785 protein-coding genes, 17 tRNA genes, 24 pseudogenes and 2 riboswitches (2 of these 828 cut by a window edge) are annotated in these 922,746 nt (G+C 62.4%); of the genes and pseudogenes, 373 read left to right on the top strand and 453 right to left on the bottom strand.

What is annotated here, in order from left to right; translation table 11 throughout:
- The 8 genes from nuoH to L9B60_RS23070 all read left to right on the top strand — a co-directional run.
- Positions 1–133 carry the final stretch of an NADH-quinone oxidoreductase subunit NuoH gene (gene nuoH / locus L9B60_RS23105; protein WP_249673291.1) on the top strand. 875 nt of this gene lie to the left of the window's left edge, so 133 of the gene's 1,008 nt are visible here — the last part of the coding sequence; its start codon lies off the left edge, out of view; its stop codon occupies positions 131–133.
- 11 nt (positions 134–144) lie between these two features.
- Positions 145–693, top strand: a complete 549-nt coding sequence (nuoI, locus tag L9B60_RS23100; protein ID WP_008369054.1) for an NADH-quinone oxidoreductase subunit NuoI — start codon at positions 145–147, stop codon at positions 691–693.
- 9 nt (positions 694–702) lie between these two features.
- A complete protein-coding gene (nuoJ, locus tag L9B60_RS23095) occupies positions 703–1,203 on the top strand; it encodes an NADH-quinone oxidoreductase subunit J (RefSeq protein WP_249673290.1) in 501 nt (166 codons plus the stop codon).
- A 4-nt stretch (positions 1,204–1,207) separates the two neighbouring features.
- On the top strand, positions 1,208–1,516 hold the full coding sequence (gene nuoK / locus L9B60_RS23090) for an NADH-quinone oxidoreductase subunit NuoK (RefSeq protein WP_249673289.1): 309 nt from the start codon (positions 1,208–1,210) through the stop codon (positions 1,514–1,516).
- Entirely contained in the window at positions 1,513–3,366 is a 1,854-nt protein-coding gene (nuoL, locus tag L9B60_RS23085) for an NADH-quinone oxidoreductase subunit L (RefSeq protein WP_249673288.1), read from the top strand. The genes nuoK and nuoL overlap by 4 nt, the downstream gene beginning before the upstream one ends.
- A 39-nt stretch (positions 3,367–3,405) precedes the next feature.
- Positions 3,406–4,938, top strand: coding sequence for an NADH-quinone oxidoreductase subunit M (gene nuoM / locus L9B60_RS23080; protein ID WP_249673287.1), 1,533 nt, complete (start codon positions 3,406–3,408; stop codon positions 4,936–4,938).
- Positions 4,939–4,945: 7 nt separating this feature from the next.
- Positions 4,946–6,415: an NADH-quinone oxidoreductase subunit NuoN gene (gene nuoN / locus L9B60_RS23075; protein ID WP_249673286.1), complete on the top strand. Its 1,470-nt coding sequence runs from the start codon at positions 4,946–4,948 to the stop codon at positions 6,413–6,415.
- Positions 6,416–6,577: 162 nt separating this feature from the next.
- Entirely contained in the window at positions 6,578–6,940 is a 363-nt protein-coding gene (locus tag L9B60_RS23070; protein ID WP_249673285.1) for a hypothetical protein, read from the top strand.
- 541 nt (positions 6,941–7,481) lie between these two features.
- On the opposite strand, the gene L9B60_RS23065 is transcribed toward L9B60_RS23070, so the two are convergent.
- Positions 7,482–7,886 carry a VOC family protein gene (locus tag L9B60_RS23065; protein ID WP_249673284.1) on the bottom strand — a complete coding sequence of 135 codons (405 nt, stop codon included), beginning with the start codon at positions 7,884–7,886 and terminating at the stop codon, positions 7,482–7,484.
- Positions 7,887–8,100: 214 nt separating this feature from the next.
- Here L9B60_RS23065 and L9B60_RS23060 point away from each other — a divergent pair, with 214 nt between their 5' ends.
- From L9B60_RS23060 to L9B60_RS23040, 5 genes are all read left to right on the top strand, one after another.
- Entirely contained in the window at positions 8,101–8,319 is a 219-nt protein-coding gene (locus L9B60_RS23060) for a CbtB domain-containing protein (protein WP_249673283.1), read from the top strand.
- Positions 8,320–8,332: 13 nt separating this feature from the next.
- Complete coding sequence (locus L9B60_RS23055) at positions 8,333–9,061, top strand: CbtA family protein (protein WP_283780528.1); 729 nt, start codon at positions 8,333–8,335, stop codon at positions 9,059–9,061.
- A gap of 188 nt (positions 9,062–9,249) precedes the next feature.
- Positions 9,250–9,618: a YkgJ family cysteine cluster protein gene (locus tag L9B60_RS23050; protein WP_249673282.1), complete on the top strand. Its 369-nt coding sequence runs from the start codon at positions 9,250–9,252 to the stop codon at positions 9,616–9,618.
- 140 nt (positions 9,619–9,758) lie between these two features.
- The gene (locus L9B60_RS23045; protein ID WP_249673281.1) at positions 9,759–10,817 is read left to right on the top strand and encodes an NAD(P)-dependent alcohol dehydrogenase; all 1,059 of its coding nucleotides are present in this window, start codon (positions 9,759–9,761) and stop codon (positions 10,815–10,817) included.
- A gap of 98 nt (positions 10,818–10,915) precedes the next feature.
- Positions 10,916–11,518: a hypothetical protein gene (locus tag L9B60_RS23040; RefSeq protein ID WP_249673280.1), complete on the top strand. Its 603-nt coding sequence runs from the start codon at positions 10,916–10,918 to the stop codon at positions 11,516–11,518.
- Positions 11,519–11,582: 64 nt separating this feature from the next.
- On the opposite strand, the gene L9B60_RS23035 is transcribed toward L9B60_RS23040, so the two are convergent.
- The 3 genes from L9B60_RS23035 to L9B60_RS23025 all read right to left on the bottom strand — a co-directional run bounded on the left by L9B60_RS23035 (position 11,583) and on the right by L9B60_RS23025 (position 14,467).
- A complete protein-coding gene (locus L9B60_RS23035; protein ID WP_249673279.1) occupies positions 11,583–12,155 on the bottom strand; it encodes a flavin reductase family protein in 573 nt (190 codons plus the stop codon).
- Between the two features lie 67 nt (positions 12,156–12,222).
- Positions 12,223–13,152 carry a 2-hydroxyacid dehydrogenase gene (locus L9B60_RS23030; protein ID WP_249673278.1) on the bottom strand — a complete coding sequence of 310 codons (930 nt, stop codon included), beginning with the start codon at positions 13,150–13,152 and terminating at the stop codon, positions 12,223–12,225.
- Positions 13,133–14,467, bottom strand: a complete 1,335-nt coding sequence (locus L9B60_RS23025; RefSeq protein ID WP_249673277.1) for an MFS transporter — start codon at positions 14,465–14,467, stop codon at positions 13,133–13,135. The genes L9B60_RS23030 and L9B60_RS23025 overlap by 20 nt, the downstream gene beginning before the upstream one ends.
- A gap of 323 nt (positions 14,468–14,790) precedes the next feature.
- On the opposite strand from L9B60_RS23025, the gene L9B60_RS23020 reads away from it, so the two are divergent.
- From L9B60_RS23020 to csrA, 3 genes are all read left to right on the top strand, one after another.
- Positions 14,791–15,594 (top strand): glucose 1-dehydrogenase, encoded by an 804-nt coding sequence (locus tag L9B60_RS23020; protein ID WP_249673276.1) that lies wholly within the window; start codon positions 14,791–14,793, stop codon positions 15,592–15,594.
- Positions 15,587–17,404: a glycoside hydrolase family 15 protein gene (locus L9B60_RS23015; protein ID WP_249673275.1), complete on the top strand. Its 1,818-nt coding sequence runs from the start codon at positions 15,587–15,589 to the stop codon at positions 17,402–17,404. The genes L9B60_RS23020 and L9B60_RS23015 overlap by 8 nt, the downstream gene beginning before the upstream one ends.
- Before the next feature lie 208 nt (positions 17,405–17,612).
- Positions 17,613–17,807, top strand: a complete 195-nt coding sequence (gene csrA / locus L9B60_RS23010) for a carbon storage regulator CsrA (protein ID WP_249673274.1) — start codon at positions 17,613–17,615, stop codon at positions 17,805–17,807.
- A 51-nt stretch (positions 17,808–17,858) separates the two neighbouring features.
- Here the strand turns inward: csrA and L9B60_RS23005 are convergent, their stop codons facing one another.
- The 4 genes from L9B60_RS23005 to L9B60_RS22990 all read right to left on the bottom strand — a co-directional run bounded on the left by L9B60_RS23005 (position 17,859) and on the right by L9B60_RS22990 (position 23,813).
- The gene (locus L9B60_RS23005; protein WP_249679967.1) at positions 17,859–20,234 is read right to left on the bottom strand and encodes a hybrid sensor histidine kinase/response regulator; all 2,376 of its coding nucleotides are present in this window, start codon (positions 20,232–20,234) and stop codon (positions 17,859–17,861) included.
- 66 nt (positions 20,235–20,300) lie between these two features.
- The gene (locus L9B60_RS23000; protein WP_249673273.1) at positions 20,301–20,759 is read right to left on the bottom strand and encodes a response regulator; all 459 of its coding nucleotides are present in this window, start codon (positions 20,757–20,759) and stop codon (positions 20,301–20,303) included.
- A 22-nt stretch (positions 20,760–20,781) separates the two neighbouring features.
- The gene (locus L9B60_RS22995) at positions 20,782–23,040 is read right to left on the bottom strand and encodes an ATP-binding protein (RefSeq protein ID WP_249673272.1); all 2,259 of its coding nucleotides are present in this window, start codon (positions 23,038–23,040) and stop codon (positions 20,782–20,784) included.
- A 137-nt stretch (positions 23,041–23,177) separates the two neighbouring features.
- Complete coding sequence (locus L9B60_RS22990; RefSeq protein WP_249673271.1) at positions 23,178–23,813, bottom strand: hypothetical protein; 636 nt, start codon at positions 23,811–23,813, stop codon at positions 23,178–23,180.
- 341 nt (positions 23,814–24,154) lie between these two features.
- Here L9B60_RS22990 and L9B60_RS22985 point away from each other — a divergent pair, with 341 nt between their 5' ends.
- Positions 24,155–24,568: a DoxX family protein gene (locus tag L9B60_RS22985; RefSeq protein ID WP_249673270.1), complete on the top strand. Its 414-nt coding sequence runs from the start codon at positions 24,155–24,157 to the stop codon at positions 24,566–24,568.
- Positions 24,569–24,654: 86 nt separating this feature from the next.
- Here the strand turns inward: L9B60_RS22985 and L9B60_RS22980 are convergent, their stop codons facing one another.
- Both L9B60_RS22980 and L9B60_RS22975 read right to left on the bottom strand, forming a co-directional pair.
- A complete protein-coding gene (locus L9B60_RS22980; RefSeq protein ID WP_249673269.1) occupies positions 24,655–25,131 on the bottom strand; it encodes a GNAT family N-acetyltransferase in 477 nt (158 codons plus the stop codon).
- A gap of 325 nt (positions 25,132–25,456) precedes the next feature.
- A tRNA-Leu gene (locus tag L9B60_RS22975) sits at positions 25,457–25,543 on the bottom strand.
- Positions 25,544–25,818: 275 nt separating this feature from the next.
- Here L9B60_RS22975 and L9B60_RS30490 point away from each other — a divergent pair.
- The 4 genes from L9B60_RS30490 (at position 25,819) to L9B60_RS22960 (ending at position 27,596) form a co-directional block, all read left to right on the top strand.
- Entirely contained in the window at positions 25,819–25,950 is a 132-nt protein-coding gene (locus tag L9B60_RS30490; RefSeq protein WP_283780527.1) for a hypothetical protein, read from the top strand.
- Positions 25,951–26,015: 65 nt separating this feature from the next.
- Positions 26,016–26,261 carry a hypothetical protein gene (locus L9B60_RS22970; protein WP_249673268.1) on the top strand — a complete coding sequence of 82 codons (246 nt, stop codon included), beginning with the start codon at positions 26,016–26,018 and terminating at the stop codon, positions 26,259–26,261.
- Positions 26,262–26,349: 88 nt separating this feature from the next.
- Positions 26,350–26,697 carry a bacteriocin gene (locus L9B60_RS22965; RefSeq protein WP_249673267.1) on the top strand — a complete coding sequence of 116 codons (348 nt, stop codon included), beginning with the start codon at positions 26,350–26,352 and terminating at the stop codon, positions 26,695–26,697.
- 446 nt (positions 26,698–27,143) lie between these two features.
- Positions 27,144–27,596 carry a metallophosphoesterase family protein gene (locus L9B60_RS22960; protein WP_249673266.1) on the top strand — a complete coding sequence of 151 codons (453 nt, stop codon included), beginning with the start codon at positions 27,144–27,146 and terminating at the stop codon, positions 27,594–27,596.
- Between the two features lie 5 nt (positions 27,597–27,601).
- Here L9B60_RS22960 and L9B60_RS22955 read toward each other — a convergent pair whose 3' ends face one another.
- A complete protein-coding gene (locus L9B60_RS22955) occupies positions 27,602–27,931 on the bottom strand; it encodes a hypothetical protein (protein ID WP_249673265.1) in 330 nt (109 codons plus the stop codon).
- 210 nt (positions 27,932–28,141) lie between these two features.
- Between L9B60_RS22955 and L9B60_RS22950 the strand changes: the two genes are divergently transcribed.
- Entirely contained in the window at positions 28,142–29,002 is an 861-nt protein-coding gene (locus L9B60_RS22950) for a CAP domain-containing protein (RefSeq protein ID WP_249673264.1), read from the top strand.
- 172 nt (positions 29,003–29,174) lie between these two features.
- Positions 29,175–29,444, top strand: a complete 270-nt coding sequence (locus tag L9B60_RS22945; protein WP_249673263.1) for a hypothetical protein — start codon at positions 29,175–29,177, stop codon at positions 29,442–29,444.
- A gap of 54 nt (positions 29,445–29,498) precedes the next feature.
- Here the strand turns inward: L9B60_RS22945 and L9B60_RS22940 are convergent.
- The 6 genes from L9B60_RS22940 to L9B60_RS22915 all read right to left on the bottom strand — a co-directional run bounded on the left by L9B60_RS22940 (position 29,499) and on the right by L9B60_RS22915 (position 33,297).
- Positions 29,499–29,572 (bottom strand) — tRNA-Cys (locus tag L9B60_RS22940).
- 45 nt (positions 29,573–29,617) lie between these two features.
- Positions 29,618–29,693 (bottom strand) — tRNA-Gly (locus tag L9B60_RS22935).
- 66 nt (positions 29,694–29,759) lie between these two features.
- Complete coding sequence (pgsA, locus tag L9B60_RS22930; RefSeq protein ID WP_249673262.1) at positions 29,760–30,320, bottom strand: CDP-diacylglycerol--glycerol-3-phosphate 3-phosphatidyltransferase; 561 nt, start codon at positions 30,318–30,320, stop codon at positions 29,760–29,762.
- Between the two features lie 32 nt (positions 30,321–30,352).
- Complete coding sequence (uvrC, locus tag L9B60_RS22925) at positions 30,353–32,176, bottom strand: excinuclease ABC subunit UvrC (RefSeq protein ID WP_249673261.1); 1,824 nt, start codon at positions 32,174–32,176, stop codon at positions 30,353–30,355.
- Positions 32,177–32,178: 2 nt separating this feature from the next.
- On the bottom strand, positions 32,179–32,823 hold the full coding sequence (gene gacA, locus L9B60_RS22920) for a response regulator transcription factor GacA (protein ID WP_249673260.1): 645 nt from the start codon (positions 32,821–32,823) through the stop codon (positions 32,179–32,181).
- A gap of 111 nt (positions 32,824–32,934) precedes the next feature.
- Positions 32,935–33,297, bottom strand: a complete 363-nt coding sequence (locus L9B60_RS22915; protein ID WP_249673259.1) for a helix-turn-helix domain-containing protein — start codon at positions 33,295–33,297, stop codon at positions 32,935–32,937.
- Positions 33,298–33,377: 80 nt separating this feature from the next.
- Here L9B60_RS22915 and L9B60_RS22910 point away from each other — a divergent pair, with 80 nt between their 5' ends.
- Positions 33,378–33,599, top strand: coding sequence for a DNA-binding protein (locus L9B60_RS22910; RefSeq protein ID WP_249673258.1), 222 nt, complete (start codon positions 33,378–33,380; stop codon positions 33,597–33,599).
- Between the two features lie 10 nt (positions 33,600–33,609).
- On the opposite strand, the gene L9B60_RS22905 is transcribed toward L9B60_RS22910, so the two are convergent.
- Positions 33,610–33,969 (bottom strand): GNAT family N-acetyltransferase, encoded by a 360-nt coding sequence (locus L9B60_RS22905; RefSeq protein WP_349631955.1) that lies wholly within the window; start codon positions 33,967–33,969, stop codon positions 33,610–33,612.
- A gap of 707 nt (positions 33,970–34,676) precedes the next feature.
- On the opposite strand from L9B60_RS22905, the gene L9B60_RS22900 reads away from it, so the two are divergent.
- From L9B60_RS22900 to L9B60_RS22870, 7 genes are all read left to right on the top strand, one after another.
- Entirely contained in the window at positions 34,677–35,780 is a 1,104-nt protein-coding gene (locus L9B60_RS22900; protein WP_249673256.1) for a 3-deoxy-7-phosphoheptulonate synthase, read from the top strand.
- A gap of 175 nt (positions 35,781–35,955) precedes the next feature.
- Entirely contained in the window at positions 35,956–36,237 is a 282-nt protein-coding gene (locus L9B60_RS22895; protein ID WP_249673255.1) for a peptidylprolyl isomerase, read from the top strand.
- 126 nt (positions 36,238–36,363) lie between these two features.
- Positions 36,364–38,211 carry an extracellular solute-binding protein gene (locus L9B60_RS22890; RefSeq protein WP_249673254.1) on the top strand — a complete coding sequence of 616 codons (1,848 nt, stop codon included), beginning with the start codon at positions 36,364–36,366 and terminating at the stop codon, positions 38,209–38,211.
- Positions 38,211–39,272: a microcin C ABC transporter permease YejB gene (locus L9B60_RS22885; protein WP_249673253.1), complete on the top strand. Its 1,062-nt coding sequence runs from the start codon at positions 38,211–38,213 to the stop codon at positions 39,270–39,272. The genes L9B60_RS22890 and L9B60_RS22885 overlap by 1 nt, the downstream gene beginning before the upstream one ends.
- Entirely contained in the window at positions 39,272–40,294 is a 1,023-nt protein-coding gene (locus tag L9B60_RS22880; protein ID WP_249673252.1) for an ABC transporter permease, read from the top strand. The genes L9B60_RS22885 and L9B60_RS22880 overlap by 1 nt, the downstream gene beginning before the upstream one ends.
- Before the next feature lie 10 nt (positions 40,295–40,304).
- A complete protein-coding gene (locus L9B60_RS22875; RefSeq protein WP_249679952.1) occupies positions 40,305–41,879 on the top strand; it encodes an ABC transporter ATP-binding protein in 1,575 nt (524 codons plus the stop codon).
- A 73-nt stretch (positions 41,880–41,952) separates the two neighbouring features.
- Positions 41,953–42,723 (top strand): 3-hydroxybutyrate dehydrogenase, encoded by a 771-nt coding sequence (locus tag L9B60_RS22870; RefSeq protein WP_249673251.1) that lies wholly within the window; start codon positions 41,953–41,955, stop codon positions 42,721–42,723.
- 74 nt (positions 42,724–42,797) lie between these two features.
- On the opposite strand, the gene L9B60_RS22865 is transcribed toward L9B60_RS22870, so the two are convergent.
- Positions 42,798–43,955 (bottom strand): PilT/PilU family type 4a pilus ATPase, encoded by a 1,158-nt coding sequence (locus L9B60_RS22865; protein ID WP_249673250.1) that lies wholly within the window; start codon positions 43,953–43,955, stop codon positions 42,798–42,800.
- A gap of 88 nt (positions 43,956–44,043) precedes the next feature.
- Here L9B60_RS22865 and L9B60_RS22860 point away from each other — a divergent pair, with 88 nt between their 5' ends.
- A complete protein-coding gene (locus L9B60_RS22860; RefSeq protein ID WP_249673249.1) occupies positions 44,044–46,230 on the top strand; it encodes an ATP-binding protein in 2,187 nt (728 codons plus the stop codon).
- Between the two features lie 40 nt (positions 46,231–46,270).
- On the top strand, positions 46,271–46,546 hold the full coding sequence (locus L9B60_RS22855; protein WP_007932676.1) for a peptidylprolyl isomerase: 276 nt from the start codon (positions 46,271–46,273) through the stop codon (positions 46,544–46,546).
- Here L9B60_RS22855 and kdgK read toward each other — a convergent pair.
- The 8 genes from kdgK to L9B60_RS22815 all read right to left on the bottom strand — a co-directional run bounded on the left by kdgK (position 46,534) and on the right by L9B60_RS22815 (position 53,061).
- Positions 46,534–47,487: a 2-dehydro-3-deoxygluconokinase gene (gene kdgK / locus L9B60_RS22850; RefSeq protein WP_283780526.1), complete on the bottom strand. Its 954-nt coding sequence runs from the start codon at positions 47,485–47,487 to the stop codon at positions 46,534–46,536. The genes L9B60_RS22855 and kdgK overlap by 13 nt on opposite strands.
- A 13-nt stretch (positions 47,488–47,500) precedes the next feature.
- Positions 47,501–48,715, bottom strand: a complete 1,215-nt coding sequence (locus tag L9B60_RS22845; RefSeq protein ID WP_249673248.1) for an amino acid deaminase — start codon at positions 48,713–48,715, stop codon at positions 47,501–47,503.
- A 32-nt stretch (positions 48,716–48,747) separates the two neighbouring features.
- The gene (locus tag L9B60_RS22840) at positions 48,748–49,512 is read right to left on the bottom strand and encodes an IclR family transcriptional regulator (protein WP_249673247.1); all 765 of its coding nucleotides are present in this window, start codon (positions 49,510–49,512) and stop codon (positions 48,748–48,750) included.
- A 125-nt stretch (positions 49,513–49,637) separates the two neighbouring features.
- On the bottom strand, positions 49,638–50,024 hold the full coding sequence (locus L9B60_RS22835; protein WP_249673246.1) for a RidA family protein: 387 nt from the start codon (positions 50,022–50,024) through the stop codon (positions 49,638–49,640).
- Positions 50,025–50,048: 24 nt separating this feature from the next.
- The gene (locus L9B60_RS22830; protein WP_249673245.1) at positions 50,049–50,831 is read right to left on the bottom strand and encodes an amino acid ABC transporter ATP-binding protein; all 783 of its coding nucleotides are present in this window, start codon (positions 50,829–50,831) and stop codon (positions 50,049–50,051) included.
- Positions 50,828–51,490 carry an amino acid ABC transporter permease gene (locus L9B60_RS22825; protein WP_249673244.1) on the bottom strand — a complete coding sequence of 221 codons (663 nt, stop codon included), beginning with the start codon at positions 51,488–51,490 and terminating at the stop codon, positions 50,828–50,830. The genes L9B60_RS22830 and L9B60_RS22825 overlap by 4 nt, the downstream gene beginning before the upstream one ends.
- 9 nt (positions 51,491–51,499) lie before the next feature.
- Entirely contained in the window at positions 51,500–52,165 is a 666-nt protein-coding gene (locus tag L9B60_RS22820) for an amino acid ABC transporter permease (protein ID WP_249673243.1), read from the bottom strand.
- A gap of 53 nt (positions 52,166–52,218) precedes the next feature.
- Positions 52,219–53,061: a transporter substrate-binding protein gene (locus L9B60_RS22815; protein WP_249673242.1), complete on the bottom strand. Its 843-nt coding sequence runs from the start codon at positions 53,059–53,061 to the stop codon at positions 52,219–52,221.
- Positions 53,062–53,334: 273 nt separating this feature from the next.
- Here L9B60_RS22815 and eco point away from each other — a divergent pair, with 273 nt between their 5' ends.
- Positions 53,335–53,802 (top strand): serine protease inhibitor ecotin, encoded by a 468-nt coding sequence (eco, locus tag L9B60_RS22810; RefSeq protein WP_249673241.1) that lies wholly within the window; start codon positions 53,335–53,337, stop codon positions 53,800–53,802.
- Between the two features lie 48 nt (positions 53,803–53,850).
- On the opposite strand, the gene L9B60_RS22805 is transcribed toward eco, so the two are convergent.
- The gene (locus tag L9B60_RS22805) at positions 53,851–54,111 is read right to left on the bottom strand and encodes a DUF1652 domain-containing protein (protein WP_249673240.1); all 261 of its coding nucleotides are present in this window, start codon (positions 54,109–54,111) and stop codon (positions 53,851–53,853) included.
- Between the two features lie 337 nt (positions 54,112–54,448).
- Between L9B60_RS22805 and ku the strand changes: the two genes are divergently transcribed.
- The gene (ku, locus tag L9B60_RS22800) at positions 54,449–55,300 is read left to right on the top strand and encodes a non-homologous end joining protein Ku (RefSeq protein WP_249673239.1); all 852 of its coding nucleotides are present in this window, start codon (positions 54,449–54,451) and stop codon (positions 55,298–55,300) included.
- A 157-nt stretch (positions 55,301–55,457) separates the two neighbouring features.
- A complete protein-coding gene (locus L9B60_RS22795) occupies positions 55,458–57,923 on the top strand; it encodes an autotransporter family protein (RefSeq protein WP_249673238.1) in 2,466 nt (821 codons plus the stop codon).
- Positions 57,924–57,948: 25 nt separating this feature from the next.
- On the opposite strand, the gene L9B60_RS22790 is transcribed toward L9B60_RS22795, so the two are convergent.
- Positions 57,949–58,572, bottom strand: coding sequence for a LysE family translocator (locus L9B60_RS22790; RefSeq protein ID WP_249673237.1), 624 nt, complete (start codon positions 58,570–58,572; stop codon positions 57,949–57,951).
- A gap of 59 nt (positions 58,573–58,631) precedes the next feature.
- Complete coding sequence (locus L9B60_RS22785; RefSeq protein ID WP_249673236.1) at positions 58,632–59,777, bottom strand: WD40 repeat domain-containing protein; 1,146 nt, start codon at positions 59,775–59,777, stop codon at positions 58,632–58,634.
- Positions 59,778–60,287: 510 nt separating this feature from the next.
- Between L9B60_RS22785 and L9B60_RS22780 the strand changes: the two genes are divergently transcribed.
- Entirely contained in the window at positions 60,288–61,874 is a 1,587-nt protein-coding gene (locus L9B60_RS22780; protein ID WP_249673235.1) for an ABC-F family ATPase, read from the top strand.
- Positions 61,875–62,061: 187 nt separating this feature from the next.
- Positions 62,062–63,261 carry an MFS transporter gene (locus L9B60_RS22775; protein ID WP_249673234.1) on the top strand — a complete coding sequence of 400 codons (1,200 nt, stop codon included), beginning with the start codon at positions 62,062–62,064 and terminating at the stop codon, positions 63,259–63,261.
- Here L9B60_RS22775 and L9B60_RS22770 read toward each other — a convergent pair.
- Entirely contained in the window at positions 63,255–64,292 is a 1,038-nt protein-coding gene (locus L9B60_RS22770; RefSeq protein ID WP_249673233.1) for an alpha/beta hydrolase family protein, read from the bottom strand. The genes L9B60_RS22775 and L9B60_RS22770 overlap by 7 nt on opposite strands.
- A gap of 222 nt (positions 64,293–64,514) precedes the next feature.
- Positions 64,515–65,081, bottom strand: coding sequence for an NAD(P)H-dependent oxidoreductase (locus L9B60_RS22765; protein ID WP_249673232.1), 567 nt, complete (start codon positions 65,079–65,081; stop codon positions 64,515–64,517).
- A gap of 130 nt (positions 65,082–65,211) precedes the next feature.
- On the opposite strand from L9B60_RS22765, the gene L9B60_RS22760 reads away from it, so the two are divergent.
- Entirely contained in the window at positions 65,212–66,120 is a 909-nt protein-coding gene (locus tag L9B60_RS22760) for a LysR substrate-binding domain-containing protein (RefSeq protein ID WP_249673231.1), read from the top strand.
- 16 nt (positions 66,121–66,136) lie between these two features.
- The gene (locus L9B60_RS22755) at positions 66,137–66,484 is read left to right on the top strand and encodes an MmcQ/YjbR family DNA-binding protein (RefSeq protein WP_249673230.1); all 348 of its coding nucleotides are present in this window, start codon (positions 66,137–66,139) and stop codon (positions 66,482–66,484) included.
- A gap of 9 nt (positions 66,485–66,493) precedes the next feature.
- Here the strand turns inward: L9B60_RS22755 and L9B60_RS22750 are convergent, their stop codons facing one another.
- On the bottom strand, positions 66,494–66,895 hold the full coding sequence (locus tag L9B60_RS22750) for a DUF1294 domain-containing protein (protein WP_249673229.1): 402 nt from the start codon (positions 66,893–66,895) through the stop codon (positions 66,494–66,496).
- Positions 66,882–67,712 carry an undecaprenyl-diphosphate phosphatase gene (locus tag L9B60_RS22745; RefSeq protein WP_249673228.1) on the bottom strand — a complete coding sequence of 277 codons (831 nt, stop codon included), beginning with the start codon at positions 67,710–67,712 and terminating at the stop codon, positions 66,882–66,884. Before L9B60_RS22745 ends, L9B60_RS22750 begins: the two co-directional genes overlap by 14 nt.
- A gap of 339 nt (positions 67,713–68,051) precedes the next feature.
- On the opposite strand from L9B60_RS22745, the gene L9B60_RS22740 reads away from it, so the two are divergent.
- The 7 genes from L9B60_RS22740 (at position 68,052) to fapF (ending at position 73,911) form a co-directional block, all read left to right on the top strand.
- Positions 68,052–68,579, top strand: coding sequence for an AAA family ATPase (locus tag L9B60_RS22740; RefSeq protein WP_249673227.1), 528 nt, complete (start codon positions 68,052–68,054; stop codon positions 68,577–68,579).
- A gap of 316 nt (positions 68,580–68,895) precedes the next feature.
- Positions 68,896–69,336: a functional amyloid chaperone FapA gene (gene fapA, locus L9B60_RS22735; RefSeq protein WP_249673226.1), complete on the top strand. Its 441-nt coding sequence runs from the start codon at positions 68,896–68,898 to the stop codon at positions 69,334–69,336.
- Position 69,337: 1 nt separating this feature from the next.
- Positions 69,338–69,913, top strand: a complete 576-nt coding sequence (fapB, locus tag L9B60_RS22730) for a fibril amyloid subunit FapB (RefSeq protein ID WP_249673225.1) — start codon at positions 69,338–69,340, stop codon at positions 69,911–69,913.
- Positions 69,914–69,965: 52 nt separating this feature from the next.
- Positions 69,966–70,979, top strand: coding sequence for an amyloid-like fimbrin subunit FapC (gene fapC / locus L9B60_RS22725; RefSeq protein ID WP_249673224.1), 1,014 nt, complete (start codon positions 69,966–69,968; stop codon positions 70,977–70,979).
- Between the two features lie 68 nt (positions 70,980–71,047).
- Positions 71,048–71,728 (top strand): fibril amyloid maturation endopeptidase FapD, encoded by a 681-nt coding sequence (gene fapD / locus L9B60_RS22720; RefSeq protein ID WP_249673223.1) that lies wholly within the window; start codon positions 71,048–71,050, stop codon positions 71,726–71,728.
- A gap of 42 nt (positions 71,729–71,770) precedes the next feature.
- Entirely contained in the window at positions 71,771–72,532 is a 762-nt protein-coding gene (fapE, locus tag L9B60_RS22715; RefSeq protein WP_249673222.1) for a fibril amyloid subunit FapE, read from the top strand.
- 68 nt (positions 72,533–72,600) lie between these two features.
- On the top strand, positions 72,601–73,911 hold the full coding sequence (fapF, locus tag L9B60_RS22710; RefSeq protein ID WP_249673221.1) for a fibril amyloid transporter FapF: 1,311 nt from the start codon (positions 72,601–72,603) through the stop codon (positions 73,909–73,911).
- Between the two features lie 99 nt (positions 73,912–74,010).
- On the opposite strand, the gene L9B60_RS22705 is transcribed toward fapF, so the two are convergent.
- Complete coding sequence (locus L9B60_RS22705) at positions 74,011–75,336, bottom strand: sigma-54 dependent transcriptional regulator (protein WP_249673220.1); 1,326 nt, start codon at positions 75,334–75,336, stop codon at positions 74,011–74,013.
- Between the two features lie 319 nt (positions 75,337–75,655).
- Here L9B60_RS22705 and L9B60_RS22700 point away from each other — a divergent pair, with 319 nt between their 5' ends.
- Positions 75,656–75,922 (top strand): DUF1652 domain-containing protein, encoded by a 267-nt coding sequence (locus L9B60_RS22700; protein ID WP_249673219.1) that lies wholly within the window; start codon positions 75,656–75,658, stop codon positions 75,920–75,922.
- Between the two features lie 92 nt (positions 75,923–76,014).
- Here the strand turns inward: L9B60_RS22700 and L9B60_RS22695 are convergent, their stop codons facing one another.
- Genes L9B60_RS22695 through cobW form a run of 4 tightly spaced genes read right to left on the bottom strand, consistent with a single transcriptional unit; the run spans position 76,015 to position 82,535 of the window.
- The gene (locus L9B60_RS22695) at positions 76,015–76,752 is read right to left on the bottom strand and encodes a vWA domain-containing protein (RefSeq protein ID WP_249673218.1); all 738 of its coding nucleotides are present in this window, start codon (positions 76,750–76,752) and stop codon (positions 76,015–76,017) included.
- The gene (locus tag L9B60_RS22690) at positions 76,677–77,684 is read right to left on the bottom strand and encodes a magnesium chelatase ATPase subunit I (RefSeq protein WP_249673217.1); all 1,008 of its coding nucleotides are present in this window, start codon (positions 77,682–77,684) and stop codon (positions 76,677–76,679) included. Before L9B60_RS22690 ends, L9B60_RS22695 begins: the two co-directional genes overlap by 76 nt.
- Before the next feature lie 12 nt (positions 77,685–77,696).
- Complete coding sequence (gene cobN / locus L9B60_RS22685; RefSeq protein ID WP_249673216.1) at positions 77,697–81,467, bottom strand: cobaltochelatase subunit CobN; 3,771 nt, start codon at positions 81,465–81,467, stop codon at positions 77,697–77,699.
- A gap of 3 nt (positions 81,468–81,470) precedes the next feature.
- Positions 81,471–82,535, bottom strand: coding sequence for a cobalamin biosynthesis protein CobW (cobW, locus tag L9B60_RS22680; protein ID WP_249673215.1), 1,065 nt, complete (start codon positions 82,533–82,535; stop codon positions 81,471–81,473).
- A 96-nt stretch (positions 82,536–82,631) separates the two neighbouring features.
- Positions 82,632–82,831, bottom strand: a riboswitch (cobalamin riboswitch).
- Positions 82,832–83,119: 288 nt separating this feature from the next.
- Positions 83,120–83,313, top strand: a riboswitch (cobalamin riboswitch).
- Between the two features lie 96 nt (positions 83,314–83,409).
- On the opposite strand from cobW, the gene L9B60_RS22675 reads away from it, so the two are divergent.
- From L9B60_RS22675 to cobM, 4 genes are read left to right on the top strand one after another with little or no spacing between them, the layout of a single operon-like run.
- Positions 83,410–83,595 (top strand): CbtB domain-containing protein, encoded by a 186-nt coding sequence (locus L9B60_RS22675; RefSeq protein WP_249673214.1) that lies wholly within the window; start codon positions 83,410–83,412, stop codon positions 83,593–83,595.
- Between the two features lie 11 nt (positions 83,596–83,606).
- Complete coding sequence (locus tag L9B60_RS22670) at positions 83,607–84,296, top strand: CbtA family protein (RefSeq protein WP_249673213.1); 690 nt, start codon at positions 83,607–83,609, stop codon at positions 84,294–84,296.
- Positions 84,296–84,700 (top strand): cobalamin biosynthesis protein, encoded by a 405-nt coding sequence (locus tag L9B60_RS22665; RefSeq protein WP_249673212.1) that lies wholly within the window; start codon positions 84,296–84,298, stop codon positions 84,698–84,700. Before L9B60_RS22670 ends, L9B60_RS22665 begins: the two co-directional genes overlap by 1 nt.
- Positions 84,701–84,755: 55 nt before the next feature.
- Positions 84,756–85,502, top strand: coding sequence for a precorrin-4 C(11)-methyltransferase (gene cobM / locus L9B60_RS22660; RefSeq protein WP_249673211.1), 747 nt, complete (start codon positions 84,756–84,758; stop codon positions 85,500–85,502).
- A 48-nt stretch (positions 85,503–85,550) separates the two neighbouring features.
- On the opposite strand, the gene nfuA is transcribed toward cobM, so the two are convergent.
- The 3 genes from nfuA to L9B60_RS22645 form a co-directional block, all read right to left on the bottom strand.
- A complete protein-coding gene (gene nfuA / locus L9B60_RS22655; RefSeq protein WP_249673210.1) occupies positions 85,551–86,135 on the bottom strand; it encodes a Fe-S biogenesis protein NfuA in 585 nt (194 codons plus the stop codon).
- A 69-nt stretch (positions 86,136–86,204) separates the two neighbouring features.
- Positions 86,205–87,227 carry an acyltransferase family protein gene (locus L9B60_RS22650; protein WP_249673209.1) on the bottom strand — a complete coding sequence of 341 codons (1,023 nt, stop codon included), beginning with the start codon at positions 87,225–87,227 and terminating at the stop codon, positions 86,205–86,207.
- Positions 87,228–87,433: 206 nt separating this feature from the next.
- On the bottom strand, positions 87,434–89,731 hold the full coding sequence (locus tag L9B60_RS22645; protein ID WP_249673208.1) for a fatty acid cis/trans isomerase: 2,298 nt from the start codon (positions 89,729–89,731) through the stop codon (positions 87,434–87,436).
- Positions 89,732–89,906: 175 nt separating this feature from the next.
- Between L9B60_RS22645 and metH the strand changes: the two are divergent.
- Positions 89,907–93,600: pseudogene (gene metH, locus L9B60_RS22640) on the top strand (methionine synthase).
- Between the two features lie 89 nt (positions 93,601–93,689).
- Here metH and L9B60_RS22635 read toward each other — a convergent pair.
- A complete protein-coding gene (locus L9B60_RS22635; RefSeq protein WP_249673207.1) occupies positions 93,690–94,235 on the bottom strand; it encodes a cysteine hydrolase family protein in 546 nt (181 codons plus the stop codon).
- Positions 94,236–94,523: 288 nt separating this feature from the next.
- Between L9B60_RS22635 and L9B60_RS22630 the strand changes: the two genes are divergently transcribed.
- The 9 genes and pseudogenes from L9B60_RS22630 (at position 94,524) to L9B60_RS22590 (ending at position 108,378) form a co-directional block, all read left to right on the top strand.
- Positions 94,524–94,967: an SgcJ/EcaC family oxidoreductase gene (locus L9B60_RS22630; RefSeq protein WP_249673206.1), complete on the top strand. Its 444-nt coding sequence runs from the start codon at positions 94,524–94,526 to the stop codon at positions 94,965–94,967.
- Between the two features lie 521 nt (positions 94,968–95,488).
- On the top strand, positions 95,489–97,057 hold the full coding sequence (glgA, locus tag L9B60_RS22625; protein WP_249673205.1) for a glycogen synthase GlgA: 1,569 nt from the start codon (positions 95,489–95,491) through the stop codon (positions 97,055–97,057).
- A 17-nt stretch (positions 97,058–97,074) separates the two neighbouring features.
- Positions 97,075–98,853 (top strand): malto-oligosyltrehalose trehalohydrolase, encoded by a 1,779-nt coding sequence (gene treZ / locus L9B60_RS22620; RefSeq protein WP_249673204.1) that lies wholly within the window; start codon positions 97,075–97,077, stop codon positions 98,851–98,853.
- Positions 98,850–100,931 carry a 4-alpha-glucanotransferase gene (gene malQ, locus L9B60_RS22615; protein ID WP_249673203.1) on the top strand — a complete coding sequence of 694 codons (2,082 nt, stop codon included), beginning with the start codon at positions 98,850–98,852 and terminating at the stop codon, positions 100,929–100,931. The genes treZ and malQ overlap by 4 nt, the downstream gene beginning before the upstream one ends.
- A complete protein-coding gene (locus tag L9B60_RS22610) occupies positions 100,928–103,711 on the top strand; it encodes a malto-oligosyltrehalose synthase (RefSeq protein WP_249673202.1) in 2,784 nt (927 codons plus the stop codon). Before malQ ends, L9B60_RS22610 begins: the two co-directional genes overlap by 4 nt.
- Positions 103,712–103,725: 14 nt before the next feature.
- The gene (locus tag L9B60_RS22605) at positions 103,726–104,079 is read left to right on the top strand and encodes a DUF2934 domain-containing protein (RefSeq protein WP_249673201.1); all 354 of its coding nucleotides are present in this window, start codon (positions 103,726–103,728) and stop codon (positions 104,077–104,079) included.
- 170 nt (positions 104,080–104,249) lie between these two features.
- A complete protein-coding gene (gene glgX / locus L9B60_RS22600) occupies positions 104,250–106,409 on the top strand; it encodes a glycogen debranching protein GlgX (RefSeq protein WP_249673200.1) in 2,160 nt (719 codons plus the stop codon).
- A gap of 141 nt (positions 106,410–106,550) precedes the next feature.
- Positions 106,551–107,346: pseudogene (locus L9B60_RS22595) on the top strand (endonuclease/exonuclease/phosphatase family protein).
- 300 nt (positions 107,347–107,646) lie between these two features.
- On the top strand, positions 107,647–108,378 hold the full coding sequence (locus L9B60_RS22590) for an autotransporter domain-containing protein (RefSeq protein ID WP_249673199.1): 732 nt from the start codon (positions 107,647–107,649) through the stop codon (positions 108,376–108,378).
- Between the two features lie 33 nt (positions 108,379–108,411).
- Here L9B60_RS22590 and glgB read toward each other — a convergent pair whose 3' ends face one another.
- The 3 genes from glgB to L9B60_RS22575 are packed head-to-tail and all read right to left on the bottom strand — an operon-like array spanning position 108,412 to position 115,991.
- Positions 108,412–110,631 (bottom strand): 1,4-alpha-glucan branching protein GlgB, encoded by a 2,220-nt coding sequence (gene glgB, locus L9B60_RS22585; RefSeq protein ID WP_249673198.1) that lies wholly within the window; start codon positions 110,629–110,631, stop codon positions 108,412–108,414.
- A 2-nt stretch (positions 110,632–110,633) separates the two neighbouring features.
- The gene (gene treS / locus L9B60_RS22580) at positions 110,634–113,951 is read right to left on the bottom strand and encodes a maltose alpha-D-glucosyltransferase (protein ID WP_249673197.1); all 3,318 of its coding nucleotides are present in this window, start codon (positions 113,949–113,951) and stop codon (positions 110,634–110,636) included.
- 15 nt (positions 113,952–113,966) lie between these two features.
- A complete protein-coding gene (locus tag L9B60_RS22575) occupies positions 113,967–115,991 on the bottom strand; it encodes an alpha-1,4-glucan--maltose-1-phosphate maltosyltransferase (RefSeq protein ID WP_249673196.1) in 2,025 nt (674 codons plus the stop codon).
- Between the two features lie 210 nt (positions 115,992–116,201).
- On the opposite strand from L9B60_RS22575, the gene L9B60_RS22570 reads away from it, so the two are divergent.
- Positions 116,202–116,360, top strand: coding sequence for a hypothetical protein (locus L9B60_RS22570; RefSeq protein WP_249673195.1), 159 nt, complete (start codon positions 116,202–116,204; stop codon positions 116,358–116,360).
- A gap of 76 nt (positions 116,361–116,436) precedes the next feature.
- On the opposite strand, the gene L9B60_RS22565 is transcribed toward L9B60_RS22570, so the two are convergent.
- Positions 116,437–116,949, bottom strand: a complete 513-nt coding sequence (locus L9B60_RS22565; RefSeq protein WP_249673194.1) for an MgtC/SapB family protein — start codon at positions 116,947–116,949, stop codon at positions 116,437–116,439.
- Positions 116,950–117,184: 235 nt separating this feature from the next.
- Between L9B60_RS22565 and L9B60_RS22560 the strand changes: the two genes are divergently transcribed.
- Complete coding sequence (locus L9B60_RS22560) at positions 117,185–117,424, top strand: DUF3203 family protein (RefSeq protein WP_249673193.1); 240 nt, start codon at positions 117,185–117,187, stop codon at positions 117,422–117,424.
- Between the two features lies 1 nt (position 117,425).
- On the opposite strand, the gene L9B60_RS22555 is transcribed toward L9B60_RS22560, so the two are convergent.
- The gene (locus L9B60_RS22555) at positions 117,426–119,957 is read right to left on the bottom strand and encodes a sensor domain-containing phosphodiesterase (RefSeq protein WP_249679919.1); all 2,532 of its coding nucleotides are present in this window, start codon (positions 119,955–119,957) and stop codon (positions 117,426–117,428) included.
- Positions 119,958–120,298: 341 nt separating this feature from the next.
- Between L9B60_RS22555 and L9B60_RS22550 the strand changes: the two genes are divergently transcribed.
- Positions 120,299–121,684 carry an MFS transporter gene (locus tag L9B60_RS22550; protein ID WP_249673192.1) on the top strand — a complete coding sequence of 462 codons (1,386 nt, stop codon included), beginning with the start codon at positions 120,299–120,301 and terminating at the stop codon, positions 121,682–121,684.
- Between the two features lie 244 nt (positions 121,685–121,928).
- Here L9B60_RS22550 and L9B60_RS22545 read toward each other — a convergent pair whose 3' ends face one another.
- The 12 genes from L9B60_RS22545 to L9B60_RS22490 form a co-directional block, all read right to left on the bottom strand.
- A complete protein-coding gene (locus L9B60_RS22545; RefSeq protein WP_249673191.1) occupies positions 121,929–122,675 on the bottom strand; it encodes an SDR family oxidoreductase in 747 nt (248 codons plus the stop codon).
- Between the two features lie 31 nt (positions 122,676–122,706).
- Positions 122,707–124,785: a putative bifunctional diguanylate cyclase/phosphodiesterase gene (locus tag L9B60_RS22540; protein ID WP_249673190.1), complete on the bottom strand. Its 2,079-nt coding sequence runs from the start codon at positions 124,783–124,785 to the stop codon at positions 122,707–122,709.
- A 229-nt stretch (positions 124,786–125,014) separates the two neighbouring features.
- Entirely contained in the window at positions 125,015–126,535 is a 1,521-nt protein-coding gene (locus L9B60_RS22535) for an efflux transporter outer membrane subunit (RefSeq protein ID WP_283780525.1), read from the bottom strand.
- Positions 126,532–129,639, bottom strand: coding sequence for an efflux RND transporter permease subunit (locus L9B60_RS22530; protein ID WP_249673189.1), 3,108 nt, complete (start codon positions 129,637–129,639; stop codon positions 126,532–126,534). Before L9B60_RS22530 ends, L9B60_RS22535 begins: the two co-directional genes overlap by 4 nt.
- On the bottom strand, positions 129,636–132,791 hold the full coding sequence (locus L9B60_RS22525) for an MdtB/MuxB family multidrug efflux RND transporter permease subunit (RefSeq protein ID WP_249673188.1): 3,156 nt from the start codon (positions 132,789–132,791) through the stop codon (positions 129,636–129,638). Before L9B60_RS22525 ends, L9B60_RS22530 begins: the two co-directional genes overlap by 4 nt.
- The gene (locus L9B60_RS22520) at positions 132,788–134,104 is read right to left on the bottom strand and encodes an MdtA/MuxA family multidrug efflux RND transporter periplasmic adaptor subunit (protein ID WP_249673187.1); all 1,317 of its coding nucleotides are present in this window, start codon (positions 134,102–134,104) and stop codon (positions 132,788–132,790) included. The genes L9B60_RS22525 and L9B60_RS22520 overlap by 4 nt, the downstream gene beginning before the upstream one ends.
- Positions 134,105–134,323: 219 nt before the next feature.
- Positions 134,324–134,824, bottom strand: a complete 501-nt coding sequence (gene tpx / locus L9B60_RS22515) for a thiol peroxidase (RefSeq protein WP_249673186.1) — start codon at positions 134,822–134,824, stop codon at positions 134,324–134,326.
- Between the two features lie 102 nt (positions 134,825–134,926).
- The gene (locus L9B60_RS22510; RefSeq protein ID WP_249673185.1) at positions 134,927–136,249 is read right to left on the bottom strand and encodes an OprD family outer membrane porin; all 1,323 of its coding nucleotides are present in this window, start codon (positions 136,247–136,249) and stop codon (positions 134,927–134,929) included.
- A gap of 741 nt (positions 136,250–136,990) precedes the next feature.
- Positions 136,991–137,257 carry a DUF1652 domain-containing protein gene (locus L9B60_RS22505; RefSeq protein WP_249673184.1) on the bottom strand — a complete coding sequence of 89 codons (267 nt, stop codon included), beginning with the start codon at positions 137,255–137,257 and terminating at the stop codon, positions 136,991–136,993.
- A gap of 282 nt (positions 137,258–137,539) precedes the next feature.
- The gene (locus tag L9B60_RS22500; protein WP_249673183.1) at positions 137,540–138,034 is read right to left on the bottom strand and encodes a hypothetical protein; all 495 of its coding nucleotides are present in this window, start codon (positions 138,032–138,034) and stop codon (positions 137,540–137,542) included.
- Positions 138,027–138,548: a nucleoside 2-deoxyribosyltransferase gene (locus L9B60_RS22495; RefSeq protein WP_249673182.1), complete on the bottom strand. Its 522-nt coding sequence runs from the start codon at positions 138,546–138,548 to the stop codon at positions 138,027–138,029. The genes L9B60_RS22500 and L9B60_RS22495 overlap by 8 nt, the downstream gene beginning before the upstream one ends.
- 60 nt (positions 138,549–138,608) lie before the next feature.
- Positions 138,609–139,880 carry a serine/threonine transporter gene (locus L9B60_RS22490; RefSeq protein WP_249673181.1) on the bottom strand — a complete coding sequence of 424 codons (1,272 nt, stop codon included), beginning with the start codon at positions 139,878–139,880 and terminating at the stop codon, positions 138,609–138,611.
- Positions 139,881–140,339: 459 nt separating this feature from the next.
- Between L9B60_RS22490 and L9B60_RS22485 the strand changes: the two genes are divergently transcribed.
- The 10 genes from L9B60_RS22485 to L9B60_RS22440 all read left to right on the top strand — a co-directional run bounded on the left by L9B60_RS22485 (position 140,340) and on the right by L9B60_RS22440 (position 150,868).
- Entirely contained in the window at positions 140,340–141,320 is a 981-nt protein-coding gene (locus L9B60_RS22485) for a TRAP transporter substrate-binding protein (RefSeq protein WP_249673180.1), read from the top strand.
- A gap of 68 nt (positions 141,321–141,388) precedes the next feature.
- On the top strand, positions 141,389–141,916 hold the full coding sequence (locus L9B60_RS22480) for a TRAP transporter small permease (RefSeq protein WP_249673179.1): 528 nt from the start codon (positions 141,389–141,391) through the stop codon (positions 141,914–141,916).
- Positions 141,916–143,196 carry a TRAP transporter large permease gene (locus tag L9B60_RS22475; RefSeq protein WP_249673178.1) on the top strand — a complete coding sequence of 427 codons (1,281 nt, stop codon included), beginning with the start codon at positions 141,916–141,918 and terminating at the stop codon, positions 143,194–143,196. The genes L9B60_RS22480 and L9B60_RS22475 overlap by 1 nt, the downstream gene beginning before the upstream one ends.
- Before the next feature lie 196 nt (positions 143,197–143,392).
- On the top strand, positions 143,393–144,745 hold the full coding sequence (nhaA, locus tag L9B60_RS22470; RefSeq protein WP_249673177.1) for a Na+/H+ antiporter NhaA: 1,353 nt from the start codon (positions 143,393–143,395) through the stop codon (positions 144,743–144,745).
- 253 nt (positions 144,746–144,998) lie between these two features.
- Positions 144,999–145,757, top strand: coding sequence for a response regulator (locus tag L9B60_RS22465; RefSeq protein WP_249673176.1), 759 nt, complete (start codon positions 144,999–145,001; stop codon positions 145,755–145,757).
- Positions 145,757–146,767: a sensor histidine kinase gene (locus L9B60_RS22460; protein WP_249673175.1), complete on the top strand. Its 1,011-nt coding sequence runs from the start codon at positions 145,757–145,759 to the stop codon at positions 146,765–146,767. The genes L9B60_RS22465 and L9B60_RS22460 overlap by 1 nt, the downstream gene beginning before the upstream one ends.
- A gap of 237 nt (positions 146,768–147,004) precedes the next feature.
- Positions 147,005–148,858: a type VI secretion system family protein gene (locus L9B60_RS22455; protein ID WP_249673174.1), complete on the top strand. Its 1,854-nt coding sequence runs from the start codon at positions 147,005–147,007 to the stop codon at positions 148,856–148,858.
- On the top strand, positions 148,855–149,511 hold the full coding sequence (locus L9B60_RS22450; RefSeq protein WP_249673173.1) for a DUF2931 family protein: 657 nt from the start codon (positions 148,855–148,857) through the stop codon (positions 149,509–149,511). Before L9B60_RS22455 ends, L9B60_RS22450 begins: the two co-directional genes overlap by 4 nt.
- Positions 149,512–149,524: 13 nt before the next feature.
- Positions 149,525–150,190 carry a DUF2931 family protein gene (locus L9B60_RS22445; protein ID WP_438866150.1) on the top strand — a complete coding sequence of 222 codons (666 nt, stop codon included), beginning with the start codon at positions 149,525–149,527 and terminating at the stop codon, positions 150,188–150,190.
- Between the two features lie 12 nt (positions 150,191–150,202).
- Positions 150,203–150,868: a DUF2931 family protein gene (locus tag L9B60_RS22440; RefSeq protein ID WP_438866003.1), complete on the top strand. Its 666-nt coding sequence runs from the start codon at positions 150,203–150,205 to the stop codon at positions 150,866–150,868.
- Positions 150,869–150,956: 88 nt separating this feature from the next.
- Here L9B60_RS22440 and L9B60_RS22435 read toward each other — a convergent pair whose 3' ends face one another.
- From L9B60_RS22435 to L9B60_RS22420, 4 genes are all read right to left on the bottom strand, one after another.
- Complete coding sequence (locus tag L9B60_RS22435) at positions 150,957–152,288, bottom strand: cytochrome c (RefSeq protein ID WP_249673170.1); 1,332 nt, start codon at positions 152,286–152,288, stop codon at positions 150,957–150,959.
- Complete coding sequence (locus L9B60_RS22430) at positions 152,285–153,889, bottom strand: GMC family oxidoreductase (RefSeq protein ID WP_249673169.1); 1,605 nt, start codon at positions 153,887–153,889, stop codon at positions 152,285–152,287. Before L9B60_RS22430 ends, L9B60_RS22435 begins: the two co-directional genes overlap by 4 nt.
- Positions 153,882–154,415, bottom strand: a complete 534-nt coding sequence (locus L9B60_RS22425) for a sugar dehydrogenase complex small subunit (protein ID WP_249673168.1) — start codon at positions 154,413–154,415, stop codon at positions 153,882–153,884. The genes L9B60_RS22430 and L9B60_RS22425 overlap by 8 nt, the downstream gene beginning before the upstream one ends.
- A 120-nt stretch (positions 154,416–154,535) precedes the next feature.
- Complete coding sequence (locus L9B60_RS22420; protein WP_249673167.1) at positions 154,536–154,997, bottom strand: GlcG/HbpS family heme-binding protein; 462 nt, start codon at positions 154,995–154,997, stop codon at positions 154,536–154,538.
- Between the two features lie 272 nt (positions 154,998–155,269).
- Here L9B60_RS22420 and L9B60_RS22415 point away from each other — a divergent pair, with 272 nt between their 5' ends.
- The 9 genes from L9B60_RS22415 to L9B60_RS22375 all read left to right on the top strand — a co-directional run bounded on the left by L9B60_RS22415 (position 155,270) and on the right by L9B60_RS22375 (position 164,223).
- Positions 155,270–155,947 carry a TetR family transcriptional regulator C-terminal domain-containing protein gene (locus L9B60_RS22415; protein ID WP_249673166.1) on the top strand — a complete coding sequence of 226 codons (678 nt, stop codon included), beginning with the start codon at positions 155,270–155,272 and terminating at the stop codon, positions 155,945–155,947.
- Positions 155,948–156,014: 67 nt separating this feature from the next.
- On the top strand, positions 156,015–157,289 hold the full coding sequence (locus tag L9B60_RS22410; protein WP_249673165.1) for an amidohydrolase family protein: 1,275 nt from the start codon (positions 156,015–156,017) through the stop codon (positions 157,287–157,289).
- Positions 157,286–157,744 (top strand): RidA family protein, encoded by a 459-nt coding sequence (locus tag L9B60_RS22405; protein ID WP_249673164.1) that lies wholly within the window; start codon positions 157,286–157,288, stop codon positions 157,742–157,744. The genes L9B60_RS22410 and L9B60_RS22405 overlap by 4 nt, the downstream gene beginning before the upstream one ends.
- A 28-nt stretch (positions 157,745–157,772) precedes the next feature.
- Positions 157,773–158,621: a creatininase family protein gene (locus L9B60_RS22400; RefSeq protein ID WP_249673163.1), complete on the top strand. Its 849-nt coding sequence runs from the start codon at positions 157,773–157,775 to the stop codon at positions 158,619–158,621.
- 27 nt (positions 158,622–158,648) lie between these two features.
- Entirely contained in the window at positions 158,649–159,638 is a 990-nt protein-coding gene (locus tag L9B60_RS22395; protein ID WP_249673162.1) for an ABC transporter substrate-binding protein, read from the top strand.
- Complete coding sequence (locus L9B60_RS22390; RefSeq protein WP_249673161.1) at positions 159,635–160,465, top strand: ABC transporter ATP-binding protein; 831 nt, start codon at positions 159,635–159,637, stop codon at positions 160,463–160,465. Before L9B60_RS22395 ends, L9B60_RS22390 begins: the two co-directional genes overlap by 4 nt.
- Positions 160,465–161,283, top strand: coding sequence for an ABC transporter permease (locus L9B60_RS22385; RefSeq protein WP_249673160.1), 819 nt, complete (start codon positions 160,465–160,467; stop codon positions 161,281–161,283). Before L9B60_RS22390 ends, L9B60_RS22385 begins: the two co-directional genes overlap by 1 nt.
- 32 nt (positions 161,284–161,315) lie before the next feature.
- Positions 161,316–162,677 carry an FAD-binding oxidoreductase gene (locus L9B60_RS22380; RefSeq protein WP_249673159.1) on the top strand — a complete coding sequence of 454 codons (1,362 nt, stop codon included), beginning with the start codon at positions 161,316–161,318 and terminating at the stop codon, positions 162,675–162,677.
- A gap of 151 nt (positions 162,678–162,828) precedes the next feature.
- Entirely contained in the window at positions 162,829–164,223 is a 1,395-nt protein-coding gene (locus tag L9B60_RS22375; RefSeq protein ID WP_249673158.1) for an OprD family outer membrane porin, read from the top strand.
- Positions 164,224–164,435: 212 nt separating this feature from the next.
- Here the strand turns inward: L9B60_RS22375 and L9B60_RS22370 are convergent, their stop codons facing one another.
- Positions 164,436–165,749, bottom strand: coding sequence for a putative bifunctional diguanylate cyclase/phosphodiesterase (locus tag L9B60_RS22370; RefSeq protein ID WP_249673157.1), 1,314 nt, complete (start codon positions 165,747–165,749; stop codon positions 164,436–164,438).
- Positions 165,750–165,905: 156 nt separating this feature from the next.
- Here L9B60_RS22370 and L9B60_RS22365 point away from each other — a divergent pair, with 156 nt between their 5' ends.
- Both L9B60_RS22365 and L9B60_RS22360 read left to right on the top strand, forming a co-directional pair.
- Positions 165,906–166,574, top strand: a complete 669-nt coding sequence (locus L9B60_RS22365) for an HAD family hydrolase (RefSeq protein WP_249673156.1) — start codon at positions 165,906–165,908, stop codon at positions 166,572–166,574.
- Between the two features lie 127 nt (positions 166,575–166,701).
- Positions 166,702–167,430 carry a DUF899 domain-containing protein gene (locus L9B60_RS22360; RefSeq protein ID WP_249673155.1) on the top strand — a complete coding sequence of 243 codons (729 nt, stop codon included), beginning with the start codon at positions 166,702–166,704 and terminating at the stop codon, positions 167,428–167,430.
- 31 nt (positions 167,431–167,461) lie between these two features.
- Here L9B60_RS22360 and L9B60_RS22355 read toward each other — a convergent pair whose 3' ends face one another.
- From L9B60_RS22355 to L9B60_RS22345, 3 genes are all read right to left on the bottom strand, one after another.
- A complete protein-coding gene (locus tag L9B60_RS22355) occupies positions 167,462–171,142 on the bottom strand; it encodes a translocation/assembly module TamB domain-containing protein (protein ID WP_249679914.1) in 3,681 nt (1,226 codons plus the stop codon).
- A 2-nt stretch (positions 171,143–171,144) separates the two neighbouring features.
- Positions 171,145–172,881: an autotransporter assembly complex protein TamA gene (locus tag L9B60_RS22350; RefSeq protein WP_249673154.1), complete on the bottom strand. Its 1,737-nt coding sequence runs from the start codon at positions 172,879–172,881 to the stop codon at positions 171,145–171,147.
- 66 nt (positions 172,882–172,947) lie between these two features.
- Positions 172,948–173,598: a GNAT family N-acetyltransferase gene (locus L9B60_RS22345; RefSeq protein WP_249673153.1), complete on the bottom strand. Its 651-nt coding sequence runs from the start codon at positions 173,596–173,598 to the stop codon at positions 172,948–172,950.
- Between the two features lie 169 nt (positions 173,599–173,767).
- Here L9B60_RS22345 and xthA point away from each other — a divergent pair, with 169 nt between their 5' ends.
- Positions 173,768–174,580, top strand: coding sequence for an exodeoxyribonuclease III (gene xthA / locus L9B60_RS22340; protein ID WP_249673152.1), 813 nt, complete (start codon positions 173,768–173,770; stop codon positions 174,578–174,580).
- Positions 174,581–174,783: 203 nt separating this feature from the next.
- On the top strand, positions 174,784–176,100 hold the full coding sequence (locus tag L9B60_RS22335; protein WP_249673151.1) for a substrate-binding domain-containing protein: 1,317 nt from the start codon (positions 174,784–174,786) through the stop codon (positions 176,098–176,100).
- Here the strand turns inward: L9B60_RS22335 and L9B60_RS22330 are convergent.
- Entirely contained in the window at positions 176,094–177,323 is a 1,230-nt protein-coding gene (locus L9B60_RS22330) for an acyl-CoA dehydrogenase (protein WP_249673150.1), read from the bottom strand. The two genes, L9B60_RS22335 and L9B60_RS22330, sit on opposite strands and share 7 nt — an antisense overlap.
- A gap of 157 nt (positions 177,324–177,480) precedes the next feature.
- Between L9B60_RS22330 and L9B60_RS22325 the strand changes: the two genes are divergently transcribed.
- Positions 177,481–178,407: a LysR family transcriptional regulator gene (locus L9B60_RS22325; RefSeq protein WP_249673149.1), complete on the top strand. Its 927-nt coding sequence runs from the start codon at positions 177,481–177,483 to the stop codon at positions 178,405–178,407.
- Between the two features lie 13 nt (positions 178,408–178,420).
- Here L9B60_RS22325 and L9B60_RS22320 read toward each other — a convergent pair whose 3' ends face one another.
- Positions 178,421–182,995 (bottom strand): hypothetical protein, encoded by a 4,575-nt coding sequence (locus L9B60_RS22320; protein WP_249673148.1) that lies wholly within the window; start codon positions 182,993–182,995, stop codon positions 178,421–178,423.
- A 151-nt stretch (positions 182,996–183,146) separates the two neighbouring features.
- Between L9B60_RS22320 and L9B60_RS22315 the strand changes: the two genes are divergently transcribed.
- Both L9B60_RS22315 and L9B60_RS22310 read left to right on the top strand, forming a co-directional pair.
- Positions 183,147–183,530: a MerR family transcriptional regulator gene (locus L9B60_RS22315; RefSeq protein WP_249673147.1), complete on the top strand. Its 384-nt coding sequence runs from the start codon at positions 183,147–183,149 to the stop codon at positions 183,528–183,530.
- Positions 183,531–183,556: 26 nt separating this feature from the next.
- On the top strand, positions 183,557–184,456 hold the full coding sequence (locus tag L9B60_RS22310; protein ID WP_249673146.1) for a hydroxymethylglutaryl-CoA lyase: 900 nt from the start codon (positions 183,557–183,559) through the stop codon (positions 184,454–184,456).
- A gap of 570 nt (positions 184,457–185,026) precedes the next feature.
- Here the strand turns inward: L9B60_RS22310 and L9B60_RS22305 are convergent.
- The 4 genes from L9B60_RS22305 to L9B60_RS22290 all read right to left on the bottom strand — a co-directional run bounded on the left by L9B60_RS22305 (position 185,027) and on the right by L9B60_RS22290 (position 189,931).
- Complete coding sequence (locus L9B60_RS22305) at positions 185,027–186,517, bottom strand: DHA2 family efflux MFS transporter permease subunit (protein ID WP_249673145.1); 1,491 nt, start codon at positions 186,515–186,517, stop codon at positions 185,027–185,029.
- A complete protein-coding gene (locus tag L9B60_RS22300) occupies positions 186,507–187,655 on the bottom strand; it encodes an HlyD family secretion protein (protein WP_249673144.1) in 1,149 nt (382 codons plus the stop codon). Before L9B60_RS22300 ends, L9B60_RS22305 begins: the two co-directional genes overlap by 11 nt.
- Entirely contained in the window at positions 187,652–189,091 is a 1,440-nt protein-coding gene (locus L9B60_RS22295) for an efflux transporter outer membrane subunit (RefSeq protein ID WP_249673143.1), read from the bottom strand. Before L9B60_RS22295 ends, L9B60_RS22300 begins: the two co-directional genes overlap by 4 nt.
- 99 nt (positions 189,092–189,190) lie before the next feature.
- Entirely contained in the window at positions 189,191–189,931 is a 741-nt protein-coding gene (locus L9B60_RS22290; protein ID WP_249673142.1) for an AraC family transcriptional regulator, read from the bottom strand.
- A gap of 209 nt (positions 189,932–190,140) precedes the next feature.
- Between L9B60_RS22290 and L9B60_RS22285 the strand changes: the two genes are divergently transcribed.
- From L9B60_RS22285 to L9B60_RS22220, 14 genes are all read left to right on the top strand, one after another.
- On the top strand, positions 190,141–190,683 hold the full coding sequence (locus L9B60_RS22285) for a tetratricopeptide repeat protein (RefSeq protein ID WP_249673141.1): 543 nt from the start codon (positions 190,141–190,143) through the stop codon (positions 190,681–190,683).
- Between the two features lie 28 nt (positions 190,684–190,711).
- Positions 190,712–191,230: an RNA polymerase sigma factor gene (locus tag L9B60_RS22280; protein WP_249673140.1), complete on the top strand. Its 519-nt coding sequence runs from the start codon at positions 190,712–190,714 to the stop codon at positions 191,228–191,230.
- Complete coding sequence (locus tag L9B60_RS22275; protein ID WP_249673139.1) at positions 191,227–191,988, top strand: anti-sigma factor; 762 nt, start codon at positions 191,227–191,229, stop codon at positions 191,986–191,988. Before L9B60_RS22280 ends, L9B60_RS22275 begins: the two co-directional genes overlap by 4 nt.
- A gap of 442 nt (positions 191,989–192,430) precedes the next feature.
- The gene (gene arnB / locus L9B60_RS22270) at positions 192,431–193,579 is read left to right on the top strand and encodes a UDP-4-amino-4-deoxy-L-arabinose aminotransferase (RefSeq protein WP_249673138.1); all 1,149 of its coding nucleotides are present in this window, start codon (positions 192,431–192,433) and stop codon (positions 193,577–193,579) included.
- Positions 193,576–194,589, top strand: coding sequence for an undecaprenyl-phosphate 4-deoxy-4-formamido-L-arabinose transferase (arnC, locus tag L9B60_RS22265; protein ID WP_249673137.1), 1,014 nt, complete (start codon positions 193,576–193,578; stop codon positions 194,587–194,589). The genes arnB and arnC overlap by 4 nt, the downstream gene beginning before the upstream one ends.
- Positions 194,586–196,577: a bifunctional UDP-4-amino-4-deoxy-L-arabinose formyltransferase/UDP-glucuronic acid oxidase ArnA gene (arnA, locus tag L9B60_RS22260; protein WP_249673136.1), complete on the top strand. Its 1,992-nt coding sequence runs from the start codon at positions 194,586–194,588 to the stop codon at positions 196,575–196,577. The genes arnC and arnA overlap by 4 nt, the downstream gene beginning before the upstream one ends.
- Positions 196,577–197,461, top strand: a complete 885-nt coding sequence (gene arnD / locus L9B60_RS22255; protein WP_249673135.1) for a 4-deoxy-4-formamido-L-arabinose-phosphoundecaprenol deformylase — start codon at positions 196,577–196,579, stop codon at positions 197,459–197,461. Before arnA ends, arnD begins: the two co-directional genes overlap by 1 nt.
- Complete coding sequence (gene arnT / locus L9B60_RS22250) at positions 197,458–199,107, top strand: lipid IV(A) 4-amino-4-deoxy-L-arabinosyltransferase (protein WP_249673134.1); 1,650 nt, start codon at positions 197,458–197,460, stop codon at positions 199,105–199,107. The genes arnD and arnT overlap by 4 nt, the downstream gene beginning before the upstream one ends.
- Positions 199,104–199,448 carry a 4-amino-4-deoxy-L-arabinose-phosphoundecaprenol flippase subunit ArnE gene (gene arnE, locus L9B60_RS22245; RefSeq protein ID WP_249673133.1) on the top strand — a complete coding sequence of 115 codons (345 nt, stop codon included), beginning with the start codon at positions 199,104–199,106 and terminating at the stop codon, positions 199,446–199,448. The genes arnT and arnE overlap by 4 nt, the downstream gene beginning before the upstream one ends.
- Positions 199,445–199,837 carry a 4-amino-4-deoxy-L-arabinose-phosphoundecaprenol flippase subunit ArnF gene (arnF, locus tag L9B60_RS22240; protein WP_249673132.1) on the top strand — a complete coding sequence of 131 codons (393 nt, stop codon included), beginning with the start codon at positions 199,445–199,447 and terminating at the stop codon, positions 199,835–199,837. The genes arnE and arnF overlap by 4 nt, the downstream gene beginning before the upstream one ends.
- Positions 199,838–199,847: 10 nt before the next feature.
- Positions 199,848–201,206 carry a UDP-glucose dehydrogenase family protein gene (locus tag L9B60_RS22235; protein ID WP_249673131.1) on the top strand — a complete coding sequence of 453 codons (1,359 nt, stop codon included), beginning with the start codon at positions 199,848–199,850 and terminating at the stop codon, positions 201,204–201,206.
- A gap of 308 nt (positions 201,207–201,514) precedes the next feature.
- Positions 201,515–202,954 (top strand): OmpA family protein, encoded by a 1,440-nt coding sequence (locus tag L9B60_RS22230; protein WP_249673130.1) that lies wholly within the window; start codon positions 201,515–201,517, stop codon positions 202,952–202,954.
- Between the two features lie 24 nt (positions 202,955–202,978).
- A complete protein-coding gene (locus tag L9B60_RS22225; protein WP_249673129.1) occupies positions 202,979–204,604 on the top strand; it encodes a hypothetical protein in 1,626 nt (541 codons plus the stop codon).
- Position 204,605: 1 nt separating this feature from the next.
- Complete coding sequence (locus tag L9B60_RS22220) at positions 204,606–205,442, top strand: hypothetical protein (RefSeq protein ID WP_249673128.1); 837 nt, start codon at positions 204,606–204,608, stop codon at positions 205,440–205,442.
- Positions 205,443–205,475: 33 nt separating this feature from the next.
- Here the strand turns inward: L9B60_RS22220 and L9B60_RS22215 are convergent, their stop codons facing one another.
- From L9B60_RS22215 to L9B60_RS22160, 12 genes are all read right to left on the bottom strand, one after another.
- Entirely contained in the window at positions 205,476–206,057 is a 582-nt protein-coding gene (locus L9B60_RS22215) for an acyl-homoserine-lactone synthase (protein WP_249673127.1), read from the bottom strand.
- A gap of 13 nt (positions 206,058–206,070) precedes the next feature.
- The gene (locus tag L9B60_RS22210) at positions 206,071–206,796 is read right to left on the bottom strand and encodes an autoinducer binding domain-containing protein (RefSeq protein ID WP_283780524.1); all 726 of its coding nucleotides are present in this window, start codon (positions 206,794–206,796) and stop codon (positions 206,071–206,073) included.
- 44 nt (positions 206,797–206,840) lie between these two features.
- Positions 206,841–208,115, bottom strand: a complete 1,275-nt coding sequence (locus L9B60_RS22205; protein ID WP_249673126.1) for a glycosyltransferase — start codon at positions 208,113–208,115, stop codon at positions 206,841–206,843.
- Between the two features lie 30 nt (positions 208,116–208,145).
- Entirely contained in the window at positions 208,146–209,015 is an 870-nt protein-coding gene (locus tag L9B60_RS22200; RefSeq protein ID WP_249673125.1) for an alpha/beta fold hydrolase, read from the bottom strand.
- 277 nt (positions 209,016–209,292) lie between these two features.
- On the bottom strand, positions 209,293–209,994 hold the full coding sequence (locus L9B60_RS22195; protein ID WP_249673124.1) for a hypothetical protein: 702 nt from the start codon (positions 209,992–209,994) through the stop codon (positions 209,293–209,295).
- Between the two features lie 51 nt (positions 209,995–210,045).
- Positions 210,046–211,851 (bottom strand): thiamine pyrophosphate-binding protein, encoded by a 1,806-nt coding sequence (locus tag L9B60_RS22190; RefSeq protein ID WP_249673123.1) that lies wholly within the window; start codon positions 211,849–211,851, stop codon positions 210,046–210,048.
- A 12-nt stretch (positions 211,852–211,863) separates the two neighbouring features.
- Positions 211,864–213,423, bottom strand: a complete 1,560-nt coding sequence (locus L9B60_RS22185) for a GMC family oxidoreductase (RefSeq protein WP_249673122.1) — start codon at positions 213,421–213,423, stop codon at positions 211,864–211,866.
- 138 nt (positions 213,424–213,561) lie between these two features.
- Positions 213,562–214,731 (bottom strand): Gfo/Idh/MocA family protein, encoded by a 1,170-nt coding sequence (locus L9B60_RS22180; protein ID WP_249673121.1) that lies wholly within the window; start codon positions 214,729–214,731, stop codon positions 213,562–213,564.
- A gap of 15 nt (positions 214,732–214,746) precedes the next feature.
- On the bottom strand, positions 214,747–215,553 hold the full coding sequence (locus tag L9B60_RS22175; RefSeq protein ID WP_249673120.1) for a sugar phosphate isomerase/epimerase family protein: 807 nt from the start codon (positions 215,551–215,553) through the stop codon (positions 214,747–214,749).
- A 9-nt stretch (positions 215,554–215,562) separates the two neighbouring features.
- The gene (locus tag L9B60_RS22170; protein WP_249673119.1) at positions 215,563–216,816 is read right to left on the bottom strand and encodes an MFS transporter; all 1,254 of its coding nucleotides are present in this window, start codon (positions 216,814–216,816) and stop codon (positions 215,563–215,565) included.
- 246 nt (positions 216,817–217,062) lie between these two features.
- Positions 217,063–218,559 carry a CoA-acylating methylmalonate-semialdehyde dehydrogenase gene (locus tag L9B60_RS22165; RefSeq protein ID WP_249673118.1) on the bottom strand — a complete coding sequence of 499 codons (1,497 nt, stop codon included), beginning with the start codon at positions 218,557–218,559 and terminating at the stop codon, positions 217,063–217,065.
- 24 nt (positions 218,560–218,583) lie between these two features.
- Entirely contained in the window at positions 218,584–219,744 is a 1,161-nt protein-coding gene (locus tag L9B60_RS22160; protein WP_249673117.1) for an iron-containing alcohol dehydrogenase, read from the bottom strand.
- A 238-nt stretch (positions 219,745–219,982) separates the two neighbouring features.
- Between L9B60_RS22160 and L9B60_RS22155 the strand changes: the two genes are divergently transcribed.
- Together L9B60_RS22155 and L9B60_RS22150 are read left to right on the top strand one after the other, a co-directional pair.
- Positions 219,983–220,312 (top strand): helix-turn-helix transcriptional regulator, encoded by a 330-nt coding sequence (locus L9B60_RS22155; RefSeq protein WP_249673116.1) that lies wholly within the window; start codon positions 219,983–219,985, stop codon positions 220,310–220,312.
- Positions 220,297–221,577, top strand: a complete 1,281-nt coding sequence (locus tag L9B60_RS22150; protein WP_249673115.1) for a type II toxin-antitoxin system HipA family toxin — start codon at positions 220,297–220,299, stop codon at positions 221,575–221,577. Before L9B60_RS22155 ends, L9B60_RS22150 begins: the two co-directional genes overlap by 16 nt.
- 16 nt (positions 221,578–221,593) lie before the next feature.
- Here the strand turns inward: L9B60_RS22150 and L9B60_RS22145 are convergent, their stop codons facing one another.
- The gene (locus L9B60_RS22145; RefSeq protein WP_249673114.1) at positions 221,594–222,367 is read right to left on the bottom strand and encodes an IclR family transcriptional regulator; all 774 of its coding nucleotides are present in this window, start codon (positions 222,365–222,367) and stop codon (positions 221,594–221,596) included.
- 317 nt (positions 222,368–222,684) lie between these two features.
- On the opposite strand from L9B60_RS22145, the gene L9B60_RS22140 reads away from it, so the two are divergent.
- Complete coding sequence (locus L9B60_RS22140; RefSeq protein ID WP_249673113.1) at positions 222,685–223,551, top strand: helix-turn-helix transcriptional regulator; 867 nt, start codon at positions 222,685–222,687, stop codon at positions 223,549–223,551.
- Between the two features lie 488 nt (positions 223,552–224,039).
- Here L9B60_RS22140 and hisD read toward each other — a convergent pair whose 3' ends face one another.
- From hisD to L9B60_RS22105, 7 genes are all read right to left on the bottom strand, one after another.
- Positions 224,040–225,347, bottom strand: a complete 1,308-nt coding sequence (hisD, locus tag L9B60_RS22135; RefSeq protein WP_249673112.1) for a histidinol dehydrogenase — start codon at positions 225,345–225,347, stop codon at positions 224,040–224,042.
- Positions 225,348–225,408: 61 nt separating this feature from the next.
- The gene (locus tag L9B60_RS22130) at positions 225,409–227,067 is read right to left on the bottom strand and encodes a GMC family oxidoreductase (protein WP_249673111.1); all 1,659 of its coding nucleotides are present in this window, start codon (positions 227,065–227,067) and stop codon (positions 225,409–225,411) included.
- A 49-nt stretch (positions 227,068–227,116) separates the two neighbouring features.
- Entirely contained in the window at positions 227,117–228,409 is a 1,293-nt protein-coding gene (locus L9B60_RS22125; RefSeq protein WP_249673110.1) for an ABC transporter substrate-binding protein, read from the bottom strand.
- A 56-nt stretch (positions 228,410–228,465) separates the two neighbouring features.
- Positions 228,466–229,545, bottom strand: a complete 1,080-nt coding sequence (locus L9B60_RS22120) for an ABC transporter ATP-binding protein (RefSeq protein ID WP_249673109.1) — start codon at positions 229,543–229,545, stop codon at positions 228,466–228,468.
- 6 nt (positions 229,546–229,551) lie between these two features.
- Positions 229,552–230,415, bottom strand: a complete 864-nt coding sequence (locus L9B60_RS22115; RefSeq protein WP_349631966.1) for a carbohydrate ABC transporter permease — start codon at positions 230,413–230,415, stop codon at positions 229,552–229,554.
- A 28-nt stretch (positions 230,416–230,443) separates the two neighbouring features.
- Positions 230,444–231,388 (bottom strand): carbohydrate ABC transporter permease, encoded by a 945-nt coding sequence (locus L9B60_RS22110; RefSeq protein ID WP_438866001.1) that lies wholly within the window; start codon positions 231,386–231,388, stop codon positions 230,444–230,446.
- A 51-nt stretch (positions 231,389–231,439) separates the two neighbouring features.
- Positions 231,440–233,179, bottom strand: coding sequence for a thiamine pyrophosphate-binding protein (locus tag L9B60_RS22105; RefSeq protein ID WP_249673107.1), 1,740 nt, complete (start codon positions 233,177–233,179; stop codon positions 231,440–231,442).
- A 261-nt stretch (positions 233,180–233,440) separates the two neighbouring features.
- Between L9B60_RS22105 and L9B60_RS22100 the strand changes: the two genes are divergently transcribed.
- Positions 233,441–233,929 (top strand): DUF4142 domain-containing protein, encoded by a 489-nt coding sequence (locus tag L9B60_RS22100; protein WP_249673106.1) that lies wholly within the window; start codon positions 233,441–233,443, stop codon positions 233,927–233,929.
- A gap of 7 nt (positions 233,930–233,936) precedes the next feature.
- On the opposite strand, the gene L9B60_RS22095 is transcribed toward L9B60_RS22100, so the two are convergent.
- Positions 233,937–234,656: an alpha/beta hydrolase gene (locus L9B60_RS22095; protein WP_249673105.1), complete on the bottom strand. Its 720-nt coding sequence runs from the start codon at positions 234,654–234,656 to the stop codon at positions 233,937–233,939.
- Between the two features lie 139 nt (positions 234,657–234,795).
- Between L9B60_RS22095 and L9B60_RS22090 the strand changes: the two genes are divergently transcribed.
- Positions 234,796–235,044, top strand: coding sequence for a hypothetical protein (locus L9B60_RS22090; RefSeq protein ID WP_249673104.1), 249 nt, complete (start codon positions 234,796–234,798; stop codon positions 235,042–235,044).
- Here the strand turns inward: L9B60_RS22090 and L9B60_RS22085 are convergent.
- The 3 genes from L9B60_RS22085 to L9B60_RS22075 all read right to left on the bottom strand — a co-directional run bounded on the left by L9B60_RS22085 (position 235,037) and on the right by L9B60_RS22075 (position 237,212).
- Positions 235,037–235,303, bottom strand: a complete 267-nt coding sequence (locus L9B60_RS22085) for a DUF1652 domain-containing protein (RefSeq protein WP_249673103.1) — start codon at positions 235,301–235,303, stop codon at positions 235,037–235,039. The two genes, L9B60_RS22090 and L9B60_RS22085, sit on opposite strands and share 8 nt — an antisense overlap.
- A 28-nt stretch (positions 235,304–235,331) precedes the next feature.
- A complete protein-coding gene (locus L9B60_RS22080) occupies positions 235,332–235,583 on the bottom strand; it encodes a CsbD family protein (protein ID WP_249673102.1) in 252 nt (83 codons plus the stop codon).
- A gap of 144 nt (positions 235,584–235,727) precedes the next feature.
- Positions 235,728–237,212: a helix-turn-helix transcriptional regulator gene (locus tag L9B60_RS22075; protein ID WP_249673101.1), complete on the bottom strand. Its 1,485-nt coding sequence runs from the start codon at positions 237,210–237,212 to the stop codon at positions 235,728–235,730.
- Positions 237,213–237,416: 204 nt separating this feature from the next.
- Here L9B60_RS22075 and L9B60_RS22070 point away from each other — a divergent pair, with 204 nt between their 5' ends.
- Complete coding sequence (locus L9B60_RS22070) at positions 237,417–238,394, top strand: hypothetical protein (RefSeq protein WP_249673100.1); 978 nt, start codon at positions 237,417–237,419, stop codon at positions 238,392–238,394.
- Here L9B60_RS22070 and L9B60_RS22065 read toward each other — a convergent pair.
- Complete coding sequence (locus tag L9B60_RS22065) at positions 238,391–240,265, bottom strand: putative bifunctional diguanylate cyclase/phosphodiesterase (RefSeq protein WP_249673099.1); 1,875 nt, start codon at positions 240,263–240,265, stop codon at positions 238,391–238,393. The two genes, L9B60_RS22070 and L9B60_RS22065, sit on opposite strands and share 4 nt — an antisense overlap.
- A complete protein-coding gene (locus L9B60_RS22060) occupies positions 240,265–243,207 on the bottom strand; it encodes a chemotaxis protein CheB (RefSeq protein ID WP_249673098.1) in 2,943 nt (980 codons plus the stop codon). The genes L9B60_RS22065 and L9B60_RS22060 overlap by 1 nt, the downstream gene beginning before the upstream one ends.
- 161 nt (positions 243,208–243,368) lie before the next feature.
- Between L9B60_RS22060 and L9B60_RS22055 the strand changes: the two genes are divergently transcribed.
- The gene (locus L9B60_RS22055) at positions 243,369–243,938 is read left to right on the top strand and encodes a GNAT family N-acetyltransferase (RefSeq protein WP_249673097.1); all 570 of its coding nucleotides are present in this window, start codon (positions 243,369–243,371) and stop codon (positions 243,936–243,938) included.
- A gap of 148 nt (positions 243,939–244,086) precedes the next feature.
- Here L9B60_RS22055 and L9B60_RS30485 read toward each other — a convergent pair whose 3' ends face one another.
- Positions 244,087–244,218 carry a hypothetical protein gene (locus tag L9B60_RS30485; protein WP_283780523.1) on the bottom strand — a complete coding sequence of 44 codons (132 nt, stop codon included), beginning with the start codon at positions 244,216–244,218 and terminating at the stop codon, positions 244,087–244,089.
- Positions 244,219–244,399: 181 nt separating this feature from the next.
- Here L9B60_RS30485 and L9B60_RS22050 point away from each other — a divergent pair, with 181 nt between their 5' ends.
- The 5 genes from L9B60_RS22050 to L9B60_RS22030 all read left to right on the top strand — a co-directional run bounded on the left by L9B60_RS22050 (position 244,400) and on the right by L9B60_RS22030 (position 246,580).
- Positions 244,400–244,720, top strand: a complete 321-nt coding sequence (locus tag L9B60_RS22050) for a YXWGXW repeat-containing protein (protein WP_249673096.1) — start codon at positions 244,400–244,402, stop codon at positions 244,718–244,720.
- A gap of 75 nt (positions 244,721–244,795) precedes the next feature.
- Positions 244,796–245,377, top strand: a complete 582-nt coding sequence (locus L9B60_RS22045) for an RNA polymerase sigma factor (RefSeq protein ID WP_249673095.1) — start codon at positions 244,796–244,798, stop codon at positions 245,375–245,377.
- On the top strand, positions 245,374–245,799 hold the full coding sequence (locus L9B60_RS22040; RefSeq protein WP_249673094.1) for a hypothetical protein: 426 nt from the start codon (positions 245,374–245,376) through the stop codon (positions 245,797–245,799). The genes L9B60_RS22045 and L9B60_RS22040 overlap by 4 nt, the downstream gene beginning before the upstream one ends.
- Entirely contained in the window at positions 245,796–246,278 is a 483-nt protein-coding gene (locus L9B60_RS22035; RefSeq protein ID WP_249673093.1) for a periplasmic heavy metal sensor, read from the top strand. The genes L9B60_RS22040 and L9B60_RS22035 overlap by 4 nt, the downstream gene beginning before the upstream one ends.
- A 92-nt stretch (positions 246,279–246,370) precedes the next feature.
- Positions 246,371–246,580, top strand: coding sequence for a YXWGXW repeat-containing protein (locus L9B60_RS22030; RefSeq protein ID WP_249673092.1), 210 nt, complete (start codon positions 246,371–246,373; stop codon positions 246,578–246,580).
- 154 nt (positions 246,581–246,734) lie between these two features.
- Here L9B60_RS22030 and L9B60_RS22025 read toward each other — a convergent pair whose 3' ends face one another.
- From L9B60_RS22025 to katG, 3 genes are all read right to left on the bottom strand, one after another.
- Entirely contained in the window at positions 246,735–247,427 is a 693-nt protein-coding gene (locus L9B60_RS22025; protein ID WP_249673091.1) for a sensor histidine kinase, read from the bottom strand.
- Positions 247,424–249,028: a tetratricopeptide repeat-containing response regulator gene (locus L9B60_RS22020; protein ID WP_249673090.1), complete on the bottom strand. Its 1,605-nt coding sequence runs from the start codon at positions 249,026–249,028 to the stop codon at positions 247,424–247,426. The genes L9B60_RS22025 and L9B60_RS22020 overlap by 4 nt, the downstream gene beginning before the upstream one ends.
- Before the next feature lie 188 nt (positions 249,029–249,216).
- On the bottom strand, positions 249,217–251,478 hold the full coding sequence (gene katG / locus L9B60_RS22015; RefSeq protein ID WP_249673089.1) for a catalase/peroxidase HPI: 2,262 nt from the start codon (positions 251,476–251,478) through the stop codon (positions 249,217–249,219).
- Positions 251,479–251,796: 318 nt separating this feature from the next.
- On the opposite strand from katG, the gene L9B60_RS22010 reads away from it, so the two are divergent.
- Positions 251,797–252,078: a hypothetical protein gene (locus L9B60_RS22010; protein WP_249673088.1), complete on the top strand. Its 282-nt coding sequence runs from the start codon at positions 251,797–251,799 to the stop codon at positions 252,076–252,078.
- Here the strand turns inward: L9B60_RS22010 and L9B60_RS22005 are convergent.
- The 7 genes and pseudogenes from L9B60_RS22005 to L9B60_RS21980 all read right to left on the bottom strand — a co-directional run.
- Positions 252,071–252,799, bottom strand: a complete 729-nt coding sequence (locus tag L9B60_RS22005; protein ID WP_249673087.1) for a transporter substrate-binding domain-containing protein — start codon at positions 252,797–252,799, stop codon at positions 252,071–252,073. The genes L9B60_RS22010 and L9B60_RS22005 overlap by 8 nt on opposite strands.
- Before the next feature lie 104 nt (positions 252,800–252,903).
- Positions 252,904–254,229, bottom strand: a complete 1,326-nt coding sequence (locus L9B60_RS22000) for an MFS transporter (protein ID WP_249673086.1) — start codon at positions 254,227–254,229, stop codon at positions 252,904–252,906.
- A gap of 61 nt (positions 254,230–254,290) precedes the next feature.
- Positions 254,291–255,343, bottom strand: coding sequence for a lactonase family protein (locus L9B60_RS21995; protein WP_249673085.1), 1,053 nt, complete (start codon positions 255,341–255,343; stop codon positions 254,291–254,293).
- Positions 255,344–255,623: 280 nt separating this feature from the next.
- Positions 255,624–258,299 (bottom strand): aconitate hydratase AcnA, encoded by a 2,676-nt coding sequence (gene acnA, locus L9B60_RS21990; protein WP_249673084.1) that lies wholly within the window; start codon positions 258,297–258,299, stop codon positions 255,624–255,626.
- A 152-nt stretch (positions 258,300–258,451) separates the two neighbouring features.
- Positions 258,452–259,342 (bottom strand): LysR family transcriptional regulator, encoded by an 891-nt coding sequence (locus tag L9B60_RS21985; RefSeq protein WP_249673083.1) that lies wholly within the window; start codon positions 259,340–259,342, stop codon positions 258,452–258,454.
- Between the two features lie 226 nt (positions 259,343–259,568).
- Positions 259,569–259,700, bottom strand: coding sequence for a hypothetical protein (locus tag L9B60_RS30480; protein ID WP_283780522.1), 132 nt, complete (start codon positions 259,698–259,700; stop codon positions 259,569–259,571).
- A gap of 203 nt (positions 259,701–259,903) precedes the next feature.
- A pseudogene (locus tag L9B60_RS21980) lies at positions 259,904–260,185 on the bottom strand (TonB-dependent siderophore receptor); the annotation flags it as partial.
- A gap of 71 nt (positions 260,186–260,256) precedes the next feature.
- On the opposite strand from L9B60_RS21980, the pseudogene L9B60_RS21975 reads away from it, so the two are divergent.
- Positions 260,257–260,751 (top strand): annotated as a pseudogene (locus L9B60_RS21975) (transporter substrate-binding domain-containing protein); the annotation flags it as partial.
- A gap of 96 nt (positions 260,752–260,847) precedes the next feature.
- Here the strand turns inward: L9B60_RS21975 and L9B60_RS21970 are convergent.
- Positions 260,848–261,331: pseudogene (locus L9B60_RS21970) on the bottom strand (hypothetical protein); the annotation flags it as partial.
- 243 nt (positions 261,332–261,574) lie between these two features.
- Positions 261,575–262,027, bottom strand: a complete 453-nt coding sequence (locus L9B60_RS21965) for an Lrp/AsnC family transcriptional regulator (protein WP_249673082.1) — start codon at positions 262,025–262,027, stop codon at positions 261,575–261,577.
- A 132-nt stretch (positions 262,028–262,159) separates the two neighbouring features.
- Between L9B60_RS21965 and L9B60_RS21960 the strand changes: the two genes are divergently transcribed.
- The gene (locus tag L9B60_RS21960; protein ID WP_249673081.1) at positions 262,160–262,783 is read left to right on the top strand and encodes a LysE family translocator; all 624 of its coding nucleotides are present in this window, start codon (positions 262,160–262,162) and stop codon (positions 262,781–262,783) included.
- 126 nt (positions 262,784–262,909) lie between these two features.
- Here the strand turns inward: L9B60_RS21960 and L9B60_RS21955 are convergent, their stop codons facing one another.
- On the bottom strand, positions 262,910–263,776 hold the full coding sequence (locus tag L9B60_RS21955; protein WP_249673080.1) for a LysR family transcriptional regulator: 867 nt from the start codon (positions 263,774–263,776) through the stop codon (positions 262,910–262,912).
- Between the two features lie 97 nt (positions 263,777–263,873).
- Between L9B60_RS21955 and L9B60_RS21950 the strand changes: the two genes are divergently transcribed.
- Positions 263,874–264,374 (top strand): lactoylglutathione lyase family protein, encoded by a 501-nt coding sequence (locus tag L9B60_RS21950; RefSeq protein ID WP_249673079.1) that lies wholly within the window; start codon positions 263,874–263,876, stop codon positions 264,372–264,374.
- 49 nt (positions 264,375–264,423) lie between these two features.
- Here L9B60_RS21950 and L9B60_RS21945 read toward each other — a convergent pair whose 3' ends face one another.
- Positions 264,424–264,930, bottom strand: coding sequence for an SRPBCC family protein (locus L9B60_RS21945; protein WP_249673078.1), 507 nt, complete (start codon positions 264,928–264,930; stop codon positions 264,424–264,426).
- A gap of 86 nt (positions 264,931–265,016) precedes the next feature.
- Here L9B60_RS21945 and L9B60_RS21940 point away from each other — a divergent pair, with 86 nt between their 5' ends.
- Positions 265,017–265,925 (top strand): LysR family transcriptional regulator, encoded by a 909-nt coding sequence (locus L9B60_RS21940; protein WP_249673077.1) that lies wholly within the window; start codon positions 265,017–265,019, stop codon positions 265,923–265,925.
- 21 nt (positions 265,926–265,946) lie between these two features.
- Here L9B60_RS21940 and L9B60_RS21935 read toward each other — a convergent pair.
- Positions 265,947–266,338, bottom strand: a pseudogene (locus L9B60_RS21935) (site-specific integrase); the annotation flags it as partial.
- A 105-nt stretch (positions 266,339–266,443) separates the two neighbouring features.
- Here L9B60_RS21935 and dusA point away from each other — a divergent pair.
- A complete protein-coding gene (gene dusA, locus L9B60_RS21930; RefSeq protein WP_249673076.1) occupies positions 266,444–267,448 on the top strand; it encodes a tRNA dihydrouridine(20/20a) synthase DusA in 1,005 nt (334 codons plus the stop codon).
- Positions 267,449–267,614: 166 nt separating this feature from the next.
- Positions 267,615–268,541 carry a transaldolase gene (gene tal / locus L9B60_RS21925; protein WP_249673075.1) on the top strand — a complete coding sequence of 309 codons (927 nt, stop codon included), beginning with the start codon at positions 267,615–267,617 and terminating at the stop codon, positions 268,539–268,541.
- Positions 268,542–268,608: 67 nt separating this feature from the next.
- Here the strand turns inward: tal and rssC are convergent, their stop codons facing one another.
- Positions 268,609–269,091 (bottom strand): anti-sigma factor antagonist RssC, encoded by a 483-nt coding sequence (gene rssC / locus L9B60_RS21920; RefSeq protein WP_249673074.1) that lies wholly within the window; start codon positions 269,089–269,091, stop codon positions 268,609–268,611.
- Complete coding sequence (gene rssB / locus L9B60_RS21915) at positions 269,088–270,272, bottom strand: two-component system response regulator RssB (RefSeq protein ID WP_249673073.1); 1,185 nt, start codon at positions 270,270–270,272, stop codon at positions 269,088–269,090. Before rssB ends, rssC begins: the two co-directional genes overlap by 4 nt.
- Positions 270,273–270,543: 271 nt before the next feature.
- Here rssB and L9B60_RS21910 point away from each other — a divergent pair, with 271 nt between their 5' ends.
- On the top strand, positions 270,544–270,849 hold the full coding sequence (locus L9B60_RS21910; protein ID WP_249673072.1) for a PilZ domain-containing protein: 306 nt from the start codon (positions 270,544–270,546) through the stop codon (positions 270,847–270,849).
- Positions 270,850–270,896: 47 nt separating this feature from the next.
- Here the strand turns inward: L9B60_RS21910 and L9B60_RS21905 are convergent, their stop codons facing one another.
- Positions 270,897–271,583, bottom strand: coding sequence for an MlaA family lipoprotein (locus tag L9B60_RS21905; RefSeq protein WP_249673071.1), 687 nt, complete (start codon positions 271,581–271,583; stop codon positions 270,897–270,899).
- 204 nt (positions 271,584–271,787) lie between these two features.
- On the opposite strand from L9B60_RS21905, the gene pcrP reads away from it, so the two are divergent.
- Positions 271,788–272,387, top strand: a complete 600-nt coding sequence (gene pcrP, locus L9B60_RS21900) for an HAD superfamily inactivated hydrolase PcrP (protein WP_249673070.1) — start codon at positions 271,788–271,790, stop codon at positions 272,385–272,387.
- 123 nt (positions 272,388–272,510) lie between these two features.
- Positions 272,511–272,774, top strand: coding sequence for a DUF4404 family protein (locus L9B60_RS21895; protein WP_249673069.1), 264 nt, complete (start codon positions 272,511–272,513; stop codon positions 272,772–272,774).
- A gap of 109 nt (positions 272,775–272,883) precedes the next feature.
- On the opposite strand, the gene queF is transcribed toward L9B60_RS21895, so the two are convergent.
- Both queF and L9B60_RS21885 read right to left on the bottom strand, forming a co-directional pair.
- The gene (gene queF, locus L9B60_RS21890; RefSeq protein WP_249673068.1) at positions 272,884–273,714 is read right to left on the bottom strand and encodes an NADPH-dependent 7-cyano-7-deazaguanine reductase QueF; all 831 of its coding nucleotides are present in this window, start codon (positions 273,712–273,714) and stop codon (positions 272,884–272,886) included.
- A gap of 68 nt (positions 273,715–273,782) precedes the next feature.
- On the bottom strand, positions 273,783–274,250 hold the full coding sequence (locus tag L9B60_RS21885; protein ID WP_249673067.1) for a cupredoxin domain-containing protein: 468 nt from the start codon (positions 274,248–274,250) through the stop codon (positions 273,783–273,785).
- Between the two features lie 162 nt (positions 274,251–274,412).
- On the opposite strand from L9B60_RS21885, the gene L9B60_RS21880 reads away from it, so the two are divergent.
- Positions 274,413–275,093 carry a heavy metal response regulator transcription factor gene (locus L9B60_RS21880; protein ID WP_249673066.1) on the top strand — a complete coding sequence of 227 codons (681 nt, stop codon included), beginning with the start codon at positions 274,413–274,415 and terminating at the stop codon, positions 275,091–275,093.
- Positions 275,090–276,460 (top strand): heavy metal sensor histidine kinase, encoded by a 1,371-nt coding sequence (locus L9B60_RS21875; protein ID WP_249673064.1) that lies wholly within the window; start codon positions 275,090–275,092, stop codon positions 276,458–276,460. The genes L9B60_RS21880 and L9B60_RS21875 overlap by 4 nt, the downstream gene beginning before the upstream one ends.
- Before the next feature lie 33 nt (positions 276,461–276,493).
- Here the strand turns inward: L9B60_RS21875 and L9B60_RS21870 are convergent, their stop codons facing one another.
- From L9B60_RS21870 to L9B60_RS21860, 3 genes are all read right to left on the bottom strand, one after another.
- Positions 276,494–277,738, bottom strand: a complete 1,245-nt coding sequence (locus tag L9B60_RS21870; protein ID WP_249673062.1) for a lipoprotein-releasing ABC transporter permease subunit — start codon at positions 277,736–277,738, stop codon at positions 276,494–276,496.
- A 69-nt stretch (positions 277,739–277,807) separates the two neighbouring features.
- Positions 277,808–278,491, bottom strand: a complete 684-nt coding sequence (lolD, locus tag L9B60_RS21865; protein WP_249673060.1) for a lipoprotein-releasing ABC transporter ATP-binding protein LolD — start codon at positions 278,489–278,491, stop codon at positions 277,808–277,810.
- 7 nt (positions 278,492–278,498) lie between these two features.
- Entirely contained in the window at positions 278,499–279,749 is a 1,251-nt protein-coding gene (locus L9B60_RS21860; RefSeq protein ID WP_249673058.1) for a lipoprotein-releasing ABC transporter permease subunit, read from the bottom strand.
- 94 nt (positions 279,750–279,843) lie between these two features.
- On the opposite strand from L9B60_RS21860, the gene L9B60_RS21855 reads away from it, so the two are divergent.
- The gene (locus tag L9B60_RS21855) at positions 279,844–280,419 is read left to right on the top strand and encodes a PilZ domain-containing protein (protein WP_249673056.1); all 576 of its coding nucleotides are present in this window, start codon (positions 279,844–279,846) and stop codon (positions 280,417–280,419) included.
- A gap of 81 nt (positions 280,420–280,500) precedes the next feature.
- Positions 280,501–281,223, top strand: a complete 723-nt coding sequence (locus L9B60_RS21850; RefSeq protein WP_249673054.1) for a glycerophosphodiester phosphodiesterase — start codon at positions 280,501–280,503, stop codon at positions 281,221–281,223.
- A 42-nt stretch (positions 281,224–281,265) separates the two neighbouring features.
- Here the strand turns inward: L9B60_RS21850 and sthA are convergent, their stop codons facing one another.
- Positions 281,266–282,660 carry a Si-specific NAD(P)(+) transhydrogenase gene (gene sthA / locus L9B60_RS21845; protein ID WP_249673053.1) on the bottom strand — a complete coding sequence of 465 codons (1,395 nt, stop codon included), beginning with the start codon at positions 282,658–282,660 and terminating at the stop codon, positions 281,266–281,268.
- A gap of 212 nt (positions 282,661–282,872) precedes the next feature.
- On the opposite strand from sthA, the gene L9B60_RS21840 reads away from it, so the two are divergent.
- Together L9B60_RS21840 and L9B60_RS21835 are read left to right on the top strand one after the other, a co-directional pair.
- On the top strand, positions 282,873–283,430 hold the full coding sequence (locus L9B60_RS21840) for a chalcone isomerase family protein (RefSeq protein ID WP_249673052.1): 558 nt from the start codon (positions 282,873–282,875) through the stop codon (positions 283,428–283,430).
- 185 nt (positions 283,431–283,615) lie between these two features.
- Positions 283,616–284,905 carry an MFS transporter gene (locus L9B60_RS21835; RefSeq protein WP_249673051.1) on the top strand — a complete coding sequence of 430 codons (1,290 nt, stop codon included), beginning with the start codon at positions 283,616–283,618 and terminating at the stop codon, positions 284,903–284,905.
- A 119-nt stretch (positions 284,906–285,024) separates the two neighbouring features.
- On the opposite strand, the gene L9B60_RS21830 is transcribed toward L9B60_RS21835, so the two are convergent.
- Positions 285,025–286,488, bottom strand: coding sequence for a glyceraldehyde-3-phosphate dehydrogenase (locus L9B60_RS21830; protein WP_249673049.1), 1,464 nt, complete (start codon positions 286,486–286,488; stop codon positions 285,025–285,027).
- Between the two features lie 189 nt (positions 286,489–286,677).
- Between L9B60_RS21830 and mfd the strand changes: the two genes are divergently transcribed.
- Both mfd and L9B60_RS21820 read left to right on the top strand, forming a co-directional pair.
- Positions 286,678–290,127 carry a transcription-repair coupling factor gene (mfd, locus tag L9B60_RS21825; protein WP_249673048.1) on the top strand — a complete coding sequence of 1,150 codons (3,450 nt, stop codon included), beginning with the start codon at positions 286,678–286,680 and terminating at the stop codon, positions 290,125–290,127.
- A gap of 52 nt (positions 290,128–290,179) precedes the next feature.
- Positions 290,180–292,496 (top strand): annotated as a pseudogene (locus L9B60_RS21820) (DEAD/DEAH box helicase).
- Between the two features lie 72 nt (positions 292,497–292,568).
- Here L9B60_RS21820 and L9B60_RS21815 read toward each other — a convergent pair.
- The 3 genes and pseudogenes from L9B60_RS21815 to L9B60_RS21805 all read right to left on the bottom strand — a co-directional run bounded on the left by L9B60_RS21815 (position 292,569) and on the right by L9B60_RS21805 (position 295,206).
- Positions 292,569–293,306: an S-methyl-5'-thioinosine phosphorylase gene (locus tag L9B60_RS21815; RefSeq protein ID WP_249673047.1), complete on the bottom strand. Its 738-nt coding sequence runs from the start codon at positions 293,304–293,306 to the stop codon at positions 292,569–292,571.
- A 9-nt stretch (positions 293,307–293,315) separates the two neighbouring features.
- Positions 293,316–294,326, bottom strand: a complete 1,011-nt coding sequence (gene nagZ, locus L9B60_RS21810) for a beta-N-acetylhexosaminidase (RefSeq protein ID WP_249673046.1) — start codon at positions 294,324–294,326, stop codon at positions 293,316–293,318.
- 171 nt (positions 294,327–294,497) lie between these two features.
- A pseudogene (locus L9B60_RS21805) lies at positions 294,498–295,206 on the bottom strand (TetR/AcrR family transcriptional regulator).
- Between the two features lie 252 nt (positions 295,207–295,458).
- On the opposite strand from L9B60_RS21805, the gene lexA reads away from it, so the two are divergent.
- Together lexA and sulA are read left to right on the top strand one after the other, a co-directional pair.
- The gene (lexA, locus tag L9B60_RS21800; RefSeq protein WP_249673045.1) at positions 295,459–296,067 is read left to right on the top strand and encodes a transcriptional repressor LexA; all 609 of its coding nucleotides are present in this window, start codon (positions 295,459–295,461) and stop codon (positions 296,065–296,067) included.
- A gap of 12 nt (positions 296,068–296,079) precedes the next feature.
- Positions 296,080–296,571 carry an SOS-induced cell division inhibitor SulA gene (gene sulA, locus L9B60_RS21795; protein WP_249673043.1) on the top strand — a complete coding sequence of 164 codons (492 nt, stop codon included), beginning with the start codon at positions 296,080–296,082 and terminating at the stop codon, positions 296,569–296,571.
- Positions 296,572–296,669: 98 nt separating this feature from the next.
- Here the strand turns inward: sulA and L9B60_RS21790 are convergent, their stop codons facing one another.
- The 7 genes from L9B60_RS21790 to L9B60_RS21760 form a co-directional block, all read right to left on the bottom strand.
- A complete protein-coding gene (locus L9B60_RS21790) occupies positions 296,670–296,903 on the bottom strand; it encodes a hypothetical protein (RefSeq protein WP_249673042.1) in 234 nt (77 codons plus the stop codon).
- Positions 296,904–296,953: 50 nt separating this feature from the next.
- Positions 296,954–297,475: a DUF6586 family protein gene (locus L9B60_RS21785; protein ID WP_249673041.1), complete on the bottom strand. Its 522-nt coding sequence runs from the start codon at positions 297,473–297,475 to the stop codon at positions 296,954–296,956.
- 137 nt (positions 297,476–297,612) lie between these two features.
- Positions 297,613–300,264: a type I DNA topoisomerase gene (topA, locus tag L9B60_RS21780; protein ID WP_249673040.1), complete on the bottom strand. Its 2,652-nt coding sequence runs from the start codon at positions 300,262–300,264 to the stop codon at positions 297,613–297,615.
- 99 nt (positions 300,265–300,363) lie between these two features.
- Entirely contained in the window at positions 300,364–300,615 is a 252-nt protein-coding gene (locus tag L9B60_RS21775; RefSeq protein WP_249673039.1) for a DUF1653 domain-containing protein, read from the bottom strand.
- A gap of 76 nt (positions 300,616–300,691) precedes the next feature.
- A complete protein-coding gene (fadA, locus tag L9B60_RS21770) occupies positions 300,692–301,867 on the bottom strand; it encodes an acetyl-CoA C-acyltransferase FadA (RefSeq protein WP_249673038.1) in 1,176 nt (391 codons plus the stop codon).
- A gap of 27 nt (positions 301,868–301,894) precedes the next feature.
- A complete protein-coding gene (fadB, locus tag L9B60_RS21765) occupies positions 301,895–304,042 on the bottom strand; it encodes a fatty acid oxidation complex subunit alpha FadB (RefSeq protein ID WP_249673037.1) in 2,148 nt (715 codons plus the stop codon).
- 623 nt (positions 304,043–304,665) lie between these two features.
- A complete protein-coding gene (locus L9B60_RS21760) occupies positions 304,666–305,103 on the bottom strand; it encodes a hypothetical protein (RefSeq protein WP_249673036.1) in 438 nt (145 codons plus the stop codon).
- A 112-nt stretch (positions 305,104–305,215) separates the two neighbouring features.
- Here L9B60_RS21760 and L9B60_RS21755 point away from each other — a divergent pair, with 112 nt between their 5' ends.
- The gene (locus L9B60_RS21755) at positions 305,216–305,659 is read left to right on the top strand and encodes a universal stress protein (protein ID WP_249673034.1); all 444 of its coding nucleotides are present in this window, start codon (positions 305,216–305,218) and stop codon (positions 305,657–305,659) included.
- 84 nt (positions 305,660–305,743) lie between these two features.
- Here the strand turns inward: L9B60_RS21755 and L9B60_RS21750 are convergent, their stop codons facing one another.
- Positions 305,744–307,654, bottom strand: a complete 1,911-nt coding sequence (locus L9B60_RS21750; protein ID WP_249673033.1) for an ATP-binding cassette domain-containing protein — start codon at positions 307,652–307,654, stop codon at positions 305,744–305,746.
- A 201-nt stretch (positions 307,655–307,855) separates the two neighbouring features.
- On the opposite strand from L9B60_RS21750, the gene L9B60_RS21745 reads away from it, so the two are divergent.
- The gene (locus L9B60_RS21745; RefSeq protein WP_249673032.1) at positions 307,856–309,784 is read left to right on the top strand and encodes a transglycosylase SLT domain-containing protein; all 1,929 of its coding nucleotides are present in this window, start codon (positions 307,856–307,858) and stop codon (positions 309,782–309,784) included.
- Between the two features lie 41 nt (positions 309,785–309,825).
- Here L9B60_RS21745 and L9B60_RS21740 read toward each other — a convergent pair whose 3' ends face one another.
- Positions 309,826–310,632, bottom strand: a complete 807-nt coding sequence (locus L9B60_RS21740) for an MOSC domain-containing protein (RefSeq protein ID WP_249673031.1) — start codon at positions 310,630–310,632, stop codon at positions 309,826–309,828.
- A gap of 65 nt (positions 310,633–310,697) precedes the next feature.
- Positions 310,698–311,627, bottom strand: a complete 930-nt coding sequence (locus L9B60_RS21735) for a chemotaxis protein CheV (RefSeq protein WP_249673029.1) — start codon at positions 311,625–311,627, stop codon at positions 310,698–310,700.
- A gap of 492 nt (positions 311,628–312,119) precedes the next feature.
- On the opposite strand from L9B60_RS21735, the gene L9B60_RS21730 reads away from it, so the two are divergent.
- From L9B60_RS21730 to L9B60_RS21720, 3 genes are all read left to right on the top strand, one after another.
- Positions 312,120–312,587, top strand: a complete 468-nt coding sequence (locus L9B60_RS21730) for a hypothetical protein (RefSeq protein ID WP_249673028.1) — start codon at positions 312,120–312,122, stop codon at positions 312,585–312,587.
- A 560-nt stretch (positions 312,588–313,147) separates the two neighbouring features.
- Positions 313,148–314,038, top strand: a complete 891-nt coding sequence (locus L9B60_RS21725; protein WP_249673027.1) for a sensor histidine kinase — start codon at positions 313,148–313,150, stop codon at positions 314,036–314,038.
- Positions 314,035–314,694 carry a response regulator gene (locus L9B60_RS21720; RefSeq protein WP_249673026.1) on the top strand — a complete coding sequence of 220 codons (660 nt, stop codon included), beginning with the start codon at positions 314,035–314,037 and terminating at the stop codon, positions 314,692–314,694. The genes L9B60_RS21725 and L9B60_RS21720 overlap by 4 nt, the downstream gene beginning before the upstream one ends.
- On the opposite strand, the gene yegS is transcribed toward L9B60_RS21720, so the two are convergent.
- The gene (gene yegS / locus L9B60_RS21715; RefSeq protein ID WP_249673025.1) at positions 314,678–315,577 is read right to left on the bottom strand and encodes a lipid kinase YegS; all 900 of its coding nucleotides are present in this window, start codon (positions 315,575–315,577) and stop codon (positions 314,678–314,680) included. The genes L9B60_RS21720 and yegS overlap by 17 nt on opposite strands.
- A 376-nt stretch (positions 315,578–315,953) precedes the next feature.
- Between yegS and L9B60_RS21710 the strand changes: the two genes are divergently transcribed.
- From L9B60_RS21710 to L9B60_RS21660, 11 genes are all read left to right on the top strand, one after another.
- Positions 315,954–317,390, top strand: coding sequence for an undecaprenyl-phosphate glucose phosphotransferase (locus L9B60_RS21710; protein WP_249673024.1), 1,437 nt, complete (start codon positions 315,954–315,956; stop codon positions 317,388–317,390).
- A gap of 1 nt (position 317,391) precedes the next feature.
- A complete protein-coding gene (locus tag L9B60_RS21705) occupies positions 317,392–318,846 on the top strand; it encodes a mannose-1-phosphate guanylyltransferase/mannose-6-phosphate isomerase (RefSeq protein WP_249673023.1) in 1,455 nt (484 codons plus the stop codon).
- 79 nt (positions 318,847–318,925) lie between these two features.
- Positions 318,926–319,696: a polysaccharide biosynthesis/export family protein gene (locus tag L9B60_RS21700; protein ID WP_249673022.1), complete on the top strand. Its 771-nt coding sequence runs from the start codon at positions 318,926–318,928 to the stop codon at positions 319,694–319,696.
- Positions 319,697–319,714: 18 nt separating this feature from the next.
- Positions 319,715–321,709, top strand: a complete 1,995-nt coding sequence (locus L9B60_RS21695; protein ID WP_249673020.1) for an exopolysaccharide transport family protein — start codon at positions 319,715–319,717, stop codon at positions 321,707–321,709.
- Positions 321,709–322,887 (top strand): glycosyltransferase, encoded by a 1,179-nt coding sequence (locus L9B60_RS21690; RefSeq protein ID WP_249673019.1) that lies wholly within the window; start codon positions 321,709–321,711, stop codon positions 322,885–322,887. The genes L9B60_RS21695 and L9B60_RS21690 overlap by 1 nt, the downstream gene beginning before the upstream one ends.
- A 2-nt stretch (positions 322,888–322,889) precedes the next feature.
- Positions 322,890–324,209 carry a beta-galactosidase gene (locus L9B60_RS21685; RefSeq protein WP_249673018.1) on the top strand — a complete coding sequence of 440 codons (1,320 nt, stop codon included), beginning with the start codon at positions 322,890–322,892 and terminating at the stop codon, positions 324,207–324,209.
- Positions 324,210–324,223: 14 nt separating this feature from the next.
- Positions 324,224–325,441, top strand: coding sequence for a glycosyltransferase family 4 protein (locus tag L9B60_RS21680; protein ID WP_249673017.1), 1,218 nt, complete (start codon positions 324,224–324,226; stop codon positions 325,439–325,441).
- Positions 325,432–326,532: a glycosyltransferase family 4 protein gene (locus L9B60_RS21675; RefSeq protein ID WP_249673016.1), complete on the top strand. Its 1,101-nt coding sequence runs from the start codon at positions 325,432–325,434 to the stop codon at positions 326,530–326,532. Before L9B60_RS21680 ends, L9B60_RS21675 begins: the two co-directional genes overlap by 10 nt.
- Positions 326,532–327,929 (top strand): O-antigen ligase family protein, encoded by a 1,398-nt coding sequence (locus L9B60_RS21670; RefSeq protein WP_249673015.1) that lies wholly within the window; start codon positions 326,532–326,534, stop codon positions 327,927–327,929. The genes L9B60_RS21675 and L9B60_RS21670 overlap by 1 nt, the downstream gene beginning before the upstream one ends.
- Entirely contained in the window at positions 327,926–328,747 is an 822-nt protein-coding gene (locus tag L9B60_RS21665) for an acyltransferase (RefSeq protein ID WP_249673013.1), read from the top strand. The genes L9B60_RS21670 and L9B60_RS21665 overlap by 4 nt, the downstream gene beginning before the upstream one ends.
- Positions 328,748–328,756: 9 nt before the next feature.
- Complete coding sequence (locus L9B60_RS21660; protein WP_249673012.1) at positions 328,757–330,166, top strand: lipid II flippase MurJ; 1,410 nt, start codon at positions 328,757–328,759, stop codon at positions 330,164–330,166.
- Between the two features lie 12 nt (positions 330,167–330,178).
- Here L9B60_RS21660 and L9B60_RS21655 read toward each other — a convergent pair whose 3' ends face one another.
- From L9B60_RS21655 to moaB, 3 genes are all read right to left on the bottom strand, one after another.
- Entirely contained in the window at positions 330,179–331,105 is a 927-nt protein-coding gene (locus L9B60_RS21655; RefSeq protein ID WP_249673010.1) for a glycosyltransferase family 2 protein, read from the bottom strand.
- A 151-nt stretch (positions 331,106–331,256) separates the two neighbouring features.
- A complete protein-coding gene (locus tag L9B60_RS21650; protein ID WP_249679883.1) occupies positions 331,257–332,444 on the bottom strand; it encodes a molybdopterin molybdotransferase MoeA in 1,188 nt (395 codons plus the stop codon).
- 22 nt (positions 332,445–332,466) lie between these two features.
- Positions 332,467–333,006: a molybdenum cofactor biosynthesis protein B gene (moaB, locus tag L9B60_RS21645; RefSeq protein WP_249673009.1), complete on the bottom strand. Its 540-nt coding sequence runs from the start codon at positions 333,004–333,006 to the stop codon at positions 332,467–332,469.
- Between the two features lie 146 nt (positions 333,007–333,152).
- Here moaB and L9B60_RS21640 point away from each other — a divergent pair, with 146 nt between their 5' ends.
- From L9B60_RS21640 to L9B60_RS21625, 4 genes are all read left to right on the top strand, one after another.
- Positions 333,153–333,374 carry a YgdI/YgdR family lipoprotein gene (locus L9B60_RS21640; protein ID WP_249673008.1) on the top strand — a complete coding sequence of 74 codons (222 nt, stop codon included), beginning with the start codon at positions 333,153–333,155 and terminating at the stop codon, positions 333,372–333,374.
- Between the two features lie 79 nt (positions 333,375–333,453).
- A tRNA-Pro gene (locus L9B60_RS21635) sits at positions 333,454–333,530 on the top strand.
- A gap of 114 nt (positions 333,531–333,644) precedes the next feature.
- Complete coding sequence (locus tag L9B60_RS21630; protein ID WP_249673007.1) at positions 333,645–334,664, top strand: transporter; 1,020 nt, start codon at positions 333,645–333,647, stop codon at positions 334,662–334,664.
- An 85-nt stretch (positions 334,665–334,749) separates the two neighbouring features.
- The gene (locus L9B60_RS21625; protein ID WP_249673005.1) at positions 334,750–336,366 is read left to right on the top strand and encodes an inorganic phosphate transporter; all 1,617 of its coding nucleotides are present in this window, start codon (positions 334,750–334,752) and stop codon (positions 336,364–336,366) included.
- 152 nt (positions 336,367–336,518) lie between these two features.
- Here the strand turns inward: L9B60_RS21625 and L9B60_RS21620 are convergent, their stop codons facing one another.
- From L9B60_RS21620 to L9B60_RS21590, 7 genes are all read right to left on the bottom strand, one after another.
- Positions 336,519–337,409, bottom strand: coding sequence for a pseudouridine synthase (locus tag L9B60_RS21620; RefSeq protein ID WP_249673004.1), 891 nt, complete (start codon positions 337,407–337,409; stop codon positions 336,519–336,521).
- 55 nt (positions 337,410–337,464) lie between these two features.
- Positions 337,465–337,779 (bottom strand): transcriptional regulator, encoded by a 315-nt coding sequence (locus tag L9B60_RS21615; RefSeq protein WP_249673003.1) that lies wholly within the window; start codon positions 337,777–337,779, stop codon positions 337,465–337,467.
- A gap of 146 nt (positions 337,780–337,925) precedes the next feature.
- Positions 337,926–338,357 carry a D-Ala-D-Ala carboxypeptidase family metallohydrolase gene (locus tag L9B60_RS21610; RefSeq protein WP_249673001.1) on the bottom strand — a complete coding sequence of 144 codons (432 nt, stop codon included), beginning with the start codon at positions 338,355–338,357 and terminating at the stop codon, positions 337,926–337,928.
- A 173-nt stretch (positions 338,358–338,530) separates the two neighbouring features.
- On the bottom strand, positions 338,531–338,770 hold the full coding sequence (locus L9B60_RS21605; protein WP_249672998.1) for a glutaredoxin family protein: 240 nt from the start codon (positions 338,768–338,770) through the stop codon (positions 338,531–338,533).
- A gap of 64 nt (positions 338,771–338,834) precedes the next feature.
- Positions 338,835–339,797, bottom strand: a complete 963-nt coding sequence (locus L9B60_RS21600) for an acyltransferase family protein (protein ID WP_283780521.1) — start codon at positions 339,795–339,797, stop codon at positions 338,835–338,837.
- A 34-nt stretch (positions 339,798–339,831) separates the two neighbouring features.
- Complete coding sequence (locus L9B60_RS21595) at positions 339,832–340,926, bottom strand: acyltransferase family protein (RefSeq protein WP_249672995.1); 1,095 nt, start codon at positions 340,924–340,926, stop codon at positions 339,832–339,834.
- A 131-nt stretch (positions 340,927–341,057) separates the two neighbouring features.
- Complete coding sequence (locus L9B60_RS21590; protein WP_249672992.1) at positions 341,058–342,266, bottom strand: ammonium transporter; 1,209 nt, start codon at positions 342,264–342,266, stop codon at positions 341,058–341,060.
- A 336-nt stretch (positions 342,267–342,602) separates the two neighbouring features.
- On the opposite strand from L9B60_RS21590, the gene L9B60_RS21585 reads away from it, so the two are divergent.
- The 8 genes from L9B60_RS21585 (at position 342,603) to L9B60_RS21550 (ending at position 354,099) form a co-directional block, all read left to right on the top strand.
- Positions 342,603–342,917, top strand: a complete 315-nt coding sequence (locus L9B60_RS21585) for an ElaB/YgaM/YqjD family protein (RefSeq protein ID WP_249672990.1) — start codon at positions 342,603–342,605, stop codon at positions 342,915–342,917.
- Positions 342,918–342,919: 2 nt separating this feature from the next.
- Positions 342,920–343,306 (top strand): phage holin family protein, encoded by a 387-nt coding sequence (locus L9B60_RS21580; protein WP_249672988.1) that lies wholly within the window; start codon positions 342,920–342,922, stop codon positions 343,304–343,306.
- Positions 343,303–343,644 carry a hypothetical protein gene (locus L9B60_RS21575; protein WP_249672986.1) on the top strand — a complete coding sequence of 114 codons (342 nt, stop codon included), beginning with the start codon at positions 343,303–343,305 and terminating at the stop codon, positions 343,642–343,644. Before L9B60_RS21580 ends, L9B60_RS21575 begins: the two co-directional genes overlap by 4 nt.
- 136 nt (positions 343,645–343,780) lie before the next feature.
- Positions 343,781–344,944 (top strand): EAL domain-containing protein, encoded by a 1,164-nt coding sequence (locus tag L9B60_RS21570; RefSeq protein WP_249672984.1) that lies wholly within the window; start codon positions 343,781–343,783, stop codon positions 344,942–344,944.
- Between the two features lie 73 nt (positions 344,945–345,017).
- Positions 345,018–346,349, top strand: a complete 1,332-nt coding sequence (locus tag L9B60_RS21565) for a deoxyguanosinetriphosphate triphosphohydrolase (protein WP_249672982.1) — start codon at positions 345,018–345,020, stop codon at positions 346,347–346,349.
- Positions 346,350–346,791: 442 nt separating this feature from the next.
- Positions 346,792–347,418 (top strand): response regulator transcription factor, encoded by a 627-nt coding sequence (locus tag L9B60_RS21560; RefSeq protein ID WP_249672980.1) that lies wholly within the window; start codon positions 346,792–346,794, stop codon positions 347,416–347,418.
- A gap of 8 nt (positions 347,419–347,426) precedes the next feature.
- Positions 347,427–351,056 (top strand): transporter substrate-binding domain-containing protein, encoded by a 3,630-nt coding sequence (locus L9B60_RS21555; RefSeq protein ID WP_438866148.1) that lies wholly within the window; start codon positions 347,427–347,429, stop codon positions 351,054–351,056.
- An 82-nt stretch (positions 351,057–351,138) separates the two neighbouring features.
- Positions 351,139–354,099, top strand: coding sequence for an HD domain-containing phosphohydrolase (locus tag L9B60_RS21550; RefSeq protein ID WP_249672978.1), 2,961 nt, complete (start codon positions 351,139–351,141; stop codon positions 354,097–354,099).
- Positions 354,100–354,154: 55 nt separating this feature from the next.
- Here the strand turns inward: L9B60_RS21550 and L9B60_RS21545 are convergent, their stop codons facing one another.
- Positions 354,155–354,499, bottom strand: a complete 345-nt coding sequence (locus L9B60_RS21545; RefSeq protein ID WP_249672976.1) for a YggL family protein — start codon at positions 354,497–354,499, stop codon at positions 354,155–354,157.
- Positions 354,500–354,731: 232 nt separating this feature from the next.
- Between L9B60_RS21545 and dacB the strand changes: the two are divergent.
- Positions 354,732–356,196 (top strand): annotated as a pseudogene (gene dacB / locus L9B60_RS21540) (D-alanyl-D-alanine carboxypeptidase/D-alanyl-D-alanine endopeptidase).
- A gap of 388 nt (positions 356,197–356,584) precedes the next feature.
- Here the strand turns inward: dacB and L9B60_RS21535 are convergent.
- Both L9B60_RS21535 and rlmKL read right to left on the bottom strand, forming a co-directional pair.
- Positions 356,585–358,975, bottom strand: coding sequence for a sensor domain-containing diguanylate cyclase (locus tag L9B60_RS21535; RefSeq protein WP_249672974.1), 2,391 nt, complete (start codon positions 358,973–358,975; stop codon positions 356,585–356,587).
- Between the two features lie 181 nt (positions 358,976–359,156).
- Positions 359,157–361,447: pseudogene (rlmKL, locus tag L9B60_RS21530) on the bottom strand (bifunctional 23S rRNA (guanine(2069)-N(7))-methyltransferase RlmK/23S rRNA (guanine(2445)-N(2))-methyltransferase RlmL).
- Between the two features lie 531 nt (positions 361,448–361,978).
- Here rlmKL and rmf point away from each other — a divergent pair.
- Positions 361,979–362,194, top strand: a complete 216-nt coding sequence (rmf, locus tag L9B60_RS21525) for a ribosome modulation factor (protein WP_249672972.1) — start codon at positions 361,979–361,981, stop codon at positions 362,192–362,194.
- 104 nt (positions 362,195–362,298) lie between these two features.
- Here rmf and L9B60_RS21520 read toward each other — a convergent pair whose 3' ends face one another.
- Positions 362,299–363,327: a quinone-dependent dihydroorotate dehydrogenase gene (locus L9B60_RS21520; RefSeq protein ID WP_249672968.1), complete on the bottom strand. Its 1,029-nt coding sequence runs from the start codon at positions 363,325–363,327 to the stop codon at positions 362,299–362,301.
- A 213-nt stretch (positions 363,328–363,540) separates the two neighbouring features.
- On the opposite strand from L9B60_RS21520, the gene L9B60_RS21515 reads away from it, so the two are divergent.
- The 5 genes from L9B60_RS21515 (at position 363,541) to L9B60_RS21495 (ending at position 368,585) form a co-directional block, all read left to right on the top strand.
- Complete coding sequence (locus L9B60_RS21515) at positions 363,541–364,752, top strand: CmpA/NrtA family ABC transporter substrate-binding protein (RefSeq protein ID WP_249672965.1); 1,212 nt, start codon at positions 363,541–363,543, stop codon at positions 364,750–364,752.
- A gap of 13 nt (positions 364,753–364,765) precedes the next feature.
- On the top strand, positions 364,766–365,341 hold the full coding sequence (locus L9B60_RS21510; RefSeq protein WP_249672963.1) for an ANTAR domain-containing response regulator: 576 nt from the start codon (positions 364,766–364,768) through the stop codon (positions 365,339–365,341).
- 165 nt (positions 365,342–365,506) lie between these two features.
- Positions 365,507–366,718 carry a nitrate/nitrite transporter gene (locus L9B60_RS21505; protein ID WP_249672961.1) on the top strand — a complete coding sequence of 404 codons (1,212 nt, stop codon included), beginning with the start codon at positions 365,507–365,509 and terminating at the stop codon, positions 366,716–366,718.
- Positions 366,719–366,720: 2 nt separating this feature from the next.
- A complete protein-coding gene (locus tag L9B60_RS21500; protein ID WP_249672959.1) occupies positions 366,721–368,391 on the top strand; it encodes a bifunctional protein-serine/threonine kinase/phosphatase in 1,671 nt (556 codons plus the stop codon).
- A gap of 56 nt (positions 368,392–368,447) precedes the next feature.
- Positions 368,448–368,585 (top strand): hypothetical protein, encoded by a 138-nt coding sequence (locus L9B60_RS21495; RefSeq protein WP_249672958.1) that lies wholly within the window; start codon positions 368,448–368,450, stop codon positions 368,583–368,585.
- 71 nt (positions 368,586–368,656) lie between these two features.
- On the opposite strand, the gene L9B60_RS21490 is transcribed toward L9B60_RS21495, so the two are convergent.
- The 8 genes from L9B60_RS21490 to ppsA all read right to left on the bottom strand — a co-directional run bounded on the left by L9B60_RS21490 (position 368,657) and on the right by ppsA (position 376,958).
- Positions 368,657–369,706 carry an OmpA family protein gene (locus L9B60_RS21490; RefSeq protein ID WP_249672956.1) on the bottom strand — a complete coding sequence of 350 codons (1,050 nt, stop codon included), beginning with the start codon at positions 369,704–369,706 and terminating at the stop codon, positions 368,657–368,659.
- Between the two features lie 107 nt (positions 369,707–369,813).
- Positions 369,814–370,404 (bottom strand): RNA polymerase sigma factor SigX, encoded by a 591-nt coding sequence (gene sigX, locus L9B60_RS21485; protein ID WP_249672955.1) that lies wholly within the window; start codon positions 370,402–370,404, stop codon positions 369,814–369,816.
- 88 nt (positions 370,405–370,492) lie between these two features.
- The gene (locus tag L9B60_RS21480) at positions 370,493–371,317 is read right to left on the bottom strand and encodes a mechanosensitive ion channel family protein (RefSeq protein WP_249672953.1); all 825 of its coding nucleotides are present in this window, start codon (positions 371,315–371,317) and stop codon (positions 370,493–370,495) included.
- 2 nt (positions 371,318–371,319) lie between these two features.
- Positions 371,320–371,571: a CrfX protein gene (locus L9B60_RS21475; RefSeq protein WP_249679856.1), complete on the bottom strand. Its 252-nt coding sequence runs from the start codon at positions 371,569–371,571 to the stop codon at positions 371,320–371,322.
- Positions 371,572–371,662: 91 nt separating this feature from the next.
- On the bottom strand, positions 371,663–372,658 hold the full coding sequence (gene cmaX, locus L9B60_RS21470; RefSeq protein WP_249672951.1) for a divalent cation transporter CmaX: 996 nt from the start codon (positions 372,656–372,658) through the stop codon (positions 371,663–371,665).
- A gap of 27 nt (positions 372,659–372,685) precedes the next feature.
- On the bottom strand, positions 372,686–373,174 hold the full coding sequence (gene rraA / locus L9B60_RS21465; protein ID WP_249672949.1) for a ribonuclease E activity regulator RraA: 489 nt from the start codon (positions 373,172–373,174) through the stop codon (positions 372,686–372,688).
- 247 nt (positions 373,175–373,421) lie between these two features.
- Positions 373,422–374,408 carry an alpha/beta fold hydrolase gene (locus tag L9B60_RS21460; RefSeq protein ID WP_249672947.1) on the bottom strand — a complete coding sequence of 329 codons (987 nt, stop codon included), beginning with the start codon at positions 374,406–374,408 and terminating at the stop codon, positions 373,422–373,424.
- A gap of 174 nt (positions 374,409–374,582) precedes the next feature.
- Complete coding sequence (ppsA, locus tag L9B60_RS21455) at positions 374,583–376,958, bottom strand: phosphoenolpyruvate synthase (protein WP_249672946.1); 2,376 nt, start codon at positions 376,956–376,958, stop codon at positions 374,583–374,585.
- 177 nt (positions 376,959–377,135) lie between these two features.
- Here ppsA and ppsR point away from each other — a divergent pair, with 177 nt between their 5' ends.
- The 6 genes and pseudogenes from ppsR (at position 377,136) to L9B60_RS21425 (ending at position 383,391) form a co-directional block, all read left to right on the top strand.
- Positions 377,136–377,954: a posphoenolpyruvate synthetase regulatory kinase/phosphorylase PpsR gene (gene ppsR, locus L9B60_RS21450; protein ID WP_249672944.1), complete on the top strand. Its 819-nt coding sequence runs from the start codon at positions 377,136–377,138 to the stop codon at positions 377,952–377,954.
- A 167-nt stretch (positions 377,955–378,121) separates the two neighbouring features.
- Positions 378,122–378,658 carry a retropepsin-like aspartic peptidase RloA gene (rloA, locus tag L9B60_RS21445; RefSeq protein WP_249672942.1) on the top strand — a complete coding sequence of 179 codons (537 nt, stop codon included), beginning with the start codon at positions 378,122–378,124 and terminating at the stop codon, positions 378,656–378,658.
- Positions 378,659–378,663: 5 nt separating this feature from the next.
- On the top strand, positions 378,664–380,196 hold the full coding sequence (gene rloB, locus L9B60_RS21440; RefSeq protein WP_249672940.1) for an osmotic stress tolerance membrane protein RloB: 1,533 nt from the start codon (positions 378,664–378,666) through the stop codon (positions 380,194–380,196).
- A gap of 1 nt (position 380,197) precedes the next feature.
- Positions 380,198–381,179 (top strand): annotated as a pseudogene (locus L9B60_RS21435) (alpha-L-glutamate ligase-like protein).
- Between the two features lie 71 nt (positions 381,180–381,250).
- Positions 381,251–382,582 (top strand): aminodeoxychorismate synthase component I, encoded by a 1,332-nt coding sequence (gene pabB / locus L9B60_RS21430; protein ID WP_249672939.1) that lies wholly within the window; start codon positions 381,251–381,253, stop codon positions 382,580–382,582.
- A 74-nt stretch (positions 382,583–382,656) separates the two neighbouring features.
- Entirely contained in the window at positions 382,657–383,391 is a 735-nt protein-coding gene (locus L9B60_RS21425) for a phosphoadenylyl-sulfate reductase (RefSeq protein WP_249672938.1), read from the top strand.
- Between the two features lie 85 nt (positions 383,392–383,476).
- On the opposite strand, the gene cysB is transcribed toward L9B60_RS21425, so the two are convergent.
- The 5 genes and pseudogenes from cysB to L9B60_RS21400 all read right to left on the bottom strand — a co-directional run bounded on the left by cysB (position 383,477) and on the right by L9B60_RS21400 (position 387,403).
- The gene (gene cysB, locus L9B60_RS21420) at positions 383,477–384,451 is read right to left on the bottom strand and encodes an HTH-type transcriptional regulator CysB (protein ID WP_249672937.1); all 975 of its coding nucleotides are present in this window, start codon (positions 384,449–384,451) and stop codon (positions 383,477–383,479) included.
- Positions 384,452–384,568: 117 nt separating this feature from the next.
- Positions 384,569–385,069, bottom strand: a complete 501-nt coding sequence (locus tag L9B60_RS21415; protein WP_249672935.1) for a universal stress protein — start codon at positions 385,067–385,069, stop codon at positions 384,569–384,571.
- Between the two features lie 95 nt (positions 385,070–385,164).
- On the bottom strand, positions 385,165–386,058 hold the full coding sequence (locus L9B60_RS21410; RefSeq protein WP_249672933.1) for a 5'-nucleotidase: 894 nt from the start codon (positions 386,056–386,058) through the stop codon (positions 385,165–385,167).
- Positions 386,051–387,019 carry a putative 2-dehydropantoate 2-reductase gene (locus L9B60_RS21405; RefSeq protein WP_249672932.1) on the bottom strand — a complete coding sequence of 323 codons (969 nt, stop codon included), beginning with the start codon at positions 387,017–387,019 and terminating at the stop codon, positions 386,051–386,053. Before L9B60_RS21405 ends, L9B60_RS21410 begins: the two co-directional genes overlap by 8 nt.
- Positions 387,016–387,403: pseudogene (locus L9B60_RS21400) on the bottom strand (YbbN family protein). Before L9B60_RS21400 ends, L9B60_RS21405 begins: the two are co-directional and overlap by 4 nt.
- Between L9B60_RS21400 and L9B60_RS21395 the strand changes: the two are divergent.
- The gene (locus L9B60_RS21395) at positions 387,402–387,839 is read left to right on the top strand and encodes a PilZ domain-containing protein (protein ID WP_249672930.1); all 438 of its coding nucleotides are present in this window, start codon (positions 387,402–387,404) and stop codon (positions 387,837–387,839) included. The pseudogene L9B60_RS21400 and the gene L9B60_RS21395 sit on opposite strands and share 2 nt — an antisense overlap.
- 118 nt (positions 387,840–387,957) lie before the next feature.
- A complete protein-coding gene (locus tag L9B60_RS21390; protein WP_249672928.1) occupies positions 387,958–389,034 on the top strand; it encodes a 3-deoxy-7-phosphoheptulonate synthase in 1,077 nt (358 codons plus the stop codon).
- Positions 389,035–389,120: 86 nt separating this feature from the next.
- Here the strand turns inward: L9B60_RS21390 and L9B60_RS21385 are convergent, their stop codons facing one another.
- A complete protein-coding gene (locus L9B60_RS21385) occupies positions 389,121–389,402 on the bottom strand; it encodes a GNAT family N-acetyltransferase (RefSeq protein ID WP_249672926.1) in 282 nt (93 codons plus the stop codon).
- Between the two features lie 607 nt (positions 389,403–390,009).
- Between L9B60_RS21385 and oprI the strand changes: the two genes are divergently transcribed.
- The gene (oprI, locus tag L9B60_RS21380; protein WP_003199355.1) at positions 390,010–390,261 is read left to right on the top strand and encodes an outer membrane lipoprotei OprI; all 252 of its coding nucleotides are present in this window, start codon (positions 390,010–390,012) and stop codon (positions 390,259–390,261) included.
- 247 nt (positions 390,262–390,508) lie between these two features.
- On the opposite strand, the gene L9B60_RS21375 is transcribed toward oprI, so the two are convergent.
- The 3 genes from L9B60_RS21375 to L9B60_RS21365 form a co-directional block, all read right to left on the bottom strand.
- The gene (locus L9B60_RS21375; protein WP_249672925.1) at positions 390,509–391,483 is read right to left on the bottom strand and encodes a L,D-transpeptidase family protein; all 975 of its coding nucleotides are present in this window, start codon (positions 391,481–391,483) and stop codon (positions 390,509–390,511) included.
- A gap of 139 nt (positions 391,484–391,622) precedes the next feature.
- Positions 391,623–391,904 carry a hypothetical protein gene (locus tag L9B60_RS21370; RefSeq protein ID WP_249672923.1) on the bottom strand — a complete coding sequence of 94 codons (282 nt, stop codon included), beginning with the start codon at positions 391,902–391,904 and terminating at the stop codon, positions 391,623–391,625.
- A 56-nt stretch (positions 391,905–391,960) separates the two neighbouring features.
- The gene (locus tag L9B60_RS21365) at positions 391,961–392,566 is read right to left on the bottom strand and encodes an arylesterase (protein ID WP_249672921.1); all 606 of its coding nucleotides are present in this window, start codon (positions 392,564–392,566) and stop codon (positions 391,961–391,963) included.
- A gap of 10 nt (positions 392,567–392,576) precedes the next feature.
- Between L9B60_RS21365 and L9B60_RS21360 the strand changes: the two genes are divergently transcribed.
- The 9 genes and pseudogenes from L9B60_RS21360 to L9B60_RS21320 all read left to right on the top strand — a co-directional run bounded on the left by L9B60_RS21360 (position 392,577) and on the right by L9B60_RS21320 (position 403,304).
- Positions 392,577–393,260: an ABC transporter ATP-binding protein gene (locus L9B60_RS21360; RefSeq protein ID WP_249672920.1), complete on the top strand. Its 684-nt coding sequence runs from the start codon at positions 392,577–392,579 to the stop codon at positions 393,258–393,260.
- The gene (locus tag L9B60_RS21355; protein ID WP_249672919.1) at positions 393,260–395,764 is read left to right on the top strand and encodes an ABC transporter permease; all 2,505 of its coding nucleotides are present in this window, start codon (positions 393,260–393,262) and stop codon (positions 395,762–395,764) included. Before L9B60_RS21360 ends, L9B60_RS21355 begins: the two co-directional genes overlap by 1 nt.
- Positions 395,765–395,848: 84 nt before the next feature.
- Positions 395,849–396,889 carry a Gfo/Idh/MocA family protein gene (locus L9B60_RS21350; protein ID WP_249672918.1) on the top strand — a complete coding sequence of 347 codons (1,041 nt, stop codon included), beginning with the start codon at positions 395,849–395,851 and terminating at the stop codon, positions 396,887–396,889.
- 65 nt (positions 396,890–396,954) lie between these two features.
- Positions 396,955–397,755 (top strand): IclR family transcriptional regulator, encoded by an 801-nt coding sequence (locus L9B60_RS21345; protein WP_249672916.1) that lies wholly within the window; start codon positions 396,955–396,957, stop codon positions 397,753–397,755.
- A gap of 312 nt (positions 397,756–398,067) precedes the next feature.
- Positions 398,068–399,411: an MFS transporter gene (locus L9B60_RS21340; protein ID WP_249672915.1), complete on the top strand. Its 1,344-nt coding sequence runs from the start codon at positions 398,068–398,070 to the stop codon at positions 399,409–399,411.
- A 49-nt stretch (positions 399,412–399,460) separates the two neighbouring features.
- The gene (locus L9B60_RS21335) at positions 399,461–400,267 is read left to right on the top strand and encodes a sugar phosphate isomerase/epimerase family protein (protein ID WP_249672913.1); all 807 of its coding nucleotides are present in this window, start codon (positions 399,461–399,463) and stop codon (positions 400,265–400,267) included.
- A gap of 159 nt (positions 400,268–400,426) precedes the next feature.
- Positions 400,427–400,906, top strand: a complete 480-nt coding sequence (gene greB, locus L9B60_RS21330) for a transcription elongation factor GreB (RefSeq protein ID WP_249672911.1) — start codon at positions 400,427–400,429, stop codon at positions 400,904–400,906.
- A 67-nt stretch (positions 400,907–400,973) separates the two neighbouring features.
- The gene (locus tag L9B60_RS21325; RefSeq protein ID WP_249672909.1) at positions 400,974–402,527 is read left to right on the top strand and encodes a gamma-glutamyltransferase family protein; all 1,554 of its coding nucleotides are present in this window, start codon (positions 400,974–400,976) and stop codon (positions 402,525–402,527) included.
- Positions 402,528–402,607: 80 nt separating this feature from the next.
- Positions 402,608–403,304 (top strand): annotated as a pseudogene (locus L9B60_RS21320) (GntR family transcriptional regulator).
- Here L9B60_RS21320 and L9B60_RS21315 read toward each other — a convergent pair.
- From L9B60_RS21315 to L9B60_RS21300, 4 genes are read right to left on the bottom strand one after another with little or no spacing between them, the layout of a single operon-like run.
- Entirely contained in the window at positions 403,301–404,503 is a 1,203-nt protein-coding gene (locus tag L9B60_RS21315) for an amidohydrolase family protein (RefSeq protein WP_249672907.1), read from the bottom strand. The pseudogene L9B60_RS21320 and the gene L9B60_RS21315 sit on opposite strands and share 4 nt — an antisense overlap.
- A complete protein-coding gene (locus L9B60_RS21310) occupies positions 404,500–406,992 on the bottom strand; it encodes a branched-chain amino acid ABC transporter ATP-binding protein/permease (RefSeq protein WP_249672905.1) in 2,493 nt (830 codons plus the stop codon). The genes L9B60_RS21315 and L9B60_RS21310 overlap by 4 nt, the downstream gene beginning before the upstream one ends.
- Positions 406,989–407,858, bottom strand: coding sequence for a branched-chain amino acid ABC transporter permease (locus tag L9B60_RS21305; protein ID WP_249672904.1), 870 nt, complete (start codon positions 407,856–407,858; stop codon positions 406,989–406,991). Before L9B60_RS21305 ends, L9B60_RS21310 begins: the two co-directional genes overlap by 4 nt.
- 10 nt (positions 407,859–407,868) lie before the next feature.
- Positions 407,869–409,056 carry an ABC transporter substrate-binding protein gene (locus L9B60_RS21300; RefSeq protein WP_249672902.1) on the bottom strand — a complete coding sequence of 396 codons (1,188 nt, stop codon included), beginning with the start codon at positions 409,054–409,056 and terminating at the stop codon, positions 407,869–407,871.
- A gap of 166 nt (positions 409,057–409,222) precedes the next feature.
- On the opposite strand from L9B60_RS21300, the gene L9B60_RS21295 reads away from it, so the two are divergent.
- Entirely contained in the window at positions 409,223–409,621 is a 399-nt protein-coding gene (locus tag L9B60_RS21295) for a nuclear transport factor 2 family protein (RefSeq protein WP_249672901.1), read from the top strand.
- A gap of 226 nt (positions 409,622–409,847) precedes the next feature.
- Here the strand turns inward: L9B60_RS21295 and hpaR are convergent, their stop codons facing one another.
- The gene (gene hpaR, locus L9B60_RS21290; RefSeq protein WP_249672900.1) at positions 409,848–410,270 is read right to left on the bottom strand and encodes a homoprotocatechuate degradation operon regulator HpaR; all 423 of its coding nucleotides are present in this window, start codon (positions 410,268–410,270) and stop codon (positions 409,848–409,850) included.
- A 207-nt stretch (positions 410,271–410,477) separates the two neighbouring features.
- On the opposite strand from hpaR, the gene L9B60_RS21285 reads away from it, so the two are divergent.
- Complete coding sequence (locus L9B60_RS21285; RefSeq protein WP_249672899.1) at positions 410,478–411,731, top strand: OprD family porin; 1,254 nt, start codon at positions 410,478–410,480, stop codon at positions 411,729–411,731.
- 104 nt (positions 411,732–411,835) lie between these two features.
- Here the strand turns inward: L9B60_RS21285 and hpaA are convergent, their stop codons facing one another.
- The gene (gene hpaA / locus L9B60_RS21280) at positions 411,836–412,738 is read right to left on the bottom strand and encodes a 4-hydroxyphenylacetate catabolism regulatory protein HpaA (RefSeq protein ID WP_249672898.1); all 903 of its coding nucleotides are present in this window, start codon (positions 412,736–412,738) and stop codon (positions 411,836–411,838) included.
- A gap of 151 nt (positions 412,739–412,889) precedes the next feature.
- Between hpaA and L9B60_RS21275 the strand changes: the two genes are divergently transcribed.
- The 11 genes and pseudogenes from L9B60_RS21275 (at position 412,890) to L9B60_RS21225 (ending at position 422,657) form a co-directional block, all read left to right on the top strand.
- On the top strand, positions 412,890–413,549 hold the full coding sequence (locus L9B60_RS21275) for a fumarylacetoacetate hydrolase family protein (protein ID WP_249672897.1): 660 nt from the start codon (positions 412,890–412,892) through the stop codon (positions 413,547–413,549).
- A 10-nt stretch (positions 413,550–413,559) separates the two neighbouring features.
- Positions 413,560–414,339, top strand: coding sequence for a fumarylacetoacetate hydrolase family protein (locus L9B60_RS21270; RefSeq protein ID WP_249672894.1), 780 nt, complete (start codon positions 413,560–413,562; stop codon positions 414,337–414,339).
- Positions 414,336–415,796, top strand: a complete 1,461-nt coding sequence (hpaE, locus tag L9B60_RS21265) for a 5-carboxymethyl-2-hydroxymuconate semialdehyde dehydrogenase (protein WP_249672892.1) — start codon at positions 414,336–414,338, stop codon at positions 415,794–415,796. Before L9B60_RS21270 ends, hpaE begins: the two co-directional genes overlap by 4 nt.
- Positions 415,797–415,926: 130 nt before the next feature.
- Complete coding sequence (gene hpaD, locus L9B60_RS21260) at positions 415,927–416,784, top strand: 3,4-dihydroxyphenylacetate 2,3-dioxygenase (protein ID WP_249672891.1); 858 nt, start codon at positions 415,927–415,929, stop codon at positions 416,782–416,784.
- A 12-nt stretch (positions 416,785–416,796) separates the two neighbouring features.
- Complete coding sequence (locus L9B60_RS21255; RefSeq protein ID WP_249672890.1) at positions 416,797–417,189, top strand: 5-carboxymethyl-2-hydroxymuconate Delta-isomerase; 393 nt, start codon at positions 416,797–416,799, stop codon at positions 417,187–417,189.
- Between the two features lie 45 nt (positions 417,190–417,234).
- Complete coding sequence (locus tag L9B60_RS21250) at positions 417,235–418,539, top strand: MFS transporter (protein WP_249672889.1); 1,305 nt, start codon at positions 417,235–417,237, stop codon at positions 418,537–418,539.
- Positions 418,540–418,551: 12 nt separating this feature from the next.
- Positions 418,552–419,355 carry a 2-oxo-hept-4-ene-1,7-dioate hydratase gene (gene hpaH / locus L9B60_RS21245; RefSeq protein ID WP_249672888.1) on the top strand — a complete coding sequence of 268 codons (804 nt, stop codon included), beginning with the start codon at positions 418,552–418,554 and terminating at the stop codon, positions 419,353–419,355.
- 29 nt (positions 419,356–419,384) lie between these two features.
- Complete coding sequence (gene hpaI / locus L9B60_RS21240) at positions 419,385–420,179, top strand: 4-hydroxy-2-oxoheptanedioate aldolase (RefSeq protein WP_249672887.1); 795 nt, start codon at positions 419,385–419,387, stop codon at positions 420,177–420,179.
- A 120-nt stretch (positions 420,180–420,299) separates the two neighbouring features.
- Entirely contained in the window at positions 420,300–421,598 is a 1,299-nt protein-coding gene (locus L9B60_RS21235; RefSeq protein ID WP_249672886.1) for an NAD(P)/FAD-dependent oxidoreductase, read from the top strand.
- Between the two features lie 31 nt (positions 421,599–421,629).
- Entirely contained in the window at positions 421,630–421,995 is a 366-nt protein-coding gene (locus L9B60_RS21230) for a cupin domain-containing protein (RefSeq protein WP_249672884.1), read from the top strand.
- 207 nt (positions 421,996–422,202) lie between these two features.
- Positions 422,203–422,657, top strand: a pseudogene (locus L9B60_RS21225) (REP-associated tyrosine transposase).
- 145 nt (positions 422,658–422,802) lie between these two features.
- On the opposite strand, the gene feaR reads toward L9B60_RS21225, so the two are convergent.
- The 5 genes and pseudogenes from feaR to L9B60_RS21200 form a co-directional block, all read right to left on the bottom strand.
- Positions 422,803–423,738 (bottom strand): transcriptional regulator FeaR, encoded by a 936-nt coding sequence (gene feaR, locus L9B60_RS21220; RefSeq protein ID WP_249672882.1) that lies wholly within the window; start codon positions 423,736–423,738, stop codon positions 422,803–422,805.
- Positions 423,739–423,852: 114 nt separating this feature from the next.
- Positions 423,853–424,452 carry a DUF3156 family protein gene (locus tag L9B60_RS21215; RefSeq protein WP_249672879.1) on the bottom strand — a complete coding sequence of 200 codons (600 nt, stop codon included), beginning with the start codon at positions 424,450–424,452 and terminating at the stop codon, positions 423,853–423,855.
- On the bottom strand, positions 424,397–425,896 hold the full coding sequence (locus L9B60_RS21210; RefSeq protein ID WP_249672877.1) for an APC family permease: 1,500 nt from the start codon (positions 425,894–425,896) through the stop codon (positions 424,397–424,399). Before L9B60_RS21210 ends, L9B60_RS21215 begins: the two co-directional genes overlap by 56 nt.
- A gap of 295 nt (positions 425,897–426,191) precedes the next feature.
- Positions 426,192–427,116: pseudogene (locus L9B60_RS21205) on the bottom strand (p-hydroxyphenylacetate 3-hydroxylase reductase component).
- A 66-nt stretch (positions 427,117–427,182) separates the two neighbouring features.
- Complete coding sequence (locus tag L9B60_RS21200) at positions 427,183–428,352, bottom strand: p-hydroxyphenylacetate 3-hydroxylase oxygenase component (protein ID WP_249672874.1); 1,170 nt, start codon at positions 428,350–428,352, stop codon at positions 427,183–427,185.
- Between the two features lie 188 nt (positions 428,353–428,540).
- On the opposite strand from L9B60_RS21200, the gene L9B60_RS21195 reads away from it, so the two are divergent.
- From L9B60_RS21195 to L9B60_RS21180, 4 genes are all read left to right on the top strand, one after another.
- A complete protein-coding gene (locus tag L9B60_RS21195; RefSeq protein ID WP_249672872.1) occupies positions 428,541–429,179 on the top strand; it encodes a helix-turn-helix transcriptional regulator in 639 nt (212 codons plus the stop codon).
- Between the two features lie 82 nt (positions 429,180–429,261).
- Positions 429,262–430,083, top strand: a complete 822-nt coding sequence (locus tag L9B60_RS21190) for a molybdenum cofactor biosynthesis F family protein (RefSeq protein ID WP_249672870.1) — start codon at positions 429,262–429,264, stop codon at positions 430,081–430,083.
- Complete coding sequence (locus L9B60_RS21185) at positions 430,076–430,861, top strand: SDR family NAD(P)-dependent oxidoreductase (RefSeq protein ID WP_249672868.1); 786 nt, start codon at positions 430,076–430,078, stop codon at positions 430,859–430,861. Before L9B60_RS21190 ends, L9B60_RS21185 begins: the two co-directional genes overlap by 8 nt.
- A complete protein-coding gene (locus L9B60_RS21180) occupies positions 430,858–431,604 on the top strand; it encodes an SDR family oxidoreductase (protein ID WP_249672867.1) in 747 nt (248 codons plus the stop codon). The genes L9B60_RS21185 and L9B60_RS21180 overlap by 4 nt, the downstream gene beginning before the upstream one ends.
- Here the strand turns inward: L9B60_RS21180 and L9B60_RS21175 are convergent.
- From L9B60_RS21175 to L9B60_RS21165, 3 genes are all read right to left on the bottom strand, one after another.
- Positions 431,601–431,915 carry a hypothetical protein gene (locus L9B60_RS21175; protein WP_249672866.1) on the bottom strand — a complete coding sequence of 105 codons (315 nt, stop codon included), beginning with the start codon at positions 431,913–431,915 and terminating at the stop codon, positions 431,601–431,603. The two genes, L9B60_RS21180 and L9B60_RS21175, sit on opposite strands and share 4 nt — an antisense overlap.
- A gap of 294 nt (positions 431,916–432,209) precedes the next feature.
- Positions 432,210–432,644, bottom strand: a complete 435-nt coding sequence (locus L9B60_RS21170) for a DoxX family protein (protein ID WP_249672864.1) — start codon at positions 432,642–432,644, stop codon at positions 432,210–432,212.
- Between the two features lie 103 nt (positions 432,645–432,747).
- Positions 432,748–434,178 (bottom strand): MltF family protein, encoded by a 1,431-nt coding sequence (locus tag L9B60_RS21165; RefSeq protein WP_249672863.1) that lies wholly within the window; start codon positions 434,176–434,178, stop codon positions 432,748–432,750.
- A gap of 122 nt (positions 434,179–434,300) precedes the next feature.
- On the opposite strand from L9B60_RS21165, the gene L9B60_RS21160 reads away from it, so the two are divergent.
- Positions 434,301–435,107 (top strand): TatD family hydrolase, encoded by an 807-nt coding sequence (locus L9B60_RS21160; RefSeq protein ID WP_249672861.1) that lies wholly within the window; start codon positions 434,301–434,303, stop codon positions 435,105–435,107.
- A 242-nt stretch (positions 435,108–435,349) separates the two neighbouring features.
- On the top strand, positions 435,350–435,541 hold the full coding sequence (locus L9B60_RS21155; protein WP_249672860.1) for a hypothetical protein: 192 nt from the start codon (positions 435,350–435,352) through the stop codon (positions 435,539–435,541).
- Between the two features lie 233 nt (positions 435,542–435,774).
- Here L9B60_RS21155 and L9B60_RS21150 read toward each other — a convergent pair whose 3' ends face one another.
- The 6 genes from L9B60_RS21150 to L9B60_RS21125 form a co-directional block, all read right to left on the bottom strand.
- The gene (locus tag L9B60_RS21150) at positions 435,775–436,572 is read right to left on the bottom strand and encodes an acyl-CoA thioesterase (RefSeq protein WP_249672859.1); all 798 of its coding nucleotides are present in this window, start codon (positions 436,570–436,572) and stop codon (positions 435,775–435,777) included.
- 94 nt (positions 436,573–436,666) lie between these two features.
- Complete coding sequence (locus tag L9B60_RS21145) at positions 436,667–437,428, bottom strand: CHAD domain-containing protein (RefSeq protein WP_249672858.1); 762 nt, start codon at positions 437,426–437,428, stop codon at positions 436,667–436,669.
- A gap of 3 nt (positions 437,429–437,431) precedes the next feature.
- Positions 437,432–439,411 (bottom strand): transglutaminase TgpA family protein, encoded by a 1,980-nt coding sequence (locus tag L9B60_RS21140; RefSeq protein ID WP_249672857.1) that lies wholly within the window; start codon positions 439,409–439,411, stop codon positions 437,432–437,434.
- A complete protein-coding gene (locus L9B60_RS21135; RefSeq protein ID WP_249672856.1) occupies positions 439,408–440,391 on the bottom strand; it encodes a DUF58 domain-containing protein in 984 nt (327 codons plus the stop codon). The genes L9B60_RS21140 and L9B60_RS21135 overlap by 4 nt, the downstream gene beginning before the upstream one ends.
- Positions 440,361–441,278, bottom strand: a complete 918-nt coding sequence (locus tag L9B60_RS21130; protein ID WP_249672855.1) for an AAA family ATPase — start codon at positions 441,276–441,278, stop codon at positions 440,361–440,363. Before L9B60_RS21130 ends, L9B60_RS21135 begins: the two co-directional genes overlap by 31 nt.
- Before the next feature lie 41 nt (positions 441,279–441,319).
- Positions 441,320–441,598, bottom strand: a complete 279-nt coding sequence (locus L9B60_RS21125; RefSeq protein WP_249672853.1) for a hypothetical protein — start codon at positions 441,596–441,598, stop codon at positions 441,320–441,322.
- 199 nt (positions 441,599–441,797) lie between these two features.
- Here L9B60_RS21125 and L9B60_RS21120 point away from each other — a divergent pair, with 199 nt between their 5' ends.
- A complete protein-coding gene (locus tag L9B60_RS21120) occupies positions 441,798–446,735 on the top strand; it encodes a DUF6543 domain-containing protein (RefSeq protein WP_249672852.1) in 4,938 nt (1,645 codons plus the stop codon).
- A gap of 66 nt (positions 446,736–446,801) precedes the next feature.
- Here the strand turns inward: L9B60_RS21120 and L9B60_RS21115 are convergent, their stop codons facing one another.
- Positions 446,802–451,112 carry a dermonecrotic toxin domain-containing protein gene (locus L9B60_RS21115; RefSeq protein ID WP_249672849.1) on the bottom strand — a complete coding sequence of 1,437 codons (4,311 nt, stop codon included), beginning with the start codon at positions 451,110–451,112 and terminating at the stop codon, positions 446,802–446,804.
- 207 nt (positions 451,113–451,319) lie between these two features.
- Here L9B60_RS21115 and L9B60_RS21110 point away from each other — a divergent pair, with 207 nt between their 5' ends.
- From L9B60_RS21110 to L9B60_RS21065, 10 genes are all read left to right on the top strand, one after another.
- Positions 451,320–452,363, top strand: coding sequence for a patatin-like phospholipase family protein (locus tag L9B60_RS21110; protein WP_249672848.1), 1,044 nt, complete (start codon positions 451,320–451,322; stop codon positions 452,361–452,363).
- Positions 452,364–452,599: 236 nt separating this feature from the next.
- Positions 452,600–453,559 carry an AAA family ATPase gene (locus tag L9B60_RS21105; RefSeq protein WP_249672847.1) on the top strand — a complete coding sequence of 320 codons (960 nt, stop codon included), beginning with the start codon at positions 452,600–452,602 and terminating at the stop codon, positions 453,557–453,559.
- Positions 453,560–453,561: 2 nt separating this feature from the next.
- Entirely contained in the window at positions 453,562–454,506 is a 945-nt protein-coding gene (locus L9B60_RS21100; RefSeq protein WP_249672844.1) for a DUF58 domain-containing protein, read from the top strand.
- A complete protein-coding gene (locus L9B60_RS21095) occupies positions 454,503–454,997 on the top strand; it encodes a DUF4381 domain-containing protein (protein ID WP_249672842.1) in 495 nt (164 codons plus the stop codon). Before L9B60_RS21100 ends, L9B60_RS21095 begins: the two co-directional genes overlap by 4 nt.
- Positions 454,990–456,066 (top strand): vWA domain-containing protein, encoded by a 1,077-nt coding sequence (locus L9B60_RS21090; protein ID WP_249672840.1) that lies wholly within the window; start codon positions 454,990–454,992, stop codon positions 456,064–456,066. The genes L9B60_RS21095 and L9B60_RS21090 overlap by 8 nt, the downstream gene beginning before the upstream one ends.
- The gene (locus tag L9B60_RS21085; RefSeq protein ID WP_249672838.1) at positions 456,063–457,826 is read left to right on the top strand and encodes a VWA domain-containing protein; all 1,764 of its coding nucleotides are present in this window, start codon (positions 456,063–456,065) and stop codon (positions 457,824–457,826) included. The genes L9B60_RS21090 and L9B60_RS21085 overlap by 4 nt, the downstream gene beginning before the upstream one ends.
- The gene (locus L9B60_RS21080; RefSeq protein WP_249672836.1) at positions 457,823–459,439 is read left to right on the top strand and encodes a BatD family protein; all 1,617 of its coding nucleotides are present in this window, start codon (positions 457,823–457,825) and stop codon (positions 459,437–459,439) included. The genes L9B60_RS21085 and L9B60_RS21080 overlap by 4 nt, the downstream gene beginning before the upstream one ends.
- A gap of 17 nt (positions 459,440–459,456) precedes the next feature.
- The gene (locus L9B60_RS21075; RefSeq protein WP_249672834.1) at positions 459,457–460,698 is read left to right on the top strand and encodes an exonuclease SbcCD subunit D C-terminal domain-containing protein; all 1,242 of its coding nucleotides are present in this window, start codon (positions 459,457–459,459) and stop codon (positions 460,696–460,698) included.
- Positions 460,695–464,312, top strand: a complete 3,618-nt coding sequence (locus tag L9B60_RS21070; protein ID WP_249672832.1) for an AAA family ATPase — start codon at positions 460,695–460,697, stop codon at positions 464,310–464,312. Before L9B60_RS21075 ends, L9B60_RS21070 begins: the two co-directional genes overlap by 4 nt.
- The gene (locus L9B60_RS21065) at positions 464,309–464,905 is read left to right on the top strand and encodes a glutathione S-transferase (RefSeq protein WP_283780520.1); all 597 of its coding nucleotides are present in this window, start codon (positions 464,309–464,311) and stop codon (positions 464,903–464,905) included. Before L9B60_RS21070 ends, L9B60_RS21065 begins: the two co-directional genes overlap by 4 nt.
- A gap of 239 nt (positions 464,906–465,144) precedes the next feature.
- Here the strand turns inward: L9B60_RS21065 and L9B60_RS21060 are convergent, their stop codons facing one another.
- The 6 genes from L9B60_RS21060 to L9B60_RS21035 all read right to left on the bottom strand — a co-directional run bounded on the left by L9B60_RS21060 (position 465,145) and on the right by L9B60_RS21035 (position 470,973).
- Complete coding sequence (locus L9B60_RS21060; protein WP_249672831.1) at positions 465,145–465,324, bottom strand: hypothetical protein; 180 nt, start codon at positions 465,322–465,324, stop codon at positions 465,145–465,147.
- A gap of 239 nt (positions 465,325–465,563) precedes the next feature.
- A complete protein-coding gene (locus L9B60_RS21055) occupies positions 465,564–466,730 on the bottom strand; it encodes a lactonase family protein (RefSeq protein WP_249672829.1) in 1,167 nt (388 codons plus the stop codon).
- A gap of 21 nt (positions 466,731–466,751) precedes the next feature.
- Positions 466,752–467,036: a DUF5629 family protein gene (locus tag L9B60_RS21050; protein ID WP_249672827.1), complete on the bottom strand. Its 285-nt coding sequence runs from the start codon at positions 467,034–467,036 to the stop codon at positions 466,752–466,754.
- 130 nt (positions 467,037–467,166) lie between these two features.
- Entirely contained in the window at positions 467,167–468,516 is a 1,350-nt protein-coding gene (locus L9B60_RS21045) for an MFS transporter (protein WP_249672825.1), read from the bottom strand.
- Positions 468,517–468,627: 111 nt separating this feature from the next.
- A complete protein-coding gene (gene araD1, locus L9B60_RS21040; protein ID WP_249672824.1) occupies positions 468,628–469,620 on the bottom strand; it encodes an AraD1 family protein in 993 nt (330 codons plus the stop codon).
- A 21-nt stretch (positions 469,621–469,641) separates the two neighbouring features.
- Positions 469,642–470,973 (bottom strand): MFS transporter, encoded by a 1,332-nt coding sequence (locus L9B60_RS21035; RefSeq protein ID WP_249672821.1) that lies wholly within the window; start codon positions 470,971–470,973, stop codon positions 469,642–469,644.
- Positions 470,974–471,144: 171 nt separating this feature from the next.
- Between L9B60_RS21035 and L9B60_RS21030 the strand changes: the two genes are divergently transcribed.
- Together L9B60_RS21030 and L9B60_RS21025 are read left to right on the top strand one after the other, a co-directional pair.
- On the top strand, positions 471,145–472,881 hold the full coding sequence (locus tag L9B60_RS21030; protein ID WP_249672820.1) for an IlvD/Edd family dehydratase: 1,737 nt from the start codon (positions 471,145–471,147) through the stop codon (positions 472,879–472,881).
- 125 nt (positions 472,882–473,006) lie between these two features.
- Entirely contained in the window at positions 473,007–473,729 is a 723-nt protein-coding gene (locus L9B60_RS21025) for a FadR/GntR family transcriptional regulator (RefSeq protein WP_249672817.1), read from the top strand.
- 195 nt (positions 473,730–473,924) lie between these two features.
- Here the strand turns inward: L9B60_RS21025 and L9B60_RS21020 are convergent.
- From L9B60_RS21020 to L9B60_RS20965, 12 genes and pseudogenes are all read right to left on the bottom strand, one after another.
- Positions 473,925–476,301 (bottom strand): annotated as a pseudogene (locus L9B60_RS21020) (efflux RND transporter permease subunit).
- 20 nt (positions 476,302–476,321) lie between these two features.
- Positions 476,322–477,365, bottom strand: a complete 1,044-nt coding sequence (locus L9B60_RS21015; RefSeq protein ID WP_249672815.1) for a WD40/YVTN/BNR-like repeat-containing protein — start codon at positions 477,363–477,365, stop codon at positions 476,322–476,324.
- Between the two features lie 360 nt (positions 477,366–477,725).
- Positions 477,726–479,093: a DUF1329 domain-containing protein gene (locus L9B60_RS21010; protein ID WP_249672813.1), complete on the bottom strand. Its 1,368-nt coding sequence runs from the start codon at positions 479,091–479,093 to the stop codon at positions 477,726–477,728.
- Positions 479,094–479,152: 59 nt separating this feature from the next.
- Positions 479,153–481,162 (bottom strand): DUF1302 domain-containing protein, encoded by a 2,010-nt coding sequence (locus L9B60_RS21005; protein WP_249672812.1) that lies wholly within the window; start codon positions 481,160–481,162, stop codon positions 479,153–479,155.
- Positions 481,163–481,525: 363 nt separating this feature from the next.
- Positions 481,526–484,183: an aminopeptidase N gene (gene pepN, locus L9B60_RS21000; protein WP_249672809.1), complete on the bottom strand. Its 2,658-nt coding sequence runs from the start codon at positions 484,181–484,183 to the stop codon at positions 481,526–481,528.
- A 12-nt stretch (positions 484,184–484,195) separates the two neighbouring features.
- Positions 484,196–485,026 carry a DUF2797 domain-containing protein gene (locus tag L9B60_RS20995; RefSeq protein ID WP_249672808.1) on the bottom strand — a complete coding sequence of 277 codons (831 nt, stop codon included), beginning with the start codon at positions 485,024–485,026 and terminating at the stop codon, positions 484,196–484,198.
- Positions 485,023–485,283, bottom strand: coding sequence for a YeaC family protein (locus tag L9B60_RS20990; RefSeq protein ID WP_249672805.1), 261 nt, complete (start codon positions 485,281–485,283; stop codon positions 485,023–485,025). The genes L9B60_RS20995 and L9B60_RS20990 overlap by 4 nt, the downstream gene beginning before the upstream one ends.
- Before the next feature lie 98 nt (positions 485,284–485,381).
- Entirely contained in the window at positions 485,382–486,305 is a 924-nt protein-coding gene (locus L9B60_RS20985; protein WP_249672803.1) for a tetratricopeptide repeat protein, read from the bottom strand.
- Positions 486,305–486,790: a hypothetical protein gene (locus L9B60_RS20980; RefSeq protein WP_249672802.1), complete on the bottom strand. Its 486-nt coding sequence runs from the start codon at positions 486,788–486,790 to the stop codon at positions 486,305–486,307. The genes L9B60_RS20985 and L9B60_RS20980 overlap by 1 nt, the downstream gene beginning before the upstream one ends.
- Positions 486,790–488,037: an ATP-binding protein gene (locus L9B60_RS20975; RefSeq protein ID WP_249672800.1), complete on the bottom strand. Its 1,248-nt coding sequence runs from the start codon at positions 488,035–488,037 to the stop codon at positions 486,790–486,792. The genes L9B60_RS20980 and L9B60_RS20975 overlap by 1 nt, the downstream gene beginning before the upstream one ends.
- Before the next feature lie 39 nt (positions 488,038–488,076).
- The gene (locus L9B60_RS20970; protein ID WP_249679853.1) at positions 488,077–489,051 is read right to left on the bottom strand and encodes a metallophosphoesterase; all 975 of its coding nucleotides are present in this window, start codon (positions 489,049–489,051) and stop codon (positions 488,077–488,079) included.
- Positions 489,048–489,938, bottom strand: coding sequence for an NAD(+) kinase (locus L9B60_RS20965; protein WP_249672798.1), 891 nt, complete (start codon positions 489,936–489,938; stop codon positions 489,048–489,050). Before L9B60_RS20965 ends, L9B60_RS20970 begins: the two co-directional genes overlap by 4 nt.
- A gap of 136 nt (positions 489,939–490,074) precedes the next feature.
- On the opposite strand from L9B60_RS20965, the gene L9B60_RS20960 reads away from it, so the two are divergent.
- Both L9B60_RS20960 and L9B60_RS20955 read left to right on the top strand, forming a co-directional pair.
- Entirely contained in the window at positions 490,075–491,022 is a 948-nt protein-coding gene (locus L9B60_RS20960) for a DUF1853 family protein (RefSeq protein ID WP_249672795.1), read from the top strand.
- Between the two features lie 34 nt (positions 491,023–491,056).
- Positions 491,057–491,605 carry a cytochrome b gene (locus L9B60_RS20955; protein WP_249672791.1) on the top strand — a complete coding sequence of 183 codons (549 nt, stop codon included), beginning with the start codon at positions 491,057–491,059 and terminating at the stop codon, positions 491,603–491,605.
- Positions 491,606–491,624: 19 nt separating this feature from the next.
- Here the strand turns inward: L9B60_RS20955 and L9B60_RS20950 are convergent, their stop codons facing one another.
- From L9B60_RS20950 to L9B60_RS20935, 4 genes are all read right to left on the bottom strand, one after another.
- Positions 491,625–492,518: a 1-aminocyclopropane-1-carboxylate deaminase/D-cysteine desulfhydrase gene (locus L9B60_RS20950; protein ID WP_249672790.1), complete on the bottom strand. Its 894-nt coding sequence runs from the start codon at positions 492,516–492,518 to the stop codon at positions 491,625–491,627.
- A gap of 35 nt (positions 492,519–492,553) precedes the next feature.
- Positions 492,554–493,960, bottom strand: coding sequence for a glycosyltransferase family 32 protein (locus tag L9B60_RS20945; protein WP_249672788.1), 1,407 nt, complete (start codon positions 493,958–493,960; stop codon positions 492,554–492,556).
- Positions 493,917–496,217: a dermonecrotic toxin domain-containing protein gene (locus L9B60_RS20940; protein ID WP_249672786.1), complete on the bottom strand. Its 2,301-nt coding sequence runs from the start codon at positions 496,215–496,217 to the stop codon at positions 493,917–493,919. The genes L9B60_RS20945 and L9B60_RS20940 overlap by 44 nt, the downstream gene beginning before the upstream one ends.
- Positions 496,218–496,295: 78 nt before the next feature.
- Positions 496,296–498,332, bottom strand: coding sequence for an NADPH-dependent 2,4-dienoyl-CoA reductase (locus tag L9B60_RS20935; RefSeq protein ID WP_249672785.1), 2,037 nt, complete (start codon positions 498,330–498,332; stop codon positions 496,296–496,298).
- Between the two features lie 525 nt (positions 498,333–498,857).
- Here L9B60_RS20935 and L9B60_RS20930 point away from each other — a divergent pair.
- Both L9B60_RS20930 and L9B60_RS20925 read left to right on the top strand, forming a co-directional pair.
- Entirely contained in the window at positions 498,858–499,964 is a 1,107-nt protein-coding gene (locus L9B60_RS20930; RefSeq protein WP_249672782.1) for a nitrilase-related carbon-nitrogen hydrolase, read from the top strand.
- A 4-nt stretch (positions 499,965–499,968) separates the two neighbouring features.
- The gene (locus L9B60_RS20925; RefSeq protein WP_249672781.1) at positions 499,969–500,997 is read left to right on the top strand and encodes an AraC family transcriptional regulator; all 1,029 of its coding nucleotides are present in this window, start codon (positions 499,969–499,971) and stop codon (positions 500,995–500,997) included.
- Positions 500,998–501,294: 297 nt separating this feature from the next.
- Here the strand turns inward: L9B60_RS20925 and L9B60_RS20920 are convergent, their stop codons facing one another.
- From L9B60_RS20920 to leuC, 19 genes are all read right to left on the bottom strand, one after another.
- Positions 501,295–502,068: a DUF2242 domain-containing protein gene (locus tag L9B60_RS20920; protein WP_249672779.1), complete on the bottom strand. Its 774-nt coding sequence runs from the start codon at positions 502,066–502,068 to the stop codon at positions 501,295–501,297.
- Between the two features lie 295 nt (positions 502,069–502,363).
- A tRNA-Asp gene (locus tag L9B60_RS20915) sits at positions 502,364–502,440 on the bottom strand.
- 93 nt (positions 502,441–502,533) lie between these two features.
- Positions 502,534–502,610, bottom strand: a tRNA-Asp gene (locus L9B60_RS20910).
- Positions 502,611–502,671: 61 nt separating this feature from the next.
- Positions 502,672–502,747 (bottom strand) — tRNA-Val (locus L9B60_RS20905).
- Between the two features lie 135 nt (positions 502,748–502,882).
- Positions 502,883–503,659: an SDR family oxidoreductase gene (locus tag L9B60_RS20900; protein WP_438866146.1), complete on the bottom strand. Its 777-nt coding sequence runs from the start codon at positions 503,657–503,659 to the stop codon at positions 502,883–502,885.
- Entirely contained in the window at positions 503,659–504,870 is a 1,212-nt protein-coding gene (locus L9B60_RS20895; protein ID WP_249672774.1) for an O-succinylhomoserine sulfhydrylase, read from the bottom strand. Before L9B60_RS20895 ends, L9B60_RS20900 begins: the two co-directional genes overlap by 1 nt.
- A gap of 15 nt (positions 504,871–504,885) precedes the next feature.
- Entirely contained in the window at positions 504,886–506,391 is a 1,506-nt protein-coding gene (gene purF, locus L9B60_RS20890) for an amidophosphoribosyltransferase (protein WP_249672771.1), read from the bottom strand.
- Between the two features lie 40 nt (positions 506,392–506,431).
- A complete protein-coding gene (locus L9B60_RS20885) occupies positions 506,432–506,992 on the bottom strand; it encodes a CvpA family protein (RefSeq protein ID WP_249672768.1) in 561 nt (186 codons plus the stop codon).
- 97 nt (positions 506,993–507,089) lie between these two features.
- Positions 507,090–507,743, bottom strand: coding sequence for an SPOR domain-containing protein (locus L9B60_RS20880; RefSeq protein WP_249672766.1), 654 nt, complete (start codon positions 507,741–507,743; stop codon positions 507,090–507,092).
- Positions 507,727–509,034, bottom strand: coding sequence for a bifunctional tetrahydrofolate synthase/dihydrofolate synthase (gene folC, locus L9B60_RS20875; protein WP_249672764.1), 1,308 nt, complete (start codon positions 509,032–509,034; stop codon positions 507,727–507,729). The genes L9B60_RS20880 and folC overlap by 17 nt, the downstream gene beginning before the upstream one ends.
- Positions 509,031–509,951 carry an acetyl-CoA carboxylase, carboxyltransferase subunit beta gene (accD, locus tag L9B60_RS20870; protein WP_249672763.1) on the bottom strand — a complete coding sequence of 307 codons (921 nt, stop codon included), beginning with the start codon at positions 509,949–509,951 and terminating at the stop codon, positions 509,031–509,033. Before accD ends, folC begins: the two co-directional genes overlap by 4 nt.
- A 203-nt stretch (positions 509,952–510,154) precedes the next feature.
- Positions 510,155–510,775 (bottom strand): phosphoribosylanthranilate isomerase, encoded by a 621-nt coding sequence (locus L9B60_RS20865; protein ID WP_249672762.1) that lies wholly within the window; start codon positions 510,773–510,775, stop codon positions 510,155–510,157.
- A 61-nt stretch (positions 510,776–510,836) separates the two neighbouring features.
- Positions 510,837–511,661, bottom strand: a complete 825-nt coding sequence (gene truA, locus L9B60_RS20860; protein WP_249679845.1) for a tRNA pseudouridine(38-40) synthase TruA — start codon at positions 511,659–511,661, stop codon at positions 510,837–510,839.
- A gap of 146 nt (positions 511,662–511,807) precedes the next feature.
- Complete coding sequence (locus L9B60_RS20855) at positions 511,808–514,435, bottom strand: motility hub landmark protein FimV (RefSeq protein WP_249672761.1); 2,628 nt, start codon at positions 514,433–514,435, stop codon at positions 511,808–511,810.
- Positions 514,436–514,532: 97 nt separating this feature from the next.
- Positions 514,533–515,534, bottom strand: a complete 1,002-nt coding sequence (locus L9B60_RS20850; protein ID WP_249672760.1) for an aspartate-semialdehyde dehydrogenase — start codon at positions 515,532–515,534, stop codon at positions 514,533–514,535.
- 643 nt (positions 515,535–516,177) lie between these two features.
- Positions 516,178–517,290, bottom strand: a complete 1,113-nt coding sequence (asd, locus tag L9B60_RS20845; RefSeq protein WP_249672759.1) for an aspartate-semialdehyde dehydrogenase — start codon at positions 517,288–517,290, stop codon at positions 516,178–516,180.
- Between the two features lie 57 nt (positions 517,291–517,347).
- Entirely contained in the window at positions 517,348–518,430 is a 1,083-nt protein-coding gene (gene leuB, locus L9B60_RS20840) for a 3-isopropylmalate dehydrogenase (protein ID WP_249672758.1), read from the bottom strand.
- A gap of 88 nt (positions 518,431–518,518) precedes the next feature.
- On the bottom strand, positions 518,519–519,163 hold the full coding sequence (gene leuD, locus L9B60_RS20835; RefSeq protein WP_249672757.1) for a 3-isopropylmalate dehydratase small subunit: 645 nt from the start codon (positions 519,161–519,163) through the stop codon (positions 518,519–518,521).
- A complete protein-coding gene (gene leuC / locus L9B60_RS20830; RefSeq protein WP_249672755.1) occupies positions 519,160–520,593 on the bottom strand; it encodes a 3-isopropylmalate dehydratase large subunit in 1,434 nt (477 codons plus the stop codon). Before leuC ends, leuD begins: the two co-directional genes overlap by 4 nt.
- Positions 520,594–520,745: 152 nt before the next feature.
- Between leuC and L9B60_RS20825 the strand changes: the two genes are divergently transcribed.
- Both L9B60_RS20825 and L9B60_RS20820 read left to right on the top strand, forming a co-directional pair.
- The gene (locus L9B60_RS20825; RefSeq protein ID WP_249672753.1) at positions 520,746–521,618 is read left to right on the top strand and encodes a LysR family transcriptional regulator; all 873 of its coding nucleotides are present in this window, start codon (positions 520,746–520,748) and stop codon (positions 521,616–521,618) included.
- A 75-nt stretch (positions 521,619–521,693) separates the two neighbouring features.
- Positions 521,694–524,993 (top strand): PAS domain S-box protein, encoded by a 3,300-nt coding sequence (locus tag L9B60_RS20820; protein WP_249672750.1) that lies wholly within the window; start codon positions 521,694–521,696, stop codon positions 524,991–524,993.
- 105 nt (positions 524,994–525,098) lie between these two features.
- Here L9B60_RS20820 and L9B60_RS20815 read toward each other — a convergent pair whose 3' ends face one another.
- The 9 genes from L9B60_RS20815 to gltX form a co-directional block, all read right to left on the bottom strand.
- Positions 525,099–526,058, bottom strand: a complete 960-nt coding sequence (locus L9B60_RS20815) for a tRNA dihydrouridine synthase (protein WP_249672748.1) — start codon at positions 526,056–526,058, stop codon at positions 525,099–525,101.
- Between the two features lie 35 nt (positions 526,059–526,093).
- Positions 526,094–526,528, bottom strand: coding sequence for an acyl-CoA thioesterase (locus tag L9B60_RS20810; RefSeq protein WP_249672747.1), 435 nt, complete (start codon positions 526,526–526,528; stop codon positions 526,094–526,096).
- 46 nt (positions 526,529–526,574) lie between these two features.
- On the bottom strand, positions 526,575–527,408 hold the full coding sequence (locus L9B60_RS20805) for an alpha/beta hydrolase (RefSeq protein WP_249672746.1): 834 nt from the start codon (positions 527,406–527,408) through the stop codon (positions 526,575–526,577).
- Positions 527,409–527,432: 24 nt separating this feature from the next.
- Positions 527,433–527,972, bottom strand: coding sequence for a TetR/AcrR family transcriptional regulator (locus tag L9B60_RS20800; protein ID WP_249672745.1), 540 nt, complete (start codon positions 527,970–527,972; stop codon positions 527,433–527,435).
- 193 nt (positions 527,973–528,165) lie between these two features.
- Positions 528,166–528,241, bottom strand: a tRNA-Glu gene (locus L9B60_RS20795).
- A gap of 42 nt (positions 528,242–528,283) precedes the next feature.
- A tRNA-Ala gene (locus L9B60_RS20790) sits at positions 528,284–528,359 on the bottom strand.
- A gap of 53 nt (positions 528,360–528,412) precedes the next feature.
- Positions 528,413–528,488: transfer RNA gene (locus L9B60_RS20785), tRNA-Glu, on the bottom strand.
- A 73-nt stretch (positions 528,489–528,561) separates the two neighbouring features.
- Positions 528,562–528,637 (bottom strand) — tRNA-Ala (locus L9B60_RS20780).
- 288 nt (positions 528,638–528,925) lie between these two features.
- The gene (gltX, locus tag L9B60_RS20775; RefSeq protein ID WP_249672744.1) at positions 528,926–530,407 is read right to left on the bottom strand and encodes a glutamate--tRNA ligase; all 1,482 of its coding nucleotides are present in this window, start codon (positions 530,405–530,407) and stop codon (positions 528,926–528,928) included.
- Positions 530,408–530,585: 178 nt separating this feature from the next.
- Here gltX and L9B60_RS20770 point away from each other — a divergent pair, with 178 nt between their 5' ends.
- Both L9B60_RS20770 and L9B60_RS20765 read left to right on the top strand, forming a co-directional pair.
- Positions 530,586–531,629 carry an HlyD family secretion protein gene (locus L9B60_RS20770; RefSeq protein WP_249672743.1) on the top strand — a complete coding sequence of 348 codons (1,044 nt, stop codon included), beginning with the start codon at positions 530,586–530,588 and terminating at the stop codon, positions 531,627–531,629.
- A complete protein-coding gene (locus tag L9B60_RS20765) occupies positions 531,619–533,169 on the top strand; it encodes an MDR family MFS transporter (protein ID WP_498371216.1) in 1,551 nt (516 codons plus the stop codon). Before L9B60_RS20770 ends, L9B60_RS20765 begins: the two co-directional genes overlap by 11 nt.
- Positions 533,170–533,267: 98 nt before the next feature.
- Here L9B60_RS20765 and uvrB read toward each other — a convergent pair whose 3' ends face one another.
- Positions 533,268–535,283, bottom strand: a complete 2,016-nt coding sequence (gene uvrB / locus L9B60_RS20760; RefSeq protein ID WP_249672741.1) for an excinuclease ABC subunit UvrB — start codon at positions 535,281–535,283, stop codon at positions 533,268–533,270.
- 322 nt (positions 535,284–535,605) lie between these two features.
- On the opposite strand from uvrB, the gene L9B60_RS20755 reads away from it, so the two are divergent.
- Both L9B60_RS20755 and L9B60_RS20750 read left to right on the top strand, forming a co-directional pair.
- On the top strand, positions 535,606–536,802 hold the full coding sequence (locus L9B60_RS20755; protein WP_249672739.1) for an amino acid aminotransferase: 1,197 nt from the start codon (positions 535,606–535,608) through the stop codon (positions 536,800–536,802).
- Positions 536,803–536,865: 63 nt separating this feature from the next.
- Positions 536,866–536,941, top strand: a tRNA-Asn gene (locus L9B60_RS20750).
- Positions 536,942–537,026: 85 nt separating this feature from the next.
- On the opposite strand, the gene L9B60_RS20745 is transcribed toward L9B60_RS20750, so the two are convergent.
- The gene (locus tag L9B60_RS20745) at positions 537,027–537,431 is read right to left on the bottom strand and encodes a cupin domain-containing protein (protein WP_249672737.1); all 405 of its coding nucleotides are present in this window, start codon (positions 537,429–537,431) and stop codon (positions 537,027–537,029) included.
- A gap of 182 nt (positions 537,432–537,613) precedes the next feature.
- On the opposite strand from L9B60_RS20745, the gene L9B60_RS20740 reads away from it, so the two are divergent.
- From L9B60_RS20740 to L9B60_RS20730, 3 genes are all read left to right on the top strand, one after another.
- Positions 537,614–538,123: a sigma-70 family RNA polymerase sigma factor gene (locus L9B60_RS20740; RefSeq protein WP_249672735.1), complete on the top strand. Its 510-nt coding sequence runs from the start codon at positions 537,614–537,616 to the stop codon at positions 538,121–538,123.
- Positions 538,120–539,094: a FecR domain-containing protein gene (locus tag L9B60_RS20735; protein WP_249672733.1), complete on the top strand. Its 975-nt coding sequence runs from the start codon at positions 538,120–538,122 to the stop codon at positions 539,092–539,094. The genes L9B60_RS20740 and L9B60_RS20735 overlap by 4 nt, the downstream gene beginning before the upstream one ends.
- A gap of 96 nt (positions 539,095–539,190) precedes the next feature.
- A complete protein-coding gene (locus L9B60_RS20730; RefSeq protein WP_249672731.1) occupies positions 539,191–541,635 on the top strand; it encodes a TonB-dependent receptor in 2,445 nt (814 codons plus the stop codon).
- Positions 541,636–541,726: 91 nt separating this feature from the next.
- Here the strand turns inward: L9B60_RS20730 and L9B60_RS20725 are convergent, their stop codons facing one another.
- The 17 genes from L9B60_RS20725 to L9B60_RS20645 all read right to left on the bottom strand — a co-directional run bounded on the left by L9B60_RS20725 (position 541,727) and on the right by L9B60_RS20645 (position 555,212).
- Complete coding sequence (locus tag L9B60_RS20725; RefSeq protein ID WP_249672727.1) at positions 541,727–542,293, bottom strand: DUF1285 domain-containing protein; 567 nt, start codon at positions 542,291–542,293, stop codon at positions 541,727–541,729.
- A 10-nt stretch (positions 542,294–542,303) separates the two neighbouring features.
- On the bottom strand, positions 542,304–542,900 hold the full coding sequence (locus L9B60_RS20720; protein WP_249672725.1) for a DUF4823 domain-containing protein: 597 nt from the start codon (positions 542,898–542,900) through the stop codon (positions 542,304–542,306).
- A 98-nt stretch (positions 542,901–542,998) separates the two neighbouring features.
- Positions 542,999–543,967 carry a GTP 3',8-cyclase MoaA gene (locus tag L9B60_RS20715; RefSeq protein WP_249672722.1) on the bottom strand — a complete coding sequence of 323 codons (969 nt, stop codon included), beginning with the start codon at positions 543,965–543,967 and terminating at the stop codon, positions 542,999–543,001.
- A gap of 127 nt (positions 543,968–544,094) precedes the next feature.
- Positions 544,095–544,733, bottom strand: coding sequence for a TetR/AcrR family transcriptional regulator (locus L9B60_RS20710; protein WP_249672719.1), 639 nt, complete (start codon positions 544,731–544,733; stop codon positions 544,095–544,097).
- Between the two features lie 357 nt (positions 544,734–545,090).
- On the bottom strand, positions 545,091–545,876 hold the full coding sequence (locus L9B60_RS20705; RefSeq protein WP_249679828.1) for a TatD family hydrolase: 786 nt from the start codon (positions 545,874–545,876) through the stop codon (positions 545,091–545,093).
- 32 nt (positions 545,877–545,908) lie between these two features.
- Positions 545,909–546,265 (bottom strand): PilZ domain-containing protein, encoded by a 357-nt coding sequence (locus L9B60_RS20700; protein ID WP_249672716.1) that lies wholly within the window; start codon positions 546,263–546,265, stop codon positions 545,909–545,911.
- 38 nt (positions 546,266–546,303) lie between these two features.
- Positions 546,304–547,290, bottom strand: a complete 987-nt coding sequence (locus L9B60_RS20695; protein ID WP_249672714.1) for a DNA polymerase III subunit delta' — start codon at positions 547,288–547,290, stop codon at positions 546,304–546,306.
- Positions 547,283–547,915 carry a dTMP kinase gene (tmk, locus tag L9B60_RS20690; RefSeq protein WP_249672713.1) on the bottom strand — a complete coding sequence of 211 codons (633 nt, stop codon included), beginning with the start codon at positions 547,913–547,915 and terminating at the stop codon, positions 547,283–547,285. Before tmk ends, L9B60_RS20695 begins: the two co-directional genes overlap by 8 nt.
- 19 nt (positions 547,916–547,934) lie before the next feature.
- Complete coding sequence (gene mltG, locus L9B60_RS20685) at positions 547,935–549,044, bottom strand: endolytic transglycosylase MltG (RefSeq protein WP_249672711.1); 1,110 nt, start codon at positions 549,042–549,044, stop codon at positions 547,935–547,937.
- 3 nt (positions 549,045–549,047) lie between these two features.
- Positions 549,048–549,863, bottom strand: coding sequence for an aminodeoxychorismate lyase (gene pabC / locus L9B60_RS20680; protein WP_249672708.1), 816 nt, complete (start codon positions 549,861–549,863; stop codon positions 549,048–549,050).
- Positions 549,863–551,107 carry a beta-ketoacyl-ACP synthase II gene (fabF, locus tag L9B60_RS20675; protein ID WP_249672706.1) on the bottom strand — a complete coding sequence of 415 codons (1,245 nt, stop codon included), beginning with the start codon at positions 551,105–551,107 and terminating at the stop codon, positions 549,863–549,865. The genes pabC and fabF overlap by 1 nt, the downstream gene beginning before the upstream one ends.
- A 112-nt stretch (positions 551,108–551,219) precedes the next feature.
- The gene (acpP, locus tag L9B60_RS20670; RefSeq protein WP_003175607.1) at positions 551,220–551,456 is read right to left on the bottom strand and encodes an acyl carrier protein; all 237 of its coding nucleotides are present in this window, start codon (positions 551,454–551,456) and stop codon (positions 551,220–551,222) included.
- Between the two features lie 197 nt (positions 551,457–551,653).
- The gene (gene fabG, locus L9B60_RS20665; RefSeq protein WP_249672704.1) at positions 551,654–552,394 is read right to left on the bottom strand and encodes a 3-oxoacyl-ACP reductase FabG; all 741 of its coding nucleotides are present in this window, start codon (positions 552,392–552,394) and stop codon (positions 551,654–551,656) included.
- Positions 552,395–552,409: 15 nt separating this feature from the next.
- Positions 552,410–553,348, bottom strand: a complete 939-nt coding sequence (gene fabD / locus L9B60_RS20660) for an ACP S-malonyltransferase (protein ID WP_249672702.1) — start codon at positions 553,346–553,348, stop codon at positions 552,410–552,412.
- 126 nt (positions 553,349–553,474) lie between these two features.
- Positions 553,475–554,485 (bottom strand): phosphate acyltransferase PlsX, encoded by a 1,011-nt coding sequence (plsX, locus tag L9B60_RS20655; protein ID WP_283780519.1) that lies wholly within the window; start codon positions 554,483–554,485, stop codon positions 553,475–553,477.
- Between the two features lie 3 nt (positions 554,486–554,488).
- Positions 554,489–554,671, bottom strand: a complete 183-nt coding sequence (gene rpmF / locus L9B60_RS20650; RefSeq protein WP_003179396.1) for a 50S ribosomal protein L32 — start codon at positions 554,669–554,671, stop codon at positions 554,489–554,491.
- Positions 554,672–554,684: 13 nt separating this feature from the next.
- Entirely contained in the window at positions 554,685–555,212 is a 528-nt protein-coding gene (locus L9B60_RS20645) for a YceD family protein (protein WP_249672700.1), read from the bottom strand.
- Between the two features lie 94 nt (positions 555,213–555,306).
- On the opposite strand from L9B60_RS20645, the gene L9B60_RS20640 reads away from it, so the two are divergent.
- Positions 555,307–555,885, top strand: coding sequence for a Maf family protein (locus L9B60_RS20640; protein WP_249672697.1), 579 nt, complete (start codon positions 555,307–555,309; stop codon positions 555,883–555,885).
- A gap of 63 nt (positions 555,886–555,948) precedes the next feature.
- Here the strand turns inward: L9B60_RS20640 and L9B60_RS20635 are convergent, their stop codons facing one another.
- The 3 genes from L9B60_RS20635 to rluC are packed head-to-tail and all read right to left on the bottom strand — an operon-like array spanning position 555,949 to position 558,563.
- Positions 555,949–556,932, bottom strand: a complete 984-nt coding sequence (locus L9B60_RS20635; RefSeq protein WP_249672694.1) for a S49 family peptidase — start codon at positions 556,930–556,932, stop codon at positions 555,949–555,951.
- Between the two features lie 22 nt (positions 556,933–556,954).
- Positions 556,955–557,617 (bottom strand): HAD-IA family hydrolase, encoded by a 663-nt coding sequence (locus tag L9B60_RS20630; protein WP_249672691.1) that lies wholly within the window; start codon positions 557,615–557,617, stop codon positions 556,955–556,957.
- Complete coding sequence (rluC, locus tag L9B60_RS20625; protein ID WP_249672689.1) at positions 557,607–558,563, bottom strand: 23S rRNA pseudouridine(955/2504/2580) synthase RluC; 957 nt, start codon at positions 558,561–558,563, stop codon at positions 557,607–557,609. Before rluC ends, L9B60_RS20630 begins: the two co-directional genes overlap by 11 nt.
- Before the next feature lie 753 nt (positions 558,564–559,316).
- Between rluC and rne the strand changes: the two genes are divergently transcribed.
- Positions 559,317–562,559, top strand: a complete 3,243-nt coding sequence (gene rne, locus L9B60_RS20620; RefSeq protein ID WP_249672686.1) for a ribonuclease E — start codon at positions 559,317–559,319, stop codon at positions 562,557–562,559.
- A gap of 100 nt (positions 562,560–562,659) precedes the next feature.
- On the opposite strand, the gene L9B60_RS20615 is transcribed toward rne, so the two are convergent.
- The 10 genes from L9B60_RS20615 to L9B60_RS20570 form a co-directional block, all read right to left on the bottom strand.
- Entirely contained in the window at positions 562,660–563,238 is a 579-nt protein-coding gene (locus L9B60_RS20615; RefSeq protein ID WP_249672683.1) for a nucleotidyltransferase family protein, read from the bottom strand.
- Positions 563,235–564,188: an XdhC family protein gene (locus tag L9B60_RS20610; protein WP_249672681.1), complete on the bottom strand. Its 954-nt coding sequence runs from the start codon at positions 564,186–564,188 to the stop codon at positions 563,235–563,237. Before L9B60_RS20610 ends, L9B60_RS20615 begins: the two co-directional genes overlap by 4 nt.
- A gap of 31 nt (positions 564,189–564,219) precedes the next feature.
- On the bottom strand, positions 564,220–565,239 hold the full coding sequence (gene murB / locus L9B60_RS20605; RefSeq protein WP_249672678.1) for a UDP-N-acetylmuramate dehydrogenase: 1,020 nt from the start codon (positions 565,237–565,239) through the stop codon (positions 564,220–564,222).
- Positions 565,236–565,700 (bottom strand): low molecular weight protein-tyrosine-phosphatase, encoded by a 465-nt coding sequence (locus L9B60_RS20600; RefSeq protein WP_249672676.1) that lies wholly within the window; start codon positions 565,698–565,700, stop codon positions 565,236–565,238. Before L9B60_RS20600 ends, murB begins: the two co-directional genes overlap by 4 nt.
- Positions 565,700–566,464 (bottom strand): 3-deoxy-manno-octulosonate cytidylyltransferase, encoded by a 765-nt coding sequence (kdsB, locus tag L9B60_RS20595; RefSeq protein ID WP_249672674.1) that lies wholly within the window; start codon positions 566,462–566,464, stop codon positions 565,700–565,702. The genes L9B60_RS20600 and kdsB overlap by 1 nt, the downstream gene beginning before the upstream one ends.
- Positions 566,461–566,646: a Trm112 family protein gene (locus L9B60_RS20590; RefSeq protein ID WP_249672673.1), complete on the bottom strand. Its 186-nt coding sequence runs from the start codon at positions 566,644–566,646 to the stop codon at positions 566,461–566,463. The genes kdsB and L9B60_RS20590 overlap by 4 nt, the downstream gene beginning before the upstream one ends.
- A gap of 28 nt (positions 566,647–566,674) precedes the next feature.
- The gene (gene lpxK, locus L9B60_RS20585; RefSeq protein ID WP_249672671.1) at positions 566,675–567,685 is read right to left on the bottom strand and encodes a tetraacyldisaccharide 4'-kinase; all 1,011 of its coding nucleotides are present in this window, start codon (positions 567,683–567,685) and stop codon (positions 566,675–566,677) included.
- Between the two features lie 6 nt (positions 567,686–567,691).
- Positions 567,692–568,111 (bottom strand): flagellar polar localization protein PocB, encoded by a 420-nt coding sequence (pocB, locus tag L9B60_RS20580; RefSeq protein WP_249672668.1) that lies wholly within the window; start codon positions 568,109–568,111, stop codon positions 567,692–567,694.
- Positions 568,108–568,743: a flagellar polar localization protein PocA gene (gene pocA / locus L9B60_RS20575; protein WP_249672666.1), complete on the bottom strand. Its 636-nt coding sequence runs from the start codon at positions 568,741–568,743 to the stop codon at positions 568,108–568,110. The genes pocB and pocA overlap by 4 nt, the downstream gene beginning before the upstream one ends.
- Positions 568,744–568,829: 86 nt before the next feature.
- Entirely contained in the window at positions 568,830–571,058 is a 2,229-nt protein-coding gene (locus L9B60_RS20570; RefSeq protein ID WP_249672664.1) for a DNA internalization-related competence protein ComEC/Rec2, read from the bottom strand.
- Between the two features lie 145 nt (positions 571,059–571,203).
- Here L9B60_RS20570 and L9B60_RS20565 point away from each other — a divergent pair, with 145 nt between their 5' ends.
- Positions 571,204–571,722: a DUF2062 domain-containing protein gene (locus L9B60_RS20565; protein WP_249672662.1), complete on the top strand. Its 519-nt coding sequence runs from the start codon at positions 571,204–571,206 to the stop codon at positions 571,720–571,722.
- 76 nt (positions 571,723–571,798) lie between these two features.
- Here L9B60_RS20565 and L9B60_RS20560 read toward each other — a convergent pair whose 3' ends face one another.
- The 3 genes from L9B60_RS20560 to L9B60_RS20550 all read right to left on the bottom strand — a co-directional run bounded on the left by L9B60_RS20560 (position 571,799) and on the right by L9B60_RS20550 (position 574,252).
- Positions 571,799–572,578: an ABC transporter permease gene (locus tag L9B60_RS20560; RefSeq protein WP_249672660.1), complete on the bottom strand. Its 780-nt coding sequence runs from the start codon at positions 572,576–572,578 to the stop codon at positions 571,799–571,801.
- The gene (locus L9B60_RS20555) at positions 572,575–573,507 is read right to left on the bottom strand and encodes an ABC transporter ATP-binding protein (protein WP_249672657.1); all 933 of its coding nucleotides are present in this window, start codon (positions 573,505–573,507) and stop codon (positions 572,575–572,577) included. The genes L9B60_RS20560 and L9B60_RS20555 overlap by 4 nt, the downstream gene beginning before the upstream one ends.
- A gap of 121 nt (positions 573,508–573,628) precedes the next feature.
- Complete coding sequence (locus L9B60_RS20550) at positions 573,629–574,252, bottom strand: glutathione S-transferase family protein (protein WP_249672655.1); 624 nt, start codon at positions 574,250–574,252, stop codon at positions 573,629–573,631.
- A 497-nt stretch (positions 574,253–574,749) separates the two neighbouring features.
- Here L9B60_RS20550 and L9B60_RS20545 point away from each other — a divergent pair, with 497 nt between their 5' ends.
- From L9B60_RS20545 to L9B60_RS20530, 4 genes are all read left to right on the top strand, one after another.
- On the top strand, positions 574,750–577,197 hold the full coding sequence (locus L9B60_RS20545; protein ID WP_249672652.1) for an acyl-CoA dehydrogenase: 2,448 nt from the start codon (positions 574,750–574,752) through the stop codon (positions 577,195–577,197).
- 71 nt (positions 577,198–577,268) lie between these two features.
- Positions 577,269–577,679 (top strand): PA2817 family protein, encoded by a 411-nt coding sequence (locus tag L9B60_RS20540; protein WP_249672649.1) that lies wholly within the window; start codon positions 577,269–577,271, stop codon positions 577,677–577,679.
- A gap of 166 nt (positions 577,680–577,845) precedes the next feature.
- Positions 577,846–578,907, top strand: coding sequence for a Rieske 2Fe-2S domain-containing protein (locus L9B60_RS20535; RefSeq protein WP_249672646.1), 1,062 nt, complete (start codon positions 577,846–577,848; stop codon positions 578,905–578,907).
- The gene (locus L9B60_RS20530) at positions 578,904–579,854 is read left to right on the top strand and encodes a PDR/VanB family oxidoreductase (RefSeq protein ID WP_249672644.1); all 951 of its coding nucleotides are present in this window, start codon (positions 578,904–578,906) and stop codon (positions 579,852–579,854) included. Before L9B60_RS20535 ends, L9B60_RS20530 begins: the two co-directional genes overlap by 4 nt.
- Here L9B60_RS20530 and L9B60_RS20525 read toward each other — a convergent pair whose 3' ends face one another.
- The 6 genes from L9B60_RS20525 to L9B60_RS20500 all read right to left on the bottom strand — a co-directional run bounded on the left by L9B60_RS20525 (position 579,855) and on the right by L9B60_RS20500 (position 587,961).
- Positions 579,855–580,568 carry a GntR family transcriptional regulator gene (locus tag L9B60_RS20525; RefSeq protein ID WP_249672643.1) on the bottom strand — a complete coding sequence of 238 codons (714 nt, stop codon included), beginning with the start codon at positions 580,566–580,568 and terminating at the stop codon, positions 579,855–579,857.
- Between the two features lie 61 nt (positions 580,569–580,629).
- On the bottom strand, positions 580,630–582,303 hold the full coding sequence (locus L9B60_RS20520; protein WP_249672641.1) for an acyl-CoA dehydrogenase: 1,674 nt from the start codon (positions 582,301–582,303) through the stop codon (positions 580,630–580,632).
- 15 nt (positions 582,304–582,318) lie between these two features.
- Positions 582,319–583,551: a thiolase family protein gene (locus L9B60_RS20515; protein WP_249672640.1), complete on the bottom strand. Its 1,233-nt coding sequence runs from the start codon at positions 583,549–583,551 to the stop codon at positions 582,319–582,321.
- A complete protein-coding gene (locus L9B60_RS20510; RefSeq protein WP_249672638.1) occupies positions 583,548–585,431 on the bottom strand; it encodes a feruloyl-CoA synthase in 1,884 nt (627 codons plus the stop codon). The genes L9B60_RS20515 and L9B60_RS20510 overlap by 4 nt, the downstream gene beginning before the upstream one ends.
- Before the next feature lie 116 nt (positions 585,432–585,547).
- A complete protein-coding gene (locus L9B60_RS20505) occupies positions 585,548–586,996 on the bottom strand; it encodes an aldehyde dehydrogenase (protein ID WP_249672636.1) in 1,449 nt (482 codons plus the stop codon).
- A 134-nt stretch (positions 586,997–587,130) separates the two neighbouring features.
- A complete protein-coding gene (locus L9B60_RS20500) occupies positions 587,131–587,961 on the bottom strand; it encodes a p-hydroxycinnamoyl CoA hydratase/lyase (protein ID WP_249672634.1) in 831 nt (276 codons plus the stop codon).
- Between the two features lie 211 nt (positions 587,962–588,172).
- Between L9B60_RS20500 and L9B60_RS20495 the strand changes: the two genes are divergently transcribed.
- Positions 588,173–588,631, top strand: a complete 459-nt coding sequence (locus tag L9B60_RS20495) for a MarR family winged helix-turn-helix transcriptional regulator (RefSeq protein ID WP_249672632.1) — start codon at positions 588,173–588,175, stop codon at positions 588,629–588,631.
- Between the two features lie 49 nt (positions 588,632–588,680).
- Here L9B60_RS20495 and L9B60_RS20490 read toward each other — a convergent pair whose 3' ends face one another.
- On the bottom strand, positions 588,681–590,003 hold the full coding sequence (locus L9B60_RS20490) for an OprD family porin (protein ID WP_249672629.1): 1,323 nt from the start codon (positions 590,001–590,003) through the stop codon (positions 588,681–588,683).
- Positions 590,004–590,322: 319 nt separating this feature from the next.
- On the opposite strand from L9B60_RS20490, the gene mhpT reads away from it, so the two are divergent.
- Positions 590,323–591,528, top strand: a complete 1,206-nt coding sequence (mhpT, locus tag L9B60_RS20485) for a 3-(3-hydroxy-phenyl)propionate transporter MhpT (protein WP_249672627.1) — start codon at positions 590,323–590,325, stop codon at positions 591,526–591,528.
- A gap of 1 nt (position 591,529) precedes the next feature.
- Here the strand turns inward: mhpT and L9B60_RS20480 are convergent, their stop codons facing one another.
- From L9B60_RS20480 to L9B60_RS20465, 4 genes are all read right to left on the bottom strand, one after another.
- Entirely contained in the window at positions 591,530–592,378 is an 849-nt protein-coding gene (locus L9B60_RS20480; RefSeq protein WP_249672626.1) for an ureidoglycolate lyase, read from the bottom strand.
- Positions 592,379–592,408: 30 nt separating this feature from the next.
- A complete protein-coding gene (locus L9B60_RS20475) occupies positions 592,409–593,149 on the bottom strand; it encodes an SDR family oxidoreductase (RefSeq protein ID WP_249672624.1) in 741 nt (246 codons plus the stop codon).
- Positions 593,146–594,498 (bottom strand): MFS transporter, encoded by a 1,353-nt coding sequence (locus L9B60_RS20470; RefSeq protein ID WP_249672622.1) that lies wholly within the window; start codon positions 594,496–594,498, stop codon positions 593,146–593,148. The genes L9B60_RS20475 and L9B60_RS20470 overlap by 4 nt, the downstream gene beginning before the upstream one ends.
- A gap of 539 nt (positions 594,499–595,037) precedes the next feature.
- Complete coding sequence (locus L9B60_RS20465; RefSeq protein ID WP_249672621.1) at positions 595,038–595,988, bottom strand: LysR family transcriptional regulator; 951 nt, start codon at positions 595,986–595,988, stop codon at positions 595,038–595,040.
- A gap of 112 nt (positions 595,989–596,100) precedes the next feature.
- Here L9B60_RS20465 and L9B60_RS20460 point away from each other — a divergent pair, with 112 nt between their 5' ends.
- From L9B60_RS20460 to L9B60_RS20445, 4 genes are all read left to right on the top strand, one after another.
- Complete coding sequence (locus L9B60_RS20460) at positions 596,101–597,282, top strand: fumarylacetoacetate hydrolase family protein (protein ID WP_249672619.1); 1,182 nt, start codon at positions 596,101–596,103, stop codon at positions 597,280–597,282.
- Between the two features lie 42 nt (positions 597,283–597,324).
- Positions 597,325–599,109 carry an IlvD/Edd family dehydratase gene (locus L9B60_RS20455; protein ID WP_249672617.1) on the top strand — a complete coding sequence of 595 codons (1,785 nt, stop codon included), beginning with the start codon at positions 597,325–597,327 and terminating at the stop codon, positions 599,107–599,109.
- Between the two features lie 64 nt (positions 599,110–599,173).
- The gene (locus L9B60_RS20450) at positions 599,174–599,587 is read left to right on the top strand and encodes a nuclear transport factor 2 family protein (protein WP_249672615.1); all 414 of its coding nucleotides are present in this window, start codon (positions 599,174–599,176) and stop codon (positions 599,585–599,587) included.
- A 93-nt stretch (positions 599,588–599,680) separates the two neighbouring features.
- Positions 599,681–601,420 carry a dipeptidase gene (locus L9B60_RS20445; protein ID WP_249672613.1) on the top strand — a complete coding sequence of 580 codons (1,740 nt, stop codon included), beginning with the start codon at positions 599,681–599,683 and terminating at the stop codon, positions 601,418–601,420.
- A 127-nt stretch (positions 601,421–601,547) separates the two neighbouring features.
- On the opposite strand, the gene tssM is transcribed toward L9B60_RS20445, so the two are convergent.
- Genes tssM through vasI form a run of 3 tightly spaced genes read right to left on the bottom strand, consistent with a single transcriptional unit; the run spans position 601,548 to position 607,345 of the window.
- Positions 601,548–605,204, bottom strand: coding sequence for a type VI secretion system membrane subunit TssM (gene tssM / locus L9B60_RS20440; protein ID WP_249672612.1), 3,657 nt, complete (start codon positions 605,202–605,204; stop codon positions 601,548–601,550).
- Between the two features lie 9 nt (positions 605,205–605,213).
- Entirely contained in the window at positions 605,214–606,668 is a 1,455-nt protein-coding gene (gene tssA, locus L9B60_RS20435) for a type VI secretion system protein TssA (protein ID WP_249672610.1), read from the bottom strand.
- The gene (vasI, locus tag L9B60_RS20430; RefSeq protein WP_249672604.1) at positions 606,656–607,345 is read right to left on the bottom strand and encodes a type VI secretion system-associated protein VasI; all 690 of its coding nucleotides are present in this window, start codon (positions 607,343–607,345) and stop codon (positions 606,656–606,658) included. The genes tssA and vasI overlap by 13 nt, the downstream gene beginning before the upstream one ends.
- Positions 607,346–607,801: 456 nt before the next feature.
- On the opposite strand from vasI, the gene tssB reads away from it, so the two are divergent.
- From tssB to L9B60_RS20345, 17 genes and pseudogenes are all read left to right on the top strand, one after another.
- Positions 607,802–608,311 (top strand): type VI secretion system contractile sheath small subunit, encoded by a 510-nt coding sequence (gene tssB / locus L9B60_RS20425; protein ID WP_249672600.1) that lies wholly within the window; start codon positions 607,802–607,804, stop codon positions 608,309–608,311.
- A 52-nt stretch (positions 608,312–608,363) separates the two neighbouring features.
- Positions 608,364–609,851 carry a type VI secretion system contractile sheath large subunit gene (tssC, locus tag L9B60_RS20420; RefSeq protein ID WP_249672597.1) on the top strand — a complete coding sequence of 496 codons (1,488 nt, stop codon included), beginning with the start codon at positions 608,364–608,366 and terminating at the stop codon, positions 609,849–609,851.
- 12 nt (positions 609,852–609,863) lie between these two features.
- Positions 609,864–610,277, top strand: coding sequence for a type VI secretion system baseplate subunit TssE (gene tssE, locus L9B60_RS20415; protein ID WP_249672595.1), 414 nt, complete (start codon positions 609,864–609,866; stop codon positions 610,275–610,277).
- A 7-nt stretch (positions 610,278–610,284) separates the two neighbouring features.
- A pseudogene (gene tssF, locus L9B60_RS20410) lies at positions 610,285–612,034 on the top strand (type VI secretion system baseplate subunit TssF).
- The gene (tssG, locus tag L9B60_RS20405; protein ID WP_249672593.1) at positions 611,998–613,011 is read left to right on the top strand and encodes a type VI secretion system baseplate subunit TssG; all 1,014 of its coding nucleotides are present in this window, start codon (positions 611,998–612,000) and stop codon (positions 613,009–613,011) included. The pseudogene tssF and the gene tssG overlap by 37 nt, the downstream one beginning before the upstream one ends.
- The gene (gene tssJ, locus L9B60_RS20400; RefSeq protein ID WP_249672590.1) at positions 613,008–614,516 is read left to right on the top strand and encodes a type VI secretion system lipoprotein TssJ; all 1,509 of its coding nucleotides are present in this window, start codon (positions 613,008–613,010) and stop codon (positions 614,514–614,516) included. Before tssG ends, tssJ begins: the two co-directional genes overlap by 4 nt.
- A 67-nt stretch (positions 614,517–614,583) precedes the next feature.
- On the top strand, positions 614,584–615,918 hold the full coding sequence (gene tssK, locus L9B60_RS20395) for a type VI secretion system baseplate subunit TssK (protein ID WP_249672588.1): 1,335 nt from the start codon (positions 614,584–614,586) through the stop codon (positions 615,916–615,918).
- A gap of 1 nt (position 615,919) precedes the next feature.
- Positions 615,920–616,750, top strand: a complete 831-nt coding sequence (gene icmH, locus L9B60_RS20390; RefSeq protein WP_249672586.1) for a type IVB secretion system protein IcmH/DotU — start codon at positions 615,920–615,922, stop codon at positions 616,748–616,750.
- Positions 616,751–616,900: 150 nt separating this feature from the next.
- Positions 616,901–617,413, top strand: coding sequence for an Hcp family type VI secretion system effector (locus L9B60_RS20385; protein WP_249672585.1), 513 nt, complete (start codon positions 616,901–616,903; stop codon positions 617,411–617,413).
- A 110-nt stretch (positions 617,414–617,523) separates the two neighbouring features.
- Positions 617,524–619,458: a type VI secretion system Vgr family protein gene (locus tag L9B60_RS20380; protein ID WP_249672582.1), complete on the top strand. Its 1,935-nt coding sequence runs from the start codon at positions 617,524–617,526 to the stop codon at positions 619,456–619,458.
- Positions 619,430–619,930, top strand: a complete 501-nt coding sequence (locus L9B60_RS20375; protein ID WP_249672581.1) for a DcrB-related protein — start codon at positions 619,430–619,432, stop codon at positions 619,928–619,930. Before L9B60_RS20380 ends, L9B60_RS20375 begins: the two co-directional genes overlap by 29 nt.
- A 35-nt stretch (positions 619,931–619,965) precedes the next feature.
- Complete coding sequence (locus tag L9B60_RS20370) at positions 619,966–624,426, top strand: RHS repeat-associated core domain-containing protein (RefSeq protein ID WP_249672579.1); 4,461 nt, start codon at positions 619,966–619,968, stop codon at positions 624,424–624,426.
- A gap of 6 nt (positions 624,427–624,432) precedes the next feature.
- On the top strand, positions 624,433–624,861 hold the full coding sequence (locus tag L9B60_RS20365; RefSeq protein WP_249672578.1) for a hypothetical protein: 429 nt from the start codon (positions 624,433–624,435) through the stop codon (positions 624,859–624,861).
- A 617-nt stretch (positions 624,862–625,478) separates the two neighbouring features.
- The gene (locus tag L9B60_RS20360) at positions 625,479–625,763 is read left to right on the top strand and encodes a hypothetical protein (RefSeq protein WP_249672575.1); all 285 of its coding nucleotides are present in this window, start codon (positions 625,479–625,481) and stop codon (positions 625,761–625,763) included.
- A gap of 964 nt (positions 625,764–626,727) precedes the next feature.
- Positions 626,728–627,024 (top strand): hypothetical protein, encoded by a 297-nt coding sequence (locus L9B60_RS20355; protein WP_249672574.1) that lies wholly within the window; start codon positions 626,728–626,730, stop codon positions 627,022–627,024.
- A 5-nt stretch (positions 627,025–627,029) separates the two neighbouring features.
- Positions 627,030–627,947, top strand: coding sequence for an RHS repeat domain-containing protein (locus L9B60_RS20350; RefSeq protein WP_249679811.1), 918 nt, complete (start codon positions 627,030–627,032; stop codon positions 627,945–627,947).
- On the top strand, positions 627,925–628,419 hold the full coding sequence (locus L9B60_RS20345; protein WP_249672571.1) for a hypothetical protein: 495 nt from the start codon (positions 627,925–627,927) through the stop codon (positions 628,417–628,419). The genes L9B60_RS20350 and L9B60_RS20345 overlap by 23 nt, the downstream gene beginning before the upstream one ends.
- 523 nt (positions 628,420–628,942) lie before the next feature.
- On the opposite strand, the gene L9B60_RS20340 is transcribed toward L9B60_RS20345, so the two are convergent.
- The 5 genes from L9B60_RS20340 to L9B60_RS20320 all read right to left on the bottom strand — a co-directional run bounded on the left by L9B60_RS20340 (position 628,943) and on the right by L9B60_RS20320 (position 629,578).
- A tRNA-Gly gene (locus L9B60_RS20340) sits at positions 628,943–629,018 on the bottom strand.
- Between the two features lie 147 nt (positions 629,019–629,165).
- Positions 629,166–629,241 (bottom strand) — tRNA-Gly (locus L9B60_RS20335).
- 3 nt (positions 629,242–629,244) lie between these two features.
- Positions 629,245–629,320 (bottom strand) — tRNA-Glu (locus L9B60_RS20330).
- A gap of 104 nt (positions 629,321–629,424) precedes the next feature.
- Positions 629,425–629,500, bottom strand: a tRNA-Gly gene (locus L9B60_RS20325).
- Between the two features lie 2 nt (positions 629,501–629,502).
- A tRNA-Glu gene (locus L9B60_RS20320) sits at positions 629,503–629,578 on the bottom strand.
- A 253-nt stretch (positions 629,579–629,831) separates the two neighbouring features.
- Between L9B60_RS20320 and L9B60_RS20315 the strand changes: the two genes are divergently transcribed.
- The gene (locus L9B60_RS20315; RefSeq protein ID WP_249672569.1) at positions 629,832–630,602 is read left to right on the top strand and encodes a hypothetical protein; all 771 of its coding nucleotides are present in this window, start codon (positions 629,832–629,834) and stop codon (positions 630,600–630,602) included.
- Positions 630,603–630,741: 139 nt separating this feature from the next.
- Here L9B60_RS20315 and L9B60_RS20310 read toward each other — a convergent pair whose 3' ends face one another.
- Positions 630,742–631,224, bottom strand: a complete 483-nt coding sequence (locus L9B60_RS20310) for a free L-methionine (R)-S-oxide reductase MsrC (protein ID WP_249672567.1) — start codon at positions 631,222–631,224, stop codon at positions 630,742–630,744.
- Complete coding sequence (locus tag L9B60_RS20305) at positions 631,221–632,111, bottom strand: ATP-binding protein (protein WP_249672565.1); 891 nt, start codon at positions 632,109–632,111, stop codon at positions 631,221–631,223. Before L9B60_RS20305 ends, L9B60_RS20310 begins: the two co-directional genes overlap by 4 nt.
- 129 nt (positions 632,112–632,240) lie before the next feature.
- Here L9B60_RS20305 and L9B60_RS20300 point away from each other — a divergent pair, with 129 nt between their 5' ends.
- The gene (locus tag L9B60_RS20300; protein WP_249672563.1) at positions 632,241–634,565 is read left to right on the top strand and encodes a response regulator; all 2,325 of its coding nucleotides are present in this window, start codon (positions 632,241–632,243) and stop codon (positions 634,563–634,565) included.
- On the opposite strand, the gene L9B60_RS20295 is transcribed toward L9B60_RS20300, so the two are convergent.
- The 3 genes from L9B60_RS20295 to msrB form a co-directional block, all read right to left on the bottom strand.
- Positions 634,558–634,995, bottom strand: coding sequence for a MarR family winged helix-turn-helix transcriptional regulator (locus L9B60_RS20295; RefSeq protein WP_249672561.1), 438 nt, complete (start codon positions 634,993–634,995; stop codon positions 634,558–634,560). The two genes, L9B60_RS20300 and L9B60_RS20295, sit on opposite strands and share 8 nt — an antisense overlap.
- Positions 634,992–635,477 carry a glutathione peroxidase gene (locus L9B60_RS20290; RefSeq protein ID WP_249672557.1) on the bottom strand — a complete coding sequence of 162 codons (486 nt, stop codon included), beginning with the start codon at positions 635,475–635,477 and terminating at the stop codon, positions 634,992–634,994. Before L9B60_RS20290 ends, L9B60_RS20295 begins: the two co-directional genes overlap by 4 nt.
- Before the next feature lie 180 nt (positions 635,478–635,657).
- Positions 635,658–636,053: a peptide-methionine (R)-S-oxide reductase MsrB gene (gene msrB, locus L9B60_RS20285; RefSeq protein WP_249672554.1), complete on the bottom strand. Its 396-nt coding sequence runs from the start codon at positions 636,051–636,053 to the stop codon at positions 635,658–635,660.
- Between the two features lie 164 nt (positions 636,054–636,217).
- Here msrB and L9B60_RS20280 point away from each other — a divergent pair, with 164 nt between their 5' ends.
- The 3 genes from L9B60_RS20280 to L9B60_RS20270 all read left to right on the top strand — a co-directional run bounded on the left by L9B60_RS20280 (position 636,218) and on the right by L9B60_RS20270 (position 639,275).
- Positions 636,218–637,429, top strand: coding sequence for a pyridoxal phosphate-dependent aminotransferase (locus L9B60_RS20280; protein WP_249672552.1), 1,212 nt, complete (start codon positions 636,218–636,220; stop codon positions 637,427–637,429).
- 224 nt (positions 637,430–637,653) lie between these two features.
- Complete coding sequence (htpX, locus tag L9B60_RS20275) at positions 637,654–638,541, top strand: protease HtpX (protein WP_249672550.1); 888 nt, start codon at positions 637,654–637,656, stop codon at positions 638,539–638,541.
- An 86-nt stretch (positions 638,542–638,627) separates the two neighbouring features.
- Positions 638,628–639,275 carry a DUF2959 family protein gene (locus L9B60_RS20270; RefSeq protein WP_249672549.1) on the top strand — a complete coding sequence of 216 codons (648 nt, stop codon included), beginning with the start codon at positions 638,628–638,630 and terminating at the stop codon, positions 639,273–639,275.
- Here the strand turns inward: L9B60_RS20270 and L9B60_RS20265 are convergent.
- A complete protein-coding gene (locus L9B60_RS20265; protein ID WP_249672547.1) occupies positions 639,252–639,917 on the bottom strand; it encodes a thiopurine S-methyltransferase in 666 nt (221 codons plus the stop codon). The genes L9B60_RS20270 and L9B60_RS20265 overlap by 24 nt on opposite strands.
- 104 nt (positions 639,918–640,021) lie before the next feature.
- Here L9B60_RS20265 and L9B60_RS20260 point away from each other — a divergent pair, with 104 nt between their 5' ends.
- Positions 640,022–640,789 (top strand): DODA-type extradiol aromatic ring-opening family dioxygenase, encoded by a 768-nt coding sequence (locus L9B60_RS20260; protein WP_249672546.1) that lies wholly within the window; start codon positions 640,022–640,024, stop codon positions 640,787–640,789.
- 194 nt (positions 640,790–640,983) lie between these two features.
- Here L9B60_RS20260 and L9B60_RS20255 read toward each other — a convergent pair whose 3' ends face one another.
- Positions 640,984–642,657, bottom strand: coding sequence for a DEAD/DEAH box helicase (locus L9B60_RS20255; protein WP_498371215.1), 1,674 nt, complete (start codon positions 642,655–642,657; stop codon positions 640,984–640,986).
- Between the two features lie 411 nt (positions 642,658–643,068).
- On the opposite strand from L9B60_RS20255, the pseudogene L9B60_RS20250 reads away from it, so the two are divergent.
- A pseudogene (locus tag L9B60_RS20250) lies at positions 643,069–643,686 on the top strand (crotonase/enoyl-CoA hydratase family protein); the annotation flags it as partial.
- An 8-nt stretch (positions 643,687–643,694) separates the two neighbouring features.
- Here the strand turns inward: L9B60_RS20250 and L9B60_RS20245 are convergent.
- Positions 643,695–644,486, bottom strand: a complete 792-nt coding sequence (locus L9B60_RS20245; protein WP_249672544.1) for a spermidine synthase — start codon at positions 644,484–644,486, stop codon at positions 643,695–643,697.
- 100 nt (positions 644,487–644,586) lie between these two features.
- Positions 644,587–645,729 carry a 4-phosphoerythronate dehydrogenase PdxB gene (gene pdxB, locus L9B60_RS20240; protein WP_249672542.1) on the bottom strand — a complete coding sequence of 381 codons (1,143 nt, stop codon included), beginning with the start codon at positions 645,727–645,729 and terminating at the stop codon, positions 644,587–644,589.
- A gap of 123 nt (positions 645,730–645,852) precedes the next feature.
- Between pdxB and L9B60_RS20235 the strand changes: the two are divergent.
- Positions 645,853–647,263, top strand: a pseudogene (locus tag L9B60_RS20235) (MATE family efflux transporter).
- 49 nt (positions 647,264–647,312) lie between these two features.
- On the opposite strand, the gene tusA reads toward L9B60_RS20235, so the two are convergent.
- Complete coding sequence (gene tusA, locus L9B60_RS20230) at positions 647,313–647,558, bottom strand: sulfurtransferase TusA (protein ID WP_249672540.1); 246 nt, start codon at positions 647,556–647,558, stop codon at positions 647,313–647,315.
- A gap of 10 nt (positions 647,559–647,568) precedes the next feature.
- Entirely contained in the window at positions 647,569–648,657 is a 1,089-nt protein-coding gene (gene rlmM / locus L9B60_RS20225) for a 23S rRNA (cytidine(2498)-2'-O)-methyltransferase RlmM (RefSeq protein WP_249672538.1), read from the bottom strand.
- Positions 648,658–648,904: 247 nt separating this feature from the next.
- Between rlmM and acnA (L9B60_RS20220) the strand changes: the two are divergent.
- The 3 genes and pseudogenes from acnA (L9B60_RS20220) to L9B60_RS20210 all read left to right on the top strand — a co-directional run bounded on the left by acnA (L9B60_RS20220) (position 648,905) and on the right by L9B60_RS20210 (position 654,182).
- A pseudogene (gene acnA / locus L9B60_RS20220) lies at positions 648,905–651,647 on the top strand (aconitate hydratase AcnA).
- Between the two features lie 128 nt (positions 651,648–651,775).
- Entirely contained in the window at positions 651,776–652,543 is a 768-nt protein-coding gene (locus tag L9B60_RS20215; RefSeq protein ID WP_249672536.1) for a CPBP family intramembrane glutamic endopeptidase, read from the top strand.
- A 73-nt stretch (positions 652,544–652,616) separates the two neighbouring features.
- Positions 652,617–654,182: a methyl-accepting chemotaxis protein gene (locus tag L9B60_RS20210; RefSeq protein ID WP_249672534.1), complete on the top strand. Its 1,566-nt coding sequence runs from the start codon at positions 652,617–652,619 to the stop codon at positions 654,180–654,182.
- Positions 654,183–654,298: 116 nt separating this feature from the next.
- Here the strand turns inward: L9B60_RS20210 and L9B60_RS20205 are convergent, their stop codons facing one another.
- Positions 654,299–654,982, bottom strand: a complete 684-nt coding sequence (locus L9B60_RS20205) for an alpha/beta family hydrolase (protein WP_249672531.1) — start codon at positions 654,980–654,982, stop codon at positions 654,299–654,301.
- A 453-nt stretch (positions 654,983–655,435) separates the two neighbouring features.
- On the opposite strand from L9B60_RS20205, the gene ccoN reads away from it, so the two are divergent.
- The 10 genes from ccoN (at position 655,436) to hemN (ending at position 665,578) form a co-directional block, all read left to right on the top strand.
- Complete coding sequence (gene ccoN, locus L9B60_RS20200) at positions 655,436–656,878, top strand: cytochrome-c oxidase, cbb3-type subunit I (protein ID WP_249672528.1); 1,443 nt, start codon at positions 655,436–655,438, stop codon at positions 656,876–656,878.
- Positions 656,878–657,486 carry a cytochrome-c oxidase, cbb3-type subunit II gene (gene ccoO, locus L9B60_RS20195; RefSeq protein ID WP_249672526.1) on the top strand — a complete coding sequence of 203 codons (609 nt, stop codon included), beginning with the start codon at positions 656,878–656,880 and terminating at the stop codon, positions 657,484–657,486. Before ccoN ends, ccoO begins: the two co-directional genes overlap by 1 nt.
- Before the next feature lie 5 nt (positions 657,487–657,491).
- Positions 657,492–657,686 (top strand): cbb3-type cytochrome oxidase subunit 3, encoded by a 195-nt coding sequence (locus L9B60_RS20190; protein WP_249672523.1) that lies wholly within the window; start codon positions 657,492–657,494, stop codon positions 657,684–657,686.
- Complete coding sequence (gene ccoP / locus L9B60_RS20185; RefSeq protein ID WP_249672521.1) at positions 657,683–658,660, top strand: cytochrome-c oxidase, cbb3-type subunit III; 978 nt, start codon at positions 657,683–657,685, stop codon at positions 658,658–658,660. The genes L9B60_RS20190 and ccoP overlap by 4 nt, the downstream gene beginning before the upstream one ends.
- Before the next feature lie 131 nt (positions 658,661–658,791).
- Complete coding sequence (ccoG, locus tag L9B60_RS20180) at positions 658,792–660,207, top strand: cytochrome c oxidase accessory protein CcoG (RefSeq protein WP_249672520.1); 1,416 nt, start codon at positions 658,792–658,794, stop codon at positions 660,205–660,207.
- Positions 660,208–660,219: 12 nt separating this feature from the next.
- On the top strand, positions 660,220–660,759 hold the full coding sequence (locus L9B60_RS20175; protein WP_249672518.1) for a FixH family protein: 540 nt from the start codon (positions 660,220–660,222) through the stop codon (positions 660,757–660,759).
- Between the two features lie 3 nt (positions 660,760–660,762).
- Entirely contained in the window at positions 660,763–663,216 is a 2,454-nt protein-coding gene (locus tag L9B60_RS20170; RefSeq protein WP_249672516.1) for a heavy metal translocating P-type ATPase, read from the top strand.
- Between the two features lie 16 nt (positions 663,217–663,232).
- Positions 663,233–663,442 (top strand): cbb3-type cytochrome oxidase assembly protein CcoS, encoded by a 210-nt coding sequence (gene ccoS / locus L9B60_RS20165; protein WP_249672514.1) that lies wholly within the window; start codon positions 663,233–663,235, stop codon positions 663,440–663,442.
- Entirely contained in the window at positions 663,435–664,118 is a 684-nt protein-coding gene (locus L9B60_RS20160; protein ID WP_249672512.1) for a sulfite exporter TauE/SafE family protein, read from the top strand. The genes ccoS and L9B60_RS20160 overlap by 8 nt, the downstream gene beginning before the upstream one ends.
- 80 nt (positions 664,119–664,198) lie before the next feature.
- Positions 664,199–665,578 (top strand): oxygen-independent coproporphyrinogen III oxidase, encoded by a 1,380-nt coding sequence (hemN, locus tag L9B60_RS20155; protein ID WP_249672510.1) that lies wholly within the window; start codon positions 664,199–664,201, stop codon positions 665,576–665,578.
- Position 665,579: 1 nt separating this feature from the next.
- Here hemN and L9B60_RS20150 read toward each other — a convergent pair whose 3' ends face one another.
- Entirely contained in the window at positions 665,580–666,038 is a 459-nt protein-coding gene (locus L9B60_RS20150; RefSeq protein ID WP_249672508.1) for a hypothetical protein, read from the bottom strand.
- A gap of 150 nt (positions 666,039–666,188) precedes the next feature.
- Here L9B60_RS20150 and fnr point away from each other — a divergent pair, with 150 nt between their 5' ends.
- Together fnr and L9B60_RS20140 are read left to right on the top strand one after the other, a co-directional pair.
- Entirely contained in the window at positions 666,189–666,923 is a 735-nt protein-coding gene (fnr, locus tag L9B60_RS20145) for a fumarate/nitrate reduction transcriptional regulator Fnr (RefSeq protein WP_249672507.1), read from the top strand.
- A 64-nt stretch (positions 666,924–666,987) separates the two neighbouring features.
- The gene (locus tag L9B60_RS20140) at positions 666,988–667,536 is read left to right on the top strand and encodes an adenine phosphoribosyltransferase (RefSeq protein WP_249672505.1); all 549 of its coding nucleotides are present in this window, start codon (positions 666,988–666,990) and stop codon (positions 667,534–667,536) included.
- A gap of 123 nt (positions 667,537–667,659) precedes the next feature.
- Here L9B60_RS20140 and L9B60_RS20135 read toward each other — a convergent pair whose 3' ends face one another.
- Positions 667,660–672,519, bottom strand: a complete 4,860-nt coding sequence (locus tag L9B60_RS20135; RefSeq protein WP_249672503.1) for an NAD-glutamate dehydrogenase — start codon at positions 672,517–672,519, stop codon at positions 667,660–667,662.
- 384 nt (positions 672,520–672,903) lie between these two features.
- Here L9B60_RS20135 and L9B60_RS20130 point away from each other — a divergent pair, with 384 nt between their 5' ends.
- Positions 672,904–673,266, top strand: a complete 363-nt coding sequence (locus tag L9B60_RS20130; RefSeq protein ID WP_249672501.1) for a hypothetical protein — start codon at positions 672,904–672,906, stop codon at positions 673,264–673,266.
- A 53-nt stretch (positions 673,267–673,319) separates the two neighbouring features.
- Here the strand turns inward: L9B60_RS20130 and L9B60_RS20125 are convergent, their stop codons facing one another.
- Genes L9B60_RS20125 through kdpF form a run of 6 tightly spaced genes read right to left on the bottom strand, consistent with a single transcriptional unit; the run spans position 673,320 to position 681,132 of the window.
- Entirely contained in the window at positions 673,320–674,009 is a 690-nt protein-coding gene (locus L9B60_RS20125) for a response regulator (RefSeq protein ID WP_249672499.1), read from the bottom strand.
- The gene (locus L9B60_RS20120; RefSeq protein WP_249672498.1) at positions 674,006–676,651 is read right to left on the bottom strand and encodes a DUF4118 domain-containing protein; all 2,646 of its coding nucleotides are present in this window, start codon (positions 676,649–676,651) and stop codon (positions 674,006–674,008) included. The genes L9B60_RS20125 and L9B60_RS20120 overlap by 4 nt, the downstream gene beginning before the upstream one ends.
- 30 nt (positions 676,652–676,681) lie before the next feature.
- Positions 676,682–677,242: a potassium-transporting ATPase subunit KdpC gene (kdpC, locus tag L9B60_RS20115; RefSeq protein ID WP_249672494.1), complete on the bottom strand. Its 561-nt coding sequence runs from the start codon at positions 677,240–677,242 to the stop codon at positions 676,682–676,684.
- Between the two features lie 22 nt (positions 677,243–677,264).
- On the bottom strand, positions 677,265–679,328 hold the full coding sequence (gene kdpB / locus L9B60_RS20110) for a potassium-transporting ATPase subunit KdpB (protein WP_249672491.1): 2,064 nt from the start codon (positions 679,326–679,328) through the stop codon (positions 677,265–677,267).
- 10 nt (positions 679,329–679,338) lie between these two features.
- Complete coding sequence (gene kdpA / locus L9B60_RS20105) at positions 679,339–681,033, bottom strand: potassium-transporting ATPase subunit KdpA (protein WP_249672489.1); 1,695 nt, start codon at positions 681,031–681,033, stop codon at positions 679,339–679,341.
- Positions 681,034–681,042: 9 nt separating this feature from the next.
- Positions 681,043–681,132 (bottom strand): K(+)-transporting ATPase subunit F, encoded by a 90-nt coding sequence (kdpF, locus tag L9B60_RS20100; protein WP_249672488.1) that lies wholly within the window; start codon positions 681,130–681,132, stop codon positions 681,043–681,045.
- A 332-nt stretch (positions 681,133–681,464) separates the two neighbouring features.
- Between kdpF and L9B60_RS20095 the strand changes: the two genes are divergently transcribed.
- From L9B60_RS20095 to xopAW, 3 genes are all read left to right on the top strand, one after another.
- Positions 681,465–682,229, top strand: a complete 765-nt coding sequence (locus tag L9B60_RS20095) for a response regulator (protein WP_249672487.1) — start codon at positions 681,465–681,467, stop codon at positions 682,227–682,229.
- Positions 682,229–683,281: a sensor histidine kinase gene (locus L9B60_RS20090; RefSeq protein WP_249672486.1), complete on the top strand. Its 1,053-nt coding sequence runs from the start codon at positions 682,229–682,231 to the stop codon at positions 683,279–683,281. The genes L9B60_RS20095 and L9B60_RS20090 overlap by 1 nt, the downstream gene beginning before the upstream one ends.
- Before the next feature lie 124 nt (positions 683,282–683,405).
- Positions 683,406–684,275, top strand: coding sequence for a XopAW family type III secretion system calcium-binding effector (gene xopAW, locus L9B60_RS20085; protein WP_249672485.1), 870 nt, complete (start codon positions 683,406–683,408; stop codon positions 684,273–684,275).
- A gap of 34 nt (positions 684,276–684,309) precedes the next feature.
- Here the strand turns inward: xopAW and L9B60_RS20080 are convergent, their stop codons facing one another.
- The 8 genes from L9B60_RS20080 to L9B60_RS20045 form a co-directional block, all read right to left on the bottom strand.
- Positions 684,310–685,362 carry an AI-2E family transporter gene (locus L9B60_RS20080; RefSeq protein ID WP_249672484.1) on the bottom strand — a complete coding sequence of 351 codons (1,053 nt, stop codon included), beginning with the start codon at positions 685,360–685,362 and terminating at the stop codon, positions 684,310–684,312.
- Positions 685,363–685,383: 21 nt separating this feature from the next.
- Positions 685,384–686,187, bottom strand: coding sequence for a DUF4892 domain-containing protein (locus L9B60_RS20075; protein WP_249672483.1), 804 nt, complete (start codon positions 686,185–686,187; stop codon positions 685,384–685,386).
- 135 nt (positions 686,188–686,322) lie between these two features.
- Positions 686,323–687,177 carry an alpha/beta hydrolase gene (locus L9B60_RS20070; RefSeq protein ID WP_249672482.1) on the bottom strand — a complete coding sequence of 285 codons (855 nt, stop codon included), beginning with the start codon at positions 687,175–687,177 and terminating at the stop codon, positions 686,323–686,325.
- Positions 687,174–687,977, bottom strand: a complete 804-nt coding sequence (locus L9B60_RS20065) for an alpha/beta fold hydrolase (RefSeq protein WP_249672481.1) — start codon at positions 687,975–687,977, stop codon at positions 687,174–687,176. The genes L9B60_RS20070 and L9B60_RS20065 overlap by 4 nt, the downstream gene beginning before the upstream one ends.
- 118 nt (positions 687,978–688,095) lie before the next feature.
- Positions 688,096–688,539 (bottom strand): hotdog fold thioesterase, encoded by a 444-nt coding sequence (locus tag L9B60_RS20060; RefSeq protein ID WP_249672480.1) that lies wholly within the window; start codon positions 688,537–688,539, stop codon positions 688,096–688,098.
- A 27-nt stretch (positions 688,540–688,566) separates the two neighbouring features.
- Complete coding sequence (gene sixA / locus L9B60_RS20055; protein ID WP_249672478.1) at positions 688,567–689,022, bottom strand: phosphohistidine phosphatase SixA; 456 nt, start codon at positions 689,020–689,022, stop codon at positions 688,567–688,569.
- The gene (locus tag L9B60_RS20050) at positions 689,019–689,366 is read right to left on the bottom strand and encodes a DUF4389 domain-containing protein (RefSeq protein WP_249672476.1); all 348 of its coding nucleotides are present in this window, start codon (positions 689,364–689,366) and stop codon (positions 689,019–689,021) included. The genes sixA and L9B60_RS20050 overlap by 4 nt, the downstream gene beginning before the upstream one ends.
- 18 nt (positions 689,367–689,384) lie before the next feature.
- Entirely contained in the window at positions 689,385–690,410 is a 1,026-nt protein-coding gene (locus L9B60_RS20045; protein WP_249672475.1) for an NAD(P)H-dependent glycerol-3-phosphate dehydrogenase, read from the bottom strand.
- 210 nt (positions 690,411–690,620) lie between these two features.
- On the opposite strand from L9B60_RS20045, the gene L9B60_RS20040 reads away from it, so the two are divergent.
- From L9B60_RS20040 to L9B60_RS20020, 5 genes are all read left to right on the top strand, one after another.
- Positions 690,621–692,471 (top strand): ATP-binding protein, encoded by a 1,851-nt coding sequence (locus L9B60_RS20040; RefSeq protein WP_249672474.1) that lies wholly within the window; start codon positions 690,621–690,623, stop codon positions 692,469–692,471.
- A 275-nt stretch (positions 692,472–692,746) separates the two neighbouring features.
- Positions 692,747–693,262 carry a 3-hydroxyacyl-[acyl-carrier-protein] dehydratase FabA gene (fabA, locus tag L9B60_RS20035; protein WP_249672473.1) on the top strand — a complete coding sequence of 172 codons (516 nt, stop codon included), beginning with the start codon at positions 692,747–692,749 and terminating at the stop codon, positions 693,260–693,262.
- An 11-nt stretch (positions 693,263–693,273) separates the two neighbouring features.
- Positions 693,274–694,494: a beta-ketoacyl-ACP synthase I gene (gene fabB, locus L9B60_RS20030; protein ID WP_249672472.1), complete on the top strand. Its 1,221-nt coding sequence runs from the start codon at positions 693,274–693,276 to the stop codon at positions 694,492–694,494.
- 105 nt (positions 694,495–694,599) lie between these two features.
- A complete protein-coding gene (locus L9B60_RS20025; RefSeq protein ID WP_249672471.1) occupies positions 694,600–695,016 on the top strand; it encodes an OsmC family protein in 417 nt (138 codons plus the stop codon).
- Positions 695,013–695,870: a pirin family protein gene (locus L9B60_RS20020; RefSeq protein WP_249672470.1), complete on the top strand. Its 858-nt coding sequence runs from the start codon at positions 695,013–695,015 to the stop codon at positions 695,868–695,870. The genes L9B60_RS20025 and L9B60_RS20020 overlap by 4 nt, the downstream gene beginning before the upstream one ends.
- A gap of 109 nt (positions 695,871–695,979) precedes the next feature.
- Here the strand turns inward: L9B60_RS20020 and L9B60_RS20015 are convergent, their stop codons facing one another.
- The 4 genes from L9B60_RS20015 to L9B60_RS20000 all read right to left on the bottom strand — a co-directional run bounded on the left by L9B60_RS20015 (position 695,980) and on the right by L9B60_RS20000 (position 699,706).
- On the bottom strand, positions 695,980–696,714 hold the full coding sequence (locus tag L9B60_RS20015) for a dienelactone hydrolase family protein (RefSeq protein WP_249679805.1): 735 nt from the start codon (positions 696,712–696,714) through the stop codon (positions 695,980–695,982).
- Between the two features lie 71 nt (positions 696,715–696,785).
- Positions 696,786–698,690 carry a molecular chaperone HtpG gene (gene htpG, locus L9B60_RS20010; protein WP_249672469.1) on the bottom strand — a complete coding sequence of 635 codons (1,905 nt, stop codon included), beginning with the start codon at positions 698,688–698,690 and terminating at the stop codon, positions 696,786–696,788.
- Positions 698,691–698,777: 87 nt separating this feature from the next.
- On the bottom strand, positions 698,778–699,233 hold the full coding sequence (locus tag L9B60_RS20005; protein ID WP_438865996.1) for a PaaI family thioesterase: 456 nt from the start codon (positions 699,231–699,233) through the stop codon (positions 698,778–698,780).
- Positions 699,230–699,706: a PaaI family thioesterase gene (locus L9B60_RS20000; protein WP_249672468.1), complete on the bottom strand. Its 477-nt coding sequence runs from the start codon at positions 699,704–699,706 to the stop codon at positions 699,230–699,232. The genes L9B60_RS20005 and L9B60_RS20000 overlap by 4 nt, the downstream gene beginning before the upstream one ends.
- Before the next feature lie 158 nt (positions 699,707–699,864).
- Between L9B60_RS20000 and L9B60_RS19995 the strand changes: the two genes are divergently transcribed.
- Positions 699,865–700,137: a hypothetical protein gene (locus L9B60_RS19995; RefSeq protein ID WP_249672467.1), complete on the top strand. Its 273-nt coding sequence runs from the start codon at positions 699,865–699,867 to the stop codon at positions 700,135–700,137.
- 56 nt (positions 700,138–700,193) lie between these two features.
- On the opposite strand, the gene L9B60_RS19990 is transcribed toward L9B60_RS19995, so the two are convergent.
- The 11 genes from L9B60_RS19990 to sdhC all read right to left on the bottom strand — a co-directional run bounded on the left by L9B60_RS19990 (position 700,194) and on the right by sdhC (position 715,127).
- A complete protein-coding gene (locus L9B60_RS19990; protein ID WP_249672466.1) occupies positions 700,194–700,598 on the bottom strand; it encodes an MAPEG family protein in 405 nt (134 codons plus the stop codon).
- 1,568 nt (positions 700,599–702,166) lie between these two features.
- Entirely contained in the window at positions 702,167–703,480 is a 1,314-nt protein-coding gene (gene brnQ / locus L9B60_RS19985) for a branched-chain amino acid transport system II carrier protein (protein WP_249672465.1), read from the bottom strand.
- A 297-nt stretch (positions 703,481–703,777) separates the two neighbouring features.
- Positions 703,778–704,659 (bottom strand): succinate--CoA ligase subunit alpha, encoded by an 882-nt coding sequence (sucD, locus tag L9B60_RS19980; RefSeq protein ID WP_249672464.1) that lies wholly within the window; start codon positions 704,657–704,659, stop codon positions 703,778–703,780.
- On the bottom strand, positions 704,659–705,825 hold the full coding sequence (gene sucC / locus L9B60_RS19975) for an ADP-forming succinate--CoA ligase subunit beta (protein WP_249672463.1): 1,167 nt from the start codon (positions 705,823–705,825) through the stop codon (positions 704,659–704,661). Before sucC ends, sucD begins: the two co-directional genes overlap by 1 nt.
- 202 nt (positions 705,826–706,027) lie before the next feature.
- Positions 706,028–707,464, bottom strand: a complete 1,437-nt coding sequence (gene lpdA / locus L9B60_RS19970) for a dihydrolipoyl dehydrogenase (RefSeq protein ID WP_249672462.1) — start codon at positions 707,462–707,464, stop codon at positions 706,028–706,030.
- Positions 707,465–707,564: 100 nt separating this feature from the next.
- On the bottom strand, positions 707,565–708,779 hold the full coding sequence (gene odhB, locus L9B60_RS19965) for a 2-oxoglutarate dehydrogenase complex dihydrolipoyllysine-residue succinyltransferase (RefSeq protein ID WP_249672461.1): 1,215 nt from the start codon (positions 708,777–708,779) through the stop codon (positions 707,565–707,567).
- Positions 708,780–708,819: 40 nt separating this feature from the next.
- Positions 708,820–711,651, bottom strand: a complete 2,832-nt coding sequence (locus L9B60_RS19960; RefSeq protein ID WP_249672460.1) for a 2-oxoglutarate dehydrogenase E1 component — start codon at positions 711,649–711,651, stop codon at positions 708,820–708,822.
- Positions 711,652–711,898: 247 nt separating this feature from the next.
- The gene (locus L9B60_RS19955) at positions 711,899–712,603 is read right to left on the bottom strand and encodes a succinate dehydrogenase iron-sulfur subunit (protein ID WP_249672459.1); all 705 of its coding nucleotides are present in this window, start codon (positions 712,601–712,603) and stop codon (positions 711,899–711,901) included.
- A gap of 11 nt (positions 712,604–712,614) precedes the next feature.
- Positions 712,615–714,387, bottom strand: a complete 1,773-nt coding sequence (sdhA, locus tag L9B60_RS19950; RefSeq protein WP_249672458.1) for a succinate dehydrogenase flavoprotein subunit — start codon at positions 714,385–714,387, stop codon at positions 712,615–712,617.
- Between the two features lie 3 nt (positions 714,388–714,390).
- On the bottom strand, positions 714,391–714,759 hold the full coding sequence (sdhD, locus tag L9B60_RS19945; protein WP_249672457.1) for a succinate dehydrogenase, hydrophobic membrane anchor protein: 369 nt from the start codon (positions 714,757–714,759) through the stop codon (positions 714,391–714,393).
- The gene (sdhC, locus tag L9B60_RS19940; RefSeq protein ID WP_249672456.1) at positions 714,753–715,127 is read right to left on the bottom strand and encodes a succinate dehydrogenase, cytochrome b556 subunit; all 375 of its coding nucleotides are present in this window, start codon (positions 715,125–715,127) and stop codon (positions 714,753–714,755) included. The genes sdhD and sdhC overlap by 7 nt, the downstream gene beginning before the upstream one ends.
- A 362-nt stretch (positions 715,128–715,489) precedes the next feature.
- On the opposite strand from sdhC, the gene gltA reads away from it, so the two are divergent.
- Positions 715,490–716,779, top strand: coding sequence for a citrate synthase (gltA, locus tag L9B60_RS19935; protein WP_249672455.1), 1,290 nt, complete (start codon positions 715,490–715,492; stop codon positions 716,777–716,779).
- A gap of 226 nt (positions 716,780–717,005) precedes the next feature.
- Here gltA and L9B60_RS19930 read toward each other — a convergent pair whose 3' ends face one another.
- The 9 genes from L9B60_RS19930 to L9B60_RS19890 form a co-directional block, all read right to left on the bottom strand.
- Complete coding sequence (locus tag L9B60_RS19930; RefSeq protein WP_249672454.1) at positions 717,006–717,611, bottom strand: START domain-containing protein; 606 nt, start codon at positions 717,609–717,611, stop codon at positions 717,006–717,008.
- A 50-nt stretch (positions 717,612–717,661) separates the two neighbouring features.
- Positions 717,662–717,919, bottom strand: a complete 258-nt coding sequence (locus tag L9B60_RS19925; protein ID WP_249672453.1) for a YkgJ family cysteine cluster protein — start codon at positions 717,917–717,919, stop codon at positions 717,662–717,664.
- A 112-nt stretch (positions 717,920–718,031) separates the two neighbouring features.
- Positions 718,032–718,541 carry a translation initiation factor 2 gene (locus tag L9B60_RS19920; protein ID WP_249672452.1) on the bottom strand — a complete coding sequence of 170 codons (510 nt, stop codon included), beginning with the start codon at positions 718,539–718,541 and terminating at the stop codon, positions 718,032–718,034.
- A gap of 56 nt (positions 718,542–718,597) precedes the next feature.
- Entirely contained in the window at positions 718,598–720,043 is a 1,446-nt protein-coding gene (locus tag L9B60_RS19915; protein ID WP_249672451.1) for an aminotransferase-like domain-containing protein, read from the bottom strand.
- 202 nt (positions 720,044–720,245) lie between these two features.
- Positions 720,246–721,061: an OmpA family protein gene (locus L9B60_RS19910; protein ID WP_249672450.1), complete on the bottom strand. Its 816-nt coding sequence runs from the start codon at positions 721,059–721,061 to the stop codon at positions 720,246–720,248.
- Positions 721,058–721,411 carry a DUF4398 domain-containing protein gene (locus tag L9B60_RS19905; RefSeq protein WP_249672449.1) on the bottom strand — a complete coding sequence of 118 codons (354 nt, stop codon included), beginning with the start codon at positions 721,409–721,411 and terminating at the stop codon, positions 721,058–721,060. Before L9B60_RS19905 ends, L9B60_RS19910 begins: the two co-directional genes overlap by 4 nt.
- Before the next feature lie 9 nt (positions 721,412–721,420).
- Entirely contained in the window at positions 721,421–722,245 is an 825-nt protein-coding gene (locus L9B60_RS19900; RefSeq protein ID WP_249672448.1) for a substrate-binding periplasmic protein, read from the bottom strand.
- Positions 722,246–722,350: 105 nt separating this feature from the next.
- The gene (locus L9B60_RS19895; RefSeq protein WP_249672447.1) at positions 722,351–723,280 is read right to left on the bottom strand and encodes an electron transfer flavoprotein subunit alpha/FixB family protein; all 930 of its coding nucleotides are present in this window, start codon (positions 723,278–723,280) and stop codon (positions 722,351–722,353) included.
- Complete coding sequence (locus tag L9B60_RS19890; protein ID WP_249672446.1) at positions 723,281–724,030, bottom strand: electron transfer flavoprotein subunit beta/FixA family protein; 750 nt, start codon at positions 724,028–724,030, stop codon at positions 723,281–723,283. It abuts the gene before it with no gap.
- Positions 724,031–724,580: 550 nt separating this feature from the next.
- Between L9B60_RS19890 and L9B60_RS19885 the strand changes: the two genes are divergently transcribed.
- Together L9B60_RS19885 and L9B60_RS19880 are read left to right on the top strand one after the other, a co-directional pair.
- The gene (locus tag L9B60_RS19885) at positions 724,581–726,245 is read left to right on the top strand and encodes an electron transfer flavoprotein-ubiquinone oxidoreductase (protein ID WP_249672445.1); all 1,665 of its coding nucleotides are present in this window, start codon (positions 724,581–724,583) and stop codon (positions 726,243–726,245) included.
- A 165-nt stretch (positions 726,246–726,410) separates the two neighbouring features.
- Positions 726,411–727,085, top strand: coding sequence for a DUF3313 domain-containing protein (locus L9B60_RS19880; protein ID WP_249672444.1), 675 nt, complete (start codon positions 726,411–726,413; stop codon positions 727,083–727,085).
- A gap of 54 nt (positions 727,086–727,139) precedes the next feature.
- Here L9B60_RS19880 and L9B60_RS19875 read toward each other — a convergent pair whose 3' ends face one another.
- The 12 genes and pseudogenes from L9B60_RS19875 to L9B60_RS19820 all read right to left on the bottom strand — a co-directional run bounded on the left by L9B60_RS19875 (position 727,140) and on the right by L9B60_RS19820 (position 740,046).
- Positions 727,140–727,943: an IclR family transcriptional regulator gene (locus L9B60_RS19875; protein WP_249672443.1), complete on the bottom strand. Its 804-nt coding sequence runs from the start codon at positions 727,941–727,943 to the stop codon at positions 727,140–727,142.
- A 75-nt stretch (positions 727,944–728,018) separates the two neighbouring features.
- On the bottom strand, positions 728,019–729,329 hold the full coding sequence (locus tag L9B60_RS19870) for an MFS transporter (protein WP_249672442.1): 1,311 nt from the start codon (positions 729,327–729,329) through the stop codon (positions 728,019–728,021).
- A gap of 168 nt (positions 729,330–729,497) precedes the next feature.
- The gene (gene dgoD, locus L9B60_RS19865; RefSeq protein WP_249672441.1) at positions 729,498–730,646 is read right to left on the bottom strand and encodes a galactonate dehydratase; all 1,149 of its coding nucleotides are present in this window, start codon (positions 730,644–730,646) and stop codon (positions 729,498–729,500) included.
- Between the two features lie 54 nt (positions 730,647–730,700).
- On the bottom strand, positions 730,701–731,321 hold the full coding sequence (locus L9B60_RS19860; protein ID WP_249672440.1) for a 2-dehydro-3-deoxy-6-phosphogalactonate aldolase: 621 nt from the start codon (positions 731,319–731,321) through the stop codon (positions 730,701–730,703).
- 1 nt (position 731,322) lies between these two features.
- Positions 731,323–732,306 (bottom strand): 2-dehydro-3-deoxygalactonokinase, encoded by a 984-nt coding sequence (locus L9B60_RS19855; RefSeq protein ID WP_249672439.1) that lies wholly within the window; start codon positions 732,304–732,306, stop codon positions 731,323–731,325.
- 268 nt (positions 732,307–732,574) lie between these two features.
- Positions 732,575–733,883: pseudogene (locus tag L9B60_RS19850) on the bottom strand (MFS transporter).
- Between the two features lie 70 nt (positions 733,884–733,953).
- Positions 733,954–734,904, bottom strand: a complete 951-nt coding sequence (locus L9B60_RS19845; RefSeq protein ID WP_249672438.1) for a PDR/VanB family oxidoreductase — start codon at positions 734,902–734,904, stop codon at positions 733,954–733,956.
- Positions 734,901–736,328, bottom strand: a complete 1,428-nt coding sequence (locus L9B60_RS19840; RefSeq protein WP_249672437.1) for an amidohydrolase family protein — start codon at positions 736,326–736,328, stop codon at positions 734,901–734,903. Before L9B60_RS19840 ends, L9B60_RS19845 begins: the two co-directional genes overlap by 4 nt.
- Before the next feature lie 15 nt (positions 736,329–736,343).
- Complete coding sequence (locus L9B60_RS19835; protein ID WP_349631965.1) at positions 736,344–737,072, bottom strand: ABC transporter permease; 729 nt, start codon at positions 737,070–737,072, stop codon at positions 736,344–736,346.
- A gap of 68 nt (positions 737,073–737,140) precedes the next feature.
- Positions 737,141–737,959, bottom strand: a complete 819-nt coding sequence (locus L9B60_RS19830; RefSeq protein ID WP_249672435.1) for an ABC transporter ATP-binding protein — start codon at positions 737,957–737,959, stop codon at positions 737,141–737,143.
- Entirely contained in the window at positions 737,956–738,990 is a 1,035-nt protein-coding gene (locus L9B60_RS19825; RefSeq protein ID WP_249672434.1) for an aromatic ring-hydroxylating dioxygenase subunit alpha, read from the bottom strand. Before L9B60_RS19825 ends, L9B60_RS19830 begins: the two co-directional genes overlap by 4 nt.
- Before the next feature lie 30 nt (positions 738,991–739,020).
- Positions 739,021–740,046, bottom strand: coding sequence for an ABC transporter substrate-binding protein (locus tag L9B60_RS19820; RefSeq protein WP_249672433.1), 1,026 nt, complete (start codon positions 740,044–740,046; stop codon positions 739,021–739,023).
- Between the two features lie 506 nt (positions 740,047–740,552).
- Here L9B60_RS19820 and L9B60_RS19815 point away from each other — a divergent pair.
- Positions 740,553–741,092 carry a PaaI family thioesterase gene (locus tag L9B60_RS19815; RefSeq protein WP_249672432.1) on the top strand — a complete coding sequence of 180 codons (540 nt, stop codon included), beginning with the start codon at positions 740,553–740,555 and terminating at the stop codon, positions 741,090–741,092.
- Positions 741,093–741,130: 38 nt separating this feature from the next.
- Here the strand turns inward: L9B60_RS19815 and L9B60_RS19810 are convergent, their stop codons facing one another.
- From L9B60_RS19810 to L9B60_RS19790, 5 genes are all read right to left on the bottom strand, one after another.
- The gene (locus L9B60_RS19810; protein WP_249672431.1) at positions 741,131–741,607 is read right to left on the bottom strand and encodes an ANTAR domain-containing protein; all 477 of its coding nucleotides are present in this window, start codon (positions 741,605–741,607) and stop codon (positions 741,131–741,133) included.
- A gap of 220 nt (positions 741,608–741,827) precedes the next feature.
- Positions 741,828–742,313: a GNAT family N-acetyltransferase gene (locus L9B60_RS19805; protein WP_249672430.1), complete on the bottom strand. Its 486-nt coding sequence runs from the start codon at positions 742,311–742,313 to the stop codon at positions 741,828–741,830.
- An 89-nt stretch (positions 742,314–742,402) separates the two neighbouring features.
- Positions 742,403–743,740 (bottom strand): ATP-binding protein, encoded by a 1,338-nt coding sequence (locus tag L9B60_RS19800; protein ID WP_249672429.1) that lies wholly within the window; start codon positions 743,738–743,740, stop codon positions 742,403–742,405.
- Positions 743,737–744,420: a response regulator gene (locus L9B60_RS19795; protein ID WP_249672428.1), complete on the bottom strand. Its 684-nt coding sequence runs from the start codon at positions 744,418–744,420 to the stop codon at positions 743,737–743,739. The genes L9B60_RS19800 and L9B60_RS19795 overlap by 4 nt, the downstream gene beginning before the upstream one ends.
- An 87-nt stretch (positions 744,421–744,507) precedes the next feature.
- Complete coding sequence (locus L9B60_RS19790; protein WP_249672427.1) at positions 744,508–747,597, bottom strand: dermonecrotic toxin domain-containing protein; 3,090 nt, start codon at positions 747,595–747,597, stop codon at positions 744,508–744,510.
- Between the two features lie 147 nt (positions 747,598–747,744).
- On the opposite strand from L9B60_RS19790, the gene L9B60_RS19785 reads away from it, so the two are divergent.
- The gene (locus tag L9B60_RS19785; protein WP_249672426.1) at positions 747,745–748,560 is read left to right on the top strand and encodes a TlpA disulfide reductase family protein; all 816 of its coding nucleotides are present in this window, start codon (positions 747,745–747,747) and stop codon (positions 748,558–748,560) included.
- A gap of 12 nt (positions 748,561–748,572) precedes the next feature.
- Here L9B60_RS19785 and L9B60_RS19780 read toward each other — a convergent pair whose 3' ends face one another.
- Together L9B60_RS19780 and L9B60_RS19775 are read right to left on the bottom strand one after the other, a co-directional pair.
- On the bottom strand, positions 748,573–749,391 hold the full coding sequence (locus tag L9B60_RS19780) for a substrate-binding periplasmic protein (protein ID WP_249672425.1): 819 nt from the start codon (positions 749,389–749,391) through the stop codon (positions 748,573–748,575).
- Positions 749,392–749,467: 76 nt separating this feature from the next.
- A complete protein-coding gene (locus L9B60_RS19775) occupies positions 749,468–750,064 on the bottom strand; it encodes a TetR/AcrR family transcriptional regulator (protein ID WP_249679799.1) in 597 nt (198 codons plus the stop codon).
- 225 nt (positions 750,065–750,289) lie between these two features.
- Between L9B60_RS19775 and L9B60_RS19770 the strand changes: the two genes are divergently transcribed.
- Both L9B60_RS19770 and ppnP read left to right on the top strand, forming a co-directional pair.
- Positions 750,290–750,832 (top strand): 3'-5' exonuclease, encoded by a 543-nt coding sequence (locus tag L9B60_RS19770; RefSeq protein WP_249672424.1) that lies wholly within the window; start codon positions 750,290–750,292, stop codon positions 750,830–750,832.
- A gap of 83 nt (positions 750,833–750,915) precedes the next feature.
- The gene (gene ppnP, locus L9B60_RS19765; protein WP_249672423.1) at positions 750,916–751,197 is read left to right on the top strand and encodes a pyrimidine/purine nucleoside phosphorylase; all 282 of its coding nucleotides are present in this window, start codon (positions 750,916–750,918) and stop codon (positions 751,195–751,197) included.
- Positions 751,198–751,256: 59 nt separating this feature from the next.
- Here ppnP and L9B60_RS19760 read toward each other — a convergent pair whose 3' ends face one another.
- Positions 751,257–753,014 carry an ABC transporter transmembrane domain-containing protein gene (locus L9B60_RS19760; protein WP_249672422.1) on the bottom strand — a complete coding sequence of 586 codons (1,758 nt, stop codon included), beginning with the start codon at positions 753,012–753,014 and terminating at the stop codon, positions 751,257–751,259.
- 259 nt (positions 753,015–753,273) lie between these two features.
- On the opposite strand from L9B60_RS19760, the gene L9B60_RS19755 reads away from it, so the two are divergent.
- Positions 753,274–753,453 carry a PA1571 family protein gene (locus tag L9B60_RS19755; RefSeq protein WP_249672421.1) on the top strand — a complete coding sequence of 60 codons (180 nt, stop codon included), beginning with the start codon at positions 753,274–753,276 and terminating at the stop codon, positions 753,451–753,453.
- Between the two features lie 113 nt (positions 753,454–753,566).
- The gene (locus L9B60_RS19750; RefSeq protein ID WP_249672420.1) at positions 753,567–754,913 is read left to right on the top strand and encodes a class II 3-deoxy-7-phosphoheptulonate synthase; all 1,347 of its coding nucleotides are present in this window, start codon (positions 753,567–753,569) and stop codon (positions 754,911–754,913) included.
- Positions 754,914–755,037: 124 nt separating this feature from the next.
- On the opposite strand, the gene L9B60_RS19745 is transcribed toward L9B60_RS19750, so the two are convergent.
- Positions 755,038–755,763, bottom strand: a complete 726-nt coding sequence (locus L9B60_RS19745; protein WP_249672419.1) for a PA1041 family peptidoglycan-binding anchor lipoprotein — start codon at positions 755,761–755,763, stop codon at positions 755,038–755,040.
- Positions 755,764–755,851: 88 nt separating this feature from the next.
- Positions 755,852–756,556, bottom strand: a complete 705-nt coding sequence (locus L9B60_RS19740) for a PA1041 family peptidoglycan-binding anchor lipoprotein (RefSeq protein WP_249672418.1) — start codon at positions 756,554–756,556, stop codon at positions 755,852–755,854.
- A 144-nt stretch (positions 756,557–756,700) separates the two neighbouring features.
- On the opposite strand from L9B60_RS19740, the gene L9B60_RS19735 reads away from it, so the two are divergent.
- Complete coding sequence (locus L9B60_RS19735; protein ID WP_249672417.1) at positions 756,701–757,198, top strand: DUF6231 family protein; 498 nt, start codon at positions 756,701–756,703, stop codon at positions 757,196–757,198.
- A gap of 4 nt (positions 757,199–757,202) precedes the next feature.
- The gene (locus L9B60_RS19730) at positions 757,203–757,679 is read left to right on the top strand and encodes a YchJ family protein (protein WP_249672416.1); all 477 of its coding nucleotides are present in this window, start codon (positions 757,203–757,205) and stop codon (positions 757,677–757,679) included.
- Here L9B60_RS19730 and L9B60_RS19725 read toward each other — a convergent pair.
- Positions 757,669–758,208: a hypothetical protein gene (locus tag L9B60_RS19725; protein WP_249672415.1), complete on the bottom strand. Its 540-nt coding sequence runs from the start codon at positions 758,206–758,208 to the stop codon at positions 757,669–757,671. The genes L9B60_RS19730 and L9B60_RS19725 overlap by 11 nt on opposite strands.
- A gap of 121 nt (positions 758,209–758,329) precedes the next feature.
- Here L9B60_RS19725 and L9B60_RS19720 point away from each other — a divergent pair, with 121 nt between their 5' ends.
- The 13 genes from L9B60_RS19720 (at position 758,330) to pdeM (ending at position 772,957) form a co-directional block, all read left to right on the top strand.
- On the top strand, positions 758,330–758,815 hold the full coding sequence (locus tag L9B60_RS19720) for an LEA/WHy family protein (protein ID WP_249672414.1): 486 nt from the start codon (positions 758,330–758,332) through the stop codon (positions 758,813–758,815).
- A gap of 6 nt (positions 758,816–758,821) precedes the next feature.
- Positions 758,822–759,034 carry an SEC-C metal-binding domain-containing protein gene (locus L9B60_RS19715; protein WP_249672413.1) on the top strand — a complete coding sequence of 71 codons (213 nt, stop codon included), beginning with the start codon at positions 758,822–758,824 and terminating at the stop codon, positions 759,032–759,034.
- A 166-nt stretch (positions 759,035–759,200) separates the two neighbouring features.
- Positions 759,201–759,845: a glutathione binding-like protein gene (locus L9B60_RS19710; RefSeq protein WP_249672412.1), complete on the top strand. Its 645-nt coding sequence runs from the start codon at positions 759,201–759,203 to the stop codon at positions 759,843–759,845.
- Between the two features lie 102 nt (positions 759,846–759,947).
- On the top strand, positions 759,948–762,452 hold the full coding sequence (locus L9B60_RS19705) for a penicillin acylase family protein (RefSeq protein WP_249672411.1): 2,505 nt from the start codon (positions 759,948–759,950) through the stop codon (positions 762,450–762,452).
- 173 nt (positions 762,453–762,625) lie between these two features.
- The gene (locus L9B60_RS19700; RefSeq protein ID WP_249672410.1) at positions 762,626–763,630 is read left to right on the top strand and encodes a ligase-associated DNA damage response exonuclease; all 1,005 of its coding nucleotides are present in this window, start codon (positions 762,626–762,628) and stop codon (positions 763,628–763,630) included.
- A complete protein-coding gene (locus L9B60_RS19695) occupies positions 763,627–765,267 on the top strand; it encodes an ATP-dependent DNA ligase (RefSeq protein WP_249672409.1) in 1,641 nt (546 codons plus the stop codon). Before L9B60_RS19700 ends, L9B60_RS19695 begins: the two co-directional genes overlap by 4 nt.
- 199 nt (positions 765,268–765,466) lie before the next feature.
- Positions 765,467–766,246, top strand: a complete 780-nt coding sequence (locus tag L9B60_RS19690; RefSeq protein WP_249672408.1) for a transporter substrate-binding domain-containing protein — start codon at positions 765,467–765,469, stop codon at positions 766,244–766,246.
- A gap of 67 nt (positions 766,247–766,313) precedes the next feature.
- Positions 766,314–767,042 carry an ABC transporter permease gene (locus L9B60_RS19685; protein ID WP_249672407.1) on the top strand — a complete coding sequence of 243 codons (729 nt, stop codon included), beginning with the start codon at positions 766,314–766,316 and terminating at the stop codon, positions 767,040–767,042.
- A complete protein-coding gene (locus L9B60_RS19680) occupies positions 767,039–767,749 on the top strand; it encodes an ABC transporter permease (protein ID WP_249672406.1) in 711 nt (236 codons plus the stop codon). Before L9B60_RS19685 ends, L9B60_RS19680 begins: the two co-directional genes overlap by 4 nt.
- Before the next feature lie 9 nt (positions 767,750–767,758).
- Positions 767,759–768,877, top strand: a complete 1,119-nt coding sequence (locus L9B60_RS19675; RefSeq protein ID WP_249672405.1) for a succinylglutamate desuccinylase/aspartoacylase family protein — start codon at positions 767,759–767,761, stop codon at positions 768,875–768,877.
- 12 nt (positions 768,878–768,889) lie between these two features.
- Entirely contained in the window at positions 768,890–769,654 is a 765-nt protein-coding gene (locus L9B60_RS19670; RefSeq protein WP_249672404.1) for an ABC transporter ATP-binding protein, read from the top strand.
- 151 nt (positions 769,655–769,805) lie between these two features.
- On the top strand, positions 769,806–772,259 hold the full coding sequence (locus tag L9B60_RS19665; protein WP_249672403.1) for a ligase-associated DNA damage response DEXH box helicase: 2,454 nt from the start codon (positions 769,806–769,808) through the stop codon (positions 772,257–772,259).
- Entirely contained in the window at positions 772,256–772,957 is a 702-nt protein-coding gene (gene pdeM / locus L9B60_RS19660) for a ligase-associated DNA damage response endonuclease PdeM (protein WP_249672402.1), read from the top strand. Before L9B60_RS19665 ends, pdeM begins: the two co-directional genes overlap by 4 nt.
- Here the strand turns inward: pdeM and L9B60_RS19655 are convergent.
- The 3 genes from L9B60_RS19655 to dcd form a co-directional block, all read right to left on the bottom strand.
- Entirely contained in the window at positions 772,902–773,708 is an 807-nt protein-coding gene (locus L9B60_RS19655) for a transporter substrate-binding domain-containing protein (RefSeq protein WP_249672401.1), read from the bottom strand. The genes pdeM and L9B60_RS19655 overlap by 56 nt on opposite strands.
- A 65-nt stretch (positions 773,709–773,773) precedes the next feature.
- Positions 773,774–773,989 (bottom strand): hypothetical protein, encoded by a 216-nt coding sequence (locus L9B60_RS19650; protein ID WP_249672400.1) that lies wholly within the window; start codon positions 773,987–773,989, stop codon positions 773,774–773,776.
- A gap of 98 nt (positions 773,990–774,087) precedes the next feature.
- Positions 774,088–774,654: a dCTP deaminase gene (dcd, locus tag L9B60_RS19645; RefSeq protein ID WP_249672399.1), complete on the bottom strand. Its 567-nt coding sequence runs from the start codon at positions 774,652–774,654 to the stop codon at positions 774,088–774,090.
- 372 nt (positions 774,655–775,026) lie between these two features.
- Here dcd and L9B60_RS19640 point away from each other — a divergent pair, with 372 nt between their 5' ends.
- Positions 775,027–775,236 (top strand): cold-shock protein, encoded by a 210-nt coding sequence (locus L9B60_RS19640; RefSeq protein WP_249672398.1) that lies wholly within the window; start codon positions 775,027–775,029, stop codon positions 775,234–775,236.
- 130 nt (positions 775,237–775,366) lie between these two features.
- On the opposite strand, the gene apbC is transcribed toward L9B60_RS19640, so the two are convergent.
- Complete coding sequence (apbC, locus tag L9B60_RS19635) at positions 775,367–776,461, bottom strand: iron-sulfur cluster carrier protein ApbC (RefSeq protein WP_249672397.1); 1,095 nt, start codon at positions 776,459–776,461, stop codon at positions 775,367–775,369.
- 215 nt (positions 776,462–776,676) lie between these two features.
- Here apbC and metG point away from each other — a divergent pair, with 215 nt between their 5' ends.
- The 6 genes and pseudogenes from metG (at position 776,677) to lapD (ending at position 783,433) form a co-directional block, all read left to right on the top strand.
- Positions 776,677–778,716, top strand: coding sequence for a methionine--tRNA ligase (gene metG / locus L9B60_RS19630; RefSeq protein ID WP_249672396.1), 2,040 nt, complete (start codon positions 776,677–776,679; stop codon positions 778,714–778,716).
- Positions 778,717–778,796: 80 nt separating this feature from the next.
- Positions 778,797–779,600, top strand: a pseudogene (gene rsxB / locus L9B60_RS19625) (electron transport complex subunit RsxB); the annotation flags it as partial.
- Positions 779,601–779,636: 36 nt separating this feature from the next.
- Positions 779,637–780,275, top strand: a complete 639-nt coding sequence (gene nth, locus L9B60_RS19620) for an endonuclease III (RefSeq protein WP_249672395.1) — start codon at positions 779,637–779,639, stop codon at positions 780,273–780,275.
- Positions 780,276–780,382: 107 nt separating this feature from the next.
- Positions 780,383–780,562, top strand: a complete 180-nt coding sequence (locus L9B60_RS19615; protein WP_249672394.1) for a PA3496 family putative envelope integrity protein — start codon at positions 780,383–780,385, stop codon at positions 780,560–780,562.
- A gap of 210 nt (positions 780,563–780,772) precedes the next feature.
- Entirely contained in the window at positions 780,773–781,480 is a 708-nt protein-coding gene (lapG, locus tag L9B60_RS19610) for a cysteine protease LapG (RefSeq protein WP_249672393.1), read from the top strand.
- 9 nt (positions 781,481–781,489) lie between these two features.
- Entirely contained in the window at positions 781,490–783,433 is a 1,944-nt protein-coding gene (lapD, locus tag L9B60_RS19605; protein WP_249672392.1) for a cyclic di-GMP receptor LapD, read from the top strand.
- 57 nt (positions 783,434–783,490) lie between these two features.
- Here the strand turns inward: lapD and L9B60_RS19600 are convergent.
- Positions 783,491–790,637, bottom strand: a pseudogene (locus L9B60_RS19600) (retention module-containing protein).
- Between the two features lie 568 nt (positions 790,638–791,205).
- Here L9B60_RS19600 and L9B60_RS19595 point away from each other — a divergent pair.
- The 3 genes from L9B60_RS19595 to L9B60_RS19585 are packed head-to-tail and all read left to right on the top strand — an operon-like array spanning position 791,206 to position 796,114.
- A complete protein-coding gene (locus L9B60_RS19595) occupies positions 791,206–792,561 on the top strand; it encodes a TolC family outer membrane protein (RefSeq protein WP_249672391.1) in 1,356 nt (451 codons plus the stop codon).
- Positions 792,562–792,586: 25 nt separating this feature from the next.
- Positions 792,587–794,746: a type I secretion system permease/ATPase gene (locus L9B60_RS19590; protein ID WP_249672390.1), complete on the top strand. Its 2,160-nt coding sequence runs from the start codon at positions 792,587–792,589 to the stop codon at positions 794,744–794,746.
- A gap of 12 nt (positions 794,747–794,758) precedes the next feature.
- The gene (locus tag L9B60_RS19585) at positions 794,759–796,114 is read left to right on the top strand and encodes an HlyD family type I secretion periplasmic adaptor subunit (protein WP_249672389.1); all 1,356 of its coding nucleotides are present in this window, start codon (positions 794,759–794,761) and stop codon (positions 796,112–796,114) included.
- Between the two features lie 110 nt (positions 796,115–796,224).
- On the opposite strand, the gene L9B60_RS19580 is transcribed toward L9B60_RS19585, so the two are convergent.
- Entirely contained in the window at positions 796,225–797,190 is a 966-nt protein-coding gene (locus L9B60_RS19580; protein ID WP_249672388.1) for a zinc-binding dehydrogenase, read from the bottom strand.
- Positions 797,191–797,331: 141 nt separating this feature from the next.
- Between L9B60_RS19580 and L9B60_RS19575 the strand changes: the two genes are divergently transcribed.
- A complete protein-coding gene (locus L9B60_RS19575; RefSeq protein ID WP_249672387.1) occupies positions 797,332–799,413 on the top strand; it encodes a carboxy terminal-processing peptidase in 2,082 nt (693 codons plus the stop codon).
- A 205-nt stretch (positions 799,414–799,618) separates the two neighbouring features.
- Positions 799,619–801,451 (top strand): bifunctional diguanylate cyclase/phosphodiesterase, encoded by a 1,833-nt coding sequence (locus tag L9B60_RS19570; RefSeq protein WP_249672386.1) that lies wholly within the window; start codon positions 799,619–799,621, stop codon positions 801,449–801,451.
- On the opposite strand, the gene L9B60_RS19565 is transcribed toward L9B60_RS19570, so the two are convergent.
- From L9B60_RS19565 to L9B60_RS19530, 8 genes are all read right to left on the bottom strand, one after another.
- Positions 801,363–801,827, bottom strand: coding sequence for an SEL1-like repeat protein (locus L9B60_RS19565; RefSeq protein WP_249672385.1), 465 nt, complete (start codon positions 801,825–801,827; stop codon positions 801,363–801,365). The genes L9B60_RS19570 and L9B60_RS19565 overlap by 89 nt on opposite strands.
- Entirely contained in the window at positions 801,824–802,195 is a 372-nt protein-coding gene (locus L9B60_RS19560; protein WP_249672384.1) for a hypothetical protein, read from the bottom strand. Before L9B60_RS19560 ends, L9B60_RS19565 begins: the two co-directional genes overlap by 4 nt.
- Positions 802,192–802,533: a helix-turn-helix domain-containing protein gene (locus L9B60_RS19555; protein ID WP_438865995.1), complete on the bottom strand. Its 342-nt coding sequence runs from the start codon at positions 802,531–802,533 to the stop codon at positions 802,192–802,194. The genes L9B60_RS19560 and L9B60_RS19555 overlap by 4 nt, the downstream gene beginning before the upstream one ends.
- Before the next feature lie 120 nt (positions 802,534–802,653).
- The gene (locus L9B60_RS19550; protein ID WP_249672382.1) at positions 802,654–803,106 is read right to left on the bottom strand and encodes a YkvA family protein; all 453 of its coding nucleotides are present in this window, start codon (positions 803,104–803,106) and stop codon (positions 802,654–802,656) included.
- 301 nt (positions 803,107–803,407) lie between these two features.
- On the bottom strand, positions 803,408–804,160 hold the full coding sequence (gene bamJ, locus L9B60_RS19545; RefSeq protein ID WP_249672381.1) for a BamJ family beta-barrel-assembly machinery protein: 753 nt from the start codon (positions 804,158–804,160) through the stop codon (positions 803,408–803,410).
- 224 nt (positions 804,161–804,384) lie between these two features.
- Positions 804,385–805,317, bottom strand: coding sequence for a pca operon transcription factor PcaQ (gene pcaQ, locus L9B60_RS19540; protein ID WP_249672380.1), 933 nt, complete (start codon positions 805,315–805,317; stop codon positions 804,385–804,387).
- A 496-nt stretch (positions 805,318–805,813) separates the two neighbouring features.
- A complete protein-coding gene (locus L9B60_RS19535; protein ID WP_249672379.1) occupies positions 805,814–806,227 on the bottom strand; it encodes a hypothetical protein in 414 nt (137 codons plus the stop codon).
- Between the two features lie 412 nt (positions 806,228–806,639).
- Positions 806,640–808,538 (bottom strand): potassium transporter Kup, encoded by a 1,899-nt coding sequence (locus L9B60_RS19530; RefSeq protein WP_249672378.1) that lies wholly within the window; start codon positions 808,536–808,538, stop codon positions 806,640–806,642.
- 219 nt (positions 808,539–808,757) lie between these two features.
- Here L9B60_RS19530 and rimO point away from each other — a divergent pair, with 219 nt between their 5' ends.
- From rimO to tsaA, 6 genes are all read left to right on the top strand, one after another.
- Positions 808,758–810,095: a 30S ribosomal protein S12 methylthiotransferase RimO gene (gene rimO / locus L9B60_RS19525; RefSeq protein ID WP_249672377.1), complete on the top strand. Its 1,338-nt coding sequence runs from the start codon at positions 808,758–808,760 to the stop codon at positions 810,093–810,095.
- Positions 810,096–810,291: 196 nt separating this feature from the next.
- Entirely contained in the window at positions 810,292–810,753 is a 462-nt protein-coding gene (locus L9B60_RS19520; RefSeq protein WP_249672376.1) for a GNAT family N-acetyltransferase, read from the top strand.
- Positions 810,754–810,803: 50 nt separating this feature from the next.
- Positions 810,804–811,514, top strand: coding sequence for an rRNA pseudouridine synthase (locus tag L9B60_RS19515; protein WP_249672375.1), 711 nt, complete (start codon positions 810,804–810,806; stop codon positions 811,512–811,514).
- A 54-nt stretch (positions 811,515–811,568) separates the two neighbouring features.
- Positions 811,569–812,030 (top strand): YehS family protein, encoded by a 462-nt coding sequence (locus L9B60_RS19510; RefSeq protein WP_249672374.1) that lies wholly within the window; start codon positions 811,569–811,571, stop codon positions 812,028–812,030.
- Positions 812,031–812,138: 108 nt separating this feature from the next.
- Positions 812,139–812,327, top strand: a complete 189-nt coding sequence (locus L9B60_RS19505; protein WP_249672373.1) for a hypothetical protein — start codon at positions 812,139–812,141, stop codon at positions 812,325–812,327.
- Positions 812,328–812,330: 3 nt separating this feature from the next.
- Positions 812,331–813,032, top strand: coding sequence for a tRNA (N6-threonylcarbamoyladenosine(37)-N6)-methyltransferase TrmO (tsaA, locus tag L9B60_RS19500; protein WP_249672372.1), 702 nt, complete (start codon positions 812,331–812,333; stop codon positions 813,030–813,032).
- A 65-nt stretch (positions 813,033–813,097) separates the two neighbouring features.
- Here tsaA and fpr read toward each other — a convergent pair whose 3' ends face one another.
- Positions 813,098–813,877, bottom strand: coding sequence for a ferredoxin-NADP reductase (gene fpr / locus L9B60_RS19495; RefSeq protein WP_005616041.1), 780 nt, complete (start codon positions 813,875–813,877; stop codon positions 813,098–813,100).
- A gap of 121 nt (positions 813,878–813,998) precedes the next feature.
- On the opposite strand from fpr, the gene L9B60_RS19490 reads away from it, so the two are divergent.
- On the top strand, positions 813,999–814,925 hold the full coding sequence (locus L9B60_RS19490) for a LysR family transcriptional regulator (protein WP_249672371.1): 927 nt from the start codon (positions 813,999–814,001) through the stop codon (positions 814,923–814,925).
- Here the strand turns inward: L9B60_RS19490 and L9B60_RS19485 are convergent.
- Together L9B60_RS19485 and erdR are read right to left on the bottom strand one after the other, a co-directional pair.
- The gene (locus tag L9B60_RS19485; protein ID WP_249672370.1) at positions 814,922–815,284 is read right to left on the bottom strand and encodes a diacylglycerol kinase; all 363 of its coding nucleotides are present in this window, start codon (positions 815,282–815,284) and stop codon (positions 814,922–814,924) included. The two genes, L9B60_RS19490 and L9B60_RS19485, sit on opposite strands and share 4 nt — an antisense overlap.
- A gap of 75 nt (positions 815,285–815,359) precedes the next feature.
- The gene (erdR, locus tag L9B60_RS19480) at positions 815,360–816,010 is read right to left on the bottom strand and encodes a response regulator transcription factor ErdR (protein ID WP_249672369.1); all 651 of its coding nucleotides are present in this window, start codon (positions 816,008–816,010) and stop codon (positions 815,360–815,362) included.
- Positions 816,011–816,249: 239 nt separating this feature from the next.
- On the opposite strand from erdR, the gene L9B60_RS19475 reads away from it, so the two are divergent.
- Positions 816,250–817,146 (top strand): DMT family transporter, encoded by an 897-nt coding sequence (locus L9B60_RS19475; protein ID WP_249672368.1) that lies wholly within the window; start codon positions 816,250–816,252, stop codon positions 817,144–817,146.
- Here L9B60_RS19475 and L9B60_RS19470 read toward each other — a convergent pair.
- Positions 817,130–817,840 carry a tRNA-uridine aminocarboxypropyltransferase gene (locus tag L9B60_RS19470; RefSeq protein WP_249672367.1) on the bottom strand — a complete coding sequence of 237 codons (711 nt, stop codon included), beginning with the start codon at positions 817,838–817,840 and terminating at the stop codon, positions 817,130–817,132. The two genes, L9B60_RS19475 and L9B60_RS19470, sit on opposite strands and share 17 nt — an antisense overlap.
- A 182-nt stretch (positions 817,841–818,022) precedes the next feature.
- Between L9B60_RS19470 and L9B60_RS19465 the strand changes: the two genes are divergently transcribed.
- Positions 818,023–818,454: a PA3611 family quorum-sensing-regulated virulence factor gene (locus tag L9B60_RS19465; RefSeq protein WP_249672366.1), complete on the top strand. Its 432-nt coding sequence runs from the start codon at positions 818,023–818,025 to the stop codon at positions 818,452–818,454.
- Here the strand turns inward: L9B60_RS19465 and L9B60_RS19460 are convergent, their stop codons facing one another.
- On the bottom strand, positions 818,455–818,655 hold the full coding sequence (locus L9B60_RS19460; RefSeq protein ID WP_249672365.1) for a hypothetical protein: 201 nt from the start codon (positions 818,653–818,655) through the stop codon (positions 818,455–818,457).
- A 275-nt stretch (positions 818,656–818,930) separates the two neighbouring features.
- Here L9B60_RS19460 and L9B60_RS19455 point away from each other — a divergent pair, with 275 nt between their 5' ends.
- Positions 818,931–820,049, top strand: coding sequence for an LOG family protein (locus L9B60_RS19455; protein ID WP_249672364.1), 1,119 nt, complete (start codon positions 818,931–818,933; stop codon positions 820,047–820,049).
- A gap of 9 nt (positions 820,050–820,058) precedes the next feature.
- On the opposite strand, the gene recX is transcribed toward L9B60_RS19455, so the two are convergent.
- The 3 genes from recX to L9B60_RS19440 all read right to left on the bottom strand — a co-directional run bounded on the left by recX (position 820,059) and on the right by L9B60_RS19440 (position 822,204).
- Positions 820,059–820,526, bottom strand: a complete 468-nt coding sequence (gene recX, locus L9B60_RS19450) for a recombination regulator RecX (protein ID WP_249672363.1) — start codon at positions 820,524–820,526, stop codon at positions 820,059–820,061.
- Between the two features lie 11 nt (positions 820,527–820,537).
- The gene (gene recA / locus L9B60_RS19445; protein WP_249672362.1) at positions 820,538–821,617 is read right to left on the bottom strand and encodes a recombinase RecA; all 1,080 of its coding nucleotides are present in this window, start codon (positions 821,615–821,617) and stop codon (positions 820,538–820,540) included.
- Positions 821,618–821,724: 107 nt separating this feature from the next.
- Positions 821,725–822,204 carry a CinA family protein gene (locus L9B60_RS19440; protein ID WP_249672361.1) on the bottom strand — a complete coding sequence of 160 codons (480 nt, stop codon included), beginning with the start codon at positions 822,202–822,204 and terminating at the stop codon, positions 821,725–821,727.
- A 158-nt stretch (positions 822,205–822,362) separates the two neighbouring features.
- Between L9B60_RS19440 and mutS the strand changes: the two genes are divergently transcribed.
- Together mutS and fdxA are read left to right on the top strand one after the other, a co-directional pair.
- Positions 822,363–824,930 carry a DNA mismatch repair protein MutS gene (gene mutS, locus L9B60_RS19435; RefSeq protein WP_249672360.1) on the top strand — a complete coding sequence of 856 codons (2,568 nt, stop codon included), beginning with the start codon at positions 822,363–822,365 and terminating at the stop codon, positions 824,928–824,930.
- Between the two features lie 139 nt (positions 824,931–825,069).
- Positions 825,070–825,393 (top strand): ferredoxin FdxA, encoded by a 324-nt coding sequence (gene fdxA / locus L9B60_RS19430; protein ID WP_249672359.1) that lies wholly within the window; start codon positions 825,070–825,072, stop codon positions 825,391–825,393.
- A gap of 492 nt (positions 825,394–825,885) precedes the next feature.
- Here fdxA and rpoS read toward each other — a convergent pair whose 3' ends face one another.
- The 8 genes from rpoS to L9B60_RS19390 form a co-directional block, all read right to left on the bottom strand.
- On the bottom strand, positions 825,886–826,890 hold the full coding sequence (gene rpoS, locus L9B60_RS19425) for an RNA polymerase sigma factor RpoS (protein ID WP_249672358.1): 1,005 nt from the start codon (positions 826,888–826,890) through the stop codon (positions 825,886–825,888).
- A 106-nt stretch (positions 826,891–826,996) separates the two neighbouring features.
- Positions 826,997–827,854 (bottom strand): peptidoglycan DD-metalloendopeptidase family protein, encoded by an 858-nt coding sequence (locus tag L9B60_RS19420; protein ID WP_249672357.1) that lies wholly within the window; start codon positions 827,852–827,854, stop codon positions 826,997–826,999.
- A gap of 190 nt (positions 827,855–828,044) precedes the next feature.
- Entirely contained in the window at positions 828,045–828,680 is a 636-nt protein-coding gene (locus tag L9B60_RS19415) for a protein-L-isoaspartate(D-aspartate) O-methyltransferase (protein WP_249679794.1), read from the bottom strand.
- A 38-nt stretch (positions 828,681–828,718) separates the two neighbouring features.
- Positions 828,719–829,468 (bottom strand): 5'/3'-nucleotidase SurE, encoded by a 750-nt coding sequence (gene surE, locus L9B60_RS19410; RefSeq protein WP_249672356.1) that lies wholly within the window; start codon positions 829,466–829,468, stop codon positions 828,719–828,721.
- Complete coding sequence (gene truD, locus L9B60_RS19405; protein ID WP_249672355.1) at positions 829,456–830,514, bottom strand: tRNA pseudouridine(13) synthase TruD; 1,059 nt, start codon at positions 830,512–830,514, stop codon at positions 829,456–829,458. Before truD ends, surE begins: the two co-directional genes overlap by 13 nt.
- On the bottom strand, positions 830,511–830,984 hold the full coding sequence (ispF, locus tag L9B60_RS19400) for a 2-C-methyl-D-erythritol 2,4-cyclodiphosphate synthase (RefSeq protein ID WP_249672354.1): 474 nt from the start codon (positions 830,982–830,984) through the stop codon (positions 830,511–830,513). Before ispF ends, truD begins: the two co-directional genes overlap by 4 nt.
- A gap of 138 nt (positions 830,985–831,122) precedes the next feature.
- A complete protein-coding gene (gene fghA, locus L9B60_RS19395) occupies positions 831,123–831,980 on the bottom strand; it encodes an S-formylglutathione hydrolase (RefSeq protein WP_249672353.1) in 858 nt (285 codons plus the stop codon).
- Between the two features lie 8 nt (positions 831,981–831,988).
- Positions 831,989–833,101, bottom strand: a complete 1,113-nt coding sequence (locus tag L9B60_RS19390) for an S-(hydroxymethyl)glutathione dehydrogenase/class III alcohol dehydrogenase (RefSeq protein WP_249672352.1) — start codon at positions 833,099–833,101, stop codon at positions 831,989–831,991.
- Positions 833,102–833,207: 106 nt separating this feature from the next.
- Between L9B60_RS19390 and L9B60_RS19385 the strand changes: the two genes are divergently transcribed.
- Positions 833,208–834,107, top strand: a complete 900-nt coding sequence (locus tag L9B60_RS19385) for a LysR family transcriptional regulator (protein WP_249672351.1) — start codon at positions 833,208–833,210, stop codon at positions 834,105–834,107.
- A 17-nt stretch (positions 834,108–834,124) separates the two neighbouring features.
- Here the strand turns inward: L9B60_RS19385 and ispD are convergent, their stop codons facing one another.
- The 23 genes from ispD to rpsB all read right to left on the bottom strand — a co-directional run bounded on the left by ispD (position 834,125) and on the right by rpsB (position 860,052).
- Complete coding sequence (ispD, locus tag L9B60_RS19380) at positions 834,125–834,832, bottom strand: 2-C-methyl-D-erythritol 4-phosphate cytidylyltransferase (protein WP_249672350.1); 708 nt, start codon at positions 834,830–834,832, stop codon at positions 834,125–834,127.
- Positions 834,829–835,107: a cell division protein FtsB gene (gene ftsB / locus L9B60_RS19375; protein WP_249672349.1), complete on the bottom strand. Its 279-nt coding sequence runs from the start codon at positions 835,105–835,107 to the stop codon at positions 834,829–834,831. Before ftsB ends, ispD begins: the two co-directional genes overlap by 4 nt.
- Positions 835,108–835,261: 154 nt before the next feature.
- Entirely contained in the window at positions 835,262–836,551 is a 1,290-nt protein-coding gene (gene eno, locus L9B60_RS19370) for a phosphopyruvate hydratase (RefSeq protein WP_249672348.1), read from the bottom strand.
- A 167-nt stretch (positions 836,552–836,718) separates the two neighbouring features.
- Complete coding sequence (kdsA, locus tag L9B60_RS19365; protein ID WP_249672347.1) at positions 836,719–837,564, bottom strand: 3-deoxy-8-phosphooctulonate synthase; 846 nt, start codon at positions 837,562–837,564, stop codon at positions 836,719–836,721.
- Positions 837,565–837,568: 4 nt separating this feature from the next.
- Positions 837,569–839,200 (bottom strand): CTP synthase, encoded by a 1,632-nt coding sequence (gene pyrG / locus L9B60_RS19360; RefSeq protein ID WP_249672346.1) that lies wholly within the window; start codon positions 839,198–839,200, stop codon positions 837,569–837,571.
- Positions 839,201–839,369: 169 nt separating this feature from the next.
- Positions 839,370–840,659, bottom strand: a complete 1,290-nt coding sequence (gene tilS / locus L9B60_RS19355) for a tRNA lysidine(34) synthetase TilS (RefSeq protein ID WP_249672345.1) — start codon at positions 840,657–840,659, stop codon at positions 839,370–839,372.
- A gap of 93 nt (positions 840,660–840,752) precedes the next feature.
- A complete protein-coding gene (locus L9B60_RS19350) occupies positions 840,753–841,700 on the bottom strand; it encodes an acetyl-CoA carboxylase carboxyltransferase subunit alpha (protein ID WP_249672344.1) in 948 nt (315 codons plus the stop codon).
- Between the two features lie 125 nt (positions 841,701–841,825).
- Entirely contained in the window at positions 841,826–845,347 is a 3,522-nt protein-coding gene (gene dnaE / locus L9B60_RS19345; RefSeq protein WP_249672343.1) for a DNA polymerase III subunit alpha, read from the bottom strand.
- 70 nt (positions 845,348–845,417) lie between these two features.
- Positions 845,418–846,047 carry a ribonuclease HII gene (gene rnhB, locus L9B60_RS19340; protein WP_249672342.1) on the bottom strand — a complete coding sequence of 210 codons (630 nt, stop codon included), beginning with the start codon at positions 846,045–846,047 and terminating at the stop codon, positions 845,418–845,420.
- 33 nt (positions 846,048–846,080) lie between these two features.
- Entirely contained in the window at positions 846,081–847,211 is a 1,131-nt protein-coding gene (gene lpxB, locus L9B60_RS19335; protein WP_249672341.1) for a lipid-A-disaccharide synthase, read from the bottom strand.
- Between the two features lie 5 nt (positions 847,212–847,216).
- Positions 847,217–847,993, bottom strand: a complete 777-nt coding sequence (gene lpxA, locus L9B60_RS19330) for an acyl-ACP--UDP-N-acetylglucosamine O-acyltransferase (protein WP_249672340.1) — start codon at positions 847,991–847,993, stop codon at positions 847,217–847,219.
- Positions 847,990–848,430 (bottom strand): 3-hydroxyacyl-ACP dehydratase FabZ, encoded by a 441-nt coding sequence (gene fabZ, locus L9B60_RS19325; protein ID WP_249672339.1) that lies wholly within the window; start codon positions 848,428–848,430, stop codon positions 847,990–847,992. The genes lpxA and fabZ overlap by 4 nt, the downstream gene beginning before the upstream one ends.
- Before the next feature lie 113 nt (positions 848,431–848,543).
- Positions 848,544–849,599, bottom strand: a complete 1,056-nt coding sequence (gene lpxD / locus L9B60_RS19320) for a UDP-3-O-(3-hydroxymyristoyl)glucosamine N-acyltransferase (protein ID WP_249672338.1) — start codon at positions 849,597–849,599, stop codon at positions 848,544–848,546.
- Between the two features lies 1 nt (position 849,600).
- Complete coding sequence (locus tag L9B60_RS19315) at positions 849,601–850,104, bottom strand: OmpH family outer membrane protein (RefSeq protein WP_249672337.1); 504 nt, start codon at positions 850,102–850,104, stop codon at positions 849,601–849,603.
- Positions 850,105–850,149: 45 nt separating this feature from the next.
- Positions 850,150–852,507 (bottom strand): outer membrane protein assembly factor BamA, encoded by a 2,358-nt coding sequence (gene bamA / locus L9B60_RS19310; protein WP_249672336.1) that lies wholly within the window; start codon positions 852,505–852,507, stop codon positions 850,150–850,152.
- Positions 852,508–852,580: 73 nt separating this feature from the next.
- Positions 852,581–853,933 carry a sigma E protease regulator RseP gene (rseP, locus tag L9B60_RS19305; RefSeq protein WP_249672335.1) on the bottom strand — a complete coding sequence of 451 codons (1,353 nt, stop codon included), beginning with the start codon at positions 853,931–853,933 and terminating at the stop codon, positions 852,581–852,583.
- Between the two features lie 58 nt (positions 853,934–853,991).
- Complete coding sequence (ispC, locus tag L9B60_RS19300) at positions 853,992–855,182, bottom strand: 1-deoxy-D-xylulose-5-phosphate reductoisomerase (RefSeq protein ID WP_249672334.1); 1,191 nt, start codon at positions 855,180–855,182, stop codon at positions 853,992–853,994.
- Complete coding sequence (locus tag L9B60_RS19295; RefSeq protein ID WP_249672333.1) at positions 855,179–855,994, bottom strand: phosphatidate cytidylyltransferase; 816 nt, start codon at positions 855,992–855,994, stop codon at positions 855,179–855,181. The genes ispC and L9B60_RS19295 overlap by 4 nt, the downstream gene beginning before the upstream one ends.
- A complete protein-coding gene (uppS, locus tag L9B60_RS19290; RefSeq protein ID WP_249672332.1) occupies positions 855,994–856,749 on the bottom strand; it encodes a polyprenyl diphosphate synthase in 756 nt (251 codons plus the stop codon). The genes L9B60_RS19295 and uppS overlap by 1 nt, the downstream gene beginning before the upstream one ends.
- A gap of 16 nt (positions 856,750–856,765) precedes the next feature.
- Positions 856,766–857,323, bottom strand: coding sequence for a ribosome recycling factor (gene frr / locus L9B60_RS19285; RefSeq protein WP_249672331.1), 558 nt, complete (start codon positions 857,321–857,323; stop codon positions 856,766–856,768).
- Positions 857,320–858,063, bottom strand: a complete 744-nt coding sequence (gene pyrH / locus L9B60_RS19280) for a UMP kinase (protein ID WP_249672330.1) — start codon at positions 858,061–858,063, stop codon at positions 857,320–857,322. Before pyrH ends, frr begins: the two co-directional genes overlap by 4 nt.
- A 192-nt stretch (positions 858,064–858,255) precedes the next feature.
- Complete coding sequence (gene tsf / locus L9B60_RS19275) at positions 858,256–859,128, bottom strand: translation elongation factor Ts (protein WP_249672329.1); 873 nt, start codon at positions 859,126–859,128, stop codon at positions 858,256–858,258.
- A 183-nt stretch (positions 859,129–859,311) separates the two neighbouring features.
- On the bottom strand, positions 859,312–860,052 hold the full coding sequence (gene rpsB / locus L9B60_RS19270; protein WP_249672328.1) for a 30S ribosomal protein S2: 741 nt from the start codon (positions 860,050–860,052) through the stop codon (positions 859,312–859,314).
- Positions 860,053–860,397: 345 nt separating this feature from the next.
- Between rpsB and map the strand changes: the two genes are divergently transcribed.
- The 4 genes from map to L9B60_RS19250 all read left to right on the top strand — a co-directional run bounded on the left by map (position 860,398) and on the right by L9B60_RS19250 (position 866,024).
- Positions 860,398–861,180 carry a type I methionyl aminopeptidase gene (gene map, locus L9B60_RS19265; RefSeq protein WP_249672327.1) on the top strand — a complete coding sequence of 261 codons (783 nt, stop codon included), beginning with the start codon at positions 860,398–860,400 and terminating at the stop codon, positions 861,178–861,180.
- A gap of 71 nt (positions 861,181–861,251) precedes the next feature.
- Positions 861,252–863,954: a [protein-PII] uridylyltransferase gene (locus L9B60_RS19260; protein WP_249672326.1), complete on the top strand. Its 2,703-nt coding sequence runs from the start codon at positions 861,252–861,254 to the stop codon at positions 863,952–863,954.
- 10 nt (positions 863,955–863,964) lie between these two features.
- Positions 863,965–865,161 carry a succinyldiaminopimelate transaminase gene (gene dapC / locus L9B60_RS19255; RefSeq protein WP_249672325.1) on the top strand — a complete coding sequence of 399 codons (1,197 nt, stop codon included), beginning with the start codon at positions 863,965–863,967 and terminating at the stop codon, positions 865,159–865,161.
- Between the two features lie 131 nt (positions 865,162–865,292).
- Entirely contained in the window at positions 865,293–866,024 is a 732-nt protein-coding gene (locus L9B60_RS19250; RefSeq protein ID WP_249672324.1) for a M12 family metallopeptidase, read from the top strand.
- Here L9B60_RS19250 and L9B60_RS19245 read toward each other — a convergent pair whose 3' ends face one another.
- Positions 866,025–867,671 (bottom strand): Na+/H+ antiporter, encoded by a 1,647-nt coding sequence (locus L9B60_RS19245; protein WP_249672323.1) that lies wholly within the window; start codon positions 867,669–867,671, stop codon positions 866,025–866,027.
- A 192-nt stretch (positions 867,672–867,863) separates the two neighbouring features.
- Between L9B60_RS19245 and L9B60_RS19240 the strand changes: the two genes are divergently transcribed.
- The 4 genes from L9B60_RS19240 to L9B60_RS19225 are packed head-to-tail and all read left to right on the top strand — an operon-like array spanning position 867,864 to position 870,950.
- The gene (locus L9B60_RS19240) at positions 867,864–868,211 is read left to right on the top strand and encodes an ArsC family reductase (protein WP_249672322.1); all 348 of its coding nucleotides are present in this window, start codon (positions 867,864–867,866) and stop codon (positions 868,209–868,211) included.
- A 44-nt stretch (positions 868,212–868,255) separates the two neighbouring features.
- Positions 868,256–869,290, top strand: a complete 1,035-nt coding sequence (gene dapD / locus L9B60_RS19235) for a 2,3,4,5-tetrahydropyridine-2,6-dicarboxylate N-succinyltransferase (RefSeq protein ID WP_249672321.1) — start codon at positions 868,256–868,258, stop codon at positions 869,288–869,290.
- 53 nt (positions 869,291–869,343) lie between these two features.
- Positions 869,344–870,549: an aminotransferase class V-fold PLP-dependent enzyme gene (locus L9B60_RS19230; RefSeq protein WP_249672320.1), complete on the top strand. Its 1,206-nt coding sequence runs from the start codon at positions 869,344–869,346 to the stop codon at positions 870,547–870,549.
- The gene (locus tag L9B60_RS19225) at positions 870,546–870,950 is read left to right on the top strand and encodes a SufE family protein (protein ID WP_249672319.1); all 405 of its coding nucleotides are present in this window, start codon (positions 870,546–870,548) and stop codon (positions 870,948–870,950) included. The genes L9B60_RS19230 and L9B60_RS19225 overlap by 4 nt, the downstream gene beginning before the upstream one ends.
- 194 nt (positions 870,951–871,144) lie before the next feature.
- Here L9B60_RS19225 and tcdA read toward each other — a convergent pair whose 3' ends face one another.
- Positions 871,145–871,966, bottom strand: a complete 822-nt coding sequence (gene tcdA, locus L9B60_RS19220) for a tRNA cyclic N6-threonylcarbamoyladenosine(37) synthase TcdA (protein WP_249672318.1) — start codon at positions 871,964–871,966, stop codon at positions 871,145–871,147.
- 239 nt (positions 871,967–872,205) lie between these two features.
- On the opposite strand from tcdA, the pseudogene L9B60_RS19215 reads away from it, so the two are divergent.
- The 8 genes and pseudogenes from L9B60_RS19215 to L9B60_RS19180 all read left to right on the top strand — a co-directional run bounded on the left by L9B60_RS19215 (position 872,206) and on the right by L9B60_RS19180 (position 881,945).
- Positions 872,206–874,801: pseudogene (locus L9B60_RS19215) on the top strand (glycosyltransferase).
- A gap of 231 nt (positions 874,802–875,032) precedes the next feature.
- The gene (locus L9B60_RS19210) at positions 875,033–875,674 is read left to right on the top strand and encodes a DUF1120 domain-containing protein (RefSeq protein ID WP_249672317.1); all 642 of its coding nucleotides are present in this window, start codon (positions 875,033–875,035) and stop codon (positions 875,672–875,674) included.
- A gap of 73 nt (positions 875,675–875,747) precedes the next feature.
- Positions 875,748–876,482, top strand: a complete 735-nt coding sequence (locus L9B60_RS19205; protein ID WP_249672316.1) for a fimbria/pilus chaperone family protein — start codon at positions 875,748–875,750, stop codon at positions 876,480–876,482.
- The gene (locus tag L9B60_RS19200) at positions 876,479–878,938 is read left to right on the top strand and encodes a fimbria/pilus outer membrane usher protein (RefSeq protein WP_249672315.1); all 2,460 of its coding nucleotides are present in this window, start codon (positions 876,479–876,481) and stop codon (positions 878,936–878,938) included. The genes L9B60_RS19205 and L9B60_RS19200 overlap by 4 nt, the downstream gene beginning before the upstream one ends.
- A gap of 10 nt (positions 878,939–878,948) precedes the next feature.
- Positions 878,949–879,488: a DUF1120 domain-containing protein gene (locus L9B60_RS19195; protein WP_249672314.1), complete on the top strand. Its 540-nt coding sequence runs from the start codon at positions 878,949–878,951 to the stop codon at positions 879,486–879,488.
- A 97-nt stretch (positions 879,489–879,585) separates the two neighbouring features.
- Entirely contained in the window at positions 879,586–880,737 is a 1,152-nt protein-coding gene (gene dapE, locus L9B60_RS19190) for a succinyl-diaminopimelate desuccinylase (protein ID WP_249672313.1), read from the top strand.
- Positions 880,737–881,549 carry a putative RNA methyltransferase gene (locus L9B60_RS19185; RefSeq protein ID WP_249672312.1) on the top strand — a complete coding sequence of 271 codons (813 nt, stop codon included), beginning with the start codon at positions 880,737–880,739 and terminating at the stop codon, positions 881,547–881,549. Before dapE ends, L9B60_RS19185 begins: the two co-directional genes overlap by 1 nt.
- Positions 881,550–881,567: 18 nt before the next feature.
- Positions 881,568–881,945, top strand: a complete 378-nt coding sequence (locus L9B60_RS19180; protein WP_249672311.1) for a hypothetical protein — start codon at positions 881,568–881,570, stop codon at positions 881,943–881,945.
- A 116-nt stretch (positions 881,946–882,061) separates the two neighbouring features.
- Here L9B60_RS19180 and L9B60_RS19175 read toward each other — a convergent pair whose 3' ends face one another.
- Positions 882,062–882,271 carry a cold shock domain-containing protein gene (locus L9B60_RS19175; protein ID WP_249672310.1) on the bottom strand — a complete coding sequence of 70 codons (210 nt, stop codon included), beginning with the start codon at positions 882,269–882,271 and terminating at the stop codon, positions 882,062–882,064.
- 157 nt (positions 882,272–882,428) lie between these two features.
- On the opposite strand from L9B60_RS19175, the gene plsB reads away from it, so the two are divergent.
- Genes plsB through L9B60_RS19160 form a run of 3 tightly spaced genes read left to right on the top strand, consistent with a single transcriptional unit; the run spans position 882,429 to position 886,085 of the window.
- Positions 882,429–884,912: a glycerol-3-phosphate 1-O-acyltransferase PlsB gene (gene plsB / locus L9B60_RS19170; RefSeq protein ID WP_249672309.1), complete on the top strand. Its 2,484-nt coding sequence runs from the start codon at positions 882,429–882,431 to the stop codon at positions 884,910–884,912.
- 52 nt (positions 884,913–884,964) lie between these two features.
- Positions 884,965–885,363, top strand: coding sequence for a YbaY family lipoprotein (locus L9B60_RS19165; RefSeq protein ID WP_249672308.1), 399 nt, complete (start codon positions 884,965–884,967; stop codon positions 885,361–885,363).
- 32 nt (positions 885,364–885,395) lie between these two features.
- Entirely contained in the window at positions 885,396–886,085 is a 690-nt protein-coding gene (locus L9B60_RS19160) for a DUF4197 domain-containing protein (RefSeq protein WP_249672307.1), read from the top strand.
- Positions 886,086–886,141: 56 nt separating this feature from the next.
- Here L9B60_RS19160 and L9B60_RS19155 read toward each other — a convergent pair whose 3' ends face one another.
- From L9B60_RS19155 to L9B60_RS19145, 3 genes are all read right to left on the bottom strand, one after another.
- Positions 886,142–889,204: an efflux RND transporter permease subunit gene (locus L9B60_RS19155; RefSeq protein WP_249672306.1), complete on the bottom strand. Its 3,063-nt coding sequence runs from the start codon at positions 889,202–889,204 to the stop codon at positions 886,142–886,144.
- A gap of 4 nt (positions 889,205–889,208) precedes the next feature.
- A complete protein-coding gene (locus tag L9B60_RS19150) occupies positions 889,209–890,297 on the bottom strand; it encodes an efflux RND transporter periplasmic adaptor subunit (protein ID WP_249672305.1) in 1,089 nt (362 codons plus the stop codon).
- Between the two features lie 79 nt (positions 890,298–890,376).
- Positions 890,377–892,491, bottom strand: coding sequence for a TonB-dependent receptor (locus L9B60_RS19145; protein ID WP_249672304.1), 2,115 nt, complete (start codon positions 892,489–892,491; stop codon positions 890,377–890,379).
- Between the two features lie 249 nt (positions 892,492–892,740).
- Between L9B60_RS19145 and L9B60_RS19140 the strand changes: the two genes are divergently transcribed.
- Entirely contained in the window at positions 892,741–893,403 is a 663-nt protein-coding gene (locus L9B60_RS19140; protein ID WP_249672303.1) for a TetR/AcrR family transcriptional regulator, read from the top strand.
- Between the two features lie 101 nt (positions 893,404–893,504).
- Here L9B60_RS19140 and L9B60_RS19135 read toward each other — a convergent pair whose 3' ends face one another.
- The gene (locus L9B60_RS19135) at positions 893,505–894,290 is read right to left on the bottom strand and encodes a class I SAM-dependent methyltransferase (protein WP_249672302.1); all 786 of its coding nucleotides are present in this window, start codon (positions 894,288–894,290) and stop codon (positions 893,505–893,507) included.
- 94 nt (positions 894,291–894,384) lie between these two features.
- Here L9B60_RS19135 and L9B60_RS19130 point away from each other — a divergent pair, with 94 nt between their 5' ends.
- Positions 894,385–894,996, top strand: coding sequence for an energy transducer TonB (locus tag L9B60_RS19130; protein WP_249672301.1), 612 nt, complete (start codon positions 894,385–894,387; stop codon positions 894,994–894,996).
- A gap of 6 nt (positions 894,997–895,002) precedes the next feature.
- Here the strand turns inward: L9B60_RS19130 and L9B60_RS19125 are convergent, their stop codons facing one another.
- From L9B60_RS19125 to ppc, 7 genes are all read right to left on the bottom strand, one after another.
- On the bottom strand, positions 895,003–895,689 hold the full coding sequence (locus L9B60_RS19125) for an extensin-like domain-containing protein (RefSeq protein ID WP_249672300.1): 687 nt from the start codon (positions 895,687–895,689) through the stop codon (positions 895,003–895,005).
- Positions 895,690–895,695: 6 nt separating this feature from the next.
- A complete protein-coding gene (locus tag L9B60_RS19120; protein ID WP_249672299.1) occupies positions 895,696–896,526 on the bottom strand; it encodes an isocitrate lyase/PEP mutase family protein in 831 nt (276 codons plus the stop codon).
- A 34-nt stretch (positions 896,527–896,560) separates the two neighbouring features.
- The gene (locus L9B60_RS19115; RefSeq protein ID WP_249672298.1) at positions 896,561–897,466 is read right to left on the bottom strand and encodes a DUF72 domain-containing protein; all 906 of its coding nucleotides are present in this window, start codon (positions 897,464–897,466) and stop codon (positions 896,561–896,563) included.
- On the bottom strand, positions 897,427–897,735 hold the full coding sequence (locus L9B60_RS19110) for a hypothetical protein (RefSeq protein WP_249672297.1): 309 nt from the start codon (positions 897,733–897,735) through the stop codon (positions 897,427–897,429). Before L9B60_RS19110 ends, L9B60_RS19115 begins: the two co-directional genes overlap by 40 nt.
- 177 nt (positions 897,736–897,912) lie before the next feature.
- Complete coding sequence (tsaB, locus tag L9B60_RS19105; RefSeq protein ID WP_249672296.1) at positions 897,913–898,587, bottom strand: tRNA (adenosine(37)-N6)-threonylcarbamoyltransferase complex dimerization subunit type 1 TsaB; 675 nt, start codon at positions 898,585–898,587, stop codon at positions 897,913–897,915.
- A gap of 82 nt (positions 898,588–898,669) precedes the next feature.
- Complete coding sequence (adk, locus tag L9B60_RS19100; protein ID WP_249672295.1) at positions 898,670–899,317, bottom strand: adenylate kinase; 648 nt, start codon at positions 899,315–899,317, stop codon at positions 898,670–898,672.
- A 293-nt stretch (positions 899,318–899,610) separates the two neighbouring features.
- Entirely contained in the window at positions 899,611–902,259 is a 2,649-nt protein-coding gene (ppc, locus tag L9B60_RS19095; RefSeq protein WP_249672294.1) for a phosphoenolpyruvate carboxylase, read from the bottom strand.
- Between the two features lie 255 nt (positions 902,260–902,514).
- On the opposite strand from ppc, the gene L9B60_RS19090 reads away from it, so the two are divergent.
- From L9B60_RS19090 to lptF, 3 genes are all read left to right on the top strand, one after another.
- A complete protein-coding gene (locus L9B60_RS19090; RefSeq protein ID WP_249672293.1) occupies positions 902,515–902,859 on the top strand; it encodes a pilin assembly protein in 345 nt (114 codons plus the stop codon).
- A 197-nt stretch (positions 902,860–903,056) separates the two neighbouring features.
- The gene (locus tag L9B60_RS19085) at positions 903,057–903,473 is read left to right on the top strand and encodes a DUF4398 domain-containing protein (protein WP_438865994.1); all 417 of its coding nucleotides are present in this window, start codon (positions 903,057–903,059) and stop codon (positions 903,471–903,473) included.
- 48 nt (positions 903,474–903,521) lie between these two features.
- The gene (gene lptF / locus L9B60_RS19080) at positions 903,522–904,313 is read left to right on the top strand and encodes a lipotoxin F family OmpA-related lipoprotein LptF (protein ID WP_249672291.1); all 792 of its coding nucleotides are present in this window, start codon (positions 903,522–903,524) and stop codon (positions 904,311–904,313) included.
- A 69-nt stretch (positions 904,314–904,382) separates the two neighbouring features.
- Here the strand turns inward: lptF and L9B60_RS19075 are convergent, their stop codons facing one another.
- The 7 genes from L9B60_RS19075 to prfB all read right to left on the bottom strand — a co-directional run bounded on the left by L9B60_RS19075 (position 904,383) and on the right by prfB (position 911,048).
- Positions 904,383–904,703 (bottom strand): PA3694 family proteiin, encoded by a 321-nt coding sequence (locus tag L9B60_RS19075; protein ID WP_249672290.1) that lies wholly within the window; start codon positions 904,701–904,703, stop codon positions 904,383–904,385.
- On the bottom strand, positions 904,700–905,614 hold the full coding sequence (locus tag L9B60_RS19070; protein WP_249679784.1) for an alpha/beta hydrolase: 915 nt from the start codon (positions 905,612–905,614) through the stop codon (positions 904,700–904,702). Before L9B60_RS19070 ends, L9B60_RS19075 begins: the two co-directional genes overlap by 4 nt.
- Entirely contained in the window at positions 905,595–906,872 is a 1,278-nt protein-coding gene (locus tag L9B60_RS19065) for a flavohemoglobin expression-modulating QEGLA motif protein (RefSeq protein WP_249672289.1), read from the bottom strand. Before L9B60_RS19065 ends, L9B60_RS19070 begins: the two co-directional genes overlap by 20 nt.
- Positions 906,873–906,897: 25 nt before the next feature.
- Complete coding sequence (locus L9B60_RS19060) at positions 906,898–907,443, bottom strand: hypothetical protein (RefSeq protein WP_249672288.1); 546 nt, start codon at positions 907,441–907,443, stop codon at positions 906,898–906,900.
- 32 nt (positions 907,444–907,475) lie between these two features.
- Positions 907,476–908,192 carry a TetR/AcrR family transcriptional regulator gene (locus L9B60_RS19055; protein WP_249672287.1) on the bottom strand — a complete coding sequence of 239 codons (717 nt, stop codon included), beginning with the start codon at positions 908,190–908,192 and terminating at the stop codon, positions 907,476–907,478.
- Positions 908,193–908,377: 185 nt separating this feature from the next.
- Entirely contained in the window at positions 908,378–909,880 is a 1,503-nt protein-coding gene (gene lysS / locus L9B60_RS19050) for a lysine--tRNA ligase (protein WP_249672286.1), read from the bottom strand.
- Between the two features lie 72 nt (positions 909,881–909,952).
- Positions 909,953–911,048, bottom strand: a protein-coding gene (gene prfB / locus L9B60_RS19045) for a peptide chain release factor 2 (RefSeq protein WP_249672285.1) whose coding sequence is annotated in 2 segments (ribosomal slippage) — positions 909,953–910,975 and positions 910,977–911,048 — 1,095 coding nt in all. Because the reading frame shifts where the segments join, the coding sequence is not laid out codon by codon here.
- A gap of 345 nt (positions 911,049–911,393) precedes the next feature.
- Here prfB and L9B60_RS19040 point away from each other — a divergent pair.
- Both L9B60_RS19040 and L9B60_RS19035 read left to right on the top strand, forming a co-directional pair.
- Positions 911,394–912,830: a hypothetical protein gene (locus L9B60_RS19040; protein ID WP_249672284.1), complete on the top strand. Its 1,437-nt coding sequence runs from the start codon at positions 911,394–911,396 to the stop codon at positions 912,828–912,830.
- Positions 912,831–912,855: 25 nt separating this feature from the next.
- Positions 912,856–913,509, top strand: coding sequence for a hypothetical protein (locus L9B60_RS19035; protein ID WP_249672283.1), 654 nt, complete (start codon positions 912,856–912,858; stop codon positions 913,507–913,509).
- A 92-nt stretch (positions 913,510–913,601) separates the two neighbouring features.
- Here the strand turns inward: L9B60_RS19035 and L9B60_RS19030 are convergent, their stop codons facing one another.
- The 8 genes from L9B60_RS19030 to L9B60_RS18995 all read right to left on the bottom strand — a co-directional run.
- Entirely contained in the window at positions 913,602–914,606 is a 1,005-nt protein-coding gene (locus L9B60_RS19030; RefSeq protein WP_249672282.1) for a response regulator, read from the bottom strand.
- Positions 914,607–914,657: 51 nt separating this feature from the next.
- On the bottom strand, positions 914,658–915,668 hold the full coding sequence (locus tag L9B60_RS19025) for a chemotaxis response regulator protein-glutamate methylesterase (RefSeq protein WP_249672281.1): 1,011 nt from the start codon (positions 915,666–915,668) through the stop codon (positions 914,658–914,660).
- Positions 915,665–917,992, bottom strand: a complete 2,328-nt coding sequence (locus L9B60_RS19020; RefSeq protein WP_249672280.1) for a hybrid sensor histidine kinase/response regulator — start codon at positions 917,990–917,992, stop codon at positions 915,665–915,667. The genes L9B60_RS19025 and L9B60_RS19020 overlap by 4 nt, the downstream gene beginning before the upstream one ends.
- Entirely contained in the window at positions 917,989–918,669 is a 681-nt protein-coding gene (locus L9B60_RS19015; protein ID WP_249672279.1) for a chemotaxis protein CheW, read from the bottom strand. The genes L9B60_RS19020 and L9B60_RS19015 overlap by 4 nt, the downstream gene beginning before the upstream one ends.
- Entirely contained in the window at positions 918,666–919,928 is a 1,263-nt protein-coding gene (locus L9B60_RS19010) for a CheR family methyltransferase (protein ID WP_249672278.1), read from the bottom strand. The genes L9B60_RS19015 and L9B60_RS19010 overlap by 4 nt, the downstream gene beginning before the upstream one ends.
- Positions 919,925–920,461, bottom strand: a complete 537-nt coding sequence (locus tag L9B60_RS19005) for a chemotaxis protein CheW (RefSeq protein WP_249672277.1) — start codon at positions 920,459–920,461, stop codon at positions 919,925–919,927. The genes L9B60_RS19010 and L9B60_RS19005 overlap by 4 nt, the downstream gene beginning before the upstream one ends.
- Positions 920,461–922,083, bottom strand: a complete 1,623-nt coding sequence (locus tag L9B60_RS19000) for a methyl-accepting chemotaxis protein (protein WP_249672276.1) — start codon at positions 922,081–922,083, stop codon at positions 920,461–920,463. Before L9B60_RS19000 ends, L9B60_RS19005 begins: the two co-directional genes overlap by 1 nt.
- A 134-nt stretch (positions 922,084–922,217) precedes the next feature.
- Positions 922,218–922,746 carry the 3' portion of a tellurite resistance TerB family protein gene (locus L9B60_RS18995; protein WP_249672275.1) on the bottom strand. Its footprint extends 152 nt past the window's final position, so the window shows 529 of its 681 coding nt (coding positions 153–681); the start codon falls outside the window, past its right edge; the stop codon is at positions 922,218–922,220.

Genomic DNA, 922,746 nt, shown 5'->3' with positions numbered 1-922,746 from the left:
CTCGATCCCGCGCCCACGGTATGACCAGGTGATGGACTTCAGCTGGAAATTCTGCCTGCCGCTGACCCTGATCAACATGCTGGTGACCGCTGCGATCGTGTTGTTGAACACGCCAGCCGGCGCGGTTCAGTGAGGAATTGACCCATGTTCAAATATATTGGTGACGTCATTAAGGGCACGGGCACACAGCTGCGTAGCCTGGTGATGGTATTCGGTCACGGCTTTCGCAAGCGTGACACCCTGCAATACCCCGAAGAAGCCGTGTACCTGCCGCCGCGCTACCGTGGCCGCATCGTGCTCACCCGCGACCCCGACGGCGAAGAGCGCTGCGTGGCCTGCAACCTGTGCGCCGTCGCGTGCCCGGTGGGTTGCATCTCGCTGCAGAAAGCCGAAACCGAAGACGGTCGCTGGTACCCGGACTTCTTCCGCATCAACTTCTCGCGCTGCATTTTCTGTGGCCTCTGCGAGGAAGCCTGCCCGACCACCGCGATCCAGCTGACACCGGATTTCGAAATGGCCGAGTTCAAACGTCAGGACCTGGTGTACGAGAAAGAAGATCTTTTGATCTCCGGCCCCGGCAAGAACCCTGACTACAACTTCTATCGCGTTGCAGGTATGGCCGTAGCCGGTAAGCCAAAAGGCGCCGCGCAGAACGAAGCCGAGCCGATCAACGTGAAGAGCTTGCTCCCTTAAGGAAGAAAGATGGAATTCGCTTTCTATTTCGCAGCCGGTGTCGCAGTGGTGGCTACCCTTCGGGTGGTCACCAACACCAACCCCGTGCACGCGCTGCTCTACCTGATCATTTCACTGCTGGCCGTGTCGATGACGTTCTTCAGCCTCGGCGCACCGTTCGCCGGCGTGCTGGAAGTGATCGTTTACGCCGGCGCCATCATGGTGCTGTTCGTGTTCGTGGTGATGATGCTCAACCTGGGCCCGTCCTCGGTAATGCAGGAACGCAGCTGGCTGAAACCTGGCATCTGGGCAGGCCCCGTGTTCTTGGCCGGCCTGCTGCTGTTCGAGCTGCTGTACGTGCTGTTTGCCAACCCGAGCGCGGCCGGCATCGGCCAAACCACCGTAGGTGCCAAGGCCGTGGGTATCACCCTGTTCGGCCCGTACCTGCTGGCGGTCGAACTGGCTTCCATGCTGCTGCTTGCAGCCGTGGTCACGGCTTTCCACTTGGGCCGCAACGAGGCGAAGGAGTAACGACATGCCTGCAATCCCTCTCGAGCATGGATTAGCCGTCGCCGGTATCCTGTTCTGCCTTGGCCTGGTGGGCCTGTTGGTTCGCCGCAACATCCTCTTCGTATTGATGAGCCTGGAAATCATGATGAACGCCGCCGCACTGGCCTTCATCGTCGCCGGTGCACGCTGGGCGCAGCCGGATGGACAGATCATGTTCATCCTGGTGATCACCCTGGCAGCCGCCGAGGCCAGTATTGGCCTGGCGATCTTGCTGCAGCTGTACCGCCGCTTCCACACGCTTGATATCGACGCTGCCAGTGAGATGCGCGGATGAACCTGATCTTTCTGACGTTCGTATTCCCCCTGATCGGCTTCCTGCTGCTGTCGTTTTCCCGCGGGCGCCTTTCCGAAAACCTCTCGGCCCTGATCGGTGTCGGCTCCATTGGCCTGTCGGCCATCGTCGCCGCCTACGTGATCTGGCAATTCAACGTGTCGCCGCCCGAAGCGGGCCACTACACCCTGGTGCTGTGGCGCTGGATGTCGGTGGACGGCTTCGAGCCCAACTTCGCCCTGTACGTGGACGGCCTGTCGGTGACCATGCTGGGCGTGGTGGTGGGGGTGGGTTTCCTGATCCACCTGTTCGCCTCCTGGTACATGCGCGGTGAAGACGGTTACTCGCGCTTTTTCGCCTACACCAACCTGTTCATCGCCAGCATGTTGTTCCTGGTGTTGGGCGACAACCTGCTGTTCATCTACTTCGGTTGGGAAGGCGTGGGCCTGTGCAGCTACCTGTTGATCGGTTTCTACTTCAGCGACCGTAACAACGGCAATGCCGCACTCAAAGCCTTTATCGTGACCCGCATCGGCGACGTGTTCATGGCCATCGGCCTGTTCATCCTGTTCCAGCAACTGGGCACCCTGAACATTCAGGAACTGCTGGTGCGGGCACCGGAGCACTTCAAGGTCGGCGATTTCTGGATCGTGCTGGCCACCCTGATGCTGCTGGGTGGCGCGGTCGGCAAATCGGCGCAACTGCCGTTGCAAACCTGGTTGGCAGACGCCATGGCCGGCCCTACCCCGGTCTCGGCATTGATCCACGCCGCCACCATGGTGACCGCGGGCGTGTACCTGATCGCCCGTACCCATGGCCTGTTCACCCTGGCGCCGGACATCCTGCACCTGGTGGGCATCGTCGGCGCCGTGACCCTGGTACTGGCCGGGTTCGCCGCCCTGGTGCAAACCGACATCAAGCGCATCCTCGCCTACTCGACCATGAGCCAGATCGGCTACATGTTCCTGGCCCTGGGCGTGGGCGCCTGGGACGGCGCGATTTTCCACCTGATGATCCACGCGTTCTTCAAGGCGCTGCTGTTCCTGGCCTCCGGTTCCGTGATCCTGGCCTGCCACCACGAGCAGAACATCTTCAAGATGGGCGGCCTGTGGAAGAAGATCCCGTTGGCCTACGCCAGCTTCATCGTCGGTGGCGCGGCCCTTGCGGCCTTGCCGGTGATCACCGCAGGCTTCTACTCCAAGGACGAGATCCTCTGGGAAGCGTTCGCCAGTGGCCACACCGGCTTGCTGTACGCGGGCCTGGTGGGCGCGTTCATGACCTCGCTGTACACCTTCCGCCTGATCTTCATCACCTTCCACGGTGAAGCGCACACCGACGCCCACGCCGGCCACGGCGTGGCCCACTGGCTGCCGCTGAGCGTGCTGATCGTGCTGTCGACCTTCATCGGCGCGTGGATCCACCCACCGCTTGCCGGCGTGCTGCCGCAAAGCGTCGGCCATGCCGGCGGCGAAGCCAAGCACAGCCTGGAAATCGCCTCGGGCGCCATTGCCCTGGCCGGTATCCTGCTGGCGGCCCTGCTGTTCCTGGGCAAGCGTCGCCTGGCCACCGCCATCGCCAACAGCGGCCCTGGCCGCGTGCTGTCGGCCTGGTGGTTCGCTGCGTGGGGCTTTGACTGGATCTACGACAAACTGTTCGTCAAACCGTATCTGCTGATCAGCCACGTGCTGCGCAAAGACCCGATCGACCGCACCATCGGCCTGATCCCGCGTCTGGCCAAGGGCGGCAACAGCGCCATGAGCCGCAGCGAAACCGGCCAAGTGCGCTGGTACGCCGCTTCGATCGCGGCCGGTGCCGTGCTGGTTATCGGCGCTGTCCTCGTGGCGGCGGTCTGATATGAATCTTGCGACTTTGCGAAAGGAATTGAGCCCGTCATGATTTTGCCCTGGCTGATCCTGATCCCCTTTATCGGTGGCCTTCTGTGCTGGATGGGTGAACGCTTCGGCGCCACCCTGCCCCGCTGGATCGCGCTGCTGACCATGACCCTGGAACTCGCGCTCGGCCTGTGGCTGTGGGCGCACGGGGACTTCCACCTGGCCCCTGCACCGGGCGCCGCGCCTGTCTGGGCGGTTGAATTCAAGCTGCAATGGATTCAACGCTTCGGCATCAGCGTGCACCTGGGCCTGGACGGCCTGTCGTTGCTGATGATCTTGCTGACCGGCCTGCTGGGTATCCTCTCGGTACTCTGCAGCTGGAAAGAGATCCAACGCCACGTCGGCTTCTTCCACTTGAACCTGATGTGGATTCTGGGCGGTGTGGTCGGTGTGTTCCTGGCACTGGACCTGTTCCTGTTCTTCTTCTTCTGGGAAATGATGCTGGTGCCGATGTATTTCCTCATCGCGCTCTGGGGTCACAGCTCCTCGGATGGCAAGAAGACCCGGATCTACGCCGCCACCAAGTTCTTCATCTTCACCCAGGCCAGCGGCCTGATCATGTTGGTGGCGATCCTGGGCCTGGTGTTGTTCAACTACAACACCACCGGCGTGCTGACGTTCAACTACACCGACCTGCTCAACGCCAAGCTGCCGCACGGCGTGGAATACATCCTGATGCTGGGCTTCTTCATCGCCTTCGCGGTGAAGCTGCCGGTGGTGCCGTTCCACTCCTGGCTGCCGGATGCCCACGCCCAGGCGCCGACCGCAGGCTCGGTGGACCTGGCCGGTATCCTGCTGAAAACCGCGGCTTATGGCCTGCTGCGCTTTGCCCTGCCGTTGTTCCCCAACGCCTCGGCCGAGTTCGCACCGATCGCCATGACCCTGGGCCTGGTGGGGATTTTCTACGGGGCCTTCCTGGCCTTCGCGCAAACCGACATCAAGCGCCTGATCGCGTTCTCCAGCGTCTCGCACATGGGCTTCGTGCTGATCGGCATCTACTCAGGCTCCCAACAAGCGCTGCAAGGCGCGGTGATCCAGATGCTGGCCCACGGCCTGTCGGCCGCCGCGCTGTTTATCTTGAGCGGCCAGTTGTACGAGCGCCTGCACACCCGTGACATGCGTGAGATGGGTGGCCTGTGGTCGCGCATCGCCTACCTGCCGGCGATCAGTTTGTTCTTTGCAGCCGCCTCCCTGGGCCTGCCAGGGACCGGCAACTTCGTCGGCGAGTTCCTGATCCTGCTGGGCTCCTTCGTATCGGCGCCATGGATCACCGCGATCGCCACGTCGGGCCTGGTGTTTGGTTCGGTTTACTCGCTGATCATGATCCACCGCGCCTACTTCGGCCCGTCGAAATCCGACGCGGTACTGGCCGGCATGGACAACCGTGAACTGATCATGGTGCTGGGCCTGGCTGGCCTGCTGATCTTGCTGGGCATCTATCCGCAGCCGTTCCTCGACACCTCTGCCGCCACCATGACCGGTGTGCACCAGTGGTTCGGCACCGCCTTCACTCAACTCGCTTCGGCACGGTAAGAGCGCTATGGACCTGACACTGCAACACTTTATCGCGCTGGCTCCGCTGCTGATCACCAGTATCACCATCGTGGTGGTGATGCTGGCGATCGCCTGGCGGCGCAACCACTCACAAACGTTTTTGATCACCTGTGCGGGCTTGAACCTGGCGCTGCTGTCGATTTTGCCGGTGTTGAAATTGACACCGATGACCGTGACCCCGCTGCTGCAAGTCGACAACTTCGCCTGCCTGTACATGGCACTGATCCTGATCGCCACCCTGGCTTGCGTGACGCTTGCGCACGCCTACCTGGGTGACGGCGGTTCGGGCTACCCGGGCAACCGCGAAGAGCTGTACCTGCTGATCCTGCTGTCCGCCGCCGGCGGCCTGGTCTTGGTAATGGCGCAGCACTTGTCGAGCCTGTTCATCGGCCTGGAACTGCTGTCGGTGCCGGTGTACGGCCTGGTGGCCTATGCGTTCTTCAACAAGCGCTCGCTGGAAGCCGGCATCAAGTACATGGTGCTGTCGGCGGCCGGTTCCGCGTTCCTGCTGTTCGGCATGGCCTTGCTGTACGCAGACTCCGGCAGCCTGAGCTTCAGCGGCATCGGCATGGCCCTGGCAGCCACCGGGCTGCCGAGCAGCCTGGCGCAACTGGGCCTGGCGATGATGCTGGTCGGTTTGGCGTTCAAGCTGTCGCTGGTGCCGTTCCACCTATGGACCCCGGACGTGTACGAAGGCGCCCCGGCGCCGGTGGCGGCCTTTTTGGCCACCGCCAGCAAGGTCGCGGTGTTCGCCGTGGTGGTGCGCTTGTTCCAGCTCTCCCCTGCTGCCAGCAGCGGCGTGTTGCACGATGTGCTGTCGGTGATCGCCATTGCCTCGATCCTGGTCGGTAACCTGCTGGCCCTGACCCAGAGCAACATCAAGCGGATCCTGGGTTTCTCCTCCATCGCACACTTCGGCTACCTGCTGATCGCCCTGGTGGCCAGCAAGGGCCTGGCGCTGGAAGCCATCGGCGTGTACCTGGCCACCTACGTGGTCACCAGCCTCGGCGCGTTCGGCGTGATCACGCTGATGTCCTCGCCGTTCAAAGGCCGCGACGCCGACGCCCTGTACGAATACCGCGGCCTGTTCTGGCGCCGTCCGTACCTGACGGCCGTGCTGACCGTGATGATGCTGTCGCTGGCCGGTATCCCGCTGACCGCAGGCTTTATCGGCAAGTTCTACATCATTGCCACGGGTGTGCAGTCGCAACAATGGTGGCTGACCGGCTCGCTGGTGCTGGGCAGCGCCATCGGCGTGTTCTACTACCTGCGCGTGATGGTGACGCTGTTCCTGATCGAGCCAAACCTGCGCCGCCACGACGCCCCGATGAACTGGGAACAGCGTACCGGTGGCGTGATGCTGCTGGCGATCGCAATCCTGGCGTTCTTCCTGGGTGTGTACCCGCAGCCATTGCTGGACCTGGTGCAGCATGCCGGGTTTCAGCTAGTGGGTTGATGGGCCGCTGAATACAAAACCCCGCTGCGGCGGGGTTTTGTGTTTTTTGACGTACAAAAAGCCTCGCATTGAAAGTTTAAAAACTGGTATTTCTGACAGTAGTGCAATATCAACTCCTGCTATTCAATAGGGGCTCCTCAAATAGAACGCGGAGTACCTGCCATGAGAAACATTGATAATCTTGCAGCCCCTGTTGTCTTAGAAGCCATCAACGAGACGCTTAATCCTATCCACGTGCCCGCCAGTGGCGCATCAGTAAATATTGCAGCCTACCCGACACAGCAAATTGGCGATGAGGTCAAGCTCGTTTGGGACGGCCCTACCTACTTTGAGGAATCGCTCACGATCACTGAAGCAACCGCCGGCAAAGTTATTTCCTTCAAAGTGCCTGATGCTGTCAAGGACACAACACCAGACTCGGTTATCACTGTGTACTACTCAGTTATTAGAGGAAGGGATGTCTTCCCCTCAATAATATTGACATTGTACGTTGTCGCCTCACACCGTCCTGTAATCGCTAAGTAGCCTTGCTGCTGAACGGCGAAGCAGCCTTAGGCTCTGTACGAAATGTGTTCCAGCGAAGGCCTGTTTTCAACGCAGCATAGACAAGCTGGGATACATTTCGTACAGAGACTAGGGGCCAACCCTTGAGGCGTAGGCTTTTCAACTTTAATCCTTAGCTTCATTGCTGCCACCGACCTCACTCGCTGGCAAGCCATGCTCCCACGCAACCTGACCAACGCAATAGTGGACCGGGTCCAGCCTACAAATGTTAAGTGAACTGGATGGTTGGCCTGCAACAAAAGACACTCTGTTTCGCCGAAGTGCCCTGTATTTAACAATACAAAAGCCGGGCGATTGAAAACTTAAAAACCGATATTTTTGACAGTGGACTTCCGCCCCCATCCGTTATCAACCAAGGCATCACTCAAGGCCTTCTTCCTCGACCAAGAAGTCACATTCAATTGCACTTTGAGCATCTTGAATGCTCAATTCGAAGTCCGCGCTACCCTTATTACGCTTCGCATAATCAACTGAAGGTATGGGGGCCGCGACTCAGTGGCTGTCACACGTCGAACGCACCCACGTGCACAAAACACAACTTGTTGCCTTCAGGGTCGCGGCAGTAGGCGCTGTAGTAGTCGTCACGGTACTGCGGCCGCAATCCTGGCGCCCCCTCATCGCTGCCGCCCAGTTCCAATGCCCGGCGCCACGCCGCCTCCACCGCCGCCTGCGAGGGCGCCATGAAGCTCACCTGCGCGCCATTGCCCCAAGTCGCCGGCAAGCCATTGAACGGCTGTTGAACGAAAAACTGCGGCCAGTCCTGCCCCGGTAATTGCCAGCCAATACCGGGTGGGCCGCTGTCGCTGTCATCGGCCATGCGCTCCAGGCCCAGTTCGCCCAGTACTTGTTCGTAGAAATCGACCATGCGCGGCAGGTCCCGCGCGCCCACCTGGATATGGCTGAACATCACTACCCTCCTAGTAAATGAATAAAAACTCAGGTGAACCACCTTGAGCCGATTTCACTGCCCCTGCAACCTGACCGGGTCTAAACTGCCGCGCTAACATCTTGTTACATGGAAGGAAGCCGGTGTAAACCCGGTACGGTCGCGCCACTGTAAAAGTCAGACCCTTCCCACTCTAAACCTCCGCACCAGACGCGCAATCTCAAGGAGTTTGAACATGACCAACGCCAACGCCCACGCGGGCACCCCCGATATCTCCATCCCCACCATCCCCTTGGGCGAACTGCTGCCCTGGCTGGTGTTCGGCAGCCTGCTGCTGATGCTGGCGATCTACTTCGTCGGCGCCGAGCAAGGCGCCACCGCGCTGTTCAAAGGCATGTACGTGCATGAGTTCGTGCACGACGGCCGCCACCTGCTGGGTTTCCCCTGCCACTGATCGCGAGCGGAACATGACTGGATCATTATTGATGCGCGGGCTGTTCGTCGGCCTGTTGGCGGGGCTGCTGGCCTTTACTTTCGCCAAGGTGTTCGGCGAACCCCAGGTGGATCGCGCCATCGCCTTCGAAGAAAAGCTGGACCAGATGAAAGGCGAAGCCCCAGAGCCCGAACTGGTAAGCCGTGAAGTGCAGAGCACCGTGGGCCTGCTGACCGGCGTGCTGGTGTACAGCGCCTCGATGGGCGGCCTGTTTGCCCTGGCGTTCGCCTACTGCCTGGGCCGGGTTGGCCGCATCGGCCCGCGCGGCCTTTCGGCTTTGCTGGCCCTGGGCGCGTTTGTCGCGATCATCGTGGTGCCCGAGCTCAAGTACCCGGCCAACCCGCCATCGGTGGGCGACCCGGACACCATCCGCGAGCGCACCAAGCTGTTCTTCCTGATGCTGGCGTTGTCGGTGGCGGCCATGGTGATCGCGGTGAATTTTGGCCGCAGGTTGATGCTGCGTCACGGTGCGTGGACCGGCACCCTGGTGGGCGCGGGGCTGTACCTGTTGATCGTGTGCATCGGCGCCTCGGTATTCCCGGCGGTCAATGAAGTACCGGCCGATTTCTCGGCCACTAACCTGTGGGATTTCCGCATTGCCGCGCTGGGTATCCAACTGGTGCTGTGGGCCTCGTTGGCACTGATGTTCGGCTGGCTTACCGAGCGCGATTTCGTGCGCCAAGGGCTGCTGCTGGCGCGCTAGAGCCTGCGCCGTGAAGGCTGCTGCAACGGCGGCCTTCACGCCCACAGTTCATGCGCAAACACCACACAATTATATTTGCACACAAGCCCCCAGCCCCCCTTCCCAAGCGCCAGCGGCTGCATAGAATAGCGACACAGTTACGGCCTGTTCATGGCCTGATCACCCCTTGCTGAGTCCTTCAGTCAATCATGTCCGATACCAACCCGTGCCTCAGCTGCGGCGCCTGCTGTGCGTTCTTCCGTGTGTCCTTCTATTGGGGCGAATGCCAATCGGCGGGCGGCGTGGTGCCCGATGAACGCGTCGAGCAGGTAGGCCCCCAGCACGTCGCCATGCTCGGCACCACCAGTAAGCCGGCGCGCTGCGAATCGCTGGCCGGCGAGGTGGGCTGCGGGGTGAGTTGCACCATGTACGAAAACCGCTCCAGCACCTGCCGCGAGTTCGAGGCATCGTGGGAATACGGCGAGCACAGCGATCCCTGTGACCGCGCCCGGGCGGCCCATGGGCTGGCGCCGTTGGAGCAGGGCTGGGCACAACAACCCCTCGCTATGCCTGCCTGAACGGTGGCAGCAAAGCGTGCTTGCGATGGGGTCCGCCCTGACGCAGTCACGAGCATGCCCTGCTCCCACGGGGAACCAATACAGGGCTATGCTGGACCAAGCTTTTTCAAGCCTGCTCCCTATCGCTCGAGGTGATTGCCATGACCAAGACGTACAGCTACGCCGCCCAAAGCGCCACCGACACCCTCAAACCCTTCACGATCGAACGCCGCACCCCGGGTGCCGACGACGTGCAGATCGAGATCCTTTACTGCGGCGTGTGCCACTCAGACCTGCACACTGTGCGTAACGAGTGGAACAACACCTTGTACCCTTCGGTGCCGGGCCATGAAATCGTCGGCCGCGTGACCGCCGTGGGCGCCAGCGTGAAAAACTTCAAGGTCGGCGACCTGGCCGGCGTCGGCTGCATGGTCGACAGCTGCCAGCACTGTGCCTCGTGCGCGGAAGGTGAAGAGCAGTATTGCGAAAACGGCTTCACAGGCACCTACAACGGCCCGGTGTTCGGCGGCGCCAATACCTTCGGCGGCTACTCCGACTCGGTGGTGGTCAAAGAAAAATTCGTGCTGCGCATCGCCCCCACCGACAACCTCGCCGCCGTGGCGCCGCTGCTGTGCGCCGGCATCACCACCTATTCGCCGCTCAGCCACTGGAAGGTCGGCCCTGGGCAAAAGGTCGGCGTGGTCGGCCTTGGCGGCCTGGGCCACATGGCGGTGAAGATCGCCCACGCCATGGGCGCCCACGTAGTGCTGTTCACCACTTCGCCGAACAAACGCGAGGATGGTCTGCGCCTGGGCGCCGACGAGGTGGTGGTGTCGAAAAACGCCGACGAGATGGCCCAGCATGCCAACAGCCTGGACTTCATCCTCAACACCGTGGCCGCACCGCACAACCTGGACGCCTTCCTGAGCCTGCTCAAGCGCGACGGCACCATGACCCTGGTCGGCGCCCCGGACTCGCCACACCCCTCGCCTACCGTGTTCAACCTGATCTTCAAGCGCCGTAGCCTGGCCGGCTCATTGATTGGCGGCATCCAAGAAACCCAGGAGATGCTCGACTTCTGCGCCCAGCACAACATTGTCTCGGACATCGAGATGATCGCCATGCAAGACATCAACCAGGCGTACGAGCGCATGCTCAAGGGGGACGTGAAATACCGCTTCGTGATTGACATGGCGACCCTGAAGAAAGACGCCGCCTGAAGGATTTTTCACTCAAAAATCCCGCTGCGCGGTCGATAACCCTTGTTGCTCCAGGTGAATGAGTCGCCTGGCGCAAGGAAAATCCCAAGGAGTTGTCGATGCGTTCCATTCATATCCTCGCGCTGCTGGGCGCCCTGCTGTTGGCCGGTTGCAGCAGCGGCCCAATGCAGGTCTCGCCCAACCAGGCCCTCGATACCGCCGCCCAGGACCAGGCGCAGGTGGTGTTCATGCGGTCGGCGTTTACCGCCAAGGCCATCAATGCGTCGCTGTATGACGTGACCGACGGCCACGCCAAATTCGTTGGCATCCTGCCCAACGGCTACAAAGTCGCCTACACCACCACCCCAGGCAAGCACACCTTCATGGTGGTGTCGGAGGCTGCCGACTTTCTGGAAGCCAACCTTGAAGGCGGCAAAACCTACTACAGCCTGGTGACCCCGCGCATGGGCATGTGGAAGGCGCGCTTCTCGCTGTGGCCGATCCGAAATGACGCCACGGGCGAATACAACACCCGCGGGTCGGACTTTGCCGGTTGGCAGAAAGACACCCAGTTGATCGTCAACACGCCCAAGTCCCAGGCCTGGTTCGAGGCCAACAAGGCCAGCGTGAGCGAGAAGCAAGCTGACTACTGGCCGGTGTGGCAAAAGAAAAGCGCCAAGGACCTGGCTGAGCGGACGTTGAACCCGCAAGACGGGTTGTAAAAACCCGTCGCGCTTTTCGCGAATAAATCCGCCCCTGAGCAGGGGCGGATTTATCAATGGCCAATCAACCGATCATCTTGCCGTCGATACCATCCCCGATCACCAGGAAATGCCCGCCCGCCACATGGTGCAAGGTGCGCAGTTGATCGTGCCCGGCGAAATCCCAGTGGCCGTCCCGGAACACGCGCTCGTCGGCCTGGGCGCTGACCACCTCGGCCACAAACAGGTCGTACTGGCCCTGGTTGTGCGGTTCGGGCAGCAGGCGGCATTCCAGCCAGGCCGCGCAGCCTTCCAATAAGGGCGCATCGACTTGCTCGCCAGTAAAGGTTTCAAGGCCGTAGGCCGCAAACTTGTCCAATTCCTTGCCCGAGGTGTTGCCCACGGTTTGCACGATGTCGGCCTGGGCCACCACCGGCACGTTGAGCACGAAGGTGCCGCTGGCTTCGAGCAACTGGCGGGTCCAGGTGGATTTGTCGAGCACCACCGCGACTTTGGGTGGCTGGAAATCCAGCGGCATCGCCCAGGCGGCCGCCATGATATTGCGTTGGCCACCGTGGGCGGCGCTGACCAATACCGTGGGGCCATGGTTGAGCAGGCGGTAGGATTTTTCCAGGGGGACGGGGCGGCGATGGGTCATGGGAACTCTTCCGGCCAAAACCCCATTGTACCGCGTAGACGCCACTCCCCCGTAGCGCAGGCGCCCTTCAGGCGGGTATCGGGGTGGGCAGCGGGCTGCCGGCAAAATGCGCAGCCAGGTTGGCCAGGGTCAAATCGCTCATTGCCTTGCGCGTGGCCCAGGTGGCGCTGGCCATGTGCGGGGTGAGCAGTACGTTGTCCAGGCCGAGCAGTTGCGGGTGCGGGCGCGGCTCGTCCTCGAATACGTCCAGCGCGGCGCCAGCGATGCGCTTGTCGGCCAGGGCCTGGGCCAATGCTGCCTCGTCGACCACACTGCCGCGGCCGACGTTGACCAGATAACCGTCCTGCCCCAGTGCCTGCAAAACGCCGGCGTCGATCAGGTGAAAGGTACCTGCCCCGCCACCGACCGCAATCACCAGGAAATCGACATTGGCGGCAAGGTCCTTCACCGAATCGTAGTAGCGATAATCCACCGGCTGCTGCCGACGGCCGTAATAGGCGATCTGCATGTCAAAGCCTGCCGCACGCCGGGCAATCGCCTGGCCGATACGCCCCAGCCCGACGATCCCCAGCCGCGCGCCACTGACCTTGCGGGTAAAAGCGATCGGCCCCTCGGACCATTTGCCCTCACGCACGAAACGGTCGGCCGGGCCGGTGCGCCGGGCGATGCCAAACAACAGCGCCATGGCGAAATCGGCCACGTCGTCGGTAAGCACGTCCGGGGTATGGGTAACCGCGATACCGCGCTCGCGGGCCGCTGCCACGTCGACGCCGTCGTAACCCACGCCGAACACCACGATGATTTCAAGGTTGGGCAGGCGCCCCAGCAATTCGCGGCTGACCTTGGACTCGCCATTGGCCACCAACGCGCGAATACCAGCGGCGTGAGCGCCCAGTTCACTGCCCTGTTCGTTGCCTTCCAGCACGGCGTGTTCAGCGAACAGGCGCTCGTTGAGCATGTCCGGCAGGCGGGCGATTTTAAGCACGTTTGGTGTCATCGAGGGCTCCTTGAAGGGGACGAGGTTGGCGCGCGCGTTCGGCGCCCAGGTACAGGCCGAGCATGCCACCGGCGATCAATGCACAGGCTACCAGCAGCAAGGCGTAGTCGTAGCTTTGCGTGGTGTCCTTGATCCAGCCCATCACAGGCGGCAGGCCCAGGCCGGCCAGGTTGGCGATGGAGTTGATCAGAGCGATCGACACGGCAGCGGCCGGGCCCGACAGGTACTCGGTGGTGGTGGCCCAGAACACCGGGGTGGCGGCCCAGTTCAAGCCCACCGCCACCACCAGCATCACGTAGGCGGCGCCATGGTTGCCGGTGAACACGGCGATGCCCAGCAAAATGCCGGCGCCCAGCAGCGGCGCGCCCAGGTGCATGCCACGCTCGCCGGTCTTGTCCGAATGGCGACCGTTGAAGTACATGAACACGCACGCCAACAAGAACGGCAGCGCCGACATCAGGCTGACCACAAACGAGCCCTGCCCAGACACCGACTGCACGATCAATGGCAAAAACAACGTGATGCCAATGGTACCGAACGCTTGCAGCAGCCAGAACAGGCTCAACAGCCACACCTTGCGGCTGCGAAACGCCGCGTGCCAGGCGTCACCGTGGGAAATCGGCGTGCTGGCCTGCTCGGCAGCGATGGTACGGGCCAGCCAGTTCTTTTGCGCCGAGTCCAGCCAATGGGTGGTTTGCGGTGAGTCGGGCAGGTAGCGCAACACCACCACCCCCAGCACCGCCGCAGGAATGCCTTCCAGCAAGAACAACCAGCGCCAGCCCGACACCCCAGCCATGCCATCCAGATGCAGGAACGCGCCCGACAGCGGCAAACCGATCACCGAGGCCAACGCCGCGCCGATGTAGAAGAACGACATGGCTTTTGCCCGGTCGCTGCGCGGGTACCACTGCGACAGGTAATAGATGATGCCCGGCGTGAAGCCCGCCTCGGCGGCGCCCAGCAGCAAACGCATCACGTACAACTGGTTGGCGGTTTGCACCAGGCTCATGCCGGCGGCGACGATGCCCCAGGTAATCATGATGCGCGCGATCCAGCGCCGGGCCCCGACCTTGGTCAGGATCAGGCTGCTGGGCACTTCCAACAGGATATAGGTGAGGAAGAACAAGCCCACGCCCAACCCGTACATGCGTGCGGTCAGGCCCAGGTCGGCGTTCATCTGCAACGCGGCGACCGAAATGTTCGACTTGTCGATGTAGGCCACCATGTACAGCAGCATGAGGAACGGAATCAGCTTCAGATTCAGTTTTTTCATGGTGCTGGCATGCAGGCCGCCGTCCAGCGGGATCTGGGTCATGTGGGCACTCGCTTTATTGTCTTTTTTGTTGATCGGGGCGTATCCGCTCCGGATTGATTGGACGTTAAACGAGATGGCGCACACTTTCAATATATGATTTTACATCCCTATATTTGGGATATAGATTAATCGATTCATCTTTTCTTCTTGGCAGATATCGCCCCGGGTAGGAGCGGATTCATCCGCGAAAGCCATACTGCAGAGCATCAGAACCACCGCGCCGCTTGCTTCGCGGATAAATCCGCTCCTACAGGGCTGCATGCGCTTGAACTACGTTGCCCGTGGCCAGTCAGCATTAAAAGGCCACGATCAGGGCAACTCCCATGCAGATTTCCTTGCAACACCAAGTCGCGCTTATCACCGGCGCCAGTTCCGGCCTGGGTTTCGGCGCTGCCAAAGCCTTGGCCGATGCCGGTGCCGCGGTAGTGATCAATTACAACAGCCACGCGGAACCTGCCGAAACACTCGCCGCGCAGATCCGTGACAACGGCGGCAAGGCCCAGGCGATCAAGGCCGACGTGTCCAACGAGGATGAGGTGCAGGCCTTGTTCAAACAAACCGTCGACACTTTCGGGGCCTTGGACATTTTGCTCGCCAATTCCGGCCTGCAGCGCGACGCCGCGACCGTCGACATGACCCTTGAAGACTGGAACACGGTGATACAGGTCAACCTTACCGGGCAGTTCCTTTGTGCCCGCGCCGCTTTGCGTCAGTTCGCCGAGCAAGGCCCCAGGCCATGGGTGTCGCGGGCCTTGGGCAAGATCATCCACATGAGTTCGGTGCACCAGGTGATCCCCTGGGCCGGCCATGCCAACTATGCCGCGTCCAAAGGTGGGGTCGACCTGCTGATGCGCAGCATTGCCCAGGAGGTGGGCGCCCAGCACATTCGCGTCAACAGCATCGCCCCGGGCGCCATTCGCACCGCGATCAATGCCAAGGTCACCGATGGCGAGGACGGCGGGCGCAAGTTGCTCGAACTGATCCCCTACGGGCGCATCGGCGAGGTCGAGGACGTGGCCAATGCCGTGGTTTGGCTGGCTTCGGACCTGTCCGACTATGTGCACGGCACCACCTTGTTCATCGACGGCGGCATGAGCCTTTACCCAGGGTTCCAGAACAATGGCTGAGTCACACAGCGACACCCAACGTGCCATCGCCGCGCACGGCATCATCGGCGACATGCGCAGCGCCGCCCTGGTGGCAGACAGCGGTTGCATCGATTTTTTCTGCTGGCCCGATTTTGACAGCCCATCCATTTTCAGCGCGCTGCTCGACACCCCCGAGGCCGGGATCTTCCAGCTGGCACCCGAGCTGCCCGACGCCCGTCGCCTGCAAATCTACCTGCCCGACAGCAACGTATTGCTCACCCGCTGGCTGGACCGCGACGCCGTGGTGGAATGCACCGACCTGATGCCCATCGGCGAAAACCCCGACGACCTGCCGCGGCTGGTGCGGCGCATCACCGTGGTCAGCGGCAGCGCCAACATCCAGATGCGTTGCCGGGTGCGCCACGACTACGCCCGCGCGGCCACACAGGCAGCGGCCAAGGGCGCAGACGTGCTGTTCAGCGCGAACGGCCAGCCCGGCCTGCGCCTGTCCGCGACCGTGGGCCTGACGGTTGAAGACCAGGCCGACGCCACCGCGCGCTTTGATCTCAAGGCCGGCGAGTGCGCCGAATTCATCCTGGGTGCCGACGAGGACGACCTGGTGCGCGCGGGCCAGGGTTTGACCTGCCTGGAACACACCCTGGCGTTCTGGCGCCGCTGGCTCGGCCAATCCACCTATCAGGGGCGCTGGCGGGAAATGGTCCATCGCTCGGCCCTGGCGCTCAAGCTGCTGACCTCGCGCAAGCACGGCGGCATCATTGCCGCCGCTACCTACGGCCTGCCGGAAACCGCTGGCGGCGTACGTAACTGGGACTACCGCTACACCTGGATCCGCGACGCTTCGTTCACCGTCTATGCCTTCATGCGCCTGGGCTTCAGCGAAGAGGCCAACGCCTACGTGCGCTGGGTGCGCGAGCGCGTCAGCGATTGCTGCCAGCAGGACATCGACCTGAAAATCGTCTACGCCCTGGACGGCGCCAAGCAGTTACCCGAGCAAACCCTGGAGCACCTGAGTGGGCACGGCGGCGCGCAACCGGTGCGTATCGGCAACGGCGCATACGAGCAAGTGCAACTGGACATCTACGGCGAGTTGCTGGACGCCGTGTACCAGGCCAACAAATATGGTGAAAGCATCTCCCACGAAGGTTGGCAGAACGTGGTCAAGCTGGTGGACAAGGTGTGCGAGCGCTGGCGGGAAAAGGACGTGGGCATCTGGGAAATGCGCGGCCCGGCTCAGCACTACCTGCATTCGCGGCTGATGTGCTGGGTGGCGCTGGACCGGGCCCTGCGCCTGGCCAACAAACGCTCGCTGCCTGCACCTTTCGCGCGCTGGGACAAGGAGCGCCAGGCGATACACGCAGACATCTGGCAAAACTTCTGGAACAAAGACGCCGGCCACTTCGTCCAGCACACCAAAACCGGTGCAGTAGACGGTGCCATGCTGCTGATGCCGCTGGTACGCTTCGTGAGCGCCACCGACCCTGCCTGGCTGGCCACCCTGGCGGCCATCCAGCGTGACCTGGTGCGCGACGGCATGGTGTACCGCTACAGCACCGACGATGGCCTGCCGGGCGAAGAAGGCGCCTTTACCGCGTGCAGCTTCTGGTACGTGGAGTGCCTGGCCCGGGCCGGGCGCGTGGAGCAGGCGCACCTGGAGTTCGAGCAACTGCTGCGCTACGCCAACCCTTTGGGCCTGTATGCCGAGGAGTTCGACCGCAACGGCTGCCACCTGGGCAATACCCCCCAGGCCCTCAGCCATTTGGCCTTGATCAGTGCCGCCAGCTTCCTGGACCGCAAATTGAGCGGGCAGAAAACCCAATGGCAGCCATAATGTGCGACAGCGCCTGCGGGAAACTTCATTCAGGCAGGCGCAATTCGTCGGAACCAGCCATAATGGCAACCATCACATCCTGATACTCTTTTGCTCCACCTCTGAAAAGACCGGATCAAACAGCTTTCGGGGAATTTAATCCTGTCCCATGCGTCTCAAGACCTGTAAACGAATCGTGGACAAACACTGAACCGGCAAGGAGCAACACATGCTGATACTCACCCGCAAGGTAGGCGAAAGCATCGTCATCAATGACGACATCAAGATCACCATCCTGGGTGTCAAAGGGATGCAAGTGCGCATCGGCATCGACGCGCCGAAAGACGTGCAAGTGCACCGTGAAGAGATTTTCAAGCGCATCCAGGCCGGCAACCCGGCCCCGGTCAAAGACGATCAGCAATAACGATCGACTGCCAGCGTCGGGCATGCCTGCCCGACGCGGCCCGCCTGCCCGTTAAAGCCCTTCCCTTACCGAATCACGCTCGCGACTGCGCAACACTTGCTGCAGCTTGAGCCCAAGCTCGTCCCCGCGAAACGGCTTCTGCACGATGACCTGCTCGGCCTCGCCCAAGCCATCGATGTCGGCATAGCCGGTCATGAACACCACCGGCAGTTGCGGCTGCAGCGTGCGCAACACCTGCGCCAGTTCCGCGCCGTTCATGCCAGGCATGGCGTAGTCGGTCAGCACCAGGTCCACCGCGGTGCTCACCTGGTTCAAGGCCTCCTGGGCACTTTGCGCCTCAATCACCTGGTAGCCCAGGCTGTCGAGCAAGGCGGCGGTCACCTCGCGCACCTCTGGGTCGTCGTCCACTAGCAACACGATGCGCTGCTGGCCGCCCAGGTCCGGGCGCTCACTGCCAGGCAGCAACACCGGGGCCACGGCCTGGCGGATGCTAGGCAGGTAAACCTTGACCGTGGTGCCCTCGCCCGGCACGGTTTCGATGCTCACGCCACCCCCGGACTGCTTGGCAAAGCCAAACACCTGGGCCAGGCCCAAGCCTGAGCCCTTGCCGATGTCCTTGGTGGTGAAAAACGGCTCGAAGGCCTTGGCCAGCACGGATTCGGACATGCCGGTGCCGGAGTCGCCGATCGACAGCACCACGTACTCGCCCAGCTCCGGGTGCTCACTGCGCTGCGGCGCCTGCTCGACCACTTCGTTATAAGTGGCCAGGTGCAGAGTACCGCCCGAAGGCATGGCGTCGCGGGCGTTGATCGCCAGGTTGAGGATGATCATCTCGGTTTGCGTGGGGTCGACCAACGCGCTCCACAGGTCTGCCGCCGTCGAGGTTTGCACCCAGATGGCGCCGCCCAGGGTGCGCTGCAACAGTTCGAGCATGCCGCACACCGTGTCGCCGAGGTTAACCGGCATCGGCTCCAGGCGTTGGCGGCGGGAAAACGACAATAACTGCCCGGTCAGCTTGGCGCCCCGCTCGCCGGCCTCTTGAATATTCTGCAGGCGGCTCTGCACCTTGTCCTGCTTGCCCCGGGCCAGGTCGCGGGCCAGAAAGGTCGCGCTGGAAAGGATCACCGTCAGCAGGTTGTTGAAGTCATGGGCGACGCCCGCGGTGAGCTGCCCCACCGCTTCCAGGCGTTGCAGTTGCTGCAGGGTTGCCTCGATGCGCTCGCGCTCGGCGATCTGCTCGCGCAGGCGCTGATTGGTGGCGGCCAGTTCGTCGACCACCGCGCGCTCGCTGGTGATGTCACGCACTGCCGCGTACATCAAGCCTTCGTCCGGCACGATGGTCCAGGACAGCCAACGGTAGTCCCCATCGGCATGGCGCATGCGGTTGACGAAGCGGGTGGATACGTTGCCACCGGCGATGTTCTCGGTTTCGCGTACCGTGGCGCCGATGTCCTGGGGGTGCAGCAATTCCCACAGCTGCATCTGCACCAGAGTTTCGCGCGACCAGCCCAGGGTGTCTTCCCATGCCGGGTTAAGGGCGATGGGGGTCATGTCGAAGCGCATCACCGCCAGCAACTCGCGGGACAACTCCCAGGTGCGATCGCGTTCACGGGTGCGTTTTTCCACGCGGTCGCCCAGCAACTCGTTGAGCCGCTGCAACGCTTCGGTGGCCTGCTTTTGTTCGGTCACGTCCTGCACCACGCCGCTGAAGCGCACGCACTGGCCATCTTCGAAAAACGTCCGGCCACTGGTGGCCAGCCAACGCTCGACGCCGGTTGGCAACAGCACGCGGTATTCGGCCTGATAGCCTTGCTCATCGTCGGCGGTCAGGGTTTGCGCCACCTTGAATTCAACGTCCGGACGGTCCAGGGGGTGGCAGTGCTGGAAGAAATAGTTCAGGTCGACCGCTGTATCGAGCGGCAAATCGTAGAGCGCGCGGCAGCGTTCGTCCCAGATCAGTCGTCCGGTCAGCGGCCAATACTCCCACACACCCATGCGCGCCGCCTCGGTGGCGAGCCGCGCGCGCACTTCGGCTTCCTGCAGCGAGCCTTCGGCGCGCAACCGTTGGCGTCGTTCATCGACCTCGGCCAGGGCCCGGCGCACGGCCTTGGGCAACAGCGGCAGGTTCTGCTTGAGCACGTAGTCGGTGGCGCCCAGGCGCATCATCTCAACTGCGTTTTCTTCACCGTACACGCCGGACAAAAAGATAAACGGCGTTTGCGGCGAGCACTGGCGGGCACTCTGGAACACCTGTGCGCCGGATGACCCGGGCAGCAGGAAGTCACACAGAATCAGATCGAAGACGGCGTTTTGCAGCGCATGCTCGACGCCCAAGTGGTTGTACACCAGGGTCGAGTCGATCTGGAAGCCGTCGCGTTCCAGGCTGAACAACGCAAGTTCAGCGTCGCGCTGGCTGTCTTCGACCATCAGCAGGCGCAGGGCCTTGGGCGGTGGTAGCACGTTAGTTTCGTTCAAAAAGGTCTCGCCAAGGCATCAAGTAGGGCGTCGCAGCAGGCGCAGCGAACCGGGCGGCGGCTCGTTGAGCACGGCCCAGAACACCCCAAGGTCAGAGATCGCGGTCACGAACTCCTTGAACTCCACAGGTTTGACCACGTAGGCATTGACCCCAAGCTCATAGGCGCGCGACAGGTCCAGCTCCTCGCGTGAGGAGGTCAGCATCACGATGGGGATGCTGCGCAGCTCGGCCGATTCACGCACCACTTTCAACACCTCCAGGCCATCGACCTTGGGCAGCTTGAGATCCAGCAGCAGCACCGCCGGGTTGCCTTCCAGGCGATCGGCGTAAGCATTGCGGCGCAGTAAATAGTCGAGTGCTTCGGCACCGTCGCGCAGCACGATGACTTCGTTAGCCAGTTGGCTGCGCTCCAGCGCCACCAGGGTCAATTCCAGATCCCGTGGATTGTCTTCCACCAGCAGGATGGGTTTGAGCATGCTTTACCTCTGTCTCTTTCGGTTAATCAAGGCGTTTTTCCAAATCCCTGGGCAAGGCAAAATAGAACGTCGCGCCTTTGTCCAGTTCACCCTCGGCCCACACTCGGCCATCATGGCGCTCGATAATCCGCCTCACGCTGGCCAGGCCGATGCCTGTGCCCTCGAATTCTTCCATGCGGTGCAGGCGCTGGAACACACCGAACAGTTTGTCGACGTAGGCCATGTCAAAGCCCACGCCGTTATCCCTGACATAGACCACGGTTTCGTCTTTTTGCTCATACGCGCCCACTTCAATCACCGCCGGGTCGCGATCGCGGCTGTACTTGATGGCATTGGAAATCAGGTTGCGCAATGCCAGGTGCAAAAACGCCGCATCGGCGACCAGGCGCGGCAAGGGCTGGATCTCCCACTGCAGGTTGCGGCCCTGGTAGTCCGGGGCCATTTCCTGGCAGATGGCGTCTACCAATACCCGCAGGTTCACGTCGGACAAGCGCAGGGCCGAGCGCCCCATCTGTGAAAAACTCAGCAAGTTGTCGACCAGGCTGCCGGCGAACTTCGCCGAGTCGCCGATGTGCTCGAGAAAGCGCTGGCCCCGCTCGGAGAGTTTTTCGCCCTCGTAGTCATTGAGCAATTCGGCGTAGCCGGCAATGTGCCGCAGCGGCGCGCGCAGGTCGTGGGACACGCTGTAGGAAAAGGCTTCGAGCTCCTTGTTGGACTTTTTTAACTCACTGGCCAGCTGCGCCAGTTCCTCGGCCTTGCGCAACACGATGCCGAGCACCGCCGTGCGCAGCTCCTCCACCCCTTCGATAGACAGCTCGTCCCAAGAGCTGGAAAACCCGCTGACGGTTTCCTGCCAGCTGGCAAAGCTGTTGCGCGGGTTGAGTGTGCCGGTGGCGTCGAAGGATTTTTCCGGTTTACCGGCCCATTCCACGGTGCGCACTTGCTCAGGTTTGAACCAGATCAGGTAATGGGAATGAATTTTCGAAATCGCCACCGCCAGCACGCCACTGACCTGCTCGGCCAGTTGCGGCAAGGCGTTGATGTCGCGGCTTACATTGTCGGTGTGGAACACACTCTGCCCGGCGTGCTCATCCAGCCACTCGGTCAACGCCAGCACCTGGGCGTCGGACGGCGTCTCGCCGATCAGGTCACAACTGTTGGCGGTGATGATGGCCGCACCGCGGGCCTGGGCGAACTCCACGAAAGTGCGCGACAGCGCCAGCGCCCCTTCGCGCACGCTGTCACGGTCGGCCATGGCCGAGAGCAACTGCACCACGTGCTGGCGCACACCCAGCATTCGCTGGTTGCGCCTTTGCACTTCCATGGACTCGATCTGCAGCGACAACACACTGCCCAGCAGGTCGCAAGCAGCCCGCGCCTGGTAGTCCACCGCCCGGGGCTCGGCGTGGTGGCAGGCGATCAAGCCCCACAACTTGCCGCCGACCATGATCGAAATCGACATGGACGCCAGGGTCTGCATGTTGCGCAAGTACTGCAAGTGCACCGGCGAAACACTGCGCAGGCTGGCGTAGCTCAGGTCCAAGGGGCGTTCGGTCAGCGGGTTGTTAGGCGGCACCAAGGGCGAGGCGATGTAGTGGGCGTCTTCGATCACCCGGATGCGGTTGGCGCAGTACAAAGCCCGGGCCTGGGGCGGAATATCGGACGCGGGGAAGTGCAGCCCAAGATAGCTGGGGTACCCCTCATCGGCTTTTTCCGTCAACACCTGGCCGCAGCCCTCGGCGTCGAACCGGTAAGCCATCACCCGGCCGAAACCCGTGATGCGCTTGACCTCGGCCACGGCATCGGTACACAGCGACTCAATGCTCTCGGCGCCTTGCACCTGGGCAATGAAGGTGCGTACCAGCGGATACAAGTTGCCATAGGCCGCCATCACATCGCTGGCCGGCTCGAACTCGGCAATCAGTACGCCATCGAAGCGGTGCACCAACATGGCAATCGCCGGCTGCCCAGGTGGGCCCTCGCGAAAGCGCACATCGCCCAGGTGGGTAGGCTTGTGTTCATCCTCGCCAATGCCCGCCAGCCGCTCGCTCACACGCTCGCCCTCTAGCACCAGCTGGGCCAGGGGACGACCCAGCATCTCGTCGGGGGCCATGCCCAGCCAGGCCTGTACGTTGGCGCTGGCCTGCAACACGTGGTGGCCTTGGGGGTGCAAGGTCAGCAAAAAGCCTTGGGGCTGAATGCTGCCAGGCACATGGATGGCTTCCCGGGCACAGTTGGCCGTGGCGTCCGCCAGTGCGCGGGCAGTGTCGCTGGAAGTCAAAGACGCTCTCCTTGTTCGCGAGGACAAAACACTGGGCTTGCCGACGCAGCGGGTGGTTATCCGCGGGTGATCCAAATAGACAGTTGAAAAGTTGGACAACACTTTAACAAAAATGTGCTCCCTACCGACGCGGCTTTTTATCGCCCCTGAGCGACCAGTTCCTTGCCATAGCCGACCAGCCAATCACGCACCTTAGGCCCGGTGCCAGCCTTGTCGGCCAGGTGGTGGGTGTTGTTAGACACCCAGGTCAGGCGCGTGAAACTGTTGCCCTGCGCATCGCGCATGCCATAAATGAGCGCGCTGTGCCCGGCCACCTGCGCATTGGCCAACTCCTTGATGGTGGTCAGGCTCACGCCCTTGAGCACCATGTCCTGCAATACCAGGTCGCCGCCCGGGCAACTGAGGTATTGCTTGAAGCCGTTCATGCCTTCGGCGGTGAACACCCCCATGGAAAACGATTCCTGCAATTGGCACGGGCCCGTGGTTTTCAACCGTACCGGCGCATACAACCCAGCCGTGCCGGGCGCCACCTTGCTGGCGGCCTTTTCGGCGCGCATCGACAGCAAACGTTCGGCCATGCTTGCGCTGTACACATCTTGTACATAGTTGCTGGGCTTCCTGAGCTTGCGCAGGTTCTGCTCGATGCGCGCACGGTCTTGCGCCGCCACCGCCGACACCGGCTGCGCCCCTGCCCGCAGCGGCAACGCTTCGGTGCATGGCACGCCCCAGGTCGTCTTGCTGCTTGAGCGGAATATCGAAAATGGAGATTTCACGATAGCCCTGGGTCGTGGGCAGGCGATCGTAGGGGTCGTTGTCTGCCCCGCTGGCCAAGGGCGAGCAGGTACAGAGGGCGGCGCAGGCCAGTGAAAGGGTTGGACGCATGGTTTCAGTCCTTGAAACGAAACGGTGGCGGCAGGGCTCTGGAGCAGGCCCTGCACGAACGCGCAAGGCTGAATGAATAATAGAGGGTTTCGGGAAAAAACTCATGAACCGCAGGGCGATTTTTTAGGGTCTTTTCAGCCTTTTCCGACGCACCCTATCCCGCACGGCAACATGGCAAAGTGCTGCTAATGTTAACCCTACAACACCTCGATAGATCCCCAGGGGCATCGACATGCGCTACAACCTGCTGGACAACCAACGCAACGAATTCATCCTGGTGGCCCGCATCCTGCTGATGATCCTGTTCGTCATCAGCGGCTGGGCCAAACTCACGCACTTCTCCGGCACCGTCGCCTACATGGGCTCCCTGGGTGCACCGGTGCCCGAGGTTGCGACCGGCATCGCCATCTTCATGGAGTTCTTTGCCGGCATCATGATCATCGCCGGTTTCTATACCCGCCCGTTGGCGCTGCTGTTTGCGCTGTTCGTGCTGGGCACGGCGCTGATCGGCCACCCCTTCTGGCACATGGTGGACCCGGAGCGGGCGACCAACCAGATCAACTTCTTGAAGAATGTGAGCATTATTGGCGGATTATTGTTGCTGGTAGTGTCGGGGCCAGGGCGCTATTCGGTGGATGGGCGCTGAGGGATTGGCGCGGCCAAGGCACGTCATTGTTTGCGAAGCTGCTCGGCCATGGCATTGGGACTACGCAGTCAAAATGCGGCCAGCCTTCAAGCCCCGTCTACCAACTGCTTGCGCATGGGCACGCAGGCCAATTGGAGCCCGGACGGCGAGTGATAAATCGCCTGCGCGCCTGCCGTGAAACCACAGCGCTGATAAAACGCCTGGGCATTGAGCGTGGCTTCAAGATGGACTTGCGCCAGCCCGGCCTCGCGTGCCAACTGCTCAAGGAAATGAATCATCTTTTTACCGATGCCCTGCCCCATGAACCCCGGCAGCACGAAGATGGCCTCCAGCTCACCGCTATCAAGGTTGATCACCCCAGTCGCCACGGGGCGATCGCTCACGCACGCCACGTAGTAGTCCTTCGCCACCCAGGCCCGGTACTTTTCCGTGAGCGGCACGCACGTCCACGCCATCACCTGCGCATCGGTGTAAACAGCCTTGCACTGCTGCCGTATGGCGTGCAAGCGGATATCGAAGGCGGCCCGGGCATCGCTGCGCGTGGCTCGGCGGATGTGCAACATGTCCACTCTCCTGACAAGGGCCATTGATGGACGGAGAATGAAAAAGCCCCATCCATTGCTGGCGGGGCCTTTATTGATGCTGATGTTAACTACGCGCGCATCACCTATGGCCCGCCGAAAGGGGTCATCGAAGGGCGCATCATGCTTACGCGGCAGTTGATAGTCATGGGGGGATAGTCTTTGGATCTGGCGTGCGTGTCAATCCAGGTGTCGTTGGACTACCCTGCTAATGGCTGGGTATTGATGCGTGAATAAAGAAAAACCCCACGAGCGTTGGGCGGGTGGGGTTTTCTGAGCAGGCTTGGTAAGGCCTGTGAAGCAAAGATGGTGCCCGAAGCCGGAATCGAACCGGCACGCCCTTACGAGCGGGGGATTTTAAGTCCCATGCGTCTACCAGTTTCGCCATTCGGGCGGTAGCGCGGTGAAGCATTGCACACATCGGGGCGGGTGTACTGCATTCGTTAATAACGATTAGGCAGCACGGCCCGCGCTGTGGCAGGCCGAAGAATATATACACCCTGCCCTCTGGACGCAAGGAAGAAAGGCCGCATTTATGGACAAATCATTTCCAGCCCAATCGAAAAAAACGCGCCAGATCAATCACCTGGCGCCCTCCCCTGGCTGGACTAAAGTCGCCTGGCTGCCCGCCGATACAGTGACTGATACACAGGAAAAGAGGAGCTGCCCATGTGGGTTTTTCTGCTGAGCTGGTGCGCGCTGTCCGTGCTGGGCACCGTGGTTGCGGTGGCGATGATCCGTGCGGGCAAGCGCCAGGCCGCGACGGCGGGTGCTGCCCGGCGCGTGCCACGTAAACACTGAAGGTTAACCGGCGGGCATTGGCTTACACTGCAGCCTTTGATCCCCCTTTTGTGACCGGAACTGCCATGTTGCCCAACGCCGAGCTGTACAAACCCTCTACCGACTACGCCGACAAGCTGATCAGCCAGATCGGCCAAACGCCCTCGTGGATCGCCAAGCGCATCGGCGTGACGGACAAGCGCATCCGTTACATCCTGGACGGCGAACGCACGGTGAAAGGCGAAACCACGGCGATCCAGATGACCTACTGCGAGCAGTTTGCCCTGGAGTGCCTGGCGGCGGAGGCCAAAAGCCGGAAAAAGGCTGAATAAGCCCGCCTAAGCTGTCTGAATTTCGTTTACTTGCGTGTCGGCCAACGGCGACAATCGCGCACTTTTTTCCTTCATTGAGGTTCGCAACATGCGTAAAGCACTTTCCATCCTGGCCCTGACCGTTCTGTTCGCACAAGGCGCCATGGCGGGCAGCGGCACCCAGGCAGCCGTGGGTGGTGGTTTGGGCGGCGCGCTGGGCAACGTGATCGGCCAGAAGATGGGCGGCAGCTCGGGCGCAGCGCTGGGCGCAGGCCTTGGCGGTGCGGCGGGTGGCGCGGCCACGGCCAAGAAAGGCCATAAAACCAAGGCAGCCGTAGGCGGCGGCCTGGGTGCGGCGGGTGGCTCGTTGCTGGGTAACAAGCTGGGCGGCAGCACCGGCGGAGCAATTGGCGCAGGCTTGGGTGGCGCAGCTGGCGGTGCGCTGGGCGGTAAGTAAAACGGCCTGGTGTTGCGCGTTGAAGAGCCCGGCTTAGGTCGGGCTTTTTTATATGCACAGCCCTCCTCCTTCTGTAGGAGCGGATTTATCCGCGAAAAGAACAACGCCGTAATTCAGGTACACAGCGTTGTTCTTTTCGCGGATAAATCCGCTCCTACCGCGGGTGAACACAGAAGTACTCCCAAAGGTTTGCACGGGCCGACTTCGCTTGGCAGTCGTGCATTCGGCACGACACCCTGCTGCCTACAATAAGCGCTACGACAGTCGCGTGTGGGGGAGCCCTTGGATCTGCCGGCACTGGTCCGGTTCGCTGACCCGCTCGTAGCTGCCCCCCTTTTCCCGGTGGCCAGCGCTCGTTACCTAACAGGTGAATCAGCGAAAGGGTTGGTGGACGCATTATTGAAAGACAATGCGCAGCGCAGCTAAGCAAGGCAGAGTGCATTGAGATGAAAATCGGCCTGATCTCCGACACCCACGGCTTGCTTCGCCCCGAGGCGCTGGCCGCGTTGCAAGGTTGCGAGCACATCGTGCACGCCGGCGACATTGGCAAACCCGAGGTGCTCGACGCGTTGCGAGCACTCGCGCCGCTGACCGTGGTGTACGGCAATATCGACCTGGACAAGGACTGGGCCCAGGCCTTGGCGCACACCGAGGTGGTCACACTGGGTGGCATCGGGCTGCTGGTAACCCATGAGCGCAAGGACGTGCCCGACACCTTGCCGCCCGGGGTCCAGGTGGTGGTGACGGGGCACTCGCACAAACCGAGCCTGCAAACGCTGGACGGAGTGTTGTTCATCAACCCTGGCAGTGCCGGCCCCCGGCGGTTCAGCTTGCCAGTGGGGCTGGCGCTGGCGTGGTTGACCGATGCCGGCGCCCAAGGGCAATTGATTACTCTGTAACCCGGCTATTTGCGGGCGAGTTTGTATTTCACGCACCCCTCGTAAAACGTCTGGCGCACGGTGGCAGGCTTGGCCCGGGAAGCGCTGTCGTAGGTTTGCTCGGTAATGCCCATGGCCATCATGCGCATCCAGTGCTTGTCGAACTTGTACGCTTGGATTTTTTGCCGGGCGGCATACAACGACACCCCCGACAGCTTAAGCTCCTGAGCCCTGGCGGCGGTACCCGCGCCCCAGCTGCACATATAGCGGTCGCCTGCCACCAGCTCCTTGCCCTCGGCAGACACGGCCATGCCCACGAGGGAAAACGAGATCAGCCTGATCCATACGTTGCGCATCAATGCCTTCCTAACCACCTGAAATAAAATGAGTTTGTCGAAATAATTAGAAACAGGGGGCCAGCAAAATGCCTTCGCTGGCGCATTAATCTCACGCCGCTTGTGTATAGGCGCTGCCGTGAAACTTGTTTGGAAAGTCGCAGTCTTAGACCGGCTTTGGCCGCCGCCCGGCGCCCAATAACCGGTCAACCCCTTAGAGCTGCCCGCCCCATGCGCCAAAATGTTCGCCGCTCCCGCTTTGCTTCGCTGTGCCTGATCCCCTTGCTGCCACTGCTCGCCACCCAAGCCCACGCCGACGACGAGCGGCAGTTGGCGGGCGCCATCAACAACTACCGCACCCACCCGCAACGTTGCGAAGGGCGCGGCTATCCGGGCCTTGCGCCACTGGCGCTAAAGCCCAACCTGGCCCTGCCCGTGGGGTACGACGGTGGCTTGCGCGATGGCTTGAAAGCCGCCGGCTACCAGGCCGCTGTCGTACAGGCCATCCGCGTGACCGGGGCACCTTCGGCGCAAGCCGCGTTTGCCCAGTTTCAGAGTGAATACTGCGAAGACTTGTTGGACAACCAATATGCCGACATCGGCATCAGCCGTGCGGGCAACCAGTGGCGCATGGTGCTGGCGCGGCCGCTGCTCGACACGCGCCTGGGCAATGGCCGCGCCACGGCCAACACCCTGCTGGCCGAAGTTAACGCGGCCCGCGCCAGGCCGCGCCTGTGCGGCAACCGGCCGTTTGCTGCCGCCCGCCCCTTGAGCTGGAGCGCCGCCCTGGGCACGGCGGCGCAGGGCCATAGCCGGGCAATGGCCAACGGCAATTACTTCGCCCACCGCGACCCTGATGGCGACACCCCGGCCGACCGTGCCAAATCCGCCGGCTACCGTGGCCGGCAAATTGGCGAAAACATCGCCGCCGGGCAAGGTTCGCCCGACAAGGCCATGGCCGGCTGGCTGGCCAGCCCCGGGCATTGCGCCAACCTGATGAACCCGATGTTCACTCAGGTAGGCGCCGCCTATGCGGCCGACACCCGCAGCGAGCTGGGGATTTATTGGACGATGATGTTCGGCGCCCCCTAGCCCTGCTGGGCCCAGGCCCTCATTTAACCCCAGCGGTTAAACTTGTAGGACAACTAAGCCCCAACTAGTGATCATCTAATTACCCGACGTAATACACCGCTGCCCCTGCAAAATTCAGACTATGATCGTCTGGGATTAACGTTCATGCTTGGCTGAAAAAGGGAGCTGCGCCATGCACCACAGGGGGTTCAAGTATTGGGAATGGGCGGACTGCACGCTGCACGCGGCCGCCCATGACGAGAAACTGGATGACGGCCGGCATATTAATGTATTGGCACGAATATCCAGAGCGGGTATTCACCAGGTGTTCATCGGCCTGTACAACAGCACAGGCTTACCGCTGCGGGAAAACTACTACGATGACCTCGAACACGATGACCTGACGCAGGCCCTTCACCATGGCATTGCCCAGGCGCGCCAGCTAGTGACGACCTGCGCATGAATTTGGCGCACAACAAAAAACCCCGTAGACGTTAATCTACGGGGTTTCTGATGATGGAGGCCGAGGTCGGAATCGAACCGGCGTAGGCGGATTTGCAATCCGCTGCATAACCATTTTGCTACTCGGCCCCAAACATCAAGTCACCAAACTGCAACGACTCAATGCATTTAAACTGGAGCGGGAAACGAGACTCGAACTCGCGACCCCGACCTTGGCAAGGTCGTGCTCTACCAACTGAGCTATTCCCGCGTCGTGTTGACGGGCGCCATTCTATCGAATCGGCAACTTACGTCAACCCCTTGATTCAAAAAAACTTTATTTCTTTTCCGTGTGGATGCTCATGTGCGGCCAGGCAGCGCGCAGGTAGTGCACCATCGACCACAGCGTCAGGGCCGCCGAAAGCAGCAGCAAGGCGTAGCCCAGCAGCACCCAGAAGCTCAAGGCCGAGGGGTTGGCCAGCAGGATCACCAGCGCCAGCATCTGCGCCGCGGTTTTCCATTTGCCCAGGTTGGACACGGCTACTTGGGCACGCGCACCCAGTTCGGCCATCCATTCACGCAGGGCCGACACCACGATCTCGCGGCCGATGATCACTGCCGCCGGCAAGGTCAGCCACAGGTTGTGGTGTTCTTGCACCAGCAGCACCAAGGCCACGGCCACCATCAGCTTGTCGGCGACCGGGTCCAGGAACGCGCCGAACGGCGTGCTCTGCTCCAGGCGCCGGGCCAGGTAGCCATCCAGCCAATCGGTGGCCGCGGCAATCGCGAACACGGTGCTGGCGGCCATGTAGCTCCACTCGTACGGCAAATAGAACAGCAGAATGAAGATGGGGATGAGCGCGACGCGAAGTACGGTTAACAGATTCGGGATATTCATCGGCACAACTGGCTGCTAGGTGAAGGGGCATTCTACTCGCTGTGCAGATTCGCATAAATCGACTCGGCAAGCTTTTTACTGATCCCCGGGGCTTTGGCAATCTCCTCGATGCTGGCACGTGACAGCTCCTGGAGGCCACCAAAATGTTTTAAAAGGTCACGCCGGCGTTTTGGCCCAACGCCCGCCACCCCTTCCAGGGTAGAGGTACGGCGGGTTTTGCCGCGTCGGGCACGGTGGCCGGTGATGGCGAAGCGGTGGGCTTCGTCGCGAATCTGCTGGATCAGGTGCAGCGCCGGCGAGTCGCCCTTGAGGGTGAACTCGTGGGCGACGTCGTTGAGGTACAGGGTTTCGAAACCGGCCTTGCGGGTGGTGCCCTTGGCTACGCCAAGCAGGATCAGGTCCGGCACGGCCAGTTCATTGAGCACATCGCGAGCCATGTTCAACTGGCCCTTGCCACCGTCCACCAACAATACGTCAGGCAGCTTGCCCTCGCCGTCCTTGATCTTGCTGAAACGCCGGGTGAGCGCCTGGTGCATGGCCGCATAGTCATCGCCGGCGGTCACGCCTTCGATATTGTAACGGCGATAGTCGGCCTTGATCGGACCTTCGGGGCCGAACACCACGCAGGAGGCCACCGTGGCCTCGCCGCTGGAGTGGCTGATGTCGTAGCACTCAAGGCGCTGCGGCGGCTCGTCCAGGTTGAGCACTTCGGCCAGCGCCTCGAAACGCGCGGTCACGTGTTGGCGGTTGGCCAGGCGCGCACCCAGGGCCTGCTCGGCATTGGTCACGGCCAGTTGCTGCCAGCGCGCGCGGGTGCCGCGCACCCGGTGGCTGACGCTGAGCTCGCGCCCCCGCAAGGTATCGATGGCCGCCACCAATGCCTCGGCGTCCTCGGGCACCACGTTGACGATCAATTCGGCCGGCAGTTCGCGCTCGCTGTGGCTGAGATAATACTGGGCCAGGAACGCCGACATCACTTCGGCCACCTCTTCTTCTATGCCCACTTGCGGGAAGAAGTTCTTGCTGCCCAGCACTCGCCCGCCGCGCACGCTGATCAGGTGCACGCAGGCGCCGCCCGGGTTGACGAACGCGGCGATCACGTCCACGTCGCCGCTGCCGCCCTCCATGCTCTGCTGGTCCTGTACGCGGCGCAGCAAGGCGATCTGGTCACGCAGCAAGGCGGCGTTCTCGAAGTCCAGGCTCATCGCGGCCTGTTCCATGCTGGCCGACAGCTCGTTGGTCAACTGGTGGCTGCGCCCTTCGAGGAACATGATCGAGTGGCGCACGTCTTCGGCATATTCCTCAGGTTCCACCAGGCCCACGCAGGGCGCCTTGCAGCGCTTGATCTGGTACTGCAGGCACGGCCGCAAGCGGTTCTTGTAGAAGCTGTCTTCGCATTGGCGCACGAAAAACGCCTTCTGCAACAGGCTCAAACTTTCGCGAATGGCACCGGCGCTGGGGTACGGGCCAAAGTACTTGCCCTTGGCCTTCTTGGCCCCGCGGTGAATGCTCAACCGCGGGAATTGCCCGTCAGACAAAAACACATAGGGGTAGGACTTATCGTCGCGCAGCAGGATGTTGTAGGGCGGCCGCCATTCCTTGATCAGCGTCTGCTCAAGCAGCAGTGCTTCGGTCTCGTTGGCAGTGATGGTGGTTTCCACCGAGGCAATACGCCCCACCAACGCGGCGGTCTTGGGTGCAAGGCCGGTTTTGCGAAAATAACTGGCCAGGCGTTTCTTGAGGTTCTTGGCCTTGCCCACGTACAGCAGGCGCGCGTCGGTATCGAACATCCGATACACACCCGGACGGGCGCTGCAGGTGGACAGAAAGGCGCTGGGATCAAATGGAGCGTTCATGGTCAAAGGCTGGCATCAACCATGCCGTGCCGCACCGCCAGCAGCGTCAACTCGACGTCGCTGGCGATCGAGAGTTTCTCGAAGATCCGGTAGCGGTAGGTGTTCACGGTTTTCGGCGACAGGCACAACTTGTCGGAAATGACCTGCACCTTCTGGCAGCCGACGATCATCAGGGCAATCTGGATCTCGCGTTCGGACAACAGTTCGAACGGCGAATTGCTGGTTTGCGGCTGGAACGACTTGAGCGCCAATTGCTGGGCGATCTGTGGGCTGATGTAACGTTGCCCGGCAAATACCAGGCGAATGGCCTGCACCATCTCGTCCAGGCCCGCGCCCTTGGTCAAGTACCCCGCCGCGCCAGCTTGCAGCAGGCGCGTGGGGAAGGGATCTTCTTCGCACACGGTGACCGCCACCACCTTGATGTCGGGGTGGCTGATCAACAGCTTGCGGGTGGCCTCCAGGCCGCCGATGCCGGGCATCTTGACGTCCATCAGGACCACGTCCGGGCGCAATTCGCGGACCAGCTTGAGGGCCTCCTCGCCCGATTCGGCCTGGCCGACCACCTGCAACCCATCGATATCGGCGAGCATCCGCGTAATGCCTGTTCGGACCAGATCATGGTCATCGACAACTAGGACCCTAATCAACAGACACCTCGTATTGTGGTCTTGTGGGATGTTGGCAACCTTAACAAATATCGGATCCCAGACCTAGTTCAAAGCGTCATCAACATGGCGCCAAGCGTCGACTTACGCCAGCTAGCCGGTTTTCCGGGACCTGTGCTTGACCGTGTAGCTGGCGGTCATTTCCGCCAGACTGTTGGCCATGTGCCGGATCGCGTCCTGCCCCTCCCTCGGCAGCACCCGATAATGCCCCAGGATGTGTTCCTCGCCTTGGCTTAATTGATCAACGGGCGTGGGTGTTCGTTCCCCGGTGACCACATACATCACGTCGACGCCGATTTGCGCGACGGCGGCCAGGTAGTCGGCCTTGGGCGTGCGCTCGCCGCTTTCGTATTTGCCCTGCGCGTTGGGCTCCACCCCGCCGACCTCGCCAAAGGCCTTTTGGGTCAGCTCCAGGCGCTCCCGTTCTTTGCGTAGACGCGAACCAATTCCAGTCATTTGAATGTATAATCCCTTATTAAGCATCCATATGGATGTGTCTTTGACCATTTTTAAATCGAATGAAACGGACTTGAACTATGCACGGTATACGGACTGCCGCACAAGCCAGGGCCTGGCTGGATCAGCAGGGAAAATCGGTACAAGAATTTGCCAGAGAGCACGGAGTAGACCCGGCCACCACCTATCAGATATTGGCCGGGCGCAAGAAAGGCAAACGCGGGGAGTCACACAAAGTCGCGGTTTTGCTGGGGATGAAGGAAGGCACGGTGCCGCAGGAGGCGGACCGAACGCAGCCTTGAGCCCGATCTGTCAAACCTTGCATTCCATGCGCAGGAAGCACTCGTCGATACCCACCTGCTCGAAGCCTTTGCGCAGGTAAAGGTAACGCGCCGGGTTGCTGGCAAACACCGTCAGGCGCACCAGGGGCAACCGCCGCTGGCGCGCCAGTGCCACCACTTGGTCGATCACCCAACTGCCAACCCCCTTCCCTCGAACACACTCATTCAGATGTAATTCGCGGATGAACAGCGCACGGCTGTCCAGGCTGAGGCTGACGTAGCCCTGGCGCACGCCATCGACTTCGATCAGGCGGTTGTCGCGCCATACCCAGGCCTGGTTGAAGCCCTCTTCTTCCCAGCGCAGGTCGAATTCGCTGTAGTAGCGCAGCATGGCGCCCCTCGTGAGGTCGCGAGCGTAGGATAAGTCCTGATCGGTGGCAGGACGCAACTGCAATTGCACGCTTAAAACTCCTAGATTGGCTGCACCGGTTTCCTAGCGAGCAAGTCTGGCACAGGCCATGTGCGCTGTGTAGGAGCGGCCATGACGACAAAAAGCAGTTGTCAGGGCGCGAACGGCTGAAGTAAGCTCGGCGTCACCAAATCGGAGCACCTTATGTTGCACTCAACCCACCTTCAGGCAGCACACACCGCCAGCGCACGTCGCTTGGCAGCGGTTGCGGCTGACTGTGTGGCGTGCGCACCGGTTTCTTATTATTACGGGTATTGGTTTAGCCACTGGCGCGCCTGATACCCATTATCCGGCGGCCACTTTAAACAGGTCGCCCGGTTGAAACACTCAAAAACCCCCGGTCGGCTTCCCGACCGGGGGTTTTGTTTTTTCAGCCCTTAAGCACTGCACCCAGCGACTCACACACTGATCAATTTCGAGGTATGCCCCATGAACTACGCCACCTATTACCGTTACGACACCTACACCGCCTGGCGATTTACCACCCTCCGTTCGGGCCAGCTTGCCGCCTCCGACCGGTCACTTTTGGGTGGCTCAGCTACACACATCGCCAACCCGGCCAATTGTCGAACACCGTCATAGGGCCGCGCGCGGGCCAATGCCCCGCCGCCAGCCCAGGAAAACACCTTATGAACAGCCTCATCAGCGCCCTGCCCCTGATCAACGCCCAACCGCATGCCCTGGCCCCAGCCGCCAACAGCCCGGTTTTGCAAACCTTGCCCAGCGTCAATGCCCTCAAGCAACAACTGCCCCTGAGCACCGCTCTGAGCGAGCAAGTCAGCGCTCACCGCAGCGCGGTGCGCAACATTCTCGATGGCCATGACCCACGCCTGCTGGTGATCGTGGGCCCCTGCTCCATCCACGACCCGCAATCGGCCCTGGAATACGCCCAGCGCCTGGCCGGCCTGGCGGCGGATGTGAGCGACCAGATGCTCCTGGTGATGCGCGCCTACGTTGAAAAACCCCGCACCACCGTTGGCTGGAAAGGCCTGGCCTACGACCCGCGCCTGGACGGCAGCGACGACATGGTCGGCGGCCTGAAACTGTCCCGCGAACTGATGCGCGAAGTGCTGCACATGGGCCTGCCGATTGCCACCGAACTGCTGCAACCGATGGCCGCCGGCTACTTCGAAGACCTGCTCAGCTGGGTGGCCATTGGCGCACGCACCACTGAGTCGCAGATTCACCGGGAGATGGCCAGCGGCCTGAACATGCCGGTGGGCTTCAAGAACGGCACCGACGGCGGCGTGGGCGTGGCCTGCGATGCAATCCGCAGCGCGGCCCACCCGCACCGCCACTTTGGCGTGAATGCCAGCGGCGAGCCTGCGATCATCGAAACCCGTGGCAACAGCCACGCCCACCTGGTGCTGCGCGGTGGCCACAAGGGCCCCAACTACGACCGCGACAGCATCGCCCAGGTGCATCAGAGCCTGGGCAAGGCGGCGATCCCGGCGCGTATCTTGGTGGACTGCAGCCATGCCAACAGCGGCAAAGACCCACTGCGCCAGCCCGAGGTGTTCAACGGCGTGTTGCGCCAACGCTTGCAGGGCGACCGCTCGCTGGTGGGGATGATGCTCGAAGGGCACCTGTTCGACGGCTGCCAGGCGATCGGGCCGAACATGCGCTACGGGGTGTCGGTGACCGATGGGTGTCTGGGCTGGGACAGCACCGAGCGCCTGCTGCGCGAAGCTGCCCGCCAGTTGCGCCAGGGCTCTGCGGATTCCACCCTGTAGGAGCGGATTCATCCGCGAAGGCCGCACCGCGGTTTACCCAACATACCGCAGCGGCCTTTCCCCTGGCATGCCAGGACCCACAGCTCAGTGGCTGGCACAGCCTGCGGGAACTTTTGCAGGAAAAGCTTCCCTCAGTACGGTAGGCTTCCCACTTTCTTGAAAGGAGCAATACCCCATGGCCAAAGCCACTGCCCGTCACATCCTGGTTCAGACCGAAGACAAGTGCAACGAACTGAAAGCCCAAATCGAAGGCGGCGCCGATTTCGCCGAAATCGCCAAGGCCAACTCCACCTGCCCATCCAGCCGCCAAGGCGGTGACCTGGGTTCCTTCGGCCCAGGCCAGATGGTCAAGGAATTCGACACCGTGGTGTTCAGCGCCCCGGTCAACACCGTGCAAGGCCCGGTGAAGACCCAGTTCGGTTATCACCTGTTGGAAGTGACCAGCCGTCAGGACTGATCCGCCAGATTGCATGAAATAACAGCCCGCCACCTTGGCGGGCTGTTTTGTTTGTGGCCCAGGTCCTACATGATGGTAGGGTATTTCCCAGGTTTTCATTCCGGCCCACGAATGACAAGGCAGACAATGCGCTCGGTTCTAACGTCCCTTTTTCTGACTGCCCAGTTAGTACTGCTTGCTCCCGCCTTTGCGGCACCGCAAACGTCCCTCACAGTGTATGGCGAGCCGGCCAAGTATCCGTCCGGTTTCCAGCATTTCAACTACGTGAACCCCAACGCCCCCAAGGGCGGCAGCCTGCGCCGTTCGGCGGTGGAAATCGGCCAGTTCGACCACTTGATGCCCTACATCGACAAAGGCACCGGCGTGACCCAAGTCGACGGCCTGCTGTACTCGCCCCTGGCCACCCGTTCGCTGGATGAGCCTTACACCGTGTACGGCCTGGTGGCGGAAAAGATGGAGCGCGACGACAGCGGTTTATGGCTGCGTTTTTACCTCAACCCCAAGGCAAAGTTTGCCGACGGCACGCCCATCACCGCCCAGGACGTGAAGTACACCTTCAACCTGCTGATGACCCAGGGCAGCCTGCGCTACCGCACGCAATTTGCCGACGTGCAGGACGTGCAAGTCGAAGGCCCGCTGCAGGTGCGATTCACCTTCAAGAACAACGACAACCTGACCCTGCCCCTGGACCTCGCCTCGCTGCCGGTGTTCCCCGAACACTGGTGGAAGGACCGCGACTTCAGCGACGGCGGCGGTTTCGAGCCGCCTGTGGGCAGCGGGCCGTACACGGTGGGCAAGGTGGACAATGGGCGCAGCATCACCTTCGAGCGCAACCCCACCTGGTGGGGCAAGGATTTGCCCGCCAGCCGTGGCCTGTACAACTTCGATCACTTCAGCATCGAGTATTTCGGCGACACCGAAGTGGCCCGGCAGATCCTGCGCGGCGGCGGCTACGACTACAACCGCGAGTTCAGCGCCACCGGCTACACCATCGGCTACGACAGCCCGGCATTGACCGACGGGCGCCTGCAGCGCGAGCACTTGGCCAAGGAAAGCCTGCAGTCGTCCCAGGGGTTTATTTTCAACCTGCAGCGCCCGGTGTTCCAGGACCGCCGCGTGCGCCAGGCGCTGGCCATGCTCTGGGACTTTGAGTGGAGCAACAAGCGCATGATGCGCAACATGTACATCCGCCAACAAAGCTACTTTGCCAACAGCCCCCTGGCCGCGCGCCAGTTGCCGGACGCCGCCGAGCTGAAGATCCTGGAGCCGTTGCGCGGGCAAATCCCCGACGAGGTCTTTACCCAGGTGTTCGAAGCACCGAAGACCGACGGCACCGGCTTTATCCGCGACAAGCAATTGCAAGCCCTGGCCCTGCTGGAAGCTGCCGGCTGGCACCCCGAGGGTGACAAGCTGGTGAACGCCCAGGGCGAACCGATGACCTTTACCTTTCTCAACGGTCAGGGCGGCATTGAACGCCTGTTGCTGCCCTACAAACGCAACCTGGCACAGATCGGTATCGACCTGCAGATCCGCCGCATCGACTCGGCGCAATACCTCAACCGGCTGATGGCCCGCGACTACGACATGATCGTCACCGGCTACCCGGTGTCGCCTTCCCCCGGCGTTGAGCTGTACAACTATTTCGGCTCGGATGCGGCCAACGACCCGGGTTCCAACAACTACATGGTGCTGAAAAACCCGGCCGTGGACAGCCTGATCAAAGGCTTGATCCAGGCCCGCACCAAAGCCGACATGACCACCTACGCCCACGCCCTGGACCGGGTGCTGCAGTGGAATTACTACTGGATTCCCAACTACTACCCGCCGGGCACCTCGACCGTGTGGTGGAACCGCTTCGGCATGCCCAAGGTGGCCGCCAGCAATGACGAGGCCATCGAAAGCTGGTGGGAAATCAGTCCCACGGCCCTGACCACCGAGCAAATGGCCGCCCGCCGTGCCCAGGAGAAGCCTTGATGCTGGCCTATACACTGCGGCGCCTGCTACTGATCATCCCGACCTTGCTGTTTATCCTGCTGGTGAACTTTGTCATCGTGCAAGCGGCCCCCGGCGGCCCGGTGGAGCAAGCCATCGCCCGCCTGCAAGGTATGGGCGGCGGCAGCGTGACCGGCGGCGGTGGCGACACGGCCCACGGCGCCTCGCGCGCCAGCCGGGGCCTGGACCCCAAGCTGATCAAAGACATCGAAAAGCAATACGGCTTCGACAAGCCAGCCCCCGAGCGCCTGTGGTTGATGCTCAAAAGTTACGCGAGCCTGGACTTTGGCAAGAGCTTTTTCCGCGGCGCCAAGGTCACCGACCTGATTTTGCAGAAGATGCCGGTGACCTTGTCGCTGGGTTTCTGGGCCACGCTGATCACCTACCTGGTGTCGATCCCCCTGGGGATTCGCAAGGCGGTGCGCCACGGTAGCCACTTCGACGTGTGGACCAGCACCGCGATCATCATCGGCTACGCTATGCCGGCGTTCCTGTTTGCCATGCTGCTGATCGTGCTGTTTGCCGGCGGCACGGCGCTGAACTGGTTCCCGGTGCGCGGGCTTGTGTCGGAGAACTTCGACCAGTTGTCGACCCTGGGCAAGGTGGCCGATTACTTCTGGCACCTGGTGCTGCCGGTGCTGTCGTTGGTGATCGGCGGTTTTGCTACCCTGACCATCCTCACCAAGAACTCCTTCCTCAACGAGATCACCCGCCAATACGTGGTCACCGCACGGGCCAAGGGCGTTAGTGAAACTCGCGTGCTGTACGGCCACGTGTTTCGCAACGCCATGCTGCTGGTGGTGGCGGGCCTGCCGCAGGCGTTCATCAGCGTGTTCTTCGCAGGCTCCCTGTTGATCGAGGTGATCTTCTCTCTCGACGGCCTGGGCCGCTTGAGTTACGAGGCGGCCGTAGCCCGCGACTACCCCGTGGTGTTCGGCACACTGTTTATCTTCACGCTGTTTGGCCTGGTGATCAAACTGGTGGGCGACCTGTGCTACACCCTGGTCGACCCGCGCATCGACTTCGCCGCGAGGAACGCTTGATGAGCCGCCTGTCCCCCTTGGCGCAGCGGCGCCTGGCGCGTTTTCGCAGCAACCGCCGTGGTTGGTGGTCGCTGTGGCTGTTCATTGCCCTGTTCGCGGCAAGCCTGGGTGGTGAGTTGATCGCCAACGACAAGCCGCTGCTGCTCAAGTACCACGACAGCTACTACTTCCCGGTATTCAAGCGCTACACCGAGCAAGAACTGGGCGGCATGTTGCCGTTCCAGCCCGACTACCGCAGCGATTACGTGCGCAAGCTGATCAGCGACGCCGGCGGCTGGATGGTCTTCCCGCCCATCCCGTTCAGCGCCGACACGCCCAACTACGACCTGACCCAACCGGCCCCCAGCCCGCCCACCGCGGCGAACTGGCTGGGCACCGATGACCAGTCCCGCGATGTGCTGGCGCGGGTGATTTTTGGCGCACGGGTGTCGATTCTGTTTGCCTTGGCGCTGACAATCATCAGCTCATTGATTGGCATCGCCGCCGGCGCCCTGCAGGGCTACTACGGCGGTTGGATCGACCTGTTCGGCCAACGCCTGCTGGAGGTATGGTCGGGGCTGCCAGTGCTTTACCTGCTGATCATTCTGTCGGGCTTCGTGGAGCCCAACTTCTGGTGGTTGCTGGGCATCATGGCCTTGTTCTCCTGGCTGGCGCTGGTAGACGTGGTGCGCGCCGAGTTTCTGCGCGGGCGCAACCTTGAATACGTCAAAGCCGCCCGCGCCCTGGGCCTGAACGACCGCAAGATCATCGTGCGGCACATCTTGCCCAACGCCATGAACGCCACCCTGAGCTACCTGCCGTTCATCCTCACCGGCGCCATCACCACCCTCACCGCCCTGGATTTCCTGGGGTTTGGCATGCCCGCCGGCAGCGCCTCGCTGGGCGAGTTGATCGGCCAGGGCAAGGACCACCTCGAGGCGCCGTGGCTGGGCTTGACGGCGTTTTTCACCCTGGCACTGATTCTGTCGCTGCTGGTGTTTATCGGCGAGGCGTTGCGTGATGCCTTCGACCCCAGAGCGTGAGCCAATGACCATGAGCGACAACGTGATCGAAATCCGCGACCTGTGCGTCGCCTTCAACGGCAACACCGTGGTGCGCAACCTGAGCCTGGACATCCCCGACGGCCAGTGCCTGGCGCTGGTGGGCGAGTCGGGTTCGGGAAAGTCCGTCACCGCCCATTCTATTTTGCAGTTGCTGCCCCAGGCCGGCACCGTGACCACCGGCAGCATCCGCTACCACGGCACGCAGCTGGTGGGCGCCGACGCCAAGTTGCTGCGCCAGATTCGCGGCAACCGCGTGGCGATGATTTTCCAGGAGCCGATGACTTCGCTCAACCCGCTGCACACCGTGGAAAAACAGATTGGCGAAACCCTGCTGGTGCACAAAGGCCTGAGCGGCAAGGCGGCGCACGCGCGCATCCTGGAGTTGCTGGAACTGGTGGCGATCTCCAACCCCAAGGAGCGCCTGAAGGCCTACCCCCATCAACTCTCCGGCGGCCAGCGCCAGCGGGTGATGATCGCCATGGCCCTGGCCTGCGAGCCGGTGCTGCTGATCGCCGACGAGCCGACCACGGCGCTGGACGTGACCGTGCAGCGGCGCATCCTGCGCCTGCTCAAATCGTTGCAGGAGCGCCTGGGGATGTCGCTGCTGTTGATCAGCCACGACCTTAACCTGGTGCGCAGCATCGCCCAGCGCGTGTGCGTGATGCGCAACGGCGAAATCGTCGAGCAGGCCGACTGCGAGCAGTTGTTCTGCCGCCCGCAACACCCCTACAGCCGGCTGTTGCTGGATGCGGAACCGGCCGGCGAAGCCTTGCCTCGCGCTGAGCGCGACGTGGTGCTTGAGGTCGACAACCTCAAGGTCTGGTACGCCCTGGACGGCGGTTTTTTCCGTAAGCCGCGCCATTACGTCAAGGCCGTGGACGGCATCAGCCTGAGCCTGCAACGCGGCAAAACCCTGGGGATCGTCGGCGAGTCGGGCTCGGGCAAGTCGACCCTGGGCCAGGCGATTTTGCGCCTGCTGGACTCCGAGGGCAGCATTCGTTTCCAGGGCCAGTCGTTGGAGCACCTCAGCCAGCAACAGATGCAGCCCTGGCGCAAGCAGATGCAGGTGGTGTTCCAAGACCCCTACGGCAGCCTGAGCCCGCGCATGTCGGTGCAGCAGATCATCACCGAAGGCTTGGAAGTGCACGCCCACTGTGACGCCCGCGACTACGAAAAGCGGGTGATCCAGGTGCTGGAAGAAGTGGGCCTGGACCCGGCCACGCGCCACCGCTACCCCCATGAATTCTCCGGCGGCCAGCGCCAACGCATCGCCATCGCCCGCGCCCTGGTGCTCAAGCCGGCACTGATTTTGCTGGATGAGCCGACCTCGGCGCTGGACCGCACGGTACAAAAGCAGATCGTCGCCCTGCTGCGCCAACTGCAGGAAACCCATGGGCTAACCTACCTGTTCATCAGCCACGACCTGGCGGTGGTCAAGGCCCTGGCCCATGATGTGATCGTGGTCAAGGATGGCCAGGTGGTGGAACGCGGCGCCAGCCATGACCTGTTCGAGTCGCCGCAGCACCCCTACACTCGTGAGTTGCTGCTGGCGGCGTCGGTGTAAACGCTGACTGCGAACTTGCCGACTGCGGTGTGTCTTTCGCGGATAAATCCGCTCCTACGACAGAGGGCTGTATATGTCACTCGAGGGTAAAACGGCACTGGTCACCGGCTCCACCAGCGGCATTGGCCTAGGAATTGCCCTGAGCCTGGCGCAGGCCGGTGCTCGGGTGATCCTCAATGGCTTTGGCGACGCCAGCGCGGCGTTGGCCGAGGTGGGCGCATTTGGCGGACAGGTGGGCCACCACCCCGCCGACGTCAGCGACCCTGCGCAAATCGCCGAGATGGTCGAGTACGCCGAGCGCGAATTCGGCGGCGTCGACATCTTGGTCAACAACGCCGGTATCCAGCACGTGGCCGCCGTGGAAACGTTCCCGGTGGAGCGTTGGGATTCGATCCTGGCCATCAACCTGTCCGCCGTGTTCCACGGCATTCGCCTGGCCCTGCCGGGCATGCGCGAGCGCGGCTGGGGGCGGATCATCAACATCGCCTCGGTACACGGCCAGGTCGGCTCGACCGGCAAGGCCGCGTACGTGGCCGCCAAGCATGGGGTGATCGGGCTGACTAAAGTGGTGGGGCTGGAAACAGCGCTGAGCCAGGTGACCTGCAATGCCATCTGCCCAGGCTGGGTGCTGACGCCGTTGGTGCAGAAGCAAATCGACGACCGCGTGAGCGCAGGCGCCGACCCGCAACAGGCGCGCCAGGCGTTGCTGGCCGAGAAACAACCGTCCCAGGAATTCGTCACGCCGGGGCAGTTGGGCGAACTGGTGCTGTTTTTGTGCAGCGAGGCCGGCAGCCAGGTGCGTGGGGCGGCATGGAATATTGATGGGGGGTGGTTGGCGCAGTAATACGCGGCGCCTGGTTCACGGATAAAACCGCTCCTACGCAGCCTGTAGGAGTGGATTTTTCCGCGAAGGAGTCGTCACGTCGGCCGATCATCCTCCACCAACCCCCAATCGGCGCTGTCCACATCCGCCGCAGGCGTGGGCGGCGCCGGCGCCGTTGTCTGCTCGAACCCACCTTCGCGGTGCAACTTCAGCCTCAGCCGCACGTTGTTCTGCGAATCGGCATTTTTCAGCGCCTCATCCTCACTGATCGCCCCTTCCACGGCCAGGTCATACAGCGCCTGGTCGAAGGTCTGCATGCCCAGGGTGCCGGACTTTTCCATGATGCCCTTGAGCTCGGCGAATTCATTGCGGTGGATGAAGTCGCGGATCGCCGGGGTGCCGAGCATCACTTCCACCGCCGCCCGTCGCTTGCCGTCCACGGTTTTGACCAGGCGCTGGGACACGAACGCCTGCAGGTTGTTGCCCAGGTCGTTGAGCAATTGCGGGCGGCGGTCTTCGGGGAAAAAGTTGATAATGCGGTCCAGCGCCTGGTTGGCGTTGTTGGCGTGCAAGGTGGAAATCGCCAGGTGGCCGGTGTCGGCAAAGGCCAGGGCGTGCTCCATGGTTTCGCGGTCGCGGATCTCGCCGATCAATATCACGTCCGGCGCCTGGCGCAGGGTGTTCTTCAGGGCTGCCTGGAAACTGCGGGTGTCCACGCCCACTTCGCGCTGGTTGATGATCGATTTTTTGTGGCGGTGGATATACTCCACCGGATCTTCGATGGTAATGATGTGGCCGCTACTGCTACGGTTACGGTAATCGATCAAGGCGGCAAGCGACGTGGACTTGCCCGAGCCGGTGGCGCCGACGAACAGCACCAGCCCGCGCTTTTGCATCACCACGTCGAGCAACACCGGCGGCAGCTTGAGGTCTTCGAAACGCGGGATGTCCAACTTGATGTTGCGCGCCACGATCGACACTTCGTTGCGCTGCTTGAAGATATTGACCCGAAAGCGCCCGACCCCCGGCAAGGACATGGCCAGGTTCATCTCCAGGTCGCGCTCGAAGTCGGCACGCTGTTCGGCGTCCATGATGTTGGCGGCGATCAGCGCGACTTCGCCAGGCTTCAGCGCCTCGGCCCCCAGCGGCTTGAGCACGCCATTGAACTTGGCGCACGGCGGCGCCCCGGTCGACAGGTACAGGTCGGAACCGTCCTGGCTGGCCAGGGTTTTGAGCAGGGCTTGGATGTCCATATTCGGGAGTCCGCAGGGCAAACGTTAGGAAGTAAGCTATAGCTTGGCGGTAAAACAGCCTTGCAGGCAAATCATAGGATACAGGTTAATGACCGGCTCACCCGTCGGCGGCGATACCGCTGCCCTGATCGCCACCCTGGACTGGAGCGCCAGCCCCCTGCCGGCGCCCGAACAGTGGCCGCAGAGCCTGCGCACCGCCGTGGACATCGTCATTCACTCGCCCATGCCGATGTTGCTGCTGTGGGGCCCGCAGTTGTGCCAACTGTACAACGACGGCTTTGGCCTGCTGGCCGGCAGCAAGCACCCGCAGGCGTTCGGCCAACCGGTGGACCTGACCTGGCCGGAACTCAAGAGCTTCACCGACCCCATCTACGCGGCCGTGCTGCGCGGCGAAGTGCGCACCTACGTGGAGCAAGGCTTCACCCTGCCGCGCGGCAGTTGGTCGGCGCAGGTCTGGCTGGACCTGACCTACAGCCCTATCCGTGACGAACAGCAAAACGTGGCCGGCATCCTGGTGACCGCCATCGAGACCAACGAACGGCGACGCGTGGCCGACGAGCTGCTGCGCCGTTCCGAAGCCAGCCTCAAGGCCCAGCACGACACCGAGGAGCGCCTGCAATTGACCCTGGCCGCCACCAATGCGGTGGGCACCTGGGACTGGGACATTCGCGAAGACCGCTTCATGGCCGATGCACATTTTGCCCGGCTGCACAGCGTCGACCCACAGCAGGCTGGCAGCCTGCCGATCACCGAGTACCTGCAGGGCGTGCACCCCGAGGATCGCGGCCTGGTGGCGCGCACCATCAAGGACTGCATCACCCACAGCGGCGAATACGCCAACGAGTTCCGCCTGCTGCCGGCCGACGGCGTGGTGCGCTGGGTGTTCGCGCGCGGGCGCTGCTACAAGGACGACCACGGCCGCCCGGCGCGCTTCATTGGCGCCTCCATCGACATCACCGAGCGCCGTGCCGCGGAAAACGCCGTGCGCCAGCTTAACGAAACCCTGGAGGAGCGGGTGGCCGAGCGCACCCAGGCACTGGCCGAGGCCAACGCCTTGCTGCAGCAGGAAATGCACGAGCGCGCACGCGCCGAAGATGCCCTGCGCCACGCGCAAAAGATGGAAGCGGTGGGCCAGTTGACTGGCGGCATCGCCCACGACTTCAACAACATGCTCACCGGCATCATCGGCAGCCTGGACCTGATGCAGCGTTACATCGCCGCCGGGCGCGCCGACGAAATCGGCCGTTTCACCGACGCGGCGGTCACTTCGGCGCACCGCGCGGCCGCCCTTACCCACCGCCTGCTGGCCTTCTCGCGGCGCCAGTCGCTGGACCGCAAGCGCCTGGACCCCAACGCCCTGGTGCACTCGCTGGAAGAACTGCTCAGCCGTACCAAGGGCGAGCACATCGAACTGCGCCTGAACCTGGCCGACGGCATCTGGCCGGTGAACACCGACGCCAACCAGTTGGAAAACGCCCTGTTGAACCTGGTGATCAACGCCCGGGATGCCATGCCCGAGGGCGGTCGCCTGTTGATCGAAACTGCCAATTGCCACCTCGATGGCCGTGAACAGGACACCCCGCTTGAGCCGATCAAACCCGGTGAATATGTGAGGATCGAGGTCAGTGACAATGGCGCCGGTATGAGCGCGGCGATCCTGGCCAAGGCCTTCGACCCCTTCTTTACCACCAAGCCGATCGGCCAGGGCACAGGCCTGGGCCTGTCAATGATTTATGGCTTCGCCCAGCAGTCCGGTGGGCACATCACCTTGCACAGCGAGCCGGGCAACGGCACCTGCGTGCGCCTGTACCTACCGCGCCACAGCGAACAGGTGCAAGAAAAGCCCAAACTGTTGGCGCCCCAGGACGCGCCCTTGGCGGTGAAGGGGGAAAGCGTGTTGGTGGTGGAGGACGACCCGGCGGTGCGCATGCTGGTGCTCAATGTGCTGGACGAACTGGGCTATCGCGCCCACCCGGCGGCCGATGCGAAAGTCGCCATTCCGCTGCTCGAATCGAGCCTGCGCATCGACCTGCTGGTGACCGACGTCGGCCTGCCGGGCATGAATGGCCGGCAACTGGCCGAGATCGCCCGCCAGCACCGGCCGGGCTTGCGCGTGTTGTTCATGACCGGGTATGCCGAGAAAGCCGCCGAACGCCACGCCTTTCTGGCCGAGGGCATGGCCATGGTCACCAAACCGTTTTCCATCGAAGTCTTGGCCACGCACATTCGCCAGATGATCAATCAACCGAGCAGTGACGACGGAACTTCGGCATAATCGCGCGCTTTTTAGCGCAGCAAGACAAGGCACCCGCGTCATGAAAGCTCAGGCTCGCCACATTCTGGTAAAAACGGCCGAAGAGGCCGAACAACTCAAGCAGCGCATCGCCAAGGGCGAAGCCTTCGATGTGCTGGCCAAAAAGTATTCCACGTGCCCATCGGGCAAGCGCGGCGGCGACCTGGGCGAAGTGCGCCCCGGGCAGATGGTGGGCGCCATCGACCAGGTCATCTTCAAGAAGCCCCTGCGCACCGTGCACGGTCCGATCAAGAGCAAATTCGGCTACCACCTGGTGCAGGTGTTCTACCGCGACTGATCCCTGGGGATCAACGCGCCGGGGTACTGGATCACCCGTGCGGCCAGGCGATGGCCCGCCTCGGCCGCCGCCGCGGGCGCTGCACCTTGCAGGCGGGCGGCCAAGTAACCGGCACTGAACGAATCGCCGGCTGCCGTAGTGTCGACGACCTTGGCCACCGGAGTGGCCCGCACCTCAAACAGCGCCTCGTGGCAATGGATCAGGCAACTGTCGGCGCCACGCTTGATCACCACTTCAGGGATCGACAAGCGCGCGCAGGCCTTGAACACCGCCTGGGCATCGGCATGGCCGAACAGCGCCTGCTCATCGTCCAGGGTCAGCAGGGCCATGTCCACCAACGGCAACACATGGCGGTAGGCCGCCCGGGCCTGCTCCACGCTGGCCCAGAGCCGTGGCCGGTAGTTGTTGTCAAACACCACCAGGGTGTCGCTCAAGCGTGCCGCCTCCAACACCTCCAGCAGGCGATCGCGACCCTGCTCGCCGAGCACCGCCAGGGTGATGCCGCTGAAATACAGCACGTCGTAGCCCGGCAACGCCGCCAGCATGGGTGCGGCCTGGGCATTGGTGAAGCAGTCGCGCACCGCCGCCTCGTTACGCCAGTACAAAAACCGCCGCTCGCCGTTGGCGTCGGTCTGGATGCAATAGAGCCCGGGCAGCCGCCCCGGCAGGCGCTGCACATGCTCAAGGCCGATATTTTCAGCGGCCCATTGCTTGCACATGGCGTCGCTGAAGCTGTCATCGCCCAGGGCGGTGACGTAGTCCACGCTCGCCTCCTTGCCCAATTGCCGCGCCAGGTACACCGCGGTATTCAGGGTGTCGCCACCAAAGCTTTGTTGCAGGCTGCCGTCGGCGCGTTGCTGCACCTCGATCATGCACTCGCCGATCAGGGCGATACGCCGGGGCATGGGCCCCAAGGCGGCCAGGCTGTTGAATTCGCTCATGGCAGCCGCCTTGTCAGAAGTCAGTGGTCAGGGATTCGATCACGGTGCAGTCCTCGTCCACCAGGCAGGCAACCCGCCACTTGTCGAATGTGAGGCAGGGGTGCGAAGTGCCAAAGGCGATGATATCGCCGATGCGCAGGTCGATGCCGGGCGCAACGCTCATGAACGCATGCTGGTCCATCACCGCCGTGACCTGGCAGCCCTGCATGGGCTCGCTGACGGCCGGCAGCACGCCAGGCTTGAAGCAGCGCAGCGGCACCGGCAACCCGGCATCGAAAGCCACGTCGCGCTTGCCCAGGGCGATCACCGCGAAGCCTGGCTCGGGCATCGACTGCACGTGGGCCCACACTTCCAGGGCCGGGCGCAGGCCTTCGTGCAAGTCACCGCGCCGTTCCAGCACACCGCACTGGGCCTCCTTGTAGATGCCGTGGTCGTGGGCCACGTAGCTGCCGGGGCGCAAAACGGCCAGGAAGCGCCCGCGCGCCTCATGGGCGTCGAAGGCCTCGGCGATCAGGTCGTACCAGGCCGAACCCGAGGCGGTGACGATGGGCCGCTCCAGGGCAAAGGCGCCTTGAGCCTGCAACTGCACCGCAAGGTTCACCAGGGAGGCGGCGAAGGCGCGGATGCCACTGATGGCGTGATCGCCGTGGATCACCCCCTCGTAGCCTTCGATGCCGGTCAGCGCCAGGGCCGGCTGTGCGCCGATGGCAGCGACCAGCGCGTGCACCTCGGCCTCGCTGCGGCAACCGCAGCGGCCGCCCACCACGCCGTATTCGATCATCACGTTCAGGCGCAGCCCGCGCGCGCCGAAGAACTCGCCCAAGGCTTGCACCTGGTCCGGGTGGTCGACCAGGCAGTGGAAGTCGAACAGGCTGTCTTGCAACAGCTCGGCGATCAGCGCCATGTTCGGCGCCCCCACCAGTTGGTTGGCCATCAGCACCCGGCGCACACCACCGGCATAGGCGGCGCGGGTTTGCACGGCGGTGGCCAGGGTCATGCCCCAGGCACCGGCCTGCAGTTGGCGCTGGAACAGGCCGGGGGTCATGCTGGTCTTGCCGTGGGGCGCAAGCTCTGCGCCGCTGTCGCTGACAAACTTTTGCATCCAGCGGATGTTGTGCTCGATGGCCTTGGCATTCAGCACCAGGGCCGGCAGGCTGACGTCACGCAGCAGGTTGTCGCCGGGGCGCGCGGCGCCTTTTTCCACGGCCATTGCTTGGCTGTCCAGCATGGTGCGAATCCTCTTGTCGTAGGGCCCAGGCGTCAGTCGTTGAGGCGCCGGGCCAGGCCATTGGCGCTGTCGATCAGCACCTGGCGGTAATGGTCATAGTTTTTCTTGGCATCCTGGCGCGGGGCGACGATGCACAAGGTGGCAATGCACGTGCCGCGCGGGTCTTTCACCGGGGCGGCAAAGCAATGGGTAAAGGTGTCGGCGACGCTGTCGAACGAGAAGAACCCATCGATGCCGGCCTGGCGGATTTCCTTGAGGAAGCGCTCCAGGGGCAAACGGTAGCCGTCGGGCAGGATGAAGTCGTCGTGATCGATCAGGTCGACGATTTCCTGGTCGCTCAGGTGCGCCAGCAGCAAGCGCCCCGAAGCCGTCCAGGGGATGGGCGCGTTTTCGCCGATGTCCGAGGAAATGCGAAAATGCCGCTCGCCCTCCTTCATCAGCGCCACGGTGTATTTGCGCCCGTTGAGCAGGCACATCTGCGCGGTCTCGTGGGTTTTGCTGACGATCTCTTGCAGGCAGGCGTCGGCCTCGCGGGTCAGGTCGAAATGGCGCAGGTGCGCCTGGCCCAGGAAGTACAACTGGCGGCCCAGGTACACATGCCCTTCCTTGCCCACCGCCTCCAGGATACGCCGCTCCAGCAACGAGGCCACCAGTTCGTAGACCGTGGACTTGGGGCTGCCGATGCCCGAGGCGATTTCGTTGGGGCGCAGGGGCTGGCCCTTGTCCTTGAGAAAGTCGAGGATATCGAAGGCGCGGTCCAGCCCCTTGGCGCGCCGCTTGATCGTGTCGTCCAGCATTGTAAAAACTCCCTGAGCGTACCCATTTCCAGGATTCTACCGCCCTGGCACATCGTGGTGGCCTCTTCGCGGATGAATCCGCTCCTACAGGGGACATCCGTGGGGCGGATGTGTGCGCAAACCGATCAACGCGGCTTATAGGCGATGCAGTCGATCTCGACCTTGCAGTCCACCATCATGCTGGCCTGCACGCAGGCCCGTGCCGGGGCATGTTCGGGGCTGAAGTATTCGCCGAACACCTTGTTGAAACTGTGGAAGTCGCGCGGGTCTTCCAGCCACACGCCGACGCGCACCACGTCTTTGAGGGCGTAACCGGCCTCGTCCAGGATGGCCAGCACATTGCGCATCGTCTGGTGGGTTTGCTCGACGATGCCGCCCACAATGATTTCACCGTCAACTGCCGGCACCTGGCCAGACACGTGCAGCCAGCCATCGGCCGCTACTGCGCGGGCGAAGGGGCGCGGCGTACCGCCTCCTGCGGTGCTGCCGGTGCCGTAACGAGTAATGCTCATGGGTGTTTCTCCTGATTGAAAAGATTAAAAACGGGTGTTCTTGAGAAATTCGGTCAGCCGTGGCGATTGCGGGTTCTCGAACAATTGTTTGGGAGGCCCCTGCTCTTCGATGCGGCCTTGGTTCATGAACACGATCTTGTCCGACACCTCGAAGGCAAAACGCATTTCGTGGGTCACCAGCAACATGGTCATGCCCTCTTCTGCCAAGCCTTTGATCACCGCCAGCACTTCGCCCACCAGTTCCGGGTCCAGGGCCGAGGTCACCTCATCGAACAGCATCAGGCTGGGGTTCATGGCAATGGCCCGGGCGATCGCCACGCGCTGTTGCTGCCCACCCGAAAGCTGGCCGGGGTAATGGTTGCGCCGCTCCAGCAGGCCAACCCGCTCCAGCCATTTTTCCGCCAGGGCGATGGCTTGGTCCTTGGGCAGCTTTTTCACCTTGAGCAACCCCAAGGTCACGTTCTGCAAGGCAGTCAGGTGCGGGAACAGGTTGAACTGCTGAAACGCCATGCCGGTCATGGCGCGGTGCTGGGCGATGACTTTTTCCGGATGGCGTACCCGCTTGCCAGCCACTTCGCTGTAGCCGATGTCTTCGCCGTCGAGCACGATCTGCCCGCCCTGGAACTCCTCCAGCAGGTTCACGCAGCGCAGCAGCGTGGTCTTGCCCGAGCCGCTGGAGCCGATCAGCGTGACCACGTTGCCGCGCTGCATGTCAAGGTCCACGCCCTTGAGCACCTCGACTGCGCCGTACTGCTTGTGCAGGTTGCGGATGCTCAGCAACGCGTTGGTATCTTGGGATTGTGTCATGGCAAGGCCACCCGCTTTTCAATGTGCCGGCCGAGTAATTCGATGGCGTAGTTGATGACGAAGAAGAGGAAACCGACGAACAGGTAGAACTGCAACGTCATGAAGGTGCGGGCGATCACTTGCTGGGTGCTGAGCAGCAGTTCGGCCACGCCGATCACCGACAGCAGGGTCGAGGCCTTGACGATCTCGGTGCTTGAATTGACCCACGTCGGCAAGATCTGCCGCAACGCCTGGGGCAGCAGCACGTAGCCCAGGCTCTGGAAAAACGTCAGGCCAATGGCCTTGCCCGCTTCCATCTGCCCCAGGGGGATGGCCTGCAACGCGCCGCGCACGATCTCGGCCACGTGCGAGCCACAAAACAATGTCAGGCCGATGGCCCCGGCCTGGAAGGCACTGACCTGAAGGCCCAGGGCCGGCAACATGTAAAAGCACGCCAGCACCAACACGAACACTGGCGTGCCGCGGATCAGGTCGACGTAAATGCGAAATGGAACCCGCATCCACAAGCGCCCGTAGGTCAGGGCAAGCCCGGTGACCACCCCCAGCACAGTGCCGCAGATGATCGACAGCAGCGAGACGGCAACGCTGGCCAAAAAGCCGTCCCACAAGGTTTGGCGAGCGATCCATAGCTCTTGCAGCCAGGTATGAGCTTCGTACATGAACCCCTCCTATCGACGGATGATCGCCAGGCGCTGTTCCAGATAACGCAGCACCATGGCAATGAGGTAACAGGCCACCACATACAACGCCGTGGTCACCAGCCAGGTTTCGATCACCCGGTAGCTTTCGACGTTGATCTTGCGGGCGTAATAGGTCAGCTCCGGCACCGCGATCGCGGCCGCCAGGGAGGTGTCCTTGAATAGCGAGATGAAATTGTTCGACAGCGCCGGCAACACGTTGCGCAGCATCACCGGAACGATCACGTAGGCGCGCACCTGCCACTCGCTCAGGCCAATCGCCAGGCCCGCCTCGCGCTGGCCCTTGTGAATGCTCTGCAGCCCTGCGCGGAACACTTCGGTCAAATAGGCCCCGGCGTACAGCGACAGGGTGACAATGAACGAGGCGATCTTGTCCAGGCGGATGCCCAGGCTTGGCAGGGCAAAATAGATCAACAGGATCAGCACCAGGATCGGCGTGTTGCGCACCACGGTCACGTAGATCGAGGCGATCACCCGCAACGCACGGGTCTTGGACAGCAGGCAAAAGGCACTGACCAGGCCGATCACGCAGCCGATGGCAATGGAAATAAGCGCCAACTCCAGGCCCAGGCCCAGGCCTGCGAGCAGGCTGTCGAAGTCACGCCACACTGCGGCAAAATTCAACTGGTAATTCATGGTGTGCAGGTCCTCGGGCAGCGCGGTGCAGTCACCGCCCTGCCCTCAGCAGGTCATTTGAATTCGACAGGGAAACCGATAGCCGGGGTGGGCAGGTCCACGCCAAACCATTGCTTGAACGACGCCGCGTAGGTGGGGAACTCGACCCCGGTCATGGCTTCATGCAGCGCGGTGTTGACGAAGTTCAGCCAATCCTGATCGCCACGCTTGACTGCGCAGGCGTAGGTTTGCGGGCTCCAGGCATAGGCCGGGCTGCGGTAGCGGCCAGGGTTCTGCACCATCAGGTACTTGACCGAGGATTGGTCGGTGGCGGCAGTGTCGGCACGCCCGGAGTTCACGGCCTGATACATCAGGTCGACGCTGTCGTACTGGTCGACCTTGGCCTTGGGCAACGCCTGGTGCACCAGTTCTTCGGCGTAGACGTTCTGCAGCACGGCCACGGTGACCGAGTCGCCTGCGGCCTTGAGGTCTTCGATCTCCTTGTACTTGCTATTGGCGGGCAGCAACAGGCCCACGCCTTCGCGGTAGTACGGCAGGGTAAAGGCCACCTGTTGGGCGCGGCTGGCGGTCACGGTAATGAACTGGCAGCTGATGTCGACCTTATCGGTCAGCAGGTTCGGGATACGTGCGTCGGAGGACTGCACCACGAACTCCACCTTGCTCGGGTCGTTGAACAGGCCTTTGGCGATCAACTTGCCAATGTCGATATCAAAACCCTGCAACTTGCCGTCGGCCCCTTGAAAGTGCCACGGCGCGTTGGTGCTGCCAGTGCCGACGATCAGGTGGCCACGCTGCAGCACGCTGTCCAACTTGCTGTCAGCCGCTTGCACCGCCAGTGCTGCCGATGAGGCCAGGAGAAAAACACACGCTTTGAACAAGGATGGTCCGCGATGCATGACACGCACTCCGAAGTTGGTTATTCCGCTATACCGGAACAAGGTATGTAACAACGGAATAGACAGCAGAAAGTGTGCCATCCGCGCAAGGCCTTGGCCAGTCCCCCTGGAAAAACCTTTGAAATCAGCCAGCTGACACGCCTTGCAATCTTAAGGCGTGGACGCCCCGCCGGGAGTCGCTACCATTGGCTACAGGGTGTGCGAGTAGGAAGGCCCCAATGCGGAGCGCCCCTGCTTCAAATCCGCGCACCTTTGTTATCGCCAGGAGGCGTCATGAGATCCACCGTTGCCCTGCTTGCCAGCCTGGCGCTCGTTGCGCCAGCCTTTGCCGCCCTCAAAGACGTGGCGCCCTACCCCGACGCCGAGGCGGGTTACGTGCGCTACGTCATCCACTTGCCCGAGCAGCCCGACGAATCCGCCTTCAAAGTGGAGGTTTTGCCAGGCAAAACGCTTTCGACCGACTGCAACAATCAACGCTTCACCGGCACGCTTGCAGAAAAAACCCTGCAGGGCTGGGGTTATTCGTTCTATCGCCTGGAGGGCGTGCAAGGGCCGCTGGCCACGCTGATGGCGTGCCCGAACGGCAAGCAATCCCTAAGCTTTGTGCAAGTCAAGGGCGAAGGCTTCCTACTGCGCTATAACAGTAAGCTGCCGATCGTGGTGTACGTGCCACAGGGAATCGAGGTGCGTTATCGCGTCTGGTCGGCGGGGCCGCAGATGAAAGATGCCAGCAAGGAGTAGGTAAAACGAAAGAACCCGCATGTGAGCGGGTTCTCGGGGGGGTAGGTATCAGAGGCTGTCGTTTACGCGGCGGGCCTGTTTCACGTGGCTGTGCGCAAGGTCTGCCCGAAGGCCGGCAATCAGGTTGGAAATCGCCCGGCTGCTGGTCAGCTGTTCGGCGTTGATGCCGGTGACGGTCATGTCGAGCCTTTCGGACGTTCGATCATAGACCCGCACTGTTAGCGAACGGTCTTGGGCCAAGGTGCATTGGCAGCGTTGCGGCAGAAAACTGCTTTCAATGATGTTGCGCAGTTCAAGGGTGGACAACATGTCTACTTCTCCATTTTTTATTGATCGATCCTTGCCATTCCACAGGCATGTCCATCATAGGTGGCTTTTTGCTGCTGTGGCAGACCACCGGTCTAATGCGCCAGCTTGCCGGTCTTATAGCCAAACAGTGCATTTATCAGGCCCACCTCCGTTGCCCAGGCAGGTCTTTAAAAATCAAACAGTTACTCAAAAAGTGGCCGATTGCCCTCATGCAATTTGCACGCAGCACGGGTATTGAGCCTGCAATTTGCACACCCGCCCGGTACCCCATCAGCCCCGTGAAACTTTGCCAAGGCCTGCGCAGTCACCTGCACACAGACTTCGCAGGTACATCGCTATGGCTCGGGCAATCTGGAAAGGCGCGATCAGTTTTGGCTTGGTGCACATCCCCGTGGCCTTGGTGTCCGCCACCTCCTCGGGCGGCGTCGACTTCGACTGGCTGGACAAGCGCAGCATGGACCCGGTTGGCTACAAACGTGTGAACAAGGCCACGGGCAAGGAAGTCACCAAGGAAAATATCGTCAAGGGCGTGCAGTTCGAAAAAGGCCGCTACGTGGTGCTCAGCGAAGAGGAAATTCGCGCCGCGCACCCCGTCTCGACCCAAACCATCGAGATTTTTTCATTCGTGGACCGCGAGCAGATCCCCTTGGCCAATATCGACACCCCCTACTACCTGGCGCCTGACCGGCGTGGTGAAAAGGTCTACGCACTGTTGCGTGAAACCTTGGTCAAGACGCAAAAGGTTGCCTTGGCGCTCGTGGTTCTGCACACCCGTCAGTACCTCTCGGCGCTGATGCCGCTTGAGGACGCACTGGTGCTGGTCAAGCTGCGCTGGCCCGAGGAAGTGCGCGGCCTGGATACGCTGGAGTTGACCAAAGAAGCCAAAAGCCCCGAGCTGAGCAAGAAGGAACTGGACATGGCCAAGCGGCTGGTCGAAGACATGAGTGGTGACTGGACCCCTGCGGACTACAGCGACCAGTTCGAGAAAAAGATCATGGCCCTGGTCGACCGCAAGGCCCACGAAGGCAAGATCGAAGATGTAGAGACCGACGCCGGCCAGGAAAAACGGGCCACGGCCGATGTGATCGACCTGACAGAACTGCTCAAACGCAGCCTGGGCGGCAAGCCTGCGGCCAAGAAAACCCAACCTGCGGCCAAGCCTGCGCGTAAATCGCGCAAGGCCTCTTGAATGACCGGCGGTCGTTACAACTGGCATTTTTGACAGTATCCATTTTAATACAAAGTGATTATTTAGCTCAAAACCACCCATTCCGATGTCTGGGGCCGCCTGAATGTGTCGTGGTGAATAGCCCCGAGGTCCTTTAATCGTTAAAGGGATATCGGCTATGACGTTCACCCGAAAAACCCAAGTAGGGGCCATTGTGCTGCTGGCCGCGCTGAGCAAAACCGGTTATGCGGCCTGCGTGCTGGTACCCACGGCCGGCGATGACAACTTTGTGTGCGACAGCGGCACGGCAACCTCGCTGACCGACCTGAGCGGCAACAATACCCTCACCCTGCCCGCAGGCAGCACCGCCACCATCACTGGAGCGGTGTCATTCGGCGCAGGGGTCGACCGGGTGGAAATCAATGCCGGCACCATCGGCGGGGCCGTCGAACAAGGCGCTGGCATCGACACCTTCGTGATGAACGGCGGGCAGATCCAGTCGCTTGCCCAAGGCGATGGCCGCGACATATTCATCATGACCGGCGGCACGATCGTCGGCGCCTTCGAAGACGGCGACGTGGCCACGATGACCGGTGGCACCATCGGCCGGGTCGACATGAAACTCGATAACAACATTTTCGACATGTCGGGCGGGCGCATCAACGGCAACCTGGTGACGGGCCTTGGCCGGGACACCATCATCATCTCCGGTGGCAGCATCGGCGGTAATGTCAGCACCAGCGCCGGTGTCGATACGCTGACCCTGACCGGTGGGGAGATCGGCGGCCAAGTGCTGCTCAGCACGGGTAACGACGTGCTGACCTGGAACGGCGGCGGCGTGATAAAGGGCCTGGTGTCGATGGGCAATGACGATGACGTTGTCAACCTGATCAACTTGACCGATGGCATCCTGGCGCAGACGCCGCTGATCAACGGCAATACCGGCAACGACACGTTGATTTTCAACAACACCCAGGCCAGCACCGGCGCACGCTACACCACCTTCGAGAACGTGCAACTGACCAACGGCTCGGTGTTCACGCTCAACGACACCTTCACCCTGGGCGACACCGGCACGGGCACCGGCGCCCTGAGCCTGGATGCCAGCAGCACCTTGGCGTCTTCCAGCGGTGTGATCAGCCCCTTCAACAGCGGGCAGAACGTGAACGTGACCAACGCCGGGCTCATCGACCTGGCCAGCAGTGGCGCCACGGCCACCGATACGTTGACGGTGGTGGGCAACTACACCGGCAATGCCGGGCGTTTGAACCTGCAAAGCGTGTTGGCCGGTGACGGCGCCGCCTCGGACCGGCTGATTGTGTCCCAGGGCACGCTGTCCGGCACCACGACCCTGGCGGTGACCAACCTGGGTGGGTTGGGTGCCCTGACCACGCAGAACGGTATCGAGGTGGTTGAGGCCAATCAAGGCGCTACCAGTAGTAACAGCGCCTTCAGCCTGGGCAGCAACCTCTCGGCGGGGGCCTATCAGTACTACCTGTTCAAGGGCGGCGTGACGGCGGGCAGTGAAAACAGCTGGTACCTGCGCTCAAGCGTGGTGGCCGTGCCCGTGGAGCAGCCTACTACACCGACGACGCCAACCTCCCCCGCCACACCGGTAGCCCCGGCCGCCAGCGCACCGGTCGCCGCGCCAGGCACCCCGGCCCTGCCCGTGGCGGCGCCCGGCCAGTCAATTGCCCTGTACCGCCTGGAGGTCCCGGTGTACGCCGCGGCGCCCGCGGTTGCCGCCCTGCTGGGGCAAACCGTGCTGGGCACCTTTCACCAACGCGACAGCGAACGCCCCGCCGGTAACGGTGCCGTGCCCGGCGGCTGGGCCCGCACCTTTGGCAGCAACGTGCGCCAAGCCTGGTCGGGCGCGGTGTCACCCAGTTTCGATGGCAGCGTCAGCGGCTATCAGGTGGGGCACGACCTGTATGCCAGCGATCTGGGCGAAGGCTACCGGCAGCGCAGCGGGGTGTTCGCCAGCCATGCCCGCGCCAGCGGTGATGTCAAAGGCTTCGCCTTGGGTTTTGAAGGCACCGACTCGGGCAACATCAGCCTGAACGGCGACAGCCTGGGCGCCTATTGGACTCTGTTCACCCCCACCGATGCCTACGTCGACGCGGTCGCCATGTACACCCGCTACGACGGCCACAGCCGTTCCAACCGCGGCTGGCAAGTGGACCTGGACGGCCACGGCACCACGCTGTCGCTGGAAGCCGGCTACCCCATCGCCGTGTCCGAGCGCTGGGTGATCGAACCCCAGGCGCAAATCGTCATGCAGAAAATCACCCTGGACAGCGACAACGATCCGGTCTCACGGGTGGGGTTCGACTCCCAGCCCTGGTGGCGTGGCCGTGTGGGTGCGCGCCTCAAAGGCAACTATCAATTGGCAGGGTTGCCGCTGGAGCCCTACCTGCGCGCCAACGTGTGGCAAACCTTCAGCGGCCGCGACACCTTGACCTTCGACGGCACCGACGCGCTGAAAACCGACCACCGCGCCAGTACCGCCGACCTGGGCGCCGGCGTGGCGCTGCAGGTCAGCCGGGATGTCAGCGTGTATTCGAGCGTGGACTACAGCAACAACCTGGACAGCCGCCAAGAGCAGGCGCTGCAGGGCACCTTGGGGCTCAGGATCATGTGGTGAAGGAAAGCGGCCACATACGTTGAGCCTAGCGCCGCGCTGCCAGCAACCCCGCCCCCGCACATCCCAGCAGCACCGCGCTGGCGCGATTAAACAAACGCTGCTGGCGTGGCTGGCTGAACCAGCGCTGCAAATGGCTGCCCAGCCAGGCATAGATGGCAATGGCCAGCCACTCCAGCAACAGGAACATCGCCCCCAGCCAGGCGAACTGCTGGGCCACCGAGGTGCTGCTGTCGACGTTGACGAACTGCGGCAAAAAGGCTGTGAAGATGAGGATCGCCTTGGGGTTGCCGGCCGCCACCCAGAACTCCTGGCTAGCCAGTCTGAACAGCCCGCGGCGGCTGGCGGCCTGTGCAGCCGCCCCGCCCACCGGCGCGCGCCACAGTTGCACCGCCAGGTAAAACAGGTACGCGGCGCCGATGAGCTTGATCGCCATGAACAAGTGCTCGGAGGCATGCAGCACCACCGCCAAGCCCATCGCCGCCAAGGCGATCATCCCGGCGAATGCCAGCAACCGACCGGCCCCAGCCAGGCACGACTGGCCGAAGCCATAGCGGCTGGCGTTGTTCAACGACAGCAGGTTGTTGGGCCCTGGGGCCATGTTCAGGGCGAAGCAGGCAGGTATAAACAGCAGCAAGGTAGTCAGGTTCACATCGGCGTCCCTTTGGATGTCAGGCAAATATCATGCGTATTTGCCTGGCATTTGCAAGGTCAGCGTGGCGTCGAACGGATCGAGGACGGGCCACCCGACAAAGGCAGGCGCTTGCCGGTGTCCACCAGTTTGCCGTGCTTGATGTCATAGAACGCCAACTGTCGCTCCACGTTGAACTGGGCGATCAGGTGCTGGCTGTCCTGGGTGAACACCAGGCCCTGGGACGCTGCGCCCGCAGGCGCCTCGGACACCTTGCGGGCCACGCCCTTGTCGATCTGGAACAACACCACTTTGCCACGGGCGTGGTAACCGGGGTTGTCCGGGGTCATGTTCGAGCCGTCGATGCCTTGCACCGCGATCCATTGGCCATTGGGCGAGATCGCCACGCTTTCCGGCACCGATGGCACCGTGATGTGCTGCACGGTCTTGAACGGCGCCTTCGACACATCGATCAGCGAAACCGTGTCGGCGTCCGCCAGGATCCGCCCCTTGTAACCCGGCAGCCCCGCCAGGCCGACGTTGCTCACCACCGCCCAATGGCCATCGCTGGACACATCGATGGTGTAGGGCGCCACGCCCGCGCTCAGGCGGTCGCCACTGTCGACGATCTGCTCACCCTGCACATTCAAGACCGCCACGCCCTGCTCGTCACGCAACGACACCAGCACATGCTGGCCATCGTGGGTGAAGCTGGCGCCCGACAAACGCTTGCTGCTCAAATTGATCGAGCCGGCCAGCTTCACCGTGCGGCCCTCGATGTTCAGCACCCGCACGCTGCCATCGACACACGCCACCACGCCCAGCTTGCCGTTTGGGGAAAAAGCCACCGCCTGGGGATGGCTGCCCAATTCGATCTTGCTGACGGCGGCATCGGCACCGCTTAGGTCCACTACCTGCAAAAAGGTGTCCATCAGCAATTGCTTGTTGGCCTGGTCATAACGCGTGGGTGCGCTCACCAGCGCCAGTTTGCCATCCGGTGAAATGGCCACCGCCTGAGGCGGGCCCTGCACGGCGTTTTCCACCTCTACCGAACGCACTACCTTGGGCGGGAACACGCTGGCATCCAGCACGGTGAGGGTGTCGGCGGGCGGGTTGGCCAGGTAGGTATCACGGCCCTGCACGCGCTGGTACTTGCCATCGTTGCCCGAAACAATCCAGTCGGCAGCGTGGGCAAGGGGCGCGGCGGCGAGCCAGAAAGCGGCCACTGAAACCGGTATCATTTTTAAATTGAACGGCAGATTTCTTGTTTTCAAGGCATAACTCCAGGGCAGGAAAGGTACGGCTCAAGCGTTGTGCAGCAGGCGCAAGTATAGGGGTAGTCAGGTGTGGATGGATGAAATCCCCCGGCAGGCTGTTACATAATCGTCATGAGAAGCGATAGCCCTTAGCGGTCGCTCAACCAACGCCACCCTGCTCTGCAACATGCTCGCCGCCTTCCCGGCCGGCAAAACCGAGCTGTCAGCCCCGGCAAACGCCGCCACTGGGCCGAAACCCACCCTCGCCACGCCGCAAACCGACGCTCAATAGCGCCGTACCCCATGCATCACCCCCCACACCTATGCGACAATAGCGGCAAATTCCGGTTTGACCCCCCGCGTTTATCCCTCAGCAGCTCGGCCTTGTCGTGCAGAGATTGCTGTGGAGTCATGCGCGCTGGATTGTTTAATGGCTCCAGCTCAAACCCGCGCACTCCAAGTTATTGATAGGTAAGCCTCTTGATCTCCACAGCTAACATCACCATGCAGTTCGGCGCCAAGCCACTGTTCGAGAACGTCTCGGTCAAATTTAACGGTGGCAACCGTTATGGCCTGATCGGCGCCAACGGTTGCGGCAAGTCGACCTTCATGAAAATCCTCGGCGGCGACCTCGACCCCTCCGGCGGCCAAGTGATGCTGGAGCCAAACGTGCGCCTGGGTAAATTGCGCCAGGATCAGTTCGCCTACGAAGAGTTCACCGTGATCGACACCGTGATCATGGGCCATGAAGAGCTGTGGAAGGTCAAGGCCGAGCGCGATCGCATCTACTCGCTGCCGGAAATGACCGAAGAAGACGGCATGGCCGTGGCGGAGCTGGAAACCGAGTTCGCCGAGATGGATGGCTACACCGCTGAATCTCGCGCTGGCGAGTTGCTGCTGGGCCTGGGCATCCCCCTGGAACAGCATTTTGGCCCGATGACCGAAGTGTCGCCAGGCTGGAAACTGCGCGTATTGCTGGCCCAGGCGCTGTTCTCCGACCCTGAAGTGCTGTTGCTCGACGAACCGACCAACCACTTGGACATCAACACCATCCGCTGGCTGGAAAACATCCTGACCCAGCGCTCCAGCCTGATGATCATCATCTCCCACGACCGTCACTTCCTGAACAGCGTGTGCACCCACATGGCTGACCTGGACTACGGCGAGCTGCGCCTGTTCCCGGGCAACTACGACGAGTACATGACCGTGGCGACCCAGTCGCGCGAGCAATTGCTGTCGGACAACGCCAAGAAGAAAGCGCAGATTTCGGAACTGCAATCGTTCGTCAGCCGCTTCTCGGCCAACGCCTCGAAAGCCAAGCAGGCCACTTCCCGCGCCAAGGCGATCGACAAGATCCAGCTGGCCGAGGTCAAGCCTTCGAGCCGCGTGAGCCCGTTCATTCGCTTCGAACAAAACAAGAAGCTCCATCGCCAGGCGGTCATCGTCGAGCGCATGGCCAAGGGCTTCGACGGCAAGCCGCTGTTCAAGGACTTCAGCTTCCAGGTTGAAGCGGGCGAGCGCGTAGCGATCATCGGCCCGAACGGCATCGGCAAGACCACCCTGCTGCGCACCCTGGTCAACGAACTGACCCCGGACGCCGGCAGCATCAAGTGGACCGACGCCGCGGAGCTTGGCTACTACGCCCAGGATCACGCCCACGACTTCGAAGACGACGTCACGCTGTTCGACTGGATGGGCCAGTGGACTCAGGGCGAGCAGATGATTCGCGGCACCTTGGGCCGGATGCTGTTCTCCAACGACGAGATCCTCAAGTCGGTCAAGGTGATCTCCGGTGGTGAGCAAGGCCGCATGCTGTTCGGCAAGCTGATCCTGCAAAAGCCGAACGTGCTGATCATGGACGAACCGACCAACCACTTGGACATGGAGTCCATCGAGTCGCTGAACCTGGCGCTGGAAAACTACCCGGGCACGCTGATCTTCGTCAGCCACGACCGTGAGTTCGTGTCGTCGCTGGCCACCCGCATCATCGAGTTGAGCCCAAGCGGCGTGACCGACTTCAGCGGTACGTACGATGACTACCTGCGTAGCCAGGGCGTGACGTTCTAAGCGCGGCACCGTAGCGTTTGCTTCGCGGATAAAATCCGCTCCTACTGGCGCCGTCAGTAGGAGCGGATTGATCCGCGAAAAGCGCACCTCCGTATCACCGGCCCTTATAAACCGATAGCCTGCTTTCCTTTATCCCCTTCCCCAGCCATCATGGTGCCCTCTAACCGCCTGCCAGCGAACGAGCCCCATGACCGTGCACGAAAAGCCCGACACCCGCAGCAACTTCGCTATCACCCTGCAGATTCTCTCGATCGTTTTCTACACCTTCATCGCCTTCATCTGCATCGGCCTGCCGATCGCGGTACTGCCTGGCTACGTGCATGACCAACTGGGCTTCAGCGCCATCGTTGCCGGCCTGACCATTGGTTCGCAGTACCTGGCCACCCTGCTCACCCGCCCAACGGCCGGGCGCATCGCCGACACCCTGGGCACCAAGCCTGCGATTGTCGCCGGGCTTGCCGGCATTGCCGCCAGCGGCGTGCTGACCTGGATCTCGACCTTGCTGCAAAGCGAGGCGGCGACCAGCCTGACGATATTGATCGTGGCACGCGTGCTGCTCGGCATCGCCCAAGGCCTGATAGGGGTGGGTACCAATAGCTGGGGCATTGGTGCGGTGGGCGTGGAGCAAACCGCTCGGGTCATTTCCTGGAACGGCATCGCCTCGTATGGCGCGATCGCCATCGGCGCGCCGCTGGGGGTGGTGATGGTCGGGCACTGGGGCATTGATACGCTGGGCGTCGCATTGACGGTGCTGGCGGTGATTGCCCTGCTGGTGATTCGCAAGAAACCATCGATGCCGGTAATCCGCGGGGAACGGCTGCCGTTCTGGGCCGCGTTTGGCCGGGTGGCGCCCTACGGCGTGAACTTGACCCTGGCGTCGATCGGCTACGGCACGCTGACCACGTTCATTACCCTGTACTACGTGGACCGCGGCTGGCAGGGCGCGGCGTATTGCCTGACGGCGTTCGGCGCCTGCTTCATTGTCTCGCGGCTGCTGTTCATCAACGCCATCAACCGCCTGGGCGGCGCCTTCGTCGCCATTGCCTGCATGAGCATCGAAACCCTGGGGCTGGTCATGTTGTGGCTGGCGCCCACTACCCTGATCGCCATGCTCGGCGCCTGCCTGGCAGGCTTCGGCCTGTCACTGGTGTACCCCGCCCTGGGCGTGCTGGCGATCCGGCAGGTGCCCACCTCCAGTCGCGGCGCCGGCTTGAGCGCCTACTCGGTATTTTTTGACCTGGCCCTGGCGATTTCAGGGCCGATGATGGGTGCGGTGGCCCTGCACCTGGGCTACCAGTGGATCTTTTTGTGCGCCGCGCTTCTATCGGTGGTGGGCCTGTCGCTGACCGTGTTGCTGTCGCGCAGGCCGCGCCACGACGCTTATTGATTGGCAGCCTGCAGGCCGGGACGGGCTGCCTGGCCCAATGTGTCGGAGAAGAAGTGCCCGGCCTCCAGCACCAAGTGGTGGTGGATGCTGACACGGTTGACACCGTCGGCATCCTTGCACAGGCCGGGCATCGCCACCATCTGCTCGTCGGTGCACGGCGCCATGAACACGAAGTGCCCGGCCCCGGCCAACAGCTTGTAGTCCATCACCTTGGGCAACTTGCGCGCCAGGGCTTCGGCGTTTTTGTCCAAGGCCAGCAGTTTGTCACTGTCACCGCTGTAAATCAGCGTGGGCACTTGCACTTGGGACAAGGTCTGGCGGTTGAACATCAGGCCCAGCGGCGCCATCAACAAGATCGCATGCACGCGCGGGTCAGCCTCGGGCAGCAGGTCGTCACGGTCCACCAGCAGTTCACCTTGAGTCTTGCAGGCATCGGCATCGTCCGGGCGCTCCGTGCAGTATTTGCGCAGGCGCTGAAGGTCCGGTTGCGCGCCCGCCAGGATCAGCGCGGTTTCACCCCCTGCCGAGTAACCAATCACGCCCACTTGGTCGGCGTTGACGAACGGTGACAGCATGGGGTCGCCGAGTGCGGCGGTGATCGCCTCGGAAATCTGCAAAGGCCGGCCGTACAGGTTGCTCAGGGCACCCAGGCGGCTGTGGTCTTTGTAGTTGTCGCCCGGGTGGATGACCGCCACCACCACGAAGCCCATGCGGGTGAGCGAAGTGATCAAGTCATGCAGGGCCAAGGGTGTGCCGGCGTTGCCATGGGACAGCATCAGCATGGGAAAACGACCGATGGCAATCTTGGCGTCTTCGGTGGCTTCTACCTGATAGCCATCGAGCTTGCTAATGTGCTCGCGGTCATTGGAGGGGTAGAACGCCATGGCTTGCATGGGCTGCAGGTCGAGGGGGTCGAGAAAGCTCAGGCGATGAAACCCGACACTCCAATGGGGTTGTGGAGCGGCTTCGATCTGCACCGAAAACAGGCCTAAACCTAGACAAATCACGAAGTACGCACAAAGACGCATCATCAGGATGCCCACCTTCTACCATTGGCCGGAATAACCTTTCCCCCTGATCACCGGTATCAGTCTACGCCGCATGGGAACGACGTACATGAAGAAAGATCGTTAGCTATGCCTAAGCATAAGCCGGGCCAACCACCGACACTGGTAAAAAGTGCGTAAAAAAAAGCCGCCCGCTGCTTGTTGGGCAAGCGGCGGGCGGCAGGGTTCCAGCGGCGTGATGGTTAATCAGGCAGCCGCGAACAGCTTGGCTTCGATTTGCTTGTGCGCATCAGCCAGCGCTTTGCTGCGCACTTCGTCACCGTAGGCCAGGCCTTGGGCGCGGACGATTTCAATGTCGGTGACGCCGATGAAGCCCAGCAGTACTTTCAGGTACTCTTCGTGGGCGATGCCGGTCGGCAGGCCGGCGTGGATGCCACCCGAGGTGGACACGATCACCACTTTCTTGCCACCGCACAGGCCTTCTGGGCCGGCTTCGGTGTAGCGGAAGGTTTGGCCCGCCACGCAGATGCGGTCAACCCAAGCCTTCAGTTGCGTCGGGATGGAGAAGTTGTACATCGGCGCGCCGATGACCACGACGTCGGCAGCCAGGAACTCGCTCAAGGTGTCGGCCGACAGCTTGGCTTCCACGTCGCCAGCGGCCAGGGTGGCGGCGGAGAAGTGAGTCAGGGCTTCAGCGGCCAGGTCGCGGTAAGTTACTTGGGCGCCGTCGAAAGACTCGACCACACTGCGGCTCAGCGCGCGGGAAGCAGAGTTGTCGCCAAGAATGCTCGAATCGATGTGCAACAGTTTCATGAGTCTCTCCTGATGAGGGTGACCGAACGGACCGGTCTGGATGGCGATCATCCTACAGGCACTCTCAATAGATGATTAGTCTGCGCATTTGCGTTAGATTGTCCCACACATAGAACAGTCGGGCCGCACGATGCAAGACCTCAACGATCTCTACTATTTTGCCAAGGTGGTCGAAGCCGGTGGCTTCGCCGCTGCCGGGCGCTTGCTGGGCATCCCCAAGTCACGGCTGTCGCGGCGCATCGCCGAACTGGAAGAGCGCCTGGGTGCGCGCTTGCTGCAACGCACCACGCGCCAGCTCAAACTCACCAGCGTGGGCGAACGCTACCTGCGTCATTGCCAGGCCATGTTGCTGGAGGCAGAGATGGCCGACGAGGTGGTGGCCAGCCTGTCCAGTGAACCGCGCGGGCGGCTGCGGGTGTCGTGCCCGGTGGGGCTGGCACACGAGTTCTTGCCGGCGGTGATCAGCAGCTTTCTAAAAGCCTACCCCCATGTGCAACTGGACATGGTGCTGCTTAACCGCCGCGTCGACCTGATCACCGAAGGCATCGATGTGGCCATGCGCGTGCGCGAGCCGTGGGACGAAGATCCGGGCCTGGTCACCAAGCGCTTGCGTGAGGCGCGAACTATTCTGGTGGCCAGCCCGGGCTTCGTGCAGGCCCGTCACATCGCCACCCCGGACGACCTGCTGGCGTTGCCGGTACTGGGGGCGCTGGAGGCCGATCGCATGGTGCACGTGCGCATGCTGGACGCGGCCGGCCACAAGCGCGACCTGGTGCTGGAGGCGCGCCTGGGCATAGAAGACTTTATCGTGCGCAAGGCCGCGGCCATCGCGGGGCTGGGCTTTACCATCCTGCCGATGATGCACTGCGAGGCGGAACTGGCCAGTGGTGAACTGGTGCAACTGTTGCCCGATTGGTCGCTGCCCGGCGGCTCGTTGCAGGCCGTTTACCCCCACAGGCGGGGCGTGCTGCCAGCCGTGCGGGCGTGGATCGACCACTTGGTCGAATCATTCAATCAATGCGGCGAGCGTTTTATCTGAGAACTGGGGGTGGCTGATGACCGAACACGATGTGGTGCAGTTTTGCCTGAGCCTGCCCGGCGCGCGGGAAGACTACAAATGGGGCGGCGTGCGGGTGTTCTCCATTGCCGACACCAAGATGTTTGCCTTGATCGGCCTTGCCGGCGACGGCGTGTCGTTCAAGGTTGACCAAGCGCTGTTTCTGGGCCACGTCGACCGCCCCGGCGTGCGCCCGGCCCCTTACCTGGCCCGCGCCCACTGGGTCAGCGTGGCGGCGCCGTATGCCTTGGGCGACGCCGAGTTGCGGGGCTTGTTGAAACGCTCGCACCAACTGGTGGTGCAGCGCTTGGCCAAGAAGCGGCAGGTAGGGCTGTTGCTGGATTGAGGGTGCGGCTCAGGCCAGATGCCGCCCGCCAAAAATCACCACCTCCACCCAACCCAACTCATGCACCAGCACAATCCCCCACAACGCCACCAGGTAGGACACCTTGCGCGTCTTGTGCCGAAACGCCTGCTGCGCCAGCAACGCACCCGGCCAACCACCGAGCAACTCGGTGGCGTGCAGCAGTTTTTCCGGGGTGCGCTGGCCGCTTTCGCGGGCGCGGCGCTTGTCGTGCCAGTAAAGGCCGAAGGTCAGCAGGCTCATCACCCCATACGCCAATAACGCCAGCGGCGAGCCACCCCGGGCCCACACCAGGCAAGCGCCCCCCACCGGCAACAGGCACAACAGCACGAACAAAACCAACTTGAGCCTGGGGTGCTTGACCGCCGCCCGTGCGGCGTCAGGCCGTGGCACTGGACCAGTCCACCCAGCCAAACCACCAGGTTGCCAGGATCAGCATGCCGAACACGATGCGGTACCAGGCAAAGGCTTCGTAGCTGTGCTTGGCGATGAACTTCAACAACCCCTTGACCGCGATCATCGCGAACACGAACGCGGTGATGAAGCCGATGGCGAACACCGGTACGTCGCCTGCCTGGAACAGGTGCCGGTACTTGAACCCCGAATACAGCGCCGCACCGACCATGGTCGGCATGGCCAGGAAGAACGAGAACTCGGTGGCCGCCTGGCGCGACAGGCCGAACACCAACCCGCCGATGATCGTGGAGCCTGAGCGCGAGGTGCCCGGGATCATCGCCAGGCACTGGCACAGGCCGACCTTGAGGGCGTCTGACCAGTGCATCTGGTCGACCTGCTCGACGCGCACCACATGCTCGCGCTCCTCGGCCCAGAGCATGATGATACCGCCCGCCACCAGGGCAACGGCCACGGTGATGGGGTTGAACAGGTACTCATGGATCTTGTCGGCAAAAATCACCCCCAGCACGATCGCCGGCAGCACACCCACCATCAGGTTGACGGTGAAGCGCTGCGCCTTGGGCTGGGTAGGCAAACCGGTGATGGTGTCGAGGATTTTGCGCCGAAACTCCCAGACCACCGCCAAAATCGCGCCCAACTGGATGATGATGTTGAAGGCCATGGCCCGCTCACCGCCAAACCCGAGCAAATCGGCAACAATGATCTGGTGCCCGGTACTGGAGATGGGCAAAAACTCCGTGAGCCCCTCGACTATCCCTAAAATCAAAGCCTGTGCGGCGGTCCAAAGATCCATCATTCCCCCATGGGGCCGGCTCAAGGCGAGCCGACACCCGATATTTAAAAACCTGCGATGGCCCTGATGCCGCGAAGCGAGCCTGACACTGCCGGCCACCCTCGGGAACTGCACGCCTGCTGCAGGTAACAGGCTCCGAGGGTTGGCGGCGAAATGCTATCAGAACGGCGTGCTCCTGAATGCTAGTTCAGAACCACAAACCGCTCTATCTGGGGTCTTATCGTGTAAGAAAATACCTAAGATCCCGATTCAATAGCACCCCGAGGTTACAATCCGCACATTGGTCTGCGAAATCGCCTTATTGTTCCCCGCAAGCCCATGTTTAATCGAGGTAATCAGGTGAAGACAGTGGTGTTGGCCGGCCCCGAATCCAGTGGCAAGAGCTGGCTGGGCGGCGTGTTGCAGGCACGCTACGAGGGCCTACTGGTGCGCGAGTACGTGCGTGAATTCATCGAGCAGGCTGGCCGTGACACGGTCTACGCCGACATCGACGCCATTGCCCGTGGCCAGTTGGCCAACGAGGCTTGGGCCCGCCAGCAACAGCCCAGGCTGTTGATACTCGATACCCACCTGCTCAGCAACATGCTCTGGAGCCGCACCTTGTTCGGCGACTGCCCGGCGTGGCTGGAGCCGGCTCTGCTGGCGCAGCCTTATGACCTGCACCTGCTGCTGTCCCCCGATGGCGTGCCCTGGGTGCACGACAGCCAGCGCTGCCAGCCAAACCTCATGGACCGCCAGGCGTTTTTTGCCCAAAGCGAGCGCTGGCTGCGTGAAAACGACCAGCCCTACCAGGTGCTGCACGGTAGCTGGAGCGACAGGCAGGCTGCGGCGTTGAGCGCTGTCGAGCGGTTGCTGGCAAGGCCCTGAAGCCGTTAAACCGTCCATTTTCTTTACACCTCAAACACTGCCGAACCGCACTGCGCCGCCCTCCCCCGATTTTGGGGTAAAACTGTTAAGCCGCTGAAACAACCCGCCCCCACTTCGTCTATCCGGCCTGTTGCCCGCTTCTACCCCGAAAGTGGGCGGGCGCTGTATCGCGGGCGTTACAACGAAAACCCGCCAGCCCCCATCATTGAATCTATCTTATTGATAAATAATAATAAATAGAAACTGGCACAACCTCTGCTCTCTCCTTCGCAACGCTGAATAGGGCCAGCGCTTACAAGAACAAGGGAGGGCCACCGTGAGGACTTTTGACAAAGGCATTTTTAGCCTGTTGCTGCTCGCTACTGCCATCAGCAGCACCTATGGCCTGACTGCCCAGGCTGCCGGTGACGGCGTGGTGGTGATCCAGCGCGAAGTTCAACCCCGCGTGGCCACTCGCCCCACCATGGTCCCCGACCCCAACCCCACCACCGTCAACACCAACCCCTCGGCACTGGTGACCCGCGTCACCAGCCACGAACTGAGCGACGGTGACTTCGCCGGCATCAGCAGCGGCAACTCCATTACCCGCACCATCATGCCCGACGGCAACCTTCGCGGCCTGGGCGGTGCACAGCAGCAACTGCCGGGCATGAGCGCCGGCCACGGTGGCGGTTCGGGCAACAGCATATCCAACACCGTCAACCAGGCCGTGACCCAGGGGCTTTCGCCACTGCGCATGCTCAGTGGAGATCGTTGAGATGACCCGTACCCTGCTCGTAATCGCCCTGATCGGTTGCTCCAGCGCCTACGCCGCTGGCCCGCAAGCCGTCGACAACGCCTTGATCGACAGCACCGGCCAAGGCTACCAAGGCAGCCTGAACGTCAACCAGGCCGCCGGCGACCTGCACCAGCAAACCAACGTGCGAGCCATCGCCATCGGGACCCAGGCCAACGCCTCGACCCACGTGAATCAGAAACTGCGGACCGTCGTCGACCCTTCGTTGAACGCACGGTCGGCAATCGAAGGCAATGCCTTCAGCAACGGCAATGGTGCCTTGGGGATCAACCAATCCTCGGGCGCCGCCAACCAGCAAGCCAATGCAATGCGGCTGACCATCAGTGCTCAGCCGCTCAGTGTCGATGACAGCGCCCTGTCACAGCAAAACGTGGCGTTTGTCAGAGGCTCTGATTCAGCCGCTCCCACATCAGGCAGCCGCCAGGTCACCACCAGTGACCAGGCCTTCACCGGCAGCCGTGGGTTGATCCAACTGAATCAGAGCGCCGGGGTGGGTAACAGTATGGGCAACACCCTGAGCGTGCGGGTCGCTGATTGACCCGAAAAATAGCAACAACACTTAAACCAACAATAATGCACGGAGAAACACCATGAAACCTACAATGGCTCTCAGCCCCCTGGTTTTCGCACTCGCAGCGGTCATGGCTGTTGCAGCACAAGCGGGCGATGATCGCAACAACGACCACCATGGCGACCCACACCATGGCAACAACAATCAGCAAGAGCAACTGCAGCAGCAGATCCAACTGACTGCAGGCTCGGCTGCGACTGTCATTGATACGCAAACCAGCCGTGGCAACGGCGTGATCAATGAAGGCACTCGCAATTCGGCTTCCGTGACCGGCTCGGCCGGTAACTCCAATGGCAACCTGGGTGTCAACGTGGCCGGCGGCGACGCCAACCAACAAGACAACGCCGCCGCCATTGCCACTGCCGACGAAAGCTTCATTTTCGGCAGCGCCTATGCGGCCTCCAGCGCCACCCAGACCAACAGCAACAACACCGTGGCCAACTACTCCACCCGTACCACCACCACGTTGGATGGCTCGGCCAATGGCAGTTCCGGCAACATCGGCATCAACGTCACCTCTGGCGATTTCAACCAACAGAAAAACAACCTGGCCATCGCCGTGTCGGGCGGCCGCGTAGCCGGTGCCTCGGCCTCGGCCAACCAGACCTCCAGCGGCACCGTGGTCAACAACGTGGCTGACCGCACCTACAGCAAAGACACCTTGGTCTCGGCCTTCTACGCCACCGGCGCCTACAAAGGCACTGGCACCGGTACCGTGGGTGGGGATGACCACCACAGTGGTGGCGGTTGGGGTGGCAACAACAATGACAGCCGCAACAGCGGTGGTCATGACGATCACGACAAGTCGCAACCGCTCAAATTCAAAGAAAGCGGGACTTTCGAACTCGGTGGCGTCGCCTCTTATCAAGTGCTGACCCCTACCGGTTGGGCCAACCCTGTGACCAACAGTGCCACCCTGTCCAACTCGCTTAACAACGTGTCGGGCAACGTCGGTGCCAACGTGTCTGCAGGCGTGGGCAACCAACAAAGCAACTCCCTGTCCATTGCTGCTGGCTGCAAAGCCTGCATGTAATCACGACAGTTCAGGGGCCCCCGCTTAGGGGGCTTCTTTTCAGCACCATAAAGCAAGGCGAATCGACCATGCGCACGGCTGCCCTCACCCTCCTCCTCTGCCTGACCGGCCCTGCCTGGGCTGCGCAGATGTCCGTCCCCGCTTTGCCGGGGGGCGTGCTGATCCACAAATCGGTCCAGAGCATTCGTGAGCGGCATTTTTCCGACCTGGTCGAACAGAAGACCGACTACAGCTGCGGTGCTGCCGCGCTGGCGACGGTACTACGCCAAGCCTATTGGCTGGACGTGGATGAGAAGCACGTGATCGAAGGCATGCTGGCCTACTCCGACCAGGACCAGGTTCGGGTCCAGGGGTTCTCCATGCTCGACATGAAACGCTACGTGGAAAGCATTGGCATGCGTGCCAGAGGCTACCGAATCCCCGCCGAAAGCCTGGACAAGATCACCATCCCTGTCGTGGTACTGATGGACATTCGTGGCTACAAGCATTTCGTGGTACTGCAGCGCGTGCAACGTGACTGGGTCTATATCGGCGACCCGGTACTGGGGCATAAACGCTACACCCGCGAGGACTTTGTCAAAGGCTGGAACGGAATCATCTTCGCCGTCATCGGCCAGGGCTACGACAAGGCCAACGCCTTGCTCGCACCGCCCGTGCCCCTGACTGCCAAGGAGCGCTTCAATGGTTTCAGTCCGGTTCAAGACGCAGAGCTCATGGATTTCGGTTTTATCCAGAGCGACTTCTTCTAGGGTCTGTACATAAAAAGGGGCACGAAGCTCCAGGAGCACCCGATGAACACTCAATATTGGCTGTTGGCCGCCTGCCTCGCGACCAGCCTGCCGGTGCACGCCTCATCGTTCAAACCAATTGAAGTCAAGGATTCGGAACTCTCGACATTGCGTGGCAAATACGTGATGCCTGGCAGGATCATCAGTTTTGGCGTGGTGATGTCCAGTACCTGGACCAACGCCAGCGGTGACACGATTGGCGCCAGTGCCAACCTGCAGGTTCAACAGAACACCGTGCAACCCCAGTTTTACGTGACCACCATCAACCAGCGCGGCAACAGCGCCGGCAAAAACGACAACCTCAACATCAACGGCACCGGCAGCGTCACCGGCGGTGCCGGGCTCAGCACCACCCAGGGCGTGACCCAGGTGGTGCGCGCCGCAGGCGATAACAATAGCGCCTACAACAACGTGGGCATCAATGTGCAGGAAAGCGGCCAGGCTCCAGCCACCAGCGCCAACATTGGCCAGGCGCTGGCAGCCGGCAGCACCATCACCAGCAGCAACGGTGCCGGCAGCATGAGCATCTCCAACAGCGCGACCGGTGGCGTGCAACTGGCCATCCAGGCCAACAATGGCCAAGGCAGCAGCCTGCAGCAACTGGGGCAAGGGGGCTTGATGCAGAACACCACCCTGCTGGGCGGCGCCAACCAGGTCAATAACATGACCCAACTGAACGTGGTGCTGCGCGACAACCTGCCCAGCGCCGGGGCATTGGACTGCAACCTGACGCAGCTTAAGGGCCTGCGCGCGATGGGATATTGACCTACAGGTAATGGGATCTTGATCTACGCTGTGTCTCAAATAATGAAGTCAAAAGGGACGGCTCACCCATGCACCGATCGTTCGGATTCAATGCGGTTGTTTGCTTAAGTACCCTTATGCCTGCATTCGTTGCGCAGGCAGCTCCAGACCCGCAAGTGGAGGAATTGAAACAGGAACTGCTTGACCTCAAGCAGCGCTATGACACTCAGCAAAAGGCGCTGGCGGTGCTTGAACAGCGCGTGCGCCAGGTCGAGGAGCAACCTGCCGCTCCCGCCCCCAAGCGCCTGACCCGCTCCCCGGCCGAACCCAGCAAGGCCCAGACCGTGTCCACGGGTGCCCCCGGTACCGGCGCGGCAGTGGCCAGCGGGGGCGCCGCCGGCGGGGGCAGTTCCTACGGGCAGTCGCTCAAGGACGACTCGGAACCGGCGCAAAGCGTGAACAACCTGTACGACGAAGCCAGCGGCTTTTTCGGCGGCGGCAAGTTCAGCTTCGAAACAGGCCTGACTTACACCCACTACGACACCCGCCAGTTGACCCTCAACGGCTTCCTTGCACTGGACTCGATTTTCCTCGGCAACATCAACGTCGACCGCATCAAGGCCGACAACTGGACCCTGGACCTGACCGGTCGCTATAACCTGAATAACCGTTGGCAATTCGACCTGAACGTGCCGGTGATCTACCGCGACTCCACGTACCAGTCGGCCGGTGCCGGCGGCTCGACCACCACGGTGTCCCAGGAAAGCGTGCAGCGTGATCCCACCATCGGCGATATCAACGCAGGGGTTGCTTACAAGTTCATCGACGAAGGCCCGTACAAACCCGATGCGGTGTTCAGCCTGCGGGTCAAGGCTCCTACCGGCAAAGACCCCTATGGCATCAAGCTGGTTCGCTCCTCGCAAAACGATAACCTGGCGGTTCCGGAAACCCTGCCCACCGGCAATGGCGTCTGGTCCATCACCCCGGGTATCTCGCTGATCAAAAGCTTTGACCCGGCCGTGTTGTTCGGCAGCTTCAGTTACACCCATAACTTCGAAGACTCGTTCGATGACATCAGCCCCAACCAGGGCACTACGCTGGGCGGCAAGGTCAGCCTGGGCGATAGCTTCCAGATCGGCATGGGCGTGGCGTTCGCCTTGAACGAGAAGATGAGCATGTCGTTCTCCATGTCCGACCTGATCCAGCGGCGCAGCAAGATCAAGCCGGACGGCGGCGACTGGCAGGGCGTATCGGCCAGCGACGCGAATGCGGGCTACTTCAACATTGGCATGACCATCGCGGCCAGCGATTCGCTGACCATCGTACCCAACCTGTCGATCGGCATGACGGATGACGCGCCGGACTTTACCTTCAGCCTCAAATTTCCTTACTATTTTTAAGGGCTTCGCGGATGAATCCGCTCCTACAGGGGGCGGGTTCGCGGATGAATCGGGGGGCTGCTTCGCGGTTTTATCCGCGAAGGGGGCAACGCAGTGGGTCTAGCGAATCTGATGCTTGTGCAACAACCGATAAAACGTCGGCCGCGACACCCCCAACACCCGCGCGGCCACGCTCAGGTTGTCGCTGTGGCGGTTCAATACATCGCACAACGCCTGGCGTTCGGCCCGGTGCTTGTAGTCCTCAAGGGTGCCCATGGGCGGTACCACCACGTTCTGGGTCATCAACCCTAAATCCTGCGCCTCAATCTGCCGCCCTTCGGCCAGCACCAGCCCGCGACGCACGCGGTTGGCCAGTTCGCGCACGTTACCTGGCCAGTCATGCTTGCCCATGGCGATCAAAGCGTCTTCGCTGAAGGTGCGCGGCCGGCGGCCGGTTTCCTGGCTGTAAAAATGGGAAAAATGGTTGGCCAGCATCGACAGGTCGCCATGCCGTTCGCGCAACGGCGCCGTCACCACCTGCAATACGTTGAGGCGGTAATACAGGTCTTCGCGAAAGCGCCCGGTGTCGATGGCCGACTCCAGGTTCACGTGGGTGGCCGCCAGTACCCGCACATCCACCGGGATCGGCTGGCTGCCGCCCACGCGCTCTATGTGTTTTTCCTGCAAAAAGCGCAACAGGTTGGCCTGTAACTCCAAGGGCAAATCGCCGATCTCATCCAAAAACAGCGTGCCGCCATGGGCCGCCTCGATGCGCCCGACCTTGCGCTGGTGCGCCCCGGTAAACGCGCCCTTCTCATGGCCGAACAGTTCGGACTGGATCAGATGCTCGGGAATGGCCCCGCAGTTGATCGCCACGAACGGCTTGGCATGCCGCTGGGACTGACGATGCAGGGTACGCGCCACCAACTCTTTGCCGGTGCCGCTCTCGCCACGGATCAGTACGGGCGACTCGGTGGGCGCCAGTTTACTCAGCAACTTGCGCAAGTCACGAATGGGCCGGCTGTCGCCGAGCAATTCGTGTTCGGGCTGATCGACGTGCACCGCGCCCTGGCCACGCAACCGCGCCATGCCGAAGGCACGGCCCAAGGTGACCTGTACCCGCGACACATCGAAGGGCAGCGTGTGGAAGTCAAAAAACCATTCGCACACGAAGTCGCCGACGTTCTGCATGCGCAACACGTCCTGGTTAAGCACCGCGATCCACTCGGTGTTGCTGCGGCTGATCAGGTCCTTGACCGCTTCCGGGCGCTCCAGGTGGAACGGTTGCAGGCGCAATAGCCCCACGTCGCACGGATGATCGGGTGCCTCTTCCAGGTCACAACTGTCGACATCCCAGCCCACGGTGCGCAGGCCGGGCAATAACTGATGGCAGTCGTCACAAGGATCGACAATTAACAGGCGTCGGGCTGGTGCTATTTCGAGCATGACCTTTCCTTGGCGCCAAATAGTATAAAAGTTATTAGAAACAGCAGGTTGGCGGGCCTGAATGTAACAGTAGCAATGAACCTGACACTGCCCAGTACCGTTTGTCTGCAAAGTCGATACATTGAAACGGGCACTTGGAATTTTCGAGCCTTTTCAACGTCCAAAGCGCGTCAGGGAAGCACCACCGGAAAAAATTTTTTAGACTATTTTTAGCCCATGTGTGACTTGGGCCTGCGGTGGAACATCAGTACAAGTAACCAACCCACGGGGTGCCCCTTGGGTGATTACAGTTGTTTGGGCTAACAGAGAGACTGAACCCATGAATGCCCCGCTCCGTGTCAACGAAGCACTGCTGATTGCCGGCCATGCCTTTGAACCCTTCCAATGCGTGGCGTGGGCCCCGCAGGATGGCAATGGCGAACTGAGCCTCACGGTGATCGATCGCACCAGCACCCGCATCGGCCGCAAGCAAGTTCCGAGCAGCACCTATACCGATCCGCGGCAACTGGCCCACCTGATCGAAGAAGTCCGCGCACAACTGCGACATGAAGGTTATAACCTTCAAGAGTGGACCATGCCGCAGTAAACCTGCGCGCCTTAATTAATAGCCGGCGGCATTCATTAGCCGGCTATTAATGACTCTGCTTTATGCTTTCCCGCCTCGATCAAGTGCACAGGTTAAACCTGCGCCGGCAGCGTTTCTATATGTTTGTAGTCTGCACCGAGTTGCTCGGCAAGTTGTGCTGCGCGGGCAAAACGTATCGGCCCCTTTTCAATGTCGATCAACAGGCTGGGACAACCGAGCGGCGTAAAACCGTCGCAGTGCTTGAGTCGCCCATCGGTCAGGATCAGGCAACGTTGCTGCTCACCGGCATGGCTTTTGCGCCGCTTGGCCAACCAACCGGCTGCCTGGTCCAAGGCCGCGCGCAACGGCGTGCCGCCGCCGGCGCCCAACCCTTGCAACCACGGCGTCAACGCTGCCGAGGCTTTCAAGCCGTGGCGTTGCCAATGCGGTGACGTGCCGCTGGCGGTCAACAAGGCCAACCGGGCACGCTGGCGGTAAGCCTGGTCGAACAGCGACGCCAGCAAACCCTTGGCGTCGCTCAAGGCGCCATGGCGGCGGGTCGACGCCGAGGCATCGACAATCACCAACCATAACTCATGGGCTGCGCTGCCACGCAACTGCCAGCGCAGGTCGTCGCGCTGGCGCGGGCGCCCGTGCAACAGCGTGGCCTGCCAGTTGATACGGCCCTGCCCGGCTGCACGCGCCTTGCCACGGGCACCCACGGCTTGCTTGCCCATTCGGGGGCTGGCATCCGCCCCCGGGCGAGGGCGGATGCCTAGGGCTTTTTTGGCCAGCTCGGCACATCGCGGCGGGTACCAATGGCGGCGGCCTGAGGCGGCAACTCGCCCCATTCGCCCTGGCCTGCAGCCGGTTCGCTGGCCGAGTTACCCGCAGGCGGGGGCGGCTCAGCACCTTGAGGTGGCTGGGCCTGCGATTCGTTGCGGCGATGGCGCAGGGCAAATTCGGCCACGGCGTCTATGTCAGCCGGGCTGATCGCCTGGCCGCCGCGCCAGGCCGCATGGGCCCGAGCCGCACGCAACCACACCAGGTCTGCACGCAGGCCGTCGACACCGGCGTCGAAACAGCGCTGGGTGATGATGGCCAGTGCCTGATCATCCAGTTCGATGGCCGCCAACTGTTCCCTTGCCTGCTGACAACGTGCCTGCAGCGCCTGTTGCTCGCCCGCCCAGTGTGCACAGAACGCTTGGGGATCGCTGTCGAACGCCAGGCGCCGGCGGATGATCTGGCCGCGCGCCTGCGGTTCTGGCTTGGCTTGCAGGGTCACGTTCAGGCCAAAACGGTCGAGCAACTGCGGGCGCAGTTCTCCCTCTTCGGGGTTCATGGTGCCAATCAATACGAACTGTGCCGAATGGCTGTGGGAGATACCGTCGCGCTCCACGCGGTTGGTGCCACTGGCCGCCACGTCCAGTAGCAGGTCGACCAAGTGGTCGGCCAACAGGTTGACCTCGTCCACATACAACACGCCACCGTCGGCCTTGGCCAGTACGCCCGGGGAAAACTGCGCACGGCCTTGGCCCAGCGCGGCGTCCAGGTCCAGGGTACCGACCAGGCGCTCCTCCGTGGTACCCAGGGGCAAGGTGACGAACTGGCCGCTGGCCAACAGGTCGGCCAGGCCACGGGCCAGGGTGCTCTTGGCCATGCCGCGCGGGCCCTCGATCAGCACGCCGCCAATCTTCGGGTCGATGGCCGTCAGGCACAGCGCCAGTTTCAAGGCGTCGGCGCCGACCACGGCGGCCAGTGGAAAATGCAGGGTGTCGCTCATGTATAGGTCTCGTCAGGCATCTTCTTCGCTGTCCAGCAGCAGGTCTTGCAGCGCTTGCTGGTAGTCGCCAGGCTCGCCCCACAGCCCGCGCTGCTGGGCCTCGAGCAAGCGCTCGGTGATGTCGCGCAGGGCATGCGGGTTGTGCTGCGCAAGGAACTGGCGGGTGTTTTCGTCCAGGACATAGGCATCGGCCAGCATCGCGTACTGGTGGTCGTCGATCAAATGGGTGGTGGCATCGAAGGCGAACAGGTTGTCGACGGTTGCCGCCAGCTCGAACGCCCCTTTGTAGCCATGGCGCTTGACCCCCTCGATCCACTTGGGGTTGACCGCACGGGCCCGTACCACTCGGTTCAACTCCTCTTTCAAGGTTCGAATGCGCGGTAGGTCCGGTTGGCTGTGGTCACCGTGGTAACTGGCGGCCGGTTTGCCACCCAGGCTTTCCACGGCGGCGAGCATGCCGCCCTGAAACTGATAGTAGTCGTTGGAATCGAGCAGGTCGTGCTCGCGGTTGTCCTGGTTCTGCACCACCGCCTGCACCTGACCCAGGCGCTGAGCAAACTGGCTGCGCGCCGCGGTGCCCTCGTCCTTGGCCCCGTAGGCATAGCCACCCCAGTTCAGGTAGACCTCGGCCAGGTCCTCGCGGGTTTGCCACAGCCGGCCATCGATCGCGCCCTGCACACCGGCACCATAGGCACCTGGCTTGGCGCCAAAGATGCGCCAGCCGGCCTGGCGCGCGGCGGTGTCGTCATCCACGCCGCTGGCCACCAGCGCGGCCTTTTCGGCGCGCACCTTGGCCGCCAGCGGGTTGAGGTCGTCGGGCTCGTCCAGGGCTGCCACCGCTTGCACCGCCGCGTCGAACAGGCGCATCAGGTTGGCGAACGCGTCGCGAAAGAACCCGGAAACACGCAAGGTGACGTCCACACGCGGGCGGTCCAGCAGGCTGATGGGCAAAATCTCGAAGTCATCGACCCGCTGGCTGCCGGTGGCCCATACCGGGCGCACGCCCATCAGCGCCATGGCCTGGGCGATGTCATCGCCGCCAGTGCGCATGGTCGCGGTGCCCCACACCGACAGGCCCAAGTGGCGCAAATGGTCGCCGTGGTCCTGCAGGTGACGCTCCAATATCAGGTTGGCCGACGCAAAGCCGATGCGCCAGGCCGTCGTGGTAGGCAGGTTGCGCACATCCACCGAGAAAAAATTGCGCCCGGTGGGTAGCACGTCCAGGCGGCCGCGGCTCGGTGCGCCGCTGGCACCGGCGGGCACGAAGCGCCCGCTCAGGGCATCGAGCAGCCCCTGGGTTTCGGCCGGGCCGCAGGCATCCAGGCGCGGCGCGACGACGTCGAGCAGGCCTTGCAGGATCAAACGCACGCCGTCCCACTGCGGCGCGTCGGGCACCTGCAACACCCCTTGCAAGGTTTTGTCGATCCAGTCGGCGGCCAGCAGTTCGAGGCGTTCGCGGGCATCACCGGCAGTGCGCCAGGGTTCAACGCTGACCATCGCCAATTCGTTGGGCCGGGGGCCAGCCCAGGGTGCGCCGAGGTCGCAATCGAGCGGGTCGAAACCCAGTGCCATGGCGTTCGCCAAGGCCCGCAGCAGGCTGGCCTGGGCGCCACGGCCATCGCCCCGGGGGATGCGCAGCAGCGCCGCCAGGGTGTCGATGCGCAGCCGGCCTTGGGGCGACTCGCCAAAAATGTGCAGGCCATCGCGAATCTGCGACTCTTTCAGGTCGCACAGGTAGGTGTCCAGGCGCGGCAGCCACAGCGCGGCGTCGTCTTCGCTGTCCCAGGCGGCATCAAGTTGCAGTTCGCGGTCGATCTGCGCGTCGCGCACCAGCTTGAGTATGTCGCGCTGCAATTCACGGGCGCGGCGCGGGTCCAGCAGTTGCGCTTCGTAGAACTCGTCGGCCAGCAGCTCCAGGTCGCGCAAGGGGCCGTAGGTTTCGGCGCGGGTCAGCGGCGGCATCAAGTGGTCGATGATCACCGCCTGGGTGCGGCGCTTGGCCTGGGCACCTTCGCCCGGGTCATTGACGATGAAGGGGTAGACATTGGGCATCGGCCCCAGCAACGCGTCCGGCCAGCAGTGCTCGGACAGGCCCACGCCTTTGCCCGGCAACCACTCCAGGTTGCCGTGCTTGCCCACGTGCACCACGGCGTCGGCGCCATAGGCGTGGCGCAGCCAGAAGTAGAACGCCAGGTAACCGTGGGGCGGCACCAGGTCGGGGTCGTGATACACCGCGCTCGGATCAAGTTGGTAGCCACGGGCCGGCTGAATGCCCACGAAGGTCAGGCCAAACCGCAGGCCTGCGACCATCATGCGACCGCTACGGCACATCGGGTCTTGCACAGGCTCGCCCCAGCGCTCGCGCACGGCGGCCTGGTTGGCCTGGGGCAAGCGTGCGAACGCCGCCAGGTACTCGTCCATGGCCATGCTCTGGGCGCAGGGGCGCAGGTCCAGGGTGTCCAGGTCGTTGCTCACCCCGCCCAGCAGTTGCTGGATCAGCGCGGTACCACTGCCAGGCAAGTCGTCGACCGGGTAGCCCTGGCCTTGCAGGCTGTGCAGGATGTTCAGCGCAGCAGCCGGGGTATCCAGGCCAACGCCGTTGCCAATGCGCCCGTCGCGGGTCGGGTAGTTGGCCAGGATCAGGGCAATGCGCTTGTCGCGGTTGGGCAGGCGCGATAGCTCGCTCCAGCGCCGGGCCAGTTCGGCGACAAAATCCATGCGCTCGGCATGGGGCTTGTAGCACACCACGTCCGATTGGCTGCGCTCGCTGCGCCAGGCCAGGTCCTTGAAGCTGATGGGCCGGCTGATAATGCGCCCGTCCAGCTCCGGCAAGGCGATGTGCATGGCCAGGTCGCGTGAGCCCAGGCCCTGTTCGCTGGCCGCCCAACCGGGCTGGTTGTCCTGGGCGCAAATGGCCTGGATCACCGGGATATCCCGGCGAAACGGCCGCAGGTGCGGGGCTTCCGGGCTGGACTGGGCAAAGCCTGTGGTGTTGAGGATGACCGCCGCCTGCACCTGGTCCAGCCAATCCTCGACCAGGCTCAGGCAGCCCGGCTCCTTCAGGCTGGCGACCGCGATCGGCAAGGGGTTGAGCCCGGCCTGCTGCAGCCGCTCGCAAAACACATCGACAAAGGCGGTGTTGGCCGCCTGCAGGTGCGAGCGGTAGAACAGCAGCGGCACCACGGCTTGCCCGGGTTGCCAGTCGCGCTGCCAATCGCTGAGTTCGGCCTGTGGCTTTTGCGGGTGGTAGATCACCGTGCGCGGCAGGGCCTGGGGTTCCTGCCAGGCGTAGTCGCGGCCGAGAAAACCGCTGGCCAGGCAGTTGAACAACGACAACGCGTTGCCCATGCCGCCCTGACGCAAAAAGTGCCACAGCCGTTCGGCATCGGCCTTGGGCACGGTGCCCAGGTCGCTCAGCTCGGGGTCGGGGCGGTCATCGCCCGGCACCAGGATCAGTTGCACGCCGCGCTCGGCCAGTTGCACCAGTTGCTCGACGCCATAGCGCCAGTAGCCGATGCCGCCGTGCAGGGAAATCAGGATGACCTTGGCGTGGCGCAGCACCTGGTCGACGTACAGGTCGACCGAGGCATGGTTCTGCACCTGCATGGGGTTGGCCAGGCGCAGCGTCGGGTAATCGTCTGGCAACTGCCGGGCCGCTTCGGCCAACAGTGCCAGGTGGGAGTCGCCACTGCAGAGGATGACCAACTCGGCCGGGGTTTGCCCCAGGTCGGCAATGCTGTCGTCGGGTACGAAACCGCCGGGTTGGGTCCGCAGTAAGTGCATGGCTTAAACGGTCAGGGCAGCGCGCAGCTGGCTTTCCAGCAGGGCGGCGTCCAGTTCCTGGCCGATCAGCACCAAACGCGTGGAGCGGGTTTCGTCGGCGGCCCAGGCGCGGTCGAAGTGCTTGTCGAAACGCGTGCCCACGCCTTGGATCAGCAGGCGCATTGGCTTGTTCGGGATGGCGGCGAAGCCCTTCACGCGCAAGATGCCGTGCTTGACCACCAGTTGGGTCAGGGCATCGAGCAGCAGGCTTTCGTCGGCTTGCGGCAGCTCGATGGAAATCGAGTCGAAGGCGTCGTGATCGTGGTCGTCATGATCGTCGCCGTCATGATGATCGTGGTGGGTCTTGCGCCCGTCGATGTGCACCTCGGACTCGGCGCCCAGGCCCAGCAACACCTCCAGCGGCAGGCGACCGCTGCTGGCTTCGATCACCTTGACCGCTGCCGGCAGTTCTTCGGCGACTTCGGCGCGCACGGCAGCCAACGCATCGGCATCGATCAGGTCGGCCTTGTTCAGGATGACCAGGTCGGCGCTGGCCAGTTGGTCGGCAAACAATTCGTGCAGCGGCGACTCGTGGTCCAGGTTGGGGTCCAGCTTGCGCTGGGCATCGACCTGGTCGGGGAAGGCGGCGAAGGTGCCGGCGGCCACGGCCGGGCTATCGACCACGGTGATCACCGCGTCCACGGTGCAGGCGCTGCGGATTTCCGGCCACTGGAAGGCTTGCACCAAAGGTTTTGGCAGGGCCAGGCCGCTGGTTTCGATCAGGATGTGGTCCAGGTCGCCACGGCGGGCCACCAGTTCGCGCATCACCGGGAAAAACTCTTCTTGCACGGTGCAGCACAGGCAGCCGTTGGCCAGCTCGAAGATACGCCCATTGGCTTCTTCTTCGGTGCAGCCGATGGTGCACTGCTTGAGGATCTCGCCGTCGATGCCCAGCTCGCCGAATTCGTTGACGATGACCGCGATGCGGCGGCCCTGGGCGTTGTCCAGCATGTGGCGCAGCAAAGTGGTCTTGCCCGAGCCCAGGAAGCCGGTAACGATAGTGACGGGAAGTTTGGCCAGTGTTTTCATCGGATGCCCTTGGCAGGTGGGCGGGCATGCGCGACGAGAACCGCGAGTGCTGGGCACGCGGGTGCGTTCGTCACCGGATCACCCCGCCCGGTTGTAGTGAGAAACTTGTTCGAGGCAGGTCTCCTGGCTCGCAGTGCGCAGGCCCAAGGCCTGCCGTGCCGGCGCCTTCCCGCGCCTAGCGCAGTGGCCTTGCCAACACCTCACCGCTTACAGTTGCGGGGGCAGCCGCGGCTTGAACCGCGTTCCCATCTTGGCTCAAGGGTTGCCCCTCGAGAACCTCGAAGGTGCAAGGCTACGCAGTGGTGGGGGGGAGGTCAATGGGGGCTGGCTTGAGATTCGGTAACGGCCACCACCGGCCGGCCGCGCGGCCTTATCGCAAGCAAGCTTGCTCGCACATTATCGGTGGGATTAGAGTTATCCAAGGCAGGCAACGCCTCTCCATCAGAATGCAGTACGTTGCAAAAGATGTGGGAGCAAGCTTGCTTGCGACAGGCCGCGCGGGCGGCCGGTCTCAGCCACACTTGAATCCACCGCCCGCCACTCCAAAACCCTGCACCATTGACTCCCCGCCCTGCCCCATGCTCTCCTTGCACCTTCGTTTGGGTGCCCTTCACAGGGTGAAACGGGAAGCCGGTCAAGTCCGGCGCTGCCCCCGCAACGGTAAGTGAGCGATGCATCTGTACCACTGTGCCAGCAGTTCGGCATGGGAAGGTGATGCAGCCTGGCAATGACATTGCCCCTCACAAGCCCGGAGACCGGCCCAATCAATCCATTGACAACCCGCGGTGGGCGGGCGCTGTTGAGAGCTTGCGGGCGTGCTGCGCGCAAGATCTTTGCGCCCCCTGTCGTCCTGAAAACGATACGAGGGAACGCCATGTCCGTTATTACCCACAGCCACGCAGGCTCCACCACCACCACCCAAAGCCAACGCCTGGTCGCTGCCATTGGCGCTGCCGTGCTCGGCGCGTGCCTGGTGTACTTTGCCGGTTTCTCGCACATCGCCGCGGTGCACAACGCCGCCCATGACACCCGCCACAGCTCCGCGTTCCCGTGCCACTGAGTGCCGACCCGATGATCAAGCGAATTGCCCAGACGGCCGGCTTCACCGGCCTGCTCGCCGCCCTGCTGTTGACGCTGCTGCAAAGCTTTTGGGTGGCGCCGCTGATTCTCAAGGCCGAAACCTTCGAGAAGGCCCCGGCGATGCAGATGCACGAGCACAGCGAGGCCACCCCTGCCGCCCATGAGCATGATGAAGAAGCCTGGGAGCCCGAAGACGGCTGGCAGCGCGTGGTGTCGACCACCGGCGGCAACTTGGTGGTGGCCGTGGGTTTTGCCCTGATGTTGGCCGCGCTCTACACCCTGCGCGCACCGGGCAACACCCGCGAAGGCTTGCTGTGGGGCCTGGCCGGTTTCGCCGTGTTCTGCCTGGCGCCCACCTTGGGCCTGCCACCGGAGCTGCCGGGGACGGCGGCCGCGGACCTGGCGCAGCGGCAAATCTGGTGGATTGGCACCGCCGCCTCCACCGCCGTGGCCCTGGCGCTTATGGTGTTCAGCCGCAACTGGCTGCTCAAGGGCCTGGGCGTGCTGATTTTGCTGACCCCCCACGTGATTGGCGCGCCGCAGCCTGAAATGCATCACAGCCTGGCGCCTGAAGCGTTGGCCGCCGAGTTCAAGGTCGCCTCGACCTTGACCAACGCCGCCTTCTGGCTGGCACTGGGCTTGATCAGTGCCTGGTTGTTCCGCCGCAAGCAGCAGGCCTGATGAAGCTGGTGGCCGGGTTTGGCTGCCAGAAAGGCTGCCCGGCCGAAGTGTTGGGCAGCCTGCTCCAAGCCACCTTGCTGCGCTTCAACCTGCAAGGTGCCGAACTGCTCGGCCTGGCCAGCCTGGACATCAAGCAGCATGAACCGGGCTTGCAGGCATTGGCCGAGCAACTGCAGCGGCCGCTGAGTTTTTTCAGCGCCGCGCAACTGCTGCCATTGGAGCCGCTGCTCAGCCACCGGTCTGCCGTCGCTTTCGCCCACACCGGTTGCCATGGCGTGGCCGAAAGCGCGGCCTTGGCGTTGGCCCAGAGGCTGGGCGGGCAACCGGCCAGCCTCTTGGTCACCCGGCAAAAAAATGCCCAGGCCACCCTCGCATTGGTACAAATCCCCCACGATCCGCGATAATCATCCCCCGCCTACTTGAAAGTTGTTCAAGCAGCGCCTTTTTCAGGACACGTGCATGACCGTCTATTTCATCGGCGCAGGCCCCGGCGACCCCGAACTGATCACGGTCAAGGGCCAACGCCTGATCCGCAGTTGCCCGGTGATCATCTATGCCGGCTCCCTGGTGCCCACCGCCGTGTTGCAGGGCCATACGGCCGATCAGGTGATCAACAGCGCCGAGTTGCACTTGCAGCAAATCATCGATCTGATCCAGGCCGCCCACGCCCGTGGCCAGGACGTGGCGCGGGTGCATTCCGGCGACCCTAGCCTGTATGGCGCGATCGGCGAGCAGATTCGTCATCTGAAGGCGTTGGGCATTCCCTTTCAGATCATCCCCGGCGTCACCGCCACCGCAGCCTGCGCGGCGTTGTTGGGCGCGGAACTGACCCTGCCAGACATCTCGCAAACGGTGATTTTGACGCGCTACGCCACCCAGTCACCGATGCCCAAGGGTGAAGAGTTGGCCAGCCTGGCCCAGCATGGGGCCACCATGGCCATCCATTTGGGCGTGCAGCATTTGCCGAAGATACTTGACGAATTGTTGCCCCATTACGGTGCCGACTGCCCGATCGCCGTGGTGCACCGCGCCAGCTGGCCGGATCAGGACTACGTGGTGGGTACCCTGGCCGACATCGTCGACAAGGTGGCGGCCAAGGGTTTCCGGCGCACCGCCTTGATACTGGTCGGGCGGGTGCTGGGCAGCGATGTGTTTGGCGAATCAGCGTTGTATCGAGCCGGCCACGCCCATGTGTACCGACCATAAAAAAACGGCGCTCACGGGGCGCCGTTTTTCAATGCCGCAGCGAACGCCTTAGTAATAGGCGTTTTCTTTCTGCGTGTGGTCGGTTACGTCCCGAACGCCCTTGAGCTCCGGAATGCGCTCCAGCAAGGTACGCTCGATGCCTTCGCGCAAGGTCACGTCGGCCTGGCCACAACCCTGGCAACCGCCACCGAACTGCAGCACGGCAATGCCATCCTCGACCACGTCGATCAGGCTGACCTGGCCGCCATGGCTGGCCAAGCCGGGGTTGATCTCGGTCTGCAGGTAGTAGTTGATGCGCTCGTTGACCGGGCTGTCATCGTTAACCATCGGCACCTTGGCGTTCGGCGCCTTGATGGTCAGCTGGCCGCCCATGCGGTCGGTGGCGTAGTCCACCAGCGCGTCTTCCAAAAACGGCACGCTGAAGGCATCCAGGTAAGCCGTGAAGCTGGCAAGGCCCAGGGCCTCGTCTTCAGGCTTCTCTTCGCCTGGCTTGCAATAGGCGATGCAGGTCTCGGCGTATTGAGTCCCTGGCTGGGTGATAAAAATGCGAATGCCGATGCCCGGGGTGTTCTGCTTGCTCAGCAGATCAGCCAGGTAATCGTGTGCAGCGTCAGTAATCGTTATGGCGCTCATGTAAGTTCCTCACAGACTTGCCCGCAGTTTACGCCAAAGCCGGCCCCGGACAAAGCCCCAGTAATTTTGTCAGGTTATGGGCTCGCTTTCTGGTCGCACCAGGCGGGCGTCGGCCCAGCCCTTCATGCGCCGGTACAGGCGTGTCTCGATCCACACATAGCTGGTCCAGGACATCAGGGCGATCAACGGCACGCAGAAGGCAAACACCACGTAAGGGCTGATGCTCAGGCGCTCACTGACAAACCAGCCGCCGTACAGCACCAGCACGTGGATCAGGTACACGGAATAGGAGCAGTCGCCCAACACCTTGAGCACCCGGTTGCCCTTGAACCATGGCTCCAGGGCAATGCATGCCAGCACGATGAACGCACTCGGCACGCCCCAGTGCAACAGGCGGTCACTGGCATCCAGGTTGTAGATGGCCACCAGAGAGGCGGCGATCAGCAATAACGGAATCCACAGCCCCTGCCCCACCCAGCCACGGCGATAAGCCCAGCCGATGGCGATGCCCAACAAAAATTCATAGACGATATTGTTGGCGTAGAAGCGGCTGAGCACGCCATAGCGGCTGACCACTTCGCACACCGCGAACAACGCCGCCGCCACCACCAGCGCGCGGTGGCGCTGGGGCACCAGGAACACCAGGGAAAACAGCAGGTAGAAGAACATCTCGTAGTTGAGCGTCCAGCCCACGTTAAGCGTGGGGTACAGCCCATAACCACCAGGGTTTTCCGAAGGGATGAACAACAGCGACAACAAGAAGTGCGGCAGGTCGACCACCTGATGCGGCATCTGTTGCCCCACCAGCACGATCATCAACCCCATCAGGAGGGTATAGAGCCAATAGGCCGGTACGATGCGAATGGCCCGGTTGAGCAGGAAGCGCCCGGCGGGCATGTCCTTGTCCTGCGTGGAAAGGAAAATCACCAGGCCGCTGATGACAAAGAAAATATCGACCCCGACCGCGCCGCGATCAACGAAAAACTGGCCGATGGGGCCTGACGCGTGGAAGTCGAAGAAGATCTGCATGAAGTGATGACAGACCACCACCCAGGCTGCCAGTGCCCGTAAAGCTTGAAGCGAAATCAGCATTGCCTACCGCCCTTTTGTAGCCACAACCCGCGCCCCTTTTCAGGGCACCCTCAACGGTTGGGACCACAAAAAATGCGGAATGCTCAAACCAATGTACCGGCGGTATCGGTAGAAGCGGATTATCCGCAAAAAAATCGCCGCAGTGCATCAAGTGCACTGCATTGGATTTTTCGCGGATAAATCCTCTCCAACAGGGTGTGTGCCACTCAGAGGTTCTCGTAGCGGTTCATGTCCAGCACCCCTGCTTCCACCGGGTCGGTCTCCTGGATATAGCTCGTCAGGTCGTGGAAAAACTGCCAGAACTGCGGGTTGCTGCGGCGCACGCCCCAGCGCTGCACGATGCGCTCGAACGCCGGCTGGTCCTTGGCCGACTCCATGGCCTGGACGAACGCCTCGACCTGATCGGCCGGCACGTTGAACATAAAGTTGGGGTAGCTGCTGAGCACGCCGGGGTAGATGGTGAGGGTGTCCAGCCCCGGCAGGTAGCGCGACGACTCACCCAACAAGAAGGCCACGTTGGTGTGCGCGCGGTTGCGCAGCAGGCTGTAGACGATGCGCTGGCCCTTGCCATCCTGGATGCGCAGCATGGTCGCTTCAGGCAACTGGTCGATCACCTTCAGGCCGGCGGCCGGGCGTGAAGTCAGGCGGCTGAGGGACTGCTCGACGTTGCGGAAGGTTTCGCTGACGTTGGGGCGCGAGCAATAGGCACCCGTGCAGCGGTTGATCGGGTCAGGCGCGGCGTTCAGCGAGCCCGAGCGCTGCAGCAGCTTGAGGGCGAAATCACGCTTGGGGTCCTTTTCGTTGAGCACCATGCCGGTCGGGGTATCGTCGTCGATCTTCTGGTAATCGAGCCACATTTTCACCTTGCCGCCTTCCTGGTACCAATCGCCAAGGAGCTTGTCGCGCTGGTCAGCGGGCATCAGGCGCAGGAAATTGACTTCGGCGCCATTGCGGATCAGGTCGAAATACAACCGCGTCTGCGCCTGGTGGGCCACGTTACCGTACACGTCGAAATTCACCGCCAACTGGTAATAGGTGCGCTCCAGCAACGGGTAGTCGAACAGCCACATCGTTTGCGGCACGTCGCCGATCAGGCCCTTGTTCACTGCGGCGCTGTCGAAATGGCGGAAGATGGTCAGCAGCGCGTTGTCGTTGCCGGCCCAAAGGGTGGCCCAGCCAGGCGGCGGCATGTCGGCGTAGGCGTCGCGGCGCAGGTCTTCGTATTGGTTGCGCTTGTCGCGGTAGTCCAGCCACAGGCGCAGCACGCTGCCAACGTTGTCGTTCTGCCCTGGCATGGCCAGCAGCGGCGTCGCTTCGCCACGGTACTTGGCGTCGGTAATGTACTTGTCGTGGGCCGGCTCCTGGAACATCACCCAAAACTGGTCACGGATCACGTCGGTTGCGATCTGCCCGCGGCACACCGGGCCACGGATAAAGGTACGCACGAAGTACTCGGCGTTATCCAGCATGAACTGGTAACGCGCCACCGCAGGGATCGCGGCGAAGGTTTCGAACGGGTTGGCCCGGTGCCGTGGCCCATAGCCCGGCAGCGAGGTGGCATGCCAGTCGCCGCTGTAGAACAACTGCTTGACCCGCGCCAGCTTGTTCGGCCCCATGGGGTAGGTGATGTGAGTCTTGTGCACAATCACGCCCTGCACCGGCATCAGCCGGTAGTAGAACACCGTGCCGGGGTCGTCATCGGGGCGCCGGGTGGCAATCAGGTCCACCGGCTGGCCGCTGGGCGTGCGCGAGCGCACCCACTGGAAGTAATGGCCCGGCTCACCGCCGGTGAAATAGATGTGCGCCAGAAACAGGTGCTCGTACAACCAGCGCGCCACCAGCGCCTCGGTGGAGCCTGGGCGGTTGAGCAGCTCTTCCCATTGGCCGATTTGCGCAGCTTCGGCGGGGCTGGCCTTGAGTGGTTGCTGGTCTACGGGGGCACCGGCCGCCAGCCAACGCTGCACGGTCTGGTACTGGGCGTCGGTCAGGCCGGTCACGCCCAGGGGCATGCCCTCCTGGGGGTGGGCACTGGCATAGGCATTGAATTCGCCCGGCAGCGGGCACATGTTTTCGCGGTTCAGGCCCAACTTAATACTGTCGGGCAGCTTGGCGTTGGGCACCACGGGCGCACTGTGGCCCAGCTCGAGCATGCGCGACATCAGGGCCGCCTGGTTGCTCTGGCCATCAAGAACCGAATAGAAACCCTTGCGTCGCCATGCTTCCGGGCCGCTGGCATCGTAGAAAATTCGCGTGGGGGCCACGGCGATGCTGCGCTCGCCTTGATACACCGGCACCTTCGAGGCGCCGCGCAGGGCGCCCTCGCCCGCTCCCAGGTTCAACTGACAGGCGGCATCGTTGCAAGCATGGCACGCCACGCACTTCTCGGTGAAGATCGGCTGGATATCTCGGGTATACGAAATAGCCGGGCTGGCGACGGGCGCTTGCGCGAACGCAACGCCGCAGAGCAGCAGGGCCAAGACGCTGGCCAGTAAACGATGCACCATGTGACGGTGTCCTGACTTTTAAATAACTGTTTGAATATTCTACCCGTGGCGCGACGCCATCAACGTGAACGAAATTCATGTAAATGTGGAAGACGTTCAAAAGCGCGCAGGTTTGCTATCATTTCGCACCTTTCGTATTCGCACCTTTTTGTATTTGTCTTGCCAGGTAGCCCTCATGTCCGACCGCAGCGCTCGTCTTCAAGCCCTACAGCAAGCCCTCAAAGAGCGCATCCTGATACTCGATGGCGGCATGGGTACTATGATCCAAAGCTACCGCCTTGAGGAATCCGACTATCGTGGCACGCGCTTCGCCGACTGGCCGAGCGACGTCAAGGGCAACAACGACCTGCTGCTGCTCAGCCGGCCGGACGTGATCGCGGCCATTGAAAAGGCCTACCTGGACGCCGGCGCCGACATTCTGGAAACCAACACCTTCAACGCCACCCAAGTGTCCCAGGCCGACTACGGCATGGAGTCGCTGGTGTATGAGCTGAACGTGGAAGGTGCCCGCGTGGCGCGCCAAGTGGCCGACGCCAAGACCCTGGAAACCCCCGACAAACCGCGTTTCGTCGCCGGCGTGCTGGGCCCCACCAGCCGCACCTGCTCGCTGTCCCCGGACGTCAACAACCCGGGCTACCGCAACGTCACCTTCGATGAACTGGTGGAGAACTACACCGAGGCCACCCACGGCCTGATCGAAGGCGGCGCCGACCTGATCCTGATCGAGACCATTTTCGACACGTTGAACGCCAAGGCGGCAATCTTCGCCGTGCAGGGCGTGTTCGAGGCAATCGGTTTCGAGTTGCCGATCATGATCTCCGGCACCATCACCGACGCCTCGGGCCGCACGCTCTCTGGGCAAACCACCGAGGCTTTCTGGAACTCCGTGGCGCACGCCAAGCCGATCTCGGTCGGCCTTAACTGCGCCTTGGGCGCAAGCGAGCTGCGCCCTTACCTGGAAGAGCTGTCGAACAAGGCCGGCACCCACGTTTCCGCGCACCCCAATGCCGGCCTGCCGAACGCCTTCGGTGAATACGACGAGCTGCCATCGGAAACCGCCAAGGTCATCGAAGAATTCGCCCAAAGCGGCTTCCTGAACATCGTCGGCGGTTGCTGCGGCACCACCCCAGGCCACATCAAGGCCATCGCCGAAGCGGTGGCCGGCTACGCACCGCGCCCGATCCCGGACATCCCCAAGGCCTGCCGCCTGTCGGGCCTGGAGCCGTTCACCATCGACCGCAGCTCGCTGTTCGTCAACGTCGGCGAGCGCACCAACATCACCGGCTCCGCGAAGTTCGCCAGGCTGATCCGCGAGGATAACTACACCCAAGCCCTGGAAGTGGCCCTGCAGCAGGTGGAGGCCGGCGCTCAGGTGATCGACATCAACATGGACGAGGGCATGCTCGATTCGAAGAAGGCGATGGTCACCTTCCTCAATCTGATTGCCGGCGAGCCAGATATCTCCCGCGTGCCGATCATGATCGACTCCTCCAAGTGGGACGTGATCGAGGCCGGCCTCAAGTGCATCCAGGGCAAGGGCATCGTCAACTCCATCAGCATGAAGGAAGGCGTGGAGCAGTTCATCCATCACGCCAAACTGTGCAAGCGCTATGGCGCCGCCGTGGTGGTGATGGCCTTCGACGAAGCCGGCCAGGCCGACACCGAAGCGCGTAAAAAAGAAATCTGCAAGCGCTCCTACGACATCCTGGTGCACGAAGTGGGCTTCCCGCCAGAAGACATCATCTTCGACCCGAACATCTTCGCCGTGGCCACCGGCATCGAGGAGCACAACAACTACGCGGTCGACTTCATCAACGCCTGCGCCTACATCCGTGACGAGCTGCCCCATGCCCTGACCAGCGGCGGCGTGTCCAACGTATCGTTCTCGTTCCGCGGCAACAACCCGGTGCGCGAAGCCATCCACTCGGTGTTCTTGCTGTACGCGATTCGCAACGGCCTGACCATGGGCATCGTCAACGCCGGCCAGCTGGAGATCTACGACCAGATCCCGGCCGAACTGCGCGACGCCGTGGAAGACGTGGTGCTCAACCGCACCCCCGAAGGCACCGAAGCCTTGCTGGCGATCGCCGACAAGTACAAGGGCGACGGCAGCGTCAAGGAAGCCGAAACCGAAGAGTGGCGATCCTGGCCGGTCAACCAGCGCCTGGAACATGCGCTGGTCAAGGGCATCACCACCCACATCGTCGAAGACACCGAGCTGTCGCGCCAGTCGTTCAAGCGCCCGATCGAAGTGATCGAAGGCCCGCTGATGTCCGGCATGAACATCGTTGGCGACCTGTTCGGCGCCGGCAAGATGTTCCTGCCGCAAGTGGTCAAGTCCGCCCGCGTAATGAAACAGGCCGTGGCTCACCTGATCCCCTTCATTGAAGAGGAGAAAGGCGATAAACCCGAAGCCAAGGGCAAGATCCTGATGGCCACGGTAAAAGGCGACGTGCACGACATCGGCAAGAACATCGTCGGCGTGGTGCTCGGCTGCAACGGCTACGACATCGTCGACCTGGGCCGTGATGGTGCCGGCCGAGAAGATCTTGCAGGTGGCGCGCGAGCAGAAGTGCGACATCATCGGCCTGTCCGGCCTGATCACCCCGTCCCTGGACGAGATGGTGCACGTAGCCCGCGAGATGCAGCGCCAGGACTTCCACCTGCCGCTGATGATCGGTGGGGCCACCACCTCCAAGGCCCACACGGCGGTGAAGATCGAACCCAAGTACAGCAACGATGCCGTGGTGTACGTGACCGACGCCTCGCGCGCCGTGGGCGTGGCCACGCAGTTGCTGTCCAAGGAGCTGAAAGCCGGTTTCGTACAGCGTACCCGCGAGGAATACGTGGAGGTGCGCGAGCGCACCGCTAACCGCAGCGCCCGCACCGAGCGCCTGAGCTACGAGCAGGCGATCGCCGCCAAGGCCACCTTCGACTGGAATACCTACCAGCCGGTCAAGCCGACGTTCACCGGCGCCCGGGTGCTGGACGATATCGATTTGAACGTGCTGGCCGAGTACATCGACTGGACGCCGTTCTTTATCTCCTGGGACCTGGCCGGCAAGTTCCCGCGCATCCTCACCGATGAAGTGGTGGGCGAGGCCGCCACGGCGCTGTATGCCGATGCCCGGGAAATGCTGCGCAAGCTGATCGACGAGAAGCTGATAAGCGCCCGCGCCGTGTTTGGCTTCTGGCCGGCCAACCAGGTGCAGGATGACGACATCGAAGTGTACGGCGACGACGGCCAGCCCTTGGCGCGCCTGCACCACCTGCGCCAGCAGACCATCAAGACCGACGGCAAGCCGAACTTCAGCCTGGCCGACTTCGTGGCACCCAAGGCAAGCGGCGTGACCGACTACGTGGGCGGCTTTATAACCACCGCTGGCATCGGCGCAGAGGAAGTGGCCAAGGCGTATCAAGACAACGGCGACGACTACAACTCGATCATGGTCAAGGCCCTGGCCGACCGCCTGGCCGAGGCCTGCGCTGAATGGCTGCACCAACAGGTGCGCAAGCAGCACTGGGGCTACGACAAGGACGAGGCGCTGGACAACGATGCCTTGATCAAGGAGCAGTACAAAGGCATCCGCCCGGCCCCCGGCTACCCGGCCTGCCCGGACCACACCGAGAAAGGCACGCTGTTCGACCTGCTGGACCACAATGGCCAGAGCGGCGTGACCCTGACCGAGCACTACGCCATGTTCCCGGCGGCGGCGGTCAGCGGCTGGTACTTCGCCCACCCGCAGGCGCAGTACTTCGCCGTGGGCAAGGTCGACAAGGACCAGGTGCAGCGCTACACCGAGCGCAAAGGCCAGGACCTGGCCGTGAGCGAGCGGTGGCTGTCGCCGAACCTGGGTTACGACGCCTGATGTGATCGCTTCGCGGATGAACCCGCTCCCATAGGAGCGGATTCATCCGCGAAAAACGCAACACGATCCCCTTTTGTTACGCGGCGTTCTCAGACAAACGCCAACTCGCCCTCGCCCACCACCCGCGCCGTCGGCCCACCCAGGGTCAGGTTATGGTGCGCGATGATCGCGGCCGCCGGCATCACCTCGGTGTCCATGCAGCTGTGCCCATCGGCCACCAACACCGGTTTGAACCCCAACTCCAAAGCGGCCCGGCACGTGCTGTCCACGCAGTACTGAGTCTTGAGCCCCACCACCACGACCTCCTTCACGCCCGCGTCGCCAAAGCGCTGTGCCAGGTCAGTCCCTTGGAAGCAACTGGGCGCCGACTTGTTGAACAGGTGATCCACGCCCTCCTCCAGGCCCAATTCAGGCAACACCTGCCAGAACCCGCTGCCCGCGGCAATCGGCGAACCTGCAGGCCCGGTGTGGCGCACGGCAAACACCGGCACCTGCGCCGACCGCGCCTTGCCAATCAAGCGCTTTACCGTCGCCACCAAGCGCTCAGCCTCATACGGCTGTTGCGGGCCCTGAAACAGTCCGACCTGCATATCCACGATCAATAGGGCTGCCTGTCGCGCATTAAGTTGCAGCATGGTGCTTCTCCTTGAAGGCCAGCAGGCAGGGCAAAAAAAAGGCCCCGTCCATTGCTGGCGGGGCCTTGGGTGTTACGTGCTAACCGCACACACGCATTAACCACACGCCCCGCCGGTGGCGGTCGTGGTGGTTACGGTGGTGTAACGCTGCGATCTATTCATGGATCCAAAATACTTCAACCTGCCTGCGAAGGTCAAGGCCAGGGGACTTAAATTGTAATGGGCTGCATCGTGCCAAGCGTCCCGACGCTCTTTATAGTCTGGCTTCACTTATACGGAGGCGAACCTATGAAAGGATTCATGGCGCTGCTCGCGGTACTGCCACTGGCCGTACACGCGAACACAAATGAATGTATCAGACCCACCGATGCACAGATCTCAGCGTTGTTCGATCAATGGAATCAGTCGCTGCAATCACAAGACTCAAATCGAATGCTCGATCACTATGCCGAAGGCTCGATCCTGTTGCCAACGGTCTCCAACTCACTGCGGATCAGCCCCGAAGAAAAGCGCGATTACTTCAAGCACTTCATGGCCAACGCACCCCGCGGCAACATCGTCACCCGCCACATTCAGACCGATTGCAACACTGCGCTGGACAGCGGCATCTATGAGTTCAGCTTCGCCAGCACCGGCGACAAGGTCAGGGCACGTTACTCGTTCAGCTACCGATGGGTGACAGACCGATGGCTGATTTCCAGCCATCACTCTTCGGTAATGCCGCAGGGTTGAGCCCAAGCGCCTGTAGGAGGATTCATCCGCGAAAAATTCGCCACGGTTTCGGCAGGCCTAACGCGGGGGTATTTTTCGCGGATAAATCCGCCCCACAGGCGATCATGGTGCGGCATATTGACGCACTTGATTTCCGGGCAAATAGGCGCGCAAACGTTTGATCAAGGCATGCGACCAAAGTCGTACAACCCACATGGCACGTGCGTGCCAGAGCTTTTGCCGCCCGTCAGTCGCCTTGCCGAGACAGGGTCACCGGTTCTCAACTACTCTGAAAATTCAGCCGCACGACCGTCTAGAAACTTCAACCCAAAATAGGTCGAACTTTCTGATCGGATGGCTGGTCAGGTTTACAGTAGGCCGCTGCCTCTGATGACCCGAGGCGCGGCCCGTTTACCCCCACATGTCCGTCTATCCGCAATCGGCAGGATAAGCCGATACGCGTAGCACTTGTGTGTTTGCACTGGGGGATCTGCCAATAAAACAAGTGCTTTGCCACATGTATTAATGCACGGGAGAGAACAATGATCAGTGCTGCTGTCGATAACCAGGGACAGATTTTCAACAGACAGGATAGTGAACCGGCCCACGTGCCGAGCATCGTGTCGACAGGCAAGGTGCTGCAGGCGGACTCGGTACCCAATCCGAACAAGCAAAAAGTGCTTTTCGTAACTTCCGAAATTGCTGATTTGGTCAAGACCGGCGGCCTGGGCGACGTTTCCGCCGCCCTGCCGCGGGCCATGAGCCCTTTGCATGACGTGCGCGTACTGATCCCCGGCTACCCGCAAGTCATGAACAGCGACAATCCGATCCACATCGTCGGTGAACTGGGTGGCCACGCTGCGCTGCCACCGTGCAAGATCGGCCGCATGGACCTGGCCGATGGCTTGGTCATCTACGTGCTGATCTGCCCTGAACTGTACGAGCGCGAAGGCACCCCCTACGGTGCCAACAACGGTCGCGACTGGCCCGACAACCACATCCGTTTTGCACGTCTAGGCTTGGCCGCCGCCGACATCGCCGCAGGCCTGGGCATGGTCCACTGGAAGCCCGACCTGGTGCATGCCCACGACTGGCCCGCAGGCCTGGCACCGGCCTACATGCAGTGGCGCGGCCTGAGCACCCCTACCCTGTTCACCATTCACAACCTGGCGTACCAGGGCGTGTTCAGCCGTGCCTGCTGCCCGGAACTGGGCGTGCCCACCCATGCCTTGCAACAGGAAGGCATGGAGTTCTACGGCAAGTTGTCGTTCCTCAAGGCAGGCATGGCCTACTCCAACCGCATCACCACGGTGAGTGCCACCTACGCCAAAGAGATCACCACCTCGGAATTTGGCTGCGGCCTGGAAGGTTTTCTCAGCAGCAAGGCCCAGCAAGGCCTGCTCAGTGGTATCCCCAACGGCATCGACGAAAGCTGGGAGTCGGCCACCGACCCGCACCTGATCTGCCCGTTCAGCCTCAATGACTGGGATGGCAAGGCGGTCAATGCCGACCACGTGCGCAGCCTGTTCGGCCTGGACGACAGCGAGGGCCCGCTGTTCGCGGTGGTGTCGCGCCTGGTTTACCAAAAAGGCCTGGACCTGACCGAAGCCGTGGCCGAATTCATCGTCGAGCAAGGCGGCCAAATCGCGATCATCGGCCGTGGCGAGCCGGAAGAAGAACAGGCCATGCGTGAACTGGCCTTGCGCTTTCCCGGCCAGGTGGGCGTGCGCATCGGCTTCAACGAAACCGATGCGCGGCGCATGTTCGCCGGCAGCGACTTCCTGTTGATGCCCTCGCGCTACGAGCCCTGTGGCCTGAGCCAAATGTACGCACAACGCTTCGGCTCGTTGCCGGTGGCGCGCAACACCGGCGGCCTTGCCGACACCATCGAGGATGGCGTGACCGGTTTCCTATTCAACGAGTCCACCGTACAAAGCTACGAGCAAGCCCTGGCCCGGGCCTTCTATGTGTTCAGCAAGCCGGAGTTGCTCAACGCCATGCGCTGCCTGGCCATGACCCAACCGTTCAACTGGTGCCAAGCCGTTGAACCCTACGCCAAACTCTATGAGGACATGGTCAAGGGCAGCCTCAAAGCCCCCGCCCGCTACTGAACAGAGAGGTTTCATCGATGCCTTCAAGCACACCTGAAACCTGCTCTCACGGCGCTGTCATGATCGATCCGGCCCACACGCGCTTTGCGCTGTGGGCGCCGGATGCACTGACTGTCAGCGTGGAAATCGAGCACGGTTCATCCCTTCCCATGTTGCCCCAGGCCGATGGCTGGTTTGTGATTCAAACCCGATGCCAGGCCGGTACCGCCTACCGCTACCAGATCAACGGCGAACTGCTGGTGCCCGACCCCGCGTCCCGGGCCCAGCAAAGCGATATCGACTCGCCAAGCCTTGTGGTCGACCCCAACGCCTACACCTGGCAACACCTCGCCTGGCAAGGCCGGCCCTGGACCGAGGCGGTTATCTACGAATTGCACGTGGGCGCCCTAGGCGGCTTTGCCGCAGTGCAACAGCACCTGGCGCGCCTGGCGGCCCTGGGCGTCACTGCCATCGAACTGATGCCCATCGCCGAATTCCCCGGTGCTCGCAACTGGGGTTACGACGGCGTGCTGCCCTACGCCCCGGAAGCCTCCTACGGCACCCCTGAACAACTCAAGCACTTGATCGACTGTGCCCACGGCCACGGCCTGATGGTGCTGCTGGACGTGGTCTACAACCACTTCGGCCCTGACGGCAATTACCTGAGCCAGTACGCCAAGGGCTTCATGCGCGAGGACAAACACACGCCCTGGGGCGCGGCCATCGATTTTCGCCGCCCGCAGGTGCAGGACTTCTTCATCGACAACGCGCTGATGTGGCTTTTGGAATACCGCTTCGACGGCCTGCGTTTCGATGCGGTGCACGCCATCGAAGACCCCGAGTTTCTCAAGCTGATGGCCCGGCGAATCCGTGCGCACATCCCGGCCGGGCGCCACGTATGGCTGAATCTGGAGAACGAGCACAACCAAGCGCACTTGATGGAGCAAGGCTACGACGCGCAGTGGAACGACGACGGGCACAACGCCTTGCATGTGCTGCTGACCGGCGAAACCGAAGCCTATTACGAAGACTACAGCGACCAGCCCACCGAAAAACTCGCCCGCTGCCTGGCTGAGGGTTTCGTCTACCAAGGCCACACTAACCGCAACGGCGAGCAGCGCGGCGAACCCAGCGGGCACCTGCCGCCCAGCGCCTTCGTGCTGTTTTTGCAGAACCACGATCAGATCGGCAACCGTGCCTTTGGCGAGCGCTTGCACCAGCTATGCCCGCCGGCCGCACTGCGCGCCGCCACGGCTCTGCTGTTGTTGTCGCCGATGATCCCGTTGATGTTCATGGGTGATGAAAACGGCGCCGACGCGCCTTTCCTGTTTTTTACCAGCCACCATGGCGAGCTGGCCGAAGCCGTGCGCCAGGGCCGCCGCGCCGAGTTCAAGGCCTTTGCCGCCTTTGCCGATGCCGAGCGCCGCGAACAGATTCCCGACCCCAATGCGCCGAACACCTTCGAGGCCTCGAAACCAAACCTGACCTGCGACAACGACTGGACGGCCCTGTACCGCCAGCTTCTGCAACTGCGCCACCATCACCTGATACCCCACTTGAACGCCAGCCATTGGCTGGGTGTCCAAGTGCATGCCCGCGGTGCCCTCACCGCACGGTGGCAACTGGGTAACGGCAGCCACTGGCGCATCGACCTGAACCTGAGCGATCGCAGCCTGGACGTGCCGCTGGCGCCTTTGGAACAGCGGATTTTCGACAGCGACCCCTTTGCTATTACGCAACAACCGTCCCACTCACTCGGCCCTTATACCGCCGTGGTCAGCATGACCCCGGCCCGTGCTTCTGGAGATGTTGCATGAGTGACGAGCGACTGGAACAACTGGCAGGCCAGGCTGGCCTGGCGGTGCACTGGACTGACGCCAACGGCCGCCCGCAGCGGGTGTCCGACGACGTGTTAGGCAAGGTATTGGCCGGGCTCGGCCACCCTGCAGGCAGCCCCGAGCAGATCGAGGCAAGCCTGCGCGAGCTGGCCGAGGTTCAGCAAAAAGGCCACCTGCCGCCGCTGCTGACGGTCGACTACGGCCAACCGCTGGACCTCAGTCGCCACTTCGCCGCGAACACCGCCTTGCAGGTGTACCAGGAAGACGGCGCCACCCTGGACCTTACGCTGGACGAACAGGCGCGCCTGCCGGGCCTGTTGCCTGTGGGCTACCAGGACGTGCGCATCGACGGTCAGCATTTCACCCTGGCCGTGGCGCCCCTGCGGTGCTACAGCGTCGGTGATGCCTTGGGCCAGGAAACGCCGAGGGCCTGGGGCCTGGGCGTGCAGCTGTACAGCATTCGCCGCCCCGGCGATGGTGGTTTCGGTGACACCCAGGCCCTTGAGATGCTCGCCCGCAGCGCCGGTGAACGCGGCGCCGACGCCTTGGCCATCAGCCCCATGCACGCCATGTTCAGCAGCGACAACCACCGCTACAGCCCCTACTCGCCGTCCAGCCGGCTGTTTCTCAACAGCCTGTACGCGGCACCCGGCACCCTCCTGGGCGAACGAGCCGTGCGCGTGGCCATTGAACGCGCGCAACTGGCAGAAGAACTGCAACGCCTGGAGGCCATGCCGCTGGTGGATTGGCCCTTGGCCGCCGCCGCCAAGCAACGCCTGTTGAAAACCCTTTACGAGGACTTTCGCAGCGGCGACCACCCACTCAACCCCGACTTTGCCAGCTTCCGCCATGCCGGCGGTGAAGCCCTGGAGAACCACTGCCGCTTCGAGGCCCTGCAAGCCGACTGCGCCACCCGTGGCCAGCCCCAGGACTGGCGCCAATGGCCCAAGGACTGGCACGACCCGCGCAGCCCGGCCATCGCCGAATTCGCCGCGCAACACCAGAGCGACATCGAGTACTACGCCTTTTGCCAATGGCTGGTGGCCCGCAGCCTTGAGCGTGCGCAAAACGCTGCCACCTCCAGCGGCATGCAGATCGGCCTGGTCGCCGACCTGGCCGTGGGCGCTGACGGTGCCGGCAGCCAGGCCTGGAGCCGCCAGGACGAGCTGCTCTCGGCGCTGACCGTGGGTGCGCCACCGGACATCCTCAACCGCGCCGGGCAAAGCTGGGGGATCTCCGCGTTCGCCCCCGAGGGCCTGGTGCGCAACGGTTTCCGCGCTTTTATCGAGATGCTGCGGGCCAACTTTGCCCACGCCGGCGGCTTGCGCATCGACCACATCATGGGCCTGCAGCGCTTGTGGGTGATCCCCTTGGGCTCATCCCCCGGCGAAGGCGCCTACCTGCAGTATCCGGTGGACGACCTGCTGCGCTTATTGACCCTGGAATCGCACCGTCACCAGGCCATCGTGCTGGGCGAAGACTTGGGCACGGTCCCGGAGGGCCTGCGGGAAAAACTTGCGCCACGGCAGATCCTTGGCATGCGCGTGCTGCTGTTCGAACAGCATCACACCGGCCACTTCAAGCACGTATTGGAATGGCCCGACGATGCCTTGGCCACCAGCACCACCCACGACCTGCCGACCCTCAACGGCTGGTGGCACGCACGCGACATCGACTGGAACCACAAGCTCACCTTGATCGACAGCCACACCGAGCACCAGTGGCGCGAAACCCGTGAACAGGAGCGCCGCGGCCTGCGCCACCTGCTGGGCCAGGACAGCGCGAACTTCCAGGGCGAGGCCCACGAAGCCGATCAACTGATCGACGCCAGCGTGCGTTTCATCGGCCACACCCGCGCCCCTCTGGTGCTGCTACCCCTGGAGGACGCCTTGGGCGTGGACGAACAGCCCAACCTGCCCGGCACCATCGACAGCCACCCCAACTGGCGTCGCCGTTTCCATGGCCAGGCAGCGCAACTGCTCGACGACATCGACGCCGCGCGGCGCCTGGAACTGCTTGCCCATGCCCGTCAACAAGCCAGTGAGCGTGATCGATGAGTTCAATCAGCGCCAGTATTCGGCTGCAACTGCACAAAGGTTTTACCCTGGACGACGCCTGCGCACAGGTGCCCTATTTCGCAAGCCTTGGCATCAGCCACGTCTACGCCTCGCCCATCCTCAAGGCGCGCGCAGGCTCCATGCACGGCTATGACGTGGTCGACCCCACCCGGGTCAACCCGGAACTGGGTGGCGAGGCCGCGCTGGTGCGCCTGGTTGGCGCCTTGCGCGAACACGACATGGGCCTGATCCTGGACATCGTCTCCAACCACATGGCCGTCGGCGGTGCCGACAACCCCTGGTGGCTGGACCTGCTGGAGTGGGGTCGGCGCAGCCCTTACGCCGAATTCTTCGACATCCAGTGGCACTCCCCCGACCCCATGCTCGAAGGTCAGTTGCTGATGCCATTTCTGGGCAGTGACTACGGCAGCGTGCTGCAGGCCGGCGAAATACCGCTGCGGTTCGATAACGACCGCGGCAGCTTTTACATCGAGCATTACGAGCACCGCTTCCCGATCTGCCCACCGGATTACGCCGACATCCTCAGTGCCTCCAACGACCCGGCGCTGGGCAAGCTGGGCGCGCGCTTCGGCTCATTGGAGAACGACCCCAAGGCTTACGCCAAGGCCGCCGACCTGCGCGCCGAACTGCAGGTGATGGTGGAATCGCGCCCGGGTATTCTCGAGCCGCTGCTGGCGCGCTTCGATTCCACCCAGGAGCATGGCTTCAAGCGCCTGCACCGCCTGCTGGAGCGCCAACATTACCGCCTGGCCAGCTGGCGCACGGCGGCCGACGATATCAACTGGCGGCGCTTCTTCGATGTCAACGAGCTGGGCGGCCTGCGGGTCGAGCGCTCGGCGGTGTTCGAGGCCACCCACGGCAAGCTCTTCGAATTGATCGGCCGCGGCCTGATCGATGGGCTGCGCATCGACCACATCGATGGCCTGGCCGACCCGCGTGGCTATTGCCGCAAGCTGCGGCGCCGGGTCGACAGCCTGCTGGCCGATCGACCTGCCGATGCAGCGCTGGCAAGGGTGCCGATCTACGTGGAAAAAATTCTCGGCGCCGGTGAACAGTTGCACCGCGACTGGCAGGTGGACGGCACCACCGGCTACGAATTCATGAACCAGTTGTCCTTGCTGCAGCACGACCCCGCAGGCCAGCCGGCGCTGGCCGAGCTGTGGAGCGAGGCCAGCGGGCGCCCCGCCGAGTTCGCCGAAGAGGCCTTGGCCGCGCGCCACCTGGTGCTCAACGGCACCCTGGCCGGCGATTTCGAATCGGTCGCCCAGGCACTGCTGCAAGTGGCCCGTGGCGACCTGATGAGCCGCGACATGACCTTGGGCGCCATCCGCCGCGCCTTGCAGGAACTGATCGTGCACTTCCCGGTGTACCGCACCTACATCAGCGCGTGCGGGCGCCCGGCAGAAGATGAGCCGTTCTTCCAGCAGGCCATGGAGGGTGCCCGCAGCACCCTGGGCGAAGCCGACTGGCCGGTACTGGACTACCTGCAACGCTGGCTGGGCGGCGACCCGTGGCGGCGCCTGCCGTTTGGCCGCCAACGCAAACTGGCGCGCCATGCCTGCGTGCGCTTCCAGCAACTGACCTCGCCGGCAGCGGCCAAGGCTGTGGAAGACACCGCGTTCTACCGTTCGGCCATTGTGCTCTCGCGCAACGACGTGGGTTTTGACGCCGAACACTTTAGTGCCCCACCACAGGCGTTTCACCAGGCCTGTGAGCAGCGCCTGGCGAACTTCCCGGATAACCTGCTGGCCACCGCCACCCACGACCACAAGCGCGGTGAAGACAGCCGTGCGCGCCTGGCGGTACTCAGCGAATGCAGTGACTGGTACGCCGCCCGCGTGGCGCACTGGCAAGAACTGGCCGAGCCCTTGCGCAGCGACGTGGCAGGCAGCATGGCACCCTCACCCGGCGATGAGTTGATGCTTTACCAGGCCCTGCTTGGCAGTTGGCCACTGACGCTGGACGCCAAAGATCACCAGGGCCTTGAGGCCTACGCCGAACGCCTCTACCAGTGGCAACAAAAAGCCTTGCGCGAAGCCAAGCTGGCCAGCAGTTGGAGCGCGCCCAACGAGCCCTACGAACAGGCCTGCAAAGCGTTCCTGGAGCAACTGTTGCTGGCGCCTCAGGCGCAACAGCTGCGCACCTCGATCGCCGCCGCCGCGCACAAGATTGCCGTGCCGGGCGCGCTCAACAGTTTGCAGCAAACCCTGTTGCGCATGACTGCGCCGGGCCTGCCCGACCTGTACCAGGGCGCCGAGTTCTGGGACTTCAGCCTGGTCGACCCCGACAACCGCCGGCCCGTGGATTACCCCGCGCGCCAAGCTGCCCTGGCGCACGCGGCGGGCACCGCCCAGTTGCTTGAAGGCTGGCAGAGCGGGCACCTCAAACAGGCCCTGATCGCCCGCACCCTGCGTGTGCGCCAGGCCCACCACGCGCTGTTCGCCCGTGGAAAATATCAAGCCCTGGAGGTGCTCGGCCTACACGCTGATCAGGTTCTGGCCTACGCTCGTTATACCGATGAACAGGTGGCGATCATCATCGTGCCCAGACTCACCTGCGCGCTGTTGGGCGATGCCCACAGCCCGTTGATAGAGCCAAAAAAGTGGGGAGACACCCGCGTAAAACTAGCTTTGCCCCATTCTCTGCCTAAATTGAAGGGACTTTTTTCAGACGTCGCAGTCACACCAGATAAGGAGCTCCTGGTGAGCACTGTACTGAACGAATTCCCCGTCAATCTTCTTATGCAAAGTGACTTGTGATCAGGAGCGTTGAAATGAGTGCCGAAGACAAACGTATACGCGAATTCGCTTATCAGATCTGGGAGTCTGAAGGCAAACCGGAAGGCCATGAAGACCGCCATTGGGAAATGGCGAGCAAACTGGCCGAAGCCGAAGCCTTGGCCCCCAGCAAATCCGCCAAGGGCAAAGCTACCGCTGCCAAGCCCAAGGCCAAGCCGGCGGCTGCCGAAGCCGCGCAACCAGTCCCCAGCAAGCCTGCGCCCAAGCCTGCGGCAAAACCGGTCGCCGCCAAGCCTGCCGCCGCCCCTAAGCCGGTGAAACCCGCAGCGACCAAACCAGTGGCCGAGAAAAAACCCAAGCCTGCGGCCAAAAAGCCACCCGCCAGCTGACCCTTTCCCCCTCTCACGCTCGGGCCTGACGCCGCTTAACCGGCAGCGTCAGCCACCCGACAAAACCTTCGTCTTCATCGATGAGGGACGGTTGCGCCCGGCGTTCAGCCGGTTGGCAGTCAATCAACCTTTACCCAATGCCTTTGAAAACATCGCGCAAGGATTTCCCCATGGCCCGCCAAAAGACCACCACGCCCCCACCCGCTGCCGAACCGACACGTATACGCGAGGGCCTGCCCTTCCCCCTGGGTGCCACGTGGGATGGGCTTGGCGTCAACTTCGCGCTGTTCTCCGCCAACGCCACCAAGGTCGAACTGTGCCTGTTCGACGCCAGCGGCGAGAACGAACTGGAACGCATCGAGTTGCCGGAGTACACCGACGAGATCTTCCACGGCTACCTGCCCGACGCCCACCCCGGGCTGACTTACGGCTACCGTGTGTATGGCCCGTACGATCCGGAGAATGGCCACCGCTTCAACCACAACAAGCTGCTGATCGACCCCTACGCCAAGCAAATGGTCGGCGAGCTGAAATGGTCCGAAGCGCTGTTCGGCTACACCATCGGCCACCCCGACGGCGACCTCAGCTTTGACGAGCGCGACAGCGCGCCCTTCGTGCCCAAGTGCAAGGTGATCGACCCGGCCTATACCTGGGGCCGCGACCAGCGCGTCAACGTGCCGTGGGACAAGACCATTTTCTATGAGACCCACGTGCGTGGCATCAGCATGCGCCACCCTTCGGTACCTGAAGATGTGCGCGGCACCTTCGCAGGCCTGATGGTGCCGGACGTGGTCGAGCACATTCGCAAGCTGGGCGTGACCTCCATCGAGTTGCTGCCCATCCATGGCTTCGTCAACGACCAGCACCTGCTGCAAAAAGGCCTGAACAACTACTGGGGCTACAACTCCCTGACCTTTTTCGCGCCGCACCCGCGCTACTTGGCCAATGGCAAGGTGGCCGAGTTCAAGGAGATGGTCGCGCACCTGCACGACGCCGGCCTGGAAGTGATCCTGGACGTGGTCTACAACCACACCGCCGAAGGCAACGAGCAAGGCCCGACCTTGAGCATGCGTGGCATCGACAATGCCTCCTACTACCGGCTGATGCCCGACAACAAGCGCTTTTACATCAACGATTCCGGCACTGGCAATACCCTGGACCTGAGCCACCCCTGCGTGCTGCAGATGGTCACCGACTCCTTGCGCTACTGGGCCACCGAGATGCACGTGGACGGCTTCCGCTTTGACCTGGCGACTATCCTGGGCCGCTACCATGAAGGCTTCGACGAGCGTCACAGCTTCCTGGTGGCATGCCGCCAAGACCCGGTGCTGCGCCAGGTCAAACTGATTGCCGAGCCCTGGGACTGCGGCCCGGGCGGCTACCAGGTGGGCGGGTTCGCGCCGGGCTGGGCCGAATGGAACGATCGCTTTCGCGACACCGTGCGGGCTTTCTGGAAGGGTGACGACGGCCAGTTGGCCGACTTCGCCGGGCGCATGACCGCCTCCGGCGAGCTGTTCAACCAGCGTGGCCGCAGGCCCTATACCTCGGTCAACTTCATCACCGCCCACGACGGCTTTACCCTCAAGGACTTGGTGTCGTACAACGACAAGCACAACGAAGACAACGACGAGAACAACCAGGACGGCAGCAACAACAATATCTCTTGGAACCACGGCGTCGAAGGCCCCACCGACGACCCGGAGATCAACGCACTGCGCTATCGGCAGATGCGTAACTTTTTCGCCACCCTGCTGTTCGCCCAAGGCACGCCGATGATCGTCGCCGGCGACGAGTTCGCCCGCACCCAGCATGGCAACAACAACGCCTACTGCCAGGACAGCGAGATCGGTTGGATCAACTGGGACCTGGACGAGGAAGGCAAAAGCCTGCAGCGTTTTGTACGTCGCCTGATCAAGCTGCGCATGAGCTATCCGATCCTGCGCCGCAACCGCTTTTTGGTGGGCACCTACAACGAAGACATTGGCGTGAAGGACGTCACCTGGCTGGCACCCGACGGCAGCGAAATGACCACCGAGCAATGGCAGGACGGCAACGGCCGGTGCCTGGGGATGGTTTTGGACGGCCGCGCCCAGCCTAGCGGCATCCGTAAACCGGGTGCCGACGCAACCTTGCTGCTGATCGTCAACGCGCACCATGACGTGGTCAATTTTGTGCTGCCGGAAGTGCCCGAGGGCGAATTTTGGAATTGCCTGGTGGACACTAATCGCCCAGACCTGCGCAGTCATGAACGGCTGGACTTTGGCAGCGACTTCCTGGTGACCGGGCGTTCGCTGCTGTTGTTTGAGTTGCATCGCGAAGTGGAAGAGTAAGGCCTCATCGCCTGATTCGCGGATAAATCCGCTCCTACAGGGTAGGAGCGGATTTATCCGCGAAAACACCCCACGCCGAAGGAACCGCGCACCCTCCACGCCAGTCCCAACTAACACAGGCATTCACCCTAAGGAGCCCCCGTGACCGCCACCCGCGCAGGTCAACCGGTACCGCCGCCGGACTGCCCCACCGACGTTCACCGCCTGCGCGTGCTGACCGTCAACACCCACAAGGGCTTCACCGCCTTCAACCGTCGTTTCATCCTGCCCGAATTGCGCGAGGCCGTGCGCAGCACCCGCGCCGACCTGGTGTTTTTACAGGAGGTGCTTGGCGAGCACGAGCGCCACCGCCAACCGCCACCACAACTGGCCGGAAATGTCCCAGTACGAGTTTCTGGCCGACAGCATGTGGTCCGACTACGCTTACGGGCGCAATGCGGTCTACCCGGACGGCCACCACGGCAACGCGCTGCTGTCCAAATACCCGATCCTGCACTACCGCAACCTCGATGTCTCGATCACCGGCCCCGAGCGCCGCGGGCTGTTGCACTGCATCTTGCAAGTCCCCGGGCATGCCGAGGTGCATGCGATCTGCGTACACCTGTCGCTGCTCGAAACCCACCGCCAGCAGCAACTGGCGTTGCTGCGCCAATTGCTCGACTCACTGGACCCCAACGCCCCCGTGATCATCGCCGGCGACTTCAACGATTGGCAACTGCGCGGCAACACCACCCTGACCCAGGCGCGCGACCTGCACGAAGCGTTTGAACAGCACCATGGGCGGCTGGCCAAGACCTACCCGGCACGCTTCCCGCTATTGCGGTTGGACCGCGTGTACCTGCGCAACGCTACCAGTCACGAGCCAAAAATCCTCAGCCACAAACCGTGGACACACCTTTCCGATCACCTGCCGCTGGCCGTGGAAGTGCACTTGTAGAACCGTTTCGAAATAGCCGGGCGGGCGCATAGACCCCGCTCAGCTATCAAGCACGGCAAACGTTACCAATTCAATGGGTTAAATCCCCCAATAACCCGCCTTCGGGAAAGTTCCATTTCCTTGACGCAACCCCTCCTCTCTCCTTAGCTACAACTAACACAACACATAATAAATCACCGAACCAAGCCTCTGGCCCGCGCCTTTCAGCGCGTCTCGCACGTTTGAGTTCGCGGGCCCGGCTGCCCGTGTGCGACGCACACGACAGCCTCCTCGCCCGGCGCACAACACAGGAGAACCGTCATGAAAATGACCTCGGCACTGGGCCTTGAGTACTTTTTCTACGCGGTTTCCACGTCGATGCTGCTGGCAACCTCGCTGGAAACCCTGGCCTTTGATCTGAACGATTACCTGCCCACTACGCCAGCCTCGGCTGCCTTGGCCGAAAACCGCGCAAGCACACCCGGCACCTTCTGGAGCCAGCGTGACAGCCAGGGCTGGCACGTCGACGCCAGCGCCAGTGGCGCCCAGTTGCAAGGGGTGGGTAAAAGCAGCGACGGCAACCTGGTACAGGTCAGTGGCCAGGTATTGACACTGTCATTGCAGGGTGGCATTCCGTTCGACCTGTCCCAGCATTGGACCTTCGAACCCCAGGCCCAGTTGATCAACCAGCAGTTCCTGCCCGGCACCCCCGGTGAAAATAGCTCGCCACAGTCCATCGATGCGCAATCGAGTTGGTCTGGCCGGGTGGGCGCGAAATTGTCCGGGCGCTACGAAGTCAACGGCCTGCCGTTCGAGTCCTTTGTGCGCACCAGCCTGCTGTACAACCTGACCGGCAGCAACAACATCAACCTGGACCAGGTCGACAAAATCAGCAGCAGCCGCAACTCCCCCACCGTGGAAGTCGGCCTGGGCCTGGTGGCGAAGCTGACGTCCACCGTCAGCATGTTCGTAAGCGCCGACTACAGCAGCCCGGCCGATCAGAATGACTTGAACGGGCTGGTGGCGGACCTAGGCGTGCGGATGCGCTGGTGAGCGGCCGGCAGGCCGCTATCCAGCGGCAGGCGGTTATTTCACCGGCCGCAAGATCAGCACCGCCAACGGCGGCAGGTTCAAGGACAGCGACAATGGCTGCCCATGGCTGGGAAGCTGCTCGGTGGCCACGCCACCGCCATTGCCATAGTTGGAGCCGGCATAACTTTCCGCATCGCTATTGAGCACTTCCTCCCAACGCTCGGCAAACGGCACGCCAATGCGGTAGCCCTCGCGTGGCACCGGGGTGAAGTTGGCCACCACCAACAGCGGCTCGCCGTCGCGGCTCCAACGCAGCCAGGCGAACACGCTGTTGACCGCATCGTCACCGATCAGCCACTGGAAGCCCTGCGGCAGGCAGTCCTGCTGGTGCAGGGCTGGCTCTTCGCGGTACAGGCGGTTGAGGTCACCGACCAGTTTTTGCACGCCCAAGTGCTCGCCGTATTTGAGCAGGTACCAGTCCAGTTCAGTGTCGTGGTTCCATTCGCGCCACTGGCCGAATTCGCAGCCCATGAACAGCAGTTTCTTGCCTGGGTGCGCCCACATGAAGGTCAGGTAGGCGCGCAGGTTGGCGAATTTCTGCCAGCGGTCGCCGGGCATCTTGTCGATCAGCGAATGCTTGCCGTGCACCACCTCGTCGTGGGAGATCGGCAGGATGAAATGCTCGGAGTAGGCATAAATCAGCCCGAAGCTCATTTCGTTGTGATGATGGGCGCGGTGGATCGGGTCATTCTGGATGTAGTGCAGCGTGTCGTGCATCCAGCCCATGTTCCACTTGTAGTTGAAGCCCAGGCCGCCCTGTTGAGTGGGCTGGCTCACGCCGGGCCAGGCGGTGGACTCTTCGGCGATCACCAGGGCACCAGGCGCCTCGATCGCGACCACGTCGTTGAGGTGGCGCAGGAAATCAATGGCTTCCAGGTTCTCCCGCCCACCGTGGCGGTTGGGGATCCACTCGCCGGCCTTGCGCGAGTAATCGCGGTAAAGCATCGAGGCCACGGCGTCCACCCGCAAGCCATCAATATGGAAATGCTTGAGCCAGTGCAGCGCCGAGGCCAGCATGAAACCGTGCACCTCGGTGCGGCCCAGGTTGTAGATCAGCGTGTCCCAGTCCTGGTGGAAGCCCTCCAGCGGGTTGTCGTATTCGTACAGCGCGGTGCCGTCGAAACGGGCCAGGCCGTGGGTGTCGGTCGGAAAATGCGCGGGCACCCAGTCCAGGATCACGCCGATGCCGGCCTGGTGGCAGGCGTCGATAAACTGGGCAAAGTCTTGCGGCGAGCCATAGCGGGCCGACGGCGCGAATTGCGACAACGGCTGATAGCCCCACGAACCACCAAAGGGGTGTTCCATGATCGGCATCAGTTCGATGTGGGTGAAGCCCAACTGCTGAATGTAGGGGATCAAGCGATCGCTCAATTCCTGCCAGCTGTAAGGCCGTACCACGCCCTCTTCATTGACCTCGCACTGCCAGGATCCGGCGTGTAGTTCATAGATCGACAGCGGCGCGTCGGTGCCATGGCGGGCCGTTCGGCTGTCCATCCAGGCGCCGTCGTTCCAGTGATGGTACAGCGGCTGGGCCACTTTCGAGGCGGTCGAAGGCGGTAGCTCCGTGGCCAGCGCCACCGGGTCGGCCTTGAGCGGCAGGATGCCGTCCTGGCCAAGGATTTCGTATTTGTACGACTCGCCCGGCTGCAGGCGCGGCACGAACACCTCCCACACGCCGCTGGGTTGGCGCAAGCGCATGGGGTGGCGACGGCCGTCCCATACGTTGAAGTCACCCACCACCGACACCCGTCGGGCATTGGGCGCCCAGACCGCGAAGCGCACGCCCTGCACGCCGTCCACTTCCACGCACTGCGCGCCCAGGGCGCTGCTCAGGTCACGGTGGTTACCTTCGGCGAACAGGTAGATGTCCATCTCGCCGAGCAAGGGGCCGAAGCTGTAGGGGTCTTCGCTGACCTGCTCGCCGCCCGCCCATTGCACCTGCAGCACATACGGGCACCACTGCGCAAACTGACCCACAAAAAAACCGGGGGTCTCCAGTTGTTCCAACGTACCCAGGTATTCGCCCGAATCCTTGGCCAATACGTTCACGCTCAGCGCATTGGGCAAATAGGCACGAATATACTGACCACCTGCACCATCGGCGTGCGGGCCCAGTACCGAAAACGGATCATGGTGCTCGGCGCGAACCAGCGCGTCGATATCAGCCTTTGGCGGGACTTTCCCACGCTGGCCTTTTTCCTTGTGCGCACTCATTACTACTCTCCCCTGGTACTCAATAACCCGAATAAGCCATGCAAAGGCACGGCCAGCCAGCTCGGGCGATTTTCGGCTTCATAAGCAATCTCGTAAGCGGCCTTCTCCAGGCTGAACAACTCCAGTGCCGCGCGCTCGCCATCGGCGTCGTGCCAGGCATGGGGCAGGCTGGCCGTGGCCAGGCCATAGGCCTCGATAAACGCGTGTCGTGCCTCATGCAGGTAGCGTTTGGCCACCCGCTGGCGGGCTTGCTGGGCGTCCACCGAGACGTCCACGCTCTGCGCATTGCGCAATGCCATGGCCGCAGCGTAGTCGAAGGAGCGCAGCACGCCGCTGACATCCTTGTAGGGGCTGTACTTGCCACGCCGCTCTTCAAGGGGCCGGGCCGGCTCACCTTCGAAATCGATCAGGTAGGCATCGCCCTGCACCACCAGCACCTGGCCCAGGTGCAGGTCGCCATGCACGCGCATCACCAGCCCGCCCACCGCCTGCTTGCTCAGTTTGTCGACGTGGGCCAACAGTGACTTGCGCTGCTTGAGCAGGTCATCGACCAGGCCTTGGTCCTCGCCGTCCAGTTCCGGCCTGCGCTGTTCCAACAACTGCAGGGCACGCACGACCTGGGCGCTGACGCTATGGCTCCAGTCCTTGGCATGCTGCTTGTTGCTGGGGCTGGCCTGAAAGTCAGCGTTGTCGGTGGGTGCAGCCAGCACCTGGTGCATTTCGCCCAGGCGCTGGCCCAGCAACCCGGCGAAATCGGCCAGTTCGCCCAAGGCGTTGTAGTGCTGGGCCTGTTCGCTGTGGGCCACTGCCATTTCATCGCGGATGGCCCGCTCCAGGTTGTTCTGGGTCCAGGCCCAGGCGTCGCCCTGGTTGTTCAGGTAGCCTTGGGCAATCATCAGCAGGTTGGGCGTGCCATCGGCCTGCACGCGGCTTACCGAGCCCAACAACGGCGAGATATTGGCGTAGCCGGCGGCCGTCAGGTAGGCGCCCATCTCCAGTTCCGGGTGGATACCCGCATTGACCCGGCGAATCATCTTCAGCACCAGGCTGCCGCCCACCACCACCGAGCTGTTGGATTGCTCGGCCGACAGGTACCGGATCTCCGAACTTTCGTTCAGGCCCAGGCCTGCCAGCGCGGGGGCCGGCTCAAAGCGCACATCCCCCTCCTCGCAAGGCAATACGGTGCCCACCTGCATGCCATTGATCACCGCATGGATAAAGCTTTCGAGCACGAACGCATCGGTAATCAGCCCCACCTGGCGGCCGCGACGCACCCGCGACAAGGCCAATTGTTGCGGCAACGCGCTGGTCAACTGGTCTTCACCCAGAAACCCGAAGGGGAATTGGTAGCGCGCGGTCTGCCCGCCGCCCACCACTTCGATCTCGCTGAGCAGCACCGGCACGGCGGGCGTACCAAAGCGCACGCCATAGGCGATACGCACCGAATCGATGCCTGCGTCCTTGCCGGCAAACCAGCGACGCTTGGGCAAATATTGCGGCAACGCGGTAGTTTCCAGGGCGCTGCGCGACGGATCTTCGAGTAATTCTTCCATACGTTTTTTCAACACCAGGGTGGTGAAGTCCGGTAGTGGCTGGGCGGGTTCGACGTGCCAACTGGGCATCTGATTCTCTGCGGCCAGCAAGAACCAGTAGAAACCATAAGGCGGCAGCGTGAGCAGGAAGTTCAACTGGCCGATGGGCGGGAATGCACTGCCGCCAAGCATTTCCACCGGCACCATGCCGGCGTACTGCGCAAGGTCCAGCTCCGCCGCCTGGGCTGCACGCGACACGTTGGCCACGCACAGGATCAGCTCGGTCTTGCCGTCGGCGCCAGTGTATTCACGTATATAGGCCAGAATGCGCCGATTGCTGGGCGACAGCATTTTCAAGGTGCCGCGGCCAAAGGCCTTTTGCTGCTTGCGCACGGCCAGCAGGCGACGGTTCCAGTTGAGCAACGAATGCGGGTCGTTGGCCTGGGTCTCGACGTTCACTGACTGGTAGCCGTACAACGGGTCCATGATCGGCGGCAATACCAGGCTGGCAGGGTCAGCGCGCGAGAACCCGCCGTTGCGGTCGATGGACCACTGCATCGGCGTGCGCACGCCATCGCGGTCACCCAGGTAAATGTTGTCGCCCATGCCGATTTCGTCGCCGTAATACAGGGTCGGCGTACCGGGCATGGACAGCAGCAGGCTGTTGAGCAGCTCGATGCGCCGCCGGTCACGCTCCAGCAACGGGGCCAGGCGTCGACGAATCCCCAGGTTGATCCGCGCGCGGCGGTCGGCGGCGTAGTAGTTCCACAGGTAGTCACGCTCGCGGTCGGTGACCATTTCCAGGGTCAGTTCATCGTGGTTGCGCAAGAAGATCGCCCACTGGCAATTGGCGGGAATCTCCGGGGTCTGACGCAGTATGTCGGTGATTGGAAAGCGATCTTCCTGGGCCAAGGCCATGTACATGCGCGGCATCAAGGGGAAGTGGAAGGCCATGTGACATTCATCGCCATTGGCGCCGTGCACGTCACCAAAATACAACTGGGTGTCTTCCGGCCACTGGTTGGCTTCGGCCAACAGCATGCGGTCGGGGTAGTTGGCGTCGATTTCGGCGCGGATCTGCTTGAGCACCTGATGGGTTTCGGGCAGGTTTTCGTTGTTGGTACCGTCACGCTCGATCAGGTAGGGGATGGCGTCCAGGCGCAGGCCGTCGATGCCCATGTCCAGCCAATAGCGCATCACCCCGATCACTGCCTTCATCACCTGCGGGTTGTCGAAGTTCAGGTCCGGCTGGTGGGAATAGAAGCGGTGCCAGAAGTATTGGCCGGCCACCGGGTCCCAGGTCCAGTTGGACTTTTCGGTGTCCAGGAAGATGATCCGCGTGCCGTCATATTTTTGGTCAGTGTCGGACCACACGTAGAAATCCCGCGCCTTGGAGCCGGCCTTGGCCCGCCGTGCCCGCTGGAACCAGGGATGCTGGTCGGAGGTGTGGTTGATCACCAACTCGGTGATCACCCGCAGGCCCCGGCTGTGGGCTTCGGTGATGAAGCGCTTGGCGTCGGCCATGGTGCCGTAGTCGCTGTGCACCGCCTTGTACTCGGCAATGTCGTAGCCGTCGTCGCGACGCGGCGAGGGGTAGAACGGCAGCAACCAGATGGTGTTCACGCCCAGGTCGGCGATGTAGTCGAGCTTGGCGATCAGGCCGGCAAAGTCTCCGATACCGTCGTTGTTGGAGTCGAAAAACGACTTCACGTGCACTTGGTAGATCACCGCATCCTTGTACCAGAGCGGGTCGTCGATAAATGCGGCAGAACGATGTTTACGGGCCATCGGGCGCTCCCTGTCTTAGACTGCCTTGCCAAAACGCCAGATACCGAACGGCAGGTGGCCGGGGTCGATGCGCATCCATTGGGTCTTGCCGTACCAGGTCCAGCGGTGCCCGGTCATCAAGTCTTCGCCGCTGCTGGCGGCGTTGTCGTCCAGGCCCAGCTCCCACAGCGGCAACTCGAAATTGGCCTCTTGCACGTTATGCGGGTCCAGGTTGACCGCCACCAAGATAAAGTTGCCTTTGTCTGCCGTGCGTTTGCCGAAGTACAGGATGTTGTCGTTGAAAGCTTGGTAGAACTCAATGCCCAAATGGGTTTGCAGCGCCGGGTTCAGGCGGCGGATGCGGTTGAGCTGGGCGATCTCGGCGATGATGTTGCCGGGGGCGGTAAAGTCCCGTACGCGAATCTCGTATTTTTCCGAGTCCAGGTACTCCTCTTTGCCGGGGATGGGCGCTGACTCGCACAGTTCGAAGCCCGAATACATGCCCCACAGGCCCGAGCCCATGGTGGCCAGTGCCGCACGAATCAGAAAGCCCGCGCGGCCCGACTCATGTAAAAAACCCGGGTTGATGTCGGGCGTGTTGACGAAGAAATTTGGCCGGTAACAGTGCGACCACGGCGGCTGGTTCAGCTCGCTGAAATACTCGGTCAGTTCGGCCTTGGTGTTGCGCCAGGTGAAATAGGTGTAGCTCTGGGAGTAACCCACCTTGCCCAGGCGCGCCATCATCGCAGGCTTGGTGAAGGCTTCGGCCAGGAACATCACGTCGGGGTACTGGCTGCGGATGTCCTCGATCAACCACTGCCAGAACGGCAGCGGCTTGGTGTGCGGGTTGTCGACACGGAAGATCTTCACGCCCTCTTCCACCCAGCCCAGCACAACGTCACGCAAGGCCAGCCACAAGCTGGGCACCGCGTCGGCGGCGTAGAAATCGACGTTGACAATGTCCTGGTATTTTTTCGGCGGGTTTTCGGCGTAGCGGATGGTGCCGTCTGGGCGCCAGCTGAACCAGCCCGGGTGCTCTTTGAGCCAGGGGTGGTCCTGGGAGCACTGGATGGCGAAGTCCAGGGCGATTTCCAGGCCATGGTCGGCGGCGGCGGCGACCAAAGCACGGAAGTCTTCACGGCTGCCCAGCTGCGGGTGGATGGCCTCGTGGCCACCGTCCTCGCTGCCGATGGCATAGGGGCTGCCGGGATCGTTAGGGCCGGCTTCCAGGGAATTGTTGCGGCCCTTGCGGAAACTGCGGCCAATGGGGTGGATGGGTGGGAAGTACAGCACGTCGAAGCCCATGTCGCGGATCATCGGCAAGCGCCCGTGCACATCATTGAACGTGCCGTGGCGGGCCGGGTCGTCGGTGATCGAGCGCGGGAACAGCTCATACCAACTGGCAAACTGGGCGCGCTCGCGCTCCACCTCCACGGGAAATTCGTGACTGCGGCTCAGGTAGGCACGGTAGTCGGCCAAGCTCATCAAGGCGGCAGTGTCGCGTTGCAGCATCAGCGCCACCTGGGAATCCTGATCGTGGCCTTGGAATTGGTCATGCAGACGCTGGAGTTGCCGGCGTAAAGCCTCGTCGCCGTGCTCGGCGGCCTTGAGCAGGTGACGGCGACCCTCCTCCAGCTCCAGCCCGATGGGCACGCCGGCAGCGAATTTTTTCTCCAACTCATAGCGGTAGGTAGCGAACTGGTCGATCCAGGCCTCGATACTGTACACATGGCGGCCCACATCACCGATGCTGAAGCTGGCTTGCCAGCTGTCGTTGCCCAACTCCTGCATATGGGTGCTGTGCCAACTGTCCGAGCCCACGGCGCGCCAGCGCAGCACGACGGCAAGCTTGTCATGGCCATCGGCGTAGACCTTACTGGTGACTGTCAGGCTTTGGCCGACGATCGCCTTCACCGCAAACAGCCCACCTTCGATCACAGGCTGAGTGCTCTCGATCACGATACGGGGCAACAGCAATGCCTGGGACAGGCTCAGGGCATGTTCCGACTGCTCGTCACGGGTGGCCGTCTGGCCGGCTTCAAACGGTTCATCAGCTGTCATCGAGCATCGCTCCTTACGCCCTATGGACGCTCATGTGCGGGGGTATTCGCTTAAGTTCCGAGCCTAGGCACGCGATAAAAGTTCACGCTAATTTCCTCGCTCGCCCGGCCGCCCGCCCACCCCGATACCCCCGCAAAAATTGAATCCCTGAACCCTTTGGGCGGTCATACGCCATGAACGTACTTCTTAAACCGAGCAGAGGTAGCCGCCATGAACATTCCGATCCCCGCCGAAACGCCCGATCCGAACATCGACGACCCGATCCTGCCGCCGCCCGACCCCGAGCTTCCTGATGAGCTACCGGTCAAACCCACGATGCCGCCCACCATCGGCGACCCACCCAGCGAAGCGCCTCCCGAAAAGCTTTGAAAGGCCAATTGGCGATAGACCAGATGTCAGCATAGATGCGTCTGGAATAAGCGTGACCGGCGAGTCGAATATTTTTTTACGGCTTGTCGGGATCGTCCTCAGGGCTTTCGAAGCGCTGCACGATCAACGGCATTACTGCCAGCACCAAAAGCGCCAGAAACGTGCTGAGCAAGGCCGTGGCTTCACGCCCCATGCCTGCCGCCACCCCGATGGCAGCGGTCATCCACAGCCCGGCGGCCGTGGTCAGGCCTTTGACGTGATGGGTATCTTGCCCGCTGCCTTTGAGAATGGTGCCAGCCCCCAGAAAACCAATACCCGCCACCACCCCTTGCACCACCCGGCTGATGGCCGCCTCATCAGCCCCCGCCATTTGTGGCACCAGCACAAACAGCGCCGCCCCCATCGACACCAGCATGTGCGTACGCACCCCGGCCGCCTTGCCCTTGTGCTCGCGCTCAAAGCCCAGGATGCCGCCCAGGATGGCTGCCATCAGCAATCGCACGAACACGCGGGTGAGCTGGCTGGCATCGGTGATGTCGGCGAACTCGGCAACCAGGGCAAGCCAGACTTCGTGCAGCCATGGGTTCATGGAGTGGTGTCCGCTGCAAGTGGGTTTACCGTTGACCTCGCCGCAATGGCAAAAGTCCGTGTAGGAGCGGATTGATCCGCGAAAAACGCGACGCGGTGTGCCGGGTTTATCGCGGCGTGCTTTTCGCGGATCAATCTGCTCCTGAACGGACCTTACGGACCACTGATCCCCTCCCCCGAACGATCCCCGCGCCAGCGCCTCGAACCCATAGGTCCCACAAAAAGGAGTACACGCCATGCCTGTGGAAATCGACACCGCCACCCAGCACTGCACGCTGATCGCCGATCGACGCCGCTTCAGCGGCTCGGCAAAGGATGTGCATATCGTTACCGATGAAAACTTGCGCATGTCCGTTGCGATTCTGGACGAAAATCGCGTGCCCATCACCGAACACGAGGCCGACGCCCTGACCGTGGCCGGGGCGTTTGACGGGCGTAAGCACTTGAAGGAGACGTCGGACGGCTCGGTGATTTGATTTAAAGGGCGTTCGACAGGTCCAGGTCTTCCAGGGCCATGGGCCTGGCAAAGTAGTAGCCCTGGGCTTGGCCGGCGCCCATTTCGCGCAGCACTTCCAGGGTTTGGGCGTTTTCTACGCCTTCGGCCACCACCGGCAAGCCCAGGGAGTCGGCCATGCGCACGATGGCGCGGACGATCGCGCGGCTGCGGCTGCTTTCGGTGAGTTCGAGGATGAACGATTTGTCGATCTTCAGGCCGCTGAAGTGGTACTGGTGCACGTAGCTCAACGACGAGAAGCCTGCGCCAAAGTCGTCCAGTACCACGCTCATGCCGCTGTCGGCCAATTGCTGCATGGTTTGCCGGGCGCGTTCGGGATCGGCCACCAGCCCCCCTTCGGTGAGTTCCAGGCACAGCCGCGACGGCGCCACGCCATGCTTGTGGAGCAATTGCAGCACCTCGCTGGCGAATTCCGGGCGGGTAATACTGTAGCTGGAGCAGTTCACGTGCACCGGTGGCCAGCCCCTATAGGCCGGGCGGGCGAGTATCTCGGCGATGCGCTTGAGCATGTACAAGTCCAACCGACCGATCAGTCGCAAGCCTTCCAGGGCCGGCAGGAACGCGCCCGGGGCGATCACCCGGCCATCGGGCTGACGCCAGCGGATCAAGGCTTCCAGCGCAGTGACCTGGCCACTGGCGACGTCGATGATCGGCTGGAAGTACGGCACCAACTCGTCGTCGCGTTTCAGCGCATTGCGCAACGCCCCTTCGCGCTCCATCTGGTCGGTGACTTCGCGGCGCACGGCCTGGTTGTACACCGCGTAGCTGTCGCGACCGCCGTTCTTGACGCGATACATGGCCGTGTCGGCATCACGCAGCAGGTCGGCAGGCTCGTTGTGGAATTGGCCGTCGGCACTGACGATGCCGATGCTGCAGGATGAAAACACGGCGTGGCCGTCGATGTGGAACGGCAGGTCGAAGGCGGCGAGGATGCGTTGGGCAATGTCCACCGCCGCTTGCAGCGGTGCCTGGGGTGCCATGATGGCGAACTCGTCGCCGCCCAGTCGGGCCAGCAAATCGCCCTCGCGCAAACAGCCGCCCAGGCGACTGGCGGCCTGGGTCAACAACAGGTCGCCGAAGTGGTGGCCCAGGCTGTCGTTGACGATCTTGAAACGATCCAGGTCAATGAACATCACCACCAGCGGCCTGCCGTCGGCGCAATAGTCGGCCCAGGCCTGGGCCAGCCGACGCTGCAATTGGCTGCGATTGGGCAAGCCGGTCAACGAGTCGTGGGTGTTTTCGTGCTGCAACTTGGCGTTGGCGTAGTCCAGTTCGCGGGTACGGCTTTGGACGCGCGCCTCAAGCTTGAGGTTGGCCGCTTGCACCGCCTCCGCCGCGCTGCGCCGCGACAGCGCAGTGTCGATGTGGCGGGACACGAAGGTCAGCAGCTCCTGATCGCGGCGCGAATAACGGACCATCGGCGAATAGCTTTGCACCACCAGCACGCCACGCACTTGGCCCTCGTCAAACAGCGGGATGCCCAGCCAGGACTGCGAGCGGATGGGTTCGCGGCTGTCGGCGATTTCGCCACTTTGCATCAGGCGCGTGGCGTCGTCGTAATCGATCAGGCAGGCGCGGCGTTGGCGAATGATATATTCGGTGAGGCCGCGCTGGCCCCGTCGCGGCGGCGGGCACGCGGTACGCTGCTCATCGACGTAGTACGGGAAAGTCACCTCGTCGGTAGCCAGGTCGAACAAGGCGATGTAGAAGTTACGCGCAAACAGCAACTCGCCGACAATGCCGTGCAAGCTATGGAACAGTTCGGCCATGTCCCCGGGTTGGCTGGACAGTTCGGCGATCTGGAACAGCGCGCTGTGCAGGTGCTCGGCCCGCTCGCGGTCCAGCACCTCCTGGCGCAATGCCGCGTTGAGCCGCGACAGCTCCTGGGTGCGACGAGCTACGGTGGCCTCCAAGTCCGCCCGATGCAGCAGGCGATCCAAGGCCATGGCGACATGGCGCGCCACCACCAGGAACAGTTCACGGTCTTCGCCGCTGTAGATGCGCGACTCTTCGTACACCTGCATCGCCAGCATGCCGAAGACTTCATCGGAGGCATTCTTGAGCGGCGCGCCCATCCAGAACTCCGGCTGGTGCCCCACGCAATGAAAACGACCCTGCTCGTGAGCCCGCCGAATGCCCGCCGCGTCCACCAGCAACGGCTGGGCGGTGGTCAATACCCAACCGGTGAGGGACAGGTGCTCGGAGTCGAGAAACTCATAGGTCTCGGCCTCCATGGCGTCGACGTCGATGATGTCGACGTAATAGGGGTAATGGATCTTGCCGGTGCTGGCGTCGTACAACGCCAGGTAAAAGTTTTCGGCATCGATCAAGGTGGCCAGCAGGTGATGCACGCCTTCCAGGAAGGTGGCGCGATCGTTGGTGGAGCTTGCCAGGTAGGTGATTTCATACAGCACGCGCTGAATCAGTTGCGCACGGGCCAGAAGACCTTCGAGTGATGGCTCGCCGTCCGCCTTGCGGCTATCCTTGAGTGACACCGCTTGATCAGGCTGATGTGGAAAATTCAACTGACGCTCCATAGTCAAAAACCGTTGCCGCACTGCCACGATCTGGCAATATGCCACGTATATATCGGCGCCCACGCCGCTGGCAATAGGGTTGATACGAGGTCTGGCACTGCGCCGCAATATCAGCTCGATCAAGACCGACCAACGGTCTGAGTTTGGGAAGCGTGCGGTTATCGGACGCCAGCCTTGAAACCCCCGTTGACACGGGTCGAAAACTGCTGATAAATATGGACTATCCGGTTAGTTTTGCTCGACTCACTGGCAGATTGACATAACGCACTTGCTTAATAATAAAAACAACGGAGACACCAATGGATAGCCACGCATCCGCCGGGCCCCAAGATTCGAACCAGACGAAAAAAGCAACCGCCAGTGGCTGGATAGGCTCGGCGCTGGAGTACTATGACTTTTTCATCTACGCCCAAGCCGCAGCACTGATTTTCCCACAAATCTTCTTCCCGTCCACCGACCCCAAGATCGCCATCGTCGCCTCGCTCGCCACCTATGGCGTGGGCTACATCGCGCGGCCTATCGGTGCGTTCGTCCTTGGCCACTGGGGTGACACCCGCGGTCGTAAAAACGTGTTGCTGCTGTGCATGTTCATGATGGGCTTTGCCACCATGGCCGTCGGCCTGTTGCCTACCTACCACCAGGTCGGCCTGTGGGCACCTGCCATGCTGGTAGTGCTGCGCCTGATCCAGGGCTTTGCGGTAGCCGGTGAAATCTCGGGGGCCAGTTCCATGATCATGGAGCATGCGCCCTTTGGACGAAGGGGCTATTACGCCAGCTTCACCTTGCAGGGCGTACAGGCTGGCCAGATCTTCGCTGCGGCGATCTTCCTGCCACTGGCCTACTTCATGCCTGACGAGATGTTCAACGCCTGGGGCTGGCGGATCCCGTTCCTGCTCAGTGCCGTCGTGCTGATCGCAGGCTACATCATCCGTAAGGAAGTCAAGGAAACCCCGGCGTTCGTGGCCGAAGGCAAAACCAGTGAAGTGCCGAAGTCGCCAATCAGCGAAGCGTTCAGCAACAGCTGGCGCAACATGTGCCTGGTGATGTGCATGGCCCTGATGAACGTGATCCCGGTCGTGGCCACCATCTTCGGTGCCGCCTACGCGGTGCAGCCGGCCTACGGCATTGGCTTCTCCAAGAGCGTTTACCTGTGGATCCCAGTCGTGGGCAACATCGTCGCGGTGTTGATCATTCCGTTCGTGGGCAACCTCTCGGACAAGATCGGCCGTCGCCCAATGATCATGGGCGGCGCCATCGGTTCCGGCTTGCTGGCCTTTGGTTACCTGTATGCGATCAGCATCTCCAACGTGCCCTTGGCCTTTGGCATGTCGATCTTGATGTGGGGCATGGTCTACCAGGGCTACAACGCGATCTTCCCAAGCTTCTACCCGGAACTGTTCGAAACTCGCTATCGCGTCTCGGCCATGGCCATTGCGCAGAACGTCGGCACCATGATTACCGCGCTGTTGCCTGCCCTGTTCGCCGCCGTGGCGCCACCGGGTTCGGCCAACATCCCGATGACCGTAGGCGCCATTGCCTTCGCCATCACCCTGATCTCGGCGCTGGCAGCCTACGCGGCCAAGGAAACCTACCGGATCCCGATGGAAGAGCTGGGCAAGAAGGACGCCAAGCCGCTCAACGAATCTGATTACCACCAGATGCGTACGCAGGCGGCCAAGGTCTAGGGTCAGCAGGTAGACATGAAAAAGGCGCCTTGGGGCGCCTTTTTTTATGCTTTGGGTGGCCGAGTCAGGAACTGTTGGACCGGGGGCCTTTTCGCAAGCAAGCTTGCTCCCACAGCTTGTTTCTACAGCTTGTTCCTACAGCTTGTTCCCACAGCTTGTTCCCACAGCTTGTTCCCACAGCTTGTTCCCACAGCTTGTTCCTACAGCCCCCTCTCGCGCCGAGTGAGTGACAGGGGTGTACGCCCTACCGCCCACCACTCAAGTCAATAAACGTCCCAGTAGCGTAGCTCGCCTTATCTGACAGCAGCCAGACAATCCCCTCAGCCACCTCTTCAGCCTGCCCGCCACGCCCCATCGGCACGCCGCTCTCCATCTTGCTGACCCGTTGCGGGTCACCGCTCAGGGCGTGGAAGTCAGTGTGGATAAGGCCTGGACGCACGCCGTTGACGCGGATGCCTTCGCCGGCCACTTCCTTGGCCAAACCCTGGGTGAACGTGTCTATCGCGCCCTTGGACGCGGCGTAGTCAACGTATTCGAAGGGCGAGCCCAATACCGCCGCGCGGGAGGACACGTTGACGATGCTGCCGCCCTGCCCGCCATGGCGCGTGGACATGCGCAACACGGCGTGCTTGGCGCACAGGATGGGGCCCACCACATTGCTCTTCATGATGCTCAGCAGGCGGAACTCGGACATCTCGTCGACCCGTGACTTGTGCCCCACGGTGCCGGCGTTGTTGACCAGCGCGGTGAGCGGGCCCAACTCCTCGTCGACCTGGCGGAACAGGCGCACCACTTCGTCCTCGATGCTGACGTCGGCGCGCACGGCAATCGCCTCGGCGCCCAGCGCACGCAGCGCTTGAAGGGTATGCTGCGCCGCAGCCTCGTCGGATTGGTAGTTGATGCAGATGCGGTAACCCTGCTGGGCCGCAAGTTTTGCCGTGGCAGCACCAATACCGCGGGTGCCGCCGGTGATGAGGATGACTTTGTTCATGTAAACCATTGCCCTCGCGTTGAAGATTGAATCAGGCGCGCTTGGCCTCGGCAGCCTGGATATCGATCATGAACCGTTCGGCCGGCAACGGATGCCCCAGCAGGTACCCCTGCAAGGAATCGCAGCCCAGCTGGGTCAGGAAGTTTTGCTGATTATCGGTTTCCACCCCCTCGGCGACAATGCGCAACCCCAGGGCTTGGCCCAAGGCGACGATGGCCGAGACGATCGCCGCGTCGTCGCTGTCCTGCTCCAGGTCGCGGACGAAACCGCGGTCGATCTTGAGCTCATTGGCCGGCAAGCGCTTGAGGTACATCAAGCTTGAGTAACCGGTGCCAAAGTCATCGATGGACAGGTCCACGCCCATGTCCGAGAGCTTCTGCAACACCGTCATGCTCGCATCGGCGTCATTCATGGCGGTGGTTTCGGTGATTTCCAGGGTCAGGTTGTTGGCCGACAAATGATGCGCGGCCAGGGCACTGGAGACGCTGTCCACCAGGCCCGCATGGCAGAACTGCAGCGCCGACAGGTTGACCGCGATACGCCAGTGCCCGTAGCCCTGCAACGACCACAGGCGCATCTGCCGGCAGGCTTCGTCGAGCACCCAGTCGCCGATGCTGATGATCAGCCCGGTCTTCTCTGCAAGGTCTATGAACTTGTCCGGCGCCAGCAGGCCCATCTCCGGGTGTTGCCAGCGCAGCAGCGCCTCGGCCCCGACCGGTTGCCCGCTGCTGGCATCGAACTTGGGCTGGTAATGCAGGCGCAGCTCGCCACGTTGGCGGGCCACGCGCAAGTCCTGCAACAACTGCAATTGCTTGCGCGCGTTGGTGTTCATGGAGCCGTCGAAAAAGCTGTAGCCGTTTTTGCCCGCGCTCTTGGCGTGGTACATCGCGGCGTCGGCATTCATCAACAGCTCGGCCGCGTCTTCGCCATTGCCGGGGTACAACACGATACCGATGCTCGCGGAAATCTGCAGGCTTTGCTCGGCCACGCTGAACGGCTGGGAGATCAGATTGACCTGGTTGGCCGCCACGCTCGGCGCGTCATTGGGCTCCTCCAGGCGCACCAGCAACACGAACTCGTCACCGCCAATGCGCGCCAGAGTGTCCTGGCCGGGCAGGCTTTTGCGCAGGCGCTCGGCCACGGCGCGCAGCAACTGGTCGCCCATATGGTGCCCGAAGGCATCGTTGACCGGCTTGAAGCCGTCCAGGTCGATGAACATCAATGCAAAACAGCCGCCCTTCTGTTCGACTTTCTGGATCGCCTGGCCAATCCGGTCGGCCAGCAGCACGCGGTTGGGCAAGCCGGTCAGGTTGTCGTGCAACGCCAACTGGGTCAGCTCGCGGTTGGCCAGGGTCAAGGAGTTGGCCAGCTCTGCGGTGCGCGCCTCCAGGCGGGCGTCCAGGATCGACGTCAGCAAGGTGATGCCGAGCACCGCCAGGCTTGTGATCAACACCAGGTAGTCCAGGCCCTTGCCGGTCAGGCCATTACCGGCCGCGCCGCAGAAGCTGCCCTCGGGAAAGCTGGCGGCGGCCATGCCGGTGTAGTGCATGCCGGTGATCGCGATGCCCATGATCACCGCCGCGCCGGCCCGGGCCAGGCGCACGTTGGGTTGGGCATGGCGCAGGCGGAAGGCAATATACAGTGCCGCCGCCGAAGCCCCCACGGCAATGATCAGCGAATCCAGGAACAGCACCGGGTGGTAGTCGATGCCTGGCTCCATGCGCATCGCGGCCATGCCGGTGTAGTGCATGCCGGCGATCCCGGCGCCCATGATCAGCGACCCCAGGCATAGCTGCAGCAGCGGCAGGCTGGGCTGGCTGACCAGCCACAGGGCAAAGCCTGAAGACAGGATCGCGATCAGCAGCGACAACAGCGTGATCGTCAGGTCATAACCCAGATCGATTGGCAGGCTGAAGGCCAGCATGCCGATAAAATGCATCGACCAGACGCCGACACCCATCGACAACGCGCCGCCGATCATCCACAAGGTGACCGCGCGGCCGCGCGCCGTGGCGATGCGCCCAACCAGATCCAAGGCCGTGTAAGAGGCCAGAATCGCCACGCACAGGGAGATCACAACTAAAAAGGGGGAGTAGGTACCAATCAGCATCGAGGTGCTCGCGAACAGGCCATAACGGCGTCCATGCCCTGTGAATAGCGGCGCAGTGTACTGAATTAAACGCTTGTTTGCTTGATGTAAGCGCCCTGTTACGCGGGTTAGCCGAGATATCGTTTTGCCACCTTAAGCCTGCGTGCGCAGGCTCAAGGCTCAGGTTTTGTGCCTAGGTGGCTACCTAGCCGGCAGCCAGCGAATATCCTCTATCAGACGAACGGTCAGGTCAATCCTTTACTGCCAACCCTGTCTGCGCCTCCCACCCACCGCCCAGCGCGGTGATCAATTGCACGCTGGCCACCAGCCGGCTTTGCTCCAGGTTCAACACGCTGCGCTCGTTGCTCAGGGCCGTGGCCTGCACGGTGACCACGTCCAGGTAGGCGATCAACCCGGCCTTGTACTGGTTGGTGGTCAGGCGCAGGGATTCGCGCGCCGACTCCAGTGCCTGGTTACGCACTTGCGCCTCGTCTTCGTACACCTTGAGCTGGACCATGTAGTTTTCCACTTCCTGGAAACCGGTGAGCACGGCCTGGCGGTACTGGGCCACGGTCTGGTCGTACACCGCTTCGGTGCGGTCGACTTCGGCCGAGCGCTGGCCGCCGTCGAACAGGGTCATGGCCAGTTGCGGGCCCACCGACCAGAATCGGTTGGGCAGGCTGATCAGGTTGCTGAAGGTGCTGCTGCTGTAGCCACCGCTCATGCTCAGGGTCAGGTCCGGAAAATAGGCGGTCTTGGCCACGCCGATGTTGGCGTTGGCGGCCATCACCGAGCGCTCGGCGGCGGCGATGTCGGGCCGCCGCTCCAGCAACTGGCCGGGCATCTGCACGGGAATGGCCGGCAAGGTCGGGATGACCTGGGTTTCGGCCAGCGTGAAGTCGGCCGGTGGCTGGCCCATCAGCACGGCGATGGCGTTCTCGAATTGGGCGCGCTGCCAGGCCAGGTCGACTAAATCAGCCTGGGTGCTGCGCAATTGGGTCTGGGCCTGGGCCACGGCGTCTTTGCCCGAAACCCCGGCCTTGTACTGGTTCTGGGTCATGGTCAGCGAGCGCTGGTACGCCTGGACCGTGGCTTGCAGCAGGCGTTTCTGCTCATCGATCACCCGCAGTTGCAGGTAGTTCTGCACCAATTGCGACTGCAGGCTCAGGCGCATCGAGGCCAAATCCGCGAGGCTGGCCTGGGCGTTGGCCTTGTCGGCCTCCAGCCCCCGGCGCAACTTGCCCCAGATGTCCGCCTCCCAGCTCACCCCCAATTGCGTGGTGTAGGTGTTGCGGATGCCACTGCCTTGACTGGCCAGGCCAGCGTTGCTGCTGCCCGTCCCTTGGCTGGCGCGGGTCTTGCCGGCACTCAGGTCCAGGGTGGGGAAGAACGCTGCGCGGCTGCTTTTGACCAAGGCCTGCGCCTGGCGGTATTGCGCCTCGTACTGGGCCACGGTCTGGTTGGAGCGGTTGAGCTGTTCGACCAGACCGTTAAGCTGGGCGTCACCGTACAGCTCCCACCAGGCACCGCGGGCCAGGGCATCGGCCGGCTGCGCCTGGCGCCAGCCTTCGGCTTCCTTGAACTGCGCCGGGGTGTCGACGGCCGGGCGGTGGTAATCCGGGCCGATGGCGCAGCCACCCAGCAGCAGGCCGCTGAGCATCAGCGCGCACAGGCCCAGGTTGAGCACCCGCGAGCCACGGGCCACGGCCAGTTGCCGGGCAAGCGGGCGCAACGGTGCGGCACAGACGAGGGAAGGCAGGCGGTCGGTCATAGCGGGGTTTCCAAGGCAGCATCGGTCCGCACGCCGCGCCAGCGATTGACGCGGTGGCGCAGGCGGTCCAGGTAGAGGTAGACCACAGGCGTGGTGTAAAGCGTGAGGATCTGGCTGAAGATCAGCCCGCCGATGATGGTCAGGCCCAGTGGCTGGCGCATCTCGGCGCCTTCGGCGGTGGCCAGCATCAGCGGCAAGGCACCGAGGATCGCCGCAAGGGTGGTCATCAAAATCGGCCGCAGACGCATCAGGCATGCCGTGCGGATCGACTCCAATGGGCCCATGCCCGCCTCACGCTCCAGCTGCAGCGCCAGGTCGATCATCAGGATGGCGTTTTTCTTCACCACCCCGATCAACAGGAACAGGCCCAGCAGCGAGATCAGGCTGAACTCGCCACCGGTCAGGTAGATGCTGAGCAAGGCGCCGACACCCGCCGACGGCAGGGTCGAGAGAATCGTCAGCGGGTGCACGTAGCTTTCGTACAGGATGCCCAGCACCAGGTACACCGCCACCAGGGCGCCGAGGATCATCCACGGCTGGCTCTTTTGTGCGGCGGCAAAGGCATCGCCGGTGCCGGCCACCTTGACGATGATCGACTCGGGCAGGCCGACCTTGGCGATCGCGTGTTCCAGCGCCGCCGTGGCCTTGTCCAGGGGCACGCCCTCGGCCAGGTCGAAGGAAATACTTTCGGAGGCGAACTGGCCCTCGTGGCTGACGCTGTCATCGGCCAGGCTGTTCTCGTAATGGGCAATGCTCGACAGCGGTACCCGCGCGCCCGAGGCGTTGATGATTTGCACCTGCTCCAGGGTGACCGGGTCCTGGGCGTATTTGGGGTTGATCTCCATCACCACCATGTACTGGTTCAGGCTGTCGTAGATGGTAGAGATCTGCCGCTGGCTGTAGGCGTTGTTGAGCACGGCGGTGACCATGCTCATGTCCACGCCCAGGCGCTTGGCCTGGTCGCGATCGACCACCAGGGTGACTTGCGCCGCCCCCCTGCCCTCGCGGGCATCGATGGAGGTAATCTGCGGGATGCCCTTGAACGCCGCGACGATCTTCGGGTACCACAGGCGCAAGGCCGCCAGGTCGCCACTTTGCACGATGTACTGGTACTGCGAGGTGGTCTGGTCGCGGGCGCCGCCAAATTGCAGGTCCTGGTCGGCCATCAGCATCAGCCGCGCGCCCGGGGTTTTCGGCAGGTCCTTGCGCAGGCGCTCGATGACCGCCTGGGCGGAGACGTTACGCTCCTTGATCGGCTTGAGCCGCACCAGGATGGTCGCGTTGTTGGTTCCGTTGTTGCCACCGATGAACCCGGCCACGCTTTGCACCGCGGGGTCGGCAAGGATCGCCCGGCGGTAGGCTTCCATTTTCGGCTGCATCACGCTGAACGACAGCCCGTCGTCACCGCGCACGAAGCCCATCAATTGCCCGGTGTCCTGCTGCGGCATGAAGGTCTTGGGCACCACCACGTACAGGGCGATGTTCACCCCGATGGTCACGAACAGGCTGAGCAGCGTCAGCCGGCGATGCTTGAGCACCCAGCCAAGGCTTGTGTCGTAACCGGCCACCAGGCGATCGTTGACCTTCTGGCTCAAGCGTTGCAGGCGGTTCTCCTGCCCCGGCACGTGGGGCTTGAGCCAGCGCGCGCAGAGCATCGGCGTGAGGGTGAGCGAGACCACCAGCGAGACCACGATGGAGGCCGCCAGGGTGATGGAGAACTCGCGGAACAGGCTCTCGATGATCCCGCCCATGAACAGGATGGAGAGGAACACGGCCACCAGCGAGACGTTCATCGACAACAGGGTGAAGCCCACTTCCTCGGCGCCGCGATAGGCCGCCTGGATCGGTGGCACACCCTCGTCGATGTGCCGCGAGATGTTCTCCAGCACCACGATGGCGTCATCCACCACCAGCCCCGTGGCCAGGATCAGGGCCATCAGCGACAGGTTGTTCAGCGAGAAGCCCCACAGGTACATGATCGCGAAGGTGCCCACCAGCGACACCGGCACCGCCAGGGTGGGGATCAACGAGGCGCGGAAATTGCCCAGGAACAGGTACACCACCAGCACTACCAGCGCCACGGCGATCAGCAGCGTGCTCTCGGCCTCGTGCAAGGTGGCCTTGATCACCGGCGAACGGTCCATGGCCAGGTTCAGCTTGACGCTGGCCGGCAGCACCGCTTCCAGCGCCGGCAGTTGCGCCTTGATCTGCGCCACGGTCTGGATGATGTTGGCCCCGGCCTGGCGGTTGATCACCAGCAGCACCGCCGAGTCATCGTTGAAGAAGCCGGCGTTGTAGCGGTCCTCCACGGCGTCGGTGACCTTGGCCACGTCGGTCAGGCGCAGCACCGAGCCGTCCTGGTAGCGGATGATCAGCGGGCGGTAATCCTTGGCCTTTTCCAACTGGTCGTTGGCTTGCACCTGCCAATTGCTGCCGGCGTCTTCGACAAAGCCCTTGGGCCGGCGCGAGTTGGCATTGGCGATGGTGCTGCGCACATCCTCAAGCGACACGCCGTACTGGTTGAGCAACTGCGGCTCAAGCTCGACCCGCACCGCCGGCAGCGAACTGCCTCCGATCTGCACCTCGCCCACGCCACTGACCTGGGACAGGCTTTGCGAGAGGATGGTGGAGGCCAGGTCATACAACTGGCCCTTCTGCAACACATCGCTGGTCAGCGACAGCACCATGATCGGCGCTTGCGAGGGGTTGACCTTCTTGTAGGTGGGCATGCTGCGCATGCCGCTGGGCAGCAAACTGCGCGAGGCGTTGATGGCCGCCTGCACCTCGCGGGCAGCGCCGTTGATGTCGCGGTCCATGTCGAACTGCAAGATCACCCGGGTGGAGCCCTGGCTTGAACGGCTGCTCATGGTGGTGACGCCCGAGATAGCGCCGAACGAGCGCTCCAGCGGCGTGGCCACGGTAGAGGCCATGACTTCGGGGCTGGCGCCGGCCAGGTTGGCCGACACCACGATCACCGGGAAGTCCATGTTGGGCAGCGGCGACACCGGCAGCAAGCCAAAGCTCAGGCCGCCCAGCAGCACGATGGCCAGGCTCAGCAACAGGGTCGCCACCGGGCGACGGATAAATGGCCCTGACAGGTTCATGCTTCAACCGGCTCCGCAGGCTTGGGCTGGCGGCGCATGCGCCGGGCCAGGCGGTCGAAGTACAGGTAGATCACCGGTGTGGTGAACAGCGTCAGCACCTGGCTCACCAGCAGCCCACCAACCATCACCAGGCCCAGGGGCTGGCGCAGTTCGGCGCCGGAGCCTGAGGCCAGCATCAACGGGATGGCGCCGAACAGCGCGGCCATGGTGGTCATCAGGATCGGCCGGAACCGCAGCAGCGCCGCCTGGTAGATCGCCGCCTCCGGGGCCATGCCCTGGTTGCGCTCGGCGTCCAGGGCAAAGTCGATCATCATGATCGCGTTCTTTTTCACGATGCCGATCAACAGGATGATGCCGATGATCGCGATCATGCCCAGGTCGTTGCCGGTCACCATCAGCGCCAGCAAGGCACCGACGGCTGCCGACGGCAGGGTCGAGAGGATGGTGATCGGGTGGATGTAGCTCTCGTAGAGCACGCCCAGCACGATGTACATGGTGACCACCGCCGCCAGGATCAGCAGCAGCGTGCTCGACAGCGAGGCCTGGAAGGCCTGCGCGGCGCCCTGGAACTCGGTCTGCACGCCAATCGGCATGCCGATGTCCTTCTGGGTTTGCTCGATCAGTTGCACCGCCTGGCCCAGGGCCACGCCTGGCGCCAGGTTGAACGACATCATCACTGCCGGGAACTGGCCGATGTGGGTGATCGCCAATTGTGCCTGGCGCTGCTCGATATGGGCCAGGCTGGACAGCTTGACCTGCGGCGCCGAGACCCCGGCGGTGGTGGTGATGGCAGTACTGCCGGTGGAGGTCGGGTCGTTTTGCAAGGTCTTGACGTGGATCTGGTCCAGCGCCTTGGGCCCCAGAATCGAGGCGTCGGCCGATTGCAGCACCACGCGGTACTGGCTGGCCTGGGTGTAAATGGTCGAGATCTGCCGCTGGCCAAAAGCGTCATACAAGGCGTTGGTGATGTCCGACACGTTGATGCCCAGGCGCTTGGCCGCGTCGCGGTCGATCACCAGGTACACCTGCAAGCCTTTGTCCTGCAGGTCGCTGGCCACGTCCGTGAGTTCCGGGCGTTGGCGCAGGGCGTCCACCAGCTTGCCGCTCCACTGTGCCAGCAGGTCGGCGTCGGGCGAGGACATGCTGAACTGGTACTGGGTGCGGCTGACGCGGTCCTCGATGGTGAGGTCTTGCACCGGCTGCATGAACAGGCGCATGCCCACCAGCTTGTCGACTTCGGGCTGGATGCGCGCGATCACCTGCGTGGCGGTGAGGTCACGCTGGCCGTGGGGCTTGAGGTTGATCAGCAAACGGCCACTGTTGAGCGTGGCGTTGTCGCCGTCCACCCCGATGTAGGACGACAAGCTCTCCACGGCCGGGTCCTGCAACACCACCTTGGCCAGTTCTTGCTGGCGCAGGCTCATGGCCTGGAACGAGATCGACTGCGGCGCCTCGGTGATGCCCTGGATCACCCCCGTGTCCTGCACCGGGAAGAAGCCCTTGGGCACCATCAGGTACAGCACCACGGTGAGCGCCAGGGTGCCGATAGCCACCAGTAGGGTGATGAACTGATGGCGCAGCACCCACTGCAACTTGCGCCCGTAGGCTTCGATCAGCCAGTCAATCCAGGCGCCGCTGGCCTTATAGAAGCGCCCTTGTTCTTCGGGCTTGGGCTCGCGCTTGAGCAGGCGCGCGCACATCATTGGCGTCAGGGTGAGGGACACCACCAGGGAAATCAGGATCGCCACTGCCAGGGTGATGGCGAACTCGCGGAACAGGCGCCCCACCACGTCGGCCATGAACAGCAACGGGATCAGCACGGCGATCAGCGAGAAGGTCAGCGACAGCAGGGTAAAACCAATCTGCTTGGCGCCCTTGAGCGCCGCCTGCAGGGGCGTCTCGCCCTCCTCGATGTGCCGGGAAATGTTCTCCAGCATCACGATGGCGTCGTCCACCACGAACCCGGTGGCGATGGTCATGGCCATCAACGTGAGGTTGTTGACCGAAAAACCGGCCAGGTACATCACGCCAAAGGTGCCGACCAGGGACAGCGGCACGGCGATCGAGGGAATGATGGTGGCACTGAAGCGGCGCAGGAACAGGAACGTCACCAGCACCACCAGGGCGATGGAGATGAACAGCTCATGCTGCACGTCGCTGACCGAGGCACGGATGGTTTGCGTGCGGTCGGTGAGCACGGTGACGTCAAGGCCGGCCGGCAGGTTGTCGGTGATCGAGGGCAACAGCGCCTTGATCCGATCCACCACTTCGATCACGTTGGCACCAGGCTGGCGCTGGATGTTCAACAGCACCGCCTGGTTCTGATTGGCCCATGCCGCCAGGCGTTCGTTCTCGGCGCCGTCCACCACCTGGGCGACGTCCTTGAGGCGCAGCGGCGCGCCGTTCTTGTAGGCCAACACCAGGTTGGCGTACTCCTCGGGGCTGGCCATCTGGTCGTTGGCGTCGAGCATCGACACCCGCGTGGGGCCATCGAAGTTGCCCTTGGGCTGGTTGACGTTGGAGGCGCCGATCAGGGTGCGTACGTCGGCCAGGTTCAGGCCGTTGGCCGCCAGGGCCTCGGGGTTGACCTTGATGCGCACGGCCTGGCGCTGCCCACCGGCGATGGAAACCATGCCCACGCCACTGATCTGGGCGATCTTTTGCGCCATGCGCGTGTCGACCAAGTCATTGAGCTTGGGCAGCAGCATGGTCTTGGAGCTGACGGCCAGGGTCAGCACCGGCGTGTCGGCCGGGTTGACCTTGTTGTACACCGGCGGCGCAGGCAGATCGCTGGGCAGCAGGTTGGTGGCGCCGTTGATCGCGGCCTGCACTTCTTGCTCGGCCACGTCCATGTTGATGTCCAGGCTAAAGCGCAAGGTCAGCACCGAGGCACCACCGGAACTGGTGGACGCCATCTGCGTAAGGCCTGGCATCTGCCCGAACTGGCGTTCCAGGGGCGCCGTCACCGCGCTGGTCATCACTTGCGGGCTGGCGCCGGGGTACAGGGTCATCACCCGGATGGTCGGGTAATCAACCTGGGGCAACGCCGACACCGGCAACAGGCGATAGGCGATCAAGCCGGCCAAAACGATGGCCAGCATGCTCAGGGTCGTCGCTACCGGACGCAGGATGAACAACCGCGAGAGATTCATACGCCGCTCTTGGCCTCTTTGTCGGCCGGGGCCGCGTCTTTGCCTTGCAGGTGTTCACCGGGCGTCGTGGGCACGTCGTCAGCGCCATTGACCACTTCCACCGCGCCACCATCGCGCAGGCGGTCGGTACCCTCCAGTACCACGCGATCACCGGCGGCCAGGCCGCTCTTGATGACCGTGACGTTGCCATCGGAGGCGCCGATTTCCAGTTGGCGAATCTTCACCTTGTGGTCACCGTCCAATGCATAGACGAATGTGCCGTTGGTACCAAACTGCACCGCCGCCGTCGGTGCCAGGACGACGCCCTTGAGGGTGTCGGCCAGCAGGTGCACGTTAACGAATTGATTGGGGAACAGGGCCTGGTCCTTGTTATCGAACTTGGCCTTGAACTTCAGGGTACCGGTGGTGGTGTCGATCTGGTTGTCCAGGCTGGCCAGCACGCCGCTCGCCTGTTGCTTGTTGTCGCCGCGGTCCCAGGCTTCGACCGGCAAGGTGGCGCCACTGTGCACCCGGGCCAGCACCGGGTCCAGGGTGGTTTCCGGAAGGGTGAAGATCACCGTGATCGGCTGCACCTGGGTAATCACCAGCAAGGCGGTGGTGTCATTGGCCGCTACCAGGTTGCCAATGTCTAACTGGCGCAAGCCCACGCGGCCGGTGATCGGTGCGCGAATCTGGGTGAACTCAAGGTTCAGCTTGGCGTTGTTGACGTTGGCCTCGTCGGTCTTGAGCGTGCCCTGGTACTGGTTGACCAGCGCCTGCTGGGTGTCCAGGGTTTGCTTGGCAATGCTGTCCTCGGCGAACAGGCCCTTGTAGCGCTGCAGGTCGAGTTGGGCGTTCTTCAATTGCGCCTGGTCCTGGGCCTGGGTGCCCATGGCCTGTTGCAAGGCGATTTCGTAGGGGCGCGGGTCGATCACCGCGAGCAGGTCGCCGGCCTTGACCATCTGCCCCTCCTGGAAGGCCACCTTGACCAGTTCACCGGCCACGCGGCTGCGCACGCTCACGGTGTTGGTCGCCGTCACGGTGCCCAACGCCTTGTAATAGACCGGGAAGTCGCCCACGGTCGCCGGTGCCACACGCACCGGCGTCGGCCCGCTTGAGGGGCCGAAGCCCGGACGCATCGGGTTGCCACCGGGGCGGCCGCCGTGGGGCCTGCCCTTTGCCGGCTCGCCGCCTGCGGCGGCAGGGCTTGCATTGCGGGTCGAATGCCAGTGCCAGGCGCCTGCGGCGGCGGCAATCAGCAACAGGACAAGCAGGCCAGACAGCCAGCGACGGGATTTGCGGGAACCGGACGGTTGCATGGAGTGGTCGACCATTATGCAGATTAAGTTTTATTCAGGAGGCTGAACGATAAGCACTGACTCATCTTTAGCAAAGCGCCTTTACCGGCAATTTACTTAACTGGGCAGTTTAATAAGTGCGCGGACTTTAAACGAAAAACGGCCTGAAAGGTTCAGGCCGTTTTTATGTATCAGGGTATTGCGGTGCGCGGGGGCTGCTTAGCGGATGAATCCGCGAAGCAGCCCCCGCACTTCTTACTTCAAAGCAGCGATGGCAGCGTCGTAGTTCGGCTCTTCGGCGATTTCGCCAACCAGCTCGCTGTGCAGCACCTTGTCGTTCTCGTCCAGCACCACCACGGCACGTGCGGTCAAGCCAGCCAGAGGACCGTCAGCGATGGCCACGCCGTAGTTTTCGATGAACTCACGGCCACGCAGGGTCGATAGGCTCTTGACGTTTTCCAGGCCTTCGGCACCGCAGAAACGCGCCTGGGCAAACGGCAGGTCAGCCGAGATGCACAGCACCACGGTGTTTTCCAGCTTGTCGAGGGCAGCGTTGAACTTACGCACGGAGGTAGCGCAGGTCGGGGTGTCGACGCTTGGGAAGATGTTCAGCACTTTGCGCTTGCCGGCGAAGTCTTTCAGGGTGACGTCGGCCAGGGTCGCACCCACCAGCGAGAAGGCTGGAGCCTGGGCACCGACCTGGGGCAGTTGACCGTTGACCTGGACCGGGTTGCCTTTGAGCGTTACTTGAGCCATGAACGAAATCCTTCTAGGTGTTTTTGGAAAGGAGGCAAAGTTAACCATGAAATGGCCGACCGGCCTACGGCGCTTTTTGCAAAATAGAAAGCGCCTGCATTCTTACCAGAGCGGGACTACATAGCTTACGTAAAAGCGATTCTCTTCCTGCACCGTGGAGCCGGTCATGCCGGGGCTGGCGTGGGCGTTTTTCCAGGTCACGCCCAGGCCCTTGAGCTGGCCGTCCGGCACTTCGTAACTAAGCGCCAGGTCACGCTCCCATTCGCTGTCGCCACCGCTGGCCACGCGCACCGAATCGCCGTGGGCGTACAGCGCGCTGAAGCCCAGCCCCTTGAGGCCCAAATGGCCGAAGTCATACTTGTACTGGGCGAGCCAGGTCTGCTCGCCCGCGTGCTGGAACTTGTTCAACTGCAGGTTGGTGAGGGCTGGCGAGTCCGCGCCCGACGACGGCCCTTGGCGCGCATCACCGCCATTGAGACCGGAGTCCAGGTAGGGGAAGTCGCTGTCGCCGCTGTTTTTCTGGTAACCGATACCGGCCGTGTGGCCTTCCAGGCTGTAGCTTTCCATCAGGCTGACGGTGGCCTGGTTGATACGGCCCTTGCTCAGCCCATCGCCGTAGTAGCCGGCGGCAGCATAGTCGCTGTCGCCCGAGGCGTTCTCGCCCACGCCCAGGCTGCGGTAGGCGCGAAAATCGCTGAACAGGCTGCCCACCGGCAAGGCGTCGGTGCGCCGTGCACCCAGGTAGAACTGCTGGTAGTAATCCTCAAGGTTGGAATACCAGGCGCTCAGGGTGGTGTTGGCGATACCGGTGTAGTCGGCGCCACCGTACAGGAAGCGGTTGCTGAGTTTCTTGCCGCCGCCGGTGGTCATGTCACTGTCGCCCGACTCGTTGCGGATCTTGGTCTGGGTGATGTCCCCGCCGGTGAAGGTGAAGTTGTCCAGATCCTTGGACACCAGTTGCGCACCGGTATTGGTCTGGTGGTACAGGCGCCCGTCGGTGTTGGCCAGCATCGGGTTGTTCTGGTACAGCGTGCCTACCCGCAATTCGTCCTTGAGAAAGCGCATTTTGAAGGTGGGGCTGAGCACGCCGAAGTTGTTGGCCGACTTGCCATCATCCAACGGGAACATGCTGCCTTGGGTACTGTTGGAGTCCAGTTTCAGGCCATAGAACGCCTGCACGTCCAGGCCCACGCCAACGGTGCCTGCGGTGTAACCGGACTTGAAGTTCAGCTCGAACCCCTGGCCCCAGTCGCGCACGCTCTTGGCCTTGGCGTTGCTGCCGGCCACGCTGCTGCCTTGCTGGTTGAGGTAACGGTTGAGCAGCGTCAGGTCGGCGTGGCTGTCATCGATAAAATCGGCGTGTGCGCTGAACATGGCGCCGCCCAGCAGCACGCCGGCCAAGGGCCTGATAAGTGTCTTGATCATCATGGGTCTCATTAACGTGAGGGATCACTTGCAGCGCCCGGGCGGCGCCACCTCGGGCCCTGCAAGTGGTTGAAACCCATTAACAATTGCGCAGATGACAGTTGCGCGACAACGGCCTTAATACTGTCATGAAATAAAAGTTAAGCCCGGCTCAGGTAGATTTAGGTACGTCCCTAATGACCTGGCACGAGGCAGCAAATGTGGGAGCCGAGCTTGCTCGCGATACGCCGCGCGGGGGCAGCCGGGCGCTAGCCGATGTTGTTATAGCGCTCTTGAGATCGAGCGCCGCCCGCGCGGCGCGTCGCGAGCAAGCTCGGCTCCCACACATGGCCTGTTGGACCGAGTGGCCAGCCTTGTGTGCCTGGCGGACGATCTCAGTGGGCACGATCAAGAAGTGAGGTCAGCTGTTATGTAAGGTTGCACACAATGTGGGAGCGAGCTTGCTCGCGATGCGCCGCGCGGGCGGCGCGCGCTACAGGGCGTCACAGATAACCCAAGGCCGGCATTTGTTGCCCCCCCTCCCCTGCAAAAGCCTTTGGTTTGGGAATCTTGGTAAGGCCACCAGGTGCATGCCGATGTTGTTGTGGCGCTCTTGAGATCGAGCGCCGCCCGCGCGGCGCGTCGCGAGCAAGCTCGGCTCCCACATTTGCTGCAACGCGCCATGGCCTGTCGGACCGAGTTGTTCGCCCGAGTTGTTCGCCCGAGTTGTCCGCCTTAGTGATCGGCTGGTGCTGTGTGGCCTCAGCTTGCGCGCGCGCGGGGGAAGGTGTGGCGATTGCGCTCCAGGTCGCCACGCAACTCAGCGATCAGATCGGAAATGGCCCGACTGCTGTTCAGGCGATCGGTGGAGATACCGGTTACCAGCAAATCCACCCGGCCTGTCACCGGGTCGGTGACCTGCACGGTCAGTGATTTATCAGGCGCCACCTGACACGTGCAGCGCTTGGGCAAAAAAGCACACTCGATAATGTTGCGCAGTTCCAGACTGCACAATCCCAGCGTCATCATAATGCGTAACCTCCATTCCGGCGGGCAGATGCGGCAAGTGAACGCAAGCCAGGACGGGCTCGACGTTCGGCATCTCAAAGGGGTGAATTACTGTATATACCCCAGCGCCCACCCTCGCAATAAAGTCCTGGGAAATATTTTTTTAAGATCCTAACGCTCTGATAAATTTGAATTTTTTTATATTGAACGTACGTTCCGGATAATCGATTCAGCGTTCAGGTTTACTTCTAACTCATTAGTTCGAAGGTATACCCCGCGCCACTTACCCAACACCCCCGCCCTTCAGTCCCGATGCTTGGGAATCAACGCTTGCAACTGCAACGCCAAAAAGTCCGAGGTCAAGGGCGACACTTCAGGCTCCTTGACCCCACGGTCCTTGCGCCACAGCCAATCGGCCGAAGGCGGCGTGCGCACGATCGAGATGCTGCCGAAACGGTCTGACGTAAGCCCCATCACCGACAGCGAGATCACACCTTTGGGCCCCATCACTTCCGGTATCAGTTCCACCGTGCGCAAGGCCAGGGAGATGCTCATCTTCTGCGAGTTGAACGGCGACACCGGCGCCGGGAACACGGAACTGGCCGCCTGGTAAGGTTCGCGCTGCACGTCCAGAAGGCCGGTGGCCGATAGCGGCTGCAGCCATTGCTCGATGGTCTCGAACAATTGGTCGATGCTTATGGACCACTCGCCGCACTGGCCCTCGAATTGTTGCTTCTTCTGTTCTTCGCTCAGGGTGTAGTGCTTGAGCATTTCACCCAGGTTCTGGACTTCATCCACGATGGTGTTCCTCACTGACGTGCGATTGAAGGTAGGCGCTCAAGTCGCTGACGGCGTGCTCGGCGTTGGTACTGCTGCCCGCCCAGGTACAGGCCAGCATCAAATTGCGCGGTAGGCTAAAATCTTCCACTTGGTAACCCTGTGCATCGAAACCCTCGGCATCATGCGGCACCAGGTCGCGAAGTGAGTCTACAGGCTCGAAGTACACCCACACCGGTTTGCCCAAGGCCACGGCCATGCCCATTTCAAAAGCGGTGCCGGAGTCGGGTTCAAGGCCGCGGAACAGGTTGAGGTTGGCCAGCACCGCGTGGCTTTCGCGGATCATGGCAATGTTCTGCTGGCAGATCAGCGCGGCCGACCGCGTTGGCGACAGGTTGGCGGGGATCTGGTTATCGAAGGGGTACAGGCCTAGCAAGCCCTGTTCGGCACACAACCGCTTGAGGGTGCGGCCCTGCTCGATGGCATCTCGCCGGAACACATCAAAACCGGCAAGGTATACGGGTGGGGCGTCCATTGGGGCTCTCCGTCAGGCCTGCGCCGCGCGGGTGAGCGCGCAGGCCTGAACAGTCTAAGCCTAAAGCGTGTACACCAGTGCCGAAATCGCCACCAGGCCCACCAGGGTCACAAACACGTTGGACATCTGCCCCGAATACTGGCGCATGGCCGGGATGCGGCGGATGGCGTACATCGGCATCAAAAACAGGATGGCCGCGATCACCGGGCCGCCCCAGGTTTCGATCATGCCCAGGATGCTTGGGTTAAGTGTCGCCACCAACCAGCACACCACCAGCATGAAGGCTGCCACCATGCGGTCCAGGGCTTTGGCGCCCGGCTTGCGACCGCTTTTGGCCACCAGGCCCTTGAGGCCTTCGCTGGCACCGATGTAGTGCCCCAGGAACGACTTGGCAATGGCCACGAACGCGATCAATGGCGCGGCGAACGCGATGGTCGGGTTGCTGAAGTGGTTGGCCAGGTATGACAGGATCGACAGGTTCTGGGCCTTGGCTTCGGCCAACTGCGCTGGCGACAGGGTCAGCACGCAGCTGAACACGAAAAACAGCACCATCACCACCATCAAGCCGTGGGCGCGGCGCAGGATCTGCGAGCTGCGCTGCTCGGCATTGGCGCCATAGGTGCGCTTCTGGTCCACCGCAAAAGCCGAGATGATCGGCGAATGGTTGAACGAGAACACCATCACCGGAATCGCCAGCCACAGGGTGTGCAGGAAGGCCGAAGGCTCTGGCACATTACTGGCCGTGCTGAGGATGCCGCCGTTCCAGTGCGGCATCAGGAACACCGCCAAAAACAGCAGCGCGACGATGAAGGGGTAGACCATCAGGCTCATGGCCTTGACGATCACCCGCTCACCGCAGCGTACCACCGCCAACAAGCCCAGGATCAGCACAAATGCCAACGCCGCGCGCGGGGGTGGCTGCAGGTGCAGTTGGTGCTCGATGAAACTGCCCACGGTATTGGTCAGGGCCACGCTGTAGATCAGCAGGATCGGGAAGATCGCGAAAAAATACAGCAGGGTGATCAGCGCACCGGCCTTGAGGCCGAAATGCTCCTCCACCACTTCAGTGATGTCGGCGCCATCACGGCCCGACAGCACGAAACGGGTCAGGCCACGGTGCGCGTAATAGGTCATGGGGAACGCCAGCACCGCCAGGATCAGCAAGGGCCAGAAACCGCCCAGGCCTGCGTTGATGGGCAAAAACAAGGTGCCGGCGCCGATGGCCGTGCCAAACAGGCCCAGCATCCAGGTGGTGTCGTGACGGCTCCAGGGGCTCAGCTGCGCTTGTGGCGCGGCATAGGCCTGGTCGAGGCTGTTGGCCTGTTCATTCATCCGGTCGAATCTCCGCTTTGCCGGTTATTCATACGTGGCCGAGACGGGATGAAACATGAAGCAGGCAGCGCCCCGGCCATAAAGGGGGCGCAGATTGTCCGGGATTGTGCTTGAGAAGCAAAGGGTTAGCTGAGCAGTGGTCGAATTATCACTGCGCAGGCGGCGTGTCGAATTGCCGCAGCCGAAGGTTAAAGCGCCTCAACTTTTGAGCAGGCAACCTGCGCTGATCCCTTACCCGGCCATCAGACTTTCGAGCATGTTACATGCCGTTACAACTCTTACCCCCCTGCCTAACATCTCTCCATGTTATACGACAACAGACAACACGCAGAGCTCCTCCTCGGCCTCGATCTGCGGCCATGTGATGAGCCCAGGCGCCTTCGGCACCGCCCTGCAGGTAGTACCGCTAGCCCCGTAACGCCGCTGTATCCAAAAACAAAAACAACACTGGAGATATCCATGGACTTCACCCGCAAACTCACCGCCGCACTCCCTTTAGCGCTGTTGCTCTCGGGCACAGCGCTGGCAGACGTCAAGATCAAATTCGCCGAAGTTCACCCATCCGGTTACCCCACTGTCGTGGCTGAACAGGAAATGGGTAACAAGCTGGTCAAGGACAGCAACGGCGACATCAGTTTCAAAATGTTCGCCGGTGGCGTGCTGGGGTCTGAAAAGGAAGTGGTCGAACAGGTCCAAGCCAACGCCATCCAGATGACCCGGGTCAGCCTGGGGATCGTCGGCCCGGTGGTGCCGGACGTGAACGTGTTCAACCTGCCGTTCGTGTTTCGCGACCATGCCCATATGCGCAAGGTCATCGACGGCGAAATCGGCCAGGAGATGCTCGACAAGATCACCCATTCCGAGTTCAACCTGGTTGCCCTGGCGTGGATGGATGGCGGTACCCGCAACCTCTACACCAAGAAGCCGGTGCGTGACATCGCAGACCTCAAAGGCATGAAGATCCGGGTGCAGGGTAACCCGGTATTCATCGACACCATCAACGCCATGGGCGGCAACGGCATAGCCATGGCCACGGGCGAGATTTTCAGCGCCCTGCAAACCGGCGTGATCGACGGCGCGGAAAACAACCCGCCGACCCTGCTGGAACACAACCACTACCAGAGCGCGAAGTACTACACGCTCACCGAGCACCTTATTTTGCCGGAGCCGGTGGTGATGTCCAAAGCCACCTGGAACACCCTCAGCCCAGAGCAGAAAACCCTGGTGAAAAAGCTGGCGGTCGAAGCCCAGGCCGAGGAGCGCGTGCTGTGGGACAAGAAATCGGCCGAGAGTGAAACCAAACTCAAGGCAGCCGGGGTGGAATTCATCACCCTGACACCTGCGCAGAAAAAAGCTTTTTATGACGCCACCGCCGACGTGCGTAGCAAATACGGCGCGCCTTACACCGACCTGATCAAGCGCATCGAAGCCGTTCAGTAACGCCTTTCCTGACAGATGATGCTGCGGTGGCGGGCACTGATCCGCCACCGCCTGGCCGTGGTGAACTTATGAAAAACTCGATCTTGCGCTTCAACGATGGCCTCTACCGGATGTGTATTGCGATTGCCGGGCTGTCGATGCTGACCATGGCATTGATCATCCCCTGGGGGATTTTCGCCCGTTATGTGCTGGGTTCCGGCTCCAGTTGGCCGGAACCCACCGCGATCCTCTTGATGGTGGTGTTCACCTTTTTCGGGGCTGCCGCCAGCTACCGTGCCGGCGCGCACATGGCCGTGAACATGGCCACCGAACGCATGCCCCCGGTACTGCGCAAAAGCGCGGCCATTGCCGTGCAACTGCTGATGGCCCTGATGTGCGTATTCATGGCCGTCAAAGGCCTGAAGCTGTGCAGCAACACCTGGAATCAGTTCCTTGGCGAAATGCCCGGCCTGCGCGTCGGTATTTCCTACTTGCCGATTCCGGTTGGCGGCATCCTGACCTTGGTCTTCGTGCTGGAAAAACTCTTCCTGGGTGACCAAAGCCACCGCCGTGCCGTGCGCTTGGATTGGGCTGAAGAAAGTGAAGGGGCTGTGTAATGGATGCTTTGATTCTGTTGGGCAGCTTTGTCGTACTGATCCTGATTGGCATGCCCGTTGCGTTCGCACTGGGGCTTTCGGCGCTGATAGGCGCATGGTGGATCGACATTCCCTTTGACGCCCTGATGATTCAGGTCGCCGGAGGGGTCAACAAATTCTCGCTGCTGGCCATACCGTTCTTCGTGCTGGCGGGGGCGATCATGGCCGAAGGCGGCATGTCGCGCCGCCTGGTGGCCTTTGCCGGGGTGCTGGTTGGGTTCGTGCGCGGCGGCCTGTCGCTGGTCAATATCGTGGCGTCGACGTTCTTTGGCGCCATTTCTGGCTCCTCGGTCGCCGACACCGCGTCCGTGGGCTCGGTGCTGATCCCGGAAATGGAACGCAATGGCTACCCCCGCGAATTCTCCACGGCGGTGACGGTCAGTGGTTCGGTGCAGGCCCTGCTGACCCCGCCCAGCCACAACTCGGTGCTGTATTCGTTGGCCGCCGGGGGAACGGTGTCGATCGGTTCGCTGTTCATCGCCGGCATCATGCCGGGGTTGCTGCTCAGCGCCGTGATGATGGTCTTGTGCATGATCTTCGCGCGCCGGCGCAACTACCCCAAGGGCGAGGTCATCCCGCTGCGCCAGGCTCTGAAGATCGCCGCCGAAGCCCTGTGGGGGATGATGGCGATGGTCATCATCCTGGGCGGTATCCTGTCTGGCATTTTCACGGCAACCGAGTCGGCGGCGATTGCCGTGCTCTGGGCGTTTTTCGTGACCATGTTCATTTACCGGGACTACAAATGGCGCGACCTGCCCAAATTAATGCACCGGGCCGTGCGCACCGTTTCCATCGTCATGATTCTGATCGGCTTCGCCGCCAGCTTCGGCTACATCCTGACGCTCATGGAAATCCCCATGAAGATCACCGCAGCGTTCCTGACCCTGTCGGACAACCGTTACGTGATCCTCATGTGCATCAACGTCATGCTGCTGTTGCTGGGCACGATGATGGACATGGCCCCGCTGATTCTGATCCTCACGCCGATCCTGCTGCCCGTGATCATCGGCATTGGCGTGGACCCGGTGCACTTTGGCATGATCATGCTGGTGAACCTGGGCATCGGCCTGATCACCCCGCCGGTAGGTGCCGTGCTGTTCGTGGGCGCGGCGGTGGGCAAGGTCAGCATCGAATCTACCGTCAAGGCCCTGATACCGTTCTACGTGGCGCTGTTACTGGTATTGATGGCGGTCACCTATATTCCGGCCATTTCGCTATGGCTTCCAGGCCTGGTGCTGTAGCCGTACCTTAGGGCCCTCCTCCGATCAGGCGTTGCGACTCGGCGCCTGATCCCCGCCGGCCCCTTGAACCTTGAGCGGCGGCGGAATATTTGCAACACGCCGTCACACTTAATATGATCCTGACCGGGTGCGCTTTTGCCTGTCGCAAAGTGCAGGTTAAACACTACGTTGGTCGGGCCGCCAACTTGGAGCCCCCGTGCCCGCTGAAAATGCCCCTGCAGCCAAACCTGTGATCCCGCGCCCGCAAGTCTTGACCGAACGGGCGCTGTCGGCACTGGAACGTTTTTCCCATATCGAGGCAGTCAGTGGCATTGCGCTGCTGGTGGCCGCCCTGCTCGCCCTGGCCTGGGCCAACAGTAGTTATGCCGACGGCTACACGCACTTCTGGGAAACCCCCATCACCCTGTCGTTGGGCGCCTACAGCCTTTCGCAATCCGTGCACTTTTTGGTCAATGACGTCTTGATGACCGTGTTCTTTCTGGTGGTGGGCGCCGAAATCCGTCAGGAGATCCACAACGGTGCGCTGGCAACCGTCAAGCTCGCGTTTCTACCATTGGGCGCCGCCTTGGGCGGGGTGATCGTGCCGGCGCTGATCTATCTGGCGATCAACCACGGGACCGAGGCCGTGCATGGCTGGGCCATCCCCACCGCCACCGACATCGCGTTCGCCGTCGGTGTGCTGGCGCTGCTCGGCAAGTCGGTGCCAGGCGGTGTCAGGGTGCTCCTCCTGGCCCTGGCGATCATCGATGACATCGTCGCCATATTGATCATCGCAATCTTCTACACCGCAAGCCTGGACTACGCGGGGATCGCCATCGCCGCGGCGGGGGTGCTGATGGTGCTGGCGTTTCAGCGTATGGGCATCGGCAAGGCGGCGCTCTACCTACTGCCCGGCGCGATCATCTGGTATGGCTTGTTCAAAACCGGTGTTCACCCAACGCTGGCGGGGGTCATCCTGGGCCTGTTGACGCCGGTGCGGTCGATGCCTATGAAGGAAAAGCCCCTGGATATGATCCAGCGCAACTTCCACGAACTGGTCGATCGGTTTTCCGGCAAGCCCGAGGCCCAGCAGTCGGTCAGCGCGCCCCTCAAGCAGCTTCGCCAGGCGCAGCGGGAAATGCTGACCCCGGTTCAACGGGTCCAGTCATCACTGCACCCCTGGGTGGCGTTCGGGATCATGCCGCTGTTTGCCCTGGCCAATGCCGGCGTCAACCTGGCCGGAGCCGACCTGAACAATCACCTGTCGCAACAGGCCTTCATCGCGGTGATAGTGGCCTTGGTACTGGGCAAACCCCTGGGCGTCATCATGGCGTGTAGCCTGCTGGTCAAGTCCAGGTGTTGCGAACTGCCTGCCGGCGTCACCTGGGGCGGCGTGGCGTTGGTGGGGCTGCTGGCCGGCATAGGCTTTACGATGTCGATCTTTATCTCGGCGCTGGCCTTTATCGACCCCAGCTTGCTCTCGGCCGCCAAACTCGCCGTGCTCTGTGCATCGGTGGTGGCCGCCCTGCTCGGGCTGAGCTGGGGCTGGATGCTACGGCGGCGTCAGTGATTGGCTTTTTCGGGCGCCGCGTATGGGTCTTGATACAAAGCTGATCTGGCCTCGGTCCGCCCGCCCTCGATAACCCTCCTGCCTGCGCCCTGCGGGCAGGGTGCCGGTTTGCGCTCATACCGCCCATCGCCTGCCGGCACATTGCACCACCTTGATACACACCCGACATCCCCGCGACACGCCAGTGACCGACCCTAGGCCCTTCACTTCATACGTTGACGCCCGCTGGCGTCTCCCAGGCGGACTCCAAGGCATGCAAACGCTTACCACAACCCCCGTAGACACAGACTCATCCCTGGACGCCGACAAGCGCTGGTACACCACCGCGCTGGTGGTCGACGACGACGTGCCGCTGCGCGAACTGCTCAGCGACTACCTGGCGCGTTTCGGCATCCAGGCCACGGGCGTAGGCGATGGCGTGGAAATGCGCCGGGCCCTGGCCGAACAATCGTTTGACGTGGTGGTGCTGGACTTGATGCTGCCTGGCGAAGACGGCCTGTCGCTGTGCCGCTGGCTGCGCAGCACCTCCGACGTGCCGATCCTGATGCTGACCGCGCGCTGTGAACCCACCGACCGGATCATCGGCCTGGAACTGGGCGCCGATGACTACATGGCCAAGCCGTTCGAGCCCCGTGAGTTGGTGGCGCGCATCCAGACCGTGCTGCGCCGGGTGCGCGACGAGCGCAGCGAACAACGGGTGAGCGTGCGTTTCGACAACTGGCGGCTGGACAGCGTGTTGCGCCAGCTAGTCTCCACCGATGGCCTGACCGTGCCCTTGTCCAACGCCGAATTCCGCCTGCTGTGGGTGTTTTTGGAGAACCCGCGCCAGGTCCTCAGCCGTGAACACTTGCTGGACAACGCCCGCGGCCGGGCCATCGAGGCCTTCGACCGCAGCATTGACCTGCTGGTCTCGCGCCTGCGCCAAAAACTGGGCGACGACCCCAAGTCCCCGCGCCTGATCAAAACCCTGCGCGGCGAGGGTTACCTGTTCGACGCGCAGGAAATTGCTTGATGCAAGGCACCAGTACGCTGTTCGCGCGGCTGTTCGGCATGTCGATGGTTGCCATTGTCGTCGCCCACGTGGTGGCGTACTTCTGGTTCCAGAAGTACGGCATGGGGCCACCCCATTCGCCCACATTGGACGAGAGTGGGCGGTTGATCGCGCACCCACCGCCCAACACCCCGCCCATGGCGTTCCTGGTGATCCAGTTTATCTCGATCATCGCGGTCGCCTGGTGGGGCGCGCGCCTGCTGTCGCGGCCTATCCGGCAATTCAGCGAGGCCGCCGAGCGCTTGAGCGAAAACCTCGACAGCGAACCCTTGGAAGAAACCGGCCCACGGGAATCGCGCCAGGCCGCGCACATCTTCAACCGCATGCAGCAACGCATTCGCCAGCAGGTGCGTCAGCGCTCGCAAATGCTTGGGGCGGTGTCCCACGACCTGCGCACGCCGCTGTCACGCATGAAGCTGCGCATCGAGCAGGTCGACGACCTGAAACTGCAAAGCCAGATGCGCCAGGACCTGGACGACATGATCAGCATGCTCGACGCTACCCTGAGCTACCTGCATGAGCAGCGCACCTGCGAAGCCGTGCAATTGTATGACGTGCAGGCACTGGTCGAATCCTTGTGCGAAAACGCCCAGGACCACGGTGACGACATCAGCACCCGCGGCCATTGCCGGCCGCTGCTGGTACAGCCGATCGCGCTGCGCTCCTGCCTGAGCAACCTGATCGACAACGCCCTGCGCTACGGCGGCGCCACCCTGGTGGACCTGCGCGACAGCGCCAGCCAGGTGACGATTCGAATTATCGACCACGGCCCCGGTATCGAGGCCAGCTTGCGCGAAACGGTGTTCGAAGCGTTTTACCGGGTGGAAGGGTCGCGCAACCGCAACTCCGGCGGCGTCGGTCTGGGCATGACCCTGGCCCGCGATGCCGTGATGCGCCTGGGTGGCAGCATCACGCTGGAGGAAACGCCGGGGGGCGGGTTGACGGCAGTGGTCAGCTTCAAGCGCGTGTGAGCCGCCCCACCGCGAGTTGCACAGGGCCTACAGGGCTCGATAAGGCTGACTAGAAGGCTTTTCGACCCATCCCGCGGCCCTGACAGCCCTTTCAAAGCGCCGATTCAGAAACGTCCTACATACTTTTGATGGTCCTGGGTTCTACCGTTGGGGCCGTGAATTCGTTCACGCCCAATCATTGCCCCGCGGCTCGCTCGGCAAGATGCCGAGCGGGCCCTACCCGTCAAAAGGATTTGCATGTCAATCGGATATTTCATTGGCCTGGGTGACAAGACCACCTGCGGCGGTACGGTTTTGGAAGGTGACCCTCGCATCAATATGTATGGCGTCCTGCATTCCTGCGAGGGCGATCAAGTGTCCTGTGGCAAAGACGGCAAGGCGTATCAGATTCTCGGTGGCATTTCGCACATGATCAGCCATGGCCGGCGGATGGCCGGCACCTTGGACAGCTTCAGCGGTTGCCCTTGCCAGGCCCAGTTGATCCCGTCGGTGTTCACTGCCACTTATCAATTTAAAGCACCCTCCGAGGGCGCCAGTGCCACGCAAATGGCGACCGCTTTTACGCCCGAGCCCAAGCGAACTCAAGCCTCGGCCCCCATCCAGCATGGGGCTGCACGCCAGGATTGCAGCCTGGAAGAAGAGGAGGAAGAAGAGGAACTGCAAGCGCACGGCATCGTGCTGCGCCTGGGCCTGTTCTTCGACGGCACGGGTAACAACCAGGGCAACAGCGCGACGGGCGAAGGTTGCCGGGCCCGGGACGTGGGTTTGGATGGTGAGGCGACGGCCGATATTCGCCAACGCTGCGCAGCGTTTGGGTATGAGGCTTCGGGGGTGGTGCCGGCTAATAGTTATGGGAGCGAGACCAGTAATGTGGCGCGGTTGCATGATCTTTATCCGGATCATTCAAGTAAAACGCTGGCCTCCGACGCGAATGAAGCTCATATCAAGGTCTACATTGAAGGCATCGGCACAACTAGTGGCCAGGGTGACTCTCTCTACAGCCAGGGTACCGGCCGAGGCAGCACTGGCGTAGTGGCTCGGGTTGAACAGGCACCCGCTTCAGTGCTGCAGCAGTTGCGACAGCTTCAGGAGTACAATCCCAAACTCAAGATCAACCGAATCGAGGTCGATCTGTTTGGCTTCAGTCGCGGTGCAGCAGCGGCCCGACACTGCGCCAATGACCTGCTCAAAGGGCCGAAGAGTTTACTGGCAAAGGTATTACCGGCAGGTTCACCCTTGCTGGCCGCTGATTTCAACTGGCTCCCTGGCCGCGACCTTATCCTCAACTTCATCGGCCTTTTCGACACCGTTGCGGGCATCGTCGATCCCCTGAGCAACGACTTCAGCCCGCACAATATCCTTAACCCCGGGGTCAACCTACGGCTGGCCCCACGTGCTGCTCGCCAGATAGTGCAGCTGGTGGCCGATGACGAGTACCGTCACAACTTCTCCCTCACCCGCACCGACAACGATCTGTTCGTGCCAGGCTGCCATTCCGACGTGGGCGGCGGCTACCTGCCCCTGGCGACGGAAAAGCTGCTGCTGAGCAAACCCGTCAGCAGCCTGAGCCCGCTACACGAGCCTAACGAGCACAGCGAGGCGTATCGCCGGACCCAGCAGCGCCTTGAACACACCCTGGAGATTTTGCGCCCGTTTATTCCGCCAGCAGACTTGAACATCCTCACCTGGCAAGTGACCACCCAGCACCGGGGCCGCGACACCCAGCCGCAGAAACGCGTCTACGCCGCCATTTCGGGCCAACGCCAGGTGCGCGGCGAACTCTCGCTGGTGTACTTGCGGATCATGCGCGCGTTGGGCATTCGCGGCGGGGTGGCGTTCGATCCGGTTCCCGACATACCAGCCTTCGCCCTGCCCACCGAGTTACAACCCATCGCGGTCAAACTACAAGCCTACGCCCTGCATGAGCCCTTCACGCGCCTGACCGCCGAGGATATCGCACTGCTGCGCCGTCATTACATCCACCTCTCGGCCCATTGGAATGCCTCCAAAGGTTGGAGCAACAGCGACCTGGAAGCCGTGTTCATCAACCGTCCTGCCGAGGGTAACCTGCGTGCCAAGTACCATCAGTGAATAAGCTCAAAGGCCTGTTGCTATGCGGCGCACTGTTCTGGCTGAGTGGCTGCGCCAGTGGCTTCGGCCGATTGCCTTACGACTCGTGGCGGCTGGGGTTGTTTGCGCCCGACTACATGGAGGTGTGGATCGAAACTGCCGATGCAGTGGACATCCATGACCGTGCTTACCGTCGCGCCATGAGCGGCGTGGCCGCGATCCAGTTACCGAAGAACCTCAAGGGTAATCCGCGTGGCTGGCCGGAACACCCCGGCTCCGGGGCTGGCAAGCAAGTCCTCGGCGCCGACGTACCACGCCTGCTCTATGTCCGCTGGCAATCACTGGTAGAGCCGCAAACCTACGAAGCCTATATCGTCATCCCCAAAGCCACCCAACAGGCCATGCTCAAGGGCGAGAAAACCTTTTGCAAGGCCGATGCAAAATGGATCACGGACTACCGAAACATGCTGACCGTCGGCCTGGCCCCAGGCGGGATTGCCCGAGTCTGGCTAGGCGGCCAGTGCCTGAAGCCGATCGACGTAGCGCGAGTGCAAGCCGATGTAGTGGAGGTGGGGCCTTCGGGAGGCAAAAATGAGGGCCGGTACGCATTGCCCTTGAAGCCAGCCGCCAAAGTCTACATCGAAAAATACGGGATTCCCTATGGCTCGTGGTAAGTCCTTGGCATTCATGGTGCCATCAGTGAATAAGCTCAAAGGCCTGTTGCTGTGCGGCGCACTGTTCTGGCTGAGTGGTTGCACCAGTGGTGCCGGGCGGCTGCCGTATGACGCATGGTGGTTGGGTCTCGGTGCCCCCCATTACATGGAGGTGTGGATTGAAACCGCCGATGCGGTGGATATCAACGACCGAGCCTTTCGTCGCGCCATGAGCGGCGTGGGGGGGAGCTCGCCCAAGAACCTGAGGGGTGATCCGCGTGGCTGGCCTGAGCACCCAGGAGCCGGTGCCACAAAGCGCGTCCTCGGCGCCGACCTACCCCGCCTGCTCTATGTCCGCTGGCAATCGCTGGTAGAGCCGCAAACCTACGAAGCCTATATCGTCATCCCCAAAGCCACCCAACAGGCCATGCTCAAGGGCGAGAAAACCTTTTGCAAGGCCGATGCAAAATGGATCACGGACTACCGAAACATGCTGACCGTCGGCCTGGCCCCAGGCGGGATTGCCCGAGTCTGGCTAGGCGGCCAGTGCCTGAAGCCGATCGACGTAGCGCGAGTGCAAGCCGATGTAGTGAAGGTGGGGCCTTCGGGAGGCAAAAATGAGGGCCGGTACGCATTGCCCTTGAAGCCAGCCGCCAAGACCTACATCGAAAAATACGGGATTCCCTATGGCTCGTGGTAAGTCTTGGCATTCATGGTGCCATCAGTGAATAAGCTCAAAGGCCTGTTGCTGTGCGGCGCACTGTTCTGGCTGAGTGGCTGCACCAGTGGTGCCGGGCGGCTGCCGTATGACGCCTGGTGGTTGGGTCTCGGTGCCCCCCATTACATGGAGGTGTGGATTGAAACCGCCGATGCGGTGGATATCAACGACCGAGCCTTTCGTCGCGCCATGAGCGGCGTAGGTGGGAGCTCGCCCAAGAACCTGAGGGGTGATCCGCGTGGCTGGCCTGAGCACCCAGGAGCCGGTGCCACAAAGCGCGTCCTCGGCGCCGACCTAACCCGCCTACTCTATGTCCGCTGGCAATCCCTGGTAGAGCCGCAAACCTACGAAGCCTATATCGTCATCCCCAAAGCCACCCAACAGGCCATGCTCAAGGGCGAAAAGGCCTTTTGCAAATTTGATAGCAAATGGATCACGGACTACCGAAACATGCTGACCGTCGGTCTGGCCCCAGGAGGGATTGCCCGAGTCTGGCTAGGCGGCCAGTGCCTGAAACCGATCGACGTAGCGCGGGTACAGGCCGATGTAGTGGAAGTGGGGCCTTCGGGGGGCAAAAATGAGGGCCGGTACGCATTGCCCTTGAAGCCAGCCGCCAAGGCCTACATCGAAAAATACGGTATCCCATACGGTTCGTGGTAAGCCTTGGACACCCACCCTGCGAAGCCACCCAACGCGGCGAAAGTCAGCCCAGCCCTCTGCCCGTGCGGAAGAGGGCCGCGCCGGCCCACTACCGCGCCATATCCCCCTGCAACACCGCCGGCGGCGACTTCAGTTGCGCGTCGCCGCGCAACTTCGCCACCTGCTTGGCGTCCACCGTGGCCGCTGCCGGGTTGCCGAACTGGGTCATCACGTAGTTGGCCACCTGGGCCACCTGCGCATCGTTCAGGTCCTCGGCAAACGATGGCATCAGGATCTCGCCCTTGACCATCTTGCGGTCGACCGACCCCAGGATCACCGACACCACGTTCTTGGCATCCGCAGCGCCGGTGGTGGTGTGGTTGAACAGGGACGGGTAGGCACCAAAACCGCTGCCCGCGCCCCGCCCCTTGGCACCGTGGCAGGTGGCGCAGCTACCCATGAACAACACGCGGCCCGGGTCTTGCGCCTGGGCGACGCTGTCGCCGCGCACGGCGACATACCCATCGCTGGGCTTGCCGAAGCTTTCGCGTGAGGCGCTTTGCTTGTCGTCGGCAATCGCCGGCACCGACTGCAGGTAGGTGGCGATCGCGGCCAAGTCAGACTCGGGCAGGTATTGCAGGCTGTGCTCGATGGCTTCGGCCATGGGGCCCGACGCCGATGCACGGCCGTCCACGTGACCGGTCTGCAGGTAGGTCACCAGTTCGTTCTGGGTCCAACTGCCAATGCCGGCGGTCTTGTCCGGGGTGATGTTGTAGGCCACGAAGCCGCCCAGGTCACCCCCGGCGAAGGGCTTCTTGGTGTCCATACCCATGGTCAGGTTGCGCGGCGTATGGCAGGTGCCACAGTGTGCCAGGGCATCGACCAAGTAGCGGCCCTGGTTCCATTCGGCGGTTTGGCTGGGGTCGGGCTTGAGCTCGCCTGGCGTGAAGTTGAAGAACTTCCAGAACACCATGCCCCAGCGCTGGTTGAACGGGAACGGCAGGTCGGTGACCGGCGACGCTTCGGCCACCGGAGGCTCGGACATCAGGTAGGCCTTGATCGCCAGCACGTCATCGCGGGACATCTTGGTGAACGAGTCGTAGGGCATGGCTGGGTAAAGCTGTTGGCCGTCCTTGCCCACGCCGTCGCGCACTGCGGCGACGAACTGGTCGTCGCTCCAGCTACCGATACCGTGGGTCTTGTCGGAGGAGATGTTGGTGCCGTAGATCAGCCCGAACGGCGTGCCCACCGGGTAGCCACCGCCAAACGGATTGCCGTGCGGCGCGGTATGGCACGCGGTGCAGTCGGCCGCATGGGCCAGGTAAGCGCCGCGGGCAATCAGATCCCCAGGCGCAGGTTGTTCAGCGGCAGGGGCGCCCAGGCTGACCAGCAGGGGCAGCGCGGCAAGCAGCAGTTTTTTCATCGGCAATGGGGTCATCATGACAGGCTCTTCAACACGGTGTCGGCCATACGCAGGGCCAGGGCGGTGCCGGTCAGCGTCGAGTTGACGATGGCCGCGGTCGGCATCACGCCGGTGCCGGCCATGAACAGGTTCTCGTGATCGTGGCTGCGCAGGTCGCGGTCCACCACCGAGGTGGCCGGGTTTGCGCCCATGCTCAGGGTGCCGGTGATGTGCTGATTGTTGTCGTACACGCCGCGCTTGCTGTACACCACTTCGGTGCCGCCCATGGCGCTGGCGATTTCGCGATACACCTCGATGGAGTGGTCGTAGCCCTTGTGCACGTAGTCCGGGAACTTGTAGTACACCTCGACGCGCGGCAGGCCCCAGGCGTCCTTCTCGGTCTTGCTGAGCACGATGCGGTTGTCACGGTCTGGCAGGATTTCCATCATGCCCTTGAGCAGCACATAGTGGTCGGCCTGATACTTGAGCTTCTCGTTCAGCGCCTTGCCGTAGTAGCCCTGCTTGATCAAGCGCTCGGTGAGCATGCGCGTGGGGTTGGTGTTGGCCAGGTCGATACGCAGGCCCGAACGGTCGGCGCGAAACGCCCCGTCGCGGATGTTGTTGATGCTGCTGGGGCGCATCGGGCCGCGGCCGAAGTAGATCGGCTCGTCGGCCAGGAACTCCACCGAAGAACCGGGGTGGTCCATCAAATGGCGGCCGACCATGTCGTTGCTGTTAGCCACGCCATTGGGCAGGCGGTCGCTGGTGGACATCAGCAACAGCTTGCTGCTTTCGATGGCGTTGGCCGTCAGCACGAACTGCTTGCCGGTGACCTTGTGGCTGGTCTTGTGGCTGTCCAGGTAATGCACGGCAACGATGCGACCCTTGTCATCGGCCTCAATGCGGTACACCACGGCGTTGGCGACGATGCGCACGCCGGCGTCCAGTGCTTTGCGCGCGGCGATGCCACCGTGGTACTGAGCGTCGATCGGGCACACTGGCATGCAGTTGTTGTTACCGCAGCAGGCCGGGCGGCCGTCATAGGCCACGCTGTTGCGCGCCTGCGGGCCGATGCCCACTTCATAGCCCAGGCCGGCCAGGCGCTGCTTCATGCGCTCGAAACCGTAAGGCAGCGGGATGCCCGGCAACGGGTAGGGTTGCGAACGTGGCGAACCGAGGTCGGCGTCACCGGAAACGCCCATCTGGGTTTCCGCGTCGCAGTAGTAAGGTTCAAGCTCGGCATAGCTGAGCGGCCAGTCCACCCCCACGCCATACAACGACTGCAAACGCATGTCGTTGGGCTGTATGCGAAACGCCTGCCCCGCCCAGTGCCAGGTGGTGCCACCCACGCCGCGCAGGTAGGACGCCAGGTACGGGTCCGGGCCTTTCTGGATCAGGTAACCGTTGTCCACCGGCTGGAACTTGGGCTGTGGCGCCCAGGGTTTTGGCGGATAGGGTTCGGTGAAATCGCCCTTGAGCGGGCTGTTGCGAAACAACTCCACGGCCTCGTCGCGCTTGATTTCGGGACCGGACTCCAGGATCAGCACCGAAGCGCCGGCCTTGGCCATTTTCAGTGCCGACAGGGAACCGGCGATACCGGCACCAATGACAACGACATCTGCACTCAGGGAATCAGACATGGGCCACGCTCTCGGATTGCGGAGGTTGAGTCCAGAAGTTCGGCTCGCCGGCGCAGTAGCTCGGTGGCGTGAACGAGGTGCTCAGCACCTGGTAGCTGACGATGTTTTCAAAGCCGATGCAGGTGGGGCTCATTTTGTTGCCCACCACCCCCAGGTACCAGCCGCCGACCATGGCCTGGTACACCGCCACCACCGCTGTCGGTTGCGCGGCCAGGGCCGCCTGGAAGGCTGGCGGCGTGGCGCCGGCGTTGGCCGCCAGCAGGCCCGCCAGGGCGTCCAGGTGCGCAGGCAACTGGTTGTCCTGGTGTCGCAACCAGTCATACAGGCGCTGGGCCAGTTGCAGGTCGGGCTTGTCGATGCCGGTCAGCAGCATCGACAAGGCGAGGAAATCGGCCGGCAAGCGGATGCCATTGACCAGCGGCGCGCTGGCGAAGGCGTTGGACACAAGCAAGGTCTTGCCCAGGGCACCGGCAGCCAGGAGGCTTGAGGCACCGAAGACCAGACGGCGTCGGGTGAGGTTAATCATGGTTTTTGGTCCGAGTGATCCCATCCCTGATAGCGTTTAGGCTTCAAGGCTTTTAATGGTGTGCACAGAAATTCGCCGCGACAGACCAAGCCTGCCGCGGTGGTTTTTTAGCTCTGCGAATTACTTCAGGCTTTCGGCGGCAGTCTGCGAGGCGCTGTTGTCCAGGGCCTGTACCGGTGTGCTGACGCCCACGGCGCCCACGACTTCGCCATTGAGGGTCAGCGGGTAGCCGCCGCCCAGCGCCACGGCATGGGGAATTTCAAGCACCGTGTTCTCGCCTTTTTGCAGGCGCTCCATGAACTTGACCGACGGGGCACGGTACAGCGCCGAGGTGCGGGCCTTGCCAATGGAGGCATCGACGCAACCCAGCGGCGCGCCGTCCAGGCGTTCGAAGGCCAGCAACGTGCCGGACACGTCGACCACCGCCACGCAACCGAAACTCTTTTCAGCGGCCAGGGAGCCCTTGACGCTGGTGATCACCTGCAGGGCCTGGGCGTTGTCCAGTTGCGGGTGGGTAGCAGCCTGTGCAGCCGTGCCGGCCAAAGCGAGTAAACCAGTCAGGAAAAACGATACAGATTTCATGAGCCAGCCGTTTCCATTCGAATATAAGTCAGCAATTGTAACCAACTAGTTAGTCCACTAATAATCCATGATCCAGCAAATCTTTGTTACAGAAACGCGAACAATTGCCACATTGACATTTGGCAAAACACGCCAAACCAACAAGCCCCCTGCCATTTCTTGTACGCTGCACACACAGGCTTCATCGGTGCACGAAATACCCGCCGCCCACGATCGCGTGCGCACCAGAATGAGCCCGCCCCCTTCGTTTTTTTCCGATATTGGTGCAACACATGAACGCAACACCGACCCCGGCCAAGCCAACCCGCAGCCCCAAGCAGAGCCGTCAGGAAATCATGGACAACATCCGTGCGGCCGCCATCAGCGAGTTCAGCCAGCACGGTTTCATCGGTGCCTCCACCCAGGCGATCGCCGAACGCGCGGGCCTTAAAAAATCCCAGTTGCACTACTACATCGAAGACAAGGAAAGCCTGTACGCCCAGGTGCTGGGGCAGTTGATGAACGCCTGGTCGAAACTGTTCGTGTTTGGCGCACAAGACAGCGCCACGCCTCGGCAGATCCTTGGCGAATACGTGCGCCAGAAGCTTGAGTTCGCCTTGGACCACCCGGAAATATCGCGCATCTTCACCAACGAGTTGCTCAGCGGCGGCACCCGCCTGGAGGGCTTCTGGCCCGGGGCCCTGAGCACCACGCAAAGCAAGGTGGACCGCCTGCAAACCTGGGTAGACCAGGGCATTTTGCGGCCCCTGAACCCGCGCCTGTCTGATCATGCATATCTGGGCCCTGACCCAGTATTACGCCGATTACGCGCTGCAGGCCGAATTGATCCTGGGCCAGAGCCTGCAGTCACCCGAACAGCAACGGGAAATCCTCGACGAGTTGGTGACATTCGTACTCGCAGGCTGCCACCTCAAAGACTGATCCGCACCCTTGCACTTCGGCATTTCTGACCAATCGGACAGTATTGGCATAGGCGTTGCTAGTATTTGACCAAACGATTCAACCGATCGGTCAGCTATGCAAAACACAATGCCGTCCAACATCGACAACGCCACTACGGCCCTGGTACTCAGCCACGCCCGGCTGCCTCGCTGGCTATTACCCGAAGGCTGGCCCCAGCAGGCAGGCGAACCGCAGCGGGCACAGCTGAGGATTGAAAACGGGCGTATTACCCAGGTGCTCGCGCAGCCAGCCACCTGCAACGGCATCGACCTGCACGGCACATTGGTGTTGCCGGGGCTGATCGAAGCCCATGCCCACTTGGACAAGACTTTTACCCGCCAGCGCCTGGGGCCGATCGAGCCGGGCCTGCTGGGCGCCATCGCCGCCACCCAGCTCGATCGCCGGCAATGGACCCGGGACGACTTGCACCAGCGTTCGCAGCGTGCCCTGCGTCAGGCAGCCAGCCACGGCGTGAGCCTGCTGCGCAGCCACGTGGACTGGTGGAGCGCCGCGGCGCCGCCGGCCTGGTCGTTGCTGGCGGACCTGGCGCAGGACAGCCCGGTCGAACTGCAACGAGTCGCCTTGGTGCCCCTGCCGCTGTTCGCCAACAAAAGCGATGCAACCCTGATCGCACGCCAGGTCCAACAATACGGCGGCGTTTTGGGGGCCTTCATCCACACCAGCAACGACAACGACGCAGCCTTGCGCCAGCTGCTCGACGTGGCCACGCACCACGGGCTGGACCTGGACCTGCACGTGGATGAAGAGCTTTCGCCCCACGCCAACGGCCTGGCGCGCGTGGCCCAATATGCCCAGGCCATCGGCTTTGCCGGGCGCATTGTCTGCAGCCATGCCTGCTCCCTGGCCGCGCAACCGGCCGAGGTAGCCAGCCACACCCTGGACAGCGTGGCCCGCGCGCCGATCACCCTGCTCGCCCTGCCCAGCACCAACCTGATGCTGCAAGACGCGGTGGCCGGGCGCACCCCGCGCCAGCGTGGCCTGACATTGATCAAGGAAGCGCGCGAGCGCGGCATCCCGCTGTTGCTGGGCACCGACAACGTGCAAGACGCGTTTTGCCCCACCGGCCGCTACGACCCCGTGCAAACCCTGCAACTGGCCGTGCTCACCGGCCAACTGGCCGATGCATTCGATCAAGCGTCGCAAGCGATCTGCCGGCGCGACTGGCTGGCGACGCCTCAAGCACGCCCCACGCTGATAGGCGCACCCGCCGAACTGACCCTGTTCCATAGCCACAGCGCCTTTACCTGGCCCGCCGACCCCGAGCGCAGCCTGTTACGCGGCCACCACCTGCCCGACGCCTTCCTCGCCCACCTGCGGAGCCTGACATGACCGACGCCCAACCTCTGGCCCAACCCCTGGCCCGCTACGCGGCCTACCACCGTGCCGGTGATTTCATCTTCCTCTCTGGGGTGATCGCGGTGAACCCCGCTGAAAACCTGATCGTCAACGGTTTCGCCGACATCCCGGCGCACATTGCCGAGCAGTTGGGACAAACCTTCGAGTTCTCCACGGACTTCAAGCAAGGCCCAATCCTGGCGCAGAGCTGGTACGTGCTGGAAAGCATCCGCCGCACCGTGGAAAGCGCCGGCGGGCAGATGAAAGACGTGTTCAAGCTGGTGCAGTACATGCGCAACCTGGACCACTTCCCCTACTACAGCCGGGTGCGCAAAAGCTTTTTCCCCGATGCGTCGCCGGTGTCCACCGTGGTCGAGGTCAGCGCCATGCTGCCCTGCGAACAGATTTTGGTGGAAGTCGAAGCCACCGCCTACCTACCCCTTCGCTGATCCCTTACCCCCATTATGGAGACACACCATGCTTAACGGATATACCCCCGCCAGCCGCTTTCTCCCGTACCTGAGTTGGACCACCATCGACAGCCTGCCCGACAAGGCCAACACCGTAATCGTGCTGCCGGCCGGCGCCCTGGAGCAGCACGGCCCGCACCTGCCGTGCGCAGTGGACAGCATCGTCGCCGCCGGCGTGGTGGGCAAGGCCATGGCATTGTTGCCCGAAGACGTGCCGGCCTACGCGCTGCCGCCCATCACTTACGGCAAGTCCGATGAGCACCTGCACTTTCCCGGCACCGTGACCCTGACCGGCGAGTTGCTGCTCAACACCATCATTGAAATCGGCGAGTCGATCTACCGCGCAGGCTTTCGCAAGTTCCTCATCGTCAACGCCCACGGTGGCCAGCCGCAGCCGCTGGAAATGGCCGCGCGGGAACTGCGCCTGCGCCACGGCGACTTCGTGATCATCGCCCGCTCGGCTTGGAGCGTGCCCCATGACGAGAGCTTCATCCCGGCCAAAGAAAAGCAGCTGTCGATGCACGCCGGCCACGGCGAAACCGCGATCATCATGGCCCTGGCGCCAGACACCGTGGACATGAGCCAGGCGGCGGCGGACTTCCCGCCGCCCTTCCCCTGCCCGACCCTGTCGGCGACCCGCCCGGCTGCCGCCTGGTGCGCCTTGGACTTCGGGCCCAGCGGCGTGATCGGCGACCCCACCGGCGCCACCCTGGCCCAAGGCCAGGCGCTGCTGCAACAACTGGGCGAGCAATGGGCCCAGGCCATCGGCGAAGTGCACCGCATGCAGTGGCTGACCCGCAGCGCGACAAGCTGGGGCCGTGGCCACTACCAAGGGCATATCCAGACCCAACGCTGAACCGTGCCGCCTATCGAGGAGTTCGCCATGACCGTTCACCCGCTTACCGCCGCCTTGCGTTCCACCGCCCTGGCCGTTGCCCTGCTGGCCGGCGCCCAGGCCCAGGCCGCCACGCCCATCACTTTCATCACCAACTGGTATGCCCAGGCCGAGCATGGCGGGTTCTACCAGGCCCAGGCCGATGGCCTGTATGCCCGGCAAGGTCTGGACGTGACCGTGCAAATGGGCGGCCCCCAGGTAAACCCGGTGCAACTGCTGGCGGCCGGCCGCGCTCAGTGCATCATCAGCGACGACATCGGCACCATGCTGGCCCGCGAACACGGGGTGCCGCTGCAAATGGTCGCCACCACCTTCCAGCATGATCCCAGCGTGATCATCGCCCACGCAGGGGTCGCCAAAATAGAAGACCTGCGCAGCCAGACCCTATTGATCTCCAGCGCCGCCCATTCCAGCTGGTGGCCGTGGGCCAAGGCGCGGCTGGGCTTCAAGGATGACCAGGTGCGCCCGTACACCTTCAACATCCAGCCGTTCATGGCCGACCCACAAGTGGCGCAACAGGGTTACCTGACCTCCGAACCTTTTGCCCTGCAAAAAGCCGGCGCGCCGTTCAAGGTGTTCGCGCTCAGCGAAGCCGGCTACCCGCCCTACGGCAACGCCATCGCCTGCGACAGCCAATGGCTGGAAAAAAACCCGCAACAGGCCGCCGCCTTTATCCAGGCCTCGATGCAAGGCCTGAAAAACTACCTGGCCAACCCGGCCGGCGGCAATGCGTTGATCCGCCAGGCCAACCCGCAAATGGGCGAAGACCAACTCGACTACGCGGTGGCCAAACTGCGCAGCACAGGCCTTGTCAGCGGCGGCGATGCCCAGGCTGGCGGCATCGGCGTGATCACCCCGGCGCGCATGCAGCAAACCTGGCAAATGGCCGTGGACAACCACTTGATCGACGCTGGCAAAGTGCCGCTCGAGCAGATGTACACCACGCGCTTCATCGACCAGCAGCCGGTGTTGCCATGACCAGCGCGCTGCGGGCCCAGCCCGCCCTGCCCTTGCCTGCCAGCGACGCCAGGCCATTGGCCGTGCAGGCCTTGTCGGTCGAGAAGGTTTACGCCAACGGCACCCAGGCCCTGCGCCCGGTGGACCTGGACATCGCCGAGGGTGAATTCGTCACCTTGCTCGGCCCGTCCGGTTGTGGCAAAAGCACGCTGCTCAAGATGATCGCCGGCCTGATCGAGCCTAGCGACGGGCGCCTGTTGCTGTGGCGCAAGCCCGGTTCGCGCCTGAGCGAAACCGGCAAAAGCCTCTCGTACGTGTTCCAGGAAGCCACGCTGATGCCTTGGCACAGCGTGCGCAAGAACGTGCGCCTGCCATTGGAGATGGACGGCGTGCCACGGGCCGAAGCCGACCGCCGGGTGCAAATCGCCCTGGAACGGGTGGGCCTTGAGCGCTTCGCCCAAGCCCTGCCTCGCGAGCTGTCGGGCGGCATGCAGATGCGTGTGTCGATCGCCCGCGGCCTGGTGGTAGAGCCGCAGTTGCTGCTGATGGACGAGCCGTTTGGCGCGCTCGACGAAATCACCCGCAACCACCTGGACAGCGACCTGCTGTCACTGTGGCAGCGGCATGCCTGGACCGTGATGTTCGTCACCCACTCGATCCACGAAGCGGTGTTTTTGTCGCAGCGGGTGATCGTCATGGCGGCGCGCCCGGGCCGGGTGGTGGCCGACATCCATATCGCCGAACCCTACCCGCGCACCGCCGAGTTTCGCCTGTCGGCGCGCTTCAGCGAATACGCCATGGCATTGCACCAGCACTTGGTCGATGCCAGCAGCGAGGAGCCCCTCTGATGGCGACTAACCTTCATTCGCGCCCTTTGCTGGCCCGCGAAAGCGCCCAGCGCGTCATTATCCCAGCCGTCATTGCCCTGTTGCTGGTGCTCGCCTGGCAAGTGGCGCTGGTGGCCCTGAAAGTGCCCAGCTACCTGATCCCCACGCCCTGGCTGACCCTGACCACCCTGGTGCAGGACTGGAACGTGCTGGGCCCGGCGCTGCTGTTCACGCTGAAGATCACCTTGATGTCGTTCGCCTTGTCGGTGCTGATCGGCGTGGCCATCGCCTTTGTGTTCGTGCAGAGCCGCATGATCGAGGTGGCGTTCTTCCCCTATGCGGTGCTGCTGCAAGTGACGCCGATCGTGGCCATCGCGCCGCTGATCATCATCTGGGTGCGCGACACCACGCTGGCCATGGTGGTGTGTTCGACGCTGATGGCGGTGTTCCCGATCATCTCTAACACCGCCCTTGGCCTGCGCAGCGTATCGCCCGGCTTGCTGGCCTATTTCAAGCTGCGCCGCAGCAGCCGCTTGCAGGTGCTGATGCGCCTGCGGGTGCCCACCGCGTTGCCGTATTTCTTTGCTGCCCTGCGCATCTCGTGCGGGCTGGCGCTGATCGGCGCGGTGGTGGCCGAGTTCGTCGCCGGCACCGGCGGCGCCAACACCGGGCTTGCCTACCAGATCCTCCAGGCCGGCTTTCAATTGAACATCCCACGTATGTTTGCAGCCTTGCTGTTGATCTCCCTGGCCGGCATCGCGCTGTTCGCCGGCATGTCGTTGCTGTCGCAAAAAGCCATCGGCCATTGGCACGACAGCGAAGCGCAGCGTGACCAATGAACCCGCCCTCCCTTACTGCCCAAGGTAATGTCATGACCGACTTGACCCACCGCATCCAGACCCTGTGCCAAGCCCTGCCGGACCTTGAATGGATCACCGCGCCCATGCAACTCAAGCGCCTGTCCAAGGACTTCCACTGGTTCAGCCCCATTTTGAAAGACAGCCTGGCCGAATGCCTGGCCGACCTGGGCGTGCGCCCGCGCAGCGAAGCCGAATTGCTGAGCATCGTCAGCGCCTGCGCCGAACATGGCGTGCCGGTGACCTTGCGCGGTGGCGGCAGCGGCAACTATGGCCAGGCGGTGCCCCTGCACGGCGGCCTGGTGGTCGAACTGACGGCCCTGGACCAAGTGCGCTGGGTGCGCGACGGCGTCGCCCGGGCCCAGTGCGGCATTCGCCTGGCAGCCCTGGAAGACCTACTGCGCCCACAAGGCTGGGAGCTGCGCTGCATGCCGTCCACCTACCGCATCGCCACCCTGGGCGGGCTGTTCGGCGGTGGGTTCGGCGGCATCGGCTCGATCAACTACGGCCCACTGGCGGCGACCGGCACGGTGCTCGGCGCGCGGGTCATGACCCTGGAATACCCACCACGCATCGTCGAGCTACGCGCCCCCGAAGTGATGCAACTCAACCATGTGTATGGTACCAACGGCATCGTGCTGGAGCTGGAAATTGCCCTGGCACCGGCCCAGCACTGGGACGAATACCTGCTGGGGTTCGACAGCACCGAGGCGGCCTTTGCCTGCGCCGAAGAACTGGCCACCACCCCCAGCATCACCAAGCGCAACGTCGCCTTGTTCGAGGCCGCGGTGGCGCGCTATTTCAATGCCCTGGACAGCGTTCGCCAGCCGCAGGAGGCCGTGCTGATCTGTGCCCTGGCGGCCCAGGCCGAACAGCCGCTCAAGCAGATACTGCAACGCCATGGCGGGCGCATCTGCCAGTACCACAGCGCCGCCGAAGTCGCCGCCAGCGGCCACACCCTGCTCGAATATTGCTGGAACCACACCACCCTGCACGCGCTCAAGCATGACCGCAGCCTCACCTACCTGCAGACCGCCTATGCCCCTGGCCAGACCTGGGCGCAACTGCAACGCATGAGCCAAGTGCTGGAAGCGGACGAAGTACTGACCCACCTGGAATTCATCCGCGACGTCCAGGGCCGCAGCGTGGCCGTGGGCTTGCCACTGGTGCGCTACCAGGGGGCCGAACGGCTGAACCAGGTAATCGCCCTGCACCGCGCCAACGGTGTGCAAATCAACGACCCGCACGTGTTCACCCTGGAGGACGGCAAGCACGGCGGCGCCCTGGACCCGGCCATTCTGGCGCGCAAACACGATTATGACCCAGCCGGCCTGCTGAACCCCGGCAAGGTCCGCAGTTGGTCCACCGCACAATAAAAACGTAGGGGCTGACGCCTCGCCAGTACTGCCCACTCATCCGTACAACATCCTTCATCCCCCACGGCGATGAACGTCACCGGCTGCCTGCCCGCAGGCCGCCAGGGGCTTCGTTCGCCCGCAGGATGGACCTAACCCAAGAAGAGCGGCAATGAAGACAGACGTGCGCACCACCCGGCAAACCCCACGCAACCTGTTGCTGGCCATGGCCATGAGCCTGCCGGCCTACGCCTTGGCCGCAAGCGACGCCATTGACCCGGCGCTTGCGGTCAACCAACGCCCCGGCACCCTCACCGAGCCTGTGCAACAGCAAGAGCCGTCGACTCTCAACGACATCGAGGCCCCAGCCGACACGGGCGATGCCGACACCCTGGGCGAGGTGTTCAGCAAGGGCAAGGTCAACGGCAACTTCCGTACCCTGTACTACTCGGCGCACAACTCCTTCTTCACCAAGGGCCTGACCCAGGACACCCTCAGCTACGGCGGCAAGTTGGGCTTTACCACCGCGCGCTACAACGGTTTCAGCGCCGGGCTCAGCGGCTACGTGCAGCGCGGCATCGGCCATGCCGACGACCCCAGCGAGCGCGATGGCTACCTGGGCCCCAACGTGACGGCCATGGGCGAGGCGTACCTGCAATACGAGCACGATCAATTGAAGATCGTCGCCGGCAACCAGGAACTGGACGTGCCCTTTGCCTCCACCTACGACTGGCGGATCGCCACGCAACTGTTCCAGGGCGTGTACGCGCACTACGGCGACGACGACAACTTTCTCAGCGCCCTGCGCATGTATCGCTACAAATCCTATATCGACGACTCGTTCAAAAAGCAAACCACCTACAACAGCCACTTCGACGCGTATTCAGGGCTTGATGACCAAGAGACCGACGGCTTCTGGGGCGTGGGTGGCGGGCGCAGCCTGAACCTGGGCACTGCGCAGTTGAAGGCCAAGGCCTGGCAGTTCGACTACGAGGACTACGCCAAGTTGAGCTACGTGGAAGCGCAACTGAGCCAGCGCGAGGGGGTGATCAAACCGTTCATTGGCGTGCAGGCGTTCCATGAAAACGGCGATGGCCGTGAACTGCTCGGGGAGGTGCACAGCCGTGTCTACGGCCTGCAACTGGGCGTCAAGCACAACTCGCTGACGGCAAGCCTGGGGTATGACCGCATCGAGCCGGATAAAGACAGCTACCTCAATGGCGCACTGGTCACCCCTTATGCCCACAACGTCAGCTCCGGCCCCCTGTTCGCCCAGCCGTTCCTCACCAGCACCCAAGACCTGGGCGCCGGCAATGCCTATGCCTTCGACGTCAACGGCGCATTGCGCGACAACCTGTTCGTGGGCGGCCGTTACTCGTTCATGGACCTTAAGGCCAGCGCCAGTGCATCGAGCATCAACCAGTCCGAGTACCTGGCGTTTGCCATCTACAAATTCGGCGGCAACCTCAAGGGCCTGAGCGTGGCAGACTTCATCGGCCTGCAAAGCCAGCCGGGGCAAGAGAAGGATTACTGGCAGAATCGCTTGGCGGTCGAGTACGCGTTCTAACGGATTGCCCCTTGTAGGAGCGGATTCATCCGCGAAAGCCACACCGCGGAGCATCGACACACCGCGCCGCTTTCTTCGCGGATAAATCCGCTCCTACCGGCATACGTATCACTCTGTAGGAGCGGATTCATCCGCGAAGGCCACGACGCGGTATGCCTGATGCACCGCGGCGGCCTTTTCGCGGATAAATCCGCTCCTACAAGGGGGGGGCGTCAGTGGGCCAGCGGAAACTGCGCCGCACGGCTCCACGCCACGAACGCCTGCTCGGGCATCGGCCGGGCAAAGAAGTAGCCTTGGGCTTCGTCGCAGCCGAAGCTGCGCACCCATTGCAGGCACTTGAACGTTTCCACCCCCTCGGCCACGGTGCGGTAACCCAGTTCGCGGGCCAACTGGATCACCGAACGGGCGATCATCTGGTGGCGCGGGTTGTGCTCAAGGTCGGTGATCAACGATTTGTCCAGCTTCACCACGTTGGCCGGGATCTGGTGCAGGTACGAAAAATTGCTGTAGCCGGTGCCGAAGTCATCGATGGCCACGTCCACCCCCATCGCGCGCAATTGCGCAAGCTCGGTCAACACCTGCGGGTTGGAGCGCAACCATTCGCCTTCGGTGATCTCCACTTCCAAACGGTCGGGCTCGATGCCGTGGGCCACGCATGCGCGCTGGATCAAGCCACACAGGTCATGGCCGTCAAAATCGTGCGGCGACAGGTTGATCGACAACTTGCTAGCGGTTTGCGGCGACCACTGGGCCAAGGTGCGCAACCCGGTTTCGATCACCCAACGGGTCAGGCCGTGGATCAGCCCGTTGCGCTCGAGCACCGGTATGAACTCGTCGGGGAAAATCGGCCCCAAGCGTGGGTGATTCCAACGGATCAGGGCCTCGGCACTGACCTGGGTGCCGTCGGGGATAGCAAAGCGCGGTTGGAACACCAGCTTCAACTGGTCGCCCGCCAATGCCGGGCCAATATCGGAAATCAGGTTGAAGGCGCGCCGGTAGGCGTTGTCGTGCACCGCATCGTACAGCGCCCAAGGCTGGCGCCCCTGCTGAGCCTGCTCGACGGCGTACATGGCTTTGCGCAACACATCGCCCAGTGCCTCGCGATCCACCTGGAAACGCACCGCGCCGGCGCGCAATGAGGGGCGCACCGGAATGCCTTCGATCTGGCTGGGTTGGCGCAGGGTAGCGACCAGTGTCTCGATAAAATCGTCAAACCCCTCGACAGGCTCCGGCAACAGGAAGGCAAACCGCTTCACGCCAATCTGGTACACCGGGGCGATCCCCTCAAGGTACCGGCACAAACGTTGGGCAATGCAGCGGATCAAGCGCTCGAACGGCGCCAGGCCCAACGCCAGGGTCATGTCGTGGGCCCAGCTCATCTCCAGGGGGTCGACCAGCACCAACTGCCGCGTCTCCCCGGTATGGTGCACATGCAGGTCGCGCAGGTCCGCGGCAAATTGCTCGCGATTGGGCAAACCGCTGACCGGGTCGATGCCCAGTGCAACCTTGCGACTCTCATACGGCATACCAGACTCCCGAACGGCACCGACTGGCAAAATGATAGCCGGGATTTTGCCCTGCACCGCCCGCCAACGCCAGCTTGATTGTCGCGCCGCTGGCAGCCTGACGCAGCCCGACCCAGCTGATACGATACAGCGGCCTTAACCTTCAGGGACTTCTCCATGCTCAACGCCTTGCTGTTCGACCTCGATGGCACTTTGACCGACACCGACACCCTGCACTTGCTTGCCCTGCAGCAGCTGATGCAGGAAGAAGGCCGCACGTTCACCGAAGAAGACTTCGAAAAACACTGCAGCGGCCGCGCCAACCCAGACATGTGCCGCAACCTGTTCCCGGACCGCTCGGTGGCCCAGCACGTCGAGTTTGCCGACCGCAAGGAAGCGCGCTTTCGCCAGCTGTCCACGCACCTGGAACCCCTGCCCGGGCTGCTGCGCCTGCTGGCGTTCGCCGAACAGAACCAGGTGGGCATGGTGGTGGTAACCAATGCCCCGCGGGCCAATGCCGACCACATGCTCAAGGCCCTGAACCTCTCGGCACGCCTGCCGCACGTGGTGGTGGCCGAGGAGCTGGCACGCGCCAAGCCCGACCCACTGCCCTACCTCACCGGCCTCGAGCGGCTGGGTGCCCGGGCTGAAAACGCCATGGCGTTCGAAGACTCGATCCCAGGCCTCACGGCCGCAGTCAAGGCCGGTATTTTTACCGTGGCCCTGACTACCAGTCAAAGCCGCGAAGCCTTGCTGGCCGCCGGCGCGCACCTGGTGATCGACGATTTCAACGACGAACGGCTGTGGCAGGCCATTGATCAGGCCATCAGCCAGCCCGCGCGGTAACGACACCTCAGCCACTCATGCGCGAGATGCCTGCGGCCACCGCCTCCCTGCTGCTCGTCGGCGCGCACGCTGGCACGACGCGTGGGGGTTTATAAAAGAGGTGGACAAAAACAAGGCGGTACTCCTCATGAACATCGATCAACACGCAATCGTGTCGCGCGATCAATGGTTGGCGGCACGCAAACAGCACCTGGAAGAAGAAAAAGCCTTTACCCGCGAGCGCGACCGCTTGAGCGCCCAGCGCCGCGCGCTACCGTGGGTGAAAGTGGACAAGGCCTATCACTTCCAGGGCCCCGAAGGCTCGCTGAACCTGGCCGATCTGTTCGGCGAGCGCAGCCAGTTGGTGGTCTACCACTTCATGTATTCCCCGGACTGGGACCAGGGCTGCACGGGCTGCTCGTTCCTGTCCGACCACCTGGACGGCGCCAACCAGCACCTGGCCCACCACGACGTGGCGCTGGTGGCCGTGTCCCATGCCCCGCTGGCGCAACTGCTGGCGTTCAAGCAGCGCATGGGTTGGCAGTTTGACTGGGTGTCGTCGTGGCGCAGCGACTTTGACGAGGATTTCGAGGTGGCTGCCAGCGAGGCGCAAAAGGCCTCAGGCAGCATGACCTACAACTACGAGCCGATGGCAGCCCAAGGCGAGATGCCCGGCCTGAGCGTGTTCTACAAGAACCCGGCAGGCGAGATATTCCATACCTATTCGGCCTATGCGCGTGGCCTGGATATCCTGGTGGGCACCTACAACTACCTGGACCTGACGCCCAAGGGGCGCAACGAAGAGCAGATCATGGACTGGGTCAAGCTGCACGATCAGTACGAAGGCGCAGCCACGGGAGGCTGTTGCCACCACTGAGGCAGGCGCTGCCTGGGCAGCGCCTGGGGCATCAGAAGTCGCGCTTGTAGAAGATATCCAGGGAACTGGCCACGCCCCCGGCCGCCTCCAGGTAGACCTTTTTGCTCAGTTTGTAGCGCAGCGCGATGGTGTTGGCCGGCTCGAACACCCCCACCCCGTAGCGCAGGCTCAAGCGCTCCGACAAGTTGCCGCTGGCGACCACACTGGTGCTGTCGCCACTGCCGGAGGTGTCCAACTGGAAGTCCTGGATGCCCAGGTCTTTGGCCATGCTGTCGGTGATCCCTGAACTGCCGGCCAGGCCCAGGCCCAAGGCCGCCTGGGCGAGCATGTTGTTGTCTTCCCCGGTGGTGCTCAGCGGGCGGCCCAGCACCAGGTAGGACAGGGCCTGCTCCTGGCTCATGGCCGGTTCCGAGAACACCACCGTGGTCGGCTGCTCGGCGCTGCCGCTCAGGCGAATGCCGGCGATCACGTCGTCGGTCTGGCGGATGGCTTCGATGTCCAGGTAAGGCTGGTCGATGGGGCCGGCGAACAACAGGCGTGCCCGGCGAATGGTCAGGCGCTGGCCGTAGGCGCGGTAGCGGCCGTCGTTAAGGTTCAACTCGCCGCGGGTGTCCAGGTTGTCGCCGATGTGCACGTGGCCGGCCAGGTTGGCGGTCAGGCCGAAGCCGGTGAAGCTGAGCTTGTCCTGGCCCACTTCGACGTTGATGTCCATGGCCATCGCCAACGGCGCGTTGCCCTCTTGGGTCTGGTGGCCGACGATCACCGCGTCGTCCGACAGCTTGACCGTTGAGGGCGGCAGCTCGCGCACGGTGATCGCGCCCTTGGGCACCAGCACCTTGCCGGCGATGGCCAGGCGCTCGCCGTCCATCTTGATGGTCAGGTCGGGCGCAACCTCCAGGGCCGCGTAGGGCTCGACGCTGACCGGCAGGCGCGTGCCGGAGACCTTCACGTCCACGGCCAGTGCCTGGCCCCAGGCGATGTGCCCACCCACCGAACCTACACCTGCGTCGCCGCTTTTCCAGCCGCCGCTCAATTGCACGCTTTCCCCGGCGATCAGGGCTTGCAGGTTCAGGTCATGCACGGTGGTGGGCAATTCGGCGCCGGCGACCAGGCCGTCGCTCAGGGTCACCTTACCGTTGACTTGTGGCGCCAGCAGGGTGCCCGACAGGCTGCCGTTGCCGTTGAGCCGGCCTTCGATTTTTTCCACCATGGGCACGAAGGGTCGGGCCACGGCCAGGTCCAGGCCCGACAGCTGGAAATCACCGGACAGCGGCTTGTTGCGTGCCAGCGGGTTGATCCGCGTGTTGACCTTCAAGGTGCCCAGCTTGGCGCCATGGAAATCCAGCGTGGTGTCGACCCGGCTGGGCGCAAGGTTGCTGCTCAGGCGCAGGGTGTCGTAGTTGAAGTCCACCCACTGGCCCTTCTCGCGCAGGCGCAGGGTGCCATTGCCGGCGTCCACCAGCACCACGCCCTTGGGCCCGGATTTGGGCAGATCCAGTTGCAGGTCGGCGTTGAGCTTGCCCTGCCAGGCGAAATCCTTGGGCAGCCATTGCGCCAGGCTGTCCAACGGGAACTGCTTGAGGTGCCAGCGCAGACGCGGCTCGGGGGCCAAGCGCTGATCCTCGCCGCACAGGCTGGCCTGGCCAGACTGCCAACAGTGGGCAGCAAAGTTGATGCGCCCGTCGGCCAGGCGCTCAAGCTTGGCCGGTGCACCCAGCTTCCAGTCCTGGCCACCGGCCTGCACCTGGCCGCTGTTCAGGCGGCCGCGCCAGTTGCCCTTGTCCAGGTTGCCGTCCAGGCCCAACGCCAGTTTCAGCTGTGGCCCGTTCAGGCTCAGGTCCAACTGCTGGCGCTTGATATCGCCCAGGCCCTTGAGCGCAAGCGTGCCCAATTGCGTGTCGCCTGCGCGGATGCCACTGCCGGTCAAGTCCAGCTTGCCGCGCTGGGCGCTGTCCAGGCTGGCGTCCAATTTAAGGGCCTGCAGGCGATTGTCATCCATGGCCAGTTGCTGGCCGTTGAGCGTGAGCTGACCTTGCGGCGCCTTCAGGCTACCGGCGACGTCCAGGCGGCCCTTGACCTGCCCCTGCAGCCCGGGCCACAGCTGGCCCAGGCGGGCCAGGTTGATGTCGACTTGCCCGGCCAGGCGCTGTTGCAGGCTGCCACTGCCGTTGATGCGGTTGTCGCCCAAGTGGATGTCCAGGGTGCCGAGGGTCCAGCGCTCGCCCGCGCCTTGCGCCTGGGCCTTGAGCACCGCAGGCTGGCCGCGCAACCGGCCCTTGATGTCGAGGTCGGCGTCCACGCTCAATTGCTCGTTTTTGAACTCACCTTTGCTGCGCAGGGGGCCGGCCAGGTTGCCGGGCAACTCGGCCAACCAGAACGCCGGATTGAGGTTGCTCAGGTCCAGGGCGGTGTCCCAGGCAATCCCGTCGGCAAACTTCAGGTTCAAGTGGCCGCTGGCAGTGCCCTGCCCGGCCTTGAGTTCCAGTTGGGGCAAGAACGCTTGGGCCAGGTCGCCGCTGAACGGGCTGCCCAGCGTGAAAGCACCGGCGGGGCCGTCCAGGGCGCCGTTGAAGTTGCCGATGTATTTGCCGTCTTTGTAAGACACTTCGGCATTGAACTGCCGTGCCGCGAACTCTGGCTCCGGCACCACCGGGTACAGGCGGTGCCAGGGGAAGTCGAGCCAGGCCAGTTTCGCGTCGGCGCTAACACCTTGCTGCCAGTCCAGGCTGCCGGTCAGCTTGACGCTTTGGCTGTCGCTGGCGGTGATGTCCAGCGCCTCGATCAGCGCGCCCTTGGCGTCGACCCGGCCTTTGAGCGCCAGGTTCATCGGCCCCTGCTCGGCCGGCAGGGTGGCCTGCCCCGCCAGCACATAGCCGGCCTTGAGGTCGCCCTGCCCGGTCAACAGCAACTGGTTGAGCTGCAGGGTGTCCGGCAGGCTGGCGTCGGGCTGGAAGTTGTCTGAAGTGATGCGCACTTGGGCCGGCAGGTTGTCGGCCAAAGGTTGCAGTTCGCCGCTCAGGTGGCCGTCCAGGTAACCGCTGCTCTGGCCGTCCAGCTTGAGGGTCTTGAGCAGATCGCCGTCCACCTTCAAGGCCAGCGCCCATTCCTTGCCGCCCACTGCGGGCAGCTTGACCTGGGCGGTCGCGGCCAGCGGCCATTGCCCCCCCGGTTGCAGGGTGCCGCTCAGGTCCAGGGCCAGGTCTTCGCGTTGCAGGTGCAACGACTCGATGTGCATGCCTTGGGCCGTCCATTGCGCGGCCAGGTTGAGGCTGCGCAGTTGCTCGGTGCCGTCGATCTGCAAACTGCCGACGTATACCGACCCCAGGCGGATGGCCACCGGCAGTTTCAAATCCGGCAGGCTGATGGGGCCACTGTTGGAGGCCTCCTGGGACGGCGGCAACTGCAGGCGGATCTGCTCCACTTCCAGGCGGTCGATGCACAGGGTCATCTTCAACAGGCAACCCGGCGACCAGTCAAAGGCCGGGGTTTGCAGCTCCAGGCGCAGGTCGTCCTGCTGCCACAGCACATGGTCGGCGCTCCAGTGCCCGGCCAGGCGGCCCTGGAAGTTATCCACCTGCAGGCCCGGCACCTGGGCCAGTGCCCAGCGGCTGCCCGCCGGGGTACCCAACACGCAACCGATGCCCACGACCACCAACACCACCAGGGCCAGCAGCCCCAGCAAGGCGAATTTCACGCCACGTTCAAAGCGCACGCTCACAACTCGGGCCCCATGGAAAAGTGCAGGCGAATGCCGCCGTCGTCATCCAGCGCATGGGCCAGGTCCAGGCGCAACGGCCCCACTGGCGAGACCCAGCGGATACCGATGCCCACCCCGGTTTTCAGGCTTGGCAGCTCAAGGTTGTTGAACGAGTTGCCCTGGTCGACAAAAGTTGCGATGCGCCATTTTTCGGCGATCGAATACTGGTACTCCAGGCTGCCGGCGATCATGTAGCGGCCGCCGATGCGGTCGCCATCGGAGTTCTCCGGCGACAGGGTCTGGTAGTCGTAACCGCGCACGCTTTGGTCACCGCCGGCAAAAAAGCGCAGCGACGGCGGGATCGACTTGTAGCCATTGGTGGCACTGCCACCCACGGCCAGCCGTGCCAGGAAACGGTGGTTGTTGGCCACGGTGGTCAGGCCCTTGACCAGCATGTTGGCGTGGATCAGGTTGGTGTCGGACATCAGGCCCTCCTTGGCGACTTCAGTGTCAAATTGCAGGCGGTAGCCGTTGTGCGGGTCAACCTTGTTGTCGCTCTTGAGGTACGAGTAGCTGATACCCGGCATCAACAGCGTGCTCAGGCCGCTGTCATCGCCCAGGCGGTATTCTTCGCGTTGCCACTTGAGCGAGATGATGCGGGTCCAGCCGCTGGGCAGCTTGCTGTGCCACTCGGGACCGATGGTCAAAAGCTTGCTGAGGCTGTCGGTGTCGGCGATCTCTTCGTATTGGTAACCGCCGGCCCAGCGCAGCTTGTCGGTGAGGGGCGGGTCCAGCGGTATGTCGTACCACAGGCCGACGTTCTGGCGGGGCGCCGACAGTTCCATCTCGGCGCCGTAGCTGTCGCCATGGGCGTTGACCCAATGGCGCGTCCAGTTGGCCTTGCCGCGCGGCCCCACGTCGGTCGAGTAGCCCAGGCCCAGCCCCATAGTGCGCGGCTTGCGGGTTTGCAGTTGGACGTCCACCGGGATCACCTTGTCCACGGCCGCGGTGGGCGCGGCATCCACGCGAACGCCTTCGAAATAGCCGCTCGATTGCAGCGCCTGGTTCAGTTCGGCGATCAGTTCGGAATCGTACGGTGTGTTGCCCTTGAACGGCACCATGCGTTGCAGCAGGTCTTCATCGAACGGGGTATCGCCCTTGAAGTGCACTTGGCCCAGGGTGTAGCGCGGGCCGCTGTCGTACACCAGCTCGATGTCGGCCACGCCGGCCTGGGGGTCGATAGCCAGTTTTTGCCGGGTGAAGTGGCCACTGAAATAGCCGAAACGCGAAGCCTGGTTCTGGATCAGTTTTTTCGCGTCTTCATAATGGCCGTGGTTGAGGACGGCACCTTCGCGCAGGGCCGGGCTGTCGGGCACGCGAAAGCGCTTGAACTGGGCCGCCGGGCCATCGACTCGGATCAGCACGTTGCGCAAGTGCACCGGCTCCCCTGTCTCGAGGCGCAGCACCAACCTGGGCGGCTTGCCGTTCTTGGCCGCCTGCACATCACTGCTGATGTGCGCCTGGTAGTACCCCAGGGCCTGGGCGGCCTTGCGCGCCTGCTCCTCGGCACCACGACTGAAACGCAACAACGCCTCTTCGTCCCGATCACCGAGGCTGCCGATATAACCCTCGACGTTCGCCTTGAGTTCCGTATTGGCGGGCGTGATCTGCACTTGCAAGTCATCCGCCGCAAAGGCGGCGAATGGCGTGAACAGCAGCATCAACCCGCAGGTAAATCGTCCTGAAAACTTCATAGGCGCGGATGCTATCACGAGCGAAAGGGCGTTATAGAGCCTACAGGCGACAGGAAAGTTCGGATTTCAGGCGCTGGCTTGTATCAAAACGTGTGGATTAGGATGAAAGAACACATGTTCGACTACAGGTCCTACAGCCACTTCTCCAATTTCTACATAACCCTGGCGTTTATAGAATTCCAGATAGTGCGGGTTGCCGGTGTCCAGCACCACCCCTTCGGAGCCGCTGTCCTGGGCGCACCAGTTGTGCACGGCGGTGAGCAGTTGTTCACCATAGTGATGCCCCTGAAACTGTGGGTGAATACCGATCAACGGCAGCATGTGCACGGCATCCCCCGGCACGCAGGCCAGGACGGCCTCGTGATAGTCCAGGTAACGCCGCGTGCACTTGAAGCCCGCGCTCATCACCATGCGCAGCCGCCAGGTCCAGCTTTCGGTGACCCCCAGGCGCCGTTGCGGCGGCGCGATCAGCGCCATGCCCACCAGGCGGTCGTCGACCAACAGGCCAATGCCGGGCAGGTCCTGGATGAAGTGCTGCTTCATCAGTTCGCGTACCGTGGCGCGTACCCGCTGTTCGTAACCGGCGCGTTGCGCCTCGAACAGGTGGGCGAAGGTCGGTTCATGGCGGTAGGCGTGGTAGAGCAACGAGCGCGCCTCACTGGCGTAGCCTGCGTCGAGCATGACCACCTTGGCGTCGTCGCGATGGGTTTCAGGCATGAACAAAGTCCTTGAAGTTAAAGCAGGTGTTTTGTCATGGAGGGCCGGTTCACACCTTAGGTTCCCTTCTTATTGATGCACGTTAGCAGCCAGGCGGCAGACTCGCCATGCTGGCCCCCGGCGCCTGGGTCCGTTAGCATCACCCTTTTTCGCCAGGACCTGTGCCGCCATGAAAATCGTGTCTTTCAACATCAACGGCCTTCGCGCCCGGCCCCATCAGCTGGCGGCGCTGATCGACAAACACCAGCCCGACGTGATCGGCCTGCAGGAAACCAAGGTCAGCGACGACATGTTCCCAAGGGCCGAGGTCGAAGCCCTGGGTTACCACGTGCACTTTCACGGGCAGAAGGGCCACTACGGCGTGGCCCTGCTTTCGCGCCAGGCGCCGCTGGCCCTGAACAAGGGCTTTCATACCGATGAAGAGGACGCCCAGCGCCGCTTTATCTGGGGCACCTACGCCGACGCCAATGGCCAGCCGGTCACCATCATGAATGGCTATTTCCCTCAAGGCGAAAGCCGCGACCACCCCACCAAGTTCCCGGCCAAGCAGCGTTTCTACAATGACCTGCAACTGCTGCTGGAAAGCGAGTTCAAGAGCGACCAGCCAGTGATCGTGATGGGCGACGTGAACATCTCGCCCGAAGACTGCGACATCGGCATCGGCCCGGACAACGCCAAGCGCTGGCTGAAAACCGGCAAGTGCAGCTTTCTGCCCGAAGAACGCGAGTGGATGGCCCGCCTGAAAAACTGGGGCCTGGTGGACAGCTTCCGCCACCTGAACCCCACCGTGGCCGATCGCTTCAGCTGGTTCGACTACCGCAGCCGCGGTTTCGAGGACGAGCCCAAGCGCGGGCTGCGCATCGATGTGATCATGGCTTCGCAAGGGCTGTTGCCACGGGTGGTGGACGCAGGCGTGGACTACGATTTGCGAGCGATGGAAAAGCCCTCCGACCATGCGCCGATCTGGTTGCAATTGAGCTGATAAAGCGCTGAGCTTTTCGCTACAGGGTGCGCGATTACCTGTAGGGGCGCATTGATCCGCGAAGGCCGCACCGTGGTATGCCTAATTCAACGCGGTGCTCTTTTCGCGGATCAATCCGCTCCTACAGGGGTTGCGCTGTCACGCATCGGTCATCTACCTGTCTTAATCTTTCGGCACCCTACCCGCCCTCTGGTGCCCGGCCTATGCGCCTTCGTGTTTTTCTGCTTGCCCTGTGTCTGCCTAGCCTTGCGTGGGCTAACCCGGCCACGCCCATTCTGCGCATACAGGGTTCCAACACCATTGGTGCGGAACTGGGCCCGGCGTTGGTCAAGGCCATGCTCGAAGACCAAGGCCTGAAAGATGTGAAGATTCAGCCCGGCGAGCACCCCAACGAACAACAGGTGCTGGGCCAATCGCCCGACGGCCAGTGGTTGCAAGTGGAAGTGGACGCCCATGGCTCCAGCACTGGCTTTGCTGCGCTGGACAAGGGCGAAGCCGACTTGGCCGCGGCCTCGCGCCCCATCAAGGACAGCGAACTGGTCACCCTGGAAGGCCTGGGCGACTTGAAAAGCCCCGAGGCCGAACAGGTGATTGCCATCGATGGCGTGGCGGTGATCGTGCCGCCGGGTAACCCGCTCAAGCAACTGAGCACCGATCAGTTGGCGCAGGTATTCAGCGGGCAAATCAACGACTGGCAAAGCCTGGGCGCCGGGCGCGGCCCCATCCATGTGTATGCCCGAGACGAGCAGTCCGGCACCTGGGAAACCTTCAAGGAGCTGGTGCTCGGCCCGCGCCACCTGAACCTCACCGCCCAGGCCAATCGCCTGGAATCCAGCGAGCAGTTGTCTGATGAAGTCAGCCGCGACCCGCAGGCCATTGGCTTTATCGGCCTGCCCTACGTGCGCCAGGCCAAGGCCCTGGCCATCGGCGACGGGGAGGCCCGGGCAATGGCGCCGACCATCAGCCTGATTGCGACCGAAGACTACCCGTTGTCGCGCCGTCTGTATTTTTACCGACCGCCCGAACGCCCTAACCGTTGGGCCCAGGCGCTGGTGGATTTCACCCAAAGCGCGAAAGGCCAGGCCATCGTCGCCGGCTTCGGCTTTGTCGCCCAGACCGTGCAGGCCATCGAGGTGCAGGCCACCGAAAAAATGCCCGCCGACTACCGTGAGTTAGCCCGCAGCGCGCAGCGCCTGTCGGTGAATTTCCGCTTTGCCGAAGGCAGCGCGACGCTGGACAACAAAGCCCAAGCCGACCTGCAACGGGTGTTGGATTATGTAAAGGCCCACGGCAAGCTGGACCGCCAAGTCACCCTGGTGGGCTTTGGCGACACCAAGGACGACGCCGCCCGAGCCCTGCTGCTGTCCAAGCTGCGGGCCATGGCGGTGCGTCGGGAGTTGGTGAAAAATGGCGTGGTGTTTCGCGACATTCTCGGCATGGGCGCCGAGATGCCGGTGGCGACTAATGACCTGGACGAAGGCCGGGTCAAGAATCGCCGGGTCGAGGTCTGGATTTACTGACCGCTGCGCAGCAACTCCTTGGGCACGTACTTGCCGATTTCGTGCTTGCCGATGGCGGCGCGGTGCACTTCGTCCGGGCCGTCGGCCAGGCGCAGGGTGCGCTGCATCGCATACATGTAGGCCAGCGGGAAGTCATTGCTGACCCCTGCCCCGCCGTGCATCTGGATGGCACGGTCGATCACCCGCAGGGCGACGTTGGGTGCGACCACTTTGATCTGCGCGATCTCGCTCTTGGCCACCTTGTTGCCGGCGGTGTCCATCATGTAGGCGGCCTTGAGGGTCAGCAGGCGTGCCATGTCGATTTCCATGCGCGAGTCGGCGATCTTGTCGACGTTGCCCCCCAGGCGCGCCAAAGGCCGGCCAAAGGCGACGCGGTCCACCGAACGGCGGCACATCAATTCCAACGCCCGCTCGGCCATGCCGATCGAACGCATGCAGTGGTGGATGCGACCTGGGCCAAGGCGACCCTGGGCAATCTCGAAACCGCGGCCCTCACCCAGCAGCACGTTTTCGTAGGGCACGCGCACGTTGTCGAACAGCACTTCGGCGTGGCCGTGGGGCGCATCGTCATAACCGAACACCGTCAGCGGGCGCACGATCTTCACCCCGGGCGTGTCGGTAGGCACCAAAATCATCGAGTGCTGCTGGTGGCGCGGGCCCTCCGGGTTGCTCAGGCCCATGAACACCATGATCTTGCAGCGTGGGTCGCAGGCGCCCGACGTCCACCACTTGCGGCCGTTGATCACCCATTCATCGCCATCACGCACTGCGCGGGCGGCCATGTTGGTGGCATCGGATGACGCCACGTCCGGCTCGGTCATGGCAAAGGCCGAACGGATCTCGCCACGCAGCAGCGGCTCCAGGTACAGGCGCTTGTGCTCTTCGGTGCCATAACGCACCAGCACTTCCATGTTGCCGGTGTCGGGGGCCGAGCAGTTGAACGGCTCGGAGCCCAGCAACGAGCGGCCCATGATTTCAGCCAGCGGGGCGTACTCCATGTTAGTCAGGCCGGCACCCAGTTCCGATTCCGGCAAAAACAGGTTCCACAGGCCCTCGGCGCGCGCTTTTGCCTTGAGCTCTTCCATGATGGCCGTGGGCTGCCAACGGTCACCCTCGGCCACTTGGCGCTCGAACACCGATTCGGCGGGGTATACGTAAGTGTCCATGAACGCGGTGACACGTTCGCGCAATTCCTGGACCTTGGGGGAGTAAGCGAAATCCATGGGCGTCTACCTTATGCAATCAGCTTGTCGTGGGCATGAAATCGATGCTAGAACAGCCACCAAGATTTACCTAGCCTATTCTCGGCGTGTATAAACATTCATAACCGATATATGATCCAGTGACGCACCGGCACAACCACAACAAGAGCGCTGCCACATGAATCTGAGCAAAGTCGACCTGAACCTGTTCATCGTTTTCGACGCCATCTACACCGAAGCCAACCTGACCCGTGCCGGCCAGATCGTCGGCATCACCCAGCCGGCGGTGTCCAACGCCCTGGCGCGGCTGCGCGAAACCTTCAACGATCCGCTGTTCGTGCGCACCGCCCAAGGCATGGTGCCCACGCCCATGGCGCAGAACATCATCGGGCCGGTGCGCAACGCCTTGTCGCTGCTGCGGGTGTCGGTGCAGGAAAGCCGGATCTTCACGCCGCTGCAAGCCAACAAGACCTTCCGCATCAGCATGACTGACCTCACCGAGGCGATCATTTTGCCGCCGTTGTTCCAGCGCCTGCGCCGCCTGGCACCGGCCGTGGTGATCGAGAGCTTCTTGTGCAAGCGCCGCGAAACCACCAAGGAACTGGCCGCCGGCCGCCTGGATTTCGCCGTGGACGCGCCGCTGAACACCGACCCACAGGTGCGCCACGTCAAGTTGATGGAGGACCACTACGTGTGCGCCCTGCGCAAGGGCCACCCCATGAACAAAGACAAGATCACCCTGGACGATTACCTGGCCCTGACCCACATCCACATTTCCAGCCGCCGCAACGGCCTAGGCTACGTGGACCTGGCCCTGGGCAAGATGGGCCTGCAGCGCAAAATTGCCCTGCGCTCGCAGCATTACCTGATGGCCTCCCAGGTGCTGCAGCAAACCGACATGGTGATGACCGTGCCGGAGCGTTTCGCACGCCGGCATGACTTGAACTTCGTGCGCCTGCCGGTGGGTGACCTGCCGCCCGTGGAAACCCACCTGTACTGGCACGAGAGCACCGACCAGGACCCGGCCAACCGCTGGATGCGCGAACAGATCATCGAGCTGTGCCAGCAGGTGACACGCGCCGACCAGGCCCGCGCACAGGCCTGATCGGCAGCGGGGCCTACTGCACCTCGAACAATGGTCGGAACAGCGCATCGGCGGTCTGTGGGTCGATCCCTGCGCGCCAAATGCGCTCATGAACCTGGCCGGCCTGTTCTTGCGACACCTGCCATTGCAGGCCCTTGTTGCGTTGCGCCGCGGTCTTCAGATGGGCCGCTTTCCAGCCACCAAACTTCGGGTTGGGCTGGCTGTAATGAAAATGCGCAAACCATAACGGTGATTGCGTGTCGACCTGGCGTACTTCGTATTCCTGTAGATAGTCCACCACGCGGCCACGGGCATCGTGCAATGCCCTGGGTTCACCGTTACGCAGGACGCTGACCCGGCCTTTATCAAGCAGATAGCTCAACTGCCCGACATTAGGTTCGGCCGTCTTGAGGGTTTGTTCGATGCGCAGGCGTTGGCCTTCGATCTGCAGTTCAGCGGCCCGTTGGCGCAATTGCAAGGTCAATTCGGCATAGGGTTGCGCCTGGGTGGCAACGGCCTCCAGGTCACGCGCCCGCTTGCGCAAGCTGGTGGCTGCCAAGCCGAGTACATCCTCAAGGTTTTTAGGGGTCATGCCCTGGCTGAAATAGCCCATGGCTCGCACTGGCAGCTCTTCGGACCGAGTGAGTTCCAGGCGCGCCTCCTTTGCCAGCGACTTGCCACTGCGAACCATCTGCTGGCTTGCGGCCGCCTGCGGTTGTTGCGGCTCCCAGCGCCCTTCTGGGCTTTCAATGAAAACTTCCTGACGGGTGTCATTGATGTCCACAGTCATGATCTTGCGGCCCTGGCTGTCCCGGCTGGGGTCGCCCAGCAAAAACTCATTCTGGACCTCGAACACTCGTTTCTTGCCACTGGCCGGCGACACCGGTGCCGCCACGTTCCAATCGCGCACGGCAGATTGCCCGCGAAGATCGGCAATCAGACGATCGAGTATCTTGAACAGACGGCCGGTGTACGCTGGCTCGAAAAGCTGCGGATAGGCCAGTTGCCACTCCTCGCACTGCCACCGGAACGTCACATAGTGGTGCTCCATCTGCGCCAGCATGGCGGCGCGCGTACGCGGCGCGATCACTTGGCCGGTCATCGCCAGGTGCGTTGCATGGGCCCGCATGACATTTTCAAACAACGGCACGTAGGCGTTCTGCACGTAGTAGAAATTGGCGTCACCCAGCTCTCGCTTGAGCATCAGGTCCATCAGGAAGCCCACGCGGTTCTTTTCACCCCGGGTTCGCTTGAACAAAAGGTTTTCGGTCATCTTGGCCAGCCGGCCCTTGAAGTCGTCGGCGGCCAGTGCCGGGTCTTCGGGCGCCCGGCTAAGGGCCTGATCGCGAGGCCGGGCGGCATTGCCTTTGCGCTTTCTTTCGATGCGCCCATGCCACAGGGTGTATTGCTGATCCCAGTCCATCAATTCGTCATTGACCTTGAGCAACTGCGCCCCCAGGTCCAGGCGTTGGCGAATCAAAGGCACGTACAAGTCAAAAAACGTCGACGCGCTGATCTTTTCCATCACGACCTGCTCGACAAGTGCGTGGACAGCATCGGCCAGGGTATTGTGGGCAACTTTCAAGCGCCTGGCACGCTCGGCGCCCTCCAGGATCAGCACGATCAAGCGATGGCAGATAATGAAGCGCCGCTGGTTGCGCATAAACCCCGCGGGCAGGTTGGGCTCCAGTATCAGCGCATCATCGATGTCCGCCAGCAAGCGGATGCTGGCGTCTATTTCCTGCTGGGCGCTTTTGTGGATTGCGCGCTGTTGTGCCTGGGTAGCGGGTTGCGTACCGCTGGCTTGCTCGAAGAGCGCCTGGGTGTGCAGGGCCAGCGCATCCACCGTCTTTATCTGGCGCTCTACGCGGCCCAACGCCAGGCGCCGTTGCCGCGCCGCAGCATCCAACCACCAGTCCGCCAGATAGCGGCGCAACACCGCCGGCATGAAATTCACGCTCAGGTCCACCGCGCCCACCACGGTACTGACCACCGGCCCGCCCCCCGCCAAGCCACCCGCTACCAGTGTGCCGTGCACATTGCCATGGGTATCCCAGTGGCCGTCGCGGGTCAATGCAACAGGCTGCCGATAGGTCTTGGCGGCCGTACCGGCCAGGCGCCAAGTGCCGTAGGCCGAGTCCCATTCGATCTGGTAGGCCTTGCCCTGGCGTTGCAGGAAATAGCCTTCGGGCAACGTATAAACCTGCACGTGGCGGCCATCGATACCGGGCAAGTGCCCGTAAAGGTCCTGGCCGCTGGCGTAACCGGCAAACCCATCCGGGCGGTGGATGGCCGCCAGCGGGCGGCGAACGGAGGGCTGCGACACCTGCGACACACGCAAGCGCGTCGCCGCCCGCGCCCTGGCCGCAGACGTTGCCGGCACACCGATACCGGCCCCAGGCAACACGTCCATGGCGGCATCGATCAACGAGAGCAGCACCGACTCCAACTGGTCAAGCCCTTGCCCCGGCTTGCCTTGCGCAAAGGCCTGTACCGCCGAATTGGCTGCGTCCCAGGCGGCGTGCAGGCCGATCATGACGCCAAGCACCGGGAGTACCCCGATGGCCATCTGGATGTAGTCGAAAACGTTTTGCGCGGCCTGTTCGGTGGCAGCGAAAAACAAATCGTCCTGAGTGCGCGAGGTCGCGCGGTGCTGGGCGATCAAGCGGTTCAGGTGCTCGTTAAGTTGGTGATGGGCCAACTTGGACGTTAACGTGACAGCGCCGCCCACGCCGATGAAGCCGTCGGCGTGCTTGCCCCACGCCTGCTTGATGTAGGCCTCGTGCTCCGCTTGACGGTCGTCCACCGGGCGGCTGGCCAGGTACTCGGCCATGCCTGCCTCGCCCAAGGCCTCCAGCAAACTTTGGCGCGCAAGCTCTAGGGTGGGAAAGCCGCGTAGGAAACGGCCATTGGGCACCTCGGGCATATACAGCACGGTCAAGTCCGACGCCACATCCTTGATAAAGACCAGGCCAGACAGGTCGACGCTTTCACTGTGGCCAAGCGACGACTTGCCCGGCTTCAACTCGACGCGCAACAGTTGCACCGTCGACAAGCCTTGCACCCCGGCGTGAAACAGCGCGAGGTAGGGCGCCTCCAGGCGATGCCTGTGCCGTGCGAGGAACCCTTGCAGGTTCAGCAAGCGCCCATGGGGCGCCATCAACTGTTCATGACGCAGGCTGGCGGCGAGTTCAGACTCACCCGCGCGCCCCTTGAACACCTCGATCAGGTGTTCGCTGTAGGCTTGGGCCACATTCAGCTCGCTGACCAGCGTTTCAAGCACCTCGGCCGTCAACTCGCGGCTCAGGACCGCCGACCATTGGCCATCATAGGGTTCACAGGTCACGGCCTCCAGAAACCTCAGGCGTTCTTGCATGGGCGTGTCGATCCCCTGCAACGCCAGCGCACTCAAGCTCAACGTGACCCGCTCGGCGCTGGGCACCAATACGTTTTTCTTGCTGTTGGACGCGCCGGGCGCCCCCTCCAGGTGCCGCTGCCATTGGGTCCAGGCCGGCAGTGTCAGGTTGACCTGGTAGTGATCCGGCAACCCGCAGGCTTCCTGCACCCACAGGGTCAGCCGTGCCTGCACAAAGCTTTCGCGCGCTTGCAGCTCACGCTCAAGCACCGCATCGGCGGTCTTGACGGCATAGCCGTAGGCGCTCACCTGCGCCTTGAATACCTGGCGATCAGCTTGGGCCAGCGAACTGATCCAGGCAGGCAAGCGGCCCGCGAGCAGCGCCGAGCGATGCTGCTCGGCAATTCGCTCCAACGCCTGTGTACGGGCTTGGTGAACGCCCACCATCAGGCTTTGCAGCGCTGTCTCATAAAAGCCCTCGGCCTGGATATCGGCCTGCTGCAAGGCGGCCCACTGGCGTTGCAAGCTGTGGGCCATGAACGGGCTTGCGATGGGCTCATACACCACCTGCATGGGTGGGCCGATCAGGTTCGCCATTAACACCTGGCTCAGCGCCTGCAAGCTGTCCAGGCGCGCGAGGCCGCCGTGCAGCCCCGGCCAGTAGACCAGCACGGCAGCGTCCAGCCCGGGGGTGGTCACTGCCTGGCGCGACACGATAACAATCACGCCGCTGACCTCGTCTCGACGCTCTCCATCGGTCAGCACCACTTGGGCCGCACAATGGCTATCGGCAGGGCCCGCAGGTTGCGCCAGCAACGCCTCGAGCCTGAGCTTCTCAGCCTCGCTCACCCAACCCAGGCCGGCGTGTTGGGCCACTTCGCTGCTTATCGCCTGGGTGCGGGCCAGCAGCAGGCTGTCGAAGCACGCCTGCCCCGCGCCGGCCTCGGCCCACGGGCGGGGCTGGTCGAGCATCGCCCGGGCGGCCAGGTGTGCATCCTCGCCTGCCCGCTGCTGTGCCAATCGGGCGGTCTTTAGCACTTCAATTATCGGCACCTGCTCATCGCTCCAGGTGTCCTCCTGGATCAACGCTTCAATGGCCTGCTGCGAGTCTTCGATCAATTGCACGCGCATGGCGGTACTGAGGTCCTGGCTCAAGTGGCCAAACGACATCTGCGGACGGGCAGGCGGGTCGAAATCAGAATGTAAAAAGGCGCTGGGCGCCTGGGCGTCGATCAGGGCAAGGTTCTCAAACATGACGGTCGTCCATTAACCGGGGGAAGAATGCCCATTGGATACCGCGCGCCACCGACCAGGGTCGCAACTATGTAGCGCAATCAACAGAACGCCACTTGACGTTTACGTAAAGGTAGCTTTAGGTTAGGCAATCCCCAACAAGAGCTTGCCCATGACCCGCCAGACCTACAGCATCTCCGACCTGTCCCGCGAACTGGACATCACCACCCGCGCCATCCGCTTCTACGAAGAACAGGGCATGCTGACGCCTGAGCGCAGGGGCCTGGAGCGCATCTACACAGCGCGCGACAAGGTCACCTTGAAGCTGATCCTGCGGGGCAAGCGCATCGGTTTTTCCCTGGCCGAGTGCCGCGAGTTGATCGAGCTGTACGACCCCACTGGCGACAACAAAAAACAATTGACCCACATGCTGGGCAAAATCACCGAGCGCCGCGCCATGCTGGAGCAGCAATTGCTGGACATCGAGCAGATGAAACTGGAACTGGACACCGCCGAAGAGCGCTGCACCCAGGCCCTGGCCCGCGCGCAAGCCTGACCCAATCGCCCTACAGGAGTGGCGCCATGACCCTTCCCACCCACGTACGCTTGATTGAAGTGGGCCCCCGCGACGGCCTACAGAACGAAGCCAGGGCGATTTCGGTCGCCGACAAGATCCGCCTGGTCGACCAATTGGGCGCCGCCGGCGTGCGCTACATTGAGGTGGGCAGTTTTGTCTCACCCAAGTGGGTGCCACAAATGGCCGGCTCCGCCGAGGTGTTTGCCGGCATCAAGCGCAAGGTTGGCGCTACCTACGCCGCGCTGACCCCCAACCTGCGCGGCCTGGAGCAGGCCATGGCAGCCGGGGTGAAAGAGGTCGCGGTGTTTGCCGCAGCGTCCGAGGCGTTTTCACAGCGCAACATCAACTGCTCCATCAGCGAAAGCCTGGCACGCTTCGGCCCGGTGCTGGACACCGCCCGGCAGCAGGGCATCCGTGTGCGCGGCTACGTGTCTTGTGTGCTGGGCTGCCCCTATGAAGGTGACATCCGCCCCCAACAGGTCGCTAGCGTGGCGCGCGAACTGTACGCCATGGGCTGTTACGAGGTATCGCTGGGCGACACCATCGGCACCGGTACCCCGGGAGCGACCCGCACCTTGTTCGACACGGTGGCCGCGCACATTCCCCGCGAGCACCTGGCCGGCCACTTCCATGACACCTACGGCCAGGCCCTGGCCAATATTTATGCAAGCCTTTTGGAAGGCATCAGCGCGTTCGACAGTTCGGTCGCAGGCCTGGGCGGCTGCCCCTACGCCAAGGGTGCCAGCGGTAACGTCGCCAGCGAAGATGTGGTGTACATGCTGCACGGCCTGGGCCTGCACACCGGTATCGACCTGGATACCTTGATTGCCGCCGGCCAGCAGATCTGCGATGTGCTGGAACGGCCCAACGGCTCGCGCGTGGCACGGGCGCGGTTGGCCGGCTAAGGGGGTGGCGGTAACAGGATGTGTGTTGCAAAGGTGTTACCGCAGCCGGTGCCGGCGAGTATCAGGGAAACAAAAAACACCCGTTACGCTGACAGCGCCCTTCACCATAAAACCCAAGTCATTGAATTTAAAGGATTTTAAAAAGTTGGCACAGGACCTGCTATATCTCTTGTACAACAAAAATAAAAAAACACGCAGTACCCAATAAAAACAAGATGAAACGACTCTGACATAACAAGAACAAACGCGACAGAGGCGTAGCGAATAGATTTTTTTGGAGAGGATGTGCTTTTCAGGGGTTCGCCCCGCAACGGTTTGCAGAACAACAAAACTGCCCTGAGGCAGCGACAGAACCGGTGGGCCGGCAACGGCGACAGCAGATCAGCGCTCAAAAACATACGTTTGCTCTTGACCCCGGATGGGGGTCGCACAAAACAGCGGTAAAGGGCCACGGCTGCCAAAAACAACAACAGGCCGCCCCTCAATAATAAAAAAAGAGCATACCGATACAACCCTTGAGGGGAGCCCAGGCTCCCCTCAGTGCTGTCTGGGGTTTGGGATTGGATGCGATCAAGACCTTCGCATTACCAGCGCCGCCACCCCACACCCGGCCAATGCCAGGCAGGCCACGTAGAACGCATCCCCGTAGGCCATCAGATAAGCCTGGTGCCGCACCCCTTCGATCATCCGCGCCCAACCGATTTCCAGGTCCGCAGCCTGCCCCAGCCGTTCCTGCACGGCCGGCACGAACACATTGATCGATTCGCCAATGCGTTCGGAATGAAAGCGCTCGCGCATCGCCACCAGTTGCGTCAACCCCGCCGTGCCCACCGCGCCGCCGAGGTTGCGCAGCATGGAGAACAGCGCCGACGCCGAGCCCGCCTCACTCTTGGCCAGCCCCGAGACCGCCAGTACCGACAGCGCGACCATGATGAACGGCTGGCCGATACCCCGTACCACGGTGGAGGGGATGATCACATTGGCCGCGCTGTCGGCGTCCAGGTGCGCGCCCAGGTAACACCCCAAGGCCATGATGAAAAAGCCGGTGGCCACCATGATTTTTGGGCTTAACCAGGTCATGAAGCGCGGCATCAAGGGCGCCAGCAGCAGTTGCACCACGCCATAGGCAATCAGGCTGACACCGATTTCGCGGGCGTTGTAACCCTGTTGCTGTGACAAATAGTTAGGCACCAAAAACACTAGGCCGAACGTCGCCGCGCCAAAGATGAACATGGCGACACTGGCCACGCCGAAGTTATAGCGCTTGAGTAGCCGCAGGTTGATGAAGGCCCGGCGACCGAACAGTTGCGACCACACAAAATAGCTCAACGCCACGGCCGCCATCAGGCTCATCCCGACGATAAAGTCCGAACCGAACCAGTCCTTGCGCCCGCCCTCCTCCAGTACGATTTGCAAACCGCCCAGGCCCAGGATCATGGCCGCGATGCCTGCCCAGTCGCCTTGGCCGATCAACTTCAGTTGCATGGGTTTGGCATCGATGGCCCAGGCCACCGCCCACAGTAACAACACCCCGGGGATGAGTTGCAGGTAGAAGATCCAACGCCAGGAATACGCATCGGTCAGCCAGCCGCCGATCGATGGCCCCGCGGCCTGGGCCACGCTGTTGGACAAGCTGAACAGCGCCATGCCCATCGCCACCTTGCTGGCCGGCAATTCGGTGATGATCAGTTGAAACGACAGTGGGATCAGCACCGCCCCCGCAGCCCCCTGCACCACCCGGATAGCGATCATCACCGTCAGGTTGGGTGCCCAGGAACAGGCCACCGAGGCCACCAGGAACACGAACGAGCCCACCAGCATCACCCGGCGCAGGGAGAACACCTGCACCAGCCAGGCGGTGAGCGGGATCATCACGATCTCGGCCACCAAATAGGCGGTGGAGATCCACGACCCCTCCTCGAACGTGGCGCCCAAAGAGCCTTCGATCTCTGGCAGCGCGGCGCTGGTCACGTGCACGTTCATGCCGGCCATGAAGCAGCCGAACAGCCCGCCGATCACCGCCACCCAGGCGCGCAGCGAAACCTTGTGCTCAACGCTCATTGGCGTGCTCTGCCCGCGTGTCCACCGTGGCGGTCACCGACATGCCAGGCAACAAGGGCGGCTGGCCCGGCGCCGGGTCCAACAGGATCCGCACCGGGAAGCGCTGCACGATCTTGGTGAAGTTGCCGGTCGCGTTGTCCGATGGCAGCAAGGCAAAAACCGCCCCCGAGCCCGGCGAAAAACTGGCGATGTGACCGCGTCGCTCATGCCCGGCGAAACTGTCGACGCTGATGCCCACCGATTGGCCAGGGCGCATCTCGGCCAATTGGGTTTCCTTGAAGTTGGCCACCACGTATGCCTGCTGTACCGGTACCACGGCCAACAACGGTTGGCCTGGGGTGATGTACTGGCGGGTGCGCACCTTGCGCTGGCCCACCACGCCGTCGATGGGCGCGCGCACCTGGGTGTCTTGCAACGCGTTGTTGGCCAGCGCCCACTGCGCCCGCGCTTCGGCCTGACGGGCACGCTGCTGCTCAAGGGCTGCCTGGGCCAGTTGTTCACGGCTGCGGATCACCGCCAGCCGGCTGTCTTGCTGGCGTTGCAGGGCGACGGCGCTGTCCACCGCGGCTTTGGCCTGGGCCAGCCCTGCCTGGGCGGTTTCCAGGCGTTGCGCACTGGCGGCATGATCGCGCACCAAGCCCTGATAACGCTGCTGGTCCAGGCTGGCGCGCTGCAGTTCAGCCCGGGCGCTTTGCAACTGGGCCCCGGCCTGGGCGATACCGGCCTGCTGCTGGGTAATCAGGGCATGCGCCACCTGCACCTGCGCCTGGGCCGCCGTGAGCGCGGCATCGGCCTCGGCCCGGGCCGCGCCGGCCTGTTCCAGCCGAGTGCGGTAGTCCCGCTCATCCAGGCGCACCAACAGGTCGCCGGCCTTGACCGGTTGGTCGTCCTGCACCACCACCTCGGCCACGTACCCGCCCACCCGAGCGCTGATCGGCACCCAGTCGGCACGCACATAGGCATCATCGGTCTGCTCCAGGTAGCGCCCTTCGCTGTACCAATAGAGGCCGACACCGGCCAAGGCCACCAAGGCCAGCCCGCTACCCGCCACGATCAAGCGGCGCTTGCGTTGCTGGCGCGCGCGTTCGGCATCACGCTCGACGAGCGCGGGGTTCAAGTCGTCGACGGCAATGTTCATGGCTGGCTTCCCTGCGAAAATTCAGAAACGGTGGGCGCGGCGGCGCTTTGCCAACCACCGCCCAAGGCACGAAACAGCGCCACCTGGCGCTGCACCAACTGGCCATCGGCATCAGCCAACTGTGCCTGCAGGCCGATCCATTCGCGCTCGCTGTCGAGCACGTCAAGAAAGTCCAGGGCACCGGCCTGGTAATTGCGCTGCGCCAAGTCGTAGGCCTGCTCGCTGCTGGTCGTGGCGCGCTGCAGCGCCTGATGGCGTTGGCGCTCGCCGTTGTACAGCGCCAGGCTTTGACGTACCTCCATGAGCGCCTTCAATACCTGGCCATCAAAGCGCGCCAGGCTGCCTTGTTCGATGGCTTTTGCCTGGGCCACGCGTGCACGGTTGGCCTGTTGATTGGGAAACTGCCAGCTGATCAACGGGCCCACGCCGAACATCACCGACGAACTGTCGCCCAGTTCGTGCAACGCGTGGCTGGAGGATGTCAGGGTGGCGCCGAAGGTCACCTTCGGGTAGAGATCGGCCTGGGCGATGTCCACGCCCAGCGCGTCGGCCTGCAGCTGGCGTTGCGCCTGGCGAATGTCTGGGCGCCGGGCCAACAGTGCCCAACCCTCCCCGACAGGCAGCGGCGCGGCCAGTTGCGGAACCTGGGTACAGTTCAACGCGACGTCGGCGGCGCTGCCCGTCAGCATCGCCAATTCATACAGCGCGGATTGGCGGCGGGCATCGAGCATCGGCAACACGGCTTGGGTCTGGCCCTGCAAGGCTTGCATGCGCGACACCTCAAGGTCGGTGGCCACGCCACCCTGACGCTGGCGCTCGATCAGCCGCACGCTGTGCTCCACGGCGTCCAGCGATTGGCGCTGGACCTGGCTGCGAGCGCCAAGGGCACAGGCGCTGACATAGGCGCGGGTGGTTTGCCCGACCACATTGATGCGCATCAGGTCCTGTGCGGCTTGCGCCTGCTCGGCCTGGGCCTGGGCGCGCTCGATGGTTTTTTGTACCTGCCCCCAAAGGTCCACTTGATAGGCCAGCTCAACGCCGGGGTTGAATTCCCATTGCGAGGGCGCATCGTTGCCGGTGGCCTTGGCCAGGGTCTGGTCATCGGCGGTCTTGCCGTAACTGGCACCCAGCGCAAGTTCAGTGGACGGCCAGCGCTCGGCATCCGCTTGGCGAAGGCCCGCCAGCATGGCTTGCACATGCGCCTGGGCCGCCGCCAGGTCGCGGTTGTGCGCCAGTGCCTGGCGCACCAGCCCATCGAGCACCGGGTCGCGGTACAGGTGCCACCAATCCTGGGGCAAGGGTTGTGCCTCCACACCCTGTGGCAGGGTGGTGAAGGCCTGTTGTCGGCCCAGGGCGGATGGTGCTGGCACGTGCGCCACCCAGTTAGAGCAGGCGGACAGGGTGAGCACACTCAACAGCACGCAGGGTGTACGCATGATCTTGTTTCACCGAGCAAAAAAACGAAAAGCCAGCGTAGAGGATTACGTTTTCGGGCGCGCCAGCGCTGGCGACAAGCGTCGTCGCGAATCGGACAATCAGGCCTGGGGGCAATCGCTTGGGGTGTAGCCCAGCGCCCGTTTGAACATGGCACTGAACGCACTCGGGCTTTGGTAGCCGTGCTCCAATGCCACTTCCAGGATCGGTATGCCCTGGGCCAGGCGCTGCTGGCTCAGCAACAGCCGGGTACGTTGGCGCCATTGGCCGAAGCTCAAGCCCAGCTCACGTTGAAACAACCGGGCCAGGGTTCGCGAACTCATATTCATGTGCGCTGCCCAATCTTCCAGCGAGGCTTCCTGGGAAGGGTCATCCAGAAAGGCTTCGCACAACGCCTTGAGCCGGGGCTGCAAGGGCATCGGCACATGGCCCATGACTGTGTGCGCGGCCTGCAGTTCGGCAAACAGCAGCGCCTTGAGGTGCAGGTCCCGCGGGCATTGTTCGGTGTCGGCCGGGATGTGCGTGGCGGCGACGATCAGTTCGCGCACCAGTGGGGTGACCATGATCACCCGGCACGCACCCGGCGCGCCGGTTTCGCTGGCAAAGTCGATAAACAGGCTGCGCATGCGCACTGCACCGCTCATGCGGATCTCATGCTCCATGCCCGCCGGCACCCACAAGGCATGCCCGCAAGGCACCACCCAACTGCCCTGGCCCACCTGCACCCGCATCACCCCGCAAATGGCGTAGACCAGTTGAGTCTGGGCATGGCAATGCGCGGCGATCAGGTCGCCATGGTGATAATCGTCGGCAGACGCCAGGACGGTGGTCAGTCGCTCCATGATCGTGCAGTCACTCGCTGAAGTTGTTACTTGATATTGCCACAGCGAGCATGGATCCAAAAGTCAATGGATCCTATTATTTGAAATATTGAAGCCGACTCCAAACCAACTCTCACAGGCAACCCCTGTGCTTTTTTCGGCCCTCACCGAATAAAACCCACCGCTGGCGTGTTCACTGCCTGCTACCCCACCGTTATGGAGCATCGCAGATGATCAATCGCAAAGCCGTCTTCGCCCCTCTGCTGCTGGCCGGTTGCCTGGCGGCGGCGTTCACCAGCCTGCCCGCGTTTGCCAGCGGCGGTGGCGATGAGGAACCGGCCAAGCCCAATTGCCCGAAAGGCAAAGTCTGGGACAGCCACAGCAAGAGCTGCGTCAGCCAGCAAAGCAAGCTTGTGCCAGACGCCGACCGCACTGATTACGCCTATCGGCTGGCCAAGGACGGTCGCTACGAAGAGGCTCTGGCCCTGCTCGACACACTCAAGCAACCCAATACCGCGAAGGCACTGAACTACCGCGGCTACGCCACGCGCAAACTGGGCCGCACCGACGAAGGGATCGGTTATTACCTGCAGGCCGTGCAGCTTGATCCACACTATGCACAGGTGCGCGAATACCTGGGTGAAGCCTATGTCATCAAAGGCCGACTGGACCTGGCCCAACAGCAACTCGACAGCATCAAGTCGATCGGCAGCACCACTTGCGAGGAGTACAAGGACTTGGCCGAAGCCATCTCCGGCTCATCGAAAACCTGACGCCTGAGCGGAGCACAGCATCGTCGACATGCCTGCATTCAAGGCCGAACTGGGCCAGCACCTGGCGCGCTTGTGGCGCTACGGGCTGGTATTGTCCCGGCAACGGCATGTCGCCGAAGACTTGGTGCAGGCCACCTGCGTGCGTGCCTTGGAACGCGCCGACCAATACCTGCCCGGTACCCGCATGGACCGCTGGCTGCTGAGCATCCTGCACTCGATCTGGCTTAACGAGGTACGCGCCCGCCGCGTACGCCATGGCCAAGGCTCTGTCGAGGTGGACACAGCCCTGTGGTTCGACGGTGAACAGGCGGCCCACACCCACGTGCTGGCCGCCCAGGTGCTCAAACGCGTGGACGCCCTGCCCGAAGCCCAGCGCGCCACGGTATTTCTGGCCTACGTCGAGGGCCTGGCCTACCGCGAAGTGGCCGAACTGTTGGGGGTGCCCCTGGGCACCGTCATGAGCCGCCTGGCCGCGGCACGGCTGAAACTGGCCGAGCACCTGCCCTTGCAGGCCGTGCCCGCCACCTTGAAAGGAAAACGCCAATGAATGTGCCAGACGAACAATTGGTCGCCTTTCTCGATGGTGAACTGGACACCCAGGCGCAAATCGAGATGGAGCACGCCTTGGACCAGAATGCCGACCTGGCTCGGCGCCTTGAATACCTGGAGCGCAGTAGCCTGCCCTACCCAAATGCCTACGGCGAACTGCTGGCCCAGGCCCCGCAGGAACGCCTGGCGGCGATGCTTGCCGCGCTGCCGGCGCCCTCGGCGGGTGCGACATTCGGCCGGCGTCGCCTGCTGGCCGTGGCCGCCAGTTGCCTGCTGGCCGGCATCGCCGCAGACCGGCTGTTCATCGGCTGGCACGCCCATGCCGGCAAGGCTGACCAATGGCGCGAAGTGGTGGCCGACTACATGGCGCTCTACACCGCCCAAACCCTGGAGAACCTACCCAGTGATGAGGCCGCGCAAACCGCCCAACTGCAGGTCGTCGAACATAGGCTAGGCTTAGCCCTCAAGCCTGCGCAGTTGAAATTGCCCGGCATCGAATTCAAGCGTGCCCAAGTGCTGCAATACGATGACCGGCCAATCGCCCAGATCACCTACCTGGACCCGCTCTACGGGCCCATGGCCCTGTGCTTGACCCTAAACGAGGGAGGCACACAAGTGCCTGCCCACGAACGCCGCTATGGCATGAATGTGGTGTTCTGGGCCAACGGCGGGCATGCCTTCATGCTGATCGGGCACAACCCGGCGCCAGACCTTGCGAGCCGAATGCAAGCGTTGCGCGTGCAACTGGCGGGCTGATCGGCTGGAGCAGCATCTGGGTACGCTTGCGGGCTAAAACAGGGGCTCCATCGAATGCGCGGCAGGTAATTGTTTATTTTCACACAAACTCAATTTGACAGCGTTGATACAAGCCTGCATTTTGCCCACAGCGAACAAGCCTCTGAATCTGCGTGTGAAAAGCAACAAAATCACAATATGCCCACGAAATTTTCAACTTCGCTCAGCTAATTTCCAGCCCAGCTAAAATGAACTGAAGAGCCATGTCCATTATCAGGAACGGCTCTCAATTCCAAGGACGGCAACATGTTCAAGAACTTGCAGCATCACGGGTGGGCCCTGCCTTCAATTCCTCTCAAAGAAAGCTCCCGTTCAGCTAACGCCAGTAATAATTGCAAAATATAACAGTGACTGACGGCATAAGAACCGCCGCTGATATGCCCTGTTGAACTTGAGGAATGCCATGAGCCAGACTTTTCTTCCTTTCTCGCGCCCCAGCATGGGCGACGAAGAGATCGCCGCCGTCGAGCAGGTTCTACGCTCCGGCTGGATCACCACTGGGCCCAAAGCCCAGGCCCTGGAACAACAGTTTGCCGAAAAAGTAGGCGCACGCCACGCCGTGGCCGTTTCCTCGGCCACCGGTGCCATGCACATCGCCTTGCTGGCGCTGGGCATCGGCCCTGGCGACGAAGTCATCACCCCCTCGCAAACCTGGGTGTCCACCGCCAACATGATCTGCCTGCTGGGCGCCACCCCGGTGTTCGTCGACGTCGACCGCGACACCCTGATGAGCGATTTGGCCAGCATCGAGGCGGCCATCACCCCGCGCACCAAAGCGATTATCCCGGTTCACTACGCCGGCGCCGCCTTCGACCTGGACCCGCTGTACGCGCTGGCCGAACGCCACGGTATCCGCATCATCGAAGACGCCGCCCACGCCGCCGGCACCCAGTACCGCGACCGCCCGGTCGGTGCCCAGGGCACGGCGATTTTCTCGTTCCACGCGATCAAGAACATGACCTGCGCCGAAGGCGGCATGTTCGTCAGTGACGACGAGGCCTTCGCCAACCGCGTACGCATGCTCAAATTCCACGGCCTGGGGGTGGACGCCTACGACCGCCTGACCCACGGCCGCAAGCCCCAGGCACAGGTGATGGAGCCCGGTTTCAAATACAACCTGGCCGACATCAACGCCGCCATTGCCTTGGTGCAACTGGAGCGCCTGGACGCCATCAACGTGCAGCGCACCCACCTGGCCGCCGCGTACGCCAAGCGCTTGGAAGGCCTGCCGATCGAACCCTTGAAGGTGCCGACCTACCCACAACAGCACGCCTGGCACCTGTTTATCGTGCGTATCGACGAAGAACGCTGCGGCATCAACCGCGAAGCCTTCATGAAGGGCCTGCAAGACCAGGGCATCGGCACCGGCATCCACTTCATCGCCACGCACCTGCACACCTGGTACCGCGAGCGCTTCCCCAACGTGTCGCTGCCCAACACCGAATGGAACTCGGCGCGCCTGTGCTCCATCCCGCTGTTCCCCGACATGACCCTCGACGACGTCGAACGTGTCGCCTGTGCCATTGAACGAACCCTGGGACGTCGCCCGTGAGACCTTATCCAATCAATAGCGTGTCGATCGTCATACCGGTCTACAACGAAGAACAGAGCCTGCCCGAACTGCTGCGCCGTACCGAAGCGGCCTGCGCCCAACTCAAGCACCGCTATGAGATAGTGCTGGTGGACGACGGCAGCCGCGACGAGTCGGCCGACATGCTGCAGGCCGCCGCCGAGCGCGAAGGCAGCCACGTGGTAGCGGTCATTCTTAACCGTAACTACGGCCAGCACGCGGCGATCATGGCCGGTTTCGAGCAATCGATCGGTGACCTGGTGATCACCCTGGACGCCGACCTGCAGAACCCGCCCGAAGAGATCCCGCGCCTGGTCGAGCAGGCCGAACTGGGCTACGACGTGGTCGGCACCGTGCGCAACAACCGCCAGGACTCGGCCATGCGTCGCTGGCCTTCACGGCTGATCAACCTGGCCGTCAAGCGCTCCACCGGCGTGGCCATGACCGACTACGGCTGCATGCTGCGCGCCTACCGCCGCTCGGTGGTCGACGCCATGCTGGCGTGCCGCGAACGCAGCACCTTCATCCCGATCCTGGCCAACAGCTTTGCCCGCCACACCACCGAGGTGTTGGTGCACCACGCCGAGCGCGAGCATGGTGACTCCAAATACAGCCCGATGAAGCTGATCAACCTGATGTTCGACCTGGTCACCTGCATGACCACCACGCCCTTGCGCTTGCTGAGCATCGTTGGCATGGGCATGGCGACCTTGGGCGTGCTGTTTGCCATCGCGTTGATCGTGTTGCGCCTGATCTACGGCGCGGCCTGGTCCGGCCACGGCAACTTCGTGCTGTTCGCGGTGCTGTTTGTATTCACCGGCGGCCAGTTCATCGGCATGGGCCTGCTGGGTGAATACCTGGGCCGCATGTACAGCGATGTACGTGCCCGCCCACGCTTCTTTATCGAGAAAGTGCTGCGCAGCTCTTCGGCCACACTTGCATCGCCTGCTGAAACCATTCCTGTGTCTTCTTCCGTTAAGGCTGTCTCATGAAACAGAAAGCTGTTGTCTTCGCTTATCACGATATCGGTTGCACCGGCATCCAGGCCCTGCTCGACGCAGGCTATGAGGTCGCTGCGGTCTTCACCCATGCCGATGACCCGAAAGAAAACACTTTCTACGCATCGGTCGCCCAACTGTGCGCACGCAACGGCATCCCCGTGCACGCCCCGGAAGACGCCAACCACCCGATCTGGGTCGAGCGTATCCGTGCACTGAACGCCGACTTCATCTTCTCGTTCTACTACCGCAACCTGCTGGGCGAAGAACTGCTGGCCTGCGCCAAGCAAGGCGCCTACAACCTGCACGGCTCGCTGCTGCCGCAGTACCGTGGCCGCGCCCCGGCCAACTGGGTACTGGTCAATGGCGAAAGCCAAACCGGCGTCACCCTGCACCGCATGGTCAAGCGCGCTGACGCCGGCGCCATTGCCGCCCAGCAGCGCGTGGCCATCGAACGCAGCGACACGGGCCTGAGCCTGCACGCCAAACTGCGTGAAGCCGCCGCCCAACTGCTGCGTGACACCCTGCCACAACTGGCTGCCGGCAAGGTGAGCGAAACCGCCCAGGATGAAAGCAAGGCCAGCACCTATGGCCGCCGCACCCCGGCCGATGGCCTGCTGGACTGGAGCAAACCGGCCGAGCAACTGTTCAACCTGGTGCGCGCCGTCACCCAACCGTACCCAGGCGCGTTCTGCGCCGTGGGCGAGCACAAGCTGATCGTCTGGGCCGCCGAAGTGGTGGCCGGCAACGAAGGCATGGCCCCAGGCCAGGTCATCAGCTGCGAGCCGCTGCGCATCGCCTGCGGCACCGACTCGCTGGAAATCCGTGCCGGCCAGCGTGGCGACGCCGGCCTGTACCTGAGCGGCCCGCAACTGGCCCGCGAAATGGGCCTGGTAAATGGCTCGCGCCTGGTCAGCAAGCAAACCGGCCGCCCGGCGCGCCGCACTCGCGTGCTGATCCTGGGCGTCAACGGGTTTATCGGCAACCACCTGTCCGAGCGCCTGCTGCGTGACGAGCGTTACGAAGTGTTTGGCCTGGACATCGGTTCCGACGCCATCGAGCACTTGCGCAATCACCCACGCTTCCACTTCGTGGAAGGCGACATCAGCATCCACTCCGAGTGGATCGAATACCACATCAAGAAGTGCGACGTGGTACTGCCGCTGGTGGCCATCGCCACGCCAATCGAATACACCCGCAACCCGCTGCGCGTGTTCGAACTGGACTTCGAAGAAAACCTGAAGATCGTCCGCCACTGCGTCAAGTACAACAAGCGTGTGATTTTCCCGTCCACCTCCGAAGTCTACGGCATGTGCCAGGACAGCCACTTCGACGAGAACACCTCGAACCTGATCGTTGGCCCGATCAACAAGCAACGCTGGATCTACTCGGTGTCCAAGCAACTGTTGGACCGCGTGATCTGGGCCTATGGCGACAAGGGCCTGAAATTCACCCTGTTCCGTCCGTTCAACTGGATGGGCCCACGCCTGGACCGCCTGGATTCGGCACGCATCGGCAGCTCGCGGGCCATCACCCAACTGATCCTGCACCTGGTGGAAGGTACCCCGATCCGCCTGGTCGACGGTGGCGAGCAGAAGCGCACCTTCACCGACGTGGACGACGGCATTGAGGCACTGGCGCGCATCATCGAAAACCGCGACGGCAAGTGCGACGGCGAGATCATCAACATCGGTAACCCGGACAACGAAGCCAGCATCCGCCAACTCGGTGAAGAGCTGCTGCGCCAGTTCGAAGCCCACCCACTGCGTGGCAACTTCCCGCCGTTCGCAGGCTTCCGCGAAATCGAAAGCAAGGCGTTCTACGGCAATGGCTACCAGGACGTGACCCACCGCACCCCAAGCATCGAAAACGCCCGCCGCCTGATCGACTGGACCCCGACCATCGAGCTGAGCGAAACCATCGGCAAGACCCTGGATTTCTTCCTGCGTGAAGCGATGGTCGAAATCGAGAGCAAGCGTTAATGCAGGCAGGCCTACGCATTGATGTCGACACCTACCGAGGCACCCGTGAGGGGGTGCCCCGGCTCCTCGAGCTGCTCGATGAGGCACAGGTCAAGGCGACGTTTTTCTTCAGTGTCGGCCCGGACAACATGGGGCGCCACCTGTGGCGCCTGATCCGCCCGCAGTTTCTCTGGAAAATGCTCCGTTCCAACGCTGCCGGCCTGTATGGCTGGGACATCCTGCTGGCCGGCACCGCCTGGCCAGGCAAACCGATCGGTCGTGACCTGGGGCACTTGATGCGCCAGGCCCAGGCCGCCGGGCATGAGGTCGGCTTGCACGCCTGGGATCACCATGGCTGGCAGGCCAATGCCGGGCGCTGGTCGGATGCCCAGCTTCACGAGCAGATCCGCCGCGGCGTCGACACCTTGAGCGACATCCTCGGCAACCGCGTCGACTGTTCGGCTTCGGCCGGCTGGCGCGCCGACGAGCGTGTGGTACAAGCCAAGCAAGCCTTCGACTTTCGCTACAACAGCGATTGCCGTGGGCACAGTGCATTCCGCCCGCTGTTGGCCGATGGCCAGCCGGGCACGGCGCAGATCCCCGTGGACCTGCCCACCTTTGATGAAGTGGTGGGGCCGACCGTCAGCGCCCAGGGTTTCAACGACTTCATCCTGCAGCGCTTCAAGCACGATGCGCTGAACGTCTACACCATTCATGCCGAAGTAGAAGGGATCCTCATGGCTGAACAATTTCGCCAATTGCTGGCTGCATCACGCCAGCAGGGCATCGCATTCCAACCCCTGGGCCAGTTATTGCCCAACCCCATCGAGCAATTGCCCGAAGGCCACCTGGTACGCGGCGCCCTGCCCGGCCGGGAAGGCTGGCTGGGGGTTCAGCAACCATGACGCGCCGCTGGACCCTGCCGCTGATACTGCTGGCTTTTGCCCTGTTCTACCTGTTGCCGTTGGCTACCCACGGCCTGTGGATACCCGACGAAACCCGCTATGCCCAGATCAGCCAGGAAATGCTGCTGGGCGGTGATTGGGCCGCGCCGCACTTCATGGGCCTGCGCTACTTCGAAAAACCGGCCGCCGGCTACTGGATGATCGCCATCGGCCAGGCCGTGTTCGGGCAGAACCTGTTCGGCGTGCGCGTGGCGTCGGCGATCAGCCTGGGCCTAGGCGTGCTGCTGGCTTGGGTGATCGCCCGCCGGCTGTGGAACGACCCCCGCAAAAGCCTGGCTTGCGCGGTGCTCTACATGAGCTTTGGCCTGGTGGCAGGGCAAGCGGGCTACGCCAACCTGGACCCGCAGTTCACCCTGTGGGTGAACCTGAGCTTCGTGGCGCTGTGGTTCGCCGTCGACAGCCGTACCCGTAACGCCCGCATTGCCGCCTGGGCACTGCTGGGGGCCGCGTGCGCCATGGGGTTCATGACCAAGGGTTTCCTGGCGCTGCTGTTGCCGGTATTGGTGGGCTTGCCCTACATGCTTTGGCAGCGACGTTTTGCCGAGTTGGTGCGCTACGGCCTGCTGGCCGTGGTGGTGGCCTTGCTGGTGAGCCTGCCTTGGGTGCTGACCGTGCACCTGCGCGAACCGGACTTCTGGCGGTTTTTCTTCTGGCACGAGCACATCCGCCGCTTTGCCGGTGACGATGCCCAACACGCCGAGCCGTGGTGGTTCTACTTGCCGCTGCTGGCCCTGTCGAGCCTGCCTTGGGCCCTGCTGCTGCCGGTGACCGTGAAGCAGGCCTGGCAAAACAAGGCCGAACCGGCCATGGTGTTCCTGCTGTTGTGGCTGCTGTTGCCGTTGGCGCTGTTCAGCCTGAGCAAGGGCAAGCTGCCCACCTACATCTTGCCGTGCATGCTGCCACTGGCGCTGCTGATGGGCCATGCGCTGGCCAATCGCCTGCAAGCGGCCAGCAGCCTGGCGCTGCGCAGCAATGCCCTGCTCAACCTGGCGGCCGGCGTGCTGGGCTTGGTCGCAGTGGTCTACCTGCACCTCAAAAAACCGTTCTACGACAACGAGCCCGAGCACCTGGCGCTGTTGCTGATTACCTTGGGTGCCTGGATCATTGCCAACGCCGTGGCGGCCCTGCGGCCGCTTCAGGGCTGGTTCGCCCCGGCACTGGGCATGGGTGTGGTGGTGGCGCTGATTCCGGCCGCCCTGCCCAACCACATCGTCTACAACAAGACCCCGGACGCGTTCATCGCCGATCACGCCGCCGAACTTGCGCAAACCCATAGCCTGTTGAGCAACGACCTGGGCGCGGCCTCGGCCTTGGCCTGGCACACGAAGAACCCGCAAGTGGCGCTGTACAACACCGTCGGCGAAACCAAATACGGCATTGCCTACCCCGAAGCCCAAGGCCGCCAGGTGGACCTGGACCAGGTTCAGGCCTGGATGACCCAGGCGCGCCAGCAAGGCTCGGTGGGCGTGGTGATGCGGGTCAAGAGTGACGACGAAGTACACGAAGTCCAACTGCTGCCCAAAGATGGCAAGCGCTACGAGCAAGGCAACATCGTGATTTTCGTCTTCGACCAGGCGGCACCATGACCTATTGGCTGCTGCTGTGCGCCTGCACCCTGACCTGCCTGGGCCAAATCGCCCAGAAGCTGGCCGTGGAAAGCTGGCGCGGCATCGACAGCCCCGTGGCCAGCAAACTGCTCACCCCATGGCTGTGGGCCGCGCTGGCCTGCCTGGGCCTGGGCCTGCTGCTGTGGCTGCTGGTGCTGCAACGCCTGGAAGTGGGCATCGCCTACCCCATGCTCAGCCTGAATTTCGTGCTGGTGACCCTGGTGTCGCGTTTTGTGTTCAAGGAAGTCGTCGATGCCCGCCACTGGCTCGGCGTGGCCGTGGTCATGGGCGGCGTCGTGCTGCTGGGGTGGCAGGCATGAGCCGCGCTAGGGGTGTGATCCTTGCCTTGGGCAGCGTAGCGCTGGTCAGCGGCGCGCAACTGGGCATGCGCTGGGGCATGACCCGGCTGCCGTCGCTGGATGCCCTGCTCAATGTTCACGACCTGCCTTGGGGCGTGCTGGCGGTCCTGGCCGGCGCGATCCTCGCTTATGCGCTGTCGATGCTTTGCTGGCTGGGCGCCTTGCGCGACCTGCCGTTGGGCCGGGCCTACTCGATGCTCAGCATCAGCTACGCCTTGGTGTACCTGCTGGCGGCCGTGCTGCCAGCCTTCAACGAACATTTTTCAATGCTCAAGACACTGGGTGTGACCCTGGTCATCCTGGGCGTCATAATCATCAATCTGCGACCCGCGCACCGTACCAACGGCTAGGATCTACCCCATGAAAATCAGTGTATTCGGAAGTGGTTACGTCGGCCTCGTGCAAGCGACGGTATTGGCTGAGGTTGGTCACGATGTGATCTGCATGGACGTCGATCAGGCCAAGGTCAAACTGCTCGAGCAGGGCCACGTGAGCATCTTCGAACCGGGCCTGGCGAGCATGGTTCGCGAGAACCTGGAAAGCGGCCGCCTGCACTTCACCAGCGATGAAAAGCGCGCGGTGGAACATGGCCAGGTGCTGTTCATCGCCGTCGGCACGCCGTCGCGCGAAGACGGCTCGGCAGACCTGAAGTACGTGTTCTCGGTGGGCGATGCGGTGGCCCGCCACCGCGTGGAGCCGGCGATCCTGGTGGAAAAATCCACCGTGCCGGTGGGCACCGGCGACGCCTTGCGCGCGCACATCGAAAACGCCTTGCAGCAAGCCGGCCGCAGTCTTGAGTTCGATATCGTCTCCAACCCCGAGTTCCTCAAGGAAGGCTCGGCGGTGAGCGACTGCCGCAAGCCGGACCGCATCATCATCGGCTGCGAGCGTGAGGAGGTGCGCGAAATCATGCGTGACCTGTACGCGCCGTTCAACCGCAACCACGACCGCATCATGTTCATGGACCTGCGCAGCGCCGAGCTCACCAAGTACGCGGCCAACTGCATGCTGGCGACCAAGATCAGCTTCATCAACCAGATCGCCGAACTGGCCGAGCACTTGGGTGCCGACATCGAGTCGGTGCGTTTGGGCATCGGTGCCGACTCGCGCATCGGCTACCACTTCATCTACCCGGGCTGCGGCTACGGCGGTTCGTGCTTCCCCAAGGACATGCGCGCACTGATCCACAGTGCCGAGCAGGCCAACTGCTCCAACGACCTGCTCAAGGCCGTGGAAGCGATCAACGAACGGCAGAAGCACAAGCTGTTCGAACGGGTAAACGCCTACTTCAAGGGTGAACTGCGCGGCAAGACCTTCGCCCTATGGGGCCTGGCCTTCAAGCCCAACACCGACGACATGCGCGACGCGCCCAGCCGCGAACTGATGCAAGCCCTGTGGGCGGCCGGCGCCCACGTGCGCGCCTTCGACCCCGAAGCCATGCAACAAACCCAGGCCCTGTACGGCGATATCGAGGAATTGAGCCTGATGGGCACCCCGGAGGCGGCCCTGACCGGCGCCGACGCGCTGATCATCTGCACCGAGTGGCAACAGTTCAAGGCACCGGATTTCGACCTGATCCACAAACGCCTGAAAACCCCGGTGATCTTCGACGGCCGCAACCTGTACGACGGCGAACGCCTGGCCCGCAAGGGCTTCGATTACTTCCCGATGGGCCGTGGCCAATCGTGTGAATTGCCGGTGGCGCAGCCTACGCTGTAACAAGCGACGAGCGCGCCACGGTATGCCTGGTTAACCTCTGCGTTTTTTTCGCGGATCAATCCGCTCCTACAGACGGTATTTTCTCGTAGGCGCGGATTTCCGCGAAGCGCTCCACCCGCTCGACCTGATTCACCACCTTCACGCAGCCAAATGGCACTTTGCCATTGAACTGCCCCGCCCGCTGTGATGAAATCGCGCCCCTATCGAAACGGATCCTTTCGCAAGCCTCATTTCACGGACGAACACCAGGCAACAGCGCTCGGCTGTCGCGTCCGCGAGGTTTTCGCGGGGTACAGGAGTGCATGTAAGTGAAGGTCTTTCATCCCGGCAAACTGTCGGTGCTCGCGCTGTCGATCACCCTGAGCAGTTGCGCCACATTCGATCAAGCTGGCCGTGACTACGGCACCGCCATTGGCTGCGCCGGTGGGGCGATCCTGGGTGCAGGCCTGACCTACGCGGTCACCGGCAATGCCGGCAAGGCCGTGGCAGGCGGCCTGGTGGGCGGCGCGGCAGGGTGTGCCATTGGCCACGTCTGGCAGAACCGCCAGCAAGAACTGCAGCGCATCGCCAAGGAAGAAAACCTCAAGATGCAGGTCGATACCCTGCAGGCCCAAGCCCCTGCGGCCAACGGCAAGGCGGCCAGCACCACCGACGCCGGTATCGTCGCCCAGGTCGAAGACCAAGGCATGTTCCCCACCGCCAGCGACCAGTTGACCGCCGATGGCCTGCGCCAAGTGCGCAAACTGGCCACCGTGTTCAAGCCTGCCGATGCCACGGCCAAGCCCCAGGCCATTTTGGTGGTGGGCCACACCGATGCAACCGGCAGCGCCGAGTTCAACCAGCAGTTGTCTGAGCGCCGCGCCCGCAGCGTTGGCAAGGTCTTGGCAGAAGCCGGCATCCCCGCGCAAAGCCTGTACTTCCAGGGCGTCGGTGCCGCGCGCCCACTGGCCGACAACACCACCGCCGATGGCCGTGCGCAGAACCGCCGCGTCGAGATCGTGCAGTTGGAGTCCACCGCCCTGCTGGAGCAACGGGTCAAGCAAGAGCGCAGCAACCCACGCTACCTGGCCCACGGTACCCGCAGCCAAGCCGTGGCCAAAGCCAAGCCCGCGCCGGTCGCCGTCGCCAGCCAAAAAACACCGGTGGCCGACAAACCGGTTGCCGCCCTGCCCGCCAACTTCATTGACTTTGGTGGCAGCCCCGCCGCCGATGACAACAGCCAACTGGCGCGCCTGGTCAAACCCCTTGAACCCAGCGGGCTGACCCTGATCAGCAAGGCCTACGCCAGCGCGCCGGTCAGTAGCTGCGACACCGACCGCCCCCGCGTGATGGGCGCGGTGAAAAACCTGGCCAGCGGCCAGGAGCTCACCCAGCACGAAACCACCGACTACCTGCCAGGCCTCAATGGCCGGGTGTGGGCCAACAACGTCAACGGCAACCTGGTGACCATCACCCCAATCGCCGTACTGCGGGACAACGCCCAGATCGCCAAGCAACCGCGGGTGCAGTTGGTCAAGGGTTATGACCAAAACAAGAAAGGCAAGGCCACCACCCTCAATGCCGTGGCCAACACCTTCGAAGGCCAGGACACCTTGCTGTATCGAGTGTTCATCGACGATGACCAGGCACCGGTGTCATGCATGGACGTGGTGCTGGAGAAGTTCGGTGGCAAGGCCGCCGACGGCAAGCTGTTCTACGACAAATCCGGCGAGAGCTACGTCGCCAAATTCGTCCCTATTCGCACCTGACGCAGGCTTTTTTCAAGGATAATCATGGAACAGTTCTCTATGGACGCCCTGTCCGCCTTTTTGCTGCTGCACCGCGTGGCGGTCGGCGTCATTGTCACCACGATGGTGCTGTTGCTGGCCATCAAGATCTGGTGGGACAAGGTCAGCTACTTCTACATGAACGTGGCCTATACCTTCCCGCTGTTGGGCCGCATCAGCCGCATGAGCGGCAAGCCGCCGATCACCGACCCCGATGGCTGGATGGACAGCGAAAAACGCCTGTGCGCCGACTTTTATGCCTATTACAACGAGCTGAACAAAAGCCCGGACTTCTACGACAAGTGCCGTGACTACCTGAACAAGGTGCACGAGACGGGCCGTCGGGAAAAAGGCTTCCTGCTGTGGCTGCTGATCATCGGCCTGATTTTTTTCGAAGCCGTGGGCTTTGCCTACGTGCTGGCGCCGTTCATGGTGCAGAACATCTCGGCCAACGTGGCTGGCATGCTGGCCTGGTTCACCGCGTTCCTGCTCTCGGTGGCCGCGGTGTTTTTCACCGAAATGGCCGGCCGCGAAATGCACCACAGCAGCCTGATCAGCAAAATCCGCACGTGGTACGAGCAGTCGCGCACCCCTCGCGACCTGGAAGCCGACACCAAGGTCGACATCGACAACACCTACCGTGATGACGACGAACCCAACTACCTGAAGCTGCTCAACCGCACCGAGCACAACGCCCGGGTCACGCCCAAGTACACCTGGACCACAGTGTGCCTGATCTACGTGCTGGCCATCGCCATCGGCGCCTTCGTCATCCGTAACTACAGCCTCAAGTCGATCGAAGTCGACCTGGTGAGCAACCCGGACGCCTTCAGCCAGACACAGGGCGACACCGCCAAGTTGCCTGACTCGCCGTTCGAACTGCCGGCCGAAAGCGCCCAGCAAAACCAGACCGCCGAGCACAGCTCTGCGCAGGACAAGATGGAGGCCATCCGCGCAGCGTCGCTGACCACCTACATCATCCTCTCGGTGATTTTCCTGGGTATCCAAGGCGTGGGCATCGTGCTGTCCAACCGCTTCTCGTTTGCCGGCAAGCAGTCGCCGCAGGCCTGGCGCTACACCAAAGACTTCAACAACGCCGAAGAATTTGCCGTGCACTTCCAGAACCTGCGCGAGCGGGTGGCGCGTGATGCCCAGGCCAAGCTGACCGCGTTGCAAAGCCGCCTGGCCAACCGCATCACCACCTCGGGCCACGAGCGCGAGCACTTGCTCAAAGGCTTTGGCCATCGCAACTTCGACACGTTCATCAGCAAGCGTCACGACGACTTCCGTAAAAGCGACGACAGCCGCCAGGCCCAGGACCGTCTGCGCCGTGAACAGATCGGTGCCGATCAGGCCGAGGCTCGCGCCAAGGCCAAGCCGATCACCGCGCCGCTTGCCAGCGGCACGGAGCCTGTGGAGGTCGCCCAAGCCGAACCCGTGCACCTCACGCGGCCGCTGGTAACGCCTGCTGCGGCACTGAACCCCGACGACTTCGACGACCTGAGCGATTTCGATGACGACGAACTGGGCTTTCTGGCCGGCAAGTTCGGCGTCACGGTAGAGCAGTTGAAGAAGGTCCAAAAGCTGCAACGCATGGCCGCCAAGGCCGGCCAAGCCAAGCAGGAGCTGTGACATGAACTGGCGCGCCTTGCTGGCTTGTACCCCTTTGCTGTTCGGCGCGCCGTTGCTGCTCGCCGCCGAACGCAACGATTTGCCCAGTTGCTACGACTTCGCTAAATTGCCCCAATACCGCCCGGCGCCGTCCGGGCGCGAGCTGGTGATCATCGTCGATGAAACCGTGCAGTTGCCCAAAGACCTGAAGGACTCCACCTACAGCCACGCCCTGCGCTACGTCAAACCGGGCGACAGCGTGCGCCTGTACCAGTTTTCCGCCTACCTGCCTGGCAACTACATGAAGCTTATGTACGCCGGGCAACTGGAGGGCAAGCTGGATGACAAGGTGCGCGACGACATTGGCATGAACAGCCTGCGCCAACTGGACGGCTGCCTGGCCAAGCAAGTGGATTTCTTTCGCAAGGGCCTGGGCCAGAAGCTGGTGGAAAGTTTTGCCAAGCCTGGAGAAGACATCGCCAAGAGCGAGATCTTCTTTAGCCTCAAGCAGATCGGCGAAGACATCGCCCAACGGCCAGCGCCAGACAAGGTTGTGTTGTTGGTGTCCGACATGCTGGAAAACAGCGACTTTGGCAGCTTCTACGCCAACAACCAGATCCGCGCCATCGACCCTGCGGCGGAGCTTAAAAAGGTCGAGCAGAAAAATCTGTTCGCCCACCTGGGCGGCGCCAAGGTGTACGTCATGGCGGCGGGCCTGGTGCCCAATGCGGTAAAAAATGGCTACCGCTCGGGCAGCACCGTACAGAAGCTGGAAACCTTCTGGCGCGACTATCTGGCGCGCTCCGACGCACAGCTAGTAAGTTTCGGCGCCCCTTCGCTGACCGTCGACCTGCAATAGGCCCATGGGCAGGGCGCACCTGCGCCCTGCCCTTCACGCCACCTCGCGCCCCTGCGCCCGTAACGCTTTCACGCCATTGGGCTGAAAGGCCGCAAAGCTCAGCGCAAGCAACCGCTCCCCTTTCACGACCTGTGGCGCACCCAAGCGCTGCAACGCCACGCCATGGCGCAAAAAATACCGTTCCATTGCCTGGGTCGTTACCGCCACCACCGCACCCGCACCTTGCTGCCAGGCCTTGTGCAGGCTGTACCAGAACACCCGCATCGCCACTGCCGAACCCTGATCGGCGCTGGCGGCGAAGCGGGATATCTCCCAGGTAAGCGGGTCGGCCGGGGGCGCTTCGTCACACAGGTAACCGAACACTTCGCCCAGCAGGTAAGGCTCGCCAGTGGGCAACAGGCGCGAACAGCCGCAGATGTTGCCCCGTGCATCCAGGGCGATGATATAGCGGGTGCCCGGGTGGTCGAATTGATCAAATTCGCGCTCTGGCAGAAACGAGGTGGACACCACGTCCCAACCCAGGTCGCGAATGAACACCTGGTGCCGATAGCGCCCCAGGTCATCGCGCAAACGCGCGGACAGCTGGTCGAAGCGTTTGCACATCACGTGGACCATGGCGTCATCCTTATCAGATCAGCCCCAGCGCTGCGGCGTGGGCCGCCGCCAGGGTCTTGTTGGAGGCCTTGAACTTCTTCTGGATAGCCTTGAGGTGAAAATTGACCGTGTTGATGGAGATCTCCAGGATCAGCGCGATTTCGCCGGAGCTTTTGCCATCGGCGGTCCATTGCAGGATCTCGCGCTCACGGTGGCTGAGGGTGATGGCGGCCTGGTCCAGCATGTCGTAGCCCAACTCGGTCAAGCGCTGTACGCCCAACTCCAGCAGATAACGCAGGGCCAGACGTACATGGCCAGACTCCTGTGCGCTCAACGACTCGGCCCCCCTGGCCACCGACAGCACGCACAAGGCATTGCACGCCGTGCGCATGGGCATCGTGGCGCCCACGCGCAAGCCACACTCCCGGGCCTCGCCCCACAGTTGCCGACAGTCGTCGAACACCCCATCACCCCACACCACCATGTCACTGGAGCGCAAACCGTTGAGAAGCGAAGGGTCGATGGCGGCGTAATTCTGCTGCGTGTAACGCTCCAGCCACTGCTCCGGGTAAGAGCCGATTATTTCGGTGCGTGGGCGGGTAAACGGGGTCAGGTGGCGCACGGCGCAGGCGTAATACTCAAACCCCAGGCGGCCCACCTCCCTGTCCAAGATGGCCAGCACGCCTGGCAAACTGTCCTTGAGCAACATGTCGATGCGCAGCTCACAGCACCAGCGCGTCAACTCGGCTTGTGTCGCCATGGCAGCGCGTGCCTTGGCGGCCACGCGCGACGTTGCCCGCGTGATCAAGAGGCCTGGGCCAACGCTGCACCCTCGTACCGCCTGTGGCAGCGCTCTATCAGCGTGCACGCCACCTCGAAGGCAGCGCTCGAAGGCCCCGACAGCGCCCTTGCATGCTCGCAGGCCTGCGCCAGGTCGGCATCCAGCAACATTCGCAACAAGGCCTGGTGCAGGTCGGCCTCCTTGAGCGGCAAACCTAGCTTCACCCCGCAACCCAGGCGATGAAGTCGCTCGGCATTGTCGAACTGGTCATGGGCCACCGGCATCACCACCTGGGGGATGCCCGCCGCCAAGGCCAGGCTCATGGCGCCGATGCCGCCGGGGTGCACCAGGGCGCAGGTCTTGGGCAACAGGCTGGACATAGGCACGAACCTGCGCTGCAGCACAAACGCCGGCAGGTCCTGCAAAGGCTCGCGCCCACCGGTCAAGAAAATACCCCGTGCGCCCACCTGGCCCAGCACATTGATGGCCAAGCGGTAGAAGCGCTCGTCGAAATGCTCGGTAGAGCCCGTGGTAAACACCACCGGCGGCTCCCCAGCCTGCAAAAACGCCTGCAGCCCTGCGTCCAGGGGGGCCGTTTCGCTGCCGTCGAACAACGGAAAACCGGCCAGTGTCAAAGGCTTAGGCCAGTCCATCTGCGCCGCTGCAAACCATTCGGGAAATAGGCACAGCACGCCTTGCGGCGCATGCATCCACTGGCTGAACACCCGTCGCACCGGCACCTTCAAGCCCACCTTGGCGCGCAGCGCATTGATCTGCGGTGCCACCACGCGGTCCAGGCTCAGGTATTCGATGCCGCGCCACAGCCACTTGCGCAGCGTCAAGGGCACCCGCGGCGACACATTGAAACTGGGGTGCACGGGCGGCACATGGGCTGACAAAAGCGTGGAAGGCGACACTTGTACCGACAGGTAGGGAATACCGTACTTTTCATGGGCAATGCGCGCGCCCAGCGCCCACAGCGACCCCACCACCACGATATCGTCGTGACGCTGGGACACCACGTAGTCGTAAACCGGCTCCAGCATGCTCGCGATGGCCTGCCACAGCACCGCGAACGAGGTCTTGGGCGCCCACAACCTGGGGTCGCTCATGGTCGATTCATAGGTCTGCGCGTCGCACACCGGCACAAACTCCAGGCCCTGCTGCTCGATGGCCTCGCGAAAGGCCGGCATACTGCACAGGGTGACCCGATGGCCGCCCTGGCGCAGCGCGCGCCCCAGGCCAATGAACGGAAAGACATCACCGGCCGAGCCGATGGCGATCAAGATGATGCGCATGGTGCCTCCTTGCGTGACGTTGGGCCCGATTCAGGCATAACGTACCTTGGGCCGACCTTCATTTGCGGCCTCGACATTCAACAGGTGCCCAAGCAGCGCGTCATGGGTGCGCTCGGCTGCCAGTCGCGACTCCAGGTCCAAAAAGTGCCCGGCGCCTTCCACCTTGCTGAAGCTGCATGACTGCACGTACCGGCCAAACGCCTGGGCGTCCTGCACCGAGGTGTATTCGTCACAGGTACCATTGAGAAAGTGCACGTGGCTGCGTATGTCGCGCAGGCGCTCCAGGTAATTGCCGTCGCCCAATTGCATCACCTGGTTGATGTGAAAGCGCGCCTGCTGATACTCGGCGCTGGCCAGCGACACCATATGTTGGTGGTTGCATATCTTCAAGCGTGGCGAGAGGTACTTGCCCACCGTGTCATTGAGCAGGTGGCCGATGGCCGACTTGTCGTCGCACTCGATCAAGCCCTGGGCCTTGGTTACGTAATCGCGCATGGCGGCATTGAGGCTGGGTGCAAACGACATCACCACCGAACTCTCGATGCTCGACGGGTTACGGCTCAAGGCCAGCAACGTCGAGATACCGCCCCACGAGATCGACGCCAAGTGGTTGACCTGGAAACGTTCGACCAGCGCCAAGAGGATCTGCACCTCATCGTCCTTGGTCACCAAGCCTTGCTGCGGGTTATGCGCCCGTGAGTTGCCGGCGAATGGTAGGTCGAACAGCACCACGTTAAAATGCTCGGCCAGGCACTTGCAAGCCCGGGTAAACGAGGTGGTGGTGGACATTGCACCGTTGACCATCAACACCGTCTTGCGCCCCGGGTCGTTACCCACGCGCTCCACATAAACCTGGTAGTGCTTGAAAATCTTCTCGATCACAAAATTATCGCTGCGCATGGCACATCCCCGACGCTGTCATCCGTAATAGCAGAGAGGCCCGCGGCACCTGTCAGCCAGGTTCCGTGAGCACGTGTCGATTATTGTTGTTATCGAATACGTCACAGGCGGACGTGAAAACAGCGCACCCCCGGGCAACGGCGGGTGCGTAACGTTCTGTGGGGGGATTTTCTGCCTGTCGGGCACATCGCCACAACTACCAGATCAGGTAGGCGATCAATTGTTGACGCCGGCTAATTGGCGGTGTATGCGAGTTGCTTAAATGGGGTTGATCCGATCAACCCCGAGGATGAAATTCAATCGCCAGCCAGATCGCATCCGAATCCGACCAGTAACGATGCCACGGGTAGAGCGGGCGCCCATCACCCTGCACCTGGCTGAAAGGATCGTGGGTATACCCCGGCGCCATGCTGATTTCGCGATAGAGGGTTTTTTCGTCGCGCTCGAGAAACGACTGGATGCGCCCCGCACCATGGATCTGCGTGTGTATCTCCAGAAACGGATGCTCGTTGTGCAGGTAACAATCGGTATTGGCCGGTGCCCACCACAGGTTCAAACGGATCCCGTACTCGCGCAGGTCGCGCGCTTGCTCACGCTGGTTGGCGAAGGTGAAGGGGTCCAGTTGCACGCTGCCGATCTCATCGTAACGCGAGATGTACAAAGGCGTGGTGCGGGGAAACTTGGCGAAACGGTTGCCGAACCAATCCCACTCGCCGAACACCAGGCCGCCCAGGTTCACTTCACTGCGCACCCGAAACACCGCCACTCGCGCAGCCTGGCTGATAATGCCGTTGAACAACATCGTCGACTTCCAGCCCGGTACCACGCTGGGCACTGGCCCGCCCAGCGTCATCGGCGCGTGATCGAGGTTCAGCACCACCCCGCCCGGCACGCTGAAGTCTTTGACGTTCTCCACCAGGTAACACTCGACGAACTCGTCGGAAAACTGCAGCTCACGCCGTTGGTTGATTGTTGTCATCACCCTCTCCTGCTGAAAAAACCTGCCGCCCCGAGGGGGGCAGGCGGTTGATCAGAAGCCGCGCTTCTCGACGTAGTCGTCGCGCAACTCACCCAGGTAGGCCGGCACGGTAATGTCCCACCAACCGGTCGGGTGCATGTTGCTCCACGGCCGGTCGAGGGACGTGATCGCCTCGATCACATAGGGCCGGCCCGATGCCAGCGCACGCTCAACGGCCGCGCCGATTTGCAGCGGGTCAGTGACGCGCTCGGACGCCGCGCCCAAGGACTTGGCAAAATCAGCGATGTGCGCTTCCCACGATGCTCCGTCCGGCGTGCGGAAGTCGGTGATCATCTCGCGGTCCTCACCGAACATATTCAACTGCAAGTTGCGAATCGCCGCCCAGCCGCCGTTGTTCATGATCAGGAAGATCGCCGGCACGCCCATCATCACCGCCGTGGCCAGTTCCTGGCCAGTCTGCAAGAAGGCCCCGTCGCCACAGATCGCCACCACTGGTTGGCTCGGTGCGCCCATCTTCGCGCCAATGGCCGCAGGCACGGCAAAACCGATGCCGGAGAAACCGCCCGGGGTGATGTGCTGCTTGGGGCCATACACCGGGAACTCGTTGAACACCTGGTTCTGCGGGTTGCTGGAGTCGGTGACCACGATGGTGTTGCGTGGCAACACCTTGCGCGCTTCGAACAGCACTTGGGACACAGTCATCGGCGACTCGTTGCAGGTGCGCAACGGGTGCAGGTGCTCTTCCCACTTGCCTTTGAGGGCTTGCAGGCGCTTGAACATCGGCGATTGCGAATAATCGCGGGCTGGGCCCTGGGCGCGCAGTTGCGCCAACAGCGCACTGAGGATGGGCCCGGCATCGCCGACGATGCCCACTTCGGCCGGGTAGTTCTTACCGATCTCGAAGCCATCGATGTCGATCTGGATCAGCTTGGTCTTCGGAATATCGAAGGTCACGCCCGGGCGGTAGGAGGACGTGATGCGGTCGCTGAAGCGGCAGCCGATGGCCAAAATCACGTCTGCTTCGCGGGTCATGGCATTGCCCGGGATCGAGCCCAGGTCACCGCAGGGCCAGGCATACAGCGGGTGGTCTTCGGGGATCGAGCCCTTGCCCATGAACGAGGTCGTGACCGCAGCCCCCACGTGTTCGGCAATCGCCACCAAATCGGGGCTGGCGTTGGCCGCGATGACCCCGCCACCGGCCATGATCACCGGGCGCTCGGCCGACAGCAACAACTCGACCGCGCGGGTGATATCGGCCGGGTCACCGTGCAGGCGGCCGTGGCTGCGATGGGCTTGCGGCGCCGGCAACGGCACGTCGGCATACTCAGCCTGCAGGTCTTGCGGCAGGTTGATCAACGCAGGGCCGCGGCGCCCTTCAAGCATTACATTGAAGGCCTGGGTCATCACGCCGGGCAGTTGCTCGACATGGCTGGGTTGCCACCAGCGCTTGACCACCGGTTCGGCCATGCGCGGGAAGTTGTCGCCGTGGGGCCGGTCCAGTTCCTGCAACACGCCCTTGCCCATCATGTAGGTGTGCACCCCACCGCTGATCACCAGTTGCGGGATCGAGTCGGCGAAGGCCGTGGCGATGCCGGTCAGGGTGTTGGTGGCACCCGGGCCGATCGAAGCGCACACCGCGGCAATCTGGCCACTGGCGCGGTAGAACCCGTCAGCCATGTGCGAGGCGCCCTGCTCATGCATGGCCGGCACCAAGGTGATTTCGGCCTTGCGATCGACGAAGGCATCGAGCAGCGCGGTGTTGCCGTGGCCGGGAATGCCGAAGACATAGGGCACTTTTTCGCGGATGAGGTACTCGACCACGATTTGCCCGCCGGTCATTTTTTTTGTGTCAGCCATGTCCTGCTCCTGTTAATGCGAGGTGTGAAGGTGGGATTGCTCTGCGCGGGGCGTGGTCGCGGTAGCGATGCCAAAGTCCCGCGCCAGGATGTGATCGGCGGCGCGCAAGGCCTGCGCCGCAATCGTGAGTGCCGGGTTGACCGCCGCGGAGGACGGCATGAACGAGGCATCAATCACGAACAGATTCGAGTGGTCGTGGCTGCGGCAGTAGGTGTCCAACGCCGAAGCGCGCGGGTCTGTGCCGAACTTCACGGTGCCGCACTGGTGCGAGGTGGAGTGCTTAAGCAGCGGCTTGGTCAGCACAATCGGGTAACCACTGGCGCGCAATAAGGCCGCCAGCTTCTTGACCAGTACCTGATGCGGCGCCAAATTGTTGCGGCGGATCGCCAATTGGATCTGGCCATCCTTAAGCACCACGCGGCTTTCGGGGTCGGGCAGGTCTTCGGAAAAGGCAATCCAGTCGATACTGTGCCGCGCCATGGTCGAGCCCACTGCCTTGGGCAGGAACGGTACGTTGGCCGAGAGCATCCCGCCTTGCAGCTTGCCCAGCATCTGCGCGTGCCCCAAGGGGTAGGCATAGTCGGGCGCGCCGAAGTAGAACTCGTTCATGGCCAGGGTTTTCTGGAAGGTGGTGGTGTTCTCGCGCATCGAGATGCCCATCAGCGCGGTCTGGTTGTGGGCCATGTAGTTGCGCCCCACCACGTCGCTGCTATTGGCCACGCCATTAGGCGCCGCAGCGCAGGCAGAGCGCAGCAGCAGGGCGGCGCTGTTGACCGCGCCGCACGCCACCACGATCAGCTTGGCACTGAGCACCTCGGCCTTGCCGTCGGCCTGCACCTGCACGCCCGTCACGGTTTTACCATCGGCCGACAGCAACAGTCGCTCGACCTGAACGTGGGTTCGCAAGGTGACGCGACCGGTCGCCAACGCCGGGCGGACGAGCGCGGTTTCCGCCTCCATTTTCGCGCTGACCTTGCACGGGAAGCCATCGCAGGTCTTGCAGAGGATACAGTTGCCCTGGCTCGAATAATTGATCGCCAGGGGCAGCGCCGAGGTCCGCGCGCCAAGCCGACCCAAGGCTGCGCCCATCTGCGCCACGATAGGCTCGCTGGCTACCCGGGGGTACGGGTAGGCAGCGCTGCGCCAAGGCGCCGAAGGGTCATCGGTGTCGTCGCCGTGCACCTGGAAAATGGCTTCGGCTTGCGCGTAATAAGGCTCAAGCTCGGCGTAGGTGATGGGCCAGGCCGGCGATACGCCAGCTTCATGCTGCAGCGCTTGAAAGTCACGCTCGCGCAGGCGGATCATCGAGGCGCCATAGAACTTGGTGCAGCCACCCACGTTGTAGTAGATGCTGGGGCGGAACGCCGCGCCGTTGGCATCCAGCCACGAATCATGGGCGGTGTAGCGCTTATCGAAGAACACCGAAGCCACGCTCCAATTCTGCTCCTCCTGCGGCACCCAGTCACCCCGCTCCAGCAGCAGCACGTTGACACCGTTTTCCGCCAGGCGCCGGGCCGTGGCGCCGCCGCCGATTCCACTGCCGATGACGATCACGTCTGGATTGTTATTCATGTGCGTTACCGCCTCTCGTTGCTTCAAAAGCCCACCGGCATTGCCAGCCTCCGATGGGCGCCCTTGAAGTATTTGCCGTTGGCCACCTGCGCTCAATTTCGCAACGCCAGCAAAGCCGACGCACACTGACGCACAGGCTTAAATAGTCGGAAAAGCCACCCAGGCCCGCTCGCGGTTGGACGTTACGCAGGCCTGGGACAAGGCCACGCCACGCACCCCCTCGCGGATGTCCGGGAGCGGCACCAAAGTGGCTTCGCGCCAGGCGCTGCCGGCCTGCAAGGCGTCGGCAAAGTCGGCGTAAAGCACCGCCAGCGCTTCCAGGTAACCCTCGGTATTGCCCGCCGGCAAGCTGGTCACAGCCAGGGTGTGTTCGGCGTTGTCGGCCTGGCCGCGCCGGTAGATTCGCTCTGCGGCCCCCGTGGGGGTGACGCGTAGGGTTTCCGGGCTTTCCTGGCACCACTCAAGCGACGCCAGGCTGCCAATGATCTTGAAACGCAAGCCATTGCGATGCCCTGGGGCGGCCAGGCTGGCCCAGAGCAAACCGTCGACACCGCCCTCGAACTCCAATTGCACCACGTTGGTATCGTCCATCGCCCAGCCCGGCACGGTACTGGTCAGCTTGGCGTTGAGCGCCGTGCAGCGCTGCCCGGACAAGAACTCGAGCATGTTGAAGGCGTGGGTGCCGATGTCCCCCAGCGCAGCGGTGGGGCCGACCTTGGCGGGGTCGCCGCGCCAGGCCAGGCTTTTACTCAGGTTTGCCGTGCCCGGTGCCAGCCATTCCAGCAAGTACTCGACGTACATGAATCGAATCTCACCCAGCTCGCCGGCCTGGATGCGGCTACGAGCGTCGCGCACCATCGGGTAGCCCAGGTAGGTGTAGGTCAAGGCCAGGAAGGTGTCGTGCTGCTCCACCAGGCGTGCCAGCGCGTGGGCCTCTTCCAGGTGGTTGACCAGCGGCTTGTCACAGATCACTGGGATACCGGCGGCCAGGAACGCGCGGCACGCCTGGAAGTGCAAATGGTTGGGCGTGACGATCACCACCGCCTCGATCGGGTCCGGGCGGGCCTGCTCGGCCTGTGCCATCTGAGCATAGGAGGCATAGATCCGATCGGCCGGCACCCCCAGCGCCTCGCCGGCTTCACGCCCGGTGGCAGGGTCCGAGGAAAACGCTCCCGCCACCAGCTCGTAACGATTGCACAGGCGCATGGCGGCGCGATGGTAGCTGGCGAAGTAAGCCCCTTGGCCGCCCCCTACCATGCCCACCTTGAGTTTCTTTTGTGCAGGGATATCACCGGTCAATCTGGCCACGTTCAACCACCTCCATCAACGCGGGCCGGGATTGGCCCAGACGTCATCGAAAAAAGTTCGGCACCGCTTCAGGTTTTGCAGAGGGTTGGCGCGCCACACGTCCTCGGAGAACACCTCGACATCGAAGTAGCCTTGGTAACCGCTGCGCCGCAGGTGACGCAGCCAGTGCGCCAGCGGTAGCACGCCGTCGCCGGGCAGCAGGCGATCGTCATGGCAGCGCGTGGGTTCGCGCCAATCGGAAAAGTGCACCAGGGCAATACGCCTGGCGGTCTGGGCGATGCGCGCCTCAAGGTCCGCTTCATGGCACAGGTGCCAGGCGTCGAACAACAGGCCAAGGTTCGGGTGGTCAACCGTACAAACGATGCGATCGGCGTCGGCCAGGGTGTTCAAGTAATCCAGATAGGGTGCGTGCACCGGCTCCAGCGCCAGTGTCACGCCACGTTGCCGCGCCTGCTCGGCCAAGCGCGCGAGCGCCTCCAGGGTGGCCCCCAGCATGTGCGCCTGGCTGCGCCCTTCGCAGTTGCCGGGCACCACGCCCATTACCCTGGCACCCAGGGTCGCGCAGGCATCCAGCCCTTCGCACAGCGTGTCGAAGGCACCTGCGCTCAACAGGCTTGGCAAGCCGACCAGGCTGACCGCAGGCAGCTGTGCATCACGCAGTAACGTCGCGCCTGCGGCGATGCCGTGGTGGCGGATCTTGTCCCACCAGAGGCTGATGCCATCGATGCCAGCTTGACAGCACACACCTACGTCTTCATCGAACGTCTGGTAGCGCGTGGTGATGCCGCACACCGAGAGTCGTGGTTCAACAGTGGATTTCATGACGCGGCCCTATTTCGCGGCTATCGAGGCACCGTTGCGCGGTGGCTTGCTGTGCTGCGGGCGCACCTTCATCAGCAACGGCCCCAGCAGGGTCAGCAGGCTGATCAGCACCAGCGGGATGTAGAACAGCGCGTGAATACCGAAGGTGCTGACCACCAGCGAATAGGCGGCAGGCCCGCCCAGCAGCCCGGAAAAGCCGATACCGTTGACGATGCCGACATTGCGCCCGGCATTGGCCGGGTCCTTGCGCCCGGCACTGGACAGCATCAACGGGGCGATACACGAAAGGCCCAGGCCCAACAGGGCGAACCCGCCCATGGCCAACAGTGGCGTGCTGCTCAGGGTGGCCAGGCAGATCCCGGCAATGGCGGTGAGCCCGCAGCACAACAGCATGCGCGCCACGCCGATCAGTTCGGCCAGGCGGTCACCGGTGATACGCCCGATGAAACCGGCACCGGTGAACAGGCTGATCGCCAGGCCCGCCGTGGAGATACTCAAGCCGGTTTCACGGATCAGGAACTCCTGGCCCCAGTCGTTCACCGCGCTCTCGCTGACCATGCCCCCGGTCAGCAAGGCGCCGAAGGCGATCATGATGGCCAGCACGCGCCAGTCCCAGCCCTGGGTACCCGAGGGCGAGTCCGTTGCACTTGCCGCCAGCAGCTCATGTTTGCCCAGCATGTAGCGGTTGGCGAGCAGGCTGAGGATCGCCAGGCTGATGCCGGCAAAGGTAAAGGGCGCCGCCGCACTCAATGGGAACAGCCCGGCCAGGTAGCTGGCCAGAATGCCAAAAAAGAACCCGCCCAAGGAAAAGAACGCATGGAAAGCCGCCATGATCGGCCGTTGGTAGAAACGCTCCACCTGCACCCCGTGGGCGTTGAGCGCGGTGTCGGTGGCGCCGCGCAAGGTGCCCAACACCATCCCGAACAGCATGGCGAACCAGAATTGGCTGGCAAACCCCAGGGCAATGATCGACACCGGGTACAACAGCATCAACCAGCGGATCACCGTCTTGGGCCCGAAGCGGTCCAGAAAGCGCCCGATGCCCAAGGCGCCTATCGTGGAGCCAATGCCAATGCCCAGCGCCACCATGCCAAAATCCAGGTCGCCCAGGCTGCCTTGCAGGCCCAACTGACTGCGAAAGGCGCTGACGCCCACCGACCAGGTGTAGAGCATGGCGCCCAGGATCATGAAGCCGCCGAACGTGGCCAACCGGGCCTTGCGAATACGCGGCGTTACGTAGGAGTTGTCTCTTGTTTTCATCATCGATGATCACCTGTCCAGAGGGCTTTACGACACGCCCCCTGCATTATTGGAAGTGTGGGCTGATGCCCTATAGACAGTGATTGAAGCAACAACGGCTGAGCGTCTGCGTGCTCTGATTCCAGTATCCGCGCACCCACCGTGGTACTCAATTTCGCACTCGCAGGACAAGTGACGCACATTGACGCAGCGCCCACGAAAAAGCCGCTGCCCGTTGCCGGTGCAGCGGCCTGGGTGGCCTGGCGGCGCTTACTTCATGGTTGGCATCGAAAACTCCGCACCTTCGCGAATATGGGCCGATGGCCAGCGCTGGGTGATGGTCTTGCGCTTGGTGTAGAAGCGCACGCCATCGGGTCCGTAGGCGTGCAAGTCGCCAAACAGCGAACGCTTCCACCCACCAAAACTGTGGGCGGCCACCGGCACCGGCAGGGGCACGTTGATGCCGACCATGCCCACCTGGATCCGGTCACTGAAGTAACGCGCCGCTTCCCCGTCGCGGGTATAGATACAGGTGCCGTTGCCGTATTCATGGTCGTTGATCAGTTGCATGGCCTGCTCCATGGTCGCCACGCGCATCACTTGCAACACCGGGCCGAAAATCTCGGCCTGGTAGCTGTCCATGGCGGGCGTGACCCGGTCGATCAGGGTCGCACCCACGAAAAAACCTTCTTCGTAGCCCGGCACGCGAGCGTCGCGGCCATCCACCACAAGGTGCGCCCCCTGGCGCTCGGCGCTGGTGATGTAGCCCACCACCTTGTCCTTGTGCTGGCGGGTGATCAACGGGCCAAAATCGTTGCTGCTTTCGCTGTACACGCCAAAGGTCAAACCCTGCATGGCCACGTGCAGTTTTTCGACCAGCGCATCGGCCACCGCGTCACCTACCGCCACGGCCACCGACAGCGCCATGCAACGCTCGCCCGAAGAGCCAAAAGCGGCGCCCAGCAACGAGTTGACCGCGTTGTCCAGGTCGGCATCGGGCAGTACGATGGCGTGGTTTTTCGCCCCGCCCAGCGCTTGGCAGCGTTTGCCGTTGGCCGTGGCGGTGCGGTAGATATGTTCGGCGATGGGCGTGGAGCCGACAAAACTGACCGCCTGCACGCGCGCATCGTGCAGCAGGGTGTCGACGGCTTCTTTGTCACCGTTGACCACGTTCAGCACACCGGCAGGCAGCCCGGCCTCGTGCAGCAGTTGGGCGATGTACAGGGTGGCGCCCGGGTCACGTTCCGACGGCTTGAGCACGAAGCAATTGCCGCACACCAGTGCCATGGGGATCATCCACAACGGCACCATCACCGGGAAGTTGAACGGCGTGATGCCGGCCACTACGCCCAGTGGCTGGAATTCGCTCCAGGAGTCGATATTGGGGCCCACGTTGCGGCTGTGCTCGCCTTTGAGCAACTCGGGGGCGCCACACGCGTACTCGACGTTTTCGATGCCGCGCTGCAGTTCGCCCGCCGCGTCATGGCTGATCTTGCCGTGCTCCTCACCAATCAGTTGGCAGATGCGTTCGGCATTTTGTTCCAGCAGCTCCTTGAAGCGGAACATCACGCGCGCACGCTTGGCCGGCGGGGTATCGCGCCATGCCGGGAAAGCCTGGTGGGCGGCCGCGATCGCCGACTCCACCGTGGCCTTGTCGGCCAGCGCCACCTGCTTGTGCGCCTGGCCAGTGGCCGGGTTGTAGACCGGTTGGGTGCGCTGGGCATTGACGACCGTCTGGCCGTTGATCAGGTGTCCGAGGGTACTCATTGTTTTTGTCCTCACGTAAGGGAATTACTGCCAAAGGTTTTTGTATAACTCGACCATGTCATCAACGCCGGCCAAGCGCGGGTTGTTGCCCGGTGAGCCTGAGGCCAGGGCCTGTTGCGCCATGACCGGCATCAATGATTCGAAACGCTGGCGGTCGGCGCCGAACTGCGCCAGGGTCGGCACCGAAAGCTCGCTGTTCAGCGCTTGCAGGAAAGCGATCAATTGCTGGTTGGCCACCTCATCGCTCTGCGCTGGCGCGGCCGCACCGATGGCGCGGGCACAGTCGGCGTAACGCCCGGCAGCAGCCGGGATCGACCAGGCCGTAACGGCAGGCAGCAACATGGCATTGGACAGGCCATGGGGCACATGGAAGAAGGCGCCGATGGGCCGGCTCATGCCGTGCACCAAAGCTACCGACGCATTGGAAAACGCGATGCCGGCCAAGGTGGCGCCGATCATCATCGCTTCGCGCGCAGCCTCGTCCTGGCCATCGTGGTACACCCGGCGCAGGTTTGGCCCGATCAAGCGCATGGCTGCCAGTGCCTGGCTGTCGCTGTAGGGGTTGGCCTTGCGGCTGACATAGGCCTCGATGGCATGGGTCAGCGCATCGATGCCGGTGTCGGCGGTGGTGCGCGCCGGCAGGCTCAAGGTCAAGCGGTAGTCAATCAATGCCGCCAAGGGCATGAAGCCCATGCCGGCACACAGCAGTTTTTCGTCGTTGGTTTCGTCGGTGATGATGGTGAAGCGCGTCACTTCCGACCCCGTACCCGCCGTGGTCGGGATGGCAATGATGGGCAGCCCCGCCTCGTTCACCTGGCGCGGGAAACGGTAGTCGGCAATCTGCCCGCCGTGCTTGCCCAGGATGGCGATGGCCTTGGCACTGTCGATGGGGCTACCACCGCCCAAGGCCACGATGGCATCGAAACTGCCCTCGCGCACCCGCGCCACGCCGGCCTCGATCGAGCGCGCGGTGGGCTCTGGCACCGTGTCGTCGAACACTTCGCAGACGATCTCGCGCTCGGCCAGCAACTCCACCAGCCCCTGCGCATGGCCCAGCTTGACCATGATTTTATCGGTGACGATCAGCGGCCGCCGACACCCCAGGGCGGCCAGCACGTCAGGAAGTTTGCGGCTGGCATCGGCACCGATTTCCATGATGCGCGGGAGAATGGCTTGAACAGACATTGGTTCACCTCGTCGTTGTTTTGTTATAATGAGACGAAATGTATCGTTATAGCAAAAGCATGTCGACCGGCGGTGACGAAATACTCAAAAAAATCGGTGTAAAGGAATCTATATGGCTCCCACATATGAAAAGAGCTTTATTTGGCTCTTTAAATAAAAAAGAAATCTATATGGCTCTCACCAATTGGCATGAGCCATATAGATTACATAATAGATTGACCCTGTCAGAGTTTTTCCCATGAAAACCACCTTGTTGAATCAAATTCGTGAGCGTCGCTTGGGCCTCGGATTGAAAATTCAGGACATGCCGCTGCTTGCCGGCCTGACCCGGCAGCAGTACGGAAAAATCGAAGCCGGTGGAAATCCACGTCTCGCCACGCTCGACCAAATAGCCGAAGGACTGGACAGCGCTTTACTACTCGTGCCAAAGGAAAAACTGGAAGCTGTGGCCCGCGTGTTAGCGGCAAACCCTCAAAAGGAAGCTATCAGGAGCCAAGGGCGAGTACTTGCAGGGGAGCACGATGACGCGGCAAACGCAGAGGATGAAAATCCTTGGGGGAATATCTGATGGCAAGGGAAACGGTAGCCGCCCTGCGCCTGACCCTACAGGACGAACTCGTGGGCTACCTGGCGGGCTACTCCAACGGCAAGAATGTGCTCACTTTGGCACCAGAGTACATCCAGAACGAAACCCGACACCCGCTGACACTGTCCCACACCAACCCTGGCCTGCTGGCGCAACAACTCGCTAAAAAGCATCCCTACATCAGTACCTACCAACTGCACCCAGTGTTAAGCAACCTGCTCCCGGAAGGCGCCTTGCGCGCTTACCTCTCACAGGCGATGAAGCTTCACCGGGACAACGAGTTCCCCCTGCTCGGCTGGCTTGGCCACGACTTGCCTGGGGCGTTGATTGCCCATCCCATGGATGCGGCGCAGGTCCCCCCATTCGCCTTGCAACACCGGGGCAAGATAGAAGCCACGTTGATCGACACGCCAGACAGCCGAGCGCACTTCTCGCTGGCCGGGGTACAGATGAAGTTCTCCATGCACGACCAGGATGGTCGCTACATCACCGGTGATCGCGACTCACCCGGTGACTGGATTATCAAAACGCCCTCCACCCTTCACCCTTTCGTGCCTCTGAATGAATTCACGGCAATGTCTCTGGCCGCGATGGCCGGCGTTGATATACCCGAAATAAAATTGATCTCAATGGCCAACATCGAGACCCTTCCAGCTATTAACTTGCCGGATGAGAGATACGCCTACGGGATACGTCGATATGATCGGCTCCCTGCAAACAAGCGGGTCCATTCGGAAGATTTTGCACAGATATTCTTTGCCTACGCCCATGATAAATACCGCATTGCCAGTTACGACCAAATAGGCAAGCTGATCTACCAAAACTCTATTCGAGGCCAGCTAGATGCAGTGCAAATGGCGATACGGTTACTGACAAACATCCTGCTGGCGAACGGCGATGCTCATCTGAAGAACTGGAGCATGATCTACCACGACGGCCGCAACGCATCACTCGCGCCAGCCTATGACATCGTCACCACCAAGGCCTACATCAGCGACGAAACACAGTATGGCCTGAACATGGCCAAGACCAAGAATTGGTATGAGACATCATTCGAGCATTTCAAAAAATGGGCGCAATACAGCGATATCCCATGGCGCCCGGTTCTTTACAACCTGAAAGCGACAATGGAAAAAGTACGCGCCCTATGGCCTGCCGCCTTGATTGACAGTGAAATGCCCGACGACCCAAAAGCCATCTTGCGCGCCCATTGGACACGCCTGCACCCTGACTTTCAGATCGACTGACTTCTTTGCCCCCAAGCTAAGGGGCTTCTGCCAGTGCGCCCAAACGCGCCGCCGCTGCCCTAAGCTGTGGCTCAAGCTTCAAGAGATCGGCCAGGCTTTTGCGAATGGTCGGCGCGTGGGTGTACAGGCAGGCCACCAGCCGCCCACCGCGGTCCTTGATGGGCACCGCGCAAGCGACCATGCCGTCGACGAATTCCTCGTCATCCACGGCCAACTCCTGGCTGGCGGTCTGCTTGAGTGCTGCTTCCAGCACGTGGGGGTCGGTGATGGTGTTGCGTGCCATGCGCTTGAGTGCCAGACCGTCGATGATCTGGCTGCGGCGGCTTTCGGCGAACGTACTCAGGTACAGCTTGCCGCTGGCGGTACACCACATCGGCACATGGCTGCCCACGGGCAAGTGCAACTGCAAGGGCCAGTCGCTTTGCACTCGGTCGTGGTAAACCATGTCGATGCCGTCGGGCATGGCAATGCCGCAGGTTTCATCCAGGTTCTCGGCCAATTGGCGCAGGATCGCCTGGCGCTGGGCCTTGAAGCGGCTGGCATGAATCACCCCCAGGGCAAGGTCATGCAAGCGCTCGCCGGGCACCACCGCACCGCGCAGGTCGGTTTGTACAAAGCCCTCGGCCTGAAGCTGTTGCAGCAAGCGGTGCAAGCTGGGCTTGGGAATGTCGAGCAAGTGGGCCAGGTCCGCTGGCGACGGCGCGCTACCGGCTTGGGCAACCGCCTCGATGATTTCCAAGACTCGCGTGATGGAAGAACCTTTGCTGCGCGAAGGGGAGCTATCGTTCATGAAGAAGCCTGCATGCTGAAGTCGCGCCGATTCTTGCGCAGTGGCATCAGGATGTCTAACGGCAGCGGTGTTACTGCTCCCACCGGCCTGGGTGCACGAGTAACGCCGGCAGTGTGCAAACACCTGTTTGCAGCACCTTTGGCTCGGTCACGGGGCGCTCGTGCGTCAGTTCGCTTCACCTGGGGGCACTGCGCGCTCCTGCCGGGCTGCCAGCTGCGGCAAAGTGCCTGCCATCAGGGGGTTACATGGCCTGACAGCTGGCATGGTGTGTGCTTTGAAAACGATTACTGATTATTTACCGAGGAGGCCCGTTGACCATGCCCGATGCTATCGCCCTTTCCCATGGTGAGCGCCATCAAGCCCGCAGTGACCAGCAGGGCAACGTGCAGCGAAACCTGGCGACGCTGGTGGAATCCTGCCGCTCGGTGGCGGACCTGTGCCGCAAGGTCGACGTGAACCGCCAGCAGTTCAACAAGTACCTGGCCGGCCAACATGTGCCGTCGCAAAAGATCCTGCAGAAGATTGCCCGCTATTTCATGATGGAGGCCGAGGACCTGTTCCGCGCGCCCGCCGACTTCAAGAAATTCTACGAAGGGTTCGAGAACGAGTTGCCGATCGGCCTGCGTGCCTCGCCTCAGTTCACGCATTTTCTGCCGCTGGCGAAAAACTCCGCCGACCTGTTGACCGACTACCTGGGCGTGTATTACCGCTACCACAACTCATCCATCTACAAGGGCCGGATCCTGCGTTCGGTGACCTGCCTGTACCAGGCCGACTCGATGGTGCAATACGTGACGGTGGAGCGATTCCCACTGCTCGATGGCAGCGGCAAGATCGGTTACTCGTTTACCTACCACGGCTTCTGCCTGTTGCTGGGCGATCGGTTGTTCATGGTCGATTTCGAAGGCAAGCAACGCAATGAAATCACCTTTTCGATCCTGACCCCGCAACACCGCAGGCCAATCCGCTTTCTGTACGGCCTGGTGACGGGGGTGGCGTCGTCGTCGTTTCGCCAGCCGTTTTCCACGCGCATGGCCCTGGGCTTTGCCGGCAAGGGCAAAATCCGCAAGGAGCACCTGCGCAACGCCACGGTGCTGCTGCCCAGCGACCTGTCCTTGCCGCTGGAGGTGCGCGAATACATGACCGGGGACAATTCGACGACAGTGTGGGGTGGGCAGGATTAACACCGCCCTTGTGGGAGCAGAGCTTGCTCGCGATGAAGGCGACTCGGTCTGACTGTTGATCTGGCGAGCATATCCATTTTACAGGTGCCGGCGTTACCGGCAGGGATGCTCGCACGCTTACGCGTCTTACCGCGTGGCCCCCTTCGCAAGCATGCTAGCCCCCACAAGGGCCGTCCCTGGCCCATCGTTCCAGTTACTCCACCGCCGCCCCGAATGCCACTTCCCGATGGCCATAGCGGTGCGCGAGTACATGACCGGGGACAATTCGACGACAGTGTGGGGTGGGCAGGATTAACACCGCCCTTGTGGGAGCAGAGCTTGCTCGCGATGAAGGCGACTCGGTCTGACTGTTGATCTGGCGAGCATATCCATTTTACAGGTGCCGGCGTTACCGGCAGGGATGCTCGCACGCTTACGCGCCTTACCGCGTGGCCCCCTTCGCAAGCAAGCTTGCTCCCACAAGGGCCGTCCCTGGCCCATCGTTCCAGTTACTCCACCGCCGCCCCGAATGCCACTTCCCGATGGCCATAGCGGCGCACGCGGATGTTGGCCTGTTCGGCATGGCCGGTGAATTTCTCCAGCACGCACAAACGCGAGCAATACGCACCGATCATGGCCGAAGCTTCGTCGGTAAGGATGCGCTGGTAGGTACAGGTCTTGAGAAACTTGCCCACCCACAGGCCACCGGTGTAGCGCGCGGCCTTGGAGGTCGGCAAGGTGTGGTTGGTGCCAATCACCTTATCGCCGTAGGCCACGTTGGTGCGGGCGCCCAGGAACAAAGCGCCGTAGTTCTGCAGGTGCTTGAGGAAGTAGTCCGGGTCACGGGTCATCACCTGCACGTGCTCGGACGCCAGCTTGTCGGCCTCGACCACCATCTCTTCATCGCTGTCGCAGATGATGATTTCACCGTGGTTGTCCCAGGCTTTGCGCGCGATGTCGGCCGTGTCCAGCAAGCCCAGCAACCGCTCGATGTGCACCAGGGTATCCTCGCCCAATTGGCGAGAGGTGGTAATCAATACTGCTGGCGAGGTAGGCCCGTGTTCGGCCTGGCCCAGAAGGTCGGTGGCCACCAACTCGCCGTCGACGCTGTCATCGGCCAACACCATGGTCTCGGTGGGGCCGGCGATCAGGTCGATGCCGATCTTGCCGAACAACTGGCGCTTGGCCTCGGCCACGTACGCGTTGCCTGGGCCAACGATCATGTCCACGGCCGGGAATTCGCCGATGCCCAAGGCCATGGACGCCACCGCCTGCACGCCACCGATGCAATAGATCTCGTCGGCACCGGCCAGGTAAATGGCGGCGATGACCGGCGCGCTCGGCCGGCCCTCGAAAGGTGGCGAGGTGGCGATGACTTTTTTCACGCCCGCCACCTTCGCCGTGATGATGCCCATGTGCGCCGACGCCAGCAGGGGGTACTTGCCGCTGGGGATGTAGCAACCCACGGTTTGCACCGGCACGTGCTTGTGCCCCAGTACCACGCCCGGCAAGGTTTCGACTTCCACGTCCAGCATCGAGTTGCGCTGGTGCTGGGCAAAGTTACGCACCTGTTGCTGGGCGAACTTGATGTCGTCGATCTGCCGGGGTGTCAACTCGGCCAGGCAGGCATCGATCTGGGCCTGGCTCAGGCGAAAGCTGGCCGGGCTCCATTTATCGAAGCGCTCGGAATACTCGTGCACCGCGGCGTCACCGCGCGCGCTGATGTCGGCAATCATCTGCTCAACCGTGCGCCGTACCTGAGTGGTATCGGCTTCGCCGGCAGGCTGCGTGGTGGAAGTTTTCAGGTAGTACGCCATGGCTGTGTTCCTTGGTTCTTGGAGAATGATGGAGCGAGTATCGACACCGGCCAGGCCCTGCTCAATTTCGCAGCCCCAGACGATGTGACGCACTTTGACGCAGGTCGCGCGCAGCACCCGGAGCCAAAGGGGGCAGGCCGCGAATCAGGTCGGCCGCACGCTCGCCGATCAGGGTGCACGCCGCATTGGTGTTGCCGGAGACGATGTTCGGCATGATCGAGGCGTCGGCTACCCGCAGGTTGTCGATACCGTGCACGCGCAGCTGTGGGTCGACGACGCTCAACGCATCGACACCCATGCGGCAGGTACCCACCGGGTGCAGTGCGGCACGCGCATTGCGTTTCAGGTAAGCGGCAAGCTGCGCCTGGCTGGTGAAGGTCACATCGGGGTAATGCTGGCGTGCCACGTAGCCGCTGAATGCCGGCTGGGCCATGATGTCCTGGCCAATGCGATAGCCCTCGCACAGGCGATCGACATCGTATTGCTCGGCCATGTAGTTGGGTGCGATGCGTGGCAGCTCGTGGGGGTCGGCACTGCGCAGCGACACCTGGCCACGGGAACGCGGGCGCACGTGCTCAAAGTTGAGCGTGCAACCGGTGCCGCCCGGCACACTGTCGGTGCCCTCCTCGATGCCCGCGCCCACGATGAAAAAGTACTGCAGGTCGGGCTGCTGCTCGGTTCGCGAACCCCGGGCGAACAACCCACCTTCGATCAGGTTGGTGGCGATGGGACCACTGCGCGCCACCAGATACTGCAACGCGGCCCAGGCTTTCCAATGCGGCTTCTTGAATTTGTCGTAGCTGTCGACGCCCTTGAGTTGATACACCTGGGACATCTCCAGGTGATCCTGCAGATTGCGCCCCACGCCCGGCAGGTCGGCCTTCACGGCCAGCCCCAAGGCTTGCAAGTCAGCCGCCGCGCCGATGCCCGAAAGCATCAGCAACTTGGGCGAGTTGATCGCGCCGGCGCACAGGATGACCTCGCTTGCGGCGGCCACCTTGCACGGTAGCCCCCGATGCACATACTCGACGCCCGTGGCGCGCCCCTTCTCGATGATGAGGCGCGAGGCCTTGGCCCCGGTGATCACCTGCAGGTTAGGACGCTGCAGCGCCGGGCGCAGGTAGGCACTGGCAGAGCTTGCGCGCACACCGTTCTGGCTGGCGACCTGGTAATAGCCGCAGCCATCCGGCGTGCCCGAGTTGAAGTCCGGGTTGTAGGCAAAACCCGCCTGTTGGCAGGCCTGCAGCCATTTGCGCGTCAACGGGTGCACGTGGCTGTTGAACGACACGCCCAACGGCCCACCGACGCCATGGGCGCTGTTGCAGAAATCCGAATTGTCTTCCGAACGCAGGTAGTACGGCAGAACGTCTGCATACGCCCAACCCGCCGCGCCCGATTGCGCCCACTCATCATAGTCCGCCGGGTTACCGCGGGCGTAGACCATACCGTTGATCGAGCTGCCACCGCCCAGCACGCAGGCCTGGATCATGCTGTCACCAGGCCCCCGACCCAGTTCGCTGGCAGACTCCCAAGGGTAGCGCTTGAGCAGCGGCCCCTGGCAGGTCTTGTAGTAGGTGCCGGGGAAGCGGATGTAGGGATTGCTGTCGCGCGGGCCCTCCTCCAGCAACAGCACCGTGGCCGCCGGATCCTCTGACAGCTTGGCCGCCAGAATGCAGCCGGTGGTGCCGCCCCCGACAATTACATAGTTTTTTTCAAGCATGGCGCCGCTCCTTCCAAGGGCCGGGCGCAAGCGCCCGGCCGCACCCGCCTTAGATATTTTTGAGATCAGCCACCAGGCGGTCTGCTGCCTGGCGCGAGGTCATGGCCGGGGTATTGGCGAAGTGGGTAATTACGTCCAGGAACACCCCGCGCACATCACGATCCTGGCCGATGTTTTCGACGAATGAAGGCAGCATCCCGCCGTCGGCCTGGTTGGCCTTGCGGTCAGCCAGGTTGATTTGCGCGCAGCTGTCGAACTTGTCCGCCGGCACATCGACGATGGTCGGGATAGAGCCTTTGCGGGCGTTGAATTCAATCTGCACGGCCGGGTCGACCATCAGGCTGGCGAAGGTTTTCTGGATCTGCTGGTGCTCGGCGCTGTCTTGCTTGAAGAACGCCAGTTGATCGGTGATGAACACGAACGCCCGGCCGTTGCCCGGTGATGCGGCGCAGAGGAAATCTTCACCGGGGCGCTTGTTGGCACGCAGGAATTCGCCCTTGGCAAAGTCACCGATGAACTGAAAGCCGGCCTTGCCGTCGATGACCATTTGCGTGGCGGCGTTCCAGTCACGGCCGATGCGGTTCTTGTCGGTGAAGTTGATCACTTTGCGAAACTGGTCGAACACCTTGACCATGGTTTCGCTTTGGATCGCCGCCGGGTCGTGCTGCAAAATGGCCTGGGTGTAGAAGTCCTTACCGCCGATGCCGACGATCACCGAGGTGAACAATTGCGCCTCTTGCCAATCCTCTCCGCCCAGCGCCACGGGGATGATGCCGTCCTTTTGCATGCGCTCGGCGATGGCGTTGAACTGCTCCCAGTTTTGCGGCAGCTGGCCGCCGTATTTGGCCAGCAGGGCCTTGTTGGCCCACATCATGTTCTCCCGGTGCTCATCCAGCGGGATCGCATAGTAGGAACCCTGGTACATCGCGAACGTGCGCATTTCCGGCGACAGCTTGGCATCCCAGCCTTGTTCCTTGGCGTACGCGTCGAGGTTGGTCAGTACACCCTGGTCCACATAGGCGTGCATCAGGTTGGGCACCGTCTGGGTCACGTCCGGTGCCGTGCCGGCGGCCAACCGTGCTTGCAGCGCCTGCTGCTGATTGTTGCCATCGTTGCCGGCGATAGCCGAATCCTTCCAGCCGATGCCGGCCTTTTTTACTGCATCCTTCAGCGCATCCAGGGCATGGGCTTCGCCTGCTGACGACCAGGGGTGCACCACTTCCACCACCTTTTCGGCGGCCGCTGCGGTGCCTGCGCCCAACAGCACGGTCAAGGCCACGGCCCCTGCCGCGCCCCGGTTCCACATCAACTGCAAGGTGCCGCGAAGGTTTGTTCTGTTCATCACGTTTCTCTTTTGTGCTGGGTTGATAGAGAGAGGCAGTTCGGGCAAAGTTTTTTTCAGCGGGCGATGCGCTGCTCGGTCGTGGCGTCGAACAGCAGCGCTTTGCTCAGGTCCACCGCCAGGCCAATCCGCTGGCCGGGTTCGCCGACGCCTGGGGCAAAGCGCGCCATCAAGGTTTCACCATGGGCAACGAGCATCACGAAGTTGTCTGCACCGGTGGGCTCGACCACGTCGACCACGGCCTGAATCTCGGCCTGCGCAGATTGCGCCAGCCACTCGGGGCGCACCCCCAGCACCACCGCCTGGCCGACATGCGCGCGGTAACCGGCGCTGATCGGCCCCAGGCTGACCCGCAGGCCGCTGTTGCCGACAAACACCGCCTCGGCCCCCTCCAGAGCCAAGGTACCGCCCAGGCAGTTCATCGCCGGCGAGCCAATGAAGCGCGCCACGAACAGGTTGGCCGGGTGTTCGTAGATGGTTTGCGGCGAGCCGATCTGTTGCACTTCACCGCCCATCATCACGACGATCTTGGTGGCCAAGGTCATGGCTTCGATCTGGTCGTGGGTGACGTACACGGTGGTGGTCTTCTCGCGCTGGTGCAGCTTTTTGATCTCGGCGCGCATGTCGGTGCGTAGCTTGGCGTCGAGGTTGGACAAGGGCTCGTCGAACAGGAATATCTTGGGTTGGCGCACCATTGCCCGGCCCATGGCCACGCGCTGGCGCTGGCCGCCCGAGAGCTGCGAAGGCTTGCGGTCGAGCAGTTGATCCAGTTGCAGGATCGCCGCCACCCGCTTCACCGCTTCGTCCTGCTGTTGGCGCGACGCACCGCGCACGCGCATGCCGAAGGTCAGGTTGCGGCGCACGGTCATGGTGGGGTACAGCGCATAACTCTGAAACACCATGGCGATGTCGCGCTCGGCCGACTCGATGTCATTGACCACCACGCCGTCGATGATGATCTGCCCACTGCTGACCGGTGCAAGCCCCGCGATGGCGCTGAGCAAGGTCGACTTGCCACAGCCCGATGGCCCGAGCAGCACCAGGAATTCGCCGTCATCGACGTCGATATTCACGCCCTTGAGAGTTTTCAACTCACCGTAGTGTTTTTCCACGTTTTGAATATTGAGCGATGCCATGTGTGCTTACCCCTTGACCGCGCCGGCCATCAGGCCACGCACGAAATATTTGCCCGCCAGGACATAGACCACCAATGTCGGCAGCGCCGACAGCAGCGCACCTGCCATGTGGATGTTGTAAGGCCGCTCGCCCGCGCTGGAGCTGACCAGGTTGTTTAACGCCACCATGATTGGCGTGCTGGCCCCGCTGGTGAACGAGACACCGAACAGGAAGTCATTCCAGATGCCGGTGAACTGCCAGATCACCGTGACCACGATCATCGGCGTGGACATGGGCAAGATGATCAGCGCAAAGGTCGTCCAGAAACCGGCGCCATCCACTTGCGCGGCCTTGATCAAGTCCTGCGGCACCGTCATGAAGTAATTGCGGAAAAACATCGTCGTCATCGGCAGGCCATACAGCGTGTGCAACAGGATCAGCCCACCGATGCCGTTGGACAGGCCCAGCAGTGCGAGCATCTTGGCGATGGGCACCAGCATCACCTGGTAGGGAGCGAAGGTGCCGAACAGGATCAGCCCGTACACCAGGTTGGCGCCGCGAAAGCGGAACTTGGACAGGGCGTAGCCGTTCACCGCGCCCACCAGTGCCGAAATCACCACCGCCGGCACCACCATCACGAACGTGTTCCAGTAGAAACCGCGCAGGCCCACGCAACTGGTCCCCACGCAGGCACTGGACCAGGCATCCACCCAAGGTTGCCAGGTGGGGCTGGTGGGGAACGCCAGGATCGAGGTCTGCCGGATGGCGTCCATGTCCTTGAACGAGGCGAACAGCATCACCAACAGTGGCATGAGAAAGAACGCGGCAAAACCGATCAGCGCGGCATACAACGCCAGGCGGCGCAGCCATTTGAAGGCATGGCGGCGTATCAGCCGAGTGTCGGCGCGGGTGGCGCTGTCAGTGATGGTTGTCAGTGTGTTCACGTTTGAACTCCCCATACAGGTAAGGCACGACAATGGCCACCACCACCAACAGGATCATCACGGCACTGGCCGAGCCTTGGGCCATTTGCCCGCGCAGGAAGGTGGAGTTGTACATAAAGGTGGTGGGTAGGTCGCTGGAGTAACCGGGGCCGCCATTGGTCAGGGCCACCACCAGGTCAAACGAGCGCACGGCCTGGTAGACCAGAATCACGATCGCCGAGAACATGGAGTTGCGCAGCATGGGGATGATGATTTGGGTGTAGATGCGAAACGCGCCGGCGCCTTCCAACTGCGCGGCCTTGACGATTTCGCCGTCGACCCCACGCAGGCCGGCCAGGAAGATGGCCATGACAAAGCCCGCCGTTTGCCACACGGCCGCGATCACCAGGGTGTACACGGCCATTTTCGGGTCGACCAACCAATTGAAGCTGGCGCCTTCAAAACCCCAGCCCTTGAGCAGGTGCTCGATGCCGGTGCCTGGGTTCAAGATCCACTTCCAGGCGATACCGGTGACGATCAGCGATATGGCCATGGGGTACAGGTAGATCATCCGCAGCACGCCTTCGGCGCGCACTTTCTGGTCCAGAAAAATCGCGATGATCAAGCCCAGCAACAGCGATATCAGCGCAAAGCCCACCGAGAACAACAGCAGGTTGATCACCGAGGTGTTCCAGCGGTCCGACTCCCACAGCCGGTAGTACTGCGCCAACCCAACGAAGTCATACTTGGGGAAATACTTGGAGTCGGTGAAAGAGATCACCGTCGACCAACCGATAAAGCCATAGACGCTGATGGCCACCAGGATAAAGGTGGGCGTGATCGTCAGCGCCGCGGGGCTCAGGCGATACCACTTGGGGGCTCGGCGCCCCGCAGGGTCGGGGGGTGTCACGATTATTGCGCTCACGATAATGCTCCTCATGCAAAACCACAGGGTTGCAACGGCTTGTTTTTTTAAGGGCTTGCCAGCCGTTTACTGGTCGTAGACGGGCGCCGGAAAGTGCAGGTTGCCCTGCTCGACCGCGCCCGTATTGCCGCGCGTGGTGATGAACTCCACCAGCGCCGGGCCTTTGCTGTTGACGGCCTTGTGCAGGGTGGCAGCCAGCTGCGAGGCATGCTCCACGCGCCAGGCCTGCAGGCCGAAATGCCGGGCGATCTCGGCAAATTCCGGGGAATAGGGTTTGCCATCCGGCAAGTTGAATTCGCAGCCCAGGTGGCGGCCAAACACCTGCGACTGCGCATCGCGCAGCGCCACGTAGCCGCTGTTGTTGAACACCAGGAACACCACGGGAATGGTGTGCATGACGCACACGGCCATTTCCTGCATCGACTGCAGGAAGTCACCATCACCCACGATGCACACCACCTGGCGGGCCGGCATCGCCAGCTTCGCGCCGATGGCCGCCGGTACCGCCCAACCCAGTGAGCCGAAGCTACCGGAGCACAGGTGGGTGCGCGGCAGGTACACCGGGAACATTTGCCGCACGGCGGCTTGGACACTGCCTGAACCGACCACCACGATGGCGTCGCGCTCCAACACTTGGCGCAACTCGGCCAATGGCCGCTGCACGATAAAGGGCAAGGCGTCGTCGCTGCGATCCAGCGACAGGCGAGCCTCCCATTGCTCGATCAGCCCACTGACTTCTTTCAGGTAAGCCTTACGGTCACGTGCAATCTGGCGGGAACACGCAGGGGTCAGCCCGGCGGCCAAGTCCGCCAACACTGAGCGTGCATCGGCGCTGATACCCACTTCGACGCGGTGGTTGCGACCGATCTCGTCAGCGTCCACATCCACCTGGATCAGTTGGGCATGAGCCAATGCCGATACGGCCCCGCCATCCCCGCCTTGCTGCAGGGTGGTGGCCAGCCGGCTGCCCACCGCCAGTACCACGTCGGCCGTGCCCAGCAACTGATTGGCACAAGGGCTGCCGAGCCGGCCGATCGGGCCGGCGCTCAAGGGGTGGTCCTCGGCGATAGCCCCCTTGCCGTTGCAGGTTGTGACCACCGGCGCGCCAAGGGCGCAGGCCAAGGCTGTGAGTTCCTGCGAGGCTTCACTAGCGATCACGCCACCACCCGCCAGGATCAAGGGCCGTCGTGCTCGGCGCAAACACTGCAGGGCACGCTCTATCTGGCCTTTTTCGGCGCGGGCGCGACCTGAAGGCATACGGGTATTGGGCGGGTCGAAACGCACCTGGGCAGTACCGACCTGCACGTTAATCGGCACCTCGACACTCACAGGGCCCGGGCGCCCACTGAGCATCGTGCTGAAGGCACGGTGCAAGGTGCTGGGCAATTGATCGATGGCATTGGCCTGCAGTTGGGCCTTGCTGACACCACAAGGCCGGGCGGTGTACTGGCCTCGGTGAGCGGTGTCGGCGCACTGGGGTTGCGGCAGGTGCGACAATTGCCCACCGCTGACCACCAGTACCGCCGTTGAGTCTGCAAACGCCGTGGCCAAGCCGCCCAGGGCCTTGGACACACCTACCGCCGTGGGCAGCAGCGCCGCCATCGGCCGCCCGCACGCACGGTAGTAACCGTCGGCCATGTGCACCGAGCTTTGCTCCTGCATCACCTGGATAAAGGGTATCTCGCTACCAGGGGCCAGCAAGGCGTCGACCATCGCCCAAGACCCGTAACCCGGGATGCCAGCGACGTACTGCACGCCATGTGCCTTGAGGGCTCTTGCTACGATCTGGCCGCCGGTGAGCTTCACAGTGAACTCCAATCAGACGAAGGCTGCGCGTCACGCCCATGGGGGGCTTGGCGCGCTTGCCGTTGGTCCCGAGTATTCGCTGCGGGTTAGCGGTGCTCAATTTCGCAAGGCCGCCAAAAGCGACGCACTTTGACGCATGGCCTGCACCAGGGCTGCCGCGCTGCAGCTGAACAAAGCTTCATTTGTGCCGCCCGTTTAAAGGTATTCTCATAGCGCACATTTGGGCGCGTGCGCCCCCCTTATTGCCGAGAACCCCGCGCCATGATCAAACCCACCCTCGCCCGCCTGAGCCTGGCTTTGCTGTTGGCCACCACTGCCTGCGCCGCCAGCGCCAACGACTTCATCGACCGCGCCAGCGCCGCCGGCGTCGGGCAAGTGGAGGCCAGTAAGCAGGCGCTGGCCAAAACCGGTTATGACGATGTGAAGACCTACGCCAACGTGATGATCAAGGACCACACCATCATCAATGAGCAGTTGGCGCAGCTGGGGCAAAAACTCAATATCCAGGTGCCGGCCGAAGCGGCGTTGGCGGGCAAGGTCAAGCCGATGAAGCCGATTGCCGGCAAGAGCTGGGAAGCCTCCTATGCCGCCAACCAGGTGCAAGTGCAAACCGCGGTGGCCGAGCTGTTCAAGGACGAAGCCAATTCCAGTGACGTGCCGGAGCTCAAGGCCTACGCCCTGGAAAACCTGCCCACGGTGAACCGCCACCTGAAGATGGCGCAGCGGTTGCTCAAGACCTACAAGAAGTAAACGCAGCTCAACCGTTCAGGCTTTCCAACCACGCCTTCAGGTCATTGATCTCCGCCTCGTTGATCGAATGCCCCAGGCCTTGATAGGCGTGGAACTGCGGCGTCACCGACACGCTCTGCAGCAGCTTTTGCGCCTGGGTCGCCGAGGCATAGGGCAGGCGATTGTCCGCCGTGCCGTGGCCGATGAACAGGGCGGGCACGGTCAGTGGCTTGCCCGGTTTCACTTCGGCGCGCAATGCGGGCAGCATCTTGCCGCTGAGGATGGCCACCCCACCCACCGCGTCAGGGTGATGCAAGGCCACGTCATAGCCCATGATGGCGCCCTGGCTGAAGCCCACCAGGACCACCTTGCCCGGCGTGGTGCGGTATTTCTGCGCGGCGGCGGTGACGAAGTCCATGATCAGCTTTTCGCTCTTGGCGACGTCTGCAGGCTTGGCGTCGTACTCACCCGGGTTGGCGCCCTTGCCGAACCACTGGTAACCGCCCCCGGGCACGGTCATCGGCGCGCGCACCGAGAGGTAGGTGTAGTTGGCCGGGAAGTAGTCCTTGAGGCTGAACAGGTCCAGTTCGTTGCTGCCATACCCATGCAGGAAAATCACCAGCGGTTGCTGCTGGCTGTCCGGATGCGCCTGCTCCATGTAACTAAGCGGCAGATCATGTTGCAGGCTGAATTGGGCCTGGGCGGTGCCGGCAAACAGGCAGACAAACAGGGCAAGCCACTTGCGCATGGGGGTACTCCAACTGAACATTTACCTGCAGCCTAACACGCGGGGGGCTTGCAGGAAGGTATCCACACAGGCAGTGTTGGCCCATGCCCTTTTCGCTCAGGCGTGAGTGCTTTCGACCCGTCAATGCAGGTATTTTTTCATGGCCAGTCACCTGTTTTCCAGCGTCATCGCCTATTCCCAGCACTGTGAACGCCTGATCAAGGAAATGCTGCACATTCGCCCCTCCCTCGATCGCCAGCAGGTGATGACCTGGGTGGACGAGCAAAGCCATGCCCACTCCGACGGCGAGCCACTGGTGTACCTGCGTGCGCTGAGCGCACGGGTGCGCGCCGGCCAGCCGATGCCGTGGGACCAGGCATCGGGCGGGCCGGGCAAACCGATCAGGTAAGGCCGGTATCGGCCTGGCGTTGCTGGCCGGCAAAGGTATTGCCGGAGAGTTCATCGCGCAGTTCGTCGATCAACGCCTGCACCGCCTCCCTGTTGGCAAGACGGTGCAAGGCGATGCCGGTGACGATCAGGTCGACGCGCCCCGAGTCGGGTTCGTAGACTTTCACGGTCAGCAAATGGCCCGGTTGCACGCTGCTGTCGCAGGCCAGCGGGGCAAATCCTAGCTCGATCAATTGGCGCACTTGGAAAAGAGAAAGCACGGGCAGGCTCTCCTTCAGCGACATGCCATCAGGAATGGCGCAACAGGCGGCGCAGCACCAGCAACACACCGGCGCCGATGGCAACACTGGCCAGGGGGCGACGTTTGACGAAGTCGCCGACGGTGTCCAGTACCTCGCCATAGGACTGCTGCAACTGCCCGGCTGCCTCACGGGCCTGGCCTTCCATCTGCAGTTGCGAATCGCCGGTCAAGTCGCCCAACGCGCCTTGGGCCTTGCCGGCAACTTTCTGAACGGCACCTTTGATTTCTTCGGTTCTCATGCTGGTTTCCTTCTTCGCTCAAGATGTGAGCCCAGAATAGGAAACCGAACCGCGCGCGGTAAGCTGCATTTGCACGAAGTGTACTAGTGCATTTGCACTGCCGTGCGCTCGTTTCAGTGGACTCGAATGCGGCCAGGCAGGTCGCTAACGCCCCACGCGCCGCTCTCCGGCGAACAACCCGCGCTCACGCGCCCACACAATCGCTTCACTGCGGCTGTGCACCGCAAGCTTGGAATACACCGTGGCCACGTGGTTGCGAATGGTATTGGGCGCGAGGCCCAGGCGGCCGGCGATTTCCTTGTCGGCCAAGCCTTCGCAGATCAAGCCCAGCACTTCGCGCTCGCGCACCGTGAGGTCGGTAAAGGCGGTGGCCGGGTGATTGGAGGCATTGGCGCTTTTGACGTTGGCGAGTTTCTCGATCAGGGTCTGGCTGAACCAGGAAGCATCGCGCATCACCTCCTCGATGGCCGATACCAGTTCCAACTCCGAGCGTTTGCGCTCGGTGATGTTCATCAGCACCAACAAATAACAAGCCACCCCCTGGATGGTGCAGGTGTCGGCCGAGAGCACGCAGTCGATCAGTTCGGCGCCCTTCTTGCGCACCTGCACGTCCATCCCGTGAAGGTTGCCGGCAGCTTCCAAGGTGCCGAACAATTGCTGGCAGGTAGACGTGCCTTCGATAAACCCGATCTCGGCCACCGACCGCCCGATCACTTCCTCTGAAGTAAAGCCGGTGGTGTCGAGAAACGCCTCGTTGACCTCCACGACATGCTGGCGATCGGCGCTGCACACTAAGGTGGGCACTGGCGTCAGGCGGAAGGCCTTGGCAAAGCGCTCCTCGCTCTGGCGCAAGGCAACCTCGGCCTTGCGACGGGGCTCAAGGTCCATGAAGGAAAACAGCATGCAGTCCTCGCCGTTGATGTCCAACGGCTGGCCGGCGACGATCACCAGCTTGCTGCCGCCATCGGGCAGCTTCAGCTCGGCCTGCATCTGCGGAATGGTCGAGCCCTGGTTCAGGCGTTCTATGGCTAAATCCTTGCGCTCGGCGTCCTCCAGCACGTCCACTTCGTACACCGAGCGGCCGATGACCTGCTCACGCGAATACCCGGTCATTTCCAGAAAGCCCTGGTTGACCTTGATGTAGCGCAAGTCGTTAAGGCGGCAAATCACCGCCGGCGCGGGGTTGGCGTTGAAGGTTTTTTCAAAGCGCTGCTCGGCGCTGGCCCACTCGGTGGCGTCCGCCAGGATCAGCACCAACGACTCGGCGTCACCGTTGCGGTCGGTGAGCACCATGCTGCGCACCCGGTGCACCCAGGCGCGCTCATCACCGTCGGTGACCTCGACCACCACATCGCTGAACGTGTCGCCGCCGGCCACGCGGCTGATGGGGTACTGGTCGGCCGTCAAGGGGTGATTGTTGCGGTAACGCAGGGCAAAGCGCTGGCGGTACTCCTCGGCGTTGGCACCCAGGCCTGCGATATCGGCCACGCCATGCATGGCCAACGCCGCTTCGTTGGCCCAGAGAATGGTTTGGTCGATTTCCAGCAGGATCACGCCGTCGGACAACCCGGCGATGATCTCTTGCAACTGGCGGCGATTGGTTTCGGTGGCAAGGACGGCCTGGCTCATTATGACTCCTGAAATTACGGCGCTGCTGGCGTTAGGCAGCCTCTGGCATAGGACGCTTTTGAAGCAGGATAGTGCAGTGCGCGTGCACACCGCAGGGTGCGAATGCACCGGCTGGCCTAGTGCAATTGTGCCGCGACGGTTAGCCCGGGCACTGGGCAGACTGTCGGTGTCAGTGCGCCACTGCGCACGTTAAGGGAATCGATCATGACCACAGTCTATGAAAAAACCACATTGGGCTATCGCCTGTCCTGGGGTTCAGTGCTGGCCGGCAGTGCCATTGCCCTGGTGACCTACCTGACCCTCAGTGTGCTGGGCACCGCCATTGGCGCCAGCGCAGTGAACCCGATGCAACAGGGCAACCCGTTGAGTGGCTTTGGCACCGGCGCCGGTATCTGGATCTTTGTTTCCAGCGCCATCGCCCTCGCCGCCGGCGCGTTCGTGGCAGGCCGCACGGCGCCTGAGCGCGGTGGCTTGCACGGCGTGCTGAGCTGGACGCTGACCACCCTGCTGACCACCTACCTGCTGGCATCGCTGGCTTCAGGCGTCGCCGGCGTGGCCGGTAACGTGGTCGGCAAGGGCCTGTCCATGGCAGGCGATGGGGTGGCCGCCGCGGCACCGGGCATTGGCACGCAGCTCAAGCAAAAATTGAACGAGCAAGGCATCAGCCTGGACTGGGATAACCTGCAAGGGCAACTCGACACCCTGCTCAAGCAAACCGGCAAAACGGAGCTTGACCCTGCGCAACTTGACCAGAAAGCCGATCAGGCCAGCGGCGACGGCAAACAGACGGCAACCGACGTCGCCAGCAACCCCCTGCAAGCGGGCGACGCGCTCAAGCAGTGGTTCGAACGCGTGAGGATGGCCGGCGAGCCCGCGCTTAACGCTGCCGACAAGCAAGCACTGGTCAACATCGTGGCCGCACGTACCGGCAAGAGCCAGGCCGAGGCGAGCCAGATCGTGGAAAACTACGCGCAAGCCTATGCGCAGGCCGTGCAGAAGGTGAACGAGCTCAAGCAGCAGGCCGAACAGAAAGCCCGTGAAGCCGCGCAAGTGGCCGCCGCGCAACTGTCACACGCCGCGTGGGCCACCCTGGTCATGCTGTTGGTGGGCGCAGCGCTGAGCTTTTTCATTGGCCGCATCGCCCTGTCGTCTCGCGCCCCACGGGTCATCGTCGCCAGCTAACGCAACGTCGGGCAGGTGGGCTGCCACGCGGGGGCCGCCTGCCAGGCCACGACCCAGCGTGGCAACAGCGCTGCCGGCATCGGCTCGGCAATGCCGAACCCCTGTACCACCTCACACCCCAGTTGCAGCAGGCGCTTGCCGTGGTCGGCACTGTTGACGCCCTCGGCAATCACCTCGCGGCCAAACGCAGCCGCCAAGCCCAAAATTGCCTGCAAAATGGATTGGTCCTCAGTATCGGCGAGCATGTCTTGCACAAAGGTCTGGTCGATTTTCAACTGCGCCACGGGCAAACGCTTGAGGTAGGTGAGCGACGAGTAGCCGGTGCCGAAATCATCCAGCGCAAAGCGTACCCCCAGCGCGGCACACGCATTGATGGTGCGCGACACGCCGTCCATGTCCTCCAGCGCGCTGGTTTCGAGAATCTCTATCATCAACATGCCCGGCATCACACTCGGATGACGAGACAGGTGCCCACTCAAGCGGCTGACAAAGTCCAACTGCTGCAACTGACGCGCACCGACGTTCACACTCACTGGCATGCGCACCCCTTCGCGCAGCCAGGCCGCCATTTGCCCCAGGGCGCTGTCGATCACCCAATCGCCAATGACCTCCGACAGTCGATTGCCCTCGGTCAACGGCAAAAAGCCCTCGGGGGCGATCAGGCCTTTTTCCGGGTGCTGCCAACGAATCAGTGCTTCGCAGCCCACCACTGCACCGCTGCGCAGGTTGACCTTAGGCTGGTAATACAGCACGAACTCGTCGTCGCGCAGCGCCCGGTCAAGCCTGTCCAGCCGGGCGTTGCGGCCACGCAGGTGCAAATCACGCAGGGCATCGAAAACGTGGAAACGGTTCTTGCCCTCAAGCTTTGCCTGGTACATCGCCTGATCGGCCTGGCGCAGCAATTGGTCAGCGCTGATCTCGGCCGGTTGGGGAAAGTAACTGACGCCGATGCTGGCCGAGATGTCGACGCTCACACCGCCGACCTGAACCGGCTCACCGGCGGCGACCAACAGGCGCTCGAGCATCGGTTGAGTGTCACTGAGCTGCTCCAGATCGACCATCATCACCACGAATTCATCGCCGCCCAGGCGCGACAAGGTGCAATCGCAGCGCAAGGTGTGCTTCATGCGCGCAGCCACGGCTGCCAGCACCCGATCACCGGTTTCGTGGCCATGCACGTCGTTGACGGCCTTGAAGCCGTCCAGGTCCAGGTAGGCAATAGCCAACAGATTGTTGCGCTGCAACGCCACGCTCATGGCCTGCTGCATGCGTTCGGCAAGCAGCACCCGGTTGGGCAGATGGGTCAACGCATCGTAATGGGCAATGTATTCCAGTTGCCGCTGATGCTCACGCAGCTCGGTGATGTCCGACAGCGTCACGCGGACGGCTTGGCTGGCGGCCGAATCATGCCGTCGGCAATCCAGGCGCACGGCCAACGGCGTGCCATCGCCACGCAACAGCGTCAGATCGGCCTGATGGTGGGCAAGGTCATTGCAGGCCCGACGAAACACGTCTTGCCAGCGATCACCTTCGCTGGCCTGTACCCGCGTGCTGAAGCGTCGCCCCAGCAGGCGCTCGCGGTCCATGCCGAGCAAGGCCGCGCCAGTCAGGTTGACCGCCTGGATCATGCCACTGGTCGACAATGTCAGGTAACCCACTGGCGCGTGCTCGTACAAGTCCAGGTAAAGGTCGCGGGAAACTTCCAGGTCGATCTGCGTCTGACGCAGTGTCTCGTTTTGCATGTCCAGTTCGATCTGGTGAACATGCAATTCGTGCAACAACCCCGTCTGCCTGAGCGTCAGGCTTTCGTCGATGATCCGCTCGGCCTCTGTTCGCAAGGATTGCGCATCGCTCGGGGGCGGTATCGTCATCAAGGCCTCGTGCTGCTCGGCTGATTTTGCATGGCCAGTAATATCAGGTGCGGACGAGCACCCTTCCCTGTGACACGCCGGGCATTGAGGGTAAGGGTTCGCAGCCCCACGCCGGGTAGATCCTGTTCGACCACAAACCCATCGAAACTGGTGTTGCCCTGCAAAATCGTCCCCAGTTTTACCCGTAACGCCGGAATGTCCCATTGGCGGCTGCCCAGCTCATACAGCGTACGGCCCAAGGTCTGGCTGGCGACCGTGCGAAAATCATTGAAATAGGACCGGCTGGCGGACACCACCACCAGCTTGTCGTCCAGCACCAGCAATGGCTCGATGACCGTGTCGACGATCGCCTGCGCCAAGTCGTGCGCCGCCTGGATCGCCTGATCATTGGCCACCCGGGCATTGATGTCGTGGAACGTCAGCACCACGCCATCAATAACGTTATCCAATGTTCGGTAGGGCTGTATCCGCGCCAGGTACCAGTCGCCGGAAACCGTGCACACCTCCACCTCGTGGGGGATCAACGTATCTAGCACCGACTGCGCCGGCACCAGCAGTTCATCGCCCTCAAGGCAGGAGGTGATATCGGCCAGGGGCCGCCCGACATCCTTGGCGATCAACCGATAGATTTTGACCGCGTCGCGGGTGAAGCGGCGGATGGCCAGTTGCGCATCAAGAAAGATAGTTCCGATATTGATGCTGTCGAGCAGATTCTTCATATCGTTCTGCATGTCGCCCAATTGTTCGATCTTGGCCTGCAGTTCGGCATTGACGGTGACCAGCTCTTCGTTGACCGATTGCAACTCTTCCCGGGAAGTCTCCAGCTCCTCGTTCGACGATTGCAGCTCTTCGTTGGTGGACTGCACCTCTTCGTTGGTCGAGCTGAGTTCCTCGTTGGCGTCCTGCAACTCATCGATGCTGGCCTGAAGGTTTTCGCGGGTGTAGGCCAGGTCGCGCTCCAGGGCCTTGATCCGTTCGGCGGTCAGCGCTACCGACGGCCGGGCAGTTTTGCGCGCAATGGCGGTTGGCGCCTCTTGCGCCAACTCCTGGAAGCTGATCAGCAGCAGGCGCTCGTTCTGGGCACCGTCGGCCAGGCGCCGGACGCTAAGGCTCACGCGGCGGACCTGGTCATTACCGGTGATCGTGACCTCGCGGCCCAACGTCGCCTCGCCAGTGGCCGCCGCTTGGTGCAAGGCTCCGCGAAGGTCCAGTTGCAGGCCTTCACGGGCCATTTCGACCACGTTCAAGGTGGCTTGGCCCGGCGCAGGGCGCAGGTAATTGCCGGTGTCACCGTGTATATAGACGATATGGCCCTGCAGGTCGGTGACGACCGAGGCCGGTACAAAATCCTGCATCAACAGGCGCCGAGTCAGCTCGGCAACGTTCAATTCCTTGGTCATTTTGATGGGGTGGTCCGGGGTTCTGCTGACCCGTTCCGGCACCCACGACAGGCTGCTGTTCAAGGTCAAGGATTTGGAGGCAGGCGTTTTGATGGCCTGGTAGAACTTCCACTTGCGATGCAACGCGGTAAACAGCGCGCCATGACTGCCAACGCTTTCGGAAGGCGACAGGAACAACACGCCTTCGGGCTTGAGCGCGTAGTGGAAGGTCGGCACCAGCCGATGCTGCAATTGCGACCCCAGGTAAATCATCAGGTTGCGGCAGCACAGCAGGTCAAGGCGGGTGAACGGCGGGTCCTTGATCACGTTCTGCACGGCAAACACGATCATCTCGCGGATTTCCTTGCGCACCCGGTAGCCCGTCTCTTCGCGGTTGAAATAACGCGCCAGGCGCTCGGGGGACAGGTCTTGGGCAATGCTGTCCGGGTAAAGGCCAGCACGGGCAGTGCTGATGGCGTCATCGTCCAGATCGGTGGCGAAGAACTGCACCACAACACTGTGGTCGGCTTGTTCCAGCCATTCATGCAGCAAGATGGCCACCGAGTAGGCTTCCTCGCCACTCGCGCAGCCTGCTACCCACACCCTGAATACATACCCCGGGGGTTTATCGGCCAACAGTCCCGGCAGCACCTGTGCCTTCATCACCGCGAACGCCTCGGGGTCGCGCATGAACTGGGTCACGTTGATCAGTAATTCACTGAACAGCAACTGCACTTCCTCGGGGTGCAAACGCAAGTGCTCGGCGTAGTGCGCCTCGTCATTGGCCTGTTGCAGCAGCATGCGCCGTTCGATGCGCCTGGCAATGGTGCTTTTTTTGTACTGGGTAAAATCATGCCCCGTGGCATTGCGCAGGTGCTGCAGTATCTCGCTGAAGGCGGCCACCGGCAGTGCGCCGCCAGCCTGCTTGCGCGGCAACGCCAATGCCTTGGGCATGTCCTGCACCGCCAGCACTTGGCTGGCATTGCCTGCCTGGATAACGCTGGTGGGCATGCCATCGTAGGCGGCGTCCTCGGGCGTTTGCACCAGGGTCTGCCCCCCGTGGTCGAGAATCGACCGGCAGCCCAGGGTGCCGTCCGCCCCAGTGCCCGACAGTATGATGCCCACCGCACGCTGGCCCTGCTGTTGGGCCAGTGACGTCAGGAAGCGGTTGATCGGCAGGCGCTGCGCCCGCGATTGTGGCAACGGATGCAGGCGCAGGGAGCCCTGGTCCAGCGTCATGTCGACGTTCGGTGCGATCACGTACACGCAATTGGGCTGCACGGGCATGCGGTCAACAGCCTCGACGACTGTCATGGTCGTGGCCCGGGCAAGAATGTCGCTCAACAGGCTGGCGTGATCGGGGTCCAGGTGCTGGACCACGGCAAAGGCCAGCCCCGAGTCCGCGGGCATGTTGCGCAAGAAGCACTCCAGGGCCTCAAGGCCACCGGCAGAGGCGCCAATGCCGACCAACGCGCAGTCGCGGGCGCCAGCGCTGCCGGGTTCAGGAGGAGGGTTCGAGCTCACGGTATATCCTGTAGCGCCGATGGGGAGGGAAAGGCTCATGGCGCACCTTCATCGTAGCGGCTTCACAGCGCCCCTCCAAGCCATTTACCTGCCTGGCGTTGCCTGAGGGTGGCAGGCCATGGTTGATGCTGCCAGGCAAAGGGCGCTCTTGTATCATCGCCACACCCCTACCTTCCCTGCCAAGAGCCTCACCCTACGCCATGGACACCCTCGAAGGCCCACGCCTGCTGCTGCGCCCCCTTGAATACGCCGACGCCCAGGCACTGGTGGCTGCCGCCAGTGATGGCCAGCTATGGAACCTTCCCTTCACCGTGGTTCCTGGCCCCGAGACGGTGAACGGCTACCTGCGCACGGCGCTGAGTGGTCGCGAAGCCGGCAGCGTGATGCCCTACGTCACGGTATTGAAGGACACGGGCGAAGTCATCGGCTCCACGCGGTTCTGGAAGGTCGACCGGCAAAACCGCAAATTGGAAATCGGCAGTACCTGGATTGCCACGCGCTGGCAACGCAGCTTCGTCAACACCGAGGCAAAGTACCTGATGCTGTGCCATGCCTTCGAGCACCTCAATTGCGTACGGGTGCAGTTCACCACCGACGAGATCAACGCCAGGTCGCGCGCCGCTATCTTGCGCCTGGGAGCCCAACAGGAAGGCATCGTGCGCCACGAACGGATCATGCCCGACGGGCGCAAGCGCAACTCAGTGCGTTTCAGCGTGATCGATGACGAATGGCCACAGGTGAAGGCCGGGCTGTTGGCGCGCCTGCGCTGAAACAGCAGGCAAAAAGAAGCCCGCAACGTGGCGGGCTAACGGGAATCATCACAAAGGAGTGACTTCACAGTGCGCGCCCAAGCGTGAAAAGCGCGTGAAATGAATGTAAAGGATTCGCAAGCGTATATTTTTCAAAACCCGCCACACCTTAGCGATTATAGGAGTGCCCGTAAGCGTCATACCGCCAGCAGCAATGGTCACGATGCCCTGGCAGGATGATGCAGCCGTTGAGGGTCAGCATGGCGACAACGGGGATCAGCAATGCAAGTCGACGGAACATGGGGTCTTCCTCATGGTTACTCTTAACGAGACCGCCAGTGCTGGGCGGTTATTCATTGAACGGGCACCGCCAGGAAATTCCGTCGCGAAAAAAATCATTTTCTCGCGACGGATTTATCCGGCACCTATCGTTGAACCCATCAGCAGCGTTCACCGTCGAACGCACGCCTGAAGGAGTTGTCATGAGACTGTTCGCCAAAGTGGCCAAATTACGCCTCGCCCTGCTCATCCCATTCGCGCTCGCTTCGCTGGCGAGCATGCCGTCCTTTGCCCAGACCGAAGTCATCATCCAGCAGGCCCCACCGCCCATGCGTGCTGAAATGATCCCGGCCGAGCGCCCCGGCTATGCCTGGGACCGTGGCCACTGGCGCTGGGAAGGCCGGGGCTACGGCTGGGTGCCCGGCCACTGGCAACCGGTGATGCACGGCGCGCGTTGGGCGCCTGGCCACTGGCAGGCCCGCGGCCCTAACTGGCGCTGGGTTGAAGGGCATTGGGTGCGCTGATGGCCGGCCTGCGCGGGCCGTATACCCGCGCAGGCTTATACCTGGCACCTTGCCATCGCTTGTGGAAGCCACCTATTGAACGAACCTGACCCGGACGCAGACCTGCTGGCCCGCATCGGCAACAACGAACCGGCGGCAGTCAATGAAATGGTGTCGCGCAAGTTGCCGCGCCTGCTGGCCCTGGCCAGCCGCCTGTTGGGCGATGCCGACGAGGCCCGTGACGTGGCCCAGGAAAGCTTTTTACGTATTTGGAAACAGGCAGCGAACTGGCGCACCGGCCAGGCGCGGTTCGACACCTGGCTGCACCGCGTGGCGCTCAACCTGTGCTACGACCATTTGCGTCGCCGCCGCGAGCGTTTGCTGGCGCAGGACGAACAGCCGGCCGAGCCGGTCGACCCGGCGCCGCGCCCGGAAGAGCAACTGGAGGCCGCCGCCCAGAGTGAGTTGATGGCCCAGGCGCTGGCTTCGCTGCCCGACCGACAGCGTGAAGCCATTGTGTTGCAGTACTACCAGGAACTGTCGAACATCGAGGCCGCCGCCTTGATGGACATCAGCGTCGATGCGCTGGAAAGCCTGCTCGCACGGGCCCGGCGCAACTTGCGCAGCTACCTCGCCGGTGCTCGCGGCGAAGCCGACCTAGGAAGGGGAAGACCATGACACCTGATCGATTTGCCCAGCTCGCCGAAGCCTATGGCGCCGACCTGCACCACTGGCCGCGCGTGGAGCGCAGCCCCGCGCAGGCTTTGCTTGACCAGGGCGATAAACAGGCACTCGACGCCCTGCGCCAAGCTCGCTGGCTGGACGGCTGGCTGGACAGCCACCGCGTGGCCAGCCCAGCCCCTGGCCTGGCCCGGCAGATCGCGGCGTCGGCAGAGCTGAGCCCGAGCCCTTCCTTTTGGACCCATTGGCTATCACGCGCAGGCTTCGTCGGCGCAGGGTTGGCCGGCATCGCCGCCGGCATGCTGGTGGCCTCCTTGAGCTTACCCCTGCCGCATGCGGCCGACGCCCTGCCCAGCATCCTGGACCAGGGTGATGCCGACATCGTCTTCAACTTGAACGCCGAGGAAAGCGAGCAATGAGCGCCCCGTCAAAACACCTGAAAACCTTCTTGGTGGTCTCGCTGCTGCTCAACGTGTTCCTGATCGGCAGCGTCGGTGGCGGCCTGTACCAATGGTGGGGCCAACCCAAGCCCATGCCTGCCGCAGCAGGGCCGGCGGTGAACCAGCGCGGCCTGCGCCAGGTGCTCGCGCAACTGCCCGAGGCCCGGCGCCATGAGCTGCGCAAACTGATCCGCCAGACCCGCAATGAAAGCCAGCCGCTGATTCTGGCGGGCCGCGAGGCGCGCCTGGGGGTGATGCGCCAATTGCAGGCCAGTACGCTGGACCGTAATGCCTTGGAAGCCGACCTGGGCCGCGCCCGCGAAGCCGACAGCGGCCTGCGCATGCACGTGGACAACACCCTGGCCGAATTTGCCAGCACCCTGCCCCAGGATGAACGGCAAAAACTGGCCGAGTCCATGTACTTCCGCGGGCAAGGCAACGGTGCCAAACAGCCGTAATATTACCGCGACGGATTTTTCCGGCTACTGCGTTTAACCCTTGCAAGCCCGCCAAACAGGCGCTGGCTAAGAGTTATGCAAGGAATCACGCAATGCCCAGCATTATCAAGGCAACGCTTGTCGCCACCCTGATCGCCAGCGCGCTGGCAGGGTGTGTCGTGGAACCGGTGCACCCGCGCCGGCCGCCCCCTTTGGTGGAGGTGGTGCCGGTCGCGCCAGCGCCGGGTTACCGCTGGGTGCAGGGGCACTACCGCTGGGAGCGTGGGCAATGGGTGTGGCTGCCGGGGCATTGGCGTTATTAAGGCGACCGATGGCCTACAGTGTGGGATGACTCCCGACGCCAGGGAACTCGTCATCGCCGATGACGCACTGCGGGTTCCCTACAGGGTGCACAAAACCAGCGTGCAGGTGCCTAGGGTGTTAACTACACGAACGCAGCGTCCATTCGATCAATAATCAAGGCAGATAAAGCCTGAAATTCCCACCACCCAGTCCGCCACCGTTGGTGAGTTCCACCCGCCCCCGCACGCCGTTGCGCTGGTGGCGCTCGGCAATTTGCGCGGCGAAGTAAAGGCCCAGCCCGGTGCTACCGCTGACCGGGTTGATGCCCTGCACGTAATCGGACTGTCGCTCGATCAGTTCCGCCGGGTACCCGGGGCCGTCGTCGTTGATACTGAGTACCAGTTGACCGCCCTCCTCACCCACGGTGATATGGATCGCTTGGCGCGCGTAACGAATGGCGTTGATCAACACGTTGGCGACCACCGAGCCGATCAGCTCGCGGTCGAAAAAACCCAGCGGGCAAAAAGCGTCGACGTCATGGGTGGCGACGATGCCGCGGCTGCCCAACACCTCTTGGTGCCACGCCAGTTGCGCTTCGATAAAGTCGTCCATCTCGTGGTAGTCCGGGCGCAAGGGCAACTGGTTGACGCCCAGCTTGTAGAGCCCCAGCAGTTGCACCATCATCCCGTTGAGGTGCGCGAACTCATAATCGATGACCCCGCGCTCCGGCGAATGGCGTTGCGCCTCGGGCAACCGCTCCAGCCACTGGCCGTGAGCCTGCATCACGGTGGCCAGGGCGTTCTTCATGTCATGCACGGTGGAGGCAATGACCATGGAGAAATCCAGACCTGCTTGCTGTTCACTCATGCGCCATAGGCCCTGATCTGCAGTTTCTGGTAGCGCTCATGGCGCGCATCGGTATTGGGCATCTTGCCGACCATTCGCAGGCAACCGCGGCACTCTTCAAGCGCGGCGGCGCTTGGCGGTGCACCCTTGACCTGCAACAACGCCTGCGCCAGGTTCAGTGCGATACTGATGTTTTTCGGTTGCAGCGCGAAGGCCCGGCGGAACAGCTCCTGGGCCTGGGTCATGTCGCCGCCCTTGTAGCTGCGCACCCCTTGCAGGTTCAGGTCCATCGCCACCTTGTTGGCCCCCAGGATCTCGGGGTCATCGGTCTTGCTGGCGATGTTTTTCATCACCACCGGGTCATCCCCGTAAATTTCCGCACAGCTTTTCAGCACGCCGACGCTGGCTTGTTCCTGCCCCAGGTTTTTCAACTGGGTCGCCACTTTCAACGCCGCGTCCGCGCTCAGGAACTCGTCCATGCCCTGTAGACGGCTCATGGCCTCTTCGGTCAACTTCGCCGCCGCTTCCGGGTCCGACTGCTGCAGGCTGGTGGCCTTCATCAAACGCGTACGCACCTGCAGGCCCTCATCCTTGCCATGATCCTTGGCCACTTCGCTGAGGGTCTGGTTGAGCTCCACCCGGCTGCGTGCATCCAGGCCCTGGCCATCGTTCTTGCTGATCAACGCCTGGGCGAAACCGAGGTTGGTTTCCGGGTCTTTGAAGCGCGAGTGTTGCCCCTGGGACACGGCATGCCGGTAAGCCCGCGAGGCGCTGTCGAAATCCTCGTTGTCCAGCGCCAACTTGCCCAAAAGGCTCTGCCTGCGCACCGCCAGCGGCGACAAGCGCACGGCATCTTCCAACACGCTTTGTGCCCGTTTTGGCTCGCCCTGGGCCACCAACACATCGGCCAAGCCGTCATAAAGCGCGGGCAACGTGGGGAATGTCTTCAGGGCCTGCTCGTAGATACCCTGGGCTTCAGCGATTTTCTTGCGCTTGAACAACAGGCTGCCCAACGCACGATAGGCCCAGGGTGTCGGCCGATCGGCAACAATACCCTTGAGCAGCGCTTCCAGCGCGTCGTGCTGGTTCAAGTCGCGCAGCGCGTCGGCCTTATAGCGCAAGCTCAACGGGGCGTAACGCTCGTCTTGCTGGGTCAATTGGGTACAGGCCGCCAGCACTTCCATTGGCTTGCCCCGGTCCAGGGCTTGCAGAATGGGCTTGAGCAGGGTTTTGCGCTGCACAAGTTTTTCCAGCCGCTGGGCAAGGCCGGCACGGTTGAACGGCTTGGTCAAGTAACCATCGGGCTCCCACTCCAACGCACTCATTACCATGGCCTGGCTGTTTTCGGCCGTGACCATGATGAACACACTCTCGTGGCTCAGTAGCTTGTCGGTCATCAGGTCTTCGAGCACATGCTGACCGTTCTTCTTGCCGTCCCCCAGGTTGAAGTCGTGCAGCACGAAGTCGTACTGCTTTTGCGCGCACATTTTCAAGGCCTGTTCACCGGTGTCGGCGGTGTCCACATCCTTGACGCCCAGATCGCGCAGCATGGTCCTGACCGAACTGCGGAAGTCAGAGAAATCATCGACGATCAGAAATTTCTTTTGGTTGTACGCCAACATGGGTGTCCTGTCAGGAGAGAGGCTTCGCTATACAGCGTTATCGGCACGGCATGGGGTTTCTAAAGACTGTTCATTGATGGCGCCAAGGGGAAAAGAGTCACGGAAATTATGGCTGTTTGCCATCAACCAAAAAAAGCCCCGATCTGTTTGGGCAGGTCGAGGCTGGGGGCTAGCGTCAATTATGCGAATCAACCAAGGTCAAAACGGTCCAGGTTCATCACTTTGGTCCAGGCCGCGACGAAGTCCTTGACGAACTTGGGCTGCGCATCCGCGCTGCCGTACACCTCGGCGATCGCCCGAAGCTGGGCGTGGGAGCCGAACACCAGGTCGACCCTGGTAGCGGTGCCTTTGACGACTCCGGTCTTGCGGTCGCGCCCTTCGAACGCATCCTTGCCCGGCGAAACGGCATTCCACTGCGTGCCCATGTCGAGCAATTGGGTGAAGAAGTCGTTGGTCAGGGTCTGCGGCCGCTGGGTGAACACGCCCTGGGCGCTCTGCCCGACATTGGCGCCCAGCACGCGCAAGCCAGCCACCAACACCGACATCTCTGGCGCAGTCAGGGTCAGCAACTGCGCCTTGTCGACCAGCAGTGCTTCGGCCGACACCTTATACTGGCCCTTGAGGTAGTTGCGAAAACCATCGGCGATGGGCTCCAGGAAGCCAAACGACTCGACATCAGTTTGCGCCTGCGAGGCATCCACCCGACCTGGCGTGAACGGCACCGTGACCGACTGCCCGGCGTTCTTAGCCGCCTGCTCGACCCCCGCGCTGCCCGCCAACACGATCAGGTCTGCCAACGAGATCTTCTTGCCACCCGCCTGCGCACCGTTGAATTCGCCTTGAATGCCCTCGAGGGTCTTGAGCACCTGGGCCAATTGCTCAGGCTGGTTGACCGGCCAATCCTTCTGCGGCGCCAAGCGGATACGCGCGCCGTTGGCACCCCCACGCTTGTCGGAACCACGGAAGGTGGATGCCGAAGCCCAGGCGGTGGACACCAGTTGCGCAACGCTCAGGCCCGATGCCAACACCTTGGCCTTGAGTGCCGCCACGTCGCCATCATCGACCAACGCGTGGTCAACCTTGGGCAGCGGGTCTTGCCACAGCAGCTCTTCAGTCGGCAGTTCCGGGCCCAGGTAGCGCGTCAGCGGGCCCATGTCACGGTGGGTCAATTTGTACCAGGCCCGGGCGAAGGCGTCGGCCAACTGCTCGGGGTTGGCCAGGAAGCGCCGGGAGATGGCCTCGTAGGCCGGGTCAAAACGCAGCGCCAGGTCAGAGGTCAGCATGGAGGGCGCGCGACGCTTGGCGGGGTCGAAGGCATCGGGGATCTTGCCGGCGCCCGCACCGTTTTTCGGCGTCCACTGGTGGGCACCTGCCGGGCTCTTGGTCAGTTCCCAGTCGAACCCGAACAGGTTTTCCAGGTATTCGTTGCTCCATTTGGTCGGGGTCGAGGTCCAGGTCACTTCCAGGCCGCTGGTGATCGCATCCTTGCCCACGCCGGTGCCAAAACTGTTTTTCCAACCAAAGCCTTGCTGCTCGATGTCAGCGGCTTCAGGCTCGGCGCCCACGTTATCGGCGGGGCCGGCACCGTGGGTCTTACCGAACGCGTGGCCACCTGCGATCAGCGCCACGGTCTCTTCGTCATTCATGGCCATGCGGCCGAAGGTCTCGCGGATATCAATGGCCGACTTGACCGGGTCGGGGTTGCCTTCAGGACCCTCCGGGTTCACGTAGATCAGGCCCATCTGCACGGCGGCGAGCGGGTTTTCCAGGATGCGCCCGTCCTCGGTACGGCTCTGTTCGGTGCCGTGCTTGTCGGGCTCGGCCACCAGCACACCTTCACCCGCTGGTTGGGCGTCCTTGCCGTAGCGGGTGTCACCGCCCAGCCAGGTCTTTTCGTTGCCCCAGTACACGTCTTCCTCGGGCTCCCACACGTCGGGGCGGCCACCGGAGAAACCGAAGGTCTTGAAGCCCATGGACTCCAGCGCGACGTTGCCGGTGAGCACGATCAGGTCGGCCCAGGAGATATTGCGGCCGTACTTTTGCTTAATCGGCCAGATCAACCGGCGCGCCTTGTCCAGGCTGACGTTGTCGGGCCAGCTGTTGAGCGGCGCAAAGCGCTGCTGCCCGGCCCCTGCACCACCGCGACCGTCCCCGGTGCGGTAGGTACCGGCGCTGTGCCAGGCCATGCGGATAAACAGCGGCCCATAGTGGCCGAAGTCCGCCGGCCACCAGTCCTGCGACTGGGTCATCAATGCCTGCAGGTCGCGTTTGACTGCGGCAAAGTCCAGTTGCTTGTAGGCGTCGGCATAGTTGAAGCCCTCGCCCATGGGATCGGAAAGTGGGGAGTGCTGGTGCAAAATTTTGAGGTTGAGTTGGTTCGGCCACCAGTCGCGGTTTGTCGTGCCACCGCCAGCGGCGTGGTTGAACGGGCATTTCGATGCTGTGGACATGGTTATTGTTGTCTCCCTGTCAGGTACTCATCGGCGGCGCTTCGTGAGCGCTGGGTACAGGTTAGACCCCTATTAAAAGGAGGGCTAATACACTGAGCTTAAGAGGGTGATAGGCAGAGTCTTTTACGTTGCCGGGGCGCAGTGAGGGCATGGGTGGATCCCCACCCTAATGCCAAGCGCTCTTGGTACCTCCACAAAACACCCTTCACCTATGCTTATGGCTTGCTTCTCGCTTAGGGCAGCTTCAGATACCACTGGCGACAACCTGCCGGTTGCCGGTGAGGTTTGACGCTCGCAGGACCCTGGTGTGCGAACGACATGCTTGCACTCGCAGGCTTCGTGTTCGCCGGATTGGGACTTGGGGTCTCACATCGGCTAGGCCTGTTGGCGTGCGTGCACAGCGTGTCCCCCGCACAACAGGCAGCCCTTGCCTCAAAGTATGCGGCGTTGACTTACCTCATATCCCTGGCGGTGGTCAGCGGCGCTTTGGAAGGCAATTGGCTGGGCCTGCCCATTGCTGCTATCGGGGTATTCGCCTGTGTTGCGTTGGCTTTCTTGCCTCTGATCCGCGATGCGCCGAAGCTCGGCAGAGTTAACTGAGCGAAGCACTCACGTCAGTTTGCCCGCTCGCCAGCAACGCGCCGCGAACGAACGCGGACGCCAGCTGGCGTTCGACGAAATCAGCAACGTATGCACTGGCCGAAGTCTTCCCCCGAGGCACGGCCATGGCTTGGCGAATTTCGGTAAACGCTCCCGGCAGGACGCGGTAGCCTGGGTCTTTCAGGGCTATCTGCTCCAGGGGCTGGCGCACCCCGGCGGCTGCGTCGAATTGCTGCTCGATATACAGGTCCACTGCGGCAGATGATGTCGCCGCGCGCTCAAGCGTGGCATGTTTCAAGCTGCGCGAAAGAAACAGGTCATAGGCCGCACCTTTGCCCACTGCGAGGCGCAACCCGGGCTGATCGAGGTCAGCGACATCGTTGAAGGGAGAATCCTGCTTGACCAGGTAGGTGCCCTCGATGATCACATAGGGCTTGCTGAACGCGATCTGCTCTTCACGCACCGGCTCGATCGCCAGGAATGCCAGATTCCAACCGCCCTCCTCCAGCGCCGCAAACACTTTGCCGGCAGCATCGAAGGTGATCATTTCCAGGGCCACGCCCAACTCCGCCGCCAGGGCTTTGGCCAAGGCCACAGAGACGCCTTGCGGCGCGCCCTCACTGTTTTGCTGTGCCAGCACCGGGTTGCCGAAGTTGATCGCCGCGCGCAGCACGCCGCCGGGGGCCAGCTCTGCCAATACTGCAGGTGAAATAGAAAGCATCAGGCACTCCAGAGGACCATTCAGAAAATAAACGCCGCCACCGGCTGGCGCGGCCCAAAAGCCGGCGCCCCTGGGTAACAGAGGCGCCGGCGAGCGGATGGACTTTAGTGGGCCTGCTTGGCGGCGCCCACGGCGTGGTCGGGGTCATCCTTGTTGGTCACACGCATCAGTATCGTCATCAGGAAACCTATCACCAACAACCCGCTGAGGAACAGCAAGCCATTGGCGGCACTCTGGCTATTGCCCTTGACCATACCGATCATAGATGGGCCGACGAAGCCACCGAGGTTGCCAATGGAGTTGATCACGGCTATCGACACCGCCGCAGTCGCACGGTCAAGAAAGAGCGTCGGCAGCGCCCAGAAGGGTGACTTGAAGCTATACAGGCCAGACAACGCGAGGCAGATCATCGCCATGGCGACGACAGGATTGGACACCAGGCCGGCACCGATCAGCCCGGCCGCCGAGAACAGCAAAGGGATGGCGGAGTGCAGTTTGCGCTCGTTGCGTTTATCCGAATGGCGTGACCAGACGATCATGGCGATGGTCGCGATGATGTAAGGCAACATAGCGATCAGGCCGATCTGCGTATGGGTCAGCGATTCGGAGAAGCTCTTGATGATCTGCGGCATCCAATAGCCGACGCCCAGGCTGCCGCACTGGTAGACAAAGTAGATGAACGACAGATACAGCACTTTCGGGTTGGTCATGGTCTTGAGCACGCCCAGGCTCTTGACGTTCTTGCGACTTTTGCGATCACGCTCCAGCTCGGCCAGCAGCCAATCCTTCTCCTCAGGCTTGAGCCATTTGGCCTGCTCGGGTTTATCGGTCAGGAAGAAGAAGCAGGCAATGCCCAGGAACACGGCCGGGATGCCTTCGAGGAACAGCATCCAGCGCCAGCCGCTCCAGTTCATCCAGCTGATGTTGTCCATGATCCAGGTGCTCAGCGGCGCACCGATGATGTAGCTGACCGGGATGGCTGCGGTGAACAGCGCGACGGTGGTGGCGAGTTCCTTGGCGCGGAACCAGTAGGTCAGGTAGACGATGATGCCGGGGAAGAAACCGGCCTCGGCGACGCCAAGAAAGAAGCGCAGCACGTAGAGCTGGTTGGGGGTCTGGGCGAACGCGGTGCAGGCCGCGATGATGCCCCAGGTCACCAGGATGCGGGCAATCCACACCCGTGCGCCGAACTTGTTGAGCAGCACGTTGCTAGGCACTTCGAACAGGAAATAGCCGATGAAGAAAATACCGGAGATAAACCCGAAGGCCTCACTGGTCAGCGCCAGCTCCTTGTTCATCTGCAACGCGGCATAACCGATGTTCGCGCGGTCCAGGTAGGAGACGATGTACAGCAGGAAAACGAAGGGAATGATACGCAAGGTGATCTTGCGCACGATGGCGGCTTCGTCAACAGCATTATTGTTATTCATGCAAACCTCACGGGAAACAGGCTTGTGCCTGCTTCTGTAGTTTTTGTAAATCCTTTGCTGCTCAGACGGAAAAGATCATGCACACCGGGCTGCCGGTAGAAACCGAGAACCCGGTCTTGCTCAAGCCGCCCTTTTTCGGGTCGACCTTCATGGAAATGATGGTATCGCTGTCCTCGTTGAGTGCGAAAAGGTAGCGCTCGTTGGGGGTCAAGGTGAAGAACCGCGGGGTCTTGCCCTCGGTGGCGACAAATTCAACCGGACTTAGCAGGCCGGTGCCCTCATCGATGGCGAAGACTGCCACACTGTCGTAGCCGCGGTTGGAGGCGTAGAGGAAGCGGCCGCTGCGGTCGATCTCGATTTCCGAGGCGCGGCTGTTGCCGGTGTAGGTGGCGGGCAGCGACGGCAATACCTGTTGGGGCTTGAGTGCTCCCGTCTGCGTGTCGAACCGGTAGGCCGTCACGGTAGAGTCCAGCTCGTTGACCACGTAAGCGAACGCGGCGTTGGGATGCAACGCAATATGCCGCGGGCCCGCGCCTTCACGCGTGGTCACGAACGGCTGCTCGGCGGGGAACAATTTGCCGTTATCAAAGCGGAAACTGAATACCCGGTCGAGTCCCTTGTCCGGCACCAGCACGAAGTTGCCGGAATGGTCGAACGGATTGAAGTGGGGCTTGGAGAACGGTTGCTCGACCCGGTGCGGGCCCAGCGGCCCTTCGAGTTTGAGCAACTGGTTGATGGAGCCCAGCGACCCGTCCTGCGCCACATTGAGTACGGCCAGCGAGCCGCCGATGTGGTTGGACACCACCAGGAAGCGCTCGCTAGGATCGAGTGCCAGGTGGACAGGGTTCTTGCCTTCGGTACTTTGCTGGTTGATGAAAGTCAACTTGCCAGTGGCCTTGTCGACACTGAAGGCACTGACGTCGCTTTTGTCGCCATGCACGGTGTACAGGCGGTCGCCGGCTTTATTGAGGGCCAGGAAAGACGGATTGACCAAGTCCTTGACCACCTGCACCAGTTCCAGCGTGCCCTTTTCCTGATCGACTTTATAGACCGTGATGCCTTCGCCGCGCGCATTTCGCTCGCGGGTAGTGCGTGAGCCGATATAAGCGTACATAGGGGTTCTCCCGCTGGTAGATGACTTTTTATTGGAAGGGGCGACTGCGTAAGCCAGGTTCGTGGGCAGCAGCGAACCCAGCAGCGCGACGCCCGCAGCGGTGCCCATCTGTTGGAGCAAGAGACGGCGGCTCGCATCGGTTGGCGAATCTATCGAGTGATCAATCTCAGGCGCAGGGAGGCCTGCGCGCTTGTCATCGCGGTTCATTTTGCGTTTCCTTGTTATTGTTGAACGCATGTATGGATAGCGACGGCCTGCCCTCTGCGGAGCTGGCCGGGTATTACCGGGCGCTGCGCTTGACCACCTTGCGAATCACATAGGGCAGCACGCCGCCATTGATGAGGTAGCGAATCTCCTGCAGCGAATCGATACGCACGTTCAGGTCCACGTTTTGTTGACCGCCCCCTGCCCGCTTAATGATCAAGGTTATCGCGTTGTCGCCCACCACCAGGTCGTCGAGGCCCAGGAAGTCAAATTCCTCATCCCCCTGCAGCGCCAGGTCGGCGGTTTTCATGCCGTGCTTGAACTGCAACGCAATGACACCCATGCCGATCAGGTTGCTGCGGTGAATACGCTCAATGCTCTGCGCCACCACGGCTTTCACGCCCAGCAGCGCTTGCGCCTTGGCCGCCCAGTCACGGCTGGAACCAGCGCCGTAGTTGATGCCAGCGAAGACCACCATCGGCGTATGCTGCACGGCATAGCTCTTCGCCGCTTCATACAAGGGCAGGCAGGCACTGTGGTCCGCATTCCAGGCCCAGGCACCTAACCCCGGCTGCTCGGCCAACAACAGGTTTTTCACAGCCTTGTTGGTGAAGGCGCCGCGCAGCATCACTTCATGGTTGCTGCGCCGGGTGGAGTACTGGTTGAGGTCCTGCGGGTCTTCGCCGCGTTCCAGCAGCCATTGGCCCGCGAGGCTGTTGGCGGGAATGGAATAAGCCGGGGAGATATGGTCGGTGGTAACGTTGTCGCCCAGCACCATGAGGATGCGCGCAGCGTTGATGGCCAGCGTGGTCTTCGGCTCCGCGCTGATATCGGCAAGGTACTGCGGCCGGCGCAGGTAGGTGGAATTCGGGCTCCACGGAAACTGCACGCTGCCTTCGGCCGACAGCGACTGCCAGTGATGGGTGCCCTCCCAGACCTTGGCCAGGCGCTGCTGGAAGAACTCCGGCTTGACCGAGCGCAGTGCCTGGGCGGCGATATCGGCGTCGCTGGGCATCAGGTCGCGCAAGTACACCGGGGTGCCGGCCTGATCCTTGCCCAAGGCTTGGGATTCAAGGTCGATATCGATCGTACCGGCAATCGCATATGCCACGCACAGGGCCGGGGACGCCAAGTAGCCAGCGGGTACTTTGGGATTGACCCGGCCTTCGAAGTTACGGTTGCCGGACAACACTACGACACCCTTGAGCCCCTGATCGGCGAATACCTCGACATGCTCTTCGAGCTGTCCGGAGTTGCCGATGCAGGTCATGCAGCCGAAGCCGGCCAGGTCAAAGCCGAGCGCGGAAAAGTCTTCCAATAGTCCGGCCTCAGCCAGATAGTCCGCCACTACCCGGGAACCAGGCGACAGCGAAGTCTTGACCCACGGCTTGCGCTTGAGCCCCAATTGGCGTGCCTTGCGCGCCAGCAGACCGGCCTGGATCATCTGTGCCGGATTCGCTGTGTTGGTACAGCTGGTGATGGCCGACATCACTACTGCACCATGGGTGATCGGTTCGCCGAAGGAAGGCTCGAAAAATATCTGCTCCGATGGCCCGGCTATCAGCTTGCCGCCGCCCATGACTTCCTGATGGAAGGATGCCGCCGCGTCCGACAGCTTCTGACGCTGGTGTGGCTGATGCGGACCGGCAACGCTGGGCTCTATGCTGGCCAGGTCCAGTTCGATCAACTCGTCGAACTGCGGTTCGGCAAGGTCATCGCTGCGCCACAAGGGTTGCGCGGTCATGTAGCTGACAACTTTCTCGCACAGGGCTTCTGATCGGCCGGACAGTTTCAAATAGGCCAGTGTGTCGTCATCGAAGGGAAAAAACACTACCGTGGCACCGTACTCCGGGGCCATGTTCGATACGGTGCCACGCGCGGCCCAGCTCAACGTCGACAAGCCCGGACCGGTGAACTCGACAAACTTGCCCACGACTGAGCGCTTGCGCAGAATTTGCGCCACGTGCAAAGACAGGTCCGTCGCTGTCACCCCGGGGCGCATGATGTTGGTCACGCGAATACCCACCACCTTCGGGAAGCTGATCGGCACCGGCTCACCCACCATCGCCGCCTGCCCTTCCAGGCCACCCACGCCCCAGCCCAGCACGCCGATTGCGTTGATCATGGGCGTATGGCTATCGGTGGCGACCATGTCGTCCGGGTGCAGCATGCGCCGGCCGTCTTCCATGGGGGTTTCCCACACCACCTGGGCCAAGGCTTCCATGTTCATCTGATGGATGATGCCAGTGCCCGGCGGGATCACCCCGAAGTTGTCGAGACTCTTCTGCGCCCACTTGATGAAACGGTAACGTTCGCTGTTCCGGCGAAAATCGATATCAAGGTTCTGCTCGACGGCATCCGCCTCGGCATAGCGCTCGACGATCACCGAATGGTCGATGGTCAGCACGGCCGGAATCAAGGGGTTCATGGCCTGGGGATCACCGCCCAGCTCCGCCACCACGTCGCGCATGCCGGCGAAATCGGCCAAGGCCGGCAGGCAGGTGGTGTCGTGGAACATCAAGCGGTTAGGCTGGAACGGCACCTCGCAATCAGGTCCCTGACCGATCGCACGGGCGAGCACCGAAGGCAGCGCTTCGGGTGAGCAGCGCGCGACGTTCTCGAGGAGGATCCGAATCGAATAAGGCAGTTTTACCAATTGCTCGTGGTCGAGCATCTTGTGCAAGTTCACGTAGGCGAACGCTTCGCCCTGGAGGGTCAAGGTGTCGAGCAGGTCGGTCGCTATCTCGGTCATGCTGGCATCGCTCATTCTTATAGTATTCGCGGCAGGGGCCGCAACGGGCCCGCTTACCGCTGGTGGTTGGATACTAGAATGGCGAAGCGCAGATGAAAATTGCCGGTTTACCAAGGTAGCCTTCGCAAAGCGCGAAGGCTCGCCTTGCTGGGTCAGTCGACTTTCTCCTTGAGATTGTCGATCAAGGTCTTGAGCGTCGGCGACGCCAGTTCGTATTTCCGAAAGGCCAGCAGCAAGGTCCGCTGAGCCCAGGTTTCTTGCAGGGTCAGCGCCTTGAGCCGGTGGCTGCGCAGGTACGGTTGCACCACTGAGCGTGGCAATACCGCCAGCCCCAATCCGGTCGAAACCATTCGGCACATGCAGTCGAAGCTGCTGATGCGGATACGCAGCTTCAGTGACTTGCCAAGCTTGTCGGCCTCGCCGGTCAGCAGTGTGTGCACCGAGCTCTCGAGATGCGGCCCAATGAATTCGTGCTCGAGCACGTCGCGAAACCGTACGGCCTTCTCTCCGCTCAGGGGGTGGCCCTGCGGTACCACCAGCGTCAGTTCGTCGTGGCGGTAAGGAACGGTTTCCAAACCTTGGGCGGCGGTCTGGTCGGCGATGATACCCAAATCTGCGCGGCCATCGGCAACCGCTCGGATCACCGCCGAGCCGACGCGTTCTTCGATATCGAATTTGATCTGCGGGTACAGTTGCACGAAGCGGGCGATGTCTGTGGGAAGAAACTGCGACAGTGCCGAGGTGATCGCATGGATACGCACGTGGCCTTTGACGCCAGATGCGTAATCGCCCAGTTCATCGTCCAGGGCGGTGAGGGTCTGCTGGAGTTGGCGCGCATAGAACAGCATGGATTGGCCGGCCGGGGTGAGGTCCACGCCGCGGGCATTGCGTACCAGCAATGCCGAGCCAGCTTGGGCCTCAAGCTCCGCAATGCGCTTGCTGATGGCGGACAGCGCCAAGTGTTTGATGCGCGCTACGCGCGTGAGATTGCGCTCCTCGGCAACGGCAATGAAGATGTCCAGGCTGGTCAGGTCGTAGCGCATGGAGCTCCTGTGGTGTCGGGGGGCAAGGGAATACGATAGCGCGTGGCTTGTGAGTCGCTAGTAGAGCGCCGCAGCGCTGTGCGTTCGCTTTCGAAAGGCTCGCACAGGGTGCCGGCAGGCACAATATCTCCAGTACGCAGGGTTTGACCACTGCGCCACGATGCGCCACTTCACCCGCAACTTGCAGGATCAGCTTGCGCACCCGCACAACGACAAGGCAGGTCGATCAAAAATAACCGTTCAGCCACTCCAGCATGCGTGCCGCGCGGGCCGATAATGGCCACTCCAGGCGATGGATCAGCCACAGGGTATCGATGACTTCCTGGTCACCCTGGAATACCTGGATCAACCAGCTCATACGTGCCCATGCGGCAGGTACCGATGGGATCGTAGATCGTTCGCCCGTTAGCGGGCGAAGCTCAGCCATTGCCCGTCGGTCTGCCCCCCCAGCGAGGGCTGCTTTTTCGTTTTCGACCAAGGCCTTGAGGGCCGGCTGGCTGGGATTCCTGATGCTAATGTCACCCGAAAATACCGATAAAACGGGCTATTCAATGCACAGTCTTCACCGAAGCGCTGGCCTATATCGAGGTGCTCACCGATACGGCCATCACTGCTGATGTCTTGGGTGTAGCGGCGGATTGGCGTGTCGCTGGCATATTTAGGCTGAAGATTGACCGTCCCGCCCAATCCGCTGCCCGCGGGCGTCACGCCATTCACGAAAGCGCTCGGGCCTTTGAACACCTCTACCCGATCGATGGCTTCGATGCCGATGATCTTCCGAGGCAGCACGCCGTACAGCCCGCCCTAGGAGAGGTCATCGCTGTTTAGCGGCAAGTCGCGGATCGACCCTGCAGCCGCTGCTGGGTAGCTCCTTCGACGAGCGGCTGCGTAGCTTGCTGCCTGAGGGCGCTTGAATGAAGACGATCCTGGCAGCTACCCCACGGCGCCTGGCGATCTCGGCGCTGGCCTGGCTGTTGAGCGGCGGCGCGGCGCTGGCGCAAGCGGCATCGCCACCAGGCGCCGGCACCCAAGACGCGCGCACGGCCAGTGCCGAACTGGTCGCGGCCTTCGCGCCTTCCGGCACGCTGCGCGTCTCGATCAACCTCGGCAACCCGATTCTCGCCACCCTTGACCCACACACGCACCAGCCGGTCGGCGTATCGGTCGACCTGGCGGGCGAACTGGCCAAACGCTTGGGCATGCCGCTGCAGTTGATAGCCGTGACCTCAGCAGGCGCCTCGGTGGAAAACGTCGAGCAAGACAAGGCCGTCGTTGGCTTCTTCGCCATCGACCCCAGGCGCGGGCAGATCATTGAGTTCACGCGGCCCTATGTGCTGATCGAGGGGGTGTATGCAGTGCGCAACGACTCGCCGATCACCACCAACAACCAAGTCGACCAGCCAGGCACGACCTTGGCGGTCAGCAAGGGCAGCGCCTACGACCTGTTCCTGAGCCGCGAGCTTCACCACGCCAGCATCGTGCGGCTGCCGACATCCCCGGGTATTCTTGCCCAGCACATCGCAGTGGCCGATCTTCGCCTTGACCTCGGGCGGGGCGATGTCGCTGCCGATGGCCGTGGTGTCAGCATCCCCTATCATCAGCACCGTCTGGACCTTGAGGTTGGGCAGTTCGTAGAACACTGGCTGGGTGAAAATCATGTCGTAGATCAGCGCCGAGTTCCACGCCACCCGCTCATGGCCCGGGCCCTTGTTGAGGCCGGCGAGCATGTCTACCCAACGATCGTATTCAGGCTTCCAGCGCCCGACGTAATAGGTGCTCTGATCATACTTGCGGATGCCTTCGGCACCGAAAGCCGATCTGATCTGGCGCCACGACCCGGTAGCCGGCAGTGCTCAGGGCCTTGATGCTGTCGTCCCAGGTGGCGCCGCAAAAGTTCTTGCCGTGCAGCAGCACCGCGGTGCGGCCATTGGCGGGGCCGCTGGGAGCGACGTCCATGTAGCCCATCGCGCTATAGCGCTGTTGTTTTTGGAGTCTGGATTGCTGTCGCGCTGGGCGACAGCCTGCAGCCAGTATGCAAGAGAGAGGCGCTCGGACTAATGGCGCCAAGTGCATAGCAGGTATGTCTCGGGCTCGTGGCAATCAGAATGAAAGGGTCGCCGCCCACGCGGGCATTAGCTAGAGGGATTTCCACTGCGTTCGGTGAAAGAACATCGGGCCTTGGATATTTGTAAGGGCAGTACTGGTTGCGGTGGGCACTGGAATAGCCATGCGTTATATCGGAAGGTGCCGATCAGCAATCACCTGTTTCATCACCAGAGTAGAGGTCAACCGCTGGACGTTGGGCAGCTTCGACAACTGCGCGTCGTAGAGCTTTTGAAACGCGGGTAAATCCTGCGTAACCACCATTAACAGGTAGTCGGGATCACCAAACAGCCGCTGCGCTTGAACGATGTAGGGGATGGCCGGCAAAGCGGCTTCAAAATCCGCGACGGCCTCCTGATGCCCCTCGCGCAAAGTCACAAACACCAAGGACGAAAAATTGAGATCCAGCCGCGATGCACACAGCTGTGCCCGATAGCCAAGAATGGCGCCGCTATCCTCCAGCGCCCGCACTCGTCGATGGCAGGGTGACAGGCTTAGCCCCACGCGTTCTGCAAGCTCCGTAAGCGATTGACGACCGTCCTTCTGCAGCTCAGCAAGAATCTTGCGGTCTATGCGATCCATTTCAAATAACCTTCTATTTTTAGACCAGTATAGTGTCGCTTTAAAAAGAAAATGCCCGGTAGTTTTTAATATTCTTGCCACTCAACACCGAGCCGTCCTCCATAGGCTCGGTGAACGGGTGGAGAAAAATTTGTGAGTTTCAACATTCTGGCGGCGTTTTGGGCCGTATCTTTTTTATTCGTCATCACGCCGGGCGTCGACTGGGCTTACGCTATTTCTGCGGGAATCAAAGGGCGAAGGGTAGTGCCTGCCGTAGCGGGTATGCTTTCGGGTCATCTTCTGGCAACGTTGATTGTCGCTGCGGGCGTGGGCGGCGTATTGGTGAGAATTCCTTACGCGCTCACCGCGCTTACGTTGGCCGGGGCAGGATATTTGCTATGGTTGGGCGTCAACATGCTGCTCAAGCCTTCTGCGCCGGTGCAAGGGGAATCCCCCGATGAGGGCACCTGGTCGAGTTGGGCGATCAAGGGGCTGTGCGTCAGCGGACTCAACCCGAAGGTGGTCCTGCTGTTCCTCGCCCTACTCCCGCAATTTACCCAGCCCCAAGCAGCACTACCCGTGCCAGCGCAGATCATCGTGCTGGGAATGCTGCATGCCTTCAGCTGTGGCGTCGTGTATTTACTGGTCGGTTTCGGTGCCCGTGCGGTGCTCGCTTCCAGGCCAGCGGCGGCCATTCTCGTGAGCCGGGTTTCGGGAGCTGCAATGGTCGTGATTGCCGTGCTGCTAGCTGTCGAGCGTCTGATGACTTTGCAGTGAGAAGTTAGCAGTCCCCACATCCCGCCCAGGTGCAACGTATTGCCATAGGTGAACCGGTCATCCTCCAGCGTCAGCCGCAACTTGCAGGATCAGCTCCCGCACCCGCACAACGACAAGGCAGGTCGATCAAAAATAACCGTTCAGCCACTCCAGCATGCGTGCCGCGCGGGCCGATAATGGCCATTCCGCGCGATGGATCAGCCACAGGGTATCGATGACTTCCTGGCCGCCCTGGATCACCTGGATCAACTCTGGCCGCGCAAATGAAAGGCGGGCGTACCTGGGAATCACCGAGAAGCCCAACCCTCGAGACACCGGCTCCAATATCAGCGAAATCTGATTGGTGAATCCAGCACTGGGCAAGCTACGCACCCCCGGCGCCCCTGGAAAGCGCCGACTTAATAGCCGTGCCGCCATGGCCTGGCCGTCGGGATGGTCGACGAAACCCAAGCGTTCAAGATCAGCCCAACTGTCGACGTGGACGCCAGCGGGCACCACAAGCTCCAACGGTTCTTCGGCGAACTGCTGCACCGACAGACGCTTGTCGTCAGGCTTGAGGGTCAGCAGCCCAAGTTCGAAACGGTTCTGGAGGACGGCATCCAGGACCTCGCTGTCTGGTGCGAAGCGGTGGCGCACATGCAGCCCTGGATAGGTGCGCTGCAGCTCCAGCAAGTGAGGGTACAGTGCCAGGCCGATACTGCCGGGGCTGATCAGGCTGATATCACCTTGTTCGGCATCGGCTGATGACAAGCGTTGCTGCAAACGCTGGCTGGCAGCGCCAACCTCGGCGCAGTAGTACAGCAGCGCTTCGCCGGCCGGGGTCAGTTCCAGCTGCCGCGGCCGGCGGATCAGCAGTGGCCCCAGTTCAGCCTCCAGCCGCTGTACATGCTGACTTACCGCCGCCTGCGTGAGGTCTAGCCGCTCGGCAGTACGGGTGAAGTTGCCCAGCTCGGCCAAGGTGCTGAAGGTACGCAGCCATTGCAGGTTTAGCATAAATATCTCTTATCGAAACCATCAGCGGCAGATTATTTTCATTATAGCGACGGCGCCGTAGATTGTAGACCTGTTCATTCTGATGAGGTCGACCATCATGTCCCAGGTATACCCCCGCAGCTTTTCCCACATTGGCCTGTCGGTCACTGATCTCGATGCCGCCGTCAAGTTCTACACAGAGGTCATGGGTTGGTACGTGATCATGCCGCCCACCACCATCGTTGAAGACGACACCGCCGTGGGCGTCATGTGCACCGACGTGTTCGGCGCCGGCAGGGCCTCCTGCCGAATCGCCCACCTGTCGACGGGCGATCGCATTGGCGTGGAGATCTTCGAATTCCCCAACTCGGTCAAACCCGAAAACAACTTCGAATATTGGAAAACCGGCGTGTTCCACTTCTGCGTTCAGGACCCCGACGTCGAAGGCCTGGCCGCGAAGATCGTCGCCGCGGGCGGCAAGCAGCGTATGCCGGTGCGCGAGTACTTTCCGGGCGAGAAGCCTTTTCGCATGGTGTACATGGAAGACCCGTTCGGCATCATTCTTGAGATCTATAGCCACAGCTACGAGCTGACGTACGCAGCCGGTGCTTATCAATAACTACGGGCTTTTGCCGCGTTCCTGATGTAACACCGCGACCCCTTTATGGTTACACCTTGGTTTTGCCAGCGGCGCCGACCAGGCCGTCGAGCCAATCCTGATGGCCATTGATCATCGGGTTCGGCTTGGCCTTGGCCAACTCTTCGGCGGGTTTACCCTTTTGAGTTTCTTGCGTCAGGATGCGCACACGGCCACCGGAGAGGTTCTCGATCAGCCAGGCGTGATGGACATCCAAACGGGTGTCGCCCTCGCCCGCCCAACCGTGCCAGGCGATACGCCCGGGCTGGTCGCCAACCGGAGGGACGTACTCATTGCATTGCGCCTCGACCGGGAAGCCGAAGGTCTCGAAGTAGAAGCGCACGCCATTCGCCAGTTCGCGGCCGGTGTCGTGGAAACGGATGTTCGCCGAATTGGCGTAGTAAGTCGGCCACCGCGGTGCCTGGCTGAGCAAGGGCCAGATGTCAGCGGTTTGCAGGCCGGCGACGATGACTTCGTTGGAAACGAAGTTCTCGGTGAAGCCTGGAAGAAAGCCTTCGGGCCAGATGATTTCGTGCATGTGATGTACTCCGTATGTGATGGACCGGGCTAATGATGGCTGCTACGCTGGAATCACGCCAATCGTCATATTTTATTCAGAGCATCATGAATTCTGATATCAGACACCTTGATTTCAATCTGCTGAAAGCCCTAGACGCTTTGCTCGATGAACGCAGCGTGACCCGTGCGGCCGAGCGGCTGGCACTGACCCAGCCGGCCGTCAGCGGCATGCTCACGCGACTGCGGGAAAGCTTTGGCGACCCGTTGTTTGTACGTGCCCAACGGGGCATCGTGCCCACGCTGCGCGCCCAGCAACTGGCGGGCCCGGTCAAGCAACTGCTCAGTGATATCGAGGCTATTCTCCAGCCGCAGGCCTTCGAGCCAGCCTCGGCGAGCATGACCGTGAACATCGCGTCGACTGACTACGCCTTGCGGGCGGTCGTGGTGCCCTTTCTTAGCGCCCTGCGCCAGCAAGCGCCGAACATTCGTGTCGCGGTGCAGCCCGTGGATAACCAGGCGTTGTCTGGGCAGATGGACCGTGGCGATGTTGACCTTGCCCTGGTTACCCCTGACAGCACGCCACCGGGGCTGCACGCCGCGCCTCTGTTCGACGAAAGCTATATATGCCTGATGCGTTCCGGCCACCCTGCCGCCCAGAAGCGGACACTGTCGCTTGATCGTTTCTGCGAATTGGATCATGTGCTAGTGTCTTCATCCGGCGGGGCCTTCAGCGGAGTGACCGATGAGGCGCTGGCTGAACTGGGCCGGTCACGCCGGGTGACGATCTCGGTCACCAGCTTTCTGGTACTGCCAGAGATCCTGAGGATCAGCGACCTCATCGCCGTGGTGCCCCGCCGACTTGCCGTGAACAGTGACGACCTTGTGCTGCGCGAACCACCTTTGGCCATTCAGGGTTTCAACAAGAGCGTAGCCTGGCATGAACGCACCCATCACGACCCGGGCCAGCGCTGGGTGCGCTCGCTGTTGATCGATACCTGCAAAGCGCTGCGATGAGTTGGATCGCCGCCTGGGAGGCTGGACATCTCCGCCAGCCTTACTCGTCCGCCAAAGCGCGTACTCGACCAATTGCTGACTATTGATCTGCGAATCGACCACCTGCCCCAAGGTGGTCAATGAAATGGCCTTCAATGTTGCACGCTTGGTCTTGCCTAGCGGGCGGGCTTCTCAACCTCCACTAGGTACCGGTCGATGATTTCAGACAAGGGCACACCTACTCGGTTTGCCTTCTCGAATTGCATCAGGCTCGTATTGCTCAGCCTCACGTCGTCGAATCCAGCTTGAGCGGCCTGTTTGCGCGCGAAGGTCTGCGTCTCTTGATAGACTTGCGCCCCATCGCGATTGATCCGGATCTGGGCGGTGTAGCTGACTGTACCGTCAGCTCTTTTACGAGCTCTGATAGTGGCCATGGAATTGGTACACGCCTTCGTTCAGTTGGTACGTTGTACCAACGTCATGGAAAAAATGCCTGAAATCGCCCGAAAATGCTACAAAATACGCAGACCAAAATGCAAATGAAATCAGCCTCAAACCCAGCAAAAACAAGGCCTGAGCCCTCCAGGCGCTTCAGCGTTGCGCCCATGATGGACTGGACCGACCGCCACTGCCGCTACTTCCTGCGCCTGCTGTCCGCCCACACCCTGCTCTACACCGAAATGGTCACTACCGGCGCCCTGCTCAACGGTGATCACGAGCGCTTCCTGCGCCACGACGACACCGAGCACCCGTTGGCCCTGCAATTGGGCGGCAGCACCCCGACCGACTTGGCCGCTTGCGCGCGCATGGCCGAGCAAGCCGGTTACGACGAAGTGAACCTGAACGTCGGCTGTCCCAGCGACCGGGTGCAGAACAACATGATCGGTGCCTGCCTGATGGGGCACCCAGCCCTGGTGGCCGACTGCGTGAAGGCGATGCGTGATGCGGTGTCGATCCCGGTGACGGTCAAGCACCGTATCGGCATCAACGGGCGCGACAGCTATGAGCAACTGTGCGATTTCGTCGGCCAGGTGCGCGACGCCGGTTGCGGCAGTTTTACCGTGCATGCGCGCATTGCCATCCTGGAAGGCCTGTCGCCCAAGGAAAACCGTGACATCCCGCCGTTGCGCTACGACGTGGCGGCGCAGTTGAAGGCTGATTTTGCCGACCTTGAGATCGTACTCAACGGCGGCATCAAGACGATGGAGGAGTGCCGGGCGCATTTGCAGACGTTTGATGGGGTGATGCTGGGCCGCGAGGCGTACCATAACCCCTACCTGCTGGCCACGGTGGACCAGGATCTGTTTGGCAGTACGGCACCGGTCATTTCTCGGGCCGAGGCATTGGTTGCGTTGCGGCCTTATATCGCGGCGCATATCGCGGCGGGTGGGGCGATGCACCACATTACCCGGCACATCCTGGGGCTGGGCAGCGGATTTCCAGGGGCGCGCAAGTTTCGCCAGCTGTTGTCGGTGGATATCCACAAGGCGGCCGATCCATTGGCGTTGCTGGATCAAGCCGGGGTTTTGCTGGAAGGACGCTGATGCTCGTGCCCGTTCGTGGATAAATCCGTTTCCACAGGAACCTGAACCGTTGCAGGTGCTCCAATGGCTAGTCTTTATGTGCCCGCGCGCCTCGGCCTACGCCGCTCTTGAGCGACAGGCGGCGCTCGGGTAATGTCATCCTAATCGCACAGGACAGAGCACGCTCATGACTTCCAAGCTGGAACAACTCAAGCAATTCACCACCGTCGTTGCCGACACGGGTGACCTTGACGCCATCACCAAGCTCAAGCCGGTAGATGCCACCACCAACCCTTCCCTGCTGCTCAAAGCTGCTTCGATGCCAGGCTATGCCGATCTGCTGAACCAGGCCGTGAAAGACGCCAAGGGTGACGTGGGCCTGGCCTGCGACCGCTTTGCCGTATCGGTAGGCAGCGGCATTTTGAAAGTGATCCCAGGCCGGATCTCCACCGAAGTGGATGCGCGCCTGTCGTTCGACCAGGAAGCGCTGCTGGGCAAGGCTCACCAGTTGATTGACTTGTACGACAAGGCTGGCGTGGGCCGCGACCGTGTGCTGATCAAGTTGGCATCAACCTGGGAAGGCATCCGCGCTGCCGAGAAATTGGAAAAGGAAGGCATCCAGACCAACCTGACCCTGCTGTTCTCCTTCGCCCAGGCCGCAGCCTGCGCCGATGCCGGGGTGTTCCTGATCTCGCCGTTCGTGGGCCGTATCTACGACTGGTACAAGAAATCCACCGGTACCGACTACACCGGCGGCGAAGACCCGGGCGTGCAGTCGGTCACTCGTATCTACAACTACTACAAAGCCAATGGTTACAAGACCGTAGTCATGGGCGCCAGCTTCCGCAACATCAGCCAGATCGAAGAACTGGCGGGCTGCGACCGCCTGACCATCAGCCCTGAGCTGTTGCACAAGCTGTCGGAAGACCAGGGCACGTTGGCCCGCAAGTTGAGCGAAGGCAAAGGCGGCGAGCCACGCCACCCGCTGACCGAGGCGCAGTTCCGCTGGGAGTCCAACGAGGACGCCATGGCGACCGAGAAGCTGGCCGAAGGTATTCGCCAGTTCGCGCGCGACCAGGAGAAACTGGAGGCGCTGCTGTCGGCCAAGGCTTGATAGCAGGCTGAAATGCAAAAAGGCGACCCTGGGGTCGCCTTTTTCATGCCCGGGCCAACGGCGTAGGTCAGCTACGCTCCAGGGCGTTGACCAGGTCGTGGAAGGCTTCGCGGTTGGAATCGTTCAAGCCCATGAGGATCTTGTGCGCTTCCAGCACCTTGGCTCTCACCACTTCCTCGGACTGGTCCTGGGACGGCAGGTCGGTCAAGCATTCCGGGCACGGGATCGGCCGCCCGACGATGTTGAACACCTGGTCGAAACCCATCGACTGCAGCAGCCGGGTGATGTCTTCATGGGTCGTGACGACGGTCGGCAACAGGCCGACTTTTTGCCGCGACAAGATGGACAACTTGGCCAGCAAGCCAAGCGTCGTGCTATCGATACTGCGCGTTTCCGTCAGATCGATAACGATCGCCGAAAAATTAAGCGCAGTGAAGATTTTTTCAATAGTCGCATCCAACGCCGAACACAGGGTCAGGCGCACTTCACCGACAAATTTCAGCACGAATGTGCCACTTTGTTCGGCAAACTGGATTCTACCGGTACTCATTCAATGTTCCTGCTCAGCACCAACAAGGCGATATCATCCGGCATCTCCCCTAGCGTGGCCAGTCCAAACTTCTGCCGCAGGCCATCCAGGCTGCCGCCGACTTCCTTGACTATCTCAGGCAAGGCCGCCTCTTTATCTTTGAGTGTTTCGCCGGGCAAAAGGTCCAGAATGCCATCAGATAACAGCGTCAAGCTGAAGCTCTCTGGCAATTCCAGCACGTGGTCGGTGTAGGTGGCTTCGTTGAACAGCCCCACTGGCAAACCACGCCCTTCCAGGTAACGCACCTGGCCCGGGGTATAGAACACCGGCAAGGGCAAATGCCCGCCGATGCTGTAGGTCAGCAATCCTGTGTCTTCATCGATCACGCCACCGACCATGGTGACGTGTTTGCCTAGCTTACAGTTGATCAGGCCACGATTGATATGGCCCAGTACTTCTGAAGGCTTGAATTCGGGCAACGTGCCGCTGCGCCGCGACTCGAACATCAACCGCGTGGTCATGAACTTGAGCAGCACCGTGACGAACGCCGACGATGCGCCATGGCCCGAGACATCGGCCAGGTAGAACGCGACGCGACGCTCGTCGACGCGAAAACAGTCGACGAAATCCCCCGACAGGTACAGCGACGGGATGATCTGGTGTTCAAACTTGAAACCGTCCACCACCCAGGGGCTTTCCGGCAGCATGTTCATCTGCACCTGGCGACCGGCGTTCTGGTCCTCCTGCAACAAATGCAGGCTGGCCTCCAGCTCACGATTGGCGGTTTCGAGCTTGTCGCGGTAACGCTGGTTTTCCAGCAGCAGGCGCGCGCGATCCAGCGCACGGTGCACCGAGTGCTCCAGCACGGCCAAGTCTTCCAACGGCTTGATCAGGTAGTCCGAGGCGCCCAGGCGCAAGGCCTCGACCGCATCGTTCATCACCCCGGCACCCGACAGCACGATGACCGGCAAGTCCGGTGCGCGCTCGGTGACCTGGCGAATGAGCTCGAGCCCGCCGACCTGCGGCATGCGCAAGTCACAGATCACGAGATCGGGCTTTTTCTGCTCGAATACCTGAAGGCCCTGCAAGCCGTTACTGGCTTGGAGGACGCTGAAGCCGCTGTCTTCAAGGTAGGCTGCAAGGCTTGCACGCACTACGTCGTCATCATCGATTATCAGCAGCGTGGCACTGGTTTTCTGCATGTGGGCAAACGGCGCCAGAAATTGGTTGGCATAAGCGACTCAACTGTTGCCTTGAGCGTACTTACTGGATTCACTTCTAGCCACTCTTGAAACGCCAGCGGTCATAAAACCTGCATGGCCGGATACAGAGGTGCCCTTTAAGGCGCAGACGGTACTCCCATCCGCCGGGCGTTTCAAGCAGTCGCCGATGGTCGCTTGAGGTCTTTACACCGCAAATCACTCAGAGTTATAAAAACCCCTTGAACAGCAACGGAATAGAAGGATGGATCCCATGAGTCAAACAGATCGGGACTACAGCGAAAAACGCAATTTCATCCGTATGACCGTGAATGCCAACGTCAAGCTACGCCTGGGCGAACATACCTTCGACGCCATCTGCCGTGACCTGTCGAGCTCCGGCATGCAGATTGAAGTAGAGGCCCGCAGCGCCTTCAAGGCAGGTGAACGGATCAGTGTGCACATGCCCTCCGACCACCCGGCCCTCAAGGATCTGAATGCCGACGCCGAGGTGGTGCGGGTCAAGGACTTGGGCGGCGGTGTGCAGAGCTTGGGGCTGAGCATTTTGCACATGAATTGATACACAAAAAAAGGCGACCCGCAGGTCGCCTTTTTCATGCCGGTGTATCAGAAATCGTCGACCACCTTGCCGTCCTTCACCTTGAACTCACGGTTCTGCAGGTAGGCATTGCGGATGAAGATGTACTTGTCACCGTTGATCAGCTTCTCGGCCGACAGCAGGCTGGCACGGGTGTCGACCATGTTCAGGCCGAACACCGAGTTACGCAGCGACATGTCGTCCATGTAGGGGTACGGCTGGGTGTAGCTGTCGGGGTACTTGGCGATCGCGTCACGCACGGTGCTTGGGCCCAGCAGCGGCAGCATCACGTAAGGGCCACTGCCCACGCCCCACTTGCCAAGGGTCTGGCCGAAGTCTTCGTCGTTGCGCTGCAGGCCCATGCGGGTGCCTACATCGATAAAGCCGAGCACGCCGAAGGTGGTGTTGAAGATGACCCGGGTCACGTCGATGCCGGCAGCACGCGGCTTGGCCTGCAGCACGTCGTTGGCAAAGTTGCCGACGTCACCGATGTTGCGGAAGAAATTATGGATGCCGTCTTCGACGAACTGCGGGGTGATGTACTGGTAGCCTTGGGCCAATGGCTTGAAGGCATACGTATCGACGGTGTCGTTGAAACGAAAAATGACGCGATTGACCCCTTCCCACGGGTCTTCGTCCGCCGCCTGGGCGACCAGCGGGGACAACATCACGCCGGCAATCAGACAGGCCTTGGCCAGACGATCGAACACGCGCATAGGTTAGCTCCTTGAAAATCCGTGTGGCGGGCAACGAGCCCAGCGACAAAAGTGGCCCAGTATAAAGCCTCCGCGCGCAATTAGGCAGCTTAGACGAGACCCGGTGTTCTACGCCAGCGTAAACATCGAGCATCCGTCATCGCAGATTCATGCAAGTGTCATCGAATGTTCGTAGGCTCAGGTCGTCATTTCAGGGACGCCGACATGCCAGATTCCAGCACCACTACCCCGACCCCAACCGCACTGCTGTTCGGCCTCAGCGGCTGCCTGGTGGATTTTGGCGCCCGTGCCCGTGACGGGGGCACCCAGGCCTGCGGGCTGACACCGGGCGCCAAGGAGGTGCTCGAGCTGTTGCGCCAGCAGCGGGTGCCCTGTGCCTGGCTGGATGAGCTGCCCACCACCCTCAGCCAACCGCTGACCGCCGCGTTGCCCGCCTGGCTGCACCCGGCCGACACCACCCGGTGTGCGCCCTGGCCTGCCCCGGATGCTTGCTGGCAAGCACTGATGCAACTCAACGTGGCGCGCCTGGACGGCTGCGTGCTGGTCAGCGGTGACCCGCGCCTATTGCAGGCTGGCCTTAACGCCGGGCTATGGACAGTGGGGCTGGCCTCCTGTGGCCCGCTGTGCGGGTTGTCGGCCAACGAGTGGCTGGCCCTGCCACCCGCCCAACGCGACCTCAAACGCGGCAAGGCAACCCTGCAACTGTTCGCCCTGGGCGTGCACTCGGTGATCGACCACCTGGAAGAACTGGCCGGCTGCCTGGCGGACATCAGCCTGCGCCGGCACAAGGGTGAAAAACCCTGATACCGACTGCCTTGATCAAGATCATGCACAGTGCGCGGGAGTGGATTAATCTAAAGGTCAGTCACGGACCTTTGGCTGACTGCCGCGGTCAATGGCTGTGCCTATCATTGAAGGGAGATCGCTATGCCTGCCCGCGAACTGCAAGAGCAACTGAACACATTGCGCGAGCAATTGGAGCAGAACCCGCCGTTGAATGACGATGAGCGTGCGAACCTGCACGACCTGATGAACCAGATCGAGGCTCAGATCCAGCTGGAGAGTGCCACCAACGATGCAAGTTTGGCCGACGGCGTGAACCTTGCCGTGGAACGTTTTGAAGTGGAGCACCCAGGCCTGGCCGGGACCTTGCGCAATATCGTGCAAACCCTGGGCGGCATGGGGATCTGATTCGATCCATCTGTAGGAGCGGATTTACCCGCGAAACCTGCGCCGCAGTCTGCCTGACAAACCACGGCGAATCTTTCGCGGATCGATCCGCCCCTGCAAGCGCTCGGCGTTACTGGCGAACCAGGCGCAGGTTGGCCAGGTTCAACGCCTCGGTGCTGCGGTACGGGTTGATGTCCAACCCGCCGCGGCGCACATACCGCGCATAAACGGTCAATTTCTCTGGCTTGAGCAAGCGCTGCAGGTCTAGGAATATCCGCTCCACGCACTGCTCGTGAAAGTCTGCGTGCTGGCGAAAACTCACCAGGTACGCCAACAGGCTGGCAGGGTCCAGCGCCGCGCCCTTGTACTCCACCGCTAGGCTGCCCCAATCCGGTTGGCCGGTGACCGGGCAGTTGGATTTGAGCAGGTGACTGTGCAAGCTTGCCTCCACCACCTGCGAAGCATCGCAGCGCAACAGCTGCGGTTGCGGGTGCTCGTATTCGCTGATGCTCACGTCCAGGTCGTCTATGCACAGCCCCGGCAACGCCGCCACGCCCTCGGCCTGCACTTGGGCCAGGCTGCGCACGCGCACCCCCACCGGTTTGCCGGCAGCGGCGGACAAATCCTTGACCAGGCAGGCGACCAACTCGTCCACGCTGGCAAACGGCGTCTGGTTCAACGAATTCAAATACAACTTGAACGACTTGGACTCGATGATGTTCGGCGAGTGGGCCGGAATGCTGAATTCACCGATGGCCACCACCGGCTTGCCCGAGGGCAACAGCCAGGACAGCTCGAAGCAGTTCCAGAAGTCGACACCCTGGTACGGCAAGGTGTCTGCGCTCAGGCCCAGTTCGGCCCATTTCGCCGCCCGTGGAATCGGGAACAGCAAGGACGGCGTGTAGGTGGAGATGTATTCGCTGGACTTGCCCAGTGGCGAATGTTCGGCTGCGGGGTGCATGGCGGAAACCTGGCTGAATAAACCCGCCTAGTTTATCGGGTTTGACCACGGTTTTGGCAATGGCGCGACTACTTGTCCACCTTCAGCGTGCCGACCATGCCCGCCTGGTAATGCCCCGGCACGTTGCAGGCAAACTGCAGCGCGGTGGCCTGGGTGAACGCCCAGGTCAGCTCGGCGGTCTTGCCAGGCCCGATACTCACGCTGTTGGGGTCATCGTGCATGCCCGCCATGGCATCGTGGCTCATGCTGGAATGGTCCATGGCCAGCATCTCTTTTTGATGCGCCGCTTGCAGGGCGGCATCACCCAAGGTGAATTCGTGGGCCAACTGGCCCTTATTGGTCAGCACGAAGCGCACGGTTTCGCCAGCCTTGACCTCCAAGGCCTTAGGCTCGAAATACATATCGCCCAGGGTCACTTGCACCGTGCGCGTGGCAGCCGCCGCCGGCGCCGGGTGGCCAAAGCTGAACTGATCGGCCAACGCCGGCACGCTGGCCAGCAGCGCCGCGGCCAGGGCTGCGTACTTGTATAACGACATGTTGCTCTTCCTGTGGGCACGTTCAAGGCTGTGCCACACTGTAGCGCGGCACCGCTGGCAACCAACTGTCGCGCAGATTACAACTTTGTCAGCTTGGCCTGCGCAAGGCTTGCCCACGGTATAAAGCCCCCCCCTTGAGTGAACGCTGTCTACGAGCCCCACATGAAACTGCTGATCGTCGAAGACCAGGCCAAGACAGGCCAATACCTGCGCCAAGGCCTGAGTGAAGCCGGGTTCAATAGCCAATGGGTGGCCGACGGCACCACCGGCCAGCACCTGGCCTTGAGTGGCGATTTCGATTTGTTGATTTTGGACGTGATGCTGCCTGGCCGCGACGGCTGGCAGATCCTGCAAGCCGTGCGCGCCGCCGGCCTGGACCTGCCGGTGCTGTTCCTGACCGCCCGCGATGCCATCGAAGACCGCGTGCAGGGCCTGGAGCTGGGCGCCGACGACTACCTGGTCAAGCCCTTCGCGTTTTCCGAACTGCTGGCACGGGTGCGCAGCCTGTTGCGCCGCGGCGCCAGCGCACAGCAGGAAACCAGCCTGGGCCTTGGCGACCTGCGCCTGGACCTGATCCGCCGCCGGGTGGAACGCAACCAGCAGCGCATCGACCTGACCGCCAAGGAGTTCGCTTTGCTGGAAATGCTGCTGCGCCGCCAGGGCGAGGTGCTGCCCAAGTCGCTGATCGCCTCGCAGGTGTGGGACATGAACTTCGACAGCGACACCAACGTAATCGAAGTCGCCATCCGCCGCCTGCGGCTGAAAATCGACGACGGCCATCAGCACAAACTGATCCATACCGTGCGCGGAATGGGCTATGTGCTAGAAGAGCGTGCCCATTGACTGGCCGATTGTCGCTGAGCACGCGCCTGGCGCTGCTGTTCGCCGCCTGCACAGCAGTGGTTTCGCTGCTGGCGGGGGTATTGTTCAACCACGCAAGCCAGGCGCACTTCATCGAACTGGACCAGCAACTGCTCGACAGCCGCGTACCGGGCCTGCGCTCGGCCCTGGCTGGGCTCGGCGAACAGGACGACCTGCTCAACCGCCTGCCGGCCCTTGAAGCAGAACTGGCCCACCAGAACGATTTGCGCCTGCGCGTGCAAACCGCCGACCAACAGGTCTGGTTCGACAGCGCCCCCACCCTGCCCGCCAGCCCAGCGTCGGCGCAGTTGCAAACACTCAATACCGAGCAACAGGCCTTTCGCACTTACAGCGTGCCATTGGACCCAGCCCAACCCCAAGGGCTGCAACTGACCCTGCTGCTGGACATCACCCACCACCAGCACTTTTTGCAACGCATGCAACAGTTGATCTGGCTGACGGTCGGCCTCAGCGCCTTGGCCACCGCCCTGCTCGGTGCCTGGGCGGCCCGCAGCGCCTTGCGGCCGCTAAGGCTGATGAGCGAAGTGGCCGGTGGCGTCTCTGCGCGCTCGCTGACCACCCGCCTGCCCGCCGAAAACATGCCGGCGGAACTGGCCGACCTGGCCACCTCGTTCAACGCCATGCTGGAACGCCTGGACGACGCCTTCCAGCGCTTGTCGGCGTTCTCTGCCGACATCGCCCACGAACTGCGCACGCCCCTGTCCAACCTGCTGACCCACACCCAAGTCACCTTGACCCGCCCGCGCCCACTGGAAGACTACCGCGAGGCGCTGCACAGCAACCTTGAAGAGCTGCAATGGATGGCGCAGTTGGTCAACGACATGCTGTACCTGGCCAAAGCCGATCATGGCTTGTTGCTGCCCGATCGCGAACCCTTGCAACTGGATGATGAAGTCGACGCCTTGCTGGACTACTTCACGCCGGTGGCCGAAGACGCCAACGTGCTGCTCAGCCGCGACGGCCAGGGCCGCGTGGCCGGCGACCGCACGATGCTGCGTCGCGCGCTGTCAAACCTGCTGGACAACGCGCTGCGATTTACCCCCAGCGGCGGCGAGGTGTGTGTCCAGATCGAGGAGGACGCGGCAGGGGTGCGCATCGAGGTGCAAAACAGTGGCGAGGGTATCGCACCCCAGACCCTGCCCCGGCTGTTTGATCGCTTCTACCGCGCAGACCCGGCGCGCCGCGAGGGCAGCAGTGAGCACGCGGGGTTGGGGTTGGCGCTTACACGGTCAATCGTGCAGGCCCATGGAGGGCAGATTCGCTGTGAATCCTCGGGAGGCTGGACGCGGTTTATCGTGGAGCTTCCACGCGAGTCGACCAGCCTGTAAACGCGGCGTGCGCCGCGCTTACAGGTGCAAGGGTCATTCGTAACGCAGGGCGTAAGCCGGCTCGATCTGCGCCGCTCGCCACGCCGGGTAAATCGTCGCCAGGAAGCTTAGGATCAACCCCGCGCTGCAAATCATCACCACGTCCCCCGCCTGCAGATCCGACGGCAAATTGCTGATGAAGTACACATCCGACGTGAAGATATGCTGCCCGGTCACCCGCTCCACCCAGCCGACGATGGCGCTGACGTTCAGCGCGCCGAGAATCCCCAGCACCCCGCCGATCAAGGTACCGACCACACCGATCACCGTGCCCTGGACCATGAAGATGCCCATGATCTGCCGCGGCGTGGCACCGATGGTGCGCAGGATGGCAATGTCGGCCCCCTTGTCGTTCACCACCATGATCAGGGTGGCGATGATGTTGAACGCGGCCACGGCCACGATCATCAGCAGCAACAGGCCGATCATGGTTTTTTCCATTTTCATGGCGCTGAACAAGCTGCCTTGGGTGTGGGTCCAGTCATCGGCCTTGTACTGATCGCCCAGGCCATCGGCGATGGCCTTGGATACTGCCGGCGCGGTGTACAGGTCTTTGAGCTTGAGCCGCACGCCCTGCACCTGGTTAGGCTGCCAGCGCTGCATTTCGGCGGCATCGGCCATGTGGATCAGGCCCATGGTGCCATCCAGTTCCGCCCCGACCTTGAACACGCCGACCACGTTCAGGCGCTGCATGCGCGGGGTGATGCCGCCTGGGGCACTGCTCAGCTCCGGGACGATCAGGGTGATCTTGTCGCCCACGTTCAAGCGAAAACGCCGCGCCGTGATCTCACCCAGCACCACGCCGAACTCGCCGGGCTTGAGGTCTGCCAGCTTGCCCTGGACGATGTGGTCGGCCACGATCGACACCTTGCCTTCCTGGGCCGGGTCCACGCCGCTGATCTGGATTGGCTGCATCAAGCCCTTGTAGGAAAGCATGCCGTCCATTTCAGTGAAGGGCACGGCGGCCAGCACCTCGGGGTTTTTCATGGCGGCGGCGGCCAGGGGCTTCCAGTCATCCACCGGCTTCACGCCCTGGATGAAGGCGTGGGGCACCATGCCGAGCACGCGGTTGCTCATTTCTTTCTGGAAACCGTTCATCACCGACAGCACCACGATCATCGCCAGCACGCCCAGGGCGAGGCCGATCATCGAGGTCATGGAGATGAACGAGATGAAATGGTTGCGGCGCTTGGCACGGGTGTAGCGCGCGCCGATAAAAATGGATATGGGTCTGAACATTCGCGAAGCACCGTGCAAAAGACTGTTGAACCGGCGCCCCGCTTGACCAGGGGCGCCGTACCGGACGGATCAGATCGGGACCAGGCGGCCCTCTTCCAGGCGCAGTACGCGGTCCATCTGCCGGGCCAGGTTCAAGTCGTGGGTCACTACCAAAAACGCCGTGCGCAGCGAGGTACTCAGCTCTAGCATCAGGTCCTGGATGCCCTGGGCAGTGTGCTGGTCGAGGTTGCCGGTAGGCTCGTCGAGCATGACCAAGCCGGGGGTATTGACCAGGGCGCGGGCGATGGCCACGCGCTGGCGCTCACCACCGGACAGCTCCGATGGCTTGTGCGCCAGGCGATGGCCCAGGCCCACGCGTTCCAGCAGGGCCGTCGCACGCTGGCGCGCCTCGGGGATGGCCGTCTTGCCGATCAGCAGCGGCATGCACACGTTTTCCAGCGCCGTGAATTCCGGCAACAGGTGGTGGAACTGGTACACGAAGCCCAGCGCGCGGTTGCGCAACAGCCCGCGGGCCTTCTCGTTCAGCGCCGACAGCTCTTCACCGGCCAGCCACACGCTGCCGCTGCTTGGGGTGTCGAGGCCACCGAGCATGTTCAACAGGGTGCTTTTGCCCGAGCCCGACTGGCCGACGATGGCCACGCGTTCGCCGGCGAACAGCTCCAACTGCAGGTTGTCCAGCACCACCACCGATTCCGGGCCTTCCTCGTAGGCTTTGCCCAGGTTGCGGCAACTCAAGACTGCTTTTTCGCTCATACCCGACTCACTCATAACGTAGCGCCTCTGCCGGCTGGGTGCGCGCGGCACGCCAAGCGGGGTACAGGGTCGCAAGGAAACTCAGGACCAGTGCTGCGCCGCAGACCATGATCACGTCATTGGCCATCAGTTGCGAAGGCAGGTAGTCGATGAAATAGACGTCCGAATTGAGGAACTTGTGCCCGATCAACTTCTCCAGCAACGCGATCGCGGCGCTGACGTTGAGGGCGGCCAGGATCCCGACCACGGCGCCAATGAAGGTGCCGACCACGCCGATCACCGTGCCCTGCACCATGAAGATGGCCATGATCTGCCCAGGCGTCGAGCCCAGGGTACGGAGGATGGCGATGTCGCCGCGCTTGTCGTTGACCACCATCACCAGGGTGGAAATGATGTTGAACGCCGCCACGGCCACGATCAGCAACAGCAGCAGGCCGATCATGGATTTTTCCATGCCGATGGCCTGGTACAGGTTGCCGTGGGTACGCGTCCAGTCGCGGGCGTAGTAGTCATTTTCGCCCAACTGCTGGGCCAGTTGCCAGGCAATGCGGGGGGCCTGGAACAGGTCTTCGAACTTCAGGCGAATGCCCTGCACCTGCTCCGGCTGCCAGCGATGCAGGCGCGCCAGGTCCTGGATATTGGTGATACCCAGGTAGCCGTCGATCTCGCCGGCGCCGACATGGAAGATGCCGGTCACGGTGAAGCGCTTCATGCGCGGGAACATCCCGGCCGGAGTGACGGTCACCTCGGGGGCAACGAAGGTGAGCTTGTCGCCCACGCCAACGCCCAGCTTGGTGGCCGCCTTGTCGCCGATCATGATGCCGAACTCGCCCGATTTCAGGTCAGCCAGGCTGCCCTTCTGGACAAAGTTGTCGATGATCGAGACGTTGCCTTCCAGCGCCGGATCGACACCGTTGAGCAACACCTTCTGGACTTTGCCATCGTTGGTCAGCAAACCCTGCATCTGGGTGTACGGCGCAACCGCCACCACCTGTGGATTCTGCTTTACTTTGGTAGCCAAGGCTTGCCAGTCGTTGATCGGCTGGGTGGATTCGATGGTCGCGTGGGGCACCATGCCGAGCACGCGCGTGCGCATCTCATGATCGAAGCCGTTCATGACCGAGAGCACCACGATCATCACGACAACGCCAAGGGCGAGGCCGATCATCGAGGTCAGGGAAATGAATGACACAAAATGATTGCGACGCTTGGCGCGGGTATAACGCGCGCCGATAAATACGAAGAGGGGTCTGAACATGTCGGGGCTTGTTCGAGTGAAAGAGGAACGTCCTTGTGGCGGGGCTTGACGAGCAGCTTTACACTCAGACCACCGCCGCTACCATGGGTTCGCCATGTCGACATTAGATGAAGAAGATCGCCGCGAATACTACCGTATCGAGGACCGGATCGCACTGGAAATTAGCCCTCTTGCAAGTGCGGATGTGTCTGGCACGGATTTGTTGCAGGATGCGTCGCCACTGTTCAATCTGCTCAGCGAATTGCATCTGAGCGAGTTCGAATCCCAGCATTTGCTGCGCAGCCTGGCTGACGGCGACCGCACCCTGGGCAACTTTCTGAAGGCGCAGAACAAGCGCATCGACCTGCTGAGCCAAGTGGTGGCGCAAACCATCCTCGGCCAGATCGGCACGCCGCAACCGGTGGTGATTTCCGAAGGCGGCCTTGAGTACACCTCCCCCACCGCGTACACCCCGGGCACACTGCTGTCGGTCAAAATGGCCCTGATGCCACAGGCGCTCGGCTTGCTGCTGCGGGCCAAGGTGACCCACTGCGACGAAAAACCCGACGGGCAGTTTGAGATCGGCACCGAATTCGAGGCCATCAGCGATGCCCAACGTCAGTTGCTGGCACGCTACATTCTGCAAAAACAGGCTCAGGAACGCCGCCTGGCCCGGGAACAGGATGCCTGACTCCAAGCTCCAAGCTTCAAGCCATGAGCCGCTCGCTTGAAGCTTGAAGCTCGCAATTTTCCACTTTTTGAAGGAACAGACGTGACCCTAATCTACGGCCACCGCGGCGCCAAGGGCGAAGCACCGGAAAACACCCTGACCAGTTTCCAGGAATGCCTCAAGCACGGCGTGCGCCGTTGCGAACTGGACCTGCACCTGTCGCAGGACAACCAATTGATGGTGATCCACGACCCCACGCTCAAACGCACCACCGATCGGCGCGGCAAGGTCGTGGAGCACACCGCTGCGCAACTCGTGACCTATGACGCGCGCAAAGGCGGCCCGGGCTGGGTCAAGCCCTGCCCCATCCCCACGCTGGAAGACCTGTTCAAGGCCTGTGACTTCGAGCATTGGCAACTGGAGGTCAAGAGTGCCTCGCGCATGCGCGCCGCCACCACAGTGCTGGCGATTCGCGAATTGGCTCAGGAATACGGGCTGCTGGACAAGGTGAGCATCACCTCAAGCTCACGGGAAGTGTTGCGTGCAGCGGCCGAATTGACCCCGGACATCGCCCGCGGCCTGGTGGCGGAGTACGCCTGGCTTGACCCGCTGAAGGTCGCCCAGAACTACGGCTGCAACCTGCTTGCATTGAACTGGACGCTGTGCACCCCTGAGCGCCTGATCAAGGCCCAGCGCCAGGGTTTGCATGTGTCCGTGTGGACAGTCAACGAGCCCGCGCTAATGCGCAGGCTCGCCGACTTCGGCGTCGACAGCCTGATTACAGACTTTCCCGGTTTGGCCACCGCCACCCTCGGGAATCTCTGAAATCGGTCTCCCCGGCCGGCTCAGGCCACCGGCCGGAGCCGCTCAAAAAAGCCGGTTGAGGCCGTCGTAGGCCGCTACCCGGTAGGCTTCAGCCATGGTCGGGTAGTTGAAGGTGGTGTTGACGAAGTACTTCAGGGTATTGAGCTCGCCGGGCTGGTTCATGATGGCCTGGCCGATGTGCACGATCTCCGAAGCCTGGTAGCCGAAGCAATGCACGCCCAGCACCTCAAGGGTTTCGCGGTGGAACAGGATCTTCAGCATGCCTTGGGGCTCGCCGGCGATCTGCGCGCGCGCCATGCTCTTGAAGAACGCCTTGCCCACTTCGTAAGGCACCTTGGCCTTGGTCAGTTCGTGCTCGTTCTTGCCGATGGAGCTGATTTCGGGAATGGTGTAGATCCCGGTCGGCACGTCATTCACGTAGCGCCAGCTGCCATTGTCGACGATGCTGCCAGCGGCCGAGCGGCCCTGGTCGTGGGCGGCGCTGGCCAGGCTCGGCCAACCGATCACGTCGCCGGCACCGTAGACGTTCGGCACACAGGTGCTGTAGTTCTCGTCCACTTCGATCTGGCCACGGCTGTTGACCTTGACCCCGATGTTTTCCAGGCCCAGCCGGTCGGTGTTGCCGGTACGGCCGTTGCACCAGAGCAAGGCATCGGCCTTGATCTTCTTGCCGGACTTAAGGTGCAGGATCACGCCGTTGTCCAGGCCCTCGACTCGCTCGTAGTCTTCGTTATGGCGCACGGTGATGTTGTTGTTGCTGAAGTGGTAGCTCAACGCCTGGGAAATTTCCGAGTCCAGGAAGCTCAGCAACTGGTCGCGGTTGTCCACCAGCTCTACCAGAACCCCCAGGCCGCTGAAGATCGAGGCGTATTCACAGCCGATCACGCCGGCGCCGTAGACGATCAGTTTGCGCGGGGTGTGGCCCAGGCTGAGGATGGTGTCGCTATCGTAGATACGCGGGTGGTGGAAATCAATGTCCGCCGGGCGATACGGGCGCGAGCCGGTGGCAATGATGATGTGCTTGGCCACCAGCTTTTCGACCACGCCGTTGGCGCAGACCACTTCGATGGTTTGCTCGTCGGCGAAGCTGCCGGTGCCAAAGAACAGATCGACGCGGTTACGCGCGTAGAAGCCGGTACGGGAAGCGACCTGCTTGGAGATGACTTTCTCGGCGCTTTTAAGCACGTCCGGGAACGAGAACCAGCGCGGCTCACCAATGGCCCGGAACATCGGGTTGGTGTTGAACTGCATGATCTGGCGCACCGAGTGACGCAGGGCCTTGGACGGGATGGTGCCAAGGTGGGTGCAGTTACCGCCAACCTGGCGACGGCTGTCGACCATGGCCACCTTGCGCCCTGCTTTGGCGGCGTTCATTGCCGCCCCTTCTCCTGCGGGGCCGGAACCCAACACCACTACGTCGTAGTTGTAGACAGCCATGCGTACTCCTTCAGAACAGGCCGAGACACCACTCTGGCACCTCTGGCGCAATATGCCGCTGACGGCATCAAAAACTCGGGGTGCAGTCTATAGAAGCTTTGGTGCCGCGAACATTAACCCTTGGTCGCGTCGAAGGCTATTTTTGTCTGCATGCCCGCGTCAACCAGGATTTGCTCTTAAACTCAGGTCACTACCCTGCCGAGTCGTCCATTATGCGTCAGTTGCCTGCCCTGCTTTTGCTGTTGTGCTGCACGCTGGTACAGGCAAGCCCCGCCGATAAACTCAAGGAGGCCAACTTCGCCGCGCAGTGGAGCGACAACAGCCCTGCCCTGCAGCGCAAAAGCGAAGCATTGCTCAACTACCTGTGGGTGGACGTGTACGCAGCCGCGGTGTTCACGGAAGCGGCCATCAGCCCGGCCCAGGCCTTCAACGACAAGCGCGACCTGCGCCTGGAGCTTTACTACTTTCGCGACATCGACCGCAACGATGTGATCAAGGCGGCCACCGTCACCATCAAGCGCCAACTCGACCCCGCCCGCCTGGCCAAGCTGCAGGCCGAGCTTGACCGCCTGCACGAAGGTTTCCAGAACATCCGCCAAGGCGACCGCTATGCCCTGGTCTACCGGCGCCCCGGCCAATTGACCCTGGAGCGCAATGGCCAGGCGTTCTTCCACAGCGACAACCCGGACCTGGCCCGTGCGTACCTGGGCATCTGGCTGGCCCCAAACGGCCTGTCGGACAGCCTGCGCACCGCCCTGCTGCAACCGTAAAGGGAGCTGCTGCGATAAGTGACAAGGCTGAAACGATCCAGTCAACACCTCTTTTCTGTTGCCCCGGTCTACACTTACACATATTGTTACAAAATCCGTCCTGCACAGAACGGGCGCCTTATCAGGAACGCAACACGCTTCTGGCCAAGGATCTACCCATAACAGTAAAAAGTGAGTGCACCCCCATGGCCTCTAATTCAGGCAAAGGCAAGGCGATCTTTCGCGTTGTCAGTGGCAACTTCCTCGAAATGTTCGACTTCATGGTCTACGGCTTTTACGCCACGGCCATTGCCAAGGCATTTTTCCCCACCGACAGCGCTTTCGCCTCCCTGATGCTGTCGCTGGCCACCTTTGGTGCCGGCTTCCTGATGCGCCCCTTGGGTGCGATTTTTCTGGGTGCCTACATCGACCGTCACGGCCGCCGCCAAGGGCTGATCGTGACCCTGGCGATGATGGCCATGGGCACCGTGCTGATTGCCTGCGTACCGGGCTACGCGACCCTGGGCGTGCTGGCGCCGCTGCTGGTGCTGCTGGGGCGACTGCTGCAAGGCTTCTCGGCCGGCGTGGAACTGGGCGGCGTTTCGGTGTACCTGGCCGAAATCTCGACCCCGGGCCGCAAAGGCTTCTTCGTCAGCTGGCAGTCGGCGAGCCAACAGGCCGCCGTGGTGTTCGCAGGCTTGCTGGGCGTGGGCCTGAACCACTTCCTGACCCCCGAAGACATGAGCAACTGGGGCTGGCGCGTGCCATTCCTGGTTGGTTGCGCCATCGTCCCGGCGATCTTCATGATCCGTCGCTCGCTGGAAGAGACGCCCGAGTTCCAGGCGCGCAAACATCGCCCTACCCTGCAGGAAATCATCCGCTCGATCGGCGCCAATTTCGGCCTGGTGCTGGCTGGCATGGCGCTGGTGGTCATGACCACCGTGTCGTTCTACCTGATCACCGCCTACACCCCGACCTTCGGCAAGACCGAACTGCACCTGTCGGATTTCGACGCGTTGCTGGTGACCGTGCTGATCGGTATTTCCAACTTCATCTGGCTGCCCGTAATGGGCACGGTGTCGGACAAGATCGGCCGCAAGCCCCTGCTGTTGGGCGCGACCATTCTGGCGATCCTCACCGCGTACCCGGCACTGAATTGGATGGTGCAAGCGCCGAGTTTCGAGCGCTTGCTGATCGTCGAACTGTGGCTGTCGTTCCTGTATGGCTCCTACAACGGCGCGATGGTGGTGGCCCTGACCGAAATCATGCCGGTTGAAGTGCGCACGACCGGCTTCTCCCTGGCCTACAGCCTGGCCACCGCAACCTTCGGCGGCTTTACGCCGGTTGCGTGCACCTACTTGATCCATGTGCTGGACAACAAGGCCGCACCGGGCATCTGGCTAAGCGGCGCAGCCGTTCTGGGCCTGGTTGCCACCCTGGTATTGTTTCGTGGCAACAAGCATGAGTTGCGCACCGCAGAGGCGGCGCGGGCTTGAGGGCCCTTTCGCGGCTCAATCCGCGCCTGACGGGGCGGATTTAGCCGCGAAACAGGCGCCTCAATCCCCAAACAAAAACGCCCCGGCCTAGGCCGGGGCGTTTTTCATTGCGCTGTCGCTTAGCGTGGGAACGCAGGCGGGTTGACCCCGGCCATGTCTTCCATCACGCGCACTACCTGGCAGCTGTAACCGAATTCGTTGTCGTACCATACGTACAGCACAACGCGGTTGTCATTGCAGATGGTGGCTTCGGCGTCGACCACACCGGCGTGACGCGAGCCCACGAAGTCGGTGGACACCACTTCCTGGCTGCTGACGTAGTCGATCTGCTTGTGCAGGTCCGAATGCAGCGCCATGTGGCGCAGGTACTCGTTCATTTCTTCACGAGTGGCCGGCTTCTCAAGGTTCAGGTTGAGGATGGCCATCGACACGTTTGGCGTCGGCACACGGATCGCGTTACCGGTCAGCTTGCCGGCCAGCTCAGGCAAGGCCTTGGCAGCAGCGGTGGCGGCGCCGGTCTCGGTGATCACCATATTCAGCGCGGCGCTTCGGCCACGGCGCGAACCCTTGTGGAAGTTGTCGATCAGGTTCTGGTCGTTGGTGTACGAGTGAACCGTTTCGACGTGACCGTTGACGATGCCGAACTTGTCGTTGACCGCCTTGAGTACCGGCACGATGGCGTTGGTGGTGCAGGAGGCCGCAGAAACGATCTTGTCGTCGGCGGTGATTTCGCCATGGTTGATGCCGTGAACGATGTTCTTCAGCTTGCCCTTGCCCGGTGCGGTCAGGACAACGCGGTCGATACCCGGGCAGGCCAGGTGCTGGCCCAGGCCGTCGGCATCACGCCACACACCGGTGTTGTCCACCAGCAGGGCATTGTTGATGCCGTACTGGGTGTAGTCCACTTCCGATGGGTTTTTGGCGTAGATCACCTGGATCAGGTTGCCGTTGGCGCTGATGGTGCTGTTTTCTTCGTCGATGGTGATGGTGCCATCGAACGGGCCGTGCACCGAGTCGCGGCGCAGCAGGCTGGCACGCTTGACCAAGTCATTGTCGGCGCCTTTGCGCACGACGATGGCGCGCAGGCGCAGGCCGTCGCCGCCACCGGTTTTTTCGATCAGGATGCGCGCCAACAGGCGGCCGATGCGACCAAAACCGTAGAGCACGACGTCGGTGCCTTTGCGTGCGGCGACGTTCTGCTGGCCAACCACGTCGGCCATTTCTTCGCGTACGAATTGCTCAGGAGTACGGCCATTGCCGGCCTCCTTGAATTTGACGGCCAGCTTGCCGAGGTCCACCGAAGCGGCACCCAGCTTGAGTTCGCTCATGGCCTTGAGCAAAGGGAATGTCTCGTGGACAGACAATTCGAGTTCGTCGGCCTGGCGATGACGAGCAAAGCGGTGGGCCTTGAGGATCTGGATGACGGAACGGTTAATCAGGCTGCGGCCGTAGATCGAGCTCACCACGTTATTATTGCGGTAGAGCTGACCGATAAGAGGAATCATCGCTTCAGCAAGTGCTTCACGATCAATCCACTCACCGAGACACTGGTCGGGCTTCTGAGTCACGGGAACCTTCCACATGTAGGGACAGAAAAAAGGGGCTACATTATGACTTCACGCGCCATTTGGAGCAATGCGCGCCTGTCGACACCCGTTAACAGACCGGATTGACGGCACAAGGTTTCGAATTGCGCGTGCGAAACTGACAGCCACCACCTGCGCCCGGTACAATCGTTGATCTTTGTCGCAACGCTTGGAGCTCAACCTCCCGTGCCAGTTCTGCGTCTACCGCTACTCCCTGCAAGTGCAGGCAAATCCACCTGGGGCAACCTGCCGGGCGCTGCGCTGAGCCTGGCCATTGCCGAGGCCGCCAGCGCCGCGAAGCGCTTCACCTTGCTACTGACCGCCGACAGCCAAAGCGCCGACCGGCTGGAACAGGAGCTGCGTTTTTTTGCGCCGCAACTGCCCGTATTGCATTTTCCTGACTGGGAAACCCTGCCGTACGACCTGTTTTCGCCGCACCAGGACATTATTTCCCAGCGTATTTCCGCCCTGTACCGCCTGCCGGAGCTCGATCACGGCATTTTGGTAGTGCCTATCACCACGGCCCTACATAGGCTGGCGCCCACCCAGTTCCTGCTGGGCAGCAGCCTGGTGCTGGACGTCGGCCAGAAGCTGGACGTTGAGCAGATGCGCGGGCGCCTGGAGGCCAGCGGCTACCGTTACGTGGACACCGTGTACGAGCATGGCGAGTTCACCGTGCGCGGCGCGCTGATCGACCTGTTCCCGATGGGCAGCAAACTGCCCTATCGCATCGACCTGTTCGACGATGAAATCGAGACCCTGCGCACCTTCGATCCGGAAAACCAGCGCTCTATCGACAAGGTCGAGTCGATCCGCCTGCTGCCGGCCCGCGAGTTCCCGCTGCAAAAAGATGCCGTGACGCGCTTCAAGGCGCGCTTTCGCGAGCGTTTCGACGTGGACTTCCGCCGCTGCCCGATCTTCCAGGACCTGAGCAGCGGGATCACCCCGGCCGGTATCGAGTACTACCTGCCGCTGTTCTTCGACAGCACCTCGACCCTGTTCGATTACCTGCCCCAAGACACCCAGGTGTTCTCGCTGCCGGGCGTGGAGCAAGCCGCCGAAAACTTCTGGAGCGACGTGCGCAACCGCTACGAAGAGCGCCGCGTCGACCCTTCCCGGCCACTGCTGCCGCCGGCCGAGCTGTTCATGCCGGTGGAAGACTGCTTCGCCCAGCTCAAGCGCTGGCCACGGGTGGTCGCCAGCCAAGCCGATATCGAAACCGGCGCAGGCCGTGATCGTTTCCCGGCCCAGCCGCTGCCCAACCTGGCCATCGAAGCCAAGGCCAACCAGCCGCTGGCCGCGCTGTCGGGCTTCCTCGACCAGTTCCCAGGCCGCGTGCTGTTCACCGCCGAGTCGGCGGGCCGGCGCGAAGTGCTGCTGGAACTGCTCGACCGGCTCAAGCTCAAACCCAAGACGGTGGACAGCTGGGCCGACTTCGCCGCGGGCAAGGAGCGTTTGGCGATCACCATCGCCCCGCTGGATGAAGGCCTGCTGCTGAACGATCCGGCCCTGGCGCTGGTCGCCGAAAGCCCATTGTTTGGCCAACGCGTGATGCAACGCCGGCGCCGCGACAAACGCAGCGATGGCAACAACGATGCGGTCATCAAGAACCTCACCGAGCTGCGCGAAGGTGCGCCGGTGGTGCACATCGACCACGGCGTGGGCCGCTACCTGGGCCTGGCCACCTTGGAAATCGACAACCAGGTGGCCGAGTTCCTCACCCTGGAATACGCCGAGAACGCCAAGCTCTACGTGCCGGTGGCCAACCTGCACCTGATCGCCCGCTACACCGGCAGCGATGACGCCCTGGCGCCGCTGCACCGGCTGGGTTCGGAAACCTGGCAGAAAGCCAAGCGCAAGGCCGCCGAACAGGTGCGCGACGTGGCCGCCGAGCTGCTCGACATCTACGCCCGCCGCGCCGCCCGCGAAGGCTACGCCTTTGCCGACCCGACCGTGGACTACGCCACCTTCAGTGCCGGCTTCCCGTTCGAAGAAACCCCCGACCAACAGTCGGCCATCGAAGCGGTGCGCGATGACATGCTCGCGCCCAAGCCCATGGACCGCCTGGTGTGTGGCGACGTGGGCTTCGGCAAGACCGAGGTGGCCATGCGCGCCGCGTTCATCGCCGTGCATGGCGGCCGCCAGGTGGCCATCCTGGTGCCCACCACGCTGCTCGCCCAGCAGCACTACAACAGTTTTCGCGACCGTTTCGCCGACTGGCCCGTCACCGTCGAGGTGATGAGCCGCTTCAAGTCTGCCAAGGAAATCAGCGCGGCGGTCGACGACCTTGCCGAAGGCAAGATCGACATCGTCATCGGCACCCACAAGCTGCTGCAGGACGACGTCAAGATCAAGAACCTAGGCCTGGTGATCATCGACGAAGAACACCGTTTTGGCGTGCGCCAGAAGGAACAGCTCAAGGCCTTGCGCAGTGAAGTCGACATCCTCACGCTGACCGCAACGCCCATCCCGCGCACGCTGAACATGGCCGTGTCGGGCATGCGCGACCTGTCGATCATCGCCACACCGCCCGCCCGCCGGCTGTCGGTACGCACCTTCGTGATGGAGCAGAACAAGAGCACCATCAAGGAGGCGTTGCTACGTGAGTTGCTGCGTGGCGGCCAGGTGTACTACCTGCACAACGACGTCAAGACCATCGAGAAGTGCGCCGCCGACCTCGCCGAACTGGTACCGGAAGCGCGCATCGGCATCGGCCACGGGCAGATGCGCGAGCGCGATCTGGAACAGGTGATGAGCGACTTCTATCACAAGCGCTTCAACGTGCTGATTGCCTCGACCATTATCGAGACCGGCATCGACGTGCCCAGTGCCAACACCATCATCATCGAACGTGCCGACAAGTTCGGCCTGGCCCAGTTGCACCAATTGCGCGGCCGCGTGGGGCGTAGCCACCACCAGGCCTATGCCTACCTGCTGACGCCGCCGCGCCAGCAAATCACCCCGGACGCCGAGAAGCGCCTGGAAGCCATCGCCAACACCCAGGATTTGGGCGCAGGTTTCGTGCTGGCCACCAATGACCTGGAAATCCGCGGCGCCGGCGAGTTGCTCGGCGACGGCCAGAGCGGGCAGATCCAGGCGGTCGGTTTTACCCTGTACATGGAAATGCTCGAGCGCGCGGTCAAGGCCATTCGCAAGGGCGAACAACCCAACCTGGACCAGCCCCTGGGCGGCGGCCCGGAGGTCAACCTGCGCTTGCCAGCATTGATCCCGGAAGACTACTTGCCCGACGTGCACGCGCGGCTGATCCTGTACAAGCGCATTGCCTCGGCGGTGGACGAAGACGGCTTGAAAGACCTGCAGGTGGAAATGATCGACCGCTTCGGCTTGCTGCCCGAGCCAAGCAAAAACCTGATCCGCCTGACGCTGTTGAAATTGCAGGCTGAAAAGCTCGGCATCAAAAAGATCGACGCCGGCCCGCAAGGCGGTCGCCTGGAATTTGCCGCCGACACGCCGGTCGATCCGCTGACGCTGATCAAGTTGATTCAAAGCCAGCCCAAGCGTTACAAGTTCGAAGGTGCAACGCTGTTCAAGTTCATGGTGCCGATGGAGCGCCCCGAAGAGCGCTTCAACACCCTGGAAGCCTTGCTGGAACGCCTGGCCCCGAAAACCGCCTGATAAGGATTAGCCATGAACCCCGACCCTCGGCGCAAGGCGTGCTCACTCTAATATGCACGAGCAATTGATCGACGACCTCCAGCCACGGCCACGCCTGTGGCTGGGCAGCATTGAGTTCAGTGCGTTTGAACCGCGCAAATGGGCGCATGCAACGCCATATCCAGCACCGCGCCGCGCTGGCGTTCGGCTACGCCGGCGAATACGTGTCCGGCGCGCGCCATGGCAACATCCTCAAGCACGAGCACGACCAGACCTTGCGCATTCAGCGCCAGCCGATCACCGAAAAGACCTTTCGCGACACCCTGCAAACCTTTGGTTTCAAGATCGCCACGCGCCAGAGCAAAGCCCTGCCGGAAAGCGCCGGCGACATCTTCGAACTGCCCAGCGATGGCGCCTGGCTGCGTTTTATCATCAATGACCTGCCCGGGCTGCGCGAACAGGGCTGGGAAGTGGAATACTCGGAAGACTTTGCCTTCGACCTGACGCCGGTGGACGACTGGTACGCGGTGATTGACGAAGCCCCGGAGCGCGACTGGTTCGACCTGGAGTTGGGCATCGTGGTCAACGGCGAGCGCCTGAGCCTGCTGCCCATCTTGCTCAACCTGCTGCGCAGCCACCCCGAACTGCTCAACCCGGCGCAACTGGCGCGCCGGCGCGATGACGAACAAATCCTGGTTCCGATCCACAGCAACCAGCCGCACCGGCCGCGCATCCTGCAGGTGGCCCTACCCTACGGCCGGCTCAAGCCGGTGCTGGCCACCCTGGGCGACTTCTACCTGCGCGAGCCGGGCGAAACCACACTGCGCCTGCCCACCCCCGATGCAACCCGGCTCAACGCCCTGCAAGACCTGCCGATGGTGTGGGAAGGTGGCGAGCGGCTGCGCAATTTCGCCGAACGCCTGCGCGACATTCGCACCCAGCCGGCCGAGATCCCGGCCGACCTCAAGGCCACCTTGCGCCCCTATCAAGTCGAAGGCCTGAGCTGGATGCAGGCGCTGCGCGAACTGGACGTGGGCGGCATCCTGGCCGACGACATGGGCCTGGGCAAAACCCTGCAAACCCTGGCGCACCTGCTCAGCGAAAAAAACGCCGGGCGCCTGGACCGCCCGGCCATGGTGGTGATGCCCACCAGCTTGATCCCTAACTGGCAGGACGAAGCCGCACGCTTCGCGCCTACCCTGCGCGTGGTGGCCCTGCATGGCCCGGGCCGCAAAAAGCATTTCGACAGCCTGGCTGAATACGACCTGCTGCTGACCACTTACGCGCTACTGCCCAAGGACCTGGAAAAACTCGCCAAGCTGCCGCTGCACGTGTTGATCCTGGACGAAGCCCAGTACATCAAGACCCCCAACAGCAAGGCGGCCCAGGCTGCGCGCCAACTCAACGCGCGGCAACGGCTGTGCCTGAGTGGCACACCCCTGGAAAACCACCTTGGGGAGCTTTGGTCGCTGTTTCACTTCCTGCTGCCGGGGTGGCTGGGCGATGCCAAGGCGTTCAACCGGGACTACCGCGTGCCCATCGAACGTCATGGCAGTGAAGAGCGCCTGCACCACCTCAATGCCCGAATCAAACCGTTCCTGCTGCGCCGCACCAAGGAACAGGTGGCCACCGAGCTGCCGGCCAAGACCGAAATCGTCCACTGGGTAGAGCTCAATGACGCCCAGCGCGACGTGTACGAAACCGTGCGCCTGGCCATGGACCAGAAAGTGCGGGCCGAAATCAACAGCAAGGGCGTGGCCCGCAGCCAGATCATCATCCTGGAAGCCCTGCTCAAGCTGCGCCAGGTGTGTTGCGACCTGCGCCTGGTCAACAGCATCGCCCCGCCCGCCCGCGGCAGCAGCTCGGGCAAGCTCAGTAGCCTGATGGAGATGGTCGAGGAGCTATTGCTGGAAGGCCGGCGCATCCTGTTGTTTTCCCAGTTCACCTCGATGCTCAGCCTGATCGAGGCCGAGCTTGCGCAACGCGGCGTGGAATACGCCTTGCTGACCGGGGCGACGAAAAATCGGCGGATACCCGTGCAGGACTTTCAGAAGGGCAAAGTGCAGATCTTTCTGATCAGCCTGAAGGCTGGCGGCGTGGGCTTGAACCTGACGGCGGCCGACACCGTGATCCACTACGACCCCTGGTGGAACCCAGCCGCCGAGCACCAAGCCACGGACCGAGCCTACCGCATCGGGCAAGAGAAGCCGGTGTTCGTCTACAAGCTGATTACCCGGGGCACGGTCGAGGAGAAGATCCAGCACTTGCAGTTGGAGAAGTCAGCCTTGGCAGCGGGTATTCTCGAGGGGCGCGAGGCGGGGGATTGGAAGCTGGCGAACGAGGACATCGAGGCGCTGTTTGCGCCGCTGCCGGGGCGCAGACGAAAATAGTGGTTCGCAGATAAATTCGCTCTTACAAGTCTCTGTAGGCGCGGATTTATCCGCGAACCGGACACCACGAAATCAGCCGGCTAAAACCCTGGCCAACGTCGCCTTCACTTTGCCCATCCCCTGATGCAACGCCGCCTCGATCTCGACCATGGTAATCACCGCCGTTGCCTTGCCCGCCGCCGGGTTCACCACCAGCGCCAGGCAGGCGTAATCCAACTCCAGCTCGCGCGCCAAGGCCGCCTCGGGCATGCCGGTCATGCCGACGATGTCGCAACCATCACGCTCCAGGCGCACGATTTCGGCCGCCGTCTCCAGCCGCGGCCCCTGGGTGCAGGCGTAAACGCCTTCGCCGCTATGGGCAACACCCTCGGCCACCAGCGCGGCAATCAGTTGCCCGCGCAGGCTTTCGGTGTAGGGGTAGCTGAAATCAATGTGGGTGACATGCTCCAGGTCGTCGGCGAAAAAGGTGTGATCGCGCCCACTGGTGTAGTCGATCAGCTGGTGCGGCACGCAAAAATGCCCGGTACCCATGGCCGAGTGGATGCCACCGACCGCATTCACCGCCAGAATCGAAGTGGCGCCGGCCTGCTTCAGCGCCCACAGGTTGGCCCGGTAGTTCACCCGATGCGGTGGCACCCGGTGTGGGTGGCCGTGACGGGCCAAAAAGAGCACCTCACGCCCGGCAAACTCGCCCTGCAGGATGTCTGCCGAAGTCGCCCCGTAGGGCGTGTTCATGGGCAGTGCCTGACGAATGCTCAAGCCTTCGAGCTGGGTCAGCCCGGTGCCGCCGATAATCGCGTAAACCGTCATTAGAACACCTCAATCAATCAGCTGGGCTTCGCGCAAGGCACCCAAGGCGCTGAGCCAGCGTGGGTCCTGACGGTATTCGACGTTGCTGTAGGCCTGCCCGCGCATGCGCGCGATGCGTGGCGAGGGCTTGACCTGCAAGCGCTGCGCGGCGCTTAGGGCAAGCTCGGCCGCGGCGCGATCGTTGCACACCAGGCCCATGTCGCAACCGGCCGACAGCGCGGCCTCGATACGACTGGCGGCATCGCCCACCACGTGTGCACCGGCCATGGACAAGTCATCACTGAAAATAACGCCGTCGAACTTCAATTCGCCGCGCAGGATATCCTGCAGCCAACGCCGGGAAAACCCGGCCGGCTGGCTGTCGATTTGCGGGTAGATGACATGGGCCGGCATCACCGCGGCCAGTTGCCCGCTCAAGCGCGCAAAGGGCACCAGGTCCAGGGCACGAATCTGTTCAAGGCTGCGCTCATCGGTGGGAATGGCCACGTGGGAGTCCGCTTCAGCCCAGCCATGGCCAGGGAAGTGCTTGCCGCAAGCGGCCATGCCGGCGGCGTTCATGCCGCGGATAAAGGCGCCCGCCAGTGCCGTGACACGCTCGGGATCACCCTCGAAGGCCCGGCTGCCCACCACGGCGCTGCGCTGGTGATCCAGTTCCAGCACCGGGGCGAAGCTCAGGTCCAGGCCCACCGCGAGCACTTCGGTGGCCATCACCCAGCCACATTGCTCGGCCAAATATTCTGCATTCGGGTTGTCGGCCAGGGCGCGCATCGCCGGCAGGCGCACGAACCCTTGGCGCAGTCGCTGCACCCGCCCGCCTTCCTGGTCAACGGCCAGGATCAGGTCCGGGCGCACTGCACGGATCGAGGCGGTCAGTTCGCGCACCTGGCGCGGGCTCTCGATGTTGCGGGCAAAAATGATCAGGCCAGCCACTTCCGGCTGGCGCAGCAGGTGACGGTCCTCGGCGGTCAGCCAGGTACCGGCGATATCGACCATCAACGAGCCTTGAAGGCTGGAACTCATGGGGCAATCCTTGATTCGCGGGTGCGCGCGCTCCGGCCCACTTGGCGCAGGGCCAAGCGAGTGCCGCTCAATGGCGGGGCAGGATCAGTGCAGGGGGAACGCGGCAAATTGGGGGTAGGCATGGGCGCGTAGCTTAGCCCAAGCCGCGCGCCGCGCCCACCGTCAATTGTTTCAGGCCTTGGCCAGCGCCGGCGCCGACTTGGTACGCGGGCGCAACTGCGCGGCGGCCATGGCCGAGTCGGTGACGCCGCTGTCGGCGCGCATGCCCGCGGCCAGGAACGGCACCATCAGGCGCATCACCTGCTCGATCGAGGTGTCGACGCCAAAATCAGTCTCGGCAATGGCGCGCAACGCCTTGATGCCGGACATGCTGAACGCCGCGGCACCGAGCATGAAATGCACGCGCCAGAACAACTCGATCGGCGGGATGCGTGGCGCGGGCTTCGTTGACCAGCACCATGTAGCGGCGGAATACCTTGCCGTACATGTCCTCCAGGTAACGCCGCAGGTGGCCCTGGCTCTGACTGAAGGCCAGGCCCAGCAAGCGCATGAAGATGGACAGGTCGTTGCCGCTGCGTGGCTGCACCACCATGGCTTGCTCGACCAGGATCTCCAGCAGCTCTTCCAGGCTGGCCTTGTTTTCCGGCTTGGCCTGGCGGCGTTCCAGCTCTTTGTCCAGGCTCAGGCAAAACGGCCCGAGGAAGCGCGAGAACACCGCCTGGATCAGCGCTTTCTTGGAGCCGAAATGGTAATTCACTGCCGCCAGGTTAACCCCGGCCTTGCTGGTAATCAGCCGCAATGAGGTTTCGGCAAAACCTTTTTCCGCGAACAGCTGTTCTGCAGCATCCAGAATGCGTTCAACGGTTTCCGACTGGGCCATGGCTACTCCGCCTGACAAACACTTGTTTGAAACATACGTTTCATGGTGGCCTTTTGTCAAGCCTGAACGGCCGGTTTCTGCCTGGCCGGTCACGTATTTAACCACAATCGGCAAGGCCTTTAGAAAGCCGTTCGCGCGAGCATGCTTTTCAATCACCTGCCCTTTGCGACGACCGGCGAAAAATGCAGGATTGCCAACCCCGACATACTGTATATAATCCCAGTCACTGTATAAAAAGACAGAGCGAGCCAAATGCTAAAACTGACGCCACGCCAAGCAGAGATTCTGGCCTTCATCAAACGCTGCCTCGACGACAACGGCTTCCCCCCTACCCGGGCGGAAATTGCCCAGGAGCTGGGCTTCAAGTCGCCGAACGCGGCGGAAGAGCACCTCAAGGCCCTGGCGCGCAAAGGCGCCATCGAGATGACCCCGGGCGCATCGCGCGGCATTCGCATCCCAGGCTTCGAGGCCAAGGCCGACGAGTCCACCCTGCCGATCATTGGCCGGGTCGCTGCCGGCGCGCCGATCCTGGCCCAGCAGCACATCGAAGAGTCGTGCAACATCAACCCGACCTTCTTCCACCCACGGGCTGACTACCTGCTGCGGGTTCACGGCATGAGCATGAAAGACGTCGGCATATTCGACGGCGACCTGCTGGCCGTGCACACCACCCGCGAGGCCCGCAACGGCCAGATCGTGGTGGCGCGCATTGGTGACGAGGTGACGGTCAAGCGCTTCAAGCGCGATGGCAGCAAGGTCTGGCTGATCGCCGAGAACCCGGATTTCGCGCCGATCGAGGTCAACCTCAAGGATCAGGATCTGGTGATCGAAGGTTTGAGCGTCGGCGTCATTCGCCGATAAAAAGGAGGCATCATGCAGTTTCCCCTTTCGCAACAGTACGCCCCACAACAAGCCCAGCTGTCGTTGTTCGAGGCCTTCATGGCTCAGCCAAGCGCGCCTCTGTTCGTCAAGGAAGCGGTGGATTCATCCTGGGGCGGCAATGAACCCGACGCCTTCAGTGAACTGTCCCTGCGCGGCGCCGCCGGAAACTGCCTGAGCCTGCTGGCCCCCATGCTGCGCGAGTTGAGCGAAGAGCTGGATAACCGCTGGCTCACCCTGATCGCCCCGCCTGCCAGCCTGACCCAGGCATGGCTACGTGACGCCGGCCTGAACCGCGAACGCATCCTGTTGTTACAACCCACCGGCGCTCAAAGCGCCCTGCAACTGACCTGTGAAGCTTTGCGCCTAGGCCGCAGCCACACCGTGGTGAGTTGGCTGAACCCGCTGGGGGCCAGCGCGCGGCAACAGTTGATCGCCGCAGCCCGCAAAGGGGATGCACAGAGTTTGAATATCAGGATGGGGTGATGGGCCAGTATTGGCGGTGCTCTTTTCGCGGATGAATGCGCTCCTACAAGGAGCGACCGCATCCGCGTAACGCACATTTCACAATCCGACTAACGGGCTTAGTGCAGAACGCGCGGGCCGTCATCTTTGTCGATTTCGCCTTCGACCAGCTTGCCAGCCATCTGAACGCCGACGCTCAACATGGCCTTGGCCACCTCGACATGCTGCCCCTGCAGGAACACCTTGGCATCCTCGGAAAAATCCAGGGTCACCAGGGAACCCTCGTCCTCAGCACGGCGCAGTTCGATTCGGCCGTCAGGCAGCTCGACAATTTCTAGAAAGGACGTTGGCATAAAAAAGGGTTCTCCACGAAAGGCCGATATTGTATCAGCGACTGGCGCAATCAGCACTCACTGAGGCCGTCGCGGTAGCGAATGGCCAGGCTCTTCAATTCTTTGCGCCAGCCTTCCATTTCTTCACGGGTCAATTCCGGCGCGGGCTCTTCGTCCAGGCTCACGGCTTGGATCAAGGGCAATGTCACGTCACCTTTTGGCTTTTTCGGCGCCCGTGGCGGCTGGAACAGGGCCGCGTGCTCAGCCAGCAGTCGCGCCAGCCAGGTTTCACGGTTTTGTGCCAGCTCCACCAGTTCCGCCATTTCAGGGATGGCGATGCTGGCCAGAATTTCCGGCACCAGGAACGTTTCGGCCCGTGGAGAATTGGCCTGCGGCAGCCGATAGAAGCCGGCAATCTCATGGCACAACCCCAGCACCGCGCCGTACAGGTGGAACAGCGACGATTCGCGCTCGGCCTGCTCCAGCGCCTGGGCGTTCATCGCGCGCCCCTCCTGGGCTTTGCCCATGGCTTCCAGCGCCAGGCCAGCAAAGTAAATTTTCTGATTGGTACGGGTATAGAGTTCGTGGGCCATGCTGGCACCCTCCGACAAAAACGGGGTTCGGGCAGGCACACAGTTTCAGGGAACTACGCGGGTGGGGCAAGGCAATTCAGCAGGCATAAAAAAACGCGCCTGCCCCCAAAGGGAGCAGGCGCGTTTTTTATACCGCCTTAGGCTTTTTCTTTGGCGACCTTGGCTTCCTTGACGTCCTTGGTGCGCTTGTCTTCGACTTTCCAGCTACCACCGTCGTAGAACGCGCGCCAGCCGGTCGGCTTGCCGTCGATCTCGGTCTGCACGTACTGCTCCTTGGTCTTGCGGCTGTAGCGGATAACGGCCGGCAAGCCGTCCGGGTCCTTCTTCGGCGCTTCGCACAGGAAGTGGTACTTGGGATCGATCTCGTCCTTGTGCGGCACGATCTCGATCACCAGCGGTGCACGGGTCTCGCGGTTTTTCGGAAACTGGCTGGCGGCCAGGAACAAGCCCGATGCACCGTCACGCAGCACGTAGGTGTCGTTGACCTTCTCGCACTTGAGTTCCGGCATTTTCACCGCGTCCATCTTCGGTGGCGCTGCCTCACCGCTTTTCAGCAGTTTGCGGGTGTTTTTGCATTCCGGGTTGGTGCAGCCGAAGAACTTGCCGAAACGGCCGGTTTTCAGTTGCATCTCGCTGCCGCACTTGTCGCATTCCAGGCTCGGGCCTTCATAGCCCTTGATGCGATAGTTGCCTTCTTCGATCTCGTAGCCGGTGCAGTCAGGGTTGTTACCGCAGATGTGCAGCTTGCGCTTCTCATCCAGCAGGTAGGCATCCATGGCCGTGGCGCAGATCGGGCAGCGGTGCTTGCCCAGCAGTACTCGCGACTCGGACTCGCCCTCGTCATCGGCGGCGATCTCATCACCTGGCACCAGGTTGATAGTGGCCTTGCAACGCTCCTTGGGCGGCAGGGCATAGCCCGAGCAGCCGAGGAACACGCCGGTGGACGCGGTACGGATCATCATTGGCCGGCCGCACTCGCGGCAGGCAATGTTGGTTGGCGTCGGCAGGTTGGCGCGCATGCCGCTGTCGGCGGCACTGGCCACTTCCAGCTTGCCCTTGAAGTCGCCGTAGAACTCGTCCAGCACGCTCTTCCAGTCACGCTCGCCCTGGGCCACGTCGTCGAGGTTCTCTTCCATGCCGGCGGTGAAGCCGTAGTCCATGAGGTTGGAGAAGCTCTCGCTGAGGCGTTCGGTGACGATGTCGCCCATCTTCTCGGAGTAGAAGCGACGGTTGTGCAGCGCCACGTAGCCGCGGTCCTGGATAGTGGAAATGATGGCGGCGTAGGTCGATGGACGACCGATGCCACGTTTTTCCATTTCCTTGACCAGGCTGGCTTCGGAGTAACGCGCTGGCGGCTTGGTGAAGTGTTGGGTGGGGTCCAGCTCGATCAGCTTGAGGACTTCGCCCTGGTCCATTTCCGGCAATACGTCGTCATCGCCCGGTTTGGCCATCTGCGGCATCACCCGGGTGTAACCGTCGAACTTGAGGATACGGCCCTTGGCGCGCAGCTCGAAGTCGCCGGCGGCCACGGTCACGGTCGTCGACAGGTATTGCGCCGGTGGCATCTGGCAGGCCAGGAACTGGCGCCAGATCAGCTCGTACAGGCGCTCAGCATCGCGTTCCATGCCCGACAGCTTGCTCGGGTGGGTATTCACGTCGGAGGGGCGAATTGCTTCGTGCGCCTCCTGGGCGCCTTCCTTGCTGCTGTAAACCAGCGGCTTCTCAGGCAGGTACTTCTTGCCGAACTCGCTCTCGATGTAGGCGCGCGCCATTTCCACGGCATCGGTCGACAGGTTGGTGGAGTCGGTACGCATGTAGGTGATGTAGCCGGCTTCGTACAGACGCTGGGCCATCATCATGGTCTTTTTAACGCCATAGCCCAGGCGGTTGCTTGCCGCCTGCTGCAGGGTCGAGGTGATGTAAGGCGCCGACGGCTTGCTGCTGGTCGGTTTGTCTTCACGCTTGACGATGCTGTAGCTGGACGCCTTGAGCTTTTCCAGGGCGGCCATGGCCTGGGTTTCGTTCAACGGCTTGAAGGCTTCACCCTTTTCGCGAGCCACTTCGAAACGCACTTTGGCGCTCTTGGCAGTGCCAAGGTCGGCGTGGATTTCCCAGTACTCTTCCGGGTTGAACGCACGGATCTCGCGCTCACGCTCCACTACCAGCTTCACGGCCACCGATTGCACGCGGCCAGCCGACAGGCCACGGGCGATCTTGGCCCACAGCAGTGGCGAAACCATGTAGCCCACCACGCGATCCAGGAAACGCCGCGCCTGCTGGGCGTTGACCCGGGCGATGTCCAATTCGCCAGGCTGCGAGAACGCTTCCTGGATGGCTTTCTTGGTAATTTCGTTGAACACCACGCGCTTGTAGCGGCTGTCATCCCCACCGATTGCTTCGCGCAGGTGCCAGGCAATGGCTTCCCCCTCGCGGTCCAAGTCGGTTGCGAGATAGATGGTGTCAGCATCCTTGGCGAGCCGGCGCAGCTCCTCGATCACCTTCTCCTTGCCGGGAAGGATCTCGTACTTGGCTTTCCAGCCGTGCTCGGGGTCCACACCCATTCGCGCCACCAATTGCTTGCGGGCTTTTTCCTTGGGCGACAAGGCAGGCGCCTCGGCGGCCGCGGCTTTGCCCCGCTTGACCGGTTCTTTGCTGGCGCTAGCCGAACCGCTGGTGGGCAGGTCTCGGATATGGCCGATACTCGACTTCACCACGTATTGGTTGCCCAGATACTTGTTGATGGTCTTGGCCTTAGCCGGGGATTCCACAATGACCAGCGATTTGCCCATGGATCAGAAAATTCCTGAATACTTGAAAATGAAAGGCGATTGATGCCTTTGAGGCACCGCTATATATAGTGGCAACAGAGTGAGGTCAAGCGCGGGTCTTCACACGGCACTCTCGCCGTCGCCTGAAAACAGGCTTGGCTGGGCCTCGACCAAAGCAAAGCGCGGCACGCGCTCGCCGTCAACCTCGACGGACTCCAGGAACATGCGCAAAGGCCGTACCCACAGCCCGAATTCGCCATACAGCGCCTGGTAAAACACCACTTCTTCCTCGGTTTCGGAATGGCGGGCAACGCCAAAGACGCGGTATTGGGGCCCTTTGTAGTGCCGGTAGAGCCCTGGCTGTAACTGCATGTTGCGCCTCGCTATAAAAAAATTCTGTAAAACAAAAACCGGGGCACAGGGCCCCGGTTTCCGACTACCGAACCGGTTAGACGCGTTCGAAGACGGTGGTGATGCCCTGGCCAAGGCCAATACACATGGTGGACACCCCGAGAGTGCCGTTGTTCTGTTTCATCACGTTCAGCAAGGTGCCGGAAATACGCGCACCCGAACAGCCGAAAGGATGACCCAGCGCAATGGCGCCGCCGTGCAGGTTAACCTTCTCGTTCATCTTGTCGAGCACTTTCAGATCCTTGAGCACTGGCAGGGCCTGTGCAGCGAAGGCTTCGTTGAGCTCGAAGAAGTCGATATCGCCGATCGAAAGGCCTGCACGCTTCAAGGCTTTTTGCGTGGCCGGTACTGGACCATAGCCCATGATCGCCGGGTCCACACCGGCCACCGCCATGGAGCGGATAACCGCCAATGGCTGGATGCCGAGGTCTTGGGCGCGCTGCGCCGACATCACGATCATGCACGAGGCGCCGTCAGTGATCTGCGACGAGGTACCCGCCGTGACAGTACCACCTTTTGGGTTAAACGCCGGCTTGAGGGCCGCCAGGCTTTCCAGGGTAGTGTCCGGACGAATGGTCTCGTCGTAGTCGAACATTTTCAGGAAGCCGTTCTCGTCATAACCCTGCATCGGGATGATTTCGTCCTTGAACTTGCCTTCCAGGGTTGCCTTGTGGGCGAGCTGGTGCGAGCGCAAGCCGAATGCATCCTGGGCTTCACGGGTAATGCCGTGCATCTTGCCGAGCATTTCGGCAGTCAGGCCCATCATGCCCGAGGCTTTTGCCGCGTACAGTGACATGTGCGGGTTAGGGTCCACGCCGTGCATCATGCTCACGTGGCCCATGTGCTCCACGCCGCCGACCACGAACACGTCACCGTTACCGGTCATGATCGCTTGCGCCGCGGTGTGCAGGGCGCTCATGGACGAGCCACACAGGCGGCTGACGGTCTGCCCGGCTGCGGTGTGCGGGATCTGGGTCATCAGCGAGGCCATGCGCGCGATGTTCCAGCCTTGTTCCAGGGTCTGGTTGACACAGCCCCAGATCACGTCCTCGACCTCCTTGGGGTCGACCTTGACGTTGCGTTCCAGCAATTTGCTGATCAGGTGCGCCGACATGTCTTCGGCGCGAGTGTTGCGGTGCATGCCGCCCTTGGAGCGGCCCATTGGCGTGCGACCGAAGTCGACAATCACCACATCTCTCGGATTCAAGCTCATAAATTCACTCTCACTCTGATGGGTCGCTTAACCGAAGAAGCTCTGGCCGTTCTTGGCCATCTCGCGCAGCTTCGCGGTGGGGTGGTACAGCGGACCCAGATCGGCGTACTGGTCGGCCAGTGCAACGAACTCGGCGACGCCCAGGGAATCGATATAACGCAGCGCACCGCCACGGAACGGAGGGAAACCGATGCCGTAGACCAGGCCCATGTCGGCCTCGGCGGCGGTTTCGACGATACCGTCTTCCAGGCAACGCACGGTTTCCAGGCACAGCGGGATCATCATCCAGTTGAGGATGTCCTCGTCGCTCAGCTCGCGCTGCTCGTAGACGATCGGCTTGAGCACTTCGAGCACCGACGCGTCAGCGACCTTCTTGGGCTTGCCCTTTTTGTCTACTTCGTAGGCGTAGAAGCCCTTGCCGTTCTTCTGGCCCAGGCGATCAGCTTCGTACAGCACGTCGACGGCCGAACGGCGGTCATCCTTCATGCGGTCCGGGAAGCCTTCGGCCATCACGTCGCGGCCATGGTGGCCGGTGTCGATGCCGACCACGTCCATCAGGTAAGCCGGGCCCATGGGCCAGCCGAACTTCTCCATGATCTTGTCGACGCGCACGAAGTCAACGCCGGCGCTGACCAGCTTGGCGAAACCGCCGAAGTAGGGAAACAGCACGCGGTTGACCAAAAAGCCCGGGCAGTCGTTGACCACGATCGGGTTCTTGCCCATTTTCTTGGCGTAGGCCACGGTGGTCGCCACAGCGACTTCGCTGGACTTCTCGCCCCGGATCACTTCCACCAGCGGCATCATGTGCACCGGGTTGAAGAAGTGCATGCCGACGAAGTTTTCCGGGCGCTTGAGGGCCTTGGCCAGCAGGCTGATGGAAATGGTCGAGGTATTGGAGGCCAGGATCGCATCGTCCTTGACCTTGCTTTCCACTTCGGCCAGTACCGCTTGCTTGACCTTGGGGTTTTCGACCACGGCTTCGACGACGATGTCGACGCTGCCGAAATCACCGTAGGACAGCGTCGGACGAATGGCACTGAGTGCCTCGGCCATCTTCGCCGGGGTCAGGCGGCCTTTCTCGACGCGCTTGCCGAGCAGCTTGGACGCTTCGGCCAGGCCTTGCTCGATGCCCTTCTCGTTGATGTCTTTCATCAGGATCGGCGTGCCTTTGACAGCCGACTGATAGGCGATGCCGCCACCCATGATGCCAGCGCCCAGTACCGCAGCCTGCTTCACATCGTGGGCCAGTTCGTCATAGGCCTTGGCCTTGCGCTTGAGCTCCTGGTCATTCAGGAACAGCCCGACCAGGCTCTGTGCGGCCGCAGTCTTGGCCATTTTCACGAAGCCTGCGGCCTCGATTTCCAGGGCCTTCTCGCGCCCGAAGTTAGCGGCCTTCTGGATGGTCTTGATCGCCTCGACCGGGGCCGGGTAGTTCGGGCCGGCCTGGCCTGCAACGAAGCCTTTGGCGGTTTCGAAGGCCATCATTTGCTCGATGGCGTTGAGCTTGAGCTTGTCCAGTTTCGGCTGGCGCTTGGCCTTGTGATCGAACTCGCCACTGATGGCGCGCGAAATCAGGTCCAGGGCTGCTTCCCTGAGCTTTTCAGGGGCGACCACGGCGTCCACGGCGCCGGCCTTGAGGGCCTCTTCGGCACGGTTTTCCTTGCCGGAGGCAATCCACTCGATGGCATTGTCCGCACCGATGATGCGCGGCAGGCGCACGGTACCGCCAAAGCCTGGGTAGATGCCCAGCTTGACTTCCGGCAGGCCGACCTTGGCGGTGGCGGACATGACGCGATAGTCGGCCGCCAGGCACATTTCCAGGCCGCCGCCCAGGGCGATGCCATTGATGGCCGCCACGGTAGGCACGGCCAGGTCTTCGAAGTCGCTGAAGATGCGGTTGGCTTCAAGGTTACCGGCCACGAGCTCGGCTTCTGGCAGCTTGAAATTGTCGACAAATTCGGTGATGTCGGCGCCGACGATGAACACGTCCTTGCCGCTGGTGACGATTACGCCCTTGATCGAGCCATCGGCTTTGATGGTGTCGATGGCCTGGCGCAGCTCGCCCAGGGTCAGACGGTTGAATTTGTTGACGGACTCACCCTTGAGGTCGAACTTCAGTTCGACGATGCCACTTTCAAGAGCCGTAACCGTGATGGCTTTACCTTCGTAAATCATCAACTGATCTCCACGATATGGAAGCTGAACAGTACACGCCGTAAGCTGAGCTGGACGTCGACGGGCTATTCACCACTGCCTCCATCACCTGCCCAGGCACACCCTCCAGCGCGATATTCGGGATTCTGTAAGAGCGTTCCTACAAGGCAAACGCTCAATTCATACGCCCGTTTGATTTGGGTACGACCACCTTCTGCGAAAATCAGGTAATTGTCAAACACCCGAAACAGCGGCTAAATCGCGACCTTGCAGTCATTTACGCTCCAAATGAGTGCGCACGACCTGCGCGCTTTTGCCGCAGACCATAGCCTGCAAGGGTTACAGCCATGCGCTCGTCGACCAGGCGCACCCAAAGGTGGCACTTTTAAAAAAAATGAAAGATTTTTGCGATTTTCGGGCGTAACATGCGACCACAGCTACACTGTGCCCATCGCTTCCAAGGGCGACTGCATTGCACAGTAGCCACAGAATTACCGGCCTGCCTGGCCAACCCCAGCCCGACGCTTGATATCGGGCTTTTTAATGCCTGCGATTTGGCCATTGCCCCCGTAGCAGCGGATTAATCCGCGAAAAGAACGCCGAAACACCCTGACGCCCTTCGCGGATAAATCCGCCCATACACCTCAAGCCAGTGCCTTTAGCACCCCATCAATGGCTTGCAGCACGCTCACGTCACCCTTCTCGCCCCAATACAGCGCAATCAGTTGCGGCCCCGCATCCACCTTGTAGACATTGCCCGGCAACGTCGCAAAATGCTGCAGCAGCGCCGGGTCTTCACACGGCTCGCGCCAGCGATTGAGCCACACGCCAGGCGTTGACTGCCAATAGCACCACACCGCAGGCAGGCTGCCGCGCCGTGGCCGACAGTACTGCGCGCAGGGGCTGGGGGGCTCCTTGGCCAGCCAGTGCGGCCACTCCTGGGGCATGAGTTGCATCGCCAGGCCCATGCGCCGGGCCTCCAGGCGCAGGGCCATCTGCCCGCTCTGGTTGCGCGACGGTTTTAGCCACACCAAGGGGCTTAAAACCACTGCAAGGATTGACACCACTATCCAGACCGTCATATCACTGTGCGCCCTACAAAGCTTTTTAAAAGAGTGGGTTAACAAGCGTTTGAACCAACCCGCTTGAAACCGGCCATACTTAGGCTATTGCAACCGTTCAGGAGAGCTTCTCATGCCCTACCACCATATTCTGGTCGCCGTGGACCTAACAGAAGAATGCGACCCGGTGATCCACCGTGCTCGCGAACTGTCAGTCAGTAATGAAGCCAAGCTGTCCCTGATCCACATCGTCGAACCCATCGCCATGGCGTTTGGCGGCGACGTGCCGATGGACCTCTCGCAACTGCAGCAACAACAACTGGACCAAGCCAAGGAACGCCTTGAGCGCCTGATCGCCAAATACCCTGAGCTGAGCAAAGACAACTGCCACCTGACCTACGGCCAGCCCAAGCAGGAAATCCATGGCCTGGCCAAGGATCAGGGTTGCGATCTGGTAGTGGTCGGCAGCCATGCCCGCCACGGCCTGGCCCTGCTGCTGGGCTCCACCTCCAACGACGTGCTGCATGGCGCGCCATGTGACGTGCTGGCCGTGCGCCTGAAAAAGGTCGAAAACTAAAAAGCTGCACGCCACAAGCTAAAAAGCTGCAAGTGGGCGCACACGCCCAACTTGCAGCTTTCAGCTTGACGCTCGCAACCGATCTTAGGCGTCCAACTCAGCCCAACGCTCCACCATGCCGTCGAGCTTGGCCTGGGCCTGCTCCAGTTCGGCGATCACCGCAGCCGTTTCTGTTGCCGGGCGCTGGTAAAAGCCGCCATCAGCCATCTGCGCTTGCAGGCTGGCAATCTTCTGCTCCTGAGCATCGATTTCGCCCGGCAGGGCTTCCAGCTCGCGCTGCAGCTTGTAGCTGAGCTTCTTTTTGGCAGGCTCTGCCACCGGTGCCGGCGTGGCTGCAGGCGCGACCACCGCACTGTTGAGCTCAGCCTTGCCCGATTTGTTCTCGGTCACGCCCAGCAGTTTTGGCGAGCCGCCCTGGCGAATCCAGTCCTGGTAGCCGCCGACGTACTCACGCACCTTGCCATCGCCTTCGAACACCAGGGTACTGGTGACCACGTTGTCGAGGAATGCCCGGTCGTGGCTGACCATCAACACGGTGCCCTTGAAGCTGGACAGCACTTCTTCGAGCAGCTCCAACGTTTCCACGTCCAGGTCGTTGGTCGGTTCGTCGAGCACCAGCAGGTTGGCCGGCTTGCTGAACAACTTGGCCAGCAGCAAGCGCGCACGCTCGCCACCCGACAGCGCCTTGACCGGCGTGCGGGCACGCTGCGGGCTGAACAGGAAGTCGCCCAGGTAGCTCAGCACGTGGCGGCTCTGGCCGTCGATCTCGATGAAATCGCGACCCTCGGCCAGGTTGTCGATCACGGTTTTTTCCAGGTTCAACTGGTGGCGCAACTGGTCGAAGTAAGCCACTTCCAGGCGCGTGCCCGACTCAACCTTGCCGCTGCTGGCCTCAAGATCGCCCAGCATCAGCTTGAGCAAGGTGGTCTTGCCGGTACCGTTGGCACCCAGCAGGCCGATACGGTCCTCGCGCTGCAGCACCATGCTGAAGTCCTTGACCAGGAACGGGCCGCCCGGGTGGGCAAAGCTGACGTTCTCGATGACCATGACCTGCTTGCCGGATTTCTCCGCGGTGTCGAGCTGGATGTTCGCCTTGCCGGTGCGCTCGCGGCGCTCGCTGCGCTCCACGCGCAACTCCTTCAGGGCGCGCACGCGGCCTTCGTTACGGGTACGGCGGGCCTTGATGCCCTGGCGGATCCACACTTCTTCCTGGGCCAGGCGCTTGTCGAACAGCGCGTTGGCGGTTTCTTCGGCCGCCAGTGCCGCTTCCTTGTGCACCAGGAAGCTGGCGTAGTCGCCGTTCCAGTCGATCAGGCCGCCGCGGTCCAATTCCAGGATGCGCGTGGCCAGGTTCTGCAGGAAGGAGCGGTCGTGGGTGATGAACAGCACGGCGCCGCCGAAATTGCTCAGGGCCTCTTCCAGCCAGGCAATTGCACCGATATCCAGGTGGTTGGTGGGCTCGTCGAGCAGCAGCAAGTCGGGCTCGGACACCAGTGCCTGGGCCAGCAGCACACGGCGGCGCCAGCCACCGGACAGTTCGGCCAGGGTCTTGTCGGCCGGCAGTTGCAGGCGGCTCAGGGTGCTGTCGACCAATTGCTGCAGGCGCCAGCCGTCGCGGGCCTCGAGGTCCGACTGCACGTGCATCAGCTTGGTCAGGTCTTCGTCGGTGACGATGTTCTGGCTCAGGTGATGATATTCGGCCAACAGCGCGCCGACACCGTCCAGGCCTTCGGCGACCACGTCGAACACCGTGCGGCCATCGGCCGTGGGCAGCTCTTGCGGCAACTCGCCGATCTTCAGGCCCGGGGCTCGCCAAACGTCGCCTTCATCGGGCTTCTGGTCACCCTTGACCAGGCGCAACATACTGGACTTGCCAGTGCCGTTGCGGCCGATGATGCAGACCCGCTCTCCACGGGCGATCTGCCAGGACACTTTGTCCAACAACGGCATCGCGCCGAAAGCGAGGGACACATCGCTTAATTTGAGCAGGGTCATGTATTTCTCCAAAAACCGGGCGCGCATTCTACCTGACTCTCGCGCCAATCACAGTAAATGCCGCTGGCCGGGTGATTCAGCCTCGTTCACACGCAGATACAAGCACAATGCTTTCATCGCACACCCCCAACCGGCTAAGCTAGGGTCATCATCAGTGCGGGCCTTACCGCACTCGTCACGTTTCATCTGCCCGGAAGTCTCATGCGCAGTCGCCTGTTCAGCCTTGTATCCTGCCTGCTTCTCTGCGCGTCGACCGTCGGGTCCGTTCAGGCCACCGACCTCACCACCCAGCGTCAGTATTACGACGAAGCCAAGCGTGCGTTGGCCAAGGGCGACTCGGGCCCCTACTTTCGCTACGCCCCGGCCCTCGCCGATTACCCGCTGGAGCCGTACCTGGCCTACGACGAACTCACCGCCCGGCTGAAAACCGCCAGCAACGACGAGATCGAGAAATTCCTCGCCCAGCACGGTGACCTGCCCCAGGCCAACTGGATGAAATTGCGCTGGTTGCGCTGGCTGGCCGACCGCGGCGACTGGGCCACCTTCGTCAAGTACTACGACCCCAAGCTCAATTTCACTGAACTGGACTGCCTGAACGGCCAGTATCAACTCAGCCATGACTTGCGCGCCGAAGGCTACGCCAACACCGAAAAACTCTGGCTCACCGGCAAGACCCAGCCGGCGGCGTGCGACGCCCTGTTCGACCTGTGGGCCTCCCAGGGCCAGTTAACCGAGCAAAAACGCTGGCAGCGCACCAAGCTGGCGGTGCAGGCCCGCAACTATCCACTGGCCAACGCCCTGGTCAAGACCCTCACCACCCTGGCGCCTGAAGGCCGCCTGCTGGTGGACGTCGGGCAGAAGCCCGACCTGCTGAGCGACCCCTCGCGCTTTCTGCCGGCCGATGAAGCCATGTCCGACGTGGTTAGCCTGGGCTTGCGCCGCCTGGCCAAGCAAGACCCGGACAAGGCGATGCAGATGCTCGACGGCTATGCCAGCAGCATGCACTTTTCCAGTGAAGAAAAGGTGGCCATCGCTCGCGAGATCGGCCTGACCCTGGCGCGTAACTATGACCCTCGCGCCCTGGACCTGATGACCCGCTACGACCCGCAGCTGCGCGACAACACCGTGACCGAGTGGCGCCTGCGCCTGTTGTTGCGCCTGGCACGCTGGGAAGAGGCCTACGAGCTGAGCCAACGCTTGCCAGCGGACCTGGCCACCACCAACCGCTGGAAATACTGGCAGGCCCGCAGCCTGGAATTGGCCCAGCCGCAAAACCCGCTGGTGCCCCAGCTGTACCGCAACGTGGCACGCGAGCGTGACTTCTATGGTTTCCTGGCCGCCGACCGCACGCAGGCGCCGTACCAGCTCACCAACAAGCCTCTTGTGCTCACCCAGGCGCTGATCAATAAGGTGCGCAACACCCCGGGCATCCGCCGCGCCCTGGAGCTGCATGCCCGCGGGCAGATCGTCGATGGCCGCCGCGAGTGGTACCACGTGAGCCGCCTGTTCAGCCGCGATGAAATGGTCGCCCAGGCCAAGCTTGCCTACGACCTGCAGTGGTACTTCCCGGCAATCCGCACCATCAGCCAGGCGCAGTACTGGGACGACCTGGACATCCGTTTCCCGATGGCCCACCGCGACGCGCTGGTGCGCGAGGCTGCCAACCGTGGCGTGCATTCGAGCTGGGTGTTCGCCATCACCCGCCAGGAAAGTGCTTTCATGGACGACGCCCGCTCCGGCGCCGGCGCCATGGGCCTGATGCAACTGATGCCGGGCACTGCCAAGGAAACCGCACGCAAATTCAGCATCCCGCTGGCATCGCCACAGCAGGCCATCGACCCGGACAAAAACATCCAGCTGGGCGCCGCCTACCTGAGCCAGGTGCAAAGCCAGTTCAATGGCAATCGCGTGCTTGCCACCGCCGCTTACAACGCCGGCCCAGGCCGCGTTCGGCAATGGCTGAGGGGCGCCAACCACTTGAGTTTCGACGTGTGGGTAGAATCGATCCCATTCGATGAAACCCGCCAGTACGTGCAGAACGTGCTGTCGTATGCGGTGATCTACGGGCAAAAGCTCAACACGCCGCAGCCGATCGTCGATTGGCACGAGCGTTTCTTCGACGATCAGTAATCAGGACGCTTTTGTGTGTGGGGGGCCATGCTCCCCACGCGCTATTCGAGGATCGTGACGGGCATCCCTACCGCTACCTGCCCAACCCCATCATTCACCAGGTTTTGCCCGAACATGATTTCACCGCCTTGTTCGCGATAGGTCTTGAGCGTGGTCAGCGGCTCGCGGTCTTCACTGCGCACGCCGGTTTGCGGGTCGATGGTGGTCAGGATGCAACGCGAACACGGCTTGACCACGCGAAACTCCACCTCGCCGATGCGGATGCGCTTCCAGCCATCCTCGGCAAAGGCTTCGCTGCCTTCCACTACCAGGTTGGGCCGAAAGCGCAGCATTTCCAAGGGCCACCCCACGCGCGCGGACAAGTCGTCCAGCGAGGCCTGGCCAATCAATAGAATCGGAAAACCATCGGCAAAGCCGACTTTATCGGTGTCCAGGCCATAGCCTGATTGGGTGCTGCGCGCACGCTCGGTCGGCACCTGTACCAGGCGCGTGGGCTTGCCAATGAATTCAGTCACCCAGGCTGCGGCTGCATCGCCGGCGTCGGGCACCCGCAGGGTGTCACGCCACACCGTGACGCCACGCAACGGGGCATCCGGGCCGGGCACCGCGACGTTCAACTCGGGCAAGCCAGGGCCGTTCAGCACCAGCCCCTGCTCGCCGCGGCAGGCCGCCGATAGCTGGCTCATGTGCGGCAAGGCACGCTGGGTCAGGAAGCGCCCACTGCTCTCCTCTACCAACATCCAGCGACGATCGCCTGCCAACCCCAGCACATCGAGTGCCGACGCTTGCAACGGTTCGGCGATCGCCGACTTGATCGGGTATCGGTAAAGCGCACTGAGACGCAGCATGGCCAGCTCCCTTGGTAGAAAGCTGCCAGCTTATACAAAGCCTGCACCGCGGGCCACGGCCCAATTCAGCTGAGGCCCTGCATCAACCGCTCGCGCACAACGTCCACCAGCTTGTCGGGCTGGAACTTGGACAGGAAGTTATCGCACCCCACCTTCTTGACCATCGACTCGTTGAAGCTACCCGACAGCGAGGTATGCAGCACCACGTAGAGGCCACGCAGGCGCAGGTCGTTGCGAATCTCGGTGGTCAGCCGGTAACCGTCCATCTCCGGCATCTCGGCGTCGGTGAACACCATCAGCAACTTCTCGGTCAGCACCTCACCGGCATCGGCCCAGGCCTTGAGCATGTTCAGCGCCTTCAGGCCGTCGCTGGCCACGTGCATCTTCACGCCCAACTGGGACAGGGTGTCGCGCAATTGGCTGAGCGCCACCGTGGAGTCGTCCACCAGCAGCACCTCCCGGCCGCGTGCCCGTGCCAGCACCGGGTCTTCCAACTTGTCGCGGGAAACCTTGGCGCTGTAGGGCACGATCTCGGCCAGCACCTTCTCCACGTCGATGATTTCGACCAACTGGTCGTCGACCTTGCTGATGGCCGTCAGGTAGTGCTGGCGACCGGCGCTGGCCGGCGGCGGCAGGATCGCCTCCCAGTTCATGTTGACGATGCGGTCCACGCCACCCACCAGGAACGCCTGCACCGAACGGTTGTATTCGGTGACAATGATGGTGCTATTGGGCCCTGGTTGCAGGGGCCGCATGCCAATGGCCTGGGACAGGTCGATCACCGGCAAGGTCTGCCCGCGTAAATTGACCACACCACACACGTAGGCGTGGCGTTGCGGCATCAGGGTCAGCTTGGGCAGCTGCAACACTTCCTGCACCTTGAACACGTTGATGGCAAACAACTGCCGCCCGGCCAGGCGGAACATCAGGATTTCAAGGCGGTTCTCACCCACAAGTTGCGTTCGTTGGTCTACCGTGTCGAGAATGCCAGCCATTAAAAGCTCCAGGGCCTGATCGTGTGAGGGACATGTGAGGGACTTGTTACCCATATCGGCCGCTGCCGGCGGATCTTGACTGCGACAAATTACCGACAGATGGCATTGATGTCACAATAACATCATGGTTAACTGAAAGCGTGATGTAGCCGTTACTTCCAGATACAAAATCAACCAAAACACTCCCCCTTTATCAGGGAATCCCCTAGAGGCAATCGGGATTAACCTGATTTTCGCGATATCCAATAGCCATTAATGTGACGCCATTCTCATTGCATGAATGGAATCTGGCGCATTCAGATTGGCTAACTACCCATTTCGTTACCCGTGTAGACGGGCATGGTTGGGGCCGCCAAGCTGGCTATCGCGCTTTAATGTGCCACGGCAGATACCTGCCCGCATCTCTCGGCCATGCTTGTTGATCGAACTGAACGGACGCTCACCCGAAACGCGTGAGTACACGGAGTCCGCACGGAGTTGTGGGGTAATGAAATGATGAATTCCAACCAATGGCCAGGCGCACTGCCCGACTTCCTCGACCAGGCGCAGACCTTGCTGTGCAAGTTGCAGGAGTGCCTCAGCCACCTGGAACTGATCTGCAACGATCAGGACGCGGCTGATTGCCTGCTCAACACGCTGGGCACGCTCTCGGCCCAAGCGCAGTGCCGGTCGCAGCCCGAGATCGCTGCCTTCTGCCACCAGGTCGAACACTTGCTACGCCTGGCGCAACCGCGCAATCGGTTGCAAGGCGAAACCCTGGGTGCGCTGCATCAGTGCCTGACCCTGCTGGCCTGGCAAGTTGAACTGATCGACCCGTGCACCGGCCAGTTGTGCCTGGATGACGATGAGCAAAACACCTTGGTGCAGGCCTTGGCCGCCTGCATCGAAACCGAAGGCGCGCAACGCCTGCGAGTGCTCGGTTCGAGAGCTTCGCAGGACGGCTACAATCAAGCCATTTGAGCTGCCGGGTCGTCAATCTCGCCGTGCAACTCTAAAAAAAGTTTCACGCCCGCGCTCCCATTACTCAGCATTTCGCTTAAGCGTTATCAGTAATTCCCTTAGGTACAAGTGCTGTTCCGTTACTGTAACTTTGGCTTTACATAAAGTTGCCGAATCGACACAAATGCCCCATTCCTGTGCACTTGCAACGCTCAATGAGCAACGCTTGGCCGAAGCATTCAATGATGGCCATAAGCAATCATCGGTAAATGGAACAAACGTTCCATGGCGCAACATACGCCCACAAACGGCCCTGCGTTTACAGGCGACCCCTCGCCTGCAAAGTGTTACCCTATGCTGACCAAACCTAACATTGGCTGGACGCCACCCCACCTGGTACGTGTCATTGACGGCGCAGTACTTGCCTTTATTCGTGGGCGTGGGAATTGCCAAAGTTGAGTTTTAAACGAGCTGGATATTTATCGATGATGCGGTGGATTACATCGCGCCCAGCGCTTGTACATTTTTTTACATACACCTTTACCGGTCACTCCAGCGAACATCCATTGGCTCCATTCTCTATGTCTGCCAGTTTCAAGAAACACAAGGTTTGGCCACTGGGCACACAACACATCAGTTGGCTAAGCCTGGCGCTGTGCATTGTTTCACTGCTGGGCAACCTGGCCGTTTATTTCAGTGCTGTCGCGCTGCCATTGCCGCTGTTGCTGCTTAACGTGGCGGCCATGTACGGCGTCTGGCACCAGCACCGGCATTGGCGCCAAGCCATCAGCTTCCAGCCTCAGGAGCTGGCCGACCGCTTGCTCGAGGTGCAGGAAAACGAACGTCACCGCCTGAGCCGCGAACTGCACGACGACATCGGCCAGTTGCTGACCGCCGCGAAAATGCAGGCCGACTGGCTGCAGCGCCGTCAGCCCGAAGAGCTGCAGGGGCACTTCGGCACCTTGAACGAAACACTCGACGAAACCCTGGCCAAGGTGCGCGATGTCTCGGCCATCCTCAACCCCCGCCAACTGAGCAGCCTGGGGCTGGAGGCGAGCCTGCGCGCGCACCTGCTGCGCACCCTGGAAAATACCCCGCTGCACTGGAGCCTGGAATGCCATCAGCGGCTGACCGGGCTGCCCGAGGAAATGGCCGTGGCGGCCTTTCGCATCGTCCAGGAGGCGGTGACCAACGTGCTGCGCCACGCCCAGGCACAGAACCTGCTGGTCCGCGTGCAACGCCTGCAGGAAGGCCTGTCGCTGTATATTTCCGATGATGGCGCAGGGTTCACCGTTGCCGCCAACCCGGCACACGCCGGCCAGCGCGGTACCAGTGGCATGCATGAGCGCGCGGCTTTGCTGGGCGGGCACTTGAGCATCAGCAGCCAGCCTGGCCACGGCACTCAAATTGAAGCACTCTTTCCATGGGCACCACGCGCCCTGGAAAGGGCCAAACTTAGCAAAGGCCTATGATCTGCAACTTACTTCTTGTAGATGATCATTCACTGATCAGAGCGGGCGTGCGCGCCCTGGTATCGGACATCCCCGGGTACGCGGTGATCGGCGAAGCCAGTGATGGCTCGCAGCTGTTAACCATGGTTCAACGGCTGGACCCCGATATCATCCTGCTGGACATCTCCATGAAAGACACCGGCGGCCTCGAAGCCTTGGGCCACCTGCAGCAGATTCGCCCACGCAGCAAGGTGTTGATCCTGTCGATGCACACCGACCCTGCGCTGATCATGCAAGCGCTGGAAATGGGCGCGCACGGCTACCTGCTCAAGGACACCACGGCGATCGAGTTGGAGCAGGCGCTGGACGCACTGCGCAGCAACGAACGCTACCTGAGCCCGGCGATCGCCCACACGGTGATCAACCAGGCGCTGGTTCGCGCGCAAGGCAGCAAGGCCGATGCCGTCGACAATCACAACCTCACCGCACGGCAGCTGGAAATCCTGCGGTTGATCGTGCGCGGCAAATCCACCCGCGAGATCGCCAACGGATTGGGGCTGAGCATCAAGACCGTGGAAACCCACCGCTCGCAGATCATGAAACGCTTGCAGATCTTTGACGTGGCGGGGCTGGTCCTGTTCGCCGTGCGCGAGCGCATCATCAGCCTTGATGACTGAGCAACGGCGAGTGGGCCGGCAAATGCACGTTCAGCGCCCCAGGCCGGGCGCTGAAGCGCAAGTCGGCGCCGGTCAACGGCTCCCCGTCCAGGTTGATGTCCAGGCCTTCGGCGCTCTTGATCTCGACCCACGGCAGGCGCGCGCGCACGAACATATTGTCCAGGCCCAGCCCCCCGGCCAGCAGGTCTTTCAAGGTACTCACCACTTCGGTTGGCGCCGGCAGGATACTCAAGTCCAGCAAGCCATCATCGGCAAACGCCTGCGGGCACAGCACATGCCCGCCGCCGGCCTGGCGACCGTTGCCAATGCCCAGCGCCAGCAACTGCCCTTCCCACTGGAAGTCCGGCCCGTGCAGGCTGACAAAGGCTGGCTCCAGCTCGCTGAAGCGTGACAGCCCGGTAAACAGGTAGGCCGCGCCACCCAACACCTTCTTCAAGTCTTCGGAGGTGCTGGCCGTGACCTGGCTGCCAAAGCCCCCCGTGGCCATGTTCAGGAACAACTGCCCGCCCACCTCGCCCAGGTCGATGGCCCGCGGTGCCACCTCCAGCAACCCGAGCGCGGCCAGAGGCTCCAGGGGTACGCCGGCGGCCCGGGCAAAATCATTGGCCGTGCCCAGCGGCATCAGGACCAGGCTGGCACTGCTTTGTGCCTGTGCCAATGCCTCGGCGATATCGCGCAAGGTGCCATCACCCCCACCGGCAATGATGGTCTGGTAACCGGCTGCCAACGCCTCGATGACCAGGCGCTGCGCATCGCCGGCTTCCCAGGTCAGGCGCACCGCCAAATCCCAGCCCGCCTCGCGTTGCGCCTTCACGGCTTCCCGCACGGTGTCGTTGAGCGCCTGCTTGCCGTGCAAAATCAAAAGTGCCTTGCGCTCGCCCATGTGTTTACCCCAGGTAGTTAGTGACCAAACCCCTATAGACCGCTCACTCTCCGAAAAAGCCAGCCGAAAGTCCGCACTCGTAAAAATATTATTTTTTGTCAGCGCATTCGCTTCCAGTTGTTTCATGAGCTTTACTTGGGATATGCCGTTCATCGGAGGTAAAACCATGCTGCAGGCTGGCATTTTTGCGCTGGCCAACCGTCCTTTTCATCTAAATATGTGCATTTGCCATCACCGCCTATACACAACTCGACAAAAATTTGCCACCATGGACGGAACGAGCGCAAAAAAGTCATGTTTTTGACTTTTACTGGATCAAAGTCTGCCGCAATGCTTTGCAGTGGCCACGGGTTCGTGGTCTGGAGGGAGGGGTCTTATGCGCTTGCAACCCGTGGACAGCTTGCTGCTCACACGGCCGAGTATGGTCGAGTATTTTTTGTTCGTCATACGCCTGGTGCATGGCCTGACCGCCATTTTGCCGGGGCTGCTGATCCTTTCCATCGGCCAGATCACCGAACCGACCCTGCTGAAGAACTACCTGGCGGTGTTGATTTTCTTCGGCTTCATCAGCGTGCTGATTTTCCAGGCATTGGGCGTCTACGCCGAATCGATCTTCAGTAACCGCCTGCGCTTTCAAATCACCTTCTTTGCCTGGTCCTCGGCCTTCTGCCTGCTGCTGTTCATGCACCGCGCGCTGCAGATGTTCGACACCATTTCCAACACCGAGTTGATCATCTGGTTTTTCGGCAGTTTCCTTTTGCTGGGCATCGAACGGATGATCTTGCTGACCGTGTTCCAGCAACTGATGCAGCGCGGCGTGTTCCTGCAGAACTCGGTGATCCTGGGCGCGACCGAGAACGGCCAGCGCCTGGCCGAGTACTTGCTGCAACACCAGGACATTCGCTCCGGGGTCATCGGCTTTATCGACGACCGCATCGGCCGCCTGCCCAAAACCCTGCTCAACCTGCCCCTGCTTGGCAACTCGCGGGACCTGGAGCAACTGATCCGCGACGAGAAAGTCACCCAGGTGCTGGTGGCCCTGCCTTGGTCTGCGGAAAACCGCATGGACTACATCATCCGCGAGCTGCGCCGCCTGCCGGTAAATGTGTTGCTGGTGCCGGACATGATCGCTTTCCGCCATTCGCACAACCGCATCACCGAAGTCGCCAACCTGCCGATGTTCAACGCCTCCGAAGTGCCGTTGCGCGGCTGGTCGCCGTTTTTCAAGCGGGTGGAAGACATGGTCATCTCCTTTTTCGCCCTGGTGCTGCTGTCGCCGATCATGCTGCTGGTGGCCCTGGCGATCAAGATCGACTCCCCTGGCAGCGTGCTGTTCAAGCAAAAACGCTATGGCTACAACAACCGCCTGATCGAGGTGTACAAGTTCCGCTCGATGCACCAGCACCAGGCCGATGCCAACGCCGACAAGCAGACCACCCGCGGTGATTCGCGCATTACCCGGGTGGGACGCTTCATTCGCAAGACCAGCCTGGACGAGCTGCCGCAACTGTTCAATGTGTTCGGCGGCAGCATGTCGATGGTTGGCCCACGCCCCCACGCCACGGCCACCAAGGCTGCCGGCATCCTGTTCGAGGAAGCGGTCAAGGAGTACACCTCCCGCCACCGGGTCAAGCCAGGCATCACGGGGCTGGCGCAGATTAACGGCTATCGCGGCGAAACCGACACCCTGGAAAAAATCGAGAAGCGCGTCGAGTTCGACCTGGAATACATCGAGAACTGGTCGGTCTGGTTTGACCTTTACATCCTCTTGCGCACTGTCCCGGCAGTGCTTTTGACCCGCGAGGTTTACTGAAATGGGCACCCTCATCCCTTGCATCATCGCTGGCGGTGCCGGCACACGCCTGTGGCCGGTTTCACGCGAGGCCATGCCCAAGCCGTTCATGCGCCTGCCCGACGGCGAGAGCCTTTTGCAGAAGACGTTTCTGCGTGCCGCAGGCCTTGACGACGTTGACCGCCTGCTGACCGTGACCAACCGGGAAGTGTTTTTCCGCACCCTGGACGACTACCGCCTGCTGAACAAAGGCCGTGCGGCATTGGACTTCATTCTCGAGCCCTTCGGCCGCAATACCGCCCCGGCCATCGCCGCCGCCGCGCTGCACGTGGCCAAGCTCTATGGCGAGGATGCACAACTGCTGGTGATGCCTGCCGACCAACTGGTGCAGGACGTCGAGGCGTTCAAAGCCGCCGTGGCCTCTGCGCGCGAGTTGGCCGAACAGGGCTGGCTGGTGACCTTTGGCATCGTGCCCACCAGCGCCGAAACCGGCTTTGGTTATATCCAGAAGGGCCAGGCGCTGAACAACGGCGGTTACCAGGTAGCCCGTTTCGTCGAAAAGCCGGACGCCCCCACCGCCAAGCAATACCTGGAGGGCGGCCTGCACTTGTGGAATGCCGGCATGTTCTGCATGCGCGTGGACGCCGTGCTGCGCGAACTGGAAACCCACGCCCCGGAGGTGTTGGCCAGCGTGGCCACCTGCCTTGCAAGCAGCCACAAGAAGGATGGCAACAAGGAGCTGCAACTGGAACTGGACAGCACCACCTTCGCCCTGGCCCCGGACATTTCCGTGGACTACGCGCTGATGGAGCGCTCACAGAAGGTCGCGGTCATCCCCTGCTCCCTGGGCTGGAGCGACATCGGTTCGTGGCAGGCAGTCCGTGCCCTGAGCCCCGCCGACGCCCAGGGTAACCAGTGCAACGGCGAAACCGTGCTGCATGACGTCAGCAACTGCTACATCGACTCGCCCAAGCGCCTGGTGGGCGGCGTGGGCCTGGACAACCTGATCATTATCGACACCCCCGACGCGCTGCTGATCGCCGACTCTGCGCGCAGCCAGGAAGTGAAATACATCGCCCAGGAGCTCAAGCGCCAAGGCCACGACGCCTATCGCCTGCACCGCACCGTCACGCGCCCCTGGGGCACCTACACGGTGTTGGAGGAAGGCAAGCGCTTCAAGATCAAGCGCATCGTGGTTCGCCCCCAGGCCTCGCTGTCACTGCAGATGCACCATCACCGCAGCGAGCACTGGATCGTGGTCAGCGGCATGGCCATGGTCACCAATGGCGAAAACGAATTCTTGCTGGACACCAACGAATCCACCTTCATCAAGCCCGGCCGCACGCACCGCCTGGTCAACCCCGGGGTCATCGACCTGGTGATGATCGAAGTGCAGAGCGGCGAGTACTTGGGCGAGGATGACATCGTCCGCTTTACCGACATCTATGGAAGGGTGCCTGAGCCTGTTAAATCCTGACGCGCTCCACCAACCGCCATTAACGCCCGACCCCGTGATTTCAGGGAGCTGTAACCATGCACGACAGGAAGACCGCCCAATGAAGAAAGTCCTGCTGATCCTAGGTTTTATCATGCTGGGTGCCTGCAGCAATGCGTCCAAGGTGCAGTTGCCCGACAACGATCAACTCAAGGCCGCCCATGAGGCTGGCAGCGCATTGGCCGGTAAGCCCTTGCCCCCCCAATTGATCCGCCCGGGCGACACTTTGCGTATCGTGCGCAATACCGGTGAAGCGCCGTCGATCTCGGCGTTCACCGCCAACACCATTTATGAACTGACGCTGTTCCAGGTGCAGAACGACGGGAGCTTCTCCTACCCCTACATCGGCCAGATCAAGGCCGCCGGGTTGACCACCGAGCAACTGACGACGGTGCTGGAGAGCAAACTGCAAACCATCTACCGGGAAACCGCGCTGACCATCAACATCAACGCGGCGCCCGGCAACAACGTGTTCATCGGCGGCTCGGTGCGTAACCCCACCGCATTGTCGGTGAACGTGGCCACCACCCTGGAGCAGGCCATCATCGGCGCCGGTGGCGTGCTGTCCCAGGCCGACAGCCACAACGTCGCCCTGCTTCGCCAGGAACAGGACGGCCGCTACAAGACGTACTTTCTGGACTACGGCAATTTCATGCTGGCGGACGCCGGCCGGGGCCCGGTGCTGTTGCAGCGCGGTGATGTCGTGTTCGTGCCCAAATCCCATGTGGGGAACGGCATCGAATGGGTCGATTTGTACCTCAACCAGCTGATTCCGTTCTCGAAATCACTGGGCCTGGGTGCTACCTACGACTTGCGCTCCAACAACAACTGATCGTCAAGGACACCAGACATGATCAATATCCGTTCCTTCCGCGATCTGCTGCGCTTGTATTTCATCTTCAAGCGCGAGGTCAAAATCACGGTGCTGGCGACCTTCGTCATCATTCTGCTGGGCGCCTTCCTGCTGCCTAACCGGTATGAGTCCACCGCCCAATTGCTGGTCAAGCCAGGGCGTGACACCAGCACCCTGCCGATCGAGATTGCCGATCGCCAGGCGCTGGTGATCCCAAGCGCCCAGCGCGACCCGATCATCGACGAAGAAACCATGCTCAGTGGCCGCCCCATCACCCGCCTGGTGGCCGAGAAATACCTGGATGACCTGTCCCGCATCCCGCCGGAACAAGGCGCGCTTGCCTCGGTAAAAAACGCCGTCAAGGGTGCCATCGGCAGCATCATCGAGATTGGTCGCGGCTTTCTGCAGTTGGTCGGCCTGGTGGAAAAGGAAACACCGGTGGAGCGCTTGGCGGCAGACCTGGAAAAAGCCTTCAAGGTGACCCATGCCACGGGCTCGGCGGTGATGGAAATCAGCTTTGTGTGGAACGACCCAAAGGTCGCCCAAGCAGTGGTCAAGACCTGGATCGAACAGTATGAGGATGAACGCACCCGTACCTTGGGACGCAAAAGCCTGTACACCTTCTATGAAACCGAAAGCACGGCGACCCAGGCGCGTATCTTCGACTACAAGAAACAGATCCAGGCCAACCTCGACCAACTGGGCGCGGTGAGCATTGCCGACCGCCTGGCCGACGTGTCGCGCAACCTCAACGACCTCAAGGGCGAACACCTCAATACCCTGCGCTCGATTGCCTCGACCCAAAGCGGCCTGGACATCATCAAGCAGCAGCTCGTCGATCAACCCAAGGAAATCAGCATCGCCCGGGAAATCGCCCGCAACCCGGACCGCGAAGACCTGTCGCAACGCATCAATACCAAGCAGATCGAGCGCCAGGAACTGCTGCGCACGTTCAAGGATGACGCGCCGCCGGTACTGGCCATCAACACGGCGATCAGCAACCTGCAAGCCTTGATGAACGGCGAAGTCGCCACTGTGCAACGCTCGCAGAACATGGCGCCCAACCCGATCTACACACGCCTGCAAAACAGTTACGCCGACCAGAACGCCAGCCTCAGCCGCCTGAAAACCCAGGCCGCGCAGCAAGACACCCAACTGGCCAAACTGGAAAGCGACCGCCTGCAGGCCATGCACCTGGAGCCGGAGCTGTCGCGCCTGCAGCGTGAACTCGATGCCAGCGAGAAAAGCTTCGCCCTGTACAGCGACAGCCTGGAAAAAGCCCGCATCGACCGTGAGCTGGACAAGAGCCAGATCAGCAACATCGCGGTCATCGAGCAGGCAACCTTCAACCCCAGCCGCGTCTTCCCCAAAAGCCTGCTGATGTTGCTGTTTGCCATCCCGATCAGCCTGGCCGTGGGCCTGCTGGCCCTGTACTTCTTCTACCTGCTGGACCAGCGCATCCACGATGGCGACAAGATCGAGGAGCGTTTCGGGGTCAAGGTGTGGACCAGCCTGCAGGACCTCAGCCGCCAGCACCCGGACCGCATGAGCGCCTTCACCGCGAGCATGTACCGGTTATATGGCCTGTTGCCGCTCAAACAGGTTGGCATCTCGGGCTTGAGCATTGGCCTGACCTCGGCCCGCAAGGGCGAGGGCGTGAGCTTTGTCATCGAACACTTGCGCAACCTGCTGCAAGAGCGCGGCCATCAGGTGCGCATCGGTGGCGACGGCGCGGCCACCCCCGGCGAGATCGTGCTGCTGGACGCCAGCGGCTTTTTCTCGAACCAGGAGGCCTTCGTGACCCTGCACAACGCCGACCTGATCGCGCTGGTGGTAGAAGCCGAGAAGACCACGGTGCCGGTACTGGAAAACGCCCTGTCGATTTTGACCACGGCGTTCAAGCGGGTCGATGGCATCATCATCAACCGTCGTCGCTTTGAAATTCCCGACAAGGTGCTGAACTTCATGGCCCGGGCCCGGAGCAAAGCCTGATGCACATCGCCCTGCTGGCGCCCTTGCCTCCGGAAAAAAATGGCATCGCCGACTACGCCGGGCATCTGAAAAGTGCGCTCGAGCAACAGGGCGTGACCATCAGCACACCCTTGCTCGGCGTTGGCAACGACGTCGACAAGGCCCTGGAGCGGGTGGCGCAGTGGGACTGGCAAGGCATCGACCTGGTGCACGCCGAGATCGGTGGCGGGCGCCTGGCCGAGTTCAATGCCCTGCGCGAGTTGCGCAGGCGTTTCCCGGGTTTGCCAATCACTGCCACCGTGCACGACCCCGAACGCCTGGTATGGCGCCGGGCGCAATTGCCCTGGCCGCTGTCGATGGCCAGTGGCATGCCCTCCCCGGTCCCGCAGATTGCCACCGTGCTGGCCGACCCGCTGTGCTTGCACGAAGAACGCCAGTTGGCCCGCAGCCTGACCCGGCTGATCACCCTGACCCAGTCGGGCGGCCATGCCCTGCGCAAACGCATGGGCCTGCGCGAAGAACAAATGGCCGTGGTGCCCCACGGCAACTTGCTGATCCCACCCGCGCCTTTGCCGCCCTTGGAACCGTTGCGCCTGTTGTATTTCGGCTTCATCTACCGCGGCAAGGGGATCGAGGACCTGCTTGATGCCCTGACGCTGACCTTTGCCCAGCAGCCAGCCTTGCGCAGCACCATCCGATTGACCCTGGCCGGCGGCAGTGAACCGGAAATGGCCTTCGGCCCTTCCGGTGGCTACATCGGCCAACTGCGCCAACGCATTACCCAGGCAGGCTTGGAAGGCAACATCGACTGGCAGCTGGACCTGCCCGCTGCCGACATCGCCAAGGTCATCCAGGCGCATCACGTGATGGTGTTGCCGTACCGTGAATCGAGCAAGCTCAAATTGCTCGGCACCCAGCGCGGCACCAGCGGTGCTCTGTCTTGGGCGGTGGCCTGTGGGCGCGGGGCAATCACCTCCGACGCCCGCTCCTTCGCCGAAGAAGTGGCCGGTGGCAATGGGGTGATTTTTGCCCAAGGCAATGTCGCCGCGCTGGCCGCCGAGATCAGCCACCTGTGCGCCACCCCGGAGCTGGCCCAGCGCTGGTCCGAACACGCCAGCCTGATCGGCAGCCAGCGCGTCTGGCCACACACCGCAGAACGTTTCCTCAAGGTATTTGCAGCAGCATGCACGGAGCATTGAACATGTGGCGAAAACCGATCGTGTGGGTACCGTTACTGCTGGTCGCGGCGATCAGCGCCGCCAGCCTGCAATGGAGCACCAAGGCCGAGGCCCAGACCACCCTGCGCGGGCCGCGCGCGGTGGTCTGGAAAGACTTTCTGGGGGTCAACGCGCAGTTTCAGTATTACGACAGCAGCGTCTACAACAAGCAGATGGACAACCTCGACGCCCTGGGCCTGAACTGGGTACGGCTGACCACCCATTGGGCCATGCTGGAACCTGAACAAGCGGTGTACAACCTGACCGCGCTGGATGGTGCGATGACTGCCATGGCCAGCCACAAGTACAACATCCTGGCCTACATGGTCGGTTCGGCGCCCTTTGCCACCAGCGCGCCGGCCGGGGCCAGCAACACTGACCAATATCCGCCCAGCGATTTCAACGTGTATGCCGAACGCATGGTCATGCTTGCCAAACGCTACCCCCAGGTAGGTACTTGGCAAGTGTGGAATGAACCCAACATCATCTGGCGGCCCAAGGAAGATCCCGTGGCGTACGGCAACCTGCTGTTCACCACCGCCGACGCCATTCGTGCGGCACTGCCCGGCAAACCGGTGGCCACCGCAGGCATGGCCTACTACAGCCAGATGCGCAGCACCGACGGGCTGATGCTGTCGACCCTGCTGAGCCAAGGGCTGGCAAGCAAGAACATCATCGCCGCCTATCACCCCTACTCCGAATACCCCGAGGGCGACGACATCAGCGCCCAAGACTTCCTGACCCGGGCCAACTACCTCAACAGCGTGTTGCACGCCAAGGGCGTGCAGCAGGTATGGGCCACCGAATGGGGCTGGTCGAGCTACGCAGGCCCCGTGGAAATGCAAAAACTGATCGGTACCGACGGCCAGGCTGATTTCACCTTGCGCCGCCTGGCCATGATGAGTGCCATGGACTTCCAGCGCATCTTCCTGTTCAACCTGGCTGACCTGGATGCACGCGCCAGCCCGCGCGACCAGTACTACGGCCTGCTGGACCTGGACGGCAACCCGAAGCCGGTCTACAACGCGTTGCAAAACTTCCTCAAGGTGAGCGGCCCGCGCCTGGAGCCAGCCGATGGCCCGGCGCTGAGCGGCGCACCGGACGACCTGTTCAGCGTGGCCTGGACCCGCAACGACGGCACGCACTTGTGGCTGTTCTGGAGTGCCAGCGGCACATCGGTGACACTGCCCGGCGTGACGACTGCCGCGCTGTTCAATCCGCTGACCGGCAGCCGCAGCGACCTGGCCAATGAAAAAGGCATCAATGTGCCGGTCAAAAGCAGCCTGCAGATGCTGGTGTGGTAACGGAGTACAACGACATGCGCATTCTTTGGACCTTGCCCTACCTGCCTTGGCCAACCACCAGCGGCGGCAAGACCCGGCAATATCACCTGCTGCGCAGCCTGGCCGCGCGCGGGCATCGCATCACCTTGCTGGTGCAATCGAAAGCCGCGCTGGATGAACCCACCCGCGCCGCCCTGGAACCCTGGCTCGAACGCCTCATCGTGCTGCCGCGCCGGCCCTTGCGCAGCCTGAAGACCCTGCTGGCAGTGGCGGCGGCACCCTATCCGATGCTGGCCAGCATCAATGGCCTGGCACCCGACTTGCAGCAGCAATTCGACACCTTGCTGCAAGAGCACTGGGACGTGGTACAAGTCGAGCACAGCTATAGCTTCCAGCCTTACGAACGCCCCCTGCAGCGCGCGCGTCAACCTTTCGTGTTGACTGAGCACAACATCGAGTCGGCCCTAGGCGCGGCCAGCTACGATCGCCTGCCCACTTGGATGAAGCCATTCACAGCCTATGACCAGTGGCGCTATCGGCGCTGGGAGCACCGGGTGTTTTCCCAGGCCACGGCGTTGGTGGCCGTCACCCCGGCAGACGCCAGCGACATGCAACGCCTGTTCAACTGCCCGGCGCACGTAGTGGTCAATGGGGTGGACTGCCCCTACTACGCCCAGGTCGAACCGGACCTGAACGCCCAGCGCCTGTTGTTTATCGGCAACTATGAATACAGTCCCAACCTGGACGCCGTGGAGTGGGCCCTGCAGCACATCATGCCGCACCTTTGGCGGCTCAACCCCGACGTGCGCTTTGCCATCTGCGGTTATGCCCAACCTGAGCAATGGCGCGAGCGCTGGCCAGACCCGCGCATCGAATGGCAAGGTTTCGTGCCCGACCTGCGGGCACTGCAAGCCACGGCCACGGTGTTTTTCGCGCCCCTGCGCCAAGGCGGTGGCTCCAAGCTCAAGGTACTGGAAGCCATGGCCGCGGGGCTGCCGGTGGTCACCACGGCCCAGGGCGTATCGGGCCTTGCGGTCACCCAAGGCGAGCATTACCTGGGCAGCGATGACCCCATGGCCCTGGCCAACCAGCTTGCCCAAGTGCTGGGCGATCCACAGCGCTTGACCCGGCTTTCCCAGGCCGCCCGCCAGTACGTGCGCCAAGCGCACGACTGGAGCGTGGCCGCCGCCCAACTGGAGCAGGTTTACTCTCGCCTGTTGCACCCCATGGAAGATGCCAGCGTATGCGCATAGGATTGGATTACCGCCTCGCCACCTGCTTTCCCGACAGCGGCATCGGCCGCCAGAACAAAGCCTTGGAAGCAGCCTTTCGCGCACGCCCCGAAAACAGCGTGCAACTGTTCGGCATTGCCCCCGAAGACCACCCCATCCGCCGCAAGGTCCACTGCCCCCGCTGGGGCACGCCGTTGAACGGCTTCCACCGGCTGCCAGAGCGGTTCAAGTTCGAGGCGCTATTCCTACCCAAGGCCTTGCAGCAAGCCGAGATCGAACTGTACATGTGCAACGTGAACATGGGCCTGCCCATCGGCCGCAAGCCAGCCGGCCTGCGCTACGTACTGCAACTGCACGACCTGTTCCAACTGACCTTGACCAATAGCCACGCCTCGCGCCTGCGCAAATGGGTGTACGGGGTCACCGACCGCCTGTCCATCGCCTGGTCGGTGAAGGTGGCGGACCGCATCTGGACGCCCTCGCAGTTCACGGCCGACGAGTTGGTGAAGCACTTCCCCAAGGCCTGCGACAAGGTCCGCGTGCTGCCCAATCTGGTCAGCGAATTCACCGGCGAGCCGGCTGACCTGGGGCACCTGGCCTTGCCGGCACGCTACTGGCTGGCGGTCGGTACCCGCGAGCCGCGCAAAAACATGCCGTGGTTCATCGACGCCTGGCAACAGGCGCGCCAACGCGACCCGCAGGTACCGGAACTGGTGTTGGTGGGCCCCGCCCCGCACCTGCCGATCAACCAGCAGCACCTGTATGGCGTGCACTTCATCGAAGGTGTCAGCGATGCCGAACTGCAGGGCCTGTACCGGCACGCCGAGCGCCTGTGGCAACCCTCGTACGCCGAGGGCTTCGGCTTGCCAGTGGTCGAGGCCCTGGGCCAGGGCACGCCGGTGGCGGTGGCCAGCGGTTCGTCGCTGGATGAAGTAACCCCGCCAGGCAGCCCGCGTTTTTCACCGACCGACACGCAAGCGCTGGTCGACCTGATGCTGAGCCTGGCCACGCCACCGGTTGAAGACCGCGAGGCATTGAAAGCCTGGGCCAAAGGCTATGGCCTGGAAGCCTACCGCCTGCGTTTCAACGAATTGTTCGAGGAGTTGTGCTGATGCCGTTGGCGTTCCCGCTCGCCCTGATTTTCAGCCTGGTCTTTGGCGTGATGGCCTGGTTGCTGCCTGCCTTCAAGGTGGCTGCCGCCCTGGTCGGCATTGCCGCCATTGTCACGGTCATCAGAAAGCCGCTATGGGGGTTGCTGCTGTTTGCCGTGATCGCCACCTTCCTGCCCTACACCACCGTCGAAGTCGGCATTCGCACCACCGTCTCCGAGGCCTTGATCATGCTGGTCTGGGCCAGCCTGATGGCCCAGGCCCTGTTTGGCCAGACCGGGCCGCGCAGCCAGCGCCTGCCCACCGAACGCCTGCTGATCGCGTTCATGCTGTTCAGCGTGTTCCCGTTCATTATCGGCCTGATCGTGATCAAGGCCGACGGCAACGGGCCGGTGAACTGGGTGCGCTGGCTGTTCAACCTGTCCACGTTGTTCCTGGTGCCGCGCCTGCTTGATACCCGCCAGGCGCGCGAGCAGATGATCATCGGCATCCTGTTGGGCACCTTGGCCATGCTGCTGCTGTCGATTCCGGTGTACCTGAAGAACGGCACGGCCTCCTCCATCACGCCGATCCTGGAGAGCCTTGGCTACAGCTCCACCGAGGCGGTGGAGAAAGGCCTGGCCAGTTTCAACTCGCGGATGGGGTCGACCTGGATGCACCCCAACGTCACCGGCGGTGCCTTGGCCATGTTGCTGCCGCTGGCTGCCTGCTTCGGCCTGACCCGCAAGGGTTGGCCGCGGGCGCTGGGCTTGGCCGTCACGTTGCTGGGCGGGCTTGGGTTGCTGATGACCGGCTCGCGCGGCGCGCTGTTGAGCCTGGCGGTGGTCTTGCTCTGGATGGCCAGCCGCAAGGTGCCGTACACCGGGCGCGTGCTCATGACCGCGCTGGTACTCGGTGCCTTGACGCTGGTGCTATACCCACCACTGCAAGAGCGCGTGCTGGCGCTGTTCTCCAGCAATGACGCGAGTACTTCAGTGCGCTTCGATGAGTACGCCAACTTCCCCGAGGCCATGGCGCGCTATCCGTTCGGCATCGGCTTCAAAGTCGACCCGCCGGTGCCTGACAGCGGCCTGTACGGTATTTCCAACCTCTGGCTCAACTACGTGTACAAACTCGGCGTGCTGGGCATGCTGTTTTTCTGCGCGGTGATCTGGAGTTGGTGGAAGCACAGCCGGCCGCAAACCAAGTCGCTGATACTGACCCATGACAACGCGATTTGGCTGGGCTGCACCAGCGGCGTCATGGCCGCCCTGGTCAGCGGCCTGTTCGACCACTACTTCAGCTTTACCACGGTGTTGATCGCCCTGTTCTGGCTGTTTCTCGGGCTCAGCCTGCGCGAGGCCAAGCGCCTCGCCGCCGCGCCCGCCCAACCTCAGACACCCGCAGGAAGCCAACCATGAAGCACCGGATTTTTCACTCCAACAACCTGGGGCAACACTTGGGCCTGTATGCGCAGAAGATGGGGGTGACGTTGGCTGAGCTGGAGGAGGCTTACCAATGGATGCTGGCCAACGAGGTGTGTTTTGAACAGGAACTCAAAGGCAACACCCTGTGTTTCATCTCCATGATCAATATCGAAAGCCGCATCGAGCCGTCACTGCCCCGGCGCTTCTACGCATTGCTGGGCCGGGAGATCAAGGGCGCGCTGGTGCCGCTGTACGGCATCAACTGGGTGACGCTGCGTGACCGGGCGCTGCGTGCCTGGGAGCAGGTCTACAACATCCTGATCTGCAAGATCCCCAGCCACACCATTCGCCTGGCCTGGTTGCGCCTGGGCGGTGCGAAGATCGGCAAGGGCTCCTCGGTGTGGCGCAACACCGAAGTCATTGGCATGGACCGCCTGCGCATCGGCAACGACAGCGTCGTGGGCTGGCACGGCCAGCTTGATGCGCGCGGCGGGCTGATCATCGGCGACCATGTGACCATCGCATCCTACGTACTGATCATTGCCGGCGGCCACGACACCCAGGCACCGGAATTCTGGGCCGTGCTGGGCCCTATCTACGTTCATGACTACGCCTGGATCTGCAGCCGCGCCCTGCTGTCATACGGTGCCGAGATCGGCGAGGGCGCGGTGGTGGGCGGCAATACCGTGGTGAGCAAACCCATCGCGCCCTACACCATTGTCGGTGGCGCCGATGCGGCGGTGAAAGGTGAACGGGTTCGTGGGCTCAATTACAAGGTGGGCGGCAAAGGCCTGTTCACCTTGTTCCACTGACCCGCCGCCATGTTTGGATCAACGTTGTGGCTGACCCTGGCGACCCTCACGGGCCTGGCCGCAGGCTTTGCCCGGGAATGGTTACTGGTGGCCTCCTGGGGCGCCGGCGCCCAAAGCGATGCGTTCCTGGTATCACTGTTTCTACCCGAGGCCTTGCGCATGGCCCTGGCCGGTGGCGTGCTCAGCGCCGCCGCATTGCCCCTCTACCAGCAACGCTCGGCGGTGCAGCAACAGGCCTGGCTGGGCGCCCTGGCGCCAAGAATCCTGAGCCTTGGACTGGCCTTGAGCCTGGTGCTGTGCCTGGCCGCGCCCCTGCTGGTGCGCGCCATCGGCCCGGGGCTGGATGAGGCCGGCTATGCCCGAGCAGGGGCGTCGCTGCAATGGCTGGCCTGGTGTGCTCCCGGTTTCTTGCTGCATGGCTTGCTGTGCGTGCCGTTGCAGGCACGCTCGCGCTTCGTGCTGGCCGGGCTGGGCTCGCTGCTGTTCAACCTGCCACCGGTGCTGTACCTGGCCTTGATGCGCCACGACGCCAACCCCACGGGCCTGGCGTGGGCCTGCGTCGGCGGCAGCCTGCTGATGCCGACCGTGCTGTTGCCCACGGTGATGCGCGATGGCTGGCGGCCGTGGCGCGTTCAACCGGCGCCCGGCGCGGTGCGCGAACTGCTGCAACGCATCGGCCCGCTACTCAGCAGCAACCTGGCCAGCCAAGGCCTGGCCTTGTTGGAACGCATGGTGGCGTCGTTGCTCGGCGAAGGCGCCGTGACCTGGATCAACCTGGCGCGCAAGCTGATCAACCTGCCCTTGATCGCCCTCATGAGCCTGAACCAGGTGCTGCTGGGCCTGATGAGCGGCAGCGCCGGTGAACAACGCCTGACGCTGCTGCGCAAGGGCCTGAGCAGTGCCACCCTGCTGACCATACCGGCGGTGACCGGTTTGATCGGCGCGTCGGCAGCCCTGGTCGCGTTGCTGTTGCCGCAACAGTCGGCTGGCAGCCCATTGCCGGAGCTGCTGGCCTGGTTTTGCGTTCCCTTGATGTTCGGCGCCTGGAACGCCCTGCTCGCCCGTTATGCCTATGCGGCCGGCGATACGCGCATGCCGCTCAAATGCGAGCTGGCCGGCAGCTTGCTCAACGCGGTGCTGCTGGCGGTGCTGCCGTATTGCTTTGGCCTGATCGGCATCGCCATGGCGGCGCTGTGCGGGGTGTTGTTGACCGGCGTGCTGTTGATGCGCCGCCAGGCCCTGCTCGACCAGTTGCCGTGGCGCAGCCATTGGCTGCTGGGGGTGGGCGCCATGCTGTTGGCCGCGTTGCTGGTGCATCCACTGCCGGGCATCTGGTTTCAGCTGATCATCAGCTGTGTGTGCGGGCTGGTGCTGCTGATTGCTCTGGCCGCATGGTTGCGGCCTTGGCGGCAGGCCTGAGGGGCACTTGAGTCAGCCGTGAGGGCTGTCCCAGAAGCGCTTGTGCATGCCCATTTTTTTCTTGATTGGCATGGGCAAGTGCTTCTCCTGTTTGCTGAACTTGTAGGCCAGCAGTTTCATCGCGTTGCGCCACAGCGACACCGGCCACAGCCACAGCCTGCGCAGGCCCAGGTACTTGAGCTCGGAAATCACATAGCGCAACCCTTCCCCGCCGGCGCCACCGAAGTGCTCGCCAATCCACGACTCACGGGACTGGAACACGCCGATATCGAAGTAGCGGCGGAACTCCTCCTTGACCGTGTAGTTGTGCGAATGCCGGCAGCACGCGCTGCCTTCATACGCAACCTTCCAACCGGCCAGCAGCATCTTCGCCGCGACGTACATGTCTTCGGCCAGGATCACGTGCGGGGGGAAGCCGCCAATCTGCGCCAAGGCCTGGCGCCGGTAAGCGGCGAAGGAATTGGACATGAACGCGGTCTTGATACCCAGGTCCGGCGCATCCTCAAGGCTTTTGGTGCGCGAGGTCTCGGGGTAGTTGAACAGGCGTGCATGCTCGGCCAGAAGGTTGGCATCCTTGTGCGCCAATTGCCGCCCACACACCGCCCCCACCGAAGCATCGGCGAACGGCCGCACGATATTGGCCAGCGCCGCGGGGTCTTCCAGATAGGCGTCCTGGGTCATGTAGACGTAGACGTCGTACTCCGGGAAGCGCTCGACCATCATCTGCCGAGTGCCACCATGGTTGAAATCCTTGCTCGCGATGCCGACGAAGTGGTCGGCGCGAGACTGCGCGAGTTCTGTGGTGCCATCTGACGAGGAAGAATCGACGATCAACGTGTCGAATTTCGCTGTCTGGCTGTCCAGTGAGTCGAGCAAGCGTTGCAGATCCTTGCGGCCGTTATACGTAGGAATCACGCAGGCCACCCTCAAAGACTCCATGGCTTACCCCTCTCTTCCCGAAACCCTTTTATGGCCCCCCGAATGGTGCCTCAGAAACGTTACAGCCTCTGTAGATTAGCTTACTGGCCAAGGGAAAATGTAAATAAATACGGCGGTGAAATTTTCATCCACCGCGTGTAGTAGCGCAGCCTTAACCCAGCAGCTCGCTCAACGGGATGAAGTTCAGCAGGTCACCTTCCTCCAGTGTGCGGCCTTCCAGTACTTCGACCAGCCCTTCGGCCCAGGCGGCGCTGCGCAACACGCCGGAGCTTTGGTTGGGGTAGATCACCGCACGGCCTTGCTCCAGGCGCCCGCGCAGGTACTCGCGGCGGTTGCCAGGCTTGGCCCAGGTAAAACCTGCCGGCACGCTGAACTGCAAAGGGGTAACCGCCTGCACGCCCATGCGCCGTAACAGGTACGGCCGCGCCAGCAAGGCAAAAGTCACCAGGGTGGAGGCCGGGTTGCCCGGCAGGCCAATCACCGGCACGCCACGGAAATGGCCGAAGGTAAGCGGTTTGCCTGGCTTGATCGCCAGCTTCCACAGGTCCAGTTCGCCTTCTTCACGCAGGGCAATCCCGAGAAAATCCGCCTCGCCCACCGACACCCCGCCAGTCGACAAAATCAGCTCGACGCCGTTGAGTGCAGCCAGCTTGGCCCGCGTTTGTTCCAGGTTGTCGGGCAGGATGCCGGCGTCGACGACCTCGCAGCCCATGCGCTGCAACCACGTGCACAGCACCCGTCGGTTACTGTTGTAGATTTGCCCCGGGCCCAGCGGCAAGCCGGGTTCGACCAGTTCATCGCCAGTCGACAGCACCGCCACGCGGATCGACCGTACCACGGTCAGCTCGGCGTGCCCCAGGGACGCCGCCAAGCCCAGTTCGATCGGCCCCAGGCGCGTGCCAGCGGCCAACACCTGCTCGCCAACACGGGTTTCCTGGCCTTGCGGGCGCACGTTTTGCGCAACGCTCATGGGTTCGATGAAACGCACGCGCTGATCGGCCTCGACCACCGCGTTTTCCTGCATCTCGACGGTGTCGGCACCCTCGGGCAGCGGTGCCCCGGTGAAGATCCGCGCACAGGTGCCAGGCGTCAGCGGCCCTGGGGCTTGCCCGGCCTGGATGCGCTGGCTGACCACCAGCGGCTCGCCGGTCCAGTCGCCCAGGCGCAACGCGTATCCGTCCATGGCGCTGTTGGCCCAGGGTGGCAGATCAAGGGTCGAAACCAATCCACAGGCCAATACCCGGCCATCCGCCTGGGCCAGCGGCACCCGCTGGGTTTGCACCACCGGCGACTGCCCGGCCATGCTCAGCAGGCGTTCCAGCGCCTGCTCCAACGGCATCAGCGGCTTGGCCGCAGCCAACTCAGCCACGGGTCTGGCAGGGCTCGGCCTGCTTGAGGTGCGGGACAAAGTTGCAAGGGCGGTGGCGCACATCCAGTTGCTCGGCCAGGATGCCGTCCCAACCGGTGCGCACGGCATTGGTGGAGCCCGGCAGGCAGCAGACCAGGGTGCCGTTGGCCAAGCCCGCCAGGGCACGGGACTGCACGGTGGAGGTGCCGATGTCGGCCACGGAGATCTGCCGGAACAGTTCGCCGAAACCATCCACTTGCTTATCCAGCAGGCAGGCCACCGCTTCCGGGGTGCTGTCGCGGCCGGTAAAGCCGGTGCCGCCGGTGATCAACACCACCTGCACCACGTCGTCGGCAATCCAGGTGGCCACCTGGGCGCGAATCTTGTACAAATCATCCTTGAGCAGCACGCGCGCGGCCAAGCCATGGCCTGCGGCGGTCAAGCGGTCGACAAAGACCTGCCCCGAGGTATCGGTTTCCAGCGTGCGGGTGTCACTGACAGTCAGCACCGCAATATTAAGCGGCACAAAAGGTACATCAGCCTTGGCTTTCATAGGCTCGTTCCGGTGGTGTGTTTGAATGGCTCCGTTATATCACAGCGGCCGATTGCACCGCCCGTGCACAAAAAAAGGAACTTTGCGATTGGCACTTACGTCTCAACGTGAGTAACGACAGAATTATTTCCCTCTGGAGAAAGACAATGACACAACGGACCCTTCCCGCACTGATCCTGGCAGCCGCCCTGGCGACCTTGGCGGGTTGCTCCTCGCCCACCGTGATCACGTTGAACGACGGTCGCGAAATCCAGGCGGTTGACACCCCAAAATTCGATGAAGATTCGGGTTTCTACGAAATCAAGCAATTGGACGGCAAGGAAACCCGCATCAACAAGGATCAGGTACGCACCGTCAAGGAACTCTGAGCCAAGCGGGCCACGGCTCCCCACCGTGGCCCAACCCCCCTTGCCAGTGCCCCTCGGTGAACTAAAATAGGCTGACAGCCGGGGTGTAGCGCAGCCAGGTAGCGCGTCTCGTTCGGGACGAGAAGGCCGCAGGTTCGAATCCTGTCTCCCCGACCAACCCCGCAAGCCTTTGCGCGCAGATAACAATTTGCCGCGCATATAAATTGTCACAAAACTGCAAGATGCCACGCCCATCATCGACGGCAGCCATCCCCCTGCCCGTGAGCGCGCATGAACTCCAGCATTATCAAGAGTCACCAGGACAGCGACCTGTTCGGCTTGCTGTATGGGTATCGCTTTGGCCCTGACATGCCTGCGCTGGAAGTGGATTCGGCAACCGTGCTGCACACCTTGCAGGCCCCCGAGCACAGTGATGACTTCTTGTGGCTGCACCTGAACCTGGCCCACGCCGGCTGCGAGCGCTGGATGCGCGCACACTTGAACCTGCCGGACGATTTTTACGAGGCCCTGCACGAAGGCTCGCGGTCCACCCGTATCGAACACGTCGATTCCACCCTGCTGGCGGTGGTCAACGATGTGGTGTTCAATTTCGGCATGGTCTCCTCCGACATTTCCACCTTGTGGCTGTGCGCCGACCGCCGCCTGTTGGTCAGTGCGCGCCTGCAACCGCTGCATTCGGTGGACAAACTGCGCTCCTCGGTCAAACACGGCGAGCGCTTCCGCTCGCCCATGGAGTTGTTGGTGCACCTGTTTCGCGACCAGGCCGAAGTGCTCACCCAGATCGTGCGCAGGACCAGCCTGAACGTCGATCAGATCGAAGACCAACTGCTGTCGCTGCGCGTCAGCAACAACCGCGCGGAACTGGGCAGCATGCGCCGGGTGCTGGTACGCCTGCAGCGCCTGCTGGCCCTGGAGCCCGGTTCGCTGCTGCGCCTGCTCAACCGCCCGCCGGCCTGGCTGCAGGAAGCCGACGTGCAGGAGCTGCGCCAGGCCACCGAGGAGTTCGCCCTGGTGATCAGCGACCTCACCGCCCTGGGTGAGCGCATCAAGCTGTTGCAGGAAGAGATCGCCGCCAACCTGAATGAACAGAGCAACCGTACGCTGTTCACCTTGACGGTGGTCACGGTACTGGCCTTGCCGATCAACATCATCGCCGGTTTTTTCGGCATGAACGTAGGCGGCATCCCCTTGGCCAGCGACCCGGAAGGTTTCTGGATATTGGTGGCGCTGGTGGCGACCTTCACCGTGCTGGCGGGGCGCTGGGCCTTTCGCAAACGCACGGATTACTGACACATAGGCCGAGCGGGACTGTCCTACATCTGTAACATCTTGTAACCACACTGGTAATCCCTACCCCCACACTGGATTGCCTGACATGGCCACTCCGACGCTGGCACCTTCATCCATTGACTCCCCTGCCCAAGGGCGACCCCAACTGGGACGCAAGCCTGGGCGCGGCACCCTGGTGTTGTTTTTCCTGGTTTTGGCCCTGGGGCTCGCCTACAGCGCCTGGAGCCTGGTCAGCGACGTTGACGACATGGGCACCACCGTCACCACCTGGACGCCGTTCCTGTTGCTGGGTGTGGCGCTGTTGATCGCCTTGGGCTTCGAGTTCGTCAATGGCTTCCACGACACCGCCAACGCGGTGGCCACGGTGATCTACACCAACTCACTGCCCGCGCATTTCGCCGTGGTGTGGTCCGGCTGCTTCAACTTCCTCGGGGTGCTGCTGTCCAGCGGCGCCGTGGCCTTTGGCATCATCGCGCTGCTGCCGGTGGAATTGATTCTGCAGGTGGGCTCCTCGGCAGGCTTCGCGATGATCTTCGCCCTGTTGATTGCCGCCATCCTGTGGAACTTGGGCACCTGGTGGCTGGGCCTGCCGGCGTCCTCGTCGCACACCCTGATCGGTTCGATCATCGGCGTGGGCGTGGCCAACGCCCTGATGCACGGCCGCGACGGCACCAGTGGCGTCGACTGGGGCCAGGCGCTGAAGATCGGTTACTCGCTGTTGCTCTCGCCCCTGATCGGTTTTTTCTTTGCCGCGATGCTGGTGGTGGTGTTGCGCATGTTGGTCAAGAACCGCGCGCTGTACAAGGCGCCCGAAGGCGATGCGCCACCGCCGTGGTGGATCCGCAGCTTGCTGATCCTGACGTGCACCGGCGTGTCCTTTGCCCACGGCTCTAATGACGGGCAAAAAGGCATGGGCCTGATCATGCTGATCCTGGTCGGCACCCTGCCGATGGCCTACGCGCTGAACCGCACCATGCCCGCCGATCAGGCGCTGCATTTCTCGGTGGTGGCCGAGGCCACGCAACAGGCCCTGGCCAAGGCCGACCCGACCCCCGTGGCGGGCGACCCGCGCCAGACACTGTCCGAATACGTGCGCACCAAGCAGGCCAGCGCACAACTGGTGCCGTCGCTGGCCGCGCTGGCCGGCATGATCGGCACCGACGTGAAAGGCTACGGCTCCCTGGCGCAGATACCGGCGGCGGCCATGGCCAACGTGCGTAACGACATGTACCTGACCTCTGAAGCCATCCGCCTAATGAGCAAGGACAAGGTCGGCGGCTTCGACGCCGATACCCAAAGCAAGGTCGACTTGTTCAAGCAACAGATCGACAGCGCCACGCGGTTCATTCCATTGTGGGTCAAGGTCGCCGTGGCGATCGCGTTGGGCCTGGGCACCATGGTCGGCTGGAAGCGCATCGTGGTCACGGTGGGCGAGAAGATCGGCAAGACCCATTTGAGCTATGCCCAGGGCGCCAGCGCCGAAGTGGTGGCGATGATCACCATCGGTGCGGCAGACATGTATGGCCTGCCGGTCTCGACCACTCACGTGCTGTCTTCCGGGGTCGCCGGCACCATGGTTGCCAACGGCTCCGGGCTGCAGATGCGCACCATCCGCAACCTGCTGATGGCCTGGGTGTTGACGCTGCCGGCGGCGATCCTGTTGTCGGGCGGGTTATATTGGGTGTTTACCCAAATCTTTTGACCGCCGTGGTTTAGCTGATGTACCCCGGCGTTTTTTTTCGCGGATGAATCCACTCCTACCGCACAGGCGCGTAGGAGCGGATTTATCCGCGAAGAGGCCGCCGCGAATGGCCTGGTGTACCCCGGTATTTTTCCAAGGCGGCTACCGGGGCATCACCAGTCCAAGCGCAACGCGCTCTCGAACTCGCGCACTTCGCCCGTCAACGGGTCGTTGAAGCGCAAATGCCTGGCCAGCAGCTTCAAAGGCCGCTGGTAGTCATCTTCGATGTCACGCAACACTTCGGGGTAGAACGGGTCGTTGCAGATGCTCGCCCCCAGCGCGGTCATGTGCACGCGTAGTTGGTGGGTCTTGCCGGTGATGGGGTGCAGCACGTAGCGCCACAGTTGCCCATTGCACTCCCCCACCTCGACCCGGGTCTCGCTGTTGCTCACGCCAGCCACTTCCTGCATGCGAAAGAACGGCTCGCCGTTGACCATGCGGCTTTTGTGGGTCAATGGAAACACGCGGTCGGGCAAGGCGGGGGCGATGGCCTCGTAGGTCTTGTCGATCTGCCGGGTCGGAAACAGCTGCTGATAGGCCGCGCGCGACGCAGGGTTGGCCGAGAACAGCACCAACCCTGCCGTGTGCCGATCGATACGGTGCAGCGGTACGAGGTGCGGGTTGCCCAAGCGCTTGATCAACCGACGTAGCAGCGTGTGCTCAACGTACTCACCGGTCGGCGTCACGGGCAGGAAGTGCGGTTTGTCGGCCACCACCAGATGCTCATCCACGTGCAGGATGCTCTCCTGGGCGGCAATCGGCCTTTCGTTGGGGACTTCGCGAAAGTAATGAATGCGCAGCCCCTGCTTGTAGGCCAGGTCGACGCCTATGGGTTGCCCCGTGGCGTCCAGCACTCGGCCCCGGGCGATGCGGTCCAGCCACTGTTCACGGCTGATGGCCTTGAAGTGCTCGCTCAGGCAGTCCAGCACCGTTACCCAAGGGCCCGGTGGCAGGCACAGGGTGCTGGCTTGTTGATCGGCAGGATTGAACGGTGGTACGGACATGGGCAGGCTCGACGGTCGATGCAGCCGACGATTATCGCCCACCCTGCCCGGCCTGTCATTGCGAGTGGGCGACCTGCGCCGCCTCGACGAACTCCTTGAGCCAGCGCAATACGTCCACCGCCTCCCAGCGCGTGGGGTCGTACAGCGCGTACAACAGGCCTTGGTAACCCACTACGTCCAGCGGGCGATGGTAACCGGCGCGCTGGAACAACGCCTCGACCTCGGCAAAGCAGGTGTTGAAATGCACCTTGTTGAAGGGCGTCTTACCCTCGGTAACCAGCCCGTCCAAGCGCAGTTCCAGCACCGCCTCCTGGATACGCTCCACCGGCATGCGGTTGACGGTGTACTTCAATTGTTCGACATTGACCACTGCAAAAATCCTCTTGAGCCGAAGCCAGCCCGGGCTGGCTTCTTGTCCTTCACACACCGCTGGTGCCGTACGCTAACACTGTATTTATATACAGCATAGGCGACAGGCCTTTTACCCGTCAACGTAAGGTTGATGGAAGGTCGGGGCTACACCAGCCCGGCCAGGTAGCCGCTGCTACTGCGGGCCGTCAGTACCTGGCGTCGCGCAGGCCCTGTGCTAAGGCCCAGGTGTACCCAGCGGTCGAACTCCAGGATCAACTGGTCGAAGTCCAACGTGCTGTCGGCAATCAATTGCGCCAACGCCCGCGGCGCAAGGCCCTGCACGTTGAAATCAGCGGCCAGGCCCAAGGCATGGGCACTGCCACGCGAACCGCCGACGGCCGCATTGACCGCCACCGACCGGTAGCCACTGCTGATGCGCAGCGGCTGGCCCACCAGCGCGCGCACCGCCTCCAGTGTGCCGGCCAATCGGCGCAGGTTGGCGAGGGCGGTGTCATCGGGCGTGTTGTCGAGACCCTGGCGCGCGGCGGTGCCGGAACGCACCAACTCCTCCAGGCTGAAATGCTGACTGATCTGCATGCTTTACCTTCCTTGGTAGGGGCTAAAAGTCTGAATGACCGGCGAGCCGCGTGCACGCGACTGGCCTTGTCGGCGGCTCGTCTACAACGCACAGGCCCATACTGCCGCGCACACCAGGCCGACGCACGTGGATAAGCGTTTCAAAAATAGGGGTTTGGCGGGGAAAGGCGATGCTATCGGCGCAAAAAAGCCACGACCTGTTCGGTATCGAAGGGCCAGGCTAACTCAGCCTGGTTGTCGACGCGCACGAGCACCGGGATGCTCAGGGAATAGCGCTCGAACAAATGAGGATCGTCGGCAATATCGAGCAGTTCTACCATCAGGCCATGTTCGACCAGAGGCATCAGCTCGTCTTCGGCCAACTCGCACAGGTGGCACCCCAGGGTGCCAAGCAACTGACATTCGGCAGGCATGTTCATGCACCGTCGTGGGCAAGGAATATCAAATTCTATGCCCACGCGGTGCAGGCGTCGACCGCTACAGAATGAAGGGGAAGCGCCGACCGGCCAGGATAATCAGCGGCGACACCACTAGCGCCAATGCCAGTACCGAGATTGCCAGCAAGTTGCCGAAGGGCATGCCCATGGCCGTCAAGCCGAACAAAAACAGCGGGTGCACGAAGTAGACCGCCGACGACAACGTCCCCAGCCAGCGGTTCTGACTCGGGCGCGGGTAGCAGAACGGCAGCAGGAACACCGCCGGCGCAACCAGGATGATGCCGAACAGGAAGTCGAAATTCAGGTCCAGGTTGACCTGATGATGCATGTTGCGCCAGGACTCCAACTCCAGCACCAACAACCCCACGATCAGGAAGCACCAGACCTGGGCGCGGCTGACTTTTTGCGGAATATCGTGCCGCGCCATCAGGTAACCGATTGCCACGAACGGAAAGCCCATGAACAAGAAGTTACGCGCCGTGTAATCCTGTTCCAGCCAGTGCTGCGCGAACTCGTTGGGCACCACCACATAGACGCGCATGTATTGCAGCACCAGCCCGATGCCAAAGCAGGTCAGCGCCAGCGTGAGGATCACCCGACTGGACTGTTGGCGCAACAGGTAGACCAGCACGCCACCACCGATCATGCCCACTAGGTACCAGAGGTGGAAGTAACCGATGATCAGTTTCTTGATCACCCCGACCAGGGTAGCCAACGAGAAATCGTCCACGTAGAACGGGCTGTAGACCAACATCCAGAACAGGTACAACCAGAGCACCCGCACCAACCACTGACGCATCGACGGGCCGCTGCTCATGGCGCGCGCCATGAAGTAGCCATTGATGATAAAAAACACCGGGACTGCCGCACGCAGCAAGCCTGCGCTCAGCAGGTAGCCGATGGTTGTCGTATTGCCCCCCAGGAATTTACTGTGCCCCACCACCACGATGATGGCCAAGACCATCTTTAATACGTCCAGATTTCCGTTCACTGCTCGTGCCATGTGCCCCTGCCCCCATCCCCACTCACCATCAAAATCAAACCGTGTCCAGCCGCTTGCGCGGCGTGGACGCATGGAACATACGCTTGCACAGGGCCGTGGCGCGATCGAGCAAAGGCTTTTCGAAACAGCGGTACGCCACCCAGCCGTAGGTGAGAACCGCCGCCATCATCAAGACAATGAACACCAGGTTGTCCCACAGGCTGTCCGGTCGCGGCCCGAGCATGCCCCACGCACGCCCGACCACCCCCAGCACCAGCAGATGGGACAGGTACAAGGTGTAGGACATATCCCCCACCACCACCATGAACCCCGGCACGCGGATCAACCCGCGACGCTCCAGCAACACCAGCGAAAGCACCAACACGCCAAACACCAGCGCCACCGGCAGCATGCGCTCCAGCCCTTCGCTGTTGAACAATTGGAAACCGGCAATCAACGGAAAACCACCGAACACGGCCAGGCACAACCCGGCCCACACCACTGCCGTGGGTACCCGTGCGCTATGCCGTGAATAGAAGAAGCGGGCAGCGGCGACGCCGGTGATGAACTCCAGCGCATAGGGGTGCAGCATTATTCTCAGTGCAGGGCCATGGGCCTGCCAATCATCGACCAGGTTAAATACCACCAGCACCAGCGCCCAGGCGGCCAGCAGCAACGCCAGCCAGCGCTCGGGTAAAAACAGGAACACGGCGAACACCAGGTAGAACCACAGCTCGAACACCAGCGACCAGGCCACCATCACCAACAGCACTTTCTCACTGGGGAGCAGCGCGAATGACATCCACAGGTTGGAGTCGCCGTGTGAGGAATTGACCATGCCCGGCTGCCACAGGTAAACCAGCAAGGTGATGAAGAAATACAGCCAGTAGTTGGGGTAGATACGTGAAAGTCGGTTGAAGCCGAAGCGCAGGCCCTGCACCCAATCCTGATGGCGCCCGCGTGTGACGATCACCATCACAAAGCCACTGATGACAAAAAACAGATCAACGCCCAGCTGGAAAAAATCGACCATCGCAGGCAGCAGACGGTCGCCACCGGAATACTTGAGTTCTACCGCGGCCATGTGAAACAGGACCACCCCCAGTACCGCCGCCCCCCTGATGCCCTGAAGCGAAAACAGGCGCTCCATACTCGTCTCCGTCGGTGTATCGATCCTTGGAACAGGCCTGCTTGATGGGCGCAGTCTGGCCCTGCGCCATCAGCATAGCAAGTGTTGCGCCTGGTGATAGAGTCAACGCGTGAATCATTACCTGGCGCGCCTCAATCGTGGCTCACCGCCCCGATCTTGTGAATCGACAGATCCGCCCCGTAATACTCCTGCTCTTGGGACAAACGTATCCCGCAGCTGGCCTTGAGCACGCCGTACACCGCAAAGCCCCCTGCCAGGGCAATCAATACCCCTGCGCCCGTGCCCAGCAACTGGCTGACCAGGCTCACGCCCCCCAGGCCGCCCAGTGCGGTCTGGCCAAAAATGCCGCAGGCAATGCCGCCCCACACGCCGCAAATGCCGTGCAGCGGCCATACCCCCAGCACGTCGTCAATTTTCCATTTACCCTGGGCGGCAATAAAACACTTCACGAACAGCACGCCGGCAATGGCCCCGGTCACCAAGGCGCCCACCGGGTGCATCAGGTCGGAGCCCGCGCACACTGCCACCAACCCCGCCAGCGGGCCGTTGTGCAGGAAGCCTGGGTCATTGCGGCCCACAATCAATGCGGCCACCGTGCCACCCACCATGGCCATCAATGAGTTGACGGCGACCAGGCCGCTCAGGCCCTGCAGGTTTTGCGCGCTCATCACGTTGAAACCGAACCAGCCCACAATCAAGATCCAGGAACCCAGCGCCAGGAACGGAATGTTCGACGGCGCAAAGGCCACCACCTTGCCGTCGCGAAAACGCCCCTGGCGTGGCCCCAGCAGTAACACCGCCGCCAACGCCAGCCAACCGCCCATGGCATGCACCACCACCGACCCTGCGAAATCGTGGAAGGTAGCGCCAACATTCGCCAGCAGCCAAGCCTGGGCGCCGAAGTTGCCGTTCCACACCACGCCTTCGAAAAACGGGTAGACGAACGCTACGATCAGGCTGGTGGCGCACAGTTGCGGCGCGAACCTGGCGCGCTCGGCAATGCCCCCCGAGATGATCGCCGGGATCGCTGCGGCAAAGGTCAGCAGGAAGAAGAATTTGACCAGCGCGTAGCCATGGTCGACGCTGATCACTGCGGCCGGTTGCAGAAAGGTCACGCCGTAGGAAATCCAGTAACCTATAAAGAAATAGGCCAGGGTCGACACGGCAAAGTCACTGAGGATCTTGGACAGCGCGTTGACTTGGTTTTTTTGGCGCACGGTGCCGACTTCAAGGAAGGCGAAACCTGCGTGCATAGCCAGGACCATCACAGCGCCACACAGCAAGAACAGGGTATTGGAGCCGTGGACCAATGTTTCCACGGCGCTTTGCAGATTTTCCATGTAAAAGGCAGGCCTGAAGCGATAAAAAAGCACCAAACAGGATCGCTCGCCATTTATTCGCACCAAATTGGAACACCGCGCAAGCTCAGGCTTGGCACAGATGACCTGCTTTGGCGCACTCCTTGTGGCGAAGTCGAGCCCGATCGATTTTTTTGGGTCGCGTGAGTTTCCAATAGAGGGAGGGGGTTGTACCCAGGCCAGATCCCATGCCCGAATGCAGCGCATCCACCCCGTTTCATGCACCAATCCAAAGCAAAAGCTGTGCCGGGCAAATACACTGAACCTTCGGTGGCCCCGCACACTCGAACCATCCAGAAGCCACTAATGGAGAGACCCATGGCCCGCACCACGGCAAAGACTGCTCAAGATGTACTGATGGCTGATTTTCAGACCCTGGTACGCGACACCGAAAAACTCCTCGACCACACCAAGACCCTGGCCGGTGATCAGGCAGACGAGTTGCGCTCGCAGATCCACGAGAGCCTGCTGCGCGCCCGTGAAACCCTGAAAGACACCGAGAACTCCTTGCGCGAACGCGGTCGTGAAGCCCTGGTGGCCACCGAGGACTACGTGCAGGCCAACCCCTGGCAGTCCGTCGGCATCGCTGCCGGCGTAGGGTTCATCCTGGGCTTGTTGGCTACAAGGCGCTAAGCATGGCACTGGACTCTGAATCGAACGCGCCGGGCGCCGGTGCTTCTTCGCGGCGCCTGGGCGCAGCGCTTCTGGGGCTGCTGCACAGCCACGTCGAACTGTTCGGCATCGAGTTGCAGGAACAGAAATCGCGCACCGTCAGCCTGCTGTTGTTCGCCGGGCTAGCCTTGGTGTTTGCCCTGTTGGCGCTGGTGGCCTTGTCTGGGCTGATTCTGATCCTGTTGTGGGACAACTACCGCATGGTGGGCATGATTGGCCTGTGCCTGTTCTATGTATTGGCGGGAATCTTTTGTGCAATGCGTCTGAAAGCGGCGATTTTCGATGAGTCGTCACCTTTCAGCGGCACCTTGGAAGAACTGGCCAACGACCGCGAGCGACTGTTGCCATGAGCGCCCCCGAACTGAAACAGAACCAGAGCCGGCGGGAAATGCGCAAGGCGCTGATCCGCCTGCGCATGGAAATGCACCGCCAGGAAATTCGCCATGAATCGCGCGAATTGGTTAACCCCCTGAACCGCATGCGCGGCATGACTCGCCAGTTCCAACAAGGCCTGGGGATCAAGCATGCGCCACTGTGGGGCATGGCCGGGGTGGTGTTGCTGGGCTTCCTGACCGGCCGCGGCACTGGCGGTGGCGGCAGCGGCGGATTGACCCGCCTGGTGCGCCTGAGCACCAGCCTGATGCCGTTGATCAAGTTGGTGATGCAAGGGCCGGGGCGTAAAAACTAGCCCGGTCACCCGCAGTGCCATCATTTGGCTACATTCTTGCAATGTAACGACACCCTCGACCGCCAGGTTTCTGCCCGGTCGAGACGTGTCGGCCTGGCAGGCCGACTCCCTAATGCCGAACAACCAAGGAGTCGCCGTGTTCGACGGGCAACCGCTCGCCTATTTCCAGCCGTTCATTGACACCGCGACCGGCCGCATTGCCGGTATCGAGGCGTTGGGGCGCTTGCGCCAGCCTGACGGCCAAGTGCAATCGGTAGGCCCTCTGTTCGCCGACCCACGCACCACCGCCACCGCCCTGCGGCGCCTGGACCGGCTGATTCGCGACAACGCCTTGAGCCGCCTGCGCGAGGCACCGCCGGAGTGGTTCCTGAGCCTGAATATGTCGCCACGCTGGATCAGCCGCCTGCGCCCGGGCCAGCCACCCCCTAGCCTGCGCCAACTGGAACGTCATGACGTGCCGCCACAACGGGTGGTTTTCGAGATCACCGAGCTTGGCGGCGACATCCAGCGCCTGAGTGAAGTGGTGCGCCATTATCGCGACGCCGGCGCACGTATCGCCATCGATGACTTTGGCGCTGGCTACTCCCAGCTGGACCGGGTGCTGGCCTTGCAGCCAGACATCCTCAAGCTGGACATGCGCCTGTTCCAAGCCGCCGCCCGCGGTGGGCCCAGCAGCGAAGTGGTCAAGGCCCTGGCACAGATGGCCGAGAAAACCGGGTGCTGGATCATTGCCGAAGGCGTGGAAACCGAGGCCGAGCTCAATTTCGCCCTGGAATGCGGCTCGCGCTACGTACAGGGCTACCTGTTTGCCCGTGCCGAACCTGACTTCTTTGCAAGCGATGCCTTCGTGCCACGTTTTGCCCACCTGCGCGAACGCTATGTGCAACAGAAACTGGGCGAGCGCGCGCGGCTCATGAACCTGCGCCAACAATTGGTCCAACTGATGGCCATCCTGCACCCCTGGGCCCAGGCCGGCGCGCCGTTGAGCGAACTGCCGCAACTGGACGCCTACCCCTGGCTGCTGCGCTTTTACCAGTGCGATCGCCACGGCACGCAACTGACGCCCAACCTGGAATGGCGCAACAACCGCTGGCACGCCGACACCAGCTACCTGGGCCACAACTGGTCCTGGCGACCCTACTTCTACCATCTGTTGGCCGAGGGCTGGGATGAGCGCCGGCTGATCCTGTCCAACACCTACCGCGACGCCACCAGCAACCAGTACTGCCTCACGGCCGGGCAGTTTTTCGACAACGGCCAGCGCCTGTTACTGATCGACATAGATGCCGCCGGGCTCTGAGTGGTAGTTTAGCTTGCAGCACCCAGCCTGAAACGGGAAGCTAGGGGCCTGGTCACCTGAAGGAGAATAGGCCTTGGATTGGCATACCCTGCTCACCCGCGAACGCCTCGGCAAAACCCTGCACAGCCCGGAAGAACTAGGCCGCAGCCCTTTTCACAAAGACCACGACCGGATCATTTTCTCGGGCGCTTTCCGCCGCCTGGGGCGCAAGACCCAAGTGCACCCGGTTACCAGCAACGATCACATCCACACCCGCCTGACCCACTCGCTGGAAGTCAGCTGCGTGGGCCGCTCCCTAGGCATGCGCGTGGGCGAAACCCTGCGTGACAACCTGCCTGACTGGTGCGAACCAAGCGACCTGGGCATGGTGGTGCAGTCGGCCTGCCTGGCCCACGACATTGGTAACCCGCCCTTTGGCCACTCGGGCGAAGACGCCATTCGCCACTGGTTCCAGCAGGCTGCCGGGCGTGGTTGGCTGGATGGCATGAGCGAAGTGGAACGCAACGACTTCCTCAATTTCGAGGGCAATGCCCAGGGCTTTCGTGTGCTCACGCAACTGGAATATCACCAGTTCGACGGCGGCACGCGGCTCACTTACGCAACGCTGGGCACCTACCTCAAGTACCCCTGGACCGCACGGCACGCCGACTCCCTGGGCTACAAGAAACACAAGTTCGGCTGCTATCAGAGTGAGCTGCCGCTGCTCGAACAGATCGCCCACAAACTGGGCCTACCGCAACTTGAAGAGCAGCGTTGGGCACGCCACCCGCTGGTGTACCTGATGGAGGCCGCCGACGACATCTGCTACGCCCTGATCGACCTTGAGGACGGCCTGGAGATGGAGTTGCTGGACTACGCCGAGGTCGAGTCCTTGCTGCTAGGGCTGGTCGGCGACGACTTGCCGGAGACGTACCGCCAGTTGGGCCCGCAGGATTCGCGCCGGCGCAAACTGGCGATCCTGCGCGGCAAGGCCATCGAGCACCTGACCAACGCCGCCGCCCGGGCCTTCGTCGAACAACAGGACGCCCTGTTGGCCGGCCAGTTGCCGGGGGACCTGGTGGAGCACATGCACGGTCCGGCCAAGCGCTGCGTGCTGAATGCCAAGGACATGGCCCGCAAGAAAATTTTCCAGGACAAACGCAAGACCCTGCACGAAATCGGCGCCTACACCACGCTGGAAATCCTGCTGAATGCCTTTTGCGGGGCCGCGCTGGAACAGCACGGCGGGCGCACGCCATCCTTCAAGAACCGTCGCATCCTCGACCTGCTGGGCAACAGCGCGCCCGACCCGCACGGCTCGCTGCACGCAGCGTTCATGCGCATGATTGACTTCATCGCCGGCATGACCGACAGCTATGCCACCGAAATGGCCCGCGAGATGACGGGGCGCTCAAGCCCCCTGTGACGGGCCTGGGTGAGCCCACCTCGGGCTCACCCCTTGTCAGAAATTTCCGACACCTCTATCAGAATTAGCCGCTAGAGAAAGACTTTGCCTACCGGAATAATCCCCGCTGTTCTGTAAGGATCGTCTATCAATAATGTAAGACATAGGAAGTTGACCCATACACTTCAACTGTAAAAACCCTTACACACGCCGACTACGATAATTAATTTATTCAGCGCTCGCTTACTGATAAGCATTCCACTTGGCACCGCAGATGCCAAGACACAAAGCGTAGCCATTAAAGGCATTGACATGCATGAAACATCATTCTGGTGTATTCCAACCCTTCAATTCTTGTAGGAAATTTCCTATATAGCCCGGATGGAGCAACCCCCTCATGTGCCCCCTCCCCCAACTGGGCTAATGTGCGCATCTTTGTTGCAGCCTGTATGGGAAGTTAATTATGAACACAGTCTATATTGTCGATGACCACCCGCTCTGCCGGCTGGGGGTTCGCATGCTCCTGGAAAACGATGGCTACACCGTGGTGGGCGAATCGGATAACGGTGCGGACGCCATGCAAGCCGTGCGGGACAACCCACCGGACCTGATGATCCTGGACATCAGCATTCCCAAACTGGACGGCCTGGAAGTGCTGGCGCGTTTCAGTTCGCTGCACAGCTCGCTGAAAATCCTGGTACTTACCACTCAGCCGGCGAAACTTTTTGCCGCACGCTGCATGCAATCAAGGGCGGCCGGATATGTCAGCAAACGCGAAGGCCTTGGCGAACTAATGAGTGCGATCAAGGCTGTATTATCCGGCTACAATTACTTTCCCAGCCAAGTATTCACATCGCCACGCAGCGGCAATGAGCAACCTACCGAAGCTGAACTTTTCAAGTTGGTGAACGACCGCGAGCTGATGGTCTTGCAACTCTTTGCCCAAGGGCGCACCAATAAGGAAATCGCCAAAGGCATGTTTTTGAGCAACAAGACCGTGAGCACCTATAAAAAACGCTTGATGCAAAAACTCAAGGCCGATTCTCTGGTGGAGTTGATCGAAATGGCTAAGCGGAACGCCCTGGTGTGAACAGGTTTTTGCCAGCACGCCTGATGCACTGCACGGTGCTGCTGCTAGTGGCCGTGCTGAGCCTTCCTGCCCGGGCCGAACCCGAGCACCTGGCGTTGCTGGGGCGGTCGGTTGCGCCCAGGCTTAACGTGACGCTCAACGATGAACAACTGCGCTGGCTGCACGGCCGCCGCCAACTGGTGTTGGGCACGTCCGCCCCGGACTACCCGCCGTTCGATATCACGGTCAGTGGCAAGGACTATGAAGGCCTGACTGCCGACTATGCCGGCATCCTCGCCACGGTGCTGGGCCTGCCGATACGGGTCAATCGCTACGCCAACCGCTCGCAGGCGATGGCCGCGCTGCGCGATGGGCATATAGACCTGTTGGGCAGCGCCAACGGCTATGAGGCCGACACCCCAGAGGTGCAACTGTCGCAGCCCTACGCGGTGGACCGGCCGGTGCTGGTCACGCGCATTGGTGAAACCCGCTCGCTGAGCGAGGGCCTGGCCGGCCTGCGCCTGAGCATGGTGGACCACTACCTGCCGGCGCAGCAGGTGCAGGCCAACTACCCCGATGCCCTGCGGCAGACCTACCGCTCTTACCAGGCCGCGCTCAATGCAGTGGCGTTCGACCAGGCCGACGTGTTCCTGGGCGATACCATTTCGGCCCACTACCTGATCAATCAGGGCCTGCTGACCAATGTGCAGATGGCCAACTTCAGCAAGGACGAACCCAACGGTTTCAGCTTTGCCGTGGCCCGCCAGAACCCGGTGCTGCTTGGCCTGGTCAACGATATCTTGAACGCGGTACCGGCTGGCGAGCGCGAACGCATCTTTAAACGCTGGAGCGCGGGCAGCGACATCCTGCTCACCGACCACAAGCTGCAATTGTCGGCGCGCGAGGAACGCTGGCTGGCCGACCACCCCGTGGTACGGGTGGTGATCAACGAAACCTTCGCCCCGCTGACGTTCCTGGATCGCGACGGCACCCTGCGGGGCATCACCGCCGACTTGCTCGAACTGATCCGCCTGCGCACCGGCCTGCGCCTGGAGATACAGCGGGCGCGCAGTGTCGAGGCCATGATCGAGCAGGTCACGCAGGGCAAGGCCGACCTCATCGCCGCGATCATACCCAGCGAGGGCCGCGAGCAACGCCTGCAATTCAGCCGGCCCTACCTGGAGAATTCCTACGTGTTGGTCAGCCGCAAGGATGCGCTGGGGTTCGGTTCACTTGAGCAACTGCAGGGCCATCGCCTGGCCCTGACCCATGGCAACCCGCTGGTCGCCTGGCTAGGCGAGCATTACCCCGATATCCACCTGATCGAAACCGAGGATGCGTTTTCCGCCATGGACCTGCTGGCCCAAGGGCAGGCCGACGCAGCCGTCAACTCATTGGTCATCGCCAACTATTTCATGGCCTCGCCGCTGTACCAGGATCGCCTGCAGATTCGTGCCAGCCTGCCCACCCAACCGGCCGCCTACGCACTGGCGATGGCCCGCAACGACATCGAACTGGGCTCGATCATCGACAAGGCACTGCTGAGCATCGGCCCGGACGAACTGGGCATCATCAATGGCCGCTGGCGCGGCTACAGCCCGGACGCCAACGCCTACTGGCGCAACTATCACCAACTGATCTACCAGATCCTGGCCGCCGCTGGCGGGCTGTTGTTACTGTCGTTCTTGTGGATCGGCTACATGCGCCGGCAAATACGCCAGCGCATCCGGGCCGAACGCGCATTGAGCGACCAGCTCGAGCTGATGCGCGCCCTGGTCGACGGCACGCCCCACCCGGTGTATGTGCGCGACCGCGAGGGCCGCCTGCAAGATTGCAACGACAGCTACCTGACCACCTTCGCTGCCCGCCGCGAAGAGGTGATCGGCAAGCGCGTGACCGATGGCCTGCTGGTGGACTTGGACCAGGCAAGCACCTTTGCCCAGGACTACCGCGAGGTAATGGCCAGTGGCAAAGCCCTGATCATGGATCGACCGCTCAACCTGGGCGACCGGCAGTTGACCATCTACCACTGGATCCTGGCGTTTCGCGACAGCAGCAGCCAGGTGCAGGGCATCATCGGCGGCTGGATCGACATCAGCGAGCGGCGCGAACTGCTGCAAGCGCTGCATCAGGCCAAGGACCTTGCCGATGCCGCCAACACCGCGAAAAGTACCTTCCTGGCGACCATGAGCCATGAAATCCGCACGCCCATGAACGCGGTGATCGGCATGCTCGAACTGGCCCTCAAGCGCGCCGACAACGACACCCTGGACCGCGCGGCCATCGAGGTGGCCTACGCGTCGGCCCGCGAGCTGCTGGAGCTGATCGGCGACATCCTGGACATCGCCCGCATCGAATCCGGGCGGTTGCGCCTGAGCCCCGAGCGCACCAACCTGCGCGAGCTGGTGGAGTCAGTGGCACGGGTGTTCGACGGCCTGGCCCGGCAAAAACACCTGAGCCTGGTACTGGACATCGACCCTAAGGCCAACCTGGACGTATTGCTCGACCCCCTGCGTTTCAAGCAGGTGCTGAGTAACCTGGTGAGCAACGCGATAAAGTTCACCGAACAGGGCCAGGTGGCCCTGAGCCTGCAGGTGGACGTGGCCCACGACCGCCAGCGGGTTCAGGTGCGCGTGCAGGTGCAGGACAGCGGCATCGGCATCAGCCAGGCCGACCAGCAGCGGCTGTTCCAGCCGTTTGTCCAGGCCGGCACCGCCAGCCAAGGGCGCAGCGGCACCGGGCTTGGGCTGGTGATTTGCCGGGGCCTGTGCGAGATGATGGGGGCCACCCTGCAGTTGAGCAGCCAACCGGGCCAGGGCACCCAGGTCGGCATCGACCTGAGTGTGCTGCGCCTGGAGCCGATCGACGTGCCACCCCCTGCGCCCCTGGCACCGGGGCCGGCGCTGGGCAGCCTGAAGGCGTTGGTGGTGGATGACCACCCGGCCAATCGCCTGCTGATGACCCAGCAACTGGAATACCTGGGCCTGACCGCCAGCACCGCCGAGAATGGCGAACAGGGCTTGCACCAATGGTTGCAGGCACCCTGCGACCTGGTGGTGGTGGACTGCAACATGCCAGTGATGGATGGCTATGCACTGGCCCGCAGCATCCGCCACCATGAACGACAGGCCGGCTGGCCACCCTGCACCCTGCTGGGCTACACCGCCAGCGCCCAACCCGAGGAGCGCGAGCGCTGCCTGGCCGCCGGCATGGATGAATGCCTGTTCAAGCCCATCAGCCTGGCCGAACTGGCCGCGCACCTCAACACCCTCGCACCTCGCCAAGCGGTGGTGCCCTATGACCTGCAAGGCGTGCACCTGCTGACCGGGGGCAACCCGCTGTTCGAGCGCCGCTTGCTGGCCGAGATGCTCGACAGCAGCCAACACGATCGCCAGAGCCTGCAGGCCATCGCGCAATCGGGCGAGCACCAGGCCCTGATCGAGCTGGCGCACCGCATCAAGGGCGCCGCCAGAATCGTCCAGGCACGCGAGGTGACCCAGGCTTGCGAGGCACTGGAAGCGGCGCTGGAACAAGGTGCCGTCGCAGCCTTGGTCACCGCGCGGCGCCAGCAATTGGTTGCCTGCCTGCAGGCCTTCGAACAGTCCCTGAAGGCCGCCATCGCGCAGGCCAATACCGAGGATCCGCCCGCACAGCAATGACATTAATTTGCCACTATGCGACAACCCCACCTTTAACTATGCTTGCTCAGCGGTGGACCGCACTACCAAGGAGAGAACTGCGATGCCAAGGCCCGAAAAACGCCGGTTTCCGCTGCACGTGCACATCAGCGCCATGTTCACCTTGCTGCTGCTGCTGACCGGCGCGATCCTGGGCCTGTTCAACTATCGGCAAACCTCGCAGATCATCCTCTCGAGCAGCGAGAAGCTGTTCAGCCGCATTGACCAGGACGTGCGCACCGACCTGATGGGCACCTATCAGCCCATTCGCCACCTGCTCAGCCTGCTGGCACTCAATGACGCCGCCCAAATGGGCACCCTGGAAGAGCGCCTCGCGCTGCTGGAACCCTTCAGCCAGGCGCTGCGTGACAACCCCAACCTGGCGGCCCTGTACACCGGCTACAGCAATGGCGATTTCTTCATGGTGCGGCCGCTGCGCACCCCGGCCCTGAAGGCCACCTTCCAGGCCCCCGCCGACGCGGCCTATCAGGTCTGGAGCATCGAACACGGCGCCGACGCCAGCGTGCATTCCCAGTCGCTGTTTTTCGACGGGCAACTGAACCTGCTGTCGCACACCGACGTGCAGCAGGAGACCTACGATCCGCGCACCCGCAGCTGGTTCAGCCGGGCCAACCAGGACAGCGACCAGATCACCACCGACCCCTATGTATTTTTCTCAAGCCATGCGGTGGGTACCACCCTGGCGCGGCGGCTGAACAACCGCGTGGTGATCGCCGCCGACCTGACCCTGGACGACCTCAGCGCCACCCTGGGCAAGCACAAGGTCACGCCCAACACCCAGATTGCCCTGTTCGATCATGCCGGCAATGCCGTGGCCTACCCCGACAGCAGCCGGCTGATCACCCAGAGCGGCACCGCGCACCTGGTCAAGGTCACGCAGTTGCACCCGGCCCTGGCAGAACTGATCAACCAGGGCAGCGGTAACGACAACCGCCTGACCGTCGACAACCACGAGTGGGTGGTGTCGCGCAGCACCATCGCCGAAGGCGGCCCCGAGGGCTTGCAACTGGCCCTGTTGGTGCCTGAGGATGAGCTGCTGGCCGATGCCTACCGACTGCGCTGGCAAGGCGGGTTGATTACCCTGACCATCCTGTTGCTGTGCCTGCCCCTGGGCTGGCTGACCTCGCGCTTGCTGGTCAAGCCGCTGCGGGCCCTGGTGTTGGAAGCCGACGCCATTCGCAGCTTTAACTTCAAGAAACCCGCGCCACGGCGCTCGCCGGTGCTGGAGGTGGACCAGTTGACCGAATCCATGGAGCGCATGAAGCGCACCCTGGCCAGCTTCTTCGAAATCACCGCCAGCCTGTCCGCCGAAACCCGCTTCAAGCCACTGCTGCAGCGGGTGCTGCACGAAACCGTGAGCCTGAGCCAGGCCCAGGCCGGCATCATCTACCTGTACGATCACGACAGCCGGCGCATGGAGCCCAGCGGCCTGATCATCGACGGCCACCGGCAAAAAGTCCGCGCCTACGGCCTGCACGGCCACGACCTGAACGACAGCCATTCACCTGGCTGGCTGCTGCAACTGGCCGAGCGCGACAGCCTGGTCGCGCCCATCGGTTTCGACCATGCCGGTGAGCTCAAGCAAATCATGCTCAAGCTCGATTGCCCGCGCCTGGACCTGGTGGGCGTGCGCCTGCGCAACCGCCGGGGCGAGACCATCGGCCTGCTGGTGTTGCTGCACCACGACACCGGGCAGGCCAGCGACCTGGAAAAATTCAGCCCTGACCGCATCGCCTTCATCCAGGCGGTGTCGGGAGTGGCCGCGGCCAGCATCGAGGGCCAACGCCAGCAAGTGCGCCAGCAACAACTGCTGGACGCTTTTATCCAGATCATTGCCGGCGCCATCGACGCCAAGAGCCCCTACACCGGCGGCCATTGCCAGCGGGTGCCGGTGCTGACCCACCTGATCGCCACCGCCGCGGCCGCCAGCGATGCACCGGCACTGCGCGACTACCAACCCACTGACGAAGATTGGGAGGCGCTGCACATCGCCGCCTGGCTGCACGACTGCGGCAAGGTCACCACGCCTGAATACGTGGTGGACAAAGCCACCAAGCTGGAAACCCTGTACGACCGCATCCACGAGATCCGCACCCGCTTTGAAGTGCTCAAGCGCGATGCCTGGATTGCTTACTGGCAAGGCCTGGCGCAAGGCCAGCCGGCCCTTGGCCTGGCCCAATCGCGGGATGCGGAATTGCAGGCACTGGACGACGACTTTGCCTTTGTCGCACGCAGTAACCTGGGCGGCGAGTTCATGGACGAAAGCAGCCTGGCGCGCCTGCGCCAGATCGCCCAGCGCACCTGGCTGCGCACCCTGGACGACCGCCTGGGCGTGTCGTGGGAGGAGAACAAGCGCCAGGAACGCGGCCCCGCCGTGACCCTGCCGGTGCGCGAACCGCTGTTGGTCGATCGCCCAGAGCACCTGTTCGAGCGCCCCGCCACCGAGCGCATCGCCGCGGACAACCCCTGGGGCTTCAATATGAAAGTGCCCGAGCACAAGTTCAACCGGGGCGAGTTGTACAACCTGAGCATTGGCCGTGGCACCCTCACTAACGAGGAGCGCTACATCATCAACCATCACATGGTGCAAACCATCCTGATGCTCAGCCGCCTGCCCTTCCCCAGCCATTTGCAGAACGTGGCCGAGATCGCCGGCGGGCATCACGAAAAAATGGATGGCAGCGGTTACCCCAAGGGCCTGACCCGCGAACAGATGAGCCTGCCGGCACGGATGATGGCCATCGCCGACATCTTCGAAGCACTGACCGCGGCCGATCGCCCCTACAAGAAGGGTAAGACCTTGAGCGAAGCGTTGGGCATCATGGCGTTCATGTGCAAGGACGCGCACATCGACCCAGACCTGTTCAGGCTGTTCGTCGAAAGCGGCATTTATCGCGAGTACGCGCAGCAGTACCTGGCGCCGGCGCAAATCGACGAAGTCGATGCCCAGCAGGTGCTGAAAAAGGCGGGGTTAGAGGGTGAAGCGAAGAGTTGCGAGCTATAAGCTGCAAGCTGCAAACCTCACTTGAAGCTTGCAGCTCGCAACTTGCAGCTATTTTTTAGGCAACCGGATTAATCGGCTTTTCCGGGTACCAGGCGTCCAGCAACGGGCTGACTTCAACCTTGGTCACTTCGGCACGGCCTTTCAACCAGGCTTCGACCGCAGCGCGTTGTGCTTCGTTGACCGAACCACGCTCTACGGTGCACACCAGGCCGACGTCGTCGGTGCCGACGTAGTCAAGGCCGTTGGCGTCCATTGCTTCTTCCAGGAACGCATCGAGGAAAGCATCGATTGCCTGTTCGTCCAGATCTTCCTTGAAGCCCAGGTTCAGTTCGAAACCCAGTTCCTGGAATTCATCCACGCAGAGTTTTTTGCGCAGACGGCGGGAACGGTTAGTGGCCATGAAACAATCCTCTTAAGTATTAACGCGCGGCACTTTAGCAGTTTAAGCGCCCATCTGCCCGGTTCTCTGCACCGAAACGGCGCCGCACTCAAAAAAAACCTGATCGAAGGTGCCCTGACGCAGGCCAAGCCTCGATAGCTTGGGGCATAATGCCGACACTTTATTGCAGGGGGCCTTCATCTTTTCTCGCCCCCGCCCTTTTCACCCCTCTTTGCAAGGGTTTCCAACGCACATGATCAAATCCCTACGCCCCCTCGTTCTGGCCGGCCTGCTGCTGCCGCTGGCCGTTTGTGTTTCTGCCGCACCGATCAACACCAGCCTGCCGCCCAAGGTGGAGCAGGCCCTGAAAGCCAGCAAGCTGCAAGACAACGCCCTGTCGTTGGTGATGGTGCCACTGACCGGCCCCGGCACCCCTACCGTGTTCAACGCCGACGTGTCGGTTAACCCGGCCTCCACCATGAAGCTGGTCACCACTTATGCGGCCCTGGAAATGCTTGGCCCTACCTACCAGTGGAAAACCGAGTTCTACACCGACGGCACGCTGAACAACGGCATCCTGCACGGCAACCTGTACCTCAAGGGTGGCGGCGACCCCAAGCTGAACATGGAAAAACTCTGGCTGTTGATGCGCGACCTGCGTGCCAACGGCGTGCAGCAGGTAACCGGCGACCTGGTGCTGGACCGCAGCTACTTCAAGCAACCGGTATTGCCGGAGTTCAACGATGACGGTGGCGACGAGAACGCGCCGTTCCTGGTCAAGCCCGACGCCCTGATGGTCAACCTCAAGGCCCTTCGCGTGATCGCCCGCAATGACGGTGGCAAGGTGCTGGTGTCGGTCGAACCGCCGATTGCCAGTGTGCGTATCGACAACCAGGTCAAGCCGCTGGCTGGCAAGCAGTGCACCGGTGAAGTGCGCTACAACCCGGTCACCCAGGCCGATGGCGTCAGCATCGTGGTCAGCGGCCAGTTGGGCGATGGCTGCAGCTCGCAGAGCTACGTGTCGGTGCTCGACCACCCGACCTACACCGCCGGTGCCGTGCGCGCCATCTGGAACGAGTTGGGCGGCAGCATCCAGGGCCAGGACCGCCAGGCCGTGGTACCGGCCAACGCCAAGTTGCTGGCCCGCGCCTTCTCGCCGGATTTGGCCGAGATCATCCGCGACATCAACAAATACAGTAACAACACCATGGCCCAGCAGTTGTTCCTGAGCCTGGGCGCGCAATACCGCACCGACGCCGACGGCGACGACGCCAAGGCGGCCCAGCGCTGTGGTGCGCCAATGGCTGGCGAAAAAGGGCATCACCGCGCCGCACCTGGTGATGGAAAACGGTTCGGGCCTGTCCCGCGCCGAACGGGTCAGTGCCCGCGAAATGGCGACCATGCTGCAGGCCGCCTGGAAAAGCCCCTACGCCGCCGAATACATGAGCTCGATGCCCATCGTCGGCATGGACGGCACCATGCGCAAGCGCCTCAAGCGCACGGCCATGGCCGGTGAAGGCCACATCAAGACCGGTACCCTGAACACCGTGCGCGCCATCGCCGGCTTCAGCCGCGACGATAACGGCAACACCTGGGCGGTGGTCGCGATCCTCAACGACCCGAAACCCTGGGGCGCCCACTCGGTGCTCGACCAGGCCTTGCTGGACCTTTACAAACAGCCGCCAGTGGCCGATACCAGCGTGTCGTTGCGGCCCTAAACCTATCTATGCTCTGAACGCGCGGGCGGCCGGTCTCACTTGAATCACCAGGCAGGCCTATCGCGGCCGCGCCTTATTCCTGAGCGAATCTGTGTAAAACGCACGGGAAGGCCAGTCGCCCGCGCGGCTTGGCTCAAGAGTCAAGTGTTGCTGAGACCGGCCGCCCGCGCGGCCTATCGCAAGCGAGCTTGCTCCCACATTGGTTGAAACGTGCCTATGCCTGTGAGAGCGGCGCTGTTCGTTTTTAGGAGCACCTGCGGTACACCCAAGGCAGGCAACGCCTCTCCCTCAGAATGCGGCACGGTGCAACAAATGTGGGAGCAAGCTTGCTTGCGAATAGGCTTTCGCGGATGAATTCGCTCCGGGGTTGGGTATGCCGGTAGGAGCGTCAAGCCAGCTCCGGCTCCACCCGATCACGCCCGCCCTGCTTGGCGGCGTACACACCGGAATCGGCGCGCAGCAGCAAGGCGTCCGCGCCCTCGTCCGGGCGCCAGCAGGCAACGCCAAAGCTGGCCGTGACCACGCCGACGCCGTCGATGGAGGTCGCCCGCAGGCCACTCCATAGCTCGCTGGCCAGCGTGTAAGCCTGCAACGCGTCGCTGCCTGGGCACAGCACCATGAACTCTTCACCCCCCAGGCGGCAAAATACGTCGGTGCGGCGCAGCCGATGGCTGATCTGCTGGCAAATCCCCTGCAACACCCGATCACCGACGGCATGGCCGTGCTGGTCGTTGATGCGTTTGAAATGGTCGATGTCGAGCATGATCACCGACAGGTGCAGCCGGTCGCGCTGCGCCCGATCCAGTTCCGACTTCAGGCGCTCCTGGAAATAGCGCCGGTTATGGATGCCGGTCAGGGCATCGGTCACCGACAGGGCACGCAGTTCTTCCTCGACCCGCTTGAGGTCGGAGATATCGGTCAGGTAACCGTGCCACAGCGTACCGCCTTCGGACAACGGCTCAGGCGTGGCCTCACCACGCACCCAACGCAGGCCGCGCGTGGGCAACTGCACGCGATACTCTTCACGCCAGGGGCTCAGTTGGTCGGCTGACAAGCGTATGGACAGCAACACCCGCTCCTGATCCTCGGGGTGGATGCGCTGGAACACCACCCGGGCATCCTCGTGCAACAGTTCCAGATCAAGCTCGTAAATGTCCCGCAGGCCTTTGCTTGAATAGGTGAAACTGGCCGTGCCATTACCGTCCAGGCGTAGCTGAAAGATACCGCCGGGCACCTCGGCGCTGAGCTTTTCCAACAGCCGGTCCCTGGCAGCCAGGGCTTCGTGCACGCGCTTGCGTTCGGTGATATCGATACAGATCGCCAGGTGGCCAATCCACTGCGCCTGCTCATCCAGCACCGTGGTGGCGAGCATGTTGACGGCCAGGAAGGTGCCGTCACGGCGTACCAGGGTCCACTCGCGAGCCTCTTGCGCGCCTTCGCCCGGGGTTTCCACCAGCATGGCCTGAGCCAGCGGTATATCCCGTTCATAGTAGTGGCTGAGGGTGCGTGCGCGGGCTTGCAACTCTTGATGCAGGTGCAAGTCCTGAAGCGTCAGGTGGCCCACCACCTCGTTGGCGGTGTAGCCGAGCATCAGTTCGGCACCGGCATTGAACGTGGTGATGATGCCGCGCAAGTCGGTGGCAATGATCGCCACCTGGGTGGCGGCATTGAGCACGCTGCGCAATTGGTTGTGCGTACCGCGCAATGCCTGCTCGCTGGCGCGTAACTGCGAGGTGCGCTGCTCCACCAGGCGCTGAGCACGCTGGCGCTGGCTGACCAGGCTGTACAGCAGCGCGCTGAGCAACATGCTCAGCAGACCGCCCAGCATTACCACCATATTGACTGCCGAGCCCTGGTTGGCCTGCATGAAGGCAGTACTGGGGCGAATGTCCAACTGGTAATCACGGTCTGCCAGGCGCAACAGGTGGGTGGCCGCCAGCGGCGATTCAGCCGGCGCCTCGGCCGACTCGAACAACACCTCGTGACTGCCTTCGGTGGACAGGTCGAGGATACGTACGTTGAGGTTGTCGTCACTTTGCGACGGCAAGCCATCGGCCATCAACTGGCGCAGGCTGATCACGGCCATCACGAAACCCTTGACCGGGCCCTTGCCGTCCGGTGCCAGCACCGGTGCGACCATCAGCACGCCACGGGCATATTGCGGGTCCACGCCCACCAGGTTGATCGGCGGCGACACGGCCAGGCTGCCACTGGCCAACGCGCTGGCCAGGGTCAAGCGCCGCGGCTCCTGGGAGGCAATGTCGAAGCCCAGGGGCAATTTGCGGTGGGTTTGCGATTGGGTATAAAGCACCGGGTAGTACTCGGCCCGTTCCGGCGCCGGCACCAGGTTGCCGTGGCTGTCGAGCTCACGAATGGCAAAGTCAGCGTCGCCCTGCGCCCGTGCATCACGCTCAAAATCGCCGCGCTGTGCCTGCAGCACGCGGGGCGACCAGGAATAGGCCTGGGTGCGCAACAGCAATGGCCCGGCATAACCGTCATATTCATTGCGGGTAATATCGTCGGAATAGACGAAAAAACGCCGCAGGCCATCCAGGCGCTGGGCCTGATCCTGAAAGCGTTCTTCGATGCGGCTAAAACGCTCCCCAGCCAGCAATTCGAAACGCTGGCGCAACTGACGCTGGTACATCTCGCTGGTGCCCACCGCCAGCAGGCTGGTCAACAGCGTGCCAGCCACCAGCGCCAGGCCTGCGACCAACCAGGCGGAAGCGTCTTCACTGATGAAGCCGAGTATCTTGGGGCGAACGGCGTGCAACGACATAAGCAAAACTCACAACGCCGACGGGCAAAAAGAAACAGTGTGGCTCAGCTTCAGTTATAGCTATTTGCCACCAACTTGCCTAGTCACGCATGCAGTTAAAATTTAAATGCATAGGCGCAAAAAAGGGCTCTTAAAGAGCCCTTGATTTGATCAGCCAACGCACGCCTCATGGCGCAATCGTTTAGCGGGCCTGAATTTTCCAGGCGCGGTGGATCTTGGTGTTGCGAGCGAAGTCCGGGTCCAGGGTTTTAGCGCTGATTTCCTCGACGGCATACCGCTCGCCCAGGTGCTCGTCGAGCTGGAACTTGCGGAAGTTGTTGGAGAAATACAGCACGCCACCTGGCGCCAGGCGCGCCACGGCCAGGTCCAGCAATTGCACGTGGTCGCGCTGAACGTCGAACACGCCTTCCATGCGCTTGGAGTTAGAGAAAGTCGGTGGGTCGATGAAGATGAGGTCGTATTCATCGCGGCTGGCCGACAGCCAGGCCATCACGTCGCCCTGCTCCAAACGGTTTTTGTCGGAAAAACCATTGAGCGACAGGTTGCGCCGTGCCCAGTCCAGGTAGGTTTTGGACAAGTCCACGCTGGTGGTGCTGCGCGCGCCGCCCTTGGCCGCGTGCACGCTGGCGGTGGCGGTGTAGCAGAACAGATTGAGGAAACGCTTGCCCGCCGCCTCGCGCTGGATGCGCATGCGCATGGGCCGGTGGTCAAGGAACAGGCCGGTGTCCAGGTAGTCGGTCAGGTTGACCAGCAGTTTTACGCCGCCTTCCTGCACTTCGGTGAACTGGCCCTGGGGCGCTTTGGCGCTCGTACTGCTTGGTGCCGGCCTGGCGCTCGCGACGCTTGATGATCACCCGGCTCTTGTCGATGCCCAGCGCCTGGGGGATGGCAGCCAGGGCGTCGAACAGACGCGCCTGGGCCTTTTCCGGGTCGATGGAACGTGGAGCTGCGTACTCCTGCACGTGCACCCAGTCGTGGTACAGGTCGATGGCCAGCGCGTATTCGGGCATGTCGGCATCGTAGACACGGTAGCAATCGATCTGCTCCTTGCGCGCCCACTTGCCCAATTGCTTGAGGTTTTTCTGCAGGCGGTTGGCAAACATCTGCCCGCCTTCGCTCAGGCGCGCCTGCTCGACCACCGGCGCTGGCGCCGGGGTGGGCTTGATCGGGTTGCCGTTCTTGTTGAGGCGCGCGTACGGGTCCGGGGCCTGCACCGGCTGCTCGGCGTGCTCGGCCTGCAATTGCGCCTGCTCACGTTGCACCTGGCGCTGCTCGGGGGTCAGGCGTTCGCCGGTGACGAACTGGTCGGGCTGTACCTTGATCAGCAGCAGCTTGCACGGCAACGCGCCGTTCCAGAACGAATACTGCTTGTGGCTGCGGATGCCCATGCGCTTGCCCAGGTCAGGCGCGCCCGTGAACACCGCCGCCTCCCAGCCCAGGCAGGCCTGGCGCAGACGCTCGCCGAGGTTCTGGTAGAGGTACAGCAGGCTCGCCTCATCGCCCAGGCGCTCGCCGTAGGGAGGGTTGCAAATGACCAGGCCTTTCTGGTTCTGGTCGGTGCGCGGCTCAAAGGTGGCGACTTCGCCCTGGTAGATCTTGATCCAGTCGCTCAGGCCGGCGCGCTCGACGTTGTTGCGCCCCGGCTGGATCAGCCGTGGGTCGGCTTCATAGCCGCGAATCCACGCTGGGGTCTTGGCCAGGCCCGCCTCGGCGCGGGCCAGCGCCTCGTCGTGCAGCTTGCGGTACAGGGCCGGCACGTGGCCCAGCCAGGCACTGAAGCCCCAGCGGGTACGCTTGAGGTTGGGCGCGATGTCGGCGGCGATCATCGCCGCCTCGACCAGGAAGGTCCCCACGCCGCACATCGGGTCGGCCAGCGCGCCGCCTTGGGCAGCGATGCGCGGCCAGCCAGCGCGAATCAGGATCGCCGCCGCCAGGTTTTCCTTCAGGGGTGCCGCGCCTTGCTGCAGGCGGTAGCCGCGCTGGTGCAGGCTGTGGCCGGACAGGTCCAGGGACAGGATCGCCTCGCCACGGTCCAGGCGCAGGTGCACGCGCAGGTCCGGGTTGAGCTTGTCGACGCTGGGGCGCTCGCCCGAGGGGGTGCGCAGCTTGTCGACGATGGCGTCCTTGACCTTCAGGGCGCCGAAGTGTGTGTTGTCGATGCCCGAGCCATGGCCGCTGAATTCCACCGCCAGGGTGCCGTCGGGCAGCAGGTGGTCTTGCCAGTCCACCGAATTGACCCCGTCGTACAGATCGTCGGCGTTGGCCATGTTGAAGCGCTTGAGTACCAGCAACAACGCGGTTGCCCAAGCGCGACCACAGGCACAGGCGGTAGGCCGTTTCCATGTCGGCCATGCCGCGCACCGCCGAGGTGTGTTCGCGGGTGTCCTCAAGGCCCAGCCCAGTGGCTTCCTCAGCGAGCAGGCCTTCGAGGCCCTTGGGGCAGGTGAGAAAGAGTTCGTAACGGTCCGACATGGGTAATCCAGGGCCTTGAGCAATGAGTGGAGGGGCAACGCGTCACCCCACCAGAGTTTAATCAGGCGCTTTTCTAAAAGAGCGCCCGCGTGGCACCACCGCGGTGCCGTACCACCCGGACAAACCTGCCCAAATAGGCTTTGATCATCCGGGCAGAAAATAATTCTGCCTGACAAAAGGGGCAACAATGACCCTTCGTCGCTTATTCACTGACGCCAATTTGCCATCATCCCTGCCCGGCAAATGCGTCCCTTTATCAATGCAGCCCTCATCATAGCGGGCTTTGACTGCTTTCCACCCCAGAAGCATTTATTTACTTATGGTCTGGATACCTCAAACGTTACGCCCTTATGACAAAACGATCATTCACATCGGTCTGCGCATTGTTTAGAAATCTACACAGGTTGTCCCGCGACGGGACGACACCAATGCCCGCCACGCCGGCAGCGGGCGCACACCGGCAGAACGATTCTGCCCGGCCTCAGACGAGGCCGACGGGACATAACAGTCAACAGACGAGGGCAACACCCTATGAGAAGACTTAAGCGTGATCCGTTGGAACGAGCATTTTTACGCGGATACCAGTACGGCATCCATGGCAAATCCCGTGAGCTTTGCCCTTTTACTCTACCGTCAGTTCGTCAGGCCTGGATCAATGGCTGGCGCGAGGGACGCGGCGACAACTGGGACGGTATGACCGGCACTGCGGGCATCCATAGACTCAACGAAATTCGCGCCGTCGGCTGAACAGGAACCCCTTATTTCACACCTCTGAATTCACATTAACCACGCACGCTCCCTCCGAGCGGCGGGCTTCGGCCCAAGGGCCCCTTCAAGGGGCCCTTTTTTTGTCAGGGCTTGCGCGGCATCCCGGCGATTGCGTCCACCGCCTCACGGATCAAGGCCGGCCCCTTGTAGATGAAGCCCGAATAGATCTGCACCAGGCTTGCACCGGCGGCGATCTTCTGGGCCGCATGCTTGCCTTCGGTAATGCCACCGGCCGCGATGATCGGCATTTTGCCGCCCAGCTCGCCCGCCAGCACCTTGACGATATGGGTGCTTTTTTCCAGCACCGGCGCGCCCGACAACCCCCCTGCCTCGTCACCAAAGGCCAGGCCTTCGACGCCTTCGCGGCTCAGGGTGGTGTTGGTGGCGATTACCGCGTCCATGCCCGACTCCAGCAAGGCACTGGCCACCAGGGCGGTTTCTTCGTCGCTCATGTCCGGGGCAATCTTGATCGCCAGCGGCACGCGCTTGCCGTACTGGGCGGCCAGTACCTCACGCTGCTCGGCCAGGGCCTGCAGCAGTTGCTTGAGCGAGTCGCCGAACTGCAGGCTGCGCAGGCCCGGGGTGTTGGGCGAGCTGACGTTGACGGTCACGTAGCTGGCGTGATCGTAGACCTTGTTCAGGCAGATCAGGTAATCGTCGACCGCGCGTTCCACCGGGGTGTCGAAATTCTTGCCGATGTTGATGCCCAGCACGCCCTTGTAGCGAGCGGCCTGCACCCGGTGCAGCAGGTTGTCGACGCCCAGGTTGTTGAAACCCATGCGGTTGATGATGGCCGTGGCGTCAGGCAGGCGGAAGATCCGCGGCTTGGGGTTGCCGGGCTGCGGGCGCGGGGTCACGGTGCCGATCTCGACGAAGCCGAAGCCCAGTTGGGCGAAGCCGTCGATGGCCGCGCCGTTCTTGTCCAGGCCTGCGGCCAGGCCCACCGGGTTGGGAAACTGCAACCCCATCACCGTCACCGGCAGGCTCGTCGGCTTTTTGGCCAACAGGCTGTTGATGCCCAGGCGGCCACCGGCCCCGATCAGGTCCAGGGACAGGTCATGGGAGGTTTCCGGGGAGAGTTTGAACAACAGCTGGCGGGCCAGGGTATACATGGGCGGGCTAAGCTCGGCTATGGGACGATTCGATGGCGGCGATTATAACCGCGCAGCCGGCGTTTGTGGGGACCGATGGCATATGCATTGCTTGTCATCCTTCATCAGTGCCTGCCCCCTTGCAGCGGCAGGCCGTCGACAATGGCGTCGTCACACCCGCGGCTTTTCAGCTGACGGGCGGGCGGCGCTTTTTTTTGCAAGGGCGAACAGTAGATGACAGACATTCCAGCAGACCCCCTGGCCTGGGTGGCCGGCAGCGATGCTCCGGAAAAACGCAGCCTGAACATCGGCTTCATGGCCCTGAGCGACTGCGCCTCGGTGGTGGTGGCCGCCACCCAAGGCTTCGCCCAACCCCACGGGCTGACCCTTGACCTCAAACGCCAGAGCTCGTGGGCCAACCTGCGGGACAAACTGGTCAGTGGCGAACTGGATGCAGCCCACTGCCTGTATGGCATGGTGTACGCCGAACACCTGGGGATCGGCGGCGGCCCGGCCACCGACATGGCGGTGCTGATGGGGCTTAACCAGAACGGCCAGAGCCTGAACCTGTCACCGGCCCTGATGACGGCAGGCGTGACCGATGCTGAAGCATTGCGCCGCCACGTGCACCAAAGCCGCACAAAACTGACCTTCGCCCAGACCTTTCCCACCGGCACCCATGCCTTGTGGCTTTATTACTGGCTGGCCAGCCAAGGCATCCACCCGCTGGAGGACGTCAACAGCGTGGTGGTACCGCCGCCGCAGATGGTCGCCCACATGCAGGCCGCGCGCATCGACGGTTTTTGCGTGGGCGAGCCCTGGTGCGACAGTGCCGTGCGCCAGGGCCTGGGTTTTACCCTGGCAACCACCCAGGCGATCTGGCCCAACCACCCGGAAAAAGTCTTGGGCTGCACCCACGCCTTCGTCCAGCAGCACCCCAACAGTGCCCGGGCGCTGGTCAAGGCCGTGCTGGAAGCCAGCCGCTTCATCGAACAAAGCCCGGAAAACCGCCGCACCAGCGCGCAACTGATCAGCGCGCGCGAGTACCTCGACGCCCCGCTTGATTGCGTAGAGCCGCGCTTCATGGGCCACTACGCCGACGGCTTGGGTAATACCTGGCAGGACCCGCACGCGCTGCGCTTCCATGGCGACGGCCAGGTCAATCTGCCTTACCTGTCCGATGGCATGTGGTTCATGACGCAGTTTCGCCGCTGGGGCCTTTTGCGCGACGACCCGGACTACCTCGGCGTGGCCCGCCAGGTGCAGCAATTGGGCCTGTACCGCGAGGCCGCCCAGGCCTTGGGCGTGCCGTGCGACGATGCCGAACTGCGCAGCAGTCAACTGATCGATGGCAAGGTCTGGGATGGCCAGGACCCTGCCGGCTACGCCCGCAGCTTCCCTTTGCACGCGCTGGCTGGCGGTACGCCGCGGCTGGCCAGCCGATGAGCGGAGGTCACCCATGCTGCGCATCCTGTTGATCAACGACACCGCGAAAAAAGTCGGCCGCCTGAAAGTCGCACTCAGCGAAGCCGGGTTCGAGGTGATCGACGAGTCGGGGCTGACCATCGACCTGCCCGCACGCGTCGAAACGGTGCGCCCGGACGTGATTTTGATCGATACCGAGTCACCTAGCCGCGACGTCATGGAACAAGTGGTGCTGGTCAGCCGTGACCAGCCCCGGCCCATTGTGATGTTCACCGACGAGCACGACCCAGGGGTGATGCGCCAGGCGATCAAGTCCGGGGTCAGCGCCTATATCGTCGAAGGCATCCATGCCCAGCGCTTGCAACCGATCCTGGACGTGGCCATGGCGCGCTTTGAAAGCGACCAGGCCCTGCGCGCGCAGCTGCACGCCCGCGATCAGCAACTGGCCGAGCGCAAGCGCATCGAACTGGCCAAGGGGCTGCTGATGAAAATGAAGGACTGCAAGGAAGAAGAGGCCTATACCCTGATGCGCAGGCAAGCCATGAGCCGCCAGCAGAAGCTGATTCAGGTCGCCGAGCAAATCATCGCCATGAATGAAATGCTGGGGTAAGGGCAAGGCCTGCATCTTGGCCCAACCCTTGCTAATACAATACCCAGGTAGCCAACGGCGGTTGCCCCACATTGACCGACAAAGACGTCGCACCCCCCTCGCACATACGCGGGAAGGGTTGCGGCGTTTTTGCGTTTCTGGCCCCCAAGCATCGTCGAGGCATTGATGAATAAATCTTTCTGGAAATCCGGCCACGCCCCTACCCTGTTCGCGGCCTTCCTGTATTTCGACCTGAGTTTCATGGTCTGGTACCTGCTCGGCCCCCTGGCCGTGCAGATCGCCGCCGACCTGCAACTGACCACCCAGCAACGCGGCCTGATCGTCGCCACGCCCCTGCTCGCCGGCGCCATCCTCCGTTTGGTGATGGGCGTGGTGGTCGATCGCCTGTCACCCAAGACCGCCGGCCTGATGGGCCAGTGCGTGGTGATCGCGTCGCTGTTCTGCGCCTGGCATTTCGGTATCCACAGCTATGAGCAAGCCTTATTGTTGGGCGTGGCCCTGGGCGTGGCTGGTGCCTCCTTTGCCGTGGCCCTGCCCCTGGCCTCGCAGTGGTACCCACCACAACACCAGGGCAAGGCCATGGGCATCGCCGGGGCCGGTAACTCGGGCACCGTGTTCGCCGCTCTGTTCGCCCCCTTGTTGGCCGCCAGCTTCGGTTGGAGCAACGTGTTCGGCTTCGCGTTGATCCCGCTGGTGCTGGTATTGATCACCTTCACGTTGATGGCCCGCAACGCCCCCAACCGGCCAGCGGCCAAATCCGTGGGCGATTACCTCAAGGCCCTGGGTGACCGCGACAGTTGGTGGTTCATGCTGTTTTACTGCGTCACCTTTGGCGGCTTCATGGGCTTAGCCAGCGCCCTGCCCGGCTACTTCAACGACCAATACGGCCTGAGCCCGGTGACCGCCGGCTATTACACGGCGGCCTGCGTGTTCGGCGGCAGCATGATGCGCCCCCTGGGCGGTGCGTTGGCCGATCGTTTCGGCGGCATCCGCACGCTGCTGGCCATGTACACCCTGGCCGCGATCTGCGTCGCCGCCGTGGGCTTCCACCTGCCAAGTTCCTACGCAGCACTGGCGCTGTTCGTCATTGCCATGCTCGGCCTGGGTGCCGGCAATGGTGCAGTGTTCCAGTTGGTGCCACAGCGCTTTCGCCAGGAAATCGGCGTGATGACCGGCCTGATCGGCATGGCCGGTGGCATTGGCGGCTTCCTGCTGGTGGCGGGCCTGGGTGCGATCAAGCAGCACACCGGTGACTACCAGGCGGGCCTCTGGCTGTTCGCCGCGCTGGCCGTGGTGGCCTGGTTCGGCCTGCACGGGGTCAAGCGTCGGTGGCGCACCACGTGGGGTTCGGCCGCTGTTACTGCAGCCCGCGTCTGAGCATGGCCCTGCAACTGAGCATGGCCCACGCCAGCGCCTGCGGGCCGCGCGCACAAAACCAGGACGCGGTGCGCCTGGTTACCCCAAACCCGGGCCTGGCCGCCAGCAAAGGTTACCTGTTTGCCCTTGCCGACGGCGTCAGCCACTGCGCCGATGGCGCCCTGGCGGCCCGCTCCACGCTGCAGGCGCTGGCACTGGACTATTACGCCACCCCCGAAACCTGGACCGTGCCCCAAGCCCTGGACCGGCTGCTCAGCGCGCAAAACCGTTGGCTGCAAGCCAACGGCGGTGGCCAGCCGCTGCTTACCACCCTCAGCGCCTTGGTACTGCGCGGGCAGCGCTTCACCCTCGCCCACGTCGGCGACTGCCGTGCCTACCGCTGGTATCAGGGCGCGCTGCAGCGCATCAGCGAAGACCATGTATGGGAACATGCCCAGATGCAGCACGTGCTCAAGCGCGCCATGGGCCTGGATCAGCACCTGGTGGTGGACTATCTGGAAGGGGAGTTGCGCCAGGGCGAGCGTTTCCTGCTGCTGAGCGATGGCGTCTGGGCCACCCTGAATGACCACCAGATCAGTGCCACGCTGCGCGAGCACAGCGACGCCCAGAGCGTGGTGAACACGTTGGTCAAGGCGGCGCACCTGGCAGGCAGCCAGGACAATGCCAGTGCCGTGCTGGTGCACGTCGAACAACTGGGCCAGGCCAGCTTGGCCGAGCGCTTGCTGCACCTGCACACCTTGCCCCTGCCCCCGTCACTTAAAACCGGCCAGGCCTTCGAGGGCCTGACCGTGCTGGCAATGCTGAGCCAAACCCGTCAATCCGTCCTGTACCGCGTGCGCGATGCCCAGGGCCACTCCTGGCTACTCAAGACCTTGCCCGCCCGGCGCCACGACGAGCCCGGCGCGCAACAAGGCCTGCTGCTGGAGGAGTGGTTTCTCAAGCGCGTGGCTGGCCGCTACTTTCCCCAAGTGCATTCGCTGCCAGAGCGCCAGCACCTGTATTACCTGATGCGCGAATACCAAGGCCAAACCCTGGCCGAGCGCCTGGCCGAAAGCGGCCCATTGCCCCTGGCGGACTGGCAAGGCCTGGCTGCGCGTTTGATTCGTGCCCTTGGCATGCTGCACCGACGCAACATCCTGCACCGCGACATCAAGCCGCACAATCTGCTGCTGGGCGATGACCAAGAGCTGCGCGTGTTGGATTTCGGCCTGGCCTGGTGCCCCGGCCTGTCGGCAGATCCGCCCAACGAGCTGCCCGGCACCCCAAGCTACCTCGCCCCGGAAGCGTTTGCCGGTGCCGCCCCCAGCCCGCAGCAAGACCTGTATGCGGCCGGCGTCACCCTGTATCACCTGTTAACCGGGCACTACCCCTATGGTGAGATCGAAGCGTTCCAGCACCCGCGCTTTGGAACGCCTGCCAGTGCCAATCGCTACCGGCCGGACCTTCCGGATTGGCTGGAGGCAATCATCATGCGCAGCGTGCACAGTGATCCACAGCAACGCTTCGAGACGGCCGAAGAATGGTTGCTGGCTTTGGATCAGGGCGAGCGCCATCAACCTCAGCGCCGTTCACGCCCTTTGCTGGAGCGCGAACCGTTAAAGGTATGGCAGGCCCTCGCCCTGGCCTCGCTGGCTGTAAACATACTGTTGATATTTTGCCTTTTGAAAGGATAAGTACCTGACTGCAGAGATTTTTATTTGAGCTGAACTGTACGTCGCATTGGGGCCGCATGGCAGCGGCCTCTAAGCTGAGGGGGCTGAGCGCCATCAATGCGGTGGCCGGCATCGTGGTGGCGGCCAACCGGGGCAACATCAACGCCTTGAGCCTGGCAGCGCAGCCTTTGTTGACAGCATTGAAGCCGGTCTGAACGGCACTGCCAAATTCAAGGCAAAAAAAAGCCCGGCCTAAGCCGGGCTTTTCTCTAGAGGCTGGGTCCAATTACTTGGATTGAGCTTCTACTTGTGCTTCTACGCGACGGTTAACAGCGCGGCCAGCTTCAGTTTTGTTGTCTGCAACTGGGCGAGTTTCGCCGTAGCCAACCGAGTTAACGCGGTTGGATTCAACACCGTACTGGTTGACCAGAACCTGTTTAACGGCGCTAGCGCGACGCTCGGACAGTTTTTGGTTGTAAGCGTCAGGACCGACGTTGTCAGTGTGACCTTCAACAGTGGTGGTGGTTTGTGGGTACTGCTTCATGAAGTCAGCCAGGTTCTTGATGTCGCCGTAGCTGTTTGGCTTCACAACCGACTTGTCGAAGTCGAATTTCACGTCCAGCTGAACGCGAACCACTTCAGCAACTGCCGGGCAACCGTCAGCGTCAACGGTCACGTTGGCTGGGGTGTTAGGGCACTTGTCGACGTTGTCGCACACGCCGTCGTTGTCGCTGTCGGTGCAGGTTTCAGCTACTGGAGCTGGAGCTGCTTCAACTTTTTTGTCGCCGCCACCGAAGTTCACACCCAGGCCAACGGTAGGAGCGTAGTCCCACTTGCCGTTGTCCAGTTTGTAGGAAGCGTCAACACCGGCACGAGCGTACAGGTTGTTGGTGATGTACCACTTGGCGCCAGCGCCGATGGTAGCGAAAGTGGAGCTGTCGCGACCGCTGTGGCCGTCAGCTTCTACGTTGCTCAGGCTCTGGTGAGCGAAACCACCGGAAACGTAAGGACGGATAGCGTCGCCTACGGTACCGAAGTGGTACATGCCGGTCAGGGAACCGGTGTCGCCGTGGATTTTCTGGCTGCCAGTACCGTCGTTCGAACGAGTGTAGTTGGTCTTGCCGTAGCCCAGGATCAACTCAACGTCGTCAGTCAGGAAGTAGCCCAGCGAACCGCCAGCGGTACGGCCGTCTTCAACGTGCTTGACGCTGTCGTTGTAGTTCTTCTGGTAGAAGGCTTCACCTTCGACCGCGCCTTGGCCTTGCGCCAATACGCCGAAAGAAGTTGCGGCAACAAGAGAACCAATGGCCATGCCTAAGGTGTTTTTCAGTTTCATCCGTTAAATCCCCATCTGTGATTGTTAAGCAGTCCCACATTGAAAGGGGGACAACTCGGCGGCAAGTCTAGCAGAACTTGCCCAACGTTAGAGATATTTGCGCCTCACTAAGTTTCGGCAATGCCTGCAAATTTCTCACGAAGCTTGTCGAGCGCGCGTTTGTATCGCATTTTGGTCGCGCTCAGACCCATGTGCATGATGTCTGCAATCTCTTGGAATTCGAGCTCGGCGACAAACCGTAGCACCAGAATTTCACGATCGATCGGGTTCACATGCACAAGCCAGCGGTCAAGCCCACCTCGCTCCTCAGGCTTGGGCGTCTTCTCTTCGGATGCTTCCTCGAGCGGGTCGAGGCTCAGGGCATCCATCAGTCGACGCTTGCGCCTTTCCTTACGGTACTGCGTGATGCATTCGTTGTAAGTGATGCTGTAGAGCCAGGTCTTGAACTTCGATTTACCCTCGAAATTCTTCAGGCCATACAACACCTTCAACATCACCTCCTGACAGACATCGTCAGCGTCACGATCGTTCCCTAAATAACGTGCACACACGTTGAAGAGGGTGCGCTGGTAGCGCCGCATCAACTCTTCATAGGCGCGCGTCACATGAAACAGCTCCCCGTGCGAACGCTCCACCAGCTCCTCATCGGTAAGCTCGCGTGGGTCGTAACGCAGGGGCAGCGAATGTACTTTATTCAAAACAAGTCGGGCCGACAGTCAGGTCAATTCCGCCAAAGCCCGAACACCGGGCCTTTTTCGGCGGCATACATTAGCAGGATTTGCCGGGTCAGCGGCTACTTACACGCTGCTCAAGAAGGATCCGATTCGACAACGAGACCAGCTCACCCTCGTCGGTCAACAACGTCGTCTTGACCGTGCCGATCTCCTCGATCTGCCCTTCGACCTCTCCAACCCGCACTTGTTGCCCCACCTGGAACAATTCGCGCACGTAAATTCCGGCCAGGATCTGCCCGGCTATTTCCCGGCTGCCCAGGCCCATGGCCAACGCAACAGCCAGACCAACGGTAATCAAACCGATCACAATCACATGGTTCAGCAGGTCGGTCTTGACTTCCAACTGACTGATTGCAACCGAAATACTGATGATGATGACCAGCCACTGGGCCACTCGCCCAAGCCCCGCGGCATAGTCCAGACGCACGCCCTCGGCGGCACCACGCACCACGCCATTGACCAGTTGCGCCAACAACACGCCCACCAGCAGCACCAGCGCGGCACCAAAGACTTTTGGCAGATACAACGCCAACACATCCAGCGTAGCTGAAACTCGCTGCAAGCCCAGTGATTCCGCGGCCGACACCAGAAAAATCAGCAACACGAACCAGTAGACGATCTTGCCGATCACCGTGGAAATCGGCACCTGCATGCCGCCGCGGCTCATCAACTTGGTCAGCCCGGTACCCGCCATCAGGCGATCCAGGCCTAACTTGGCCAGCAGCTTGGACAGCAGGGTGTCGAGCAGCTTGGCCACCACGAAGCCCAGCAATACCACCACCAACGCGCCAAACAGGTTGGGGATGAAGCTTGCCACTTTCGTCCACAACGCCGTCATCGCAGCGACCAGGCTCGTGGTCCAGGGATCAAGTTCCATATTCAATCAGCCTTATCTGCATCGCGCGCAGTCGAATTACGTCGAGAAACCGGTGCCACATGGCCCGATCCATTGTTCACGGCAATCATGAACGCCTGCAGCCATCGGCCCATCAAGCTGAACAGATCGCCCGCGCCCACCTGACGGTTGGCGGTTTTCAATACGCGGCCCAGCACGGCGTCGTCATCACGAGCAGACGCCGAGGCCTTGAGCATGTCACGCAGTGACTCTTCAAACGGATCGTGCATACACAACCTCACGAAATATCAGTCAAAGACGTGGTCTGTCCAGCGCGGGTCACATCACGGGCCACTTCTAGCAACCCCGTTAAGGCAAGGTTCAGCTTCATACCCATCGCAGGCGTCGGAACAGCCACCACTGCCCCACCGCCACGGCAACCATCATCAGGCAGGCAAAAATGAACCCGTACGGGCTGGTCTGTCCGGGGATCCCCCCCACGTTGATGCCCAGCAAGCCTGTGAGAAAACTCATCGGCAGAAAAATCCCGGTGATGATACCGAAGCGGTACATGGTGCGGTTCATGCGCTCGTTCAAGCGCCGATCCTCGGCCTCGAGCACCAGCCCCACGCGCTCGCGGATCAATTCCAGCTCTTCGAGGTAGCGGGTCAGGCTGTTGTTCAATTCGTTCCAGTAATCCGCATCGTCGTCCACGAACCACGGCAGCTTGTTACGCGCCAACTGCCCGAAGATGTCCCGCTGCGGCGCCAAAAATCGCTTGAGCCCGGCGGCCCGCCGGCGCACGTGCAGCAAGCTGCCATGCTCGGGCGCATACCGTTCGTCGGCATCTATCTTGTCTTCTTCATCGTCGATGAATTCGCTGAGCTGGGTGACCAGCGCCTGGACCTTCTCGGTCAGGAATTGGGCCAAGTACAGAATCAGTTCGGATGCCGTGCGCGGGCCCTTGCCATCGTGCAGCAGGCCGAGCAATTCGTCGGTGGCGCGCAGGGGGCGCAAACGCAGGGAAATCACCCGTTGGGCCTGGGCGAAGATGCGCACCGAGACCATGTCTTCAGGCTCGGCGCCGGGGTTCAGGTTGACCCCGCGCAAGAACAGCAGCAGCTCGGCATCGGGTAAGGCCAACAACCGTGGGCGGGTATTCTCTTCCAGCAGCAGGTCACAGCTGAATTCACTTAGCCCGCTGGCCTGGCGCAGCCAGGTCTGGGTTTGCGGATGGCTGCGATCCCAATGCAGCCAGAGGCTTTCCTCGGGCTGCAGTTGCAGGTCATCCAGTTCAGTTCGAGCAATCGAACGCGCACCGCCTTTACCATCCAGCACCAGGGCATGTACCAGCCCCCACTGAGCGTTTTCTTCCTCGAACATCCTCACCCCGCTGGCTGTTGCAAACGTTTATTCAGGCATCTTCAATGCGCTGGGCGACACGATAACGCCATTGTTGTCGGCGTAGATGAATTCTCCCGGCTTGAACGTGACGCCGGCAAAGGTCACCGGCACGTTCAGTTCGCCCACGCCGCGTTTCTGGGTTTTCTTCGGGTGGCTGGCCAAGGCCTGCACGCCCAGGTCGGTTTGCGCCAGCACGTCCACGTCGCGCACGCAGCCGTAGATAACCAGGCCTTCCCAACCGCTCTTGGCGGCGTTCTCGGCGATCATGTCGCCCAGCAGCGCGCAGCGCAGCGAGCCGCCGCCATCGACCACCAGCACCTTGCCCTTGCCGGGCAGGTCGGCCTGCGACTTGACCAGGGAGTTGTCCTCGAAGCACTTGATAGTGACGATTTCGCCACCAAACGAGTCGCGCCCGCCGAAGTTACTGAACATAGGTTCCAGCACGGTGACCTGTTCTGGGTAGGCGTCGCACAAATCGGGAGTGAGGTAGTGCATGGGTAACTCCTGTCAGTCGAAGGAAATGAGGTATTCACATCTATTCGTCGTAGGAGCGGATTGATCCGCGAAGGCTGCGCTACCATATGCCTGCTGCACCGCGCAGCTCCCTTCGCGGATGAATCCGCTCCTACAGTAAAGCAGACGAATTCGGCGGGCCGACGTTTAGCTCACAACTAACCGTAACACGTTATCGCGCCACAATTATGACCAAGATCATACATTTAGTCACTTCAGGTTTCCGCCGTTACGCCCCTACCGGCACCCCTTCAGGCTGCGCCACCAACGGCGCGTTCGAATCCTTCAACCAACGCCCCACCAGTGGCCACACCTCAACCTGGGCGGCCTTGCTGACCAGCATTTCGACATGGCCGAAATTCTCGCTGAAGCCCTGCTCGCGCCCCAGCACCAGGAACTGGCGCTGGGCCGATCCAAACTGCTCGCACAGCTTGCGACAGGCCCAGATCGGGTCTTGGTGATCGCCAGCGGCCGCCACGCACAGCACGGGTACCGACGCCTCGCGCAAACCAGCCCACCAATCGTCCTTGCCATCACCGAAGCGACCGAACAGCCCGTTCCAGCGCAGCGCCTCCAAGGCCACGCCAATGGGCTCATCCTCCGGGCCGCGCTTGAGCCGCGAGCCAGAAATGTGCGGCAAGCGCTTGAGCAGCAAACGCCCACCCCACGCGACCGGTGGCATTTTCAGCGGCCAGTAGCTGCGGCTGACCTGGCTGCCGAACAGCGCGACCGAGGCCACATGGGCTTCGTCCAGGTAATGGCCGCCCAAGGCCGCCGCCAGGGTGATCCCGCCCAGGGAGTGCCCTACCCAGTGAGGCTTTTGCCCGGTTATTTCATGGACAAAGGCACCGATCACCGGCAAATCGTAACGGGCGTAATCGGCCACACGGTTCTGGCGATAGTCCAGGTTGCGGGGCGACAGGCCGTGGCCGCGCATTTCCGGCACCCACACGTCAAAACCGGCGCGCACAAGCCATGCGCCCAGGCCGATGCCACGGGGGGAAAACCAGAACCGGCGATTGGAAAAGCTGCCATGCAGCAAGATGACCGGCACGCCACTGGCCTGCTGGTCGGCGAACCCCAGGCGGGTCACGGCGATTTCGACGCTGGCGTCGGGGCTATTGGCGGCCTTGATTCGATACACGTCTTCACTCAGGTCGCCGCGACGCTCGGCACTGAGCAAGGCGACCGGGAAAAGATCACTACTGCTTTGCATAAGGCTTCTTGCACAGGAAAATTGGAAGTTAGAAACGCCTGTAGCAGCCGCCCCTGCAGGAGCATGGCTTGCCAGCGATAGCCCCCTCAAGGGCGCCATCGCTGGCAAGCCATGCTCCCGCAAAAGCGGCTGCCACAGGAGTGGGCGCCCCGCGGGCGCCCTGTTCAGTCGCTATCAGGCCGCGCCTTCGCCCTCTGCCAGGAAGAACCAGGTTTCCAGCACGGAATCGGGGTTCAGCGAAACGCTTTCGATGCCCTGCTCCATCAACCATTTTGCCAGGTCCGGATGGTCCGAAGGGCCTTGGCCGCAGATGCCGATGTACTTGCCGGCCTTGTTGCAGGCGGCAATGGCGTTGGCCAGCAGCTTTTTAACCGCCGGGTTACGCTCATCAAACAGGTGGGCGATGATCCCCGAGTCACGGTCCAGGCCCAGGGTCAACTGGGTCATGTCGTTGGAGCCGATGGAGAAGCCATCGAAGAACTCCAGGAACTCCTCGGCCAGGATGGCGTTGGACGGCAGCTCGCACATCATGATCACGCGCAGGCCATTGACGCCACGGCCCAGGCCGTTCTCAGCCAGCAGGTCGACCACTTGGCTCGCTTCGCCCAGGGTACGCACGAACGGCACCATGATCTCGACGTTGGTCAGGCCCATGTCGTTGCGCACGCGCTTGAGGGCGCGGCACTCAAGCTCGAAACACTCGCGGAACGATTCGCTGATGTAACGCGAAGCACCGCGAAAGCCCAGCATCGGGTTCTCTTCTTCGGGCTCGTAGAGTTTGCCGCCGATCAGGTTGGCGTATTCGTTGGACTTGAAGTCCGACAGGCGCACGATCACTTTTTTCGGCCAGAACGCCGCCGCCAGGGTGCTGATGCCCTCGACCAGCTTGTCGACATAGAAGTCCACCGGGCCGCTGTAACCGGCCACGCGCTTGTCGACGCTGTCCTTGATTTCCGGCGGCAGGCTGTCGTAGTTCAACAGCGCCTTGGGGTGCACGCCGATCATGCGGTTGATGATGAACTCCAGCCGCGCCAGGCCCACGCCGGCGTTCGGCAGTTGCGCGAAGTCAAAGGCGCGGTCGGGGTTGCCGACGTTCATCATGATCTTGAACGGCAACTCCGGCATGGCGTCCACGGAGTTCTTCTTGATGTCGAAGCCCAGTTCGCCTTCGAAGATGTAGCCGGTGTCGCCTTCGGCGCACGACACGGTCACGCCTTGGCCATCCTGCAGCAGTTGGGTGGCGTTGCCGCAACCCACCACCGCCGGGATGCCCAGTTCACGGGCGATGATCGCCGCGTGGCACGTGCGCCCGCCGCGGTTGGTGACGATGGCGCTGGCGCGCTTCATTACCGGTTCCCAGTCCGGGTCGGTCATGTCGGACACCAGCACGTCGCCCGGCTGGACCTTGTCCATCTCCGACACGTCCTTGATGATGCGCACCTTGCCTGCACCAATGCGCTGGCCAATGGCACGCCCTTCCACCAGCACGGTGCCGGTTTCCTTGAGCAAGTAGCGCTCCATGACATTGGCCTGGGAGCGGCTTTTCACGGTTTCCGGGCGGGCCTGCACGATGTACAGCTTGTTGTCGTCACCGTCCTTGGCCCATTCGATGTCCATCGGGCACTGGTAGTGCTTCTCGATGATCATCGCCTGCTTGGCCAGCTCGCTGACCTCGGCATCGCTCAGGCAGAAGCGCGCACGGTCGGCCTTGTCCACGTCGATGGTCTTGACCGACTTGCCGGCCTTGGCCTCATCGCCGTAGATCATCTTGATGGCCTTGCTGCCCAGGTTGCGGCGCAGGATGGCCGGGCGACCGGCATCAAGGGTGTGCTTGTGCACGTAGAATTCGTCTGGGTTGACCGCACCTTGCACCACGGTTTCGCCCAGGCCGTAGGCGCCGGTGATGAACACCACGTCACGGAAGCCCGACTCGGTGTCCAGGGTGAACATCACGCCGGCGGTGCCGGTTTCGGAGCGCACCATGCGCTGCACGCCGGCCGACAGGGCCACCAGCTTGTGGTCAAAACCCTGGTGCACACGGTAGGAAATGGCCCGGTCGTTGAACAGCGAGGCAAACACTTCCTTGGCCGCGCGGATCACGTTCTCGACGCCACGGATGTTCAGGAAGGTTTCTTGCTGGCCGGCGAAGGAGGCGTCCGGCAAGTCTTCGGCGGTGGCCGAGGAGCGCACCGCCACGGCGATGTCCGGGTTGCCCTTGGACAGCTCGGCGAAATGCGTGCGGATTTCCTCGTTCAGTTGCTCGGGGAACTCGGCGTCCATGATCCATTGGCGGATTTGCGCGCCGGTCTTGGCCAAGGCGTTGACGTCGTCCACGTCCAAGGCATCGAGCGCCGCGTGAATCTGGGCGTTGAGACCACTCTGTTCGAGGAAGTCACGGTAAGCCTGAGCGGTAGTGGCAAAGCCACCGGGTACCGACACGCCAGCACCGGCAAGGTTGCTGATCATCTCGCCCAGGGATGCGTTCTTGCCCCCTACGTGTTCGACATCATGTTTGCCGAGCTTATCGAGGGAAACTACGTACTCTACCAAGGTGATCTCTCCACTAACTGTGTTGGAAAAGCTCAGGACGCCGGAGGCTCCAGAGGGAGCGTTCCGAGCGATGATGGCCTGGACCTGGAAAATAAGTGAGAATGCTGGCCATTCAAGACCGACAAATCCGGCCTATCATATCCAAGAATCGTCACCAGCTTAAGGCCCAAGGCGCAAATGAAACGATCTGCTTTCTTTATCTCCGACGGCACCGGCATCACGGCCGAGACCCTGGGGCAAAGCCTCTTGGCTCAATTTGAAAACATTACCTTCAACAAGTTCACGCGCCCGTACATCGACAGCGTCGACAAAGCCCGGGCCATGGTCCAGCAAATCAACGTCGCGGCCGAGAAGGACGGGGTTCGCCCGATCATCTTCGACACCATCGTCAACCAGGAAATCCGCGAGATACTGGCCACCTCCAACGGCTTCATGATCGACATTTTCTCGACCTTTTTGGCACCGCTGGAAATGGAACTCAGCGCCCATTCGTCGTACTCGGTGGGCAAATCCCACTCCATTGGGCACAACTCCAACTACATGGAGCGCATCGAGGCGGTCAACTTCGCCCTGGACAACGACGACGGGGCCCGCACCCACTACTACGACAAGGCTGACCTGATTCTGGTCGGTGTTTCGCGATGCGGCAAGACGCCTACCTGTCTATACATGGCCATGCAATTCGGCATCCGCGCCGCCAACTACCCGCTGACCGAGGATGACATGGAGCGCCTGCAACTGCCGGCGGCCCTCAAGGCCCACCAGCACAAGCTGTTCGGCCTGACCATCGACCCCGATCGCCTGACCGCTATCCGCCACGAGCGTAAGCCCAACAGCCGCTATTCCAGCTTCGCCCAGTGCGAATTCGAAGTGCGCGAGGTGGAAAGCCTGTTCCGCCGCGAGAACATCCCGCACATCAACTCCACGCATTTCTCGGTGGAAGAGATCTCGGCGAAGATCCTCGTTGAAAAAGGCGTGGAGCGGCGTTTCAAGTAGCCCCGCTTACAACTTGCAACGTGTCCCTCGGCGCCCAACGCTGGCGCCAATAAACCTGCGTGATAGAATGCTGCGCCCTTGATCCGGATGGCAGGCTTTTCCGGCCCGTGGTGAACCAACACCGGCGGCCCCGCTCAAAAGATCGCCCTGCACCGCACCCGGACCTTATGAGACTCAAATCCTTCCCCTCCTTGTTCTGCCTGCTGGTGATGCCAGGCCTGAGCGCGGCTGCCGACAAATCCGTGTACGGGCTTAACGAATACGCCCGCCTGAGCGACATAGACCTGGAAGTGGCGGCCAAACTCGACACCGGGGCCAAGACCGCCTCGCTCAGCGCCCGCGACATCAAGCGCTTCAAGCGCGATGGCGAGTCCTGGGTGCGCTTCTACCTGGCCATCGACGCCGCCCACGAGCATCCCATCGAACGCCCGTTGGCCCGGGTCAGCAAGATCAAGCGCCGCGCCGGTGACTATGACCCGGACGAAGGCAAGCACTACACTGCAAGACCGGTCATCGCGCTGGACATCTGCATGGGCACCGCCTTGCGCAGCATCGAGGTCAACCTCACCGACCGCAGCGCCTTCCAGTACCCGCTGCTGATCGGCTCCGAAGCCCTCAAGCACTTCGACGCCCTGGTCGACCCCAGCCTAAAATACGCTGCTGGCAAACCTGCCTGCGCCACAAACGCTCAAACCGCAGAGTAATTTGAATGCGCTCTCTTACCCTTCATCTGAAAATCCTGATCGGCGTCCTGGTGACTCTGGGCCTGGCGATCACGGCCTATCAGATCCTCGTGCTCGGCATCCCGGTGACCGAAGACGAAACCGACGACCTGTGGAACATCGACGCGAAGGTCGAGTTCGTCGCCAACCCCAAGGACCCGGTCAAGATCCAGATGTTCGTGCCGCCGCTGACCCGCGACTACGTCAGCCTCAACGAGAGCTTCATCTCCAACAACTACGGGGTCAGCGTCAACCGCATCGACGGCAACCGCAAGGTGACTTGGTCGGCGCGCCGTGCCACCGGCAACCAGACGCTGTACTACCGCCTGGTGCTGACCAAGCGCTACAGCGGTGAAAAGACCAAGATCAAGGGCCCGATCTTCCGCGACAGCATGACCATCGATGGCCCGGAAAAAATTGCCGCCGAAGCCCTGCTGGCGCCGATCCGCCAGCACTCGGCCGACGTCGAGACCTTTGTCAGCGAAACCATCAAGCGGGTCAACAACCTGGCCGACGATAACGTCAAGCTGCTGCTGGCAGGCGACCCGTCCACCGCGCACAAGGCGCGGATCATCGATTTGCTGCTGTCCATTGCCCACGTGCCAATGGAAAAGGTGCACACCATCCGCCTGGTGGCCGACCAACCGCAAATGCCCGAACTCTGGCTGCGCAGCTTCAATGGCAGCAACTGGCTGTACTTCAACCCTGACACCGGCGAGCAAGGCCTGCCCACCGACCGCCTGCTGTGGTGGACCGGCGATGACAACCTGATCACCGTGGATGGCGGCAAGAAGGCCGCCGTGACCTTTACCCTGAACAACAGCGAAATGAACGCCATTCGCCTGGCGAAACTGACCGACGAGAACACCGACGCCGACTTTCTCGAGTACTCGCTGTACAGCTTGCCGCTGCAAACCCAGCAAACCTTCATGATCATGGTGATGATCCCGATCGGCGTGCTGGTGATCCTGATCCTGCGCAACCTGATCGGCCTGCAGACGCTGGGCACCTTTACCCCGGTGCTGATCGCCCTGGCGTTCCGTGAAACCCAATTGGGCTTCGGCATCGCGCTGTTTACCATCATCACCGCCTTGGGCCTGTCGCTGCGCTCCTACCTTGAGCACCTCAAGCTGCAAATGCTGCCCAGGCTCTCGGTGGTACTGACCTTCGTGGTGGTGCTGATCGCCGCCATCAGCCTGTTCAGCCACAAGTTGGGGTTGGAGCGCGGGCTGTCGGTGGCGCTGTTCCCGATGGTGATCCTGACCATGACCATCGAACGCCTGTCCATCACCTGGGAAGAGCGCGGCGGCAGCAATGCCATCAAGGTGGCCATCGGCACGCTGTTCGCCGCCTCCCTGGCGCATTTGCTGATGACTGTGCCGCAACTGGTGTACTTCGTGTTCACCTTCCCGGCCGTGCTGCTGGTGATGGTCGGCTTCATGCTGGCAATGGGGCGCTACCGCGGCTACCGCTTGACCGAGTTGATACGCTTCAAAGCCTTCGTCAAGGCGGAAAGCTGACATGTTTGGCTTTTTCAAGACCTGGAAGGCCCTGGAGGCCCGCGGCATCATGGGCATCAACCGGCGTAACGCCTGACTTCGTGCTCAAGTACAACAAGCGCAGCCTGTACCCCATCGTCGATGACAAGATCATCACCAAGGAACGGGCCATCGCCGCGGGCATCCACGTGCCGGAAATGTACGGGGTGATCTCCACCGAGAAAGAGATCGAAAAGCTCGACGAGATCATCGGCGGGCGCAGCGACTTCGTCATCAAGCCGGCCCAGGGCGCCGGCGGGGACGGCATCCTGGTGGTGGCCGACCGTTTCGAGGAGCGCTTTCGCACGGTGTCGGGCAAGATCATCAGCCATGAAGAAATCGAGCACCAGATCAGCAGCATCCTCACCGGCCTGTACTCCCTGGGCGGCCACCGCGACCGGGCGCTGATCGAATACCGCGTCACCCCCGACCAGATTTTCAAAAGCATCAGCTACGAGGGCGTGCCCGACATCCGCATCATCGTCTTGATGGGCTACCCGGTGATGGCCATGCTGCGCCTGCCCACGCGCCAGTCCGGCGGCAAGGCCAACCTGCACCAGGGCGCCATCGGCGTGGGCGTGGACCTGGCGACCGGCGTGACCCTGCAAGGCACCTGGCTGAACAGCATCATCAGCAAGCACCCCGATACCACCAACGCGGTGGACGGCGTGCAACTGCCCAACTGGGACGGCTTCATGAAGCTGGCGGCCGGCTGTTTTGAGCTGTGCGGCCTGGGCTACATTGGCGTGGACATGGTGCTGGACCAGGAAAAGGGCCCGCTGATCCTCGAACTCAACGCCCGCCCCGGCCTGAACATCCAGATTGCCAACGACTGCGGCCTCAACCACCGCACCCAGGCGGTGGAAGCACACTTGGCCGAGCTTGCGGCCGATGGCCGCACCGAAACCCCCGAAGAGCGCGTGCGCTTTACCCAGGCGTTGTTCGGGCACGTGCCCAGCACCTGAACCCTACTGACAGGGGCGCTCGCCGGGCATACAATCGCGCCCCTCGCTTTCGATGGCCGTTCACACCGCGCATGCCAACCTGCACCCTGCACCCTTTGCCCTACGCCGCCGACCCCGCCGATTTTTTCGCCGCGATCCGCCACGCTCCCGGCGCAGTGCTGCTCGACAGCGCCCGCCCGGTGGCCACGCGCGGCCGCTACGACATCCTCAGCGCCTGGCCGCTGCAGACCCTGGACGTGGCCGAAGGCGAGCGCGGCGAAGCGTATTTGCAACGCTTGCGTGACAGCCTGGCGCGCCTGGGGCCGGCCGATTGCACACTGCCGTTCGCCGGCGGCCTTATCGGCTACCTGAGCTACGACTTCGGCCGGCGCCTGGAGCACTTCCCGTCGCCCAACCGCGATGACCTGCACCTGCCCCAAGCGCGCCTGGGCCTGTACGCCTGGGCGCTGATCAGCGATCACCTGGAGCAGACCAGCCAGTTGGTGTTCCACCCGGCCCTGGCCGACACCGAACGCCAGCGCCTGATCACGCTGTTCGGCCAACCGGCGCTGGCGCCAAGCGCCACCTTCCACCTGACCACCCCCATGCAGGGCGACATCAGCGCGGCGCACTACCGCGCAGCTTTCGAGCGCATCCAGGCCTACATCCAGGCCGGCGATTGCTACCAGGTCAACCTCACCCAACGGTTTCGCGGCCAGTGCCAGGGCGATGCTTGGGCAGCTTATTGCGCCCTGCGCGCGGCCTGCCCCACGCCATTCGCAGGCTTCCAGCAACTGGCCGACGGCAGCGCGTTGCTCAGCCTGTCGCCGGAACGGTTCATCCAGGTGCACGCAGGCCAGGTCGAAACGCGGCCGATCAAGGGCACCCGGCCACGCAGCGCCGACCCGGCGCAAGACGCCGCCAACGGCGCCGAACTGTTGGCCAGTGCCAAGGACCGTTCGGAAAACCTGATGATCGTCGACCTGCTGCGCAACGACCTGGGCCGCAGCTGCCGCATTGGCTCGGTGCGGGTGCCGGAACTGTTCCAACTGGAAAGCTACCCCAACGTGCACCACCTGGTCAGCAGCGTCACCGGCGAGCTGGCGCCGGGCAAGGACTGCCTGGACCTGATCGCCGGCAGCTTCCCCGGCGGTTCCATCACCGGCGCGCCGAAGATCCGCTCGATGCAGATCATCGACGAAGTGGAGCCCACCCAGCGCGGGCTGTACTGCGGCTCGCTCTTGTACCTGGACGTGCGCGGCAACATGGACAGCTCCATCGCCATCCGCAGCCTGCTGATCAAGGACGGCCAGGTCAGTTGCTGGGGCGGCGGCGCGATCGTCGCCGACTCGCAATGGCAAGCGGAGTACGAAGAGTCGATCACCAAGGTCCGGGTCTTGATGGAAACGTTGCAGGCGCTGTAAGCCGTGGCGGCAAAGATTTTGTTACCATTGGCCCACTAGAGCGCCCAGCGCCATTTGAACCAGGAAACCGTCTGATGAGCCAGAACCTCGACGTCGCCGAACTCGCGGCGACTTACGCCAACAAGTCCGCCCAGGACATTCTCAAGCTTGCGTTCGAGCACTTCGGTGACGAACTGTGGATCTCGTTCAGCGGCGCCGAGGATGTGGTGCTGGTGGACATGGCCTGGAAGCTGAACAAGAACGTCAAGGTATTCAGCCTGGACACCGGCCGCCTGCACCCGGAAACCTACCGGTTTATCGACCAGGTGCGCGAGCACTACGGCATCGCCATCGAACTGGTGTCGCCGGACCACACCAAGCTTGAGCCGTTCGTGAAGGAAAAGGGCCTGTTCAGCTTTTACAAGGACGGCCATGGCGAGTGCTGCGGCATCCGCAAGATCGAGCCGCTGCGCCGCAAACTTTCCACCGTCAAGGCCTGGGCCACCGGCCAGCGCCGCGACCAGAGCCCCGGCACCCGCAGCCACGTGGCGGTGATGGAGATCGACGGCGCGTTCTCCACCCCCGAGCGCCCGCTGTACAAGTTCAACCCGCTGGCACAGATGAGCAGCGAAGAGGTGTGGGGCTACATCCGCATGCTGGAGCTGCCCTACAACAGCTTGCATGAGCGCGGCTTCATCAGCATCGGCTGCGAACCCTGCACCCGCCCGGTGCTACCGCGCCAGCACGAGCGCGAGGGGCGCTGGTGGTGGGAAGAGGCCACGCAGAAGGAATGCGGGCTGCATGCCGGCAACCTGATCCAGAAAGCCTGAAAAGCGGCCGCTCAGGCCACTCGGCTTTTAGCCCCCTCTCCCTTGGGGAGAGGGTTGGGGTGAGGGGAAAAGCCCCCAATCCCAATCAATGCACCGGCAACTCCACCCCATCAAACAGCTCTTCCAGCTCTTGCTTGTTGTGGCACTGAATCGCCTTGGCCATCACTTCACGGGTCAGGTGCGGGGCGAACTTCTCGATGAAATCGCACATGAAGCCACGCAGGAAGGTGCCCCGGCGGAAGCCGATCTTGGTGACACTCGACTCGAACAGATGGTCGGCGTCCAGGACCACCAAGTCGCTGTCAAGCTTGGCATCCACCGCCATCTTGGCGACGATGCCCACGCCCAGGCCCAAGCGCACGTAAGTCTTGATCACGTCGGCGTCGGCGGCGGTGAACACCACCTTGGGCGTCAGGCCGCGGTGGCTGAAGGCTTCGTCGAGCTTGGAGCGGCCGGTAAAACCGAACACGTAGGTCACGATCGGGTATTCGGCCAGCACTTCCAGGGTGAGCTTCGGCAACTTGGTCAGCGGGTGGCCTTGTGGCACCACCACGCAACGGTTCCAGCGGTAGCACGGCATCATGATCAGGTCGCCGAACAGCTCCAGCGCCTCGGTGGCGATGGCAAAATCAACCGTACCGTCAGCGGCCATCTCGGCGATCTGCATCGGCGAGCCCTGGTGCATGTGCAAGGCCACGTCCGGGTACTGCTTGATGAAATTGCTGATCACCGGCGGCAACGCGTAGCGGGCCTGGGTGTGGGTGGTGGCGATCGACAGGGTGCCCTTTTTCTCGTTGGAAAACTCCTGGGCGATCTGCTTGATGCTTTCCACCTTGCGCAGGATCTCGCCGGCGGTGGTGATGATGCGCTCACCGGCCGGGGTCACGCGGGTCAGGTGCTTGCCGCTGCGGGCGAAGACTTCAACCCCCAGCTCGTCTTCCAGCAGGCGGATCTGCTTGCTGATCCCCGGCTGCGAGGTGTACAGGCTTTGCGCCGTGGCGGAGACGTTGAGGTCGTGGTGCGCCACCTCCCAGATGTAGCGCAGTTGTTGAAGCTTCATATCAATCCCTCAAAGCAAGTAGACGCCGTCAGCGACGAGTTATAACTATATTAATGGTCTGGGCAATAAATCTAGAACTTTTTATCAAATTTTCTACGTGAATGCATCTTTAGCGGGTCAAGCCTTGCGTCGACCCAGATGCTGGGACAGCGGCACCATGTACACCGGCACGGTGGAAAGCTGCAGGATCCGGGCTGCAGTGCGCCCCAGCGGCACGTCGGCGCCCGCGCCGCCGCTGTGGCTGCCGAGTATCAGCAGGTCCACCGACAACCGCCGGGCCTGGTCCAGAATGACCTCCGCCGGGTCCCCCTGGCGCACCCGCACGGCGCTGATCAGCTTGAGGTCGTCCTCGGCGTTGTCCAACTCCTCGCGAAAACCGTCCAGCACCTTGTGCTCGATACCCGCCATGACCGTGTTCAAGCCCTCACTGTGCAGTTCACTGAGCGCAGGCTCCCCCAGGTAGCTCTGCAGCACGGACTCGGCGAACAACCCCATGGGTTCCACCGCGTGAATCACATACAGGTCGGCCTTGAAGGTGCGTGCCAGGGCCAACGCATGTTGCATCACATAAGGCGCATACAGACCGAGGTCAGTGGCATACAGCATCGAACGGATCATGTGATCTCCTCGACTGCCAAAACGGCAGAGCTTGCTTGAGCTTAGCAGCGCCTTTGGCGGTCGGATGAGCCACTCATAACCAAATAAACAGACGGTCAAACTTTTGGTTCGTTGCTGATGCCATGGGGCACGTGGCCCGTGGCGACGAACTCGCGGGCCTTTTCGCAATGGCCGGCCTGGTCATCGAAAAAAACGTCGGCGGCAAAGGCCTCCAGGAACGCCGACTTTTCCAGGCCACCGAGAAACAGCGATTCGTCCAGGCGAATATCCCAGTCGCGCAAGGTGCGGATTACCCGCTCGTGGGCCGGTGCCGAACGGGCCGTGACCAGCGCCGTGCGAATCGGGCAGGTGCCCTCGGGAAACTCGCGCTGCAGCAGGTTGAGCGCCGCCAGAAACGCCTTGAACGGGCCCCCGCGCAGCGGCATACGCGCCGATTCTCGCTCGCTGGCCTGGAACGCCTCCAGCCCGCTCAGTTGATAGATGCGTTCCGACTCGTCGGAGAAAATCACCGCGTCGCCATCGAAGGCAATGCGCAACTCGGCGCTTTCGGCACGCTTGGCACCCCCCGACAAAATGGTCGCCGCGGCAAAACCGGCATCCAGCGCGCTGCGCACATCCTCGGCATGGGTGGAGAGAAACAGCTGACTGTTGAACGCCGCCAGGTACGGATGCGGGTCGCGCCCGCCGACAAACGCGGCACGGGTGATACCCAGGCCGTAGTGCTGGATGGAGTTGAACACGCGCAAGCCGGTGTCGGCACTGTTGCGTGACACCAACACCACCTCGACCCGGGGCAGGCCCAGGCTGACATTCAGTTGCAAAAGCTTTTGCACCAGCAGGAACGCATCCCCTGGCGCAAGCACTTCATCCTCATGCTCGATCTGGTATTGCCGATAGGCTTCCACCCCCTCGGCCAGGTACACCTTGTGGCTCTCGCTCAAGTCGAACAGTGCCCGCGAGGAAATCGCCACCACCAGTTTGTCAGCCATGCACGGCCCCCTCGTTCAGGTTGCGCCGATCAATGAACTGCAAGGCCTCGTACAAGGCCTGCAAGCGCGGCATCTCGCAGCCGGCGGCGCGCGCCGCCTCCAGTGGCCGGGCGTAAATGGCCTCCAACTCCATGGCGCGCTGCTCGCGAAAGTCCAGGTACATGCTGGGCTGGTAATCGGGCATGTACCGGGTGGAGGCGAACATCTTCTCGGCGTAACCGGCGGGGATCGGGTACCCGCACGCCGCGGCGCCTTGCACCACCTCGGCCATCACCCCCTCTACCAGTGCGCGACTGGCGGCATCAGCCATCAACGGCGTGGTGCTGGCATCCAGCAGCACCGACAGGCCGTTGTAGGGCGCGTTCCACACCAGCTTCTGCCAGCGGGCCTGGGCGAGGTCAGGCATCGCCAGGGAGTCGATGCCGGCTGCGCGAAACAGCCCCGCGCCCTGCTCGGCCACCTGCACGCAGGCCTGCGCCGTGGCGGGCCCGCTGTGGTAGCCCACATGCACTGCGCCCAGTGCCTGGTGCACCACCACGCCGGGCGCGGCGCGGTGCACGCAGATGTAACACAGGCCGCCCAGCAGGTGCAGGCTGTCGGGCAACAGTGGCCGCAACGCCTCCTCCACGCCCAGGCCATTTTGCATCAACAGCACCTTGGCGCCCGGCGCCGCCGCCGCAATGATCGCCGGCGCCAGGGCCGCGTTACTGGTGGTCTTGGCGCCCACCAGCAACCAGTCACAGGGCGGCATTTCCTCAGCCCGTGCGTAGGCATGCACCGGCGCCTGGTGCAGCGCGCCATGCACCGCACTGTTGACCTGCAGGCCGTGGGCGGCCACCGTGGCGAACTCGCTGCGCAGCAAAAAATGCACGTCGAAGCCGGCCTTGGCCAACATCGCCCCATAAAAGCCACCGATGGCGCCCGTGCCGATAATGCCGATGCGCAGGGTAGGTTCAGTCATGGCAACTCCTCGGGCGGGCGCCGCAGCGCCTCGGCCAGGCCGTGGTTGAGGGAGGTGGCCAGCAGCTGCGCCGCCAGCTCGCCGAAAAATTCGCCGTCACGAATCACAAACATCGCCGGCAGGTGAAACACTTCATAACGCTGCACGGCGCCGTAGCTGTCACCGGCGTCGATCCAGCATAGGCGATGCACGCCCAAGGGCATGCCTGGCAGTTGCGCACGGGCCACCCGGCAGTTCGCACAGCCGGCGCCAGGTAAAAATCAGCAAGGAAATACCTTTCATCGACAGCAAGGTTTGATCTACATTCAAATCAGACAGTTCCAGTTCCGCCAAGGCGGCGCCGGGCGCAGCGTCAATACGTCGGCATTCGGAGCCAGTGTTCATGGGTCGTTTTCTACCTCATCCTTTCAATGTTCCCGTTGAACTCAGCCAACGTCCGCAACCTTCACTTACCCGTCAACGCCTGCACACTATCAGCCTGGGCGGCGTCGCATGCAATTACCCACGCGCGCTGCGCAGCGGCACGGCGGTAAACTTGCGCATGCCCACCCTGGGCAACGATGCTTGTTACCCCGGCTACGTGGCCTGGTGCCGCAAACAGGAAGACGGCTATCGGGTGGCGATCGCCTTCACCGACGAACAAACACTGTTTGGCGCCCGCATGGGCGAACAGCTGTGCCACATTCGCCAGTATTGCGAAGACAACGCCGAACAGGCTGGCCTGGAGCAACTGGCCCAGCAATGGGTGGCCCTGCACGCCAGCGAGTTCTCCCACGCCAGCCTCAACCTGCCGGCGCCATTGCCCCTGCCCGCAGACTGACCTTGGCAGGCAGCGCCCAACGCGCTATGGTTCCGCTCCCCGCTGCGCCTAAAACAAGCTGTGCTCCGCCGCGCGGGGATCGCTGGCGGCCGGCACCCGTGACCTGACGAGTAACACGATGGCTGATTTACAGATCGACGACCTTAACGTTGCCTCCAACGACACCCTGATCACGCCGGATCAGCTCAAGAAAGAAATCCCCCTGAGCCCCGCTGCCCTGCAGACCGTGACCCGCGGCCGCGAAGTGGTGCGCGACATTCTCGACGGCAAGGACCATCGCCTGTTCGTGGTCATCGGGCCCTGCTCGATCCATGACATCAAGGCCGCCCACGAGTACGCCGAGCGCCTCAAGGCCCTGGCCGCCGAAGTCAGCGACACCCTGTACCTGGTGATGCGCGTGTACTTTGAAAAACCGCGCACCACGGTGGGCTGGAAAGGCCTGATCAACGACCCGTACCTGGACGACTCCTTCAAAATCCAGGACGGCCTGCACATTGGTCGCCAATTGCTATTGGACTTGGCCGAGATGGGCCTGCCCACCGCCACCGAAGCACTGGACCCAATCTCGCCGCAGTACCTGCAAGACCTGATCAGCTGGTCGGCCATCGGCGCCCGCACCACCGAATCGCAAACCCACCGCGAAATGGCCTCGGGCCTGTCCTCGGCCGTGGGCTTCAAGAACGGCACCGATGGCGGCCTTACCGTGGCCATCAACGCCTTGCAGTCGGTGTCCAGCCCGCACCGCTTCCTGGGCATCAACCAGGAAGGTGGCGTGTCGATCGTCACCACCAAGGGCAATGCCTACGGCCACGTGGTATTGCGCGGCGGCAATGGCAAGCCCAACTATGATTCGGTGAGCGTCGCGGTGTGCGAGCAGGCGCTGGCCAAAGCCAAGATCAAAGCCAACATCATGGTCGACTGCAGCCACGCCAACTCCAACAAAGACCCGGCCCTGCAGCCACTGGTGATGGAGAACGTCGCCAACCAGATCCTGGAAGGCAACCAGTCGATCATCGGCCTGATGGTCGAAAGCCACTTGAACTGGGGCTGCCAAGCCATTCCCAAGGACCTCGCGGACCTGGAATACGGCGTGTCGATCACCGATGCGTGCATCGACTGGGCCAGCACCGAGAAAACCTTGCGCAGCATGCACGCCAAACTCAAGGACGTGCTGCCCAAGCGCGATCGCGGTTAATTACAGCAGGCACGAAAACGCCGGGCATTGCCCGGCGTTTTCATTGGTGCAGGGCCGCAGTGAACCGCGAGCCCCACACGCCATGTTCAGATCTTGGCAGCGTGCTTCTGGTGACGCTCCATGTAGCGCTCCACATAGGAACACGACGGGATGACCGTGTAGCCCATGCGGTCTGCGTATTCCAGTGCCTGCTCGGTCAGGGCAGCAGCAATCCCCCGGCCTCGCAATGCGTTGGGTACGAAGGTGCGGTAAATATCCAGTGTCTGCTTACCCAGGTCCATGTACGTAAGGTAGGCACGATGACCGTCCACATTGGTCTCGAACTGATGACCTGCCTGGTCATGGTGGATGGACAACGCCTCGCTCATCACTACTCCTCGCGGGTCTTGGTGTTTGACCCTTACCTTACCGCTGTTTTTCCGGCGAAGGAACCTCTACGCCACCTCGTGCCATTTTGGACACCAGGGAGAACAGCCTCGTTCTCTCGACCCATGAGCACGTCTGCAAATAGTAGGCGCCATTGCCACCCCTGCTCAAGTCGCCCGCTCAATGGCCAGCATTTGACGTGACCGAAGATCCGATCGGCCCTGCGCCCGAACATTGCCTATTGTTATAGCCTATGACGAGCGTGGACACTTCAAGTCACTATTAGTTCAGCAAAAAAAGCCCGCGCCGGCCTCGGCATGCAACATGGGGCCACCCTTGCTTAAGTATTAACCTGGCGTTACAAAACGTGAACGCGGTCACTTTCCCAACTTTAATGGCGAAAAGCCCTACGCCTGACACAGAGGGGCTGCTGCACACTTTTCATACAAGCGCATGAACAGTTCCGAGAAAAGCCCTCATTCAAGAGAATTTTCTTTCGTTCTTGCGTTAGGTCAGTTTACTTACTACAAGTAATGGGTACTATGTACGCCGGCTATTTTCTCATTCACGAGAGATGGCTTTAATAGAAAGTCCTTGAAGGGGATCACGATGAACAACGTTCTGAAATTCTCTGCTCTGGCTCTGGCCGCCGTCCTGGCTACCGGTTGCAGCAGCGCCTCCAAAGAAACCGAAGCTCGTCTGACTGCAACTGAAGACGCTGCTGCTCGCTCCCAGGCTCGCGCCGACGAAGCCTATCGTAAGGCTGATGAAGCTCTGGCTGCTGCTCAAAAAGCACAACAGACTGCTGACGAAGCCAACGAGCGCGCTCTGCGCATGCTGGACAAAGCTAGCCGTAAGTAATAAACCCTCGGGTTTGTTATCAGGCCGGCCCACTTTGGTGGGGCGGCCTTTTTTATGCCTGGAAGCACAGCTGTTGTGGGAGCAGAGCTTGCTCGCGAAGGGGGCGTAACGATCCTACGCGCCATCAACCCACTGGGCGGGCCAATTCACCCGATCAATAGGCACTCCAGCTTAAACGCCAGACCGCGTCGCCCCCATCGCGAGCAAGTGCTGCTCCCACAGGGGCGGTTTTTCACGACCGTGAGGCTTACTGCTGCGGCGCCAACGCGGCAGGCGCACTGGAAATCACCGCGCCACCCTGGGGCACGGCGATTTCCACAGGCATGCCATCTTCGGCCGCCACTACGTCACGCACCGCATCCCAGTTCATTTGCATGCTGCTGGACATGTCTTTGCGGTTGAGCAACGCGTTGATCACCGCGGTGTGCTTGTCGACGTTGGATGGGTCGCCCTTGAGGTCCAGCGGGGTGTGCGCTTCCAAGTAGACCTTGCCTTCGCTCACGCCAAACTTGTACGGCTCATCGATGATACGCACAGGGGTACCCACTGGCACCATCTTGGAAAGTTCCAGCACGTTGAAGTTGTACATGCGGAAGCAACCGTGGCTGGTGCGCATGCCGATACCGAACTTCTTGTTGGAACCGTGGATCAGGTAACCCGGTGTGGCCAGGGTGAACTTGAACGGGCCAAGGGGGTTGTCCGGGCCGGCCGGCACCACGTTGGGCAACGGGTCGCCATCGGCGGCATGTTCAGCCTTGATCGAGGCCGGCGGGGTCCAGGTCGGGTTGGGGATCTTGCCGGTGATCTTGGTTTGCACCACGGGCGAACCCCAGCCTTCGCGGCCGATACCGATCGGGTAGGTGTACACCACGTTCTGCCCTTTCGGGTAGTAATACATGCGGTACTCGGGCAGGTTGATCACGATGCCTTCACGCGGGCCGGGCGGCAGGATGAAACGCGTCGGCAGTACGATCTCGGTGCCGGCACCCGGCAACCAGGCGTCGACGCCGGGGTTGGCGGCGATCATTTCCAGGTAGCCCAGGTCGTTGGCCTCACCCAGGTCTGCGAAGGTGTCTTCGTACTTGGCCTTGATCACGCTGACCTGGCCGACGACATCCTGGCCAGGCGGCGGCAGGGGGAATTCCAGGGCTGCAGCAGGCCCAGCAGCAAAGACAGCCGCCAGGGACAGGCAACGGGTGACGACGGAAAAACGCGGCAACATCCGAGGATCCTTCGCAAAACTAATAGGGATAATTGGACGATTGTACACCGCTGCCCTGTAATGAGGGAGGCATCCGGGCGGCTGACAGAGATTTCACATTGCAGAACGTGACGATTGGCCCCCTGGCCTTACGCTACGGTCACAGCTGCGGCCACACCGGCCGCGTGCCCTTGCGCTGCGCCCACAGGATGGCCTTGCACAACGAACACAGGCGCCGGTCGCGGAAAATCGAGCGCTCCACCGGCGACCAGCGTGGCTGCGCGGGCAGCAGGGTACCGCATAGCGTACGGTCGACCGAACCGCCCAGCTCCAGTTGGCGGGCGGTCAGGTGCACGCGCACTTCCTGGCAGGCGAACAGGTCGAGTTGTTCGTCAGGCTCGATCAGTTGATAGGCAAACAGGGACCAGGCGGGACGCGGCATTGGGTGCTCCAGAGCGGGGGCGCCACATTAGCCGAAAGCCCGCCGCTAGAAAAGCGTCAAAGCAGCGGTTTCATTGCCGGCCAGACATTTTCCAGCAACTTGCCCTGGGCCACCAACGCGGGGTGAATGCCATCGGCCTGCATCATCATAGGGATGCCGCCGATGCCTTCCAGGAAAAACGGCACCAGGGCGATGTTTTTCTGCTCGGCCAAGTCGCTGTACACCTGGGCAAAGGCGGTGGTGTAGCGCGCGCCGTAGTTGGGCGGCAAACGCATGCCCAGCAACAGCACCTTGGCACCGGCCGCCTGGGCGTTGTCGATCATCGTTGAAAGATTCTGTAGCAATTGCGCCGGCGGGTGCCCCTGAAGGCCATCATTGCCGCCCAATTCCAACACCACCAGCGACGGCTTATTGGCTGCAAGCAGCGCCGGCAGCCGCGCCTGGCCATTTGCCGAGGTGTCGCCACTGATCGAGGCATTGACCACTTTATCGCTGAAACCCTCGTGCTCAAGGCGTTGCTGCAACAGCGCAACCCACCCCTTCGAGGTATCCAGGCCGAAACCGGCGCTGATACTATCCCCCACGATCAGCACAGTACCTGCCGCTGCGTTCTGCGCCATCAGCATCAAAGCCAGGCCAGCACTCAACCACCACACTCGCATCGGATTCTCCATGGGCCCTAGCATTCTCGTTGCGCGCAACCTTAGCAAAGTGGTCCCCAGCGCGGAAGGCGACCTGACCATCCTGCACGAACTCTCGCTGGACCTGCGCCAGGGCGACAGCCTGGCCATCGTCGGCGCCTCAGGCTCCGGCAAGTCTACCTTGCTGGGCCTGCTGGCGGGGCTGGACTTGCCCAGTGCCGGCAGCGTGACCCTGGCCGGGCAAGACCTGAGCCTGCTCGATGAAGACCAGCGCGCCCGCGTACGCGCCGAGCACGTGGGTTTCGTATTCCAGTCCTTCCAGTTGCTGGACAGCCTCAACGCGCTGGAAAACGTCATGCTGCCGCTGGAACTGGACGGCCGCAAGGACGCCCGCGAACATGCCAAGAGCCTGCTTGAACGCGTGGGCCTGGGCGCACGCCTGACCCACTCGCCGCGCCAGTTGTCCGGTGGCGAGCAACAACGGGTGGCCATCGCCCGGGCCTTCGCCGCCGAGCCCTCCGTACTGTTCGCCGACGAGCCCACCGGCAACCTCGACAGCCACACCGGTGAACGCATCAGCGACCTGTTGTTTGAATTGAACAAGGAACGCGGCACCACCCTGGTGCTGGTCACCCATGACGAACGCCTGGCCCATCGCTGCCGGCGCCAGATCCGCCTCGACGCCGGCCAGTTGGTCGCGCCCCTGGAGCCCTGATGGTAAGCCTGCCGCTGCCCCGCCTGTTCAGCCTCGCCGCTCGCCAGCTATCGCGTGATGCCCGCGCCGGGGAACTGCGCGTATTGTTCTTCGCCCTGTTGGTGGCGGTCGCCGCCAGCACGGCCATCGGTTATTTCGGGGCCCGGCTCAATGGCGCGATGATGCTGCGCGCCACCGAATTCCTCGGCGCCGACCTGGTGCTGCAAGGCAGCGCCCAGGCCCGCCCCGAACAGGTAAAGGTGGGCAACGAGCTGGGCCTGACCCATGCGCAGGTGGTCGAGTTTTCAAGTGTCATTGCCACCGACAATGGCATCCAGCTGTCCAGCGTCAAGGCTGTGGACACTGCCTACCCCCTGCGCGGCGAACTCAAGAGCGCGGCGCAACCCTATGGCCCGGAAACCGCCGGCAGCGAACCGCAACCGGGTGAAGCCTGGGTAGAACCACGACTGTTGGCCGCGCTGAACCTGAAGATCGGCGACAGCATCGACGTGGGCATGAAAACCCTGCGCCTGGCTCGCGTGCTGACCTACGAGCCGGATCGTGCCGGCAACTTCTACAGCCTTACGCCACGGGTGATGATGAACCTGGCGGACCTGGCCGCCACCGGCATCATCCAGCCCGGCAGCCGGGTAACGTACCGCGAACTGTGGGCCGGCAAACCCGAGATACTGCAAACCTACGCACAACTCATCAAGCCGGGCCTGGCGCCCAACCAACGCCTGCAGGACGCCCGCGACGGCAACCGGCAGATCGGCGGCGCCCTGGGCAAGGCCGAGCGCTACCTGAACATGGCCAGCCTGGTGGCGGTGCTGTTGTCGGGCGTGGCCGTGGCGCTGTCGGCCAGCCGCTTTGCCAGCCGACGCTTCGACGCCAGTGCCCTGCTGCGCTGTCTGGGCCTGTCCCGGCGCGAGGTGCTGTGGATCTTCTGCATCCAGTTGGCCATCCTTGGCCTGCTCGCCAGCCTGGGGGGCGCCCTGCTCGGCTGGCTCGCCCAACTGGGGCTGTTCGCCTTGCTGCAAGGCCTGTTGCCCAGCGCCGTGCCACCCGGTGGCCTGCTGCCGGCCCTCGCCGGGATCGCCACGGGGCTGGTCGCCCTGGGCGGCTTTGCCCTGCCGCCGCTCGCAGCGCTGGGCCGCGTGCCGCCCCTGCGCGTGCTGCGCCGCGACATGCTGCCCATCCCCTCCAGCACCTGGTTCGTCTACGGCACCGCGATCCTGGCGCTGGGCCTGATCATGTGGCGCCTGAGCCTGGACCTGCTGCTCACCTTCGCCCTGCTGGGTGGCGGCCTGATAGCCGCGCTGGTGTTGGGCGGCCTGTTGTTGCTGGGGCTGCAAAGCCTGCGCCGGCTATTGGCGCGCGCCTCATTGCCGTGGCGCCTGGGCCTGGGCCAACTGCTGCGCCACCCCTTGGCTGCCGCCGGGCAGTCGTTGGCCTTCGGCCTGATCCTGCTGTCGATGGCACTCATCGCCCTGCTGCGCGGCGAACTGCTGGACACCTGGCAAAACCAGTTGCCCAAGGATGCGCCCAACTATTTCGCGCTGAACATCTTGCCCGCCGACAAGGATCAGTTTGCCGAACGCCTGACGGATTTTTCCGCCCAGGCCGCGCCGTTGTTCCCGGTGATCCCGGGGCGCTTGATGACCATCAATGGCGAACCGGTGCAACGGGTGGTCACCGAAGATTCGCGCGGCGAAAACGCCACCGAGCGCGACCTCAACCTGACCTGGGCCCAGGACCTGCCCGTGGGCAATACCCTGACCGCCGGCAATTGGTGGGGCGCGCCGCAAAGCGACGCGACACCGGGCGTCTCGGTGGAGGTCAAGCTGGCGCAAAGCCTGAAGCTTAAACTGGGTGACCACCTGACCTTCAACATCGGCGGCAGCCTGCGCGAAGTGCAGGTCACCAGCTTGCGCCAAGTCAGTTGGGATACCTTCCAGCCCAACTTCTTCATGATCTTCCAGCCGGGCACCCTCAAGGATCTGCCCACCACCTACCTCACCAGCTTCTACCTGGCGCCGGGGCACGACCAGCAGGTCGTCGAACTGTCGCGGGCGTTTCCGGCCGTGACCCTGCTGCAGGTGGAGGCCCTGCTCGAACAACTGCGCAGCATCCTTGCCCAGGTCACTCTGGCGATCGAGTACGTGTTGCTGTTCGTGCTGGCCGCCGGCATGGCCGTGCTGTTTGCCGGCCTGCAGGCCACTTTGGACGAACGCATCCGCCAGGGCGCCCTGCTTCGTGCCCTGGGTGCCCAGCGGCAACTGCTGATCAAGACCCGGCGCATCGAATTCGGCCTGCTGGGCGCCGCCAGCGGCCTGCTCGCGGCGCTGGGCACCGAATTGATCAGCCTGGTGCTGTACCGCTACGCCTTCGACCTGCAATGGCATCCACACCCCTGGTTGCTGGTGCTGCCGGTGATCGGCGCGCTGTTGATCGGTGGCGCGGGGGTGTTCGGCACCCGCCGCGCCCTGAATGCCAGCCCGTTGACCGTGCTGCGCGAAGGCTAGGGTTGCCATGACGATTTTTTGGAATTAAATTCCAATTATGAATTAACCTTCATAACCCCACAAAAACAATCAGGGAAAATCGTCATGACCGCAGTGCGCATCGCCCTTATCGGCGCTGGCGTCATGGGCCGCCAACACGCCCAGTACATCCAGCAACTGCCCGAAACCACCCTGGTCGCCATTGCCGACCCGTTCACCCAGGCATTGGCCACCGATTACGGCGTGCCGGCGTTCACCGATCATCGGCAGATGCTTGAGCATATCCGCCCAGACGCGGTAATCATCGCCAACCCCAATCACTTGCACGTCAGCACCGCCACCGATTGCCTGCAGGCAGGCATCCCTACCCTGCTGGAAAAACCCGTGGCCACGTCCCTGGCCGAAGCCTTTGAGTTGGTCGCCGTGGAACAGCGCACCGGCGTGCCGCTGCTGATCGGCCATCACCGTCGGCACAACCCCATCGTCACCCGCGCCAAGTCGATCATCGACTCCGGCGCCCTGGGCCGGCTGACCACCGTCACTGCTCTGTGGCAAGTGCGCAAGGACGATGCCTATTTCGATGTGGCCTGGCGCCGCGAACCCGGTGCCGGCGTGCTGTTGATCAACCTGATCCACGACCTGGACCTGCTGCGCCACCTGTGCGGCGAGGTCGGCCAAGTGCAAGCCATCACCAGCCATGGCGCCCGGCAGTTGGCCGTGGAAGACAGTGCCGCGCTGTTGTTGCAATTTGCCAATGGCGCATTGGGTACGCTGACCGGTTCCGACGCCACCGTCGCGCCCTGGGGCTGGGACCAGAATTCCGGGGAGAACCCCAGCGTGTTCGCCCAGCAAGCCGATCAATCCTGCTACCTGCTGGCGGGTACCGAGGGCTCGCTGAGCATTCCACAGCTCAAGCTGTGGCGCTACGGCGAGCAACAGGGCTGGCATCACCCGCTGCTGTGCCAACAACACGCGCCGGCCGACAGCCTGGCCATGCACAACCAACTGCGCCATCTGGTGCAACTGGCCCGCGGCGAATGTGCCCCCCTCGTCAGCGCTGCGGATGCCGCTAAAACCCTGGCCTTGGTAGAGGCTGCGCAACGGGCTGCCCGCGACGGATTTGCAGCGCAGCCTGCTGCAGAATAAGATTCCACGATTCAACTCTATTCCCAGTTCTTGCCCAACAAGGACTGGCACGGCGGAACCTGTTTATGAGCAATGCACTGGAACGCGGCCTGAACGCACTCGAACTGCTGGCCGGGAAAACCGCTGGCCTGCCTCTGCAACAGGTGGCGCAAACCTTGGGCCTGGCCCCCAGCGCCACCCACCGCATGCTCACCTGCCTGGTGGAACAGGGCTACGTGCGCCAGGACCCGCTATACGGCAATTACATCCTGGCCCTGAAAGTTATTTCCATCGCCCTCAAGCATTTGTCCCACACCGGATTGGTCGATTTGGCGCGGCCGATCCTCGATCACCTGGCGGGCGAGTCCGGTGAACTGGTGCGCCTGGGCATCGTCGACGGCGAGCACTTGGTCTGGGTGTCCAAGGCCCAAGGCACGCGCACCGGCCTGCGCTACGACCCCGACGCCGGCGCCGAAGCCAAGCTGGCCTGCACCGCCTCGGGCCTGGCCTGGCTGAGTTGCCTGAGCAACGAGCAAGCGCTGGAATTGGTGTACCGCCAAGGCCTGCCGAAACCCGGCGAATACGGCCCCAACGCCCCCATGACCATCGACGACCTGCTGGCCCGCCTGCAACGCGCCCGCCAACTGGGCTACGCCTGTGTCGACGAAACCTTCGAAGCCGGCGCCTCGGCCATGGCCACCGCCATTTACCACCCTGGCCACACTGTGCCTGCCGGCATCATCAGCATCGCCGGGCCCAACGTGCGCCTCACCCAGGCGCGCATGGACGAACTGGTGCCCGCCCTGCTGGGCGCCGCCAAGGAACTGGCCGGCACCGACATCGGCAGCGTGCCCAAGCTGTCGACCATGACGGCGACGGCGATCTAACCGACTCAGCGGACCCCATCCGTGAAACCCGTTGCCGTGCATCAGCCAGTGCGCGGCTGTCTTTTCGCGGATAAATCCACTCCTACTCGTCATTGCACAATCTGCCCCATACGCCGCTGCACAATCCTGTAGGAGCGGATTTATCCGCGAAGAACACAACGCGGTGCATCAGCCAGTGTGCGGCGGGCTTTTCGCGGATGAATCCGTTCCTGAAGATTCAATCACGGAACAAAATTTATTATTGGAATGTAATTCCAATAATGTTAATTTCACCGTCGCAACCCCTAACAATAAAAAGACGGGAGACTCGTCATGCCCCACTCCGCTCGCGTGGACGTCAGTACGTTCCTCGATTCAAGGCCCATGGGTCGCCGGCAATGGCTGGTGGTGCTGCTGGGCTTTATCGTCTTGGCCTTCGACGGCTTCGATACCACCTCCATCGGCTTCGTCGCCCCGGCGCTGATCGACGATTGGGGGGTGGCCCGCCACGACCTGGGGCCGGTGATGATGAGCAGCCTGTTTGGGCTGGCCACCGGCTCCATGGTCGCAGGCCCTTTGGCCGATCGCTTCGGGCGCAAGTGGGTGATCATCGGCTCTGTATTCTTTTTCGGCGTGTGGAGCCTGGCCTCGGCCTACGCCACCGGCATCGCCAGCCTGACCGTATTACGCTTCCTGACCGGCGTGGGCCTGGGTGCATCGATGCCCAACACCGCGACCCTGGTGTCCGAGTACGGCCCCAAACGCCGACGCTCGCAGGTGGTCACCGGCATTTACTGCGGCTTCACCATTGGTGCGGCCTTGGGCGGGCTGGGCAGTGAGTACCTGATCCAACATTTTGGCTGGCGCTCGGTGCTGGTGGCCGGCGGGGTGCTGCCCATGGCATTTGCCGCGTTGTTGCTGCTCACGCTGCCCGAGTCGATCAACTTCCTGGCGCAAAAGCCGGCGCTCAAGCACAAGTTGCTGCAGGCCATCAACAAGGTCGCACCGGGCCTGGCCAACGCCTCGACGGTGTTCTACAGCTCGGAAGAAAAACTGCAGGCGCGTAACTCGGTCGGCGCCCTGTTCGCCCCGCAGTATCGCCTGGGTACCTTGATGATCTGGGTCACGCTGTTCATGGGCCTGCTGACCATGTACCTGCTGGCAAGCTGGTTGCCGCTGCTCAGCCGCGACGCCGGCCTGAGCCTGTCCCAGGCCGCCATCATCGGCTCCTTGCTGCAGGCCGGCGGGGTGCTGGGCAACTTCACCATCGGCATCAAGATGGACCGCTGGGACCACCATAAAGTGGTCGGCTTGACCCTGTTGGGCGGCGCCATCAGCGCCGTGCTGATCGCCCTGCAACAACCGACCATGCAGGTGCTCTGCCCGCTGATCGTGCTGCTGGGCTACTTCATTAACGGCGTGAACACCGGCAGCTACGCCTTGGCCACCCAGTTCTATCCCACCCAGATCCGCGCCACGGGCGTGAGCTGGGCCACCGGCATGGGCCGCTTCGGCGCCATCAGCGGTGCCGGGGTGGGGGCGTTGATGCTCGCGGCCAACTGGAGCTTCGCCCAGGTTTTCCTGTTCCTCACCGTGCCCGCAGCCTTGGGCATCACCGCCTTGGTGATCAAGAGCCGCCAACACCGCACGCACCTGAACATCACTGCCGTACGTTGACCCTTGCGCGGGGCCTGCCCGCCCCGCTTTTTTTTCGGAGCCCCCCCCTATGCCTACCTACGCCCTCGCCCAACTCACGGCCCTGGCCTGCAACCCCGCGCAGATGGTCGACCTGGCCGCCCGCACCGGCTACGACCAGGCCGGCGTGCGCCTGCTGCCCGTCGCCCCCGGCGCCGTGGCCTACAACCTGATGGACGACCCGGCCCTGTTGCGCGAAACACTGGCGCGCATGGACGACACCGGCGTGAAAATTTTCGACCTGGAGCTGATCCGCATCGGCGAAGGCTTTGACGTGGAGCGCTACCTGCCGTTCTTCGAAGTCGGTGCAAGGCTAGGCGCCCAAGCGGTGCTGGTGGCCGGAGACGACCCGGACCACGCCCGCATGGTCGACCATTACGCCGCCCTGTGCGATGCCATGCAGCCCTATGGCCTGAGCGCAGACCTGGAATTCATGCCTTGGACCGCCGTGCGCGACCTGGATACGGCCCTGCACATCGTTAATGCCGCCGATCGGCCTAACGGCGGCATCCTGGTCGACGCCCTGCACTTTGACCGCTCCAACAGCCGCATTGAGCAACTGGCCGATATCCCTGCCCACTGGCTGCACTACGCCCAGATCTGCGACGGCCCAGCGCAACGGCCCACCACTAATGAAGGCTTGATCAAGGCGGCGCGCAGCGAGCGGCTGTTGCCTGGGGAAGGCGCGATCGACCTCAAGCGTTTGTGGCAAGCGCTGCCACAGGATTTGCCCGTGAGCGTGGAGATCCCCCATGACGTGCGGGTGGCGCAGATGGGCGTGGAGGCCTGGGCACGGGCGGCGTTGGTGGCGGCCAAGGGGCAGGTTGAATACCTTTAGGATCGAAGACTAGGTTTGCAGTACCCGCCGAGACGTTTTTGGCCTGACCCTGATCACAGGTCACGTAGTAGTTGCCGCAGGCGTCGAGCACGCCCGCTCAAAAACCAGTAAAGTCTCGCCATTACTTTCATCCAGGCATCTGAACGCCTTGGAGGCTGCTTGGCTACAAACATCATCACCCGCAAAGGCCACGAAGACCTGAAGTCGGAGCTCGACCACCTGTGGCGGGTGTACCGCCCGGAAATTACCCAAAAGGTGGCCTGGGCCGCCTCCCTGGGTGACCGCAGCGAGAACGCCGACTACCAGTACAACAAGAAGCTGCTGCGCGAGATTGATCGGCGCGTGCGTTACCTGCGCAAGCGCCTGGAAGACGTGAAGGTAGTGGACTATTCGCCGCAGCAGGAAGGCCGGGTGTTTTTCGGGGCCTGGGTGGAAATTGAAAACGACGACGCCCAGAGCAAGACCTTTCGCATCGTGGGCTATGACGAGATCTACGGTCGCAATGACTACATCTCCATCGACTCGCCCATGGCCCGTGCCTTGTTGAAGAAAGAGGAAGGTGACGAGGTGGTGGTGCAAACGCCCAGTGGCGAGGCGACCTGGTACATCAATCGAATTACCTATTCGCAGATCACCTAAGAACGTGCAGCCCACACTGGACCGCTTTTTGCTAGCAATTTAACCAAAACAGCTAGCAAGGTTACCCATGATCGCCACCACCCACCGCGGCCTGCTCTGCACCCCACACCCCGACGCCAGCGCCGCAGGCCTGCGGATATTGGACGCCGGCGGCACGGCCATCGATGCCATGATCGCCGCCAGCGCCGCCCTCACGGCGGTGTACCCGCACATGACCGGCATTGGCGGCGATGCCCTGTGGTTGCTCCATGACAGCCAGGTGCGCACCATCGTGGGGATCGGCCAGGCCGGGCAACGCCTACCCGGCAGCCAACGGATCGGCTTGCGCGGGCCATCGAGCGTCGCCACCACCGCCGGCGCCATGGCCAGTTGGGCCACGGCGCGGCGCATCAGCGAACACGAATGGGGCTCGCCCCTGGCGCTCAACCACCTGCTTGAAGACGCCGAGTACCTGGCCAGGACCGGAGTGGCCATCTCGGCCTCGCAACTGTTCTGGCAAGGCCACCGCCACGCCCTGATCGATACCCTGCCCGACCTGCACGCGCTGTGCAAAACCGATGGTCGCTGGCTCGAACACGGCGACACGCTCAAGCAACCCGCCCTGGCCAACACGCTGCAGCACCTGGGCCGCCACGGCCTTGAGGACTTCTACAGCGGCGAACTGGCCCATGCCTTTGCCGAGCATTTCCAGGCACTGGACTGCGGCCTTACCCTGCAAGACCTGAAGGACACCCGCGCGCCCATGGTAGCGCCGCTGTCGATCCGCTACCGTCAGGGCCACCTGTTCAACGTCGCCCCGCCCTGCCAGGGGCTGTACACCCTGCAAGCGATGAACGCCCTGAACACTATTGACCTCAACGCCCTGGGCAACGGCAGCGCCGCCTATTACCACCACCTGGTGGAAGCCATCAAACAAGGCCTGCTGAGCCGCAACGCCGAGCTGCACGACCCGCGTTTCAGCGACTGGAACTACGCCGCCCGGCTCAATACCCCCATCGCCATCGACCCCGACCACGCGGCGCCCTGGAACGAGCCAGGCCGCCCTGCCGACACCGCCTGGATGGCCGCCACCGACGCGCAGGGCCGCACCGCCTGCCTGATCCAGAGCCTATTCCACGACTTCGGCTCCGGCTGCGTGATGGGCGACACCGGGGTGCTCTGGCAAAACCGCGCCGCAGGCTTCAATGCAAGCCCCAGCCACCCCAACGCCTGGGCGCCGGGCAAGCGGCCGGCGCACACGCTCAACCCTTCGTGCTACCTGGCCGACAACGGCCGCCAGTGGTTTTTCGGCACTCAAGGCGGTGACGGCCAGCCGCAAACGCAAATGGTGCTCGCCACCCAGTTGATCGACTTTGACCAGCCCATCGACCAGGCCCTGCGTCAGCCACGCTTCCTGCTGGGCCGCAGTTTCTTCGATGGCAGCGACAACCTGAAACTTGAAGCCGACATCGGCCAGGCCGTGATCGATGGCTTGGCCCACAAAGGCCATGACGTCGAAACCATCGCACCACTGAACCCGTTTACCGGACAGGCGGGCGCGATCAGCATCCAGCCCGACGGCCTGCGCCACGCGCTGCACGACCCGCGTGGCGAAGGTTGCGCCCTGGCACAAGTGGATTAATCGCAACCTTTGCCCATTACGCGGCCGGGGCGGATAATGCCCCCCGTTCGCTCCGCCCTGCCGCCGCCATAGAGGAAAAGATGGGCTCCACTACCGTCACCGCCAAGCAACTCGAAGTCCAGCGCATCGTCGATGTGCTGTCCAAGGCTATCGCCCAACATCGCCTGCGGCCTGGCACCCGGCTCATCGAAGCGCAGATCGTCGAGACCCTGCACGCCAACCGCAATCACGTGCAGGTGGCACTGCAGCGGTTGGCCATGCAGCGCATCGTCACCATCGAACCCAACCGTGGCGCCATGGTGTCGCAGCCCTCTGCCCTTGAGGCGCGCGAAGTGTTCGCCGCGCGCCGCGCCATCGAGCGGGCGATCGTGGAATGCATCACCCCGGCCATGATGCACAAGCACCGCGAGCGCGTGGGCCAACACCTGACCTGCGAGCGCCACGCCACCAACGCCACCGACCGACGCGAGATCGTGCGCCAGCTCAGCGAGTTTCACCTGATGTTGGGAGAGCTGTGCGGTAACCGCGTGCTCAGTGAAATCCTCGACAACCTGATGGTGCGCAGTTCCTTGATCGTGGCCCTGTACCAACGCAACGACGTGCCCTCGTGCGCTTCCGACGAACACCAGCAGATCATCACCGCGCTTGAGGCCGGCGACCAGGCCAAGGCCGTGGCGGTGATGCTGGAGCACCTTGATGAGCTTGAAAACCAACTGGCCCTGGACGAACAGGACGCCCCCGAGGTAAAACCTCAAGGAGGCCCTGGCTGGACTCTAAGCGCGCAACAAGCGCGCTGCCGGGCGCTCGAACGTCTGCCGCCCGGCCTTGAACCCCAGGCGCGGCGCGCGAATGCCCGCCACTACCGCCGCCGCATCGGGCGCATCGAACACCATGAAATCGGCGTGGCAGCCCACCTCCAGGCCGTACCCCTTGAGCCGCAACACCTTCGCGGCCTGGTGGGACACCCAGCCCATGCAGCGTAGCAACTCAGCCTCGGTGCCCAATTGGCTGACGTTGGCGAACAAGTTGGCCTGGCGCACCAACGAGGCATCGCCATAGGGCGTGAACGGGTTGCCGATGTTGTTGCTCGACACCGAGCAGGTCACCCCGCACGCGTGCAGGTGATTGAGCGGTGCCAGCCCGCGCGGCTTCAGTTCGAAAGTCTCGCGCCCGGTGAGAAACAGATCGGTGGCCGGCAGGCAGGTCACCTGCACGCCGGCTTTGGCCAAGGACAGGCCAACGTCCAACAGCTCATCGAGCGGCAAGGCCGACAGCTTGGTGGCATGGCCGATGGTCACGCGGCCACCCCAGCCGTAGTGCTCGGTGCAGCGGATCACTTGCTGCACGGTCATGCCGTGGGGGTTCAAGTCAAAATCCAGGTGCAAGTCCAGGTCGCAGTCGTAGAGCGCGGCCAGCTCAAACAGCCGGCGGATCTGCGCGGCCGGGTCGCGGTCCATGTACGGGCAGCCGCCCAGCACCGTGGCGCCCTGCTCCAGGGCCAAGCACAGCAGGGCCTCGGTGCCAGGGTTGTCGAGCAGGCCTTCTTGCGGGAACACGCAGATTTCCAGGGTGACAGCCCAGGCGTAATCGGCCTGCAAGCGGCGGATGGCGTTAAAGCCGACCAAGCCGATCTGCGGGTCCAGCTCCACATGGGTGCGCATGTGCGTGGTGCCCTGCACGATGGCCATGTCCAGCACTTGGGCGCCGCGTTGGTAGACGTCGGCTTCGGTGAAATCAGCCTTGGCCTGGCGGGTCTGGGCGATGGCTTCGGCCAGGGTGCCGGCCTGCAAGTGGCAGCGGTGCAGGATGCAGGCCTTGTCCAGGTGGATATGGGTTTCCACCAGCCCCGGCAGCACCAGGCCACCGGCCAGGTCCAGGGTGTCGAAGGCCACGCCTTCACTGAACGAGGCGACGAACACGCCGTCCTCGATCAGCAACTCGCCCTGCACGGCATTGATCAGTTTCAGTGCCTTCATGCCACGGCCCCTTCACCCAGGTAGGCGGCTTCCAGTGCCGGGTCGTCGCGCAGTTCGGCGGCGGTGCCGGCCTTGACGATGCGGCCGTTTTCCAAGACGTAGGCACGGTCAGCCACCTGCAACGCCAGGTTGGCCATCTGGTCCACCAGCAGCAATGTCACACCTTCATCGCGCAGGCCGGCCAGGGCGTCATAAAGCTCGCCAATCATGGCTGGCGACAAGCCCAGGGTGGGTTCATCCAACAACAGGATCTGCGGCTTGGCCATCAGCCCACGGCCCACCGCGACCATCTGCTGCTCGCCGCCCGACAACAACCCAGCGGGGTTGTCGATACGCTCACGCAGGCGCGGGAAGCGCCGTAAAATCGCTTCGATCTCGGCGTCTTCATCAAACGCTTCACGCCGCGAATAACCGCCCAACCGCAGGTTGTCACGCACGCTCAACTGGCCGAACACCTGGCGCCCTTCCGGTACCAGCGCCAGGCCCAAGGCGGCGATCTGGCTGGCATCGCACTGGGCGATTTCGCGGTCGTCCAGCAGGATGCTGCCACTGCGAGCCCGATGCAGCCCGGCCAGGCACTGCAGGATGCTCGACTTGCCCGCGCCGTTGGCACCGAGGATGGCCACCAGTTCGCCTGGGTTGACCACCAGGTCCACGCCCTCCACCACGGGTGCCGCGCCGTAATCGATGGTCAGCTGCTTAATGAACAACCGCGCGTCACGGCTGCCATCCCAAGCCTGCTGGCGTGGCGTGGCTTGATAGTCGACGCCGCCCAGGTAGGCGGCGATAACTTTGTCATCGGCCCGCACCGTGGCCGGCTCGCCCCAGGCAATGGGCTTGCCGGCGTCCAGCACCAGCAAGCGCTCGGACACGGCCATCACCAACGGCATGTCGTGCTCCACCAAAATGACCGCCAGGCCATAGCCGGCCAGTTGCCGGAACAACCCGGCCAGGCGATCGGTGTCGGCACGACCCAATCCGGCAGCGGGTTCGTCGAGCAGCAAAACGGCAGGGCGACACGCCAGCGCCCGGGCAATTTCCACCAGGCGGCGGTCCACGTGGGGCAACTCGTCGGCCAGCAGGTTGACCGACCCGCGGTAGCCCACCAGGGCCAGCAGGTCCAGGGCCAGTTCACGCCGGTCACTGCCGGCCACCTTGAACGGCGAGCCCAGGTGGCCGCCCTGCATGGCCACTAACACATTGTCCAGCACCGACAGTTCGCCAAACAGCTGGGTGGTCTGGTAAGTGCGGCCAATGCCCGCGCGGGCGATCTGCCAAGGCGCCAGGCCAGCCAAGGGGCGACCCAAATCGATGCGGCCCTGGTCTGGCGTGTAGTAGCCGCTGATCAAGTTGAGCACCGTGCTCTTACCGGCGCCATTGGGGCCGATGATGCTGGTGATGCTGCCCGCTGGCGCATCGAAACTCACCCCTTGGGCGGCTTGCACGCCGCCAAAGCGGATGCCGATATCCTGCACCTTGAGGCCCGCACCTTGCCCGCACTGGGTAAAGAAGCCCGCCAGGCGCAGCGCATCCGCGGCCGCTGGCGGGCACACCGTCGGCGGCTTGATCCAGCGTCGCGCCAGCGCACCCAGTACGCCTTTGGGCGCCACCCACAGCACCACCAACAGCAGCGCCGAGAAAATCAGCAAGCGGTACTCGGCAAAGTTGGAGAGCATTTCCGGTAACAGCACAATCAACAGCGCGCCCAGCAACGGGCCGAACAGCATCCCGCTGCCCCCCACAATCACCGCCAATACAAACAGGATCGACTGGCTGAACGGGAAAGACTCGGGGTTGATGAACATCATCAGCGGCGCCACCAACGCGCCGGCAAGCCCGGTCAGCGCCGCCGACAAGGCAAATGCCAGGGTCTTGGTGTGCATGGGGTTGAAGCCCAGCGAGCGCGCGGCGATCTCGGTGGATTTGACTGCCTGCATCGCCAACCCCCAACCGCTGCCGCGCAAGCGCAGGTAAAACGCCAGGGCCGCGACCATCAACGCAGTGGCCATCAGCGCCAGCGCAATAGAGGGGTCCAGGTTGCCGAACATCGGCATCGGTATACCCATCAGCCCGTTCGAGCCGCCGGTCACCTCGCGCCACTCGATCAAGCTGTGGTGCACCACGAAGGCAAAGGCGATAGTGATCATCGCCAGGTACGGCCCCTTCACGCGCAACGCCGGGATCGCCAGCAACCCGCCAACCAACCCGTTGCCCAGCGCCGCCACCAGCATGGCCACGCCCAGCGGCCAACCGGCCAGGGTCAGCAACGCCGACAGATAAGCACCCAATGCGTAAAAGGCGATGTGCCCGAACGAGATCTGCCCGCTCAAGCCAATCAGGATATTGAGCCCCACGCCCACCACGGTGGCCAGGGCGCACAGGGTAAATACCAGCAGCGAATAGCTGTCGAGCACGAAGGCTGCGACCCCGCAGGTCACCCCCAATGCCAGCAAAGCCACGGGGGCGATAATTGCGCTTGCCGCTCTCATACTTTCACCAAGGTCTTTTGGCCGAACAGGCCGTCAGGGCGGATCGCCAACACCACAATCACCAGTGCAAACGTGAAGATCTGGGTGAAGGCCGACCCGAAGTACAAGGTGATCAACGCTTCCACCAGGCCGAACAGCAACCCGGCCGCGAAAACTCCGCCAGCGCTGGCAATGCCGCCCAGGATCGCCACGGCGAAGGCTTTGAGGCCAAACAACGTGCCCATGTCGGCGTTCACGCTGAACAGCGGCGCGATCAGCAAACCGGCCACCGCGGCGAACACCGTCGACAAGGCAAAGGCCACCGCCACCACCCGCTTCACGCGGATGCCCATCAGCATCGCCGCACGCGGGTTTTGCACGCAGGCTTCCAGCACCTTGCCCAGGCGCGTGTAGCGGCGCACCAGGTACAGCGCCAGGGCCACCGCCGCCCCCACCAGCGGGATCAGTACTTGCAACAGGCCAATGTGCGAGCCCAGCAGGTCGAAGCTCTGGTTGGCCAGCGCGCTGGTGAACTGGCGCGGCTCCTTGCCGAAGGTAAACAGCACCGCATTGTCGATCAGGATGCCGCCCGCCACGGTCGCCAGCAGCCAGGCTTGGGAGCCACGTTCATGGAAAGGCCGCACCAAAAAGCGCTCGATCACCAAGCCATACACCGCGGCCAGGGCCAAGGTGGCGGGCAAGGCCAACCACCACGGCCAGCCCCAGCTGACGCTGAAGCTGTAGCCCAGCACGGCGCCCACCATCATGGCGCTGCCCTGGGCAAAGTTGACCGTGCGCGACACCACGAAGGTGATGTGAAACCCCAGGGCCAGCAGCGCGTACATGCTGCCCAGGCCCAGGCCGGAAAGGAGAGTGGCGGTGAACATGGCGAAGTCCTCAGGGCGCGATCGGGACGATCTGATCGCCCACGAAGTGGCTGAACACGTAGTCATTGGCGCCTAGCGCATCGTGCTTGTCGGCACTGAATGGCTGGCGATAGTCCTTGATCAGCCCGGCGTAATCGGTAATGCCATAGAAGCCGTCACGCACGGCCGGCCCGTCGGTGTTGCCGGCCTTGGCAATGGCCAGGGCGGCCAAGTGCAAGGCGTCGTAGGCATTGGCGATGCCCACGGCCGGGGTCACGTCGGCCAGGCTTTTGACTTCCGGATAGCGGGCTTTCAGCGCGTTGAGCACGGCATCGCCACGGGGCGAGTTGTGGTCGGTGAACACGAAGGTCTGGATAAAGTGCACGCGCCCGGCATTGGGCCCGGCCAGTTCACCAAAGCGACCACCCGCCGGGCCCCAGTGCGACACCACCGGCACGTTCCAACCCATGCGGTCCAATGACTTGACCACCTGGGCGGAGGGGCCGACGTTGCCAACCATCAACAGCGAGTCGGCGCCGGCTTCTTTCAGGCGGGTCAATTGCGGCACGACGTCCAGGTCACTGTCCTGGATACGCTCGACACCGGCGTTGGCCAGGCCGCGTTTTTCCAAGGCGCGCTTGAAGCCTGCTTCGTTGGACTCACCCCACGGGTTGTTGATCAGGATCAGCCCCGGCTTTTTCATGCCCTGGGTGCGCACGCCATAGTCCACCAGCGCCTCGTCCACCCACTCGTCCACCGCCGACACGCGGAACACGTAATTGTCCTTGGCGCCGTTCTCGGTGATCTTGGTGCCCGCCGCCCAGATGCCCATGAACGGCACTTTCAACTGGTTGGCCAAGGGCACGATGGCCAGCGACACCGGCGTGTCCAACCCGCCGAACAACACGGTGACCTTTTCGCGCTGCACCAGTTCACGGGCGGCCAGCATGCCCTTTGACGGGTTGCTTTCGTCGTCACGGCGCACCAGTTCCAACGGCCGGCCCAGCACGCCACCGGCGGCGTTCACCTCGTCGATGGCGATGCTCAAGCCACGGGTCAGCGCTTCGCCCGACTTGGCCGACTGCCCGGACAGCGCCGCCACCAGGCCGACCTTGATCGGCTCCACGGCTTGCGCGGCCTGGCCCAGCACCAGGTTGAATGCCATCGCGAGGGCCGCGCTGGACAACAGTCGTTTGAACGGGGCATGCAGTGAAGACATATTCTTTTCTCCTGATTGCTAGCGTTTGTACGGTATTTGCTAGCAAACTGGATGCCACATGGTAAAAGCCCGTATTGATTGGGCAAAACCAGCGGCGATTAAACCTCCACGCACAGAAGCTGGGCGTTGCGCACCAGATTCACGCACCCTCTACAGGAGTACACCGATGACCACCGACAACCCCGCCGTACAGATTGTTAGCAATTTTCTGGAAGCGTCCATGGCTCCCGACCCGGTGCGCGCGGCCACCTTCATGGCGGCCGACGTGCGCATCACCTTCACTGGCGGGCGCGCCATGCCCGACCCGCAAACCATCACCGCCTTCAACGGTGCGCGCTACGCGTGGGTGAAAAAGGCGCTGGGCAATTTCGACTGGATGGACCGTGGTGATCACACCGTGGTGTATTCCAACGGCACCTTGTTCGGGCAATGGCTGGACGGCCGCAGCTTCAGCGGCAACCGCTACCTGGACCGGTTCGAAGTGCGCGATGGCAAGATCACGCACATGGACGTGTGGAATGACAGCGCGGAGTGGATGCTGGAGCCGGGGGTTGCAAAGCCCTGAGCGATGCCGATGCCCGCCACGGTAGCAACTGTCTGTTAGAGGTGCATTGGCCTCTCGATTCGCGACCAAGGTCGCTCCCACACCATTCGCCGCAGCTATTGAAGTAGGCAAGCGGGCCGCTTTGCGTCATTGAGCAAACAGCCGCGAAAAATGTGGGAGCGACCTTGGTCGCGAATATCAACCGCCAGGCGGTGGAGGCTTGAGCACCCTCACCGCATCACACCGCTCAAGGCTTGATGTTCTTCAACTCATTCAACAAGCCCAACAACTGCTGCATCTTTTCTTCGCCAAACTGCTGCTGAATCTTCAGGTAGTTGCGCTCCATACCCTCGCTCATGGCCACGAAACTCTGCTGGCCCTTTTCCGTCAACGCCACGAACACCCGGCGCTGGTCCTGCGGTGCCTTCCAGCGGCGTACCAGGCCGTCGCGCTCCAGGCGGCCGAGCACGCCGGTCATGCTGGGCTTGAGGATGCAGGCCTGCTGCGCCAACTGGTGGCTTTCCAATTCACCTTGCTGGCGCAGGATGCGGATCACCCGCCATTGCTGTTCGGTGAGGTCGTGCTCGTTGAGCGCCGGGCGGAAGAACGCCATGGTCGCCTCGCGGGCTTGCAGCAGCGTCAGGGTCAGGGAAGGTCTGGGGATGGCCATGGTTCACGCATAAAAAGGACAAGTCGGCAGCTTAGAGTCGCAGGCCCGGCGGTGCAAGGCGCCCCCGCCAAAAAATATTAATTCATTAACAAAAATCACAAAAGCAGCAAATAGCACTTCACGATAAAAAAGATAATATGTTAACAATATAAATAGCCCTCCCCAGAGAGGTCCCCGATCCCAACAAAAACAACAAGGAATCGCCCCATGCACCTGCGCCTTCGCACAGCGGCCACGGCTGGCCTGTGCTCCGTGCTTGCCCCGCTGACCGCCCACGCCGACTTCATCCAGGACAGCAAGGCCAGCCTTGAGCTGCGCAATTTCTACATGAACCGCGATTTTCGCCAAACCAATGCCCCGCAGAACATGGCCGACGAATGGGCACAGGGTTTTATCCTGCGCATGGAGTCGGGCTACACAGAGGGGCTGGTCGGGTTCGGCGCCGATGCCCTGGGCGAGTTGGGGGTCAAGCTGGACTCCAGCCGCGATCACCGCGGCACCGGCCTGCTGCCCTACGGCGCCAGCCAGGAGCCGGTAGACAGTTACAGCGAGCTGGGCCTGACCGCCAAGGCGCGCGTGTCCAAAACGGTGCTGAAGGTGGGCACTTTGCTGCCGCAACTGCCGGTGGCCGCTTACAACGACGTGCGCCTGCTGCCATCCACCTATACCGGCGGCCTGGTCACTTCCCAGGACATCGAGCACCTGACGCTGAATGTCGGCCGGCTGACCCGGCAAAACCTGCGCGACTCCTCCAGCAACGACGACATGAGCTATTCAGGCGTCAACAGTAACCACTTGGATTTGGCCGGCGGCACCTACGCGATCAGCCCGCAACTGGCCGCCACCTACTACTACGCGCGCATGCAGGATATTTACCGCCAGCAGTTCGTTGGCCTGGTACACGACCTGCCGCTGGGCGAAGGCCTGGGCCTGCGCAGCGACCTGCGCTACTTCGATACGCGCGAGCAAGGCGACCACGACCTGCGCTCGGCCAGCCGGGTGGATGGTGGCAAAATCGACAACCGCTTTTTCAACGGCATGCTCACCCTGAGCGCCGGCGCGCACAAATTTGGCCTGGGCTACCAGAACCTCTCGGGCGACGGCGACTTCGCCTACCCGGGCCTGGACCCGTATTCGGTCAACCTGGTCACGGTCAACGTTTTCACCAAGGCTCAAACCGACGCCTGGCAGGCGCGCTACGACTACAACTTTGCCGCCCTGGGCATCCCCGGCCTGACCTTCATGACCCGCTACGTGGACGGTAATCACGTGCACACCGCCACGGTGACGAACGGCCGCGAATGGGAGCGCGACACCGACCTTGCCTACACCGTGCAAAGCGGCCCGCTGAAGAACGTCAACGTACGCCTGCGCAACGCCACCTTTCGCTCCAGCAACGGGCTGACCAGCGACATCGACGAAACCCGGGTGATCATCGGCTACACGCTGGCCCTGTGGTAACGCCATGGAAAGTACAAGCGGTTCAACCTAAAAGCCATTCTTCGCACCGCGGGCAACCTTGATGATGGCGACAAAGGCACACAATAAGAATCGCCATGACCCTATCAACGCAAACCCGATTGCCGCTGGCGATACTCGCCGGGCGTCATCTGTGCGTAGCGCTGGAAGAACCGGCTGAAATAGGCCGGGTCCTTGAACCCCAGCGCAAAACAGATCTCGTTGGCCGAACTGCCGGTGAACAACAACAGCCGCTTGGCCTCCTGCATCAGGCGCTCCAGGATCAGCCGCTTGGACGGCAGGTCTGCGATGCGTCGGCACACGTCGTTGAGCCGCGCTTCGGTCACGCCGATGCCATCGGCGTAACGCGACAACGGCCAGTGCTGCAGGTAGTGCGCCTCGATCAGTTCATTGAAGCGATGGAAGATTTTCAAGTCTTCGTGCCGCGCCGGCCGCGCCGGCAGGGAGTTGGCGCACAGGCGCAGCAGACGGGTCATGATCAACCGCGTCAAGCTGTCCAGCGCCGCGCCACGGCCAGGCTGGGTGGCAATGATCTCGCCGTTGAGCTCCTCGAACAGGTAATCCAGGCGCGCCGCCTCCCCTTCACCTTCCGCGCCCAACGGCGTCAACGCCACGCAGGCCGCTGGCAACTGCGGGCCCGGTGCCAGGCTTGGGTCGGCGTCGATCAATTGCCACACCAGTTGCTGGCGCACCGTCAGCACATGGCCGTCGGCGTCGGCCTCGGTCACGAACGCGTGGGGAATGGTGGGCGGCGTCAGGAAAAACATCGGCCCACGCTCCACGAACTGCTGGTCGTCCAGGTACACCCGCACCACGCCGGTCTTGACGTAGTGCACCTGGAAAAACCGATCGTGGCGGTGCACCGGCATGTTACGGCCGAAAAACCCCGCCAGGTTGCCCAGGCGGTCGTAATGCACCTCGGCGTCGCTGTAGCGCTGGTCGTAAACCTGGCCAATGTTGATGTTGGGGATCGGCTGGCGATCACTCATCACGGCGTACTCATTGTTGTTATTGGAAGGGTGCTTCGGCACCCGGGTCGATTGTGCCACGCTTGACGATCGTTAATATATTAATTATAAACGTTAACACATTAACAATTACCCGCAGGGGCTCCGTACCCTGCCCTGCCAGGAGAAAAGCATGAGCCGTGCCCTGCATGACACTGCGACCGGCACCCTGTTCGGCGTTGCGCTGAACTACCAGGGGCTGTTGCAACAACGCCTAGCCGAGTTCGAACAGGCGCCTTACAAGCAGCCGCCGGTCAAGCCCGTGCTGTTCATCAAGACCCCCAACACTCGCAACGTGCACGGTGGCGCCGTGGTGTACCCGCGCGGCGTCGAACACCTGCAACCTGGCCCTGCCCTGGGTGTGGTGATCGGCAAGAGCGCCAGCCGCGTCAGCGCCAGCGAGGCGCTGGACTACGTGGCCGGCTACACCATTGTCAACGAATTCAGCCTGCCGGAAGACAGCTACTACCGCCCCGCCGTCAAAGCCAAGTGCCGTGACGGCTTCTGCGCCCTGGGCCCGGAACTGGTGCCCGTCGAGCAGATCAAGGACCCGCACCAGTTGACCCTCAAGTTGCTGGTGAACGGTGAAGTGCGCCAGCAAAACACCACGGCCAACTTCGTGCGCGGCATCCCCCAACTGATCGCCGAAATCAGCGAGTTCATGACCCTGCACGCCGGCGACGTGCTGATCACCGGCACCCCCGAAGGCCGCGTCGACGTGCAGCCAGGCGACACCGTGGACGTTGAAATCACCGGCCTCGGCCGCCTCACCAACACGATTGTGGCCGAGTAAAGGAGCTGTCATGAAACACGCCCGTATCCGTTTTGAAGGCCGCGATCATGCGGTCACCGTAGAGGCCGACAACGCCGTGCGCCTGGCCGACGGCCGCCTGCTGGCCGAAGACCAGGTGCAGTGGCTGCCACCGGCCACCGGCAGCATGTTCGCCCTGGGCCTGAACTACGCCGACCACGCCGCCGAGCTCGCCTTTGCGCCGCCTACTGAACCACTGGCCTTCGTCAAGTCGCCCGGCACCTACACCGGCCATCACCAAATCACCTGGCGCCCGGACAACGTCGCGTACATGCACTACGAGTGCGAACTGGTGGCCGTGATCGGCAAGCCGGCCCGCAACGTCAAGCGCGAAAACGCCCTGGAATACCTGGCCGGCTACACCGTGTGCAACGACTACGCAATCCGCGATTACCTGGAGAACTACTACCGCCCCAACCTGCGCGTGAAAAACCGTGACGCCACCACCCCGGTCGGCCCCTGGATCGTCGACGTGGCCGACGTGCCCGACGCCTCCAACCTCAAGCTGCGCACCTGGATCAACGGTGAGCTGCGCCAGGAAGGCAGCACCGCCGACATGATTTTCGATATCCCCTACCTGATCGAATACCTGTCCAGCTTCATGACCCTGCAACCGGGCGACATGATCGCCACCGGCACGCCCGAAGGCCTGGCCGACGTCGTGCCCGGCGATGAAGTGGTGGTGGAGGTGGAAGGCGTGGGTCGCCTGGTCAACCGAATTGTCAGCGAAGCCGAGTACTTCGCATCCCGCAAAGAGGCGCAAACTGCATGATCAAGCACTGGATCAACGGCCGTGAGGTCGAAAGCAAAGACGTGTTCGTCAACTACAACCCGGCCACCGGCGAGGCCATCGGCGAGGTCGCCAGCGGTGGCGCCGAAGAGGTCGCCCAGGCGGTCGCGGCCGCCAAGGAAGCCTTCCCCAAATGGGCCGGCACCCCGGCCAAGGAGCGCGCCAAACTGATGCGCAAGCTGGGCGAGCTGATCGAACAGAACGTACCGCACCTGGCCGAACTCGAAACCCTGGACACCGGCCTGCCCATCCACCAGACCAAGAACGTGTTGATCCCGCGTGCCTCGCACAACTTCGATTTTTTTGCCGAAGTGTGCACGCGCATGGACGGCCACAGCTACCCGGTCGACGACCAGATGCTCAACTACACGCTGTACCAGCCGGTGGGCGTGTGTGGCCTGGTGTCGCCGTGGAACGTGCCGTTCATGACCGCCACCTGGAAGACCGCGCCGTGCCTGGCGCTGGGCAACACAGCGGTGCTGAAGATGAGCGAGCTGTCGCCGCTGACCGCCAACGAACTGGGCCGCCTGGCGGTTGAAGCGGGCATCCCCAACGGCGTGCTGAACGTGATCCAGGGCTACGGCGCCACGGCCGGGGATGCGCTGGTGCGCCACCCCGACGTGCGGGCGATTTCCTTTACCGGCGGCACCGCCACCGGCAAAAAGATCATGCAAACGGCCGGCCTTAAAAAGTACTCCATGGAGCTGGGCGGCAAGTCGCCGGTGCTGATCTTTGAAGACGCGGACCTTGAGCGTGCACTGGACGCCGCGCTGTTCACCATTTTCTCGCTCAACGGCGAACGCTGCACCGCGGGTAGCCGTATTTTCATTCAGGAAAGCGTGTACCCGCAGTTCGTCGCCCAGTTTGCGGCGCGGGCCAAGCGCCTGATCGTGGGCGACCCGCAAGACCCGAAAACCCAAGTCGGCTCGATGATCACCCAGGCCCACTACGACAAGGTCACCGGCTACATCAAGATCGGCATCGAGGAAGGCGCCACCCTGCTGGCTGGCGGCCTGGAACGCCCGGCCAACCTGCCGGCGCACCTGGCTCGCGGGCAGTTCATCCAGCCCACGGTATTCGCCGACGTGAACAACAACATGCGCATCGCCCAGGAAGAAATCTTCGGCCCGGTGGTGTGCCTGATCCCGTTCAAGGACGAGGCCGAGGCACTGAAGTTGGCCAACGAAACCGAGTACGGCCTGGCTTCGTACATCTGGACCCAGGACATCGGCAAGGCCCATCGCCTGGCTTATGGCATTGAAGCGGGGATGGTGTTCATCAACAGCCAGAACGTGCGCGACCTGCGCCAGCCGTTCGGCGGCGTGAAGGGCTCCGGCACCGGCCGTGAAGGCGGCCAGTACAGCTTCGAGGTGTTCGCCGAAATCAAGAACGTGTGTATTTCTATGGGCAGCCACCACATCCCGCGCTGGGGCGTGTAACCGACCGCGCCCTGTGTGGGAGCATGGCTTGCCAGCGATGAGGCCCACCAGGCGCCGTCGCAAGCAAGCTTGGCTCCCACCAAGCCAGCCGCCACTGAACCACAACAACAATACTTTCAGGAGTTCCACCATGGGCGAAGTCGTCCTCGCTGCCAAGATCTGCCACGTACCCTCCATGTACCTGTCCGAGCTGCCCGGCAAGCACCACGGCTGCCGTGAAGCAGCCATCGCCGGCCACAAGGAAATCGGCCGCCGCGCGCGCGAACTGGGCGCCGACACCGCCGTGGTGTTCGACGTGCACTGGCTGGTCAACAGTGGCTACCACGTCAACTGTGGCGAGCATTTCAAGGGCATCTACACCAGCAACGAGCTGCCGCATTTCATCAAGGACATGGCCTACGAGTACCCGGGCAACCCAGGCCTGGGCGAGCTGATCGCCGCTGAAGCGGTCGAGGCCGGCGTGCGCACCATGGCCCACAACATCCCAAGCCTTGAGCTTGAATACGGCACCCTGGTGCCCATGCGCTACATGCACATGGGCACGCCAGACAACGAAAAACTCAAGGTCATTTCCATCGCCGCCTGGTGCGCCTGGCACCGCCTTGAAGACAGCTTCGCCTTCGGCGCCGCGGTGCGTCGGGCCATCGAGAAAAGCGACCACAAGGTCTTGGTGCTGGCCTCAGGTTCCCTGTCGCACCGTTTCTCGGACGACCGCAACGCCGAAGCCAACATCCACAACTGGACCCGCGAGTTCGACAAACAGGTCGACCTGCACGTGGTCCAGCTGTGGCGCGAAGGCCGCTTCAAGGAGTTTTGCGCGATGTTGCCGGACTACGCCGAACACTGCTTTGGCGAGGGCAAGATGCACGACACCGCCATGCTGCTGGGCCTGCTCGGCGGCCCCGACTACAACAAGCCGGCCGAAATCATCACCGAACCCTTCGGCAGCTCTGGCACCGGCCAGATCAATGCCATCTTCCCGCTCTGAGCCGAGGCGACCATGCCGCACTTTATCGCCGAGTACACCAACAACCTCGAAGCCCAAGCCGACTTGCCCGGCCTGTTTGAAAAGGTCCACGCCAACCTGGGCGCCAGCGGCGTGTTCCCGCTGGGCGGCATTCGCAGCCGTGGCGTGCGCCTGGACACCTGGCGCATGGCCGACGGCAAGCATGACTACGCCTTCGTGCACATGACCCTCAAGGTCGGCAGCGGGCGTGACCTGGCTACCCGAGAACAGGTAGCCCAAGCGCTTTTCGAAGTCATCACCGAACACTTTGCGCCGTTGCAGGCCCAGCGGCTGCTGGCGATCTCGTTCGAGATGACCGAGCTGCACCCACAACTCAACTTCAAACAGAACAACGTGCACGCGTTTCTAAAAAACCAGGCGGGCTGACACCGCCCGACCACCCACGGCCTCTCACACAAAAAGTACAACATCATGAGCACAGCCAGCACCGCCCACGGCGCCCTCGCGGCGACCAGTGACCGTACCCATTCGCTGATCACCTGGCGGCTGATGCCGCTGTTGCTGATCTGCTACCTGTTCGCCCACCTGGACCGCATCAACATCGGCTTTGCCAAGATGCAGATGAGTTCGGACCTGCACTTTAGTGACACCGTGTACGGCTTCGGCGCCGGGTTGTTTTTCGTCGCCTACGCGCTGTTCGGCGTGCCCAGCAACATGGCCCTGGACCGCGTCGGCCCACGGCGCTGGATCGCCACGCTGATGATCGTCTGGGGCGTGCTGTCCACCAGCATGCTGTGGATAGAAAGCGCCAGCGGGTTCTACACCTTGCGCTTTTTGCTCGGCGTGGCCGAGGCCGGGTTTTTCCCTGGCATCCTGGTGTTTCTCAACCGCTGGTACCCCGCCCGCCGCCGCGCCCAGGTCACCGCGCTGTTTGCCATTGCCGTGCCCATGGCCGGCGTGGTGGGCGGCCCGTTGTCGGGGGGCATCCTGCAGATGTTCCATGACTTTGGCGGCCTGCGCGGCTGGCAGTGGATGTTCCTGATTGAAGGCGCACCGGTGGTGCTGCTGGGCTTGGTGGTGCTCAAGGCACTGCCCGATAGCTTCGAAAGCGTGAACTGGCTCAGCGGCGAGCAGAAGCAGCAACTGCGCGAGCAGATGGCCAGCGAAGAGCAACGCAAGTCGATCACCACCTTTGGCGCAATTCTGCGCGATGCACAGGTGTGGCTGCTGGTGGCGGTGTATTTCGCGGTGATGCTGGCGGTCAACACCCTGGCGTTCTGGATGCCCACGCTGATCCACGGTGCCGGCATTGGCAGCGATGGCCAGGTTGGCTTGCTCAGCGCGGTGCCATACCTGGCCGGCTGCGTGTTCATGATTGCCTGCGGGCGCTCTTCGGATCGCCAGCGTGAACGTCGCTGGCACCTGTGCGTGCCATTGCTGATGTCGGCCGTGGGCATCGCCCTGGCCGGCATCGCCCCGGCCAACGCCACATTGGTGCTCGGCGGCCTGGTCATCGCCGGGATGGGTGCCAGCGCGGCCTTGCCGATGTTCTGGCAACTGCCGCCGGCCTTCCTGTCCAACGGCACCCAGGCCGCCGGCATCGCGTTGATCAGCTCCTTTGGCAGCATCGCCTCATTCCTGGCGCCCTACCTGATTGGCTGGATGCGCGACACCACCCACAGCGCCAGCCTGGCACTGTACGTACTGGCCTTGTTTATCGCCCTGGGCGGCCTGCTGGTGCTGCGCACCCGGGCAGCCATCGTCAACCCACAGTAAGAGACTTAGCCCATGCTCGACCACGACCTGATTCTGCAAGCCGCCGCCCACCTGGACCGCGCCGAACGCTCGCGCGAACAGGTGCGCCAGTTCTCGCTGCAATACCCGGACATCACCATTGAGGATGCCTACGCCATCCAGCGCGCCTGGGTGGCGCAAAAGATCAAGGACGGGCGCAAGCTGGTCGGCCACAAGATCGGCCTGACCTCACGCGCCATGCAGGTGTCCTCCAACATCACCGAGCCGGACTACGGCGCGCTGCTGGACGACATGTTCTTTGACGAGGGCACCGACATCCCCTTCAACCGCTTCATCGTGCCACGGGTGGAAGTCGAGCTGGCGTTCATCCTCGGCAAACCACTGAAGGGCCCCAACGTGACCGTGTTCGACGTGCTCGACGCCACCGAGTGGGTGATCCCGGCGCTGGAAATCATTGATGCGCGCATTCAGCAGGTAGACCCGCACACCCAGGCCACCCGCAAGGTGTTCGACACCATCAGCGACAACGCCGCCAATGCCGGCGTGGTCATGGGCGGGCGCGCCGTGCGCCCTACCGAGATCGACCTGCGCAAGGTGCCGGCAGTGCTCTACCGCAATGGCGTGATCGAGGAGTCCGGGGTGTCGGCCGCCGTGCTTAACCACCCGGCCAAGGGCGTGGCGTGGCTGGCCAACAAACTGGCGCCCTATGACGTGACGCTGCAACCAGGGCAAATCATCCTGAGCGGCTCGTTTACCCGGCCGGTGGCGGCCAACCCGGGCGATACCTTCCATGTAGATTACGACATGCTCGGTTCCATCGCCTGCCGCTTCGTCTAACCACCGTCTCGTCGTGCGAGGAGCCTTTCATGCTAATCAATACCTTCAAGCAACGCCTTAAATCCGGCCAGCCGCAGATCGGCCTCTGGCTCGGCCTGGCCAACCCCTACTGCGCGGAACTGGCCGCCAACGCCGGTTTCGACTGGCTGCTGATCGACGGCGAGCACGCCCCCAACGACCTGCGCAGCCTGCTCGGCCAGCTCCAGGCCGTGGCGCCCTACGCCAGCCAACCGGTGATCCGCCCGGTGATCGGCGACACTGCGCTGATCAAGCAGGTGCTGGACATCGGCGTGCAAACCCTGCTGGTGCCCATGGTCGAAACCGCCGAGCAGGCCAGCCAACTGGTACGCGCCACCCGTTACCCGCCAAACGGCGTCCGCGGCGTGGGCAGCGCCTTGGCCCGCGCCTCGCGCTGGAACACCGTGCCCGGTTACCTCGACCAGGCCGATGAACAGATGTGCCTGCTGGTGCAAATCGAAAACCGCGAAGGCCTGGCCAACCTCGATGCCATCGCCGCCGTGGAAGGCGTGGACGGCATCTTCATCGGCCCGGCCGACCTCAGCGCCGCCATGGGCCAGCGCGGCAACCCCGGCCACCCGGAGGTACAGGCGGCCATCGAGGATGCCATCGTGCGCATTCAAAAAGCCGGCAAGGCGGCGGGTATTCTCAGTGCCGACGAGGCGCTCGCACGGCGCTACCTGGAACTGGGGGCGGCCTTCGTCGCCGTGGGCGTGGACACCACGGTGCTGATGCGTGGCTTGCAAGGCCTGGCAGGCAAGTTCAAGGACGTGCAGCCTGTGGCGAGTGGACCGCAGGTGTACTGAGTTCGCCACTGGCAACCTCGGACAAATTCAACGGCACGCAAGATCAAGACACCCACCGCCCGGAAGGCCCTTAATATCGACATTGAAGTCGAGTTGCTTCTCCACCTTCCGGGCTGCCCCATGATTACCATCGAAACTCCCACGTATTACACGGCCACCAAAAAATACAACCTGGCCTTCCCCACCCTCGAAGACGACATTAACGCTGACGTGGTAGTGATCGGCGGCGGCTTTTCCGGCATCAACACCGCGCTTGAGCTGGCCGAGAAAGGCATCACCAACATCGTCGTGCTGGAAGCGCGCTACCTGGGCTTTGGTGGCACTGGCCGCAACGGCGGGCAGATCATGGCCGGCATCGGCCACGACCTGGAAAAAATCAAAAGCAGCGTCGGCGAGCACGGCCTGCGCGAGATCTTCGAGATCGCCGAACTGGGGGCCGGCATCATCAAGGACCGCATTGCCAAATACGGCATCGACGCCGATTTTTGCCACGGCTACGGTTACATGGGCTTCAACGCCCGCCAGGCAAACACCCTGCGCGCCTGGGAAAAAGACTTCAAGTCGATCAACACCAAGGATGAGATCCGCTTTCTGGCAGGCAACGAGGTCAAGCAGATCATCGGCTCCGACGCCTACAGCAGTGCCTTGCTGCACATGGGCGGCGGCCACGTGCATTCGCTGAACCTGTTGCTGGGCGAAGCCAAGGCCCTGGCCAGCCACGGCGTGCGCATCTACGAGCACAGCCCGGCACTGGAAGTGCAGTACGGCGACACCATCACCGTGCGTACCGGCCGCGGTTCGGTCAAGGCCGGCAAGTTGCTGTGGGCCTGCGACAGCTTCCTCAACAAGCTGGAACCGGAGCTGCACAAGACCACCGTCAACACCTACGCCTTCCAGATGATGAGCGAGCCACTGTCTGACGAAATGATCCAGCGCATCAGCCCTATCCGCGGTGCCTACAGCGACATCCGCCCGGTGATTGACTACTACCGCGTGACTAACGAAAACCGCCTGCTGTTCGGCGCTGCCACGCCCTTCGTCGAGCACATTCCCAACGACCTGAAAGCCTGGAACCGCCAACTGATGCTGAAGATCTTCCCGTACCTCAAGGACGTGAAGATCGACCTGGCCTGGGGCGGGCCGATGGCCACCGGCGCCAACCTGTTCCCGCAGATCGGCACCCTCAGCGGGCGCCCCAACGCCTTTTACGTTCAGGGCTACGCAGGCTTTGGCGTAACGCCCAGCCATATCATTTGCAAGGTGTTGGCCGAGGGCATGAGCGAAGGCTCGCAGCGCTACAACCTGATCAGCTCGGTCAAGCACGCGCAAATCCTGGGCAAGGACCACATTCGCCCGCTACTGCTGACGGCCGGCAAAAGCCTGCATCAGCTGTCCGGCTACTTCAACGGGCGCCGCTGAGCGCCTGCTTTTCACCCTCAGGAAACCTGCCATGACCCTTACCACGATCAAACAACAGATCCAACTCAACGAACTCGACGCTTGGGGCTCGATAGCAGACCTGGGCTCGGAGGTGCTGGAAGGCGACGTCAAAGTCTTCGGCAAAATGACCTTCGGCGCGCCCACCGACGCGATCAGCAGCGCCTATTTCGGCACCACCGCCGGCAAGTTCCGCATGACCTACCCCTTCAACGAACAGGCCACCGTGGTCACTGGCCAAGTAACCCTGACCGACATCGCCAGCGGCACCACCCACACCTACAAGGTGGGCGACAGCTGGTTCGTGACCAAGGGCACCGAGGTGGTGTGGGACGTGCCGGGTGATGGCTTCGTCAAGCACTACCTCGCCATCGCCTGATCTAGGCGGCTCTTTCCCTTCGCAAGCAAGGCTTGCTCCCACATGGAGTTCACCTTGTGAGAGCAAGCCTCGCTCCAACATGCACCCCACCCTGTGGGAGCAAGCCTTGCTTGCGAAAGCTCGAATGAAACACGCTGCAATGGACTGCATTCCCATCAAGCCGTGAAATTCACTAAATTGTTGTCCTTCAGCATTGAGGACAACGGAATGTCTCTCTCCCAAACCCATCGCCTGCGCATTGGCCGGTTCTCCGAGATCGGCAGGATCTATCTCCTAACGACGCAAACCAAAGACCGAGAACCGGTATTTGCCGATTGGAAACTTGGGCGCCTCGTTATGCAAGAGTTCAAGCGGGAGCAAGAAAGCGGTGCAACCCATTCGCTCGCCTGGGTGATTATTCCCGATCACTTTCATTGGCTTGTCGAACTGAAATCAGGCGATCTGTCTTCTCTGATGCAGCGAGTTAAATCACGGTCCACAATTTTAGTGAACCGGTCATCGGGACGTGCAGGTGGGGTATGGCAAAAACCTTCCATGATCGAGCGATGCGCAAGGAAGAGGACTTGAAGGCGGCCGCAAGGTATATCGTGGCTAATCCCCTGCGGGCCGGGCTGGTGGAACGTTGTGGGGACTATCCGCTTTGGGATGCTGTTTGGCTGTAGAGTCCTTCGCAAGCAAGGCTTGCTCCCACATGAGCTCAATTGGCTATGGAGTTCTTCGCAAGCAAGGCTTGCTCCCACATGAGCTCATTTGGCTGTGGAACTGTTCGCAAGCAAGGCTTGCTCACACTTGGCTTGCCCCCACAGGTTACTGCTGGCTGCCTACGCGAAAATCCTTGGGTGAGCGCTCGAACTGCTTCTTGAACGAGCGGCTGAAATGCGCCGAGTCGGTGAAGCCCCATTTGTAGGCAATGGCCGTGATCGACTCGCCCTTGAAAATCGGGTTGGCCAGGTCGTCGGCGCTGCGTTGCAAGCGGGAACGCTGGATATACCGGCACACGCTGTCACCCTGCTCCTCGAACAACCGATACAAATGGCGCACGGAAATGTTCAGGCGGCTGGCAAGGCCTGCAGGGTTGAGGCCTGGCTGGGTCAGTGACTCATCAATGACCTTCTGCGCGTAACTGCGCAGGTTGGCGCCATTGAGCAACGCAGGGTCGCAGGCCTGGGTGTCATTGCGCTCGAATGCCGCAGGCAACAGCGAGACAAAGGCGTTCTGCAGCGCCCGGCCTTCGGCATCGTCATCAAGCTCAGTCTCTTTGCACAGTTGGTCCATCATCAAGTGCAGCACGCGCCCACAGGCGCTGGTGGAGGAGATCTTGCCAAAAGGGCTTTCGGTGTCCAGTTCGCGCATCACTTGCGCCCGTGACAGCGAAAGCGAGGCATGCTCGATCAGGCCGAAGGGGGTGATTTCACAGGCGCCGACCGAATCCATCAGCAGCATGTCACCGGGCGCCAGTTGCAGGCACACGCCGTTCTGGGTGATCTGCGAAAACCCGGTGCGCTGGCTGACCAGGTAGCAGTGCTGGTCGTTGTCATGGTCGGCGTTGTGCCCCTGGCGCACGATGTTGCCGGCGTTGGTGCGCATGTTGGCCAACAGCAGCCCGGCACGCGACCAGGTCGAGATTTCGCCAATGAACAGCGAGCGGTTGAACGCCAGTTGCGTGTCGAAGTGCCCGCAAATGGCGCGCATGGTGTCGGTCCAATGCTCAAGCGAGCCTTGGGCTGCGTGGTGCATGCTCATGAATACCTCCACTCTGGCATCTTGTTTTTGTAGGGTAATTGTTAACATGTTATCAATTGCCCTACAACTGTATTTCGATGCGCTAGTGGGAGGCAGGTTACGTGCCAGTTGGCGTCAAACGCCGTGCAAGGTTTGCCCTAGACAGATCAGGCCTTGCAGCAAGTGGTCGCGTTGCCCAAGGCTCAGCCTGATGTAGCGACGAAAGGCTGGCAGGCGGTTGACCACTTCGCTGCCGCCCAGGTGCTCCAGGCGCACGGTCCATTGGCCCTGCCCCTGCTCGATGCTCAGGCGCTTGAAGTCCAGCGGCATCAGGGCACGCTTCAAGTGCCCCTCTTCGCTCAAGCGCTGCTGAAGAAACCCGACCCTTTCCACTTCACCGCCGCGATGGCGGCAGGCCAACCCGGTACGCCGTAGCGACCCGCTGTGGTGCACCTCAAAGCGCGCCACACCCTGCCGTGAGGCAGGTACGCGCAACACGAATTCAGTGGTGACCACGTGCATCAGCAGCTGCGATTGGACCTGTTCGTGCACCTCGAACAGCCAGTCACCCAAACGCACCTGGGCCTGCCCTGGCGCGGTCACCTGGAAGTCGCCGATGCCCAGGTTGCGACGCAGTTGCTCCAGGGTAACGCCCGCTCGGTAACCGCTGGGCGCCCGGTCAAACAGCCTTTGCAGCCTGGCCGGGCATTTCAAGGTGGGCAATGACAGGCTCATGGGCGAACTCCTTGGCCAGCACGTCTTCGACGCGGGCGGGTTTGAATGGGTTGACCTTCTGCACCAGCAGCGTCCACACCAGTGCATACAGTGCGGTGCCGCCCAGCATCACGGCAAACGGCACATAGATATCGGCCGCGTTCATGCCCGGCGGGGTGATGAACCACATGCCCAGCAAGATGCCGATGCTGGAGACGATCTGCGGCAGCGGGAACCACGGCGAGCGGTAGGCACGCGGCAGGTCGGGCCTGCGGATGCGCAGGATCACCACCGAGAGCGTCACCAGCAGGTAGGCCGTGCTCCAGGCACACACCGCCGCCAATACCAGGTGCATGATGTTGTCGGTGTTGCCGCCCAGGTACCAGGCATGCAGACACGGGATCAGCACCGCCACCAGGATGCACAGCAGCGGGGTCTTGAAGCGCGGGTGCAGGTAGGTGAACATTTTCGGCAGGGCGCCATCCACCGCCATGCCGTAGAGAATGCGCGGCACGCCGGCCATCAGCGTGTTGATGGTGGCGGCGCCGGCAAACAGAAAGCCGATGCCCAGCCACACCGGGCCGACGCTGCCCATCACCTGCTCGGCGAACTTGGGGATGGCCATGGGCGTGTCCAGCAAGTGCGTGCCGCTGGCGGCATCGAGCAGCACGTTGGCCACCTGGCGCTTCATCGCCGCGCCGTAGATGAACATGCACGCGGCCACCCCCAGCAGGCCGAGGATCATGGCCTTGGGCATCACCGTGGCCGACTTGCGCAGGTCCGGCGCCAGCGGCGTGACGAACTCGCAGCCGACGAACATGAACATCGCCATGCCCACCAGCGACAGGATGGTGATCAGGTCGGTGCCCACCAGCGACTCGCCGAACCAACCGTCCAATTGCACCGCCGGTGCGGCAATCAGGCCCAGCACGCCGAACACCGTCAGGGTGGTCCACATGCCGAAGGTCAAAATGATTTCGGCGCGACCGAACACGCTGACGCCAAAAGCATTGAGCACGCCGAAGATGACCACGAACGCCACCCCCACCAGCCAGGAACCACCGGCGGATTCGGCCAAGGTGTTGAGGTGCTCGAAGTTCACCAGCGCCATTACCCCGGACAGGATGGTCTCGGCGGTGCCGGCGAACACGTGCACGATCAGGTAGGCCGACAGCGTGCCGGTGATGGCGAAGAAGCGGCCCATGCCGCAGTTGATGTAGTCGTACACGGAGCCGGTGGTGGGCAGGATCGCCGCCGCCTCGGCAAAGGTGGTGGCCTGGGCCAGCATCATCACCACGGCAATCAGCATGGCCACGGCAAAGGCGCTGCCGCCAATGCCAAAACCCATGGTAGCGGTAAGGATCACGGGGCTGGCCATGATCAGCCCCACGGCACTGGCCAGCGCCGTGGGAAAGCCCACGGTGCCCCGGTTCAGGTGGTCGGTGAGTGTTTTGTTGTTCGACATCGCAGGTGCCCTCCAGCAGATAGTGGGGCTACTCTGCGCGCAGGGGCTGGCGAGGGTCTTGCCAATGGCTGCCGGCCAATTTGGAGCAGGCTGCCAATGCTGCCCTGGCGATTTAATAACGGCGACCACCGGCCGGCCGCGCGGCCTATCGCAAGCAAGCTTGCTCCCACATGTTTTGCACCGGCTTTTGACGCTTTTGAAAGGCACGGCACGTTGCAGCCAGTGTGGGAGCAAGCTTGCTTGCGATAGGCCGCAGGCGACCGGTGTGTGCAGCACTTGAGGCTTGCGCCAGGGGTCAGTGGGCGATGACGGCTTTGAGGACGGTCTTGAAGGCCCCGACCTGCTCGTCACTGAACTCGCCAAACACCTTTTCCTGCTGCTCGCGCGCAATGGTCCACAACGCTTCGGTCTCATCCACCCCCTTGGCCGTCAGCCGCACGCGCTCATCGGTGTCCACCACCAGGCCCTTGCGCTTGAGGTTGGCCACCGCCTCTTCAATCTCGCGCGCAGGCATGGCCACTTCGCGCTGCAGGTCGCACAGGCTCAACCCCGCGTCGTTCTCCAGCACCATCAGCATGCGTGCCTCGCTGGTGCGCAGGCCGGTGGACAACTGGCGGGGTTGGTAGCTGGCCTGGTAGGCGCGCAAGGCCTGGGTCATCAGGTAATACAGGTTGTGGCTCAGGCGGCCCTGCAAGTGGCTGCTGGCGGCCTGGCCCTCCTCGCGTTTAGTCATGCGGGTGTGCGGCAGCACCATGGAGTAGGCGCCCTGGTGATAAAGCAGCGGCGAGCGGCCGAAGTCGTCGAAGGCCAGCACTTTGCCAATCATGATCCAGTGGTCACCACCGTCCACCTGCTGGAATTTTTCGCAGTGGAAGCGCCGCCGCGCAATCGGCGAATACCGGTGAGCCGCCCTCCCCCGGCTGGTACTCGATCTCGGCAAAGCGATCGTCCTTGGGCCGGGCGAAGTTGTTGGACAGGTCGATCTGGTCCGCCGCCAGCACGTTGACCGCGAAGTGGCTGGCCTCTTCAAAGACTTCATGGCTGTTGGAGCGCTTGTCGATGCTCCACAGTACCAACGGCGGGTCCAGTGACACCGAGTTGAAACTGTTGGCGGTGACGCCCACCTTGCGCCCATTGGCAGTGGCGGCGGTGACCACGGTAACGCCGGTGGCGAAGTTGCCCAGGGCGCGGCGGAAGGCGCGGGTATCGAATTCGGACATGCAAGACTCCCGGGCTGCCACCTAGGGCTGCCCTGATTGTTGTTATAAAAGGCGGTTGCCGGTGACTCAGACCATGCTTGGGTCTGGCTCAAGCCCCATCAGCTCACGACCGAGGATTTGCGCGCACACGTCATAGTCGGTATAGGCATGGGCGCCGGTGAGGTGGGCGTCGCGGAACAGGCGCTGCAGCTCGTTGGTTTCAAACCAGGCGCCGCCGCCAGACGCCTCCATCAGGCGGTCGACTGCCTGGATGCACATCTTGGTGGCGTAGCCCTGGTTGGTGCGCCAGAAGGCCAGGGTCTCGCGGCTCGGGTAGCGATGGGCTTCGCTGTGCTCGGCATGCTCCTGCCAGGTTTTTTCCAGGAAGGCCCGAGCGGCGGCCACCTGATGAGTCGACTCGGCCAGGCGCATCAGCGCCGGCGTGGCAGCACCGACCGCGGCGCCGGTGTAGGCACGTACGCGGTTGCGGGTTTTCTCGCGGAACACCTCCAGCATGCGCTCGGCCACACCCAAACTGACGGTAGAGAAGCCACTGGCAAAATAGGGGCGATAGGGCGAGTAGAAAATCTTGCTATCGGGGTACAGGCCAAAGCCACCCGACTTGCCTTCCATCATGTCCCGGGCTTTCTGGATGCGATGCTCGGGCACGAACGCGTTATCGACAATCAGCGTTTTGCTACCGCTGCCGCGCATGCCGATGGCGTACCAGTCGTCTCGGATCTGGTAGTCGCCACGGGGTAACACCGCGAAGCAGTAGTCTTGGGTACCCTCGGCGTTCTTGCGCCGAAAGCCGACGATGGCCCACTCGGCATGGTCGCAACCACTGCTCCAGCCCATCTCGCCACTAAAGGTCACGCCGCCCTCGACTTCCTCGGTACGGCCGAACGGCGCGATGCTGCTGCTGGCGGTGGCATCCGGGTCGTCGCCCCACACCTCTTGCTGCAATTTGGCCGGGAACATCGCCATCTGGTGGCTGTGGGTGCACAGCAGGCTCATGGCCCAGGCCGTGCTGGCGCAGGCACCGGCCAGCAAGGCGATGCAGTCGGCGAACTCGGGCAGGGAGATTTCCATGCCGCCAAACGCCTTGGGCTGGAAGGCGCGGTGCAAGCCGATGCTTTTGAGCAGCGTGATATTTTCGGCAGGGACCTGGCGGTCCTTTTCGGCCTGGAAGGCATTGGCGGCGATGGCCGGCAGCAGGGGCTTGAGGTCTTCGAGCAACGGGTTCGGCTTTTTCATGGGGCCACTCTGTTTATTATTGGATGAGTGGGTTCAGTATGTGAGGCCGGCGCCGGGTGGAAAATGCACGTTCCAGAGGGGAGATTGTACTTTTCGTGGTGGCAGCCCCGATCAATCCGCACGTCACGCACCGACAAGACATCCCGCCTGCCTTGCTGCCTAATAAACCCTTACCGGAGGACTCCATCGTGCACCTCGAAGTCGCCCAACGCTGCCTGCAAGCCTTCACCCAACTGGTGCCTGCCCGCCAAGCGGCGTTCTATTGCATCGATGAGCAATTGCAGGCCTGCGACTTCCAGTTGCTGCACATGAACGACGCCATGCACCGCGACTACCTGGCCAACTACCGCCAGGTCGATCCGTTGCACCCGCGCCGGTGCCTGGCCAGCGGCCTGGCGGTGGTGCCCTTGCACGTGGCCCGGCAACAGCAACGGCCCGCCGACGGGCAACGCTACCAACGCTTCCTGACGCACTACGGGGTGGTGGACGTGGTGGAAATCATCGCCCAACGCGACGGCAAGCCCCACGCGGCGATTTCCATGCTGCGCGGGCCGGAACAGGGCGCCTTCACGGTCGCGCAACTGAGCCAGTTGCACGCATTGCAGGGGTTGCTGGAGATGGCCGTCGCCACCCTGCCCGCCCCTCAGCCGGCGCTGACACCCCGCGAGCAGCAGATCGCCCTGTTGCTAAGCCAAGGCGCCAGCAACAAAGACCTGGCACGCCAACTCGACCTGGGCCTGGCCACCGTCAAGACGCACCTGATTCACCTGTTTCGCAAGGTGGGCGTGCGCAACCGCACCGAGCTGGTCAGCCGCCTGTACCTGTAGCCGTCTCAACCTTCTGGTGGATGCCGCGCGGGCGGCCAACTGCCGATGATGGGCCCACACCCCCTCAACGGAATCACCCACCATGAGCACTTCCAAAGACTGGATCACCGTCGGCGACCTGGCCGACGGCTTCGCCGCCCACGCCTTCATCCTGCCCAACCTGGCGACCCTGGCCGGCCAGCGCTTTACCCTGAATTTTGCCAATGGCTGGCAGATCCCCCATCACTTTGATGCCGAACAGGTGCACTGGGCCGCCGCCGACGGGCACTCCAGCGGCAGCGCCGCTTACCGCGCCACCTCGATTCGCGAAGGCCTGTACCTGGTGGATTTTCTCAAGCACGAACATGGCCAGGCCTATTCCATCAGCCTGGTGCTGGACACCGCCAGCCAATCGTTCACCACCGTGATCGGCCAACTGCCGGATGCCGCGACGGCCGACGAAGGCCTGTACACCAAGGCCCTCAACGGCAAGCCCTTGACTGGCGTTTGCGTCGACTTCCTGCACGGCAGCCTCGACCGCCCCTGGCAAACCGGCGCCTGCCCCCATGCGCCCACCGACGAACTGGTGGGCATTCGCAACCGCTACCGTTACAGCCCCACCGAGGTCTACGAGCACATCTACCTCAACCGCCAGTACTACACCTGGCAGTGCCTCAAGGGCGTGGAAGCCGACCTGTGCGACACCGACCGCTGCGACTACTACAAAATCGCCGACCAGTTGTACCTGTTCGTGTGGCGGGAAAAGATCATCCCCACCCTGGGCCTGGTATTGATCGACCTGCTGCAGCACCGCAGCGACGGCAAGATCTTCGGCTACGCCAACGGCGGTTTCGACGAGCTGTCCAACTTCCCAGTCAGCTCGTACTGCGACCTGCTCAACCACACGGACCACGGCGATGAATAAGCCGCGCCGCGTGCTGATCACCGGTGCCGGCAGTGGCATCGGCGAGGCCTGCGCCCGGCAACTGGCGGCCGAAGGTGCGCAGTTGATACTGGTGGGCCGGCGCCGCGAACCGTTGGAGCGGGTGGCGGCGTTGACCGGCGCCACGGTCCTGGTGGGCGATGCGGCCAGCAGCGCCCATTGGGCGGACTGGGCCCATGAGATCGGTGACATCGACGCGCTGATCGCCTGCGCCGGTGGCCACGGCCTGGGCAGCGCCACGCGCACCTCGGACGCCGAGTGGCAGGCCGCCCTGCGCAGCAACCTGGACAGCGCGTTCCACAGTGCGCGGGCTTGCCTGCCGGGTTTGATCGCCCGCGCAGGCAGCATCGTGCTGCTCGGCTCGATCGCCTCATTGGCCGCCGGCGCCGAGGTGTGCGGCTACACCACCGCCAAACATGCGCTGACCGGCCTGACCCGCTCGTTGGCCCGCGACTACGGCCCCCAAGGCGTGCGGGTGAACATGGTGTGCCCCGGTTGGGTCCGCACGCCCATGGCCGACGCCGAGATGCAGCCGTTGATGGCCCACTACCACGAGAGCCTGGACGCCGCCTACGCCCGAGTCACCGCACAGGTGCCGTTGCGCCGCCCGGCCAGTGCCGCGGAGATCGCCGAGCTGTGCTGTTTTCTGATCAGCCCGCGGGCTTCGATCATCACCGGTGCAAGTTTGGTCGCCGATGGCGGTTCAAGCATCGTCGACGTGCCGACCCTGGCCTACAGCCAATTGGGAGCCTTGCCATGAACCTGGATTTCAGCGGCCAAACGGTGTTGGTCACCGGCGGTGCGCAAGGCATTGGCCGGGCCATCGTCGAGCGCTTCGCCGGCTGTGGCGCCCGGCTGCTGATCGCCGACCTGCAACGGGAAACCGCCGAGCAACTGGCGGCCAGCTTGCCCGATGCGCAGGGCGTGGGGGTTGACCTGGCAGACCCTGCAGCCATCGCCCGGATGATCGCCGGCCTTGAGCGGCTCGACGTGCTGATCCACAACGCCGGATATTTTCCATTGACCGCCTTCGAAGCGATCAGCCCCACCGTGCTGGAGCGCACGTTAGCGGTCAACCTGGCCGCGCCCTTCTGGCTGACCCAGGCGGCGCTGCCACTGTTCGAGCGCCAGGGCGGCGGTTGCGTGCTGGTCACCTCGTCGGTCACTGGCAATCGGGTGGCGTACCCGGGGCTAAGCCATTACGCCGCGTCCAAGGCCGGGGTCAATGGCTTCATTCGCAACGCCGCAGTGGAGTTGGCCGGGCGCAACGTCAGGGTCAACGGCGTGGAACCCGGCATGATCCGCACCCCCGCCATGGGTAACCTGGGGGATGGCACGCACAGTGCCAACATCGCCCGGGGCGTGCCGTTGGGAAGGCTGGGGGAACCTGAAGACATTGCCAACGCCATGCTGTTTCTAGCCAGCGACCTGGCACGCTACATCACCGGGCAAACCATCGTCGTCGACGGTGGCGCGACCTTGCCAGAAATCAACCCGGCTTAACGACCGCCGAAGGTGATCAGGCCCTGGCGCGCCACGCGGGTGAGGTGACGGATCACCTCGCTGGCGTGTTCGGGGCTGGGCGACTGCACCACGGCAAGGTCAAAGCGGTTGTTGGCAAACGCGGTCAGCGGCTGCACTTGATCGATGAATTCGATCAACAGGGCGCTGGCCTTGCCATTACGGCGGGGCCAGCCGTCCAGGCAGCGCAACAGCGTTGGCTGATGGTTGCCGGCAAGCAGGATTCGGGGGGTACGGGCAGGGACACTGGCAGCAAGGGGGGCCAGGCAAACGATAGGGCGTGGGCAACTCATGGTGATTTCTCGGCCTCCAATTCCCGCTGGGAAGCGGTGGGAGGCGGCACCGTTCCAGCGCTTTAGCGGTATTTGGGAACACCCCGTAAGGTTTTCCGGCGCCCCGCAAGTAGCTGTTTAAATCGGCGCTTGGTCGGCATCCTAAAGAATTGTGTCAGATTCTGTCAACGCGGCCCGGGGATTAAATCGAGATTTCAGGTGCCTGGTTCGCGGATAAATCCGCTCCTACCGTGCAGGAGCGGATTTATCCGCGAACCAGGCAACGCGGTGAGCCAGGCCCACCGCGCTCACCCATCAGCGTGCAATCACCCGATCCAGCGACAGCTTGCCAGCCCCTTCCAACAGCACCGCCAAGGTGCCGCCCAGTAGCGCCAGGGCAAACTCGTAACCGTTGTTGGCCATGAACAGACCGTTATGGATGTGCACCGAGAAGATCGCCACCACCAGGGTGAAGATCAGCACCACCGCCGCCGGGCGCACCAGCAGGCCGACCACCAGTGCCAGGCCGCCGAAGAACTCGGCACTGCCCGACAGGAACGCCATCAAGGTACCGAACGGCAGGCCGATGCTTTCCATCCACTGGCCGGTGCCCACCAGCCCGTAGCCACCAAACAGGCCGAAGAGTTTTTGCGAGCCGTGGGCCATGAAGATGATACCCACCAGCACACGTACCAGGGTGATGCCAAGGCCGGCGCGGGAGGCAAACAGGGATTTGATCGAAGCGTTCATGGGGCATTCCTTTTTAGGAGGTAGGAGGAGATGGCCGCCATATTAATCGGTTAAACAAATGATAAAAGCGCAATTAAACGCTTATATCTATCTAAAAAACTGATTATCTAGTCGACGCAACCCTACGCCCCAAAGGCGCCTGAGGTTCCAGGGAATCGCGCTCGCGATCGAACGCCAGGTAGTACTTGTTGACGCTGTTGACGTAGCTCACCGGGCCCATGCCCACCTGCTCCATGGCCACGCGCTCCACCTGGAAGAACCACTGGTTGGGGTTCAGCCCGCGGCGCTTGGCTTCGGCGCGCATCGCTTGCACCCGCTCCGGGCCGATGTTGTAGGCCGCCAGGGTGAAGGCCATGCGTTCGCGTTCGTTGAGTTGGTTGCTGGCAAAGAACTTGCGACGGATCATCGACAAGTATCTGGCCCCGGCCTGCACATTGTTATCGACATTCTGGATGTTGCTCACGCCCACCCGCTGCGCCGCCGACGGGGTGATCTGCAGCAAGCCGGTGGCACCCCCTGCCCCGCGCACCGTAGGGTCCAGGTCAGACTCCTTGAACGCCAGCGCCGCCAGGTTCAGCCAGTCCATGCCCTGCTCGCGGGCGTGGCGTTGCAGCACCGGGCGCAGTTTTTCCAGGCGCTGGCGGTCGTCCTTGGCCAAGGGGTAATGTACCTGGTACAAGCGCCGGTATACCCGCACGAACGCGGCGTCCTGGTCGGACGGGGTGCGGTAGGTTTGTAAAAACCGGTCGACGGTGGCGTGCAGCATCGAGGCATCGCGGCGCACGTACCAGACCATGCCTTGGGGGCTGCTGAATTTCACGCGGCTTTGCACCGTAAGCTTGGGCATCACCTTGGCCCAACGCTCGGCGATCGGTTGCTCGACCACGGTCAGGTGGAAGATCCCGCCCTGCACCATCTCCAGCACGTCTTCCACCGCCAGGCTCGGGTCTACCCATTCCACCTTGATGGGCGGCAGTTTGCGCAAGGCCAGTTTCTGATTGAGCGTGTGGATGGCCTCGCCAGCAGCGCTGCCAGTGGGCAACGCCAGGGTATGCCCGGCCAATTGTTCGACTTTGTTGAAACGTCGCTCGCCCCGGGCACCCACCAGCACCAACGGCACGTTGCCCACCACAGGGTCGGTGGCATCGACCGCGTGCACTTCAGGCAAATCGATCAATTCACCGGGCGCTACCAAATCACCTTCGCCACGCTGCAGCGCACCGATCAGCTGTGCCTTGGCCTTGGGGATGATCTTGAGGGTAATTTGCTGACCGTCGCGGGCATGGCCGTTGAGGTAGTGTTCGAAGGCTCGCAGGCGGTGGTATTCGACGCCGATGGACTCGCCTGGCACCTCCCCGGAACTGTTGCGGCTCTGGTTCACCAGCACGCGCAATACATGGCTGCTGCGGATCGCCGCCAGGTCGCGCACCTGGCTCGGCTGCCCCACTTCCAGCGGGCCAGCCAGGCGCGCCATCGCAGGCAAGGGCGCCAGCAATCCAAGGAAAAGCACGGTCAACAGCGCGGAACGCGTCATCCATTCTCCAGCTAAAGCCATAACGGGCATCAAGAGACAGCTATAACATCTTGAAGTTCTTGGCTTTATTTATAATTATCCAGCTCTGGTATGCTTTCCGGCCTCTGGCCTGAGGTAGCACCATGCAACTCATCGACATCGGCGTCAACTTGACCAACCCAAGCTTCGACGGCAAACACGAGGCCGTTCTTGAACGCGCGTACGCTGCCGGCGTGTGCCAACTGATGCTCACCGGCACCAGCGTTGAAGGCAGCGAACAGGCGCAGGCCCTGTGTCTTAAGCTCGATGACAGTGGCCAGCGGTTGTTCAGCACCGCCGGTATTCACCCCCACAGCGCCAGCGACTGGAACAGCGATACCGCTCGTCAGTTGCGTGATTTGCTTATGCAAGATCGGGTCCGGGCGGTGGGCGAATGCGGCCTGGATTTTAATCGCGATTTCTCGCCGCGCCCCAAACAGGAAAAAGTCCTGGAGGAACACCTGGCCTTGGCCGTGGACCTGCAATTGCCGGTGTTTTTGCACGAACGTGACGCCAACCAGCGCCTGCTGGAGATCTTGCGCGATTATCGCGACCGCTTGCCGGCCGCCGTGGTGCACTGTTTTACCGGTGAGCAGAAGGCCTTGTTCAGCTACCTGGACCTGGACTTGCACATCGGCATTACCGGCTGGATCTGCGACGAACGGCGCGGCACCCACCTGCACCCGCTGGTGCGCGACATCCCGCGCGGGCGGCTGATGCTCGAAAGTGATGCACCCTACCTGCTGCCGCGCACCCTGAGGCCCAAACCGAAAAACGGGCGCAACGAACCGGGCTACCTTGGCGAAGTGCTGCGTGAAGTGGCGCTGCACCGCGACGAAAGCGCGCAAGACCTGGCCGAGCACAGCACCGCCACGGCGCGCGCCTTCTTCAACCTACCGGCGGTTGTGTAGAGCCTGCGCGAAGGCCGCGACGCGTTTTGCCTGAATCACCCCGATGTTCTTTTCGCGGATAAATCCGCTCCTGCAGGGGGGTGTTGATACAGGTCAATACTTGCGCATGAGTCTCGCGGGACATCGCTCCCACGGGATCAGGCTCTGACTATCGGTGCCATAGGCAGTTCTCATTCGCAGTGCGCACACGCTGGCACTACGCTTGAACCCATGCCTCACCGATATTAGACAGGAGCCCCACCATGAACAAATTGATGCATCACCTGCCCCACTGGAACCGCAGCCCCGATGCCCAGGTGCAACACCAACTGGCCGTGCCGCTGCTGGTGCTGGGCGGCCTGCTGGTGGCCAGCGGCGTAATCGGTGCAAGCTTCACCATGGTGGCCGTGGGCATTATTGGCGTGGCGGCGGCGCTAGGGCTGGAGCGCCAGTGATGGCCGCAACTAATGCGTAGGATTTATCTGCTGACGACTCAATAACGGCCACTACCGGCCGCCCGCGCGGCCTATTCGCAAGCAAGCTTGCTCCCACATTTGTTGCATCGTGCCGCATTCTGGTGGAGAGGCGTTGCTTGCCTTGGGTGTACTGCAGGTGCATTTTCAGGGCTTTATGTGGGAGCAAGCTTGCTTGCGATGGGCTTTCGCGGATGAATCCGCGCCTACCGGGGTCAGGCAAACACCGTCACCGTCTGCCGGCTGATGGCCAACAGCGCCCCTTCGGCCGTCCACACTGCGGCGGCGGTGTGGCCATAACCATCGCGGGCATATTCGACGGTGGCGCAGTAGCGGCACCAGTCATGGGTGGTCATGCTGGGCACCGGCTGCACGAACTCGATCGTCCAGGCCAGGGTGCTGCCGGCGGCCGGCGTCTTCAGGTAGGGCAATACCGCCGGCGGCCAGGTGTCCACCAGCGCCAGCAGGTGCGCCTCGGTCATGGGCTCCTTGGGCACCTCGCCACGCAAGCGCATCCAACCGCCCATCTGCCGCGCCGGGGTGTTGGTATACGGCAACGCGCCGATGCCCCAACGCATGTCCAGGTGTTGGATGTACTCGGGGGTAACGCCCTTGATGTAAGGCAGCGCGGTGGCCTGCTCCAGGCTCTTCATCTCGGTGGCCGGCAGGCTCGGCACGTTGACCTCCGACACCCGCGGCGCACCGAAGCTGCCCTGGATCATCGTCACTACCCCGCCCTCTTGCACCGCCCGGCCCAGCACCGAGACCACCGACTTGCCGGCGCGCAACAGCTCCACTTCGAAACTGATCGGCATGCCGGTCTGCGCCGGGGCCACGAAGCTGATCGCCAGCGAGCGCACCGGCCGGTCGGCTGGCACCTTGGCGCGCATGGCCTCGAACAGCAATGCCGCCATCAGCCCGCCATAACCGGCACGCCCCTGGGCCCAGTCACTGGGTACGATCACGCTGTCAGGCTGCTGGCGCACCGCATGGAGCAGGTCGGAAAAAGTCATGGGCACCTCGGGGTTGTCGTCAATGCGCTGATCTTAACCAGCCCGCAAGCAACCTGCAGCGCCTGATTACGCCAAATGCACGGGGCATCAGGCGTCACACGATGGCCGCCAGCAATTTGTCCAGCGTCTTGTCGCAGCGCTGCTCGGCGCGCTTGAGCGACAGCTGCCAGCCCGCCACGCACGGTTGCAGGTCGGCTTCTTGCTGGGCGCGCAGCAACCACTGCCACAGGTCGTGCCAGTCACCCAGCGTGCCCTGGGCCTTTTTCAAGCGCGCCATCACCTCGGCGGGCAATTGGTCAAGTTGCGGGTAGGCCTCAGCCGCATAGCGCACCCGTTTGATCAGCAAGCGCAGGCGATGGCGATCGTGGGCCGGATCCTTCAAGGCCTCGGCGAGCTTTTTCCATTGTTTGCCCAGGCGCTTGTCGATGGTGCCCTTGAGCCCACGCAGTAATTTTTGCCGCTGCGCGGCACGGGCGAAGCGCGGAAACCCATCCACCACACGCGCCAGCCGCTCCACTTCAGGGGCCGCTGCCACCTGGGCGAACACCCCATGCATCAATTCCACCCGACGCGCCGCTGCTTGCTCATGGCCCTGTTTGGCCAAGTGCGCGGCCAGCACTTCGCGGTCGCGCAGCGGCGTGGTCAGTTGGCCCACGGCCTTGGCGGCGTCTTCCAGTTGGTCTACGCCGGGCAGCCCGCGCAACGGGCGGATCAGGCTGCGCAGGCGGCGCACACTGGTGCGCAGGTCGTGCAACGCCTCGGGGTCGGTGTGGGCCTGCAGCCGGGCCTGGCAGGCCAGCAGGCGGATTTCCAGCCCCACTACCTGGGCGATGACATGGTCGACAATGGCAGACATGGTTTACCCCCTGGGCCGTGGCGCCGCACTCAAGCGGCGGCGCAAGGCCTTGATATGAACGTTGAGCTGCTTGGGATCGGCGGCCGCGCCGGCATAGCGCTGGGCCGCAAAAGCCTGGGCAAAGGCCTGGATCGCCGGGGCCTGGTGCGGCAGCCGTTGCATCGCGCGCGCAGCGAACGCCTGGGCGCCTTCCCCGGTTTCACGCAGCAGACCATAGCGCGCCAGCAGCCGTTCGAACACCTCGAACTGACGCAGTTGCGCATCGGCCTGGCGCCGCCGCGGCTTGAGGATCAACAGCGCCAACACCAGCAATATCAGCACCAGCCCCGCCGGTAAAATCCACTGCTGCCAGCCTTGGAACCAGCGGTTCAGGATGTCCAGTTGCGTGGCCGACTGATAGCCCAGCACCCAGCGCTGCCACAGGTAGTTGGCGTTGTCCCAGGCCAGGCGCGCGTCATTCAGCCACCCCAGGTGACGAAAGCGCAGGGGCGAAAACGGCGAGTTTTCCAGGAAGCCGTCATCGGCGGCCAGCGCTGCTTCAGGCCCGGCCTCGATACGCTGTGGCGCCACCGCCGCCGTGGGGTCGACACTGCGCCAACCCTGCCCCGCCTGCCAGTATTCGACCCAGGCGTGGGCGTCGAACTGGCGCACCGTGAGGTAGTTGCCGTCGGGGTTCAACTCGCCGCCCTGGTAACCGATCACCACCCGCGCCGGGATACCCGCGGCACGCAGCACAAAGGTCATGGCGCCGGCGTAGTGCCCGCAAAAGCCACGACGGCTGCCAAACAGGAAACCGTCGATGGTGTCGCCCGACAAGGGCGGCGGGCGCAGGGTGTAGTAGTAATTTTCGTTGCGAAAATGCCGCAACACAGCATCCACCAAAGCGTCGGGCCGGGGGTATTTCGCTGCCAGCTGACGCGCCCAGTCGCGGCTGCGGGGGTCGCCCTGGTTGGGCAGTTGCAGGGTTTGCCGGCGCGCCCAGGAGGCCAGTTCCTGATCGCGCATCACCTGGGGCCAGGAGTTCACCGAATACAGCAGCGCCTGGTCCACCGGCCGCTTGCGTTGCAGGCGGTAGTCGGCCAACTGACGCACGTCGGGCAAGTCGGTCTTGGCCACGTCCAGGACAAACAGCCAGGGTTGCTGCGTGGGCTCCTGGATCACCCGGTAGTTGAGCGATGGGCCTACCGGTTGCCAACTGGGTGACGGCGACACCTGGCCCTGGCCAGACTGGCTCCAGTGCACGCCATCGAACCGGTCCAGGGTCAGTGCCCGCCAATACAGCGTCGAGCGCTTGGGCGGCGCGCCGTCAAAACTCACGCGCATCACCAGCTCTGCCGAACGCCCAAGGTCGGCGATGTCGCCCGGGCTCATGCTGTCGCTCAGGCCCGTGGTGCCCTTGTTGCTGGGCAGCGGCAGCGACCACAGCGGGTCCAGCCGCGGAAAGCACACGAACAGCAACAGCATCAACGGTAGCGCCTGGGCCAACAGCCTTAGCGAAAGCTTCAGGGTGGCCCAGGGCCGGGCGATGAAACGGGTGTGCTGCAGGCCGATCATCGCCGTCAGCAGCGCGACGATGGGCAACAGGCTGTACAACGCCCATGGCAGGCTGGCATCGAACAGGTAGCCGACCACCACGCAGAAAAAGCCCAGGTAGACCAACACCCGACCGTCGCGCTGGGTGCGCATTTCCACCAGTTTGAGGATGAACGCGGCCACCAGCAAGGCGGCCGCCGCGTCCAGGCCAATCAGTACCCCCCGGGAGAAAAACACCCCCACCGCCGTGGCCACCACCAACAGCAGTTTGAGCCAGCGACGCGGGTAAGGCGCGCGCATGCGAAAGATCTGGATGCGCCACAGGGTGCAGCCCAGCCACGGCACGATCATCCACAACGGCACGTGCAGCCAGAACGGCAGTATTACCAGCGTCTGCGCCAGCAACAGCCAACCCAGGCTGATGCGCGGGATCGGTTGCGCGGCCGTCATGCGCCCTGCCCGTACACCGCCAGGGCGCGCAGACAGGCGTCGCGGTGGGCTTCGCTGCATTCGGCGGGGCGGTGGCTGCCCGGCAATCGCAAGGCAAAGGGCCGCTGTTGCCGCGTCAGCTCCAGCACCCAGTAGCACAGGCGCGACAACCGCTGTTCGAGGTCACCGCCCAAGGCCTCGAAATCCAGGCACAGGTCACGCCCGCGCAGGTCGGCAAACTCCTTGAGCAGCAGCGGCCCACCTCGCGACCAGGCTTTCCAGTGCAGGCGCCGCCACGAGTCGCCGGGGTGGTACACCTTGAGCCCCTGAAAGTCATCCACGCCCTGCCCTTGCACGCGCTGGCCCTGGTCTTCGATGTCGGTCAGGTCGCGGGCGGCAATCGGCAACTCGCCTTGCAGTGGCCGCGGGTACACCAGCACCGCCTGCCCTGCGTCGACCCAACTCCAGGCGCGTAACACGCCCAGCGGGAAGCTGGTTTCCAGGCGGATGCGGGGTGCCGGCATCCAGCCGCGCTGGGGGCTGGGCAGAGCCAGTTCCAGATCCAGCACGTGCTCGGCGGCCAGGTCCACGCCTTGCAGGTCTGCAGCCGACCACCCCACCGCGATCGCCTGGTGCTCACGGCCGGTGCTTTCCAGGCGCAGCACGAACCGTGCCTGCTCGCCGACGAACACCGGCGCTGCGCCCGCGCCCTTGACCCGCAGGCCGCTGAGGTTACGGTAGGTGTGCAAGATCGCCAACACAAACACCGAGCCCAGCAAAAACACCAAGGCATAGGCCATGCTGTTCTGGTAGTTGATGGCGGCCAGCAGGATAAGCAACAGCACCAGGCAAAAGCCCATGCCGGCGCGGCTGGGCCAGATGAAGATCTGCCGCCGGCCCAACACCACCTGCGATGCTGGCGGCACCCGGCGTTCCTGCCAGCGCCGCCAACCCAGGCGCAGGCCGGCGATCACAGCGCCGGCACCTCTTTGAGCAGCCATTGCACCAGCGCGCCACCGCCCTGCCCGGTGGGGTCGGCACGCTCGCGCAGGCGGTGCCCGGCCACTGCCGGCAGCACTGCCTGGACGTCTTCGGGTATGACGTAATCGCGCCCCACCAGCAACGCCCAGGCGCGCGCCGCCGCTAGCAAGGCCAGGCTGGCACGCGGTGACAAGCCCCAGGCAAATTGCGCCTGGGTACGGGTGGCTTCCACCAGGCGCAGCACGTAGTCAACCAGCGCATCGCTGACCCGCACCGCCCGCGCCGCCGCCTGCAAGGCCGCCAACTGGGCGTGATCAAGCACCGCTTCCATGCGCGGCAACAGCTCGCGCCGCGACTCGCCCAGCAGCAAGGCTTTTTCTGCCGCCTTGGCCGGGTAGCCCAGGGACAAGCGCATCAAAAAGCGGTCGAGCTGGGATTCAGGCAAGGCAAAGGTGCCGCCTTGGGTGACGGGGTTTTGCGTGGCGATGACAAAGAAGGGTTGTGGCAATGGCCGGGTAGCGCCTTCGATGGTTACCTGGCCCTCTTCCATGGCCTCCAACAACGCGCTTTGGCTTTTGGGCGTGGCGCGGTTGATCTCGTCGGCCAGCACCAGTTCGGCAAAGATGGGCCCCGGGTGGAACACGAATTGCCCGCTGTCCTTGTTGAACACCGAGGTGCCCAGAATGTCGCTGGGCAGTAGGTCGGAGGTGAACTGGATGCGCTGGAAACTCAGGCCCAGCACGCGGGCCAAGGTTTGACTCAGGGTGGTCTTGCCCATGCCGGGCAAGTCCTCGATCAACAGGTGACCGTTGGCCACCAGGCAAGTCAGCGCCAGGCGAACCTGGGTTTCCTTGCCCAATAGCACTTCGTTGACGGCTTGCAGACACGCTTGCAGTTGAGTGCGCATGCAGCGACGCTCCCTGTCAGGTCAGCCGTTAGGCCTGGAAATCAACGCCCGGCGCGGGATTCCTTGATGTAGAAACGGGCTTTCTCGGCCTTGCTGCTACAGCCTTCGTACGCTTCGAACTGCTGTTGGGTCTTGGCCCCGGTCAGCAATGACAGCGCCTTGGAATAACTCACGGTACCGGCAAACCCTTCGGCCTTGGCCAGGTCCAGTTCATGCCAGGCGGCATCCAACTGGGTGGCGCAGGTGTCGCGATAGGCCGTCTTACCGGCACAACCTGTCAGAACCAATGCAAACAACGGCAGGCAGATCCAGGCTTTCATGTAGGTGAACCTCAAAGGGGATAGTGCGGGTATAGACGGCTTGCGGGGCAAAAAGTGCCCTCATGCCAAGGTTAGCAGGTGTGCGTAACCGGCACAGGCCTGCTTTATCTACCGCAGGCGGCAAACAGGGCAAACGTAAGGTGGCGCCTCCAACGTCGGGGCCGGCCCCCGGCAGTCAACCGAACGAGGTAGCGCCCCGATGAGCCCCCCCCTTAAACCCGACATCCACCCCGACACCTTGCGCGAGCACCTGGCCCAGGACCTCGCGCAAGCACTGAGCGATGGCACGATCGACCTTACCAGCCATCAACGCCTGCACACCCTGTGTAGCGATCAACTGGCGCCCACCCTGAAAGTCTCAGGCGTAGCACTTGCCGGCCACCCTGGCGCGCTGGCAGACGCGTTGGTCATCATCGACAATGGCGTGGCGCCGTCGGTGCTCTACCTGCATACCCCAGTGGGCGGCCTGGAACGCTTCAGCGACCGCAACACCTTGCACAACGCCCTGCGCCAACGCCGGGGGCTGCTCGACAGCACCCTCGCGCTCACGGCCCAGCCCCTGCAGGGCGCGCTGTTTGCCGGGCAATCCAAGGCGTTGCTCAAGGCCCGCGTGCAGGCCTTGGACGACCTGGCCGAAGAACTTGCGCATCAGCCCCGGTTACCCGAGGTGCTGGTCAGCCTGTTCATGCAAAAAATTGGCCTGCAGCAGGCCGCCACCCTCGAGGTACCCGGCCAGTTGCTGTTGCAACACATCGAAGGCGACCGGGTGCAACGCACCCTGACCCTGCAACAGCAATTGCTGGAACATTACCAGCAACAGGCGCTTGCGCCTGGCCAGTCGCGACGTTGGCTGGGCACGGACGGCAAACCGTTGGCTGAAGTGGCGGCACGTACGTTTGAAAGCGCGCTGGTGAGCCACGCGGATGACTTGCACAGCCCCTACGACGAAGCCCTGAATAGCTACTGGCTGGCGCCTGCCTGCGGCTACCCCAGACGCTGCGACTACCTGGCCCAATGCCTGGCCGACCACTACCAGGCCACGCTGCTGCGCCAGCGCAATGACGGCACGCTGCAGGCCACGGCCTTGCAGTGGCTGCGCGGCCTGCTGCGGGCCGACAGCAGCGTGCAACTGGAAGGCATTACCCTGGCCGATGATGTCCAGCAACCGCTGACACTTGAGGCCATGCGGGTCATTCGCCGCACGCCGAGCGCCACCGATGGCTACCTGTACAGCGCCGCCCACGGCTTGCAAGCGTTCACTGATCGCGACCACCTTTGCGCCCTGTTCCAGGCCATGAACGATCATTTGCAAACCCCACCCGGCTTGTCGCCAGACGACGCCATCAGTTTCATGAGCATGGGCACCTTGCACCTGACCTTGACGCCGCTGCGCGAAGCACCGTTCGCACAGTGGACCAGCGCGTTGAAGCAAAGGCAGTCGCACAACCTGCTGCAAGCCCTGGGCCAGGCCCAAGACAGCACCCACGCGGTGCAGCAGGCCCTGGACATTCGCGCACTGCTGGACCCGCGCTTGCCACCGGCACCCGTGCGCCCACCCTTGGCCGCCCTCCAACCACCGCCCAGCGACGCCTGGCTGTCGCGCCTCGACGCCTTGGGTGACCGCCTCAACGACTGGCAATGGCAACAGCCCAGCTTGCGCGAGTGTGCCCAGGCCTTGTTGGACCAGCACCTGGCAGCGCTCAGTTGGCCGCCCCTGAAAGCCGATACCCTGCTGATCAAACTAACGGGGGCTGCGACCGCCCCCGGACAAACACGCCTGCTGACCGATGCGTTCCTGGAGCACGTCAGCGGTTGCGCGCCGCTCGACGCCCAAGGCAGTGGCGCGCAACTGATCGTGGCCGATGGGCAGCGGCAGCCGATGCCGGCCAAGCAGCTCGATGCGACGCTACTCGACACGTTGCTGGAGCACGCCACGGCGCTGTTGCAAGGCCGACTGCTGCGCGCCTGCTGCCCCCCTTGCCCTGGCTTGTACACATTGTTCGAACAGGCCCTGCGTATTGAATCGGCGAGCCTGCGCGACAGCCAGGGGCCGGCAGGTACGAGCGTCCAGCTAGACCAGGTGCTCGACCTGCCGACTGCCCAGGCCCGACAACAATGGGGCGCAGCCCGTGTCGATGTGCATCGCCTTGACCTGGTGCTCAATGGCAACTTGCTCATCCCCTTGCAAGGCTGCTTCGTGGCCCAAACCGCCACCGCCGAGCAAGGCCCCGTGACGCTCTGGTCACCGGCCACTGGCCTGCAACCTTTGCCGTCGCTGACGCTGCTGCGCTCACGCTTGTTGAACGACCTGCAACACCAGCACTATCGCGAATCGGTCCTGAGCCTGGCGGTTGAAGCACAGCGCTCGCTGTTGCGCGACGCGCTGACCCATGCCAGCCCGCCCACCCTGAGCGTGCAGACGCACGCCATCCGCGGCAACCTGATCCAGGCCTTGCTCGACGGCCGCCAGCGCTGGGTACGCAGCGCCGTCGACTGCGCCTGGTCGCAAGCGTTGGGCGGGCATTTCGACGCGCAGTTGTTCGACAACCTGATCACCCACAGCCTGCAGGGTGACAGCGTGCAACCGGACCTTGAGTACCTGCAAGGCTCAGTGAAAAACAACGAACTGCAGCGAACCCTGCCCCAATGGGCCCGCGACACCACCCCGGAACAACAGCAACGGTACGCCGGCCTGCTGTCCGAATGCCTGGAAGTGCAAACACCGGCAAACTACTACCTGGACGGTATCCCCGACCTCAAGCAGTTCACCCTGGAAAAACTGCAACAGGCGTTGGCGCAGGAACACGACACCCTCGACCTGGACCTGGACCAGGTGCGCATTGCCTTCAAGACCAACCTCACCATCACGCTCAACCTGGTAGACGCGGCGCTCAAGCAGTTCAACGGCAGTCGCAGCGCGGTGGCAAGCGTGAGCTTGGCCAACGGCATCGCGCCACCGGCCTGGCTGACGCCTGAGCTAATCATCGAACAGATGCGCACCCTGGACCTGGGCAAGCAGTACCTGGAACTGCTGACCCCTCTGCTGCAACCCACCGATCCGCGCTACAGCGAGCGCAAGCAACTGTACGGCCGCACGCTGTGTGCACAACTGCGCGAGCTGGGCTTTCGCAAACTGCTGCAGCAACAATTGACCCCCACCGCCTACAGCTACCTGGACAACGTATTGAGCATGCCGGACGGCTTGGCTCGGCAACCGGTCAATGGCCAGGAAATCGTTTTGCGGCAAGTGCGCCTGATTCCCCAGGCGGGCATGAAACCCGACCCGGTCAGCGGCATGTACCTGATCGGGCCGCGCAACGTCGAGCAAGGTCCGGTGCTGCTGCTGGCGACCTACAGCAAGGATTTCGGCCTGCTGGAGTTCAGCGACCAAAAAGATTTCCTTGATCATGCCCGAAGCAACGAAACACTGGCTTCGTTGATGGTGTGGCGGTTGGAGGATGGGGCGCGGCGGATCTACGACAAGGGCGGCCTGAAAGCGCCGCACCTGCCATGGAGCGCTGGATCGAGCCTGGACCTGCCAGTGCCAACGCCTGCGCAGTTGGATGACGACCCGGTCCTGGGCAATGCCCTGACGTTCCTGTTTGATGACAACCTGCACCTGTTGCAGATGATGGCTCGCCAACAAACCGCCGGCTGCGGCGAAGCCGACTGGGAAGCCTTCATCACCCTGGGCACGCGGTGCCTGGAACAGGCCAGCCTGTTCCTGCCCGGCGAGTTAGGGTTGATGGTCAGCACGTGGCAGAGCGACCAGTTGCTCAGGTGCGGCGTGAAGCCAACGTTGGAAGACAATTGGGGCGAGGCCTTGGCAGCGTTTTGCGCGGCGCTGGCCCACTTGGCGGCCCACCGTCGCGCGGCAGCCGCCGTCGACCGCCCGGCATTGGTATTGCCCATGCGCGCCCCTGTCAGAGCCCTGTCATCCGTCATGCCTTCCAGCAGTTTCGAGGGGCGCCACCCTCAATTGCCGGTAGAGTTCAAGGCGCGGCTGCTGCCATTCGAGCAAGTGCACCAGGCCTTGAGCGGCCTGCGCAAGGATCCGCTCACCCAGCTCTACACCCTGCACGGCGTGGCGCCCTGCTACGCCGCCGTCGCAGGCAAGGTGTATCAGGTGCAGAGCTTGGGCAAGTACTGGTACATCGTGCAAAACCAGCGCCGCGGCCCACGCATACGCCTGAACCTGCTCAAGGATTGGGAGCTGGACATCAACTGGGGGCGCCGCCGTCGAGGCGGCGAACTGAGCCGCGAAGAAGCCAAACTGGACAGCTACATCGACGACCTGCTGCAACCCCAGGCCGAGGGCATGGGCGAGATCCATCGCCATTTCAACCTCGAAGGCCAACAGGTCAAGCTGGCGCACCGCCTGGCACTGGATTACCTGCGCAACTGCCTGCAGAACCTCAATGCCGCCCAAGGCGAGCGCCCCCTTGCCGCACCCACCCTCAGGATACTCAACCAGTACCTGAACGCAGGCCCCATCACGCCCACGGTGTTGTTGCAGTTGCGCACCCGAGCCCGGAAAATCTACAGCGCGCTGCTAGCCCCCTCATTGAACCCCGTGACCTCACCGAGGATCATCCTGGGCCGTAGCAAACGGCCCAAGCTGAACCTCATTGCCTTCACCGCGCACGACGATCCCGCACGCCGGATCTTCCTGACCGAGCGCTTTTTCCTGGCCCCCTCGTGGATGTTTCAGCACAGCCAGAGCGGCTTTGACGTGACCACGCACTACCAGGCCAGCACCCTGATCCATGAACTGAGCCACCAGGAAATCGAGACCCTGGACATCGCCTACCTGGAGTCTGCAGCGCCCTTCACCGATCAGATGGCCACAACCCCGGCAGCCCGCAAACTGACAGCCGAAACCGAGCGCCTGCAACTGCGCAAGCTGTCCGTCGATACGCCACCGCACGAACTGTTTACTCTGCCATCCGATGGCCAGCCGCGAGACGTGATGGGGGATGCGGCCAAACAGATCCTCAAGATTTGTGACCGCGCAACCCTCGACGAAGCCCGCGAGGACTTTTACAGCGACCCGCAAAAGCGCCTGGCGATCATCCTGGCCAATGCCGACTCGTTGACATTGCTGTTCACCTTGCTTGGGCGCAGCGTATTCACCTGAGCGCAAGCCTGACCCGGTTGGAAGGCGGGCTTGAGGTGCCACACCCAAGCCGCCGCCCCATGGAAATCATTGCCGGCTGTCGTCCAACAGCTCTTGCGACAGTAAGGCTAGCAACTGGTTACGTGCTGCTCGCTCCCCGGCGCTCAAGCGCTGGATGGCACCATCGAGTTCGACAGGGGTCAAGGCCAGGACCTGCGGCATGCCCTCGCGCAGCCAGGTGTATTGGGGATACTGCGCTTGCAGCACGGCCATCACGTCGGTCGCGACGCTGCCTATCTCAGGGCTGGGCCGGCCCAGTTCCCAGAGGTATTCATGGCCGGCGTACCAGTGTTCGCGCAAGGCCTCCAGGCGGGAGGCATAGCGACGCTCAAGCAGGTCGCACCACCAGTCTTGCGCAATCGCCCATTGCACCCAGCGGCTGTCGGTGTCCAGGCTGCGGACATGGTCGCGGATGCGCTCGCGCAGGCTGTCGGTCAGCGGTTGGTGATAACGCATGTCGGTCGGCTGGGGAGGCAGGTCGAGGGCTTCGGCCAGTTCCATGCGCAGGCGCAGGCACATTTCGATTTCATCAGGCAAGTTGGCCAACTCCTCCAGGGTGGCATCATCCAGCGGGTCCAGCGGCGGGGCGCCGCGTTCGACCAACGCGGTGACCAGGGCCAGCTCGCCGGGTTCGGCGTGACGGCCAATGGCCTGGGGGAACAACGCGGCGCGGCGTACCATGCGCGCCTGCATGATGGCCACCGCCGTGAGGTCCAGGCGGTCGGCGCGGTACAACTGCCGGCTCAGGTTCAGCAACGGGGTCATTGCCTGCTCGGGCATGATGACACTGCCCGCGACGCGATAAATCAACACGCGGGTTTCAAAACGGTTGAAGATCAGTGCAAAACCGTCAACGCAAGTGGTCATCTCCTCCTCGCCAATATCGAATACCTGCCTGCGCAGATGCTCAAGACCCTGGCCATCGTCGCCTGGGACGGGCGCACTGATATCGCTGATCAGTTGCTGTGCCCGTCGGCGCCCGCTGCCTGGATCGTGGCGATATTGCTCGGTATCTTCGATGTGCTCCAACGCCTGGAGAAAATACCGGGCCTGGGGCAGCGCGCGTAGGGCTGCGACCTGTTGACGGACCTCGTCGCAGGCGCCGCTCAGCCAGTCTGCCTGGTCATTGGCCCAAGTGGGCAGGATATTGACCTGGCGCAGGTGCTCCAGGCTCTGTGGCGTCAGGTGCTCTGCCGAGATATTCAAGCGTTGCCTGCGCCCCGTTGCTCGCTCGAAAAAAGGCCCGGGCTGCAGCACGGGCACCTCCTGCAGCGGGTTCTCTTCAAGATTGACAAACGCCAGGCGTCGCGCCGGGGCGTTGATCAGTTCGCTTAGGCCCGCAGGCCATTGCGTGAGGTCGCAGTCACGCAGGTACAGCGTGCGCAGTTGGGTCAAGCTGGCAAGGTCCAGGTGCTCGCCCAATGGGTTGCCGTCCAGGTTGAGCAAATCCAGGCGCGGCATGCGTGCCAGCGCCTGCAGGCTTTCGGCGCTCAACACCAGGTGATTATCGCTGAGCCACAGATTATTGAGGTCGGGCAGACGGGCCAACTGGTCGAGCGCGCGGGCATCTAACACGGTATCGGTGCTGGCCAGCGACAGGTCTTGCAGGCTGCGCAAGCCACCGAGCACTGCCATCGCCGCCGGCGGGGTCTGCAAGGGGTTGTTGCGCAAGGTCAGGATCTGCAAATCGTTGAGGTTGACCAGCCCATCGAACAGGTGGTCAGACCCTTGCAGGCGATTTTCGTCCAGGGCCAACACGTTCAGCTCGCTCAGCAGGCCGACCTGCACGGGGATACGGCTCAATTGATTGTCTTGCAACTCCAGCGCCTCCAAGCGCGGGAACGCCGCCAGGAACGCCGAGGGATCCTCGACCTGGCCGGTGCCGGCCAAACTCAAGCTGTACACGTGATTCATGCGCAGGTTCAAGGCAGGCAGGCGGCCGATGCGGTATTCGGACAGGTCCAGCTCATGGCCCCGGCCACGGTTGCGCGCCGATTGCATGGTGGGCGCTTCACGGCGCCAGGCCGCGAGGATCAGTTGAGCGGCATTGGCACGGCTTTGCGCCTGGACCGGTTCCTGGTTGCCATTTTCATCGACGATCAGGTCGGGGCTTTCTGTCCAATCCACCAAGGTGGCCTGCAACCGACGGTACTCCAACTCCCGCAGGCCCAGGTTCAGGTCGACTGCCGGCTCAAGTTCCTGGCGCAGCCTTTGCAGTTGGTCTTCGTCGGCCTGTGGGTACAGCCGCGCCAAGCGGTCCTGGCGGCGCAGGTTGCCCGGCCGGCCACTCAGCTCGTAGCCAATCAGGCCATTGGCCTGCCGCGTGGGCGGGCGCAGCCAGGCGGGGGCGCGTTGCTGGCCGATCAGCCGCGCGGCAACGGCGCGGTTGGCCACGGCCTGCTCGAACAGCGGCGCACCGTCCGCGACCAGGCCGGCAGCCAGCCGCGCACTGTCGGCACTGGCCATGCCCGGTATCACCAGCCCCAGCAGGGCACGGTTCAATTGCCGCTCGCGCAGGGCCATGCGCGCCAATTCGGCCAGGCGCAACGGTACCTGCCCGAGGCCAAGCAGTTGGCGTTCGCGATCATTGGCCTGGGCCTGAATCTCTTGCGCCGCGTGCGGGCTGAGCCGGGGAAAATCGCGCTGCAGCGGTGTAACCACAACCGCGACGGGGTCAGCAACCGATGCCCCGGCACGCACATCCGCCAGGCATTCGAGCAACGCCGCGGGCAACGGCAGTCGCTCGACCTGCAAGCGGCGCACGGCGGCCTCGCTCAGGCCGCAGGCCAGGCGTGCCTGCTCCAGCGCCTCATCGCCAACCCCCTCGACCTCCGGCCCCAAGTTGCGCAATGCCTGGCGGGGGCTCCACAACCGCGCCTGGCCCTGGGTATCGAGCACCGGCTGCAGGCTTTCGACGAACGCCGAATGCAATGGCGCCAGCACGGCGGCCTGCGCGACGGTGGCCGCCACCTCGAACAATTGCTGCAGCGCCTCCTCGGTTTGCCCGTGGGTCCAGTCATCGAGCCCTTCGAAGACCTCACCCAACAGCTGCCCGGCCATGACCGCTGCCATCAGTACATCAAGGCCGGGCACTACCAACGCACCGATGTTCAGCGCATCAAAACCCAGCGTTTGCCACCGAGCCATGCGCTGCGCGTGGCGCACGCGATCGGCCTGCCCGGTACTGACAACGCAGGCCCCGGCATAGGCGGTGACCTGGTTGCGCACCTCCAGGTACAGCCATTGCGCCAACGAATGCTCTTGCGAGATCGCCCGGGCGCCCAGGTCGGCATCAGGGTTATGGACCCGATCCTCATCGCTGGCGGCAAGCAGCGGCAGCGGGTTGAGCCGATGGTAAAGCTGCTCGGCAAGCGCCTTGCGCGAATCGATCGGTGCAAGCAGTGCCCATTGCTGGCACTGCTCGGCGCTGTTCAGGCGCGGGCGCAGCCAGTGTTCGAAGTCACTTAGCCGGGCGTAGCGCCACAGTGGCCGATCCGGGTCACCGGGCAAGTACACCAGGTGGGGCGAAGCCGGGTTGTCACCTTGGCGCAGGACCGTCGCCCGGTGCAGCGGTATACCCAGGGAGGTCCAGGTAGCGGCCAGGTAAAGCTGGCACACCTGGACCACATAGCCGTCCCACCGCGGCGCTTGCCCGGCCAATAGCTGTTCGACCAGCACGGCATCTTCTTCACTCAAGCAGCGCTGCAATCGCGCGCGCTGCACCTGGGTGCGCAGCTCATCGGCCAGGCTCGCGCAGAGGCCGGCACGTGCCCAGTCCCGCAGGCTATCCGCCGGTTGGCTCGGGGTGGGCAACGGCGGGTAGATGTGGTCGACGTGCGCCTGGTAGCGCGCGCCCAGGTCCAGGCGTCGGCAGGTGGCCGCGAACTGCGCGGGGCTGATGTGCACCGCCTTGCCTGGATCGTAGCTGTTCCAGTAATGCACCAGCGAACCCGCTGGCAGAATTGCCGAATCGCGCTCGAACTGCGCATCCTCGGCAAAGTTACTCAGGGCCGCAGCCAGCAGCGAGCGCGGCGGATTTTTCAGCAAAGGCCGCTGAAAATGGGCGTAGTGCTGCAGTTCGACCAACTGGTGTTGGTCCAGGTCCAGGTCCAGGTTGTATTCATCCTGCAACGCCTTGGCCAGTAGCGGCCTGCAGAAGTCGACCGGCTGCGCAAGGCGCTGGGCAATTGCCAACGCCTTGGCCCGGGAGGCCCGACTCTTATGCAGGCGCTGCTGGAATTCGTCGCGCTGTGCAACCGTTGCGTTTTTCAGCCAACTGGGCAGCGCCTTGGCGATGTGTTCGGCGGGGGTGGGAAGCAAATAGGGGTTGGCGTTCATGGCACGCTCCGCTGGAGGGCTGCGGCGGGATGCCGGGCCTGGGCCAGTGGAACAAACCGCCCGGCCGAGCGAGCGGTAAATAGCTAGGCCCGTCGCCAAGCGCGGGGTGCATTGAAGCCATGCGCGCCTCACAGGGCAACCGGCCCTTGCCCTACGCTGCCCCAACGGTGCATTGTTAACCCACTAGCGCCCTGGAGCCCGCCCCCCATGAAAAAACGTGTCGCACTGGTCCTGGGCTCCGGCGGTGCCCGAGGCTACGCCCACATCGGCGTGATCGAGGAAATCGAGCGCCGTGGCTACGACATCGCCTGCATCGCCGGCTGCTCCATGGGCGCGGTGGTCGGTGGTATCTATGCTGCCGGCAAGCTGGACGAATACCGGCGCTGGATCGAAAGCCTGGACTACCTGGACGTGCTGCGCCTGGTGGACGTGAGTTTTCGCCTGGGCGCCATCCGCGGCGAAAAGGTGTTCGGGCAAATCCGCAAGATCGTCGGTGAACTGAACATCGAGGATTTGCGCATTCCCTACACGGCCGTGGCCACCGACCTGACCAACCAGCAGGAAATCTGGTTCCAGGTAGGCTGCCTGCACCAGGCCATGCGTGCTTCGGCCGCGATCCCCAGCCTGTTCACCCCGGTGATGCAAGGCAACCGCATGCTGGTGGACGGCGGCCTGTTGAACCCGTTGCCCATCGTGCCGGTGGTGTCCAGCCACTGCGACCTGATCATTGCCGTGAACCTCAACTCCACTAACCAGAAACACTACCAACTGCCGGTGATCGAGCGCCCACCTGCGTTCAAAAGCCGTTTCGACCACCTGCTCAACTCCCTGGGTTCCCACCTGCCGTTCCGGCGCAAACAGGCCGAGGAAATGCTGCGCCTGGAACAACAGGCACTGCAACCGGCGGCCGCCGTGTTGCCCAACCCCTGGCTGGCCGATGCCGCCAAGCCCCAGGTCCAGCAACCGGCGGCAGCGCCAGAGAACGAAGGCGCGCCAAGTTCTGCCACCGGCTCAGTGATCATCGATAACGTGGGGCCCGCCTCCCTGCTGGATCTGATCAACCAGAGCTTCGAGGTGATGCAAACCTCCCTGGCCCAGTACAAGATCGCCGGCTACCCGCCGGATATTCTGATCAACGTGCCCAAGCGGGTGTGCCGTTTTTTCGAATTCTACAAGGCGCCGGAGCTGATCGCGCTGGGGCGCGAGATTGCCCGCGATACGTTGGATAATTATGAGAGTGAGAAGCGGTGAATGGGGGGGGGTGGGCCACTGCCGGTCAAGCGCGCGGGCTGGGTTGAGATTCAAGGGGGGCTGAGCCAACCCAGGCGGCCACCCGGTCTGCCCCCCCTCCTTGAGTCTTGAGCCACCCACCCCCCCCTCCTTCCAAACAAAAACCCCGCCACCATTAGTCGCCACCCCCCCGGATAGATTAAAGTAACCCCCCCGGCGCCAACGCCTGGGGCCCCCTTCTCCAGGAACCGTCATCGATGGAACATCGTGAGGCGCTGATTGCGCTGCGAACCTTTCTTTCAACGCAAATTCTCGGCCAGGAAAAACTGATCGACCGCTTGCTGATCGTGCTGCTGGCCGACGGCCATATGCTGGTCGAAGGTGCCCCGGGCCTGGCCAAGACCAAGGCCATCAAGGAATTGGCCGAAGGCGTTGAAGCACAGTTCCATCGCATCCAGTTCACCCCCGACCTGCTGCCGGCCGACATCACCGGCACTGAGATCTATCGCCCGGAAACCGGCAGTTTCGTGTTCCAGCAGGGGCCGATCTTCCACAACCTGGTGCTGGCCGACGAAATCAACCGGGCGCCGGCCAAAGTGCAATCGGCGTTGCTGGAGGCCATGGCCGAGCGCCAGGTCAGCGTGGGCCGCAGCACCTACGAGCTGAGCCCGTTGTTTCTGGTGATGGCCACGCAAAACCCCATTGAGCAAGAAGGCACCTACCCGCTGCCCGAAGCGCAGCTGGACCGCTTTTTGATGCACGTGAAAATCGGCTTCCCGGATGCCGCCGTGGAGCGGCGCATTTTGCAGCAGGCCCGTGGCGAGGCGCTGAACGGCGAAACCAAGCCTGAACGCCGGGTCAGCCAGCAAGCCATCTTCGCCGCGCGCAAAGAGATCCTCGGCCTGTACATGGCCGATGCCGTGGAGGAATACCTGGTGCAACTGGTGATGGCCACCCGCACCCCCGGCAAGTTCGACCCGGAAATGGCCGAATGGATCGCCTATGGCGCCAGCCCCCGTGGTTCCATTGCCCTGGACCGTTGCGCGCGGGCCCACGCGTGGTTGGCCGGGCGCGACTTTGTCAGCCCCGAAGACATTCAGGCCGTGCTGTTCGACGTGTTGCGCCACCGCATCATTTTGTCGTTCGAAGCGGAAGCGGCGGGCATCGACCAGGACCGGGTGATCCAGCGCATCCTCGACGTCGTAGCCGTCGCCTGACCATGAGCGCCCCCCTGCCCGTTCAACCTGGCGTACGCGTCACCCTGGCCGAGCTGATCGAGATGCGCCATCGCGTGCGCGAGGTGCAGCTGTTTTCCACCCCCGGCCAGCGCAGCCCGCTGATCGGCCTGCACCACTCCAAGCTGCGCGGGCGGGGGGTGGATTTCGACCAGGTGCGGGTGTACCAGGCCGGCGACGATGTGCGCAGCATCGATTGGCGCGTGACCGCGCGAACCCAAGAGCCGCACACCAAGCTGTTCCACGAGGAGCGCGAGCGGCCGATCTTTATCCTGGTGGAGCAAAGCCGCCGGCTGTTCTTCGGCTCCGGGCAAATGTTCAAGTCGGTGCTGGCCGCCCAGGCCGCTGCCTTGATCGGCTGGGCCGCCCTGGGCCATAACGACCGCATTGGCGGCCTGGTGTTCGGCGATGGCGAGCACTACGAGGTCAAGCCGCGGCGCAGCAAGCAAAGCCTGTTGCAACTGCTCAACCGCCTGGTGCGCGTCAACCAGTCGCTGCACACCGAAAGCGTGCCCGAACCCGGCGCCCTGGACATGGGCCTGCGCCGCGCCCGCGAGGTGCTGCGCCCCGGCAGCCTGGCCATCGTGATTTGCGATGAGCGCGCCTTGAACGAAGCCGCCGAGCAACAACTGAGCCTGCTATCGCGCCATTGCGACCTGTTGCTGCTGCCGCTGTCCGACCCGCTGGACCACGCCCTGCCCGCCGCCGGCTTGCTGCGTTTCGCCCAGCGCGGCGCACAGTTGGAAATCGACACGTTGAACCCCGAACTGCGCCAGGCCTACCGCGCCCAGGGCGAGGCGCGCATCGCCCGCTGGGAACTGCTGGCGCAGAAACTGCGGGTACTGATGATGCCCCTGAGCACCCAGAGCGAAATGATCGAACAGTTGCGTGAATACCTGAACCCCCAGCGCCCGGGCAAAAGCCGATGAGCGCCCTGGACGCCCTGCAACCTTTGATCGACCCGGCGCCCATCAGCGCCTGGCCACCAGCGCCGGGCTGGTGGCTACTGTTGGCCCTGATCCCCTTGTTGGGCTGGGGCCTGTGGCTGGCGCGGCGTTTTTTGCCCAAGCCCAAGGCCCAGCTCAAGGTCGAGCAACCGCTGGACCCGATTCGCCAGGAGGCCCTGGCCGAACTTGCACGCTTGCCCAAACCCTACGACGGCGCACCGGCCGGGGCCTGGCTGCAGCAAATCAACGCGCTGCTCAAACGCCTGTGCCGCAACCACTACCCCAATGCCCACAGCCACACGCTCAATGGCCGCCAATGGCTGGCGTTTCTCGACAACCGCTGCCCGGCCGCCGGCCTGACCCGCTGGATGGTGCTGGTGGAAGGCGCCTACAAACCCGAATGCAAGCTCGACGACAAGGCCATCGCCGGCCTCAACCAGTCGATCGAAACCTGGATTCGCAAACATGTTTGAGTTCGCCTGGCCGTGGATCTTCGCCCTGTTGCCCCTGCCCTGGCTAATGCGCCTGGTGCTACCGGTGGCCGACAGCGGCGAGCCAGCGCTGAAAGTCAGCTTCCTGGACGAACTGGAAGGCCTGGCCGGGCGCCGCGCGCGCATCAGCCTGCCGACCTGGCGCCAGCAAGCCCCGTTTATTCTGCTGTGGCTGTTGCTGCTCACGGCCGCGGCACGCCCGCAATGGCTGGGCGAGCCGCTGCCGATTGCCGCCAGCGGCCGCGATCTGCTGGTGGCGGTGGACGTGTCCGGCTCCATGGACTACCCCGACATGCACTGGGAAGACGACGAAATCAGCCGCCTGGCGCTGGTCAAGCACCTGCTCGGCGACTTTCTGGAAGGCCGTAAGGGCGATCGCGTGGGCCTGATCCTGTTTGGCAGCCAGGCCTACCTGCAAGCGCCGCTGACGTTCGACCGGCGCACGGTGCGCGTGTGGCTGGATGAAGCGCGCATTGGCATCGCCGGCAAGAACACCGCCATTGGCGACGCCATCGGCCTGGGCCTCAAACGCCTGCGCCAACGCCCGGCGCAAAGCCGCGTGCTGATCCTGGTAACCGACGGCGCCAACAACGGCGGCGAAATCCACCCCTTGACCGCCGCGCACCTGGCCGCCGAAGAACAGGTCAAAATCTACACCATCGGCATTGGCGCCGACCCCTCTGCCGATGGCCCGCTGGGCAGCCTGGGCCTGAACCCCAGCCTGGACCTGGACGAGCCCGCCCTGCAGGAAATCGCCCAGGTTACCGGTGGCCGATATTTTCGCGCACGCGACGGCCAGGAACTCAAGCTGATCGGCGAAACCCTGGACAAACTCGAACCGGTGACCCAGCAACCCACCCAGGCCCGCCCCACCCACGCCTTGTACAGTTGGCCTTTGGCCTGCGCCGTGCTGATCAGCCTGCTGCTGGTGGCCCGCGTGCACTGGCCAAGCAACCCGTTGCAGCGCCTGCTGGAAAAGCGCGGCTTGCTGCAACCCTCGCCGCACTGGCGTGAACGGCTCAAGCGCCTGCGCTTGCGGAGGCGCCGATGAGCGACTTCTGGCCGCATTGGTTCCGCCCACTCTGGCTGCTGCTGGTGCCGCTGTTCGGCTGGTTGCTGTGGCTGCTGTGGCACCGGGAAAAACGTGCCGGGCGCTGGCAGATGATCCTGCCGCCGGCTTTCCATGCGGTGTTGCTGGGCGGCGGCCGCGGCCACAGCAGCAAACTGCCGTGGGTGGCCCTGGGCCTGGCCTGGACCCTGGCCTTGCTGGCGCTGCTGGGCCCCAGCTGGCAACGGGTGGAGCAAACCACCCAGAAGCCGGCCGATCCGCTGGTGGTGATGCTCGAACTGACCCCGCAAATGCTCGCTGACGATCTGGTGCCCAGCCGTCTGGAACAGGCCCGGCGCAAGCTCATGGACCTGCTGCAAAGCCGCCGCGACGCGCAGACCGCGCTGATCGTGTACGCCGGCAGCGCCCACGTGCTGGTGCCGCTGTCCGACGACCTGGCCACCAGCCGCAACCTGCTCGACGCGCTCAAGCCATCGATCATGCCGCAAAGCGGCCATCGCGCCGACCTTGCCGTGGAGAAAGGCCTGACCCTGCTGCACCAAAGCGACTTGGGCGTTGGCCGCCTGTTGTTGATCACCTCGTCACTGGATGAACAGGAGCGCGAAGGCATCCTCAAGCGCCTCGACAGCCAGGCGCCGCGCCTGCTGGTGCTGGGCATCGGCACCCGCGAGGGCGCGCCGGTAAAAGCCGAGGGCGGTGGCTTTCTCAAGGACGCCCAGGGCGCGATCCTGATGCCCAAACTCGACAGCGCAGCGCTCAAGGAATTCGTTGGCGAAGTGGGCGGCCTGTACCGCCAGGCGCGCGCGGACAATGACGATTTGCGCGAACTGGGCCTGCTGGACGGCCCGCAAGCCCTGCGCAGCAACGGCCAGACCGTGCAACTGGACAGCTGGGCCGACCAGGGCTACTGGTTCCTGGTCCCACTGCTGTTGCTGGCCGCCTGCGCCGGGCGGCGTGGCTGGCTGTTCTGCCTGCCGCTGCTGTGGTGCCTGCCGCAACCGAGCTATGCCGCAAGCCTTGAAGACCTCTGGCGGCGCCCCGACCAGCAAGGCCAGTATCTGCTGGAGCACGGCCAGCCCGCCGAAGCTGCACGGCGCTTCGAAGATCCGCAATGGCAGGGCGTGGCGCTGTACCAGGCCGGCGACTTTGCCGGTGCCGCCCAGCGCTTCGCCGAAGGCAACAGCGCCGCCGACCACTACAATCGTGGCAACGCGCTGGCCTTGAGCGGTGAACTGGAGGCGGCGCTCGATGCCTACGAGCAGGCCCTGGAGCGCCAACCCGACCTGAGCGTGGCGCAGCAGAACAAGGCCTTGGTGGAGCGCCTGCTCAAGGAAAACCGCGAGCGCGAACAGGCCAGGCAGGCGGCTGCGCAAAAACAGCAGGCCCAACAACAGGCAAACCAGGGGCCGGCCGAGCAGAACGCTCAGTCCGACGCCGCCGCCAGCCAGCAGCAAGCGCAGAACGAGGCCGATGCTGCGGCCCAGCCAGACCCAGACAAACAGCCCGGCGACAACGCCAAGCCAGCGCCGGCCAGTGACAGCCCCAAGGATGAAGGCGGCGCCGGCAAAACGGCGGACGAACCGATTGCCTTCGCCCCGCAACGGCCCACGGGCGATACCCTGGACGGCGAACAGCGCCAGGCGCTGGAGCAATGGCTGCGACAGATCCCGGACAACCCGTCGGAACTGCTGCGCCGCAAATTCTGGTACGAACAGCAACAGCATCAGGAAAAGACCCGATGAGCCGCGCAAGCGCCCTCTTTATCACCGCTGCCTTGATCATGCTGGCGCCAGCCAGCCAGGCAGCGGCGCTGGTCGCCAGTGTCGACCGCACGCGGCTCGACTCTGGCGAGACCGTGACCCTGACCCTGGAAAGCAGCGATGCCACCCAGTTCGGCAAGCCGGACCTGGCGCCCCTGAACAGTCAGTTCGAGGTGCGTGACACGCGCCAGGTCAACCAACTGACCACCTTGGGCGGCAACGACCAGGCCACTACTCGCTGGCTGATCACCCTGATGCCGCGCCAGACCGGTAGCGTGGTGATCCCGCCCCTGGCACTGGGCGAGGTGCACAGCGAGGCCATCACCCTGCAGGTGCTGCAAAGCGAAGCGCCGGCGGCCGACAGCCAGGCGCCGGTGACCCTGGAAGCCAGCCTGGACACCGACAACGTCTACGTGCAGGCCCAGGCCGTGCTGACGGTGCGCGTCTACCATTCGGTGTCGCTGTACGACGACAGCAGCCTCAGCCCGCTGCAGCTTCCCGATACGGTGATCCAGCAACTGGGCGATGCGCGCACCTACGAAAAGATGATCAACGGCGTGCGTCACGGCGTGATCGAGACCCGCTATGCGTTGTACCCGCAGCACAGTGGCGTGCTGACGATCCCTGCCCTTTCGTTCAGCGCCACCCAGGTCGATTCCGGCACCGGTCAGGACGCGTCTGCCAAGCCCGGCAAGGTCATCCAGGTCAGCTCGCCCGCCACGACCCTGACGGTCAAGCCCAAGCCCGACGTGTACCCGGCCGATGCCCCTTGGCTGCCCACCCGCAGCCTGACCCTGAACGAAAGCTGGAACCCCGAGCCCAATCAGCCGCAGGTCGGCGATTCGCTGACCCGCACCGTGACCCTCAAGGCCGACGGCCTGTCCAGCGCCCAGTTGCCACCGCTGCCGGGCACCGATGTCAATGGCCTGCGCCGCTACCCCGACCAGCCGCAACTGAGCAACCAGGACGGTGAACGCGGCTTGATCGGCAGCCGTGCCGAGCGCGAGGCGCTGGTGCCCACGCGCAGTGGCGCGCTGGCGCTGCCCAGCATCGACGTGGTGTGGTGGAACACTCACGAAGACCACCTGGAACACAGCACCCTGCCCGCGCGCACCCTGCAGGTAGTGGACAACCCAACCATGGCGGTGGACGCCCCGGCCAATGGCAGCGCCCTGGACAACGCACAACTGTGGCCTTGGCAACTGAGCACCGTGCTACTGGCACTGACCACCCTGATCGGCTTCGTGTTGTGGTGGCGCGCCCGCTCCCAGCCAGCCGTGGCCCGCGTGGTACAAGCCGGGCCCAGCCCGCGCACGCTGCTGGATGATCTCAAGCGCGCCTGCCTGGCCAACGACCCGCAGGCCACCCGCCAGGCGCTGGACGCCTGGGCCCGCCAGCAACCGGAAACCCTGGCTGACCTGGCCGCACGCTATGTGCCGCTGTCCGATGCCCTGGACGGTTTGAACGGTGCGCTGTACAGCGAAACCGGGCAATTCTGGCAAGGCGAAGACCTGTGGCGCGCCATCGGCACTATCCCCGCCGCCGACCGCGAGCAGGCGTTGGTGAGTGATTTACCGCCGCTTTATCCCAAATAATTTCTTCAGGTTGACTCATGCGTCTGTTCCACACCTCCGACTGGCACTTGGGCCAAAGCCTCCATGGCCAAGACCGCGACTTCGAGCACGCCTGTTTTCTGGACTGGCTGCTCAAGCAACTGCGCGAGCGCCAGCCCGACGTGCTGCTGATCGCCGGGGACATCTTCGACACGGTCAACCCGCCGGTCAAAGCCCAGGAGCGCCTGTACGACTTCATCGTCGGCGCCCATGAACAACTGCCGCTGCTGACCATCGTGATGATCGCCGGCAACCACGACTCCGGCTCACGCATCGAGCTGCCGGCACCCTTGATGCGCCGCTTGCGCACCCACGCCCTGGGCCGGGTGTTGTGGCTGGAGGACGGCGTGCTCGACAGCGAGCGCTTGCTGATCCCCTTGCCCGATGCCAGCGGCGCCACCGCCGCCTGGTGCCTGGCGCTGCCGTTTTTGCGCCCGGCCGAAGTCACCGGCGCACACTTGGGCGACGACTATCTGAGGGGCATTGGCCAGGTCCATGAACGGCTGATTGCCGCAGCCCAAGCCAAGCGCCAGCCTGGCCAGGCACTGATTGCCATCAGCCACGCACACATGGCCGGCGGCTCGGTGTCGCAGGATTCGGAGCGCAGCCTGATCATCGGCACTGCCGAAGCGCTGCCGGCCAGCCTGTTCGGCGAAGCCATCAGCTACGTCGCCCTGGGCCACCTGCACAAGCCGCAGCGAGTCAACGGTGAGGAGCGCATTCGCTATTGCGGCTCGCCCATCCCGCTGTCGTTCTCAGAGATCGACTACCCGCACCAGATCCTCGACGTGGTGTGCCAGGGCGAGCAACTGGTCAGCGTCGACACGCTGCTGATCCCCCGCGCCGTCGATCTCAAGCGCATCGGCCCGTTGCCATTGGCCCAACTGCTGGCGCAACTGGCCGAACTGCCGGAGCTCGACCTGTTGGCCGAAGTCACCCGCCAGCCTTGGCTTGAAGTCCGCGTGATTTTGGACGAGCCGCAACCCGACCTGCGCCAGCAGATCGAGACGGCCCTTTCGAACAAGGCCGTGCGCCTGGTGCGCATCGCGGCCGAATACGCCGGTAGCGCCCACGCCGATGGCAACGACAGTGCCGCGCTGATCGACCTGGACCAACTGACCCCGCAAGAGCTGTTCAGCCGCGCTTGGCTGGCGCAGTACGGCAACGAGGTGGACCAGGGCACCCTGGACGATTTCGCCCAACTGCTGCAAGACGTGCAACAGGAGGCCGAGCAGCCATGAAGATTCTCGCCATCCGCCTGAAAAACCTCGCCTCGCTGGCCGGGCCCTTCGAAATCGATTTCACCGCGCAGCCGCTGGCCAGCGCCGGCCTGTTCGCCATCACCGGCCCCACCGGCGCCGGCAAGAGCACCCTGCTCGACGCCCTGTGCCTGGCGCTGTTCGGCGCCGTGCCGCGCCTGAACAATACCGGCCGCGACGCCAAGGTGCCGGACGCCGATGGCGAGATCGCCACCGGCGATCCGCGCACCCTGCTGCGCCGTGGCACCGGTGCGGGCTACGCCGAAGTGGATTTCGTCGGCATCGACGGGCGCCGCTACCGCGCCCGCTGGGAAGCCAACCGCGCCCGCGACAAGGCTGGCGCCAAGCTGCAGGCCAGCCGCCAGAGCCTGCGCGACTTGGACAACGACCAATTGCTGGCCAGCCAGAAAGGCGAATACAAGACGCTGCTCGAAGCGCGCCTGGGCCTGAATTTCGAACAATTCACCCGTGCCGTGCTGCTGGCCCAAAGCGAATTCAGCGCCTTCCTCAAGGCCGACGACAACGAGCGCAGCGAACTGCTGGAGAAGCTCACCGACACCGCGCTCTACACCCGCCTGGGCAAGCGCGCCTACGAGAAGGCCCGCGAGGCCCGCGAGGCGCACAAGCAGCTGCAGGACCAGGCCGGCGGCATTGCCCCACTGGAGCCGCAAGCGCGGGCCGAATTGGATGCGCAGTACAACCACGCCGTGCAGCAGCTGCGTGAGCAGCAAGCCAAAGGCAAGCAGCTCGAACAGCAGCAACACTGGCACCGTGAAAGCCTGCGCCTGCAGGGCGAACAGCACGCCGCCCAAGAGCAGTTGCACAGTGCCGAGCAGGCCTGGCAGCACTTGAGCGAGGCGCGCGCAAACCTCAGCCAGTTGGAACAACTGGCGCCACAGCGCCACCTGTTTATCCGCCGCGATGAACTGCAGCAGGCGCTGACACCGCTGGCCGAGCGCACGGCCCTACTGCAGGCCACGGCGCATACCCTGCAACATCGCCAAGCCGAACTGCAACAGGCGCGCCAACAAGCGCAAGCCGCCCTGGAGCACGCGTTGGCGACGCAACAAGCCGCCGCACCTGGCCTGCGCCAGGCCTTCGATGAGCACAGCCACCTGAGCCGGCTCAACCAGCAAAGCGTCGAACAAGGCCTGGCCCTGAAAGCCGCCGAGCAGGCCAATGGCGACGGCCAGCAGGCGTTGCACACCCTGATAGAACGCCAGGCCGCCAGCGACCAACAATTGCAGCGTATCGCCGCCCAACTTACCCACAGCACCGACCTTGCCGCCCTGGCTGACGCCTGGAGCGCCTGGCGCCCGCGCCTGCAACAAAGCCTGACCCTGAGTGCGCGCCTGCGCAAAGGCCAGCAAGAACTCCCACTGTTGGCCCAACGCGCAGCCGATGCCGAGCGACAATTGGCTGAACAACAGCAAGGTCTGGATGCCCTGTATGCCGACGCCCAATGCAGCGCCCAGGACTTGGTGCCGCGCCTGGCCGAACTGACCACCCGCCTGCAGGGCAATCGTCAGCACCTGCGCAGCGCTGAAGAACTGCAGCGCCAACTGCAACGCCTGGACGAGTTGGATCAACGCCAGCAAGCCCTGCGCAGCCAGCAGCAACAGGCTCTGGAACAACGCGACGCGCGCACCCGCGAAGGGCTGCAACTGAAAAGCGCCCACCAGGCGGCGGTGCAGGCCCTGGACCTGACCGTGCAACTGCTGCAACGCCAGCGCTTGGCGCGCAGTGCCAGCGTCGAGGAGTTGCGCGGGCAACTGCAGAGCGATCAGCCGTGCCCGGTGTGCGGCAGCGCCGAGCACCCGTGGCATGAGCCGCAAGCGCTGCTAGAGGCGCTGGCCGGCCATGACGACAGCGAAGAGCGCAAGGCCCGAGATGAAGTGGAAAGGATCGCGGCACGGCTGGCCGAGCTACGCGCCGAAGTGGCCGGCCTGATCGACCAGCAAAAGCAGCTAAAGGCTCAGGAACAACCCCTGCAAACCCAGCAGGAAGCCTTGCTGCCTGCCGTGCAGACCCATCCGTTGTACGCCACCCGGGCCGGTTTGAACGATCATCTGCAACAGCTGGCCGCCGAGCTTGGCGCCGACGAGCACGCGCAACAACGCCTGCTCACCCTGCAGCAAGACACGGGCCGCCTGGCGCAACAACTGCAGGCCAGCCAGCAGGCCCAACACACCGGCCAGCAGCAACTGGCCGAACAACGCCAGCAAATGGCGCACGACCAGCAACGCCTGGACGAAGAGCTCGACGCCTTCGCCAGCGTGCTGCCGCCTCCCCGCGTGCAAGCGTTTGTCGAGGACGCCGCAAATGCCTTCCTGCACCTGGACCAGGCCGTGGCCGCGCGCCTGGAACAGCTCGATCAGCGCCAGGGCGAACAACAGGAGAACGACCAGCGTCGGCAACGGATCGACCAGCAGCAGTTGCTGCAACAAGGCCGCGAACAGAGTCTGCTGCAATTGCGCCAAGAGGCCGAGCACGCGCAGCAGCAACGCCAGGCCTGCCAACAACGGCTCGGCGAGTTGTTGGGCGACCACGCCGACCCACAGGCTTGGCAAACCCAGGTGGACCAGTCGGTGCAGCACGCCCGTCACAGTGACCACCAGGCGGGCCAGCAACTGCAAGCGGTGTTGACCGAAACCGTACAGGTGGCCAGCGAGCTCAAATCACTGGCCGAGCAGCAACTCAACCAACAACAGAGCCTGCAAGCCCTGCACGCCATCATCGACCAGTGGCGCAGCCAGCACCCCCAACTCACCGACGAGGCTTTGCACGCCCTGCTGAGTTTCGACGCGCAACAATTGGCCGCCCTGCGCCAGCAACTGCAGCAAAGCGACACTGGCCTGGAACAGGCGAAAACCTTGTTGCAAGAGCGCCAGCAGAAACTTCAGGCCCACCAGGCCCAGGCCAATGGCGCCTTGCCCAGCGATGAACTGGACACTGCCCTGCTGGCCCTGCAAGCCGACTGCGCGGCCTGCGAAGACGCCTGCGCCGAGCTGCGCGCCGCTCAAGCCGAAGACCAGCGCCGCCTGGCCGCCAATCAGCACCTGCAAGTATTGATCGACAGCGCCTTGGGCCAATACCAGCGCTGGGCACGCCTGGCGGCCTTGATCGGCTCGGCCACCGGCGACGCCTTCCGCAAGATCGCCCAGGCCTACAACCTCGACCTGCTGGTACACCACGCCAACGTGCAACTGCGCCAGCTGGTGCGCCGCTACCGCCTCAAACGCGGCGGCAGCATGCTCGGCCTGCTGGTGGTGGACACCGAAATGGGCGACGAGGCCCGTTCGGTGCATTCGCTGTCGGGCGGCGAAACTTTCCTGGTGTCCCTGGCCTTGGCCCTGGGCCTGGCCTCCATGGCTTCGAGCACGTTGAAGATCGAATCGCTGTTCATCGACGAAGGCTTCGGCAGCCTGGACCCCGAATCCCTGCAACTGGCCATGGACGCCCTCGACGGGCTGCAGGCCCAAGGCCGCAAAGTGGCGGTGATCTCCCACGTGCAAGAAATGCACGAACGCATCCCGGTGCAGATCCAGGTGCGCCGCCAGGGCAATGGCTTGAGCACGGTGGAGGTCAGCGGGTGATCCTGTATTCTTTTCGACGCTGCCCCTACGCCATGCGTGCGCGCATGGCATTGCGCTACAGCCAGGTGCCAATCTCGGTCGTCGAAGTGAGTTTGAAGGCCAAGCCGGCCGAAATGCTCGCGCTGTCAGGCAAGGGCACGGTGCCGGTGCTGGACCTGGGCGTTGAAGGGGTGATCGATGAGAGCTTGCAGATCATGCTCTGGGCGCTAGGCCAGAATGACCCCGAGGATTGGCAGCGCATCGGCAACCCATTGCTTCAGCGGGAAATGGCCGATGTGATCCGCTACAACGACGAAGTGTTCAAAGGGCATTTGAACCACTACAAATACGCCGAGCGCTACCCGGAACAGCCCATGGCGCATTATCGCGAGCAGGGTTGCGTGTTCCTCCGGCAACTGGACGAGCGTTTGCATCAGCACCGGTTTCTGTTTGGTGAACACCTGAGCCTGGCCGATGTGGCCGTGGCGCCGTTCATCCGGCAGTTTCGTGCGGTTGACCCGCAGTGGTTCGTACAGTCGCCCTACGGTGCGCTGGAACAATGGATCAAGGCGTTCCTCGATACGACACTGTTCAAGGCCATCATGGCGAAATGACGAACTGGGTAGCGAGCGTTGCGGCCAACATCACCGCGACGTAGACGCCAATGGCAAGGTAGGCGCCGTGCTTGGCGGAAGACAGAATGGAACTGGCCATGAAGGATCCCCTTCGACGATTGTCAGGCCTGAAGAATCGTCCAACCGGTCAAAAAATACCAGTCGCGTTTCTCAATGCATCTGATCGGTTTTGCTTATCGAACGGCTGGCGCTTTCCGATGGATCGCGCCTGGCTGCGCTCAGTGCTGGGTTTTGTGGTCCAGGGCTGCGTAGAAGTTGGCGCTTTTCTGCAGGTACTGCTGGGTGTAGCTCTGGGCGTGGGCTTTTTGCTCGTTGATGGGCGCGTTGGCGTGGGCTGGCAGGGCCACGGTGGCGGAAACGGCAGAAGCGGCGATGATGGAGAAGAGGTTGAAGTTCATGGCGCTGTTCCTCGGATTCGGTAGGTTTGGGTGGCCGGTAAGGCCATGGATCAAACTTACGCCCGGGGTGGCTGCGCTAGAAATTCATTGGAGCAGTAGCGAATATCACCGCGATTGATAATTGCATTGCCTGCGCCCGTAGGAGGGGATTTATCCGCGAAAAAGAGCGCCGCGGTGTAGCTGATACTCCGCGGCGCTCTTTTCGCGGATAAATCCGCTCCTACAAGGGCATACAGCGATCAATGAGCCAGGAATTTCACATCCGATGGCGCATCGATGTCGAACTTCTGCACGGTCTCGCCCAGCTTGCCACTGGCCGGGTCACGCTTTAGCACCACGATCTGGTTGCTCTTCTGGTTGGCGATCAGCAGGAACTTGCCCGACGGGTCGAAGGTGAACTCGCGCGGTTCAACGCCTTCCACCGAGCGGCGTTGCAGCTCTTTCAATTCGCCACTGGCCTTGTTCACGCTGTACACCAGCACTTCGCTGGCTTTGCCGCGGTTGGTCACGTACAAGAACTTGCCGTCGGCCGAGAAGTGCAGCGCGGCACCTGCCTTGTGGTCTGCCGCGGCGCCTGCGGCCAGGTCAACCAACTGCTTGCGCACCAGGTTGCCGGTCTTGACGTCGAACACGGCCACTTGCCCGCTCATTTCCATGGTCAGGTAGGCGTGCTTGCCGTCCTTGCTGAACAGCAGGTGGCGCGGGCCGCTACCCGGGGGCAGTTGCACTGAGCCAGGCGCTGCGGCCGTCAGCGGGTGGGCCTTGTTGTTGGCGTCGTAGTGGTAGATGAACACCTTGTCGGCGCCCAGGTCTTGAACGTAGACGAAACGCCCATCAGGGCTCGACACCACCGAGTGCACGTGGCTGCTGGCCTGGCGCTCGGGGTTCACCTTGGAGGCTTCGTGGCGCTCTTGCTGCACCACGGGCTGTAACTGGCCCTTGCTGTCGATGCCCAATACCGCCAGGCTGCCGCCCGGGTCGGGTTGCACCGCGTAGTTGGCCACGAACAGGTGCTGCTCGCCCTTGGCCAGGCTTGAGAACGTCGGCTCGTCGCCCTTGGTTTCGACCTGGCTGATCTGGGTCAGGTCATGGGTCTTGGGGTCGATGGTGAAGGAACTGGCCTTGCCGACCACGTCCTTGCCGCCGGGGCCGTTTTCATTCACCACGAACAAGTGCTTCTGATCCTTGCTCAGGGTCAGCCACGAAGGGTTTTCGCTTTTGACCACCTGCAACGGCTTGGCGCCGATCTGCCCGGTCTTGGTGTCGAAGTTGTAGCGATAGATACCTTCACTGGTATTGCCCGTGTAGGTGCCGACCAACAGGTCGGCGCCGTCATGGGCCATGGCGTGGGCAGACATCAGGCCAATCGCACTGGCCAGCAACAGGGGCATAAAGGGTTTTTTCATTGTTGTTTATCCTGAAGGGAGTTACTCGTCTTCGTCCGCGTCGTCGTCATCTTTGCAGGTAAAAGCACTCATGCAGACTAGACGATGGACAGCGCCGTCATCGGAAATGTCCCAGGCTTGCCCGTCAAAACGCGCGGCGTCGACTTGGGCTGCGCTGAACCACCAGCGTTTCAGGTCACGGCCATCCACGCACTCCACCCGCAGCCCGCCGGCTTCCAGGCTGAAATCGAAGCAGTGCAGGCCATTGATCTCCAGCATGTCGCTGGTTTCTAAAACGCTGAGCAGGGTGTCGGTAACGCCGGTCATGACCATCATTCGCTTGGAGGAAAGTGCCTATGATAGCGCTAAATCGGTTCATCCCAGGCTGACTTCAGTGCTATTGACAGGCCCTCACCTGTAGGAGCGGATTCATCCGCGAAAAGTACGCCGCGGTGTCTCAGTTAGACCGCAGGCTATTTTTCGCGGATAAATCCGCTCCTACAGGGGTGTAGTAGCGCTTCGGTATGCCCCACAGGATCAACCCCACTGCCAACAGGCTCACGGCGCTGAGCAGGTACAGGGCCGGCGTGGCAGCTCCGGTGAGGTCCTTGACCCGGCCGATCATGAACGGCGCGATCACCCCGCCCAACTGCCCCAGGGAGTTGATCAGGGCGATGCCGGCAGCCGCGGCCATGCCACTGAGAAAGCGCGGCGGGATAGTCCAGAAGATCGGCATCCAGGCGATGATCCCGGCCATGATCAAGGTCATGCCCACCATCAGCGGGGCCAGTTGGCCGGCAAAACTGGCGCACAGCAGGTAGCCCAAAGCGGTCAACAACGCACAACCCGCCATGTGCCAACGGCGTTCACCCTGGCGGTCGGAGCTGCGGCCGACGGCCAGGTTGAACACCACCGCCCCCAGGTACGGCACCATGGTCAACAGGCCGATGTTTAGCGTGTCATTGACGCCGGCGGTCTTGATCAGTTGCGGCATCCAGAACAACAACCCGGTCAGCGCCATTACCAGGCACAGGTAAATGGCCGACATCACGTAGGTGGTGGGGTGCTTCCACAAACCCGCGAAAGAATGCGAGGCCTCGGTGGCGGGCTCGGCGGCCATGCGCGCCAGCATCAGCTGCTTCTCTTGCGACGTAAGCCAGGGGGCCTGCTCGATGCGATCGCTGACCAGCCACAACACCACAAAACCGAGGATAACCGAAGGAACGGCCTCCAACACAAACAGCCATTTCCAGCCGGCCAGCCCGTAGGCACCGTCCAAATGCCCCAATATCAGCCCGGCCAGCGGCCCGCCGATGATGCCACACAGGCAGATCGAGCTTTTGAAATAGGAATTGACCCGCGCGCGGCGGTCACTGGGGTACCACTGGGTAAAGAAGTACAGCACGCCAGGCACGAAACCGGCCTCCATCACGCCGATCAGAAAGCGCAGGGTGTAGAACCAGAATTCGTTCTGCACGAACATCATGCAGGCCGAGGTGATGCCCCAGGTAATCATGATGCGCGCGATCCACACCCGCGCCCCAATCTTGTGCAGGAGCATGTTGCTGGGCACTTCGAACAGAAAGTAGCCAACGAAAAACAGGCTGGCGCCCAGGCCGTAGACCGTTTCACTGAAGCCCAGGTCGCTTTGCATCTGCAACTTGGCGAAGCTGATGTTGACGCGGTCCAGGTAGGCGAACAAAAAGCACAGGATGAACAGCGGCACGATGCGCCAGTTGACCTTGCGGTAGAGCTGCTCTTCCAGGGCGTCGACGGTAGCGCTTAGCGTTGCGGTTTGAGTGGCCATGGTGCACCTCTTGTTATTGTTGGGGTGTTGCGCACAAACCCCTCCCCCCAGCCCTCCCCCAGAGGGAGGGGGAGCAGTTTTGTGCCAACCAGAAAGTTGGGCTGGGGGCAGTCAGAGCTTGCCGATACCACCCGGGGCAAACACCGCGGCACTCTCGCCCACGCCATTGACCAGCGGCTCGCCGAACTCCGCCAGGCTGATCTGGAATTGGTCGCCCGGCTGGGTGCTGATGCCGTCGGCAAAGGACAAGGTGGCGGTGCCGAAAAAATGAATGTGCACGTCGCCCGGGCGCAGGAATTGCGCGTACTTGAAGTGGTGGTACTCGAGGTTGTCGAAGCTGTGGCACATGTTGGCTTCGCCGCTCAGGAACTCCTTCTCCCACAGCACCTGGCCATCACGCAGGATGCGGCTGGTACCGGCCAGGTGCTCGGGCAGGTCACCCACCCGCAACTCCGGGCCGTAGGCGCAGCTGCGCAGTTTGGAATGGGCCAGGTACAGGTAGTTCTTGCGCTCCATCACGTGGTCGGAGAACTCGTTGCCCAAGGCAAAACCCAGGCGGTAAGGCTGGCCGTCGTGGCCGATGACGTACATCCCGCCCAGCTCAGGTTCTTCGCCTGCGTCTTCGGCAAAGGGCGGCACCGGGAAATCGGCGCCGGGGCGCACCACGATGCTGCCATCGCCTTTATAGAACCATTCCGGCTGCACGCCAGCAGTGCCGGGCGCAGGCTTGCCGCCTTCCAGGCCCCACTTGAAAATGCGCATGCTGTCGGTGACAGCCGCTTCTTCGCCCACCTGCTGGTGCATCTTGTCGCGGGTGGCCGCACTGCCCAGGTGGGTCAGGCCGGTGCCGGTCACCAGCATGTGCGCCGGGTCCGGGTGGTCCAGGGGCGGCAGAATGCGTTGCTCATCCAGCAACTGCCGGTAATCGTGGTTGGCTCCCAGGCCCAGGGTGTCGACGTGGTGCGCCAGGCGAGTGCCGGCCTTGATGGCCGCCAGGGCCAATTCGCGCACGCTGGTGGCGCCCTGCACTTCGTGCACGTGGCCGTCGTTGACCAGGCCAACCCGGCGTTCGCCGTTGTTCAATTCAAACTGTACTAGACGCATGGCAGATCTCTCCTTGGCAAATCAGGAACGGGCGCCGGGGTGCGCGCTGCGCGCACTGGCGGCAAATTGCTCGGCCGGCAGCACGTGGCGGCGCTCCAGCAAGCGGTAGACGACGCCGGTCAGCAGCAGGCCGAACAGCATCACGCCGGTGAGGAAGTACAGGCCGCTGGACAGGTTGCCGGTGTACTCCTTGAGCGCACCAATCACGAACGGGCCGATGTAGCCGCCCAGGTTGCCCACCGAATTGATCAAGGCAATACCGGCGGCGGCACTGGCGCCGGCGAAAAACCGCCCGGGCAAGGTCCAGAACACCGCCGTGCAGGAAAACAGCGCGAAGGCCACCAGGCACAACGCTGCCAGCTGCAGCACCGGCACACTCAACCAGGCACTGAGGAACAGGCCTGCCGCGCCCAGCACGTAGAGCACGGCCAGGTGGCCATAACGGTCATTGAGGCGGTCGGAGCTGCGCGGCACGATCAACAGGCCAACGATGCCGAAGATGTACGGCACCGCCGAAACGAAGCCGGTGGTCAGGTCACTGCCGCCAAACTGCTTGATCAGCGTCGGTAGCCACAGGCCCAGGCCGTAGATGCTCAGGGTGACCGGCAGGTAGAACAACGCCAACAGCAACACGCGCGTGTCTTTGAGGGCATGCAGCGGGTTGCCGTGGCGGGTCTGGCCGTAGGCGTCCAGGTCCTTTTGCAGCTCGCCGGCCAGCCAGTCCTTTTCCGCTTGGCTCATCCAGCTGACGTTTTTCGGGCCGTCGGGCAGCCAGCGCAGTACCGGCCAGGTCAGCAGGATGGCCGGGGTGCCAATGGCGATGAACAGCCACTGCCAGCCGTGCAACTGGAGGATGCCATCCATGCCCAACAGGCCACCCGACACGGGGCCGGTGACCATCATGGCGATGGGTTGCGAAAGGATGAACAGGCCCAGGATCTTGCCGCGGTGGCGCACCGGGAACCACTGGGTGATGTAGTACAGCACGCCGGGGAAGAAGCCCGCCTCGGCCGCGCCCAGCAGAAAGCGCATCACATAGAAGCTGTTGGGCCCCTGCACGAAAGCCATGCCGATGGTGATGGCACCCCAGGTGATCATGATGCGCGCAAACCAGCGGCGGGCGCCGAAGCGGTCGAGCATCAGGTTGCTTGGGATCTCCAGCAGGAAGTAGCCGATGAAGAACAGCCCGGCGCCCAGGCCATAGGCCGCATCGCCAATGCCGATGTCGCTGCCCATGTGCAGCTTGGCGAAGCCCACTGCCGAGCGATCCACGTAGGCCACCAGGTACAGCAGGATCAGAAACGGGATCAGTTTGAGGGTGATGCGCCGTATAAGCGCAAGTTCCTGGCTCATGGGAGTGGTCTCCGATTGTTGTTGTTATGGAACCTCCAAGGATCATGCTGCCCTCGGTTGCGACCGACTATATAGTATTACTATTTAGCGAACAACCTCTTCACAAGACGCTCGTTTAGGCCTATTTTAGCCTTCAGAAACGCTATTAAGTCTTACAATAAGAGAGCGACCATGTCTGATAAGAAACCTACCCTGCGTTCGGCCCAATGGTTTGGTACCGCCGACAAGAACGGCTTTATGTACCGCAGCTGGATGAAGAACCAGGGCATCGCCGACCATCAGTTCCAAGGCAAACCGATCATCGGTATCTGCAACACCTGGTCGGAGCTCACCCCCTGCAACGCCCACTTTCGGACCATCGCCGAACACGTCAAACGCGGCGTGATCGAGGCCGGCGGCTTCCCGGTGGAGTTCCCGGTGTTTTCCAACGGCGAATCCAACCTGCGCCCCACCGCCATGCTCACCCGCAACCTGGCCAGCATGGACGTGGAAGAAGCCATCCGCGGCAACCCCATCGACGGCGTGGTGCTGCTCACCGGCTGTGACAAAACCACCCCGGCGCTGTTGATGGGCGCGGCCAGTTGCGACGTGCCGGCCATCGTCGTCACTGGCGGGCCGATGCTCAACGGCAAGCACAAGGGCAAAGACATCGGCGCCGGCACCATCGTCTGGCAAATGCACGAGTCCTATAAGGCCGGGCAGATCAGCCTGGACGAATTCCTCTCAGCCGAAGCCGGCATGTCGCGCTCGGCCGGCACCTGCAACACCATGGGCACCGCCTCGACCATGGCCTGCATGGCTGAAGCCCTGGGCACCTCCCTGCCCCACAATGCCGCAATCCCGGCGGTGGACTCGCGCCGCTACGTGCTGGCGCACATGTCGGGCATGCGCGCGGTGCAGATGGTCAATGAAGACCTGCGCCTGTCAAAAATCCTGACTAAAGAGGCCTTCGAAAACGCCATTCGCGTGAACGCCGCCATCGGTGGTTCGACCAACGCGGTCATCCACTTGAAAGCCATTGCCGGGCGCATTGGCGTAGACCTGGAACTGGACGACTGGACCCGTATCGGCCGCGGCACCCCCACCCTGGTGGACCTGCAGCCGTCCGGGCGCTTCCTGATGGAGGAGTTCTACTACGCCGGCGGCCTGCCCGCCGTGCTCCGCCGCCTGGGCGAAAACAACCTGATCCCGCACCCCGAAGCCCTGACCGTGAACGGCAAGAGCCTGTGGGCCAACGTGCAGAACTCGCCCATCTATGGCGACGACGAAGTCATCCGCGCCATCGACAACCCCTTGGTGGCCGACGGCGGCATCTGCGTGTTGCGCGGCAACCTGGCCCCGCTGGGCGCCGTGCTCAAGCCATCGGCCGCCACCCCCGCGCTGATGAAGCACCGTGGCCGAGCCGTGGTGTTCGAGAATTTCGACGAATACAAGGCGCGCATCAACGACCCGGAACTGGACGTGGACGCCAGTTCTATCCTGGTGATGAAAAACTGCGGGCCCAAGGGTTATCCGGGCATGGCTGAAGTCGGCAACATGGGCTTGCCAGCCAAGCTGCTGGCCCAGGGCGTGACCGACATGGTGCGTATCTCGGATGCGCGCATGAGCGGCACCGCCTACGGTACCGTGGTGCTGCACGTGGCGCCGGAAGCGGCGGCCGGCGGGCCTTTGGCGGCGGTGCAGGAAGGTGACTACATTGAGCTGGACTGCGCGACCGGGCGCTTGCACCTGGACATCAGCGACGCCGAATTGGCTTCGCGGCTGGCCGATATTCAGCCGCCCAAGCACAATTTGATCGGTGGTTACCGGCAGTTGTACATCGACCACGTGATGCAGGCCGACCAAGGCTGCGACTTTGACTTCCTCGTGGGTTGCCGGGGGTCGGAGGTGCCGCGGCATTCGCATTGACGGGGGGTGAGTTTTTCGCGGATAAATCCGCTCCTGCGGGGGCGGATTTAACCGCGAACCGCCACGCCGCGATTTACCCGATGCTATGATCGCGCCCATCATTGCTCAGGACCGCCCCCCTCCCCATGGACTACCGCAAACCCTCCGACCGCAAAAGCATGCACGCGCGCATTGTCCAGGACATCGGCATGCAGATCGTCTCGGGCCAACTCAAGCCCGATGACCGCCTGCCGGCCGAAGCGTTGTTGTGCGAGGAGTACGCGGTCAGCCGCCCGGTGCTGCGTGAAGCCACGCGGGTGCTGGTGGCCAAGGGGCTGGTGTATTCCAAGCCGCGGGTAGGCTCGGTGGTCAAACCACGGCGCGACTGGCATCTGCTCGACCCGGACGTGCTGCATTGGCTGATGCAAAGCTCCCCGCAAAACGAGTTCTTCGCCCTGCTGACCAGCGTGCGGGCCATCATCGAACCGGCCGCCGCCGCCCTCGCCGCCCAGCACGCCACCCCTGAAGACATCGCCCTGATCGGCGAAGCCTACCAACGCATGGAGGCGGCGCCCAACCCGGACGCCTTGCTGCAACCGGACCTGGATTTCCACAGCCGCATTGCCGACGCCACCCACAACGACCTGCTGGCACACCTGTGCAACATGCTGTCATTGGCGCTGCGCGAAGCGCTGAAGCACTCCAACCAACGGCCCAACCTGCATGAACTGGCCATGCCACGGCACAAGGCAATCTTGACCGCCATCGAAAACCGCGACGCCTTGGCGGCGCGGCATGCGACCTTGGTGCAGTTGGATGATGCGAGGAATGCGCTGGGGATGGTGTTGGGGCAGGAGTTGGGGATATAGATCGGCGGCGCCTGCTTCGCGGATGAATCCGCTCCTACAGACAAATAGTGTGGCTGGGGTTTTCTGGCGTCCATTCGCAAGCAAGCTTGCTCCCACAGTTGCAGGCAATGTGGGAGCAAGCTTGCTTGCGATAGGCCAACACGGTGAATCAGGCATTCCGTGGCGCGGGCTTCGCGGATGAATCCGCGAAACCGATCAATGGGCGAACAGCGACTTGCTCTGTTTGCCGGCCATTTTCTCCGGCTTGATCAGGAACCGCGCCAGCGCCGGTAGCAGCCACAGCGCACCGAACATGTTCCACAGCAGCATGAAGGTCAGCATCAGGCCCATGTCGGCCTGGAACTTGATGGCCGAGAAGATCCAGGTGCACACCCCGATCGCCAGGCACAGGCCGGTGAACAGCACCGCCTTGCCGGTGGATTTCAGGGTCTGGTAGTAAGCCTCTTGCAGCGGTAGCCCGGCCCGCAAAAAGCTTTCCAGGCGGCTATAGATGTAGATGCCGTAGTCCACGCCGATACCCACGCCCAGGGCCACCACCGGCAAGGTCGCGACCTTGACGCCGATGCCCATGAAGGCCATCAGCGCGTTGCCCAGCACCGAGGTCAGCACCAGCGGCAGCACGATGCACAAGGTGGCGGCGAACGAGCGGAAAGTGATCATGCACATCACCGCCACGCAGATGTACACCAGGACCAGGATGGTCAGTTCGCTGGTCTTGATCACCTCGTTGGTGGCCGCCTCGATGCCGGCGTTGCCCGCCGCCAGTTGGAACTCCAGGCCTTCGTGGTCGTGGGTCTTGGCGAAGTCCTTGACCGCCGTCACGGCGCGGTCCAGGGTTTCGGCCTTGTGGTCGTTGAGGAAGATCAGCACCGGTGCCAGCGAGCAGTCACCGTTGTACAGGCCGTCGGCGCGGGCGATAGAGCTGTTGAGCACGTCGGGGTTGCGCGACAGGGTTTCCCATTTCAGGTTGCCCTCGTTCATGCCCTTGATCATCTGTTTGGAGAAGGTCACCAGGGAGATCGCCGACTGCACGCCCTGGGTGTTGTTCATCTTCCACATCAGTTCGTCGATCGGCGCCATGGTGTCGTAGGCCGAGCAGCCCTCGGCCTTGGTTTTCACCATGACCACCAACACGTCGGAGCTGGTGGCGTAGTTATTGATGATGAACTGGTTGTCCAGGTTGTAGCGCGAGTCGGGGCGCAGCTCCGGCGCGCCTTGGTCCAGGTCGCCGATCTTCAGGTTGTGGCCGTACCACAGGCCACCGCCCAGGGCCAGCAGCGCCAACACCACCGACACCGGCGCCACCTTGGGGCTGGCGAAGTTGGACAGCGCACGCCAGAACGGATGCTCGCGCACCGCGTCTTTTTTGCTGCGCTCGATGGCGCGCTTGCTGATGCCCACGTAGGAGATCGCCACCGGCAGCAAGATCAGGTTGGTGAACACGATCACCGCCACGCCGATGGAGGCGCCGATCGCCAGCTCGCGGATCACGCCGATGTCGATGATCAGCAGGGTGATAAAGCCCACGGCATCGGCCAAGATGGCGATCCATGCCCGGCAAAAACAGCTGCCGGAAGGTGCGCCGCGCGGCGGTCAGGGCGTTGTCGGCATCGCTGGACTGCAAGGCGATGCCGTTGATTTTCTGCACGCCGTGGGAGATGCCGATGGCGAAGATCAAAAACGGCACCAGCATCGAATACGGGTCCAGCCCGAAGCCGAAAAAGTGCATCAGCCCCAGCTGCCAGACCACCGCCACCAGGGTGGTGCTCAACACCGCGACGGTGCTGCGGATGCAGTGAGTGAACCAGTACAGCAGCACCAGGGTGATCACGAAGGCGACGCCGAAGAACATCACCACCATGATCAAACCGTCGATCAGGTCACCGACCTTCTTGGCGAAACCGACGATGTGCACCTTGATGTTGGGGTTTTGCGCCTCGAACTTGCTGCGGATCTTGTCTTCCAGGCTGTGGGAAAACTTCTGGTAGTCCAGGTGTTCCAGTTTGCCCTGGTCATCGGGGTTGGGGTAGGTCTCCAGCAGCGGGAACTCGATGATGCTCGACTTGAAGTCGTTGGACACCAGCCGCCCCACCTGGCCGGACTTGAGGATGTTGTTGCGCAACAGCTCCAGGCTGTCGGGCGAACCGTCGTAGCTTTGCGGGATGACCTCGCCACCGGCGAAACCGTCCTCGGTCACCTCGGTCCAGCGCACGCTGGGGCTCCACAGCGACTTCATGCCCGAGCGGTCGACGCCGGGGATGTAGAACGCCTCGTCGTGGATCTGGCGCAAGGTCTCCATGTAGTCCTTGTTGAAGATGTCGCCGTTCACCGCTTCCACCGAAATACGCACGGTGTTGCCCAGGTTGGCCAGGTCGTTGCGGTGCTCCATCATCTTCTCGATGAAGGGGTGCTTGAGCGGGATCATTTTCTCGAAGCTGGTGGAGGGGCGGATCAGCGTGGCCTGGTAGAACAGGAAACAGCTGACCAACAGGCAGATCAGGATCACCCAGGGGCGATTGCTGAAGATCAGGCGTTCAAGGAAGGTGGCCTTGTCCTGGTGGTGTTGATTCATCGAAAACTTCTCCCGGCTGGTCATTGTTGACCTACCTGTGGGCCGAGGTCGGCACCTTTGGCGTCCGTGCTGCGTACCCCGCCCTGGCCTGCCAGGATCAAGGTACCGTTGGCACCGCCGGTGACGGCAGACAAGGAAAGGCGGTCGGGCCGGTTGGCCACGCTGAAGGTCAGCCCATTGTCGTCACTGCGTAAGATGCTGCCGCTGTTGCCCACCAGCACCAGGCCGCCATCGGCCAGCAGGGTGCCGCCCGAGAGGCTGAATTCCAGCGGGCCACGGGGGCCCTTGAGCTGGACTTTTTCCCAGCTGTCGCCAAAATCGGTGGAGCGAAACAGGTTGCCGCGCAGCCCATAAACCAACAGCGTGCGCGCCTGGGCGGTGCCGATGACACCAAACAGCGAGCCCTCGTACGGGCCTTGCACGCGCTCCCAGGTTTGCCCCCAGTCGGCGGAGCGGAACAGGCTGCCCTGTTCGCCGACGATGAACAGGCCCGCGTCCTTCACCGCGCCAATGGCGTTGAAGTGGAATTGGTCTTCGTTGGTAATGCGCGCGCTGGCGTCTTCCCAGTGCTGCCCCCCATCGGTGGTGGCGAGCAACTGGCCGTAGGCGCCCACGGCAAAACCATTGCTGGCGTCCTTGAACCACAGGTCCAGCAAGGGCGCTTCGCGCTTCTGGTCTTCATACTGTTTGGCCCAAGTGGCGCCGCCATCGCTCGTGGCGAGGATCAGCGCGTCATGGCCCACCGCCCAACCGTGCTTGTCGTCGGTGAAAAACACCGCCGTGAGCAGTTGCCGGGTAGGCACTTTGGCTTGGGTCCAGGTATTGCCCTGGTCATCGGAAAAAAGGATGTGGCCGCGGTCACCGACCGCCACCAGCCGGTTACCGGCGTGAACGACATCGAGCATCAGGCTGCGGACCGCCTTGGCTGACTCGATGGAAAAAGTGTCTGCCTCTGCGCCCGCATCCAGGGCGGCAGCCGGCGTGATCCAGAGTGCGCTGCACAGCGCGAGCCCGGTCGACAGTGCCACCCAGCGGGGCGCCATCAGCGGGCGTGTGACGCCCATTACCACTGCAGGCCTATGACCCATTGAGCTCTCCCGATTTATTTTTATTAGATCAGCTCTGCTCCGGGAAGCTGCCAGTAACCTGGCCAAGGCCGGCGTGACCGCCTGAAACCTGCACTCTAGAGCCCCGCGGAAGCTGACCTATCCTATCCAGCTTTGGAAACGCCTGACAACGCGCACGACGTTATCTTTTGTTAACACAGCCTGCGCCCTACGGCTGATCCAACCTTGGCAAAGCCCGGCAACGGCGCTGCCGCAACCGGCCCAGAGCGCTCGACGAAATCGCCCCGCGCCTGGGCCTGCGGCAGGCACCGCCTCAGGCTGAATATACCCCCATCATCTGCCCTGATCGGCAATCGATCAACGCGTGCCCTGGCGACGCAAGGCCGCTGGGGTGAACTCGCCGACATCCGGCACCGGCTGGTCGAAGGCGATGGTGTTGGGCTCTTCGTTGTCCAGGTTCTGCACGTGGTAACGCCGCGCCTGCAGGTCGTGGTACACGTCCAGCGCCGACCAGGTGGTGGGCAACTCGTAGAAGTTTTTCAGGTAGCCCATGGACACCCGCCACAATTCGCCACGACCGTCGTATTGGTCGACCACCGCGGCCTGCCAGCTGTCTTCGTCCAGGTACAGCCGGCGCTTGGAATACAGGTGCCGGGAGCCTGGCTTGAGGGTGCCCTCCACCACCCACACGCGGTGTAACTCGTAACGGGTATGGGCCGGGTTGAGATGGCCGACCTGCAGCAGGTCCTGGTATTTCACCGTGGGGCTGGTGACCCGGTAGTTGTTATAGGGGATGTAGATTTCCTGCTTGCCGACCAGCTGCCATTGGTAGCGGTCGGGCGAACCGTTGTACAGGTCGGTGTCGTCGGCGGTACGCAGGCCGTCGGCCGCGGCGATCGGCGTGTCATAGGCCAGGCTCGGCGCCCTTCTCACCCGCCGCTGCCCGGCGTTGTAGGCCCAGGCCTGGCGGGCCTCCTTGAGCTGGTCGATGGTTTCATGCACCAGCACCGCGCCACCGGCCAGGCGCGCCGGGCTGCGGGTTTGCGACAGGTAATAGAAGAGGATGTTGTTGTTCGCAGGGTCCGTCAGTTTCGGGTCATAGAAGCGGAACAGGCCTTCCTGCTGGGAAATGATCGGCAGGAAGCTGCCATTGCGCTGCACCGCCACCTCGGCGCTGCGGCGGATCACATAGGTACCCCGGTAGCGGGCGATATGGTTCCACACCGCCTCCACGCCGCTTTGCGGCAGCGGGAACGGAATGCCGCCGCTGGCCCCGACAAAGCCACTGCCGCCCTCGGTCAGTCGCGCGCTGGCGGCGTTCTGGCGGGTGTTGTCATAAACCCATTGCGGCGCCGCGCCACTGCGCCGGGTGGTGTAGATCGGCATCTGGAAGGTGTTTGGGTAGGCCGCGAACAGTGCCAGTTGCCCGGGCGTGAGTTGATCCTTGTACTGCGCAAGGTTGGCCTGAGTGATGGTGAACAGCGGCTGGTCGTCGGGGTAAGGATCGACGTGATGGCTGCCAGAGCCCTTGTACCCCGCCGGTGCCTGGGTAAGGCCGCCGGTCCAGGCGGGGATGGTGCCGGCGGCATTGCCAGCCTGTTCCGCGCCAAGCGGGGTGAGCACGCTGCCCAGTTGTTCGACACCGCGGGTGTCGGCGGCCTGGGCTTGCCAACTGGTGGCGGCCAGCAACAGCGCAAGGCTGGTGAATCTGAATCGGTTGAGCATGGGTGCGCTTCCTGATCAAGCCGGGCCCGCCCCGCCAGCGGCGTGGGGGCCGGTGGCGGTCAAAACGAGTATTTGATGTTCATGCCAATGTTGTCGCGATCGCGTATGGCGTTGCTCTGCCCGGCGCCGTAGAACTCGGTGTACTGCACCTCGCCTTCCAGGCGGTTCTGGTAGCTGGCCTTCATGCCCACCGAGTAAGCCTTGCGGCCTTCGATAAAGTTGCCGGTCTGGTGCGAGTTACCCTTGAAGTCGTCCTTGTAGGTGATGAAGGGCGACAGGTTGATCCCGGCGAACACGTCGTTCCAGTTGCCGATCAGCATGACCGTGGCGCCAAAGGCATTGCGTGAGATCTGGTCGCTGTCCTTGAAACCTGCCACATAGCCGCCATTGGCGCGGCTGGAGTAATACCGGCGGGTACCGTCGAAGGCGGTGTAGTGCAGGCTGCTGCCACGCAAGTGCTCGGAGGCCACCTCGGCCACGGCAGTCAAGCCGTCGAAACCGACCATGGGGCCGAAGTTGTAGAGGGTGCCCAGCGATGCGTTGAACATCTCTACCCGTTCGCTGCTGCGCACTGTGTCGCCCAGCTTGACGTGCTGACCGCCAATATTGACCGTTTGCCCCGCCGCCAACTGAGGCGCCTGGACAAACAGGTCGTTGAGCAAGTCAGCGGTAGTGGCTTGGCCAATCACCATGTTCGGCCGATAGGTCAACTCACCGAACAGCGAAGCCTTGCCCAGGTTGGTATTGAAACTGGCGCCGAGCATGCGGATGTCTTCGGCGTAATCGCGCCGGCCGCGCACCTGGTTGGCCACGTCGAGCGTGGCCAGGCCGCCCACCGCCTGGTTCAGGGATGCCTGGTAGGCCTGCGCCAGCGGGCCGTTGGGCGCCGCTTGCAGGGCGGCTTGCAACTGTTGCACGCTGATGCCGGCGGCACTGGCGACGCTCTGCTGTATGCCCGGCGCGGCGGCGGCGGCCAACTGCTGCATGTCCAGCCCCTTGTACGCCCCGAGGTCGGCGTGAATGGTCGGCTCCTTGGCGTGGTAGTTGACGAAATAGAAGCCGAATTCGGTGGCGTTGAGCTGTTCGGCCACGTAGCGCATCGCCAGGCCGAACTGGCCGTCGTTACGCGCGTTGATGTCCGGGCCAATAGAGGCGACCTTGAGGTTGCCATTGGCATCCACGCCCTTGCCGCCCTGCAGCCCGCCCGCGCCGATGGCGCTCAGGCCGCTGTACAGCGCATTTACCGCTGACAGTTGCGGCAACGCCGCGTAGGCCGAATCGCCGCCTTTGGCGAACAGATCGGTTTCGGAGAAAAAGGTACCAACCGGATCGATGTCGGTTTCGTGCCACTTGAACTGGTAGAAGGCTTCCAGCGACAGGTTGTCGCTCAGGCCCAGGCTGAGGTTAAACGCCTCCACTGGCTTGAGCACCTCCTTGAGCTCCGAGCCTGGCAGGCGGAATTTGCTCGCGTCGATGGGGTTGGTGGTGTTCACGCCACCGCGATAGAACATGCCCTCGCCCCAGTTGAACACTTGCCGGCCCAGGCGGCCGCGCACCGGCATGTTGCCAACATCCCAGTCGCCATAGACGTAGGCATCAAGCAGTTCGGCGTTGCGCCCGGCGTTTTGCCGGGTGGCATGGCTAAAGCGATTGTCCCTGGGTGCATTCTGGCTGGGCTGCGCGGGGTTGTTATTGTGATAGTAGTCATTGCCCCGGTCCATTATCTGCGTGTCATAAAACGCCGTGCCGCGCAGGAATATTCCGTAGTTCTTATAGGAAGCACCTAACTCACTGGTGATCTTATAGACCTCCGATACCAGCCCCGGATCAAAGTTTCGATTACCATCATTGATATTGACGTCATCGTTGGTTTTATCCCGCCCTTGAGTACGCCACAACTGCCCATAGGATACCGTGGTGTCCAGCGAGCCTTTGATTTCATCCTCCAGAAAACTGAATTCCACTGCCGATACCGGCCCGCACGCCAGCAACGGCAGCAAGCCCGCCAGGCCAAAGCCCGCCTTGGCTGGAGCAAGGCGCAGGCGTGCCCTGACTGATTTGATCCCCATCGTCATTCTCCCTGTTTAATGTGGCAGCGCAGGGGCAATTGCAACCCGGGTGCCAAACAGGGAAATAATCAGGGAGAAATATAAGCACACACTTAAATACGGGGCATGACTTGGCAGTCAGGCGCAAAAAATACAATTAAAGGCGCACATCAATCAAAAACCACTCAAGTTCTGAATCAACGCATAAAAAGAGACAAGCAAAAACTTGTAACTGCATAGTTTCGGAAGTTTCCGAGGCCCTTGTAAGACTTTTTAACCAGTAACAAAAAAGGTGTTACCTGCAAGTAACAGGTAACACCTTTTAATAATGCGGTGCCTGCTTCCCAGGCACACCTGGGAAGCAGGCACCACCGCCCTCATGGGTTACGCCAAGCTCTTGCTCACCACTTCGTACACATCGCTGGACAGCTCACCGGAAGCCAAAATGCGCTCCAGTTCGCCTTTCATCAGCGCCTGGCGGGCGCCGTCGTACTTGCGCCAGCGTGTCAGGGGCGACAGTTGGCGCGAAGCGATCTGTGGGTTCAGCGCGTTCAGGCGGATCACCAGGTCTGCCAGGAAGCGATAACCCGAGCCGTCGGCGGCGTGGAAGTTGATCAGGTTCTGCTGGGCAAAGGCACCGATCAGCGCACGCACCTTGTTCGGGTTCTTGAAGTTGAACGCCGGGTGCTCCATCAACGCCTGCACCCGCGCCAGGCCGCCGGGCATCGTGCTGCCGGCCTGTACGCTGAACCACTGGTCCATCACCAACGGGTTGTCCTTGAAGTTCTCGGCGAACACCTCCAGGGCCTTGGCTCGCTCGGCGCTGAAGTCGGAGTTCACCAGCACGGCCAGCGCGGTGAGGCGCTCGGTCATGTTGTCGGCGGCGTCGAATTGCTCAAGGGTGGCAGCCACTACCTCTGGCTTGCCGCTGAGCATCAGGTACGACAGCGCGATGTTCTGCAGGGCGCGGCGGGCAAAGTGTTCGGCCTCGGCGACGTACTCGGTGCCGCGTGAGATCGCCCGGTTGGCCTGGTAACGTTGCCACAAGGCATCGAACAGGCTGTCGGCCAGTTGCTGGCGGGCGAATTCGCGCGCCGCGTGGATGGCGTCCACATCGGCCACTTCGCTGATTTCGGTGAGGTAGGCTTCGCTGGGCAGCGAGAGCATCTCGGCGACCATGGCCTGATCCAGTTGCGCGTTGCCGAGCACGCTGGCCAGGGCCTTGACCAGGCGTTGATCGAGCACCAACGGCCGGCCGGCCTGATGCTGGGCAATCAATTCCTGCAACACCGCCACCGACAGTTGCTGGCCGGCATCCCAGCGGTTGAAACCATCGCTGTCGTGCTGCATCAGGAACATCAGTTGGTCGCGGCTGTACGGGAAGCTCAGCTTCACCGGCGCGCTGAAACCGCGCAACAACGACGGCAACGGCTGGGCCGCCACGTCGACGAAGGTGAAGGTCTGCTCGGCCTCTGTCACCGAGATCACCCGGCTGGTGCCCGCAGCAGCGGCTTCGCCTTGCAGGCGCAGGGGGATGTCCTGGCCGTTGGCGTCCAGCAGGCCCAAGGCCACCGGGATCACGAAGGGCAGTTTCTCGACCTTGTCCGGGGTGGCCGGGCAGCTCTGGCGGAACGTCAGGCTGTAGGTCTTGGCGGCCGCATCGTAGCTTTCGCTGACAGCCAAACGCGGCGTGCCGGCCTGGCTGTACCAGCGCTTGAACTGGCTCAGGTCAGCGCCATTGGCATCTTCCATGGCCTTGATGAAGTCATCGCAGGTCACGGCCTGGCCGTCATGGCGTTCGAAGTACAGGTCACTGCCCTTGCGAAAGCCTTCGGCGCCCAGCAGGGTGTGGATCATGCCGACCACTTCGCTGCCCTTCTCGTACACGGTCAGGGTGTAGAAGTTGGAGATCTCGATGAAGCTGTCCGGGCGCACGGCATGCGCCATGGGGCCGGCGTCTTCGGCAAACTGGTGGGTACGCAGGTAGGCCACGTCCTGGATGCGCTTGACCGTGGCCGAGTTCATGTCGGCGGAAAAGCCCGAATCACGGTACACGGTGAAGCCTTCCTTGAGCGACAGCTGGAACCAGTCGCGGCAGGTGACGCGGTTGCCCGACCAGTTGTGGAAGTATTCGTGGGCCACGATCGCCTCGACCCGCTGGTGCGCGGCGTCGGTGGCGGTTTCGGCGCGGGCCAGCACGGCGCTGGAGTTGAAGATGTTGAGGCCCTTGTTCTCCATGGCGCCCATGTTGAAGTCGTTGACCGCGACGATCATGAAGATGTCCAGGTCGTACTCGCGGCCATAAGTCTCTTCGTCCCAGCGCATGGACTTCTTCAGGCTGGTCATGGCGTGCTGGCACTTGTCGATGTTTTCTGGCTCGACGTAGATGCGCAGGGTCACTTCACGCTCGGACATCGTGGTGAACTTGTCTTCCACGCACCACAAATCACCGGCCACCAGCGCGAACAGGTACGCCGGCTTCATGAACGGGTCTTCCCAGGTCGCCCAGTGCCGGCCGTCTTCATCGGGCCCGCTGGCGATCGGGTTGCCGTTGGACAGCAGCACCGGGTAGGCATGCTGGTCGGCGCTGACCGTGGTGGTGAACTTGCTCATCACGTCCGGGCGGTCGAGGTAGTAGGTGATCTTGCGAAAGCCCTCGGCCTCGCACTGGGTGCAGAACATGCCGCTGGACTTGTACAGGCCCTCCAGCGCCGTATTGGTCTCGGGGTGGATGCGCACGCTGGTGTCCAGGGTGAACGCGGCGGCCTTGGGTTGCACGGTCAAGTGGCTGTCGGTGAGGGTGTAGTCGGCGGCAGCCAGTTCGGCGTCGTCCAGGCTCACGTTCAGCAGTTCCAACTGCTGGCCGTCGAGCACCAGCGGCGGCAGGCCGGCGCCGCAGGCCGGGTTGCGGCGCATCACCAACTGCGCGTGGACCAGCGTGTGGTCGTCGTGCAACTCGAAGGTCAGGTGCGTCTCGTCGATCAGGTACTCGGGCGCCTGATAGTCTTTCAAGTAGATCATTTTCGGCTGTTCGGTACGCATGCTGACATCCTTCTACTGATGCACGGCGAGCTGGTACGCCGTGTATTTGCGAATATTGATCACGCCGGTGTCAAAGATCAGGTACTGCCCCTTGATGCCCAGCAGCGTGCCTTCGGCGATCGGATTCTTGTCCAGGTTGAAACTGACGATCTTGGCCGGGTAGGCCTCGACCGGGTAGCGAATGTCCAGGACTTGGCTGTCATGCAGCGGTTGGATCGCCTGCAGGCCGAAGCGTTCCTGCAGCATGTTGAGGCCGACGCCGCAGGTGTCGAACAACATGTCGCGCACTTGCGCAAGGTCCACCGGCACCGCGTCGCCCTTGAGCAATGCGCGCCAATTGGTGCGGTCGGCCACCTGCGAGCGGAACAGGTCTTCGACCAGCCCCGACTGCTGCCGGGTGGCCACGCGCACGATCGGCAACGCCTGGCTGGCACCCTGGTCCAGCCAGCGGGTGGGCAACTGGGTGGCGCGGGTGATGCCGACCTTGATGCCGGAGCTGTTGGCCAGGTACACCACGTGGTCGGTCATGCAAAACTGCTCGCCCCACGCTGGGTCGCGGCAGGTGCCGGCCTCGTAGTGGCAGCGTTCCGGGCTCATGATGCACACGTCGCACTGGGCAAGCTTGGTCATGCAGGGGTAGCAATAGCCCTGGCTGAAGCTGGTCTTGGTTTTGCGCCCGCAATGGCTGCAATGGATGGCGCCCAGGTATTCCAGGCGCACGGTCTTGCCGATGAGCGCATTGACCGGGATATCCAGTTCGCCCAGGCGGAACCCGTACTGCACCGCGCCGTCATCGAGGCGGGTGGACATTTTACTGATGGCACCGCGACCAATCTCGTTCAATGGACCGCATCCGACTTGAATAGGATGTTCGGCACTGGCGCCGACTTGGACGAGCATTCCTGCGGGCCCATGTAACCGGTGCGCTGGTCTTCGGGCAGGTTCTGGATTTCCCAGGCGATGACCGCCTGCAGGGACAATGCTTTCTGTTCGGCGGTGAGCTTGCGGCCGTCCGACCATTTACCGATTTCCACGGCCAGTTTCAGGCTCTCGTAGATGTCGGGGGTGATGTTTTCGATCATGTGGGCAAACGTCGACATGCGGGGCACTCTCCAGTAGATGCCGCTAGTTTAACGAGGCGCCCGGCCGAGTGCACGGGGCGCCTTGCGCAACCGGACGGGCGCACGGCCCGGCCGGGTCAGAAGTGCTTGGACAACTTGACCTGCACCAGCTCCTTGTCCAGTGAGCGCCGGAACATCTGCGGCGCGGCAAAGGTATAGACCACGAAGGCCAGCCACGCCCAGTCGATGAACTGCGCTGCCTGGGGGTAGCCGTGCTGGGCGACCGCGATCACCGTGACCCGGTACACCACGAACATTGCCAGCAGGATGACGATGGCGCGGGCGTTGCCGCGTTCGGTCATCCAGGAATTGAAGCGCCACCACAGGCCCATGAACAGGCTTTCGCGGGCCTTGACCGCCGTCAGCAGGTGCAGGGCGGCGATGTCGTTGGCGTTTTCTTGCAGGGCCCAGATAGCATGCTCGCGGGCACCCGCAGTGTCGCCTTCGCGCAGCAGCAAATGGCCGAGCACCACCACCGCGCCGCTATGCCCTGGCTGAGCCTGCAAGGCCTGGCGGGCAAAGGTCTGCGCCAGTTCCCAATGGCCACCGGCGCGGTGGTACTGCGCCAGGGCGACCAGGTTGGCGGCGCTGTCGGGGTCCAGTTCCAGGGCTTTTTCCAGCGGTGCCAAGGCTTGGGCCTCGCGGCCGGTCAGTTGGTACAGTTCAGCCAGGGCCCGATGGTTGGTGGGGCTCAACGGCTCCATGTCCAGCAGTTGCAACAGGTGCTGTTCGGCCGCCTTGAACTGACGCTGGGCGATCGCGACTTGTGCGGCCGCGTAATGCGCCAACGGCAGTTGCGGGTCGGCGCCCAGGGCCTGTTGCGCCTCGTGGCGGGCGGCGTGCACGCGTTTCATGTTCAACAGGCACACCGACAACAGGGCGTGGGCCTCGGCGCAGTCGGGGTCTTCGGCCAGCAGTTGGCGCAGGCTGTCCATGGCGCCATCGTGGTGGCCACTTTGCAGGCGTTGGTAGGCCAGGTGCAGCAAGGTTTCGGTATTCATCAGCTCACCACCAGGTACCACAGGGTTGCCGGCACCAGGTGCAGCACGTACCCCTTGAGCCAGAAGGCGCCGACCAGTACCACGGGCAGCCCGAAACGGTTGAGTACACCGCCGTAATACTGATAGATCTCGATGGTCGCGCTCTGCTGGTTGAACAGCAGGTAACCGATGCCCAGCTTGAAGATCAGCAGCGCCAGCAAGGCGTACTGCACATCGGCGTCGGTGGCGATGATGCCAGCGCTGAGCAGTTGCATCAGCACCAGGGCCAACACCACGCTGCCGACCAGGCCGCCTATCACCAGCAGCCATTCGCGCACCCGGTTGGGGCTGCCCACGGCCACGGCGTTGAAGGCAAACCACGGCAGGCCCAGCCAGAAACCGCCGAGCATCAGGCCCAGCAGCGGCCACAGTGGCGACACCGCGAACCGCGCCAGGGTGCCCGGGCGCGGCTCGTCATCGATACGGTAACCCCCACGCGCAGCCATCAGCGGTCCTTCCCGTGTTTGTCGAGGAAGGCCAGCACTTCGTCGTACTGGTTGCCTTCGTTGGCGTAGCGGGCGTAGTTGCGCGCCGTGGTCAGCCATTCAAGCGTAGTGGCGCGCACCTCTTTCAAGGCCAGCTTGAGGTGCTTGTCGCTGATCGGCTGTTCGGCGCCTTGGGCGATGGAGGCCTCGATGGCTTCATCGGCCGCGGTTTCGATCAGCTCGCTCAGGTCGGCACCGGAGAAACCCGAGGTGTTCTTGGCCAGAAAGGCGAAATCGATGTCGTCGGCGCTCGGCCGGTCGGCCATCATCATCTTCAACATGGCTTCGCGGGCCGGGCGATCGGGCGGCGGCACGAACAGCACGCGGTCGAAGCGGCCAGGGCGGCGAAAGGCCGAGTCCACCGACCACGGCACGTTGGTGGCGGCCAGAATCAGCACGCCATGGTTGTCATGGGTAAAGCCGTCCATCTCGGACAGGAACTGGCTGACCAGCTTGGACGAGGTGGCCTCGCGGGTGTTGGAGCGCTTGCCGCCCAGGGCCTCGACTTCGTCGAAGAACATCACCGCCGGGGCCTGCGCGCGGGCTTGCTCGAACAGCGCGTGGAGCTTGCGCTCGGACTCGCCGATGTACATGTCCAGCACGTCGGAGATGGCGATATTGAAAAAGGTGGCCTTGCACTCCCCCGCCGTGGCCCGGGCCAGCAGGGTTTTGCCGCAGCCGGGCGGGCCGTACAGCAGCACGCCGCCGCCGACCTTCTTGCGAAAGCGCTGGAACAGGCCAGGCTTCTGGTACGGCAGAATGATCTTTTTGTGGATGGTCTTTTTCAACTCATCCAGGCCACCGATGTCGTCGAACGTCAGGGTTTCCTTGTTCGGCTCCAGCAGGCGGGTGACTTCGGTGTGGTCGGTGTCATCGTTGGAGATGACCCGCAGCTTGGGCCGCCCGGCCGCCGTCGGCACCTCGACCACGGTCACGCTCAGCGTGCGCCACAGGTCCATGTCTTCCAGCGCCGGGTTGTCGCTGATGGCGGCGCGGTACTCGACCTGGCCCTCCTTCAGCCGGCCCAGGGCTGCCAACAGGCGCGCACGCAGTAGGCGCACGCCGGCGTCATCGCCTTCAGCCAGGGCCAGGCCGCGCTCGTATTCACCGCGCTCAAGGCAGGCCTTGAGCAGCAGCGTGATCAGCGCGGCATTGCCGGGAGACGCGCGCAGGGCCGCCTCCAATTGTTCCAGGGTGGAATCATCCATGGGTTGCAGCCTGTCGCCAAGTAATAGGGGTAAAGCCTGTCATGCCAAGGCCTCCGGGCGCTCGACATTGACCCACACGAATTTGTGCGGGTCGATGCGCGTTTCCTGGTCCAGGCGGTAGGCCACCAGCTTGCCATACAGCACCGCGCTGTAGTCCAGGCAGGCCAGGTTGGGGCGGATGGCCGCGGGTTTGCCGCTGCGCCAGTAGTGACCGACGAACAGCAACGGCTCGTCGACGCCATAGCGCAGCAAGGTGTCCTTTTGCGTGGTGGTCAGCGGGGTGCTGGCCACCTGGGCGGGCAATGCGTCGGGCTGGAAGACGATGTCGCCGTAGGTCTGCGGGTCGTCTTCCCAGAACTTGGTGCGGAAGAACGCCCGGGTCAGGCCATCGCCGCCGGTCAGCGTCAGGCCATCGGGCAGGCGCATGTCGGTGCCGCGCAACAGCCGGTTGAAGGCCATGTTGGCGAAACTGCCATGCACGGCCGAGGCCTGCAGGAAGTGTTCGTCGATGCAGCCGTCGGGGTAGGCACCGCGCAGCGACTGGATCAGGTCGGCGTCCCAGCAGGCGTGCACCAGGCGAAAGCGCCCGGCGTCGAGGAACAGCGGCATGTCATAGAACCAGCCGAGAAAGTCGTGCCAATCGCCGGGGTGGTGGGCGAACTGGTCCAGGGTTTCCTCGATCAGCCGCGTGTGCCTGGGGTTGTGCTCGCGCACGTACTGCTTGCCGCTGCCCGGCGCCGCCGGCGTGCTCCAGCCCAGGGCGTTGAATTCATGGTTGCCCATGATGCAGCGCGCCTGGCCGGCCTCGACCATGTCGTGGACGATGTGCAACGCCTCGCGGATGCGCGGGCCACGGTCGATGATGTCGCCCAGAAACAACGCCTGGCGCAGGGGGTGGCGCCACACGCCGCCGTGGCGGCGGTAGCCCAGGGTGTCGAGCAAATGCTCAAGGGTATGAGCACAACCATGCACGTCACCGATCAAATCGTAGCTGCGTGCGGGATCGAGCATCAGTCGCCTCCACCACCAAGCCGGCTGCCCCAGCCGAGCTTGGTGCGGCAGACTTCGTAGTAGTTGTGGTCCAGTGGGTGGATCAGGCGCAGTTTCTGCGACTTCTTGCTCACCGTGATGGTGTCGCCCGGCGCGCAGGTGAAGTGGTTTTGGCCGTCGCAGGACACTTGCGGGTAGATCTGCATGTCCTTGGCCACGACGATTTTGAGTTCGCTGTTGCCGTCGACCACGATGGGCCGGCCCGACAGGGTGTGCGGGTACATCGGCACGATGACGATAGCGTCGAGCTTGGGGTGCATGATCGGCCCGCCGGCAGACAGCGCGTAGGCCGTGGAGCCGGTGGGCGTGGCGACGATCAGGCCGTCGGCCTTCTGGCTGCAGACGAACTGGCCGTCGATGTAGATCTCGAATTCGATCATGCGCGTGGATTTGCCGGGGTGCAGCACCACGTCGTTGAGCGCATCGCCCTGGCCGATGGCTTCGCCGTGGCGACGCACTTCGGCTTGCAGCAGGAAGCGGTTTTCCACCAGGTAATGGCCGTCGAGCACCTCGGCCACCTTGACTTCCAGCTCGTCGGGGCGGATGTCGGTGAGAAAGCCCAGGCTGCCGCGGTTGATGCCCAGCACCGGCACGTTGTGCCGGGCCAGGGCGCGGGCCGCGCCCAGGAGGCTGCCATCGCCGCCCACCACGATGACCATGTCGCACACCTCGCCGAGCATCTTGCGCGAGGAGGTTTGCAGGCTGTGGCCGGGCAGCACTTCGGCAATGGTGTCTTCGAGGATCACGTGCATGTGCCGTTCGAGCAGGAATTTTTTCAGGCGGCGAATGGTATCAAGCACCTGGGAACTGCCGAGGCGGCCGATGATACCGATATTGCGAAATTGCTCCATGGGGCTCCTGCTGAATCTGAAACGGGCGAACGCTAGCGCGGCGGGGCCCTGAATGAAACGTGGGGTCGATTATGGGCGAAAGCAACCGGCAGGACAAAATCCTTTCAGCCTGCGGGCGAACAGCTATGCTCGCAGGATGAGCCTGTTCCCGACCTTGCAACACTTGCCCCGGCGCCTGCGCCACCCCGAAGTGCGCGACCTGGCGTGGGTGATCCTGGCCCCGCCCATGCTCGCCAGCACGCCGTGGCCGCAGCGCCACCCGCTCACCGGCAGCGCCTGGGTGCAGGCACCCGACGCCCTGGAACACTGGTTATGCCGGTTGGATGAAGACAGTACCCCACTGCTGGCCTGGCTGGCCAAGGGCGCGACGCGGCGCCTGGGCCTGTATTACGAACGCCTGTGGCAGTTCGCCCTGCAGCACGCCCCGGGCGTTGCGCTGATTGCCGCCAACCTGCCGATCCGCCGCGCCGGGCACACCTTGGGCGAACTGGACGTGCTGCTGCGTGACGCCGACGGGGTGCACCATCTTGAACTGGCGATCAAGCTGTACCTGGGGCCTCAAGCCGGTAATGGCAGCGACGCCACGCTGTGGCTGGGCCCCGGTTGCCATGACCGGCTGGACCGCAAGCTGGCCCACCTGACGCAGCACCAATTACCGATTTCCGCTCGCCCGGAAAGCCGCGAGGCCCTGGCCGCCTTCGGTATCGAGGAGTTCAGCGCGCAACTGTGGCTGGGCGGCTACCTGCTGTACCCCTGGCCGGGGCAGGCGCAGGCCCCGATGGGCGCCCACCCCGAACATTTGCGCGGGCGCTGGCTGCACCAGCGTGACTGGCCGGCGTTCATCGCCGTCAGCTCATCGGGGCGTTGGCAGCCTTTGCCGCGCGCAAGCTGGCTGGCACCGGCGCATTTTACCGATGCTGACAGCTGGCCGGCACACCGCTTGCAGCAGTGGCTGGCAGTGCTGGACCCGCTGGCACCGGCACAATTGCTGGTGCGCCTGGTGCCCGATGACGCCGGTGGCTGGGACGAAGCCGAACGGCTGTTTTTGGTGTCTGACCTGTGGCCGAACGTACCGGGCAATTGATAAAAAATAACGAGATGACCGTGAGGAAACACCCATGACCTGGAAAAACACCGAGGCACGCTATGGCAGCGTGTCGATCGCCCTGCACTGGCTGATGCTGATACTGTTCGTGATCGTCTACGCCTGCATCGAATTGCGTGGCTTTCTGCCCAAAGGCAGCGGCGGACGGGCGTTGATCGTCGAGGCGCACTTCGTCACCGGGCTGAGCATTTTCGTGCTGGTGTGGATCCGCCTGCTGGCAAAGATCATGGGCGCCGCCCCCGCCATCGTGCCCAAGCCGCCAGCTTGGCAGATCGGCCTGGCGCACCTGATGCACGCGCTGTTGTACGCCCTGATGATCGCGATGCCGCTGCTGGGTTGGCTGACCTTGAGCGCCGCCGACAAGCCGGTACCCTTCTGGGGGCTGGAGTTGCCGCACCTGATCGCGCCCAACCCGGACGCCGCCAAGCAGATCAAGCACTGGCACGAGCAGATTGGCACCTGGGGCTATTGGTTGATCGGGCTGCATGCGCTGGCGGGGGTGTTTCACCATTACTTTGTGCGGGATAACACGTTGGTGAGGATGTTGCCGCGCCGGGGTTAATGCTGGATGGGGGGGCGGGTCAAAGCCGCCCCTGCAACCCCCCGGTATGCACAAACACCAAGCGCGCCCCCGGAGCAAACCCGTAGTCGCGCAACGCCATCAGCGCCTTGGCCGTATACACCTGCTCCAACGGCACCCCAGACTCACGCTCGCTGTCGGCCATGAAGGCCAGCAACCTATCATCTGCCTTGGCGAACCCTCCCCGGCTGGCGTCGATCAGTTCATAGCCCTGATTCTGCGCCCCGGCCTCTTGCAGGATCGACGCAATCATTTGCGGCACGCCATGGCCTGCCGGCACCGCCATGGCGCCGTACACCGGGTGCCGCCCCCGCTCGGCCACCACCAGCCCGGCCAAGGTGGTGCCAGTGCCGGCGGCCAGCCACCAGCCGTCGTAATCGTCCCAGCCCAACGCGGGCAGTTGTTCGGCCACCTGGTCCAGCAACACTGCGCAGCCTTGCGCGCCACACCATCCCGCGCCCCCTTCGGGTACTGGCAATAGCCGTGGGTACTGCGCCTGCCACGGCGCCCAGAACCCCGGCGCATGACGCGCACGGTAGCCGGCATAACCCAGCCAATGCAGTTGCATGCCCAATGCCTGCAGGTCGCGCACCGTGGGGGTGTCTACCGGATGCCCACGCACCAGCCCTACCGTGGCAAAGCCCAGGCGCTGGCCGGCGGCGGCCAGGGCGTGCAGGTGGTTGGAATGCGCGCCACCGAGGCTGATCAGGCCCGCGGCGCCGCTTGCCTGGGCCTGGCGCAGGTAGCCCTGCAGCTTGAAGCCTTTGTTGCCGCTGATCAGCGGGTCGACCAGGTCCAGGCGCAGAATGGCGACCTGCACCCCTGCCTGTTGCAGCCACGGCAGGTGCAGCGGCTGCAACGGGGCGCGAGGGAGATCACTGAGGCCTGCCTGCATAGGTAACGATCACACGAACGGGGCGGGCCAGTGTATCACCGCCCGGTCAGCCAACTGTGCGAGCTGCCGCCATTGATGACCCCTTCCAGAGGGGCCACCGCTGAGCGCATCGAGCGGGCCCACACAATCACCTCTTGTTCGGGGATCACCCCGCGCAGTTCCAGCTCAAACAGATAGCGCCTGGCCTGCCAATACTGGACGTGACGAGGGTCGGCCAAGCGCAGCACGTCATTGAACATCGCCGGCCCCGTGGTACGGGAAACATGGCTCATGTAGTCGACCATGGTCGGGTCGCCGGCCCACGGCCGCCGCTGCAATGCCGACTTGTATTGGGCAAAGCGGCGCAGCAACTCCTCGGACACCGCATCCATCAATGGGTTGGCCTTGAGCGTGGCAAAATGGCTGTTGTTGGGAATCGAGTCCAGCCCCAGCAAGACATGGGACACCGCCCCGCCGGTGAACACCTGCCCGCGCTGTATGTTCAGCGCGGGCAAGCCCTCGAGCAACTCGTCGTCCAGGTCAAGGTAAGTCCCATCGAAGGCGAACATCAAACGGTAGCGCAGCACGTCGCAGGCAGCAGCGTAATTGCGCTCGGCCGCCTGCAGGAAAAACTCGAAGGGTTCGGCGTGGCGGCTATCGAGGAAGGCCTTGAAGAACGGTTCATTTTCCAGGGCGAGGAATTTCACGTACTTGAAGCGCTCGCGCAGTTGCTCCAATTGCGCTTGGGGGCTGGTCACCCCGCCTTTGGGCAACACATGCACGGTCAGGGTGGTCGGGGTCAGGCGCGTGCGTTGGCTGTTGCCGTCGATCACCTGGCCATGGCGAGCGATCAGCTCATCGGCGCTGCCGATCCACACCTGATGCACCGTGGGTGGCAGCGGCTCCACCTCACCGGCCAGGCGCAGCGGCGGCATGGGCGGCAGCTCACTGCAGCCCAAGGCCCGGCGCGCCATCTGCCGTTCCACGGGGCTGGCCACCAAGTGGCCTTCGCGACTGGCGACGAAACGGCCGGTGGCACGGTCCAGGCGGTAATAGTGCTGGTTGTCCGCACAAAACCATTGATGGCTGTTCAGGTCGTACTTCACCACGTGGTCCAGGCCATCGGCGCGTAGGGTAAAGAACATTTCCGAGCGCTGCTGGAAGGCTTCACGGTTGCAGCGCACCCCCGCCAGCACATAGAGCGCATCCACCTTGCGCGGGTTCTGGTGGGCGTTCATTCCGCCCTTCAGTGCAGCCCGCGCAGCCAGGCGCCAGCGGCCTGCTCCGTCGCTGACGATGAGCGGGTCCGGGTTGGAAAAAACCGACGTGCGCGTCAGGGCCAAGCCGTCGCCCAGGCGGAAGGTCGAGTGCCCCGCCAGGGCGTCACGCACTTCGTAGACCTGATAGTCCAGCCCGTTTTCAAGCCGCACATACAACGCCCCCCCGAACCACGTACAGGCCACGGCGTGGCCCCTGGCTGAAGGTAAAACGTTCGGCCTGCGCAGCGCTGGCGTGTATGGCCGACAGCGTCAGTTGCGGCGTGGCCGCTGCTTGCTGCAGCCGCGAAGGGCCCACCCTGAGCCGCTTGGCACGGGGCAAGGACAGGTTGGCGTTGGCCAGCCCTGACACGCTGCTAAGGGCTTCAAGCAGGTAATCGGCGGCCTCTTCGCGCTGCCCTGCGGCATAAGCGGCGTAACCACTGAACGAGAGATAGGCCAGCTCTGCCAGGTCCAAGGCGGTCATCAAGCGCCCCGGCACCACCACGCTGATCACGCGAAACACCAGCGCGGCAATGGCCAGGCCCTGCTCGCGCGCCAGTTCACCGTGGGACACCGACTGGCTATCGGCCTCGGCCAACAGGAAACGCGTTCGATAATCAAAGCAAAACTGCGGCCATGGGCCAGTAATCTCCGGCGCCTTGAGTTCGGCACCGGCCTTGCCCTTGGCCAACGCCTGCAATAAGCGCAGCGCGGCGTTTTGCTGATGCCCGCCAAAGCGCCCCACCCAGTAACGCACCACTGGGCTCCATTGCGACGGCATCAGTGCCAGCTCTTGAAGGTCGCGCTCCAGAGCGGCACGGGCGGCGCCGAACGAACTGTGGCGGGTGAACGCGCGATCACCGGGATAGCCTGGCGTGTAGAGCAATACCGACGACTCGCCCGACTCACTGAAAAAAAACACATCGCGGGCGCTGTTGCCGTCAAAAACCCAACCCTGCACCTTTACCGTGCGCCCCTGGCGCAAGGGCCGGCTGGCAGCCGAGGGGTAATCGAGCACGTGCATCACGCAAGCCAGGCCGCTGGCATCCAGCAGCCCGGCCTTGAAATGCACCTGCGCGGCAAGGCGCAATTGGCTCGCAATCAAGTCCAGCGCCGCGCCCTTGGCGGTGTCGAATCGCCCCTGACGGGCCGCCTCCGCCGGGCGCACCAGCCGGGCGCTCAGCATGGCTTGGTAGCCTTCTTCCAGCTTCAGTCGCGCGGCCAGTTCATCCAGTTGCCGGAAGCTGAAAACAGCCTGCTGCTCATCACTCAAACCCACCCACTCCAGGCGCCTGTGACCATCGCCTTGGCGATCCACCCGCAGCGCCAGGTATTCGAGCATCGACACGTACTCACTGCTCTCTTGACTGTGCCCACGGTCCGGCTCAAGGCTGGGTGCCAGCTCGATGAGCAGTGTGTTGTCAGAGAACACCCGGCCATGGACCATCAGCCCCACGCTCGAAACATCGGCCACCAGCCCAAGCTTCGCCAGCTCAGCGCTAACCCGCCCGCGCGCGTAGTCCTGGAAGCTGGGCAATGGGCCAAAATAGTCATCGACGACCTTGCCCAAGGCCCACTGCCGCGCCACCAAGGCGTCCAGCGCTGGGTCCGGCTCACGCACGGCGCTCGGCCAGCTCCCACGCAATGCGTCGCGGTAGGTGCGGTACTGGCGTAGCCGCTGCGCCCAGCGATTGCAGGAAACATCCAGGCCAATCAGCGCATTCCACTGGGAGGCTTGGGCAGACTCCTCGCAGGCTTTCCAGGCTGCGACCTGATGCGCCACCACGGCGCTGAAAAGGTTCTCGCGCAGGGGCACCGCCACCAGTGTGACCCGGCCATCGACCAGCGCCTTGAGCAGCTGCATTTGATCGAGCGGCGCCTGGCGCGCCAGCACCAACTGACGCTGGCGACGGTCACGCACAAGGCCCCGGGCCAGGCTGTCCAGAGCCGCCTGCAAATGATCAAAACGCTTGAGGTAGCCGTCCTCGCCGCAGTTGTACAGCAGGGCTTGGCCCGTCGCAGCCTGGCGCTCGGTGACGTGGCCCAGGGCGTAGTCGACGCCGGCGGGCCGCTGGCTGATGACAAAAAAACCTGCCAGCGGCGCACTGCGCATGCCGCTGTCGTCAAGCAAGTGCAGGCTATACGCCTCGCGGCCACTGACGCGATCCTGCCAGCGCGGCTGGCGAACATACTCCTCAACCAGCTGCAGGGCCGAGTGCGCCAGGCCACCGAACAGGTGCTGCAAAGTCGCCTGTTCCAGGAAGTGATCGCGCAGGCGAAGTTCTTGCCGCAACTGCCGGGTCACGTGGTGCGAATCAATCGGCAACTGCCAATAAGCCAGGGCAGCCACGACAAACCCCGGGTGATCGTTTGGGGCCAGGCGCGGTAGCGCGGTCAGGTCGGGGAGCCCTTCGGGCAGGTTTGCCACCCAGGGCTTGGGGTCGGTGATCAAAGCGTGCATGGGCGCACCTCTTGGGTTCTGGAAAACGCCCAGAATGCCCAACGACGGTGCGCCCACGGTGTTACATAACGCTTGGGCTCAGAGCCCGGCCGCCAGGCGCGAGCCCTGGTTGATGGCGCGCTTGGCGTCCAGTTCGGCGGCCACGTCGGCGCCGCCAATCAGGTGCACCGATTGGCCGGCGGCCACCAGGCCATCCTGCAGTTCGCGCAGCGGATCCTGGCCTGCGCAGATGATCACGTTGTCCACCGGCAGGAGTTGCGGTTCGCCTTCGCCGATGCGTATGTGCAGGCCGGCGTCGTCGATCTTCAGGTATTCGACGCTGTTGAGCATCTGCACCTGCTTGTTCTTCAAGCCCGTGCGGTGGATCCAGCCGGTGGTCTTGCCCAGGCCGTCGCCCACCTTGGTTTTCTTGCGTTGCAACAGGTACACCTGGCGCGCCGGCGCATGGGGCTGGGCCTTGATCCCGGCGACGCCGCCGCGCGCCTGGAGCGCAGTGTCGATGCCCCACTCTTTCCAGAACGCCTCGCGGTCCTGGCTGGTGGACACGCCCTGGTGCACGAGAAATTCGCTGACGTCAAAGCCAATGCCGCCAGCGCCGATCACCGCCACCTTCTGCCCCACCGGCTTGCCGGCCTTGAGCACGTCCAGGTAGCTGAGTACCTTGGCGTGCTCGATGCCCTGGATCGCAGGCAGGCGCGGGGCGATACCGGTGGCCAGGATGATCTCGTCATAGCCGCCTGCCAACAGATCGGCCACCGCTACCCGCGTGTTCAGGCGCAGGTCCACGCCAGTGGTTTGCAGCTTGCGCGAAAAATAGCGCAGGGTTTCGTAGAACTCTTCCTTGCCCGGCACGCGCTTGGCCACGTTGAACTGGCCACCGATCTGTTCAGCCGAATCGAACAGGGTCACCGCATGGCCACGCTCGGCGGCCACGGTGGCAGCGGCCAGCCCGGCGGGGCCTGCGCCCACCACGGCAATCTTTTTCATGTGCTGGGTGGGCACGTAATTGAGCTCGGTCTCATGGCAAGCCCGCGGGTTGACCAGGCAACTGGTCAGCTTGCCGCCAAAGGTGTGGTCCAGGCAGGCCTGGTTGCAGCCGATGCAGGTGTTGATCTCATCGCCACGCCCTTGCGCCGCCTTGTTGACGAAGTCTGGGTCGGCGAGGAACGGCCGTGCCATGGAGACCATGTCGGCATCGCCTTCGGCCAGAATCTGCTCGGCCACTTCCGGGGTGTTGATGCGGTTGGTGGTGATCAGCGGGATCTTCACCGAGCCGCGCAGCTTGGCCGTGACTTTGCTGAAGGCTGCCCGCGGGACCTTGGTGGCAATGGTGGGAATGCGCGCCTCGTGCCAGCCGATGCCGGTGTTGATCAGCGTCGCACCCGCGCCTTCGATGGCCTGGGCCAACTGGACGATTTCTTCCCAACTGCTGCCACCTTCCACCAGGTCGAGCATCGACAGGCGGAAAATGATAATGAAGTTGGGCCCCACGACCTCGCGCACGCGGCGCACGATCTCGACCGCCAGGCGCATGCGGTTTTCGTAGCTGCCGCCCCAGCGGTCGGTGCGCTGGTTGGTGTGCGCGGCCAGGAACTGGTTGATGAAATAACCTTCCGAACCCATGATCTCGACGCCATCGTACCCGGCGACCTGGGCCAGTTGCGAGCAGTTGACGAAGTCGCGGATCTGCTTCTCGATGCCATCCTCGTCCAGCTCACGCGGTTTGAACGGGTTGATCGGCGCCTGGATCGGGCTGGCGCCGACCTGGTTGGGGTTGTAGGCATAGCGCCCGGCATGCAGGATTTGCAGGCAGATCTTGCCGCCCGCCTCATGCACCGCCTGGGTCACCACCTTGTGCTTGTCGGCCTCTTCAGGGGTGCTCAGCTTGGCCGCACCGGCGTACACGCCGCCCTCTTCGTTCGGGCCGATGCCGCCCGTCACCATCAAGCCGACACCGCCACGGGCACGCTCGGCAAAGTAGGCCGCCATGCGCGCAAAGCCGCCGGGCTTTTCTTCCAGGCCCGTGTGCATCGAGCCCATCAGGCTGCGGTTGCGCAACGTGGTGAAACCCAAGTCCAGCGGGGCCAACAGGTGCGGGTAGTGAGCAGCGGCCATTTTTATCTCCATCGTACACATCACGGTATGCGGGCGCCTCGTGTGCAGCGTGGGCGGCCGTCGTTTGTGCTGATGACAATAAGGTCCGCGACCGCAGCGCTCAATGACCAAATGTAACAAGTAAATGATCCAAACGAACATCTCACCCAAGAGTATCCAAACCTGGCCGATCTGTCCCAAATATAGAAACAATGAGTCTCATAACCGCCTAATTGTATCGATACCGTTAAGCCCGTAGAACTTACGACGCGGTGAGGCACTGGTGCGCGAATACACCATGCGCAAAGTCAGCTGCCCCCTGAGCCCACTGTAGGAGCGGATTTATCCGCGAAAAGAACACCGCGTAGTGTCAGGTATTACGCGGTGTTTTTTTCGCGGATAAATCCGCTCCTACAGGGTGGGGTGCATGATCTTCCAGCCATCCACAGGGCCAGCGTCACGAGGCCTTTGCTCAGCCAAATACTTTCGCTAACCCGTTGTTTTCCCGTAGTCTCGAAGCTTGTCCAAACGCACTGCCAGTTCACCATGCGCACATTGCTGATTTCCATCGCCTCACTCGTCCTGCTGGTTGCCCTGGGCAGTTACGCGCTGTGGACCACCCAACGCCCTGCCGGCCTGTACCTGTCTGACTTGCGCATCAAGGTGGCGGTCAACGAAGGCGTGCCTGCCGGTAACGGCAACCTGCTGGGCATCCAGCCTGAGTTGTACCCCGCCGACTATCAAAGCCTGTACCGCCTGCACCGCAAACTGGGGGCCTATCTGCAGGGGGCTCGCGACTTGGGCCTGCTCAATGCAAAAACCGTGGTGGTGCTGCCCGAACACATCGGCACCTGGTTGTGGGCACGCGGCGAAAAGGACGAGTTGTATCAGGCAGCCCACGAAGAAGAGGCGTTCAACTGGCTGGCGGTGAGCAACCCGCTGCGCTTTGCCCGCGCCTGGCTGCGGGCCAGCGGCAAGGACCGCCTGCAAGACACGCAATTGCGCATGAAAGCCGAGGCCATGGCCAGCGATTACCAAGCGCTGTTCGGGGGGCTGGCCAAGGAGTTCGGCGTAACCCTGGTGGCCGGCTCCATCGTGCTGCCCGAACCGATTGTCGCTGGCGGGCAACTGCACGTGGGCCGCGGCGCGCTGTACAACGCAAGCGTGGTATTTGGCGCCGACGGCCAACCGCTGGGCCAACCGCAACGCCAGCTCTACCCTTTGTACGAGACACGCAATTACATACGGGCCAGCAAGGATCAGCACCTGCAAGTTCTGGACACCCCGGCCGGGCGCCTGGGCATTTTGATTGGCAATGACAGCTGGTACGCCGCCAACTACGTCCAGTTGAACAGCCAGGCCGCGCAACTGATTGCCGTGCCGGCCTCGATTGCCGACAAGGGCCATTGGAACCTGCCCTGGCGCGGTTTCAACCGCCGGCACATTCCTGAAGATGCCACCCTCAAGCCCGGCGAAGTCACCGAGGGCCAGGCTTGGCAACGGCTCAACTTGGGCCCGGCCAGTGTCAGCGTGTTCCTGCGGGGGCAGTTCTGGGATCAGTTCAGCGACGGCCAGGGTTTCGCCAGCCATGCCGGCATTGCCCGCGGCAGTGATGGCGGGCGCGGCGCGCGCTTGATCAACCTATGGTTATAAGCCCATGAACCCGACCCGTATTCGCCTGGGTGACTTGTCCGTAGGTTACATCCAGAGCCTGGCGGATGCCGTGCGCAGCCATGGCCAAGACCCCACCGAGTTGCTTGAACAGTACGGACTGGACAGCGCTCGGCTGGCCGAACCGGGTGCACGGCTGTCGATCCCGCGCTACATGCGCCTGGGCTTTGCCGCGATGCAACTGTGCAATGATGCGGCACTGGGTTTGCGCATGGGCAACGCCAGCCGCCTGGCCCAAGCAGGCCTGGCCGGCGTGACGGCGGCGCAGGCGCCTACCGTGCGCGAGGCAGCCCGCACGCTGATCCGCTTCGAGCCACTGCATGCGTCCAATTACCGTGGCCAGTCGAGTTTTCACGAAGATGCCCACGGCGCCTGGCTGCGCTTTTACTCCATCAGCCCCTACAACGCCTACAACCGCTTCGTGGTGGACTCGGTGCTGTCCGGCTGGGTGGCCAAGCTGTCCAAGCTGAGCGCCACGGCAGTGCTGGCCGAGCGCATCGATATCGAGTTCGAGGCGCCCGTCTACGCCGTGCAGTACCAGGGCCTGAGCCTGGGACCTATCAGCTTTGGCGCCGAACATAATCAACTACGCCTGAGCCAGCAAAGCCTCGGGCTGCGCAACCCCGACCACTGCCCCAGCACCTTTCGCCAGTTGTTGCAGCTTTGCGAGCAGGAACTGGAACACAAGACCCGCACCCGCACCTTGCGCGAACGCATTACCCAACTCCTCGGCCCGCTGCTGAATGGCGGCCGCGAACCAGATCTGGAGGAAGTGGCTGCGCGCCTGAAATTGCCTACCTGGACGCTGCGGCGCAAACTGGCCGACGAAGGCACGCAGTTCCGCGTCATTCTCAACGAGACGCGGCGAGACCTGGCGATGGCCTATATCCGCGACACGGACCTGGCGTTTGGCGAGATTGCATTTTTGCTGGGGTTTGCTTCGCCAGAGGCGTTCCAACGGGCATTCAAGCGCTGGAATGGGCAAACACCGGGGGCGTTTCGGCGGGGTGGCTGACGCTGTTTGGTTCGCTGCCGTACGCTGGAAAGGGGTGCGCGACCTTAAAGCTCGGTCGCGTCTTCAGCAGGTTCCACGGGGTCGAGCTCAAAGGCCCGGTACTCGAGCAGCTCTTCTTGATAGTCATCCATTTTCGCGTTCCTTACGGTTAAACACAGGCCATCGGCTCACCTGGCCTTCATCGGCAGCTTATCGCAGCCCCATGAAGAAAAGATGACCAAATGGTCTGGGTTAAACGTAGCACGCGAGCATGAATTTAGTGAAGCCTGCAGCCCGCTCGGGGCCACAGGCTTGCACTCACTGGGCCGCAGCGGGCTCGGTGGTGGTGGTGGTGGCCGGCGTCGTACTGCTGGCCGGCTCGGCAGCGGCAGGCTCTGCGGTGGTCGCAGGCGTTGCCGGGGTGATCGGCGCCGCTTCGGCCGGTGGCGCCACCGGTTCCGAGCCTTGGCTTTCAACGGCAGCCGGGTGCGCTTCGGTGGCCACCGGCGCCGCCGGTGCCGCAGGCGTTGCGACTACAGGCGCAGGCGCTGCTGTTGCGGCAGCCGGTGCAGGCACAGGCTTGGCCGAAGGCTCCGGAATGCCCAGTTCATCCTTCGGCTTGTCGGGGATGTGGGCCTTCTTCTTCACTTCTTTAGGCAAGAAGTTTTCCACCAAGGCGAAGTAGCGATCGTAAAACTTGGACGAGGCCACCGTCTCGCTGGCCACCTTGACCATCGAATCGTCGGTGGAGCCGATCGGCATCGACACCGAGCCCAACACGCCGACACCCAGGCTGGCCGAGTTGTTGACCTTTTTCAGCGCGTAGCGATCCTGCAAGGCGTTGGCAAACATGGTCGAGCTTTGGTCACCACTGCCATCGGAGGCACAGGTGACCGAGAAGCTGATCTCCATGTGCGTCTCGCCAGTCTGCTGGAAGCTCTTGTGGCCGGCCAACTGCTTGGGGTCGCTGCTGGTGATGATATAGCCCTGGCTGAGCAAGGCACGGCGCGCGGCTTCGCACACCGAGGCATCACTGACCGGGTAGGTGCGCGAGAAGGTACCGGCATCATCGAAGTTTTCGTGTTCGTACATGGCGGGTTTCTTTGACGAACAACCGCTGAGGCCGGCCATCACTACCGCCAGCCCGCAGGCACCAAGGCCGATTGACTTTAACATTGCACATCCCGGGTAATACGATCCGCGGCTATTGTGCATCACAATGGCGGAAGAAGCGCATGAAATAGGTCTCAGATGGTTTACAACCCTACTACGACATTCCCTGCGGATAAAGGTTGCCAGTCTGCCCGACAAACTGCACAAACAAAAAAAGCGACCCGAAGGTCGCTTTTCTTGTGCATCGAAGAGTTCAAGGCTTCGACGCTTTGTATGGCGCAGCGGACGGGACTCGAACCCGCGACCCCCGGCGTGACAGGCCGGTATTCTAACCGACTGAACTACCGCTGCGTATCGCTCGGACTTGCGTCCGTTTGAATCAGGTCTGACCAAGCATGAGTAGCCGCTCGATCTCTGACACGGCATAGCCGAATCAGGTAAAAATGGCGCAGCGGACGGGACTCGAACCCGCGACCCCCGGCGTGACAGGCCGGTATTCTAACCGACTGAACTACCGCTGCGCAGTGTTGGATGCCTTCTCAGTAACAAGGCCTCCCCTCTTTGTTTAGAAGAGGATCAGAGTGGTGGGTGATGACGGGATCGAACCGCCGACCCTCTGCTTGTAAGGCAGATGCTCTCCCAGCTGAGCTAATCACCCGCTTGCCTCTCCAATGACGCGAACTTTACGCAGCTATCGAAGGTAAGTCAATAACTTTATTGAAGTTTTTTTCAAAAAAGTGATTTCCCCGCTTTCGCTCCCGTGCTGCCTATATAGAAGCACAGGCCCCCTCTTCTATTCCTGATAGATCATTTTGCGCGTCATGCCGCCATCCACCACGAACTCCTGGCCCGTGACAAAGCCGGCATTGCGCGACAACAACCAGGCCACCATGGCCGCCACATCTTCAACGGTGCCCACACGCCCAGCCGGGTGCTGGGCATGGTCGGCTTCGCTCAAGGGCTCTGCACGACGCGCCGCCGGGTCCCGTGCATCGATCCAGCCCGGGCTGACCGCATTGACGCGGATTTCCGGGCCCAGGCTGATCGCCAGGGCATGGGTCAAGGCCACCAGCCCGCCCTTGCTCGCCGCATAAGCTTCGGTGTCCGCTTCTGACTGACGGGCACGGGTTGACGCCAGGTTGACGATGGCCCCGCAGTGCGCACGCAGGTAAGGCGCGCAATGCTTGGCCAGTAACATGGGCCCGCTCAGGTTCACCGCCAACACCCGGTTCCAATGGGCAAGCGTCAGGCTTTCAAGGGTGGTGTTGTGCGGGTCGGTGACGGCTGCGTTGCAGATCAGCGCATCGAGCCGGCCGAACTGGCCCAGCACGTGTGCCACACCGGAGGCGACCTGGGCTTCGTCGGCGACATCCATGGGGATGAACACCGCATTGTCGCCCAGGGCACCGGCGACCTTGGGCCCGCGCTGGCGGTCCAGGTCGGTGAGCACCACCTGCCAACCCTCGCTGATCAGCCAGGCGGCAATGCCCAGGCCGATCCCGCGAGCAGCACCGGTGACCAGCGCGACGCGGCCGTTATGGCTGCTCGCGCTCGTAGCGGTCCAGTCGATCACAACGCCGCCAGCCCACGGGCCAGGTCGGCCTGCAGGTCGGTGACGTCTTCCAGGCCCACGGCGACGCGGATCAGGCTGTCGCGGATACCGGCCGCTTCACGCTCCTGTGGCGACAAGCGCCCGTGGGAGGTGGTGCCCGGGTGGGTGATGGTGGTCTTGCTGTCACCCAGGTTGGCGGTGATCGAGATCAACCGGGTGGCGTCGATAAAGCGCCAGGCGCCCTCTTTGCCGCCCTTGACCTCAAAGCTCACCACGCCACCGAAGCCGCGCATCTGACGCTTGGCCAGTTCGTGCTGCGGGTGGCTGGGCAAGCCGGCGTAATGCACCTTCTCGATGCCGTCCTGCTGTTCCAGCCACTGCGCCAGGACCTGGGCACTGGCACAGTGGGCGCGCATGCGCAGGTTCAGGGTTTCCAGGCCTTTGAGGAAGATCCAGGCGTTGAATGGGCTGAGCGAGGCACCGGCGGTGCGCACCACGCCGACCATCTCTTTCATGTGCTCGGCACGGCCGGCCACCACGCCGCCCATGCAACGGCCCTGGCCGTCGATGAACTTGGTGGCCGAGTGCACGACAATGTCCGCGCCCAGCTTCAACGGCTGTTGCAAGGCCGGGGTGCTGAAGCAGTTGTCGACCACCAGCAAGGTGCCCTTGGCGTGGGCGATGTCGGCCAATGCGGCAATATCGACCAGTTCGGCCAGCGGGTTGGACGGCGACTCGACGAACAACAACTTGGTGTTTGCCTTGATCGCGGCCTTCCAGCCATCGAGGTTGGCCAACGGCACGTACTCGACCTCGATGCCGAAGCGCTTGAAGTACTTGTCGAACAGGCTGATGGTGGAGCCGAACACGCTTTGCGAGATCAACACGTGATCGCCAGCGCTGCACAGGCCCATGGCCACGGCCGTGATGGCGGCCATGCCGGTGGCGAAACCAACGGCCTGCTCGGCGCCTTCCAGGGCGGCGATGCGCTCTTCGAAAGAACGCACGGTCGGGTTGGTGTAGCGCGAGTAGACGTTGCCCGGCACTTCGCCGGCAAAACGCGCCGCGGCATCAGCCGCGGTGCGGAAGACGTAGCTGGAGGTGAAGAACAGCGGGTCACTGTGCTCACCTTCCGGCGTGCGGTGCTGGCCGGCGCGTACCGCGAGGGTGTCGAAAGACACGCCCTCGAGGTCGCTGTCCAGTCGCCCGGCATCCCATTCCTGTGTCATGCCGCGTGCTCCTAATCAGTTGTTGTACAGATCGATAATCGCGCTGACCGCCTGGGTCTTGACCTTGGAGGCGTCGTTGCGCGCCTGTTCGATCCTGTGCAGGTAAGTGGCGTCGATGTCGCCAGTCACGTACTTGCCGTCGAACACCGCGCAGTCGAAGCTTTCGATCTTGACCTTGCCGCCACCGACCGCATCGATCAAGTCCGGCAGGTCCTGGTAGATCAGCCAGTCGGCGCCGATCAGGTCGGCCACGTCCTGGGTGCTGCGGTTGTGTGCGATCAGCTCGTGGGCGCTCGGCATGTCGATGCCGTAGACGTTCGGGTAGCGAACGGCCGGGGCCGCCGAGCAAAAGTAGACGTTCTTGGCGCCGGCTTCACGGGCCATCTGGATGATCTGCTTGCAAGTGGTGCCGCGCACGATCGAGTCGTCGACCAGCATGACGTTCTTGCCGCGAAATTCCAGCTCGATGGCGTTGAGCTTCTGGCGCACCGACTTTTTACGGGCGGCCTGGCCGGGCATGATGAAGGTACGGCCGATGTAGCGGTTCTTGACGAAGCCTTCGCGGAACTTGACGCCCAGGTGGTTCGCCAGCTCCAGGGCCGCAGTGCGGCTGGTGTCCGGGATCGGGATGACCACGTCGATGTCGTGGTCCGGGCGCTCGCGCAGGATCTTGTCGGCCAGCTTCTCGCCCATGCGCAGGCGCGCCTTGTACACCGAGATGCCGTCGATGATCGAATCCGGACGCGCCAGGTAGACGTGTTCGAAGATGCACGGGTTGTATTGCGGGTTGGTCGCGCACTGACGGGTGTGCAGCTTGCCGTCTTCAGTGATGTAGACCGCTTCGCCCGGCGCCAAATCGCGAATCAGGGTGAAACCCAGCACGTCCAGGGACACGCTTTCGGAGGCGATCATGTATTCCACGCCTTCGTCGGTGTGGCGCTGGCCGAAGACGATCGGGCGGATCGCGTTCGGGTCGCGGAAACCGACGATGCCGTAACCGGTGATCATCGCCACTACCGCGTAACCACCGCGGCAACGGTTGTGCACGTCGGTGACGGCGGCGAATACGTCTTCCTCGGTAGGCTGCAGCTTGCCGCGCACCGCCAGCTCATGGGCGAAGACGTTGAGCAGCACTTCCGAGTCGGAATTGGTGTTGACGTGGCGCAGGTCTGACTCGTAGATCTCCTTGGCCAGCTGCTCGACGTTGGTCAAGTTGCCGTTGTGGGCCAGGGTGATGCCGTAAGGCGAGTTGACGTAGAACGGCTGCGCCTCGGCCGAGGTCGAGCTGCCTGCGGTTGGGTAGCGCACGTGGCCGATACCCATGTGGCCGACCAGGCGCTGCATATGGCGCTGCTGGAAGACGTCACGCACCAACCCGTTGTCCTTGCGCAGGAATAACCGCCCATCATGGCTGGTTACAATACCGGCGGCGTCCTGGCCGCGGTGCTGGAGGACGGTGAGCGCGTCATACAGCGCCTGATTGACGTTCGACTTGCCGACGATACCGACGATGCCACACATGCGACACAACCCCTACTTAATGAATCTGTACTGAACAGCCTTACTGCCCCTTGGCGGCGGCAGGAAAGAGCTGCTCCTTGAACGGAATGTCAGCCGGTGCGCTGATTCCGCTGGCTAGCCACTGACTGGACATCCCCAGAATGAGGTTCTTCGACCAGTCGGCAACCAATAGAAATTGCGGCAGCAACCTTGATTGCTGCCACCATGGATCCTGTTGTACCGGCCCCAGGCTCAACAGCCCGACGGCCACCACGACCAGCAGGCCACCGCGCGCCGCGCCAAAGGCCATGCCCAGAAAACGATCGGTCCCGGAAAGCCCGGTGACGCGAATCAGTTCGCCTATAAGAAAATTGACCATCGCGCCGACCAGCAGCGTGGCGACGAACAGAATGGCGCAACCCGCGATCACACGGGCCGAAGGCGTCTGAATGTAGCCTTCCAGGTATTGGGACAATGCGCCTCCGAACATCCAGGCGACCGCACCGGCTACGATCCAGGTGAGCAGCGACAAGGCTTCCTTGACGAAGCCGCGCTTCAAGCTGATCAAAGCGGAGATGGCGACTATTGCTAGTATCGCCCAGTCAACCCAGGTAAATGCCACGGTGCAGCCTGCAGACGGATAAGGCGGCGCATTTTAACAGAGCGGTGGCTCGCCGGTAAGCGGCGATTGCCCGTGCTTTTAGATTAAACCCATCGCTTTAGCCACGCTCGGGCTGAAAACGCACCACGAAACCTTTCATGTTCTGCTGGCGGCTGAGGGTATCGCGCAGGCGGTCGGCCTCGGCACGTTCGATCAGCGGCCCGACGAACACCCGGTTCATGCCATCGGCAGAGCGCACATAGGCATTGTAGCCCTGGGTACGCAGGCTTTTTTGCAGCGCATCGGCGCTGGCACGGTTGGACAGGCTGGCCAGTTGCACCGACCAACTGACCGGCAGGCCATTAGGGTCGACCTTGGCGGGCGCTGCCGGTGCTGGCTGCACCGGCGCGGCCGGCTTGGCAGCGGCCACCGGAGCCTGGGCAGGCGCCGGCTTGGCAGGCGCGACAGGCTTGCTGGCCGGCGCAGGCGGGGCCGGCGCAACCGGCTGGCTCGGCGCCTGGGGCGGCTGTTGCTGGGCCACCTCCTCATCAGTGGGCACCGGCTCTTGCAGGGCCTGGGGCTGCGGCACTTCGACCGGCTCGACCTTGACCTGCTGCATCACCGGCGCCGCCGGCGCATCAGGCGCATCGACGCGTACCTGGCGCAGTTCATCTTGCCGGGAAAACAGCATCGGCAAAAAGATCACCGCCAGGGCGATCAACACCAGTGCACCGACCATCCGCTGCTTGAACACTTTATCCAGCAAAGCCATGTGCAGCTTCCTCCTTGGCGTGCTGCGACAGCCATTCCAGGGCCTCGCCGACACAGAAAAATGATCCGAACAGCAGAATTTCGTCCTCGGCCGTCGCCTGGTCGCACTGCCCTTCCAACGCCAGGGCGACACTGCCATAGGACGCTACCGACGCCCCAAGGTTCTCAAGCTCGGCCTGCAATTGTGCAACAGGGCGTGTACGCGGGGTATCCAGGGGCGTAACCGCCCACTGCGCGACCAGGTCGGCCAGGGGCGCAACCACGCCGGGCAGGTCTTTGTCGGCAAGCAGGCCGAACACCGCCAGGCGCTTGCCGGCCGGTGGCTGGCTGGCCAGGCGCTTGGCCAGAAACTGAGCGGCATGGGGGTTGTGGCCCACGTCCAGCATCAAGTTCAAGCGCTTGCCCTTCCAGACCAGGCTACGGCGGTCCAGGCGACCGGTGATATGCGCGGCACGCAAGGCCGACTGCACCTGCCCTGCCTCCCAGGGCAAATCCATCAAGGCATAGGCCTGCAGCGCCAGGGCGGCGTTTTCCATCGGCAGGTTCAGCAACGGCATCGGCCCCAGCTCGAGTACCTGGCCATTGCCGTCGAGACCGCGCCACGTCCAATCGCTGGCACTGATGCGCAGGTCATAGTCCCGACCCCGCAGGTAGAACGGGCAATCCAGCTCGCGCACCTTGTCGAGCAGGGTGTGCGGTGGGTCTTGGTCCCCGCACAGGGCGGGCGTGCCGGCACGGAAGATCCCGGCCTTCTCATAACCCACCGACTCGCGGGTATCGCCCAGGTAATCGGCGTGATCCAGGCCTACGCTGGTGACCAGCGCCAGGTCCGGATCAATGATATTGACCGTGTCCAGGCGCCCGCCCAGGCCCACTTCCAGCACCACCGCATCGAGCTGGCAGCGCTCGAACAGCCAGAACGCCGCCAGGGTGCCCATTTCGAAGTAGGTCAGGGAAATATCGCCGCGCGCCGCTTCAAGGGCGGCGAAGGCGTCGCACAGTTGCTGGTCGCTGGCTTCGACGCCATCGATCAGCACCCGCTCGTTGTAGCGAATGAGGTGCGGCGAGCTGTACACGCCGACTTTGAGCCCCTGCTGCTTGAGCAGCGAGGCGACAAAGGCGCACGTGGAGCCCTTGCCGTTGGTACCGGTCACGGTAATCACCCGAGGCGCCAGCTTGCCCAGCTTGAGCCGGGCCGCTACCTGTTGCGAGCGCGCCAGGCCCATGTCGATGGCTACCGGGTGCAACTGCTCGAGGTAGGCGAGCCACTCGCCAAGGGTGCGTGCGGTCATATCGTGGCTGGCGCCGGCGGTACCACGATCGGTTCGATCGGGGTGGCGACGAAGGTCGGCGTCGGCAGGTTCATGAACTGAGCCAGCAGGCTGCCCAGGCGCGGGCGCAGCTCTTGGCGCGGGATGATCAGGTCGATGGCGCCGTGCTCGATCAGGAACTCGCTGCGCTGGAAGCCTTCTGGCAGCTTCTCGCGCACGGTCTGCTCGATCACGCGCGGGCCGGCAAAGCCGATCAGCGCTTTTGGCTCGGCGACGATCACGTCACCCAGCATCGCGAGGCTGGCCGATACACCGCCGTACACCGGGTCGGTCAATACCGAGATAAACGGCAGGCCCTCTTCGCGCAGGCGTGCCAGCACGGCGGAGGTCTTGGCCATCTGCATCAGCGAGATCAGCGCTTCCTGCATGCGTGCACCACCGGAGGCGGCGAAGCAGATCATCGGGCAACGGTTTTCCAGGGCATAGTTGGCCGCGCGCACGAAGCGCTCGCCGACAATGGCACCCATGGAACCGCCCATGAAGCTGAATTCGAAGGCGCTGCACACCACGGGCATGCCCAGCAGGGTACCGCTCATGGAGATCAGCGCGTCTTTCTCGCCGGTCTGCTTCTGCGCGCCTACCAGGCGGTCCTTGTACTTCTTGCCGTCGCGAAATTTCAGACGGTCGACCGGCTCCAGGTCCGCGCCCAGTTCGGCCCGGCCTTCGGCGTCCAGGAAGATGTCCAGGCGCGCACGTGCGCCGATGCGCATGTGGTGGTTGCATTTCGGGCAGACGTCCAGGGTCTTTTCCAGCTCCGGACGGTACAGCACGGCCTCGCACGATGGGCATTTGTGCCACAGGCCTTCAGGGACCGAGCTTTTCTTCACCTCGGAACGCATGATCGAAGGGATCAGTTTGTCTACCAACCAGTTGCTCATGCTTTCTTTCTCCAGTACCGGGGACCGCACGCGTTAGCCATGACGTATCCCGTGTATGCCCTTGAGCTCAATTCATGATCAGACGGGGAACTGCACCCTGGGTGCGCTCGCGCCATCTTCAATTTTTACGGATGCCCGGCCCGTGGCCGCCATCACGCTGCAAAAGTTATGGACGGTGGCCGATTGCCAACCGTCACATCGATTCACGCTCCTCGCACCGCGGCCATGAAGGCCTCGACCTTGCCGTGATCCTTGATGCCCTTCTGCGCCTCGACGCCGCCGCTCACATCCACAGCGTAGGGCCGCACTCGCCGGATGGCCTGGGCCACGTTATCGGCCGACAGCCCACCGGCCAGGATGATTGGCTTGCTCAGGTGCGCCGGGATCAGCGCCCAGTCGAAGGCCTCGCCGGTACCGCCTGGAATGCCCGCCACGTAGGCGTCCAGCAAAATTCCACTGGCCTTGTGGTAGGCCCTGCACGCGGCTTCCAGGTCATCGCCGGGGCGTACCCGCAGCGCCTTGATCCAGGGCCGGTGGTACCCGTCACAGTCCGCCGGGGTTTCGGCCCCATGAAACTGCAGCAGGTCCAGCGGCACCACTTCGAGGATCTCGGTCAGTTCGCAACGGCTGACATCGACGAACAAGCCCACGGTGGTGATGAACGGCGGCAGCTGGGCAATGATCGCCCGCGCCTGCTCGGCCGTGACCGCCCGTGGGCTTTTGGCGTAAAACACGAAGCCGATCGCGTCGGCACCCGCCTCGACCGCGGCCAGCGCATCTTCAATGCGGGTAATTCCGCAGATTTTGCTGCGAACGGCTGACATGGGTGGAAAACCTCGAGCGGGGCACGAAAGACCCGGATGTTAGCAAATGCCACCGGCAACGTCAGCCCGGCAGTGTGTCAAAGCCCGTCAGGAAGTGCGGACCGATGTAGCGCTCGGGCAACGGGAACTCGTCACGGTACTCCACTTGCACCAGGTACAGGCCGAAAGGGTGGGCCGTGACCCCACCCGTGCGGCGTATGCGGCTTTCCAGCACTTCCTTGGCCCAGGCTGGCTCGCGCTCACCGGCACCGATGGTCATTAGCACGCCGGCGATGTTGCGCACCATGTGGTGCAGGAAAGCGTTGGCGCGGATATCCAGCACGATCATCTTGCCGTGCTGGCTAACCCGCAAGTGATGGAGTTGCTTGATCGGCGACTTGGCCTGGCACTGCCCAGCGCGAAAGGCACTGAAGTCGTGGGTGCCGACCAGGTGCGCGGCGGCCTCGGCCATGCGTTGCACGTCCAGCGGGCGATGGTTCCAGGTGATCTCCTCGCCCAGGTGCGCGGGGCGGATCTGGTCGTTGTAGATCACGTAGCGGTAACGCCGGGCGATGGCCTTGAAGCGCGCGTGAAAGTTGGGCGGCATGACCTTGGCCCAGGTGACGCTGACGTCGTGGGGCAAGTTGATATTGGCGCCCATGACCCAGGCTTTCATGCTGCGCTCGGCCCGGGTGTCAAAATGTACCACTTGCCCGCAGGCGTGCACGCCGGCATCGGTACGCCCGGCGCACATCAGCGACACAGGCGAGTCGGCGACCTTGGACAGGGCCTTTTCCAGGGTCTCTTGCACGGTGGTCACGCCGCTGGCCTGGCGCTGCCAGCCGCGGTAGCGCGAGCCTTTGTATTCCACGCCCAGGGCGATGCGGTAAAAGCCATCGGCCGCCACTTCGGCCGCCGATTGTTCAATGATTTCCAAGTCTGTCCAGCCTGTCGATAAGCGCAATGGCGGGCATTATACGGGTGCCGCCGGCAGAAACGACAACGGCAGCCTTGGGGGCTGCCGTTGTGGCGATCAATGGAGCGTTGAAAACATCAGACCAGGCGCGAGAGCATTTCCTCGGCTTCGCCACGCTGGCCTTCGCTGCCTTCCTTGAGCACCTCGTCGAGAATGTCCCGAGCACCGTCATGGTCGCCCATGTCGATATAGGCCCGCGCCAGGTCCAACTTGGTCGCGGTCTCGTCGGTGCCGGCCAGGTAGTCGAACTCCAGTTCGTCATCCAGGTCATGCAGATTGTCCAGGGCATCGGGCTTACTGAACGGCTCGTCGATGGCCGGGCGTTCGAGGTCCTTGGACAGGGCATCGAGCTCGGCGCTCACGTCGTCGCGCTCGGTGGCGAGCTTGTCGGGCGTGGCGTCCATTTCCTCGGCCAGGGACAGGTCGAAGTCTTCCGGCAGCTCCAGCTCGTCGATGGCCTGCGGTGCCTTTAACGGCTCGTCCAGCTCCGGAACATCGTCCAGTTCCGCCAGTTGTGCATCCAGCTCTGCATCGCTCAAGGCCGGGGTTTGGTCGGCACCGATGTCCAGGTCGAAGTCGGCCAGGTCATCGACCGGCTCGGCCTGGGCAGCCTGTTCCTTCAAGATGGCATCGAAGTCCAGGTCGTCCGGGGCCTTGGGCGCGTCCAGTTCAAGGTCATCGGCAAAGTCGGCGACGTTCAGCTCGGGCTCCGCGACACTGAGGTCGTCGGCGTCAAGGTCGTCATCGTCCAGGCTCAGGTCAAAATCGCTGTCGAACGAGTCCAGTGGGTCGGCAGCGCCCGGCTCATCGTTGAGCAGGTCCTTGACGTACTGGGCATCCAGTTCGGCTGCCAGCGCCGCGGCACCGGCGGCGGCCACGGCCACGCCGATCATTGCCGGGTAACGGCTTTTCAGGTCTTCGACGTCCGCGTGGTTCTGGCCGTTGGCGACCAGTTGGCGCTCCTGGGCGACGAAGGCATCGCGGTCGCCCTGCCGTGCATAGACTTCCATCAGCTTCAGGCGCAGGTCGCTGCGCTGTGGCTCGCGGGCCACGGCGGCTTCCAGCAGGTCGTCGGCCTCATTCAGATGGCCCTCGGCAATGGCCTTGTCGGCCTGGCCGATAACACCCACTTCTTCGGCCGCCGGGCGCAGCGCCGGGGTTGGGATCACCGTCGAAGGCGGCGCCTGCACCACCTGGGCCGGCACTTCTTCAGCCGCCGTGGCTGCGGCTGCGGAGGCGGCGACCATGGCCGGTGCCAGCTTGACGTTCGGCGCCGGGGTGCCCAGGCCTTCGAAGCTGTCCTGTGGCAGGTCCAGGTCTTCCTTGAAGTCGGTTTCCTCGGCCAGGGCACGCGCCATGCGCATGTGTTTTTCCGCTTCCAGTTGCGCCTTGCGTCGACGGGCCAACAACAGCAGCAACAGCAGGAAGATGACGATGGCAGCGCCGGCCAACAGGCTCAGTAACAGCGGGCTGGCCAGCAGTTTTTCGATGGCACCCGGCGACTGATCGGCCGTCGCTGGCGCGACAGGCTCGGTGGTGACCGGCGCGGGCGCCGGGGCCGCGACGTCGGCAGGTGGGGTAACCGGCGTTGCCGCAGACTCTGGCGTAGCCGGGGCCAATTGCGCATTGATTGGCGCATCGGCAACCGGTGGCACCGGCGCAGGGGTGGCGGCGCCGTCGGTGGCCCCCGCCGCTTCCAGTTTGGCCAGTTGATCGTTTTTCAACTGGATCAGCTTTTGCAGTTTATCGAGCTGGCTTTGCAGGTCGCCCATGCGGTCTTTCAACTCGGCATTGTCACGCTTGGTGGTGTCGAGTTTTTCCTGGGCCACGGCCAGCTTTTCACCGGCCTTGCCCTTGCCGGCACCGGCGCTGCCAGCCACCAGGCTGAGCTTGTCCTGGTTGTCGGTTTGCGCAGGCGCCAGCCCAGGGCCGGCCTTGCGAGTGGCGTCCAACTGCTGGGCACGCGGGCCCAGGCGGCGGCCTTCACGCCAGGCGGCGTTCTGCCGGGCCACTTCGGCGATCGCCTGGGGCTGAGCCAGCGCGGTGCTTTGGGTGACGTCCGGCAGGCGCAACACCTGGCCGACCTTCAGCAGGTTGATGTTGCCATCGATGAACGCATCCGGGTTGAGGGCCTGGATGGCCAGCATGGTTTGCTGCACCGTGGCACCTTGCTGCTGGTTTTTCTGGGCGATTTCCCACAGCGTGTCACGCTTGCTGGTGGTGAACTGCCCAGCCGCCGCGGCATTCGGCGCGGTCACGGCCGGCGTGGCGCCGCCCTTGGCCGCTTGCGCCGCCTGCGGGGAGAATTTGGAGGGGTCGAGCAACACGCTGTAGTCGCGCATCAGGCGACCGCTGGGGTACTGCACCTGCACCAGGAACTTGACCAGGGGCTCGGTAAGCGGCTGGCTGGAGGTTACCCGGATGATGCTCTTGCCGCCGGCGTTGATCACCGGGGTAAAGGTCAGGTCGGTCAGGAAAGGCTTGCGCTGCACCCCAGCCTTAGTGAACTCGTCGCTGGTTGCCAGGCTCGGCTTGATCTCGGCGGCGGTCAGGTCACGCACGTCGAGTAGCTCGATTTCAGCCACCAGGGGCTGGTTCGCCGCCGACTTGAGGGTCACTTCCCCCAGGTCGAGGGCACGCGCCATACCGGATGACAGCGCCGTGGCGGCGGCTATTGCTAACACCAGTTTGCGAACTTGAACCATGGCCTAATCCTTGTTTGAACATTCCTCGGCAAGCGAGAAGAAGCCTGGCCGTCAGGGCCAGACTAGAAACATTATGCAAATTGTTGCCAAGTATCTTTTACACAAGGTCTTTTATCAACAATTCAGCCAACTGCACAGCGTTCAACGCCGCGCCCTTGCGCACGTTATCGACTGTAGCCCAGAGGTTGAGTTCGCACGCATCATCAATTCCTGTGCGTACGCGACCAACATAGACCACATCCTGGCCCACTGCGTCACCGACCGGGGTCGGATAATCACCTGCCTCGACCAGCTCGATGCTTTCTGCGCCTTCCAGGGCGGCACTCACGGCGGCCAGGTCGACGGCACGGCTGCTGTGCAACGCTACAGTGAAGCTATCGCCAAAAAACACCGGAGCTTGAACGCAAGTCACGGAAATCTTTAATAAAGGTAGCCCAAGTAATTCGCGAAGCTCGCTGACCAGGCGTCGTTCCAGCGGAACATGGCCCTGGGCGTCGGGCTTACCGACCTGAGCCAGCAGGTTGAACGCCATCTGGCGATCAAAAAAACCGGTTTCCAGAGGGCGTACGTTAAGCAGCTCGGCGGTTTGCCGCGCCAGCTCGCTGACCGCTTCACGGCCCTGGGCCGACACGGCCAGGCACGCGGTCACGCTGACCTGTTGCAGGTCCAGGTGGGCGCGCAACGGCGCCAGTACCACGGCCAGGGCGGCGGCGCTGGAACTTGGGCTGCCGACCTGCACTGGCGCCTTCAGGCCAGCCAGTACCTGGGCGTTGGCTTCAGGCACCACCTGCGGCACGGTCAATGCACCCGACAGATCGATCAACGTGCACCCGGCGGCACTGGCGCGCGGGGCAAAGCTTAAGCTGACCGCAGGGCCGGCAGCGAAAAACACCAGCTTGACCTGGGCGAAGTCGAATTTTTCCACCTCGCGCACCCGCACGTTCTTGCCGCGAAACGGCACCGAGGCACCGGCCGATTCCAGGCTGGCGAGCAGATGCAGGTTGCCCACCGGGAAATTGCGCTCTTCGAGGATCTGCACCAGGGTTTCGCCAACGGTGCCGGTGGCGCCCACGATGGCGATATCGAAAGACTGGGTCATGGAACACTCCTCAAGAGGGGGAAACAGGGGGGCGGCACTGTACTGGATCAGCGCACTTTAGTGTAGGAGCGGATTTATCCGCGAAGGCCGCGATGCGGTATGCCTGATGTACCGCGGCGGCCTTTTCGCGGATGAATCCGCTCCTACCGACCGCATTATCCCGTAGGAGCGGATTTATCCGCGAAGGCCGCGATGCGGTATGCCTGATGAACCGCGCCGGCCTTTTCGCGGATGAATCCGCTCCTACCGACCGCGGTATCCCGTAGGAGCGGATTTATCCGCGAAGGCCGCGACGCGGCATGCCTGATGCACCGCGGCGGCCTTTTCGCGGATGAATCCGCTCCTACCGACCGCGGTATCCCGTAGGAGCGGATTTATCCGCGAAGGCCGCGACGCGGTATGTCTGATGTACCGCGGCGGCCTTTTCGCGGATGAATCCGCTCCTACCGACCGCAGTATCCCGTAGGAGCGGATTTATCCGCGAAGGCCGCGACGCGGTATGTCTGATGCACCGCGGCGGCCTTTTCGCGGATGAATCCGCTCCTACAGGCAAGGCTGGGGATCCGGAAAAATCATGACACGCAGATGAAAAAACCCGCGCCATGTTCACCAGGGCGCGGGTTTGTTTACAGCACCAAAGCGATCAACGCTCCAGCAGGATCCGCAGCATGCGGCGCAGCGGTTCAGCGGCACCCCACAGCAGTTGGTCGCCCACGGTGAAGGCACCGAGGTATTGCGAACCCATGTTCAGCTTGCGCAGGCGGCCAACCGGCACGTTCAAGGTACCCGTGACGTTGGTCGGGCTGAGCTCGTGCATGCTCGCTTCACGGGTGTTCGGCACCAGTTTCACCCAAGGGTTGTGCTGGCTGATCATGCCTTCGATGTCGGCGATTGGCACATCTTTGTTCAGTTTGATGGTCAGCGCCTGGCTGTGGCAGCGCATGGCGCCGATACGCACGCAGATGCCGTCGACCGGGATCGGGCTTTTGAAGCGACCCAGGATCTTGTTGGTCTCGGCCTGGGCCTTCCATTCTTCGCGGCTCTGGCCGTTAGGCAGTTCCTTGTCGATGTACGGGATCAGGCTGCCCGCCAACGGCACACCAAAGTTCTCGGTGGGGTAGGCTTCGCTGCGCATGGCTTCGGCCACGCGACGGTCGATGTCCAGGATCGCGCTGGCCGGATTGGCCAGGTCGTCCGCGACAGCGGCGTGGGTGGCGCCCATCTGCTTGATCAGTTCACGCATGTTCTGCGCGCCGGCACCCGAGGCCGCCTGGTAGGTCATGGCGCTCATCCATTCCACCAGGCCCGCTTCGAACAGGCCACCCAGGCCCATCAGCATCAGGCTGACGGTGCAGTTGCCGCCGATGTAGTTCTTGGTACCCGCGTCCAACTGCTGGTCGATCACCTTGCGGTTGACCGGGTCCAGCACGATCACCGCGTCATCCTGCATGCGCAAGCTGGAGGCGGCGTCGATCCAGTAACCCTGCCAGCCGGCTTCGCGCAGCTTGGGGAAAACCTCGCTGGTGTAGTCGCCACCCTGGCAGGTCAGAATCACATCGAGGGTTTTCAGCTCTTCAATGCTGTAGGCATCCTTCAGGGGCGCAATATCCTTGCCCACTGCCGGGCCTTGCCCGCCGACATTCGAAGTGGTGAAAAACACCGGCTCGATAAGGTCGAAGTCCTGCTCTTCCAGCATCCGCTGCATGAGCACGGAACCGACCATACCGCGCCAACCGATCAGACCTACACGTTTCATCGCAACTACACCTTTGACAAAAAAGTGGGCCGCTACTGCTGTAGCGGGCCCAAGAGATTACAGATTCTGCAGCGCGGCGACTACTGCGTCGCCCATTTCCTGCGTACCGACCTTGGCACAACCGGCCGACCAGATGTCGCCGGTGCGCAAGCCCTGGTCCAGAACCAGGCTGACCGCCTTCTCGATGGCGTCTGCGGCGGCCACCTGGTTGAAGGTGTAACGCAGCATCATCGATACCGACAGGATAGTCGCCAACGGGTTGGCAATGCCCTGCCCGGCGATGTCCGGTGCCGAACCGTGGCACGGCTCGTACATGCCTTTGTTCTGGGTGTCCAGGGACGCCGAGGGCAGCATGCCGATGGAACCGGTGAGCATGGAAGCCTGATCCGACAGAATGTCACCGAACATGTTATCGGTGACGATCACGTCGAACTGCTTGGGTGCACGCACCAGTTGCATGGCGCAGTTGTCCACGTACATGTGGCTCAACTCGACGTCCGGGTAATCCTTGGCCACTTCCTCGACCACTTCACGCCACAGTTGGCTGGAAGCCAGCACGTTGGCCTTGTCCACCGAGCAGAGCTTCTTGCCGCGCACGCGGGCCATGTCGAAACCGACACGGGCGATACGGCGGATTTCGCTCTCGCTGTACGGCAGGGTGTCGTAGGACTGACGCTCGCCGTTTTCCAATACGCGGCTGCCGCGCGGGGCACCGAAGTAAATACCGCCGGTCAGCTCGCGAACGATGAGCAGGTCCAGGCCCGAGACGAATTCAGGCTTGAGGCTGGAAGCGTCGGCCAGTTGCGGGTACAGGATCGCCGGGCGCAGGTTGCCGAACAGGCTCAGTTGCGCGCGGATTTTCAGCAGGCCGCGCTCAGGGCGGATGTCACGCTCGATCTTGTCCCACTTCGGGCCGCCCACGGCGCCCAGCAGCACGGCATCGGCCTTGCGCGCCAGTTCCAGGGTCTCGTCGGCCAGGGGCACGCCGTGCTTGTCGATGGCGGCGCCGCCGATCACGTCGTGCTGCAGTTCGAAGCCCAGGCTGAACTTGTCGTTGGCCAATTCCAGCACCTTGACCGCCTCGGCCATGATTTCCGGGCCAATGCCGTCGCCTGGGAGAATCAGAATCTGCTTGCTCATGCTTTCCTCGTTTCACTCATGATCGCGGGTGGCCGGTTCGCGGATAAATCCGCTCCTACGGGAACCGGCCGGCGGTGTTTCCAATAATTTACGCGTCGCGAAACAACCAAGGCTGGCTGACGCGGTGTTTGGCTTCGAACGTGGCGATCGAGTCGCCGTCCTGCAAGGTCAGGCCAATGTCATCCAGGCCGTTGAGCAGGCAGTGTTTGCGGAACTCGTCGATCTCGAAGCTGTAGACCTTGCCGTCAGGCCGGGTCACGGTTTGCGCGGCCAGGTCGACGGTCAACTGGTAACCAGGCTCGGCTTCGACCTGCTTGAACAACTCATCCACGTGCGCGTCGCTGAGGATAATCGGCAGCAGGCCGTTCTTGAAGCTGTTGTTGAAGAAGATATCGGCGTAGCTCGGCGCGATGATCGTGCGGAAACCGTACTCTTCCAGCGCCCACGGCGCGTGCTCACGGCTGGAGCCGCACCCGAAGTTCTCGCGGGCCAGCAACACGCTGGCGCCTTGGTAACGCTCGTGGTTGAGCACGAAGTCCTTGTTCAGCGGGCGCCTGGAATTGTCCTGGTAAGGCTGGCCCACGTCCAGGTAGCGCCACTCGTCGAACAGGTTGGGGCCAAAGCCGGTGCGCTTGATCGATTTCAAGAACTGCTTGGGGATGATCTGGTCGGTGTCGACGTTGGCGCGATCCAAGGGCGCGACCAGGCCCTGATGCTGGGTAAAGGCTTTCATGCTGCGCTCCCTTGGGTCAATTCACGCACGTCGATAAAGCGGCCGGTCACGGCAGCAGCGGCGGCCATGGCCGGGCTGACCAGGTGGGTACGCCCACCGGCGCCCTGACGGCCTTCGAAGTTGCGGTTGGAGGTGGACGCACAATGCTCGCCCGACTCCAGGCGGTCGGGGTTCATGGCCAGGCACATGGAGCAGCCAGGCTCACGCCATTCGAAACCCGCCTCGATGAAAATCTTGTCCAGGCCTTCTTTCTCGGCCTGCGCCTTGACCAGGCCCGAGCCCGGTACCACGATGGCTTGCTTGATGGTGCTGGCTACCTTGCGGCCCTGGGCTACCACGGCCGCGGCGCGCAGGTCTTCGATGCGCGAGTTGGTGCAGGAGCCGATGAACACGCGGTCAAGCTGGATATCGGTGATCGCCTGGTTGGCGCTCAGGCCCATGTACTTGAGGGCGCGCTCGATGGAGCCACGCTTGACCAGGTCGGCCTCTTTGGCCGGGTCCGGCACATTCTGGTCCACGGCCAATACCATTTCCGGCGAGGTGCCCCAGCTCACTTGCGGCTTGATCTGCGCGGCGTCGAGTTCGACCACGGTGTCGAAGCTGGCGTCGGCGTCCGACACCAGGTCTTTCCAGGCCTCGACGGCCAACGCCCACTCGGCGCCTTTGGGGGCGAACGGACGACCTTCCACGTAAGCCACGGTTTTCTCATCTGCCGCCACCAAGCCCACGCGCGCGCCGGCTTCGATGGACATGTTGCAAATGGTCATGCGGCCTTCCACGGACAGGTCGCGAATGGCGCTGCCGGCGAATTCGATGGCGTGGCCGTTACCGCCGGCGGTGCCGATCTTGCCAATCACGGCCAGCACGATGTCCTTGGCGGTCACGCCGAACGGCAAGGTGCCTTCGACGCTGACCAGCATGTTTTTCATTTTCTTGGCCACCAGGCACTGGGTCGCGAGCACGTGCTCCACTTCCGAGGTACCGATGCCGTGGGCCAGTGCACCGAAGGCGCCGTGGGTGGACGTGTGCGAGTCACCGCACACCACGGTCATGCCGGGCAAGGTGGCGCCCTGCTCCGGGCCGATCACGTGGACGATGCCTTGGCGCACGTCGTTCATCTTGAATTCGGTGATGCCGTATTCATCGCAGTTGTCGTCCAGGGTCTGCACCTGCAGGCGCGAGACTTGGTCGGCGATGGCCTCGATGCCGCCCTTGCGCTCCGGGGTGGTCGGTACGTTGTGGTCCGGGGTCGCGATGTTGGCATCGATGCGCCAAGGCTTGCGCCCGGCCAGGCGCAGGCCTTCGAAGGCTTGCGGCGAAGTCACTTCGTGGATGATGTGACGATCGATGTAGATCAGCGCCGAACCATCGTCGCGCTGCTTGACCAAATGCGAATCCCAGAGCTTGTCGTAGAGCGTTTTGCCGGCCATCAGACGTTTCCTCATCACTGTCTTTCTATGCCCAGGTGGCGTTGACCGGTGGTCAATGGCCCCGTGGCTTGTGGGGGTGATGCTATGGGGTTACATTGAATAACTCAAATTCATATTTTTTATGCTTTGGATAACCAACAGGAATCTGAACAATGGACCTGGCGAATCTCAACGCCTTTATCGCCATCGCCGAGAGCGGCAGCTTCTCGGGCGCTGGGGAACGGCTGCACCTGACCCAGCCGGCCATCAGCAAACGCATCGCCGGGCTTGAGCAGCAACTGAACATGCGCCTGTTCGACCGGCTGGGCCGCGAGGTCAGCCTGACCGAGGCCGGGCGCGCCTTGCTGCCACGGGCCTACCAGATCCTGAACGTGCTGGACGACACCCGCCGGGCGCTGACCAATCTCAATGGCGAGGTCACCGGGCGCCTTACCTTGGCCACCAGCCATCACATCGGCCTGCATCGCCTGCCACCTATTTTGCGCGCTTTTACCCGGCAATACCCCAAGGTGGCGCTGGATATTCAGTTTCTCGATTCGGAAATCGCCTACGAAGAGATCCTCCATGGCCGTGCCGAACTTGCAGTGATTACCCTGGCACCCGAGCCCCACGGCCTGGTGAGGGCAATGCCGGTGTGGAAAGACCCACTGGATTTCGTGGTGGCCCCGGAGCACCCTTTGGCGACCAACGGTGCGGTGACCCTGGCCGATATCGCCCATCACCCGGCGGTTTTCCCCGGTGGCAATACCTTTACCCACCATATCGTGCGACGGCTGTTCGAAGCCCAGGGGCTGACGGCCAACATCGCCATGAGCACTAACTACATGGAAACCATCAAGATGATGGTGTCCATCGGCCTTGCCTGGAGCGTGCTGCCGCGCACGATGCTCGATGAACAGGTGACAAGCCTGCCATTACCGGGCATTGAGCTCAGTCGCCAGCTAGGCTACATCGTGCACACCGAACGAACACTCTCCAACGCCGCCCGCGCGTTCATGGCCTTGCTGGACGCGCAGGCCAGCTGAATCGGCCTTTTCAGCGGCAGGTTCGCGAAAAAGATCTACCTTAAGGAAGCGCCATTGCCCAAAGGTCTGGTTCCAATGCCCAAATCAGCTAATCGCTTCCCGCGCCTGCCGCGCATCCATGCGGCAGACCCACAGGAATCGGAGCAAACCTGGGAAAGCGCGCCGCAGCTGTTGGCCGCGCTCAACGGCGCGCACCTGGGTGCCTGGCTCTGGGACATCGAGACCGGCCAGATCAGCTGGTCACGGGGCACCCAGGCGCTGTTCGGCTTCGACCCGCAGGCGCCGCTGCCCAACGACGTGGAATACCTGGACTTGCTACCCCAGGAGGACCGCAATCGAACCCTGCAGGCGTTCCAGGCGGTGTTGCGCGGCGAGCCGATCGAAAAGGCCATGCGCCACCGCATCATCTGGCCCGACGGCAGCCTGCACTGGCTGGAAATCAACGGCAGCCTGGTCAAGGGCAAACTCGGCAACCCGCAGATGGTCGGGGTGATTCGCGAAATCACCCGCCAGCGGGAACGGGAAAGCGCGCTGATCAACTCCGAAAAGCGCTTTGCCACGCTGTTCCACCTAAGCCCCAACGTGATCCTGCTGACCCGGCGCAGCGACGGGCTGATCTATGAGGTCAACCAGCACTTCGAGAAGATCCTCGGCTGGGCAGGCCACCAAATCATTAACAAGACCACCTTGGAACTGGGCATGTGGGCGCGCCCGGAGCAGCGCCTGCAAATGCTGCAAGCCACCCGCGAAACCAATGAGCCGATCAACCTGGAGGTGCAATTGCGCGCCAGCAGCGGGCAGATCCATGACGGCATCCTCTGCACGCAGAACATCGAACTGGACGGCGGCACCTACCTGCTCAGCACCTTCATCGACACCAGCGAGCGCAAACGCGCCGAGCAAGCATTGATCGACAGCCAGGAGCGCCTGGACCTGGCCCTGGACTCGGCGCAACTGGGCACATGGGACTGGCACATCCCCAGCGGCATGCTCTATGGCTCGGCCCGCGCGGCGCAGTTGCACGGGCTGGACCCGGTGCCCTTCCACGAAGCCTTCGAAGCGTTTTTCGAGGGCGTGCCCGAGGACGAGCGCAACGGCATGCGCCAAGCCTACCGCAGCCTTCGCGAAGGCCCGGCGGGCAACTACCAGATCACCTATCGCATTCAGTTGCCCAGCGGCGCCTCGCGCTACATCGAAAGCCGTGCGCGCCTGTACCGCGACGACAATGGCCAACCCCTGCGCATGGCCGGCACCCTGCTGGACATCACCGAGCAGGTCGAACGCGAGCAACGCCTGAGCAGCTCCGAGGAAAAATTCGCCAGCCTGTTCCAGGCCAGCACCGACCCGATCTGCGTGACCCGCCAGCGCGACGGCGAATTTATCGAGATCAACCCCGCCTTTACCCAGGTATTTGGCTGGAGTGCCAGTGAAATCATGGGTAAAAGCGCTGAAGACGTTGGCTTTTGGGCGGACTCGGCGACGCGCCTGCAACGCATTGGCCAAGTAATCCGTGACCGCGCCTTGAACAACGTCGCCGTGCTGGTGCAACACAAGGGCGGCCAAAGCCTGACGTGCCTGATTTCCAGCCGCACCATCACCGTGGACGGCGAGGCCTGCGCGGTGACCACCCTGCGCGACATCACCCAGCAGCAACGCGCCGAGGCGGCACTGAAAGCCAGCGAAGAGAAATTCGCCAAGGCGTTCCACTCAAGCCCCGACGCCATCATCATCACCGAGCGCGACAGCGGCCGCTACCTGGAGGTCAACCACGGTTTTTGCAAGCTGTCCGGCTACAGCGCCAGCGAAGTGGTGGGGCGCACCATCGATGACATCGGCATCTGGGCCGATGAAAAACAGCGCGCCCTGCTGCTGAACGAATTGCAGGAAAACGGCCGGGTCAATCACCGTGAGATGCTGGGGCGCAACAAGGCCGGCGAGTTGGTGACCGTCGAGGTGTCGGTGGAGCCCATCACCCTCAACGAAGCCGCCTGCCTGCTGCTGACCGCCCGCGACGTGAGCCAGTTGAAAAACGCCCAGGCGCAGATCCGCCACCTGGCCTACCACGACCCCCTGACCAACCTGCCTAACCGCGCCCTGCTGATGGACCGCCTGAGCCAGCAGATCGCCCTGCTCAAGCGCCACAACCTGCGCGGCGCCCTGCTGTTCCTTGACCTGGACCACTTCAAGCACATCAACGACTCGCTGGGCCACCCGGTGGGCGACACGGTGCTGAAGATCATCACCGCTCGCCTCGAAGCCAGCGTGCGCCTGGAAGACACCGTGGCGCGGCTGGGCGGCGACGAATTCGTGGTGCTGCTCAGCGGCCTGGAGGGCACCCGCGGGCAAGTCACGGAAAAAGTGCGCGAACTGGCCGACACACTGCGCGAACTGCTGGCCGAACCCATGTCTTTGGATGGGCAGCGCCTGCAAGTAACGCCGAGCATCGGCATCGCGCTGATCCCCGACCATGGCTCGACTCCGGCCGACCTGCTAAAGCGCGCCGACATCGCCCTTTACCGGGCCAAGGACTCGGGGCGCAATACCACGCAAATGTTCCACAACACCATGCAGAAGGCTGCCAGCGAACGCCTGCGCATGGAAAACGACCTGCGCTCGGCGGTGATTCGTGGCGAACTGAGCCTGCACTTCCAGCCCCAGGTGGACGCCCGCGAGGACCGCATTGTCGGCGCCGAAGTGCTGCTGCGCTGGCACCACCCGATCCTCGGCCAGCAATCGCCGGCGCAGTTCATTCAGGTGCTGGAGGAAAGCGGGCTGATCCTGGAAGTGGGCAGTTGGATCCTCGACGAGGCCTGCAAGGCCTGCGCGCAACTGCTCAAGGAGGGCCTGATAGATGCCACTGATTTTGCCCTGTGCGTAAACATCAGCCCGCGCCAGTTCCGCCAGAACGATTTCGTGCAACGGGTGGAGCGCAGCCTCAAGCAGAACAACCTGCCGTTTACCCTGCTGAAACTGGAGATCACCGAAGGCATCGTGATCCAGAACCTGGAAGACACCATCGGCAAGATGCGCAGCCTGAAGAAGCTAGGCGTGAGTTTTGCCATGGATGACTTCGGTACCGGTTACTCCTCGCTCACCTACCTCAAACGCTTGCCGGTGGATGCGCTGAAGATCGACCAGTCGTTCGTGCGCGACGCCACCCACGATCCCAACGACGCGGAAATCATCCGCGCCATCGTCGCCATGGCCCGCAGCCTGGACTTAACGGTGATTGCCGAGGGCGTGGAGTTGTCCGAGCAGCTGGAGTTTCTTGAGCGCCTGGGCTGCCACCTCTATCAGGGCTACCTGCACAGCCGGCCGTTACCGCTAAGCGAGTTCCGGCAGATGTTGATCGATGAGGCGCCGCGCCTGGGCTGAATGCTTGCGATGGGGCTGTCGAGGATAATCCTGCACGGCGCGCTGACATTGGCGGCCAAGGCCGCGAATAGAGAGCGCAATACACCTCTAGACCACTACGGTTTATCAGGCCGCCTCGCTCTGCACCACACCCAACAACTGCCCCACCCGCTCACAATCGGTCTCGCGGCGCAAAATGGTGAACATCGCCACCGCCTCGGGGTAGGTGCGGGTCAGCATCGCCATCCACTGCTTCAGCCGCCCCGGCGCCTGGCGCGGGGTCAGGTCGACCACGGCCTGGCGCCAAAACGACTGGATCAGCGGCATCAACTCGGCCCAGGTCATGTCCGGCAACTCGATACCGGCCGCAGCCGCCGCTATTTGCCGGGCCAGGTCTGGCCGCGAGCACAGGCCGCGGCCGAGCATGATGTCCTTGACCCCGCTGACTTCGCGGCAACGGCGCCAGTCGTCGACGGTCCAGACTTCGCCGTTGGCGAACACCGGCACCTTGACCACTTCCTGCACCCGCGCCACGTACTCCCAATGCGCCGGCGGCTTGTAGCCGTCGACCTTGGTACGCGCGTGCACCACGATCTGCTCGGCGCCACCGTCGGCCAGGGCCATGGCGCACACCAGCGCACCGTCGGGGCTGTCGAAGCCCAGGCGCATCTTGGCGGTGACCGGGATGTGCGCGGGCACCGACTTGCGCACCTCGCGGACGATGTCGTGCAGCAACTCAGGCTCTTTGAGCAGCACCGCACCGCCGCGCGAGCGGTTGACGGTTTTGGCCGGACAGCCGAAGTTCAAATCGATCACCGGCGCACCCAGGGTGCAGGCATAGGCGGCGTTGTCGGCCAGGCAGGCAGGGTCGGAGCCGAGCAACTGAACGCGCAGCGGCGTGCCGGCGGCCGTGGCGGCACCGTGCTTGAGCTCTGGCGCCATCTTGTGGAACACCGCCGCAGGCAGCATCTGGTCGTTGATCCGAATGAATTCGGTCACGCACCAGTCGATGCCGCCGACCTGGGTCAGCACGTCACGCAGGATGTTGTCGACCAACCCCTCCATGGGTGCCAGAGCGATTTGCATGGTTAAGTCTCGAGCGAAAAAAGGCCGGCAGTGTATCAGACCGCGTGCAACGCCGGCCCGTAGCCCTGGAGAAACTCCACCGGCATGCGCTTGGGCTTGCCACTGGACAGCTCGATGCAAACAAACGAGGTGTGCGCGCGCAGCAAGGTGGCGCCGTCACGCGGGCGCACCAACTGGAAACGCCGGGTCATCTTCAGCCGCTGGTCGGAGTCGACGATCCAGGTGGCCAGTTGCAGTTCGTCGTCTTCGTAGGCACTGGCCAGGTAGTCGATCTCGTGCCGCACCACGGCCATGGCCCGGTCCAGGCGCCGGTATTCGGCCAGGTCCAGGCCCAGGCGCTGGGAATGGCGCCAGGCGCACCGCTCGAGCCAGGTGACATACACCGCATTGTTGGCGTGCCCCAATCCATCGATGTCTTCGGCCGCGACCTTAAGGTCGATGACGAATGGCGTTGCCAGATCCCAGTTCATGCGCGCACTCACGAAAGCCTTAGTGTGGCGCCAGTGTAACGGAACCTCAGGCGGTTTGCCGCGCCTGCCGGCCACTGCGTTCAAGCAGGCCGAGTACCGCCTCGATCACCTGCGGATCGGCCAACAGGCGCTGGTGGCCGCCCTGGGGCAAGGTCAACAGGCGGCTGTCGAACCAGGCATCGTGGATCAGTAACGCTTCACTGGCGTCGACCACATGATCGTCGGCGGCGTGCACCACCAAACCCGGCATGTCGAGGTGGTAACGACCCACGTCCAGGTGCGCCGCCGGCATGCCGACGTCCCGCTCCACCTGGGCAATGAACGCCGAACGCGCCTTGGGCGGCAGGCCGACCCGCTGGGCAAAGCCACGCAACACAGCCAACACCCGGGCGGGGGCCGAGATACTGACCATGACCTCGCACCGCAACCCCCATTGGCTGGCCAGCAAGGCTGCGGCACCGCCCATGGAGTGGCCGATGACCGCTTGCAACCGCGGCAATTCGCCAGCCGCCTCCAGCAACGCCTGGGCAAACAGCACCACGTGCGCCTTGTGCCCCCGTGAGCGACCATGGCCTGGGCCGTCCAGCGCCATGACCGTGTAGCCGGCGCTGACCAGCGCCTCGATCATGGCCGCGAACTGCGTGGGGCGCCCTTCCCAACCGTGCATCAACAGTACCGCCGGGCCCTGCCCCCAGCGCAGCGCCGAAAGCCCGAAGCGCAGCGTTACGCGCTCGGCTTTTGCCAGCACGGCCAGCTCCCACTCACGGGGCGGCAGCGTGCGCGGGGTCATGAACGCCTGGTGCATGTTGCGCGCCACATGGGTTGGCGCCAGCCGGCCCAGGGTGCCATTGATGCCACGTATCCAGTTCAAGGTGCTCATGTGCCTATCTCCCACCAGAAACGATCAGACCACCGCCGCTTTGGCGGCCTGCAGTACTCGGTCAGACAACTCACCGGTGCCCAGCGCCTTGGCCAGGGCAAGGGCGCCGACCATCAGGGCGATGTCGGCGAGGGCCTTGTCACCCTCCTGCGGGCTGTCCACCAATTGCGTCATCAGTAGCTCAATGTGTTCGACCAGCGCCTGGTGAAAAGCCTCGGGCAGGCGTGACAATTCACCCAAGGAGGTCGGCAAGGGGCAGCCAGAGTCGGTGGCATCACGATGCTTGCGCGACAGGTAATAGCGCGCCATCAGTTGGCGCCGCTCTTGAGCCTTGAGCGCCGGGTCGACGGCCTCCAGCAAGTTGCGCCGCTGCCCCAGCAACTGCCTGAACGCTTCGAGCATCAAGGCGTCCTTGTTCTCGAAATGCGAATAAAAGCCGCCCACGGTCAACCCGGCGGCACCCATCACGTCATTGACGCTGGGGTCCAGCGGGCCACGCTGGATGACCGCGGCGCGAGCGGCTTGCAGAATCCTGTCGCGGGTCTGGGCTTTTTTATCGAGCATGGCGACCTCCAAATATTATGGAAGTAATATTATGCTGGTAATATTTTTCTGCAAGGGTTGAGGCTTGCCGTTGGTCGGCGGGTGCATGAGGAGGGGGATTTGCAAGGACAGGCATTTTAGCAAACGCCAGAAAAACAAAAGGCTCATTCAATAATCGAATGAGCCTTATAAATCCCGCAAAGCGGGCAAATCGTGGCGTCCCCTAGGGGACTCGAACCCCTGTTACCGCCGTGAAAGGGCGGTGTCCTAGGCCACTAGACGAAGGGGACGCAAACCTTCGAGCAGATCCGTTTTCACGAACCCTGGCAAATTGGTGGAGCTAAACGGGATCGAACCGTTGACCTCTTGCATGCCATGCAAGCGCTCTCCCAGCTGAGCTATAGCCCCAAATTTATCGCCTTGCGGCGGAGCGACCTGTGCAAGCAGCGCTTCTGTAAAACTGGCGTCCCCTAGGGGACTCGAACCCCTGTTACCGCCGTGAAAGGGCGGTGTCCTAGGCCACTAGACGAAGGGGACAAAACCTTCTTACCATTCGATCAGTCTGGATCTGATCTGCTTGAAGTCAAACTTCAACTTCAAGCTTGGAATTTGGTGGAGCTAAACGGGATCGAACCGTTGACCTCTTGCATGCCATGCAAGCGCTCTCCCAGCTGAGCTATAGCCCCACAATCTTCAGCGCTTCACATTTCTGCGTGTTGCTGTGTGGACGGGGCGCATATTAAGACCGGATCGGTAGGCTGTCAAACTTATTTTTGAAAATTTTTAAAAAAATCTTCCAGCTTTACAATCACTTACCTCTCCAATGCGCCTTTAGCCCAATAAACACAGGGTTTGGGCCCCACCCACTTGTAGCAGCGGATTCATCCGCGAATCAGCCAGCGCGCAATGCCTGGCACTGCGCGGTGACGTTTTAGCGGATCAATCCGTTCCTGCAGGGAGGGTAAAAACCTGCGTCAGGCAATGGCCGCCAGCAGCTTTTCCCACTCTTTGTTTTCTTTCTTCGACACGCCACCCAGCAGGTCCAGCGCCTGACGCAGGCGGAAGCGGGTCAGGTCCGGGCCAAGGATTTCCATGGCGTCCAGCACCGACACCGAGCTGGCTTGCCCGGTGATGGCGGCAAACATCAACGGCATGGCGTCACGCAACTTCAGCTCCAGGGATTCGACCACGGCCTGGATGGTGGCGGTGATGTTGTCCTTCTCCCAACTGCGCAGGGATTCGAGCTTCCACAAAATCAACTGCATCAACTGGCGAACCTGGTCGCCCGAGAGCTTCTTGTGCTCGAAAAGCTTGGCATCCAGTTGCAGGCCACCGGCGAAGAAGAACCCGCCCAGCGGTGCAATCTGGCTGAAGGTCTCTACCCTGCCCTGCACGTGCGGCGCGATCTTCATCATGTAGTCGGCGTTGAACGCCCACTTCTGCACGCGCGCGGCAAATTCCTCGACTGGCAGCTCGCGCAGCCACTGGCCGTTCAGCCAGGACAGTTTCTCGATGTCGAAGATCGGCCCGCCCAGGGACACGCGGGACAGGTCGAAATGCTCGACCATCTCGGCCAGGGAGAACTTCTCGCGCTCATCCGGCATGGACCAGCCCATGCGGCCCAGGTAGTTGAGCATGGCTTCGGGCATGAAGCCCATGCGCTCGTAGAAGGTCACCGAGGTCGGGTTCTTGCGCTTGGACAGCTTGCTCTTGTCGGGGTTGCGCAGCAGCGGCATGTAGCACAGCACCGGCTGCTCCCAACCAAAGTACTCGTACAACTTGATCAGCTTGGGCGCCGATGGCAGCCACTCTTCGCCACGCAGCACGTGGGTGATGCCCATCAGGTGGTCGTCCACCACGTTGGCCAGGAAGTACGTCGGCAGGCCGTCGGTCTTCATCAGCACTTGCATGTCCATGCGATCCCACGGGATCTCGACTTCGCCACGCAGCAGGTCCGGCACCACGCACACGCCCTCGGTCGGCACCTTCATGCGGATCACGTGGGGCTCGCCGGCAGCCAGGCGGCTGGCCACTTCTTCGGGCGACAGCAGCAGCGCACGGCCGTCATAACGCGGGGTTTCGCCCCGGGCCTGCTGCTCGGCACGCATCTGATCCAGCTCTTCGGCCGTGCAGAAGCACGGGAAGGCGTGGCCCAGGTCGACCAGTTGCTGGGCGTACTGCTTGTAGATGTCGCCGCGCTCGCTCTGGCGATACGGGCCATGCGGGCCGCCCACGTCCGGGCCTTCGCTCCACTCGATGCCCAGCCAGCGCAGGGCATCGAATATCTGCTGTTCCGACTCGCGGGTAGAGCGCAGCTGGTCGGTGTCTTCGATACGCAGGATGAATTCGCCGCCATGCTGTTTGGCAAAGCAATAGTTGAACAGGGCGATGTAAGCCGTGCCGACATGGGGGTCGCCGGTGGGCGATGGGGCGATGCGCGTACGAACGGTGGTCATGAATGGTCTCGAGCAGAGTGAATCAAAGGGCGGATGTTAGCAGGGCTTGCGCATCGGGCTCCAGCGGTGCGCCATATTACTGGGCATCAACGGCATGATTGCCGCTTGCCGGGGGCCCGAGTGTTACGGATGATTGCTTATTGGCACTCTGCCAGCCCCTTTTCCCGACGGACCGACCATGCCCGCGCCCCTCAAGCGTCGCCTGCTGATTTTTCTCTTTCTGGTGCTGTGCATCGCCCTCGCCTTCCTGGCCCACTGGTATTTCAAGGGGCGTTTCTACGAGACCACCGACAACGCCTATGTGCAGGGCGAGATCACCCGGGTGTCTAGCCAGTTGGGCGCGCGTATCGAGGAGGTGCTGGTGGACGACAACCAGCACGTGGCCAAGGGTGACTTGCTGGTGCGCCTGGATGCCGACGACTTTCGCTTTGCCGTGGAGCGCGCCAACGCCACGCTGGCCACGCGCCAGGCCGAGCGCGAGCAGGCGCAGAGCAAACTGGCCCAGCAGGCCAGCCTGATTGCCGCCAGTGAAGCCCAGGTGGTGTCCAGCCAAGCGACCCTGGGCCGCGCGCAACTGGACCTGAACCGCGCCGAAACCCTGCGCAAACCGGGCTATGTGTCCGAAGAGCGCGTCACCACCCTGTCGGCCGACAACCGCATCGCCCGCTCTCAGGTCACCAAGGCCCAGGCTGACGCCCAGGGCCAGCGCCAGCAAGTGAATGCGTTGAACGCCGAGATCAAGCGCCTCGACGCCCAGATCACCAACGCCCGCACCGACCTGGCCCAGGCCCAGGTCAATCTGGCCCGCAGTGAAATCCATGCGCCCATCAGCGGCCTGATCGGCCAGCGCGCCGCGCGCAACGGCCAATATGTGCAGGCCGGCGCCTACCTGCTGTCGATCGTGCCGGACCAGGACATCTGGGTGCAGGCCAACTTCAAGGAAACCCAGATCGGCCACATGCAGCCCGGCCAGCGCGCCACGCTGACCTTCGACAGCTTCCCCGACACCCCCATCGACGGCCGCCTGGACAGCTTGTTCGCCGCTTCTGGCGCGCAGTTCAGCCTGCTGCCGCCCGACAATGCCACGGGCAATTTCACCAAGGTGGTGCAACGCATCCCGGTGAAACTGACCTTCAGCTCCGACAACCCGCTGCACGGCAAGATCCGCCCGGGCATGTCGGTGACCGTGAGCGTTAACATCGACGCCAAAGATGGCCGGTGATCAACTGGTCCGCCCGGTCGGCGAGCCGACCCGGCGCGACTGGATCGCGGTGATGAGCGTGATGCTCGGCGCCTTCATGGCGGTGCTGGACATCCAGATCACCAACTCATCGCTCAAGGACATCCAGGGCGCGCTGTCCGCGACGCTGGAGGAAGGCTCGTGGATCTCCACCTCCTACCTGGTGGCCGAGATCATCATGATCCCGCTCACCGCCTGGCTGGTGCAGTTGCTCTCGGCGCGGCGCCTGGCGGTATGGGTGTCGGTGGGCTTTTTGTTTGCATCCCTGCTGTGCTCCATGGCCTGGAACCTGGAGAGCATGATCATCTTCCGCGCCCTGCAGGGCTTTACCGGCGGCGCGCTGATCCCCCTGGCGTTCACCCTGACCCTGATCAAGCTGCCCGAGCACCACCGCGCCAAGGGCATGGCCATGTTCGCCATGACGGCCACGTTCGCCCCCTCCATCGGCCCGACCCTGGGCGGCTGGCTGACGGAAAACTTCGGCTGGCAGTACATCTTCTACATCAACATCCCGCCCGGCCTGGTCATGATCGCCGGGCTGCTCTACGGCCTGGAAAAGAAAGAAGCCCACTGGGAGCTGCTCAAAAGCACCGACTACGCCGGCATCCTGACCTTGGGCCTGGGCCTGGGCTGCCTGCAAGTGTTCCTGGAAGAAGGCCACCGCAAGGACTGGCTGGAGTCCACCGAGATCGTGGTGCTGGCCGTGACCGCCCTGCTCAGCCTGACCACCTTCGTGATTTTGCAGGTGTCACGGGCCAACCCACTGATCAACCTGGGTATCTTGCGCAACCGCAATTTCGGCCTGTCGAGCATCGCCAGCCTCGGCATGGGCCTGGGCCTGTACGGCTCCATTTACCTATTGCCGCTGTACCTGGCACAGATCCAGAACTACAACGCGCTGCAGATCGGCGAAGTGATCATGTGGATGGGCGTGCCGCAGCTATTCCTGATTCCGCTGGTGCCGATGCTGATGCGCTTTGTCTCGCCCAAATGGCTATGCGCCCTGGGGTTTGGCTTGTTCGGCCTGGCGAGCTTTTCTTCCGGGGTGCTCAACCCGGACTTCGCCGGGCCGCAGTTCAACCAGATCCAGATCATTCGCGCGCTGGGCCAGCCGCTGATCATGGTGACCATTTCGCTGATCGCCACCGCCTACATTCAAGCCCAGGACGCAGGCTCTGCATCGAGCCTGTTCAACATCCTGCGCAACCTGGGCGGCGCGATCGGCATTGCCTTGCTGGCGACGCTGCTGGACGCGCGCACCAAGGTCTACTTCGATTACTTGCGCGAGGCGGTGGTGCCCAGCAACCCGCAGGTGGCCGAGCGCATGGCGCTACTGACAGAAAGGCTGGGCAATGAAACCGCAGCGCTGGGCAAGATCAGCGAGATCGCCCATCAGCAGGCGCTGATCATGGCCTATGACGACGCCTTTCATATTGTCGGCATTGGGCTGGCGATCAGCATGGTGGCGGTGTTGCTGACCAAGGCGTTGCCGGCAGGCATCAAGGCCGGCGAAGCGCACTAACCCCTGTAGGAGCGGATTGATCCGCGAAAAGAACGCCGCGATATGCCTGGAAAATCGCGATGATTTTTCGCGGATTGATCCGCGCCTACGCGGGTGTGTCACACCTTGAGCAGGCGCTCGCGCAACTTGCCAATCTCGTCGCGCATCTGCGCCGCGGCCTCGAACTCCAGGTCGCGGGCCAACTGGTACATTTTCTCTTCCAACTGACGGATGCGCTTGGTGATCTCGCTCGGCGAGCGCAGTTCGTTTTCGTACTTGGCGCTTTCTTCGGCCGCCTTGGCCATGCCCTTGCGCTTCTTGCTGCGCGAACCCGGCACGGTGGCGCCTTCCATGATGTCGGCGACGTCCTTGATCACGCCTTTAGGGGTGATGCCATTGGCCAGGTTGAAGGCAACCTGCTTGTCGCGGCGGCGTTCGGTTTCGCCGATGGCGCGCTCCATGGAGCCGGTCATGCGGTCGGCATACAGGATCGCCCGGCCGTTGAGGTTACGGGCGGCGCGGCCAATAGTCTGGATCAACGAACGCTCGGAGCGCAAGAAGCCCTCTTTATCGGCGTCCAGGATGGTCACCAGCGACACCTCGGGCATGTCCAGGCCCTCGCGCAGCAGGTTGATACCCACCAGTACATCGAAGGCGCCCAGGCGCAGGTCGCGAATGATCTCCACCCGCTCCACGGTATCAATGTCCGAGTGCAGGTAGCGCACGCGCACGTCGTGGTCGGCCAGGTAATCGGTCAAGTCCTCGGCCATGCGCTTGGTCAGCACGGTGACCAGCACGCGCTCATCCTTGAGCACCTGCTTGCGGATCTCCGACAGCAGGTCGTCGACCTGGGTCAGCGCCGGGCGCACCTCCACCTGCGGGTCGACCAGGCCGGTGGGGCGCACCACCTGCTCGACCACGCGGCCGGCATGTTCGGCTTCATAGTTACCGGGGGTGGCCGATACAAAGATGGTCTGCGGGCTGATGCTTTCCCACTCATCGAAACGCATGGGCCGGTTGTCCAGCGCCGACGGCAGGCGGAAACCGTATTCCACCAGGGTTTCCTTGCGCGAACGGTCGCCCTTGTACATGGCGCCCACCTGCGGGACGCTGACGTGGGATTCGTCGATCACCAGCAGCGCGTCCGCCGGCAAATAATCGTACAGCGTAGGCGGCGGCGCCCCGGCCGGGCGCCCGGACAAGTAGCGCGAGTAGTTTTCGATGCCGTTGCAGTAACCCAGCTCCAGGATCATCTCCAGGTCAAACCGGGTGCGCTGTTCCAGGCGCTGGGCTTCCACCAGCTTGTTGGCACCGCGCAGGTACTCCAGGCGTTCCTGCAGCTCTACCTTGATGCCTTCGATGGCGTCGAGCAGGGTTTCGCGGGGCGTCACGTAGTGGCTTTTCGGGTAGAAGGTGAAACGCGGCAGGCGGCGGATTAGCTCGCCGGTCAGCGGGTCGAACGCCGAGATGTTTTCCACCTCGTCGTCGAACAGCTCGATGCGGATGGCTTCCAGGTCCGATTCGGCCGGGAAGATGTCGATCACGTCACCGCGCACCCGGAAAGTGGCACGGGCGAAGTCCATGTCGTTGCGGGTGTATTGCAGGTCAGCCAGGCGCCGCAGCAAGGCGCGCTGGTCGAGCTTGTCGCCGCGGTCTACGTGCAACACCATCTTCAAGTAGGTTTCCGGGCTGCCCAGGCCATAGATGCACGACACCGTGGTTACGATGATGGCGTCCTTGCGCTCCAGCAGCGCCTTGGTCGCGGACAGGCGCATCTGCTCGATGTGGTCGTTGATCGAGGCGTCCTTCTCGATGAAGGTGTCGGACGACGGCACATAGGCTTCGGGTTGGTAGTAGTCGTAGTAGGAAACGAAATACTCCACCGCGTTGTTCGGGAAGAACGCCTTGAACTCGCCATACAGTTGCGCGGCCAGGGTTTTGTTTGGCGCCAGCACCAGCGTGGGGCGTTGTACCTGGGAAATCACGTTGGCGATGCTGAAGGTCTTGCCCGAGCCAGTCACCCCGAGCAGGGTCTGGTGCGCCAGGCCCGCGTCGATGCCTTCGACCAACTGGCGGATGGCCTCCGGTTGGTCGCCGGCCGGCTGAAAACGGGTAACGAGCTGAAACTCGGACATGGGAAACCTCTTGAGCCACCCACGCAGGCGCAGGTGAAAAGCTGACAGGCACGAACCTCGCCTGTATTTATAGACAGTACTTATACCCAAGTTGTGCCATCGGACGCCAGTTTCAAGACGCGTCCTACGCTACGCGTTGCTTACCAGCACTTCTAAATGACTAACGGTCGAAAAAAAATCCGTCAAAGCACGGTAAAACCCAGTGCAACCTGTCGCACACTGCGGCAAGGCTCTTTATACTGACTCCCCGTTTGTGCACCGCTCTAGTGCACTCGAATGGAGCGGTGTATCCCCTCACTTTCCATTCAGAGCTTTACAAAAAATGAGCCTGTTTTCCGCTGTCGAATTGGCACCCCGCGATCCTATCCTGGGCCTCAACGAAGCATTCAACGCCGATACCCGGACCGACAAGGTCAACCTGGGCGTGGGCGTTTATTGCAACGAAGAAGGGCGAATTCCCCTGCTGCGCGCCGTTGTCGAAGCCGAGACCCTGCGCGTTGCACAGCACGCCTCGCGCGGCTACCTGCCGATCGACGGCATTGCCGCCTACGACCAGGCCGTGCAAAAACTGCTGTTTGGCGCCGACTCGCCGCTGATCGCCGCTGGCCGCGTGATCACCACCCAAGCCGTGGGCGGTACCGGTGCACTGAAAATTGGTGCCGACTTCCTCAAGCAGATCGCACCCAATGCCGTGGTCGCCATCAGCGACCCAAGCTGGGAAAACCACCGCGCCCTGTTCGAGGCCGCAGGCTTCCCGGTTCAAAACTACCGCTACTATGATGCGACCAGCAACGGCGTCAACCGTTCCGGTTTGCTGGAAGACCTGAACGCCCTGCCGTCGGGCTCCATCGTGGTGCTGCACGCCTGCTGCCACAACCCGACCGGCGTCGACCTGACCCCGGCCGACTGGCAGAACGTGCTGGACACCGTCAAAGCCAAGGGCCACATCCCGTTCCTGGACATGGCCTACCAAGGCTTCGGCGAAGGCATCACCGAAGACGCCGCCGCCGTGCGCCTGTTCGCCGAGTCGGGCCTGAACTTCTTCGTGTCCAGCTCCTTCTCCAAGTCGTTCTCGCTGTACGGCGAGCGCGTCGGCGCCCTGTCGATCGTCACCGACTCCAAGGAAGAAGCCACTCGCGTCTTGTCCCAGGTCAAGCGCGTGATCCGCACCAACTACTCCAACCCGCCCACCCACGGCGCCACCATTGTCGCCTCGGTGCTCAACAGCCCTGAACTGCGCGCCATGTGGGAAGCGGAACTGGCCGAAATGCGCCTGCGCATCCGCAGCATGCGCATGCAAATGGTCGAAGGCCTGGCCGCCCACGGCGCCAACCGCGACTTCAGCTTCGTCGGCCGCCAGGTCGGCATGTTCTCCTACTCGGGCCTGACTGCCGCCCAGGCCCAACGCCTGCGCAGCGAATTCGGCATCTACGCCCTGGACACCGGCCGCATCTGCGTGGCCGCGCTGAACCAGAGCAACATCGATGCGGTGAACAAAGCGATCGTCGCGGTACTGTAATTTGAAAGGGGAAGTCAGCAACGCTTGACTTCCCCTTTTGAATCAGTAACATAGGCTGCAGATTCCGCGATAGCTCAGTCGGTAGAGCAAATGACTGTTAATCATTGGGTCCCAGGTTCGAGTCCTGGTCGCGGAGCCAAACATCAAACGAAGCCCCTCTTGCAGGGGCTTTGTTGTTTCTGGGGTTTGGACAACCCGGCCTCAAACAAGCAGAATATTGCCCCTCACTCCTTCATCGGCTCCAACACCGCCTGCCCCTCATCCTTCAACACCCACACCAGCAACTTGGCCGGCTTGGTCTTACTGGCATTGCGCGACACCACATGCACCGCCCCGGCCGGTTCATACCAATACTGCCCCGTTTTGTAGGTAACCGCCGCCTCGCCCTTGAGCTGCGACACCACCGTGCCTTGCAGCACGTAGGCCATCACTGAGCCTGGGTGGCGGTGAGCGGCGGAGGCCTGGCCGGGGGCGTAGTCGACGGTGAGCATCGTGGCGACTTTGCCGGGGGCGTTGACCAAGGGCTTTTCTTGCAGCACCTGGACGTTTTCATGGCCGGCTTCATGGGCGTGTGCGCTCAGCGAAGCGCCGAGCACCAGCAAGCAGGTCATTAGTTTGAGTGGGTTCATGGCAGGCACCTGTAAGGGATTAAAGAAGAATCCACGTTAGGCCTGGCAACCGATGGGGCCAATAGCCAATCGGCGCGAAGTTCGGCAGGCCAATCGACAAACCGCCCGAGGCATGGATAGAATGCGATCAATTCTTAATTACATCTTTGGCACGGACTGCCAACTCACGCGTATCGGTTCCCATGTCGCCCGCCGAACAGCCCACCACCGCTCAGCTCCACACGCTTTACAGCGCGCATCACGGCTGGCTGCAAGGCTGGCTGCAGCGCAAAATCGGTAACACCTGGGATGCAGCAGACCTGGCCCAGGACACCTTCGTGCGCCTGCTGACGCGCCAATTGCTGCAAAACCTGGGCAATGAGCCGCGGGCGTTGCTGACCCATATCGCCAAAGGCTTGATGATCGATCGCTGGCGCCGCCAGGCAGTGGAGCGCGCCTACCTTGAGACCTTGGCGCACGTGCCGCAACAGCATGCGCCGTCACCGGAAAGCCGCCACTTGATCCTTGAGGCGCTGTGCCGTATCGACGCGATGCTGCGGGAAATGCCGGACATCACGCGTCAGGCGTTTGTGCTGTCGCAGCTCGAAGGGCTGACCTATGGGCAGATCGCCGAACAGCTGGCCGTCTCGCTGATCACGGTGAAGCGGCACATGCGCGCCGCGTTCATCGCCTGCCTGAGCATCAATGAATGAAGCCGGCCATCGACCCGCAGATCCTCGGCGAGGCGGCGGACTTCCTGGTGCAGTTGCAATCGGGCAGCGCGACCGCCGAGGATCATCGCGCCGTGGCCCAATGGCGCGGGCGCAGCGCCCAGCATGCATTGGCCTGGCAGAAAGCCGAAGCCTTGCTGGGCGATTTGCGCAGCGTGCCCGGCAGCATTGCCCTGGATACCCTCAAACGTGCCGAACGCAGCCAGGGTGTTGGCCGACGCCAGATGCTCACCCGCCTGGGGCTGTTGTTGCTGGCGGGCCCCTTGGCCTGGGCCGCCTGGCGCGAAACCCCGTGGCAACAATGGAGCGCCGATGCCCACACCGCCACCGGCGAGCAAAAGCCGCTGCAATTGCCGGACGGCAGCCGCTTGCTGCTCAACACTGCGACCTCGGTGAACATCGCCTTCAGCGACGAGCAACGCCGGCTGACACTGCTCAACGGCGAGATCCTGATCAGCACGGCGAAAGACCCGGCCCCGGCGCACCGCCCATTTATCGTTGAAACCCCGCAGGGCACTGCCCAAGCGCTGGGCACCCATTTCAGCGTGCGCAGCGAGGGCGAGCGCAGCCGCGTGGCGGTGATGGAAGGCGCGGTCAGGGTCCAGCCGCGCAGCGGCATGCAGGACAACGGCGCGACGATTCATGCCGGCCAACAGAGCACGTTCGACGAGTTGCGCAGTCAGCCCCTGCAAGCACTGGACGCCAATGCCTTCAGCTGGGAGAAAGGCATGCTGGTGGCCCGCGACATGCGCCTGGCCGACGTTCTCAGTGAGCTGGCGCGCTACCGGCCCGGCGTACTGCGCTGCGACCCGGCGGCGGCGCAGCTACGGGTTTCCGGGGCGTTTTCCCTGCGCGACAGCGATGCCAGCCTGCGCCTGCTGCAAGACACTCTGCCGCTGACCATCAATCGGCTGACACGTTACTGGGTCACGGTGGGGCCGCGCGCCAGCTGAGGCGATAAAAATCGTACGCCCCTGATACCTTTTCCGTTCTCGCTCGGTGAACTGGATAACGCCCACTTATCCACGTGCCCGACAGGAAAGCCCACCATGACCCGGCCGCCTCGCACCCTCCCCTCCCGCCTTCGCTGCACTGCCCTGACCTTGGCCATGGGCCTTGCCGGCGTGACCGTGATGGCCTGCAGCCAGGCCGCGCAAAGCCCACCCAGCGTGCAGCACTACGGCATCGGCCCGGGCCCGCTGGGGCATGTGCTGGCGCAGTTCGCCGCGCAGAGCGGCGTGCCCCTGTCGTTTGACCCGGCACTGTTGAACAACCGCCAGAGCCAGGGCCTGCAGGGCGACTACAGCGTCGACCAGGGCTTCGCTGCCCTGCTCGATGGCAGTGGCTTCAGCTTGATCGGTGCCGGCAATGGCGGCTACACCCTGGCACCCGTGGTTGCCCAAGGCGCGGCCTTGGAGCTGGGCGCCACCAATGTCAATGGCCTGCTGCTCACCCAGGATCAGGCCACCTATGCCGGTGGCCAGGTGGCGCGTGGCGCGCAATTGGGCGTGCTGGGCAACCAGTCGATCCAGGACGTGCCGTTCAGCGTGACCAGCTTCACCGCGCAGACCATCCGCGACCAGCAGGCGCAAACCGTCGGCGATGTACTGCTCAACGATGCCGCCGTGCGCCAGTCGGCGGGCTTCGGTAACTTTTCCCAGGTGTTTATCATCCGCGGCCTGCCGCTCAATTCTGATGATATTGCCTACAACGGCTTGTACGGCGTATTGCCACGGCAGATCGTCGACACCGAGGCGCTGGAGCGGGTGGAGCTGTTCAAGGGCCCCAATGCCTTCCTCAATGGCGTGTCGCCGCAAGGCAGTGGTATCGGCGGCAGCGTCAACCTACAACCCAAGCGCGCAGAAGATACCCCCACCCGCAGCGTGACCCTGGATTCCACCAGCGCCAGCCAGGTGGGCGGCCATCTGGACCTGGGCAAGCGCTTTGGCGAAGACAACCAGCTCGGCGCCCGGGTCAACCTGGCGCAACGCGAAGGCGAAACCGGCGTCGATGACGAACACAAGCGTTCGGTGCTGGCCACCCTCGCCCTGGATTATCGCGGCGAACGCCTGCGCGTCTCCACCGACCTGGGCTACCAGAAACTGCGCATCAATGAAGGCCGCGCAGTGGTCTACCCCACTGGCAGCAAAGTACCGGATGCGCCGTCCGCCCGGCACAACTATGCCCAGGACTGGAGCTGGTCGGAGCTGGAAGACACCTACGGCATGGCGCGCATGGAATATGACTTGAGCGACAACTGGACCGCCTACGTGGCCGGCGGCGCCAAGCACACGCGGGAGAATGGCGTGTACTCCTCGCTCTACGTCAGCGATGCCAACGGCACGGCGCGTGGCGGCATGCTCTATTCACCCCACGATGAAGACAACCGCAGCGCCATGGCCGGCCTCAACGGGCACTTCGCCACGGGGCCGCTGACCCATCAGCTGAACCTGGGCGTATCGGGCCTGTGGGGCGAACAGCGCTCGGCTTACCAGGCCATCGCCACGGCCGGCCGCTATGCGAGTAACCTGTACGACCCGGTGCAACGCCCACAACCGGTGGCCACCTCGTTCGGCGGCGACATCCATGACCCAGGCATCGTCGGCAAGAATCGCATCCGCAGCGCGGCGGTCTCCGACACCCTGGGCTTTGTCGATGACCGCGTGCTATTAACCGTCGGCGTGCGCCGCCAATCCATCGGCGTGGATGCCTGGAACACGGTGTCGGGCAATCGCACGGCCAACTACGAAGCGTCCATCACCACCCCGGTATACGGCCTGGTGATCAAGCCTTGGGAGCACGTATCGTTCTACGCCAACCGTATCGAAGGCCTGGCGCAGGGGCCGACCGCGCCGGCCAGCGGCGTGACCAACCCCAACGAAGTGTTCGCGCCGTCGCGCAGCAAGCAGGTGGAGGCCGGGGTCAAGCTCGACACCGAACATGTCGGCGCGACGGTGGGTGTGTACCGCATTGAACAGCCGGCCAGCAGCACCTCGGTGGCTGCGGGCAATACCCTGGGCACTTTCTCGGTGGATGGCGAGCAGATCAACCGTGGCATCGAGCTGAATGTGTTCGGCCAGCCGATCGACGGCCTTCGATTGTTGACCGGCGCGACTTGGATGGACACCCGGCTTGAAAACACGTCGGCCGGCGCCAACGACGGTAACCGCGCTGCAGGGGTGCCGCGCTTCCAGTTCAACCTGGGCGGTGACTGGGATATTCCAGGTATCGAGGGTGCCGCCTTGAATGCTCGACTGCTGCGTACCGGGGGGCAGTACGTCAATGCCGCCAATACCCTGAACATCCCGGCCTGGACCCGGGTCGACGTGGGCGCTCGCTACCGGTTCAAGCTGGACGAGAACGACATCACCCTGCGCGCCAACGTCGAGAACGTGGCGAACAAGGCGTATTGGGCGTCGGCATCGACGGCGAACAATTACATCACCCAAGGTGCGCCACGGACGTTGAAGGTCTCGGCAACGCTGGACTTCTGAGACCGCGGGGCGGTCTTCGCGGATGAATCCGCTCCTACGGGAGCGGCGACCCGGCGTCCCGGTTTATCCGCGAAAAGAGCAGCGCAGTACGTCAGGCAGGGTCAAGGCCAATGGGAAAAAACACGCCATGGCTCCACACCCCCAGCCAACGCTGGCCGTCCACCTCGCGGGGCACGGCCAGTTCGACCAGTTGGTAGAACACGTTGCGGTGCACCAACGCTTCCAGGTTGACCCGAACATGCACGTAAGGTGCAGGCTCTTGCGTCGCGGGGTTAGTCTCAACCCGCAGCGCATGCTCGGGGCCGGCCTCGACCACATCCTCGACGTTGGTGGTAAAACGCAGCACCTGCGCCTCACCTTCGCCGAGCACTTGCAGCGTCACCGCCACGAACGGGGCATCGTCAACGGTGATGCCGACCTTTTCAACCGGCGTGATCAGGAAGTAGTCATCACCATCGCGGCGCATGATGGTGGAGAACAACTTGACCATCGGCTTGCGGCCGATGGGCGTGCCCAAGTAATACCAGGTGCCGTCGCGGGCGATGCGCATGTCGATGTCGCCGCAGAACGTCGGGTTCCACAGGTGCACCGGCGGCAACCCCTTCTCGGTCTTGGGGATCTGCGCCAACAGATCATTGGCCTTGCCCGGACCACTCATAACGTTCTCCTCAACGGCTGACGCCCAACAAACGACGAGCGTAATCCTCAAGGGGTGGGCCGATCAAATCTTCCGGCTTGTTATTGTGAAAAGTCAGCAGGCCGCCGCGGCTGCGAATGGTCGCCGTGTCGATGAGGTAGCGGGTATTGGTCTCGATCAGCATCACCTGGATTACGCCGCTGTCGATGCCCAGGCGACCGGACTCCTGGTCGACGAATTCGTCGCTGTTGCCGATGCGATCATCGGCACGGGCAAAACGGGTGTACAGCAGGTAACTGGCACCGGCAGAACGGGCCTCGCCCAATGCCTCTTCCAGCCCCAGGGGGGTACGGGCGCGACGCACCATGGGAAAATACTGCACGAAGCCGTTGAAGGCTTCCTCGGCCACCACGTTGGGCCGCGGGTAGGTGCCCGCTGGGGCAAAGGCGCCCTGGCCAATGTAAATGAACGAGTCAGGCTGCAAGCGGAAGTTGTTCGAGCGCCGCGTCTCGCTGTGATCCAGCACGCCGGCATCGCTCAATTGGTAATGGGCAACGTCACCCATGTCACTGACACTCATGCAGCCGCCCAGCGACACCAGCGCCAGCAACAAGACCAGACTACGCATCTTTCCTCCAGAGGCCGGTGACGGAAAACCGGCGAATAGCCGCCTGATGCAGCTTTTGCGCCAGTCTGGTGATTTGTGCGGTTGATTGCGTGCAGGCGCTAACCGCCGATGATCTTCATCACCGTGGCGCCGCCGGAAAACGCCACTTCCTGCTTGTCGCCCAAGGCCTTGACCAACAGCCGTTGCAGCGCCGGCAAAGCCTGATGGCGCGGCTTGTCGAGCAAGTCGCCGACAAAATGACGGTTGCTGGACGACAAACATCCATGCAGCCAGCCCGTGGAAGACAGGCGCAGGCGCGAGCAGGTGCGGCAGAACGGCACGCTTTCGTTGGCGATCACGCCAAACACACCCTGCCCCGGGATTTCGTAGCGCAGGGCCGTCGCGTCGACCGGCGCACCGGTTTGCAGGAATTCATAGTGCTCGCCGATAACCTGGAGCAATTGCGGCAAGCTGACGAACTGCGTCAGGAAACCATTGGCGTCACTCGCCAAATGCCCCATTCGCATCAGTTCGATGAAGCGCAGCTCAAAACCGCGCTCAAGGCAGTAGTCCAGCAGGGGCAGTACCTGGTCCAGGTTCTGCCCGCGCAGAGGCACCATGTTGACCTTGATTTTAAGCCCCGCCGCCCGCGCTCGCTCCAGGCCGTCGAGCACCGTGGCCAAGTCGCCGCCACGGGCGATCTGGCGGAAATGGTCCGGGTCCAGGGTGTCCAGGGAGACGTTGAGGCGGCGGATGCCGGCTTCCAGCAACAGCGGCAGCTTGCGCGACAGCAGTTGGCCGTTGGTGGTCAGGCTGATGTCGTCCAGCCCCAGGGGGGTGACGCCACGCAAGAAGGTTTCCAGCCGCGGGCTGACCAGTGGCTCACCCCCGGTGATGCGCAGCCGTTCGATGCCGGCCGCCTCGATCAGGTAGGCCACGCCGCGCACCATGGCTTCGGCCGACAACTCGTCCTGTGCGGCCACCAGGCGTTTACCGTTGGGCACACAATAGGTACAGGCATAGTTGCAGGCAGAGGTCAGGCTGACACGCAGGTTGCGAAAACGTCTGCCTTGGCGATCGACGATCATGGTGACTCCGGCATGGGGAAACTCGGGCCTGCAAAACCTGACTCAAAAATCAGGTTTTTGCAAGCCCCATACCTGAGTATATTCCTGGGCAATGACGACCAACAGCGTTATACAGCCGTTGAATCACTCAGCTGGCGGGCGTCTCGGGGTCGCGCTTGCGCTTGTTGCCCATGCGCACGCCGATGTCCATCAAGAACTGGAAGAAGCCTTCCTGGTCTTCCAGCACATTGCTCCAGAACGGCGAGTGGTACAGCGCCACCGCGCCATGCACCAACGCCCAGGTCGCGCAGTAATGGAAGTAAGGCGGCACGTCTTCCAACTTGCCTTCACTGATGCGGCCCTTGATCAGCAAGGTCAGGCGTTCGAAATTGGAGGCGCGGATCTTGTGCAGTTCGTCGACCATCTCCGGCACCTGGTTGCCCTTGACCACCTTCTCTTCCAGGCGGTCGAACAGCCGATAACGCTGGGGGTCGCGCATGCGGAATTCGAAGTAGGCCCGGGATAGGGCTTCCTTGTCGCGGTCCACATCGGCGGAATGCAGCAATTCGTTCAAATCACGCTCGTAATCGAGCATCAAGCGCAGGTAGATCTCTGCCTTGGATTTGAAGTGCTTGTAAATCGTGCCTTTGCCGATGCCCACTGCATCGGCGATCATTTCGACGGTGACGCTGTCTTCACCCTGTTCAAGGAACAGTTTGAGTGCGGTGTCGAGGATCTCCTGCTCACGGCGACGAAATTCACGGACCTTGCGAGGTTCTTTCTGCATAAGAGGGAACTGGATCAAAATCGAAGCCCGGTATTATGCCTAACTTGCAGCAAATTGCACGGATCTGCGAGCATATCTGTGTTTCTTGATGAGTTTTAAGCACTTGGCGACACCTGCCGGCGTGCCACTTCAGGCGATGAGTGCGTATTGGAAGCGGACGTATTCCAAATCTGTTTAAAAAACGAGCAATCGCCAGTGGAATAGCGCCCAACCTGACCAATACTTGAAGAGTCGGCGCACCATACCCCCCAAGTGACGCGCCGATAAAGACGTCAACGGACCGTACGTCTTTGTTTTACTCCTAATGGTCTTAACCCGGATTCACCCCCCAGAACCCGGGTTTTTTTTGCCTGCGATTCAGCCAGCAACGTGAGCCATGGGGAACAGGCGCTTGAAGTTGGTCGTGGTCTGCTCGGCCAGGCGCTCGTAGGATTCGCCCCGCAGCATGGCCAGGTACTCGGCCACTTCGCGCACGTACTGCGGCAGGTTGGGCTTGCCACGATAGGGGATGGGCGCCAGGTACGGCGAGTCGGTCTCGACCAGCAAACGATCGGCCGGCACCTGGCGCGCCACATCGCGCAAGGCGTCGGCGTTGCGGAAGGTGACGATGCCCGACAGCGAGATGTAATACCCCAGGTCCAGCGCCGCCTTGGCCATGTCCCAGTCTTCGGTAAAGCAGTGCAGCACGCCGGCCTGGGGCAATTGCGCCTCGCGCAGCAACGCCAGGGTATCGGCCCGCGCGGCGCGGGTGTGGATGATCACCGGCTTGCCCGTGGCCTGGGCCGCCTGCAAGTGCAGGCGGAAAGAGGCCTGCTGCAGCTCGGCCGCTTGCGGTTCGTAGTGGTAGTCCAGGCCGGTTTCGCCGATGGCAATCACCCGCGGGTGATCCAGTTCGTCCAGCAGCCACTGCAGCGCAGGCTCGGCGCCGGGCGTAAGGTCCAGCGGGTGGATGCCCACCGAGCAGTCGACGTCGGCGTACTGTTCGGCCAGGCCTTTCACGGCCGCGGCGTTGTCGGCGCTGACGCCGATGCAGAGGAAATGCCCCACGCCGCGCTCGCGCGCCGCTTGCAGGGCGGCGTCCAGCGAGCCGCCGTGCTCGGCAAGGTCCAGGCGGTCAAGGTGGCAATGTGAATCGACGAGCAGCGGGGAATTCATGGGCATTGAAACACAGGTACTTACATAGTGTGGGTGGGGCGGTCGGACTTGATGGCGCCGGCCAGGTAGGTTTCGATCTTGTTGCGCGCGGTGTTGTCGCCGTCGTTGAACTGCACGCCCACGCCGGCGGCACGGTTGCCCTGGGCGCCCTTGGGGGTGATCCAGGCCACGCGGCCGGCCACCGGTATCTTCTCGGCTTCATCCATCAGGTTGAGCAGCATGAACAACTCGTCACCCAGCTTGTAACTCTTGCTGGTGGGGATGAACAGGCCGCCGTTCTTGATGAAGGGCATGTAGGCCGCGTACAACACGGACTTGTCCTTGATGGTCAGGGACAAGATACCGTTGCGCGGGCCAGGACTGACGGGCTCATTCATTCGAATTTCCTTGTTGTGGTCACGACCACAAAAATGGCTCAGGCCTGCCCAGGCAGGTTGGCCCAGGACACCAGCAAAGCCTCAAGCAGCAACACCCGGTTCAGGTTGGCCTTTGCCAGCACCTTCTGGCGCTGGGCAAGAATCCAGTCCTGCAGGGCCAATACCTTGTGCTGGCCACTCTTCTGCGCCAGATATTGCAGCACTTTGCGCATGTCACTCAAGCCTAACCCCTCCTCGTCCTGCGTCAACTGATAACGCAGGACCAAGTTGGACCAGTCGCAGAACCAGTCGAACAGCAGCAACAGCGGGATGGCGTTCCAGCCCTCGGCCAACTGCGTGGGCGAGGCCTGCTGCTTGAGCAGCTTCTTGACCCCCTCCACCACCAACGCACGTTGCTCGACCACGCCCTGAGCCTGCAGTTTGACGGCCGCCAAGGGCGAACCGGCGGCCAGAGCCAGCAACTCGGCGCGCTGCTCGGCGCTGCTGTCTGGCAGCGCCGTGGCCAGCCATTCCAGGCTCATGGCCTGGCTGGGCAGCGGGCAGGCCTGTTGCACGCAACGGCTCTTGAGCGTGGGCAGCAGCCGGCTTGGCTGATGGCTGACCAGCAGCAGCACGGTGTTGCCGGAAGGCTCCTCCAGGCTTTTGAGCAGGGCGTTGGCGGCGTTGATGTTCATCGACTCGACCGGCTCGATCAACACCACCTTGCGCCCGCCCAGTTGCGCGGTCTGCACCACGAAACCGACCAGGTCACGCACCTGGTCCACCTTGATCGCCTTGTCGGCTTCTTCCGGCTCCAGGATGTAGTTGTCCGGGTGGCTACCGGCCGCCAGCAAGTGACAGGATTTGCAACTGCCACAGGCATTGCCGCCCTCCGGGCGCTGGCACAGCAGCAAGGCCATCAAGCGCTCGGCCAGCGCGCGCTTGCCGATGCCCTGCGGGCCATGCAACAGATAGGCGTGGGCGTAGTTGCGCTGACTGGCGAAGTGCTGCCAGAGGCCGTCCTGCCACGGGTAGGCCTCAGCCACGGTGCAAGCCCTGGATCTGTGGCAACAAGGCGTCCAGCGAGCGCTGCACCTCGGCCAGCGGCAAGGCTGCATCGATCAGCCGGTAGCGTGCCGGGTTGGCCTGGGCCCGGGCCAGGTAGGTGCTGCGCACGGCATCGAAGAAGGCGCGGCCTTCTTGCTCGAAACGGTCCAGGCGGCCACGGGCAGACGCGCGGGCCAGGCCCACTTCCACGGGCAGGTCGAACACCAGGGTCAGCTGCGGGTGCAGGTCGCCCTGGACGAATTGCTCCAGCGTGGCGATGCGCGCCACCGACAAACCGCGGCCACCGCCCTGGTAGGCGTAGGTGGCATCGGTAAAGCGGTCGCACAACACCACCGCCCCGCGGGCCAGGGCCGGGCGAATGACTTCGGCCAGGTGCTGGGCCCGGGCGGCGAACACCAGCAACAGCTCGGTGTCGGCGTTCATCGCCTCCTCGCTGGGTGCCAGCAACAGTTCGCGGATGCGTTCGGCCAACGGCGTGCCACCGGGCTCACGCGTCAGCACGATATCCATGCCCAGCGCACGCAATTGCGCCGCCAGGTAGTCACGGTTGGTGCTCTTGCCGGCGCCCTCGGGCCCTTCAAGGGTAATAAACAGTCCGCTCACAGGCAGTCCTTAACAAAAATCATTGGGCGCTCGGCTCGGCATCGTCGGCGGGCGCCGCGTCGGGCGTAGCCGCCGGATCCGTGGTGGGCGCTGGCGCGGGCGCCGGGCTGGAGCGGTAGTCGGCACGGCGCTTGAGCTGGTATTCGCGCACGGCGTTGTTGTGCTCATCCAAGTCATCGGAAAACACATGGCTGCCGTCACCACGGGCAACGAAGTACAGGCTGCTACCCCGCGCCGGGTTGAGCGCGGCATGGATCGCCTCGCGGCCCACCATGGCGATGGGGGTGGGCGGCAGGCCGCTGATCACATAGGTGTTGTAGGCCGTCGGCTCGCGCAGGTCGGCGCGGGTCAGCTTGCCGTTGTAATGCTCGCCCATGCCGTAGATCACGGTCGGGTCGGTTTGCAGCAGCATGCCGGAGGCCAGGCGCCGCACGAACACGCCGGCGATCTGCGCGCGCTCCTGGGGTACGCCGGTTTCCTTCTCGACCAGGGAGGCCATGATCAGCGCCTGATAAGGCTGGGCGTACGGCGCTTGAGGGTCGCGCGCGCCCCACTCCTTGGCCAGCACGTCTTCCAGGCGGCTGTAGGCCTGGCCCAACAGTTCGGCGTCGGTCATGCCACGCACGTACTTGTAGGTGTCCGGGAAAAACCGCCCTTCCGGAAACACCCCGGCGTGGCCGAGTTTTTCCATTACCTGTTCATCGCTGAGGCCAGCCAGGGTCTGCTGCAGTTTTTCCTGCTTGGCCAAGGCGGCACGCACCTGGCGGAAGTTCCAGCCTTCGACCAGGGTCAGGCTGTACTGCACCACTTCGCCACGCTGCCACACGCCCAGCAGATCACGCACGGTCATGCCGGGCGTCATGCGGTACTCGCCGCTGTGCAAGGGTTGGCCCTTTAGATTGAAGCGCCAGTACACCCGCAGCCAGAAGGCACCCTGCAACTCGCCGTCGGCCTGCATGCGGTTGAACACCCCGGTGGGGGTGGAGCCGGCGGGCACTTGCAGCAGTTGCTCCTGGGCCAGGGTCAGGGGTTGATCGACCGAACTTTGCACCTTCCAGGCGGCGAAGCCCAACAGCAGCCCTGCCAGAATCAGACCTGTTTCCAGCAGCACCAAGAATTTACGTCTCACGAATCAAGCATCCAATAACGCGCAGGCAATGCCCTGCAGTTTACGGGTGAGCGGACCCGGCGACCAGTTCAGTGATGTAAAACCATGTACCGGCCACAGGCCATAGACGCTGTTGCAGACAAACACTTCATCGGCCTGCTCGAGGTCAGCCATGCACAGGTCCCTGACCTGCACCGCAATGCCCGCCTGCTGCGCCTGTGCAATAAGCTCGGCGCGCATCACCCCGGCCACGCCACAACGGCTCAGGTCGGCGGTGAGCAGCACGCCCTGCCTGACCAGAAACAGATTGCTGTACACCCCCTCGATCAAGCGCCCGGAGGTGTCGCGCATCAACCCTTCGGCAAACTCGCTGCCTTGCCATTCGGCACGGGCCAATACTTGTTCCAGGCGATTGAGGTGTTTGAGGCCGGCCAGCAGAGGCTGCTCGGCCAAGCGGGTGGTGCAGGGGAACAATCGTACGCCTTGCTCGGCATGAGCGCTGGGGTATTGAGGCAAGGGGCTGGCCTGCAGGATACGCCGGGCCGGCGCCACCGGGTCGGCGGCATAGCCACGGGCACTGTCGCCGCGAGCGAGGATAAGCTTGAGCACACCCTCGCCCATGGCCCGGGCATAGGCCTGGACTTCATCGCCGACCTGCTGCAGGTCCGTGATGATCGCCAGGCGTTGGCAGCCTTCGGCCAACCGCGCCAGGTGGCGCGCCAGCAACAACGGCTGGCCCGCCTTGACGGCGATGGTCTCGAACAGGCCATCGCCATACGCCAGGCCCCGGCTCTTCAGCGCAAGCGCGTCGGCCGGTTGCCCGTCGACCCAACTGTGCATCAACCGACGAACCGGCGGAACACCAGCGAACCGTTGGTACCGCCAAAACCGAACGAGTTGGACAACACCACGTCGATCTGCATGCGGCGGGCCTCGTGCGGCACGAAGTCCAGGTCGCAGCCTTCGTCCGGCTCGTCCAGGTTGATGGTGGGCGGCGCCACCTGATCCTGGATCGCCATGACGCTGAAGATCGCTTCCACGGCGCCGGCGGCACCGAGCAGGTGACCGGTCATCGACTTGGTCGAGCTGACGGCCAACTGATGCGCGTGCTCGCCGAACACCGACTTGATGGCCGAGACTTCAGCCATGTCGCCAGCCGAGGTCGAGGTGCCGTGGGCATTGATGTACTGGACATCGCTTGGAGCCACACCCGCATCGCGCAAGGCGTTGGTCATGCAGCGCGCGGCGCCCGAGCCGTCTTCCGGCGGCGAGGTCATGTGGAAGGCGTCGCCGCTCATGCCAAAGCCCACCAGCTCGGCGTAGATGGTCGCGCCACGGGCCTTGGCATGCTCCAGTTCTTCGAGCACCAGGGCGCCGGCACCGTCGGACAACACGAAGCCATCACGGCCTTTGTCCCACGGGCGGCTGGCCCGGGTCGGCTCGTCATTGCGGGTCGACAGCGCACGGGACGCGCCGAAGCCGCCCATGCCCAGCCCGCAGGCAGCCATTTCGGCACCGCCGGCAATCATCACGTCGGCTTCGCCGTAGGCAATGTTGCGCGCCGCCATACCAATGCAGTGCGTACCCGTGGTACAGGCCGTGGCAATGGCGTAGTTAGGCCCCTGTACACCCAGGTGGATGGACAGAAAGCCGGAAATCATATTGATGATGGAACCCGGCACGAAGAACGGCGAAATACGCCGAGGCCCCTGCTCGTGCAGGATGCGGCTGGTTTCTTCGATGTTGGTCAGGCCGCCGATCCCCGAGCCCATGGCCACGCCAATGCGCTCACGGTTGGCATCGGTGACTTCAAGGCCTGCGTTACGCACCGCTTGAAAGCCGGCCGCCAAGCCGTACTGAATGAACAAATCGAGCTTGCGGGCTTCCTTGACCGACAGGTACTCCTCGACCTTGAAATCCTTGACCGAGCCGCCAAAACGGGTGGAGTAGGCAGAAAGGTCGGTATGCTCGATCAGACCAATGCCACTGCGGCCAGCCAGAATGCCCTGCCAGGTGCTCGGCACATCCGTGCCCAGTGGCGACAGCATACCCATACCGGTGACCACGACGCGTCTACGCGACACAGCGCTCTCCTTATTTTAGGAACAACTCTTTACAGCTCATCTAAAGAAAAAACCGCACGCCGGCAAAGGCAGTGCGGTTTTTTCCATGACAAGAAGCGACGATTACAAAATCTTAAGCCTGGTGGCTAGTGACGTAATCGATGGCCGCTTGAACGGTAGTGATCTTCTCAGCTTCTTCGTCCGGGATTTCGGTCTCGAATTCCTCTTCCAGAGCCATCACCAGCTCAACGGTGTCAAGGGAATCGGCACCCAGATCTTCAACGAAGGAAGCAGTGTTGACCACTTCTTCTTCTTTAACGCCCAGTTGCTCGGCGACGATTTTCTTGACGCGTTCTTCGATGGTGCTCATACCTTGTTTTCACTCCTAAATGGACATAAGTCAGGCAGCTGGCCGGTGTGTAAGTTTATAGGAAGGCTGCCGCATTTCAAGCTGAAAGCTTGGCCCACCTATCACACCTGCCCCCCGCCTAGAATTTGGTTGCAGCTTTATAACGGATTTTAGACAGCTCGTATGACATTTTTTTGAAGCAATCCGTCACATTTCACTTACATGTACATGCCGCCGTTGACTGGGATTGTAGCGCCAGTCACGTAACCTGCACCTTCAGAGGCCAGGAAAGCCACCACATTGGCGATTTCCTGCGCCTGGCCCAGACGCCCCAAGGGGATCTGGGTCTGCAACGCTTCACGCTGAGCCTCAGGCAGCTCACGGGTCATGTCGGTGTCGATGAAGCCTGGTGCCACCGAATTGACCGTGATCGCACGCGAGCCCACTTCACGGGCTAACGCACGGCTGAAGCCTTCGAGGCCAGCCTTGGCTGCAGCATAGTTTACTTGGCCAACGTTACCCATGGCACCTACCACTGAACCGATACTGATGATTCGGCCCCAGCGCGCCTTGGTCATGCCGCGCAGCACGCCCTTGGACAGGCGGTACAGGCTGTTGAGGTTGGTATCGATGACATCATGCCACTCCTCATCCTTCATGCGCAGCATCAAATTGTCGCGGGTGATGCCGGCATTGTTGACCAGGATGGTCGGCGCACCGAACTGCTCGGTGATGGCGGCCAGGGCCGCGGCCACCGATTCGTTGCTGCAGACATTCAATTCCAGGCCAGTACCGGTGACACCGTGCTCCTTGAGCGTGGCGGCAATACGTTCGGCACCGGAAGCCGACGTGGCGGTACCGATCACGGTAGCGCCCAGACGACCCAGTTCAAGGGCGATAGCCTGGCCAATGCCACGGCTCGCACCGGTGACCAGTGCAACTTTACCTTGCAGGCTCATGCCAGCTCTCCTTAATCAAGCCTGCGCCGCACGGGCGGCGGCGAAGGCGTCTGGGGTGTTCAGGTTTTCAGTGCTGACGCCATCGGCGCAGCGTTTGTTCAGGCCGGCGAGCACCTTGCCCGGGCCGCATTCGACCAGGCGCGGCGCGCCCTGGGCCGCCAGGTACTGGACCGACTCGACCCAGCGCACAGGCTTGTACAACTGCTCGAGCAGGTCACGCTTGAGGGTGTCCAGGTCAGCCGGCACGGCTGCGCTGACGTTTTGCACCACGGGGATCTGCGGCACTTGCCAGTCGATGGCGTTGATCGACTCGGCAAAGCGCTCGGCAGCCGGCTTCATCAAGGCGCAGTGCGACGGCACGCTGACCGGCAGCGGCAGCGCACGCTTGGCGCCAGCAGCCTTGAGCAGCTCGATGGCACGCTCCACGGCGGCCTTGGAACCGGCAATCACCACCTGGCCCGGGGAGTTGAAGTTCACCGCGCTGACAACCTCACCCTGGGCCGCTTCGGCGCAGGCATTGACCACCACGGCATCGTCCAGGCCGAGGATCGCCGCCATGGCGCCCTGCCCGGCCGGCACCGCTTCCTGCATCAACTGGCCGCGGCGCTCCACCAGCTTGACCGCGTCGCCCAGGCTCAGGCAACCGGCAGCCACCAAGGCGCTGTATTCGCCCAGGCTGTGACCGGCGACGAACGTCGGGCGCTCGCCACCTTCGGCCAACCACAGGCGCCACAGCGCCACGGAAGCGGCGAGGATCGCCGGCTGGGTCTTGTCGGTCTGGTTGAGGCTTTCGACCGGACCTTCCTGGGTCAACGCCCACAGGTCGTAACCCAGTGCGTCAGACGCTTCCTTGAAGGTATCCAGAACCAGCGGATACTGAGCGCCCAACTCGGCCAACATGCCGAGGGACTGTGAACCTTGTCCTGGAAAGACGAATGCGAGGGATGCAGACATTAAACAAGCCCTTAATGATCTTGTCGTCGGAGAGTTGACACCGGGCATAGCCTGGCGCAAGAAACTGACAGTTGGATGGCAAATAGAACCGGGTGGTCACATTTAAGCACTGTTGAGCGATTCTGCCTAAAGCAACAAGTCTTCCAGACGCCCATGCAGGCGCTGCGGAAGGTTTTCCTGAATCTCGATCAAAGCGCGCTGAATCGCACTCTGAAAGCCCTGAACCCCAGCAGAGCCATGGCTTTTGACGACGATACCCTGCAACCCGAGAAAGCTTGCGCCATTGTGACGCGCCGGCGCCAGGTCGTCCTGCAGGCGCTTGAGCAACGGCATCGCCATCGCACCCACCAGGCGCGAAGCCAGGCTGCTCTTGAATAGGGTTTCAATGCGCGCGGCGATCATGGTCGCCAGGCCCTCGCTGGACTTGAGCAGGATATTGCCGACGAAACCGTCGCATACCACCACGTCGGCTTCACCGCGATACAGGCCATCGCCCTCGATGAACCCGATGTAATTAAGGCCGCGCGCGCCCTGCAACAAGCTGGCGGCCAGCTTGACCTGCTGGTTGCCCTTGATGTCTTCGGTGCCCACGTTGAGCAGCGCCACGCGCGGGCGCAGCACGCCCAGCGCCTGGGCGGCCACCGAGCCCATCACGGCGAACTGGTACAGGTGCTCGGCACTGCAATCGACGTTGGCGCCCAAATCCAGCAACTGGCAATAGCCGGCCTGCGTGGGGATGGCAGCCACCATCGCCGGGCGGTCGATGCCTGGGAGGGTTTTGAGCACATAACGCGACAACGCCATCAGCGCCCCGGTATTGCCGGCGCTGACACAGGCTTGCACCTGGCCATCGCGCAACAACTGCAACGCCACCCGCATCGAAGAATCCGGCTTGCCACGCAGCGCCTGGGAGGGCCGCTCGTCCATGCCAATGACTTCGCTGGCCGCAGCAATCTGCAGGCGCGCGCGATCGACACCGGAATGCCCGGCAATCAATTCTTCAAGGAGGATAGGGTGACCGACGAGGGTCAGGTGCAGCGAGGGTGTGGCAGACAGGCAGGCAAGGCTGGCCTGGACAATGCTGCGGGGACCGAAGTCCCCGCCCATTGCGTCAATCGCAATCGATTGAGCGGACAAGACTTACTCGTCAGCGCCCTTGTCGATCACTTTACGGCCACGGTATACGCCTTCTGGCGATACGTGGTGACGCAGGTGAACTTCACCAGTGGTCTTTTCCACGGACAGGGTGCTAGCCTCGAGTGCGTCGTGCGAACGGCGCATGTCACGGGCAGAGCGGGATTTTTTGTTCTGCTGAACAGCCATAATTGATTAACTCCTAAACGTTTGGGTCACGCTTTAACTGCGCCAATACACTGAACGGGTTGGACCGCGTTACCTCGTCCTCGCACGGCTCGGGCTCATCGAGACCCGCCGGCTGCTGGCATTCTTCCGGATGATGAGCAGGCACAATGGGCAAGGCGAGCAAAAGCTCCTCCTCGATCAATGCCTGCAGATCCAATGGATCTTCGCCCAGTTCCAGCACGTCATAGCCTTTCGGTAACGACTGGGTATTCGCACCCTCCTTCACCACAGCGTAACTGCATTCGCTGTGAATCGGCAGGGTGACCAGCTCAAGACAACGCTGGCAAACCATTTTGACTTCGGTGTCGATAAAACTGTGGATTACCACAGACTTACGTTCATCTCGTTCAAAAACGAATTTAGCCTGCACCGTACCGACAGTGTCGGAAAGCGGGTCGCAGAGTCTCTCCAAATCGGCCAGCAGCAGTTCACCTTGAAGGGTGGTGCCACGGTCAGCCAATTTGCGCGGGTCAACGTGAGGTGGAATCGGGTCATTCAACATAGGCGCAGCATTCTAGGGAGGACCCCATCGTGTGTCAAAGGAAATTCGGCCTGATAGCGGTGTTAGAATCACCATTCATCATCAGGAGTCTCGCATGCTGCCCTTGCACCTCGCTTCCAGCTCCCCCTACCGCCGCGAATTACTCGCGCGCCTGCGCTTGCCGTTCACCTGCAGCTCGCCGGATATCGACGAAAGCCGGCAACCCGACGAGCCCGCGGAAAAACTGGTGCGGCGCCTGGCCGAAGAGAAAGCCCGAGCCCTGGCGGGCAGCCATCCGGCACATCTTATCATTGGCTCAGACCAGGTCGCCGTATTGGGCGAGCAAATTCTTGGCAAGCCGCACACTTTCGACAACGCCTGCGCGCAACTGCTGGAGGCCAGCGGCACGCAGGTGACCTTCCTCACCGGCCTTGCGCTACTCAACAGCGCCACGGGCGAGTGCCAGGTCGATTGCATCCCCTTCACCGTGCAGATGCGCGAATTGAGCCTGGCGACCATCCAGCGCTACCTGCAGGCCGAGCAGCCGTATGACTGTGCTGGCAGCTTCAAGGCCGAGGGATTGGGCGTGAGCCTGTTCCAAAGCACCCACGGGCCGGACGCGACCAGCCTGGTGGGGCTGCCGTTGATTCGCTTGGTGGATATGTTGATTCAGGAAGGTGTGGCGGTGCCGTGAAGCGTTCGCGGATAAATCAGCGCCTACAGGGGTTCGTAGGCGCGGATTCATCCGCGAAAGAAGTTAACGCAAGGCTGGACCGTTGAAGCCCAGGCGCATGGCCAGCTCTTCAGCCACGCTGGTGCCCAGCTTTTTGGAGAAACGGTCGAACGCCGAATCCTGAACGGTGAAGTCGACCAGCTCTTTTTCACCGATTACATCGCGGGCCACCGAACTGGCATTGCCCAGCCCATCGATCAAGCCCAGTTGCAGCGCCTGCTCGCCCGACCAGATCAACCCCGAGAACAGCTCCGGGTGCTCCTTGTCTTTCAGGCGATCACCACGGCCCTGCTTGACCACCGAGATGAATTGGTTGTGGGTGGTGTCGAGCACACCCTGCCAGAACTTGGTTTCGTCAGCTTTCTGCGGCTGGAACGGGTCGAGAAACGATTTGTGCTCGCCCGACGTGTAGGCGCGGCGCTCCACACCCAGCTTCTCCATGGTACCGACAAAGCCGTAGCCGGCCGCCGTCACGCCAATGGAACCCACCAGGCTGGCCTTGTCGGCGTAGATCTGGTCGGCGGCACTGGCAATGTAATAGGCCCCCGAAGCGCCGAGGTCGGTGATCACCGCGTACAGCTTGACGTCTGGATGCTCCTTGCGCAGGCGGCGGATCTCGTCGACGACGTAACCGGCCTGCACCGGGCTGCCGCCCGGGCTGTTGATGCGCAGGACCACGCCCTTGACCTTGGTGTCTTCAAAGGCGGCACGCAGGCTGCCGATGATGTTGTCGGCGCTGGCGGCCTCCTGGTCGGCGATCATGCCGCGCACCTCGATCAGCGCGGTATAGCCCGAGCCGCGCGTAGCGCTTTTTTCCATGTCCATCAGCGGGGTGAACAACACCAGCGCGCCAAACAGGTAAATAAAGGTCAGCAGCTTGAAGAAAATCCCCCAGCGGCGCGAGCGGCGCTGCTCCTGGACACTGGCCAGCAAGGTTTTTTCCAGCAGCTGCCAACTCTTGTCGTCACTGCTTTTTTCCGCGCTCGGCGCTTTCCATTCATCCGACATCGTTCAGCTTCTCCGACAAAAATCAGGGCGCCGGCTGGTTCAGCCAGGCGTGCAAATCCGTGAACCGCTCAATCGCCAACCTGGGCTGATGAACCCGCAACGCATCCAGGGCCATGGCGCCATAACCGACCGCCACGCTGTCCATACCCGCATTGTTGGCCATCAACAAGTCAAACGCCGAATCACCGACCATCAGGGCCTTTTGCGGGGCTACCTGGCAATGGGCGAGGATCTCTTCCAGCATCAGAGGGTGCGGCTTGCTGCGGGTTTCATCGGCAGCACGGGTGATGTCGAAATAATCCTCCCAACCGTGCGCCTGCAACACCCGGTCCAGCCCGCGACGGGCCTTGCCGGTGGCCACCGCCAGGCGATAGCCGGCCGCGCGAAACGCTTCAAGCGACTCCAGCACGCCTGGGAACAGCGGCGAAGGCTCGGCATCCATGGCCATGTAGCAATCGGCATAGTGTTGACGAAAGGCAATGACTTGTCCGTCATCCATTTCCGGATACAGCGTAAGAATTGCCTCTGGAAGCGCCAGGCCGATGATGCCCTTGATGGCCTCGTCGCCCCGCTCCGGATAACCGGCAGCGCGCGCCGCGACCTTCATGGCCTCGACAATCCGACCAATGGAGTCAGCCAGGGTGCCGTCCCAGTCAAAAATCAGCAGTTGGTAATCACGGCGCAAGCAAACGCTCCACGGTTTTAGCCCACATTTCATCCACCGGCGCTTCGAGCTTGAGCTCACCACCATCGGGCAGCGGCACGGTCAATTGGTAGGCGTGCAGGAACAGGCGTTTGCCGCCCAGGTCGCGAATCTCACGGCTGAAGTCTTCGTCGCCGTATTTGCTGTCACCGGCAATGGCGTGCCCGGCATGCAGGGTATGCACACGAATCTGGTGGGTACGCCCGGTAATCGGCCGCGCCTCGACCATGGTGGCGAAATCACCGAAGCGGCGCAGTACCTTGAACATCGTCAGGGCCTCCTTGCCTTCTTCGTTGACCTCGACCATGCGCTCGCCCGAACGCAGGTTGCTCTTGGCCAGCGGCGCGCGCACCGACTTCTGGGCCGTAGCCCAATGGCCGCGCACCAGCGCCATGTAGCGCTTGTCCACGCCATCGCCACGCAAGGCCGCGTGCAGGTGGCGCAACATGCTGCGCTTCTTGGCGATCATCAACAGGCCCGACGTGTCGCGGTCCAGGCGGTGCACCAGCTCCAACTCCTTGGCATCCGGGCGCATCTGACGAAAGGCCTCGATCACGCCAAAGGTCAGGCCGCTGCCGCCATGCACGGCGATGCCGGCCGGCTTGTTGAGCACGATAAGGGCCTTGTCCTCGTAGACAATGGCCGCCTCCAGGCGCTGCAACAAACCCTGGGCAACCGGCACCGGCTCGTCGCGTTCGGGCAGACGAACGGGCGGCACGCGGATGATGTCCCCGGCCTGGATTTTGTACTCGGGCTTGATCCTTCCCTTGTTAACGCGCACTTCGCCCTTGCGAACAATGCGATAGACCAGGGTTTTAGGCACACCCTTGAGCACGTTAATCAGAAAGTTATCAATACGTTGGCCGGCAAGTTCCGGCGCAACCTCGATCAGCTGGACGCCGGAGGTTGGAGAGGTTGTAGTCGTCATGGCGGGAATGATAACAATTTTTTATGGATTTGAAGCACTTAATGATTGCTGCTATAGTCGCGAACGCCGCCATAAGCGGCTGGCAAGTGGACAAGCGGTCATTAACCGGCCCTTGCCGACGCAATTCATTGAGGACGCGAGGCCGTCCGACGGGGTTTTCGCTAGTTTACGGAGTGCTTTGCAACGTAGCCGGCGCAGATGAGAGAAGACCGGAAAAAGACCAAAAAGAGCGGTGTTCGTGCACTCATTTTCTGTTTTTTTTCGATGCCTCTCCTTGATAGCGTGGTCGTTTTCACTCGGTACTGGCGACTGCTTCGGAAACACAAAGCCTTAGCCATAATGCGCAGGCAACCGACAACTGCCTGCGATAAATGCCAACCCGTTGCGGATTCAGCGCGCGGCAGCACCCGAATTATCAGGGATACGTGTAGGGTGGAGATGCACAATTGTCGGACCGTGTAGCACCGGCTCAGATCGACCAGGCGCCCCAGGCACTGATCGAACGGACCCGGTCCTTGATCAAGACGCTTATCGGCGTCCACGGCAAGACCTTTGATTCCTCCTCCTGACTGAGTGCTTTTGACACCACAGCAAGCAGGACGCGTCGTCGCGACTTCGCCCCCATTGGTCGAACATCGCTAGACACTGGAGTGGCCCCGCCACTGCTGACGCACCTGACACCGACCGTGAGAAGTCGTGTGTGCCGAACGCCGTTTCCGGCAGCCCGGAAACCGACGGTACTACATGAAAAGAATGCTGATTAACGCAACTCAACCCGAAGAGTTGCGTGTTGCACTGGTAGATGGCCAGCGCCTCTATGACCTGGACATCGAATCCGGTGCACGCGAGCAGAAAAAGGCCAACATCTATAAAGGCCGAATCACTCGCATCGAACCGAGCCTTGAGGCTGCCTTTGTCGATTTCGGCTCTGAGCGCCATGGCTTCCTGCCCCTCAAAGAAATCTCCCGCGAATACTTCAAGAAAGCCCCCGAAGGCCGCGTCAACATCAAGGACGTCCTGAGCGAAGGCCAGGAAGTCATCGTGCAGGTCGAGAAAGAAGAGCGTGGCAACAAGGGCGCCGCCCTGACCACGTTCATCAGCCTGGCCGGCCGTTACCTGGTACTGATGCCGAACAACCCGCGTGCCGGCGGCATCTCGCGCCGCATCGAAGGCGAAGAACGCAACGAACTGCGTGAAGCGCTGAACGGCCTGGTCGCCCCCGCCGACATGGGCCTGATCGTGCGCACTGCCGGCCTTGGCCGCAGCAGCGAAGAAATGCAGTGGGACCTGGATTACCTGCTGCAGCTCTGGACCGCCATCAAAGAAGCCTCGCTGGACCGCTCCGCGCCGTTCCTGATCTACCAGGAAAGCAACGTGATCATCCGCGCGATCCGCGACTACCTGCGCCAGGACATCGGCGAAGTGCTGATCGACAGCGTCGAAGCCCAGGAAGAAGCCCTGACCTTCATCCGCCAGGTGATGCCGCAGTACGCCAGCAAGATCAAGCTGTACGAAGACAGCGTACCGCTGTTCAACCGCTTCCAGATCGAAAGCCAGATCGAGACCGCTTTCCAGCGCGTGGTCGAACTGCCTTCCGGCGGCTCCATCGTGATCGACCCGACCGAAGCCCTGGTGTCCATCGACATCAACTCGGCGCGCGCCACCAAAGGCAGCGACATCGAAGAAACCGCGCTGCAGACCAACCTGGAAGCAGCCGAAGAAATCGCTCGCCAATTGCGCCTGCGTGACATCGGCGGCCTGATCGTGATCGACTTCATCGACATGACCCCAGCCAAGAACCAGCGCGCCGTGGAAGAAAAAGTCCGCGAATGCCTGGAAGCCGACCGCGCCCGCGTCCAGGTCGGCCGCATCTCGCGCTTCGGCCTGCTGGAAATGTCCCGTCAGCGCCTGCGCCCTTCCCTGGGCGAGAGCAGCGGCATCGTCTGCCCGCGTTGCAACGGCACCGGCATCATCCGCGACGTCGAATCGCTGTCGCTGGCCATCCTGCGCCTGATCGAAGAAGAAGCCCTGAAGGACCGCACCGCCGAAGTTCGCGCGCAAGTGCCGATCCCGGTCGCAGCCTTCCTGCTCAACGAGAAACGCAACTCGATCACCAAGATCGAACTGCGCACCCGTGCGCGCATCGTTATCCTGCCGAACGACCACCTCGAAACCCCGCATTTCGAAGTTCAGCGCCTGCGCGACGACAGCCCGGAAGCCCAGAACAGCCAATCGAGCTACGAGATCGCCGCAGCCGAAGTGGAAGAAGTGCAACCGGTCGCCGCCACTCGCACCCTGGTTCGCCAGGAAGCAGCGGTCAAAACCGCACCGCCGCGCACTTCCGCGCCAGTTCCGGCCTCGGTTGAACAACCGGTCGCCGCACCCGTTGCCGCCCCTGCCCTGCCTGAGCCAAGTCTGTTCAAGGGCCTGGTAAAGTCGCTGGTCAGCCTGTTCGCCACCAAGGAAGAGCCTGTTGCACCGGCCGCCACCGTGGTCGAAAAGCCGGCCACCGAGCGCCCGCAGCGCAACGAAGAACGCCGTAACGGCCGCCAGCAAAGCCGTAACCGCAACGGTCGTCGCGACGAAGAGCGCAAGCCACGTGAAGAACGCGCCCCGCGCGAAGAACGTGCGCCACGCGAAGCCCGCGAAGATGCACCGGCTGCCCGTGAAGAACGCGCGCCACGCCCACCTCGCGAGCCCCGTGCCCCGCGCGAAGAGCGTCGCCCACGTGAAGACCGCCCGGTACGCGAACTGCGCGAGCCGCTGGACGCCGTAGCGCCAGCCGTACGTGAAGAACGCCCGGAACGTGCACCACGTGAAGAACGTGCCCCTCGCGAAGAACGTGCACCGCGTGAAGAACGCGCACCACGTGAAGAGCGTGCACCGCGTGAAGAACGTGCCCCACGTGAAGAGCGCGCACCGCGCCCGCCACGTGAAGAGCGTGCGCCACAGGCCGAGCAAGCTGAAAAAGCCGAAGCACTGGACGAAGAACTGCTGCCGAACGAAGAAGCCCTGCAGGATGATGGTCAGGACGGCGCCGAAGGTGATCGCCCACGCCGCCGCTCCCGTGGCCAGCGTCGTCGCAGCAACCGTCGTGAGCGTCAGCGTGATGCCAACGGCAACGAAGTGGAAGGTTCGGAAGAAGGCAATGAGTCGGGCGAAGCTTCCAGCGACGAACTGGCTGCAGGCCTGGCCGTGACCGCCGCCGTTGCCAGCAGCGTGATCAGCGCCCCAGCCGAGGCCCAGGCCCACGTTGAAGCTGAACGCGCCACCGCTGCTGTCGAAGCCAAACCTGAAGTGTTCGAGCCGGCTGCCGTGGAAGCGCCAGTAGCTCAAGCACCGGTCGTGGAAGTACCTGCCGTCCAAGCCCCGGTGGTTGCCCAAGCAACACCTGTGGTCGAAACCAGCAAGCCTGCCGAAATCCAGCACCCGTTGGACTTCAGCCCCGCACCTGTGGTGGAGCAACCGGTTGCCGCGGTTTTTGAAGCAGCCACGCCCCACGCTGCCGAAGAAGTCGCCGCCCCCGTGGTTGAATTCCAACCGGAACCTGCCAAGGCAGAAACGGTTGAGTTCACCCCGGCCGTGATCGAAGCCGAACCTGCCCCGGCCCCCGTGGTCGAGGTTGCACCGGTGGTTGAAGCGCCTGTCGTCGAAGTGGCCCCTGTGGTCGTCGAAGCGCCGGTCGTAGAAGCCCCAGTGGTTCAAGAAGCCGTTGTGGCCGCCGAGCCTGCTCCAGTCGTAGAGGCAGCTCCAGTAGAAGCCGCTCCGGTAGTACTGAGCAATGGTCGCGCCCCTAACGACCCTCGCGAAGTGCGTCGTCGCAAGCGTGAAGCCGAAGCAGCCGCCGCTGCCGCCGCTGCACAGCCAAGCGCCGCACCAGTTGTCGAAGACGCCAGTGCTGCATCGTTCGACGAGAACCTGCAGTCGGTTGAAGACGTGATCGAGCACCACCCAAAAGCCCTGGAAGAAGCCCACGAGCCTAAACCACTCGCCTGACTCCACCGGCCATGAAAAAGCCCCCGCTGCAGTGATGCAGCGGGGGCTTTTTTATGTCTTCCGGTTTTGTGCTGCCTGGGGCCCTCACGGGCCGCGCTTGCTACTGAAACACCAGCCGCTCAGGCACATCCACATCCCAATAAATTCCCGAATCAGACACCGCCACCACCCGCACCACCTCAGGCGCCAATAGCTTGCGTGCGCCTTGATCACCCTGCAGCGCCATCAACGCCGGGCCGAACGCTTTGCCAAAGGCTACCGGATGACCGTAACCGGCCTGCGCCTCAGGCACGGCAATGACGCTTTCAGAAGAGGCCGCTACCACGGCGCGAAAAGTATCCGGGCGAATGAACGGCATGTCCCCCAGCACCATCAACCACCCCGCCTCATCGGCACACGCCGCCACCGCGCCGGCGATGCTTTCGCCCATGCCCGAAGAGTCGAACGCCAGCACCTCGCAGCCACAGGCCAAGGCCAATTGCGCCACCGGGCCTGGGCGGGTGACCACCAGAATGCGCTCGGCCACGCCTTGCAAACTGAACAGCACCTGCTCGATGACCGGTCGCTCGATGCCGTCCAACCCCCTGCACAGAGCCAGTAATTTGTTTTGCCCGCTGCCGGCCGCCTGGCGGAATCGCCGGCCCTCACCCGCCGCCAACACCACCGCGCAGGGCTTCATGGGCGTACGCCGTTCTTGATGGCGACAATTTCAGCCATCAGCGACAAGGCGATCTCCGCCGGGGTATGGCTGCCGATGTGCACACCGATCGGCCCGTGCAAACGCTCGATCGCCTGGGCACTGAGCCCAAGTTCGTCCAGGTTGGCGCGGCGTTTGTCGCTGTTGACCCTGGAGCCCAGGGCGCCGACATAAAAGGCACGCGAGTCCAGCGCCGTGAGCAGCGCCATGTCATCCAGCCGCGGGTCATGGGTCAACGCGACGATGGCGGTGCGCTCGTCGGTCTGGATCGACAGCACGGCGTCGTCGGGCATGCCCGGCACAAAGCGCGCATGGGGTTGGTCCCAACCTTCGTTGAATTCCTCACGGGGGTCGCAAATCAGCACGTCGAAATCGAGCATGCGGGCCATCTCAGACACGTAGCGCGACAATTGCCCGGCACCAATCAATAACAGGCGCCAGCGCGGCCCATACACCGCGCGCAGGCGCTGTTCGTCGAAGCACAGGGATTCGTCGGCCGATGACGGATGCAGGCTGACAGCCCCCGTGAGCAGGTCCAGTTCGCGCGCCACCAGCACGTGATCATCACAGCGGCGCAACAGTTCACCGACCCAGGCCGGGTCGCCGACGCGCTCCTCGATCAGGCGCAGGGTGCCGCCGCACGGCAAGCCGAAACGCGCCGCCTCTTCGCGGCTGACGCCATAGGTGATCCACCCCACGCCCGGGGCGGCGGTGTCGATGCGCCCGTCGTGCAACCGGGCAATCAGATCATCTTCGATGCACCCGCCCGACACCGAGCCGATCACCTTGCCGTCGTCGCGCAAGGCCAGCATCGCCCCTGGCGGCCGAGGTGCGCTGCCCCAGGTCTGCACCACGGTGTACAGCAGCACGCCGCGCCCGGCTTCACGCCATCGGAGCACGCTGCGCAATACATTCAGATCCACACTGTCCATGGTTACTCCCCTGCCATCCCTTTCTGGCAAATCAATACAGGTTCGGTTCCATTTCCAAGTTCACGCCGAAGCGTTCGAGGATGTCGGCCTGGATACGCTGGGCCAGGGCGTGCAACTGGCCGCCACTGGCCTGGCCATAATTGACCAGTACCAACGATTGCAGACGATGCACGCCAGCATCACCCTCGCGAAAGCCTTTCCAACCGGCCTGCTCGATCAGCCAGCCGGCCGCCAGTTTCATCTGCCCGTCGGCTTGAGCGTAGGCGACCAAGCCTGGATGATCGACCTTGATGCGTGCAGCCAGCTCGGCCAGTACCACCGGGTTCTTGAAAAAGCTGCCGGCATTGCCCAGCTCGGCCGGGTCCGGTAGTTTTTCCCGGCGGATGCTGCAGATCGCCTGGCTGACATCGCCTGGCGTCGGTATTTCGATACCCTGCTCGCTCAGGCGCTGACGCACCGGGCCGTATTCCAGGTGCAAGGTAGCGTGGCGTTGCAGATTGAAGCGCACGCGCAAGATCAACCAGCGCCCCGGCTCACGCTTGAACAGGCTGTCGCGATAACCGAAGGCACATTCCTGCAAGCTGAAGTCACGCAGCTCGCCGCTCTGGCGGTCCAGCGCGGTGAGGCCGGCGAACACGTCCTTGATTTCGACGCCGTAGGCACCAATGTTCTGCATGGGCGCCGCGCCGACCGTACCGGGGATCAGGCTGAGGTTCTCCAGGCCCGACAAGCCCAGCGCCAGGCTGTGCTCGACGAAGGGGTGCCATGGCTCGCCGGCCTCGGCCTCCAGTACCACCTGGTCGCCGTCGTCGCTGAGCAGGCGAATACCGCGGCTGGCCATGCGCAGCACCAGCGCGTCGACGTCGGCGGTGAGCAACAGGTTGCTGCCCCCGCCGATCACCAATACCGGCCACTGGCGCTCGGCCGCCATGGCCAGCGCCTCGCGCACCTCGGCGTCGCTATGGGCCTGGGTGAACCAGCGCGCCGCCACGTCGATGCCGAAGGTGTTAAACGGTTTGAGGGACACGCCCTGTTGAATATCCAGGCTCACAGGCGCCCCCTGATTTCCCGCACCAGGCCTTCGCAGGCCCGCTCGATCAGGTCCAGCACCCGCTCGAAACCCTGTTCGCCGCCGTAATAGGGGTCTGGCACTTCATCCACCGCACCGTCGTAACGGCGCAGGAACAGGTCCAGCTCCGCCGTGGCATGGCCAGGGCGCAAGCGTTCCAGGTTGCCCAGGTTGCCGTGGTCCATCGCCAGGATCAGGTCGTACTGGCTGAAATGCTCGGCCACAGCCTGTTGCGCGCGCTGGGCCGACAGGTCATAGCCGCGCAGCAACGCCGCGCGCTGGGTACGGGTATCCGGCGCCTTGCCGACGTGCCAGTCACCGGTGCCAGCCGAAGCCACCTGCACCCGGCCCGCCAGGCCCGCTTCACGCAGTTGATGACGCAACACGCCCTCGGCGGTCGGCGAACGGCAGATATTGCCCAGGCACACGAACAAAACCCGCATCAGGCCTCCAGCAAGCGCCGCACGCGCTCCAGGTCTTGCGGGGTGTCGACGCCGGTGGGCGGCAATTCGATTGCATCGGCCACGTGGATACGCACACCATGCCACAGGGCACGCAGTTGCTCCAGGCGCTCGGTCACTTCCAGCCAGCACGGCCCCCAGCCCACGAAATCCTGCAGGAAACCGGCGCGGTAGGCGTAAATACCGATGTGCCGACGATATGGCACACCAACTGGCAACTGATCCGGTTGGCTTGCGAACTGATCGCGGGCCCACGGCAAGGTCGCCCGGCTGAACGTCAGGGCCAGGCCGTTGACGTCGCTGACCACCTTCACCACGTTGGGGTTGAACAGGGTATCAACGTCTTCAATCGGCTCGGCCAAGGTGGCCATGCCGGCTTCAGCGTGGGCCGCCAGGTTGGCGGCTACCTGGTCGATCACCGCTGGTGGGATCAACGGCTCGTCGCCTTGCACGTTGACCACGATGGCGTCCGCCGCCAGGCCCAGGGCGCTGGCCACTTCGGCCAGACGGTCGGTGCCCGACTCATGGTCGGCACGGGTCAGCAGCACTTGCGCGCCAAAGGCCTGGCAGGCGTCGACGATGCGTTGATCGTCGGTGGCCACCACCACCTGTGCCGCACTGCTTTTGCAGGCCTGTTCCCACACCCACTGCACCATCGGCTTGCCCGCGATCAACTGCAGCGGTTTACCCGGCAGCCGCGTGGAGGAAAAGCGCGCGGGAATGACCACGGTGAAAGCCTGGCTCATTTGTCCAGGCGCTCGTCGTCGGTCAGGGTGCGCGCTTCGGTCTCCAGCATCACCGGGATGCCATCGCGAATCGGGTAAGCCAGGCCTGCGCCTTTGCTGATCAGCTCGGTCTTGTCGGCGCTGAGCTTCAGCGGGCCCTTGCAGATGGGGCAGGCGAGGATGTCGAGCAGTTTGGTGTCCATGGGGTGTCCTTGACGTGTAAGGCGAGAGTCAGTGCGGCGTACGAGCGGGGATCAGGCGCGACAGCTGGTTGTCGAACCAGGCCACGAAGGCCGGGGACGGCAGCGCGTCGACCGCCAGGTACCACCAGTCGTCGGCCGCGAAGGTTCGGCATTTCACCGCGTCCTTCTCGGTCATGATCAATGGCAGGTGTGGCGTGAAGCTTAACGCCTGGGCGCTGAATTGCGCGTGGTCGGCGAAAGCGTGGGCCACAGGGCGCCAGTGTAGCGCTTCGAGGGTATTGAAGAAACGTTGCGGGTTACCGATGCCGGCCACCGCGTGCAGCGCCTGGCCCGGCGCGAACAGCTCAAGGCCGCGGCGCTCGCCGGTTTTCACATTCACCAGCGCTGCCGGTTGCAGGGTAAAGCCAAACCCTGCGTCGCGGTCGGCACTGGCGCCGTTGTACAGCACCGCATCCACCGACTGCACGCGCTCGGCGGGCTCGCGCAAGGGCCCGGCGGGCAGGCAGCGGCCATTGCCCAGGCCGCGCGCGGCATCGATCAGCAGCAATTCCAGGTCCCGCGCCAGGCGGTAGTGCTGCATGCCGTCGTCGGTCAGGATCAAATCCAGCGGCTCTTGCGCCAACAAGGCGGCCACGGCCCGGCTGCGGTCCGGGTCAATCATCAGCGGCACGCCGGTGCGCTGCACGATCAGCAGCGGCTCGTCACCGGCCTGCTCGGCGGCTTGCTCGGGCTGCACGCGCCACGGCAACTGCGGCGGCTTGGCACCGTAACCGCGGCTGACCACGCCCACGCGCAGGCCTTGGGCCCGGCAGTGCTCGATCAACCACAAAATAAGGGGGGTTTTGCCAGTGCCGCCGATCGTGATGTTGCCCACCACGACCACCGGCACCGGAGCCCTGTAGATGCTGCCCTCACCTGCCAGGAAGCGCTCGCGCTTGCGCTGCACCACCCGCCGGTACAGGGTTTCGAGGGGCCGCAACAAGGCCAGCGCCGGATGGCCCTGGTACCAGGCATTCAACAACCGGTCGGAGAACGCCATGGATGCCTACTGCACCTCGACCGTGGTCATGCTCAGGTGGCTGAAGCCCAGCTTGCCGGCGGCGTCCATGGCGGTGATCACCGCCTGATGCGGGGTCTTGCCATCGGCGCTGATCGACAACGGCAGCTTGGTGTCGCCACCGGACTCCTTCTGCAGCGCATCCATCAAGGTCGCCAGGTCGCTTTTGGGCAGCAACTGGTTGTTCAGCGAATACACGCCGTCGGCGCTGATGGCGATGTCCAGGTTTTTCAGGTTGCTGTCCTGCTCGGGCACGCCACTGGCGGCCTCGGGCAGGTCCACGGTCAAGGCGGTCTGCTTGGTGAACGTGGTGGTGACAACGAAAAACAACAACAGCACGAACACGACGTCGATCAGCGACACCAGGTTGATGTCGATGTTTTCCCGTTGTTTGCGCCGAAATTTCACGCTTTTTCCTCGGCCAGGTCGACTTCGCGGTCACCCTGGACCATTTCCACCAGCTTGATCGCTTCCTGCTCCATGCCCACCACCAGCTCGTCGATGCGCCGTTGCAGGAAACGGTGGAAGAACACTGCCGGGATACCGACCATCAGGCCCGAGGCCGTGGTGACCAGCGCCTTGGAAATACCACCGGCCAGGACCGCCGGGTTGGTGGTCATCTGCGTACCCATGAACGAGCTGAAAATGTCGATCATGCCCAGTACCGTGCCCAGCAAGCCGAGCAACGGGGCCATGGCGGCGATGGTGCCCAAGGTGCTGATGTAGCGCTCCAGTTCGTGGATGACCCGGGCGGCGGCCTCTTCGATGCACTCCTTCATGATCTCGCGACCGTGACGGGAGTTGGCCAGGCCCGCGGCGAGGATTTCACCCAGGGGGGAATCAGCGCGCAGCTCCTTGAGCTTGTCCTTGTTCAGCTGTTTGTCTTTGATCCAGCGCCACACCTGGCCCAGCAGGTGCGGCGGGGTCACACGGCTGGCGCGCAGGGTCCACAGGCGCTCGGCAGTGATGGCCAGCGCTACGATGGAACTCAAAATGATCGGCAACATCATCCAGCCGCCGGACTTGACCAATTCCCACACAGTAACGACCCCCTCGAAAAAGTCCGCCACTCTAACATAGGGGGCCCGGCGGTCGAAGGCCGTCATGTCGGCTGGCAGGCAGGGTTTCACTCGGCTGGCAAAACGTCATCACGCCAGAAGCGCCGTCGCTTGCGCTCGTGCCACACGTCGGCAAACGCCCCCAGTTCGATTTTCAGTGCCCCGTGCAAGGCGTTGTCGTGGATTTCGATGCCCAGCGCCTGGTAGCGCTCCACCACCTGCGGGTGCGGGTGGCCAAAGGAATTGCGGTGGCCACGCGACACCAGCGCGCCGTCCGGTTGCACCGCATCGAGCAATAGCCGAGTCGAGGAGGTGCGACTGCCATGGTGCGGCGACTGTAGCCAGCGCGACTTCAGCGCCAAGCCACTGGCGACCAACGCCCGCTCGGCGGCCGAATCGATATCACCGCCCAGCAGCAGTTGCTCGCCGTTGGCTTCGACCAACAGTACGCAGGACGACGAATTGCTGTCCCGCGCATCGGCCCAGCGCCAGGTGGTGAACGTCACGCCGTCCCACTGCCATTGGACGCCCGCCTCGCAGGCGTGTGCACCGCGGGTTGCCGCCGGCTCACCTGCCAGTACCTGCCCCACCGGCAGGCCGCGGCGGATGGCAGCGGCACCGCCGGAATGGTCCAGGTGCGCATGGCTGATCAGCATGCGGTCCAGCCGGCGCACACCCAGGTGGCGCAACGCGGGCAAGACGATACGCTCGCCGGCATCCAGCCCAGGCGTGCGCGGCCCGGCATCGTAGAGCAAGGCGTGATGCTGGGTGCGCACCAAAACCGCCAAGCCCTGCCCCACGTCCAACTGCCAGACCTGCGCCCGGTTGGCCGGCAGCGTCGCCACGGGCGGGTACAGCGCCAACAGCAATAGCGGCCACCCCAGCACCCGCATCGGCACGCCACTGGGCAACAACACCAGCAAGGCACCGGTGGCCATCAAGCCCCACGCTATCGGTGACAAGGTGGGTGGCGCCCAGGCCGGCAAGCGCGCCGCCAACAGTTGCAACCCGGCAAACAGCAGGTTGATCAAACCGCCCGCCAGCCAGAGCAAACCTTCGCCCAGTGGCGGCAGCAGCCATAATAAAGCGCTGCCCGACAGTGCCGTCGGCAGCACCGCCAGGCTGATCCAGGGCACGGCCAGCAGGTTGGCCAAGGGCCCGCTGACGCTGACCGGCAGGCCCAACACCAGCAGCACCGGCAGCAAACCGATGGCAATCAACCCTTGCGCGCGACTCCAGGCTCGCCACCAGGGCCACGCGCCCAGGCGACCGGCGAACACCAGCAACAACACCCCGACCGCCGCAAATGACAACCAGAACCCCGGCTGCAGGCTGACCAACGGTTCGATGAGCAACACCGTGTTCAACGCCAGTAGCAAGGGCCAGAACACGCCCAACTGACGAAAGCGCAACCGCCACAACAAAACCATGCCGAGCATGATGCAGGCCCGCTGCACCGGTACCTGGAAGCCGGCCAACAGGCCATAACCCAGCGCCGCCGCAAAGGCCAGCCCGCAGGCCCAGGGCAGCCATGGCCAACGGCGCGGCCATAGCCCCCATCGCGCAAGGCCCGCCACCAAACCGTAGATCAGCGCGGCGAGCAGGCCGATATGGGTACCCGAAATCACCAACAGGTGAACCGTGCCGGTCGCTTGCAACACCTCCCAATCCTCGCGGGACACACCCGAGGCATCGCCCAGCACCAACGCCGCCAACGCGCCTTCCCGCCCCTGGGCATCCACGGCCAGCAAGCGTCGCCGCACGCTGTCACGCCAGGCATCGCGTGCCTGCTCCAGCCGCTGGCCATCCTTGACGCTGCCACTGGCGCCAATGCGCCGGGCCAACATCCATGCCTCGCTGTCCTGCCCGCCTGGGTTGACCAGCCCACGCGCTCGCTTGAGCGTCACCGCCAGGCGCCAGCGCTCGCCACTGCTGACCTGCGGGCCGTTGAACCAGCTCAGGCGCAAGGTTTTGGGCAGCTCGCCGCGCCGCGACGTCGCCTCGACGAGTTCAAAACGCACCGAACCACCAGCGGTGCTCGGCAAGCCGCTGACGCGCCCTTCCAACCACACCGTCTGTCCGTCCAAGCCCGGCGCCAAGCGATCATCCAGCGCCCATTGCGCTGACAGGCAGGCCCAGCAAAAACCCAGCAGCAAACACCCCACGGGGTACAGCCGCGTGCGCAAGCTGGCCACCCCCGCCAGCGCCAATACGCCCAGCAGCCAGGCCGGCGGCAGTGCGGGCAGCCAGCGCAAGGCCAACAAGCCCAGTGCCAGTGCGAAAAAACCTGTGCGCATCCACCTGCCCTCCTTGGCAATTGCTGCACAGGATCAACCGGCAACAGCCCGCTGGCTGCTCAATAATTGTCACAAAGTCTGAATCTACGCTTTGTAGAATCTGTGCATACTGAATCGACCGACAGCAGGGCCACCGAGAACTGACATGCCGCGGCGCCTTATCAAACGCTTCATGCCCAACCCCGCCAGCATTCGCGAGCACAAGTCCCTACGTTTCTTTGGCCGCCTGCTGCACGATCCCAACCTTTGGCACCTGAACCGTCACTCGGTGGCCCGGGCCATGGCGGTGGGCCTGTTCGCCGCGTTCATGCCCATGCCCCTGCAAATGCTGCTGGCCGCGGCACTGGCGATCATGGTGCGCGGCAACATGCCGATTTCGGTGAGCCTGGTCTGGCTGACCAACCCCTTCACCATGGCGCCGATATTTTTCGTAACCTACAGCCTCGGCGCCTGGCTGCTGGGCACCCCGCCGCGCAGCCTGCCAGACGACCTGACCTGGGAATGGGTCAGCGGGCAGCTGTCTACCTTGTGGCAACCGTTTGTGTTGGGCTCGGTGGTGATGGGGGTGGTGATGGGGGTGGCAGGGTATGCAATGACGATGGGGTATTGGCGCTGGTGGGTGGGGCGGCAGTGGAGAAATCGTCGCGAACATCGGCACCGATGACGGCAAAAGAACGCCGCAGTGTATCAGCTACACTGCGGCGTGTTTTTTAGCGGATCAACCCCCGTTCCTACGTGGATCAGGTGCGCATCCCACGCCCACTAACCAGCAAGCGTGCACACCCAACATACAGCACCACGGTAGCCACCAGCATGAACGCCACGGCCACGCTGATTTTGATGTCCGAGACGCCGAGGATGCCGTAGCGGAAGGCGTTGACCATGTGCAGCACCGGGTTGGCCAGCGACACGGTCTGCCAGAACGGCGGCAGCAACGTGATCGAGTAGAACACCCCGCCCAAGTAAGTCAGGGGCGTGAGCACGAAGGTCGGAATGATCGAGATGTCATCGAAGTTGCGCGCAAACACCGCGTTGATGAACCCCAGCAGCGAGAAGATCGTCGCGGTCAGGATCACCACCAGCAAGGTGATGCCCAGGTGGTGCACCTGTAGATGGGTGAAAAACAGCGACAGGATGGTCACGATGACCCCGACCATCAGCCCGCGCAGCACGCCGCCGAGCACGTAGCCGATCAGGATGATGTGCGGCGATACCGGCGACACCATCAGTTCTTCGATAGAACGCTGGAACTTGCTGCCAAAGAAACTGGACACCACGTTGCCGTAGGAGTTGGTGATCACCGACATCATGATCAGCCCCGGCACGATGTACTCCATGTAGGTAAAGCCACCCATGTCACCGATCTGCCGGCCGATCAGGTTACCGAAGATCACGAAGTACAAGACCATGGTGATGGCCGGGGGCAGCAAGGTTTGTGGCCAAATACGGGTAAAGCGACGCACTTCGCGGTAAACAATGGTGTTCAGCGCGACGCGGTTGGCATGGAATTCGAAACTCATACGGCCACCTTCGCCAGGTTTTTTTCCACCAGGGACACGAACAGCTCCTCCAGGCGATTGGTTTTATTGCGCAGGCTTTGCACTTCGATGTTATGCAGGGCCAACTGGCCGAACAGCGAGGTAATGCCCTCGGCTTTATCCACCTGCACTTCCAGGGTGTGCGCATCGATCAGCCGGCACGGGTAGCCGACCAACTGTGGCGGCGCCTGCAAGTCCTGCTTGAGGTCGAGCAGGAATGTCTCCACGTGCAAGGTGCCGAGCAACTTGCGCATGCTGGTGTTCTCGACAATGGTGCCGTGGTCGATGATGCCGATGTTGCGGCACAACTGTTCAGCCTCTTCCAGGTAATGGGTGGTGAGGATGATGGTGATGCCTTTTTCGTTGAGCTCGGTGAGGAACGTCCACATCGAGCGGCGCAGTTCGATATCGACACCGGCGGTAGGCTCGTCGAGGATCAGCAGGCGCGGCTCGTGAATCAGCGCGCGGGCGATCATCAGCCGGCGCTTCATGCCGCCAGAAAGCTCGCGCGAGGGCGTGTCGCGCTTGTCCCACAGGCCCAGTTGGGTGAGGTATTGCTCGGCGCGCTCCTTGGCGATGCGCGGCGGGATACCGTAGTAACCGGCCTGGGTCACGACAATGTCGAAGGTCTTTTCAAACTGGTTGAAATTGAACTCCTGGGGCACCACGCCAATGCAGCGCTTGAGCGCCGCCGGGTCTTTGTCCAGGTCGTTGCCGAAGATATTCACCGTGCCGCTGGTTTTATTCACCAGGGTGGAAAGAATACCGATGGTGGTGGACTTGCCGGCGCCGTTAGGGCCCAGCAAGGCGAAAAAGTCACCTTCGGCTACATCCAGGTCGATCCCCTTGAGGGCCTGGAAGCCATTGCCGTAAGTTTTGGTCAACTGCCGAATGGACAGAGCAGAATTCATAACTAAACCATGCACCGAAAAAGAAAAATGAAAGTAGCGTAATAAAACGGACACGCGAACCACGGGACCATGTTGCTTGGCCCCGCAACGCAAGTACAGTGATGCCGGTTGATAATAACTATCAGGTCAACGCGGTCATCACCGCCTTCTGGTAGGCAGGTCGTTGTTTCAATCGTTCATACCAGGCGCTCAAATGCACCATGGATGCACGCTCGATGGGCATCTCGAACCAGGCGTAGATGAAACAACCCAAGGGTATATCACCCATGCCGAACTCATCGCCCGACAAGTAAGGTTGCGTGGCCAGGACTTGATCGGCCATGGCCAACAGTTCCGAACAGGCCTCGTGCGCGGCGTTGATCTGCACCCAGTCCTGCTGCTCGGGCGGCGTGCGCAGGATGCCCCAGAACAGCGGCTTGAACGGGTCGGCCAGGGATGAGGTGGTCCAATCCATCCATTTTTCCGCCTGGGCGCGCTGTTTCGCGTCAGCGGGATACCAGCCGGAGTCTGCCGCGTATTGGCCACACAGGTAGCGCACGATGGTGTTGGATTCCCACAGCACGAAATCGCCGTCTTCCAGGGTCGGCACCCGGCCGTTGGGGTTCTTGGCGCGGTATTCAGGCTCATTGACCAGGCCAAACGCCCCGCCGGCATCGATGGCTTGATACGGCAGGTTGAGCTCTTCAAGGCACCAGAGCACCTTGCGCACGTTGGAAGAGTTTTTACGACCCCAGACTTTAAGCATGAAGATCTCCCTGTAGGAATGATCCCACAGTCTACTACCGCCAGCCGGGATAACGCCTGCGTGTATACATTTTTTTAGGTGTAATGAATGTGGGAGCAAGCTTGGTTGCGATGGGCTTGGTTGGCGACTCAATAGCGGCCACTACCGGCCGCCCGCGCGGCCTATCGCAAGCAAGGCTTGCTCCCATTGCAACGTGCCGCAGTCTGGTGGAGAGGCGTTGCCTGCCTTGGGGGTACTGCAGGTGCATTTTCAGGGCTTTGTGTGGGAGAGGGGTTGACTGCCTTGGGGTGTACTGCAGGTACATCTGCTTTGCTCACTGCCCATCAAACGCGAACGTCGAACGCAGTCAACGCCGCGCTGGCAACAGGGCTAGAGCATCGCGTGCAGTCCTGCCCCTTGTCGCATGGCAGAACTCCCCGCCCCGACCACGGTCACTACTGAGGCACCGGGGCGTCTACGCTCTTGTGCTATCGCCCTGTGGTCATGGAGGAAAGCATATGCTCGTGTTGTGGATTGTGGTGCTGGTGATCGGCATTGCCTGGCTGGCCCATCGGCGCATCGCCGTGCTACCGGCCATGGCCATCGTGGCGGTGTACCTGGTGGCAATGGGTGTATTTAGCCGCGCGCCGGGCTGGCTGTTGACGATTTTCTGGTTGCTGCTGGTGGCCGCCGCGCTACCCATACTGCTGCCGGAACTGCGCCGCAAGCTGTTCACCGCGCCGCTGTTCGCCTGGTTCCAGCGCACCCTGCCGCCGATGTCACAAACCGAGCGCGAAGCCATCGACGCCGGTACCGTGTGGTGGGACGGCGAGTTGTTCAGCGGTCGCCCCGACTGGAACACCCTGCTGGCCTACCCCAAGGCGCAAATGAGCGAGGAGGAACAGGCCTTTATCGACGGCCCCGCCGAGCAACTGTGTGCCATGGTCAGTGACTGGCAGATCGGCCAAGACCTGGACCTGCCGCCCCAAGCCTGGGCGTTTATCAAGGATCAAGGCTTTTTTGCGCTCATCATCCCCAAGGAATTCGGCGGCAAAGGCTTCTCTGCCTACGCTCACTCCCAAGTGGCGATGAAACTGGCGACCCGCAGCGGCGACCTGGCGTCCACCGTGATGGTGCCCAACTCCCTGGGCCCGGCCGAGTTGCTGCTGCACTACGGCACCGACGAACAGCGCAGCTACTACCTGCCGCGCCTGGCCCGCGGTGAAGAAATCCCCTGCTTTGGCCTCACCGGCCCCCTGGCCGGCTCCGACGCCGGCTCCATGCCCGACACCGGGATCATCTGCAAAGGCCAGTGGCAAGGCGAAGAAGTCCTGGGCCTGCGCCTGAACTGGGAAAAACGCTACATCACCCTGGGCCCGGTCGCCACCCTGCTGGGCCTGGCGTTCAAGGCCTATGACCCAGACCACTTGCTGGGCGAGGAAGAAGACCTGGGCATCAGCCTGGCGTTGATCCCCACCGACACCGAAGGCGTCGAGATCGGCCGCCGTCACCTGCCTCTGGGCGCCGCGTTCATGAACGGGCCCAACTGGGGCAAGGACGTGTTCATCCCCCTGGACTACCTGATCGGTGGCCAAAAGATGCTTGGCCAGGGCTGGATGATGCTGATGAACTGCCTGTCGGTAGGCCGTTCGATCTCCCTGCCCGCGGTCGGTACCGGCGCGGCCAAGTACACAAGCCTGGTCACCGGCCAGTACACCCAGGTGCGCGAGCAGTTCAACGTGCCCCTCGCCGCCTTCGAGGGCATCCAGGAGTCCCTGGCCCGCATCGGTGGCAACGCTTGGCTGATGGACGCTGCGCGCATGCTTACCGCCAACGCCGTGGACCTGGGCGAAAAACCTTCGGTGCTGTCAGCGATCCTCAAGTACCACCTGACCGAACGCGGCCGTGAATGCATCAGCCACGCCATGGACGTGCACGGCGGCAAAGGCATCATCATGGGCCCCAACAACTACCTGGGGCGCAGTTGGCAAGGCGCGCCGATCTTCATCACCGTGGAAGGCGCGAACATTCTGTCGCGCAACCTGATGATCTTCGGCCAGGGCGCCATTCGCTGCCACCCCTTCGTGCTCAAGGAGATGGCCCTCGCCGCTCGCGAAGACAAAGCCCAGGCGCTGGTGGAGTTCGACGCCTTGCTGCTCAAGCACGTCGGCTTTGCCGTGAGCAATGCCGCCAGCACCCTGGTCTTGAACCTGGGCCTGGGGCATTTCGAACACGCCCCCGGTGATAGCCTGAGCCAAGGCTACTTCCGCGCCCTGAACCGCCAGGCGGCGGCGTTCGCGCTGCTGGCAGACCTGAGCATGATGCTGCTGGGCGGCGAACTGAAACGCCGCGAACGGCTGTCGGCGCGCCTGGGCGACGTACTCAGCCACCTGTACCTGAGCAGCGCCGCGCTCAAGCGCTACCATGACCTGAACTCGCCGGAGCACCTGCGCCCGCTGCTGTGCTGGGCCATGGAAGAAAGCCTGGGCCAGGCCGAACACGCCCTGGACGCGTTGTTGAAAAACTTCCCGAGCCGCGTGCTCGGCTGCCTGCTGCGGGTGATCGTGTTCCCGTTTGGCCGCCGGCATACCGGCCCTTCGGATGAACTGGACGCCGAGGTGGCCAGCATCATCGGCCGCGCCAAGGGCGATCCGGCGCTGGAAGAGCTGCTTGCCGGTTGCTACCGCCCGCAAGGCGAAGACGACCCGGTCGGCGCGCTGCAGGTTGCCTGCGACCTGCTGCTCGCGGCCCAGCCGCTGCAGAAAAAACTCCACGTGGCGCTCAAGGCCGGCCAGTTTACCCCGGCCGCCGGCGAACACCCGATCGACGCGGCGCTCAACGCCGGCGTGTTGCAGGCCGGCGAAGCCCAAACCCTGCGCCGCGCCGAGGCCGCGCGGCGCAAGGTGATCGACGTGGATGACTTCAGCAAGGAGCAACTGCAACGCGTTACCGACACGGTACGGTAGTCGCCACGCGCAGACACCGGGCGCGTGGAGCCGTATACTCGCGCGCCTGTTTTATTCAAGAGGATCACACCATGGCCAATTCCCACCTCGAGCACCATCTGATTCTGCTCGATCACCTGCGTACCATCCTCGTGGCCCTGGGTGAAGCCGAACAGGTGCCGGAAGAAAGCCACGCGCTGTTCCTGGAGCGTTTCGACGAACTGCGCGCGCAGTTGCCGGTCGATCCGATCGAGAGCCAGTACCTGGGCCAGGACATCATGTGCCAGGTGATCACCCGCTACCCGCAGATCGCCCACCTGATTCCACGCGACCTGCTGTGGTATTTCGCCGGCGACTGCCTGCACTACATGCCGGATGACGAGATCGACCTGTACCAGGCCCTGGAAGAGCGCCGCTTCGAAGCTCAAGAGAACGAAGAGCCGTTCGACTGGAACCAGGAGAAACACCTGCTGGCGATGTCGGCGCAGGACAGCAAGCACTAAGCCAAACCCGCACGACCCAAAGCCCGCCTGGTTTCCTCGCGGGCTTTTTTGTGACCCATAGCCCTCACAATGGATACATAAAAATCCAATAGCTTGACAAAAAGCCACAAAAACCACTTCAATGGATCCAGCAACTATAAAAACAATCTAAGCCTGGAGAACCTCCATGTATCCAAAAAACACCTGGTACGTCGCCTGCACCCCCGATGAAATCGACAGCAAGCCCCTGGGCCGGCAGATCTGTGGCGAGCGCATCGTTTTTTACCGTGGCCTGGAAGGCAAAGTCGCTGCCGTCGAGGATTTCTGCCCCCACCGCGGGGCGCCGTTGTCGCTTGGGTATGTGCAAGACGGCAACCTGGTGTGCGGCTACCACGGCCTGGTGATGGGTTGTGACGGCAAGACCGTCGAGATGCCCGGCCAACGCGTACGCGGCTTCCCCTGCAACAAAACCTTCGCGGTGGTGGAGCGCCATGGTTTTATCTGGGTTTGGCCCGGTAACCAGGCTCAAGCCGACCCGGCCTTGATCCACCACCTGGAATGGGCCGAAAGCGACGAATGGGCCTATGGCGGCGGCCTGTTTCACATCGGCTGTGACTACCGGCTGATGATCGACAACCTGATGGACCTGACGCACGAGACCTACGTGCACGCTTCCAGCATCGGCCAAAAGGAAATCGATGAGGCCGCCCCGGTGACCACCGTCGAAGGCGACGAAGTAGTCACTGCCCGGCACATGGAAAACATCATGGCCCCGCCCTTCTGGCGCATGGCACTGCGCGGCAACAACCTGGCCGATGACGTGCCGGTGGACCGCTGGCAGATCTGCCGCTTCAGCCCGCCCAGCCACGTACTGATCGAGGTGGGCGTGGCCCACGCCGGCAAGGGTGGCTACAACGCCCCCGCCCAGTTCAAGGCCTCGAGCATCGTGGTCGATTTCATCACCCCGGAAACCGACACCTCCATCTGGTACTTCTGGGGCATGGCGCGCCACTTCAACCCACGGGACGAAGCGCTCACCGCGAGCATCCGCGAAGGCCAAGGCAAAATTTTCAGCGAAGACCTGGAGATGCTCGAACGCCAACAGCTGAACCTGCTCAAACACCCCCAGCGCAACCTGCTCAAACTCAACATCGACGCCGGCGGTGTGCAGTCGCGCAAAGTGCTGGACCGCCTGATCGCCCGGGAACACGCCACGCCGCAACTGATCCCAACGGGAGTCGCGCAATGATCGAGGTCACCGTGCTGGCCCGCAACGACGAGGCGCTGGACATCTGCAGCCTGGAACTGGCCGCCGTGGACGGCGCCCCGCTACCGGCGTTCAGCGCCGGCGCGCATATCGATGTGCACCTGCCTGGCGGGCTGGTGCGCCAATACTCCCTGTGCAACCACCCTGGGGAGCGGCATCGCTACCTGATCGGCGTGCTCAAGGACCCAGCCTCAAGGGGCGGTTCCCACGCCGTGCACCAGCAGTTGCAAGCCGGTGCGCGCCTGACCATCAGCGCGCCGCGCAACCTGTTCCCCCTGGCCGAAAACGCCCAGCGCAGCCTGCTGTTTGCCGGCGGCATCGGCATTACGCCGATCCTGTGCATGGCCGAGCACCTGGCCCGCAGCGGCGCGCAATTCGAGCTGCATTACTGCGCCCGCTCCGCCGAGCGCGCAGCCTTTGTCGAGCGCCTGCAAGCCTCGCCCTTTGCCGATCGGGTAACCCTGCATTTCGACGAACAGCCCGCCACCGCGCTCAATGCCGCGCAGGTACTGGCCGGCCCGCACGCGCAGCGGCATCTGTACGTGTGCGGCCCGGGTGGCTTCATGCAGCACATACTGGACAGCGCCCGGGCACAGGGCTGGGCCGAAGAGCAACTGCACCGCGAATACTTTGCCGCTGCCCCCACCGACACGGCCAACGACGGCAGCTTCAAGGTCAAGGTCGCCAGTACCGGCCAGGTGTTCGACGTGGCGGCAGACCGCAGCGTCGCCCAGGTGCTGGAAAGCCACGGCGTCGAGATCCAACTGTCGTGCGAACAGGGTATCTGCGGCACCTGCCTGACCCGCGTGCTGGAGGGCGTGCCGGAACACCGCGACATGTACATGACGCCAGCCGAACAGGCGCTCAACGATCAATTCACGCCGTGCTGCTCGCGCTCGAAAACCCCGCTGCTGGTGCTGGACATCTGATTACTGGGCGCGATGAATGACCTTCATCCGCTCCGTGGCCGCCGCCGAGCCAAAGGTCTCGGCGTAGCGCAAGGTGGCATTGGCGTGCTCGCGCATCAAGGCTTCGGCCCGGGCACCTTGGCCATTGACCAAGGCGTCGAACACCGAGTGGTGCTGCATGTGCGCGTAGTTGAAGCGCTTGTATTCCCGGGCCATGTCCTTGCGATCGACGGCCAGCGCGGTGACCGAGGCGAATGGCAGGTGGTCGTTGCGGGCCAAGGCATCGGCGATGGCCGGGTTGTGGCTGCCCGCCACGATCACCTGGTGAAAGCGCATATTGAGGTCGTGATACACCTCTAGATCGTCTTCAGTGACGAAGCCTTTATCGAACAGTTCATCGCCTTGGATCAAGCACTGCTCAAGGATGACTCGCCCCTCGGCCGACAGGCCGCGTTCGGCCGTTTGCCGCGCCGCCAGGCCTTCCAACACCCCACGCACCTCGACCGCGCCGGCGATGTCCTCGGCGCTGACCGAACGCACCTGGAAGCCCCGGGCGCCAAAACGCACCAACAGGCCTTCCTGCTCCAAGGTACGGAACGCCATGCGCACCGGCATGCGGGACACGCCGAACAGCTCGGCGGTGGGGATTTCCATCAGCCGCTCGCCGGCCGCCAGTTCGCCCGAGGCGATCATCTTGCGCAGCGCCACCAGCACCATTTGACCAGGCTTGCTCATCCAGGCACTTCCAGAACACGTGAAGCGCCATAGTAACGCAAGCCCGGCGTGGTGCGCAGGGTTAGGCCAGGAAGGGTAAGGGCGCCCTGGCGGCACGGATCAAGGCAATGCGCTGATCGACCTCGGGCAGCAAGTAGGCAAAGAAGAACCGCGCCGTTTCGAGTTTTTCCGCCCGCTGCGGCTCGGGCAATTGTTCGGCGACCCGCGCCGTGCGTGCCCAAGCAAACGCCAGCAAGGCCACGCCACACAAGCGCAAAAACTCCCCCGCCGCGCGATAGGGGTACTCGGGGTCTTCGATACTGTCGTCGCGCACCTGCGCCACCACGGCCTGCAACCGCTCGCATAGCGATGCCAATGGCGCCTCTTCGCGCATCACTGACAACAAACGCTCGAACGCCTGGCCTTCGTCGCCCAGTACCTTGCGCACCAACAGGTCATTGGCCTGAATCTCGTTGCTGCCTTCGTAGATCATCGCGATGCGGCTGTCGCGCAGCGTCTGCTCGATGGCGAACTCGGCCACGTAGCCGTAGCCGCCGAACACCTGCAAGGCCTGGCTGGCCTGTTCAAAGCCCTGTTCGGTGAAATAGGCCTTGATGATCGGCGTCAGCAGTTCCGCCAACTGCAGATCGCCCTGGTCGAGCAGGTGCGCGGCCCAGTAACCAATGGCACGCATGCCTTCGGACTTGGCCTTGAGGGTGAGCAGGGTACGGCGCATGGCCGGGTGGTAGTGGATGGGGTCTGCCGCTTGGGCCGCTGCACCTGCCGGGCGCAAGGGAGCACGCATCTGCTGGCGTTCCTGGGCATAACCCCAGGCGTTCTGCAACGCCGCCTCGGTGTGCCCCAAGCCTTGCAGGCCAACGTGCAGGCGCGCCGAGTTCATCATCACGAACATCGCCGCCAGGCCGCGATGGGCCTCGCCGATCAGCCAACCTTGGGCACCGTCGAACACCAACGAACAGGTGGCGCTGCCCTTGATGCCCATCTTGTGTTCGATGCCGTCGCACCGCAGCGCATTCGCCCCGCTGTCCAGGCGCTTGGGCACCAGGAACAGCGAAATACCGCGGCTGCCTGCGGGAGCATCGGGCAAGCGCGCCAGCACCAGGTGCAGAATGTTTTCGGTCAGGTCATGTTCACCACCGGAGATGAACAGCTTGTTGCCGGTCAACCGGTAACTGCCATCGGCCTGCGGCTCGGCACGGCAACGCAACAGGCCGACATCGCTGCCGGCCTGGGGCTCGGTCAGGCACATGGTGGGCAAGGTTTGGCCGCTGACGATTTGGGGCAGGTAGCAGTCTTGTATCCATTGCGGCGCGTGGGTTTTCAGGCACAGGTAGGCGCCATGGGCGATGCCGGTGTACATCGCCCAACCGTGGTTGCTGGCGTAGAGCATTTCCTGCAACGCGGCGTCCAGTACCTGCGGCAAGCCCTGCCCGCCCGCGGCCTCGGCACAGGCCAAGGCCGGCCAGCCGCCTTCGACGTAGGCGGCGTAGGCCTGGACGAAGCCGTCCGGGGTGCGCACGTGACCGCCGTCAAAGCGACAGCCCTGGCGATCACCCGAGGCGTTGAGTGGCGCCAGCACGCCGCTGCAAAAGCGCGCGGCCTCTTCCAGCACCTGCAGCGCCAAAGGCAAGTCCAGGGTGTCGAAAGCCTCTGTCTGGGACCAAGCCTTTGGGGCCTGCAACCAGTGTTCGAGGACAAATTGCATGTCACGCAGGGGCGCTTGGTATTGCCACATAAACAGCCTCCCGGCTCAGTGGTGGAGCGGATTTTCGATCAGCACGGCCATGCCCTGGCCACCACCGACGCACGCCGCAGCGATGCCATAGCGCAGGTTGTGCTCGCGCAGTTGCCGGGCCAGGGTCATCACCAGACGCAACCCGGTGGCGGCCAGCGGGTGGCCCAAGGCGATGGAGCCGCCACGGGCATTCAAGCGTTCGTGGTCCAGTTCCAGCGCCTGGGCCACGGCCAGCACTTGCGCCCCTTGGGCTTCGTTGATTTCGAAACGGCCGATATCGCCCAGCGTCAGCCCGCTGCGTTGCAGCAGCAAGCGGATCGCCGGCACCGGGCCGATGCCCATGGTTTGCGGTGCCACACCCACCACCGCACTGGCCAACAGGTGAGCCAACGGCGACGGTGAATGACTCGACACCGGTCCAACCAAAGCCGCCGCCGCACCGTCAACCACGGCGCAACTGTTGCCCGCCGTTTGCACGCCACCGGCATGCACGGCGTGCAAGCGCGACAGCGCGATCAGGTCGCTGGCTCGTGGATGGCTGTCCTGGCTGACCTCGTTGATGCGACGCGGCAACTGGATGCCCCGCGGTTGATAGCCGTCCAGTTCGAAAACCTGGTTGCCGACCGCGACAATCTCTTCGGCCAGCCACCCGCACTGCTGCGCCGCAAGCCCGCGTTGGTGGCTGAGCAGCGCATAGCGGTCCACGGCTTCGCGGCTCAGGCCGTATTCCTTCGCCAGGTTCTCTGCGGTGGCGATCATGTCCAGCCCCGGTGCCGGGTCGTGCAGGGCTTCCCACAGAAAGTCCTTGAACGCTACCTCACCGCCCAGGCGAAAACCGTCACGGTGGGTGTAGGCGGCAATCGGGTTGCGCGACATGGATTCGGTGCCCACGCACAGCGCCAACTGAGCCCCGCCTTGCACCTGCCCCGCCGCCTGGTGCAGCAACTCGAACCCGGTGGCGCAGATGCGCTGCACGCCCAGTGCCGGCACGTGTTGCGGCACGCCGCTGTACAGGCCGATATGCCGTGGCAACAGGTAAGCGTCAAAACTGGCCTGGGCCATGGAGCCGGCCAGCACGCTGTCGACAGCGTGCGGGTCGACCCCGGCGCGAGCCAGCACCTCACGGCCCACCTTGATGCCCAGGTCGATGGGCGATACCTGCGCCAGCGCGCCACCCAGGTCGACCCAGGGCGTGCGCACGGCCGCCATGATTGCCACGTCGGTAAACGCTGCGTATTGCCCTTTCATGGCCGCGGCCCGGCACGCAAAATCGACGGCTCTTCGCCGCGGTACAAGGCCTCCACCTTGGCCGCGCGCCACTGCAACACGGCGCGCTGGTTGATCGAGCCTTTGTCGGTGATTTCGCCACGGTCGATGGAGGCCGGCTCATCGAGCAGGCAAATCCATTCCAGGCGGCTGGCGTTGCCGGTGGCGTCGCGGTTCAGGCGCTGCAACCAGTCGGCGAACCACTGGCGCACCGGTTCGCTGGCCAGTACCTCGGCATCGCTGGCAGCCTTGGGCAAACCGGCCAGCCGGCGGCACTCGAACAATCGCGCAAACACCAACGCGCCCAGGCACTCGCGGTCTGGCGCGGTGATCACCAAATCCTGCACGTAGGGCGAGCCTTCCAGCACCGCACGGCTGCGCAGCGGCCCGACGCTGACAAACACTCCCGACGACAGTTTGAAGTCTTCTGCGATGCGCCCGTCGAACATCAGCCCCAAGTGCGGCTGTGTCGCGTCCGCAAGCTTTAGGGCATCGCCGGAGCAGTAGAAACCATCCTCGTCGAACACTTCGGCGGTCTGCTCGGGCGAGCGCCAGTAGCCGGGCATGATGTGCGGCCCGCGAAAGCGCCCCTCCAACTTGCCCTGCGTCGGCACCAGGCGTACTTCACAGCCCGGCGCCGGCAAGCCGATGTAGCCGGCCATGGACAGCGGCCCGGTGGTGAAGGTGCACGAGGGTGACGCTTCGGTCATGCCCAGCCCAGCCATCATGCGGATACGCTCGCCGCAGTGCTGTTCTGCGACCCGGTCCAGGCGGTCCCACACGCTTTGCGAGAGCCCGGCGGCGGCGAAGAAAAACAGCTTCATGTTGGCGAAGAAACGCTCACGCAGTTCGCCGTCGGTTTCCAGTGCGTTGACCAACTCTTCCCAGCCCTTGGGCACGGTGAGGTAGGCGGTGGGCGAGATTTCCTTGAGGTTGCGCAGGGTTTCGGCGAAGCCTTGCGGGGTGGGTTTGCCATCGTCCAGGTACAGGGTGCCGCCGTTGTACAGCACGATGCCCAGGTTATGGCTGCCGCCAAAAGTGTGGTTCCACGGCAGCCAGTCCATCAGCACCGGTGGCGCTTCACCAAACACCGGAAAGGTCTGCAAAAGCATCTGCTGGTTGGCGCAGAGCATGCGCTGGGTGGTCACCACCGCCTTGGGCAGTTTGGTGGAGCCTGAGGTAAACAGGAACTTGGCAATGGTGTCGGGGCCAGTGGCCGCGAATGCGGCGTGGGCTTCAAGGCCACCGGGTTGTTCGAGCAGGCTGGCAAAGCTCGCCTGTTGGCGGCCCGGCACTTGGCCGCGGACACAGATCAGCGGCGTATCGGCCGGCAGCACCGCGTCGATCGCACGCTGGTAAGCCTGTGCATCATTGACGAACACCAGCCCCGGTTGCAGCACCTCGCACACATGGCGCAGCTTGGCAAAATCCTGGGACAGCAGCGAATAGGCAGGTGACACCGGGCAATAGGGAATGCCGGCGTACATCGCGCCCAAGGCGACTTGCAGGTGTTCGATGTCGTTGCCCGACAGGATAGCCAGCGGCCGTTGGGCCGACAGCCCGTAGCCCAGCAGGCTTTGCGCAACGCTGCGCACGCTTTCAAGCATCTGCGCGTAGCTGACCCGCCGCCACTCCCCTCCCGCCTCGCGGGCAGCGATAAAGGTGCGCTGCGGGCAGGTCTGCGCCCAGTACACCAGCCGATCAAGCAGCCGCGCCGGCAATGGCGCCAGCGGCTCAAGGGCACGCATGTGCAGCACGCCACCCTCCTCGCTCACCTCTACCTGGGGGTGGCCGATGGAAACCTGGCGGTAACGCGGCCCATCCGTGGCGGCCGGGGCTTGCGATCTGAATTCGGAACTCACGTGGTCTTCCTCCCTCAAGGCACGCCGCAGCCCTGCCCGCTCGAAGGCGGAGGCAGCGACGCGTGGCAGCCGGTGGCCGCACCCTTGTTATTGTTATGCCTTGCCTGCGCGGGCGATCAGATCGGGTAGTGACGCGGCCCGTTCTGTACCGTCACCCAGCGCAATTGAGTGAAGTGCTCGATGGATGCCTTGCCGCCGAAACTGCCGTAGCCGCTGGACTTGACCCCACCGAAGGGCATCTGCGCTTCGTCGTGCACGGTCGGCCCGTTGATATGGCAAATGCCGGTTTCCACCCGCTGGGCCAGCGCCAAGGCGCGCCCTGTGTCGCGGCTGAAGATCGCCGCCGCCAAGCCGAACTCCGAATCGTTGGCCAGGCGCAGCAAGGCCTCGTCACCCTCGGCGCGCAACACCACCGCCACCGGGCCGAATGACTCCTCGCGGTACAAACGCATCGCTTCGGTCACGCCGTCCAGCAGGGTTGGCTGCAAAATGCTGCCAGCCAGTTGCCCGCCCGCGAGCAAGGTCGCACCCTTTTCCAGGGCATCATCGATCATCAGCTTGATGCGCTCGCCCGCCGAGGCGTCCACCAGCGAACCGAGCACCGAATCGGCGGCCTCGGGATTGCCAGCGCGCAAGGTGGCGATCTTTTTCACCAGTTTGGCGACGAAGGCATCGGCCACCTTGGCGTCGACGATCAGGCGCTCGGTGGACATGCAGATCTGGCCCTGGTTGAAGTAGGCGCCAAAGGCAGCCGCTTCTACCGCAGCGTCGAGGTCGGCGTCATCGAGCACCAGGAACGGCGCCTTGCCGCCCAGTTCCAACAACGCAGGCTTGAGGTGGCGTGCCGACAGCTCGCCGACGATGCGCCCCACGTGGGTGGAGCCGGTGAAGTTGACCCGCCGTACCGCCGGGTTGGCGATCAGCCGCTCGACGATGGCCGGGGCGTCGGCGGGGGCATTGCTGATGACGTTGACCACGCCATCACCCAAGCCTGCGTCCTGCAGCACCTGGCCGATCAATCGGTGCACCGTGGGGCTCACTTCCGAGGCCTTGAGTACCACGGTGTTGCCACACGCCAGGGGCATGGCGATGGCGCGGGTGGCGAGGATCACCGGGGCGTTCCAGGGGGCAATGCCCAGTACCACGCCGCACGGTTGGCGCAAGGCCATGGCGAAGTTGCCGGGCACGTCGGAGGGGATGACTTCGCCGTTGATCTGGGTGGTCATCGACGCCGCTTCGCGCAGCATGTTGGCTGCCAGGTGCACGTTGAAGCCATACCAGTTGGCCATGGCACCGGTCTCGCCGGCGGCCGCGATAAACTCACCAGCACGGGCCTGCAATTGCTCGGCGGCTTTCAACAAGCGGGTACGGCGCTCGTTGGGGGACAGCGCGGCCCAGGCCGGAAAAGCGGCTTGGGCGGCGGCCACGGCGGCATCGGCGTCTTCCAGCGTGGCCGCGGCCACCCGCGAAACCACCTGGCCGGTAACCGGGTGACGGCGCTCGAACGTACGCCCGTTTGCGGCGGCTCGCGATTGGCCGCCGATCAGTAAAGAGACGTCAAACATGGAGCCTTCCTCGTTCTTTTAGTTGTCGGGAATGGTGCTCTGACGCAGATATTCTTTTTAGGAGCACGGCTTGCTGGCGATGGCGTACCCGAGGGCCCCATCGCGGGCAAGCCTTGCGCCTGCAAGAGCAGCTATCAGCGTTTGTAAGATTGCAGGCCGGGCTTGATGCTCTTGTCGTCCAGAAACTGCTTCATGCCCTGCTCGCGGCCGCCTTCGGTGTCGAGCAGGCGCGACTGGTCGAGCTTGGCGTACAGGTAATCCTCGTTCTGCTCCCAGGTCAATTCGCGGCAGCGCTTGAAACCATGTTTGGCGGCACGCAGCACCACCGGGTTTTTCTCCAGCAGGTTGCGGGCCAGCTCCACGGTCACTTCACGCAGTTGCGACAGCGGCACGCTTTCGTTCACCAAGCCCATCTGCGCGGCCTTCTGCCCGCCGAAGGTCTTGCCGGTCATGATGTAGTACAGCGACTGGCGGTGGCCCACGGTGTCGGCCATGGCCTTGCTCACCAGGTTGCCCGGCGGGATGCCCCAGTTGATTTCCGACAGGCCGAAGGTTGCCTCGTCGGCGCAGATCGCCAGGTCGCAGGCCACCAGCGGGCTGAAGCCACCACCAAAGCACCAGCCGTTGACCATGGCGATGGTTGGCTTGGCGTACATGCGCAGCAGTTTCCACTGCCACTGGGAGGCTTCGCGACGGATTTTTTCCTGGAGGATTTCCGGGCCTGCGTCCACTTCGCGAAAGTATTCCTTCAGGTCCATGCCTGCGGTCCAGGCTTCACCGGCACCGGTCAGCACCAGCACGCCGGCAGCCGGGTCCTGCTCCAGGGTTTCGAGCACATCGACCATTTCGCGATTGAGGGTGGGGCTCATGGCGTTGCGCTTTTCCGGACGATTGAGGATCACCCAGGCAATGCCTTCTTCGATTTCGACCTTGACGGTTTTCCAGCGGCCTTCGTAATTGCTCATGGTGATTGCTCTCTTGTTCTTGGCTTGTCGATGAGCAAAAATTAACCGGCAAAATTAGTTATGTCAATTAACCATTAATAAAATTAACCAAATATTTTTCCTGCCCGGCCCAGCGGCTTTCAGGCAGGATGAGAACCTGTCGATAGCTATCGCCGGCCAACCCCGGCAAACTGGATAGCCTTGTTAATAACCTTGAGGATGTTTACGCCCGATGGCCAAGCCTGCCCCCCTTGCCGACGCCGCTCCCCCCTTGGACGCCGCCCTGGACGAGTTGATCGGCTACGCCATGCGCCGCGCCCAGCTCAAGCTGTTCCAAAACCTGATTGGCCGGCTCTCGGCTCACGACCTGCGCCCAGCGCAGTTCTCGGCCCTGGCGATCATCGACCAGAACCCCGGGCTGATGCAGGCCGACCTTGCCCGCGCCCTGGCCATCGAGCCGCCCCAAGTGGTGCCGCTGCTCAACAAGCTGGAAGAGCGCGCGCTGGCCGTGCGAGTACGCTGCAAGCCCGACAAACGTTCCTATGGGATTTTTTTGAGCAAACCTGGGGAAACCCTGCTCAAGGAGCTCAAGCAGATTGCCGCGCAAAGCGACCTGGACGCCACGGCAGCCCTCGACACCCAAGAGCGTGAAGAGCTGCTGCGGTTGTTGAAGAAGGTGTATCAGGAATGAGCCCGCTCCCGTAGGGGCGGATTTCATCCGCTAAGAAAACACCGCCGTTCTACCAGATTGGCAAGGTGTACAGCACCAAAAACCGTGTCTGGTTCTCGTCGCGAAACGCCGCCCCGGCCGGGAAGTCATTGCGGTAGATGGATTTTCGCGCCAGGAACCCCAGGTTCTTCAGCGGCCCGCTTTGGATCACGTAGCTGAGCTCCATCTGGAACTCGCGCTCCTTGCGATCGTCCGCGCCCAAGGCCGCCAGGTCGATGTTGTCGCCACGCACGTAGCGCAAGCGGCTCTTGAGCCCCATCAGCCCGACGGCGGCAAAATCGTAGTCATAGATCGCCTGCCAGGTGTGCTCCTTGGCGTTGAGAAAGTCCGAGCTCATGGTCAGCTCGCTCATGCCCATCAACTCGGTGCCCGACAGGTAAGGCGTGGCGGTGTCGCCGCTCGAATGCATGTAGCCAACGCTGAACGTCTGCCCGCCCAGGCGATACCCCAGTAGCCCCGAGAGGTTCTGGTTGTCCACCTTGCCGCCCTTGGCGCTGCCATCTTCGCGGCTGAAAAAACTGCGCAGGTCGGTGGTTAGCGCGCCGTCACCCAGCGGCATTTTGTGCAGCAGCGCCAAGGTATCCTGCTGGTACAGGTCGGCCACCTCGGCATGGTAGGCGCGCAGGCTGAGGTCCTTGGTGACTTGGTAATCGCCGCCTGCATAGGCCATGTGCGAGGTGGTCGCCGCGCCCTTGAAACGGCCGTTGGGCGAGGCGATCGCCATCGCCTGGTAGCTGGTGGAATCACGTTTGTTGATGCGGTCGATGTAACCGGTGTTGATCGTCAGGCCATCGATTTCCTTGGAGCTGACGGTGGTGCCGCGAAAGGTCTGCGGCAACAACCGCGAGGGGCTGGCGAAGGCGAATGGCAAAAAGATCGAGACATCCCCGGTCTTCACCGTGGTCTGGCTCAAGCGCATCTTGGCGGTAGGCGCCAGGCGCGAGTAATCATCGGCGGCGCGCTTGTCACTGCTCGACACCGGCAGCAATTCGGTGCCGCTGCGGTCGGGCGCCGAGTCCAGCTTGACCCCCAGCAAGCCCCGCACGTCCAAGCCAAAACCGACCGTGCCGGTGGTGTAGCCCGACTCCATGTTGAGGATAAAACCCTGCGCCCACTCTCGTGCGGCGGTCTTGGCGCCGTCGTCCTTGTAGTCGCGGTCCAGGTAGTAATTGCGCAGGCTCAGGGTGGCGTGACTGTCATCCACGAAGCCCTCGGCCATCAGGTCCGTGGCACATAGGCTCAGGCCCATCATTGCCAGGGAAAGCCCAGGTTTGCTCACGCACCGGGGTACTGCCGACTTCGCCGCGAAGGCGCCATCAGGAAGGTTCTGCATGCTCGAAGCCCACTTATTGTTGTTGTTTTTTGATTGAGCCCAGCCGCTGCGCGACCGGGTCACAGCGCTGAGAATGGAAACAGGCGAAGGGGTTCGTCAATCCATAGTGACCGATAATCGAACATTAATATTATTAACTATTTATTGAGTTCATCCATGACGCATCAACATCTAATTGATTTAAAACAGATTAATGGCTAAAAAAGGCGATCTACAAAGCCTCTTCATTTTTTAGTTATTCTTGTTAATCTTAATCCAAGGCCTGACCACAGGTCGCCGGATACCGGCACACCCACAAAAACAATAACGAGGTTGCTCCATGGACAGTCCATCGCGTCGTTCGACGCTGACCATCGCCCTGTGTTTTATCGTTGCCCTGATCGAAGGGTTTGACCTGCAGTCCGCCGGCACCGCCGCAGCCGGCTTGCGCCAGACCTTTGCGCTGGACCCGCGCATGATGGGCTGGGTGTTCAGCGCCGGGATCATCGGCTTGTTGCCCGGGGCCTTTTTCGGCGGCTGGGTGGCCGATCGCATCGGCCGCAAGAAAATCCTCATCGCCGCCGTGCTGCTGTTCGGCCTGTTCTCCCTGAGCACCGCCTATGTCGAGCAGTACACCACGCTGCTGTTGGTGCGCTTCATGACCGGCCTGGGCCTGGGCGCCGCCCTGCCCAACCTGATCGCCCTGTGCGCGGAAGCGGTGGGCGAACAACGCCGTGGCACCGCCATCAGCATCATGTATTCGGGTGTACCGCTGGGCGGCGCACTGGCCGCCGTGGTGGCCATGCTGTACACCGAACACTGGCAGGCCACCTTCCTGTTCGGCGGCCTGGCGCCGCTGCTGGTGGTGCCGTTGATGGCCTGGTTGCTGCCCGAATCCAGCGCCTTCCGCCAACAAAGCAGCGCCGCGCGGGTGTCAACCGGCCAGGCACTGTTCGGCGAAGGCCGTGCGCGCATTACGCTGGCCCTGTGGCTGAGCTATTTCTTCACCCTGACCGTGATGTACATGCTGCTCAACTGGCTGCCTTCGCTGCTGCTGGAGCAAGGCTTCAGCAAACCGCAGGCGGGCATGGTGCAGATGCTTTTCAACATCGGTGGCACCCTGGGCTCGTTGCTCGGCGGCGTGCTGCTGGACCGTTGCAACACCCTCAAAGTCGTGCTGTGCGTCTACGCAGGCCTGCTGGCCGCGCTGGCAGGGGTCGGCCTGTCGGTGGGGATTGTGCCGATGGCGGCGGCAGGTTTTGCCGCAGGGTTGTTCGTGATGGCGGCGCAGTTGGTGCTGTATGCACTGGCACCCCCGCGCTACCCGACGTCGGTGCGGGCGACCGGCGTGGGCGCGGCGGTCGCCATTGGCCGGCTGGGTTCGGTGGCCGGCCCCCTGGCAGCCGGGCAGATTCTGGCGGCAGGGGCCGGCACCACCGGCGTGCTGCTAGCCACCTCGCCGGGCCTGGTGATCGCGGCGTTGGCGGTGCTGACGGTGATCGCCCGCCCCGCCCCTGGCGCCACGTTGAACCGCAGCCAGGCGTGAGTCAGTCGGCCTGCACCGTGACTTGAAGCTGCTCGCCCAGCCCGGCAATGCCCAAGCGCAGGGTTTGGCCCGGGCGCAGGAACACCGGCGCAGGCTTGACCCCCAGGCCCACGCCTGGCGGCGTGCCGGTGGAAATCACGTCACCGGGTTGCAGGCTCATGCAGCGGCTGAGGTAGGCGATCAGCTGCGGCACGCTGAAGATCAAGGTGCGGGTGTTGCCGTTCTGGTAGCGATGGCCGTCCACCTCCAGCCATAGGTCCAGGGAATGGGGGTCTGCGACCTCATCGCGGGTCACCAACCACGGGCCCAACGGGCCGAAGGTGTCAAACCCCTTACCCTTGTCCCAGGTGCCACCGCGTTCCAGTTGCCATTCACGCTCGGACACATCGTTGATCACGCAATAACCGGCCACGTGCTCCAAGGCGTTGGCTTCATCGATGTTGCGCCCCCCCTTGCCGATCACTACGCCCAACTCCACCTCCCAGTCGGTCTTGAGCGAGCCGCGGGGTATCTCGATGGCATCGTTAGGGCCGCAAATGGCGCTGGTCCATTTGTTGAAAATGATCGGCTCCTTGGGTACGGGCATGTTCGACTCGGCCGCATGGTCGGCGTAGTTCAGGCCGATGCAGATGAACTTGCCCACTTGCCCGACACAGGCACCCATGCGCGGCTGGCCCGGCACAATCGGCAAGCTGTTGGGGTCGATGGCTGCCAATGCGGCCAGGCTGGCCGGGCTCAGCGCTGCCCCGGCGATGTCTGCAACGTGGCCAGACAGGTCGCGAATACGCTGCTCGGCATCCAGCAGGCCGGGTTTTTCCGCGCCCTTTTCACCGTAACGCAATAATTTCATAAGGTACTCCTAGAGCTGAAAAATGCGGCTTCAGAGGCTCATGCCGCCGTCGATCACGTGCACGCCGCCGGTGGTGTAGCTGGAGGCATCGCTGCCCAGGTACAAGGCCAGTTGGGCGATTTCTTCGGCCCTGCCCAAGCGCCCCATGGGCTGGCGATTGATGAATTGCTGGTAAACCTGCGCTTGATCCACGCCCTGCTGCGCCGCCTGTTCGGCAATGCGCACAGTGAGGGAGGGCGACTCCACGGTGCCGGGGCAGATCGCGTTGCAGCGAATGCCCTGGCCAATGAAGTCGGCGGCCACCGACTTGGTCAACCCCACCACCGCCGCCTTACTGGCAGCATAAGCGAAACGGTTGGGCACGGCCTTGACGCTGGAGGCCACCGACGACATGTTGATGATCGAGCCGCCGCCCTGGGCCAGCATGCCGGGCAGGAAGGCACGGATCATGCGGTACATGGCCGTGGCGTTGAGGTCCATTGAGCGAGCCCAGGCCGCTTCGTCGCACTCAAGGACAGTGCCGCTGTGCACGTAGCCTGCGCAATTGAACAACACGTCCAGGCTGCCGATACGTTCGCAGGCCAGGGCAATGGCGCTGGCCGAGGTCACGTCCAGCACCAGCGCAGTAATGCCCTCGCGCCCTTCAAGCCCCTTGATGTCGATATCGCAGGCGTACACCTGGGCACCCGCCTGGGCGAAGGCGATGGCACTGGCCAGGCCAATGCCCTGCCCCGCCGCCGTGATCAGCACGCGCTTGTTGCGCAGGTTCATACCGCCTCCATTTTCAGTTGGGTAGCCACAGGCTTGTCCGCCCGGCCCAGCATCGAGCGCGGGATCGCCAGAATCAGCCCGCCGCTGACGAACAGGCACAGCGCCAATACATAGGTGCCGTTGTTGATGTTGCCGGTCAGGGTCTCGGCCACGGCGGTGATCATCGAGCCGGTGAACCCGGACAGGTTGCCGATGGCATTGATCATGCCGATGCCGGCAGCCGCCGCGACGCCAGACAGTACGGTGCCCGGCAGCGTCCAGAAGATCGGCATCAGGCTCAGGATGCCGGAGGCGGCAACGCTCAGGAACAGCACCGACAGCACCAGGTTGCTGGCAAAGTACGCACTGAGGATCAGCCCCACCCCACCGATGAAGGCCGGGATCGCCGCATGCAGGCGCCGCTCACCGGTGCGATTGGAATGCCGGGCATTGAGCAGCATGGCCACCATCGCCACCGCATAAGGAATTGCCGTCAGCAGGCCGATGTGCAGGCTGTTGGTGATGCCGGTGCTCTTGATGATCGACGGCATCCAGAATGCCAGGCCGTAGAAGCCGGTGTTGAAGGTCAGCAGGATCAGCACCAGCAACCATACCCGCGGGTTGAAGAACACCTCGCTCAGGCGGCTGGCCTTGCCATGGCTGTCACTGTGCAGGTTGGCCTTGAGCAGGGCCTTTTCCCGATCGTTCAGCCACTTGGCCGAGTCGATATTGTTGGCCAGGCAGCCGATCACCACGGCGGCCATGATCACCGAGGGCACGCCTTCGATCAGCAGCATCCACTGCCAACCCGACAGGCCATGCACGCCTTGCAGGCTGTTCATCAACCAGCCGGACAGAATGCCGCCCAGCACCAGGCTGATCGGCATGGCCATCAGAAAGCCCGACATCACGCGGCTTTGCCGTTGGGTGGGGAACCAGTAGTTGAGGTACAGGATGACGCCGGGAAAGAACCCGGCTTCGCAGATACCCAGCAGAAAGCGCAGCACGTAAAACATGGTGCTCGATTGCAGGTGGAAAAACGCTGCCAGTGGCACGGTGAATGCCACGGCCATGGAGATCACCGCCCAGCTCAACATGATGCGGGCGATCCAGAAGCGCGCGCCATAGCGATGCAGCAGCAGGTTGCTGGGCACCTCGAACAGGAAGTAGCCCCAGAAGAACATGCTCGCGCCCAGGGCGTAGACGGTGTTGCTAAATTGCAGTTCGTTGAGCATGTCCAGCTTGGCAAAACCGATGTTGACCCGGTCCAGGTAGGCGGCCATGTAGCACAGCAGCAACACGGGCAAAATGCGCAGGATGACTTTGCGGTAGGTACGGTCTTCGAAGTCGGGTTCAGAGAGCGTTTGCATGCAGATAACCCCTGGGCATGTCGGGCATGCCGGATTGTTTTTATCGGATGGGCTTGGCAAACGTACTCTACGGGGCTGGATCGATGCTTTCCCAATGGCATTTATGGATTGATTGATAACGCGAGGTTATCGATTTTTGCTGACGGATAGACCTTGGGGCAGCGCTTGCTGACTTGGGCCAGGAAAGCTCCTGTGCAAGCAAGCTTGCTGACTTGAGACAGTGTTCGCTCTTGTGGGAGCAAGCTTGCTTGCGATGGGGGCATCGCAGTCTGGCTGTTGACTTGGCGAGCCTATTTTCTAACAACAAACCGCGTCGCTCGCTTCGCAAGCAAGCTTGCTCCCACACCAGCGGTTTCGCCCTGGGGGAGCAAGCTTTGTTCGCTCTTGTGGGAGCAAGCTTGCTTGCGATGGGGCATCGCAGTCTGGCTGTTGACTTGACGAGCCTATTTTCTAACAACAAACCGCGTCGCTCGCTTCGCAAGCAAGCTTGCTACCACAGGGACTGCCCTGGGGCCATCGTTGCTGACCAGGCTCCCCCTTTACCCGTCCAGATCTTTCGCTAGCCGTGCATTGGCTAGCAGGATCTCGGCAAACTCCAGCGCCGCGCCCACCAGTGGTTCGCCCTTGCGCGTGAGGATGCCGTAGTCTTGGGGTACCAGGCGCAAGGGGGTGTCCAGGGTCTTGAGTTGGCCGCGTTCCAGCAACGGCTCGACCATGGCGTCTGGCAGCATGCCGATCATCGGGCCGCGTTGCAGCACCTGCAGGAAGGTTTGCATGGAGATGGTATCCACCGTGTTACGAGGCATGGCCACCCCGGCCTCGGCGAAGGCAAGTTCCATGCGTGCGCGAATGGGCGTGCCCACCGGGTAAAGAATCCACGGCCACTCCACCAGTTGCTGCAACGACGCAGGCGCTGCGGTGCATAACGGGTGCCGGCTGTTGACCACGATGCAGAACGGCTCGGGCGCCAGCGCCTGGAAGTCATAGCGCTGCTGCTGGCTTTGCTCGGTGAAACGCGCCACGGCCAGGTCGAGCTTTTTTTCTTCAAGCATGTCCATCAGGTGGTTGCTGGTTTGCTCCACCACCTCGATCGACAACAACGGCCAGCGCTGCTTGATCTGCAAAATCGCCTCGGGCAACGCCACCGCCGTGGCGGCGAAGATCCCACCGACCTTGAGGTGCCCGTGGCCACCTTCGCGCAGGCTGCTGATCTGCTCCACGAACGCTCGGGCATCGTTCAAGGCGATCTGTGCGTAACGCAACACATGTTCGCCCAACGCCGTGGGCGGCATGCTGCGCGGCTGGCGCTCGAACAAGGCAAAACCCAGCAGATTCTCGATTTCCTTGAGCATCTTGCTGATGGCCGGCTGGCTGAGGTTCATCTGCTGCGCCGCCACGTGCATGTTGCGCGTGCGGCCCAACGTATCGATCAACACCAGATGCTTGAATTTGAGCCAATTGCACACGCTTGAAAACGACAGATCGGACATGGGCGCTCCGCAAACAACAATAACCCGGCGTTATCGATTGCTGAAAATATCTCATTGGAGTTTATCGGCCGGCAACCCTAGCGTGAAATCTTTACCGACCAGGATAACTGCCATGCCGATACTGCTGACGCCCGAAAATACCTTGCCCACCGATGGCCTGGCCGGCACCTTGATCGGCCGTGCCTGGGTGCCCGGTCAAGTGGCCGGCCCCTCTCCCATCGTGCTGCGCGCCGACGGCGTGTTCGATCTTTCGGCACGCTTTGCAACCTTGAGCGAACTGCTCGAATCGCAGGCCCCATTGCAGGCCGTACGCGAAACACCCGGCACCTTCATCGGCAGCGTCGACAGCTTGCTGCGCAACACCGGCACCCATGCCGACCCCGCCCTGCCCTCGTTGCTGGCGCCCGTGGACTTGCAGGTAATCAAGGCCGCCGGCGTCACCTTTGCCGCCAGCATGATCGAGCGGGTGATCGAAGAACAGGCCGGGGGTGACGCTGGCAAGGCCCAGGCCGTGCGCGCCATCGTGCAGGGGGTGATTGGCGATAACTTGCGGGCCATCGTGCCCGGCTCCGAACAGGCCATGCGTCTGAAGGCGTTGTTGATCGAGCAGGGCATGTGGTCGCAATACCTGGAAGTGGGCATTGGCCCAGACGCCGAAATTTTCACCAAGGCGCCCGTGCTCGCCGCCGTCGGCAGCGGCAGCCAGATCGGTATTCACCCGGTGTCGCAATGGAACAACCCCGAGCCTGAAGTGGTGCTGGCGGTCAACAGCCGCGGGCACATCCTGGGTGCGGCGCTGGGCAATGACGTCAACCTGCGCGACGTCGAGGGGCGCAGTGCGCTGTTGCTGGGCAAGGCCAAGGACAACAACGCCTCCTGCGCGATCGGGCCGTTCATTCGCCTGTTCGACGAACAGTTCAGCCTGGACGACGTGCGCCGCTGCGTGGTCGACCTGCAAGTACACGGCGAAGACGGCTACCACCTGCAGGGTGCAAGCTCCATGGACCAGATCAGCCGCGACCCGCAAGACCTGGCCCGGCAGACGTTGAACGCCAACCACCAATATCCCGACGGCTTCGTGCTGTTCCTGGGTACGCTGTTCGCCCCCACCGAAGACCGCGACACCGTCGGGGGTGGCTTTACCCACAAGCTGGGTGACCGGGTAAGCATCAGCAGCCCGTTGCTCGGCAGCCTGCACAATCAGGTGACACACTCAAGCCAGGCTTGGCCCTGGACCTTTGGTGTCGGCGCCCTGTTGCGCAACCTGGCCTCACGCGGCTTGCTGGCACACTGAGCCAAGCGTTGATTGATCCCAATTACAAGAGAGACCTCAATCATGAGCGACACCCCCAAGCGCCCCCTGCGCAGCGAACAATGGTTCAACGACCCCGACCATGCCGACATGACCGCCCTGTACGTGGAGCGCTACATGAACTACGGCATGACCCGTGAAGAGCTGCAATCGGGCCGCCCGATCATCGGCATTGCGCAAACCGGCAGTGACCTCACGCCCTGCAACCGCCACCATCTGGAACTGGCCCAGCGGGTAAAGGCCGGCATCCGTGACGCTGGTGGCATTCCCATGGAATTCCCGGTGCACCCCATCGCCGAGCAGAGCCGCCGGCCGACCGCCGCACTGGACCGCAACCTGGCGTACCTGGGCCTGGTGGAGATCTTGCACGGCTACCCGCTGGACGGCGTGGTGCTCACCACCGGCTGCGACAAAACCACCCCGGCCTGCCTGATGGCCGCCGCCACCACGGACCTGCCAGCCATCGTACTGTCGGGCGGGCCGATGCTCGACGGCCATCACAAGGGCGAGTTGATCGGCTCCGGCACCGTGCTCTGGCATGCACGCAACCTGCTGGCCGCCGGGGAGATCGACTACGAAGGCTTCATGGAAATGACCACTGCCGCGTCCCCTTCTGTGGGCCACTGCAACACCATGGGCACGGCCCTGTCGATGAACGCCCTGGCCGAAGCCCTGGGCATGTCGCTGCCCGGCTGCGCGAGCATTCCGGCGCCGTACCGCGAGCGCGGGCAAATGGCCTATGCCACGGGCAAGCGCATCTGCGAACTGGTGCGCCAGGACGTGCGGCCATCGCAGATCATGACCCGCGAGGCGTTCGAAAATGCCATCGCCGTGGCCTCGGCACTGGGCGCCTCCAGCAACTGCCCGCCGCACCTGATCGCCATCGCCCGGCACATGGGCGTGGAGTTGAGCCTGGACGATTGGCAACGCATCGGCGAAGACGTGCCGCTGCTGGTCAACTGCATGCCCGCCGGCAAGTACCTGGGCGAAGGCTTCCACCGCGCCGGGGGCGTGCCGTCGGTGATGCACGAACTGCAGAAAGCCGGGCGCCTGCATGAACACTGCGCCACGGTCAGCGGCCAGACCATCGGTGACATCGTACGCACGACGCAAACCAGTAACGCCGAGGTGATTTACCCCTTCGAGGCGCCCCTCAAGCACCGCGCGGGTTTCATTGTGCTCAGCGGCAACTTCTTCGACAGCGCGATCATGAAAATGTCGGTAGTGGGCGACGCGTTTCGCAAGACCTACCTGTCCGAGCCAGGCGCTGAAAACAGCTTCGAGGCGCGCGCCATCGTGTTCGAAGGGCCAGAGGATTACCACGCGCGCATCAACGACCCGGCGCTGGACATCGACGAACGTTGCATCCTGGTGATCCGTGGCGTCGGCACGGTGGGCTACCCGGGCAGCGCCGAGGTGGTGAACATGGCCCCGCCCGCCGCACTGATCAAGCAAGGCATCGACTCACTGCCGTGCCTGGGCGACGGCCGCCAAAGCGGTACGTCGGCCAGCCCGTCGATCCTCAACATGTCGCCGGAAGCCGCCATCGGCGGTGGCCTGGCGTTGCTGCAAACCAATGACCGGCTGGTGGTGGACCTCAACGCACGCAAGGTCAACCTGCTGGTGGACCAAGCCGAACTGGATCGCCGCCGGGCGCTGTGGCAGCCGAACATCCCGGCCTCGCAAACCCCCTGGCAGGAGCTGTATCGGCAACTGGTGGGCCAGCTATCCACGGGGGGTTGCCTGGAACCGGCCACCTTGCACCTGCGGGTGATCGCGCGCAGTGGTGAGCCGCGGCATTCTCACTGAGTGGCGAGGGGCCCGTTCAACCCGACTATGCTGGAGGCTCAAAACAAGCACTCAGGAACCCGACATGCACCCCAACGCCGCCGAATCCCTGAAACACTGGCACCACATGATCGCCCAAGGCGACCTCAAGGCCCTGCCACAATTGCTGGCCCCAGAGGTCGTGTTCCGCTCGCCCATGGCCCATGCGCCCTACCCCGGCGTACCCGTGGTGTCGATGATCCTCAACACGGTGTCCAGTGTGTTCGAAGGCTTCACCTATCACCGCGAACTGTGGACCGCGGACGGCCTGAGCGTGGTGCTGGAGTTCAGCGCCACGGTCGCCGGCAAGGCGCTCAAGGGCATCGACCTGATCCGCTTCGACGAACACGGCAAGATCGTCGAATTTGAAGTGATGGTGCGACCGTTGAGCGGCTTGCAGGCATTGGGCGATGAAATGGGACGGCGTTTGGGGGCCTACCTGGCGGCGAGTAAAAGCTGATCCAAGCAGCCGAGTGGTGGTAGTTTGTGAGAGTTTTCTGATTCATCGATCAGAAAACTCTTACTTACCACCTGCAAAGGAATGTTCCCCGCAATGGATTTTTCACTTAAGCACCTGGCCGCGACAACCCTCATGCTGGCCAGCCTTTCTATGTTCGCCAGCCAAGCACAGGCCAACGTGACGCCGCAGCAGAGCGCCGAGATTCTGAAGACGTTCAGCGATGCATCGATCAAGGATTTCAGGGACTTCCTCGGGCGCCTGGGCAAGAGCGATTTGGCGAAAACCGACGACCTGAAGCCTGCAATCAGCGACTTTCTGGGCAACAAGCCCCTGTCCGCTGACCAGCAAGACCAGGTCAATCGCTTGTTGGGCATTTACACTCGCCTGAAGTACGGCGCCGCCGCCACCCAAACCCTGCGCGAACTGGTGGCCATCCCCACGTTCCAGGTAGAAGGCGTTGCCCAGCACGACAACCCCGAGTTCATCAAGATCGCCGACAAGATCAAAAGCCTCGCCCAGGCTTTCAACCTGAACTATCGCAACGTCGACAATCGCGTCTATGAAATCACCCTGCCAGGCGCTGGCGATGAGGTGGTAGGCATCCACGCCCACGCCGACGTGGTACCGGTTACCCCCGAAAACTGGGTACTGAAAGACGGCACCCAACTGGACCCGTTCAAAGTCACCCTGATCGGCGACCGCATGTACGGCCGTGGCACCGAGGACGACAAGAACGGCATCGTGGTGGCGCTGTACGCCATGAAAGTCATCAAGGAAGAAAAGCTGCCGCTGGCGCGCAACTTCAAGTTGCTGGTGGACACCACCGAAGAAACCAGCGGCGACGCCATCCCCTACTACTTCGAACACAACCCCACGCCCCAGTACAACCTGGCGCTGGACGGCGGCTACCCGGTAGTGATCGCGGAAAAAGGCTATGGCACCGTCATGGCCAACTTTGCCCGCCGCGCAGGCGAAGGCCAAGGCGCCGAAATCATCTCGATGACGGGCGGCATGGCCACCAACCAGATTCCTTCGGCGTCCGTGGCCACCCTGGTAACAGACAAGCCAGCAGAACTTGCGGCCGCTTTGCAGCAATTGGGCAGTGAGTTCGCCCAGCAACAGGGTGGCGACTTCAGCGTGGCGGCCAAGGTCGACGGCAAGAACGTCAAACTGACCGTTACCGGCGTGTCTGCCCACTCCTCCGAGCCGCAGTCTGGCGTTAACCCTGTGGCCAGGATGCTGGTGTTCATCAACAGCCTGGACGGTAAGGTTGCGCTCAAGCACAACCACATCACCGACGCGGCGCGATACACGGCCGACAACTGGGGCCTGGATTACCTGGGTGGCAAATTGGCGGTCGGCTTCAGCGACACGTTCATGGGGCCGCTGACCACCTCGCCGACCTTTGTGGGCATGGATGACAAGACGTTCAAACTCGCGGTGAACCTGCGCGTGCCGGTGGGCAAGTCACCTGACGTGCTCAAGAAAGAGATCGCCGACAAGCTGAGCACCTGGAGTGCGAAAAACCACATCGCCGTGGCCTTCGACTATTCGATCGCCGAGCCGATGTACCGCAACCCCGAGGGCGAATGGGTCAAGGCGCTACTGGCCGTGGCCACCGAGAACCTGGGCATGGAGCATAAGTTCGGCACCTCCGCCGGGGCCACCTCGGTGCACGAATTACCCAACGGCGTGCAGTTCGGCCTGGCCAGGCCTGAGGTCAAGTACACCGGCCACACCGACAACGAGTTCAAGACGGTCGACCAGTTTCTGCTGGACTTGCAGATCGTGACCGAAATGATGGGGCGGGTTGGGCAGTTGCCTAAGCTCTGAAGGTTGGCGGGGCCCGCCGTGCCGGCGGGCCTATCTTGTTTGATCAAATGGAAGGTTGGGACAGAGCGCACCCAAATCACCGTCCTGCCTTACCGTAAGGCCTCGCGATCTAGCTGCCAAGCGGTTCTTAGCGCTGCGTGTTCTCTCCCACACTCGCCTTCGGCCGATCCTGAAGCAAAGTTCGGGGTAAGACAAATCCCTCGAAACTGCGCTGGGTGATCGGATTGTTGGTTTTCTCAGCGCTGATACGGTATCGCATCATGCCGTCGCCGGCGACAAAGCTCAGGTCAACACTGGTGGCAGTGCGCCCATTTAGCTGGCCCCGGTTGAGTAAGCGAAACAGCGACCACGGCCCACGATAGCCGAGGCTGACGCTGTTGCCCGCGCCGTTGACCAAGGTCAACCGACTGCCACTGGCATCACCCAGAACGTTGGGCCAGATCAGGCCGATGTTCTGACTGGGGCCGTGGCTATAAGGGATCAACTGGCCGTCGCTGCTCAGCAGGCTGCTGCGCTGATTGCCGCTCAGGGCCAGAGGCTCCAGAGACATCTGCACGCTGAGGGCACCACGCTGATTGAAGAAGGTGTCGCGGATACGCTGGGCCGTTTCCAACTGCGTGAGTACATCGGTGCGCACTAGGTAGCCGCCGCGTTGACTGGAGTACAGGGCGTCAAGGTTATCTTTGATGAACACATTGAGATACTGATCCTGGAACTGCTGCAACCGGCCTTGCGGCCCGAAGAAGGCCTCGAAATCGTCCAGGGAAGCATCCGCCGAACTGCCCACGAATGGATAGCGCCCGGCCAGCCGCTGCTGATAGAAGCTGTAAATCTCAGAATCCCAACGTTTTTCAAGTTCGCGCAAGGCTTCAAGCACTAGCACCTGTGAGGTTTGATCCGCAAGGTGCTTGACCTGTTGGTTCAAAGGCTCGGGCAAGCCGGTGGCGACCCGCTGCAAGGTTGCAATCGGATCCGGGCCGCTCAGCGAGAATCGTTTGAGCACGGCGTTGAGCGCAGCCTTGCCCCGATCCGGCTGGTCTTGCACGGCCTTGGCGTAATCGTAGACTGCCACGATGGCTTGCTGGGTCTCGTCGTAGTAGGAAGGGCGTTCGCCTTTGTCCGTGAGCAGATCCGACAGCCCGGAAAAGGCACGTCGAATATTCGCCGCCTGGCGCCGGCTTGCCTCGTCGGAAAACATCTGGTTGGGCTCAACCTCAGGCAGCGAAACACCTGCCGCCGAGAGCGGCGGGTAGATCACCGTGTTGTCACGCACGCTTTCCAATAAGCGCCGTAGCGGTGCGGCCGGGCCGGTGACCTGCTCCAGCACCGCGACGCCATGAATCAGGTCACGGAAGTCAGTGACTGCCAACGCGTTCAGAGCGCGCCGCCAACTGTCCACGTAATCGGCGCTATACAGCGTACGCACACGCTCGGTCAGTACCTTGCGATCCTCCTCGGAGTAGTCAAGGTTCTGTCGCTCGCCCAGCACCCAAGCGTCGATCATAGCCAGCTCCATCACCTGTGCTGTATTAGCCTCGAAATAGTCCCGCATGCCTTTGGCTGTAAGCAAGGACGCCAGGGTCAGCGCAGCGTGGCTATTGGTCACGCCTTCGCCTGTCGGCGGCTGGAACACAATATCGAAGGTAGGCCCTACCTCGTTACGTAAATCCAAGGGTGCCTGTAAACGCTCTTGAGCCTGCTCCTTCATACGTGCGTACACACGTTGCGCCAGAGGGGTTTTGCGCAACTGCTGCTGCACCTCGCCAACTCGCCCCTGATACTGTGGAAGATCGGCGTCGGCGTACTGCAATGCGTAATCAAGGTGTCGCATCAGATCGGTCTGCACCTGGCCCTGGCCGGGATAGGCCCGCTGCCATTGGCCGGCCATCCATTCCTTGACCATCGCCGGTCGACGGTTTTGCCGCTCTTCGATCATCCGGTACACACGCAGCGCCGCTAACTGGGCACTACTGCCTGGCGGCGCGGTATCGATCACATTCATCGCACCACCCGCAATCGCCGGTAGAAAGCGTTTGGACAACAAATTGAGATAGGCCGCATCCACCATAGGGCCAATCGCCCGGCCCTGATACAACCCCATCTCGGACAACAAAGGCCAGGTGTGGCGGTAATCGCCATAGACCGCCACCGCATCACGGATCTGGTCCAGCGATGCCAACAGATTACGCCCGGTAACATCCTCCCGCCTGTCGATATCATGCCTACTGAATTCACGGCTTTTGAGCAGAACGCTGTCGGCCTTGTCGCGGTTGATACCGAAGTAAAACTGCCAACCGCCGACCACCAGCATTCCACCCAGCGCCGCTACGATGGAGCCCGCCAGCAGTAATCGGCGTTTGCTCTGCGTCACCTTGACGTTATCGCCCGCCAAACCTGCTTCGGAATAAATAATGCGCTGGAACAGATGTTGGGCGAAATAGACCAGGGTACCGCCGGCCGGCTTCGCCTCCGGCAGTGGTGCAGCCAGGCCGTGTGGCAATGCCGCTTCACGGACAAACGCGTTGCTCGATTCACCTTGCTGGCAGACCGAAGACAAATACAGCCCCCGCACCAAAGCCGGGGTCGTGAAGCGATCACTGCCCAGCATTTCGGTGAGAAAACCGAGCAACGCTGGGCGCAACCCCGACAATTGCCCCACCAGGGCCAGCATACGATCCCGTTCGTCCTGCGTACGTAGATCACTCAGGCTGTCTAGCACCTGATCATTCAACCGTTCGATAAAGTGGTTAAAGCGCGTGCTCAACTCCGCTAGCCACGCATCAAAGTCGTCCACTGCCTCCAAGCTGAAGGTAAAGCCCAACAGCGCTTCACGCGTTGAGCGCGGTAAACGGGCAAAGAACTCCTCGAAGCCTTCCAGCAGATCGAGCTTGCTCAACACCACGTACAACGGCAAACGCGTGCCCAGTTGCCGGGTCAACTCATAGACACGCGTGCGAAGCACCGTCGCCAGCGCCTTGCGCTGTTCCGGACGCTGCGTAAGCAGGGCCTGAAGATCTACTACCAACACGACGCCGTTCAAGGCACGCCGGCTGCGTTTACGGCTCAGCCAGTCCAACAGGTGCAGCCAAAGCCGCGGATGGGTCCCGGCCGGCAGAATCGGTTTCTCTTTATCGGCGCAATGCTTCACCGGCCCGCTCGTCGCAACGGAGTCGGTGGTTGGCATCACCTGCGAATGACTGATGAACTCCCCCGGTGGGTCAATCAATACCGCTTCATGGCCGATCCACCAGTCCACGGTGTACGCCAACATCTCGTCGTGATAAGCACGTGCCCCGGCCTTGGCTACATGGGAAAGCGCGAAGCTTTGATTGGAACGGTTAATCAGGCTGGTCTTGCCAGCATTCTCCTCTCCCAGCACCAGGTACCACGGCAGTTGATAGAGCGAACGACGATGTTCCATATTGTCCAGCAGGCTGGCCAGGCTGCGGTTCAACGCCCGTTCCTGCGCCTGGACATACGGCAGGCAGGGATCGGCCTGCACCGCAGCCTCGTATTGACGCTCCGCATGCCATTGCTGATAACGGCGTCGGGTCCACCAAGCCCAAATGACGATGGGTATCAGCAGCACCCCAATGCTGGCGGCCACACGCATCGGCAGCTCGGCCAGTGGCTGATGCTCGCGCCAAACCCACTGCGGCCCCAACCACCAGATGCCGACCAGCACAAACAGCGCTGCCAGCCCGATAAGCATGGGCGCTGCGCTGTTGAATTGGCGCAGTATCGGCAGCCCCCAACGTTTGATGTAACTCCAGACATTCCCCATGGGAGGCTCCTAATCCTTGACAGCGGTAATAGCGACGGTGGGCTCGACGGGTTGCCGTGCCAGCTTCTGATACAGCTCCGGCTCCCATTGCGCGGCCTGCGTGGCTTGCATAACCCGGGCAACATTGGCGTACAGATCGGTGGCCAGCCAGCCCAGCCCACGGGCCTCCAACAGATCAGCGGCGATGACAGTGGCGTAACAGCGTTGGCGTGGCGCACGGTAAGCCGCTTGCAGTTCCTGCAAGCGCAACAACACCACTTCCACGCCTTCCTGATTGAGTTGAGTCACCAGTTCGTCGCGCAATCCGGCGTACTCCTGTACCGGGCTACCGCTGCTTTCAATCCCGTCGCTGCCGGTTAACCACGCCTTTGTGGGCATGTCCACGAAGGCAGTGCCATCGCTGAAACACAACTCCATCAGGGCAGGAACCCGTCGCACAAAGCGAGCGCAAGCTTGGCGAATACCCGCCGCCACCTCACCCATTTCCAACCGGGCAGCGACACTGGCAGCCAGAAAGCTGCCACGAAACCAGTACGGCGCAGCGCTGACGCTTTTTTCAATGCGCAGCAGCAAACCCGGATCAATAGTGTTGGACACAAGCGCGTCTTCATAGCTGACGACAATGTCACGCGGCACCGCCATCAACTCGGTACGCCGGTCACAGGTCACAGAGGGAGCCGCATGCAGATGCGCCCACAGGCCAAACCGCCGCAACTGATAGCCAGTCGGGTCGTATACATCCTGCTGGTTGACCAACTCGGCCATGTTCAATACGGCACGGCGCTGCTCGCGCTCATTGCCCGCAGGCACTGCGTTGTGACTGGATAAAAACGACGGACTGAACGCGCTCCCCCCTTGCGAACGAGCCCCCCCATCGGCACTGTCCGGGGTTGGCGCTACCGCCTGCCCAGCGTACTTACCCAGCGCCAAATGCAGTGTATCCAGCGTCGGTTGATCCAATTGTGCAGCCGACAAGCTGCTTTGCAGGCGGGACAACGCTTGCTCTGCCAGCACCTGAAGCGCTGGATTAAAACTACGTCGATCCAGGGCGGGCAAGGCTTCATCCAAACGCTGCAATAGCGCCTTGACCTGCTTGCGTTTGGCCAGCAAGCCCGTCGGTCCAGGCTTGGGATAGGCGCGGTCCCAATACCGCTCAACCATCCCCGCCAGCAGGCTAAGCGCATCTGCCCACCGCTGCCATTGCTGGGTACGCAGCCACACCGTTTGCAAATGAGCAACAATGCGAAAGTGTTTGCACTGTGTCACTAGGTACTGTCGCGCCGCCTCGTCGATGTACGGCCAGTCGATACGCGCCTCGTGCAGGCCGCCGAGCTTGACCATTTCCTGATCGATAGCCTGATAGGTTTCGTCCTCGACATCAAAGTGGCCGGCAGGCTGTTGCGGATCGATTGGTGCCAACAACAAGGCTACGACCCCTGGTGGCACATCTATTACCAGCGACATAGCTGGCGCTCCTTTTCAATTAAAGCGCCCAACCCGTCGGCGTCGAACACCAAACCGTCCAGAGGTGGGTAATCACTTTCCAGGCGCAAGCGCTGTCCGCCTCCCATGCCACGCAACAAGTCAATGGATGGCAACCCGCGCCCGGCATCAATGACCTGACCGGTATCAAGTACTCGCCACTCGCGCGCGGCAGCCAGCGGCCGGTCATCCTTGTAAATCCGCAAGCGCATGCGGTTGGGCGCCACAGGTTCGGCCGTCAGCAGTTGCAGACTTGAGATACCCGACCGGCAACTGATGATCAGGTAAGGTCGCAGGCCAACAGCGCCTAACGCAGGCGCAGAGATCAACAATTGCGGTTGAAGAGGATCGCCAGAGACCGGCCAGCGTGACAGCAAAAATCGACTGTCCTCGGCCAGGCGCTGCGCCTCGTTCGCCTGTACCCAGCCGGCCACTTGCGCAGGGCGCTCGACGGTAGAACGGGAGGGCGAGCCGAGCGGCACCCCTGCAGGTGTACCGGCAGCCTGGTCGAAACAGGCCAGACGCTCCAAAGCCGACACCACCGAGGTGCAGTCCTGCGTGGGCTTAACCTGGGCCTGTACGGCCCATCCCACCATGCTACCCAACACCCATATCCCGGCGCTTTTAATCAATACAGTTCCATCCATTCGGTTGTCCATTACACCCCTGCGCTGCACGCCATTGGGCGAACCACTGCGCCATGCGGCGCCCCTGAAACTTGCAAGGTGCAACACTAAAAGGGCAATCAATCACAGCTGATGTTCATGTTTAGGGGAATTGACAATATTGATTATCAAACAAACACAACTTGCACCAAACTCATGCTCACACACGAAGCCTGCAACCAACAGTGACGTAACAGTAACGCCTGTGCACTTCATTACCCAATACAAAACCGCGGAACATACAGCAAGCAAAGACCCATGACAGCCAGACAAAAGACTTTTATCTGTAGGAGTTTTCTGCATTATAAAAAACTCGACATCATCGAACTCCGGAAAAAGGCTAAACCCCTTTACGGGTAAATATTCCTACATAAAACAGATACCGGGACGACAATACAGATACTATTTTATATGCATTTAATACCTCACCTTCTGAAAAGGATGTTTCGCATGTCAAAAAACCTGGGCTCAGTTGCTCCCAAAGAACGCATCAACATAAAATACGTTCCCGCCACTGGCGATCAACAGGCCGAAGTAGAACTTCCATTGAAGTTACTAATCACCGGTGATTTCAAAGGTCATGGCGAAGCAACTTCTCTTGAGGAGCGGCAAGCCGTTCGCATCGACAAAGACACGTTCAATGAGGTGCTGGCCAAAGCCAACATCGGCTTGGAAATGGCGGTGCCTTGCGTACTGAATACCGACCGCGACAGCGACCTGCAGGTCAGCCTGCAGTTCAACACCATCAGCGATTTCAACCCGGACGCCGTGGCGCGTCAGGTACCGGAGTTAAATAAGCTGCTGGAACTACGCCAAGCCTTGGTTGCCCTTAAAGGGCCGATGGGCAATGTCCCTGCCTTTCGCAAGCAACTGCAGCACCTGCTGAGCGATGAACACACGCGGGCCCGTCTGATCAGCGAGTTGAACGTGGCGCTGGACGCCCCCCCGCCCACGGCCTAAGGCCATCTGAGTTGTTTATTTCCCTGCCATCCGATTCGAACGGAATATTGTCATGCACACGGAAAGCCCGCTCGCCCCTACATTGGACGTCCAGAACGCGCCCATGGAAGGCACTTTGCTTGATCAGATCATGCTGCAAACCATGCTCCAGCCCACCCACGAAGGGTATGCCGTTGCCCGGCAGGGCGTGGCCGCCTTTATCAGCGAAATCCTCAAGAGCGACAATACCGATCACTTGATCAACAAGCACCGGGTCGACCAGATGATTGCCGAGGTGGATTACGCTCTGGGCAAACAGATGGACGTGATCCTACACCAGCCGGCCTACCAGAAACTGGAATCGGCGTGGCGCGGCCTGAAGCTACTGGTTGATCGCACCGACTTTCGCGAAAACATCAAGCTGGAAGTACTACACGTTACCAAAGACGAGTTGCTGGAAGACTTCGACAACGCTGGCGACATCACCCGCAGCGGGCTGTACAAGCATGTCTACACCGCCGGCTTCGGCCAATTCGGGGGCGAGCCGATTGCCAGCATCGTCGGCAATTACACCTTTGGCCCATCCTCGCCAGACATCAAGCTGCTCAGCTACATGGCCTCGATCGGCGCCATGGCCCACGCCCCGTTTGTGACCGCCGCTGGCCCGGAATTCTTCAACCTGGATGGGTTTCAGAACCTGCCCAACCTCAAGGAAGTGAAAGACATTTTCGACGGGCCACGCCATACCAAATGGCGAGGTCTGCGCGACTCAGAAGATGCTCGTCATCTTGTGTTGGGACTGCCGCGCTTCCTGCTGCGCCAGCCTTACGACACGCTGGAAAACCCGACCAGCAGCTTCATGTATGACGAGACCATCGATGGCCAACACGACCATTACCTGTGGGGCAACACCGCCTACCTGATCGCCAGCCGCATCACCGACAGTTTTGCCCGTTATCGCTGGTGCGCCAACATCATCGGTCCGCAATCGGGTGGCGCGGTCGAAGATCTGCCGGTCCATCTGTACGAGGCGTTCGGTCAGTTGCAGGCCAAGATTCCGACCGAAGTGCTGATCTCTGATCGAAAGGAATTCGAGCTGTCCGAAGAAGGCTTCATGCCGCTGACCATGCGCAAGGACAGCGACAACGCGGCGTTCTTTTCGGCCAACTCCGTGCAGCGGCCGAAGAACTTCCCGAAAACCCGCGAAGGCCAAGAAGCCCAGACCAATTACAAGCTCGGCACACAACTGCCCTATCTCTTCATCGTCAACCGTCTGGCCCACTACATCAAAGTGTTGCAGCGCGAACAAATCGGTAGCTGGAAGGAGCGCCAGGACTTGGAGCGCGAACTCAATACCTGGCTCAAGCAGTACGTTGCAGATCAGGAAAACCCCTCCAGCGACGTACGCAGCCGCCGTCCATTACGTGCCGCAAAGATCCAGGTGCATGACGTTGAGGGCAATCCAGGCTGGTATGAAGTCTCGTTGGCTGTACGTCCGCATTTTAAATATATGGGCGCGAATTTTGAGATCTCCTTGGTCGGGCGGTTGGACATGCAGTGACGGAGCGCCCTGATGGCCAGTTTGTTCGAACGACTTGAGCCCGACGGGCCACTGCGTCGCCACCTGACACGCGAGCAACTGGCGCGTCAGCAAGTTGAAGCTATCAAACAGCACGTGGAATACCTGCTTAATGCCCGAAGGGGCTGCTCACAAAGCAGCCCCGAACTGGGCTTGAGCGATTTCAATGGCGGTGCGATTGGCACTGCTGACCTGGTGATCCATATCAGCGCCGATATCCGACGTTCGGTGGAGGCCTTCGAGCCGCGGATCAAGGTGCGCAGCGTACGGTACCAGCCCAACCCGCAACGGCCGCTGGAATTGTCGTTCAGGCTGGACTGCCAGGTACGACTGAACAACAAGGAGGAACTGGTGCAGCTCACCGTAGACATGCACGGGCAGGGTCGTCGTTATACCCGCGTCACCTGAGGACACTATGAATTTACGCGACATGTTTAGCGACGAGATGCGCTACTTGCGAGAACTGGGTCGCGAGTTTGCCCAGGACAACCCGCAATTGGCGCGCTTTCTCGGTGACGAGGCCGGCGACCCGGACGTAGAACGGCTGCTGGAAGGCTTCGCCTTCCTGACCGCCAAATTGCGCCTGAAGATTGAAAGTGATTTTCCGGAGCTGACCCATCCAATGCTGCAAATGCTTTGGCCCAACTACCTGCGGCCGCTGCCCAGCATGACCATGGTGCGCTTCGATCCAGTCAAGCAATCAGTGACCCAACGTCAGGTCTTGCCTAAGGGCACCCGTCTATTCGCAAAGGCGGTGGACGGTATTCGTTGCGAATTTCGTACCTGCACCGACGTGACGCTCTATCCCTTGTCATTGATCGAGGTCAGCGATGCACACAGCCGTGAAAAATCGGTAATGCGCATTGACCTCCAGGTACTGACCCAACACCCACTCAATGAGATGGCCTGCGATTGTCTGGATTTTCATCTAAGTGGCGACAATAGCACCGCCTTAACCCTGTACCTGTGGATCGCCCGATACCTGAAGTCAGTACATGTCCAGATCGACGGTACGCGTCACAGCCTGTCCAGCAAAGACTTGGCCTTTCCGGGTTTCAGCGCTGAGGACGCCTTGCTGCCTTACCCGCGCAACGTATTCGACGGCTATCGCATCCTGCAGGAATACTTTGTTTTCCCCCAGCGTTTTCATTTTTTCAGCCTGACTCGTTTGCTAGGGATTTGGCCAGCCGTTAAAGCCCAGACTCTGCGCCTGGAGTTCGAGTTCTCCAGGCCCATGCCGTCCATGGTTCGCTTGAAAACAAGCGACATCAGCCTGTACTGCGCACCGGCAGTCAACTTGTTCCAGCACGACGCTGAACCCATCCACCTCAACGGGCGGACAGTGGATCAGCGTGTCCAGCCCGGTGGCCAGCGCCCGGACGCCTTCGAGGTGTTCAGCATCGACCGGGTCACAGGCCGGGCGGAAGGCCAGCCCGTGCGCACCTATACGCCTTTCGAGTCGTTCCAGCATGAAATTGAACATGCCCAACATCGCGCAGCGCTTTATTACCGTGTGCGTGCCGAGGACTCGCTGGGCCGCGAGGGCGTCGTGCATCGCATCGCTTTCGTCCATGGCAATGAAAGCGCGCCTATCGACCGGCGAGAAACCGTTTCGCTGGAATTGACCTGCAGCAACCGTGACTTGCCCCAGGCACTAGCCGTGGGCGATCTTTGCATGACTACCGAGCACACCCCAACCCTGGCCACCTACACCAACCTCACTGCGCCCACCCGCAGTTACCCGCCCGTGCTGGATGCGAGCCTGCACTGGACACTGATTTCCAACCTGTCACTGAACTACCTGTCGCTGTTGTCGGCCGAGCCGCTGAAGGCTGTCATCCGTGCCTATGATTTCGCCGCGCTGCATGACCTGCAACAGGCCCGTGCTACGCGCAAGCGCCTGGATGGCATTGTGCGAGGCAACGACCCGCCCCATCGACCTGATGATGAAGGGCCTACCCATCCGCGGCCTGGCCACGCACCTGAAGCTAGATCAATCGGCCTTCGTGTGCGAGGGCGATCTGTACCTGTTCAGCACCGTGCTTTCCCACTTTTTCGCACTCTACGCCAGCATCAACTCCTTCCATCAACTGGAAGTGACCAACACCACCAACAACGAGCACTACCAATGGCCCCTGCTGACCGGCAAACAACCCGTGATCTGACCGACACGCTGCTGGCCGACGCGCGGAACTACTCGTTCTATCGCCTGCTGGAGCACTTGCATGCGTTGCATGGCGACGACCTGGAAGCCGATGCGCCACGTGCGGCCAAGCATCGTCGCGTGCGCTTGCAGAGCCACCCTGGGCTAGGGTTTCCGGCCTCAGACGTGGCCATGGCCGAACGCCTGGATGAAGACCATTACCGCGTGCAAACCACGTTCTTTGGCCTGCACGGAAGCGACTCGCCCCTGCCTGGCTACTACCTGGATCTGGTCGCTTATGAAGATGCTCAGGGTCGGGGCATTCGGCCAGCGTTTCTGGATTTTTTCAACCACCGCCTGCTGACCTTGCTGCATGACAGCTGGCGTCGCTATCGCTACTACATCCGCTTCCAGTCCGAGGCTCGCGACGGCTTTTCGCGCTGTGTATTTTCGTTGATAGGCCTCAACGACAGTGAACTGCGCGGGGCCACGGCGCTGCCATGGAGCCGGTTATTGAGCTTTGCCGGGCTAATCGCCAGTCGCAGCCGCTCACCTACCATCGTCGCCGGGATTGTCGGCCACTGTTTTGATTTGCACGGGGTGCATATTCGTGAATTCGAGGCGCGCTACGTCAAGCTCCCGCCCCAGCAACAACTGGCATTGGGAAATCCGGATAAAGGCGTACTCGGCGACAGTTTTGTGGTCGGCGCTCGCGTCAAGACCCGACGCAGCAAATTTACCTTGGTCATCCCGGATCTGGATCAAACGCGCTTTCGTCAGTTCTTGCCTAGCGGCCAGCAGTTCCCAGCGCTGCGCACGTTGATGAATGTGTTGTTGCGGGACGTGATTGCCTACGACGTGGAACTGGGCTTGCGCCAGGAGGATGTGCCCCCGTTCAACCTCGGCAACCAAAACGGTACCCACTTAGGCTGGACCAGTTTTCTTGACAAACAGCACCACCGACATACCCCCATGGTACGGATCAAGGGGCGCTCATGACCCCGTCGGCTTCCCGAATGACCCTGGTAGTGCGCAACCCCGAGCACCTGATGCATGGCTGCACGGCCAACAGACAGTTTGACCACGCTGGCGGCAGCATTGGCAACACTGCCTGCGACTGGCTGCTCGATGACCGTCAACACGCAATTCACCCTCTGCATTGCGAAATACGTCTGGTGGAAGGCCGCTTCTGCGTCATCGACCTCTGTGGGCAAACCCGTCTCAATGGCCATGACCTGGCCATAGGGCGCAACACCACAGTTAAGCTCAACGACGGCGACAGCCTGCATGTGGGCGCCTACACACTCAACGTGTACTTGCAACAAGACCGTGCAGGCACGGATGACCTGGCCCACCGGTACCTCAGCCAGCACGCGGTCAGTGCCCTGTTCAATGAAAGCCGTTGCCCGTTGGAAACGCTGCTGGAGGGGCATCAACCCGTGCCGGAGCCGGATGCCGACACCCCGGCGCACTCCCCAGAGTTCGAACGCCTGAGCACACCGTTGGGGCTACATGAGCAGCATGACCCTTTGCGAGCGCTGGACGCCACCCAACCGGTGTGCGCTCCCACAGAACTGACCCTGGCGACGTTCGAGCACGCCCACCACGTCCCCCCTATTTCTTGCCGCCTCACCGCTGGAGACGCCCCCTTGACACCACAACCCGTTTCGCCCGTCCCTCCCTCGGCGCGACATCCGGTTGTGGTCGCACGCACCCTCACCCTGATCCTGGCCTGCTTGCTGTTGGGGGGCTGCACGATGCTGGGCAAACTCGGACACGTCATCATGAACCCCTCTACGCCGGTGGGCGGGCCTGACGATCAGCCCTCTCTGATTGCTCTGAGCCTGTACGCCACCAACACCGTCAACCCGAACGCTGGCAGCGTGCGCAATATACCCACCGGTGGGCCAGAAGGCCCTATGGTTCAAAAGCCCTCCGGCTATACGGTAAACCTCAACGCCAGCAACCCGCTTGAGCTGACCGACAAGTTGCAGGCCCTGCTCGACCACTTATACACCACGCCCCCTGCTTACTCCGCCCAAACGCCTACCGCCAATGCCACGGCGATGTCCCCCCTCGAACGCTACGTGCTCGGTGACTATACCGACCTGCAGATTGGCTTCACGACGCCTAGCCAACAGGTCTCCACAGCGCCCACGCCCGCAGACATCGCAACGCCCATTGCATTCAAGATCGTGCAATTGAAAGACGACTCTCTGCTGCGCAACGCCAACCTGGAAGCCCTGACCCAGGATCTGCAGCTGGCGCTGGGCAGCACCTATATCGATGCAGATGACTACGTTCTGCTCCCCGGTCAATTCAAGTTCATCAACTACCAGCCCCTCGACAAGAAAACCCGCTACCTGGCGGTGATTGCCCGCTACCACGAAGCCAACAGCACACATTGGAAGCAAATCCTGCGCATCCAGCCCAAAGGGCATCAGTACGCCCTACTGGTGCATCTGGATTCCGCCCGTGTCGAGTTCAAGGACGAGACGCCGTGACCGTCCACGTCCGTCCGGTCTGCCCGGCAAAGTCTGCCCTTTCCCTACGTTTACAGAGAGCCTGCCGATGAGTTCCAACCCCGTGATCTGGTACGAAGGTTTGTTCGTCAAACCCCAGCACTTTCAACAGCAGGCACGTGCAGCTGAGTCGCAACTGCAGCAACGCCTCAACTGCCTTAATGACACGTTGTATGGCTTCAGTGAATTGGAGCTTAACTCCGAGTACCTGAGCTTCGGCAAGATCGCCATCATCCGCGCCCGCGGCCTGATGCCCGATGGCAGCGTTTTTGATATTCCCAATGACCAGCCCCCCCCACCACCGCTGGACATCCCTGACAGCTCGGCGGTCAACCAGGTCGTCCACCTTTGCCTGCTATTACGCAGCGATGGGGTCCTAGAGGTGCAATGGCCTGAAAACTATGCCAACAGTCGTTACAGCGCCCAGCGTAGCGAAGTGCACGACACCCACAGCGAGGACGGCGACCAAGTCGCTATGGAGCTGGCTGTGCCGAACTTGCAAATGATGCTGGCCCGCAACGACCGCAGTGCATTTACCGGAATTGCCCTGGGGCGGATCCTGGACAAACGACCAGACGGCAGCGTGGTGATGGATGAAGATTTCTATCCCACCAGCGTGTCGGTGCATGCCGTACCACCGCTAAAACGTTACCTCGGGGAAATTGCCGGGCTGATGCGCGAACGTGCCCGCGCCATTGCCGAGCGTATCGGTTCGACCAGCCAGTCCGGGGTAGCGGACGTCACCGACTTCAACCTATTGCAGACCCTCAACCGCCTCTACCCGCTTTTCCAGCATCTGGCCCGGCGCCCACATGTGCATCCGGAGCAGCTCTACATTGCCTTCAGTCAGGCCTGCGGCGAACTGGTCACCTTTACCGACGACGGTCGTTTGCCCCTGGAATATCCGGCCTACCAGCATGACAGCCTGCGTCAATCACTCAAGCCTCTGCAGGACACCCTGCGCCGAGCCTTGGGCACCGTGCTGCAACCGCGCGCTGTTTCGTTGCCGATCGAAACCCAGCAGTACGGGGTGTTGACCGCTGCCGTGCATGACAGCCTGCTACTGAAGGACGCCGAGTTCATCCTCGCGGTGCGCGCGCAGATGCCTCTGGAAATATTGCGCCAACAGTTCCTGCAACAGACCAAGGTCAGCTCACTGGAGCAACTCAGCAAACTGGTCAGCTTGCAGTTGCCAGGCATCCCGCTGATCCCGCTGCCGGTGGCACCTCGACACCTGCCCTTCCATGCCGGGTTCAGCTACTTCGAACTCGATCGCCATCACCCCGCCTGGCAGAGCCTGACCGGCGCGGCCGGCTTCGGTTTCCACATTGCCGCCGACTTCCCCGAACTGGAACTGCAGTTCTGGGCCATCAGGAGCCAATGAGATGACAGACCCCATCACACCGCGCCCCGCCGAGCAGCCTGCCCCGTTACTAAGCGCGCTACTGCATAAAGTAACCGATGCCGCGTCGGCCACTGCGCCGCAGCCCGAGCAGCAGCTAGCGCTAGCAGACCCTGAATTCCAGCTGCGCGGCCTGGCTTACAACCCCTTGGCCGACGCCGCGATGCCGTTGTTCGGCTTGGTCATGCGCCTGCGCTCGCTGGATCGATGCAACGACGTGCCCGCCTTGTACCGCAGCGTGCACAACCAGATCACCACGATCCTGGAAGAAGTACGCCAACGCGACTACGACGACGCGACCCGGCTGGCCTACTCCTACAGCCTGTGCCTGTTGATGGACGAAACAGTCATGGCCACGCCTTGGGGCAAACATTCCACCTGGAGCGGCTGTTCCTTGCTCAGTGACATTCACAAGGAAACCTGGGGCGGTGAGAAATTTTTCACCGTGCTCTCGCGCCTGCAAATGGACGCGGCCAAATACCAGCACCTGCTGGAATGCATGTACCTATGCCTATGCATGGGCCTTAAAGGCAAATACGCACTGCAGCCCAACGGTGATGCCGAGCGACAAAAGATCATCACCAAACTGCACCGCATCCTCCGTCAACTGCGCGGCCCCGCGCCCGAGCGACTGACCGACCCGATGATCAACGTCGCCCCTCGTCATTACAGAGTCAACCAGCAATGGCCATGGTGGACGCCATGGGCCGTGGCCACGGTCGTGCTGATGGTCGCCTACACGATCTACGCCGTGCGCCTGAACAGCACCACCCAGCAAGTGCTGCGTGCACTGGACGGAATTCTCACTCTATAGCCCGGATCAGCCCTGCCCCCGCCGAGTGCTATCGCTTCCAGCCCTGACGGCAGAGCGCGGACCACGAATTGGCGCCTATGCGCCAGTACCCACTGTCAGATCGACAGTGGCGACCTTCGGGTCGTTTTTTAAGCGTTACAGGAGTTTTTCATGTCTACACCCGCGTACATCACGATCGAAGGCAAAACCCAGGGGCTCATCACTAAAGGCGCCTTTACCGCCGACTCGGTGGGCAATGTCTTTGTCGAAGGGCATGAGGACGAAATCCTCGTCCAGGCGATCAAACATTCGATCAAAACGCCCACAGACCCACAAAGCGGCCAACCCGCCGGGCCTCGCGTGCACTCGCCTTTCATCTTCAGCTGTTCCATGAACAAAGCCATCCCACTGCTCAACGTAGCGCTGGCCACCGGCGAAACATTGACCAATGTGCTGGTGGAGTGGTACCGCACTTCAACCGACGGCAAGCAGGAAAAGTTTTATCGCACCCTGTTTGAAGACGCCACCATCGTCTCCATCGATACCACTCTTCCTCATGCACAGGATCCGAGCAGTGCCAGTTACACCCAGATCGTTGAAGTCAGCATGACGTATCGCAAGATCATCTGGGAACACGTTATATCCGGCACCGAGGGCTCGGACGACTGGCGCAGCCCAGTTTAAACAACTGCCATTCCTTCTGCCCCACTGATTGGGCAAGGCTTTCACTGTTCGCTACCCTCCAGCCCGTCCAGACCAAGGGCTGGGCGGTAGCGTGCCCCAAGGAGGGCCTCATGCCCCGCCAAAGCGACTTACGTTTTACCTTCCAACCCAGCGGCGGCACCGACTTCGAGGTCATCGAATTCACCCTCGACGAAGGCCTTTCCCGGCCCTTCAAATTGGCGCTGCAACTGGCAAGCCCCGATGCTGAACTGGACTTCGGCACGCTGCTGGACAAACCCGCGTTGCTGACCATTTGGCGCGATGCAACGCCGGTGCGTTACGTGCATGGCCTCATCAGTTCCCTGACTCAAGGCGATACCGGCTTTCGCCGCACCCGCTATAGCGCCGTGGTTGAACCCGCGCTGGCCAGAACCGGGCTGTGTTCCAACTGGCGGATCTTCCAGCAGCAAAGTGTGCCGCAAATCCTCGACGCCGTGTTCAAGGCCCATCGCCTGAGCGACTACGAACACACCATCAGTTACGGCCACCAACCCCGAGAATACTGCGTCCAGGCCGGCGAAACCGACCTGGCCTTCATCGCCCGGCTGGCCGCCGAAGAAGGCTTGCTCTACACCTTCGAACACCGGGCCGACGGCCATCGCCTGATCATCACCGACCGTGTCAGCGCACTCGGCACCATCGCCCCCAAAGACGCCTGCACCGTGTTGTACCAGGCCATGGGTGGCGGCGATCAACCGGAACCAGCCCTGCACCGCTTCCACTACACCGAACACGTCCGCACTGCCCGCCAGGTGCAGCGCGACTACACCTTCACCCACCCGCGCTACGACCTGGAACACATCGCCAACGGTACCCAGCTAGAGCATCAGGGGGGCGACTATGAACGCTTCGATTATCCCGGCCGCTATAAGCGCGACATCGCCGGCAAGCCCTTCACCCAGACACGCCTGAACGCCCTGCGCAGCGACGCCCGCATCGCTAAGGTCGAAGGGGATGATGCCCGCCTGCAACCGGGAAAATCCTTCGACCTGATCGACCACCCACGCGACGACATGAACATCCGCTGGCGCACCGTGAGCGTCTTCCACACCGGCATCCAGCACAGCAGCCAACAGGAAGAAGCGGCCGCCAGCGCCTCAGGCACCCACTACAACCTTGAGGCCACCCTGGCGCCCGCCGCCTTCGAATGGAAGGCCCCGCTATGCCCCAAACCGCGCATCGACGGCCCGCAAACCGCCACGGTGGTCGGCCCGCCCGACGAAGAGATTTTCTGTGATGAATGGGGCCGCATCAAAGTCAGCTTCCCCTGGGACCGCAACAGCCAAAACAACGAGCACAGCTCCTGCTGGATCCGGGTAGCCCAGGGCTGGGCTGGCACCACTTGGGGCGCGATGGCCATTCCGCGCATCGGTCAGGAACTGATCATCCAGTACTTCGACGGCGATCCAGACCAGCCCATTGCCACGGGCCGCGCTTACCGCGAAGCCAACCTGCCGCCCTACGAACTGCCCAAGCACAAAACCCGCATGACCATCAAAAGCCAGACCCACAAGGGGGATGGCTTCAATGAGCTGCGGTTTGAGGATGAGAAGGGGTTGGAAGAAGTCTACCTGCATGCGCAGAGAGACCAGAACGTGATGGTCAACAACGACGAGACCCACTGCGTGGGCGTTGACCGCACCCACGCAGTGGGCCAAGACGAAACCATCACCGTGGGCCGCAACCGCTTACGCGTGGTGAAAACCAACGACACGCTGAAGGTGGGCGGCAACAAAAACGATCACGTCGCCAGTGAGTACTACATCGGTGTCGGTTCAAAACTACGGCTTGAATGCGGCAAAACCGTGATTGAACTGAACGCCAACGGCGACCTGAATATCACCTGCGAAAACTTCAATATCACTGCCAATCAAGCCGGAAAGCTCAACACCCTCGGCGCCAAGCTTGACCTGAACATGGCCGGTAAAGCAGCAAACATCAGCGCCGTGGGCGTCAGCGATGCGGCAATCAAGGGTGATGTCGATCGCCATTTCAGCAAAGGCTGACCCTGAACATCCAGACGACCTATCGATTCAAGGAATTTGCTGCATGACCCACTACCGCACCAATGATCTGCTGATTGGCTTCCAGGGCGACCAACCGGATGACAACAGCCTCAACGTGTTCATCTTCAAGGAACGGCAAACCACCTTGGTGATTGCTCGCGGCGCAATAGAGGAAGGCACCACCCTCGCCAGCACCTATGCCCTGCAGTTGAAAGTTCTCAAGCACCAGGTCAAAGCCCTTCAATACACCGGGCCAAAGGCCGTCATGACAGGTGAGGACGATCATCTGGAAGGCTTGGAAGTCGTTACCCAATTCATACAGGGGAGCAGCCCCTCATACCAATACCAACTGGTCTGCCAAGTGCCCGGTGAGCCGCGCATGTTGGCCCTCACTTACAGTAAGAAAAGCGTATTGACCGATGCCGACTGCGACCACTGGCGCGCCATCAAACACACTTTGCGGTTTGTCTGAACGCACCGGTGACCATCGCGCAGTAGGAGCATTTAGTGGCAGACAAAGTCAAAGCCGCCCGCAAAGGCGACGCAATAATCCACATCTCGGTGTGGGCTGAAATTTTGAGTGTCGTTGCACAAGGTGTCATCTACGCCGCGGCAACGGCGGCATTGGTGGCGGCAGCACCGTGTACCTTGGTGGCGGCGGTAGGTGCAACCGCCGTGGCCGTCGGGGCCGGGTTGCTCTTGGGCGCCGCGACCAGCTTGATCCCGGTCGGCGGCAAAAGCATCACCGAACACATCAGTGATGGCTGCGATGCAGTGGCCAATATGATTTTCCCGCCCGTACCTGCCGGAATCATCGCATCAGGCTCCCAAGACACATTCATCAATGCCTTGCCTGCGGCACGTGCTGCCGGGTATCAAATCACCGATGTACCGGACACGGAACCGGCAAAACCCGGCGTGTTGGAAACACTTGGGGCACTGGTCGTGGGGCTGACGCCCTACGGCTGGTATCAGGCGGCGGATACCATCATCAACCCGCCCGTTGTCACGCAACCCAACCCTGGCACAACCGCTGCCGAACAGGACGAAGTGGCTTGCATCCGGCACCCTCCCATGCCGCTGCAATACATCGCGGAAGGCTCACGGGACGTTTTCATCAATAGCCAGCCGGCCGCGCGGGATAGCGAACGTACCACGTGTGAAGCGACCATCAACGCGGATATTGCCATCTCCCCTGATGTGCGCATTGGTGGGGAGTCGTTGGTGGTGCGCGAAATCCGCAGCGGCAAGAACAAACTGGGGATGATTGCCGGGCTGATTATCGGCATGTTGCTGTCCAGAAAAGTCGCCGGCCGCCGCTGCAAGGGCAACCCGGTCTCAGTCTCCACCGGCAGCAAATTCCAAAATGGCCCTGAAGACGTCGATTTCACTTTACCGGGCATTTTGCCGATTGACTGGGCCCGCCAATACAACAGTGAGGACCTGCGCACCAGCGGCCTGTTTGGGCCAGGCTGGAGTGTGTTTTACGAAGTCGAGATCGTCCGTGTTCCGCACCCTGACGGCGGTGATTTGTGGGTGTATATCGACGCCCAGGGCAGCCGTTTGGAACTGGGTCGCCTCAACACCGGCGACAGCTTTGTCAGCATCCTCGACGGCCTGAGTTTCTATCAGCTGGGCGAAGGCCTGACGGTGGTCGAAGACATTCACGAGGGGCTCTATCAAGTCTTTGAAGTCGATCCGCACGACGCCCAACGCTCACGCCTGGTGCGCCTCGGTGATCGCAATCGCAACCTGCTCAATCTGCTCTATGACGAAACTGCTCGACTGGTACTGGTGGTCGACCCCGTCAGCCATTTGACCGTCCACTTGCACTACGACGCCCTGCACACGAATCGGGTCAGCCAAGTCGATCGCCTATTCCTCAAGCCCAACGAACCCAGTCAGATTGAACGCAGAGAAGCGTTGGTGAATTACCGGTACACCGACAAGGGTAACTTGAGCGCGGTACTTGATGCCAATGGCCAAGTCGTGCGGCGCTTTACCTATACCCCCGAGCATTACCTGAGTAGCCACACCCTGGCCAGCGGCGCCACCCGCCACTATCAATGGGCCATATTCGCCGTCCCGCAATACCGTCCGCAACCCGTGCGCGCCGATGGCACTCCGTACACCCTGCCGCCTTTGCTCGAACCGCAACCCGACCATGAATGGCGCGTGGTGCGGCACTGGGGCAGCGATGGCGAGGACTACCACTTCAGCTATGACCTGGAAAAAGGCGAAACCCGTGTCGTGGATAGCCTCGGCCGCACGGATCATTATTTCTGGGGCCCGCTGTACGAGGTCTATCAGCATATCGACCCGTTGGGCCAATGCTGGCGGGACGACATGCTGGCGGGGCAATTGCTCAAAACCACCGACCCACAAGGCGGCGAGTGGCATTACGCTTACGACGAAATCGGCCGCCTGATCGAAACCCGCGACCCGCTGGGCCGCAGCGAGCGCCTCTACTACACCGAGCACTGGGCACTGCCGCTGAGCATCACCGACCGCGGCGGCTGCACCCGCACCTACCGCTACGATGAACGCGGCAACCTGCTCAGCGAACAAGACCCGCTCGGGCACACCACCCATTACGGCTACGACCCGCAAGGCCGGGTGGTGTCCATCACCGACGCCACAGGCAAACACAAAACCCTGGGCTGGAACACGCACAGTCAACTGCTCAGCTACCGCGACTGCTCCAACGCCGAAACCCACTACCGCTACGATGCCCGCGGTCAGCTCAGCCAGAGCATCAACGCACGCGGTGAAAGCCAGCACTACCGCTATGACCGGCGCGGCCTACTGATTGAAAGCGAACGCCCGGACGGCCGTCTCGACCGCTACGAGCGCGACAGCGCAGGCCAGATCATCGGCTACACCGACCCCGCCCAGCAGACCACCTGCTACCAGTACGACCTCAGTGGCCGGGTCAAACAGCGTACCGATGCCCAGGGCCACAGTGTGCGCTTGAGCTACGACGCCTATGGCCGCCTGAAAAAGCTGACCAACGAAAACAACGAAGCCTACGCCTTCGGTTGGGACCCACTGGATCGGCTGGTGGCCCAGCGCGACCTGGACGGCAGCGGGTGCTGTTACCACTATAACGCCGTCGGCGATGTCTGCGGCGTGGATCATGTGCCTGTCCCAGCCTCAGCGGCCGATGACAGCGACGCGAAGGACGATGACTGCCCGCCGCTCAAACACCGTTTCGAACGTGATGCCGCCGGGCGCTTGATCAAAAAAAACACTGCCGACGGCGTCACCGACTACACCTACGACAACGCCGACAACCTACTGTCGATCACCTTCACCGACCTCAACGGCCAGCAGCAACCACTGGCGTTCAGCTACGACAAGGCCGGGCACCTGCTCAGTGAAACCAGCGCTACCGGCGAGCTGAAATCCCACTACGACGAACTGGGCAACCTCGAAACCCTGACCCTGCCCGACCAGCGCACCATCAACCACCTGTACTACGGCAGCGGCCACCTGCACCAGATCAACCTAGGTGGCCGAGTAATCTGTGATTTCGAGCGCGACAACCTCCATGAAGAAGTGCTGCGTACCCAGGGCCAACTGCACACCCGCACCCGCTATGACCGCAACGGCCGACTCGCGCAAAAGGCCCTGCACTACCACAACGCCGCCCGCGAAGAATTACCGCTGCTGAGCAAGGACTACGAGTACGACGCCTGCGACAACCTGATTGCCGAAGTACTCACCCAAACCCAACGCCGGGATAACAAACACTCGCCCAAAGACGCCGTGATCGGCCGCTTCGAGCCCGCCAGGGGCAACGGCAAAAGCCACACCCTCAGCCAGCAGTACCGCTACGACCCCACCGAGCGCATCCGCCAGCACTACCAACACACCCCACAAACGCCCGGTCAGCACAGCGAAACCTTCAACTACGACGCCGCCGCCAACCTGATGCAGAACGGCGTACTGCGTGGCCACGTCAAACACAACCGCGTGCAGGTATTCGAAGACAAACGCTACCGCTACGACCGCTTCGGGCGCCTCAGCGAAAAGCGCATCGGCAGCCACACCGTGCAACGTTTTGAGTACGACGCAGAACAGCGCTTGATCTACGTGCAGCAGAGCAAATACGGCGAACACCTGCGTATCCACTACCAGTACGACCCGCTGGGCCGGCGCATCGGCAAACATGCCTACCGAAACGACGATCACCTGCCGTACCAGCGCACCGATTTCCAGTGGCAAGGCCTACGCCTGCTGCAGGAAGTCCAGGATGGAAGGCCCAGCCTCTATCTTTACGCCAACACCGACAGCTACGAGCCACTCGCTCGAATCGACGGCAACCCGGGTAGCGAGCAGATCTACTACTTCCACACCAACCTCGCCGGCCTGCCCGAACAACTGACCGACGAACACGGCCTGAGCGTATGGCACGGCGAATTCAAAGCATGGGGCAACAGCCGCGACGAATGGCATCATACCCAGAGCGGGCAGGAACAGAACCTGCGTTTTCAGGGCCAATACCTTGACCGGGAAACCGGGCTGCACTACAACACGTTTAGGTTTTATGATCCGGATGTGGGGCGGTTTACACAGACTGATCCGATTGGATTGCTGGGTGGGATCAATCTTTATCAGTACGCGCCGAATGCGGTTGGGTGGGTTGATCCGTTAGGGTTGGAAGTAAAAAAACTCGAAACTTATGAGCGAGCTCGAAACGCTGCCATTAAGTGGTTAGAAGAAAGAGGATTCAAAGCTGAGAAGGAAACCCTAGGCCGCTTCAGTGACATCAAAGGACAACCGATCGGAATGCAGACCGCAGATGGCAAAATAGGTTTCAGGGTTGAATTTGACGAGAAAAACAAGGCTCACATAAATACTTGGTCCGGAAAAGAAAAAGGTCCGCACTTTCTATTTGAAGCCACTCAAAAAACCGTGACTAAAATTCAGAAAAATTTCAGAAAACCATCTAGTTGCGAAGGTTAAAAATCCATGTCCTATGATTCAGATTTAATTGACCTGTGCCGCCGAAAGAAAATTCATGTGAGCAACCTCGGCCCAGCCGATTTATTATTTGAATTGATTGAAAAAAAATATCCTTTCTCGGGGAACAGAGTTGCCTTTTGTAAATTAAACAACTATAAATACGCCAAAACCAGTAACAATAGGGCGATTTCAGACATGGTTCAGTTCATAGAGCCATTACAAGGGTTAATCGCTAAAACAAGCGAGTTAATTTATTTAGGTGACAATCTAACCGAAAACGCGTACTTGACTTCAAACACAAATTTAATAAAATTTATATCCTGCTTCATCGAAATCCCTCAATCTCATTACTTATTAGCAAAGGACGTGTCTTGGTGCATAAATCTTTCATTTGAAAATGATATAGAATTTGGCGCATTAGACGACAGCCAGTAGTGTTATCAGAGTAGCCCCGACCCATCGGAATTAAAAACCATCTACAGATCAAAAAAATCACACTTCAAAAATAATAGAGATATTTACCAGCGTGAATCGAATATTTATTAAATAATTACCGAACCGTCTTCGACGATTATCAATCATCCGTGTGTTACGGAATAAAAAATTCGGTATTTTATGAGAGCAAGTATCACGCTCAACCCGGATCGAGCGCAATTCGACGCCCTCGGCAAGCACAGATATCTGAGATTAAGCGCGTGCGGGCAGTAGCTTAAGTACTGCGGATGCTAACACCGAAGCCTACTAACCATACGATGCTCTTGGCCACCTCAGCCAGACCGTTAACGCGCGCTCTCAGTTTTTGCTAAAAACCGAAGGAAAGCCACTGGCATGGCCGACGCAAATGAAAAATTTAGAATCAAACCATACCGATCTTGCAACCATGTTGAATTTAATATAAGACGCTGAAGAGCCGCACATAGAAAGAAACAATATAGGCTTTGAGAGACTCAAAGTAAAAATGCGATATTAACCAGACAAACCTCTTTTACTAAAAAGACATAGACGATATGAGCGGAATGTGCAAAATTAAAACTTCAACGCTAAAGAGAATTTTGAGCCACTTGGACGAAATGGTGATTACAATTGACAAAATAGGTTCTGGTTTTGAAGAAAGAGAAAATACTGCGCTAGCGTTATTATTATTTTTTAGAGAGAACGATATTCTTAATAAATTAGCTGCCGCAAGAAAAACCCTTAGCCATAGCTTATCCGAGAAAATTGGAAGCTATGAATATGACAAATGGATCGAAAATGACATTATACTTTGGCGACCGCCATATGATAAAAATAAGTATGAGATCACCGAGCTTCTAAATAGACTAGACAAGCAAACATAATAATTTAGCATAAATAATATTTAGCCTAGAAATGATGAAAACCCATTAAATATATTAGCATATTAATAAACATTTATAATGTTATCTGCACCACCAAGGTAATGGAGATACCAATAGGACATCAAACAAAGAAACTTCTACATTTTATCTATTTGACGATATGGGTAGGAGGGCTCGAACACGTTTTATGTAAAGCAAAGATGAGGGAACGCTCTACCTCCACTAAAAATAATGGGCATTATATTTAAATCTTATACAACCAAGTAAAATTAATAACATACACAACAGGTAAAACTAACAGTTTTAAAATTTAGCTCAAGCGGAGGACAAGTCTCCGCAGTGATTGGCGTCATCAAACAGGCTCTAAACCCAGGCAAACTAAAATGAATACTAACAATTATAAATGCTGTTCTGACCGACTGACGTCATACGATGACGTAAAATGGACTACCTTACAAAGGGACATCGAAAGTTCCGAAATATAATGGATGACGCATGAGCAACCAAGATAGAGCGACGCCTATTGAATTACCAGTTTAGCAAGCCCCCAATGATGACGTTTGCATTAACAACGAAGGTGACAACTTAGAAATCTTATTTAAAATTTGGCTGAGTGCCAACAGATACTCAAAGCTTGCTGGAGCGTTAAATCTCAAGCAAGTATGGGGAATAAAACTTGAAAGACACAAGCGACTAAATTACTACCCCAACAGGGAAGATGATGATTTCAATTCTTGCTATTGGGTAGTCAGTGAATCTTCTTGGCTTAAGAAACTAACTACAGAAAGAAAGAGCTATTTCCCTGACTGGAAAGAATATGACAGAACAGAATACAAACATTTTATAATTCAAAGCAATAAACATTATATTGAAGTTATCGCTGGAACGCTGTCCTTTTCCAGAACAAAGCTAAAAACATAGCGCAACAATTAATTTAAAAACTTTAAACATTTTGAGTATTTTTATGTATTGCTACGCCAGCATATTACCCTATCGAGGCGAGCAAATCGATAGCCAACTGCCTGGCGGATGCGTCGATCGCTATCAGCGCGACACCGCAGATGCCGATCATAATAGTGAAACCTTAAACTACGACACCGCCGCCAACCTGACTCAGAATGGCGTGCTGCGTGGCTACGTCAAACACAACCGCGTGCAGGTGCTCGAAGACAAATGCAACCACTTCGGGCGCCTCAGCGAAAAACGCGTCCGCAGCCACACTGTGCAACGTTTTTTGAATACGACGCCGAACAGCGCTTGATCTTTGTGCGACAGAGCAAACACGGCGAACGTCTGCGCATCCACTGCCGGTACGACCCGCTGGGCCGGCGCATCGGCAAACAGATCTACCGAAACGACGATCACCAGCCTTACCAGCGCACCGACTTCCAGTGGCAAGGCCTACGCCTGCTGCAGGAAGTCCAGGATGGACGGCCCAGCCTCTATCTTTACGCCGGCACCAACAACTACGAGCCACTCGCTCGAATCGACGGCAACCCTGGTAGCGATCAGATCTACTACTTCCACACCAACATCGCCGGCCTACCTGAACAACTCACCGACGAACACGGCCTGAGCGTATGGCACGGCGAATTCAAAGCCTGGGGCAACAGCCGCGACGAATGGCATCGTACTCAGGGTGGGCAGGAACAGAACCTACGTTTTCAGGGCCAATACCTTGACCGCGAAACCGGGCTGCACCACAACACGTTTAGGTTTTATGATCCGGATGTTGGGCGGCTTACACAGACTGATCAGATTGGATTGCTGGTGGGATCAATCTTTTATCAGTACGCGCCGAATGCGGTTGGGTGGGTTGATCCGTGGGGGCTGAACTGCGATTCAACAGATAAATTCAACTGGAAAAGCGTTAAACAATTTGGCCATACATTCAGTGAGCATGGTGCTGAAGCCAGGAATACCCAACGTCTACTTGACCGGGCACGCGGCACTGGCAAAAACCAACGACAATGGCTTAACAATGATCAAGCCTCGCAAATCATTGGCAGTATAAAAATTAATGAACCAACAAAAATACAAATCCCACCTGATCTTGGTCAAGTGATCACGCTAAACGGAGATATCATCACCGTAAGAGCTGCAATGTTAATGCCCAACCCGGCGGACTTAAAACCGCATACCCAGTACTGGAATAGTTTAAATGGAAATAGAAATATTCGTTAAAGATCGCTGTTTCGGTGATTTTATTCCTCGCACCTACAATACGGAGGAAGATGATATCCGATCAATTTTAGTAGACGTATGTCGATTCATAGAGCATCAAGTAGACTTTAAAGTCTCTGGATTCGGACAGGACCACTGGCCCGTTGACACTGGAACTGACCTGCCGGTATTTCTCGAGCAATTACCTGCCACAATTAAAGCACTGGAAATCAGGCAATCCGCCAATATAGATTTTTATGAACAAGGAATAGAAAGATATCTAAAACTCGACTATTCAAACATTAATGACTTTTATGAAATTTCCTGTACAAGCAATACTGATTGGAAACCCGACCCGAAGATCGAAAAAATTCATGCCTCAGAGCTAATAGACATATTTAGCAACATTAAACGTACATTCATCACAATAATGACCGAACTATCTCCGACGATCATCCATCACCCGTGGGTTACGGAATGGAAGAACATTTAGGAAGTTTATAATAACACATATGACTTTAAGCCGAATTGTGCGTTTTACCGGCGTTTTCGGCAAGGACAGATACCTGGGTTTAAGCGCGCACCGGTAGTTGCTCAAGTACTGCGACTGCTCCAACGGCGAAGCATGCTAACGATACGATGCTTGTGGTCACCTCAGCCAGAGCATCAAGTTACTGGTTATAAGGATATCAATATGATGGCAGCGCAAACCTATTGTCAGTAGTCGTCATCCAGCAGAGCCGAAAATAGTACTACAACAGCGCTCGACCGCGAACAACTGGGCTATTCCGCAATCTGCGTCAAACAAGCAAAGCTTCTTGCGCATACTTAAAGACAGGATGGTCTATTTGAAATCAACTGTTGTCGGCCATTGCGATCTGACGTACGAACACCTCAAAAATTAGAGGTAGCAACCGAAGGATATGTATATTTATGTACAGGCAACAAAAAAAGGCCCCAAAAGGGGCCTTTTTTCGATCATCAAAGCACTCTGCTGAATGCTTTGCTGCCATGTTTGGAGCGGGAAACGAGACTCGAACTCGCGACCCCGACCTTGGCAAGGTCGTGCTCTACCAACTGAGCTATTCCCGCGTATCTTGTTGAAAACGTTGAGTTTTTACTCATCACTTTCGATGGAGGCGATTTTGGACTGATTTGGCGAGCTTGGCAAGCCCTTCAATCAAAAATTTTCCCTCACACACAAAAACGCCGCTCAATGAGCGGCGTTTTTGACGAATATGGAGCGGGAAACGAGACTCGAACTCGCGACCCCGACCTTGGCAAGGTCGTGCTCTACCAACTGAGCTATTCCCGCAAATGGCGTCCCCTAGGGGACTCGAACCCCTGTTACCGCCGTGAAAGGGCGGTGTCCTAGGCCACTAGACGAAGGGGACACGCTAACTGAAACACATGGTGTGTGGTTCAGTGCCCAGACCCTAGCCCGAAGACTTGGCCCTGGTTTCACTCAGTGCCGCCCGAAGGCCACACCGTTTAAAAATGGAGCGGGAAACGAGACTCGAACTCGCGACCCCGACCTTGGCAAGGTCGTGCTCTACCAACTGAGCTATTCCCGCAATGGCGTCCCCTAGGGGACTCGAACCCCTGTTACCGCCGTGAAAGGGCGGTGTCCTAGGCCACTAGACGAAGGGGACACACTACAACATTCACTACTCGCTGCGCTTCGCTGTGTGCTTTACGCTGCAAGTGGCGCGCATTCTAGGGATGCTTTGGGAAGTCGTCAACCCCTTGTGATAAATTTATTTAAATCAATGACTTCACTGCCAATCCCGGCCCCGTCCATCCGTCGCGCGATGGCCGTAAGCCGCTATCAGGCTTTCCCCTCTATGCGCCTATAGACGAAGCCACTACACTCGAATGAAAACCATCCTGACGAGGCTTTAGACCGTGACACCACTCATGATCACCCTGCTTATAGTAGCGGGGATCGTTATTTTGATTGCCATCGGTTACCTCAACAACGTGGTGGAGAACAACAAACTGGAGAAGTCACGGCTCAAGATCGAGCTCAACGACCGCTTGCGCCGTTGCGGCGAGATCACCGAGACGTTTCCCGGCCAATACATGACGCCGGCGCTGAAGCTGTTGCTCACGCGCCTGGAGCTGAACCTCAACCAGCGCCTGTTGGCCCATGACAAGAACAATACCGGCACCAAGGCGCGCCTGGCCGAGCTGCAGGCGGAAATCGCCAAGGGCGAGTCGATCTCGATCAACAACCCGCCGATGCCGATCCAGACTGAAATCAAGGCCAAGGACGTGCGTTTCCAGCTCGAAGCCTTGCACAGCCAAATCACCCGCGCCGCCCAGGACGGCTTTCTGCCGGCCAACGAGGCCAAGCACTGGATTCGCGAGATCCGCCATATCCTGGTGCTGCTGCATATCGAGTTTTTCAACAACCTGGGCCAACAGGCGCTGCAACAAGAGCAGCCAGGCCAGGCGCGCCTGGCGTTCGAGCGCGGCGTGCAGTACTTGCGCAAGCAACCGGAGCCCGCGTTGTATGCCGAGCAATTGGCGTATATGGAGAAACTGCTGGGCCGCTCCAACTCCATGGTACTGAGCAGCCGCGAAGCGCAGGTTGAAGCCGAGCAGAGCGAGCTGACCGACGGGCTGAAGGACGACGACGAAGAGAATTGGAGAAAGAAGAAAGCGTACGATTGATCCGGGATCATCGGACGCCGCTCCTACACAGGTAGGAGCGGATTCATCCGCGAATTGGCCACTGTGATGCATCAGGTTTACGCGGTGTGCTTTTCGCGGATGAATCCGTTCCTACAGCCGGTACCCTATAAAACCCACGTCAGCATTCAGTCAACCGCAAGAAGATCGCCACCAAGGCTTCAACCCCCCGCTGATCCACTTCGCTGAAACGCCCCACCTTTGGGCTGTCCAAGTCCAGCACGCCCAACAGGCGCCCCTCCTTGACCAACGGCACCACCAGTTCGCTGTTGGACGCGCTGTCACAGGCGATGTGCCCAGGGAACGCGTGCACATCTTCTACCCGCTGGGTTTGCCGGGTCGCCGCCGCCGCGCCGCACACGCCCTTGGAGAAGGGGATACGCACGCAGGCCACTTGCCCCTGGAAAGGGCCCAACAACAGCTCCTCGTTGCGGTTGAGGTAGAAACCGGCCCAGTTCAGGTCATCGACCTGGTGATAAAGGAACGCGGAAAACTGCGAGGCGTTGGCGATGAAGTCGCGTTCATCGGCCAGCAACGACTCCAGTTGCGCACAGAGCAGCGAGTAGCCCTCAAGCCCCTGCCCTGCGCTGTTCAAATCAATCATTTACCTTGCTCCAGTAATTGCAGACCCACCCAGTAACGGGCGAATTGGTAGGCACATCGGCCATTGCGGTTGCCGCGCCCGGTGGCCCAACGCGCGGCAAGAATATCCAGCTCTTCGGTACGTTGCCAGGCAAGCCCGGAAGGTGCTGCCAGCGCACCGATCCAGTGCTCGACCACGTTCAGGTAGTGCTCTTGGGTAAAGGGGTAAAACGACAACCACAGGCCGAAACGGTCAGACAGGGCGATTTTGTCTTCCACCGCCTCGCTGGGGTGCACCTCGCCATCCACCGTTTGCCAATGGTCATTGTCGCTGAGTTTTTCCGGCACCAGGTGGCGGCGGTTGGACGTGGCGTACAGCAGCACGTTGTCGGGCGACTGTTCGAGGGAGCCGTCCAGCACGCTTTTCAAGATGCGGTAGTCACCCTCCCCTGCCTCGAAACTCAAGTCATCGCAGAACAACACGAAGCGCTGCGGCAGCTTGACCAGTTGCTCGACGATGCGCGGCAGGTCGGCCAGGTGGTCGCGTTCGATTTCGATCAATCGCAGGCCCTCACCACAATGCTCGGCCAACAGTGCGCGCACCAGCGAAGACTTGCCGGTGCCTCGCGAGCCCCACAGCAAGGCATGGTTGGCCGGCATGCCATCGAGGAACTGGCGTGTGTTGCGGCCTAACTGTTCGCACTGCCGATCAACGCCGATCAAGTCGCTCAAACGGGTTTCCAGGCTAACGGAAAGTGCCTGCAAATAACCGCTGCGGCCTTCGCGCTGCCAGCGCGCGGCCACGCAGGTATTCCAGTCTACCGGCGCACGCACCGCTGGCAACAAGGGCTCCAGGCGTGCCAGCACTGACTCGGCACGCTCCAGAAAGGCGTTCAAACGGGCATCCATGACGGCTCCTCGACGGCAACGCAAACAGCACGCGCGGCTAAATAAAGATAAAATGACGGGCTTGCCGAAACACGGAGTTGTTCGGCTATGCTTGCCCAGCGCACGGAACGAGAAATTGGCTCAGTACCCATGGATATAAAATTCACCAATCGCCTGTCATACAAGCAAGCACGACTGACGGTATTGGTCGGTTTTATCCTGGGCTTCCTGCTCAGCCTGGTGCAGATCGGCATCGATTATGCCAGTGTCGACGAGGCGATCAACCGCGAGATGCTTTCGCTGCTGGACATCAGCCACAATCCGGCCTCGCGCATCGCCTACAACATCGACAGCGAGCTGGCCAAGGAACTCACCCGCGGCCTGCTGCACTCAAGCTCCATCACTGGCGCTCGGCTGATGGACAACACCAACACGGTACTGGCCAACGTCAGCCGGCCGCGTAACGAAAGCCCTTATCGATTTATCAGCGACTGCCTGTTTGGCGAACACCGCGAGTTCCAAGACCCGCTGTTTCTCAGCCACATGCCCAACGAGCGCCTCGGCACCCTGATCATCGAGGTCGACACTTTCGCATTTGGCCAGCGCTTTTTGCGCCGAGCCGAGATCACCCTGCTCAGCGGCTTCCTGCGCAGCCTGATCCTGACTGGCATCCTGTTGGCGCTGTTCTACACGATGCTGACCAAGCCGCTGATCAAGGTCATCAGCGCCCTGAGCAGCAGCGACCCACACGGCCCAAAACCGAGCAAACTGGCGTTCCCACCCGGCCATGAGAAGGACGAGATCGGCGTGCTGGTGAAGGTCGCCAACCAGCAGTTCGTCAGCATGGCCACCGAGATCCAGCAGCGCCGTGCCGCCGAAAACCGCCTCACCGACTACCTCAACGAGCTGGAGAACATCGTCTCGGCGCGCACCACCGAGCTCAAGGCCAGCAACATTCGCCTGAGCCTGTCCAACGAGGAACTGGAAAGCGCCCGCCGCACCGCCCTGGACATGGCCCAGGCCCGCGCCGCGTTCCTGGCCAACATGAGCCACGAAATCCGCACCCCACTCAATGGCTTGCTGGGCATGATCGCGTTGTCACTGGACAGCACGCTGACCGCCGAGCAGCGCCAGCAACTGTCGATCGCCCACGACTCGGGTAAGGTCTTGGTGGAGTTGCTCAACGACATCCTCGACCTGTCCAAGTTCGACGCCGGCCAACTGGAACTCGAACGCATCCCCTTCGACCTCGGCGCGCTGGTGGAAGACACTGCCAACCTGCTGTCGCAGAACGCTGCGCCCAGCGTCGAACTGACGTGCCTGATCGACCCGCAATTCCCCTCGATGGTGTTGGGCGACCCGACCCGGGTGCGGCAGATCGTCAGCAACCTGCTGTCCAACGCCTTGAAGTTCACCCGCTTCGGCCGCGTGGACGTGCGCCTGAGCCACTACCCTGGCGGCGTTCGCGTCGAGGTGTGCGACACCGGCATCGGCATCCCCCAGGAAGCCCAGGTCAAGATATTCCAACCCTTCACCCAGGCTGGCGCCGGCATCACCCGGCAGTTTGGCGGCACCGGGCTGGGCCTGGCACTGACCAATAACCTGTGCGAAGCCATGGAGGGCCGCCTGAGCATCAGCTCGGAAAGCGGGTTTGGCAGCCAGTTCTGCGCCGACCTGCCATTATTGATCCATACGCCGGCCATCGCGCCTGCGCCGCTCAACGGCCAGGTGATCGCGGTCAGTTCGGCAACCAGTGGCCTGAGCGAACTGCTCCAGAGCCTGCTGCCGGGTTGGGGCCTGAGTTATCGGCGCTATGATCTCAACGATGACTTGCAGGGCCTGGCCCCGGACCTGTTGATCACCGACTGCCTGGATTGCCTGTTCGGCCTGCGCCCCACCATCAGCGCGCCGATCCTGCTGGTGACTGCCTATGGCAACTTCTTGCCCACCGAACAGGCCACCGCCTTGAGCCCGCTACAGCAACAAGCGCGTCCGCTGGCACGCAACGCGCTGTACCAGAGCTTGCGCCGCACGCTGATGGGCGACGAGCCCTCGCCACTGGACGCCCTGCGCGCCGAGCACTCGCTGGAGTGCCGCGCGAGGATCCTGCTGGTGGAAGACAACCCGGTCAACCAACTGGTGGCCAAGGGCATGCTGAGCAAGCTGGGCTGCGAGGTGATCGTCGCGGCCCACGGCGGCGAAGCCTTGGCTGAGCTTGAAGAGAAGAGCTTCGACCTGGTGCTGATGGACTGCAACATGCCGGTCATGAACGGCTACGAGGCCAGCCGGCGAATCCGCCAGAGCGGTCGCTGGCACAACCTGCCAATCGTCGCCCTGACTGCCAACGCCATGCCCGAGGAACGCGAACGCTGCCGCGCCGCCGGCATGAGTGACTACCTGGCCAAACCCTTCCGCCGCGAAGAGCTGATCACCCTGCTCGACCACTGGGTGCCGCTGGGCCCCGCGCTCAGTTGAACTGACGCAACAGTGCGTCCAACCCCTGCGCCAAGGCCTGGGCCCGGTCAAGGTCTACCCCGCTATCGCAGATCAGGCGTTCGCGCAACGGCGCGACCTGCGCGCGCAAAGCCAGGCCTTTAGCGGTCACGCTCACGTGCACCTCGCGCTCGTCTGCCACAGCACGCGCACGCTCCACCAGCGCCAACTGCTGCAAGCGCTTGAGCAACGGCGTCAAGGTCCCGGAATCCAGGCTCAGGCGCTGGCCCAGGGCCTTGACCGTGGGCTGCTGGAGCGGCTCATCGCGCCATTCCCACAGCACCAGCATCACCAGGTACTGAGGGTACGTCAGGCCCAATGCATCGAGCATCGGCTTGTAGCCACGGGTGACCGCGCGCGAGGCTGCGTAGAGCTTGAAGCACAATTGATTGTCCAGGCGCAGGTCGGTCATTTGAGCAGGGCTTCGATCTCGGCGTTCAGGTCCTGAGGCTTGGTGGTGGGGCCGAAGCGCTTGACCAGCAAGCCGTCCTTGCCGATCAAGAACTTGGTGAAGTTCCACTTGATCCCCTTGGACCCCAACAGGCCCGGGGCGCGCTGCTTGAGCTGGACAAACAGCGGGTGGGCGTCGGTGCCGTTCACATCGATCTTTTTGAACAGCGGGAAGCTGACACCAAAGTTCAGTTCACAAAACTGCGAGATCGCGCTTTCGTCACCCGGTTCCTGTTTGCCGAACTGATTGCACGGGAACCCCAATACCACCAGGCCTTGGTCCTTATAGTCCTGCCACAGCTGCTCCAGCCCTTTGTATTGCGGGGTAAAGCCGCACTTGCTGGCGGTATTGACCACCAAAATGGCCTTGCCGGCGAAGTCACCGAGGGTTTTCTGCTCGCCGGTGATGGTGGTGCACGGGATGCTCAGCAAGGTGTCGCTCATGGTCAGTGGCGCTCTTTTTATGAAATGAGTCACCAACATAGCGCGCAATTGAATTGCACACAATCCATATAATCGCTGCATCCCCCGGTAGGAGCGGATTTATCCGCGAAGCAGCCAACGCCGCTTACCTGACACCGCGCAGCGTCCTTTTCGCGGATGCCCCTACCGTTCGCACAGGGTTTATTCGGACGGCACCAGGTCCAGGCACACCGAGTTGATGCAATAACGCAGCCCGGTTGGCGGCGGGCCGTCCGGAAACACGTGGCCCAGGTGCGCGTCGCAGGTGGCGCAGACCACCTCGGTGCGGATCATGCCATGGGTGGTATCGCGGATCTCGACCATCGCGCTTTCACCGATCGGCGCGTAGAAACTGGGCCAGCCGCAGCCGGAATCAAACTTGGTTTCGGAACTGAACAACGGCTCGTTGCAGCACACGCAGTGGTAGACCCCCTTGGTCTTGGTGCTGTTGTACTTGCCGGTAAAGGGCCGCTCGGTGGCTTTAAGGCGGCACACGTTATACTGCTCGGGGTCGAGCATGGCGCGCCATTCTTCATCGGTTTTGCTGAACTGGGTCATCGGCTGTCCTCGGCAAATGAAAAACCTGATCTGTACCTTTTCCAGGGATCAGGCGGCACGTATGATGCGCCAACTTGTACTTCAGTCTGTCACCCGCGCACCGCGCATTCAAATTCAATTTCACCGCGCCACGCGCAGCGATCTTTTCTTCTTGGGATCAAATCATGCAGGTCAGCAAATCGAACAAGCTCGCCAACGTCTGCTATGACATTCGCGGCCCAGTGCTCAAGCACGCCAAGCGCCTGGAAGAGGAAGGCCACCGCATCCTCAAGCTGAACATCGGCAACCCGGCGCCCTTTGGTTTCGAAGCGCCGGACGAAATCCTCCAGGACGTGATCCGCAACCTGCCGGTTTCCCAAGGCTACAGCGACTCCAAGGGCCTGTTCAGCGCGCGCAAGGCGGTGATGCAGTACTACCAGCAAAAGCAGGTAGAAGGCGTTGGCATCGAAGACATCTACCTCGGCAACGGCGTGTCCGAACTGATCGTGATGTCGCTGCAGGCCCTGCTCAACAACGGCGACGAAGTGCTGATCCCAGCCCCCGACTACCCGCTGTGGACGGCCTCGGTAAGCCTGGCCGGCGGCAACGCCGTGCATTACCTGTGCGACGAACAGGCCAACTGGTGGCCAGACCTGGATGATATCAAGGCCAAGATCACCCCGAACACCAAGGCCATGGTGATCATCAACCCCAACAACCCAACCGGCGCGGTGTACTCCAAGGAAGTCCTGCTGGGCATGTTGGAAATCGCTCGCCAGCACAACCTGGTGGTGTTCTCCGACGAGATCTACGACAAGATCCTCTACGACGATGCCGTGCATATCTGCACCGCCTCCCTGGCGCCAGACCTGCTGTGCCTGACCTTCAACGGTCTGTCCAAATCCTACCGCGTGGCGGGTTTCCGTTCCGGCTGGATTGCCATTTCCGGCCCCAAGCACAACGCCGCCAGCTACATCGAAGGCATCGACATCCTGGCCAACATGCGCCTGTGCGCCAACGTGCCGAGCCAGCACGCCATCCAGACCGCACTGGGCGGCTACCAGAGCATCAACGACCTGGTATTGCCGCAGGGCCGCCTGCTGGAGCAGCGCAACCGCACCTGGGAATTGCTCAACGACATCCCGGGCGTGAGCTGCGTCAAGCCCATGGGGGCGCTGTACGCCTTCCCGCGGATCGACCCAAAAGTCTGCCCGATCCTCAACGACGAGAAGTTCGTGCTCGACCTGCTGCTCTCGGAAAAACTGCTGGTGGTACAGGGCACGGCCTTCAACTGGCCACACCCGGATCACTTCCGCGTGGTCACCCTGCCACGGGTCGATGACTTGGAACAGGCGATCGGTCGTATCGGCAGCTTCCTCAAATCCTACCGCCAGTAACACCCCTCCCCGCACGCTCGCCCACTTGGGCGAGCGTCAGCTATTTATCTGGTAACACTTCTCCTGAGCCTACCGCCTGACGCCTCGACGCGCCTGGGGTGCACCTGTGGCTAGAATTCAATGATGGACACAGTTTGAAATAGTCCCGTTGTTGAATCGCTTCAGGCCGCACCTTATATACCCGTCATCGCTAGACTAATTTCCACCAGGAGAACGCTACAACCATGATGCGCATTTTGCTGTTCTTGGCCACTAACCTTGCGGTCGTGCTGATTGCCAGCATCACCTTGAGCCTTTTCGGCTTCAATGGGGTCATGGCGGCCAACGGGGTTGATCTGAACCTCAATCAGCTGCTGATTTTCTGCGCTGTCTTTGGTTTCGCAGGCTCGCTGTTTTCGCTGTTCATCTCCAAATGGATGGCGAAGATGAGCACCAGCACCCAGATCATCACCCAACCCCGCACCCGCCACGAACAATGGCTGATGCAGACCGTTGAAGAGCTGTCCCGCGAAGCCGGCATCAAGATGCCCGAGGTCGGTATCTTCCCGGCCTACGAAGCCAACGCCTTTGCCACCGGCTGGAACAAGAACGACGCGCTGGTCGCCGTGAGCCAGGGCCTGCTGGAACGCTTCTCGCCCGACGAGGTGCGCGCCGTGCTGGCCCACGAGATCGGCCACGTGGCCAACGGCGACATGGTGACCATGGCGCTTGTGCAGGGCGTGGTGAACACCTTCGTGATGTTTTTTGCCCGCATCATCGGCAACTTCGTCGACAAGGTCATCTTCAAGAACGAAGAAGGCCAGGGCATGGCGTATTACATCGCGACCATCGTCGCCGAACTGGTACTGGGCGTGCTGGCCAGCACCATCGTGATGTGGTTTTCGCGCAAGCGTGAGTTCCGCGCCGACGAGGCCGGTGCCCAGCTGGCCGGTACTGCGGCGATGATCGGCGCCCTGCAACGCCTGCGTGCCGAGCAAGGCATCCCGGTGCAGATGCCCGACACCCTGAGCGCCTTCGGCATCAATGGCGGCCTCAAGCACGGCCTGGCGGGCTTGTTCATGAGCCACCCGCCGCTGGAAGACCGCATCGAGGCCCTGCGCCGCCGTGGTTGATCCCATCCGCTAAAATCTTCGGAGGGCGACGCAAGTCGCCCTTTTCTTTTGTCTGAAGTAAACACCTCTGCAAAGGACCCTACCGGATGCGCGCCTTTTTCCTGGCCTTGACCGCCCTGCTCGCCCTTGCTGGCTGCCAGAACACCTACTTGTCCGCCATGGAGCAGGCCGGCATCCCGAAACGCCAGATCCTGCAAAACCGTGTGGAGGACGCACGCCAGGCGCAAATCCGCGCGCGCTTCCAGTTCAGCCGCTCCCTGGACAACTACCGCCGCGCCTTGCAGGCCAAAGACGCGCCGGCCGAACAATACGCGGCACTGGAACAGGATTACCGCGACACGGAGAAAGCCGCCCGCGCCGTCGGCCCGCGCGTCGACACGGTCGAGCAGGTGGCCGATGCACTGTTTGACGAATGGCAAGACGAGCTGGGCCGCTACAGCGACCCGGGCCTCAAGCAGGCCAGCCAGCAAGAGTTGCAGGCCACCCAGGTGCAGTATCAAGACCTGCTGGGCAAAATGCGCGACGCACAAAGCCACATAGACCCCGCCTTGGCAGCCATGCGCGACCAGCTGCTGTTTTTCAAGCACCACCTCAACGCACAAACCATCAGCAACCTGGACAACGGCTACAGCACCTTGCAGGGCAATATCCAGCCGCTGCTGACGACGATGCAACGCGCCATCAATGACACCGACAGTTTCGTGCGCCAGCTACAGCGTACCCAAGGGCAATAACCGGTAGGCGCGCTCGCGCAGCCACTGGGCACTGGCCTGCTGGAACTTGGGGCTTTGACCCAGGATGTCCTGGTCGTCTGCCAGGTCCAGTTGCCAGCGCCGAGCCAACAAGGCCTGCACCTCATCCTGTGCCACCGCAAAGGGTGGCCCCGCGACCACGGCCTGATCGTAGTCCAGGGTCACCAGCAGCCCACGGCAGTGCCTGGGCAGGATTGCAGCCAAGTGGGCGGCGTAGCGCTGGCGCATCTCGGGCGGTAAGGCGATCAGTGCCGCGCGGTCGTACACCCCAACGCAATCGGCGACGTCCACCGGGCTGAGTGCGAAGACATCCCCACACCACAACTCCAGGCCATGGGTGCGATAACGCTTGAAGGCCCCCTGCTGCTCAATGACAGGGGTCAGGCCTTGCTCCTCGAAGAAGCCCTCGATGGCGGTCTGCGAGAGTTCGACCCCGAGCACGCCATACCCCTGCGCCGCCAGCCAGGCCAGGTCCAGGCTCTTGCCACACAACGGCACCAGCACCCGTGCGCCCACGGGCACCTCAAGCCCAGGCCAGAACCGTTGCAGGTAGGGGTTGACCGCGCGCTGGTGGAAGCCGATTTGATTGTTCTGCCAGCGGGAATACCAAAACTCTGGCTGCATGGTTCACCTTTAATAAATCGATTAAAAAGGGTTAAAACTTATATTGGAATTAGATCAATGATCTGCCGGATGATAATCCCATCTTAACGCTCAGGACCTCGACCATGTTCCCCAGCCTGTTTATTTCCCACGGTTCACCCATGCTCGCACTGCAACCGGGCGAAAGCGGCCCGGCACTCGCGCGCCTGGCTGCCGAACTGCCACGGCCCAAGGCTATCGTGATTGTCTCGGCGCACTGGGAAAGCCGCGACCTGGTGGTCTCCAGTGGCGAACAGCCGGAAACCTGGCACGATTTCGGTGGCTTCCCGGCGGCGCTGTTCGCCGTGCAATACCCCGCGCCCGGCCAACCGCAACTGGCGGCCGAGGTGGCGCAACGCCTGTCTGATGCCGGCCTGCCGGTGCGCCTGGACCCGCAGCGCCCGTTCGACCACGGCGTGTGGGTGCCGCTGTCGCTGATGTACCCGTTGGCCGATATTCCCGTGGTGCAAGTGTCGCTGCCCAGCCGCCAGGGCCCGGCCCTTCAGGAGGCCGTTGGCAAGGCATTGAACAGCCTGCGCGAACAGGGCATTTTGCTGATTGGCTCCGGCAGCATTACCCATAACCTGCGTGAACTGGACTGGCACGCAGGGCCTGAACGCATCACCCCCTGGGCGCGGGAATTTCGCGACTGGATGGTGGAAAAGCTGGCGGCCGAGGACACAGCGGCGCTGCTGGGCTACCGGGAGCAGGCGCCGCACGCGGTGCGTAACCATCCGAGCGATGAGCATTTGCTGCCGCTGTACTTCGCACGTGGCGCAGGCGGGGCATTCGGTATCGAGCACCAGGGGTTTACCCTGGGGGCGCTGGGAATGGACATCTATCGGTTTGAGTAAGCGCTGTTCTTTTCGCGGATAAATCCGCTCCTACAGACCACAACAGGAGCGGATTCATCCGCGAAAAGATCGCCTCAGCCCCCCCCCCGAAAAAACAGAACTGGCGGGATCACCAGACCGCCGCGAAGCAGGCAAAAAAAATCCCCGAACCAGTCGGGGATTTTTTCAAGCGCTAATCAACTGCCAGGCAGTGATCAGTCCTCGCGATAACGGCGCAGCTTCAGCTGCTTACCGGCAACACGAGTGTCCTTGAGCTTGGTCAGCAGTTTTTCCAGACCGTCTTCCGGCAGCTCGACCAGGCTGAAGCTGTCGCGCACCTGGATGCGGCCGATTGCTTCGCGGGCCAGGCCGCCTTCGTTCAGGATGGCACCCAGCAGGTTTTTCGCGGCGATACCGTCGCGAGCACCCAGGGCAGTACGGCAACGCGCACGGCCTTCGGCCAGTGGCATTGGCGCACGACGCTCACGCTCACCACCGCTGCGCTCAGGGCGATCACCGCCAGTACGCTCACGTGGTGCGCTGTTGGTCGGAACCAACGGCTGTTCACGCTCAACGGCGTCCAAGGTCAGGGCCTGACCATTGGTAGCCTTGCGCAGCAGGGCGGCAGCCAGGGCACGCGGGGTGCAACCGATATCGGCAGTCAGGCGATCCAGCAGTTCACCGTGAGTTGCTTCGGCGTCAGCCACCAGCGGCGCGAGGCTGTTGGTCAGCTTCTTGATGCGGGCGTCCAGAACGGCTTGAGCGTTCGGCAGGCGAACTTCAGCAACCTTTTGACCCGTAACACGCTCGATCACTTGCAGCATGCGGCGCTCGCGCGGAGTTACCAGCAGCAGTGCACGACCTTCGCGACCGGCACGGCCGGTACGGCCGATACGGTGAACGTAGGACTCCGGGTCGTACGGCATGTCAACGTTGAACACGTGAGTGATGCGCGGAACGTCCAGGCCACGAGCAGCAACGTCGGTGGCCACAACGATGTCCAGACGGCCATCCTTGAGCGACTCGATTACGCGCTCACGCTGGTTCTGAGCGATGTCACCGTTCAGGGCAGCAGCCTTGTAGCCTTTGGCTTCAAGGGCGCTGGCCAGGTCCAGGGTCGCTTGCTTGGTACGCACGAAAGCGATCAGGGCGTCGAACTCTTCCACTTCCAGCAAACGCAGGACAGCCGAAGTTTTCTGGTCAGCGTGAACCAGCAGGTGAGCCTGCTCGATCGCGGTAACGGTCTGGGTCTTGCTCTGGATCTTGACGTGTTTCGGGTCTTTGAGGTGACGCTCGGCGATCGCGCGGATCGACTGCGGCAGGGTCGCCGAGAACAATACGGTCTGACGGGTTTCCGGCATGGCCTTGAAGATGACTTCCAGGTCGTCCATGAAGCCCAGCTTGAGCATTTCGTCAGCTTCGTCGAGAACCAGGTGGTTCACGGTCGCCAGCACTTTTTCGTCGCGACGCAGGTGGTCGCACAGACGGCCAGGGGTAGCAACGACGATTTGCGCGCCGTTACGGATGGCTTTCAACTGCGGGCCCATCGGGGCACCGCCATACACGGCCACTACGGTTACGCCAGGCATTTGCTTGGCATAGGTTTCGAATGCAGTGGCTACTTGCAGCGCCAACTCACGGGTTGGCGCCAGGATCAGGGCTTGCGGCTCGCGCTTGTTCGGATCGATGCGACTCAGAATCGGCAGTGCGAAGGCAGCGGTTTTACCGGTACCTGTCTGCGCCTGGCCGATCATGTCATGACCTTCCAGGATGATTGGGATCGATTGCTGCTGAATAGCCGACGGCTCTTCGTAGCCAGTCGCGACGACGGCTGCAACAATATTCGGGTTAAGTCCGAGAGCGGCGAAGCCGCCGGTTTCCTGGGTCATGGGTCTGCCTCTAAGTGCATCCGCAAAGACCCATGCTCCAAAGCTGCGCATGCCTTGTAAGACTCGAGAGTCACCCTGGCAGCTTTGTCGGCGGGGATTTGCGAAAACGATTGAATGAAAGAATCGTTAGGGAGAGTCCGCGGAACGGACATGCAGCCGAAGCTGTCTTCGGGGGATTGCGCTACCTAAACGTGGCCTGATTAAAGACCGGCGCGCACTATACCTGAAATCGCCGATCCCGTGAGAGTTTTTTCACACTATCGGACGGCTGTACACCTGAATGACACAGGCTTTGCGGATAATCCACAAGACGTCTACTTTGCTTAATGCACGCGGGGCTGGCTCGTGGGCTAAATCGTTTCACCTGAAGGCGCCCAACCCCCATCCGTCTGCCTGTTGAGGAATGCCCGAATGAGCCCACCTTGCCCTGGCCACGTCAGTCGAGAACTGCGTGGCGCCGTGATGCTGATCGGCCTGGACAGGGTCGCCCAGCGCAACGCCTTCGACTTGGCCATGCTGGAGCAACTGTGCCTGGCCTATGGCGAGTATGAGCGCGACCCAGCCGCCCGCGCCGCCGTGGTCTATGCACAGGGCGAGCATTTTTGCGCAGGCCTTGAACTGCCCGAGGCCAACGACAACCTGCTGCAGGGCTGGACGGTGCCACCCGGCGGCTGCGACCCCTGGCAACTGGGCAACGGCCCGGCCGTGACCAAGCCTGTGATCGTGGCCACGCAAGGCTACTGCATGACACTGGGCATCGAATTGATGCTGGCCGCCGACATCAACCTGTGCGCCAGCAATACCCGCTACGCTCACTTGGAGGCCACGCCCGGGCACTTCCCGTTCGGCGGCGCCACCGCGCGCTTCCAGGAAATTGCCGGGCGCGGCAACGCGATGCGCTGGTTGTTGACGGGCGATGAGTTCGACGCCCACGAAGCGCTGCGCCTGGGCCTGGTGCAAGAGGTGATGGCCAGCGAAGACCTGATGCCGCGCGCCCTGCAACTGGCCGAGCGCATCGCAGCCCAGGCCAGCACCCATCAACTGGCTGGGCGAATCTGCCCGATCAGCGACTGCAACGAATAGCCCAGGCGCGGCGCCAAGGCCTCTGCACGCGCACTCAGGCCCGGCAGGTCGAGTGCCTGGTCGAGGTCGGCGGGCACCATCAGGATGACATTGCCCTCCTTCACCGGCAGCTCCCAGTAATGCCGGTGGTACAGGCCGCGCAGCAACGCAGCGCCCAAGGGCTTGCCGTCGTCTTCATTGGCCCACTGGTTGATGATCAGCCAGCCGCCCGGGTTCAGCCGTTTCTGGCAGTTTTCCAGGAAGCCCCACGCCAGGTGCCCGACTGCCGGGCCGTGGTCGGTGTACAAGTCGACGAAGATCAGGTCGGCCGGTTCCGCCGTCGGCAGCAGCTCAAGCGCATCGCCCACGCGTATATAAAGGCGCGGGTCATCGTCCAGGCCCATGTATTCGATTGCCAGGCGCGGCACGTCCGGGCGCAACTCGATGGCCTCGACGTCTTCCAGCGGCAGGAATTTCAGGCAGGCCTGGGTCAGGGTACCGGCGCCCAGGCCCAGGAACAGCGCGCTGTCCGGCTGTTCGTGGCACAAGGCCCCGATCAGCATGGCCCGGGTATAGTCGTACTCCAGCCAACTGGGATCGGCGGTAAAGGTGCAGCTCTGCTCGATGGCATCGCCAAACTCGAGGAAACGGTAATCCTCGACCTCCAACACCCGGATCATCCCGTAGGCATCGTGCACTTCGGCCAGCAAACGCTCGACGCGCTCGCGGGGTACTTCAGTTTCGATCTCTTCCACCACGCAGCTCATCACGAAGCGCCAAAAAGGTGATTGTCGGACAGATGACGGGGTGGGTCACGTGTTAATTCGAAAGAAGCGGTGGCCGGTTCGCGGATTTATCCGCGAAGGGTCAAACCAGTTCAGCGCCCAACGCCAACACGATTTTACGCAGATCCGGCGAATAGCCGTCGATGCGCACCTTCAGCCCTTCGATTTCGCGGCGAATCGGGTAGTGCTTGCGCAAGGCATCGAACGCCGCCTTCTGCTTCGTCGGGTCTTCACTCAGGCTGCGACGAAAGTCCGCATCGTCGCGACGCGGGTCGTACACGCCACGGCACAGCGCCGCCAGGGCCCAGGCCGGATCGGTCTGGCCCTGCAACGCCATTTCGGCAAGCCAGGGGCGCGGCAGCAGGTCGGCCAACTTGATGTCATTGGCCACTTCAAGCCAAACACACAGCGCATCGTAGATCTGCGCGGTGCCGCGTTGACGGCCGTCCAGGCTGTAGCCGGCGATGTGCGGGGTGGCCAGCACGCACAGGTCAGCCAGTTCCAGGTCGACCTGTGGCTCGTGCTCCCACACGTCGAGCACCGCCTGCACGTCGTCGCGGGCGAGCAACAGCTCACGCAGGGCCACGTTATCGATCACCGGCCCCCGGGCGGCGTTGATCAGCCAAGCGCCGGACGGCAGGCGCGCCAGGCGCTCTTCGCCCAACAGGTGCCAGGTGGCGTGCGGCCCGGTGCGGGTCAGCGGCGTGTGCAGGCTGATCACGTCGCAGTAGTCGAGTACCTCCTCCAGGCTGACGAAGTCGCCGCCTTCGGCCGCCTGGCGCACCGGGTCGCATACGCGTACGTCCCAACCCAGTTCGCGCAGCACCTTGACCAGCCGCGAGCCGACCTGGCCAGCCCCCACCACGCCGTAACGGCGCTGGGCCAAGTCCACCCCTTCGATTTCGGCCAGGGTCAGCAGGCTGCCCAGCACATAGTCGACCACCCCACGGGCGTTGCAACCCGGGGCACTGGACCACTGGATGCCGCGCTCGGCGAAATAATCCAGGTCCAGGTGATCGGTGCCGATGGTGCAGGTGCCCACAAAACGGATTGCGCTGCCTTCGAGCAAGGCACGATTGACCTGTGTCACCGAACGCACCAGCAGCACGTCGGCGCCTTCCAGGGTTTCGCGGTCGATGGACCGGCCGGGCACCCGGCGGATTTCACCAAAGCCGGCGAAGAAGGCATCGAGCAGTGGAATGTTTTCGTCGGCGACAATCAGCATGGCAAGCTCCCAGGTTTGGGCGGCAGTGTAGGCGTAGCCGGGCCGCAGGGCCAGCCGCGATCAAGTGTGTTTCCTGACCTGAGCGTCAAGGCGTACAATCGGCGGTCCTTTTGTATACCCATTATGGACAGCCGCTTTGTGACCACCGCCACCGCTACCGCCCCACCGCTCAACCGCCCTGCCCGCATCCGCCTGGAACTGCGCACGCTGCTGGCCCTGGCCGTGCCGATTATCATCGCGCAACTGGCGCACACCGCCATGGGCTTCGTCGATGCGGTGATGGCCGGGCGGGTTGGCCCGCGGGATTTGGCCGCAGTGGCCCTGGGCAACTCGATCTGGGTGCCGGTGTTCTTGTTGATGACCGGTATTTTGCTGGCCACCACGCCCAAGGTCGCGCAACGTCACGGCGCCGGGCAAACCGCCGAAATCGGCCCTCTGGTACGCCAGGCCTTGTGGCTGGCGGTGGCTGCTGGCGCCGGCGCCTGTGCCTTGCTGTTGAATGCCGAGCCCATCCTGCACCTGATGAAGGTGGACCCGCAGCTGATCGCGCCGTGTCATGGGCTACCTGCGCGGCATCGCCACGGGCCTGCCGTCGGTGGCGCTGTACCACGTGTTGCGCTGCACCAGCGACGGCATGGGCCGCACCCGGCCAAGCATGGTGCTGGGCCTGTGCGGCTTGTTGCTGAACATCCCGCTGAACTACGTGTTCATTTATGGGCATTTCGGCGTGCCGGCCATGGGTGGCGTCGGCTGTGGCTGGGCCACGGCCAGCGTGATGTGGATGATGCTGCTGGGCATGGCCGGCTGGATTCGCTGGGCACCGGCCTACAAGGGCGCGGCAGTGTTCGGCCAGTTCCAGTGGCCGCAGTGGGCGGTGATCAAGCGCTTGTTGAACATCGGCCTGCCGATCGGCATCGCGGTGTTTGCCGAGTCGAGCATCTTCGCGGTGATCGCCCTGCTGATCGGCAGCCTGGGCGCCACCGTGGTGGCCGGGCACCAGATCGCCCTGAATATCAGCTCGATGGTGTTCATGGTGCCTTTCTCGCTGGGGATGGCCGTGACCGTGCGGGTTGGCCAGGCCTTGGGCCGCAACCAGCCACGCGAGGCGCGCTTTGCCGCAGGCATCGGCATGGCTACGGCGCTGGCCTACGCGTGCTTTTCCGCCAGTTTGATGCTGCTGACCCGGGAACACATCGCGGCCATCTACACCGCCGACCCGGACGTGCTGCGCATTGCCTCGATGCTGATCGTGTACGCGGCGCTGTTCCAGTTTTCCGACGCGGTCCAGGTGACGGCCGCCGGCGCCCTGCGTGGCTACCAGGACACGCGGGTGACCATGATCCTGACGCTGTTCGCCTATTGGGGCATCGGCTTGCCGGTGGGCTACCTGCTGGGGCTGACCGACTGGTTCGGCGCGCCCAGCGGCCCGAGCGGGCTGTGGCAGGGGTTGATCGTGGGGCTGACGTGCGCGGCGGTGATGTTGTTGTTCCGGTTGATGCGCAGTGCCCGCAAGCGGATCCGGGCGGGCGTCTGAACCGAGGTGGGCGTTTCGCGGATAAATCCGCTCCTACAGGGGGGCGGTGTCAGGCTTTCTTGCGTATCCAATACAGGTAAGTCCCCGCCGCCTCTTCCTGCCCCACCAACTCATGGTCCAGGAACACGCAGAACTTGGGTATATCCCGGCGCGTCGACGGATCGGTGGCGATCACCTTGAGCAGGCCGCCGGCCGGCAGGTCGCGGATGTGCTGGTGCAGCATCATCACAGGTTCCGGACAGTTCAGCCCGGTGGCGTCAAGGACGGCGTCTTCGGCCAGGGTCGAATCACTCATCACATACTCCTCAGTGCTTACGGGGTGCTTTTTTAGCGGTGGCCGGCGACTCCAGGCGGCGCAGGTGACAGGTCACTTCCTCACGGTCGTGATACAACTGCTTGCAGCCGATCGATACGCGAATGCCACGTTCCTTGAAGCCATCGGCAATCCGATCCAGCAGGCGCCGCACTTCGGCATAGCGCTGCTTCATCGGCAGCTTGAGGTTGACCACCGCTTCACGGCAGTAGCCTTCGCCCAGCCAGGTTTCCAGCAAGGCGGCGTTGCGCGCCGGCTTTTCGACGATGTCGCACACCATCCAGTCCACTGGCGGCTTGGGCTGGTAGGTAAAGCCGTCCGCCATCAAGTGCTTGACCAGCCCGGTGTCCATCAGGCTCTCGGCCATCGGGCCGTTGTCGATGGCCGTCACCAGCATGCCGCGACGTACCAGTTGGTAGGTCCAGCCGCCTGGCGAGGCGCCCAGGTCCACGCCGGTCATGTCGCTGTGCAGGCGCTCGTCCCACTCCTGGCGGGGGATAAAGTGGTGCCAGGCCTCTTCCAGCTTCAGGGTCGAACGGCTGGGCGCCTCGCGCGGAAACTTCAAGCGCGGGATACCCATGGGCCACATCGCCTGGTTATCGGCCTCGGCAAGCCCCAGGAACACTTCGCGGCCACTCTTGAAGGTCAACAGCAGGCGCGGCAGGTCGGCGTTGTCCACCAGTTTGCCAGCCTTGAGCAGGGCCTTGCGCAGCGGCGCCTCGAACTTGCGACAGAAGGTCGACAGCTCTTTGCCATCGTTGGTGTCCAGCACTTCGAGCCAGAGGCTGCCGCAGGTCGGATAGTCGGCCAACTGCTCCAGCAACACGCTGATGCGATCGGTTTCCGGCAGGTCGACGAAACGCCCGCGGGCCCACTGGCGCGGGAAGATCAGGTCGGCAAAACGCAGGCCCTGCATCAAGCGCCGGGGGCCATCGGGTTCGTGGCAGACGAACTCGGCGCAGGCGCTAGCGGCCTTGCCCTTGGCGTAGCCGGCCACGTTCAAGCGTGCCGCGTGCTCGGAAATTTCTGCGCAGACTTCGCCTTCGAAGCCCGGCCGACAATGCATAAACAGCGTATTCATTCACCACTCCTGGACGAGCGGCCAAGGATTGGCCCGCCGCCACGGCGCACGCACCCATGGCGCGTCGCCGAAATCGGCGCATGATAAAGGAAGTTGGGAACCTGCGTCATGCCGCACCGGTCCAGTATATGGATAGTCAGCTAAGCTTCATGTCTGGTCCGTGCCGTGCGGACGTCTACAGCGGCGGCCAAACCTCAGTAGAACCAAGGGAACAGGTTTGCGTCGCCCCTGCCAAGGAGTTGAGTCAATGCCCTCCCTCGATAGCCTGAAAACCCTCAAGACCCTGCAAGTCGACGACAAGCAATATCACTATTTCAGTTTGCCGGATGCCGCCGCACGGTTGGGCGACCTGCAAAAACTGCCGATGTCGCTCAAAGTACTGCTGGAAAACCTGTTGCGCTGGGAAGACGGCAAGACCGTCACCGGCACCGACCTGCAGGCCCTGGCCAACTGGCTGAACGAGCGACGCTCGGACCGCGAGATCCAGTACCGCCCCGCACGCGTGCTGATGCAGGACTTCACCGGGGTACCGGCGGTGGTCGACCTGGCGGCCATGCGCGCCGCCGTGGCCAAGGCCGGTGGCGATCCGCAGCGCATCAACCCGCTGTCGCCGGTGGACTTGGTGATGCGACCACTCGGTGATGGTCGACAAGTACGGTGATCAGCAAGCGTTCGGTGAAAACGTCGACATCGAAATGCAGCGCAATGGCGAGCGTTACGCCTTTTTGCGTTGGGGCCAAAGCGCCTTTCACAATTTCAGCGTGGTGCCGCCGGGTACCGGCATCTGCCACCAGGTGAACCTGGAATACCTGGGCCGTACCGTGTGGACCAAGGACGAGGACGGCCGCACCTACGCCTTCCCCGACACCCTGGTGGGCACCGACTCCCACACCACCATGATCAATGGCCTGGGCGTGCTCGGCTGGGGCGTGGGCGGTATCGAAGCGGAAGCGGCCATGCTCGGCCAGCCGGTGTCGATGCTGATCCCCGAAGTCATTGGCTTCAAGCTCACCGGCAAGCTCAAGGAAGGCATCACCGCCACCGACCTGGTGCTGACCGTCACCCAGATGCTGCGCAAGAAAGGCGTGGTGGGCAAATTCGTCGAGTTTTACGGCGACGGCTTGGCCGACCTACCGCTGGCCGACCGCGCCACCATCGCCAACATGGCCCCGGAATACGGCGCTACCTGCGGTTTCTTCCCGGTGGACGACGTCACGCTGGACTACCTGCGCCTGTCGGGCCGCCCCGATGCCACCGTCAAGCTGGTCGAAGCATACTGCAAGGCCCAAGGCCTGTGGCGCCTGCCCGGCATGGAGCCGGCCTTTACCGACAGCCTGGCGCTGGACATGGGCGAAGTCGAAGCCAGCCTCGCCGGGCCCAAGCGCCCGCAAGACCGCGTAGCCCTGCCCAAGGTGCCCCAGGCCTTCAGCGATTTCATCGGCCTGCAACTCAAGCCCTCCTCCAAGGAAGAGGGCCGCCTGGAAAGCGAAGGCGGTGGCGGCGTGGCCGTGGGCAATGCCGACCAGGCCGGCGAGGCCGAGTACACCTGGCAGGGCCAGACCTACAACCTCAAGCACGGTGCCGTGGTGATTGCCGCGATCACCTCATGCACCAACACCTCCAACCCCAGCGTGATGATGGCCGCAGGGCTGGTGGCGAAAAAAGCCGTGGAAAAGGGCCTCAAGCGCAAACCCTGGGTCAAGAGCTCCCTGGCCCCCGGCTCCAAGGTGGTCACCGACTACTACAAGGCCGCCGGCCTGACCCAATACCTCGACGCCCTGGGCTTTGACCTGGTGGGTTACGGCTGCACCACCTGCATCGGCAACTCGGGCCCGCTGGACGAGCCGATCGAGAAAGCCATCCAGCAGTCGGACCTGACCGTGGCCTCGGTGCTGTCCGGCAACCGCAACTTCGAAGGCCGCGTGCACCCGCTGGTCAAGACCAACTGGCTGGCCTCGCCGCCCTTGGTGGTGGCGTATGCACTGGCCGGCACGGTGCGCAGCGACCTCAGCAGCGAACCCCTGGGCACCGGCAGCGACGGGCAACCGGTGTACCTGCGCGACATCTGGCCTACCAGCCAGGAAATCGCCGACGCGGTGGCCAAGGTCGACACCGCGATGTTCCACAAGGAATACGCCGAAGTGTTCGCCGGCGACGCGCAATGGCAGGCCATTGAAGTGCCCAAGGCCGCGACCTACGTGTGGCAGGACGACTCCACCTACATCCAGCACCCACCCTTTTTCGACGACATCGCCGGCCCCCTGCCGGTGATCGCCGACGTCAAGGGCGCACGGGTGTTGGCCCTGCTGGGCGACTCGGTCACCACCGATCATATTTCGCCGGCAGGCAACATCAAGGCCGACAGCCCGGCCGGGCGCTACCTGCGGGAAAAAGGCGTGGAGCCGCGCGACTTCAACTCTTACGGCTCGCGACGTGGCAACCACGAAGTGATGATGCGCGGCACTTTTGCCAATATCCGCATCCGCAACGAAATGCTTGGCGGGGAAGAAGGCGGCAACACGATCTATATCCCCACCGGGGAAAAACTGGCCATTTACGACGCGGCCATGGCCTACCAGAAAGCCGGCACGCCGCTGGTGGTGGTTGCCGGCCAGGAATACGGCACCGGTTCGAGCCGCGACTGGGCAGCCAAGGGCACCAACCTGCTGGGCGTAAAAGCGGTGATCGCCGAAAGCTTCGAGCGCATCCACCGCTCCAACCTGGTGGGCATGGGCGTGCTGCCCTTGCAGTTCAAGGACGGCCAAAGCCGCAAGTCGCTGCACCTGAGCGGCAAGGAAACCCTGGACATCAGCGGCCTGACCGGCGCCGAGATCCACCCTGGCATGGACCTGACCCTGCGCATCACCCGTGAAAACGGCCTGCAGGAACAGGTCAAGGTGCTGTGCCGCATTGATACGCTCAATGAAGTGGAGTATTTCAAGGCCGGCGGCATCCTGCATTACGTGTTGCGCCAACTGATCGCCAAGTAACGGCGAGTGGCGGGAAAGCCCCATCTTGTAGGAGCTTTCCTGCCTGCTTTGGCGCCTTGCGCCTGACATCTTTCCCTTGCATTAAAACGTAGAATTGCCCGCTCCCCATCGCTTGCCCAAGGGCCGACATGAATCGCTGGCATTTCCTCGCATTGCTTTCCCTGGGCTATGCCCTGGCGCTGTATTACGGGCAACTGGGCCTTGCGACACTGCCCGTATTTGCGCTGTTGCTACTGACCGGGGCATTGGTATTGCGTGCGCACCTGGCCATCGTCGGGCATGGCGTGTTCATTCTGCTCGCGGTCGGCTTGAGCGCGCACTGGCTGCCAGGGTTTGAAAATGCCCAAGTGTTCGATGCCCAGCGGTTTTGCGGCACCTGCGCGCCGTTTTCCATGCACCTCAACCTGGACAAACCACTGATTGGCTTCTGGCTGTTGCTGGCGTGCCCCTGGCTATTGCTGCGGCGTGCTGGCCAAGCCAAGCGGTTATGGCTAACCGTACCGGGCACCCCGATCCTGGTGCTGGGCATGGCGGTGGCGCTGGGTTTGATCGCCTGGGCACCCAAATGGCCAGCCCAGGGTGGGCTGTGGCTGGCCAATAATTTGCTGCTGGTGAGCCTGGTCGAGGAGCTGATCTTCCGCGCCTACCTGCAAGGCGGCCTGGCCCGCTGCCTGCAGCGTTACCGCTACGGTGAAGGGCTGGCCCTGCTGGTCGCCAGCCTGCTGTTCGGCCTGGCCCACATCGGTGCTGGCTGGCAAATGGTGGTGGTCGCGACCCTGGCCGGTATCGGTTATGGCCTGGCCTATCGGCAGGGCGGGCTGGGCGCTGCAGTACTCACCCATGCAGGGGTCAATACCTTGCATTTCGCCCTGTTCACCTATCCGCTGTCGAATTGACCCGGGTAAAAATACTCAACTGTTGCGCCGCGCTGCCGATATCCCGTCAAAGCCCTGCGGATCGAAGCCTCTCATGCGTAACAATCAGCCCATCACCCAGCGCGAACGGTCGTTCCCGGCCCAGCAACGCCTGATCTCGACCACCGATGCCAAAGGCGTCATCACTTACTGCAACGATGCCTTCGTCGAGATCAGCGGTTTTTCGCGCGATGAGTTGATCCGCGCCCCGCACAACACCGTGCGCCACCCCGACGTGCCGACTGCAGTGTTCGAGCACATGTGGGCCACCTTGCGCAAAGGCGAGCCGTGGATGGGCATCGTCAAGAACCGCTGCAAGAACGGCGACTATTACTGGGTAAACGCCTACGTCACGCCGATCTTCGACAACAAACAGGTCGTGGGTTACGAGTCGGTGCGCATCAAGCCCACCGCCGAGCAAATCACCCGCGCCCAGGGCCTTTACCTGCGCCTGAACCAAGGCAAACCGGCGATCCCGCGTCGCGACAGCTGGGTGCCGGTGGTACAGGACTGGCTGCCCTTTATTTTGGTCAGCCAGATCAGCTTCTTGATCGGCATATGGCTCAATTCGCCGTGGGGCTTCGCCTTGGCCGCAGCGTTGTCGGTGCCCTTGGGCCTGTTGGGCATCAGTTGGCAGCAACGCGGGCTCAAGCGCCTGTTGCGCCTGGCCGACCAGACCACCTCCGACCCGCTGATCGCGCAGATGTACACCGACAGCCGCGGCGCCCAGGCACGTTTGGAAATGTCCATCCTCAGCCAGGAAGCCCGCCTGAAAACCTGCCTGACCCGCCTGCAGGACACCGCAGAGCACCTCACCGAGCAAGCCCGGCAGTCCGACACCCTGGCGCACAACAGCTCCACCGGGCTTGAACGCCAACGCGTGGAAACCGAACAGGTGGCCACTGCGGTCAACCAGATGGCCGCCACCACCCAGGAAGTCGCCAGCCACGTGCAACGCACCGCCGACGCCACCCAGGAAGCCAACCGCTTGACCAGCCAGGGCCGCACCATCGCCGGTGAAACCCGCGACGCCATCCAGCGCCTGTCGGTGGTGGTGGGGGAAACCGGCCAGACCGTGACCCAACTGGCCAAGGACAGCGAAGAAATCGGCGGCGTGGTCGATGTGATCAAAGGCATCGCCGACCAAACCAACCTGCTGGCACTGAACGCGGCCATCGAAGCCGCTCGCGCTGGCGAAATGGGCCGCGGTTTTGCCGTGGTGGCCGACGAAGTGCGTCAACTGGCGCAGCGCACCGCCGAATCCACCGGGCAGATCCACACCCTGATCGCCAAGCTGCAGCACACCGCCAGCAACGCCGTGCAGACCATGGACGCCGGCCACCGCCAGGCCGAAGAAGGCGTGGCGCGGGTACTACAGGCCGATCAGGCCTTGGTGGGCATCAGCGAAGCGGTGGCCCACATCACCGACATGACCACCCAGATCGCTGCCGCCACCGAAGAACAAAGCTCGGTGGCCGAGGAGATCAGCCGCAACATCAGCACCATCGCCACCTTGGCCGACCAAACCTCGGAGCAAGCGCAAAGCTCGGCGTTGTTGAGTGAGGAGCTGACCAAGACCGCCAACAGCCAATACTCGCTGGTGGAGCGCTTCAACCGCTGACACGTACTGCGACCACACGCATTAATGGGGTAGGAGCGCCTTCATCCGCGAAAAGCACACCCCGTCTGCCAGGCATACGGGGGTGCGCTTTTCGCGGTTCAATCCGCCCCTGGCGCTCAGTTCAAGAACGTCGCAATCCGCTGCGCCGCCGCGTCCAGATGCTGCTCATGAGTAAACCCTGAAGCCTTCAGCGGCTTGAGGTCATGATCCCCCGCCACCAGCCAGCACACCTCGATGGCCTTCGACAACGTGTACGCTTGCACCGCCGCGCGGTTACCCAATGCATCGCGCTCGCCCTGAACAATCAACGTCGGCGTCACCAAATCAGCCAAATGCTCCACTCGCGGCTTTTGCGGCTTGCCCACCGCGTAGAACGGATACCCCAGGCACACCAGCGCATCAGCGCCCAATTCATCGGCCACCAGGCTGGCCATGCGCCCCCCCATGGACTTGCCGCCCACCGCCAACCGCCCGGCCACCTGCGGACGCACCTGGGCATACACCTCGCGCCAGCAGGCCAGCAGCTTGGGCGCCGGGTTGGGCGGGCGCTTGCCACCGTCGATGCGGCGCTGGGCCATGTAGGGAAATTCGAAGCGCAGCACGCCTATGCCACGGGCTGCGAGTTTTTGCGCCATGGCGTTCATGAACTCGCTGTCCATCGGTGCACCGGCGCCGTGGGCCAGAATAAGGCAGGGTGCATCGCCCTTGCCGCCCACCGGGGCGTCCCACAGCCAGCCATTGCGTGCCCATTGCGCTGCACCTTGATCGGCGTCAATACCCGCGCCCTTGCCTTTGTTCATGCTTGCCTCGTTACTCGTCTAAGGGGTGGATTTTGCTAAGCCACAAGCGTTGTGGGGGCTTCGCCTTTCCAGCGCTGCCATCTGGGTCTAAGCTGATTGCCATAACGGTCGAGCCCCATTGGCTCGATGTAGAACAAAAATGTATACATTTTTTTCAACGCTGTAGGGCGGCGTAAATGCCTTGTTGAAATGGCACTTTTACCGCCCACCAAGCGGATTGAAAGCACAAAATGCCGCCTTCGCTGGGGTTCAAGCATTCCCCGTTTTGCAGGGCGCCCATTGTACCGCGCAACAGGCTGCATTTATGCCTTGGGAAGATGGCTGAAATGACCGCGACACTGGGCCGCAGAGCCTCTAGCACGGGGCTCTCGCGTTGCAATGACCTGATGCTTTGCCCATACTTGCGGCCGTTTTTATAATTTAATAACAACACCTAAACCGTGGAACCTTAGAATGAGCACAGCAATCAGTCCGACTGCTTATAACTATAAGGTGGTCCGCCAGTTCGCCATCATGACGGTGGTCTGGGGGATTGTTGGCATGGGGCTGGGCGTGTTCATCGCCTCGCAATTGGTCTGGCCGCAGCTCAACTTCGACCTGCCCTGGACCACCTTCGGCCGGCTGCGCCCCTTGCACACCAACCTGGTGATTTTCGCGTTCGGCGGCTGCGCACTGTTCTCCACGTCTTACTACGTCGTGCAGCGTACCTGTCAGACACGGCTGATTTCCGATGGCTTGGCGGCATTCACCTTCTGGGGCTGGCAAGCGGTGATCGTCTCCGCCATCGTCACTTTGCCGCTGGGCTACACCACCACCAAGGAATACGCGGAGCTTGAATGGCCGATCGCCATCCTGCTGGCGATTGTCTGGGTCACCTACGCGGTGGTGTTCTTCGGCACCATCGTCAAGCGCAAGACCAAGCACATCTACGTGGGTAACTGGTTCTACGGGGCGTTCATCCTGGTCACGGCGATGCTGCACATCGTCAACCACATCTCCCTGCCAGTGAGCCTGTTCAAGTCTTATTCGGCCTACGCCGGCGCCACCGACGCGATGATCCAGTGGTGGTACGGGCACAATGCCGTGGGCTTTTTCCTGACCACGGGTTTTCTGGGCATGATGTATTACTTCGTGCCCAAACAGGCCGAGCGGCCCATTTACTCCTATCGCCTGTCCATCGTGCACTTCTGGGCGCTGATCACCCTGTACATCTGGGCCGGCCCCCACCACCTGCACTACACCGCCCTGCCAGACTGGGCGCAGAGCCTGGGCATGGCCATGTCGATCATCCTGCTGGCGCCCAGCTGGGGCGGCATGATCAACGGCATGATGACCCTCTCGGGCGCCTGGCATAAGTTGCGCACCGACCCGATCCTGCGCTTTCTGGTGGTGTCCCTGGCGTTTTACGGCATGTCCACTTTCGAAGGCCCGATGATGGCCATCAAGACCGTCAACTCGCTGTCGCACTACACCGACTGGACCATCGGCCACGTGCACGCCGGTGCCTTGGGCTGGGTGGCAATGATTTCCATCGGCGCGCTGTACCACATGATCCCGAAAATCTTCGGCCGCCAGCAGATGCACAGTATCGGCCTGATCAACGCGCACTTCTGGCTGGCCACCATCGGCACGGTGCTCTACATCGCCTCGATGTGGGTCAACGGCATCACCCAGGGCCTGATGTGGCGGGCGATCAACGATGACGGCACGCTCACCTACTCCTTCGTCGAAGCATTGCAAGCCAGCCACCCGGGCTACATCGTGCGCGCGCTGGGCGGGGCGTTCTTCGCCAGCGGCATGCTGCTGATGGCCTACAACGTGTGGCGCACCGTGCGTGCCGCCACGCCTGAAGAGGCTGAAGCTGCGGCTCAGATCGTCGTCGTGGGGGCTCACTGATGAAACACGAAGTACTCGAGAAGAATATCGGCCTGCTGGCCTTGTTCATGGTCATCGCCGTGGCCATCGGTGGCTTGACCCAGATCGTCCCGTTGTTTTTCCAGGACGTGACCAACAAGCCCGTCGAAGGCATGAAGCCACGCCCGGCTCTGGAACTGGAAGGCCGCGACGTGTTCATCGCCAACGGCTGCGTGGGTTGCCACTCGCAGATGATCCGACCGTTCCGCGCCGAAACCGAGCGCTACGGGCACTACTCGGTGGCCGGCGAAAGCGTGTGGGACCACCCGTTCCTGTGGGGTTCCAAGCGCACCGGGCCGGACTTGGCCCGCGTGGGCGGGCGTTACTCCGATGACTGGCACCGCGCGCACCTGTACAACCCGCGCAACGTGGTGCCCGAGTCGGTAATGCCGGCCTACCCCTTCCTGGTCGAGCACAAGCTGGACGGCAAGGAAACCGGCAAGAAGATGGAAGTATTGCGCACACTCGGCGTGCCCTACACCGACGAAGACATCGCCGGTGCCCAGGCTGCCGTGAAGGGCAAGACTGAAATGGACGCCCTGGTCGCCTACCTGCAAGGGTTGGGCACCATTATCAAAAGCAAGCGGTGACCACTATGGACATGGGACTGATCCGGGGCTTGGGCACCGTCGTGGTGATGGTGGCGTTCATCGGCCTGGCGCTTTGGGTGTTCAGTGGGCGGCGCAAAAAAGAATTCGACGAAGCGACCTTGCTGCCGTTCGCAGACGACCCCGATGCCATCGAGCACCTCAAAGCGCAAGCTGAAGCGGCCAGGAGCAAAAAACAATGAGTACATTCTGGAGTCTGTACGTCACCGTCCTGACGCTGGGCACCATCTTTTCCCTGACCTGGCTGTTGTTTTCCACCCGCCGCGGCCAGCGCAGCGAAGCCACCGAAGAAACCGTGGGGCACTCCTTCGACGGCATCGAGGAATACGATAATCCGCTGCCCAAATGGTGGTTCATGCTGTTTGTCGGCACCATCGTCTTTGCCCTGGGCTACCTGGTGTTGTACCCAGGCCTGGGCAACTGGAAAGGCCTGCTGCCAGGCTACAACTACATGGATAACGACAAGAAGATCGAATTCGCCAACGGCCAGACCGGCTGGACCGGCGTGCACGAGTGGGAAAAGGAAATGGCCCGTGCCGACGCCCGCTTCGGCCCGATTTTCGCCAAGTTCGCCGCCATGCCGATCGAAGACGTCGCCAAAGACCCGCAAGCGTTGAAAATGGGCGGCCGCCTGTTCGCCTCCAACTGCTCGGTGTGCCACGGCTCCGACGCCAAGGGCGCCTACGGCTTCCCTAATTTGACCGACACCGAATGGCGCTGGGGTGGTGACCCGCAGGTCATCGAAACCACCATTCTGGGCGGCCGCCATGCAGTGATGCCGGCCTGGGCCGAAGTGATCGGTGAACAAGGCGTGGCCGATGTCTCAGCCTTTGTGATTACCCAATTGGATGGCCGCAAGCTACCGGATGACGCCAAGGCCGACCCGGCTGCCGGGCAGAAGATTTTCGCCGCCAACTGCGTGGCCTGCCACGGCCCAGAAGGCAAGGGCACTCCGGCCATGGGCGCACCGAACCTGACCAATCCACAGGCCTTCATCTACGGTTCAAGCTTCGCCCAGTTGCAGCAAACTATCCGCTACGGCCGCCAGGGCCAGATGCCGGCGCAAGAGCAACTGCAGGGCAAGGACAAGGTCCACCTGCTGGCAGCCTACGTGTACAGCCTGTCCCATGGCGAGGCCAAGCCGCAGGAGCAATAAGCCAGCGCCCCCCTGTAGGAGCGGATTGATCCGCGAAAAAGCCGCTGCGGTGTATCAGGTATACGGCAGCGCACCCTTCGCGGATAAATCCACGCCTACAGCGGCACCTTCCACTGCCGCGGGACTCAATGATGAGCAAGCAGATCCCGGTACACGACGTCACTCCACCGCCCTCAACCAAAGGGCAGAGCGTGGACCTGTACGCGTCGCGGGAAAAAATCTACACCCGGGCATTCACCGGCGTGTTTCGCAACCTGCGCCGGGCCGGCGGGGCGTTTCTGTTCCTGCTGTATTTCGGCACCGTGTGGCTGAACTGGGCCGGGCACCAGGCGGTGTGGTGGAACCTGCCGGAGCGCAAGTTCTACATCTTTGGCGCCACCTTCTGGCCGCAAGACTTCATCCTGCTGTCGGGCATTCTCATCGTCAGCGCCTTTGGCCTGTTCTTTATCACCGTGTTCGCCGGCCGCGTGTGGTGCGGCTACACCTGCCCGCAAAGCGTGTGGACGTGGATTTTCATGTGGTGCGAAAAAGTCACCGAGGGTGACCGCAACCAGCGGATCAAGCTGGACAAAGAACCCATGAACGCCAACAAATTCATGCGCAAGCTGGCCAAGCACGGCCTGTGGCTGGTGATCGGCTTTGTCACGGGCATGACTTTCGTTGGCTACTTCTCGCCGATCCGCGAGTTAGCCACCGACTTTTTTACCGGCAATGCCGACGGTTGGTCGTACTTCTGGGTCGGCTTCTTCACCCTGGCCACCTACGGCAACGCCGGCTGGCTGCGCGAGCAGGTGTGCATCTACATGTGCCCCTACGCGCGCTTCCAGAGCGTGATGTTCGACAAGGACACCCTGATCGTGTCCTACGACCCGCGCCGCGGAGAGCAACGCGGGCCGCGCAAAAAGGATGTGGACTACAAGGCCATGGGCCTGGGGGACTGCATCGACTGCACGATGTGCGTGCAGGTGTGCCCCACCGGCATCGACATCCGCGACGGGCTGCAGATCGAGTGCATCGGTTGCGCAGCCTGCATCGACGCCTGCGACAGCATCATGGACAAGATGAACTACCCACGCGGGTTGATCAGCTACACCACCGAGCACAATCTGTCCGGGCAGAAAACCCATAAGTTTCGCCCGCGGCTGATCGGCTACGCGGTGGTACTGCTGGTGATGATGGGGCTGTTGGCCGGGGCGTTTTTCATGCGTGCGCTGGTGGGCTTCGACGTCAGCAAGGACCGCGTGCTGTACCGCGAGAATGCCCAAGGGCGAATCGAGAACGTCTACAGCCTGAAGATCATGAACAAGGACCAGCGCGACCACGTCTACCTGATCGAAGCCAGCGGCCTGCCCGACCTCAAGCTGCAAAGCCGCAACGAAATCCGCGTGGCGGCCGGTGACATTGTCAGCGTACCGGCCGAACTGTCGGTGGCCCCGGAAAAACTGCCCTCCAGCACCAACGAGGTGAAGTTCACCTTGCGCGATGCCGATGACAGCGACATACACATAGAAGCCAAGAGCCGGTTCATCGGCCCCCAAGTACGTTAAGGAACCCTTGCAATGTTTGCAGCGACCGCCACCAGCCCCTGGTACAAACACCTTTGGCCGTGGATCATCATCGGTATCCTGACCTGCTCGGTGACCCTCACCCTGACCATGGTCACGATCGCCGTGGAGAACCCGGATAACCTGGTCAACGATAATTACTACGAAGCCGGCAAGGGCATCAATCGCTCCCTGGACCGTGAACGCCTGGCCCAGGACCTCGCCCTGCGCGCCAACGTTCACCTGGACGAACTGACCGGCGAGGTGGACTTGAAGCTTACCGGCAACAGCAACCCGCAATCGCTGGAACTGAACCTGATGTCGCCTACCCAGCCAGAGAAGGACCGCAAGGTGGAGTTGGCCCTGAGCCCGTCCGAACCTGGCCGCTACGTGGGCCACCTGGACGAGAAAATCGAAGGTCGGCGCTTCGTCGAACTGCTGGGCGAAGACAACGGCCGGACCTGGCGCATGTTCGAAGAAGAACAAGTGGGCCACGACAAGGGCCTGGTGCTGGGCGATGAGCCGTTGCAGGGTGCCGAAGACCTGCGCAACTGAACCATGGACACCCCGACCCCTTGCTTCCACTGCAGCCTACCCGTGCCTGCGGGCCAGCCCTTTCGCGCCAACGTTTTGGGTGAGCTGCGCGCGTTCTGCTGCCCTGGCTGCCAGGCCGTTGCCCAAGCCATCGTCGCCGGCGGCCTGGGCAGTTACTACCAGCACCGAAGCGAGGCCTCGGCCAACCCGCAGACCCTGCCCCGCCAACTGCCCGATGAACTGGCGCTGTATGACCGCGCGGATGTCCAGCAGCCATTCGTCAACCATCAGGGTGAATTGAGCGAGGCTACCCTGCTGATCGAAGGCATCAGTTGCGCCGCCTGCGGCTGGCTGATTGAAAAACACCTGCGCGCAGTGCCCGGCATTGCCCAAGCCCGGCTCAACCTGTCCAACCACCGCCTGCTGGTGCAATGGGCCGACAGCCAGTTGCCGCTGAGCCGCCTGCTGGGTGAGCTGCGCCAGATCGGCTACGCCGCCCACCCCTACCAGGCCGACCGCGCCGCCGAACAACTGGCCAGCGACAACCGCCGGGCATTGCGCCAACTGGGCGTGGCCGGGCTGTTGTGGTTCCAGGCGATGATGGCAACCATGGCCACCTGGCCGGAGTTCAACATCGACCTGAGCCCGGAGCTGCACACCATCCTGCGCTGGGTGGCGATGTTCTTGACCACGCCCATTGTTTTCTACAGCTGCGCGCCCTTTTTTCGCGGTGCCTTGCGCGACCTGCGCACCCGGCACCTGACCATGGACGTGTCGGTGTCGCTGGCCATTGGCGGGGCCTACCTGGCGGGTATCTGGACCGCGATCACCGGGGTGGGCGAGCTGTATTTCGACGCCGTCGGCATGTTCGCGCTGTTCCTGCTGGCCGGCCGTTACCTGGAGCGCCGCGCCCGCGAACGCACCGCTGCGGCCACCGCCCAGTTGGTCAACCTGCTGCCGGCTTCATGCCTGCGGCTGGATGCCGAGGGCCACGGCGAGCGAATTCTGCTGAGCCAATTGCGCAGCCATGACCACCTGCTGATCCCGCCCGGCGCGGTGATCCCGGCCGACGGACGGATCCTGCAGGGGCAGTCGAGCATCGACGAATCCCTGCTCACCGGCGAGTACCTGCCCCAGCCACGCGGTGCAGGCGAGGCAGTCACCGCTGGCACCTTGAACGTGCAGAGCGCCCTTACCGTGGAGGTACTTGCCTTGGGCCAGGACACCCGGCTGTCGGCCATCGTGCGCCTGCTCGACCGCGCCCAGTCAGAAAAGCCGCGCCTGGCCGAAATCGCCGACCGCGCCGCGCAAGGGTTTCTGCTGGTAACCCTGGCCCTGGCGCTGATCATCGGCCTGGTCTGGTGGCAACTGGACCCCGCACGCGCCTTCTGGGTGGTATTGGCAATGCTGGTCGCCACGTGCCCCTGCGCACTGTCGCTGGCTACCCCCACCGCGCTCACCGCCGCCACCGGCACGCTGCACCGCCTGGGCCTGCTGTTGACCCGTGGGCATGTGCTGGAAGGCCTGAACCAGATCGACACAGTGATCTTTGACAAGACCGGCACCCTCACCGAAGGGCGCTTGGTACTGCGCCAGATTCAGCCACTTGCACAAGCCGATGCCGATGCGTGCCATGCGTTGGCTGCCGCCTTGGAACTGGGCTCGGAACACCCGATCGCCCGCGCATTCGGCCACACCGCATTGTTGGCCGACGACGTCAGCAGCGCACCGGGCCTGGGCTTGCAAGGGCTCGTCAATGGCCAGTGCCTGCGCATCGGCCAGCCGGCCTATGTGTGTGCCCTGAGCGGCCAGGCCCCGCCAGCCATGCCGTCCCAGGCGGGGCAATGGCTGCTGCTGGGCAACGAACAGGGCCCCTTGGCCTGGTTCGGCCTGGACGACCGCCTGCGTGACGATGCCCAGGGGCTGGTCGATGCCTGCCACGCACGCGGCTGCACAACCCTGCTGCTGTCCGGTGACAGTTCGCCGATGGTCGCCAGCGTCGCCGCCGAACTGGGCATCGGGCAAGCCCACGGCGGCCTGCCGCCAGACGCCAAGCTGGCGATGCTGCAACGCTTGCAGGCCGACGGGCGCAAGGTGCTGGTGCTGGGGGACGGGGTGAACGATGTGCCCATGCTCGCGGCTGCGGACATCGGCGTGGCCATGGGCTCGGCCACGGACCTGGCCAAGACCTGCGCCGACGCGGTGCTCTTGTGCAACCGCCTGTCGGCACTGGTACAGGCCCTGGCGTTGGCCCGACGCACTCGCCGGGTGATCATCCAGAACCTGTGTTGGGCGGCGTTGTACAATGGGCTGATGCTGCCGTTTGCCGCGGCAGGCTTGATCACCCCGATCTGGGCCGCACTGGGCATGTCCCTGAGCTCGCTGACCGTGGTGCTCAACGCCTTGCGCCTGACCCGCATCAAACCACTGCCGGGCAGCCAGGCCGCGATAGCGCCCCTGCACCCCGCCACCGCCTGAGTTCGCCGGAGCCACCATGCCAGCGCTGTACATCATGATCCCCGCCGCGCTGCTGATCGTCGCCATCGCCGTGTATGTATTCTTCTGGGCAGTGGACAGCGGCCAGTACGACGACCTCGACGGCCCGGCCCATAGCATCCTGTTCGACGACCAGGACCCGCAGCACAAGGCTGCAGTCGATGAGGCCAACCACACCACCGACAACAAGCAGCCGCCCCATGGCTGACCTGTTGCCATTGCTGGCCAGCGCGCTGATTCTCGGCCTGCTGGGTGGCGGCCATTGCCTGGGCATGTGCGGCGGCCTGATGGGCGCGCTGACGTTGGCCATACCGCCGGAACAACGCGGCCGCCGCCTGCAACTGCTGATGGCCTACAACCTGGGGCGTATCTGCAGCTACGCGTGTGCCGGCCTGATCATCGGCCTGGCCGGTTGGGCCGTGGCCACCAGCCCTGCGGCCATGGCGTTGCGCGTGGTAGCCGCGTTGCTGTTGATTGCCATGGGCCTGTACCTGGCCGGCTGGTGGAGCGGCCTGACCCGCATCGAAGCCTTGGGCCGGGGGCTGTGGCGGCATATCCAGCCACTGGCCACCCGCCTGCTGCCGGTGTCCAGCGTGCCCCGGGCCCTGCTGCTGGGCGCCCTGTGGGGCTGGCTGCCCTGCGGGCTGGTCTACAGCACGTTGTTGTGGGCGGCAAGCCAAGGCAACGCGGCCCACAGTGCGCTGTTGATGCTGGCCTTCGGCATGGGCACCTGGCCGGTGTTGTTGGCCACCGGCATGGCCGCCGAACGCACTCGCGCCTTGCTGCGCCAACGCGGCGTGCGCATCGCCGGTGGCCTGCTGGTGATGCTGTTTGGCCTGTGGACCCTGCCCGGCCCGCATCAGCACTGGCTGATGGGCCACTGAACGGGGCCTTGATGCAGGTCAACACCCAAGGCCTGAGCGCACCCTAGACTGCGGGCATTGCTCCCCCAGGGAATACCCGCATGCTCGACGCCATTGAATGGGACACCGACCTGATTCGTCGCTACGATCAGGCCGGCCCGCGCTATACCTCCTACCCCACGGCCGCGCAGTTCAATGGCCAGATCGGCTCGTTCGACCTGTTGCATGCCCTGCGCGACAGCCGCAAGGCCCTGCAACCGCTGTCGCTGTACGTGCACGTGCCGTTCTGCGCACACATCTGCTACTACTGCGCCTGCAACAAGGTCATCACCAAGGACCGTGGCCGCGCCCAGCCTTACCTGCAGCGCCTGGAGCAAGAAATCCAGCTGATCGCCTGCCACCTGGACCCTCGCCAGGTGGTCGAGCAACTGCACCTGGGTGGCGGTACGCCAACCTTTCTCAGCCCTGCTCAATTGCGCCAGTTGATGGCCACCCTGCGCCGGCACTTCAACCTGCTTGAGCACGACGCCGGCGACTACGGCATCGAAATCGACCCGCGCGAGGCCGACTGGTCGACCATGGGCCTGCTCCGCGAACTGGGCTTCAATCGGGTCAGCCTGGGCGTGCAGGACCTGGACCCGGCCGTGCAACGTGCGGTCAACCGCCTGCAAAGCCTGGAAGAAACCCGGGCCATCGTCGACGCGGCCCGCACCCTGCAGTTTCGTTCGGTGAACATCGACCTGATCTACGGGCTGCCCAAACAGACTGTGGAGGGTTTCGCCCGTACGATAGACGAGATCATCCAGCTGCAACCCGACCGCCTGTCCGTGTTCAATTACGCCCACCTGCCCGAACGCTTCATGCCCCAGCGGCGCATCGCCCAGCAGGACCTGCCCTCGCCCGCGCACAAACTGGCGATGCTGCAAGGCACCATCGAGCAACTGACGGCAGCCGGCTACCGCTACATCGGCATGGACCACTTTGCGTTGCCCGACGACGAGCTGGCCATGGCCCAGGAGGACGCCACGCTGCAACGCAACTTCCAGGGCTACACCACCCACGGCCATTGCGACCTGATCGGGTTGGGGGTGTCGGCCATCAGCCAGATCGGCGACCTGTACTGCCAGAACAGCAGTGACCTGAACGAATATCAGAACAGCCTGGCCGGCGCCCAACTGGCCACCCGCCGCGGCCTGGCATGCAGCCCCGACGACCGCGTGCGCCGGGCGGTCATCCAGCAACTGATCTGCCACTTCGAGCTGTACACCGAAGTGATCGAGCAGGTGTTCGACATCGAGTTTCGCGGCTACTTCGCCGATATCTGGCCGCAACTGCAGGCCATGGCCGCCGATGGCCTGATCGAGATCGATAAGCGGGTGATCCGCGTGTTGCCGCCGGGGCGTCTGTTGGTGCGTTCGGTGTGCATGCTGTTCGATGCACACCTGCCCCAGGACCGTCAGCGGTTTTCGCGGGTGATTTGAGTCAGTTACCCAGCAGGCTGGCCACTTTGCCCAGTTGTTCGACGGAAAGGCCGCTGTCCTTCATCGCCTTGGCCAGGCTGGCATTCGCAGTGGCCAACGCACCCTGCAGCGCACCGATGGCGGCCTGCAAACCGCTGGCACGGGCTTGGCGCTGGCTGTCACTGATCTGCCGATTGGCCATCAGCGCCTTGAGTTCGTTCATCTTCTCTTCGAGCTGCTTCTTCAACTCGCGAATAATTTTCAGGGTTTGCTGGATGGTCGGCGGCAGGCCGCTTTGCTCGATGTCCTGGTTGGCACCCCCGGCCTTTGCCACGCCTTCGCGCGACAGGCTGACCTTGATCCCCGTCACCGCTGCTGGGCTTTCACTCGCCAGGGTATCGACGGCGGTCTGCGTACTGGCAGGCGTATCCGTTGCCTGCCATGGGGCTGCACCGTTGAACTTGACGTCTAGGCTGATCATCGCGAAAGGCTCCGTGCGCTTTGGGGGTAGCTTTGTATCGGCCCTGACACATGAGTCTTGAGGCGCCGCCCTGATAAAGTGCATGGCCGCCAACCTCCAGCTGGGGTACCCTTACAGGTATTGTGTGAATTTCCAGAAGGATTTGATGAAATGTCCGAGCCAGTCAAACTGCGCGCCGCCACTCAAGCCCACTGCAAGGATTGCAGCCTGGCGCCCCTGTGCCTGCCGCTGTCGCTGAACCTGGAAGACATGGATGCGCTGGACGATATCGTCAAGCGCGGCCGCCCGTTGAAGAAGGGCGAGTACCTGTTCCGCCAGGGCGACAATTTCAATTCCGTGTATGCAGTGCGCTCCGGCGCCCTGAAAACCTTCAGCCTGAGCGACAACGGCGAAGAGCAGATCACCGGCTTCCACCTGCCCAGCGAACTGGTCGGGCTGTCGGGGATGGACACCGAGGCCTACCCTGTGACCGCCCAGGCCCAGGAAACCACCTCGGTGTGTGAAATTCCGTTCGAACGCCTGGACGAGCTCTCCGTGCAACTGCCGCAACTGCGTCGCCAACTGATGCGGGTGATGAGCCGAGAGATCCGCGACGACCAGCAAATGATGCTGCTGCTGTCGAAAAAAACCGCCGACGAGCGGATCGCGACCTTCCTGGTCAACCTCTCGGCACGCTTCCGGGCGCGCGGCTATTCAGCCAACCAATTCCGCCTGAGCATGTCGCGCAATGAAATCGGCAACTACCTGGGGTTGGCGGTGGAAACCGTATCGCGGGTGTTCACGCGCTTCCAGCAAAACCAATTGATCGCCGCCGAAGGTAAAGAGATCCACATCCTGGACCCGATCCAGCTCTGTGCCCTGGCCGGCGGCACCCTCGACGCCTGAGTTCGACCTGACCGATCGAACAGGTATACTGGCGCGCATTCAGCTTCCTGTGGGCACCTAGACAATGGTTTTCGACGAACTCAGCTTCAAATCCCTGATCCGCCCCGTGGTGGACTTCCCCAAGCCGGGCGTGATCTTTCGCGACATCACCCCGCTGTTCCAGTCGCCCAAAGCCTTGCGCCTGGTGGTGGACAGCTTCGTGCACCGCTACATCGACGCCGACTTCAGCCACATCGGCGCCATGGATGCCCGCGGCTTTCTGATCGGCTCGATCATTGCCCATGAGCTGAACAAGCCACTGATCCTATTCCGCAAACAAGGCAAACTGCCGGCCGACGTACTCAGCGAAGGCTACGCCACCGAATACGGCGAGGCATTCCTGGAAGTGCATGCCGACAGCCTGTGCGAAGGCGACTCGGTGGTATTGTTCGACGACCTGATCGCCACCGGCGGCACCCTGATCGCCGCTGCCAACCTGGTACGCCGCATGGGCGCCAGCGTGCACGAGGCCGCCGCGATCATCGACCTGCCAGAGCTTGCCGGCTCCCAGCGCTTGCGTGACATGGGCGTGCCGGCCTTCAGCCTGACAGCGTTTTCGTTGAGCGAAAAATAAGCAGCGACCCAGCCGTGCCCCTTGCTGTTCCTTTCGCCGATGTATTCGCGAAAACAGCGCCGCCGGGATGACAGCCATAAAAAAACCCGCCATGACGGCGGGTTTTTTTATGGCGCAAAGGCGTTATGGGTTGGACGACCCACTCAAGGCCAGGTCCATCAACTCCCGGTTCGCCACCGCATACATCGCGTAGTCGGTACCGGTTGCCGCCTTGAGCTCTTCAAGCATGGCACGCCAGCGCGCCACCATGGCCTTGTGCTGCTCTAGCCACAACGCCACGCGCGCGTCCATGTCCTGCGGGGCATCGGCCATTTGCAACACGGAGATGGTGATCGCCCGTTGCTGGAAGTCGATGTCATCGCGGAATGCTTCGCGGGCCAGGGCCTGCCAGTTGTTTTCCACGGGCAGGCTGCTGATTTGCTGCAGGTACCAATTCAGGTCCAGGGAACTGCCGATGGCGAAGAACGCCTTGGCCACCTCGGCGGCGTTTTCACCGGTGACGTCAGACGCCTCGATGATCGGCAGCAGGGTGTACAGGTGGCTGGTCCCGGCCACCATGCGCGCCAGCAACTCCGGCACGCCAGCCTCGACGTACGCCTGGTAGCGGGTTTGCCAGACTTCGCGGGTCGGGCCTTCCAGCAGTTCGTCCAGCTTGAGCCCCAGGGCGGCGATGTGCGGACCGAAGTGCGCGACATCGCGGGCCGCGTCCAGTTCGTTGCGACGGCTGCGCAGGAACCAGCGCGTGGCGCGGCGGCCCAGGCGCATCAGCTCATCCATCAGTGCCAGTTGCACGTCGGCCGCCACCTGGTAGTCCAGCGCCTCGATCTGCCGGAACCAGTGCGGCAGGTGGAAGATGTCGCGCACGATCACGTAGGCCCCGGCGACGTTGGCCGGGCTCATGCCGGTCGACTCCTTGAGGCGCTGCACGAAGGTGATGCCCATGTTGTTGACCAGGTCGTTGGCGATCTGGGTGCTGACGATCTCGCGTTTCAGGCGATGGCGGCGCATGGACTCGGCGTACTTGCTGACCAGCGACGGCGGGAACGCGGTTTCCATGTCGCGGGTCAGGTAGTCGTCATCCGGCACCTGGGACTTGAGCAAGGCTTCCTTGAGGTCGATCTTGCTGTAGGAGATCAGCACGCTCAACTCGGCACGGGTCAGGCCTTGCTTGGCCGCCAGGCGCTCGGTGAGTTGCTCCTCGGTGGGCAGGAACTCGATGGCGCGGTCCAGCTTGCCCCGGCTTTCAAGGTCGGCCATCAGGCGCTTGTACTCGGCCAGCCGCTCATAGGCGCGACGGGCCGCCAGGCTCAGGGCCTGGGTTTGCTTGTAGTTGTTGCCAAGTACCAGGTGGCCGACCTCGTCGGTCATGCTGCCCAGCAGCAGGTTGCGCTGCTTCTCGGTCATGTCACCGGCCTGCACCACTTCGTTGAGCAGGATCTTGATGTTCACTTCGTGGTCGGAGCAGTCCACGCCACCGGCGTTGTCGATGAAGTCGGTGTTGGTGGCGCCGCCCTGCAGGCCGAATTCCACGCGGCCCAGTTGGGTCATGCCCAGGTTGCCGCCCTCACCCACCACTTTGCAGCGCAATTCATTGCCGTTCACGCGCAATGCATCGTTGGCCTTGTCGCCGACGTCGGCATGGGTTTCTTCGCTGGACTTGACGTAAGTACCGATGCCGCCGTTCCACAGCAAGTCGACCGGCGCCTTGAGCAAGGCGTTCAGCAGCTCGGTGGGGGTCAGCTTGTCGGCCTTGATGTCAAAGCGTTGCTGCATCTGCGGGGAGATCGCGATGCTTTTCGCGCTGCGCGAGAAGATCCCGCCACCGGCGGAAATCAGGCTGGCGTCGTAATCGGTCCACGCCGAACGCGGCAGGTCGAACAGGCGCTGGCGCTCGGCGAAGCTTGCGGCTGCTTCGGGGTTGGGGTCGATGAAAATGTGCAGATGGTTGAACGCCGCCACCAGTTGCAGCTTGTCGGACATCAGCAAGCCATTGCCGAACACGTCGCCGGCCATGTCGCCGACACCGACCACGGTGATGTTGTCTTGCTGCACGTTGATGCCGCGCTCGCGGAAATGGCGCTGCACGCCGACCCACGCGCCCTTGGCGGTGATGCCCATCTTCTTGTGGTCATAACCGGCCGAGCCGCCCGAGGCAAACGCGTCACCCAGCCAGAAGCCGTAGTCGATGGCGATGCCGTTGGCGATGTCGGAGAACGTCGCGGTGCCTTTGTCGGCCGCCACCACCAGGTAGGGGTCGTCATCGTCGTGGCGCACCACGTTGGCCGGTGGCACCAGGCCGCCGTCCTTGAGGTTGTCGGTGATGTCCAACAGGCCCGAGATGAAAATGCGGTAGCAGGCGATGCCCTCTGCCGCAATCTCGTCACGGCTGCCGCCCAACGGCAAGCGACGCGGCAGGAAGCCGCCCTTGGCGCCCACCGGCACGATCACCGAGTTCTTGACCTGTTGCGCCTTCACCAGGCCCAGCACTTCGGTGCGGTAGTCTTCCTCACGGTCCGACCAACGCAGGCCGCCACGGGCCACGTTGCCAAAGCGCAAGTGCACGCCTTCCACACGCGGCGAGTAAACGAAGATCTCGAACTTGGGCACCGGCTTAGGCAGCTCGGGGATCAGCCTGGGGTTGAACTTGAAGCTGAAGTACGACTTGGCGTTGCCGTTGGCATCGGGCTGGTAGAAGTTGGTGCGCAGGGTGGCTTTGATCAGGTCCAGGTAACGGCGCAGGATGCGGTCTTCGTTGAGCACCTGCACGTCGTCCAGGGCACTGAGAATGGCCTGTTCCAGGCGCAGCTGCTTGTCATCCAGGTCGTCGGCGGCCAGCTTGCGGGCCAGGTAGAAACGGGTCTTGAACAACCGGGTCAGTTCGCGGGCGATGTCGGTGTGGTTGTTCAAGGTGCTGGCGATGTAGCCCAGGTCGAAGCCCAGGCGGATCTGCTTGAGGTAACGGGCGTAGGCACGCAGCAGGGCTACGTCGCGCCACGGCAAGCCGGCCGTCAGCACCAGGCGGTTGAACGCATCGTTTTCGGCGTCGCCCTGCACGATGTGCACGAAGGCGTCCTGCAGCGTGTCGTTGAGCTGCTGGATGTCCAGGTTCAAGCCTTCGGCCGCGGTGAAGGCGAAGTCATGAATCCAGTATTCGCGGCCATTGTTGTGGCGCAGGCGATACGGGAACTCGCCCAGCACGCGCAGGCCCAGGTTTTCCAGGATCGGCAACACGTCGGACAGCGCCAGCGGAGTGTCGGCGTGGTACAGCTTGCAGTGCAGTTGCTGTTTGCCGGTTTGCGCCAGCGGCTGGTAGAAGCTCATCACCAGCGGGCGTTTTTCCGACAGGGCCAGCAAGTGCTGCATGTCGACCACCGCCGAATGCGCGGCAAAGCGCTCGCGGTAACCGGCCGGGAAACCTTTCGGGAAATCGGCCAGCACGTTGGTGCCCTGGGCTTCGCCAAAGCTCTCGACGGTGAGGCTGGCGTAGTCGTCCTGCCACGAGCGGCAGGCCTGGATCACTTCGTTTTCCAGTTGCAGCGGGTCGATGTCGATGCGGTTTTTAGGGTCCACGCGCAGGATCAACTGCACACGGGCCAGCACCGACTCAGAGAAGAAGGTCCAGAACTCGCAGTCGCTGGCCTTCAGGCGTTCCATCAGCACTTGCTGGATTTTCTGCCGCACTTCGGTGGAGTAGACATCGCGCGGCACGTAGGCCAGGCAGTAGCAGAAACGGCCATACGGGTCTTTGCGCAGGAACACGCGGATCTTGTTGCGCTCCTGGATCTGCACGATCGACATCACGGTGCTGAACAACTCGTCCACCGGGGTCTGGAACAGGTCGTCGCGCGGCAACACCTCGACCACCTGGGCCAGCTCCTTGCCCAGGTGAGCCTTGGCGTCGAAACCGGAGCGGTTTTCGATCTCGGCGACCTTGCGGCGGATGTAAGGGATCTGGTGCACGCTTTCGCCGTACACCGTGGAGGTGTACAGGCCCATGAAGCGGCATTCCTTGACCACCCGGCCGTCGGCGTCGATCTGGCGGATCGATACGTAGTCCGGATAGGCCGGGCGGTGCACGCGGCTGGGGTGCGCGGCCTTGGCGAACGACAGCAGCATCGGCTCGTTCAGGTAATTGACGGCATAGTCTTCGATGCGCAGGTCTTCGCCGGTGAGGCCGGCGCGCAGCAGGCGGGTCAGGCCCAGGAACGACGACTCGTCGTAGACCAGTTGGCCGCCACCGTTTTCGTTGTTGACGACGAATTCTTCATAACCCAGGAAGGTGAAGTGGTTGCCCACCAACCATTCGAGGAACACCTTGATCTCGGCTTTTTCATCGGCCGGCACGGCGGCGTAGGCGGTCTGATCCACCAGCGCAAGCATGTCGCGGACCTTGGCCTTCATCGGCTCGAAGTCGGCCACGGCCACGCGCACTTCCACCAGCACCTGCTCAAGCTCCTTGGCCAGCAGGTTCAGTTCGGCGGCGTTGGCACAGCGGTCGATCTCCAGGTACATCAGCGATTCTTGCAGGATGCCCTCGCCCTGGGTGCCTTTGGCCAGCACTTCCAGGAGCTCGCCGCCACTGCCACGGCGCACGCTGAGCACGGTGGTTTGCAGGGTATGGATGCTGTAGCCGCGACGGTTCAGTTCGGTGCGTACCGAGTCCACCAGAAAAGGCAGGTCGTGATGCAGCACTTCGACCGCAGTGTGGGTCGATTGCCAGCCATGGCGCTCATAGTCGGGGTTGTACACGCGGACCTGGGGCTGGGCGTGGTCGAAACGCTCCAGCAGGCGCCAGGCCGACAGGGTGCAGCCAGCCAGGTCCGAAAGCCTGCGCTGGGTAAGTTCGTCCAGAGAAATGATGCCAAAGAACTGATCGGCGAACAGCGCCACTTGTGGCAGTGCCTGTTCACTGATGTGCTGCGCCAGGGCCGACTGCAGTTGATGCTGAAAATCGGCTTTGCTGGCCGCGGTGAAGAACGCCATCTGTGGTACTCCGCTTGGGCTTGTTATTGAATGAAGCGTCGCGTGCTTCCCCTGTTGGGATCAACCATAGCCAACCCGCTGCCACAGGGGAGGAAAAACCGAAAAACGGCGAGCCGGAACATCGGGCAGGGCCCGCCGGGTCTCGGCACGGGCACATTGCACTGCGCCCATAACTGCTCAGCTTAACGAGTGGGTATGACCGTGTGCTTGCGGCCCTGCGACATATTCGGTCATTGAGGAGTTGTCGTACGAGCCAGCTGGTACGGGCGTGCAAAACCGTTTGTCGGTTTTGACACGATCACCGCTTCCAAGGGCGCTTTATTTTCAGATCGGGGTCAAACAGTGGCAGAATCCAGGCTCTGCCCCTAATAACGGAATGACCCCATGCAATTTCAAGCTAGCCAACTGATGGTCAATCCGTGCGATGACGAAGAAGACAACATGGCGCTGCTGTGCTGCCATGATGCCGACGGCAAACTGTTCATGCTGACCCGCATGGCCGACGACAACGATGTCGAGCTGACCCTGGGGGAAGAGGACCCCTGCTTCGTTCGCGATTTCAAGATCACCCTGGACGACAAGACCCTGCTGATCGAGTTGGCCGCCGAAGACGGCGACGTGCTCAATGGCGACACCGAACTGGCCATCACCTACGACAGCAGCGCGGTGGATTTGCCAGAGGTTGAAGAGACGTTGCGCAACATCCTGGATGGTACCGGGATCTATGTGAGCCACTTGCCACGCTGAGATTTGCGGCGCCGGGTTCGCGGATTTATCCGCGAACCCGGCGCCGCCGATTTTCACCCCTGCGCCAACCGATACCCCACCCCCGGTTCCGTCACGATAAACCGCGGCGCCGTGGGGTCATCGCCGAACTTTTGCCGCACATGCCCCACCACGATGCGCAGGTAGTGGCTGTCGTCGACGTGGGTCGGCCCCCAGATGTCCTTGAGCAACTGTTGCTGGGTAATCACCCGCCCCGGGTAACGCGCCAGTTGCGCGACCACCGCGTACTCCTTGCGGGTCAGCGACACCTCGGCACCGTCCAGCAATACCCGGCGCAAGGCCAGGTCGATGGTCAGCGGGCCGATGCTCACGGCCGGCTCCTGGGCTGCGCCCGCCGGTAGCAAGCGCAACAGCGCACGCACCCGAGCCAGGAACTCCTGGATACCGAACGGCTTGGTCACGTAATCGTTGGCACCGCCGTCCAAGGCTTCCACCTTCTGGATCTCGCTGGCGCGCACCGACAGCACCAGCACCGGCACCTGGCTCCATTCACGCAGTTCGCGCAGCACCTGCTGGCCGTCCATGTCGGGCAGGCCCAGGTCCAACACCACCAGGTCGGGGCGGTTCAGCGCGGCCTGGCTCAGGCCCTCGGCGCCGTTGGCCGCCTCCAGCACCTTGTAGCCCTGGGACACCAGGCTGATGCGCAGGAACTTGCGGATCTGCGGTTCGTCGTCCACGACCAGGATGGTGGCGGTCTGGCTCATTCTTCGGTTCCGGGCTGGGTTTGCACCGGCAAGCATAGAGTGATGCACGTGCCTTGGCCATCCAGGCCATCACCCACCAGGATGCGCCCGCCATGAGCGCCGATCATGCCCTGGCAAATCGCCAGGCCCAGGCCCGTGCCCTGCCCGCCGCGGTCGCCACGGGCGGCGGTGTAGAACATGTCGAAGATTTTCTCCCGCTCGGCCAGCGGGATGCCCGGGCCCTGGTCGCTGACGGCGAAGTACAGTTCCTGCTCGCTACCGCCGGCGGTGATCTGCAGGCGCCCGTGGGGCGGCGAAAAGCGCGCGGCGTTTTCCAGCACGTTGACCAATGCCTGCTCGATCAACGCCGCGTGTACGTACAGCAACGGTAATTGGGTCGGGACTTGGACGCTTACCTGCAGCGGCGCCAACACCGCACGCAAGCGGTTCAGCGCGCTGCCGACGATGTCCGCCGGCGACACCCAATCGCGGGAAAGCTTCAAGGCACCGTGGCCCAGGCGGGTCATGTCCAAAAGATTCTGAATGTAGCGGTCCAGGCGCTCGGCTTCATCGCGGGTACCTTCCAGCAGTTCCTCGCGGTCGGCCTTGGGGATCGCATCGCCCAGCGACAACAGGCTGTCGATGCTGCCGCGCATGGCGGTCAGCGGCGTACGCAGGTCGTGGGACACCGAGGCCAGCAACGCACTGCGCAATTGTTCGGTTTCACCGTGCAGGCGTGCCGCCTCCAGGTCTTCGCCCAGCCGTGCGCGGGCCAAGGCCTGGGCCAGCGGCTGGCTCAAGGCACTGAGCAGGCGTCGACGCTGGGCGCTTAGCGGGCGGCCTTCACGGTCGCGCACACCGAGCATCGCCAACGGCCCCTCCTCCACCGACACCGGCCACCACCACCAGCGCCCCGACGGCAACGTGCCGGTGCCCATGCCTGCGGCCTGGTCGTGTTGCCAGGCCCAGTCTGCGGCGGCTTGTTCGTTTTCGGTCAGGTCCAGGGCGGTGCCATTGGCGATGTGCCAACTGCCATCGGTGTTGCGATCCAGCAGGCACAGGCGCAGTTCTTTCCAGCCATCCAAGTGCTGGCCGGCCGCGCTGAGCACGGCCTTGCGGTCGGTGGCCGCCGTGAGTTTGCGCGACAGGTCGAGCAGTTCGCTGGTTTCTTCCTGGGTGTCGCGCAGCGCTTGCAGTTGCCGCCGCTGACGGGCGGCCAAGTTGCCGGTGAGCGCCGCCATCAACAGGAAGAACATCAGCGTCAGCACGTCTTCTTCGCGCTGGATGCTGAACGAGAAATTGGGCGGGATAAACAAAAAATCGTAAGCCAGGAACGACAGCGCCGCGCAGGCCAACGCCGGGCCCAGGCTGCTGCGCACCGCCACCAGCAGCACCGCCGCCAGAAACACCAGGGAAATGTTGGGCAACGCCATCACGCTGGCCACGCCCCAGGCCAAGGCGCTGGCAGCCACCGTGGCCAACAGGGCCAGGCCGTAGTCGAACCACACCCATGCCCCTGGCGCGCGCAGCGTGGGGTTGGGCCGCGCGTCGTCGCGGTCCAGCACGTTGATCTCCAGGCCCCGGGCATTGCCCAGCAAACGCGCCGCCAAGCCGCCACCGAACAGGCGCCGGCGCCAACTGCCGCCCGACTGCCCCACCAGCACCAGGCTGGCACGGCGCTCGGCGGCATGCTGGATCAACGTGCGCGCCACCTCGCCGGCGCGCAGCACTACCACCTCGCCCCCCAGGCGTTCGGCCAGTTGCTGGGCACTCTGCAGGCGCAGGCGCGCGTGTTCGTCGCGCAGCTTGCCGGTGTCCACATGCACCAGGCTCCAGGGCAAGTGCCGACGCTGCGCCACACGGCTGGCGTGGCGCACCAGCCGTTCGGCCTGGGCGTCGCCGTCGATGCCCACCAGCAGGCGCCCACGCAAGGCCGGCGCCGCCTGGCCCAACTGCTGGTAGCCCTGGGCCAGGTCGGCATCCACTTGCGCCGCGGCCGTCTGCATCGCCAGTTCGCGCAGCGCCGTCAGGTTGGTCTGGGTGAAAAAGGCGTCGATGGCGGCGCGCGCCTGCTCTGGCACGTACACCTTGCCGTCGCGCAGGCGTTCGAGCAGCTCGCGCGGCGGCAGGTCGATCAGCACCAGCTCATAGGATTCCTGCAGCACCCAGTCCGGCAAGGTTTCGCGCACCTGCACGCCGGTGATGCCGCGAACCTGGTCGTTCAGGCTTTCCAGGTGCTGGACGTTGACCGTGGTGTACACGTCGATGCCCGCCGCCAGCAACTCCTGCACGTCCTGCCAGCGCTTGGCATGGCGGCTGCCGGGGGCATTGCTGTGGGCCAACTCGTCCACCAGCACCAGTTGCGGGCGGGCCTGCAGCAGGCCGTCCAGGTCCATCTCTTCAAGCACCACGCCACGGTACTCGGAGCGCAACTGGGGGCGCTGCGCCAAGCCACCCAGCAAGGCTTCGGTCTCGGCGCGGCCATGGGTTTGCACCACCCCAGCCAGCACCTGCACGCCTTGGCGCACCTGGGCATGGGCCGCCTGGAGCATGGCGTAGGTCTTGCCCACCCCGGGGGCTGCGCCCAAAAACACCTTGAGCCGCCCGCGACCTTCGCGGGGCAGCTCGGCCAGCAGCGCGTCGGCGCGTTGGGCATCACTCATGGCAAGCGCTCATGCAAAAGCTCGTGTCGATCATTGGGAAGTTGACGGTAGCTGATCCAGCGCCCAGTTCAAAGCCAGCACGTTGACCACCGGCGGGCCAAACAGCGAGGTCTCGGTGTGGCTGGCCACCAGGCTGCGCAGCGCCTGGACCGGCAGATGCCGCGCCGCCGCCACCCGCGCCACCTGATACTCCACGGCCAATGGCGGCAAATGCGGGTCCAGGCCGCTGGCCGAGGTGGTCAGCAACGCCTGCGGCACCGGGCCCTGATCGGCTACATACAGCTTGGCGGCGTCGTCCTTGACCCGCGTGGCCAAGGCCGGGTTGCTCGGCGCCAGGTTGCTGGCACTGCTGGACACAGTGGCAAAGGCCCCGGCCGAGGGGCGCGGGTGGAACCAGTTGTCGCCGCTAAAGTCCTGGGCGATCAGGCTGGAGCCGCGCACCTTGCCGCCGGCGTCACTGACCAGGCTGCCATTGGCCTGGTCGGGAAAGGCCGCTTGGGCCACCGCAGTCACTGCCAGTGGATAGGCGACGCCGGTGATCAGGGTCATCAACACGATCAGGCTCAGGGCCGGACGCAAATAAGTCGACATCATCGAATCCTCAAGTAGTGGTTCAGACCAGGTGCAGCGCGGTCAGCAGCAGGTCGATCAACTTGATGCCCACGAACGGCACCACAATCCCGCCTACCCCGTAGATCAACAGGTTGCGTCGCAGCAGGTGCGCGGCGCTGGCGGCCTGCACCCTTACGCCGCGCAGGGCCAGCGGGATCAGCACCACGATGATCAGCGCGTTGAACACGATCGCCGAGAGGATCGCGCTCTGCGGGCTGGCCAGGTGCATCACGTTGAGCACGCCCAGCTGTGGATAAATCGCCGCGAACAAGGCCGGCAAAATGGCGAAGTACTTGGCCACGTCGTTGGCGATGGAAAAGGTGGTCAGCGCGCCGCGGGTCACCAACAGCTCCTTGCCGATCTGCACCACGTCCAGCAGCTTGGTGGGGTCGCTGTCCAGGTCGACCATGTTGGCCGCCTCGCGCGCCGCCTGGGTACCGTCGTTCATCGCCATGCCCACGTCGGCCTGGGCCAGGGCGGGGGCGTCGTTGGCGCCGTCGCCGCACATGGCCACCAGGCGCCCGTCGTTCTGCTCCTGGCGGATGCGTGCCAGTTTCTTCTCGGGCGTGGCTTCGGCCAGCACGTCGTCCACGCCGGCTTCGGCGGCAATGGCGGCGGCGGTCAGCGGGTTGTCGCCGGTCACCATCACGGTACGGATGCCCAACTTGCGCAGTTCATCGAAACGCTCGCGAATGCCTGGCTTGACCACGTCCTTGAGGTGGATGGCGCCCAGCAGGCGCTTGTTGCCACACACCAGCAGGGGCGTGCCGCCGCTCTGGGCGATTTTCTCGATCTCTTTGGCCAGGGTGGCCGGCATGTCCAGGCGTTTCTGCTCGATGAACGCCAGCAGTGAGTCCACCGCGCCTTTGCGGTAGATACGCTCGGCGTAGTCCACCCCCGACAGCCGCGTTTCGGCGCTGAAGGCCACCGGGGTCAGTTGGCTGGCCGGTGGTTCAACAATGCTGTGCAACTGGCGGATGTAGTCGACGATGGACTTGCCTTCGGCGGTGTCATCGGCCAGCGAGGCCAGCAGCGCGCCTTCGGCCAGTTCCTTGGCGGTGACGCCAGGGGCGGCGTACAGCGCGGTGCAGCGGCGGTTACCAAAGGTGATGGTGCCGGTCTTGTCCAGCAACAGCACGTGCACGTCGCCGGCGGCCTCTACCGCACGGCCCGACTTGGCGATCACGTTCAACCGCACCAGGCGGTCCATGCCGGCGATGCCAATGGCCGAGAGCAGGCCACCGATGGTGGTGGGGATCAGGGTCACCAGCAACGCCACCAGGAACACCAGCGGCAAGCTGCCCCCGGCGAAGTGGGCGAACGGCTGCAGGGTAACCACCACCAGCAGGAAGATCAGCGTCAGGCCGATCAGCAGGATGTCCAGGGCGATTTCGTTGGGGGTCTTTTGCCGCTTGGCGCCTTCCACCAACGCGATCATGCGGTCCAGGGTCGACTCGCCGGGGTTGGCGGTGATGCGCACCAGCAGCCAGTCGGAGACCAGCCGGGTGTTGCCGGTGACCGCCGAACGGTCGCCGCCGGACTCACGGATCACCGGCGCCGATTCACCAGTGATCGCCGCCTCGTTGACCGCGGCGATGCCTTCGATGACTTCGCCGTCGCCCGGGATCATTTCCCCGGCCTCGACGCGCACCACATCGCCCTTGCGCAGGCTGCTGGCGGCCACGGTCTGGAAGCTGCCGTTGGCCTCACGGCGGCGGGCGTCCAAGCCTTTGCTGCCGGCCTTCAGGCTATCGGCGCGGGCCTTGCCGCGCCCCTCGGCCAAGGCTTCGGCGAAGTTGGCGAACAGCACGGTGAACCATAGCCACAGGGCGATCTGCACCGCCGCGCTGGTGGACACGCCCGCCTCGGGGATGAAACACAGCACCGTGGTGAGCATGGCGGTCAGTTCCACCACCAGCATCACCGGCGCGCGCTGCAACTGACGCGGGTCGAGTTTGACGAAGGCCTGGACCACCGCTGGGCGCCACAGGGAGGCGAACGAGGTGCGGGCTTGCACGCCTTCGGCCTTTTCAGCAGGTTTTGCGACTGGAATTGGCATATTCATGATCGAGTCCTTAGAAACCCATGCTCAAGTGTTCGGCAATCGGCCCCAGTGCCAGGGTCGGCAGGAAGCTCAGGCCGCCGACCAGCAGGATGGTCACCGTCAGCAGGGTGACAAACAGCGGGCCGTGGGTCGGGAAACTGTTCAGGCCTTGCGGCGCGCTCTTCTTCATCGCCAGGCTGCCGGCCAAGGCCAGTACCGGCAGGATGTAGCCGAAGCGCCCCAGCAGCATGCCCAGGCTGAGCATCAGGTTGTGGAACGCGGTGTTGGCGCTGAAGCCTGCGAACGCCGATCCGTTGTTGGCACTGGCAGACGTGTAGGCGTACAGCAATTGACTGAAACCATGGGCACCGGGGTTGCTCACCGCCGCCATCGGGCCTGGCAGGCTGGCAGCGATGGCGCCAAGCACCAGCACGCCGATCGGCATTACCAGTAGCGTGGCCACCAGCAGCTTGACTTCGCGGGCCTGCAGTTTCTTGCCCAGGTACTCCGGCGTACGCCCAATCATCAGGCCGGCCAAGAACACCGCGATCAGCACGTTCAACAGCATGCCGTAGAGGCCCGCGCCGACGCCGCCGAAAATCACCTCGCCGACCATCATGTTGGCCAGCGCGACCATGCCGGCCAGCGGGTTGAGGCTGTCGTGCATACCATTGACCGAACCGTTGGACGCGGCCGTGGTGGTCACCGACCAGAGCACCGTGGCGGTGGTGCCAAAGCGCGCTTCCTTGCCTTCCATCGGCGCGCTTTGCTCGACCATGGGGCTGGCCAGGGTCGGGTTGGGCTGGTACTCGGCCCACAGCGAGGTGGCGCCGCCAATCAGGAACAGGGCCAACATGCAGCCCAGGATGGCGCGGCTCTGGCGCAGGTCTTTAACGTAGTGGCCGAAGGTGAAGATCAGCGCCACCGGTATCAGGATGATCGACGCCATCTCAAACAGGTCGCTCAACGCCGTGGGGTTTTCAAAGGGGTGCGCCGAGTTCACGCCAAAGAAGCCGCCGCCGTTGGTGCCCAGTTGCTTGATGGCGATCTGGCTGGCGGCCGGGCCCAGGGGGATGACCTGGTCGACGCCCTGCATCGTCACAGCGTTGACATAGTGCGCGAAGGTTTGCGGCACGCCCTGCCACACCAGGAACAGCGCCAGCACCAGGCACAGCGGCAACAGGCCGTAGAGGGTGGCACGGGTCATGTCGACCCAAAAGTTGCCCAGGCTTTGCGCCGAACGGCGACCGATGCCACGGCACAGCGCTACCAGCACGGCGATGCCGGTGGCGGCGCTGACGAAGTTCTGCACGGTCAGGCCGACCATCTGGCTGAAGTAGCTCAGCGAGGCTTCGCCGCTGTAGGATTGCCAGTTGGTGTTGGTGACGAAGCTCACGGCGGTGTTGAATGCCAGCGTCCACTCCATACCCGGCAGTTTCAGTGGGTTGAGCGGCAGCAGGTCCTGGAACAGCAGCACGGCGAACAACAGCACGAACCCCGCCAGGTTGAACGCCAGCAGGGCCAGGGCGTAGCGTTGCCAGCTCTGTTCGGCGTGCTCGTCCACGCCCGACAGGCGGTAGCAGGTACGCTCGAGCGGGCCCAACACGGGGCTCAACCACGTACGGTTGCCTTCCATCACGTTGTAGTAAAAACGCCCCAGTAAGGGTGCCGGCACCAGCACCAAGGCAAAGAAAGCCAGGAGCAGGCCGTAGTCATAACTGTGCATGGCCGTTTCCTAGAGTTGGTCGGCGCGCAGCAGCGCCACCATTAGATAAATGAACAGTCCTGCCGCCAGCAGCAGTGACACCCCATCCAGAACGCTCATGGCCTTTACTCCGTCATACGGCACTTGCCGCTTGGGGCCATTGTCGGTAAGGAAGGTGTAAAGGTTCGAGACGAGAGAAACGCACGGGGTATAAAGAAATCGTAAAGAGTGCCGTTATAGAGCTGCCGCCAGACGATCAACGGGCTTGGGCCCGGCTTTGTATCAATCACGATACATAGACGACATCCCAGCGACACTCACAACAGCGACTCTCGCACCCGCTCTTAATCCGAACATGACTTCCAGCCCGCCGGGCGAACGCCTATCCTCACGGATGACGACGCGGCCCCGGCACTGAAACTGGCAGCGACACCAGGCAGATGAACGCAAGCATGCACAACACTCCGCACACACTCAGCGATGCCAGCAAAGCCACGGTCGGCGACGACGAAAAACGCTGGAACACCCGCGCCCTGATCGTCGATGACGACGTGCCGATTCGTGAACTGCTGATCGACTACCTGGCCCGCTTCGGCATCCTGGGCTTTGGTGTCAGCGACGGTGAAGGCATGCGCCAGGCCCTGGTGGAAGAGAACTACGACGTCGTGGTGCTCGACCTGATGCTGCCGGGCGAAGACGGCCTGTCGCTGTGCCGCTGGCTGCGTTCGGAATCGGACATCCCGATCCTGATGCTGACCGCACGCTGCGAACCCACCGACCGCATCATCGGCCTGGAACTGGGCGCCGATGACTACATGGCCAAGCCGTTCGAGCCGCGCGAACTGGTGGCCCGCATCCAGACCATCCTGCGCCGGGTACGCGACGACCGCACAGAGCAACGCGCCAACGTGCGTTTCGACAACTGGCGGCTCAACAGCGTGCTGCGCCAGCTGATCGCTGCCGATGGCCTGGTGGTGCCCTTGTCCAACGCCGAGTTCCGCCTGCTGTGGGTGTTCCTCGAGCGCCCGCGCCGGGTCTTGAGCCGTGAACAATTGCTGGACGCTGCCCGTGGCCGCTCCATCGAAGCGTTCGACCGCAGCATCGACTTGCTGGTGTCGCGCCTGCGCCAGAAACTGGGCGATGACCCCAAGGCCCCGCAACTGATCAAGACCGTGCGCGGTGAGGGCTACCTGTTCGACGCACGAGACATCGGCTGATGCGCACCCCGGATACGCTGTTCGCCCGCCTGTTCGGCGTATCACTGGTCGCCATCATCTTCGCTCACCTGCTGGCCTTCCTGTGGTTCCAGGAATACGGCTTTCCACCGCCACCGCCGCCCCCGAACATGTCCGAGCAACAGATGCAGGACTTCGAGCGTGGCGAGCAGCCCGCAGAGCACATGCCGCGCCCACCCCGCCCCTGGTTCGGCGGCCCGGTCGTGCCACTGTTCTTCCAGTTGATTACCCTGGTGGCCGTGGCCTGGTTCGGCGCCAGGGCCTTGTCGCGGCCCATCCAGCGTTTCAGTGACGCCGCCGAGCGCCTGAGCGAGAACCTGGACAGCCCGCCACTGGAGGAAACCGGCCCGCGCGAGGCCCGCCAGGTGGCGCACACCTTCAACCAGATGCAGCGGCGTATCCGCGAACAGGTCCAGCAGCGCGCACGCATGCTCGGCGCCGTGTCCCACGACCTGCGTACCCCGTTATCAAGGCTCAAGCTGCGCCTGGAACAGCTCGACAACGAAAAGCTGCAAACTCAGATGCGCCAGGACCTGGACGACATGATCGGCATGCTCGATGCCACCCTGACCTACCTGCACGAGCAACGCACCAGTGAAGCCCAACAATGGTACGACGTGCAGGCCCTGGTGGAATCGCTGTGCGAAAACGCCCAGGACCACGGCGCCGACGTACAGGCCGTCGGCACCTGCGCACCGGTGCTGGTGCAACCCATGGCGCTGCGCTCGTGCATCGGCAACCTGCTGGACAACGCCCTGCGTTACGGCGGCGCCACCGTGGTGGAAATCCTCGACAGCCGCACCGGAGTAACCCTCAAGGTGATCGACCATGGCCCGGGCATCAGCGCCGACAAGCGTGAAGCGGTGTTCGAGCCGTTCTACCGCCTGGAAGGCTCGCGCAACCGCAACTCCGGCGGCGTGGGCCTGGGCATGACCATCGCCAGGGAAGCGGCGCAACGGTTGGGCGGCCAGTTACGGCTGGAAGAGACGCCAGGTGGCGGGCTGACGGCGATCATCGAGTTGCCACGGGCCTGAGCCCGGCCCCGCACTACCACGCCGTACCCCCACAGATACAAACCCTGCACACTCCCGACATCAATGCGCCCGATTCTGTACAAGCCGGTGGAATGTCACCGGCCCAACACAGGGAGCGACTCCAATGATAAGCGGCGTCAGCAGCAGCAGCAGTTATTCGAACTACCTCAGCACGAGCAGCACCTCCAAGACCAGCGCGGAACTGAAGAAACTTCAGGAACAGCTGTTCGCCTCACTGGACACCGACGGCAGCGGTTCGGTCAGCAGCGATGAGCTCAAGACCGCCCTGTCCAACAGTGACAGCAGCAGTGGCGACAACGGTATCCTGGTCAGCCTGAGCAAGAACTTCAGCAGCCTGGACAGCAACTCCGATGACAGCCTGAGCCTGGACGAGATGGCGGCCCTGCAGCCACCGCCTCCCCCGGCCCAGGACGGGTCGAGCACCGATGCGGTGGACGACCTGCTCAGCGCCATCGACAGCGACGGCAGCGGCTCGATCAGCAGCGACGAACTCAGCAGTGCCTTGAGCAGTGCCGGCGATACCACCGATGACAGCACCACGCTGTTCTCGGCGCTGGACACCAATGGCGACGGCTCGGTCAGCAAGGACGAACTGGCCGCCGCGATGCAACCGCCTCCGCCGCCACCGGCCCAGGACAGCAGCGCCCAGTTGTTCAGCGCCCTGGACTCGGACGATAGCGGCGGTATCAGCGCCTCCGAACTGAGCAGCGCCCTGAGCGCCAGCGGTACGTCGACCAGCAGCACCGACAGCACCCAGGTGTTCAGTGCACTGGACACCAACCAGGACGGCACCGTCAGCAGCGCCGAATTGGCCGCCGCCCTGCAGTCGTCGGACGACAACAGCAGCAGCTCGCAAAGCAACGCCAAGGGCGATGCCGCGGCCGCGTTGAGCAAGATGATTGCCAACCTGACCAAGCAGTACGCCACCGACACGGCGCAAACCGTGGGCAACAACCTGAGCGTGGCCGCTTAAGGCAAACCGGCGGGCAGCCTGAGGGCTGCCCGTCTCAGGCCTTGTTCAGGTCCGACTGGTTGCTACGGGTCCAGTCCAGCAGCAGGCTGTAGGCCACCGCCAACAGGGTCGGGCCAATGAACAGGCCGATGAAGCCGAACGCCAGCAAGCCGCCGAACACCCCCAGCAACACGATCACCAGCGGCAGGTTGCCGCCACGGCTGATCAGGTAAGGCTTGAGCACGTTGTCCACGCCACTGATGATGAACGTGCCCCAGATCGCCAGGAAAATCGCCATGCCATATTCGGTCTTCCAGGCCAGCCACGCCGTGGCCGGTATCCACACCAAGGGCGGCCCCATGGGAATCAGGCTGAGCAGGAAGGTGACGATGCCCAGCACCAGCGCGCCCGGCACCCCTGCGATCAGGAAACCGATCAGCGCCAGGATGGCCTGGGCCGCCGCCGTGCCGATCACCCCGTTGACCACCCGCTGCACGGTGCCGGCCACCAGGTCCAGGTAATAACTGGCGCGCTGGCCGATCAGGCGCTCCAGCAAGCGCAACACGAAGGCCTCCAGGCGTGGGCCGTCACGGTAGAAGAAAAACACGAACACCAGGCTCAGGGTCAGTTCCAGGATGCCGCCGCCAATCTGTGCGCTGCGCGCCAGCAACCAGTTGCCCACCTGCCCCAGGTAGGGCTTGATGCTGACCAGCAACGCCGCGCCTTGCTGGTCGATAGTGTCCCAGAGCACCACCAGCCGCTCACCGACGAAGGGAATGCTGCCCAGCCAGCTCGGCGCTTCCGGCAGCCCGTCCACCTGCACGTCCTTGACGAACGCCAGTACATCGCGGATGTGATCGGCCAGGTTGAACCCCAGCCATACCAACGGCAGTACCACCAACAGCATCCAGCAACCGGTCAACACGGCGGCGGCCAAGGTTTCGCGGCCACCCAGCCAGCGTGTCAGCAGGCGCATCAGGGGCCAACTGGCGTAGGCCAGGATCGCCCCCCACAGCAGCGCCGAGATGAACGGTGCCATCACCCACAGGCAAGCGCCAAGCAGCGCGAACAGCAGGATCTGCACCAGCAGGCGATCGTTATTCAGCATCCAGGGTTACTCGTCAGGAATTTAGCGGATCCATTCTACATGTAACCCGGCCCGACCCTCGTCACCCGTCTCCAGCCGCGCCGCACGCACGCCACCGTCAATCAGGGCCTGGCGCCAAGCCTTGGCGTTCTTGCCCGACAGGCTCACCCGCAGCGTGCTGTCCTGGTTCAGGCTGCGTGCCAGCAACGTCACCCAAGGTGGCGGTGGCGCGTCGGTCAATTCCGGGTAATCCAGCGCGCCGGTGCTTTTGAGCTCGCGCAGCACCGTCGGCGCCGTGGGCAGCAGCTCACCCAAAGGGCTGGCCGAGACGAACTCCTCGACATGCAGGTAAGCGCGTTTGTTGCCCCGGGTAATGCTGTAGAGCACCTCCAGGGTGTCTGGGGCAGGCGCTGCCCGCCGCAGCACCAGGAAGGCCTGTTGCTCGTCGGCGCCATACAGGCTGGCATTGCCAAAAATGTCGTTGGCCCACAGGCTGCTTTCGCCGCAGTCACGGGCCACGCACCAGAACAGGATCTGCCCGCCCTGGGCCTGCAAGGCCTTGCGGGCCTGGTCGAACGCCTCGCCGGCGCTCAGTTGCGCAGGCAACTCGTAGGTAACCGAGCTCACTTGGCCGCGGGCGCTGACCTGGCTGTCCATGCGCAGTTGGTTACTGATTTTGCGCACGGCCGCCAGGGGGTAGATGCGCTCCTGCTCGGCCGGGGCGCGCTGGCTGACGACCTTGGCATCGGTGGGCGCGGCCACGCCGGCGAGGTCGGTGGCCCAGGCGTTGCCGGTGGCAACGCAAAGCGCCAGCAGCGCGGCGGGCAAGGCATGAGAAACGGACATGGAGGCCCTCATCGGATCGGCAGGGCCAGGGTGCGAATCAAATCAATACGTCCATGGAGGCTCGCAGCAGTGCAGAGGTGGGTCATGGTTGTCTCCCTTTCAACCCGCCAAGCCTCGGCACTTGCCGGCTGCAAGTCAAGCCGTGGCGAAAAAGCGATTGATACAGGCTGCGACAAGATCGGCACCGGCCTCATCATTCAGGTGCAAGTGGTGGCCGCCTGGCAACATCTCGTGACCAAAGGGTAGCTGCGAAAGCATCTGCGTGTGTTTGGCCAGCATACCCTCGTGCGCCACGATCAACTGCGCGGGGCAGGTCACGCCCTTGACGAACGACAGCGCCTGTTCTTCGCTCAGGCGCGCCGCCGAGGGCAACGTCAGCCGACTGTCGCTGCGCCAGCAATAGCCACCCACCACCGGCATCAGGCCGCGCTGGGCCAGCAGCTCGGCGGCCTCGCGGCTGACGGCGACCATGCCCTTCATTCGCGCCTCGACGCCCTGTTCAAGCGTGGGGTAGACCGTCTTGCGCTTGGCCGGCAACGCCAATTGCTGACGCAAGGTGTTGCCCAGGCGTTCGGCGGCCGTGGCCGGTGGCGAGGTTTGCGCGGTGACCGCATCGATCAACGCCAGGCGCTCGACCCGCTCGGGCAAGGCCCCGGCCAGCATCACCGAGATGATCGCGCCCAGGGAATGACCCAGCAGCGAGAAACGCTGCCAACCCAGTTGCTCGGCCACCTGCAGGGTGTCGTGCACGTAGTCCGACAACGCGTACAAGGCCCCCGGCGGGCGGTGGCCGGACAGGCCATGCCCGGCCATGTCCAGGGCGACGATGCGCAGCCCTGCAAGCTTGGGCGCCAGGCGGGCGAAGGTGTTGGCGTTGTCCAGCCAGCCGTGCAGCGCGATCACCGGCTGCCCGTCGGCCGGGCCGAACACGTGGGCGGCCAGCTCGATGTGGTCCAGGCTCAAGCGGATTTCTTCTACCTGCATGGTCATGCGCAATGAGTCCTCTGTAGGTGCCAGCGGGCAACGATAGCCTTGATCCGTTCGGCCGTCGCCTGGGGTTGCTCAAGCGGGAACATGTGCCCGCCTTCCACTTGATGGGCCTCGCCCTGGGGCAGGCGCTGCACGGCGACGGCATGATGGCGGCGCACCACCGCGCTGCGTTGACCGTGCAGCAGCGCCAGGGGCACGCGCAATTGCCGGGTACTGGCCGGGCTTACGTGGGGCACGCTGCGGTAGATGTCGATCTCGGTGGCGGCATCGAAGCGCAGGCGCAGGCCATCGTCGACCGGGTGCAGGCCGTGTTGCAGGTAGGCATCGAAACAGTCCGGGTCGAAGCTGCGAAACAGTGACTTGCCGGCAAAATACGCGCGGGCCGCCGCCAGGTCGTCGAACGCTTCGCGGCGGCCCAGGGTGCGGCCGGCCGGGGTCAACCGGTCGATGAAACCAAAGCGCTTGGCCGCACGTATCAGCCACTGGTCGAACGGTGTCAGGGCGGGCGAGTCGAGCATGATCACGCCGCGATACAGCTCGGGCCGGCGCAGGGCCGCATACAGGTGCAACAGCCCGCCCAACGAATGCCCCACGCCCCACACCGGGCCTTCGCCAGCCTCCAGGTGATGGATCAGTTCGTCGATCAATTCGGGCCAGTTGTCGGTGACCGGAAAGCGCGGGTCATGGCCGTGCTGTGGCAGGTGCATGACCCGGTAGTCCGGCGCCAGCGCGTCGAACAATTTACGGTAGGTGCCCGACGGAAACCCGTTGGCGTGAGCGAAAAACAGCGGCTGTGACATACCCGTTCGATCCATGACAAATACTGCATCAATTCTGCGTACCCCAGGGCACGCGAACAACTTTTGTAATGGTCATCAAGCAAGGCATATCAGCCATGGACTGGCCTTATCGACACAATCAACGGCTCGGTGGCTGCTCGCCCAACGGCACGATGGCCATGGTCAGGCGCGACACGCAACTGGTCTTGCCACTGTCGTCGCTCAGGCGAATGTCCCAGACGTGGGTGGTACGGCCAATGTGGATGGCCTTGGCCACCGCCGTCACCCGGCCGCTGCGCACGCCGCGCAGGTGGTTGGCGTTGATCTCCAGGCCCACGCAGTAGAATTTGCTCTTGTCCAGGCACTGGTAGCTGGCCGTGGAGCCGACGGACTCGGCCAGCACCACCGAGGCCCCGCCGTGCAATAGGCCGAAGGGCTGGTGAGTGCGATGGTCGACCACCATGCTGGCGGTCAGCGACTCGTCGTCGAAGGCTTCGAAGCGGATGTCCAGCAGCTCGCCGATGGTGTTCTTCTGCGCGGCGTTGATCTGTTCAAGGTCCGGGGTGGTGCGCCATAACGTCATCAGGTCGTCCTTTTTTTATTCGAACACTCAGGCGTGGTGAACACTCGCCAGGCTCATCAGGCCCGCCAGGGGGTAGTCACCCTCAAGCTCTGCCAGGCTGGCCGTGCTCATGCCTTGGGGATCGTGATAATGCCCATGTTGCAACAGGCCGATCAAGGCCCCCACCAGCGGCTGATGGCTGACCAACAGCACATTGCCTTGGGCGTGATCGCCCAAATGATCGATGACGACCTGTGGGTCGCTCTCTGGGGTCAGCCAGGGCACGGTCACCAGCGGCTGCTCGAAGCCCAGCACATCGTGCACCAGGGCTGCGGTCTGCTGGGCACGCACATAGGGGCTGACCAGTATCGCGTCCAGCGGTTGCCCCAACAACTGCGCAGCACTGCGCAACACCTGTTCGCGGCCGTGGGCGGTCAGCTCGCGCAAATCGTCCCGAGCAGCATGGCCCTGGGCCTCACCATGGCGCAGTACCCATAGCTTCATAACTTGGGCTCTTCGTCGCGGCTGGGGTGTGGCGCTGCCGGCACGGCGTGCGGGGCTTCACCTTCGTATGGCCGGGGCGCCGGCCAGTCGGCGAACGGCCAGGGCTTCTGGTCGGTGTGGAAGCTGCCGAAGCGGCCGATCTGCGCCAAAAACTGGCTGAGGCTGTCGCCGAAGTTCATCAGGCTGGCATTCGGCGCGCCGTAGATCAGGCGGTAGATCAACTGCACCAGCACCAGGGCACCGAGCAAGAATTGCGAGACCTGCCACACCAGCACGTACACCAGCATCCAGACAATGCGCAGCACGATGGATTCGTGGCGCGGCTCAAGGGGCGATTGGTTCATGTGACACTCCTTTACCACTCAATTGAAACCACTGATGGAAATGAAATCGACATCGGTCTTGGGCTCGCCGCGCATCAGCAGTTCGATGACCTGGTTAAGGGTACGCCCCTCGAACAGGATCGCGTGCAACCCGGCCACCAACGGCATGTACACGCCCAGCTCCTGGGCCTTGACCTTGAGCACCTTGAGTGTGTTAACCCCCTCGGCCACTTCGCCCAGGCGGCTGACCGCCTCTTCCAGGCTCAGGCCTTCGCCCAGGGCGAAACCCACCTGATAGTTGCGGCTTTTGGGCGAAGAACAGGTGACAATCAGGTCGCCCACCCCGGCCAGGCCCAGGAAGGTCATGGGATTGGCGCCCTGGCTCACGGCAAAGCGCGTCATCTCGGCCAAGGCGCGGGTGATCAGCATGCTCTTGGTGTTTTCGCCCATGCCCAGCGCCACGGCCATGCCGGCGATGATCGCGTAGACGTTTTTCAACGCCCCGCCCAGCTCCACGCCAAAACGGTCGGCGCTGGCATAAACGCGGAAGGTCCGGCCGTGCAGGGCCTTTTGCACGCACTGGCACAGCGCTTCGTCTTCGCTGGCGACCACGGTCGCGGTCAGCGCATGCTCGGCAATTTCGCGGGCCAGGTTAGGCCCCGAAAGCACGCCGATGCGCGACTGGGGCGCGATGTCGGTGAGGATCTCGCTCATCAGCTTGAACGTCTGGGCCTCGATGCCCTTGGTCAGGCTGACCAGCATCTTGCCGGCCAGCAACTGGGCATGGGGCGCCAACACGCTGCGCAGGGCACTGGAAGGCAAGGCGACGAAAATCAGCTCGCTGCCCTGCAAGGTGGCCAGCAGGTCGGTGACCGGGGTCACCGCTTCGAGGATCTTGATGCCCTTGAGGTAGCGCGGGTTCTCGCGGTTGGTGCGAATCGCCTCGGCCTGGTCCGGGTCGCGCATCCATTGCCTGACCTGATGGCCGTTTTCCGCCAGCAGGTTCGCCACGGCGGTGCCGAAACTCCCGCCTCCCAGAACTGCAACCGGCTGCTGTTGAGTCATATCCAATCCGTTCCAAACCAAAAAAAGTGGCGATGCCTGCATTATACGGAGCGACACCGCTGCGGCCAGTCCCATGCGCCCATTGATCGCACGGGCTTGCACAGTTGACCGTCCAGCGACTGAAAATGTCGCGACGCTCGGTTAAGATGCGCCGATATTTTTCGTATTCAAGGCATCACCCGTGTACCTCGCCTACCTGACAACCGCCCTATGAAGCGCCTGACCTCAGACATCCACGGCCGCACCCAATTGCTGTGCCTGGGCCCGGCCCTGGTACTGACCGCGCTGCTGATCGGTTTTTTCACCGTGATGCGGCTCCAGGACCTGCGTCAGGAAATGAACCGTACCGGCCAGTTGATCGCCAACCAGCTGGCGCCCGCGTCGGAATACGGGGTGCTGACCGGCAATGCCAATATCCTCGACAGCCTGATGCGCGGCACCCTGTCGATCCCCAACGTGCGCTACCTGGAGGTACAGGACAGCCAGGACCGGGTGCTCAACCGCGTCGAACAGGCCGAGGGCCTGGCGCGCCCGCACGAGCCGATCGAGATATTCCAGGCCCCCATCCGCCTGCAAGGCACGGGCAACCAGCAGGACTACCTGGGCCAGGTGCTGGTAGGCATGTCCAATGACGCCTTCAGCCAACGCCAGCAGGAGATCCTGTTCAAGGCGGCGCTGCTGGCGCTGTTCGCCCTGGCCACTATCTACCTGCTGGCCCGGCGCCTGGCCGCAAGCCTGGCGCAACCGATCAGCGACATGGGCCAGGCGGTCAAGGCGATCCAGGCCGGTGATTTCACGCGGGCGCTGCCAGAGGTCGACGATGCCGAGTTGGGCGACCTGGCACGGCACATCAACAACCTGGCCGAGGGCCTGGCCCAGGCCAGCCAGGAACAACGGCAAATCATCGAGCAACTGACCCGCACCCGCGAGCAGGCCGAACAGGCCAACAGCGCCAAGTCGGATTTCCTGGCGATGATGAGCCACGAGCTGCGCACCCCGATGAACGGCGTATTGGGCATGCTGCAATTGCTCGAAACTACCGCCATGACCGACGAGCAGATCGAGTACGCGGCCCTGGCCACCGAATCCACCGAACACCTGCTCAAGGTGATCAACGACATCCTCGATTTTTCGCGCATCGAACGCGCGGCACTGGAGCTTGAACATATTCCGTTCAACCTGGGCGAACTGATCGGCAACTGCACCCAGGCCTTCCACCACAGCGCCGAGCAGCGCGGGTTGGCGCTGGAGGTGCAACTGCCCGAGCACTTCCAGCACTTGCAGGTGGAAGGCGACCCCACGCGCATCCGCCAGATCCTGGTCAACCTGATCGGCAACGCCCTGAAGTTCACCGAGGTCGGCAGCATCCAGGTGCGGCCCAGCTGGCAGGTGCTCGACCATCAATTGATCTGGTTCAGTTGCAGCGTCAGCGACACTGGCATCGGCATCGGCGCCGAACGCCTGGAGATGATGTTCGTGGCCTTCCAGCAGGCCGACACGTCGATCTCCCGCCGCTATGGGGGCACAGGCCTGGGCCTGCCGATTGCCCGTACCCTGGCCGAGCGCATGGGGGGCACCCTCACCGCCCACAGCGAAGAGGGCCACGGCTCATGCTTTACCCTGCAACTGCCCTTGGCCCGCAGCCAACGCGCGCCCATGGCGATCCACACCCCGGTGGACCCGGCCCGCGAACACAGCGACGGCCAGCGCGTGCTGCTGGTGGAAGACAACCCGGTCAACCAGACCGTGATCGACGCCATGCTGCGCAGCCTGGGTTTTCGCGTCACGGTGGTCGGCGATGGCGCGCTGGCGGTGCATGAAGCCGCCACCCAGCCCTTCGATGCGGTGTTGATGGACTGCCGGCTGCCGATCCTGGATGGCTACGAGGCTACCCGCAAGATTCGCCAGTTGCCCGAACTGCACGCGCTGCCGATCATCGCCCTGACCGCCAACGCCTTGCTGGGCGATCGCGAAGCCTGCCTGAGCGCCGGGATGAACGATTACCTGGCCAAACCGTTCAAGCGCGTGGACCTGCAACAAATACTGCAACGTTGGCTGTGATAGAAAGTCGGGGCGATTGCCGGCCAATCTACGCCAATGGGCAACAGTGACTGGCGATAAATGCTAAAGTGCGGCAGTCTAAGACCTTGCGCGAGGCCAATCGAAGGGCCTCGAACAAATTTTCAGTGCACAAGTGTACATCTGTGTCCCCTGTGCTGTGACTTTCACCACAACGCAATAGTCTATGTGTAGGCTGCCGACCCAAATGCCTATTTTGATCGGGCTCGGCCAGGAAGACTTGCCCCCTGTGACACGGGGACTATTGAGGAGCTCGCATGACCAAACAACACGCCTTTACTCGGGAAGAACTACTGAGCTGCAGCCGCGGCGAGCTGTTCGGCCCAGGTAACGCGCAACTGCCCGCCGGTAACATGCTGATGGTGGATCGCATCACCCATATCAGCAACGAAGGCGGCAAGTACGGCAAAGGTGAATTGGTCGCCGAGCTGGATATCAATCCAGACCTGTGGTTCTTTGCCTGCCACTTCGAAGGCGACCCGGTAATGCCAGGGTGCCTGGGCCTGGACGCCATGTGGCAACTGGTCGGCTTCTTCCTGGGCTGGCAAGAACTGCCGGGCCGCGGCCGCGCCCTGGGTTCGGGCGAAGTGAAATTCTTCGGCCAGGTCCTGCCGACCGCCAAGAAGGTCACCTACAACATCCACATCAAGCGCGTCCTGCGCGGCAAGCTGAACCTGGCCATCGCCGACGGTTCGGTCAGCGTGGACGGCAAAGAGATCTACACCGCCGAAGGCCTTCGGGTCGGCGTCTTCACATCCACCGAAAATTTCTAAGGGTTATCCGCATGCGCCGCGTCGTTATCACTGGTCTGGGCATTGTTTCCTGCTTGGGCAATGACAAAGAGACCGTCTCCGCAAACCTGCGTGCAAACCGCCCTGGCATCCGCTTCAACCCGGAATATGCCGAAATGGGTCTGCGCAGCCAGGTTTCCGGCTCCATTGACCTTAACCTCGAAGAACTGATCGACCGCAAGGTGTTCCGCTTCGTCGGCCACGCTGCTGCCTACGCCTACCTGGCGATGGGCGACGCGATCAAGGACTCGGGCCTGACCGACGAGATGGTCTCCAACCCGCGTACCGGCCTGATCGCCGGCTCCGGCGGCGCGTCGACCCTGAACCAGATGGAAGCACTGGACATCCTTCGCGAGAAGGGCGTCAAGCGCGTCGGCCCGTACCGCGTCACCCGCACCATGAGCAGCACCGTGTCGGCGTGCCTGGCCACCCCGTACAAGATCAAGGGCCTGAACTACTCCATCGCTTCTGCCTGCGCCACCAGTGCCCACTGCATCGGTACCGCCATGGAACAGATCCAGATGGGCAAGCAGGACATCGTCTTCGCCGGTGGCGGTGAAGAAGAGCACTGGAGCCAGTCGTTCCTGTTCGACGCCATGGGCGCCTTGTCCAGCAAGCGTAACGACACCCCGCAAAAGGCCTCCCGCGCCTACGACAACGACCGTGATGGCTTCGTCATCGCAGGCGGTGGCGGCATGGTGGTGGTCGAGGAGCTGGAACACGCTCTGGCCCGCGGCGCCAAGATCTACGCCGAAATCGTTGGCTACGGCGCTACCTCCGATGGCTACGACATGGTCGCGCCAAGCGGCGAAGGCGCCATCCGTTGCATGCAGATGGCCATGTCCACCGTCGACACTCCGATCGACTACCTGAACACCCACGGCACCTCGACTCCGGTCGGCGACGTCGCGGAAATGAAAGGTGTGCGCGAAGTGTTCGGCGAGAAGGCTCCGGCCATCAGCTCCACCAAGAGCCTGTCGGGTCACTCCCTGGGCGCCGCCGGCGTTCACGAAGCGATCTACTGCATGCTGATGATGGAAGGCAACTTCATTGCCGGCTCCGCCAACATCGACGAGCTGGACCCTGCCGTTGCCGATATGCCAATCCTGCTCAATACCCAGGAAAACGCCAAGATCGACACCGTGATGAGCAACAGCTTCGGTTTCGGCGGCACCAACGCCACGCTGGTACTCAAGCGCTGGCAGGGTAAGTAAGGCTGTAGCGGGTCAATCCGCTCCAACGAGAACGGCGCCTCAGGGCGCCGTTTTTGTTTGCCTGAAAACCGCTATGCTGCCTGATCAGCCATCAGGAGCGCCGCGATGACCATTACCCTCAACACCCTCGCCACCGACAGCTTTCGCCACAGCCTGCAGATCGACGACCACGAGCTGTTCACCGACCTGCCGACCTCCCTGGGCGGCGACGATTCGGCGCCCTCCCCCCATGACTACTTCGATGCCGCCCTGGGTGCCTGCAAGGCCCTGACCCTGAAGCTGTACGCGCAGAAAAAGGGCATCCCGCTGACCGGCGTCACCGTCGAAGTCAAGCACGATGCCAGCCAGGAGCAGAAGGGCAAATACCTGCTCAACGTCAAGCTAACCCTCAAGGGCGTGCTCACTGACGAGCAGCGCGCCGAACTGCATCGTGTGGCCGACCGCTGCCCGGTGCACAAACTGATGACCACCGCCGAGGTCAGCATCGACACCCAACTCGCCGAAGGCGCGTTCAGCCAATGAACCTCTTGCTCATCAGGCCCAAGGCCGAGTCGGTCGAGGGCCAACCCATCCTGCGCCCCCTACCCTCGGCGCGCTGCCGCAGCGTGGGCCCATTCGTGTTTTTCGACCACATGCTGCCCACCCGGTACGCACCGGGCAGCGGCATCGATATCCGCCAGCATCCGCACATCGGCCTGTCGACTTTGACTTACCTGTTCGACGGCCAGTTGCTGCACAAGGACAGCCTGGGCTCCGACCAGGTGGTGGGGCCGGGCGAGGTCAGTTGGATGACGGCCGGCAAGCAGATTGCCCACATCGAACGCACGCCCCGGCCCTTATGGGACAGTGGCTCAAGCGTGCATGGCCTGCAGGTATGGCTGGCATCGCCGTTGAGCGCCGAACAGGGCGAAGGCCACTACAGTCACCACCCAGAAGCATCACTGCCCGTGAGCGAGACCCTGGGCGTTCGTATCCGCATGATCGCCGGCGAAGGCTTTTGCCTGAAGTCGCCGGTACCGGTGCTCTCCCCCACCCTGTATGCCGAGGTGCACCTGCAGGCAGGCAGTACGCTGCTGATCCCGCCGGAGCATGAGCAACGGGCGGTGTATGTGCTGGAGGGGGATGCGCAATTGGAAGGCGAAGTGTTGCCGGTGCAAGCGCTGGCGGTATTACCCGGCGGCGAGACGTTTACCCTGTGCGCCGAAACCGGCTGCCACCTGGTGCTGATCGGCGGCGCGCCACTGGACGGGCCACGGCGGATGAACTGGAATTTCGTTGCCAGCGACCTGGCGTTGATCGAGGCGGCCAGAGCGCGTTGGGCGGCGGGCGATTGGCCAACCGTACCCAACGAGACCGGCCGCATCGAGTTGCCGTGACGCCCTGCCCGTTGTAGGAGCACCCGCGAAGAAAGCGACCCGGTACAACTGATATACCACGGTGACCTTTTCGCGGATCAATGCGCTCCTGCACCGGCACGCGGCTGGATCAGACGGCGGGCTTGAAGACTTCTTCCAGCAGGTTCTGCATGGTCTTGAACGCGCGGTCCGAGACGGTCTTGTTGTACATCTGCACGCCTGGGTTGTTGGCTTCGGTGTCAGTGAACGAGTGGTAGGCACCGCCGTAGCTGATCAGGGTCCAGTCGACGCCGGCGTCGTCCATTTCTTTCTCGAAGGCAGGCAACTGCTCTTTGGGTACCAATGGATCAGCCGCGCCGTGCAGCACCAAGACCTTGCCCACGATGTTCTTGCCATCGGCCGGGTTCGGCGTGTCCAGCGTGCCGTGGAACGAAACGGCGGCCTTGAGCGGCGCACCGGTGCGGGCCAGTTCCAACGAGCAGCAACCGCCGAAGCAGAAACCAAAGGTGGCCAACTGATCCTTGTCCACCGCCGCGGTGGTTTGCGCCTGCAATTGCTCAAGAGCCACCTGCATGCGCTTACGCAGTTCGGCACGGTCATTTTTGAGCGGCATCATTGCCGCCAGGCACTCTTCATTGCCACTCGGGCGGACCGACTGGCCATACAGGTCGGCCAACAGCACCACGTAACCCTGCGCGGCGACGGCCTGGGCGATGCGCTCGGCGCCTTCGCTCACACCTACCCAGTTGGGCGCCATCAACAGCCCCGGACGCGGCGATACCACGGCGGCGTCATACACCAAGCGGCTTTCATACGGCTTGCCATCGATCTGATAGACCACGGATTGAACGGTAACGGTCATGATTGTCTCCCCAATGAAAAGCGATGGTCACTCAAACGAAAAAACCCGCCGAAGCGGGTTTTTTCTTCAACTGCTTAAACGGACAACTCAACCAACAGCTTGTTCAGGCGGCGCACGTAGGCCGCCGGGTCTTTCAAGCTGTCACCAGCAGCCAGTGCCGCTTGGTCGAAGAGGATGTGCGAGAAGTCGGCGAAACGGTCTTCGCTCTGCTCGTGATCCAGCTTCTCGATCAGCGGGTGGCCCGGGTTGAACTCGAAGATGGGCTTGGAATCCGGGACTTTCTGACCGCTGGCTTCCAGGATCTGACGCATCTGCAGTCCCAGGTCCTGCTCACCGATGGCCAGGATCGCCGGCGAGTCGGTCAGGCGGTGCGACACACGCACTTCGCTGACGCTATCACCCAGGGCGGCTTTAAGGCGCTCGATCAGGCCTTCCTTGTCCTTGGCGACTTCTTCCTGGGCCTTCTTGTCCTCCTCGGAGTCCAGCTTGCCCAGGTCCAGGTCACCGCGAGCCACGTCGACAAAGTTTTTGCCGTCGAAGTCGCTCAGGTAGCTCATCAGCCACTCGTCGATGCGGTCGGTCAACAGCAGCACTTCGATGCCTTTCTTGCGGAAGACTTCCAGGTGCGGGCTGTTCTTGACCTGCGCGTACGACTCGCCGGTCAGGTAATAGATCTTGTCCTGGCCTTCCTTGACGCGACCCAGGTAGTCGGCCAGGGAAACACTTTGCTCGCCGCCGTCGTCGCTGATCGAGGCAAAGCGCAGCAGGCCGGCGATTTTTTCCTTGTTGGCGAAGTCTTCTGCCGGGCCTTCTTTCAGGACCTGGCCAAAGTTTTTCCAGAAGCCCTTGTACTGCTCAGGCTCGTTCTTGGCCAACTTCTCGAGCATGTCCAGCACGCGCTTGGTCAGCGCCGACTTCATCGAGTCGATGATCGGGTCTTTTTGCAGGATCTCACGCGACACGTTCAACGACAGGTCGTTGGAATCGACCACGCCCTTGATGAAACGCAGGTACAGCGGCAGGAAGGATTCTGCCTGGTCCATCACGAACACACGCTGCACGTACAGCTTCAAGCCGCGCGGCGCTTCACGCTGGTACAGGTCGAACGGAGCACGGGCCGGCACGTACAGCAGCGAGCTGTATTCGAGCTTGCCTTCGACCTTGTTGTGGCTCCAGCTCAGCGGGTTTTCGTAATCGTGGGCAATGTGCTTGTAGAACTCCTGGTATTCCTCGTCCTTGACCTCGGTACGCGGGCGAGTCCACAGGGCGCTGGCACGGTTGACGGTTTCCCATTCCAGTGCAGGCTTCTCTTCGCCTTCGGCTGCTTCCTGCTCTTTGGGCAGCTCGATCGGCAAGGCGATGTGGTCGGAGTACTTCTTGACGATGTTGCGCAGGCGCCAGCCATCGGCGAACTCTTCCTCGCCCTTTTTCAGGTGCAGGACGATGCGGGTGCCACGGTCGGCTTTTTCAACGGTGGCGACTTCGAACTCGCCCTCGCCCTTGGACGACCAGTGCACGCCCTCGCCGGCCGGCAGGTTGGCACGGCGGCTGAATACGTCGACCTTGTCGGCCACGATGAAGGCCGAGTAGAAGCCAACGCCGAACTGACCGATCAGGTGCGAATCTTTCTTCTGGTCACCGCTGAGGTTTTTCATGAAGTCGGCGGTGCCGGACTTGGCGATAGTACCCAGGTGAGTGATGACATCTTCACGGCTCATGCCGATGCCGTTGTCTTCCAGGGTCACGGTGTTGGCTTCTTTGTCGAAGCTCACGCGGATCTTGAGCTCGGCGCCACCTTCCAGCATTTCTGGCTTGGACAGGGCTTCGAAGCGCAATTTGTCGACGGCATCAGAGGCGTTGGAGATCAATTCGCGAAGGAAAATTTCCTTGTTGGAATACAGCGAATGGATCATGAGGTGCAGCAGTTGCTTCACCTCGGTCTGGAAGCCCAGGGTTTCTTTTTGAGTTTCCACACTCATGGTCATCAAACTCCAATCAGATGGCAGGCCGCTTGCGCTGTGCATGGGCGGCGGGATGCACAAGAGATGGGGGCATGGGGAAGGATTTCAAGGGCTTGTTGCTTCGTCGATTTTGAAATGCGCGCGGGCGGTGGCAATCGGCTCCTCGCGATCGGCCTGCCAGGCGGTGATCGCAACGTTGGTCACCCGCCGCCCCTGGCGCCAGAGCCGGCATTGGGCGTAGGTATCACGGGCCAGGCCGGCACGCAGGTAGTCGATGGAAAAGTCGATGATCTTCGGCACCTGCCCGGTGTCGGTGAACAGTATCAGGTGCAGGGCCGCCGCCAACTCCATGAAGCCTGCAATCACGCCACCGTGAATCGCTGGCAGCAAAGGGTTGCCAATGTTGTCCGGGTTGGCCGGCAAACTGAACAACAGGCTGTCACCCTCACGCTGGCAGTGGATACCGATCAACCCGGCATAAGGAATGATCTTCAGCAAATCGGCAAAATCATCGTTCAAATGGGCCTGGCGTACCTGTTCGCGCAACGCTTGGCTGATCATGGCTGTCCCCCCTTGAGAGCACCGGCAAAGGCCTGCGAACCCTTGACCGCCTTGCCCAGGCGCATGAATGTGCCGACCACTTGGGCGACGGGCTGCTGGGGATCGTCCTGGTAGGCATGCCCACGCACGAAAATCACGTCACGCGTCACGCGGTAGCAACGGGCAAAACCATGCAGGTCCTTGCCTGGCTGCGCGGGGTGCATGTAGTCGATGCGCAAATCCAGGGTCGGGCACACCTCGAACGTGGGCAACACACACAGCGTGGCCATGCCGCAGGTGGTGTCCATCAGGCTGGTCAGCGCACCGCCATGGATCACCCCCGTCTGGGGGTTGCCAACGATCGCTGGCGAGTACGGCAATAACAGCGTCACACCGTCTGCATCAATACTTTCAACACGCATGCGCAGTACTTGGCAGTGGCGCAATGCACCTATAAAGCGTCGAGCCTGTTCCATCAGCGGTCTGTCATTCATGGGCGCGAACCTTGTGTTTATTATTTTCCGAAAAGACACACCGCGTATAAAAAGTCGATATGGATCCAGCACTTATATATCTTTCAATGCAACGGAACTTAACTCCAGGGTCGACGCTCGAAAGGCACGTAGACTTATTCAATAAGGAGAAACACCCCATGCGTAAAACTTTAGCTTATGCCTTGATGCTGGCCGCCTCCCTGGGCCTCGCCGCCTGCGATAAAAAGTCCGAGGACAAGGCTCAGGACGCGCAGCAACACGCCGAGAACGCCCAGCAGAAAATGGACGATGCTCAGGATAAAGTGAACGATGCAGCGAAAGAAAACGCTGAAGCGGCCAAATCCAGTACTGAAGCGCAACAAGAGCGCGCCAAGGAAAACTCCGACGGCTCTACCGCAGCTCCAGCAACTGACGCACCGGCCAAAAACTAAGCCTGTTGCGACGGATGCACAAAGCCCGACCGTTGCGTCGGGCTTTTTCATGCCTGTTACATCATGACCAGGTAGCGATACACCGGGCTTAACATCAACAATAACGAACAGAGTATGCCCACCACCCACACCGCACTTCGGGCCGACGGCTTGTCGTTCCAGTACAGGAACAGGTAGATAACCCTGCTGATCACGAAGATGATCGCCAACAAGTCGATCAAGTAGCCTTGGGTCTGGGTGGTATGCGCCATCAACACCCCCACCGCGAACAGCATGAACGCCTCGAAGCTGTTTTGATGCGCCGCCACGGCCCTGGCGCCCAAGCCGGTCAACTGTGCCTGCTGCGCTCGCGGCTCATGGTTGTTGTAGCCGCCCTGCTCTTTCATTGCCTTGGCGACTGGCGCCCGGGCTATATAGATCAGCAGTGCACTGATAAACACACACCAGAACGGTATGCTCATTCGCGTCTCTCCCTTGAGCGCCCGGGCAGTCGGGCATGTGATGGGTATAGACCATTGCCCGAACGATTTCGTGCCCACTGCTCTTGATCTGATCTTGATCTTGATCTTGATCTGCTCTTGATCTTGATCTTGATCTTGATCTTGATCTTGATCTTGATCTGCTCTTGATCTTGATGGTATGCCCCGTAAAGCGCCCGGGCCGACTGGAGGCGTCGCTCAAGGGGCGGCCCGCAGGGCCCGAGGCGCAGCCGAGGAAGACGGCAGCCGGCAAGCTTCTATAGCCGGTGCCGTCTGCCCCTTGAGCGACGCCGGAAGGAGGGGACCCGCAGCGCAGCGGAGGGCCCAAGCAGGGGCAAGCCTTTTTTGCTTACTTTTTGTGGCGTTTGACAAAAAGTAAGACGCCGTAAGGGCGGAACGGTGAAGTGATCGCGCCATTGATAATGGATATGTTCACGCATCTTTGAAGCTTGCTCTTAAAACGGTGAACATTCCATTGGTTAGGGTGATGCCGAATCACCTTTCCGGCCTTACGCCGGCTCACTTTTTGTCAAACGCCACAAAAAGTAAGCAAAAAAGGCTTGCCCCTGCTTGGGCCCTACGCTGCGCTACGGGTCCCCTCCCTCCGGCATCGCTCAAGCGGACGACGGCCCGGAATAGAAGCGCCTCCGGCTCCGTCTCCGGCGGCTACGCCTCCGGCCGCTTGATCGGCGCCTCCAGTCGGCCCGGGCGCTTAATGGGGCATACAATCAAGATCAAAAACCAAGCAGATCAAGAGCAGATCAAGAGCAGAATTTGGCTTTGGCTTTGGTTTTGGCTCTCGATCCTGATCTTGATCTTGATCTGCTTTTGATCTTGATGGCATGCCCCGTTAAGCGCCCGGGCCGACTGGAGGCGTCGCTCAAGGGGCAGCCCGCAGGGCCCGAGGCGCAGCCGAGGAAGACGGCAGCCGGCAAGCTTCTATAGCCGGTGCCGTCTGCCCCTTGAGCGACGCCGGAAGGAGGGGACCCGCAGCGCAGCGGAGGGCCCAAGCAGGGGCAAGCCTTTTTTGCTTACTTTTTGTGGCGTTTGACAAAAAGTAAGACGCCGTAAGGGCGGAAAGGTGAAGTGATCGCGCCATTGATAATGGATATGTTCACGCATCTTTGAAGCTTGCTCTTAAAACGGTGAACATATCCATTGGTTAGGGTGATGCCGAATCACCTTTCCGGCCTTACGCCGGCTCACTTTTTGTCAAACGCCCGGTGTGCCGGCCCAGCCAAAAAATAAGCAAAAAAGGCTTGCCCCTGCTTGGGCCCTACGCTGCGCTACGGGTCCCCTCCCTCCGGCATCGCTCAAGCGGACGACGGCCCGGAATAGAAGCGTCTCCGGCTCCGTCTCCGGCGGCTACGCCTCCGGCCGCTTGATCGACGCCTCCAGTCGGCCCGGGCGCTTAATGGGGCATACAATCAAGATCAAAAACCAAGCAGATCAAGAGCAGATCAAGGGCAGATCAAGGGCAGATCAAAAACAGGTCACCGGACAAAAAAATACCCCGCAACTTGGCGGGGTATTTTTATGAGGGGGAAGGCTTACGCGATCGCTTCGGCAGGCTTACCCATCACGCGGTCGAACACCACCGCGCCAGCCAGGGCCACCACGGTAGGTACCAACCAGGCCAGGCCTTGGTCGCTCAACGGCAGGTGCGCCAAGGAGGCCGGCAGCCAGTCGCCCAAGCCTGCACCCTTGAGGGCGTCGATCAAGCCAAACAGCAACGACACAGCCATCACCGGCGCAACCACGCGGGTGGGCGAGCGCCAGAACTCATTGCAGAAGCTCAACGCCACCAAGGCGATGCACGGTGGGTAGATGGCGGTCAGCACTGGAATCGAGAACGCAATCAGCTTGGTCAAGCCCAGGTTGGACACCAGCAGCGAGAACGCGGCCAGCAACACCACCAGGGTCTTGTAGGACAGTGGCAACACGCGGCTGAAGTACTCGGCACAGGCACAGGTCAGCCCCACGGCCGTGACCAGGCACGCCAGGGAGATCAGCACGGCCAGGAAACCGCTGCCCAACGAACCGAAGGTGTGCTGCACATAAGCGTGCAGCACCATGGCGCCGTTGCTGGCACCGGCGGCCACTGATGGGCTGCCCGCCCCCAGGCGGAACAGGCTGATGTACACCAGCGCCAGGCCGACACCAGCGATGAGGCCGGCAATGATGGCGTAGCGGGTGATCAGCACCGGCGATTCGACGCCGCGCGAGCGGATGGCGTTGACGATGACAATGCCGAACACCAGCGCGCCCAAGGTATCCATGGTCAGGTAACCATTGATGAAGCCTTGGGAGAACGGCGCTGCCACATAGGCAGGCTCTGCCACGCCAACGGGACCGGCTGGCAGTGCGAATGCCGCAATGCCCAGCACCGCCAGGGCGATGATCTTCAGCGGCGCCAGGAAGCGCCCCACGGTGTCCAGCAAGCGGCCGGGGTACAGCGAAATGAAGAACACCAGCAGGAAGTACACCGCGCTGTACAGGAACAAGGCCAGCGGCGTATCACCGGTCAGGGGCGCAAGGCCCACTTCGAACGACACCGTGGCGGTCCGCGGGGTGGCGAACAGCGGGCCCACGGCCAGGTAGGCGACGGCGGCCAGCAAGCCACCGGCGACCTTGCCGATCGGGCTGCTCAGCGCGTCCATGCCGCCACCGACCTTGGCCAGCGCGACAACGGTGATGACCGGCAGGCCCACGGCCGTGATCAGAAAGCCCAGCGCCGCCATCCAGACGTGTGGCCCGGACTGCAAACCGACGATAGGCGGGAAGATGATGTTACCGGCACCGACGAACAAGGCGAACGTCATGAAGCCCAATGCCAGGATGTCCTGGCCTTTCAACACTTTCATTTAAGGAAACCACACTGCTGAATCGGAATTAGAGAGGGATCTCCCCTTGGATGAGGGAAATACAGACGGCCTGGATGAGGGCGTCTTGAGTTGTTCGTTCAGCCCTTGTGGGGCCGACTCACAAAAATGGCGTACAGGGTATCGTTTTTGCACGATAAACGCACTGATACCGATCGCAGTGTCCGATGAACGCACCGGCATGTCGCATTACAGACAGAAAATTGTGGGAAAGTGCAAAAACACAAAAGCCACCCGAAGGTGGCTTTTGTCAGCAGCGCTGTCAGTTAAGCACGAGGCTTACTTGACGGCCCAGCCAGTCAGCTCGGCCAGGGCCTTGCCGATGTCTGCCAGCGAACGCACGGTTTTGACACCTGCGTCTTGCAGTGCAGCGAATTTCTCGTCTGCAGTGCCTTTGCCGCCGGAGATGATTGCGCCAGCATGGCCCATGCGCTTGCCCGGAGGAGCAGTCACACCAGCGATGTAGGAAACAACCGGCTTGGTCACGTGTGCCTTGATGTAGGCAGCGGCTTCTTCTTCAGCCGAACCGCCGATCTCGCCGATCATCACGATCGCCTCGGTCTTCGGGTCTTCCTGGAACAGCTTCAGGATGTCGATGAAGTTGGAGCCTGGGATCGGGTCACCGCCGATGCCGACGCAAGTCGACTGACCGAAACCGGCGTCAGTGGTTTGCTTGACGGCTTCGTAGGTCAGGGTGCCGGAACGCGACACGATACCGACCTTGCCTGGCAAGTGAATGTGACCTGGCATGATGCCGATCTTGCATTCGCCTGGGGTGATCACGCCTGGGCAGTTAGGGCCGATCAGGGTAATACCCAGCTCGTCGCACTTAACCTTGGCGTCCAGCATGTCCAGGGTAGGAATGCCTTCGGTGATGCAGACGATCAGCTTGATGCCGCCCAAAGCAGCTTCCAGGATCGAGTCTTTGCAGAAAGGAGCCGGAACGTAGATCACGCTGGCGGTAGCGCCAGTGGCCGCGACCGCGTCTTTGACGGTGTTGAACACGGGCAGGCCCAGGTGCTCGGTGCCGCCTTTGCCAGGGGTAACGCCACCGACCATCTTGGTGCCGTATTCGATGGCTTGCTGGGTGTGGAAACTACCTTGCGAACCGGTAATACCCTGGCAGATAACTTTGGTGTCTTTATTGATCAGGACGCTCATTATTTGCCCTCCGCAGCTTTGACAACTTGTTGAGCAGCGTCGGTCAGGCTGGTAGCAGCGATGATGTTCAAACCGCTTTCTGCCAGTACTTTAGCGCCCAGCTCAGCGTTGTTACCTTCAAGGCGAACAACAACCGGGATTTTCACGCCGACTTCTTTAACGGCGCCAATGATGCCTTCGGCAATCATGTCGCAGCGAACGATGCCGCCGAAGATGTTGACCAATACGGCCGCCACGTTAGTGTCGGACAGGATGATCTTGAACGCTTCGGTAACGCGTTCCTTGGTAGCGCCACCACCTACGTCGAGGAAGTTGGCTGGTTTGCCGCCATGCAGGTTGACGATGTCCATGGTACCCATGGCCAGGCCAGCACCGTTGACCATGCAACCGATGTTGCCTTCCAGGGCCACGTAGTTCAGTTCGAACTTGGCAGCGTGCGCTTCGCGCGGATCGTCTTGCGACGGATCGTGGAAAGTCTTCAGCTTAGGCTGACGGTACATGGCGTTGGCGTCGATGTTGATCTTGGCGTCCAGGCAGTGCAGATCGCCGTCAGCCTTGATCACCAGCGGGTTCACTTCCAGCAGAGCCAGGTCGTGATCCTTGAACAGCTTGGCCAGACCTACGAAGATCTTGGCGAACTGAGCGACTTGCTTGCCTTCCAGGCCCAGCTGGAAAGCCAGCTCGCGACCTTGGAATGGCTGAGCGCCAACCAGTGGATCGATGGTGGCTTTCAGAATCTTTTCAGGAGTGTCGTGTGCGATCTTCTCGATGTCCACGCCACCTTCGGTGGAAGCCATGAACACGATACGACGGCTGGAGCGGTCTACCACTGCGCCCAGATACAGCTCTTTGGCGATATCGGTGCAGGATTCAACCAGGATCTTGGTAACAGGCTGGCCATTGGCATCAGTCTGGTAAGTCACCAGACGCTTGCCCAGCCACTGCTGTGCGAAGGCCTTGGCGTCTTCTTTGCTGCGAACCAGCTTGACGCCGCCCGCTTTACCGCGACCACCGGCGTGGACCTGGGCTTTGACGACCCACTCGGTGCCGCCGATCTTGTCGCACGCTTCTGCTGCTGCTTCCGGGGTGTCTACCGCGTAACCCTTGGATACTGGCAGGCCGTACTCAGCGAACAGCTGCTTACCCTGATACTCGTGAAGATTCATGCTTTTTACCGTCTTCGTTAGGTACTGCGCTTTCGGCGCTGCGCTGTAAAAGTGCCGCGCCACCTGTGACTGCTTGTTCGCCCCGCATCCCCCAGGCATGTACCGTGGGGGTCTGCGGGGCGAGGTCGAGTCCGGCGGGCTTTCCGCGGTGAGCCTTGCACGCAAGGCTCACGACGGGCCGTCCGCCGTGGTTTCTTATTGTTTAACGCTTCTTACGGTTGGCAATGTGAATGGCGCCGCCATTCACTGCCAGTGCAGCTTCGTGCAGGGCTTCGGACAGGGTTGGATGGGAGAAGACCATCATGCCCAGGTCTTCGGCGCTGGTGCCGAATTCCATGCCGATTGCACCTTGCTGAACCAGTTCTGCAGCGCTTGGGCCAATGACGTGAACGCCCAACACGCGGTCAGTCTTGGCGTCAGCGATGACTTTTACAAAACCGCCGGTATCGTTCGCTGCCATGGCACGGCCACTGGCGGCAAACGGGAAGGTGCCTACGTTAACTTCAACGCCTTCAGCCTTCAAGGCTTGTTCGGTTTTACCGACCCACGCGATTTCCGGGTGGGTGTAGATAACCGATGGGATCAGGTCGTAGTTCATCTGGGTCTTGTGACCCTTGATGCGCTCGACAACCATGATGCCCTCTTCCGAGGCCTTGTGGGCCAGCATCATGCCACGTACCACGTCGCCGATGGCATACACGCCAGGCACGCTGGTGGTGCAGTGATCGTCGACGAAAATGAAGCCGCGCTCGTCGATGTTCACGCCGCTGTCAGAAGCCAGCAGGTCGGTGGTCACCGGGCGACGGCCGACCGCAACGATCAGCTTGTCGAACGTGATGGTCTGCTCGCCTTCGGCGTTGGTGTAAGTCACCACCACTTCTTCGCCGTTGACTTTGGAACCGGTGACGCGTGCGCCCAGCTTGATGTCCAGACCTTGTTTGGTCAGGGTTTTCAGCGCTTCCTTGGACACTGCGGTGTCGGCAGCCATCAGGAACGTGTCCAGGGCTTCCAGCACAGTGACTTCGGCGCCCAGGCGGGACCATACCGAACCCAGCTCCAGGCCGATCACGCCAGCGCCGATCACGCCCAGGCGCTTAGGCACGGATTGGAATTCCAGGGCGCCGGTGGAGTCGACGATGACCTTGTTGTCGACCGGAGCCGGCGGAATGTCGATCGGGCGCGAGCCGGACGCCAGGATGACATTGTCGGCTTCAACCACTTCAACCGAACCGTCTGGCTTGGTGATTTCGACTTTCTTGCCGGCCAACAGCTTGCCGTGGCCTTGCAGCGACGTCACGCCGTTGGCTTTGAACAGGGTGGCGACGCCGGAGGTCAGGTTTTTAACGATGCCGGCTTTACGGCCGACCATCGCAGGCACGTCCATGGTCACGCCGCTGTGACCGATACCGTGGATGGCAAAACCGTCTTGTGCTTCGTGAAACTTCCAGGAGCTGTCCAGCAGCGCCTTGGATGGAATGCAGCCAACGTTCAGGCAAGTACCGCCGAGGGCCAGCTTGCCCTCGCCGTCAACGTACTTCTCGATGCAGGCAGTCTTGAGACCAAGTTGCGCAGCTTTAATAGCAGCTACATAGCCGCCAGGGCCTGCGCCAATCACTACCACGTCGAATTTCTGAGTCATAAAAGGTTCCTTTTAGCTGCAAGCTGCAAGCTACGGGCCGCAAGCTCAAGCCTCACCGCGCATGGCTTGAGGGTTGCAGCTTGCAGCTCGTGGCTGCTTATTAGATATCCAGAAGCAGGCGTGCCGGATCTTCAAGCAGGTTTTTGATAGTAACGAGGAACGTCACGGCTTCTTTACCGTCGATCAGGCGGTGATCGTAAGACAGTGCCAGGTACATCATCGGGCGAATCACGACTTGGCCATTGATGGCCATCGGACGCTGAAGGATGTTGTGCATGCCCAGGATCGCGGCTTGTGGCGGGTTGACGATCGGAGTCGACATCATCGAACCGAAGGTACCACCGTTGGTGATGGTGAAGGTACCGCCAGTCATCTCATCGATGGACAGCTTGCCGTCACGGGCTTTCTTGCCGAAGGTGGCGATGCCGCCTTCGATTTCAGCCAGGCTCATCAGTTCAGCGTTACGCAGTACCGGTACTACCAGGCCACGGTCGCTGGACACGGCAACGCCGACGTCGGCATAACCGTGGTAAACGATGTCCGAGCCGTCGATCGAGGCGTTGACTGCCGGGTAGCGCTTCAGCGCTTCGGTGGCGGCCTTCACAAAGAACGACATGAAGCCCAGGCGCACGCCATTGTGGGACTTCTCGAACAGGTCCTTGTACTTGGAACGCAGGGCCATGACTTCGGTCATGTCGACTTCGTTGAACGTGGTCAGCATCGCCATGTTGGACTGGGCTTCAACCAGACGCTCGGCAACCTTGGCACGCAGGCGGGTCATCGGCACGCGTTTTTCAACGCGATCACCGGCAGCCAGAACCGGTGCGGCAGCAGCGGCAGGCTTGGCAGCAGGTGCTGCGGCCGGCGCGGATTTCTTCGCTTCGATCGCGGCAACCACGTCTTCCTTGGTCACGCGGCCGTCTTTGCCGGTGCCCTTGACGTTGTTCAGGTTGATGCCGTTTTCTTCGGCCAGCTTGCGAGCAGCTGGCGCGCCGATGGCGTCTTCGTCAGCACCAGCCGGGGCAGCAGCAGCTTGCGCAGGGGCAGCAGCGGCAGCCGGAGCAGCGGCGGCGGCGCCACCCGCTTCGATAGAGCCCAGGACTTCGTCGGACAGAACGGTGTCGCCTTCGTTCTTGACGATGGCACCCAGTACGCCGTCGGCGGTAGCCAGCACTTCCAGCACGACCTTGTCGGTTTCGATGTCGACGATCAGGTCGTCACGCTTGACGGCTTCGCCCGGTTTCTTGTGCCAGGTGGCAACGGTGCCATCGGCAACCGATTCCGGAAAAGTAGGGGCTTTGATCTCGATAGCCATTATCAGTGGTTCCTTTAATTCGGTTCAGTAGCGCGAAGGCTTAAACAGTAAATGCGTCTCGCAGCAGTTTTTCCTGCTGCTCGGCATGCATTGATGCGTAACCACAGGCAGGCGCGGCAGAAGCGTCGCGGCCAGCGTATTCAAGGCTCAAGGCCTTGTTGTGGTTACCGATGCTGCGACGCAGGTGATGCTGACTGCTGTACCAGGCACCCTGGTTCATCGGTTCTTCCTGACACCACACGACATTCGTGAGGTTGGTGTAAGGCGCGATGGCCTCCATCAGGTCGTCTTCCGGGAACGGATAAAGCTGCTCGATACGCACGATGGCGATGTCTTCGCGGCCTTCGGCACGGCGTTTTTCCAGCAAGTCGTAGTAGACCTTGCCGCTGCACAGGACCAGGCGAGTGACCTTGGCCGCATCCAGTTTGTCGATCTCCGGGATCACGGTCTGGAACGAGCCTTCGGCCAAGTCTTCCAACGTCGAGATGGCCAGCTTGTGGCGCAGCAGCGACTTGGGCGTCAACACGACCAACGGTTTGCGCAGCGGACGGATCACCTGGCGGCGCAACAGATGGTAGATCTGAGCCGGGGTGGTCGGTACGCAAACCTGGATGTTGTGCTCGGCGCACAGCTGCAGGTAACGCTCCAGGCGAGCCGAGGAGTGCTCCGGACCTTGCCCTTCGTAACCGTGTGGCAGCAGCATGGTCAGACCGCACAAGCGGCCCCACTTGTGCTCGCCGCTGGTGATGAACTGATCGATCACGACCTGCGCACCGTTGGCGAAGTCGCCGAACTGGGCTTCCCAGATCACCAATGCGTTCGGCATGGTGGTGGAGTAGCCGTATTCAAACGCCAGTACCGCTTCTTCGGACAGGAACGAATCGTACAGGTCGAAACGTGGCTGGCCGGCATACAGGTTTTGCAGAGGGATGTAAGTTGCCGCATCCTTCTGGTTGTGCAACACGGCATGACGGTGCGAGAACGTACCGCGGCCGATGTCCTGGCCGGTCATGCGCACAGGGTGACCTTCGAACGCCAGGGTCGCGTACGCCATGGTTTCGGCGTAACCCCAGTTGATCGGCAGGCCGCCGGCTTGCATCTTCTGACGGTCTTCGTAGATCTTGGCGACCTGGCGCTGAACCACGAAGCCTTCTGGAATTTCCAGCAGCTTGGCAGACAGTTCCTGCAAGGTTTTCAGATCAAAGCGGGTGTCGTGACGCGCCGTCCAGGCGTGGCCCAGGTAGGGGCGCCAGTCCACGAACAGCTCTTTGTTCGGTTCCTTGACCAGGCTTTTGACCACGTGCAGGCCGTTGTCCAGCGCATTGCGGTACTCGTCGACCTTGGCCTGAACGCTGGCCTCGTCTTGCGAACCGCCCTTGACCAGGCTTTCGGCGTACAGCTCACGGGTGGTGCGCTGCTTGGCGATCTGCTGGTACATCAGTGGCTGGGTGCCACTTGGCTCATCGGCCTCGTTGTGGCCGCGACGGCGGTAGCACACCAGGTCAATCACGATGTCGCGCTTGAACTGCATGCGGTAGTCGATGGCCATCTGGGTGACGAACAGCACCGCTTCCGGGTCATCGCCGTTCACGTGCAGGATCGGCGCCTGGATCATCTTGGCAACGTCGGTGGCGTACTCGGTGGAGCGCGCGTCACGTGGGTTGCTGATGGTGAAACCGACCTGGTTGTTGATCACGATGTGAATCGTGCCGCCGGTCTTGAAACCGCGGGTCTGGGACATCTGGAAGGTTTCCAGCACCACGCCCTGGCCTGCGAAGGCCGCGTCACCGTGCAGCGAGATCGGCAGTACCTTGTCACCGACCGCGTCGTTGCGACGATCCTGACGGGCACGCACCGAACCTTCGACCACGGGCGACACGATTTCAAGGTGCGAGGGGTTGAACGCCATCGCCAGGTGAACTTCACCGCCCGGGGTCATCACGTTGGACGAGAAACCCTGGTGGTATTTCACGTCGCCGGAGCCCAGCTCAACCTTCTTCTTGCCTTCGAACTCGTCGAACAGGTCGCGCGGGTTCTTGCCGAAGGTGTTCACCAGCACGTTCAGACGGCCACGGTGCGCCATGCCGATCACGACTTCCTTGGTGCCGTAGGAACCGGAACGCTGGATCATCTCGTCGAGCATCGGGATCAGGCTCTCGCCACCTTCCAGACCGAAACGCTTGGTGCCCGGGTATTTGGTACCCAGGTACTTTTCAAGGCCTTCGGCAGCGGTGACGCGCTCGAGCACGTGGTTCTTGATTTCGGCGGAGAACACCGGACGCCCACGCACGCTTTCCAGACGCTGCTGGAACCAGCTGCGCTGCTCGGAATCAGTGATGTGGGTGAACTCGGAGCCGATGGTGCGGCAATATGTCTGCTGCAAAGCCTCGATAATTTCGCGTAGGCTCGCCTCCTCCTTGCCGATGAACAGGTCTCCGGCACGGAAGGTCGTATCAAGATCGGCATTGGTCATGCCGTAATGATTGATCGACAGGTCTGCCGGCGCAGGGCGCTGCCACAACCCCAGCGGGTCGAGCTGGGCCGCTTGGTGGCCGCGCATACGGTAGGCTTGGATCAATCGCAGCACTTCAACTTGCTTCTTCTCGTGCTCGCTGCTCACGCTGCCGGCGGATACCGGTTGTGCGCGGCGCTGGTTTTTGGCCAGCAGCACGAAATGATCGCGAATCGTGGAGTGCGAAACGTCGGTGGCAGTACTGCCTTCTGCGGGCAACTTCTGAAAGTAGGTGCGCCACTCTTCTGGCACAGCGTTAGGGTCGTGCAGGTAAAGCTCGTAGAGCTCTTCCACATAGGCAGCGTTACCACCTGAAAGGTAGGCGCTGTTCCACATGCGCTGCATCACGCTTTCTTGCATGCTTGGTCACCCTCGGTTAGGGGCCCACCACCGGCGCGAATGCAAAGCCTGCGCGGACAACCCCACTTTGGCGGCTGAACCAGGCGACTCAACATCGTACAGATAGTCCGGGTACCAGCCCGGATGCCCCTGCTGGACTCATTGCTTCAAAATTAAAGCGAAGCCTTATGGGCCGCGCTATGGCTGTCACTGAGGCGCAGGTTGAAGAAGACCTGCACCTCAGGGGGTTACGGGTACAACAGGTGCATCAAACGCCGCTTTGCAGCAGCATGTTACGTACGTGACCGATCGCCTTGGTAGGGTTCAAACCCTTGGGGCAGACGTTCACGCAGTTCATGATCCCGCGGCAGCGGAATACGCTGAACGGGTCATCAAGGGAAGCCAGACGCTCAGTGGTCTTGGTGTCACGGCTGTCAGCCAGGAAACGGTAGGCTTGCAGCAGTGCAGCAGGGCCCAGGAACTTGTCCGGGTTCCACCAGAAGGATGGGCAGGAGGTCGAGCAGCAAGCGCACAGGATGCACTCGTACAGACCGTCCAGCTTCTCACGCTCTTCGGGCGACTGCAGACGCTCGATGGCCGGAGCCGGCGTATCGTTCTGCAGGAATGGCTTCACCTTCTCGTACTGCTTGTAGAAGATGCTCATATCGACGACCAGGTCACGGATAACCGGCAAACCAGGCAGAGGACGCACGATCAGTTTGTTACCTTTTACGACAGCGGACAGCGGCGTGACGCACGCCAGGCCGTTCTTGCCGTTGATGTTCATGCCGTCGGAGCCGCAGACGCCTTCACGGCAGGAGCGACGGTAAGAGAAACCCTCGTCCTGTTCCTTGATCAGCGCCAGCACGTCCAGGACCATCAGGTCCTTGCCCTCGGTATTGACATCGAATTCCTGCATGGACGGGGCACTGTCCACGTCCGGGTTGTAGCGATAAACACTGACTTTCAACATGGCGGCCACCCTTAGTAAGTCCGGACTTTTGGTTCGAAAGTCGGAACGGTTTTTGGCGAGAAGTTCACGGCACGCTTGGCAACACGCTTCTCACCCGGGAAGAACAGGGTGTGGCACAGCCAGTTTTCGTCATCGCGGTCTTCGAAGTCTTCGCGAGCGTGCGCACCGCGGGACTCTTTACGATGCTCGGCGGCGATCGCCGTAGCTTCGGCCACTTCCAGCAGGTTTTGCAGTTCAAGCGCTTCGATCCGGGCGGTGTTGAAGCCCTGGCTCTTGTCGTTGATCTTGACGTTGGCGATGCGCTCGCGCAGGCCAGCCAGCTGGGCAATACCCTTCTGCATGTATTCGCCGGTGCGGAACACGCCGAAGTAGTTCTGCATGCATTGCTGCAGTTCTTTACGCAGGGTGGCGACGTCTTCGCCTGTGGTGCGGGTGTTCAGGCCGTTCAGGCGGGCCAGGGCGACTTCGATGTCGGTGTCGCTGGCACGGCTGTACTCAACGCCGGCGCTCAGCGCCTGCTCCAGGTGCAGGCCGGCGGCGCGACCGAAGACCACCAGGTCCAGCAGCGAGTTGCCGCCCAGGCGGTTGGCACCGTGAACCGATACGCACGCCACTTCACCCACTGCGAACAGGCCAGGGATGATGGTGTCGACGCCTTCGGCGTCCTGGGTGATGGCCTGGCCATGGATGTTGGTGGCAACGCCGCCCATCATGTAGTGGCAGGTCGGCACGACCGGTACAGGTGCTACCACCGGGTCAACGTGAGCAAAGGTCTTGGACAGCTCGCAAATGCCAGGCAGGCGGCTGTGCAGAACTTCTTCACCCAGGTGATCGAGCTTGAGCATCACGTGGTCGCCATCAGGGCCACAGCCGTTGCCGGCGATGATCTCTTTGACCATGGAGCGCGCAACCACGTCGCGGCCGGCCAGGTCTTTGGCGTTCGGCGCATAACGTTCCATGAAACGCTCGCCGTGCTTGTTGATCAGGTAACCGCCTTCACCGCGGCAACCTTCGGTGACCAGTACACCTGCGCCGGCGATGCCGGTTGGGTGGAACTGCCACATTTCGATGTCTTGCACCGGCACGCCAGCGCGCAGGGCCATGCCCACGCCGTCGCCGGTGTTGATCAGGGCATTGGTGGTGGACGAATAGATACGGCCAGCGCCGCCGGTGGCCAGTACAGTCGCGTCAGCGCGGATGTACGAAGTTTCACCGGTTTCGATGCAGATCGCGATCACACCGACGAAGGCGCCTTCGGCGTTCTTCACCAGGTCTACGGCGTAGTATTCGTTGAGGAACACAGTGCCGGCTTTCAGGTTGGCCTGGTACAAGGTGTGCAACAGGGCGTGACCGGTACGGTCGGCGGCTGCGCAGGTACGGGCAGCCTGGCCACCTTTACCGAAGTCCTTGGACTGGCCACCGAATGGGCGCTGGTAGATGCGGCCCTGTTCGGTACGGGAGAACGGCAGGCCCATGTGTTCCAGTTCGAACACAGCCTCAGGGCCTACGGAACACATGTACTCGATAGCGTCCTGGTCACCGATGTAGTCGGAGCCTTTGACGGTATCGTACATGTGCCAGCGCCAGTCATCGTTCGGATCGGCAGAAGCGATGGCGCAAGTGATGCCACCCTGGGCCGATACAGTGTGCGAACGCGTCGGGAACACCTTGGTTACAACGGCGGTCTTGTGACCACCCTGGGCCAGCTGCAGCGCTGCGCGCATGCCGGCACCGCCACCACCAATGATGATGGCGTCGAAAGACATAGTGTTGATGTTAGCCATGAATCAGATACCCCAAAGAATCTGCACACCCCAGGCGAAGTACGCGAACATCGCGATACCACATACGGCCTGGAACAGGAAACGCACTGCCGTCGCCGACTTGCCCAGCGCCATCGGCGTCAGGTAGTCAGTGGCGATGGTCCACATGCCGACCCAGGCGTGAGCGCCCAGGGCAACCAGGGCCAGCAGGCTGAAGATGCGCATGGCATTGGAGGAGTACAGGCCGTGCCACGTGGCGTAATCGATGCCAGGGTGGGCGATCAGGTACCCGATCAGGAACAGAAAATAAGCCGCCAGCACGACCGCAGACACACGTTGCGCCATCCAGTCATAGAGGCCCGAACGCGAGAGGTTCGTTACGTTGGTTACCATATCCAAACTCCTGCCAGAACGATTACCACCACGGATACGGCGATAACGATTTTGGAGCCCAGTTTGCCGCCTTCCAGCGTCTCACCGATGCCCGCATCCATGATCAGATGGCGCAAGCCGGCCACCAGGTGGTACAGCAGGGCGGACAGCAATGCCCAAGTCACAAATTTGGCCAGCGGGCTGGTCAAACACGCCTTCACCTCGCCGAAGCCTTCCTCGGAACCCAGGGATTTGCCCAATGCATAAAGCATGATGGCGATGCCCAGGAACAGGATGACACCGGAAATACGATGGAGAATGGACGTGTAAGCGGTGACTGGGAGTTTGATGGTCCTTAGGTCTAGGTTTACAGGTCGTTGGCTATTCACGGCTTTTTTTCACACTGAAGAGCCCCTAGCAAGCAGGGCAAGTTGTCGGGAAGTGTACTGGTCAGGTACCCACCACCCAGGGAGTGACGACGCCATTAGAACGGGCAAAAAAGCCCCTGACGGTCGGCTGCCGAGTATAGACAGTTAGGATACTAATGACAACGCAAAGGCCTACCCCAAATAGCGCATTGCGCAACCCGGATAAAAGGCGTAAATGGCAGGGAATGTCGCGGAAAACTACTCGCCCAAGCCGTGTAAACACCGACTTTAAGCAAATTGACTTTAGAATTTATCTCACTATAGTGGTGCGGGCCCTGCGTGGGGGGTCTGTCTGATGATTTCAAGCATTAATAGGAGGCCACATGGCTGACAAAAAAGCGCAGTTGATCATCGAGGGCGCAGCCCCCGTCGAGCTGCCCATTTTAACCGGCACCGTTGGTCCCGATGTTATCGATGTAAGGGGCCTCACGGCCACGGGCCGCTTCACTTTCGACCCTGGGTTCATGTCGACCGCCTCTTGCGAGTCGAAGATTACCTACATCGACGGCGATAACGGCATCCTGCTGCATCGCGGCTACCCGATCGAACAGCTTGCCGAGCAATCGGACTACCTGGAAACCTGCTACCTGCTGCTCAACGGCGAACTGCCGACGGCAGAGCAGAAGGCCCTGTTCGTCAGCAACGTCAAGAACCACACCATGGTTCACGAACAGCTGAAAACCTTCTTCAACGGCTTCCGCCGTGACGCACACCCGATGGCCGTGATGTGCGGCGTAGTGGGCGCCCTGTCGGCGTTCTACCACGACTCCCTGGACATCAACAACCCTCAGCACCGCGAGATCTCCGCCGTGCGCCTGGTTGCCAAGATGCCAACCCTGGCAGCGATGGTTTACAAGTACTCCATGGGCCAGCCCATGATGTACCCGCGCAACGACCTGTCGTACGCGGAAAACTTCCTGCACATGATGTTCAACACCCCGTGCGAGATCAAGCCGATCAGCCCGATCCTGGCCAAGGCCATGGACCGCATTTTCATCCTGCACGCCGACCACGAACAGAACGCCTCGACGTCTACCGTGCGCCTGGCAGGCTCTTCGGGTGCCAACCCGTTCGCCTGTATCGCCGCCGGCATCGCCGCGCTGTGGGGCCCTGCCCACGGCGGTGCGAACGAAGCCGTGCTGACCATGCTCGATGAAATTGGCGATGTGTCCAACATCGACAAGTTCATCGCCAAGGCCAAGGACAAGAACGACCCGTTCAAGCTGATGGGCTTCGGCCACCGCGTGTATAAAAACCGCGACCCGCGCGCCACGGTCATGAAGCAGACCTGCGACGAAGTACTCAAGGAACTGGGGATCAAGAACGATCCACAGCTGGAACTGGCGATGCGCCTGGAAGAAATCGCCCTGACCGACCCGTACTTCATCGAACGCTCGCTGTACCCGAACGTCGATTTCTACTCGGGGATCATCCTCAAGGCGATCGGTATTCCAACCAGCATGTTCACCGTGATTTTCGCCCTGGCACGTACCGTGGGCTGGATCTCGCACTGGAAGGAAATGCTTTCCAGCCCGTACAAGATCGGCCGCCCGCGCCAACTGTACACCGGCTATGAGCAACGCGACGTCAGCAAACTGGAAGACCGCAAGTAAGCCACTGGCCCAACGCAAAAAAAGGCTGCCCTCGGGCAGCCTTTTTTTATTACCGATACAGTTTGTAGAAAGCAGTTTTAATCACAAACAATTCTATTCGGTAGGAGCGGATTTATACCGGAAAAGAACAACTGCGTATCACCGTGATACCGAGTCGATATTTTCGCGGATGAATCCGCCCCATCAATTACGTAGAAGAAACGATTCAGCTAAAGTAACTATACAGTTACTTTTCCGCGCGCTCCTTTAGGGCCTTCAAAGTATTGAACGGCGCTTCCACCACGAACTTGTTGGCCAACCACGACGGCACACTTCCACCAGGCTCGGTATGCACCTGGTAAGTCACTTCGGTGGTGTTGGCGTCCTTGGGCACGAATTTCCAGAAACCTTGCACTTGGGCGACCCGCACAAAGCCCTTTTCTTCCGGAATATAGGTCGGTACACCCTTCAAATTTCGGGTCAATGACCCGTCCGCGCCCTGTACAGTTGTGATTTCCAGCACCGAATCACGAGCTGTTACGGGGAACGGCGTGTTGAATTGGGTGTAGGTCCAGCTGTGATCACCCTCGGTCTTCAACAACTTCTGCGATTTGCACTCATGAATCCAGGCGCAGGCACCGGCCACGTCTTCCTGCAATGCGCGCAATTTCGCGACGGGCGCCTTGATCACGGTTTCGCCGCGATAGGCCTTGTAATCGGAACCGGCCACCTCGCTCAGGGACACCTTGATGCCGTCCTCATCCTTGGCGGTTTGCCAGTTTTCGGCGTGCGCCGCCGTTGCCACCAGGGCAGTCAGTCCACATACCACAGCCAAGCGATGCAGCGATCCCATTGTCTTTTCCTTATTGTGTAGATCGAATCACCGGACACCCGCCCTGCCCTTCAGGCCGCCGAAGTCATCTGCTCCCACCAGCCGATCAGGCGAATAGCCTCCTCCTGGCTGCCCCCGCACACCTCTGCGTCTGCCTGGAAAGCCGCGCACACCGCAGGGCGATCTGGCTGGCCGAAAATGGCGCACAGGTTGGCCGCATTAAGGTTGAAACAGCGCACCCCGGCCGGCTTGCCTTCGGGCATGCCGGGCAAGGGCGATGAGATAGAGGGGGCTATGCAGCAGGCGCCGCAGCCTTCACGGCAGTTCATGACGAGCAAAATCCTCGAGCAGGCAGTGTCTGGATGAAGCCTGATAGTAACCGGTTAAACGGCTGTTTGAAATTGCCCGCAACAGAATTTACCCGCCACATGCTTTGCAGGGCTATTGCTTGAACTGAAACTCCAGCGCCGCGCCGTCGACTTCCTGGTGGGCTTCGTTGCGCAGGTTAAGCTTCATCTCGTTGCTCAACAGGCGACCGTTAAGTTGAAAATTACCGTCATCCGGGGCTTTTTCACCAAACATCGCCGGCAGCAATGGCTTAGCGGCAGCCTGGGCCTCGGTTTTTTTCGCAGGCTGCAGGTCGTCGACCATGGCCTTGGGCAGCCGCAGGTCAAGCTTGGCCTTGGGCACTGGCGTAGCGATCGCATCCGATTTCTTGCGTGCCTTGGTCTTGGTGGCTGCGGCCTTCTTCTTCGCCACCGGCTTCTTGACCGTTTGCACAGGCTTTTTCACTGCAGGCTTGGCAGTGATAGACACAGGCGATGGGTGCGACTCGGTCGCCGCAGCCCACTGAACAGGGGCAACGGCAGCGGCAAGGCCGACACAGAACAGCAGGCAGACACTACGCAAGGCATTCATAGACAAGGCAGGCAATGGCATCAATATGGCCATATGCTCCCCGTTAGCGCCGGCCCTGACAAGGGCTAAACGCTTAAATCGTCAGCCCGCTAGTGAAAACCGCCCGCCGCCACCTCTTGGCACAGCTGGCTGGAGAGCATGCCCAGGGTCATCAGGGCCCGCTCGGCCTCCTTGTTCCAGGGGATGCCGCAGTTCAGGCGGATGCAGTGGTTGAACTGCTCGGTGTTACTGAAAATCAGCCCAGGCGCAATACTGATACCTTGTTCCAGCGCCCGCACATGCAGCTCTTGGGTATTGACCCGGCCCGGCAGGCTGACCCACAGGATGAACCCACCGGTGGGCCGGGTCATCTGCGTGCCTTCCGGAAAGTATTGCTGCACGGCCAGTTGATAGGCGCTGAGATTTTTCCGATATTCATGTCGGATGTAGCGCAGGTGGCGATCGTAACCGCCATTTTCCAGGTAACTGGCAATACCCATCTGCGTCACGCTGCACGCCGAGTGGGTGCTGAAAGTTTGCAGCCGCTGGATGTCGGCCTGGTACTTGCCGGCGATCATCCAGCCGATGCGCACGCCCGGCGACAAGGTTTTGGAGAAGCTGGAGCAATAGATCACCTGGCCCAGGCGGTCATAGGCCTTCAAAGCCTTGCTTTTACCCTGCTCGAACATCAGTTCGCCATAGATATCGTCTTCCACGATCTGGATATCGAAGTCGGCGGCCAGGCGCAGCAACTGCTTCATGCGCTCTTCAGGCATGGTACCGCCCAGCGGGTTGCTCAGGCGCGAGGTCAGCACCATCGCCTTGATTGGCCATTGGTTGGCAGCCAGTTGCAATGCCTCGACGCTCACGCCGGTGGAGGGGTCGCTGGGTATCTCGATTACCTTCAGGCCCAGCAGGTCGGCCAGTTGCAGCAAACCGTAATAGGTGGGCGACTCCGCGGCAATCAGGTCACCGGGCCGGGTCAGCACCCGCAACGACATCTGCAGGGCGTCGACGCAGCCGTGGGTGATCACCACCTCGGAGGGGTCGACCACCACGCCGGCATCGCGCATGCGGATGGCGACTTGCCGGCGCAGCGGCTCGAAACCCGGGCTGAACATATAGCTGAACGCCCGCGGGCTTTGGAATCGCGTGACCTTGGCGATCTGCTGGTGCAGCGCTCGCACCGGCAGGTAATCGACATGCGGTACCGCAGCGCCCAGGGCGAACACACCATCGCGGCGGGATTCGTCGAGGACTTGCTGGATGATGCTGCTGCGCGTGACCAACCCCGGCCGCTCGACCCGGGCGATGTCCGGGGTGGGCGCGGTCAGCGCAGGCGTCTGGTGCACGTAGTACCCGGACTGCGGCCGCGCACGAATCAGGCCCTGATCCTCGAGGTTGGCATACGCCTGCAACACCGTGGCATGGCTGACGTTGAGCTGCGAACTCATCTTGCGCACCGAGGGCACCCGCTCCCCCGGCTGATAGACACCGCGGCGGATATCCTCGGCCAGTTGCTGGGCGATGCGTTGGTACAGCAAAAGGTTGGTCATGGCGGCTCTCGGTTCGCGTGGCGCGTTATTCTTGTGAGGCAGGCAACCGATACAGTCTAGAACTGTACGGGGACAGTTCGCAAGAAGCGTCCACCGCCCGCTCATCTGTAGGAGCATCCGCGAAAAGCACGCCTCGGTGGTTCAGACAGACCCGACCGCGCTGGATGCTTCGCGGATGAATCCGCTCCTACCGGGTTGGCGGTTAGCGCGCGGCGCCGAGCACGCCTTTTTCGTCGGAGAACACGATTTCCACCCGACGGTTCAGCGCCCTGCCCCGCTCCGAGGCATTGGCCTCGACCGGATACTGGTCGCCGTAACCCTCGACCTTGATGCGCTTGTCGTCGATGCCCAGGTCAACCAGGGTATCGGCCACCGACTGTGCACGGTCGCGGGACAGTTGCAGGTTGAAGTCCTTGTCGCCGGTGTTGTCGGTGTAACCCTCGATGCGCACCAGGCGCTTGGGGTTCAATTGCAGGAACTGCACCAGCTTGAGGACCATGCGGTTGGCCGACGGCGCCAGGTCGGCTTCGCCGGTGTCAAACAGCACGTCACCCAAGGTCAGCACCAGGCCGCGATCGGTCTCGGTGGTGGCCATGCTCACGAATTGCTCTTCCAGCCACTTGCCCTGCGCCTGCACGCTGGCAAGCTTGGACTCACGCAAGGCCAACTGCAGGCGCTGGCGCTCCAGTTCCTGCTTGGCGATACGCTCCTGGCTCAAGGCCAACTCGCTGTGCTCGCGGGCGATGTCGCTGTAACGCTGGCTGAGGTAGGCGTAGTGCGCCACGTCGTCACGCGAACCCCAGTAGTTGGACAAGCGCTCGGCACGGGCCAGCGACTCACCGGCGCGGATCACATCGCGCGGCGCGCTGCGCAGCACGTTGGCGTCATCCTTGACCTTTTGAAAGCTGGCGCTGGCCTGTTGCAGGGTGACATCCCCCGGCTGTTGGCCGGCGCAACCGAACAGCCCCGCGCAACCCAGGACGACCAGGCCGCTGCCAATCGAAGATTTCAGGCTCACTGCACGCCCCCCAACTGCTTGCGCAGACGTACGATACGGGCGTCGAGCACGCTTTGTTGTTCCTTGCTTTTTTGGGTCAGCACTTGCGCCTCGGCCAGCCGCGCATCCAACTCGGCCTGCTCGGCCTGCATGCGCGCGGCGCGGTTGGACTGGTTGCCGGCATCGGCCAGGGCCGTGGCCAGCTTATCGTTGGCCAGTTTCATGGACGGCACTTCATCGGTGGCGCCCACGGCCTTGGCCTGATCGACGGCCTGCTCGGTGAGGCGCAGCTGTTGGGTGGGCGCCGGATCGTTGGCGCAGCCGGCCAGGGCCAACACGGCCACCGCGACGAATAAAGGTTGAATTCTCACACGCTATTCCTACTGTTTTGGGGCACCAGGCGGTTGCTGCATTTGTGCCTTCCAGCGTTCGACATTGCGCTGCACGATCACTTGCGCCTGTGCGGAGGCCGGCAATTCTGTCATTTTTTTCGCCAGCTGTCCGCGCAACCACGGGTCATTGCAGGCTGAATTGTGTGACAGGGCCACGTACAGGCCCGGGCGGTCGAGCGGTGTCTCATGGGCAACCAGATCTTTGCCCAAGCCTAGGGTCTGAGCCATGGCCAGCCCGGCATAACGCCCGGCCACCACGTACTCGACCTGGCCCAGCATCAACTGCTGGAACGCCTGGGTGAGGTTTTCGGTGTGGGCCAGGCTGAGGTTTTCCTGGGCAAAGCTTTCGAACGAAGCCGTCAGCCGTGCACGGGCAGAGACCGCACCCAAATGGCCGTGCAAGTCGCCGACAGTGTTGTAGACCAGCGCCGAACCTTGCTGGGTCCACACCAGGTAGTCATTGAGCACCAGCGGCGGGTGGATGAAATCCAGGCTGTCCAGATCGTCCAGCGCCATGGGCGCATCCACCAGCAGGTCCATGCGCCCGCTGCGCACCTCATCCATGGCCTGGGAGCGTTTGCCGGCGTATAGCACCTCGACTTTCAAGCCAAGCTCTGCGGCCACCTGCGCCAATAGGTCGGCGCTGGCACCGATCAGGTGGCGCGGGTCTGCCGGGTCACGCCACAAGTAAGGCGGTGCGTCCGGGCTGCCAGTGGCCACCACGCGCTCGCACTTGCCCACCGCCAGCGCCAGGCTCGGCACCAAGGCCACGCCCAATGCCATGAATGTGCCCCATCGTCCTGGCCACCCCATGCAGACTTCCTTATACAAAATGAACGGCAATAAAAAACCCGGCCGGGCCAGGCTACCTGAAAGGCAGCCGGCACGACCGGGCTCTTTATAAGTGAAGCGGCTGGATTAAACCAGCTTCTCCAGCTCCGGCACGGCTTCGAACAGGTCAGCGACCAGGCCGTAGTCCGCCACCTGGAAGATCGGCGCTTCTTCGTCCTTGTTGATCGCAACGATCACTTTGGAGTCTTTCATGCCGGCCAAGTGCTGGATCGCGCCGGAGATACCGACCGCGATGTACAGCTGTGGCGCAACGATCTTGCCGGTCTGGCCGACCTGCATGTCGTTGGGCACGAAGCCTGCGTCGACCGCGGCGCGCGATGCGCCCACGGCTGCGCCCAGCTTGTCGGCCAGGGCGTACAGGTGCTTGAAGTTGTCACCGTTCTGCATACCACGGCCGCCGGAAACGACGATCTTGGCGGCAGTCAGTTCCGGGCGATCGGACTTGGCCAGCTCTTCGGAAACGAAGGCCGACTTACCGGCGTCGTGAGCGGCACCCACGGCTTCAACCGAGGCACTGCCACCTTCGGCGGCAACCGGATCAAAGCCGGTGGCGCGCACGGTGATGACCTTGATGGCGGCGGTCGATTGCACGGTGGCAATGGCGTTACCGGCATAGATCGGGCGCTTGAAGGTGTCAGCCGATTCCACCGAGATGATCTCGGAGATCTGGTCAACGTCCAATTGGGCTGCAACGCGCGGCAGCACGTTTTTGCCGTTGGAAGTGGCCGGGGCCAGTACGTGGCTGTAGTTGGCGGCAAGCTCGGCCACCAGCGGCGCGACGTTTTCCGGCAGGAAGTGGGCGTAGGCAGCGTTGTCGGCCACCAGCACTTTAGCCACGCCAGTGATCTTGGCAGCGGCCTCGGCAACAGCGCCAACACCTTGGCCTGCGACCAGCACGTGCACATCGCCACCGATTTTGGTGGCAGCCGCCACGGTGTTCAGGGTAGCCGGTGCGATGGCGCCCTTCTCGTGTTCAGCGATAACCAGGATAGTCATTTAGATTACCTTCGCTTCGTTTTTCAGTTTCTCGACCAGTTCTGCAACCGACTTGACCTTGATGCCAGCGCTGCGGGCAGCCGGGGCTTCAACCTTGACGGTCTTGTTGGTGGAGGCGGTGGAAACGCCCAGGGCTTCTGGGGTCACGGTTTCCAGCGGTTTCTTCTTGGCCTTCATGATGTTAGGCAGCGAGGCATAACGAGGCTCATTCAGACGCAGGTCAGTGGTGACCACCGCTGGCAGTTTCAGCGAAACGGTTTGTGCACCGCCGTCGATTTCACGGGTCACGGCAACCGAGTCACCCGAGATTTCGACTTTGGAGGCGAAGGTGCCCTGGCCGTAACCGGTCAGCGCAGCCAGCATCTGGCCGGTCTGGTTGTTGTCGCTGTCGATGGCCTGTTTGCCCAGGATCACCAACTGAGGCTGTTCCTTGTCGACAACGGCCTTGAGCAGCTTGGCCACGGCCAGGGAGGTCAGGTCTTCGGCGCTTTCAACCAGGATGGCACGGTCGGCACCCAGGGCCAGGGCGGTGCGCAGTTGTTCCTGGGCAGTGCTCGGGCCAATGGTGACGACGACGATTTCGGTCGCCACGCCTTTCTCTTTCAGGCGAACGGCTTCTTCCACGGCGATTTCGCAGAAGGGGTTCATCGACATCTTGACGTTGGCAAGATCGACGCCGGAGTTGTCCGCTTTGACACGGACCTTGACGTTATAGTCGACCACTCGTTTGACAGCTACAAGAACCTTCATGGATTCCTCGTTACTCTCCGGTGAAAAGAATGTCGCCCAGGCAGGCCAGGCGATTGCTCAGTGGGCGCAAAGGCACCTTTAAAAAACGTTCGCAAGCCGTGTTTGTTTAGCCATTGCCCATGAATTCAGTGGCTTGCGCGACAAAAACGCACAAGTTTTTCGCTGTCGCGACGTGTAAACTTCACTACACGACGACGCTACACAAGGGCAAGGCAGCCATTACGGGCCTGCGGCGGGTTTTTAGAGATGCGCTTGCAGCCGAAGGTCAGCCTACGGCAAACGCAAAACCGACCGTATCTTGACCGCATCGACTTAGCCGGTCAATACGCGAAACCGGCCAGTCATGCCCTTCGCGACTTTGATTTTACTGGGCTGGAGCAAATTCAAACAAACGTTTGTATTGGACCCCCGGCCTGGTGTAGATATAATGCGCCACCAACGAGATTGCCGTGTAGTCCGTTTGCGCCCGCGCTACAGCGCCGGTGCCGGCAGGCAACAACCGCAACGCCCTATCCGATAAGAACTGTGAGCCTTGAGTAGGAGATAACCTGTGGAACGCGAATACATGGAATTCGACGTGGTCATTGTCGGGGCAGGCCCCGCTGGCCTGTCCGCTGCCTGCCGCCTTAAGCAGAAAGCCGCCGAAGCCGGTAAGGAAATCAGCGTTTGCGTGGTAGAAAAAGGCTCCGAGGTCGGCGCTCACATCCTGTCCGGTGCGGTGTTCGAACCGCGTGCCTTGAACGAACTGTTCCCGGACTGGAAAGAATTGGGCGCACCGCTCAATACCCCGGTCACGGGCGACGACATCTACGTACTGCGCAGCGCCGACAGTGCCACCAAGGTGCCTGACCTGTTTGTGCCCAAGACCATGCACAACGAAGGCAACTACATTATCTCCTTGGGCAACCTGTGCCGTTGGCTGGCGCAACAGGCCGAGAACCTGGGCGTAGAGATCTACCCAGGCTTCGCCGCCCAAGAGGCATTGATCGATGAGAACGGCGCCGTGCGCGGCATCGTCACCGGCGACATGGGCGTGGACCGCGAAGGCCACCCAAAAGACGGCGTTTACACCCCCGGCATGGAACTGCGCGGCAAGTACACGCTGTTCGCCGAAGGCTGCCGCGGGCATATCGGCAAGCAGTTGATCAAACGCTTCAACCTGGACAGCGACGCCGATGTACAGCACTACGGCATTGGCCTAAAAGAAATCTGGGAAATCGACCCAACCAAACACAAACCCGGCCTGGTTGTGCACACCGCTGGCTGGCCGCTGGACATCATGAGCACCGAGAACACCGGGGGTTCGTTCCTCTATCACTTGGAAAACAACCAGGTGGTAGTCGGCTTGATCGTCGACCTGTCCTACAGCAATGCTTATCTGTCCCCCTTTGATGAGTTTCAGCGCCTCAAGCACCACCCGGTGCTCAGCCAGTACCTGGAAGGCGGCAAGCGCATCAGCTACGGCGCCCGTGCCCTGGCCAAGGGCGGCTTGAACTCGCTGCCCAAAATGATCTTCAATGGCGGCGCACTGATCGGCTGTGACCTGGGCACCATGAACGTGGCCAAGATCAAGGGCAGCCACACCGCCATGAAGTCGGGCATGCTGGCCGCCGACGCGGTGGCCGACAAGCTGTTCGCAGACGCACAAGGCGGCGACCTGCTGACTGGCTACGTGGACGCGTTCAAGGCCAGTTGGCTGTACGAGGAGCTGTTCGCCAGCCGCAATTTCGGCCCGGCCATGCACAAGTTCGGCCCTATCATCGGTGCTGGCTTCAACTGGATGGACCAGAACATTTTCGGCGGCAAGCTGCCCTTCACCCTGCACGACACCAAGCCGGACTACGCCTGCATGAAGCTGGCGGCCGACTCGAAGAAGATCGACTACCCCAAACCCGACGGCAAGCTGAGCTTCGACAAGCTGAGCTCGGTGTTCCTCTCCAGCACCAACCACGAAGAAGAACAGCCCTGCCACCTCAAGCTCACCGACCCGAGCATCCCGATCGGCACCAACCTGCCGCTCTACGACGAGCCGGCGCAACGCTACTGCCCAGCCGGCGTGTACGAGGTGGTCACCAAGGAAGACGGCGAAAAACGCTTCCAGATCAACGCCCAGAACTGCGTGCACTGCAAGACCTGTGACATCAAGGACCCTTCGCAGAACATCACCTGGGTAGCCCCGGAAGGCTCGGGCGGGCCGACTTACCCGAATATGTAAGCGACGCTGGCGCTGTGCTCCCGTCCTCGCTGCCCAAGGCTGCGACGGGAGCGCAAAGCGGCCCTACCTTGCGCCGTGTATTCAGCGCCGCTGGCTATTTCCCGATTGCCCCCTACGCTCTCTCTACCACTCGTAATCACACCGAGAAACAGGGAGCACTCGCGCATGAAACTGCCCAGTCAATTACTCATTGGCGCCGCACTGACCGGCCTGTTGCTGGTTGGCTGTACCTCGCAAGTCACGGAAAAAGACCGCTACTCCGGCTTCCTGCCCAACTACAACAACCTGCAGGAAGTGACCACGCCCAGCGGCGAGAAGGCCATGCGTTGGGTCAGCCCGTCGTGGAACCCGAATGCCTACGACACCATCGCGTTCAAGCAACTTGAGTTGTACCCGGCACCGCGCCCCGATGAGCGGGTCAACCGCAACACGCTGGACGAGCTACAGAGCTACATGACCCGCAACGGCAAAGCCACGCTGGGGCAAAAATACCGCGTGGTACCTGACGTGAACTCCGCCCCGGCGGGCGCCAAAACCCTGGTGCTGCGCGCAGCGATCACCGGCGTCAGCGCGTCCAACGAGGGCATGAAGTGGTATGAGGTGATCCCCGTGGCCGCCGTGATTGGTGGCGTGTCTGCCGCCAGCGGCCATCGTGATCAGGAAACGGCGCTGTACATCGAAGCCGAACTGATCGATGCAAGCAATAACCAAACCGTGGCCAAGGTGGTGCGCAAGGTGCTGGGCACCACGCTGGAAAACGCCAGCCAGAGCATCACGACCAACGACTTCAAGGCCGCGATCAACAAGCTGAACAGCGACGTGGCGGCCTTTATCCGCTAACACTGCCACACCGTGTGGGAGCATGGCTTGCCAGCGATGCTCCACACGAGCGTGTCAGGCTTTACCGCCCAACTCTGCGGAGATCCCCGCCGCCGCTTTCTGCGCCAGCGGGATCAACTGCTGCATTTTTTCCAAAGGCATGTACGGCACGGTGCTGGCAATGCTGATCGCGGCGATGATCTGCCGGCTGGCATCGCGAATCGGGGCGGCGACACAGCGGATCGACGGTTCGTTATCCTCCAGATCAAAGGAATACCCCCCCGCTACGTACGTCTGCATGCGCGCGAACACCTGCTCCCAACTTTGCTCCGGGTGGTTAGGCCACAATGGGTTGTGACCGGCCGCCGGCAAGCTGATCTGGTACAGGCGTTGCCACTCTTGCGGCGTGGCATCCAGCAACAGGGCCTTGCCAATGCCGGTGCGGGCCAATGGCATGCGGTGGCCCACCCGTGAGCGCATCTCCGGGCCATTGCGGCCAGGGTTCTTGTGCAGGTAGAGCACCTCGTCACCGTCGCGCACGCCCAAGTGGATGGTGTCGCCGGTCAGGCGCGACAACTCGTCCAGCCACGGTGTGGCCAGCATCACCAGGGGCACTTCCTCGCGTGCCTGAAACCCCAGCTCAATCAGCTTGGGGCCCAGTAGATAACCGACCTGGGGCAGTACCCGCAGGTAGCGTTCCTCCACCAGGGCGCTGGCCAGGCGGTGGGTGGTGCTGCGGGTGGTGCCAATCTGCTGGGCGATGGCCTTCAGGTCGCGGGCGCCGGCCGCCACCGCGTGGATCACGGCCAGGCCACGCAGCAAGGTTTGGGTACCAGTGGGCGCGGCGTCTTTGGCCGGCGGGGTGACTTCATCCTGCATGGCAAACCCTGTGTCGTGTGTGCATATGAAAAGGCAGGCGCATTATGTTCGCCTGCCTCTCGTGGTGCCAGTCGCTTACAGCTCGATGCGCTGCACTTTACCCACCAACAGGATGTAGGACAGCGCGCCGATCAATGCCATCAAAGCGATATAGGTGATGGCCGGGGCAAACGAATCACCGGTCGCCAGAAAGCCAATGGCAATCGGCGTGGTGATCGCCGACAGGTTGCCGATGAAGTTGAACACCCCGCCCGTCAGGCCCAATAGGCGGGCCGGGGCCAGGGTGGACACCAGCGACCAGGTGATCGAAGCCAGGCCATTGCCGAAAAACGCCACGGCCAGGCAAGCGATCACCAGCGCGGTAGAGTCCACGTAATTGGCGCCGATGATGCAGGTGGAAATGAGCAGGCCACCAATGATCGGCAGCTTGCGCGCCAGGCCCACGCTGTAGCCGCGACGGATCAGCCAGTCAGAGAAAAAGCCCGAACACAGCACGCCCACGAAGGCCGCCAGAAACGGCAGCGACGCCAACAAGCCGGACTTGATGAAGTCCATGCCCCGGTACTTCACCAGGTAGGTGGGGAACCACGTCAGGAAAAACCACAGGGTGGAGTTCAGGCAGTACTGGCCCAGGTAGATGCCCCACAGCTTGCGTTTGCTCAACACGATGCCCAGGTCCGTCCAACTGAAACCAGGCTTGGCCGTTTTAGCGGCCGACTGCATGTCGACCAGCCCGCCACCCTGCTGGATAAGGTCGATTTCCGCCGCGTTGGCACCCTTGAAATCACGTGGTTCGCGATACACCGCGTACCACACCAAGGCCCAGACCACACCGACCACACCGGTGCTGACGAACACCATGTGCCAACCAAACTCATGCTGCAGCCAGGCCAGCACGGGGGTCAGGAACGCCAGCCCGACGAACTGCCCGGACGTGTAGAAGCCGATGGCCGTGGCCCGTTCACGCTCCGGGAACCAGGTGGTGACCACGCGGCTGTTGATCGGGTAGGCCGGCGCCTCCAGCGCGCCAACGGCCATGCGCAACACGAACAGCGCGACGAAGCTGCCAACGAAGCCCAGCATGATCGTTGCCACTGACCACAGCGCCAGGGCGACGCTGTAGAGAATGCGCGGTGGCACGCGGTCCACCAGCCAGCCGCCGGGGATCTGCATGGCGGCGTAGGTCCAGCCGAAGGCCGAGAACACCAGGCCGACGTGCACCGGATCAATGCCCAGATCGCTGGTCAGGGCAGGGGCGGCGATGGACAGGTTGCTGCGGTCCAGGTAATTGATCACCACGGTGATGAACAGCAGCACCATGATGAAGAAACGCTTGCGGCTGGGCGTCGCCAACGACGCGGCGCCCGCGATGGCAGGAGATTGCATGGGAGGCCTCTTTTTATCGTTGTATGAGGACAGTTGAAACCAGTGCCGCCGCCCTTTCTGTAGGAGCGGATTAATTCGCGAAAAAGACCCCGCCGTGCACCTGAAATACCGAGGCGATCTTTTCGCGGATCAGTCCGCTCCTACAGCGGTAGGCAGCTCAGCGCTCTGTCACCACTCGGCAAAGCTGCCGTCGGCGTGGCGCCAGATCGGGTTGCGCCAGCGGTGGCCGATGGCCGCACGCTCTATCACGTACTCTTCGTTGATCTCGATGCCCAGGCCCGGGCCGTTGGGGATCTTGACGAAGCCCTTGTCGTAGTCGAACACCTCGGGGTGTTTGACGTAGTCCAGCAAATCGTTGCTTTCGTTGTAGTGGATACCCAGGCTTTGCTCCTGGATAAAGGCGTTGTAGCACACCGCGTCCAGCTGCAGGCAGGCGGCCAGGGCGATCGGGCCCAGCGGGCAATGCAGCGCCAGTGCCACGTCGTAGGCTTCGGCCATGTTGGCAATCTTGCGGGTTTCGGTGATACCCCCGGCATGGGATGCATCGGGCTGGATGATGTCGACGTAACCCTCGGCCAACACGCGCTTGAAGTCCCAGCGCGAGAACAACCGCTCGCCCAGGGCAATCGGCGTGCTGGTCAGCGGTGCCAGTTCCTTCAGGGCTTCGTAGTTTTCGCTGAGTACCGGCTCTTCGATGAACATCAGTTTGTAGGGGTCCAGCTCCTTCATCAGCACCTTGGCCATGGGTTTGTGCACGCGGCCATGGAAGTCCACGCCGATGCCGACGTTGGGCCCCACGGCGTCGCGCACGGCGGCGACGTTGGCCAGGCACAGCTCGACCTTGTCAAAGGTGTCGATGAATTGCAGTTCTTCGGTGCCGTTCATTTTCACCGCGCTAAAGCCACGTTCCACGGCGTCCTTCGCCGCGCGGGCGGTGTCGGCCGGGCGGTCGCCGCCAATCCACGAATACACGCGGATGCGGTCACGTACCTGGCCGCCCAGCAGGTCGCTGACCGACACGCCCAAAGCCTTGCCCTTGATGTCCCACAGCGCCTGGTCGATACCGGCCAGCGCGCTCATGTGGATGGCGCCGCCACGGTAGAAACCGCCGCGGTACAGCACAGTCCAGATGTCTTCGATATTGCGTGGGTCTTTGCCTATCAGGTAGTCAGCCAACTCTTCTACCGCTGCCGCCACCGTGTGGGCGCGGCCTTCGACCACGGGCTCGCCCCAGCCGGTCACGCCCTCGTCGGTTTCGACTTTCAGGAAGCACCAGCGCGGCGGCACGATAAAGGTGGTCAGTTTGGTGATTTTCATCGTTTGTCTCTCTTGTCGATGTTGCGCCCCACGGGGCTGCGAAAATTCGCTCAATCAGTGAAGGCGGGTCCAGGCAGCCACGTAGGCCTTGGCCCGCTCGGCAACGTCCGCCGCGCTCATGCCCGGTTTGAACAGGCCTGAGCCCAGGCCGAAACCCTTCACCCCGGCGTCAACGAATGGCTGCATGTTGTCTGGCGTAATGCCGCCCACCGGGATCAACGCCGTGCCCTTGGGCAACACGGCCAGCAAGGCCTTGACCACGCCAGGGTTGAGCATTTCGGCGGGGAACAGCTTGAGCGAGTCGGCGCCCTCCTCCAGTGCCGCGAAAGCCTCGGTGGGCGTGACCACGCCAGGCGACAGGTACAACCCGGCAGCCTTGGCCGCGCGCAGCACCTTGGCGTCGCTGTGGGGCATCACGATCAATTGGCCGCCCGCCGCTTTTACCTGCGCGACCTGCTCGGGGGTGAGCACCGTGCCAGCACCGATCAGGCAATCAGCGGGCAAGGTGTCACGCAGGATGCGAATGCTGTCGTAGGGCTGCGGCGAGTTGAGCGGTACCTCGATCACCCGAAAACCTGCGGCGTACAACACCTCGCCGATGGCCGCCGCCTCGGACGGCACCAAGCCGCGAAGGATGGCGATCAGGCCGTTTTGCGCGAGCGCTTGCTTGAGCATGTCAAACCTCTTCTGGCAGTTGAGCAACGAGCCCGGCCGCCAGGGCCAGGCTCCATAATCCGCGTTCGGTGGCCTGGTCGGCCAACGACACCTGGGTAAAGCCACACGCCCCCAATGCACGGCTGTAGCGACCACACAGCTGGTCATTACCGATCAGGATGACCTGTGGCAAGGGCGCTTGGCTGGTGTGCGCCAACGCGCGCAATTCGTGGCCAATCATCAGGCCCGAGAGATAGTCCGGCTGTTCGGCGCCGCTGAGCTGGCCGGTCAGGCCCAGGGTGCGGGCACTGAACAGGGTCGACAGCAGGCCGATGTCGCCTTCGCTGGACAAGGCCACCTGCACGCCACGATCAAAGGCCCGCCCATCGAACGGCAAGCCGCGCTGTTGGGTGCGGCCCAGGATGGTGTGGGCACACAGGGCGGCGTACACCTCGCCGGTCATGAAGGTATCGAAGTGCTGGATGCAGCCGTCGACCACCCTCACCCATTTCGAATGGCTGCCGGGCAGGCCGATCAGCAAGGTGTCTGGGCGGGTATCCAGCGGCAGGTTCTGCATCAGGCCGAGCACTTGGGTTTCTTCGCCGCGCATCACGTTGGGCAGCCGCGAATGCTGGACCACCCCGGGCACCACGTGAATGACCGCGCCGCTGATGCTCTCGATGAGCTGCAGGCTCGCGCCCAAGTCCGACACCCGGGCAGGCGTCGGGCAATACGGCGCCTCGCGCCAGCCTTGGGCGCTGCCGACCATGCCGCAGGCAATCACCGGCAACCCGGGTTGCGCCCGCAGCCAATCGCCGCAAGCTTCATCGAATGCCAGCTCAAAGCCGTTGCTGCACGTTTGCCCGGCCAGGGTGCGCGGTTCGGTAGGCAGTTGCATGATGCCCAGGCTCAGCGAGCGCTGGTCCAGGACCCGGCCAGCGTGGCCGAGTAGATAAGCTCGAAGGGAAGTGGTCCCCCAATCGAGCGCGATAAGTTGCGCCTGCATCGCTTCACCTGAATTGTTTTTTGAGAGTGAGGGCGTAGAGCTGATGGGGAAACTATAAACCTGAGCGCAGTAAAATCTCAATATATAATTATCAGTTTCATATAGTGGGATTTATCCCTGGGTTCAAGCGGATTTATCCGCCAAGCAGCCGCCGCCGCTTGCCTGGCACACCGCAGTGTCCTTTTCGCGGATGAAACCGTTCCTACACGGGTTTATGGCCGCCATAAAAAAACCGGCGCTGGGCCGGTTCTTTTGCCAAGCGACAGGCTTAGCCCACTGTCACGCCATCCCCCACCAACACTTTGCGCGCATTGAATACCAGCGCAGTCACCAGCCCCACGGTACCCATGATTGCGCAGAAGCCCACGCACACCCACGGGCTCCACGGCATCAGGGCGATCAACGCCAATGGGGTGACGCTGGCCCACAGGGCATAGGCGATGTTGTAGGTGAACGAAATGCCCGACACGCGAATCCGCGCCGGGAACAGACCGACCATCACCGACGGCACCACCCCCACCACGCCGCAGCTCAAGCCGGCCAAGGCATAACCGATGCCCGGCACGCCCCAGCCGCCAATCAGGCTGGCGTACAGCGCGCCGATCCCCAGCGGTAGCAACAGGCTGTAGAACATCAGCGCGCGCCAGGCACCGATGCGGTCCACCAGCAAGCCGGCCAGCACGCAGCCGATGTTCAGGAAGACGATGCCCAGGCTGCTCAGGGCGAAGGTGTGGCTGGCGCTCATGCCAAAGCGTTGCTGCATCACCGTCGGGGTAATGACCACCAGCACCACCACCGCCGAAGTCAGCACGCAGGTCAATATGGCCGCGGGCAGCAGGGCCGCACGGTGGTCACGCAACACCGCCTTGAGCGGCATTTCCACCACCGCCTCGCGGCGTTCGCGCAGCGCTAAAAACACCGGGGTTTCGCTGAGCCAGCGGCGCAGCCACACGCCGATCACGCCGAACACGCCACCGAGCCAGAAACGGCAGGCGCCAGGCGTAGTCGAGAATTTCCTGGGGGGTAAACAGTTGGGCCAGGGCCGTGGCGGTCAGTGCGCCAATCAGATAGCCGAAGGTGAGCCCCGCCTGCAGAAAGCCCAAGGCGTAGCCGCGCCGCCGCACCGGCGCATGCTCGGCCACGAACACCCAGGCGCTGGGTACTTCGCCGCCCACGGCGGCGCCTTGCAGGATGCGCAGCGCCAGCAGGATCAACGGGGCGAAATAACCGATGTCGGCGTAGGTGGGCATCACCCCGATCAGCAGGCACGGCAGGGCCATCATCAGGATGCTCAGGCTGAACACCTTCTTGCGCCCCAGGTGGTCGGCAAAATGCGCCATCAGAATGCCGCCCAACGGCCGCGCCAGGTAGCCGGTGACGAAAATCCCGAAGCTTTGCAGCAGGCGCAGCCATTCGGGCATCTGCGGCGGGAAGAACAGCTGGCTTAGAGTGAGGGCGAAAAATACGAAAATGATGAAATCGTAGATTTCCAGCGCACCGCCCAAGGCCGCGAGGCCCAGGGTCTTGTGGTCAGCCCGGGACAGCAGCAACGGGCGTGCAGGGGGCTTGGCAGTCATAAAGGTATCCGCTCGGTCAGCCGGCGGCGCCTATCCTGGCGCCTGCCAAAGACGCCAAGGATAGCAAAGCTCAGAGGTCCAGGGTCAATGTGCCGCGACGGCAGGCAGACACACAGGGCATGATCCATTGCCCACTGCCCTGTTCGGCTTCGCTCAGGTACTGATCGCGGTGCTCGATGTCACCGCCCAGCACCGGGGTCATGCAAGCGCCGCACATGCCCATGCCGCACGAGGTGGCGATGCTCACCCCCACCCGTTCGGCCGCCGCGACCAGGCTTTCCCCGGCGCGCAACTCGACCGTCTTGCCACTGCGCGCCAGCACCAGTTGCTGCCCTGCCGGCAACGGATCACTGGCAGCTTTGGGTGCCTGAAAATGCTCCTGATGCAAGGCCTCGGCCGGCCAACCCCGCTCGCCCGCCAGGCCCAGCACCGCCGCCATGAACCCTTCGGGGCCGCACGTGTAGAGCTGGGCGTCGGTTTGCCAAGCCGGCAGCTCGCCGCGCAAGCGGTCGATCACGGCCGATGAAGGCAAACCGCTTATCAGGCTGACCGCCGCATCATTGCGCCACTGTTCGACAAACGCCCACTGCGCCGCCTCACGGACGAAGTACCACAGGCGCACCGGGCGCGATTGCCGCTGACACTCGCGGTACATCGCCAACAACGGCGTGATGCCGATGCCCGCTGCCACCAGCACCACTTCACCCGTCCCGGCCTTGAGGGGGAACACATTGCGTGGCGTGCCCACCTTGAGCCGATCGCCTAGCCGCACTTGGCGGTGCAGCCAACGCGAACCGCCACGCGAATCCGCCGCGTGCTTGACCGCCAGGCGCACGCAGCCCTCCTCCGGCCGATTGATCAGCGAGTACTGGCGCACTTGGCCGCCTTCGACCTGTACGTCGACATGGGCCCCGGCCTGCCAGGTAAACGGCAGCGTGCCCGCCAAAGGAGCCAGTTCAATGCCCAGGATACCGTCGGCCTCTTCACGCAAGCCGCGCACTTTCAATTCTACCCAGCTCATCGGCGTACTCCCGCGCGCTGCTGCAGGGCGATCACTGCAGCACTGGCCTGGCGGCCCAGTTCGCCCATGTCCAGGCCCGGCACTCGGTCGTCCTCGACCACGGCACGGCCTGCGACCAACAGCGCTTTCAAGCTGGCCCGGCCACCGCAGGCAATCGGCCCGATGGCCATGTCGTGCAGGCCAAAGTAACGCGGGTCATCCAGCCGGTAGATCGCGATATCGGCCAGTTGCCCCACTGCCAGTGTGCCCAACGCTTCGAAACCCAGCACTTGGGCACCCCCAGCGGTGCCCCAACGCAGCACGTCCTCGATGGTTGCGGCATCTGCGCCGCCTTCGAACTGGCCACCGGCATAGCGCGGCTCGGCCAACTGGCCCTTGCGCGCCCGCTGCAACAGCCAGGCGGCGTGGGCTTCGGATTGCATGTCGGCCGCCTCGTTGGACGCTGCGCCATCGACACCGATCGATACCGGCACCCCGGCGGCTTCCAGGGCACACAGGTCGGCGATGCCGCTGCCCAGCCGGCCATTGCTTTGCGGGCAATGGGCGATGCCGGTGCGGGTGTCGCCCAATTGGCGGACTTCTTCGGGCAGCAGCTTGACCAGGTGGGCGAACCACACGTCCGGCCCCAGCCAGTCATGCTCGGCGCAAAACTGCACCGGCGTCATGCCGAACTTGGCCCGAGCGGCGTCCAGGTAGTCGACGGTTTCCGACAAGTGGCTGTGCAGGCGAATGCCCAATTGGCGCGCCACCCGGGCAGTCTCGCGCAGTTCGGCCGGGCTGGTTGAATGCAGTGCCGTGGTCGGCGCCATCACGATCCGGCGCATCGCATCGGCGGCCGGGTCGTGGTAGCGGGCCACCAGACGTTCGACATCGGCCAGGTAGTCATCCAGCTTTTCCGGGCGCAGGGCCTGGGGCAATTCGGCTTCCAATTGACGGGTCTGGGTGGCGCCACCGCGGCACAGCACAAAACGCATCCCCAAACTTTCAGCTTCCTCGAACAGGATCTGCGCGCTGTCGAACGGCATGCCGGGGTAATACAGATAGTGGTGGTCGGCCACCGTGGCACAGCCCGAACGCAGCAACTCGACCAACCCAATACGGGCAGCCAGGCGAAAACTCTGTTCGTCGAAGGCACCGCGAAAGCGATAAGGCGTGGCCGCCAACCAGGCCGTGAGGTTTTGGTTCAGGCCTTGCGGTTCACCCTTGAGCAGGGATTGAAACAGGTGGTGGTGGGTGTTCACCCAGGCTGGGTATATCACGCAATCGCGGGCATCGATCTGCGCCTCGCCAACTAATGGCTGAAGGTGGCCGATGGCGGCGATTCGCCCACCTTGCACGCGGATGTCCGGGCCTGGGTGCCGGGCGGCGGCGCCCCGTCGCCCGGTGAGGATGGCGCTGGCATTGCGGATCAGCAGGTTGTTCATCACGGTCTCCATGGGTCAGCCCCGCTCGCTGTCGTGCCAGTGGCTGAGGCTGACCCGCGCCAGGGCGGCCATCAGGCTGAACAGCAACACCCCAGTCAAGGCGATCAGCACCAAGGCTGCGAACAGCAAGGGGATATTCAATTGAAAACCGGCCTGCAGGATCTGATAGGCCAGCCCCGCGCCGGTACCGCCGGTGCCGGCGACGAACTCGGCCACCACCGCGCCGATCAGCGCCAGCCCACTGGCAATGCGCAGGCCGCCAAAAAAGTACGGCAAGGCACTGGGAATGCGCAGGCGCAGCAGGGTTTGCCAGCGCGTGGCGCGGTTGAGCTGGAACAGGTTGAGCAGGCCCGGGTTGACGCTGCGCAGGCCCAGCACGGTGTTGGAGATAATCGGAAAGATCGCCACCAGGGTCGCGCAAATCACCAACGCCAAGGTGGTGTTGCTGCACCAGATAATGATCAGCGGCGCGATGGCCACCACCGGCGTCACCTGCAACAGTATCGCGTAGGGGAACAGGCTGGCCTCCAGCAACCGGCTCTGCACGAACACAAAGGCGGCGATCACTCCCAGCACCACCGCCAGGGCGAAGGACAGGAAGGTGATTTTCAAGGTCATCCACAGCGCGCCCAACAGCATCGGCCCATCACTGACCAGCGTCTTGCCAATGGCCAGTGGGCTGGGTACCAGGTACACCGGGACCTTGCCCAGCACGCAGATCAGTTGCCATAAAGTCAGCAGCACGGCGCCGACTATAAGCGGGGCCACGATGCGCTGCACGGCTGGGCGCTGCAACCAAGGTTTCACGTGGGTCATAGGGCCACTCCCGAATAATCGCCATTGGCCTCGGCCAGCAGGCTGGAAAGATGCGCGCATTGCTGGATGAAACCGGCCGAGGTACGAAACGCTTCGTCACGTACCGCCGGCCCATCGATGGCCACGTCAGCTAACACCCTGCCCGGCCGCGCGCCCATCACCACCACCCGCGACGACAGGTACACCGCCTCGTAGATACTGTGGGTGACGAACACCACGGTCAGGTCGCGTTGCGCCCACAACTGGCGCAGGTCACTGTCCAGGCGGTTGCGGGTGAACTCGTCGAGGGCGCCGAACGGCTCGTCCATCAGCAGCAGATTGGGTTGCATGGCCAGGGCGCGGGCGATGGAGGCGCGCATCTGCATGCCACCCGACAACTCGCGCGGGTAAGCCTGGGCAAACGCCCCCAGGCCAACCAACTCCAACGCCGCCTGCACGGCCGGCACGCTGCTTGCCTTGGGCACGCCGGCCAGATCCAGCGGCAGGCGCACGTTATCCGCTACCTTGGCCCACGGCATCAGGGTGGCTTCCTGAAACACCATGGCCAACTTGCGGCCCACTTCCGCCTGCTCGATCTGGCCCTTGCCCCACCAGCGCAAATGGCCGGCCGAGGGTTGCTCCAGCCCGGCGAACATCTTCAGCAAAGTACTTTTGCCGCAGCCTGAGGGGCCGAGCAGCGAGACGAACTCACCCCGCGCCACGCTCAGTTTCATCCGTTGCAAGGCCTGGGTGCCGTTGCCGTAGGTCTTTTCCACCTGGTTGGCCAACAGCACCGGCGCCTCGATCAGTTGGCGACTGTCGATGGCGGCGTTCATAGCGGCATGTCCGCAGGGCGGAACATCTCTTCCTCGCCGTGGGCCTGCAGCAGGTCGAAGAGCATCTTGCGCATGATCAGCCCCGGCTTGTCCGACTCCATGTGAAACTCCACGCGCCGGCGCGTATCGACACAGGCGTCGTAGTCGGTGGCCTCCAGGATCTCCTGGTCTTCACGGGTGATGGGCGCGTCCCAGGCGATCAGTTCCTCGCTGCTGCACGCCGCTTCATCGTCGTTGCGATACAACCATTGCACCAGTTGGATACGTTTGTCATCGATGGGCGTGGCGCAGTTGTAGATGATGTGGTGCACGCCGCTGTCCGGGTAGGTGCAACCAAAGCGCCGCACGAACGGCAGGTGCCAACGGTTGAACAGGTGGCGAGTAGTGGTCGGGGTGTCGGTACCGGTCACGCGGTGGCCGGCCGCCGGGTTGTTGATCGGCACGATGGTTTCGGCTTCAAAGCCCCACTCGGTTTGCTGCAGGTGGTACTTGGACGGTTGCGGCTGGCTGAGCATGCCGAAGTTGGCCTTGTGCACGAACGAAAAGTGCGAGTTGTCGAACGAGTTCTCCATGAAGCGCAGCGGGCTGGTCTTCCATTCTTCGTAAAACTGGAAGATGCGCCGGTAGGCCGGGGCACCGTCCTCTTCAAAGGTGGGGATCGGCTGCAGCGGGTCGCCCAGGCATACCCACACGTAGCCGTATTTTTCCTGGCAGTGGTACGCCGTGGTGCGCGCGGCGCTGGGGATGGGCGCGCCTTCGGCCTGCTGCGGGATGCACACACAAGCGCCGCTCTGGTCATAGCGCCAGCCGTGGTAGCCGCACACGATGGTGCCGTTTTCCACCCAGCCCTTGGACAGTTGCGCGGTGCGGTGGCAGCAGCGATCGGCCAGGGCCACCGGGCCCTCCTTGCCATTGAACAGTACCAGGCGCTCGCCCAGCAGCATGAACGGTTGCGGCCCCGCCTCCAGGGTGGCAACAGGCATCAGGGCGTACCAGAAACGGCGCAATACAGGTTGTTGGGTGACCAGCATAAGATTTCTCCTCGGTTCTTTTTATCAGGCTTACTGCGCGGTGCTGGCAGTGGCGGGCTGCGCCGCCGGCTGAACGAATTGGGTGCTGTAGGCCTTGCGCCAATCGGCGTCGGCACTCAGCAAGCCTGCCTGTACCATGAAGTCACGGGTGGCCTGCCAGCGCGCATCGGTCATCACGCCCACGCCCTGGGTTGCTGCATCGCCGCCGTCCACCAGGTGGTATTCCTTGAGCTTGGCCACGCCCCAGTCCAGTAGGTCGTCGCTCATGGCCGGGTTGTCCTGCTTGATCAGCGCGTTGCCGGGCGCCGGGTTGGCCAGGTAGTCGCGCCAGCCCTGCATCGTGGCGTCGACGAAGCGCTTGAGCACCTCCGGGCGCTGTTCGATCACGTCCTGGCGGGTGACCAGGGTGCTGCCATAGGGCGGGTAGCCGGCGTCGGCGAACAGAAAGAAGTGCGGCTTATCGCCAGCCTTGAGCGCCTGGAACAATTCGGAACTGGCGTAGGCCTGCTGGGTGGCGTCGGGGTTACTGAGGAACGGTTGCAGGTTGAAGGTGTAGGGCCGCGCCTGGGCATCGGTCAGGCCATAACGTTTTTTCAGCCAGGGCCACCAGGTGCTTTGCCCGGAGGTGGACACCAGCACGGTCTTGCCCTTGAGCCCGTCCAGGCTGGTGACATCGCCATGGGTCAGCAAGCCTTGCGGCTCACCTTGGAACGGCGCGGCGATGGCCACCACCGGCAGGTCCTGCTCGCGGCTCTTGAGCACCTGCAGGTCATAGCTGACGATTACGTCGGCCTGCTTGTTGAGCAGCAATTGCATGCCATTGACTTGCGGGCCACCCATCTTGATGGTCACGTCCAGGCCTTGCTTGGCATACAGGCCCTCGGCAACGGCCTGGTAGAAGCCACCGTGTTCGGCCTGGGCGTACCAGGAGGTCAACAACACCACCTTGTCGGCGGCCTGGGCCAGGGGGGCTGCGAGTAGCGCCAGGGCCAACAGGCTCATGCCAGGCAGGCGGCGCAGGGAAGCGGTCAAACTCGAGGCATCAGCTGTTTGCATGGGGGTATCTCCCAAAGGAACGCACAGAGAAAGCCGTGGCAGACGAAGGTCGGCCAACGAGCGGAACCGCGATGCGGGGCGTGAAAACCTGAGGGGCACAGCGAGAGACGACCGCACAAATAGGCGGGCGTGGGCACGGCAGATGGGGAAACGAGTCGCCAGCAGCATGACTATTCTCTCTCGCACATGACCCTAGGTCAGGTTCAAGCACCCGCATCACGGGTGTGCGGCGAATGCCGCAAGAGCAATGTCCCACGCAGGCCAGGGTGGCCGGCGCTAACCGCTTCTACTCAACCAGGCTGTAGCAGAAGCTGTGCCAATGCGTTACTGAATGCCGGAAAGCCTTGTTCTAGAGCGGCCCGGCTTATTTTAACCGCGCCCTGCCACTGATAGGGGCGCGCCTGAAAATGGTGCACCAGGGCCCGCCGGATACTCGGAAAGGTGCAGGGTTGATTTATATTTCAAGCGTAATACTATTGAACAAACCTCATGCGAGTACAGCCACTATGCAGACGCCGTCCAAACAACAGACCCTGGCCACCTGGCTCGCACAGGAGCAGGCCGTACGGGCTCGCCTCGGCGAACCGGGCACCCTGACCATGGCCCAGGCCAGCGCCATGTCGCCCCATGAGTTCTTCAGCGGGATCGGCGCAGGCGAATTGCCCTGCCCGCCCATTGGCGCGCTGATGGACTTCGTACCCATCGAATGGGACGACGGCCTGTTCATCTTCCAGGGCACCCCGGACACCCGCCACTACAACCCACTGGGCAGCGTGCACGGTGGCTATGCCGCCACCCTGCTGGACTCCTGCATGGGCTGCGCGATCCACACCCGCCTCGCGGCTGGCCAGGGGTACACCACGTTGGATTTGCGGGTCAGTTACGTGCGGGCGCTGACAGCCAGCACTGGGCCGATCCGGGCCGAAGGTAAAATCGTGCACCTGGGGCGTTCAACGGCATTGGCAGAGGGGCGGATCTACGATGCCGAGGGGCGGTTGTACGCCACGGGAAGCACCACCTGCATGATCCTGGGCAAACGCGAGTGAAGCGGGGGCCTGCAGGGCCCCGCAACTGAAACCAACCTTCAGGAATGGCGAACGAACGCCGGCTCGCGATGGTGGCTCATGCGCCGCTTGGCGTGGCTGCGCACGATGCCATGTTGCGGCTCGTTCAACGCGGCGGGTACATCAACGATGTCCATCAGGGTTTTCAGGGCGTCGGTGTCGGGCAGGCGCGGCAGGCACACGCTTACGGCCTGGCGTTGGTTGGGAGCGATGGCGGGCACTTCGACGTGCTGGTTTTCGTACAGCATGGCGTGATGGATTTGCGGGCTGCTTTTGCAAAAGCGCGGCAGGTCTACCCCCACTCGGGCCGCGAGCTCGGTATTGGCTATGAGCAGGTCGAAGGGTTCGATGGCGCACTGGATCAGCGCCAGCAGTTCGTCGAAAGACTGCACCGGCGCCACGCGGTAGTAGCCCATCTGGTTGAGCATCTTCTCGACTTGCATCAACTGCACGTGATGCTCATCGGCGATGAGGATACGCAGTGCTTTGTTTGGCATCATCGGTGACCAAGGCATAGAGCACGGAAGCCATCCCTGACCCTTGCAGCGCCAACCATGAGCGCAACCCTTTCCAGGCTGTCTTGATAGTTGACGGGGTTGGCCTACAAATCAAGCAAGCGCCCCCAAACTTTAAACTTTACCGACAGTCGGCGTGAAGATCCGTCGAGCATACGCCCACCCACGCCTCGCGTGGCAGCCGGACATCGCAATGAGCTGCCTATGCGACACGCGCCAACGATTTGGCCATGGGCCAGAAAAACAAGCCGAACACACTGACCGCCGGCCCCGTTTCGCGGTAACCCAGGCGACGGTAAAACGCCCGCGCCGAGGGTGAACTGTAGAGGCCGGCGCACAACCGACCTGCCTGGGCCAGGCGCTGCTCAAGCGATGCCATCAGGGCCTGGCCCACGCCTCGTCGAAAGCACTCCGGCTGCACGTAGCACAGGTACACCTGGCCTGTGGCCCTGGCCAATGCCACGCCCACCGGCTTACCCGCCAGCAGGCCCAGGTGCAGGTAGAGATTGGTGTCATCGAGCCAGGTGCACACATGCTCCAGTGACTTGTTGCGCGACCAGGCGGCGATCACCCGCGCATCGTTACGGTGGTCCGCGGCGCAGCCGGCCTGGATGGAACGGTTGAGGATGCGGGTGATCACTGCCGCATCACGCACTGACGCCGGGCACACGGTTACCGGGATATCCATATCGCTTCACCTCGATCCTTGGGGTGGAAATGCCGCACGGGCAGCCCCCACCTTAGCCCCGTCACCGATGCAAATCGACCGCCGCACCGTTACCTCTGATGTGCGCCCTGGGGGCGCAGCGGCATCAGCAAGGCGACCCGCAAACCGTCCGTACGGCTGTCGAAGGCCAGGTCGCAGCGAAAGCGCTGAACGATGGCCTGCACGATCGCCAGCCCCAGCCCGCAACCGGCGCTCTGGCCGTTGCGCCAGAAGCGCTGGGTCAAGTGTTCAAGGTCTGCGCCGGCAATGCCCGGGCCGTGGTCGCGCACGCAAAAATGCGCCTGGCCGGCCTGGGTGTGCACGGTCAGCTCCACTGGCGTTGCCGGTGGCCCATGGCGCAGGGCGTTGTCGAGCAGGTTGCGCAAGGCGGCCACGGCCAGCGCCGACGGCATCTCAAGGCTGGCGTCGCACGGCGCGGGCGGCACGCTCAGCACGATCCGGTCGCGGTCGCCGTGGCTGGCGTCCTGGATGGCCAGCCTGGCGACCTGTTCCGGCGTGCAACTGACGCCATCGTCAAACGACAGGCTGCCCTCGACCCGCGCCAGCAGCAACAGTTGTTCCAGCGTGCGGTGCAGGCGGTCGGCGCCCTCCTCGGCATGGGCCAGGGCCTGCTCGCGTGGCGCCCCCTCGGTCATGCGCGCCACCTGCAGGTGGGTCTTGATCGCCGTCAACGGGCTGCGCAGTTCATGGGCCGCATCCCCGGTCAACCGGCGCTCGCGCTCCAGGGTCTGGCCGATACGCTGCAGCAACTGGTTCTGGGTTTCCAACAACGGTTGCAGTTCGGCAGGCAGCGAGGGCACGTGCAGGGGCTCCAGCGAATCGGCGTGGCGCTGGGTCAGGGCATCGCGCATGCGGTTGAGCGGCACCAGGCCTTGGCCCACGCCCCACCACAGCACCCCCAGGCTGCCCAACAGCGCCACCAGCACCGGTACCGAGGCGGCCAGCAACACCGAGTAATTCAAGGCTTCGCGCTCTTCATGGCGGTCGGCGGTGGTGATGCGCACGTCCCCACGCTCCAGGGTAAAGCTGCGCCAGCGCGCGCCATCGATCAGTTGTTCGTGAAAACCGCTTTGCTGGTCCTCAAGCGGGTTGTCTACCGTGGCGTGGCTGCGGGCCAATATCTCGCCGCGCAACGAGCTGACCTGGCAGGCCATGCCGTCGGGGATGGTCAATTGATCGGCGCTGAAACGGGTGCCCTCGCCCTGGCTGGCCAAGGGTGGCATCTGGTCGATCAGGCCTGCGACCATGCGTGCCGAGGCCACCAGCCGCTGGTCCAGGGAGAACATCATCTGTTGGCGCAGGTCGCGGAACATCCAGGCCGCCGCCAAGGCCCAGATCACCACGAAGGCGGTCCCCAGGATCAGGCTCAGGCGCAGGCGCAGGCTCATCCCTGCACCTTTTCCGGCAACTGCGCCGGGCCCAGCCGATAGCCCAGGCCGCGCACGGTTTCGACAATGCCATTGCCCAACTTGCGCCGCAAATGATGGATGTGCACGTTCAACGCGTTGCTTTCCACTTCGTCGGTAAAGCCATACACGCTGTCTTTGAGTTGCTCGCTGGACAACACCCGGCCACGGTTGTGCAGCAAGGCCTGCAGCAGCGCCTGCTCGCGCCGCGACAGATCGACAGGCTGGTCGCCCAGCCAGGTTTCCCGGCTGCTGGGGTCATAGCGCAGCGGCCCATGATCGATCAGGTTGACCGCCCGCCCCGCCACCCGCCGCAGCAGGGTGTGCAGGCGTGCGTTGAGCTCGCGCAGGTCGAACGGCTTGAGCAGGTAATCGTCGGCGCCGGCCTGCAAGCCAGCGACCCGGTCGGTCACCGTGTCGCGCGCGGTCAGCACCAGCACCGGCAAGGCCTCGCCCTGCTGGCGCAAGCGTTGCAACAGCTTGAGCCCGTCCTCGTCAGGCAGCCCCAGGTCCAGCACCATCACCTCGAAGTGCGCGGCGCGCAGCATGGCCTCGGCCGCCGAGGCACTGGCGACCCGGTCGACGGTCAAACCCTGGGCGTTGAGGCCAGCGACAATGCCGCTGGCGATCAGGTCATCGTCCTCGCAGAGCAGTACGTGCATGATGAACTCGAAGTGGTAAAACATCAGTATGGCAAGCGCCGATTAACCGTGGATTATGCCGCCAATCGACGTGCCTGGCCCGCCCTTCTATCGCATGTTCAACCAGCTGGCCGTGGCCCCGATGCGAATCAGCCCTGCCAGGGGGCAGTACGCCAGGCCCCAGCGGCTGACCTGCTGTTTCATTTCTTCAAGTTGCCCGGGGCGCAGATAAATCTCACCCTTGGCCAGGCGGTTGATCGCGCGAAATTGACGAAAGCTCGGTGACTGCCAGTCGATCACGTCGTTGAACATCCCGGGGCCGGTAGTCTCGCTGATGCGCCGGGCGTAGGCATCCAGTTGCGCATCGCTGTTGAAAAACTCGTACGGGCGGCTGGCATAGAGATCCGGGTTGGCATTGTAGCGGCTCAAGCTTTCGGCCGAGATGGCCTTGAGCAAGGGGTTGCCTGGCAGCGAACCGAACTGGCTGGTATTGAAATCCAGGAACATGCCCAGGCGCCGATGGGAAACCAGCCCGTTAAGCAGCAATTGGCCCGGTGCGACCTCGAACGCCTCGTCGGCAAACCCCGTTTCATCGGCCCCCGGCGGCACGATGGCATCGTCCACATCCAGGTAGAACCCGCCTTCACTGTCGATCAGGGGAAAGCGCAGCACGTCCACCGCACTGGCGTTATTGGCCCCGGCCCCATTGCGGGCCGCCAGGTACTGGGCGTGCTGGGGGGTGCGGGCAAACGCGCGGTAAAAATCGGTGTGTTCCAGCGTGACCACTTCCAGGCTGTCGACCTTGCCCGCCGTCAGCCCCAGTAGGGTTCGGTCGAGGTCCACCGGGTCTTTGATCGACAGGTACAGGCGCGTCTTGAACGGCTGCGCGCCCTGTGCGGCCAGGCGCGCATTGGCGAGTACCCGGCTGATGAAGCGGCTGCGCAGCGCCCCGCCGACCCAGACGTGGTGAATGACCCGTGGGATGGGCAAGGCCCCCTCGGTCGGCAAGGCCTGGATCTGCAGCGGGAAGCGCACCTTGATGCCCATCTGCCACAGTGCTTCGCTCATCTGCACCGTCGTACGCGACCCTTCAGGCTGCGCCACCAAAAGGAACTGCTGGCTGAACGTATCGAACCGGTAGGCCTTGCCGGCCAGCGTGCGCCAGGTGTCAGACCAGGGGTCGTAGCTCACGGCCTGGGGATAGCCGTGCACTTGAATGCTGTACTGCGAGCTCCCACTGCCACCACGGCGCACCTTGACGCCTTGCAGCACGGAAGTTGTGGTCGTGGTTTTCCACGGTTTTACTGCGCCCGCCAAAGGTTCGACCGCGTCCTGGGGCACCCGCCGGATGCGCGAGCCTTGCAGCCCAGCATGCTCAAGGTGCACCTCGTCATAGCGCCAGCCGTCATTGGCAAAGTCTTCAAGGCCCCGCCCGGCCAGCAGGCGTTGGCTCACGAAGTTTTCCGGGTACTCCTCGCGGCCCAAGGTAAAAGCGGTGTTGAACTGCAGGTTTTCGCGCAGCGATACCGCCGCCAGCCCGTCGCTATCGATGGCATAGAGCGCAAACGGCCCGTCAAAGGCAGCCTTGGCATATTCCATGGCGCCTTCCGGGGAGCCAAACGTGCGCAGCACCGGGCCCTCGAGCATTTTGCGCGCACAGTCAAACCGGCGGGTTGCGGCAAAGCCTTGGCGCAGCGGCACGTCGGGGTCGGCCCCGCGCGTCAAGGCCATGACCCGGTACAAGGTGCCCAGGTTGGTCCGCTCGATCAGGCCCAGGCCGTTGAGCACCCCGCCACTGCTGGCCAGTTGCGCCTCCAGCGCCGGTTCCAGCAACGGCACCCGCGCATCCGCCTCGGCGGCCAAGGGCTCGCGGGGCGACACGCCGGCCAGTTCGAACTCGTCGACGGCCGCCGCACCGGTGAAAATGAACGGTACCGTCAGGGCCACTTGTATGGCGCTGAACACCGCGGTGAGGATGGCCTGGTGGCGCTCCTGCGGGTCATGGGTGCTGGTGGCCACCTGAATGCCGAGCAACATTCGCGTCAACCCTGCCCCCACCATACTCAGGGCAATCGGCCAGGCCAGCGGCGCCAATGCCCCGGCAACGCTCAGAAAAGCTGCCAGGTCATTGATCCAGATGCGTCTGCGCAGGTCATGATTACTCGTTAATAGCAGGCTGGCCTGCTCGCTCATCTCACGGCGCGCGCGATCGCGCAGGTGCATGAATGGGTCACCGCTGATGGCCGTGTCCTGCTGGTTGAGCACGCTCATTTCGCGGCGGCCAGGATCGTCCCGCACCCGGTCCAGTACCTGCTGCAGCGCAGCGTCCCGAGCCCCGCCCAAGCGGCCGTCGGCACTGAAGTGGGCCAGCAGCGCCTGCCGTGGGCCGGCGGTTTTGGCGCAGGCCTGAAGCCAGTGGTACAGCTCCAGTTTATCGTCGAAACCACGCAAGGCGCGCGCTTGCCCTGGCAGGTAAAGCACCTGGCGGCCCTGCTCGTCCACCACCCGCAGAATGTCCCTGGCCACGTGCCCGGCCAGGTCAAAACTGCGCACGCTCACCCCAGCGGCCGGCGTGAATGGCTGGCTCAGTGTGTCCAGGCTGATGCCCGCCTCCAGGCTGCCGGCCATGCCGCGGCGCAGCAACTGCAATTGCGCCGGCGTCAGTTCGGCGCTTTTGACGGCCTCGGCCACACTGGCGACGAACGCGACCTTGGCCAGCACCACGAACTGGCTGCTCTGTTCACGCCAGAAGCGCTCGACACTCTGGGTATAGGTGGTGGCAAAGTCGGCCGCCCAGAACGCTTGGGCAACGTCCTGCACCAGCAGACGCACCTCATTGCGCTCATCGAACACCGTGTGCTCGGGCCCCTGCGTGTAAAAGCCGCTCAAGGTATCGAGGTAATCCAGGCTGTCCTGATCAGAGGCTGGGAACCTGCGCATCACTAACTGCACCAAGCTCATCGACTCGACCGGATGGCCGTTATGCTCCCACCCACTGAAGGTGCGAGGGCTGCCATGGGCGCTGTCGAACCGGTGCCAATAGATGCCTCGCGGATCAATGGCCGACCCGGTCAGTTGGGTCACGATGCGCCTGGCCAGGGCCAGGGCCTGGGCGTAAATATCCGGATAAGCCGCCGCCCACTGGCGGGCCATGCTGTTGAGCCGGGAATGGTCATCGAGTATCAACGTGGTGCCCATGTGAACGCTCCTCACAAAGCACCAGCTTGCCGGGCGCCGCAAGCACCTGGGCGGTATCCGGTTATCGTGGCGATGATTAATCGCCGCTTAACGTCAGCATTGCACACTGCCCTCCTGCTTCTCTCTTTCAGCACAAAGGACTCGCCCATGCTAAGCCTCAACCTTGGCCCGCTGGCCATGGGCATAGCGCACCTGATCTTGCTAGCGGCTTTGGCCAGCAGCCTGCTTATCGGCCTGTGGACCGCCCGCCGTACCCGCGGCCAAAGCCCTGAATCGATGCTGTTCAACGCCTTCATCGGTGGCTTGCTGGTGGCGCGGCTGGCGTTCGTGCTGCGCTACGCCGACCAGTACCGCAGCGACCTGTGGCGGGTCATCGACATCCGCGACGGTGGCTTCGCGCTCTGGCCCGGGCTTGCGGCCAGCCTGCTGGTCGTTGCCATCACCGCCTTGCGCCGGCCGGCCATGCGGCGCCCCCTGCTGGCCGGCGCCTGTGCCGGGCTGCTGGTATGGGCGGCGGGCCAGGCCTGGGTCGGGCACCAACAAGCCACGACCGAACTGCCGCACCTGGTGCTGCGCACCGCCAAGGGAGCACCGGTGCAGTTAAGTGATTACCAGGGCCAACCCCTGGTCATCAACCTCTGGGCCACCTGGTGCCCGCCCTGTCGGCGCGAGATGCCGGTATTGGAACAAGCGCGGTTGGCCCGCACGGACGTGCGGTTCCTGTTCGTCAACCAGGGGGAAAGCGCCGCCGTGGTGGTGAACTTCCTCGACGCCGCCGGCCTTTCGGCAAGCCCGGTAGTGTTCGACCCCGAGAGCGAACTGGCACGCCAATTGGGCGCTGCCGCCTTGCCGACCACGCTGTTTTTCGGTGCCGATGGCCAACTGCTCGGCAGCCACCTGGGCGAATTGTCCAGGGCCAGCCTGACCGATGCGCTCAAGGTATTCGATGCGCCGCCCCCTTGATGCGCACGCCGTCTACCGGCCCGCATGCACCACCACGGTCTCCACCGGCAATGGCCGCACCGCGATACGATAAGGCTCGAACACCTTGAGCATGTCGCCGTTGTCGCGCAACTGCTGCAAGTATTGATTGAACTGTGCACCCGTGATCGGCGCTTGCGGGCGAATCAGCGCGTAGTGGTGGTACACCTGGTCGACCCGGTCGGACACCAGTAGCTTGTCGATCACATCCGGGTTGCGGCTGAGGTAGTCGTACAAGTAGGAGCGCGTCACCAGCGCGATGTCCGCCCGGTCGCGCAGCACCATCATCAGGTTGCTGTCGTGGGAATAGGTCAGGCTGGCGTTGTAATGTTCGGCCAGGAACTGCGGGTCGGCATTAAAGTCGGCGAAGGCGTAGTGGTAACCACTGAACAAGGCCAGGCGCTTGCCGGACAAGTCGGCAAAGTAGTCCTGCTCGCGCGAGTCAAGGCGCCGGGCCACGAACACTTCGGCATCCTCAAGGCCCATGTCGACGCTCACGTGGGGGATTTTTGCCCAACCCCACTCCGGGTTCTCGAAAATCGCCATGTCGACCCGACCATCATCGAAGTCACGAAAGCGCCGCGGGATGGAGGTGGGCACCAACACAAAGGTGTAGTCAGCCTGGACCTTGTTCAAATCTTCGACCAATTGCGGCAACAAGCCGGTATCTGCCCCTGATTCGGGCCGTACCGTGTAGGGCGGAAAATGCGCCGCACCGATCTTGATCACCGTGGCAGCCCAGCCTGGCAGGGTCAACAGCAGTGCGCTGGCAGCGATTATGACGCGCAGGGCCCTGAGCATTGGCGTACACATCAAGGTGTCCTACCTCTGGAATGATGGTTTTTTGATATCACCCGAAATTATGGGTTTTCCGGAAGTTTTTACAACGTCAATCCTGCTTTAGCAGCAACTTCAATGCCTGATCTGCCAACTGGTCGAGGTTAAGCGCCCCGTCCGCACGATACCAGGTGGTTGTCCAGGACAACGCGCCCGTCAGCAGGCGCCGGACAATCGCCACGTCCCCGGCGATGTAGCCCGCGTCGTGGGCCTGGGCCAGCTGCTGCAACCAGATCTGCTCATACACGTCGCGCAACAACAATACCCGGGCTTGACCTTCCGGCGACAGCGATCGCCACTCGAACACCAGCACCGCCATCGCTTCGCCGCGCCCGCCGATGATTGACTGCAGCTCGCAGCGTATCAACGCCAGCAACTGACCGCGCAGGTCGTGCACTTGCGCCAGGGCCGCCCGTAGCAGCGCCGTGTTGTAAATGATGGTTTCCTCCATCACCGAACACAGGATCTCATCCTTGCTTTTGAAGTGATGGAAGATACTGCCCGACTGAATGCCCACGGCACCTGCCAGGTCACGCACCGTGGTGCGCTCGAAGCCCTTGTGGCGAAACAGGTGCGCAGCGGTCTGCAGCAGTTTCCCGCGCGCGCTCTGCGGATCGGTCAAGTGCCCTGCGGCGATCAGCGCCTGCATCACCTCTGGCTTCACGTGTTCCTGCACACCTTGCTCCTGCGGCTGACCGCGACATGGGCCGATCCTTTAGACCGGCCTACGTGGGCAATTTAGGCGCATTCGGGCAAACCAAGCAAGCGCTTGGCCGCCAGCGTGAAATTCAGTGCAACTACGGGGATATCGGAACTATTCAAGGTTCGCTACGCTCTAGCCAGAATGGACACCCATGCCTGACTGGAGCCTGCTATGCCGCACTGGCTGGTGATTGACCTGGAAGCCACCACCGATGAAGGCGGCTGGCCGGTCGCCGAAATGGAAATTATCGAGATCGGCGCCAGCCTGGTGACCCGGGACGGCCGCGAGGTGGACCACTTCCAACGGTTCGTGCGGCCGGTGCGGCGGCCCTGCCTGACGCCATTTTGCCGCGAGCTGACGCATATCACCCAGGCCAATATCGACGCGGCACTGAACCTGAGCGAGGTCTGGCCAGCCTTCGAGCGCTGGTTGGGCCACCATCGCGCCAATTTGCAAGGGTGGGTGAGCTGGGGCGACTACGACCGCCAGCAACTGCTATTGGCCTGGCAGCAACACAGCCTGCAGAGCCTGCTGGCCGACGTGCCGCACACCAACCTCAAGCAGCGCTTTGCCAAGGCACGCAAGCTGTCCCGGCCCCTGGGCCTCAAAGGCGCGCTGGAGCTGGCGGGCCTGCAGTTCAAGGGCCAGCAGCACCGCGCGCTGGAAGATGCACGCAACACCGCGCGCCTGTTGCCGCTGACATTGCCAGGCTAACCAGGCAGTACAAAAGCAAGTGACGGCCTCGATAGGCAAGGGCATACTGGCCGCCCTTTTTTGACCTTTTCGAGGAATCGCCCATGTTTAAAGTCAACGAATATTTCGACGGCACCGTCAAGTCGATTGCCTTCGAAGGCACTGAAGGCCCTGCCACCGTCGGCGTCATGGCCCCGGGCGAATACGAATTCGGTACCGCGCAGCGTGAAATCATGCACGTGGTGTCAGGCGCACTGGTCGTCAAGCTGCCCGACAGCACCGACTGGGAAACCTTTGCCACTGGCAGCCAGTTCAATGTGCCTGCCAACAGCAAGTTCCAGCTGAAGGTCAGCGTCGAAACGGCCTACCTCTGCGAATACCGCTGAGGAGCAGCTCCATGCTGCAAGCTGAACGCTGCTCGACTTGTAGCTTGTAGCTTGCAGCTCTAACCGAACTGCAACGCCGCCAGCCGGGCATACAAGGCATTGCCGGCAACCAGTTGCCGGTGAGTGCCCACCGCGATCACCCTCCCCGCTTCGATCACCGCAATCCGATCAGCGTTCTGCACCGTGGCCAACCTGTGGGCGATGACCAAGGTGGTGCGCCCGGCCATCAGGGTCGGCAACGCCTGCTGAATCAGGTACTCGCTTTGCGCGTCCAGGGCGCTGGTGGCCTCGTCCAGCAAGAGCACCGGGGCGTCCACCAACAAGGCCCGGGCAATCGCCAGGCGCTGGCGCTGGCCGCCGCTCAAGCCCATCCCCGACTCGCCCAGCAATGTCTGGTAGCCCTGCGGCAACTGCAGGATGAACTCGTGCGCATGGGCGATGCGGGCCGCTTGCTCTACTTGTTGCAAGGTGGCCGAAGCCTTGCCGTAGCGGATGTTGTCTTCCACGGTGCCGACAAACAGCGCCGGGGTTTGCGACACCAGGGCGAAATGCCGGCGCAGGTCGCTGGGGTCCAGGGCCTTGAGGTCGATGCCGTCGAGGGTCAGCCGGCCCTGTTGCGGGTCATAAAAGCGCAGCAACAAGTCGAAGACCGTCGACTTGCCCGCCCCCGATGGCCCGACCAGCGCCAGGGTTTCCCCGGCCTGGATGCTCAAGCTCATGCCATTGATGGCCGGTTGCTCAAGCCGCGAGGGGTAGGCGAAGGTCACGGCTTCCAGCGCCAGGCGGCCCTCGGCGCGCGGCGGCAAACGCTGCAGGCCGTCGCTGGGCGCCTTGATTTCATTGCGCGCCTGCAACAACTCGCCAATACGCTCGGCGGCGCCGGCAGCCCGTTGCAGCTCACCAATCACTTCGCTCAAGGTGCCAAAGGCGCTGCCCACGATCAGGCTGTAAAACACGAAAGCCGCCAGTTCCCCGGCCGAGATCTTGCCGGCGATTACGTCCATCCCGCCTACCCACAACATCACGCCCACCGCCCCCAGCACCAAAATGATCACCAAGGTGATCAGCCAGGAGCGCTGCAGGATCCGCTTGCGCGCGGTGTCGAAGGCGCTTTCCACCGTCAGTCCGAAACGCCGCTGGTCCTCGACCTGGTGGTTGTAGGCCTGCACGGTCTTGATCTGGCCCAGGGTTTCGGACACATAACTCCCCACATCGGCGATACGGTCCTGGCTCAAGCGCGACAGGCCGCGCACCCGCCGGCCAAAAATCAGGATCGGTGCCAGCACCAGCGGCAAGGCGATCACCACGATGCTGGTGAGCTTGGGGTTGGTCACGAACAACAGCACCACGCCACCGATCACCATCAGCGCATTGCGCAAAAACAAGGACAGGGAGGAGCCGATCACCGACTGCAGCAACGTGGTGTCGGTGGTCAGCCGCGACTGGATTTCGGAACTGCGGGTGTTTTCGTAGAAGCCTGGGTGCAGGTAGATCAGGTGGTCAAACACCTGCTTGCGAATGTCGGCCACGCAGCGCTCGCCGATCCACGACACCAGGTAGAAGCGCGTGAAAGTACCCGCTGCCAGCGCCAGCACCAACAATAGAAATATGCCGATGGACTGGTTGAGCAGGTGTGGCGACTGGGTCATGAACCCTTGGTCGACCAGCATCTTGATGCCCTGGCCCATGGACAGGGTAATACCCGCTGTGATGACCAGCGCCAACAGCGCACCCATGGCCTGCCAGCGGTAAGGCTTTACGAAACGACTGGCCAGGCGCAATGCCCGGCGAAAACGTGAAGGGAGAATCGAGATCATGGGCCTGCCAGCGCACGGGAAAAGAGTCTGCCCAGCGTACACCCTGTCGCCCACTTTCTCCCTCAGGAACTCCAGGGCGCGGGCAAAGTCAGCTGAATATGACTGACGGCAGCAGGCGCTAGAGGGTTTTGTTCTAATGAACCACTGGCATTTGCCGTGGGTCTCTGGTGGACTGGAGTAGCTGCGTAACCGCGCAAGGACGGGTCACAGCGCGGTCACGTGGGTGTTTTGGTCATTACAACCTGATGAGGAGAGGACCATGGGCTTACAGAACAGCACCGAGCAAACCGTGGCGGTCAAACGTATCCACCCGCACGAAGCGGTGGGCGGCTCGATCATCGACGCCCAGGGGCAGGAAGTCCCGATCACTGAAGACATGATTCAGGATGCCTGTCAGGAACTGGAGAAACGCCTTGTCAAACCCTCCAAGAACGATTGATACCAGCGCCTTTTTTGGCCCGGCCTCAGTGCCGGGTTTTTATTGCCCAGGCGTTGGCCGCAGGCCCAGTGCTAACATGACGGTCCGCTTCCCAGAACAAGACCGAGCCTGACATGACCACTCCCTGGAGCCCTGACAGCTGGCGCGCCCTGCCGATCCAGCAGCAACCGCAGTACCCCGACGCCGCGCGCCTGGCCCACGTCGAACAGACATTGGCCAGCTACCCGCCGCTGGTATTTGCCGGCGAAGCTCGCGAACTGCGCCGCCAGTTTGCCGAAGTGACTCAGGGCCGGGCATTCCTGCTGCAGGGCGGCGACTGCGCCGAGAGCTTCGCCGAGTTTTCTGCTGCCAAGATCCGCGATACGTTCAAGGTGCTGCTGCAAATGGCCATTGTCATGACCTTCGCCGCCGGCTGCCCGGTGGTCAAGGTCGGGCGCATGGCCGGGCAATTCGCCAAGCCGCGCTCGGCCAATGACGAAACCATTGATGGCGTGACCCTGCCCGCTTACCGCGGCGACATCGTCAACGGCATAGGCTTCGATGAAAAAAGCCGTATCCCCGACCCCGAGCGCCTGCTGCAGTCCTATCACCAGGCCACCGCCACCCTGAACCTGCTGCGCGCCTTCGCCCAGGGCGGCTTCGCCGACCTGCATCAGGTGCACAAGTGGAACCTGGACTTCATCGCCAACTCGGCCCTGGCCGACAAGTACCATCAGTTGGCCAACCGCATCGACGAAACCCTGGCCTTCATGCGCGCCTGCGGCATGGACAGCTCGCCCCACGTGCGCGAAACCAGCTTCTTCACCGCCCATGAAGCCCTGCTGCTCAATTACGAAGAAGCCTTCGTGCGCCGCGACAGCCTGACCAACGACTACTACGACTGCTCGGCGCACATGCTCTGGATCGGTGACCGTACCCGCCAACTGGACGGCGCCCACGTCGAGTTCCTGCGCGGGGTCAACAACCCGATCGGGGTCAAGGTCGGCCCCAGCATGAACCCCGAAGACCTGATCCGCCTGATCGACACCCTGAACCCGGACAACGACCCTGGCCGCCTGAACCTGATCGCGCGCATGGGCGCGGGTAAGGTGGGCGACCATCTGCCGGCGCTGATCCGCGCGGTACAACGCGAAGGCCGCCAGGTGCTATGGAGTTGCGACCCCATGCACGGCAACACCATCAAGGCCAGCAGCGGCTACAAGACCCGCGACTTCGCGCAAATCCTCAGTGAGGTCAAACAGTTCTTCCAGGTACACCAGGCCGAAGGCACCTATGCCGGTGGCATCCACATCGAAATGACCGGGCAGAACGTCACCGAATGCATCGGTGGCGCCCGCCCGATCACCGAAGACGGCTTGTCGGACCGCTACCACACCCATTGCGACCCACGGATGAACGCCGACCAGTCGCTGGAGCTGGCGTTCATGATTGCCGAGACGTTGAAGCAGGTTCGCCGCTAACCCTTACCGTCTCCAGGAGCGACGGTCCGGCGCCCCGATTTATCCGCGAAAAGAGCGCCTCGGTGTATCAGGTAAACCGCGGTGGGCTTATCGCGGATCAATCCGCTCCTACACAGGGACGCAATCACCGGTTGATGTGCAACTCCACCCGGCGATTCTTCGCACGGCCTTCGTCGGTGGAATTATCGGCGATGGGCTCGCTTTCGCCGCGCCCTTCGCTGCTCAGCTTGCTGGGCGCCAGGCCCTGGCTCAGCAGGTACTGGGCCACGCTGTTGGCGCGCCGTTCAGAGAGCTTCTGGTTGTATTGATCGCTGCCCACGCTGTCGGTATGGCCCACCACCTTGATGCTGACCACGTCGGCGCTCTTGAACTTGTCCATCAACCCCGACAGCGCGCTGCGGGCATCATTGGTCAGGTCCGAGGAATTGAACGCAAACAGCACGTTGCCCGCATCGCTGAGGGTAATCACCTCTTCGGCCGGCGCAGGTTCGGGTGCTTTCACGCTTGCGGGGTATTGCGGCAATGGGCAGCCGTTGTGGCTGACGGGTGTATTGGGAGGTGTTCCTGGGCAACGATCGCGACGGTCGAATACCCCATCACCGTCTTCATCCCCATCGTGGGCATAACAGATCAAGCCGCCGGTAATGGCTCCGAGCACACCCAGGCCACCGGCCCAGCTCGAATTTTCCAACGCCCCCAATCCGCCCCCAACCACACCGCCAATCACGCTGCAAATCGGCCAGTTCCCCTGGTTGAGCGGCGCTGTCCCATCACTGTGGGTGGCGCAACCGGCAAGAAGAACACTACTGACCACAAGAACGGGCAAAGCCGCCCGCGAGAGGACTCTCATAATTATATGCTCCTGTGTCACCGGCCCATACCGGTCACACAGGAGTAAAGACGGGCCCGCAGCACTTCACAAGCTGCGGGCGGAGAGGTTATTGACGATCGATACGAATTTCAACGCGGCGGTTCAGGGCGCGACCGTCGGCCGTCTTGTTGTCGGCAACCGGCTGGGTTTCACCCGCACCGCTGACCGAGACGAAACTGGCCCGTGGAATACCCTGGCTGATCAGGTAATCGACCACCGAATGAGCACGGCGCTCAGACAACTTCTGGTTGTAGGCATCGCGGCCGACGCTGTCGGTGTGGCCGGTGACCGTCAGTTGCGTGGTGCTGGCTTCGGGTTTGAGTTTGGTCACGACCTTGTCCAACTGCATCTTGTCGGGGCCGGTCAGTTTGGCCGAGTCGAACTGAAAGTGTACGTCACGGATCACGATCACTTCTTGCTTGGCCATCGGCGCCGGCTCTTCAACCACAGGCGCCGGTGGTGGTGGGAATGGGCAACCGGTGGCATCTACCGGCGTACCTGCCGGGGTGTGCGGGCACTTGTCACGGCTGTCCGGCACGCCGTCGCCATCTTCGTCACCATCACCATGCACCCAGCAATAGGCCGCTGCCACGCCGCCGCCCACCAATACGCCCCAACCAGCCCACGTGGAGTTCTGGATGGAACCCAGCGCGGCACCGGTCACGCCCCCGACGGCGGCGCACTTGGGCCAGTCGGTTTTTTGCAGGCCGGCACAACCAGTCAACACGCTGGTTATCAACACCAGGGGTAATGCTGTCCGAAGTATGCTCATCAAGTCACTCTCCTAAGGGGGGAAAAATCGGTTTGACACCGATGTTCAGGGAGTAAAGACGGACCTTGGGTTCTGCGCCACTCATCTGCCATGTACCGCTAGCGCGAACCGGGCTAGTCTTGTCGGTCTGATCGAGGGTTTTCAATGACTGACAGCTTTTCTACACGTACGCCGCAACAAGCCTTGGCGGCGCTACTGGACCGTTACGCACCGGCGCGGGTGTTGTTGGTGGGTGATGCCAGCTTCCCGGCACTGCAAGCGTTTCAGGATGCACACCCGGCGGCCACCGTGGCCCAGACCGCGCCCGGCGCCCTGCCTTCGGAGCTCGCAGGCCAGCGTTTCGACCTGGCTCTGGTGGTCGGTGGCCTGGAGCACATGCCCAAGCGCACCGGCCTTGAACTACTGGGTGGCATCCGCAACCTTAACGCCAGCCGCATTGCCGTGCTGGTCGACCTGGCCGCCAGCGGTTGGAGCGACACCGACTTTTATTCATTGGCCTTGCAGGCCAGCGAACGCTTCAAGCGCGACCAACAGGTGCTGACCCTCTTTACCTATGATTTGCGCGAGTACAAACAGGTGCCGGACTGGCTGAACGCCAGGTTTTGGGCCAACCCGGAAAACTTCGGCAAGTATTGGTGGTGACCCGATGAGTGCTTCCATTTGCCCCTGCGGCAGCGGCAACCTGCTCGACGCCTGCTGCGGGCATTACCACGCCGGCCACCCGGCACCCGACGCGCAAACCCTGATGCGCTCGCGCTACAGCGCCTACGTGCTGGGCCAGGTCGACTACCTGATCGCTACCACCCTGCCCGTGCAACAGCCCGGCCTAGACCGCCAGGCCATCAGTAACTGGAGCCTGCAGAGCACCTGGCTGGGGCTTGAGGTGGAAAACGCCGAGGTATTCGGCGGCCAGCCGGAGCACGCTTTCGTGACGTTCGTAGCTCGCTGGCACGACAGCGCCGGCGAACACAGCCACCGCGAAAAATCCTCATTCGTGCAGAACGCCGGGCGTTGGTACTTCATCGACCCCACCGTGGCGCTCAAGGCCGGGCGCAACGACAACTGCCCCTGTGGCAGCGGGCAAAAGTTCAAGAAATGCTGCAGCGCCTACCTCACGAAATGATCTTCAGGTGCGAGGTGTCCGGCGCCTGAGGGGCCGGCGCGGCCTTGACCTGGCCCATGTCGGCGCCTGCCGGGGCCAGGCTCATCTGGCTCAGGTCCAGAGCGGGCGGGCGGGCGGCCGGCTTGGCGTCCTGCAGGTCGGCACCCACCTCGGCAATGGCGAAGTCTGGCGCCTGCACGTCGACGAACGCGGCCATGTACAGGTCCCTGGGCACCACCTTGCTCGGCAGCTTCGCCGCAGGCCTGCGCACGAAGCCTGGCTCGTCCGGCGGTGGCGCCATTTCGATCTCTTCGATCTCCATGGCCATGGCCACCACCCAGGCCCGGGCCCCGGCGCGCTCCAGGGTGGCCCGGTATTTTTCCGCGGCAGCGGCGTCCAGGTTGTTCTTGAGCACCAGCCGGCGCCCGGAAAACAGCAGCGCGATGCGCTGGTCGTCAGCCTGGAACAGCTTGGCCAGGTTGTTCTTGACCAGTTGCAACTGGGCGCCGGGAACCAACTCACCGGCAAACACGATCTCATAAAGACTCAAGGGCACACTCCTGCCGGCTGGGCGCACACCGATCAGCACGAACGTGCAGTATGGCGCAGGAGGAATTTCGCTCACAAGGGCAAAGGGCTAGTAGACTGACGCCACAGCACGGAGCCCGCCAATGATTGCCCAGGCATACGCGTTACGCACAGTCGCTCTACTTTTGCTGCTCAGCCTGGGCGGCTGTTCGACGTGGTTCACTGGCGGCTTCCAGGACGCGCAAGTGCACCTGGTCAAGGTTGAGGTGGTCAAGGCCAAGCTGTTGCAGCAACAATTCGTGTTGCATTTTTCCATCGACAACCCCAACGATTCAAGCCTGCCGGTGCGCGGCCTGCGCTACCGCATCCATCTGGCCGACATCCTGCTCGCCGATGGCGATTACGACGAATGGTTTACCGTGGCCGCCAACAGCCGTGGTTATTTCCAAGTGCCGATCCGCACCAACCTGTGGCAGCACCTGCGTGACGTGGTCAAACTGCTGCGCCACCCCGACCGCCCCATCCCCTACCGCCTGGAGGGCGAGTTGAGTACCGGATTATTTTTCGGCCATACCCAGCAGCTTTCGCGCAGTGGTGAGATAATTCCCGGCGATCTAATTCCGGAGTAACCCGCAATGACCCAACAACCCCATGTCCATGGCCCTGACTGCAACCACGATCACGACCATGGTCATGACCACCACGAACACGACCACGGTCACGTGCACGGCCCGCATTGCAACCACGAGCCGCAAGAGCCAGTGCGCAACGCCCTGAAAGACGTGGGCCGCAACGACCCGTGCCCATGCGGCAACGGGAAAAAATTCAAGAAGTGCCACGGCGCTTGAATTGAATGACAAAAACGGCCTGCGGGCCGTTTTTTTGCTTACCCCCCTCCCCTGTAGGAGCGGATTTATCCGCGAAAGCAGCGCTGAGATACGCCTGACACACAGTGGCGATGCCTTCGCGGATAAATCCGCTCCTACCGGGTACGGCATACCCTAGGAGCACTCCATGATCGACTTGCATTACTGGACCACCCCCAACGGCCACAAGATCACCCTGTTCCTGGAAGAGGCCGGCCTTGCCTACAACGTGCACCCGGTCAACATCGGCAAGAACGAGCAGTTCGAGCCGGCCTTCTTGAAAATTTCCCCCAACAATCGCATCCCGGCCATCGTCGACACCGCGCCTGCCGACGGCGGCGCGCCGATTTCGCTGTTCGAGTCCGGGGCGATCCTGTTGTACCTGGCCGAGAAGACTGGGCTATTCATCGCCCAAGACCTGCGCGGGCGTGAAGAAACCCTGCAATGGCTGTTCTGGCAAATGGGCGGCCTGGGCCCGATGGCCGGGCAAAACCACCACTTCAACGCATTCGCCCCGGAAAAAATCCCCTACGCCATGAAGCGCTACATCGACGAGACCGCCCGTTTGTATGGCGTGCTCGACAAGCGCCTGGCCGACCGCGAGTTCGTCGCCGGCAACGACTACAGCATCGCCGACATGGCCATCTACCCGTGGATCGTGCCGTACGAGCGCCAAAGCCAGGACCTGAACAGCTTCCCGAACCTCAAGCGCTGGTTCGACAGCGTCAAGGCCCGGCCGGCCACCGTTCGCGCCTACGCCTGGACCGACAAGATCAACCCGCCCAAGGCCTGACCGGACGAACGTGCAAATAAAGGGGCTGTACCCGCTTGCGTGGCGACCGCGCGCTCACTAACGTAGCGCCTTTCCGATTGTCACCCCCGCAGGAGCCTTGCCATGGCCTCGCCAGCCCCTTTTACCTTCATCCCCCGGTTCGGCGCCGCCGCGACAATGGTTGGGCTGCTTAGCCTGACGGGTTGCCAAAACTGGCTCGACGACCGCTACGCCGACACCCTGCCCCCCGACAGTGGCGTGCAACCGCTCAAGGGCCTGGCCCAAAACGTATCAGTGCGCCGCAACGCCATGGGCATGCCGCTGATCGAGAGCAACAGTTTCCACGATGCATTGTTTGCCCAAGGCTACATCGCGGCCACCGACCGCATCAGCCAGATGGTCGGCATGCGCCTGCTGGCCCAGGGTCGCCTGAGCGAGATGGCCGGCCCCGACACTCTGGAAATCGACCGGTTCATGCGCACCGTCAACCTCAGGAAGAGTGCCGCCGAGCTCTATGCCGGCTCGTCGCCGCGCCTCAAGCGCTTCTTCGAGGTGTACGCACGCGGGGTCAACGCCTACCTGTTCCGCTACCGCGACAAACTGCCGATGGACCTCGCCGAGTCCAGCTACAAGCCTGAATACTGGCAACCGGAAGACTCGGCACTGATCTTCTGCCTGATGAACTTCGGCCTGTCGGTAAACCTGCAGGAAGAAATCAACTCACTGGTGCTGGCGCAAAAGATCGGGCCGGACAAACTCGCCTGGCTGATGCCCACCTACCCGGACGACCCGCTGCCGTTTGCCGAAACCGACAAGCTCAAGGGCCTGACCTTGAACGGGCAAATCGCAGGCTTGGGCGAATTGAACACCGTGGCCGCAAGCCTTGCCGACATGAACATGCTTGGGGTCGCCGCGTCCAACAACTGGGCCTTCTCGCCCCAGCGTAGCCGCAGTGGCAAAAGCCTGTTCGCCAACGACACGCACCTGCCCATCGCCATCCCTTCGGCCTGGAACTACGTGCAGATCCGCGCGCCCAAATACCAGGCGGCCGGCGTGTCCATGGCCGGTTTCCCCGGCGTGCTCAGCGGTTTCAACGGCAAAGTGGCCTGGGGCATGACCATGGCCATGGGCGACAACCAGGACATCTTCCTGGAGAAGGTCAAGCGCGAAGGCGGCCGCCTGCTGTACCTGGCCGACGGCAAATGGCTGCCTGCGATGGCCCGCAACGAAACCTTTTTCATCAAGGGCCAGCGGCCAATCCGCGAAACCGTGTACGAAACTCGCCACGGCCCCCTGCTCAACAGCGCCTTGGGCGAAAAAAAGAACGCCCTGCAACCCATGGCCCTGAACAGCGGCCTGGGCCTGGCGCTGCAAATGCCGGACTACAAGGACGACAAAACTCTCGATGCGTTTTTCGACCTGTCCCGTGCGCAATCGGCTGAAGCGGCGTCCGACGCCAGCCGTGAGATCCGCGCCATCGCGGTGAACATGGTGTTTGCCGATGCCGAGCACATTGGCTGGCAGGTGACCGGGCGCTTCCCCAACCGTCGCGAAGGCCTGGGCCTGGTCCCGTCACCGGGCTGGGACAGCCGTTATGACTGGGACGGCTATGCCGATGCGATGCTGCACCCCTATGACCAGGACCCGCCGCAAGGCTGGCTGGGCACTGCCAACCAGCGCACCGTGCCCCATGGCTATGGCATGCAGTTGTCCAATTCCTGGTACTACCCGGAGCGCAGCGAGCGCATGGCGCAACTGGCAGCCAACGGCAAGCAGGACAGCCGCAGCATGATCGCCATGCAGTACGACCAGACCACCACGTTCGCCCCCAAGCTCAAAGCGATGCTCCAGGCCCCCGGCATGGCCCAGCCGCTGAAAAAGGCCATCGACGCCCTGCCCGCCGCCGACCGCGCCAAGGCTCAGGAAGCGCTGACCCGCCTGCTGGCCTTCAACGGCAACCTGTCGGCCACCTCGGCCGATGCCGCGCTGTACGAACTGTTCCTGCAGGAAAGCACCCGGCAGATCTTCCTGGACGAACTGGGCCCGGAAAACAGCCCGAGCTGGAAGGCCTTCGTGGCCAACGGCAACCTGTCGTACTCGGCCCAGGCCGATCACTTGCTGGCACGCGAAGACAGCCCGTTCTGGGACGACATTCGCACGCCACAAAAAGAGGACAAGCCCGCCATCCTGGCCCGCAGCCTGGCCGCCGCCGTGACCGCCGGCGACAGCCAATTGGGCGCCGATCACAAGGCCTGGCAGTGGGGCAACCTGCACCACTACACCTGGACCTCGCAAGCCAAGGGCCCGGTCGGCAGCGCCAACCTGTTCAACCGCGGGCCACGCCCGGCCGGTGGCGACCACACCACCCTGAACGCCGCGGCCTACGCCTGGGGTGACAACTTCGACGTGACCCTGGTCCCGGCCATGCGCCTGATCGTCGACTTCGGCCAGGCCGAACCGATGATGGGCATGAACGGCACCGGCCAGTCTTCCAACCCGGCCAGCCCGCACTATGCCGACGGGATTGACCCGTGGTTGAAGGGGCAGTACGTGTCGTTCCCGATGCAGCCGCAAAACTTCGAAAGGGCCTACGGCAACAAGCGCCTCACGTTGACCCCTGGCAAATAAGCCCCACTGTAGGAGCGGATTCATCCGCGAAGGCCGTAACGCGGTGCAGCAGGTAAACCGCAGCGATCTTTTCACGGATGAATCCGCCCCTACATACGGGTACGCAAAATTCGAACTTACCTCGCCCCACCCCCCTCATAACAGACAAGCCCCCCACGCAGGCCACGCCTTCCATGGACCTTGTCATCGCCCGCCCCGAAGGCCTCTACTGCCCGCCTGGCGACTTCTACATCGACCCTTGGCGCCCGGTGGAACGCTCGGTGATCACCCATGGCCACGGCGACCACGCCCGCACCGGCAACACCCACTACCTGGCCGCCGCCCCAGGCGAAGGTATCCTGCGCGCGCGGCTGGGCCAGGACATCAACCTGCAAACCCTGGCCTACGGCGAGCGTCTGCAACACCACGGCGTCACCTTGAGTTTTCACCCTGCCGGCCATGTGCTCGGCTCGGCCCAGGTGCGCCTGCAATACCAGGGCGAAGTCTGGGTGGCCTCCGGCGATTACAAGGTGGAAGCCGACGGCACCTGCGCGCCATTTGAGCCGGTGCGCTGCCACACCTTCATCACCGAATCGACCTTTGGCTTGCCCATCTACCGCTGGCAGCCCCAGGCTGAAATCTTCAACGAGGTGAACGACTGGTGGCGAGCCAACGCAGCGCAGGGCCGCGCCAGCGTGCTGTTCGCCTATGCCTTCGGCAAGGCCCAGCGGATTTTGCATGGCATCGACGAACACATCGGGCCGATCCTGGTGCATGGCGCCGTCGAGCCGTTGAACCGGGTGTACCGAGAAGGTGGCGTGTACATTCCCGAAACCCATTACGCCGGCGACTTCAAGAAAACCGACCCAGCCCTGCGCCAAGCCCTGATCCTGGCCCCGCCCTCGGCCGGCGGCAGTACCTGGATGCGCCGCTTCGGCGAGTACAGCGACGCCTTTGCCAGCGGCTGGATGCGCCTGCGCGGCACCCGCCGGCGGCGCGGCGTGGACCGCGGCTTCGTGCTCTCCGACCATGCCGACTGGCCCGGGCTGCTCTGGGCCATCGAGCAAACGGGCGCCGAACGGGTGATGGTCACCCACGGTTCGGTCGCGGTGCTGGTGCGCTACCTGCGCGAACTGGGTCTGGAAGCCCAGGGTTTCACCACCCAATACGGTGACGAAGACGAGCAGCAGGCCTCATGAAAGCCTTCGCCGAACTGTATGGCGACCTTGATGCCACCACGTCCAGCAACGCCAAGCTTGCCGCCATGCAGGCTTATTTCGCCAAGGCGACGCCCGAAGACGCGGCGTGGGCGGTGTACTTTCTGGCCGGCGGCCGCCCCCGCCAACTGGTGCCCAGCCGCGTGCTCCGGGAACTGGGGATCAAGGCCGCAAACTTGCCCGAGTGGTTGTTCGAGGAGAGCTACCAAGCCGTGGGCGATTTGGCCGAAACCTTCTCCCTGTTGCTGCCGCAAAGCCCACACAGCAGCGACGCAGGCCTGGCCTACTGGGTTCAGGAATACCTGCTGCCCCTGCGCGGCCTGCCAGCGGAAACCCTCGCCGAGCGGCTGCCGGCCCTGTGGGCAAAACTGGACCAGCAAAGCCTGATGGTGTGCCTGAAGCTGATCACCGGCAGCTTTCGCGTCGGCGTGTCCAAGCTGCTGGTCACCCGGGCGCTGGCGCAACTGGCCGGGGTCGACAGCAAGCGCGTGGCGCAGCGGCTGGTGGGCTATACCGATTTGTCCCACACGCCCAAGGCCGAGCGCTACCTCAAACTGATCGCCCCGGAATCGGCTGACGAACACGCTCAGCGTGGCGGCCAGCCCTATCCGTTTTTCCTGGCCCATGCCCTGCAACAACCGGTGGATCAGTTCGACGCACTGCTGGGGCCGGCCAGCGACTGGCAAGTGGAATGGAAGTGGGACGGCATCCGCGCACAACTGGTCAAGCGCGATGGCCGCCTGTGGATCTGGTCCAGGGGCGAGGAGCTGGTCAGCGAACGCTTTCCCGAACTCATGGCCTTGCAGCAGCGGCTGCCCGACGGCACGGTGATCGACGGCGAGATCGTGGTGTGGAAGGACGACCAGGTGCAGCCCTTCGCCCTGTTGCAACAGCGCATCGGCCGCAAGACCCTGGGCAAGAAGATCCTTGAGGACGTGCCCGTCGCCGTGCTGGCCTACGACCTGCTGGAATGGCAGGGCGAGGACTGGCGCAGCGAACCCCAGCACAAGCGCCGCGGGCAGTTGGATCAGGTGGTGGCGGCGTGCGCCGAATCGGTGCTGCGCCTGTCCCCGGTGCTCCACGGGGAAGGTTGGAACGATCTGGCCGTGCAACGCGAAGCCTCCCGCAGCCTGGGCGTCGAAGGGATGATGCTCAAGGCCCGCGAATCGCTCTATGGGGTGGGCCGTACCAAGGACATGGGCGTGTGGTGGAAGTGGAAGGTCGACCCCTTCAGCGTCGACGCGGTGCTGATCTACGCCCAGGCCGGCCATGGCCGCCGCGCCAGCCTGTACACCGACTTCACCTTCGCGGTATGGGACAACCCGCCCGGCAGCGCCGAACGCAGCCTGGTGCCGTTTGCCAAGGCCTACTCGGGCCTTACCGACGAGCAAATGCGCAAGGTCGACGCCATCGTGCGCAAGACCACCGTCGAGAAATTCGGCCCCGTGCGCAGCGTCACCCCGACCTTGGTGTTCGAGCTGGCCTTCGAAGGCATTTCCCTGTCAAAAAGACATAAAAGCGGCATTGCCGTACGGTTTCCGCGCATGCTGCGCTGGCGACTGGACAAGCCTGTGGAAGAGGCGGATTGTCTTGCCACCCTGCAAGACCTTTTAAAGTGAAGCTCTTTTTTGGTGCGCCATATTTCGACTGCCCGGATTTGGGCACAGTCGCGCACCAGAGCCCCTCATACGAATCCATTTAAACGCTTGTTTGGGTACTGTGGTGCGAAATTTGCTATCAAAATGATGTCTGGCATTTGCCGGTAACGAACGTCGCGTACCAAGACGTACGCTCATATCTGGTTCTAAGGACTGCACAATGAAAAAAGCATTGCTGACCCTTTCTGCACTGGCTCTATGTTTGTCTGCTGGCGCCGCAATGGCCAAGGAATACAAAACCCTGCGTTTCGGGGTTGACCCTTCCTATGCACCGTTCGAATCCAAGGCCGCCGACGGCAGCCTGGTGGGCTTCGACATCGATCTGGGCAATGCCATCTGTAAAGAACTCAAGGTTCAGTGCAAGTGGGTCGAAAACGACTTCGACGGCATGATCCCGGGCCTGAACGCCGGTAAATTCGACGGCGTGATTTCGTCGATGACCGTGACCGAAGCCCGTCAGAAAACCATCGACTTCTCCAACGAACTGTTCTCCGGCCCGACCTCGCTGGTGTTCAAGAAAGGCGCTAACTTCACCACCCCCGAGTCGCTCAAAGGCAAGACCGTGGGCTATGAGCAAGGCACCATTCAAGAAGCCTACGCCAAGGCCGTGCTGGACAAGGCCGGCGTGACCACCAAGGCCTACGCCAACCAGGACCAGGTGTACGCCGACCTGGTGTCGGGCCGCCTCGACGCCTCCATCCAGGACATGCTGCAAGCTGAACTGGGCTTCCTGAAGTCGCCACAGGGCGCCGACTACGAAGTGGGCAAGCCGGTCGATGACCCACTGCTGCCGGCCAAGACCGCCGTCGGTATCAAAAAGGGTAACAAAGACCTTCAGGTATTCCTGAACAAAGGTATCGAAGCGTTACACAAAGACGGCACCTACGCTGAAATCCAGAAGAAGCACTTCGGTGACCTGAACCTGTACAGCGGCAAGTAACATTTGGTGACAACGCTCACTCCTCCCTGGGGAGTGGGCGTTTTTTCTACCGTCAAAGGCCTGATTCATGCTCGATGACCTGTTGCAACACCTCGGCCTCTCGGCCTTGAGCTTGAAGGGCTTCGGCCCGATCCTGATGCTGGGCACCTGGATGACCATCAAACTGGCGATCCTGTCGCTGGCGGTCAGTATCCTGCTCGGCCTGATCGGCGCCAGCGCCAAGCTCTCCAGCGTCAAGTTCTTTCGCATCCCGGCACAGATCTACACCACGCTGATCCGTGGCGTACCCGACCTGGTGCTGATGCTGCTGATTTTCTACAGCCTGCAGACCTGGCTGAGCAATCTGACCGATGCCATGGATTGGGACTACATCGAGATTGACCCTTTCGCCTCGGGTGTCATCACCCTGGGCTTTATCTACGGTGCCTATTTCACAGAGACCTTTCGCGGGGCGATTCTGGCGGTGCCGCGTGGCCAGGTCGAGGCCGCCACGGCCTACGGCCTGTCCCGCAGCCAGCGCTTTCGCCTGGTGGTGTTCCCGCAGATGATGCGCTACGCCCTGCCGGGCCTGGGCAACAACTGGATGGTGATCCTCAAGGCCACCGCGCTGGTGTCGATCATCGGCCTGGCCGACCTGGTCAAGGCCGCCCAGGATGCCGGTAAAAGCACTTATCAACTGTTCTACTTCCTGGTCCTTGCGGCCTTGATCTACCTGGTGATCACCAGCGCCTCCAACTGGGTGCTGCGCTGGGCCGAACGACGTTACAGCGCCGGTACCCGGGAGGCCGTCCGATGATTGAACTCTTGCAGCAATACTGGCGCCCGTTCCTGTACTCCGATGGCCAGCACATCACCGGCCTTGCCATGACCATGTGGTTGCTCAGCGCCTCGATCGCCATTGGCTTCGTGGTGTCGATCCCACTGTCCATCGCCCGCGTCTCGCCGCACTTCTACATCCGCTGGCCGGTGCAGTTCTACACCTACCTGTTCCGTGGCACGCCGCTGTATATCCAGTTGCTGATCTGCTACACCGGCATCTACAGCATCGCCGCGGTGCGCGAGCAACCGATACTCGATTCGTTCTTTCGCGATGCCATGAACTGCACCATCCTGGCGTTTGCGCTGAACACCTGCGCCTACACCACCGAGATTTTCGCCGGCGCCATCAAGAGCATGGCCCATGGTGAAGTCGAGGCGGCCAAGGCCTATGGCCTGACCGGCTGGAAGCTCTACGCCTACGTGATCATGCCCTCGGCCCTGCGCCGTTCGCTGCCCTACTACAGCAACGAAGTGATCCTGATGCTGCACTCCACCACCGTGGCCTTTACCGCCACCGTGCCGGACATTCTCAAGGTGGCCCGCGACGCCAACTCGGCGACGTTCCTGACCTTCCAATCGTTCGGCATCGCGGCCTTGATCTACCTGACCATCACCTTTGCCCTGGTGGGTTTGTTCCGCCTGGCAGAACGACGCTGGCTGGCCTTCCTCGGCCCTGCGCACTAGGACTGAACCATGCAACATCAGATTCATGATTTGCTTGCCCCCGTACCCGGCACGGCCCGGCAAATCCACAGCTTCCATTACGGCCCGCAGGGCACTGGGCGCAAGGTGTACATCCAGTCGTCGCTGCACGCCGACGAACTGCCGGGCATGCTGGTGGCCTTCCACCTCAAGCAGCGCCTGGCCGAACTGGAAGCGGCCGGCCAACTGCGCAGTGAAGTGGTGCTGGTGCCCGTCGCCAACCCGGTGGGCCTGGAACAGGTACTGATGGACGTGCCGCTGGGCCGCTACGAACTGGAGAGCGGGCAGAACTTCAACCGCGCCTTCGTCGACCTCAGCGATCAGGTGGGCAGCGAGATCGAAGCGCACTTGAGCGACGCCCCCCAGCACAACGTCGCCCTGGTGCGCAAAGCGCTGCTGCGGGCATTGAACGCACAAGTGCCCGCCACCCAGTTGCAGTCCCAACGCCTGACCCTGCAACGGCTGGCCTGCGATGCCGACATGGTGCTGGACCTGCACTGCGACTTCGAGGCAGTGGAGCACCTGTACACCACCCCCGAGGCGTGGGACAAGGTCGAGCCGTTGTCGCGTTATATCGGCTCGCAGGCCAGCCTGTTGGCAACCGATTCAGGCGGGCAATCGTTCGACGAGTGCTTCACCCTGGTGTGGTGGCAGTTGCAACAGCGCTTCAAGCACCTGTTCGAGATCCCCATGGGCAGTTTCTCGGTGACCCTCGAACTGCGCGGCCAAGGCGACGTCAACCACGCCCTGGCCACCCGCGATGCCCAGGCGATCCTGAACTACCTGACCCATTTCGGCGCTATCGACGGTCCCCCCCAAGCATTGCCCGAACTGCTGTACCCGGCCACCGAGCTGGCCGCCGTGGAGCCTGTGGCCACCCCCAATGGCGGCCTGCTGGTGTTCTGCGCCCTGCCCGGCGAGTACCTGGAAGCCGGCCAATTGATCGCCGAAATCATCGACCCGCTGACCGACCAGGTCACCCCGGTCCATAACCGTCAAGCGGGCCTGATGTACGCCCGCTCACTGCGCCGCTTTGCCACCGCCGGCATGGTCATCGCCCATGTCGCCGGCCGCGAAGCCTTTCGCAGCGGCTACCTCCTTTCGCCTTGAGGCCTTTTGCACATGTATAAATTGACCATCGACGGCCTGCACAAAAGCTACGGCGACAACGAAGTGCTCAAGGGTGTTTCGCTCAAGGCCAAGACGGGCGACGTGATCAGCCTGATCGGCGCGAGCGGCTCGGGCAAAAGCACCTTCCTGCGCTGCATCAATTTTCTGGAAACCCCTAACGACGGCGCCATGAGCCTGGACGGCAAGCAGATCCAAATGGTGCACGACGTGCACGGCATGCGCGTGGCCGACCCCGATGAGCTGCAACGCATCCGCACCCGCCTGGCCATGGTGTTCCAGCACTTCAACCTGTGGAGCCACATGACGGTGCTGGAAAACATCACCATGGCCCCACGCCGCGTGTTGGGCGTGAGCAAGACCGAAGCCGAGGACCGCGCCCGCCGCTACCTGGACAAGGTGGGCCTGCCGGCACGCGTTGCCGACCAGTACCCGGCGTTCCTGTCCGGTGGCCAGCAACAGCGCGTGGCCATCGCCCGGGCCCTGGCCATGGAGCCGGAGGTGATGCTGTTCGACGAACCCACCTCGGCGCTGGACCCGGAGTTGGTCGGCGAGGTGCTCAAGGTGATCCAGGGCCTGGCCGAAGAAGGCCGGACCATGCTGATGGTCACCCACGAAATGAGCTTCGCCCGCCAGGTGTCGAGCCAGGTGGTATTCCTGCACAAGGGCCTGGTGGAGGAAGAAGGCGTGCCGGCCGACGTGTTGGGTAACCCGAAGAGCGAGCGGTTGCGGCAGTTTTTGAGCGGTAACCTGAAGTAGGACCGCGTCGATCTTTTCGCGGATCAATCCGCTCCTACAGGCGCAGGTGGCCTGTAGGAGCATCCGCGAAGGCCACAGCGCCAATCCCAACTCATTAAAACTAACTCCCCGCCGCCGCTGTCACTGAAGTACCCCTTCAGGATGCCCCGGCATGCCCCCCTCCTTCGCCCAACAATGGTTCGCCCCGCGCAACTGGAAGCCCTTCGCTTTTCAGAAAACCGTGTGGTCGGCTGTGAAGCGCGGCGAATCAGGCCTGTTGCACGCCAGCACCGGCGCCGGCAAAACCTACGCCCTGTGGTTCGCCGCCCTGCAACGTTATGCCGTCAAGGCCAAGCCCAAGGCGCCACTGACCGTGTTGTGGATAACCCCCATGCGCGCGCTGGCTGCCGACACCCTCAAAGCCCTGCAAGCGCCCCTGGACGACCTGCAGATCCCCTGGACCTTGGGCCTGCGCACCGGGGATACCGGCAGCGCCGAACGTGCCCGGCAAAGCCGTCGCCTGCCTACCACCCTGATCACCACGCCGGAAAGCCTGACCTTGCTGCTGGCCCGCGCCAACGCCGCCACGGAACTGGCCAGCCTGCAGATGGTGGTGGTGGACGAATGGCACGAACTGATCGGCAACAAGCGCGGCGTTCAGCTACAACTGGCCTTGGCGCGGCTGCGGCGCTGGAACCCGGCGTTGATCGTGTGGGGTATTTCCGCCACGTTGGGCAATCAGGCACATGCCCAGGCCGTGCTGCTACCTGCTGGCAATGGGGTGAGCGTGCAAGGGGCCGACGCCAAGCGCATCGACGTCGACACCCTGCTGCCGGGTAATATCGAGCGCTTCCCCTGGGCCGGGCACATGGGCCTGCGCATGCTGGAACCGGTGATCAACGAGATCGACCACAGCAGCAGTTGCCTGGTGTTTACCAATACCCGCGCGCAATCGGAGATCTGGTACCAGGCCATCCTCGACAAGCGCCCGGACTGGGCCGGCATCATCGCCCTGCACCACGGCTCCCTGGCCCGGGACACCCGCGACTGGGTCGAGGGCGCGCTCAAGGCCGGCCAGTTGAAAGCCGTGGTGTGCACCTCCAGCCTGGACCTGGGCGTGGACTTTTTGCCGGTGGAGCGGGTGTTGCAGATCGGTTCGGCCAAGGGCGTGGCGCGCTTGATGCAGCGTGCCGGGCGCTCCGGCCATGCACCGGGGCGCCCGTCCCGGGTGACGCTGGTGCCGACCCACAGCCTGGAACTGGTGGAAGCTGCTGCGGCGCAGGTCGCGGTGGCCGAGCGCCGTATCGAACCGCGTGAATCGCCCCACAAGCCGTTGGATGTGTTGGTACAACATGTGGTCAGCATGGCCTTGGGCGGTGGTTTTTTGCCTGACGAACTGCGTGCGGAAGTACAAAGCACCTGGGCCTATCGCGACCTGAGCGATGAGGAGTGGGCCTGGGCCCTGGCCTTTGTCCACCATGGCGGCGACTCACTGACCGCCTACCCCGACTACCAGCGCGTGGAACCCGACGAGCATGGCCGCTGGCGCGTGCCGGATGCGCGCATCGCCCGGCGCCACCGCATGAGCATCGGCACCATCGTCAGTGACGCCAGCATCCAGCTCAAGTTCTGGAGCAAGGGCGGCGGCGGCCGCAGCCTGGGCAGTGTCGAGGAAACCTTCATCGCCCGCCTTCGCCCCGGCGACGGTTTTCTGTTTGCCGGGCGCACGTTGGAACTGGTGCGGGTGGAAAACATGACCGCCTATGTCAAGCGCAGCACCGGCAAAAAGGCCGCCGTGCCGCGCTGGAATGGCGGGCGCATGCCACTGTCCAGCGAATTGGCCGATGCCTTGGTGGCGCAACTGGGCCTGGCGGCGCGCGGCGAATACCACAGCGCCCCGATGCAGGCCGTACGCCCCTTGCTGGAGGTGCAACAGCACTGGTCGGCGCTGCCCACCGAGCACACCCTGCTGGCCGAAACCCTGAAGTCTCGCGAGGGCTGGCACCTGTTTCTGTACCCCTTTGCCGGCCGCCAGGTGCACCTGGGGCTGGCCAGCCTGTTGGCCTCGCGCATGAGCCAACGCCAGCCGCTAACGTTTTCCATCGCGGTCAACGACTATGGTTTCGAACTGCTCAGCGCTACTCCGGTGGACTGGGCCACCTGGTTGAACGGTGCCCTGCTCAGCCCCGAGCATCTTTTGGAAGACGTGCTGGCCAGCCTGAATGCCGGCGAACTGGCCCTGCGGCGCTTCCGTGAGATCGCGCGCATCTCTGGGCTGGTATTCGGTGGCTATCCCGGTTCGCAAAAAAGCACCCGCCAGGTGCAAGCGTCCAGCGGGCTGTTCTTTGAAGTATTCAAACAATACGACGCCGGCAACCTGCTGCTGACCCAGGCCCAGGAAGAAGTGCTGCGCCAGGAACTGGATGTCGACCGCCTGACCCACACCCTGCAGCGTATCGCCTCGCGACGGTTGGACCTGCACGCACTAAAACGCCCCACTCCGCTGGCCTTCCCACTGCTGGTGGAACGGTTTCGCGAAAGCCTGAGTTCGGAAAAACTGGCTGACCGCATCGCACGCATGGTCGGCGAACTGGAAAAAGCCGCCGGCCCCCAGGACAACACATGACCCATCAGACCGTGACACTGGCCGGCTGCGAGCTCTGGTTGCTACCGGAGAAGGCCGTGTATTGGCCCGAACAGAAGGCCTTGCTGATCGCCGACGCGCACTTTGGCAAGGCCGCCGCCTACCGTCGCTTGGGCCAGCCGGTGCCCCGCGGCACCACGCAAAGCAACGTGCAGGTGCTCGACCACTTGCTGCGACAGCACGACTGCCAGCGGCTTATTTTTCTCGGGGATTTCTTGCACGCCCGTGGCTCGCATGCACCGGCCACCTTGGCGGCACTGAGTGAGTGGCGAGCCCGGCATGGCGCCTTGACCATCACCTTGATCCGCGGCAACCACGACCACGCCGCTGGCGACCCGCCCGCCCACCTGGGCTTCGAGGTGGTGGCCGAGCCTTTGCTGCTAGGTGCGTTGGCACTGCAACACGAGCCTGCGCCTTGCCCTGGTTACCCGGTGCTGGCCGGGCACGTGCACCCGGTGTACCGCCTGGTCGGCAAAGGTCGCCAAAGCCTGCGCCTGCCGTGCTACCACATCGGCCGCGACGTCAGCCTGCTGCCCGCCTTCGGGGCCTTTACCGGCGGCCATCCGGTGCGCTGCGGCCCTGGCGAGCGAGTGTTCGTGGTGGGTGACGGTCAGGTTTGGCCGGTCACTGGTGGGCCGGCTGCCACGGGTAGTCCAACCAACGCTGGAAACGCTGTTTGAAATTGCCGCTGGCCTGGTCTTGATGCAGGAACTGATCGACGTACTGCTTGAGCGCGATGTCTTGCGGCAACAACGCGGCTTTCTCGGAGAAGTCGAACGGTTTGTCCGGGTGCACCGCGCAGAGTTCCGGGTGGATCTTCTGCTGCAAACGCGTTTCCACCGCATCGGTCATCATCAGGTCGGCCTTGCCGTCGACGATCTGCTGGAAGATGGTGACGTTGTCATCGTGCACGATGATCTGCGCTTGCTTGAGGTGGGCGCGGGCGAACTTCTCGTTGGTGCCGCCCGGGTTGACGATGGCGCGCACGTTCGGCTTGTCGATCTGCCCCAGGGTCTGGTATTGGCTGACGTTTTTACACAGGGTGATCGGGGTCTTGCCATCGGTTTGGTAGGGCGTCGAGAAAAACGCCTTTTTCTGCCGTTCCAGGTTCACCGATACGCCGCTCAAGGCCAGGTCGTATTTGTCGGCGGCCAGGTCGTTCATCAGGTTAGGCCAAGTGGTAGGCACGATTTGCAGTTTCACACCCAAGGTATCGGCCAATGACTGGGCCAATTCGATGTCCAGGCCAATGAACGTGCCGGTGGCAGTGTCCTTGTAACTGAAAGGTTTGTAGTCACCCGTGGTGCCGACACGCAGCACGCCATGGGCAAGGATCTGCTCGAGGTGATTGTCTGCGGCAAAAACCGGCGCTGCAAACATCAGGCTGATGGCGCAGGCGTGGGCAAAACGACTGAATGCGAGAACAGACATGGCGGGCCTTATTGTCGGGGTAATCCCCAGAGATTACCTGTCAGGCCCGGCCAGTGCGACTGCTATCACGCCACGGGGGCAGGTGGCGGCTCGTCGGGGATCATCGGCTCACCGGGTTCGGTGGGCTGGTTGGGTTGCGGGGTGTCCGGATCGGGTTGGCCCGGAATGCCGCCGGCCATTTGCGCGGCCAGTGGATTTGCCAACAATGACCAGGCCAGCACACCAATGTGGTTGGGCTCGAGCAAGGCTAGCTTGGCGCTGATAGTCGGGTCTATTTTCATAGGGCACTCCTTGACGTAGGCCCGGCTTGCTTGAGCAAACCTGGGCGTTCCACCAATAGAGTGCCGTTTACCGGCCGAGTTCAGCGCCCTTCGTCGAATCAGGTGCGTGGCAGGGTGACGCCGCGCTGGCCCTGGTACTTGCCGCCGCGATCCTTGTACGACACTTCGCACTCTTCGTCGGACTCAAGGAAGAGCATCTGTGCCACGCCTTCGTTGGCGTAGATCTTGGCCGGTAAGGTGGTGGTGTTGGAGAACTCCAGGGTCACGTGGCCTTCCCACTCAGGTTCCAGCGGGGTGACGTTGACAATGATGCCGCAGCGCGCGTAGGTGCTTTTGCCCAGGCAGATGGTGAGAACGTTGCGCGGGATGCGGAAGTACTCGACGGTGCGTGCCAGGGCGAAGGAGTTCGGCGGGATGATGCAGACGTCGCTTTTCACGTCGACAAAGCTCTTTTCGTCGAAGTTCTTCGGGTCCACGGTGGCCGAGTTGATGTTGGTGAACACCTTGAATTCGTCGGCGCAACGCACGTCGTAGCCGTAGCTGGACACGCCGAAGGAGATCACCCGGTTGGCGCCTTCACCGCGCATCTGGCGCTCGACGAAAGGTTCGATCATGCCGTGCTCTTGCGCCATGCGGCGAATCCACTTGTCCGATTTGATGCTCATGGCGGGGGTGTCCTGAATAGCGAGGTGATGAAATTCTGCCGGCCATCTTACCGGGCCGGGGCTCGCCATTCAAAGACTGCGCTACATTTGTGCCGATTGTACGGAACCGAACGGTCATTGGGTGGTGCGCAACCCTTGAAAACCGCTGCATGAAGGTGCGTTTAACTGCCGTCAGTCATGATTTGCGAGAAACCTCACAAAGACCATTGGCACGTTCTGGAAAAAGGGTTAAGGTGGCGCCACTGTGTTGCTTGTGTCACTGAGAATCTCTACCCGATGTTTTACATCTTCATGAATTTTCCTGCTCTTTGCACTCAGTCTCGGCCAGGGCGTTTCCTGAACCGCAGTTAACTTTGTCCAAGGAGATACACCATGTCCAATCGCCAAACCGGTACCGTTAAGTGGTTCAACGATGAAAAAGGCTTCGGCTTCATCACTCCACAATCCGGTGACGACCTGTTCGTACACTTCAAAGCCATCCAGGCTGACGGCTTCAAAAGCCTGAAAGAAGGCCAGCAAGTGACTTTCGTCGCTACCCGCGGCCAGAAAGGCATGCAAGCTGAAGAAGTTCAAGTTGCATAACTTGTTCTGACGCTTTCAAAAAAACCCGCTTTCGAGCGGGTTTTTTTATGCCTGCAATATTTGCAGCGCTGGTTTTCGCGGGTGAATCCCCCCTATAGGCGGGGATTCATCCGCGAACCGGCCCTACCCCTCAATCGTCGCTGATGGTGATGCTCGGCATGGCCGGCGCCGCAGCCTCCTGCAACACAATCCGCGCGCCTACCTGGCGGGCCAACTCCTGGTACACCATGGCGATCTGGCTTTCTGGCTCGGCAATGGCAGTGGGCTTGCCGCTGTCAGCCTGTTCGCGGATCAGCATCGACAACGGCAGCGAGGCCAGCAGCTCCACGCCGTATTGCGAGGCCAGCTTCTCGCCACCACCCTCACCGAACAGGTGCTCGGCGTGGCCACAGTTGGAGCAGATGTGCACGGCCATGTTCTCGACCACCCCCAGTACCGGGATGTTGACCTTGCGGAACATCTCCACGCCCTTGCGCGCGTCCAGCAGGGCCAGGTCTTGCGGGGTGGTGACGATCACCGAACCCACCACCGGCACTTTCTGCGCCAGGGTCAGTTGGATGTCACCGGTGCCTGGCGGCATGTCGATCACCAGGTAATCCAGGTCATTCCAGGCCGTTTGGGTAATCAGTTGCAGCAAGGCACCGGACACCATTGGCCCACGCCAGACCATGGGCGTGTTGTCATCGGTCAGGAAGGCCATGGACATCACTTCGACGCCGTGGGCCTCAAGCGGCACGAACCACTTCTGGTCCTTGACCCGCGGGCGGGTGCCCTCCGGGATACCGAACATCACGCCTTGGCTTGGGCCATAGATGTCGGCGTCGAGGATGCCTACCTTGGCGCCTTCGCGTGACAGCGCCAGGGCCAGGTTGGCGGCGGTGGTGGACTTGCCCACCCCGCCCTTGCCCGAGGCCACGGCGATGATGTTCTTGACGTTGGCCATGCCCGGGATCTGCGCCTGGGCCTTGTGCGCGGCAATCACGCAGTTGATCTCGACCTTGGCCGAGGCCACGCCGTCCAGGCCCTCCAGCGCCATCTGCAGCACCTGGGCCCACCCGTTCTTGAACAGCCCGGCGGCGTAGCCCAGCTCCAGTTGCACGGTGACCCGGTCACCCTGCACATCAATGGCCCGCACACAGCCGGCGCTGACCGGATCCTGGTTCAGATAGGGGTCGGTGTATTGGCGAAGCACGGCTTCCACCGCTGCGCGATTGACGGCGCTCATGGGCACTCCCGTAAAAAGACTGAGTAAAACAGACGGCTATCGTAGCAGTCGCAGCCGCCTTCGCGGATAAATCCGCGCCTACAGGGGGACGCGGTTGTCTGCAGGAGCGGTTTTATCCGCCAAGCCTGTCGACGCGATATTGCAGGTAGGATGAAAAAAATCCCCCGGGCCTTTATAGTGGCCGATCTTCGTTTCACTTCAAGTAGCCGAGCCCCATGTCCGAGCCCCGCAAGATTCTCGTCACCAGCGCCCTGCCCTATGCCAATGGTTCGATCCACCTTGGCCATATGCTGGAATACATCCAGACCGATATGTGGGTGCGCTTCCAGAAGCATCGTGGCAACCAGTGCACGTATGTCTGTGCCGACGACGCCCACGGTTCGGCCATCATGCTGCGTGCCGAAAAAGAAGGCATCACCCCGGAACAACTGATCGCCAACGTGCAGGCTGAACACAGCGCCGACTTTGCCGACTTTCTGGTGGACTTCGACAATTTCCACTCCACCCACGCCGAAGAGAACCGCGAACTGTCCGCGCACATCTACCTCAAGCTGCGTGACGCCGGCCATATCGACCAGCGTTCGGTGACCCAGTATTTCGACCCGGAAAAGAAAATGTTCCTGGCCGACCGCTTCATCAAGGGCACCTGCCCCAAGTGCGGCACCGAAGACCAGTACGGCGATAACTGCGAGAAGTGCGGCGCCACCTATGCGCCCACCGAACTGAAGAACCCGAAATCGGCGATCTCCGGTGCAACCCCGGTGCTCAAGGATTCGCAGCACTTCTTCTTCAAGCTGCCTGACTTCCAGGACATGCTGAAAACCTGGACCCGCAGCGGCAGCCTGCAGGACGCCGTGGCCAACAAGATTGCCGAATGGCTGGACAGCGGCCTGCAACAGTGGGATATCTCCCGCGATGCACCGTACTTCGGCTTCGAGATCCCGGACGCGCCGGGCAAGTATTTCTATGTGTGGCTGGACGCGCCGATCGGCTACATGGCCAGCTTCAAGAACCTTTGCGCGCGCCGCCCGGAACTGGATTTCGACGCCTACTGGGCCAAGGATTCCACCGCCGAGCTGTACCACTTCATCGGCAAGGACATCATCAACTTCCATGCCCTGTTCTGGCCGGCCATGCTCGAAGGCGCGGGCTACCGCAAGCCGACCGCACTGAACGTGCACGGTTACCTGACCGTCAACGGCCAGAAGATGTCCAAGTCACGCGGCACCTTCGTCAAGGCGCGCACCTACCTGGACCACCTGAACCCGGAATACCTGCGCTACTACTACGCAGCCAAACTGGGCCGCGGCGTCGACGACCTGGACTTGAACCTGGAAGACTTCGTGCAAAAGGTCAACTCCGACCTGGTGGGCAAGGTGGTCAACATCGCCAGCCGCTGCGCAGGCTTTATCCACAAGGGCAATAACGGCGTGCTGGTGGCGGAAAACGCCGCACCCGAACTCACCGACGCCTTTCTGGCTGCCACGCCAAGCATCGCCGAAGCCTACGAAAACCGCGATTTCGCCCGTGCCATGCGCGAAATCATGGCCCTGGCTGACCGCGCCAACGCCTGGATCGCCGAAAAAGCGCCGTGGTCGCTGGCCAAGCAGGAAGGCAAGCAGGCCGAAGTGCAGGCCGTGTGCGCCGCGGGTATCAACCTGTTCCGCCAGTTGGTGATCTTCCTCAAGCCGGTGTTGCCGCTGCTGGCCGCCGACGCCGAGAAGTTCCTCAACGTGGCGCCGCTGACCTGGGACGACCACGCCACCTTGCTGGCCAACCATCAGTTGAACCCGTTCCAGGCGCTGCTCAGCCGCATCGACCCGGTCAAGGTGCAAGCTATTGTCGACGCCTCCAAGGAAGACCTGGAAGCCAGCCAACCGGCAGCGCCTGCCGGCAACGGCGAACTGGCCAAGGACCCGCTGTCGGCCGAGATCGATTTCGACGCCTTTGCCGCCATTGACCTGCGCGTAGCGCTGATCGTCAAGGCCGAACACGTGGAGGGTGCCGACAAGCTGCTGCGCCTGACCCTGGACATCGGTGACGAGCAACGCAACGTATTCTCCGGCATCAAGAGCGCCTACCCCAACCCCAGCGAGTTGGAAGGCCGCCTGACCATGATGATCGCCAACCTCAAGCCACGTAAAATGCGCTTCGGTATTTCCGAAGGCATGGTCATGGCGGCCGGCCCCGGCGACAAAGAGATCTACCTGCTGAGCCCTGACAGCGGCGCCAAGCCGGGTCAACGCATCAAGTAAAGCCCTCGCGCCACCGCTATGCTTCAGGCATCGCGGTGGCGCGGCTTTAGCCGCTGCGCTTTGACTGGAACGACCAACCCATGAGTGTGATACAACGCATCGATGCCCTGTTGCCGCAAACCCAATGCGGCAAGTGCGGGCACCCCGGATGCAAACCCTATGCGCAAGGCATCGCCAATGGCGAGCCCATCAACAAATGCCCACCCGGCGGCAGCGAAACCATCGCCGCGCTGGCGCACCTGCTCAACATCCCCGTCATTGCCCTGGACCCTGAACGCGGCAGCGCGCCGGCCCAGGTGGCGTTCATTCGCGAGGCCGAATGCATCGGCTGCACCAAGTGCATCCAGGCCTGCCCGGTGGACGCCATCGTCGGCGCTGCCAAGCTGATGCACAGCGTGATCGTCGACGAGTGCACCGGCTGCGACCTGTGCGTGGCGCCCTGCCCTGTGGACTGCATCGACCTGTTGCCACTGCCAGCCAGCAACGTGGTACCGATCGTCGGTGGCCTGGCCCGGGATGCCGCCGAGTTGGCCGCACGCACCAGCAAGCGCGACCATGCCCGGCGCCGTTTCGAGCGGCGCAACCTGCGCCTGGAGCGCGAAGAGCAACGCAAGCACGCCGCCCGTCTGGCGCGCCAGGCCCAAGCGACCGTGCAAGCCAGCACGGCCAGCCCGGTGCTGTCGGCCATCGAGCGGATCAAGGCGCAAAAGGCCGCTGGCGCCGACGCCGCCCTCAAGCAGGCCAAGATTGCCGTGGCCATGAGCCGAGCCCAATTGCACAAATCGCTCAAGGCCTTTGGCTCGCCCCCCACCTTCGAGCAACACTTGCAACTGCAAGCGCTGGACCGCGAGTACCAAGCGGCCGAGCAAACCCTGGCCACGTTGTTGCCGGCCGTACTCTAGACAGGAAGCGTGTGCCCCATGAACGCCGTCAAACGCCGGGAAATCTTTCGCAGGTTGCACGCGGACAATCCGGAGCCTAAAACCGAACTGGCCTACACCACGCCCTTCGAATTGCTGATCGCCGTGATCCTCTCGGCGCAGTCCACCGACGTCGGCGTGAACAAGGCCACGGCCAAGCTGTACCCGGTGGCCAACACCCCGGCAGCGATCCATGCCCTGGGCGTGGAAGGCTTGTCGGAGTACATCAAGACCATCGGCCTGTACAACAGCAAAGCAAAAAACGTCATCGAAACCTGCCGCCTGCTGGTCGAACTGCACGGCGGTGAAGTACCACAAACCCGCGAGGCCTTGGAGGCGCTCCCCGGGGTGGGCCGTAAAACCGCCAACGTGGTGCTTAACACCGCTTTCCGCCAATTGACCATGGCCGTGGACACGCACATTTTCCGTGTCAGCAACCGCACCGGCATCGCCCCCGGCAAGAACGTGGTGGAGGTGGAAAAGGGCCTGATGAAGTTCGTGCCCAAGGAATACCTGCTGGACTCGCACCACTGGTTGATCCTGCTGGGGCGATATGTATGCCAGGCGCGCAAGCCACGCTGCGGCAGTTGCTTGATCGAAGACCTGTGCGAATACAAGCACAAGACCTCGGACGATTGAGCGGCTATAGAAAATACTGATAAGCCGATTGAAAAAATCTTTTTTACGGGACCCGAATTTATCGTTATAAGGTGCGCCAATGGCATTCCAAGCCTGGAGTTGACTCTATGAGCACCGGTAAAGAAGAACTGGATGTAGAAGACGAACTTTCGCCTGCCGACGACGAAGAAACCGAAGCACCGGTTGAAGTGGCGAAAACCAATCTGAACAAACGCCGCACCATTGACAATCTCCTGGAAGAGCGCCGCTTGCAGCGCCAGCTGGCCGATTACGATTTCGATCTGTAGCCCGCCCATCGCTTGAAACCACCGCTACAAAAAGCCAGCCTTGCGCTGGCTTTTTTGCGGATGGTAGAACGGCCCCTGTGGGAGCAAGCTTGCTTGCCAAGCGGGCTACGCGGTCTAGCTTTCCAGCGGCGCCCGCTCGAAAATACACCCAGCCATGGCGTTCGGCAGTACTTCTCCTAGACTCAAGCCCATCGAACCCGAGTCGCTGCCATGGCTGCACGCCCGCGTCGTCAAGGATGGCCTACGCGCCGGCTCATGGCCTGGTGGTGCGCGGCCTTGCTTGGCCTTTCGCTGGTGGTCACCGGCCAGGACTGGCCCGAATGGGACTTTGCGCAAATCATCAAGACCGCCGAGCAGCGCAACAACGGCCTGGGCTCGGCCAAGGACCGCCTGCAAGACTGGGCCAAACTGCTGCAAAGCGCAGCCCAGCAACCCGAACGCCAGCAACTGGACGCCGTGAACAGCTTTTTCAACCGCCAGTTGCGCTTTGAAGACGACATGACCGTGTGGCACCAGGTGGACTATTGGGCCACCCCCGAAGAAGCGCTGATCAAGGGTGCCGGCGATTGCGAGGACTACGCCATTGCCAAGTACTTCAGCCTGCGCCGCCTGGGCGTGCCGAGCCAGAAACTGCGCATCACCTACGTCAAGGCCCTGACCCAGAACCAGGCCCACATGGTGCTGACCTACTACAGCAGCGACCGCGCCGACCCGTTGGTGCTGGACAACCTGATTGGCGAGATCCGCCCTGCCTCCCAACGCAAGGACCTGCTGCCGGTGTACGCCTTCAATGCCGAAGGCATCTACATGCCGGGGGCGGCGTCGGGCAACAAGGCCAGCGACACGAAAAAACTGTCGCGCTGGCAAGACCTGTTGAAAAAAATGAAGGCCGAAGGCTTTGCCATCGGCGACGGATAGGAGTGCCTGATGTCTTTACTCAAACAGCTCTTCCTGGCGATCTGCCTGTTCCTGGTGGTGGCCTTCAGCGGCAGTTTTTTCGTCAGCCTGGAAAGCTCTCGCGAGCAACTGGTGGGCCAATTGCGCTCCCACGCCCAGGACGCCGCCACGGCGCTGGGGCTGTCCTTGGCGCCGCACATCGACGACCCGGCGATGATGGAGCTGATGGTCAGCTCGATCTTCGACAGCGGCTATTTTGCCAACATCCGCGTGGTCAACCTGGAAGACAACAGCGTGCTGGTCGAGCGCACGGCCGACCCGTCCAACGAAGAGGTGCCCGCCTGGTTTATCCACATGGTCAACCTCAAACCCCAAGGCGCCGATGCGCTGATCATGCGTGGCTGGGAGCAGGCGGCGAAGGTGGAAGTGCTCAGCCATCCGCAATTCGCCCTGGCCAAGCTGTGGGACGCAGCCTTGGGCAGCCTGGTTTGGCTGGCCCTGTGCGGCCTGCTCAGCGCAGTATTCGGTGGCTGGTTGTTGCGCCAGCAATTGCGCCCGCTGGACATGATGGAAAAACAGGCCCAGGCCATCAGCCAGCGCGAATTCCTGACCTTGCCGAAAATCCCCCGTACCCCGGAACTGCGCCGGGTGGTGCTGGCGATGAATCAGATGGTGGAAAAACTCAAGGCGCTGTTTGCCGAAGAGGCCAGCCGCAGCGAAAAGCTATTGGAGGAGTCTTACCTGGACAACCTCACGGGGCTGGCCAACCGCCGGCTGTTCGATGAGCGATTGACCAACCACCTGCTGGTGACCGAACAGAACAGCGCAGGCTACCTGTTGATGCTGCGGGTCAATGACTTGGCCGGCTTGAACCAGCGCCTGGGCGGGCAACGCACCGATGCGCTGATCAGCGAAACCGGCGAATTGCTCAAGCGCCTGCTGCAACAGCCAGGTCGCGACCGGTGGCTGGCGGCGCGCAACCGCGGTGGCGAGTTCAGCCTGCTGGCCCCAGGCCTGGGCCACGACGACGCCGCGCGCCTGGCCGGCGAACTGAGCGCCAGCCTGGAAAACCTCCACCACACCGGCGCCAGCGACGTGCAGCCGGTGGCCCACCTGGGGGTGGTGGCCTACAAGCCTGGGGAAACCACGGCCGCCGCCTACATGCACCTGGACCAGGCGCTGACACAGGCCCAGAACACCCCCCGGCAGCCCTGGGCGATCGTCGCCAATTTCACCGGCGCGCCGCTGCAAAACCCACGCGAGTGGCGCACCTGGATCGACGAGGCGCTCAAGGAAAGCAAACTCAGGCTGTACTTCCAACCGGTGGTGACCTGCGACGATGTCGGCCAGGTGATCCACCAAAAAGTTTTGGCACGCCTGCTCGATGCCGACGGCCAAGCCGTGGCCGCCGGGCACTTCCTACCCTGGATCGAGCGGCTGGGCTGGTCGACGCGTTTTGACATGGCCATGCTCGAACACACCTTGGCCTACCTGGCCGAGCATCCGCAACCGTTGGCCTTGAGCCTGTCGGGCAGTACCTTGCGCGAGGCCGGCAACCTGCAACAGATCATCGACCTGCTCAAGAGCTGCCCAGGCCAGGCGCACCTACTGACCCTGGAAGCCGACGAACGCCACCTGCCCGGCCCCGCCGAACTGCCAGCGCTGAGCCAGTCGATCCGCGACACCGGCTTTCATTTCGGCCTGCAGCACTTTGGTGGCAGCTTCAGCCAGATCGGCAACCTGACGCAGTTGGGCCTGGCGTACTTGAAAATCGACGGCAGCTACATCCGCGCCATCGACCAGCAGGGCGACAAGCGCCTGTTCATCGAAGCCATCTACCGCGCCACCCACAGCATCGACATGCCGTTGATCGCGGAAATGGTGGAGACGCAAGGGGAGTTGGAGGTGCTCAAGGCGTTGGGCTTGCACGGGGCGATGGGCAGGTTGATCGGAGCACCCGCGCCGGCGCTGTGAAGATCGCCCTCGCCCCAACCCGCTAGGGTTAGGACGGGGGCTACCGTTAAAGCCTGCTCACACGGTATCGACCTTCAGCGAGTGATCGCCCAGCATCCCATTGATAATCGTCGCTGTGTCATGCGCCGACACCACCCCGCCCGCCCCCGGCGTCACGCCGTAGTGACTGGCCAGGTTCACGCCTTGCAGGTCGATGGTCTGGGTCGGCGCCGCGCCGGCCGTGACGCTGACACTGATCGACGACACCAGCCCCGCCCCCACACCGGTTACCGTGAAGTGCAGGTAATCGTCCAACGAGGTGGCGTTGGCGTTCTCGCCCTGCAGCAGTTGCGACAGGTCGAGCTTGTCGGTGCCCGGGCTGAAGTCGGTGATGGTGTCGTGGCCGGCGTTGTTGGGGCCGTACTTGAAGGTGTCTTCGCCCGCGCCGCCGGTCAGGGTGTTGTTGCCGAAGCTGCCGATCAAGGTGTCGTTGCCGCCACCGCCCACCAGCACGTCATTACCCAGGCCGCCGCTGAGCACGTTGGCCTGATCGTTACCGGTCAGATGGTCGCCGTAGTCCGAGGCAATCAGGTTCTGGATATTGTGCAAAGTGTCGTGGCCGGCGCCGGTGTCCTGCGCCGTCTCGATGCGCAGGTCCACGGTCACCGGGCCCTTGGCGTTGTGGTAGCTGACGGTGGTCACGTCACCGGCGGCGGTACCGCCGATGAAGGTGTCATTGCCCGCGCCGCCCATCATGAAGTCATGGCCGCCCTTGCCGATCAGCGTGTTGCCGCTGTCATCGCCCAGCAAGATGTCATCGCCCGTGGTACCGGTCAGGGTATGCCCGGCCTGGTAGGTGATCAGCGCAGCCGCCGTGTCGCTGCCGCCATGGCCGTCGCTGACGGTGTACGTGGCCGGCAGGTTGGGCGTGTAATCGGCCGCCCCTGCGTAGTTGACCGCCATGTCCAGGGTGTAGGCCGTGGCGCTGGCGTGGCCAGCCGCATGGCTGACGTGGATGGTGTAGTCGCCGTCGGTGGTGGCGTGGATCGAGCCGCCATCGCCCAACGGCGTCGAACCGCCATTGCCCAGCTTCCAGGACAGGTCCAGGTGGCTGTTGCTGGCGTCACTGAGGTTCAGGGTTTCGCCGGCCTTGAGGTGCACGGTGATCGAGTCCGACGCATTGGCATTGCTGACAAACGCCGCCGCGCCGAGGAACCCGCTGACCACCAGCAACGCCGTCATGTTGCCGGTGTTGGCGTTGAAGTCACTGCGGTCGATGGTCTTGACCTGGTTGGCGCTGGTGTTGCCGGTGCCGTTGAACAGGATCGTCTGCGTGCTGGCCGCACTGAAGTCGGCCCCCTTGGGCGCCCAGCCGGTGACGAAACCGATGTTGGTGACGGTCAACTGATCGCCATTGGCATCGGTGTCGTTGGCCACCAGCCCGTCGCTGGGCACGATGATGGTCGAGGACAGGATATTGGTGATGATGTGGTCGGCCACGGCCACCGGGGCGGTGTTAGGCGTGAGGTTGATGGTCAGGGTGGCGGGGTTGGACAGGTCGCCGTCATTGTCGGCTAGCACGAAGCCCACGGTTTCCTTGATCGCCACCGTGGTGCCATTGGCCGACGAGGTGTAGCTGTAGGCGCCGTTGTCCATGTCCACCACCAAGGTGCCGCCATGGCTGCTGGCCACGCTGATGCTGTTGGTGGTGGTGTCGAAACTGCCGTGGCTGGTACCGCCGGACGTGCTCATGCCGCCCGCGCCGTTGTTGGCCTTGGGGTCGTAGGTGTAGGTCACGCCATCCACCAGGATGGCCTTGATGAAGCCGCCGTCGGCACCGAAGGTGCTGTGGGCCAGCAGGCTGCCAGTCAGTGCCACGCCCTGCACGGTGCCGCTGAGCACCGCGTCGAGGTCGCCCAGGTTCTTGACCACGGTGGCGTTGGTGTCGACCTTGGCCACCCCGTCGTAGGCGATCGGGTCCAGGTACTGGCTGTTGACGTGGGTGCCAAGGCCAATGGCATAGGACTTGATGTCGTTGGCCGTGAGGTAGTTGGCCCAGGCTTGTGCCTCGCTTGGGTCGATGCCATCGCCCTTGTCGACGTTGGTTTCGCTGCCCGACTGGCCGTGGCCGGTCTTGGGATTGGTATCGGACAGGGTCGGGTTGCCGTCGGAGAAGAAGTAGCTGACGTTCTGCGCGCCCTCGATCTTGCCGCTGGTCTGGAACGCCTGTTGCGCGCCGCTCAAGGCGTAGTCGTAGTTGGTGCCACTCTCGGCGTGCAGCCCGGCGATGTAGGCCTTGGCAGTGGCCACGTCGACCCAGACGCTGCTGGCCACGTCGACACTGCTGTTGAAGGTCACCACCTGCACCTTGACGTCACCCATGTCATCGTACTTGTTGAGCAAGGTGAAGATGGCCGATTTTGCCAGGTCCAGGCGGCTGCCACCGACGCCGGAGTCTTCGTTCATGCTGCCGGACACATCGATCACCAGCAGCAGGTTGGTGTTGATGCCCGACACCGTTGCGCCCTGCTCGATGGGCCCGGCCTTGGGCACGTCGTCGGCGATGTTGATGGTCAGGTGGCTGCTGATGGTGTTGCCCAGCGAGTCCGTGCCCTGGTAGGTGAACGTCTCGTGGGTCAGGTCGGCGCCGTTGTTGGCCCCCGGCGTGGTTTTAGGCGCCGACGTCAGGGTGTAGGTATAGCTGCCGTCACTGTTGAGGTGCAGCGTGCCGTATTGGCCGACCAGGGTGCCATCGGTCGCGCCTGCCAGGCTATAGGTGATCGGCCCGGCGCCACCGTTGATGCTGCCGGCGACGCTGCCGCTGGCGGTTTCGCCGGTGGAATCGGGGTGACTGCCCACCACCGTGCCGGGTGCCAGGTCGTTGTGATCCTGGTTCAGGTCCAGGGCCGCTTCGAACACGGTCACGCCATGCACGTCGCAGGCCTGCAGGCCGGTGTCGCTGATCTTGATGGTGACGGTGGTGGTGCTGATGTCGCCGTCGCCGTCGGCCACCGAGTAGGTGAACACATCGCTCACCGTGCCATGGCTCACCGAGTTGGCGTTGGCATGGTAGGCCGAGGTACCGTCGGCCAAAATCACCAGTTGGCCATACAGGCCGGTGATCACCGTGCCCACGCCGCCAACCACCGAATGGGACGTGTCGCCACCGGCCTTGACGCCCACTACGCCGTAGAAGCCGTCGGCGCCGGACACATCGTTTTGCAAGACGTTGCCTTGCACCGTCTGGCCTTCGTAGAGGTGGGCCGAGTCCGGGTAGGCAGTGGGCTTGTCATCGACGATGCGGATGGTCAGCTCACTGGTCACGCTGTTGCCGACGCTGTCGGTGGTCACCAGGGTGAAGCTTTCGGTGGTGCTTTGCACCGCGCCCGGCGCCACATGGGGGGCCGAGACCAGGGTGTAGGTGTAGCTGCCGTCGCCGTTGAGGTGGATGACCCCGTAGGTGCCGGTGAGGTTGCCGTTGGTGGCGCCCTGCAGGCTGTAGGTCAGCGCGCCGACGCCGCCGGTCACCGAACCGGCCACGCTGCCGCTGGCGGTTTCTGCGGTCGAATCCGGATGGCTGCCGGTGGAAGTGCCCGCGGCCAAATCATTAGGGTCTTTGTTCAGGTCCAGCGCCGCTTCGAACACGGTCACGCCATTCACGTCACAGGCTTGCAGGCCCGCGTCGCTGATCTTGATGGTGACGGTGGTGGTGCTGATGTCGCCGTCGCCGTCGGCCACCGAGTAGGTGAACACATCGCTCACCGTGCCATGGCTCACCGAGTTGGCGTTGGCGTGATAGGCAGACGTACCGTCGGCGGCAATGATCAGCACGCCGTACTGGCCAATGATCGCCGTCCCTACGCCGCCAATCACCGAATGGGAGGTGTCGCCGCCGGCCTTGACGCCCACCACGCCATAGAAGCCATCGGCGCCCGACACGTCGTTTTGCAGCACATTGCCTTGGACCGTCTGGCCTTCGACGATGTGGGCATAGTCCGGGTAGGCCGTCGGCTTGTCATCGACGATGCGCACGGTCAATTCACTGGTGACGGTGTTGCCCACGCTGTCGGTGGTCACCAGGGTGAAGCTTTCGGTGGTGCCCAGGGAGGCCCCTGGGCCGACATGCGGTGCCGACGTCAGGGTATAGGTGTAGGTGCCGTCGGCATTGAGGTGGATTTGCCCATAGGTACCGGTCAGGTCGCCGTTGGTGGCGCCGACCAGGCTGTAGGTCAGCGCGCCGACGCCACCGGTCACCGAACCGGCCACGGTGCCGCTGGCGGTTTCGGCGGTCGAATCCGGATGGCTGCCGGTGGAAGTGCCCGCGGCCAAATCGTTATGGTCTTTGTTCAGGTCCAGCGCCGCTTCGAACACGGTCACGCCATTCACGTCACAGGCTTGCAGGCCCGCATCGCTGATTTTGATGGTGACGGTGGTGGTGCTGATGTCGCCGTCGCCGTCGGCCACCGAGTAGGTGAACACGTCGCTGACCGTGCCGTGGGTCACCGAGTTGGCGTAGGCATGGTAGGCCGAGGTGCCGTCGGCCAGGATCACCAATTGGCCGTATTGGCCGTTGATCACCGTGTTCACCCCGCCAATGACTGGCTGCGAGGTATCACTGCCGGCCTTGACGCCCACCACGCCATAGAAACCATCGGCGCCGGACACATCGTTGTGCAGCACGTTGCCTTGTACCGTCTGGCCTTCGGCGATGTGCGCGGTGTCTGGGTTGGCCGTGGGCACGTCGTCGACGATGTTGATGACGATGGTGCTGGTGACCGTGTTGCCGTTGGCGTCGGTGGCCTGGTAGGTGAAGGTCTCGTTGCTGAGGGTGTTGTTGCCATCGTTGGCCGCCGGCGTGGTGTGCGGGGCCGAGGTTCAGGGTGTAGGTGTAGCTGCCATCGCTGTTGAGGTGGATTTGCCCATAGGTGCCGGTCAGGTTGCCATTGGTGGCGCCCACCAGGCTGTAAGTCAGGGCGCCGACGCCGCCGGTCACCGAGCCCGCCAGCGAGCCGCTGGCCGTCTCGCCGGTCAGCGCAGGCGTGCTGCCGGTCACGGTGCCCGGCGCCAGGTCGTTGTGGTCCTGGAATTTGTCGAGGTCTTTCTCGTACACCGTCACGTCACTGTCGGTGAGCGCGACCAGGCCGCTGTCGGCGATGCCGATGGTGATGGTGGTGGTGCTGAGGTCACCGTCCGCGTCGGCGATGGTGTACGTGAACACATCGTAAGCGCCTGGCGGCGTCACGGCGTTGGGGTTGCTGTGGTAGACCGCTTCGCCGTTTGCCGCCACGGTCAGCGTGCCGTACAGGCCGGTAACGCTGGTGCCTACGCCGCCCACCGCAGGCAGTGCGGTAAAGCCGCCGGCGCGTACGCCGATCACCGCGCCAAAGGCACTGGGGCCATCAGCGCTGGGCACGTCGTTGGCCAGCACGTTACCCACCACGGTGCCGCCTTCGACCACGTGCGTGGTGTCGGCAATCGCCTTGGGCGTGTCGTCGATGATGTTCACGTCCAGGCTGGCGCTGGCGGTGCTGCCGTCCGTGTCGGTGGCCACCACGCTGATGTGGTCGACCTTATCGTTGGCGCCCTGGCCCAGCGGGTGCTGGATGTTGTCGGCCAGGGTGTAGCTGTAGGTGACCACGCCGGTGGTGAGGTTGACGTTGGTGATGGTCAACTGCTGGCCGAGCGTGGTGGTGATGACTTGGCCGACGCCGGTCACCGCCCCGCCGGTCACGATGTTCACCCCGCCCACGGTCAAGGTCTGCAAGCCGTCGGCGGCATTGATGGTGAAGGTCCCGTTCTGGGTCAGCGCGCCAGCGTTGGGGCTACTGCCGTCGGCCAGGTTTTTCTCGTAGACGGTTTGTTCGCCGCCGCTCACGTCCAAGCCGTTGATCAAGACCTGGTCGTTGATGTTATTGATGTTCAACGTCAGCGTGGCAGTGCTGGTATCGCCGTCCGAGTCATTGAGGGTGTAGGTGAACGTTTCGGTGCCACTGCCGCCACCATGCAGGGCGACAAATGCCGGGTCGCTGCTGTTGAGGGTGTAGGTGTAGTTGCCGTCGGCGGTCAGCACCAGGGTGCCGTAGGTGCCGGTGTAGGTGCCGGGGGTAATGGGGCCGCTGGTGCCGGTGACCGGGATGCGGTCGGCGCCCTGGATGTCATTGGTCAGCACGTTACCGGTCAGCACCAGGTGCTGTTCGGTGGCGGCCACCGGGTTGAGGTCGTTGATGGCCTGGGGCACGTCGTCGGTCACGTTGACGTCGATGGTGCCGGTGGCCGTGGTGCCGTTGCTGTCGGTGGCCGTGACCGTGATGCTTTCGCTGATGGTGTTGGCGCCGTTGCCCGCGGGTTGGCTTTCGTTGCCGTCCAGGGTGTAGGTGTAGGTGACCTGGCCGTTGTTGTAGCCGGTGATAGTCAGGGTGTTGCCCAGGCCCGTGGTGATCGACTGGCCGAGGCCGGTGAGCACGCCATTGGTGAGCACGTTGATGCCGCCGACGGTCAGGTTGCTCAGGCCGTCCGGCGCGCTCACGGTGAAGCTGTTGGCTTGGGTGAGGGCCGCCGCATTGCTGGCCGAGCCCAATGGCAGGTTGGCCTCGTTGACGTTGATCTCACCCGATTGCACCGACAGGCCGTTGATGGTCACGCCGTTGTCCACCGGTACCGGCAGCAGGGGGGTGATCACGATAGGCGCGGTGTCCTGGGCATTGGTGTTGGGCTGCGGCAGCACGTCCTGGATGGCCAGTTCCGGCACGCCGCCGAAGCCTGCGGTGGGGAAACCGGTGACCGGATCAACCGCGCCACCGACTTCAGTGAGCAACACGAAACTGTGGCCACCACCGGCCGCGCCGCCGGGCGTGTTGGTGGTGAGGGTGGGGCCGGCCGCAGTGGCCTCGGCATCGGCCGTCGGGTCGGCACCCGCGGCGATGGCTTGTTGCAGCTTTTGCACGTCGGTCAGTTGCGACTCGCTGGGGGCGACCGCCTCGGGAGCATCCACATGAGGGGCATGGCCGGCGAGCAGATCGGGGGACAGCTTGAGGCTACTGTCACGGCCCAGGGTCAGCTCGTTGCCGTTGTTCAGGTGCACCGCCACCGCGCCCGAGGCGCCGGTGTCCAGTTGCTCGCCGGCAAACACCCGGTCGCCTTCGACCAGCGCCCGGCGGCTGCCGTCGCCGCCAACAGCGAATACCTGCCCGATGACCTTGGTGACAGTCCCGATCAATGTAGCCATGTGCATTCTCCACTGCCGCTCGCGGCATCAGGTGTTTGCGCACAGTGCACAGGGGTGTGCGTGGAGGTACGGCCGGACGCCATGCGGCACGGCACCCGACCCATTCGGATGCTTCATGCTACACAGCCAATCCAACTGACCTACAACCGCCGGCGGCTCGCGCGGACAAACCTGAACAAAATCAGTTTGATCCGTTTTCGAGCGCTTTTGGTGAGGTGGCGAATGAGTCTTTACCCTGCAAGTGACAATTTTCTGTCGCCAAAGACTCACGCGTTCCCTCCCCTCCGCTACATCCCCGCCCTATGTCGCAAATAAATTCTGAACTTTTCTTGTTCAGCCCTAAAGCCTTGTTGTTACTTCGCTTGGCGGGCTGGCTTGAGAGAACAATGTCTTGGATTTTCCAGAGCGCATAAGTTTTTTTCCGCATAACTGTTATGAAAAAATCTTCTTAGCTCTTCCTAAAGATGTTCTTAGCTCTGTTGTTACAGGCCTGAAACGGTTTGACCTTTATTTTTCGTCATTTTTTTGGCGATTGCTTCACTTCGAAGACCTTAGGGAGATCCACCCAATGCGCGTTTTGAACCCCATCTACAGCGCGGTTTTGTTGGCGATGGCCTGCGCTCAAGCCCAAGCCATGTCGCTCACCGACGCGATCCAGAGCACCATCGACAACCACCCGGAGATCCAGTCCAGCATTAACAACCGGCTGTCGGCAGATGAGGACGAGAAAGTCGCCAAGGGCGGGTTTTACCCCAGCGTTGACCTGGTGGCCGGTTACGGCCGGGAAAAAACCGACAGCCCGACCACCCGCGCGCTCACCGGCAACAACACCGAAACCCTGAATTACACCCAGTCGGAACTGCGGCTGCGGCAGATGCTGTTCGACGGTTTCAACACCCCCAACGAAGTGGAACGCACCAAGGGCGTGGTCAACTCGCGCGCCTACTACGTGCGCGGTACCTCGGAAACCCTGGCCCTGCGCGCCATCGAGGTGTACCTGGAAGTGCTCAAGCGTCGCGAGCTACTGACCCTGGCCAAAAATAACCTGCAGGCGCACCTGCGGGTCAACGACCAGATCGGCCTGCGCAGCGAGCGCGGCGTGGGCAGCACCGCCGACGTCGACCAATCGCGAGCCCGTCGCGCCCTGGCCGAGAACAACTTCTACACCGCCCAAGTAGACCTGTCGGACGCCGAGGCGAACTTCTTCAGCGCCGTGGGGCGCATGCCCGACGAGCTGGAATCACCAGCCTCGGTCAAAGGCGAAATGCCCACAGACCTTGCGTCCGCCCGCCAGTCGATGCTGGAGAACAACCCCTACCTGAAATCGGCCCAAGCCGACGTGCAGTCTGCCGAAAGCCAGTACGAAACCGCCAAGTCGCCGTTCTACCCGCGCCTGGACGCGGAGCTGGCGGTGGGCGCCAACAACAACATCTCCGGCGAAGAAGGCCGCGACAACAACTGGCGCGCCGGCGTGGTAATGAACTACAACCTGTTCCGCGGCGGCAGCGACAAGGCCCGCCTGCAGTCCGATGCGCACAAGATCAACCAGGCCATGGACATCCGTAACAACGCCCTGCGCATGCTCAACGAGAACATGTCGCTGGCCTGGAACGCCATGAACAACGCCCGCGTGCAAACCCCCTACGCCCGCGAATACGCCGAGACCACCACCAAGGTGCGTGCTGCCTACCAAGACCAGTTCGGCCTGGGCCAACGGACCCTGCTCGACCTGTTGGACAGTGAGAACGAGTTGTACAACGCCAACCGTCGTTACGCCGAGGTGCGCTACACCGAGGAGTATTCGATGTACCGCGTGCTGGCCAACATGGGCCAGTTGCTGAACAAGGAAAAAGTCGTGTTGCCAGCAGAAGCCATCGCCCAGACGGAAGTCAAAAGCGAAGCGCGCCTGCCGGACATGAAGTAATCGACCGTCGCCTGGAGTACTGCCTTTGACCAGCATGCAACCTGCAGCCCCGGGCGTGGACCCGCGCCTGAGCTTCGATGACCCCCTGCTCGACGGCTTGCTGATCTTGTGCAAGCTGCACGGTTGCACCGTCAGCCGCACCAGCCTAAGCGCCGGCCTGCCCCTGGCCGAGCAACGCATGAGCCTGGACCTGCTGCCCCGTGCCGCAGCCCGGGCCAGCTTGCAGGCGCGCCTGTTGCGCCGCGAACTGTCGGCGATCTCGCCGCTCAACCTGCCGGTGCTGCTGATCCTCGACCAGGGCCGCTGCGCGGTGCTCAGGCGCTGGGGCGAGGACGGCCAGGCGCTGATCCTGCCCAGCGAAGCCGAGGGTGGCGAGCAATGGGTCAGCCTTGAAGAATTGCAAGCGGCCTACAGCGGCCAAGCGCTGTTCGCACGGCCCCGCCACGAGCTTGAAGACCTGCGCTCGCCGCTGATGCCACGGGTGCATGCCTGGTTTCGCGACACGCTCAAACTGTCCCGCTGGCTGTACAGCGACGCCATCCTGGCCAGCCTGATGATCAACCTGCTAGGGCTGATGGTGCCGCTGTTCGTGATGCAAACCTACGACCGGGTGGTGCCCAACCAAGCCACCTCGACCTTGTGGGTGCTGGTGATCGGGCTGTTGGTGGGCACGCTGTTCGAACTGGTGCTGCGGGTGGTGCGCGCGCACCTACTGGACACCGCCGGCAAGAAGACCGACCTGATCCTGTCCGCCACGCTGTTTGAGCGCATCACCGGCATGGCGATGAAAGCCCGCCCCGCCACCATCGGCGGTTTTGCGCAAAGCATCCACGACTTCCAGGGCCTGCGCGAATTCCTCACCGCGGTCACCCTGACCAGCATCATCGACCTGCCTTTCGCCGTGCTGATGCTGCTGGTGATCGGCCTGCTGGGCGGCTGGCTGGTGGTGATCCCGATGCTGGCTTTCCCGCTGACCATCATCTTTGCCCTGATCATCCAGGTGCGCCTGCGCGACACCGTGCAAAAAAGCCTGGCCCTGGGCGCCGAACGCCAGGCGCTGCTGATCGAAACCCTCAGCGGCCTGGAAACCCTGAAGGCCTGTGGCGCCGAGAGCGAGCGCCAGTACCAGTGGGAAAACACCCACGGCGCCCTCACCCGCCTGGACAGCCATGCGCGCAACCTGTCGGCCATGGCCACCAACGGCACGCTGTTCATCCAGCAGTTTTCCGGCATGGCGATCATCGTCGCCGGGGTTTACAGCATCATCGCCGGCAACCTCAGCGTGGGCGCGCTGGTGGCCAGCTACATGCTCGGCAGCCGCGTGCTGGCGCCACTGGGGCAGATCGCCGGTTTGATCACCCGCTACCAGCAGGCCCAACTGACCATGCGTAGTACTGACGCGCTGATGGCCCTGCCGCAAGAGCGCGACCCGCAACAGCGGCCACTGGAACGCACCACCCTGCAAGGAGCCCTGGCGGTCAGCCAGGTGACCTTCCGTTATGCCGGGCAAAACGCCCCGGCCCTGAGCAACATCAGTTTCAGCATGAAGCCGGGCGAACGCATCGGCATCATCGGCCGCAGCGGCTCGGGCAAAAGCACCCTGGCGCGGCTGGTCCTGGGCTTCTACGAACCCGACGAAGGCCAGGTGCTGCTGGACAACCTGGACCTGCGCCAACTGGACATCAGCGACCTGCGCCAGCAAGTCGGCTACGTGGCCCACGACCTGCCGCTGCTGGCGGGCAGCCTGCGTGACAACCTGACCCTGGGCGCGCGTTACGTCAGTGACGCACGCATGCTGGAAGTGGCCGAAATGACCGGCGTCAGCGAACTGGCCCGCCAGCACCCGGCCGGCTTCGACCGCCCGGTGGGCGAACGCGGCCAACTGCTCAGCGGTGGCCAGCGCCAGGCCGTGCTGCTGGCCCGGGCACTGCTACTGGACCCACCGATCATGGTGCTCGACGAACCCACCAGCCACATGGACAACAGCAGCGAAGACACCCTGCGCCTCAAGCTGCACAGCTGGGTGCAGGGCAAAAGCCTGCTGCTGGTCACCCACCGCACCTCGATGCTCAGCCTGGTGGATCGGCTGTTGGTGCTGGACAACGGACGGATCGTGGCCGATGGCCCGAAAGACGCGGTAATCGACGCATTGCGCAAGGGCCGTGTCGGCTCAACAGCGGTTTAGGAGTAGTCATCGATGGCAGCATCTTCAGGTCCGCGAGGCTACTTCTCAAGCTTCGGTAAAACCGCGGAAAGCGAGTTCATGCCCGAGCTCGCCAGCGCGTCGTTGCAGGATTCGCCGCGCCTGTCGCGGCTCACGGTCTGGCTGTGCGCCGCGCTGATCGTGGCGGCGCTGGTATGGGCCAAGTTTGCCGTGCTGCAAGAGGTGACCATGGGCGAAGGCAAGGCCATCCCGTCGAGCAAGGTGCAAGTCATCCAGAACCTGGAGGGCGGCATCGTCACCGAGATTTTCGTGCGCGAAGGGCAAATGGTGAACAAGGGCGACACCCTGATACGCCTGGACGACACACGCTTTTTGTCCAACAAGGGCGAAAGCGAGGCCGACCGGTATGCGCTGATGGCCCAGGTGGAACGGCTGTCGGCAGAAGCCGAAGGCAAGCCGTTCGTGGTGTCCGACGAGGTCCGCACCAAGGCCCCGCAAGTGGCCGAGGACGAAATGAGCTTCTACACCTCGCGCCAGCGCCGGCTGGCCAGTGAGCAAACCACCCTCACCGAGCAACTGCGGCAAAAAACCCAGGAGCTGGCAGAGTTTCGCTCCAAGCAGGAGCAGTACCGCTCAAGCCTGGCCCTGCTGCAGCAAGAGATGAACATGTCGGCGCCGCTGGTGGGCACCGGGGCGATTTCACCGGTCGAGATCCTGCGCCTCAAGCGCAGCGCGGTCGAAGCCCGCGGCCAGATGGACGCCACCACCTTGGCCATCCCGCGCGCCGATGCGGCCATCAACGAGATCAAGAGCAAGCTCAACGAGTCGATCCAGACCTTCCGTTCCGACGCCTCCAAAGACCTCAACAGCAAGCGCACCGACCTGTCCAAGATCACCGCCACCAGCATCGCCATCGACGACCGCGTCAGCCGTACCACGGTGGTGTCACCGGTGCACGGCATCATCAAGACCTTGAAGGTCAATACCATCGGTGGGGTGGTGCAGCCGGGCAGCGACATGGTCGAGATCGTGCCGCTGGAAGACAACCTGCTGATCGAAGCCAAGGTGCGCCCCCAGGACGTGGCTTTCCTGCACCCCGGCCAACCGGCCATGGTCAAGTTCAGTGCCTACGACTACACCATCTACGGGGGCCTGAAGGCCAAGCTGGAGCTGATCAGCGCCGACACCATCACCGACGACAAGGGCAACAGCTTCTACCTGATCCAGGTGCGTACCGATAAAAACCATTTGGGCGGCGACAGCAAGCCGCTGCTGATCATCCCCGGCATGACCGCCACAGTGGACATCATCACCGGGGAGAAAAGCGTGTTGGATTACGTGTTGAAACCCGTATTGAAAGCGCGGACCGAAGCGATGCGCGAGCGGTGATTCGCGGCGCTCCCTCTAGGAGCGGATTCATCCGCGAAGGCCGCGCCGCGGTGCATCAGGTACACCGCGACGTTCTTTTCGCGGATAAATCCGCTCCTACGGAGCTTGAATCAAACCAACGAGGCATCCACGATCAACACCACCTTGCCCGACACCTGGTTACCCGCCAATTCCGCGAACGCCGCTTCTGCATCGGTGACCGCGAAGGTGCGCGCCACCTGCGGGTTGAGCCGCCCTTCGCTGAACAGTGGCCATACATGCTGACCCAGGTCACTCAACAGGTCAGCCTTGAACTGGTCATCACGGGTGCGCAGGGTAGACCCCAGCAACTGCACCCGCTTGCCCAGCACCTGGGCCAGGTCCAGCGTCGCATCGCGACCGCCCATCAGGCCGATCAGCACCCAGCGCCCGTCGACTGCCGCCAGCTTCACGTTGAGCTTGGCGTACTCGCCGCCGCCCACCGGGTCGAGGATCACGTCGAAGGGGCCAAAATCATTCAGGGCACTCAGGCCGTCGGTACGCACTACGCCGCCCTGTGCCCCCAGTTGCACGCAGTATTCCAGGCGCTCGCTGGAACCCACGCTGACCCAGGTCGGGTTGCCAAACGCCTTGCACAGCTGGATCGCCGCCGAGCCGATGCCGCTGGCACCCGCATGCAGCAATACTTTTTCGCCCGGCTTGAGCCCGGCCAACTGGAACAGGTTCAGCCACACCGTGGCGTACACCTCGGGGATCGCCGCCGCTTGCACCAAGGTCAGGCCCTCGGGTACCGGCAACACGTGACGACCGTCCACCACCACTTCTTCGGCCATGCCGCCACCGGCGAGCAGGGTGCACACCCGATCACCCACCTGCCAGGAGGAACCGGCACCGACTTCGCTGATAACCCCCGAGCATTCCAACCCGAGGATTTCACTGGCCCCCGGCGGCGGCGGATACAAACCGGCGCGCTGCAACAGGTCGGCGCGGTTCAGGCCCGCAGCCGCCACGCGAATCTTCACTTGACCTACGTCGCATTCCAAGCTCGGATGGTCTACCCACTCCACATGTCCTTCAACGCCTTGCAATGCCTTCACAGTGCCTCCATAGTTGACTCATGACTGAGCTCGGAGCTTAAAGCACCGGGCTTTTTTGCATTATGCGACCGGTTTCAATGGAACCGGCGAATTCAAAGACGGCCTAATATGCGTTATCAATTGCCCCCACGTCGAATCAGCATGAAGCATTTCTTACCCAGCTCCGCCCTTGCACTGTGCATTGGCCTCGGCTCACTGTCGATGTCTGCCTACACATTCGCCGCCAACAGCTGGGATAAACTTCAGCCTGACCGCGACGAGGTGATTGCCAGCCTGAATGTCGTCGAGCTGCTCAAGCGTCATCACTACAGCAAGCCGCCGTTGGATGACAAACGTTCGGTCATCATCTACGACAGCTACCTCAAGCTGTTGGATCCCTCGCGCAGCTATTTCCTGGCCAGCGATATCACCGAATTCGACAAGTGGAAGACGCAGTTCGACGACTTCCTCAAGAGCGGTGACCTGGACCCAGGCTTTACCATCTACAAGCGCTACCTGGACCGCGTCAAGTCGCGCCTGGACTTCGCCCTGGCAGAACTGGACAAGGGCGTCGACAAGATGGACTTCACCACCCACGACACCTTGCTGATCGACCGCAAGGATGCCCCGTGGCTCAAAAGCGAAGCGGAGCTTGACGACCTGTGGCGCAAACGCGTCAAGGACGAAGTGCTGCGCATGAAGATCGCCGGCAAGGATCCCAAGCAGATCCAGGACACCCTGACCAAGCGCTACAAGAACCAGTTGGCGCGCCTGGACCAGACCCGCAGCGAAGACATGTTCTCGGCCTACATCAACACCTTCGCGCAGTCCTATGACCCGCACACCAACTACCTGTCGCCTGACAGCGCGGAAAACTTCGATATCAACATGAGCCTGTCGCTCGAAGGTATCGGCGCCGTGCTGCAAAGCGACAACGATCAGGTCAAGGTGGTACGCCTGGTACCGGCAGGCCCTGCCGACAAGACCAAGCAGATTGCCCCGGCCGACAAGATCATCGGCGTGGCGCAGGGCGACAAGGAAATGGTCGACGTGGTCGGCTGGCGCCTGGACGAAGTGGTCAAGCTGATCCGCGGCGCCAAGGGCTCCGTGGTACGCCTGGAAGTCATCCCGCATACCAATGCGCCGAACGACCAGACCAGCAAGATCGTCGCCATCACCCGTGAAGCGGTGAAGCTCGAAGAGCAGGCGGCCAAAAAGTCCATACTGCACCTCACCGAGAACGGCAAGGAATACAAGCTGGGCGTGATCGAGATCCCGGCCTTCTACCTGGATTTCAAGGCCTTCCGTGCCGGTGACCCGGACTACAAGTCCACCACCCGTGACGTGAAGAAGCTGCTGACCGAACTGCAAAAAGAAAAAGTCGACGGCGTGGTCATCGACTTGCGCAACAACGGCGGCGGCTCGTTGCAGGAAGCCACGGAGCTGACCAGCCTGTTCATCGAGAAAGGCCCGACCGTTCTGGTGCGCAACGCCGATGGCCGCGTCGACGTGCTCGAGGACGAGAACCCGGGCGCCTTCTACAAAGGCCCAATGGCGCTGCTGGTAAACCGCCTGTCGGCCTCGGCCTCGGAGATTTTCGCCGGCGCCATGCAGGACTACCACCGCGCGCTGATCATCGGCGGCCAGACCTTCGGCAAAGGCACCGTGCAAACCATTCAGCCGCTCAACCATGGCGAACTGAAACTGACCCTGGCCAAGTTCTACCGGGTTTCCGGGCAGAGCACCCAGCATCAGGGTGTACTGCCGGACGTGGCCTTCCCGTCGATCATCGACACCAAGGAAATCGGCGAAAGCGCGTTGCCCGAAGCCATGCCGTGGGACACCATCCGCCCCTCGATCAAGCCTGCGGTCGACCCGTTCAAACCGTTCATTGCCCAGCTCAAGGCTGACCACGACGCGCGCACCGACAAGGACGCCGAGTTCATCTACATTCGCGACCGCCTGGCGCTGGCCGAGAAGCTGATGAACGAAAAAACCGTGAGCCTGAACGAAGCCGATCGTCGTGCCCAGCACACCGACATCGAAGCCAAGCAACTGGCGCTGGAAAACGCCCGTCGCAAGGCCAAGGGCGAAGAGCCGCTCAAGGAAATGAAGAAAGAGGACGAAGACGCCCTGGCGGCCGAGCCCGACAAGACCAAGCCGGAAGACGATGCCTACCTGGCCGAAACCGGGCGCATCCTGCTGGACTACCTGAAGCTGAACTCGACGGTGGCAAAACATTGATGCAGTGATGGCCATTGGTCATCAAAACGTCATCAACCTGTCGTGAAATAAGAGGCTGGGCGCCGCAAGCGCCCAGCCTTTTTTTTGCCTGCCGCCGGTGGTTCGCGGATCAACCCGCCCCTACACATTCCCCGTAGGAGTGGATACATCCGCGAAGCCAACACCCCGCACGCCCAGGCTACCCACTTGGAGGTAAGCGACGGCCATGACCATCACCGAACAGATCGGCACCTTGGGCAACATCCTGGCGCACGGCGGTTTGCACAGCCTGTTCCAGCCCATCGTCTCGCTGTCGGAACGGCGCATCCTCGGATTCGAGGCACTGAGCCGCGGCCCGTCCAACTCCGCGCTGCATTCGCCGATCAACCTATTTGCCGTGGCCCGCCAGGCCGGGCGCCTCAGCGAGCTGGAGATCGCCTGCCGCGAAAGCGCCTGCCGGCGTTTCAGCGAGCAAAAACTCCCAGGCAAGCTGTTCCTCAACGTCTCGCCCGAGTCGTTGCTGGAACCCACGCACCAACCGGGCCGCACCCTGCAACTGCTGCAAAGCTTCGGCATCCCGCCCAGCGAAGTGGTGATCGAGCTGACCGAACAGACGCCCACCGACGATTTCGGCTTGCTGTTCAACGCCCTTCATCATTATCGCGCCATGGGCTTTTCCATCGCCCTGGACGACCTGGGTGCCGGTTACTCCAGCCTGCGCTTGTGGTCCGAACTGCGCCCGGACTACGTGAAAATCGACCGGCACTTCATCGACGGTATCCACCAGGATGCGGTGAAGCGCGAATTCGTCGGCTCCATCCTGCAAATTGCCAAGGCCTCGCGGGCCCAGGTGATCGCCGAAGGCATCGAATTGGTGGAAGAGCTGGCCGTGCTGGCCGAGATGGGCGTGGACCTGGTCCAGGGCTATTTGCTGTGCCGACCGCAGGAGCATCCCCCGCACGACGCCCGCGCCATGCTGCCAAAACTTGAAACCAGCAGCCCGGCCCTGAACGATGACGGCAGCGACCTGAGCGCCCTGCTGATCGAGCAACCCTCGGTGCACTGCGACATGCCCACCGCGCGGGTGCTGGAGGCCTTCCGCCGCCAAGCCAACCTGAACTCCCTGGCGGTGCTGGACGCCGACGAGCAGCCCTGCGGCATCGTGCACCGCTACTCGCTGTCCGAAGCGCTGCTCAAGCCCTTTGCCACCGACCTGTTCGCACGCAAGCCGATCAGCCGGTTGATGAGCGAGGATTTCCTGGCCGTGGAGATCAACCAGTCCCTGCAACAGGTCAGCCGGTTGCTGACCAGCCGCGCCCGCCAGCGCATCGAGGAAGACTTCATCATCACCCTCAACGGCCGCTACGTGGGCTTGGGAAGGGTGATCGATGTGCTCAAGCTGATCACCGAGCTCAAGATCCAGCAGGCGCGCTACGCCAACCCGCTGACCCTGTTGCCCGGCAACGTACCGATCCAGCAGTGCCTGACGCGGCTACTGCAGCAAGGCCGCGAGTCGCTGATCTGCTACGTGGACATCGACAGTTTCAAGCCCTTCAACGACATCTACGGCTACGGCCGCGGCGATGAAGTGCTGCTGTGCCTGGCGCAATGCCTGAACGAACGGGTCGACCCCAGCCGTGACTTTGTCGGCCATATTGGCGGCGACGACTTTTTGCTGGTGCTGGGTGCGCAAGACTGGCGCAAGCGCCTCATTCATCTGCAGGAAGACTTCCAGAGCCAATGCCGGCGCTTCTACCGCGCCGAACACTTGGACGAAGGCTGCTTCATTGCCACCAACCGCCAGGGCCAGCGCCAGGAGTTTGCCCTGCTGTCGTTGTCGATCGGCGTGGTGCACCTGCACCCCGCGGCCTGCGCGACGCTGGATGCCAGCCAACTGGCCGAACTGGCTTCACAGGCCAAGCATCACGCCAAGAACATTCCCGGCTACAGCCTGTACGTGATCGACTCGCTCAGTGCCGACCTTGCTCATAGCGCTGTGCCGCTTGCGGATCCGGCGCAAGGCCCGGGCCACCCTGGCGGTACAGCTGCGCAAGCTTGAGCGCGGCCATGGGGTGGCCCGCGTTCAGTGCCAAGGTCCACCAGTGCACGCTGGCCACTGCGTCCGGGGCGATACTGGCCGTGCCTGCCAGGCACATCACCCCCAGTTGATAGGCGGCCTTGGCGTCGCCGGCTTCGGCGGCCAGGCGTAACAGCCGCCCCCCCTCCTCGCGGGCCCCGATGCCCACGCCGCGAAAGGCCAGGATATGCCCGTAAAAGCTTTGCGCCTGAACATCGCCCAAGGCCGCCATGCGAGCGAACTGGCCTTCAAGCCAGTGCCAACCCTGCGGTTGCTTGACGAACCAGGGCCAGCCAAACAGTTGCCGTGCCACCCAATAGCTGACCCTGGCGCGCAGCCGCCAGAGCCATGGCTTCACGACGCACACTCCTCGGGGTAGGCGTATTCGAATACCCGCACCACTTCCGAGGCGTGCCAGGAGGCGGCGGCTACTCCATCGGAGGGCCCGGAGAAACGCCCCAGGCGCTCCACGCACTCGAAGAAGCCCGGGCGCGGCAAACGGCTGGCCCCCTGACTGATCACCAGCGAACTGCGCAGGGGCTGCTCGGCACGGGCATCCAAAGCCGCCAAGTGCTCCAGGGCGGCGGTCAGGGTTTGCATGGCCGGGGTCGGGAACTCCAGGCGCTCTAACAGCGCGCGGTAGGTCAACAGGTGGCGCTGGCGGCGGGCATGATCCAATTCGCTCAGCAGCCCATCCCATTGCTGGCGACTGATACGCACGCTCATGACGGTTCTTCCCAGCCGGGAACCCCCAGTTCCCAGGCCAGGCTTCGTCGGATGGCCGCGTCCGGTACCCGCTCGCCACTTTCGATCATGGCCAGGTACGAGGGGCTGATGCCCACCGTGCGGGCCAACGCCTCCAGGGCCAGGCCCTTGGCTTCGCGCAGCGGCTTGAGCTGGTCGAAGCCCACTGGCGAAGCGGCTTCGGCATTGGCATTGGCGGCTACTTGCGGCTCGACAGTGGCCTGCGGCGCGCCTGCAGCAGCCAGCAGTGCTTGATACTGGTCCCACGGCAACACCGCATACTCCGGCTTGCCATCGCGGCTGATGACCTGAACACCCATGACAACCCCCATGTAGGATTACTCTAAGTAATCTGTCGGCATATTCCTTATGCCAAATATAGTAACAGTCGCAGGGGTTTGCGGGCGCGGAGTATTTCAATGCTCATACAATTGACGCTTTCAGTCCTTGTGATGTTCCAGCGTCAAGGCCTTGGGGCTGGCCGGCAGGCGTTCCACCACCCGCAGCTTTTCCGGGGCCAGGGCACTGCGCCAGGCGCGGAAGGCGTTCAGTTCCGATTCCAGAGTGCTCATCACCCACGCCAGCACCGCGATGTCGTCGAGCATGCCGATGCCCGGTATCCAGTCAGGAATGGCGTCGATGGGGCTAACAAAGTACATCAAGCCCGCCACGATGGACAGCAGCGCCCGCGGGCTAATGGCCCGGTACTCACCGCGCCAATAGGCCACGCAGAGCGCCTGCAGCAGTTTCACATCGTCTTTGAGCTTGCCCAGGCGGCTGCCCTCGCCCCTGCCCTTGCGGGCCACGGCAAAAATCAGCGCGGGCAATCGGCCGCGTGCCAACAGGCGTTCGGCCAGTGGCAGGAAGCGGACGTAACTCCAAGGTGCTTTCATAGGGTCTCCGAGAGGACAGGCAGGCAAGGTTATCCACAGATATTGTGGATAACCTTGTGAACAGAGCTGCTTGCGCAGCCTGAAAGCCCCGTTTTACAAGGGGTTGGCTTAGATCGGGCGTTTTTTACACACATTAAAAAACGCAAAATATCGTTGACCGGGCAAGCGTTTGCGGCTAGATCAGCCCATGTGCAGGTATGACTGCCCTGTGCGCTGCCAGTTCGATGAAAATTGTTTCATCGAATGCACCAATGAAAACGCCCCGTCGAGACGGGGCGTTCGGGTGCAGCAGGGCGTCGACTTACTTGGCCGCAGCCTTGTCGTCGTCGGCTGCCGGGGCCGCAGGCTCGGCGTCAGCTTTTGCCGGGTCCTTGATGGCCAACAGTTCCAGGTCAAAGACCAGTACCGAGTTCGCCGGGATGGTCGGGCTTGGGCTTTGCGCGCCGTATGCCAGGTCAGCCGGGATGAACAGCTTGACCTTCTCGCCCACGTGCATCAGTTGCAGGCCTTCGACCCAACCTGGGATCACACCGCTCACTGGCAGGTCAATCGGGCTACCGCGCTCGATGGAGCTGTCGAAGACCTTGCCGTCGATCAGCTTGCCTTCGTAATGAACGGTGACCACGTCAGTCGGCTTAGGCTGTGGGCCATCGGCTTTCTTGACGATCTGGTACTGCAGGCCGGAAGCGGTGGTGACCACGCCTTCCTTCTTGCCGTTTTCCTCAAGGAACTTCTTGCCAGCCGTTTCAGCTTCGGCATTCATTTTGGTCATGCGCTCTTCAGCACGCTTTTGCAGCGCGGCGAAGGCCTCGACCAATTCGTCGTCCTTGAGCTTCTGAGGCTTTTTGCCAACGGCATCTTCGATGCCTTGTGCTACAGCCTTGGAGTCCAGGTCGTCCATGCCTTCCTGTGCCAGGCTCTTGCCCATGTTCAGGCCGATACCGTAGGAAGCTTTTTGCGCCGGGGTTTTCAGCTCTACGCTGGTCTGCGCGTCGCAACCCGCGAGGACCAGAGTGACCAAGGCAACCGCCGCCGCCAACCGATGCTGTTTCATGCTATTTCCTTGTTCATGCGCCAAATGGGCAATCGAGTAAAGCCGCGAGCTTATCAGGCGGCCACGACCAGTGGCTACCGGCATAGGAGCTGGAAAATGTAGATAAGTTCACGTCAGCTATAGGTTTCTTCCCGCCGGGAGCAAAAATGCCATCATCCTGACAAATACCTTACAAACATCTAGGAAAAAACTGACAGACCAATCCCACAAGCTGCCCGTTGACGTCAGGGATGACTGACTTGCCGATAGCGTAGCGCAACTTCGCGCAATACCTCGCACATCCATTGCGCCGGCAACGGCAAGGCCATCGCCGCATTGCTGCAAATACCCACCGAACCGCCCGGCTCGCGCACACCCAGGTCCAGTTCGGCCAGTTCGCCACGGCTGATTTCCAGCAGCACGGCATCACGCGGCGCCACCCAGATGGCGTCACTGCTGAGCACGTAGCGCCGGCTCAAGGTGGGCGACAGGGTCTCTACCCGCTGCGCCGACGGTACGATCGCACACTGTACGAATAGGCTGTCGGCGTGCTTGCGGATGGTGGTGCCGGCGCTCGGCACCACCAAGGGGTAGCCACTGATCTGCGCCCGGTCGGTGGGTTGCAGCATCAGCAACGGGTGATCAGGGCGCACTACCAGGGTCATCGACTCGCTGTACAGATGCTCGAACAGCAAGCCCTGGATTTGCGGGCTGTCGGTCATGCGCCCGATCACCAGGTCCAGCTCGCCCACGTGCAACTGCGACAACAGGAAGGCGCTGGGCCCGGTGGCCACGCTCACCACCAACGCCGCGTGGCGCTGGTGCAACAGGCCGATCACCTCGGGCATCAACAGGCTCTCTACAGTAGAGAGGATGCCGATCTTCACCTGCGGTGGCTCATGCTCCTCGGTGCGCAGGGTGCTCACACCGTCGCGCAATGCCTGCACGCACGGCCCGGCATAGCGCATGAAGCGTATACCGGCCGGGGTCAGCTCCACGCCACTCTTGCCGCGCTCGAACAGGCGCGTTTCAAGCAGGTCTTCCAGCTCCTTCAGGGTTTTGGAAATAGCCGGCTGGCTGATTGAAACGGCATCGGCAGCCTTGGCGAAGCTGCCTTGGCGGGCAATTTCGAGAAAGCACAGCAGGTGGCGGAATTTGATGCGAGTGTCGAGGTTCATGGGCGCATCGTAGCGCACCTTGTGGCGGCTACTGAAGGCCGGTACAAAGACTCATTGCCCCTTATCCAGAGTCGAGCACACAAGGCTGACAACTCGACCTGACAGACCATGGCGCGTTGCAACCCATTTGGGAGCAGGCTTGCCTGCTCCCACATTCCATGGCCTGTGGGGTTGGTGTTGTCAGACTTGTGTGCCTGGCTTAAGGGGCGGGTGGCAGCAATATAGAGCGGCACTGCGTCCGACCAGGAAAATGCCTACGGTGGGTTTCAGGTCGCGGTCAATGAGATAGAGCGCGGTGGCTGATCCGCGAATAAATCTGCTACCACAGAAATAAAATGATGCCTAGGCTGGTGCGAAGCCCCGTAACCAAGTGCTTTAGACAAACTTTAATTTGAGCCACAGAAAAATACACCGCACCTTGCAGGTGCGGCGCAACATCTTTTAATAGGTGATATCAGGAAAGCCTCAACGCACTCACATCAATACGAGCTTTTTTTCAATACCATCGCCCTCGGTAAATGGCCAATCCACTACCCTTTTCATTAACGGTCAACACAGCCTCAAGAATTGAAAAATTCGTATCAGTATTAATTATCACGGACACATCACGAACGTCATCGTCTCGTACAAAAAAACTCGCAGAACAGCCTGGCCCTACACTATTTTCAAAGTGATAATGGCCGTCCTCCTCATACGACTTATCCGGCATAGTAAATACTACTTTGACAAATCCCGTTGCATCGTTCGCATTTGAGAGCACGAGCCCAAAGGCGGAACTTAGCGAAGGATCAGCTTCCCACTTAAATGTTTTACTATCGTATATTCCACGACTTGTATTCATCACCATGACAGCCACCTTTATTATTGAACCAACGTTCTCGTGTGAAAAGTTTATCAGCACACCCGACAAGCAAGCACTCCTCCCCCCACGTAATGAAACACCACCATGCGAAGAGAGCACCACAAGAAAAAACAAAGTGCCTGACACCTTTAGTATGAAACCAGCACAACCATTGTCAACTGACAAAAATACCAGTTCGAAATAAATAAAATACTTTCAACTAAATCTCTCAGGAAAAATTAAAAACACACTCATTTATTGCACAGATATAAAAACAAACACGCCTGATCGATAACACGACCTTACAGGCCATGGCCTCTGGTTGGTGTTGCCAACCTTGTGTGCATGGCTTGGAGGCTGCGTGAAGCGGCTTGGCATGTGAGGTAGACCGAGGTGCTTGCTTCGCGGATTCATCCGCGAAAAAAAAACGCCGCGGTGTATCGAATACACGGCGGCGTTTTTTAGCTCAAAGACCAGGCCCTTACATCTCCACCTGCGTACCCAACTCGATCACCCGGTTAACCGGCAGCTTGAAGAAGCGCAAATTGCCGTTGGCATTCTTCAACATGAACGCGAACAACGCCTCGCGCCAACGCGCCATGCCCACCAGCTTGGACGGGATCACCGTTTCGCGGCTGAGGAAGTAGGTGGTGCGCATCGGGCTGAAATCCAGGTCGTCCAGGTGGCACAACTTGAGCGCGCCCGGTACGTCCGGTTCATCCATGAAGCCGTAGTGCAAAATCACCCGGAAGAAGCCTTCGCCGTAGGACTCGACCTCAAAGCGCCGCTCTTTGGGCACCCGTGGGTCGTCTTCGTTGACCACGGTCAGCAATACCACCTGCTCATGCAGCACCTGGTTATGCAGCAGGTTGTGCAACAACGCATGGGGCACGGCGTCTGGGCGGGCCGTGAGGAACACCGCGGTACCCTGCACGCGGTGCGGGGGTTGCACGCGGATGCTGCTGATGAAGATCGGCAGCGGCAGGCCGCCTTCATCCAGGCGGTCGACCAACAGCTGTTTACCGCGCTTCCAAGTGGTCATCAGGATGAACAGCACGGTACCGGCCAGCACCGGGAAGGCGCCACCCTGGATGATCTTGGGCACGTTGGCGGCGAAGAACAGGCCGTCCACCAGCAGGCAGATGGTCATTACCGGCACCGCGAAGATCGGCGGCCACTTCCACGACAGCAGCATCACAGCGGCCACCAGGAAGGTGGTCATCAGCATGGTGCCGGTCACGGCCACGCCGTAGGCCGAGGCCAGGGCACCGGAAGACTCGAAGCCCAGCACCAGCAGGATGACGCCACACATCAAGGTCCAGTTCACGGCGCCGATGTAGATCTGGCCTTGCTCATCACTGGAGGTGTGCTGGATGTGCATGCGTGGGATGTAGCCCAACTGGATCGCCTGTTGGGTCAGCGAGAACGCCCCCGAAATTACCGCCTGAGAGGCAATCACCGTGGCCACGGTGGACAAGCCGATCAACGGCAGCAACGCCCAGTTCGGCGCCAGCAGGTAGAACGGGTTGCGGGCCGCTTCCGGGTCGGCAAGGATCAATGCGCCCTGGCCGAAGTAGTTCAGCACCAAGGCCGGCAGCACCAGGATGAACCAGGCGCGGGCAATGGGCTTGCGGCCGAAGTGACCCATGTCGGCGTACAGCGCCTCGGCACCGGTCAACGCCAGTACCACGGCGCCGAGCACGGCAATGGCAATGCCCACGTGGCTGACGAAGAAGCGCACGCCCCACATCGGGTTCAGTGCGTTGATCACTTCCGGCTGCTGGGAAATCCCGTAGGCGCCCAGCACCCCCAGCACCACGAACCAGAGCACCATCACCGGGCCAAACAGCTTGCCGATACTGGCCGTGCCGTGGCGCTGGATCAAAAACAGGCCCACCAACACGATCAGCGCCAGCGGCACGACCCAGTGGCTGATGCCGTCGAACGCCAGTTCCAGGCCCTCGATGGCCGACAGCACCGAGACCGCCGGCGTGATCATGCTGTCGCCATAAAACAGCGCAGCACCGATCAGCCCGCACACCACCAGGGCGGCGCTCAAGCGCGGGTACGGCGCCGCCGCCCGGCGAGCCAGCGCCGTCAGGGCCATGATGCCGCCCTCGCCCTGGTTATCGGCGCGCAGCACGAACAGCATGTACTTGATCGAGACCACCCAGATGAGCGACCAGAAGATCAGCGAGAGAATGCCCAACACCCCATCATGGTTGACTTGGATACCATAACCGCCAGTAAACACCTCCTTGAGGGTATACAACGGGCTGGTGCCGATATCGCCGTAGACGACCCCGACGGCTGCCACGAGCATTCCGATCGGTTTGACCGCTGAATGACCGGCGCCTGCCTGACTACTTGCCTGAACCATCAACCACTCCTGAAACCTTTAGACTTGGGTGTTACAAAATGCTGCGAGGCTTAACGCGGCGAAGCATAGCGCAGCACTCGTCGTATTTCCCTGCATAAAGCTGGTCAAGTGCGATTGCCGTCGCTAGAATTGCGCACTTTTTGATCAGAGACGCGAAAAGCGTCCATCAGGGCAGCCTGCTCGACGGCAGGCGTGTTCCCATCTACACCGAGGTTAGCCATGTCCACCACTCCTGCACCGGCCGCTCCAAAGGTTGGTTTTGTCTCCCTGGGTTGCCCTAAGGCCCTGGTCGACTCTGAACGCATCCTGACCCAGTTGCGCATGGAAGGCTACGAAGTCGTGGCCACGTACCAGGACGCCGACGTGGTGGTGGTGAACACCTGTGGTTTCATCGACACCGCCAAGGCCGAGTCCCTGGAAGTGATCGGCGAAGCCATCAAGGAAAACGGCAAGGTGATCGTCACCGGTTGCATGGGCGTCGAAGAAAACGCCATCCGCAAGGTGCACCCCAGCGTGCTGTCCGTTACCGGCCCGCAGCAATACGAGCAGGTGGTGAACGCGGTGCACGACGTGGTGCCGCCGCGCCAGGATCACAACCCGCTGATCGACCTGGTGCCGCCACAAGGCATCAAGCTGACCCCGCGCCACTACGCTTACCTGAAGATTTCCGAAGGCTGCAACCACAGCTGCAGCTTCTGCATCATCCCCTCGATGCGCGGCAAGCTGGTCAGCCGCCCGGTGGGCGACGTGCTGAGCGAGGCCGAGCGCCTGGTAAAAGCCGGCGTGAAAGAGATCCTGGTGATTTCCCAGGACACCAGTGCCTACGGCGTGGACGTCAAGTACAAGACCGACTTCTGGAACGGCAAGCCGGTCAAGACCCGCATGCTGGAACTGTGCGAAGCGCTGAGCAGCCTGGGCGTGTGGGTGCGCCTGCACTACGTGTACCCGTACCCGAACGTCGACGACATCATCCCGTTGATGGCCGCCGGCAAGATCCTGCCGTACCTGGACATTCCGTTCCAGCACGCCAGCCCGCGCATCCTGAAGCTGATGAAGCGCCCCGCGTTCGAAGACAAGACCTTGGCGCGCATCAAGAACTGGCGCGAACAGTGCCCGGACCTGATCATCCGCTCCACCTTCATCGTCGGCTTCCCTGGCGAAACCGAAGAAGACTTCCAGTACCTGCTGAACTGGCTGACCGAAGCCCAGTTGGACCGCGTTGGTTGCTTCCAGTACTCGCCGGTGGAAGGCGCCCCGGCCAACCTGCTGGACGCCGCCGTTGTACCGGACGACGTCAAGCAGGACCGTTGGGACCGTTTCATGGCCCACCAGCAAGCCATCAGCGCCGCACGCCTGCAGATGAAGATCGGCAAGGAAATCGAAGTGCTGATCGATGAAGTCGACGAGCAAGGCGCCGTGGGCCGCTGCTTCTTCGACGCGCCGGAGATCGACGGCAGCGTGTTCATCGAAAACGACGGTACCTTGCAACCGGGCGAGAAGATCATGTGCCGGGTGACCGACGCCGACGAATACGACCTGTGGGCCGAGAAGATCTAAAGCCCACCGCCGAAAAAACCGCGCCATCTGATGATGGCGTTTTTTTTGCGCTGCATTTTTTGACTGTAGGAGCATCTGCGAAAGCCGCGCTGCGGTCTCCCTGATAGCCCGCGGCGTTCTCTTCGCGGATAAATCCGCTCCCACAGTCACGCTTGACTGCTATCGTTTGAGCTTCAGGGACAAGGAGAACACTGACATGCACCACCCAGTCTGGACGCCGCGAGCCAAGGACTACCCCGAGCTGACCCAGGTTTGGGAAGCGTCGGTGCGGGCCACCCATACGTTTTTGCCCGACAGCTACATCACTCTGCTGGGCAAGCTGGTGCTGGAGCAGTATCTGGACGCCGTGATGCTGATCTGCTGCAAGGACTCGCGCGGGCGCATCAACGGCTTCGCCGGGGTGTCCGGCGGCAAGGTCGAAATGCTGTTCATTCACCCCAACTATCGCGGCGAGGGTATCGGCAAACGGCTGCTGGGCTATGCCACCGAACACTTGAACGCCAGCCAGCTCGACGTCAACGAGCAAAACACCCAGGCGGTGGGCTTCTACCTCAAGCAAGGTTTCGAGGTAGTGGGGCGTTCCGAGCGCGACGGCATGGACCAACCCTATCCACTGCTGCACCTGCGCCTGGCGCTGCGGCAATCTGCGCGGGCTTAACCGGCGCCGGGCGGTTACACTATTGCCCTTCCCTTGTTACGGCCCCTGTCATGTCTGAACCCATTCGCCTCTCCAAACGCCTCATTGAACTGGTCGGGTGCTCGCGCCGCGAGGCCGAGCTCTTTATCGAAGGGGGCTGGGTGACAGTGGACGGCGTGGTCGTCGACGAGCCGCAGTTCAAGGTCGACAGCCAAAAAGTCGCGCTGGACCCCGACGCCAAGGCCGAACAGCCGGAGCCGGTGACCATCCTGCTGCACCAACTGCCCGGCCAGAGCGTCGAGCAGGCCCTGGCCAGCATCGGCGCCGAGAGCCTGTCCGAGGAGCACCGTTTCAGCAAGCGCCCGCTCAAGGGGCACTTCCTGCGCCTGAGCTGTGCCGGCGAGTTGCAAGCCGGTGGCAGTGGCCTGCAGGTGTTTACCCAGGACTGGAAAATCGTGCGCAAGCTGACCGCGGACGCGGCGAAGATCGAGCAGGAGTACGTGGTCGAGGTCAGCGGGCAGATGTCCGAGCACGGCCTTAACCGCCTGAACCATGGCGCCACGTTCAAGGGCAAGGTGCTGCCTGCGGTCAAAGCCAGCTGGCAGAATGAAACCCGCCTGCGCCTGGTTATGAAAAACCCCGCCCCCGGCCTGATCGCGCAACTGTGCGCCTGTGTCGGCCTGACCATCGTCAGCATGCGCCGCATCCGCATCGGCGGCGTGTCCCTGGGCAAGGTCCCGGCGGGCGAATGGCGCTACCTGGCGACCAAGGAAAAGTTCTAACCCCCCTCTTTTTGCGCGCCGCACACGCGGCGCGCCCCGATCAGGATGTACACCATGATTCACAATGACGTAATGCGCAGCGTGCGCTACATGCTCGACATCAGCGACGCCAAGGTCGCCGACATCATCAAGCTGTCGGGCTTGGAGATCGCCAAGGCCGACGTGGTCGCGTACCTGACCAAGGAAGAGGAAGAAGGCTTCGTGCACTGCCCCGACGAAGTCATGGCGCACTTCCTCGATGGCCTGGTGATCTTCAAGCGTGGCAAGGACGAGACCCGCCCGCCGCTGCCGATCGAACTGCCGATCACCAACAACATCATCCTGAAAAAGCTGCGCGTGGCCTTTGAACTGAAGGAAGACGACATGCACGCGATCCTCAAGGCCGCCGAGTTCCCGGTGTCCAAACCTGAGTTGAGCGCGCTGTTCCGCAAATTTGGTCACAATAACTACCGCCCGTGCGGCGATCAGTTGTTGCGCAACTTCCTCAAGGGTTTGACACTGCGTATTCGCGGCTAGGTCATTGAATACGCTGGCGGCTGGTTCGCGGATAAACCGCTCCTACAGGTTTGCTGTGGGTGCGGATTTATCCGCGAAGAGACCGCCGCCCATCTACCGGGCTCTCCCATGCTCAAAGCTCTGCTGCTCTCAAGCGCCCTCGCCTTCCCATTACTGGCCAGTGCCGGCCCCGCCGCCTGGTACAAATGGCAAAGCCTGACCCAGGTCGGCACCTACGTGTGCACGCAAACCTATCCGGGCACAGGCTGGAAGCGCATTGCCGGGCCTTACACCAACGCTGGCTGCCGTAACCACTAGACCATGACCCATAGCGTCTCGCCCATCGGCTTCGTCCGTTCCTGCTTCAAGGAAAAATTCGCCATCCCTCGCCAACCGCAACTGGCGCCCGCTGCCCGCGGCGTGCTGGAACTGGTGGCGCCGTTCGATCAAGGGGACGCGGTGCAGGGTTTGGAGCAGGTCAGCCACGTGTGGCTGCTGTTCCTGTTCCACCAGGCCCTGGAGGACAAGCCGCGGCTCAAGGTGCGCCCGCCGCGCTTGGGCGGCAACACTTCCATGGGCGTGTTCGCCACCCGCGCCACCCACCGGCCCAATGGCATCGGGCAGTCGGTGGTGCGCCTGGACAAGGTCGAGGCCGCACGCTTGCACCTGTCAGGCATCGACCTGCTGGACGGCACGCCAATCCTGGACATCAAGCCGTACGTACCCTACGCCGACAGCGTTTTGGATGCACGCAACGACATGGCCAGCGGCGCGCCGGTGCTGATTGAGGTGCAATGGTCGGATAGTGCACTTGTTCAAGCCCACGAGCACGCCACGCGCCTTGCAGAGCCCTTGGTGGCACTGATCGAGCAGTGCCTGGCCCAAGACCCGCGCCCGGCGTACCAAAAGCCTGCACCTGAACGTGAATACGGGGCCAAGTTCTGGGATGTGGATGTACGTTGGCATTACCCCAAGCCCGGTTTGATCTGTGTACTGCAGGTCATCATGCTCATGCCCGCCTGATACAACGCGCACAAAAAAACCGCCTGGCCGGTAAACGGGCAGGCGGCTTTTTGTGTGGCGCGGGCCTACTTCTCGACGAACGCTCGCTCGATCAGGTAATCACCCGGCTCGCGCATGCGCGGCGAAACGGTCAGGCCGAAGCTGTTCAGCACTTCGCTGGTTTCGTCCAACATGCTCGGGCTGCCGCACAGCATGGCGCGGTCGTCCTGCGGGTTGATCGGCGGCAGGCCGATGTCGCTGAACAGCTTGCCGCTGCGCATCAGATCGGTCAGGCGGCCTTCGTTCTCGAATGGCTCGCGGGTCACGGTTGGGTAGTAGATCAGCTTGTCACGCAGCGATTCGCCGAAAAACTCGTTCTGTGGCAGGTGCTCGGTGATGAACTCGCGGTAGGCGACTTCGTTCACGTAGCGCACGCCATGGCACAGGATGACCTTTTCGAAACGCTCGTAGGTTTCCGGGTCCTGGATCACGCTCATGAACGGCGCAAGGCCGGTGCCGGTGCTCAGCAGGTACAGGTGCTTGCCGGGCTTGAGGTCGTCCAGCACCAGGGTGCCGGTAGGCTTCTTGCTGATGATGATCTCATCGCCTTCCTTCAGGTGTTGCAACTGCGAGGTCAGCGGGCCGTCTGGCACCTTGATGCTGAAGAACTCCAGATGCTCTTCCCAGTTCGGGCTGGCGATCGAGTAGGCGCGCATAAGCGGGCGGCCGTTGGGCTGTTGCAGGCCGATCATCACGAACTGACCGTTCTCGAAGCGCAGGCCCGGGTCGCGGGTGCACTTGAAGCTGAACAGTGTGTCGTTCCAGTGATGGACACTGAGGACACGTTCGTGGTTCATGTTGCTCATGTACGGTGGCTCCTATCGAAAACGCCTGCGCTGACCATGAGCGCGATTGCATATTAGTTTAGTGGCAGCGACAATATCTGTGAATTGAATTATTAAGATATAGGTTATCGGTTATATCGATATGCGATTTACTCTGCGTCAACTTCAGGTCTTCGTCGCCGTCGCGCAACAGGAAAGCGTCTCCAAGGCCGCCCACCTGCTGTCGCTGTCCCAATCGGCGGCCAGCACCTCCATTACCGAACTTGAGCGCCAGTGCAGCTGCCAGCTGTTCGACCGCGCCGGCAAGCGCCTGAGCCTCAACGCTTTGGGCCATCAACTGCTGCCCCAGGCGGTGGCCCTGCTCGACCAGGCCAAAGAGATCGAAGATTTGCTCAACGGCAAATCCGGCTTTGGCTCGCTGGCGGTGGGCGCTACCCTGACCATCGGCAATTACCTGGCCACGTTACTGATCGGCAGCTTCATGCAGCAGCACCCGGAGAGCCAGGTCAAATTGCACGTGCAGAACACCGTGCACATTGTGCAACAGGTGGCCCATTACGAAATTGACCTGGGGCTGATCGAAGGCGATTGCAGCCACCCGGACATTGAAGTGCAACCTTGGGTGGAAGATGAACTGGTGGTGTTCTGTGCGCCGCAGCACCCGCTGGCACAGCGCGGCAGCGCCAGCATGGAGGAATTGACCCGGGAAGCCTGGATTTTGCGTGAACAAGGCTCCGGCACCCGCCTGACGTTTGACCAGGCCATGCGCCACCACCGCTCCACGCTGAACATTCGCCTGGAACTGGAACACACCGAAGCGATCAAGCGCGCGGTGGAATCGGGGTTGGGGATTGGCTGCATCTCGCGCCTGGCGCTGCGTGACGCCTTTCGCCGGGGCAGCCTGGTGGCCGTGGAAACACCGGACCTGGACCTGGCCCGGCAATTCTTCTTTATCTGGCACAAGCAGAAGTACCAGACCTCGGCCATGCGCGAGTTTCTCGAGCTGTGCCGCTCATTCACCGCCGGCGTTCAGCGCAGCGATGAAATCGTGCTGCCCAGCATTCCCTAAAGCAGGATGATCGCCCACACCAGCGCAATCATGGCCAGGGCCACGAACTGTGCGGCGCTGCCCATGTCCTTGGCATTCTTGGACAGTGGGTGGCGGTCCAGGGAGATGCGGTCGATGGCCGCCTCCACTGCCGAGTTGAACAATTCGACGATCAAGGCCAGCAAGCACACCGCGATCAGGATGGCGCGCTCGGCACGGCTCACGTGCAGCATGAACGCCACGGGCACCAACACCACGTTAAGCAGTACCAGTTGGCGAAACGCCGCTTCGCCAACGAAGGCAGCCTGCAAGCCGGCGAACGAATAACCGGTGGCGTTGAAAATACGTTTGAGGCCGGTCTGGCCTTTGTATGGGGACATGGTGAGTCGACTGCCGGGCAAATAAACGAGGAAGCTAATGCAGCTATCGTCAAAAAAGCGTGAAGGCCAGAGGCCTCAAGACGCCGAAATTGACTCAAGTTGTTGCAGAAGCAAGGCCGCCTGGGTGCGGGTACGGACATTCAGCTTGCGGAAAATCGCCGTGACGTGGGCCTTGATGGTGGCCTCCGACACACTCAATTCATAAGCGATCTGCTTGTTCAACAGGCCTTCGCAGACCATGGTGAGCACGCGAAATTGCTGCGGTGTCAGGCTGGCCAGGCCTTCGCTGGCCGCTTTGGCCTCTGGCGAGACGCTGACCTGTTCGAACGCTTGTGGTGGCCACCACACCTCACCCTCGAGCACATTACGCACCGCTTCCTGGATAACCTCCAGGGTGCTGGATTTGGGAATGAAGCCGCTGGCGCCAAATTCGCGCGAGCGCACCATCACGCTGGCCTCTTCCTGGGCCGATACCATCACCACGGGGATTTGCGGATATTGCCCGCGCAACAGCACCAGACCGGAAAACCCGTAGGCACCGGGCATGTTCAGGTCCAGTAGCACCAAGTCCCAGTCGGCCTTGGCGTTGAGCTGAACTTCAAGTTCGGCAATGCTGGCCACTTCGACCAGGCGGGTGTCCGGGCCAAGGCCCAAGGTGACAGCTTGGCGCAAGGCGCCGCGAAAAAGGGGGTGGTCGTCGGCAATCAGGATGTCGTATGTGGCCATCGATCTAATGATCCTGTTCTGTGCAGGCATGCAAAGAGGCGGCGCCTGCCAAGGTTGCGCACATTTTAACGCCAAAGCCCGGGCTAAACGGGACTTTACATGGCGCCAGTGCACAAATCGGCGCCAAGCATGCCGACCCTTGTCGGGGTGGTCAAGTTGAACGGTTTACGGCACAGTTCGCGGCCTTGCGCTGAAGACTACATCGTGGCGCGCCTTTTCCGACAAACAAGAGAGCCCCCATGCGTCGCCAAGCCTTACGCGCCGACCTGTTGATGCTGCTAACCGCGATCATCTGGGGGTCGGGTTTCGTCGCCCAGACCGCCGGCATGGACCACATCGGCCCTTTCCTCTACTCCGGCTTGCGGTTCGCGTTAGGGTCGTTGTGCCTGTTGCCGCTGGTGCTGCGCAAAGGCAGCGACCAGGCACCCCGCGAACCCTTCCTGACTAAAGGCCTGTGGCTGGGCGGCGGGCTGATGGGCCTGGTGCTGGCAGGCGGCATCAACCTGCAACAGGTCGGCCTGCTGTTTACCAGCGTCACCAATTCGGGCTTCATCACCGGCCTGTATGTGATTGTAGTGCCGTTGCTTGGCCTGGTGCTGGGGCAGCGCATCGGCATGGGCATCTGGCTGGGCGCGGTGTTGGCCGTGGTCGGCATGGCCCTGTTGAGCGTGGGCGACAACTTCCAGGTGGCGGCCGGCGATTGGTTGCAACTGGCCGGGGCGTTCGTGTGGGGCGGGCATGTGGTGATCGTCGGTATTTTCGCCAGCCGCCACGACGTGATTCGCCTGGCGTTCCTGCAGTTCGTGACCTGTTCGCTGGTCAGCCTGATCCTGGCGCTTGGCTTTGAGCACTTCGATATACAGGCGATCATGCTGGCCATGCCGGCCATCGTATATGGCGGCGTGGTGGCCGTCGGTATCGGCTACACCTTGCAAGTGATCGCCCAGAAAGACGCCATCGCCTCCCATGCGGCGATCATCTTCTCGCTGGAAGCCGTGTTCGCCGCGATTGCCGGGGCATGGTTGCTCAATGAGTCATTGCACCTGCGCGGCTACATCGGCTGCGGCTTGATGCTGGTGGGCATGTTGGTGGCGCAGTTGTGGCCGCGCAAGCAGCCGGTCACAGGAACGCCTTGAGGCGCTCGTGCACCTCATCGCCCTCATCCATCGCTAACTGGAACTTGGCCCCCAGGTAATGGCTGGTGAACACGTCCAGGTAGGCATCCAGCGCCTCGGCGGCACGCTCGTCACCGGCCAGCTCCAGGCACAGCGCCGCCACTTCTGCGGTGCAAAAGTGATCATCGCGCTTGGAGCGGCGCAACTTGTAGCGCGACATCTGCTCGGCCTGCAGGCTGAGCACCGGGAAGCGCTCCAGGTACGGGCTCTTGCGAAACATCTTGCGCGCCTCGGTCCAGGTCGCATCCAGCAGGATGAACAGCGGGCGCTTGCCGGGCGCAGGCTGCACTTGGCTCACCACCCGCTCGGGCGCCACGAACTCGCCGGGGAAGACGATGTAGGGCTGCCATTGCGGATCGTCGAGCAGCGCCAGCAGTTGTTCATCCACCGCCTTGCGCGACCAGCCGAAGGCGCTGGTCTGCTCGATCACATCGGCAATCAACCAGCCGGTGTTGGTGGGCTTGAGCGGTTCCACGTCGTACATCACCAGGCACATACCCGACTGCGCCTCGACGCGCGGGCGCCAAGCGCACAGGCAATAGCTGAAAATCACCCGGCACCCGGGGCAACGCGGTGCCCGCGACCCTCGCGCAACGAACGGCTTGGTGCAGGCGGCCAGGCGCTGGGCGCGCAGGCGGGAGACGGCATGGGGCATCACGATTCACAGGTCCAGGCTAGGCCGCCCACGGCTCGGGCGGCCTGAAAACGCGGCAGTTTATCAGAGCACAGGCACTGGCCGATGCATTTAGCCCCGGCCCTCCCCTATAATGCCGTGCTTTTATGAACGCACAGGCAGGTCACTGGTCCAACAGCCAGTCACTGAATCAGGAGAGTTTCATGCTGCGCTTTATCGTCCCGTCCCTCACCCTCGCTCTGGTACTGCCACTGGCAGCCAACGCGGCCTCCCTGCAAGAGTTCGAACTGGGCAAATTGCTGAAACAGGTCGCGGAGCAGAGCAACGTCGGTACCCCACGGGAGATCAACGAGAACATCCTGGACCAGGGTTACACCGTCGAAGGCAACGAACTGGTCGATCACCTGAGCGTGATGCAGGGCGAAGCGGAAAAAATGCGCGCCAACCCTGAGGCGATGCGCGTACAACTGGGCCGCAGCGTGTGCAGCAACAAAGGCTACCGTGACCTGATGGCCAAAGGTGCCGCCATGCGTTACGAGTTCACCGAGAACAAGACCAACCTGGCCGTGACCACTCAGCGCTACACCGAAGCGCACTGCAAGCTGCTCGATGGCAAAGCCGCCAAGAAGAAGTAATCAGTTACGCCGAGAACTGGCGCGCTGCTGCTCATCGTCAGCGCGCAACTCGGCGAGCAAAGCCTGCATGTAACTGGATCGGCGCTCCGCGCCCTCCAGGCGGCGCATGCACTCCTCCTCCACGGACAGGTTATTGGCCTGCGCCGCCCGCTTGAGTAATCCGTATAACTGCGTGTCGAGCTCCAGACTCAATCGTTGCATCACCGCCTCCGTGCCGAGCGCCGAAACCATGGCCCTCTGATATCAAGTAAATCAGAGGATCGAACTTATTGGATCCGCGCTGACCAACGGTCTTTTGGTAACGTTTCAGGCCCGAAAGCGATTGCCGTTCAGGGGCTTATGAGCACATCATCAAGTCAGCATAAACAGCCGGCAGGGTCTAGATTTAGAAGACTGTCTTTTAATCGACGATCGGGTCACCTGGAGGAGCCCCCCCGCTGCACTGCCAAAGGTTCACATGCAAAAGGAGAAGCTGAATGCCTTACGAACCGAATGACTTCCTGTCCAGCCACTTCAAGAACGGTGGCGTGGACCTTGCCAGGGTCGAAGAACAACTCAACCTGGTAGCCCCCGACAGCCCCAACCTGGCGCTGTACCGCGACATGATATTGACCGTGCTGCGCATGGCCCAGGACGACAGTAACCGCTGGAACGCCAAGATTACCCTGCAAGCCTTGCGTGAACTCGACCACGCGTTCCGCGTGCTCGAGCAATTCAAGGGCCGGCGCAAGGTCACCGTGTTCGGTTCCGCCCGCACACCGGCCGAGCACCCTTTGTACGCACTGGCTCGGGAACTTGGCGCCGCCCTGGCAAGCTCTGACCTGATGGTCATCACCGGTGCCGGTGGCGGCATCATGGCCGCGGCCCACGAAGGTGCTGGCCTGGAACACAGCCTGGGCTTCAACATCACCCTGCCTTTCGAGCAACACGCCAACGCCACCGTGGATGGCACCGACAAATTGCTGCCCTTTCACTTTTTCTTCACCCGCAAACTGTTCTTCGTCAAGGAAGCCGACGCCCTGGTGCTATGCCCGGGTGGCTTTGGTACGTTGGACGAGGCGCTGGAAGTGCTGACTTTGATCCAGACGGGCAAGAGCCCGTTGGTACCGGTGGTGCTGATCGACGCGCCAGGCGGTAGCTTCTGGAAGGATTGGCTGGCATTTATCGGCAAGCAACTGGAGGCCAACCACTACATTTTGCCCGCCGACCTGAAACTGATGCGCCTGGTAGACACCGCCGAGGAAGCGGTCCAGGAGATCAACCAGTTCTATAGCAACTTCCACTCCAGCCGCTGGCTGAAGAACCAGTTCGTGATCCGCATGCAGCACGGCCTCAGCGAAACGGCACTGGAACATGCCCAGTCCGCCTTCGCCGACCTGCGCCTGAGCGGGGACTTCCATCAACATGCCTATGCCGGTGAAGAGCACGACGAGGCGCGGTTCAGCCACCTGGTGCGGCTGGCCTTTACCTTCACGGCCCGCGACCAGGGCCGCTTGCGCGAACTGATCGACTACATCAACCTACCGGAAAACTGGGCCAAGCCCGCTCAGGCGGTCAAGAGCCAGCGCAACCGCGAGCCGCTCAAGGTCACCTGAAGCGCGGTCTCAATCATACATGTCACGGCCGCTGAGCAAGCGGCCGACCATGTCCATCGAGTACCCCCGATACACCAGAAAGCGCGTCTGCTGGGCGCGCTCGCGCGGCTCCCTGGGCAACTCACCGGCGAATTTGCGCTGCCACACCTCGATCAGTTTCTCTCGCCAGTCAAAACCCGATTCGCGCAAAGCCTGCTCAACGTCGCTGCGCTGCAAGCCACGCTGGTTCAGCTCTTCACGAATACGCGCAGGCCCATAGCCCGAGCGGGCACGGTAGTTGATGAAGCTTTCCAGATAACGGGATTCGGACAACAGGCCCTCTTCCGTCAGCCGGTCAAGTGCTTCGTCGATCATTTCGGGCGAGGCGCCGCGCTGACGCAACTTGCGCGTCAGCTCGACCCGACCGTGCTCGCGTCGCGCGAGCAGGTCCATTGCAGACCGTCGCACAGCGACGGGTGTATCCAGTACGACAGGCATGAACGGCCAGCTTAGAAGTTGGCGTCGGCGTCGGCCAGGTCGTCTTCAGGCTCGACTTGCGCAACGGCTGCGGCAGCAGCAGCGGCCTTGGCGGCTTCAGGGCCACCGGTCAGCAGCTTGTCGCGGATCTGCTTCTCGAGGGTAGCGGCGATTTCGGGGTTGTCTTGCAGGAACTTGGCCGAGTTGGCCTTGCCCTGGCCGATCTTGCTGCCTTGGTAGCTGTACCAGGCGCCGGATTTTTCCAGCAGGCCCTGCTGCACGCCCAGATCGATGATCTCGCCGTTCAGGTAGATACCCTTGCCGTACAGGATCTGGAATTCAGCCTGACGGAATGGTGGGGCCACCTTGTTCTTGACCACCTTGACGCGGGTCTCGCTACCGACCACTTCGTCGCCTTCCTTCACCGCGCCAGTACGACGGATGTCCAGGCGCACCGATGCGTAGAACTTCAGCGCGTTACCACCGGTGGTGGTTTCCGGGCTGCCAAACATCACGCCGATCTTCATGCGGATCTGGTTGATGAAGATCACCAGGCAGTTGGCGTTCTTGATGTTACCGGTGATTTTACGCAGGGCCTGGGACATCAGGCGCGCTTGCAGGCCGACGTGCATGTCGCCCATCTCACCTTCGATTTCAGCTTTTGGCACCAGGGCGGCCACGGAGTCGACGATGATCACGTCAACGGCGTTGGAACGCACCAGCATGTCGGTGATTTCCAGCGCCTGCTCACCGGTGTCCGGCTGGGAAACCAGCAGGTCATCGACGTTCACGCCCAGCTTGCCGGCGTACTCGGGGTCCAGGGCGTGCTCGGCGTCGACGAAGGCGCAGGTGGCACCGGCGCGTTGTGCCTGGGCAATGACCGACAGGGTCAGGGTGGTTTTACCCGACGACTCCGGGCCATAGATCTCGACGATACGGCCTTTTGGCAGACCGCCGATGCCCAGCGCGATGTCCAGACCCAGGGAGCCGGTGGAGATGGCCGGGATCGCCTGACGGTCATGATCGCCCATACGCATCACGGCACCCTTGCCGAATTGACGTTCGATCTGACCTAGGGCCGCAGCCAAGGCTTTCTTCTTGTTGTCGTCCATTAAAGTCCTCTCTAAAAATCAATAAGGCCGATTGGCCGGATAACTGTATAAGTAGCCAGTATTATTCCACAGGGATCGCTGCACGCCTACCCCCGTGTTGCTATTTCTCATGCCACGGGATGTATCAGCCCCTCTAGCGCGGCCTTCACCGTTTGTCGGCGGACTTCGTCGCGGTCACCGGGGAACTGGCGGCGCTCACTCACGACGGTATCGCCATCGGCCCACGCCAACCAAACGGTGCCCACCGGCTTCTCGGGCGAGCCACCATCGGGCCCGGCCACGCCACTGACCGCCACGCCAAAACGCGCGCCGCTGCGCTGGCAGGCACCCCGCACCATGGCCTCGACCACCTCGCGGCTGACCGCGCCTACCTGGGTGAACAACTCGCTTGGCACGCCCAGTTGCGCAGTCTTCTGGGTGTTGGAATAGGTGATGTAACCCGCCTCGAACCAGGCGGAGCTGCCCGGCACCCGGGTGATCGCCTCGCCGATACCACCGCCGGTGCAGGATTCGGCCGTGGTGACCTGGGCCCCCAGGGCACGCAGATGCTGGCCCAGGCGGGCGGATAATTCGGTGAGCTGATCCATGATGGCTCCAGTGCGCAGGCGGATTTGCCCGATACCCTACACCAGGCGGCCCGTGGCCTGCAGCCTATCTGCGGCGCGCCTACGGCAACGGCTGGAAAATCCCTGTAGTATTAGCCGCTTGCCTATTGTCACACCGACACCGCGAGCCAAGTTTTTACATGAGTGATCTCTCCAGCCACACCCCGATGATGCAGCAATACTGGCGCCTGAAAAATCAGCACCCCGACCAGCTGATGTTCTACCGCATGGGCGATTTCTACGAAATCTTCTACGAAGACGCGAAGAAAGCCGCCAAGTTGCTGGACATCACCCTGACCGCGCGCGGGCAGTCGGCGGGGCAGTCGATCCCCATGTGCGGCATCCCTTACCACGCCGCCGAGGGTTACCTGGCCAAGCTGGTCAAGCTGGGCGAGTCGGTGGTGATCTGCGAGCAGATCGGCGACCCGGCCACCAGCAAGGGGCCGGTGGAACGCCAGGTGGTGCGCATCATTACCCCCGGCACCGTCAGTGACGAAGCGCTGCTGGACGAGCGCCGCGACAACCTGATCGCTGCCGTGCTGGGTGACGAACGCCTGTTCGGCCTGGCTGTGCTGGACATCACCAGCGGCAACTTCAGCGTGCTGGAAATCAAAGGCTGGGAAAACCTGCTGGCCGAGCTTGAGCGCATCAACCCGGTGGAGCTGCTGATCCCCGATGATTGGCCGCAAGGCTTGCCGGCGGAAAAACGCCGCGGCGCGCGGCGCCGTGCGCCGTGGGACTTCGAGCGCGACACCGCGCACAAAAGCCTGTGCCAGCAGTTCTCCACCCAGGACCTCAAGGGCTTTGGCTGCGAGAAGCTGACCCTGGCCATCGGCGCCGCAGGTTGCTTGCTGGGCTACGCCAAAGAAACCCAGCGCACTGCCCTGCCGCACTTGCGCAGCCTGAAACACGAGCGCCTGGACGACACCGTGGTGCTGGACGGCGCCACCCGCCGCAACCTGGAGCTGGACGTGAACCTGGCCGGCGGGCGCGACAACACCCTGCAATCGGTCATCGACCGCTGCCAGACCGCCATGGGTAGCCGCCTGCTGACGCGCTGGCTGAATCGCCCGCTGCGCGATCTGAAAGTGCTGCAGGCACGCCAAGGCTCGATCAGTTGCCTGCTCGACGGCTACCGCTTCGAAAGCCTGCAACCGCAGCTCAAGGAAATCGGCGACATCGAGCGCATCCTCGCGCGGATCGGCCTGCGCAACGCCCGCCCGCGCGACCTGGCACGCCTGCGCGACGCCCTGGGCGCGTTGCCGGAACTGCAAGTGGCCATGTCCGAGCTCGAGGCGCCGCACCTGGCGCTGCTGGCGACCATCGCCGGTACTTACCCGGAACTTGCTGACCTGCTGAGCAAGGCCATCATCGACAACCCACCCGCGGTCATTCGTGACGGCGGCGTGCTGAAGACCGGCTACGACAGCGAGCTGGACGAGTTGCTGTCGCTGAGCGAAAACGCCGGCCAGTTCCTGATCGACCTGGAGGCTCGGGAGAAGGCCCGCACCGGCCTTTCGCACCTGAAGGTCGGCTACAACCGCGTGCACGGCTACTTCATCGAACTGCCGAGCAGACAGGCCGAGCAGGCCCCGGTCGACTATCAGCGGCGCCAGACCCTCAAGGGTGCCGAGCGCTTCATCACCCCCGAACTCAAGGAGTTCGAAGACAAGGCGCTGTCGGCCAAAAGCCGTGCCCTGGCCCGCGAGAAACTGCTTTACGAAGCCCTGCTCGAGGACCTGATCAGCCACCTGGCCCCGCTGCAGGACACCGCCGCGGCCCTGGCCGAGCTGGACGTGCTGAGCAACCTGGCCGAGCGCGCGCTGACCCTGGACCTCAACTGCCCGGTGTTCGTCGAAGAGCCGTGCATGCGCATCGATCAAGGCCGCCACCCAGTGGTGGAGCAAGTGCTGACCACCCCGTTCGTCGCCAACGACCTGGCGCTGGACGACAGTACCCGCATGCTGGTGATCACCGGCCCGAACATGGGCGGTAAATCCACCTACATGCGCCAGACCGCGCTGATCGTGCTGATGGCCCATATCGGCAGCTTCGTGCCGGCAAAAAGCTGCGAGCTATCGCTGGTGGACCGGATCTTCACCCGCATCGGCTCCAGCGACGACCTGGCCGGCGGGCGTTCGACCTTCATGGTCGAAATGAGTGAAACCGCCAACATCCTGCACAACGCCACCGACCGCAGCCTGGTGCTGATGGACGAAGTAGGCCGCGGCACTAGCACCTTCGATGGCCTCTCCCTGGCATGGGCGGCGGCCGAGCGCCTGGCGCAACTGCGCGCCTACACGCTGTTTGCCACGCACTACTTCGAGCTGACCGTACTGCCCGAGGCCCAACCGCTGGTGGCCAACGTGCACTTGAGCGCCACCGAGCACAAGGAACGCATCGTGTTCCTGCACCATGTATTGCCGGGGCCTGCCAGCCAAAGCTATGGCCTGGCCGTGGCGCAATTGGCCGGTGTGCCTGACGTGGTCATCCAGCGCGCTAAAGAGCACTTGAGCCGCCTGGAAACCACCAGCCTGCCGCACGAAATGCCGGTTCCAGCACCGGGCAAGGCCCCTGTCCCCCATCAAAGCGATTTGTTCGCCAGCCTGCCGCACCCGGTGCTCGAAGAGCTGTCGCGCACCGATGTGGATGGCCTGACACCTCGCCAGGCGATGGAATTGCTCTATACACTGAAGACACGGATCTAACGCTTAGCCGTGCAAGCTGATAGAATCCCGCGCGGTTTGGGAATGCTGCGGGCTTTTAGCCTGGTCCGCCGCTGACCATCCCGAACCAAGCAGCCCTGTCTGTAAGGGCTTCGCTGCCGCCTTGAGGAGAGAACTAGAAATGACCTTCGTCGTCACCGACAACTGCATCAAGTGCAAGTACACCGACTGCGTAGAAGTGTGTCCGGTGGACTGCTTTTACGAAGGCCCGAACTTCCTGGTCATTCACCCGGACGAGTGCATCGATTGCGCGCTCTGTGAGCCTGAATGCCCGGCAGTTGCCATCTTCTCCGAAGATGAAGTCCCGGCCGACATGCAAGAATTCATTCAGCTGAACGTGGAGTTGGCCGAGATCTGGCCCAACATCACCGAACGCAGAGAAGCCATGCCCGACGCTGAAGAATGGGATGGCAAGAAAGGCAAGATCAAGGAACTGGAGCGCTAAGCGTTTCTGCTTCCTCCAAAAGGCCCCTACCGGGGCCTTTTTTTTTGCCCCGCCGCCGCCGTAGCCGATGGTTAAATTTCGGGCAAAAAAAAGGGGCGGTATGAACCGCCCACATTTTTTCCCTAGTCCCTTTAATCCTTTTCATCGTCCTGATGAATCGCCTCCTGCGATGTCCTTGACCCTCTTCCGTGAAGGCCGTGCCCATCCCTGTGCACAGGTCTGATATTAGAGAATTCGAGTGGATGAGCAACCCGTAAAAGCTTTCAAGAAAAGTCATTCTCAAAATATTAATGTAGATATATTCATATTAAATCAAGCAGTTAAGCTAAACAAAAAGCCCTTTAGCCCCATCTTTTACAGGCAAAACAGACATTCACTTACACCCCTTGTGAGTGAACGCGTACATGCACTAGCGCCATTGCCAAACGAAAACGCCCCGAACCAGTCGGGGCGCTCTTCGCGGTGTGGCCTCGCGGCCAGTAGCGTCAGGGTTTACTGAAACAATGATTCACTGGAAAGGCCGTTTTTCTCGAGGATTTCCCGCAGGCGCTTGAGCCCCTCTACCTGGATCTGGCGCACCCGCTCGCGGGTGAGGCCAATCTCCAGGCCAACGTCTTCCAGGGTACTGCTTTCATGCCCGCGCAAACCAAAGCGACGCACCACGACCTCGCGCTGCTTGTCGGTCAATTCCGAGAGCCATTGGTCGATGCTCTGGGACAGATCGTCGTCCTGAAGCAGCTCGCAGGGATCGGTGGGACGGTCGTCGGTCAGGGTGTCCAGCAGGGTCTTGTCGGAGTCCGGCCCCAGCGAGACGTCCACCGAGGAAACCCGCTCGTTCAAGCCGAGCATGCGCTTGACCTCGCCGACCGGTTTTTCCAGCAGGCTGGCAATTTCTTCCGGCGACGGTTCGTGGTCAAGTTTTTGAGTGAGCTCACGGGCCGCGCGAAGGTAGACGTTGAGCTCCTTCACGACATGGATCGGCAACCGGATGGTCCGGGTCTGATTCATGATGGCGCGTTCGATGGTCTGGCGGATCCACCAGGTGGCGTAAGTCGAGAAACGGAAGCCGCGTTCCGGATCGAACTTTTCGACGGCGCGGATAAGCCCCAGGTTGCCTTCCTCGATGAGGTCCAGCAGGGACAAACCACGGTTGACATAGCGACGAGCGATTTTTACCACCAGGCGCAAGTTACTTTCGATCATGCGCTTGCGGCCGGCCGGATCACCCTTTTGCGACAAGCGCGCAAAGTGCACTTCTTCTTCCGGGGACAACAACGGGGAAAAACCGATTTCGTTCAAATACAACTGGGTGGCATCGAGTGCCCGGGTGTAGTCGATGTACTTGTGCTGCTTGAGTGCTGTGGAGTTCTTGGCCTTGGCACGAACTGCAGGTGCAACTGGTTCTGCATCCGCTACCGCATCCAAGACGATGCCGGCTTCCATAAGGAGCACCTCATCGTCGATGTCAAACTCCGGCGCTTCTTTGTTGAGAGCCATTGTTATAGTCCTTTGTTGAGTTCGACCTCAAGCCCTAGCGACGCCTCTATCCTTGGCAACGCTTGAGCCTGTCCCCTCTACGTGAAAGAACAGGCTGGTACGGCATTCAACGACGTGGCAGGAATTGCAGCGGATCTACCGGTTTACCCTGACGGCGAATTTCAAAATGAAGCTTCACCCGGTCAGTCCCCGTTGAACCCATTTCGGCAATTGTCTGTCCGACCTTGACCTGCTGCCCCTCCCGAACCAACAACCTGCGGTTATGACCGTAGGCACTTACGTAGGTATCGCTGTGTTTGATGATGATCAATTCGCCGTAGCCCCGCAAGCCACTCCCGGCGTAAACCACAGATCCATCAGACGCAGCAAAAACAGGCTGTCCCAATTCACCGGCGATATCAACGCCTTTATTCAAACTGCCGTTTGAAGCAAATTTTCCAATCAACACGCCGTTCGCCGGCCATGCCCAACCGCCCGTGACCTTCTCGCCAGCCGGCACTGGAGTCGGCTCTGGCGCACTTGACGCAGCGGCAACGGGGGCTACGACCACGGGTGCCGCCGTGCCTGCAGGGCGGCGGGTCATGGTGAACTTGCTCGACGGCGTGCTGGATGTCTGGCTTTGCGCCGCGACCACAGGCGCAGCCGCTGCAGCGCCACTGTCAAAGCGAATCGTTTGCCCCGGATGAATGGTATAGGGCTCCGGTATGCTGTTGCGTGCGGCCAAAGCCTTCCAGTCCCACCCGTAGCGGAAAGCGATGGAGAACAAGGTGTCGCCACGGCGCACCGCATACTGCCCGGTCGTAACCGTGGGGTTCTGCGGCTTGGCGTTGGCCCGATCGACCACCCGCACGCCGCTGGAGGGCGTACTCGAACAACCGGCCAGAGACGTAATGAGGGCAAGGCCAATCACCAGTAGCTTGAAACTCGATATACCTGCACGCTGCCGAATGACTGTGAGACTCACCCGCCGCTCCCTTGGATAGTGGTGACTGTTCTGAAAATACCGTATGTGTCGCAATTATAACCGTCCGCTGCGACTTTACCTGCCTCTAAAGTACGGCAAGTTATTGAGTAGCCTTGATGAACCGACGCCGCAGGTTCCGCACTCAGACACAGGGAGTGCGCAGGAATTCACCGCCGCGGCAAAACATTGTTCATGCCAGGGGCCCATTGAGCAGCGGCACGAAGCGCACGGCGCCCAGTACATGCCGGGAAAAACCGTTTTCTTCGCGAATGATCAACATCAACTGCTGAACTTCACCGGCGCCCACCGGGATGACCAGCCGCCCACCGGGGGCCAGTTGATCCAGCAGCGCCTGGGGCACGTCGGTGGCCACTGCGGTAACGATGATACCGTTGTAAGGCGCCAGCGCCGGCCAGCCTTCCCAGCCATCGCCCCAACGAAACACCACGTTGCGCGTGTTGAGCTCCACCAGGCGCTCCTTGGCGCGGTCCTGCAGCACCTTGATGCGCTCGACGGAAAACACCCGCTCCACCAACTGGGCCAGCACCGCCGTCTGGTAACCGGACCCGGTGCCAATCTCCAGCACCTTGTCCAGGGGGCCCGCCTCCAGCAGCAGCTCGCTCATGCGCGCCACCATGTAAGGCTGGGAGATGGTCTGGTTATGGCCGATGGGCAAGGCCGTGTCTTCGTACGCACGGTGCGCCAGCGCCTCGTCGACGAACAGATGACGCGGCGTGCGGCGGATCACCTCGAGCACCTGGGTGCTGGAGACGCCCTCTTCGTAAAGGCGCTGGATCAACCGCTCGCGGGTACGCTGCGAGGTCATGCCGATGCCGCGACGCAGCATGTCATCGTGCTCACGCATCAGCGCAGCCCCTCCAGCCAGCCTTCAAGGGAGCTGAAGGCCTCGTTGAAGGTTCGATCCAGCTGCAACGGCGTGACCGACACATAGCCTTGCATCACGGCGTGGAAATCAGTGCCTGGGCCGCCATCCTCGGCGTCCCCGGCCACCGCGATCCAGTAGCCTTCCTTGCCACGCGGGTCGACCATGCGCGTGGGCGCGGCGGCGCGGGCGCGATGGCCCAGGCGCGTCAACTGGATACCCTTGATGCGCTCCAGCGGCAGGTTGGGAATATTCACGTTGAGCACGGTGCGCGGCGGCAGGTCGAGGCGATCGTGCGCCTCCACCAGCCGACGGGCGAACCAGGCTGCGGTGGCGAGGTTGTCCGGCTGGCGCGAGAGCAGCGAGAAAGCGAACGAGGTGCGCCCCAGGAAGCGCCCCTCCAGGGCGGCAGCCACGGTGCCGGAATACAGCACGTCGTCACCCAGGTTGGCACCCAGGTTGATCCCCGACACCACCAGGTCCGGCTCGAACGCCAGCAAGCCGTTGAGGCCCAGGTGCACGCAATCGGTGGGTGTGCCATTAAGGCTGATAAACCCATTGGCCAATGTTTGCGGGTGCAAAGGCCGGTCGAGCGTCAGCGAACTGCTGGCGCCGCTTTTATCCTGGTCAGGGGCGATCACCGTGCACTCGGCATAGTCGGCCAGCGCGCCATACAGCGCGGCGAGCCCGGGTGCTGCGACCCCGTCGTCGTTTGAAATCAGAATACGCATTGGCTGTCCGTCTGCCCTGCCGGCACCAGATCGACGAGTTCACGCACCACGACGGTGGCGAAGCATCCGGCCGGAAGGACGAATTCCAGTTGCAGAATGTCAGGCTCGGGATAATGCCACGTCAAACCGCCAATGGGCAGCCGCAGGATGCGTCGTTCGTGCGCCATGCCCGCTTTAACCAACCAGTCACGCAGATGCGGTTCGCGCGCGGCAATTTCCTGTTCCACATCATGGATGCGCCCAGTGGCCGGCGAGTCACCTTCCCCCCACTGGGGGCCGGTAGGGTGCAGGTCCAGGATCGCCAGGCGCGGGTCGCTGCATTCAGCCTCCCCTGCCGGGAAAAAACTGCGGCTGTCGGTGAACGCCAGCAAATCGCCCACCTGCGCCTGGTTCCAGGTACCGGCGGCCACGCGCGCGCCCAGCACCTGATTGAACAGATAACTGCGCGCGGTGGAGAGCAGGCGCGAACGTACGTTGCGCTGCTCTGGCAGCGCCTGGCGCTCGGCCCATTGGCGGGCATCGAAGACGTTGCCGCCCTGATGGCCAAAGCGCTGGGTGCCGAAATAGTTGGGCACGCCATTGGCCTTCAGTTGCGCCAGGCGCGCATCCAGGGCGGGGTGATCGGCCTGCAACGCGGTGAGGCGCAAGGTAAAACCGTTCGCCGAGTGCGCGCCACGCTGCAGCTTGCGCTTGTGACGGGCGATTTTCAGGATACGCAGGGTCTCGTTTTCGGCTGCCGACATATCGGGGTCGGCCTTGCCCGGCAAATGCAGGCTGAACCATTGCCGGGTCAGGGCCTGGCGATCCTTGAGGCCGGCATAGCTGACCGTGCGCAAGGGCACGCCCGCAGCCTTGGCCAGGCGCCGGGCGGCTTCCTCGGTGTTGAGGTTGCGTTTTTCAACCCACAGCCAGAGATGCTCGCCCTCACCGGCCAGCGGGATATCAAGCACTTCGTCGACCTGGAAGTCTTCGGCGGTGGCCTTTAGCACGGCGCTGCCCAGCGCCTCGCCCGATGCACGCGGGCCCAGCAGTTGTGTCTCGTTCATCGGGCAAGCAACAAGGCGACGGCGTGAACGGCAATACCTTCTTCACGGCCGGTGAAACCGAGTTTTTCCTCGGTGGTGGCCTTGACGTTGACCTGGTCGAGCTCGACCTGCAGGTCGGCGGCGATCTGCGCGCGCATGGTTTCGATGTGCGGGGCCATTTTCGGCGCCTGGGCAACGATGGTGGCGTCGACGTTGCCGACCTTCCAACCCTTGGCCTGGACGATGGACACGACGTGACGCAACAGCACGCGGCTGTCGGCGCCCTTGAATTGCGGATCGGTGTCGGGGAAATGCTTGCCGATGTCACCCAGTGCGGCCGCGCCGAGCAAGGCATCGCTCAAGGCATGCAGCAGCACGTCACCATCGGAATGCGCGAGCAAGCCGAATTTGTGTGCAATGCGCACGCCGCCCAAGGTAATGAATTCGCCTTCAGCGAAACGGTGCACATCGTAGCCGTGGCCAATACGCATATAAAAAAACGCCCCGATTGAGTCAGGGCGTGATTCTACCTACTTTGGGGGTGCTTGCGCTTGGTAAAAGCTCGGCGGTGTGTCAGATAGAACGCGTCGTACTTTTCGCGGATGAATCCGCTCCTACAGAGCTTGGTGTCAGCTCTTGTGGGACGATTCCAGTGCTGCGGCGTGATGTCGCAAGTGGTCGTCAATAAAGCTGGCGATGAAGTAGTAGCTGTGGTCATAGCCCGGCTGCAACCGCACCTCGATCGGGTAGCCAGCCGCCTTCGCCGCCTGAACCAGCACTTCGGGCTTGAGCTGGGTGGCAAGGAAGTCGTCACGGTCACCCTGGTCGACCAGCGTCGGCAGTTTTTCCGACGCTTCGCTGATCAACACACTAGCGTCCCACTCACGCCAGCGCGAACGCTCGTCGCCCAGGTAGCGCGAGAACGCTTTCTGCCCCCATGGGCAATCCATCGGATTGCTGATGGGCGAGAAGGCCGACACCGACCGATAGCGCCCCGGGTTGCGCAACGCGCACACCAACGCGCCATGGCCACCCATGGAGTGGCCGCTGATGGCCCGCTGTTGCGAAGCCGGGAAATGCGCCTCCACGAGGGCTGGCAGCTCCTGCACTACATAGTCATGCATGCGGTAGTGCTTGGCCCAGGGCTGCTGGGTGGCATTGAGGTAGAAGCCGGCGCCCAGGCCAAAGTCCCAGGCACCCTGCGGGTCACCCGGCACATCGGCGCCACGGGGGCTGGTGTCTGGCGCGACGATGATCAACCCCAACTCGGCGGCGAGCTTGTGCGCACCGGCCTTTTGCATGAAGTTCTCGTCGGTGCAGGTCAGGCCCGACAGCCAATACAACACCGGCAACGTGCCGCCCTGCTCTGCCTGCGGCGGCAGGTACACGGCGAAGGTCATGTCGCAACCCAACACCTCGGAGCGATGGCGGTAGCGTTTGTGCCAACCGCCGAAGCTTTTTTGGCAGGAGACGTTTTCCAGGCTCATGGGCGACCTCAGAAATGGATGACGGTACGGATGCTTTTGCCTTCATGCATCAGGTCGAAAGCCTTGTTGATATCTTCCAGGCCCATGGCGTGGGTGATGAAAGTATCCAGAGGGATCTCGCCCTTGCCGGCCATGTCGACATAGCTTGGCAATTCGGTGCGCCCGCGCACGCCGCCGAATGCCGACCCGCGCCAGACGCGACCGGTCACCAGTTGGAACGGACGGGTGGCGATTTCCTGGCCTGCACCGGCCACGCCGATGATCACTGACTCACCCCAACCCTTGTGCGCGCACTCAAGCGCGGCACGCATCAGTTGTACGTTGCCGATGCACTCGAACGAAAAGTCCACGCCGCCATCGGTCATGTCGACGATCACTTCCTGGATCGGACGATCGAAGTCTTTCGGGTTGACGCAATCGGTTGCACCCAACTGGCGGGCGATTTCGAACTTGGCCGGGTTGATGTCGATGGCGATGATGCGCGCCGCCTTGGCCTTGACCGCACCGATCACTGCCGACAAACCGATGCCACCCAGGCCGAAGATTGCCACGGTGTCACCGGGCTTGACCTTGGCGGTGTTGAGCACCGCGCCAATGCCGGTGGTGACGCCACAGCCCAGCAGGCAGACTTTTTCCAGCGGCGCCTCTTTCTGGATCTTGGCCACGGAGATTTCCGGCAACACGGTGTACTCGGAAAAGGTCGAGGTGCCCATGTAGTGGAAAATTGGCTTGCCGTTGTAGGAGAAACGGCTGGTGCCGTCAGGCATCAGGCCTTTGCCCTGCGTCGCGCGAATGGCTTGGCACAGGTTGGTCTTGCCCGACAGGCAGAATTTGCACTGGCGGCATTCCGGGGTGTACAGCGGGATCACATGGTCACCGACTGCCACCGAGGTCACGCCCTCGCCGATGGCCTCGACGATACCGCCGCCTTCATGGCCCAGGATCGAGGGGAAGATACCTTCCGGATCAGCGCCCGACAGGGTGTAGGCATCGGTGTGGCACACACCCGAAGCGATGACGCGCACCAGGACTTCACCGGCTTTGGGCATGGCCACATCGACTTCAACGATTTCCAGCGGTTTCTTGGCCTCGAACGCTACGGCAGCACGGGACTTGATCATCGAAAAGGCTCCTTGAGGGAATACGGTAGCCATGAAGTGTAATTCAGTCTTGAATGATGAATAATCCGGTGAAAGGCAAAACATTATTGCTGTACAGGGACAATCAATGACCGACAACCGTTGGGAAGGCATCGACGAATTCGTTGCCGTGGCTGAATGTTGCCAATTCACCGCCGCCGCCGAACGCCTGGGAATTTCTTCCTCACACATCAGCCGGCAGATCGCCCGGTTGGAGGACCGCCTGCAAACCCGCCTGCTGTACCGCAGCACGCGGCGAGTCACGCTGACCGAGGCCGGCCAGACCTTCCTGCAGCATTGCCAACGCTTGCAAGATGGGCGCGAAGAGGCCTTGCGGGCGGTCGGCGACTTGACCAGCGAGCCCAAGGGCCTGCTGCGCCTGACCTGCGCGGTGGCCTACGGCGAGCGCTTTATCGTGCCACTGGTGACGCGTTTCATGGGCCTGTACCCGCAGCTGCGCATCGATATCGAATTGAGCAACCGCACCCTGGACTTGGTGCACGAAGGCCTGGACCTGGCTATTCGCCTGGGCCGTTTGCAGGATTCGCGGATGGTGGCAGCGCGCCTGGCGCCCCGGCGCATGTATTTATGCGCCGCGCCCAGCTACCTGGAACGCTACGGGCGACCGCACAGTGTGTCGGAGCTGGGCCGGCACAATTGCCTGATCGGCAGCAGCGACATCTGGCAACTGGAACAAAACGGTCGGGAATACGCGCAGCGGGTGCAGGGCAACTGGCGCTGCAACAGCGGGCAGGCGGTATTGGATGCCGCACTGCAAGGCGTGGGGTTATGCCAATTACCCGATTACTACGTGCTGGAGCACCTCAAGAGCGGTGCGCTGATACCGCTGCTCCAAGGCCATCAGCCGCCGAACACCGCCGTGTGGGCGCTGTATCCGCAGCAACGGCATTTGTCACCCAAGGTGCGCAAGCTGGTGGATTATCTGCGCGAGGGGTTGGCGAAACGGCCGGAGTATTGCGGCGATTGACCTGCACTGTCGCGGACTTATCCGCGAAGCGACCAGCGCGACTTCAGGTATTCAAGGTCTTCCGGGCGGGTGACCTTGATATTGTCCGAACGGCCTTCGATCAAACGCGGCGCCTGCCCGGCCCATTCGATGGCCGAGGCCTCGTCGGTGATCGCCACGTCGGCGACCAGGCTGTCGGCCAGCGCGCGATGCAAGGCACCCAGGCGGAACATTTGCGGGGTGTAGGCCTGCCAGATGGTGCTGCGGTCGATGGTTTCGCGCACTCGGCCCTGGCTGTCGGCGCGCTTGAGCGTATCGCGGGCCGGCACCGCCAGCAGGCCGCCCACGGGGTCATCGGCCAACTCTCCGAGCAACTTGTCCAGATCGGCGCGGGCCAGGTTCGGCCGCGCGGCATCATGCACCAGCACCCAGTCATCATCGCCCGCGCCATGGGCGTTCAGGTACAGCAAAGCGTTTAGCACCGAGTCCGCCCGTTCGCGACCGCCGGCAGCACGCTGGATACGCGCATCACGGGCGCTGGCAAGGCTAGGCCAGTACGGGTCGTCTTCAGCAAGGCTGACCACCAGGCCCTTGAGCGCGGGGTGATCAAGAAAACAGTCGAGGCTATGCTCAAGGATCGTGCGCCCGCCCAGTTGCAAGTACTGCTTGGGACGGTCTGCGGCCATACGGGCACCTACGCCCGCGGCGGGGATCACTGCCCAGAAGGCAGGCAACGCGGTATTCATTGGGCCAACTGGTAGAGGGTTTCGCCCTCCTTGACCATGCCCAGTTCATGGCGAGCGCGCTCTTCCACGGTCTCCATGCCCTTTTTCAATTCGGCCACTTCCGCATCGAGGACGCGGTTGCGCTCCAGCAAGTTTTCATTTTCGGCATGCTGGTCGGCGATCTGCTGCTGCAGGCTGGCCACCTGCGCCAGGCTTCCGTTGCCCACCCAGAGGCGATACTGCAGGCCACCGAGCAGCAAAAGCAAAACCAGAAATAACCAATAGGGGCTGCGCATCAAGGTATCCAGTGGAAAAAGACAGTCGCGACGGTGGTACGACTGATGGCACGAAGCCTGGCATCGGCCAGGCTCTGTGCGGTGTAGCGTTCGCAATCAGGACGCATCGGAATGTGCCCCGATACGTCCCTGGCGTCTTTTTACCATTTAAAGCTTAGCCGCGAAACTCGGCACGGCCACGGTAAACCGCCTTGGCACCCAGTTGTTCTTCGATGCGCAGCAGTTGGTTGTACTTGGAGACGCGGTCGGAGCGGCACAGGGAACCGGTTTTGATCTGACCAGCGGCAGTGCCGACGGCCAGGTCAGCAATGGTCGAATCCTCGGTTTCGCCCGAACGGTGCGAAATGACCGCGGTGTAACCAGCGGCCTTGGCCATCTGGATGGCTTCCAGGGTTTCGGTCAGGGTGCCGATCTGGTTGAACTTGATCAGGATCGAGTTGGCGATCTTTTTATCGATGCCTTCTTTCAGGATCTTGGTGTTGGTCACGAACAGGTCGTCACCGACCAGTTGTACCTTCTCGCCGATCTTGTCGGTGAGGATCTTCCAGCCCGCCCAGTCGGATTCGTCCAGGCCGTCTTCGATGGAGATGATCGGGTAACGCTCGGTCAGCCCTTTCAGGTACTCGGCGAAACCTTCGGCGTCGAATGTGTGGCCTTCACCGGCCAGGTCGTAGGTGCCGTTCTCGTAGAATTCGCTGGCGGCGCAGTCCAGGGCCAGGGTCACGTCGGTGCCCAGCTTGTAACCGGCGTTGGCCACGGCTTCGGAGATCACTTTGAGTGCATCTTCGTTGGACGCCAGGTTAGGGGCGAAACCACCTTCGTCACCCACGGCAGTGCTCAGGCCACGGGCCTTGAGGACTTCCTTGAGGTGATGGAAAATCTCGGTGCCCATGCGCAGGCCTTCGGAGAAGGACTTGGCGCCTACTGGCTGAACCATGAATTCCTGGATGTCGACGTTGTTGTCGGCATGCTCGCCGCCGTTGATGATGTTCATCATCGGCACCGGCATCGAGTAAACGCCCGGGGTGCCGTTCAGGTTGGCGATGTGCGCGTACAGCGGCAGGTCCTGGTCCTGGGCTGCGGCCTTGGCGGCAGCCAGGGACACGGCGAGGATGGCGTTGGCGCCCAGGGAAGCCTTGTTCTCGGTACCGTCCAGCGCGATCATCGCGTGGTCCAGGCCCTTCTGGTCAACCGGGTCCCGGCCCAGCAGTGCCGAACGGATCGGGCCGTTGATGTTGCCAACGGCCTTCAGCACGCCCTTGCCCATGTAACGGCTCTTGTCGCCATCACGCAGCTCCAGCGCTTCACGCGAGCCGGTCGAAGCACCGGACGGCGCGCAGGCGCTGCCGATGATGCCGTTGTCGAGAAGCACGTCGGCTTCCACAGTGGGGTTGCCACGGGAGTCGAGAACTTCACGACCTTTGATGTCGACGATTTTTGCCATTGTTATAAGCACTCCAAAGTTAACTAGAACACTGTAGCGGCGCAGTTGCCGGCGACGGGGCCCAAGGGCACGCCATCGCCGGCCAGCCGCGCCCCTACAAGAGCAAGAGCTGCGCGGCCCGCAGGCCAGAGCGATAAATCGAGCGGTACTTTACCGGAAAAAACGTATCAGGCGGTTTCTACCGTCGGAAAACTTTTCACCAGTGCGTCCAATGCCTTGAGCTGGGCCAGGAATGGCTCCAGTTTGTCCAGGCGCAAGGCGCAAGGGCCGTCGCACTTGGCGTTGTCGGGGTCTGGGTGGGCTTCCAGGAACAACCCGGCCAGGCTCTGGCTCAGGCCAGCCTTGGCCAGGTCCAGCACCTGGGCACGACGCCCGCCGGCAGAATCCGAGCGACCGCCCGGCATCTGCAGGGCGTGGGTCACGTCGAAGAATACCGGGTACTCGAACTGCTTCATGATGCCGAAGCCGAGCATGTCGACCACCAGGTTGTTATAGCCGAAGCTGGAACCACGCTCGCAGAGGATCAGTTGATCATTGCCGGCCTCTTCGCACTTGGTCAGGATGTGTTTCATTTCCTGAGGTGCGAGGAACTGCGCCTTCTTGATGTTGATCACCGCATTGGTCTTGGCCATGGCCACCACCAGGTCGGTCTGGCGGGACAGGAAAGCCGGCAACTGGATGATGTCGCACACTTCGGCCACGGCAGCCGCTTGCTGCGGCTCGTGGACGTCGGTGATCAGCGGCACGTTGAAGGTACGCTTGATCTCTTCGAAGATGCGCAGGCCGGCTTCCAGGCCCGGGCCACGGTACGAGTTGACCGAGGACCGGTTGGCCTTGTCGAAACTGGCCTTGAACACGTAGGGGATACCGAGCTTCTCGGTGACCCGCACGTATTCTTCGCAGACCTTCATCGCCATGTCGCGCGATTCCAGCACGTTCATGCCGCCGAACAAAACCATAGGTTTGTCGTTGGCGATTTCGATGCTGCCTACGCGAATGATCTTCTGCGCCATGGGATCAGGCCTTCTTCTGGTGCTGGATCAGGGCTGCCTTGACGAAACCGCTGAACAGCGGGTGACCGTCACGTGGCGTGGAAGTGAACTCGGGGTGGAACTGGCAAGCGACGAACCATGGGTGGTCCTTGGCTTCGACCACTTCGACCAGCGCGCCGTCACCGGAACGACCCGACACCACCAGGCCCGCTTCGAGCAGTTGCGGCAGCAGGTTGTTGTTCACTTCGTAACGGTGGCGATGACGCTCCACGATCACGTCCTTGGCGTAGCAATCGTGCACCTTGGAGCCGTCGACCAGTTGGCAGTCCTGCGCACCCAGGCGCATGGTGCCGCCCAGATCGGAGGTTTCGGTGCGGGTTTCGACCGCGCCGGTGGCGTCTTCCCACTCGGTGATCAGGCCCACGACCGGGTGGCCGCTGGCGCGATCGAACTCGGTGGAGTTGGCGTCTTTCCAGCCCATCACGTTACGGGCGAACTCGATCACGGCCACTTGCATGCCCAGGCAGATACCCAGGTACGGCACCTTGTTCTCGCGAGCGTATTGCACCGCGGTGATCTTGCCTTCCACGCCGCGCAGACCGAAGCCACCCGGTACCAGGATGGCGTCCACGCCTTCCAGCAGGCCGGTGCCCTGGTTCTCGATGTCTTCGGAGTCGATGTAGCGCAAGTTGACCTTGGTACGGTTGCTGATGCCGGCGTGGCTCATCGCTTCGATCAGCGACTTGTAGGCGTCCAGCAGCTCCATGTACTTGCCGACCATGGCGATGGTCACTTCGTGCTCGGGGTTGAGCTTGGCATCCACGACCTTTTCCCACTCGGACAGGTCGGCGCCGCCGCATTGCAGGCCGAAACGTTCGACGACGAAATCATCCAGGCCTTGGGAATGCAGGATGCCCGGGATCTTGTAGATGGTATCGGCGTCTTCCAGCGCGATCACCGCACGTTCTTCAACGTTGGTGAACTGCGCGATCTTGCGACGCGAAGACACATCGATCGGGTGGTCGGAGCGGCAGACCAGCACGTCAGGTTGCAGGCCGATGGAGCGCAGCTCCTTGACCGAGTGCTGGGTAGGCTTGGTCTTGGTTTCGCCTGCGGTGGCGATATACGGAACCAGGGTCAGGTGCATCAACATCGCGCGCTTGGCGCCGACCTCGAAACGCAACTGACGGATAGCCTCGAGGAACGGTTGCGACTCGATGTCACCTACGGTGCCACCAATCTCGACCATCGCGACGTCGGCATCGCCGGCGCCCTTGATGATGCGACGCTTGATTTCGTCGGTGATGTGCGGGATCACCTGAATCGTTGCGCCCAGATAATCACCACGGCGCTCCTTGCGCAGGACGTGCTCGTAGACACGGCCGGTGGTGAAGTTGTTGTTCTGGGTCATGGTCGTGCGGATGAACCGCTCGTAGTGGCCCAGGTCCAGGTCGGTTTCGGCGCCGTCGTGGGTAACGAACACTTCACCGTGCTGGAAGGGGCTCATGGTGCCCGGATCGACGTTGATGTACGGATCCAGCTTGAGCATGGTGACCTTAAGTCCCCGCGCCTCCAGGATGGCCGCCAATGAAGCCGAGGCAATGCCTTTCCCCAATGAAGAAACAACACCGCCCGTGACGAAGATGTAGCGCGTCATGAAAAACCCTAGAAGTCTGCGTTAAAGCGGTCAGAGCCGCCGGGGAAAGCGAAGGAAGGCCGAAGCCCCCGGTGGCCAAAAACAGTTTGGCAACCGGCAACTGCCGTGATTCTGGTGAATGCACAGAAGTTGTATCAAGAAGGGAGCGTAGTCTACCGGAAACAGGCTTTCATCTCAAACGTTGAACGTTCGTCGGTGGTTGCCATTTCAATTCAAGGCCCTCGCGCCCCACTGCCGGCAGGTTGGCCACGGCTTGCAACTGGCCGTCGACGAACAGCAGCGGCAAGCGTGCGCGGACGAACGGTGGCAGCCCCGACTCGTTGAGCAGGCGCTTCAAGTCACGGCCACCCCGGCCAGGCACCTGCAACGCTTCACCGCCCTGGCGGTAGCGAACCTGGACCTGGCCCTGCGGCGTCACGCCACAGCACCGTAGCTGCCCATTGCCAGGCAATTCCAAGGCACGGGCCGGGTCCCCCCAGGCAAGGCCCGCTGGAACCGGCTGCAGCCAAAGGCCGCTCAACCACCAGATACGCCCGCCCGCGCGATGCAGTTCGCCGCCCTCCAGGCGCCAGACCGGCGCAGCATCGCCACGCGCATCGCGCAGGGTCTGCCAACCCACCCAATGCTGGCTGTCGGGCAAGCGTGTACGCGGCGCCAACCAGGCTTGCAAAGCGTTGCGCTGACGGGCCGCTGACAAGGCCTGCAACGCATCCAGCTGCAAGCTGGGCAAGGCCAGCCAGGGCCACGGCGAAGGCCGTTCGGCCGCCAGCAGATCCTGCACGGCCAACTCCTCAAGCAAGCCCAGGGCCTCGCCCAAGTGCGCGGCGCTGCGCGCCAGGTTGCCGGCCGCCTGTGGCCAGCGCTGCTCGATCACCGGCAGCACCTCACCACGCAGGTAGTTGCGCGAAAACTGTGTATCGGCATTGGACGGATCTTCGATCCATTGCAGGCCATGCGCCTGGGCGTAACGCTGCAATTCGGCGCGAGATACCTGCAACAACGGCCGCACCAGGCGACCCTGGCCCAGTGACCTGTCGCCTGCCATGGCCGCCAACCCGCGCACGCCTGCGCCCCGCAACAGGCGGAACAACAGGGTTTCGGCCTGATCATCACGGTGTTGGGCCACGAACAACACTTCGCCGGCGCGCAACTGCTGTTCGAAGGCCTGGTAACGCGCCTGGCGCGCCGCCTCTTCAACGCTGCCGCCCTGCCCCACCGCAACGCTCACGACACTCAACGGCACGCCCAGCTCATCGCACACCGCCTGACAATGGGCCGGCCACGCATCAGCCGCAGCTTGAAGGCCGTGATGGATGTGGATGGCATGCAGGGGCGGGGTGTCGGCCGTGGTGGCTAGCAGGTGCAGCAGGACGGTGGAGTCCAGGCCGCCAGAGAAGGCGATGTGCCAGGTGGGCGCGGTGCGCCAGGGAAGAAGATTGCGCTCAAGCAGGTGTTTCATGATTGGGCTCGGTGCGCTGTTTGCGGATAAATCCGCTCCTACAGGGAAAGCGCGTTTCGATGTAGGAGCGGATTTATCCGCGAAGGCCTCGGTTTACAGGCCGTAGCTCATCAGGCGGTCATAGCGGCGCTTGAGCAGCGCCTCCACGTCCAGGCCCTTGAGCATCGACAGCTGCGCGGTCAGCTCCTGGCGGATCAGCGCGGCGGCCGCAGCCGGGTCGCGGTGGGCGCCACCCAGCGGCTCGTTGATCACCTTGTCGACGATACCCAGGCCTTTGAGTCGCTCGGCGGTGATGCCCATGGCTTCGGCAGCGTCAGGCGCTTTTTCGGCGGTTTTCCACAGAATCGAGGCACAGCCTTCCGGCGAGATCACCGCGTACGTGGAGTACTGCAGCATGTTCAGTTGGTCACACACGCCGATGGCCAGTGCACCGCCCGAACCACCTTCGCCGATCACGGTGGCAATGATCGGGGTTTTCAGGCGCGCCATCACGCGTAGGTTCCAGGCGATCGCTTCGCTCTGGTTGCGCTCTTCGGCGTCGATCCCAGGGTAGGCACCCGGGGTGTCGATGAAGGTCAGGATCGGCATTTTGAAACGCTCGGCCATTTCCATCAGGCGGCAGGCCTTGCGGTAGCCTTCCGGGCGCGGCATGCCGAAATTGCGGCGCACCTTCTCGCGCACTTCACGGCCTTTCTGGTGACCGATCACCATCACCGGCTGGTCGTCCAGGCGAGCAACGCCACCAACGATAGCCGCGTCGTCGGAGAAATGACGGTCGCCGTGCAGTTCGTCGAACTCGGTGAAGATGTGCTGGATGTAATCCAGGGTGTACGGACGGCGCGGGTGACGCGCCATGCGAGCGATCTGCCAGCTGGTCAGATTGCCGAAGATGCTTTCGGTCAGCGTGCTGCTCTTGTCTTGCAGGCGAGCGATCTCATCGCCGATGTTCAGCGAGTTATCGTTGCCGACCAGGCGCAGCTCTTCAATCTTGGCTTGCAGGTCAGCGATCGGCTGTTCGAAATCAAGAAAATTCGGGTTCATAGGCATCCGTCTTGGGTCGACGGCCTGGCGGCCGGCCGGTTGATCCGTTGAGCGCCCTACCATAAGGGATCAGGCGCATTCAGGTCGAGTTTAAAAAATTCGGGTCGAGCAGGCTCACGCCATTTTCAACGATATTGCAGGAAGACGTTCTCGCGGCCGAACTGGTCACGCAGCGCTTGAATCAGGCCATCGGCCGGGTCGATGCGCCAGCCCTCGCCAAACTGCAGCAAGGCCTTGGCGTCGGGGCCGGTGTACTCCATGGTGATCGGGCAAGCGCCGCGGTATTTCTTGAACAGTTCGCCCAACCAGGCCAGCCGGTCGCCCTTCAACGCCTCGGCCTTGACCTTCAGGCGCAGGCTTTCGGCGAGGTTGGTACGGGCATCTTCCATGGTCATCACGCGCTTGACCCGCAGGCGCAGGCCGCCGGAGAAATCGTCATTGCTGACCTCCCCTTCCACCACCACCATCGCATCGGTCTGCAGCAGCGACTGCGCGGCCATGAAGGCATCGGCGAACAGCGACGCCTCGATACGCCCGGACCGATCGTCCAGGGTGATGAAGCCCATCTTGTCGCCCTTCTTGTTTTTCATCACCCGCAAGGCGATGACCATGCCGGCCACGGTTTGCGTGTCGCGCGCCGGCTTGAGGTCGATGATGCGCTGACGGGCAAAGCGACGGATCTCGCCTTCGTACTCGTCGATCGGGTGGCCGGTGAGGTACAACCCCAAGGTTTCCTTTTCGCCACGCAGGCGCTCCTTGAGGGTCAGTTCCTTGGCCTTGCGATGGCTGGCGTAGACGTCGGCGTCTGCTTCCACGAACAGCCCGCCGAACAGGTCCGAGTGGCCGCTGTCATGGGTACGCGCGGTCTGCTCGGCCGCCTTGATGGCCTCTTCCATGGCCGCCAGCAACACCGCGCGGTTGCGGTCGATGTTGGCCAGGTACGCCTTGCTCTCGTCATGAAAGTGCGGGCCAAGGCGGTCCAGTGCGCCGCTGCGGATCAAACCATCCAGGGTGCGCTTGTTGACGCGCTTGAGGTCGATGCGCTCGCAAAAGTCGAACAAGTCCTTGAACGGACCGTCCTGGCGGGCCTCGGTAATGGCTTCCACCGGGCCCTCGCCCACGCCCTTGATCGCGCCCAGGCCGTAAATGATGCGGCCCTCCTCGTTCACCGTGAACTTGAACTCCGAGGCGTTCACGTCTGGGGCGTCGAGGCGCAGCTTCATGCTGCGCACTTCCTCGATCAAGGTCACGACCTTGTCGGTGTTGTGCATGTCCGCCGAGAGTACCGCGGCCATGAACGGCGCCGGGTAGTGAGTCTTCAGCCAGGCGGTCTGGTACGACACCAGGCCGTAGGCGGCGGAGTGGGATTTGTTGAAGCCGTAACCGGCGAACTTCTCTACCAGGTCGAAAATGTTACCGGCCAAGTCCGGGTCGATCTTGTTAGAGACGCAACCTTCGATGAAGCCACCGCGCTGCTTGGCCATCTCCTCGGGTTTCTTTTTACCCATGGCCCGGCGCAGCATGTCCGCGCCGCCCAGGGTATAACCGGCCATGACCTGGGCGATCTGCATCACCTGTTCTTGATACAGGATGATGCCGTAGGTCGGCGCCAGTACCGGCTTGAGGCCTTCGTACTGATAGTCGGAGTGCGGGTACGCAAGCTCGGCGCGGCCGTGCTTGCGGTTGATAAAGTCGTCCACCATGCCCGATTGCAGCGGGCCCGGGCGGAACAGCGCCACCAGTGCGATCAAGTCTTCCAGGCAGTCGGGCTTGAGCTTTTTGATCAGCTCCTTCATGCCACGCGACTCGAGCTGGAACACCGCGGTGGTTTCGGCCTTTTGCAGCAGTTGGTAGGTCGGCTTGTCATCCAGCGGGATGAAGGCGATGTCCAGCGGCGGCTCGTCCACCTTGGCACGGTCGCGGTTGATGGTCTTCAGCGCCCAGTCGATGATGGTCAGGGTACGCAAGCCCAGGAAGTCGAACTTCACCAGGCCCGCCGCCTCGACGTCATCCTTGTCGAACTGGGTCACCAGGCCGTCGCCGGCCTCGTCGCAATAGATGGGCGAGAAGTCGGTCAGCTTGGTGGGCGCGATCACCACGCCACCGGCGTGCTTGCCGACGTTACGCACCACGCCCTCTAGCTTGCGGGCCATGTCCCAGATTTCGGCGGCCTCTTCATCGACCTTGATGAAGTCGCGCAGGATCTCTTCCTGCTCGTAAGCCTTTTCCAGGGTCATGCCCACTTCGAACGGGATCATCTTGGACAGCCGATCGGCCAAGCCGTAGGACTTGCCCTGCACCCGCGCCACGTCCCGAACCACCGCCTTGGCGGCCATGGAACCGAAGGTGATGATCTGACTCACGGCGTTGCGGCCGTATTTCTCGGCCACGTAGTCGATGACTCGGTCACGGCCGTCCATGCAGAAGTCGACGTCGAAGTCGGGCATGGAAACCCGCTCCGGGTTCAGGAAGCGTTCGAACAGCAGGTCATATTCCAACGGGTCGAGGTCGGTGATCTTCTGCACGTAGGCCACCAGCGACCCGGCACCCGACCCACGGCCCGGGCCTACTGGCACGCCGTTGCTCTTGGCCCACTGGATAAAGTCCATAACGATCAGGAAGTAACCGGGAAAGCCCATCTGGATGATGATATCCAGCTCGAAATTCAACCGGTCGACATAGACCTGGCGCTTGGCCTCGTAGTCCTCGGTGGTGTCCTTGGGCAGCAGCACCGCCAAGCGGTCTTCCAAGCCGTCGAACGATACCTTGCGGAAATACTCGTCGATGGTCATGCCATCCGGGATCGGGTAGTCCGGCAAAAAGTGCTTGCCCAGCTTGACGTCGATGTTGCAACGCCGGGCAATCTCGACGGTGTTTTCCAGCGCCTCGGGCAGGTCGCTGAACAACTCGGCCATTTCCTCGGCGCTTTTCAGGTATTGCTGGTCGCTGTAGTTCTTGTTGCGGCGCGGGTCATCCAGCGCCCGGCCTTCGCCGATGCACACGCGTGTTTCATGGGCCTCGAAGTCTTCCTGGCGGATGAAACGCACGTCGTTGGTCGCCACCAGCGGCGCACCCAGCTTATCGGCCAGGGCCACGGCGGCGTGCAGGTATTCTTCGTCGTTGGTGCGGTTGGTACGCTGGATCTCAACGTAAAAACGGTTCGGGAACACCGCCATCCATTCGCGCATCAACTGTTCGGCGTCCGCCGGGTTACCGCCTAGCAAGGTCTGACCGATTTCGCCTTCCTTGCCCGAAGACAGGCAGATCACCCCGGCGCTGGCCTGCGCCACCCACTCGCGCTCGATGATCACCTGGCCATTGCGCTGGCCATCGATGAAACCGCGGGAAATCAATTCGGTGATGTTGCGGTAGCCCTGGGCGTTCATGGCCAACAGGCTGATGCGGCTCAGCGGGCCGTCCGGGTCTTTGTTCGACAGCCACAGGTCGGCGCCGCAGATCGGCTTGATGCCAGCGCCTTGGGCGGCTTTGTAGAACTTGACCAGCGAACACATGTTGTTCTGATCGGTCACCGCGACCGCCGGCATGTTCAAGCCCGTCAGGGCCTTGACCAGCGGCTTGATGCGCACCAGGCCGTCGACCAGCGAATATTCGGTGTGCAGGCGAAGATGAACGAAAGAAACCGACATGGTGATCCTATAGGTGCACAAAACAACAAAGCCCGGATTGTACCGGGCTCCGATTAAAACAACAGCCGGCTCAGCTCAAGAGTACGTCTGCGTTCAACAGCCCACGCGCCTCGTAGGCGGCGCGCACCGGAGCAAACGAGCGCCGGTGAATGGGCGTGGGGCCCAGGCGTGCCAAGGCTTCCAGATGGACGGGGGTGGGATAGCCCTTGTGCCCACCAATGCCGTAGCCTGGGTAAATCAATTCGAACGCGGCCATTTCCCGGTCGCGACTGACCTTGGCCAGGATGGACGCGGCGGCAATCGCCGGCACCTTGGCATCGCCCTGCACCACCGGGGCGCTGGGCACGGCCAGTTTAGGGCAGCGATTGCCGTCGATCAGCGCAAGTTTGGGGGTGATGCTCAGGCCTTCGACGGCGCGCTGCATGGCCAGCATGGTCGCGTGCAGGATATTCAACTCATCGATCTCTTCGACCTCGGCGCGGGCGATGCACCAGCTCAAGGCTTTTTCACAGATCTCGTCGTAAAGCTTCTCGCGCTTGGCTTCGGTGAGCTTCTTGGAGTCGTTCAGGCCCAGGATCGGCCGACTGGGGTCCAGAATGACCGCCGCCGTGACCACGGCGCCGCACAGCGGGCCACGGCCCACTTCGTCGACGCCCGCCACCAGTTCTTCCACCAGGGTAAAGTCCAGCCCCATTTGCATATCAATGCCTTCTTATTACGTGCACCGCCGGCGTCAGTGCGCCAGCAGTTGCAGGACACCTTCGGCGGCCTGGTTGGAGGCATCGCGGCGCAGGGTCCGGTGAATTTCGTCGAAGCCACGGGTCTGCTCTTTCCCGCTATCGAGCAAGGGTAGCAAGGTATTGACCAGGGCTTCGGGCGTTGCAGCATCCTGAAGCAATTCCGGGACCAGCAAACGCTGAGCCAACAGGTTGGGCAGGGACACGTAGGGGCTTTTGACCATACGCTTGAGAATCCAGAAGCTGACCGGCGACAGCTTGTACGCCACCACCATCGGGCGCTTGTAGAGCAAGGCTTCCAGGGTGGCCGTGCCCGAAGCGATCAGCACCGCGTCACAGGCCGCCAGGGCCTTGTGGGACTGACCGTCGAGCAGCGTCAACGGCAGGGCTCGGCCCACCAGCAGTTGCTCGATCTGGGCGCGACGCTCCGGGTTGGCGCACGGCAGCACGAAACGCACGTCCGGGCGCTGCTTGAGCAGCAACTGGGCGGCGTCAAAGAACAGTGCGCCCAGGCGCCCCACTTCACCACCACGGCTGCCCGGCATCAACGCCACCACGGCGCCGGGGCCTGCCAGGCCCAGTTCGGCGCGGGCAGCCTCGCGGTCGGCCTGCAACGGGATGGCATCGGCCAGGGTGTGGCCGACGAAGCGCACTGGCACGCCCTTCTCTTCGTAGAACCGCGCCTCGAAGGGGAATAGGGTGAGCATCAGGTCGCAGCCTTCGCGGATCTTCAGCACACGCTTCTGCCGCCAGGCCCATACCGAAGGGCTGACGTAGTGCACGGTCTTGATCCCGGCCTGGCGCAGCTTGAGTTCGATATTGAGGGTGAAATCCGGGGCATCGATGCCGATGAACACGTCGGGCTTGCGCTCGATCAGCGTCTGGATCAGCAACTTGCGGCGCTTGAGCAATTCGCGCAGACGCCCCAGCACCTCTACCAGGCCCATCACGGCCAGGCGCTCCATGGGGAAGTCCGAGACCATGCCTTCGGCTTGCATCAGCGGGCCGCCAACACCGATGAACTCGATGTCGCCATGGCGCGCCTTGAGCGCACGCATTAAGCCTGCCCCGAGGATATCGCCGCTGGCCTCGCCAGCCACCAGGGCAACGCACAATTGGGCAGGCATTGGCATCAGCGCGTGATGCCGCGGGTAGAGGTCTGGATCGAGCGCAGGAACACTTCGACTTCAGGGTACTGGGCAGCCGGCTCGGCCAGTTCGGCGATGGCTTGATCCACCGTCAAGCCTTGGCGGTAGACCACCTTGTAGGCGCGGCGCAAGGCATGGATGGCGTCATCGCTGAAACCGCGACGGCGCATGCCCTCGAAATTCATGCTGCGCGCCTCGGCCGGGTTGCCGAACACCGTCACGTAGGCCGGCACGTCCTTGCCAATCGCGGTACCCATGCCCGAAAAGCTGTGGGCACCGATATGGCAAAACTGATGCACCAGGGTGAAACCGGACAGGATCGCCCAGTCGTCCACGTGCACGTGCCCGGCCAACGCGGTGTTGTTGACCAGGATGCAATGGTTGCCGATGACACTGTCGTGGCCGATGTGCGCGTAGGCCATGATCAGGTTGTGGTCACCCAGGGTGGTTTCAGCGCGGTCCTGCACGGTGCCGCGATGAATGGTCACGCCTTCGCGAATCACGTTGTGATCACCGATCACCAGGCGCGTCTCTTCGCCCTTGTACTTCAAGTCCGGGGTGTCTTCGCCTACCGAGGAAAACTGGTAGATGCGGTTGTGCCTGCCAATTTTGGTAGGGCCACGCAGGATCACGTGCGGCCCGATGACAGTACCCTCGCCGATTTCAACACCGGCGCCGACGATCGACCAAGGGCCGACCTCGACACCATCGGCCAACTTGGCCGACGGATCGATGATGGCGCGAGGGTCAATCAAACTCATAGTTTGCGTTCCGCGCAGATGATTTCAGCCGAGCACACCGGCTTGCCGTCGACCGAGGCCTGGCATTCGAACTTCCAGATCTGGCGCTTGCAGCTGATGAACTTGGCTTCCAGGATCAACTGGTCACCGGGCATCACCGGCTGGCGGAAACGCAGCTTGTCGGAGCCGACAAAGTAGTACAGCGTGCCGTCGGCAGGCTTCACGTCCAGCATCTTGAAACCCAGGATGCCGGCGGCTTGAGCCATGGCTTCAATGATCAGCACGCCGGGCATGATTGGATGCGCCGGGAAGTGACCGTTGAAAAACGGCTCGTTGATGCTGACATTCTTGTAGGCGCGAATGCGCTTGGCCTCGACATCGAGTTCCGCTACACGATCCACCAGCAGGAACGGGTAACGGTGAGGCAGGTATTCGCGAATCTCGTTGATGTCCATCATTTCGGGGGGGAAGCCTGTGTTAAAGATAGGGAGCGCGCGACTGACGCGCAGCACTCCTATTGCAAATCAAGGAGGCAGTTTAGCGGCTGTGCACACTTGATATGGAAATGGTATCAGCCATCAGATGACGTTTTACCGCCTTGGGTCACGGCTTCGATACGCTTTTCTGCCTGCTGAAGACGTTTGTAGATGTCATCGAGCTGGCGAATACGGGCTGCACTCTTGCGCCATTCGGCCGCTGGCTGCATGGCTGTACCGGACGAATAGGACCCAGGCTCGGTAATCGAGCGGGTTACCATGGTCATGCCGGTCACGAATACGTTGTCACAAATTTCTATATGCCCGACCAGCCCAACACCGCCGGCGAGCATGCAATGCTTGCCGATTTTCGCGCTGCCGGAAATGCCCACGCAGGCCGCCATGGCCGTGTGGTCGCCGATTTGCACGTTATGGGCGATCTGGATCTGGTTGTCGAGCTTAACCCCGTTACCAATCACGGTATCGGCCAAGGCGCCGCGGTCAATGGCGGTATTGACGCCGATTTCAACGTCATCACCCAGGGTGACGCCGCCGATCTGGGCGATTTTTTGCCACACACCCTTTTCGTTGGCAAAGCCGAAGCCTTCGCCGCCGAGCACCGCGCCTGACTGGATCACCACCCGCTGACCGATGCGCACATCGTGGTACAGCGTAACGCGCGGGGCCAACCAGCCGCCGGCACCGACCACGCAACGCGCGCCGATGAAGCAGTGGGCGCCCACGGTCACACCAGCACCAATGATGGCGCCGCTTTCGATCACCGCGAACGGGCCGATACTGGCCGTGGCATCGACCACCGCATCCGCCGACACGACCGCGCTGGGGTGGATACCAGCAACCGCCTTGGGTTTGGGGTCGAACAGGTGCGAGATACGCGCATAGGCCAGGTAAGGGTCTGGCACCAGCAGTGCGTCGCCTTCATGGCCTTCGGCATCGGCCGCCTTCAGCAACACGGCACCAGCCTGGCTATCAGGCAGGAACTTGCGGTACTGGGGGTTTGCCAGAAAGCTCAACTGAGCTGGGCCAGCCTCTTGCAAAGTGGCTAGCCCAGTGATTTGTTTCTCCGCGTCGCCACGAAGGGTGGCGCCGAGGAACTCGGCCAATTGGCCGAGTTTCATGGTTACGCTCATATCAACGCTTCTGGTTCATGCGCTCGATGACTTGGCGAGTGATGTCGTACTGCGGTTTGACATCGATCACTGCGCCACGCTCGAGCACCAGGTCGAAGCCGCCGTTCTTGATGACTTCTTCAACAGCGCCGTCCAGTTTTGGCTTCAGCACTTTGAGCATGTCACGGTCAGCGGCAGCCTTGGCTTCGTTCAGTTCCTTGGATTGGAACTGGAAGTCACGGGCTTTTTGCTTGAAGTCCAGCTCCAGGCGCTCACGCTCTGGCTGCTGCATCTTGTCGCCACCGGCTACCAGGCGATCCTGGATGCCCTTGGCACTGCTTTCCAGGGTTTTGAGCTTGGTCAGCTGCGGGCCGAACTTCTTCTCGGCATCTACCGCGTATTGCTTGGCAGCGTCGGATTCCAGCAAGGCGCTCTGGTAGTTCAGCACGGCAATTTTCATGTCGGCAAATGCCGGGGTGGCGGCCAGGGTGGCAGCCAGAACAACCAGTTGAGTCAACTTACGCACGATTCACTCCTACAAAATCCGTTGTCATTACCTGTGATCAGACGCTTAGAACGTCTGGCCCAGAGAGAATTGGAAAATCTGGGTTTCTGCATAGTCCGGCTTCTTGATCGGCATGGCCAAGCTGAAGCTCAACGGACCCAACGCGGTGACCCAAGTCACACCCAGGCCCATGGACGCGGCGACATTGGAGAAGTCGACATTGGAGCAGTAGCTCGAATCAGCAGAGTCGCAGTTTGTATCGAATACGCTACCGACGTCCATGAATATGGAAGTACGCAGCGAACGCTGGTCCTTCACGAACGGCATCGGGAACAGGATTTCTGCACCACCGGTCAGCAGGACGTTACCACCGAAGGCGGCTGGATCCTGGTCTGGGTCTGCAGTAGTACCGCGTGCTGCGTTGGTGGAGCTTGGCGTGCTGCGTGGGCCCAGGGTGCTGTCCTTGAAGCCGCGCACCGAGTTGAAGCCACCAGCGTAGTAGTTCTCGTAGAACGGCAGGCCCGAGGTAGAACCGAAACCGTCGCCATAGCCCAGCTCAGTGTGGAAGCGCATGGTGTAGGTGTCGTTGATCGGGGTGAACAACTGGCCACGGTAATCCACTTTGTAGAACGACAGGTCGCTGCCCGGCGTGGTGGTTTCAAAGGTCAGGCTTTGCGAGTGACCACGGGTTGGCAACACGCCCTTGTTCAAGGTGGAGTCGGACCAGCCCACGGAGGCCTTCAGGTTAGTGAAGCTTTTGCCTTCCTTGTCGGTGAAGTCGAAGATCTCGTCAACGGTATAGATACCGGTCTTGATCGTGTCCTTCTGCAGGGTCAGGCCGTAGGTCATGCGCGACGTTTCGCTGATCGGGTAGCCGAAGGTCATGCCGGCACCGTAGCTGTCTACCGCGTAGCTTGCCACGTCGACATCAAGGTCGCTGTAGTCGGTTTTACGGTAGAACGCGTTGTAGCCCAGGCTCACACCGTCCGGCGTGAAGTAGGGGTTTACATAGCTGAAGCTGTAGCGGGTCTGGTATTCGCTGCGGGTCAGGCCGAGGGACACCTTGTTACCGGTACCCAGGAAGTTGTTCTGGCTGATCGAACCACCCAGGATCAGACCGGCGCTTTGCGCGAAACCGACGCTGGCGGTGATGGAACCCGAGGCCTGCTCTTCCACGCTGTAGTTCACGTCAACCTGGTCGTCGGTGCCCGGTACGGCCGGGGTCTCTACGGTTACTTCCTTGAAGTAGCCGAGGCGCTCAAGGCGGGTCTTGGACTGGTCGATCAGGTAGGTGGAAGCCCAACCGCCTTCCATCTGGCGCATTTCGCGGCGCAGTACCTGGTCGTCGGTCTTGGTGTTGCCGCGGTAGTTGATGCGGTTCACGTAGGCACGCTTGCCCGGGTCGACCACAAACGTAATATCGACCGTGTGGTCTTCGTCGTGCGGGGTCGGCACGCCGTTGACGTTGGCAAAGGTGTAGCCATCGTTACCCAGGCGGCGGGTAATCAGGTCGGAGGTGGTGGTCATGACCTTGCGCGAGAACACTTGGCCTTTCTGCACCAGCAGCAGCGCCTTGACCTGGTCTTCAGGCACTTTCAGGTCGCCGCTGAGCTTGACGTCGCGAACGGTGTACTTCTGCCCTTCGTTGACGTTGACGGTGATGTACACGCTTTTCTTGTCAGGCGTGATGGACACCTGGGTGGAGGCGATATCCATGTTGATATAGCCGCGGTCAAGGTAGTAGGAACGCAGGCGCTCCAGGTCACCAGACAGTTTTTCACGAGCATACTTGTCGTCGTTCTTGAAGAACGACAACCAGTTGGTGGTCTTGAGTTCGAACTGATCGGTCAATTCTTCTTCGGTGAAGACCGTGTTACCCACCACGTTGATGTGCTGGATAGCGGCAACGGTGCCTTCATTGATCTTGATCTTCAGCTGCACGCGGTTACGCGGCTGCGGCACCACTTCGGTGTCGACCGTGGCCGAGTAACGGCCTTGGGCCACGTACTGGCGCTGCAGCTCGTTACGCACACCTTCGAGGGTGGCGCGCTGGAAGATTTCGCCTTCGGCCAGGCCCGACTGCTTCAGACCCTTCATCAGGTCCTCGGTCGAAATGGCCTTGTTCCCGTCGATCTCGATGCTCGAGACAGAGGGACGCTCGACGACACTGATCACCAGGACGTTACCGTCGCGGCCCAGTTGGATATCCTGAAAGAAACCGGTCTTGAACAGCGCGCGGGTGGATTCCACCAGGCGGCGATCGTCAGCTTCGTCACCAACATTCAACGGCAAGGCACCAAAGACGCTGCCGGCGGACACCCGCTGCAGGCCATTGACACGAATATCGGAGATTTTGAAGGACTCGGCGTGAACTTCGGTGATCATCAGTACGGCAAGAACCGCAGTAAGCAACAGACGTTTCATGAAGTCCTTTCTTATTCCAACTGGCAATAAACAAACTGCCGCAGATGCGGCAGGTTCGCAATTGAGCGAAGCTTTACAGTCGACCCAGATCGTTTATCAAGGCAAGCAACATCACCCCGACGACCAGACTGATCCCGATCTGGATCCCCCAACCCTGTACCCGATCCGACAGCGGCCGACCACGCGCCCACTCGATCAGGTAGAACAACAGATGCCCCCCATCCAGTACAGGAATGGGCAGCAAATTCAAAACCCCCAGGCTAATGCTCAGATAGGCAAGGAAATTCAGAAAATCCCCTATGCCCGACTGGGCCGAAGCGCCCGCCACTTTAGCAATGGTTATCGGTCCGCTCAAGTTTTTTACCGAGAGCTCGCCGAACAACATTTTCTTCAACGAATCGAGGGTGAGCACGCTCATGGTCCAGGTGCGCCTGGCACCCTCGCCAATCGCCTCGATCGGCCCGTAGCTGACCTCGCGCGTCATCGATGCTGGCCATTCGACCGCCTTGACCCCGGCCCCCAGGTAACCGGTGGCCGCCTTGCCGTCACCACGGGTCACCAGGGTGACCGGGATGTCGATTTGAGCACCATCGCGCTCCACGCGCAGCACAATTTTGGTATCTGGACGTACACGGACCGCATCCACCACCTGCTGCCAATCGCCCAGTACCTGGCCGTCGAGGGCCAGCAAGCGGTCACCGGTTTTCAGACCAGCGGCAGCGGCCGGGCCCTTGGCATCGAGTTCGGCCAGTACCGGCGGCAAGGCCGGGCGCCAAGGCTTGATGCCCAGCGAGCGAATCGGGTCGGGCTCGTCGGTGCCCTGCAACCAGTGATCCAGTACCAGGGTGCGTGGCGAATCGGCCGTGGAGCCGTCTTCGCGCACCCGCAATTGCATGGCGCCGGTTTCGCCGAGGCGGCGCACCATTTGCAAGTTAACCGCAGCCCAGCCCGTGGTGGGCTCGCCATCGACGGCGACGATTTCCTGACCGGCACTCACGCCTGCGACGGCGGCGATACTGCCGGGCTCGACGCTGCCGATCACCGGCCGCACCTGCTGGCTGCCCATCATCGCCAAGGCCCAGAAAAAGATGATCGCCAACAGGAAGTTGGCAATGGGGCCTGCCGCGACGATGGCGATACGCTGGCCCACGGTCTTGCGGTTGAACGCTTGCTCGAGCTGCTCGGCAGGCACTTCGCCCTCGCGCTCGTCGAGCATTTTCACGTAGCCGCCCAAAGGAATGGCCGCCACCACGTACTCGGTGCCTTGACGGTCATGCCAGCGCAGCAACGGCATGCCGAAGCCCACGGAGAAGCGCAGCACTTTCACGCCGCAACGGCGGGCCACCCAGAAGTGTCCGAATTCGTGAAAGGTAACCAGTACGCCCAATGCCACCAGGGTACCGATAATCATGTAGAGCGCACTCATAACTCTCTCCGAATGGCTTGCCGACGAAACGCGGCGCCCGCGACGATGCGGCCGCCCATTATCGCCCTTGGCGACTCAACCACTGTTCTGCCAGCAGGCGGGCGCGACCGTCAGCGGCAAACACCGCCTCCAGGCCATCCAGCGCGACCACGGCCTCCTGGTTCAATACCTCCTCGATCATACTCGCGATCTCGGGGTAACGGATGCGGCGCTCTAGAAAAGCCGCCACGGCGATTTCGTTTGCCGCATTGAGCACCGCCGGGGCACTGCCGCCCGCTTGCGCAGCCTGACGCGCCAGGCGCAGGCAAGGGAAGCGCTGTTCGTCAGGTGCCTGGAAGTCCAGGCGGGCCACGGCAAACAGGTCCAGCGGGGCCACACCGGAGGCCAGGCGCTCAGGCCAGGCCAAGGCGTGGGCAATCGGGGTGCGCATGTCAGGGTTGCCCAACTGCGCCAGCACCGAACCATCGATGTAGTCGACCAGGGAGTGGATCACGCTTTGCGGGTGCACCACCACCTCGACCTGCGAGGGCTGCGCATCGAACAACCAGCACGCCTCGATCAACTCAAGGCCCTTGTTCATCATGCTTGCCGAATCGACGGAGATCTTGCGCCCCATCGACCAGTTGGGATGGGCACAGGCCTGCTCGGGGGTGACATTCTGCAAATCGCCCAGGGGCGTTTCACGGAACGGGCCGCCCGAGGCGGTCAACAGGATGCGGCGCACGCCGACCTGGCCCAGGCCACGGGTAAAATCACCGGGCAGGCACTGGAAGATCGCATTGTGCTCGCTGTCGATCGGCAACAGCACCGCCCCGCTCTGGCGCACCGCCTGCATGAACAGGTGGCCCGACATGACCAGCGCTTCTTTGTTGGCCAGCAAGACCTTCTTGCCGGCCTCGACCGCAGCCAGGGTCGGCTTGAGCCCGGCCGCGCCGACGATGGCCGCCATCACGGCATCCACCTGAGGGTCGGCAGCCACTTGGCACAGCCCTGCCTCGCCCACCAGCACTTCAGTCGCAAGCCCGGCGGTGCGCAAGCCTTCACGCAGGTTGCCGGCCGCAGCCTCATCAGGCACCACGGCAAACACCGGCACGTGCTTGATGCACAGTGCCAGCAACTCGCTCAGGCGCGAAAAACCACTGAGGGCAAACACTTGGTAACGATCAGGATGACGCGCCACCACATCCAGCGTGCTCAAGCCAATGGAGCCAGTGGCCCCCAGCACGGTAATCCGTTGAACGTGGCTCACAGGACGCCCCAATTGGCAGCCCACAGCAACACCGCGAACAGCGGAATCGCCGCCGTCAGGCTGTCGATTCGGTCCAGCACGCCGCCATGGCCTGGCAGCAGGTTGCTGCTGTCCTTGATCCCGGCGCGACGCTTGAACATGCTTTCGGTCAGGTCGCCGACCACCGAAATGGCCACCACCAGTGCCGTGCCCAGCAAGCCCATCACCAACTCACCCAGCGACCAGTGGCGAAGCAGGCCCACCACCAGCGCGATCGCCAGGCACAGCGCCATGCCACCGTAGAAGCCTTCCCAGCTTTTGCCCGGGCTGACCTGCGGGGCCAGCTTGCGTTTGCCAAAGGCCTTGCCAGAGAAATACGCACCGATGTCGGCGCCCCACACCAGCACCATCACCGACAGAATCAGCCAGTTGCCCAACGGCCATTCCTTGATCAGCACCAGGCCTTGCCAGGCCGGCAGCAGGATCAACAAGCCGATGAGCAGTTTGCAGGCCACGCTGGACCAGCGCTCGGCAGTGCGCGGATAGGTCAGCACCAGGTAGGTCGCCACTGCCCACCACAACACCGCCGCACCCAGCACGAACGGCGCGAGGCTAGGCGACAGGTAAAGGAAAAACAGCAGGAGCGCGACCACGGCGGCAAAACCGATCCGCGCAGGCTGCGCCTCGAAGCCTGCCAGGCGCGCCCATTCCCAGGCGCCCAAGGTCACCACCAGGCCAATGAACAGGGCAAAGCCTGCCCCCTCGAGCAGGAAAAACCCGCACAGGGCGATTGGCAACAGGATCAGCGCAGTAATGATGCGTTGTTTAAGCATTAAGCACGGGCTCCAGCCTCGATCTGCTCGCTGGTCTTGCCGAAGCGACGCTGACGGGAGGCGAAATCGGCCAACGCAACGCGCATGGCCTCGTGTTTGAAGTCCGGCCAGAACAGGTCGGAAAAATACAGCTCGGCGTAGGCCAGCTGCCACAACAGGAAGTTGCTGATGCGATGCTCGCCGCCGGTGCGGATGCACAGGTCGGGCAACGGCAATTCGCCGGTGGCAAGGCACGTCTGCAGCAACTGCGGGGTAATGTCTTCGGGGCGCAGGTGCCCGGCCTGCACTTCGCGGGCGAGCCGCTGTGCAGCCTGGGCAATGTCCCACTGGCCACCATAATTGGCGGCGATCTGCAGCACGAAGCGATCAGGCCCCGCCGTCGCCGCCTCGGCTTCACGCATGGCTGCCTGAAGCTCGGGATGGAAACGCGAACGGTCACCGATGATGCGCAGGCTGATACGGTTTTCGTTGAGGCGACGCGCTTCACGGCGCAAGGCCGTGAAGAACAACTCCATCAGCGCGCCGACCTCTTCGGCCGGGCGCTGCCAATTCTCGCTCGAGAAGGCGAACAGGGTCAGCACCTCGACCCCGGCTTCGGCACACACCTCGATCACCGCGCGAACGGCATCCACGCCTGCCTTGTGCCCGGCAACGCCCGGCAGCAGGCGCTTCTTCGCCCAGCGATTATTGCCGTCCATGATGATCGCGACGTGGCGCGGAACCCCGGATGGAACAGCCTGCTTGGTCTTGTCCATGGAAACGAACGGGTCCTTATACAGCCATCAGGTCGGCTTCTTTCTGCTTCACTGCTGTTTCGATGTCGGCCACGAACTTGTCGGTCAGCTTCTGGATGTCGTCAGCGCCGCGACGCTCTTCGTCTTCGCTGATTTCCTTTTCCTTGACCAGGTCTTTCAACTGGCCCAAGGCATCACGGCGGATGTTGCGCACAGCAACACGACCATCTTCAGCCGCCTCACGGGCCTGCTTGGTGAAGCCCTTGCGGGTTTCTTCGGTCAGGGCTGGCATGCTGATCAGCAGCAGTTCACCCAGGTTGGTCGGATTGAAACCCAGGCCCGAGCTTTGGATGGCCTTGTCGACCGCTGCCAGCATGTTGCGCTCGAACGCTACGACCTGCAGGGTACGCGAGTCTTTCACAGTGACGTTGGCCACTTGGCTCAACGGGGTGTCTGCGCCGTAGTAAGGCACCATCACGCCGCCCAGGATGCTCGGGTGGGCCTTGCCGGTGCGGATCCGGCTGAACGCGTTAGCCAGGGACTCCAGGGATTTTTGCATGCGCTCTTGAGCGTCTTTTTTGATTTCGTTGATCATTCTTCGCCTTCCTCGATCAGAGTTCCTTCGGCGCCGCCCACTACGATGTTCAGCAGAGCGCCTGGCTTGTTCATGTTAAACACCCGCAACGGCATGTTGTGATCGCGGCACAGGCAGATGGCCGTCAGGTCCATCACGCCCAGCTTGCGATCCAGCACTTCATCGTACGTCAGGCGGTCGAATTTCTCAGCATGCGGATCCTTGAATGGATCGGCAGTGTACACACCATCGACCTTCGTCGCCTTCAACACCACGTCGGCACCGATTTCGATGGCGCGCAGGCAGGCCGCGGAGTCGGTGGTAAAGAAGGGGTTGCCGGTACCGGCGGCGAAGATCACCACGTCACCGGACTTTAGCAGGCGGTCGGCCTTGCGACGGTCGTAGTGGTCGGTTACGCCGACCATGGTGATCGCCGACATGACGATGGCTGGAATGTTGGAACGCTCCAGCGCGTCGCGCATGGCCAAGGCGTTCATCACGGTCGCCAGCATACCCATGTGGTCGCCGGTGACACGGTCCATGCCTGCTGCACTCAGGGCCGCACCACGAAACAGGTTGCCACCGCCAATCACCAGGCCTACTTGAACGCCAATGCCGACCAGTTGGCCGACTTCCAGCGCCATGCGGTCCAGCACTTTCGGGTCGATCCCGAACTCTTCGGAGCCCATCAGGGCCTCGCCGCTCAGTTTGAGCAAAATGCGTTTATAGCGAGGTTGACGACCACTAACCTGCTGAGCCATGCGAGTCTCTCCTGCGGCGTTGTATAGAAAATTCTGTGCGGCTGCTTTACAGCCTGCCTAACTCTAGCGTGGCGCTGCTACAGCGCCATCGGAAAAACAGCCTCGTAAGCCGTTCTATCCGTATTTCATTTTGACAAAGAGGCTGCGCGCGTGAGCGGGCAGCCTCTTTGGGGCGACAGAGGTGAATCCGTCTTATTGCTTCTGGGCAGCAGCCACTTGTGCGGCAACTTCGTCAGCGAAGTTGTCGACTGGCTTCTCGATGCCATCACCTACTTTGAAGTAAGTGAAGGAAACGATTTCTGCACCGGCTTTCTTGGCCAGCTCGCCGACCTTGATTTCAGGGTTCTTGACGAACGCCTGCTCAACCAGGGAGGCTTCAGCCAGGAACTTCTTGATGCGACCGTCGATCATGTTCGCGACGATGTTCTCAGGCTTGCCTTTGATTTTTTCTTCGTTCAGCTGCAGGAACACGGTTTTTTCGCGTTCGATGGCTTCAGCCGAGACTTCCGATGGCAGCAGGAACTCTGGGTTGCTGGCAGCCACGTGCATGGCGATGTCTTTGGCCAGTTCAGCGTTGCCGCCTTTCAGGGCCACGATCACGCCGATCTTGTTACCGTGCAGGTAAGCGTCGACCACGTCACCTTCAACGCGTACCAGGCGGCGAATGTTGACGTTTTCGCCAACCTTGGCAACCAGGGCTTCACGGGCCGGCTCTTGGGCAGCAACCAGTGGAGCGGCGTCGGTCAGCTTGTCAGCGAAGGCTTTTTCAACGCTGGCGGCGACGAAGTTCTTGAAGTCGTCTTGCAGAGCCAGGAAGTCAGTCTGCGAGTTCACTTCCAGGATGACAGCCGATTTGCCGTCTTCAGCGACCTTGACGGCGATAGCGCCTTCAGCAGCCACGTTACCGGCTTTCTTGGCGGCCTTGATGGCGCCCGAAGCACGCATGTCGTCGATGGCCTGTTCGATGTCGCCGCCGGCTTTGGTCAAAGCCTTTTTGCAATCCATCATGCCTTCGCCGGTACGCTCGCGCAGTTCTTTGACCAACGCTGCAGTAATTTCTGCCATTTCAAAATCCTCTTGGATAGGTTTTCAACCATTCCACCCGTCTGCACGGGCGCTCAATTCATGCCCAGATGCCAGCTATGCGTAAAAAAATGCAATGACTACGCTGGCAATGGGTTCTCGAGGTGGCAAAAAGGGGGCCTAGCCCCCTTTTTGCGTACTGAGTAAACGCTAAGCGTTTATGCCTCAGCCTTCTACAGCAGCTGCCGGGGCGTCTTGAACGTACTCTTCAGTACCGCCAGCAACGTGGTTGCGACCACGGATAACAGCGTCAGCCATCGAACCCATGTACAGCTGGATGGCGCGGATGGCGTCATCGTTGCCTGGGATGATGTAGTCAACGCCTTCCGGGCTGCTGTTGGTATCGACTACGCCGATAACCGGGATGCCCAGCTTGTTGGCTTCGGTGATCGCGATGCGCTCGTGATCAACGTCGATAACGAACAGAGCGTCTGGCAGACCGCCCATGTCCTTGATACCACCCAGGGAGCGATCCAGTTTTTCCAGATCACGGGTGCGCATCAGGGCTTCTTTCTTGGTCAGCTTGGCAAAGGTGCCATCTTCGGCCTGGGTTTCCAGGTCGCGCAGACGCTTGATCGAAGCACGGATGGTTTTGAAGTTGGTCAGCATGCCGCCCAACCAGCGGTGGTCGACGTACGGCGAACCGCAACGTGCTGCTTCTTCAGCAACGATCTTGCCAGCCGAACGCTTGGTGCCGACGAACAGGATCTTGTTTTTGCCCTGGGCCAGGCGCTCAACGAAAGTCAGAGCTTCGTTGAACATTGGCAGGGTTTTTTCAAGGTTGATGATGTGAATCTTGTTACGCGCGCCGAAAATGTACTTACCCATTTTCGGGTTCCAGTAACGGGTTTGGTGACCGAAGTGCACACCGGCCTTCAGCATATCGCGCATATTGACTTGGGACATGATAGTTCCTTGATAAGTCGGGTTAGGCCTCCACGTATCCCAATGACCAACCAACGGCTTTCAGGCCGAGGCACCCAGGTCATCGTGTCGACACGTGTGTGGGTTTAGGCTTCCTGGGGCATCCCCGGAAAGCGGCGCATTTTATACCATAGAAAGCCGCCTCGGGAAACCCGAAATCACGTTACCGAACAACGGCTTTTGCGCACGGCCTTGATTCGCGCAACAATGACCCCTATCCACTCTATATAGAGAAGCGATCGCGTGCGCCGCAACAGCGACCGTGCGTCTGATAGAATCGCGACTTGTCCGTGTTTAAATGCGCCACCGAGCGCCGAGAGAGCCTGTATGACCGTCACCCTCAAAACCCCTGATGACATCGAGATGATGCGCATTGCCGGCCGCCTGGCGGCGCAAGTGCTGGAAATGATCGGCGAACACGTCAAGCCCGGCGTTACCACCGAAGAGCTGGACCGCATCTGCCATGACTTCATCGTCAACGAGCAACAGGCCATTCCCGCGCCATTGAATTACAAAGGCTTCCCCAAGTCGATCTGCACCTCGATCAACCACGTGGTGTGCCACGGCATCCCGGGCGACAAGGTATTGAAGGACGGCGACACCCTGAACATCGACGTCACGGTGATCAAGGACGGCTATCACGGCGACACCAGCCGCATGTTCCACGTCGGCACCGTGCCGGTGTGGGCCGAACGCCTGTCCCAGGTGACCCAGGAATGCCTGTACAAGGCCATCGAGATCGTCAAGCCCGGCTGCCGCCTCGGTGACATCGGCGAGGTGATCCAGAAGCACGCCGAAAAGAACGGTTTCTCGGTGGTACGCGAGTTCTGCGGCCACGGCATCGGCAAGGTGTTCCACGAAGAGCCGCAGATTCTGCACTACGGCCGCGCTGGCACCGGCATGGAGCTCAAGGAAGGCATGACCTTCACCATCGAACCGATGATCAACCAAGGCAAAGCCGACACCAAGGTGCTGGGCGACGGCTGGACCGCCATCACCAAGGACCGCAAGCTGTCGGCGCAGTGGGAGCACACCTTGGTGGTGACGGCCACAGGTTATGAGATTTTCACCCTGCGCAGCGACGACACGATCCCGCGGGTATCGGCGTAGAGCCCTTCGCGGATACATCCGCGAAACGGCCACCACGTACCCATTTATCAGCCACACAAAGGCCCAATTCGATGCCACAGGTGGATCCGGAGTTGTTCGATCGCGGCCAGTTCCAGGCAGAACTGGCCCTGAAGGCGAGCCCCATCGCCGCGTTCAAGAAAGCTATCCGCCAGGCCCGCGAAGAGCTCGACGAGCGCTTTCGCAGTGGCCGGGACATTCGCCGGCTGATCGAGGACCGCGCCTGGTTCGTCGATAATATCCTGCAACAGGCCTGGAACCAGTTCGACTGGAGCGAGGAGGCCGACATTGCCCTGGTCGCCGTGGGCGGCTATGGCCGTGGCGAACTGCACCCCTATTCCGACATCGACCTGCTGATCTTGCTGGAAAGCGCCGACTACGAAATTTTTCAGGATTCCATCGAGCGCTTTCTGACCTTGCTGTGGGACATCGGCCTTGAAGTGGGCCAGAGCGTACGCTCCATCGACGAGTGCGTCGAGCAGGCCCGGGGCGACCTGACCATCATCACCAACCTGATGGAAAGCCGCACCGTGGCTGGCCCCGAGCGCCTTCGCAAGCGCATGCTGGAAGTCACCAGCACCGCGCAGATGTGGCCCAGCAAAGAGTTCTTTCTGGCCAAGCGCGCCGAACAAAAGGCTCGCCACCACAAATACTTCGACACCGAATATAACCTTGAGCCCAACGTGAAGGGCTCGCCGGGCGGCCTGCGCGACATCCAGACCATCCTCTGGGTGGCCCGCCGCCAATATGGCACGCTCAACCTTCACGCCTTGGCGGGCGAAGGCTTCCTGCTGGAGAGTGAGAACAACCTGCTGGCCTCCTCCCAGGAGTTCCTGTGGAAGGTGCGCTACGCCCTGCACATGCTGGCCGGGCGCTCCGAGGACCGCCTGCTGTTCGACCACCAGCGCAGCATCGCAGGTTTGCTGGGTTTCAAGGACAGTGACGCGAAGCTGGCCATCGAACGCTTCATGCAAAAGTACTACCGCGTGGTGATGAGCATCGCCGAGCTCAGCGACCTGATCATCCAGCACTTCGAAGAAGTGATCCTGGCCGACGACGAAGGCACCGTGCTGCAGCCGATCAACTCGCGCTTCCAACTGCACGACGGCTACATCGAAGCCACCCACGCCAATGTGTTCAAGCGCACGCCGTTCGCGATACTCGAGATTTTCGTGCTGATGGCGCAAAATCCCGAGATCAAGGGCGTGCGGGCGGACACCATTCGATTGTTGCGCGAACACCGGCATCTGATCGACGATGAATTCCGTAACGATATTCGCAACACCAGCCTGTTTATCGAGCTGTTCAAGTGCGAGTTCGGTATCCACCGCAACCTGCGCCGGATGAACCGCTATGGCATCCTGGGCCGATACCTGCCCGAGTTCGGCCATATCGTGGGGCAAATGCAGCACGACCTGTTTCACATCTATACGGTCGACGCGCACACCCTGAACCTGATCAAGCACCTGCGCAAACTGCAATACACGCCCGTGTCAGAGAAATTCCCGCTGGCCAGCAAGCTCATGGGCCGCCTGCCCAAGCCCGAGCTGATCTACCTGGCCGGCCTGTACCACGACATTGGCAAGGGCCGTAATGGCGACCACTCGGAACTCGGTGCGATCGACGCCGAAGCCTTCTGCGCCCGCCATCACTTGCCGGCGTGGGACAGCCAATTGATCGTGTGGCTGGTGCAAAACCACCTGGTGATGTCGACCACGGCCCAGCGCAAGGACCTGTCCGACCCGCAGGTGATCCATGATTTCGCCCAACTGGTGCACGACCAGACGCGCCTGGACTACCTCTACGTGCTGACGGTGGCCGACATCAACGCCACCAACCCCAGCCTGTGGAACTCCTGGCGCGCCAGCCTGCTGCGCCAGCTGTACACCGAGACCAAGCGCGCTTTGCGCCGCGGCCTGGAAAACCCACTGGAACGCGAAGAACAGATCCGTCAGACCCAAAGCGCCGCCCTGGACATCCTGGTGCGCGGCGGCACTGACCCGGACGATGTCGAGCAACTGTGGGCGCAACTGGGCGACGATTACTTCTTGCGCCACACGGCTGCCGACGTGGCCTGGCACACCGACGCGATCCTGCAACAGCCGGCCGACGGCGGGCCACTGGTGTTGATCAAGGAAACCACCCAGCGCGATTTCGAGGGCGGCACGCAGATCTTCATCTACGCGCCCGACCAGCACGACTTCTTCGCCGTGACGGTGGCGGCCATGGACCAGCTCAACCTGAACATCCATGACGCACGGATTATCACTTCCAGCAGCCAGTTCACCCTCGACACCTATATCGTGCTCGACAACGAAGGCGGCTCGATCGGCGACAATCCCCAGCGCATCAAGGACATTCGCCTAGGCTTGAGCGAAGCGCTGCGCAATCCCGATGACTATCCCAACATCATCCAGCGCCGGGTGCCGCGCCAGCTCAAGCATTTTGCCTTCGCGCCCCAGGTCACCATCCACAACGACGCCCAGCGCCCGGTGACCATCCTTGAACTGAGCGCCCCGGACCGCCCCGGCCTGCTGGCGCGCATCGGCAAGATCTTCCTGGAATTCGACCTGTCGCTGCAAAACGCCAAGATCGCCACCTTGGGCGAACGCGTGGAAGACGTGTTCTTCATCACCGACGCCGACAACCACCCCCTTTCCGATCCGCAACTGTGCAGCAAACTGCAGGATGCCATCGTCGACCAACTGAGTGTCAGCCAGGCGCCCGGCGTCGAATTGACCCGCCTGAGCATTTAGAGGACCGTTCGTGAACAACGCTTTGAACCAACTGCAGCCTTACCCGTTCGAGAAACTGCGCGCCCTGCTGGGTGCAGTCACGCCGAACCCGGACAAGCGCCCGATTGCCCTGTCCATTGGCGAGCCGAAGCACACCTCGCCCGCCTTTGTCGCCCAAGCGCTGGCCGCCAACCTCGACAAAATGGCCGTGTACCCCACCACCCTGGGTATCCCAGAGCTGCGCGAGGCCATCGGCCACTGGTGCGAGCGGCGCTTCAACGTGCCCGCCGGCTGGATCGACCCAGCCCGCCACGTGCTGCCAGTCAACGGCACCCGTGAAGCGCTGTTCGCCTTCACCCAGACCGTGGTCAACCGCAGCGATGACGGGCTGGTGGTCAGCCCCAACCCGTTCTACCAGATCTACGAAGGCGCAGCGTTCTTGGCCGGTGCCAAGCCGCACTACCTGCCGTGCCTGGATGCCAACGGCTTCAACCCAGACTTCGAAGCAGTACCGGCCGATGTCTGGAAGCGCTGCCAAATCCTGTTCCTGTGTTCGCCGGGCAACCCCACGGGCGCCTTGATCCCGGTCGACACCCTGAAAAAGCTGATTGCCTTGGCCGACGAGCACGATTTCGTGATCGCCGCCGATGAGTGCTACAGCGAGCTGTACTTCGACGAGCAAACCCCGCCTCCGGGCCTGTTGACCGCTTGCGCGCAACTGGGCCGCAGCGACTTCAAGCGTTGCGTGGTGTTCCACAGCCTGTCCAAGCGCTCCAACCTGCCGGGCCTGCGCTCCGGTTTCGTGGCCGGTGATGCCGAGATCCTCAAGGCCTTTTTGCTGTACCGCACCTACCACGGCTGCGCGATGCCGGTACAAACCCAACTGGCCAGCGTGGCTGCCTGGAACGACGAAGCCCACGTGCGCGCCAACCGCGACCTGTACCGCGAGAAATACGACGCCGTATTGGCCATCCTGCAACCGGTGATGGACGTGCAACGCCCGGACGGCAGCTTCTACCTGTGGCCGAAAGTGCCGATGGACGATGCGCAGTTCTGCCAGCAGTTGTTTACCGAACAACACGTGACCGTGGTGCCGGGCTCCTACCTGTCCCGTGACGTGGACGGCGTCAACCCAGGCGCCGGGCGCGTACGCATGGCCCTGGTTGCCCCCCTGGCCGAATGCGTGGAAGCAGCTGAGCGGATCCGCGACTTTATTCAAAGCCGCTGATCGCCATCCCACAGCCCATGGCACTGCGTTGCCTGGGCCGTGGGTAACGGTTCAATCGATAACTATCTACCGCATACCTCCCCGCCGGGCGATGAACACTCAGGGCTCAAACCCACAACGAGTGAATGCCCATGGATACCCCCTTCTGCTGCACGGCCAGGCATTGGCCGGACCTTAATGCCGCCCATGAGAATGCCATCCTCATCAACCCCGACAACGCGGGCCACCGCGCAACGGGCCGCATCCAGAAACGTGCCGTTGGCAAGGTCAACAAGTTCTGGAAACCGGGCAGCACACTCAAAATCTCTTTTTGGGATGCGTGGGGTCCGATTCCCGAAGACCTGCGCCAGGCGATTTTCGAGGCTGGCTGCAAATGGCTGCCCTACGTCAACCTGAAGTTCGAGCGCGTCGCCAATCGCCGCGATGGTGATATCAAGATCGCGGTGGTCAACAGCAACGACAATTTCTCGATGTTCGGGACCGACGCCCGCATGGCTGCCGACGCGTCAATGGTGCTGGGTATCAAACCCACCGATCCAAAGTTCCAATACGCCGTGATCCATGAATTTGGCCATGCACTGGGCGCCGAGCACGAGCATCAGCACCCCGATGCCAATATCCCCTGGGACGAGGAAGAGGTGTACGCCTATTACGCCAAGAAGAACGTTTCGCGCGCTGACGTGGACGAGCAAGTGCTGAGCAAGCTGGATCGCGCCGGCTTGCTCAACACGCCCTACGACCGCAAGTCGATCATGCACTACCCCGTCCCTCAAGCATTGACCAAGGGCGACTGGACCGTGGGTACAAACCTCAAAATCAGCCGCAAGGATCGCCGGTTCATGCGCCTTGCCTACCCCGCCTGATTACTTGCCCCGCCCCAGGTTCGCTTCACTGAGGTCCAACTCGCCAAGAATTTCGCGCAGCACGTCATCGCCGATCTGGCGATGGCGTCGCAGGCTGTAAAGCTCCAACCGCTGGGCGCGCAATGCCCGCAGGCGCAGGCGCTTTTCCAGCTCATCCATTTGCTGGGCCTGGGCCTGGGCTTCAGCGGAATCGTTGAACACGTCCAGGTGATGACGGTACTCGGACATCAAGCCCGCCTTGAGCTCTGCCGCCAGGGCGGCCTGGGCCGCATCGGCGCTGGCAAGCTTATCGGCCGGGTCGTCTTCCTCCAGGGCACGGATCGCCGCTTCCGCCGTACGCCGCCAGGTCTCCTGCACTTCCTTGCGGGTGGCTTCGTCGGAGCTTTTGATCACCCCGCGCAACAACAGCGGCAAGGCGATGCAGGCGGCGATCAGCGACAACAGGATCACGCCTGCGGCAATGAAAATCAGCAAGTCTCGCTGGGGGAAATCCTCGCCGGCACCCAACAGCAAGGGGACCGACATGACGCCGGCCAGGGTCACCGCACCACGCACGCCCCCCACGGTCAATAACCAGCACGAGCGCATGGTCGGTACCTGGGTAATCCCGCTGTGACCGCGCAGGCGCCGCACCATGCCAATAAAGCGCCAGGTGCTTTGCACCCAGATGAAACGCAGCACCACCAACACGGCAAAAATGGCCACTACATCCAGGCAGCGGTACAGCAAGGTGGGCCACAGCGAAGTTTCGTGGCTGGCCACCGCCTTGATGATGTCGGGCAGTTGCAGGCCAAGCAGCAAAAAGATCAGGCCGTTGAAGGCAAACTCCAGCAGCGACCAGACACTGCGGTTAAGCAACCGGGTACTGGTTTGCCGTGGCAGCAGGTCTAGCCAGCTCTGCATCATGCCCGCCGCCACGGCCGAGAGAATGCCCGAGGCACCTAGCAGTTCGGCCAGTACATAGGCAGCGAATGGCAACAGCAGCATGAACACCACGTGGGTGGCCGGGTCATCCCAGCCGCGGGCGATCATCCAGCGACGCAGGCGCCCCACCAGCCAACTCAAGGCCACGCCCACCGCCAGGCCGCCACAGGCCACCAGCACGAAGTTGACGCTGGCGTCGAGCAGCGAGAAATAACCGGTCACCGCTGCCGCCAAGGCGAACTTGAAGGTCACCAGGCCCGAGGCATCGTTCATCAATGCCTCGCCCTGCAGAATGCGCATCAACGGGGTGGGCAAGCTGTCCTGAGCAATCGCCGACACGGCCACCGCGTCCGTTGGCGACAATACTGCCGCCAGGGCGAAGGCCACGGGCAGGGGAATACTGGGCAACATCCAATGAATAAAGTACCCGGCACCCACCACGGTAAACAGCACCAGCCCCACGGCCAACATCAGGATCGAACCGCGCAGGCGCCACAGGTCGCGCTTGGGCATGCGCCAGCCATCGGAAAACAGCAGGGGCGGCAAGAACAGAAACAAAAACAACTCCGGGTCCAGCGCGACGTGCAGCCCCAGGGTCGGCCAGGCCAACAACGCACCGGCGGCAATTTGTACCAGCGGCAACGGCAGTGGTATGACCCGTGCCACCAGCCTGGAGACGCTGACCAGCATCAACAGGATGAGGACGGTATAAGCAGTTTGCATAAGACGGTGTTCCCTTCTTCAGGCAAAAGTCCGACATTTTAACGGCTATGGTGTAACAGCACCTGTGCACGATAGTCGCAGGCTGTAAAGAGACAGTCATGGCGCTGAAACAATCGATGCCGCATAATTCGTCGATTCGCATTGGGAGAGATGAGGACGAGCCGCACACACCGGTCCGCTCCAGTAGCATTCATGACTAACATTCTCTATGGCATCAAAGCCTGTGACACGATGAAGAAAGCCCGCACCTGGCTCGATCAAAAGCTGGTTGCCTACGACTTTCATGACTACAAGACCCAAGGCATCGACCGCGAGCACCTTGACAAATGGTGCGATGAACATGGCTGGCAGGTGGTACTCAACCGCGCCGGCACTACGTTCCGCAAGCTTGATGACGTTCAGAAAGCCGATCTCGACCAGGCCAAGGCCGTGGAACTGATGGTCGCGCAGCCGTCGATGATCAAGCGCCCGGTCCTGGACCTTGGCGACAGAACCCTGATTGGCTTCAAGCCAGAACTCTATGCGGCGGCCGTCCAGTAAGCACTGGCAACCCAGGCCCCCTTTAATTTGCAAGAGGTAACTGCATGTCCACTACCCTGTTCAGCCTGGCCTTCGGCGTCGGCACCCAGAACCGTCAAGGCACTTGGCTGGAAGTGTTCTACGCACAGCCACTGGTCAGCCCATCGGCCGACCTGGTTGCAGCAACCAGCAAGATCCTGGGCTACACCGGCGGCAACCAGGCCATCACGTTCAGCATCGCCCAGGCCTCACAACTGGCCGAAGCGCTGAAAAACGTCGACCCGGCTCAAGCCGCGCTGCTGACCCGCCTGGCCGAAAGCCACAAGCCGTTGGTCGCCACCCTGCTGGCTGAAGACGCCGCGCTGACCTCCACCCCCGAGGCCTACCTCAAGCTGCACCTGCTGTCCCATCGCCTGGCCAAGCCCCACGGCCTGAACCTGGCGGGCATCTTCCCGTTGCTGCCGAACGTCGCCTGGACCAGCCGCGGCGCCGTCGACCTGGGTGAACTGGCCGAACTGCAACTGGAAGCGCGCCTCAAGGGCGAACTGCTGGAAGTGTTCTCGGTGGACAAGTTCCCGAAAATGACCGACTACGTGGTACCAAGCGGTGTGCGCATCGCCGACAGCGCCCGCGTGCGCCTGGGCGCCTACATCGGCGAAGGCACCACCATCATGCACGAAGGCTTCGTCAACTTTAACGCTGGCACCGAAGGCCCGGGCATGATCGAAGGCCGTGTCTCGGCAGGCGTCTTCGTCGGCAAGGGTTCGGACTTGGGCGGCGGCTGCTCCACCATGGGCACCCTGTCCGGTGGCGGCAACATCGTGATCAAGGTGGGCGAAGGCTGCCTGATCGGCGCGAACGCCGGTATCGGCATTCCGCTGGGCGACCGCAACACCGTCGAGTCCGGCCTGTACGTGACCGCCGGCACCAAGGTGGCGCTGCTGGACGAGCACAACAACCTGGTCAAAGTGGTCAAGGCCCGTGAACTGGCTGGCCAGACCGACCTGCTGTTCCGTCGCAACTCGGAAACCGGCGCCGTGGAATGCAAGACCCACAAGTCGGCCATCGAGCTGAACGAAGCCCTGCACGCTCACAACTAAGTGGCGCTTTCGAGCCTGGACCCGCGCCAGGCTCGATCAAGAGTTCGAAGACCATGTTTGTGCCCTCCCCCTGGCGCGCCGATTTCCCGGCCATCGCCGCTCTGCAACGCCAGCACCAGACCTATCTGGACAGTGCCGCCACCACCCAGAAACCCCAGGCCCTGCTGGATGCTCTCAACCATTATTACGTTCACGGTGCCGCCAATGTGCATCGTGCCCAACACCTGCCTGGCGCCTTGGCGACCCAAGCCTTCGAAAGCAGCCGCGAGAAAATCGCGCAATGGCTCAATGCCGCAAGCCCCAGCCAGATTATCTTCAGCCACGGCGCCACCAGTGCGCTGAACCTGTTGGCCTATGGGCTGGCGTCGCACTTCAAGCCCGGTGACGAAATCGTCATCAGCGCGCTGGAGCACCACGCCAACCTGCTGCCCTGGCAACAACTCGCCATCAGGCAAGGGCTCAAACTGGTGGTATTGCCCCTGCACGCCAACGGCCTGATTGACCTGGCGGCCGCCGCTAGCCTGATTGGCCCGCGCACCCGACTGCTGGCGGCCAGCCAATTGTCCAATGTGCTGGGTGCCTGGCAGCCGCTGCCAGCCCTGTTGGCCATGGCTCGCGCCCAAGGTGCGTTGACCGTGGTCGACGGCGCCCAGGGGGTGGTGCATGGTCGCCATGACGTGCAGCAACTCGATTGCGACTTTTACGTGTTTTCCAGCCACAAACTGTACGGCCCCGATGGGGTCGGCGTGCTTTATGGGCGCAGTGAGGCGCTTGGGCTGCTCAAGCACTGGCAGTTTGGCGGCGAGATGGTGGACCGTGCCGATTATCAAGCTGCCACCTTCCGCGCCGCGCCCTTGGGTTTTGAGGCTGGCACACCGCCCATCGCCGGCGTGATTGGCCTGGGTGCGACCCTGGATTACCTGGCGAGCCTTGATCTGGACGCCGTCGACGCCCATGAAACAGCCCTGCACCAGCAGTTGCTACGCGGCCTGAACGACCGCGAAGGTATCCGCCTGCTGGGCGAACCGCAGGTGGCCTTGGCCAGCTTCGTGGTAGAGGGCGTGCACAATGCCGACCTGGCCCATTTGCTGACTGATCAAGGGATAGCCGTGCGCGCCGGCCATCATTGCGCCATGCCGTTGCTCAAAAGCCTGGGCCTGGCTGGGGCAATTCGCGTGTCGCTGGGCATCTACAACGACTCCAGCGACCTGCAACGCTTCTTCGACGCGCTGGACAAAAGCCTGGAGCTGTTGCGATGAGCCTGCCCCTTCACGCCCGCGAAGCCCTGGCCGCTTTCGACCAGGCCGCTGGCTGGGAGCAACGCGCGCGCCTGCTGATGCAATGGGGTGAGCGGCTGCCTGCCTTGAGCGCGCAAGAAAAAACCCCTGAACACCAAGTGCACGGCTGCGAAAGCCAGGTCTGGCTGGTGGCCCGCCAGGTCGACGGGCGCTGGCAGTTCACCGCCAACAGCGACGCACGGTTGATTCGCGGGCTACTGGCCTTGTTACTGGTGCGCGTCGAGGGGCTGTCCTCGGCCGAACTGGCGGCACTGGATTTGCCCGGCTGGTTCAACCAATTGGGGCTGTCGCGCCAGCTCTCGCCCTCGCGTAGCAACGGCTTGAATGCCGTGCTGCAACGCATGGCCGAGTTGGCCGCTTAACCTGTGATCGGTTAAAAGCCGCTGCGGTGCTCCAGGTAGAACTCGTTGACTGCTTCGCGGATAAATCCGCTCCTACCGAGACGGCGGCGTGCTTTTCGCGGATGAATCCGCTCCTACGGGGTATTCGCGTGCTTTTGTAGGAGCGGATTTATCCGCGAAAAAAACGCCGCAGTGCTGCGCGGTTAAATACGCCCCTATACAGCGGCAGGTTTGCTGCGCTCCGAGGGGCGGCGCACTCCGGCCACCAGTTTATCCACCGCCTTGGTGGCCGCGACCATGCCAAAGGTTGCCGTGACCATCATCACCGCGCCAAAGCCACCGGCGCAGTCCAGGCGCACGCCTTCCCCGACAAAGGCCTTTTGCAGGCACACGGTGCCATCGGGCTTGGGGTAGCGCAGCTGTTCGGTGCTATACACGCACGGCACGCTGTAATGGCGGGTGGTGTTGCGCGAAAAGCCGTAGTCACGGCGCAACATCGAGCGCACGTTGGCCGCCAATGGGTCGTTGTGCGTGCGGTTCAGGTCGCACACCTGGATTTGCGTGGGGTCGATCTGCCCACCCGCGCCGCCGGTGGTGATGATCTGGATCTTGCGCCGCTTGCACCAGGCGATCAGCGCGGCCTTGGCGTTGATGCTGTCGATGCAGTCAATCACGCAGTCCAAGTGCTCGGTGATGTACTCGGCCATGGTATCGCGAGTGACGAAGTCGCTCACCGCGTGCACCGTGCAGTCGGGGTTGATCGCCCGCAAGCGCTCGGCCATGACCTCGACCTTGGGCTTGCCGACGTTGCCGTCCATGGCGTGCAACTGGCGGTTTACATTGCTCACGCACACGTCGTCCAGGTCGAACAGGGAAATTTCCCCCACGCCACAGCGGGCAATCGCCTCCGCCGCCCACGACCCTACCCCGCCCACGCCGACGATGGCCACATGGGCATCACGCAGCCGTTGCATGCCCTCAAGGCCATACAAGCGCGCGACACCGGCAAAACGTGGATCTTCTGTACTCATGACCATCACCCTGAAAACCGGCGCGCATTATAGGCGCGTTGCCGGCCGAGGGCACCCCTGCGTTTATCGGTTAGAGGTAGGAAATATCTGAAAGTAAAAACCTCAATAATTGATTATTCTTACAAACGAACTTCCTTTGTTTTTGTAAATCGAAGATCCAGCCAACACCCGCTTGCGAAATGGCCCTACAGACCAAAGCGCTCGCCGACCTTGCCTCGTTCCACCCTTCGGAACCCGAAAGCCCTATGTCATCGCGTAAATTTGGTATCAACCTGGTGGTAGTCGTGGCTATCGCCGCGCTGTTCACCGGCTTCTGGGCGCTGATCAACCGCCCGGTCACCGCCCCTGATTGGCCCGAGCAGATTTCCGGCTTCTCTTATTCGCCTTTCCGCCTGGGCCAAAGCCCGCAGAAAGACCAGTACCCAACGGATGACGAAATCCGCCAGGACCTGGAGCAGATGAGCAAGCTGACCGACAGCATCCGCATTTACTCGGTGGACGGCACCCAAGCCGATATCCCCAAGCTTGCCGAGGAATTCGGCCTGCGCGTGACCCTGGGCGTGTGGATCAGCCCGGACCTTGAGCGCAACGAGCGCGAGATCGCCAAGGCCATCGAACTGGCCAACACCACCCGCAGCGTGGTGCGCGTAGTGGTGGGCAACGAGGCACTGTTTCGCAAGGAAGTCACGGTCAAGGACCTGAGCGCCTACCTGGACCGCGTGCGCGCAGCGGTCAAAGTGCCCGTGACCACCTCCGAGCAATGGCACATTTGGGAGCATAACCCCTCGCTTGCCAAGCACGTCGACCTGATCGCCGCGCACATTTTGCCCTACTGGGAATTCATCCCGATGGACAAGGCCGGCCAGTTCGTCCTGGACCGTGCGCGCGAACTCAAGCGCATGTTCCCGAAAAAGCCGCTGCTGCTGTCTGAAGTAGGCTGGCCGAGCAACGGTCGCATGCGCGGTGGCGCCGATGCCACCCAGGCAGACCAGGCCATTTACCTGCGCACGCTGGTTAACAAGCTCAACCGCCAGGGCTATAACTATTTTGTGATCGAAGCCTACGACCAACCGTGGAAGGCCAGTGACGAAGGCTCCGTGGGCGCCTATTGGGGCGTGTTCAACGCCGCGCGCCAGCAGAAATTCAATTTCGAAGGCCCGGTGGTGGCCATTCCACAATGGCGGGTGCTGGCGGTCGGCTCAGTGGTATTGGCCATGCTGTCCTTGGCCCTGCTGCTGATCGACGGCTCGGCCCTGCGCCAACGGGGGCGTACCTTCCTGACCTTTACCGCGTTCCTGTGCGGCTCGGTGCTGGTGTGGATCGGCTACGACTACAGCCAGCAATACAGCACCTGGTTCAGCCTGACGGTGGGTTTCTTGCTGGCCTTGGGCGCGCTGGGGGTATTCATCGTACTGCTCACCGAAGCCCATGAACTGGCCGAGGCGGTGTGGATACACAAGCGCCGTCGGGAGTTCCTGCCCGACAACAGCGACAGCGCCTACCGGCCAAAAGTGTCGATCCACGTGCCGTGCTACAACGAACCACCCGACATGGTCAAACAGACCCTGGATGCGCTGGCCGCACTCGATTACCCGGACTACGAAGTCCTGATCATCGACAACAACACCAAGGACCCGGCCGTGTGGGAACCGGTGCAGGCCTATTGCGAAACCTTGGGCCCGCGCTTCAAGTTCTTCCATGTCGCGCCCCTGGCCGGCTTCAAGGGCGGTGCGCTGAACTACCTGATCCCGCATACTGCCGCCGACGCCGAAGTGATTGCGGTGATCGATTCGGACTACTGCGTCGATCCCAATTGGCTCAAGCACATGGTGCCGCACTTCGCCGACCCGAAAATCGCCGTGGTGCAATCACCGCAAGATTATCGCGACCAGAACGAAAGCACCTTCAAGAAGCTCTGCTACTCGGAATACAAAGGCTTCTTCCACATCGGCATGGTGACGCGCAACGACCGTGACGCGATCATCCAGCACGGCACCATGACCATGACCCGGCGCTCGGTGCTGCAAGAGCTGGGTTGGGCCGACTGGTGCATCTGCGAAGACGCCGAACTGGGCCTGCGGGTGTTCGAGAAAGGGCTGTCGGCGGCGTACTACCACCACAGCTACGGCAAGGGCCTGATGCCCGACACCTTCATCGACTTCAAGAAGCAGCGTTTCCGCTGGGCCTATGGCGCTATCCAGATCATCAAGCGCCATACTGCCAGCCTGCTGCGTGGCAAAGACACGGAGCTTACCCGTGGCCAGCGTTATCACTTCCTCGCAGGGTGGCTGCCTTGGGTGGCAGATGGCATGAACATCTTTTTCACCGTGGGGCGCCTTGCTGTGGTCGGCGGCGATGATCATCGTGCCGCAACGGGTCGACCCGCCGCTGCTGATTTTCGCGATCCCGCCCCTGGCGCTGTTCGTATTCAAGGTGGGCAAGATCGTGTTCCTGTACCGCCGCGCCGTGGGCGTGAATCTCAAGGATGCCTTCGCCGCCGCACTGGCGGGCCTTGCGTTGTCGCACACCATCGCCAAGGCGGTGCTGTATGGCTTCTTCACGTCCAGCATCCCGTTTTTCCGCACCCCCAAGAACGCCGAAAGCCATGGTTTGCTGGTGGCCATCTCCGAGGCCCGTGAAGAGCTGTTCATCATGTTGCTGCTGTGGGGCGCCGCCGCCGGTATCTGCCTGGTGCAGGGCCTGCCAAGCTCGGACATGCGCTTCTGGGTAACCATGCTGCTGGTGCAGTCGCTGCCGTACCTGGCGGCGCTGATCATGGCGTTCCTGTCTTCGCTGCCCAAACCGGGCGCCAAGGAAACAGAAACGCTCGCCTCGGTATAAAAGGCGGTATCTGCAAGCGAGATAGCGGCCCTGGGGCCGCTATTTTTTTGCATCCTGATTGGCTGGAATGCCCCTTAAGCGAAGGAAAAATCCTAAGAATCAGGAGCCATACAAGCAGAAGCGTCTGATTGGGCCAAGCAATCCAGATGAATAGACTTTCCTCGTTGGAGCCAACTGGGCACGCCAGTCCGGATCCTGCTTCCACTTACACAACGAGAAAGGAATATTTACATGCTTCGCACTCACAAGAGCTTGCTCGCCCTCTGCCTGCTGGCTGCCAGCTCCACCGCCATGGCGGCCTCTACCGCGCAGATAACCGTCACCGGCCAGGTGTTGCCAACCGCCTGCACCCCAAGCTTTGCCAACAACGGTGCTATCGAATACGACAACCTGTCGCACGGTGACTTGAACGCGGATACAAGCAAATTCACCAACCTTGCTACCAAGAATCTGGGTTTCACCATCAACTGCACCAGCGCGACTGCGTTGGCCACTACCTGGGTCGATAACAAACCGGACCATAACGATATCCCTAGCCATGTCAGCTATTTCGGTTTTGGCAAAGACGCGTCATCCAATCCAATCGGTCGCCTGTGGGTTCAGTATCGCGGTAGCACGGCGCAGGGTGATGGGGAACCGGTGGACGTCATTCATAGCCTCGACAAACAAAGCTGGGAAAAAAACGCCTACGGACAAGTCAGCAAGGTTCACTACACCTCGTTCGCCGCCGTCGGCGAGACCACACCCAAGGCATTCACTACCTATAGCGGCGACATGCAGCTCAAGCCAATCGTGCGGCCCACCGCACAAATGGACATGTCCGGCGCTCTGGAAATTGACAGCAGCATAACGATGGAAGTCGTTTACCTGTAAGCAAAGACGGGCGACTGGCCTTGCCAGTCGCCCTCAAACACCGCCTGTAACCTTTCCTTTCAGAGCCCCTCCGATGAACCTGCCCAACCCCTCGCGCTGGTGGGTCGCACCCGCGCTCGCCCTCAGTTTCTGTACCAAGGTCATTGCTGCTGGCATGGTACCCGACACCACCGTGCTACGCGTCAATGTTGCCGACGGCGAGGCGACCATCAATGTGACCAACACTGACAATACGCCCTCGCTGCTTTACACCTCCCTGACCAGCCTTGACCAGGGCCCTCAGCCATTCCTATTGGCCAGTCCTCCCATTGCTCGCGTGGAGCCGGGAGAAAAGCAGCTGGTGCGCTTCATGCTCAAACCCGGGCAATCCATTACCCGGCAAACGATGGGCCGGGTGATCTTCGAGGGTTTTCCCCAGCGCCAAACAAGCGAAGATACAGAGATCGCGGTTACCGTGCGGCAGAATCTGCCGGTGATTATTCACCCCAAAGGCCTGCCGGAAAACACTCAGCCCTGGAAGGAACTGAGCTGGTCACTTGAGCCCTCCGGCTTGGTGGTGCGAAACGACAGCCCATACGTCGTAAGGTTAAGCCAGCAGTTGAACCTGTTACCCGACAACCTCAGCCTTCAACTGCCGCACAGCTACATACTGCCTGATACGCAGTTGCAACTTGAACTCCCCACCCCCTTGCAAGATGCAACCCAGCGCACGGTACGCTTATACCCTGCAAGTCAGTACGGATTCCAAGGCCAGCCCTACGACGTACAGCTGCCTTGCACACCGGCCACCAACGGCTGTGAACCATGAGTGTCGCATCGACCTTGGCGCGCCTGCCGAAGTATTCAGCCCTGACTTTCTGGGCAAGCACCATGGCTATCGCTGCGCCGCAGGCCACCACTGCCAACGAACCTGGGTTCGACATACAGACCTTGAAACAGCGCGGCATCGATCCCGATCTAAGCCAGTACTTTGCGCAGAGCACCCGGTTCGCGCCCGGTGCTCGACGTGTCAACCTGACAGTCAACGGCTCCCCCCGTGGCCCGGTAAACGTACAGTTCGACGATCAGGGGCAACCCTGTTTCGACAGCGCACTACTGACTGCAGCCGGGCTGCGAGCAGCACCAGAGGCCAACGAGCAACAAAAATGCCAGGCGTTCCTGGTCGCTTTTCCTCGTAGCGTGATCAAATTGAGCCCCTCGCGCCAGCAGGTCGAACTGATCGTCAGTGACGACGCCCTGCAGCAAGTATCCACACCTGCCAGTCGCTTCGAGAGCGGCGGCCGTGCCGCCAGCCTCAACTATGAATGGTACGGCTCAACCAATCGATACGGCGGCGACGCCAATCATTACCAGGCAGCCAATGTGCAACTGGGCTTCAACCTAGGCGATTGGCTGGTACGTAGCCGCCATGGTTACACCGCGTTCGGCGACAACTCGCGAATCGAACACCTCTACACCTACGGGCAGAAAACCCTGGTGGAACATGGCGGCATCGTGCAGGTGGGCGAGATCGGCATCAGCCATTCCGCGCTGCCCGGCATCCCCATCACCGGCCTGCAATGGGTGCCCGAGAACGCCCTGCAGCGCCCGGCCTCCAGCGGCGTGCAATTCCAGGGTTTTGCCCAGGACACCGCGCGAGTTGAAGTACGCCAGGGCGGCGCACTCATCCATGATCGCATGGTGCCGGGTGGCCCCTTCGAGCTACGCGACCTGCCGTTGACCAATAGCCACAGCGACCTGGAGGTGCGGGTCATCGAGGGCGATGGTCGTGAACAGCGCTACACGGTGCCGGCGATAAGTCTGGGTGCGGCAACCCTGGCAGCGCCCGGCCTGTCGTTTGCCTTGGGCAAGGTGCGCACCTACGACTCACGCGGTATTGATTCGCCGATGCTCGCCACAGCATCCAATGGCTGGCGCGTGGGGCAACGGCACCTGTTAGCGCTTGGGGGCATGGCCAGTGAAAACCAGTACCAGGCAATGGCCCTCACACTGGATTCAAACCTTTCACCGGATGTCTCGCTGGGGCTTGGCACCCTGTTGTCTCATGGGGGCCGCCAAGCAAAGAGCGGTGCCCAGTTCAACGGCCAACTGCAAGTAAAATGGCCCTACCGCTTTTCCACAAGCCTGAACGTAAGCCGCGAAACCGCAGGTTACCAGGACCTTACCGACACCTTGCCGCGCCGCTCGGACCCGGCTAGTTATTACCGATCAAGCTACGACCAATACGGCTTGTCGCTTAACTGGTTCGACCCCGCCTATGGCGCATTCTCGACCACCTATGCCAGCGCCGTTCAATTCAACGGGCAGCGCAGTGACTACATCGTCGCCAGCTGGAACCGCAACATCGGCAGGCTAAACCTGGGTGTTCGGCTGGAACGCAATACCCGAGAGGTGCGGTACACCGGCATAGACACGGACCACTTCGAACGCCAACAACAGTCAGCCGCCTACTTGAGCGTCAGTATGCCTCTGGGCCCGCGTTCGAGCGTACGCAGCTTTGCTTCACGTCGTGGTGACCGACAAACCCTGAGCAGCACCTACAACGACCAGATCAATGACCGGCTGGCAACCAACGTGACGGCAGACTATGAGTCCCCCCATGCCCGCCAATCGCTGACCGCCGGCCTCAGCCTGCTGACCGACAGCGCCAGAACACAGTTTTCGCTGACCCAAGGCAATGAAGGGCGCCGAAGCGCCAGTGCGCAGGCCACGGGGGGCATCGCCTGGCACGACGATGGCTTGACGTTCTCGCCTTACCCGATTGGCGACACTTTTGCCATCGCCAGCGTAGGCCAGGTGGCGGGCATCAAGCTGCAAACCCCAAGCGGCCCGGTCTGGACCGACCAGGCCGGGCAAGCTGTCATTGCCCACCTGCCCGCCTACCAACGTAGCCAGGTTGAGGTTGCTACCCGCAGCCTTCCGACCTCGGTCGATGTGGTCAATGGCTACCAGTCGATCACTGCAGGACGAGGCTCGGTGCATCACATGGCATTTTCGGTGGTTCAAACGCGACGAGCCCTATTAACCCTGAACGAGCAGGCAAGGCAGCTTTTGAACAAGGGCGACAGCATTCTGGATGCTCAAGGCCGCTTCGTGACAGTCGTGCTGGATGATGGCCAGATATTTCTGGATAACGCCGACACGCAGGGCCTGGGTATCTACCGCCAAGGCTCACGCCTATGCAACTTGTTGTATGAGCTGCCGGAACAACCCGAACGGATCGGCCCCTACGAAACACTTGATGCCCAATGCCAGCAAACCTGAGCCCGACACCATGAACAAGCTTCGTATTCACCTCTGCGCCGGCCTGATGCTGGCGCCATTTGCCGCACTGGCAGGCGAGCCCTGCCAGATCCAATTGGACCAGCCGCACCTGGACTACGGCACATTGCAACTGCCCCCCGGTGCAACGATGGACCGCTTCAGCCAAGCCCACGCGCTTGAACCGCGTTACGTGAGATTGCGGGTCTTTTGTGGTCAACCCGCTCCCTTGGCTATGGTGCTGGCCGGTGCAAGCCAGGATGGGCAACTGAAATTCGCCACTTCAGGGCACGTTCGCCTGCAATTGCAGGACGCCAGCGTGGATGGCCTGCCTGTGGCGCTGGCCAGCCAGAACACTACCTCACCGGCCCAGCAAACGCTGGAAGTGCGGCCTGGGCAACGGATACTACCCTTCCGGGCAGGCATCCCGGTGGAGGGTAGCGATTGGAGCATGTCCCTGAAAATCATGCCATCGCTGCCATTGGGTGAACTGCGCAGCCGCGACCAGACACCGGTGGAGGCAACGTTGACGCTGCAACTTGCAGATCAATGAAGATGGCCAGGTAGATCGGCAAAATCGCCGTACACCCCGGGCGATTTGCTTTAACATTACGGCCCTCTATTGCCCGTACTGTTTCTCGGAGTCTTCCATGACGGCCCCCGCCGACCTTTCGCCTACCCTGCAACTCGCCTGCGACCTGATCCGTCGCCCGTCCGTGACGCCGGTGGATGCCGATTGCCAGAAGATCATGATGCAGCGCCTGGGCGATGCCGGCTTCACGCTGGAACCCATGCGCATTGAGGACGTCGACAACTTCTGGGCCACCCATGGCAGCCAGGACGGCCCCGTGCTGTGCTTCGCTGGCCACACCGACGTGGTACCCACTGGGCCGGTGCAGGCCTGGCAGGTCGACCCCTTCCAGGGCCTGATCGATGACCAAGGCATGCTGCACGGGCGCGGCGCGGCCGACATGAAGGGCAGCCTGGCAGCCATGCTGGTGGCCACCGAGCGCTTCGTGGCCGAATATCCGAACCACAAGGGCAAGGTCGCCTACCTGATCACCAGCGACGAGGAAGGCCCGGCGCACCACGGCACCAAGGCCGTGGTCGAGCGCCTGGCTGCACGCAACGAGCGCCTGGACTGGTGCATCGTCGGCGAGCCGTCCAGCACCACCCTGGTGGGTGACGTAGTCAAGAACGGCCGCCGCGGCTCGCTGGGCGCAACCCTTACCGTGCGCGGTGTGCAGGGCCACGTGGCCTACCCGCACCTGGCGAAGAACCCAATCCACCTGGTGGCCCCGGCCCTGGCCGAACTGGCCGCCGAGCACTGGGACCACGGCAACGATTTCTTCCCGCCCACCAGCTTCCAGATCTCCAACCTGAATTCCGGCACCGGCGCCACCAACGTTATCCCCGGTGACCTGGTGGCGGTGTTCAACTTCCGTTTCTCCACCGAGTCCACCGTGGAAGGCCTGAAGCAGCGCGTCGCCACCCTTCTCGACAAACATGGCCTGGACTGGCACATAGACTGGGCACTGTCGGGCCTGCCGTTCCTGACCGAGCCGGGCGACCTGCTGGACGCCGTGGCCGCCAGCATCAAGGCGGTGACCGGCCGCGACACCCAGCCATCGACCAGCGGCGGCACCTCCGACGGGCGTTTTATCGCCACCTTGGGCACCCAAGTGGTCGAACTGGGGCCAGTCAACGCCACCATTCACCAGGTCAACGAACGCATTCTGGCCAGCGACCTCGATGTGCTGACAGACATTTATTACCAGACACTGGTTCGGTTGCTCGCCTGATGCTCACTTGTCCGATCTGCACCGCCATGCTGGCCAAAGCCGAAAACGGCATGGTCTGCCCCAGCGGCCATCGCTTCGACCGCGCGCGCCAGGGTTACCTCAACCTGCTGCCGGTCCAGCACAAAAACAGCCGCGACCCCGGTGACAACCTGGCCATGGTCGAAGCTCGCCGTAACTTTCTTAACGAAGGCCATTACGCCCCAGTCGCCACCCGCCTGGCCGAACTGGCGGCGCAGCATTGGCCCAAACGTTGGTTGGACATCGGCTGTGGCGAGGGGTATTACACCGCGAAAATCGCCGAAGCCCTGCCCCGCGCCGACGGCTACGCCCTGGATATCTCGCGTGAAGCCGTGAAGCGCGCCTGCAAGCGTGCGCCCAAGGTCAATTGGCTGGTCGCCAGCATGGCGCGCGTGCCCCTGGCCGACGCCAGTTGCCAGTTCCTGGCCAGCGTGTTCAGCCCGCTGGACTGGCACGAGGCTATGCGCTTGCTCAGCCCTGGCGGCGGCCTGATGCGCGTGGGGCCAACCCGTGAACACCTGATCGAGTTGCGCGAGCAGCTTTACGACGAGGTGCGCGAGTACGTCGACGACAAACATTTGCTGCAAGTGCCCGACGGCATGGCCCTGGCCCACAGCGAAACCCTAAAGTTCAAGATCAAGCTGATCGACGGCCCATCCCGCGCCAACCTGCTGGCCATGACGCCCCACGGTTGGCGCGCGAGTGCCGAACGTCGCACGGCGGTCATCGAACAGGCCAAGCCGTTCGTGGTGACCGTCTCGATGCGATACGATTATTTTGTGCGCCAACCCTGAATCCCTGCGAGTACGTCCATGCGCCAACCTGATATCGAGATTTACCTCAAAGACGCCGACGTCGACCACAAGGCGATTGCCCAGTGGCTGTCGCAGGCACTGGGCGACTGCACCGAGTGGGTGCAAAAAGGCCAAACGTGGAAGTGCCGTGCCGGGAACGTCCCGGTCACCTGGCTGCCCAAGGCCGTCGGCAAATGGAACAGCCTGTACCTGGAAAGCGACAGCACCCCGTGGGACGACGACATCGCCTGCGCCCGCGCAGCGTTTGCCGCACTGAAGGTCGAAGTGCGCTGCGCACCGGGTACCTGGGTGGAAGAAGAAGGCGAAGAGACGGCTGACCGCTGGATGCGCATCAGCGAAGACGGCGAAGAAGAGATCACCTGGCGCACCGCCTGAACGAACGCCCCCTGTAGGAGCGGATTTATCCGCGAAAAGAACGCCGCTGTAAACAGGGTGTTACGCCGATTACTTTTCGCGGATATATCCGCTCCTACAAGGCGTGGCGAGGCGCTCTACAGCCCCACGACATCCTCGGCCTGCGGCCCCTTCTGCCCATCCACCAAAGCGTACTCAACCTGCTGCCCCTCGGCGAGCGAACGGTGGCCCTCGCCACGGATGGCGCGGTAATGGACGAACACGTCCGCCCCACCCTCGCGCTGAATAAAGCCATAGCCCTTGGCATCGTTAAACCACTTCACACTTCCAGTTTCACGAGACGACATCTGCACTACTCCGTTGTTTTAGTTATGGAACAGCTGGTGAGGAGGCCGAGTATAGGTCAGCCCCCGAAATAATTATTATGACGGCGAGACTTTTTGCGTTTGGCGCGAGTCTGTAGAGTGCCGGCATGCTCGTTTCCTTTAATTAAGCACAGTGCCTATGACCCGTTCCCCGTTTCGCCGCCTTGTCTTTGGCGCCCTGCGCCGGCTGCTGTACCTCTGGGTACGCTCGGAGACCATCAACCAGTCGTCCTTCACGCTGAACCTGGACCGCAGCCGCCCAGTGTTCTACGTGTTGCAGTCACCGTCGATCAGCGACCTGGCGGTGCTCGACGCCGAATGCACCAAGGCCGGCTTGCCGCGCCCGGTGCTGCCGGTAGCGGTCGGCCCACTGATGGAACCTGCAGCGTTCTTCTACCTTACGCCTGCACCCGACTGGCTTGGCCGCCAGGACAAGCGGGGTACGCCACCCACCTTGGCACGCCTGGTCAGCGCCCTGGGCGACAACGCCCAAGAGGATGCACAAATCATTCCCGTCAGCGTGTTCTGGGGCCAGTCGCCGGCCAGCGAATCGAGCCCCTGGAAGCTATTGTTTGCCGACAGCTGGGCCGTCACCGGGCGCCTGCGCCGGTTGGTCAGCATCCTGATCCTGGGCCGCAAGACCCGCGTACAGTTCTCCGCACCCATCCACCTGCGCGAGTTGGTCGACCAGAACAAAGGCCATGAACGCACACTGCGCATGGCACAACGCCTGCTTCGGGTGCACTTTCGCAACCTGAAGGCCGCCGTGATCGGCCCGGACATCTCCCACCGGCGCAACCTGGTCAAGGGCCTTGTCCACGACGCCCAGGTTCGCCAGGCCATCAGCGAGGAAGCCGAACGCTCGAACATCTCGCTGGAGAAAGCCGAGGCCCAAGCCTTGCGCTATGGCAACGAGATTGCCTCGGACTACACCTACACCGCCATCCGCTTCCTGGAAGTGGTGCTCAGCTGGTTCTGGAACAAGATCTACGATGGGGTCAAGGTCAACCATATCGAAGGCGTGCAAGACATCGCCCAAGGCAACGAAATCATCTACGTGCCCTGCCACCGCAGCCACATCGACTACCTGCTGCTGTCGTACCTGCTGTTTCGCAACGGCCTGACCACCCCGCACATCGCCGCCGGCATCAACCTGAACATGCCAGTGATCGGCGGCCTGCTGCGCCGTGGCGGCGCGTTCTTCATGCGCCGCACTTTCAAGGGCAACCCGCTGTATACCGCGGTGTTCAATGAATACCTGCACACCCTGTTCACCAAAGGCTTCCCGGTGGAGTACTTCGTGGAGGGAGGCCGCTCGCGCACCGGGCGCATGCTGCAGCCGAAAACCGGCATGCTGGCGATCACGATGCGCAGCTTTTTGCGCTCCTCGCGCATGCCCATCGTGTTCGTGCCGGTGTACATCGGCTACGAGCGGGTACTGGAAGGCCGCACCTACCTGGGCGAACTGCGCGGGGCCAGCAAGAAGAAAGAGTCGATCTTCGACATCTTCAAGGTCATCGGCGCGTTCAAGCAGCGCTTTGGCCAGGTGGCCGTCAACTTTGGCGAGCCGATCCGGTTGGCCGAGTTCCTTGACCAGCAACAGCCCGGCTGGCGCGAACAGGACCTGGCCCCGCAATACAAGCCCGAGTGGTTGCATGAAACAACCCACCGCCTGGGCGAGCGCGTGGCGCGGCACTTGAACGAGGCGGCGGCGATCAACCCGGTCAACCTGGTGGCCCTGGGGCTGCTGTCCAGCAGCAAACTGGCGCTGGACGAACGGGCCATGGCGCGGGTGCTGGACTTGTACCTGGCGTTGTTGCGCAAGGTGCCCTACTCGCCCCACACCACCCTGCCCGAGGGGGACGGCCGGGCGCTGATCGAGCACGTCAAGGGCATGGCGCTGATGTCCGAGCAAAGCGATGCCCTGGGCAAGATCTACTACCTGGACGAGCAGAACGCCGTCCTGATGACCTATTACCGCAACAACATTTTGCACATCTTTGCCCTGCCGGGTTTGCTGGCCAGCTTCTTCCAGAGCTCATCGCGCATGAGCCGCGAACAGATGCTGCGCTACACCAAGGCCATGTACCCGTACCTGCAATCGGAGTTGTTCATCCGCTGGTCGGTGGAAGAGTTGGAGGGCGTGGTCGACCAATGGCTCGAGGCCTTCGTCGAACAGGGCCTGCTGCGTTTCGAAAACGACGTGTACCTGCGCCCGGCGCCCAGCTCCCGGCACTTCGTGCAACTGACTTTGCTATCGCGCTCCATCGCACAAACCCTGCAGCGCTTCTACATGGCCATCGCGCTGCTGCTCAACGCCGGGCAAAACACCCTGAGCGCCGAAGAGCTGGAGGACCTGTGCACGATCATGGCCCAGCGCTTGTCGATCCTGCATGGTTTGAACGCACCGGAGTTCTTCGACAAGAGCCTGTTTCGCCACTTCATCCAGACCTTGCTTGACCAAGGCGTGCTGCGCCGCGACAGCGCCGGCAAACTGAGCCACCACGAGGCGCTCGGCGAGTTGGCCGAAGGCGCCGCCAAGCGCGTGTTGCCAGCCGAGATTCGCCTGTCGATTCGCCAGGTGGCCCTGCACCGCAGCGAGGATGCGGCTGACGGCAGCTGATCTTGCCCGTATCCTGTGCGTTGAATTCGACGCACTCGATACGGAGATCTTCATGAAAAAACTGTCTTTGGTCCTGCTCGGCGCGCTGCTGAGCGCCTGTAGCAGCCAGCAGGCACCCACGCAGGCAAGCTTGGACGGCGAGGTGTTTTACCTGCAACGCATGGCCCTGCCAGCCGACGCCACCCTCAGCGTGAGCTTGCAGGACGTCTCCCTGGCCGATGCACCGGCGGTGGAACTGGCCCGTCAGAGCGGCCCGATCAAGGGCCAGGTGCCCCTGCCCTTCCATCTGGATTACAACCCAGCCCAGGTCAAGCCTGGCCACCGCTATTCGGTCAGTGCGCGCATCGAAGCACAAGGCCAACTATTGTTTATCAGCACCGAACATAACGGCGTGCAACTGGACGGCAACGATGCCCAACCCTTGCGTATTCGCCTGAGCCCTGCGCGCTGATCCGCCTTTCCATTCCCGATAAGGATGCTGCCATGCTTCGTCGCTCCACCACCCTCGCCGGCCTGTGCGCCGGCCTGCTGCTTTCGGCCAACGTGATGGCCCTGTCGTTGGCCAACCTGTCCCAAGGCGATGCCACGGGCGGGCTGAAAGACGCCCTGACCCAGGGTGCCCAAGTGGCCGTCAAACAGTTGGGTACCCCGGGCGGTTTCAGCAATAACCCGGACGTGCGCATCGAATTGCCTGGCAAGCTCGGCAAGGCCGCCAAGACCATGAAAAAACTCGGCATGGGCGCCCAAGTCGACCAGTTGGAGGCCAGCATGAACAAGGCCGCCGAAGCCGCCGTGCCCCAGGCCCAGGCCTTGCTAGTGGATGCCGTGAAGAAAATGAGCGTGGCCGACGCCAAGGCCATCCTCAGCGGTGGCAATGACTCCGCTACCCAGTACCTGAGCAAGACCAGCCGCGAGCAGATCCGCGAGAAATTCCTGCCCATCGTCAAGCAGGCCACCGACCAGGTTGGCCTGGCCAAACAGTACAACAGCTTCGCCGGCCAGGCCGCGACGTTGGGCGTGCTGGATGCCAAGGATGCGAACGTGGAAGGCTACGTGACCGAGCAGGCACTCAACGGGCTGTTTGAAATGATTGGCAAGGAAGAAGCGACCATCCGCAAGGACCCGGCCGCTGCCGCTACCAGCTTGGCGAAGAAGGTGTTCGGGGCGCTCTGACGGGGCCCTTTCGCGGATGAACCGGAGCGCCGCTTCATCCGCGAATCAGACGCCGCCTACTCGGCCTTGCGAACCCGAAACCAGGCCGCATACAACGCCGGCAAAAACAGCAAGGTCAACGCCGTCGCCACGATCAACCCGCCCATGATCGCCACTGCCATCGGCCCGAAGAACCCGCTGCGCGACAGCGGGATCATCGCCAGTACCGCCGCCAGCGCGGTCAGCACGATGGGCCGGAAACGCCGCACCGTCGCCTCGATGATGGCCTGCCATTGGTCAACGCCGGCGGCGATGTCCTGCTCGATCTGATCGACCAGGATCACCGAGTTGCGCATAATCATGCCCGACAGCGCAATGGTGCCCAACATTGCCACGAAGCCAAACGGCTGGTGGAACAACAGCAGGAATAGCGTCACCCCGATCAAGCCCAAAGGCGCGGTTAGGAACACCATCGCCATGCGCGAGAAACTGCGCAATTGAATCATCAGCAACGTCAGTACCACCACGATGAACAGCGGCACCCCGGCCTTCACCGAGTTCTGCCCGCGAGCCGAATCTTCCACCGTGCCACCCACCTCCAGCAGGTAACCGTCAGGCAGGTCACTGCGGATCTTTTCCAGGGTCGGCAGAATCTGCGCCACCAGGGTCGCCGGCTGAACCTTGTCGTAGATGTCGGCGCGCACGGTCACGTTGGGCAAGCGGTTGCGGTGCCAGATGATGCCGTCTTCAAAGCCATACTCCAGCGTCGCCACCTGGGACAGCGCCACCGTTTGGCCGCCGGCCGTTTGCAAGGCAAGGCTGGGCAGGCGCGACAGTTCGGTGCGCTCCTGGGCAGTGCCACGCAGCAGGATCTCGATCAGCTCGTTGTCTTCGCGGTACTGGCTGACGCTGGCCCCGGTCAACGAGCTTTGCAGGAACCGCGTGAGGTCGGCAGTGGTCACCCCCAATGCACGGGCACGGTCCTGGTCGACATTCAGGTACACCACCTTGCTGGGCTCTTCCCAATCCAGGTGCACGTTCACCACATGGGCGTTTTCGCGCACCTTGGCCGCCACTTGGCGCGCCAGGGCGCGAACCTCCTCGATGTGCTCGCCGGTCACCCGGAACTGCACCGGGTAGCCCACGGGCGGGCCGTTTTCCAGGCGCGTGACGCGACCGCGCAACGTGGGGAACTGCTCGTCCAGGGTATCGATCAACCAACTGCGCAGGGTTTCACGGTCTTCGATGGTCTTGGCCAACACCACGATCTGGGCAAAGCTGGCCGCGGGCAGTTGCTGGTCCAGGGGCAGGTAGAAACGCGGCGAGCCGGTGCCCACGTAGGCCACGTAATTGTCGATGCCGGCATGGCCCTTGAGCATCGCCTCCAGGCGCTTGACCTCTTGCGTGGTGTTTTTCAGCGAAGCGCCTTCGGCCAGCTTCAGGTCGACCATCAGCTCAAGCCGCTCGGAAGGCGGAAAGAACTGCTGCGGCACAAAGCGGAACAACACCACCGAGCCGATGAACAGCACCACCGTCAACACGATCACCGTCTTGCGCCGCCGTACGCACCATTCCACCACCCCGCGCACGCGCTGGTAGAAAGGCGTGGCATAGGGGTCTGGGTTAGCGTCGCCATGCTTTTCCCGATGCCGCTTGGCCAGGTCCGGCAACAACCGCTCGCCCAGCAAGGGGACAAACAACACCGCCGCGACCCAAGAGGTCAGCAAGGCGATGGTCACCACCTGGAAAATCGAACGGGTGTACTCACCCGTGCTCGACTGCGCGGTGGCAATCGGCAGGAAGCCTGCAGCGGTGATCAAGGTGCCGGTGAGCATCGGGAACGCCGTGCTCGACCAGGCATAGCTGGCGGCCTTGAGCCGGTCATAGCCCTGCTCCATCTTGATCGCCATCATCTCCACGGCAATGATCGCATCGTCCACCAGCAGACCCAGGGCCAGCACCAGCGCGCCCAGCGAGATCTTGTGCAGGCCGATGCCCAGGTAATGCATGCTGGCAAAGGTCATGGCCAACACCAGCGGGATGGTCAGTGCCACCACCAGCCCGGTGCGCATGCCCAGCGAGAAAAAGCTCACCAGCAACACGATCACCAAGGCCTCGGCCAGCACCCGCACGAATTCACCCACGCCGGTCTTGACCGCAGCCGGTTGGTCGGACACCTTGCGCAACTCCATGCCTACCGGCAGGTTCTGCTGGATGTGCGCGAACTCGCCTTCCAAGGCCTTGCCCAATTGCAGGATATCGCCGCCGGGCTTCATCGCCACGGCCAGGCCGATGGCGTCTTCGCCCAAAAAGCGCATGCGCGGCGCCGGCGGGTCATTGAAGCCGCGATGCACCTGCGCCACATCGCCGATGCGGATCGTTCGCTCGCCCACCCGCAACGGAAAGTCGCGAATTTCTTCCACCGTCTTGAAACGCCCGCTGACCCGCAGTTGCAGGCGCTCGCTAGGGGTTTCGAAGTAGCCGGCGGTGCTTACCGTATTCTGCTCTTGCAAGGCTTGCTGTACCGCGGCCATGGGCAGGCCGAGGGTGGCCAGCTTGACGTTGGACAGCTCGATCCAGATCTTTTCGTCCTGCAAGCCCACCAACTCGACCTTGCCGACATCCTTGACCCGCTGCAACTGGATCTGGATACGGTCGGCATAGTCCTTGAGCACGGCGTAATCGAAACCCTCGCCGCTCAAGGCGTAGATGTTGCCAAAGGTGGTACCGAACTCGTCGTTGAAAAACGGCCCCTGCACATCCCCTGGCAAGGTCTGGCGGATGTCTCCGATCTTCTTGCGCACCTGGTACCACAGGTCGGGGATGGCGCTGGAGGGCATCGAGTCCAAGGCCATGAACGTGACCTGGGATTCACCGGGCCGGGAGAACGAAACGATCTTCTCGTACTCGCCGGTTTCCATGAGCTTCTTCTCGATGCGCTCGGTGACCTGGCGCGACACCTCTTCGGCACTGGCACCCGGCCACAGCGTGCGAATGACCATCGCCTTGAAGGTGAACGGCGGGTCTTCGCTCTGCCCCAATTGGGTGTAGGACAGCGTGCCGACTGCCGCCAGCAGGATCATCAGGAACAACACGATCTGGCGATTGCGCAACGCCCAGGCGGAAAGATTGAAACCCACGGGACTACTCCTTGTCCGCCGTTACCACGACCCGATTGGAGCGATCCACCGGGCGCACCTGCTCGCCGTCATGCAGGACATGCACCCCGGCGGCCACGACCCAATCACTGGCCTTGAGGCCCTGCAACACCGGTACGGTTTCCTCGCCATAGGGGCCGACCTCCACCGCCACGCGCTTGAGCGTGTCGTGGGCGTCCAGGCGCCAGACGTAGGTCGCGCCGTTCTCGGCCGTTACCGCCGACAGCGGCACCGACAACGGTACGCTGTGATCGGCGGCAATCAGTACCCGGGCGCTTTGGCCCAGTTCGGCCGGCACCTTGCCCGCCTCGAAGGCGATCCGTGCGGCAAAGGTGCGCGAACGGGGGTCTGCCACCGGCGTCAATTCACGAACGCGCCCGGCAAACCGTGCGCCGGCCTGGCTCCACAACTCGACCGAAACCGGGTCGCCCACTTTCATGCGGCCGATGCTCTGTTCCGGCAAGCTGATCAACACCTCACGCTCACCATCGGCCGCCAGGGTAAACACCGTCTGGCCGGCCGCTACCACCTGCCCGACCTCGACCTGCCGCCGGGCGATCACGCCCGCCTGCGGCGCGCGCAGCACCGCATAGCCGGCCTGGTTGCCGGCCACCTGGTTTTCGGCCTTGATCTGTTGCAGGCGGGCCAGGCCGGCGCGGTAAAGGTTTTCCTGGTTGTCGAACAGCGAATGGCTGACCATGCCGCGCTCAAGCAAAGTCTTGTAGCGGTCGCGCTCGGCCTTGACCATGGTCAGGTTGGCCTCGGCGGCCGCCACCTGGGCACGGCTGGCATCGAGTTGCAGGCGCACGTCCTGCGGGTCGAGTTCGGCCAACGGCTGGTCCGCCTTGACCCGGTCCCCCTCGTTGACCAGCCGCCGCGCCACCTTGCCGCCTACGCGGAAGGCCAACTCCGGTTCAAAGCGCGCGCGCACCTCGCCCGGGTAGCTGAGCACTGCCTGGCTGGCCGGTTGCGGCTGCACCACCATGGCCGGGCGCAGGCGCGGCACGGCCGCCTGCTCCTGACCACAACCGACCAGCACAACTGAAAAGGCGCAGAACAGGGCAAGGCGCAACATGATGAATGACCTTAGGCGTGAGGCTTGGAATATTTATACTCGCCAGTATAGTAAATCAGCCAAACCCCGCCGGGAAGCGCTAGAACCGATAGATGCCACTCAATACGGCCGAACGACCATCGCCCAGCTCTACCGCCGAAGAGCGCGATTGGCTGCCGGTAGCCTGGCGCACCCGCTCGACGTAGCCCTTGTCGAACAGGTTGTCGAGGTTAAGCTGCAGATCAAGGTGTTTGCTGACTTTGTAACCAAGCATTGCGTCGTGCACCCAATAGGCCGCCAGCTTGGCACTGTCCTGGGAAGTGACATTGCGCTCGCTGACATGACGCATGCCGTAGCCCAAGGTGAAATCACCCGGCAACTGGTAAGTGGTCCACACATTAAACGAACGGGGCGGTGTGTTACCTAAGGCCTGCCCAACACGTTTGGGCGTCGTAGCCGACTCCAGGGTGCGGCTTTGCTGGTAGGTGTAATTGGCAAACAGGTTCCACTGCTCGGTCAGGCGCCCCGTCGCTGACAGTTCCAGGCCCTGCACGCGCTGCCGGCCAGCCGCCAGGTAGGTGTCGTCAAGCAGCCGCTCCCGAACGTTGTCCTTCTGCACCCGGAACAGGGCCGCATCCAGTTCCAGGCGATCATCCAGCAGCGCCCACTTGGTGCCCAGCTCCCAGGTCTTGCTGGTCTCGGAACCCAAATCTTGCGTGCCAGCGCTGAGCCCGGAGCCGTTGGACGCCAGGTGCTCGGCCGTCGGGTTGAACGAGGTACCGTAGGCCAGGTAGAAACGACCGTTGTCGACCGGCTTGTAAACCAGCCCGGCGCGACTGCTCAAGGCGCCCTCTTGTGCGCTGGCGATCAGCTTGCCGGTAGCCGGTTTGTAATCGGCACCGCGCCCCTTGATCCAGTCATAACGCAGGCCCAGGCTAAGGTCCCATTGCGGGTTCAACGCAATGCTATCGAACACGAACAGCGCCTTGTCATCCAGGCTGTTGCGGGTATAGCCCAATGCCTCGCGCTCCTTGGACCCGCCCCAATAGCCGGGTGGCTTGGCCAGCTCGAAACCTTCCTTGGGCACGAACTTATCCAGGTTGAAACGGTAGGCATCGCGCCGGTAATGCTCGCGGGACACCTCCATGCCGAGCACCAGCGCATGGCCAAGCCCAAAGGTATCGAAGGTGCTGTTGAGGGTGGTCTGGTTGATCCACAGGTCGCTGGTGATATTGCGCCCGTAGGCTTGCGGGCCAGCCGGCCGGTAGCGGCCGGGCGCCATGCCCTGGAGATTGACATGGGAAGCCGAGACCATCGCCTCGCGCTTGACCTGCGAATAGCGCGACAGGTTCTGCAGCGACAGGTTGTCGTTGAAGTCATGCTGCAGTTGCACGGTGAAACTGTCGGTGGTGGCGCGATCCTTGTCCAGGTTGCGCCAGCCGAAATAGGCCTGTCGGCTGACGCCGTCGATGATCTTGCCGTCGCGCGCCGGCAGGCCGAAGTCTGGCCGGGCGTCGTCGCGCTGGTGCAGGTAGCTCAGGGTCAGCCGGGTCTGCTCGCTCAGGCCCAGGGCCAACGAGGGGGCCAGGCCCCAGCGTTGCCGGTCGAGGTGATCGCGACCGGGCACGGTGTTTTCGTGGCTCATCAGGTTGAGCCTGAAGGCGCTGTTGACCCCGACGCCCGCCAGCGGCTGGTTGGTGTCCAGGGTAAGGCGCCGGTAATGGTCGGTGCCCAGGCCCGCGCCCAGTTCGGTAAACGCCTCGCCCTGGGGCGCCTTGCTGATCATGTTGATGGTGCCCCCCGTGGTGCCGGCCCCGCCGAACACCGAGTTGGGCCCCTTGATAACCTCCACCGCCTGCAGGTTGAAGGTATCGCTGCGGCTGACCTGGGCACTGTCGCGCAGGCCGTCGAGCTGCAAGTTGGCGTTGGCGCTGAAACCGCGGATGTTGATGCTGTCGCCAGACCCGCCGCTGCCTTCGCCGGCATTGAAGGTGATCCCGGAAACGTTGGACAGCACGCTGCGCAGGCTCAGGGCGTTCTGTTCCCTGAACTGCGGCTCGCCGACCACCGTGACCGTCTGGGGCACGTCCAGCAGCGGCTTGACGTACTTGACCGAGGCCGAGCTACGGGCCCGCGGGTCACGCAATGACTCGCCCTGGACCTGAACCTCGTCCAGCTCCACCTCGGCCATGGCGCCCCATGAACAGGTAGCCATCGCCAGCCCCAGCGCCGACCTCGATACCGCTTTGCTTGTACATCCCATGACTGCCCCCCCCTGAAAAGAGCGGCAAGCTTAGGCGGTGAAAAGGGGCAAAAACCGTCTCGAAAAAAATCAGGAAACCGCCTACATCGAGGCCTACAGACGCCCTAGGAAACGTCCGACAGACAAGCACGCGAAAGGTCGGCAGGGCTTTCCTACACCTATATACTGCCCCTACACCCGCGTCCGGTATCCAGCGTCAACATGCCCAACGATCCAGCACTTCCCAGTGGCCCCGGCCGGCCCAAGGACCTCGTCAAACGCGAGGCGATCCTGCAAGCCGCCAAGGTACTTTTCCTGAGCAATGGATACTCAGGCACCAGCATGGACGCGGTTGCGGCGCAGGCCGGCGTGTCGAAACTGACCGTTTACGGGCACTTCACCGACAAGGAAACCCTGTTCAGCGCCGCCGTGATCGCCACCTGCCAGGCGCAATTGCCCGAGGTGCTGTTCGATCCACCGCAGGGGGCGCCGATCAAGGAGGTGTTGCTGGATATCGGCCGCGGCTTTCATGCGTTGATCAGCAGCCAGGAGTCGGTCAACCTGCACCGCCTGATCATCGCCCTGGGTAGCCAGGACCCCAAGCTCTGCCAGATTTTCTTCGAGGCCGGGCCCTTGCCGCTGCTCAAGGAGATGGAGCGGCTGCTCAAGCGCATGAATCAAAACGGCGGGCTGGCCATCCAGGACCCACACCTGGCTGCCGAACACTTCTTTTCGCTGCTCAAGGGCGCACCGCATTTTCGTTTGTTGCTGGGGTGCAGCGAGCCGCTGGACGAGGTAGCGATCGAGCGGCACGTGGGGGCAGTGGTGGAATTATTTGTGCGGGCCTACCGGCCAGACCAGGAGCCGGAGCCACGCTCCACGTAGGAGCAGATCCAACCGCTAACAGCGCGGCGCGGTGTGTCAGGCATACCGCAGCGTGGCCTTCGCGGATAAATCCGCGCCTGCCCCTGTATGACAACCCCCTGTCAGCCTGACTTCAAGGCCTTCTTGGGGTAGATATCGTAACGGCTGGATTTGCCCTCCAGCGTATGGCTCGGCTTGGGCCCCTCGATGCACGGAGCCTTGCGCGGGCGCTTGACCACCACCCGGTGGCTGGCCAGGGCCAACGCGGCGGCGAGCAGCGCCGGGGCGTCCATGTCGTCGCCGACCAGAGGCCGGAACAGGCGCATTTCCTTTTTGACCAGGGCGCTTTTCTCACGGTGTGGGAACATCGGGTCCAGGTAGATGACCTGTGGAGGCTCACCGACCCAGGCTTGCATCAATTCGATGGCGTTGCCGGTCAACAGGCGCATGCGCGCGACAATCGCGCCCACTTCCAGGTCACCCTGGGCGCGGGCCAGGCCGTCTTCGAGCAAGGCGGCGATGATCGGCTGGCGCTCAATCAGGCTCATCTCGCAGCCCAGGCTTGCCAGCACGAACGCGTCTTTGCCCAACCCCGCCGTCGCATCCAGCACCTGCGGGCGCACGCCCGGCTGCACACCCACGGCCTTGGCGATCATCTGCCCGCTGCCGCCGCCGAACAGGCGCCGGTGCGCCACCGCCCCCTCGACGTAATCGACCCGCACCGGCCCCGGCGCATCCGGCCCCAGTTGCTGCAACTGCAAACCGGCCTCGGTCGCCTGCAAGGCAAAGTCCGCGTCGGCGACCTCAAGCGGCAGCGCCAGGCGCGCGGCCCATTGCTCGGCCTGGGGCTGACACTGGGGGCTTTGTGCCTCGACGCGGATCCGACAACCTGCTTGTTGCTCAACCATGAAATGCTGTACTCAAAAAAATTAAATGATCGGCCCGTTCGGTCGATACATAAATTATCCGGTATTTTGCCGACGCCCGCGCGCCTCGATTGCCATGTCAAACATTCTGCCTACATCGCCAAGCTATATTTCGCCCTCCAGCGACTTTGGCCTGCGCAATAGCCAAGCACTGGGCGGCGTCAGCCACCTGTGGCAGGATTTTTTCGCGCAAGCCTTGGCCGAACAGCAGTCAGACGGCACCGACTCAAGCTATAGCGCCCTGCCCCAGGACCCGGCCAGCGAGCCCACCGGTGGCACCGACCTGCTCGCGCAGATCCACAGCCAGCGCCTGTGCGATGTGCAGGACACCGAAATCGCACCGCCCGAGCCGCTGTTCCTGCCCAAAGCCGAGTTCGAGATGGAGTTGCTGGACAAGCCCTTCCCACCCTACGAAACCGATGAAATCGTCGCCCAGGACCAGCACCTGGCCTTCGACAGCCGCTGGGTTCGCCCGATCGTGCTGAGTGCCGGCCAGCCGCTGCCAGATCCGGGGCCTGCACCTACGCCCGCACCGCTGCACCTGCCGATCGCCGAATTCGAATGGGACTTGACCAAGCCGACCGTACCGTTCGACGCCACCACCCTGGCCGAGCAAAACAAAGCCTTCGAGTTCGATGCCGGCTGGGCGCGGCCGATCGTGCTGCAGAACATGCGCATGGCGGCCTGAGCCCCTCTATCGGCAGATCGCCCAGCCGCCCATGTCAACATGAAAGTGGTTGCGATGCGCGGCGTTGTATTGCGGCCCCAACACCGTATTGAAACTACCACACGCGCCCTGGTGCACGGCCTGCAAAAACCGTCCGGCATCGGTGTCCTTGCCCCAGTCCTGCAACACCGTGATGCGTCGCCCATCGGCCAGGCCAAAGCCGGCAATGTCCAGGGCGTTGGCACTGGCATGCTGGCTGAGCCGTGCGCCGGGGCGGCCATACACCGTGCGGCAGGCGAAACTGCCCAGGTGATCGACCCGTACGACTGCCTGGCCCAGCACCGACTGGGCCGCCGGTTGCAGGCCATGAACTTCAAACAACGCAAACGCCACCGCCAAAGGGCAACTGGCCAGGAAGGAACTGCTCAAGCCCACTGCCGAGCCTTGGACACGCAGCACGTCGTGCAGCGGGCAATCGGCCTGTGCCGGACTGTCCGCCTGATGGCTGTAGCGCAAGGCCGAAGTGGCCAGTGCTTGCTCACACAGGCCAGGGTCGTGCTGTAGCCGGGCGAGCTTGAAACGCGTCAACAGGTTCGGCGCCTCGCGCACATCCAGCGGCGCCCAAGGGTTCCAGGCAGCGGGCAAGGCCAACAGGCCCTGCCAAAGCGCCACACCCAGCGCTGCCACGATCAACAGGCGGCGCAGCCAACGCATCCGCCGTTACCCCTTGAACAGTTGATTGATCCGCTCGAACCCCATCGCCTGCTCGCCGTAGCCAAACGTACCCTGCGCCTGGATTTCCTCGGCCGCGCGCATGAAACTGCCGTAGGCCACCCGCGCCAGCGATGAGCCGACGCTGATGCGCTTGACACCCAGTGCCGCCAGGTCGCTGACACTCAGGCTGACCCCGGCCAGGCCCATCAGCACGTTCACAGGCTTGGGCGCAACGGCGTGCACCACCGCGGCAATCTCTTCGCGGCTACGCAAACCGGGGGCATACAGCACATCGGCACCGGCTTCGGCGAACGCTTGCAAGCGGCGAATGGTGTCGGCCAGGTCCTGGCGCCCATGCAGCAAGTTCTCGGCGCGAGCCGTCAGGGTGAAGTGAAACGGCAGGCTGCGGGCAGCCTTGACCGCCGCTTCGACCCGCTCCACCGCAAGGTCGAAGGGGTAGATGGGCTCCACCGCCAGGCCGCTGGCGTCCTCGATCGAGCCACCCACCAGGCCAATCGCTGCCGCCTGCAGGATCGTCTGGGCACACCCCTCGGGACGGTCGGCAAAGCAGTTTTCCAGGTCTGCGGCTACCGGCAAGCTCGTCGCTTCAACAATTGCACCGGCATTGTGCAAGGTTTCCTCGCGGGTAATGGCGCTTTCCCCGTCAGGGCGCCCCAAGGCAAAGGCCAAGCCTGCACTGGTGGTGGCCAAGGCCTCGAAGCCGAGGCTGGCCAGCATTTTCGCCGAGCCCGCATCCCACGGGTTGGGAATGACGAAGGCGCCGGCGCGCTCGTGCAACGCCTGGAAGGCTTGCGCCCGAAGGGTTTGATTGACCACGGGTGACTCCTGAACGGCAGAAGGGGTTAAGGCTTTATAGCAGACCCAACTGCTCGGCCACCGGTTCGCGGTAGAGTTCAGGCAAGGCCGCCAAGCCTGGCAGGCGCGCCATCAGCTGGTCGTGGAAACGCCGCGCCAGCAGGGGCGCGCGCTGGTTGTCGGAGGTGTGCAGGAAAATATAAGGCGTGCGGCCTTCTTCGATCCAGCCGGCGACCTTGTCCACCCACGGCAGCAGGAACGGGTCATTGGCCAACAGCTCGGGGTGGCCGATAAAGCGTACCTGCGGGCACTGGCTGAAGGCGGTCGGGCGCGGCGGTACCCGCGGCTTCTTGGATTGGGCATGCAGCACCGCCGGGGCTTGCGAAGTGCAACTGAACAACGCGCGCGGGTCCAGGCAGATACGTTCCACGCCACGCTCCAGCAACAGCCGATTGAGCAGGCGCTCCTCATCGCCCTTGGCAAAGAACGCCGGGTGGCGTACCTCGATGGCCAAGGGGCGGTCGATCGCATCGATAAAGGCCACCAGTTCCGCCAGACGTTGCGGCGTGAAGCTGGTCGACAACTGCAACCAGAGCGGCGCCACCCGACCGCCCAGCGGCTTGAGCAGGTTCAGAAAGCCTTCGGCCGCGCCCAGTTGCTCGCGCAGGTCGCCGCCGTGGCTGATCTCGCGGGGGAATTTGGCGGTAAAGCGAAAGTGCTCGGGCATGCTCTGCGCCCAGCGCTCGACGGTGCCTGGGGCAGGCTGGGCGTAGAACGTGGTGTTGCCTTCGACGGCGTTGAAGACCTGGGCGTACAGTTCCAGGAACTCGGCGGGCTTGGCGCTTTGGGGGTACAGGTTTTCGCGCCAGCCTTGCTCGCTCCAGGAGGGGCAACCGATAAAGTACGGTAGGGGTGACACGCTCAGATGTGCAGGTCCAGGCCCAGCACTTCCATGTCCCATTCAACGAAACTGGCGGTGGTCAGGTAGCTGGACAATGCCGTGGCCACGCGTTTGCTGACCGAACGCGGGAAGATCATGTCTTGCTGGCGGGCAGGCACGTTGCTCAACGGCGCGCCGCTGGCACCGGCAGAGCGGGTATTGACGCTGGCCTGGGGCTGAACTTCGAACTCGCCTTCCACATCTTCGACGTTGTCGTCGACCACGGCGCGACCTTTGCGAGGCTTACGCTTGATGGGGTAGGAATGCGATGAAATTCCGTCGATACGCATAACGGCTTACTCTTGAATCGATGATGGCAATTTAGCGGCACTCAAATAAGTAAGCAAATGCCCGAGTGATAACTAGACCACAGTTCTCGGCAAAGGTTTACCCGCGAGTCACATTTACCCGATGAACTGCACAAAAAACGTGCAGTTAGCGGTGCTCTTCATCATTCAGAATAGCCGTTAACGGGCTTTTGGCGTGGCTACTTTGTCCCGCAAATACACCGGCTGTGCCAAATCCGCGGCCACGGCCTCACCCCGGGCGAAGGCGCCTTGGGCCAAGGTCAGCAAGTCCAGGGCGTGGGGCAGCAGGGTCGCGTCGTGCGCCGCCACCTGGGCGCCCAGGCGTTCGCCATAGCCCCAGCCGGTACCGGCGCCAAACCAGTCACCACTGGCGCCCGCGGGCAGGTTGGCCAACTCCGGTGCCAACACGGCTTCCTGGCCCAGCAGGGTCATCTCGCCGGCCACTTCGTGGTAGCAACCCCAGTAGACTTCGTCCATGCGTGCGTCGATAGCCGCGGCCACCTGCCGCACGCCCTGCTCGCGATAAGCGCGCTGGGCCAGCAAGGCCAGGTTAGATACCGGGAGCACCGGCCGATCCAGGCCGAAGGCCAGGCCCTGAACCACGCCAATGGCAATGCGCACACCCGTGAAGGCGCCCGGGCCGCGACCGAACGCGATGGCGTCCACCGCCGACAGGGCAATGCCCGCCTCGCCCAGCATCGTCTGGATCATGGGCAGCAGCTTTTGCGCGTGCAGGCGCGGGATCACCTCATAGTGGCTCAACACCTTGCCGTCATGCAGCAGGGCGACAGAACAGGCTTCGGTGGCGGTATCCAGGGCCAGCAGGGTGGTCATCGCGGGGTCTCATGAGAAAAAAGTGCAGCATTATAAACGCCAACGGCCCGCAAGCGGGCCGTTGGCGAATCGAATGAGTCGATCAGCTCAGTGCAGCCAGAACCTTGGCGGTAATGCTGTCGACCGAACCAACACCTTCGATATGGCTGTAAGCCGGCTTGCCTTGAGCTGCGGACAAGTCCTTGTAGAACGCGACCAGTGGCTCGGTCTGCGCATGGTAGACCGACAGACGGTGGCGCACGGTCTCTTCGGTGTCGTCCTTGCGCTGAACCAGTTCTTCACCGGTCTCGTCGTCCTTGCCAGCCACTTTGGGCGGGTTGTAGACGATGTGGTAGACGCGGCCCGAGCCTTCGTGGACACGTCGGCCAGCGATGCGTTGAACGATATCTTCGTCTGCAACGGCGATCTCGACCACGTGATCCAGTTGCACGCCAGCAGTGACCAGGGCTTCGGCCTGCGGAATGGTGCGCGGGAAGCCGTCGAACAGGAAACCTTTGGCGCAATCAGGCTGGGCGATGCGCTCCTGGACCAAGGCGATGATCAGGTCGTCGGAGACCAGACCACCGGCGTCCATCACGCCTTTGGCCTTGATGCCCAGCTCGGTGCCGGCCTTGACTGCTGCACGAAGCATGTCGCCGGTGGAAATTTGTGGAATACCGAATTTTTCAGTGATGAACTTTGCCTGAGTACCTTTGCCGGCCCCGGGAGCTCCCAGCAGAATCACGCGCATCGATGTGCTCCTCAATTTTTTATATGGAAATCGTCGGACTCGCCTCAATAACAGCTAACTGCTTGACGCCAATCCCAAAAATCGGATGTTGACCGCAAAAACGATCAAAGGCTGATCAAGATACACAGCCCTCACAAGCCACACAAGCCACCCAAAGTAGGAACAACCCGCCCTGCCCCCGTCGTGCACGGCTTGGGCCCAAGAGGTGCAACCCGGTTGGGCTGCACCTTGCCCTGGCATTCAGGTCGGCCTCTGGCGGGCCGAGCTGCTCGCTGCGGGCGACCGATATCGCCTCAACCGGTGTTGCGCAGGCCTGCGGCGATACCCGCCACAGTCACCAACAGCGCCTGTTCCAGAGGGCTGTCGAGGGCTGCCTCGCGATGCCGCGAACGTGCCAACAGTTCGGCTTGCAATAAATGTAGCGGGTCGAGGTAGGTGTTGCGCAGGCTGATGAATTTCAGCGTCTCGGGGCTATGGGCCAGCAGTTGGCTCTGCCCCGTCAGGCCCAGCACCACGCGACAGGCCTGCGACAATAGGTCGCGTAAATCGGCACCCAGCGCCAGCAGTTCTGGCTGCACCAGACGCTCGTCGTAGAAGCGCGCGATATCGGCATCGGCCTTGGCCAGCACCATCTCGAGCATATCGATGCGGGTGCGGAAAAACGGCCATTGCTCGCGCATGGTGGCCAGCAACGCCCCTTCGCCGCGCTCCAGGGCCTTGCTCAGGGCCGCCTCCCAGCCCAGCCACGCCGGCAGCATCAACCGCGTCTGAGTCCAGCCGAAGATCCATGGGATGGCCCGCAGACTTTCGATACCACCCTGTCGTCGCTTGGCCGGGCGACTGCCCAGGGGCAAGCGGCCCAGTTCCTGCTCTGGGGTGGACTGGCGGAAGTACTCGACAAATTGCGGGTTCTCGCGCACCACCTGGCGGTAGGCCTTGACCCCGTCGCTGGCCAACTCGTCCATCAGCGCCCGCCAGGCCGGTTCCGGCGGCGGTGGCGGGAGCAAGGTGGCCTCGAGCACGGCGGCCAGGTACAGGTTGAGGTTTTGCTCGGCAATGTCTGGCAAACCGAACTTGAAGCGGATCATTTCGCCCTGTTCGGTGGTGCGAAAACGCCCGGCCACCGAGCCCGGTGGTTGCGACAGAATCGCCGCGTGGGCCGGGCCGCCGCCACGGCCCACGGTACCGCCGCGGCCATGGAACAACAGCAGTTCGACGTCCTGGTCGCGGCAGATCCGCACCAGGTTTTCCTGGGCGCGGTATTGGGCCCAGGCCGCAGCCGTGGTGCCGGCGTCCTTGGCCGAGTCGGAGTAGCCGATCATCACCTCCTGCGGCCCGTGCAGGCGGCTGCGGTACCCCGGCAGGTGCAACAGGCGCTCGATCACCGGGCCGGCGTTGTCCAGGTCCGCCAGGGTCTCGAACAGCGGCACCACGCGCATCGGCCGCAGCACGCCCGATTCCTTGAGCAGCAATTGCACCGCCAGTACGTCAGAGGCCGCCCCGGCCATGGAAATCACGTAGGAGCCCAGCGAGGCCGCAGGTGCAGCAGCGACTTCCCGGCACGTGGCCAGCACCTCGGCGGTGTCTGCCGCAGGCTTGAAATGGCTGGGCAGCAGGGGCCGGCGGTTGTTCAGCTCATGCAGCAGGAAGGTGATGCGCGCCTCCTCGTCCCACTCGCCATACTTGCCCAGGCCCAGGTAATCGGTGATTTCGGTGAGCGCGGCGGTGTGCCGGGACGAATCCTGGCGCACGTCCAGGCGGGCCAAAAACAGCCCGAAGGTGACCGCCCGGCGCAGCGAGTCGAGCAATGGCCCGTCGGCGATCACACCCATGCCGCATTCGTGCAACGACTGGAAGCACAGTTGCAGAGGCTGGATCAGGTCACGGTTGCTGTGCAGTACATCGGCCGGGGCCGGCTGGTTTTCCTTGAGCGAGGCCTGTGCCCAGTTGCGCGTGGCCCGCAGGCGTTCGCGCAACTGCTTGAGCAATTGCCGATACGGCTCGGCGCTGTCGCCCACGGCCTCGCGCAGGGCCGCGTTGGCCTGTTGCATGGACAGTTCGGCGGCCAGCTGATCGACGTCGCGCATGAACAAGTCGGCGGCCATCCAGCGCGCCAACAGCAACACCTCGCGGGTGACAGGGGCCGTGACGTTGGGGTTGCCGTCACGGTCACCGCCCATCCATGAAGCGAAGCGGATGGGCGCGGCCTCCAGTGGCAGGCGCAGGCCGGTGGCGGCGTGCAGCGCCTGGTCGACTTTGCGCAGGTGATGGGGGATGGCATGCCACAGCGAATGCTCGATCACCGCAAAGCCCCACTTGGCCTCATCCACCGGGGTGGGCCGCACGCGGCGGATCTCCTCGGTGTGCCAGGCTTCGGCGATCAACCGTTGCAGGCGCTGCTGGATGTGCGCGCGCTCGGCGGGGATCAGGTCGCGGTGGTCCTGGGCGGCCAATTGCGCGGCAATGGCGTCGTACTTCTGGATCAGCGTACGGCGCGTCACTTCGGTGGGGTGGGCCGTCAGGACCAGTTCGATATCGAGGCGCGCCACCTGGCGGGCCAGGGATTCGCCGCTGTGGCCCTCGGTTTTCAAGCGCGCCAGCAATTCGGCCAGCACGGTATCTTCGAAGGCCGATGCCTGGGTTTCATCGCGCCGGCGGATCAGTTGGTATTGCTCGGCGATGTTCGCCAGGTTAAGGAACTGGTTGAACGCCCGGGCAGTGGGCAACAGTTCGTCCTCACCCAGAGCATTGAGGCTGGAACTCAGCTGTTCGCTACTGACCTGCGAATTATCCGGGCTGGCCGAGCGGTCGGCCTTGGCGCCCCGGCGGATGCGTTCGATCTTCTCCAGGAAGGCCTCGCCGTATTGCTCGCGAATGGTGTTGCCCAGCAACTCGCCCAACAGGTGGACGTCTTCGCGCAGGCGCGCATCGATCTCGGTCATCGGCGTAGCTCTCCTTGGTCAGCCTTCAATGGCAGGTGCCGACCCGCCCAACTGCGTCATTTTTACGGCACAGTGAACAAGCCGGGGAAAAATCGCTCTTACGCTCAGAGTGCCCACCAAGGCGCATTCTGACAAGGCCATGTTCAAACCGGCAAAGCGGGGCTACGCTCAAAACAGGGCCCCACAAAGGCTGCTGCCAGCTCCGCCTGGCGCCCGGATCACGCCCGCCACGAGCGGGCCTTCGCTGAGGTCATCATGAAAATCCGTGAACTTGCGCAACATTGGGAACAAAACGCCAAAGGCCGCTTGAGCAAGACCGGCTACAACATCCACCTGGACGTGGAGTCGGCCGCGCGGCTGGCCGCCATCACCGAGATGTACCCCAAGCACCACCCTGAAGAACTGCTGGGCGAACTGATCGGCGCCGCCCTTGAAGAACTGGAAACCAGCTTCCCGTATATCAAGGGCCAAAAAGTGATCGCCACTGACGAAGAGGGTGACCCGCTTTACGAGGACGTCGGCCCTACCCCGCGCTTCCTGGCGCTGTCGCGGCGCTACCTGCATGACATGTCGGCGGCTACCGACGAGCCCAAGCATTGATCGATGCCATTCGCTCCTACAGCACCCTGCAGGAGCGAGTTTTTCTGCGAACCACCCCCTGCCCCTGGGCAAAAAAAATCGCAATGTGTAACAAAACCTGACTGAACTATCCAAAAATCCAATGGGTCCGAACCAATAAGCCATCACTGCAAACCTGTGGCCGTGATGGGGTTTTGAGTTTTTCGGGAGCTATTCCAATGGAGTTTAAGATCATGAAGACCCGCACCGCCCCTCTGTCGTCCAGCCCATTTCGCGGACTGAAACTTGCCGCCCTGGCCATCGGTACCAGCGTGTTGCTCGCTGGCTGTGCGGGCAACCCGCCTACCGAGCAGTACGCCGTGACTCAATCGGCCGTGAACAGCGCCGTGAGCGCTGGCGGCACCGAGTACGCCGCCGTGGAAATGAAATCGGCGCAGGACAAGCTCAAGCAAGCCGAGCTTGCCATGCACGACAAGAAATACGACGAAGCCCGCACCCTGTCCGAACAGGCCGAGTGGGACGCCCGCGTTGCCGAGCGCAAGGCGCAGGCGGCCAAGGCCGAGAAAGCCGTACAGGATGCCCGCCAAGGCGTTCAGGATTTGCGTGAAGAAGGCCTGCGCAATACGCAGCAGTGAGCCCCTGCGTTGCCATCGCCATTCGTAATTGATTAAAGGATGAACACCATGCGTAAACAATTGATGATCCCTGCCCTGCTGGCCCTGAGCGTCGGTCTGGCTGCTTGCTCCACCCCGCCCAACCCGAACCTGGAACAGGCCCGCACCAACTTCTCGGCCCTGCAGAGCAACCCGCAGGCGAGCAAAGTCGCCGCCCTTGAAACCAAGGATGCCGCCGACTACATGGATAAGGCCGACAAAGCCTACCTGAACAAGGATGACACCAAGAAAGTCGATCAATTGGCCTACCTGACCAACCAGCGCGTTGAAGTGGCCAAGCAGACGATTGCCCTGCGCACTGCCGAAAACAACCTGAAAAACGCCTCGGCCCAGCGTGCCCAGGCGCGCCTGGACTCGCGCGACGCCCAGATCAAGCAATTGCAGGAAAGCCTGAACGCCAAGCAGACCGACCGCGGCACCTTGGTGACTTTCGGCGACGTGCTGTTTGACCTGAACAAGGCCGAGCTGAAAAACAGCGGCATGATGAACGTCAACAAACTGGCCCAGTTCCTTCAGGAAAACCCGGACCGCAAGGTGATCGTCGAAGGCTACACCGACAGCACCGGCGCTACGTCCTATAACCAGAGCCTGTCTGAGCGCCGTGCCAACTCGGTACGCATGGCCTTGGTGAAAATGGGCGTGGACCCTGCCCGCGTCGTATCGCAAGGCTACGGCAAAGAGTACCCGGTTGCCGATAACGGCAGCGTCTCGGGCCGTGCGATGAACCGCCGCGTGGAAGTGACCATTTCAAACGACAACCAGCCGGTTGCACCGCGTAACACGGTCAGCTCGAATAACTGATCGGTATTGCGTTGAAAACAAGAGCCCCGGTTGTGCCGGGGCTTTTTTGGGTCTTTTAAACGCCTCATTTTATTGCTGCGGCGTTTCCTGCCCCATGCAATGCACCGCCTGCTTCTGGTTGTCCACCAGCACCCCGCTCAAGCCCTTCTGCTGCGTGTCGAACAGCACCAGCACGCCGTCGACGCATTGGGCCACTTCGCTGGCGGGGTTGGCGGAGATCTTGTAGTCCTCGCCGGGGATGGTCTTGAGCATGGTGAAGTCGGTCAGCAGCAAGGCGTCTTCAGGCTTGGCGAAATGCAGGTAGCCGTAGTACCACAGGCACGCCACGGTGCCTAGGATGCTGCACACCCCGGTAATGATCAGCGGGATGGCGTCACGTTCTTCGCTCATTGCGGGGTCTCGTTGTCTGGCGCAGGGGTGGGATAATTGGGCACTTCGCCCAGGCGGCGGATGCCGTTGAAATGTTGCGGGTCGTCCAGGTAGCGCAGCATGACCTTGCGCCATACCGGGTCACCGAAGGTTTGCACGTGGCCGCCACGGGTCAATTGCAGCACCTTGGGCGGTGGCATGGCCTGGTACAGGCGGATACCGTTGTCCATCGGCACGATGGGGTCGTCAATGCTCTGGAAGAATATCGCCGGCACGCCTTTGAGTTGGGCGATGGAGCGGATGGCGCTGTCGCTGTCGGGCACCACCCAAGACAACGGCACCTGGAACGGCCAAGTCAACCACGAGGTGCTCAGGGCAAATCGGCCAACATCGCGATAACTGGCCGGCATGCCGTCGAACACCATGGCCTTGAGCCGATGCAACTGTTGCGGGTGGCTGGCCAGGTAGTGCACGCCCATGGAGCCGCCCAGGCTTTGGCCTAGCAGTATCAACGGCTTGTTCTGCACCTCAGGCTGTTGCGCAAGCCAGGTGAATGCCGCGTCGATGTCTTGGTAAATCGCCGGCAAGGTCGGCGTGCCTTCGGATTGACCATAGCCACGGTAATCGATCAGCAAGACCTGGTAACCCGCTTCGGGCAACCACCAACTGCCACCCAGGTGGTAGGCCATGTTGCCGCCATTGCCATGCAGGTGCAGCACCGTGCCCTTGACCGCCACGCCAGCCTTGGCCGGCAACCACCAGGCGTGCAGGCGCGTGCCGTCGGCGGCGGTGAGCGTCAGGTCGCGGTACTGCAAGCCGGCTTTTTGCGGGGTGAATGGCTGCACCTTGTCCGGGTAGAACAGCAGCGAACTGCACCCGGCCAGGCTCACCGCGCCCGCCAGCAGCAAGGCATTAAAGAATGTTCGAATAATCCGCTTCAATGCGATCCAGGCTCAAATGATTGAGGAAGTTGGAGAAGCACATCCAGGCCGACAAGGCATTGAGGTCGCGGAACTGCTCCGGCAAATACTTGGGCGGCGTCACCAGGCCTTCATCCACCAACTGGCGCAGGGTACGCATGTCCTCAAGGGTGGTCTTGCCGCAGAACAGCAGCGGGATCTGCTCCAGCTTGCCCTTGCGCACGGCCAACTGGATGTAGTTGTAGACCATGATGAAGCCCTTGAGGTAGGACAAATCCTTGGTGAACGGCAGACCTGTGGGCGTCGAACCACGGAACACCCGGCTGGTGTTGCCGTAGGCCTCGGGCATTTCGAAACCCTGCTCGCGGAAAAACTCGAACACCTGCAAAAAGTCGGCGCCCTCCTCGACCATGTGGATGGCACGGGTGCGGTTGGTCAACTTGCGCAAGCGGCTGGGGTAGGAGGCGAAGGCGATCACTTCCATGAGGATGGCCAAGCCCTCCTGGGTCACGGTCGACGAGGGCGGGCCCTTGGACAGGAAGGTGCAGATTGGCTGGTTAAGGCCGTTGAGGGTGGTGCCCACGTGCACCAGCCCTTCGTGTACTTCCAAGGCGCGCACGTCACGCTCGTTGAACAACGCGTCGCTGCGGATCTTGATGTAGTCGGCACCGGCCGCGGCGTCGGCGACGATGCCGTCGGACTCGAACACCCGGATGGTTTCCTCGGCCTCGCCAAACACCTTGTTCAGCCGGCCTTGCAACATGGCCACGGCGTCCTTGGCGTTGAGGGTCTTGGGCTCGTCCTTGAGGTCGCCGCGCCCATCGATCTTGTTCAGGTAGTCGGACAGCATCAGGCCCAGGTCGGCCAGGGTTGGGTCACCGGCGTGGAACGCGTCGGAGGCGGCGCCGTACAGTTCTTGCGAAATCAGCCCGAAATCCGCCGTGCCGCGCGCTTCGAGCATGCGCACCACCATGCGGTATTCCTTGCACATGCGCCGCATGATTTGCCCGACCGGGTTGAACTGGCCCAGTTGGCGGGTGATGTCACGCTCGATGTTCTGGAATTCAAGCTTCACCGCACCGGAATCGAACGACAGCGGCCGCCCTTCGTAATAGGCGCGGTCCACGGCCGGCATTTCCTTGCCTTTTGCCTTGAGAAAGCCCTGGCGGATGTTGTCGTCCCACTTCACCGCGTCGAGTACGCGGATGGGTGTCTGTGCCAGTACGATCCGGTCAGACAAGGCACGTATCGTTTGCTGATACTCGTCCACCCACAGCTCCTTCTAGCGATTGAGGTTACTTGGCGCGCTGATAGCGCGCGATTTCCGTAAAGACATCCGAGTTGGCCGGGTCGTCCAGGTAGGCAAATACCTGGTCCAATTGGCTGGACACCAGCACGCCGTCGCCGGCCTTGGTGTCGAACGGCGTGCCACTGAGGGCTCGCTGCTGCACCGCCTGGGCGATGCGCTCGACATCCAGGTTGTACACCCGCAACGCGCCGTCGTCGGCCAGCTCGAAGCCGGCGATGGCGTAATGCCCGCCATATTCGGCAGGCATCCTGGCCGAGGCGTACCAACGGCTGCCATGCCGCGACACGGTGAACGCCACCTGGTCGCGGACTTTTTTCTGGCCCTTGGGGTAGCTGACCGCCAGATAGCGATCGGTGCCGGCGCGGCTGATTTCCAGGCTCAGGTGCTCGCCCCAGGCATCCTTGCTGGTCCATTTGCCCAGCAGGGCCTGCGGCGCCGCCTGGTTGGCCGGCAAGGGGGCATCGAAGGCCACCAGGCAGCCACCCAGCAGGGGGGTCAACAGAGCGAGGAGCAGCATGCGCCAGGCTTTCATCCAGCCTCCTTGGTGTGAAACAGCCGCCCGCTTCAAGCCGAAGCCAACACCAGATGCATGTAGCGCGTCAGGATGTCGAGCATATCGTCATCGGCGTGGGGCTGCGCAGTATCGAGCAGGCCCTGATATTCCATCCGACCGATGATAGCCGTCAACACTTTGGCATCCTGTTGCGGCTCACGCGAGCCCAGTACCTGCAACAATTGGCAGGTCCCCTGAAGCAAGATCTGCTGGTGGGAGCGCACCAGCTCCGCCAGCGGTGGGCTGAGCAAAGCCTCTTGACGGAATGCCTGCTCGGCCATCAAGTGCTCGCGGCGGGTCAGCAATTGGCGGTGCACGTATTCAGCCGTCATGCGCGCGATCTGGTCGGCCAATTGCGAGCGCGAGGCCGGGCTGGCGTCGGTATCGGCGAGCATGGAACGCAGCAACTCTTCGGTGCTGGCCCACAGCTTGGCCATGAACGCGGCGCTGCGCTCCACGTACTGGGCGAAGGTATCGGTCAGCAGGTCTTCGATGTCTTTGAAATAGTAGGTGGTGGCCGACAACGGCACACCCGCCTCGGCCGCCACGGCACGGTGGCGCACGCCGCGCACGCCATCGCGCACGACGATGCGCATGGCCGCGTCGAGGATCTCCTGGCGTCGTTGCTCGCTTCCCTGGCGGCTGGCCTTGCGGCCTTGATACTGAACGCTTTGCGCGACCGCTGTGGCAACGCCAGCAGCACCTTGTTGAGCCTTTGCAGGAGTCACTACGGTTTTACCTCTTGAGTTGCTACCACTCTTGCAGGAGCGGATTGATCCGCGAACGCTTCACCGCTGGGTACCTGTAAAACCGCAGTGTGCTTTTCGCGGATCAATCCGCTCCTACAGAGGGTTTGGTGTTCAAAGTTGGGGGCATAAAAAAGCCGCCTCATCGGGCGGCTTTCATTATGGCATCACGCTTGCGGGCGCATGTGCGGGAACAGGATCACGTCGCGGATCGACGGGGAGTTGGTCAGCAGCATCACCAGGCGGTCGATGCCGATACCCTCGCCCGCCGTTGGCGGCATGCCGTACTCCAGCGCGCGCACGAAGTCGGCGTCGTAGTGCATGGCTTCGTCGTCGCCGGCGTCCTTGTCGGCCACCTGGGCCATGAAGCGCTCGGCCTGGTCTTGCGCGTCGTTCAACTCGGAGTAGGCGTTGGCGATTTCGCGGCCACCGATGAACAGCTCGAAGCGGTCGGTGACGTTCGGGTTGTCGTCGTTACGACGGGCCAGCGGCGACACTTCGAACGGGTACTGGGTAATGAAGTGAGGCTGCTCCAGCTTGTGCTCCACCAGTTCTTCGAAAATCATCACCTGCAGCTTGCCCAGGCCTTCGAAGCCCAGCACCTTGGCGCCGGCTTTCTTGGCGATGGCACGGGCCTTGTCGATGTCGTTCAGGTCATCGGCGCTCAGCTCGGGGTTGTACTTGAGGATCGAGTCGAACACCGACAGGCGCACGAACGGCTCGCCAAAGTGGAACACCTTGTCGCCATACGGCACGTCGGTGCTGCCCAGTACCAGCTGGGCCAGCTCACGGAACAGCTCTTCGGTGAGGTCCATGTTGTCTTCGTAGTCGGCGTAGGCCTGGTAGAACTCCAACATGGTGAATTCTGGGTTGTGACGGGTCGAAACGCCTTCGTTACGGAAGTTGCGGTTGATCTCGAAGACCTTCTCGAAACCACCGACCACCAGGCGCTTGAGGTAAAGCTCCGGCGCGATACGCAGGAACATTTCCATGTCCAGGGCGTTGTGGTGGGTTTCGAACGGCTTGGCCGCGGCACCACCCGGGATGGTCTGCAGCATCGGCGTTTCCACTTCCAGGAAGTCACGCTGCATCAGGAAGCTGCGGATGTGGGCGATGACTTGCGAACGCACGCGGAAGGTCTGGCGCACTTCTTCATTGACGATCAGGTCAACGTAGCGCTGGCGGTAGCGCTGCTCGGTGTCGGTCAGGCCGTGGTGCTTGTCGGGCAGTGGGCGCAGCGACTTGGTCAGCAGGCGCACGCTGGTCATTTCCACGTACAGGTCGCCCTTGCCGGAACGGGCCAGGGTGCCTTCTGCGGCAATGATGTCGCCCATGTCCCAGGTTTTCACCGCGGCCAGGGTTTCTTCGGACAGCGTCTTGCGGTTGACGTAGACCTGGATGCGCCCGGTCATGTCCTGGATCACCATGAACGAGCCACGGTTGAGCATGATGCGACCGGCAACCTTGACCGCGATTGCAGCCTCTGCCAGCTCTTCCTTGGTCTTGTCCACGTACTGTTTCTGCAAGTCTTCGCAGTAGTTGTCGCGGCGGAAGTCGTTGGGGAAGGCATTGCCTTTCGCACGCTCGGCAGCAAGCTTTTCCTTGCGCAGGGCGATCAGGGCGTTTTCTTCCTGTTGCAGGGCTTGCGGGTCGAGTTGTTGGTCGCTCATGTCTTTAAATTTTCCATCACAGGTTCGTTGCCCCCGCCGAGTGGACGAGGGACTTGATTCAATACCAGGTGTTTACAGGCCCTGCTTGAGGCTCGCGATCAGGTATTCGTCGATGTCGCCGTCCAGCACCTTGTCGCAGTCGCTGCGTTCGATGTTAGTGCGCAGATCCTTGATCCGCGACGCATCGAGCACGTACGAGCGGATCTGGTGACCCCAGCCGATGTCCGACTTGGTGTCTTCCAGGGCCTGGGACGCCGCGTTGCGCTTCTGCACTTCCTGTTCGTACAAGCGTGCCCGCAACATTTTCATCGCGGTGTCTTTGTTCGCGTGCTGGGAACGTTCGTTCTGGCAACTGACCACGGTGTTGGTCGGTACGTGGGTAATCCGTACGGCCGAGTCGGTGGTGTTTACGTGTTGGCCACCGGCACCGGAGGAGCGGTAGGTGTCGATGCGCAGGTCCGAGGGGTTGATGTCGATTTCGATGTTGTCATCGATTTCCGGCGACACGAACACGGCCGAGAACGAGGTGTGGCGACGGTTACCGGAGTCGAACGGGCTTTTGCGTACCAGGCGGTGCACGCCGATCTCGGTGCGCAACCAGCCAAAGGCGTACTCGCCCTTGATGTGAACGGTCGCGCCCTTGATACCGGCCACTTCACCGGCCGACAGCTCCATGATGGTCGCGTCGAAGCCGCGTTTGTCGGCCCAGCGCAGGTACATGCGCAGCAGGATGTTGGCCCAGTCCTGGGCCTCGGTGCCACCGGAGCCGGCCTGGATGTCCAGGTAGGCATTGTTGGCATCCATCTCACCGCTGAACATACGGCGGAACTCGAGTTTTTCCAGGGACTCGCGCAGGCGCTCGACTTCAGCGGCCACGTCATCGACGGCGCCCTGGTCTTCTTCCTCGGCAGACATCAACAACAGGTCCTTGGCATCGGCCAGGCCCGAGTGCATCTCGTCGAGGGTTTCTACGATCTGCGCCAGCAGGGAGCGCTCGCGCCCCAGTTCCTGGGCGTAGGCAGGGTTGTTCCAGACACTCGGATCTTCAAGCTCGCGATTGACTTCGGTCAGACGCTCATGCTTTTGATCGTAGTCAAAGATACCCCCGAATAGTTTCGGAGCGCTCGGACAGGTCCTTGATGCTGTTAAGGATCGGGTTGATTTCCATGGCGGGCAGCACTCGTGCGTAGCGTGTCAAAAGCCGATGAGTATAACGTACTCGCAGCCAGACGGCAGCCGTGTGTCGTCGCCTGTGCCATTTTCTTGCGCGAGGACAGCCCGCCCCTCTTCCCGCGAGTGGCGGCTTCGAGGAACGGCGCCCCTTGCTGAACCCCTCTTGCAGGAGCACTTATAAACAGCCGCGCTTTAAGTTAATGCCCCATTCCCCCTTTAAAAAATAGATTAACGGAACAAGCAAACAACCTGCCAATACTCACTGTTATTTCTGACAGTTGCACCCATTCAAAAGGCTCTTAAACTCGGGAGCACCGCTGAACAATTGGCAGACGCTCTAATGAAATTATTTTACAGATACCCCTCACTGTACATTTTCTTACTTTGTTTATGCCTACTGACCACTCATGCCCTTGAAGCCAGCGCCGCCTCCAATATTTTCAAGATGACGGAAGCCCCCAATGGGCAACTTGATGTTGACACGATCAATACCCAGGCAACTGTCGAGGTTTCTTACACTATCCTAAAACTCAAGGACACGGTTGCCGTTACCTTGAGGGGCATCACCAACAGAGGGGTCTCCATTCAAACTGTCACCAGCCTGAGCCCATTGACCTTCAAAATACCCAAGGCCTGGCTTGATGAGAACATCAACCGTACCGTTACCTTGGTCTATACCTACAAAGTAGGCGGTACCGGTAGCGTCATCACCTCATCGCCTATTTCCATCAGCATTACTCAAGAGGGTTTGACACCGACATTCAAGGTCTTGGAAGCCGACGGTGAAACATTAAACGCCAGTAACAACGAGGACGCCCATGTCACTGTAGCGCTGACCGAAATGAAAGAAGGTGACACTGTTGCCTTGACGTGGCAAGGCAGCACCACCCGCACGCCACCCATGCAAACTGCAAAGCAGGGCGAACCGGTAAGTTTCACCATCCCTTCGGCGTGGATCAATGAAAACATTGACGGTATTGTCAGATTATTTTATGAATTTAAAGTCGCCGGCCAAGGCACCGCGACTTACTCCCAGACACTTCCACTGTCCATCATCACGGCCACTACAGCGCCGTTCAGAGTGGTCGAAGCCGTCAATAGCCAGTTGAATAACAGCACGCTGCATGGGAATGCCAATGTCCAGGTGGCCTTTGCAACGATGCAAGCCAACGATACCGTCGCCGTCAGCTGGAAGGGTGCCGTTACCCGAGGTACTCCCATCCAAACAGTCAATCGCCCCGGCAGGTTGTCCTTTCAAATCCCCAGGGCCTGGATAGAGGAGAGTATCGGGCGCACCGTGACGCTGACCTACACCTATAAGGTCAACGGGGTTGGCAGCGTCATTACCTCGCCACCCATAACAGTGTCGATCGTGGGGCAGACCCCGGCCTCGGACTTCAAGGTCGTTGAATCCAAGAATCTCTCGCTGGACCCAGACGACATTACAGGCCAGGCCAATGTCCAGGTTGCATTCCCCACGTTGAGCGAGGGCGATACCGTTGGCGTGAAATGGAACGGTGTCGTCACTCGCGACACGCCCATCCAGCGGGCCGGCACCGAACGCCCAATGATGTTTACGATACCCAAGGCCTGGATCGACGAAAACCTTAACCGCGAACTAACCCTGCATTTCACTTATAAAGTCGGCGGACTGGGCAATACCATCACGTCACAACCCATCACTTTGAAAGTGCTCAGAAAGGGCAGCGGGGAAAGCGTGGCCGCTAGCCTCAATGCGCGGGTATCGGGACACCGCTGCAAGCTGCGCCGGGAATAAGCCTGCCTATTACTGCAACGGCATCGTGATCCGCTCAACAGAAAACGGCGCCTATGACCCGTGGAACCCCAGCCCGTCCGCCACCAAGCTCGGCGGGATGTCGTTTTCCTACATGCGCCTGGATGCCCACGTGAGCAATCTGTACCACCACAGCGGCTTCATCCTGCTTCCACAGGCCAGGGTCAGCGCACCCAATCTAACGCCGCAGTACCTGTGCATTTATGCCTACGACGCCGGGACCCTGGTCGGCGCCCGCGGTGCCAAGGGCTGTGCCCTGAAAGCACGCAGCCTGGGCTCTTGCACCTCGGTGGGCGTGAGCACACCAACGCAGTGGTACAACTACACCAAAACCATCCCCAATCGCGACTACCAATGCTCGCTCAGCACCGATGACCCCGTGCAGTTCCAGACCAGCATCACCGTGAGGGCTAATCGCCCAGCCAACATGGAGGCACTGTGGAACGAAGTGATGATTGCCGACTGGGGGCAAAACAAAGGGGCGACCTTGCCCATCGAGGCGATCTTCTACAAATCAGGCTACGTCGCCGAAGCAAAAGCATTTCAGCAAAAACTTAAAGCCCGCAACGGTATCTGGGCTCCCGTGGTCAAGCTGGACTTGACCAAGCTGGCCAGCACACCGTTCAGCTATGCCAGTGGCGACCAAGCGGTTCAACCTTGAATGACTGAACGATAGAGCAGCACGCCGCATGACTTCAGGCTCACTGCGGCGCGCCCTTGGCGGATCAGCCGGCGCCTGCTCCGGGCAAGCGGCTACTCCACGCCCACCTGGTTACGCCCGTTGTTCTTGGCCTGGTACAAGCCCTTGTCCGCCGCCGAGATCAACTCGCGGCAGTTGCTGGCGACCGCCGGGATCACCGTGGACAGCCCGATGCTGACGGTCAGCACCGAACCTTGCGCAGGCGAGATGTGCGGGATTTTAAGGCCCGCGACGCTCTGGCGCAGCTTTTCGGCGATCAGCCGCGCGCCGCCCGGCGAGGTGCTGGGCAGCACCAAGGCAAACTCCTCGCCCCCGTAGCGCGCCGGCAGGTCTGAGGGCCGGCTGCACGAGTCCTTGATGGCCGTGGCCACCTTGCGCAGGGCCTCGTCGCCGTCCAGGTGGCCGAAGTTGTCGTTGTAGGTCTTGAAATAATCGACGTCGATCATCAGCAGCGACAATTGCGCCTGGTCGCGCATGGCCCGGCGCCATTCCAACTCCAGGTATTCGTCGAAGTGCCGACGGTTGGACAGCCCGGTCAGGCCGTCGGAGTTCATCAACCGCTGCAGCACCAGGTTGGTGTCGAGCAGTTGCTGCTGGCTCACGCGCAGGGCCCGGTAGGCTTCGTCACGCTGCAGCAGGGTGAGGTAGGAACGCGAGTGGTAACGGATGCGCGCCACCAGTTCGATGTTGTCAGGCAGCTTGACCAGGTAATCGTTTGCGCCGGCGGCAAAGGCCGCGCTCTTGATCAGCGGGTCTTCCTTGGTCGACAGCACGATAATCGGGATGTCCTGGGTGGCCGGGTTGTTTCGGTACTCGCGTACCAACGTCAAGCCGTCAAGACCGGGCATGACCAAGTCTTGCAGGATCACCGTCGGCCTGATCCGCACCGCCTGCGCCACCGCTTGGTGGGGGTCGGCACAGAAGTGGAAGTCGATGTTGGTTTCATGGGCCAGGCCACGACGCACGGCCTCGCCGATCATGGCCTGGTCGTCCACCAGCAGCACCATCGCCTTGTTTTCGTCGGTCGTCGAGAATTCTTCGATCTGCAGGTCAGTCATGCGTATTCACCTGGTCACGTCCGGTCAGCAGAGGCGGCTTGCTTCTCATGTTCATGGGTAAAAAATTTCCATCAGTCTGGGAGCAATCAGCTCCAGTGAGCGGATTTCAACGGCTGCATCAATGGCCGCTGCCGCTTTGGGCATGCCATACACCGCACTGCTTTGCTGGTCCTGCGCGATGGTCAGGTAACCCTGCTGGCGCATCAATTTGAGCCCTTGCGCGCCATCACGGCCCATGCCAGTCAATAGCACGCCCACGGCATCGCCGCTCCAGTAGCGCGCCACGCTTTCAAAAAATACATCGATGGAGGGCCGGTAAATTTCATTCACAGGCTCCGCGGTATACGCCAGGGTACCGTCCTTGAGCAGACGGATATGGTGGTTGGTGCCCGCCAGCAACACGGTGCCCGGCTGCGGTGGTTCGCCCTCGCGGGCCAGGCGCACCGGCAGGTCGGCCGAACTGCTGAGCCAGTCGGCCATGCCGGCGGCAAATACCTGGTCGACGTGCTGCACCAGTACCACGGCGGCAGGGAAATCCCTGGGCAGGCCGCGCAACAGGGTTTCCAGCGCGGCGGGCCCCCCGGCCGAGGAACCGATGGCCACCAGCCCATGGCGCTGCACCGCCTTGCGCAGCGGGGCGGGCTCAGTCTTGACCTGTGGGCTACGCTGGCCGATCAGCCAGCCGATGTTGAGGATTTTACGCAGCAGCGGCGCCGCAGCTTCCTTGGGGTTGCCGGCGCCCAACGCCGGGGTATCAACCACGTCGAGGGCACCATGGCCCATGGCTTCGAACACCCGATGCACGTTTTGTTGGCGGTCAACGGTGACGATGACAATGGCACACGGGGTGGCCGCCATGATCTGCCGCGTCGCCTCCACGCCGTCCATCACCGGCATGATCAGGTCCATCAGGATCAGGTCGGGCGTCAATCGGGCGCACTGCTCCACCGCTTCGGCGCCGTTGTAGGCGACCCAGACGATCTGGTGGGCGGGCTCGAAGGCCAACGCACGGCGCAAGGCTTCCACGGCCATGGGCATGTCGTTGACGATGGCGATCTTCATCCCTGTGCTCCCCCAATCAACTCCACCACCGCATCAAGCAGGGCATCGTCGTGGAAACTTGCTTTAGCCAAATAATAGTCGGCTCCGGCGTCCAGTCCACGCCGTCGATCTTCTTCACGGTCTTTATACGACACCACCATCACCGGCAATGATTGCAATCGAGTGTCGCGGCGCAGCAAGGTGACCAGTTCGATACCGTCCATGCGCGGCATGTCGATGTCGGTGATCAGCAGGTCGAAATCTTCGCTGCGCAGCGCGTTCCAGCCATCCATGCCATCCACTGCCACGGCCACTTCATAACCACGATGGCTGAGCAGTTTGCGCTGCAATTCGCGTACCGTGAGCGAGTCATCCACCACCAGCACCCGCTTGCGCGGTTGCTCGGTGGCGTGCCGGCTGCGCCGGTCGATACGTTCCAGGCGGCCGGTGGTCAGCAGCTTTTCCACCGAGCGGACCATGTCTTCGACGTCGATGATCAGCACCACCGAGCCGTCATCCAGCAAGGCCCCGGCGGAGATGTCCTGCACCTTGCCCAGGCGCTCGTCCAAGGGCAGCACCACCAGGGTCCGTTCGCCGATGAAACGCTCCACCGCCACGCCGTAAATGGTCTCGCGCTCGCGGATCACCACCACTTTGAGCACGTCCTGGGCGCCCTGGCCGGCCGGGCGCTGCAACAACTGGGTGGCCGCGACCAGACCAACATGGCGGCCTTCGTAAACGAAATGCTGGCGCCCTTCCAACTGCACGATGGCGTCAGCGGGCAGGTCCAGGGTGTGTTCGATATGGGCCAGGGGGAAGGCATAAGCTTCCTCGCCCACCTCCACCACCAGGCTGCGCACCACTGACAAGGTCAGCGGCACTTCCAAATGGAAGCGGCTACCCTGCCCGGCCACCTGGGTCAGCTCAATGGCCCCGCGCAACTGGCGCACCATGTGCTGCACCGCGTCCAAGCCAACGCCACGCCCCGACACCTCGGTGACCTTGTCGCGCATGCTGAAGCCGGGCAGGAACAGGAACGTCAGCAGTTCCTCTTCGCTCAACTGCGCGGCGGTTTGGGCAGGTGACAAATGACGCTCGACAATGTTGCGCCGCAGGCGCTCCAGGTCGACCCCGGCACCGTCGTCGATCAATTCCAGGACCAACAAGCCCGCCTGATGGGAGGCCCTGAGCAGTATCTGGCCTTCGGCGGGTTTGCCCGCCAGCAACCGCTGCTCCGGGGTTTCGATGCCATGGTCGACGGCATTGCGCAGCAGGTGGGTGAGTGGTGCTTCGAGCTTTTCCAGCACATCGCGGTCGACCTGGGTTTTCTCACCCTCGATCTCCAGGCGCACCTGCTTGCCAAGCTCGCGACCCAGGTCGCGCACCATGCGCACCTGGCCGCCCAGCACATCGGCAAACGGGCGCATGCGACAGGCCAGCGCGGTGTCGTACAGCAACTGGGCACGCTGGCTGGCCTGCCAACCGAACTCGTCAAGCTCCGCAGTCTGCTGCAGCAGGGTTTGTTGGGTTTCGGCCAGCAATGCCTGGGCCACGGCCAAGGCTTCACGGACTTCAGGGCTGTGCTCGCTGGCCTGCAAGTGGTCTTTCAAGCCATCCAGGGCTCGCATGCTCTGGCTTTGCATGCGCTTGAGGCGCTGCATGGTGGCAAGGTAGGGCTTGAGCCGCTGGGTTTCCACCAATGACTTGCTGGACAGGTCGAGCAGGCTGTTCAAACGCTCGGCGGTCACCCGCAATACCCGTTCACCGCCCTCGGTGGTGCGCTTGGTGCGCGGCACTTCGGGGCTGACCGCAGGCAATTCGGGCGGCGCCGGCGGGGCGTTCATCGACGGTGCCGGCGAGGTCGAACTCAACAGCTCGGCGGCAATCTTGGCCAGGTCCATCATCTCGCCCGGGGTGTCCACCAACGGCGCCGTTACCGGGGCGGGTGCGCTGCCAGGCTCCAGGGTACGCGCCATCAGCGCCAGGTACCCCTCGATGTCTGCAGGCCCCGGCGCACCGGCGCCCGGGGTGGCGATGCGCATCAATAGGTCAGTGCCTTGAAGCAACGCATCGATGTGTTCGGGCAACAAATAGACACGCCCTTCCTGGGCGCCCACCAGGCAATCTTCCATCACGTGGGCGACACTGACGCCGGCATCGATGCCGACGATGCGCGCCGCGCCCTTGAGCGAGTGAGCGGCGCGCATGCAGGCTTCCAGTTGATCGGCCTGGGTAGGGTTGCGCTCCAGCGCCAGCAGGCCGGCACTGAGCACTTGGGTCTGGGCTTCGGCTTCCAGGCTGAAGAGTTCGTGCAGCGAGGCGTCGCGCATCTGTTCGGGGGTCATGTCAGGCTCCGCGCCACAGCGGCCAGCAGCAACTGTTCATCCAGCACCCGCACGCTGCGGTTCTTGAAGGGCAATACCGAACGGGTAAAGCGATTGCTCACGTGCGCCCCCTCGAGGGTGGCCTGCAACTGGTGCTCTTCGATGCGATGGATGCCGTCCACCTCTTCTACCGGTACCACCACCGAGCCACCTTCCACGGCCAGAATCAGCATGCGCGGCATGATCCGCGCCGAGGTAGGTGGCACCTCGCTGACGTCAATGCCGAGCATCTCGCCCAGCGCCAGGCACGGCACCAGGGCACCGCGCACGTTGGCCACGCCCATCAGTGCCCGCGAGCGCTGGTGCGGCAACGAATGCACCGATTGCAGCGGGGCCACCTCGACCAGGCAGCGGGTGGCCAACGCCAGCCATTCCTCGGCCAGGCGGAAAATCACCAGGGAGCGGGTCGCCAGCGTGCCTTGCTCGTGGTGGTAGGCCTGTGGGCTGGCTTCACGCTGCAGCGCATAGCGGTCGAGCAGGCGCGTAGCGGCGGCGCCATACACCTCACAGTTGCGGCAATGGATGTGTTGGATCAGTAACGGGCAGGATTTGTCGCCATGGACACCGATGCGGTTCCAGCAATCGTCGACTGCCTGTGCATCGGCGTGGATCACATTCGAAGCGCCCAGGTCCATCATCGTTTACGCTCACTGTCGGCTGTTCGATCGCTGCGCGCGGCGCGCTCTTGTAAACGCCGGGCGCCAGCCAGGTCACCACGGGCGGCGAGCAGCGCTGCCAGGTGGGCCAACGCCTCGGGGTGTTGCGGTTGCAGGTACAGGGCCTTGCGATAATGCTCCTGGGCCTGCTGGGAATTGCCGGCCACATCACTGAGCAGCCCCAGCCAGTAATACACTTGGGCGTGGGGTTCGAAGCGTTGCAGGTAACGCTCGCACGCGGCCTGGGCCTCGCTGCTGCTGCCTTCGTTGGCCAGGCTGGCAATGCGTGCCAGCAAGCCGGCCGCATCGGTGTCCGCCTGGGGTAGTGCAGGTTTGGCAGTAAACGCCCTGATCGTCGCCGGCGGCGGAGCCGAACGCGCACGCGGCGGCGGTTCGAGCAATGGCCGTGACGGCGCCACGCGCACCGGCGGCGCAGGTTCTGGTTCGGCATGGCGAACAAAGGCGAACGACTGCGCGATGCCGATGGGGCGCATGCCCATGCGCGCCAGCAGGCTACCCTCGGCCGGGCCGATAAACAGCACGCCATCCTCCTGGGTCAAGCCCTTGAGTACTTCAAACACCTGCTGCTGGGTGGCCATGTCGAAATAGATCAGCAGGTTGCGGCAAAACACAAAGTCGTAGGGTGGCTCACCGGCCAACAGTGCCGGGTCCAGCACGTTGCCGGGCTGCAGATGAACCTGGCGACGTACTCGATCACCGAGCAGGTAGCCTTCGTCCACGGCCGTGAAGTGGCGTTCGCGAAAACTCGTGTCGGCACCCCGGAAGGAATTGCGCCCGTAGATCGCGCGCTGGGCGCGGCCGACGGACAGCGGGCTGACATCCACGCCATCGACCTTGAACAACCCCGGCGCTATGCCGGCGTCGAGCAGGCTCATGGCAATGGAGTAAGGCTCCTCGCCGGTGGAGCATGGCAGGCTGAGGAGGCGCAACGGGCGGGCCATTTTCAGGTGTGCCAAGCGCGCCTGGGCCAGGCGTGCCAAGGCGACGAAGGTTTCCGGGTAACGCAAAAACCAGGTCTCGGGCACGATTACCGCCTCGATCAGCGCCTGCTGCTCTTGCGCAGAGCCTTGCAACAGCAGCCAGTAATCATCCAGGCCCCGCGCCTTGGCCGCAACGCTGCGTTGCTGCACCGCGCGCTCGATCAGCGGTGCCCCCACCGAGGCGACATCCAGGCCAATGCGGTCGCGCAAAAAGCGAAAAAACCGCTGCTCCTCACTCATGGCGTGTCGCCCTCGGCCAGCAACTGCGACAACTGCGGTGCAAACAGCAGCTGACGCGCGACATCATCCAGCAAGTCCTGCACGCCCACCCACTGCAGCATGCCCAAGGCGTCTTCGCGCACCGGGCCCAAATACGGCGTGGCACGATTGCTCAAGCCATAAGGGCGAAATTCTTCGGGGTTACAGCGCAAGGTCTGGGTGGCCTGCTGCAGGACCAGCCCGAGCAACAGGTCGGGGCGCGCAGGGTCGGCGCGGTAATGCACCAACACCAGCCGCGTACTGGTGCGTTCCAGCGCCGGCTGACCGAACATCAGGGCGCCGACGTCAATCACCGGCACCACCCGCCCGCGATGGCCAAACACCCCGGCCACCCAATGCGGGGCCTGGGCAATAGGCTTGAGCGGCAGGCGCGGCAGCACTTCGGCAATCTCGGTGGCGGGCAACGCAAAGCGCTCCTCACCCACCAGAAAGACCAGGTACAGTTTGCTCGGCACCGCGGCCCCGGCGCCGCGCTTGAGCGGCAGGTCGCTCATCAGACTTTGAAACGCTGCACGCCGCCGCGCAGGCCGGCAGCCACCTGGCTGAGCTCGTCGATCGCGAAGGTGGCCTGGCGCAACGACTCCACGGTCTGGCTGCTGGCATCGCCCAACTGCACCAGCGCATGGTTGATCTGCTCGGCGCCAGTGGCCTGGGCCTGCATGCCCTCGTTGACCATCAACACCCGCGGCGCCAGGGCCTGTACCTGGGCGATGATCTGCGACAGTTGATCACCCACCTGGGTGACCTCGAACATGCCGCGGCGCACTTCTTCAGAAAACTTGTCCATGCCCATCACGCCAGCGGACACCGCCGACTGGATCTCGCGCACCATCTGTTCGATGTCGTAGGTCGCCACGGCAGTCTGGTCGGCCAGGCGCCGCACTTCGGTGGCGACCACGGCAAAACCACGGCCGTACTCACCGGCCTTCTCGGCTTCGATGGCGGCGTTGAGCGAGAGCAGGTTGGTCTGGTCGGCCACCTTGACGATGGTTACCACCACCTGGTTGATGTTGCCGGCCTTCTCGTTGAGGATCGCAAGCTTGGCGTTGACCAGTTCTGCAGCGCCCATCACCTGGTGCATGGTGTCTTCCATGCGCGACAGGCCCTGTTGGCCGGAGCCGGCCAGCAGCGACGCTTGGTCGGCCGCCGATGTGACTTCGTTCATGGTGCGCACCAGGTCGCGCGAGGTGGCGGCGATTTCCCGCGAGGTGGCACCGATTTCCGTGGTGGTGGCTGCGGTTTCAGTCGCCGTGGCCTGTTGCTGCTTGGAGGTGGCGGCGATCTCGGTCACCGACGTCGTGACCTGCACGGAAGAACGCTGGGCCTGGGCGACCAGCGCGGTGAGCTCGGTCATCATGTCGTTGAAGCCGGTTTCCACCGCGCCGAATTCGTCCTTGCGCGACAGGTTCAGCCGCGAGCTCAAGTCACCGGTGCGCATCACTTCAAGGATTTGCACGATCTTCTGCATCGGCGCCATGATCGCGCGCATCAGCAACAAGCCGCACACGCACGCGGCAATCAGCGCCAGGATCAAAGACACCGCCATGGCCAGCTTGGCCGCCTTCACAGCCTGCATGCTCGCCGCCGTGGCTGCTTCGGCCGCCTTGCGGTTGCGCTCGATCATGTCATTGAGGTGCTTGCGCCCGGCGATCCAGGCCGGGTTCAGCTCGTCGCTGGCCAGGTCCTGCGCCAGCGAAAAATGCTTCTCGTGGTAGGCCTCCAGTACCTTGGCCAGCTTGGCCTCATACACCACCCGCAGCCGACCAAACTCCTCGAAGCTGGCCTTGTCCTCCGGGTCCATGATGGTGGTCTGGTAGTTTTTCATCTGCTCGGTGAGCCGATCGGAAAACAACTTGTACTGATCTTCGTCGGCGGTCACCAGCTCACGCTGGTAGCTCAGCCCGATCAACTGCTGGGTGTAGACATAACTGTCGACCCAGGCACTGCGAATCATCGAACTGTAGATAACCCCAGGGATACTATCGGTACGGACGTTTTCCTGGCTGTCCTCGATCGCCTGAAGGCGGGAGTAGGAAGCCACCACCATGAGCAGCATGATGGCGATAATCACGGCGAAACTCGCCAATATCCGTTGGCGCAACGTCCAATTCTTCACAGTCATCCCTCAAGAGTGTTACGTCAGGGTGAAAATTGGCCGAGTATAGCCCAGACATAACCTCACTGACTGTGTCGTTTTCGCGTACTTTCGCACTACTTAACGACATAAGTCCTACAAGCTTTGCCGCCTATTCAGACGTTGGCTTGCTTTACCTGGCGCTCCAGTTCAATTTTAAGCCCCGCATCCAGGCTCAACTGCCGCGCCAACTCGTCCAAATAGGCGCGCTCCATGAAATGCTCGTCGTCGACCATCATCACACTGGCCACGTACATCTCGGCGGCGATTTCCGGGGTGCCGGCGGCGCGCGCCACCTCTTTAGGGTCCAGCGGCTTGTTCAATTCGGCGTGCAGCCACTCACGCAGTTGCGGGTCGGGGGTCAGGCGGCTGAACTCGCCCTCGATCAGTTCGCGCTCGCGGGCATCCACGTGGCCGTCGGCCTTGGCTGCGGCCACCAGGGCCTTGAGCACGGCCTGGCTGTGGGCCTCGACGTCGGCCTCGGGCACCCGGTCCAGGGTTTGCGCCTCGCCGCGTGGCGCCGTAGCCTGCTGCGCCTGCCAATTGCCCCAGGCCTTGTAGGCCAGCACGCCGACCGCCGCCAGGCCACCGTAGGTCAGCACCGTACCGCCCATTTTGCGGGCCTTTTTATTGCCCATCAGCAAA

Origin of the sequence: Pseudomonas abieticivorans, assembly GCF_023509015.1 — a bacterium.
GTDB classification, from domain to species: Bacteria; Pseudomonadota; Gammaproteobacteria; order Pseudomonadales; family Pseudomonadaceae; genus Aquipseudomonas; species Aquipseudomonas abieticivorans.
The sequence above is the reverse complement of the archived record's forward strand: the minus strand, read 5'-3'. Positions and strand labels throughout refer to the sequence as shown.

Excerpts from the sequence above, each read along its gene's own strand:
- L9B60_RS22405 (WP_249673164.1), top strand. The coding sequence starts at position 157,286 with ATGACCGACGCCCAACCTCTGGCCCAACCCCTGGCCCGCTACGCGGCC.
- L9B60_RS22445 (WP_438866150.1), top strand. The coding sequence starts at position 149,525 with ATGGTGCCATCAGTGAATAAGCTCAAAGGCCTGTTGCTGTGCGGCGCA.
- L9B60_RS21425 (WP_249672938.1), top strand. The coding sequence starts at position 382,657 with ATGAGCCAGAACCTCGACGTCGCCGAACTCGCGGCGACTTACGCCAAC.
- L9B60_RS20610 (WP_249672681.1), bottom strand. The coding sequence starts at position 564,188 with ATGGACAGTGTGGATCTGAATGTATTGCGCAGCGTGCTCCGATGGCGT.
- L9B60_RS19485 (WP_249672370.1), bottom strand. The coding sequence starts at position 815,284 with ATGTCCCCATACAAAGGCCAGACCGGCCTCAAACGTATTTTCAACGCC.
- gltA (WP_249672455.1), top strand. The coding sequence starts at position 715,490 with ATGGCTGACAAAAAAGCGCAGTTGATCATCGAGGGCGCAGCCCCCGTC.
- L9B60_RS22915 (WP_249673259.1), bottom strand. The coding sequence starts at position 33,297 with ATGACTGGAATTGGTTCGCGTCTACGCAAAGAACGGGAGCGCCTGGAG.
- L9B60_RS20710 (WP_249672719.1), bottom strand. The coding sequence starts at position 544,733 with ATGCAGAAAGAACCTCGCAAGGTCCGTGAATTTCGTCGCCGTGAGCAG.
- L9B60_RS19505 (WP_249672373.1), top strand. The coding sequence starts at position 812,139 with ATGCTCAAAGCTCTGCTGCTCTCAAGCGCCCTCGCCTTCCCATTACTG.
- L9B60_RS21910 (WP_249673072.1), top strand. The coding sequence starts at position 270,544 with ATGAGTCAAACAGATCGGGACTACAGCGAAAAACGCAATTTCATCCGT.
- L9B60_RS22350 (WP_249673154.1), bottom strand. The coding sequence starts at position 172,881 with ATGAAGTTTTCAGGACGATTTACCTGCGGGTTGATGCTGCTGTTCACG.
- sthA (WP_249673053.1), bottom strand. The coding sequence starts at position 282,660 with ATGGCTGTCTACAACTACGACGTAGTGGTGTTGGGTTCCGGCCCCGCA.
- L9B60_RS20755 (WP_249672739.1), top strand. The coding sequence starts at position 535,606 with ATGAGCCTGTTTTCCGCTGTCGAATTGGCACCCCGCGATCCTATCCTG.
- L9B60_RS19710 (WP_249672412.1), top strand. The coding sequence starts at position 759,201 with ATGATCGACTTGCATTACTGGACCACCCCCAACGGCCACAAGATCACC.
- L9B60_RS21275 (WP_249672897.1), top strand. The coding sequence starts at position 412,890 with ATGAGCCGTGCCCTGCATGACACTGCGACCGGCACCCTGTTCGGCGTT.
- L9B60_RS22895 (WP_249673255.1), top strand. The coding sequence starts at position 35,956 with ATGGCCAAAGCCACTGCCCGTCACATCCTGGTTCAGACCGAAGACAAG.
- ccoS (WP_249672514.1), top strand. The coding sequence starts at position 663,233 with ATGCCAGCGCTGTACATCATGATCCCCGCCGCGCTGCTGATCGTCGCC.
- L9B60_RS19920 (WP_249672452.1), bottom strand. The coding sequence starts at position 718,541 with ATGGCCATATTGATGCCATTGCCTGCCTTGTCTATGAATGCCTTGCGT.
- L9B60_RS22100 (WP_249673106.1), top strand. The coding sequence starts at position 233,441 with ATGATCAAACCCACCCTCGCCCGCCTGAGCCTGGCTTTGCTGTTGGCC.
- L9B60_RS21590 (WP_249672992.1), bottom strand. The coding sequence starts at position 342,266 with ATGGAAAATCTGCAAAGCGCCGTGGAAACATTGGTCCACGGCTCCAAT.
- L9B60_RS21945 (WP_249673078.1), bottom strand. The coding sequence starts at position 264,930 with ATGCACGAAATCATCTGGCCCGAAGGCTTTCTTCCAGGCTTCACCGAG.
- L9B60_RS22330 (WP_249673150.1), bottom strand. The coding sequence starts at position 177,323 with ATGGATTTCGCTTACTCCCCCAAGGTCCAGGAATTGCGCGAACGTGTC.
- L9B60_RS21045 (WP_249672825.1), bottom strand. The coding sequence starts at position 468,516 with ATGGCCACTCAAACCGCAACGCTAAGCGCTACCGTCGACGCCCTGGAA.
- L9B60_RS19260 (WP_249672326.1), top strand. The coding sequence starts at position 861,252 with ATGCCACAGGTGGATCCGGAGTTGTTCGATCGCGGCCAGTTCCAGGCA.
- L9B60_RS19805 (WP_249672430.1), bottom strand. The coding sequence starts at position 742,313 with ATGGATATCCCGGTAACCGTGTGCCCGGCGTCAGTGCGTGATGCGGCA.
- leuD (WP_249672757.1), bottom strand. The coding sequence starts at position 519,163 with ATGAAAGCCTTTACCCAGCATCAGGGCCTGGTCGCGCCCTTGGATCGC.
- L9B60_RS21835 (WP_249673051.1), top strand. The coding sequence starts at position 283,616 with ATGGCCTCTAATTCAGGCAAAGGCAAGGCGATCTTTCGCGTTGTCAGT.
- L9B60_RS22275 (WP_249673139.1), top strand. The coding sequence starts at position 191,227 with ATGAATGTGCCAGACGAACAATTGGTCGCCTTTCTCGATGGTGAACTG.
- L9B60_RS19350 (WP_249672344.1), bottom strand. The coding sequence starts at position 841,700 with ATGAACCCGAATTTTCTTGATTTCGAACAGCCGATCGCTGACCTGCAA.
- surE (WP_249672356.1), bottom strand. The coding sequence starts at position 829,468 with ATGCGTATTCTGATTTCAAACGACGACGGGGTCGCAGCACCCGGGCTC.
- L9B60_RS22305 (WP_249673145.1), bottom strand. The coding sequence starts at position 186,517 with ATGAGCGTTGAGCACAAGGTTTCGCTGCGCGCCTGGGTGGCGGTGATC.
- L9B60_RS20865 (WP_249672762.1), bottom strand. The coding sequence starts at position 510,775 with ATGTCAGCCGTTCGCAGCAAAATCTGCGGAATTACCCGCATTGAAGAT.
- arnB (WP_249673138.1), top strand. The coding sequence starts at position 192,431 with ATGAGCCAGACTTTTCTTCCTTTCTCGCGCCCCAGCATGGGCGACGAA.
- L9B60_RS22760 (WP_249673231.1), top strand. The coding sequence starts at position 65,212 with ATGCAAGACCTCAACGATCTCTACTATTTTGCCAAGGTGGTCGAAGCC.
- L9B60_RS19875 (WP_249672443.1), bottom strand. The coding sequence starts at position 727,943 with ATGCAGGATGAAGTCACCCCGCCGGCCAAAGACGCCGCGCCCACTGGT.
- L9B60_RS19115 (WP_249672298.1), bottom strand. The coding sequence starts at position 897,466 with ATGGGACATGGAAGTGCTGGGCCTGGACCTGCACATCTGAGCGTGTCA.
- dgoD (WP_249672441.1), bottom strand. The coding sequence starts at position 730,646 with ATGAAAATCACCAAACTGACCACCTTTATCGTGCCGCCGCGCTGGTGC.
- L9B60_RS23060 (WP_249673283.1), top strand. The coding sequence starts at position 8,101 with ATGACCAACGCCAACGCCCACGCGGGCACCCCCGATATCTCCATCCCC.
- L9B60_RS20850 (WP_249672760.1), bottom strand. The coding sequence starts at position 515,534 with ATGACCCAGTCTTTCGATATCGCCATCGTGGGCGCCACCGGCACCGTT.
- L9B60_RS22425 (WP_249673168.1), bottom strand. The coding sequence starts at position 154,415 with ATGATTAACCTCACCCGACGCCGTCTGGTCTTCGGTGCCTCAAGCCTC.
- L9B60_RS20215 (WP_249672536.1), top strand. The coding sequence starts at position 651,776 with ATGAATCGCTGGCATTTCCTCGCATTGCTTTCCCTGGGCTATGCCCTG.
- L9B60_RS19200 (WP_249672315.1), top strand. The coding sequence starts at position 876,479 with ATGAGTGTCGCATCGACCTTGGCGCGCCTGCCGAAGTATTCAGCCCTG.
- L9B60_RS20930 (WP_249672782.1), top strand. The coding sequence starts at position 498,858 with ATGCGCACATTGCTGATTTCCATCGCCTCACTCGTCCTGCTGGTTGCC.
- L9B60_RS19550 (WP_249672382.1), bottom strand. The coding sequence starts at position 803,106 with ATGAAAGCACCTTGGAGTTACGTCCGCTTCCTGCCACTGGCCGAACGC.
- fabZ (WP_249672339.1), bottom strand. The coding sequence starts at position 848,430 with ATGATGGACATCAACGAGATTCGCGAATACCTGCCTCACCGTTACCCG.
- nfuA (WP_249673210.1), bottom strand. The coding sequence starts at position 86,135 with ATGAGCGCCATAACGATTACTGACGCTGCACACGATTACCTGGCTGAT.
- L9B60_RS30485 (WP_283780523.1), bottom strand. The coding sequence starts at position 244,218 with ATGTTCCGTCGACTTGCATTGCTGATCCCCGTTGTCGCCATGCTGACC.
- L9B60_RS22490 (WP_249673181.1), bottom strand. The coding sequence starts at position 139,880 with ATGAATGAACAGGCCAACAGCCTCGACCAGGCCTATGCCGCGCCACAA.
- nuoJ (WP_249673290.1), top strand. The coding sequence starts at position 703 with ATGGAATTCGCTTTCTATTTCGCAGCCGGTGTCGCAGTGGTGGCTACC.
- fapD (WP_249673223.1), top strand. The coding sequence starts at position 71,048 with ATGCGCACGGCTGCCCTCACCCTCCTCCTCTGCCTGACCGGCCCTGCC.
- L9B60_RS22855 (WP_007932676.1), top strand. The coding sequence starts at position 46,271 with ATGAAAGCTCAGGCTCGCCACATTCTGGTAAAAACGGCCGAAGAGGCC.
- sixA (WP_249672478.1), bottom strand. The coding sequence starts at position 689,022 with ATGAAGCTATGGGTACTGCGCCATGGTGAGGCCCAGGGCCATGCTGCT.
- L9B60_RS21385 (WP_249672926.1), bottom strand. The coding sequence starts at position 389,402 with ATGAGCGAGGCGTTGTCCATCCACCATGACCAGGCAGGTCATCAGTTC.
- L9B60_RS21090 (WP_249672840.1), top strand. The coding sequence starts at position 454,990 with ATGTTTGAGTTCGCCTGGCCGTGGATCTTCGCCCTGTTGCCCCTGCCC.
- L9B60_RS21200 (WP_249672874.1), bottom strand. The coding sequence starts at position 428,352 with ATGAAAAAGCCGAACCCGTTGCTCGAAGACCTCAAGCCCCTGCTGCCG.
- L9B60_RS22365 (WP_249673156.1), top strand. The coding sequence starts at position 165,906 with ATGCTCAACGCCTTGCTGTTCGACCTCGATGGCACTTTGACCGACACC.
- L9B60_RS22880 (WP_249673252.1), top strand. The coding sequence starts at position 39,272 with ATGAGCCGCCTGTCCCCCTTGGCGCAGCGGCGCCTGGCGCGTTTTCGC.
- moaB (WP_249673009.1), bottom strand. The coding sequence starts at position 333,006 with ATGAAAGCCAAGGCTGATGTACCTTTTGTGCCGCTTAATATTGCGGTG.
- L9B60_RS19755 (WP_249672421.1), top strand. The coding sequence starts at position 753,274 with ATGGGCTTACAGAACAGCACCGAGCAAACCGTGGCGGTCAAACGTATC.
- L9B60_RS21395 (WP_249672930.1), top strand. The coding sequence starts at position 387,402 with ATGGGTCGTTTTCTACCTCATCCTTTCAATGTTCCCGTTGAACTCAGC.
- lptF (WP_249672291.1), top strand. The coding sequence starts at position 903,522 with ATGCGTAAACAATTGATGATCCCTGCCCTGCTGGCCCTGAGCGTCGGT.
- L9B60_RS21640 (WP_249673008.1), top strand. The coding sequence starts at position 333,153 with ATGACACAACGGACCCTTCCCGCACTGATCCTGGCAGCCGCCCTGGCG.
- L9B60_RS20530 (WP_249672644.1), top strand. The coding sequence starts at position 578,904 with ATGATCGAGGTCACCGTGCTGGCCCGCAACGACGAGGCGCTGGACATC.
- pyrG (WP_249672346.1), bottom strand. The coding sequence starts at position 839,200 with ATGACGCGCTACATCTTCGTCACGGGCGGTGTTGTTTCTTCATTGGGG.
- L9B60_RS19825 (WP_249672434.1), bottom strand. The coding sequence starts at position 738,990 with ATGCTGGTCACCCAACAACCTGTATTGCGCCGTTTCTGGTACGCCCTG.
- L9B60_RS22070 (WP_249673100.1), top strand. The coding sequence starts at position 237,417 with ATGACCACAGTCTATGAAAAAACCACATTGGGCTATCGCCTGTCCTGG.
- hpaR (WP_249672900.1), bottom strand. The coding sequence starts at position 410,270 with ATGGCCATCCCCAGACCTTCCCTGACCCTGACGCTGCTGCAAGCCCGC.
- L9B60_RS20300 (WP_249672563.1), top strand. The coding sequence starts at position 632,241 with ATGGATATAAAATTCACCAATCGCCTGTCATACAAGCAAGCACGACTG.
- rmf (WP_249672972.1), top strand. The coding sequence starts at position 361,979 with ATGAGAAGACTTAAGCGTGATCCGTTGGAACGAGCATTTTTACGCGGA.
- L9B60_RS22520 (WP_249673187.1), bottom strand. The coding sequence starts at position 134,104 with ATGGTCGACCACTCCATGCAACCGTCCGGTTCCCGCAAATCCCGTCGC.
- L9B60_RS21050 (WP_249672827.1), bottom strand. The coding sequence starts at position 467,036 with ATGACCGGCGTTACCGACACCCTGCTCAGCGTTTTAGAAACCAGCGAC.
- L9B60_RS22080 (WP_249673102.1), bottom strand. The coding sequence starts at position 235,583 with ATGAGAACCGAAGAAATCAAAGGTGCCGTTCAGAAAGTTGCCGGCAAG.
- tsf (WP_249672329.1), bottom strand. The coding sequence starts at position 859,128 with ATGGCAGAAATTACTGCAGCGTTGGTCAAAGAACTGCGCGAGCGTACC.
- lpxD (WP_249672338.1), bottom strand. The coding sequence starts at position 849,599 with ATGAGCGTAACCATGAAACTCGGCCAATTGGCCGAGTTCCTCGGCGCC.
- L9B60_RS19150 (WP_249672305.1), bottom strand. The coding sequence starts at position 890,297 with ATGTTGCGCCTTGCCCTGTTCTGCGCCTTTTCAGTTGTGCTGGTCGGT.
- L9B60_RS19025 (WP_249672281.1), bottom strand. The coding sequence starts at position 915,668 with ATGAAGATCGCCATCGTCAACGACATGCCCATGGCCGTGGAAGCCTTG.
- L9B60_RS19180 (WP_249672311.1), top strand. The coding sequence starts at position 881,568 with ATGCGCCAACCTGATATCGAGATTTACCTCAAAGACGCCGACGTCGAC.
- L9B60_RS20540 (WP_249672649.1), top strand. The coding sequence starts at position 577,269 with ATGGCCAATTCCCACCTCGAGCACCATCTGATTCTGCTCGATCACCTG.
- sucD (WP_249672464.1), bottom strand. The coding sequence starts at position 704,659 with ATGAGCGTCCTGATCAATAAAGACACCAAAGTTATCTGCCAGGGTATT.
- L9B60_RS21410 (WP_249672933.1), bottom strand. The coding sequence starts at position 386,058 with ATGGCTGACAAACTGGTGGTGGCGATTTCCTCGCGGGCACTGTTCGAC.
- L9B60_RS20720 (WP_249672725.1), bottom strand. The coding sequence starts at position 542,900 with ATGCGTAGTCTGGTCTTGTTGCTGGCGCTGGTGTCGCTGGGCGGCTGC.
- L9B60_RS22570 (WP_249673195.1), top strand. The coding sequence starts at position 116,202 with ATGAACATTCCGATCCCCGCCGAAACGCCCGATCCGAACATCGACGAC.
- L9B60_RS22665 (WP_249673212.1), top strand. The coding sequence starts at position 84,296 with ATGAAGCTGGTGGCCGGGTTTGGCTGCCAGAAAGGCTGCCCGGCCGAA.
- acnA (WP_249673084.1), bottom strand. The coding sequence starts at position 258,299 with ATGACCGAGATAGCGACCGACCTGCTCGACACCTTGACCCTCCAGGGC.
- L9B60_RS21560 (WP_249672980.1), top strand. The coding sequence starts at position 346,792 with ATGAACACAGTCTATATTGTCGATGACCACCCGCTCTGCCGGCTGGGG.
- L9B60_RS22885 (WP_249673253.1), top strand. The coding sequence starts at position 38,211 with ATGCTGGCCTATACACTGCGGCGCCTGCTACTGATCATCCCGACCTTG.
- eno (WP_249672348.1), bottom strand. The coding sequence starts at position 836,551 with ATGGCAAAAATCGTCGACATCAAAGGTCGTGAAGTTCTCGACTCCCGT.
- fapB (WP_249673225.1), top strand. The coding sequence starts at position 69,338 with ATGACCCGTACCCTGCTCGTAATCGCCCTGATCGGTTGCTCCAGCGCC.
- L9B60_RS20955 (WP_249672791.1), top strand. The coding sequence starts at position 491,057 with ATGACCTGGAAAAACACCGAGGCACGCTATGGCAGCGTGTCGATCGCC.
- L9B60_RS20135 (WP_249672503.1), bottom strand. The coding sequence starts at position 672,519 with ATGGCGTTCTTCACCGCGGCCAGCAAAGCCGATTTTCAGCATCAACTG.
- L9B60_RS21720 (WP_249673026.1), top strand. The coding sequence starts at position 314,035 with ATGATCTGCAACTTACTTCTTGTAGATGATCATTCACTGATCAGAGCG.
- nth (WP_249672395.1), top strand. The coding sequence starts at position 779,637 with ATGAACGCCGTCAAACGCCGGGAAATCTTTCGCAGGTTGCACGCGGAC.
- L9B60_RS19585 (WP_249672389.1), top strand. The coding sequence starts at position 794,759 with ATGGCAGCATCTTCAGGTCCGCGAGGCTACTTCTCAAGCTTCGGTAAA.
- recX (WP_249672363.1), bottom strand. The coding sequence starts at position 820,526 with ATGCCTGTCGTACTGGATACACCCGTCGCTGTGCGACGGTCTGCAATG.
- frr (WP_249672331.1), bottom strand. The coding sequence starts at position 857,323 with ATGATCAACGAAATCAAAAAAGACGCTCAAGAGCGCATGCAAAAATCC.
- L9B60_RS21665 (WP_249673013.1), top strand. The coding sequence starts at position 327,926 with ATGAAGCACCGGATTTTTCACTCCAACAACCTGGGGCAACACTTGGGC.
- L9B60_RS19185 (WP_249672312.1), top strand. The coding sequence starts at position 880,737 with ATGCTCACTTGTCCGATCTGCACCGCCATGCTGGCCAAAGCCGAAAAC.
- L9B60_RS20615 (WP_249672683.1), bottom strand. The coding sequence starts at position 563,238 with ATGAAGCCCTGCGCGGTGGTGTTGGCGGCGGGTGAGGGCCGGCGATTC.
- L9B60_RS19165 (WP_249672308.1), top strand. The coding sequence starts at position 884,965 with ATGAAAAAACTGTCTTTGGTCCTGCTCGGCGCGCTGCTGAGCGCCTGT.
- L9B60_RS20465 (WP_249672621.1), bottom strand. The coding sequence starts at position 595,988 with ATGTCCGATCTGTCGTTTTCAAGCGTGTGCAATTGGCTCAAATTCAAG.
- L9B60_RS20310 (WP_249672567.1), bottom strand. The coding sequence starts at position 631,224 with ATGATTGATTTGAACAGCGCAGGGCAGGGGCTTGAGGGCTACTCGCTG.
- L9B60_RS21335 (WP_249672913.1), top strand. The coding sequence starts at position 399,461 with ATGCCTACCTACGCCCTCGCCCAACTCACGGCCCTGGCCTGCAACCCC.
- L9B60_RS19510 (WP_249672374.1), top strand. The coding sequence starts at position 811,569 with ATGATTCACAATGACGTAATGCGCAGCGTGCGCTACATGCTCGACATC.
- rloA (WP_249672942.1), top strand. The coding sequence starts at position 378,122 with ATGAGACTCAAATCCTTCCCCTCCTTGTTCTGCCTGCTGGTGATGCCA.
- L9B60_RS22390 (WP_249673161.1), top strand. The coding sequence starts at position 159,635 with ATGACCAGCGCGCTGCGGGCCCAGCCCGCCCTGCCCTTGCCTGCCAGC.
- L9B60_RS21165 (WP_249672863.1), bottom strand. The coding sequence starts at position 434,178 with ATGACGCGTTCCGCGCTGTTGACCGTGCTTTTCCTTGGATTGCTGGCG.
- L9B60_RS21155 (WP_249672860.1), top strand. The coding sequence starts at position 435,350 with ATGAACAAATTGATGCATCACCTGCCCCACTGGAACCGCAGCCCCGAT.
- L9B60_RS21675 (WP_249673016.1), top strand. The coding sequence starts at position 325,432 with ATGCGCATAGGATTGGATTACCGCCTCGCCACCTGCTTTCCCGACAGC.
- L9B60_RS20985 (WP_249672803.1), bottom strand. The coding sequence starts at position 486,305 with ATGAATACCGAAACCTTGCTGCACCTGGCCTACCAACGCCTGCAAAGT.
- L9B60_RS19795 (WP_249672428.1), bottom strand. The coding sequence starts at position 744,420 with ATGCACGTACTGCTCTGCGAGGACGATGACCTGATCGCCAGCGGCATT.
- L9B60_RS21170 (WP_249672864.1), bottom strand. The coding sequence starts at position 432,644 with ATGAACGCTTCGATCAAATCCCTGTTTGCCTCCCGCGCCGGCCTTGGC.
- L9B60_RS21880 (WP_249673066.1), top strand. The coding sequence starts at position 274,413 with ATGAAACTGCTGATCGTCGAAGACCAGGCCAAGACAGGCCAATACCTG.
- feaR (WP_249672882.1), bottom strand. The coding sequence starts at position 423,738 with ATGAGCATGCACCACGCAGCCCAAGGCTCGCTTGAGCATTGGACCGAC.
- L9B60_RS19415 (WP_249679794.1), bottom strand. The coding sequence starts at position 828,680 with ATGACCTCGCAGCGTACCCGCGAGCGGTTGATCCAGCGCCTTTACGAA.
- L9B60_RS21730 (WP_249673028.1), top strand. The coding sequence starts at position 312,120 with ATGATGAATTCCAACCAATGGCCAGGCGCACTGCCCGACTTCCTCGAC.
- L9B60_RS20950 (WP_249672790.1), bottom strand. The coding sequence starts at position 492,518 with ATGCAGGCAGGCCTCAGTGATCTCCCTCGCGCCCCGTTGCAGCCGCTG.
- metG (WP_249672396.1), top strand. The coding sequence starts at position 776,677 with ATGTCCGAGCCCCGCAAGATTCTCGTCACCAGCGCCCTGCCCTATGCC.
- apbC (WP_249672397.1), bottom strand. The coding sequence starts at position 776,461 with ATGAGCGCCGTCAATCGCGCAGCGGTGGAAGCCGTGCTTCGCCAATAC.
- cobN (WP_249673216.1), bottom strand. The coding sequence starts at position 81,467 with ATGCACTTACTGCGGACCCAACCCGGCGGTTTCGTACCCGACGACAGC.
- L9B60_RS19840 (WP_249672437.1), bottom strand. The coding sequence starts at position 736,328 with ATGAACAACCTGCTGATCCGCAATGCCAGCGCCATCCTCACCGGGCGA.
- L9B60_RS21760 (WP_249673036.1), bottom strand. The coding sequence starts at position 305,103 with ATGACGGTCTGGATAGTGGTGTCAATCCTTGCAGTGGTTTTAAGCCCC.
- L9B60_RS20345 (WP_249672571.1), top strand. The coding sequence starts at position 627,925 with ATGGAAATAGAAATATTCGTTAAAGATCGCTGTTTCGGTGATTTTATT.
- L9B60_RS20990 (WP_249672805.1), bottom strand. The coding sequence starts at position 485,283 with ATGTCGACGTTTGCCCACATGATCGAAAACATCACCCCCGACATCTAC.
- arnF (WP_249673132.1), top strand. The coding sequence starts at position 199,445 with ATGAGCCGCGCTAGGGGTGTGATCCTTGCCTTGGGCAGCGTAGCGCTG.
- hpaI (WP_249672887.1), top strand. The coding sequence starts at position 419,385 with ATGCTAATCAATACCTTCAAGCAACGCCTTAAATCCGGCCAGCCGCAG.
- L9B60_RS22775 (WP_249673234.1), top strand. The coding sequence starts at position 62,062 with ATGACCGTGCACGAAAAGCCCGACACCCGCAGCAACTTCGCTATCACC.
- L9B60_RS19530 (WP_249672378.1), bottom strand. The coding sequence starts at position 808,538 with ATGGTTCAGGCAAGTAGTCAGGCAGGCGCCGGTCATTCAGCGGTCAAA.
- L9B60_RS20075 (WP_249672483.1), bottom strand. The coding sequence starts at position 686,187 with ATGTCCGTTTCTCATGCCTTGCCCGCCGCGCTGCTGGCGCTTTGCGTT.
- L9B60_RS21695 (WP_249673020.1), top strand. The coding sequence starts at position 319,715 with ATGATCAATATCCGTTCCTTCCGCGATCTGCTGCGCTTGTATTTCATC.
- rne (WP_249672686.1), top strand. The coding sequence starts at position 559,317 with ATGCTGATTAACGCAACTCAACCCGAAGAGTTGCGTGTTGCACTGGTA.
- L9B60_RS22125 (WP_249673110.1), bottom strand. The coding sequence starts at position 228,409 with ATGAACAGAACAAACCTTCGCGGCACCTTGCAGTTGATGTGGAACCGG.
- L9B60_RS19855 (WP_249672439.1), bottom strand. The coding sequence starts at position 732,306 with ATGCAGGCGCAACTTATCGCGCTCGATTGGGGGACCACTTCCCTTCGA.
- kdsB (WP_249672674.1), bottom strand. The coding sequence starts at position 566,464 with ATGAGCCAGGCTTTCACCGTGGTCATTCCCGCGCGCTTTTCCTCCACG.
- L9B60_RS21745 (WP_249673032.1), top strand. The coding sequence starts at position 307,856 with ATGCGCAGTCGCCTGTTCAGCCTTGTATCCTGCCTGCTTCTCTGCGCG.
- L9B60_RS19515 (WP_249672375.1), top strand. The coding sequence starts at position 810,804 with ATGTCTGAACCCATTCGCCTCTCCAAACGCCTCATTGAACTGGTCGGG.
- L9B60_RS22420 (WP_249673167.1), bottom strand. The coding sequence starts at position 154,997 with ATGAAATCTGTATCGTTTTTCCTGACTGGTTTACTCGCTTTGGCCGGC.
- hisD (WP_249673112.1), bottom strand. The coding sequence starts at position 225,347 with ATGGCGTACTACCTGAAAACTTCCACCACGCAGCCTGCCGGCGAAGCC.
- gltX (WP_249672744.1), bottom strand. The coding sequence starts at position 530,407 with ATGACCACCGTTCGTACGCGCATCGCCCCATCGCCCACCGGCGACCCC.
- L9B60_RS20490 (WP_249672629.1), bottom strand. The coding sequence starts at position 590,003 with ATGCAGAACCTTCCTGATGGCGCCTTCGCGGCGAAGTCGGCAGTACCC.
- L9B60_RS20065 (WP_249672481.1), bottom strand. The coding sequence starts at position 687,977 with ATGTCACAGCCGCTGTTTTTCGCTCACGCCAACGGGTTTCCGTCGGGC.
- leuC (WP_249672755.1), bottom strand. The coding sequence starts at position 520,593 with ATGGCCGGCAAAACGCTCTACGACAAGCTCTGGGATTCGCATTTGGTC.
- ispD (WP_249672350.1), bottom strand. The coding sequence starts at position 834,832 with ATGAATACCGCGTTGCCTGCCTTCTGGGCAGTGATCCCCGCCGCGGGC.
- erdR (WP_249672369.1), bottom strand. The coding sequence starts at position 816,010 with ATGGCCACATACGACATCCTGATTGCCGACGACCACCCCCTTTTTCGC.
- L9B60_RS19880 (WP_249672444.1), top strand. The coding sequence starts at position 726,411 with ATGAAACTGCCCAGTCAATTACTCATTGGCGCCGCACTGACCGGCCTG.
- L9B60_RS19890 (WP_249672446.1), bottom strand. The coding sequence starts at position 724,030 with ATGAAGGTTCTTGTAGCTGTCAAACGAGTGGTCGACTATAACGTCAAG.
- L9B60_RS22325 (WP_249673149.1), top strand. The coding sequence starts at position 177,481 with ATGAATCTGAGCAAAGTCGACCTGAACCTGTTCATCGTTTTCGACGCC.
- L9B60_RS19810 (WP_249672431.1), bottom strand. The coding sequence starts at position 741,607 with ATGCCAAACAAAGCACTGCGTATCCTCATCGCCGATGAGCATCACGTG.
- L9B60_RS20040 (WP_249672474.1), top strand. The coding sequence starts at position 690,621 with ATGAAGCGCCTGACCTCAGACATCCACGGCCGCACCCAATTGCTGTGC.
- L9B60_RS21145 (WP_249672858.1), bottom strand. The coding sequence starts at position 437,428 with ATGTCTGCCATTGTCGACCATGTCATCGCCCAGGTAGTGGGGCTGGAA.
- L9B60_RS19075 (WP_249672290.1), bottom strand. The coding sequence starts at position 904,703 with ATGAGCGAAGAACGTGACGCCATCCCGCTGATCATTACCGGGGTGTGC.
- L9B60_RS21175 (WP_249672866.1), bottom strand. The coding sequence starts at position 431,915 with ATGAGTTGCCCACGCCCTATCGTTTGCCTGGCCCCCCTTGCTGCCAGT.
- L9B60_RS20740 (WP_249672735.1), top strand. The coding sequence starts at position 537,614 with ATGTCGCCCGCCGAACAGCCCACCACCGCTCAGCTCCACACGCTTTAC.
- L9B60_RS19015 (WP_249672279.1), bottom strand. The coding sequence starts at position 918,669 with ATGATGGACCTGGGCGCTTCGAATGTGATCCACGCCGATGCACAGGCA.
- ku (WP_249673239.1), top strand. The coding sequence starts at position 54,449 with ATGGCTCGGGCAATCTGGAAAGGCGCGATCAGTTTTGGCTTGGTGCAC.
- L9B60_RS21210 (WP_249672877.1), bottom strand. The coding sequence starts at position 425,896 with ATGTCGAACAACAAAACACTCACCGACCACCTGAACCGGGGCACCGTG.
- L9B60_RS20535 (WP_249672646.1), top strand. The coding sequence starts at position 577,846 with ATGTATCCAAAAAACACCTGGTACGTCGCCTGCACCCCCGATGAAATC.
- L9B60_RS21075 (WP_249672834.1), top strand. The coding sequence starts at position 459,457 with ATGCGTCTGTTCCACACCTCCGACTGGCACTTGGGCCAAAGCCTCCAT.
- L9B60_RS20120 (WP_249672498.1), bottom strand. The coding sequence starts at position 676,651 with ATGAGTGATGCCCAACGCGCCGACGCGCTGCTGGCCGAGCTGCCCCGC.
- L9B60_RS20635 (WP_249672694.1), bottom strand. The coding sequence starts at position 556,932 with ATGTCGGATGAATGGAAAGCGCCGAGCGCGGAAAAAAGCAGTGACGAC.
- L9B60_RS19760 (WP_249672422.1), bottom strand. The coding sequence starts at position 753,014 with ATGATCTCGATTCTCCCTTCACGTTTTCGCCGGGCATTGCGCCTGGCC.
- kdpF (WP_249672488.1), bottom strand. The coding sequence starts at position 681,132 with ATGAGCGTTCTGGATGGGGTGTCACTGCTGCTGGCGGCAGGACTGTTC.
- hpaD (WP_249672891.1), top strand. The coding sequence starts at position 415,927 with ATGGGCGAAGTCGTCCTCGCTGCCAAGATCTGCCACGTACCCTCCATG.
- L9B60_RS22910 (WP_249673258.1), top strand. The coding sequence starts at position 33,378 with ATGCACGGTATACGGACTGCCGCACAAGCCAGGGCCTGGCTGGATCAG.
- L9B60_RS21575 (WP_249672986.1), top strand. The coding sequence starts at position 343,303 with ATGAGCGCCCCCGAACTGAAACAGAACCAGAGCCGGCGGGAAATGCGC.
- nuoM (WP_249673287.1), top strand. The coding sequence starts at position 3,406 with ATGATTTTGCCCTGGCTGATCCTGATCCCCTTTATCGGTGGCCTTCTG.
- L9B60_RS20460 (WP_249672619.1), top strand. The coding sequence starts at position 596,101 with ATGCCGATACTGCTGACGCCCGAAAATACCTTGCCCACCGATGGCCTG.
- L9B60_RS20000 (WP_249672468.1), bottom strand. The coding sequence starts at position 699,706 with ATGAATGACAGACCGCTGATGGAACAGGCTCGACGCTTTATAGGTGCA.
- L9B60_RS22375 (WP_249673158.1), top strand. The coding sequence starts at position 162,829 with ATGAAGACAGACGTGCGCACCACCCGGCAAACCCCACGCAACCTGTTG.
- pabC (WP_249672708.1), bottom strand. The coding sequence starts at position 549,863 with ATGCACAGTTGGGTCGACGGGCAACCGGCCGACGCGCTTGCGCTGAAG.
- nuoL (WP_249673288.1), top strand. The coding sequence starts at position 1,513 with ATGAACCTGATCTTTCTGACGTTCGTATTCCCCCTGATCGGCTTCCTG.
- L9B60_RS22380 (WP_249673159.1), top strand. The coding sequence starts at position 161,316 with ATGACCGACTTGACCCACCGCATCCAGACCCTGTGCCAAGCCCTGCCG.
- bamJ (WP_249672381.1), bottom strand. The coding sequence starts at position 804,160 with ATGAAACAGCATCGGTTGGCGGCGGCGGTTGCCTTGGTCACTCTGGTC.
- L9B60_RS22590 (WP_249673199.1), top strand. The coding sequence starts at position 107,647 with ATGAAAATGACCTCGGCACTGGGCCTTGAGTACTTTTTCTACGCGGTT.
- L9B60_RS21985 (WP_249673083.1), bottom strand. The coding sequence starts at position 259,342 with ATGCGCTACGACCTGACCAGCCTGGACATCTTCATTGCCGTTGCCGAG.
- nuoN (WP_249673286.1), top strand. The coding sequence starts at position 4,946 with ATGGACCTGACACTGCAACACTTTATCGCGCTGGCTCCGCTGCTGATC.
- L9B60_RS21585 (WP_249672990.1), top strand. The coding sequence starts at position 342,603 with ATGGCCCGCACCACGGCAAAGACTGCTCAAGATGTACTGATGGCTGAT.
- L9B60_RS21010 (WP_249672813.1), bottom strand. The coding sequence starts at position 479,093 with ATGCTCAACCGATTCAGATTCACCAGCCTTGCGCTGTTGCTGGCCGCC.
- L9B60_RS30490 (WP_283780527.1), top strand. The coding sequence starts at position 25,819 with ATGTGGGTTTTTCTGCTGAGCTGGTGCGCGCTGTCCGTGCTGGGCACC.
- L9B60_RS19520 (WP_249672376.1), top strand. The coding sequence starts at position 810,292 with ATGCACCACCCAGTCTGGACGCCGCGAGCCAAGGACTACCCCGAGCTG.
- L9B60_RS22065 (WP_249673099.1), bottom strand. The coding sequence starts at position 240,265 with ATGACGATACCGCCCCCGAGCGATGCGCAATCCTTGCGAACAGAGGCC.
- L9B60_RS19240 (WP_249672322.1), top strand. The coding sequence starts at position 867,864 with ATGACTAACATTCTCTATGGCATCAAAGCCTGTGACACGATGAAGAAA.
- tsaA (WP_249672372.1), top strand. The coding sequence starts at position 812,331 with ATGACCCATAGCGTCTCGCCCATCGGCTTCGTCCGTTCCTGCTTCAAG.
- fabB (WP_249672472.1), top strand. The coding sequence starts at position 693,274 with ATGCGCCGCGTCGTTATCACTGGTCTGGGCATTGTTTCCTGCTTGGGC.
- L9B60_RS21515 (WP_249672965.1), top strand. The coding sequence starts at position 363,541 with ATGACAGACATTCCAGCAGACCCCCTGGCCTGGGTGGCCGGCAGCGAT.
- L9B60_RS20495 (WP_249672632.1), top strand. The coding sequence starts at position 588,173 with ATGGCCAAGCCTGCCCCCCTTGCCGACGCCGCTCCCCCCTTGGACGCC.
- L9B60_RS22315 (WP_249673147.1), top strand. The coding sequence starts at position 183,147 with ATGACCCGCCAGACCTACAGCATCTCCGACCTGTCCCGCGAACTGGAC.
- uppS (WP_249672332.1), bottom strand. The coding sequence starts at position 856,749 with ATGGACAAGACCAAGCAGGCTGTTCCATCCGGGGTTCCGCGCCACGTC.
- pepN (WP_249672809.1), bottom strand. The coding sequence starts at position 484,183 with ATGCGTACCGAACAGCCGAAAATGATCTACTTGAAAGACTATCAGGCG.
- topA (WP_249673040.1), bottom strand. The coding sequence starts at position 300,264 with ATGGGCAAATCGCTGGTCATTGTGGAATCCCCGGCTAAGGCCAAGACC.
- pcrP (WP_249673070.1), top strand. The coding sequence starts at position 271,788 with ATGCCAGATTCCAGCACCACTACCCCGACCCCAACCGCACTGCTGTTC.
- L9B60_RS19815 (WP_249672432.1), top strand. The coding sequence starts at position 740,553 with ATGCAGACGCCGTCCAAACAACAGACCCTGGCCACCTGGCTCGCACAG.
- L9B60_RS22385 (WP_249673160.1), top strand. The coding sequence starts at position 160,465 with ATGGCGACTAACCTTCATTCGCGCCCTTTGCTGGCCCGCGAAAGCGCC.
- fghA (WP_249672353.1), bottom strand. The coding sequence starts at position 831,980 with ATGAGCCTGGAAAACGTCTCCTGCCAAAAAAGCTTCGGCGGTTGGCAC.
- L9B60_RS22225 (WP_249673129.1), top strand. The coding sequence starts at position 202,979 with ATGGAACAGTTCTCTATGGACGCCCTGTCCGCCTTTTTGCTGCTGCAC.
- L9B60_RS22820 (WP_249673243.1), bottom strand. The coding sequence starts at position 52,165 with ATGAATTACCAGTTGAATTTTGCCGCAGTGTGGCGTGACTTCGACAGC.
- L9B60_RS22205 (WP_249673126.1), bottom strand. The coding sequence starts at position 208,115 with ATGCGCATCATCTTGATCGCCATCGGCTCGGCCGGTGATGTCTTTCCG.
- L9B60_RS20500 (WP_249672634.1), bottom strand. The coding sequence starts at position 587,961 with ATGAGCAATTACGAAGGCCGCTGGAAAACCGTCAAGGTCGAAATCGAA.
- L9B60_RS20090 (WP_249672486.1), top strand. The coding sequence starts at position 682,229 with ATGCGCACCCCGGATACGCTGTTCGCCCGCCTGTTCGGCGTATCACTG.
- L9B60_RS22845 (WP_249673248.1), bottom strand. The coding sequence starts at position 48,715 with ATGCTGGACAGCCAAGCAATGGCCGTGGAAAAAGGCGCCGCGCGCCCC.
- L9B60_RS22440 (WP_438866003.1), top strand. The coding sequence starts at position 150,203 with ATGGTGCCATCAGTGAATAAGCTCAAAGGCCTGTTGCTGTGCGGCGCA.
- L9B60_RS21855 (WP_249673056.1), top strand. The coding sequence starts at position 279,844 with ATGTCGACATTAGATGAAGAAGATCGCCGCGAATACTACCGTATCGAG.
- L9B60_RS22400 (WP_249673163.1), top strand. The coding sequence starts at position 157,773 with ATGCTTAACGGATATACCCCCGCCAGCCGCTTTCTCCCGTACCTGAGT.
- L9B60_RS19060 (WP_249672288.1), bottom strand. The coding sequence starts at position 907,443 with ATGAAAGCCTGGCGCATGCTGCTCCTCGCTCTGTTGACCCCCCTGCTG.
- L9B60_RS20570 (WP_249672664.1), bottom strand. The coding sequence starts at position 571,058 with ATGCGCACAGGTTTTTTCGCACTGGCACTGGGCTTGTTGGCCTTGCGC.
- L9B60_RS22525 (WP_249673188.1), bottom strand. The coding sequence starts at position 132,791 with ATGAATCTCTCGCGGTTGTTCATCCTGCGTCCGGTAGCGACGACCCTG.
- L9B60_RS20920 (WP_249672779.1), bottom strand. The coding sequence starts at position 502,068 with ATGTACGAACACGAAAACTTCGATGATGCCGGTACCTTCTCGCGCACC.
- L9B60_RS21655 (WP_249673010.1), bottom strand. The coding sequence starts at position 331,105 with ATGGAGTCTTTGAGGGTGGCCTGCGTGATTCCTACGTATAACGGCCGC.
- L9B60_RS22155 (WP_249673116.1), top strand. The coding sequence starts at position 219,983 with ATGAAAACCACCTTGTTGAATCAAATTCGTGAGCGTCGCTTGGGCCTC.
- L9B60_RS22840 (WP_249673247.1), bottom strand. The coding sequence starts at position 49,512 with ATGCTGGACGACACGATCAAGCGGCGCGCCAAGGGGCTGGACCGCGCC.
- L9B60_RS21950 (WP_249673079.1), top strand. The coding sequence starts at position 263,874 with ATGTCCCAGGTATACCCCCGCAGCTTTTCCCACATTGGCCTGTCGGTC.
- katG (WP_249673089.1), bottom strand. The coding sequence starts at position 251,478 with ATGTCCACAGCATCGAAATGCCCGTTCAACCACGCCGCTGGCGGTGGC.
- L9B60_RS20730 (WP_249672731.1), top strand. The coding sequence starts at position 539,191 with ATGACCCGGCCGCCTCGCACCCTCCCCTCCCGCCTTCGCTGCACTGCC.
- L9B60_RS23025 (WP_249673277.1), bottom strand. The coding sequence starts at position 14,467 with ATGACCCAGATCCCGCTGGACGGCGGCCTGCATGCCAGCACCATGAAA.
- araD1 (WP_249672824.1), bottom strand. The coding sequence starts at position 469,620 with ATGCGTCTAGTACAGTTTGAATTGAACAACGGCGAACGCCGGGTTGGC.
- hpaA (WP_249672898.1), bottom strand. The coding sequence starts at position 412,738 with ATGAGTGATCGCCAGCCGATCCCCAACATCAACATTGGCCAGGTTTAC.
- L9B60_RS22235 (WP_249673131.1), top strand. The coding sequence starts at position 199,848 with ATGAAAATCAGTGTATTCGGAAGTGGTTACGTCGGCCTCGTGCAAGCG.
- L9B60_RS20525 (WP_249672643.1), bottom strand. The coding sequence starts at position 580,568 with ATGAGCAAGCCTGGTCAAATGGTGCTGGTGGCGCTGCGCAAGATGATC.
- L9B60_RS22560 (WP_249673193.1), top strand. The coding sequence starts at position 117,185 with ATGCCTGTGGAAATCGACACCGCCACCCAGCACTGCACGCTGATCGCC.
- lysS (WP_249672286.1), bottom strand. The coding sequence starts at position 909,880 with ATGAGCGACCAACAACTCGACCCGCAAGCCCTGCAACAGGAAGAAAAC.
- L9B60_RS21595 (WP_249672995.1), bottom strand. The coding sequence starts at position 340,926 with ATGGAGCGCCTGTTTTCGCTTCAGGGCATCAGGGGGGCGGCGGTACTG.
- L9B60_RS22215 (WP_249673127.1), bottom strand. The coding sequence starts at position 206,057 with ATGGTCCACGTGATGTGCAAACGCTTCGACCAGCTGTCCGCGCGTTTG.
- L9B60_RS19740 (WP_249672418.1), bottom strand. The coding sequence starts at position 756,556 with ATGAGCATACTTCGGACAGCATTACCCCTGGTGTTGATAACCAGCGTG.
- csrA (WP_249673274.1), top strand. The coding sequence starts at position 17,613 with ATGCTGATACTCACCCGCAAGGTAGGCGAAAGCATCGTCATCAATGAC.
- fnr (WP_249672507.1), top strand. The coding sequence starts at position 666,189 with ATGTCCGAGCCAGTCAAACTGCGCGCCGCCACTCAAGCCCACTGCAAG.
- lexA (WP_249673045.1), top strand. The coding sequence starts at position 295,459 with ATGCTAAAACTGACGCCACGCCAAGCAGAGATTCTGGCCTTCATCAAA.
- L9B60_RS21025 (WP_249672817.1), top strand. The coding sequence starts at position 473,007 with ATGGACTACCGCAAACCCTCCGACCGCAAAAGCATGCACGCGCGCATT.
- L9B60_RS22835 (WP_249673246.1), bottom strand. The coding sequence starts at position 50,024 with ATGAGCATTACTCGTTACGGCACCGGCAGCACCGCAGGAGGCGGTACG.
- L9B60_RS21130 (WP_249672855.1), bottom strand. The coding sequence starts at position 441,278 with ATGCGCACTCAACTGCAAGCGTGTCTGCAAGCCGTCAACGAAGTGCTA.
- L9B60_RS22565 (WP_249673194.1), bottom strand. The coding sequence starts at position 116,949 with ATGAACCCATGGCTGCACGAAGTCTGGCTTGCCCTGGTTGCCGAGTTC.
- L9B60_RS20505 (WP_249672636.1), bottom strand. The coding sequence starts at position 586,996 with ATGTTTGACGTCTCTTTACTGATCGGCGGCCAATCGCGAGCCGCCGCA.
- L9B60_RS22955 (WP_249673265.1), bottom strand. The coding sequence starts at position 27,931 with ATGCGCAACGTATGGATCAGGCTGATCTCGTTTTCCCTCGTGGGCATG.
- L9B60_RS22010 (WP_249673088.1), top strand. The coding sequence starts at position 251,797 with ATGCTTGCACTCGCAGGCTTCGTGTTCGCCGGATTGGGACTTGGGGTC.
- L9B60_RS20565 (WP_249672662.1), top strand. The coding sequence starts at position 571,204 with ATGCCGCGGCGCCTTATCAAACGCTTCATGCCCAACCCCGCCAGCATT.
- L9B60_RS22815 (WP_249673242.1), bottom strand. The coding sequence starts at position 53,061 with ATGCATCGCGGACCATCCTTGTTCAAAGCGTGTGTTTTTCTCCTGGCC.
- acpP (WP_003175607.1), bottom strand. The coding sequence starts at position 551,456 with ATGAGCACCATCGAAGAACGCGTCAAGAAAATCGTCGCCGAGCAACTG.
- uvrB (WP_249672741.1), bottom strand. The coding sequence starts at position 535,283 with ATGTCCGAGTTTCAGCTCGTTACCCGTTTTCAGCCGGCCGGCGACCAA.
- arnE (WP_249673133.1), top strand. The coding sequence starts at position 199,104 with ATGACCTATTGGCTGCTGCTGTGCGCCTGCACCCTGACCTGCCTGGGC.
- L9B60_RS22000 (WP_249673086.1), bottom strand. The coding sequence starts at position 254,229 with ATGAATAACAATAATGCTGTTGACGAAGCCGCCATCGTGCGCAAGATC.
- L9B60_RS19475 (WP_249672368.1), top strand. The coding sequence starts at position 816,250 with ATGCGTCGCCAAGCCTTACGCGCCGACCTGTTGATGCTGCTAACCGCG.
- ccoG (WP_249672520.1), top strand. The coding sequence starts at position 658,792 with ATGAGCAAGCAGATCCCGGTACACGACGTCACTCCACCGCCCTCAACC.
- L9B60_RS20770 (WP_249672743.1), top strand. The coding sequence starts at position 530,586 with ATGCCCGCGCCCCTCAAGCGTCGCCTGCTGATTTTTCTCTTTCTGGTG.
- L9B60_RS19140 (WP_249672303.1), top strand. The coding sequence starts at position 892,741 with ATGCCCAACGATCCAGCACTTCCCAGTGGCCCCGGCCGGCCCAAGGAC.
- L9B60_RS20280 (WP_249672552.1), top strand. The coding sequence starts at position 636,218 with ATGCAGGTCAGCAAATCGAACAAGCTCGCCAACGTCTGCTATGACATT.
- L9B60_RS21490 (WP_249672956.1), bottom strand. The coding sequence starts at position 369,706 with ATGAAACTGAAAAACACCTTAGGCATGGCCATTGGTTCTCTTGTTGCC.
- L9B60_RS20380 (WP_249672582.1), top strand. The coding sequence starts at position 617,524 with ATGCCCCGCCAAAGCGACTTACGTTTTACCTTCCAACCCAGCGGCGGC.
- L9B60_RS20070 (WP_249672482.1), bottom strand. The coding sequence starts at position 687,177 with ATGACCATGCAGGTAGAAGAAATCCGCTTGAGCCTGGACCACATCGAG.
- L9B60_RS20805 (WP_249672746.1), bottom strand. The coding sequence starts at position 527,408 with ATGAGCACCTTGAACTGGATACGTGGCATCAATGGCACCCTGGGCCGG.
- rpsB (WP_249672328.1), bottom strand. The coding sequence starts at position 860,052 with ATGTCCCAAGTCAATATGCGCGATATGCTGAAGGCCGGTGTGCACTTC.
- L9B60_RS21215 (WP_249672879.1), bottom strand. The coding sequence starts at position 424,452 with ATGAGCCTGTCATTGCCCACCTTGAAATGCCCGGCCAGGCTGCAAAGG.
- L9B60_RS19225 (WP_249672319.1), top strand. The coding sequence starts at position 870,546 with ATGAGCCTGCCCCTTCACGCCCGCGAAGCCCTGGCCGCTTTCGACCAG.
- L9B60_RS21405 (WP_249672932.1), bottom strand. The coding sequence starts at position 387,019 with ATGACTGAACCTACCCTGCGCATCGGCATTATCGGCACGGGCGCCATC.
- rnhB (WP_249672342.1), bottom strand. The coding sequence starts at position 846,047 with ATGCAAATGGGGCTGGACTTTACCCTGGTGGAAGAACTGGTGGCGGGC.
- rssC (WP_249673074.1), bottom strand. The coding sequence starts at position 269,091 with ATGAGTACCGGTAGAATCCAGTTTGCCGAACAAAGTGGCACATTCGTG.
- L9B60_RS19900 (WP_249672448.1), bottom strand. The coding sequence starts at position 722,245 with ATGGGGTGGCCAGGACGATGGGGCACATTCATGGCATTGGGCGTGGCC.
- L9B60_RS21295 (WP_249672901.1), top strand. The coding sequence starts at position 409,223 with ATGACCACCGACAACCCCGCCGTACAGATTGTTAGCAATTTTCTGGAA.
- sucC (WP_249672463.1), bottom strand. The coding sequence starts at position 705,825 with ATGAATCTTCACGAGTATCAGGGTAAGCAGCTGTTCGCTGAGTACGGC.
- L9B60_RS22610 (WP_249673202.1), top strand. The coding sequence starts at position 100,928 with ATGAGTTCAATCAGCGCCAGTATTCGGCTGCAACTGCACAAAGGTTTT.
- L9B60_RS22300 (WP_249673144.1), bottom strand. The coding sequence starts at position 187,655 with ATGAACATTGCCGTCGACGACTTGAACCCCGCGCTCGTCGAGCGTGAT.
- L9B60_RS22870 (WP_249673251.1), top strand. The coding sequence starts at position 41,953 with ATGTCACTCGAGGGTAAAACGGCACTGGTCACCGGCTCCACCAGCGGC.
- L9B60_RS20965 (WP_249672798.1), bottom strand. The coding sequence starts at position 489,938 with ATGGAGCAATTTCGCAATATCGGTATCATCGGCCGCCTCGGCAGTTCC.
- lpxB (WP_249672341.1), bottom strand. The coding sequence starts at position 847,211 with ATGCCTGCCCAATTGTGCGTTGCCCTGGTGGCTGGCGAGGCCAGCGGC.
- L9B60_RS21160 (WP_249672861.1), top strand. The coding sequence starts at position 434,301 with ATGCAACTCATCGACATCGGCGTCAACTTGACCAACCCAAGCTTCGAC.
- L9B60_RS19720 (WP_249672414.1), top strand. The coding sequence starts at position 758,330 with ATGATTGCCCAGGCATACGCGTTACGCACAGTCGCTCTACTTTTGCTG.
- L9B60_RS22140 (WP_249673113.1), top strand. The coding sequence starts at position 222,685 with ATGCCCGATGCTATCGCCCTTTCCCATGGTGAGCGCCATCAAGCCCGC.
- L9B60_RS19860 (WP_249672440.1), bottom strand. The coding sequence starts at position 731,321 with ATGCTCAAGCAAGCGCTCGCGCAAAACGGCCTGATCGCCATCCTTCGC.
- L9B60_RS19005 (WP_249672277.1), bottom strand. The coding sequence starts at position 920,461 with ATGAGCGACCTGCCGCTCAAGCGCGGCGCCGGGGCCGCGGTGCCGAGC.
- L9B60_RS22285 (WP_249673141.1), top strand. The coding sequence starts at position 190,141 with ATGATCAATCGCAAAGCCGTCTTCGCCCCTCTGCTGCTGGCCGGTTGC.
- L9B60_RS21870 (WP_249673062.1), bottom strand. The coding sequence starts at position 277,738 with ATGTTCAGACCCATATCCATTTTTATCGGCGCGCGCTACACCCGTGCC.
- L9B60_RS22130 (WP_249673111.1), bottom strand. The coding sequence starts at position 227,067 with ATGCTTGAAAAAAACTATGTAATTGTCGGGGGCGGCACCACCGGCTGC.
- L9B60_RS20480 (WP_249672626.1), bottom strand. The coding sequence starts at position 592,378 with ATGAAATTATTGCGTTACGGTGAAAAGGGCGCGGAAAAACCCGGCCTG.
- brnQ (WP_249672465.1), bottom strand. The coding sequence starts at position 703,480 with ATGAAAGTGTTGAAAGGCCAGGACATCCTGGCATTGGGCTTCATGACG.
- L9B60_RS19715 (WP_249672413.1), top strand. The coding sequence starts at position 758,822 with ATGACCCAACAACCCCATGTCCATGGCCCTGACTGCAACCACGATCAC.
- treZ (WP_249673204.1), top strand. The coding sequence starts at position 97,075 with ATGCCTTCAAGCACACCTGAAACCTGCTCTCACGGCGCTGTCATGATC.
- L9B60_RS22535 (WP_283780525.1), bottom strand. The coding sequence starts at position 126,535 with ATGACCGACCGCCTGCCTTCCCTCGTCTGTGCCGCACCGTTGCGCCCG.
- L9B60_RS19205 (WP_249672316.1), top strand. The coding sequence starts at position 875,748 with ATGAACCTGCCCAACCCCTCGCGCTGGTGGGTCGCACCCGCGCTCGCC.
- L9B60_RS19745 (WP_249672419.1), bottom strand. The coding sequence starts at position 755,763 with ATGAGAGTCCTCTCGCGGGCGGCTTTGCCCGTTCTTGTGGTCAGTAGT.
- L9B60_RS22370 (WP_249673157.1), bottom strand. The coding sequence starts at position 165,749 with ATGCCGTATGAGAGTCGCAAGGTTGCACTGGGCATCGACCCGGTCAGC.
- L9B60_RS19730 (WP_249672416.1), top strand. The coding sequence starts at position 757,203 with ATGAGTGCTTCCATTTGCCCCTGCGGCAGCGGCAACCTGCTCGACGCC.
- L9B60_RS19700 (WP_249672410.1), top strand. The coding sequence starts at position 762,626 with ATGGACCTTGTCATCGCCCGCCCCGAAGGCCTCTACTGCCCGCCTGGC.
- L9B60_RS21340 (WP_249672915.1), top strand. The coding sequence starts at position 398,068 with ATGCCCCACTCCGCTCGCGTGGACGTCAGTACGTTCCTCGATTCAAGG.
- L9B60_RS22970 (WP_249673268.1), top strand. The coding sequence starts at position 26,016 with ATGTTGCCCAACGCCGAGCTGTACAAACCCTCTACCGACTACGCCGAC.
- truD (WP_249672355.1), bottom strand. The coding sequence starts at position 830,514 with ATGAACGAGACACAACTGCTGGGCCCGCGTGCATCGGGCGAGGCGCTG.
- leuB (WP_249672758.1), bottom strand. The coding sequence starts at position 518,430 with ATGAGCAAGCAGATTCTGATTCTCCCAGGCGACGGCATTGGCCCGGAA.
- L9B60_RS22465 (WP_249673176.1), top strand. The coding sequence starts at position 144,999 with ATGCAAACGCTTACCACAACCCCCGTAGACACAGACTCATCCCTGGAC.
- L9B60_RS21790 (WP_249673042.1), bottom strand. The coding sequence starts at position 296,903 with ATGCCAACGTCCTTTCTAGAAATTGTCGAGCTGCCTGACGGCCGAATC.
- L9B60_RS20980 (WP_249672802.1), bottom strand. The coding sequence starts at position 486,790 with ATGGCTGCGCGTGGGGGTTACCGTATCGATGACGAGCCGCGCCCGGGC.
- L9B60_RS22020 (WP_249673090.1), bottom strand. The coding sequence starts at position 249,028 with ATGTTGGCGTACAACCAAAAGAAATTTCTGATCGTCGATGATTTCTCT.
- L9B60_RS22905 (WP_349631955.1), bottom strand. The coding sequence starts at position 33,969 with ATGCTGCGCTACTACAGCGAATTCGACCTGCGCTGGGAAGAAGAGGGC.
- tssC (WP_249672597.1), top strand. The coding sequence starts at position 608,364 with ATGCACACGGAAAGCCCGCTCGCCCCTACATTGGACGTCCAGAACGCG.
- L9B60_RS19655 (WP_249672401.1), bottom strand. The coding sequence starts at position 773,708 with ATGTCTGTTCTCGCATTCAGTCGTTTTGCCCACGCCTGCGCCATCAGC.
- L9B60_RS19925 (WP_249672453.1), bottom strand. The coding sequence starts at position 717,919 with ATGAACTGCCGTGAAGGCTGCGGCGCCTGCTGCATAGCCCCCTCTATC.
- L9B60_RS21070 (WP_249672832.1), top strand. The coding sequence starts at position 460,695 with ATGAAGATTCTCGCCATCCGCCTGAAAAACCTCGCCTCGCTGGCCGGG.
- L9B60_RS22075 (WP_249673101.1), bottom strand. The coding sequence starts at position 237,212 with ATGAGCCAGGCCGTCCTTGCCACCGAAACCAATCGCCGCCAGTTGCAA.
- L9B60_RS22190 (WP_249673123.1), bottom strand. The coding sequence starts at position 211,851 with ATGGCTGACACAAAAAAAATGACCGGCGGGCAAATCGTGGTCGAGTAC.
- L9B60_RS21055 (WP_249672829.1), bottom strand. The coding sequence starts at position 466,730 with ATGAAAAAACCCTTTATGCCCCTGTTGCTGGCCAGTGCGATTGGCCTG.
- tusA (WP_249672540.1), bottom strand. The coding sequence starts at position 647,558 with ATGAGTGATTCGACCCTGGCCGAAGACGCCGTCCTTGACGCCACCGGG.
- L9B60_RS21735 (WP_249673029.1), bottom strand. The coding sequence starts at position 311,627 with ATGGCTGGCATTCTCGACACGGTAGACCAACGAACGCAACTTGTGGGT.
- L9B60_RS20080 (WP_249672484.1), bottom strand. The coding sequence starts at position 685,362 with ATGCTGAATAACGATCGCCTGCTGGTGCAGATCCTGCTGTTCGCGCTG.
- L9B60_RS21005 (WP_249672812.1), bottom strand. The coding sequence starts at position 481,162 with ATGGGGATCAAATCAGTCAGGGCACGCCTGCGCCTTGCTCCAGCCAAG.
- L9B60_RS21415 (WP_249672935.1), bottom strand. The coding sequence starts at position 385,069 with ATGATCCGTTCGATGCTGTATGCCACTGACCTCGGTCTGTATGCGCCT.
- dnaE (WP_249672343.1), bottom strand. The coding sequence starts at position 845,347 with ATGTCGGTTTCTTTCGTTCATCTTCGCCTGCACACCGAATATTCGCTG.
- L9B60_RS21785 (WP_249673041.1), bottom strand. The coding sequence starts at position 297,475 with ATGGCCCACGAACTCTATACCCGTACCAATCAGAAAATTTACTTTGCT.
- L9B60_RS21840 (WP_249673052.1), top strand. The coding sequence starts at position 282,873 with ATGCGTCAGTTGCCTGCCCTGCTTTTGCTGTTGTGCTGCACGCTGGTA.
- L9B60_RS21905 (WP_249673071.1), bottom strand. The coding sequence starts at position 271,583 with ATGCGCGTGTTCGATCGTCTGGCCAAGGCCTGTCTGATTGCCGGCGTG.
- fabG (WP_249672704.1), bottom strand. The coding sequence starts at position 552,394 with ATGAGCCTGCAAGGTAAAGTTGCACTGGTCACCGGTGCGAGCCGTGGC.
- L9B60_RS22575 (WP_249673196.1), bottom strand. The coding sequence starts at position 115,991 with ATGACAGCTGATGAACCGTTTGAAGCCGGCCAGACGGCCACCCGTGAC.
- L9B60_RS21500 (WP_249672959.1), top strand. The coding sequence starts at position 366,721 with ATGGCCCTGCAACTGAGCATGGCCCACGCCAGCGCCTGCGGGCCGCGC.
- L9B60_RS22025 (WP_249673091.1), bottom strand. The coding sequence starts at position 247,427 with ATGAGTGAACAGCAAGCAGGTCTGGATTTCTCCATGGTCATTGCCTCC.
- L9B60_RS20555 (WP_249672657.1), bottom strand. The coding sequence starts at position 573,507 with ATGAATTCTGCTCTGTCCATTCGGCAGTTGACCAAAACTTACGGCAAT.
- L9B60_RS22900 (WP_249673256.1), top strand. The coding sequence starts at position 34,677 with ATGAACAGCCTCATCAGCGCCCTGCCCCTGATCAACGCCCAACCGCAT.
- tssG (WP_249672593.1), top strand. The coding sequence starts at position 611,998 with ATGGCCCCTGCTGACCGGCAAACAACCCGTGATCTGACCGACACGCTG.
- L9B60_RS22510 (WP_249673185.1), bottom strand. The coding sequence starts at position 136,249 with ATGATCAAGACACTTATCAGGCCCTTGGCCGGCGTGCTGCTGGGCGGC.
- uvrC (WP_249673261.1), bottom strand. The coding sequence starts at position 32,176 with ATGAACGCTCCATTTGATCCCAGCGCCTTTCTGTCCACCTGCAGCGCC.
- tssA (WP_249672610.1), bottom strand. The coding sequence starts at position 606,668 with ATGTCGCTGGTAATAGATGTGCCACCAGGGGTCGTAGCCTTGTTGTTG.
- L9B60_RS21105 (WP_249672847.1), top strand. The coding sequence starts at position 452,600 with ATGGAACATCGTGAGGCGCTGATTGCGCTGCGAACCTTTCTTTCAACG.
- L9B60_RS20150 (WP_249672508.1), bottom strand. The coding sequence starts at position 666,038 with ATGATCAGCCTAGACGTCAAGTTCAACGGTGCAGCCCCATGGCAGGCA.
- L9B60_RS21610 (WP_249673001.1), bottom strand. The coding sequence starts at position 338,357 with ATGCAGATCAGTCAGCATTTCAGCCTGGAGGAGTTGGTGCGTTCCGGC.
- L9B60_RS21365 (WP_249672921.1), bottom strand. The coding sequence starts at position 392,566 with ATGCGAGTGTGGTGGTTGAGTGCTGGCCTGGCTTTGATGCTGATGGCG.
- L9B60_RS19440 (WP_249672361.1), bottom strand. The coding sequence starts at position 822,204 with ATGGATCAGCTCACCGAATTATCCGCCCGCCTGGGCCAGCATCTGCGT.
- tpx (WP_249673186.1), bottom strand. The coding sequence starts at position 134,824 with ATGGCTCAAGTAACGCTCAAAGGCAACCCGGTCCAGGTCAACGGTCAA.
- L9B60_RS20445 (WP_249672613.1), top strand. The coding sequence starts at position 599,681 with ATGGATTTTTCACTTAAGCACCTGGCCGCGACAACCCTCATGCTGGCC.
- L9B60_RS22310 (WP_249673146.1), top strand. The coding sequence starts at position 183,557 with ATGACCCTTCCCACCCACGTACGCTTGATTGAAGTGGGCCCCCGCGAC.
- L9B60_RS22035 (WP_249673093.1), top strand. The coding sequence starts at position 245,796 with ATGAGCGCCCCGTCAAAACACCTGAAAACCTTCTTGGTGGTCTCGCTG.
- xthA (WP_249673152.1), top strand. The coding sequence starts at position 173,768 with ATGAAAATCGTGTCTTTCAACATCAACGGCCTTCGCGCCCGGCCCCAT.
- L9B60_RS30480 (WP_283780522.1), bottom strand. The coding sequence starts at position 259,700 with ATGAGCTGGTTGATCCAGGTATTCCAGGGTGACCAGGAAGTCATCGAT.
- L9B60_RS20130 (WP_249672501.1), top strand. The coding sequence starts at position 672,904 with ATGCAATTTCAAGCTAGCCAACTGATGGTCAATCCGTGCGATGACGAA.
- L9B60_RS22170 (WP_249673119.1), bottom strand. The coding sequence starts at position 216,816 with ATGATGAAAACAAGAGACAACTCCTACGTAACGCCGCGTATTCGCAAG.
- nagZ (WP_249673046.1), bottom strand. The coding sequence starts at position 294,326 with ATGAGTTCCAGCCTTCAAGGCTCGTTGATGGTCGATATCGCCGGTACC.
- L9B60_RS19785 (WP_249672426.1), top strand. The coding sequence starts at position 747,745 with ATGCTAAGCCTCAACCTTGGCCCGCTGGCCATGGGCATAGCGCACCTG.
- recA (WP_249672362.1), bottom strand. The coding sequence starts at position 821,617 with ATGGACGACAACAAGAAGAAAGCCTTGGCTGCGGCCCTAGGTCAGATC.
- kdgK (WP_283780526.1), bottom strand. The coding sequence starts at position 47,487 with ATGAGCGAATTCAACAGCCTGGCCGCCTTGGGGCCCATGCCCCGGCGT.
- fabA (WP_249672473.1), top strand. The coding sequence starts at position 692,747 with ATGACCAAACAACACGCCTTTACTCGGGAAGAACTACTGAGCTGCAGC.
- rimO (WP_249672377.1), top strand. The coding sequence starts at position 808,758 with ATGTCCACCACTCCTGCACCGGCCGCTCCAAAGGTTGGTTTTGTCTCC.
- L9B60_RS20170 (WP_249672516.1), top strand. The coding sequence starts at position 660,763 with ATGGACACCCCGACCCCTTGCTTCCACTGCAGCCTACCCGTGCCTGCG.
- L9B60_RS21725 (WP_249673027.1), top strand. The coding sequence starts at position 313,148 with ATGTCTGCCAGTTTCAAGAAACACAAGGTTTGGCCACTGGGCACACAA.
- L9B60_RS19110 (WP_249672297.1), bottom strand. The coding sequence starts at position 897,735 with ATGCGTATCGACGGAATTTCATCGCATTCCTACCCCATCAAGCGTAAG.
- L9B60_RS20590 (WP_249672673.1), bottom strand. The coding sequence starts at position 566,646 with ATGGACACCAAACTGCTCGACATCCTCGCCTGCCCCATCTGCAAGGGC.
- L9B60_RS19490 (WP_249672371.1), top strand. The coding sequence starts at position 813,999 with ATGCGATTTACTCTGCGTCAACTTCAGGTCTTCGTCGCCGTCGCGCAA.
- hpaE (WP_249672892.1), top strand. The coding sequence starts at position 414,336 with ATGATCAAGCACTGGATCAACGGCCGTGAGGTCGAAAGCAAAGACGTG.
- ppc (WP_249672294.1), bottom strand. The coding sequence starts at position 902,259 with ATGACCGAGATCGATGCGCGCCTGCGCGAAGACGTCCACCTGTTGGGC.
- L9B60_RS22210 (WP_283780524.1), bottom strand. The coding sequence starts at position 206,796 with ATGGCGACACAAGCCGAGTTGACGCGCTGGTGCTGTGAGCTGCGCATC.
- L9B60_RS22540 (WP_249673190.1), bottom strand. The coding sequence starts at position 124,785 with ATGCTGATTGGTACCTACTCCCCCTTTTTAGTTGTGATCTCCCTGTGC.
- L9B60_RS22030 (WP_249673092.1), top strand. The coding sequence starts at position 246,371 with ATGCCCAGCATTATCAAGGCAACGCTTGTCGCCACCCTGATCGCCAGC.
- L9B60_RS20450 (WP_249672615.1), top strand. The coding sequence starts at position 599,174 with ATGCACCCCAACGCCGCCGAATCCCTGAAACACTGGCACCACATGATC.
- L9B60_RS22695 (WP_249673218.1), bottom strand. The coding sequence starts at position 76,752 with ATGGGGCGAGTTGCCGCCTCAGGCCGCCGCCATTGGTACCCGCCGCGA.
- L9B60_RS19125 (WP_249672300.1), bottom strand. The coding sequence starts at position 895,689 with ATGCGTTGGCTGCGCCGCCTGTTGATCGTGGCAGCGCTGGGTGTGGCG.
- L9B60_RS19460 (WP_249672365.1), bottom strand. The coding sequence starts at position 818,655 with ATGCAACGATTGAGTCTGGAGCTCGACACGCAGTTATACGGATTACTC.
- L9B60_RS19385 (WP_249672351.1), top strand. The coding sequence starts at position 833,208 with ATGACCGACAACCGTTGGGAAGGCATCGACGAATTCGTTGCCGTGGCT.
- L9B60_RS21110 (WP_249672848.1), top strand. The coding sequence starts at position 451,320 with ATGAAAAAACGTGTCGCACTGGTCCTGGGCTCCGGCGGTGCCCGAGGC.
- L9B60_RS20290 (WP_249672557.1), bottom strand. The coding sequence starts at position 635,477 with ATGAGCGACACCTTGCTGAGCATCCCGTGCACCACCATCACCGGCGAG.
- L9B60_RS22770 (WP_249673233.1), bottom strand. The coding sequence starts at position 64,292 with ATGATGCGTCTTTGTGCGTACTTCGTGATTTGTCTAGGTTTAGGCCTG.
- L9B60_RS21030 (WP_249672820.1), top strand. The coding sequence starts at position 471,145 with ATGTCTGATAAGAAACCTACCCTGCGTTCGGCCCAATGGTTTGGTACC.
- L9B60_RS22635 (WP_249673207.1), bottom strand. The coding sequence starts at position 94,235 with ATGCTGCAACTTAATGCGCGACAGGCAGCCCTATTGATCGTGGATATG.
- kdpC (WP_249672494.1), bottom strand. The coding sequence starts at position 677,242 with ATGTCGACTTATTTGCGTCCGGCCCTGAGCCTGATCGTGTTGATGACC.
- bamA (WP_249672336.1), bottom strand. The coding sequence starts at position 852,507 with ATGAAACGTCTGTTGCTTACTGCGGTTCTTGCCGTACTGATGATCACC.
- nuoI (WP_008369054.1), top strand. The coding sequence starts at position 145 with ATGTTCAAATATATTGGTGACGTCATTAAGGGCACGGGCACACAGCTG.
- L9B60_RS20365 (WP_249672578.1), top strand. The coding sequence starts at position 624,433 with ATGTCCTATGATTCAGATTTAATTGACCTGTGCCGCCGAAAGAAAATT.
- dcd (WP_249672399.1), bottom strand. The coding sequence starts at position 774,654 with ATGAGCATCAAATCGGACAAGTGGATTCGCCGCATGGCGCAAGAGCAC.
- L9B60_RS19560 (WP_249672384.1), bottom strand. The coding sequence starts at position 802,195 with ATGAGCGTGCGTATCAGTCGCCAGCAATGGGATGGGCTGCTGAGCGAA.
- L9B60_RS21755 (WP_249673034.1), top strand. The coding sequence starts at position 305,216 with ATGCCCTACCACCATATTCTGGTCGCCGTGGACCTAACAGAAGAATGC.
- nuoK (WP_249673289.1), top strand. The coding sequence starts at position 1,208 with ATGCCTGCAATCCCTCTCGAGCATGGATTAGCCGTCGCCGGTATCCTG.
- L9B60_RS20025 (WP_249672471.1), top strand. The coding sequence starts at position 694,600 with ATGACCATTACCCTCAACACCCTCGCCACCGACAGCTTTCGCCACAGC.
- tssJ (WP_249672590.1), top strand. The coding sequence starts at position 613,008 with ATGACCCCGTCGGCTTCCCGAATGACCCTGGTAGTGCGCAACCCCGAG.
- L9B60_RS20050 (WP_249672476.1), bottom strand. The coding sequence starts at position 689,366 with ATGAACCAATCGCCCCTTGAGCCGCGCCACGAATCCATCGTGCTGCGC.
- L9B60_RS22825 (WP_249673244.1), bottom strand. The coding sequence starts at position 51,490 with ATGTACGAAGCTCATACCTGGCTGCAAGAGCTATGGATCGCTCGCCAA.
- L9B60_RS22185 (WP_249673122.1), bottom strand. The coding sequence starts at position 213,423 with ATGAATAACAATCCAGACGTGATCGTCATCGGCAGTGGAATCGGCGGC.
- lpxK (WP_249672671.1), bottom strand. The coding sequence starts at position 567,685 with ATGGCGTTCTCCGACCGGTTGTTGAATGCCTGGTACCAGGGCCATCCG.
- glgX (WP_249673200.1), top strand. The coding sequence starts at position 104,250 with ATGGCCCGCCAAAAGACCACCACGCCCCCACCCGCTGCCGAACCGACA.
- L9B60_RS19390 (WP_249672352.1), bottom strand. The coding sequence starts at position 833,101 with ATGATCAAGTCCCGTGCTGCCGTAGCGTTCGAGGCCAAGAAACCGCTG.
- L9B60_RS22160 (WP_249673117.1), bottom strand. The coding sequence starts at position 219,744 with ATGTCTGTTCAAGCCATTCTCCCGCGCATCATGGAAATCGGTGCCGAT.
- pdeM (WP_249672402.1), top strand. The coding sequence starts at position 772,256 with ATGACCCATCAGACCGTGACACTGGCCGGCTGCGAGCTCTGGTTGCTA.
- L9B60_RS22280 (WP_249673140.1), top strand. The coding sequence starts at position 190,712 with ATGCCTGCATTCAAGGCCGAACTGGGCCAGCACCTGGCGCGCTTGTGG.
- cysB (WP_249672937.1), bottom strand. The coding sequence starts at position 384,451 with ATGAAGCTTCAACAACTGCGCTACATCTGGGAGGTGGCGCACCACGAC.
- L9B60_RS23035 (WP_249673279.1), bottom strand. The coding sequence starts at position 12,155 with ATGACCCATCGCCGCCCCGTCCCCCTGGAAAAATCCTACCGCCTGCTC.
- L9B60_RS19650 (WP_249672400.1), bottom strand. The coding sequence starts at position 773,989 with ATGAAAATAGACCCGACTATCAGCGCCAAGCTAGCCTTGCTCGAGCCC.
- L9B60_RS21690 (WP_249673019.1), top strand. The coding sequence starts at position 321,709 with ATGCACATCGCCCTGCTGGCGCCCTTGCCTCCGGAAAAAAATGGCATC.
- fadA (WP_249673038.1), bottom strand. The coding sequence starts at position 301,867 with ATGAGCTTGAATCCGAGAGATGTGGTGATTGTCGACTTCGGTCGCACG.
- L9B60_RS22435 (WP_249673170.1), bottom strand. The coding sequence starts at position 152,288 with ATGATGACCCCATTGCCGATGAAAAAACTGCTGCTTGCCGCGCTGCCC.
- L9B60_RS20210 (WP_249672534.1), top strand. The coding sequence starts at position 652,617 with ATGCGTAACAATCAGCCCATCACCCAGCGCGAACGGTCGTTCCCGGCC.
- L9B60_RS20245 (WP_249672544.1), bottom strand. The coding sequence starts at position 644,486 with ATGAGCTGCGTGGTGGAAGAGATCGAAACTGAAGTACCCCGCGAGCGC.
- L9B60_RS21325 (WP_249672909.1), top strand. The coding sequence starts at position 400,974 with ATGATCGCCACCACCCACCGCGGCCTGCTCTGCACCCCACACCCCGAC.
- L9B60_RS21495 (WP_249672958.1), top strand. The coding sequence starts at position 368,448 with ATGGCAGCGGCCTCTAAGCTGAGGGGGCTGAGCGCCATCAATGCGGTG.
- L9B60_RS21650 (WP_249679883.1), bottom strand. The coding sequence starts at position 332,444 with ATGCCGTTGGAGCAGGCGCTGGAACGCCTGCTGAGCATGGCCGGGCAG.
- L9B60_RS19210 (WP_249672317.1), top strand. The coding sequence starts at position 875,033 with ATGCTTCGCACTCACAAGAGCTTGCTCGCCCTCTGCCTGCTGGCTGCC.
- L9B60_RS21080 (WP_249672836.1), top strand. The coding sequence starts at position 457,823 with ATGAGCCGCGCAAGCGCCCTCTTTATCACCGCTGCCTTGATCATGCTG.
- L9B60_RS19020 (WP_249672280.1), bottom strand. The coding sequence starts at position 917,992 with ATGACCCCCGAACAGATGCGCGACGCCTCGCTGCACGAACTCTTCAGC.
- L9B60_RS22505 (WP_249673184.1), bottom strand. The coding sequence starts at position 137,257 with ATGATGACGCTGGGATTGTGCAGTCTGGAACTGCGCAACATTATCGAG.
- map (WP_249672327.1), top strand. The coding sequence starts at position 860,398 with ATGACCGTCACCCTCAAAACCCCTGATGACATCGAGATGATGCGCATT.
- ftsB (WP_249672349.1), bottom strand. The coding sequence starts at position 835,107 with ATGCGCAGCCCCTATTGGTTATTTCTGGTTTTGCTTTTGCTGCTCGGT.
- L9B60_RS21250 (WP_249672889.1), top strand. The coding sequence starts at position 417,235 with ATGAGCACAGCCAGCACCGCCCACGGCGCCCTCGCGGCGACCAGTGAC.
- L9B60_RS21135 (WP_249672856.1), bottom strand. The coding sequence starts at position 440,391 with ATGGCTGCTCAAAGAGGTGCCGGCGCTGTGATCGCCGGCCTGCGCCTG.
- L9B60_RS21115 (WP_249672849.1), bottom strand. The coding sequence starts at position 451,112 with ATGAACGCCAACCCCTATTTGCTTCCCACCCCCGCCGAACACATCGCC.
- L9B60_RS22410 (WP_249673165.1), top strand. The coding sequence starts at position 156,015 with ATGCAAAACACAATGCCGTCCAACATCGACAACGCCACTACGGCCCTG.
- L9B60_RS21100 (WP_249672844.1), top strand. The coding sequence starts at position 453,562 with ATGAGCGCCCCCCTGCCCGTTCAACCTGGCGTACGCGTCACCCTGGCC.
- L9B60_RS20800 (WP_249672745.1), bottom strand. The coding sequence starts at position 527,972 with ATGCTCGATAAAAAAGCCCAGACCCGCGACAGGATTCTGCAAGCCGCT.
- glgA (WP_249673205.1), top strand. The coding sequence starts at position 95,489 with ATGATCAGTGCTGCTGTCGATAACCAGGGACAGATTTTCAACAGACAG.
- sdhD (WP_249672457.1), bottom strand. The coding sequence starts at position 714,759 with ATGGTAACCAACGTAACGAACCTCTCGCGTTCGGGCCTCTATGACTGG.
- L9B60_RS20960 (WP_249672795.1), top strand. The coding sequence starts at position 490,075 with ATGAGCCTGTTCCCGACCTTGCAACACTTGCCCCGGCGCCTGCGCCAC.
- L9B60_RS19175 (WP_249672310.1), bottom strand. The coding sequence starts at position 882,271 with ATGTCGTCTCGTGAAACTGGAAGTGTGAAGTGGTTTAACGATGCCAAG.
- rloB (WP_249672940.1), top strand. The coding sequence starts at position 378,664 with ATGCGCTCTCTTACCCTTCATCTGAAAATCCTGATCGGCGTCCTGGTG.
- L9B60_RS21355 (WP_249672919.1), top strand. The coding sequence starts at position 393,260 with ATGGTAAGCCTGCCGCTGCCCCGCCTGTTCAGCCTCGCCGCTCGCCAG.
- L9B60_RS19250 (WP_249672324.1), top strand. The coding sequence starts at position 865,293 with ATGGATACCCCCTTCTGCTGCACGGCCAGGCATTGGCCGGACCTTAAT.
- hpaH (WP_249672888.1), top strand. The coding sequence starts at position 418,552 with ATGCTCGACCACGACCTGATTCTGCAAGCCGCCGCCCACCTGGACCGC.
- msrB (WP_249672554.1), bottom strand. The coding sequence starts at position 636,053 with ATGACCCAGTTCAGCAAAACCGATGAAGAATGGCGCGCCATGCTCGAC.
- L9B60_RS20190 (WP_249672523.1), top strand. The coding sequence starts at position 657,492 with ATGGACATGGGACTGATCCGGGGCTTGGGCACCGTCGTGGTGATGGTG.
- purF (WP_249672771.1), bottom strand. The coding sequence starts at position 506,391 with ATGTGTGGCATCGTCGGTATCGTCGGCAAGTCGAACGTCAATCAGGCG.
- L9B60_RS20715 (WP_249672722.1), bottom strand. The coding sequence starts at position 543,967 with ATGATCGTCGATCGCCAAGGCAGACGTTTTCGCAACCTGCGTGTCAGC.
- L9B60_RS19735 (WP_249672417.1), top strand. The coding sequence starts at position 756,701 with ATGACTGACAGCTTTTCTACACGTACGCCGCAACAAGCCTTGGCGGCG.
- ispF (WP_249672354.1), bottom strand. The coding sequence starts at position 830,984 with ATGCGTATTGGCCACGGCTACGATGTGCACCGTTTCGCTGAAGGCGAA.
- L9B60_RS22630 (WP_249673206.1), top strand. The coding sequence starts at position 94,524 with ATGAAAGGATTCATGGCGCTGCTCGCGGTACTGCCACTGGCCGTACAC.
- L9B60_RS20545 (WP_249672652.1), top strand. The coding sequence starts at position 574,750 with ATGCTCGTGTTGTGGATTGTGGTGCTGGTGATCGGCATTGCCTGGCTG.
- L9B60_RS19030 (WP_249672282.1), bottom strand. The coding sequence starts at position 914,606 with ATGACTGACCTGCAGATCGAAGAATTCTCGACGACCGACGAAAACAAG.
- L9B60_RS19780 (WP_249672425.1), bottom strand. The coding sequence starts at position 749,391 with ATGTGTACGCCAATGCTCAGGGCCCTGCGCGTCATAATCGCTGCCAGC.
- mhpT (WP_249672627.1), top strand. The coding sequence starts at position 590,323 with ATGGACAGTCCATCGCGTCGTTCGACGCTGACCATCGCCCTGTGTTTT.
- L9B60_RS19665 (WP_249672403.1), top strand. The coding sequence starts at position 769,806 with ATGCCCCCCTCCTTCGCCCAACAATGGTTCGCCCCGCGCAACTGGAAG.
- L9B60_RS22965 (WP_249673267.1), top strand. The coding sequence starts at position 26,350 with ATGCGTAAAGCACTTTCCATCCTGGCCCTGACCGTTCTGTTCGCACAA.
- L9B60_RS19160 (WP_249672307.1), top strand. The coding sequence starts at position 885,396 with ATGCTTCGTCGCTCCACCACCCTCGCCGGCCTGTGCGCCGGCCTGCTG.
- tssK (WP_249672588.1), top strand. The coding sequence starts at position 614,584 with ATGAGTTCCAACCCCGTGATCTGGTACGAAGGTTTGTTCGTCAAACCC.
- L9B60_RS20925 (WP_249672781.1), top strand. The coding sequence starts at position 499,969 with ATGAACCCGACCCGTATTCGCCTGGGTGACTTGTCCGTAGGTTACATC.
- ppnP (WP_249672423.1), top strand. The coding sequence starts at position 750,916 with ATGTTTAAAGTCAACGAATATTTCGACGGCACCGTCAAGTCGATTGCC.
- L9B60_RS21085 (WP_249672838.1), top strand. The coding sequence starts at position 456,063 with ATGAGCGACTTCTGGCCGCATTGGTTCCGCCCACTCTGGCTGCTGCTG.
- L9B60_RS20550 (WP_249672655.1), bottom strand. The coding sequence starts at position 574,252 with ATGCTTAAAGTCTGGGGTCGTAAAAACTCTTCCAACGTGCGCAAGGTG.
- L9B60_RS21480 (WP_249672953.1), bottom strand. The coding sequence starts at position 371,317 with ATGGAACTTGATCCCTGGACCACGAGCCTGGTCGCTGCGATGACGGCG.
- ppsR (WP_249672944.1), top strand. The coding sequence starts at position 377,136 with ATGAAACGATCTGCTTTCTTTATCTCCGACGGCACCGGCATCACGGCC.
- L9B60_RS19845 (WP_249672438.1), bottom strand. The coding sequence starts at position 734,904 with ATGAGCTGGGTAGAATTGAAAGTGCGCGGCTTGCGTGAAGAGGCCGAC.
- L9B60_RS20825 (WP_249672753.1), top strand. The coding sequence starts at position 520,746 with ATGGACCTGGCGAATCTCAACGCCTTTATCGCCATCGCCGAGAGCGGC.
- L9B60_RS22985 (WP_249673270.1), top strand. The coding sequence starts at position 24,155 with ATGCGCTACAACCTGCTGGACAACCAACGCAACGAATTCATCCTGGTG.
- L9B60_RS21315 (WP_249672907.1), bottom strand. The coding sequence starts at position 404,503 with ATGAAGGCACTGAAACTGATCAATGCCGTGCAGGGCGAGTTGCTGATC.
- pabB (WP_249672939.1), top strand. The coding sequence starts at position 381,251 with ATGCCAACCTGCACCCTGCACCCTTTGCCCTACGCCGCCGACCCCGCC.
- rlmM (WP_249672538.1), bottom strand. The coding sequence starts at position 648,657 with ATGAATACGCTGTTTATGCATTGTCGGCCGGGCTTCGAAGGCGAAGTC.
- L9B60_RS22530 (WP_249673189.1), bottom strand. The coding sequence starts at position 129,639 with ATGAACCTGTCAGGGCCATTTATCCGTCGCCCGGTGGCGACCCTGTTG.
- L9B60_RS20935 (WP_249672785.1), bottom strand. The coding sequence starts at position 498,332 with ATGGCCGCTGCTCACTACCCGCACCTGTTGGCCCCGCTGGACTTGGGT.
- pgsA (WP_249673262.1), bottom strand. The coding sequence starts at position 30,320 with ATGAATATCCCGAATCTGTTAACCGTACTTCGCGTCGCGCTCATCCCC.
- cobM (WP_249673211.1), top strand. The coding sequence starts at position 84,756 with ATGACCGTCTATTTCATCGGCGCAGGCCCCGGCGACCCCGAACTGATC.
- L9B60_RS20520 (WP_249672641.1), bottom strand. The coding sequence starts at position 582,303 with ATGTGGCAATACCAAGCGCCCCTGCGTGACATGCAATTTGTCCTCGAA.
- adk (WP_249672295.1), bottom strand. The coding sequence starts at position 899,317 with ATGCGCGTGATTCTGCTGGGAGCTCCCGGGGCCGGCAAAGGTACTCAG.
- eco (WP_249673241.1), top strand. The coding sequence starts at position 53,335 with ATGAGATCCACCGTTGCCCTGCTTGCCAGCCTGGCGCTCGTTGCGCCA.
- L9B60_RS19135 (WP_249672302.1), bottom strand. The coding sequence starts at position 894,290 with ATGGTTGAGCAACAAGCAGGTTGTCGGATCCGCGTCGAGGCACAAAGC.
- L9B60_RS22700 (WP_249673219.1), top strand. The coding sequence starts at position 75,656 with ATGAATGCCCCGCTCCGTGTCAACGAAGCACTGCTGATTGCCGGCCAT.
- L9B60_RS19615 (WP_249672394.1), top strand. The coding sequence starts at position 780,383 with ATGAGCACCGGTAAAGAAGAACTGGATGTAGAAGACGAACTTTCGCCT.
- L9B60_RS20295 (WP_249672561.1), bottom strand. The coding sequence starts at position 634,995 with ATGACCGACCTGCGCCTGGACAATCAATTGTGCTTCAAGCTCTACGCA.
- L9B60_RS19995 (WP_249672467.1), top strand. The coding sequence starts at position 699,865 with ATGCGTAAAACTTTAGCTTATGCCTTGATGCTGGCCGCCTCCCTGGGC.
- L9B60_RS22495 (WP_249673182.1), bottom strand. The coding sequence starts at position 138,548 with ATGGACGCCCCACCCGTATACCTTGCCGGTTTTGATGTGTTCCGGCGA.
- L9B60_RS19705 (WP_249672411.1), top strand. The coding sequence starts at position 759,948 with ATGGCCTCGCCAGCCCCTTTTACCTTCATCCCCCGGTTCGGCGCCGCC.
- L9B60_RS21125 (WP_249672853.1), bottom strand. The coding sequence starts at position 441,598 with ATGAAAGCCTGGATCTGCCTGCCGTTGTTTGCATTGGTTCTGACAGGT.
- L9B60_RS21750 (WP_249673033.1), bottom strand. The coding sequence starts at position 307,654 with ATGACCCTGCTCAAATTAAGCGATGTGTCCCTCGCTTTCGGCGCGATG.
- L9B60_RS22090 (WP_249673104.1), top strand. The coding sequence starts at position 234,796 with ATGGCCAGTCACCTGTTTTCCAGCGTCATCGCCTATTCCCAGCACTGT.
- L9B60_RS22455 (WP_249673174.1), top strand. The coding sequence starts at position 147,005 with ATGTCAATCGGATATTTCATTGGCCTGGGTGACAAGACCACCTGCGGC.
- oprI (WP_003199355.1), top strand. The coding sequence starts at position 390,010 with ATGAACAACGTTCTGAAATTCTCTGCTCTGGCTCTGGCCGCCGTCCTG.
- L9B60_RS22095 (WP_249673105.1), bottom strand. The coding sequence starts at position 234,656 with ATGCGCAAGTGGCTTGCCCTGTTTGTCTGCCTGTTTGCCGGCACCGCC.
- L9B60_RS20060 (WP_249672480.1), bottom strand. The coding sequence starts at position 688,539 with ATGACGTTATGGCGCACCACCCCGGACCTTGAACAGATCAACGCCGCG.
- L9B60_RS22550 (WP_249673192.1), top strand. The coding sequence starts at position 120,299 with ATGGATAGCCACGCATCCGCCGGGCCCCAAGATTCGAACCAGACGAAA.
- L9B60_RS22220 (WP_249673128.1), top strand. The coding sequence starts at position 204,606 with ATGAACTGGCGCGCCTTGCTGGCTTGTACCCCTTTGCTGTTCGGCGCG.
- L9B60_RS19770 (WP_249672424.1), top strand. The coding sequence starts at position 750,290 with ATGCCGCACTGGCTGGTGATTGACCTGGAAGCCACCACCGATGAAGGC.
- fpr (WP_005616041.1), bottom strand. The coding sequence starts at position 813,877 with ATGAGCAACATGAACCACGAACGTGTCCTCAGTGTCCATCACTGGAAC.
- sdhA (WP_249672458.1), bottom strand. The coding sequence starts at position 714,387 with ATGGCTAACATCAACACTATGTCTTTCGACGCCATCATCATTGGTGGT.
- L9B60_RS21230 (WP_249672884.1), top strand. The coding sequence starts at position 421,630 with ATGACCCTTACCACGATCAAACAACAGATCCAACTCAACGAACTCGAC.
- lpxA (WP_249672340.1), bottom strand. The coding sequence starts at position 847,993 with ATGAGTTTGATTGACCCTCGCGCCATCATCGATCCGTCGGCCAAGTTG.
- L9B60_RS22295 (WP_249673143.1), bottom strand. The coding sequence starts at position 189,091 with ATGCGTACACCCTGCGTGCTGTTGAGTGTGCTCACCCTGTCCGCCTGC.
- L9B60_RS19040 (WP_249672284.1), top strand. The coding sequence starts at position 911,394 with ATGAAATTATTTTACAGATACCCCTCACTGTACATTTTCTTACTTTGT.
- L9B60_RS22120 (WP_249673109.1), bottom strand. The coding sequence starts at position 229,545 with ATGGCATCGCTCAATATTCAAAACGTGGAAAAACACTACGGTGAGTTG.
- L9B60_RS22765 (WP_249673232.1), bottom strand. The coding sequence starts at position 65,081 with ATGAAACTGTTGCACATCGATTCGAGCATTCTTGGCGACAACTCTGCT.
- kdsA (WP_249672347.1), bottom strand. The coding sequence starts at position 837,564 with ATGGCGCAGAAGATCATTCGCGTAGGCAGCATCGAAATCGCCAACGAC.
- L9B60_RS22460 (WP_249673175.1), top strand. The coding sequence starts at position 145,757 with ATGCAAGGCACCAGTACGCTGTTCGCGCGGCTGTTCGGCATGTCGATG.
- L9B60_RS19800 (WP_249672429.1), bottom strand. The coding sequence starts at position 743,740 with ATGAGCCTGCGCCTGCGCCTGAGCCTGATCCTGGGGACCGCCTTCGTG.
- malQ (WP_249673203.1), top strand. The coding sequence starts at position 98,850 with ATGAGTGACGAGCGACTGGAACAACTGGCAGGCCAGGCTGGCCTGGCG.
- accD (WP_249672763.1), bottom strand. The coding sequence starts at position 509,951 with ATGAGCAACTGGTTGGTAGACAAACTGATCCCTTCGATCATGCGTTCC.
- L9B60_RS22040 (WP_249673094.1), top strand. The coding sequence starts at position 245,374 with ATGACACCTGATCGATTTGCCCAGCTCGCCGAAGCCTATGGCGCCGAC.
- L9B60_RS22360 (WP_249673155.1), top strand. The coding sequence starts at position 166,702 with ATGAACATCGATCAACACGCAATCGTGTCGCGCGATCAATGGTTGGCG.
- L9B60_RS21860 (WP_249673058.1), bottom strand. The coding sequence starts at position 279,749 with ATGTTCAGACCCCTCTTCGTATTTATCGGCGCGCGTTATACCCGCGCC.
- L9B60_RS22670 (WP_249673213.1), top strand. The coding sequence starts at position 83,607 with ATGATCAAGCGAATTGCCCAGACGGCCGGCTTCACCGGCCTGCTCGCC.
- L9B60_RS20260 (WP_249672546.1), top strand. The coding sequence starts at position 640,022 with ATGTTCCCCAGCCTGTTTATTTCCCACGGTTCACCCATGCTCGCACTG.
- L9B60_RS19245 (WP_249672323.1), bottom strand. The coding sequence starts at position 867,671 with ATGCAAACTGCTTATACCGTCCTCATCCTGTTGATGCTGGTCAGCGTC.
- L9B60_RS21580 (WP_249672988.1), top strand. The coding sequence starts at position 342,920 with ATGGCACTGGACTCTGAATCGAACGCGCCGGGCGCCGGTGCTTCTTCG.
- L9B60_RS21350 (WP_249672918.1), top strand. The coding sequence starts at position 395,849 with ATGACCGCAGTGCGCATCGCCCTTATCGGCGCTGGCGTCATGGGCCGC.
- yegS (WP_249673025.1), bottom strand. The coding sequence starts at position 315,577 with ATGGGCGAGCGCAAGGCACTTTTGATTTTGCACGGCAAGCAGGCGCTC.
- L9B60_RS21545 (WP_249672976.1), bottom strand. The coding sequence starts at position 354,499 with ATGGCCACTAACCGTTCCCGCCGTCTGCGCAAAAAACTCTGCGTGGAT.
- L9B60_RS20725 (WP_249672727.1), bottom strand. The coding sequence starts at position 542,293 with ATGAGTGGTCCGGGCAAGGCCAATGATCTGTTGGCGCAGATCCCCAAG.
- L9B60_RS21150 (WP_249672859.1), bottom strand. The coding sequence starts at position 436,572 with ATGACTTTTTCCGACCTGCTCCATGCGGTGCGCCAGCAGCCTGACAGC.
- L9B60_RS21140 (WP_249672857.1), bottom strand. The coding sequence starts at position 439,411 with ATGACGGCCGCGCAACCGATCCCGCGCATCAGCCTGGGTTGGCTGTTG.
- L9B60_RS22475 (WP_249673178.1), top strand. The coding sequence starts at position 141,916 with ATGGATGCTTTGATTCTGTTGGGCAGCTTTGTCGTACTGATCCTGATT.
- L9B60_RS21505 (WP_249672961.1), top strand. The coding sequence starts at position 365,507 with ATGAATAAATCTTTCTGGAAATCCGGCCACGCCCCTACCCTGTTCGCG.
- L9B60_RS19775 (WP_249679799.1), bottom strand. The coding sequence starts at position 750,064 with ATGCAGGCGCTGATCGCCGCAGGGCACTTGACCGATCCGCAGAGCGCG.
- L9B60_RS20975 (WP_249672800.1), bottom strand. The coding sequence starts at position 488,037 with ATGGATGATTCCACCCTGGAACAATTGGAGGCGGCCCTGCGCGCGTCT.
- cmaX (WP_249672951.1), bottom strand. The coding sequence starts at position 372,658 with ATGTTCGAGGAAGAAAACGCTCAGTGGGGGCTGGTACATGCCCTGGTG.
- L9B60_RS21685 (WP_249673018.1), top strand. The coding sequence starts at position 322,890 with ATGTGGCGAAAACCGATCGTGTGGGTACCGTTACTGCTGGTCGCGGCG.
- tsaB (WP_249672296.1), bottom strand. The coding sequence starts at position 898,587 with ATGACCACCCTGCTGGCCCTGGATACCGCCACCGAAGCCTGTTCTGTC.
- L9B60_RS23050 (WP_249673282.1), top strand. The coding sequence starts at position 9,250 with ATGTCCGATACCAACCCGTGCCTCAGCTGCGGCGCCTGCTGTGCGTTC.
- L9B60_RS22055 (WP_249673097.1), top strand. The coding sequence starts at position 243,369 with ATGGACACCCTCGAAGGCCCACGCCTGCTGCTGCGCCCCCTTGAATAC.
- L9B60_RS19085 (WP_438865994.1), top strand. The coding sequence starts at position 903,057 with ATGGAGTTTAAGATCATGAAGACCCGCACCGCCCCTCTGTCGTCCAGC.
- L9B60_RS19090 (WP_249672293.1), top strand. The coding sequence starts at position 902,515 with ATGAAAATCCGTGAACTTGCGCAACATTGGGAACAAAACGCCAAAGGC.
- L9B60_RS20385 (WP_249672585.1), top strand. The coding sequence starts at position 616,901 with ATGTCTACACCCGCGTACATCACGATCGAAGGCAAAACCCAGGGGCTC.
- L9B60_RS19790 (WP_249672427.1), bottom strand. The coding sequence starts at position 747,597 with ATGGGCACCACGTTGATACTCGATGACCATTCCCGGCTCAACAGCATG.
- L9B60_RS21255 (WP_249672890.1), top strand. The coding sequence starts at position 416,797 with ATGCCGCACTTTATCGCCGAGTACACCAACAACCTCGAAGCCCAAGCC.
- L9B60_RS22110 (WP_438866001.1), bottom strand. The coding sequence starts at position 231,388 with ATGAGGAGCATTATCGTGAGCGCAATAATCGTGACACCCCCCGACCCT.
- L9B60_RS23000 (WP_249673273.1), bottom strand. The coding sequence starts at position 20,759 with ATGCTCAAACCCATCCTGCTGGTGGAAGACAATCCACGGGATCTGGAA.
- L9B60_RS20855 (WP_249672761.1), bottom strand. The coding sequence starts at position 514,435 with ATGGTTCAAGTTCGCAAACTGGTGTTAGCAATAGCCGCCGCCACGGCG.
- arnD (WP_249673135.1), top strand. The coding sequence starts at position 196,577 with ATGCAGGCAGGCCTACGCATTGATGTCGACACCTACCGAGGCACCCGT.
- L9B60_RS21375 (WP_249672925.1), bottom strand. The coding sequence starts at position 391,483 with ATGTTGCCGCGTTTTTCCGTCGTCACCCGTTGCCTGTCCCTGGCGGCT.
- L9B60_RS20175 (WP_249672518.1), top strand. The coding sequence starts at position 660,220 with ATGTTTGCAGCGACCGCCACCAGCCCCTGGTACAAACACCTTTGGCCG.
- pdxB (WP_249672542.1), bottom strand. The coding sequence starts at position 645,729 with ATGCTGATTGTCGCCGACGAAAACATTCCACTGCTCGATGCCTTCTTC.
- L9B60_RS20515 (WP_249672640.1), bottom strand. The coding sequence starts at position 583,551 with ATGAAAGGGCAATACGCAGCGTTTACCGACGTGGCAATCATGGCGGCC.
- L9B60_RS20265 (WP_249672547.1), bottom strand. The coding sequence starts at position 639,917 with ATGCAGCCAGAGTTTTGGTATTCCCGCTGGCAGAACAATCAAATCGGC.
- L9B60_RS21605 (WP_249672998.1), bottom strand. The coding sequence starts at position 338,770 with ATGCCTGCCGAATGTCAGTTGCTTGGCACCCTGGGGTGCCACCTGTGC.
- L9B60_RS23070 (WP_249673285.1), top strand. The coding sequence starts at position 6,578 with ATGAGAAACATTGATAATCTTGCAGCCCCTGTTGTCTTAGAAGCCATC.
- tssB (WP_249672600.1), top strand. The coding sequence starts at position 607,802 with ATGTCAAAAAACCTGGGCTCAGTTGCTCCCAAAGAACGCATCAACATA.
- L9B60_RS21015 (WP_249672815.1), bottom strand. The coding sequence starts at position 477,365 with ATGGGCGTCACACGCCCGCTGATGGCGCCCCGCTGGGTGGCACTGTCG.
- L9B60_RS19960 (WP_249672460.1), bottom strand. The coding sequence starts at position 711,651 with ATGCAAGAAAGCGTGATGCAGCGCATGTGGAACAGCGCCTACCTTTCA.
- vasI (WP_249672604.1), bottom strand. The coding sequence starts at position 607,345 with ATGGACAACCGAATGGATGGAACTGTATTGATTAAAAGCGCCGGGATA.
- fadB (WP_249673037.1), bottom strand. The coding sequence starts at position 304,042 with ATGATTTACGAAGGTAAAGCCATCACGGTTACGGCTCTTGAAAGTGGC.
- L9B60_RS19470 (WP_249672367.1), bottom strand. The coding sequence starts at position 817,840 with ATGCCCCATGCCGTCTCCCGCCTGCGCGCCCAGCGCCTGGCCGCCTGC.
- L9B60_RS22145 (WP_249673114.1), bottom strand. The coding sequence starts at position 222,367 with ATGAACGATAGCTCCCCTTCGCGCAGCAAAGGTTCTTCCATCACGCGA.
- icmH (WP_249672586.1), top strand. The coding sequence starts at position 615,920 with ATGACAGACCCCATCACACCGCGCCCCGCCGAGCAGCCTGCCCCGTTA.
- L9B60_RS21060 (WP_249672831.1), bottom strand. The coding sequence starts at position 465,324 with ATGAACTTCAACCTCTTCTCCATCATCGCCGCTTCTGCCGTTTCCGCC.
- plsB (WP_249672309.1), top strand. The coding sequence starts at position 882,429 with ATGACCCGTTCCCCGTTTCGCCGCCTTGTCTTTGGCGCCCTGCGCCGG.
- L9B60_RS22705 (WP_249673220.1), bottom strand. The coding sequence starts at position 75,336 with ATGCTCGAAATAGCACCAGCCCGACGCCTGTTAATTGTCGATCCTTGT.
- L9B60_RS19820 (WP_249672433.1), bottom strand. The coding sequence starts at position 740,046 with ATGCAAACAGCTGATGCCTCGAGTTTGACCGCTTCCCTGCGCCGCCTG.
- L9B60_RS21940 (WP_249673077.1), top strand. The coding sequence starts at position 265,017 with ATGAATTCTGATATCAGACACCTTGATTTCAATCTGCTGAAAGCCCTA.
- L9B60_RS21180 (WP_249672867.1), top strand. The coding sequence starts at position 430,858 with ATGAACCTGGATTTCAGCGGCCAAACGGTGTTGGTCACCGGCGGTGCG.
- L9B60_RS21120 (WP_249672852.1), top strand. The coding sequence starts at position 441,798 with ATGAGCCCCCCCCTTAAACCCGACATCCACCCCGACACCTTGCGCGAG.
- L9B60_RS20810 (WP_249672747.1), bottom strand. The coding sequence starts at position 526,528 with ATGAACTGGGATCTGGCAACGCCATTCGTCATCGACCTTAAGGTCGCG.
- asd (WP_249672759.1), bottom strand. The coding sequence starts at position 517,290 with ATGAAACGTGTAGGTCTGATCGGTTGGCGCGGTATGGTCGGTTCCGTG.
- L9B60_RS19575 (WP_249672387.1), top strand. The coding sequence starts at position 797,332 with ATGAAGCATTTCTTACCCAGCTCCGCCCTTGCACTGTGCATTGGCCTC.
- rpmF (WP_003179396.1), bottom strand. The coding sequence starts at position 554,671 with ATGGCTGTTCAGCAGAACAAAAAATCCCGCTCTGCCCGTGACATGCGC.
- L9B60_RS20745 (WP_249672737.1), bottom strand. The coding sequence starts at position 537,431 with ATGAACCCACTCAAACTAATGACCTGCTTGCTGGTGCTCGGCGCTTCG.
- L9B60_RS22480 (WP_249673179.1), top strand. The coding sequence starts at position 141,389 with ATGAAAAACTCGATCTTGCGCTTCAACGATGGCCTCTACCGGATGTGT.
- L9B60_RS19690 (WP_249672408.1), top strand. The coding sequence starts at position 765,467 with ATGAAAAAAGCATTGCTGACCCTTTCTGCACTGGCTCTATGTTTGTCT.
- L9B60_RS21460 (WP_249672947.1), bottom strand. The coding sequence starts at position 374,408 with ATGCAAAGCAGTAGTGATCTTTTCCCGGTCGCCTTGCTCAGTGCCGAG.
- L9B60_RS19685 (WP_249672407.1), top strand. The coding sequence starts at position 766,314 with ATGCTCGATGACCTGTTGCAACACCTCGGCCTCTCGGCCTTGAGCTTG.
- L9B60_RS22675 (WP_249673214.1), top strand. The coding sequence starts at position 83,410 with ATGTCCGTTATTACCCACAGCCACGCAGGCTCCACCACCACCACCCAA.
- L9B60_RS20895 (WP_249672774.1), bottom strand. The coding sequence starts at position 504,870 with ATGACACAGGAATGGGATGCCGGGCGACTGGACAGCGACCTCGAGGGC.
- L9B60_RS19010 (WP_249672278.1), bottom strand. The coding sequence starts at position 919,928 with ATGAGTGAGGAGCAGCGGTTTTTTCGCTTTTTGCGCGACCGCATTGGC.
- L9B60_RS22320 (WP_249673148.1), bottom strand. The coding sequence starts at position 182,995 with ATGTTTGAGAACCTTGCCCTGATCGACGCCCAGGCGCCCAGCGCCTTT.
- L9B60_RS22050 (WP_249673096.1), top strand. The coding sequence starts at position 244,400 with ATGAGACTGTTCGCCAAAGTGGCCAAATTACGCCTCGCCCTGCTCATC.
- L9B60_RS23055 (WP_283780528.1), top strand. The coding sequence starts at position 8,333 with ATGACTGGATCATTATTGATGCGCGGGCTGTTCGTCGGCCTGTTGGCG.
- L9B60_RS20140 (WP_249672505.1), top strand. The coding sequence starts at position 666,988 with ATGGTTTTCGACGAACTCAGCTTCAAATCCCTGATCCGCCCCGTGGTG.
- L9B60_RS21360 (WP_249672920.1), top strand. The coding sequence starts at position 392,577 with ATGGGCCCTAGCATTCTCGTTGCGCGCAACCTTAGCAAAGTGGTCCCC.
- L9B60_RS22980 (WP_249673269.1), bottom strand. The coding sequence starts at position 25,131 with ATGTTGCACATCCGCCGAGCCACGCGCAGCGATGCCCGGGCCGCCTTC.
- mutS (WP_249672360.1), top strand. The coding sequence starts at position 822,363 with ATGAGTGATCTCTCCAGCCACACCCCGATGATGCAGCAATACTGGCGC.
- arnT (WP_249673134.1), top strand. The coding sequence starts at position 197,458 with ATGACGCGCCGCTGGACCCTGCCGCTGATACTGCTGGCTTTTGCCCTG.
- L9B60_RS22960 (WP_249673266.1), top strand. The coding sequence starts at position 27,144 with ATGAAAATCGGCCTGATCTCCGACACCCACGGCTTGCTTCGCCCCGAG.
- L9B60_RS21965 (WP_249673082.1), bottom strand. The coding sequence starts at position 262,027 with ATGGATCGCATAGACCGCAAGATTCTTGCTGAGCTGCAGAAGGACGGT.
- L9B60_RS19670 (WP_249672404.1), top strand. The coding sequence starts at position 768,890 with ATGTATAAATTGACCATCGACGGCCTGCACAAAAGCTACGGCGACAAC.
- ccoN (WP_249672528.1), top strand. The coding sequence starts at position 655,436 with ATGAGCACAGCAATCAGTCCGACTGCTTATAACTATAAGGTGGTCCGC.
- fabD (WP_249672702.1), bottom strand. The coding sequence starts at position 553,348 with ATGTCTGCATCCCTCGCATTCGTCTTTCCAGGACAAGGTTCACAGTCC.
- L9B60_RS20255 (WP_498371215.1), bottom strand. The coding sequence starts at position 642,657 with ATGACCCAGGAAACCGGCGGCTTCGCCGCTCTCGGACTTAACCCGAAT.
- rpoS (WP_249672358.1), bottom strand. The coding sequence starts at position 826,890 with ATGGCTCTCAACAAAGAAGCGCCGGAGTTTGACATCGACGATGAGGTG.
- L9B60_RS21630 (WP_249673007.1), top strand. The coding sequence starts at position 333,645 with ATGAACTCCAGCATTATCAAGAGTCACCAGGACAGCGACCTGTTCGGC.
- L9B60_RS21270 (WP_249672894.1), top strand. The coding sequence starts at position 413,560 with ATGAAACACGCCCGTATCCGTTTTGAAGGCCGCGATCATGCGGTCACC.
- lolD (WP_249673060.1), bottom strand. The coding sequence starts at position 278,491 with ATGAGCGAAAAAGCAGTCTTGAGTTGCCGCAACCTGGGCAAAGCCTAC.
- L9B60_RS23020 (WP_249673276.1), top strand. The coding sequence starts at position 14,791 with ATGCAGATTTCCTTGCAACACCAAGTCGCGCTTATCACCGGCGCCAGT.
- L9B60_RS21955 (WP_249673080.1), bottom strand. The coding sequence starts at position 263,776 with ATGCTAAACCTGCAATGGCTGCGTACCTTCAGCACCTTGGCCGAGCTG.
- L9B60_RS19465 (WP_249672366.1), top strand. The coding sequence starts at position 818,023 with ATGCTGCGCTTTATCGTCCCGTCCCTCACCCTCGCTCTGGTACTGCCA.
- L9B60_RS22485 (WP_249673180.1), top strand. The coding sequence starts at position 140,340 with ATGGACTTCACCCGCAAACTCACCGCCGCACTCCCTTTAGCGCTGTTG.
- L9B60_RS22165 (WP_249673118.1), bottom strand. The coding sequence starts at position 218,559 with ATGAGTACCCTCGGACACCTGATCAACGGCCAGACGGTCGTCAATGCC.
- L9B60_RS22755 (WP_249673230.1), top strand. The coding sequence starts at position 66,137 with ATGACCGAACACGATGTGGTGCAGTTTTGCCTGAGCCTGCCCGGCGCG.
- L9B60_RS19130 (WP_249672301.1), top strand. The coding sequence starts at position 894,385 with ATGTCAAACATTCTGCCTACATCGCCAAGCTATATTTCGCCCTCCAGC.
- L9B60_RS21520 (WP_249672968.1), bottom strand. The coding sequence starts at position 363,327 with ATGTATACCCTGGCCCGCCAGCTGTTGTTCAAACTCTCCCCGGAAACC.
- L9B60_RS22805 (WP_249673240.1), bottom strand. The coding sequence starts at position 54,111 with ATGTTGTCCACCCTTGAACTGCGCAACATCATTGAAAGCAGTTTTCTG.
- kdpB (WP_249672491.1), bottom strand. The coding sequence starts at position 679,328 with ATGAATATGCCAATTCCAGTCGCAAAACCTGCTGAAAAGGCCGAAGGC.
- L9B60_RS21310 (WP_249672905.1), bottom strand. The coding sequence starts at position 406,992 with ATGAGAGCGGCAAGCGCAATTATCGCCCCCGTGGCTTTGCTGGCATTG.
- htpG (WP_249672469.1), bottom strand. The coding sequence starts at position 698,690 with ATGAGTGTGGAAACTCAAAAAGAAACCCTGGGCTTCCAGACCGAGGTG.
- L9B60_RS22060 (WP_249673098.1), bottom strand. The coding sequence starts at position 243,207 with ATGAGCCTTTCCCTCCCCATCGGCGCTACAGGATATACCGTGAGCTCG.
- L9B60_RS21095 (WP_249672842.1), top strand. The coding sequence starts at position 454,503 with ATGAGCGCCCTGGACGCCCTGCAACCTTTGATCGACCCGGCGCCCATC.
- L9B60_RS20940 (WP_249672786.1), bottom strand. The coding sequence starts at position 496,217 with ATGCACGCTTTGATCACCGACCCCAAGCCCTGGGTGGCAAACCTGCCC.
- L9B60_RS20160 (WP_249672512.1), top strand. The coding sequence starts at position 663,435 with ATGGCTGACCTGTTGCCATTGCTGGCCAGCGCGCTGATTCTCGGCCTG.
- L9B60_RS20820 (WP_249672750.1), top strand. The coding sequence starts at position 521,694 with ATGCCCAAATCAGCTAATCGCTTCCCGCGCCTGCCGCGCATCCATGCG.
- L9B60_RS21235 (WP_249672886.1), top strand. The coding sequence starts at position 420,300 with ATGATTACCATCGAAACTCCCACGTATTACACGGCCACCAAAAAATAC.
- L9B60_RS19830 (WP_249672435.1), bottom strand. The coding sequence starts at position 737,959 with ATGAACGCCGCCATCGACAGTCGCCAACTGATCGAGGCGCCGGTGCTG.
- glgB (WP_249673198.1), bottom strand. The coding sequence starts at position 110,631 with ATGAGTGCGCACAAGGAAAAAGGCCAGCGTGGGAAAGTCCCGCCAAAG.
- L9B60_RS22005 (WP_249673087.1), bottom strand. The coding sequence starts at position 252,799 with ATGCTTTCTATTTCACCTGCAGTATTGGCAGAGCTGGCCCCCGGCGGC.
- L9B60_RS22890 (WP_249673254.1), top strand. The coding sequence starts at position 36,364 with ATGCGCTCGGTTCTAACGTCCCTTTTTCTGACTGCCCAGTTAGTACTG.
- tilS (WP_249672345.1), bottom strand. The coding sequence starts at position 840,659 with ATGAAACACCTGCTTGAGCGCAATCTTCTTCCCTGGCGCACCGCGCCC.
- L9B60_RS19455 (WP_249672364.1), top strand. The coding sequence starts at position 818,931 with ATGCCTTACGAACCGAATGACTTCCTGTCCAGCCACTTCAAGAACGGT.
- L9B60_RS20020 (WP_249672470.1), top strand. The coding sequence starts at position 695,013 with ATGAACCTCTTGCTCATCAGGCCCAAGGCCGAGTCGGTCGAGGGCCAA.
- L9B60_RS19930 (WP_249672454.1), bottom strand. The coding sequence starts at position 717,611 with ATGGGATCGCTGCATCGCTTGGCTGTGGTATGTGGACTGACTGCCCTG.
- L9B60_RS21535 (WP_249672974.1), bottom strand. The coding sequence starts at position 358,975 with ATGTCGTTGCACGCCGTTCGCCCCAAGATACTCGGCTTCATCAGTGAA.
- L9B60_RS21345 (WP_249672916.1), top strand. The coding sequence starts at position 396,955 with ATGAGCAATGCACTGGAACGCGGCCTGAACGCACTCGAACTGCTGGCC.
- lpdA (WP_249672462.1), bottom strand. The coding sequence starts at position 707,464 with ATGACTCAGAAATTCGACGTGGTAGTGATTGGCGCAGGCCCTGGCGGC.
- rseP (WP_249672335.1), bottom strand. The coding sequence starts at position 853,933 with ATGAGTGCGCTCTACATGATTATCGGTACCCTGGTGGCATTGGGCGTA.
- fapF (WP_249673221.1), top strand. The coding sequence starts at position 72,601 with ATGCACCGATCGTTCGGATTCAATGCGGTTGTTTGCTTAAGTACCCTT.
- L9B60_RS20560 (WP_249672660.1), bottom strand. The coding sequence starts at position 572,578 with ATGAGTTTCGAATTCCATGCCAACCGCGTCGCGCTGAACACCATTGTT.
- L9B60_RS19750 (WP_249672420.1), top strand. The coding sequence starts at position 753,567 with ATGACCACTCCCTGGAGCCCTGACAGCTGGCGCGCCCTGCCGATCCAG.
- L9B60_RS21995 (WP_249673085.1), bottom strand. The coding sequence starts at position 255,343 with ATGTACGCTTATATCGGCTCACGCACTACCCGCGAGCGAAATGCGCGC.
- L9B60_RS19145 (WP_249672304.1), bottom strand. The coding sequence starts at position 892,491 with ATGGCTACCTGTTCATGGGGCGCCATGGCCGAGGTGGAGCTGGACGAG.
- tssM (WP_249672612.1), bottom strand. The coding sequence starts at position 605,204 with ATGGGGAATGTCTGGAGTTACATCAAACGTTGGGGGCTGCCGATACTG.
- L9B60_RS21830 (WP_249673049.1), bottom strand. The coding sequence starts at position 286,488 with ATGTGGAAGGTTCCCGTGACTCAGAAGCCCGACCAGTGTCTCGGTGAG.
- L9B60_RS20375 (WP_249672581.1), top strand. The coding sequence starts at position 619,430 with ATGTCGATCGCCATTTCAGCAAAGGCTGACCCTGAACATCCAGACGAC.
- L9B60_RS19230 (WP_249672320.1), top strand. The coding sequence starts at position 869,344 with ATGTTTGTGCCCTCCCCCTGGCGCGCCGATTTCCCGGCCATCGCCGCT.
- L9B60_RS19595 (WP_249672391.1), top strand. The coding sequence starts at position 791,206 with ATGCGCGTTTTGAACCCCATCTACAGCGCGGTTTTGTTGGCGATGGCC.
- L9B60_RS19675 (WP_249672405.1), top strand. The coding sequence starts at position 767,759 with ATGCAACATCAGATTCATGATTTGCTTGCCCCCGTACCCGGCACGGCC.
- L9B60_RS20045 (WP_249672475.1), bottom strand. The coding sequence starts at position 690,410 with ATGACTCAACAGCAGCCGGTTGCAGTTCTGGGAGGCGGGAGTTTCGGC.
- odhB (WP_249672461.1), bottom strand. The coding sequence starts at position 708,779 with ATGGCTATCGAGATCAAAGCCCCTACTTTTCCGGAATCGGTTGCCGAT.
- treS (WP_249673197.1), bottom strand. The coding sequence starts at position 113,951 with ATGGCCCGTAAACATCGTTCTGCCGCATTTATCGACGACCCGCTCTGG.
- L9B60_RS22950 (WP_249673264.1), top strand. The coding sequence starts at position 28,142 with ATGCGCCAAAATGTTCGCCGCTCCCGCTTTGCTTCGCTGTGCCTGATC.
- L9B60_RS19680 (WP_249672406.1), top strand. The coding sequence starts at position 767,039 with ATGATTGAACTCTTGCAGCAATACTGGCGCCCGTTCCTGTACTCCGAT.
- L9B60_RS21370 (WP_249672923.1), bottom strand. The coding sequence starts at position 391,904 with ATGCCGCGTCCCGCCTGGTCCCTGTTTGCCTATCAACTGATCGAGCCT.
- L9B60_RS20765 (WP_498371216.1), top strand. The coding sequence starts at position 531,619 with ATGGCCGGTGATCAACTGGTCCGCCCGGTCGGCGAGCCGACCCGGCGC.
- dapD (WP_249672321.1), top strand. The coding sequence starts at position 868,256 with ATGTCCACTACCCTGTTCAGCCTGGCCTTCGGCGTCGGCACCCAGAAC.
- L9B60_RS19915 (WP_249672451.1), bottom strand. The coding sequence starts at position 720,043 with ATGACCAACCTTTTGCTGTACCAACGCATCGCCCAGCAACTGGCCGAG.
- L9B60_RS21740 (WP_249673031.1), bottom strand. The coding sequence starts at position 310,632 with ATGCTGCGTCTCAGTGCGCTTTACCGATACCCGATCAAGTCGGCGATC.
- L9B60_RS21285 (WP_249672899.1), top strand. The coding sequence starts at position 410,478 with ATGCACCTGCGCCTTCGCACAGCGGCCACGGCTGGCCTGTGCTCCGTG.
- fapE (WP_249673222.1), top strand. The coding sequence starts at position 71,771 with ATGAACACTCAATATTGGCTGTTGGCCGCCTGCCTCGCGACCAGCCTG.
- L9B60_RS21190 (WP_249672870.1), top strand. The coding sequence starts at position 429,262 with ATGAGCACTTCCAAAGACTGGATCACCGTCGGCGACCTGGCCGACGGC.
- L9B60_RS21660 (WP_249673012.1), top strand. The coding sequence starts at position 328,757 with ATGTTTGGATCAACGTTGTGGCTGACCCTGGCGACCCTCACGGGCCTG.
- L9B60_RS20005 (WP_438865996.1), bottom strand. The coding sequence starts at position 699,233 with ATGATCAGCCAAGCGTTGCGCGAACAGGTACGCCAGGCCCATTTGAAC.
- L9B60_RS21185 (WP_249672868.1), top strand. The coding sequence starts at position 430,076 with ATGAATAAGCCGCGCCGCGTGCTGATCACCGGTGCCGGCAGTGGCATC.
- L9B60_RS20735 (WP_249672733.1), top strand. The coding sequence starts at position 538,120 with ATGAAGCCGGCCATCGACCCGCAGATCCTCGGCGAGGCGGCGGACTTC.
- L9B60_RS22195 (WP_249673124.1), bottom strand. The coding sequence starts at position 209,994 with ATGACAACAATCAACCAACGGCGTGAGCTGCAGTTTTCCGACGAGTTC.
- L9B60_RS20305 (WP_249672565.1), bottom strand. The coding sequence starts at position 632,111 with ATGGATGCCCGTTTGAACGCCTTTCTGGAGCGTGCCGAGTCAGTGCTG.
- L9B60_RS23030 (WP_249673278.1), bottom strand. The coding sequence starts at position 13,152 with ATGACACCAAACGTGCTTAAAATCGCCCGCCTGCCGGACATGCTCAAC.
- L9B60_RS19195 (WP_249672314.1), top strand. The coding sequence starts at position 878,949 with ATGAACAAGCTTCGTATTCACCTCTGCGCCGGCCTGATGCTGGCGCCA.
- xopAW (WP_249672485.1), top strand. The coding sequence starts at position 683,406 with ATGATAAGCGGCGTCAGCAGCAGCAGCAGTTATTCGAACTACCTCAGC.
- L9B60_RS22545 (WP_249673191.1), bottom strand. The coding sequence starts at position 122,675 with ATGAACAAAGTCATCCTCATCACCGGCGGCACCCGCGGTATTGGTGCT.
- L9B60_RS19640 (WP_249672398.1), top strand. The coding sequence starts at position 775,027 with ATGTCCAATCGCCAAACCGGTACCGTTAAGTGGTTCAACGATGAAAAA.
- L9B60_RS22830 (WP_249673245.1), bottom strand. The coding sequence starts at position 50,831 with ATGACACAATCCCAAGATACCAACGCGTTGCTGAGCATCCGCAACCTG.
- lapG (WP_249672393.1), top strand. The coding sequence starts at position 780,773 with ATGGCTGCACGCCCGCGTCGTCAAGGATGGCCTACGCGCCGGCTCATG.
- L9B60_RS20455 (WP_249672617.1), top strand. The coding sequence starts at position 597,325 with ATGAGCGACACCCCCAAGCGCCCCCTGCGCAGCGAACAATGGTTCAAC.
- L9B60_RS23045 (WP_249673281.1), top strand. The coding sequence starts at position 9,759 with ATGACCAAGACGTACAGCTACGCCGCCCAAAGCGCCACCGACACCCTC.
- L9B60_RS20095 (WP_249672487.1), top strand. The coding sequence starts at position 681,465 with ATGCACAACACTCCGCACACACTCAGCGATGCCAGCAAAGCCACGGTC.
- L9B60_RS20700 (WP_249672716.1), bottom strand. The coding sequence starts at position 546,265 with ATGAATGAGCCCGTCAGTCCTGGCCCGCGCAACGGTATCTTGTCCCTG.
- L9B60_RS21390 (WP_249672928.1), top strand. The coding sequence starts at position 387,958 with ATGGCTGATTTACAGATCGACGACCTTAACGTTGCCTCCAACGACACC.
- L9B60_RS20470 (WP_249672622.1), bottom strand. The coding sequence starts at position 594,498 with ATGCAAACGCTCTCTGAACCCGACTTCGAAGACCGTACCTACCGCAAA.
- L9B60_RS20270 (WP_249672549.1), top strand. The coding sequence starts at position 638,628 with ATGCGCGCCTTTTTCCTGGCCTTGACCGCCCTGCTCGCCCTTGCTGGC.
- L9B60_RS22645 (WP_249673208.1), bottom strand. The coding sequence starts at position 89,731 with ATGGTGCATCGTTTACTGGCCAGCGTCTTGGCCCTGCTGCTCTGCGGC.
- L9B60_RS20880 (WP_249672766.1), bottom strand. The coding sequence starts at position 507,743 with ATGGCTTTGCTGGATAAAGTGTTCAAGCAGCGGATGGTCGGTGCACTG.
- L9B60_RS19955 (WP_249672459.1), bottom strand. The coding sequence starts at position 712,603 with ATGTTGAAAGTCAGTGTTTATCGCTACAACCCGGACGTGGACAGTGCC.
- L9B60_RS19555 (WP_438865995.1), bottom strand. The coding sequence starts at position 802,533 with ATGGGTGTTCAGGTCATCAGCCGCGATGGCAAGCCGGAGTATGCGGTG.
- L9B60_RS22200 (WP_249673125.1), bottom strand. The coding sequence starts at position 209,015 with ATGCGCAGCGATAATTTTGTGATCGAGAAGATTTTCAAGCACTACCAG.
- tal (WP_249673075.1), top strand. The coding sequence starts at position 267,615 with ATGACTTCCAAGCTGGAACAACTCAAGCAATTCACCACCGTCGTTGCC.
- rraA (WP_249672949.1), bottom strand. The coding sequence starts at position 373,174 with ATGCACTACCTCACTCCCGATTTGTGCGACGCCTACCCAGAACAGGTC.
- L9B60_RS19870 (WP_249672442.1), bottom strand. The coding sequence starts at position 729,329 with ATGCAATCTCCTGCCATCGCGGGCGCCGCGTCGTTGGCGACGCCCAGC.
- L9B60_RS19295 (WP_249672333.1), bottom strand. The coding sequence starts at position 855,994 with ATGCTTAAACAACGCATCATTACTGCGCTGATCCTGTTGCCAATCGCC.
- fapC (WP_249673224.1), top strand. The coding sequence starts at position 69,966 with ATGAAACCTACAATGGCTCTCAGCCCCCTGGTTTTCGCACTCGCAGCG.
- rluC (WP_249672689.1), bottom strand. The coding sequence starts at position 558,563 with ATGACGACTACAACCTCTCCAACCTCCGGCGTCCAGCTGATCGAGGTT.
- L9B60_RS21710 (WP_249673024.1), top strand. The coding sequence starts at position 315,954 with ATGCGCTTGCAACCCGTGGACAGCTTGCTGCTCACACGGCCGAGTATG.
- L9B60_RS21305 (WP_249672904.1), bottom strand. The coding sequence starts at position 407,858 with ATGTTCACCGCCACTCTCCTTTCCGGCCTGGGCCTGGGCAGCATGTAC.
- fdxA (WP_249672359.1), top strand. The coding sequence starts at position 825,070 with ATGACCTTCGTCGTCACCGACAACTGCATCAAGTGCAAGTACACCGAC.
- cobW (WP_249673215.1), bottom strand. The coding sequence starts at position 82,535 with ATGAAAACACTGGCCAAACTTCCCGTCACTATCGTTACCGGCTTCCTG.
- pyrH (WP_249672330.1), bottom strand. The coding sequence starts at position 858,063 with ATGGCTCAGCAGGTTAGTGGTCGTCAACCTCGCTATAAACGCATTTTG.
- L9B60_RS21035 (WP_249672821.1), bottom strand. The coding sequence starts at position 470,973 with ATGAGCCAGGAACTTGCGCTTATACGGCGCATCACCCTCAAACTGATC.
- htpX (WP_249672550.1), top strand. The coding sequence starts at position 637,654 with ATGATGCGCATTTTGCTGTTCTTGGCCACTAACCTTGCGGTCGTGCTG.
- L9B60_RS22290 (WP_249673142.1), bottom strand. The coding sequence starts at position 189,931 with ATGGAGCGACTGACCACCGTCCTGGCGTCTGCCGACGATTATCACCAT.
- L9B60_RS23040 (WP_249673280.1), top strand. The coding sequence starts at position 10,916 with ATGCGTTCCATTCATATCCTCGCGCTGCTGGGCGCCCTGCTGTTGGCC.
- L9B60_RS23015 (WP_249673275.1), top strand. The coding sequence starts at position 15,587 with ATGGCTGAGTCACACAGCGACACCCAACGTGCCATCGCCGCGCACGGC.
- L9B60_RS20645 (WP_249672700.1), bottom strand. The coding sequence starts at position 555,212 with ATGTTGAATGACCCGATTCCACCTCACGTTGACCCGCGCAAATTGGCT.
- L9B60_RS22745 (WP_249673228.1), bottom strand. The coding sequence starts at position 67,712 with ATGGATCTTTGGACCGCCGCACAGGCTTTGATTTTAGGGATAGTCGAG.
- L9B60_RS22650 (WP_249673209.1), bottom strand. The coding sequence starts at position 87,227 with ATGCTGATTTCGCTTCAAGCTTTACGGGCACTGGCAGCCTGGGTGGTG.
- L9B60_RS21885 (WP_249673067.1), bottom strand. The coding sequence starts at position 274,250 with ATGTCGTTATACAAGTACGCAGCCCTGGCCGCGGCGCTGCTGGCCAGC.
- L9B60_RS21680 (WP_249673017.1), top strand. The coding sequence starts at position 324,224 with ATGCGCATTCTTTGGACCTTGCCCTACCTGCCTTGGCCAACCACCAGC.
- L9B60_RS19990 (WP_249672466.1), bottom strand. The coding sequence starts at position 700,598 with ATGAGCATACCGTTCTGGTGTGTGTTTATCAGTGCACTGCTGATCTAT.
- L9B60_RS21670 (WP_249673015.1), top strand. The coding sequence starts at position 326,532 with ATGCCGTTGGCGTTCCCGCTCGCCCTGATTTTCAGCCTGGTCTTTGGC.
- rssB (WP_249673073.1), bottom strand. The coding sequence starts at position 270,272 with ATGCAGAAAACCAGTGCCACGCTGCTGATAATCGATGATGACGACGTA.
- L9B60_RS21705 (WP_249673023.1), top strand. The coding sequence starts at position 317,392 with ATGGGCACCCTCATCCCTTGCATCATCGCTGGCGGTGCCGGCACACGC.
- L9B60_RS22430 (WP_249673169.1), bottom strand. The coding sequence starts at position 153,889 with ATGTCTGATTCCCTGAGTGCAGATGTCGTTGTCATTGGTGCCGGTATC.
- L9B60_RS21700 (WP_249673022.1), top strand. The coding sequence starts at position 318,926 with ATGAAGAAAGTCCTGCTGATCCTAGGTTTTATCATGCTGGGTGCCTGC.
- ccoO (WP_249672526.1), top strand. The coding sequence starts at position 656,878 with ATGAAACACGAAGTACTCGAGAAGAATATCGGCCTGCTGGCCTTGTTC.
- queF (WP_249673068.1), bottom strand. The coding sequence starts at position 273,714 with ATGCACCCCGCAGCCGAACATTCGCCACTGGGCAAGTCCAGCGAATAC.
- L9B60_RS22415 (WP_249673166.1), top strand. The coding sequence starts at position 155,270 with ATGAACGCAACACCGACCCCGGCCAAGCCAACCCGCAGCCCCAAGCAG.
- L9B60_RS22605 (WP_249673201.1), top strand. The coding sequence starts at position 103,726 with ATGAGTGCCGAAGACAAACGTATACGCGAATTCGCTTATCAGATCTGG.
- L9B60_RS20600 (WP_249672676.1), bottom strand. The coding sequence starts at position 565,700 with ATGCGGGTTTTGTTCGTGTGCCTGGGCAATATCTGCCGTTCGCCGACC.
- L9B60_RS21625 (WP_249673005.1), top strand. The coding sequence starts at position 334,750 with ATGGCCACTCCGACGCTGGCACCTTCATCCATTGACTCCCCTGCCCAA.
- L9B60_RS21815 (WP_249673047.1), bottom strand. The coding sequence starts at position 293,306 with ATGACGGTTTACGCGATTATCGGCGGCACCGGGCTGACCCAGCTCGAA.
- kdpA (WP_249672489.1), bottom strand. The coding sequence starts at position 681,033 with ATGCACAGTTATGACTACGGCCTGCTCCTGGCTTTCTTTGCCTTGGTG.
- L9B60_RS22875 (WP_249679952.1), top strand. The coding sequence starts at position 40,305 with ATGAGCGACAACGTGATCGAAATCCGCGACCTGTGCGTCGCCTTCAAC.
- L9B60_RS22795 (WP_249673238.1), top strand. The coding sequence starts at position 55,458 with ATGACGTTCACCCGAAAAACCCAAGTAGGGGCCATTGTGCTGCTGGCC.
- L9B60_RS21895 (WP_249673069.1), top strand. The coding sequence starts at position 272,511 with ATGCCTGCCCGCGAACTGCAAGAGCAACTGAACACATTGCGCGAGCAA.
- pcaQ (WP_249672380.1), bottom strand. The coding sequence starts at position 805,317 with ATGAACCTCGACACTCGCATCAAATTCCGCCACCTGCTGTGCTTTCTC.
- L9B60_RS21775 (WP_249673039.1), bottom strand. The coding sequence starts at position 300,615 with ATGCAGTTACAGCCAGGGCTCTACCGGCACTACAAAGGGCCCCAATAC.
- arnA (WP_249673136.1), top strand. The coding sequence starts at position 194,586 with ATGAAACAGAAAGCTGTTGTCTTCGCTTATCACGATATCGGTTGCACC.
- L9B60_RS22945 (WP_249673263.1), top strand. The coding sequence starts at position 29,175 with ATGCACCACAGGGGGTTCAAGTATTGGGAATGGGCGGACTGCACGCTG.
- lapD (WP_249672392.1), top strand. The coding sequence starts at position 781,490 with ATGTCTTTACTCAAACAGCTCTTCCTGGCGATCTGCCTGTTCCTGGTG.
- tcdA (WP_249672318.1), bottom strand. The coding sequence starts at position 871,966 with ATGGTCATGAGTACAGAAGATCCACGTTTTGCCGGTGTCGCGCGCTTG.
- L9B60_RS19570 (WP_249672386.1), top strand. The coding sequence starts at position 799,619 with ATGACCATCACCGAACAGATCGGCACCTTGGGCAACATCCTGGCGCAC.
- folC (WP_249672764.1), bottom strand. The coding sequence starts at position 509,034 with ATGACCGCACGCACCCTTGGCGAGTGGCTCGCCTACCTCGAGCAGTTG.
- L9B60_RS23005 (WP_249679967.1), bottom strand. The coding sequence starts at position 20,234 with ATGGTCGAAGACAGCCAGCGCGACGCTGAACTTGCGTTGTTCAGCCTG.
- L9B60_RS19895 (WP_249672447.1), bottom strand. The coding sequence starts at position 723,280 with ATGACTATCCTGGTTATCGCTGAACACGAGAAGGGCGCCATCGCACCG.
- L9B60_RS21620 (WP_249673004.1), bottom strand. The coding sequence starts at position 337,409 with ATGTCCGTACCACCGTTCAATCCTGCCGATCAACAAGCCAGCACCCTG.
- dusA (WP_249673076.1), top strand. The coding sequence starts at position 266,444 with ATGAAATCAGCCTCAAACCCAGCAAAAACAAGGCCTGAGCCCTCCAGG.
- L9B60_RS20815 (WP_249672748.1), bottom strand. The coding sequence starts at position 526,058 with ATGCAAATCGCTCTGGCACCCATGGAGGGGTTGGTCGACAACATCCTG.
- L9B60_RS22860 (WP_249673249.1), top strand. The coding sequence starts at position 44,044 with ATGACCGGCTCACCCGTCGGCGGCGATACCGCTGCCCTGATCGCCACC.
- L9B60_RS19695 (WP_249672409.1), top strand. The coding sequence starts at position 763,627 with ATGAAAGCCTTCGCCGAACTGTATGGCGACCTTGATGCCACCACGTCC.
- hemN (WP_249672510.1), top strand. The coding sequence starts at position 664,199 with ATGCTCGACGCCATTGAATGGGACACCGACCTGATTCGTCGCTACGAT.
- L9B60_RS21550 (WP_249672978.1), top strand. The coding sequence starts at position 351,139 with ATGCCAAGGCCCGAAAAACGCCGGTTTCCGCTGCACGTGCACATCAGC.
- tssE (WP_249672595.1), top strand. The coding sequence starts at position 609,864 with ATGGCCAGTTTGTTCGAACGACTTGAGCCCGACGGGCCACTGCGTCGC.
- L9B60_RS20640 (WP_249672697.1), top strand. The coding sequence starts at position 555,307 with ATGCTGCCCTTGCACCTCGCTTCCAGCTCCCCCTACCGCCGCGAATTA.
- L9B60_RS20475 (WP_249672624.1), bottom strand. The coding sequence starts at position 593,149 with ATGAACCTGCGCAACAAGCGCGTGCTGATCACGGCGGCGGGGCAGGGC.
- L9B60_RS21300 (WP_249672902.1), bottom strand. The coding sequence starts at position 409,056 with ATGTCTTCACTGCATGCCCCGTTCAAACGACTGTTGTCCAGCGCGGCC.
- L9B60_RS22345 (WP_249673153.1), bottom strand. The coding sequence starts at position 173,598 with ATGCCTGAAACCCATCGCGACGACGCCAAGGTGGTCATGCTCGACGCA.
- L9B60_RS23065 (WP_249673284.1), bottom strand. The coding sequence starts at position 7,886 with ATGTTCAGCCATATCCAGGTGGGCGCGCGGGACCTGCCGCGCATGGTC.
- ccoP (WP_249672521.1), top strand. The coding sequence starts at position 657,683 with ATGAGTACATTCTGGAGTCTGTACGTCACCGTCCTGACGCTGGGCACC.
- L9B60_RS21510 (WP_249672963.1), top strand. The coding sequence starts at position 364,766 with ATGCTGCGCATCCTGTTGATCAACGACACCGCGAAAAAAGTCGGCCGC.
- L9B60_RS20355 (WP_249672574.1), top strand. The coding sequence starts at position 626,728 with ATGTATTGCTACGCCAGCATATTACCCTATCGAGGCGAGCAAATCGAT.
- L9B60_RS22335 (WP_249673151.1), top strand. The coding sequence starts at position 174,784 with ATGCGCCTTCGTGTTTTTCTGCTTGCCCTGTGTCTGCCTAGCCTTGCG.
- L9B60_RS22395 (WP_249673162.1), top strand. The coding sequence starts at position 158,649 with ATGACCGTTCACCCGCTTACCGCCGCCTTGCGTTCCACCGCCCTGGCC.
- L9B60_RS20205 (WP_249672531.1), bottom strand. The coding sequence starts at position 654,982 with ATGAACAAAGGCAAGGGCGCGGGTATTGACGCCGATCAAGGTGCAGCG.
- L9B60_RS22865 (WP_249673250.1), bottom strand. The coding sequence starts at position 43,955 with ATGGACATCCAAGCCCTGCTCAAAACCCTGGCCAGCCAGGACGGTTCC.
- sulA (WP_249673043.1), top strand. The coding sequence starts at position 296,080 with ATGCAGTTTCCCCTTTCGCAACAGTACGCCCCACAACAAGCCCAGCTG.
- L9B60_RS22690 (WP_249673217.1), bottom strand. The coding sequence starts at position 77,684 with ATGAGCGACACCCTGCATTTTCCACTGGCCGCCGTGGTCGGCGCCGAC.
- L9B60_RS21600 (WP_283780521.1), bottom strand. The coding sequence starts at position 339,797 with ATGGCACGAGCAGTGAACGGAAATCTGGACGTATTAAAGATGGTCTTG.
- L9B60_RS20125 (WP_249672499.1), bottom strand. The coding sequence starts at position 674,009 with ATGAGCCAGACCGCCACCATCCTGGTCGTGGACGACGAACCGCAGATC.
- dapE (WP_249672313.1), top strand. The coding sequence starts at position 879,586 with ATGACGGCCCCCGCCGACCTTTCGCCTACCCTGCAACTCGCCTGCGAC.
- L9B60_RS22175 (WP_249673120.1), bottom strand. The coding sequence starts at position 215,553 with ATGAAATCCACTGTTGAACCACGACTCTCGGTGTGCGGCATCACCACG.